Origin of the sequence: Methylomonas sp. EFPC3 (genome assembly GCF_029643245.1) — a bacterium.
Classification (GTDB): domain Bacteria; phylum Pseudomonadota; class Gammaproteobacteria; order Methylococcales; family Methylomonadaceae; genus Methylomonas; species Methylomonas koyamae_B.
The window spans coordinates 518,594-1,441,339 of record NZ_CP116398.1 but is presented as its reverse complement, the minus strand read 5'-3'; the positions used below and the strand labels follow the sequence as shown (position 1 = coordinate 1,441,339).

General features: G+C 55.5%; 824 protein-coding genes, 11 tRNA genes, 6 pseudogenes, 1 CRISPR repeat array and 2 riboswitches (2 of these 844 only partly in view). Of the genes and pseudogenes, 384 read left to right on the top strand and 457 right to left on the bottom strand.

The features are described from left to right. From PL263_RS06505 to lexA, 6 genes are all read right to left on the bottom strand, one after another. Nucleotides 1-200 carry the 5' portion of a WbqC family protein gene (locus PL263_RS06505; protein ID WP_278212221.1) on the bottom strand. 520 nt of this gene lie to the left of the window's left edge, so 200 of the gene's 720 nt are visible here — the first part of the coding sequence; the start codon lies at nt 198-200; the stop codon falls past the left edge of the window. After that, nucleotides 197-1,309, bottom strand: coding sequence for a DegT/DnrJ/EryC1/StrS family aminotransferase (locus tag PL263_RS06500; RefSeq protein ID WP_278212220.1), 1,113 nt, complete (start codon nt 1,307-1,309; stop codon nt 197-199). Before PL263_RS06500 ends, PL263_RS06505 begins: the two co-directional genes overlap by 4 nt. A 176-nt stretch (nt 1,310-1,485) precedes the next feature. Next, the gene (locus tag PL263_RS06495) at nt 1,486-4,602 is read right to left on the bottom strand and encodes an error-prone DNA polymerase (protein WP_278212219.1); all 3,117 of its coding nucleotides are present in this window, start codon (nt 4,600-4,602) and stop codon (nt 1,486-1,488) included. Beyond that, the gene (locus PL263_RS06490) at nt 4,586-5,959 is read right to left on the bottom strand and encodes a DNA polymerase Y family protein (RefSeq protein ID WP_278212218.1); all 1,374 of its coding nucleotides are present in this window, start codon (nt 5,957-5,959) and stop codon (nt 4,586-4,588) included. Before PL263_RS06490 ends, PL263_RS06495 begins: the two co-directional genes overlap by 17 nt. 124 nt (nt 5,960-6,083) lie before the next feature. After that, a complete protein-coding gene (gene imuA, locus PL263_RS06485) occupies nt 6,084-6,695 on the bottom strand; it encodes a translesion DNA synthesis-associated protein ImuA (RefSeq protein WP_278212217.1) in 612 nt (203 codons plus the stop codon). Then, nucleotides 6,692-7,300, bottom strand: coding sequence for a transcriptional repressor LexA (lexA, locus tag PL263_RS06480; protein ID WP_278212216.1), 609 nt, complete (start codon nt 7,298-7,300; stop codon nt 6,692-6,694). The genes imuA and lexA overlap by 4 nt, the downstream gene beginning before the upstream one ends. A 241-nt stretch (nt 7,301-7,541) precedes the next feature. On the opposite strand from lexA, the gene PL263_RS06475 reads away from it, so the two are divergent. The 3 genes from PL263_RS06475 to PL263_RS06465 are packed head-to-tail and all read left to right on the top strand — an operon-like array spanning nt 7,542 to nt 11,338. Further along, the gene (locus PL263_RS06475) at nt 7,542-9,092 is read left to right on the top strand and encodes an MBOAT family protein (protein WP_278212215.1); all 1,551 of its coding nucleotides are present in this window, start codon (nt 7,542-7,544) and stop codon (nt 9,090-9,092) included. 3 nt (nt 9,093-9,095) lie between these two features. After that, nucleotides 9,096-10,346 carry a hypothetical protein gene (locus PL263_RS06470; RefSeq protein ID WP_278212214.1) on the top strand — a complete coding sequence of 417 codons (1,251 nt, stop codon included), beginning with the start codon at nt 9,096-9,098 and terminating at the stop codon, nt 10,344-10,346. A gap of 5 nt (nt 10,347-10,351) precedes the next feature. After that, a complete protein-coding gene (locus tag PL263_RS06465) occupies nt 10,352-11,338 on the top strand; it encodes an alpha/beta hydrolase (RefSeq protein WP_278212213.1) in 987 nt (328 codons plus the stop codon). A 55-nt stretch (nt 11,339-11,393) separates the two neighbouring features. Here PL263_RS06465 and PL263_RS06460 read toward each other — a convergent pair whose 3' ends face one another. Continuing rightward, on the bottom strand, nt 11,394-12,203 hold the full coding sequence (locus tag PL263_RS06460) for a response regulator (protein ID WP_278212212.1): 810 nt from the start codon (nt 12,201-12,203) through the stop codon (nt 11,394-11,396). 139 nt (nt 12,204-12,342) lie between these two features. On the opposite strand from PL263_RS06460, the gene PL263_RS06455 reads away from it, so the two are divergent. Together PL263_RS06455 and PL263_RS06450 are read left to right on the top strand one after the other, a co-directional pair. Beyond that, entirely contained in the window at nt 12,343-12,906 is a 564-nt protein-coding gene (locus PL263_RS06455; RefSeq protein WP_278212211.1) for a DUF447 domain-containing protein, read from the top strand. Continuing rightward, a complete protein-coding gene (locus tag PL263_RS06450; protein ID WP_278212210.1) occupies nt 12,903-13,601 on the top strand; it encodes a (5-formylfuran-3-yl)methyl phosphate synthase in 699 nt (232 codons plus the stop codon). The genes PL263_RS06455 and PL263_RS06450 overlap by 4 nt, the downstream gene beginning before the upstream one ends. A 3-nt stretch (nt 13,602-13,604) precedes the next feature. Here the strand turns inward: PL263_RS06450 and PL263_RS06445 are convergent, their stop codons facing one another. After that, complete coding sequence (locus tag PL263_RS06445; RefSeq protein ID WP_278212209.1) at nt 13,605-13,877, bottom strand: hypothetical protein; 273 nt, start codon at nt 13,875-13,877, stop codon at nt 13,605-13,607. 232 nt (nt 13,878-14,109) lie between these two features. On the opposite strand from PL263_RS06445, the gene PL263_RS06440 reads away from it, so the two are divergent. Continuing rightward, the gene (locus PL263_RS06440) at nt 14,110-15,321 is read left to right on the top strand and encodes a methyl-accepting chemotaxis protein (RefSeq protein ID WP_278212208.1); all 1,212 of its coding nucleotides are present in this window, start codon (nt 14,110-14,112) and stop codon (nt 15,319-15,321) included. Between the two features lie 120 nt (nt 15,322-15,441). On the opposite strand, the gene PL263_RS06435 is transcribed toward PL263_RS06440, so the two are convergent. After that, on the bottom strand, nt 15,442-16,512 hold the full coding sequence (locus PL263_RS06435; protein WP_278212207.1) for a hydantoinase/oxoprolinase family protein: 1,071 nt from the start codon (nt 16,510-16,512) through the stop codon (nt 15,442-15,444). Continuing rightward, entirely contained in the window at nt 16,509-17,501 is a 993-nt protein-coding gene (locus PL263_RS06430) for an ATP-grasp domain-containing protein (protein WP_278212206.1), read from the bottom strand. Before PL263_RS06430 ends, PL263_RS06435 begins: the two co-directional genes overlap by 4 nt. A gap of 11 nt (nt 17,502-17,512) precedes the next feature. On the opposite strand from PL263_RS06430, the gene PL263_RS06425 reads away from it, so the two are divergent. Continuing rightward, a complete protein-coding gene (locus tag PL263_RS06425) occupies nt 17,513-18,193 on the top strand; it encodes a HisA/HisF-related TIM barrel protein (protein WP_278212205.1) in 681 nt (226 codons plus the stop codon). A gap of 56 nt (nt 18,194-18,249) precedes the next feature. Here the strand turns inward: PL263_RS06425 and fae are convergent, their stop codons facing one another. From fae to PL263_RS06400, 5 genes are all read right to left on the bottom strand, one after another. After that, a complete protein-coding gene (fae, locus tag PL263_RS06420; RefSeq protein ID WP_140913394.1) occupies nt 18,250-18,765 on the bottom strand; it encodes a formaldehyde-activating enzyme in 516 nt (171 codons plus the stop codon). Between the two features lie 83 nt (nt 18,766-18,848). Next, the gene (locus PL263_RS06415; RefSeq protein WP_278212204.1) at nt 18,849-19,718 is read right to left on the bottom strand and encodes a triphosphoribosyl-dephospho-CoA synthase; all 870 of its coding nucleotides are present in this window, start codon (nt 19,716-19,718) and stop codon (nt 18,849-18,851) included. Then, nucleotides 19,712-20,608, bottom strand: coding sequence for a RimK family alpha-L-glutamate ligase (locus PL263_RS06410; protein WP_278212203.1), 897 nt, complete (start codon nt 20,606-20,608; stop codon nt 19,712-19,714). The genes PL263_RS06415 and PL263_RS06410 overlap by 7 nt, the downstream gene beginning before the upstream one ends. Before the next feature lie 84 nt (nt 20,609-20,692). After that, the gene (gene mch, locus PL263_RS06405) at nt 20,693-21,676 is read right to left on the bottom strand and encodes a methenyltetrahydromethanopterin cyclohydrolase (protein ID WP_278212202.1); all 984 of its coding nucleotides are present in this window, start codon (nt 21,674-21,676) and stop codon (nt 20,693-20,695) included. Nucleotides 21,677-21,679: 3 nt separating this feature from the next. Then, nucleotides 21,680-22,783, bottom strand: coding sequence for an ATP-grasp domain-containing protein (locus PL263_RS06400; RefSeq protein WP_278212201.1), 1,104 nt, complete (start codon nt 22,781-22,783; stop codon nt 21,680-21,682). A 75-nt stretch (nt 22,784-22,858) separates the two neighbouring features. Between PL263_RS06400 and PL263_RS06395 the strand changes: the two genes are divergently transcribed. Next, a tRNA-Ser gene (locus tag PL263_RS06395) sits at nt 22,859-22,949 on the top strand. A gap of 115 nt (nt 22,950-23,064) precedes the next feature. Here PL263_RS06395 and PL263_RS06390 read toward each other — a convergent pair. After that, complete coding sequence (locus tag PL263_RS06390) at nt 23,065-23,895, bottom strand: polysaccharide deacetylase family protein (RefSeq protein ID WP_278212200.1); 831 nt, start codon at nt 23,893-23,895, stop codon at nt 23,065-23,067. A 158-nt stretch (nt 23,896-24,053) separates the two neighbouring features. Between PL263_RS06390 and PL263_RS06385 the strand changes: the two genes are divergently transcribed. The 7 genes from PL263_RS06385 to sufD all read left to right on the top strand — a co-directional run bounded on the left by PL263_RS06385 (nt 24,054) and on the right by sufD (nt 30,079). Next, nucleotides 24,054-24,503, top strand: a complete 450-nt coding sequence (locus tag PL263_RS06385; RefSeq protein WP_140913401.1) for an SUF system Fe-S cluster assembly regulator — start codon at nt 24,054-24,056, stop codon at nt 24,501-24,503. 14 nt (nt 24,504-24,517) lie between these two features. Continuing rightward, entirely contained in the window at nt 24,518-25,966 is a 1,449-nt protein-coding gene (gene sufB / locus PL263_RS06380; protein WP_278212199.1) for a Fe-S cluster assembly protein SufB, read from the top strand. A 368-nt stretch (nt 25,967-26,334) separates the two neighbouring features. Next, complete coding sequence (locus tag PL263_RS06375) at nt 26,335-26,880, top strand: GIY-YIG nuclease family protein (protein ID WP_278212198.1); 546 nt, start codon at nt 26,335-26,337, stop codon at nt 26,878-26,880. A 647-nt stretch (nt 26,881-27,527) separates the two neighbouring features. Then, on the top strand, nt 27,528-27,743 hold the full coding sequence (locus tag PL263_RS06370) for a DUF4160 domain-containing protein (RefSeq protein ID WP_278212197.1): 216 nt from the start codon (nt 27,528-27,530) through the stop codon (nt 27,741-27,743). Between the two features lie 5 nt (nt 27,744-27,748). Then, the gene (locus PL263_RS06365; protein ID WP_278212196.1) at nt 27,749-27,991 is read left to right on the top strand and encodes a DUF2442 domain-containing protein; all 243 of its coding nucleotides are present in this window, start codon (nt 27,749-27,751) and stop codon (nt 27,989-27,991) included. A 70-nt stretch (nt 27,992-28,061) separates the two neighbouring features. Next, nucleotides 28,062-28,781: a Fe-S cluster assembly ATPase SufC gene (sufC, locus tag PL263_RS06360; RefSeq protein WP_278212857.1), complete on the top strand. Its 720-nt coding sequence runs from the start codon at nt 28,062-28,064 to the stop codon at nt 28,779-28,781. Next, nucleotides 28,778-30,079 (top strand): Fe-S cluster assembly protein SufD, encoded by a 1,302-nt coding sequence (gene sufD / locus PL263_RS06355; RefSeq protein ID WP_278212195.1) that lies wholly within the window; start codon nt 28,778-28,780, stop codon nt 30,077-30,079. The genes sufC and sufD overlap by 4 nt, the downstream gene beginning before the upstream one ends. A gap of 10 nt (nt 30,080-30,089) precedes the next feature. On the opposite strand, the gene PL263_RS06350 is transcribed toward sufD, so the two are convergent. Continuing rightward, nucleotides 30,090-30,650, bottom strand: a complete 561-nt coding sequence (locus PL263_RS06350) for a Uma2 family endonuclease (protein WP_278212194.1) — start codon at nt 30,648-30,650, stop codon at nt 30,090-30,092. Nucleotides 30,651-30,730: 80 nt separating this feature from the next. Between PL263_RS06350 and PL263_RS06345 the strand changes: the two genes are divergently transcribed. From PL263_RS06345 to PL263_RS06330, 4 genes are read left to right on the top strand one after another with little or no spacing between them, the layout of a single operon-like run. Continuing rightward, nucleotides 30,731-31,954 (top strand): cysteine desulfurase, encoded by a 1,224-nt coding sequence (locus tag PL263_RS06345; RefSeq protein WP_278212193.1) that lies wholly within the window; start codon nt 30,731-30,733, stop codon nt 31,952-31,954. Continuing rightward, on the top strand, nt 31,954-32,409 hold the full coding sequence (sufU, locus tag PL263_RS06340) for a Fe-S cluster assembly sulfur transfer protein SufU (protein ID WP_278212192.1): 456 nt from the start codon (nt 31,954-31,956) through the stop codon (nt 32,407-32,409). The genes PL263_RS06345 and sufU overlap by 1 nt, the downstream gene beginning before the upstream one ends. Beyond that, nucleotides 32,409-33,161 (top strand): class I SAM-dependent methyltransferase, encoded by a 753-nt coding sequence (locus PL263_RS06335; RefSeq protein ID WP_278212191.1) that lies wholly within the window; start codon nt 32,409-32,411, stop codon nt 33,159-33,161. The genes sufU and PL263_RS06335 overlap by 1 nt, the downstream gene beginning before the upstream one ends. Before the next feature lie 34 nt (nt 33,162-33,195). Further along, nucleotides 33,196-33,510, top strand: coding sequence for a non-heme iron oxygenase ferredoxin subunit (locus PL263_RS06330; RefSeq protein WP_278212190.1), 315 nt, complete (start codon nt 33,196-33,198; stop codon nt 33,508-33,510). Between the two features lie 22 nt (nt 33,511-33,532). On the opposite strand, the gene PL263_RS06325 is transcribed toward PL263_RS06330, so the two are convergent. From PL263_RS06325 to ppc, 5 genes are read right to left on the bottom strand one after another with little or no spacing between them, the layout of a single operon-like run. After that, nucleotides 33,533-33,973 carry a hypothetical protein gene (locus PL263_RS06325; protein ID WP_278212189.1) on the bottom strand — a complete coding sequence of 147 codons (441 nt, stop codon included), beginning with the start codon at nt 33,971-33,973 and terminating at the stop codon, nt 33,533-33,535. A 10-nt stretch (nt 33,974-33,983) separates the two neighbouring features. Next, on the bottom strand, nt 33,984-35,396 hold the full coding sequence (locus tag PL263_RS06320; protein WP_278212188.1) for a TolC family protein: 1,413 nt from the start codon (nt 35,394-35,396) through the stop codon (nt 33,984-33,986). After that, nucleotides 35,393-36,748: an HlyD family efflux transporter periplasmic adaptor subunit gene (locus PL263_RS06315; RefSeq protein ID WP_278212187.1), complete on the bottom strand. Its 1,356-nt coding sequence runs from the start codon at nt 36,746-36,748 to the stop codon at nt 35,393-35,395. Before PL263_RS06315 ends, PL263_RS06320 begins: the two co-directional genes overlap by 4 nt. A gap of 1 nt (nt 36,749) precedes the next feature. Next, on the bottom strand, nt 36,750-38,408 hold the full coding sequence (locus tag PL263_RS06310; RefSeq protein ID WP_278212186.1) for an ABC transporter ATP-binding protein: 1,659 nt from the start codon (nt 38,406-38,408) through the stop codon (nt 36,750-36,752). A gap of 27 nt (nt 38,409-38,435) precedes the next feature. After that, nucleotides 38,436-41,234, bottom strand: a complete 2,799-nt coding sequence (gene ppc / locus PL263_RS06305; protein ID WP_278212185.1) for a phosphoenolpyruvate carboxylase — start codon at nt 41,232-41,234, stop codon at nt 38,436-38,438. A gap of 109 nt (nt 41,235-41,343) precedes the next feature. Here ppc and PL263_RS06300 point away from each other — a divergent pair, with 109 nt between their 5' ends. From PL263_RS06300 to PL263_RS06250, 11 genes are all read left to right on the top strand, one after another. Then, on the top strand, nt 41,344-42,291 hold the full coding sequence (locus PL263_RS06300) for a LysR family transcriptional regulator (RefSeq protein ID WP_278212184.1): 948 nt from the start codon (nt 41,344-41,346) through the stop codon (nt 42,289-42,291). A gap of 94 nt (nt 42,292-42,385) precedes the next feature. Beyond that, the gene (gene lgt, locus PL263_RS06295; protein WP_140913786.1) at nt 42,386-43,174 is read left to right on the top strand and encodes a prolipoprotein diacylglyceryl transferase; all 789 of its coding nucleotides are present in this window, start codon (nt 42,386-42,388) and stop codon (nt 43,172-43,174) included. 69 nt (nt 43,175-43,243) lie between these two features. Beyond that, on the top strand, nt 43,244-44,341 hold the full coding sequence (gene prfB, locus PL263_RS06290) for a peptide chain release factor 2 (protein WP_140913788.1): 1,098 nt from the start codon (nt 43,244-43,246) through the stop codon (nt 44,339-44,341). A gap of 29 nt (nt 44,342-44,370) precedes the next feature. Beyond that, entirely contained in the window at nt 44,371-44,601 is a 231-nt protein-coding gene (locus tag PL263_RS06285; RefSeq protein ID WP_278212183.1) for a DUF433 domain-containing protein, read from the top strand. Next, nucleotides 44,598-44,966 (top strand): DUF5615 family PIN-like protein, encoded by a 369-nt coding sequence (locus PL263_RS06280; protein ID WP_278212182.1) that lies wholly within the window; start codon nt 44,598-44,600, stop codon nt 44,964-44,966. Before PL263_RS06285 ends, PL263_RS06280 begins: the two co-directional genes overlap by 4 nt. A 33-nt stretch (nt 44,967-44,999) precedes the next feature. Continuing rightward, a complete protein-coding gene (gene lysS / locus PL263_RS06275) occupies nt 45,000-46,496 on the top strand; it encodes a lysine--tRNA ligase (RefSeq protein WP_278212181.1) in 1,497 nt (498 codons plus the stop codon). 95 nt (nt 46,497-46,591) lie between these two features. Next, a complete protein-coding gene (locus PL263_RS06270) occupies nt 46,592-47,080 on the top strand; it encodes a flavin reductase family protein (protein WP_140913793.1) in 489 nt (162 codons plus the stop codon). Between the two features lie 202 nt (nt 47,081-47,282). Then, nucleotides 47,283-47,501 (top strand): Nif11-like leader peptide family natural product precursor, encoded by a 219-nt coding sequence (locus tag PL263_RS06265; RefSeq protein ID WP_140913794.1) that lies wholly within the window; start codon nt 47,283-47,285, stop codon nt 47,499-47,501. 123 nt (nt 47,502-47,624) lie between these two features. After that, nucleotides 47,625-48,443, top strand: coding sequence for a dihydropteroate synthase (gene folP / locus PL263_RS06260; RefSeq protein WP_278212180.1), 819 nt, complete (start codon nt 47,625-47,627; stop codon nt 48,441-48,443). Then, nucleotides 48,440-49,363, top strand: coding sequence for a pyridoxal-phosphate dependent enzyme (locus tag PL263_RS06255; RefSeq protein WP_278212179.1), 924 nt, complete (start codon nt 48,440-48,442; stop codon nt 49,361-49,363). The genes folP and PL263_RS06255 overlap by 4 nt, the downstream gene beginning before the upstream one ends. 84 nt (nt 49,364-49,447) lie before the next feature. Beyond that, nucleotides 49,448-50,497 (top strand): hypothetical protein, encoded by a 1,050-nt coding sequence (locus PL263_RS06250; protein WP_347568939.1) that lies wholly within the window; start codon nt 49,448-49,450, stop codon nt 50,495-50,497. A gap of 220 nt (nt 50,498-50,717) precedes the next feature. On the opposite strand, the gene PL263_RS06245 is transcribed toward PL263_RS06250, so the two are convergent. The 6 genes from PL263_RS06245 to PL263_RS06220 form a co-directional block, all read right to left on the bottom strand. Beyond that, on the bottom strand, nt 50,718-51,155 hold the full coding sequence (locus tag PL263_RS06245; protein WP_278212178.1) for a nucleoside deaminase: 438 nt from the start codon (nt 51,153-51,155) through the stop codon (nt 50,718-50,720). 10 nt (nt 51,156-51,165) lie between these two features. Further along, complete coding sequence (locus tag PL263_RS06240) at nt 51,166-51,372, bottom strand: dodecin (protein ID WP_054763253.1); 207 nt, start codon at nt 51,370-51,372, stop codon at nt 51,166-51,168. A gap of 17 nt (nt 51,373-51,389) precedes the next feature. Further along, the gene (thiE, locus tag PL263_RS06235; protein ID WP_278212177.1) at nt 51,390-52,001 is read right to left on the bottom strand and encodes a thiamine phosphate synthase; all 612 of its coding nucleotides are present in this window, start codon (nt 51,999-52,001) and stop codon (nt 51,390-51,392) included. Continuing rightward, nucleotides 51,998-52,777: a hydroxymethylpyrimidine/phosphomethylpyrimidine kinase gene (locus PL263_RS06230; protein ID WP_278212176.1), complete on the bottom strand. Its 780-nt coding sequence runs from the start codon at nt 52,775-52,777 to the stop codon at nt 51,998-52,000. The genes thiE and PL263_RS06230 overlap by 4 nt, the downstream gene beginning before the upstream one ends. Continuing rightward, nucleotides 52,774-54,729, bottom strand: a complete 1,956-nt coding sequence (locus tag PL263_RS06225) for a BRCT domain-containing protein (protein WP_278212175.1) — start codon at nt 54,727-54,729, stop codon at nt 52,774-52,776. The genes PL263_RS06230 and PL263_RS06225 overlap by 4 nt, the downstream gene beginning before the upstream one ends. Before the next feature lie 210 nt (nt 54,730-54,939). After that, nucleotides 54,940-55,422, bottom strand: a complete 483-nt coding sequence (locus PL263_RS06220; protein ID WP_278212174.1) for a transcriptional repressor — start codon at nt 55,420-55,422, stop codon at nt 54,940-54,942. Nucleotides 55,423-55,621: 199 nt separating this feature from the next. Here PL263_RS06220 and PL263_RS06215 point away from each other — a divergent pair, with 199 nt between their 5' ends. Further along, entirely contained in the window at nt 55,622-56,860 is a 1,239-nt protein-coding gene (locus tag PL263_RS06215; RefSeq protein ID WP_278212173.1) for a diguanylate cyclase, read from the top strand. A gap of 46 nt (nt 56,861-56,906) precedes the next feature. Here the strand turns inward: PL263_RS06215 and ppdK are convergent, their stop codons facing one another. Then, nucleotides 56,907-59,648, bottom strand: coding sequence for a pyruvate, phosphate dikinase (gene ppdK / locus PL263_RS06210; RefSeq protein ID WP_278212172.1), 2,742 nt, complete (start codon nt 59,646-59,648; stop codon nt 56,907-56,909). A gap of 144 nt (nt 59,649-59,792) precedes the next feature. Between ppdK and PL263_RS06205 the strand changes: the two genes are divergently transcribed. The 9 genes from PL263_RS06205 (at nt 59,793) to queA (ending at nt 67,404) form a co-directional block, all read left to right on the top strand. Next, nucleotides 59,793-60,974 carry an NAD(P)/FAD-dependent oxidoreductase gene (locus PL263_RS06205; RefSeq protein ID WP_278212171.1) on the top strand — a complete coding sequence of 394 codons (1,182 nt, stop codon included), beginning with the start codon at nt 59,793-59,795 and terminating at the stop codon, nt 60,972-60,974. A gap of 181 nt (nt 60,975-61,155) precedes the next feature. Then, a complete protein-coding gene (locus tag PL263_RS06200) occupies nt 61,156-62,484 on the top strand; it encodes a citrate synthase (protein WP_278212170.1) in 1,329 nt (442 codons plus the stop codon). Further along, the gene (locus PL263_RS06195) at nt 62,481-62,654 is read left to right on the top strand and encodes a succinate dehydrogenase assembly factor 4 (protein WP_140913807.1); all 174 of its coding nucleotides are present in this window, start codon (nt 62,481-62,483) and stop codon (nt 62,652-62,654) included. Before PL263_RS06200 ends, PL263_RS06195 begins: the two co-directional genes overlap by 4 nt. 36 nt (nt 62,655-62,690) lie before the next feature. After that, nucleotides 62,691-63,062 (top strand): succinate dehydrogenase, cytochrome b556 subunit, encoded by a 372-nt coding sequence (gene sdhC / locus PL263_RS06190; RefSeq protein WP_140913808.1) that lies wholly within the window; start codon nt 62,691-62,693, stop codon nt 63,060-63,062. Nucleotides 63,063-63,077: 15 nt separating this feature from the next. Beyond that, nucleotides 63,078-63,458 (top strand): succinate dehydrogenase, hydrophobic membrane anchor protein, encoded by a 381-nt coding sequence (gene sdhD / locus PL263_RS06185; protein ID WP_278212169.1) that lies wholly within the window; start codon nt 63,078-63,080, stop codon nt 63,456-63,458. Between the two features lie 3 nt (nt 63,459-63,461). Beyond that, nucleotides 63,462-65,246 carry a succinate dehydrogenase flavoprotein subunit gene (gene sdhA / locus PL263_RS06180; RefSeq protein ID WP_278212168.1) on the top strand — a complete coding sequence of 595 codons (1,785 nt, stop codon included), beginning with the start codon at nt 63,462-63,464 and terminating at the stop codon, nt 65,244-65,246. Further along, on the top strand, nt 65,246-66,028 hold the full coding sequence (locus PL263_RS06175; protein WP_278212167.1) for a succinate dehydrogenase iron-sulfur subunit: 783 nt from the start codon (nt 65,246-65,248) through the stop codon (nt 66,026-66,028). Before sdhA ends, PL263_RS06175 begins: the two co-directional genes overlap by 1 nt. Further along, nucleotides 66,025-66,312 carry a succinate dehydrogenase assembly factor 2 gene (locus PL263_RS06170; protein WP_278212166.1) on the top strand — a complete coding sequence of 96 codons (288 nt, stop codon included), beginning with the start codon at nt 66,025-66,027 and terminating at the stop codon, nt 66,310-66,312. Before PL263_RS06175 ends, PL263_RS06170 begins: the two co-directional genes overlap by 4 nt. Before the next feature lie 72 nt (nt 66,313-66,384). Continuing rightward, nucleotides 66,385-67,404, top strand: coding sequence for a tRNA preQ1(34) S-adenosylmethionine ribosyltransferase-isomerase QueA (queA, locus tag PL263_RS06165; protein ID WP_278212855.1), 1,020 nt, complete (start codon nt 66,385-66,387; stop codon nt 67,402-67,404). A gap of 39 nt (nt 67,405-67,443) precedes the next feature. Here the strand turns inward: queA and PL263_RS06160 are convergent, their stop codons facing one another. The 6 genes from PL263_RS06160 to PL263_RS06135 all read right to left on the bottom strand — a co-directional run bounded on the left by PL263_RS06160 (nt 67,444) and on the right by PL263_RS06135 (nt 75,858). Further along, nucleotides 67,444-67,875 (bottom strand): type IV pilin protein, encoded by a 432-nt coding sequence (locus PL263_RS06160; RefSeq protein ID WP_140913813.1) that lies wholly within the window; start codon nt 67,873-67,875, stop codon nt 67,444-67,446. Between the two features lie 9 nt (nt 67,876-67,884). Continuing rightward, on the bottom strand, nt 67,885-72,837 hold the full coding sequence (locus PL263_RS06155) for a PilC/PilY family type IV pilus protein (protein ID WP_278212165.1): 4,953 nt from the start codon (nt 72,835-72,837) through the stop codon (nt 67,885-67,887). 31 nt (nt 72,838-72,868) lie between these two features. Then, nucleotides 72,869-73,426: a PilX N-terminal domain-containing pilus assembly protein gene (locus PL263_RS06150; protein WP_278212164.1), complete on the bottom strand. Its 558-nt coding sequence runs from the start codon at nt 73,424-73,426 to the stop codon at nt 72,869-72,871. Between the two features lie 164 nt (nt 73,427-73,590). After that, nucleotides 73,591-74,700, bottom strand: a complete 1,110-nt coding sequence (locus PL263_RS06145) for a PilW family protein (protein WP_186289509.1) — start codon at nt 74,698-74,700, stop codon at nt 73,591-73,593. Nucleotides 74,701-74,753: 53 nt separating this feature from the next. Beyond that, complete coding sequence (gene pilV, locus PL263_RS06140; protein ID WP_278212163.1) at nt 74,754-75,242, bottom strand: type IV pilus modification protein PilV; 489 nt, start codon at nt 75,240-75,242, stop codon at nt 74,754-74,756. A gap of 19 nt (nt 75,243-75,261) precedes the next feature. Then, entirely contained in the window at nt 75,262-75,858 is a 597-nt protein-coding gene (locus PL263_RS06135; RefSeq protein WP_278212162.1) for a GspH/FimT family pseudopilin, read from the bottom strand. A 250-nt stretch (nt 75,859-76,108) separates the two neighbouring features. On the opposite strand from PL263_RS06135, the gene PL263_RS06130 reads away from it, so the two are divergent. The 13 genes from PL263_RS06130 to PL263_RS06065 all read left to right on the top strand — a co-directional run bounded on the left by PL263_RS06130 (nt 76,109) and on the right by PL263_RS06065 (nt 89,434). Next, nucleotides 76,109-76,474, top strand: coding sequence for a response regulator (locus PL263_RS06130; protein ID WP_222101874.1), 366 nt, complete (start codon nt 76,109-76,111; stop codon nt 76,472-76,474). 39 nt (nt 76,475-76,513) lie between these two features. Continuing rightward, nucleotides 76,514-78,592 carry a chemotaxis protein CheA gene (locus PL263_RS06125; RefSeq protein WP_278212161.1) on the top strand — a complete coding sequence of 693 codons (2,079 nt, stop codon included), beginning with the start codon at nt 76,514-76,516 and terminating at the stop codon, nt 78,590-78,592. 16 nt (nt 78,593-78,608) lie between these two features. Next, nucleotides 78,609-79,133 carry a chemotaxis protein CheW gene (locus PL263_RS06120; protein ID WP_278212160.1) on the top strand — a complete coding sequence of 175 codons (525 nt, stop codon included), beginning with the start codon at nt 78,609-78,611 and terminating at the stop codon, nt 79,131-79,133. 33 nt (nt 79,134-79,166) lie between these two features. Next, a complete protein-coding gene (locus PL263_RS20345) occupies nt 79,167-82,364 on the top strand; it encodes a methyl-accepting chemotaxis protein (protein ID WP_347568938.1) in 3,198 nt (1,065 codons plus the stop codon). A gap of 44 nt (nt 82,365-82,408) precedes the next feature. Then, entirely contained in the window at nt 82,409-82,885 is a 477-nt protein-coding gene (locus PL263_RS06105) for a chemotaxis protein CheW (protein ID WP_140911591.1), read from the top strand. After that, nucleotides 82,882-83,646 (top strand): ParA family protein, encoded by a 765-nt coding sequence (locus tag PL263_RS06100; protein WP_140911590.1) that lies wholly within the window; start codon nt 82,882-82,884, stop codon nt 83,644-83,646. Before PL263_RS06105 ends, PL263_RS06100 begins: the two co-directional genes overlap by 4 nt. Continuing rightward, nucleotides 83,646-84,152 carry an STAS domain-containing protein gene (locus PL263_RS06095; protein WP_278212159.1) on the top strand — a complete coding sequence of 169 codons (507 nt, stop codon included), beginning with the start codon at nt 83,646-83,648 and terminating at the stop codon, nt 84,150-84,152. Before PL263_RS06100 ends, PL263_RS06095 begins: the two co-directional genes overlap by 1 nt. Before the next feature lie 21 nt (nt 84,153-84,173). Then, entirely contained in the window at nt 84,174-85,025 is an 852-nt protein-coding gene (locus tag PL263_RS06090; RefSeq protein WP_278212158.1) for a protein-glutamate O-methyltransferase, read from the top strand. After that, entirely contained in the window at nt 85,022-85,657 is a 636-nt protein-coding gene (cheD, locus tag PL263_RS06085) for a chemoreceptor glutamine deamidase CheD (protein WP_140911587.1), read from the top strand. Before PL263_RS06090 ends, cheD begins: the two co-directional genes overlap by 4 nt. An 8-nt stretch (nt 85,658-85,665) precedes the next feature. Next, nucleotides 85,666-86,724, top strand: a complete 1,059-nt coding sequence (locus PL263_RS06080) for a chemotaxis response regulator protein-glutamate methylesterase (protein WP_278212157.1) — start codon at nt 85,666-85,668, stop codon at nt 86,722-86,724. A gap of 5 nt (nt 86,725-86,729) precedes the next feature. Beyond that, entirely contained in the window at nt 86,730-87,932 is a 1,203-nt protein-coding gene (locus tag PL263_RS06075; RefSeq protein ID WP_278212156.1) for a methyl-accepting chemotaxis protein, read from the top strand. A 37-nt stretch (nt 87,933-87,969) separates the two neighbouring features. Continuing rightward, nucleotides 87,970-88,269 carry an STAS domain-containing protein gene (locus PL263_RS06070; RefSeq protein ID WP_278212155.1) on the top strand — a complete coding sequence of 100 codons (300 nt, stop codon included), beginning with the start codon at nt 87,970-87,972 and terminating at the stop codon, nt 88,267-88,269. A gap of 64 nt (nt 88,270-88,333) precedes the next feature. Next, nucleotides 88,334-89,434, top strand: a complete 1,101-nt coding sequence (locus tag PL263_RS06065) for an AI-2E family transporter (RefSeq protein ID WP_278212154.1) — start codon at nt 88,334-88,336, stop codon at nt 89,432-89,434. 1 nt (nt 89,435) lies between these two features. Here the strand turns inward: PL263_RS06065 and PL263_RS06060 are convergent, their stop codons facing one another. After that, on the bottom strand, nt 89,436-90,848 hold the full coding sequence (locus PL263_RS06060) for a PhoH family protein (RefSeq protein WP_140911582.1): 1,413 nt from the start codon (nt 90,846-90,848) through the stop codon (nt 89,436-89,438). Between the two features lie 283 nt (nt 90,849-91,131). Here PL263_RS06060 and PL263_RS06055 point away from each other — a divergent pair, with 283 nt between their 5' ends. From PL263_RS06055 to rluB, 9 genes are all read left to right on the top strand, one after another. Further along, entirely contained in the window at nt 91,132-91,671 is a 540-nt protein-coding gene (locus tag PL263_RS06055; protein WP_140911581.1) for a hypothetical protein, read from the top strand. A gap of 245 nt (nt 91,672-91,916) precedes the next feature. Beyond that, complete coding sequence (locus PL263_RS06050; protein ID WP_260839233.1) at nt 91,917-92,423, top strand: tetratricopeptide repeat protein; 507 nt, start codon at nt 91,917-91,919, stop codon at nt 92,421-92,423. Between the two features lie 33 nt (nt 92,424-92,456). Beyond that, nucleotides 92,457-94,364 (top strand): ATP-dependent DNA helicase, encoded by a 1,908-nt coding sequence (locus tag PL263_RS06045; protein ID WP_278212153.1) that lies wholly within the window; start codon nt 92,457-92,459, stop codon nt 94,362-94,364. Nucleotides 94,365-94,377: 13 nt separating this feature from the next. Continuing rightward, nucleotides 94,378-95,067 (top strand): tRNA (adenosine(37)-N6)-threonylcarbamoyltransferase complex dimerization subunit type 1 TsaB, encoded by a 690-nt coding sequence (gene tsaB, locus PL263_RS06040; protein ID WP_278212152.1) that lies wholly within the window; start codon nt 94,378-94,380, stop codon nt 95,065-95,067. Between the two features lie 117 nt (nt 95,068-95,184). Beyond that, nucleotides 95,185-95,805: an L-threonylcarbamoyladenylate synthase gene (locus PL263_RS06035; protein WP_140911577.1), complete on the top strand. Its 621-nt coding sequence runs from the start codon at nt 95,185-95,187 to the stop codon at nt 95,803-95,805. Nucleotides 95,806-95,810: 5 nt separating this feature from the next. Continuing rightward, nucleotides 95,811-96,464 (top strand): site-2 protease family protein, encoded by a 654-nt coding sequence (locus tag PL263_RS06030; protein WP_278212151.1) that lies wholly within the window; start codon nt 95,811-95,813, stop codon nt 96,462-96,464. A gap of 2 nt (nt 96,465-96,466) precedes the next feature. After that, entirely contained in the window at nt 96,467-97,288 is an 822-nt protein-coding gene (locus PL263_RS06025) for a ScpA family protein (RefSeq protein ID WP_347568937.1), read from the top strand. A gap of 178 nt (nt 97,289-97,466) precedes the next feature. Continuing rightward, entirely contained in the window at nt 97,467-98,405 is a 939-nt protein-coding gene (scpB, locus tag PL263_RS06020; RefSeq protein WP_347568936.1) for an SMC-Scp complex subunit ScpB, read from the top strand. Continuing rightward, nucleotides 98,353-99,153, top strand: coding sequence for a 23S rRNA pseudouridine(2605) synthase RluB (rluB, locus tag PL263_RS06015; protein ID WP_278212150.1), 801 nt, complete (start codon nt 98,353-98,355; stop codon nt 99,151-99,153). The genes scpB and rluB overlap by 53 nt, the downstream gene beginning before the upstream one ends. 51 nt (nt 99,154-99,204) lie before the next feature. Here the strand turns inward: rluB and PL263_RS06010 are convergent, their stop codons facing one another. The 5 genes from PL263_RS06010 to PL263_RS05990 all read right to left on the bottom strand — a co-directional run bounded on the left by PL263_RS06010 (nt 99,205) and on the right by PL263_RS05990 (nt 103,347). Further along, the gene (locus tag PL263_RS06010; protein WP_278212149.1) at nt 99,205-100,311 is read right to left on the bottom strand and encodes a hypothetical protein; all 1,107 of its coding nucleotides are present in this window, start codon (nt 100,309-100,311) and stop codon (nt 99,205-99,207) included. Nucleotides 100,312-100,615: 304 nt separating this feature from the next. Next, nucleotides 100,616-101,464 (bottom strand): methyltransferase, encoded by an 849-nt coding sequence (locus tag PL263_RS06005; RefSeq protein ID WP_278212148.1) that lies wholly within the window; start codon nt 101,462-101,464, stop codon nt 100,616-100,618. A gap of 162 nt (nt 101,465-101,626) precedes the next feature. Next, nucleotides 101,627-102,166 carry a hypothetical protein gene (locus tag PL263_RS06000; RefSeq protein WP_278212147.1) on the bottom strand — a complete coding sequence of 180 codons (540 nt, stop codon included), beginning with the start codon at nt 102,164-102,166 and terminating at the stop codon, nt 101,627-101,629. Nucleotides 102,167-102,272: 106 nt separating this feature from the next. Next, nucleotides 102,273-103,112 (bottom strand): endonuclease/exonuclease/phosphatase family protein, encoded by an 840-nt coding sequence (locus tag PL263_RS05995; RefSeq protein WP_278212146.1) that lies wholly within the window; start codon nt 103,110-103,112, stop codon nt 102,273-102,275. Between the two features lie 22 nt (nt 103,113-103,134). Continuing rightward, complete coding sequence (locus PL263_RS05990; protein ID WP_278212145.1) at nt 103,135-103,347, bottom strand: DUF6447 family protein; 213 nt, start codon at nt 103,345-103,347, stop codon at nt 103,135-103,137. Nucleotides 103,348-103,537: 190 nt separating this feature from the next. Between PL263_RS05990 and PL263_RS05985 the strand changes: the two genes are divergently transcribed. From PL263_RS05985 to PL263_RS05960, 6 genes are all read left to right on the top strand, one after another. Next, nucleotides 103,538-104,917, top strand: coding sequence for an ethanolamine ammonia-lyase subunit EutB (locus PL263_RS05985; RefSeq protein ID WP_278212144.1), 1,380 nt, complete (start codon nt 103,538-103,540; stop codon nt 104,915-104,917). Further along, entirely contained in the window at nt 104,917-105,702 is a 786-nt protein-coding gene (gene eutC / locus PL263_RS05980; protein ID WP_278212143.1) for an ethanolamine ammonia-lyase subunit EutC, read from the top strand. The genes PL263_RS05985 and eutC overlap by 1 nt, the downstream gene beginning before the upstream one ends. A gap of 405 nt (nt 105,703-106,107) precedes the next feature. Beyond that, a complete protein-coding gene (locus PL263_RS05975; protein ID WP_278212142.1) occupies nt 106,108-106,761 on the top strand; it encodes a TetR/AcrR family transcriptional regulator C-terminal domain-containing protein in 654 nt (217 codons plus the stop codon). After that, the gene (locus tag PL263_RS05970; protein ID WP_278212141.1) at nt 106,758-108,224 is read left to right on the top strand and encodes an efflux transporter outer membrane subunit; all 1,467 of its coding nucleotides are present in this window, start codon (nt 106,758-106,760) and stop codon (nt 108,222-108,224) included. The genes PL263_RS05975 and PL263_RS05970 overlap by 4 nt, the downstream gene beginning before the upstream one ends. Further along, nucleotides 108,221-109,342: an efflux RND transporter periplasmic adaptor subunit gene (locus tag PL263_RS05965; protein ID WP_278212140.1), complete on the top strand. Its 1,122-nt coding sequence runs from the start codon at nt 108,221-108,223 to the stop codon at nt 109,340-109,342. The genes PL263_RS05970 and PL263_RS05965 overlap by 4 nt, the downstream gene beginning before the upstream one ends. Before the next feature lie 140 nt (nt 109,343-109,482). Beyond that, complete coding sequence (locus PL263_RS05960; RefSeq protein WP_278212139.1) at nt 109,483-112,587, top strand: efflux RND transporter permease subunit; 3,105 nt, start codon at nt 109,483-109,485, stop codon at nt 112,585-112,587. 176 nt (nt 112,588-112,763) lie between these two features. Here PL263_RS05960 and PL263_RS05955 read toward each other — a convergent pair whose 3' ends face one another. The 3 genes from PL263_RS05955 to PL263_RS05945 all read right to left on the bottom strand — a co-directional run bounded on the left by PL263_RS05955 (nt 112,764) and on the right by PL263_RS05945 (nt 115,194). After that, nucleotides 112,764-113,195, bottom strand: coding sequence for a desulfoferrodoxin family protein (locus tag PL263_RS05955; protein ID WP_140911566.1), 432 nt, complete (start codon nt 113,193-113,195; stop codon nt 112,764-112,766). Nucleotides 113,196-113,326: 131 nt separating this feature from the next. Beyond that, entirely contained in the window at nt 113,327-113,494 is a 168-nt protein-coding gene (locus PL263_RS05950; RefSeq protein ID WP_278212138.1) for a hypothetical protein, read from the bottom strand. Beyond that, nucleotides 113,491-115,194, bottom strand: a complete 1,704-nt coding sequence (locus PL263_RS05945; protein ID WP_278212137.1) for an exo-beta-1,3-glucanase — start codon at nt 115,192-115,194, stop codon at nt 113,491-113,493. The genes PL263_RS05950 and PL263_RS05945 overlap by 4 nt, the downstream gene beginning before the upstream one ends. 211 nt (nt 115,195-115,405) lie before the next feature. On the opposite strand from PL263_RS05945, the gene PL263_RS05940 reads away from it, so the two are divergent. After that, nucleotides 115,406-119,863: a PAS domain S-box protein gene (locus PL263_RS05940; protein ID WP_278212136.1), complete on the top strand. Its 4,458-nt coding sequence runs from the start codon at nt 115,406-115,408 to the stop codon at nt 119,861-119,863. 44 nt (nt 119,864-119,907) lie between these two features. Here PL263_RS05940 and PL263_RS05935 read toward each other — a convergent pair whose 3' ends face one another. The 6 genes from PL263_RS05935 to PL263_RS05910 all read right to left on the bottom strand — a co-directional run bounded on the left by PL263_RS05935 (nt 119,908) and on the right by PL263_RS05910 (nt 132,164). Then, complete coding sequence (locus tag PL263_RS05935; protein WP_278212135.1) at nt 119,908-120,975, bottom strand: SGNH/GDSL hydrolase family protein; 1,068 nt, start codon at nt 120,973-120,975, stop codon at nt 119,908-119,910. A 123-nt stretch (nt 120,976-121,098) separates the two neighbouring features. Further along, entirely contained in the window at nt 121,099-122,307 is a 1,209-nt protein-coding gene (glcF, locus tag PL263_RS05930) for a glycolate oxidase subunit GlcF (protein WP_278212134.1), read from the bottom strand. A gap of 4 nt (nt 122,308-122,311) precedes the next feature. Then, a complete protein-coding gene (gene glcE, locus PL263_RS05925; protein WP_278212133.1) occupies nt 122,312-123,361 on the bottom strand; it encodes a glycolate oxidase subunit GlcE in 1,050 nt (349 codons plus the stop codon). Next, nucleotides 123,361-124,818: an FAD-linked oxidase C-terminal domain-containing protein gene (locus tag PL263_RS05920; RefSeq protein ID WP_278212132.1), complete on the bottom strand. Its 1,458-nt coding sequence runs from the start codon at nt 124,816-124,818 to the stop codon at nt 123,361-123,363. The genes glcE and PL263_RS05920 overlap by 1 nt, the downstream gene beginning before the upstream one ends. A 263-nt stretch (nt 124,819-125,081) precedes the next feature. Continuing rightward, entirely contained in the window at nt 125,082-126,080 is a 999-nt protein-coding gene (locus PL263_RS05915; protein ID WP_278212131.1) for an HD domain-containing phosphohydrolase, read from the bottom strand. Nucleotides 126,081-126,083: 3 nt separating this feature from the next. Then, nucleotides 126,084-132,164 (bottom strand): PAS domain S-box protein, encoded by a 6,081-nt coding sequence (locus tag PL263_RS05910; RefSeq protein ID WP_278212130.1) that lies wholly within the window; start codon nt 132,162-132,164, stop codon nt 126,084-126,086. Between the two features lie 691 nt (nt 132,165-132,855). Here PL263_RS05910 and PL263_RS05905 point away from each other — a divergent pair. From PL263_RS05905 to PL263_RS05895, 3 genes are all read left to right on the top strand, one after another. Then, nucleotides 132,856-133,311, top strand: coding sequence for a hypothetical protein (locus PL263_RS05905; RefSeq protein ID WP_278212129.1), 456 nt, complete (start codon nt 132,856-132,858; stop codon nt 133,309-133,311). 487 nt (nt 133,312-133,798) lie between these two features. After that, entirely contained in the window at nt 133,799-134,260 is a 462-nt protein-coding gene (locus PL263_RS05900) for an amine oxidase (protein ID WP_278212128.1), read from the top strand. Continuing rightward, on the top strand, nt 134,254-134,877 hold the full coding sequence (locus tag PL263_RS05895) for a glutathione S-transferase (RefSeq protein ID WP_347568935.1): 624 nt from the start codon (nt 134,254-134,256) through the stop codon (nt 134,875-134,877). Before PL263_RS05900 ends, PL263_RS05895 begins: the two co-directional genes overlap by 7 nt. A gap of 310 nt (nt 134,878-135,187) precedes the next feature. Here the strand turns inward: PL263_RS05895 and PL263_RS05890 are convergent, their stop codons facing one another. From PL263_RS05890 to PL263_RS05880, 3 genes are read right to left on the bottom strand one after another with little or no spacing between them, the layout of a single operon-like run. Further along, nucleotides 135,188-136,153, bottom strand: a complete 966-nt coding sequence (locus PL263_RS05890) for a GNAT family N-acetyltransferase (protein WP_278212127.1) — start codon at nt 136,151-136,153, stop codon at nt 135,188-135,190. A 39-nt stretch (nt 136,154-136,192) separates the two neighbouring features. Beyond that, the gene (locus PL263_RS05885; protein ID WP_278212126.1) at nt 136,193-137,191 is read right to left on the bottom strand and encodes an HD domain-containing phosphohydrolase; all 999 of its coding nucleotides are present in this window, start codon (nt 137,189-137,191) and stop codon (nt 136,193-136,195) included. Between the two features lie 23 nt (nt 137,192-137,214). Then, complete coding sequence (locus PL263_RS05880; protein ID WP_278212125.1) at nt 137,215-138,987, bottom strand: ATP-binding protein; 1,773 nt, start codon at nt 138,985-138,987, stop codon at nt 137,215-137,217. A 363-nt stretch (nt 138,988-139,350) separates the two neighbouring features. On the opposite strand from PL263_RS05880, the gene PL263_RS05875 reads away from it, so the two are divergent. From PL263_RS05875 to PL263_RS05860, 4 genes are all read left to right on the top strand, one after another. Further along, entirely contained in the window at nt 139,351-141,249 is a 1,899-nt protein-coding gene (locus PL263_RS05875) for a GspE/PulE family protein (RefSeq protein ID WP_278212124.1), read from the top strand. 18 nt (nt 141,250-141,267) lie between these two features. After that, the gene (locus PL263_RS05870) at nt 141,268-142,104 is read left to right on the top strand and encodes an HDOD domain-containing protein (protein ID WP_278212123.1); all 837 of its coding nucleotides are present in this window, start codon (nt 141,268-141,270) and stop codon (nt 142,102-142,104) included. Nucleotides 142,105-142,205: 101 nt separating this feature from the next. After that, nucleotides 142,206-143,735, top strand: a complete 1,530-nt coding sequence (locus PL263_RS05865) for a hypothetical protein (protein ID WP_140911550.1) — start codon at nt 142,206-142,208, stop codon at nt 143,733-143,735. A 610-nt stretch (nt 143,736-144,345) separates the two neighbouring features. Next, the gene (locus PL263_RS05860) at nt 144,346-145,452 is read left to right on the top strand and encodes a hypothetical protein (protein WP_278212122.1); all 1,107 of its coding nucleotides are present in this window, start codon (nt 144,346-144,348) and stop codon (nt 145,450-145,452) included. Between the two features lie 144 nt (nt 145,453-145,596). Here the strand turns inward: PL263_RS05860 and gpmI are convergent, their stop codons facing one another. Next, a complete protein-coding gene (gene gpmI / locus PL263_RS05855) occupies nt 145,597-147,240 on the bottom strand; it encodes a 2,3-bisphosphoglycerate-independent phosphoglycerate mutase (RefSeq protein ID WP_278212121.1) in 1,644 nt (547 codons plus the stop codon). Between the two features lie 380 nt (nt 147,241-147,620). Here gpmI and PL263_RS05850 point away from each other — a divergent pair, with 380 nt between their 5' ends. The 3 genes from PL263_RS05850 (at nt 147,621) to PL263_RS05840 (ending at nt 150,028) form a co-directional block, all read left to right on the top strand. Beyond that, a complete protein-coding gene (locus PL263_RS05850) occupies nt 147,621-148,598 on the top strand; it encodes a 5'-nucleotidase (RefSeq protein ID WP_278212120.1) in 978 nt (325 codons plus the stop codon). Between the two features lie 94 nt (nt 148,599-148,692). Then, nucleotides 148,693-149,331 (top strand): hypothetical protein, encoded by a 639-nt coding sequence (locus tag PL263_RS05845; RefSeq protein WP_278212119.1) that lies wholly within the window; start codon nt 148,693-148,695, stop codon nt 149,329-149,331. Then, complete coding sequence (locus PL263_RS05840; RefSeq protein ID WP_278212118.1) at nt 149,321-150,028, top strand: class I SAM-dependent methyltransferase; 708 nt, start codon at nt 149,321-149,323, stop codon at nt 150,026-150,028. The genes PL263_RS05845 and PL263_RS05840 overlap by 11 nt, the downstream gene beginning before the upstream one ends. A 171-nt stretch (nt 150,029-150,199) precedes the next feature. Here PL263_RS05840 and PL263_RS05835 read toward each other — a convergent pair whose 3' ends face one another. Both PL263_RS05835 and PL263_RS05830 read right to left on the bottom strand, forming a co-directional pair. Next, complete coding sequence (locus tag PL263_RS05835) at nt 150,200-150,781, bottom strand: ANTAR domain-containing protein (protein ID WP_140911546.1); 582 nt, start codon at nt 150,779-150,781, stop codon at nt 150,200-150,202. A gap of 2 nt (nt 150,782-150,783) precedes the next feature. Continuing rightward, on the bottom strand, nt 150,784-152,262 hold the full coding sequence (locus tag PL263_RS05830) for an MFS transporter (protein ID WP_278212117.1): 1,479 nt from the start codon (nt 152,260-152,262) through the stop codon (nt 150,784-150,786). 430 nt (nt 152,263-152,692) lie between these two features. Between PL263_RS05830 and nirB the strand changes: the two genes are divergently transcribed. The 3 genes from nirB to PL263_RS05815 are packed head-to-tail and all read left to right on the top strand — an operon-like array spanning nt 152,693 to nt 156,487. After that, nucleotides 152,693-155,233, top strand: coding sequence for a nitrite reductase large subunit NirB (nirB, locus tag PL263_RS05825; protein WP_278212116.1), 2,541 nt, complete (start codon nt 152,693-152,695; stop codon nt 155,231-155,233). Further along, nucleotides 155,233-155,565, top strand: a complete 333-nt coding sequence (nirD, locus tag PL263_RS05820) for a nitrite reductase small subunit NirD (RefSeq protein ID WP_140911544.1) — start codon at nt 155,233-155,235, stop codon at nt 155,563-155,565. Before nirB ends, nirD begins: the two co-directional genes overlap by 1 nt. Before the next feature lie 4 nt (nt 155,566-155,569). Beyond that, nucleotides 155,570-156,487 (top strand): PhzF family phenazine biosynthesis protein, encoded by a 918-nt coding sequence (locus tag PL263_RS05815; protein ID WP_278212115.1) that lies wholly within the window; start codon nt 155,570-155,572, stop codon nt 156,485-156,487. A gap of 50 nt (nt 156,488-156,537) precedes the next feature. Here the strand turns inward: PL263_RS05815 and PL263_RS05810 are convergent, their stop codons facing one another. From PL263_RS05810 to PL263_RS05795, 4 genes are all read right to left on the bottom strand, one after another. Beyond that, nucleotides 156,538-158,268: a DEAD/DEAH box helicase gene (locus PL263_RS05810; RefSeq protein ID WP_278212114.1), complete on the bottom strand. Its 1,731-nt coding sequence runs from the start codon at nt 158,266-158,268 to the stop codon at nt 156,538-156,540. Nucleotides 158,269-158,389: 121 nt separating this feature from the next. Then, a complete protein-coding gene (locus PL263_RS05805) occupies nt 158,390-159,364 on the bottom strand; it encodes a COX15/CtaA family protein (RefSeq protein WP_140911541.1) in 975 nt (324 codons plus the stop codon). A 12-nt stretch (nt 159,365-159,376) separates the two neighbouring features. Further along, nucleotides 159,377-160,219 (bottom strand): HDOD domain-containing protein, encoded by an 843-nt coding sequence (locus PL263_RS05800; RefSeq protein WP_278212113.1) that lies wholly within the window; start codon nt 160,217-160,219, stop codon nt 159,377-159,379. Nucleotides 160,220-160,232: 13 nt separating this feature from the next. Then, the gene (locus PL263_RS05795) at nt 160,233-161,099 is read right to left on the bottom strand and encodes a folate-binding protein (RefSeq protein ID WP_278212112.1); all 867 of its coding nucleotides are present in this window, start codon (nt 161,097-161,099) and stop codon (nt 160,233-160,235) included. Between the two features lie 569 nt (nt 161,100-161,668). Here PL263_RS05795 and PL263_RS05790 point away from each other — a divergent pair. From PL263_RS05790 to PL263_RS05765, 6 genes are all read left to right on the top strand, one after another. Then, a complete protein-coding gene (locus PL263_RS05790) occupies nt 161,669-162,538 on the top strand; it encodes an HDOD domain-containing protein (RefSeq protein WP_278212111.1) in 870 nt (289 codons plus the stop codon). Further along, nucleotides 162,535-163,728, top strand: coding sequence for a sensor domain-containing diguanylate cyclase (locus PL263_RS05785; protein ID WP_278212110.1), 1,194 nt, complete (start codon nt 162,535-162,537; stop codon nt 163,726-163,728). Before PL263_RS05790 ends, PL263_RS05785 begins: the two co-directional genes overlap by 4 nt. Before the next feature lie 110 nt (nt 163,729-163,838). Continuing rightward, a complete protein-coding gene (locus PL263_RS05780; protein ID WP_278212109.1) occupies nt 163,839-164,156 on the top strand; it encodes a hypothetical protein in 318 nt (105 codons plus the stop codon). Nucleotides 164,157-164,197: 41 nt separating this feature from the next. Then, entirely contained in the window at nt 164,198-164,959 is a 762-nt protein-coding gene (locus tag PL263_RS05775; RefSeq protein WP_186289506.1) for a complement resistance protein TraT, read from the top strand. A gap of 151 nt (nt 164,960-165,110) precedes the next feature. Further along, the gene (gene ychF, locus PL263_RS05770) at nt 165,111-166,202 is read left to right on the top strand and encodes a redox-regulated ATPase YchF (protein ID WP_278212108.1); all 1,092 of its coding nucleotides are present in this window, start codon (nt 165,111-165,113) and stop codon (nt 166,200-166,202) included. A gap of 54 nt (nt 166,203-166,256) precedes the next feature. After that, a tRNA-Met gene (locus PL263_RS05765) sits at nt 166,257-166,333 on the top strand. Between the two features lie 94 nt (nt 166,334-166,427). On the opposite strand, the gene nadB is transcribed toward PL263_RS05765, so the two are convergent. Continuing rightward, nucleotides 166,428-168,074 carry an L-aspartate oxidase gene (gene nadB / locus PL263_RS05760; RefSeq protein WP_278212107.1) on the bottom strand — a complete coding sequence of 549 codons (1,647 nt, stop codon included), beginning with the start codon at nt 168,072-168,074 and terminating at the stop codon, nt 166,428-166,430. Nucleotides 168,075-168,203: 129 nt separating this feature from the next. On the opposite strand from nadB, the gene rpoE reads away from it, so the two are divergent. Genes rpoE through PL263_RS05715 form a run of 9 tightly spaced genes read left to right on the top strand, consistent with a single transcriptional unit; the run spans nt 168,204 to nt 176,239 of the window. Next, the gene (rpoE, locus tag PL263_RS05755; RefSeq protein ID WP_140911532.1) at nt 168,204-168,794 is read left to right on the top strand and encodes an RNA polymerase sigma factor RpoE; all 591 of its coding nucleotides are present in this window, start codon (nt 168,204-168,206) and stop codon (nt 168,792-168,794) included. 10 nt (nt 168,795-168,804) lie between these two features. Beyond that, nucleotides 168,805-169,308, top strand: a complete 504-nt coding sequence (locus tag PL263_RS05750; RefSeq protein WP_140911531.1) for a sigma-E factor negative regulatory protein — start codon at nt 168,805-168,807, stop codon at nt 169,306-169,308. Between the two features lie 4 nt (nt 169,309-169,312). After that, on the top strand, nt 169,313-170,254 hold the full coding sequence (locus tag PL263_RS05745) for a MucB/RseB C-terminal domain-containing protein (protein ID WP_278212106.1): 942 nt from the start codon (nt 169,313-169,315) through the stop codon (nt 170,252-170,254). Nucleotides 170,255-170,292: 38 nt separating this feature from the next. Beyond that, nucleotides 170,293-171,696, top strand: a complete 1,404-nt coding sequence (locus PL263_RS05740; RefSeq protein WP_278212105.1) for a DegQ family serine endoprotease — start codon at nt 170,293-170,295, stop codon at nt 171,694-171,696. 13 nt (nt 171,697-171,709) lie between these two features. After that, nucleotides 171,710-172,618 carry a cysteine synthase A gene (gene cysK, locus PL263_RS05735; RefSeq protein WP_278212104.1) on the top strand — a complete coding sequence of 303 codons (909 nt, stop codon included), beginning with the start codon at nt 171,710-171,712 and terminating at the stop codon, nt 172,616-172,618. Between the two features lie 41 nt (nt 172,619-172,659). Further along, nucleotides 172,660-173,907, top strand: coding sequence for a hypothetical protein (locus PL263_RS05730; RefSeq protein WP_278212103.1), 1,248 nt, complete (start codon nt 172,660-172,662; stop codon nt 173,905-173,907). After that, nucleotides 173,900-174,961, top strand: coding sequence for a hypothetical protein (locus PL263_RS05725; protein WP_278212102.1), 1,062 nt, complete (start codon nt 173,900-173,902; stop codon nt 174,959-174,961). The genes PL263_RS05730 and PL263_RS05725 overlap by 8 nt, the downstream gene beginning before the upstream one ends. Further along, nucleotides 174,948-175,667, top strand: a complete 720-nt coding sequence (locus PL263_RS05720; RefSeq protein WP_278212101.1) for a hypothetical protein — start codon at nt 174,948-174,950, stop codon at nt 175,665-175,667. The genes PL263_RS05725 and PL263_RS05720 overlap by 14 nt, the downstream gene beginning before the upstream one ends. Before the next feature lie 29 nt (nt 175,668-175,696). Next, nucleotides 175,697-176,239 (top strand): hypothetical protein, encoded by a 543-nt coding sequence (locus PL263_RS05715; protein WP_278212100.1) that lies wholly within the window; start codon nt 175,697-175,699, stop codon nt 176,237-176,239. On the opposite strand, the gene PL263_RS05710 is transcribed toward PL263_RS05715, so the two are convergent. Then, the gene (locus PL263_RS05710; RefSeq protein WP_278212099.1) at nt 176,236-177,150 is read right to left on the bottom strand and encodes a PfkB family carbohydrate kinase; all 915 of its coding nucleotides are present in this window, start codon (nt 177,148-177,150) and stop codon (nt 176,236-176,238) included. The genes PL263_RS05715 and PL263_RS05710 overlap by 4 nt on opposite strands. A gap of 19 nt (nt 177,151-177,169) precedes the next feature. Continuing rightward, nucleotides 177,170-178,645 (bottom strand): RimK family protein, encoded by a 1,476-nt coding sequence (locus PL263_RS05705; RefSeq protein ID WP_278212098.1) that lies wholly within the window; start codon nt 178,643-178,645, stop codon nt 177,170-177,172. A 106-nt stretch (nt 178,646-178,751) separates the two neighbouring features. Between PL263_RS05705 and PL263_RS05700 the strand changes: the two genes are divergently transcribed. From PL263_RS05700 to purL, 12 genes are all read left to right on the top strand, one after another. Then, nucleotides 178,752-179,843 (top strand): DUF2817 domain-containing protein, encoded by a 1,092-nt coding sequence (locus PL263_RS05700; RefSeq protein ID WP_278212097.1) that lies wholly within the window; start codon nt 178,752-178,754, stop codon nt 179,841-179,843. Beyond that, nucleotides 179,840-180,961 (top strand): GNAT family N-acetyltransferase/peptidase C39 family protein, encoded by a 1,122-nt coding sequence (locus tag PL263_RS05695; protein WP_278212096.1) that lies wholly within the window; start codon nt 179,840-179,842, stop codon nt 180,959-180,961. The genes PL263_RS05700 and PL263_RS05695 overlap by 4 nt, the downstream gene beginning before the upstream one ends. Before the next feature lie 77 nt (nt 180,962-181,038). Beyond that, nucleotides 181,039-181,203 carry a hypothetical protein gene (locus PL263_RS05690; protein ID WP_278212095.1) on the top strand — a complete coding sequence of 55 codons (165 nt, stop codon included), beginning with the start codon at nt 181,039-181,041 and terminating at the stop codon, nt 181,201-181,203. Nucleotides 181,204-181,314: 111 nt separating this feature from the next. Continuing rightward, entirely contained in the window at nt 181,315-182,499 is a 1,185-nt protein-coding gene (gene alaC / locus PL263_RS05685; RefSeq protein WP_278212094.1) for an alanine transaminase, read from the top strand. A 36-nt stretch (nt 182,500-182,535) separates the two neighbouring features. Then, a complete protein-coding gene (locus PL263_RS05680; protein ID WP_278212093.1) occupies nt 182,536-183,846 on the top strand; it encodes a homoserine dehydrogenase in 1,311 nt (436 codons plus the stop codon). A 3-nt stretch (nt 183,847-183,849) separates the two neighbouring features. After that, nucleotides 183,850-184,944 carry a threonine synthase gene (thrC, locus tag PL263_RS05675; protein ID WP_278212092.1) on the top strand — a complete coding sequence of 365 codons (1,095 nt, stop codon included), beginning with the start codon at nt 183,850-183,852 and terminating at the stop codon, nt 184,942-184,944. Nucleotides 184,945-184,998: 54 nt separating this feature from the next. Next, entirely contained in the window at nt 184,999-186,744 is a 1,746-nt protein-coding gene (recJ, locus tag PL263_RS05670; protein ID WP_278212851.1) for a single-stranded-DNA-specific exonuclease RecJ, read from the top strand. An 8-nt stretch (nt 186,745-186,752) separates the two neighbouring features. Next, on the top strand, nt 186,753-188,297 hold the full coding sequence (locus PL263_RS05665) for a glycosyltransferase family 39 protein (protein ID WP_278212091.1): 1,545 nt from the start codon (nt 186,753-186,755) through the stop codon (nt 188,295-188,297). Beyond that, the gene (locus PL263_RS05660) at nt 188,278-188,976 is read left to right on the top strand and encodes a phosphatase PAP2 family protein (RefSeq protein WP_278212090.1); all 699 of its coding nucleotides are present in this window, start codon (nt 188,278-188,280) and stop codon (nt 188,974-188,976) included. Before PL263_RS05665 ends, PL263_RS05660 begins: the two co-directional genes overlap by 20 nt. Nucleotides 188,977-189,092: 116 nt before the next feature. Then, nucleotides 189,093-189,974 (top strand): 4-hydroxy-tetrahydrodipicolinate synthase, encoded by an 882-nt coding sequence (gene dapA / locus PL263_RS05655; protein WP_278212089.1) that lies wholly within the window; start codon nt 189,093-189,095, stop codon nt 189,972-189,974. After that, the gene (gene bamC / locus PL263_RS05650) at nt 189,971-190,696 is read left to right on the top strand and encodes an outer membrane protein assembly factor BamC (RefSeq protein ID WP_278212088.1); all 726 of its coding nucleotides are present in this window, start codon (nt 189,971-189,973) and stop codon (nt 190,694-190,696) included. The genes dapA and bamC overlap by 4 nt, the downstream gene beginning before the upstream one ends. Before the next feature lie 82 nt (nt 190,697-190,778). Further along, on the top strand, nt 190,779-194,666 hold the full coding sequence (gene purL / locus PL263_RS05645; protein ID WP_278212087.1) for a phosphoribosylformylglycinamidine synthase: 3,888 nt from the start codon (nt 190,779-190,781) through the stop codon (nt 194,664-194,666). A 21-nt stretch (nt 194,667-194,687) separates the two neighbouring features. Here purL and PL263_RS05640 read toward each other — a convergent pair whose 3' ends face one another. Beyond that, a complete protein-coding gene (locus tag PL263_RS05640; RefSeq protein WP_278212086.1) occupies nt 194,688-194,993 on the bottom strand; it encodes a GNAT family N-acetyltransferase in 306 nt (101 codons plus the stop codon). Nucleotides 194,994-195,256: 263 nt separating this feature from the next. On the opposite strand from PL263_RS05640, the gene PL263_RS05635 reads away from it, so the two are divergent. Together PL263_RS05635 and PL263_RS05630 are read left to right on the top strand one after the other, a co-directional pair. Next, nucleotides 195,257-196,567 carry a sensor histidine kinase gene (locus PL263_RS05635; RefSeq protein WP_278212085.1) on the top strand — a complete coding sequence of 437 codons (1,311 nt, stop codon included), beginning with the start codon at nt 195,257-195,259 and terminating at the stop codon, nt 196,565-196,567. Next, nucleotides 196,564-197,211 (top strand): response regulator transcription factor, encoded by a 648-nt coding sequence (locus tag PL263_RS05630; RefSeq protein ID WP_140910497.1) that lies wholly within the window; start codon nt 196,564-196,566, stop codon nt 197,209-197,211. The genes PL263_RS05635 and PL263_RS05630 overlap by 4 nt, the downstream gene beginning before the upstream one ends. Before the next feature lie 23 nt (nt 197,212-197,234). Here PL263_RS05630 and PL263_RS05625 read toward each other — a convergent pair whose 3' ends face one another. Then, complete coding sequence (locus PL263_RS05625) at nt 197,235-198,068, bottom strand: HDOD domain-containing protein (protein ID WP_278212084.1); 834 nt, start codon at nt 198,066-198,068, stop codon at nt 197,235-197,237. A 128-nt stretch (nt 198,069-198,196) separates the two neighbouring features. Continuing rightward, the gene (locus PL263_RS05620; protein ID WP_278212083.1) at nt 198,197-199,897 is read right to left on the bottom strand and encodes a methyl-accepting chemotaxis protein; all 1,701 of its coding nucleotides are present in this window, start codon (nt 199,895-199,897) and stop codon (nt 198,197-198,199) included. 178 nt (nt 199,898-200,075) lie between these two features. On the opposite strand from PL263_RS05620, the gene PL263_RS05615 reads away from it, so the two are divergent. The 13 genes from PL263_RS05615 (at nt 200,076) to PL263_RS05555 (ending at nt 214,128) form a co-directional block, all read left to right on the top strand. After that, nucleotides 200,076-200,564, top strand: a complete 489-nt coding sequence (locus PL263_RS05615) for a low molecular weight protein-tyrosine-phosphatase (protein ID WP_140910494.1) — start codon at nt 200,076-200,078, stop codon at nt 200,562-200,564. A gap of 22 nt (nt 200,565-200,586) precedes the next feature. Then, nucleotides 200,587-201,306: a dienelactone hydrolase family protein gene (locus PL263_RS05610; RefSeq protein ID WP_278212082.1), complete on the top strand. Its 720-nt coding sequence runs from the start codon at nt 200,587-200,589 to the stop codon at nt 201,304-201,306. A 127-nt stretch (nt 201,307-201,433) separates the two neighbouring features. Next, nucleotides 201,434-204,034 carry a DNA gyrase subunit A gene (gyrA, locus tag PL263_RS05605; RefSeq protein ID WP_278212081.1) on the top strand — a complete coding sequence of 867 codons (2,601 nt, stop codon included), beginning with the start codon at nt 201,434-201,436 and terminating at the stop codon, nt 204,032-204,034. Beyond that, nucleotides 204,034-205,113 (top strand): 3-phosphoserine/phosphohydroxythreonine transaminase, encoded by a 1,080-nt coding sequence (gene serC, locus PL263_RS05600; protein ID WP_278212080.1) that lies wholly within the window; start codon nt 204,034-204,036, stop codon nt 205,111-205,113. Before gyrA ends, serC begins: the two co-directional genes overlap by 1 nt. A 6-nt stretch (nt 205,114-205,119) precedes the next feature. Continuing rightward, nucleotides 205,120-206,205, top strand: a complete 1,086-nt coding sequence (gene pheA, locus PL263_RS05595) for a prephenate dehydratase (protein WP_278212079.1) — start codon at nt 205,120-205,122, stop codon at nt 206,203-206,205. A gap of 12 nt (nt 206,206-206,217) precedes the next feature. Continuing rightward, nucleotides 206,218-207,321 (top strand): histidinol-phosphate transaminase, encoded by a 1,104-nt coding sequence (gene hisC, locus PL263_RS05590; RefSeq protein WP_278212078.1) that lies wholly within the window; start codon nt 206,218-206,220, stop codon nt 207,319-207,321. Then, nucleotides 207,314-208,195 carry a prephenate dehydrogenase/arogenate dehydrogenase family protein gene (locus PL263_RS05585; RefSeq protein WP_278212077.1) on the top strand — a complete coding sequence of 294 codons (882 nt, stop codon included), beginning with the start codon at nt 207,314-207,316 and terminating at the stop codon, nt 208,193-208,195. Before hisC ends, PL263_RS05585 begins: the two co-directional genes overlap by 8 nt. A 5-nt stretch (nt 208,196-208,200) precedes the next feature. Further along, nucleotides 208,201-209,520, top strand: coding sequence for a 3-phosphoshikimate 1-carboxyvinyltransferase (gene aroA, locus PL263_RS05580; protein ID WP_278212076.1), 1,320 nt, complete (start codon nt 208,201-208,203; stop codon nt 209,518-209,520). A 3-nt stretch (nt 209,521-209,523) separates the two neighbouring features. After that, complete coding sequence (gene cmk, locus PL263_RS05575; protein ID WP_278212075.1) at nt 209,524-210,180, top strand: (d)CMP kinase; 657 nt, start codon at nt 209,524-209,526, stop codon at nt 210,178-210,180. A 97-nt stretch (nt 210,181-210,277) separates the two neighbouring features. Then, nucleotides 210,278-211,939 (top strand): 30S ribosomal protein S1, encoded by a 1,662-nt coding sequence (gene rpsA / locus PL263_RS05570; RefSeq protein WP_140910485.1) that lies wholly within the window; start codon nt 210,278-210,280, stop codon nt 211,937-211,939. A gap of 67 nt (nt 211,940-212,006) precedes the next feature. Beyond that, nucleotides 212,007-212,312, top strand: a complete 306-nt coding sequence (locus PL263_RS05565) for an integration host factor subunit beta (RefSeq protein ID WP_054759678.1) — start codon at nt 212,007-212,009, stop codon at nt 212,310-212,312. A 124-nt stretch (nt 212,313-212,436) separates the two neighbouring features. Then, nucleotides 212,437-213,396, top strand: a complete 960-nt coding sequence (locus tag PL263_RS05560; protein ID WP_278212072.1) for an acetylxylan esterase — start codon at nt 212,437-212,439, stop codon at nt 213,394-213,396. A 3-nt stretch (nt 213,397-213,399) separates the two neighbouring features. Next, the gene (locus PL263_RS05555) at nt 213,400-214,128 is read left to right on the top strand and encodes an alpha/beta hydrolase-fold protein (protein WP_278212071.1); all 729 of its coding nucleotides are present in this window, start codon (nt 213,400-213,402) and stop codon (nt 214,126-214,128) included. Between the two features lie 112 nt (nt 214,129-214,240). Here the strand turns inward: PL263_RS05555 and PL263_RS05550 are convergent, their stop codons facing one another. Together PL263_RS05550 and purE are read right to left on the bottom strand one after the other, a co-directional pair. Next, the gene (locus PL263_RS05550) at nt 214,241-215,335 is read right to left on the bottom strand and encodes a 5-(carboxyamino)imidazole ribonucleotide synthase (RefSeq protein ID WP_278212069.1); all 1,095 of its coding nucleotides are present in this window, start codon (nt 215,333-215,335) and stop codon (nt 214,241-214,243) included. After that, complete coding sequence (gene purE / locus PL263_RS05545) at nt 215,332-215,829, bottom strand: 5-(carboxyamino)imidazole ribonucleotide mutase (protein ID WP_140910481.1); 498 nt, start codon at nt 215,827-215,829, stop codon at nt 215,332-215,334. The genes PL263_RS05550 and purE overlap by 4 nt, the downstream gene beginning before the upstream one ends. A 153-nt stretch (nt 215,830-215,982) precedes the next feature. On the opposite strand from purE, the gene ccmA reads away from it, so the two are divergent. From ccmA to PL263_RS05490, 11 genes are all read left to right on the top strand, one after another. Further along, a complete protein-coding gene (gene ccmA, locus PL263_RS05540; protein WP_278212067.1) occupies nt 215,983-216,615 on the top strand; it encodes a cytochrome c biogenesis heme-transporting ATPase CcmA in 633 nt (210 codons plus the stop codon). Beyond that, a complete protein-coding gene (gene ccmB / locus PL263_RS05535; protein WP_278212066.1) occupies nt 216,606-217,280 on the top strand; it encodes a heme exporter protein CcmB in 675 nt (224 codons plus the stop codon). The genes ccmA and ccmB overlap by 10 nt, the downstream gene beginning before the upstream one ends. After that, nucleotides 217,280-218,041, top strand: a complete 762-nt coding sequence (locus PL263_RS05530; RefSeq protein WP_278212065.1) for a heme ABC transporter permease — start codon at nt 217,280-217,282, stop codon at nt 218,039-218,041. Before ccmB ends, PL263_RS05530 begins: the two co-directional genes overlap by 1 nt. Next, on the top strand, nt 218,038-218,205 hold the full coding sequence (ccmD, locus tag PL263_RS05525; protein ID WP_140910477.1) for a heme exporter protein CcmD: 168 nt from the start codon (nt 218,038-218,040) through the stop codon (nt 218,203-218,205). The genes PL263_RS05530 and ccmD overlap by 4 nt, the downstream gene beginning before the upstream one ends. Then, nucleotides 218,202-218,636, top strand: coding sequence for a cytochrome c maturation protein CcmE (gene ccmE, locus PL263_RS05520; RefSeq protein WP_278212064.1), 435 nt, complete (start codon nt 218,202-218,204; stop codon nt 218,634-218,636). The genes ccmD and ccmE overlap by 4 nt, the downstream gene beginning before the upstream one ends. Next, on the top strand, nt 218,633-220,579 hold the full coding sequence (locus tag PL263_RS05515; protein ID WP_278212063.1) for a heme lyase CcmF/NrfE family subunit: 1,947 nt from the start codon (nt 218,633-218,635) through the stop codon (nt 220,577-220,579). The genes ccmE and PL263_RS05515 overlap by 4 nt, the downstream gene beginning before the upstream one ends. Then, on the top strand, nt 220,576-221,106 hold the full coding sequence (locus PL263_RS05510) for a DsbE family thiol:disulfide interchange protein (protein WP_140910474.1): 531 nt from the start codon (nt 220,576-220,578) through the stop codon (nt 221,104-221,106). The genes PL263_RS05515 and PL263_RS05510 overlap by 4 nt, the downstream gene beginning before the upstream one ends. Then, nucleotides 221,103-221,558, top strand: a complete 456-nt coding sequence (locus tag PL263_RS05505; protein ID WP_278212062.1) for a cytochrome c-type biogenesis protein — start codon at nt 221,103-221,105, stop codon at nt 221,556-221,558. Before PL263_RS05510 ends, PL263_RS05505 begins: the two co-directional genes overlap by 4 nt. After that, nucleotides 221,555-222,772, top strand: a complete 1,218-nt coding sequence (gene ccmI, locus PL263_RS05500; RefSeq protein WP_278212061.1) for a c-type cytochrome biogenesis protein CcmI — start codon at nt 221,555-221,557, stop codon at nt 222,770-222,772. The genes PL263_RS05505 and ccmI overlap by 4 nt, the downstream gene beginning before the upstream one ends. Continuing rightward, nucleotides 222,772-224,151, top strand: a complete 1,380-nt coding sequence (gene hemN / locus PL263_RS05495) for an oxygen-independent coproporphyrinogen III oxidase (protein WP_278212850.1) — start codon at nt 222,772-222,774, stop codon at nt 224,149-224,151. Before ccmI ends, hemN begins: the two co-directional genes overlap by 1 nt. Nucleotides 224,152-224,445: 294 nt before the next feature. Then, on the top strand, nt 224,446-226,674 hold the full coding sequence (locus PL263_RS05490; RefSeq protein WP_278212060.1) for a PKD domain-containing protein: 2,229 nt from the start codon (nt 224,446-224,448) through the stop codon (nt 226,672-226,674). Between the two features lie 130 nt (nt 226,675-226,804). On the opposite strand, the gene PL263_RS05485 is transcribed toward PL263_RS05490, so the two are convergent. The 6 genes from PL263_RS05485 to PL263_RS05460 form a co-directional block, all read right to left on the bottom strand. Then, entirely contained in the window at nt 226,805-228,886 is a 2,082-nt protein-coding gene (locus PL263_RS05485) for a carbon starvation CstA family protein (protein WP_278212059.1), read from the bottom strand. Between the two features lie 196 nt (nt 228,887-229,082). Then, the gene (locus PL263_RS05480) at nt 229,083-230,465 is read right to left on the bottom strand and encodes a DUF3526 domain-containing protein (protein WP_278212058.1); all 1,383 of its coding nucleotides are present in this window, start codon (nt 230,463-230,465) and stop codon (nt 229,083-229,085) included. Then, nucleotides 230,462-231,874 (bottom strand): DUF3526 domain-containing protein, encoded by a 1,413-nt coding sequence (locus PL263_RS05475; protein ID WP_278212057.1) that lies wholly within the window; start codon nt 231,872-231,874, stop codon nt 230,462-230,464. The genes PL263_RS05480 and PL263_RS05475 overlap by 4 nt, the downstream gene beginning before the upstream one ends. After that, the gene (locus tag PL263_RS05470) at nt 231,871-232,593 is read right to left on the bottom strand and encodes an ABC transporter ATP-binding protein (protein WP_278212056.1); all 723 of its coding nucleotides are present in this window, start codon (nt 232,591-232,593) and stop codon (nt 231,871-231,873) included. Before PL263_RS05470 ends, PL263_RS05475 begins: the two co-directional genes overlap by 4 nt. A 16-nt stretch (nt 232,594-232,609) precedes the next feature. Then, entirely contained in the window at nt 232,610-235,033 is a 2,424-nt protein-coding gene (locus tag PL263_RS05465) for a TonB-dependent receptor (protein WP_278212055.1), read from the bottom strand. Then, nucleotides 235,030-236,103, bottom strand: coding sequence for a HupE/UreJ family protein (locus tag PL263_RS05460; protein ID WP_278212054.1), 1,074 nt, complete (start codon nt 236,101-236,103; stop codon nt 235,030-235,032). The genes PL263_RS05465 and PL263_RS05460 overlap by 4 nt, the downstream gene beginning before the upstream one ends. Nucleotides 236,104-236,535: 432 nt before the next feature. Here PL263_RS05460 and PL263_RS05455 point away from each other — a divergent pair, with 432 nt between their 5' ends. Beyond that, complete coding sequence (locus PL263_RS05455) at nt 236,536-237,027, top strand: cytochrome P460 family protein (protein WP_278212053.1); 492 nt, start codon at nt 236,536-236,538, stop codon at nt 237,025-237,027. Nucleotides 237,028-237,049: 22 nt separating this feature from the next. On the opposite strand, the gene PL263_RS05450 is transcribed toward PL263_RS05455, so the two are convergent. From PL263_RS05450 to PL263_RS05390, 13 genes are all read right to left on the bottom strand, one after another. Then, a complete protein-coding gene (locus PL263_RS05450) occupies nt 237,050-237,997 on the bottom strand; it encodes a histone deacetylase family protein (RefSeq protein ID WP_278212052.1) in 948 nt (315 codons plus the stop codon). Between the two features lie 421 nt (nt 237,998-238,418). Further along, nucleotides 238,419-239,783 (bottom strand): ATP-binding protein, encoded by a 1,365-nt coding sequence (locus tag PL263_RS05445; RefSeq protein ID WP_278212051.1) that lies wholly within the window; start codon nt 239,781-239,783, stop codon nt 238,419-238,421. 99 nt (nt 239,784-239,882) lie between these two features. Further along, a complete protein-coding gene (locus tag PL263_RS05440) occupies nt 239,883-241,058 on the bottom strand; it encodes an EAL domain-containing protein (protein ID WP_278212050.1) in 1,176 nt (391 codons plus the stop codon). A 19-nt stretch (nt 241,059-241,077) separates the two neighbouring features. Continuing rightward, nucleotides 241,078-243,759, bottom strand: a complete 2,682-nt coding sequence (locus PL263_RS05435; RefSeq protein WP_278212049.1) for a nitrate reductase — start codon at nt 243,757-243,759, stop codon at nt 241,078-241,080. A gap of 10 nt (nt 243,760-243,769) precedes the next feature. Further along, a complete protein-coding gene (locus PL263_RS05430; protein WP_278212048.1) occupies nt 243,770-244,993 on the bottom strand; it encodes an FAD-dependent oxidoreductase in 1,224 nt (407 codons plus the stop codon). Nucleotides 244,994-245,056: 63 nt separating this feature from the next. Further along, nucleotides 245,057-246,373 carry an alginate export family protein gene (locus PL263_RS05425; RefSeq protein ID WP_278212047.1) on the bottom strand — a complete coding sequence of 439 codons (1,317 nt, stop codon included), beginning with the start codon at nt 246,371-246,373 and terminating at the stop codon, nt 245,057-245,059. A 38-nt stretch (nt 246,374-246,411) separates the two neighbouring features. Then, nucleotides 246,412-248,163: an ABC transporter ATP-binding protein gene (locus tag PL263_RS05420; RefSeq protein WP_186289450.1), complete on the bottom strand. Its 1,752-nt coding sequence runs from the start codon at nt 248,161-248,163 to the stop codon at nt 246,412-246,414. A 9-nt stretch (nt 248,164-248,172) separates the two neighbouring features. Continuing rightward, nucleotides 248,173-249,186 (bottom strand): ABC transporter permease, encoded by a 1,014-nt coding sequence (locus PL263_RS05415; RefSeq protein WP_140910454.1) that lies wholly within the window; start codon nt 249,184-249,186, stop codon nt 248,173-248,175. 161 nt (nt 249,187-249,347) lie between these two features. After that, nucleotides 249,348-250,742, bottom strand: coding sequence for a CmpA/NrtA family ABC transporter substrate-binding protein (locus PL263_RS05410; protein WP_278212044.1), 1,395 nt, complete (start codon nt 250,740-250,742; stop codon nt 249,348-249,350). Nucleotides 250,743-251,216: 474 nt separating this feature from the next. Next, entirely contained in the window at nt 251,217-253,481 is a 2,265-nt protein-coding gene (locus tag PL263_RS05405; protein ID WP_278212043.1) for an EAL domain-containing protein, read from the bottom strand. An 18-nt stretch (nt 253,482-253,499) separates the two neighbouring features. Then, a complete protein-coding gene (locus tag PL263_RS05400; protein WP_278212042.1) occupies nt 253,500-256,766 on the bottom strand; it encodes a chemotaxis protein CheB in 3,267 nt (1,088 codons plus the stop codon). Between the two features lie 291 nt (nt 256,767-257,057). Continuing rightward, entirely contained in the window at nt 257,058-257,612 is a 555-nt protein-coding gene (locus PL263_RS05395; protein ID WP_278212041.1) for a PAS domain-containing protein, read from the bottom strand. Nucleotides 257,613-258,221: 609 nt separating this feature from the next. Further along, nucleotides 258,222-258,800, bottom strand: coding sequence for a carbonic anhydrase (locus PL263_RS05390; RefSeq protein WP_140913977.1), 579 nt, complete (start codon nt 258,798-258,800; stop codon nt 258,222-258,224). Nucleotides 258,801-258,814: 14 nt separating this feature from the next. Between PL263_RS05390 and PL263_RS05385 the strand changes: the two genes are divergently transcribed. Further along, nucleotides 258,815-258,964, top strand: a complete 150-nt coding sequence (locus tag PL263_RS05385; RefSeq protein ID WP_278212040.1) for a hypothetical protein — start codon at nt 258,815-258,817, stop codon at nt 258,962-258,964. Further along, on the top strand, nt 258,957-259,841 hold the full coding sequence (locus tag PL263_RS05380) for a LysR family transcriptional regulator (RefSeq protein ID WP_140913976.1): 885 nt from the start codon (nt 258,957-258,959) through the stop codon (nt 259,839-259,841). The genes PL263_RS05385 and PL263_RS05380 overlap by 8 nt, the downstream gene beginning before the upstream one ends. Nucleotides 259,842-260,006: 165 nt before the next feature. Here the strand turns inward: PL263_RS05380 and lnt are convergent, their stop codons facing one another. The 4 genes from lnt to modA form a co-directional block, all read right to left on the bottom strand. Then, nucleotides 260,007-261,581: an apolipoprotein N-acyltransferase gene (lnt, locus tag PL263_RS05375; protein ID WP_278212039.1), complete on the bottom strand. Its 1,575-nt coding sequence runs from the start codon at nt 261,579-261,581 to the stop codon at nt 260,007-260,009. 114 nt (nt 261,582-261,695) lie between these two features. Beyond that, on the bottom strand, nt 261,696-262,871 hold the full coding sequence (locus tag PL263_RS05370; protein WP_278212038.1) for an ATP-binding cassette domain-containing protein: 1,176 nt from the start codon (nt 262,869-262,871) through the stop codon (nt 261,696-261,698). Nucleotides 262,872-262,904: 33 nt separating this feature from the next. Next, nucleotides 262,905-263,333: a TOBE domain-containing protein gene (locus PL263_RS05365; protein ID WP_278212037.1), complete on the bottom strand. Its 429-nt coding sequence runs from the start codon at nt 263,331-263,333 to the stop codon at nt 262,905-262,907. 43 nt (nt 263,334-263,376) lie between these two features. Then, a complete protein-coding gene (modA, locus tag PL263_RS05360; RefSeq protein WP_278212036.1) occupies nt 263,377-264,147 on the bottom strand; it encodes a molybdate ABC transporter substrate-binding protein in 771 nt (256 codons plus the stop codon). A 457-nt stretch (nt 264,148-264,604) separates the two neighbouring features. On the opposite strand from modA, the gene PL263_RS05355 reads away from it, so the two are divergent. From PL263_RS05355 to PL263_RS05345, 3 genes are read left to right on the top strand one after another with little or no spacing between them, the layout of a single operon-like run. Next, nucleotides 264,605-264,838, top strand: a complete 234-nt coding sequence (locus tag PL263_RS05355; RefSeq protein ID WP_140914294.1) for a FeoA family protein — start codon at nt 264,605-264,607, stop codon at nt 264,836-264,838. Next, nucleotides 264,835-267,153, top strand: coding sequence for a Fe(2+) transporter permease subunit FeoB (gene feoB / locus PL263_RS05350; RefSeq protein WP_278212035.1), 2,319 nt, complete (start codon nt 264,835-264,837; stop codon nt 267,151-267,153). Before PL263_RS05355 ends, feoB begins: the two co-directional genes overlap by 4 nt. After that, a complete protein-coding gene (locus PL263_RS05345; RefSeq protein ID WP_140914292.1) occupies nt 267,150-267,374 on the top strand; it encodes a FeoC-like transcriptional regulator in 225 nt (74 codons plus the stop codon). Before feoB ends, PL263_RS05345 begins: the two co-directional genes overlap by 4 nt. Before the next feature lie 35 nt (nt 267,375-267,409). On the opposite strand, the gene PL263_RS05340 is transcribed toward PL263_RS05345, so the two are convergent. The 3 genes from PL263_RS05340 to PL263_RS05330 all read right to left on the bottom strand — a co-directional run bounded on the left by PL263_RS05340 (nt 267,410) and on the right by PL263_RS05330 (nt 269,388). After that, a complete protein-coding gene (locus tag PL263_RS05340) occupies nt 267,410-267,700 on the bottom strand; it encodes a hypothetical protein (RefSeq protein WP_140914291.1) in 291 nt (96 codons plus the stop codon). A 76-nt stretch (nt 267,701-267,776) separates the two neighbouring features. Then, the gene (locus tag PL263_RS05335) at nt 267,777-268,727 is read right to left on the bottom strand and encodes a YncE family protein (RefSeq protein WP_278212034.1); all 951 of its coding nucleotides are present in this window, start codon (nt 268,725-268,727) and stop codon (nt 267,777-267,779) included. 64 nt (nt 268,728-268,791) lie between these two features. Next, the gene (locus PL263_RS05330; RefSeq protein ID WP_140914289.1) at nt 268,792-269,388 is read right to left on the bottom strand and encodes an SRPBCC family protein; all 597 of its coding nucleotides are present in this window, start codon (nt 269,386-269,388) and stop codon (nt 268,792-268,794) included. 123 nt (nt 269,389-269,511) lie between these two features. On the opposite strand from PL263_RS05330, the gene sbcB reads away from it, so the two are divergent. The 4 genes from sbcB to PL263_RS05310 all read left to right on the top strand — a co-directional run bounded on the left by sbcB (nt 269,512) and on the right by PL263_RS05310 (nt 273,348). Then, on the top strand, nt 269,512-270,951 hold the full coding sequence (gene sbcB / locus PL263_RS05325) for an exodeoxyribonuclease I (RefSeq protein ID WP_278212033.1): 1,440 nt from the start codon (nt 269,512-269,514) through the stop codon (nt 270,949-270,951). A gap of 55 nt (nt 270,952-271,006) precedes the next feature. Then, nucleotides 271,007-272,188, top strand: a complete 1,182-nt coding sequence (locus tag PL263_RS05320) for a pyridoxal phosphate-dependent aminotransferase (protein WP_278212032.1) — start codon at nt 271,007-271,009, stop codon at nt 272,186-272,188. Nucleotides 272,189-272,283: 95 nt separating this feature from the next. Beyond that, nucleotides 272,284-272,370 (top strand) — tRNA-Leu (locus tag PL263_RS05315). A 186-nt stretch (nt 272,371-272,556) separates the two neighbouring features. Continuing rightward, the gene (locus PL263_RS05310) at nt 272,557-273,348 is read left to right on the top strand and encodes a glycerol kinase (protein ID WP_278212031.1); all 792 of its coding nucleotides are present in this window, start codon (nt 272,557-272,559) and stop codon (nt 273,346-273,348) included. 182 nt (nt 273,349-273,530) lie between these two features. Here the strand turns inward: PL263_RS05310 and PL263_RS05305 are convergent, their stop codons facing one another. Further along, nucleotides 273,531-274,445 (bottom strand): retron St85 family RNA-directed DNA polymerase, encoded by a 915-nt coding sequence (locus tag PL263_RS05305; RefSeq protein WP_278212029.1) that lies wholly within the window; start codon nt 274,443-274,445, stop codon nt 273,531-273,533. A gap of 32 nt (nt 274,446-274,477) precedes the next feature. Next, nucleotides 274,478-275,452: a retron St85 family effector protein gene (locus PL263_RS05300; RefSeq protein ID WP_278212028.1), complete on the bottom strand. Its 975-nt coding sequence runs from the start codon at nt 275,450-275,452 to the stop codon at nt 274,478-274,480. 1,146 nt (nt 275,453-276,598) lie between these two features. Here PL263_RS05300 and PL263_RS05295 point away from each other — a divergent pair. Together PL263_RS05295 and PL263_RS05290 are read left to right on the top strand one after the other, a co-directional pair. Further along, a complete protein-coding gene (locus PL263_RS05295) occupies nt 276,599-279,610 on the top strand; it encodes a response regulator (RefSeq protein WP_278212027.1) in 3,012 nt (1,003 codons plus the stop codon). Between the two features lie 23 nt (nt 279,611-279,633). Then, nucleotides 279,634-279,993 (top strand): response regulator, encoded by a 360-nt coding sequence (locus PL263_RS05290; RefSeq protein ID WP_140911303.1) that lies wholly within the window; start codon nt 279,634-279,636, stop codon nt 279,991-279,993. A 45-nt stretch (nt 279,994-280,038) separates the two neighbouring features. On the opposite strand, the gene PL263_RS05285 is transcribed toward PL263_RS05290, so the two are convergent. Further along, complete coding sequence (locus PL263_RS05285) at nt 280,039-280,644, bottom strand: DUF938 domain-containing protein (protein ID WP_278212026.1); 606 nt, start codon at nt 280,642-280,644, stop codon at nt 280,039-280,041. Between the two features lie 51 nt (nt 280,645-280,695). On the opposite strand from PL263_RS05285, the gene PL263_RS05280 reads away from it, so the two are divergent. Further along, the gene (locus PL263_RS05280) at nt 280,696-281,835 is read left to right on the top strand and encodes a GNAT family N-acetyltransferase (RefSeq protein ID WP_278212025.1); all 1,140 of its coding nucleotides are present in this window, start codon (nt 280,696-280,698) and stop codon (nt 281,833-281,835) included. A 5-nt stretch (nt 281,836-281,840) separates the two neighbouring features. Here PL263_RS05280 and PL263_RS05275 read toward each other — a convergent pair whose 3' ends face one another. From PL263_RS05275 to PL263_RS05105, 35 genes are all read right to left on the bottom strand, one after another. After that, a complete protein-coding gene (locus PL263_RS05275; RefSeq protein ID WP_260839218.1) occupies nt 281,841-282,014 on the bottom strand; it encodes a TraR/DksA C4-type zinc finger protein in 174 nt (57 codons plus the stop codon). 79 nt (nt 282,015-282,093) lie between these two features. After that, nucleotides 282,094-283,647 carry a bifunctional diguanylate cyclase/phosphodiesterase gene (locus tag PL263_RS05270; RefSeq protein ID WP_278212024.1) on the bottom strand — a complete coding sequence of 518 codons (1,554 nt, stop codon included), beginning with the start codon at nt 283,645-283,647 and terminating at the stop codon, nt 282,094-282,096. 4 nt (nt 283,648-283,651) lie between these two features. After that, nucleotides 283,652-284,419 (bottom strand): DNA adenine methylase, encoded by a 768-nt coding sequence (locus tag PL263_RS05265; RefSeq protein ID WP_278212023.1) that lies wholly within the window; start codon nt 284,417-284,419, stop codon nt 283,652-283,654. 283 nt (nt 284,420-284,702) lie between these two features. Further along, nucleotides 284,703-285,068 (bottom strand): hypothetical protein, encoded by a 366-nt coding sequence (locus PL263_RS05260; RefSeq protein WP_278212022.1) that lies wholly within the window; start codon nt 285,066-285,068, stop codon nt 284,703-284,705. After that, nucleotides 285,065-286,267, bottom strand: coding sequence for a hypothetical protein (locus PL263_RS05255; protein WP_278212021.1), 1,203 nt, complete (start codon nt 286,265-286,267; stop codon nt 285,065-285,067). Before PL263_RS05255 ends, PL263_RS05260 begins: the two co-directional genes overlap by 4 nt. Nucleotides 286,268-286,370: 103 nt before the next feature. Then, a complete protein-coding gene (locus PL263_RS05250) occupies nt 286,371-286,943 on the bottom strand; it encodes a hypothetical protein (RefSeq protein ID WP_278212019.1) in 573 nt (190 codons plus the stop codon). Then, the gene (locus tag PL263_RS05245) at nt 286,940-287,986 is read right to left on the bottom strand and encodes a baseplate J/gp47 family protein (protein ID WP_278212018.1); all 1,047 of its coding nucleotides are present in this window, start codon (nt 287,984-287,986) and stop codon (nt 286,940-286,942) included. Before PL263_RS05245 ends, PL263_RS05250 begins: the two co-directional genes overlap by 4 nt. Further along, nucleotides 287,983-288,378 carry a phage GP46 family protein gene (locus PL263_RS05240; RefSeq protein WP_278212017.1) on the bottom strand — a complete coding sequence of 132 codons (396 nt, stop codon included), beginning with the start codon at nt 288,376-288,378 and terminating at the stop codon, nt 287,983-287,985. Before PL263_RS05240 ends, PL263_RS05245 begins: the two co-directional genes overlap by 4 nt. After that, nucleotides 288,379-288,849, bottom strand: a complete 471-nt coding sequence (locus tag PL263_RS05235; RefSeq protein WP_278212016.1) for a phage baseplate assembly protein — start codon at nt 288,847-288,849, stop codon at nt 288,379-288,381. Further along, the gene (locus PL263_RS05230; RefSeq protein WP_278212015.1) at nt 288,830-289,873 is read right to left on the bottom strand and encodes a phage baseplate assembly protein; all 1,044 of its coding nucleotides are present in this window, start codon (nt 289,871-289,873) and stop codon (nt 288,830-288,832) included. The genes PL263_RS05235 and PL263_RS05230 overlap by 20 nt, the downstream gene beginning before the upstream one ends. Further along, the gene (locus tag PL263_RS05225; protein ID WP_278212013.1) at nt 289,866-291,044 is read right to left on the bottom strand and encodes a DNA circularization N-terminal domain-containing protein; all 1,179 of its coding nucleotides are present in this window, start codon (nt 291,042-291,044) and stop codon (nt 289,866-289,868) included. The genes PL263_RS05230 and PL263_RS05225 overlap by 8 nt, the downstream gene beginning before the upstream one ends. Further along, the gene (locus PL263_RS05220; RefSeq protein WP_278212012.1) at nt 291,044-293,008 is read right to left on the bottom strand and encodes a phage tail tape measure protein; all 1,965 of its coding nucleotides are present in this window, start codon (nt 293,006-293,008) and stop codon (nt 291,044-291,046) included. Before PL263_RS05220 ends, PL263_RS05225 begins: the two co-directional genes overlap by 1 nt. 103 nt (nt 293,009-293,111) lie before the next feature. Next, nucleotides 293,112-293,630, bottom strand: a complete 519-nt coding sequence (locus PL263_RS05215) for a hypothetical protein (RefSeq protein ID WP_278212011.1) — start codon at nt 293,628-293,630, stop codon at nt 293,112-293,114. Beyond that, nucleotides 293,630-295,840 carry a hypothetical protein gene (locus tag PL263_RS05210; protein ID WP_278212010.1) on the bottom strand — a complete coding sequence of 737 codons (2,211 nt, stop codon included), beginning with the start codon at nt 295,838-295,840 and terminating at the stop codon, nt 293,630-293,632. Before PL263_RS05210 ends, PL263_RS05215 begins: the two co-directional genes overlap by 1 nt. Then, nucleotides 295,841-296,206: a phage tail tube protein gene (locus tag PL263_RS05205; protein WP_278212009.1), complete on the bottom strand. Its 366-nt coding sequence runs from the start codon at nt 296,204-296,206 to the stop codon at nt 295,841-295,843. Nucleotides 296,207-296,288: 82 nt separating this feature from the next. Continuing rightward, nucleotides 296,289-297,749, bottom strand: a complete 1,461-nt coding sequence (locus PL263_RS05200; RefSeq protein ID WP_278212008.1) for a hypothetical protein — start codon at nt 297,747-297,749, stop codon at nt 296,289-296,291. Continuing rightward, on the bottom strand, nt 297,746-298,234 hold the full coding sequence (locus tag PL263_RS05195; RefSeq protein ID WP_278212007.1) for a hypothetical protein: 489 nt from the start codon (nt 298,232-298,234) through the stop codon (nt 297,746-297,748). The genes PL263_RS05200 and PL263_RS05195 overlap by 4 nt, the downstream gene beginning before the upstream one ends. 1 nt (nt 298,235) lies before the next feature. Next, on the bottom strand, nt 298,236-298,739 hold the full coding sequence (locus PL263_RS05190; protein ID WP_278212006.1) for a phage protein Gp36 family protein: 504 nt from the start codon (nt 298,737-298,739) through the stop codon (nt 298,236-298,238). Next, nucleotides 298,739-299,449: a hypothetical protein gene (locus tag PL263_RS05185; RefSeq protein ID WP_278212005.1), complete on the bottom strand. Its 711-nt coding sequence runs from the start codon at nt 299,447-299,449 to the stop codon at nt 298,739-298,741. Before PL263_RS05185 ends, PL263_RS05190 begins: the two co-directional genes overlap by 1 nt. Nucleotides 299,450-299,480: 31 nt before the next feature. Next, complete coding sequence (locus PL263_RS05180) at nt 299,481-300,380, bottom strand: Mu-like prophage major head subunit gpT family protein (RefSeq protein WP_278212004.1); 900 nt, start codon at nt 300,378-300,380, stop codon at nt 299,481-299,483. A 41-nt stretch (nt 300,381-300,421) separates the two neighbouring features. Beyond that, entirely contained in the window at nt 300,422-301,432 is a 1,011-nt protein-coding gene (locus tag PL263_RS05175; RefSeq protein WP_278212003.1) for a phage protease, read from the bottom strand. Nucleotides 301,433-301,833: 401 nt separating this feature from the next. After that, nucleotides 301,834-302,238, bottom strand: coding sequence for a hypothetical protein (locus tag PL263_RS05170; protein ID WP_278212002.1), 405 nt, complete (start codon nt 302,236-302,238; stop codon nt 301,834-301,836). A gap of 4 nt (nt 302,239-302,242) precedes the next feature. Continuing rightward, nucleotides 302,243-302,689: a regulatory protein GemA gene (locus tag PL263_RS05165; protein ID WP_278212001.1), complete on the bottom strand. Its 447-nt coding sequence runs from the start codon at nt 302,687-302,689 to the stop codon at nt 302,243-302,245. Then, nucleotides 302,682-302,855, bottom strand: a complete 174-nt coding sequence (locus PL263_RS05160) for a hypothetical protein (protein WP_278212000.1) — start codon at nt 302,853-302,855, stop codon at nt 302,682-302,684. The genes PL263_RS05165 and PL263_RS05160 overlap by 8 nt, the downstream gene beginning before the upstream one ends. Then, nucleotides 302,855-303,364 carry a host-nuclease inhibitor Gam family protein gene (locus PL263_RS05155; protein ID WP_140911033.1) on the bottom strand — a complete coding sequence of 170 codons (510 nt, stop codon included), beginning with the start codon at nt 303,362-303,364 and terminating at the stop codon, nt 302,855-302,857. Before PL263_RS05155 ends, PL263_RS05160 begins: the two co-directional genes overlap by 1 nt. A 97-nt stretch (nt 303,365-303,461) precedes the next feature. Continuing rightward, nucleotides 303,462-304,016 carry a hypothetical protein gene (locus PL263_RS05150; RefSeq protein ID WP_278211999.1) on the bottom strand — a complete coding sequence of 185 codons (555 nt, stop codon included), beginning with the start codon at nt 304,014-304,016 and terminating at the stop codon, nt 303,462-303,464. Beyond that, the gene (locus PL263_RS05145; RefSeq protein WP_278211998.1) at nt 304,013-304,255 is read right to left on the bottom strand and encodes a hypothetical protein; all 243 of its coding nucleotides are present in this window, start codon (nt 304,253-304,255) and stop codon (nt 304,013-304,015) included. The genes PL263_RS05150 and PL263_RS05145 overlap by 4 nt, the downstream gene beginning before the upstream one ends. Before the next feature lie 10 nt (nt 304,256-304,265). After that, nucleotides 304,266-304,421: a hypothetical protein gene (locus PL263_RS05140; protein ID WP_278211997.1), complete on the bottom strand. Its 156-nt coding sequence runs from the start codon at nt 304,419-304,421 to the stop codon at nt 304,266-304,268. Nucleotides 304,422-304,428: 7 nt separating this feature from the next. After that, the gene (locus PL263_RS05135; RefSeq protein ID WP_278211996.1) at nt 304,429-304,620 is read right to left on the bottom strand and encodes a hypothetical protein; all 192 of its coding nucleotides are present in this window, start codon (nt 304,618-304,620) and stop codon (nt 304,429-304,431) included. An 8-nt stretch (nt 304,621-304,628) separates the two neighbouring features. Continuing rightward, nucleotides 304,629-305,567 carry an AAA family ATPase gene (locus PL263_RS05130; protein WP_278211995.1) on the bottom strand — a complete coding sequence of 313 codons (939 nt, stop codon included), beginning with the start codon at nt 305,565-305,567 and terminating at the stop codon, nt 304,629-304,631. Continuing rightward, the gene (locus PL263_RS05125) at nt 305,564-305,890 is read right to left on the bottom strand and encodes a hypothetical protein (RefSeq protein ID WP_278211993.1); all 327 of its coding nucleotides are present in this window, start codon (nt 305,888-305,890) and stop codon (nt 305,564-305,566) included. Before PL263_RS05125 ends, PL263_RS05130 begins: the two co-directional genes overlap by 4 nt. A 10-nt stretch (nt 305,891-305,900) precedes the next feature. Beyond that, a complete protein-coding gene (locus PL263_RS05120) occupies nt 305,901-307,565 on the bottom strand; it encodes a transposase family protein (protein ID WP_278211992.1) in 1,665 nt (554 codons plus the stop codon). Nucleotides 307,566-307,577: 12 nt separating this feature from the next. Further along, nucleotides 307,578-308,639 (bottom strand): hypothetical protein, encoded by a 1,062-nt coding sequence (locus PL263_RS05115; protein WP_278211991.1) that lies wholly within the window; start codon nt 308,637-308,639, stop codon nt 307,578-307,580. Beyond that, a complete protein-coding gene (locus PL263_RS05110; RefSeq protein ID WP_278211990.1) occupies nt 308,629-308,955 on the bottom strand; it encodes a helix-turn-helix domain-containing protein in 327 nt (108 codons plus the stop codon). Before PL263_RS05110 ends, PL263_RS05115 begins: the two co-directional genes overlap by 11 nt. After that, nucleotides 308,952-309,137: a DNA-binding protein gene (locus tag PL263_RS05105; RefSeq protein WP_278211989.1), complete on the bottom strand. Its 186-nt coding sequence runs from the start codon at nt 309,135-309,137 to the stop codon at nt 308,952-308,954. The genes PL263_RS05110 and PL263_RS05105 overlap by 4 nt, the downstream gene beginning before the upstream one ends. A 38-nt stretch (nt 309,138-309,175) precedes the next feature. Here PL263_RS05105 and PL263_RS05100 point away from each other — a divergent pair, with 38 nt between their 5' ends. From PL263_RS05100 to PL263_RS05085, 4 genes are all read left to right on the top strand, one after another. Continuing rightward, complete coding sequence (locus PL263_RS05100) at nt 309,176-309,586, top strand: hypothetical protein (RefSeq protein ID WP_278211988.1); 411 nt, start codon at nt 309,176-309,178, stop codon at nt 309,584-309,586. A gap of 5 nt (nt 309,587-309,591) precedes the next feature. After that, complete coding sequence (locus PL263_RS05095; RefSeq protein ID WP_278211987.1) at nt 309,592-310,116, top strand: hypothetical protein; 525 nt, start codon at nt 309,592-309,594, stop codon at nt 310,114-310,116. Continuing rightward, nucleotides 310,113-310,766 carry a thermonuclease family protein gene (locus tag PL263_RS05090; RefSeq protein WP_278211986.1) on the top strand — a complete coding sequence of 218 codons (654 nt, stop codon included), beginning with the start codon at nt 310,113-310,115 and terminating at the stop codon, nt 310,764-310,766. The genes PL263_RS05095 and PL263_RS05090 overlap by 4 nt, the downstream gene beginning before the upstream one ends. Nucleotides 310,767-310,874: 108 nt before the next feature. Then, complete coding sequence (locus PL263_RS05085) at nt 310,875-311,105, top strand: hypothetical protein (protein WP_278211985.1); 231 nt, start codon at nt 310,875-310,877, stop codon at nt 311,103-311,105. A gap of 284 nt (nt 311,106-311,389) precedes the next feature. On the opposite strand, the gene PL263_RS05080 is transcribed toward PL263_RS05085, so the two are convergent. The 5 genes from PL263_RS05080 to PL263_RS05060 all read right to left on the bottom strand — a co-directional run bounded on the left by PL263_RS05080 (nt 311,390) and on the right by PL263_RS05060 (nt 313,509). After that, on the bottom strand, nt 311,390-311,671 hold the full coding sequence (locus PL263_RS05080) for a hypothetical protein (RefSeq protein ID WP_278211984.1): 282 nt from the start codon (nt 311,669-311,671) through the stop codon (nt 311,390-311,392). Between the two features lie 176 nt (nt 311,672-311,847). Then, entirely contained in the window at nt 311,848-311,979 is a 132-nt protein-coding gene (locus PL263_RS05075; RefSeq protein WP_278211983.1) for a hypothetical protein, read from the bottom strand. Between the two features lie 38 nt (nt 311,980-312,017). Next, nucleotides 312,018-312,161 (bottom strand): hypothetical protein, encoded by a 144-nt coding sequence (locus tag PL263_RS05070; protein WP_278211981.1) that lies wholly within the window; start codon nt 312,159-312,161, stop codon nt 312,018-312,020. Between the two features lie 130 nt (nt 312,162-312,291). Next, complete coding sequence (locus PL263_RS05065; protein ID WP_278211979.1) at nt 312,292-312,993, bottom strand: DUF2786 domain-containing protein; 702 nt, start codon at nt 312,991-312,993, stop codon at nt 312,292-312,294. A 15-nt stretch (nt 312,994-313,008) separates the two neighbouring features. Beyond that, the gene (locus tag PL263_RS05060) at nt 313,009-313,509 is read right to left on the bottom strand and encodes a hypothetical protein (RefSeq protein WP_278211978.1); all 501 of its coding nucleotides are present in this window, start codon (nt 313,507-313,509) and stop codon (nt 313,009-313,011) included. 160 nt (nt 313,510-313,669) lie between these two features. Here PL263_RS05060 and PL263_RS05055 point away from each other — a divergent pair, with 160 nt between their 5' ends. The 12 genes from PL263_RS05055 to PL263_RS05000 all read left to right on the top strand — a co-directional run bounded on the left by PL263_RS05055 (nt 313,670) and on the right by PL263_RS05000 (nt 322,327). Further along, complete coding sequence (locus PL263_RS05055; protein ID WP_278211977.1) at nt 313,670-314,011, top strand: putative holin; 342 nt, start codon at nt 313,670-313,672, stop codon at nt 314,009-314,011. After that, nucleotides 314,011-314,664 carry a transglycosylase SLT domain-containing protein gene (locus tag PL263_RS05050; RefSeq protein ID WP_278211976.1) on the top strand — a complete coding sequence of 218 codons (654 nt, stop codon included), beginning with the start codon at nt 314,011-314,013 and terminating at the stop codon, nt 314,662-314,664. Before PL263_RS05055 ends, PL263_RS05050 begins: the two co-directional genes overlap by 1 nt. After that, entirely contained in the window at nt 314,661-314,972 is a 312-nt protein-coding gene (locus PL263_RS05045) for a DUF4406 domain-containing protein (RefSeq protein WP_140911049.1), read from the top strand. The genes PL263_RS05050 and PL263_RS05045 overlap by 4 nt, the downstream gene beginning before the upstream one ends. Continuing rightward, nucleotides 314,969-315,466, top strand: a complete 498-nt coding sequence (locus PL263_RS05040) for a hypothetical protein (protein WP_278211975.1) — start codon at nt 314,969-314,971, stop codon at nt 315,464-315,466. The genes PL263_RS05045 and PL263_RS05040 overlap by 4 nt, the downstream gene beginning before the upstream one ends. Then, entirely contained in the window at nt 315,447-315,776 is a 330-nt protein-coding gene (locus tag PL263_RS05035; RefSeq protein ID WP_278211974.1) for a hypothetical protein, read from the top strand. Before PL263_RS05040 ends, PL263_RS05035 begins: the two co-directional genes overlap by 20 nt. A 3-nt stretch (nt 315,777-315,779) precedes the next feature. Next, nucleotides 315,780-316,274: a DUF1804 family protein gene (locus PL263_RS05030; RefSeq protein WP_278211973.1), complete on the top strand. Its 495-nt coding sequence runs from the start codon at nt 315,780-315,782 to the stop codon at nt 316,272-316,274. Between the two features lie 182 nt (nt 316,275-316,456). Further along, nucleotides 316,457-318,205, top strand: coding sequence for a phage terminase large subunit (gene terL / locus PL263_RS05025; RefSeq protein ID WP_278211972.1), 1,749 nt, complete (start codon nt 316,457-316,459; stop codon nt 318,203-318,205). Further along, nucleotides 318,195-318,527, top strand: coding sequence for a hypothetical protein (locus PL263_RS05020; RefSeq protein WP_278211971.1), 333 nt, complete (start codon nt 318,195-318,197; stop codon nt 318,525-318,527). The genes terL and PL263_RS05020 overlap by 11 nt, the downstream gene beginning before the upstream one ends. Nucleotides 318,528-318,529: 2 nt before the next feature. Further along, nucleotides 318,530-320,116, top strand: a complete 1,587-nt coding sequence (locus PL263_RS05015) for a DUF935 family protein (protein WP_278211970.1) — start codon at nt 318,530-318,532, stop codon at nt 320,114-320,116. Next, nucleotides 320,113-320,421, top strand: a complete 309-nt coding sequence (locus tag PL263_RS05010) for a hypothetical protein (protein ID WP_278211969.1) — start codon at nt 320,113-320,115, stop codon at nt 320,419-320,421. The genes PL263_RS05015 and PL263_RS05010 overlap by 4 nt, the downstream gene beginning before the upstream one ends. Next, complete coding sequence (locus tag PL263_RS05005; protein ID WP_278211968.1) at nt 320,418-321,704, top strand: PBECR2 nuclease fold domain-containing protein; 1,287 nt, start codon at nt 320,418-320,420, stop codon at nt 321,702-321,704. The genes PL263_RS05010 and PL263_RS05005 overlap by 4 nt, the downstream gene beginning before the upstream one ends. A 101-nt stretch (nt 321,705-321,805) precedes the next feature. Further along, nucleotides 321,806-322,327, top strand: a complete 522-nt coding sequence (locus PL263_RS05000) for a phage virion morphogenesis protein (RefSeq protein WP_278211967.1) — start codon at nt 321,806-321,808, stop codon at nt 322,325-322,327. A 15-nt stretch (nt 322,328-322,342) separates the two neighbouring features. Here the strand turns inward: PL263_RS05000 and PL263_RS04995 are convergent, their stop codons facing one another. The 4 genes from PL263_RS04995 to PL263_RS04980 form a co-directional block, all read right to left on the bottom strand. Next, nucleotides 322,343-322,705 (bottom strand): hypothetical protein, encoded by a 363-nt coding sequence (locus tag PL263_RS04995; protein WP_278211966.1) that lies wholly within the window; start codon nt 322,703-322,705, stop codon nt 322,343-322,345. Between the two features lie 127 nt (nt 322,706-322,832). Further along, the gene (locus tag PL263_RS04990; protein ID WP_278211965.1) at nt 322,833-323,123 is read right to left on the bottom strand and encodes a hypothetical protein; all 291 of its coding nucleotides are present in this window, start codon (nt 323,121-323,123) and stop codon (nt 322,833-322,835) included. A 176-nt stretch (nt 323,124-323,299) separates the two neighbouring features. Beyond that, nucleotides 323,300-325,396, bottom strand: a complete 2,097-nt coding sequence (gene uvrB, locus PL263_RS04985) for an excinuclease ABC subunit UvrB (protein WP_260839216.1) — start codon at nt 325,394-325,396, stop codon at nt 323,300-323,302. Nucleotides 325,397-325,439: 43 nt separating this feature from the next. Further along, complete coding sequence (locus PL263_RS04980) at nt 325,440-326,672, bottom strand: ABC transporter substrate-binding protein (protein WP_278211964.1); 1,233 nt, start codon at nt 326,670-326,672, stop codon at nt 325,440-325,442. A 137-nt stretch (nt 326,673-326,809) separates the two neighbouring features. Here PL263_RS04980 and PL263_RS04975 point away from each other — a divergent pair, with 137 nt between their 5' ends. From PL263_RS04975 to PL263_RS04965, 3 genes are all read left to right on the top strand, one after another. After that, nucleotides 326,810-327,199: a PilZ domain-containing protein gene (locus PL263_RS04975; RefSeq protein WP_278211963.1), complete on the top strand. Its 390-nt coding sequence runs from the start codon at nt 326,810-326,812 to the stop codon at nt 327,197-327,199. A gap of 11 nt (nt 327,200-327,210) precedes the next feature. Continuing rightward, nucleotides 327,211-328,032, top strand: a complete 822-nt coding sequence (locus PL263_RS04970; protein ID WP_278211962.1) for an MOSC N-terminal beta barrel domain-containing protein — start codon at nt 327,211-327,213, stop codon at nt 328,030-328,032. Nucleotides 328,033-328,164: 132 nt separating this feature from the next. Then, complete coding sequence (locus PL263_RS04965; RefSeq protein ID WP_140911296.1) at nt 328,165-329,055, top strand: OmpA family protein; 891 nt, start codon at nt 328,165-328,167, stop codon at nt 329,053-329,055. Between the two features lie 79 nt (nt 329,056-329,134). Here the strand turns inward: PL263_RS04965 and PL263_RS04960 are convergent, their stop codons facing one another. The 4 genes from PL263_RS04960 to PL263_RS04945 all read right to left on the bottom strand — a co-directional run bounded on the left by PL263_RS04960 (nt 329,135) and on the right by PL263_RS04945 (nt 332,624). Further along, a complete protein-coding gene (locus tag PL263_RS04960) occupies nt 329,135-330,973 on the bottom strand; it encodes an Hsp70 family protein (RefSeq protein WP_278211960.1) in 1,839 nt (612 codons plus the stop codon). Next, nucleotides 330,970-331,617 (bottom strand): DUF2760 domain-containing protein, encoded by a 648-nt coding sequence (locus PL263_RS04955; protein WP_278211959.1) that lies wholly within the window; start codon nt 331,615-331,617, stop codon nt 330,970-330,972. The genes PL263_RS04960 and PL263_RS04955 overlap by 4 nt, the downstream gene beginning before the upstream one ends. A gap of 83 nt (nt 331,618-331,700) precedes the next feature. Next, nucleotides 331,701-332,084, bottom strand: coding sequence for a hypothetical protein (locus PL263_RS04950; protein ID WP_278211958.1), 384 nt, complete (start codon nt 332,082-332,084; stop codon nt 331,701-331,703). A 120-nt stretch (nt 332,085-332,204) separates the two neighbouring features. Beyond that, entirely contained in the window at nt 332,205-332,624 is a 420-nt protein-coding gene (locus PL263_RS04945; RefSeq protein WP_278211957.1) for a hypothetical protein, read from the bottom strand. 193 nt (nt 332,625-332,817) lie between these two features. Here PL263_RS04945 and PL263_RS04940 point away from each other — a divergent pair, with 193 nt between their 5' ends. The 5 genes from PL263_RS04940 to PL263_RS04920 all read left to right on the top strand — a co-directional run bounded on the left by PL263_RS04940 (nt 332,818) and on the right by PL263_RS04920 (nt 338,788). Then, entirely contained in the window at nt 332,818-333,621 is an 804-nt protein-coding gene (locus PL263_RS04940; RefSeq protein WP_278211956.1) for a spermine synthase, read from the top strand. Next, entirely contained in the window at nt 333,618-335,819 is a 2,202-nt protein-coding gene (locus PL263_RS04935; protein WP_278211955.1) for a YgiQ family radical SAM protein, read from the top strand. Before PL263_RS04940 ends, PL263_RS04935 begins: the two co-directional genes overlap by 4 nt. A 110-nt stretch (nt 335,820-335,929) precedes the next feature. Next, a complete protein-coding gene (locus tag PL263_RS04930; RefSeq protein WP_278211954.1) occupies nt 335,930-336,670 on the top strand; it encodes a hypothetical protein in 741 nt (246 codons plus the stop codon). A 9-nt stretch (nt 336,671-336,679) separates the two neighbouring features. Then, complete coding sequence (locus PL263_RS04925; protein WP_278211952.1) at nt 336,680-337,057, top strand: VanZ family protein; 378 nt, start codon at nt 336,680-336,682, stop codon at nt 337,055-337,057. A 156-nt stretch (nt 337,058-337,213) separates the two neighbouring features. Next, on the top strand, nt 337,214-338,788 hold the full coding sequence (locus PL263_RS04920) for a peptide chain release factor 3 (protein ID WP_278211951.1): 1,575 nt from the start codon (nt 337,214-337,216) through the stop codon (nt 338,786-338,788). A gap of 54 nt (nt 338,789-338,842) precedes the next feature. Here PL263_RS04920 and PL263_RS04915 read toward each other — a convergent pair whose 3' ends face one another. From PL263_RS04915 to hrpA, 3 genes are all read right to left on the bottom strand, one after another. Further along, a complete protein-coding gene (locus PL263_RS04915; RefSeq protein WP_140911289.1) occupies nt 338,843-339,166 on the bottom strand; it encodes a hypothetical protein in 324 nt (107 codons plus the stop codon). 145 nt (nt 339,167-339,311) lie between these two features. Further along, nucleotides 339,312-340,016 carry a rhomboid family intramembrane serine protease gene (locus PL263_RS04910; protein WP_278211950.1) on the bottom strand — a complete coding sequence of 235 codons (705 nt, stop codon included), beginning with the start codon at nt 340,014-340,016 and terminating at the stop codon, nt 339,312-339,314. A 38-nt stretch (nt 340,017-340,054) separates the two neighbouring features. After that, on the bottom strand, nt 340,055-343,948 hold the full coding sequence (gene hrpA, locus PL263_RS04905; protein ID WP_278211949.1) for an ATP-dependent RNA helicase HrpA: 3,894 nt from the start codon (nt 343,946-343,948) through the stop codon (nt 340,055-340,057). Between the two features lie 775 nt (nt 343,949-344,723). On the opposite strand from hrpA, the gene PL263_RS04900 reads away from it, so the two are divergent. The 3 genes from PL263_RS04900 (at nt 344,724) to PL263_RS04890 (ending at nt 347,594) form a co-directional block, all read left to right on the top strand. Next, nucleotides 344,724-345,263: a pentapeptide repeat-containing protein gene (locus tag PL263_RS04900; protein WP_278211948.1), complete on the top strand. Its 540-nt coding sequence runs from the start codon at nt 344,724-344,726 to the stop codon at nt 345,261-345,263. 79 nt (nt 345,264-345,342) lie between these two features. Beyond that, the gene (locus PL263_RS04895) at nt 345,343-346,086 is read left to right on the top strand and encodes a hypothetical protein (protein WP_278211947.1); all 744 of its coding nucleotides are present in this window, start codon (nt 345,343-345,345) and stop codon (nt 346,084-346,086) included. A 530-nt stretch (nt 346,087-346,616) separates the two neighbouring features. After that, nucleotides 346,617-347,594, top strand: coding sequence for an FAD-dependent oxidoreductase (locus PL263_RS04890; protein WP_278211946.1), 978 nt, complete (start codon nt 346,617-346,619; stop codon nt 347,592-347,594). A gap of 334 nt (nt 347,595-347,928) precedes the next feature. On the opposite strand, the gene PL263_RS04885 is transcribed toward PL263_RS04890, so the two are convergent. Further along, a complete protein-coding gene (locus tag PL263_RS04885) occupies nt 347,929-348,942 on the bottom strand; it encodes an IS110 family transposase (protein WP_278209869.1) in 1,014 nt (337 codons plus the stop codon). A 101-nt stretch (nt 348,943-349,043) separates the two neighbouring features. Here PL263_RS04885 and PL263_RS04880 point away from each other — a divergent pair, with 101 nt between their 5' ends. The 7 genes from PL263_RS04880 (at nt 349,044) to PL263_RS04850 (ending at nt 361,957) form a co-directional block, all read left to right on the top strand. Then, nucleotides 349,044-349,178 carry a hypothetical protein gene (locus PL263_RS04880; RefSeq protein WP_278211945.1) on the top strand — a complete coding sequence of 45 codons (135 nt, stop codon included), beginning with the start codon at nt 349,044-349,046 and terminating at the stop codon, nt 349,176-349,178. A gap of 310 nt (nt 349,179-349,488) precedes the next feature. Next, the gene (locus PL263_RS04875) at nt 349,489-351,471 is read left to right on the top strand and encodes a TonB-dependent receptor (protein WP_278211944.1); all 1,983 of its coding nucleotides are present in this window, start codon (nt 349,489-349,491) and stop codon (nt 351,469-351,471) included. A gap of 10 nt (nt 351,472-351,481) precedes the next feature. After that, nucleotides 351,482-353,563, top strand: a complete 2,082-nt coding sequence (locus tag PL263_RS04870; RefSeq protein WP_278211943.1) for a TonB-dependent receptor — start codon at nt 351,482-351,484, stop codon at nt 353,561-353,563. A 105-nt stretch (nt 353,564-353,668) separates the two neighbouring features. Then, the gene (locus PL263_RS04865) at nt 353,669-354,196 is read left to right on the top strand and encodes a YfiR family protein (RefSeq protein ID WP_278211942.1); all 528 of its coding nucleotides are present in this window, start codon (nt 353,669-353,671) and stop codon (nt 354,194-354,196) included. 19 nt (nt 354,197-354,215) lie between these two features. Then, nucleotides 354,216-356,972 carry a response regulator gene (locus PL263_RS04860; RefSeq protein ID WP_278211941.1) on the top strand — a complete coding sequence of 919 codons (2,757 nt, stop codon included), beginning with the start codon at nt 354,216-354,218 and terminating at the stop codon, nt 356,970-356,972. Further along, nucleotides 356,973-359,120: an EAL domain-containing protein gene (locus tag PL263_RS04855; protein WP_140911282.1), complete on the top strand. Its 2,148-nt coding sequence runs from the start codon at nt 356,973-356,975 to the stop codon at nt 359,118-359,120. Then, complete coding sequence (locus PL263_RS04850) at nt 359,117-361,957, top strand: EAL domain-containing protein (RefSeq protein ID WP_278211940.1); 2,841 nt, start codon at nt 359,117-359,119, stop codon at nt 361,955-361,957. The genes PL263_RS04855 and PL263_RS04850 overlap by 4 nt, the downstream gene beginning before the upstream one ends. Nucleotides 361,958-361,966: 9 nt before the next feature. Here PL263_RS04850 and PL263_RS04845 read toward each other — a convergent pair whose 3' ends face one another. Together PL263_RS04845 and PL263_RS04840 are read right to left on the bottom strand one after the other, a co-directional pair. Beyond that, nucleotides 361,967-362,800 carry a PHP domain-containing protein gene (locus tag PL263_RS04845; RefSeq protein ID WP_278211939.1) on the bottom strand — a complete coding sequence of 278 codons (834 nt, stop codon included), beginning with the start codon at nt 362,798-362,800 and terminating at the stop codon, nt 361,967-361,969. Further along, nucleotides 362,797-364,626 (bottom strand): ABC transporter ATP-binding protein, encoded by a 1,830-nt coding sequence (locus tag PL263_RS04840; RefSeq protein WP_278211938.1) that lies wholly within the window; start codon nt 364,624-364,626, stop codon nt 362,797-362,799. Before PL263_RS04840 ends, PL263_RS04845 begins: the two co-directional genes overlap by 4 nt. A gap of 68 nt (nt 364,627-364,694) precedes the next feature. Between PL263_RS04840 and PL263_RS04835 the strand changes: the two genes are divergently transcribed. The 5 genes from PL263_RS04835 to galE all read left to right on the top strand — a co-directional run bounded on the left by PL263_RS04835 (nt 364,695) and on the right by galE (nt 370,396). Beyond that, nucleotides 364,695-366,608, top strand: a complete 1,914-nt coding sequence (locus PL263_RS04835; protein ID WP_278211937.1) for a transglycosylase SLT domain-containing protein — start codon at nt 364,695-364,697, stop codon at nt 366,606-366,608. Nucleotides 366,609-366,684: 76 nt separating this feature from the next. Then, the gene (gene fabA, locus PL263_RS04830; RefSeq protein ID WP_140911277.1) at nt 366,685-367,200 is read left to right on the top strand and encodes a 3-hydroxyacyl-[acyl-carrier-protein] dehydratase FabA; all 516 of its coding nucleotides are present in this window, start codon (nt 366,685-366,687) and stop codon (nt 367,198-367,200) included. Between the two features lie 10 nt (nt 367,201-367,210). Then, entirely contained in the window at nt 367,211-368,431 is a 1,221-nt protein-coding gene (gene fabB / locus PL263_RS04825) for a beta-ketoacyl-ACP synthase I (protein ID WP_278211936.1), read from the top strand. Nucleotides 368,432-368,476: 45 nt separating this feature from the next. Next, nucleotides 368,477-369,334, top strand: a complete 858-nt coding sequence (ttcA, locus tag PL263_RS04820) for a tRNA 2-thiocytidine(32) synthetase TtcA (RefSeq protein WP_140911275.1) — start codon at nt 368,477-368,479, stop codon at nt 369,332-369,334. A gap of 15 nt (nt 369,335-369,349) precedes the next feature. Further along, a complete protein-coding gene (gene galE / locus PL263_RS04815; protein WP_278211932.1) occupies nt 369,350-370,396 on the top strand; it encodes a UDP-glucose 4-epimerase GalE in 1,047 nt (348 codons plus the stop codon). On the opposite strand, the gene PL263_RS04810 is transcribed toward galE, so the two are convergent. Next, nucleotides 370,393-371,526: a sensor domain-containing diguanylate cyclase gene (locus PL263_RS04810; RefSeq protein ID WP_278211930.1), complete on the bottom strand. Its 1,134-nt coding sequence runs from the start codon at nt 371,524-371,526 to the stop codon at nt 370,393-370,395. The genes galE and PL263_RS04810 overlap by 4 nt on opposite strands. 109 nt (nt 371,527-371,635) lie before the next feature. Continuing rightward, nucleotides 371,636-371,995, bottom strand: coding sequence for a molecular chaperone DnaJ (locus PL263_RS04805; protein ID WP_278211929.1), 360 nt, complete (start codon nt 371,993-371,995; stop codon nt 371,636-371,638). Between the two features lie 207 nt (nt 371,996-372,202). On the opposite strand from PL263_RS04805, the gene mobB reads away from it, so the two are divergent. Together mobB and glp are read left to right on the top strand one after the other, a co-directional pair. Then, nucleotides 372,203-372,727, top strand: a complete 525-nt coding sequence (gene mobB / locus PL263_RS04800) for a molybdopterin-guanine dinucleotide biosynthesis protein B (RefSeq protein ID WP_278211927.1) — start codon at nt 372,203-372,205, stop codon at nt 372,725-372,727. Then, a complete protein-coding gene (glp, locus tag PL263_RS04795; RefSeq protein WP_278211926.1) occupies nt 372,724-373,968 on the top strand; it encodes a gephyrin-like molybdotransferase Glp in 1,245 nt (414 codons plus the stop codon). The genes mobB and glp overlap by 4 nt, the downstream gene beginning before the upstream one ends. Before the next feature lie 49 nt (nt 373,969-374,017). On the opposite strand, the gene PL263_RS04790 is transcribed toward glp, so the two are convergent. The 3 genes from PL263_RS04790 to PL263_RS04780 are packed head-to-tail and all read right to left on the bottom strand — an operon-like array spanning nt 374,018 to nt 376,238. Further along, complete coding sequence (locus tag PL263_RS04790) at nt 374,018-374,746, bottom strand: DUF3581 domain-containing protein (RefSeq protein ID WP_140911269.1); 729 nt, start codon at nt 374,744-374,746, stop codon at nt 374,018-374,020. Between the two features lie 14 nt (nt 374,747-374,760). Then, nucleotides 374,761-375,084 (bottom strand): rhodanese-like domain-containing protein, encoded by a 324-nt coding sequence (locus PL263_RS04785; protein WP_140911268.1) that lies wholly within the window; start codon nt 375,082-375,084, stop codon nt 374,761-374,763. Further along, nucleotides 375,075-376,238: a pyridoxal phosphate-dependent aminotransferase gene (locus tag PL263_RS04780; RefSeq protein WP_278211925.1), complete on the bottom strand. Its 1,164-nt coding sequence runs from the start codon at nt 376,236-376,238 to the stop codon at nt 375,075-375,077. The genes PL263_RS04785 and PL263_RS04780 overlap by 10 nt, the downstream gene beginning before the upstream one ends. Before the next feature lie 110 nt (nt 376,239-376,348). On the opposite strand from PL263_RS04780, the gene dksA reads away from it, so the two are divergent. The 4 genes from dksA to PL263_RS04760 are packed head-to-tail and all read left to right on the top strand — an operon-like array spanning nt 376,349 to nt 380,539. Next, nucleotides 376,349-376,780 (top strand): RNA polymerase-binding protein DksA, encoded by a 432-nt coding sequence (gene dksA / locus PL263_RS04775; protein ID WP_054761421.1) that lies wholly within the window; start codon nt 376,349-376,351, stop codon nt 376,778-376,780. Beyond that, nucleotides 376,729-377,688: a tRNA glutamyl-Q(34) synthetase GluQRS gene (gene gluQRS, locus PL263_RS04770; protein ID WP_347568934.1), complete on the top strand. Its 960-nt coding sequence runs from the start codon at nt 376,729-376,731 to the stop codon at nt 377,686-377,688. The genes dksA and gluQRS overlap by 52 nt, the downstream gene beginning before the upstream one ends. A gap of 15 nt (nt 377,689-377,703) precedes the next feature. Then, nucleotides 377,704-379,644, top strand: coding sequence for an acetate--CoA ligase (acs, locus tag PL263_RS04765; protein ID WP_278211924.1), 1,941 nt, complete (start codon nt 377,704-377,706; stop codon nt 379,642-379,644). A 1-nt stretch (nt 379,645) separates the two neighbouring features. Further along, nucleotides 379,646-380,539 (top strand): DMT family transporter, encoded by an 894-nt coding sequence (locus PL263_RS04760; protein ID WP_278211923.1) that lies wholly within the window; start codon nt 379,646-379,648, stop codon nt 380,537-380,539. 18 nt (nt 380,540-380,557) lie between these two features. On the opposite strand, the gene galU is transcribed toward PL263_RS04760, so the two are convergent. After that, nucleotides 380,558-381,439: a UTP--glucose-1-phosphate uridylyltransferase GalU gene (gene galU, locus PL263_RS04755; RefSeq protein ID WP_278211922.1), complete on the bottom strand. Its 882-nt coding sequence runs from the start codon at nt 381,437-381,439 to the stop codon at nt 380,558-380,560. A gap of 148 nt (nt 381,440-381,587) precedes the next feature. Here galU and PL263_RS04750 point away from each other — a divergent pair, with 148 nt between their 5' ends. Beyond that, nucleotides 381,588-382,922: a TolC family outer membrane protein gene (locus tag PL263_RS04750; protein ID WP_140911263.1), complete on the top strand. Its 1,335-nt coding sequence runs from the start codon at nt 381,588-381,590 to the stop codon at nt 382,920-382,922. Nucleotides 382,923-382,961: 39 nt separating this feature from the next. On the opposite strand, the gene PL263_RS04745 is transcribed toward PL263_RS04750, so the two are convergent. Further along, nucleotides 382,962-383,090 carry a hypothetical protein gene (locus PL263_RS04745; RefSeq protein WP_278211919.1) on the bottom strand — a complete coding sequence of 43 codons (129 nt, stop codon included), beginning with the start codon at nt 383,088-383,090 and terminating at the stop codon, nt 382,962-382,964. A gap of 13 nt (nt 383,091-383,103) precedes the next feature. After that, nucleotides 383,104-384,498 carry an OFA family MFS transporter gene (locus PL263_RS04740; RefSeq protein ID WP_278211916.1) on the bottom strand — a complete coding sequence of 465 codons (1,395 nt, stop codon included), beginning with the start codon at nt 384,496-384,498 and terminating at the stop codon, nt 383,104-383,106. 319 nt (nt 384,499-384,817) lie between these two features. Here PL263_RS04740 and PL263_RS04735 point away from each other — a divergent pair, with 319 nt between their 5' ends. Then, entirely contained in the window at nt 384,818-387,100 is a 2,283-nt protein-coding gene (locus PL263_RS04735; protein WP_278211915.1) for a TonB-dependent receptor, read from the top strand. Between the two features lie 142 nt (nt 387,101-387,242). Further along, nucleotides 387,243-387,755 (top strand): hypothetical protein, encoded by a 513-nt coding sequence (locus PL263_RS04730; RefSeq protein ID WP_278211913.1) that lies wholly within the window; start codon nt 387,243-387,245, stop codon nt 387,753-387,755. A gap of 88 nt (nt 387,756-387,843) precedes the next feature. On the opposite strand, the gene PL263_RS04725 is transcribed toward PL263_RS04730, so the two are convergent. From PL263_RS04725 to PL263_RS04715, 3 genes are read right to left on the bottom strand one after another with little or no spacing between them, the layout of a single operon-like run. Continuing rightward, nucleotides 387,844-388,524: a copper resistance protein B gene (locus PL263_RS04725; RefSeq protein ID WP_278211911.1), complete on the bottom strand. Its 681-nt coding sequence runs from the start codon at nt 388,522-388,524 to the stop codon at nt 387,844-387,846. Beyond that, nucleotides 388,517-390,226: a copper resistance system multicopper oxidase gene (locus PL263_RS04720; protein WP_278211909.1), complete on the bottom strand. Its 1,710-nt coding sequence runs from the start codon at nt 390,224-390,226 to the stop codon at nt 388,517-388,519. The genes PL263_RS04725 and PL263_RS04720 overlap by 8 nt, the downstream gene beginning before the upstream one ends. Further along, a complete protein-coding gene (locus tag PL263_RS04715) occupies nt 390,216-390,578 on the bottom strand; it encodes a hypothetical protein (protein ID WP_278211908.1) in 363 nt (120 codons plus the stop codon). The genes PL263_RS04720 and PL263_RS04715 overlap by 11 nt, the downstream gene beginning before the upstream one ends. Before the next feature lie 152 nt (nt 390,579-390,730). On the opposite strand from PL263_RS04715, the gene PL263_RS04710 reads away from it, so the two are divergent. After that, nucleotides 390,731-390,859: a hypothetical protein gene (locus PL263_RS04710; RefSeq protein ID WP_278211906.1), complete on the top strand. Its 129-nt coding sequence runs from the start codon at nt 390,731-390,733 to the stop codon at nt 390,857-390,859. 344 nt (nt 390,860-391,203) lie between these two features. Here the strand turns inward: PL263_RS04710 and cueR are convergent, their stop codons facing one another. The 3 genes from cueR to PL263_RS04695 all read right to left on the bottom strand — a co-directional run bounded on the left by cueR (nt 391,204) and on the right by PL263_RS04695 (nt 394,847). Next, on the bottom strand, nt 391,204-391,605 hold the full coding sequence (cueR, locus tag PL263_RS04705) for a Cu(I)-responsive transcriptional regulator (protein WP_278211905.1): 402 nt from the start codon (nt 391,603-391,605) through the stop codon (nt 391,204-391,206). Between the two features lie 69 nt (nt 391,606-391,674). Continuing rightward, on the bottom strand, nt 391,675-393,888 hold the full coding sequence (locus PL263_RS04700; RefSeq protein ID WP_278211904.1) for a heavy metal translocating P-type ATPase: 2,214 nt from the start codon (nt 393,886-393,888) through the stop codon (nt 391,675-391,677). A 134-nt stretch (nt 393,889-394,022) separates the two neighbouring features. Then, nucleotides 394,023-394,847 carry a methyltransferase domain-containing protein gene (locus tag PL263_RS04695; RefSeq protein ID WP_278211903.1) on the bottom strand — a complete coding sequence of 275 codons (825 nt, stop codon included), beginning with the start codon at nt 394,845-394,847 and terminating at the stop codon, nt 394,023-394,025. A 371-nt stretch (nt 394,848-395,218) separates the two neighbouring features. Between PL263_RS04695 and PL263_RS04690 the strand changes: the two genes are divergently transcribed. The 3 genes from PL263_RS04690 to PL263_RS04680 all read left to right on the top strand — a co-directional run bounded on the left by PL263_RS04690 (nt 395,219) and on the right by PL263_RS04680 (nt 401,885). Next, nucleotides 395,219-396,880 carry a bifunctional UDP-sugar hydrolase/5'-nucleotidase gene (locus PL263_RS04690; protein WP_278211901.1) on the top strand — a complete coding sequence of 554 codons (1,662 nt, stop codon included), beginning with the start codon at nt 395,219-395,221 and terminating at the stop codon, nt 396,878-396,880. A 42-nt stretch (nt 396,881-396,922) separates the two neighbouring features. Next, entirely contained in the window at nt 396,923-400,096 is a 3,174-nt protein-coding gene (locus PL263_RS04685; RefSeq protein WP_278211899.1) for a hypothetical protein, read from the top strand. Between the two features lie 76 nt (nt 400,097-400,172). Continuing rightward, on the top strand, nt 400,173-401,885 hold the full coding sequence (locus tag PL263_RS04680; RefSeq protein WP_278211898.1) for a DUF945 family protein: 1,713 nt from the start codon (nt 400,173-400,175) through the stop codon (nt 401,883-401,885). A 61-nt stretch (nt 401,886-401,946) separates the two neighbouring features. On the opposite strand, the gene PL263_RS04675 is transcribed toward PL263_RS04680, so the two are convergent. Then, nucleotides 401,947-403,959, bottom strand: coding sequence for a TonB-dependent receptor (locus PL263_RS04675; protein WP_278211897.1), 2,013 nt, complete (start codon nt 403,957-403,959; stop codon nt 401,947-401,949). A gap of 412 nt (nt 403,960-404,371) precedes the next feature. On the opposite strand from PL263_RS04675, the gene PL263_RS04670 reads away from it, so the two are divergent. Both PL263_RS04670 and PL263_RS04665 read left to right on the top strand, forming a co-directional pair. Further along, nucleotides 404,372-404,977 (top strand): GNAT family N-acetyltransferase, encoded by a 606-nt coding sequence (locus PL263_RS04670; protein ID WP_140911252.1) that lies wholly within the window; start codon nt 404,372-404,374, stop codon nt 404,975-404,977. Next, nucleotides 404,970-405,830, top strand: a complete 861-nt coding sequence (locus tag PL263_RS04665; protein ID WP_278211895.1) for a carbon-nitrogen hydrolase family protein — start codon at nt 404,970-404,972, stop codon at nt 405,828-405,830. Before PL263_RS04670 ends, PL263_RS04665 begins: the two co-directional genes overlap by 8 nt. Before the next feature lie 284 nt (nt 405,831-406,114). Here the strand turns inward: PL263_RS04665 and PL263_RS04660 are convergent, their stop codons facing one another. From PL263_RS04660 to PL263_RS04630, 7 genes are all read right to left on the bottom strand, one after another. Then, the gene (locus PL263_RS04660; RefSeq protein WP_278211894.1) at nt 406,115-407,125 is read right to left on the bottom strand and encodes a catalase family protein; all 1,011 of its coding nucleotides are present in this window, start codon (nt 407,123-407,125) and stop codon (nt 406,115-406,117) included. A gap of 252 nt (nt 407,126-407,377) precedes the next feature. After that, nucleotides 407,378-408,655, bottom strand: coding sequence for a sugar MFS transporter (locus PL263_RS04655; RefSeq protein ID WP_278211893.1), 1,278 nt, complete (start codon nt 408,653-408,655; stop codon nt 407,378-407,380). Nucleotides 408,656-408,673: 18 nt separating this feature from the next. After that, nucleotides 408,674-410,863 carry a glycoside hydrolase family 3 N-terminal domain-containing protein gene (locus tag PL263_RS04650; RefSeq protein WP_278211891.1) on the bottom strand — a complete coding sequence of 730 codons (2,190 nt, stop codon included), beginning with the start codon at nt 410,861-410,863 and terminating at the stop codon, nt 408,674-408,676. A gap of 269 nt (nt 410,864-411,132) precedes the next feature. Further along, complete coding sequence (locus tag PL263_RS04645; RefSeq protein WP_278211890.1) at nt 411,133-413,025, bottom strand: ATP-binding cassette domain-containing protein; 1,893 nt, start codon at nt 413,023-413,025, stop codon at nt 411,133-411,135. After that, nucleotides 413,016-414,221, bottom strand: coding sequence for a molybdopterin-binding protein (locus tag PL263_RS04640; protein ID WP_278211889.1), 1,206 nt, complete (start codon nt 414,219-414,221; stop codon nt 413,016-413,018). Before PL263_RS04640 ends, PL263_RS04645 begins: the two co-directional genes overlap by 10 nt. Further along, entirely contained in the window at nt 414,218-415,132 is a 915-nt protein-coding gene (locus PL263_RS04635; RefSeq protein ID WP_278211888.1) for an AEC family transporter, read from the bottom strand. The genes PL263_RS04640 and PL263_RS04635 overlap by 4 nt, the downstream gene beginning before the upstream one ends. Nucleotides 415,133-415,200: 68 nt before the next feature. Beyond that, on the bottom strand, nt 415,201-418,503 hold the full coding sequence (locus PL263_RS04630) for an EAL domain-containing protein (protein ID WP_278211887.1): 3,303 nt from the start codon (nt 418,501-418,503) through the stop codon (nt 415,201-415,203). Between the two features lie 304 nt (nt 418,504-418,807). On the opposite strand from PL263_RS04630, the gene PL263_RS04625 reads away from it, so the two are divergent. From PL263_RS04625 to PL263_RS04575, 11 genes are all read left to right on the top strand, one after another. Continuing rightward, nucleotides 418,808-420,025 carry a type II secretion system F family protein gene (locus PL263_RS04625; RefSeq protein ID WP_140911243.1) on the top strand — a complete coding sequence of 406 codons (1,218 nt, stop codon included), beginning with the start codon at nt 418,808-418,810 and terminating at the stop codon, nt 420,023-420,025. Nucleotides 420,026-420,047: 22 nt separating this feature from the next. Continuing rightward, the gene (gene gspG / locus PL263_RS04620) at nt 420,048-420,473 is read left to right on the top strand and encodes a type II secretion system major pseudopilin GspG (RefSeq protein ID WP_140911242.1); all 426 of its coding nucleotides are present in this window, start codon (nt 420,048-420,050) and stop codon (nt 420,471-420,473) included. After that, nucleotides 420,474-420,977 (top strand): GspH/FimT family pseudopilin, encoded by a 504-nt coding sequence (locus tag PL263_RS04615; RefSeq protein WP_278211886.1) that lies wholly within the window; start codon nt 420,474-420,476, stop codon nt 420,975-420,977. Then, the gene (locus PL263_RS04610) at nt 420,964-421,377 is read left to right on the top strand and encodes a prepilin-type N-terminal cleavage/methylation domain-containing protein (RefSeq protein WP_278211885.1); all 414 of its coding nucleotides are present in this window, start codon (nt 420,964-420,966) and stop codon (nt 421,375-421,377) included. Before PL263_RS04615 ends, PL263_RS04610 begins: the two co-directional genes overlap by 14 nt. A 259-nt stretch (nt 421,378-421,636) precedes the next feature. Continuing rightward, on the top strand, nt 421,637-422,071 hold the full coding sequence (locus tag PL263_RS04605) for a hypothetical protein (protein ID WP_278211884.1): 435 nt from the start codon (nt 421,637-421,639) through the stop codon (nt 422,069-422,071). Between the two features lie 25 nt (nt 422,072-422,096). Then, nucleotides 422,097-423,029, top strand: coding sequence for a type II secretion system protein GspK (locus tag PL263_RS04600; RefSeq protein WP_278211883.1), 933 nt, complete (start codon nt 422,097-422,099; stop codon nt 423,027-423,029). Continuing rightward, nucleotides 423,010-424,170 carry a PilN domain-containing protein gene (locus PL263_RS04595; RefSeq protein ID WP_278211882.1) on the top strand — a complete coding sequence of 387 codons (1,161 nt, stop codon included), beginning with the start codon at nt 423,010-423,012 and terminating at the stop codon, nt 424,168-424,170. The genes PL263_RS04600 and PL263_RS04595 overlap by 20 nt, the downstream gene beginning before the upstream one ends. Further along, nucleotides 424,163-424,741: a type II secretion system protein GspM gene (gene gspM, locus PL263_RS04590; RefSeq protein ID WP_140911237.1), complete on the top strand. Its 579-nt coding sequence runs from the start codon at nt 424,163-424,165 to the stop codon at nt 424,739-424,741. The genes PL263_RS04595 and gspM overlap by 8 nt, the downstream gene beginning before the upstream one ends. Beyond that, nucleotides 424,738-425,349 carry a hypothetical protein gene (locus tag PL263_RS04585; RefSeq protein WP_278211881.1) on the top strand — a complete coding sequence of 204 codons (612 nt, stop codon included), beginning with the start codon at nt 424,738-424,740 and terminating at the stop codon, nt 425,347-425,349. The genes gspM and PL263_RS04585 overlap by 4 nt, the downstream gene beginning before the upstream one ends. Next, a complete protein-coding gene (gene gspD, locus PL263_RS04580; protein WP_278211879.1) occupies nt 425,339-427,621 on the top strand; it encodes a type II secretion system secretin GspD in 2,283 nt (760 codons plus the stop codon). Before PL263_RS04585 ends, gspD begins: the two co-directional genes overlap by 11 nt. A gap of 26 nt (nt 427,622-427,647) precedes the next feature. After that, nucleotides 427,648-428,394, top strand: coding sequence for an MgtC/SapB family protein (locus PL263_RS04575; RefSeq protein ID WP_278211878.1), 747 nt, complete (start codon nt 427,648-427,650; stop codon nt 428,392-428,394). Between the two features lie 39 nt (nt 428,395-428,433). Here the strand turns inward: PL263_RS04575 and PL263_RS04570 are convergent, their stop codons facing one another. From PL263_RS04570 to PL263_RS04560, 3 genes are all read right to left on the bottom strand, one after another. Further along, complete coding sequence (locus PL263_RS04570; protein ID WP_140911233.1) at nt 428,434-428,643, bottom strand: hypothetical protein; 210 nt, start codon at nt 428,641-428,643, stop codon at nt 428,434-428,436. A gap of 176 nt (nt 428,644-428,819) precedes the next feature. After that, nucleotides 428,820-430,061 (bottom strand): M20 aminoacylase family protein, encoded by a 1,242-nt coding sequence (locus tag PL263_RS04565; protein WP_278211877.1) that lies wholly within the window; start codon nt 430,059-430,061, stop codon nt 428,820-428,822. A 102-nt stretch (nt 430,062-430,163) separates the two neighbouring features. Further along, on the bottom strand, nt 430,164-431,576 hold the full coding sequence (locus PL263_RS04560; RefSeq protein ID WP_278211876.1) for a sigma-54 dependent transcriptional regulator: 1,413 nt from the start codon (nt 431,574-431,576) through the stop codon (nt 430,164-430,166). A 236-nt stretch (nt 431,577-431,812) separates the two neighbouring features. Between PL263_RS04560 and PL263_RS04555 the strand changes: the two genes are divergently transcribed. Continuing rightward, the gene (locus PL263_RS04555) at nt 431,813-433,063 is read left to right on the top strand and encodes an HlyC/CorC family transporter (protein ID WP_278211875.1); all 1,251 of its coding nucleotides are present in this window, start codon (nt 431,813-431,815) and stop codon (nt 433,061-433,063) included. Nucleotides 433,064-433,262: 199 nt separating this feature from the next. On the opposite strand, the gene corA is transcribed toward PL263_RS04555, so the two are convergent. The 3 genes from corA to xrtA form a co-directional block, all read right to left on the bottom strand. Next, nucleotides 433,263-434,540: a magnesium/cobalt transporter CorA gene (gene corA / locus PL263_RS04550; protein WP_278211874.1), complete on the bottom strand. Its 1,278-nt coding sequence runs from the start codon at nt 434,538-434,540 to the stop codon at nt 433,263-433,265. Between the two features lie 110 nt (nt 434,541-434,650). Continuing rightward, nucleotides 434,651-436,051, bottom strand: a complete 1,401-nt coding sequence (locus tag PL263_RS04545) for a mannose-1-phosphate guanylyltransferase/mannose-6-phosphate isomerase (RefSeq protein ID WP_278211873.1) — start codon at nt 436,049-436,051, stop codon at nt 434,651-434,653. Between the two features lie 115 nt (nt 436,052-436,166). Next, the gene (xrtA, locus tag PL263_RS04540) at nt 436,167-437,681 is read right to left on the bottom strand and encodes an exosortase A (protein WP_278211872.1); all 1,515 of its coding nucleotides are present in this window, start codon (nt 437,679-437,681) and stop codon (nt 436,167-436,169) included. Between the two features lie 221 nt (nt 437,682-437,902). Here xrtA and PL263_RS04535 point away from each other — a divergent pair, with 221 nt between their 5' ends. The 12 genes from PL263_RS04535 to PL263_RS04480 all read left to right on the top strand — a co-directional run bounded on the left by PL263_RS04535 (nt 437,903) and on the right by PL263_RS04480 (nt 450,948). Then, nucleotides 437,903-439,144, top strand: a complete 1,242-nt coding sequence (locus PL263_RS04535; RefSeq protein ID WP_278211871.1) for a hypothetical protein — start codon at nt 437,903-437,905, stop codon at nt 439,142-439,144. Between the two features lie 18 nt (nt 439,145-439,162). After that, nucleotides 439,163-440,110 (top strand): glycosyltransferase, encoded by a 948-nt coding sequence (locus PL263_RS04530; protein WP_278211870.1) that lies wholly within the window; start codon nt 439,163-439,165, stop codon nt 440,108-440,110. A 50-nt stretch (nt 440,111-440,160) separates the two neighbouring features. After that, complete coding sequence (locus tag PL263_RS04525; RefSeq protein ID WP_278211869.1) at nt 440,161-441,390, top strand: glycosyltransferase family 4 protein; 1,230 nt, start codon at nt 440,161-440,163, stop codon at nt 441,388-441,390. 31 nt (nt 441,391-441,421) lie between these two features. Beyond that, complete coding sequence (locus PL263_RS04520; protein ID WP_278211868.1) at nt 441,422-442,033, top strand: tetratricopeptide repeat protein; 612 nt, start codon at nt 441,422-441,424, stop codon at nt 442,031-442,033. A gap of 27 nt (nt 442,034-442,060) precedes the next feature. After that, nucleotides 442,061-442,879, top strand: a complete 819-nt coding sequence (locus tag PL263_RS04515) for an ABC transporter permease (RefSeq protein WP_278211867.1) — start codon at nt 442,061-442,063, stop codon at nt 442,877-442,879. A 44-nt stretch (nt 442,880-442,923) separates the two neighbouring features. After that, nucleotides 442,924-444,150 carry an ABC transporter ATP-binding protein gene (locus PL263_RS04510; RefSeq protein WP_278211866.1) on the top strand — a complete coding sequence of 409 codons (1,227 nt, stop codon included), beginning with the start codon at nt 442,924-442,926 and terminating at the stop codon, nt 444,148-444,150. 92 nt (nt 444,151-444,242) lie between these two features. Next, nucleotides 444,243-445,130: a glycosyltransferase family 2 protein gene (locus PL263_RS04505; protein WP_278211865.1), complete on the top strand. Its 888-nt coding sequence runs from the start codon at nt 444,243-444,245 to the stop codon at nt 445,128-445,130. Nucleotides 445,131-445,187: 57 nt separating this feature from the next. Next, complete coding sequence (locus tag PL263_RS04500) at nt 445,188-446,396, top strand: glycosyltransferase (protein ID WP_278211864.1); 1,209 nt, start codon at nt 445,188-445,190, stop codon at nt 446,394-446,396. A gap of 5 nt (nt 446,397-446,401) precedes the next feature. Continuing rightward, on the top strand, nt 446,402-447,739 hold the full coding sequence (locus PL263_RS04495) for a glycosyltransferase family 4 protein (protein WP_278211863.1): 1,338 nt from the start codon (nt 446,402-446,404) through the stop codon (nt 447,737-447,739). A gap of 143 nt (nt 447,740-447,882) precedes the next feature. Further along, nucleotides 447,883-448,854, top strand: coding sequence for a glycosyltransferase (locus tag PL263_RS04490; protein WP_278211862.1), 972 nt, complete (start codon nt 447,883-447,885; stop codon nt 448,852-448,854). 6 nt (nt 448,855-448,860) lie between these two features. After that, a complete protein-coding gene (locus tag PL263_RS04485) occupies nt 448,861-449,949 on the top strand; it encodes a glycoside hydrolase family 99-like domain-containing protein (protein WP_278211861.1) in 1,089 nt (362 codons plus the stop codon). A 30-nt stretch (nt 449,950-449,979) separates the two neighbouring features. Next, nucleotides 449,980-450,948, top strand: coding sequence for a glycosyltransferase family A protein (locus PL263_RS04480; protein ID WP_278211860.1), 969 nt, complete (start codon nt 449,980-449,982; stop codon nt 450,946-450,948). 232 nt (nt 450,949-451,180) lie between these two features. On the opposite strand, the gene PL263_RS04475 is transcribed toward PL263_RS04480, so the two are convergent. The 11 genes from PL263_RS04475 to PL263_RS04425 all read right to left on the bottom strand — a co-directional run bounded on the left by PL263_RS04475 (nt 451,181) and on the right by PL263_RS04425 (nt 461,635). Beyond that, entirely contained in the window at nt 451,181-451,996 is an 816-nt protein-coding gene (locus PL263_RS04475) for a heme-binding protein (protein ID WP_278211859.1), read from the bottom strand. A gap of 193 nt (nt 451,997-452,189) precedes the next feature. After that, nucleotides 452,190-452,687 carry a phosphatidylglycerophosphatase A gene (locus PL263_RS04470; protein WP_278211858.1) on the bottom strand — a complete coding sequence of 166 codons (498 nt, stop codon included), beginning with the start codon at nt 452,685-452,687 and terminating at the stop codon, nt 452,190-452,192. Further along, nucleotides 452,671-453,606, bottom strand: coding sequence for a thiamine-phosphate kinase (gene thiL, locus PL263_RS04465; protein WP_278211857.1), 936 nt, complete (start codon nt 453,604-453,606; stop codon nt 452,671-452,673). Before thiL ends, PL263_RS04470 begins: the two co-directional genes overlap by 17 nt. Beyond that, nucleotides 453,606-454,052, bottom strand: coding sequence for a transcription antitermination factor NusB (gene nusB / locus PL263_RS04460; RefSeq protein ID WP_140911212.1), 447 nt, complete (start codon nt 454,050-454,052; stop codon nt 453,606-453,608). Before nusB ends, thiL begins: the two co-directional genes overlap by 1 nt. Beyond that, nucleotides 454,052-454,540, bottom strand: coding sequence for a 6,7-dimethyl-8-ribityllumazine synthase (gene ribE, locus PL263_RS04455; protein ID WP_140911211.1), 489 nt, complete (start codon nt 454,538-454,540; stop codon nt 454,052-454,054). Before ribE ends, nusB begins: the two co-directional genes overlap by 1 nt. A 38-nt stretch (nt 454,541-454,578) precedes the next feature. Then, on the bottom strand, nt 454,579-455,691 hold the full coding sequence (gene ribBA, locus PL263_RS04450; protein WP_278211856.1) for a bifunctional 3,4-dihydroxy-2-butanone-4-phosphate synthase/GTP cyclohydrolase II: 1,113 nt from the start codon (nt 455,689-455,691) through the stop codon (nt 454,579-454,581). After that, nucleotides 455,688-456,344: a riboflavin synthase gene (locus tag PL263_RS04445; protein WP_278211855.1), complete on the bottom strand. Its 657-nt coding sequence runs from the start codon at nt 456,342-456,344 to the stop codon at nt 455,688-455,690. Before PL263_RS04445 ends, ribBA begins: the two co-directional genes overlap by 4 nt. Nucleotides 456,345-456,379: 35 nt before the next feature. Further along, nucleotides 456,380-456,631 carry a hypothetical protein gene (locus tag PL263_RS04440; RefSeq protein WP_278211854.1) on the bottom strand — a complete coding sequence of 84 codons (252 nt, stop codon included), beginning with the start codon at nt 456,629-456,631 and terminating at the stop codon, nt 456,380-456,382. A gap of 11 nt (nt 456,632-456,642) precedes the next feature. After that, nucleotides 456,643-457,740 carry a bifunctional diaminohydroxyphosphoribosylaminopyrimidine deaminase/5-amino-6-(5-phosphoribosylamino)uracil reductase RibD gene (gene ribD / locus PL263_RS04435; RefSeq protein WP_278211853.1) on the bottom strand — a complete coding sequence of 366 codons (1,098 nt, stop codon included), beginning with the start codon at nt 457,738-457,740 and terminating at the stop codon, nt 456,643-456,645. Continuing rightward, nucleotides 457,730-458,188: a transcriptional regulator NrdR gene (nrdR, locus tag PL263_RS04430; RefSeq protein ID WP_140911206.1), complete on the bottom strand. Its 459-nt coding sequence runs from the start codon at nt 458,186-458,188 to the stop codon at nt 457,730-457,732. The genes ribD and nrdR overlap by 11 nt, the downstream gene beginning before the upstream one ends. A 66-nt stretch (nt 458,189-458,254) precedes the next feature. Beyond that, nucleotides 458,255-461,635, bottom strand: a complete 3,381-nt coding sequence (locus PL263_RS04425) for a mechanosensitive ion channel domain-containing protein (RefSeq protein ID WP_278211852.1) — start codon at nt 461,633-461,635, stop codon at nt 458,255-458,257. A 46-nt stretch (nt 461,636-461,681) separates the two neighbouring features. On the opposite strand from PL263_RS04425, the gene PL263_RS04420 reads away from it, so the two are divergent. Both PL263_RS04420 and grxC read left to right on the top strand, forming a co-directional pair. Further along, complete coding sequence (locus tag PL263_RS04420) at nt 461,682-462,335, top strand: class II aldolase/adducin family protein (RefSeq protein ID WP_278211851.1); 654 nt, start codon at nt 461,682-461,684, stop codon at nt 462,333-462,335. Between the two features lie 35 nt (nt 462,336-462,370). Beyond that, complete coding sequence (gene grxC / locus PL263_RS04415; RefSeq protein ID WP_278211850.1) at nt 462,371-462,625, top strand: glutaredoxin 3; 255 nt, start codon at nt 462,371-462,373, stop codon at nt 462,623-462,625. Between the two features lie 32 nt (nt 462,626-462,657). Here the strand turns inward: grxC and PL263_RS04410 are convergent, their stop codons facing one another. From PL263_RS04410 to smpB, 14 genes and pseudogenes are all read right to left on the bottom strand, one after another. Further along, entirely contained in the window at nt 462,658-463,236 is a 579-nt protein-coding gene (locus PL263_RS04410; protein WP_140911202.1) for a PilZ domain-containing protein, read from the bottom strand. Between the two features lie 75 nt (nt 463,237-463,311). Continuing rightward, on the bottom strand, nt 463,312-464,502 hold the full coding sequence (locus PL263_RS04405) for an O-succinylhomoserine sulfhydrylase (protein ID WP_140911201.1): 1,191 nt from the start codon (nt 464,500-464,502) through the stop codon (nt 463,312-463,314). A 1-nt stretch (nt 464,503) separates the two neighbouring features. Further along, nucleotides 464,504-466,012, bottom strand: coding sequence for an amidophosphoribosyltransferase (purF, locus tag PL263_RS04400; protein WP_278211849.1), 1,509 nt, complete (start codon nt 466,010-466,012; stop codon nt 464,504-464,506). A 12-nt stretch (nt 466,013-466,024) separates the two neighbouring features. Beyond that, nucleotides 466,025-466,543, bottom strand: coding sequence for a CvpA family protein (locus tag PL263_RS04395; RefSeq protein ID WP_278211848.1), 519 nt, complete (start codon nt 466,541-466,543; stop codon nt 466,025-466,027). 32 nt (nt 466,544-466,575) lie between these two features. After that, entirely contained in the window at nt 466,576-467,376 is an 801-nt protein-coding gene (locus PL263_RS04390) for an SPOR domain-containing protein (RefSeq protein ID WP_278211847.1), read from the bottom strand. An 11-nt stretch (nt 467,377-467,387) separates the two neighbouring features. Next, nucleotides 467,388-468,653 carry a bifunctional tetrahydrofolate synthase/dihydrofolate synthase gene (gene folC / locus PL263_RS04385; protein ID WP_278211846.1) on the bottom strand — a complete coding sequence of 422 codons (1,266 nt, stop codon included), beginning with the start codon at nt 468,651-468,653 and terminating at the stop codon, nt 467,388-467,390. 11 nt (nt 468,654-468,664) lie between these two features. Beyond that, nucleotides 468,665-469,597 carry an acetyl-CoA carboxylase, carboxyltransferase subunit beta gene (gene accD, locus PL263_RS04380; RefSeq protein WP_347568933.1) on the bottom strand — a complete coding sequence of 311 codons (933 nt, stop codon included), beginning with the start codon at nt 469,595-469,597 and terminating at the stop codon, nt 468,665-468,667. A gap of 24 nt (nt 469,598-469,621) precedes the next feature. Then, complete coding sequence (trpA, locus tag PL263_RS04375) at nt 469,622-470,425, bottom strand: tryptophan synthase subunit alpha (RefSeq protein ID WP_140911195.1); 804 nt, start codon at nt 470,423-470,425, stop codon at nt 469,622-469,624. Then, nucleotides 470,422-471,642, bottom strand: coding sequence for a tryptophan synthase subunit beta (gene trpB / locus PL263_RS04370; RefSeq protein WP_278211845.1), 1,221 nt, complete (start codon nt 471,640-471,642; stop codon nt 470,422-470,424). The genes trpA and trpB overlap by 4 nt, the downstream gene beginning before the upstream one ends. A gap of 5 nt (nt 471,643-471,647) precedes the next feature. Next, nucleotides 471,648-472,267 (bottom strand): annotated as a pseudogene (locus PL263_RS04365) (phosphoribosylanthranilate isomerase). Nucleotides 472,268-472,381: 114 nt separating this feature from the next. Beyond that, complete coding sequence (locus tag PL263_RS04360; RefSeq protein ID WP_278211844.1) at nt 472,382-473,170, bottom strand: DUF2231 domain-containing protein; 789 nt, start codon at nt 473,168-473,170, stop codon at nt 472,382-472,384. Nucleotides 473,171-473,203: 33 nt separating this feature from the next. After that, nucleotides 473,204-474,232: an FAD:protein FMN transferase gene (locus tag PL263_RS04355; protein ID WP_278211843.1), complete on the bottom strand. Its 1,029-nt coding sequence runs from the start codon at nt 474,230-474,232 to the stop codon at nt 473,204-473,206. 21 nt (nt 474,233-474,253) lie between these two features. Next, nucleotides 474,254-474,820, bottom strand: coding sequence for a hydrolase (locus tag PL263_RS04350; protein ID WP_278211842.1), 567 nt, complete (start codon nt 474,818-474,820; stop codon nt 474,254-474,256). A gap of 3 nt (nt 474,821-474,823) precedes the next feature. Next, the gene (gene smpB, locus PL263_RS04345) at nt 474,824-475,309 is read right to left on the bottom strand and encodes an SsrA-binding protein SmpB (protein WP_278211841.1); all 486 of its coding nucleotides are present in this window, start codon (nt 475,307-475,309) and stop codon (nt 474,824-474,826) included. Nucleotides 475,310-475,407: 98 nt separating this feature from the next. Here smpB and PL263_RS04340 point away from each other — a divergent pair, with 98 nt between their 5' ends. The 3 genes from PL263_RS04340 to PL263_RS04330 are packed head-to-tail and all read left to right on the top strand — an operon-like array spanning nt 475,408 to nt 477,475. Further along, nucleotides 475,408-476,766 (top strand): sodium-dependent transporter, encoded by a 1,359-nt coding sequence (locus tag PL263_RS04340; protein WP_278211840.1) that lies wholly within the window; start codon nt 475,408-475,410, stop codon nt 476,764-476,766. Then, a complete protein-coding gene (locus tag PL263_RS04335) occupies nt 476,767-477,204 on the top strand; it encodes a type II toxin-antitoxin system RatA family toxin (RefSeq protein WP_222101861.1) in 438 nt (145 codons plus the stop codon). After that, complete coding sequence (locus PL263_RS04330; protein ID WP_278211839.1) at nt 477,194-477,475, top strand: RnfH family protein; 282 nt, start codon at nt 477,194-477,196, stop codon at nt 477,473-477,475. Before PL263_RS04335 ends, PL263_RS04330 begins: the two co-directional genes overlap by 11 nt. 3 nt (nt 477,476-477,478) lie before the next feature. On the opposite strand, the pseudogene PL263_RS04325 reads toward PL263_RS04330, so the two are convergent. The 9 genes and pseudogenes from PL263_RS04325 to prmB form a co-directional block, all read right to left on the bottom strand. After that, nucleotides 477,479-477,619 (bottom strand): annotated as a pseudogene (locus PL263_RS04325) (IS481 family transposase); the annotation flags it as partial. 191 nt (nt 477,620-477,810) lie between these two features. Continuing rightward, nucleotides 477,811-478,590: a 3-deoxy-manno-octulosonate cytidylyltransferase gene (gene kdsB / locus PL263_RS04320; protein WP_278211838.1), complete on the bottom strand. Its 780-nt coding sequence runs from the start codon at nt 478,588-478,590 to the stop codon at nt 477,811-477,813. Then, the gene (locus PL263_RS04315; protein WP_140912970.1) at nt 478,587-478,778 is read right to left on the bottom strand and encodes a Trm112 family protein; all 192 of its coding nucleotides are present in this window, start codon (nt 478,776-478,778) and stop codon (nt 478,587-478,589) included. Before PL263_RS04315 ends, kdsB begins: the two co-directional genes overlap by 4 nt. Then, the gene (gene lpxK / locus PL263_RS04310) at nt 478,771-479,775 is read right to left on the bottom strand and encodes a tetraacyldisaccharide 4'-kinase (RefSeq protein ID WP_278211837.1); all 1,005 of its coding nucleotides are present in this window, start codon (nt 479,773-479,775) and stop codon (nt 478,771-478,773) included. Before lpxK ends, PL263_RS04315 begins: the two co-directional genes overlap by 8 nt. After that, complete coding sequence (locus PL263_RS04305) at nt 479,772-480,206, bottom strand: biopolymer transporter ExbD (protein ID WP_140912968.1); 435 nt, start codon at nt 480,204-480,206, stop codon at nt 479,772-479,774. Before PL263_RS04305 ends, lpxK begins: the two co-directional genes overlap by 4 nt. Then, a complete protein-coding gene (locus PL263_RS04300) occupies nt 480,206-480,820 on the bottom strand; it encodes a MotA/TolQ/ExbB proton channel family protein (RefSeq protein WP_140912967.1) in 615 nt (204 codons plus the stop codon). The genes PL263_RS04305 and PL263_RS04300 overlap by 1 nt, the downstream gene beginning before the upstream one ends. A 32-nt stretch (nt 480,821-480,852) precedes the next feature. Continuing rightward, the gene (locus PL263_RS04295) at nt 480,853-482,010 is read right to left on the bottom strand and encodes an MFS transporter (protein ID WP_278211836.1); all 1,158 of its coding nucleotides are present in this window, start codon (nt 482,008-482,010) and stop codon (nt 480,853-480,855) included. Then, nucleotides 482,011-483,099 (bottom strand): chorismate synthase, encoded by a 1,089-nt coding sequence (gene aroC / locus PL263_RS04290; RefSeq protein ID WP_278211835.1) that lies wholly within the window; start codon nt 483,097-483,099, stop codon nt 482,011-482,013. A gap of 2 nt (nt 483,100-483,101) precedes the next feature. Further along, nucleotides 483,102-484,031, bottom strand: a complete 930-nt coding sequence (gene prmB / locus PL263_RS04285) for a 50S ribosomal protein L3 N(5)-glutamine methyltransferase (RefSeq protein WP_278211834.1) — start codon at nt 484,029-484,031, stop codon at nt 483,102-483,104. Nucleotides 484,032-484,108: 77 nt separating this feature from the next. On the opposite strand from prmB, the gene PL263_RS04280 reads away from it, so the two are divergent. The 3 genes from PL263_RS04280 (at nt 484,109) to PL263_RS04270 (ending at nt 486,767) form a co-directional block, all read left to right on the top strand. Continuing rightward, the gene (locus PL263_RS04280; RefSeq protein ID WP_278211833.1) at nt 484,109-484,987 is read left to right on the top strand and encodes an HDOD domain-containing protein; all 879 of its coding nucleotides are present in this window, start codon (nt 484,109-484,111) and stop codon (nt 484,985-484,987) included. Nucleotides 484,988-485,108: 121 nt separating this feature from the next. Beyond that, nucleotides 485,109-485,450 carry a hypothetical protein gene (locus PL263_RS04275; RefSeq protein ID WP_140912962.1) on the top strand — a complete coding sequence of 114 codons (342 nt, stop codon included), beginning with the start codon at nt 485,109-485,111 and terminating at the stop codon, nt 485,448-485,450. Nucleotides 485,451-485,519: 69 nt separating this feature from the next. Next, on the top strand, nt 485,520-486,767 hold the full coding sequence (locus PL263_RS04270) for a hypothetical protein (protein ID WP_278211832.1): 1,248 nt from the start codon (nt 485,520-485,522) through the stop codon (nt 486,765-486,767). 6 nt (nt 486,768-486,773) lie between these two features. Here PL263_RS04270 and PL263_RS04265 read toward each other — a convergent pair whose 3' ends face one another. The 3 genes from PL263_RS04265 to PL263_RS04255 form a co-directional block, all read right to left on the bottom strand. Further along, on the bottom strand, nt 486,774-486,959 hold the full coding sequence (locus tag PL263_RS04265; protein ID WP_278211831.1) for a YbdD/YjiX family protein: 186 nt from the start codon (nt 486,957-486,959) through the stop codon (nt 486,774-486,776). Next, the gene (locus PL263_RS04260; protein ID WP_140912959.1) at nt 486,949-487,323 is read right to left on the bottom strand and encodes a PilZ domain-containing protein; all 375 of its coding nucleotides are present in this window, start codon (nt 487,321-487,323) and stop codon (nt 486,949-486,951) included. The genes PL263_RS04265 and PL263_RS04260 overlap by 11 nt, the downstream gene beginning before the upstream one ends. Nucleotides 487,324-487,413: 90 nt before the next feature. After that, complete coding sequence (locus PL263_RS04255) at nt 487,414-489,675, bottom strand: DNA internalization-related competence protein ComEC/Rec2 (RefSeq protein ID WP_278211830.1); 2,262 nt, start codon at nt 489,673-489,675, stop codon at nt 487,414-487,416. Nucleotides 489,676-489,906: 231 nt separating this feature from the next. On the opposite strand from PL263_RS04255, the gene PL263_RS04250 reads away from it, so the two are divergent. Then, nucleotides 489,907-491,223 carry a PepSY-associated TM helix domain-containing protein gene (locus PL263_RS04250; protein ID WP_278211829.1) on the top strand — a complete coding sequence of 439 codons (1,317 nt, stop codon included), beginning with the start codon at nt 489,907-489,909 and terminating at the stop codon, nt 491,221-491,223. Nucleotides 491,224-491,930: 707 nt separating this feature from the next. Here PL263_RS04250 and ftsH (PL263_RS04245) read toward each other — a convergent pair. The 21 genes from ftsH (PL263_RS04245) to PL263_RS04145 all read right to left on the bottom strand — a co-directional run bounded on the left by ftsH (PL263_RS04245) (nt 491,931) and on the right by PL263_RS04145 (nt 507,537). Further along, nucleotides 491,931-493,859 carry an ATP-dependent zinc metalloprotease FtsH gene (gene ftsH / locus PL263_RS04245; RefSeq protein WP_278211828.1) on the bottom strand — a complete coding sequence of 643 codons (1,929 nt, stop codon included), beginning with the start codon at nt 493,857-493,859 and terminating at the stop codon, nt 491,931-491,933. A gap of 370 nt (nt 493,860-494,229) precedes the next feature. Continuing rightward, complete coding sequence (locus PL263_RS04240; RefSeq protein WP_278211827.1) at nt 494,230-494,412, bottom strand: Arm DNA-binding domain-containing protein; 183 nt, start codon at nt 494,410-494,412, stop codon at nt 494,230-494,232. A gap of 366 nt (nt 494,413-494,778) precedes the next feature. Then, on the bottom strand, nt 494,779-495,063 hold the full coding sequence (locus tag PL263_RS04235) for a tyrosine-type recombinase/integrase (RefSeq protein WP_278211826.1): 285 nt from the start codon (nt 495,061-495,063) through the stop codon (nt 494,779-494,781). Nucleotides 495,064-495,211: 148 nt separating this feature from the next. Then, entirely contained in the window at nt 495,212-495,631 is a 420-nt protein-coding gene (locus PL263_RS04230; protein ID WP_278211825.1) for a hypothetical protein, read from the bottom strand. A gap of 107 nt (nt 495,632-495,738) precedes the next feature. Next, nucleotides 495,739-495,951 (bottom strand): hypothetical protein, encoded by a 213-nt coding sequence (locus PL263_RS04225; RefSeq protein WP_278211824.1) that lies wholly within the window; start codon nt 495,949-495,951, stop codon nt 495,739-495,741. 276 nt (nt 495,952-496,227) lie between these two features. Then, nucleotides 496,228-496,689 carry a hypothetical protein gene (locus PL263_RS04220; protein WP_278211823.1) on the bottom strand — a complete coding sequence of 154 codons (462 nt, stop codon included), beginning with the start codon at nt 496,687-496,689 and terminating at the stop codon, nt 496,228-496,230. Nucleotides 496,690-496,860: 171 nt separating this feature from the next. Next, entirely contained in the window at nt 496,861-497,208 is a 348-nt protein-coding gene (locus tag PL263_RS04215; RefSeq protein WP_278211822.1) for a hypothetical protein, read from the bottom strand. Beyond that, on the bottom strand, nt 497,205-497,852 hold the full coding sequence (locus PL263_RS04210) for a helix-turn-helix domain-containing protein (protein ID WP_278211821.1): 648 nt from the start codon (nt 497,850-497,852) through the stop codon (nt 497,205-497,207). The genes PL263_RS04215 and PL263_RS04210 overlap by 4 nt, the downstream gene beginning before the upstream one ends. After that, a complete protein-coding gene (locus PL263_RS04205; RefSeq protein WP_278211820.1) occupies nt 497,849-498,115 on the bottom strand; it encodes a hypothetical protein in 267 nt (88 codons plus the stop codon). Before PL263_RS04205 ends, PL263_RS04210 begins: the two co-directional genes overlap by 4 nt. Then, on the bottom strand, nt 498,112-498,378 hold the full coding sequence (locus PL263_RS04200; protein ID WP_278211819.1) for a hypothetical protein: 267 nt from the start codon (nt 498,376-498,378) through the stop codon (nt 498,112-498,114). Before PL263_RS04200 ends, PL263_RS04205 begins: the two co-directional genes overlap by 4 nt. Continuing rightward, nucleotides 498,375-498,671 carry a hypothetical protein gene (locus tag PL263_RS04195; RefSeq protein ID WP_278211818.1) on the bottom strand — a complete coding sequence of 99 codons (297 nt, stop codon included), beginning with the start codon at nt 498,669-498,671 and terminating at the stop codon, nt 498,375-498,377. The genes PL263_RS04200 and PL263_RS04195 overlap by 4 nt, the downstream gene beginning before the upstream one ends. Then, the gene (locus PL263_RS04190) at nt 498,668-498,892 is read right to left on the bottom strand and encodes a hypothetical protein (RefSeq protein WP_278211817.1); all 225 of its coding nucleotides are present in this window, start codon (nt 498,890-498,892) and stop codon (nt 498,668-498,670) included. The genes PL263_RS04195 and PL263_RS04190 overlap by 4 nt, the downstream gene beginning before the upstream one ends. Then, entirely contained in the window at nt 498,889-499,503 is a 615-nt protein-coding gene (locus tag PL263_RS04185) for a hypothetical protein (protein ID WP_278211816.1), read from the bottom strand. The genes PL263_RS04190 and PL263_RS04185 overlap by 4 nt, the downstream gene beginning before the upstream one ends. Nucleotides 499,504-499,882: 379 nt before the next feature. Beyond that, a complete protein-coding gene (locus tag PL263_RS04180) occupies nt 499,883-500,386 on the bottom strand; it encodes a hypothetical protein (protein WP_278211815.1) in 504 nt (167 codons plus the stop codon). Nucleotides 500,387-500,446: 60 nt separating this feature from the next. Continuing rightward, a complete protein-coding gene (locus PL263_RS04175; RefSeq protein WP_278211814.1) occupies nt 500,447-501,781 on the bottom strand; it encodes a phage major capsid protein in 1,335 nt (444 codons plus the stop codon). Nucleotides 501,782-501,800: 19 nt separating this feature from the next. Continuing rightward, nucleotides 501,801-502,601 (bottom strand): head maturation protease, ClpP-related, encoded by an 801-nt coding sequence (locus PL263_RS04170; RefSeq protein ID WP_278211813.1) that lies wholly within the window; start codon nt 502,599-502,601, stop codon nt 501,801-501,803. Nucleotides 502,602-502,800: 199 nt separating this feature from the next. Beyond that, nucleotides 502,801-502,974 carry a hypothetical protein gene (locus tag PL263_RS04165; RefSeq protein ID WP_278211812.1) on the bottom strand — a complete coding sequence of 58 codons (174 nt, stop codon included), beginning with the start codon at nt 502,972-502,974 and terminating at the stop codon, nt 502,801-502,803. Between the two features lie 945 nt (nt 502,975-503,919). Further along, entirely contained in the window at nt 503,920-505,905 is a 1,986-nt protein-coding gene (locus tag PL263_RS04160) for a cell wall-binding protein (protein WP_278211811.1), read from the bottom strand. Then, nucleotides 505,892-506,836 (bottom strand): toprim domain-containing protein, encoded by a 945-nt coding sequence (locus PL263_RS04155; protein WP_278211810.1) that lies wholly within the window; start codon nt 506,834-506,836, stop codon nt 505,892-505,894. The genes PL263_RS04160 and PL263_RS04155 overlap by 14 nt, the downstream gene beginning before the upstream one ends. Next, on the bottom strand, nt 506,833-507,123 hold the full coding sequence (locus PL263_RS04150; RefSeq protein ID WP_278211809.1) for a hypothetical protein: 291 nt from the start codon (nt 507,121-507,123) through the stop codon (nt 506,833-506,835). The genes PL263_RS04155 and PL263_RS04150 overlap by 4 nt, the downstream gene beginning before the upstream one ends. A gap of 186 nt (nt 507,124-507,309) precedes the next feature. Next, complete coding sequence (locus PL263_RS04145) at nt 507,310-507,537, bottom strand: AlpA family phage regulatory protein (RefSeq protein ID WP_278211808.1); 228 nt, start codon at nt 507,535-507,537, stop codon at nt 507,310-507,312. Nucleotides 507,538-507,949: 412 nt separating this feature from the next. Between PL263_RS04145 and PL263_RS04140 the strand changes: the two genes are divergently transcribed. Then, on the top strand, nt 507,950-508,162 hold the full coding sequence (locus PL263_RS04140; RefSeq protein ID WP_278211807.1) for a hypothetical protein: 213 nt from the start codon (nt 507,950-507,952) through the stop codon (nt 508,160-508,162). Nucleotides 508,163-508,320: 158 nt separating this feature from the next. On the opposite strand, the gene PL263_RS04135 is transcribed toward PL263_RS04140, so the two are convergent. From PL263_RS04135 to rpoH, 3 genes are all read right to left on the bottom strand, one after another. After that, nucleotides 508,321-509,580: an integrase arm-type DNA-binding domain-containing protein gene (locus tag PL263_RS04135; RefSeq protein WP_278211806.1), complete on the bottom strand. Its 1,260-nt coding sequence runs from the start codon at nt 509,578-509,580 to the stop codon at nt 508,321-508,323. A 200-nt stretch (nt 509,581-509,780) separates the two neighbouring features. Then, nucleotides 509,781-509,865: transfer RNA gene (locus PL263_RS04130), tRNA-Leu, on the bottom strand. A gap of 50 nt (nt 509,866-509,915) precedes the next feature. Further along, nucleotides 509,916-510,770 carry an RNA polymerase sigma factor RpoH gene (gene rpoH / locus PL263_RS04125; protein ID WP_140912955.1) on the bottom strand — a complete coding sequence of 285 codons (855 nt, stop codon included), beginning with the start codon at nt 510,768-510,770 and terminating at the stop codon, nt 509,916-509,918. Nucleotides 510,771-511,004: 234 nt separating this feature from the next. On the opposite strand from rpoH, the gene PL263_RS04120 reads away from it, so the two are divergent. Together PL263_RS04120 and PL263_RS04115 are read left to right on the top strand one after the other, a co-directional pair. Beyond that, complete coding sequence (locus PL263_RS04120) at nt 511,005-512,669, top strand: glutamine--tRNA ligase/YqeY domain fusion protein (protein WP_278211805.1); 1,665 nt, start codon at nt 511,005-511,007, stop codon at nt 512,667-512,669. 10 nt (nt 512,670-512,679) lie between these two features. Beyond that, nucleotides 512,680-513,567, top strand: a complete 888-nt coding sequence (locus PL263_RS04115) for a fructosamine kinase family protein (RefSeq protein WP_278211804.1) — start codon at nt 512,680-512,682, stop codon at nt 513,565-513,567. 165 nt (nt 513,568-513,732) lie between these two features. On the opposite strand, the gene PL263_RS04110 is transcribed toward PL263_RS04115, so the two are convergent. The 5 genes from PL263_RS04110 to cysM all read right to left on the bottom strand — a co-directional run bounded on the left by PL263_RS04110 (nt 513,733) and on the right by cysM (nt 517,600). Next, a tRNA-Leu gene (locus tag PL263_RS04110) sits at nt 513,733-513,819 on the bottom strand. 111 nt (nt 513,820-513,930) lie between these two features. After that, nucleotides 513,931-514,734: a tRNA pseudouridine(38-40) synthase TruA gene (gene truA / locus PL263_RS04105; protein ID WP_278211803.1), complete on the bottom strand. Its 804-nt coding sequence runs from the start codon at nt 514,732-514,734 to the stop codon at nt 513,931-513,933. A 72-nt stretch (nt 514,735-514,806) separates the two neighbouring features. Continuing rightward, nucleotides 514,807-515,304 (bottom strand): L,D-transpeptidase, encoded by a 498-nt coding sequence (locus tag PL263_RS04100; protein ID WP_278211802.1) that lies wholly within the window; start codon nt 515,302-515,304, stop codon nt 514,807-514,809. Further along, nucleotides 515,301-516,623, bottom strand: coding sequence for a 23S rRNA (uracil(1939)-C(5))-methyltransferase RlmD (gene rlmD, locus PL263_RS04095; protein ID WP_278211801.1), 1,323 nt, complete (start codon nt 516,621-516,623; stop codon nt 515,301-515,303). The genes PL263_RS04100 and rlmD overlap by 4 nt, the downstream gene beginning before the upstream one ends. Nucleotides 516,624-516,709: 86 nt before the next feature. Beyond that, nucleotides 516,710-517,600 carry a cysteine synthase CysM gene (cysM, locus tag PL263_RS04090; protein WP_278211800.1) on the bottom strand — a complete coding sequence of 297 codons (891 nt, stop codon included), beginning with the start codon at nt 517,598-517,600 and terminating at the stop codon, nt 516,710-516,712. A 124-nt stretch (nt 517,601-517,724) separates the two neighbouring features. Between cysM and ppk1 the strand changes: the two are divergent. Together ppk1 and dnaQ are read left to right on the top strand one after the other, a co-directional pair. Beyond that, nucleotides 517,725-519,795, top strand: a pseudogene (gene ppk1 / locus PL263_RS04085) (polyphosphate kinase 1). A 9-nt stretch (nt 519,796-519,804) separates the two neighbouring features. Beyond that, nucleotides 519,805-520,521, top strand: a complete 717-nt coding sequence (gene dnaQ, locus PL263_RS04080; RefSeq protein WP_140912947.1) for a DNA polymerase III subunit epsilon — start codon at nt 519,805-519,807, stop codon at nt 520,519-520,521. A gap of 24 nt (nt 520,522-520,545) precedes the next feature. Here the strand turns inward: dnaQ and PL263_RS04075 are convergent, their stop codons facing one another. Beyond that, nucleotides 520,546-520,977: an Rrf2 family transcriptional regulator gene (locus tag PL263_RS04075; RefSeq protein WP_140912946.1), complete on the bottom strand. Its 432-nt coding sequence runs from the start codon at nt 520,975-520,977 to the stop codon at nt 520,546-520,548. A gap of 108 nt (nt 520,978-521,085) precedes the next feature. Here PL263_RS04075 and PL263_RS04070 point away from each other — a divergent pair, with 108 nt between their 5' ends. The 4 genes from PL263_RS04070 to PL263_RS04055 all read left to right on the top strand — a co-directional run bounded on the left by PL263_RS04070 (nt 521,086) and on the right by PL263_RS04055 (nt 524,432). Beyond that, nucleotides 521,086-521,424 carry a hypothetical protein gene (locus PL263_RS04070; RefSeq protein ID WP_278211799.1) on the top strand — a complete coding sequence of 113 codons (339 nt, stop codon included), beginning with the start codon at nt 521,086-521,088 and terminating at the stop codon, nt 521,422-521,424. Further along, on the top strand, nt 521,417-522,019 hold the full coding sequence (locus PL263_RS04065; RefSeq protein WP_278211798.1) for a cytochrome c: 603 nt from the start codon (nt 521,417-521,419) through the stop codon (nt 522,017-522,019). Before PL263_RS04070 ends, PL263_RS04065 begins: the two co-directional genes overlap by 8 nt. A 76-nt stretch (nt 522,020-522,095) precedes the next feature. Further along, a complete protein-coding gene (locus PL263_RS04060; RefSeq protein ID WP_278212848.1) occupies nt 522,096-523,523 on the top strand; it encodes a cbb3-type cytochrome c oxidase subunit I in 1,428 nt (475 codons plus the stop codon). Between the two features lie 342 nt (nt 523,524-523,865). Then, nucleotides 523,866-524,432 (top strand): hypothetical protein, encoded by a 567-nt coding sequence (locus tag PL263_RS04055; RefSeq protein WP_278211797.1) that lies wholly within the window; start codon nt 523,866-523,868, stop codon nt 524,430-524,432. A gap of 119 nt (nt 524,433-524,551) precedes the next feature. Here PL263_RS04055 and PL263_RS04050 read toward each other — a convergent pair whose 3' ends face one another. Both PL263_RS04050 and katG read right to left on the bottom strand, forming a co-directional pair. Beyond that, nucleotides 524,552-525,574, bottom strand: coding sequence for a PIG-L family deacetylase (locus PL263_RS04050; protein ID WP_278211796.1), 1,023 nt, complete (start codon nt 525,572-525,574; stop codon nt 524,552-524,554). A gap of 150 nt (nt 525,575-525,724) precedes the next feature. Next, nucleotides 525,725-527,950 (bottom strand): catalase/peroxidase HPI, encoded by a 2,226-nt coding sequence (gene katG / locus PL263_RS04045; RefSeq protein ID WP_278211795.1) that lies wholly within the window; start codon nt 527,948-527,950, stop codon nt 525,725-525,727. Nucleotides 527,951-528,311: 361 nt separating this feature from the next. Here katG and PL263_RS04040 point away from each other — a divergent pair, with 361 nt between their 5' ends. Beyond that, complete coding sequence (locus tag PL263_RS04040) at nt 528,312-529,187, top strand: LysR substrate-binding domain-containing protein (RefSeq protein WP_278211794.1); 876 nt, start codon at nt 528,312-528,314, stop codon at nt 529,185-529,187. Between the two features lie 113 nt (nt 529,188-529,300). Here PL263_RS04040 and PL263_RS04035 read toward each other — a convergent pair whose 3' ends face one another. Both PL263_RS04035 and PL263_RS04030 read right to left on the bottom strand, forming a co-directional pair. Further along, entirely contained in the window at nt 529,301-530,689 is a 1,389-nt protein-coding gene (locus tag PL263_RS04035) for a sensor histidine kinase (protein ID WP_278211793.1), read from the bottom strand. Next, complete coding sequence (locus PL263_RS04030; RefSeq protein WP_278211792.1) at nt 530,689-531,357, bottom strand: response regulator transcription factor; 669 nt, start codon at nt 531,355-531,357, stop codon at nt 530,689-530,691. Before PL263_RS04030 ends, PL263_RS04035 begins: the two co-directional genes overlap by 1 nt. A gap of 154 nt (nt 531,358-531,511) precedes the next feature. Between PL263_RS04030 and PL263_RS04025 the strand changes: the two genes are divergently transcribed. The 8 genes from PL263_RS04025 to PL263_RS03990 all read left to right on the top strand — a co-directional run bounded on the left by PL263_RS04025 (nt 531,512) and on the right by PL263_RS03990 (nt 539,540). Then, entirely contained in the window at nt 531,512-532,885 is a 1,374-nt protein-coding gene (locus PL263_RS04025; RefSeq protein ID WP_278211791.1) for an OpgC domain-containing protein, read from the top strand. 164 nt (nt 532,886-533,049) lie between these two features. After that, nucleotides 533,050-534,501: a sodium:proton antiporter NhaD gene (nhaD, locus tag PL263_RS04020; RefSeq protein WP_260839349.1), complete on the top strand. Its 1,452-nt coding sequence runs from the start codon at nt 533,050-533,052 to the stop codon at nt 534,499-534,501. Nucleotides 534,502-534,754: 253 nt separating this feature from the next. Further along, entirely contained in the window at nt 534,755-535,315 is a 561-nt protein-coding gene (locus tag PL263_RS04015; RefSeq protein WP_278211790.1) for a hypothetical protein, read from the top strand. Then, the gene (locus tag PL263_RS04010; protein WP_278211789.1) at nt 535,312-535,524 is read left to right on the top strand and encodes a hypothetical protein; all 213 of its coding nucleotides are present in this window, start codon (nt 535,312-535,314) and stop codon (nt 535,522-535,524) included. Before PL263_RS04015 ends, PL263_RS04010 begins: the two co-directional genes overlap by 4 nt. Before the next feature lie 48 nt (nt 535,525-535,572). Beyond that, a complete protein-coding gene (gene chrA / locus PL263_RS04005) occupies nt 535,573-536,907 on the top strand; it encodes a chromate efflux transporter (RefSeq protein WP_278211788.1) in 1,335 nt (444 codons plus the stop codon). A gap of 584 nt (nt 536,908-537,491) precedes the next feature. Continuing rightward, nucleotides 537,492-538,175, top strand: coding sequence for a hypothetical protein (locus tag PL263_RS04000; protein ID WP_278211787.1), 684 nt, complete (start codon nt 537,492-537,494; stop codon nt 538,173-538,175). Further along, nucleotides 538,168-539,112 (top strand): hypothetical protein, encoded by a 945-nt coding sequence (locus PL263_RS03995; RefSeq protein ID WP_278211786.1) that lies wholly within the window; start codon nt 538,168-538,170, stop codon nt 539,110-539,112. The genes PL263_RS04000 and PL263_RS03995 overlap by 8 nt, the downstream gene beginning before the upstream one ends. Further along, nucleotides 539,109-539,540, top strand: coding sequence for a hypothetical protein (locus PL263_RS03990; RefSeq protein WP_278211785.1), 432 nt, complete (start codon nt 539,109-539,111; stop codon nt 539,538-539,540). Before PL263_RS03995 ends, PL263_RS03990 begins: the two co-directional genes overlap by 4 nt. Before the next feature lie 398 nt (nt 539,541-539,938). On the opposite strand, the gene PL263_RS03985 is transcribed toward PL263_RS03990, so the two are convergent. Further along, nucleotides 539,939-541,882, bottom strand: a complete 1,944-nt coding sequence (locus PL263_RS03985) for a hypothetical protein (protein WP_278211784.1) — start codon at nt 541,880-541,882, stop codon at nt 539,939-539,941. Nucleotides 541,883-541,988: 106 nt separating this feature from the next. Further along, on the bottom strand, nt 541,989-542,465 hold the full coding sequence (locus PL263_RS03980) for a GNAT family N-acetyltransferase (RefSeq protein WP_278211783.1): 477 nt from the start codon (nt 542,463-542,465) through the stop codon (nt 541,989-541,991). A 216-nt stretch (nt 542,466-542,681) separates the two neighbouring features. Here PL263_RS03980 and PL263_RS03975 point away from each other — a divergent pair, with 216 nt between their 5' ends. Together PL263_RS03975 and PL263_RS03970 are read left to right on the top strand one after the other, a co-directional pair. Then, complete coding sequence (locus PL263_RS03975) at nt 542,682-546,371, top strand: PAS domain S-box protein (protein ID WP_278211782.1); 3,690 nt, start codon at nt 542,682-542,684, stop codon at nt 546,369-546,371. After that, the gene (locus PL263_RS03970) at nt 546,368-547,348 is read left to right on the top strand and encodes an HD domain-containing phosphohydrolase (protein WP_278211781.1); all 981 of its coding nucleotides are present in this window, start codon (nt 546,368-546,370) and stop codon (nt 547,346-547,348) included. The genes PL263_RS03975 and PL263_RS03970 overlap by 4 nt, the downstream gene beginning before the upstream one ends. A 69-nt stretch (nt 547,349-547,417) precedes the next feature. Here the strand turns inward: PL263_RS03970 and PL263_RS03965 are convergent, their stop codons facing one another. Genes PL263_RS03965 through PL263_RS03950 form a run of 4 tightly spaced genes read right to left on the bottom strand, consistent with a single transcriptional unit; the run spans nt 547,418 to nt 551,819 of the window. Then, nucleotides 547,418-548,776 carry a DUF4129 domain-containing protein gene (locus tag PL263_RS03965; RefSeq protein ID WP_278211780.1) on the bottom strand — a complete coding sequence of 453 codons (1,359 nt, stop codon included), beginning with the start codon at nt 548,774-548,776 and terminating at the stop codon, nt 547,418-547,420. Further along, complete coding sequence (locus tag PL263_RS03960) at nt 548,773-550,029, bottom strand: DUF58 domain-containing protein (RefSeq protein WP_278211779.1); 1,257 nt, start codon at nt 550,027-550,029, stop codon at nt 548,773-548,775. Before PL263_RS03960 ends, PL263_RS03965 begins: the two co-directional genes overlap by 4 nt. A gap of 4 nt (nt 550,030-550,033) precedes the next feature. After that, nucleotides 550,034-550,960, bottom strand: a complete 927-nt coding sequence (locus tag PL263_RS03955) for a MoxR family ATPase (protein WP_278211778.1) — start codon at nt 550,958-550,960, stop codon at nt 550,034-550,036. 19 nt (nt 550,961-550,979) lie between these two features. After that, entirely contained in the window at nt 550,980-551,819 is an 840-nt protein-coding gene (locus tag PL263_RS03950; RefSeq protein ID WP_278211777.1) for a hypothetical protein, read from the bottom strand. Between the two features lie 264 nt (nt 551,820-552,083). Here PL263_RS03950 and PL263_RS03945 point away from each other — a divergent pair, with 264 nt between their 5' ends. The 4 genes from PL263_RS03945 (at nt 552,084) to PL263_RS03930 (ending at nt 555,963) form a co-directional block, all read left to right on the top strand. Continuing rightward, nucleotides 552,084-552,542, top strand: a complete 459-nt coding sequence (locus PL263_RS03945; RefSeq protein WP_278211776.1) for an EVE domain-containing protein — start codon at nt 552,084-552,086, stop codon at nt 552,540-552,542. 28 nt (nt 552,543-552,570) lie between these two features. Next, nucleotides 552,571-554,055: a flagellar hook-length control protein FliK gene (locus PL263_RS03940; protein WP_278211775.1), complete on the top strand. Its 1,485-nt coding sequence runs from the start codon at nt 552,571-552,573 to the stop codon at nt 554,053-554,055. Nucleotides 554,056-554,159: 104 nt separating this feature from the next. Next, nucleotides 554,160-555,167, top strand: a complete 1,008-nt coding sequence (locus PL263_RS03935) for a class 1 fructose-bisphosphatase (RefSeq protein ID WP_140912922.1) — start codon at nt 554,160-554,162, stop codon at nt 555,165-555,167. Nucleotides 555,168-555,255: 88 nt separating this feature from the next. Next, on the top strand, nt 555,256-555,963 hold the full coding sequence (locus tag PL263_RS03930; RefSeq protein WP_140912921.1) for a helix-turn-helix domain-containing protein: 708 nt from the start codon (nt 555,256-555,258) through the stop codon (nt 555,961-555,963). 1 nt (nt 555,964) lies between these two features. Here PL263_RS03930 and PL263_RS03925 read toward each other — a convergent pair whose 3' ends face one another. Further along, nucleotides 555,965-556,729, bottom strand: coding sequence for an ABC transporter permease (locus tag PL263_RS03925; protein WP_140912920.1), 765 nt, complete (start codon nt 556,727-556,729; stop codon nt 555,965-555,967). After that, a complete protein-coding gene (locus PL263_RS03920; protein WP_278211774.1) occupies nt 556,726-557,631 on the bottom strand; it encodes an ABC transporter ATP-binding protein in 906 nt (301 codons plus the stop codon). Before PL263_RS03920 ends, PL263_RS03925 begins: the two co-directional genes overlap by 4 nt. A gap of 119 nt (nt 557,632-557,750) precedes the next feature. On the opposite strand from PL263_RS03920, the gene ppx reads away from it, so the two are divergent. Next, on the top strand, nt 557,751-559,253 hold the full coding sequence (ppx, locus tag PL263_RS03915; protein ID WP_140912918.1) for an exopolyphosphatase: 1,503 nt from the start codon (nt 557,751-557,753) through the stop codon (nt 559,251-559,253). Further along, nucleotides 559,247-560,479: a hypothetical protein gene (locus PL263_RS03910; RefSeq protein WP_278211773.1), complete on the top strand. Its 1,233-nt coding sequence runs from the start codon at nt 559,247-559,249 to the stop codon at nt 560,477-560,479. Before ppx ends, PL263_RS03910 begins: the two co-directional genes overlap by 7 nt. Nucleotides 560,480-560,570: 91 nt before the next feature. Here PL263_RS03910 and rpoS read toward each other — a convergent pair whose 3' ends face one another. Both rpoS and PL263_RS03900 read right to left on the bottom strand, forming a co-directional pair. Continuing rightward, the gene (gene rpoS, locus PL263_RS03905; protein ID WP_140912916.1) at nt 560,571-561,551 is read right to left on the bottom strand and encodes an RNA polymerase sigma factor RpoS; all 981 of its coding nucleotides are present in this window, start codon (nt 561,549-561,551) and stop codon (nt 560,571-560,573) included. Between the two features lie 722 nt (nt 561,552-562,273). Beyond that, nucleotides 562,274-563,932, bottom strand: a complete 1,659-nt coding sequence (locus PL263_RS03900) for a DUF87 domain-containing protein (RefSeq protein WP_278211772.1) — start codon at nt 563,930-563,932, stop codon at nt 562,274-562,276. 217 nt (nt 563,933-564,149) lie between these two features. On the opposite strand from PL263_RS03900, the gene ald reads away from it, so the two are divergent. After that, the gene (gene ald / locus PL263_RS03895; protein ID WP_278211771.1) at nt 564,150-565,265 is read left to right on the top strand and encodes an alanine dehydrogenase; all 1,116 of its coding nucleotides are present in this window, start codon (nt 564,150-564,152) and stop codon (nt 565,263-565,265) included. A gap of 57 nt (nt 565,266-565,322) precedes the next feature. Beyond that, nucleotides 565,323-566,084: a symmetrical bis(5'-nucleosyl)-tetraphosphatase gene (locus PL263_RS03890; RefSeq protein WP_278211770.1), complete on the top strand. Its 762-nt coding sequence runs from the start codon at nt 565,323-565,325 to the stop codon at nt 566,082-566,084. 67 nt (nt 566,085-566,151) lie between these two features. Here PL263_RS03890 and PL263_RS03885 read toward each other — a convergent pair whose 3' ends face one another. Then, nucleotides 566,152-567,129, bottom strand: a complete 978-nt coding sequence (locus PL263_RS03885; RefSeq protein ID WP_140912912.1) for a malate dehydrogenase — start codon at nt 567,127-567,129, stop codon at nt 566,152-566,154. A gap of 210 nt (nt 567,130-567,339) precedes the next feature. Here PL263_RS03885 and PL263_RS03880 point away from each other — a divergent pair, with 210 nt between their 5' ends. Genes PL263_RS03880 through glyA form a run of 3 tightly spaced genes read left to right on the top strand, consistent with a single transcriptional unit; the run spans nt 567,340 to nt 570,850 of the window. Further along, complete coding sequence (locus tag PL263_RS03880) at nt 567,340-568,197, top strand: NADP-dependent methylenetetrahydromethanopterin/methylenetetrahydrofolate dehydrogenase (protein ID WP_278211769.1); 858 nt, start codon at nt 567,340-567,342, stop codon at nt 568,195-568,197. Between the two features lie 13 nt (nt 568,198-568,210). Beyond that, the gene (locus PL263_RS03875; protein WP_347568951.1) at nt 568,211-569,566 is read left to right on the top strand and encodes a glycerate kinase; all 1,356 of its coding nucleotides are present in this window, start codon (nt 568,211-568,213) and stop codon (nt 569,564-569,566) included. A gap of 24 nt (nt 569,567-569,590) precedes the next feature. Then, nucleotides 569,591-570,850: a serine hydroxymethyltransferase gene (gene glyA / locus PL263_RS03870; RefSeq protein ID WP_278211767.1), complete on the top strand. Its 1,260-nt coding sequence runs from the start codon at nt 569,591-569,593 to the stop codon at nt 570,848-570,850. Between the two features lie 384 nt (nt 570,851-571,234). On the opposite strand, the gene PL263_RS03865 is transcribed toward glyA, so the two are convergent. The 5 genes from PL263_RS03865 to fur all read right to left on the bottom strand — a co-directional run bounded on the left by PL263_RS03865 (nt 571,235) and on the right by fur (nt 574,991). Beyond that, entirely contained in the window at nt 571,235-571,897 is a 663-nt protein-coding gene (locus PL263_RS03865; protein ID WP_278211766.1) for a hypothetical protein, read from the bottom strand. Continuing rightward, nucleotides 571,867-572,163: a hypothetical protein gene (locus tag PL263_RS03860; protein WP_278211765.1), complete on the bottom strand. Its 297-nt coding sequence runs from the start codon at nt 572,161-572,163 to the stop codon at nt 571,867-571,869. Before PL263_RS03860 ends, PL263_RS03865 begins: the two co-directional genes overlap by 31 nt. 463 nt (nt 572,164-572,626) lie before the next feature. Next, entirely contained in the window at nt 572,627-573,325 is a 699-nt protein-coding gene (lolD, locus tag PL263_RS03855) for a lipoprotein-releasing ABC transporter ATP-binding protein LolD (protein ID WP_278211764.1), read from the bottom strand. Next, nucleotides 573,318-574,565, bottom strand: coding sequence for a lipoprotein-releasing ABC transporter permease subunit (locus PL263_RS03850; protein WP_278211763.1), 1,248 nt, complete (start codon nt 574,563-574,565; stop codon nt 573,318-573,320). The genes lolD and PL263_RS03850 overlap by 8 nt, the downstream gene beginning before the upstream one ends. 9 nt (nt 574,566-574,574) lie before the next feature. Next, nucleotides 574,575-574,991: a ferric iron uptake transcriptional regulator gene (gene fur, locus PL263_RS03845; protein WP_140912906.1), complete on the bottom strand. Its 417-nt coding sequence runs from the start codon at nt 574,989-574,991 to the stop codon at nt 574,575-574,577. A 114-nt stretch (nt 574,992-575,105) separates the two neighbouring features. Between fur and bamE the strand changes: the two genes are divergently transcribed. After that, a complete protein-coding gene (bamE, locus tag PL263_RS03840) occupies nt 575,106-575,648 on the top strand; it encodes an outer membrane protein assembly factor BamE (RefSeq protein WP_278211762.1) in 543 nt (180 codons plus the stop codon). A gap of 18 nt (nt 575,649-575,666) precedes the next feature. On the opposite strand, the gene PL263_RS03835 is transcribed toward bamE, so the two are convergent. From PL263_RS03835 to PL263_RS03815, 5 genes are read right to left on the bottom strand one after another with little or no spacing between them, the layout of a single operon-like run. Next, nucleotides 575,667-576,140, bottom strand: coding sequence for an NYN domain-containing protein (locus tag PL263_RS03835; protein ID WP_140912904.1), 474 nt, complete (start codon nt 576,138-576,140; stop codon nt 575,667-575,669). 4 nt (nt 576,141-576,144) lie between these two features. After that, nucleotides 576,145-576,459: a pyrimidine/purine nucleoside phosphorylase gene (locus PL263_RS03830; RefSeq protein WP_140912903.1), complete on the bottom strand. Its 315-nt coding sequence runs from the start codon at nt 576,457-576,459 to the stop codon at nt 576,145-576,147. A gap of 34 nt (nt 576,460-576,493) precedes the next feature. After that, nucleotides 576,494-577,078, bottom strand: coding sequence for a class I SAM-dependent methyltransferase (locus tag PL263_RS03825; RefSeq protein ID WP_278211761.1), 585 nt, complete (start codon nt 577,076-577,078; stop codon nt 576,494-576,496). Further along, nucleotides 577,056-578,111, bottom strand: coding sequence for an FAD-dependent oxidoreductase (locus tag PL263_RS03820; RefSeq protein WP_278211760.1), 1,056 nt, complete (start codon nt 578,109-578,111; stop codon nt 577,056-577,058). The genes PL263_RS03825 and PL263_RS03820 overlap by 23 nt, the downstream gene beginning before the upstream one ends. A gap of 3 nt (nt 578,112-578,114) precedes the next feature. Then, entirely contained in the window at nt 578,115-578,477 is a 363-nt protein-coding gene (locus tag PL263_RS03815) for a HopJ type III effector protein (RefSeq protein ID WP_278211759.1), read from the bottom strand. 414 nt (nt 578,478-578,891) lie between these two features. Here PL263_RS03815 and PL263_RS03810 point away from each other — a divergent pair, with 414 nt between their 5' ends. The 4 genes from PL263_RS03810 to PL263_RS03795 are packed head-to-tail and all read left to right on the top strand — an operon-like array spanning nt 578,892 to nt 583,182. Beyond that, nucleotides 578,892-579,347 (top strand): polysaccharide biosynthesis/export family protein, encoded by a 456-nt coding sequence (locus PL263_RS03810; RefSeq protein WP_278211758.1) that lies wholly within the window; start codon nt 578,892-578,894, stop codon nt 579,345-579,347. Between the two features lie 26 nt (nt 579,348-579,373). Next, complete coding sequence (locus PL263_RS03805; RefSeq protein WP_140912900.1) at nt 579,374-580,648, top strand: TonB-dependent receptor; 1,275 nt, start codon at nt 579,374-579,376, stop codon at nt 580,646-580,648. A gap of 1 nt (nt 580,649) precedes the next feature. Then, nucleotides 580,650-582,392, top strand: a complete 1,743-nt coding sequence (locus PL263_RS03800) for a Wzz/FepE/Etk N-terminal domain-containing protein (RefSeq protein WP_278211757.1) — start codon at nt 580,650-580,652, stop codon at nt 582,390-582,392. 19 nt (nt 582,393-582,411) lie between these two features. Then, on the top strand, nt 582,412-583,182 hold the full coding sequence (locus PL263_RS03795; protein WP_278211756.1) for a CpsD/CapB family tyrosine-protein kinase: 771 nt from the start codon (nt 582,412-582,414) through the stop codon (nt 583,180-583,182). A 94-nt stretch (nt 583,183-583,276) separates the two neighbouring features. Here PL263_RS03795 and acnB read toward each other — a convergent pair whose 3' ends face one another. From acnB to PL263_RS03780, 3 genes are read right to left on the bottom strand one after another with little or no spacing between them, the layout of a single operon-like run. Then, entirely contained in the window at nt 583,277-585,838 is a 2,562-nt protein-coding gene (gene acnB / locus PL263_RS03790; RefSeq protein ID WP_278211755.1) for a bifunctional aconitate hydratase 2/2-methylisocitrate dehydratase, read from the bottom strand. 22 nt (nt 585,839-585,860) lie between these two features. Then, on the bottom strand, nt 585,861-586,487 hold the full coding sequence (locus PL263_RS03785) for a Uma2 family endonuclease (RefSeq protein WP_278211754.1): 627 nt from the start codon (nt 586,485-586,487) through the stop codon (nt 585,861-585,863). A gap of 22 nt (nt 586,488-586,509) precedes the next feature. Further along, nucleotides 586,510-587,520 carry an isocitrate/isopropylmalate family dehydrogenase gene (locus PL263_RS03780; RefSeq protein WP_278211753.1) on the bottom strand — a complete coding sequence of 337 codons (1,011 nt, stop codon included), beginning with the start codon at nt 587,518-587,520 and terminating at the stop codon, nt 586,510-586,512. Nucleotides 587,521-587,774: 254 nt separating this feature from the next. On the opposite strand from PL263_RS03780, the gene PL263_RS03775 reads away from it, so the two are divergent. The 3 genes from PL263_RS03775 (at nt 587,775) to PL263_RS03765 (ending at nt 592,000) form a co-directional block, all read left to right on the top strand. After that, nucleotides 587,775-588,689, top strand: coding sequence for an ABC transporter ATP-binding protein (locus tag PL263_RS03775; RefSeq protein WP_278211752.1), 915 nt, complete (start codon nt 587,775-587,777; stop codon nt 588,687-588,689). Continuing rightward, entirely contained in the window at nt 588,686-589,981 is a 1,296-nt protein-coding gene (locus PL263_RS03770) for a hypothetical protein (RefSeq protein ID WP_278211751.1), read from the top strand. Before PL263_RS03775 ends, PL263_RS03770 begins: the two co-directional genes overlap by 4 nt. A gap of 153 nt (nt 589,982-590,134) precedes the next feature. Continuing rightward, the gene (locus PL263_RS03765; RefSeq protein ID WP_278211750.1) at nt 590,135-592,000 is read left to right on the top strand and encodes a hybrid sensor histidine kinase/response regulator; all 1,866 of its coding nucleotides are present in this window, start codon (nt 590,135-590,137) and stop codon (nt 591,998-592,000) included. A gap of 6 nt (nt 592,001-592,006) precedes the next feature. Here PL263_RS03765 and PL263_RS03760 read toward each other — a convergent pair whose 3' ends face one another. Then, nucleotides 592,007-592,387, bottom strand: a complete 381-nt coding sequence (locus tag PL263_RS03760; RefSeq protein ID WP_278211749.1) for a PIN domain-containing protein — start codon at nt 592,385-592,387, stop codon at nt 592,007-592,009. A 323-nt stretch (nt 592,388-592,710) separates the two neighbouring features. Then, nucleotides 592,711-593,385, bottom strand: a complete 675-nt coding sequence (locus PL263_RS03755) for a response regulator transcription factor (RefSeq protein ID WP_278211748.1) — start codon at nt 593,383-593,385, stop codon at nt 592,711-592,713. A gap of 346 nt (nt 593,386-593,731) precedes the next feature. Here PL263_RS03755 and PL263_RS03750 point away from each other — a divergent pair, with 346 nt between their 5' ends. The 3 genes from PL263_RS03750 (at nt 593,732) to PL263_RS03740 (ending at nt 597,289) form a co-directional block, all read left to right on the top strand. After that, a complete protein-coding gene (locus PL263_RS03750) occupies nt 593,732-594,607 on the top strand; it encodes a hypothetical protein (protein ID WP_278211747.1) in 876 nt (291 codons plus the stop codon). 203 nt (nt 594,608-594,810) lie between these two features. Further along, nucleotides 594,811-595,605, top strand: coding sequence for an alpha/beta hydrolase (locus tag PL263_RS03745; RefSeq protein WP_278211746.1), 795 nt, complete (start codon nt 594,811-594,813; stop codon nt 595,603-595,605). Between the two features lie 253 nt (nt 595,606-595,858). Beyond that, the gene (locus PL263_RS03740) at nt 595,859-597,289 is read left to right on the top strand and encodes an alkaline phosphatase D family protein (protein ID WP_278211745.1); all 1,431 of its coding nucleotides are present in this window, start codon (nt 595,859-595,861) and stop codon (nt 597,287-597,289) included. 34 nt (nt 597,290-597,323) lie between these two features. On the opposite strand, the gene PL263_RS03735 is transcribed toward PL263_RS03740, so the two are convergent. The 16 genes from PL263_RS03735 to PL263_RS03660 form a co-directional block, all read right to left on the bottom strand. Continuing rightward, on the bottom strand, nt 597,324-598,184 hold the full coding sequence (locus PL263_RS03735) for an HDOD domain-containing protein (protein WP_278211744.1): 861 nt from the start codon (nt 598,182-598,184) through the stop codon (nt 597,324-597,326). A gap of 2 nt (nt 598,185-598,186) precedes the next feature. Then, on the bottom strand, nt 598,187-603,277 hold the full coding sequence (locus PL263_RS03730; RefSeq protein WP_278211743.1) for an EAL domain-containing protein: 5,091 nt from the start codon (nt 603,275-603,277) through the stop codon (nt 598,187-598,189). Between the two features lie 9 nt (nt 603,278-603,286). After that, a complete protein-coding gene (locus tag PL263_RS03725; protein WP_278211742.1) occupies nt 603,287-603,823 on the bottom strand; it encodes a YfiR family protein in 537 nt (178 codons plus the stop codon). A 67-nt stretch (nt 603,824-603,890) separates the two neighbouring features. Continuing rightward, entirely contained in the window at nt 603,891-605,879 is a 1,989-nt protein-coding gene (locus PL263_RS03720) for a TonB-dependent receptor (RefSeq protein WP_278211741.1), read from the bottom strand. Nucleotides 605,880-606,258: 379 nt separating this feature from the next. Beyond that, on the bottom strand, nt 606,259-609,030 hold the full coding sequence (locus PL263_RS03715; protein WP_278211740.1) for a class I adenylate cyclase: 2,772 nt from the start codon (nt 609,028-609,030) through the stop codon (nt 606,259-606,261). A gap of 69 nt (nt 609,031-609,099) precedes the next feature. Continuing rightward, nucleotides 609,100-609,699 (bottom strand): histidine phosphatase family protein, encoded by a 600-nt coding sequence (locus tag PL263_RS03710; protein ID WP_140912880.1) that lies wholly within the window; start codon nt 609,697-609,699, stop codon nt 609,100-609,102. A gap of 30 nt (nt 609,700-609,729) precedes the next feature. Continuing rightward, nucleotides 609,730-610,476, bottom strand: coding sequence for a phosphate/phosphite/phosphonate ABC transporter substrate-binding protein (locus PL263_RS03705; RefSeq protein WP_278211739.1), 747 nt, complete (start codon nt 610,474-610,476; stop codon nt 609,730-609,732). An 11-nt stretch (nt 610,477-610,487) separates the two neighbouring features. Next, complete coding sequence (locus PL263_RS03700) at nt 610,488-610,964, bottom strand: PAS domain-containing protein (protein WP_140912878.1); 477 nt, start codon at nt 610,962-610,964, stop codon at nt 610,488-610,490. A gap of 27 nt (nt 610,965-610,991) precedes the next feature. Beyond that, nucleotides 610,992-611,354 (bottom strand): roadblock/LC7 domain-containing protein, encoded by a 363-nt coding sequence (locus PL263_RS03695; RefSeq protein ID WP_140912877.1) that lies wholly within the window; start codon nt 611,352-611,354, stop codon nt 610,992-610,994. Between the two features lie 47 nt (nt 611,355-611,401). Then, entirely contained in the window at nt 611,402-612,046 is a 645-nt protein-coding gene (locus PL263_RS03690; RefSeq protein ID WP_278211738.1) for a hypothetical protein, read from the bottom strand. A 3-nt stretch (nt 612,047-612,049) separates the two neighbouring features. Next, a complete protein-coding gene (locus PL263_RS03685) occupies nt 612,050-612,586 on the bottom strand; it encodes an ATP/GTP-binding protein (RefSeq protein ID WP_140912875.1) in 537 nt (178 codons plus the stop codon). A 21-nt stretch (nt 612,587-612,607) separates the two neighbouring features. Next, on the bottom strand, nt 612,608-613,816 hold the full coding sequence (locus PL263_RS03680; protein ID WP_278211737.1) for a hypothetical protein: 1,209 nt from the start codon (nt 613,814-613,816) through the stop codon (nt 612,608-612,610). Beyond that, complete coding sequence (locus PL263_RS03675; RefSeq protein ID WP_278211736.1) at nt 613,813-614,517, bottom strand: hypothetical protein; 705 nt, start codon at nt 614,515-614,517, stop codon at nt 613,813-613,815. The genes PL263_RS03680 and PL263_RS03675 overlap by 4 nt, the downstream gene beginning before the upstream one ends. A gap of 63 nt (nt 614,518-614,580) precedes the next feature. Further along, nucleotides 614,581-615,972, bottom strand: coding sequence for an argininosuccinate lyase (gene argH / locus PL263_RS03670; protein ID WP_278211735.1), 1,392 nt, complete (start codon nt 615,970-615,972; stop codon nt 614,581-614,583). A gap of 57 nt (nt 615,973-616,029) precedes the next feature. After that, nucleotides 616,030-617,349 (bottom strand): sensor histidine kinase, encoded by a 1,320-nt coding sequence (locus PL263_RS03665; RefSeq protein WP_278211734.1) that lies wholly within the window; start codon nt 617,347-617,349, stop codon nt 616,030-616,032. Further along, on the bottom strand, nt 617,349-618,014 hold the full coding sequence (locus tag PL263_RS03660) for a response regulator transcription factor (protein WP_278211733.1): 666 nt from the start codon (nt 618,012-618,014) through the stop codon (nt 617,349-617,351). The genes PL263_RS03665 and PL263_RS03660 overlap by 1 nt, the downstream gene beginning before the upstream one ends. A 135-nt stretch (nt 618,015-618,149) precedes the next feature. Between PL263_RS03660 and PL263_RS03655 the strand changes: the two genes are divergently transcribed. Then, on the top strand, nt 618,150-618,797 hold the full coding sequence (locus PL263_RS03655) for a cytochrome b/b6 domain-containing protein (RefSeq protein WP_278211732.1): 648 nt from the start codon (nt 618,150-618,152) through the stop codon (nt 618,795-618,797). Nucleotides 618,798-618,895: 98 nt separating this feature from the next. After that, entirely contained in the window at nt 618,896-620,011 is a 1,116-nt protein-coding gene (locus tag PL263_RS03650) for a hypothetical protein (RefSeq protein ID WP_278211731.1), read from the top strand. 80 nt (nt 620,012-620,091) lie between these two features. On the opposite strand, the gene PL263_RS03645 is transcribed toward PL263_RS03650, so the two are convergent. From PL263_RS03645 to atpD, 12 genes are all read right to left on the bottom strand, one after another. Next, nucleotides 620,092-622,185, bottom strand: a complete 2,094-nt coding sequence (locus PL263_RS03645; RefSeq protein ID WP_278211730.1) for an EAL domain-containing protein — start codon at nt 622,183-622,185, stop codon at nt 620,092-620,094. After that, complete coding sequence (locus PL263_RS03640; RefSeq protein WP_278211729.1) at nt 622,182-625,175, bottom strand: response regulator; 2,994 nt, start codon at nt 625,173-625,175, stop codon at nt 622,182-622,184. The genes PL263_RS03645 and PL263_RS03640 overlap by 4 nt, the downstream gene beginning before the upstream one ends. Continuing rightward, a complete protein-coding gene (locus tag PL263_RS03635) occupies nt 625,175-625,798 on the bottom strand; it encodes a chemotaxis protein CheX (protein WP_278211728.1) in 624 nt (207 codons plus the stop codon). Before PL263_RS03635 ends, PL263_RS03640 begins: the two co-directional genes overlap by 1 nt. Next, on the bottom strand, nt 625,788-626,141 hold the full coding sequence (locus PL263_RS03630; RefSeq protein WP_278211727.1) for a response regulator: 354 nt from the start codon (nt 626,139-626,141) through the stop codon (nt 625,788-625,790). Before PL263_RS03630 ends, PL263_RS03635 begins: the two co-directional genes overlap by 11 nt. A 348-nt stretch (nt 626,142-626,489) precedes the next feature. After that, nucleotides 626,490-627,293: a F0F1 ATP synthase subunit gamma gene (locus PL263_RS03625; protein ID WP_278211726.1), complete on the bottom strand. Its 804-nt coding sequence runs from the start codon at nt 627,291-627,293 to the stop codon at nt 626,490-626,492. Next, nucleotides 627,290-628,729 carry a F0F1 ATP synthase subunit alpha gene (locus tag PL263_RS03620; RefSeq protein WP_278211725.1) on the bottom strand — a complete coding sequence of 480 codons (1,440 nt, stop codon included), beginning with the start codon at nt 628,727-628,729 and terminating at the stop codon, nt 627,290-627,292. Before PL263_RS03620 ends, PL263_RS03625 begins: the two co-directional genes overlap by 4 nt. Then, nucleotides 628,722-629,477, bottom strand: coding sequence for a F0F1 ATP synthase subunit delta (locus PL263_RS03615; protein WP_278211724.1), 756 nt, complete (start codon nt 629,475-629,477; stop codon nt 628,722-628,724). Before PL263_RS03615 ends, PL263_RS03620 begins: the two co-directional genes overlap by 8 nt. Nucleotides 629,478-629,523: 46 nt before the next feature. Then, a complete protein-coding gene (atpE, locus tag PL263_RS03610; protein ID WP_140912860.1) occupies nt 629,524-629,790 on the bottom strand; it encodes an ATP synthase F0 subunit C in 267 nt (88 codons plus the stop codon). Beyond that, nucleotides 629,787-630,473 carry a F0F1 ATP synthase subunit A gene (locus PL263_RS03605; protein ID WP_278211723.1) on the bottom strand — a complete coding sequence of 229 codons (687 nt, stop codon included), beginning with the start codon at nt 630,471-630,473 and terminating at the stop codon, nt 629,787-629,789. Before PL263_RS03605 ends, atpE begins: the two co-directional genes overlap by 4 nt. Beyond that, nucleotides 630,470-630,748 carry an AtpZ/AtpI family protein gene (locus PL263_RS03600; RefSeq protein ID WP_278211722.1) on the bottom strand — a complete coding sequence of 93 codons (279 nt, stop codon included), beginning with the start codon at nt 630,746-630,748 and terminating at the stop codon, nt 630,470-630,472. Before PL263_RS03600 ends, PL263_RS03605 begins: the two co-directional genes overlap by 4 nt. Before the next feature lie 2 nt (nt 630,749-630,750). Further along, nucleotides 630,751-631,161, bottom strand: coding sequence for a F0F1 ATP synthase subunit epsilon (locus PL263_RS03595; RefSeq protein ID WP_278211721.1), 411 nt, complete (start codon nt 631,159-631,161; stop codon nt 630,751-630,753). After that, nucleotides 631,158-632,591 carry a F0F1 ATP synthase subunit beta gene (gene atpD / locus PL263_RS03590; RefSeq protein ID WP_278211720.1) on the bottom strand — a complete coding sequence of 478 codons (1,434 nt, stop codon included), beginning with the start codon at nt 632,589-632,591 and terminating at the stop codon, nt 631,158-631,160. The genes PL263_RS03595 and atpD overlap by 4 nt, the downstream gene beginning before the upstream one ends. A gap of 237 nt (nt 632,592-632,828) precedes the next feature. On the opposite strand from atpD, the gene PL263_RS03585 reads away from it, so the two are divergent. Next, on the top strand, nt 632,829-633,728 hold the full coding sequence (locus PL263_RS03585; RefSeq protein WP_278211719.1) for a hypothetical protein: 900 nt from the start codon (nt 632,829-632,831) through the stop codon (nt 633,726-633,728). 42 nt (nt 633,729-633,770) lie between these two features. On the opposite strand, the gene PL263_RS03580 is transcribed toward PL263_RS03585, so the two are convergent. The 21 genes and pseudogenes from PL263_RS03580 to PL263_RS03480 form a co-directional block, all read right to left on the bottom strand. Further along, nucleotides 633,771-635,576: a family 2A encapsulin nanocompartment cargo protein cysteine desulfurase gene (locus PL263_RS03580; protein ID WP_278211718.1), complete on the bottom strand. Its 1,806-nt coding sequence runs from the start codon at nt 635,574-635,576 to the stop codon at nt 633,771-633,773. Continuing rightward, nucleotides 635,563-636,480: a family 2A encapsulin nanocompartment shell protein gene (locus PL263_RS03575; protein WP_064026839.1), complete on the bottom strand. Its 918-nt coding sequence runs from the start codon at nt 636,478-636,480 to the stop codon at nt 635,563-635,565. The genes PL263_RS03580 and PL263_RS03575 overlap by 14 nt, the downstream gene beginning before the upstream one ends. 424 nt (nt 636,481-636,904) lie before the next feature. Beyond that, nucleotides 636,905-637,834, bottom strand: coding sequence for a serine O-acetyltransferase EpsC (gene epsC / locus PL263_RS03570; RefSeq protein WP_278211717.1), 930 nt, complete (start codon nt 637,832-637,834; stop codon nt 636,905-636,907). Continuing rightward, complete coding sequence (gene cysK / locus PL263_RS03565; protein ID WP_278211716.1) at nt 637,831-638,808, bottom strand: cysteine synthase A; 978 nt, start codon at nt 638,806-638,808, stop codon at nt 637,831-637,833. Before cysK (PL263_RS03565) ends, epsC begins: the two co-directional genes overlap by 4 nt. A gap of 81 nt (nt 638,809-638,889) precedes the next feature. Then, nucleotides 638,890-639,792, bottom strand: coding sequence for a LysR substrate-binding domain-containing protein (locus tag PL263_RS03560; protein WP_278211715.1), 903 nt, complete (start codon nt 639,790-639,792; stop codon nt 638,890-638,892). 34 nt (nt 639,793-639,826) lie between these two features. Next, complete coding sequence (locus tag PL263_RS03555; RefSeq protein ID WP_278211714.1) at nt 639,827-640,870, bottom strand: sulfate ABC transporter ATP-binding protein; 1,044 nt, start codon at nt 640,868-640,870, stop codon at nt 639,827-639,829. Between the two features lie 156 nt (nt 640,871-641,026). After that, entirely contained in the window at nt 641,027-641,899 is an 873-nt protein-coding gene (cysW, locus tag PL263_RS03550; protein WP_278211713.1) for a sulfate ABC transporter permease subunit CysW, read from the bottom strand. 10 nt (nt 641,900-641,909) lie between these two features. Further along, on the bottom strand, nt 641,910-642,737 hold the full coding sequence (gene cysT / locus PL263_RS03545; protein ID WP_278211712.1) for a sulfate ABC transporter permease subunit CysT: 828 nt from the start codon (nt 642,735-642,737) through the stop codon (nt 641,910-641,912). 126 nt (nt 642,738-642,863) lie between these two features. After that, nucleotides 642,864-643,868, bottom strand: a complete 1,005-nt coding sequence (locus PL263_RS03540; RefSeq protein ID WP_278211711.1) for a sulfate ABC transporter substrate-binding protein — start codon at nt 643,866-643,868, stop codon at nt 642,864-642,866. A gap of 200 nt (nt 643,869-644,068) precedes the next feature. Beyond that, nucleotides 644,069-645,574 (bottom strand): alginate export family protein, encoded by a 1,506-nt coding sequence (locus tag PL263_RS03535; RefSeq protein ID WP_278211710.1) that lies wholly within the window; start codon nt 645,572-645,574, stop codon nt 644,069-644,071. Between the two features lie 129 nt (nt 645,575-645,703). Next, nucleotides 645,704-645,877: a DUF2292 domain-containing protein gene (locus PL263_RS03530; protein WP_278211709.1), complete on the bottom strand. Its 174-nt coding sequence runs from the start codon at nt 645,875-645,877 to the stop codon at nt 645,704-645,706. A 206-nt stretch (nt 645,878-646,083) separates the two neighbouring features. Then, nucleotides 646,084-648,468, bottom strand: coding sequence for a tetratricopeptide repeat protein (locus PL263_RS03525; RefSeq protein ID WP_278211708.1), 2,385 nt, complete (start codon nt 648,466-648,468; stop codon nt 646,084-646,086). Between the two features lie 290 nt (nt 648,469-648,758). Beyond that, nucleotides 648,759-649,418 carry a hypothetical protein gene (locus PL263_RS03520; protein ID WP_278211707.1) on the bottom strand — a complete coding sequence of 220 codons (660 nt, stop codon included), beginning with the start codon at nt 649,416-649,418 and terminating at the stop codon, nt 648,759-648,761. A 13-nt stretch (nt 649,419-649,431) separates the two neighbouring features. Then, nucleotides 649,432-651,126 carry a putative porin gene (locus PL263_RS03515; RefSeq protein ID WP_278211706.1) on the bottom strand — a complete coding sequence of 565 codons (1,695 nt, stop codon included), beginning with the start codon at nt 651,124-651,126 and terminating at the stop codon, nt 649,432-649,434. A 23-nt stretch (nt 651,127-651,149) separates the two neighbouring features. After that, nucleotides 651,150-651,812: an energy transducer TonB gene (locus tag PL263_RS03510; RefSeq protein ID WP_260839342.1), complete on the bottom strand. Its 663-nt coding sequence runs from the start codon at nt 651,810-651,812 to the stop codon at nt 651,150-651,152. A 9-nt stretch (nt 651,813-651,821) separates the two neighbouring features. Further along, a pseudogene (locus PL263_RS03505) lies at nt 651,822-652,227 on the bottom strand (biopolymer transporter ExbD). Nucleotides 652,228-652,313: 86 nt separating this feature from the next. Beyond that, entirely contained in the window at nt 652,314-654,101 is a 1,788-nt protein-coding gene (locus PL263_RS03500; RefSeq protein WP_278211705.1) for a MotA/TolQ/ExbB proton channel family protein, read from the bottom strand. A gap of 360 nt (nt 654,102-654,461) precedes the next feature. Further along, nucleotides 654,462-664,586, bottom strand: a complete 10,125-nt coding sequence (locus PL263_RS03495) for a filamentous haemagglutinin family protein (RefSeq protein WP_278211704.1) — start codon at nt 664,584-664,586, stop codon at nt 654,462-654,464. A 40-nt stretch (nt 664,587-664,626) separates the two neighbouring features. Further along, a riboswitch (cyclic di-GMP riboswitch) is annotated at nt 664,627-664,704 on the bottom strand. 307 nt (nt 664,705-665,011) lie between these two features. Next, nucleotides 665,012-666,736, bottom strand: a complete 1,725-nt coding sequence (locus PL263_RS03490; protein WP_278211703.1) for a POTRA domain-containing protein — start codon at nt 666,734-666,736, stop codon at nt 665,012-665,014. A 144-nt stretch (nt 666,737-666,880) separates the two neighbouring features. Next, the gene (locus tag PL263_RS03485; RefSeq protein ID WP_278211702.1) at nt 666,881-668,557 is read right to left on the bottom strand and encodes a hypothetical protein; all 1,677 of its coding nucleotides are present in this window, start codon (nt 668,555-668,557) and stop codon (nt 666,881-666,883) included. 62 nt (nt 668,558-668,619) lie between these two features. After that, the gene (locus PL263_RS03480) at nt 668,620-669,405 is read right to left on the bottom strand and encodes a VPLPA-CTERM sorting domain-containing protein (protein WP_278211701.1); all 786 of its coding nucleotides are present in this window, start codon (nt 669,403-669,405) and stop codon (nt 668,620-668,622) included. A 40-nt stretch (nt 669,406-669,445) separates the two neighbouring features. Next, nucleotides 669,446-669,527, bottom strand: a riboswitch (cyclic di-GMP riboswitch). Nucleotides 669,528-669,970: 443 nt separating this feature from the next. On the opposite strand from PL263_RS03480, the gene PL263_RS03475 reads away from it, so the two are divergent. Continuing rightward, on the top strand, nt 669,971-671,083 hold the full coding sequence (locus PL263_RS03475; protein WP_278211700.1) for a hypothetical protein: 1,113 nt from the start codon (nt 669,971-669,973) through the stop codon (nt 671,081-671,083). Nucleotides 671,084-671,442: 359 nt separating this feature from the next. Here PL263_RS03475 and ppk2 read toward each other — a convergent pair whose 3' ends face one another. Both ppk2 and ilvA read right to left on the bottom strand, forming a co-directional pair. Further along, entirely contained in the window at nt 671,443-672,225 is a 783-nt protein-coding gene (gene ppk2, locus PL263_RS03470) for a polyphosphate kinase 2 (RefSeq protein WP_278211699.1), read from the bottom strand. A 72-nt stretch (nt 672,226-672,297) separates the two neighbouring features. After that, nucleotides 672,298-673,821, bottom strand: a complete 1,524-nt coding sequence (gene ilvA / locus PL263_RS03465; RefSeq protein ID WP_278211698.1) for a threonine ammonia-lyase, biosynthetic — start codon at nt 673,819-673,821, stop codon at nt 672,298-672,300. Nucleotides 673,822-673,973: 152 nt separating this feature from the next. Here ilvA and rpiA point away from each other — a divergent pair, with 152 nt between their 5' ends. Further along, nucleotides 673,974-674,651: a ribose-5-phosphate isomerase RpiA gene (gene rpiA, locus PL263_RS03460; RefSeq protein ID WP_140912831.1), complete on the top strand. Its 678-nt coding sequence runs from the start codon at nt 673,974-673,976 to the stop codon at nt 674,649-674,651. Nucleotides 674,652-674,854: 203 nt separating this feature from the next. Beyond that, the gene (locus PL263_RS03455; protein WP_278211697.1) at nt 674,855-676,528 is read left to right on the top strand and encodes a formate--tetrahydrofolate ligase; all 1,674 of its coding nucleotides are present in this window, start codon (nt 674,855-674,857) and stop codon (nt 676,526-676,528) included. A 204-nt stretch (nt 676,529-676,732) separates the two neighbouring features. Here PL263_RS03455 and PL263_RS03450 read toward each other — a convergent pair whose 3' ends face one another. After that, the gene (locus PL263_RS03450) at nt 676,733-677,170 is read right to left on the bottom strand and encodes a GNAT family N-acetyltransferase (protein WP_278211696.1); all 438 of its coding nucleotides are present in this window, start codon (nt 677,168-677,170) and stop codon (nt 676,733-676,735) included. A 144-nt stretch (nt 677,171-677,314) separates the two neighbouring features. After that, on the bottom strand, nt 677,315-678,103 hold the full coding sequence (locus PL263_RS03445) for a helix-turn-helix transcriptional regulator (RefSeq protein ID WP_278211695.1): 789 nt from the start codon (nt 678,101-678,103) through the stop codon (nt 677,315-677,317). A gap of 90 nt (nt 678,104-678,193) precedes the next feature. Between PL263_RS03445 and PL263_RS03440 the strand changes: the two genes are divergently transcribed. Together PL263_RS03440 and PL263_RS03435 are read left to right on the top strand one after the other, a co-directional pair. Further along, the gene (locus PL263_RS03440; protein ID WP_278211694.1) at nt 678,194-678,973 is read left to right on the top strand and encodes a class I SAM-dependent methyltransferase; all 780 of its coding nucleotides are present in this window, start codon (nt 678,194-678,196) and stop codon (nt 678,971-678,973) included. Beyond that, nucleotides 678,970-679,788 carry a class I SAM-dependent methyltransferase gene (locus PL263_RS03435; protein ID WP_278211693.1) on the top strand — a complete coding sequence of 273 codons (819 nt, stop codon included), beginning with the start codon at nt 678,970-678,972 and terminating at the stop codon, nt 679,786-679,788. Before PL263_RS03440 ends, PL263_RS03435 begins: the two co-directional genes overlap by 4 nt. A gap of 331 nt (nt 679,789-680,119) precedes the next feature. On the opposite strand, the gene PL263_RS03430 is transcribed toward PL263_RS03435, so the two are convergent. Then, a complete protein-coding gene (locus PL263_RS03430; protein WP_278211692.1) occupies nt 680,120-681,904 on the bottom strand; it encodes a hypothetical protein in 1,785 nt (594 codons plus the stop codon). A 66-nt stretch (nt 681,905-681,970) separates the two neighbouring features. Between PL263_RS03430 and PL263_RS03425 the strand changes: the two genes are divergently transcribed. The 3 genes from PL263_RS03425 to PL263_RS03415 all read left to right on the top strand — a co-directional run bounded on the left by PL263_RS03425 (nt 681,971) and on the right by PL263_RS03415 (nt 683,506). Then, on the top strand, nt 681,971-682,264 hold the full coding sequence (locus PL263_RS03425) for a transposase (protein ID WP_278211691.1): 294 nt from the start codon (nt 681,971-681,973) through the stop codon (nt 682,262-682,264). Nucleotides 682,265-682,325: 61 nt separating this feature from the next. Beyond that, entirely contained in the window at nt 682,326-682,640 is a 315-nt protein-coding gene (locus PL263_RS03420) for a transposase (protein ID WP_278209330.1), read from the top strand. Beyond that, on the top strand, nt 682,637-683,506 hold the full coding sequence (locus tag PL263_RS03415; RefSeq protein ID WP_347568950.1) for an IS3 family transposase: 870 nt from the start codon (nt 682,637-682,639) through the stop codon (nt 683,504-683,506). Before PL263_RS03420 ends, PL263_RS03415 begins: the two co-directional genes overlap by 4 nt. On the opposite strand, the gene PL263_RS03410 is transcribed toward PL263_RS03415, so the two are convergent. Continuing rightward, nucleotides 683,503-683,844 carry a hypothetical protein gene (locus PL263_RS03410; RefSeq protein WP_278211690.1) on the bottom strand — a complete coding sequence of 114 codons (342 nt, stop codon included), beginning with the start codon at nt 683,842-683,844 and terminating at the stop codon, nt 683,503-683,505. The genes PL263_RS03415 and PL263_RS03410 overlap by 4 nt on opposite strands. Nucleotides 683,845-684,209: 365 nt before the next feature. Here PL263_RS03410 and PL263_RS03405 point away from each other — a divergent pair, with 365 nt between their 5' ends. The 6 genes from PL263_RS03405 to PL263_RS03380 all read left to right on the top strand — a co-directional run bounded on the left by PL263_RS03405 (nt 684,210) and on the right by PL263_RS03380 (nt 691,984). Continuing rightward, the gene (locus tag PL263_RS03405) at nt 684,210-684,881 is read left to right on the top strand and encodes a glutathione S-transferase (protein ID WP_278211689.1); all 672 of its coding nucleotides are present in this window, start codon (nt 684,210-684,212) and stop codon (nt 684,879-684,881) included. Nucleotides 684,882-684,909: 28 nt separating this feature from the next. Next, complete coding sequence (locus PL263_RS03400) at nt 684,910-685,407, top strand: GNAT family N-acetyltransferase (RefSeq protein ID WP_278211688.1); 498 nt, start codon at nt 684,910-684,912, stop codon at nt 685,405-685,407. Nucleotides 685,408-685,866: 459 nt separating this feature from the next. Continuing rightward, the gene (gene mutS / locus PL263_RS03395; RefSeq protein WP_278211687.1) at nt 685,867-688,413 is read left to right on the top strand and encodes a DNA mismatch repair protein MutS; all 2,547 of its coding nucleotides are present in this window, start codon (nt 685,867-685,869) and stop codon (nt 688,411-688,413) included. 118 nt (nt 688,414-688,531) lie between these two features. Beyond that, nucleotides 688,532-690,820 (top strand): CHASE2 domain-containing protein, encoded by a 2,289-nt coding sequence (locus PL263_RS03390; RefSeq protein WP_278211686.1) that lies wholly within the window; start codon nt 688,532-688,534, stop codon nt 690,818-690,820. A 109-nt stretch (nt 690,821-690,929) separates the two neighbouring features. Beyond that, nucleotides 690,930-691,376, top strand: coding sequence for a FecR family protein (locus tag PL263_RS03385; protein WP_140914013.1), 447 nt, complete (start codon nt 690,930-690,932; stop codon nt 691,374-691,376). A 14-nt stretch (nt 691,377-691,390) separates the two neighbouring features. After that, complete coding sequence (locus PL263_RS03380; RefSeq protein WP_278211685.1) at nt 691,391-691,984, top strand: OmpA family protein; 594 nt, start codon at nt 691,391-691,393, stop codon at nt 691,982-691,984. A gap of 40 nt (nt 691,985-692,024) precedes the next feature. Here the strand turns inward: PL263_RS03380 and PL263_RS03375 are convergent, their stop codons facing one another. From PL263_RS03375 to rpsB, 9 genes are all read right to left on the bottom strand, one after another. Continuing rightward, the gene (locus PL263_RS03375) at nt 692,025-692,732 is read right to left on the bottom strand and encodes a DsbC family protein (protein ID WP_278211684.1); all 708 of its coding nucleotides are present in this window, start codon (nt 692,730-692,732) and stop codon (nt 692,025-692,027) included. 64 nt (nt 692,733-692,796) lie between these two features. Beyond that, nucleotides 692,797-694,161, bottom strand: coding sequence for an RIP metalloprotease RseP (rseP, locus tag PL263_RS03370; protein WP_278211683.1), 1,365 nt, complete (start codon nt 694,159-694,161; stop codon nt 692,797-692,799). A 7-nt stretch (nt 694,162-694,168) separates the two neighbouring features. Then, complete coding sequence (ispC, locus tag PL263_RS03365; protein WP_278211682.1) at nt 694,169-695,353, bottom strand: 1-deoxy-D-xylulose-5-phosphate reductoisomerase; 1,185 nt, start codon at nt 695,351-695,353, stop codon at nt 694,169-694,171. Beyond that, nucleotides 695,350-696,273 carry a phosphatidate cytidylyltransferase gene (locus PL263_RS03360; RefSeq protein WP_278211681.1) on the bottom strand — a complete coding sequence of 308 codons (924 nt, stop codon included), beginning with the start codon at nt 696,271-696,273 and terminating at the stop codon, nt 695,350-695,352. Before PL263_RS03360 ends, ispC begins: the two co-directional genes overlap by 4 nt. A 37-nt stretch (nt 696,274-696,310) precedes the next feature. Then, on the bottom strand, nt 696,311-697,072 hold the full coding sequence (locus PL263_RS03355; protein WP_278211680.1) for an isoprenyl transferase: 762 nt from the start codon (nt 697,070-697,072) through the stop codon (nt 696,311-696,313). Nucleotides 697,073-697,083: 11 nt separating this feature from the next. Beyond that, nucleotides 697,084-697,641 (bottom strand): ribosome recycling factor, encoded by a 558-nt coding sequence (gene frr / locus PL263_RS03350; RefSeq protein ID WP_140914006.1) that lies wholly within the window; start codon nt 697,639-697,641, stop codon nt 697,084-697,086. A gap of 4 nt (nt 697,642-697,645) precedes the next feature. Then, the gene (gene pyrH, locus PL263_RS03345; protein ID WP_140914005.1) at nt 697,646-698,365 is read right to left on the bottom strand and encodes a UMP kinase; all 720 of its coding nucleotides are present in this window, start codon (nt 698,363-698,365) and stop codon (nt 697,646-697,648) included. A gap of 84 nt (nt 698,366-698,449) precedes the next feature. Beyond that, nucleotides 698,450-699,334 (bottom strand): translation elongation factor Ts, encoded by an 885-nt coding sequence (tsf, locus tag PL263_RS03340; RefSeq protein ID WP_140914004.1) that lies wholly within the window; start codon nt 699,332-699,334, stop codon nt 698,450-698,452. Nucleotides 699,335-699,456: 122 nt separating this feature from the next. Beyond that, nucleotides 699,457-700,200 (bottom strand): 30S ribosomal protein S2, encoded by a 744-nt coding sequence (gene rpsB, locus PL263_RS03335; protein WP_140914003.1) that lies wholly within the window; start codon nt 700,198-700,200, stop codon nt 699,457-699,459. Nucleotides 700,201-700,473: 273 nt separating this feature from the next. Here rpsB and map point away from each other — a divergent pair, with 273 nt between their 5' ends. After that, nucleotides 700,474-701,238, top strand: coding sequence for a type I methionyl aminopeptidase (map, locus tag PL263_RS03330; RefSeq protein ID WP_278211679.1), 765 nt, complete (start codon nt 700,474-700,476; stop codon nt 701,236-701,238). After that, entirely contained in the window at nt 701,235-703,880 is a 2,646-nt protein-coding gene (glnD, locus tag PL263_RS03325) for a [protein-PII] uridylyltransferase (protein ID WP_278211678.1), read from the top strand. Before map ends, glnD begins: the two co-directional genes overlap by 4 nt. 6 nt (nt 703,881-703,886) lie before the next feature. Here the strand turns inward: glnD and PL263_RS03320 are convergent, their stop codons facing one another. Beyond that, entirely contained in the window at nt 703,887-705,107 is a 1,221-nt protein-coding gene (locus PL263_RS03320) for an FAD-dependent monooxygenase (RefSeq protein ID WP_278211677.1), read from the bottom strand. A gap of 249 nt (nt 705,108-705,356) precedes the next feature. Here PL263_RS03320 and PL263_RS03315 point away from each other — a divergent pair, with 249 nt between their 5' ends. The 4 genes from PL263_RS03315 to PL263_RS03300 all read left to right on the top strand — a co-directional run bounded on the left by PL263_RS03315 (nt 705,357) and on the right by PL263_RS03300 (nt 713,952). Further along, nucleotides 705,357-710,840, top strand: a complete 5,484-nt coding sequence (locus PL263_RS03315; protein WP_278211676.1) for a glutamate synthase-related protein — start codon at nt 705,357-705,359, stop codon at nt 710,838-710,840. Nucleotides 710,841-710,948: 108 nt separating this feature from the next. After that, nucleotides 710,949-712,691, top strand: coding sequence for a sulfite reductase flavoprotein subunit alpha (locus tag PL263_RS03310; protein WP_278211675.1), 1,743 nt, complete (start codon nt 710,949-710,951; stop codon nt 712,689-712,691). A 292-nt stretch (nt 712,692-712,983) separates the two neighbouring features. Beyond that, nucleotides 712,984-713,376 carry a hemerythrin family protein gene (locus PL263_RS03305; RefSeq protein WP_278211674.1) on the top strand — a complete coding sequence of 131 codons (393 nt, stop codon included), beginning with the start codon at nt 712,984-712,986 and terminating at the stop codon, nt 713,374-713,376. Between the two features lie 6 nt (nt 713,377-713,382). Further along, entirely contained in the window at nt 713,383-713,952 is a 570-nt protein-coding gene (locus PL263_RS03300) for an alpha-ketoglutarate-dependent dioxygenase AlkB (protein WP_278211673.1), read from the top strand. Nucleotides 713,953-713,987: 35 nt separating this feature from the next. Here the strand turns inward: PL263_RS03300 and nqrM are convergent, their stop codons facing one another. The 8 genes from nqrM to PL263_RS03260 all read right to left on the bottom strand — a co-directional run bounded on the left by nqrM (nt 713,988) and on the right by PL263_RS03260 (nt 721,008). Then, nucleotides 713,988-714,182, bottom strand: a complete 195-nt coding sequence (gene nqrM / locus PL263_RS03295; RefSeq protein WP_140913992.1) for a (Na+)-NQR maturation NqrM — start codon at nt 714,180-714,182, stop codon at nt 713,988-713,990. 90 nt (nt 714,183-714,272) lie between these two features. Continuing rightward, nucleotides 714,273-715,493, bottom strand: a complete 1,221-nt coding sequence (gene nqrF / locus PL263_RS03290) for an NADH:ubiquinone reductase (Na(+)-transporting) subunit F (RefSeq protein WP_140913991.1) — start codon at nt 715,491-715,493, stop codon at nt 714,273-714,275. A gap of 12 nt (nt 715,494-715,505) precedes the next feature. Further along, the gene (gene nqrE, locus PL263_RS03285) at nt 715,506-716,114 is read right to left on the bottom strand and encodes an NADH:ubiquinone reductase (Na(+)-transporting) subunit E (RefSeq protein WP_140913990.1); all 609 of its coding nucleotides are present in this window, start codon (nt 716,112-716,114) and stop codon (nt 715,506-715,508) included. After that, nucleotides 716,114-716,782: an NADH:ubiquinone reductase (Na(+)-transporting) subunit D gene (locus PL263_RS03280; protein WP_054759006.1), complete on the bottom strand. Its 669-nt coding sequence runs from the start codon at nt 716,780-716,782 to the stop codon at nt 716,114-716,116. Before PL263_RS03280 ends, nqrE begins: the two co-directional genes overlap by 1 nt. A gap of 8 nt (nt 716,783-716,790) precedes the next feature. Next, a complete protein-coding gene (locus PL263_RS03275; protein ID WP_140913989.1) occupies nt 716,791-717,651 on the bottom strand; it encodes a Na(+)-translocating NADH-quinone reductase subunit C in 861 nt (286 codons plus the stop codon). Further along, nucleotides 717,644-718,843 carry an NADH:ubiquinone reductase (Na(+)-transporting) subunit B gene (locus PL263_RS03270; protein WP_278211672.1) on the bottom strand — a complete coding sequence of 400 codons (1,200 nt, stop codon included), beginning with the start codon at nt 718,841-718,843 and terminating at the stop codon, nt 717,644-717,646. The genes PL263_RS03275 and PL263_RS03270 overlap by 8 nt, the downstream gene beginning before the upstream one ends. Beyond that, nucleotides 718,844-720,187, bottom strand: a complete 1,344-nt coding sequence (locus PL263_RS03265; RefSeq protein WP_278211671.1) for a Na(+)-translocating NADH-quinone reductase subunit A — start codon at nt 720,185-720,187, stop codon at nt 718,844-718,846. Nucleotides 720,188-720,375: 188 nt separating this feature from the next. After that, nucleotides 720,376-721,008 carry a metallophosphoesterase gene (locus PL263_RS03260; RefSeq protein WP_347568932.1) on the bottom strand — a complete coding sequence of 211 codons (633 nt, stop codon included), beginning with the start codon at nt 721,006-721,008 and terminating at the stop codon, nt 720,376-720,378. 192 nt (nt 721,009-721,200) lie between these two features. Here PL263_RS03260 and ispG point away from each other — a divergent pair, with 192 nt between their 5' ends. Then, the gene (gene ispG, locus PL263_RS03255) at nt 721,201-722,421 is read left to right on the top strand and encodes a flavodoxin-dependent (E)-4-hydroxy-3-methylbut-2-enyl-diphosphate synthase (RefSeq protein WP_140913985.1); all 1,221 of its coding nucleotides are present in this window, start codon (nt 721,201-721,203) and stop codon (nt 722,419-722,421) included. A gap of 50 nt (nt 722,422-722,471) precedes the next feature. On the opposite strand, the gene PL263_RS03250 is transcribed toward ispG, so the two are convergent. From PL263_RS03250 to PL263_RS03175, 16 genes and pseudogenes are all read right to left on the bottom strand, one after another. Then, nucleotides 722,472-723,647 (bottom strand): NnrS family protein, encoded by a 1,176-nt coding sequence (locus PL263_RS03250; protein WP_278211670.1) that lies wholly within the window; start codon nt 723,645-723,647, stop codon nt 722,472-722,474. Then, entirely contained in the window at nt 723,640-724,443 is an 804-nt protein-coding gene (locus tag PL263_RS03245; protein ID WP_278211669.1) for a ferritin-like domain-containing protein, read from the bottom strand. Before PL263_RS03245 ends, PL263_RS03250 begins: the two co-directional genes overlap by 8 nt. 210 nt (nt 724,444-724,653) lie before the next feature. Next, nucleotides 724,654-724,730, bottom strand: a tRNA-Pro gene (locus PL263_RS03240). Nucleotides 724,731-724,777: 47 nt separating this feature from the next. Further along, nucleotides 724,778-725,131: a MerR family transcriptional regulator gene (locus PL263_RS03235; protein WP_054761637.1), complete on the bottom strand. Its 354-nt coding sequence runs from the start codon at nt 725,129-725,131 to the stop codon at nt 724,778-724,780. Continuing rightward, entirely contained in the window at nt 725,115-725,414 is a 300-nt protein-coding gene (ihfA, locus tag PL263_RS03230; RefSeq protein ID WP_064023451.1) for an integration host factor subunit alpha, read from the bottom strand. Before ihfA ends, PL263_RS03235 begins: the two co-directional genes overlap by 17 nt. After that, nucleotides 725,414-727,789, bottom strand: a complete 2,376-nt coding sequence (pheT, locus tag PL263_RS03225; RefSeq protein WP_278211668.1) for a phenylalanine--tRNA ligase subunit beta — start codon at nt 727,787-727,789, stop codon at nt 725,414-725,416. Before pheT ends, ihfA begins: the two co-directional genes overlap by 1 nt. Nucleotides 727,790-727,804: 15 nt before the next feature. Further along, on the bottom strand, nt 727,805-728,824 hold the full coding sequence (gene pheS, locus PL263_RS03220; protein ID WP_140912686.1) for a phenylalanine--tRNA ligase subunit alpha: 1,020 nt from the start codon (nt 728,822-728,824) through the stop codon (nt 727,805-727,807). Between the two features lie 131 nt (nt 728,825-728,955). Then, on the bottom strand, nt 728,956-729,318 hold the full coding sequence (gene rplT / locus PL263_RS03215; RefSeq protein ID WP_140912685.1) for a 50S ribosomal protein L20: 363 nt from the start codon (nt 729,316-729,318) through the stop codon (nt 728,956-728,958). A 33-nt stretch (nt 729,319-729,351) separates the two neighbouring features. After that, nucleotides 729,352-729,549 (bottom strand): 50S ribosomal protein L35, encoded by a 198-nt coding sequence (gene rpmI / locus PL263_RS03210; RefSeq protein ID WP_054761633.1) that lies wholly within the window; start codon nt 729,547-729,549, stop codon nt 729,352-729,354. 140 nt (nt 729,550-729,689) lie between these two features. Beyond that, nucleotides 729,690-730,214, bottom strand: coding sequence for a translation initiation factor IF-3 (gene infC, locus PL263_RS03205; RefSeq protein ID WP_140912684.1), 525 nt, complete (start codon nt 730,212-730,214; stop codon nt 729,690-729,692). A 21-nt stretch (nt 730,215-730,235) separates the two neighbouring features. Next, nucleotides 730,236-732,144 (bottom strand): annotated as a pseudogene (thrS, locus tag PL263_RS03200) (threonine--tRNA ligase). A 49-nt stretch (nt 732,145-732,193) separates the two neighbouring features. Beyond that, nucleotides 732,194-732,270, bottom strand: a tRNA-Val gene (locus PL263_RS03195). 83 nt (nt 732,271-732,353) lie between these two features. Next, nucleotides 732,354-733,277, bottom strand: a complete 924-nt coding sequence (locus tag PL263_RS03190) for a hypothetical protein (protein ID WP_278211667.1) — start codon at nt 733,275-733,277, stop codon at nt 732,354-732,356. 169 nt (nt 733,278-733,446) lie between these two features. Continuing rightward, on the bottom strand, nt 733,447-734,256 hold the full coding sequence (locus PL263_RS03185; RefSeq protein ID WP_278211666.1) for an ABC transporter permease: 810 nt from the start codon (nt 734,254-734,256) through the stop codon (nt 733,447-733,449). Beyond that, nucleotides 734,253-734,996: an ABC transporter ATP-binding protein gene (locus PL263_RS03180; RefSeq protein WP_278211665.1), complete on the bottom strand. Its 744-nt coding sequence runs from the start codon at nt 734,994-734,996 to the stop codon at nt 734,253-734,255. The genes PL263_RS03185 and PL263_RS03180 overlap by 4 nt, the downstream gene beginning before the upstream one ends. After that, a complete protein-coding gene (locus PL263_RS03175; RefSeq protein ID WP_278211664.1) occupies nt 734,993-735,958 on the bottom strand; it encodes a PQQ-dependent catabolism-associated beta-propeller protein in 966 nt (321 codons plus the stop codon). Before PL263_RS03175 ends, PL263_RS03180 begins: the two co-directional genes overlap by 4 nt. A 368-nt stretch (nt 735,959-736,326) precedes the next feature. On the opposite strand from PL263_RS03175, the gene PL263_RS03170 reads away from it, so the two are divergent. Further along, nucleotides 736,327-736,542: a hypothetical protein gene (locus PL263_RS03170; protein WP_140912678.1), complete on the top strand. Its 216-nt coding sequence runs from the start codon at nt 736,327-736,329 to the stop codon at nt 736,540-736,542. A gap of 146 nt (nt 736,543-736,688) precedes the next feature. Here PL263_RS03170 and PL263_RS03165 read toward each other — a convergent pair whose 3' ends face one another. Together PL263_RS03165 and PL263_RS03160 are read right to left on the bottom strand one after the other, a co-directional pair. Beyond that, entirely contained in the window at nt 736,689-737,942 is a 1,254-nt protein-coding gene (locus tag PL263_RS03165; RefSeq protein ID WP_278211663.1) for a glutamate-5-semialdehyde dehydrogenase, read from the bottom strand. Nucleotides 737,943-737,963: 21 nt separating this feature from the next. Beyond that, complete coding sequence (locus PL263_RS03160; protein ID WP_278211662.1) at nt 737,964-739,361, bottom strand: glycoside hydrolase family 30 beta sandwich domain-containing protein; 1,398 nt, start codon at nt 739,359-739,361, stop codon at nt 737,964-737,966. Nucleotides 739,362-739,637: 276 nt separating this feature from the next. Between PL263_RS03160 and PL263_RS03155 the strand changes: the two genes are divergently transcribed. The 3 genes from PL263_RS03155 to lplT are packed head-to-tail and all read left to right on the top strand — an operon-like array spanning nt 739,638 to nt 743,810. Beyond that, a complete protein-coding gene (locus tag PL263_RS03155; protein WP_278211661.1) occupies nt 739,638-741,800 on the top strand; it encodes an AMP-binding protein in 2,163 nt (720 codons plus the stop codon). After that, nucleotides 741,801-742,589, top strand: a complete 789-nt coding sequence (locus PL263_RS03150; RefSeq protein ID WP_278211660.1) for an NYN domain-containing protein — start codon at nt 741,801-741,803, stop codon at nt 742,587-742,589. 48 nt (nt 742,590-742,637) lie between these two features. Next, on the top strand, nt 742,638-743,810 hold the full coding sequence (gene lplT, locus PL263_RS03145) for a lysophospholipid transporter LplT (RefSeq protein WP_278211659.1): 1,173 nt from the start codon (nt 742,638-742,640) through the stop codon (nt 743,808-743,810). On the opposite strand, the gene PL263_RS03140 is transcribed toward lplT, so the two are convergent. Further along, nucleotides 743,755-744,378: a TetR/AcrR family transcriptional regulator gene (locus PL263_RS03140; protein WP_278211658.1), complete on the bottom strand. Its 624-nt coding sequence runs from the start codon at nt 744,376-744,378 to the stop codon at nt 743,755-743,757. The genes lplT and PL263_RS03140 overlap by 56 nt on opposite strands. A gap of 66 nt (nt 744,379-744,444) precedes the next feature. On the opposite strand from PL263_RS03140, the gene PL263_RS03135 reads away from it, so the two are divergent. Next, nucleotides 744,445-744,960, top strand: a complete 516-nt coding sequence (locus tag PL263_RS03135; RefSeq protein WP_278211657.1) for an NUDIX domain-containing protein — start codon at nt 744,445-744,447, stop codon at nt 744,958-744,960. Here PL263_RS03135 and PL263_RS03130 read toward each other — a convergent pair. Beyond that, on the bottom strand, nt 744,957-745,385 hold the full coding sequence (locus PL263_RS03130; RefSeq protein ID WP_278211656.1) for an Hsp20/alpha crystallin family protein: 429 nt from the start codon (nt 745,383-745,385) through the stop codon (nt 744,957-744,959). The two genes, PL263_RS03135 and PL263_RS03130, sit on opposite strands and share 4 nt — an antisense overlap. Nucleotides 745,386-745,508: 123 nt before the next feature. After that, nucleotides 745,509-745,585 (bottom strand) — tRNA-Asp (locus PL263_RS03125). Nucleotides 745,586-745,650: 65 nt separating this feature from the next. Here PL263_RS03125 and PL263_RS03120 point away from each other — a divergent pair. Beyond that, nucleotides 745,651-746,310 carry a class I SAM-dependent methyltransferase gene (locus tag PL263_RS03120; RefSeq protein WP_278211655.1) on the top strand — a complete coding sequence of 220 codons (660 nt, stop codon included), beginning with the start codon at nt 745,651-745,653 and terminating at the stop codon, nt 746,308-746,310. Here the strand turns inward: PL263_RS03120 and dmeF are convergent. Further along, nucleotides 746,273-747,301: a CDF family Co(II)/Ni(II) efflux transporter DmeF gene (gene dmeF / locus PL263_RS03115; protein ID WP_278211654.1), complete on the bottom strand. Its 1,029-nt coding sequence runs from the start codon at nt 747,299-747,301 to the stop codon at nt 746,273-746,275. The genes PL263_RS03120 and dmeF overlap by 38 nt on opposite strands. A 150-nt stretch (nt 747,302-747,451) precedes the next feature. Between dmeF and xseA the strand changes: the two genes are divergently transcribed. Continuing rightward, entirely contained in the window at nt 747,452-748,795 is a 1,344-nt protein-coding gene (gene xseA / locus PL263_RS03110; RefSeq protein WP_278211653.1) for an exodeoxyribonuclease VII large subunit, read from the top strand. Nucleotides 748,796-748,887: 92 nt separating this feature from the next. Then, entirely contained in the window at nt 748,888-749,310 is a 423-nt protein-coding gene (locus PL263_RS03105) for an HIT domain-containing protein (protein ID WP_278211652.1), read from the top strand. Here the strand turns inward: PL263_RS03105 and PL263_RS03100 are convergent. Beyond that, nucleotides 749,299-749,661: a flagellar basal body-associated FliL family protein gene (locus tag PL263_RS03100; RefSeq protein ID WP_260839324.1), complete on the bottom strand. Its 363-nt coding sequence runs from the start codon at nt 749,659-749,661 to the stop codon at nt 749,299-749,301. The genes PL263_RS03105 and PL263_RS03100 overlap by 12 nt on opposite strands. Before the next feature lie 108 nt (nt 749,662-749,769). Between PL263_RS03100 and nagZ the strand changes: the two genes are divergently transcribed. The 3 genes from nagZ to PL263_RS03085 are packed head-to-tail and all read left to right on the top strand — an operon-like array spanning nt 749,770 to nt 752,064. After that, nucleotides 749,770-750,786: a beta-N-acetylhexosaminidase gene (nagZ, locus tag PL263_RS03095; RefSeq protein ID WP_278211651.1), complete on the top strand. Its 1,017-nt coding sequence runs from the start codon at nt 749,770-749,772 to the stop codon at nt 750,784-750,786. After that, nucleotides 750,770-751,324, top strand: coding sequence for a hypoxanthine-guanine phosphoribosyltransferase (locus PL263_RS03090; RefSeq protein WP_278211650.1), 555 nt, complete (start codon nt 750,770-750,772; stop codon nt 751,322-751,324). Before nagZ ends, PL263_RS03090 begins: the two co-directional genes overlap by 17 nt. Beyond that, nucleotides 751,321-752,064, top strand: coding sequence for an S-methyl-5'-thioinosine phosphorylase (locus tag PL263_RS03085; protein WP_278211649.1), 744 nt, complete (start codon nt 751,321-751,323; stop codon nt 752,062-752,064). Before PL263_RS03090 ends, PL263_RS03085 begins: the two co-directional genes overlap by 4 nt. A gap of 147 nt (nt 752,065-752,211) precedes the next feature. On the opposite strand, the gene PL263_RS03080 is transcribed toward PL263_RS03085, so the two are convergent. After that, a complete protein-coding gene (locus PL263_RS03080) occupies nt 752,212-752,406 on the bottom strand; it encodes a hypothetical protein (RefSeq protein WP_140912663.1) in 195 nt (64 codons plus the stop codon). A gap of 125 nt (nt 752,407-752,531) precedes the next feature. Here PL263_RS03080 and PL263_RS03075 point away from each other — a divergent pair, with 125 nt between their 5' ends. After that, a complete protein-coding gene (locus tag PL263_RS03075; RefSeq protein WP_278211648.1) occupies nt 752,532-752,993 on the top strand; it encodes a thiosulfate oxidation carrier protein SoxY in 462 nt (153 codons plus the stop codon). Then, nucleotides 752,993-753,310, top strand: a complete 318-nt coding sequence (gene soxZ / locus PL263_RS03070) for a thiosulfate oxidation carrier complex protein SoxZ (RefSeq protein WP_278211647.1) — start codon at nt 752,993-752,995, stop codon at nt 753,308-753,310. Before PL263_RS03075 ends, soxZ begins: the two co-directional genes overlap by 1 nt. Here soxZ and PL263_RS03065 read toward each other — a convergent pair. The 4 genes from PL263_RS03065 to PL263_RS03050 are packed head-to-tail and all read right to left on the bottom strand — an operon-like array spanning nt 753,307 to nt 756,827. Further along, nucleotides 753,307-754,266, bottom strand: a complete 960-nt coding sequence (locus PL263_RS03065; RefSeq protein ID WP_347568931.1) for a beta-ribofuranosylaminobenzene 5'-phosphate synthase family protein — start codon at nt 754,264-754,266, stop codon at nt 753,307-753,309. The genes soxZ and PL263_RS03065 overlap by 4 nt on opposite strands. A 33-nt stretch (nt 754,267-754,299) precedes the next feature. Beyond that, nucleotides 754,300-754,977 carry an HAD family phosphatase gene (locus PL263_RS03060; protein ID WP_278211646.1) on the bottom strand — a complete coding sequence of 226 codons (678 nt, stop codon included), beginning with the start codon at nt 754,975-754,977 and terminating at the stop codon, nt 754,300-754,302. After that, nucleotides 754,974-755,897, bottom strand: coding sequence for a hypothetical protein (locus tag PL263_RS03055; RefSeq protein ID WP_278211645.1), 924 nt, complete (start codon nt 755,895-755,897; stop codon nt 754,974-754,976). The genes PL263_RS03060 and PL263_RS03055 overlap by 4 nt, the downstream gene beginning before the upstream one ends. Before the next feature lie 3 nt (nt 755,898-755,900). After that, nucleotides 755,901-756,827, bottom strand: coding sequence for a diguanylate cyclase (locus tag PL263_RS03050; protein ID WP_278211644.1), 927 nt, complete (start codon nt 756,825-756,827; stop codon nt 755,901-755,903). Nucleotides 756,828-756,984: 157 nt separating this feature from the next. Here PL263_RS03050 and PL263_RS03045 point away from each other — a divergent pair, with 157 nt between their 5' ends. From PL263_RS03045 to PL263_RS03025, 5 genes are all read left to right on the top strand, one after another. After that, the gene (locus PL263_RS03045) at nt 756,985-758,541 is read left to right on the top strand and encodes a Re/Si-specific NAD(P)(+) transhydrogenase subunit alpha (protein WP_278211643.1); all 1,557 of its coding nucleotides are present in this window, start codon (nt 756,985-756,987) and stop codon (nt 758,539-758,541) included. A gap of 10 nt (nt 758,542-758,551) precedes the next feature. Then, a complete protein-coding gene (gene pntB / locus PL263_RS03040) occupies nt 758,552-759,940 on the top strand; it encodes a Re/Si-specific NAD(P)(+) transhydrogenase subunit beta (RefSeq protein ID WP_278211642.1) in 1,389 nt (462 codons plus the stop codon). Between the two features lie 209 nt (nt 759,941-760,149). After that, entirely contained in the window at nt 760,150-761,871 is a 1,722-nt protein-coding gene (locus PL263_RS03035) for a lysophospholipid acyltransferase family protein (RefSeq protein WP_278211641.1), read from the top strand. A 22-nt stretch (nt 761,872-761,893) separates the two neighbouring features. Beyond that, nucleotides 761,894-762,922 (top strand): M14 family zinc carboxypeptidase, encoded by a 1,029-nt coding sequence (locus PL263_RS03030; RefSeq protein WP_278211640.1) that lies wholly within the window; start codon nt 761,894-761,896, stop codon nt 762,920-762,922. Continuing rightward, nucleotides 762,903-763,682, top strand: a complete 780-nt coding sequence (locus tag PL263_RS03025; protein WP_278211639.1) for an alpha/beta hydrolase — start codon at nt 762,903-762,905, stop codon at nt 763,680-763,682. Before PL263_RS03030 ends, PL263_RS03025 begins: the two co-directional genes overlap by 20 nt. On the opposite strand, the gene PL263_RS03020 is transcribed toward PL263_RS03025, so the two are convergent. Continuing rightward, the gene (locus PL263_RS03020; RefSeq protein WP_278211638.1) at nt 763,675-763,992 is read right to left on the bottom strand and encodes an H-NS histone family protein; all 318 of its coding nucleotides are present in this window, start codon (nt 763,990-763,992) and stop codon (nt 763,675-763,677) included. The genes PL263_RS03025 and PL263_RS03020 overlap by 8 nt on opposite strands. A gap of 62 nt (nt 763,993-764,054) precedes the next feature. Beyond that, nucleotides 764,055-764,771, bottom strand: coding sequence for a DUF2914 domain-containing protein (locus PL263_RS03015; RefSeq protein WP_278211637.1), 717 nt, complete (start codon nt 764,769-764,771; stop codon nt 764,055-764,057). 130 nt (nt 764,772-764,901) lie between these two features. Here PL263_RS03015 and PL263_RS03010 point away from each other — a divergent pair, with 130 nt between their 5' ends. From PL263_RS03010 to PL263_RS02995, 4 genes are read left to right on the top strand one after another with little or no spacing between them, the layout of a single operon-like run. Next, nucleotides 764,902-767,739 (top strand): 2-oxoglutarate dehydrogenase E1 component, encoded by a 2,838-nt coding sequence (locus tag PL263_RS03010; RefSeq protein WP_278211636.1) that lies wholly within the window; start codon nt 764,902-764,904, stop codon nt 767,737-767,739. Continuing rightward, nucleotides 767,729-768,919 carry a 2-oxoglutarate dehydrogenase complex dihydrolipoyllysine-residue succinyltransferase gene (odhB, locus tag PL263_RS03005; RefSeq protein ID WP_278211635.1) on the top strand — a complete coding sequence of 397 codons (1,191 nt, stop codon included), beginning with the start codon at nt 767,729-767,731 and terminating at the stop codon, nt 768,917-768,919. The genes PL263_RS03010 and odhB overlap by 11 nt, the downstream gene beginning before the upstream one ends. Continuing rightward, complete coding sequence (locus PL263_RS03000; protein WP_278211634.1) at nt 768,880-769,476, top strand: hypothetical protein; 597 nt, start codon at nt 768,880-768,882, stop codon at nt 769,474-769,476. Before odhB ends, PL263_RS03000 begins: the two co-directional genes overlap by 40 nt. Nucleotides 769,477-769,493: 17 nt before the next feature. After that, the gene (locus tag PL263_RS02995; RefSeq protein ID WP_278211633.1) at nt 769,494-770,138 is read left to right on the top strand and encodes an MBL fold metallo-hydrolase; all 645 of its coding nucleotides are present in this window, start codon (nt 769,494-769,496) and stop codon (nt 770,136-770,138) included. 36 nt (nt 770,139-770,174) lie between these two features. On the opposite strand, the gene PL263_RS02990 is transcribed toward PL263_RS02995, so the two are convergent. After that, entirely contained in the window at nt 770,175-771,077 is a 903-nt protein-coding gene (locus PL263_RS02990) for a B12-binding domain-containing protein (RefSeq protein WP_140912646.1), read from the bottom strand. Nucleotides 771,078-771,168: 91 nt separating this feature from the next. Between PL263_RS02990 and PL263_RS02985 the strand changes: the two genes are divergently transcribed. The 15 genes from PL263_RS02985 (at nt 771,169) to PL263_RS02915 (ending at nt 784,766) form a co-directional block, all read left to right on the top strand. After that, a complete protein-coding gene (locus tag PL263_RS02985; protein WP_278211632.1) occupies nt 771,169-772,398 on the top strand; it encodes an RNA polymerase sigma factor RpoD/SigA in 1,230 nt (409 codons plus the stop codon). A gap of 50 nt (nt 772,399-772,448) precedes the next feature. Next, nucleotides 772,449-773,612, top strand: a complete 1,164-nt coding sequence (gene hflK / locus PL263_RS02980; protein ID WP_278211631.1) for an FtsH protease activity modulator HflK — start codon at nt 772,449-772,451, stop codon at nt 773,610-773,612. Further along, nucleotides 773,609-774,472, top strand: a complete 864-nt coding sequence (gene hflC / locus PL263_RS02975) for a protease modulator HflC (RefSeq protein WP_140912643.1) — start codon at nt 773,609-773,611, stop codon at nt 774,470-774,472. Before hflK (PL263_RS02980) ends, hflC (PL263_RS02975) begins: the two co-directional genes overlap by 4 nt. Nucleotides 774,473-774,487: 15 nt before the next feature. Then, the gene (gene ftsH / locus PL263_RS02970) at nt 774,488-776,401 is read left to right on the top strand and encodes an ATP-dependent zinc metalloprotease FtsH (protein ID WP_140912642.1); all 1,914 of its coding nucleotides are present in this window, start codon (nt 774,488-774,490) and stop codon (nt 776,399-776,401) included. A gap of 67 nt (nt 776,402-776,468) precedes the next feature. After that, the gene (locus PL263_RS02965; protein ID WP_278211630.1) at nt 776,469-776,894 is read left to right on the top strand and encodes a hypothetical protein; all 426 of its coding nucleotides are present in this window, start codon (nt 776,469-776,471) and stop codon (nt 776,892-776,894) included. Nucleotides 776,895-776,963: 69 nt separating this feature from the next. Then, nucleotides 776,964-777,461 (top strand): SRPBCC family protein, encoded by a 498-nt coding sequence (locus PL263_RS02960; RefSeq protein ID WP_278211629.1) that lies wholly within the window; start codon nt 776,964-776,966, stop codon nt 777,459-777,461. Between the two features lie 12 nt (nt 777,462-777,473). Further along, on the top strand, nt 777,474-777,929 hold the full coding sequence (locus PL263_RS02955) for a PAS domain-containing protein (RefSeq protein ID WP_278211628.1): 456 nt from the start codon (nt 777,474-777,476) through the stop codon (nt 777,927-777,929). A gap of 21 nt (nt 777,930-777,950) precedes the next feature. Next, nucleotides 777,951-778,772, top strand: coding sequence for a sterol desaturase family protein (locus PL263_RS02950; RefSeq protein WP_140912638.1), 822 nt, complete (start codon nt 777,951-777,953; stop codon nt 778,770-778,772). Nucleotides 778,773-778,823: 51 nt separating this feature from the next. Then, entirely contained in the window at nt 778,824-779,774 is a 951-nt protein-coding gene (gene msrP / locus PL263_RS02945; RefSeq protein WP_278211627.1) for a protein-methionine-sulfoxide reductase catalytic subunit MsrP, read from the top strand. Beyond that, entirely contained in the window at nt 779,774-780,415 is a 642-nt protein-coding gene (locus tag PL263_RS02940; RefSeq protein ID WP_278211626.1) for a protein-methionine-sulfoxide reductase heme-binding subunit MsrQ, read from the top strand. The genes msrP and PL263_RS02940 overlap by 1 nt, the downstream gene beginning before the upstream one ends. A gap of 38 nt (nt 780,416-780,453) precedes the next feature. Next, a complete protein-coding gene (locus PL263_RS02935; RefSeq protein ID WP_278211625.1) occupies nt 780,454-781,362 on the top strand; it encodes a TIGR01777 family oxidoreductase in 909 nt (302 codons plus the stop codon). A 21-nt stretch (nt 781,363-781,383) separates the two neighbouring features. Beyond that, entirely contained in the window at nt 781,384-781,893 is a 510-nt protein-coding gene (locus PL263_RS02930; RefSeq protein ID WP_140912634.1) for a hypothetical protein, read from the top strand. Between the two features lie 5 nt (nt 781,894-781,898). After that, nucleotides 781,899-783,284, top strand: a complete 1,386-nt coding sequence (locus tag PL263_RS02925; protein WP_278211624.1) for a deoxyribodipyrimidine photo-lyase — start codon at nt 781,899-781,901, stop codon at nt 783,282-783,284. Nucleotides 783,285-783,288: 4 nt separating this feature from the next. Continuing rightward, nucleotides 783,289-783,810: a lipocalin family protein gene (locus PL263_RS02920; RefSeq protein WP_278211623.1), complete on the top strand. Its 522-nt coding sequence runs from the start codon at nt 783,289-783,291 to the stop codon at nt 783,808-783,810. 14 nt (nt 783,811-783,824) lie between these two features. Beyond that, on the top strand, nt 783,825-784,766 hold the full coding sequence (locus PL263_RS02915; protein WP_278211622.1) for a DUF523 and DUF1722 domain-containing protein: 942 nt from the start codon (nt 783,825-783,827) through the stop codon (nt 784,764-784,766). 12 nt (nt 784,767-784,778) lie between these two features. Here the strand turns inward: PL263_RS02915 and PL263_RS02910 are convergent, their stop codons facing one another. Next, nucleotides 784,779-784,979, bottom strand: coding sequence for a hypothetical protein (locus PL263_RS02910; RefSeq protein ID WP_140912630.1), 201 nt, complete (start codon nt 784,977-784,979; stop codon nt 784,779-784,781). 111 nt (nt 784,980-785,090) lie between these two features. Here PL263_RS02910 and gspE point away from each other — a divergent pair, with 111 nt between their 5' ends. After that, nucleotides 785,091-786,803 (top strand): type II secretion system ATPase GspE, encoded by a 1,713-nt coding sequence (gspE, locus tag PL263_RS02905; RefSeq protein ID WP_140912629.1) that lies wholly within the window; start codon nt 785,091-785,093, stop codon nt 786,801-786,803. A gap of 85 nt (nt 786,804-786,888) precedes the next feature. Further along, on the top strand, nt 786,889-787,215 hold the full coding sequence (locus PL263_RS02900; RefSeq protein WP_278211621.1) for a hypothetical protein: 327 nt from the start codon (nt 786,889-786,891) through the stop codon (nt 787,213-787,215). A 14-nt stretch (nt 787,216-787,229) separates the two neighbouring features. Here PL263_RS02900 and PL263_RS02895 read toward each other — a convergent pair whose 3' ends face one another. The 3 genes from PL263_RS02895 to PL263_RS02885 all read right to left on the bottom strand — a co-directional run bounded on the left by PL263_RS02895 (nt 787,230) and on the right by PL263_RS02885 (nt 791,079). Continuing rightward, the gene (locus PL263_RS02895) at nt 787,230-789,515 is read right to left on the bottom strand and encodes an EAL domain-containing protein (RefSeq protein WP_278211620.1); all 2,286 of its coding nucleotides are present in this window, start codon (nt 789,513-789,515) and stop codon (nt 787,230-787,232) included. Between the two features lie 7 nt (nt 789,516-789,522). Further along, on the bottom strand, nt 789,523-789,855 hold the full coding sequence (locus PL263_RS02890) for a hypothetical protein (protein WP_140912627.1): 333 nt from the start codon (nt 789,853-789,855) through the stop codon (nt 789,523-789,525). A 222-nt stretch (nt 789,856-790,077) separates the two neighbouring features. After that, nucleotides 790,078-791,079 carry a cytochrome-c peroxidase gene (locus tag PL263_RS02885; RefSeq protein WP_140912626.1) on the bottom strand — a complete coding sequence of 334 codons (1,002 nt, stop codon included), beginning with the start codon at nt 791,077-791,079 and terminating at the stop codon, nt 790,078-790,080. Between the two features lie 245 nt (nt 791,080-791,324). Here PL263_RS02885 and PL263_RS02880 point away from each other — a divergent pair, with 245 nt between their 5' ends. From PL263_RS02880 to csb2, 5 genes are all read left to right on the top strand, one after another. Next, nucleotides 791,325-792,296: a WYL domain-containing protein gene (locus tag PL263_RS02880; RefSeq protein ID WP_278211619.1), complete on the top strand. Its 972-nt coding sequence runs from the start codon at nt 791,325-791,327 to the stop codon at nt 792,294-792,296. Nucleotides 792,297-792,756: 460 nt separating this feature from the next. Beyond that, nucleotides 792,757-795,552, top strand: coding sequence for a type I-U CRISPR-associated helicase/endonuclease Cas3 (gene cas3u / locus PL263_RS02875; protein WP_278211618.1), 2,796 nt, complete (start codon nt 792,757-792,759; stop codon nt 795,550-795,552). Next, on the top strand, nt 795,549-796,403 hold the full coding sequence (gene cas8c / locus PL263_RS02870; protein WP_278211617.1) for a type I-U CRISPR-associated protein Cas8c: 855 nt from the start codon (nt 795,549-795,551) through the stop codon (nt 796,401-796,403). The genes cas3u and cas8c overlap by 4 nt, the downstream gene beginning before the upstream one ends. Beyond that, complete coding sequence (gene cas7u / locus PL263_RS02865; protein ID WP_278211616.1) at nt 796,400-797,494, top strand: type I-U CRISPR-associated RAMP protein Csb1/Cas7u; 1,095 nt, start codon at nt 796,400-796,402, stop codon at nt 797,492-797,494. Before cas8c ends, cas7u begins: the two co-directional genes overlap by 4 nt. 3 nt (nt 797,495-797,497) lie before the next feature. After that, the gene (gene csb2, locus PL263_RS02860) at nt 797,498-799,627 is read left to right on the top strand and encodes a type I-U CRISPR-associated protein Csb2 (protein WP_278211615.1); all 2,130 of its coding nucleotides are present in this window, start codon (nt 797,498-797,500) and stop codon (nt 799,625-799,627) included. A 5-nt stretch (nt 799,628-799,632) separates the two neighbouring features. Here the strand turns inward: csb2 and PL263_RS02855 are convergent, their stop codons facing one another. Both PL263_RS02855 and PL263_RS02850 read right to left on the bottom strand, forming a co-directional pair. Then, complete coding sequence (locus PL263_RS02855; RefSeq protein ID WP_278211614.1) at nt 799,633-799,977, bottom strand: type II toxin-antitoxin system PemK/MazF family toxin; 345 nt, start codon at nt 799,975-799,977, stop codon at nt 799,633-799,635. Next, a complete protein-coding gene (locus tag PL263_RS02850; RefSeq protein WP_278211613.1) occupies nt 799,974-800,282 on the bottom strand; it encodes a ribbon-helix-helix protein, CopG family in 309 nt (102 codons plus the stop codon). The genes PL263_RS02855 and PL263_RS02850 overlap by 4 nt, the downstream gene beginning before the upstream one ends. 46 nt (nt 800,283-800,328) lie before the next feature. Here PL263_RS02850 and cas1 point away from each other — a divergent pair, with 46 nt between their 5' ends. Then, nucleotides 800,329-802,053: a CRISPR-associated endonuclease Cas1 gene (cas1, locus tag PL263_RS02845; RefSeq protein ID WP_278211612.1), complete on the top strand. Its 1,725-nt coding sequence runs from the start codon at nt 800,329-800,331 to the stop codon at nt 802,051-802,053. Beyond that, the gene (cas2, locus tag PL263_RS02840; protein ID WP_278211611.1) at nt 802,053-802,349 is read left to right on the top strand and encodes a CRISPR-associated endonuclease Cas2; all 297 of its coding nucleotides are present in this window, start codon (nt 802,053-802,055) and stop codon (nt 802,347-802,349) included. The genes cas1 and cas2 overlap by 1 nt, the downstream gene beginning before the upstream one ends. 215 nt (nt 802,350-802,564) lie before the next feature. Continuing rightward, nucleotides 802,565-806,528: a CRISPR direct-repeat array (repeat unit 36 nt; unit sequence GCATTCCCCGGCCTCGCGCCGGGGCCTCATTGAAGC). A gap of 90 nt (nt 806,529-806,618) precedes the next feature. Here cas2 and PL263_RS02835 read toward each other — a convergent pair. The 5 genes from PL263_RS02835 to PL263_RS02815 are packed head-to-tail and all read right to left on the bottom strand — an operon-like array spanning nt 806,619 to nt 816,132. Next, nucleotides 806,619-810,101 carry a response regulator gene (locus PL263_RS02835; protein WP_278211610.1) on the bottom strand — a complete coding sequence of 1,161 codons (3,483 nt, stop codon included), beginning with the start codon at nt 810,099-810,101 and terminating at the stop codon, nt 806,619-806,621. Between the two features lie 19 nt (nt 810,102-810,120). Continuing rightward, nucleotides 810,121-810,657, bottom strand: a complete 537-nt coding sequence (locus tag PL263_RS02830) for a YfiR family protein (protein ID WP_278211609.1) — start codon at nt 810,655-810,657, stop codon at nt 810,121-810,123. Next, nucleotides 810,657-813,590, bottom strand: a complete 2,934-nt coding sequence (locus tag PL263_RS02825) for a TonB-dependent receptor (protein ID WP_278211607.1) — start codon at nt 813,588-813,590, stop codon at nt 810,657-810,659. The genes PL263_RS02830 and PL263_RS02825 overlap by 1 nt, the downstream gene beginning before the upstream one ends. Nucleotides 813,591-813,646: 56 nt before the next feature. Beyond that, nucleotides 813,647-815,671: an EAL domain-containing protein gene (locus PL263_RS02820; RefSeq protein ID WP_278211606.1), complete on the bottom strand. Its 2,025-nt coding sequence runs from the start codon at nt 815,669-815,671 to the stop codon at nt 813,647-813,649. Between the two features lie 44 nt (nt 815,672-815,715). Further along, nucleotides 815,716-816,132 (bottom strand): response regulator, encoded by a 417-nt coding sequence (locus PL263_RS02815; RefSeq protein WP_278211605.1) that lies wholly within the window; start codon nt 816,130-816,132, stop codon nt 815,716-815,718. 273 nt (nt 816,133-816,405) lie between these two features. Here PL263_RS02815 and PL263_RS02810 point away from each other — a divergent pair. From PL263_RS02810 to PL263_RS02800, 3 genes are all read left to right on the top strand, one after another. Then, nucleotides 816,406-816,493 (top strand) — tRNA-Ser (locus PL263_RS02810). Between the two features lie 356 nt (nt 816,494-816,849). Next, the gene (locus tag PL263_RS02805) at nt 816,850-817,821 is read left to right on the top strand and encodes a glycosyltransferase (protein ID WP_278211604.1); all 972 of its coding nucleotides are present in this window, start codon (nt 816,850-816,852) and stop codon (nt 817,819-817,821) included. A 7-nt stretch (nt 817,822-817,828) separates the two neighbouring features. Next, on the top strand, nt 817,829-819,010 hold the full coding sequence (locus PL263_RS02800) for a putative O-glycosylation ligase, exosortase A system-associated (RefSeq protein WP_278211603.1): 1,182 nt from the start codon (nt 817,829-817,831) through the stop codon (nt 819,008-819,010). Nucleotides 819,011-819,077: 67 nt separating this feature from the next. Here the strand turns inward: PL263_RS02800 and PL263_RS02795 are convergent, their stop codons facing one another. Beyond that, entirely contained in the window at nt 819,078-820,175 is a 1,098-nt protein-coding gene (locus tag PL263_RS02795) for an IS5 family transposase (protein WP_278209962.1), read from the bottom strand. 750 nt (nt 820,176-820,925) lie between these two features. Between PL263_RS02795 and PL263_RS02790 the strand changes: the two genes are divergently transcribed. Beyond that, nucleotides 820,926-822,551 (top strand): sulfatase-like hydrolase/transferase, encoded by a 1,626-nt coding sequence (locus PL263_RS02790; RefSeq protein ID WP_278211601.1) that lies wholly within the window; start codon nt 820,926-820,928, stop codon nt 822,549-822,551. A gap of 223 nt (nt 822,552-822,774) precedes the next feature. Here the strand turns inward: PL263_RS02790 and PL263_RS02785 are convergent, their stop codons facing one another. From PL263_RS02785 to PL263_RS02715, 15 genes and pseudogenes are all read right to left on the bottom strand, one after another. Next, a complete protein-coding gene (locus PL263_RS02785; protein WP_140912609.1) occupies nt 822,775-823,785 on the bottom strand; it encodes an NAD-dependent epimerase in 1,011 nt (336 codons plus the stop codon). 2 nt (nt 823,786-823,787) lie between these two features. Further along, nucleotides 823,788-825,059 carry a Vi polysaccharide biosynthesis UDP-N-acetylglucosamine C-6 dehydrogenase TviB gene (gene tviB, locus PL263_RS02780; RefSeq protein ID WP_278211600.1) on the bottom strand — a complete coding sequence of 424 codons (1,272 nt, stop codon included), beginning with the start codon at nt 825,057-825,059 and terminating at the stop codon, nt 823,788-823,790. A 42-nt stretch (nt 825,060-825,101) separates the two neighbouring features. Continuing rightward, the gene (locus PL263_RS02775) at nt 825,102-825,713 is read right to left on the bottom strand and encodes a TetR family transcriptional regulator (RefSeq protein WP_278211599.1); all 612 of its coding nucleotides are present in this window, start codon (nt 825,711-825,713) and stop codon (nt 825,102-825,104) included. Nucleotides 825,714-825,780: 67 nt separating this feature from the next. Continuing rightward, nucleotides 825,781-826,341 carry a CDP-diacylglycerol--glycerol-3-phosphate 3-phosphatidyltransferase gene (gene pgsA / locus PL263_RS02770; protein WP_278211598.1) on the bottom strand — a complete coding sequence of 187 codons (561 nt, stop codon included), beginning with the start codon at nt 826,339-826,341 and terminating at the stop codon, nt 825,781-825,783. Further along, a pseudogene (gene uvrC, locus PL263_RS02765) lies at nt 826,331-828,145 on the bottom strand (excinuclease ABC subunit UvrC); the annotation flags it as partial. The gene pgsA and the pseudogene uvrC, both read right to left, overlap by 11 nt. 16 nt (nt 828,146-828,161) lie before the next feature. Further along, entirely contained in the window at nt 828,162-828,809 is a 648-nt protein-coding gene (locus PL263_RS02760) for a uracil-DNA glycosylase (RefSeq protein WP_278211595.1), read from the bottom strand. A 171-nt stretch (nt 828,810-828,980) separates the two neighbouring features. Then, nucleotides 828,981-831,062 (bottom strand): polyribonucleotide nucleotidyltransferase, encoded by a 2,082-nt coding sequence (gene pnp / locus PL263_RS02755; protein WP_347568949.1) that lies wholly within the window; start codon nt 831,060-831,062, stop codon nt 828,981-828,983. Between the two features lie 81 nt (nt 831,063-831,143). Next, complete coding sequence (rpsO, locus tag PL263_RS02750; protein ID WP_064021993.1) at nt 831,144-831,413, bottom strand: 30S ribosomal protein S15; 270 nt, start codon at nt 831,411-831,413, stop codon at nt 831,144-831,146. A 106-nt stretch (nt 831,414-831,519) separates the two neighbouring features. Beyond that, on the bottom strand, nt 831,520-832,437 hold the full coding sequence (truB, locus tag PL263_RS02745; protein ID WP_278211592.1) for a tRNA pseudouridine(55) synthase TruB: 918 nt from the start codon (nt 832,435-832,437) through the stop codon (nt 831,520-831,522). Next, nucleotides 832,437-832,832 carry a 30S ribosome-binding factor RbfA gene (gene rbfA, locus PL263_RS02740; RefSeq protein ID WP_140912602.1) on the bottom strand — a complete coding sequence of 132 codons (396 nt, stop codon included), beginning with the start codon at nt 832,830-832,832 and terminating at the stop codon, nt 832,437-832,439. Before rbfA ends, truB begins: the two co-directional genes overlap by 1 nt. Nucleotides 832,833-832,834: 2 nt before the next feature. Further along, nucleotides 832,835-835,498, bottom strand: a complete 2,664-nt coding sequence (gene infB, locus PL263_RS02735; protein ID WP_140912601.1) for a translation initiation factor IF-2 — start codon at nt 835,496-835,498, stop codon at nt 832,835-832,837. A 14-nt stretch (nt 835,499-835,512) separates the two neighbouring features. Beyond that, a complete protein-coding gene (nusA, locus tag PL263_RS02730) occupies nt 835,513-837,024 on the bottom strand; it encodes a transcription termination factor NusA (RefSeq protein WP_140912600.1) in 1,512 nt (503 codons plus the stop codon). Beyond that, nucleotides 837,014-837,499: a ribosome maturation factor RimP gene (rimP, locus tag PL263_RS02725; protein ID WP_140912599.1), complete on the bottom strand. Its 486-nt coding sequence runs from the start codon at nt 837,497-837,499 to the stop codon at nt 837,014-837,016. Before rimP ends, nusA begins: the two co-directional genes overlap by 11 nt. Before the next feature lie 147 nt (nt 837,500-837,646). Continuing rightward, a tRNA-Phe gene (locus tag PL263_RS02720) sits at nt 837,647-837,722 on the bottom strand. Nucleotides 837,723-837,744: 22 nt separating this feature from the next. Then, a tRNA-Phe gene (locus PL263_RS02715) sits at nt 837,745-837,820 on the bottom strand. A gap of 208 nt (nt 837,821-838,028) precedes the next feature. On the opposite strand from PL263_RS02715, the gene PL263_RS02710 reads away from it, so the two are divergent. Together PL263_RS02710 and dhaK are read left to right on the top strand one after the other, a co-directional pair. Further along, complete coding sequence (locus tag PL263_RS02710; RefSeq protein ID WP_278211589.1) at nt 838,029-838,850, top strand: HAD-IIA family hydrolase; 822 nt, start codon at nt 838,029-838,031, stop codon at nt 838,848-838,850. Nucleotides 838,851-838,877: 27 nt separating this feature from the next. Continuing rightward, complete coding sequence (dhaK, locus tag PL263_RS02705) at nt 838,878-839,864, top strand: dihydroxyacetone kinase subunit DhaK (RefSeq protein WP_140912597.1); 987 nt, start codon at nt 838,878-838,880, stop codon at nt 839,862-839,864. A 17-nt stretch (nt 839,865-839,881) separates the two neighbouring features. On the opposite strand, the gene dhaL is transcribed toward dhaK, so the two are convergent. Further along, on the bottom strand, nt 839,882-840,520 hold the full coding sequence (gene dhaL / locus PL263_RS02700; RefSeq protein WP_278211588.1) for a dihydroxyacetone kinase subunit DhaL: 639 nt from the start codon (nt 840,518-840,520) through the stop codon (nt 839,882-839,884). A 171-nt stretch (nt 840,521-840,691) separates the two neighbouring features. After that, a complete protein-coding gene (locus PL263_RS02695) occupies nt 840,692-841,219 on the bottom strand; it encodes a hypothetical protein (RefSeq protein ID WP_278211587.1) in 528 nt (175 codons plus the stop codon). A 261-nt stretch (nt 841,220-841,480) separates the two neighbouring features. On the opposite strand from PL263_RS02695, the gene PL263_RS02690 reads away from it, so the two are divergent. The 10 genes from PL263_RS02690 (at nt 841,481) to cpdA (ending at nt 850,328) form a co-directional block, all read left to right on the top strand. Beyond that, nucleotides 841,481-842,653 (top strand): acetylornithine transaminase, encoded by a 1,173-nt coding sequence (locus PL263_RS02690; RefSeq protein ID WP_278211586.1) that lies wholly within the window; start codon nt 841,481-841,483, stop codon nt 842,651-842,653. A 6-nt stretch (nt 842,654-842,659) separates the two neighbouring features. Further along, on the top strand, nt 842,660-843,559 hold the full coding sequence (argF, locus tag PL263_RS02685) for an ornithine carbamoyltransferase (RefSeq protein WP_278211585.1): 900 nt from the start codon (nt 842,660-842,662) through the stop codon (nt 843,557-843,559). Between the two features lie 49 nt (nt 843,560-843,608). Then, on the top strand, nt 843,609-844,247 hold the full coding sequence (locus tag PL263_RS02680) for a TIGR04211 family SH3 domain-containing protein (protein WP_278211584.1): 639 nt from the start codon (nt 843,609-843,611) through the stop codon (nt 844,245-844,247). Nucleotides 844,248-844,343: 96 nt separating this feature from the next. Next, nucleotides 844,344-846,194 carry a dihydroxy-acid dehydratase gene (gene ilvD / locus PL263_RS02675; protein ID WP_278211583.1) on the top strand — a complete coding sequence of 617 codons (1,851 nt, stop codon included), beginning with the start codon at nt 844,344-844,346 and terminating at the stop codon, nt 846,192-846,194. 126 nt (nt 846,195-846,320) lie between these two features. Beyond that, on the top strand, nt 846,321-846,584 hold the full coding sequence (locus PL263_RS02670) for a hypothetical protein (protein ID WP_278211582.1): 264 nt from the start codon (nt 846,321-846,323) through the stop codon (nt 846,582-846,584). Between the two features lie 2 nt (nt 846,585-846,586). Beyond that, entirely contained in the window at nt 846,587-846,802 is a 216-nt protein-coding gene (locus PL263_RS02665) for a hypothetical protein (RefSeq protein ID WP_278211581.1), read from the top strand. Between the two features lie 31 nt (nt 846,803-846,833). Further along, nucleotides 846,834-847,661 (top strand): ATP-binding protein, encoded by an 828-nt coding sequence (locus PL263_RS02660; protein ID WP_278211580.1) that lies wholly within the window; start codon nt 846,834-846,836, stop codon nt 847,659-847,661. A 74-nt stretch (nt 847,662-847,735) separates the two neighbouring features. Then, a complete protein-coding gene (argA, locus tag PL263_RS02655; protein ID WP_278211579.1) occupies nt 847,736-849,052 on the top strand; it encodes an amino-acid N-acetyltransferase in 1,317 nt (438 codons plus the stop codon). Nucleotides 849,053-849,083: 31 nt separating this feature from the next. Further along, entirely contained in the window at nt 849,084-849,536 is a 453-nt protein-coding gene (locus PL263_RS02650; protein WP_278211578.1) for a GDP-mannose mannosyl hydrolase, read from the top strand. A gap of 3 nt (nt 849,537-849,539) precedes the next feature. Next, nucleotides 849,540-850,328: a 3',5'-cyclic-AMP phosphodiesterase gene (gene cpdA / locus PL263_RS02645; protein WP_278211577.1), complete on the top strand. Its 789-nt coding sequence runs from the start codon at nt 849,540-849,542 to the stop codon at nt 850,326-850,328. On the opposite strand, the gene rppH is transcribed toward cpdA, so the two are convergent. Continuing rightward, nucleotides 850,325-850,852 carry an RNA pyrophosphohydrolase gene (gene rppH, locus PL263_RS02640; RefSeq protein WP_140912585.1) on the bottom strand — a complete coding sequence of 176 codons (528 nt, stop codon included), beginning with the start codon at nt 850,850-850,852 and terminating at the stop codon, nt 850,325-850,327. The genes cpdA and rppH overlap by 4 nt on opposite strands. A gap of 153 nt (nt 850,853-851,005) precedes the next feature. On the opposite strand from rppH, the gene PL263_RS02635 reads away from it, so the two are divergent. Continuing rightward, nucleotides 851,006-851,659 (top strand): HAD family hydrolase, encoded by a 654-nt coding sequence (locus PL263_RS02635; RefSeq protein ID WP_278211576.1) that lies wholly within the window; start codon nt 851,006-851,008, stop codon nt 851,657-851,659. A gap of 5 nt (nt 851,660-851,664) precedes the next feature. Here the strand turns inward: PL263_RS02635 and PL263_RS02630 are convergent, their stop codons facing one another. Beyond that, complete coding sequence (locus PL263_RS02630; protein WP_140912583.1) at nt 851,665-851,895, bottom strand: sulfurtransferase TusA family protein; 231 nt, start codon at nt 851,893-851,895, stop codon at nt 851,665-851,667. A gap of 74 nt (nt 851,896-851,969) precedes the next feature. Here PL263_RS02630 and cysG point away from each other — a divergent pair, with 74 nt between their 5' ends. Together cysG and PL263_RS02620 are read left to right on the top strand one after the other, a co-directional pair. Further along, on the top strand, nt 851,970-853,358 hold the full coding sequence (cysG, locus tag PL263_RS02625; RefSeq protein WP_278211575.1) for a siroheme synthase CysG: 1,389 nt from the start codon (nt 851,970-851,972) through the stop codon (nt 853,356-853,358). A gap of 210 nt (nt 853,359-853,568) precedes the next feature. Beyond that, nucleotides 853,569-853,904: a cytochrome c gene (locus PL263_RS02620; RefSeq protein ID WP_140912581.1), complete on the top strand. Its 336-nt coding sequence runs from the start codon at nt 853,569-853,571 to the stop codon at nt 853,902-853,904. A gap of 78 nt (nt 853,905-853,982) precedes the next feature. Here PL263_RS02620 and PL263_RS02615 read toward each other — a convergent pair whose 3' ends face one another. From PL263_RS02615 to PL263_RS02530, 18 genes are all read right to left on the bottom strand, one after another. Next, nucleotides 853,983-854,591, bottom strand: coding sequence for a hypothetical protein (locus PL263_RS02615; RefSeq protein ID WP_278211574.1), 609 nt, complete (start codon nt 854,589-854,591; stop codon nt 853,983-853,985). A 137-nt stretch (nt 854,592-854,728) separates the two neighbouring features. Then, entirely contained in the window at nt 854,729-855,940 is a 1,212-nt protein-coding gene (locus PL263_RS02610) for an argininosuccinate synthase (protein ID WP_278211573.1), read from the bottom strand. Nucleotides 855,941-856,025: 85 nt separating this feature from the next. After that, entirely contained in the window at nt 856,026-857,291 is a 1,266-nt protein-coding gene (waaA, locus tag PL263_RS02605) for a lipid IV(A) 3-deoxy-D-manno-octulosonic acid transferase (RefSeq protein WP_278211572.1), read from the bottom strand. A gap of 269 nt (nt 857,292-857,560) precedes the next feature. Continuing rightward, a complete protein-coding gene (gene ppsA, locus PL263_RS02600; protein ID WP_278211571.1) occupies nt 857,561-859,954 on the bottom strand; it encodes a phosphoenolpyruvate synthase in 2,394 nt (797 codons plus the stop codon). A gap of 101 nt (nt 859,955-860,055) precedes the next feature. Further along, nucleotides 860,056-860,997, bottom strand: a complete 942-nt coding sequence (gene rfaD, locus PL263_RS02595; protein ID WP_278211570.1) for an ADP-glyceromanno-heptose 6-epimerase — start codon at nt 860,995-860,997, stop codon at nt 860,056-860,058. 4 nt (nt 860,998-861,001) lie between these two features. Next, nucleotides 861,002-861,448 carry a 50S ribosomal protein L9 gene (gene rplI, locus PL263_RS02590; RefSeq protein WP_140912575.1) on the bottom strand — a complete coding sequence of 149 codons (447 nt, stop codon included), beginning with the start codon at nt 861,446-861,448 and terminating at the stop codon, nt 861,002-861,004. A 46-nt stretch (nt 861,449-861,494) separates the two neighbouring features. Further along, the gene (locus PL263_RS02585) at nt 861,495-862,403 is read right to left on the bottom strand and encodes a hypothetical protein (protein WP_140912574.1); all 909 of its coding nucleotides are present in this window, start codon (nt 862,401-862,403) and stop codon (nt 861,495-861,497) included. Nucleotides 862,404-862,431: 28 nt separating this feature from the next. Further along, a complete protein-coding gene (gene rpsR, locus PL263_RS02580) occupies nt 862,432-862,662 on the bottom strand; it encodes a 30S ribosomal protein S18 (RefSeq protein ID WP_054758676.1) in 231 nt (76 codons plus the stop codon). Nucleotides 862,663-862,686: 24 nt separating this feature from the next. Beyond that, the gene (rpsF, locus tag PL263_RS02575) at nt 862,687-863,112 is read right to left on the bottom strand and encodes a 30S ribosomal protein S6 (RefSeq protein WP_140912573.1); all 426 of its coding nucleotides are present in this window, start codon (nt 863,110-863,112) and stop codon (nt 862,687-862,689) included. Nucleotides 863,113-863,254: 142 nt separating this feature from the next. Then, nucleotides 863,255-864,619, bottom strand: coding sequence for a flagellar hook-length control protein FliK (locus tag PL263_RS02570; protein WP_278211569.1), 1,365 nt, complete (start codon nt 864,617-864,619; stop codon nt 863,255-863,257). A 27-nt stretch (nt 864,620-864,646) separates the two neighbouring features. After that, nucleotides 864,647-865,099, bottom strand: a complete 453-nt coding sequence (gene fliJ, locus PL263_RS02565) for a flagellar export protein FliJ (protein ID WP_278211568.1) — start codon at nt 865,097-865,099, stop codon at nt 864,647-864,649. Further along, nucleotides 865,099-866,445, bottom strand: coding sequence for a flagellar protein export ATPase FliI (gene fliI / locus PL263_RS02560; RefSeq protein WP_140912570.1), 1,347 nt, complete (start codon nt 866,443-866,445; stop codon nt 865,099-865,101). Before fliI ends, fliJ begins: the two co-directional genes overlap by 1 nt. Further along, nucleotides 866,442-867,149 (bottom strand): flagellar assembly protein FliH, encoded by a 708-nt coding sequence (locus PL263_RS02555; protein WP_140912569.1) that lies wholly within the window; start codon nt 867,147-867,149, stop codon nt 866,442-866,444. Before PL263_RS02555 ends, fliI begins: the two co-directional genes overlap by 4 nt. Continuing rightward, nucleotides 867,136-868,146 (bottom strand): flagellar motor switch protein FliG, encoded by a 1,011-nt coding sequence (gene fliG / locus PL263_RS02550; protein WP_140912568.1) that lies wholly within the window; start codon nt 868,144-868,146, stop codon nt 867,136-867,138. Before fliG ends, PL263_RS02555 begins: the two co-directional genes overlap by 14 nt. After that, a complete protein-coding gene (gene fliF / locus PL263_RS02545; RefSeq protein ID WP_278211567.1) occupies nt 868,139-869,881 on the bottom strand; it encodes a flagellar basal-body MS-ring/collar protein FliF in 1,743 nt (580 codons plus the stop codon). The genes fliG and fliF overlap by 8 nt, the downstream gene beginning before the upstream one ends. Nucleotides 869,882-869,898: 17 nt before the next feature. After that, on the bottom strand, nt 869,899-870,210 hold the full coding sequence (fliE, locus tag PL263_RS02540; protein WP_140912566.1) for a flagellar hook-basal body complex protein FliE: 312 nt from the start codon (nt 870,208-870,210) through the stop codon (nt 869,899-869,901). Nucleotides 870,211-870,268: 58 nt separating this feature from the next. Continuing rightward, nucleotides 870,269-871,651, bottom strand: coding sequence for a sigma-54 dependent transcriptional regulator (locus PL263_RS02535; RefSeq protein WP_278211565.1), 1,383 nt, complete (start codon nt 871,649-871,651; stop codon nt 870,269-870,271). Next, nucleotides 871,638-872,840 (bottom strand): ATP-binding protein, encoded by a 1,203-nt coding sequence (locus tag PL263_RS02530; RefSeq protein ID WP_278211564.1) that lies wholly within the window; start codon nt 872,838-872,840, stop codon nt 871,638-871,640. The genes PL263_RS02535 and PL263_RS02530 overlap by 14 nt, the downstream gene beginning before the upstream one ends. A gap of 256 nt (nt 872,841-873,096) precedes the next feature. Between PL263_RS02530 and prsT the strand changes: the two genes are divergently transcribed. Both prsT and xdp1 read left to right on the top strand, forming a co-directional pair. Next, the gene (prsT, locus tag PL263_RS02525; RefSeq protein WP_278211563.1) at nt 873,097-875,910 is read left to right on the top strand and encodes an XrtA/PEP-CTERM system TPR-repeat protein PrsT; all 2,814 of its coding nucleotides are present in this window, start codon (nt 873,097-873,099) and stop codon (nt 875,908-875,910) included. A gap of 226 nt (nt 875,911-876,136) precedes the next feature. After that, the gene (gene xdp1, locus PL263_RS02520) at nt 876,137-876,880 is read left to right on the top strand and encodes an exosortase-dependent surface protein XDP1 (protein ID WP_186289583.1); all 744 of its coding nucleotides are present in this window, start codon (nt 876,137-876,139) and stop codon (nt 876,878-876,880) included. 84 nt (nt 876,881-876,964) lie between these two features. On the opposite strand, the gene argC is transcribed toward xdp1, so the two are convergent. Further along, on the bottom strand, nt 876,965-877,996 hold the full coding sequence (argC, locus tag PL263_RS02515) for an N-acetyl-gamma-glutamyl-phosphate reductase (protein WP_278211562.1): 1,032 nt from the start codon (nt 877,994-877,996) through the stop codon (nt 876,965-876,967). Nucleotides 877,997-878,074: 78 nt separating this feature from the next. Between argC and PL263_RS02510 the strand changes: the two genes are divergently transcribed. Both PL263_RS02510 and PL263_RS02505 read left to right on the top strand, forming a co-directional pair. Further along, on the top strand, nt 878,075-879,052 hold the full coding sequence (locus tag PL263_RS02510) for an NAD(P)H-quinone oxidoreductase (RefSeq protein WP_278211561.1): 978 nt from the start codon (nt 878,075-878,077) through the stop codon (nt 879,050-879,052). A gap of 2 nt (nt 879,053-879,054) precedes the next feature. Further along, nucleotides 879,055-879,900 (top strand): sulfurtransferase, encoded by an 846-nt coding sequence (locus PL263_RS02505; RefSeq protein WP_278211560.1) that lies wholly within the window; start codon nt 879,055-879,057, stop codon nt 879,898-879,900. A 108-nt stretch (nt 879,901-880,008) separates the two neighbouring features. Here PL263_RS02505 and PL263_RS02500 read toward each other — a convergent pair whose 3' ends face one another. The 7 genes from PL263_RS02500 to ettA form a co-directional block, all read right to left on the bottom strand. After that, entirely contained in the window at nt 880,009-881,304 is a 1,296-nt protein-coding gene (locus PL263_RS02500; protein WP_140912558.1) for an adenylosuccinate synthase, read from the bottom strand. A gap of 12 nt (nt 881,305-881,316) precedes the next feature. Next, the gene (locus PL263_RS02495; RefSeq protein ID WP_278211558.1) at nt 881,317-882,507 is read right to left on the bottom strand and encodes an ATP phosphoribosyltransferase regulatory subunit; all 1,191 of its coding nucleotides are present in this window, start codon (nt 882,505-882,507) and stop codon (nt 881,317-881,319) included. 73 nt (nt 882,508-882,580) lie between these two features. Beyond that, nucleotides 882,581-883,435, bottom strand: coding sequence for a protease modulator HflC (gene hflC / locus PL263_RS02490; RefSeq protein ID WP_278211557.1), 855 nt, complete (start codon nt 883,433-883,435; stop codon nt 882,581-882,583). Nucleotide 883,436: 1 nt separating this feature from the next. Next, nucleotides 883,437-884,633 carry an FtsH protease activity modulator HflK gene (hflK, locus tag PL263_RS02485; RefSeq protein ID WP_278211556.1) on the bottom strand — a complete coding sequence of 399 codons (1,197 nt, stop codon included), beginning with the start codon at nt 884,631-884,633 and terminating at the stop codon, nt 883,437-883,439. Nucleotides 884,634-884,799: 166 nt separating this feature from the next. After that, nucleotides 884,800-886,065 (bottom strand): ribosome rescue GTPase HflX, encoded by a 1,266-nt coding sequence (hflX, locus tag PL263_RS02480; protein ID WP_278211555.1) that lies wholly within the window; start codon nt 886,063-886,065, stop codon nt 884,800-884,802. Nucleotides 886,066-886,076: 11 nt separating this feature from the next. Further along, a complete protein-coding gene (gene hfq, locus PL263_RS02475; RefSeq protein WP_054758645.1) occupies nt 886,077-886,319 on the bottom strand; it encodes an RNA chaperone Hfq in 243 nt (80 codons plus the stop codon). A 197-nt stretch (nt 886,320-886,516) separates the two neighbouring features. Then, nucleotides 886,517-888,181: an energy-dependent translational throttle protein EttA gene (ettA, locus tag PL263_RS02470; RefSeq protein WP_278211551.1), complete on the bottom strand. Its 1,665-nt coding sequence runs from the start codon at nt 888,179-888,181 to the stop codon at nt 886,517-886,519. 150 nt (nt 888,182-888,331) lie between these two features. On the opposite strand from ettA, the gene PL263_RS02465 reads away from it, so the two are divergent. From PL263_RS02465 to PL263_RS02445, 5 genes are read left to right on the top strand one after another with little or no spacing between them, the layout of a single operon-like run. Next, nucleotides 888,332-889,021: a TatD family hydrolase gene (locus tag PL263_RS02465; RefSeq protein WP_278211549.1), complete on the top strand. Its 690-nt coding sequence runs from the start codon at nt 888,332-888,334 to the stop codon at nt 889,019-889,021. Continuing rightward, nucleotides 889,014-889,763, top strand: coding sequence for a tRNA threonylcarbamoyladenosine dehydratase (locus tag PL263_RS02460; RefSeq protein WP_140912549.1), 750 nt, complete (start codon nt 889,014-889,016; stop codon nt 889,761-889,763). The genes PL263_RS02465 and PL263_RS02460 overlap by 8 nt, the downstream gene beginning before the upstream one ends. After that, complete coding sequence (locus PL263_RS02455; RefSeq protein ID WP_278211547.1) at nt 889,760-890,164, top strand: hypothetical protein; 405 nt, start codon at nt 889,760-889,762, stop codon at nt 890,162-890,164. The genes PL263_RS02460 and PL263_RS02455 overlap by 4 nt, the downstream gene beginning before the upstream one ends. A 51-nt stretch (nt 890,165-890,215) precedes the next feature. Then, on the top strand, nt 890,216-891,145 hold the full coding sequence (locus PL263_RS02450; protein WP_278211545.1) for a methyltransferase domain-containing protein: 930 nt from the start codon (nt 890,216-890,218) through the stop codon (nt 891,143-891,145). An 11-nt stretch (nt 891,146-891,156) separates the two neighbouring features. Next, nucleotides 891,157-891,549 carry a hypothetical protein gene (locus tag PL263_RS02445; RefSeq protein WP_278211544.1) on the top strand — a complete coding sequence of 131 codons (393 nt, stop codon included), beginning with the start codon at nt 891,157-891,159 and terminating at the stop codon, nt 891,547-891,549. 25 nt (nt 891,550-891,574) lie between these two features. Here PL263_RS02445 and PL263_RS02440 read toward each other — a convergent pair whose 3' ends face one another. The 7 genes from PL263_RS02440 to PL263_RS02410 form a co-directional block, all read right to left on the bottom strand. Beyond that, nucleotides 891,575-892,702 carry a carboxynorspermidine decarboxylase gene (locus tag PL263_RS02440; RefSeq protein WP_347568930.1) on the bottom strand — a complete coding sequence of 376 codons (1,128 nt, stop codon included), beginning with the start codon at nt 892,700-892,702 and terminating at the stop codon, nt 891,575-891,577. After that, on the bottom strand, nt 892,696-893,295 hold the full coding sequence (locus PL263_RS02435; protein ID WP_278211543.1) for a 5-formyltetrahydrofolate cyclo-ligase: 600 nt from the start codon (nt 893,293-893,295) through the stop codon (nt 892,696-892,698). The genes PL263_RS02440 and PL263_RS02435 overlap by 7 nt, the downstream gene beginning before the upstream one ends. Beyond that, on the bottom strand, nt 893,288-894,226 hold the full coding sequence (miaA, locus tag PL263_RS02430) for a tRNA (adenosine(37)-N6)-dimethylallyltransferase MiaA (RefSeq protein ID WP_278211542.1): 939 nt from the start codon (nt 894,224-894,226) through the stop codon (nt 893,288-893,290). Before miaA ends, PL263_RS02435 begins: the two co-directional genes overlap by 8 nt. Beyond that, complete coding sequence (gene mutL / locus PL263_RS02425) at nt 894,227-896,104, bottom strand: DNA mismatch repair endonuclease MutL (protein WP_278211541.1); 1,878 nt, start codon at nt 896,102-896,104, stop codon at nt 894,227-894,229. It lies immediately after the preceding gene. A 98-nt stretch (nt 896,105-896,202) separates the two neighbouring features. After that, nucleotides 896,203-897,744 (bottom strand): N-acetylmuramoyl-L-alanine amidase, encoded by a 1,542-nt coding sequence (locus tag PL263_RS02420; RefSeq protein WP_278211539.1) that lies wholly within the window; start codon nt 897,742-897,744, stop codon nt 896,203-896,205. A 35-nt stretch (nt 897,745-897,779) separates the two neighbouring features. Then, nucleotides 897,780-898,250 carry a tRNA (adenosine(37)-N6)-threonylcarbamoyltransferase complex ATPase subunit type 1 TsaE gene (gene tsaE, locus PL263_RS02415; protein WP_140912542.1) on the bottom strand — a complete coding sequence of 157 codons (471 nt, stop codon included), beginning with the start codon at nt 898,248-898,250 and terminating at the stop codon, nt 897,780-897,782. After that, nucleotides 898,247-899,710 (bottom strand): NAD(P)H-hydrate dehydratase, encoded by a 1,464-nt coding sequence (locus PL263_RS02410; RefSeq protein WP_278211537.1) that lies wholly within the window; start codon nt 899,708-899,710, stop codon nt 898,247-898,249. Before PL263_RS02410 ends, tsaE begins: the two co-directional genes overlap by 4 nt. Nucleotides 899,711-899,897: 187 nt before the next feature. Here PL263_RS02410 and queG point away from each other — a divergent pair, with 187 nt between their 5' ends. Together queG and PL263_RS02400 are read left to right on the top strand one after the other, a co-directional pair. Further along, a complete protein-coding gene (queG, locus tag PL263_RS02405) occupies nt 899,898-900,965 on the top strand; it encodes a tRNA epoxyqueuosine(34) reductase QueG (protein WP_278211535.1) in 1,068 nt (355 codons plus the stop codon). Between the two features lie 56 nt (nt 900,966-901,021). Then, a complete protein-coding gene (locus PL263_RS02400; protein ID WP_278211534.1) occupies nt 901,022-901,522 on the top strand; it encodes a putative metalloprotease CJM1_0395 family protein in 501 nt (166 codons plus the stop codon). Nucleotides 901,523-901,584: 62 nt separating this feature from the next. On the opposite strand, the gene PL263_RS02395 is transcribed toward PL263_RS02400, so the two are convergent. Together PL263_RS02395 and PL263_RS02390 are read right to left on the bottom strand one after the other, a co-directional pair. Further along, nucleotides 901,585-901,854, bottom strand: a complete 270-nt coding sequence (locus tag PL263_RS02395; RefSeq protein ID WP_278211532.1) for a PilZ domain-containing protein — start codon at nt 901,852-901,854, stop codon at nt 901,585-901,587. Between the two features lie 62 nt (nt 901,855-901,916). Next, entirely contained in the window at nt 901,917-903,143 is a 1,227-nt protein-coding gene (locus PL263_RS02390) for an NrdH-redoxin (RefSeq protein ID WP_278211530.1), read from the bottom strand. Between the two features lie 159 nt (nt 903,144-903,302). Between PL263_RS02390 and mrcB the strand changes: the two genes are divergently transcribed. The 3 genes from mrcB to PL263_RS02375 all read left to right on the top strand — a co-directional run bounded on the left by mrcB (nt 903,303) and on the right by PL263_RS02375 (nt 906,806). Beyond that, on the top strand, nt 903,303-905,630 hold the full coding sequence (mrcB, locus tag PL263_RS02385; protein WP_278211529.1) for a penicillin-binding protein 1B: 2,328 nt from the start codon (nt 903,303-903,305) through the stop codon (nt 905,628-905,630). A gap of 1 nt (nt 905,631) precedes the next feature. Next, nucleotides 905,632-906,255, top strand: coding sequence for an outer membrane lipoprotein chaperone LolA (lolA, locus tag PL263_RS02380; RefSeq protein ID WP_278211528.1), 624 nt, complete (start codon nt 905,632-905,634; stop codon nt 906,253-906,255). A 74-nt stretch (nt 906,256-906,329) separates the two neighbouring features. Next, nucleotides 906,330-906,806, top strand: a complete 477-nt coding sequence (locus PL263_RS02375; RefSeq protein ID WP_278211527.1) for a copper resistance protein NlpE — start codon at nt 906,330-906,332, stop codon at nt 906,804-906,806. 48 nt (nt 906,807-906,854) lie between these two features. On the opposite strand, the gene PL263_RS02370 is transcribed toward PL263_RS02375, so the two are convergent. The 6 genes from PL263_RS02370 to PL263_RS02345 form a co-directional block, all read right to left on the bottom strand. Then, nucleotides 906,855-907,742 carry a GGDEF domain-containing protein gene (locus PL263_RS02370; RefSeq protein ID WP_278211526.1) on the bottom strand — a complete coding sequence of 296 codons (888 nt, stop codon included), beginning with the start codon at nt 907,740-907,742 and terminating at the stop codon, nt 906,855-906,857. A 153-nt stretch (nt 907,743-907,895) separates the two neighbouring features. Further along, entirely contained in the window at nt 907,896-908,444 is a 549-nt protein-coding gene (sufT, locus tag PL263_RS02365; protein ID WP_140912532.1) for a putative Fe-S cluster assembly protein SufT, read from the bottom strand. Nucleotides 908,445-908,452: 8 nt separating this feature from the next. Continuing rightward, nucleotides 908,453-909,181, bottom strand: a complete 729-nt coding sequence (locus tag PL263_RS02360; RefSeq protein ID WP_278211525.1) for an SDR family NAD(P)-dependent oxidoreductase — start codon at nt 909,179-909,181, stop codon at nt 908,453-908,455. After that, nucleotides 909,172-909,843 carry an HAD-IA family hydrolase gene (locus tag PL263_RS02355; protein ID WP_278211524.1) on the bottom strand — a complete coding sequence of 224 codons (672 nt, stop codon included), beginning with the start codon at nt 909,841-909,843 and terminating at the stop codon, nt 909,172-909,174. The genes PL263_RS02360 and PL263_RS02355 overlap by 10 nt, the downstream gene beginning before the upstream one ends. Before the next feature lie 2 nt (nt 909,844-909,845). Then, on the bottom strand, nt 909,846-910,553 hold the full coding sequence (ubiG, locus tag PL263_RS02350) for a bifunctional 2-polyprenyl-6-hydroxyphenol methylase/3-demethylubiquinol 3-O-methyltransferase UbiG (protein WP_278211523.1): 708 nt from the start codon (nt 910,551-910,553) through the stop codon (nt 909,846-909,848). Nucleotides 910,554-910,667: 114 nt separating this feature from the next. After that, a complete protein-coding gene (locus tag PL263_RS02345; RefSeq protein WP_278211522.1) occupies nt 910,668-911,978 on the bottom strand; it encodes a TRZ/ATZ family hydrolase in 1,311 nt (436 codons plus the stop codon). 317 nt (nt 911,979-912,295) lie between these two features. On the opposite strand from PL263_RS02345, the gene mtnA reads away from it, so the two are divergent. Both mtnA and cysZ read left to right on the top strand, forming a co-directional pair. Beyond that, nucleotides 912,296-913,333, top strand: a complete 1,038-nt coding sequence (mtnA, locus tag PL263_RS02340) for an S-methyl-5-thioribose-1-phosphate isomerase (protein ID WP_278211521.1) — start codon at nt 912,296-912,298, stop codon at nt 913,331-913,333. Further along, a complete protein-coding gene (gene cysZ, locus PL263_RS02335) occupies nt 913,327-914,076 on the top strand; it encodes a sulfate transporter CysZ (protein WP_278211520.1) in 750 nt (249 codons plus the stop codon). The genes mtnA and cysZ overlap by 7 nt, the downstream gene beginning before the upstream one ends. Before the next feature lie 188 nt (nt 914,077-914,264). Here the strand turns inward: cysZ and PL263_RS02330 are convergent, their stop codons facing one another. Continuing rightward, nucleotides 914,265-916,709 carry a TonB-dependent receptor gene (locus tag PL263_RS02330; protein WP_278211519.1) on the bottom strand — a complete coding sequence of 815 codons (2,445 nt, stop codon included), beginning with the start codon at nt 916,707-916,709 and terminating at the stop codon, nt 914,265-914,267. A gap of 329 nt (nt 916,710-917,038) precedes the next feature. Between PL263_RS02330 and PL263_RS02325 the strand changes: the two genes are divergently transcribed. Next, the gene (locus tag PL263_RS02325) at nt 917,039-917,248 is read left to right on the top strand and encodes a DUF1289 domain-containing protein (protein WP_278211518.1); all 210 of its coding nucleotides are present in this window, start codon (nt 917,039-917,041) and stop codon (nt 917,246-917,248) included. Nucleotides 917,249-917,270: 22 nt separating this feature from the next. On the opposite strand, the gene PL263_RS02320 is transcribed toward PL263_RS02325, so the two are convergent. The 3 genes from PL263_RS02320 to nhaD (PL263_RS02310) are packed head-to-tail and all read right to left on the bottom strand — an operon-like array spanning nt 917,271 to nt 920,998. After that, the gene (locus PL263_RS02320; protein WP_278211517.1) at nt 917,271-917,969 is read right to left on the bottom strand and encodes a response regulator; all 699 of its coding nucleotides are present in this window, start codon (nt 917,967-917,969) and stop codon (nt 917,271-917,273) included. Continuing rightward, nucleotides 917,966-919,522 (bottom strand): DUF4118 domain-containing protein, encoded by a 1,557-nt coding sequence (locus PL263_RS02315; protein WP_278211516.1) that lies wholly within the window; start codon nt 919,520-919,522, stop codon nt 917,966-917,968. The genes PL263_RS02320 and PL263_RS02315 overlap by 4 nt, the downstream gene beginning before the upstream one ends. A gap of 30 nt (nt 919,523-919,552) precedes the next feature. After that, entirely contained in the window at nt 919,553-920,998 is a 1,446-nt protein-coding gene (gene nhaD, locus PL263_RS02310; RefSeq protein WP_278211515.1) for a sodium:proton antiporter NhaD, read from the bottom strand. Nucleotides 920,999-921,258: 260 nt separating this feature from the next. On the opposite strand from nhaD (PL263_RS02310), the gene PL263_RS02305 reads away from it, so the two are divergent. After that, nucleotides 921,259-922,674: an Nramp family divalent metal transporter gene (locus tag PL263_RS02305; protein WP_278211514.1), complete on the top strand. Its 1,416-nt coding sequence runs from the start codon at nt 921,259-921,261 to the stop codon at nt 922,672-922,674. A 12-nt stretch (nt 922,675-922,686) separates the two neighbouring features. Here PL263_RS02305 and PL263_RS02300 read toward each other — a convergent pair whose 3' ends face one another. After that, nucleotides 922,687-922,746, bottom strand: partial view of a TonB-dependent receptor gene (locus PL263_RS02300; RefSeq protein ID WP_278211513.1) — the final stretch only. The gene runs 2,349 nt beyond the window's last position; the window shows 60 of its 2,409 coding nt (coding positions 2,350-2,409); its start codon lies off the right edge, out of view; its stop codon occupies nt 922,687-922,689.

The following is a 922,746-nucleotide window of genomic DNA, read 5'->3' as shown; positions in this document are numbered from 1 at the left end:
TGCTTGTTTTGTGAGGCGTGATTTAGTGGAATCGTAATATATTTAGGGCTTCCGTTAATTAATATGCGATTGCGATTGATCCAGCCTCGATTAATATAATTTACGTCATCATATATAACAAATCGATCTGTTGCGTGCATTAGCTGCCAATAGCCAATATATGGAAAGAAATAAGGTTGCATGATAGCTAACCGGGTCATTCACTTTCCTTTTTGATTACTTCTAGGATAAAATCAATCTGATCGTATTGCAAATCCGGATAAATTGGTAAACAAATTACTTCAGTTGCAACCTTGCTTGCTATTGGCAAGTTCGATTTGTTAGCTGAGGGCAATCCTCTATACATTGGAAATTCACTAATTAGCGGGTGGAAGTAACGACGAGCATAAATGCCGTTTTTTCTCAGTTTTTGGAATAACTCATCACGGCTAAGCCGATACTCTGGGCTCACTAGAATAGGAAAATAGGCGTAGTTCGCTACTTTTTCGTAAGTGAGAGATAAACAATGAATACCCTTTATGGATCGCAATTCTTTACGGTAATGGGCGTCCAGAGCTTTACGTTTATTTAGTGCTTGATCAATGCTTTTGAGTTGTAACAAGCCAAGAGCGGCATTAAACTCATTCATTTTGCCATTAATACCTGGCGCAACAACAGTTACTTCATCTACAAAGCCAAAGTTTTTAAGGTGGTCGATCCGCTGTTTGGTTTTTGCATCTGGACAGACGATTGCTCCACCTTCAAAAGTATTAAATACTTTGGTTGCATGGAAACTTAACACGGATAGGTCTCCATGCCTTAGAATACTACCCCCATCATCTTTTACGCCGAAAGCGTGAGCGGCGTCGTATATAATCTTGAGGTTGTAATTATCGGCAATATTTTGAATGGTTTCGACGTCGCAAGGATGACCATAGCAATGAACTGGCATTATCGCTGTTGTTTGTGGGGTGATTGCCGATTCTATTTTTGCAGGATCTAGATTGAGTGTGTTGGAAGCAATATCTACAAAAACCGGTTTTATCCCATTCCATAGTAAGGCGTGTGATGTTGCTACGAAAGAATAAGGCGTTGTGATAACCTCTCCGGTAATACGTAATGATTGCAATGCCGTAACAAGCGCTAAGGTACCATTAGCGAATAATGAAATATATTTAATCCCTAAATAATCGCAAAGTGCTTGTTCAAATTGTTGATGAAAAGGCCCACCATTGGTCAGTATTTTACTGTCCCAAATTTGTTGTAAATACGGAATAAATTCGTCAAGAGGTGGTAATGACGGTTGTGTTACATATATTTGGTTGTTCACATGAGACCTTTTCAATTGGATCGTAAAAACATGCTGCCAAGTGTAGTCATGTAGTAGCCATTCTCATAGTGATCTATCCAGTGTTTCACTGACAAATTGTTGAGAGACTTGTTTAAGTTCAAAGGTATCAGAACGTTGAATGAAACCGTTTCCGATTGTAATGCACTTTGATGAACTCAAAGATAGGCTGTTGCCAGATCGCCTATCCAGCCACTCCAATCTTCCAGCTTGCCGGCCACCAAATGCAACACACCGTCTTCCTGCTGGATCGTGCCGGTCACCGACAGCAGGCGGGCTTTGAGTAAGGGTTTGCGCTGGGCCATTGCCGTGGCCGGCCAAACCACCAGATTGACTTGGCCGGTCTCGTCTTCCAGGGTTACGAACGTCACGCCGGACGCGGTCATCGGCCGTTGTCGGCAGATCACCAGGCCGGCGACCTGGGCGATGCTGCCGTTGCGGCGTTGCCATAGTGACGCCGCCGTCGTTACGCCCCAGCGGCGCAAGCGGGTCCGCAACAAGGCCAGCGGATGGCTGCGTAATGTCAGTCGGGTGCTGGCGTAATCGGCGGTGACGTCCTGGCCGAGGCTGGGCGGTTTCAACAGCGGCGTGGCTTCGGCAATGGCCGGTACGCCAAATACCGAGGTTGGCGGTTCGATGCCGCCGGCCGCCCAAAAGGCTTGGTGGCGGTTGCCGGCCAGGGCCTGCAAGGCATCGGCGGCAGCCAGAAATTCCAAATCCTGCCGCTTGAGGCCGGCGCGCGCCGCGAGATCGGCGACGTTGGCAAACCGGCCTTGCAGCCGGGCCTGGACGATGGCATTGGCAGTGGCTGGCGCCAGGCCTTTGACCTGGTTAAAGCCCAGCCGCAAGGCCGGCGCCACATCGGGTATCAATTCCAAGCTACATTCAAACACACTGGTCTGCACGTCCACCGGCCGTACCTCGACACCGTGGCGCCGGGCGTCCTGCACCAGTTGCGACGGGCCGTAAAAGCCCATCGGCTGGCTGTTCAGCAGTGCGCAACAAAACGCCGCCGGATGGCGGCATTTCAACCAGGCCGAGACATAAGCCAGCAAGGCAAAGCTGGCGGAATGCGATTCCGGGAAGCCGTAGTCGCCGAAACCTTTGATTTGCTGAAATATGCGCTGGGCAAACTCGGCGCTGTAGCCGCGTGCGCGCATGCCTTCCAACAGTTTGCGCTCAAACGGCTCCAAACCGCCCTTGCGTTTCCAGGCCGCCATCGCCCGCCGCAACTGGTCGGCTTCGTCGGCGCTAAAGCCGGCTGCTACCATGGATAGTTGCATCACTTGTTCCTGAAAAATCGGGATACCCAGGGTACGTTCCAGCACCGCTTTCACTTCCGGACTGGGATAAACGACCGGTTCCAGCCCCTGGCGCCGGGCCAGATAGGGATGCACCATTTCGCCCTGAATCGGCCCGGGCCGGACGATGGCGATTTCGATGACCAGATCGTAAAAATTCGCCGGTTGCAAACGCGGCAGCATCGTCATTTGGGCCCGCGATTCGACTTGGAATACGCCGATGCTGTCGGCTTGTTGCAGCATGCGGTAAACCGCCGGGTCTTCGGCCGGGATGTCGGCCAAGGTCCAGGCTGCGCCGGTTTGCGAACCGGGCGGACGACTATAGTGGTCCAGATAACTCAGGGCACGGCGGATTGCGCTGAGCATGCCCAGCGCCAGAATGTCGACTTTCAGTAGCCCCATCGCTTCCAGGTCGTCCTTTTCCCACTGAATCACGGTGCGGTCGGCCATGCTGGCGTTTTCCACCGGCACCAGCCGCGACAGGTCGTCGCGGGCGATGACGAAGCCGCCGACGTGTTGCGACAAATGCCGCGGAAAGCCTTTGATTTGTTCGACCAGGGCAAGCAAACGTTGCACGGTCGGGCTGGTGGGATCGAAGCCGCATTCTTGCAACGCTTCCGGCATCAATTTATAGCCGTCCCAGCGGTCCACCGTGCCGGCCAGGCGTTCGATCTGCGCTGCATTCAAACCCAGAGCCTTGCCGACGTCGCGCACCGCGCTGCGAGAGCGGTAAGTAATCACCGTCGCTGCCAGCGCCGCGCGGTGGCGGCCGTATTTTTGGTAGATGTATTGAATGACTTGCTCGCGGCGCTCGTGTTCGAAATCGACGTCGATATCCGGCGGCTCGTTGCGCTCCCGCGACAGAAATCGCTCGAATAACAAATTCATCCGGCTAGGGTCGACCTCGGTAATCCCCAGGCAAAAACACACGGCCGAATTGGCGGCCGAACCGCGGCCCTGGCAGAGGATGCCTTGCTCGCGGGCGAAGCGGACGATGTCGTGCACGGTCAAAAAATAAGGCTCGTAAGCCAGATCGGCGATCAGCGCCAATTCGTGTTCGATTTGCTGGCGGACTTTGTTGGGTTCGCCAGTCGGCCAACGTTTGCGAATCCCTGTCTCGGTCAAATGCCGCAGCCAGGTTGCCGGCGTATAACCGTTCGGTACCAGTTCGCGCGGATATTCGTAGCGCAATTCGCTCAGCGAGAACTTACAACGTGCAGAGATTGCCAACGATTGTTGCAGCCATTCTTCCGGATACAGTTGGGCCAGCCGGGGCAGGGAGCGCAGATGCCGCTCGCCATTGGCGAACAAGGCGTAACCTAAGTCCGGCAGTGACCGGCCGAGGCGGATCGCGGTCAAGGTGTCCTGCAACGCTTGCCGCGAGCGGCGATGCATATGCACGTCGTTGCAAGCCACGACCGGGATGCCGACGTTGTTCGCCAATTGCCGGCATTCGGCCAGCCAGACCTCATCGTTGCCGGTCAGGAAACGGCCGGCGCCCAGCCATAGGTCGCTGCCGAACAGCTGCTGCAGCCAAGCGCCGTCGGCCGCCGGAGAACCGGTGCCGGGCAGCCAGATCGCCAGACAACCATGTGGTAAATGAGCAGCGAGATCGGCCCGGCTCAAGCGATAGCGGCCTTTATCGGCCTGGCGCCGGGCCAGCGTAATTAATGCCGACAGGTTGCCGTAACTATCGCGGTCGGTGGCGAGCAGCAATAGCTTCAAACCGTCGTCCAGACGGAATTCGCTGCCGACGATCAACTGGATGTTGTGTTTGAGTGCGGCCAGATGGGCGCGCACTACGCCGGCCAGCGAGCATTCGTCGGTCAGTGCTAATGCTTGGTAGCCCAGCGCGGCGGCGGTTGCGACCAGTTCTTCCTGGTGCGAGGCGCCACGCAGAAAACTGAAATTGGATAAACAATGCAGTTCGGCGAAGCCGATGGCCGCCGCGTTGCCGTCAGCCGAACAAGCCATGCAGATACCAGCCCCGGTTGCCGGCGAGTTCGCGAAACAGCCATAGTTTGCGGCCCAGACGGTCCTGGCCGATAAAGTAGTCGCGGCGTAGCGCTTGATTGTCCCACCAGCCGGATTCGATGCGTTCGGCCGGCGACAGTAGCGTGAAACTGTCGGCAGATAACGGTTCGGGCGCGTCAAGCAGCCAAAGCGGGCGGGGCGATGCCACGGTCAGCATTGCCGTTTGGGTTGTATCGTGATGGTGCGCGCGTTCCGGCCGGTGGTCGGCGGCGACGGCGAAGCGTTGTAAGGCATGGTGGCCGAGCCGGTTCTGCACTTGGTCCAGCATCGCTTGCCAGTCGCTGTTGGCTTCCGTGGCCTGCTCTTCAGCGAACAGCGAACTGATGGCCGGCTGACATTGGGCGATTTCGCTACAGAGTAGCTCGACGCCGAGGACCGGCGCCGGTAGCGGGCTGCGCTCCAGTTTTTCCCGCAGCAAGGCCAGACAATGGCCGGCATCGCGGTTGCCGTGGCGAAAACGTAATTCCAGCCGGGTCGACGGCCGGCGGTGGTGGTGCAGGTCTAGCGCTACCGCCAGCGCCACCGCGTCGCGCTGTCTCAGGAATTCCTCCCAAGCCTCGACCAATTGTGCGATGGCCGGGAAAAAATGGTCCAGCCGGGTCAAATCGATCGGCAATTCCCGGCGAGCGGCAAAGGCCGGTGGCCTGTGAAAGGCGTTGAGAACCGTGGGTTGAAGGCCGAGCAAGCTATCCAGGCGTTGCAATAAACCGTTGCCGTAACGCCGGGCCAGGCCGTCGCGCGGTAAGCGCCACAGGTCGACCAAGCGGCGGATGCCGGCATTGCCCAGGCGGGCCAAGGTTTTGCCCTCCAATCCCAAGGCTGCGATCGGCAACGGACCCAAGGCAGAACGCAGTTGGGCGGGCTCCGTAATTTGCATTTCCAAACCCAGGCCGGCCAACAATTCCGCAGCGGCGGCGGTTGGCGCAATCGCTATGGCTGGGGTGTGGCCGGCCGCCAGACAAGCATCCCGTAGTTGTTGCCTGAAACGGTCGGTGCCGCCGAACAAAGTTAGACAACTGCCGATTTCGAGTAGCTGGCAATCGGGCCGGTCCAGGCTGACCCAGGGGCTGAAATGTAAGCCGATGTTGGCCAGTCGTTTGAGTGCCGCCTTTTCGGCCGCCGGGTCACGCGGCAGCAGAGTCAGTGTCGGGCATAAGGCTTGGGCGGCGTTTTGGCTCATACCCGGTTCCACGCCGGTCTGGCGCGCTGCCGCCGAAACGGCGTAAAGGCCAGGCCGGCCGTTGAGGGTGGCAATGGCGGCGACCGCTTGCGTGGTATCGATTTTGAGTGCTTCCAAAGCTAATTTCGGGAAATGTGCGCATAGCCAAAGCTTGGCTGGCGTAGCCGGGGCTTTGGCAATAGTTGTCGAATGCGGTAGCGATTGCGGCGAGCGGGCAAGGGCGGTGGCAGCCATCGGCGGTTCAAAACCTTATGCTTAGCCTGCTGCGGCGCAAGCTGCCGCGGGCCTTGATGATGTTTAAATTCAGACCAGTTGTGCTTGGACATACACCGATGCGTAATGTAGCGCCGGGGTAGCTTTGGTCGGGCAGCACGAACAGGATGGCCAAGGCCGAGCCGGTTTCCGCAGCCAATTGCAGCCGGCGGATTTGCCGGCCGTCGAGCCGGCGCGGCCACAGTAAGGCCATGCCGCAGCCGCCGCTGCGTAGCAGTTTTTCCGCACTCCATGGCATATCGTCCGCGGTATCGACGTTGACGGCCAGCAGTTGCGGCAAGGCCAAGCCAGCCTGGAGTAGGCCCGGTGCATAAGGTTGATAGGGCGGCGCAATCCAGACGATGTGGCGCCCGGCCCGGCTCAAGTCGGCCATCGCCGGCAACAGCAGACGCAATTCGCCGCAGCCCACGGCAGGGATGGCGATTTCCGCTAGCGTACCCAGCGGCCAACCGCCGCCGGGCAATACCGCATCCAGTTCCGGAAAACCGCTGCCAACCACAGGCCAGGCGGCGTGGTCGCTGTGCAGGCCGCGCCAGATCCCGGCCCGGCTGCGTAGCAACTCTTCCAAGGCCTGATTCATAAAGGTTCCCGGCGAATCACGCCGACCACGATGCCTTCGATGGTTAATGTCTCCTGGCGTAAATCGATGCGGAGGGTTTTGAAATCCGGATTGGCCGGTTCCAGATACGCGATATCGCCGTCCAGCTGCAGCCGTTTCACGGTGGCCTCGTCGCCTATCCGCGCTATCACCAGTTGCCCGCTACGCGCATCGGGCCGACGTTGCACGGCCAGCAAGTCGCCGTCCAGGATGCCGGCATCGCGCATGCTCAGGCCGTGTACCCGCAATAAATAATCGGCCCGCTGCTGGAATAGTTCGGGGCCGAGCTGGCAATAGCCTTCGATATGTTGTTCGGCCAGGATCGGCTGGCCGGCCGCGACCCGGCCGATCAGCGGTAAGCCTGGATCGGTGCCGGGTTTTAGCAGGCGAATGCCGCGCGAGGCGCCCGGCGTCAGTTGAATCGCGCCTTTCTTGGCCAGTGCCTGCAAGTGGCCGCGAATAGCGTTGCCGGACCCCATGCCAAAAGCCGCGGTGATTTCGGCGATGGTCGGCGGAAAGCCTTCCCGAACCAAGGTTTGCTCGATGAAGTCCAGAATTTGCTGCTGGCGGTGGGTGAGGGGTTTCATGCTGCTTTTATAAATACTGTTTTTATGAGCAGTATATTTCGATTGGGAAAGGGATTCAAGCGAAACCCAAGCTAGCATGACGTAGCCCCCCAAGTAGGTTTATTAGGCCATATAATATTTTAAATCAATCGTTTAGAAAGATGGTGCCGGTTGGGTGCTTGTATAGTTTGGCATTTAGTGTAGTTTTTAGGCGTCGATCATTTTATAAACCCGCGCTAACCCAGGACAAAAGCCTGAATTTATGCTTTTCAACTCCTACACCTTCATCCTGGCTTTTTTGCCGATAACATTAGGCCTGTTTTTTTTCTTGGGCCGTTATGCCGGCCGGAGAGTGGCGATTAGCTGGCTGGTTGCCGCCTCGCTATTTTTTTATGGCTGGTGGAATCCGGCTTACCTGGGCCTGATTATCGCGTCGATCTTTTTCAATTATGCCATCGGCACGCTGCTGGGCGACGAGCGCCGCGCTCTATCTACCCGGCAGCGAATCTTTGCCCTGGCCGTTTCGGCCAATCTGGCGGTACTGGGTTATTACAAATACGCCAATTTTTTTCTGGAAAACCTCAATGCGGCCCTGGGTACCGGCTACGCGCACGCCGAAATCATTTTGCCGCTGGGTATTTCATTTTTTACCTTCACGCAGATTGCCTTTTTGGTCGACGCCTACCGCGGTGAGGTGAGGGAATACAATTTTCTGCACTATGCGCTGTTCGTAACCTACTTCCCGCACCTGATTGCCGGCCCGGTCTTGCATCACCGGGAAATGATGCCCCAGTTTGGCAGAAGCAGCATATTTCGCTTCGATTCGCTGAATTTTGCCGCCGGCTTGAGTTATTTTGTCCTGGGCTTATTCAAAAAGGTGGTGATCGCTGACAGTCTCGCCGGTTTGGGTGCGCCGATATTTGCCGCTGCAGCCAAAGGCCAGCAATTGATGCATTTAGATGCCTGGGGCGGGGCTTTGTCTTATACCTTTCAACTCTATTTCGATTTTTCGGGCTATTCGGATATGGCTATCGGCTTGGCGTTGATGATGGGGGTGCGGCTGCCGTTGAATTTCAATTCACCGTATAAAGCCGTCAATATCATCGAATTCTGGCGGCGTTGGCATATGACGCTGTCGCGCTTTTTACGCGACTATCTGTACATTGCGCTCGGCGGAAACAAAAAGGGTCCGCTTCGCCGCTACGCCAACCTGTTGATTACCATGTTACTTGGCGGACTGTGGCATGGCGCCGGCTGGACTTTTATCATCTGGGGGGCTCTGCACGGCTGCTACCTGATCGTCAATCACGGTTGGCACGCCGTGCGCCGTTCTCTGGGGCACGATCTGGCATCGTCAAGCCGATTGGGTCGGGTATCGGGCAATTTGCTGACATTCCTGGCTGTGGTCGTCGGCTGGGTGTATTTCCGCGCCAACGATGTCGATACCGCGCATCGGATTTTAGCCGGCATGCTAGCGTTGCCGCAGCTTCAACTGTCGCCGTTTTATTCGGCCGTGGTGCAACAGTCGGCGTTGGGAGCCTGGGTGGCCGTTACCGGTGTTAGCGTCAGTGCGGAAGCCATTTTGCTGGCGGTATTATCGGTTGCGGTGAGCATTACTTTTCTCGCACCGAATACCCAGCAAATCATGGGGCGCTTTTATTTAGCGCCGCGCGGAGCGGAGGAGTCGGCTGTTTTAATCGATAACGGGATCTGGTCGCCAAACCTGCGCTGGGCCGGTCTGATCGGTTTGGCCTCGGTTTGGGCCTTGCTGGGCCTGACCCAAATCAGCGAATTTTTGTATTTCCAGTTTTAACCGATGACTATCACGAAACAAGCGAACAAGTATCTGTTGTGCTGGGCGAGTTGCGTCTTGGGAGCCCTGGCGCTGATTGCCTGGTTGAATTGGTTTATTAATCCCTTCAGCATTTTCGACGCGCCCGCCGTCGCCGGCATTAACGCCAATAAACCCAACTATGTGGCCCACCTGCGGTTGACGCACCCCTACCGGATCGAGAACCTGCAGCCGGAATGTACTATTTTCGGTACTTCGCGGGCCGGACGCGGCTTGGCGCCCGATCAGCCGGCGTTGGCCGGTTTGGGCTGTTACAACGTGGCCGTGCCGTCGGTAAGCATGTACGAGATCAGACGTTACTTTCAACATGTACAAGCGATCAAGCCGCAGAAATTGGTGATTTTGTCTCTCGATTTAAGGGTGTTTCATCCTGAACCGGATACCAGTGGCGCTTTTTCCGAATCACGTTTAGCGGTAACCGCCGATGGTCAAAACCAATTCAATTTATTTTCGGCCAAACTACCGGATTTAGCCTCATCGCTGCTTTCGGTATCCGGGTTACAAGCCAGTTTGAGTACGGTGCGCAAGCAGTCCTGGGGCAAAGACACCTTGGCTGCCAACGGTTTCTGGCAACCCTTGACCGACGATTTTGACCATATCAAAACTTTTCGGTTTTACACGCGTAGCTATGTGCAGCAGTTTAAGGAAATGCAGCAAAACATCGACGGTTTTCGCAAAAGCCTGGACGATTTTCGCCAACTACTCAGGCAAGCGTATGCCGAAGGCGTTGAGGTCAAGTTGATTATCCACCCGGCTCACGCTTGGTATTGGCAAACGTTATGGTTGTCGGATTTGTGGCCGCGTTTCGAGGCGATGCAACAGGAAATTGTGAACATCAATGCCGAAGAGGCGCTACGTGCCGGTCGCCAGCCGAATCAAATATGGGATTTCAGCGGCAGTTACGGGCCGGCCTTGGAAGCAGTGCCTGCCCAGCCAAGTCAACTGATGCATTGGTTTTGGGAGCCGGCGCATTACAAGAAAACCTTGGGGTATTTAGTGATGGACAGAGCGATGGGTGCTCGACTTGACGATGCCGAATTCGCCGATTTCGGCGCCCGTCTGGACAGCGGCGGTCTGCCAGAGTATCAGGCTAAATTACGCCGCTTGCAGGAGTCTTACGCGAGGAACTATCCCGCAGACGCTGCGGCGATTCAAACAATCGTTAATCAAGCGGCTACGGAAATGGACCGTACTGCGGCTAAAGTCGATCCTTGAGTGCCATGAAGCTGCGATTGATTCTAGCCCTGGCTTTGGTTGCCGCTTGCTCGTATGTGGCGGGGGCAAAGACCTATGCCACGGTCTACCAGTGGCTGCATGGAACTGGCGCCGACAAACCCTTTAAATGGCCGGACGGTTTTGACATTCGGGATATTCCAAGCAGCGTCGACGGCAAGTTGCAAAAAGCTTATTTTTACTCCGCGCCGACTAGCTCGAAGCGGCCTTTGCTGATCAGTTTGCATTATTGGGCGGGCAACTACGCCACGCCCGATGCCTTGGCGGTCTTAGCCAAACTGAACGATTGGAACTACATTCATCCCGACTTTCGCGGACCGGCGGTCGCTACTGAAAACTGTCTAAGCGACCAGGTCATTGCCGATTTGGAAGATGCGGTGAGCTTTGCCTTAACTAACGCAAATGTCGACTTGCAAAATATTTATGTGGTCGGTTTTTCCGGCGGGGCCTATACCGCATTGGGCTGGTACTCCAGAACCCGACATCCGGTCAAGGCTTGGCTGGCCTGGGCGCCGATTACCGATTTGGCCGAATGGCAGTTGCAAACCAAACATAGCGGCAGTGCCGATTTAAGCGATTATGTGCTGGCTTGCACCGGCAGCGGCGCGGCAATCGATGCCGGCGCGGCGCGGGCACGCTCTCCCTTGTACTGGCCCTTACCAACGAGTCCCCGGGGGCGGGTCGAACTGTATGCCGGGATTAAGGATGGTCACAAGGGAACCGTGCCGATTGCGCACTCGCTTGCTTACTTCAATCGTCTGGTCGATCTATATGCCAAACCCGAAGCCGCCGTCGAGTCCAGTCTGGCGATGCGCTTGTTAACGCAAGGGGAAGCTGCGGGCTCAACGCGTATCGGCGACAGAGTCGTTTTTTTGCAGCGGGACGTCGGGTTTGCGTCTCTGACGGTCTACGATGGCGGTCACGAGTTGCTGGCCGACTACTGTTTCGACCGGCTGTTGCAGCTGGCGAGATGATTCGAGTATTGCGGCCTTAAGCTTGGTTCAGCTCCAAAACGGCGATATCGGGCGCTTAATCTTCCGGTTCCAATACCCGGTACAACATTTCCTTGACCGTCTGTGGATTGAACGGTTTGTCGCAGATGCCGGAGACTCCGGCCTTATGCACGTTGGCCAACCGGGTTTCGTTGTCTTCGCTGGTGACCATCAGAATAGGGATGATCGAGTTGCCCAGATCCTGGCGGATCGCGCGGATTAATTGCTGACCATCCATGATCGGCATGTTGTAGTCGGTCACGATCAAGTCGAAGGCGTTTTGATTTAAGCTGAACAGATCCAGCCCCGCCTTGCCGTCATGCGCTTCGGTGATTTTCTCGATCCCCATATTGTTCAGTACCCGGCTGATATGTTTCCGGGCCAGTTTACTGTCGTCCACCACCAAAACTCTCACGTTCTCGATATCGTAATGTTCCAGACTGATCTCTTGCGGGTCAATGAATTCGATGGTGGAACGGAGCGCGTGTTTCAAGTCTTCGTGGGCGAAGGGCTTGGGCAATATCGCCACGACGCCGGCCTGACGGATGTTATCCAGTACGTCGAAGCTGGATTCGCTGGAAATCAGCATGAACGGGATATGGTTCAGCACTTCGTCTTCCCTGAGTTGCTCGATCAACTCCGTTGCCATCATGTCCGGCAAATACAGGCTGCTGATAATCAAATCCGGTTGATGGCTATGCAAACTTTCCATCGCCGCCGCGCCGGTCGAGACGCCTTCGACCTTGGCGATACCTTCGCCGCGTAAGTGCTGCAGAATGACTTTAAGTTGCATCGGCGACGGTTCTATCAACAAAATCGACAGGTCGGCAATATGGATGGCATGCATAGGACGTTGCTCAGTTTTCTATCGGAAACGGTGGTTGCGGGCAAAAAAAACACCTGATCGCTGCCGGCAAGATTAAAATTATTGATTGTTCCGCCGGTTGTCCGGCGAAATTTACGACTCAGGATAGACCTAAACCCACATGATTCAAGAAACCTTGGTAACCACCGTCAATCCGCAAGGCGAGGTTCATATTGCCCCAATGGGCGTGCATATCGACGGCGATTGGCGCATTATTCTGCCGTTTCGTCCGTCCGCAACGTTGGAAAACCTCTTGTTGAGCAAAACGGCAGTCATCAATTTTTGCGACGACGTCCGAATTTTTGCCGGTTGTCTGAGCGGGCGCCGGGATTGGCCTTTATCACCGGCCGAGCGCGTGGCCGGTTTTTATCTGGCTGATAGCTTGGCGCACGCCGAACTGCAGCTGGTGCGGGTCGAAGACGATGAACTGCGACCTAAATTGTTTTGTAAGGTAACCCATACCGTTAATCACCGGCCGTTTCAAGGTTATAACCGGGCGCAGTACGCGGTACTGGAAGCCGCCATTCTGGTCAGCCGGCTCGATATGTTGCCGCCGGCAAAAATTCAGGCCGAGTTGGATTATTTACGGATCGGATTGGAAAAAACCGCAGGCGAAAAAGAACGCGAAGCCTGGGCCTGGTTAATGGACGTTATCGAAAAACATCAATCCGGAGCGCAGGCATGACCGGCATGTTAGCCAGTGTGAACAGCCTGGAGGAAGCCCGGTTGGTGCTGCAGGCGGCTGTCGATATCATCGACTTAAAACAACCGGAACAGGGCGCTTTGGGCGCCTTGCCGGTGGCAGCGGTGACAGAAATCGTCAATGCGCTTCCGCAGGCCCGGATCAGTGCGACGATAGGCGACTTGCCGATGCGACCCGAACAGATCCTGCCGGCGGTTCGGAACATGGCGGCCACGGGGGTTGATTACGTCAAAATCGGGTTTTTCCCGGACGGCGATTGGCTTGCCTGTGTCGATGCCTTGCAAGCGGTCGCTGCAGAGGATATAGCGTTGATTGCGGTGCTGTTTGCCGACACTCGCCCGGATTTCGGCATGATTGCGGAATTGCGCCGCGCCGGTTTTCGCGGCGTCATGCTGGATACGATGGACAAGCGCTGCGGCTCGTTGACCCAATTGCTGAGCGGCGCCGAATTGGACGCGTTCGTCGCTGCGGCGCGCGCGCAAGGAATGTTGACCGGCCTGGCGGGTTCTTTGCGTCTGGAAGATGTACCCGATTTGCTGGAGTTGGCGCCGGATTATCTGGGCTTTAGAGGGGCCTTATGCCAGGAACATCGCCGAACTGCGCAGCTGGATTTGGCGCGCATTCGCCGCATCCGCGCATCGTGGCCGGCGGAGGCTAACCGAGCGGTTCATGCCTGAGTTTTATTCCGGTGCATAAATCGCTGGTGGATGAATTGGGGTAGCTGCCGCGCTGCGGCGTTCGCAAGGCGTGTGGTCGGTTCCGGCGGCCCGGTTGCAATCGTCCAAGCGGTAGCGGTAGCAAATCGCGCACCGGTTTAGTCGGCGCTGGTAGCGGGCGTAGACCTGGATCAGCAGGCGGTCGAAGCGCTCGTGACCTTGGTTTTCGGTATGGCGTTTGATTAGCAGCAGGGCGTAGAGCCGACGCGCCTGATCGATCAGAGTATCGTTGTCCATGCTAGCCGCCTGCAGGGTCTGCGGGAAAAAATATCCATGACCGGTTAAGCGTAGCTCGGAACAGTGCGCTGCGATGCTCAGCCGGCTTGGTCTCATTGTCCTAGGTCTCACGTTTGAACGCAATCGCCGGTCGCGAATTTACGGACGGCATTCTCGAAACTGTAGTTGAGTTGAAGGCCGCTTAAATCTCTCTGCTATCCTAGCCGTATGTCCTAAATTCGTTGGCAATACCATGGCAAATTCATTCGGTCCTACGCTCAAATCAATCGATTCCGGCTTTGTTTACGGTTTGACGGTGGGCCTGGGATTGGCTGGCGGTTTATTGGCGGCCGTACTGGCGGAATTCAGTATGATTAGCGTGCTGGGCGGAGTGGCGTTACTGTTGGCCGGCGCCTTGGCGGGCTCGGCGTTGGTCAACAGGCAGCAAGCGGTTTTGCATGAACTGAACCGGACTTGGCGCGGCGATGAAGAAGCAAAGCTAAAAGATTTGGAAACCTACGTAGTCGAATTGGAGCGTATGTTCCTGCAGATAGTCCCGATCCTAGTGCGGCAAGTACAAACCTCGCGTACCCACACTGAGCAGGAAATCACGGTGTTGACAGATCGCTTTGCGGCGATGGTCAACCAATTGGAGCGATTGATCGCCGGCGGTCGCCAAAGTCGCCAAGATCGCGGCGTCGACGTATTGTTCGCCGAGACCCGCGAAGCCCTGACCACGGTGTTAAAAGTGTTGAGCCAAATTCAGGACGTCGAGCACGCGGTGGTCGACGAGGTCAGAAAGCTATCGACTCACACCAAGCAACTGGATTCGATGGCTCAGGAGGTGCGCAAGGTGGCGGAACAGATCAATTTGTTGGCTTTGAATGCCGCGATAGAAGCGGCCCGCGCTGGAGAAAACGGCCGCGGTTTTGCTGTCGTGGCCGACGAAGTGCGGAAATTGGCCGGTTTCTCGTCGGCTACGGGCGAAAAGATCAGTCGGGCGATCGAAGGTATCAATTTGGCAATGTCCTCCACCTTGAAAATGTCCGAGGCATCCGGGACTTCCGACGACAAAGCCATTCGCGACGCCGAGCTGGCGATTGGCAGAGCGCTCGACGATCTGCACAAAGCCTTGGAAATGTTCAAAGGCGACGCCGACAATTTGCGCAGTAACAGTGCGCAAATTCGCGACGAGATCTATAGCGTACTGACCGCATTTCAATTTCAGGACCGCGTCAGCCAGATGCTGACTCATGTCGAGCACAATCTGGCCAGTTTGCAGAGCGCTGTCGGCGGGATTCGGAACGTCGGGGTCCGCCATGCCGATAGCCTGAATGTCGGCGAGACCCTATCCCGGATGGAGCTGAGCTACACCATGCCTGAGGAATTGCTTAACCACACCGCTGCCTCGGCCGTCGGCCACCAGAGTTCTTCGAGTAATAGCGATGAAATAACCTTTTTCTAGAGTCTTGCGGCGCGGTCTGACCAAATGCGTCATGGCGGTTGCTATTCCTTTAGCGATGCGGCTTACCGTGTGTGAAATTGCGGCCTGAAGCTGCTTTGACAAATGACCGCTTGATGTCCATCACAACGGATTCGGATTCATTACGTGGCGCAGATGCGCCACCGCGGCGGCCGGTGCGCAATCGCCGGCATCGATTTCTGCGTCGTCGACCGCGCTCGGCAATAACTCGGTAAAATCCCGGTAAACCAAACCCCAGTCGGCGGCAAGCTGTTTTATCAGGAAACGGCCGACGCCGGCGCCCAGCAATACGCAACCTTGTGGTTGCTTAGCCGAATTCAGTATTTTGCGGCAGGCTTCGCCGAGTTTTTGTTGCTGGCTGTGTTTCAGATAGGCGGCAAATGCCAGCCAAAGCGGCCAGTCGGCGGCGTCGAATTCGTAACCGGTTAAACGCGACAGGCGCCGGGCGCTGGCCAATGCGGTTTTTTCGGCGCCGTCGGCGGTCTCAGACTGATCGTGGACAGCATTCAAGTCGCCGGTCAGCCGGTAGACATCGGCCATTGTGGCGAATAGTTCGGCCATCAGCCCCATTTGCCGGCCATTGAACTCGGCCTGCTGGGCAACCGCCATCACCGGCGTTCTGACCACGCCGGTATAGACTAACTCTCCCGATACCAAGCGCTGGTAATCGGTAAAGCCTTGTATCCGGGGCTGCGATCGTTCGATCAGCACAATATCGGTGGTCGTGCTGCCGATATCGACAAACAGCGCATCCGGTATCTGTTTGGCGGCCAGCATAACGCTTGCCAGCCAATTGGCGGACGCGATGTCCATGCAATCTGCCGAGCTTACCCGGCCAGCCGGCACAAAACCGCGTAAACCGGCAAAGACGTCGATATTTTCTGCGCCGTAATGGCGACACATCGCGTCGACAATTGCTGCGACGCCCTGTTCCCGGCCGCTAAAGCAGTCCACCAGTTCGCCGGTCATCGTCAGCGCGTGGCGGCAGCCGCGCAAATCCAGGTCGGCAGTCAATTCGGCGACGGCGTCATGCAAGTAATCAAGACCTTTCCACAGCGGGCAAGCGGCTTGGCCGACTCCGACGATTTCACCGCCAGCATTCAGCAAAGCCAATTTCAGGTGGGCGCCGCCGACATCCCAACCGGCTATCCGAGAGGCTGGTGCTGATCTCATATCGCAACCTCTACGCATTGTTGTCGGGTTGGGACCAAGGACGGTGTATCGTCCCGTAGCCTTAACACTTGTGCCGCCACGTTAATGCCTGTGGCCCGACCTATGCCGACATAAGAGCTGGTCAGGCGCGGATTGATTTCGAGTACCTGGGCCCCGGATTCGGCGGTTTCGATCAAATCGATACCAGCATACCCCCATAAGCCGGGTAAGGCCGCCGCGATCCGGTCGACCAAGTTGCGATAATGCTCGCTGCATTCGTTGTCGATATTGACCAAACAGCCGCGTAAATGGAATCGCTGTTGTTCCAAGACGATTTGTTGTTGGTTGCAGGTCAAAAAATAGCCCTTACCGTTGTTGAATAAGGCCGACAGGCTGATGGCTCGGCCTTCGACGAGGGGTTGTACGACATAGCGTTGCGGTGCGTTTAAAGCTGCAAGTGCCGTTGGCAACGCTGTGGCGTCGGCAACCAATGTGTCCTGGCAACCGGCGCCGTCAGCGACTTTTATCACGACGCGTCCGGCGAAGTCCGGATATTGGTGGGCAGGGTAGGTCGCTACTGCCGGTATCGAGTGCGCTGCAAGATGACGGTATGTCGCTAATTTGTCGGCGCACAGCGTCAATGTCGCGGCGTCGGACAATAGGGTTTCGATACCGTTATTGCGGGCCAAATCGGCCAGGCTCTGCAGGATGCCGCCGGTTTCCGGGGCGATCGGCCAAAACAGGTCGGCTTGCCCCAGTAACTCGGGGAGCTGGATCATGATGTCCTGGCCGGCACCGATTCGGACCCATTCGGTTGTCTCCGAATCCATTTCCAACTCGCAGCGTTCGTCTAATGGAACGTTTATCCGTATTTGCGGAATACGCTTCAGTTCGTGCAACAAAGCCTGTAACATCATGCGGCCTTCCGCAAGCAAAGATGTCGGCAGAGCCTCGCCGGCCAGGCCGCCGCCGCTAATGTATTCGAATACCAGAATCGTCAGTTGTTTCACTCAGTCACTCCATGCAAATTATTCCAGTCATTGATTTAAAAGACGGCTTGGTGGTACACGCCAGTGGCGGGAACCGCAGCCATTACCGGCCGGTGCATCTGAATTCGCAGCTCGTTACCGGCAGTTCGATAGCTGAAGTGGTTTCCGGCTTCTTGAGTTTGTATGCGTTTCCGGTGTTTTACATCGCCGATCTGAATGCCATTGCCGATAACGACAATCATCGCCAAATTCTCGAGCCGTTAATCCGGCGCTATCCGAATATCGAGTTTTGGGTCGATAGCGGCCTACCGCAACCGGGCTTGGGCTCCGCACAACTGCATAACCTGAAACCTGTGATCGGCACCGAAACTCGGTTGTCGCCATACGATTTAAGCAACTCTGCGGCGGTTTTGTCGCTGGACTTCAAACACGACTTAGCTCTGGGCGATGCGCGTTGGCTGGAATTGCCGCAGTATTGGCCGCAGACGGTAATCGCAATGACGCTGGATAAAGTCGGCGCCGATTCCGGGCCGGATTTTGCCAGACTCGATAGTCTGAGGCTCAGGCACCCCGATACCCGTTGGATAGCTGCCGGTGGAGTGCGCGGTGCCGATGATCTGCGCCGGCTGGAAGCGGTCGGAATGTCCGGGGTACTGATTGCCAGTGCATTGCACAACCGCCGTATCGGCGTGGCTGAAATTAGCAAATTTTAGACAAAAAAATACCCCGGCGAGCCGGGGTATTTTGTACAACCTTCGATACTAAAAAATTAAACGTTGTTAGCAGCGAACGGGTGTTTGGCGTCTTTTCTGGCAGCCAATACTTCTTTAGCAGTCGGAGTGCCGGCTACAGCACGAGCGATCGCTTCTTTGGTTGCTTTGTAGTTGAATTCTTCGATTTTCGCGTCGTCGTCAGCCAACCAGTGGATGAATACGCCAACGGAAACGAACAAATCGTCAGCTTCGTCAGCAGGAATGGTACCGTCTTCAACAGAGTCAGCAACCGCTTGAGCAACGGCGCGTTGTGCAGGTCCGAACATTTGAACGGCTTGTTTTGAACCTTTGATGGTTACTTTGTTGAACAGGATGGTAGCTGGTTTAACCAACAGGTTAGGCGCAACTACAGCCAACAGGGTAGAGAAACCGTCTTTGTTGTTGGTCAAAGCATTTGCAAACGCGGTTTCTGCCGCTGAGCCACGTGGGCCCAAGATCAGGTCGATATGGGCAATTTCGTTGCCGTCACCAACCAAAGACTCGCCAACGCGCATGTTTGTAATTTTTGCCATTTTAAATTTATCCCCTAAAGATAAGATTGAACCAAAAAATAGACACAATAATGTCCCAAAATATAGTTTCTGCGAAGTTCCCTCTATAACTCACCGGCCCGTTGTTGGCCGATAAGCTGTTCCAGAAGCACCACCAGTACTGTCGCTACAGTCATGTCAGCTGTCGTACCCGGATTGATTCTTTGTGCCTTAAAAGCTTTGTCCAGTCCGTAAAGCACCGGAAAAAGCTCTTCAGGCTCAATGGCGAGCTGCATCGCCTGATCGAGCGATTCCATCTCTACCTTGATCCACTCTGAATACCGCTTTCCATACTTCCGCTCGATATGGCTATCGGGAAAGTGCGCCAACATTGCGGCGAAAACCGCTAGCGCAGCCCAACCAGAATCGCCAGACAAAACGAAAGCACGATTATATCGTAAAACTGAGAAATCAAAAATGTCTTTAAAATTGGTGGCGTATTGTAAGGCGATTCGATCTTTGTCTGCGGCAAAGCGCATTGCTTCCATTAAAGTGACAGCGGCTTTTTCCTGAACGTCGTGTTGCTCGGATTCGCCGAGTCCGGCCGGTGCGGCTAACACGATGGCCTCGAATACCCAGTCGGCATCTGCTTGGGTAGTAGCTTGCAATACACACTCGAGCGCTTGGCGCCAGGATTGCCCCGGCTTCAAGCTCGCTGCCGCCTGAATTAACGGTGCGCAGAGTAAAACGATACCCAGATTGGTGTTGCAGGCCACGGCTTCTCGAGTGGCTTTGATGGCGTAATAAATTTTTTCGCCCAGGCTAAGTTTCGGGTCGGTAAGCGGCCCGCTACTGACTTGCGCACTGAGCCGAAAATCGTCGACCGTCATATCGTGTGCCGGACTGTAAATACTGACGTTGCCCGGCTTGAACGCCTGCAATTCGATTTCACACGCTTGGCGATAAGCGTCGATGAGTTGTTGCCGGTTCAGCATGGCTCGCTCAAGTAACGGCTCAGTAAGTCGGCGACCAAAATTTGGGCGATATTCGACTCGCAAACGCCTTGCAAACCCCGCCAGGCCGGAACGCTGTTAACCTCAATGATTCGGTAAGTGCCGTCCCGGTCTTTGATCAAATCGACGCCGGCGTAATCCATTCGTAAGGTTTCGACTGCTGCTACAGCCAAATCGGCTAACTCGGGCTCCATGCCGATGGCCTCGCAACTGGCGCCGCGGGCAACGTTATTCAGCCAGGAAATGCCGCGCCGCCGCATGGCGGCTACTGCTTTGCCGTTCACTACGAATACCCGAACGTCGGAGTAACCGTCGCCGTCACATTCGACGAAACGCTGCAGATAGTAAATACCGCGGCTGCCGGTCAGCCATAACAAATCGGTGGATTTTTCGATGCGGCGAATTCCTTCGCCTTGTGAGCCGAACAACGGTTTGCTGATCAAAAAATTGCCGAGTTGCAACTCGCGTTCGGCGATTATCAGGGCTTGTTCGCGGTCGCGCACGACCCAGGTGGCTGCCGTTGGCAGCCCGGCCCGATGCAATAGAAAGCTGGTCATGCCTTTATCGACGCTGCGCTCTATGGCCCCGGCGTCGTTATAAACCGGAACGCCGAGCAGTTTCAAAGCGTGAAGTATATCCAGATAAAAAACCACCTCTTCCAACGATCCGCCCGGTACTCCACGGACGAAAATCGCAGCGGGCAGGCGGTCCGCGAAGCCGGGGATGACTATCGGCAGATCGTTATCGTAAATCTGTATCCTGCAGTCGGTCAGGGAAGCGTATGCGGCGTCAAAGCCACGATCGGCAAAAGCCTGACACAACTGTTTGCCGTGCCAGCCGGGATCGTCGGTAAAAATTGCAATTCGGCGCAATGGAAAAGATGCGGTAAAAGTTAGTCGCAGGGCGGCGGATCTGACTGGGCAAATTCCGCCGCCGGGAGGGAAGGTCGGCGAGAGTTACGCGCCGAACGACTGGTTTAACAGTGCATTGTCCAATTTGCCGGCACGGAAGCTTTTGCCGGATTCGACGGCGGTGACGATCACCACGGCCGGGCTGAACAACATTGCGTCTATTTTGAAGAAGTCGTATTCGTAGGCTTTAAAAATCTCGGCAAACGGTTTTCCGTAATCTTTGGAAGTCGAGCTCGGCAATTCTTTGGCCAATTTCTCGGCGGCCGCGTCGTCGCCTTTGACGAACAAATGCACCTGTCCGGCGAACAAAATCGCGTCGTTAGTCCGGCCCATGGCCTTGACGAAATTAGGGTGTGGCGGGCAGATCGGCGCGCTACCGGAGCCGTCGATGATGTTTTCTAACGGAAAGTGCAGGGCATGGGCCTTGTGCATCGCTACCTCCAGTACCCGGCCGACGACTTGTACGCCGCCGGCCAGACTGCTGGTCGGGGTTACGATGATCGTCAGTTTTTCCGGAGCTACGCCGCACGCGGCCGAGACTTTTTCGACAATTTCTAGCGGCGGCACGGCATCGTTTTCGATCACCAGCACGGTCTGTTCGGCGCTGTCGCGGTATTCCAGTTCTTTATAAAGTTCCTCAACCGGCTCTACCGATCCATCCTTGACCTTGGTAGCCATCGCTCGGGCCGGGCCGGAACCCAGCGCATAATATTTGCCGTGCGACAAGCTCCAGCCGGCATATTGGCTACCCAGGCAGGACAATACCGGGTTAGTGGCATGCACATTGATGGTCAGCGGCCAGCTCTCGGTGTAAGCACTTTGTGAAATGGTCGCTGTGCCCATGCCGCCCATGCAGATTTCGGTAATGATACGGCCTGCTTCCAATCCGCCGGGTGACTTGATGCCTGCATCGATGATGGTGCAGCCGTTTTCGAGTTTCTCAATGCCCAATCTTAATTTGTCAGCGTTATCCAGCAGCTCCTGCACTAAGGGCTGTGAAAGTTTATTGACGCTTGCCTGATATTGCATGAATTAATAACCTGATTCTAAGAGAGTTTGAAGGATAGCCTGCCGTTGCCCCAATTGCTCGGCAACCTGCCGCGAATTTTTTCCGCCGGCAATAATACTGCATATCGGCTGGCCCACGCCAACAATCGAGCCTGCGACCGGCCGATCTACGGCCCAATCCGGCCAAATCACATGCGATTCGATCTTTTGTGCTTTAGTGGCGTAAATGGTTTGGTAAGCACGCGGTTCGGTGCTGATCTTGCCGGCGCAGATATCCGCAGACTCAAATATGGTCGCCAAGTGCCTCAGCAGTAACTCCTTGCCATAAAGCTGGGCGCTGGCGGAGATGCGCGGATTGATCTCCAATAGATGAATGCCTTTGGCGTCGAGCATGAAATCCAAAGTGTTGAGTCCACGTAATCGGTATGCGGCTGCAAGTTTATTTGCTGCTTCAGTCACTTGATGACGGGTAGTGGCGGGCAGTTCTGCTTGGCTGCTGATGCCGCCAAAAACGAAACCATGTCCGGGGCTTGGCTCGACGCACCATTGGCGATTGAATCCGATCACTTCAATGTGTTGGGCATGGGCTGCAAATAGCACCGACATTGCCTCGCCGTCTATAAAACGTTGCCAATAGCCGTCGACGCCGGCTGAAGCTTGGTTGCGGCTTATTCCAATCCCGCCGTGGCTGTGCCAGGGTTTAAAAATCCAGCCGTCGCCGGGGGATTTTGCTGCAAAGTCGACTGCCGGGTATGAGATGCCCAGTTTGTCCAACATTTCAAAGAAATAAAGTTTGTTTTGCGTGTTTTGGAACACCTCTGCGGAATTGCCAAATACGCGCTTACGTCCTTGCAGATGCCTTAACGTTTCCGGATGGGCTTCAAAGCCGCTACCGTAAATCACCCCGTCTATGGCATGTTCTCTGAGTGCAGCGTGTACCGCTTCGCTAACGTGATTCCAAGCCAGGGAGGTGGTCTGGTATACCTGTCGTGCCATATCCAGTGTGTCTGCGTCGGTGTAACAATCGATGGCTACGACGTCGCAGCCGATGTCGGTGCACATCCTGGTCAGCATTCGCGCGGATTTTGCAATTGCCAACAAACACTTAGGGAAAATAGAGCGGGGCATGGTATCGGCTTGTTCGAGTCTGTCGTAAAAAATACTAGATTCCGCCGAAACTTTCTGAAATAATGCACGGCTATTGGAGAGCTGGCTGAGCGGTCGAAAGCGGCGGTCTTGAAAACCGTTGACGGCTTATACCCGTCCTGGGGTTCGAATCCCTAGCTCTCCGCCATTATTGAAAGGCCTTTGAATTTCAAAGGCCTTTTTCGTTTATAGCGCTATTGAATGGCGTTTTCTAAGTCCGTCTTGATTTGGCTGCGTTCGATATTTAGCGCGGTTCGGCTTGTTTAAACCATATCAAATTGGTGATTCAGTCGGCTCAAGATGCGTTTCATGTAATACCTGCCGATTTTCTGCCAAGAGACGTCGTTATCCACAAAGTTTAATTTGCGGGCCAGCAGGCTCGGGCTGTCGCCGGAATAAACGGTGATGCGTTTGATTAGAAGCGGGTTGCTATCGGGTTCTCGCCATCCGGGTTGTGTAGTGCAGGCCAGCTTGTATCCCGCAAGCTCGGCTGCTGCTAACGAATCAGCGTTGAAGCGGCCGAAGGGGTAGGCTAGGCTGGTCACAGGCGCGGTCAAAAGTTGCTCCAGCAAGGTTTTGGCTTGGTCGAATTCTGCAAGTTGCTGGTCATGGTTAAGTAAAGAAAGATCCGGGTGTGAGTGGGTGTGCGACGCGATTTCCATTCCCGCAGAATGCATTTCCAGCAATTGGCCTGGGTCGAGCATCCGGGTTTGCTGGGACTGTCCGCCCAGCCAATGCGCGTGGCCGCCGATACAGTCGGTAGTAATGAACCAAGATGCTTTCATGTCTCGTTCCACTAGGGGTAAAAAAGCCCCCTCGTAGTTGTCTTTATAACCGTCATCGAAGGTCAGAACTACGCTTTTCTTCGGCAGTAAATGCGGCTTATCCAGGTCTCTGAACAGAACGGTATTCCAACCGTTTTGCTTCAAGTATTTCAAGTGCTTGGCGAACAGGCTCGCCTCAATCGAATATACCGACTCCGGTTTTTCGCTCGGGGTGCCGTGGTACATCAACACGATGGGGCTGCGAATGTGGGGCATGGTTGAGGCTGTAAGAGGTCCAGGTTTTGGGGGATGGATAAACGTGTCTTGCAAGCCTGCAAGTATAACAGGGAAGGCCGGCTTGGAAGTTTGCCGGCACCGTCACCGCTGGCGGGTTTCGATCCTTGTAGGGGAGAATTGCGTGCAAATAACCAAGTGCTTTACTTGGTTATTAAATAAGACTAAAATGGTCCCCATTGTGGAGGGTGCGGATGTTGCGATTAAGCAAACTGACTGATTATGCAACGGTAATCCTGAGTCATATGGCTCGGGAATCTGGTCGTTTGCACGGAACGTTTGAATTGGCCGAGGTTACCGGCATCGCTCAGCCGACCGTCAGTAAGATATTGAAAACACTAATGAAGGCTCAAGTCGTGGTTTCGGTGCGCGGAGCTAAAGGCGGATATGCCTTGGCGCGAGAGCCGGACAGAATTACCGTTGCTGCCATTATCGGCGCACTGGAGGGGCCGATAGCGTTGACCGAGTGCAGTGCTTCACACAAGGGCTGCGACCAAGCCAGCGGTTGCCGGATACAAGGCAACTGGCATTTGATAAATCAAAAAATCGCCAATGCGTTGGAATCGATTACGCTGGCAGACATGGTGTTGCCGTTTAAACCGCCGGAAGAAGTGTATATTCCGGTCAATCAACTGTTTCGATAAAAGTACTAAAGCCTATGTCCACCTCCGCTCAAGAAATCGAAAACCTGATCAGCCAGGAATACAAACAAGGCTTCGTCACCGAGTTGGAAGCCGATACCTTTCCGCCGGGATTGGACGAAGACGTTATCCGTCGTCTGTCCAAAGTTAAAAACGAACCGGAATTCATGCTCGAATACCGGCTCAAGGCGTTTCGCCATTGGCAAACCATGAGCGAACCGGACTGGGCACAACTGAAAATCGATCCGATCGACTACCAAGCCATCAGCTATTACTCGGCGCCTAAGTCCAAAAAAGATAAGCCCAAAAGTCTGGACGAAGTCGATCCGGAATTGCTGGAAACTTACAAAAAACTTGGGATTCCGCTCGACGAACAAGAGCGACTGGCCGGAATCGCGGTTGACGCGGTGTTCGACAGCGTATCGGTCGCCACCACCTTTAAAGGCAAGCTCAAAGAGGCGGGGGTGATTTTTTGCCCGATTTCCGAAGCGTTACAGGAGCACCCTGAACTGGTCAAACAATACCTCGGTAGCGTCGTACCGGTTGGCGATAACTTTTTCGCCGCATTGAACTCGGCAGTGTTTACCGACGGTTCCTTCGTCTACATCCCCAAAGGTGTGCGTTGTCCGATGGAATTATCGACCTACTTTAGAATCAACGCCGCCAACACCGGCCAGTTTGAACGGACCTTAATCATTGCCGACGAAGGCTCGCACGTGTCCTATCTGGAAGGCTGCACCGCGCCGATGCGCGATGAAAACCAGTTGCATGCTGCCGTGGTGGAATTGGTCGCGTTGGACAACGCCCAGATCAAATATTCCACCGTGCAAAACTGGTATCCCGGCGACAAAGACGGCGTCGGCGGTATCTACAACTTCGTCACCAAGCGCGCCGAATGTCGGGGTCGTAACTCCAAGGTATCGTGGACCCAGGTGGAAACCGGCTCGGCGATTACTTGGAAGTACCCGAGCTGCGTGTTGTTGGGCGACGACTCGGTCGGGGAGTTTTATTCGGTGGCGCTCACGAACAATCTGCAACAGGCCGACACCGGCACCAAAATGATCCACATCGGCAAAAACACCCGCAGCACCATAGTGTCGAAAGGTATTTCTGCCGGCAAAGCGCAGAACACTTATCGCGGCTTGGTCAAAGTGGCCAAATCCGCCGAAAACGCCCGCAACCACACCCAGTGCGATTCGCTGCTGGTTGGCGACCGCTGCGGAGCGCATACCTTTCCGTATGTTGAGGTCAAACAACCGTCGGCGCAAGTCGAGCATGAAGCCACGACATCGAAGATCAGCGAAGACCAATTGTTCTTTTGTCAGCAGCGCGGGTTGTCGGCTGAAGATGCGGTGTCGATGATTGTGAACGGGTTTTGTAAGGAAGTGTTTAAAGAATTGCCGATGGAGTTTGCGGTTGAGGCGCAGGCGTTGTTGGGGATTAGTTTGGAAGGGGCCGTTGGCTAGGAATGGTTTTGTCCCCTCTCCCTGAGGGAGAGGGCTAGGGTGAGGGGGACTTTTAATTTGGTGTCGCTATCGCGACGGATGGTTTTAAAGTCGGGTCTCGGCCCGACAGCCGAGATACTTTCTTTTGCTTGGCCAAAAGAAAGTATCCAAAGAAAAGGCCACCCGGAATTCCGCCAATTTCCTGCGCTTCTCGCTTTTGGCGAGGGTTTTCGGAAGGGGCTTCCCAGCCCCTCCGAAAACGAGCGGCATCCCTGCCGCTCCCCTGCGGGCTGATCTCGCCAAAAGCTGCGATGCTCGGGGCGGAATAACGGGAATAACCCCGCCGCGGGATGGAAATTGTTTGGATTATTTATTTTGGTTACTTCTATATGACTGAAAATTTGATTTCAGTAAAAGAATTCTCAGAGCTTAATGGATTGCGGCGTCAATCAGTATTTAAGGTTATCAAGCGCCTGGGCATAGAGCCAGAGAAATCTCGTGGTGGCAGTGAAAATCGAGGACAGACAATTTCCTATATCACAGATCGTGAAGCTCGTTTAGTACTTGAAGTTATTGGTTCTAACAGGAGTGCTTTAATGGAAGATGAGGATAGAGAATCTTCTTTACCGGAAGCAACTCTTTACGATATTGGTGTTTTCTACTTGTTGGGGTTAGAACCTGAGCATGATCCCAATCGTTTTAAAGTTGGTTTTGCAAACAATATTAACGAACGGCTGAGGCAGCATCGTTGTTCTGCACCATTTGCCAAAGTAATGAAAACCTGGTCTTGTAGAAGATTATGGGAAAAAACTGCAATTGAATGTGTTACTGCGGGATGCGATCAGTTACATACTGAAGTTTTTAGGGCAACATCTTTGAATTCGGTTATTGATAAATGTGATCGTTTCTTCGAATTAATGCCCCGACTTGATTAATTGAATTTGAGCAGCGTAGGGTGGGCACGATTTAGCCCGCGTAGGTCCGATTAGCGAAGCGTAATCGGACGAATGGAGTTTAATAAGAAATCGGTGTTTTCGATTTACAAAATCGAAGTTTTTTCGGTATTAAGGAACCTCTGATTAATTCGCTACCGCGCATTTAGGACTCAATTAAATCAATGGCTTGCGATGCTGTTTTTCTTGAAAACTGAATTAATCAGAGGTTCCTTAAGCAAAAAGGTTGAAATGCTAAACATGCGTCCGATTACGCTTCGCTAATCGGACCTACCATTTCGACTTGAAGCGATAATTTCTGGGATGGTTTTCTTCCCGTTTTGTCGCGCCGAGCACCGGAGGGTTTGAGCGGATTAGCCCGAAGGGGCGATGCAGGGATGCATCGCGTTTTCCGTAGGGGCTGGGAAGCCCCTTCGGAAAACCCCGCTCAAACCTGATGAGCGCAGGGAATAAGCGGCATCCGGGTCGCCTTTTCTTTGGATACTTTCTTTTGGCGACGCAAAAGAAAGTAGCTCGGCTGTCGGGCCGAGACCCGACGTTAAATAGCCGTCGCGATAGCGACACTAATTGTTGAAGAACTGAAAAAATTAATGCCAGAAATATCCCGATTCTACGGAATCATTATTCGAATGTTCTTGATCGACAGCGAACATCCACCACGCCATATCCATATCAAATATGGCGAATATCAGGCGATTATGGAATTGGAGAATTTGAATATCATTGAAGGCGGTATTCCCAGAAAATGCCGCGCATTAGTTCGAGAATGGGCCGAATTGCATCAAGACGAGCTGATAGCTATGTGGGATAGCCAAAATTTTCACAGTATTGCCCCTTTGGAGTAACAGAAATGAAACTCAAACAATTTCAATATCTTGAAGGTTACAGTTTTGAACTCGCTTTTGAAAATGGCCAGACTTTCAAAGTAAATTTGCAGGATTTAATTGGCCAATACGTTTCTCCGGATCAAGTAAAAACGGCCAAGATTGATCCTGAATGGGGATGTCTGGAGTTTAATGACGGCAAAGCGGATATTGAGCCAAAAACGCTTTATCAGTTTGCTCTAAAAACGACAATACAACACGCAGCCTGATCAAAGGCAGTCAGAATTTTAATTTTAGGTAAAAGACCTATGCTCAGCATAAAAAAATCTCCACGTCACCATCAACGACAAACCTATTTTAAAAGGTCTAACCCTGGACATAAACCCAGGGGAAGTTCACGCCATCATGGGCCCCAACGGCGCCGGCAAGAGCACCTTGTCGCACGTGCTGTCCGGCAAACCCGGTTACACCGTCACTGAAGGCAGCGTGACTTACGACGGCAAGGATTTGCTGGAAATGGACCCGGAAGTCCGTGCCCGCGAAGGGGTGTTTTTAGCGTTTCAATATCCGGTGGAAATTCCCGGCGTCAGCAATATTTATCTACTGAAGGCGGCTCTGAATGCGATGCGCAAGCACAAGGGTCTGCCGGAAGTCGATGCAATGGATTTTCTGACCATCGTCAAAAGCAAGGTCAAGTTGCTGCAGATGGACGAGAAGTTTCTATACCGCGCGGTCAACGAAGGTTTTTCCGGCGGCGAGAAGAAGCGTAACGAGATTTTGCAGGCAGCGGTGCTGGAGCCGAGATTGTGCATCCTCGACGAGACCGATTCCGGCCTGGACATTGACGCGTTGCGGATTGTGTCCGACGGCGTCAATTCGCTGCGTGCCGCCGAGCGTTCGTTCTTGATGATCACCCATTATCAACGCCTGCTGGATTACATCAAACCCGACGTGGTGCACGTCCTTGCCGACGGCAAGATCGTCAAGTCCGGCGGGCCGGAGCTGGCGTTGGAGCTGGAAGAAAAAGGTTACAGCTGGCTGGAAGGGCAAGCCGCATGATCGCCGCCGAACAATCAGCTTATTCTTATTTGGCGGCCTATCAAGACTTGGCACCGTCATTGCCCGGTGTCGATCTGCCATGGTTGCAGCAACTGCGTGCCGAAGGCTTATCTGCCTTTGCCGAGCGCGGTTTTCCCAATATTCGCGAAGAAGAATGGCGTTACACCAATCTGTCGGCGTTGAACAAAACCGTATTCGCGCCGGTTGCGGAACAGGGCATTGACGCGGCGTGGTTACAGTCATACCGCCTGAAAGACACTTATAGCGTGGTGCTGGTTAACGGTCGCTATGTTGCCGGTTTGTCGGCTTTGTCCGGTTTGAACGACGTCAGCGTGCGCAGTTTGGCCGAGGTGCTATTACAAAATCCGGATTTGGTCGCCGGCAAATTGGGTCAAGCGGTTGCCGCTAGCGAACACAATCTGGTCGCGTTCAACACCGCCTGGTTCGCCGATGGTGTCGTGATCGAGGTTGCCGCCAAGCAGCAATTGGATAAACCGTTGCAGATTCTGCACGTGGTGACCGAGGCCAACGCGCTGGCCGTCAGCCGCAATCTGATCCTCGTCAACGATCAGGCCGAAGCGGAAATCATCGAGACTTACGTCGGCAGTGCCGACAGCTATTTCACGGTGTCGGTCAATGAATGTCTGTTGGGCCGCAACGCCGGTTTGACGTTGTACAAAGCGCAATTGGAAGCCGCCAAGGCGCAGCACTTTGGCGGTAACTACGTCAAGCAAGCGCCGGATAGTCGTTTTGCTCACCACAATTTTGCGCTCGGCAGTTTGCTGGCGCGTAGCGACATTCATAGCGATCTGGACAAAGCGTCGGAATGCAGCTTGAACGGCTTGTTCGTCGCTAACGGCCGCCAGCATCTGGACAACCACACGCGCATCAACCACTTACAACCGCACGGTATCAGCCGCGAGTTTTATAAAGGTGTCCTGGATAATAAGGCGCGTGGCGTGTTTCAGGGCCGGGTGGTGGTCGCCGAGGGCGCGCAACATACCGATTCGGAAATGAACAACCGCAATTTGTTGTTATCGGCCGATGCCGAGGTCGATACCAAGCCGCAACTGGAAATTTACAACGACGACGTCAAATGCTCGCACGGCGTCACCGTCGGCCAGTTGGAAGAAAAGTCGGTGTTTTATCTGCAATCGCGCGGCGTCGATGCGGAAACCGCACGAAACATTTTGACCTTTGCTTTTGCCAATGAAATGGCGGATAAGGTGGAGAATGCCGAGTTGAAGGGCTTGTTATTGCAGGAGTTATTGGCGCGGTTTCCGGCGATGAGTTTGTAGGAGCCAACGTCTATAAGATGTCGGCGACCCGAACCTGAATCTCCGGCAGCACAACCAGATTGACAGTGTCGGCCTTGGCTAAGGTCGTTTGCTTCTGGTAATCGCCATCGTCGGGTTGCCGGTAGATTTCCAGGCAGTTGTCGATCAGATTGACGATCCAGTATTCGGGGATTTGGTGGGTGGCGTACAAACGGCGTTTTTGCTCGCGGTCGAAACGTAGCGTGCTGTCGGAAACTTCGATCAGTAACAATACATCGACCGCATTTGGGTGGCGGGTGGTGTAGAAATCGGCATTCGGCTTCAGCAGCAGAAAATCGGGTTCCGGCTCGGACAAATCGCCGAGTTGAATCGGATTTTGAACGCTAACCACAGCCTGATCGCCCAATAAACGGTTGAGGATATGATTCAGACGATTGATATGTCCGGCATGGTTGAATCCTATCGGTGCCATCGTGAGAATTTCTCCTTCAATGAGTTCTAATCGGCTTTCAGGCGGAAAAATCCCGGCCTCGCCCATGCGATGCCACTCGGCGATGTCGGTGAGGTGTTTTTGCGGGAAAACGGCGACCATAGTTTTATCCAATGAACGAATCGGCTGAATCGATTCTAGTGTTTAGAAAAGACGAAATCAATTAAACCAAACAGTTAGCGATGAGCACATTTCCAATCGAACACATCCGCGCCGACTTCCCCATCCTCGGTGAAAAGATCCGCAATAAACCCCTGGTTTATCTGGACAATGCCGCCAGTTGCCAAAAGCCGCAAGCGGTGATCGATGCCATCGTGCATACCTATAGCCACGAGTACGCCAACATCCATCGCGGTGTACACACGCTCAGCGTCAGGGCCACGGATCGGTTCGAAGCGGCACGGGAAAAGGTCAGGGCGTTTATTAATGCCAACAGCGAAAAAGAAATCATCTTCGTGCGCGGTGCGACCGAAGCGATCAATTTGGTTGCGCAGAGTTACGGCAAGTCGCATCTCAAAGCCGGCGATGAAATTGTGATTAGTGCGATGGAACATCACGCCAACATCGTGCCTTGGCAGATGCTGTGCCAGCAGATCGGCAGCGTTTTAAAAGTCGCGCCGATCAATCAGCAAGGCGAATTGCTGTTCGACGAGTTCGAAAAGCTATTGAACCCCAACACCAAATTGGTCGCCATCACCCACATGTCCAACGCGCTGGGTAGTATCAATCCGGTCGAGAAAATCATCGCAGCCGCCCACGCCAAAAATATCCCAGTGCTGCTGGACGGCGCTCAGGCGATTCCGCATATGCCGGTCGATGTCCAGGCGCTGGATTGCGATTTTTACGTGTTTTCCGGCCACAAACTCTACGGCCCGTCCGGCACCGGCGTGTTGTACGGCAAGCAAGCCCTGCTGGAAGCGATGCCGCCGTATCAAAGTGGTGGCGACATGATTCGGCAAGTGACCTTCGAAAAGACTACCTACGCCGGACTGCCGCACAAGTTCGAAGCCGGTACCCCGGCGATTGCCGAAATCATCGGACTGGGTGCCGCGATTGACTATGTCAGCGCGATTGGCATGGACAACATTGCCGCTTACGAGGCTGAATTGCTGGATTACGCCACCGAGCAAGCCCGGCAAATCAAAGGCCTGAACATCATTGGCCAGGCCGAACACAAAGGCGGCATTCTGTCGTTCACGCTGGACCACATCCACCCGCACGACATCGGCACCATGTTGGACAGCTTGGGCATCGCCGTGCGCGCCGGGCATCATTGCGCGATGCCGGTGATGGATTTTTACGGCGTGCCGGCGACGGCGCGTGCGTCATTTGCCATGTACAATACCCGGCAAGAAATCGATATTTTGATGCAAGGCATCAAGTCCCTAATTGAGGTGTTTGGCTAATGTTTGACGAACTACGCGACCTATACCAAGAGGTCATCTTCGACCACAACCGCAACCCGCGCAATTTCCGCATCATGGATGACGCGAACAGGCGAGTTGACGGTTTTAATCCGCTGTGTGGCGACAAGCTCACCTTGTTTTTGAAAATCGGCGGCGACCATGTGATTCAGGATGCCAGTTTCCAAGGGTCCGGCTGCGCGATTTCCACCGCTTCGGTGTCGCTGATGACCGAAATTATCAAGGGCATGAGCGAAGCCGAAGCCGAAGCCTTGTTCAAGCAGTTCCACGAAATGACCACCGGCAAGACCGAGGACATCAACCTGGAAGCGATCGGCAAGCTGGCTGTGCTGGCCGGCGTGCGCGAATATCCGGCGCGGGTCAAATGTGCGACCTTGGCTTGGCATACGCTGGATGCGGCGCTGAAGAATCAACAGGAAGCAGTTTCCACCGAATAGTGTCTGGGCTCAAACTCGTCGTATTGCGCGGTGACGCGGTATGCGACGCCAGGCTGGCGCAGCATTTGGCTGTCGATCTGGTGGACTTGGAACAAGCGTTGGCCGGTCATGGCGATATTTTTTTGGCTTACCGCGACGGTTGTCTAAAACTGCTAGACCGACAAAACCTTAAAAAAGGTGGGCTGGCGGTCGAAGTCGATCCGCGTCCGGGCGAACAACATTCCTATCCGGCCCCAAAAAAAGATTTGCTGGCGCAGGCCGTTGGTAAGAAAAGCCATACCGTCGTCGATGCTACCTGCGGTTGGGCCCAAGACAGTCTGGCCTTGTTTCGGATGGGTTATCAAGTGACTTGCCTCGAGCGTTCGCCGGTGATGGCGGCCTTGATTGCAGACGGTTTCGAACGCTTGGCGCAAAAGGATTGGGTGCTGCGCCGCGAATTGCAACCACCGCGACTGCTAGTCGGAAACGCCATCGAGTTAATGGCGAACCTGCCGGAAGCGCCGGACTGCATTTATCTGGATCCGATGTTCCCGGCCAAGCGCAAGCAATCGGCGGCGACCCGCAAGTCAATGGCTATGCTGCGCGATATTCTCGGCGATGATCTGGATCGGCAACAATTGTTCGATGCGGCTTGGGCCGCGACCGGCAAACGGGTGGTCGTCAAAAGCCCGGATTATGCCGAACCGCTGGGCGGCAAGCCGAGTGAGAGTTTGCAAGGCAAACTGCTCCGTTACGATGTGTATTTGAAATAGACGAAAGTCGTGTTACCCAACAAGCGAGAACAGCATGGCAGAGTGGATTGACGTAGTGGCTGCCTCGGCCTTGGCCGACGGCGAACATGTGGTGGTGGATGTCGACGGCGACGACGTTGCCGTGTTCAACATCGGCGGCGAGTTTTACGCGATTGCCGATGTCTGCACCCACGACGGCGCCGAGATCGCCAGCGGCGAACTGGACGGCGACGAAATCGTCTGTCCGCGCCACGGCGCCCGCTTTTGCGTCAAGACCGGCCAGGTTAAATGCGCGCCGGCCTACGAGGATGTCGCCACGTTTCCGGTGCGGGTCGAGGCCGGTCGGCTCCAGGTCGCCGCGCCGGAATGAGGCGAGCCAGAATGGCCGGTTGTCAAACCAACATATAGCCGACGCTACCGGCCAAAAAGGCGAATTCGACCACCAACAACTGCATTTTCTGCAAGACCGGCAACATCTCCCAATAGCTTTGCCAGCGTTCCCGCAAGCGGACGCCGCTTTCGATGCAGTAGCGTTTCGCCCGCTGCAACCAGATCGGCAAGTGTCGGACGATCCGGTACAAAACGCCGGCAGCGATCGCGCAACTGCTATAAAACACGATCATTTGCGCCTGGAACTTGCTGAAACCGAAAACGTGCGTCAACAACTCTTCAATGGCAAAGGCCACGCTTTCGTAAACGGTATGAACCGCCACGCCGAAAAAGTGCAAAGTTTCGACAGGGAATTTGACGCAGACGATTAACCCGCCGACCAACACCAAAGTCTTAACTACCGTTGTTCTAGAAAAATCGGCTCTATCAAACTTTCTAATCATACTCATCACCTCATTGTGCGTAATCCAAAGGTGCGGCGACCGCGGCCTGAAAGTCGGCATGGGCCTTGAACAGGCTGGCTGCCGCATCGGCGGCTTGCAGCGTCGCGTCGCCGCTGGCTATTTCACGTAGATTGACAAATAACAAAGTCGTTTCACCCCATTCGAAGCGAGTGCGTTCCCCTTCCTCCAACTGACGGGCCGCTTGCCGTTGCTGTTCGCTCAGCGTTAGCCGTTGGCGGGCGGCGTTCAAGGCTGACAGCACATCCTTCACTTCAGCATTGATCCTGTCCTCGGTGCCGGTCCGTTCCCAGCGCAGACGCTTTAAATTCGCCGCTGCCGTTTGCGCCCGACCGCCGGCGACGCGTTGTTGTAGCGGTATGTCGACATTCAAACCCAGATAGAGTTCGTCGCGGTTCAATTTTTCTTTGGCGTAACCGATATCGCTGGCGCCCATCACCGAGAAATCCACGGCCGGATTGCGCTGGTTGTTTTGCAAAGCCAGTTCGGTCTCGGTCTGCTGACTCTGCAATTCCAAACGTTTCAATTCCGGCCGTTGGCTGCGGGCCAAATGAGCGGCGTTTTCGAAATCCGCTTCAATTTTCGGCTCGCGTTCCGGAAAGCCGCTCGGCAGCAACTCGTCGGTGGGCAATTGTGGTTGGCCGTCGGCGTCGCGCCAATACAAAGACAATTGAATCGCGCTTTGCTCCAGCATACGTTTGGCGGCAACCAGTCGCTCGCGGCGCTCGATGATGGCCCGCTGGTTGTCCAGCGCTTCGAAATCCGGAATATCGCCGGCGGCGACTCGCTGCAGAATGCCGTCGTTACGCTGTTCGGCAATTTGCAGCAGTTGCGCTGCGGTGCGGGCGCGCAGACCGGCCAAGACCCAGTCCCAATAGCGGTGGCTGGCCTGGCGGCGCACTTCCAATAAAACCTGATCGAACTCGTGGTTGGCGATCAATTTGCCGAGTTCGGCCTGTTGCAAACTGGCGCGGCGGCGGTCGATCTCGCGGTTACGCCACAACGGGATGTTGACGCCGATTCGCGCCTCACCGTCGTCCGCAGTCTGGCTTTTGCCTTCGTAGACCGGATATTGGCCGGTGCCGCGCCGCCAGCCGCCGAAAAAAGTCGCGCCCCAAAGGGTCGTCGGTTGTTCGATCACCACATCGTAATTGCGACTCTCGTACATACCGGCCACCGACCAGCGGTTTTGCGATTTCAATAAGGTATCGAAGCCGCCTTCTGCGGTTTGCAGCTCGCCGTCGGCGACTTGCTTACGCTGCTCCGCCGCCAGTAAGCCCGGAAACGCCCGCAAAGCCGCATCCAACACTTCCGCCAAAGCCAGCGGCCGCGGCGCGGGCGCTGGCTCCGCCGAGGCCAGCAGCGGTAACCAGACCAAGATCAGAATCGCTGCTCTGGTTTTCATTCTTTTTTCTCGCCACTATCGGCTTTCTTGTCATCGCCTTTACCGGCGTCCTTGACTTCGGGCTCCGGCAATACCAGCGGCGGGAAGCCGTTGAAGATCCGCCACAATTCGTAGCCCAGCGTGACTTGGCCCAGCAACACCCAACCGTTGACCCTTACGCCTTGGCGGAGAAAGCGTACTTCCGGCCAAGGAATGTCGTCCGGATCCGGTTGCACCAGGATCCGAAAATGCCCCTTGCCGTCGTCGGTGGCGTCGATCAGCACTACCTGGCCGCCAAACGAACCGATCGAAAATTCGGGCCAGCCGCCGAACTGGATGGCGGGATAACCTTCGAATTGCAGCCGTACCTTGCTGCCGGAGACGATCAGCGGCAGGTCGTTGCCGTCGACCCACAATTCCACTGCCCGCTGGTCGGTGTCCGGCACCAGAATTGCCAGCGGCTGGCCGGCCTTGACCATTTCCGCATTCGGGTTGGCCAGCAAGCGCAATACCGTACCGTCGCGCGGTGCGGTAATGGTTTGGGTTTGCTGACGAGCCAGGCGGGTTTCCACTTTCAGCAAGTCGGCGCTTAAATAATTCTGGTCTTCGATAGCCTTATTCAGCTCGGCGCGGGCTTTTTCGACGCTGGCCGTGGTGTCGGCGGTCAATTTGCGCAGGTCGGCGCCCACCGCGTCGACTTCGCTCTTGGATGCCGCCAGTGCAGCGTGGGCGCGGTCGAGATCGGCGCTACGTTGTGCCATTTCCAGCTGCGCCAGCTCCAGTGTCCGCCGCGAGGCCAGACCTTTGTCTTGCAATGTCTGTTGGCGGGTTAAATTCAAGGACGATGTCAAGCGGGCGGCACTGGCGGCTTCGGCGCCTTGCGCGGCTTGGCGTTGGCGTTGACGAGCCATTTCCAGTCGCGATTCGGCTGCGGCCAGGGCTTGGGGTCGAGCCTGTTCGGCCATGCGCAATTGTTCCCGAAAGGTTTCCACCCGGTTGTCGATCGCGGTTTGCCGGCCGAGCAAGGCCTGGCGTTCGCTTTCCAGCCGTTGCAGCAGCAGCGGGTCGTTGTCGCGTAACTCGGCTAGCACTTCGCCGGCCTTGACCCGGCTGCCTTCCTTAACCAGCCAGCGCGAGATGCGGCCTTCCACCGGAGCGCCTACGGTTTGTTGGCGGTCGCCGGGGATATAGGCGACGACGCGGCCGATACCGCGTACGTTCTGCTGCCACGGCGTCAGTAGCAGCAGGATCAGCAGCACGAGCAGCAGCAACAACAAGGAACGGGCGACTTTGCCGGCGATCGGCGCGGTGATCGCGTCGCGCAAATCGCCCAATCCGGTGTTGGCTAGCCAGTCATCGGTGTTGCTGTGCATATCATTCTCCCTTGGTATCGTTTTCGACCAAACGGCCATCGGCCAGCATGACTTGGCGCCGAAAGTGCGTCAACACCAGCGGCTCGTGGCTGACGACCAATAAAGTCCATGGCGCATTGGGCGCCGTTAATGCTTCGAGCAGAACCGGCAGATAACGAGTGTCGATGCGATCCAGAGCCTTGTCGATCAACAACAAGTTAGGGTTGCCGGCAATGGCCCGTGCCAGGGTCAGTCGTAATGCTTGTTCGTCGTTCAGCGGGCCGCCTTGCGGAGAAAGTTCGGTCTGCATGCCCTCGGGCAGTGCCGAAACCGTCTCCAGCAGGCCGACTTGTTCCAGGGCTTGGCGAAGCTTTACCAACGGTAAATCACGTCCCAGGCTCAGGTTCTCGGCAATTGTCGCTTCTACCAGCTCGGTATGGCGAACCAGAGAGACGTGGTCGCGTAATTGGCCCAGGTTCAAATCCCGTAAGTCATGGCCGTTCAATAAAATCTGGCCGGCGCTCGGAGTGCGCAGGCCGCAGATGGTATCCAGCAAGCTACCGCGTTCGGCGCCGGTGCTTATCGCCAGTTTCTCGCCGGCTGCCAAAAGCAAATCCAGGCCGTTGGCGCCGTCGCAGTAAGGGCTGTCCGGCAAACAGAGTTGGCGGATTTCCAGCCGGTAGGCAGACTCGGTAATTTCCGGTTGTCCGTCTTGCGCCGTTTCTTGTGGTAGATCCAGCAAATAGCCGATCTTGTCGACGCTGGCGACCAATTCATAGAAGTTATCCAGGTTTTTGCCGAGTCGGGTCAGGCCGTAGACCATGGCGTTGACCACCAACTCGGCGGCAATCAACTGGCCCAGGCTGAGCTGGCGTTCGATCACCATCCAGCCGCCCATGCCCAATAATGCGGTGTTGGCCAGGGTATGCAACACCAGAGCGCCTATGTTCTGCCTGGACAGAATTCGGAAGTGAGCAACGCAGGCTTCGAGGTAGTGGTGGGCGAACTTTTCGGTTTGCTGGTCGACGAACTCGGCGCCAGCCCGGCTTTTGCCGAGCAAGGGATTGGCGGCGATATTTTCCAGCCAGGCGGCGGCCGCGTATTTGGCTTTGGATTGTTCGATCGCGGTCGGAATCCCGCGTTTGCCCATCACGAACAGAATCAAGTACAGGGCGGCGACCAGGAATAAATCGAAGGCCAGTAGCAAAGGGTGGTAAAACGCCAGCAATATCATGCCGATCAGCGTTTGCAGCAGATAACCCAGGGTTTCCAGCAGCAAGGATGCGGCGGTCTTTTGCAGCGATACCACGTCGAAGAAGCGATTGGCCAGCTCCGGCAAGTACTGGTGGTCGCGCACCGACATCACAGCGTTGCGTAAGCGTTGGGCCGATGTACCGAATAAGCGTACGAACAGTCGCCGCTGCAGCATCTCCACGACGTAAAACTGTAGCGCCACCAGAGTATTGCTGAATGACAGCAATACCAGCAGGATTAGCGTCAATACCACCAGGGGTTGCAAAAGCGCGCCGAAGGCGATGGTGTTTACCAGTGCCTGTACCGCGATCGGCGTGGCCAGCGACATCAAACCGATACCGACGCCGTAGGCCAGCAACGAGCCAATGTCCTCGCGTTCGGCCAGCATGAGCTGTTTCAGGCGGTGTAGCGGATTTGATGTAGCCATAGTGTTCTCCGTAACGGACTAGCAAGATTAGCCGGTATTGCGCATACCGGCCGCGATAGCGTTGATGGTACGTAGCAATGGCTTCATCGCGGCTATTTCTTCGCCATTGTCTTCCGTTTGTCTGACCGCCTTGAGCAGATCGGCCTGCAAAAAGTTCAAGGGACCCAGATAATCGTTGCGCCGATGTAAAGAAGCAGCCAGCTCCGGATTATCGGCCAGCAGTTTGTCGCTTTCGGCAATTTCCAGAATCCAGTCCACGCAACGGCGGTGCTCGGCGGCGATCAAGCCATGGATACGCTTGCCGACTTCCGGATCGGCGCACAAGGCGGCGTACTCGCGGGCGATGTCCATATCCGATTTGCTTAATGCCATCTGCGCGTTGCTCAGCAGATTCCGGAAGAACGGCCAGGTGCAGTATAACTCGCTCAGGGTTTTCAGCCGTTCCGGTTTGCCGGCGCACCAATTTTCCAGGCTGGAGCCGATACCGTACCAGGCCGGGAAGGTCTGGCGGGATTGGGCCCAGGCGAAGACCCAGGCGATGGCCCGCACCGATTTTTTCGAGCGATCCTGCTTTTTCCGGTGCGACGGCCGCGAGCCGATGTTGAGTTGACCGATTTCGGTGACCGGCGTGGTTTCGTAAAAATAGTCCAGGAAACCGGGCGTATGTTCGGTCAATTGCCGATAGCCGCGCTCGCCCAGGGCAGCCAGTTCGCTCATGATCGCCAGCGATTCGGCCCGGTCCGGGGCGACCGGCTGCACCAGGCTGACGCTGGCTTTCATCAAGCCGGTGATGCCCATGGTTAATTCGTAGACCGCGGTTTCCATATTGTTGTAGCGGTAGAATAACACTTCGCCTTGCTCGGTGAATTTAATCTGGCCGCGCACGGTAGCCGGCGGTTGCGCCAGAATCGCCTGGTGGGTGGGGCCGCCGCCGCGGCCGACGGTGCCGCCGCGGCCGTGGAATAAACGACAGGGGATGCCTTCGCTGTCGCTGATTTCCATGACCAGTTGCTGAGCCCGGTAGAGGCCCCAGGCCGAGGCTAGAATGCCGCCGTCCTTGCAGGAATCGGAATAGCCCAACATCACTTCCTGACGCTGGCCGTAAGCCTGTTGCAACGAGCGGTAGACCGGCTGCGCCAGCAAGGTGCGCAAAACTGTGTCGATATGGCTTAAATCTTCGATAGTCTCGAATAAGGGCGACACGCCGACATGGCAATACCAACGGCCGCCGATGCGGCCGGCCAGGCCGGTTTGTGCGGCTAACAGTAAGACCTCCATGATGTGGCTGGCCGAGTGGGTCATCGAAATCACGTAGCGGCTGAAACAGTCGGCGCCGATTTCCCGGCGCATGTCGGCCATGACTTGAAACACTTCCAGCGTTTCCCGCGTGGCGTCGCTCACCAGCTGATTATCGTAGCTCAAGCTGCCGGGCGCGGCGATCGCTTCGCCCAACAATTGCAAGCGTTCCGATTCTTGCAGGCTGTGGTAGTCGATTTGCAACGCCAGGGTAAATATTTCCGCCACCGCATCGCTATGCCGAGTCGATTCCTGACGCACGTCAAGCTGCATCAGATGGAAGCCGAAGGTCTCGACCAGCCGGATCAAGTCCAGCAGCTCCAGGTCGGCTACCGCTTGATCGCCGTGGCTGATCAATGACTCGCGGATCAGCCGTAAATCGGCTAAAAACTGCGGGGCGCCGGCGTAGGCGTGAATATCGCTGGCGCCCGACGTTTGCTCGATGCGCTGTTCGACCCGGTTCAATGCCGCTTCCAGCCGGTATTTCATTAAGCTTAATTTGTGCCGGTAGGGTTCTTGGCGGCAGCTGAGTTCCAATGGAATTGCAACGTCGCCCAGCAGCTCGCGTTCGTGTTGCAGGCTTTGCAAAAACGCTGCAGTGGGTTGGCACAAGCCGTAAGAATAAGACAGTTGTTCGCGTAGCGCGGCGACGCGGGCGATGTAGGCTTGCAATACGGTGCGGGTCTGCATCCGCAAAGCCAGCGCGGTGGTTTCCGGTTTGACGTTAGGGTTGCCGTCGCGGTCGCCGCCGATCCAGGAACCAAAGCTGAGAAAATTGGGGACTTTGACCGCGGCCGCGTCGGCGCCGTAGACGTCATGCAGGGCGCGCTGGAAATTGCGGTACACCCGGGCGGTGGCTTCGAACAACGACAACGGAAAGTAATACAAGCCGGCGTCGATCTCGTCGACTACGCCCATGCCGCGGGCGCGTACCTCGTCGGTCTTCCACAGCAATTGGATCTGGCTGTGCAGCCGCTCCAGCACTTCGGCCCGGAAATAACCTTTCAACCGCGGGTCGTCGAGTTTCTCGTGGCTCAGAAAGATGTTGCGTAATGCGCCGCGTACCGCCCGCCGCTTGGCTTCGGTCGGATGCGCGGTCATCACCGGCATATAGCTCAAATTATCGAGTAAACATTGCAATTGGCCGACATCGACGCCGGCCTGACGCAAATTCAGTAAGGTATCGTGGAACGAGCCCGGCCAAAAGTGCTTGTCGTTTTCGGCCAGGCGCCGGCGCTGGTGCAAGTTGGCTGATTCCTCAGCGATGTTGAGCAGACTGAAAAACATGCTGAAGGCGCGGATCACTTCGGTTTGCGCCTCGGGCGGAAGCTTGTTCAGCGTGTCCGATAACTGTCGGCGGCGGCTGGCGCTGTTGTCGCGCTGTAACGCAGCGAATTGGCGTTGCAGTTGCTCGACCATGCCGGAGATGTTGGGGCCGGCTTCGGTCTTAAGTACTTGCGCCAGAATTTGTTTAAGTAAGCGGAAGTTGCTGCGCAGGGCTTTGTCGTCGTATGTCTGGGCGGTGGTCATGGGTAGTCTCGCAAAAAATTTGTCTTGACCAAAAGATATGCCTTGTTAAAAAAATAGTAAAATCGGATAAATAAATTTATTTCATAGAAAATAGCGATGTATTAAGGCCGTGGATAGAATCAATTACCAGCACCTTTACTATTTTTGGGTCGTTGCCAAACATGGCAGCATCAGTGCTGCCTGCGAGGTATTGCATTTGGCCCAGCCTACCATCAGCGGCCAATTGGCGATATTCGAGCAGGCCGTAGGCTGCCAATTGTTCGTCAAACAGGGGCGGAAATTGGTGTTGAGCGATACCGGGCGTGCGGTATTTCACTATGCGGAGGAGATATTCAGTCTGGGGCGCGAGTTGACGCACATGCTGAAAGGCGGCGGCGGCCGCGGCATGCGCTTGAATCTGGGTATCAGCGATGCATTGCCTAAATTGTTGTCTTACTGTTTGGTCGAGCCTTTGTTGCGGATGGCCGAGCCGGTTCAAATCCATTGTCTGGAGGACAAGACCGAGCGTCTGCTGGCCGAGCTGGCCCTACACGGCGTGGATCTGGTGTTGTGCGACGTACCGGCCACGCCGGCCAGCGGTGCCCGAGTATTCAACCATTTTCTGGGCGAGTCGCAGGTGGCGATTTTTGCCGCTCCGGCGCTGGCCGAACGTTACCGCCGCGACTTTCCGCGTTGTCTGAACGGCGCGCCGTTTCTGTTGCCGACGGCTAATACCGCATTGCGCCGCTCGTTGGACCAATGGTTCGATGTCAATCAAATCAGTCCGACGGTGCAGGTCGAGGTCGAAGACAGCGGCTTGTTGAAGACCTTCGGCGCCGGCGGCAGCGGCTTGTTTTTCTCGCCGCTGGCGGTGGCGGGGGCGATCGAGAACCAATACGGAGTGCGCACGTTGGGCATCGCCGACGGCGTGGTCGAGCGGTTTTATGCAGTGACCGCACAGCGGCGGCTGAAGCATCCGTTGGTGAATACGATTTTGGAGCAGGCGCAAAAAGGCTTGTTCGGCTTGTTGTCCGATACTGCGTCCGTTTCGGACTCGGCCACTGTTAGCCGCGCTTAGGCGTCCTCGCTGAGGCTCGGTTAGGGTCGGCCGATTTGCCCCGGTTTTTGTAACCTAGTAACCTTTAACGATCTTAACCAAGCGCGTCACTGTCATGGAACACTTGATCTGGAATATCGATCCGATTCTGGTCGATTTCGGTTTTTTAAAAATTCGCTGGTACGGTTTGTTGTTTGCCTGCGGTTTCGTCGGCAGCTTTTTGACCATGCAATGGATTTACCAGCGCGAAGGCAAGAACGTCGAAGAGCTGGATACCTTGCTCTGGTATATGGTGATCGCTACCATCCTCGGCGCCAGGCTTGGGCACACGCTGATTTACGATCCGGGTTATTACCTGTCGCACCCGCTGAAAATCCTGGCGGTATGGGAGGGCGGCTTGGCCAGCCACGGCGCCACCCTGGGCATCATTCTGGCGTTGTATCTATATCGGCGCAAATACGGCGATAGCTATTTCTGGTTGCTGGACCGGGTCAGCATTCCGACTGCATTGGCCGGCGCCTTGATCAGAATCGGCAATTTTTTCAATTCCGAAATTCTGGGTATCCCGACTGCGCAGCCGTGGGGTGTGGTGTTTTCTCGTGTCGACCACTTGCCGCGCCATCCGGTGCAGCTTTACGAAGCGTTTTGCTATCTGCTGGTTTATGTCGTTTCATTGCGAATTTATACCAAGCGCGGCGGCCAGCCCGGCTTCGTATTCGGCAGCTTTATTGCGATGCTGTTCAGCGTCCGTTTCGTACTGGAGTACTTTAAAACCGAGCAAGCCATGTACGACAACGGTATGGCGATCACCACCGGCCAGTTGCTGAGCGTGCCGTTTGTATTGGCCGGAATCGGTTGTATCGTCTGGTCGTTCCGTACGCGGGAATCCAAACCGGTCGGCTAATCGTTTATAATCACCGGTTTTTTATCTGCGCCGGGTTCTTTGCCCGGCGTTTTGTTTGAGCATAGGTTCATGCAAGAAATTAATCCGATTAAATACAAGATTGCCGATCTGCGCGAGCGTAGCGCCGGGTTGAAGAACTATCTCGATTTCGACAGCAAAAGCGAACGGTTGGTGGAAGTTTTGCGCGAACTGGAAGATCCGGCGATCTGGAACAAACCGGAACAGGCGCAGGCGATGGGTAAGGAACGGGCGATGCTGGAAGGTATCGTCAATACCATCAAGGATCTGGAGCAAGGCCTGAATGATGCCGAGGAGTTGTTGGCAATGGCGGTCGAGGAAAACGACGCCGATACGGTCGATACCGTCGCCAGCGATCTGGAAGGCTACGAGAAACAGGTCGCCAATCTGGAATTCCAGCGCATGTTCAGTGGCGAAATGGACCCCAACAACGCGTTTCTGGATATCCAGGCCGGTTCCGGCGGCACCGAGGCGCAGGATTGGGCATCGATGATAGAGCGCATGTATTTGCGCTGGGGCGAGGCCAAGGGCTTTAAAACCGAACTGATCGAAGAATCGCCGGGCGATGTGGCCGGCATCAAGAGTGCGACGATTAAATTCGAAGGTCCGTATGCCTTTGGTTGGCTGCGTACCGAAACCGGCGTGCACCGCTTGGTGCGCAAATCGCCGTTCGATTCCGGCAACCGCCGCCATACTTCGTTCGCGTCGGTTTTCGTCTCGCCGGAAATCGACGATGATATCGAAATCGACATCAACCCGGCCGATTTGCGGATCGACGTGTATCGCGCCAGCGGCGCCGGCGGCCAGCACGTCAATAGAACCGAATCGGCGGTGCGGATTACCCACGCGCCCAGCGGCATCGTCACCCAATGCCAAAGCGACCGCTCGCAGCACAAGAACAAAGACACGGCGATGAAGCAGCTCAAGGCCAAGCTCTACGAGATGGAAATGCTGAAACGCAGCGAAGGCTTGCAGGCGATTGAAGACTCCAAATCCGACATCGGCTGGGGCAGCCAGATTCGCTCCTACGTGCTGGACCAATCGCGGATCAAGGACCTGCGCACCAACGTCGAAACCGGCAATACCCAGGCAGTATTGGACGGGGCGTTGGATCAGTTTATTGAGGCGAGCTTGAAGAGCGGGTTGTAAAACGAACCTTACCTGAACCGGAGGGAGTAATGAAAAATTTTCAACGGATTACTTTCGACCAGAATCTAATGGGTGGGAAACCTTGCATACGCAGCCTTAGGGTCACCGTTGGTACTGTGGTCGGTTTGGTTGCCAGCGGTTATTCGGTGCAGCAGATTCTCGATTTATACCCTTATTTGGAGGCTGACGATATCACCGAGGCGTTGCGCTTTGCGGCTTGGCGAGCCGAGGAAATCGAATTGCCTTTGCACGCGGCGTGAAACTATTGCTGGATATGAACTTGTCGCCGGCCTGGGTGCCGGTGTTGGTTGGCGCGGGGTTCGAGGCGGTGCATTGGTCAGAAATAGGCGCGGCAAATGCCGCTGATCACGTGTTGTTTGGATGGGCGCGTGAGAATGGCGCCGTGGTTTTTACCCATGATCTGGACTTCGGGACTTTGTTGGCGCTGACGGGGGCTGAATCGCCCAGTGTGTTTCAAATTCGCACTCAAAACATCGCACCGCAAGCGTTGGGGCCGCGGGCAATCGAGTTGTTGCGCCGTTTTCATACCGAACTCGAGAACGGCGCTCTGGTCGTTGCCGACGAGTTACGCGAACGGGTGCGCTTGCTGCCTCTGGACCGATAGTTAATTTTTATTTTTGCTTTAGTTTTTAAAAACATGTCAGAACTCGAACACGACGAACAGGAACAGATTAAACAACGCCGGGAAAAACTGAATGCCATCCGCGAGGAAGGCATCGCGTTTCCGACAGATTTTCGCCGCAACGTGGTGGCCGGAGAATTGCTCGCGGAATATGGCGAAAAATCCGAAGAGGAATTGTTGGCCGAGCCGATCAGGGTCAAGATTGCCGGTCGGATGATGACGCGCCGCATCATGGGCAAGGCCAGTTTTTGCCATTTGCAAGACATGTCCGGCCAGATTCAGGTTTACGTCGCGCGCGACAACCTGCCGGAGGGCGTCTATAACGACCAGTTCAAGAAGTGGGATATCGGCGACATTCTCGGGGCCGAAGGTACCTTGTTCAAAACCAAGGTTGGTGAGTTAAGTGTCAAGGTCGATGATATTCGGCTGCTGACCAAAGCCTTGCGGCCGTTGCCGGAAAAATTTCACGGCATCGCCGACCAGGAGATCAAGTACCGTCAGCGTTACCTTGACTTGATCATGAGCGACGAGGCGCGCAAGACTTTTGTCATGCGTTCGAAAATCGTCAATTACATTCGCGATTTTCTGGTAGCCCGCGACTTCCTGGAAGTGGAAACGCCGATGATGCAGGTGATTCCGGGCGGCGCGACGGCGCGGCCGTTCACGACTTTTCACAATGCGTTGGATATGGAATTGTATCTGCGCATCGCGCCTGAATTGTATTTGAAACGCCTGGTAGTCGGCGGCTTCGAACGCGTGTTCGAAATCAACCGCAATTTCCGTAATGAGGGCCTGTCGACCCGGCATAATCCGGAATTCACGATGCTGGAGTTCTATCAGGCCTACGCCGAATACGGCGACTTGATGGATTTGACCGAAGCCATGCTGCGCGGTATTGCTGAAGATATCGTCGGTAACACTCAAATCGAGTACCAAGGTGAAACTTACGATTTCGGTAAGCCGTTTGCGCGGATGACCGTGCTGGAATCGATTCTGCATTTCAATCCCGATTTGACGCTGGTCGATTTGACCAGCCGCGAAGCGGCGGTCAAGGTTGCCGAAAATCTGAAAATCCCGGTCAAGGACAGTTACGGCCTGGGCAAGGTGCAGATCGAGATTTTCGAGAAAACCGTCGAGCACCGTTTGATGAACCCGACCTTCATCACCGCCTATCCGGTGGAAGTGTCGCCGCTGGCGCGGCGCAACGACAACGATCCGCACGTCACCGACCGTTTCGAGTTCTTCGTCGGCGGCCGCGAGATTGCCAACGGCTTCACCGAGTTGAACGATGCCGAAGATCAGGCCGAGCGTTTCCGCAAGCAGGTCGAGGAAAAAGAGGCCGGCGATAACGAAGCCATGCATTACGACGCCGATTACATCACCGCGCTGGAACACGGCATGCCACCGACGGCCGGCGAGGGCATCGGTATCGACCGGTTGGTGATGTTGTTCACCAACTCGCCGAGTATCCGCGACGTGTTGCTGTTCCCGCATATGCGGCCTAAACATTGACGGAATAATTGGCGTAACACCGGCTACGGCCGCGCCGTTGCCGGTTTTGTGCGGCCGCCAATCGCGAAAATTAATCTTACGGGAAGTGAATCATCATGAGTGTCGAAGCCAAACAATTCAAAAATGCGCTGAAATTATGGGCCAGCGGCGTCACGGTGGTGACCACTCTGAGCCGGGAAAACCAGCCTAAGGGCATGACCGCGACCGCCTTCAGCAGCGTATCGCTGGAGCCGCCGCAAATTCTGGTGTGCCTGAATCAGGCGACCGATACCGGCGCTGCGCTGTTGGAGAGTCGCCGCTTTGCGGTCAATATCCTCGGCGAAAGCCAGGAAGACGTCTCCAACCAGTTTGCCGGCAGTACCACGCAGGAGCAGCGGTTTGCTGCCGTACCCTGGCAAGCCGGAGAAAACGGTGCGCCGGTCTTGGACGAAGCACTGGCGGCTTTGGAATGTCGGGTGGTGCAGCAAATCCAGGCCGGAAGCCATTGGGTGGTGATCGGCGAAGTGGACCGCGTTGTCTGCCGCGATGGTGATCCGTTGCTTTACTACCATTCCGCGTATCGGCGGGTGGCTGCGACCGACTAATTGGCGGGCGGTTTGCTGATTTGTCGCATTGTTGGGTTTGCGACAAATTTACTAGGATTTGTAAGGGAAAATATTGAACCCGGTTAGCGGGTCCCGTTAAAGCGCCGCGAAAGCAGCGGTATTTCCGATTTCACAACTGGCAGAAATTTTGCTTCCGTGTAAATGGATTCTATCCATTTTTAGTGTTATCACGGAGTTAACAATGTCAGTAAAGGTTATCAAAGAATTTTCCGAGAAAGCCAAAGCCGATGAGGCTTTGAAAGAAAAGCTCAAAGCTTGCTTGAAAATCAAAGAGTTGATTTTACTGGGCAAGGAATACGGTTTTGAGATTGATGAGGTCTCGTTATATCCGCCAAATGAACCGCAATTCGTTGAGGAACAGCTGTCGGAGAGACTGGTCAAGGCCTTGCTCAGGGCTTAAGCGAGCCCGACCGCCTCTCGCCGCTTGGCGCGGGGCGGTATCCCAACCGGCTGTTGCGGCCGGTAACCCCAAAACGACTCCAAGGCGGTAAACTATCCGGCTGTCTTCGAGGAGTTTTTCCACATGTTCAATCCCACCGCCAGGCCCCAGTTGATGGGGATACTCAATGTGACTCCGGATAGTTTTTCCGACGGCGGCAAGTTTACCGGTGTGGCGGCAGCCGTGAGCCAAGCCGAGAAAATGATCGCCGAGGGTGCCGACATCATTGACGTCGGCGGCGAGTCGACCCGGCCCGGCTCCGATCCGGTCACCGCGGAAGAGCAAATTCGCCGGGTAGTACCGGCTATTCGTGCAATTCGCCAACTCGATCCGACGCTCAGAATCAGCATCGATACCATGTCCAGCCAAGTGGCGGCGGCCGCTCGCGATGCCGGCGCCGATATCATCAACGACGTATCGGCCGGGCAGGGCGATAGTGATATGTTGGCTTTCGCCGCCCGCAGCGGCATGCCCATCATTCTGATGCACATGCAAGGCGAGCCGAAAACCATGCAGGAGAACCCCTGCTACGAGAATGTCGTCGAGGAGGTGGCGGCAGCCTTGCAACAACGCATCGATGCGGCTTTGAATGCCGGGATTGCGGCGCAGAATATCGCCATCGATCCCGGTATCGGTTTCGGCAAGCGTAAGCAGGATAATTTGCAGCTATTGGCGCATCTGCAGCGGTTTGTTGCGATGGGGTATCCGGTGCTGTTGGGCGCCAGCCGCAAGCGCTTTATGGGCAATATCTGCAATGTCGAACAACCCGCCGAGCTAGTCACCGCTACGGCGGTAACCACGGCCCTGGGCGTGATGGCCGGCGTGCGGATGTTTAGAGTGCACGACGTCAAAGCCAATCGCCAGGCCATCGATGTGGCCTGGGCGATCAAAACGGCGCAGTGAGCGGCTTACATCCGCGGCTGCAAGCCTTTCAAACTCAATTGCAGCCGTCGCCGTTGACCCTGATCGACGATGCGATCGTGTCCGGGTGCGGTATCCAGCTTTGGTTGAAGCGCGACGATTTGTTGCACCCGGTCGTGTCCGGCAATAAATGGCGCAAACTCAAATACAGCCTGAACGATGCGTTGCATCGGGGCGCCGATACCGTACTCAGCATGGGCGGAGCCTATTCCAACCATTTGCATGCCTTGGCCTTCGCCGGCCGCGCTTTGGGCTTAAACACGGTGGGCTACATTCGCGGCGAGCGGCCGCCGGAACTGAATCCAACGTTGCAGGATTTGGTGGCCTGGGGCATGGAGCTGCGTTTTCTGTCGCGCCAGCACTATCGGCAATTGCGCGCCTTTAGGACCCCCGACAGCCTGCCGGGCCTTAAACCGGGCGAATATTGGCTGCCTGAAGGCGGAGCGCTGGATTTGGCGTTGCAGGGCGTCGCCGAATCGGTCGCCGAAATCGATATCGGCTTCGATACTCTGGCCGTTGCCTGCGGCACCGGCACCATGTTGGCGGGTTTGATCGGCGCTGCGCCGCCCGGCACCGAATTGATCGGCGTCGCCGCGCTGAAAGGCGGCGAATTCCTGATCGAAGACATCCAGTCCTTGTTGGATGCTGGCGGCGCTGCCAACGATGCCGTATGGCGGATTGTGACCGAATACCACTGTGGCGGCTTCGCCAAGACCACCCCGCAATTGCTCGATTTCATCGTAGATTTTCAACGTCGGCACGCTATCGAGCTGGAACCGGTTTACACCGGTAAATTGCTATATGCGCTATACGACTTGATCGCGCGCGGCTATTTTCCGGTCGGGCATCGTATCGTTGCGATGCATACCGGCGGCTTGCAAGGCAAGCGCGGTAACGCTTAACCGCCGGAAAAACCAAGCGTATTGAGTCGCGGGGCAAAATAGCGATAATAACGGCTGCCCAAAATAATAACGATAGGTGGCACCGTGGCGACAGTAAGCCTGACCAACCCCCAACCCGACATAGCCCGGCCGATGGCGGTGTCGTTCCGTTTTCTGCTCGGTTTGTACGCCATCGTACCGCTGAGTTTGGTGCTGGTGTGGCTGGATAGCGCCGGATTCGACCACGCCTTGCGCGAAGCCTTGCCGACCAGTCCCAGCCATTTCCTGTTGTTCCAAGTCTTGTTCGGCACACCGCATATCATCGCCAGTAATTTACTGCTGGCCAGCCACACCGAGTATCTGGCGACTTACAAAAACAAGCTGATCGGCATGACCGGCTTTATCGTGTTGTTTTTCGGGGTCGGCAGCCTGTTCATTCCGTATCGGGTGTTGTATCTGATCAGCGCCTGCTGGACGGTTTACCACGTGTTGAAACAACAGCACGGCGTCGCCAAGGCCGTTTGCCGTTTGCCGAACCGGTTGTTTTATCTGCAATTGTGGCTCAGCGTCAGCGCCGGAATCTTTACCTATATCGGCATCTTCATGCACAACAGCCTGGAGCCGGAACAAGCCGCCCGGGTGTTGCAGGTTGCGGTATTGCTGACTGCGGCCTTGTGTATTTCTACGCTGGTGTGCCAACGCTATGTATCGAACCGTTTGGGCTGGTATTTTTTGTGGGCGAATACCTTGTTGGTGGTCGCCAGTTGTTACGTCTACAGCCAGCAATATTACTTTTTGGCGATTTTGATGCCGCGCCTGGTGCATGACATTACCGCCTATAGTTTTTACGTGACCCACGACGTCAACCGCCACGGCATCCGCCCGGAAAACGCATTGTTCCGGGTAGCCGCAAGTTGCCGGATTCCGGCGGCGGTGGTATTGCCGCTGTTATCGTTTATGTTGACTTACCTGTTGCAGGCTTACGGCGACGACTTGGTGAATCTGTTGCTACAAACCCTGTTCGCGACGCAGGTCTACAAGGCGGTTACCTTGGGGCTGATCGGTTATCTGGCCTTGATGCACTACTACACCGAAGCCTTCGTCTGGACTGCCGGTTCACCGTTGCGGCGCTACATTCGGTTTAGCGGTGTCTAGCCCGTCGCCGAGAATCGCCCGGAACGGCTACGGCATCGGCTATGCCGTCGGCAGTTGTGCTTTGGGGGCCGTGCTGGTCGCCGGCGGGGCAGGCGGTGTCTGTGCCATCGGGCGGTTTGCAGCGACGGCAAACTGGCCGGTTACCGCTGGGGAATCGAACGCAAAGCCGAGTTGTTGAAACGCGAGCGCGAGGCTTTGACCGCCCGGCGTTAGGCGAGGCTTAGACGCCGATGTCTTCGTTCCAGAGTTCGGGACGGGCGGCAATGAAATCCCGCATTAATTCGATGCAGCGCTGGTCTTGGATTATTTCCAGCCTTACGCCGCGTTGGCGCAGTAATTCTTCTTCGCCGACGAAGGTTTGGTTCTCGCCGATTACGACGTGCGGGATGCCGTATAGCAAAATCGCGCCGCTGCACATCGCGCAGGGCGACAAGGTGGTGTAGAGCACGCTGTCGCGGTAGACCTGGGCCGGTAAGCGGCCGGCATGTTCCAGCGCATCCATTTCGCCGTGCAGAATGGCGCTGCCCTGTTGCACCCGGCGGTTATGGCCGCGGCCGATGATACGATTCTGATAAACCAGCACCGAGCCGATCGGGATGCCGCCTTCCGCCAAACCGGCTTCGGCTTCGGCGATCGCGGCTTGCAGAAAGGCGTCCATAACCGGCAGTTCAGTCCAGCGTGTAACCGACTTTGATCGTGACTTGCCAGTGGGCGATTTTGCCGTCGGCGATATGGCCGCGGGTTTCGATTACTTCGAACCAACGCATATTGGCCACCGATTCGCCGGCCTTGGCCACGGCGTTTTCCACCGCGTTTTCGATGCTGACAGTGGACGAGCCGGTTAATTCGATTTTTTGGTAGACATGGTCTGGCATGGCGGCCTCCGCAAAAATTAGAACAATGCCTGGAAACGGCGCGCGGCTGCGAACGGGTCGCCGTCGAATACGCCGCCGATGACGGCGAGTAAGTCTGCACCGGCTGCCAATAGCTGTCCAGCGTTTTCCGGCAATATGCCGCCGATCGCGACGATAGGGACTTGCAAACTGCGCTTGGCTATTTCTAGCGTGCCGATTTCGGCCGGCGCGGCCAATGGCTTGGAGCCGGAAGGGAAAAAGCGGCCGAAGGCCACGTAATCGGCGCCGGCGGCGACGGCCGCTGTCGCTCTGCCGATGTCGTTGTAACAGGACACGCCGATGATCGCGTCGGGCCCCAATGCGGCCCTGGCGGCCGCCAGGTCGCCGTCGTCGCGGCCCAAATGCACGCCGTCGGCACCAACCGCCAGCGCCAATTCGACGCTGTCGTTGATTAATAACGGCACCTGGTGCGCGTGGCAAACGGCCAACAGCTCGGCGGCCAGTTTGCCGGCATCCAGCGGATTTTTGTCGCGGTATTGAATCACGGCGGCACCGCCGCGTAACGCCGCTTCAACGTCTGCGACGACTTGAGCAATGGATTTGCCGTCCGGTTGGGTGATGGCGTACAGGCCTCTGCCGGGAAACTTCATGTCTCCACCCAAAATAGCCGGTCCGGATGATGTTGGCCTGTTCCGGGCAGGTAGGCCGCAGCCAGGGATTGCCAGGTAAATTCCTGGGCTTCGCTGACGGCGGTGAACATGTCCAGGCCTTGGGCCAGCAACGCGGCAATCGTGCTAGCCAGCGTGCAGCCGGAGCCGTGGTAGTGGTGGGGCAGGCGTTCCCAATTGAAGGTTTGGTTGAGGCCGTCGGGCATGTATAAACGGTTGTGTACCAGCTCGGAGTTTTCGTGGGTACCGGTGATTAGCACGTACTCGGCTCCGCGCTGTTGCAGCCAGCGCGCGCAGTCGGCCAGATCGGTTTGACCGGAGAGGCGGCGGGCTTCATCGCTGTTGGGGGTGAGTAAGGTCGTGAGCGGGAGTAGTTCGGAGACGATGACGTCTATCAACTGCCGGCCGGCCAACTCGGTGCCGCCGCCGGCAGCCAGCACCGGGTCCAGTACCACCGGAACGGTCGGATATTGCCGCAATACCTGGGCAATCGCTCTGGCGACTTCGGCGTCGCCGATCAGGCCGATTTTGCAGGCGGCAACTGTGAAGTCGTTTAACAGCGTTTCGGCTTGGCTGAGAATATCCTCCGCGCGCTGCGGAATCAGCTTTTTGACGTTGCGGCTGTCTTGTTCGGTCAGTGCCGTGACGATGCTGGCGGCGTGGCAGCGGTGGCTGGCGATGGCTTCGATATCGGCTTGAATCCCGGCGCCGCCGCTGGGGTCGTGGCCGGAAAAACACAATACGATCGGCCGGCTCATGCTGTGTCTCCGTTTAGCAAGGCCAGAAATTCCTGCTCGCTGATTACCTCGACGCCTTTTTCGCGGGCGGCGTTGGTTTTGTTGGCGCCGACATTGTCGCCGGCCACCAGATAGTCGGTCTTGGCCGATACCGAACTACCGACTTTGGCGCCCTTGGCTTTGGCTTGTTTGCTAAGCTCATCGCGGCTGCCGCTGTGCAAAGTGCCGGTAAATACCAGGGTTTTGCCGGCCAACGGGTGCGCGTTTTCGTCGGGTTGCGCCTGACTGGCCTGTAAGTTAAATCCCAGCGCCATTAAATTATCGAACAAGGGTTTGATATTGGCGAAGCCTTCGGTAATCACGGCGGCAGTTTTTTCGGCAAAGCCTTCGATCGCGACGATATCGGCTTCGCTCAATTCGAAGATAGCTTGCAGGGGGTAGTGGGCCAGCAAACGTTCGCAATTGCCCAAGCCCATGCGGAACACGCCGAACGCGGCCAGGAAGCGCCAGTCTTCGACCGCTTCGCGCCGGCTGCGCAACAACTGGTCGACCAGATTTTGCGATTGTTTCGGGCCGAAGCCCATGCCTTCGAATTGCTCGGCGCTGAGGGCGTAGATTTGGTCGACGCGGCGGATACCGTGTTCGTACAGACGTTTGATGCTGGCGGCGCCGAAACCGTCGTTGTTTTTCAATACCCTGAAGAAATGCTCCATGCTGTTGCTGATTTGTGCCGGACAAGCCAGATTGTTCGGGCAAAGCAGGTAGTCGTTATCCCAAATCAAGGCGTGGCCGCAACTGGGACAGGCCTCGGGGATGTCGGGTTCGGCCGGGCGGATGACCGCCTCGATTTTCGGAATCACCTCGCCGGAACGTGCCAGGCGGATCAGCGCGCCGGGACCTATGCCCTTGTCCAGCACCATTTTGTAATGGTGGGCCGTCGCCCGCGACAGCAGGGCGCCGCTGAGTCGGGTCGGTTCCAGCTCGGCGACCGGCGTAATCCGGCCCGAGCGCGAGGTTTGCGGCAAGACATGCAAAATTCTGACTTCGGCGGTTTCCAAATTTTCCTTGTACGCCAACTGCCAGCGGTGGTGGTGGCGGGTGGCGCCTAAATACGTTTTCAATCCCTCGTCGGCGATTTCCAGAATCACGCCGTCGACGTCGTAGTCGACTTTATGCCAGATGGTTTTGACGTGGCTCTCGAAGTCGGCGATCAATTCGGCCCAGGCGCCGGTCCAGGCCGGCAGTAACGCAAACGGATAAAATACCGCGGCATGGTCGTTGATGGCTTGTTGGGCGTGTTCGTCCAGCTCTTTTTCCTTGATCACGCTGGCCTGAAAATTCCGCGGGTTGTCGAAAAAGTCGGCCAGGTTCCGATCGAAATAACTGCGGCTGACCACGATTTCGCCGGCGCCCAGGCCGCGCTGGCCTTGGTTGGCAACTTGCAGGCCGCGCTCGAACACGCGGCTGATGTCCTGGCCTTTGCGGCCGTCGCCGCGGGTATACAGCATGCGGCCGTCGTCGTAGGCGGCGTAACCGTCCAGTTTTGGCGTGATCTTGAATTGCAGCTCGGCAAAGTTCTGGCCCAGTTCTTCCGCCGCTTTTTCGATGCGCGCCGCCCAGCGTTCGACTTCGTCGCGGCTGTAGGCCTTGTCGGTCGATAGCATCATCACCGGCAGATCGACGGTTTTACCGGCGAAGGCCGGTTCCGGCTCCACTTCGTGCAGCAATGGATGTTCTGGGTGGCGCTGTTTCAGTTCGGCCAGAAACACGAAATCGTAGTCGCTGTCGCTGATCGCCGGTTCGCCGCCGCGGTAGAGGGCGTTGGCGACTTTCAAAAAGGCGATCAACTCGTTGTCGGCGGTCGATTCGATTTGCTGCGGATGGCGACACAGCTCGCAAAAACGGTGTTCGCCGATGTCCTGCAACTCGTCTCCGGTTTGTTGGAGCAGGCGTTTTTGGCTGTCGCTGAGCATGCGGGTGGTTTGGAGTGGGTAGGGCGGCGATTATAGGAGGATCGCGCGGCAAAAAAAAGGCGGGAGAGTAAACTCACCCGCCAGGCATCTATCTTTCAAGAGGATCATGTCGACGGTAGGAAAGCGTTCGACATGGCTGCAGTTTAGGGCTTTAGCCGATAAAAGCATTGACCCAGGTCAATGTTTGTCGGCTTTTTCTGACGCGCTGGTCTAAGCAGGTTTACAGGATTTACACAATCCGTGTATCTCGATGGTTTTCCGCTGCGGGACGAAGTTGGCAGTGGTCAATTCCACCTCCAGCGCGCTCAGTACGTTTGGGGCGGCGCGCTCTTCTACGGTATGGCAGGCGGTGCAGATCAGCAAGAGTTGGTCGTGCTGGGTGCCGGAGCAATGGCAGCCGACGAAAGCATTCAGACTTTCCACTCGGTGAATCAGGCCTTGTTCCAGTAAAAAATCCAGCGCCCGGTAGACGGTTGACGGTTTGGCGGCATCGTTGACCGGGCGGATTTGGTCGAGCAGATCGTAAGCTTTGACCGCCTTGTGGCTGTTCCAAATCAACTCCAGAATTTTGTGCCGGATCGGGGTTAACTGCACGCCGCGTGACAAGCAAAGCTGTTCCGCTACACTTATCGCTTTTCGAATGCATTGGTTGTGGTCGTGTTCCGCGTGGCTGATACGTTCTGATTCTGTCATTTGCTGGAAGAGTGATAAGGTTCATTCATTTGGGCGTCCGGCTTGTTTATAGTGCCAGCATCAACAGGCCATTTCAATTCATATCGAAGTTGTCTGCTGATATGATGTGACAGCGCTTCCACGGGCGCCATAGTGTGGTTGTTGGATACGCGGCCGGTGAGGAGCACGGCGTGGTGGCAAGTATTTTTTGAGGCAATTGATGAGACGGATTACGTTCCTGGTTTATGCGGTTCTGTGGCTAATGCTGCTTAGCCTGAACCTATACCAGCAAGTAATGGACACCAAACAGTACGCGCAAAATATCGCCACCCGTCAGGCCGAAATGTTTTTCGATCACATTGTGCTGGTCAGAAAGTGGAATGCCTCGCACGGCGGCGTGTACGTTCCGATCGATCCAGGCACGCAACCCAATCCTTATTTGAAAGTGCCCAACCGCGATGTCGAAACCAAGGAAGGCGTCAAGCTGACTTTGATCAATCCGGCATTCATGACCCGGCAGTTGGCGGAAATGAGCCAGAGTCAAAGCGGTATCAACTTCCATATCACCAGTACCGAACCACTGCGGCCGGAGAACAAACCGGATAGTTGGGAGGCCGGAGCGATGGCTGCGTTCAAGCAAGGCCAAAAAAGCGTCAGCGGGTCCGGCATGATCGACGGTAAACCGTTTTACCGCTATATGGCGCCGTTGCTGGTCGAACCGGAATGCCTGAAATGCCACGATCAGGACGGATATACGCTGGGCGACGTGCGGGGCGGCGTCAGCGTGAATATACCGGCCTCCAGCCTGGATAGTTTCGTCAACGAGCGGGTGGAGCATTTGGTGATCACGCATGCTATCGTCGCGCTGATCGGTTTGATTGTGTTGTTGTTGTCGTATTTGGCGCAAGCTCGGCTGAGCAAACGACTGGACAAAGCCCAGAGCCGGCTGCAATTGGCCTATTTGGATTCGCTGACATTACTGCCGAATCGGCGCTACTACGACGCTTTCGTCAAGCGCGAGTGGAAACGGGCGTTAAGGCATCAATACCCATTGTCGATGATTATGATTGACATCGATTTTTTCAAATCCTACAACGACAATCTGGGGCATTTGGAAGGCGACCAGTGTTTGCGGCAGGTGGCAAGAACCTTGAAACGGTTTTTTCGCCGGCCCGGCGATTTGATCGCCCGTTACGGCGGCGAAGAGTTTTGTGTGGTGGCGGCATGCGACGCCGACCAAATCCTGGTGTTGGCGGAAATCCTGCGGAAAGCGGTAGAAAACATGCGGATGCCGCATCCGGATTCGAAGATTTCCGAGTTTGTGACGATCAGTCTCGGCGTGGCGACCATCATTCCGGGCCACGATCAAGCCTTCGATAGCTTGCTGTATCGTGCCGACCAAGCCTTGTACGACGCCAAGGCTTCGGGGCGGAACCGGGTCGGACGTTACCGGGAATAAACAGCGAAGCGGCCGGCGCCTGGTTTTTGGCGCCGGCTGCGTCGGCTTATATTGGCTTATTTTCCAGCAGTTTGGCGTGGGCAGCCGCCAGCCTGGCCACCGGAATTCGCGGCGCCGAGCAGGAGACGTAGTTCAAGCCCAAGTTATGGACGAAACGGATCGAACGTGGATGACCGCCGTGTTCGCCGCAAATGCCGATTTTCAAATCCGGGCGTTGTTGTCGGCCCAAATCCACCGCCATTTTCATCAGTTTGCCGAGGCCCTCGATATCCAGCGTTTCAAACGGGTTGTCTTCCAACAAGCCGGATTCTTCGTATAAGGGCAGGAATTTGTTTTCGGCGTCTTCCCGCGAGAAGGAGAAGGTGGCCTGGGTCAAATCGTTGGTGCCGAACGAGAAGAAGCTGGCCGTCGCCGCCAAGCGGTCGGCACGGGTGCAGGCCCTGACCGTTTCGATCATCGTGCCGAATTTGAAGTTCAGTTTTATCTTGTACTGGCTTTCGACCTCGTTCTGGATTTCGTCGACGTAGCCTTTCACCTTTTTCAGTTCTTGCGCCGTGATGACTTGCGGCACCATGATTTCCGGCTCGACCGGAATCCGTTGTTTGATGCAACGCGCCGCCGCCTCCAAAATCGAGCGGATCTGCATCTTGTAGATTTCCGGATAGCTCATGCCCAGGCGAACGCCGCGGTGGCCCAGCATCGGATTGACTTCGTAGAGCTCCAGCACCTTGTCCAGCATCATCTGCTTCTTGGCGATCGCTTCCAGGATCACGTCTTCGTTCAACCGGTTGAACGGCGCCGGCAGGTCGCCGGCATTGGTCAAGGTGTCCAGCGTCACCCGTTGGCCCTTGACGATGGTCAGGTAATGTTTCAGCGCGTCCAGTTCGTCGGTCAATTGGTGTTCGTTGGGCAGGAACTCGTGCATCGGTGGGTCCAGCAAGCGGACGGTAACCGGGTGCGGCGACATCGCTTCGAACAATTGTTCGAAGTCGTCGCGCTGGATCGGGAATAGTTTGGCCAGCGCCGCTTCCCGCTCTTCGGTGTTGTGGGCCAGGATCATGTCGACTACCAGCGGCAACCGGTCGGCGGCGTTGAACATGCGTTCTGTGCGGCAGAGGCCAATGCCTTTGGCGCCGTAACTCACCGCCAGACGCGCGGTTTCCGGCGTGTCGACGTTGGCGTGGACCCGCAGCCGGGCGACTTCGTCGGCCCAGCCGAGTAAGATTTTCAGTTCATCGGAGAATCGCGGGGCGATGGTCGGAATTCGGCCCAGATATATATTGCCGTTACTGCCGTCGATCGTGATCAGATCGCCTTCCTTGATGTGGATATCGCCGACGATAGCCAGTCGCGCCCGCACATCGACCTTGATGTCTTCGGCGCCGGCGACACAGGCCTTGCCCATGCCGCGCGCCACCACCGCGGCGTGCGAAGTTTTACCGCCGCGGCTGGTCAAAACGCCTTGGGCGGCGAAGAAACCGTGGATGTCCTCTGGTTTGGTTTCTTCCCGCAACAGGATTAAATCCTGACCGGTTTTAGCGAGGCGGACGGCGGTATCGGCGTCGAATACGCAATGGCCGCAGGCCGCGCCCGGTGAAGCCGGCAGGCCGGTGGCGATTGGTTTGTTGGTGTGATCCGGCGCCAGTTGCGGATGCAGCAACTGTTCCAATAACTCCGGATTGATCCGCAATAAGGCTTGCTCCTTGCTGATCAGGCCTTCGGCGACCATGTCGATCGAGGTTTTGACCATCGCCGCCGCATTCATTTTGCCGTTGCGGGTTTGCAGGCAGTACAACACGCCGCGTTCGATGGTGTATTCGTAATCCTGCACTTCGTGGTAATGCGCTTCCAGCTTGTTGCGCAATTCCACCAATTGCCGGTATTGCTCGGGCATTTCCTTGGCCATTTCGTGCACCGGTTTTGGGGTGCGGATGCCGGCCACGACATCTTCGCCTTGGGCATTGACCAAATATTCGCCGTACATCTCGTTTTCGCCGGTGCCGGGATTGCGGGTGAAGCCAACGCCGGTAGCGCAATCGTCGCCCATGTTGCCGAACACCATGGTCACAATATTGACTGCGGTGCCGTTGGCGATATCCGGCGTGATGTGGAATTCTTTGCGGTAGTCGACCGCTCGCTTGCCCATCCAGGAATTGAATACGGCGCAGATCGCAATTTCCAATTGCTGGTAAACGTCTTCCGGAAACGGCCGGCCAGTTTCTTCATGCACGACCATCAAGAACAATTCGCTGATTTCTTGTAACTGGTCCGCGCTCAATGCGACGTCGGCCTTGATGCCGGCGGCGCGTTTGACGTTGTTGAAATGGGTGTCGAATTTCTCGTCTTCAATCCCGAGCGCTACCTTGCCGAACAGTTGAATGAAGCGCCGGTAAGCGTCGTAAGCGAAACGCGGGTCGGAAGTTTCCTCGATCAGGCCGGCCAGGGTCTGCTTGTTCAGACCCAGGTTCAAGATGGTGTCCATCATGCCCGGCATCGAAATCGCCGAGCCGGACCGCACCGAGACCAGCAGCGGGTCGCTGGCGCCGCCGAAATGTTTGCCGGTCACCCGCTCGATCTCTGAAATTTGTGCGCGCACTTCGTCCATCAAACCGTCCGGCAAGCGTTTCTGTTCCAGGTAGCTGAGACAGGTTTGGGTAGTGATGACAAAGCCCGGCGGCACGTTAAAACCCATTTGGGTCATTTCGCACAGATTGGCGCCTTTACCGCCTAATAAGGCCTTGTTTTTACCATCGCCGGTGTTGAATGAGTAGCTGTATTGTGCAGTCATTGTCGCTCTTGTCGAAGTGGTGAGAATTGAGGGCTCGCAAGCCGACGGAGCGTTGCCGGGAGCAGCGCCGCGGCCTGCGGAGAAATGCGGTTAGAATACCCTCACTTTTTACCGATTTTTTTAGGCTATTACAAGTTGCTCGGAATGGATAATTCGAACGTGATTATTATTGGCGCTGGTGCATCCGGGTTAATGTGCGCCATCGAGGCCGGCAAACGCGGCCGTAAAGTCCGGGTGCTGGATCATGCTAACCGGGCGGGCAAGAAAATATTGATGTCGGGCGGAGGTCGCTGCAATTTCACCAATTACACGGTGGAGGCGGCAAATTACATTTCGCACAATCCGCATTTTTGCAAATCGGCGTTAAGCCGCTTCACGCAATGGGATTTCATCGATTTCGTTCACCGGCATCGAATACCCTACCACGAGCGTTTGCACGGCCAATTGTTCTGCGACGACAGCGCCAAGGATATTCTGAATGCGTTGCTGGCGGAATGTCGGCAATATGGCGTGGTCATCGAGTTGAATTGCCGGATCGATAAGTTGCAACAGACAGAAAACGGCGGCTTCGTCTTAGACACCAGCCTCGGCGAGCGCCGCTCGGACAGCCTGGTGATCGCTAGCGGCGGTTTGTCAATTCCGAAGATGGGCGCCACGCCGTTCGGCTATCGGGTCGCCGAGCAATTTGGCATCAAGGTTTGGCCAACTCGGGCCGGCCTGGTGCCGTTGACTTGGCAGGATGACGATGGTCGGCGCCTTGCGCCGCTATCCGGAATTGCCGTGGCTTGTCGGGCTAGTTGCGGCGAGCGGACTTTTCGAGAAAACCTGCTGTTTACCCATAGAGGTTTGAGCGGCCCGGCGATTTTACAAATCTCGTCTTATTGGCGCCCCGGCGAGACCTTATCGATCGATTTGCTGCCCGAATTCGATCTGGTCGAACGCTTGAAAGCCGCGCGTAGTAATGGCAACAATACCAAATTGCAAAATTTACTCGCAGAGTATCTGCCCAAACGGCTATTGCAAGCCTTGCTCGACGACAATTACCTGCTGGCTGCGGCGGCAAATTGCTCCGACAAGCAAATAGATGCGGTGGCTGCACGCCTCCACACCTGGACCGTCAAACCAAACGGCAGCGAAGGCTACCGAACCGCAGAGGTTACAGTAGGTGGAGTCGATTGCGACAGCCTTTCGTCAAAGACCATGCAGTGTTTGCAGGTACCGGGTTTATATTTCATTGGCGAGGTGGTGGACGTGACCGGATGGCTGGGCGGCTACAACTTTCAATGGGCTTGGGCGTCGGGCTGGTGCGCCGGACAGTACGTTTAACCGACGCCCTCAAAGCGCCAATTCGCCGGCTGGTAGCGAATACCGGACTTCGACGCGGCTAGCCAGCCATACCGGCCCATCCTTCCGAGCCGAGCTGCGGATTTAGGGTTGGTCGATCAATCATGCTGTGTGATAATCGGTCTGCCTGCTAAGCTTCTGCTAACAGAATACTGAGGAAACCATGTCAAACGAGACTTTAACGGTTAGGCATAATGCCACCGGGAAAGAAGTGGAATATCCGTTGTTGAAGGGGTCTTTAGGTGCAGATACTGCGGATATGCGCTCCTTGAACAAGGATTTGGGTTGTTTCACTTACGATCCGGGCTTTATCGCGACCGCCAGCTGTAAAAGCAAAATTACCTATATCGACGGCGACAAGGGTATCTTGTTGTACCGCGGTTATCCGATAGAGCAGTTGGCCGAGAACTGCGAATTCACCGAAGTGGCTTACTTGCTGATGAATGGCGAGTTGCCGGATCAGACCCAGTTGCGCGACTTCAACGAGGAAATCAGCGACCGCGCCACTATCCACGAATCGCTGCGCAAATTCTTCGACGGTTTTCATTACGACGCCCATCCGATGGCAATGCTGGTTGGAGTGGTCGGTTCCTTGTCGGCGTTCTACCATAGCGATTTGAATATCAAGGATCCTGACAGCCGGCGCATCTGCGCGGCAAGGCTGCTGGGCAAGATGCCGACTATCGCTGCCGCGTCTTACCGGCACTCGGTCGGTCGGCCCTTCGTCTATCCGCGCATGGATTTGAGCTACTGCGAAAACTTTCTGAATATGATGTTTTCGCGCTCTTCGCAGAACTACATCGACCAGAACCACTACATCGATCCCAATCTGGTCAAGGCATTGAACCTGCTGTTCATTCTGCATGCCGACCACGAGCAAAACGCCAGTACCTCGACGGTAAGGATGGCCGGCAGCACCGGCGCCAATCCTTATGCCTGCGTCGCGGCCGGGATTGCCGCTTTGTGGGGACCGGCGCACGGCGGCGCCAACGAGGCGGTGTTGAACATGCTGGCGCAGATCGGCAGTGTCGAAAACGTACCGAACTACATTGCCAAGGCCAAAGACCCGAACGATCCATTCCGCCTGATGGGGTTTGGTCATCGGGTGTACAAAAACTTCGATCCGCGGGCGACCATCATTCGCAAAACCTGCTACGAGGTCTTAGAGCGCACCCATACCAACGACCCACTATTCGAATTGGCGTTGGCTTTGGAAGAATTTGCCCTGAAAGACGATTACTTCATCGAGAAAAAACTCTATCCCAACGTCGATTTTTATTCCGGCATCATCTACAAGGCACTGCATATTCCGGTGGATATGTTTACCGTGATGTTCGCTATCGCCAGGACCGCGGGATGGGTCGCGCACTGGCTGGAAATGATGGAAGAAACCGCTACACCGATTAGCCGGCCACGGCAGCTTTACGTGGGGCCGCCGCGCCGGGATTTTGTGGCAATTGTCGATCGCCAGCCTATTGTCAAATCGATATGACACCATCGAACGTTAGCGACGAAAAAGTGACTGCTGAGGAGACGGCGGCATTAAAGCCGGCTTCAGCCGAACCAACCCCGGCCAAGCCGGAAGAGTTCAACGGTCCGAAAGGACCGGAACCCACTCGCTTCGGCGATTGGGAGCGCAAGGGACGATGCGTCGATTTTTGACGCCGCAATTACTTCAAACTCAACATAGGGTCATTTATGTCTGCCAATCGACCGCTTTCCCCCCATTTGCAGGTGTACCGCTTACCGCTGACCGGATTGGTATCCATCACCCACCGGATGACCGGCGTGTTTTTGTCGATGGGCCTGGTGTTGTTCGTGTACGTGCTGTTTGCCATTGCCGCCGGCGAAAGCGCCTATCTGGCGATGCAGGCGTTTATGGCGTATTGGTTATTCAAACTGGTGTATTGGGGCTTTATTTACGCGCTATTTTTTCATCTGGTCCATGGTATCCGGCATTTGATCTGGGATGTCGGTAAGACCTTCGAGCGGGCGACGCTGGATAAATTTGCAATTTACGAACTGGCGTGTTCGGCGTCGTTGACGCTATTAACGTTTATCGTTTCCTGATTAGGGAGGATGGTTATGGATTACAAAGCCTGCGTGGAAAAAGCCGCCGATTTTTTCTCGGTGCACAGCGGATCGGGCCACTTTTGGTACCAGCGGGTGACTGCAGTTGCTTTGGTGCCTCTATCGATTTGGTTGTTGATACTGTTGCACAAGGCCTTGAATGCGCCATACGCCGATACGGTGACATGGTTGTCGTCGCCGCTTAATACGCTGGCTATCATCGCTTGGACAGTTGCGGTGGTTTACCACGCCGCTTTGGGGGTACAGGTGGTGATCGAGGACTACGTATCGACGATTCCGGTAAGGCATTTGGCGATTCGGGCTACCAATCTGACTTTTTTGGTTTTGGGCGTCGCAGCGTTAGTGGCGATCGTCATCATTCTTCTGGCAAGGTAAATCATGGCCTCAGCATATAACATCATTGAACACCAGCACGATGTGGTGGTGGTTGGCGCCGGCGGTGCCGGCTTGCGAGCGACTTTCGGCATGGTGGAGAAAGGGCTGAAAACCGCTTGTATCAGCAAGGTGTTTCCGACCCGCAGTCATACGGTGGCGGCGCAGGGCGGTATCAGTGCGGCATTGGGCAACATGGGTGAAGACGACTGGCGGTTCCATATGTACGACACAGTCAAAGGTTCGGATTGGCTGGGTGACCAGGACGCCATCGAATACATGTGCCGCGAGGCAATTCCGGCCATCATCGAGCTGGAGCACTATGGCGTACCGTTTTCGCGGACCGCGGAAGGCAAAATTTACCAGCGCGCGTTCGGCGGCATGTCCACCCATTACGGTAAGGCGCAGGCGCAACGCACTTGCGCGGCGGCCGACGTTACCGGCCATGCGATTCTGCATACGCTGTATCAACAAGCTTTAAAGCACAACGCCGAGTTTTTCGTCGAATACATCGCGCTGGATTTGATCATGGAAGACGGCGAATGCCGCGGCGTGCTGGCGTGGTGTCTGGATGACGGTTCGATTCATCTGTTTCGCGGCCATCAAACCGTGCTGGCGACCGGCGGTTACGGCCGGGCGTTTTTCTCATGTACTTCGGCGCACACGGTGACCGGCGACGGTAACGGCATGGTCCTGCGGGCCGGTTTGCCGCTACAGGACATGGAGTTCGTCCAGTTCCATCCGACCGGTATTTACGGCTCCGGTTGTCTGATCACCGAAGGCGCGAGAGGCGAGGGCGGCTATCTGACCAATTCCGAAGGCGAACGGTTCATGCCCAATTACGCGCCCAACGCGAAAGACTTGGCGTCGCGCGATGTGGTCAGCCGAGCGATCACGATGGAAGTCAACGCCGGCCGCGGCGTCGGTCCGAAAAAAGACCACGCGTTGCTGCATCTGGAACACCTCGATCCGGCCATCATTCACGAACGCCTGCCCGGTATCGCTGAAACCGCGCGCATCTTTGCCGGCGTCGACGTCACTAAACAACCGATTCCGGTGATTCCGACCGTGCATTACAACATGGGCGGCATTCCGACTAACTACAAAGCCGAAGTCGTGACCTTGAAGGACGGCGACCCCGATCGTGTGGTGCCGGGCCTGATGGCGATCGGGGAAACGGCTTGCGTCTCGGTTCACGGCGCCAACCGGTTGGGGTCCAATTCTTTGCTGGACTTGGTCGTATTCGGCCGCGCCGCCGCGATTCGTGCCACCGAATTGATCAAGCCGGGCATGCCGCATAAACCTTTGATAAAAGACGCCTGCGACAAAGCCTTGTCGCGGTTCGACGTTATCCGCCATGCCAACGGCAGCAGAAAGACCGCGGAGATTCGCTTGGACATGCAAACCACGATGCAGGCCAAGGCGGCGGTATTCCGTACCGCCGAGACTTTACGGGAAGGCGTGGAACGCATCGGAGAGATTGCCGCATCGTTCGGTGATGTCAAAGTCGGCGATAAATCGTTGATCTGGAATACCGATTTGGTGGAAACCCTGGAGTTGGATAATCTGTTGGGTCAAGCCCAAGTCACGATTGCCGCCGCCGCCAACCGGCAAGAAAGCCGCGGCGGCCACGCCCGCGAGGATTTTCCGCAGCGTGACGACAAAAACTGGCTGAAACACACATTGACTTGGCGCCAGGATAATCAAGTAACTATCGATTATCGTCCTGTCCATTTATATACGCTGACTGACGAAGTGGAAGTCGTGGCGCCGAAAGAGAGGGTCTACTAATGGTTGAATTTACTTTACCCAGAAACTCCGTCGTCAAAAAAGGCAAGCTGTACAAAGCTGACGGGGCCACGAATATCCGTCTGGTTCAAGTCTACCGCTGGGACCCGGATTCCGGCGAGAATCCGCGGATCGATAGTTACGAGATCGATATGGATCACTGCGGCCCGATGGTGCTGGATGCGATTTTGAAGATCAAGAACGAAATCGATAGCAGCTTGACCTTTCGCCGCTCCTGTCGAGAAGGGGTCTGCGGTTCGTGCGCAATGAACATCAACGGCAAAAACACCTTGGCCTGCACCAAAGCCATCAGCGATTACCAAGGCACCATCAAGATATTCCCGCTGCCGCATATGTCGGTAATCAAGGATTTGGTGGCCGACATGAGCCATTTTTTCGAACAGTATGCATCGATCAAACCTTGGCTGACGGCTTCAGCTGAAGCGCCGGCCGATAGCGAACGGCTGCAAAGTCGGGAAGATCGGGCTAAATTGGACGGTCTCTACGAATGCGTGCTGTGCGCCTGCTGTTCGACCAGTTGCCCGAGTTATTGGTGGAACAGCGATAAGTACCTAGGGCCGGCGATTTTGTTGCAAGCCTACCGCTGGTTGGCGGATAGCCGCGACGACAACGATAAGGAACGCCTGGACGAATTGGACGAATCGTTCAAGCTGTACCGCTGCCATACCATCATGAATTGTACCGACACTTGTCCGAAAGGTCTGAATCCGGCCAAGGCCATCGCCGAAATCAAGAAGCGGTTGGTAGAACGCGACCACTTGTGAGCGAATTGAATAAACTGCGCTGGCGTTGCCGGCGCGGCACCTTGGAACTGGATTTATTATTGCTCCGCTATTTAGAACACGCGTATTTGTCCGCCCCCCCAGAACGGCAACATGCCTTTCTACGCGTATTGGATATGGAAGACGTCGAACTGATGCCCTATTTGATGACCGACCGGTTACCGGCAGACCCTAGTTTGGCAGAGCTGGTTATTGCCATCCGCTCACTACCTGCCATACAGCAAACGGACGAATCGTCCGCTACCCCCGACGACATATCGAATTAAGCCGGTTTTTTGTTTGCCCATCTATTCTCGGTCCGGTAGCCACCGGACGCCTTATTTTTACCCAATCTTATGATGAAAAAGAGCGACTTTAATTACCGCTTGCCGGAAGAGTTAATTGCCCAATACCCCTTACCGCAGCGTAGCGCCAGCCGCCTGTTACACCTGGATAAATCAAGCAGTGTAGTGTTTGACCGCCAGTTTACCGATTTGGTCGACTTGTTGTCGCCTGATGATTTATTAGTATTCAATGATACTAAAGTGATTCCAGCCCGTATTTTCGGTCGTAAAGCCAGCGGCGGTAAGGTCGAGATTTTGATCGAACGCATCGAAAGCCAGCAGCAGGCTTTGGCTCATATCAGAGCCAGCAAGTCGCCGAAGCCGGGCGCCAGGATTCAGTTGGAAAACGGCTCTTGTTTGGAAGTCGTCGAGCGGGAGGCGGATTTATTCCGTCTACGTTTTTCTGGGGCTGATGGTGTCCTGGCGTTGTTGGACGAAGTTGGACATATTCCGCTGCCGCCGTATATCAATCGCGATGATGAAAATAGCGATCTGGAACGCTATCAGACCGTATTCGCGGAGCAGGCCGGCGCCGTCGCGGCGCCGACCGCCGGTCTGCATTTCGACCAGGCGATGTTGGATAGGCTGGACCGCAAAGGGGTGAAACGGGCGTTTGTGACCTTACATGTCGGTAGCGGCACCTTCAGGCCGGTGCGAGTGGAAGACCTGAGCCAGCACACCATGCATAAAGAGTTTTACAGCGTGTCGCAAAACGTTGTCGCTGCAGTCGAAGCTGCGCGGTTGCGGGGAGGGCGGGTGGTCGCGATAGGGACGACTGCGGTCAGGGCGTTGGAGTCGGCGTCAGCTGGCGGTCAGCTGGCGGCGGGAGTCGGCGATACCGATTTGTTTATTACGCCAGGTTACCGTTTTAAATCGATCGACGCGTTATTCACCAACTTTCATTTGCCGGAGTCGACATTACTCATGTTGGTTTCCGCGTTTGCCGGTTACGACGCGGTAATGGCCGCCTACCGCCATGCCATAGACCAACGTTACCGTTTTTTCAGTTACGGCGATGCGATGTTGATTTACTGACTTATTTGCGCAAAAAACATTAAATTGGTGCCGGCCTTGCTATTTTTTCCAGCAACTATTCGCGTCTAATGTTGCCGAAGCGACTGTCTTTTGCCCAAGTTGGTCGATGGACAGAGACCCGCATTTGTCGTCGCTCATGCTTCCCCCGGCAACCGGAGTAGCAGTGATCGTATAAGTTGTCGTACTTAACGAGGCACTGATATTGTATAAAGCGGTACCGGTTTTGGGAGACGTGCTAAACGGCAAAACGACGTTAGTTCCCGAAGAGTTTTTATCGTACTTATTATTTTCAGTGAAGTTTCTTTCCAGAAACTGGGCGGTTTCCAAAAGAATAGCTTTGGCTTCGGTTCGGTTACCTCTGTGAACGTACTCCGAGTACGATGGAATTGCGATAGCGGCAAGAATTCCGACGATTCCCACCGTCACCATCAATTCGATTAGAGTAACACCATCTTGTAAGGTATTTTTCATAACGCTATTTTATTGAATTTGCAACCAATATAAACGGTTAGCAGTTCCTGCGGAAACCGTTTGTCCCTTATTTTTAATCGATTCGATTTTACTGCTGGTGCCCGAGCCTTCTTTTACGGCTATTCCGGTGCCTTCTTTATCTAACCAAACTAAAGATTTAACCATACCGACTGAGAATTGAGCGCCGGATGCGAATCCTCCGCTGGGTAATGAATCTTTGCTATCAAATTTATCGTCATCGTTTAAATCGAATGAGGAGGTAGTTGTTGCGCCGCCGGTCATGAAATTGAGTTCCATTAGCCAGCTGACTCCACCTGGACTGCAGGGGTCTGAAGATGGAATTGCCGTCAAAAATATGATTCGGTCTAACATTAACAGAGCGCCGGAAATAACTCTCTCTCCTTCAGGCGTAGCAGAGGAAGGCAGTAAATCCATATACCAACCGCGTTTGCTAGTATAGTCCACAGAGTTTGCCGAAGTTCCTCTTAAGTTGTATTGGTAGGTTACTAGGCACTCGTTTGTTGTGGTTAACGGATCGTCAGTACAGTCGCTTATCGTTTTTGTTGTGCCTTTGGCCACTTCTTCGGTAATCGTTTGCGCGACTAAATTGCTACGAGATACGGTGCCCGTTGTATTAGGTTTATCCCAAATACCGTAAAAAGTCTGAACATCATTATTTGTTACATCTGTAGTGGTTAAGTATCTGCCTGTGCCGAAAAAAACTAAGACACCTCCATCGGAATGAGCCCCCAAAATCGGCTGCGCGGTAATCGGTTGGGGTACGCCAGTCGTTCGTTCAGCGGTAAACAACGGCGCGCCGGCGTTTGCTAAGCCCCAGCCGGTTGCAGAAGTACTCGTTAAATCAAACTTCCAGAGATTACCCTGCAGATCCCCGGCGTAGACGTAATCAATGATTTTATCGCCATTGCTGTCGTATAGTTTTGGTGTGGACAGGCCGTTGCTGGTACTGGCGTTGGTTGGTATTTTCTTGATTAAACTACCGGTCGTTAAATTGACGATATAGAGAAAGGCTTTTTCCGATGTACTGTTGTAACCATTCCCGAAAATAGCAACCCAATCGCCGCTACTCAGTAAACCGATTTGAGGTTGACTGTAGGTCAAGCCCAGTCCGTTACTATCGGTTGTACCGACATTTCCGGTATCGGCGCTGGTTCCTTGATACTCCCACAATACGTCTGCCGCGGGGCTAAATGCGGCAGGATTTGAAATATTCAACGCGTAAATTGACTTCCCGCCTTTATTTAGGCCCCCTACGAGTACTGTTTTCCACGAGCCGTTTAAGTAAGCGTCGCTGATATGTGGAGAGCCGTCTACGTAGTAGGTGTGAGCGTAATCCGTGTCGGTGAGTTTGCTGAGCTTGTCATAGACACCGGCAGGCACATAGGCGATGATCTCTTTGCCGGAGTTGACGTTTCCGGTATCGGCCCGAAATCCGTGCAACATGCCGTCGTTCCCGCCGACGTAAATCATCGGAATACGCGGGGATGACACGCTGGTTTTGTTTGTTACGAATTGGGCGTAGCTCGATTGACCGGAAACCGTGGTCGGTAATTTTTCGTAGCCATAACTTTCGCTTTTGGTGTAAAGAGGGTCGGAGTTGATAACGTCTGCCAACACGGAGCCGGTACGGTCGCGAAATTTGCCGCCGTTATGAACTTCGTTGCTGGAATCCCCCCGGATCCAATTCAAACGATTTTGACCGGTAGTAACGGTACCGAGTACACCCGACGAGTTGGTCTGAAGAGCCGTCTGCTGACCGGAGCTCAGGTTGTCCCACAGAAAAGTGGTACCCGCAGATTGGTTAAAGGTATAGATGTTACGGGCCGCCGCTGACGGGATTAGCGCCCCCGCATCCCAATTGGCGTCGTTGATATCAAGTTTATCGTCGTTATTGACATCCACCACAAATCCGGAGGCATTGACTGGGAAGTTAAATAAATGTCCGCTCCAATCTGTCGAGTTGAATTGCGCTTGGTATAGCATGGTACCGCTTTGAATGCTGGTTGAGTTTGCCGCGGCAGCGGAGGCAGCTGCAGTACGCTTCAAAACATCGTCCAATGCACTTTTCAAGGATGTTTCCAAATTTTTGGGATCTATCGCGAAGAAATAGCGGTCCGGTTTTCCGTCCAGATTACTATCCCATTCGGCAGTAGTGCTCGGTATATTGTCGTTATTGGCATCGATAAAACCTCCCCACTTGGCGGCATAATACAGCGGTTGTTGCAAGCTGTTCGCTGAGCTCGAACCGATCGTATAGGTTACCGAGGTTGCCGCATCACTGGTATTACAGCTTGTGCATGCGGTGACGCCTAGAGGATCGGTGTAATCGTAAGTGTTGATGCCGGAATGGGCGTGGAATCCATCTTGGGTTGTCCCACTGATGATGTAACCAAAACCCATTTGATAGGGAGTCGACTGGGCTATAACGTCGGTCGTGATAGTGACTTGAGTCGAGGTGACCGAGTAACTGAGAACGCCCCATTGATCCTGATCGAAATCCCCGCCCTGTTCGCTGTCTTCCCAGTTTATATAGAGTTTGCCTGTGTTCGTCGTCGCGGTGCTGGACTGGCTGACGATCTTGAAATCGACGATTGCACAGTTTCCGCCGATATCGGTGTTTTGGCAGGCCGGTAAAATAGTCACGGTTTTTGTTGAGCTACCCGGCACCGGCACTACGATTTTCGGAACCTGCGGCGATAGGGCCACTCCGTAAGTGGTGACGACTTGTTTACCCTTTAAAGCGGACCGAATATCGTTAGTATGGGAATAATGCGCCAATCCGGCAATATGATATGACCCTGCAAGCCTTGGCGCGTCTGGGCAAGTACCGCGCACGCCACTGAGACTGCTCACCGTTTTGGCGGTACACAATTGGTTGTTATCGGTGCCGTTTTCGCCGACGAAGTAACTGTTGCCTGGGATGCTTTCCCCGGTCCCCACGGCGTTGGTCAACGTGTCCATGCCTGAGGCGCCCAAATCGGTAACAGCGCTGAGTTCGTCGCCGTCATAAGAACTGGTGCTTGAATTGAACTGGATAATGTTTTGGGTGGCGCACCACTGCTCTGGTATCACCGGGTCGCTGGCAGTTGCGGTGGTAAGGCCGGAGATGTAGCTGGAGTCGTCGGAATAAAATGTCTTTGAGGCGGATTTACCTGCCAGATAACGTAGCGACTCTAATAATATCTCGGATTGTGGGTTGCCCCAGTTATTGCAGGAACCGTTAGAGAAGCTATTCAATCCCCAGATGCAATCCGCACTGCCGGTTAGACTGTGATAGGTACCATCATCGTGGCGGTACCCGTAAATTCGCATCTTGTCTAACGTGTTAATGATTGCGCCGGTAGAGGGGGCTGACTTAAAGGTGCCGTTCGTTGATACGTTGATTTCATCAGATAGTGACGATGCGTTTTTGCGAAGGACCCCGCCGGATTTGTTTTTGCCGTACGAACCGGTTAGCAGGCCAAAACGCACTTTATCGTCGTCACCGTAGGTTTGTAATAAACCGATTGGTTTGCGGGTGCCGTCAGGATAAATTTTGCAGTTTTCGGTGCCGATGTAGTTTGCGTCACATACTTTCACCTTAGCCACATAATCTTGCGACCCCAAGCCTTGGCTTGCTTTGCTCGGATTGCTGCTTTGGGCGCTGATTCCGGAGCTGGCGGATACATTACCGTTAGAAGCGGCTTTTTCTTCCGACCAGCGACATTGCCAGCGCTCGTTAGATGCCCATAAAGAATAATTGCCTTTTGCTACCCGAATTAACGGGTCGTCTGTAACGTTTTGCGACAAGGTTGTACTCGAAACCGTTGTGTTACATAGCGTGATGCCGTTAGTAACGTCGGTTGAGGAGAACGGGGTTAACTGGGTTAGATCGGACCCGCTGTAGAATTTGGCGAAACTGTGGGCATCGTTCGGCAGGTAACTGCGTTGCAGAACGGTAGTGCCGACAACCGGGCCTGTAATTGTTGTGGTCGTAGTGGTGGTGGTGGTTTGGTAAGGGGTCGTGCTGGTAGAGCTGAATGTCTTGGTGTAGGTGTTGGTATAAGGCGTCACCTTGGTGCTGCACATGCCGCCAGATAACTTGTCTTTCTTTACGGTAACAGTATACGAGGCGGTATAGGTTGTGGTGTAGAAGGTAGAAGTCGTTCTATTGAAGGAGCTGTCGTAGCTGGTCGTATAGGTTGTCGTGGTCACGGTACCCAATGCCGACTCAGTGTACGTGGTAACCGGAGTACTATTGGTGGGCGTGGTATTCGTCGCAACACTATCCGTCGTTGGGCCGTTCTGAGTCGTGCTGGGGCCTGAATCGCCGCTAGGGAGGGTCTCGCCGCTGGTTATCGGCAGTAGAGAGCATTTGGTATCTGTTCCGTTGTATGTCTCACCTTGGGTGGTATCCGTCAGGGAGGTGTTCGTCAACGTGTAAGCCGTCGCGGGCGAGGCAGGACCAGTTGCAACCGGGGCAGAGGTTACGGGAGGCGTGGTTGTCGTGGTCGTGCTGGTAGTGTCGCCGGTATCGGTTGAGCGGTTCCCGCCGTACAATATTTTCCGTATGGTATCTATCCGGGTCATACTGGCCCAATTCAGAAAGTTACCACTCCATGCCCCACTGCAATATTTATTGCTGGTCGTGGTGCTAGGCTCAAATCTTTTGTTTGTCGTGTTATAGGTATAACACTTGTAACTGTCAAAATACCCGTAGTAATCGAAGCTATGTTTGTACGACGTTTCCGGAACGCCGTCGTTGTCAAGGTCGGAGTAATCGTCGAATGCTTTGAATGCCAACTGGTGGTCTTTAGAAATGTTGAGCATCAAAATTGGCGTTGTCGACGACGTTAGGAACAACGGGGTATCGGCCAAATTAAGTTGTGCGGCATAAACTCCGTGGGAAATCGCGAAAAACGCAACGGCCTGTAACAATAATCTTGCAGACATTCTATTCATGGTTGTTGTCCTAAAAATTTGTTACCCATCCCTAAGGGGTGACGCTAAACAAGGCTTGCAGAATAACGATTGCATTACTATCGCCGCCGATAGCCCGCGTGGTCACACGGTATTTTTCCGTTGAACCTTCATTCGGCATACGTTCCACGACATACATCGGCTGTGCCGCAATTTGGTTGAGCGCAAGCGCTGCAGTTAGCGCGGTAGTGTCGGACCAGTCAAATTGGCGAGTAGTGCCGTTGCAATCGGCTGCGCCGGTCCCGTTCCAATAGCTGGCGTTGTTGGGTAAGCAGACGTTGATTGCTCGTAGGCCGGGACCCGTTACCGTGCCGCTGGTGGTATCGGCGGGAACCGGAATTAACGTGCGTATTTTGATGCCGGTTGTTAAATTTTTTTCAACATATTCAAGTGCAGCTTCAGCGGCTTGTAGCGCCAAGTCCTGATTACGGCTGTTTCCGGCCATCCGTTCTTCCAGCGTGCTCATCTGGGCGACATTCACCCCAAATACAGCAAGGATGATCAAAAAGATTAGGGCGGTAAACAACGTCGCGCCGTTTTGGCGATGCCCCGGAGATATTGCTGTCCGCATAACGCGGTGCGAATGATTATGAACCCGGCCGTTAAATGTCGTTCGGGCTGAGCTTGTCGAAGGGCGCTCCATTTGGGGCTTCGACAAGCTCAGCCCGAACGGAATCCCAGTGTTAAATAGGGCCGGCTTAAGAAGAACCGCTGACTTTAATTGACGAGCCCGTTTCATAATCGATTTTTAATGGCAATTGTGGTCGTAAATACTTTGCGCAACAAGTAGTCGGACGGTGTGACCGTTTCGCCAGTGTCTGCGACATCGCCGTCTGCGTTTGTGTCGATAGCGTACTGCTGTGGGGAACTGGTAAGCCCTTGTTCGTCTTGACGGGAGACCATTAATAAGCTGACGCGAATGCCTAAAACTTTCGACCAATCGGTCACATTGGTGGCTGTAACGTATGCATCGACCGCACCGTCGGTTCCGGTATCTACCGCATACGAAATTTGCATGTCCTGCACGCCTTCGATCAGCTCTTCGGCGGTATTGGTCGGCGCGCCGCCGGATGTCGATAAAACTTGGCGATACAAGGACGGTTCGTTGCTGCTATTGAGGCGAATGTGATAAGTCGTAGCACTTAACCGAAATATTCTCGAGCCGGCATCGAACGTATCGCTAGTACCGTCCGGACAAGAACCAATCGGATTGCCGAGTCCTTTTCGGCTATTTCCGCTACTGCATGGGGTAACGGCATTATGCTGAATCAGACTATGGCCGCAATTGCCATTACTGTTATAAGTGCATTCTTTGGTATTTTGAAACACCGCTATGCGCGAGCAGTTTGCTTTGGCAGCAATAAGAATCTGGCCTTGCTTGATGTCGTGATTGGCGGTCAGAGTAAATTGCGGCGGATTCGACGTCGGAGTATGAGCGGATACGATGTATTCTTGAGTATTGTCGGAATGGAGGATAGTTAAGGCGTCGCCGGCGACAACGTTTCCGACCACACCGGTCACTCCTGCCGGAAAAGCGCTCCAGGCCGCCGCGGTGGCTTTTTCGTAACCTATTAAGGGTTGAGCTATCAGATTTTTGTCCCAATCGGTACTGTTGACCAGAACATTGATATCCCCGCCAGCTGCTGCGTTGACTGGACAGCCCCGAAATCCCGTCATACGAATGTCTTTTGCAATAATGTTAAAAGCTGTACGGGCACCTTCCTGCATCCGCGCCAAGGCGTCCTGGCTGCGGAAACTTTGCCGGGAGCCGAGCAATACGTATCCGATTGCCGCTATGATGACCAGACCGATAGTCAGCGAAATCATAAGCTCGATCAATGTCACACCCGACATGGTGCGGGAGACAGACGGCAAATGTGGTAATGTCCGCTGGGAACTCATATAAGGCTTTGGGTGGTAAATGTTGTAGGCGCAATCGTTCCGTCGGCTGCGCCTTTGACTACTTCGCTCCAACGTATGTTAATGGTGACGTTGCCTCCACCGTCAACTGTTACCTGACCATCTCCGTTAGGCAACGAGTTTTCTAAATTTGTTTTCCAGTTCCTTAATTCCACATTCTGAATCTCTGTACCGCTGGGCACGCTTCCACTTGGGCTACTGCCGGCAGGGGCAAAGTTGATCGTAAAATTTCCGGCAACGGCCTGAGCACGATTTAGTCTTAGACGCTCCACTATGTCGTAACTTAATAGTGTCGCTTGACTCCTGAGAAACGCACTGTGGCTGGCTTTTGCCGACAATGCTATGACACCTGCTTGACCCAGTAGGCCCAGCGAAACAATCAGCATGGTTACGAGGACTTCGATCAGGCTGGCACCGTGTTGGTTAGTAAGCTTGGATAAGTTTTGCTCTGTACTGGCGCTTAACATAAGAAATTTGCCGCTCGGATTAAGGAGATGTACAAGATGTCAGTCCGTCTGGAATTCCGTCATGGTCGGCATCTTGGCCAAGGCGGACGCGTCCGGTACTGCTCACAATGATGCGTTTTGCTGTGCCTTGCTCTGGGGTATTGTTACCGTCAGAGTTGTCGCAAATAGCGAAAGACCCAAACGTATTGCTTTCCCCGGTGGGGCTGTAGCTAATATAGTCGGCGAAATTGTTACCTCTTAATGTGTAATTGGTGGGTAAAGACTCGTAAGTTCTTAGATTGCAGTCCTCGCTGTCTTCGCATGGAGTGTTATCGTTATCTTGGTTAAAGACGTTTGTTTTGCTTGACGACGAGCGATCTACGTCAACAAACACCTGCCATCCCTCTTCCCAGTTCGTACCGGTTTTGCGCACGACGACAATCCTTCCGCGCTTTATAGCTTCGCTACGGGCAAAACTTAACGAAGTAATAAATTGATTCGCTGCAGCGGTTAGCCGACTGCTTCTGATTGCTGCGGTAAAGCTCGGAACCGCGACTGCCGACAATATGCCGACGATCGTTACCACTATCAGTAGTTCGATCAGGGTGAATCCTGCGGCAGCTCTGAGTTTGCTCATAGGGGGGAGTGAATCCGGGTTTTCTTAGGCGGTATATTGCGAGGCCAGTTGGAAGATAGCACAGGATCAAACAAAGTTATGAGAGCTGAAACAAAATTCGGCGCGACCTCGCAAGATCGGATTTCAGTAACTACACTCTTGTAGGAGCTTGACTACACTTCCTGCGTCTAGGAATTGGAGTAACGCTCGGCGGAGCCAAAACGGCAATTTCGACTACGTTTTTTACTGTGACTCAAAACTGGAGGAAATAATTGTGGCGACGATTCTTGCCGTAGACGATTCGGCATCGATGAGACAAATGGTGGCGTTTACTCTGAAGGGGGCCGGCTACAGCGTAGTGGAAGCGGTCGATGGTGTGGATGCTTTGAACAAAGCCAAAGGGCAGGCTTTCGATTGTGTGGTGACCGATGTCAACATGCCCAACAAGGATGGAATCCAATTGATCAGAGAACTGCGGGCGCTGCCCAACTACAAGTTCACGCCGATGTTGATGTTGACGACGGAAGCGGGGTCAGACAAAAAGCAACAGGGTAAGGATGCCGGAGCAACCGGCTGGATCGTGAAGCCGTTCAATCCTGATCAGTTACTGAAAACGATCAAGAAAGTGATGGGCTGAAGTCCAACGGCATCTTGACAGTCATTTTTGGGTGGTTGTATGGCAATCGATATGGCGCAATTTCATCAAGTGTTCTTCGAAGAAAGTTTCGAAGGATTGGATGCGATGGAATCCGGCTTGCTGAACATGGATACCGGCGATGTTGATGCCGAAGAGATCAATACTATCTTCCGTGCAGCCCACTCCATAAAAGGCGGTAGCGGCACATTCGGCTTTAACGCGGTGTCCGATTTCACCCACGTGATGGAGACCTTGCTCGACGAAATGCGCGACGGTCGGCGTAAAGTGACGCAACCGGCTGTAGACGTTTTACTGGGTTCGGTCGATTGCTTGCGCGATATGTTGCAATCGATCCAGATCGGCGCCGAAATCGATCAGGCGACGGTCTCGGCCCACAAGCAAGCCTTGGATAACGAGTTGCGTAATGCCGGGCAGCCGGCCGGCGACCCTAGGGGCGTAATCGCTCAGCCGATCCTACAGCAACCCGCTCCGCAGCAGACTGATACTGCGGAACTGAGCGGTTGGTCGATCGCGTTCAGCCCGCATCTGAACTTACTCAAAACCGGCAATGAACCGGTAAGGATGTTCAGAGAATTAGCCGCTCTGGGAGAATTAACGACAACGGTTGATTTACAAGGCGTACCCAGTCTTTACGATCTGGATCCTGAAGAATGCCATTTGTCCTGGAAATTGCACGTCGCGGGAAACATCCCGGCCGGCGAAATCGACGAAATTTTCGATTGGGTGGAAGACCACTGCGATTTGGCCAAGCAGCCCATCCATCAGTTAGGCGCGGAGCACGTTGAGCAACCGGTTGATATTCCGGCAGTGCCTGCCAGCGTGGCGGCGGTCGAAGCCAGGCCTGAGGCGGAGCCGGGAAACGAAACCGGCGCGCAAGCGGCAGATGCTAAATCGGCCAAAAAAGACGATGGGAAAGTTGCCGGCAAAGGCTCAAGCTCGATTCGGGTCGATACCGGTAAGATCGACACCTTGATTAATATGGTTGGCGAACTGGTCATCACTCAATCGATGTTGAGTTTGTTGGGCGAGCACTTTGAAATCAACAAGCTTGATCAGCTAAAAAACGGCTTATCGCAATTGGAGCGTCACACGCGCGAATTGCAGGAAAGCGTAATGAATATTCGGATGCTGCCAATCAGCTTCGTATTCAGCCGTTTTCCGCGTTTGGCGCATGACATCAGCAGTAAGCTGGGTAAAAAAATCGAGCTTCGATTGGTCGGCGAAAATACCGAAGTGGATAAAACCGTCGTCGAGTTGCTGAGCGATCCTCTGGTACATCTGGTCCGCAACAGTCTGGATCACGGTATCGAAATGCCCGAAGTGCGCGTTGCGGCCGGCAAACCCGAAACCGGCACGGTTACCCTGGAGGCGTACCACCGCGGCGGAAATATCGTGATTGAAGTTTCGGACGACGGCAAAGGTTTGGACAAAGAAAAGCTGCGCGCCAAAGCGGTCGAAAAAGGCTTGATTGATGCCGATGCCGTACTGAGCGAAAAACAGACATACGAATTGATCTTCATGCCTGGTTTTTCGACGGCGGAAAAATTGACAGACATCTCCGGCCGCGGCGTCGGTATGGATGTGGTGAGGCGTAATATTCAAGCCTTGGGCGGCGATATCGAAATCTTGTCGGAGTTGGGTAAGGGCTCGACTATCTCGATCCATTTGCCGCTGACCTTGGCGATTTTGGACGGCCAATCGATCGCGGTGGGCGACGAGACCTACATTTTACCGTTGGGCTCGATTATTGAATCCCTGCACGTCAGAGAAGAGTTTATTAACCGGGTGGCCGGGAAGGGCGAGACCTTTTTGCTGCGGGGCCAATATCTGCCGGTGATCCGCATTCACGAGATCTTTAAAGTACCCAGCGCCAAAAATACCAAACTGACCGAAGGATTAATCGTTGTGGTTGAGGGGCAAGGCGCACGCTGCGGATTGTTTGTTGACGACTTGCTGGGCCAACAGCAAGTCGTGATTAAGTCGCTCGAAGCCAATTATCGGCGGATCGAAGGCGTCTCGGGGGCGACCATCCTCGGCGACGGCTCGGTTGCGTTAATTTTGGATATTCCAGGATTGGTCCGATTATCAAATCAATAATTGCCGCGAATTAAATATGACTCATAACGCCGAAACGATTACCTCCGAACAGGCGGAAGCCATCAATCAGGAACATCTGTTGCAGTTTTTGAGTTTTACCCTGGGCCGGGAAGAATACGGGGTCGATATTTTAAGGGTTCAGGAAATCAGGAGCTGGGAACCCGTGTCGCGTATTCCGAACGTCCCCGCTTACGAAAAAGGCGTCGTTAATCTGCGCGGTGCCATCGTACCCATCATCGACTTACGAGAGCGGTTTCAACTCGGACGCTGCGAATATACCGCGCTTACGGTGGTGGTGGTGCTACAGGCTAAAGTTGCAGACCGGACTAGAATTATGGGCGTGGTGGTCGATGCGGTTTCCGACGTAGTGGACGTCAATAAAAAACAGATTCAAACCGCACCCGATTTTGGGGCCAAGGTCAGTACCGAGTTCATAACCGGTCTGGCTTCAGTGGGCGGCCGGATGGTTATGCTGTTGGACGTCGATAAACTACTCAGTCTCGATGGTGTAAATGATGAAAATGACAATTCGAACAAATAAAGCAAGAAAATTAGCGGCTAAGGAGCGTTCAAAATGAAGATAAACCATCCGGTAACCGACCGTGAAGTGTTGATGAAAGAAGGCACCATCCTGGTTACTAAGACCGATTTAAAAGGTCGGATTGTCGACGTTAACGAAGCCTTTGTCGAAATCAGCGGATTTTCGAGAGAGGAATTGCTCGGCCAGAACCACAATATCGTTCGCCACCCGGATATGCCGCCGGAAGCGTTCGCCGACTTGTGGAGTACGATTTCCAAAGGTAAGCCTTGGCGGAATTTAGTGAAAAATCGCTGTAAATCAGGCGATCACTATTGGGTGGAAGCAAACGTTTCGCCTGTTTTCGAGCAAGGCAAGGTCACCGGTTACGTCTCCGCCCGCTATGCACCGAGTCGGGAGCAAATCCGCGCGGCAGAGCTTTTGTACGACAGTGTCCGTAATAAGAAGAGCCAGATCAGATCGGATCGGTTTGTCGATAAGATCAATTTCGTCAATCGGCTGAACATAACCGCCAAACTGGTGTTATTCGCGCTGCTGTTGCTGCTGCCCGGCGCGGTTTTGCTGGGGATGGTCAACCAAGACAAAAACGCTGATATCGAATTCGCCAGAAAAGAAATCCGCGGCGTAGATTATCTAAAATCGTTGAAACATTTGCTTGTCCAATTGACCGAACATCGAGGAGCAAGCTATCTGGCCTTGTCTGCGGCCGGTAATCCCGACTCCGCCGCATTGAGCCAGTCTGGCAAACGGGTTGCCGACGCGATAAAAGCAGCGGATGCGGTAGATGCCGAGTTTGGCGCTGAATTCAACAGCACCGAAGCTTGGCAAAAAATCAAAAGTGATTGGGCGCTACTCGAGCCGCAAAACGCTGCGCAGCTGACTGCGCAAGCCAGTTTGGCTAAGCACAGCGAGTTGGTTGAGAACGTTACCAAGCTGATGATTCATGTTAGCGACCAGTCGAACCTGACGCTCGATCCCGAGGTAGGCACCTATTATGTGATGAACGTTGTCTCGATACGGCTACCGGAATTAATCGACCATGTCAGCGAGCACATGGCGAATGCGGTTGTATTGGCAAAAGCCGGGACTAGTCTGGACCCGCAAGCCAAAATCGAAATGGCCGTGGTCGACCAGCATATCGGCGAAAGGCTTGGAGAAACCGAACATGATTTGGCGGTGGCGTATGCCGCCGATGCCGAAGCGAAAACGGCGCTGGCCGACAAGCAGGAGATACTGTTCGGCGACACGGCAAAGTTTTCCGATTTGATCAAACAAAATTTATATCTGGCGTCGGCGGTGAACGTTTCGCCGGACCGCATCGCGGCTTCCGGTGCGTTGGCCTTGCAAGCGGTGAATGCCTTATACGATGCCGCAAGTCCGTTATTGAGAAGCATGTTGCAGAAACGGGTCGATGGACTGGAGCAGGAAAAATATCGTCAGTTCGCAGCGGTAAGCGGATTGATAGTGATCGTAGCGCTGATCGGGTTCGCGATTGTCCGCCACATCATTTCGAATCTGCGTACTGTGAAAGGGGTATTTGCCAAAATCACAGAGGGTAATTTCCGTAGCACCATTCACTTGGACGGGCACGACGAACTGGGCGATTTACTACGCAGCTTGCAAATGATGCAAGTCAATCTGAATGTCGACATTTCCAACACACGGGAACGAGCCATAAAAGCCACCCGCGTCGAACGGGCGTTGGATAACGTCAGTTCGTGCGTGATGTTGGCGAATAGTAACTTGGAAATTATGTACATGAACAGAGCGGTAGTGGAGTTGTTCAAAAACGCCGAACAGGATATTCGTCAGCAGTTACCCCACTTTGATTCGGCTAAATTGATGGGGGCAAATATCGACCAATTTCATAAAAATCCGAGCCATCAGCGCGGTATGTTGGCCAAATTGGAATCGACTTACAAATCAGGCCTGGAAATCGGTAGCCGCCATATGAATATTATCGCCAATCCGGTCATAGACGCAGAAGGCAACCGGATCGGCACCGTAGTCGAGTGGCTCGATAGAACCCACGAAGTGAAGATCGAACGCGAAATAGCTGAAATCGTCGAGGCGGTAAAAGTTGGAGAGCTCTCCAGTCGAATCGAGTTGGGCAACAAGCAAGGCTTTTTTGCCTCGCTCAGTGCAGGCATTAACGAATTGACCGACGTCATCGAAAACGTATTCAGCGATATCGGCAGCACAATGCAGAGTATGGCGGAAGGTGATTTGACCAATCGTATCGATCGCGATTACCGGGGCACCTACTTGAAATGCAAGAACGACATCAACAGCACGATAGACAAATTGAACGAGATATTTGGCCAAGTCAGCGAGTCGGCGCATTTTATCAATAACTCGTCGCAAGAAATTGCTAGTGGAAACAATAACTTGTCTCACCGCGCCGAGCAGCAGGCGGCCAATCTGGAGCAAACGGCTGCCAGCATGGAGCAACTGACCAGTACGGTGAAAAACAATGCCGATAACGCTCAGCAAGCCAACTTGGTAGCCAATAACGCCAAAGATCTGGCTGAGAAAGGCGGAAACGTGGTTAAGGCTGCGGTCGCGGCGATGCAAGAGATCAACGAGAGCAGCAATAAAATTGCCGACATCATCGGTGTCATCGACGAAATTGCATTCCAGACCAATTTGTTGGCATTGAACGCGTCGGTGGAAGCCGCCAGGGCCGGAGAACAAGGACGCGGTTTCTCGGTGGTGGCGACCGAGGTTAGAAATCTGGCGCAGCGCAGTGCGACGGCAGCCAGAGAAAGTAAAGAACTGATTCAAAACAGTGTGCAAAAAGTTCGGGCCGGAACCGAGTTCGTCAATGAAACCGGCAAGGCGCTCACCGAAATCGTTGCCGGCGTCAAAAAAGTGGGCGACATTGTGGCCCAGATAGCGGACGCCAGTGTCGAGCAGTCTGCTGGTATCGGCCAGGTCAACCAAGCCGTGGCGCAGATGGATGAGATAACCCAGCAAAATGCTGCATTAGCCGAAGAAGCCTCGGCGGCAAGCGTATCGATGAGCGATTTGTCTACCAATATGGTCGAGATGCTCGCTTTCTTTAAAACCGACAAAAACATTGGTCAACAACCTGTTGCGCAGCGTGGACATAGCCCCACGGTCGCCCGGGCGGAGGTTGTGCGTAGCGCTCCTGTTGCGGCTCCAGCCGCAAATACGCAGCCTGCCTTTGCCTCTAAATCGAACGATGCGGATGACGAATGGCAGGATTTTTGAGGGTGTTGCAAACATTATCGAGCGATCGGCGAGGACGATGAGCCATGGCAACCAATAAGCAGGTTGAACAATTTCTGACGTTCGAATTGGCGGGAGACGCTTACGGTATCGATATCTTGAAAGTCCAGGAAATCCGGGGTTGGGAACCGATCCGTAAGATTCCGAATACGCCGGCTTTCGTCAAAGGTGCGCTGAATCTGCGCGGGACCATTGTGCCGATTATCGATTTGCGCGAGCGGTTTCAGATGGAAAAAGTCGAATACACGCCGGTGACGGTGGTGATTGTCATGAGTATCCAAACCGCAGCCGGAACCACTGTGATGGGCGTCGTTGCCGATACCGTGTCCGACGTGTTGGATATTAATCCGGCGGATATTAAAAACGCGCCGAATTTGGGGACTAAAATCAATACCGAATATATGCGAGGCATGTATGTCGGCAAAAAACACATGGTGATGCTGTTGGATGTCGACAAATTGCTGAATCCGGAAGAGTTCATCAATATCGCCAATTTGCAATGAAGGCGAAAGTCATAGCCGTACTGAATCAGAAGGGCGGTGTTGGCAAAACCACGACTTCGGTCAATTTGACCCACGCTTTGGCCAGATCCGGAAAGGCAGTAACTGTGATCGATCTCGATCCGCAGAGCCACTTGGCGGTGTCGCTGGGAATCGTCGGGCCGCAGCCGCAAGGGGGGATCGATGAAGTGATGCTGAATGGCGGTTCGTTACAGAGTCGATGCATTCCGGCCAGAAAAAATTTGAATCTGGTGGTCTCCGGCCCACGCCTTCAAGAAATCGAGCAACTAAGCGACGGGGATTCCTGTCGCGGCGATTTACTGCGCAAGGCTTTGGAGCATTCGGATCCGGATCAGGACTTTATTTTTATCGATTGTCCGCCGTCTTCGGGCGTGCTGGTGGCGAATGCCTTGTTCGCCGCCGACGAGATTTTGATTCCGATGACCAGCGATTATCTCGTTCTCCAAGGCTTGTCGCATTTGATGGGGACCATCAAGAAATTCGAGGCGGCGTTGCAACGGCAGTACCGTTTTTCGTTGGTAATGTCGCGTTACATACCGACGCGGCGGTTATCCGCAGATGTATTGGATCTGGTTAAAAACTATTTCCCCGGCAAAATTCTGGCGACACCGATCAGGGAGACGGCGTTGCTGGCCGAGTGCCCGAGTTTTGGTAAGACTATTTTTGAGTATCGTCCAGGCTGCCGTTCGGCACGGGATTTTGCCGAATTGGCCAAAGACTTTTTGGAAAATAGGGTGATGTAATGGCTGAAAATGGCGAAAACAGTTTAATTGGCTACGATCCGTTAGCCTGGATGCGAACCTTGGGTCCTGAGGAGCAAGCCGCTGAGGCGATGCCGGCGGCTGTACCCGCCGATGGCGAGGACGCCGTGACATCGGTAACGGAAGCCACCGATACCATCGTCTCCGATACGGCGTCAACCGACGAACTATCGGAATCCGTGCCGCAAACGTCGGCTAAAGGTAGCTTGGCGTTGGAACCGTTGTTGAATATACAGGGCGTCGCCGATTTGCATCAAAATTTGATGCAAATGTTAAGCCGATACGATGCGATCGACATAGACGCCTCGGCGGTGGCCAGCATCGACACGTCGACTCTTCAATTGCTGGTGATCCTGAAACGGACGGCCGCAGGGTTGCAGAAAGTCGTGGCGATCGATTTTCCTTCGGATAAGTTTATCGAGGCGGCGGAGCTATTAGGCGTCTCCGAAATGCTGGAAGTCGATACCGCAGCCTCGGGTTTTTTTTAAACGTCTCCGGTTGGCTATCGAATGGCTACAAGCAATATGGCAAGCAGTATTCGCGAATTCGAATATACTCACGCGGATTTCGATGTTCTTCGAAAAATTTCCCGCCAATATTCCGGCATATTAGTGCCGGACGACAAGTTCGACATGTTTTATTCCCGGCTAGCGAAACGGATTCGTCTGTTGGGTCTGAGCAGCTTTAAAGAATATTGTCAGTATCTCACCGACCATCCCGACACCGAGTTTACCGAGTTCATCAATGCGGTTACGACCAACCTGACTGCGTTTTTTCGGGAAAACCACCATTTCGAATATTTGAGTAGTACCGTGGTGCCTGAGCTTTTGAGAAAAAAAGCCGGGGTCAAACAGGTCAAAATTTGGTCGGCCGGGTGTTCTACCGGTGAAGAGCCCTATTCGTTGGCGATAACGTTAAAAGAAAGGTTGCCGGCCGATTGGGATATAAAGATTCTGGCGACCGATCTCGATACCAATGTGTTGGCCACTGCCGCCAGCGGGGTTTATAGCGAAGAGCGCGTCACCGGTATTGCCGAGCAGCGATTAAAGCGCTGGTTTCAAAAAGGCAGCGGCCGGCAGGCGAACAAAGTGCGCGTCAGAGCCGAATTGCGTCAATTGATAGCCTTCAGGCAATTGAACTTGATGCAGGAATGGCCGATGCGCGGCGGTTTCGACGCTATTTTTTGCCGGAACGTATTGATTTATTTCGACCGCGAAACCAAAGCCATGCTCGCAGAACGCTATGCCGGTTTGCTCGATACCGGCGGTTGTCTGTTTATAGGCCATTCGGAATCGTTGCATCAGCTGGATACCGCCTTCGATCCGATTGGAAACACTATTTACAGGAAAGCGCGCAAGTGACCCGTCATACAGTCGAAAAACCACCGATCGCCGGCTTCGAGGGCATAAACCGCTACTGGGATCAGGAAAACCAAATTATTGCCGCGAAATTGATGCCCGGCGACTACTATGTTACCGGTGCCGATGAAATGATCACCACTGTGCTGGGGTCTTGTGTGTCGGCATGTATTCGCGATTGCGAATCCGGAATCGGCGGTATGAACCACTTCATGTTGCCGGAGACCAGCCAAAATCGTTTGAACGCGCGTGACGAAGCCGTGGTGGGCAATGCCTTGCGTTACGGCAATTACGCCATGGAACATCTGATCAACACCATATTGCAACATGGCGGAAAACGAAAGAATTTGGAAGTCAAGTTATTCGGCGGCGGCAAAATTATTGCTTCGCTGAGTGACGTCGGCGCTCGCAACGTGCAATTTGTGTTGGATTATGTCGATACGGAAGCGTTGAAGTTGGTTTCTCAAGACTTGGGCGATATCTATCCGCGTAAAGTCAATTTCTTTCCGCGTACTGGACGCGTCAGAATGAAAAAAATCAAAGACTTGCATAACCAGACCATTTTCCTGCGCGAGAAACAATACAGTTTCAGCATCAAAGACGCACCGGTTGAAGGCAGCGTCGAGTTGTTCTAGAGGCGAACATGGCAAAAATAAAGCTACTGATCGTCGACGACTCGGCCTTGATCCGGCAGATGCTGACGCAAATTTTTAACGAGGCCGGCGACATAGAGGTCGTCGGCACGGCCAGCGATCCGTTGATCGCTCGCGATAAAATCAAAGCGTTAAACCCCGATGTGCTGACGCTGGATGTGGAAATGCCGCGTATGGACGGTCTGACGTTTCTGAAGAATCTGATGCGTTTGCGACCGATGCCGGTGGTGATGATTTCGACCTTGACCGAAAAAGGCGCCGAAGTCACCTTGGAGGCTTTGGCTTTGGGTGCCGTCGATTTTGTCGCCAAGCCCAAAGTTGACGTATCGCAAGGCTTACGGGCTTATGCCGACGAAATCGTTAGTAAAATCCGGGTGGCGGCACAGGCCAGGGTAAAGGCTTTGGAAACGCCCAACCCCCGCGTAATTCCCAGCCATACCGACGGCTTGGCAAACACCGTGATGAAAAAACATTTCAAGACTACGCACAAAATCGTCGCATTAGGCTCCTCCACCGGCGGAACCGAGGCGGTCAAACACTTGGTGAGGACTTTGCCGCGGACCACCCCCGCGATCGTGATTGCCCAGCACCTCCCGCTAGCCTTTAGCGCTTCGTTCGCCAAGCACGTCAATGATGCTACCGACATGACAGTGGGCTTGGCCGAGGATGGGCAGCCGATAGTGCCAGGGCATGTCTACATTGCGCCCGGCGATCGCCACTTGCTGGTTGCCCGCGACGGTGCCCGCTACATTTGCCGCTTGGACGACGGTCCGCCAGTGAATCGGCATAGACCGTCGGTTGAAGTTTTGTTTCGTTCGGTAGCGCAAAACGTGGGCGGTAACGCCATCGGCGTGATGTTGACCGGTATGGGGGCGGACGGCGCCAAAGCCATGCTGGAGATGCGCGAGGCCGGGGCGATCAATATCGTGCAGGATGAGGCTTCCAGCGTAGTCTGGGGTATGCCTGGGGAGGCCTTCAAACTGGGTGCCGCGCATCATGTGCTATCCTTGAACCGAATAGCGGAAAAACTTTTAGCCCTGGCGGAATAGATTATATGGTGCAGTTTTTTAAGGATAACGGTGTTTTGATTGGCTTGACCGCTGTGGTGTTAGCGCTGCCGTTATTGATTGCCGATACCCGGGTGTATTGGGCTGCTACTGGATTAATCAGCCTGCTGTGGATGTTCCGCACGTTTCGTATACAGGCAGTCGGCATGCTCCGGCAAGCCGCTCAAGGCGAGCAAAATGAAACGGACATATCCAGGGCGGTTGACAGTTATCTGATTCACCTGAGCGATTGCATCGAACAGGAAAGCAGCACTTTTCGCAGCGAGCTTAACCAATTGAAGGCGATGTTGGCGGATGCGGTCAGCACCATGTCGAATAGCTTCAACAATTTACATGCCTTGACCAGCGGCCAGTCAACGGTGGTTTGCTCGCTGGTATCGGATTTGGAAGATAGTGTTGAGCGGGACAGTGCGCATATCAATTTCACCAGTTTCACCCACGAAACCGATAAAGTTTTGCAATTTTTTATCGACCACATTGTGCAAATCAGTAAGCAAAGCGTGGAAATGGTCGCCGTGATCAACGACGTCGGCGACCACATGGCCCATGTCGAAAAATTACTGGGCGATGTGCAGAAAATCGCCGACCAAACCAATCTGTTGGCGTTGAACGCGGCCATCGAAGCGGCGCGGGCAGGCGAGGCGGGGAGAGGGTTCGCCGTCGTGGCCGGCGAGGTGCGCAATTTATCGAAAAACTCCGATAAGTTCAGCGAAGAAATCAAGGCGGTTGTCAAAGCGTCCAAAGATAACATCCGCAATGCTCGCGATATGATCGAAGTGATGGCGTCGAAGGACATGAACCTTGCGTTAAGTTCCAAAGCCAATATCGACAAGATGATGTTCGATATCAGCACGATCAATGCAAACGTCGCCCGAAACGTGGACGAGATTTCCCAACTGACCGGGAAGATAGAAGTCAGTGTGGGCAACGCCGTCAGAGGGCTGCAGTTCGAAGACATGGCCCGCCAATTGATCGAACAGATGCAGGCTAACCTTGACCATTTCGCCGCATTGAAAGACGAAGTTGCCATCGGTATGGCGACGTTCAAAGCGGGAAACCGCAAGGAGTGGCAGTTGGAATTGGGGCAGGGATCGGATCGTTTAAGGCAGATGAAACAACAATGGCAGGCCGGTAACTACCGCGTGGTATCGCAATCGTCTATGGACGAAGGCGATGTGGATTTGTTCTGAGTTTGCCGTTCGGGCAATTTTGCGATAAGGAGAAGCTATGGGTATTGAGGCAAGAGCCGATTCTGGCGTATTACACATTAAGGTCAGCGGAAAATTCGATTTCGGTTTGCATAACGAGTTTCGCGAAGCCACCAAGCTGGCTGAGAGCGGCGTGAAACAGATTGACGTCGATTTGACCGGCACCGAATACATGGACAGCTCAGCGCTGGGGATGTTGTTGGTGTTGCGCGATAAAGTCGGCGGCGACAAGTCGGCGATCCGGATAAAGAACGCTCGCGCCGAAGTAAAAAAAATTCTGGAAATCGCCAATTTCGATAAACTATTCTCTTTAGTTTAACGCCTTTCCTTTTTCCCGTCCGGTAGTTGGGTGCCGGCTCTTGCCGGACCTTCGTCAGCGCTCCATGAACCAGTACAGCAATAATTCCAGTCACGGCATCGTGCGCCTTTTTTTACGGCGTTTCTTACCCAATTCGCAGGTGGCCGGGTTGGCGATAATACTGTTGGGCGGTTTCCTGCTGATATACAGTCTGTTGGGGCTGTTGATGCCGGTATTCGTTGCCGTGGTACTCGCGTATCTGCTGGAGGGCCTGGTCGTCAAATTGGAGTTGCGCGGCGTGGCGCGGCTACTCGCGGTGCATCTGGTGTTTTTTGCCTTTACGGCGGTGCTCGGTTTCGTGCTGTTCGTGTTGGTACCGATGGTATCCGAACAGACCGTACAATTGGTTCAGCACATCCCGGAAATCGTGTCCAGAACCCAAGCCGAGATCATGCGCTTTCCGGAACGCCATCCGGAGTTGATTTCGGAAACCCGGATTCGGGAAATCATGTTCTCGATCCAACAGGATTTGCTCAAATACGGCCAGGATCTGATATCGGGCTCCGCCCAATCCTTCGTCGGCTTGGTGGCCGTAATCATTTACCTGTTTCTGGTGCCGTTAATGGTGTTTTTCTTTTTGAAAGACAAACAGGTGCTGCTGGGGTGGATGTTACAGTTCCTGCCCGCCGACACCAGCTTGAGCCTGCGAGTCTGGCAGGAAGTCGACAAACAAATCTCCAACTACGTGCGCGGCAAGTTTGTCGAAGTCTTCATCTTGTGGGCGATAAGTTATCTGGTGTTTTGGTGGCTGGGTTTGAATTACGCAATGTTGCTGGCAGTATTGATGGGATTGTCCGTGGTGATTCCCTACGTCGGCGCAACCTTGGTCACCTTTCCGGTGCTGGGCGTGGCTTATGTACAATGGGGAGTCGGCGGCGGCGACCAGTTCATGTACGTGTTCGTCGCCTATTCGGTGATCCAAGCCTTGGACGGCGTGATTTTGGTGCCGCTGCTGTTCTCGGAGGCGGTCAATTTGCATCCGGTAGCGATCATCGTTGCGATTTTGTTCTTCGGCGGCTTGTGGGGATTCTGGGGCGTATTTTTCGCAATCCCATTGGCCACGCTGGTTAAGGCTGTGTTAACGGCGTGGCCGCGCTGGGAAGCCAACGGCACGTTGGCGGGCTAGTTTACAAATTGTCCGAGGCAAAATCGGCCAAACGCGAGCGTTCGCCGCGGCGCAAGGTGATGTGAGCGCTATTGGGCCAGTTTTTGAAGCGGTCCACCACGTAGGTCAGACCGGAACTGGTCGCGGTCAGGTAGGGCGTATCGATCTGCGCCAGATTGCCGATGCAGATGATTTTGGTACCCGGTCCGGCACGGGTAATCAGGGTTTTCAGTTGCTTCGGCGTCAGGTTTTGGGCTTCGTCGATAATCAGATAGCGGTTGAGGAAGGTGCGGCCGCGCATGAAATTAAGCGAGCGGATTTTTACCCGGTTCATCACGACGTTTTGCGACGCGCCTTGTTCCCATTCGGTATTGCCGGCCCGGCTGCCGAGCAGTTCCAGATTGTCCATCAGCGCGCCCATCCACGGCGCCATCTTTTCTTCCTCGCTACCCGGCAAAAAGCCAATGTCCTGACCGACCGGCATGGTTTCGCGGGTCATGATGATTTCCTGATACAGCTTCCGCTCCAGCGTCAGCGACAGGCCGGCCGCCAATGCCAGCAGGGTTTTGCCGGTACCGGCCGAGCCGATCAGGGTTACGAAATCCACTTCCGGATCCATCAACGCATTCAACGCAAAATTTTGCTCCCGGTTTTTGGCGAAAATGCCCCAGATATTATTGTGTTTAGTCCGGAAGTCCCGCGCCAATTGCAGCACCGCGGTCTCGCCGTCGCAGCTTTTTACGATCGCCTCGAAGCTGTCCTCGCCCTCCATGTACAGGTACTGGTTCGGATACCACTCCCTGACCGCCGGCCCGTTGATCCGGTAGTAGGTGTTGTTGTTTTCCTGCCAGGATTCCATCTTGCCGCCGTTTTCGTCCCAGAAGTCGGCATCCAGTGCCAGGCTGCCGCTGTAAAGCAGGTCGATGTCTTCGATGGTCTGGTCGTTGTGGTAATCCTCGGCGTTGATTTGCAGCGCGGCGGCTTTGATGCGCATATTGATGTCTTTCGACACCAAAATCACGTTGACGTCCGGATATTCCTTGCTCAAAGCCAGCACGATGCTGAGGATGGAGTTGTCGGCGATTTGGCCCGGCAGATCGGCTGGTAACAGATGCGACAATTGCCGGGTTTGAAAAAACAGGCGACCGTCGAATTCGCGCTCGCCGGCCAGCCCGTGCTCGATCCGGGACAGCGGCAGGCCGTCTTTGATCGATTGCTGGTCGGCGTCGCGGATCAACTCGTCCAGAAACCGGCTGACTTGGCGGACGTTACGCGATACGTCTGATAGGCCTTTCTTGGCGTGGTCCAGCTCTTCCAATACCACCATCGGGATGAATACGTTGTGCTCCTGAAACCGGAAGATTGACGTCGGATCGTGCATCAAGACGTTAGTGTCCAGGACGAACAATTTTTTACCGGCGGATTGTATATTCATGGGTTCCTTTTCAAGATCGGTTGCGGCGTTGGCAAGCATGGAGGCGTGCCACTGTTTGTCTTTCTACTCCATCCCGCGCGCCATCGTCAACCGGGCGGGATTTCGGCTTAAATTCCGCTAAAGCGGCGGCTGCCGGACGGAATCAAAAAAGCGGCCGGCAAGCGCGCTGAAATCGGCGAATTTTCTATACTTAAGCCGACGCCATGCCGAAGCGCATAGTCGGTTACAATACCCGCGCTGGCCGTCGATCTCGAATCGATACATTTACTTCCAGGATTGCTTTATGAATTATTCAGTATCAAACCAGCCCGACTTGGATTGGAGCCAAATCAGGGAGACGATCAAGCTGTTGACGGTCTCGGTGGCCCAAGTTGAAAGCAGCATTAAAGACGGCGACGAATCGGTTAACGCATTGGCCAGTACGTTTACCCATATGGTCGACGATATGCAGAAAATTCACGAGTTTTTAGCCTTGGTCGCCCCGAACGACTCGTCCGCTGCGGCTTTAGGCTATTGCGAGTCGATGCAGGACAAGATCAATCAGGCGATCGTGGCGTTTCAATTCTACGATCGCATGCAGCAATGCCTGCAGCACGTCTCGAACAACCTGAAGGGCTTGTCCGAGATCATCGAGACGCCGCACCGGCTATACAATCCGCTGGAGTGGCACAAATTTCAGGAAAGTATTCGCAGCCGCTACACGATGGAGTCGGAAAAAGTCATGTTCGACGCCATCCATCAAGGTAAGAGCATCGAAGAGGCGCTATTGTTGTTTGCTCAGGCAAGTGCACAGAGCCGTCCGGACGAGATCGAACTGTTTTAACTTTTTATCTGTTTGAATTGGCATCACTAATGAAAAATAAATGTTTGTTGGCCCTGGTCCCGTTTTTGCTTCTCGGAGCAGGTTGTAGCAGCGTAGCCGAACCACCGGTGTCAGGCAGCTCGCCGACGAAAAAGATTGCGAAAAAGCCGGCGGCAAAAGCGCCTGCAACAGCCGTCGCCCCAAAAAAACCGGCCGCAGGTCCCAACCCGACCGCAACTTATGCCATTGACAGCGGCCCCGGCAGCGTGAAAGTCGAGCCCAATTTGCCGGCTTTCCGTGCCGAACCGTTGATGCCGCCGGCCGATGTACCGCCGGCACAGCCCGGCGCGGCGGCTCCGGTAGTCCCGGCCAATCCGACTACGCCGCTGGCTACCGTGCCGGCGCCGAGATATGCGGTGGAAGACGCCGCGATTCCGAGCGGGACGCCGCCTGCCGTACTGGCGTTGCTCAGCGAAGCCGACCGTAGCCGCAACAGCGGCGATCTGGATGCCGCTGTCGTCGTGATGGAACGCGCACTGCGCATCGACGCTCGTAACCCGACCTTGACCTACAAATTGGCCCAATTGCGCCTGAAACAGAACAAACCGCAACTGGCCGAGGAACTGGCCGGCAAGGCGGCTCTGCTCGCAGGAAGCAACCTGGATTTGAAACGTAAAAGCTGGATGTTGATTGCCGAAGCGCGCAACATGCAGCAAAACCCGCAAGGCGCCAAACAAGCCAAAGCTAAAGCCGAAAGCTTTTTCGGTCATTAAACCGGCTGAAGTTGCAGCGGAGTCAGTGTTAGCGTGAGTAAACTGGATGAAGTGTTCGCTAGCGATGGCGCGTTGGCCGGCGTCATCGCCGGTTACTCGCCGCGCGCGGCCCAGATCGAGATGGCGGAAAAAATCGCCTACGCCATCGAATCGCAACAAAACTTGATCGCCGAGGCCGGCACCGGCACCGGCAAGACCTTCGCCTACCTGATTCCGGCCATCCTGTCCGGCAAACGCGTGATCGTGTCGACCGGCACCAAAAACTTGCAAGACCAGTTGTTCAATAAAGATCTGCCACTGATACGCAAAGCGTTGGCGAAACGGCCTTTTAAAGCCGGCTTGTTGAAAGGAAGGGCGAATTATTTGTGTACCTACCGCTTGGAACAGGCGCTGAATTCCGCCTTCGGCTATAGCCGGGAAGAGGCGTCGGCGCTGGCGCAAATCAAGGCCTGGTCCAAGCGCACCAAAACCGGAGACGTCTCGGAAGTGGCCGATGTCCACGACGGCGACCCGGTCTGGTTTCACGCCACGTCGACCACCGACAACTGTCTGGGTCAGAATTGCCCGGACTACGCCGATTGCTTCCTGACCAAAGCCCGCAAACAGGCGCAAGAGTCGGATATCGTCGTGGTCAACCATCATTTGCTGTGCGCGGACTGGTCGATTCGCGAGACCGGATTCGGCGAGTTGCTGCCCGATGCCGATGTCGTCGTCATCGACGAAGCGCATCAATTGGCCGACACCGCCTCCAATTTTCTGGGCGTGACCATCAGCGGCAAACAGCTGACCGATCTGGCCGACGATACCTTGGCCGAATATTTTACCGATGCCAAGGACATGCCGGACCTGCGCACGGCTTGCGAGGATTTGCAGCACGAAGTCAAGGACATGCGTTTGGCCTTTGGCTTGGAGCTGAGGCGTGGCGACTGGCAGGAGATCGAAAGTAATCCGAAAATCGCCGGCGCCTTGGAATCCCTGCAAAAGCAGTTGGCCCGTCTGACCGACCAATTGGAGCGGGCTTCGGTGCGCAGCAAAGGCCTGGAGTCCTGCTTCGACCGGGCCGAGGCGTTGGATGCGCAACTGGATACCTTGATTAGCGACAAGGACGGCCAATGGATCAAATGGTACGAAACCTACAGCAAGTCGTTCACGCTGAGCCGGACCCCGCTGGATATCGCCAAGGAATTCCGCGGTTTCATGGCTCGCCATAAGGCCACCTGGATATTTACCTCGGCGACGCTCAGCGTCGCCAACAATTTCGTGCATTTCTCCAAAAGCTTGGGTTTGAGCGGGGCGTTGAGCCAAAGCTGGGACAGCCCATTCGATTATCCGAATCAAGCCTTGTTTTACCACCCAAAGGGCCTGCCGCAACCGAACGATCCGGACTTTACCGACAAAATCGTCGATTTTGCGTTGCCGGTGCTGGAAGCCAGCCGGGGCCGGGCTTTTTTTCTGTTCACCAGCCACCGGGCCTTGCAGCGCGCCGCGCAATTGCTGGAAGGCAAACTCGACCACCCCTTGCTGGTACAAGGTACCAAGTCCAAAGGTGTGTTGCTGGATCAGTTCAAGGAACTCGGCAATGCGGTGCTGTTGGCCACCGCCAGCTTTTGGGAAGGCGTCGACGTGCGCGGCGATGCCTTGTCCTGCGTGATTATCGACAAGCTGCCGTTCGCTTCGCCGGGCGATCCGGTATTGAAAGCGCGGATGAACGCAATGGAGAAGCAGGGGCGCAACCCGTTTTTCGAACACCAATTGCCCAGTGCCATCATCATGCTGCGCCAGGGCGTGGGCCGCTTGATCCGCGACGTCAACGACCGCGGCGTGTTGATGGTTTGCGATCCGCGCTTGTTGAAACGCTCCTACGGCCAGATGTTTCTGGATAGCGTGCCGGCCATGAAGCGCAGCCGGGATATCGCCGACGTCCGCCAATTTTTTGCATAACGAAGGAAAGGCTTTGAAGTTACTAGCGGTAGAAACCTCGACCGACGCCTGTTCGGCGGCATTGTTCATCAACGGCGAAATCCGGGAAGAGTTCGCCATCGTCCCGCGCGAGCACACCAAGCTGATTCTGCCGATGATCGATCGTCTGATGGCCGAGGCGCAACTGCGGCCGCAACAGTTGGATGCCATCGCCGTCAGTCGTGGTCCCGGCTCGTTTACCGGCGTTCGCATCGCCGGCGGCGTGGTACAGGGTATCGCCTACGGCGCCGATTTGCCGGTGGCGCCGGTATCGACCCTGGCCGCGATTGCTCAAGATTTCTTCAATAAGCGCAGCGATCCCGAAATTGCATTCACTGCGATGGATGCGCGGATGGGCGAGATCTTTTGGGGCGTTTATCGGCGCAGCGATTTGGGCTTGGCCGAATTGCTCGGCGCCGAAGCGGTTACGCCCGCCGCGGATATTCAGGTCGGCGAAGAAACCGGCTATGGCGTCGGCTCCGGCTGGCGCGCCTATGCCGAACCGCTGGCGCAGCGTTTGGGGCAGCGCTTGCAGGCCGTCGAAGCCGAAGAAATCTGGCCGCGCGCCGCCTGCATCGCCCAACTCGGCGCATTTCTGTGCGCCAATGGCGGTGCGGTGCCGGTCGAGCAGGCCATGCCGGTCTATTTACGCGACAAGGTCGCGAAAAAGCAGTCGGAGAGGTAATAAATTAACGGATTCAGCAAGTTAAGTTGTGCCCGTTAGCCGGCAAGGCAAATGTCCGGCAAGGTTTTCCGCCGCTTGTGCGGTACAATGACCTTCTTTAAGCCGACTTTCTAGCCCATGGCGCAATATTTCGAAATCCACCCGAAGAATCCGCAGCCGCGGCTGATTCAACAAGCCCTGAATATTCTGCGCGACGGCGGGGTGATTGCCTATCCGACCGATACCTCATACGCGTTGGGCTGCCAGATCGGCGACAAGGCGGCGATGGATACCATCCGCGCGATTCGCCGGCTGGACGATAATCACAATTTCACATTGATTTGTACCGATTTATCGCAGGTATCGACCTTTACCAAAATGGGTAACGATGCCCATCGGCTGATCAAAAAACTGACGCCGGGGCCGTTCACGTTTTTGCTGGATGCGACGCGGGAAGTGCCGCGCCGGCTGCAACACCCGAAAAAGAAAACCATTGGCGTGCGGATACCGGATCATGTCATTGCCAGAACCTTGGTCGAGCAGTTGGGCGAGCCGTTGCTGACCACCACCCTGATCATGCCCGGCGAAACCGATGCGCTGGCCGATCCTTACGAAATCAGGCAGCGCCTGGAAAAAGAGCTGGCTCTGGTCATTGACGGCGGCGTGATCGAGCACCAATCGACCACGGTAATCGCCTGCGGCGATAAAACCATCGAAATAGTCAGGCAAGGTATCGGTATCGCGCCGATGTTGGAGTAAAAACGATGATGGACGAATTAACTCTGGTGCAGCGCATCGTGGTCTGGATCTTACCGGTGATTTTTGCGATTACCGTGCATGAAGTGGCTCACGGCTGGGTTGCCAAACTATTGGGCGACAATACCGCGGCGTCGCAAGGCCGGTTGACGGTGAATCCGCTCAAGCATATCGATATCTTGGGAACCCTGATTATTCCCGGCTTGTTGTTGCTGACTTTCACCGGGTTCGTATTCGGTTGGGCCAAGCCGGTGCCGGTCGATCCGCGTAACTTCAAGAAACCGTTACAGGGTATGGCCTGGGTTGCTTTGGCCGGGCCGGTGTCCAACCTGTTGATGGCCGCGGCCTGGGCGTTGATCGCCAGGCTGGGGGTGATGCTGGAAATCGAATTTATTTCGATGCCTTTTATCTACAGCGGCGTGGCCGGAATCAGCATCAACCTGGTATTGGCCTTGATCAATATGTTGCCGATCCCGCCGCTGGACGGCAGCCGGATATTGTCCGGTATGCTGCCGCATTACTGGGCTTGGCAATATAATCGCCTGGAACGTTTCGGCTTTGTGATTTTGCTGGTTTTGTTGGCGACCGATGTCTTGAAATACGTCCTGGCCTACCCGTTGTATTACGCCCAGCAATTGTTTTTCAGTCTGGCTGGAATTTAGGTTTGAACGAAACCGCGTTAGCCGTCGAGCCGGTTGCGGCGCCGTTGGCCCTGGTCCAAGGCCAGCCGTTCCAGGAACTGCCGGAAGACCTCTACATTCCGCCCGACGCGCTGGAAGTGTTTCTCGACGCCTTCGAGGGGCCGCTGGACTTGCTGCTGTATTTGATCCGCCGCCAGAATCTGGATATTCTCGACATTCCGATCGCACAGATCACCCGGCAGTACATCGCCTACATCGAGATGATGGAAAACCTGCGTCTGGAGCTGGCCGCCGAATATTTGGTGATGGCGGCCTTGCTGGCCGAAATCAAATCGCGGATGTTGTTGCCGCGCCAGCCGGAGAGCGAGGAAGAGGAAGAAGACCCCAGGGCGTTTTTGATCCGTAAATTGCAGGAATACGAGGCGATCAAGAAAGTCGCCGAAGAGATCGATCTGTTGCCCAGAAACGAGCGCGACACCTTCGAATTCGGCGTCGACACCTCGACTGTCAACGTTCGGCAGATTCTGCCGGACGTGGAACTCAAGGAATTATTGCTGGCCTTTCAGGACGTGTTGAAGCGCGCCGAACGGCTCAGCCACCACCACATAACCAAAGAGCCTCTATCAGTCCGTGAACGAATGGCAGCCATTTTGGAAAAACTTAACCGAGCAGATATCCTCCCTTTCCCAGCGTGTTTTACCCGAGGTGAAGGAAAAAACGGGGTGGTTGTCGCGTTTCTTGCCATCCTTGAACTCTCCAAGGAACGAGTCATCGACATCTTTCAGCCCGAGCCCTACGCCGGCATCCACGTCCGTTTCCGCGCCAACACCGGCACAGGCGATTGAGCCGCCGCCAACCGCCAGCCTTGTCGACCATGTTAGCCCGCCAACCAAGCCTCGCGCCCCGCGCAAGCCGCGGATCAAACCCGAGCCGGTCAAAATTTTGGTACCGGTCAAGCGTCGGGCAGTACGGTTTCCACCCGGCTGGAGCGGCGAATCTCGCGTCCAACCGGAGCCGCGCGAAGTGCCGGCAAAGCTTGCCAAGCCTGTGGGCCGGCGTGCAGTACGCTTGCGGCCTAATTGGCAAAGCGATTGGCGTAAACCTGAAATCGAGCAAAAATCCGAGATTATTGCTATCCGCCGCCGCTCGACCCGCCTGCCGCCGCAATGGGCTGCGGTCATCCGCGCCAGCGAGCACCAGGCTATCATCGTCGAACGCCATTTGCCGGCGCCGGAACGGGTTAAAGACTGCGACATGAACACCAAGCGCATTGTCGAAGCCATTTTGTTCGCCGCCAATCGGCCGATGACCATCCGTCAGATTCAGGAGACCTTTCCGGAACTGGAACAGCCGGACACGCTGACGATTCAGATGGCCCTGGAAGACATCGCCCGCGATTACGCCGATCGGCCGATCGGCCTCCGGCAACTGGCCAGCGGTTACCGGTTTCAGGTGCGCGAAGGCCTGTCGCCTTATGTGACCCGGCTATTCGAGGAAAAACCGGCCCGCTATTCGCGCGCGCTATTGGAAACCCTGGCCATCATCGCCTACCGTCAGCCGGTGACCCGTGGCGAAATCGAGGACATTCGCGGCGTCAGCGTCAGCAGTTCCATTATTCAGACTTTGCTGGAACGGGAGTGGATTCGGGTGATCGCGCATAAGGAGGTGCCGGGCCGGCCGGCCTTGTTCGGCACCACCAAACTATTTCTGGATTATTTCAATTTAACTTCGTTGAACGACTTACCGACCTTGCAAGAAATCGCCGATTTCGATTTCGGTAATCCGCCGCAACCGCAGACCGAGCAGGACCACAGTGAAAGATCGCAAACCGTCGAAACCGCACCAACCGTCAACCCGTCCGGAGCACCGGAAGCCGATGGAACCGAACCGCAAACCGAAGTCGGCGCCAATGCGCAAGCCGAAACCGGCGCCGACGGCGAAAAAGGCGTCACCCTCCACTGACAACGTAAGCACGGGCGGCGAACGGATTCAAAAATTGCTGGCCCGCGCCGGTTTGGGTTCGCGGCGCGAAATCGAGCGCTGGATCAGCGAAGGCAAGCTGTTGGTGAACGGCAACCCGGTGCAGTTGGGCTACCACCTGAAACCGGACGACCATTTGCAGATCAACGGCCGCATCGTCAAATGGGAGAAATACGCCGAACAGCCGACCCGGGTGTTGGTGTACCACAAACCGGTCGGCGAATTGGTCACCCGCCGCGATCCGGAAGGCCGGCCGGTGATATTTACCCAACTGCCGCGGTTGCAGGTCGGACGCTGGATCGCGGTCGGCCGATTGGATATCAACACCTCCGGCTTGATTCTGGTTACCAACAACGGCGAATTGGCCAACCGCTTGATGCATCCGTCGCGGGAAGTGGAGCGCGAGTACGCGGTGCGGATCCTGGGCGAAGTCGACGATGCCATGCTGGAGCGACTGAAACAAGGCGTCGAGCTGGAAGACGGCCCGGCCCATTTCGAAGACGTCAGTTTCTACGCCGGCGAGGGCGCCAACAAATGGTACTACGCCACGGTGAAACAGGGCCGCAACCGCTTGGTAAGGCGGCTATGGGAATCGCAAGGCGTCAAAGTCAGTCGCCTGATTCGGGTCCGCTATGGCGACGTCACGCTGCCGGAGCGGGTCAGGGCGCATTCGTTTTATGAATTGGAACCTAAGGAATTGCAGGGGTTGATGGAGTTTGTGGGCTTATAGCTGCGTCGAAGTATTATGGGCTGCCGATCACAGCGAGCCTGATGACTAAGCTTAGTGAATGCTTGAAGGCGTGTTCTCTTCGGTGAGAGTTGCGATCACTCCATTGATAGTCTGATTGATTTTGGTTTTTTCTTGTTCAGGAAGATTTTGGAGCGGAGGGCAAGTCAGGGTCATGGTGAATACGCTTCGCTTGGTGCCGATAGTGAAATGAAAAACCTGAAGAAGTTGATCGTGTTCATGTTTTATTAAGGGCGGGACTGGAATTATTGCTTTGCCTTCGGTGGAGTAGTTGACCGTCATCCCTTGCTTCTCCCCAGACTGTTTGACCAGATACACTCCAAACTCTTCGGGATATTCCGGGCCGACTGAGTGGATTTTCGATATTTCAACTCTGCAGATGTAGTTCTCACCAAAAGTAGCGTCGATCTGGTCGGTTGGGGTTCTCGAAATACGCACGTAGTGCGGGAGCATTACGGATACCGATTCTTGCTGGAATTTGACCCTTACGGTTGCTGGTTTCGTAAGGCTGCCGAAAAAGAGTTCATCGGTATCGCTGAGGAAGTATTTCACGCTTTCGGGGCTAGTGCCGACAAGCCCAGCACGCAAACTACGTTGAAAATCCAAAATTTGAGCGGCCGATCTCATCGCGGCCAATGCTCGACTTTGCTCGCTATTCTCGGTGCTGGCTAAGGTTTCGTCATGGTTTTTCCTGATGTGTCTTAGGATTTTTGTCACGAATTGGCAGTAGGCTTGGTATGGTTCGTCGCAGGCCGAATGAATTGCGGCAAAGATGCCGGTTTTTTGTTTTCGCTCTGCGTTGTCGGTTGGTAGAAAGACTAAGTTGTCCAGGGCATTGAGGTTCCAAACAAAGGGTCCTCCTGGAAAAGTCAGCGACGCGGTACGGATATCTCCTAGAAATTCGGCAATATCCTTTGTAGTCGCGACCTCTTGCGGGATTAGGTAATGCAATTTGCCAGACACCCATAAATCCGGATCCCAAGACCAAGCAAGTGGGTTATTTTCTGCTTTGATATTCGGGAGCGCCAATCGCAATATTTTTTTCAGTTCTTCCTCGTTGGCCGGAGTGAGATTGACGGCTGGATAGTTAGTTGCGGTTTCAATTGCCGAAACTTTTTTCTTAAACAAATTCTGCAACATTTTTTCGCACCGGATGGCCTGAGATTGTCCTCACGATGCCTCGAATTACTAAGAAAGGCGCTTATTGAGGTTGTTCGCGACTCACTATAGTCGGTAGTTTTTTAAAGTCAAAACTACACGGTTTTTAACTACGAATAAGGTGTTTGTCTCGGGGGGCGGCGGATACATAATAGTCGTCTCCCCCCGATGAACGCGCGTATCAAGTGTGGTGGAAGTGTCTTCTGAATCCGCTTCGGGGGCAACGGGGCAGACAAGCCCTGCCGGAATGGCGGTTATCGAACATGGGTTTGTTAACGGTGAATGTTCAACCTTTATGGCCAGCTTGATCGATTACCGGTTTGCGAAAGCGTAAAGTCATGCGGTCGCTTTCGCCGATGGCGGCGTATTTCGCCCGGTTTTTCGCGCCGAGGCTGAAGCTGGGCGGTAAATTCCAGACTCCGCTCTCATGGTCTTTCGTATCTGCCGGATTGGCGTTGATTTCGCTGGCGGCTTCCAGCTCAAATCCGGCCTGTTCGGCCCAGGCAATCACTTGGCTTTGCGTGGTGTAACCGGCGCTGCCGCCGTTGGCTGCATCCGGATTGGCCCGATGTCCGACGACTCCTAAAATGCCGCCGGGCTTCAACACGTCGAAACAGCCGCGAAACATCGCTTCTGCAGTACCGTTTTCCCGCCAATTATGCACGTTGCGAAAGGTCACTACCCTGTCGGCCGAGCCGGGAGAGCCGAATTGGGGGTGGCCTTCGTCGAAGCGGCGGATTTCCGGTCTGCCGTAAATGCGGGGTAAACGCGCCAGTTTGATTTTCAGGGTTTTGAGTTGCCGATCGTAATAGTGCTGCGAACTTGGGTTAACGGCACTGTCCGGGTCGATCACTGCCGCGACGTAATGGCCGTTGTCCCTTAGCAGAGGGGCCAGAATTTCGGTGTACCAACCGCCGCCGGGGATGATTTCGATCACGGTTTGATCGGGATAGATTTCAAAAAAGCTTAAAGTTTGTGCCGGATGCCGCCAGATGTCGCGGGCGACGTTGGCCGGCTCGCGCCAGTGTCCGGCGATCGCGGCTTCCAGAGCAGAGCTTGCCGGCGCGGAAGTTTCGTTGGGCGGAGTACAGGCCGCCAAAGCGGTAAGGATGCATAAATGAATGCTTCTTGGCATCGGTTCCGGCCTTGTTTCCGGGAGGGGAGTCGGCTCGAGGCCTGGGCGTTCAATATAACGTGTTCGCGGCCATCGTCAACCCAGCCAAACCGGAGGGTAGGTGCCGATCTTTGTTATCTCGATCCTTCCAGCCTAATCCGGCCGAATCGAGATATCTTGTGCTCAATTGATTTCGTTTAGCACGTCTTCCTCGGCGTAGAATCGGTTTTCGGTGATGACGTCGGCGGCGATGCGATTGTTGAGCAGGTTGTCGACGTCGTCCAGCACGCGGTCGACGATGTTCGGGATTTCGGCGCGTTCGGCCGATTTTTGCAACGCGTTACCCCATATGCCGACGTGCCGGGTCGTGATGCGGCGCACGCTATTGTCTTTGGCCCATTCCGCGGCGATGGCGATGCCCAATCGGCGCAGTTTGGCTTCTATTTCGCGTTTGACGCCGGGGTCTGTAATTTTGCCGGCCAAATCCCGGCTGATTTGGTTCCAGCCGGTTGGATACAGGTCCCAGCCCTGATAAAAACGTTCGACCCAGGCCAGGTATTGGTCCAGGCTTTGCAGCTCGGCATTGCGGCGGTCTTGCAGGTAAAACGCGGCAAACCCGGCTTGCGCCGGCAAGCTGGCCGGCCATGCCGCGTGCCGGTCGGCGCTGGTCGCACAGCCACCCAGCCAGCCCATCGCCAACAAAATCAGAATACGGATTGTCATGGCACGTGTCCGGAGCCGGGAATAAAGCCTGGATTTTAGGGCGCGGCCGTGACAGGACGGTTAAGGTCCGGTTACGGTTATTTGACGCAAACCAAACGCCTCCGGCTCAAAACAATTCGAAGCGGGCCAGGTAACCGAAGTGGTCGGATACGGCCGGATAAAACTCGTCGTTGAAAATCGGCGTCATTTCGCGGACCCGCAACGGCTGGCCCTTACGTTTGAAGATGTAATCGATGCGCCGCGGCGGACTGTGGCGCCAGCCGTCGATCTGGCCGCGGAAAGTCGGTTCGTAAAACCGCTGCGGATGCAGTTCGTGATATTGGTCGACGTATTCGCCGTTGCCGACGATTTGATGGTAGGCCTGCTCGCCGGCTGGCGCATTGAAATCGCCGACCATCAAATCGCCGCGGACGCCGAAATGGTAACGCGACCCGATCAGCCATTTCAGCCGTTCGTATTCCTGATGGAAGCCGTGGTGGGCCCAGCTCAAATGCACGTTGGCCAAGTGCAGCAGGCCGAAGCGGGGCAGGTCGATGCAGCTCAGCGTGACATTGCGCGACATGTAATTGTCTTTGCCGCAATCATGCGACACGTACGCCGAATAATTGTGCCGCAGCGGATGGCGGCTGAGTATGGCCGTGCCTTCCCGCCAGTGTCGAAAGCCGATGTGACTCCAATCCTGGTGGATGTGGAACCAATGCCCCCATTCCCGCAAGCGCCGGCAAATCCGGAATGCCATGTTCGACGGCGCCTCACCATAAGGCTGGGTAATAGGATCGTACCGGTATTCGCCGACTTCCTGAAAGCAGATCGCGTCTATGCCTTGCTGGGCAACGGCTTCGGCGATGATGTGCACCTCGCGTTCGTGCAGGTGCATGGTTTCGAAGCAGTTGTGGCGCGGGTGTTGCTGGTAGGTATGCAGATTCAGCGTCAGTAGCGAAAACACCGGCGCTCCAGCCGAAAACGGTTTAACCCAATTTGGCGAATTCGGTTTGCAGCGTGGTCAGAAAGGTTTCCCGCGCGACCTGGGCTATGCCCAATTGTTGTTGCAGCCGCTGAATCTCGGTGTCGACGATTTGCAGATTGGCCAGTTGCGCTTTGGCAAGCTCGCTAAGGCTGTCGATCGGGTGGGTTTTGTCGCCTATGGTCAGGGTTGGAGAAGTGGTGTTGGTGTCAGTCATCGAATAAATCCGGAAGTGGTCAAGTAAGCCGGCCCGACTGCCGGGCCGAATGTTATTCCAGTTTAATCGCGAAATATTACAAATTTGTTAGCGTTGGCAGCATGCCGGAAATGGCCGCTGTCATAAATCGGTCATCTGGCCGACGTATCCTCGATCGGTATCTTCAACTTCCGGCCGCGGCCGCTCGACCATGCAATACTCGGCAACCGTACACGGCAGAAGCGTCCGTTTCGCCGATCTGCGTACCTTGATGGCCAAGGCCTCGCCCAGACGGGCGGCCGACGAATTGGCCGGATTGGCCGCAGAATCGGAATTCGAGCGTGCCGTCGCCCAGCAAATTCTGGCCGACGTGCCGCTGCGCGAATTTCTGGAACAGCCTTTGATTGCGCCGGAACGCGACGAGGTCAGCCGGCTGATTCTGGAACGCCACGACCCGGTCGCGTTCGCGCCGGTGGCGTCATTATCGGTCGGCGAATTCCGCGACTGGCTGTTGGCCGATAGCGGCGACCTGACGGCTTTGGCCGCCGGCTTGACGCCGGAAATGGTGGCCGCGGTCAGCAAGATCATGCGCAATCAGGATTTGATCGCGGTAGCGCGCCGCCTTCGCGTGGTCAGCCGGTTTCGCAACACGCTGGGTTTGGCCGGGCGCCTATCGACCCGCTTGCAACCCAACCACCCGACCGACGACCCGCGCGGCATCGCCGCCAGCATCATCGACGGTTTGCTGTACGGCAGCGGTGACGCGGTGATCGGCATCAATCCGGCCACCGACAATCTGCACAACGTGCGCACCTTATTGGAATTGCTCGACGACGCAATCGGCCGTTACCAAATTCCGACCCAATCCTGCGTACTATGCCACGTGACGACGGCAATGGAGTTGATGCAACGCGGCGCAGCGGTCGACCTGGTGTTCCAATCCATCGCCGGTACCGAGGCGGCCAACCGTAGTTTCGGTATCGATCTGGCGCTGTTGGGTGAGGCCAAAGCGATGGCCGAAGCGCTGAACCGGGGCAATGTCGGCAATCAGGTGATGTATTTCGAAACCGGCCAGGGCAGCGCGTTGTCCGCCAATGCCCACCACGGCGTCGACGCCCAAACCTGCGAGGCGCGGGCTTATGCCGTAGCGCGCGAGTTCTCGCCGTTGCTGGTCAATAGCGTGGTCGGTTTCATCGGCCCGGAATATTTGTACGACGGCAAACAAATCCTCCGCGCCGGCCTGGAAGACCACTTCTGCGGCAAATTGCTCGGCCTGCCGATGGGCTGCGACGTGTGCTACACCAACCACGCCGAAGCCGACCAGAACGATATGGACAACTTATTGACCCTGCTCGGCGTTGCCGGCTGCAATTTCATCATGGGCATACCCGGCGCCGACGACGTGATGCTGGCTTACCAGAGCACCTCGTTTCACGATGCCTTATATCTGCGCCAAGTGCTGGGCTTGCGGCCGGCGCCGGAATTCGAAGCCTGGCTGGAGCGGATGGGCATTTTCGACGGCGAGAACCGTCTGTCGGACTTGCGTGCCAAAGCCCCGTTGTTGAGCCGGTTCGCGGCCTTGCTCGAATAATGTCCGCGCCCGATCCCTGGTTCGAACTCCGACGTTACACCCAAGCTCGCATCGGCCAGGGCCGGGCCGGCTGCGCCACACCGACTGCGGCGCAGCTTGAATTCCAACTGGCCCACGCGCTGGCGCGGGACGCAGTGCATCAGCCCTGGCAAGTCGGCGATTTTGCCGAGGCGCTGGCGACAACGGGTTGGCAAACCTTGCGCTTGGCAACGCCGATCCACAGCCGGCAGCATTATCTGCAACGGCCCGATCTCGGCCGCGTCCTGGATCAGACTAGCCGCGACCGCTTGCAAAAACTGGACTTGCCGGCCGCCGATGTGGCGCTGGTCGTAACCAACGGCTTGTCCTCAGCCGCCGTCGAACAGCACGGCCTAGCGTTATTGGAGTCAATAGTCGCGACCTACGCCAAGTGTTCGCTGAGCCTGGGTCCGATCTGCCTGGTGCCGGACGCGCGGGTCGCGGTCGCCGACGAAATCGGCGCGTTGCTGGGGGCGAAACTGGCGGTGATTCTCGTCGGCGAACGGCCCGGCCTGAGTGCGGCGGACAGTCTGGGCATTTACTTGACCTACGCCCCGCAACCGGGTCGCACCGACGCCGAACGCAATTGTCTTTCCAATATTCGTCCACCCGCAGGCATGAGTTACACCGCGGCGGCGGCCAAATTGGCGTATCTGAGCTGTCAAGCCTTACAGCGGCAACTGTCCGGCGTGGCGTTGAAAGACGATACTGACGATATCGCTATTGCGGCCGCTCCGGGTCGCGCCAACCTCGAGCCCTTGAGTTAATTTCAGTCCGGTTGTAGATATCCGGCCTTACTGTTTTACCGATCAAGGTCCATCGCACCGCGCCTGCGCTGACCGCCAGATGGCAAATCAGAGTCGGCAAATGGTTTGGCGTAGGGGCGTTTTGCTCCGGATTTGCGCCACCTGAGTCGTTCGAGTTTTTCAGGTAAAAAATCGCCCGTGTTTTTGCTGCTCAGAATTCAGCGCTCGGTTCTCGAATAGCCCTTCCTGCGCATGAGCTTCGCACCTTTCTCCCTCCGCAATGCTTTCCGGGTTCATCGCTAGCTACCGGTCCATTGCATAAGGTTCGGAAACAGCGATAAATATTTCGATGCGGTGCTTGCCAAACAGAGTTTGTTCGGAAATAATAAAAACGAAACGTTTTATTTTTATTTGCCGGAGCAGACGATGGCAGCGGAAACGACGAACAAACCTAAAGTGGGTAGGCCGAAAGCCGGTACCGAAGCTGAGCGCAACGATCATTTGCTGGATCAGGCGCTGGTACAGTTCATGCGCGAGGGCTATGCCGCCGCCAGTATCGCCAAAATCGCGGCGGCGGCCGGGGTTTCGACCCGGACCATTTACGAACGCTATAAAAACAAGGCCGAGCTAATGCTGGCGTCGGTGGATAGGCTGGTCGAAACCGACATTTCCGAAATGCAAGGTATCGAAAATTTACAGGATCTGGCGTGCCGCGACGGCTTGATCGCGCTCGGCGAAAAGCTGCTGGGCAAAGTCATGCAGCCCGACATGATCTCGTTTTACCGGATGGGCGTCGCCGAAGCCTGCCGGTTTCCGGAACTGAGTGAACTGATCAAGAACACCGGCCCCAAGCGCATTCAAGAGATGATCGCCGCTTACCTGCACCGGCACGCCGCGGAAACCGCACTGTCGGTAGCGGAGTTCGAGTCGGCGGCGGCCTTGTTTTTGGAAATGTTGATTGCCGAGCCGCGAAACAAAGCCTTGTTCGGCATTCTGGAAACAGATTGGGATGCGCGCGCCCACGTCGAATTCGTGGTGCAGGTGTTTTTATACGGTATCGCCGGCCGGAGGCCGTCATGAAGGCCGCGATCATGACCATACTGGCCGGCGGCGCGCTGGCCGGCTGCAGCGTGTTCCCCGATTACGTTCGACCGGCCGTCGACACGCCGGCGCAATGGCAAGTTCGGCGCACCGAAGCCGACGGCGCGGCGGAACGGCTGGACTGGTGGCGCCAGTTCAACGATCCGGTGTTGACCCGCTTGCTGCAGGCCGCCGAACAGGATAATCCGACGCTGGATCAAGCGGTGGCGAGCATCGCTTCGGCGCGACCCAGTCTGGCCGGGGCGGAGGCGGGCGGCATGCCCGGCCTGACGGCAAATGGGGCGTTCAGCCGGTCCAAGGGCGGCACGTCCAACGGTATCAACGGCCAAACCAGCGGTTCTATCGGCACTGGGTTCAACAGCGGGATTACCCAACTTCTGTCCGGCAGCCTGGACGCCAGCTGGGAGCTGGATTTATTCGGCAAATTCGCCTTCGGTCGCCAAGCCGAGCAGGCCCGGCTGGATGCGGCTGAATTGGCATTGCACAACGCTAAAGTGAGTTTGGCGGCGGAAGTGGCGAGCGATTACGTCAGTTACCGGGCTTGCCAACTGACCGCGGCGGCCTATCAAAACGCAATTGACTCAAAGCAGGATACTGCCCGCTTGACCGGCGTCCTGGCCGGCGCGGGTTTTTCGTCGCCGGCCGACGCGGTCTTGGCCGAGGCCAGCCTGCACGCCAGCGAATCCAGTCTGATCGCCCAACGCGTCGAGTGCGACAACACGGTCAAGGCTTTGGTGGCGCTGACCGGCCTGGCCGAGACCGAGTTGCGCGCTTGGTTGGATCGAGGCAGCGGCATACCGGTCCCGACCCAATTCCGGGTGGATAGCGTGCCGGCCGATCTGTTGACTCAGCGTCCTGATCTGGCCGCCGACGAGCGCAAGTTGGCGGCGGCCAGCGCCGACATCGGCAACGCGGTCGCCAAGCGCTATCCCAGCGTCAGCCTGACCGGTTCGATCGGCAAGCGCAAAACCGAAACCACCGGCTTGACCCTGAGCAGCAACACCTGGTCGATCGGCCCGACCGTGACCTTGCCGATCTTCGACGGCGGCGAATTACGCTCCAAGGTCGATAGCGCCGAAGCCGCCTATGCCGGGGCGCTGGCCACGTACCGGAGCGACATTCGCGCCGCGGTCAAGGAGGTCGAGCAAGCCTTGGTCAATCTGAGCGGCGCCGAGCAACGCGAAAGTGTCGAAGCCCGTAGCGCCGAACAATATCGCCGGTATTTTCTAGCGTCCGAGCAGAACTGGCGGGCCGGCGGCTTGAGTCTGCTGTCGTTGGAAGACGCGCGCGGGCAGATGATCGCGCAGGAAATCAGCCTTATCACTCAACAACAAAATCGCGTGCAGTACTGGATCGCACTTTACAAGGCTCTGGGTGGCGGATGGCGCGCCCAGGATACGCAATTGAGCGTCGGCGACGCCCGGCACGAGGAACAATTATGAACATACGGCAAACGCTACACCTTAAAACCTGGTTTGTCGGCCTGACGCTGGCCGGCCTGAGCATCGCCGTGCTGGCAATCGCCGCCAAACCGGCACCGGCTGAGGTCGCCGTCAAAACCAAGGCGGTGCTGGCCGTGGAAACGCTGACGCCCAGTCGGCAAGACTGGCCGACCACGATCAAGGTCAATGGCGCGGTAGCGGCTTGGCAGGAAGCCAAAATCGGCGCCGAAATCGGCAGTTTGCGCATCAAGCAAGTCTTGGTCGATGTTGGAGACCGGGTCAAGCGCGGCCAGGATTTAGCGGTGCTGGCCGACGACACCGTCGTTGCCGAACTGCACAAGCAACAAGCCAGCGTCGATAAAAGCCGGGCGAATTTGGCCAAGGCCCGCGCCGACGCCGCCCGCGCCCGCGAAATTCAAGACAGCGGCGCGCTATCGTCGCAGAAAATCGACGAATACGTGATCGCCGAACAAACCGCCCGCGCCGATCTGGCCTTGGCGGAAGCCGAGTTGGAAAACCAGCGGATTCGCTTGCGCCAGACTCACATCGTTGCCTCGGATGATGGCGTGATTTCGGCGCGCGGCGCCGGCCTGGGCGATGTGGTGACGGCGGGCACCGAGTTGTTCCGGCTGGTGCGGCAGGGACGGGTTGAGTGGCGGGCCGAGGTCAACGCCCAGCAGCTCGCTCAAATTCGGCCCGGCCAAACCGTTGAATTGAGCTTGGCGGACGGCGGTCGGGTGAGCGGCACTGTGCGAATGACCGCGCCAACCGTGGACGAAGCTACCCGCAACGCGCTGGTTTACGTCGATATTCCCAGCGCCGCCGCCAAACCGGGCATGTATTTGCAAGGCAGTATCGCCGTCGGCGAACAGGCTGCCTTGGTCGTGCCGCAGACCGCGCTGGTGTTACGGGACGGTCGCGATTATTTGTTCGAAATCGCCGAATCCTCGGTCGCCACCGGGACTCAAACGGTGATACAGCGCAACGTGGTGACCGGCCGCCGGGTCGGCGACTGGGTGGAAATCCGCGAGGGGATTGCCGGCGATGCCCATTTGGTTGCCGGCGGCGGCGCATTTTTAAAGGATGGCGACATCGTCAACGTGACGCCCAAGATCTAAACCGGGTCTAAGTAATCCGTCAGTTAAAGCGCCGGCGAGCGCCTGCCAACGGCAGCTTTTTCAACCACGATGCCGAACGCATCACCATTTATCAGCGCCCATGCGCCGCATCGAGCGGCTTCGGGCGCGGGAGCAAAATCATGAATTTTTCCGCATGGGCCATCCGCAAGCCGGTGCCCAGTATATTGTTGTTCGTGGTGTTATCGATTCTGGGCGGCTTGGGTCTCAAGCAATTGGGCAAGCAAAACTTCCCAGATATCGAAGTGCCGACCATTACCGTCGCCGCTACTCTGGAAGGCGTGGCGCCGGCGCAGTTGGAAACCGAAGTGGCACGCAAGATCGAAGACAAGATCGCCGCGATCGGCGGCGTCGAGCACGTGCGCACCACGATCACCGACGGTTCGGTTTCGATCAAGGTCGAGTTCAACATCGATAAAAATTCCGAGGAGGCGCTGAATCAGGTGCGCAACGCGGTGGACGGCGCCCGCTCGGAATTGCCGTCGGCGATGGCGGCGCCCATCGTCTCCAAGACCACGACCGCCGGCGGCGCGATTTTGACCTACGTGGTCAGCGCCGAAAATATGGACGAAGCGGCCTTGTCGTGGTTCGTCGATAACGACGTCAGCAAGCGCTTGTTGGCGGTGACCGGCGTCGGCAAGGTCACCCGCACCGGCGGCGTCGATCGCGAGGTGCACGTCGATCTCGATCCGGTGCGGATGGCGGGCTTGGGCGCGCTGGTCAGCGAAGTAGCGACGCAACTGAAAAAAGTACAGCAAGACGCGTCCGGCGGCCGCGGCGACATCGGCGGCGGCGTGCAAGCGGTGCGCACCCTGGGCCGGGTGGCGACGGCCGGCGAGCTGCGCAACCTGGACATTCCGCTGGCCAACGGCAGCCACATCAAACTGGACCAAATCGCCGACATCAGCGATACCATCGCCGAGCGTTCCACTTACGCGACCTTGGACGGCAAGCCGGTGGTTGGTTTCGACATCGTCCGCAACAAAGGCACCAGCGAAGTCACCGTGGCCGAAGCGGTGCGCGCGGCGCTGGCCGAGTTTGCCGCCGCGCATCCGCAAGTGCAAATCCGCGAGGCCTTCGACACCGTGCAGCCGGTCGAGGACAACTTCACCGGCTCCATGCATTTGCTCTACGAAGGCGCCTTCCTGGCCGTCATTGTGGTCTGGTGGTTTTTACGGGATTGGCGGGCGACGCTGGTCGCGGCGGTCGCCTTGCCCTTGTCGATTTTGCCGACCTTCGCGGCGATGTGGTATTTCGGCTTCAGCCTGAACATTCTGTCGCTGCTGGCCCTGGCCTTGGTGGTGGGGATTTTGGTGGACGACGCCATCGTCGAAATCGAAAACATCGTCCGCCACTTGCGGATGGGCAAGACGCCGTTGCAAGCGGCGATGGACGCCGCCGACGAAATCGGCTTCGCGGTGATCGCCACCACGTTTACGCTAGTGGCGGTGTTTTTGCCGACCGCGTTCATGGGCGGCGTAGCGGGCAAATTCTTTCGGCAATTCGGCGTGACCGCCGCCGCCGCGGTACTGGCGTCGTTGTTGGTGGCGCGCTTGCTGACGCCGATGATGGCGGCCTATTTACTGCAGCCGCATCCGGAACGCGATAGCGGCGACAGCGCGGTGATGCGCATTTATCTGCGGGCGGTCGAGTGGTGTCTGAGCCATCGAATCACGGTCGGCGTCGGCGTGGTGGTGTTCGTGGTGGGTTCTTTGAGCTTGATGCCATTGTTGCCCAAGGGCTTCGTGCCGGCGGCGGATAACAGTCAGACCAAGGTTGCGTTGGAATTGCCGCCGGGCAGTTCGCTGGCGCAAACCCGCCGTGTCGCCGTCGAGGCCGAACGCCGCTTGCGCGACTTGCCCGACGTCATCCAGGTGTTCACCGCGGCCGGCGTCTCCAGTAGCGGTGGCGGCGGCGCGGATGCCGCCACCACCAACTACGAAGTGCGCAAGGCCACCTTGACCTTAAGTCTGCGCGACCGCGCCGAACGCCCGTATAAACAAGCGGCGGTCGAGGCGGCGATTCGCGAGCAACTGGCCGATCTGCCCGGCGTGCGGGTGACCGTCGGTGCCGGCGGCAGCGGCGAGAAATTGCAACTGACGCTGGCCAGCGACGATCCGCAAGCCTTGCGCCGGGCCGCCGATGCGGTCGAGCTTGAGTTGCGCCAACTGCGCGGTCTCGGGAACATTACCTCCAGCGCCAGCCTGCAACGCCCGGAGATTCAAATCACTCCGGATTTCGGCAAGGCCGCCGAATTGGGTGTCACGGTCGAGGCCTTGGCCGACGTGGTGAGGGTCGCCAGTTACGGCGATTACTCCAACGTGATGGCCAAGCTGAATCTGCCGCAACGGCAAATTCCGATTCGGGTGCGGCTGGCCGAATCCGTCCGCCGGAGTCTGGACGAAATCGGCCAACTGCGGGTGGCCGGACGCGGCGGCAGCGTCAGTTTGGCCACCCTGGCCGACATTCGCCTGGCCGGCGGCTTGCAGCAAATCGACCGGCTGGACCGGATGCGTAATACCACCTTCGACATCGAGTTGGGCGAGCGGGCGGTCGGCGACGTGTTGGCCGAGGCCATGCAATTGCCAACGCTGCAAAATCTGCCGGCCGGCGTGCGCACGATAGAATCGGGCGATGCGCAACGGATGAACGAGTTGTTCGGCAGTTTCGGCGGGGCGATGGCCATTGGCGTGCTGTGCATTTATGTGGTGCTGGTATTGTTGTTCGGCGACTTCAGTCAGCCGCTGACCATTCTCGGCGCGCTGCCCTTATCGCTGGGCGGGGCTTTTCTGGCCTTGCTGATGACCGGCGGCAGCTTCGCGATGCCGAGTGTGATCGGACTGTTGATGCTGATGGGCGTCGTCACCAAAAACTCGATCCTGCTGGTCGAATACGCGATGATTGCCCGCCGCGAGCACGGCCTGAGCCGGCTGGATGCGGTGATCGACAGTTGCCGCAAGCGGGTGCAACCGATCCTGATGACGACCATCGCGATGGGTGCCGGCATGCTGCCGATCGCGCTCGGCCTGGGCGCGGACCCGAGTTTCCGGGCACCGATGGCGATTACCGTGATCGGCGGCTTGCTGACATCGACCGCGCTGAGTCTGGTGATAATTCCGGTGGCCTACACCGCGATCGACGACCTGTTGAGTGTCGCCCGCCGTCTTTTTGCTTCGGTTCGACCCGGAATCGATGGTCGCGATGCAAGATACGGATTGGCCGAATAACCGGTTTAACTACTTGGAGACCAAACTTGAGTAGGCGCTGAGGGGAGAGCAATCATGCCGCTCTCCCAAATCTCCGGGGGTGACTTGAAGGGGTGGGGCCAGGCGACTGCGCCGGCACGCCGTTTAACTGCGGCAATAGACCCCCGGATACTTTCCCCGATCCGGGGGCGCAGGAATCAGGCAATCTCGGCGCTGCTGATCCACAAATCGTGCTTGTTGCACAAACTCAGGGCGTACAGCGTGCCGACATAGCCGTCCAAACTAAAGGTCGAAACCGGCACCGGGTCTTTGCTTGGGTCCAACATGTGTTCGGCCAGGAATTTGTAGTCCTTGTCCAGCAGCACGTGTTTGACAATGTAATGCTCGTATCCTTTCATTTCGTGGGGGGTGGTCACTTTTATGCTGATTTTGCCGCCGTCTTTGGTCGCCTCGATCACCGGCAAGTGGGTGGCTGCCTTTCCGGCCCAGCGGCCCTGAGCGTCCTTGGTGTAGAACAGGTCCCCCGGCGGTGTCGGTACCGCGCCGGCTGCCGCCGAAGCAGCGTGGGGAAGGGCCAGGCCGGCTACCGCGCCGGCCGCGCTGAATTTAATAAAATCGCGACGTTCCATAATAATTTTCCTGGGTTGTGATGGCTGGATGTGGGCGATTAGGCCCGGTAGCTAACGATAATGGATAAATCCGGCCGGGTAAACCGCTTAGACTTGCCGGAGCTGGGATAACACGGAATCCGGGCGGCCAATTAATCGTCGGCGTAGACGCGGTTAACCAGTTCTTTAAACCAGCGCGGCCGGAAAATAACCACGTATAAGCCCAGTGCGCTGGTGATCGGAATCGGTCCGACGCTAAAAATCATGAACACTACAAACACGGCAGCGCATTTGAATCGGGTTGCGGAGGAGGCTTTCACTGTGGTTCTCCGCTAATGCGGGCATCGCCGGCAGGCTGCGGCTTGCCACTCGGTTTCGGCCAGTACGGTAACGCCAGAATCAGGATGCAGACCAGCCAAGCCAGCAATTGCCGGTTCTGCAAGGTATAGCCTAGCGCGACCGGCAGGCCCTCGCCGATGCTGGGGTGGGCCTGGATAAAGTCGTAGGCCGACATGAAGGAATAGGTTTCGCCGGCGACGATGCCGAATATGCCCAAGCCCAACAAAAATGCCAGGCGGCCGCTGTATTTGCCGGCCTCGGCCCCGCTATTCGTCGTCAAGTCGCCTAGCCGGCGGCATACGGCTAGCGCAGCGATCCCCACGGCCGGAATCGTGAATTGCTCGACCGGAAAACTTAAATAGCGGCCGTCGAACGCCAGCAGATAGGTTTTTGCGACGGCCAACGCCATGAACAGCAAGTACCCGGTTTGCAGCGCTGCGCGGCAGGGTGCCGGAACGGCTCGCTCGACTACTGCGGCGTAAACCTGGATCAGCAGCAGGCCGGCGAGTGCCGCATTACCGCATATCATGATCAGCGTGTAGGCCTGTTGCCAGACGCTGTAACTGGTCTCCCAGGATAAGTCGGCCAGATGCACCAGGCATCCGCTGAATACCTGGATCAGCAGCAGATACGCCGTTAGCTTCGGCCAGGCCAAATGTTGTAAAGCCCGCCGGCCGATGCCGGCCGCGGCCAGACTCAGCGCCGCGGCCCAGCCGAACTGCTGCAGCCAGTCCGGATTTTCCTGTACCGGTCCGGTCAGCGGAAACACCGGTTCGCGGTCTATGTCCAGTAAGCCCCAATTGGCACCGACCACGCCTTCGTTGTGGCTTTTCCAGGGCTGGTTGAAAGCTTCGACGATGTTGTAATCGAAACCGTGGCGGTTGGCGACCTGAATCAAATCGCGAATGTAACGCGCCGAGTTGACCACGCCGGGTACTGCGGCGCCGCGCTGCCTGCCGACCGAGGGCCAGCCGGATTCGCCAATCAGAATCGGTTTGTCGACACCCATGCTGCGGGCCTTTTCTTCGATCTGGCGCACGATTTTTTCGACGTGGTCCGCTGCGTGTTCGATTGCGACCGGTTCGTCTTCCCAGTAAGGCAGGATATGCACGGTGATGAAATCCACTTCCTGGAACAGCTGCGGATATTGCATGTAACTGGACCAGACGTCGGCATAGGTCACCGGTTGTTTGACCGCTTGCTTCACCTGGCGGATGTAAGCGATCAGCGTGTCGATATCCATGTCCTTGCGCAATAACACTTCATTACCGACGATGACCCGGGTTACGACGTCCGGGTGCTGGTTGGCGGCTTGAATCAGGCTCTGGATTTCGACTTTGTTTTCCGGGTGGCCGTCGCCGAGCCAGGCGCCCATCATCATATTCAAACCGTGTTGGCGGGCGTATTCCGGGGTTGGTTGCATGCCGCCGCGCACGGAATAGGTGCGAATGGTGTACGTTTTGTCGGCGATCAGCCGGGCGTCGGTGTCGATATGCTCCGGCAACGGAAATTTTTGGGCGATCGGGCTAAAGCCGGCGTGGTAAGGCGCAAACGACAGGCTGCGCAATTTGCCGGACGGCACGTCCGGGCCGGCCGCTTGCGGTTGGTTGCGATACCAAGCGATGGAGCCGTGGGCGACGAAAACGAGTAGCAGGCAGAGCAGGACTTTGAGCGAAGACATGCGGATGAGGGAAGCCGATAATGAATTCGGCGATTATACACCGGCCGTTGCGGTGCCGATGTCCGCGGCTGCAATAGTGATGACGGCAACGGCCGCTCGAATCTATTGCCGATGAAGGAATTTTAAACTGTGCCAAAATTAGGGGAATAGGCGGGCGGGTATCGGCCCGTGGCAAGCGATCCCTTTATCCGGACCATTCGAACATTTTGGCATGGCGAGAAACCGATTTATTTTGTTTGCAACGACGGCCTACCTGATACTCGGTTTGGCCTGGATATTTTTATCCGACACCTTGTTGGCTCAAATTACCGACACCGAATCTGTGGTCTGGTTTTCGACCGCAAAAGGAGTGTTGTTCGTCGTTGCCACTACCGGTTTTCTGTTTTTTGCATTGAATGCGGTCGCGACCGCTTCGGCAGCCGATCTGGCCCAATCCCATCTGACTTCGGCGGTAACCGGTTTTCTCGATAAGCCGCCGCGCTGGCCCATGTACTTGTTTGCCGTCTGCATTACGCTGGCGACGATGTGGGTCAGGCAAGAGTTCGCCATGCCGTTCGGCCAGCGACCGATGCTGGTGCTATTCATGATCCCGGTCGTGTTCAGTGCCTTGCTCGGCGGCAGCGGGCCAGGGTTTACCGCGACGCTGCTGTCGACGGGTTTCGTCTGCTATCGGCTCCTGCTGCCGCTGGAAAGTTTCGTGGTGGTACCGGCGGTGGAAAGTTTGCAATTGGCCATTTTTCTGCTGTCGGGGATTACCTTGTCGTCGCTGAGCGGGCGCTTGCAGCGTTCCTTGGCGGAAGCGCAAGCCACCCGCTACCTGCTGCAAGCCATCGTCGACGGTACCCCGGATGCGGTATTCGCCAAGGATGCGCTGGGTCGATACGTGCTGGCCAATGCCGCCACCTGCGAATTCGTCGGCAAACCGCTCGCGGAAATCATCGGCAAAGACGACTTGGCCTTGTTTCCGGTGGAGGTCGGGATGGCCTTCATGGCCAACGATAGGGCGGCGATGCTCAGCGTCAAACCGATCATGCTGGACGAGCATCTGGAAAACCAGGACGGTTTGGTCTTGGATTTTTTAACCATCAAAGGGCCGGTCGTCGGCCGTAACGGATCGCCGATCGGCATGTTCGCCGTTGCCCGCAACGTGACCGAGCGCAAACGCTTGATGGATACCATTGAGCAACAACGAATAGCGTTGGCGGCCAGCGAGACCCGTTTCCGCCAGATGTACGAGCAGTCGCCCGTGGCCTTTTCCACCAGCAACCGCGATGGCGCCTTCGTCTCCATGAACCGCGAATTCGTCAAACTGTTCGGCTATGGGCCGGACGAATTGTCCAGCATAGAAGATTGGCGGGATAAAGTGATCGCCGATCCCGAATCGAGTCTGCAGCAACTCCAACTCTGCCGGCAGCGGTGGGCCGAACTGGCGGAAACCGAGTTAACCCAATCCGAGTTGTCGGTGCGCAGTAAAGACGGCAGCATCAAAACCGTGCTGCTCGGCCGGGTCCGGTTGGGCGACGAAATGTTGTTGTCGGTGTTGGATATTACTCAGCGCAAACGGGCCGAAGACGCGTTGGCGGACAGCGAGGAGCGGTTGCGGATATTGATCGAACATGCGCCGGCGGCATTGGCGATGTTCGACCGGGACATGCGTTACCTGGCGGCCAGCAAGCGCTGGCGCGAGGATTACCGCTTGGGCGACACCGAACTGTCCGGCGTATCGCATTATGCCGTGTTTCCGGAGATCGGCGACGACTGGAAAGCCGTTCATCGCCGCGGTCTGGCCGGGGAAGTGATCCGCGAAGACGAGGATTGTTTTCGGCGTAGCGACGGCAGTCTGCAATGGTTGAAGTGGGAGGTAAGGCCCTGGCCGGCGCGAGACGGCTCGGTCGGCGGCGTTGTTCTCTTCAGTGAGGACATTACCGAACGCAAGGCCGCGGAGAACGAACGCTACCGGCTATCGGAAGCCTTGCGTCAATCCGCGGCAGCTAATGTAATCGGCACTGCCGACGGCACCATTGAATTTGTCAATCCGGCGTTTTTGCAATTATTCGGCTATGCCGAGCATGAGGTGTGCGGGCGCCACCCGAGTTTTCTGGTGCCGGACGATCCGGACAGCAGAGCCGAACAACTGGCAATATTGCGGCAGGCTTTCGAGCAGGGCGGTTGCGCGCGGGAAGTTGTGCGGCAAGCCAAAGACGGTAGTGCCGTGCCGGTGTTTCTGACCGTATCCAGTATCCGCGATGCCCATGGCAATTTTTTAGGCTTGATGACAACGATTTTCGATCTGCGCGCGATCAAGGCCAAGGATGCGGAACTGGCGGTACGGGAAGTTTTTTACCGTACCATCCTCGATAACGTTCCGGCCTTGATCGGCTACTGGGATAAGGATTTGGTCAATCGCTTCGGCAACGCCGCTTACGCCGATTGGTTCGGCATCGATCCCGCCGCGATTCAGGGTAGACACGTGGGTCAAGTGTTGCCGGAGGAGATTTATCCGAGCAATCTGCCTCGGGTCGCAGCGGTGTTGCGCGGCGAAAAACAGGTGTTCGATACCGAATACCCGGCGCGCAACGGCCGCCCGGCGCGGCATGCCATGGTGCAATACATTCCGGATATCCGGGATCGTGAGGTCAGGGGATTTTATGCAATCGTTTCCGATGTGACTCATCTGAAGCGGGCCGAAGCCGAACTGGAAAACCACCGGTTTCATCTGGAGCGCCTGGTCGAAGCCCGCACCGGGGAAGCCAGGCAAGCGGAACAACGCTATCGGCAAGTGGTCGAGTCGGCCGCGGAAGGCATATTCGAACTCGATGCCCAGGGTTTGGTGCGGATGGCGAATCCGGCCGCGGCGCAATTGTTGGGCTATGCGGTCGAAGACATATTGGGCCGCAACGTGCACGATGTGATTCATTACCGGCGGGCCGACGGCCGGCGTTGTGCTGCCGAAGCCTGTCCTTTGTTCCATGCGGTTGTCGCCGGAAAGGAATTGAGGCTGGACGGCGAAGTGTTCTGGTGTGCCGACGGCCGTGCGTTGCAAGTTTCCGTGGCCACGCAGCCGGTTTGGAACGGAGACGGCTTGTCCGGCGCGGTGATGAGCTTCTATGACAATACCGAACGTTATTTGGCGGATCAGGCCAGGGAAGATGCGCGCCGGGCCGCGGAGCAATTGGCGCGGCTGAAAAGCGATTTTTTAGCCAATATGTCGCATGAGATCCGTACGCCGCTAAACGGCGTGCTCGGTCTGGCCCAGATCGGTTACCGCGACAGTGTGGGCCGGGGCGAAACTCAGGAGATATTTTCCCGCATTCTCGATTCCGGCAAATTGTTGCTGACCATCATCAACGATATCCTGGATTTTTCCAAAATCGAAGCCGGCAAGCTGGAAATCGAAAGCGTGCCGCTCGATCCCGGCTATTTGGCCGCCACCGCCTTGCAAACTTTTGCCGAGGCCGGCGCCGCTAAGAATCTGAAATTGCTTGTCCAAAACGATGCACTGCCCAGGGCGTGCCTGGGCGATCCGGTCAGAATTTCCCAGATTCTGATCAATCTGGTTGCCAACGCCATCAAATTTACCCAGACCGGCGAAATTTGCCTGAGCGGCAGCTGCGAGGGCGGGGAGTTGGTGTTTCGCGTCCGCGATACCGGCATCGGTATTGCCGAATCCAATTTGGCTCGATTGTTCGAGGCGTTCGAACAGGCCGACAGCGCCACCACCCGCAAATTCGGCGGCACCGGCCTGGGCCTGGCGATTAGCCGGCGCCTGGCGGTAATGATGGGCGGTACGCTCGAGGTCGACAGCAGACTGGGTGTGGGTAGCACCTTTACTCTGCGTCTACCGCTACGGCTGATCGATCACTGCGACAATCCGGTTGCCATCACCCGCACTACTGGCGAAAGGCGTCTGGCCGGCCTGCGGATACTCGCCGCCGAGGACAATGCGATCAATCAGTTGGTGCTGGAGGATTTTCTGCGCCAGGAAGGCGCCGAGGTGCAGATGGTCGCTAACGGGCGTTTGGCCGTCGAAGCGGTGCAACAAGCGGCGCAGAACTTCGATCTGGTGTTGATGGATGTACAGATGCCGGAGATGGACGGGCTCGAGGCAACCCGGCTCATCAGGCAAATTGCGCCGGCGCTGCCGGTGATCGGCCAGACCGCTCACGCTCTGAAAGAAGAACATATGCGCTGTTTGGCGGCAGGAATGGCGGCGACTTTGACCAAGCCGCTCGATATCGAAACCCTGGTGTCGGCCTTGCGCGATCAGATTGGCAATGCCGGTGCCATGCCGGGCTTGGCGCCGTTGAGTTTAGGCCAAGCGCAGCCGACGCCACTGCCGGCAGTCGATTGGCCGGCGCTTGCCAAAAAGTTTCCGAATCAAACCGATTTCGTCGACCGTTTGATTCGAATGGCGGCCGAGCATCACGCAGGCGATGCCGAACTATTGCGCCAAGCGCTGGCAGGCCGGGATTTGGAGGTAATCAAGGAGACGGCTCATAATTTAAAAGGCATGGCCGGCAATGTCTGCGCGCCGGAGTTGGAAGCGGTTGCGATTCGGGTGTTGCGTTCGGTCCGGCTTGACGACGAACATGCGTTGCGCCAAGCCGAAGAGTTGATCGAGGCCTTGCAGCGGGCCATCGCCGAGTTGAATCGACGCCGTCCCGGTTGATGCCCTGCGGCCGGCTGCTTGAACCGGCCGCAACCAACTAGAGCTTATGCGCTGGCCGGCGCGGTAAACCGGAGGCGGCGACACAGCGCTAACCAGCCGGCGGCGAACAACCAGCCGGCAGCCGGCAACGGTACCTGGCTGACCATGGCGTTGGCGACCAGCGCATGCATCGCCGCCGTCGGATGGAAATCGTCCCAAAACACATGATTATTCGGATCGGCGCAGGCGTCGGGTAAGCTGACGCAGGCGCTGACCGCATCGCCGAAACCGAATCCGGCCGGATTGGCGACGATGGCATTGAATAAACCGAACGAGTCGAATTCGACGATGTCGGTGGCGGCGAACTGGTTGTCGACCAGACCCAATAAACTGGCCAGGGTTTGGTTGAAGGTCAACGAATATTCGCGCGCCGGGTCGATCACGCCCTGGCCTTGGCTGGTGACGAACGGCGTCAAGCCCAAATCGGGCAAGTTGGGCACCAGGATGGTTTCTGCACCGAAAGCCGCCAATGCACCGACGTAACCGGCGATGCTGGTTGCGGCGGTTTGCGCCGCTTTTTTGGCGACCGCGCTGGGGTCGAGGCCGGGTTGGGTTGCCAGCGGGATATAGACGTCGGTCAGATAGTCGTTGGCACCGCCCCAGACGAAGTGCAGCGCATTGGCGGCCGGGGCGGCGTTGTTCAGGTAAAAACCGATTTGTTGGGCGATGCCCGGTAGAGCGAAACCGCCGGGGGCCGACTGCGAGCCGCCGTCGCCGAAGTTACCGATGCCGCTGGTGGCGCCGGCCACCGCGTAATTGAAAAAATTGCTCGAATTGCTGCCGCCGGGCAGAACCGAATTTGCTATGCGCTCCACTGCGGTCGCTCCGTTGGATATACGACCTTCGAAATAGGGCGGGCACGGATGAGTGGTGTCGCAATTGCCGTTGGGATTGATCGGCCCCGGATAACCGTTCAAGAAATTGTAAATGCTCCAGACCGACGATGAACTCTTGCCGCTGTCGGACAGCGAATCGCCGAAGGCATAAACGCTGGAAAAATTTGCCGCCTCGCTTCGGCCGGCGGCGGTTGCCGCGATCAGAATCAGGGCGGCGACGGATAGTTTGTGGTTCATGGGATGCTCCCTTTTGGCAGTTTAAGTTAGGCCTTCCCGGCGGATTTTTCTCCTGAATTCGTGCGTTTACCTCGCCGAAACGGCTGAGCTTTGATCGGCATCAAACCTTCGCAATACACGGCTTTACCGGTCCCAGCCGTCCAGCAATTCTATCCAGTGCACCACCGGCAGTTGTGCCGTTTCCCGTAAGTGCAAAAGGCAGCCGATGTTGGCGCTGGCGATCAATTCCGGTTGCCCCGCTTGCAGTGCGGTAAGTTTGGCCTGGCGCAGGCGGCCGGACAATTCCGGTTGCAACAACGAATAGCTGCCGGCCGAGCCGCAGCACAAGCCGGCATCGGTCACCGCCGCCAACTCGAAACCCAGGCCGGCCAGCAGCGTTTCGACGACGCCGGCCAACGCTTGGCCGTGTTGCAGACTGCAAGGCGCCTGAAACGCAATTTTGCGCGGGCTCACCGCCAACTTGGCGATATCCTCGGCCTGAATGATTTCGGCAATGTCCTTGGCCGCGGCCGCGACTTGCGCTGCCTTTGCGGCATAGTCCGGGTCGTCGCGCAGCAGATAGCCGTAATCTTTGACCATGGTGCCGCAGCCGCTGGCGGTGATGACGATGGCTTCCGCCCCGGCCTGCAATGCCGGCCACCAAGCGTCGATCCGGCGCCGGATCGCCTCCAGTGCCGCTTCGCGCTCGTCCAGATGGTGAGCCAGCGCGCCGCAACACGCGCTTTGGCCTCGAATCACGCTGATGCCGAGACGGTCCAGCACCCGCGCCGTGGCGGCGTTGATCCGCGGCGCCAGCGCCGGCTGCACGCAGCCTTCCAGGATCAGCATCCGCCGCCGGTGGCGTAATGGCGGCCAGGTTTCCGGCACCGGTTTGGCAGGGACTTTGGCCTGTAACGCGGCCGGTAGCAACGGTTTCGCCAGCCGCGCCAGTGCGGCCAGCGGCGACAGCCGGCGCGGGTAGGGCAGTATCGCCAGCAAGGCCCGGCGCAGCCAGCGCTGCCGCCACGGCCGCGCGATCCGGCCGGCGGCAATTTCCCGGCCCACATCGAGCAAGCGGCCGTACTCGACGCCGGACGGGCAGGCCGATTCGCAGGCGCGGCAGCCCAGACAACGGTCCAGATGGTGTTGGCTGGAGGCGGTAGCGTTCAGGCCCTCCAGCAATTGTTTGATCAGATAAATCCGGCCGCGCGGCCCGTCCAGTTCGTCGCCTTGTAAACGGTAGGTGGGGCAGGCGGCATTGCAAAAGCCGCAATGGACGCAGCGCTGCAACGCCGCTTGGGCTGCGTCGATACCGGGGTGCCCGGCCAGGCTTGGATCGATTTGGGTTTGCATGGGCTTAATCCGGGAGGGGGACGAACAGGCCGAGTGGATCGAAGGCCTGGCGCACGCGGCGTTGCAGCGCGGCCAATTCCGGCGCGATGCGCTGCCGGTCCGAACCGGCCTCGCCGCGAAACAGCCGTGCCTGGGCGCCGGCAGCGGCGCAGGCCCGATGCACCGCTTCGGCCGATTCGCCGGTTTTCAGCCAGCGCTGGGCGCCGCCCCAATCCAGCAACCAATCGCCGGCCAGTTGGGGTTGCGGTGCGGCCGGCGCCATCGCAATCCGCCACAAATTGCCCGGCTGCTGGAAAAACGGCAAATGTTGTTCGCGCAAGTCCTGCCAGAACGCGTCGCCGTCGGCGTCGATATCGCCGCCGATCTTGGTTGCGGCGGCGCTTACCGCGGCTGAGGCGCCGGACAGCCTGGCCCGGACCCGGCCGCCGGCGTAAGCCAGCGCCGACAGCGGCCAGGGCCGGCCGGCCAGACGGTTCATGAACTCGATCGCGGCGGCCGCTTCGGCCGGCGCGAATGCCACGGTTGTCTCGGTTTCCGGCCTGGGCAGTACCCGCAACGAGCACTGCAACAACAGACCCAGGTTGCCCAGCGCGCCGACCATCAGCCGCGACACGTCGAAACCGGCCACGTTCTTGATGACCTGGCCGCCGAAATTCAGCTCCTCGCCGCGGCCGTTGACGATCTGGCAACCCAACACGAAATCGCGGGCGCTGCCGGCGAATGGCCGGCGCGGGCCGGAAAAACCGCAGGCCAGCGTGCCGCCGATGGTGGCGTCGGCGCCGAAATAAGGCGGCTCGAAGCCCAACATCTGGCCATGTCCGGCCAGCGCCGCTTCCAGCTCGGCGAGGCGGGTGCCGGCGCGGACCGTCACCACCAGTTCGCTGGGTTCGTAACCGACGATGCCGGTGTGTCCGGCTACCTCCAATAGTTCGACGCCTGCTACCGGTCCGGTATAAAAGGCTTTGCTGTTGCCGCCGACGATGCGCAGCGGCGTGTTGGTCGCCGCGGCCCGTTCGATGTGCTCGCGCAATTCGGCGCTCCTATCGGCGGCCATCAGAATCGCTCCAAATCCGGATGCGGCAGTTCGCCGCGATGGACGTGCATCCGGCCCAATTCGGCGCAGCGGTGCAAGGTCGGCACCGCCTTGCCCGGATTCAACAGAGCGTAAGGGTCGAAGGCGCGTTTCAAGCGCAGGAATTGCTGCAATTCGCCGCTGCCGAACTGCACGCACATATACGGGAGTTTTTCGCTGCCGACGCCGTGTTCGCCGGTGATGGTGCCGCCGACCGCGACGCACAGTTCCAGTATTTTGCCGCCGAAGGCCTCGGCTTTGGCAAATTCGCCGTCGACGCCGTTGTCGTACAAAATCAAAGGATGCAAATTGCCGTCGCCGGCGTGGAATACGTTGACTACCGCCAGCCCGAATTCGGCCGACATCTCGGAAATTCGGCGCAATACCTCGGCCAGGTGTTTGCGCGGAATCGTGCCGTCCATGCAGTAGTAATCGCTGGCGATGCGGCCGACCGCCGGAAACGCGGCCTTGCGGCCGGCCCAGAAGCGTTTGCGTTGCGCTTCGTCGTCGGCGCTGCGGATTTCGCTGGCCCCGGCCGCCGTCAGCACCGCGATGGCGCGTTCGCTGTCGGCCGCCACCTGTTCCGGCAAACCGTCCAGCTCGCACAGTAACAATGCCGCGGCGTCGAGCGGATAGCCGGCGTGGACGAAGGCTTCGGTGGCGCGGATGGCCGGGTTGTCCATCAGTTCCAGGCCGGCCGGCAGCAAGCCGGAGCTGATCACGGCCGCCACCGCCGCGCCGGCTTGCTCGACGCTGGGAAAAGCCGACAACAGCACCCGCGTCGCCGGCGGCAACGGCAGCAGCCGGACCGTGGCTTCGACCATGATACCCAGCAAACCCTCCGAGCCGATCGCCAACGCCAGCAGGTCGTAGCCCGGCGCATCGAGGCCGGGGCCGCCCAGCGTCAGCAGTTCGCCGTCTATTGTCGCCAATTTGATCTGCAACACGTTGTGCACGGTCAAGCCGTATTTCAGGCAGTGCACGCCGCCGGCATTTTCGGCGATGTTGCCGCCGATGCTGCAGGCAATTTGCGACGAAGGGTCCGGTGCGTAAAACAAGCCGTGCGCTTTGGCGGCTTCGGAAATGGCCAGGTTTCTGACGCCGGGCTGGACCGTGGCGGTGCGGTTCAGCGGATCGAGTGCCAGGATGCGGTTCATCTTGCTCAAACCGATGACGATGCCGCCGGCCACCGGCATCGCGCCGGCAGCCAGACCAGTGCCGGCGCCACGCGGCACCACCGGCACCCGCTGCTCGCGGCATAAGCGCATCAACGCCAGGACTTGCTCGGCGGTTTCCGGCAGCGCCACCAGCTCCGGCAGGGTGCGGTAGGCGGACAGGCCGTCGCATTCGTAAACCCGCAAGCGCTCGGGCTCGGTGACGACGTTGGCGGCACCGAGCAAGTCGAGGCATTGGCGGGTAAAGGCAGAAGATAAAGGCATGGCCGATTATAACCACAACTCGGCGACCGGCGGCCAGGGTATGAATACCGAGCTGCGGTCTGCGGCTCCGGCAAAAATCGGTCTGGAACGGATTTGGATTACCCGCAGGGTGTCAGGCAGGACGCCCTGACATGAATCCATGCCGGAATGACAACCTTCGGTAATTTGAAACCTGAAATCTGACAAAGAATTAGTCGGAATTGGTGATTTGCGGTTAGCGCAGGGCGCGCAGCGGCAGCGCCAATTCGGTCTTGGCGGAGGGATCAGGCGCCTTGCTGCGCTTCGCGGCTGTCCCAACCGGCCTTGATTTCCAAAATGCGCGGCAGGCAGGTTTCGAATGCCTCGACCAGGGTAGGGTCGAAATGGCGGCCCGCGCCTTCGCGCAAGGTGTCCATAGCCTGTTCCACCGACCAAGCGTCTTTATACGGGCGTTTCATGGTCAAGGCGTCGAACACGTCGACCAGCGCGACGATGCGCGCCGATTCGGGAATGGCTTCGCCGCGCAAGCCGTCGGGATAACCGCTGCCGTCCCACTTCTCGTGATGGCGAAGTGCGACCTCGGCGGCCAACACGAATACCGGCGCGTCGCTGCTGGACAGGATTTCGTAGCCTATTCGGCAATGGCCGCGCATGATGGCCCATTCGTCGGCATCCAGTTGGCCGGGTTTGCGTAACACCGAGTCGGGAATGCCGATTTTGCCGGTGTCGTGCATCGGCGCGGCTTGCTCCAGCAACACGCAATTCTCTTTGGGCCAGCCGACGGCCTCGGCCAGTTGCCGGGCGTAAGCCGCGATGCGCCAGATATGCAGCCCGGTATCGCTGTCGTTGTAATGGCCGGCTTTACCGAGCATGGCGATGGCCTCGCCGTAGGTTCTCTCCAAGCGTTTGGCCTGCACCAGCGATAGGTGGGTCCGCACCCGCGCCCGCACGATCCGGGGGTAAACCGGTTTGATCAAGTAATCGACACAGCCTGCGTCGAAGCCGGCTTCCTCTTTTTCCAATTCGGATAGCGTGGTGACGAAAATCACCGGGATGGCCTCGGTCGCCGGATTGGCTTTCAGGGCGCGGCAGACCGCATAGCCGTCCATTTCCGGCATTTGGATATCGAGCAGGATCAGACAGGGATGATGCTTGCCCGCCAGCTCGAGCGCTTCTGCACCGTTTCGAGCCAGCATTAACCGGTGCTCGTCTTTCAGCGTACGGCGTAGGATGGCCAAATTGGTGGGCTCATCGTCGACGATGAGGATAGGGCCGTAAGGCATGGCTTACTCCGGTATCGATAAATTCAGGTGCTGCACCAGACTGCGCACGGCGGCCTCCGCCCCGCGGAAATCGAAGTCGGCCAGCAGCGCGTCCAACTCGGTCAGTTGGATGGGGTCCGGGTGCTGCCGCAGCCGGTCCAGCCAGATTTCGGAATCATCGGGATCGTTACGGTCGAGCGCTTTCAGCATGCCCGCGAACAAATCAAGCAAGCCGTCCCCAAGCGGGCCGGTAGCCGGCTCCGGCTCGACCGCGGGGGTTTCGGTTTCAGGCCAAGCGTGGACTGCCGCGCATACCTGATCTATCGCGGCTTGCAATTCGGCCGCCAGTTTAAATGCCGCTTCGCCCCCATTCAAGCGTGTTTCCAGTTTGCGGGACAGCTCGGCGACTCGGGACAGCCGCAAAGTTCCGGCCACGCCGTACAGTTTATGTGCCAGATCCCCGGCAGTTTTCAGGTCGCCGTCATGGCATGCGGCGGCGATAGAGGTTCCGCACACCGCGTACGCGGCGACGAATTTGTCCAGATAAGTGCGATAGACGTCGAGCTGGCCCCATTGGCCGCGCGCGGCCGCCAGATCGATAGCCGGCAATTCGGGTTCTCCAGCGCCGGTCGCCGGCCGCGGCGGCGATACACTTGCCGAGCCGACGGCCACGCTTGCGCCGCTAACGCCCGAGATGGCCTTTCCTGCCGAGCATCCGGTCCAGCGTTGAATGGTTTCCATCATTTGCGCCACGTTGAACGGTTTGGCTACAAAATCGCTCATGCCGGATGCCTGCGCCGCATCGCGCAATTCCTGGAAGGCGCCGGCGGTCAGTGCGACGATGGGTAACTCCCGCCAGCGTTCATCCTCGCGGATAATGCGGGTGGCGGCATAGCCGTCCAGGCGCGGCATTTGTAAGTCCATCAATATGATATCCACCGTATCGGGGTGGACTCGCAGCCATTCCAGCGCGTCCTGGCCGTCGCAGGCCGTATCGACGATTGCGCCATCTGCTTCCAGGATGCCTTTTGCCACTTCCCGGTTGATATCGCTATCGTCGACCACCAGTACGCGCACGCCGGGAATGCGGCGATTGCCGGCGGCGGCGATCGGCGGCGGATCGGGCCGAAATAGCCCCAGACCGTGTTGGTTTAACGAGTCGGCGACGGCAGAGTAGAGCGTCGAGGCGGTGACCGGCTTGCTGAGTACCTTGGCCACTGTCTCGATACCCGGTTGGGCCAATAATTCTTCGCGCAAATGAGCGGCGACCATCAGTAGTATCGGCGGGTCCAAGTCCTGGCGTTTTTCCTGAAGCGCTTGGCGTATGGCTTTAGCGGCACTCAATCCGTCCAGCCCCGGCATTTTCCAATCTAATACGATGGCATCGTAAAAACGTTGGCTATCCATCCTGGTCAGTGCTTGCATCAGGGCGGATTCGCCGGAAGCGGCGGTATCGGCCGGCCAACCCAAAGAGTTAGCCACAACGGCCAGCGCCTCGCGCACGCTGGCGCAGTCATCTGCGATCAGCAGTTCGAGCCGAGCCAGTTCGCTAGGCCGGCGTTCCACGCGCTGGTCGCGCTGCAACGGCAACACGAACCAGAATTCGCTACCCTGGCCGACTTCGCTGGTCACTTGCAGGCTGCCGCCCATCAGTTCCACCAGTTGCATGCTGATGCTCAAGCCCAAGCCGGTGCCGCCGAATCGGCGGCTGATGCTGCTATCGGCTTGGCCGAAAGCCGAGAAAATCAGCGACTGCTGTGAGCTGGAAATGCCGATGCCGGTATCGCGCACCCCAAAACGCAGCTGACATTGTTGTTTGTCCGCAGATTCCACGCTAACGCGCAACTCGACCTCGCCGCGTTCGGTAAATTTGATCGCGTTGCTGAGCAAGTTGATTAATATTTGCTGGAGGCGCAAGGCATCGCCAACCAAGGCGTCGATTTCGGCGGGTGGGGTGATGATCAATTCCAGGTCTTTATCGTGGGCGGCCGTCGCCATGATAGCGGCAAGGTTGTCCAGCATTTCGGTCAGTTTGAACGGCGCGCGCTCAATATCCAGCCGGCCGGCCTCGATCTTGGAAAAGTCGAGGATATCGTTGATCAGGGACAATAGCGTATGCCCGGCATTGTGGACTTTGCGCACCAAGGCCAGCGATTCGCCGTCCAGATGACGCTGTTCCAATAGATAGCAAAAACCCAGCACGGCATTCATCGGCGTGCGGATTTCATGGCTCATATTGGCCAGGAAGGCGCTCTTGGCATGGTTGGCGGTGTCCGCCAAGGCCTTGGCTTTTTCCAGTTCTTCTGTGCGGCGGGCAACCAATATTTCCAACTGGTCGCGGTGTTGCTTGAGTTCTTCCTGAAAGAGTTTACTGTCGGTAATGTCTTGAATGACGCCCACGGCGACCTGGCTTTTGCCGTCCGTTCGGTGGATGCGATAGCGGCCGGCGACCATGATCCAGCGGATTTCGCCATCGGTACGCCGAATCCGGCATTCGAATTTGCCTTCGCCGCCGCTGGCAAACGCCTCTTGCAGCACTGCCGCGACCCTGGCCCGGTCTGCCGCCAGCACATGCTCCAGGAATTTGTCGACCGACCATGCCGACGCTGTGTCGGAATAGCCGAAAATACGGGCGTGTTCGATGGAGCGATACGCGGCGTGCGTTTCCAAATCCACTTCCCAGGCGCCGGTATTCGACATCTCCAAAGCAAAATGCAGCCTGGTTTCATTTTCACGGATAACGGTTTCCGCTTCTTTTAATTCTTGAATGTCGGTACAGGTGCCGTACCATTTTTCGATTTGCCCTTGTGCGTTTAACAGTGGCATGCCCCGGGCCAACCACCACCGGTATACGCCGTCTGCCCGTAGCAAGCGAAATTCCACGGAGTAGCTGTCATGATGCTGGGTCGCGCGTTGCCATGCTTCCCAGGCACGTTGCCTATCATCAGGGTGAACTTGTTCTATCCAGCTATGACCATAACTTTCTTCAAGTGTCAGACCGGTATATTCGACCCAGCGCTGGTTATGATAGACATTCCAGCCGTCAGGGCGTGTCGCCCAGACAATTTGCGGCATGGCCTCGGTTAGAACTCGAAATTCGCGCTCGCTCTCGCGCAAGGCATTTTCAGTCTGCTTCAGCTGGGTAATGTCATAGATGATGACAATGATGCCATCAATTTCTTCGCCATCACGTATCGGCTCGTAGATGACGGTGTATTGTCTTGGCGCGGCCTCAGAGGCAAGTGGCCGAATCAATTCGTATACCACCTTTTCACCGGCGAAGGCTCGGTCGAGGCGTGGCGAAATCTGCGTCGCATAACTGGATGCCAGTACCTCGGACGGCGATCTGCCAATCAGCTCGTCGGCTGACTGAGCAAGGCCAAGAATACGGACATAGGCAGGGTTAACAAACCTGTATTGCCTATTGCGATCAAGTGTGACAATGCCGATGGATATGTTATCCGTAACAGACCGCAGCCGCGACTCGCTCTCGCGCAGCGCCGCCTCTGCTTGTCTGCGTTCGGTTATATTGCGGCTGACAGTTGCCCAGCCGATGGGCATGCCGGCGGCGTCGTAGACACTGAACAGGTAGTAGTTCATCCAAATCGGTTCGCCGGTCTGAAAGTGCCGTAAGCGGGTCTCCACGTCGCCGTGACCCTCCTGTTGCACGCGCGGGAAGAACTCCTCAGCGATGAAACGCCGATCTTCCGGAAAGAAATAGTCCTGTACCTTGATCCGGCAGGCGGCGGCCATATCCGGTAGACCGACCATGCGCCGACCCTCGGGATTAACATAGAGGGGATTCATATCGAGGTCGCACATGCCAATGAATTCGCTGCTGCTTTCAGCCAGCAGGAAGAATTTCTGCCGCTCAATCTCAAGTTGTTTACGCCCGGTGATGTCTTCTACTACAGAGATGAAGTACCTCGGCTGTCCGGTATCGCCACGAACCAGGGCGACGGTCAGATTGATCCAGACGACGGCGCCATCCTTACGCAAATAACGCTTCTCCAAGGAGTAGGTATCGATCTCTCCGATCAGCATCCTCTGCATATAGCCGAGATCGGTATGGAGATCATCCGGGTGAGTGATGTCTTGAAATGTCTTCGTTACTAGTTCTTCCCGAGAATAGCCGACGATGTCGCACAGTTTTTGGTTGACTCTCATCCACCGTCCTTCGGGACTAACTTGCGCGATGCCCACGGCGGCCAGATCGAAAAAGGCGCGAAATTCGCGTTCGTTTTCCTGGATACGTAACTGGATTTCAGCCTCTTTGCGTAGCCGTGCTGTTTCAATGTACGCCCCAACACGAGCCAGTAGTTCCCGGGCGCTGAAGGGCTTGGTCAGGTAGTCGTCGGCTCGGTGTTTCAGGCCTTCGATGCGTTCTTCTTCTCCGGCCCGAGCCGAGAGCAAAATGACCGGAATCGTGCTGGTTTCTTGATCTTCCCGCAGGGCGCTCAGCAAACCGATGCCGTCCAGGCCCGGCATCATAATGTCGGTCAGCACCAGATCCGGTCGGCGCTGGCGTACTGCTGCCAGCGCCGCTAAGCCGTCGCGCACCGCTGTTACGTCGTAGCCTTGTACCCGCAACAGCCGGGCAACATAATTGCGCATGTCGGCGTTATCATCGGCAATGACAATGTGTGCGCTCACGCCCGCAGTAGACCCTATCGATTCAACCGAATCTATGTGCGGACCGAGGGCATTTTCATGTTCCGCTCCCACTTCCCAACGCCACGCTTCATCGGCCATAAATTCCGCGCCAGTGCAGGCAGAGAAGGGCACTTTGGCAGGGTGAATATGGTCAGCCGGCAAGTGTGCTGTGCCGGTCGGGATGACAACGGTAAAGGTGCTGCCGAAACCCTGCGTGCTGGTGACCGAGATGTCGCCGCCGTGCAAGCGGACCAACTCGCGCACCAGAGCCAGGCCGATACCGGTTCCCTCGTGATTGCGCGAGCGCACGTTCGGCACCCGATGGAAGCGTTCGAACACATGGTTAAGCTGGTCAGCGGCAATGCCGACACCCGTGTCGCGCACGGCCAGCTCAACCCTTTGTCCACATTGACGTAGCGAAACTTCAATTTCGCCGGCAAAGGTATACTTGAAGGCGTTGCTCAGCAGATTAATGACGATTTTTTCCCACATTTGCCGATCGACATACACAGGTTCGGCCATTGCCGGGCACGACACGATCAGCTTCAATCCCGCTTTTGCAGTGGCGGAGCCGAATACGCTCGCCAGCTCGGCGGTATAGGTCGCCAAGTCGGTCGCTTCATAGGAGGCATCCATGCGACCGGCTTCGATACGCGAAAAATCGAGCAACGCATTCACCAATTTGAGTAGGCGCAGGCCATTGCGATGCACCAGATCAAGTTGTTCATGCAAGGCAGCGTCAGGGCTTGAACTCGTTGGAGCAAATTGGGCCAGCAATTCTTCCAGAGGCCCTAGCATCAGCGTCAGCGGCGTGCGAAATTCATGGCTGACGTTGGCAAAAAACTGCGTTTTGAGTTCGTCCAACTCCAAGGTTTTGGCGTACAAGCGGGACAGTTCCTCGTTGGCGGACTTTAACTCCGCGCTGGCGGATGCAACTTCCTTGGTGCGGGCGAACAGCTCAACTTCCATTTTTACGGCCTGGGCGCGCAGTGTGTCGTTGAGTTGGCTTTGCTCAACGCCCAGTTGTTTGACGCGGATAAACTCGGTTAAATCTTCCGCGCGATGCAGCACATAGGCAATATTGCTGTCCTTGCCGAGAATGGGGAGATTGATCGGGCTCCAGTACCGCTGCTCAAACCCCTTGCCGTCGGGTCTAGGGATGTCGTATTTCTGTACCGGCATGGTGTCGGGTTTTCCGGACAACAACACCCGCTGCAAGGACGCGCGCAAGTTGCGCTGGCCTTCCGCCGTCGGGTCGTCGGGATTGTCGGGAAAAATTTGAAACATCGTTTTCCCCAATACGTCTTCCCGGCGAGTCAAGGTGGCGCGGGTATAGGCATCGCTGGCGGCGACGATTTCCAATTGTGGATTTAACACCAGGTAAAGGTCGGGCGACGATTCGAACAGTAAGCGGAAATCCAAATCATCAAGGCTTGGGATGGAATCATTCATTATTCGAAGCACCCGTCAGACTATTCCTACGGTTTCGGAAACCCTGAATTTTAGCCGGTTATTCAAATTGTTCTATCGAACGGTGGCCTATACCACATCTAACACCAACCGCGGCTATCGCCGCTGCCTGCCTTTGTTTCATCTGGAACGAGTCGTTGACGTGTGTTGTGTGCCTTTCGTGCCTTCTAGGGCATATATGCTGAGCAAGATCGAAGCATGAGTGGCTCACAACACGCTGGTCCGTTGGGTGAATCAAAAATCCCGCCCATCCTTCGAATCTCAGCACGAACGGGCTCTATTTCGGCTCAACTGCTTTTTCTAGGTTTAACGTTTCCTGACCTATCCGCTACGTTCGATTTGCCCGACGTGCACAGCCGACCCGAGCAATTCCGGCTACAGAGCGTTGGGGTTTAACCGGGTGCGCCTTGCCGGTGCACAATGCAAAGCCGACAAATTGTCGTGTCCGAACCTGCAAAACACGATCGGCGCGGGCCATTATTGGGCTGCCAATGCCGGGTTTACGCTAAGGATGATGGCTAAATCCTTGTTTTTAAAAATATCCTGAAAGCGGCAATCCCGCTGACCGGCTTACCGAGAATTGGCCGCGAATTTGCTTGCAGTGTCGATGTCCGGGAATGCCGTTACCCGCCTTCCCGTAGGTTTCGTTCAACTGTAATTGGAGAAAGGCAATATGTTCGAGCACAAAGCATTAGATGGCCAATGGAACCGGGTGGTGCCGGCGACCGAGAGTTTCGTTAACGGCGAGATTCTGGAATGCCGCGACAACGTCGGCGACGAACCGGGAAAAATCAGCCGGCGCCAGTATGCGGTGATCGGCGACCGTCTGGTGGAGCGCTGCCTGCCGCCGGAAGCGATCGGCGATTTTTGGAGTCACGATGTTGCCCAATTGTCGTGGTGGGGATCGGTCATGAATCCGCCGCATTGCGGACTGCTGGCCGATTTCAACACCCAGTATGGCGGCTTGCACCGCAGGGATCTCGATGTCGGTCACAACGTGGTCGGTTACGCCGCCGCCGGCGAGGAAATCACCTTGGGCAAAGCCAGTTATGCGGTAAAGCGCGCCAGCGATAGCGCGGATTTGGTTGCGGCGTCTATGCTGGAATTACGCAAGCTGTATTACGCCTGAGGCAGCGGCCGCCAGGGCCGGCGTTGCCGATCCGGTTACCGGTCAGCGGACAAAACTCGGCATTCGCCGCAGACAATCCAGGATTCAGCATAGTGGTTGCAAAACGAGGCTAAAGAATCGCAAAGGCCAGGCAGCCTTTGCGCCCAGCTTCAAGTAAATGCAATGTTTGGGGTAGCGGCGGTTTTTGGCGTCGCCGCGAAGTCTTGCGAATAGCGGGATTATCTGGACTTAGGCTGATTTTGGTTTGTAGCCGACGTTTTGCTATGTCGCAAACCCCGCAACTCCCGGGGATATGTAGGATCTGCAATGCGGCTTGTGTCGGATCGGCAGTAGCGGGAGTGATCTGCGTATACTGCAAGCGGACGTAGGCGATTGATTTTATTTAAAATAGTTTTCAGTCGGCGGTTGCGGTCCGGGCCGGTCGCGGCCCTTGAAAACTGGTCCGTATCTTGTTTGTCAGTTCGGTAAACTCGGAACGGATCGCACCATGGATACCCAATTGAACGCCAGGCTTTTGCAGGACTTCGCTTGTTTTATCGCCGAAGCCAAACCTCTATTGCAGCGCCAATATCAACAACGCTTGGCTGCCGATTTGGCGAGCCAACAGTGGCAGGGTTGCTTTCAGCGGAATCTGGTGGCGGTGTTGGCGGCATTTTATCCACAGGCCTTGCAACAGCTGAAAGCCCTGCCGTTCGACGCCAGCCAGGTCGGGGTCGAAAACGGTATGAGCGAACTCACCGGCCAAGTCTTGACCGCATTTGCCGGATTTAGCGACGAGTTGATTTTGTTTGCGGTCGATAAACACCGCACTTCCTGCGCGCTGTCGAATTTTGCGGAAGAACATAAACCGGACCGGGATTACCTGAATGCGACGCGTCGGGAGATTGCCGGTTTATGGAAAACTTTCGCGCTCGATTTGAACCGGCATTTTCTGGAGGGCCGATGCTGAAACTGTATATGACGCCCGGTTCCTGTTCGACCGGCATCCATATTTTGCTGGAAGAACTGGACTTGGTGTTCGAAGCGCAAATCGTCAATCTGCTGGCCGGAGACCAGCATAAGCCCGAGTTTTTGGCGATTAACCCGAAAGCGACGATCCCGGTTTTGGTTAAAGACGACGGTTCGGCCATCACCGAATTCCAGGCCATCGCCTATTGGCTGGCGCGAACTTACCCCAAAGCAGGGCTATTGACGACCGATCCGGATCAGGCCGCGCAAGCGATCGAATTGATGGATTATGTGGTTGTTACGATTCACGGCCAGGGGTTCCAGCGCCTATTCGTGCCGGAGAAATTTGCGACCGATTCTGCCCAGTACGACCAAGTCAAACGGCAGGGGACGGCTATCGTCAATCAGGCTCTGGCTTTGGTGGCGCGGGCTTTGCCGGAGCAGGGCTATGCCTTTGGCGGTTTCGGCATTGCCGACGCCGCGCTGTTTTATGTGGAATTCTGGGCCGACCGATCGGACATCGAGTTGCCGGTGCGTTGTCGGCAGCATTATCAGCTGATGTTGACGCGCCCGGCCGTCAGGCGGGTTTTGATGGAAGAAGGATACCGTCCCGGCTGAAGCGCCGGAAGTTGCTGCCGAGATTCGGCCGGGCGCAAAAAAAGCCTCTATCAGGCAGCGATAGAGGCCGTAGAGTGCGCGGTGCAGGAGTTCACCGCTGTGAGCGAGGGAAAGTTAGCGGGATTGGCCCAGTGCGGCTGGCGCCGTTTCGAACCGAATTGCGCTAACGACGGTTTCACTATAGCTCGGCTGGATCAATTTACAATATGTGCTTGAATGCATTGTTTATTTCGCGAGAGAAAACAATTCTGGGCTGGAATTCGCCGGGCTTTGTTGTTTTAATTGCGAGATTAAGTGACATGTCGGCTTCCTAAAGTGCCAAGGCGCGGAACTCGCTGCAAATCCGCGCCCTTTGCCATACCCGTTCGAATTCCTCGCTCAATTGCCGGTTTTGCGCCGGTAAATTCGGGCTCCAGTGTCCGTCGTAGCGGTCGCTCTGCAATTGAAACAAATAACCGCCGTTGTCGTTGGCGATGAATGCCGGCCTAAAATTCAAATCCTCGGCTTCGACCGCTGCCCTGATCGCAATATAAGACGGCAAACGTTGCGCCAAATCGATTAAAGGGAGTTGTTGGCCGCGAATCGCTTCCGGTTCCTGAACGATGATGCGGACTTCGGCGCCGCGCTGGTTACGCAACGCGAATTGTTTCAAGGCTTCGACCAGCGGTTTTTGGCTGTAGAGCCGCGAATCCAGGTTGCGGCTGTAGATGCAGAGCAGGCGGCGGGCTTGCTGGACCAAAGCCAAGGCCGCTTCCGCCGCCGCTTCCGGCGTTTGCAAGCGTATGGCGGGTACGCTTGATTCAGGCGCGTCCTCACTCTGGCGGGACATCGGCGCCGGCGCGGCAATGGTCAGACGGATTGCGGTATGCGGAATCCCGGCTTCGAGGAACTCGGCGCCGACGGTTTGGAAGCCGTAGCGCCGGTAAAACCCCAGCGCTGCGATTTGGGCGTGGGCGGTGACTTCGCTCAGCCCCAAATTGCCGGCCAGTTCGATCAAGCCGCGCAATAGCGATTCGCCAACCTTTTGCCGGCGCCATGCCGGCAGTACCGCCATTCGGCCGATTCTGCCGGTCGGCGACAGGCGGCCGCAACCGATGGGACGCCGCGCGGCGTCGCGGGCAATCAGATGCCGGCAATCCCGGTCCAAATCGTCGAATTCGATTTCCGGCGCAATACCTTGCTCGACGACGAACACTTCGGTTCTGAGGTAATGCAGGTCGGGAAAGTCAGCGGCATAATTGGCGGGTTCCAGATAGAAACTCGGGATGTTCATCATGTGAATCGATATTTGTGGTTGGACTGGTGGCTGCGCCGTTCAAGCCGGCAGTTGGTAATGCTTTTCTTGGAACAGAGCCAGACAGGCATCGACCGCAGCGGCGTCGTAGAGCGTGTTGCGGTGCTCGGCAATCTCCCGTAAAGCGGCGGCTATGCCCAGGCCGGGCCGGTAAGGGCGGTGGGAAATCATCGCTTCGACCACGTCGGCGATAGCCAGAATCTTCGCTTCCGGCAGAATGTCCGCCCCGACTTTGCCTTGCGGATAGCCCGATCCGTCCAGCCGTTCGTGGTGTTGCAATACGGTCTGGGCGATCGGCCAGGGAAAATCGATCGATTTCAGGATTTCGTAACCGGTTTGCGGGTGGAGTTTGATCAGGCCGTATTCCAGTTCGTCCAGCTTTCCCGGTTTGCACAAAATTTCGGCCGGCACTTTGATTTTGCCGATGTCGTGAACCACCCCGGCCAGGCTCAGGCCTTCGATTAAATCCGGGCCGAGTCGCATTTGTTGGGCGATTGCCGACGCCAGATGAGCCGTGCGGCGTTGATGGCCGGCCGTGTATGGATCGCGCATTTCCACCGTCGATGCGATCGCGGTGACGAACGACAGCATATTGGCTTTCAATTCCGCGGTGCGTTCGTTGACCAGAGATTCCAGGCCGTTTCGCAAGCGCGCCATTTCCAGATGGGTGCGGACCCGGACCAACAACTCCTCCCGCTGGTAGGGTTTGGTAATAAAATCGACGGCGCCCAATTTAAAGCCGTCGACTTTTTCGTTGATCTCCGATAACGCCGTAACGAAGATGACCGGCACGCTGCGGGTTTGCGGGTAGGCTTTCAAACGGCGGCATACCTCGAAGCCGTCCATGTCCGGCATGCGCACGTCCAGCAGGATCAATTCCGGCGGATTGAGCAACGCCGACTGCAAAGCCAGTTCGCCATTGATGGCCGAGCGGATCTCGTAGCCCTCCGACTGCAACAGTTGGGTCAACAATTTTAGGGAGTCCGGGGTGTCGTCGACGGCGAGGATTTTTCCGTTCACTGGCGTAGTTGTCCAGAGCAGCTTTACAGATATTTAAGAATAGCTGGATAGTCGAAGTTGTCGACCAGTAGCGCCAGGGTTTTTTGTAGCGGCCGATCTACGCCGCCGATGCGTTCCAAGACTTCGGCTATGCGCGCTTGTTCCAGGCTTTCCAGTGCCGTTTTCAAGTCTTTCCGCAATGGTTCCGGCAGGGCGGCAATCATCGCCGGATCCAAGCTTGCGTCCTGGGCAGCGGCGATTTCCGTCCGGTAAACGAATTCGACGCCGAGGTGTTTGGCCAGACAGGCGTAAATTTCTTCGGCCCGGTAGGGTTTGCGGATGAAGTCGTCCATACCGGCTTGCAGTATTTCCTCGCGCTGCTCCATAAACGCGGAGGCGGTGACCGCGACAATCTTGACCCGATCGCCGCCTGGCAACTGCCGGATGGCTTGGGTGGCTTGCATGCCGTCCATGTGCGGCATGCGCCGGTCCATCCAGATCAGGTGCGGTTGCCAGGATTCGAACAGGGCCACGCCTTGCGCGCCGTCTTTGGCTAACTGGATTTGCATGCCGATATCGGTCATCAGCCGGCCGAGTAGCAGCTGATTTTCCAGTTGATCCTCGACGATCAAAATCCGGAATTGCGGCTGGCCAGGGGCCAGACCGGTCACTTCGCCGAGGCTATCCGCTGCGCTGGCACGGACCTCCGGCTCCGCCAACTCCGGCAGCGGTAAATCGATACGGAACAACGAACCCTTGCCGACGCTACTTTCCAGCGTCAGCTGTCCGCCCATGAGTTGCACGAACTGGCGGGTAATGGTCAAGCCCAAGCCGGTACCTTTACTGTCGCCCTGGTCACCGAGTTGCACGAAGGGCTCGAAGATGTGCTCCCGCTCACTGTCGGCGATACCGGGACCGGTATCTTCCACTTCGATCCTTAGATGGCTGTGGTTGTTTTGTTGCGTGCCCAGACGCAGTGTGACGCCGCCTTGCTGGGTAAATTTCAAGGCGTTACCGAGCAGATTGATCAACACTTGGCGCAGACGCGCCTCGTCGCCGCAAACGAAGCGCGGAAATTCCGAGGTTTGGTCGATTAACAATTGCAAACCCTTGTCCCGCGCCCGCATCGACATCATGTCGCTGACGTCGCGGATCATGGCGCCGAGATCGAAGCGGCTACGTTCCAATTGCAGCCGGCCGGACTCGATTTTTGCCATTTCCAGTACATTATTGATCAAGCTCAACAAATGTTCGCCGCTGCGGTTGATGATGGCCAGATTGTGGTGTTGGCTGGCCGGAAGCTGCGGATCTTTTTGCATCAGGCTGGAAAAACCGAGAATGGCATTCAGCGGTGTGCGCAGTTCGTGGCTCATGTTAGCCAAAAACACGCTTTTGGCTTTGTTGGCGGCTTCGGCCTGATCGCGGGCGCGCTGCAATTCCGCCGGGCTTGGCAATTTCAGCGCGCGCGGTATGACCCACCAGATCGCGAAAGAGGTGGCGATGCCCACCAGGGCGGATACGGCTTTGACATAGGCATCCAGCCAGTAAAGCGGAATCCAGACCGTCACCACCGATAACAGATGGGTGGCGGCGCAGGTCAGAATGAAGGTGATAAAAAAGCCGAGGTACAGCCAGCGGTAGGACAAGTCTTTCCGTTTCCAAACGAAGTAGGCGATGCCGATCGGATAGGTAAAGTAGGCCAAAGCCATAATCGCATCGGAAGTCACCATCAGCCAGAGCAGGCCCGGACTCCAGGCCAAGCAATATCCGTGTGGCATGAAATCCTTGGTCCCGAAAAATTCGGCAATGCTTTGCATGATGACGACCTCCTCTGGCGAAAGCGGGTTTGTGCTGGAGTCCGCCGTTGGCGGACTGGAGTGGCAGAATATTGCCTAATCAATTATAAAGACAGCGAGTTACTGGTGTCGCGGTGTTCCTGGCGGCCGGGCTTATAAGCTAGAGCCAAAACTGCCCTCTAGGGCGCGTAAACTGTTGTTTTCGAATGGGACGGTGCCGGGCTCAACGGCAAGCGCTTGGCGGTCGTAAAATTTACGCGGGTTTGTAACAATATAACGCTGTATTGGACCGTCAAAATCTAGTAACTTAGTATTCATGGAAAGCGGAATCTGTCCCGTGTCTATTGCGCACGGACTCCGATCGGTCTTCAGTTCAAGGTGAGAATGAAATCCCGCGACGTTAGCTCTGCCGATTCCGGCACTCAATTCATCGATTCCTTCCTCCAACTTTTAGTCGAGCAGGACGTGCTTGACGGCGCCAAATTGAAATATGCGCAACGCGTGCAGGGCAAGCTGGAATCGCCCAAGCCGATTCTGGTGGTGTTGTGCGATTTGGGTTACGTCACCCATGCGCAGTTGGTCGAGGTGTTCCGCAGTCATCCGTTAAAAGTCAAATTGGGCTTGTTTCTGGTCGAATTCGGTTTTATCAGCGATAGCGATTTGCAACTGGCTTTGGCCCAGCAACAGCAGGCAGGCGGAGGCAAACGCCTGGGCGAAATCCTGGTCGAGCGCAATCTGATTTCCGAAGCCAAGATGCTGGAAGTGTTGGCGGATTTGATGGGCATATCCGTGATCGACCTCAGCCTCGCCAACGTCGATCAGAGTCTGATGACCAAACAGATGCTGAAGTCGGCGAACAAGCACTGCTTTCTGCCGATCGAAAAACAAGTCGACGGCGTGTTGGTCGCGTTCGGCGACCCCATGGATCAAACCGCGATCGCAACGGCACGACACGTACTTGGTGCCGAGGTGATTCCGGCAGTGGGCCGTTATTCCCAGATCATGCGTTTTTTGCTGAATTACGAACGTAATGCCCGGGAGGAGAAAGCCGCCTTCGGAGAGCAGTCTGCCGTTGCCTCGGTCAATGAAATTTTCGAGGATGCAATCCGCCAAGCGGCCAGCGATATCCATATCGAGCCGTTGGAGCATAAGTTGCGCGTCCGTTTTCGGATCGACGGCCTGATGGTGCACTATCGGGATTTCCCGGTCGCAATGGCCCAGGCCATGATCAGCCGGATCAAGGTCATGGCCGGCGCCGATATCGCCGAAAAGCGCCGGCATCAGGACGGCCGGGTATTGTTCGAGCAGGTCGCCACCCATCATGTGATCGACATGCGGGCGTCGTTTTTCAGTACCATCAACGGCGAGAAGATCGTACTGCGCTTGTTGAACCGCAAAACCGAATTGCTGGATATTCATGAAGTGGGGATGGCGCCGCTGATGTTGGAGCGGTTCCTGCTGGATTCGCTGGATGTCCCGACCGGCGTGATTATCATTACCGGGCCGACCGGTTCGGGCAAAACCACGACCCTATACAGTGCGGTCGACTATTTGAACGGTCCGGAAGTCAGTATCGTTTCGGCCGAAGACCCGGTGGAATACGTGATCGATGGCGTTGCCCAGTGCTCGATCAACCCGAAAATCAATTTGACCTACGAAGAAACCCTGCGCCATATCGTGCGCCAGGATCCGGATATCATCGTACTCGGCGAGATCCGCGACCGATTCTCGGCCGATACGGCAATTCAGGCCGCGCTGACCGGCCACAAGGTATTGACTACCTTCCATACCGAGGACAGTATCGGCGGCCTGTTGCGTCTGTTGAACATGGAGATCGAGGCGTTTCTGATCTCGTCGACCGTGGTCTCGGTGGTTGCCCAGCGTTTGTTGCGCCGAGTCTGTAAGCATTGCGCAGAACCGTTCCAGCCCGATCCGGCCCTGCTCCGACGGCTGAATTTGACGGCGGACGACGTGATCGGCGCCCATTTTCTGTTGGGCAAGGGCTGCGATAAATGCCGTTTTACCGGTTACTCCGGGCGGGTTTGCGTGTTCGAGTTGTTGTCGATGAATGAGTCGGTCAAGGATGCGATCTTACAACGCAAGACATCCTACGAAATCCGCCGCGTCAGTCTGGAGACCGCCGGTTTGGTGACTTTAGTCGAAGACGGGCTGGTCAAGGCCGCGGCCGGAATTACTTCACTGCAAGAAGTGATCCGCAACCTGCCGCGCTTCGGCAAGCCCCGTCCCCTTTACGAGCTGCGCCGTTTGCTGGGCAGTCGCTGATTTAATCAACTAACTAACATGAGCGAAAAATCATTAACGGATATGATCGATGAATCCATCGCCAGCGGCGCCGGTGCGCTGCCGGTGTTCCCGCGCGCGGTAACGGAATTGCGGCAGGCCTTGCAAGACGAAAACCGTTCGCTGGATAACATCGCCAAACAACTGGCGATGGACGCCAGCTTGGCCAGCCAGATCCTGCGGGTAGCGAATTCGTCGTTTTATGCCGGCCTGAGTTCGGTAAACACCGTCAAAGACGCAGTCGTGCGTCTGGGCTTGCCGCGTATCGTCCAGATTGCCACCCTGGTAATGCAAAAGGGCATGTTCAGCGCGCGGGACTCTGCGACTGAAAAATACATGGCCAAGCTGTGGCAGCATAGCGTGGCGGTGGCGTTGGGCGCGGAATGGTTGGCGAAACGGCTGTCCTTCCATGCGATCGCCGAAGAGGCCTTCATGGCCGGCCTGTTTCACGACATCGGCGAATTGCTGCTATTGCGCTGCCTGGATGATTTGCGGGCTCAGGATCCCAAACTGAATTTGCCGGAGGATTTGCAGCTCGAATTGCTGATTCGCCAGCACGAAGCCAGAGGCGCCTGGCTGCTGCGGTCCTGGAATCTGCCCGAAACCTATTGTAACGTCGCCGAGTCCCATCATCGGCCGGTTACCGAGGATACCGGTACCGTCGAATTGGTGGTGCGGGTAGCCGACATGGTGGCGTACAAGCTGGGTATTGCCTCCCAACCCCAACCGGACTTGGTGGTCTCCAGCAGCGAAGAAGCGGCCCGGCTCGGTTTGTCCGAAATCGCACTGGCCGAGCTGGAAATTGCTTTGGAAGATTCGTTGGCCTTGTCGGCCTGAGCTGTCGATACGGTCGCTAATTGCGGCGGCTTTGCATTAGAATGCGCGACAGGCCGCGTGCTTGGGCGCGGACTTCCTTTCTCTACCAACCCGTAGGAACAATGACCATCGAATTTCTGATTAATTTTGCGATTCAGTTGCTGGGCGCCGCGGCAGCCGCGGTGCTGGCCTACCGTTCGTTTCAAAAGCGCCGGATCCAGCTTGGCGCGGAACCGACTCTGCCGCAATACTTCATTCGCCGCAGCACCTACTGGACCGGAATCGGTTTGTACTGTGCCTTGATGGCGGCGTTGTTTTGTTTGTTGACCTGGCAATGGCTGCCGCTGGAGCCGTTGGTGACCTTGGTCGTCAGCCACCTGCGGGCCGGCAGCCTGGTCGAGCTGTTGTACGGTTTGGACGGCAACAAGTTGCTGCCGCTGATCGCCGCCGGTGTCGTGCTGTTTTTGATCGGTTGGGAAAGCGCGTTCAATCCGCTGCTGATTTTGCGCGATAGCATACACGATGCGTTCGCGATCCCGACCAAAGCGGTCGAGGTCTACAACGCCTTGATCAAATCCCGCCTGTCGGCGGTGGACGACAAAATCAAAGGCCAGATTGCCGACCGCCTGTTGGTGCAAAGCATCGACGCCGGCGATTTCGACAAAGCCGGCGCCACGGTCGAGTACAAATGGGCCCATAACAGCCTGTTGTTCGACCGAATTCAGCATTATGCCGACCAATCGTCTTACCGGCGGCTGTTCAGCGAACCGTCGCTGAAATGGGGCGAAATCTGCATTTCCTATAACGCGATGTCGGAAAAGGTCGCGGTATGGAAGGAGGCCGAGCCGCACTACACCAAGACTGTCAATCTACTGAAGGAACTGGACCGGCTCAGTGGGCTGCTGTGCCGGTTGCTGGCGGCGCTGGTTGTGTTCGGCAGCGCCAATGAGAACGAAATCTGGGCCACCGTGAAGGAACTGGGCGGTAACGTCCATGAGGCGCGGCTGAAGCATACCTATAAATACCTGCTGATTTTTGCAGCCGCGACCACTTTCGGCGTGATTTTGGGGCGCGAAGTCTCGGTAGCGTTGCACAACGTGTTTTTGTTTCCGGACAAGCCGCTGTCGCACTTCAGTTACACCACGTTGCGCTGGATTGCCTATTCGATTGCGATTTACGTGCTGCCGATCGCCCTGGTGTTCGTATTGCGCAGCGTTGCTTTTCGCCACCAGCAGGAGCCGGCCGACCGCTACTACGGCTTTTATATGGCGATGATGTTCGTCGGCTTCGTGGTCAGCACCTCGATATCCACTTTCATCCTGGAGCTGACTTTCTACCATCGCGGTGACTTCAATTTCCTGGACAGTTTCCTCGACCATGCCCGGTGGGGGATCATGCCGGCGTTGATCAGCGGCTTCGTCGCCTACCGGATGGATGCGCCGGCCAGCGACGCCGAAACCTTGAGTCAAGCCGCCATAGCTGCCGGATTGCGCTTTCTGGCCTGGGGCGGTATTGCCGTGATCTTCATGCTCTATGCGACCGACGATCTGGCGTTGGAAAAACTGAATCTGCGCTTTACCTTGGTCGGCACAGCCTTCTTCGTCACCGGCTTGCTGGGCGCTGCGACCCGATTCAAGACGGCAAGCGACTAATCAGCAAAAAGGGCCGGAATTCCGGCCCTTTTTTGTTGCCGGAAAAAGGTCAAAATGGAATCGGGAGGAAGACCGTAAGGCGATTCCATTGGGTTGGACTGAGTCCGATGCGTTGCAGAAGAAACTCAGCACAACGAAGCCGGCATTGACGGTCCAGCCACAGTAAGCTGGTCCTTGCAGTCACTTACGGTGGCTTCGATGCGCATTCCCGCCAATTTCTAAGGATTGCATCAAGGGTTGGTCATCAACTCGTTTTCGAGTCGAATATTGCCCTTTCCACATTTTGGCCTTGTCATCTCAGCACGATTCATAATTGTCTCGATTCGGCTTCAATTCGGGTTTCTAAAGTCATTTGCTTTTGATAGGCGCGCTAAATCCATCACCGGCGAGTAGTCAATTCAAATACATAACATAGTTCAATTAAGTTGCGTTGTTTGTCTCCGCTTAAATGGTTGTTTGGCAGCTATTTTTGCCCGTTAGATAGCTTGGCGTGTTACTTGCTCGATTGGTGCTGAAGGTCGCCGTTTATCCTCGCGCTAGTGAAGTGTTTGGTAGCAGGGAAACTTCGACTAAGACCTTCGCATCGTCAACAAATTACTAAGGAAACAACATGACAAGTTTCAATAAGCGCGCCCGTATTTTGGTTTCAGTCGGACTTATATTGTTTTTTAAAGTGGTAAACGCTCAAGTTATACAAGGTATTAGTGGAAGTGTTGATATACATCCAGACGACACCGCAATCGGCGCTATTCATGTTGGTAGAGCAACTATCAATAATCAGGGACTGATCAAAGCCGAGTACAGTGTTCTGCAAGGTAATGTGACATTGAATAACAGCGGCAATGTGTTTTTTGAGGGTGGTATAACCGCCGGAGGGCTGAATATAAATAATTCCGCTTCAGGCCTAATAGTTTTTACCGATTATATTGACGGATATCAGACAACCAATATAGAAAACGTAGGGACCATCGTTGTAGCGAATGCCGTGGGAAATGACTCCGGTTCCACATCCGGTAGCTGGACGCCTTTTACCTATATGTATCAGGGATTAATTCATAATGCTGGGAGTTTTCTTATTAAACGAGTGAACAACCCACAAAGTTATGGCGGAGGCAATGTCTGCGAGCAAGCCAGCAGAATATTAACGTTTCGAAACGATGGGTTCTTCGAGGTCGGCAGCGGCAGTAAATGCGACTTCGGTTTGCATACTAAAACCCAGTATTTGAAGGCAACTTATGTTCAGACTGCAGGAGAAACTAGAGTAAATGGCGAGTTCGGCGCGCATATACTCGATTTTCAAGGGGGAGTATTGACCGGTTCCGGCAAGGTCGTCAGATTTCCGGAGCAACTGTGGAATCCCGGATTTACGATTTCTCCGGGTAACTCCAAAGCCCCTTATAACCAACTAACATTGGTACCGGAATCCGGCTATTTCGTTTTTGGCGAGGGCTCCCTCGACTTTGAAATCGGCTCTACCAATAGCAATAGTAAGATTCGAATATTAGGTGAGGCGTATATCGTAGGTAGCGCCGTAATAAATGTAAAATTAAAAAACGGTTTTATGCCGAGTGTCGGAAACAGTTTTGTTATCGTAACGGCCAATTACCTGGGTACCGACGACTTTAACCAATCCAATCTGCGTCTGCCAAAATTACCTGCCAATCGGCAATGGCGCCTCGACAACGATGGCACGAATTTAAAGTTGACTGTGATTTAGATTGTCGGGGAGTTTGGTCGATACGTTGGCCAAACTCCGCCGGACATTTGTTGGTCGATTGGAGTTGTCTAAACTGCGAAAACAAAAAGTGCCCGCCGAATTCACATCACTCCTACTGCCACACCCTGCGTCGGAACGAGGAACTTAAACCGGGGTAATCAAACTCGGATCGTAATCTTCCGGGGCTTCGTAGCCCAGCAGATTCAATACCGTCGCGGCGATATTGGACAGGCCCGGCGCCGCCAAGTCGTCGCGTAGCTTGTAGGCCGGATCGGCTTCGCCGGAGACCAGTACGAACGGTACCGGGTTCAGCGTGTGCGAAGTTTTGGCCTTGGTGCGGCCTTCGGCGTCGCGGGTGACGTTGCCTTTCTTGTCCAGTTCGTACATTTCGTCGGCGTTGCCATGGTCGGCAGTAATCAATGCTACGCCGCCGGCCTGCAGAATTACCGGAATCAAGCGCGCCAGTTGCAGATCCAGGCCTTGCATCGCGGTCACCGCTGCTTCGAAGTTGCCGGTGTGGCCGACCATGTCGCCGTTGGCATAATTGACGCGCAGGTATTTGTACTGGCCGCCTTGAATGGCTTCGATCAGCGCATCGGTAATCTCCGCACATTTCATCCAGGGACGTTGCTCGAACGGCACTACGTCGCTGAGGATTTCGACGTAAGTTTCCAGCGCATCGTCGAACTTGCCGGAGCGGTTGCCGTTCCAGAAATAGGTGACGTGGCCGTATTTTTGCGTCTCGCTGATCGCGTATTGAGACACGCCGTTTTTGGCCAGGTATTCGCCCATGGTTCTATCGATGGCCGGCGGCTCGACCAAAAAGCGCGGCGGCAATTTGGTGTCGCCGTCGTATTGCATCATGCCGGCATAGGTCACTTTCGGCAGCGGGCCGCGCTGGAACGGCGCGAAGTTTTCTTCGGTGAAGGCGCGGGAAATCTCGATGGCGCGGTCGCCGCGGAAGTTATAAAACACCACGGCATCACCGTCGACGATTTTGCCCAGCGGCTGGCCGTCTTTGGCAATCACGAAACCCGGCAAGTCCTGGTCGATGACTTTCAGTTCGTTGCGATAGGTTTCGATCGCTTCATGGGCGCTGGCAAACTGGCGGCCTTCGCCTTTGACGTGGATGTCCCAGCCGCGTTGCACCATGCTCCAGTCGGCTTCGTAGCGGTCCATCGTGATTTTCATGCGGCCGCCGCCGGAGGCGATGGCCACGTCGAAATCGGCGCCGCGCAAGCCGTCAAGGTAAGCTTCGAACGGATCGACGTAATCCAGCGCAGAGGTTTCGCCGACGTCGCGGCCGTCGAGCAGAATGTGCAGCCGCACTTTAGACACGCCTTCCTGTTTGGCGCGATCGATCATCGCTTTCAGATGGTCGATATGCGAGTGTACGTTGCCGTCGGAAAACAAGCCCAAAAAGTGCAGGGTGCCGCCTTGCTTGGCGGCGGCAACCACTTCGTGCCAGGCGTGGCCTTGCCACAGGTGGCCGCTGGCGATCGACTCGGCCACCAGTTTGGCGCCTTGGGCGAACACCCGGCCGGCGCCGATGGCATTATGGCCGACCTCGCTATTGCCCATGTCCTCGTCGCTGGGCATGCCGACAGCCTTGCCGTGCGCCAGCAATTTGGTCATCGGAAAGTTGGCCATCAGTTGGTCCAGCATCGGCGTCCGCGCGGCTTTGACGGCATCGCCGTCGTCGCGGGGCGAAATGCCGACGCCGTCCAGAACGATCGTAACGACCGGGCCTTGGCAAGGGGAGAAGCGGGAAGATTTTGCTAGTTTCATACTGTTGTCGGATCGATGGAAAAAAGAAACCGTTGGAATAGGGCACCCGACTGTCTGTCGGATCAACCCGTCGCTGAACGATACGGCTCGCCAGCAAATAAGCCGGATATGTTAACTCCGATGGCAGCATCAAGGAAATCGGGATGGCGGCAAAGACCAAAGGCTGACCAGTTGGCGTGGATGCGGGTTAGGGGCGTTGGTGAGAATGTAACCCCGTGTTGTGCTGATGGCGGCTGAGGTGATTGACGTTTTCGACCCATTGCGGTCTATCGTTCATTCTGATTCAATGACCGCAATTTGATGTTTCCTAGTCTTATATACTTTGTTTCGATAATATAAAAAAACTATTGACTTCTCTATTAGCCACTAAGAGTTACTATATGCCCATAGACTTATCTGAATCATTGGTGATTGGAATTTCTGCTACAGCTCTATTTGATCTTTCTGAGGCCGATAGAATTTTTAGGGAGAAAATTGACCATGATCCAGATACGGCAATGGAAGAATATAGAAGCTACATGCTCCAAAATGAGTCGACCGCTCTTAGCGACGGCACAGGAATGCCGCTTGTAAAGGCTCTGTTAAATTTGAACAAGTACAAAAAAGATGGGGAGCCACCAATTGTTGAGGTAGTTGTGATGTCAAGGAATAGCCCGGAAACAGGTTTCAGGGTACTTCGAGAGATACGGAACAGAGGATTGAAAATATCTAGGTTGGCATTTACTGCTGGCGAATCAAATGTAGATTACTTAGAAAGTTTTTATGTGGATTTGTTTTTAACTACAAGCGAGGCAGATGCTCAGCGTGTTATTGATAGTGGAGTATGCGCTGCTGCCATTGTAAAAGCCCCACCTACAACAGATGAACATTTACCAGACGATCAAGAGCAAGTGAGATTTGCTTTTGACGCTGATGCTGTAATATTTAGTGAGGCAAGCGAGATTGTAAATCAGACAAAGGGATTGTCCGCATTTCATGAAAATGAAGATTTAGAACAAGATACTCCTTTACCAGAAGGGCCTCATGCCAAATTACTTAAAAAACTTTCAAAAATGAAGGAAAGGTTGCCAGGAAGAAAAGAGTATTCCCCAGTTAAGCTTGCAATTATTACTGCAAGAAACAGCCCTGCTGAAATGCGAGTCGTTAAAACCCTTAGAGAATGGGATGTTTACGTTGATATGGCATTCTTTCTTGGTGGATTGCAAAAAAGTAGATTTCTAAAGTCTTTTAAGCCACACATATTTTTTGATGATCAAGACTCGCACTTGGATCCAGCATCGTCGGATATACCTTGTGCCAAGGTGTTGTATCCGAGCAATTCCCCATTAAAACAAATAATTGCAAAAAAGGATGGCTAACCCAATGCTCCAGCGGATTCCACTAACGCTTCGCCGCTGAACTTCGCGATAGAGTTTAAGCAGCGTCGGTTACCAATATCATCAAAGGATGTAAATGCAGAATTTAGTAAAACATACACTATACCTATTTTTATCGATTACTGGATTAACCGCAGTCATGACCCTGGCAGGAATTGGCTATGCTTGGTTTTTTTCAGAATCCAAAGAACTCCAGTATTTAGAACTACTAATTAGCTCTGTCATTATTGAAGTAATTGCCGTAATCCTGATGCTTGCAAAAAAAGGAATAAAATATCTTCCTGATACACAAACTGATAAGGAACCAAAAGACACGCTCAAGTTCATGGAAGATTTCATTTCTGCTGGAACAAGTGCGACAGTTGTAAGTAATAGAGTTTCATGGCTGGCAGGAAACGATAAGCTGATTTCTATTCTTCAATCCAAGATTGAGAAAGGAACTCGTATCGAAATTATTACCCCCAATGAAGTTTCTGAAGTACTAAAGACAAATCTTAAAGGCGCTTCTTTTATCGTCACGAAAGAAAGTGCCTCACCAGAAGCAAGGTTTACTTTAGTCAATGGTGATCGTAGTGGTGCAGAAAAACTTGCCATCGCGCGAGGCGTTCATCCTGATCATGAGATAACCATATTTGACAATAATTCTGGCCCTCAAATAATTGCAATGGCAAAGGATATTATTAGGAAATCAAAGGAACTAGCAAATGCCTCATAGATGGTGCAACTCTGCGAAGATACGTAGAGAGCAAATAGAGTCCGGTTCAGACTTGACGTTTAATGAGGTTTTTCGGCCTCTTATTATTAATCGTATTAGAAGCTTATCTCCGAAAAATGTTCTTGAGGTTGGTGCAGGTACGGGTCACCTTTCCAAGGAACTATTTAACTTAGGGCTGACCATAACTGCTATCGAGCCATCTTTAGGTATGTACGAAGTAGCACGGGACGTGTTGTCCTATACAGATGTTAGGTTGATTAATTGCACTTCATTCGAATTGGAAAAAGATAAGACATACGATATTGCTTTTTCACACCTAGTCGCTCACGTCGTAGATGACTTAACAGGCTTCTTTAAGTCGGTTGGCCAACATTTAGAGTGCAACGGCCACTTTATTTTTACTATTCCACACCCTTGCTTTTATAACGAATACAAGAATTTCTTTGGGGATGAGTACAACTATATGACGCCAATGACAAAAAATGTGTCATTCACTATTACCAAAGACTCAAAAAACCTCATCAGTGACGTTCCCTATCATCACCACCCTTTGTCTGAATATTTCAATAAGCTGGTGGCGTCAGGATTTGCAATTGACGGATTTGATGAAATTTATCCTGATGATGATATACAAGCTAAATATGGCGCTAGGTGGGAATCTCCCCGTTACTGCGTTTTTACCTGTAAAAAGCTTTAGCCCGGTAGGGTGGGCACGGCCTTTTGTGCCCACGCGGGTCGAAACGGTGGGCAAATTTGCCCACCCTACATCTGCTAAAAGTAATTTACCGGACGATCAAAGATCCAGAGGGTCGTTCTCATTTGGCCGAAAACGACCTATTTCGTGCCCTCAAACAATCACGAATAGCCGCTATTTACCAAACAACTCAGCCATCGAAATCACATTCTTGGCCATTTCGCCGATCGGCATGTTGCGGTCCATCGCCAGCTTGCGCAGGGCGTGGTAGGCCTGGTCTTCGGTATAGCCTTGCGATTTGATCAAAATGGCTTTGGCCCGGTCCAGCAATTTGCGGTCTTCGAGCTGGGTTTTGGTTTTTTTCAGTTCTTCTTTCAAGGCATGCTGCTCCTTGAAGCGGGCGATGGCGATATCGACGATGGCCTTGATCCGTTTCGGCTCCAGGCCATCGACGATGTAGGCGCTGACGCCGGCTTTGATGACTTTGTTGATGGTGTCGGTTTGCTGGTCTTCGGCGAACATCACCACCGGTAACGAAAAACTCTGGTTGATTTCGACGATGGTCTGCAGGACCTCATCGGTTGGGGTATACAGGTTTAATACCACCACGTCGGGATGCAAGGTTTGCACGATCTGCAGCATGTTCAGCTCTTTCAGCCGGAGCGTGACCACCTCGCAGCCGTGTTGGCGTAACGCCGCTTCCAGCAGGCGCTCGCTATCGAATTCGTCGACGACTAAAACGTTCAATCCGGCCATGGTTAATCCAATGCGATTTTCAGCAACGAGCCGTCAGGCATGATTTCGGTAATGTAGTTTTTCGGTTCTTCCAGGTAGTAGATCAGACCGAGTAGTAACAGGCAGCAAGCGCTAAGAATCAGGAAGAAGGCGGTCGCCGAGACGAAGGTCAGCAAAATCAAGAACACGATGGCGCCGGCATTGCCGTAAGCGCCGACGATGCCCGCCACCTCACCGGTGATCGCGCGTTTGACCAAGGGCACAAAGGCAAAAATTGCGCCTTCGGCCGCTTGCATGAAGATCGAACACACCAAGGTGACGACCACGGTAACGGCAATCGACCATTGCGGCGAAATGAAGGCCATCAGGAGGTAGCCGCCGGCCAAGCCGGCTGAAAATAGCGTTAACGATAATTTACGGCCGATCTTGTCGCTAAGCCAGCCGCCTGCGGGGCGGGCAATCACGTTGGTCACGACGAAACTGGAAGCCAGCAGGCCGGCATCCAGCATGCCCAGGCCTTGGGTTTGGTTGAAGGTTTTGTAAAAAAATATCGGCAGCATCGACAGTACCGCCAGCTTGGAACCGAAGGTCACCAAATAGGCAATGGCTAGAATGAAGACCTGTTTGTAGCGGTAATGGTGGATACTGGCGATCGGCTGGCTAAGACGGTCGGCGTTGTTGTTGACCAATTGGTAGCAGTGAATCAGGAACAGCAGCCAAACCACGCTATGTAAAATCAAGGTGTAACCGGGGCTGATGACGGCGATTTCCGGCGTCGATAGCTTCCAGGCCAGCAGCGACATTGTGGTGTACAGCGGCGCCAGACTTAACATGTACAAAAACAAATCGCGAATGCTGGTGACTTCCATTGTTGCCGAGCGCCGGGTTTTCAAGGCTGCGATTTCGGGCGGGAAGTTTTCGACGCTAAAGTAGTAAATAACCGAATAGACCAGGGCGATGCCGCCGGTTAAAGCAATCGCCGTGCGCCAGCCGTGGTCGGCGCCGAAGTAAAATGCCAGTCCGGGCAGGAAGATCGCGGCGAACGCCGAGCCAAAATTACCCCAGCCGGCGTAAATTCCTTCTGCGGTACCGACCTGGCTGGCCGGGAACCAGTCGCCGATGATCCGCACCCCAACCACAAAACCGGCGCCGATGAAACCAAGCAGGAAACGCGACCAAGCCAATTCGGCGAAATTCTCGGCGCTAGCGAACATGAAACAGGGGATGCTACATACCGCCAATAACACGCTGTAGCTGATTTTGGCGCCGAACCGGTCTACCAGCATGCCGGTGATGACCCGCGCCGGAATAGTCAACGCCACGTTCAGCAAAAGCAGGATTTCGGCTTCAGTCTCGCTGATCCCGACATCTTGCTGAATCAAGACCAACAGCGAGGCGTGGTTGAACCAGATGACGAAGCTGATGAAGAAAGCTATCCAACTCATATGCAGGACTTTAGCTTTGCCCTGCATACTCAGCAGTTTAAACGGGGTAAATGACATGCGAATTCCGGGGTTGTCGATTCGGTAACTGTTAGCAGCTACTATGCCAGCCCTGGCGGATAGCTGGGGCGGTAGTTTTGATCGGCTGATTGCTTCAATTTGGTGCAAAACCGCGCCAAGCTCGCCTTATTTGGGTGCAATGTTTAGGGGGTTGCGCTAGATAAGATCAAGTAGTGCCATTTTATCAATGCTTTATGAGTTGGCATGTATTTTGTTTTCCAATTCGCAAGTCTTGTCTACAGGCTTACCCCCCCGTGTTAAATACTGGACAAAGGCGTCCTGCTCGAACGAGTGTACTCGTTTCGTCAGGACGCCTTTTTTTTTGGCCGGAAGTTTGGGTGCCGGGACAAGTTGCGAACCCTTTCGCCGAGTAGCCACAGAATGGTTAACTCGGCGCCTACGGATTAATCTGAATCGACAGAGGCCTGAGATGAGTAACAAACAAACCCTGGTTGTGATTGGCAACGGCATGGTTGGCCAGCATTTTTTGAGTAGTTTGGCGGGCAGTGCGGCGCTTGCAAACTACCGGGTAGTCACGTTCTGTGAAGAACCGCGTCCTGCATACGACCGCGTGCACTTGTCGGAATATTTTGCCGGCAAAACCGCGGCAGACCTGTCTCTGGTCGAGTCCGGTTTTTTTGCCGAGCACGGCATCGAAATTCATTTGGGGGACAAAGCCGTCGAGATCGATCGCGCCGCCAAGCAAGTCACCTCGGCGAAAGGCTTGACGATAGCGTACGACAAGTTGGTATTGGCGACCGGCTCCTACCCGTTTGTGCCGCCGGTGCCTGGCCACGAGCGGCCGCAGTGCCTGGTATACCGTACCATAGAAGACCTTGAGGCGATTCAAGCCGCCGCAGCGCAGTCTAAAGTGGGCGCCGTCGTTGGTGGCGGGTTGTTGGGTTTGGAAGCGGCAAAAGCGCTGAAGGATTTAGGTCTGGAAACCCACGTCGTCGAATTTGCCCCGCGCTTGATGGCGGTGCAATTGGACGAAGGCGGCGGCGCGATGCTGAAACACAAAATCGAAGCCCTGGGCGTCAACGTTCATTTGAACAAAAACACCACCTTGATCGACGACGGCATGCAGTGCCGGCACAAAATGAATTTTGCCGACGGTCAAGTGCTGGAAACCGACATCGTATTGTTCTCGGCCGGGATTCGGCCGCGCGACGAAATTGCCCGCCAATGCGGGCTGGAAGTCGGCCCCCGCGGCGGCATCGTCATCGACAATCAATGCCGAACCTCCGATCCGGACATTTACGCGATCGGCGAATGCGCACTGTGGAACGGCCAGATTTTCGGTCTGGTCGCGCCGGGTTATACCATGGCCAGAACTGTCGTCGCCGCATTAAACGACGACGCGGCCAGCTTTACCGGCGCCGACATGAGCACCAAACTGAAGCTGATGGGCGTCGATGTTGCCAGCATCGGCGACGCTCACGCCAGAACGCCGGGAGCATTGGTTTACACCTACCAGAACGGTTCGGACGAAATCTACAAACGCTTGGTGGTCAGCCAGGATCAAAAACACCTGCTCGGTGCAGTGTTGGTCGGCGATGCCGCCGGCTACGGCACCTTGTTGCAATACTGTCTGAACGGTATCGAGTTGCCGGAAAATCCGGATTCGTTGATTTTGCCGCAGCGCTCCGACCAATCGGTGGGACTGGGGCCCGACGCGCTGCCGGCGTCGGCACAAATCTGCTCTTGCCACGACGTCAGCAAAGGCCAGGTCTGCGGCGCGATCGAAGCCGGTTGTCTGACGTTGGGCGATTTAAAAGCGCAGACCAAGGCCGCCACCGGTTGCGGCGGTTGTTCGGCGCTGTTGAAGTCGGTATTGGACTGCGAATTAGGCAAGATGGGCGTCGCGGTTAGCACCGACCTGTGCGAACACTTTGCCTACACCCGCCAGGATTTGTACAACCTGATCATGGTCGGCCAGATCAAGACCTTCGACGAATTGCTGGACAAACACGGCAAGGGCTTGGGCTGCGAGGTTTGTAAGCAAGCCGTCGGCTCGATTCTGGCCTCTTACTGGAACGACTACATCCTGGAAAAACCGCATATCGGCCTGCAGGATACCAATGACACCTTCCTGGCCAATATGCAGAAAGACGGCACTTATTCGGTGGTGCCGCGGATCGCCGGCGGCGAAATCACGCCGGATATGTTGATCGTGCTGGGACAGGTCGGCAAAAAATACAATTTGTACACCAAAATCACCGGCGGCCAGCGCGTCGACTTTTTCGGTGCCCGGCTGGAGCAATTGCCGGCGATCTGGCAGGAACTGACCGATGCCGGCTTCGAATCCGGCCACGCCTATGGCAAGTCGCTGCGCACGGTCAAGTCCTGCGTCGGCAGTACTTGGTGCCGCTACGGTGTCGACGACAGCGTGGGTTTGGCGATCGAACTGGAAAATCGCTACAAGGGTTTACGGGCGCCGCACAAAATCAAATTCGCCGTGTCGGGTTGCACCCGGGAGTGCGCAGAGGCCCAGGGCAAGGATATCGGCGTCATCGCCACCGAGAACGGCTGGAATCTGTACGTTTGCGGCAACGGCGGTATGAAACCGCGCCACGCCGATTTGTTCGCCACCAATCTGGACAAGGAAACTCTGATCAAATACATCGACCGGGTTTTGATCTTTTATGTGCGTACCGCGGCCCGGCTGCAACGCACTTCGGTCTGGATGGAAAACATGGAAGGCGGCCTGGACTATTTGAAGTCGGTGGTGATCGACGACAAGCTCGGGATTGGCGGCGATCTGGAGCAGCAGATGCAGCGTGTCATCGACACCTATCAATGCGAGTGGAAAACCACCTTGCAGGACGAACAACGCCTGAAACGGTTCCGCCATTTCGTCAACAGCGACCAAGCCGACGACAACGTGGTGTTTGTCGAGGAGCGCGGCCAGATTCGGCCGGCCAACGATTTCGAGCGCAAACATTTTAAACTGGTTGAGGAGGCCGCCTAATGAACAATTGGATCGATGTCTGCAGTATCGACGATTTGCAGCCGGATTCCGGTATTTGCGCTCTGGTCGGCGGTCAACAAGTGGCGATTTTTTATCTGCCGCGGCGGCAAGCGGTTTACGCGGTCGGTAATTTCGACCCGTTCAGTCGCGCGAATGTGTTGTCGCGTGGCATGATAGGCGACATCGGCGGTGAGCCGATGGTGGCGTCGCCGATGTATAAGCAGCATTTTCATTTACATACCGGCGTCTGTTTCGAAGATCCCAGCGTCGCAACGCCTGCATACCGGGTCAGAATCGATCGCGGCAGGGTAGCGGTGCAGTTGCCGGAGTAAACCGATGAAATACCGCTATTACATTGCCGACGTATTTACCCGGCAAATCTTCAATGGTGCCCAGATTGCGGTGTTGCCGCAGAGTAACGGTCTAAATACCGAAACGATGGTTGCCATCGCCAAGGAATTGAACCTGCCGGAAACCGTGTTCTTGTTTCCAGGCCAGGGTGCGGGTAGCGGTCGGCGAATGCGGATTTTTTCTCCGTTAGGGGAGATTCAGTTTGGCGGCCAGTCCATTGTGGCCGCGGCTTATGTTATGGCTGCTTGCGGCGATATCGCGCTGGTCGACCCGGTGACGCCATTGTTGCTGGAACAAAACGTTGGCGTGATCGAAGCCAATATCTCCAGCGTCGGCGGTAAGCCGACGTTGGTGCAGTTTAGCCGGAGCATTAGTGCCGTCGTCGACCGTTTTGCCCCGAGCGATGAAGAGCTGGCCCAATTCCTCGGTTTGCAAATCGCCGACTTGGACCATAAGAAATATTCGCCGCGCCTGGTTTCCTGCGGATTTCCGTATCTGGTAGTGCCGGTGTGGAGTTACGAATCGGTGCGCAAGGCCCGATTCAATTATTCGGCGTGGAGCCAGTCCAGCGCCCCGCAAACCGCCGCTCAGGAAATTTTGCTGTTCGCGCCGAAATCGCCGAACCCGGAAGCCGATTTCACCTTGCGTTTGTTGGGACCGAACATCGGTATGCATGAAGACCCGCCGGTCGGCAGTGCAACGCCGGCTTTTTGCAGCTATCTGTGTTCCTTCGAACACACGCGTAAGGGTACCCATGTGTTCGCCGTCGAGCGCGGCCACCACGCCGGTCGCCGCAGTTTGATACAGTTGGAAATGGACAACAAGCAGCAGGAGTATCTGACGGTCCGGGTTGGCGGACAGGCGGCAATATTTGCCGAAGGTACTATCGATTTGTCGGATTGAACCGACGTATGACAGCCGGCGCATGCCCGCAGCCGGCTGCATTTGCCGGCTTATTCCCGGCTTTTAGCGCGTTTTGAGGTTGAACCGACGCGTTTTTTGCTTTTGTCTTTCTTGACCAAAGCGGCGTCGAAACGGGAAATGTTCAACGGCTTGCCGGCCACGCGCACTTTTTTCAAAGCTTGAAATAAGTCTTTCGGCATGCCGGCCGGTAACTCCACGGTGCTGTAGTGTTCCTCGATTTTGATACGGGCGATGTGGTCGCCGTCGATGCCGGTTTCGTTGGCAATGGCGCCGACGATGTTGCCGGGTTTGACGCCGTCGGCGCGGCCGACTTCGATCCGGAACATTTCCATTTCCACCGCGCCGACGCGGCCTTTTTCCCGGCGCGGGCCACGTTCGCCCCGCTCGGTTTGCGGTTTGCTATCGGCATCTTTGCGCGGTTTTTTGCCGCTGTCTTTGAGCAGTAACGGTGTGTCGCCCTGCAACAGTCTGGCCAGGGCCGCGGCGATGTCCATCGCCGGAACGTTATGTTCTACCTGGTATTGGTTGATCAGCTGCGTATAAAAACTCAGTTCTTCGCCGGCCAGCGTGTCGGTGATGCGCTGTTTGAATTTGTTGATCCTGGCGTTGTTGATGAATTCGGTCGACGGCAGCTGCATTTCCTCGACTTTCTGTTTGGTGGCCTGTTCGATATTGGCCAGCAGGCGTTTTTCACGTGGCGAGACGAACAGGATCGCATCGCCGGTGCGGCCGGCGCGGCCGGTGCGGCCGATACGGTGAATATAGGACTCGGTATCGTAAGGAATGTCGTAGTTGACGACGTGAGTGATGCGGTCGACGTCCAGGCCGCGGGCGGCAACGTCGGTGGCGATCAGAATATCCAGCTTGCCGCTTTTCAGGTTGTCGATGGCGCGTTCGCGCAGTGCCTGCGACATGTCGCCGTTGATTGCCGATGCGGAAAAACCGCGCGCCTCCAATTTTTCGGCCACTTCGATGGTCGCGGTTTTGGTGCGGACGAAAATGATCATGCCGTCGAAATTTTCCGCTTCCAGAATCCGGGTCAAGGCGTCCATCTTGTGCAGGCCGCTGACAAACCAATAACGTTGGCGGATGTTGGCTGCCGTGGCGGTTTTGACCTTGATCGTGACTTGTTCCGGGTTGTTCAGGTATTGCTGGGCAATTTTGCGGATCTCGCTTGGCATCGTTGCCGAGAACAATGCGGTTTGCCGGGTCGGCGGAGTTTGTTCCAGGATCCATTCCACGTCGTCGATGAAGCCCATCCGCAGCATTTCGTCGGCTTCGTCCAGCACCAGGGTTTGCAACTGGTCCAGTTTCAAGGTGCCGCGACGCATGTGGTCCATGACCCGGCCCGGCGTACCGACGATGACATGCGCGCCCCGGTTCAGTTGGCGCAATTGGCTGGTGTAGTCCTGGCCGCCGTATATCGGCAGCACATGGAAGCCTTTGATGTGAGCGGCGTAGCATTGGAAGGCTTCGGCCACCTGGATTGCCAGTTCGCGGGTCGGCGCCAGCACCAGGGCTTGCGGGTCTTTTTGCTTGATGTCGATGCGGTTCAGGATGGGCAGGGCGAAGGCGGCGGTTTTACCGGTACCGGTTTGGGCCTGGCCCAACACATCTCGGCCGGCCATGACGAACGGTATGATTTGAGCCTGAATCGGCGAAGGGGTTTCGTAACCGACGCTTTCCAGCGCTTTGAGTATGGGATCGGCGAGGTTGAGATCTTTGAAGGAAGGCGCGGTTGCGGAGGGCGTATCGGACATTAAAAATACCTGTAGATGAAAAGAGATCGGCCGGCTAGGAGCACAGTCATAGCCGGCATTGTAACGCAGTTCGGTTGAATCTTGCTTAACTTATTGATAATTACAGAAAAATATCGATACGCTATGCTGCCCGGTTTGCCGAATAGCTCAGGCAAATAAACAGAAAAAATTGGGCGCCGAAAATCAGGTTCGCCATCAGCAAATGCACCGGTTGTGCAAACGCCGGGAAGCCTAAACGGTCCAATGTGACACCGGCCAGAATAGCCGTCACGATTAAGCCCGCCAGGACATAGCCTAGCCGCAACAACAGGTTGCCGGCGGCCGCTTGCTCGCGGATTTTCCAAACCAGCCACAGGTTGGTAAACAGAATAATCGATGAAAACGAGCGGTGGACGTAGAAGATGATTGGAAAACTGTCGCGCCAATATTGGCGGTCAATGTAACTGTGTTCGTGAGCGATGTAATCGACTGCTTCCCGGACCTGGGTGCCCATCGCGATTTGCAGTAAGGTCATGCCCATGGCTACTTTCAAAACCGTCGCGAAACGCGGCGTCAGCCAATGTGTGTCTATCGCCTGGAGCAGGGGTTTCTGCGAGCGGGCGATGGCATAAATCAACAGTGCGACGATGCCCAGGGCCAGCAGCATGTGCAGCGTAATCATCAGCGGTTTCAGGTTGCTGGCTACCACGGCCGAACCGAGCCAGCCTTGAAAACCGACCAACAAGAACACCGACAGCGCCAAATAAAAAATAGTCTTGTCGGCTTTCAGATAAATGCGCGAGGACCAGGCCGTCAGGAAAATCAAGAAACCGATCGTCACGCCGACCAGGCGGTTGGTGTATTCGGTCCAGGTCTTCACCGGATTGAAGGCCGTATTCTCGTAACCGCGCGCAGCATATATTTCGTGGTAATTCGCCGGAAGCTGCGATTCGTCGGTGGGTGGGACCCATTGGCCGAAGCAGGTCGGCCAGTCGGGGCAACCCATGCCGGCGCCGGAGGCGCGGACGATGCCGCCCACCAGAATCACAAAATACACGGCGAATATTGTCAGCGCGCCTAGGCGACGGAAGCGGGCGGCAGCCTGATCGTCTATCATGGTGTGGCGGGGTTATAAAAACATGGACTGGGCCAATTCGATCTCTTCGGAAACCCCTTCGATTTCCAAAATTTCGGCATCGGCTTGCAGGCCCAATTTGGCAAAAGCCGGCACCGTACTCCAATCGACCCGGCAGGCGGGGTGATCGGTACCGGCGATACTTTGTAAGAAGGCAACTTGTACCAAGTCCACATAGTCGGCTTGCGGACCGGAGTCCCGCTGAAAATCGACGTATTCAGACGGCACCCGCTTCAATTCTTCCGGAAAATTCCAGGTATTCATGATGAGTTTACCGACGTGCGGATGGGCCTTTTCCAACAGTTTGTCGAGTCGGGAAGGGCTGTCGCGGAATTCCGGAATTTTTTCCACCAAGGTCAGTATCGGCAGTTTGCCGATTTGGTGGATCAGGCCCGCCAGCATGGCTTCGTCGGCGTTCAAGTGTGGAACGAAAGAACTCAGGGCGCGGGCGATCGCCGAGACGTTCACGCCCTGTTCCCAGGTGCTACGGAAGTAGCTTTCCAACAATGCGCTGGCAGGCGTAAACATCTGCTGCATGATCAGGCTGGTGATGAGAGTCCGGATCGTGTTGTTGCCGAGCCGGGTTACCGCCATTTGAATGTTTTTGATTTCAACGGTGCCACGGTACAAAGGGCTATTGGAAACCTGAATCAGACGTGCCGAAATTGCCGCGTCGGTGGCGATGATTTCAGCCAGGCTTTGTGCGGTGGCGTCGCCTTTGCTAACAGCTTCCCGGACTTTGATGGCAACGTCCGGCAGCGTCGGCAATACCAGACGATTGGCGTCCAATTCCGCTTGTACGTGGACCAGAAAGTCTTGAACTGATTTGAATTGCATGAATGAATTTCCGTTATTGGACCGAAATCAGCGTCAGTTGCGCGCGGTTATCGCCGTCAAGTATAAGGTTTTTTGGCATACCATCAACTATTTGCAGGACCAGCAATAGGCGCGTGCTGTTTTCCCAGGTGGCGGCGTTGAGGACGCTTCCGACCGTTTGTGTGTCGCCGTCCAAAACGGCGGCGCCAGGCTGCGGTTGGCCGGCCCCTGAGCAGGCTGCCACGAACAACGCGCGTTTAACTTTACCGAGGTAATGAGTCCGCGCCACAATTTCCTGGCCGGTATAGCAGCCTTTGTTGAAACTAATACCGCCGAGTCGGTCGATATTGAGCATTTGCGGGATGTGCTGCTCGGACTGCTCCGGACCGAACCACGGTAAACCTGATGCTATATCTTGGTAGCGCCATTCCGCCGGGCTCCCGTGGGTAAAACCTGGGTGACCAGTTAATTTTTCCACCTGGCTAGCGACTTCGTGTTCCGGCACCAGCCACAAAAACCGTTCGTTGCCGGGTAGCTTGAGCAAGAGCTCCGGGCCGGTAGACACTGCAAAATCGGCCTGAAGCAACGTTCGGTCGTTGAAGTTGCTGGCGCAACCGGTGATGCCGAATATTTTCAGCCGGTCGTCCATCGTCAATTCCACTTTGGCACGCAGCACATACATGCGTAATTTGCGGTAAACGCTGTCCCTTAGCGCGAGCGGCAGAATCAATAAGAATCCTGGTGGCGTTTTGACCACTAACAGCGTACTAATGACCCGGCCCTTGGCGTTACAAAATGCCGCGATGCTGGCTTGCGATTCGGTCAGGTCGAGCACGTTGCAGGTGAGTTGGCCTTGCAAAAAGCCGGCGGCATCAACACCGTTGACGCTGATGGCAGCCAACCCGGTGTCGGCGTATAGTTTTTGGGGAAGTTTCGCTGGTTCTGCCGCTACGGCCGGAGTAGGGTCTACAATCATAAGGCTGTTAAAACCGAGAATAATTCGATTAGTTTACCTTAGGTAAGGCCGGGTGAAGGTTTTGTGACCAAAAATCTCGAGCAAAGCGTGGATTTTAACTTTGGCGTTTCCCGACAGCGCCGGATATGTGTTAGCGTCTTGCACAGCTTGGCGCTGGCCGGTTGTTGGCTGAATGGGTTACCGGCGGGTTGCCGGGTAAGTCTGGCGGCGTTGGTGGTTTTGAGCTGGGCCAAAGCAATTGCGGCCGAAAAGGTCGGACCAATCCAGTTACGGTTCCATTTGAGCCGAGGCTGGTCGGTACGAGAAGGGCGAGGCGAATTTCTCCCGATTCGTTTGCTGCCCAGCTCCGTTGTTAGTCGGGTGGTGGTGGCGGTGCATTGGCGCGACGGGAGCGGAGTCCGCAACTCCCTTGCAGTGTTCCCGGATATGTTGCGACGCGACCAGTTCCGCAGGTTGTTAGTGTGCCTGAAAATTTCCCAAATTGACCAAACCAAATGAACGCTAATTCTCGAACCATCGCGTTAGAAATAGGTGCATTGAAAAACCTGCCGGCCTTACCTGAGGCCAGTGTCAGAATACTTGCTGCCGTGAATACGCCGGATATTTCGATAGATAGGCTGAGCTCGGTGTTGGCGTTGTCACCAGCGCTGGTAGCCAGACTGTTGGGATTGGCCAATTCTGCCTATTTTTCCCGTGGCGGTGTCGTCAGTGATTTGCGTACCGCGATTTTCCAGGTTTTGGGTATGGACTTGGTCAAGTCGTTGGCGTTAGGGATTGTGTTCAACGCCCAATTCGATACCACTAAGTGCCAACATTTCGATAGCGAGCGCTTCTGGAGCGAGTCGCTATTGATTGCGATTGCGGCGCAAAAATTGGCGACGGACAGCCGCCATTTGCATGGTTTCTCGGTATCGACGGTTTATACCAGCGGTTTATTGTTGAATATCGGTTTGCTGGCGCTCGGATTTTTGCTGCCGGAGCAGCTGAACGCGATCCTGGAAAAATGCAAAACGTCCGGGGAAGCGGTCGGTGACGAAATCGCCCGGGAATTTGGGCTTAGCCATTACCAATTCGGCTACGTGTTATTGAATAGATGGCAATTGCCGGTGGTGTATCAGACCGTACTAGCGAACTTCCGGCAACCGAATTTTAGCGGCCCGGAACGGCCTTTGCTGGTATTGCTCGGTTTGTCCCGCCAGTTAAGCGCCCGCATTTATAGCGGAACGGCGGTAAATAGCGGCGTGGTGGATGCGGCTTGTCGCGAAATCGAATTATCGGAACCAGCTATCGAAAACCTGGTGGATTGGCTAGCTCAAAACAAGCAGGCTTTAGAGAGCTTGGCCGGCGTGATGGGGGCGCGATGAATTCGCAATCCGAAGGCTCAAATCCTAGTCAAGCCGGCGGCATTCATGACTTGGTGATGGATTTGTTCAACGCCTTGTCGGCGATTAAGCAGTTGTCGGAACTCGACTGCCAGATCGACGACGAAGCCCTGCTGGTAAAACAAGCGCTCACCGGTTTGATTCAGTACCAAGATATGGAGCGCTGCTCGTTTTTTATGCTGGATGATTTGGGATGCCTGACCAATTTAGCCGGAACCAGCATTCAAGAGTCACTGCAGGAGGTAGAGTCGGTACCGGACACGCCGCTAACCTTCAAAATTGGCGAGGGGATAATCGGTGCGGCTGCCGCGACCGGTGAGTTGCAGTATTGCCGAAATTGTCCGGAAGATCCGCGTTTCGAAAGAACGGCGGATGCTGCGCCGCCGGGTTCGCTGATCAGCGTACCGGTGTTCACCTTGAATCGGCAGCTGATCGGCGTGTTGAACGTGTCGCATCCGCAGCCGTTTTACTTCAACGATTGGCACATCCGCTTGCTGGAAATCTACAAAAATATCCTCGGTCAATTGATTACTAGCCAACGTTTGGTGCGGCAAATGGAGCGACGAATCGCGTCGCGGACGGCCGAATTGGAAAGTCTGGTCGCTGAAACCAATCAGCTCAAAGAACATTTCGCCAGTATGTCGATGCACGATCAGTTGACTGGCCTGCATAATCGGCGATTTTTTTACGATCAGGTCGAAATTGTTGTCGCCCAGCATATGCGTTATCGCAACAGCTTGTGTTTGTTGGTGCTCGATATCGATCATTTCAAAGTTGTTAACGACCGCTTCGGCCACTTATTCGGTGACCAGATACTGGTCGGTGTCGCTTCCGCATTAAAACGCCAAGTCCGCAGTACCGATATATTGGTGCGTTTCGGCGGCGAAGAATTTGTATTGATTTTTACCAATACGGCGAGCGAGAGCGGTAAGGTTTTCGGCGAGCGGATTCGGCAGGAAATCAGTAAATTGGAATGGAAATTGGGCGGTCAGAAGGTAAACGTGACACTGAGTATCGGCCTGTTTTGCTTGGCAGCCGACAGCTATTCGGATAACTTGGCGCCGGACATCGACGAGATGATTAACTGTGCCGATGCGGCGCTTTACCAGGCCAAAGCCAATGGCCGCAACCAATTAGTAGTATTCGACGACCACATAGTGCGCGGCGATTAACGTTGTCGGCTCAAATCGGTTGTTCGGCGGCATTATCGATTCTAAAATCGGCGCGATTGTCATCAAAACGGAGAACGGCGTTGTGTTCTCTTGGTATCGGAGGAGATCGAATGAAACAAATGTTACCGCAGTGCGTTTTATTGCTGGGATTGATAGCGGCAAGTTGGGTGGTGCGGGCCGACCAGGCCAGCGACATGCAAAAGATGCTCAACGATCAGGTTATGGCCAAACCGTTCAGTGTTGAGGATGAGGCCAAGCTGAATAGTTATATCGAAGAAGCGACGAAAAGAGGTACGCCACCGAAGTCCGAGCCCAGTAAATACTGGCGCCGCGGTTACACCTGCAACGATTTACGGCGTTACTCTTGGAACGATTACCGGGATTGCAGTTATTACTACCGTTATTACGGCTATTATTGGCCTTACTAAATTGCAGTTTTATTTTTGGATCAATTCATTTGGAGATATAGATGGCTATTGCTCGAAACACATTCATGAAACTTGCCGGTGCGGCGGCTGTGGCCGCAATGTTGGGCGGGTGTGCCGCCGTACACACATCGATTGCCAAAAAGGACCTGGACGTCCAAACCAAGATGAGCGACACGATATTTCTCGATCCGGTCGGGCCGGAACAGCGCACCATCTTTCTCGATGTGCGCAATACCTCGGACAAAGCCAATTTCGACGTGATGTTACCGGTGAAACAAGCTCTGCAGTCCAAAGGTTACATCATTTCCACCGATCCGGAAGCGTCGCATTATTGGTTGAGAGCGAATGTGCTCAGTGTCGATAAAGCCAGTCCCACCGCGGCGGAATCGGCGTTGCATTCCGGCTACGGCGGTTCGTTGGCGGGCGCAGCGGCCGGTGCGGCAATCGGCGGCGGCCTCGGCGGTTGGTCGGGAGCCGGTATTGGCGGTTTGGCCGGTGTCGCGGTTGGCGGCGCCATCGAAACCATCGCCGATGCGGCAGTCAAGGACGTAACCTACATGGTGGTCACCGACATCGAAATCGCGGAGAAGGCCAAAAGCGGTGTTGTCGTCAGGCAGGACAGCCAACAGGACGCCAAGCAAGGCATCGGCGGTTCGCGCCGGCAAACATCTTCGGAAGTCAGCGACCGTAAAAAGTACCGCACGCGGATCGTCAGCACTGCCAATCAGGCCAATTTGGAATATGAGGCGGCGGCGCCAAGCTTAACTTCCGGTTTGGTTAGATCGATCTCAGGTTTGTTCTAAAACGCTTTTGCTTCTATCCGATACCTTTGCTGCGCCAGCTGTCCAGGCGAGGGTATCGGTTCTCAATTCGTAAAATGGCTGTATAATCCGCCGCCTCTCCAACCCGGCCATGTTGTGCCGGACATTCCTGTCAAATTTCGAAATTATTGCTATGGCACTTCATTGTGGAATCGTCGGCTTGCCCAACGTCGGCAAATCAACCCTGTTCAACGCGCTGACTAAAGCGACCATCGCTGCCGAGAACTATCCTTTCTGCACCATCGATCCGAATGTCGGAGTGGTTCCGGTACCCGATCCGAGGATGGATAAATTGGCTGAAATCGTCAACCCGGAGCGGGTATTGCCTACAACCATCGAGTTTGTCGACATCGCCGGACTTGTGGCTGGCGCCTCGAAGGGCGAAGGTTTGGGAAACCAGTTTCTCGGCAATATCAGAGAAACCGATGCGATCGTGCATGTGGTGCGCTGTTTTCATGACGATAACGTGATTCACGTTGCCGGTAAGGTCGACCCGGTCAACGATATTGAAGTCATCAATACCGAATTGGCCTTGGCCGACATGGCTTCGGTGGAAAAAGCCTTACAGAAATCGGCCAAGGCTTCCAAATCAGGTAACAAAGACGAGTTGGCCAGAAAGCAGGTGTTGGAACGGGTCCTGGAGCACCTGAACGCCGGTGAACCGGTCCGCACCTTGGGGCTGAGCGAAGACGAAGCTAAATTAATTAAGGAATTGTGTTTGATCACGATCAAGCCCACCTTATATGTGGCGAACGTGCAGGACGATGGCTTCGAAAATAATCCGTTGTTGGATAAGGTAAAAAGCTTTGCCGACGGCGAAGGCTCTAAAGTGGTGCCGGTATGTGCTGCGATCGAGGCCGAAATCGTACAGTTGGACGACGCGGAAAAGGTCGAGTTTCTCGCGGATTTAGGCTTGGAGGAACCCGGCTTGAACCGGGTGGTGCGAGCGGCTTATGAGTTGTTAAATCTTTCAACCTACTTCACGGCAGGGGTCAAAGAAGTCAGAGCATGGACGATTCCGGTCAATGCGCTGGCGCCGCAAGCAGCCGGCGTGATTCATTCGGATTTTGAAAAAGGCTTTATCCGAGCCGAAGTAATTTCGTATCAAGATTTTGTCAATTACAAAGGCGAACAAGGTGCGAAAGATGCCGGCAAATGGCGTCTGGAAGGTAAGGAATACAAAGTGCAGGACGGCGATGTGATGCATTTTAGGTTCAACGTTTGACAAGGTTTTGACGCGTCAGTATAATGATCGCTTGTTTCGTTGAACAAGATTTGTGGCGACATAGCTCAACCGGTTAGAGCGCGGGATTCATAACCCCGAGGTTCCAGGTTCGATTCCCGGTGTCGCCACCATTTAAAGCAAGGGCTTGAGATTTTCTCAAGCCCTTTTTTTATGCGCGTTCGTCGTCGTGCTGCCCTTGGGTAAGGCTTTGTCAGGGTTGGTCGATTATTGGTTGGTCTGTTCGGGGGTTAGTACCGTGTTAGTCGGGACGCGGCTGTTGTCCGGAGCCGGGTAGTCCTTGGTGTAATGCAGGCCGCGGCTTTCCTTGCGTTGCTGTGCGCAGCGAATGATCAGTTCGGCAACAATTACCAAGTTGCGAAGCTCTAGGAGGTCGCTGGTAATACGGAATTGGCCGTAGTATTCGGCGATTTCGTCTTTCAGCAACACCAGTCGATTCATTGCTCGTTCCAGGCGCTTGTTAGTCCGGACGATGCCCACGTAGTCCCACATGAAGCGGCGTAATTCGTCCCAGTTGTGGGCTATCACTACTTCCTCGTCCGAGTCGCTCACTTTGGATTCATCCCAGTCGGGCAATGCTATCGGCTCCGGCAGTTGGTTGAAAATCCGCCGGATATCCTGGTTAGCTTGTTCGGCGAAAACCAGGCATTCCAATAACGAGTTGCTGGCCATTCGATTCGCACCGTGCAGGCCGGTGCAGGCAACTTCGCCGATGGCGTATAAACCCGGAATGTCGGTACGGGCATTGGCGTCGGTAACGACGCCGCCGCAAGTATAATGAGCGGCCGGAACCACTGGAATGGGTTGCTGGCTGATGTCGATATCCAATTCCAGACACTGCATGTAGATGGTCGGGAAGTGCTTTTGAATGAACTCTCGGGATTTGTGGCTGATATCGAGATACACGCATTCGATACCGTGCTTCTTGATTTCGCTGTCTATGGCACGGGCGACGATGTCGCGCGGCGCCAATTCCATACGTTCGTCGTAGCGGCGCATGAAGCGTTCGCCGTCCGGTAAAATCAAATGACCGCCTTCGCCGCGTACCGCCTCGCTGATCAAGAAAGAACGGGCAGTGGGATGATAGAGGCAGGTCGGATGAAACTGCATGAATTCCATGTTTGCCACTTTGCAGCCCGCCCGCCAAGCCAGCGCGATACCATCGCCGGTAGAAATGTGCGGATTGGTCGAATATAAATAGACCTTGTTGGCGCCGCCCGTGGCAAGTACCACGATCTTGGCCGCAATGGTCTTGATTTTTCCGGTCTTGCTATCCAGAACGTAGGCGCCGCATATTCGCTGTTGCTCAGCCCCCAGCTTGGTCGCGGTGATTAATTCCACGACATTGTGGTATTCCAGCAAATTGATGTTGGGATGAGCTTTGGCGCGGTCGATCAAAGACAGCGATACGGCTTTGCCGGTAGCGTCGTCACTGTGTACGATACGGCGGTGGGAGTGTCCGCCTTCCCGGTTAAGATGCAATTGTTTTACACCGTCGGCGCCGTGTTCTTCGGTAAAGTTGACGCCTTGAGAGCGAAGCCATTCTATACTTTGCCGGCCCTGGGCGACGGTGAGGCGGACTATGTTTGGGTCACACAGCCCGGCGCCGGCGATTAACGTATCCTCGATATGCGATTCGATGGAGTCGTGACGGTCGTCGAATACCGCTGAGATCCCGCCTTGGGCGTAGTAAGTGCTGCATTCGGTCAGCGCAAATTTCGCCAGTACTGCGACTCTAAACCGATCCGCCAAATGTAGTGCCAAGCTCAGTCCGGCGCCACCGCTGCCGGCAATCAAGACGTCGTAGTGAAGGTTTGCGTTTGGGACGGTATTGCTATGGGTCAAGGTCGTCAAGTGGATCAGCGAAGGAAAAAGTTCAAACCGGCCGGGAATAATATCTTGTTTTATCTGGCCGGCAATTTTTTTTGTATTGCCAGAACTAATAAGGTTTAATTCTGTCTATCTCATCAGAAAAATAGAGCAGTGAACGAACAAATTAGCAACACCGAAGATGTCGATCAAAGCTTGGTGCGGAGGGTGCAGCAAGGTGATAAATCCGCCTTCGATCTTTTGGTTTTAAAGTATCAGCATAAGATCGTCCACTTGGTGAATCGTTACGTTAAAGATCCCAGTGAAGCGCAGGATGTGGCACAAGACACCTTTATCAAAGCCTACCGGGCTCTGGGCGATTTCCGCGGAGAGAGTGCCTTTTACACCTGGCTTTACCGGATCGCGATAAATACAGCTAAGAATTATCTTTTGTCGCGCTCCCGTCGCCACTCCGATTATGAGATCGACGTTCAAGATGCGGAGCAGGTGGAAAACGCGCCGCAATTGAAAGATATAGAAACGCCCGAGCATCAACTGATGAACGAGCAAATTGTCGCTGTAATACGAGCGGCTATTGAAAATTTACCGGAAGAAATGCGAATAGCAATTACTCTCCGAGAATTCGAAGGGATGAGCTATGAAGAAATAGCCGAGGCTATGGATTGCCCTATCGGCACCGTGCGTTCGCGGATTTTTAGAGCCCGCGAAGCCATTGACCAAAAATTAAACCCATTGCTCGACTAAAGGTGTATCGATGCAGGAACAACTTAACGAAAAACTATCGCAATTCATAGACGACGAACTGGATGGCGCGCAATCGCTGGAGTTGCTGACAGCCGTTAGCGAAGACGACGCGCTGAAAGACAAGCTAAGGCGCTATCAAATTGCCAGTCAAGTGTTGAAAAGTAGTGAGTATTCGCTGGTGAGTAGCGATTTTGCCGACAAAATCCATCAGCAATTACGTCATGAACCGATTTATTTCATGCCGCGGCAGAAAGCGGCGATAAAGTGGCAAAAAGCCGGGCTTGCGATCGCTGCATCTACAGTCCTCGCCGTTGTCTGGCTAGCCAGTAAAGTCGAGCCTAGGCAAGCTAATCCGTTCAGTGCCGTCGGCGTGGTGGCGCATAGCGGTTCGGAGTCAACTGAAATGCATGCCCGTTTTAAGGACTATTTGCAGGCTCACGACAACACGCTTTACGTAAACACGGTGCAGGCGGCGCAACCTTATGCGCGGGTGGTGGGATATTCGCAGGAATAAGGACGTGAGATTAATACTGGTTGTTTTGATCGGCTTGATCGCCGAAACCGCTGCCGGCGACAATCTTACGGCGGTGCAATGGTTGGATAAAATGAATCTGGCGATGAAAACCCTCAATTACGAGGGTACCGTAATTTTCATGAAAAACGGCCAGATCGAAACCATGAAATATCGACATAGCGTCGATAACGGTGTCTCGCAGGAACGCTTATCTTCCTTGAACTCGCCGATGCGGGAGGTGACGCGCAAATCCAACGAAGTCACTTGTGTGTTCAAGGAAACCAGCGAAAAGGTGATTAACCACCATCCGTTGGACAGTTCTTTTATCATTAACATGCCGAGTAGTGCGGCGATGTTACAAAAGTCCTACAACTTGGAACTGGCTGGTCAGGAATCCGTCGCGATGTTGCCGGCGCAAATCGTTGCGGCGCAGCCGAAAGACCAACTGCGTTACCCGAGAAAAATTTGGATCAACACCCAAACCTTTCTGCCGTTGAAAATTGAAGTTTATGGCTTGGAAGGGCATGCTCTGGAACAAGTCATGTTCACCGACTTGAACACGCAGGCTGGAGCAGAACCCCTCAACGGCAATAACGTTGACGATAAGTTCCACACTAAACACATCCACAGCGCACAAGCCGAGCCTTTGGACAGCGCTACATTCGTTTTGAAAAATTGGCCTCAGGGTTTCGAGCCAGTCTTTTTTATCCGCAACTCGATCCAACAGTCGCAGAAAGCCGTAGACCATCTGTTGGTCAGCGACGGCTTTTCCACCGTTTCGGTTTACCTGGAAGCTAAGGAAGTCGATGGCATCAACGGTTTGCATAGTTTGGGAACTGTCAACTCTTTCAGCAAAGTGATAGACAATACCCAGATTACCGTGCTCGGCGAAGTCCCTGCGGAAACAGTCGAACTGATTGCCGGCGGCATCGCGTTTCGGCAATAAACGTCTTCTTATATTTCATTCGTACGTTTGGAGATTACATGCTTAATAAGCTGTTTTATGGATTTCTTATAATGCTTTTGGCGATCAACTCCGGTTACGCCCAACTGCCTGACTTTACCGAAATGGTGAAGACCAACGGCGATGCCGTGGTGAATATCAGCACCACCCAGAAAGCGACCGATTCGCAAGCCGGGGCCGACCCTCAGCAAATGCCGCAAGACATGCCGCCGGAGATGGAGGAGTTCTTCCGCCATTTCTTCCAGGGGCCGGGCCGAGGCTACACGCCACGGGAAACCAATTCGCTGGGTTCCGGCTTCGTCATCTCCCGCGACGGCTATATCCTGACCAACCATCACGTGGTGAATAATGCATCGGAAATCGTGGTCAAATTAAAAGACCGCCGGGAATTGATCGCCAAATTGATCGGTTCCGACGAAAGTACCGATGTGGCTTTATTGAAAGTCGACGCTAAAGACCTGCCGGTGGTGGAAATCGGCGCACCGGACCAATTGCAAGTCGGCGAATGGGTTTTGGCGATCGGCACCCCGTTCGGTTTCGACCAGTCGGTAACCGCCGGTATCGTCAGTGCCAAGGGCCGCAGCTTGCCGGACGGCAACTATGTGCCTTTCATTCAGACCGACGTGGCGATCAACCCCGGCAACTCGGGCGGCCCGCTGTTCAACATGCAGGGCAAGGTGGTCGGCATCAACTCGCAGATCTATAGCCGCTCAGGCGGTTACATGGGATTGTCGTTTGCGATACCGATAGACGTGGCGATGAACGTGGTCGACCAAATCAAAAGTAAGGGCAAGGTTTCGCGCGGTTGGTTAGGCGTGCAAATTCAAGACGTTACTCGGCAATTGGCGGAGTCGTTTGGCATGGACCGTCCGCACGGCGCGTTGGTATCGAAAGTGATTCCCGGCGGTCCGGCCGAGAAAGCCGGCATCCAGATTGGCGACATCATTGTCGAATTTAACGGCCAAGTCATCGAAACCTCAGGCGAATTGCCGCCGCGGGTAGGCATGACGCCGGTCGATGAAAAAGCTAAAGTCAAAATCATTCGCCAGGGCGACAAGCAAGACATTACGGTAAAAATTGGCTTGTTGCCGGCGCAGCAAAGCATGGCGGCTGCCGGACCGTCGGCGGCTCCGGAGACTGCGGTGAACCGGTTGGGGCTGGCGGTGGCTGATCTGACTGGTGAACAACGCCAACAGTTGCAGGTGGAAAAGAATGGGGTCCTGGTCCAGAAAGTCGGTAAAGGGATTGCCTTGGATGCCGGGATTCAGCCCGGCGATGTGATTTTGCGGATTCAAAACACCGTGGTGCGCGATGCCGCTGAATTCAACAGCATCGTCGCCAAATTACCGGTTGAAAAATCTATTGCGCTTTTGGTACAACGTAACGGCAGTCCGGTGTTCTTGGCTTTCAAAATCGAAAAATGATTGAGGTGACTCAATGCCTGCCGCCAGTAATGTAACTCAATTGATCGGCAACACGCCGTTGGTCAAATTGCAGAAAGTCGTCGAGGAAAACTCGGCGACGGTATTGGTCAAGCTTGAGTCGAGAAATCCCGGTGGCTCTGTAAAGGATCGCATCGGTTTAGCCATGGTGCAGGCGGCGGAAAAAAGTGGTCAACTGCGAGGTGGCGGGATCATTGTCGAACCCACCTCGGGCAATACGGGAATTGCGTTGGCGATGGTGGCTGCAGCCCGCGGTTACCGCTGCATTCTAACAATGCCGGAGACCATGTCGGTCGAGCGGCGCCAGTTGTTGGCGCTTTACGGAGCGGAAATCGTATTGACGCCCGGTGCGGACGGCATGAAAGGCGCAATTGCCAAGGCGCAGGAGATCGTCGCCAACCATCCCGGTGCATTTATGCCGCACCAGTTCGAAAATCCGGCCAATCCTGAGGTACATCGGCAGACCACCGCTCAGGAAATTTGGTCAGCCACCGACGGTCAAGTCGATGCGTTCGTCTGCGGCGTCGGTACCGGCGGCACTATTTCCGGTGTGGCTGATGTTATAAAAAACCGGAATCCGCAATTCAAAGTGATTGCAGTGGAACCGGCCGAGTCGCCGGTCATTTCCGGCGGTAGCCATTCTCCGCACAAGATTCAGGGAATCGGCGCCGGTTTCGTGCCGAAGAATCTGGAAGTCGATTTGCTCGACGCCATCGAACTGGTTAGCACCGAACAAGCTTTTTCGATGCGCAAACGCTTAATCGAAGAAGAAGGCATCATGGTCGGCATTTCCTCCGGAGCCAGCGTTTGCGGCGCAGTCAGGGTGGCGGCGCAAATGGGGCCGGGTAAGACCGTTGTCACTATCGTCCACGACACCGGCGAACGTTATCTCAGCATGAGTTGAACCCGAATTCGGGTTTCACGCTGGTCATTAGAACAATAATTATGAACGACACCAGCAACAAACACCGCCCCGGCGGGCCCGGCTATTTTCTGAATCGGATTCAGACTCTATTCGTCAGCATGCTGCGGATCTGGACGATACCCATCGTTCTGATGTTGAGCGTTTCCTCTGGTTTTACCACCTATTACGGTCTGTCGCATTTCATCACCCCGTGGATCGCGCTGGTGATCACCGTCGCCATTCAATCCATCATCGTGATTTGCTCGCTGGAGATGGCCGGGATTCATTGGACAGCCAACCGGATTCGATATTTCTCGGTGGTGGCGTCGTTGACCGTGGCGATCGCCGCCTCGATCACTTTTTCTTATTTCAAGTTTTACGAAATATCCGAGCGCGAAACTCTACACATCAACCGTCTGAATCAGTTGCGCCAGCAGAGCAAGGACTATCTGGACGCCGTAATCCAGCTCAAGAGCCGAATCTCGCTACAGCAAAAACAGGATTTGGATAAAGCCTCGCTCGACGCCAGCCAAGCCTATTTCGGCACCCATAATCAGATCGGTCCCGGCTACAAGAATCAGGTGGGCGAAGGCCCGTTCTGGCGGCATTACAACCAGATTTACCAGGAAAAAAAGCAGGCGTTGCAACAGCAGGAGCAAACCTTCCGCGAGCTGGACGAGCACATCCGCCAATTACACATAAATTTGAATCAGCTGGATGTGAGCAGCGACGAAGCTACCTACGCCCAATTTTTGAAGCACTACCAGGATATCCAACTGGGCGTGAACCAATTGGCCAGCAGCATGGGCGTGAGTCCGCCGGATGCGCCGTTGCCGATGACCTACAAACAATTCGTCGAGGACGTGAAACCGTCGTTTGCGATGTGGCGCGGATTTTCCTGGTTCGCTTTCGTCTGCGCGGCCATGGTGGATTTTTTTACCGTGCTGCTGTCTTACCGATTGGAGTTCACCGCGCCTGGGCCATTGACGGTGCAGGAGGAAGAATTGGTATTCGAATGCCTGCGCCAGTTCACCGAGTTTCGCATCAACCAGAATGACGAGCTGGAAATGGTGATCGAAAAATCCGATCTGGAAAAGGCCCGGCGCTATTCGGATTGGACCCGGATGTTTGTGGTCGGCCTTCTCCTTAGCCGCGGATTTTTGCGCAAAGTGGACCACCGTACTGTGGAATTCGCGCCCAACCTGTATCCGTTGGTTGCCGAGAAAATGTCGGATAAAATCGCGGCTCTGAAACAAAAGGCGCTCAATGCGCCGCCCGGCCATGAATAGCTCAGTATCCGAACTTGATGCCTGGCTCACCGGCAGCGATCTGCAGGATGATTTAGGTGCCGATGACAGCTACTGGTTGGCCGGCTTCGATGCCGACCGCCAAGTAGTCCTGGTTAAGTTGGGGCCTTATCAAAAGCTGTATTTGCGGCCGAAGCAATTCATCAGGCGCTTTTACCACACGCTTTATCCGCTGCCGGTGGAGTCCTGGCCTTACCGCCGACAGATAACGCTGTTCGAAGGGTTTTGCACGCTGGACTTGGCGCTGGATTTGCGGTTTCAGGCGACATTCGATTACGCACTGAAAAATGCCGAATTGTTGCCGGATATCAACGCCCATATCCGGAATGTCTACGCCGCTATGGTCGAGGATGCCGTCAATCTGGAGTTGCAGACTCTGGCCGACGGCAACTGGGTCAATACCGGTCTGGCCGATGCCGAAAAACGCATCGCCCAACGCATCAACGAATTATTGGCGCAACAGCAGATTCAGTCTTTGGCGGTTTGCAGGTTGAACGCCGGTTTTGCCGAATTTCCCGATGCCCAGTTGGGGCGCGACGCCGTTTACGTTAACGTGCTGAAAAAAACCTTCGAATTGAACCAGACCAAAAATCTGGAGTTGTCGCGACAACAGCGCTTGCTCGAAGAAGAGGAAATTCACGAAAAACGCCAGCAACTGGAACATTTGCGGCGGATGATCGATCTGGAACAACAGATGCAGGCGCTCGAAGCCGAAAAACAGCGGCGTTTGGCTGAAGACAAATTCGAGCAATTGACTCAGCAACTGGCAATCGAAAAACGGCTGCATGCCGAACAACTGCGGCACGATACCGAGTTACAGGAAATGCGCTTCGAAGCCGAACTGCTCAGCCAGGAAAAACGCCAGGTCCGGCAACGTAGTGCCGAGAACCGGCAATTGACCGACCAATTGGCGCACCGGGCGGGATTGCACGAGCAAGAAGTCTTGGCCGAACTTCGTATGCAGCAGCGGGCGCGAACTTTGATGCAGGAACACGATTTGGCAGAGCCAACAGGAGGCGAGCATGGAGAGGCTTAATTCGACGCTATTGATCGTCCTATTCGGCGTATTGAATGCAATGTTGAGTGGTTGTAGTGTTAATTCGACGCTACAGTTCCGTACCGAAATCGATGCTTTGGCCGCGCCCGGCGCAACGATCGGCAACCGTTTTCTGGTATTGCCGGGCAATCCGGGCGGTAACGAGCAGGATTTGCAATTCATCGAATTCAAAGGCTATATCGAAAAGGTACTGGCTAACCGCGGCTTCGTCAAAGCGGCGACAGCTCAGGACAGCGATCTGGTGGTGTTTCTCGGCTACGGCGTCGGCCAGCCGGAAGTGCACCAATACGCTTACGACGTACCGATGTGGAACGATTGGGGCTACTTTTACCCGTACCGAAGATCATTTTATTACCGCGGGTTTTATCCGGGTTTTGCCGGCACCGGATATACCCAACGCATCGACACATACACCACTTTTCGCCGCTATCTGACCTTGGAAGCCTGCGAAACCGGGCCTTATTTGACGCAGCAGCAACGCAAACAACTGTGGAAAACCAGCGTGCAGAGCAGCGGCGCCAGTAACGATTTGCGCTTGGTGTTTCCTTACATGGCTGCCGCGATGCAAGGCTATATTGGCGCCAATACCGGCCATATGGTGACGGTGGATATCGACGAAACCGATCCGTTGGCGCGCAGTTTATTGGGGCCGCTCCCGGCCGCCGCACCGCTGCCGCCGCGGTAAAACACAATAATCACAGTCAGGAGCTCGCCATGAACAGATCGAACCTTTGCCGATACGGATTGGCCGTCGCTATCGGCCTGCTGAGCCAAACCGCATTTGCCGCCAAATACAATTTGGAACCGGGCGATGCGGTGCTGACCAATTGCCGCGACATTTACACCAAAGGCGAAATCAAGGCCAAAGTCGACGACGGCTACACCGTGCATTTTCCGAAGCACAGCGGACCTATCCATTGTCCGCCCTTCCGCTGGCATGCGGAGTTTGTACTACCGTTCCAGTCGGTGCCGGAGTATCGCCTGCAATTTCTGGGCGGCTTGAAACGCGATATTGTGTTCAAGCTCGGCGAACCGGTGACGTTTCGGGTGGAAACCGACAAGCGCGTCGTCAAAAACAGGAATTCGATCGATATCGACGCCCAAATCACCGATATCAGCGGCAACGGTGCGATTGCGGTCAAATTGCTCAGTACCGACCCGGAAGCGGCCGCGACTTTCTGGCAATGGATAGGCGGCAATTACGTCGATTTGCGCCACAAATACTTGGAACCGGAGCGGGCCAAGCGTTCTCGCTAAGGCATCGGTTCGCCTTGCCACCGTTGCAACAGCGCGCGGTGGGCTGCCTTATCGGGTAAGCCGGGACGGGCGCCCAAGCGGGTGCAACATAACCCGCCGGCGGCACTGGCATAACGCAGCAACTCGGGCCAGGCCAAACCGGCCGCCAAACCGGCGGCGAAGGCGCCGTGAAACGCGTCTCCGGCCCCGGTGGTATCGATCGCCGTGACCGGCGGCGCGGCCAAACGGCCTGCTTCCTGACCGGCCCGCCAAACCAGGCCGCGTTCGCCCAGCGTGACGACCACCCAGGGTGCAATTTCCGCCAACCCCGACAGCGCCGCGTCAATGCCTCCGGAATGCTGAAGCGCAAATTTTTCCGAACATACCAAGTAGTCCATTTTGTCCAGCAAGGCTTCGGTGCCGGAATGTAACGATCCGGCATCCAGAACGGTCGGAATCTTTTCGGCGGCGCAACGCTCCAGCAAGCGCGCTGAAATATGCGGCTCGTGGCCGTCGCACAACACCACTTTGGGCCGGATCACCCCGAAGTCCACACTGTCTGCCGGTAGCGCTCGGGTGTCGCCTTTGTAATTAATCAACGCGCGCTTCCCGTCGGGCTTGACCAGTACTGCCGACAATGGCGTCGGCGAGTCGCCGCGGACGATGCAGCGGGTATCGACCCCAAAGCGATGCAATTCGCTTAAATGGCTATCGCCGTAGACATCGTTGCCCAAATAGCCGCTGAATCCTACGCGGTAACCCAGTTTCGCCACCATGACCGCGGCGTTTGCCGCCGGGCCGCCGCCGCAGCCCAGCAAAGCGTCGGCCACCGTTTTTTCGTCGGCTGCGGGATGGTGCGGCACGCTGAACACCAGGTCGTAGCTGGCATGGCCGACGCAAAGTACATCCAAATCAATCAAGTCCGGTTCCATATGCAGGTGCGGTTAGCGTTTAATCCAGGCCTTTGCTGCGGTTTTCCATCCGCCGCAACAATTCGCCGATGATGGCTCGGTACAGTTCTTCGCCCAAATATTTGTCTTCGACGCCACTGTCGATGCTGGGGTTGTCGTTGACTTCGATCACATAGCCCTTGCCGTTGATTTCCTTGACGTCGACGCCGTACAGGCCGTTGCCGATCGGCTGGGTGGCTTTCAAGGCCGCGTCCAGCATCGGCTTCGGTACTTCGAAGGTCGGCAGCGTGGCGAAATTGCCGCTGTCGGTGCGGTTGGTGCCGTGGCGGTAAATCTGCCAATGGTTTTTCACCATGAAATAGCGGCAGGCATACAGCGCTTTGTGGTTGAAAATGCCGATCCGCCAATCGAAATCGGTGTAGAGAAACTCCTGTGCCAGCAATAAAGCCGATTGTTCGAACAATTCGGCGACCTTGGTTTCCAGTTCGGCCCGGTTATTGACTTTGACGATGCCGCGCGAAAACGAGCCGTCCGGGACTTTAATAACGACCGGAAAGCCGGCGATGGCTTCCAGCTTGTCCAGGTGTTCGGTGTTGCCTTTATGCAGAATCCAGGTTTTCGGCGACGGCACTTTATGGGTACGGAATAGATCGGCCAGATAGACCTTGTTGGCGCAGCGCAGAATCGAGGTCGGGTCGTCGATCACCACCAAGCCCTCCGCTTCGGCCTTTTTCGCGAAGCGGTAGGTATGGTGGTCTATTGCTGTGGTTTCGCGGATGAACAGGCCGTCGAACTCGGGCAAGCGGCCGTAGTGGTTGTGGGTGATCAATTCCACGTCGACACCCATTTGCCGGCCCACCGCAATGAACTTCTTCAGCGCGCCGCGGTTGCTGGGCGGCAGGGCTTCCGCCGGATTGATCAAGATCGCCAGATCGAAGCGCGCATTCTTGCGGGCCCGGCTTTTACGCCAGACTTTTTTGCTGAAGCGGTCCAGCGCCTCGGCAAACAGGGTTTGCATCGTGTCGTCCAACTGGCTGGGCGAAACCGCTTTCAAATCGGTGATTTGCCACTGTTGCTCCAGGCTCAGCGTGATTTCCAGAATCGGGCAGGCGAAACGTTCGAACAACAAGCGGGCCAGTTCCTGAAATGCCGGTTCCGGCGTCGTGCCGAAATAACTGTACAACCGGTATTCGCCGGTCTGGTGCTGGTGCTTGAGGGCGCGGGCCAAGGGCTGGTTCAAATCCTCCAGCTGCAGTCGGTACAACGCATTTTTGCCCAGATCGTTGATGATCTTCACCGAGGGAATCACGTGGTGATTACGGGCTTCGGCCAGCAACGAGCAGTAGTAGCCGTCCGACAGATAGCTGTAGCTGCTGCACAGATTGATAACCCGCACCCGTTGGTCGGGGTCGGTCTGTTCCATGGCCAGATAGGTTTCGAAACTGACGACCTGCTCGCTGGGATAATAAGGGTTCCAGTCGGAAAGATTGTCGACGACCAGCAGCGTACTTGCCATGTTGCTCAAACTCGGTGGGTTGGGGAGGCTGAATTTTGAAACCAGACAGGTTTTTAAACAAGGAGTAATATTTCTGCTTTATCCGACCGAGGCTGCTTGCTGCGAAATGTCCTATTCCTATGCCGATATCGATGCCAGCGTTTTTCCTGCCAGTTATGCCGAAGCCAGGCAACAGTGGTTACAACGGGTGGCCGCACTCGATTGCCCGATGCAATTGCAGGCGTTTCCCTGTTCCGGCCTCGGGCCGGACGGCGAAGCGCTGATAACCGATAGCCTCTGGTTGGGCGATGCCGATGCCCCCAACGTCGTGGTGGTATTGGGCGCCACTCACGGTATCGAAGGATTTGTCGGTAGTGCCGGCCAAATCGATTTGCTCGATTCGTTGCGGGCCGGGCGGGTAGTCATGCCACAGACAAGCGCGGTTTTGTTGGTACACGCATTGACACCCTGGGGTTACGCCTGGCTGCGGCGTTGCGACCGGGATGGCGTCGATTTGAACCGGAACGCGGTGGACTTTTCGGCGTCGTTGCCGGAAAACCCGGATTACAAGCGGCTGCGAGAGGCCATATTTCAGCCCGACGCCGAGCAACGCCGCCAGGCCTTCGCCGATTATGCAGCGCAATACGGCCGGGTCGCGTTGGAGCAGGGCATCAGCGGCGGCCAATACACCGATCCGGAAGGCCCGTTCTACGGCGGCCGGGCTCCGGCACATGGCCGCTTGGTGTGCGAAGCATTGATCAGCAAATATGCGCTGCAGCAGCGGCGGTTGGCGGTCATCGACTTGCACAGCGGGCTGGGGCCTTACGGTTACGGCGAAATCATTTGCGACCACGCGCCGGACAGTCCCGGAGCGGCAGTAGCTAAGCGCTGGTATGGCGATTCGGTGACCTTGCCGCTGGCCGGCACCTCGAGTTCGGTGCCGAAGCTGGGCCTGTTGGATTATCTGTGGCACGCGGCGATGACGCCGGAAAGCTGCTATGTCACTTTGGAGTTCGGCACCTTCAGCACCGACCGTTTGTTCGAAACCCTGCTGCGCGATCACCTGATCTGGGCCCAGGGCGGGAACGGCGCCGAGCGGCAGGCGCACGCCCAGCTCATGCTGGCTCACTTTTGCCCGGCGGCAACGGCCTGGAGAGAAATGGTGTTGTTCCGCATCCGCCAAGTGATCGGTCAGGCTTTGCCGGGAGTGTCGGTTTGAATATCGGCTTGCGGCCGGCGCAAAACGCCGATCTGGCGGCCTTGGTCGCTCTGGAAAACGCCAGTTTCAATACCGATAAATTGAGCCGGCGCAGCTTCAAACACTGGTTGGCCAGCGAGCACCGGGCGTTGTTGCTGGCTGAGTACGATGGTCAAGCGGCCGGCTATATCCTGATCATTTACCATCCCGGTACCCGGCTGGCGCGGATTTATTCGTTGGCCGTGGCGCCGCAATTGCGCGGAAACGGTATTGCCAAGGCCTTGATGCAGGCCGGCGAGCAAGCGGCCGAAGCCGACGGCCGCCTGTATTTGCGGCTGGAAGTCAGCGTCGATAATTTGCCGGCAATCGGACTTTACGAGACCTTGGGATACAAAAAATTCGGCTTGTACCGCGACTATTATCAAGATCATAAAGACGCCTTGCGCTACCAAAAGCGCATTCGCCGTTACCACGACCAGCCGCAGCAGCGGCCGGTACACTGGCTGCGGCAAACCACGCCGTTTACTTGCGGACCGGCCTCGTTGATGATGGCGTTGCACGCGTTGAACAAGCAGTATTTGCCGTCGCGGGAAGAGGAAATCGAAATCTGGCGCGAAGCGACGACGATCTTCATGACCTCCGGCCACGGCGGCTGCCATCCGCTGGGTTTGGCGTTGGCCGCAAAACGCCGGCAATTCGCCGTCGAGGTTTGGATCAACCAAAGCGGACCGCTGTTTATCGACAGCGTGCGCAGCGAGGATAAGAAACAGGTGGTCGAATTGGTCGACAACCGCTTCAAACACCTGGCGGCCGAGCAGGGGGTCGCCGTGATTTACGCCAATATCACCCAGAACGATTTGACCGCTGCCTTTGAGGCCGGAGCGATTCCGTTGATTTTGATCAGCACCTTCGCGATGGACCGCAAGAAAACCCCGCATTGGGTGGTCATGAGCGGTTTCGATAAAGACTGCTTGTATATGCACGACCCCGATCCGGAAGAGGGCCGGCAAAGCGAGCTGGACTGCCAATTCATTCCGATCGCGCGTGAGGATTTCGACCGGATGTGCTGTTTCGGCAAGAGCCGTTTGCGTACCGCAGTGATTGTCAAAGCCGGTTTACCCGTGTCAGGCCGCGCCTAACAATTTCGCAGCGCATTCTCTTCCGCCGCGGCAGCGGCTAAAATACGCCACTTTCAGCCAGCGGAACCGAAACCAAAATGCATCCCTCCGATCGAGACGAACAGAAAAAAGTGAAAAACATTGCCGCCATCGTTTACCTGTTGGTGTTGGGGTTTCTGGTCGGCGGTTCTTATCTGCACCAGCAACGCACGGAAACGGCGGCGGCTAGTCCGGAACTTGCGGCGAAACCTCTGCCGCAATAAACCCTGGATCCCGGATATTGCCCGGCGAATTGACATCGCCAGGCAACAACAGTAACTTAGCCGGCTTTCTCAAAAAAGCCGTTCGCAAAATCTGACCAACAAGAGCCGTTAATGGAAGAATTTCACCGCATCAGCCGTCTGCCGCCTTACGTATTCAACATCGTCAACGAACTGAAAGCCAAAGCGCGCGCCGCGGGCGACGATATCATCGACTTCGGTATGGGGAATCCCGACCAACCGACGCCGAAGCACATCCTGGACAAGATGGTGGAAGTGGCGCAACGCGGAGACACCCACCGTTATTCGGTCTCGAAGGGCATTCCGCGCTTACGCAAAGCCATTTGCGGCTGGTATAAAAAGCGTTTCGACGTCGATCTCGACCCCAATACCGAAGCCATCGTCACCATCGGCTCGAAAGAAGGTTTGTCGCATCTGGCATTGGCAACCCTGGGCCCCGGCGATGTGGTATTGGTGCCGAATCCGGCCTATCCGATCCATCCCTACGGTGTGGTGATCGCCGGTGCCGACATTCGCCACGTGCCGCTGACTCCCGGCGTCGATTTCTTCGCCGAATTGCAGAAAGGCATCGACGAATGCTGGCCGAAGCCGAAGATGCTGATTCTGAATTTTCCGGGCAACCCGACCTGCCAATGCGTGGAATTGGACTTTTTCGAAAAAGTCGTCGCCATCTGCAAGGAACATAACATCTGGATCGTGCATGACATCGCCTATGCCGATATTGTGTTCGACGGCTACGTCGCGCCGTCGATCCTGCAGGTGCCGGGCGCCAAGGATATTGCCGTCGAGTTTTTCACCTTATCCAAAAGCTACAACATGCCGGGCTGGCGGATCGGTTTCATGTGCGGCAATCCGACCTTGGTCTCGGCATTGACCCGGATCAAGTCGTATATGGATTACGGCGCATTCACGCCGATCCAGGTGGCGGCGATCACCGCGCTGGAAGGCCCGCAGGATTGCGTGCAGGAAATCTGCGACATGTACAAATCGCGCCGCGACGTGTTGTGCGACGGCTTGAACGCGATGGGCTGGCTGGTCGAAAAACCGAAGGCGACCATGTTTGTCTGGGCCAAAATCCCGGAAGCCTACCGCGAGATGGGCTCGATCGAATTTGCCAAAAAACTGATCATTGATGCCAAAGTCGCGGTATCGCCCGGCATCGGCTTCGGCCAATTCGGCGACGACCATATCCGTTTCAGTCTGATCGAAAACGAGCAACGCACCCGCCAAGCCTTGCGCAGCATCCGTAATATGCTGAAAAAAGACAACGTTGTATAATCGCCCGCCGTTTTGGGTAAACAAAAGGAGTCGGATTTGAAGCCGGTTAGAGTTGGAGTATTGGGGCTGGGCACCGTCGGCGGCGGTACCGTCAACGTGTTGAAACGCAATGCCGAAGAAATCGCCCGCCGTGCCGGCCGCGAAATCGTCGTGACGCGGGCGTCGGCACGTGAGTTGAATCGCGCCCGCATCTGCGACACCCAAGGCATTGCCTTGACCACCGATCCATTCGAAATTGTCAACGACCCGGAGATCGACGTCGTCGTTGAGCTGATTGGCGGTTACGACCTGGCGAAACAGCTGGTGTTGACCGCGATCGCCAACGGCAAACACGTCGTCACCGCCAACAAGGCGCTGATCGCATTGCACGGCAACGAGGTGTTCGCCGAAGCCAGCAAACACGGCGTGATGGTGTTGTTCGAAGCGGCCGTGGCTGGTGGCATACCCATTATCAAGGCCATCCGCGAAGGCTTGGCCGGCAACCGGATCAAATGGCTGGCCGGCATCATCAACGGCACCGGCAATTACATTCTCACCGAAATGCGCGACAAAGGCCGCGATTTCGACGACGTGCTGAAAGAGGCGCAAGCCCTGGGTTACGCCGAAGCCGACCCGACTTTCGACGTCGAAGGCATCGATGCCGGCCACAAGCTGACCATTCTGGCGTCGATCGCGTTCGGCATTCCGCTACAATTCGACAAAGTCTTCACCGAAGGCATTACCAAGATCACCCGGCTCGACGTGGAATATGCCGAGGCCCTGGGCTACCGGATCAAAAACCTGGGTATCGCCCGCAAAACCGACGACGGTATCGAGTTGCGGGTGCATCCGACCTTGATTCCGAAACGGCGCCTGATCGCCAATGTCGACGGCGTCATGAACGCGGTACTGGTTTGCGGTGACGCGGTCGGCCCGACTTTGTATTACGGCGCCGGTGCCGGTGCCGAACCGACCGCCTCAGCGGTGGTCGCCGATCTGGTCGATGTGGTCAGAGCGATGACCAGTGACCCGGAAAACCGGGTGCCGCATCTGGCGTTTCAAGCGGACGCCATCGCCGACATTCCGGTGCTGCCGGCCGACGCGATCAAAACCGCCTATTACCTGCGGTTGACCGCCGAGGACAAACCCGGCGTGTTGGCCGACGTCAGCCGCATTCTGGCGGCGCACCACATCAGCATCGAAGCCCTGATTCAAAAGGAGCCGCCGGCAGGCGAAACCTCGGTACCAATCATCATGCTGACTCAGCAGACGCTGGAACATGAAATGAACGCGGCGATTGCCGACATCGAAGCCCTGGCCACCGTCAGCGGCAAAGTCGCGCGCATTCGCCTGGAAACCTTAGGATAAACAATGGCAAAACCCACACGCTACACCGGCCTGATCGATCGTTACCGCGACCGTTTGCCGGTCTCCGACGATACCCGGATCATTAGTCTTTGCGAAGGCGACACTCCGCTGATCCAACTGCAAAACATCCCGCGCCTGATCGGCAAGGATGTCGATATTTACGTCAAGTTCGAAGGCCTGAACCCGACTGGTTCCTTCAAGGACCGTGGCATGACCATGGCCGTGACCAAAGCGGTGGAAGAGGGCAGCCAAGCCATTATCTGCGCCTCGACCGGCAATACCTCGGCGGCGGCCGCGGCCTATGCCGTGCGCGCCGGCATTCGCGCCTTCGTGCTGATTCCGGAGGGCAAGATTGCGTTGGGCAAATTGGCGCAGACCATGATGTACGGCGCCAAGATCATTCAGATCAAAGGCAACTTCGATGCCGGCATGGCGATAGTCAAGGAAATCGCCGACCATGCGCCGGTGACCATCGTCAATTCGATCAATCCCTATCGGCTGGAAGGTCAAAAAACCGCGGCGTTCGAAATTGTCGACGCCCTGGGCGATGCGCCGGATTTTCACTGCCTACCGGTGGGCAATGCCGGCAACATCACCGCCTACTGGAAGGGTTATAAAGAATATTCTAGCGACAGTGCGACGCACAAAGCCGTGACCAAAAAACGACCGGTGATGTGCGGTTATCAAGCCGCCGGTGCCGCGCCGTTTCTGGCCGGCCACCCGATCGAACACCCCGAGACCGTCGCCACGGCGATACGGATCGGCAATCCGCAATCCTGGGACGGCGCCTGGACCGCACAGAAACAATCCGGCGGCTGGTTTGCCTCTTTCAGCGACGAACAAATCCTGGCGGCGCAAAAAATGCTGTCAGCTTATGAGGGCATCTTCTGCGAACCGGCGTCAGCGACTTCGTTGGCCGGAGCCTTGTTCGACATCGGCAACGGCAATATTCCGGAAGGCAGCACCATCGTCTGCACCCTGACCGGCAATGGCATCAAAGACCCGGATACTGCGATCGCCCAATGCCGGGACGATCAGCCGGTGACGGTCGAAGCCAGTCTGGATGCAGTGAAAAGAGCGATTCTGGATAACATGTGATCCTGGCATTGTTCCCGCAAAAGCCGGCTGCAGCCGGCTTTTTTATTGGCTGATATGTATCTGCAAAGCGTAAAAAAAGTCATCGTTCCCCGCCCGGAGCAGGTGAAAAATCCGCATTTCGGCGAGATGGATCCGGTGTTGCAACGGATTTTCAACAGCCGTGGCATTCAAAATGCCGAACAACTCGACCGCGGCTTGGCGCGTTTGCCCTCGCCGTGGTTGTTGTCCGGCATGAAAGCCATGGCCGAACACTTGCTTGCCGCCTTGGAGCGGCAAAGCAAAATCACTGTCGTGGCAGACTTCGATGCCGACGGCGCCACCAGTTGTGCGTTGGCGCTGAAGGGTTTGGCCTCGTTGGGGGCGGAAAACCTGGATTTCGTGGTCCCCAACCGTTTCGAATACGGTTACGGTTTGACACCGGAAATCGTTGAGCTGGTAAAACGGCAGAGTCCCGATGTCATTCTTACCGTCGATAACGGCATTTCCAGTATCGACGGCGTCAAAGCCGCGAAAGCCGCCGGCTTCACGGTACTGATCACCGACCACCATTTGCCCGGCGCAGAGCTGCCGGCAGCCGACGCCATCGTCAATCCGAATCTGCCCGACGATAAGTTTCCCAGCCGCAATATCGCCGGCGTCGGCGTCATGTTTTATATCCTGATGGCGTTGCGCATTCGTCTGCGGGAAACCCATTGGTTCGAAAAACGCCGAATTGCCGAACCCAATCTGGCCCAACTACTCGATTATGCCGCTTTAGGTACTGTGGCCGACGTGGTGGCGTTGGATCAGGTTAACCGGATTCTGGTGCATCAGGGCCTGTTGCGGATTCGTTCCGGCCAATGCCAGCCCGGCATCAAGGCTTTGGTGGAAGTGGCCGGGAAGTCGCTGTCCGCTATTCACGCCAGCGATTTGGGTTTTGCCGTTGCGCCGCGGCTGAACGCTGCCGGGCGGATGGACGACATGACCTTGGGCATCCAGTGCCTGTTGACCAACGACGCCGGCTTGGCACGGGATATCGCCGAACAATTGCATGTGCTGAACCAGGACCGCAAGGAAGTGGAAGGGCAGATGAAAACCGAAGCCATGGCTTTATTGGCCGAGATGAAGGCTTTGGACGAGCAGCATGTTCCAGCCGGGGTTTGCCTGTTCGACGCCAATTGGCACCAGGGGGTGATTGGGATTCTGGCGGCGCGGATCAAGGACCGCGTGCACCGGCCGGTGATTGCGTTCGCCCCGGCCGAGAACGGCGATATCAAAGGCTCGGCCCGGTCGATTGCCGGCGTGCACGTGCGCGACGTGCTCAGCGACATCGCCGCCAAGCATCCGCAGATTTTGACTAAATTCGGCGGCCACGCGATGGCGGCCGGCTTGACCATAAAGCTGCACGATTATCCCCATTTTGCGCTGGCCTTCGCCGAAACGGTGGCGGGCAAACTGGCAAACGTCGACTTGCAGCAGAAGGTTTATTCCGACGGCGAACTCGACGAACGCCATCTGAGCTTGGAATTCGCCGAAACCCTGCGCCAGGCCGCGGTGTGGGGGCAGGCGTTCCCGGAGCCGGAATTTCATGGCGTGTTCGACGTGATCCAATGCCGTATCGTCGGCCAGCAACACCTGAAATTTGTGCTGCGATTACCGTTCGGCGGGCAACTATTGGATGCGATTGCCTTTTTCGCCGATCATCCGGAAAAATGGCTCGGCTGCCGCAAAATCAACGCGGCGTACAAATTGGACATCAACGAATTTCGCGGTCAACGCAGCCTGCAACTGTTACTGCACTACTTGGAAAAATGGGAGTGAGTTGGCCGATGACTGAAAAAGTTTTGCGCTGGATCGAGACTTACCCGGTTGCCCTAATTCTGACGGCTTTGGCGGTGCGCGCCGGATTTTTGCTGGCAAACGGGCTGGATTTGATCGGCGACGAAGCGTATTACTGGGACTGGTCGCGGCGGCCGGACTGGTGTTACTACAGCAAACCGCCGATGGTGGCCTGGCTGATCGGCCTGTCTACCTGGTTACTGGGCGATTACACCGTTGCGGTGCGAATGCCGACCTTGGTGTTGGGGACGGTATTTCTCTGGTTTTTTTATGCGACGGCACGTGCTTTTTACGGCGGCCGCGGCGGGGCCTTGGCCTTGTTGTTGATTTTGGCGACGCCGATCAATGTGCTGGCTAATTTTTTGATGACGATCGATCCCCCGCTGTACTGCTTTTGGATCATCGCGATTTACCATTTGCGCCGCGCCCTATTCGATGGTCACGCGCGGGCCTGGTTATGGGCCGGCTGCGCCAGCGCAGCGGCTTTGCTCAGCAAACAGGCGGCATTGGCCTTGCCGGCGATGTTGCTGATCTTTCTGGTCACCGATAGCCAGCGCCGCCATCTGCTGAAAAGGGAATTTCTGTTGTATTTATTGCCGATTTTAGTCGCTGCAGTGCCGATCCTGTGGTGGAACCAGCAGCACGATTGGGTCATGTTCGGCCACAGTCGCAGCCACTTCGGCAATCATGAGCCGGTCCCGATTGGCAAGCACGTGCAATGGGCGCGGGATTTTCTGCTGTACCAAATCCTGTTGATATCTCCGGGGATTTTCGTATTGCTGCTGCTGAGCAGCCTGCGGGCCGTGTTCAAGTTCGGCAAACTCGGTGCCGAGCAGCGCTTTCTGCTGCTGATGGGGCCGGCCTTATTATTAGGGGTGTTGCTGTTGAGTTTTCTGCAAAAGGCTCAGGGTAACTGGCCGATGCCGTTCTATTTTACCGGACTGATACTATTGGCCGGCGAACGCGCCGCCGGTTACTGGCAGCGCAGCTTCAAATACGCGCTGGCTTTCGGTTATTTGATGGTGATTACCACCTACGCCTTACCGATTCTGTTGCAGGCGTTCAATCTGCAAAACACGGCGCTGGATCCGACCAAACGCTTCAAAAGCTGGCGGGAACTGGCGATCGATGTCCATTTCGAGCGATTGATTAGTGTGCCGAGTGTTGAGGACACGTTTTTGCTGGCGCTAGGCCACCGTTATCTTGCCAGCGAACTGGCATTTTATCTGCCGGACCATCCCCGGACTTACCGCTTCGAAACCAGCGGCGAGGTCAGTAGCCAATATGAGGTATGGCCAGGACCGGTCGAGTACATCGGCAAAAATGGTTTTGTCATCGCCGAACAAACTCGCGACTCGTTGCCGCCGGTCTTGACGACGGCATTTGAGCGGTTTCGGTTCTTGGCGGAAATAGCGAATCCGGATCGGCCGGGGGCGAAATACTATTTGTACCTCGGCGAAAACTTGAAATTCTGGCCGGACCCGGTCAGCCCTGGATTAACTCACAAGGATGCCCATGTTACATCGGACAATTAGGCGCGCCCGGCGCGAACTGGCGATATTGCTGATACTGGCGGGACTCACCACATTGCCGTTTTGGTTTAGTGATTTGGATCTACGTCTGGCCGGGTTGTTTTACCGGCCCGACAGCGTCGGCGATGTTTGGCCATACCAGCATTGGGGGCTGTGGGAAGTTTTGTACGACTACGCGTTTCCGTTCACGGTATGTGCCGGCACCATTGCGCTGATTGTTTATATCGCCAGCCATTTTCACGCCTATACCCGCAGGTTCCGCTTGCGAGCGTTATATATTCTGTTGGTGATTGCCATCGGTCCCGGATTGGTGGTCAATTTGATCTTCAAAGACCATTGGGGGCGAGCCCGGCCGGTGCATGTCACCCAATTCGGCGGCGAGCATCAATATACGCCGCCGTTGAAATTCGGTCATACCCCGGATAAGTCCTTCGTCTGCGGCCATTGTTCGGTCGGATACAGCTTCTTCGTGCTGTATTTTTTATCGCAAAACCATAAGCTGCTGTATTTTGGATTGACACTGACTTTGGCTTGGACGCTGGGCTTTACCCGAATGACCTCGGGAGGGCATTTCGTTTCCGATATTTTATGGTCGGGTTACTTGGTGTTTCTGGTGGCTTATGCCTTGTACTACGGCTGGTATGTGCGGGTTGCCAAATTGCATCTACGTCCCGAGCGTTGACTGTAGCGCCCTTCGCGGCCAACTTGTTTGCCGGCCGGGCCGATTTAACAGGCTGAGTTTTCAAGGCCGGCTTGATATAATGCGTCGGTTTTAGTTCACCTTAACGAGAGATTTGCATGATTCAAGGTAGTATCGTTGCGCTGATTACCCCGATGATGGAAGACGGTGCGGTGGATGAAGCCAGCTTAAGAAACCTGGTTGAATTTCATATAGAGCAGGGCAGCGACGCACTGGTGGCGGTCGGCACCACCGGCGAATCGGCAACTCTCGACGAAGACGAACACTGCGCGGTAATCAAATTCGTGGTTGATTGCGTAGCCGGCCGGATACCGGTGATCGCCGGTACCGGTGCCAATTGCACCCGCGAAGCGATCCGTTTGACTGAGCGGGCCAGACAAGCCGGAGCGGACGCCTGCTTGCTGGTGACGCCGTATTACAACAAGCCGACTCAGGAAGGTTTGTACCTGCATTACAAGGCTATCGCCGAGGCAGTGGACATCCCGCAAATTCTGTACAACGTGCCCGGCCGCACCGGTTGCGATTTATTGCCGGAAACGGTAGGCAGGCTGGCCAAGATCGACAACATCGTCGGCGTTAAAGAAGCCACCGGCAAACTGGAACGTGTCAAACAAATCCGCGATTTAACCGACGCATCGTTTGCGCTTTACACCGGCGACGATGCCACCAGCTGCGAATTTTGCCTGATCGGCGGTAACGGCAGTATCACCGTGACCGGCAACGTGGCACCCAGGCTGGTGCACCAAATGTTGGCGGCGGCAATGCGGGGCGATAGAGTCGAAGCCGAAGCGATTGACGCCCACCTTACCGGTCTGCACCAGGCTTTATTCATCCAGTCAAATCCAATTCCGGTGAAATGGGCTGTTGCGGAAATGGGTTTGATCGGCAAGGGTATTCGCCTGCCGCTGACCTGGCTCAGCGCGGAATGTTTCGACACCGTGAGAGCTGCGATGCGGCAAGCCGGCGTTTTGCCCTCATGAAATCGACGAATTTTCTACGGTTGGTATTTACCGGCGCCTTGGTCAGCCTTATGCCGGCCTGTAGTTATGTCAAAAGCTGGTTTCCCGACAAAGAACGCGATTACCAATTCACGACCGAAATTCCCGAATTGGTGATCCCGGACGATCTCAAACGCAAAACCCTGGCTGCGCCGCCCGCTGCTGCGGTGGTGGCGAAGGCGGAACCGGTTGCCGCTGCAACCCCGCAACCGGTTCCAACGAAATCGGAAGAGGCGGTTGCCCAGGCTAGGCCGCCGACCGAGTCGGTTCGGCCTGCCGAAACCTCGGTACCTGCGCCGCGTCCGGCAGCCACAGCCAATGTCAGCAGCTTGCAAATCGACCAATCCGCGCAACAAGCCTGGTGGCTGGTAGGCAAGGCCTTGAGCCGACAAAAACTGGAGGTCGTCGAACGCAATGTCGATAAACGCTATTTCTTCGTTAAATACGACCCGAACGCCATCAAGCCGGACGACGGATCGTTTCTGGATGAAATCAATTTCCTGTTCGGCGACGATCCGAGCCGTGAACAGGAATACAGAATAAGCGTCAACGAGTTGGATGCCCAATCGGCCGAAGTCACCGTGCAAGACGAAGCGGGCACCACGCTGTCCAACGACGTCGCCACCTCTTTACTCAGATTAATTACCGACGGTATCAAGCAGGATATGTCGGCGGAACCCACGGAAGCGCCGGCGGAGAAATAGCCGTTTGCGCTAAGTTCGCGTTTGGCGGCTACGCCGGCGCGGCAAGCACATCTCTTTTGCGTTACAGACCTTCGAATTTATTATGTTGATCCTTCCCGGCACCTCCGCATTGTCCCGTTTCCGTATCGAAAAATTGCTCGGCGATTTACAGGCTATCGAAGCCGGCATCGTCGGCTTCGATGCGCGCTTTCAACATTTCATACAACTCGACGATCAACTAAATCCGGCGGACCAGGCCATGCTGGCGCGCTTACTCGACTACGGCGATGCCGCCGACCACGCGCCAACTGCCGACGTTGACCAGGAACCGGCCGGAACGCTGTGGGTGGTGCCGCGTCTGGGTACGATTTCGCCATGGTCGAGCAAGGCCTCGGAAATCGCCGAGCGTTGCGGCTTGACTGCAGTTAAACGCATCGAACGCGGTATCGAGTACCGTTTTTTTGCCGACGCGCCGTTGGCCGATGCGGTTAAACAGCGTTTGGCGGTGGTGTTACACGACCGGATGACTCAGCAGGTTGTGTCCGACACTGACGGATTGGACTTGTTTGTCAGCCACGCGCCGAAGCCCTTACAAACCGTCGCCATCATCGAGCGCGGCCGCGCCGCGTTGGAAAAAGCCAACACCGAACTGGGCCTGGCTTTGTCGGCCGACGAGATCGATTATCTGACCGATAGCTTCAGCCAGTTGGGCCGCAATCCGACCGACGTGGAACTGATGATGTTTGCTCAGGCCAATTCCGAGCATTGCCGCCATAAAATCTTTAACGCCAGTTGGACTATCGACGGCGAGGAACAGGCCAAATCGTTGTTCGCGATGATCCGCAATACCCACAACCTAAATCCGCAAGGGGTGTTGTCGGCATATAAGGACAACGCTTCGGTGCTGGCAGGCCCGGCCGCACAGGTGTTCATCCGCGACGCCGATAGCCATCGCTACGGTTACGTCGAGGAAGCCGCGCACATTTTGATGAAGGTCGAGACTCACAACCATCCCACCGCGATCTCGCCGCATCCCGGCGCCGCGACCGGTTCCGGCGGCGAGATTCGCGACGAAGGCGCCACCGGCCGCGGTTCCGCGCCCAAAGCCGGTTTGACCGGCTTCAGCGTGTCGCATCTGAAAATCCCCGGTTTTTCGCAGCCCTGGGAAGCCGACAACGGCAAGCCGGAGCGCATCGCCTCGGCGCTGGACATCATGCTGGAAGGCCCGATCGGCGGCGCGGCGTTCAACAACGAGTTCGGCCGGCCCAATCTGGCCGGCTATTTCCGCAGCTTCGAGCAACCTGCGGAAAATGGCGAAGCCAATCAATTCCGCGGCTACCACAAGCCGATCATGATCGCCGGCGGCCTGGGCAACATCCGGCCGATGCTGGTCGAAAAACAGCCGATTCCGGCCGGGGCGTTGATCGTGATTTTGGGCGGCCCGGCGATGCTGATCGGCCTGGGCGGCGGTGCGGCCTCGTCGCAAACCTCCGGCGCCAGCGCGGCAGAGCTGGATTTCGCCTCGGTGCAGCGGGAGAACCCGGAAATGCAGCGTCGTTGCCAGGAAGTGATCAACCACTGCAACTCGCTGGGCGATAACACACCGATTGTGTCGATTCACGACATCGGCGCCGGCGGTTTGTCCAACGCGGTGCCGGAAATCATTCACGATTGCGATCGCGGCGGCCGCTTCGAATTGCGCAAGGTGCAAAACGCCGACAAGGGCATGTCGCCGATGCAAATCTGGTGTAACGAAGCGCAAGAGCGCTACGTGGTTGCGATCAAGCCTGAATCCCTGGCACTGTTTCAAAGCTTTTGCGAGCGCGAACACTGCCTGTACGCGGTGATCGGCCATGCCACCGACGAGGAACACTTGACCCTGAGCGACGAATGGTTTGGGCAGTCGTCTCCGATTGATTTGCCTATGTCGGTATTGTTCGGCAAGCCGCCGAAAATGCACCGCGACGTGCAGCGGCTGCACAAAACCTTGCCGGATTTGGCTTTAGATCAAGTCGAGCTGGCCGAAGCGATTAAACGGGTATTGGCGTTTCCGGCCGTTGCCGACAAGAGCTTCCTGATCCACATCGGCGACCGTTCCGTCACCGGTCTGGTCGCTCGCGACCAGATGGTCGGGCCGTGGCAAGTACCGGTGGCCGACGTTGCGGTCACCGCGTCCGGCTTTCAGGCCTACACCGGCGAAGCGATGGCGATGGGCGAGCGCACGCCGCTGGCCTTGATCGACGCGCCGGCATCGGGTCGCATGGCTATCGGCGAAGCCTTGACCAATTTGGCCGCTGCCTGCATCGGCCAACTGAACGACGTCAAGCTGTCCGCCAACTGGATGGCGGCCTGCGGCAGCCCCGGCGAAGACGCGGCCCTGTTCGATACCGTCAAAGCGGTTGGTATGGATCTCTGCCCGGAATTGGGCATCGCGATACCGGTCGGCAAAGACTCATTGTCGATGAAAACCGTGTGGCAGGACGATCAGGGCAACAAAACCATGACCTCGCCGCTGTCGTTGATCATCACCGCCTTCGCGCCGGTACAAGACGTGCGCGACACGCTGACGCCGGAACTGAAGAACGAAGATAGCGTATTGCTGTTGATCGATTTGGGACTCGGCAAAAATCGCCTCGGCGGCTCGGTATTGGCGCAAGTCTACAACCAGCTCGGCAATCAGGCGCCGGACTTGGATAGCGCCGACCTATTCAAACGTTTCTTCGACGCCGTCCAAACCCTAAGCCAGCAAGGCCTGATCCTGGCCTACCACGACCGCGCCGACGGCGGGTTGCTGGCCACGGTTGCGGAAATGCTGTTCGCCGGCCGTAAGGGAGTCGATCTGGACTTGTCCGATTTGTCCGGCGACGCTCTGGCGGCGCTGTTCAACGAGGAGTTGGGCGCGGTGCTGCAAATCAAAAACAGCGACTTGAACCAAGTCGCCCGTCTGCTGGATCACGCCGGCCTGGACGACTGCAGCCACGTGGTCGGCCGCGTGGTGGCGGGCCAGCAGTTGCGGATTTTTAAATCCGGCCAGCAACTCTACAGCGCTACGCGCGCCGAGTTGCAGCAAATCTGGTCGGAAGTCAGTTACCGGATGCAGGCACTGCGCGACAACCCGGATTGCGCCAAGCAACAGTTCGAACGTATCGCCGACGATACGGACCCCGGTCTGACGGCGCAGCTGACGTTCGATCCGAACGACGACATTGCCGCCGGTTTTGCCGGGCAAGTAAAACCGAAAGTTGCGATCCTGCGCGAGCAGGGCGTCAACGGCCACGTGGAAATGGCGGCGGCCTTCGACCGCGCCGGCTTCGATGCCATCGACGTACACATGACCGACATCATCAGCGGCCGGGTCAGCCTGAGCGAATTCAAAGGCCTGGTGGCCTGCGGCGGTTTTTCCTACGGCGACGTGCTCGGCGCCGGCGGCGGCTGGGCCAAATCGATTCTGTTTAACGCCAAGGCCCGTGACGAGTTCGCCGCCTTCTTTGCTCGCCCGGATACCTTCGGTCTGGGCGTGTGCAACGGTTGCCAGATGATGTCCGGCTTGAAGGACATCATTCCCGGCGCCGAACATTGGCCGGCCTTCAAACGCAATCTGTCCGAGCAATTCGAAGCGCGGGTGGCGATGGTCAAGATTCAGGCTTCGCCGTCGATTTTCTTTACCGGCATGGCGGGTTCACTGCTGCCGGTGGTGGTCGCGCACGGCGAGGGCCGGGCTGAGTTCGGCAGCTTGAATCCGGCCGACGCGCTGGCGGCAGTCGGCTACGTCGATAACTACGGCAATGTCGCCGAGACTTTCCCGGCCAACCCGAACGGCTCGCCGAACGGCATTACCGGCCTGACCACGGCTGACGGCCGTTTCACTATCATGATGCCGCATCCCGAGCGCTGCTTCCGGGCATTACAAAACTCCTGGCATCCGGTGGACTGGGCCGAAGATGGCGCTTGGCTGCGGATGTTCAGAAATGCGAGAGTTTGGGTCGGTTAGGGCTTCGCGGGGAGAATGCGCTCAGCTCGGGTCCAGGTCCGAGATGAGCCTTTTGTCGAGGCTGACCTCATCGTCCTGCAGGTAAACCAGGGTTAGGTAAAACGCCAGCGCGGCGTCGTTGCCGACCTGAACTTGCAAATTGCAGCTGCGCTTGGTTAGTTCCGCTTCTGCGGCGTGCATCAACTGCCTCCCCAACGCCGACCGGCGTTTGTCCGGCGCCACGGCAAGGTAGTTGATCCAGCCGCGGCGGCCGGCGTAACCGGCCATTGCGTTGCCGATAATGTTGGCGTCGGCATCGACGCCAACCAGGAACAATTCCGGCTGCACACTTAGTTTGGGTTGGATATCCAGATACGGATCGTTCCAGCGGCACAGCAGACCGCATGCCCGCGATAATTGGATCTCCGCCGCTTGCTCAGTACCGGTAGGAGCGAATCTTCATGTCGAACTTTGGCTCCGGCTGTCGAATGTCGGCGACGTAAACGATGGCGAATAGGCCGGCTATCAGGCACAACCCAGAAAGTGAATTTTTCCTGTGGCTGCATTTGGAACCACACCGGATAATACCCGGTTTTGAGTGTCACTGTGCAATGAGTCTTCGCTACCAGATTATCCTTCGTGTGTTGTTGTCGTCGCTCTGCATTTTGCTGTTGGGCGGGGCGATTGCAATATGGCAAGCCCGGCAGGCAGTGGCAAAAGAAGTCGACGCGTCGATTCATTTGGCGTTGCAACTGATTACACTGGGTATAGCCGACACTCCTGTGTTTCAACAAAGCAGCGATTTATCCCGCTTCAGTGCGCTGCGTCAGACCCGCCACTTGACCATCCAACTGCAAAAACCGGATGGCCAACTGATTCATTTTGCCGGCGAAACCTTGCCTAGCTCTCCCGAGGAAATGCCCCCCGCTTGGTTCATCGGCTTGGTGAAAAGCGATTATCCGCAAGTGGAACATCAGTTGAAAACCGAACAGGGACAGGAGTTGAAGCTGATCATTCAGGCGCAACCGCTGGACGAAATTACCGAAGTATGGGGCGAAAGCGTCGGTTTTTTAGCGTCGATTTCGCTGCTGACCTTGTTGACTTTTTTGGCTGTCAATCTGGTGTTTAATAAGTCGCTGCAGTCGATTGCCGTTATTGTCGATGCTTTACGGATTATCGAAACCGGCCAGTACCGACTCAAGTTGCCGCCGTTTTCCACCAAAGAATTCGACGATATTGCCAATGCAATCAATCACATGACCACTGAGTTGGAAAAAGCTCGCCAGGAAAACCGAGCACTGACCCAGCATTCGCTGGCAATCCAGGAAGAAGAACGCCGACGCTTGTCTCAGGAATTACATGACGAATTCGGCCAATCCCTGACGGCGATTAAGGTGATGGCCGTCACAGCCGGCCACCAGAAGGCCGACACGGCCAAGATCAGCGCGTCGATCAGCGAAATTTGCGATCATTTGATGACGGTGGTGCGTTCGATGATGCAACAGTTGCATCCGCTGGTGCTCAGTGAGTTGGGATTGAAAGCGACATTGGAAGAAATGGTCAACCATTGGTCGGAGCGGAATGCCGGCTTGCAATTGAATATCCGCTGCAGCGATGCAGTCGACGACCTGGACAAAAATCTGACGGTTCAGATATTCCGGGTGATTCAGGAATGTCTGACCAATGTGGTGCGGCACGCCGGGGCCGGGCGTGTGGCCATCGATCTGGAACGGATGGAATCGCCTGCGGCCTGTCTTCATCTTAAAGTGCAGGACGACGGCCAGGGTTGCGATTTGCAGGCGGTAAAGCGCGGTTTCGGGCTATTGGGGATTAAGGAGCGCATCAAATCGTTGGACGGCGAACTGAAAGTGGTTTCCAGTCCCGGTGCAGGAATGGTTGTCGATGCCAGGATTCCGTTATGACAACGAAAATCAAGATATTGTTGGTTGACGACCACTTAGTGGTACGGGCCGGATTTAAGATGCTGTTGGCTGCAGGCGATGCGATCGAAGTGATAGGCGAGGCCGAACGCGGCGAACAGGCGATTCAACTTTACCAGGAACTGCAACCGGATATGTTGGTGATGGATTTATCCATGCCGGGTATTGGCGGGTTGGAAACCATCCGCCGAATTATGCAGCGCGATCCGGCCGCGAAGATTTTGGTATTCAGCGTGCACCACGAACAGGTTTATGTCGGCCGGGCACTGAACGCCGGTGCGAAAGGCTATATTACCAAAAACAGCGCGCCCGGCATTCTGGCCGAAGCTATTGCTGCGATCATGGATGGCGGCGAGTACGTAGAACAGGGTTTGATCAAAAGCCTGAATCAAACCGATACGCCGCGTTCCGATCATCAGGCCGCTATCGCCGGTTTTTCGCCGCGGGAATTTGATGTGTTCAGTTTGTTGGCCCAAGGCATGACGGTGCATAAAATCGCCGACCAACTGTGCCTCGGGCATAAAACCGTGGCGAACTACGCTACGCAAATCAAGAAAAAATTGCAGGTGGATACCACGACCGAATTAGCGCACATTGCCGTCAATTTGGGATTGACGCTGCGTTGAGCCAACGCCAATCCGGGTTTGATTCAGTCTAATAGCCCGTCGAGTTCGGATTTTTGTACCAAAACCGCCGGCATCTTTTCGTTCAGCAGATCTGCCGGGAATCCAAGCGGACCGGTGATTTGTTCCGGAAGATTGGCCAGAATTTCCGCCGTTTCCATGCCTCGGTCCTGCCTTTCGCTGATCCAACCGGCCAGGCAGACCGCGTAACTTAATTTATTTGGCTGCTCCGATAACCAGGGCTCTGCAGACTGTTCTAACGTCTCAATCAGGATTTCGGCGAAACGCCAGCGTCGGCAAAGTTCGGCGCAAACCTGCTGACTGGTAAAGCCAAGACGGTTTTTCTCGATGTCCAGCCGCTCCGCGCCGCCGGCTTTGACGTGTTGATCTATTTCATTGGCTTCGCTTGGGCAGGCAATGTGAATCAACACGTTGCCCAGATTGGACAGCAGGCCGGCGGTGTATGCGATATCGGCAGCGACTCCCGCCTGTTCCGCCAGCCATTTACTGTATGCAGCAGTGCGAAAACTGTTCTGCCAACTTCGTTTGACATCGAAGTTTTTTATCTCGGGCATGGCGCCAATCATTCCGGACGCGATTACCAAGGTTTTCAGTTGATTTAATCCCAACATGGCAACCGCTTCATTGATAGAGCCAATTTTTCGCGACAAGCCGAAATGCGCCGAATTGACCAATCGCAAAATTTTTAGCGCGATGACCTGTTCCTTCTCAACATCACGGGCGATGTTGAGCATGTCCGCATTCGGATTGTTCAGTTGGTTGATGATGGATCTGACGACCTCAGGTACTTGAGGGATCTTATGAATTTGATCGAACAACTGGTTAATGGAAGTGGGCATGTCCTATTTCCTAAAAGTGCGTTAGTGGATGTGCACCTTAAGTATAGCCGCCAGTTGTCGGTTTACTGGGGATTTGGAAGCCGAACTACAGCCGTAGCGGCCGGTCCGGCTTCCGTTTGAGGGTTATGTTAGGTTTTGAAGTTGCCGACCATCGAACGCAATTGATCGGCCAGAGCCATCAGTTCGTGGCAGGCTTCCGCGGTGTTTTTTGCCCCAATCGAGGTTTCTTCCGATACCCGGCTGATATTGGTAATGTTACGGTTGATTTCCTCAGCCACCGCGGTTTGCTCCTCGGCGGCGCTGGCGATCTGATTGTTCATATCATTGATCGTATCAATACGTTCGCTGATCGAGGTAATCGAGCCGCCGGCGGAAGCGGCCTGTTCAACGCTCGATGTGGCTCGGCTTCTGCCGTTTTCCATCACGTTTACCGCTTGTTTTGCCCGGTCTTGCAGGCGTTCTATGGTTTTTTGAATTTCCAAGGTCGAGTTTTGGGTCCGGCTGGCCAAGGTTCTGACCTCGTCGGCTACGACGGCAAAACCGCGGCCTTGTTCGCCGGCACGAGCCGCTTCGATGGCTGCGTTTAGTGCCAATAGATTGGTTTGTTCGGCAATGCCCTGGATAACGCCCAATACTTCACCGATGCTATTGCTATCGTTTTCCAGCTCGTGGATCACGTTGGACGCGTTTTCCACTTCGGAGGCCAGATTATTGATGCCGTTTACGGCGTCTTTGACGATATTTTTGCCGGAGGACGCTTCTCGATCAGCAATTTCTGCAGCCTCCGACGCGCGGACTGCGTTTCGGGCCACTTCCTGCACGGTAGCAGTCATTTGTTTCATGGCGTTGGCGACCAGCGTGGTTTCGTGCAATTGCCGCTCGACGCCCGATTGGGTGGACTGAGTAATATTGGCTAATTTGTGCGAAGCGCTGGCGAGCTTTTCGCTGGTCACGCTGATTTGGTCGATGGTTTTGGCAATTTTACGGACGAACGAATTGAAGCTGGATGCGATCCAGGCAAACTCCGATTTGCCGCTAGCGTCTAGGCGGGCGCGCAAATCGCCGTCGCCGCTACCGATGTCTTGCAGCTTCAGCGCCAGAGCTGTCAACGGTCCGATGATGATTTTGTTCATCATGAAGTATCCGGTGAAGCCGATGATAATCAAGGTGATGATCAGGAAGCCGATGGCGTAATAGACGTGCTGTTTCAACTCGTTTAAAGCCACGCTGAACGGCGTAATGATCTCGAATGCGCCATGTAATTCTCCGGCTCGGCGGTTTTCCATCGGGTAACCCAGCAAATCGACCCCTTTATCGTTTTTCCATAAGGTCTGGGACATTTTCGGATCGCCATGGCACAGTTCGCACTGTTTGACCATTTTTACCGGACGCAGGTAGCGTATTTCTTCTTTATCTTCGTCGACATAGCTGTAATCGCTGGCCGAAGGGTTGTTTCTGAAATACTCCAATGCTGTGCGTTCGATATCGTCCGCGGCGTTTCGCGGATTGCGGGGATTCAGGCTAGGCGCCTTGAAACGAAAACCGTGGCCTTTAGCTTCGGTTTCCACCACATCCCAAGCGTTGGCGGTCGGTACCGTCGCGATCACCAATTCGCGGGCTTTGGCTTGTCCGAACTGTTCAATTAAACCCATCAACTGTTCCGGAGAATAAACGCCGGATTCCCATTTCTTAACCACGTTGTCGCGAACTGATTCAGAAAGGATCAACAGCTGGCGAGAAGAGGCTATTTGACTGTCGATCAGTTTTTGTTTTTCGGCACTCGAATACACGATCAATATCGCTATGCCGACTAGTGTGAGGACGGACATGGTAATTGCTACCACTTTTACCCCCACAGAATGCCAGTTCATCATTAACATCCTAAAGCTCCCGAAACATGTTGTATTTTTAGCTAGATCAGCTCGTATTAGACGGCTGGGTCCGCAAGACAGACGGGCTGAGTATAGCTTACAATTTAGCGTCAACAATTCTGAAAACTTAATAACAATGCGGAAAATAAAGGTTTTGTTTGTATGCATGGGCAATATTTGTCGATCTCCGACGGCCGAAGGTGTTTTTGCCCACTTGGTGGCCGAAAAGAACTTAGCTGAACGGTTTCAGATCGATTCGGCCGGCACTCACGCTTACCACATTGGCGATGCGCCGGACTTGCGGGCGCAGAAAGCGGCTCGGGAACGCGGTATCGAATTGAAGCATATCCGGGCGCGTAAAGTAGTAGCCGAGGATTTCGAGAATTTCGACCATATCCTGGCCATGGATGACGATAACCATGCGATATTGAGCGAGGTTTGTCCGCAAGATCAGGCTCACAAGATTCGGCGTTTTCTCGAGTATGCGCCGCACCTGAATCAAAGGGATGTGCCTGATCCTTACTATGGCGGCAGCTATGGTTTCGAACGGGTTTTGGATTTGGTCGAACAAGCCTCCGAGGGATTTTTGCAAGCACTTCAGGCTAAAGGCGATTTGCAACTTTAAAGACGTTGGTCGGGGAGCGCTTATGGCGATTGTGTCGAATACCGTAGGTTATTTGGATGGCGACGTGGCTCTGGAAGGCTTTTTTGCCTGCGACGACGCGATCGCCGGCCCGCGCCCGGTTGTACTGATTCACCATGCGTGGGGCGGACGGGACGGTTTTGTTGCCGAAAAGGCAAAGCTATTGGCTGAATTGGGTTATTTGGGTTTTGCCGCCGACGCATACGGTCGTGGTGTTCTTGGCAAGAATCCGGAAGAAAATGCCGGCCTGATGCAACCTTTTATGGCCGACCGGGCGCAATTGCAGCGACGGTTGCATGCCGCATTATCGGCCGCGAAATTGCTGCCTTGGGCCGATAACGCCAAGATCGCCGCTATCGGCTTTTGTTTCGGCGGATTATGCGCGCTGGATTTGGCCCGCTCCGGCGCCGACCTTCGCGGCGTGGTATCGTTTCACGGCTTGTTGCTGCCGCCGGACAATATCCCGGAGCCACGGATCAAAGCCAAAGTATTGGTGCTGCACGGCCACGACGATCCGATGGCGCCGCCGGCGCAGGTGCAGGCGCTGCAGGCCGAGTTGACCCGGGCCGGTGCCGATTGGCAAGTTCATAGTTACGGCAACACGATGCACGCATTTACTAATCCGGTTGCCAATAACCCCGGCTTCGGCACAGTTTACCAACCGGTGGCCGACCGCCGCTCCTGGCAAGCGCTGCAAAACTTCTTGGCCGAGATTTTTGCCTGACGGCAGAGGGTGGCGTTTGCTATAATTCGGCGCTTTATAATCCGGCCAGCACTGAGTAAACGGAATTGATGCATCGGGCTGTCCTGTCGAACGGGTAACCGTTAGGCCGCACTAGAATCACGGATCCATGTCAGACTTCGCTAAAGAAATTATCCCGGTCAATCTCGAAGACGAGATGAAACAATCCTACCTCGATTACGCCATGAGCGTGATCGTCGGTAGAGCGCTTCCCGACGTGCGGGACGGTCTGAAACCGGTTCACCGCCGCGTGTTGTACGCGATGAGCGAACTCGGTAACGATTGGAACAAACCTTATAAAAAGTCGGCCCGCGTGGTCGGTGACGTGATTGGTAAATACCACCCGCACGGCGATACCGCGGTTTACGACACTATCGTCCGGATGGCGCAGCCGTTCTCGTTACGCTACATGCTGATCGACGGCCAGGGTAACTTCGGTTCGGTCGACGGCGATTCGCCGGCGGCGATGCGGTATACAGAAGTCCGTATGGCCAAAATCGCCCATGAACTTCTGGCCGATCTGGACAAGGAAACCGTCGATTTCGTCCCCAACTACGACGAATCCGAATCCGAACCCAGAGTGCTGCCGACCCGGGTGCCGAACCTGCTGGTCAACGGCTCCGCCGGCATTGCGGTCGGGATGGCCACGAATATCCCGCCGCATAACCTGGGCGAAATCGTTAGCGCCTGTCTTGCCTTAATCGAAAACTCCGATTTGTCGATTTCCGAATTGATGCAAATCGTCCCCGGTCCGGATTTTCCGACTGCGGGCATCATTAACGGCGCATCCGGTATTTACGAAGCCTATGCCACCGGCCGCGGCCGAATCTATCTGCGCGCGCGCTGCCATTTCGAGGATATCGGCGACAGCGGCCGTCAGGCCATCATCGCCACCGAATTGCCTTACCAAGTCAACAAAGCGCGGCTGTTGGAAAAAATCGCCGAGTTGGTCAAGGAAGGCAAGCTGGAAGGCATCTCGGGACTGCGCGACGAATCCGACAAGGACGGCATGCGCATGGTCATCGAGTTGCGCCGCGGCGAAGTGCCGGATGTGGTGCTGAACAACCTGTACAAACAGACCCAACTGCAAACCGTGTTCGGCATCAATATGGTGGCGCTGTACGACGGCCGGCCGCATTGCATGAACTTGAAGGACATTTTGCTGGCCTTCATCGACCACCGGCGCGAGATTGTTACCCGCAGAACTATTTACAACCTGCGCAAGGCGCGCGAACGGGCGCATATTTTGGAAGGTTTGGCGGTCGCTCTGGCCAACATCGACGAGATGATCGAACTGATCAAAACCTCGCCGAATCCGCAGGAAGCCAAAGCCGGCTTGTTAGCCAGAACCTGGAATGCCGGTCTGGTAGCTTCTTTGCTGGACCGGGCCGATGCCGACCGTTCCCGCCCTGAAGATTTAGGGCCTGAATTTGGTTTGGCGGAAGGCGTTTACCGCTTGTCCGAGAATCAGGCTCAAGCGATTCTGGATTTGCGCCTGCATCGCCTGACCGGATTGGAGCAGGAAAAAATCGTCAATGAGTACCGGGAGTTGCTGGCGTTGATCGACGAATATCTGCATATCCTCGGCAGCGACGTGCGCCTGATGGAAGTGATCCGCGAGGAGTTGGAGGAGATCCGTAACCAGTATGCCGACCAACGTCGCACCGAAATAGTCCAGGATTACTCCGACCTGTCGGCAGAGGATCTGATCACCGAAGAAGACATGGTGGTGACCATGTCACACGAAGGCTATGTCAAAACTCAACCACTCAACGATTACAAGGCCCAGCGCCGTGGCGGCCGCGGCAAATCGGCGACCGCCACCAAGGAAAACGATTTCGTCGAGAAACTGATCATCGCCAATACCCACGACACGATTCTGTGTTTCTCGTCGGCCGGTAAAGTCTACTGGCTACGGGTATTCAACCTGCCGGTCGCCAGCCGCGCCTCGCGCGGCAAGCCATTTGTAAATTTGCTGCCGCTGGAAGAGGGCGAAAAAATCAATGCGATGCTACCGGTGCGCGAATACAGTGCCGATAAATACATTTTCATGGCCACTTCGTCCGGCACCGTCAAGAAAACGCCGCTACCCGAATTCGAGCGCCAACGCAGCAACGGCAAGATCGCGATCGATTTGAGCGAAAATGATACTTTAGTCGGCGTCGCGATTACCGACGGCCAGCAGAACGTCTTGCTATTCAGTAGCGACGGCAAGGCGGTTTGTTTCAACGAAACCGACGTGCGCTCTATGGGTAGAACCGCGGCCGGCGTGCGCGGCATTCGGTTGCAGGACGGCCAAAAAGTCATTTCGTTGATCGTCGCCAGCGAAGGTACGGTCCTGAACATCACCGAAAACGGCTACGGCAAGCGCACCCGCCTGGAAGAATTCACTCAACATCGGCGCGGCGGCCAGGGCTTGATCGCAATTCAAACCTCGGAACGTAACGGCGCGGTAGTCGGCGCGGTATTGGTTAACGATACCGACGAAATCATGCTGATCACCGACGGCGGCACGCTGGTGCGGACCCGGGTCAAAGAGATTTCGGTCGTCGGCAGAAATACTCAGGGCGTTACCGTGATTCGGCTTGACAAAGGCGAGAAAGTGGTTGGCGTGGACCGCATTGATGGCCTTGGCGATGAAGATGGCGACGAAATCGGCGATCAGGATTTCGAGGACGGCACCCCGTCCGCTGCGGGAGAGGAAGAGTAATGGCAAGAATTTACAATTTTAGCGCCGGCCCGTCGATGCTCCCGGAAGCCGTGCTGTTGCAAGCCCAGCAAGAAATGCTGGACTGGCAGGGCAGTGGCATGTCGGTGATGGAGATGAGCCATCGCGGCAAACATTTCATGGCGATTGCCGAGCAAATGAAGGCGGACCTGATCGAATTGCTAGAGGTTCCGGCCGGTTATCAGGTGTTGTTTCTGCAAGGCGGTGCCACCGCGCAATTTGCGATGATTCCGCAAAATATTCTGAACGGCAAAACCAAGGCCTGTTACGTCAATACCGGCGCTTGGTCCACTGCTGCGATCAAGGAAGCCGGCAAGTATTGCGAAGTGCAACTCGCCGCCAGCGGCGAAGCTGGCTCCTTTACCACGATTCCGGCTTACGCCGAGTGGCAGATCGATTCCGGCGCTGCTTATCTGCATTACACCTCGAACGAGACCATCCACGGCGTCGAATTCAACGACGTGCCCTCGGTAGGTGAGCTGCCGCTGGTTTGCGACATGTCGTCCAATATTTTGTCGCGGCCGGTCGACGTTAGCCGCTATGGCATCATTTACGCCGGCACTCAGAAAAACATGGGGCCGTCCGGCGTAACCGTTATTATCGTGCGCGACGATCTGGTCGGGTTGGAAGCGAAAAATACGCCGGCAGTATTCAGTTACGCCCAACAAGCCAAAGCCGATTCCATGCTGAACACGCCCGCCACCTACAACTGGTATTTGTTGGGCTTGACTCTGCAATGGCTGAAAGGCGAGGGCGGCGTCGGCGCGATCGAGCAGCGCAACATCCGCAAAGCCGGGAAGCTGTACGATGCTATCGACAATTCCAGCTTATATCGAAACCCGGTCGACAAGGCTTACCGTTCGCGGATGAATGTGCCGTTCGTGTTGAGCGACCCGGCGCTGGACAAGGAGTTTTTGGCTCTAGCCGAGCGCAACGGTTTGAGCACTTTGGCCGGCCACCGGTCGGTCGGCGGCATGCGTGCCAGCATTTACAATGCAATGCCGGAAGCCGGCATTGATGCGTTGATAGCCTTCATGGCCGAATTCGAGCGTACCCACTAAGGCTTTATGACACCGATCATTCCGTTGTCCGAACTGCGCGATCGTATCGACGCGATAGACCAACAGATTCTGGAACTGGTGAACCGGCGCGCGGAATGCGCGCTTGAAGTGGCCCGCACCAAACAGGCCGAAGGCGAGACCGGCAGTTTTTATCGCCCGGATCGGGAGGCGCAGGTATTACGGCGGATCAAGGAACTCAACCCGGGACCGTTAGGCGACGATGCCGCCGCACATTTGTTTCGGGAGCTGATGTCGGCCTGTCTGGCGCTGGAAAAACCGCTGGAAGTGGCGTTTCTCGGCCCTGCCGGTACCTTTTCTCAGCAAGCCACCTTCAAACATTTTGGTCATGCGGTTAAAGACATTCCGGTACCGACCATTCATGAAATCTTTCAGGCGGTCGAGACCGGCCATTGCCAGTTCGGCGTGGTGCCGGTGGAAAATTCCACTGAAGGTGTGATTGCCCACACGTTGGACCGCTTCATGGACAGTCCGCTGCAGATTTGCGGCGAAGTCGAGATTCGGGTGCACCAGAACCTGCTCGGCAAGATGGATAGCTTGGTCGGCATTAGCGAAGTGTTCTCACACCAGCAATCGTTGGCCCAGTGTCGGCAATGGCTGACTGCGAATCTACCCGGCGTACCCTGTACTGCGGTGAGCAGCAACGCCGAGGCCGCCCGTCTGGCTTCGCTGGACCATAGCAAGGCTGCAATCGCCGGTTTGACCGCTGCGGAGTTGTACGAGTTGAACGTCATCGAAAAGCATATCGAGGACGAAGCCAACAACACCACCCGTTTTATCGTCATCGGCCGTTTGCAACCGGTTTCGACCGGCCTGGACAAGACGTCCATTCTGGTGTCCACCGGCAACCAGCCCGGTGCGTTGCACCGTATTCTGCAGCCGTTCGCACAATATGGGATCAGTATGACCCACATCGAGTCGCGCCCTTCGCGGCAAGGTTTGTGGGAGTACGTATTCTTTATCGACATCGAAGGTCATCGCGAAGACGAAGAAGTGGCCAAAGCGTTGAAAACATTGGAAAACAACGTCAAGATGCTGAAAGTACTGGGTTCCTATCCTAAAGCCGTCATTTAATCCGTTTGCTTCATGAATCAATTTTTACAACTTGCCTTGGAAGGCGTTCAGCAATTGATGCCTTACGTGCCGGGTAAACCGGCCGAAGAATTGCAGCGCGAGCTGGGTTTGAGCGAAGTCATCAAACTGGCGTCCAACGAAAATCCGCTCGGCACCGGCCGCAAGGTCGCCGAAGCGATTCAAAATACCTTGCCGGAAATCGCCCGTTATCCTGACGGTAGCGGTTACGCCTTGAAAACAGCGATCTCTGCCCGCTGGGGTGTGGATTTAGCACAGATCACGCTGGGTAACGGTTCCAGCGAGATTCTGGAACTGGTCATGCGCACCTTCGTCGCGCCGGAGCATGAAGTGGTGTTCGCTCAACATGCCTTCGCTTTGTATCCGATTTTGACCCAAGCGGTCGGGGCCAAGGCCGTGGTTGTGCCAGCCAAGGACTATGGTCACGATCTGGACGCAATGCGCGCGGCAGTGACTGATAAAACCCGCGTGGTGTTCATCGCCAACCCCAACAATCCGACCGGTACTTTGCTGGCTTCGCAAGCGGTGGAAGATTTTATCGGTTCGTTGCCGAAATCCGTGCTGTGCGTGCTGGACGAGGCCTATTACGAGTTCGTGGAGCCCGCCGTTCGCACCGAGTCGATGCAATGGCCGATCAAATATCCGAATCTGGTGATTGCCCGCACTTTTTCCAAAGCTTACGGTTTAGCCGGCTTGCGCATCGGCTTTGGCGTGTCGTCGCCGGAGGTTGCGGATTTGCTGAATCGGGTACGCCAACCATTCAACGGCAATATGCTGGCTTTGGCGGCGGCGGAAGCAGCGATGACCGACTCTGATTACTTGGCGGAGACCGTTTCAGTCAACAACGCCGGCATGGCGCAATTGACTGCAGCGTTCAAAGCCCTGGATCTGCCGTGGATTCCTTCGTCCGGCAATTTCGTGTCGGTGGATATGAAGCAACCGGCCTTGCCGCTTTACCAGGCCTTGCTGCAAAAAGGCGTCATCGTCAGGCCAGTGGCCAATTACGAAATGCCCAATCACTTGCGGGTCAGTATTGGCACCGCACGGGAAAACCAAATTTTCATCGATGCATTAGCGCAGGTGCTGCAAGGTGTTTGAGCGCCTGTGCATCATCGGCATTGGCCTGATCGGCGGCTCTATCGCCAAGGCCGCTCGTGCCGAAGGTTTGTGCCAGCAGGTGGTCGCATTGGGGCGGGAAAAAAATCTGCCCAATATGCAACGCGCTCTGGAATTGGGCGTGGTCGATGCGTTTTACACCGATACCGCGCAGGCGATGGCCGGCACCGATTGCGTAATCATTTGCACGCCGGTCGGCAGCATGCAGGCTATCTTCCAGCAATTGAAACCGTATTGGAATCCGCAAACCCTCTACAGCGACGCCGGTAGCACCAAAGGCAGTGTGATCGAGGCGGCGCGGGCAGTGTTCGGTGAAGTACCGAGCAACTTCGTACCCGCGCATCCGATTGCGGGCGCCGAGCGCAGCGGCGTTGAGGCGGCAAAGGTCGATTTATACAAGAATCGCCGCGTGATTCTGACACCTTTGTCTTCAACCGACGCCGGAGCCGTCGATAAACTCGGTGAGTTCTGGCTGCGCATCGGTTCCAGCGTATCGGTGATGACGGTCGAGCATCACGACACGGTGTTGGCGGCCACCAGCCATCTGCCGCATATTCTGGCCTTTGCCTTGGTCGGCATGCTCGGGCGCAAGGACGAGCAGCGCGAGATTTTCAAATACGCCGCCGGCGGCTTCAAGGATTTTAGTCGCATCGCCTCCAGCGATCCGACCATGTGGCAGGACATTTGTCTGGCCAACAAACAGGAAATCATTCCGCTGATTCAACAATTTCAAGCCGAGCTTGGCCAAATCGAACGTCTGTTGCAAAACGATGAGGCATCATCATTGTTTGACACCTTTAGTTATGCCAAGCAAGCCCGGCAACGTTTTCTCGAAACTTTTGACGATCCCACTTAACCATTATGTCCTCATCCACTAACGTCATTTTCCAAGTCCAACCCGGCGGCAGCCTGAACGGCGAAATTCGCGTACCCGGCGACAAGTCCATGTCCCACCGCTCGATCATGCTCGGCTCTTTGGCCGAGGGTGTCACCCATGTCACCGGTTTTTTGAATGCCGAAGACGCCATTTCCACGTTGGAAGCGTTTCGGGCGATGGGCGTTAAGATCGAAGGTCCAGTCAACGGCGAAGTGACGATCCACGGCGTCGGCAAGCACGGTCTAAAGGCGCCGGAAAAACCGTTATACCTGGGCAATTCTGGCACTTCGATGCGTTTATTGTCCGGTCTGTTGGCTGGCCAGCCGTTCGACTGCGTGTTGACCGGCGACAAATCGCTGGAGTCTCGGCCGATGAAGCGCGTTACCGTGCCTTTGGCACAAATGGGCGCCGAAATCGAAACCCAGCCCAACGGTACTGCGCCGCTGCATATCAAAGGTAAGGCCGGCAAATTGCAAGGCATGCATTACGATATGCCGATCGCCAGTGCTCAGGTCAAATCCTGTTTGTTGCTGGCCGGCATGTACGCCGAAGGCGAAACTAGCGTTACCGAACCGGCGCCGACCCGCGACCATACCGAGCGCATGCTGGCCGGTTTCGGTTACCCGGTCACCCGCGACGGCGCCACCGCGAAGATCAGTAGCGAAGGCAAGTTGACCGCAACCAATATCGACGTACCGAGTGACATTTCTTCGGCGGCATTTTTCCTGGTCGGCGGCAGCATTGCGCCGAATTCCGACGTTACTTTGAAGCACGTCGGTATCAATCCGACCCGCACTGGGGTGATTGATATTCTGCGTTTGATGGGCGCCAACATCGAAGTCTTGAACGAGCGTAAAGTCGGCGGCGAGCCGGTGGCCGATTTGCGCGTGCGTTCGGCGCAGCTGAAAGGCATCAATATTCCCGAGCATCTGGTGCCGCTGGCGATCGACGAGTTTCCGGTGTTGTTCGTCGCCGCGTCCTGCGCCGAGGGTCAAACCGTGTTGACTGGCGCCGAAGAGTTGCGCGTCAAGGAATCCGACCGCATCCAAGTCATGGCGGACGGCTTGCAAATTTTGGGCATAGACGCGCAACCGACTAAAGACGGCATGGTCATCAATGGCGGCCAATTGGGTAGCGGCGAAGTCGATTCCCACGGCGATCACCGCATCGCCATGTCGTTTTCGATTGCCGGCCTGCGCGCCAGCGGCCCGATCACAATTAACGATTGCGCCAACGTTAACACCTCGTTTAAAGAGTTTCCGGCGTTAGCGACGCAATTGGGTTTGAAATTGGGCACGATGTAAGTTATGTCAGTTCCGGTCTTAACGATTGATGGCCCCAGCGGGGCTGGTAAAGGCACGGTTAGCCGAGCTGTGGCAAGGCTTCTGGGTTGGAATTATCTGGATAGCGGCTCGATATACCGCTCGCTGGCGATCGCCTGCTTGCAGGCAGAATTGGATTTAGCTGATATCGATGCGGTTTGCGATATTGCGGAAAGCATGACGCTGAGTTTTGATTGTGGCGATAATTTACGGGTACTTTTAAACGGTCAAGACATAACCGATTTGCTAGGCACTGAAACTACCGGCAATGCGGCGTCCATCATTGCCGCCTATCCGCCTGTACGGGCATTGTTGCTGCAAAAACAAAAGGATTTTCAACAGCTTCCAGGTCTGGTCGCCGACGGGCGCGACATGGGTAGCGTGGTGTTTCCGGATGCCCAGTTTAAAGTTTACTTGACCGCCAGTGCCGAAGAAAGGGCGTTGCGTAGATATAAACAGTTGATTGAAAAGGGAATTGATGCTAACCTTCCGCAAATCACTCGGGAGATAGAGGAGCGCGATCGTCGCGATACTCAGCGGGCTTCGGCGCCGCTCACCGTGCCGGAAGGTGCGCATTTTATCGATTCATCCAGCTTGTCTATTCAACAGGTGATTGATCAGGTAGTAAATCTAGTCGAATGAGACTTTTGGCAGTTATCGGCATTAGCCGGTAGCTTTTATTAATTTTTTGATAATTGTTAAAACTTGCTGGTGTTGTGGCAAGTTTGGGAAAGTAAAGATGGGCGAAAGCTTTGCAGAGTTGTTTGAAGAGAGTTATGCCAAGACCGAAATGCGTCCTGGCGCGATGTTGATTGGTACCGTTGTCGACATCGAAAACGAATTTGTCATCGTCAGTACACAGGCGAAATCAGAAGGTGTCATTCCGAAATGGCAATTCCTGAATGCCGACGGCGACTTGGAAGTCAATATCGGTGACGAGATCGAAGTTGCTCTCGATCTGTTTGAAGACGGCCTGGGCGCCACGCTTCTTTCCCGTGACAAAGCCAAGAAAAGCAAGGCGTGGGCTGAATTGGAAAAAGCCTTCGAAACTCAAGAAACTGTTATTGGCCGTATCAACGGCAAAGTTCGCGGCGGTTTCACCGTGGCGGTTGGCGCATTGCGTGCCTTCTTGCCTGGCTCTCTGGTTGACGTGCGTCCGATTCGCGACACCGCGTTTCTGGAAAACCGCGACCTGGAATTCAAAGTCATCAAAATCGACCAAAAACGTAACAACGTCGTGTTGTCCCGTCGTGCTGTCGTCGAAAGCGAATACAGCGCAGAGCGCGAAGAATTGGTTAAAACGCTGCAAGACGGCGCGATTGTTACCGGTATCGTCAAAAACCTCACCGATTACGGTGCCTTTATCGACCTGGGCGGCGTCGACGGCTTGTTGCACATTACCGATATGGCATGGCGTCGCGTTCGCCATCCGTCCGAGTGCGTAGAGATCGGCCAGGAAGTTAAAGTCAAGGTCCTGAAATTCGACAAAGACAAAACCCGCGTATCCTTGGGTATGAAGCAAATGGATGAAGATCCATGGCAAAACATTGCTCGTCGTTACCCAGCCGGCACTCGCGTGTTCGGTAAGGTCAACAATCTGACCGACTACGGTTGCTTCGTCGAAATCGAAGAAGGCGTCGAAGGTTTGGTGCACGTTTCCGAAATGGATTGGACCAACAAAAACGTCAACCCGTCCAAAGTGGTTCAGTTGGGCGACGAAGTTGAAGTCATGGTTCTGGAAATCGACGAAGAACGCCGCCGTATTTCTTTGGGCATGAAACAATGCAAATCCAATCCTTGGGATGAATTTGCAGCGACTCATAACAAAGGCGACAAAATCTCCGGCAAAATTAAATCGATCACTGATTTCGGTATCTTCATCGGCCTGGAAGGCGGCATCGACGGTTTGGTGCACATGTCCGATATTTCCTGGAACGAGAACGACGAAGAAGCGATTCGCAACTACAAGAAAGGCGACGAAGTTGAAACTGTTATCTTGGCAGTGGATTCCGAGCGCGAGCGTATCTCTCTCGGCATCAAACAACTGGAACAAGACCCTTTCCAAAACTACATCGCTTTGCATGAGAAAGGTAGCTTAGTCAAAGGCATCATCAAAGAAGTCGATGCCAAAGGCGCCGTCGTCACTCTGGCCGACAATGTCGAAGGTTATTTGAGAGCTTCCGAAATTCAGCGCGACCGCGTCGAAGACGCCAGCAAGTTGCTGAAAGCCGGCGACGAAATCGAAGCCAAATTCGTCGGTGTCGATAAAAAGACCAAGTCTATTTCGTTGTCTATCAAAGCGAAGGATGCCGAAGAAGAATCCAACGCCATTAAAGATTATTCCCAGCAAAATGCAGGTACTGCAACGTTGGGCGATATCTTTAAACAAATGGACAAGTAATAAAACCATCTCCGAGGGTGGCATGGGCGCACTCATGCCACCCTTTTTTGATTATTCAGGGCTGGATGTGACGAAATCAGAATTGATAGAGATGCTGGCGCGTAAGCAGCCGCACCTCGCGCTTAAAGATGTGGAATTGGCGGTCAGATGTGTAGTCGATCACTTGAGCGATACATTGGCCAGTGGCGAACGAATCGAAATCAGAGGCTTTGGCAGTTTTTCATTACACCACCGTTCCGCCCGTCTGGGCCGGAATCCGAAAACCGGGGATTCGGTGTCGTTGACAGAAAAGCATGTGCCGCATTTCAAGCCTGGAAAGGAGCTGCGGGATATGGTCGACGCTTCCAGGGAAAAATACAAAATCGTTGATTAAGCCGTAATCGGAACGGGGTGCTTGGCTTCGTTCCCTCATTTCACGCTTCTAACGTGACGGCAGTAGCCATCACCATTCATCTCATCCCGTTTGTGGATCGCCAATCCAAATACAGTAATCGTCAGTGAGTTTATTTCATCACAACTACAGTTACGATCCTGGATATGGTCTTAACCTTAGCGATTTACTGACAGTCCCCGCGCCGGAGCAGCCGCTCGATTTTTGCAATTTCTGGCAGGAAAAATACCAACGAACCGTCGATATCGCAGCGGATTATTCGCTTGAATACCAGTCTACTCGTGCTGGTTACCGGGTCTACGATTTGCATTACCGTTCTACCGACGATTTCAAGATCGGCGGCTGGTTGCTGGAGCCCGAGAATCAAGCCATAACCCAAGCCATCGTCGTCGGCCATGGTTACGGCGGCAGGGATCAACCGGATTATCATCTGCAAATCGCCGGCGCCGCGTTGTTGTTTCCTTGCATGCGCGGTATTTCGCGCAGTCGCAACGGACATTTGCCGGAACAGCCTAACCAACACGTTTTGCATGCGATAGACGATCGGAATCGGTACGTGATTGGCGGTTGCGTCGAGGATATCTGGCTGGCAGTGACGGTTCTGGCGGCTATATATCCGCAATGTGCAGAGCGTATCGGCTATATGGGAATTAGCTTCGGCGGCGGCCTCGGTGCGTTGGCTGCGCCGTGGGACCGCAGGATCAAACGGTTGCATTTGAATGTACCGACGTTCGGCAACCAGCCTTTGCGTTTGAGTTTGCCCAGCAGCGGCAGTGCCGCTGCGCTGAAGGCGCACAGCCAATACCATCCTCATATTTTTGACACATTAGCCTATTACGATGCCGCGGTTGCCGCGCGCCATGCCAATCAACCCTTACATGCGGCAGTTGCGTTGTTCGATCCGGTTGTGGCTCCGCCCGGACAATTTGCAATTTACAACGCCTGGTCCGGCGAGAAGCGTTTGTTCGTGCTGGAGGCCGGGCATTTCGAATACCCCCGTCAACACGAACAGGATCGGCAATTGGTTGCCGAATTGCAGCAATTTTTCGGAGTATTGCCGGCATAGGTTATGAACCGCGAATACCACCACTGGTACAGCCCGCGATTGGGTAGAGACATGGAGTTTTTGGTATTCGGCCACGCCGGCGCCAAAGTCCTGGTTTTCCCGACGCGCGACGGTCGCTTCTTCGAATACGAAAACCTGGGCATCGTCGAACGGCTGCGTAACAAAATAGAGGCTGGCTACATACAGCTTTATTGCGTCGATAGTATTGACCACGAGACCTTTTACTGTTTTTGGCGTAAACCGCAAGACCGTATTCAGCGGCACATAGACTTCGAAGACTATGTGTTGAACGAGATCATGCCGTTCATGGCACTGAAAAATCCGCACCCTTGTGTGATTGCGCACGGTTGTAGCTTGGGGGCTTTTCATGCCGCCAACATTGCATTTCGCCATCCGCACTTGTTCAGGAAATTAGTGGCATTTTCCGGCCGATTTGATTTGACGCTGGAAGTCGAATGTTTCAAAAACCTGTTTGACGGCTATTACGACGAAAATATTTATTTCCACACGCCGAGCCATTTTTTGCCTAATCTGGCTTGCGAGGCGCAATTGTCGGCTATCCGGCGGATGGAAATTACCTTGGTGATCGGTAAGCAGGATCCGTTTTTGGCCAATAACCACGCATTGAGCCGGGTGTTGGCCGAAAAAAACGTGCCGCACGCGTTATACGAATGGGAAGGGCGGGCACACCAAGGCCATTATTGGCGGCGCATGGCGCCGCTGTATCTGTGAGCTCCGGGCGGAGTCTGGTTCCGACACTTCGGCTCAAATCGCATGGTCTCCATCGATTAGGTTGCCAAAAACAATTACTTCGGCTGACAGCCGACCGGCGGCAGGCAACTGCTCAGGAATCGTCGGCGGCAGCGGCCAGATCGGCCAACTGTTGCAAGCCGGCGCGGTAAGCGGCTTCCGAGTCGGTGCGTATGGTCGCGTGCGCCACTTTGCGACCCTTGCGCGGCGCTTTGTCGTACAAATGCAGGTGGGCGTTGGCGATACCCAGCACTTGGCCGTCGTCGGCGAGGCCGCCGATGAAATTGACCATGGCGGCGTAACCGCGCGGTGCGGTCGAACCCAACGGCAGGTTTAAAATCGCACGTAAATGGTTTTCGAATTGGCTGGTTTCGCTGCCTTCGATGGTCCAATGGCCGGAATTGTGGACCCGGGGCGCAAATTCGTTGGCCAGCAATGCATCGCCGGCATCGAACAATTCCAGCGCAACGACGCCGACATAATCGAGTTTTTCCAACAGGCGCCTGACGTAGTCTTCGGCCAGCGATTGCGCCGGATCTTTGTCGCGGCATTCGGCGATGCGCAAAATTCCGCCGCGGTGTCGGTTTTCCGAGAGCGGGTAATAAGCGATTTCGCCGGACGGACTGCGGGCGGCAATGATCGAGACTTCGCGTTGGAAATCGACGAAGCCTTCGACAATAGCAGCCGCACCCTGCATGCTGTCCCAGGCAGGAGCCAGATCGGCTTCCGACCGCAATACGGCCTGGCCTTTGCCGTCATAGCCCATGCGCCGGCTTTTCAAAATGGCCGGATAGCCGATATCCGCCATCGCCGCTTGCAAGTCGGTTAGGCTATCGATCGAGGCAAACGGCGCGGTGCCGATACCCAATTCGCGGAAGAAGTTTTTTTCCAGCAAACGGTCTTGCGCCACGGCCAAGGCGCCCGCCGGCGGATAGACTAGCGTGTGGCTGGACAAGAATTCGGCAACGTGGGCCGGCACGTTCTCGAATTCGTAGGTCACCACATCGGCTTTTTCGGCCAATTCGGCCAATAGAGCAGGGTCGTCGTAAGCGCCGAGCAAATGCTCGCTCAAGCCGCCGGCTCCGGCGTTGGCATCGGGATCGAGGACGATGAACTTCAGGCCCAGCGGATAGCCGGCCAGCGCAATCATCCTGGCGAGTTGGCCGCCACCCAGAATGCCAACCTTCATCCGGCCACCTGACGCGGGTCGGGAGTCGCGATGACGCTGTCGGTTTGTTGTTGGCGGTAGGCATCCAGCGCGGCCCGGTATTGCGGGTGCTTGTTGCTGATAATGGCAGCGGCCAGCAGCGCGGCATTGATGGCGCCGGCCTTGCCGATCGCCAGGGTGCCGACCGGAATCCCTGCCGGCATTTGCACGATGGACAATAGTGAATCCATGCCGTTTAAAGCTTTGGACTGGACCGGTACTCCCAACACCGGCAATGCGGTTTTAGCCGCAGTCATACCCGGCAAATGCGCGGCGCCGCCGGCGCCGGCAATGATGACTTCCAGACCTTTGCTCTCGGCGGTTTCGGCGTAGCGAAACAGTTTGTCGGGGGTCCGGTGCGCCGATACCACTTCCACTTCGTGGGGAATGTCCAGATGCTCCAAGGTCTGCGCAGCATGCTGCATGGTTTCCCAGTCGGAAGTGGAACCCATGATGATGCCTATCAATGCGGTCATGCAAAATCTCCGGTGTTTGCCATAAATCGTATCCGGGCGATTATCGCATAATTAGCGCGATTTTCTCGGTCGCCAAGTTGGGAAGCGGGCCGCGGTTAGTGTTAAGATAGCGCCCCTCTTATGACTCGAACCACCGAACCTAGGGACAGTAGAATGGAAAACGTGCAACATGCGACGCTGGAAGTCAGGGACTTATCCTGCTTTCGCGACGAACGCTTGTTGTTTTCGGCATTGAATTTCGAGGTGCAGGCAGGGCAGTCACTGTTACTGGAAGGCGCCAACGGCAGCGGCAAGACCACGCTGCTGCGCATCCTGTGCGGATTGCGCGAAGCCGATTCCGGCCGGATCATCTGGTGCGGCCAGCCGGCCGAGCAAAGCTCTTATTACCGGGATATGGCCTACGTCGGCCATGCCGACGGCACCAAAAAGGAATTGACGGTATTGGAAAATCTCAAATTCGCGTTGGCATTGGGCAGTCCTGGCAAGTATCAAATCGACCACGCGCTGGACAAAGTCAAACTGGCCGGTTTCGACGACAATCCGGTGCACACGCTGTCCGCCGGGCAAAAACGGCGCCTGTCTTTGGCCCGCTTGTTGATCACCCAAAATGTGTTGTGGATACTCGACGAACCGTTCACTTCACTGGATAAACAGGGTATCGCCTTGATCGAGTCGCTGATCGCCGACCACATCAGCCACGGCGGTATGGCGGTACTGACCTCGCACCACGATCTGCGCATGGCGGACCTGAATCTGAAACGTATCCACCTACAAGCATGCCATTGATCCGCGCCTTTATGGCCATCATCCGCCGCGATTTGCTGCTGGCGTTCCGCCGCCGCGCCGAAATGGCCAATCCGCTGTTTTTCTTTGTGCTGGTGGTGACCTTGTTTCCGCTGGCGATCGGCGCCCAACCCAATTTGTTGCAAGCGATGGCGCCGGGCGTGATTTGGGTGTCGGCCTTGCTGGCGACCTTGCTGTCGCTGGATAGCCTGTTCCGCAGCGATTTCGAAGACGGCTCGTTGGAGCAAATGTTGCTCAGTCCGCATGCCTTGTCGGTGTTGGTGCTGGGCAAAATCGTCGCCCATTGGCTGGTCAGCGGGCTGCCGCTGTTGCTGGTCGCGCCGCTGCTGGCCTTGTTCTTGGGGCTTCCCGAGCAGGCGATGGGAACTTTATGGCTGACATTGATCTTAGCTACTCCGTTATTGAGCCTGATCGGTGCTATCGGCGTGGCCTTGACGGTCGGTCTGCGCCGCGGCGGTATGTTGTTGTCTTTGCTGGTGTTGCCGTTATACGTGCCGGTGTTGATATTCGCCAGTGGCGCGGTCGATCGTGCCGCCGGCGGATTGCCGGTCGGCGCCCAATTGAATATTTTGTTGGCGATGTTGCTGGCGGCGCTGGTCCTGGCGCCGTTGCCGACTTCCATTGCGTTAAAAATGAGTGTTAATTGATGTCCTGGATCCCCGCGCCGGTCAGCCGGTTTTTTCACCGTACTTCTTCGCCGCCGCATTTTTACGCGCTGGCCGACCGTTTCATCCCTTGGCTGACGGCCGTTTTTCTGCTGCTGCTCGGCGCCGGCCTGTATGGCGGCTTGTATCTGGCGCCCACCGACTACCAACAGGGCGACAGCTACCGGATCATTTATATCCATGTGCCGGCGGCCTGGATGTCCTTGTTCGTCTACGTGATGATGGCAATAATGGGCGGCATTGCCCTGGTTTGGCGGATGAAACTGGCCGAGGTAATGCTGATCAGCAGCGCCCCGATCGGCGCAGGCTTTACCTTCGTCGCGCTGGTCACCGGATCGCTGTGGGGCAAGCCGATGTGGGGCACCTGGTGGGTTTGGGATGCCCGTCTGACCTCGGAGCTGATTCTGCTATTCCTGTATCTGGGCGTGATCAGCTTGTACGGCGCGATCGAGGACAAACGCAGCGCCGCCCGAGCGGTGTCTATCCTGGCTTTGGTCGGCGTGGTCAATATTCCGATCATTCACTATTCGGTGGAATGGTGGAATACGCTGCATCAGCCGGCGACAGTCAGCAAACTGGATAAACCGTCGATTCACATTACGATGCTGGTGCCGCTGTTGCTGATGGCGATCGCGTTCAAGTTTTACTACCTGATTGCGGTATTGCAGGCAGCCAAGCTGGAATTGCTGAAACGGGAAACCTCGTCGCAATGGGTGAAAAACATGTTGGAGAAACAGGCATGAGTTGGGACAGCTTTTGGTACATGGGCGGTTACGCCGCTTATGTCTGGCCGGCATACGGCGTCACGGCGCTGGTGTTGGCCGCGAACCTGGTGTGGCCGGTCTGGCAACGCAAACAATTATTCAGGCAACTGGCCATCAAACAAAAACGCGCGCAGTCCAAATGAAACCGATCCGCAAACAGCGCCTGCTGTTAATCCTGTTAATGTTGGCCGGCCTGGGCTTGGCGGCTTTTTTTGCGTTGAAGGCATTCAACGAAAATCTGATGTATTTCTTCTCGACCAGCGACGTCGTCGCCGGTAAGGCACCGAACAATGCGGTATTCCGGCTGGGCGGCATGGTCGTCAAAGGTAGCGTGCAGCGGCCCAACGCCGACTTGCTGGTGCGTTTCAAACTAAGCGATTTCAGCCAGGAGGTCGCGGTGGAATATTCCGGCATCTTGCCGGACTTGTTCCGCGAGGGGCAGGGCATCGTCGCCAAAGGCCGGCTGGATGGCCGCGGCGTATTCGTCGCCGAGGAAGTCCTGGCCAAACACGACGAGAATTACATGCCGCCGGAAGTGGCGGGTAGTCTGAAGAAACCGGCGGAGCAACCATGATCCCGGAAATCGGCCATTTCGCGCTGATCCTGGCGCTATGCATGGCGCTGGTTCAAGGCACGCTGCCCATATTCGGGGCCGGCAAGGCCGTTAGCGGCTGGGTCCATGTCGCCCGGCCGGCCGCATTCGGTCAGTTGGCGTTCATGGCGCTGGCCTACGGCTGTTTGACCTATGCCTTTATCAGCCACGACTTTTCGGTGGCCTATGTCGCCCAAAACTCCAATACCGAGCTGCCGTTTTTGTACCTGATCTCCGGTGTTTGGGGCGCACACGAAGGTTCCTTGCTACTGTGGGCATTGGCCTTGTCGATCTGGACCGGCTTGGTCGCCGCCTTCAGCGCCCGGATTCCCGATCCGACCCGGGCTCGGGTGCTGGGCGTGATGGGCTTGGTCAGCGTCGGCTTCATATTGTTTTTGCTGTTGACTTCCAATCCGTTCGAACGCCTGTTTCCGGCACCGGCCGAAGGCCGCGATCTGAATCCATTGTTGCAGGATCCCGGCTTGGCGATTCATCCGCCGATGCTCTACATGGGCTATGTCGGCTTTTCGGTAGCCTTCGCTTTTTCGATTGCCGCGCTCCTGGAGGGACGCCTGGATTCGGCCTGGGCCCGCTGGTCGCGGCCCTGGACCAATGTGGCCTGGATGTTTTTGACGCTGGGTATCACGCTAGGCAGTTGGTGGGCTTACTACGAACTGGGCTGGGGCGGCTGGTGGTTTTGGGATCCGGTCGAGAACGCCTCGTTCATGCCCTGGTTGGTCGGTACTGCATTGATCCATTCCTTGGCCGCCACCGAAAAACGCGGCGCGTTCAAGACCTGGACCGTACTGCTGGCGATTTTCGCCTTTTCGTTAAGTCTGCTAGGTACCTTTTTGGTGCGCTCCGGCGTGTTGACCTCGGTACATGCCTTCGCCAGCGATCCGGCCCGCGGTTTGTTCATCCTGATTTTTCTGGGTGTGGTGGTCGGCGGTTCGTTGCTGCTGTACGCGATCCGCGCGCCGCAGGTCAAAAGTTACGCCCGCTTCGAACTGGTTTCGAAAGAGTCGGTATTGCTGGTCAATAACGTTTTGTTGGTCGTGACCGCCGCCAGCATTCTGCTCGGCACGCTGTATCCGCTGGTGGTCGATGCCTTGGGTCTGGGTAAATTGTCGGTCGGTCCGCCGTATTTCAATGCGGTGTTCATCCCGTTGATGGCGCCGCTGGCCTTGGTGGTCGGGATCGGCGTGTTGCTGCGCTGGAAGAGCGACGATATCAAAGCGTTGGGCGCGCGCCTGCGCGGTTTGATTGCCGGCTGCATCGGCATCGCCGTGCTGGCACCGTTGGCGATGCCGTTTTATTCGTGGGGCGCCGCGTTGGGCGTGGCCTTGGCCTTGTGGACTGTGGCGGTCAGCGCTTTTGCCTTTAAACAACGCCTGCAAAGCTGGTCCTGGCAACGCTTGAAACAAATTCCGGCCGGCTTTTACGGCATGACCTTGGCGCATATCGGGATCGCGGTGTTCGTGATCGGCATCAGCTTCACGTCGGTCTACAGCATCGAACGCGACGTGCGTCTGGCGCCGGAGGAAACGCTGGATCTATTCGGTTACGTGTTCCAGTTTCACGGTGTCACCGCCAGTGAAGGCCCGAACTACCGCGCCGAACAAGGCCATTTGAGCGTCAGTCATAACGGAGAAATCGTCGCCGAGTTGGCGCCGCAAAAACGCGTGTACCGGGTGCAAACCATGCCGATGACCGAAGCGGCGATCGACGCCGGCCTGTTTCGGGATTTGTTCGTGGCCTTGGGCGAACCGTTGGGAGAGCAGGGCGCCTGGAGTTTGCGAGTCTATTATAAAGCCTTCATCCGCTGGATCTGGCTGGGCGGCGTGTTCATGGCATTGGGCGGGTTGCTGGCTGCCTGCGATCGCCGCTATCGGTTGCCGAGTAAACAAACTGCTGAAAATCGATGAAATATTTATTGCCGCTACTACTGTTTATCGCCTTGTCGGTATTTCTGGCGATAGGCTTGAAATTGAACCCGCGGGAAATCCCGTCGCCGTTGATCGACAAACCGGCGCCGGCTTTCACGTTGCCGATTCTGGCAACGCCGGAGCGGAGCCTGAGTCAGGCCGACTTGAAAGGTAAAGTCTGGTTGCTCAACGTCTGGGCCTCCTGGTGCGTGTCGTGCCGGGAAGAGCATCCGCTGTTGAACCAGTTGGCCAAACTGAACAAAGTCACGCTGGTCGGTCTGAATTATAAAGATCAGGCCGACGCTGCTCAGGGCTGGCTGGCAAGGCAGGGCAACCCCTACACGGTCAGCGTTATGGATAGCGAAGGTCGTACCGGCATCGATTACGGCGTTTACGGCGTGCCGGAGACTTTTGTTATCGATAAGCGCGGTGTGGTGCGTTACAAACATACCGGACCGATTCAAGCCGGCGATCTGGAAAAACTGTTTTTACCGCTGATTCAACAACTAGAGGCGGAAAGCGCATGAAATATTGGCTGATCCTGATGTTGTCGTTGCACTTGGTTCAGGCCAGGGCCGACATCGAATACCGCGACTTCAAACAACCGGAACAGGAGCAGGCCTACCAGAGCCTGATCAATGAGCTGCGTTGTCTGGTCTGCCAGAACCAGACCATCGCCGACTCCAACGCCGACCTGGCCAAGGACCTGCGCCGCCAGGTCTACGAAATGCTGCAACAAGGCAAATCGCAGCAGGACGTGGTCAATTTCATGACCGAGCGTTACGGCGATTTCGTCATGTATAAACCGGCGTTCAAACTGAAAACATTTTTGCTTTGGCTGGGGCCGGTGTTGTTCCTGGTCTTGGGTCTGGCCGTGGTTTGGACTTTGCGCGCCAAAGGCGCCAGTGCGGATAAGGAATTGTCGGCTGCCGAGCGGGAGAAATTAAAAAAAATTCTGGAACAGGGTGACGACGCGTGACTATCGAGTTTTGGCTGGCGATAGCCGGATTAGTGGCTGTGGCTTTGGCCATTTTATTGCCGCCCTTATTTAAAACCGCGCCCTTGCATGACGCCGACGGCGAAACCCGCAATAAAGCCATCGCCCGGCAACAATTGGCCGAACTGAAACAGCAACTGCAAGACGGCGTACTGACCCAAAGCCAGTTCGATGCTCAGTACCAGGAATTGCAACTGGCTTTATTGGATGAAATCCAGCAAGACGCACCGGCTAAGGCTGCGCTCAGGCCCGGAACCGGGCGCTGGGTGATTCCGCTGCTTGGCCTGGCGCTGCCTGTATTGAGCCTGTTTCTCTACTTTACGTTGGGCGAGCCGCAAGCGCTTGCCAAGGCTGAACTGGCGCAAAATCAGGCTAAAGCAGCCGATAATGTGCAGAATATGGTCGCCGCGTTGGCACAGCGCCTGCAACAACAACCGGACGATCTTGAGGGCTGGATGATGTTGGGTCGGGCCTATTTGTACATGCAACAATACGATAGCGCCGCCCAAGCGTTCGCCGAATTGAACCGGCGTAAACCGAACGAACCGGCGGTGATGCTGCATTATGCCGACGCCTTGTCGATGGCGCGTAACGGCCAGATGCGGGGCGAACCGGCCGCATTGGTCTATCAGGCATTGAAACTGGTGCCGGAAGACCAAACCGCGCTGTGGCTGGGCGGTATGGCCAAAGCCGAGGAAGGCGACTTTGCCCAAGCCATCGCCTATTGGCAAAAACTGTCGGCCATGTTGCCGGAGCAAGACGAAACCCGGCAGCAATTACAGAAAATGATTGCGATGGCGGAGGCTGAAACCCAGCAGGGCGCTGGCGCTGCGGCTGCTAAGGCCCCGGTCGAAATTAAAATCGATGCCTCCCTCGCTGCCGAGCTGAAAACCAAGGCAAAACCGGACGACACGCTATTCGTTTACGCCCAAGCGTTGACCGGTCCGAAAATGCCGTTGGCCATCGTCAAGCAACAGGTAAAAGACCTGCCGCTGCAAGCCGTACTCAACGACAGCATGGCCATGCAGCCGCAAACCCATCTGGCCGATTTCAAACAACTGCGTATCGTTGCCCGCATATCCAAATCCGGCAACGCGATGCCGCAACCGGGCGATCTGCTCGGCAGTGCCGAAGTCACTCTGGACGGATCGCCGACGGCGGCCGTCAGTGTGACCATCGATCAGGAACTGAAATGATGGACCAATCGATAAAATTCGATCTGGACTTGATCAAACGCTACGACAAGTCTGGTCCGCGCTATACATCTTATCCGACCGCATTGGAGTTGCACGAATGCTTCGGCGAGGTCGAATACCGCCGGCATATCGAAAAATCCAATGCCGCCGGCGGACCGCTGTCGCTGTACTTCCATATTCCGTTCTGCGACACCGTCTGTTTCTATTGCGCCTGCAACAAGATCGTCACCAAAAACCGCGCCCATGCGCTGCCGTATCTGGACAATCTGTGCCAGGAGATCGAGATGCAAGGGGCGCTGTTCGACCGGAGCCGGCCGGTCAACCAATTGCATTGGGGCGGCGGAACGCCGACCTTTTTGAACGCCGAGCAAATGCGGCGGTTGATGGACACGACTCGGGCCAATTTCAATCTGCACAGCGACGATAGCGGCGAGTATTCGATCGAAGTCGACCCGCGCGAAACCGACGACCGCACCATTGCCGAGCTAAGAGCGTTGGGATTCAATCGCATCAGCCTCGGTTTGCAGGACTTCGATCCGGACGTGCAAAAAGCCGTCAACCGGCTGCAGAGCAAGGAACAAACCTTCGCGGTACTGGAAGCGGCGCGCAAGGAAGGCTTCCGCTCCACCAATATCGATTTGATTTACGGCTTGCCGTTACAAACCGTGCACAGCTTTGCCGATACCCTGGGCCAGGTACTGGCCTATGCCCCGGACCGCTTTTCGATCTTCAATTACGCCCACATGCCCAGCCGTTTCAAAACTCAGCGCCAAATCGACGAAGCGGCCTTGCCGTCGCCGGCGGCGAAACTGGAGATTTTGCAAATGGTCGGCCAAAAACTGACCGATGCCGGCTATGTCTACATCGGCATGGACCATTTCGCCAAGCCGGACGACGAATTGGCCGTGGCCCAACGCGAGGGCAAGCTGTACCGCAACTTCCAGGGTTACTCCACCCATTCCGACTGCGATTTGGTCGGCTTGGGCGTGACCTCGATTGGTCGGGTCGGCGACGCCTACATGCAAAATTACAAGGAACTGGACGAATACGACGCAGCCATCGCGCAAGCTAAATTGCCGGTGTTTCGCGGCGTGGATCTGGACGACGACGACAAACTGCGCCGGGCCGTGATTACTCAACTGATTTGCCATTTCGAACTGAGCTTCGAATACATCGAACGGGAATTCGGTATCGTCTTTAACGATTATTTCGCCGCCGAATTGGCAAACCTGCAGCCGATGAAAACCGACGGTTTGTTGGATTTAACCGCCGCCGGCATTCAAGTATCCAGCGCCGGCCGCCTGCTGATCCGCAACATCTGCATGGTGTTTGACAAGTATCTGGCGCAGAAACAACAACAATTCTCCCGAGTCATTTGACTCGTTTTGATTCCAACGTTGCGAATTTTTCGGTCAAGGCTGTGCCGAAAATCTTCCGCAATGATTGTCCATCTCCGGTCCGGAAACCGATTTTCATCGGATCTTAATGCTTTATGTAGGTTTTCTTTCACTTTTCATCTGTAAATTCGATAGCTTTTTGGGCTGACGCCTCAAAGCGAGATGGCTTGTATCTGCCTGCCAAAAGGCTCGAAAACTACCGGGCCTTGCCCATGGCCATATCAGGCCACAGATACTCGCATGCTGCCGATTCTATAAAGTAAATAAGGAAATCTCATGTCACTAACCGCTTCCCTAATCGCCGCCAATCTTTTAACTGTGCCGCTTTATTTTCCAAGCCGCGAAGCGGCCGAACAAACGCTAGCCGGCTATAACTATGGCTTGAAGCAGCTCAGCGATGGCCGTTACCAAGCTTTCGTGTCGGGATTGAACGGTTCAGGGCAACAAAGCGCGATTGGGACTCAAACGACTGATGCGCTGGCCCAAAATCAGATTGGGGCAGGTAGTACCGATGCTACTGAAATGCCGTTTCCCAAAGTTACGCTTAAGGAAAAAGTCAACGGCCAGGCTGCGATCCAAGCTTTAGGCGATCAATTACCTGCGGTTGCCGAACAATACGGCATGTCGGCCGAACGTTTGCAATCTATCTTAAGTACCGATCCTAGCGCTTGGATCGACCAAAGCGGCCACTTGTTATACATCGATGCCGCGCATGAGCCGACGCCTCTGCCGGAGAGCCGGATTGCCGGCGTCACCAGCGCGTACGCTACCACTGCCAGCGGAACCGATACTTTCAAGGCCACGGCTGCGGCGAGTGCGGATCCATTTACGCTCCATAGTAAACCCGGATCGAACCGCACCATATATCTGGATTTTAACGGCTACCAGGCCAGTAACAGCGCTTGGTACAACGGTACGTTGAATGCCAAGGCCTATGATACCGATGGTAATCCATCCGGTTTTAGCAGTGCGGAACAGAACAATATTCGCGAAATTTGGCAGCGGGTGGCGGAGGATTACGCGCCTTTCGATGTGGATGTGACGACGCAGGAACCCGCGGCCGCAGCGCTGCAGCGCACCAGTAGTTCGGACGTCGTGTATGGTATTCGTGCCGCGATCACGCAATCGATGCCCGAGCTTTGCAGCCAAGCCTGCGGCGGGGTTGCCTACATCAATGTGTTTTCCTATTATTCGTCGAGCAGTCCCGACTATTACAACCCAGTCTGGGTGTTTTTCGATAAGTTGGGTGGCGGCAATCCGAGATATGTCGCCGATGCCGTTTCGCACGAAGTGGGCCACGCTCTGAATTTGACTCACGACGGTACCTCCAGCAGCAGTTACTATGCGGGCCAGGGCAGTGGGGCCACCGGTTGGGCGCCAATTATGGGGGTCGGCTATTACCAACCGGTAACTCAATGGAGCAAGGGCGAATATCCGGACGCCAATAACCAGCAAGACGATATTGCTGTGATCGCGGCGGCCGGTGCGCCGCAACGCGCCGACGATTTCGGCGGAACGCCAGCCACTGCGGCGCCGCTGTCTGGCAGCGCTGGCGCGGTATTGCAAATTGGCACTATCGAGAGCCGTACCGATCTCGATGTATTCAGTTTCTCTACCGATGGCGGCAATGTGCAATTCAACGCCGCCTCCGGGGCGGTATCAGCCAATCTGGATATTTCGTTAAAGTTGATGACCAGTTCCGGCACCGTCCTGGCTAGCGCAAACCCGGCGGATAGCTTGTCGGCTTCATTGGCGGCGACCCTGGCGCCGGGCCAGTATTTTCTGCAAATTGACGGCATTGGCTACGGCGACTTGACTACCGGATACTCTGACTATGCCAGTATCGGTCAATACCTGATTACCGGTACTTATCCGAAAAGCGGTGCCACAACGATAGCGCCGACTGCCGTGATTTCGGCTTTGCCGACCAGCGGTACTGCGCCGCTGAACGTGAGTTTGAATGGTACCGGCTCGGTCGATCAGGATGGCTCGATCACCGCTTACGCCTGGAATTTCGGTGACGGTACGCCAAACAGCAATTCCGCCAGCGTCAGCCATGTCTACAACACGCCCGGTACTTACAATGCCACCTTGACGGTGACCGACAACAGCGGCTTGAAAGGCAGTGCCACTCAAGTCATCTCGGTAGCTCAAGCACCAGTGGCGCTCAGTATGAAAGCCGCCAGCACCAAAGTGACACGGCGGCTGGTGGGGAAAAACAAGGCGCAATGCGTGGCGACGGTGACGATCAATGACGGTGTTTCTGCCGTTTCCGGCGCAACCCTCTACGGAAGCTGGAGCGGGTCGGTGAAAACCGGCAGCGGCTCGACTACGGTAACCGGTGTTACCTCGGCTACCACCGGTACGACCGGTACCGCCAGTCTCAGTAGTGCGAACTTACCGGTGAATTCGTCCGGAACCTGCGCGTTTACCGTGACCAAGGTCGTCAAGAGCGGTTACAGCTACGACGGCAGCGGCCAAGTGTCCGCTAGTTTTAGCTGGTAGGCCGGAAACCAAGTCCGCAACAGCAAAAGGCGCCGCGATCACGGCGCCTTTTTTCGTCAAGGTGTCAACAAATCCGGGCGCCAATTCCGGCGCATAGTCTGTGGCCGGCAGCAGCAACCGATCAGGACGGTCAATCCCTGACCCAATTCTCAACCAACCGGCTCGGTATATGCGGCGACTCGCTGGATTGCGGGTAGGGCTGGCCGCTGGTTACCCGATAGATCACCCGCAGCATGTCGGCCAGCAGCAGCCAGGTGATCAGCATGAACAGGCAGGTCAGGCCGGCGTTCAGGTAATCGTTGAAAATCAATTGCGGGGCGCTTTTCAGTTGTGCGGCCGGCAGCGAACCGCTGGCGATTTTCGCCGACAAATCGGCGGCATGGGCCAGAAAACCGATGCGTAAATCCTCGGCGAACAATTTCTGCCAGGCCGCGCTGCTGGTGACGATAATCAGCCAGGACAGGGGCAGGGCGGTCACCCAGGCGTACCTGAGCTTGCCGGATTTGACCAGAATTGTCGTCGCCACGCACAGCGCGATTGCCGCCAGCATTTGGTTGGCAATGCCGAACAGCGGCCACAGGCTGTTGATGCCGCCCAACGGATCGATCGCCCCCATGTACAGGAAGTAACCCCAGGCGCCGACTACGGCGGCGCTGGTCAGTAAGATGCTGGCGTAACCGCCGCTGCTGCCGCGGCCGATATTGAAGTTACCGAGGATGTCCTGCAGCATGAAGCGGGCGACGCGGGTGCCGGCGTCCAGCGTGGTCAGGATGAACAAGGCTTCGAACATGATCGCGAAATGGTACCAGGCGGCTAGCAGATGTTGGCCGAACACCTGGGCGAACAAACTCGCCATGCCGACCGCCAGTGACGGCGCGCCGCCGGTGCGGGCGAACAAGGTCGATTCGCCCATGGTCTGCGCCAATTGCTGCATTTGCTCGACGGCCACCGGAAAGCCCCAACTGCTGATTTTCGCCACCGCTTCCGCCGCTTCCTTGCCGACCACGCCGGCCGGGCTGTTGATGGCGAAATAAACCCCCGGCTCCAACACCGACGCTGCGATCATCGCCATGATCGCGACAAAGGATTCCATCATCATTGCGCCGTAGCCGATAAAACGGGCGTCGGTTTCGTTAGCCAGCAATTTGGGTGTGGTGCCCGACGAAATCAGTGCATGAAAGCCGGAAATTGCGCCGCAGGCGATGGTGATGAACACGAACGGAAACAGTTTGCCGCCGAAGATCGGGCCGCTGCCGTCGATAAACTGGGTCAAGGCCGGCATTTTTAGCTCGGGTCGCAAGATCAGAATCGCCACGGCCAGCGCGGCAATCGTGCCCAGTTTCATGAAGGTGGACAGGTAGTCGCGCGGCGCCAGCAGCAGCCAGACCGGCAACACCGCGGCGGCGAAGCCGTAACCGATCACCATCAACGCCAGTTCCGGCGCGTCGTAATCGAACCAGCCGCGGATGGCCGGATTTTCGTCGATCCAGCCGCCGCCGACCACTGCAAACACCAGTAACGACACGCCGATCAGCGTCGCTTCCAGCACCCGCCCCGGCCGCAAATGGTTCAGATAAATGCCCATCAACATCGCGATCGGTATCGTCGCGGCAACGGTGGCGGTGGCCCAGGGGCTGTGTTTCATCGCATTGACCACGACCAGGCCCAGTACCGCGATCAGGATCACCATAATCGTCATCACCCCCAGCATCGCGGCGCCGCCGCCGATGTTGCCCAATTCGTCCTTGGCCATCTGCCCTAGCGAGCGGCCGTCGCGCCTGACCGAGAAAAACAGCGTCACGAAATCCTGCACGCAGCCGCCCAGCACCGCGCCGATCAGGATCCACAAGGTGCCCGGCAGATAGCCGAACTGCGCGGCCAGGGTCGGGCCGATCAACGGGCCGGGGCCGGCGATGGCGGCGAAATGGTGGCCGAATACCACCCATTTGTGGGTGGGCATGAAGTCGCGGCCGTCGTCGAAGCGTTCGGCCGGCGTGGCGCGGCTGGCATCGAGCACCAGGACTTTGGCGGCGACGAAGGCGCTATAAAAGCGGTAGCCGAGCGCGTAAACGCAGACCGCGGCGACGATCAGCCACATGCTGCTGATGGTTTCGCCACGCTGCAAGGCAATGCCGGCGATGGCGCCGGCCGCGGCCAGAGCGACGAGGCCCCAGAATAGGTTGATGGGAAGCGAGTGCTTGTTGCCTGACATGACGATTCCTGTCTGAAAGTCGGATTGGGATGCGATGGATTTCGCAAAATGGTAGCACGCCGCCGGCGTTCGCGGCAGGCGCTTTATCCCTAAAACCCTGCCGTTCGCTACCAAGTGCAGCCGGTCCGGCCGCATCGCGCCTGCCGGTCGGCAAGATCGCGGTGTTGTGTACCGACCGGGACCGGAGCTGCCAACGCTAAAATTGCGAGAAGCGCCGCCGTAGCGCGAGCAGAACGGCCAGCATCGATGCCGCCGAGAGCGCCTGCAAGCCGATCAGGCCGTTGAGTTCGGCAACGTCGAAGGACTGATCGAAATCGAATTGCGGCAGCGCCGCTTGCTGCGCTTCGCTCCAGGCGGCGCGGGCCATGATGGACGGCACGAAGTACGCTCGCCAGCGGTCTTCGAAATCGTTGACGGCGGCGACGAAGCTGGCGTGCCGGGGCGCGTCCAGGCCGGATAAACGATCCGCCATCAAGGCCACGGCCAAGGCCGGCGAAGTCCAGGACCAGCGTTGCATGAATCCGAATTGCTCGGCGCGGTGGGTTTCGAATTGCAGCATCAGCGGGCGAATCTGGCTGTCCAGTTGCAGGGCGGCCGGCAAGCCGGCGACTTCCCGTGGCAGTTTGGCAAGCGGAGTGTCGCCCAGCAGCTCGGGATGCGTTTTAAACCAGTCCGCCAGCAAATTTTGCCGCTGCTGGTTGGAGAGTTCCTGTAACCGGCGGATTTCGATAATGGCGGCCATGCGCGACGGCTTGGGCCGGGTCTGGTCGGCGGCCCAATGCAGCGCCGCCGGCACGCCGAAGGTCAAGATCAGCCAACTGCCGAGCAAGCCTATCGCCGCCGCGCCCGAAGAAATCGGCAGCAACAGGAACAAGCCGGCCAGACTGAACCAGAACAGCACGTAGCTCAGGCTGATCAAACACCAGTAAGCCAGCGCCGACAGCGCCGAGCCGCTATCCAGCAAAAACGCCAGCAGCGAACTGGCGCAAGCGACCAGCACCACCAACAGCAAACGCCAGCCCAGGCTGCACAACACCAATTGCCACGGCCGCGCGGTTTGGGTGCAGACCAGGCGCCAGACCCCGCTTTCGCGTTCCTCCTGCACCAAGCCGTAGCTCAAGGCGATGACGACCAGCGGCGTCAACAGGGCGAACACGCTGGCAAAGTCCAGCAAACCGAATTCGTAACTCAACGGATTGAACAATTGGTCGCTGTTGCGGCCGTCGGTATGGCGGCTGCGACTGGAGACTTTAATGGACGTGCCGACCAAATCGGCTTGGCTGACATTCAGCACCAAACCGCCCAGTAGCGGCAATTGCAACGGCGCCCGGTCATTGCTGGCGGCATAGGCCCCATCACCGCCGTCATGCGCGTCCGCCTTCGGCGCGTCGTGCATTTCTGCGGCATTGGCGGCCGATGCCGCGATTTGCGGCGCCGCCGCGGCAGCGCGAATCTCGCTGGCCCTGAGTCCGGACCAGACGGCACTGAGCCCCATCAAGACCGCAAAAATCAGCAATATCGCCGCGTTCAGCGGATTGCGCCGGATTCTGATCCATTCAACTTTGACGATAGCCATCATGGTGCCAACCTCCGTGCCGAATGGGCCAACAGCCACAGTGCCGCGCCCAACCAGGCGCCGAGCACCGCTAGCGGCAGCAGGCTGGCTTTTAGCGAAAATCCGACCGTGGGAACGGCGTAAGCAAAGTCTCGGACGCTGCGCCAATCGGTTTCCGCGCCTTTGGCGGAGCGTTCGGTGCCGTGGCTGCGTTCGCGGTCCCAGTCTTCGGTCAGATCGATGAAATAACGCCGATATCTCTCGGCGGCGTCTTCGAAATCGCGTTGGTGCGCCAAATCGGTGCCGGCTATGGCCATCGACAACGAACGCAGCGCCAGGCTGGGCCCCAGCCAACCGGCCAGATGCGCCAGTTGCTGTTGGGTGGCGAAGTTGGCGCGCAGGCGATCGAAATGCAACTGGTGGACTTTGCTGGAGTAAACGTCGTTATATTGCCGATTCAGCGAGACAAACCCCACCGGTAGCTGCTCTTTGCTGGCAACGCCGTATTGGGCCAGCACTTGGGCTTCGAAGGCCGTTTCGCGTTGTTGCTTGGAGCCGTCGCCGGGCAGGCCTTGGGCGATATCGGTCTTGATCGCATCCCAAAATTGGCTGGCACTGGGGTTGGGCGCAAGCACATCGCCGATCGCGGCGCCCAGCCGCGGGGCGACGAACACGCTGCCCATCCAGAACCCCAGCAGGCAAAACAAGGTGTTGCGGCTGGTGCGAAAGTAGGCGGAGGCGGCAATCGATAAGGCGGCGAACACCGTGTAATACGCCAGCAGGCCGGCCATTAGCAGGCTCAAGCGCAGCAGGTCGTCGATCGCCAGCTCGAATTGGCCGGCCAGCGTCAGGCCCGCCAGTAACACGGCGGGCGACATCACCAGCCAGAACGCCGTCAGCAGCCCGAGCAACTTGCCAAACAACAAGGCCCGCGGCGCCACTCCCAAACTATGCAACATGCGCAAGGTGCCGCGTTCGCGCTCTTGCGACACCGAATTGAAACTGAGTGCGACGATCAACAGCGGCAACAAGGCATAAAGCACGAAGCTGCTGGTGGCCTGTCCGAATCGATTGGCCAATACGTCGTCGGCACTCGGATTGAAACGGGTCAGGTTGCGTTTGTGCGGCTCCAGCCACAGCGACTGACCGGTAAACGGCGTCAAGCCCGGATCTATCGCCGCGCTGGGCAAATCCGGCTTGAACACGTAGATACCGTAGTGCGCGGCGGCATGGGGGTTCTTGACGCTCTGCGAATTCCACTGTTCCTTGGCCGTCGCGCCGACGCGCTGTTTTTCCAGGCGCTGTGCCTGCAACTGGTAACTGGAAAACAGAAAAAAGCCGGCGAACAAAACAAACAGCGACAAACCGAGCACCAGCAAGCGGCCGTCGCGCAGCGTGGTGGCCAGTTCCTTGCGCATGACAATGGCGATCATGCCAACCCCCGGGCATGCGCCAGATATTTGCTTTCCAGTTCGTCGTGTTGCACGCTGTGGGCATCGAACTCCTCGACCAGCCGGCCTTGCTTCATGATGCCGATGCGGTCCGCGACTTGCTTGGCGTTGAACAAATCGTGGGTCGCCATCAATACCGCCATGCCGGCGTCCGCCGCGGCGCGGATGCGTTGGGCAAAATCGTTGGCCGCGCTCGGGTCCAGGCCGGAGGTGGGTTCGTCCAGCAACATGGCTTTGGCGTGCTTGGCGCTGGCGATCGCCAGACCGACTTTTTGCCGCATGCCTTTGGAATACTGGCCGACCCGCTTGTCGTGAGCATCCGCCTGCAAGCCGCTGTCGCTCAAGAGCTGTCCCGACTGGTCCCGGCTCAATTCGATTCCGGCCAGCGCACAGAAAAACCGCAGGTTTTCCGCGCCGCTGAGCAGGTCGTACAAGGCCACGTTTTCCGGCAGATAGGCCAGTTCGGACTTGACCAGCTCCGGTTGGTCCTGCAGCGAGCGGCCGCCGATCAAGACCTGGCCGCTGCTGGGACGGTTAAATCCCAAGAAGGTGCTGATCGTCGTGGTTTTGCCGGCGCCGTTGCCGCCCAGCAAGGCGTAAACGCAGCCGGCAGGTACCGCTAAATTCAGTTGGTCGATCGCCCGATGCTGTTGGTATTCCACCACCAGATTGCGGGTTTCGAGAATGTGGGTTGTCGTCATGGCTGAACAGTTGGGTTTAGTACTTAACGGATAAGCTGACATAGTAGGTGCGTTGCGCCAGCGGATTATTTTCGTAGACATCCTGGTCCAGAATATTATCGATACCGGCCGACATTGTGCTTTTCAGATTGTGGTATGTCGGCAGCCTGTAGTTGGTTTTGAAGTCCACCAGCGTGTATTCGTCGGAGCCGTTGAATACGTTGGCTTCGGTATCGACGTTGGTAATTTGGTGGAACATGTCGCTACGGTAGCGGACCGATGGCGTGACATCCCATTCCGGCAGTATATGGTAAGTCGCCTGAACATTGGCCTGCAAACGAGGCGTCCGCGGCCACTCGTTACCGGCCAGCCCCGGCGCCTGGGGATTATTGACGATTTGCTTGTTCAGGAAAATGGTATTGGCTGCAAAATCCAGCGGCAGGCCGAACAAACCGTATTTCTGATACGTCAAATCGACACCGATCGATTCGGTTTGTCCGATGGCCAGATAGGTGTTCGGCCCGTTGCCGCCCGCCAGCAGCGGGTTATAGGAAAATATTTCATCGTTGATTTGGTCGTAAAAAAAGTTGGCCCTGACCAAGCCCTGGTGCAGGTCGTACTGAACCATGAAGTTATGAAAATAACCATTTTCCGGCCCCAGGTTTGGATCGGCGAATGTGGTTCCGGCGACGGTATTCTTGCTGGCAAATAATTCTTCAGCCACCGGAAAACGATAGGCTTTGGAGAACGAATAACGCAAAGTCCAATTATCCGGCGAATACTCGATCGCGGCTTTAGGCGAGATCCGGGCCTGGCTGCGGTCTTCGTAATTCTGGATGCGCCTGACGTCGGTAGCGCTACGGTTGTAGTTGTAAAAATGGCCGCCTATCGTCTGAAAATGATCGTAGCGCAAGCCGGCCATTACGCTCCAATCCGGCAGGAAACGCCATTCGACCTGCGAAAACAAGCTGTTGGTCTGGGTTTGTCCGCCCGAGTTGCTGATTTCGTTACCGCGCATGCCGCTCGCATAAACGCTGCTGTCATAGACCCGGTTATTATTGTTGCCGTGCACCAACTGGTAGCCGCCCATAAAGGATAAATCGTCGCGGCCGAATAACTGGTCGGTGGCGAGTTTCAGGTCGTAAGTCGCCCACCAGGTACTGACATCGGTGATTTGTCCCGGCAACTGGCCAGCGACCAGGGCGTTGGGGTCCAGTTGGGCACCCCTGGATTGCAGGCTGGTATCCTTAAAGGCGTCGTAAAAGCTGGCCGTGGTGTCGATGTGCCAGCGCTCGCTGATCTTGCCTTTCAGGCTCAAGCCGTAATTCAAGGCTTGGCGGTTCTGTTCCTGCAAACGGAAGCCATTCAACGGCACCGTGAAGTTATAGCCGTCTTGCGTATAGTAATTGGTAAAACGGCCGTTGTTGTTGGTGCTATTGCTAAACAGGGTTTGCCCGGTGGCAGAGCTTTTGGACAGGGCCAGCGGATCGTTGTTGTATCTGTTGCGTTCTTCGTAGGCAATAGTAAATCGAGCCTGCAAGTCGTCCGTCAGGTCGTAAGAGGTTTTCAGTTTAAACAAATCGGTTTCGGCCCGATCGATGCCCGAGTCGCCGAAAATAAAATTCCGGCCGCCGGTCGGGCTCGGAATCAGTTGTGCCCCGGTGACCGGGATGGCCGTGGCGCCGGCGGCCAGATTGCTCGGTAAACCGCGCGAGGCGGCTGATGTGCCGATCGGGTCCATCGGTTGGCCTTGGTTTTCCATGTGGTTGTATGAGAGGTACACCCGAAATTTATCGATACGGTCGCCGCCGGAAACGAAGGTACGAAACCCCTGCAATACCTGATCGCGGCCGCCGCGGTGCATGTCCTGAAAGATGCCGGTGGCGCTCATTTCCGCTTCGAATTTATCCGGCATGCGGGTGTTGAAATTGACCACGCCGCCGAAAGAGTGGCCGTCGTACTGGCTGGAAAATGGCCCGAACAGTACGTCGACCGATTCGATTTCGTTCGGCGCAACCATCGACCAACGCGGTGCGGCGGTGTGGCCGGCGTTAACCATGTTGTAAATCGGCATGCCGTCCGCGAATACCATGGTATGGGCAGACTGGGTGATATTCGAACCGCGCATCGCGATCGGTGCGTTCGCATCGCCCGGGTAGCGGCGACGGACGTTGACGCCGGGAAGGTAGCGCAACGCGTCCTCGATGGTAACTTCGTTGACTTTGGTTTCGATATCCGCCCGGTTTACCGTCAAACTTGGCGTGGCTTTAGCGGTGTTGGGAAACTTGGGTTTGCCGGTTTCGGAATCGACGACCACTTCGCTCAACGTTTGCGCCGAATCCTGGGCTTTGTCTTTAGCGGGCGCGGTAGTAGCGCGCGGGTCTGCTTTAACGCTCGGTCCGACGACGGAAGCGATGGTAAACGCCAATACGGTTTTGGCGAGTTGCTCTGGAATTTTCATGGGTATGCGAGCCTTGATTGCTGAATAAAATCGGAAAAGTACCCACTAGCGGCGGGTAGCATTGGCGATATCGCCGGAAGTTGCCGTTGCGCGGCAGCGGAGAAACTGGTGCAAACGCACTGAAAGCCGGGAAGGCTGAAAGCGGGGGATGGAGCAGAGGCCCATGCCGTCGAGGGCTGGGGCGCGAGCAGTATGGCGGACGAGGTTGTCGATACGGTAATGACAGGCAATCGCGGCGGCGAGGTGCGACCGACGCCGTTACTGGTCATGCTCAAACCCGGTGAGTGGTTAATCTCAGGAAATAGCCGTCTGAAGCGGCAAGCAACCGCGGCTGGCGGCGCCGATTCGATTTGGGGCGGGAAGTATCCGGCGTCGGCAGGGGCCGTTTGCCTGAACCGCGCTTGAACCCGCTCCACGGCTTCGGTCTGCATCCGCTTGGAAACGGCGAGCAGCGCGTCCGGAATATTCGCCTTTACCGCACCGATTGCAGGCTGTTGCGCCAGCGTCATCGAAAAAAAACAGCCGACCGCCAATATCACGCCTTTGGTGAAGACGATCCCGGCGCCGTGCAATAGCAAGGTTGCCGATACGAAACCGCACACGTACGAAATCAAACCGGCGGAAGCTGAAATCTCCTGGCCGTGGGCAAAGCCGTGGCAAAAACCGAACAATGCAACGATCGCCAAGTTGGTATTGGTGCTGAAGCGCAGGTTGCGCACGATCAATACGCCGAATACGGCGCATGACAGCAGCACAATCGTTTCGATCTGCGGCAGGTAGCAGCCGAGCGCTCCGGCCAGACCGCCCAGACTCATGACGCCGACGAACGTGGCCGGCAGCATCCAAATCGCATGCCCTCGCAATTGTGCGGCCCAGATGCCAACCGCCAACATCGTGACCAAATGATCGTTACCGGCAAACGGATGGGCGAAACCGCTGCTCAAACCGTTGCGTTCGACATTCGCCAACAAAAACCAGCCAGCCACCGCGATCAGCGCGACCAGCACCCATAGCCGGCGGCTATCGGCTGCTGGAATCACCGGGCTTGAGGAATGGAAGGTATCGCGCATCGTTGAGTTTATGAAGTTTGAGATTAACTTCACATTCTAAACAGCCGTTTAGGGATGGCGCAAGTTGCATAAGCCAACAAAACCATTCCCGCGGGCTAAGAGTCCGTCCCACTAGGAACCACGGGGAAAGGCGCTGCTGTTGAACGAAACGATCGCTCCGGCAGGCATTACCGGAGCGATAGAGCACCAAGCGAATCTGCATCGCAGCGGCGTTATGTCAAGGATGGTAGGAGCACGCCATGCCCGCGATCAAGCGCCTTCGGTCGAGTTCCTACAGCGTTTGAACAAGCCGGTTTTTTGCTTAACTTAACGACATTGAGGGCGGCTGGCTGAAGAAATACTGGCCGGGCTCAGCGGTTTTGTATTGGTCGCCGCCCTGTGGAGCCGTTACAATCCGCGCCGCTGGTTTACATGACTATTAACGGAGGGTGTATGTACAAAACGATTTCCGGCGGCCGGCTGCTGGCCGCAGCCTTGATCTTGGTTGCCAATGGCGTTGCCGCCGAAACCGTGCCGGCGGCGAAACCGGAGCACGGTGAATATCGGGATTGGCGGCTGTTGGGTGTGTCGCTGCGCCACGAAAAGAACAGCATGCGGGCGATCGTCGGCAACGACGTTGCCATCAATGCCGCGCGGGCCGGCAAGACCAAGCCCTGGCCGGACGGGAGCATCATCGCCAAGATCAAATGGGCCGAGCGCAAGCATCCGAATTGGGAACAAGCCTCGGTGCCCGGCGAATTTACCGCCGCCGAAGCGATGGTGAAAGACAGCAAGAAATACGCTGAGACCGGCGGTTGGGGCTTCGGTATCTGGGAAGGCAAGACTTTGAAAATGTACGACAAGGCGCAATCCGCGCCTTGCTTCGCCTGCCACGCGCCGATGAAGGACGCCGACTACGTCTATACCCTGCCGAATCTGCAATAACAACGGATGGGAAAGAGGGCGGTCAAACGCCCTCGTTGACCAAACCCATCAAAGCCGCCACATGCGCGGCGACGCTGTTTGCCAGCGCCCGCAAATTGTAGCCGCCCTCCAGCACCGAAATCAGACGCCCCTGGCAGTAGTCCTCGGCGATCGCTCGCAATTGTTCGGTCAGCCAATGGTAGTCTGCTTCCGTCAAGCGCAACGAGGCGAGCGGGTCGTCTTTGTGCGCGTCGAATCCGGCTGAAATCAAAACCAACTGCGGTGCAAATTTGCGCAAGGCGGGGAATACCGTATCGCGATATTTGGCCCGAATCACCTCGCCGTCGCTGCCGGTCGCCAACGCCAGATTGAGGATATTGCCGGCACCGTGTTCAGAAGGATGGCCGCTGCCGGGGTAATGCGGCCATTGGTGGCTGGATATGTAGAGCACTTGCGGCTGGTCGTAAAACGCGGCCTGGGTGCCGTTGCCGTGGTGCACGTCGAAATCGACGATCGCGATCCGCTCCAGGCCGTAACCCTTGCGTGCATACTCGGCGGCTATCGCCACGTTGTTGAACAGACAAAAACCCATCGGGTAGTCGGGCATGGCATGGTGTCCGGGCGGGCGCACCGCACAGAAGGCATTGTCGGCTGCGCCGCCGCAGACTTTATCCACTGCATCGCATACCGCCGCGACGGCCAGTAGCGCCGCCTGGCGCGAACCGGGCGAAACCACTGTGTCGGCATCCAGGTTGGTCAGACCGTGTTCCGGTATCTCGGCCAGCAGTTTGGCGATCATGGCCCGACCGTGAACCAACCCGATTTTGTCTTCAATGTCGTCCGGCAATGCCGCTTGTACATGCGTCAGTGCGGCGAATTTCGGTGCCGCGAGCGCTTCGGCAATCACTCGCAACCGCTCGGGGCATTCCGGATGGGCCAGCCCGGTATCGTGGGCCAGAAAATCCGGATGGCTGTAATACAGTGTGCGCATAAACATACTCCCGCGAAACGTGCTTCAAGGTATTCGGTTTCGGTTTGGGTTCGCCTGGCTGCAGTTTATCTTAAAGTCGCACGAAAACTCTATGGATATTAATTGTTTACAATGTCCGAGCCGGCCGACGCCGCGATTGGCGCGGAATCGGCCCGGCCGTGGCTAGGGAATTCGGTTTATCGTTGCCATCAACTCGCCTGAGTCCGATAATTCGGCTTAAAATGAAACAAAACTTTTACAATCAATATCTTGTAAATCATTCTTGAAGTGAGTTACGGGATAAACTTAATGCTGGCTAAAGTGCTTTGTTACGAGTTTCCCGTGAAACTTAAAGCCATCAAAATGGTTCCGAAATCAAACACTCACGTTCCGGATTGGGGGCTGGTGCAACCGCGGCGGCCGGCGAACGCTGACAAGGGTTTCACTGGCTTGCTTCGGCATTGACCGGCAGTTCGATGCGCAAGGTGGTGCCTTCGCCGACTCGGCTGCGCGCGCTGATTTCGCCGCTGTGTTTTTTGACAATGCCGTAGGAAATTGTCAATCCCAGCCCGGTCCCTTTACCGACCGGCTTGGTGGTGTAAAAGGCATCGAAAATCCGGTTCAGTTGCTCGTCGGCAATCCCGCAGCCGGTGTCGGAAATTTCTAGCCAGACCCGGCCTTCGCCGCTGCCGGTGGCAATGGTGATGACGCCCCGCTTGTCAATCGCGTATGCGGCGTTGACCAGCAAGTTGACGAAGACCTGATTCAGTTGGCCAGCCAAGCAATTGACCAAAGGCAACTCGCCATAGTGTTTGACGATGTCCGCTTTGTATTTGAGTTCGTTGTAAACAATGTTCAACGCGCTATCCAGGTTGGCGTTGAGATCGGCCCACTGCCAGGCATCGCCGTCGCGTTGCGGATGGGAAAAGTCCTTCAAGTCCTGAACGATTTTGGCAACCCGGTTAATACCGTCCAGCGAATCGTTGAGCAAATCCGGCGCATCGTCTCGCAAGTAGTCGAAGTCGATCCGGCGTTTGACCGAGTCGATTTCGGCACGCAGGACCGGGTCGGCCAGCGCTGCCTCGGCCTGTTCGTAAGTCTCGGCCAGGGCTAATAAGTCTTCGGTATATCCCTTCAGAGTATTTAGATTGGATTTGACGAATCCGATCGGATTGTTGATTTCGTGGGCAACGCCCGCAGCCAATTGACCGATCGATGACATTTTCTCCGATTGCAGCAACTGCGCCTGCATGTCCTGCAACTTGTGGTTGGTCGCGTCGAGCCGTTGGTTCTGCATCACGATAAATTGCATGACGTCTTGGGTTTGCTTCACCAATTGCCATTGCCTGACCATAGCATGGACCACTTGGCGGACGACCAAGTCGCAAACCGGTTGCTGTAAAATCAGCAACTGATCGCTCTCGCCCAGCGTTTCGGCGATCTGTGGCCAGTCAAGTCCCGGATCGGCATTGCAAAGCACCGCGTTCAAACCGGAATCCAATTCCCACAGGTGTTTTATCAAGGCCACGCCGCTGGCTTGCGGCAAAGGATGCAGCACAAAAACCAAATTAAACGGGGTGTTTGCGGCCAAACCGTCGGCAATCGCCTGTGCCGCATGCGCTGTATTGCCGGACCAATGTACGGCGTAGCTCGGTTTTCCGGAAATTTGGCTGCTATCGGCCACTGCCGCCCGATTGAACAACCGGTTGAGGCGGGTTGCCAATTCCGGATCGCTGCCGACAACCAAAATCGCCGGCCTGTCGCTGTCGATCACCAGAATTTTCGATAAGTTCTCGTCGTCGCTCATCTCGCCGCCTTTGCATGCTCCAGCCAGTTACCATGTCGCACTGATTATAGTAAAAAGCCGGCCGCGGCCAGTTGCCGGTGCCGTTCGGGACAGATGAGTCTAGTCACCTACCACGGTATCCACCAATAAAATTCGCTCATTGTCCAGGCGTAGCGCCAGGGTCTTGCATAGCAGGCTGGTTTCGAAATCGCGATAGCGTTCGGAGGTGACGATGCGGTTGCGATCGCCGCAGTTTTCCAGCGCCAGCAACTGAAAGAAGTACGGCCGCCAGGACCAGTTGAAGCCGATCTTGCGCGGATCGGTAAACCATTGGTTTTCGCTGAAATTGAAATCCGGCGAAATCTGGTCGCCCTGGTTGTTGCACAGGTAAAACCGGATCACGCCGCTTTGGCTGAAATTCCAGCTGACCAGTTCGTTCAGGTTGAAATCGTCCTGTAGTGCTTGGGCCAAGCGGTAAATCAAAGCCTTGATGACGTTGATCGCGTTGATTTCTTTTTGTACCCGCGGCAGCGTGTTTTTGACGAATTTGCTGCGTAGCGAGGCCGCGTGCTGTTCGAAACTGTTGATGGGCAGGAAATCGGCTTCGGCTTTGGCGAACAAAAAACCCTGCATGAATTGGGCGCCGCAGTTCAAGCCGAATAGAAATTCCTCGTCGCTTTCGACGCCTTCGCAGACGATGCGGGCGCCGGTGCGCTGGCCCAGGCGCGACATCAGATGCACGATGTCGGTAGCGATGCTGCTGCCGCGGGCGGCACGCTTGAACAACCGCATATCGATTTTGATGATGTCGGGCTGGATTGCGATCACCCGTTCCAGTTGCGAGGAACCGGCGCCGAAGTCGCCGATCGCCACCCGCAGGCCGTGTTTGCGGTAACGCTGCACGATCTGTTTCAACTTGTGCGGATCGACGTGAGCATCGGAGATTTCGACCACGATGCGCTGGCGGTCGATATTCAACTCTTCCAGCATGCGCAGGGTCGGCAAGGCATTGAGTTGGCGCAGATTCTCGATCCAAGCCGCCGAAATGTTCAGCGCCAGATAGGTTTGGCTATCGGCCTGCTGCGAGAATTTTTCCAGGGCTTGCCAGCGTACCTGTCGGTCGAGTTCGGTACGCTGTTTGATGTCCACATCGGCGGAGGAGAACAGGGCGCCGGCAGAAACCACATTGCCCTTGGAATCGTATTGGCGGGCCAAGGCTTCGTAACCGACGATTTTGCTGCTGGCTATCGCAATGATGGGTTGAAAATAGGGAAATAGCGTTGTTTTTTCAGGCATGGTCCTTGTGCGCGTCGAGTTAACCGGGCTGAGGCAAAAACTCCTTCAATTCGGCGACGCAGGAACCGCAGCCGCTGCCCGCGCCGAGGCAGGCGCTGATATCCGCCACGCTTTGTAACTTATGGGTTTGCACCGCTTGTTGAATGGTTTTCTCGCCGACATTGAAACACGAACAGACGATTCGGCCAATATCGGCTTCGCCTTTCGGCGGCTGGCCGCTGAGCAAGGCCAAACGTTCGCTGCGACTCAGTTCCGGTTTCGGGAACAAACTGCACAGCCAACCCGGCTCCGGTAACTCGAAATCCGGTCCGACCAACAGACAGACTTGCAGTCGATTGTCGCTGACGTAGGCGCAACGGTAATAGCCGGCCTGCAGATCGCTGTATTCCAGCCAGTCGCCCGCCCCGGCCATACCGTGCTCGGCAAACAATTCCCGGCTCCACTGGCGCCAGTCTTTACCGGCGCCGCTGCCGGCCAGCTCGTAACGGAAAAACTGGTCGCCGCGGATTTTGACTTGATATTCGCAATCCCGGATCGCCAACGGTTGCCGGGTCAGAATCGTCGCGTACCAAGTCGCCGGCCAGGCAGAGATCCTGACCGGAGTCTGCTTACTTTCCGGCTGGCCGGAGTAGGGGTCCACCACCGGGTTGACCAAAGCCCCCATCCGGCCGTGGCTGCTCAGTTGCGCCGTCCAATGCATCGGGACGAACAAGCTGCCCTGGCGTTGGCCGGCGCCGATTTCGACCCGCGCCAGCATTTGCCCCCAACGGCTTTCGATGCGGGCCAGACTGCGGTGCTTCAGTTGTAAGCGCTCGGCGTCGGCGGGATGGATTTCGACGAAGGGCTCCGGCCGATGCGCGTTCAATTTGGCGGCCAAGCCGGTGCGGGTCATGGTATGCCATTGATCGCGCAAGCGGCCGGTGTTCAGCGTGAACGGGTAGTCGGCGTCGACGCTATGGCGCGGCCCGTGCGGCGCGACCGGAATGAATCTGGCCTTGCGGTCGGCGGTATAAAAAAGCTTGTCGTCGAACAACTGCGGCCGGCCTTGCGGTCGGTCGCGGCTTACCGGCCACTGTACCGGTTGCAGGGCATCGAATTCGGTCTGATCGATCGCGGTAAACGCCGACAAATCGAAGTCGCGTAATTGATGTTCGGCGTCGTTCTCGAAGGCCGACAGCGCCGCATGTTCGCGAAAGATTTCGGCGCTGGATTGGTAAGCGAAGGCCTCGGTAAAGCCCATGCGTTGCGCCACCCGGCTAATGATCCACCAGTCGTGGCGAGCTTCGCCGGAAGCCGGGAACAACGGCCGTTGCCGCGAGATGCGCCGTTCCAGATTGGTCACGGTGCCGTCCTTTTCGCTCCAGCCGGTGGCCGGCAACAACACGTGCGCGAGTTGGGCCGTGTCGGTCTCGGCGATGCAATCCGATACCACGACGAATTCGCAGCCTTGCAGCGCTTGCTTCACCCGGTCCGCGTCCGGCATCGACACCACCGGATTGGTGGCCATGATCCAGACCGCCTTGACCCGGCCGGCGGCGACGGCCTCGAACATGTCCACGGCTTTCAGTCCGGCTTTGTTCGCCACGTGTTCGCTGTGCCAAAACCGGCCGACGCGGTCGACATGCACCGGATTGTCCAGGTCCATGTGTGCCGCCAGCATGTTGGCGAGACCGCCGACTTCGCGGCCGCCCATCGCATTGGGTTGGCCGGTGAACGAAAACGGCCCCATGCCGGGTTTGCCCAGCCGGCCGCTCGCCAGATGGCAGTTGATGATGGCGTTGCATTTGTCCGATCCGGAGCTGGATTGGTTGATGCCTTGCGAATACACCGTGACGCTGCGTTCGGTTGCTGCGAACCAAGCGAAAAATTGGGCGATATCGGCCGGGTCCAGCTCGCAACCGGCGGCGACCGCGGCCACCGAACCGGCGTCGGCCTCGGCTTGGCGCAGCGCCTCGGCGAAACCGTTGGTGAAATTGGCGACGTAGTCGTGGTCGATGCGGCCATCGCGCTGCAGGTGGCATAACAGGCCATTGAACAGTAGCGCGTCCATGCCCGGCTTCAACGGCAGATGCAGGTCGGCGATATCGCAACTGGCGGTGCGGCGCGGATCGACGACGACGACTTTTAACTGCGGATTGCTTTCCTTGGCTTTGCGGATGCGTTGAAACGCAATCGGGTGGCACCAGGCGGCGTTGGAACCGACCAGCACGATCAAATCGGCCAATTCCAGGTCTGCGTAACTGCAGGGCACGGTATCGGCGCCGAAAGCGCGTTTATAGCCGACCACAGCCGACGACATGCACAAACGGGAATTGGTATCGATGTTGGCCGAGCCGATGAAACCTTTCATCAGCTTGTTGGCGACATAATAGTCTTCGGTCAGCAATTGGCCCGACACATAAAACGCGACGGCGTCCGGTCCGTGTTCGGCGATGATCTGGCGGAAGCGGCCGGCGACGTGGTCCAGCGCACTATCCCAATCGCAACGCCGGCCGTTGACGGCAGGGTAGAGCAAGCGGTTTTCCAGCGTGACGGTATCGCCCAGCGTGGCGCCCTTCGAACAGAGTTTGCCGAAGTTGGAGGGATGTTCCGGATCGCCTTTGATGGTGACCCGATGCGCGGCGGGATCTTCGACCGTGGCTTCGATGCCGCAGCCGACGCCGCAATAGGGGCAGGTGGTTTTAACGGTTGCTGGAGTCATGGCGTAACGGTTAAGCGGCGGCGGCCAACGGCGTCTGGCCGAACATCAGGCGATCGCGGATCGCAGCGATCGGGGTTTTGTCCTTGACCAGGTTCAAATACCAGGCGCTGTCGCTGGTGTCGCCGTACAAGATCACGCCGATCACGATATCGCCGCGCAGTACGATTTTTTTGTAGACGCCGAGGCCGTGGTCGATCAATTGCAGAATTTGGCAGTCGGCGTCGCCCTCGAAATCGCCGACCGAAAACAAGTCAATGCCGGTCACTTTCAGCATCGTCGCCGACGACAAGGTCTGATAGATGCTGCCGTCATGACCCGACAATTGGCGGGCGCAGACTTTGGCTTGCTCGTAAACCGGCGCCACCAGACCGAACAATTCGCCGCGGTGCTGGACGCATTCACCGACCGAGAACACCCGCGGATCGCTGGTTTGCATCAGGTCGTCGACGATGACGCCGCGCTCGCATTGCAAGCCGATGCGTTCGGCCAAGGCGATGTTCGGTTTGATGCCGGTCGACATTACCAGCAAATCCGCCGGCAGAATTTCGCCGTTACTGAGCTGCACCTGTTGAATATGGCCGTCGTCGCCGAGGATGCGATCGATGGTACAGCCCAAATGAAATTTTATGCCCTTGTCTGCTAATTGCTGTTGCAAAAAGCCGGCCGCCTGCCTATCCAGTTGTTTGTTCAATAAATGCCCGGCGCGGTTGATGACACTGACCTGCATACCGCGTTGCAACAGGCCGTTAGCCGCTTCCAGGCCCAGCAAGCCGCCACCGAGAATCACGGCGTGCGTCTTACTCGCTGCAGCGGCAATCATGCTCTGCACGTCGGCGATATCGCGAAAACCCAACACACCGCGCAAATCGCGGCCAGGGATGTCCAGCATCAATGGCAGGGAACCGGTGGCCAGCAATAAATAATCGTATTCCGCTTCGGTGCCGTCCTGAGCCACAACCCGACGCCGTTCACGGTCGACGCCGACTACTGCTTTATCGGTACCGCAGTACAAGGTGATGTCGTGTTTGCGGTACCAGTCGAAATCGTGAATCATGATCTCGGCGATGCTTTTGGCGCCGAACAATACCGGAGTCAACATAATCCGGTTGTAATTGCCGTGCGGCTCGGCGCCGAACACGGTGATTTGATAGCGTTCGGGCGCCAACTGCAGCAATTCGTCGACGGTACGCATCCCCGCCATGCCATTGCCGATGACTACCAGTTTCAGTTTCATGACTATATCTAACAACTGTGGAATCGATGCCGGCCGGGAAGTTGATGCCCGGCCGGCGGGGACTTAGAAGCTGACGTTGGCTTGCAGCCAGATTCTTTGGGTGTCGGTATATGCAGTGTTCTCGGTATTGAAGTTGGCGTACTTGGCTAACAAGGAGTAGTGCTTGCCGAATTTCTTCAAGATCGAGAAATCCCATTCGCTACCGTACTCGATGCCGCCGGTATCGTCGTAGAAGTCGTGGTAGACGCCGGTGACGATCAGGCTGTCGTTCATCATTTTGTAGCTGGCGGTGGCGAACACGTCGCGAATACCGGCGGCGGGCGTGGTCAGGAACAAATCCGCCCAACCCTGGAAGGCGTGGTTGGTACCCAACGGGGTCTGGAAGGATTTGTAGGTGGTGCCGTTGGTGGTAACGCGGTTGCCGGTGTAGCCGTAACCGTTGAGCTGCTCGATGGCGCCTTGCAGACTCAGGTTGAAGGCGCTGACGCCACCCATGAAATTGAAGCGGTCCGCTTGGTAGTCGTTGGGGTTGTCGCCGTAGTCGAGCTGGTTGCTCCATTCGGCGGTATACAGAAAATTCACCCGATCGAAAAACTGCGGTGACTTACCGTCAAAACGCAGGCCGTAGGTTTGCGACGATTTGTGATAGTTCTCGCGTTGCCGATAGTCCAGCCAGTAGCCGTAACCGATCAGATTGCCCCAGTCGTTGACCTTGTAGTTCAGATTCAGGATCGGGGCGTTGATGGTTTCGGTTTCGCCGAAGATGTTTTGAATGTGGTCGAGATAGCCGGCGTTGACGGTCAGGCCGAAAATGGTCTGATTGTTGTGTGTCAGCAGTATCGAGTCGTAAGTCATCTCCATTTGCCGCCAACCAACGTTACCGATGAAGCGGTCGTCGTCTAACTTGATCCGTTGCCGGCCGACTTTGATCAAGGTGTCGGGGATGCCTTTGTAACTGAGCCAGAATTGATTCAATTCGCTGCGGTCGGGGTCGGCTATCAGCGAATAGTCGCGGTGGCGGTTAGTGGTGGTACCGCCTTGGTCATAGTCTTCCTGCAAGGCATAGTTACCTTCATATTCGGCATAGGCCTGGAAGTCGTAGAACGTCGGCGACAGCAAACCCAGTCGCAGGCGGGCGGTGTTGGCGTTTGCGGTCTCGACCCGGCGCGGCGCCTTGCCCGGAATGCCCGGACCTTGGTCCTGGTCGAGGTTTTCCCAGCGATAGTTCAAATCCATTTTTACTGCGCCGTTGCTGCCGTAATGGTAAAAATTCAGCGCATCTTCCACTTCCTTGGTGATGTCGGCGGATGCGGTGGTACTGGCGATTGCCATCGACAGTAGCGTGGCGGTGGTAGGTAGTTGATGTTTCGGTAATGGCATATAGATCCCCTAAGCAAATGAAATACAGAGAAGCGAAATCAGTGGGTATGGTCGCATTCGGACAAGAAGGTCAGCAGGCTCTCCCGGTATTTGTAATAGTCGGGGTGTTCGAGCAAGGCCTTGCGGCTGCGCGGCCGGGGCAGGTCGATCTCCTGGATTTTGCCGATTTTGGCGTGGGGGCCGTTGGTCATCATCACCACCCGGTCGGCCAATAAAATGGCTTCGTCGACGTCGTGGGTGACGACGATGGCGGTGACGTGTGTGCGTTCCCAGACTTCCATCAGAACTTCCTGCAATTCCCAGCGGGTCAACGAATCGAGCATACCGAACGGCTCGTCGAGCAATAACAGTTTAGGCGACAAGGCAAAAGCGCGGGCGATACCCACCCGTTGGCGCATGCCGTTGGACATGTCGGCCGCTTTTTTGAACATGCTGTCGGCCAAGCCGACCCGGGTCAGGTAATACTCGACGATGTCTTCGCGCTCGTCCTGGCTGGCATGGGGATAAACTTTATCGACGCCGAGCATGACATTGTCGAATGCCGTCAACCACGGAAACAGACTCGGCGCCTGGAACACCACGCCGCGGTCCGGGCCGGCGCCGTCGATTTCGCGGTTGTCGAGCACGATACCGCCTTCGGAGATCTCGTTCAGACCGGCGGTCATCGATAACACCGTCGATTTGCCGCAGCCGGAGTGGCCGATAATCGAGATGAATTCGCCCTTCTTCATTTTCAGATCAAAACCGTCGACTACTTTTACGGTGCCGTTGCCGTCGGGGGTCGGGTAGATTTTCGACAGGTTGGCAAACTCCAGATAGCGGGCCTTGCCCAGGTCGCGTTGGTCCGGCTTCAGGGCCGAGGTATCCAGTTTCCAGTCGTTGCTGGTGTTGGGACGCACATCCGGCAATTTCAGCTTGTCACCGATTTCGGCCTGGGCTTTTTGCATGCCGATGTCCATCAGGTAGCGGGTGATGTCGGCGCGCAGGCGTTTGAACTCCGGGTCGTGGTTCAAGGCGGTACGGTTGCGCGGGCGTTCCAGGTCGATGACGAAATCCGGGCCGAAAGTGGCGTCCGGACCGGGGTTTAACGGAATTACCCGGTCAGCCATGTAGATGGCTTCGTCGACATCGTTGGTGATCAGAATCACCGTTTTCCGGTCCTGCTCCCAGATTTGCAGGATTTCGTCCTGCAGATTGCCGCGGGTCAAGGCATCCAGCGCGCTGAGCGGTTCGTCCAGCAGCAGGATGTCCGGGTTGGCCGCCAAAGCGCGCGCGACGTTGACCCGTTGCCGCATACCGCCGGACAGTTCCGACGGTTTTTTATCCATCGCCCGGCCCAGATTGACCATGTTGACATATTTCTCGGTGTGGGCGCGACGTTGCTCCGGGGTCCAGTCCTTGAAGATCGCATCCACCGCCAGCGCCACGTTTTCGTAAACGGTCAACCAAGGCATCAACGAATAGTTTTGAAACACCACGCCGCGATCCGGCCCCGGTTCGCCGATGGTCTGGCCGTTTTTTAACAGTTCGCCGCTATCGGGATAGATCAAGCCGGCGATCAGCGACACCAAGGTGGTTTTGCCGCTGCCGGAAAAGCCGACGATGGCAATGAATTCGCCTTCCTTAATATCCAGATTGATGTCTTTCAATATCGAAGTCCGGCTTTTGCCCTCGCCGTAGGATTTGCAGACGTTTTTCAGTTCCACCAACGGTTTGCTGGAGTCGTTGGCCGGGGAGGCGCTCGTATGTTTATGCATGGATAAGTCGATGATTTTGGCGGCAGCGGTCATGGCGGCACCTTAAATTTTTTGGAACGAGAACAGGTTTTGCAGCGAATGCATGATGCGATCCAGCACGAAGCCGATGATGCCGATCGTGAACACTGCCACCATGATCCGGCTCAGCGAGTTGGAACTGCCGTTTTGGAACTCGTCCCAGACGAATTTGCCCAGACCGGGGTTTTGCGCCAGCATCTCCGCAGCGATCAATACCATCCAGCCCACGCCCAGCGACAAGCGCATGCCGGTGAAGATGAAGGGCAGGGCAGACGGCAGGATGATGCGTTTGATCTGGGTTGGCCAATCCAGTCGTAATACCTTGCCGACGTTGACCAGATCGCGATCGATCGACGACACGCCGACCGCGGTGTTGATCAGCGTCGGCCATAGCGAGCATAGCGTTACGGTGATGGCCGAGGTGATGAAAGACTTTTCGAACCAAGAGTCTTCGCTGGTGACGTAGAGCGCACTGACCACCAGCGTCACGATCGGCAGCCAGGCCAGCGGCGACACCGGTTTGAAGATTTGGATCAGGGGGTTGAACGCGGTGTTGAGCACCGGGCTCATGCCGCACAGGATGCCGAGCGGCACTGCCACCAAGGTCGCAATCACAAAGCCGGCGAACACGGTGCGCAGGCTGGTCAGAATTTTATCCAGGTAAGTCGGTTTGCCGGTGTAAGGGCGAATCTTGATTTCCGCGTTCGGGTCTTCGGCCAGCTTTTCCTTGTTGCGTTGTTCCTGGCGTTGGTAAAACTCGGCTTTTTTGGTGCGCTCGGAAATGTGCTCGTCGATCAAGCCGCCGACCTCGTCCCAAACCGCAACCGGTCCCGGAATCGCACCCAAACTGGTTTTTACGCCGGATGCAGAGACGCTCCACATGCCCAGGAAAATAGCGAAGGCGATGATGGGCACGCCCATGATCAGAAACAATTGGCGCATTTGTTGGGCCGGGTTCTCGCCGGCCGCCATTTTCACCAAAGGCACGAACCAGGTCAGGCCCGTAATATTGAAGAATTTGATCAATTTGTTACTCATAAAATGTTCCTCTTCAGGAAATCAAGGTACGCGACGAGTACCCCATGTTGCTTGTTCAGGCTGCTTCGAATACGCCTGAAAATCCAGTCCGTTAATTCTTTAAAAAAGATGTGCTTCCCTGCACCAAACAACGTCCCTGTTAGAGCACCCACCAGAGTTTGTTACTCGACAATCTTGCCGCCGGAGACGGTTTGTTTGCCTTTCAAGCCGATCGGGAATTTGGCCAGATAATCGTTAGGTTTGTTGGCATCGAACGGAATTTTGTCGATGAAGAAGTTTTGCGACGGCTTGATGCTGGTATCTGCCGGGAAATCTTCGGCTTTGGCTTTGCCTTCGGCGATCAATTCTTTCGCTGCAGCCAGATAAATGTCAGGGCGATAGACTTTTTTCGCGGTTTCCATGTACCAGTTGTCAGGTTTGTACTCGTTGATCATGCCCCAGCGGCGTAATTGGGTTAAATACCATACTGCGCTGCTGTAAGACGGATAGCTGGCGCCGTGACGGAAGAAGGTGTTGAAGTCGGGCAGCGAACGCTTGTCGCCTTTTTCGTATTCAAAGGTGCCGTTCATACTGGCCGCCAATACCTCGACGTCTGCACCCACGTATTGTTTTTGCGAGAGCATTTCGATGGCTTCTTTACGGTTCTTGTTGCTTTCCGCATCCAGCCACATCGAGGCGCGAATCAAGGCTTTGGTGACGGCTAAATAGGTGTTGGGATATTTTTCCGCCCAGGCTTGAGTAACACCGAACACTTTTTCAGGGGTGTCTTTCCAGAGTTCTTCGTCGGTGATGACCGGTACGCCGATGCCTTTAAACACGGCTTGCTGGTTCCAGGGTTCGCCGACGCAATAGCCGAAGATGGTGCCGGATTCCAGGGTGGCCGGCATTTGCGGTGGTGGTGTTACCGCCAATAAAGCCTCGGCACTGATTTGGCCGGAAGTGTCTTGCGGCGGGGCGTAAAAACCGGGGTTGATGCCGCCAGCCGCCAGCCAGTAGCGCAGTTTGATGTTATGGCTACCCGGCGGGAAGGTCATCGCCATATTGAAGGGTTTGCCTTCAGCTTTGAATTTATCTACTACTGGTTTTAAGGCGTCGGCCTTAATCGGGTGTACCGGCTTGCCGCCTTCCATCGGCACGTTGGCTTTCATTTGTTTCCAGATGTCGTTGGAGACGGTAATCGCGTTACCGTTGAAACCCATGCTAAACGCCGTGACGATATCGGCTTTGGTGCCGTAGCCCGCGCTGTAACCCAAGGGGGCGGCAGCCAGCATGTGGGATCCGTCTAACTCGCCGTTCACAACCCGGTCCATCACCACTTTCCAGTTTGCTTGCGCTTCCAATTGCACGAACAGGCCTTCGTCCTCGAAAAAGCCTTTCTCGGCGGCAACGGCCAGCGGCGCCATGTCGGTCAGTTTGATAAAACCGAATTTCAAATCTTCTTTCTCGGGTTTGGCGCCGGCCTGTACGGCTGTCGAAAAACTCAATCCGGCAACCGCTATGGCGGCAGCGACGGCGACAAACAGTTTTTTGGGGGCGGGTTTCTTGGCTGGTTTCATGTCGTTTCCTGTTAGCGATAAAAGTCTGGGCCAAAAAAAAAGCGCCTGCAGCCCGATTCCTAATCGAATCGGGTGCAGGACGCCTTTGTCCGGTTTGCTCAACATTGAGCGGTTAAAACAGTAACCCTGCTTTGGGTGTTATTAAGACTTAAGCAAACGAGGTGCCACTTTTGATTTTTATGGGGGAAATATAAAATAGTTTTGTTAAAACAAAGTGTTGAAAATTTATTATCTGGGTTTGGCCGGAAAACCCGAATTGTGTCGAAGGTGAAAGGCGGGTGGGATTGATAACAGTTTGGGCGAATCGCACATCTATGGTGCGAACAAATGTGGTCAAACTGGTGCAAATCTGACTTGCTTGCCGGCCATGCTGGGGCATGCTGGAACGAACCGGCGACTGCTTGAACATGGCCTGCCAAGAGCGCTCGGCGTGCGGGCCTGCGGTGGAATCGGGTAATTCGGCTCGGGCCTGGATTATATTGGGGCTGTATTGTGCGTGCTGGAGCCAACCAACGGCAGTTTGATGTCAGTCGCTGATAACGGCGGCGAATAAAAATAACCCTGGCCGAGTTGGCAACCCAATTGCGTCAGTAATTGGGCTTGATCGGCATTCTCAATGCCTTCCGCCAGGATCAGCAGGTCCATGTTCTTGCCAATATCAATGATGGACTTGATCAGCGCATTATCTTGCTCTGCACCCAATTCATGCACAAAGGACTGATCGATTTTTAGGATATTGAGCGGGAATTTCTTCAGGTACGCCAGTGAAGAATAACCGGTGCCAAAATCGTCCAGGCTCAACAAAATGCCGAGTTCGCGCAATTCGTGCATCACCCGAATGCTCTCGCCGATGTTTTGCATGGCGGTGGATTCTGTGATTTCCAGGATCAGTTGGGCGCCAGCCAAGTGGCAGTTGGTCAACAATGTTTGAATGTCCCGGCACAAACCGGGCTGCAGAAATTGGCGAGGAGACAGATTGATACTAATTTTGAGCGGTATATCCGGCCATCGCCCGCGCCAAACCGATGCTTGTTGACAGGCGTTCCTGATTACCCAGTCGCCGATCGAGTTGATCATGCCATTGTCTTCGGCGATAGCCAGAAAGCTGTCGGGTTTTAACTCGCCCCGTTGCGGATGCTGCCAGCGCAGCAAGGCTTCATAGCCATAAACCCGGTGATCGGCCAAATTCACCAGTGGCTGGTAAACCAAATGGAATTGATGTTCCCAATCGGCCATCTGCAACTCAAACTCCATACTGCTACGGGCTATGGCTTGCTGACGCATCTGATCGTTGTAGAAACGGTAGCGGTTACGCCCCGCGGCCTTGGCGGCATACATCGCGGTATCGGCGTTTTTGATCAGCTCCGGCGCCGTGGTGCCGTGTGCAGGGAACAGGGCAACACCGATACTGACGGAAGCGTTAAATTGGACGCTGCCGATTTCGTGGGGCAGGGACAATTCGTGAAGCAGCTTTTGCAGGATATGTTCGGTGGTGGAGTGGCAATGATCCAGATCCTTGAAGTGGGTCAACAACACCACGAATTCGTCGCCGGCGAACCGCGACACGCTATCGGTTTCTCTGATACAAGCAAGCAGACGACTGGCGACGTTTTGTAGCAGCACGTCGCCTGCCAGATGGCCGCAGGTGTCGTTCAACAGTTTGAATCGGTCCAGGTCGAGAAACAGAACACTCAGCGACTCGCGCGAGCGGCTGGCGTGCAAGATGGCATTGTTCAGCAGTTCGTTGAAGTAACTGCGATTGGGTAATTTGGTCAGAATGTCGTAATGCGCCAAAAATTCGATCTTGCTGTCGTTCAATTTTTTTTGCGTGACATCGGAAAACATCACAATGCAGTTTTTGATTTTTCTGAATGCATCATGGCTGCAACTGACGGTCAGCGAGGCCGTGAATGCACTGCCGTTACGGCGATAAAGCTCCACTTCTCCCTTCCAGCGGTCGTGGCTGATCAACTTGGACCAGATCACCTCGAATAGTTTGAGGTTCTGGCCGGCAAACAACACCGAAACCACCGACTTGCCGATAACTTCGGAACGCTGATAGTCGGTAATGTCGATGAACGACTGGTTGACGCTGAGAATCTGTTTATGGTCGTTGGTGATTAGGATCGCCTCTTCGCTGGTCTCAAATACCTTGGCGGCCAGTGCCTTCTCCTCTGCCAGACGGTGCCGGTCGGTGACGTCCACGGCGATCACCAACAAAGACTGCCTCGCTTGACCGCTCTCGTCGAGTTCGCTTATCCGGCGGGCATTGAACTGAACCTGCAAAGGTATGCTTTGCCGCGGGTTTTTCAGTAGCCGCAATTCGATGGTTTTATGCTCCGGTTTACTGAAAAACGCCGGGTAGCGAGCATTGAAGATGATGGTGTCATCCGGGTGAATGAAGTGGGTGAGGTGCCGGCCTTCAACATCCTGCTGTGTGACCTCCAGCATGTCGCGTAGGGTCTGATTGGCCTTGAGAATGCGTCCCTGCTGGTCCATCTTCAAATACCCTGCAGGAGCTTGCTCAAACAACAGGCTGAAATTATTTTTGGCGTGGAGTAAGGCTTGATACGTTTCCCGCAACGTCTGGTTTTGCATCTCCAATTGCATTTGATGCACGTTCAATTCGTGGATCAAAGCTTTGACGTCATCCAATTGCCCAGGGTACAGGCCGTTGGGTAAATCCTTCAGAAGGGCTTCCGCTCGGCGACGTAAGGTTTCGGGATCCAGTTGCGCCATTCCGATTTCCGAGCGGTGTTAAACCGGTTTTTCTGTGGTGACCACCAGCATGGTATCGCCGTTTTGGTAGCCGAGCACCGATGCGATCATAGTGATGTCCAGCACTTGTTTGTGTTTGGTCAGGCGTTGGATCTGGGTAACCTGATAGCTCGATTTGCCGGAAATGATGCTTTGAAACATGTTAAACGCTTCGTCGCGCAGACTGGTCGGAATCAAGCTCTCGAACTTCATGCCCATCGCTTCGGATTGGGACCATCCGTACAGGGATTCCGCGCCCTTGTTCCAGGCGACGATACGCCCCTCGAAATCGATGATAATGATGGCTTCACTGACATCCATCAGCATGGAAGCCAGCTTTTGAATGCAATTGATGCAATGGCGTTTGTCGATCAACAAGTGGCTTCTCAGATCCCGTTCGGTCAACGCAAAGATTTGTCCGCTATCGTTTTGGGCAGAGAGCAAGGTCGCAGATACGGAAACATCAATGACTTCCCCTCTCCGATTTACACGCTTGCTGTCGAATTGGGCAACTTGTTCGCCCTGTTTGAGTTTTTCGAATACCCGACGCATTCTTGGCCGCTCGTCCAGCGTTACCAGGTTTTCGAAGTGCATTTGCAGTGCCTCTTGCTCGCTCCAACCGTACAGTATTTCCGCGCCACGATTCCAGGTAATAAATTTGCCGGATTCGTCCATAAGGGTAATCGCATCCTGCGAATAGTTGACAAAGCTAGCCAGACGCTGGGTTTCCAATTCGGCCCGTTGTTGCAGACTTTGCTGGGTTTGTTTCAGCAGATCGATATTGACGAACGTCAGGATCACCCCGGAATAGATCCGGTCCGAAACGGCGTAGGGAATGATCCGCATAAAGAACCAATTGCCAGACTGGTTTTGCACTTCCGATTCCAAAATGATCTTTTTTGCCACCACTTGACTGATCAGATTCTCGAGATCGATGTCGCGAATTGAATGAGTCAAATGAAAGAACGGCCGGCCTATGTCGTTTTCGACAATATGAAACAGGCTTTGCAGTTTATGGGTAAAGCGGCGGATATCCAGATTCTCATCCAGAAACAGGATGCCGATATTGGTGCTATTGAACAGGTTATCGAGGTCGTTGTTGAGAATGGTCAACTCGGTGATTTTGCTCTGGTGTTCGGCGTTAACGGTATACAGCTCTTCGTTTACCGATTGCAATTCCTCGTTGGTGCTCTGCAATTCTTCGTTACTGGCTAATAATTCTTCGTTGGTGGCTTGCAATTCCTCGTTGGAGGTTTCCAGTTCTTCCACCGTGGCTTGCAGGTTTTCCCGGGTGAGCTGCAGTTCCTGTTCCAGATCGTTGATGCGTTGCGCGGCGTCCTGATTGATATCGAAATTATCGGCGACGAAGCCGATGTCCTGGGTGGCGTGATGATCGGCCTCGAAAATCAGAATCGCAATCAGGGTTTCCTGGCTCTTGCGACCGGGCAATAACCTGATGTGAATGTTCAGGGTCCGCGCCTTGTCCTTTTCGCGCAGTTTAATGTTGGACATGCTGATGTTTTCCCCGCTTTTCAGGGCTTTTCGCACGCCGGTAGCGATCGGAATGGCCAAATCCTTGCTGACCAGTTTGGTAATGTCGGTGACCAATTTGCCGCTGGGGTAGGTCAGATAACGCTGCGCATCGCCGAAGATATGCGATATCTCCAAGTTCTCATTCACGATCATGGTGAACGGCAGCAGATCTTTGGTCAACGCGTTAAAAAAGCGTTCCAGAATTTTGTCGTCCTGATAACGGCCGGCAAAGTGACGACTGGATTGCGGCGACGTATTGCTGAAGGACGTTATCAGTGTCGGGGTCGGATCGATACTGCTAATACCCAGGCTGCGGTATTTGCCCCGAGCCCGGTAAATCTTGCCTTTGGGGCTGACCATGTCGAAATAGTCGACCATCTCGCCAATCGATTCGCTGGTGCCCAGCATCAACAGGCCGTCTTTCACCAACGAAAAATTGAATAGTTCAAGTATCTTTCTTTGCAGGATGGGCTGTAAATAAATCAATAAATTTCGACAGCTCAATAAATGAATGTTGGTAAAAGGCGGGTCCTTAATCAGATTGTGCTGGGCGAACACCACCATCTCGCGGATGGATTGCGATATTTGAAAACTGTCTTCCCGGCGTGAAAAATATTTCACCAGCAAATGCGAGGGTATATCGGCGGCGATACTCTCCGGATACAGGCCGGAGCTGGCTTTCTCCACGGCTTTGGCATCGACATCGGTGGCAAATAATTTCATCCGGAAAAAATTGCCGGAATATTCCCGATATTCCGCGAGCATGATTGCCAGCGAATAGGCTTCCTCTCCGGTGGAGCAGCCGGCAATCCATACCCTGATTTCGTTGTTGCTGATCGACTTCACCAACTGGGGCAGCCATTTACTCCGAATCTCTTCAAACACCGTGTCGTCGCGGAAGAAACTGGTGACACCGATCAACAATTCCTGAAATAAGGTTGATACTTCCTGGGGATTTTCTTCCAGTAGGTTGCGGTATTCTTTGAGATCCCGACATTGGTTGATCGTAATACGACGTTCGATACGGCGGACGATGGTGTTGGGCTTGTAAAACGTGAAATCGACTTTGTGCTTGTCGCGCAACAGGGCAAATATGCGGGTGAGATCGCTGTCCTCGGAGTTGATGCTGGCATCCTGAAAGGCGTATGGATGCTTGACGAATGCCATCAACTGTTTGGGCATGTCTTCCGGCGGCAGTATGAAGTCGACCAGGCCTGTCGCAATCGCATTTCGAGGCATGCCGTCGAACTTGGCGCTTTCTTCATCCTGGACCATGACCATGCCACCATGTTCCTTGATGGCGCGAATTCCGCGCGTGCCGTCGCTGCCGGTACCGGAAAGGACGATGCCAACCGCGAATTCACCGACATCTTCCGCCAATGAGCGCATGAAAATATCGATAGGCAAATTAAGTTCGTTGCTATGGTTCTGATTGTTCAACAGCAGATGGCCGTGAAAAATCGTCAGGTTTTTACGTGGCGGTATCAGGTAGACATGATTAGGCTCTACTTTCATGCCTTCTTCGATTCGCAACACCGGCATGAGAGTGTGCTTGGATAGTAGTTCTACCATCAAGCTTTTGTAGTCAGGCGATAGATGCTGAACCACAATAAACGCCATCCCCGTATCAGCCGGCATTTTTTTGAAGAAACTTTCTATCGCTTCCAAACCTCCGGCAGAGGCACCGATACCCACTACGTATCGCTGGTCATTTTCTTTGTCGAGTTTTTTCATCGGTTCGCGGAGGGTCTATTCGGCTGCATTGAACACATTGTAGATAGATTGTTCATGTCAAACTCGCCACGTTCGACAGTCTCAACCATGAACCAAATTACTGTTACACGTCAAAATACCGTTAATTCGCCTATATCCCAAGCATCGAAAACCGCATCTGATTGAATGCCGGAGCCGTCTTCGACACCGCGGGAACCCAACTTGGCGTTATCAGTGGGCTTAGTTACCAAATCCGCTTTCGCAGACATTCGGAGTTTGCCGACCGGTTCAATAGGGAAGTCGGACCGGACGTTACAGATCATCGAGATCCGTTACGGTAATGATCAAAGCTTGCCCGGGAGTATGCGTAGGTGCAGATGTTTCGTTTTCGCCAATTTTCTTGCCCGACATTTTGGTTTTTAGCGGCATGTTTTTTTTGGCTTTCAGGCTCAGTGAAATTGATTTCCCTTCGGGGTTCTTGAAAAAACTGTCGAAGCGCGAATTGAACAACACCTTATCCTCATCGACTATCACCGAAGACAAGTGCTTTTTGACCAGCTGACCTTTCGAGACACCGAGCCATTCCAATAGCGTGTCGTTAACCTGCTCGACAAAACCGTTCGCACCCACAATGACGATACCCACCGGCAGTTGGTGGAACAGATAGTGGTAGTTGTTTCGTGAGCGGGTGAGTTCTTCCTGAGCGCTAATCAATTCCTGATTCTGCATCTTCAACTCGATCTGATGAATCTGCAGATCGTAAAAAATCCGTTGAATTTCATCCGGGGTGATCTGGCTGATTTCTTCCGGCGTGAAATCAATGATGTTTTCGGTCAGACCTTTAATTTTGTGCAGATATTCCGCCATTGCAACGCTCCTAGTGTAATGAAACACGCTTTCCAGTGTGTGATTGTTCAGGAAGCTTACCAGATTGCCCAAATCTTACAATCGAGCCCGGATAAGAGTGCCGAATCGTCTGATTGTTCCGCGCAGCTCGGTAGGCTGCGATTGGCGGATTGGCTCGGCTACCAGTTTTCACGAAAGCCAATGCGGCGGTGACTGAGATCGGCAGGGCTTATTGAAAAAATAGCGGCCTCGGCCAGGTGAAGCGGGTGCGCCCGGTTACCTTTTACCGAATTTGTAGAATCTTGGTTGACCCTCTCTCTGGCGCGGTCGCAGAAGAATAAAGGGGGATGCTAGAACAATATCTGGATAAGCCTTGGAAATACGGCAAACGCATAGAAGATCTGAAGTCGTAAACGGAAGCGACTAGCCGAGATCTGGCCAAGACTGCGGAAGAGTGCCCACTTGGCAGAATACTCCAGACAAATGGCGGCTGAAGAACGCGATCAGCCATTTATATTTTGATGAGAGCAGACGCGGCCTGCCTGATTTGGCTCGGGCTTTACCAAGAAATGCGGTGAAAGATAGCAGTTGCATAACTGCTATCTTCAATTGCTTAGCGTATCGGAAATCTTAGCTGGCTTGGCCGGCGGCAGTGGCTTCCGGTACTTCAAGCAATCGTCCGGTTTTGACGTCGTAGACGTAGCCGTAAACCGGAATATCGCTCGGCACCAGGGAGTGGGCCTTGATACGTTTGACGTCTTCCAGCACGCTGTCGGCCTGGTTCTTGATGGTCAGCCAATTAATGTACTTACCGTCGGTCGAGCCGGGGCCGTCGCCGCTATCGTGCCAGCCGCTGGCGTCGACGCTGGCGGTTTTCAGGCTGCTGGCCAGCAAATCGCTCATGATGTCGTTGGTAAAGGTTTCCATGCCGCAATCGGTATGGTGAATCACGAACCATTCCTTGGTACCGAGCAATTTATAGGAAATGACCAGGGAGCGGATGGCGTCGTCGCTGGCGCGACCGCCGGCGTTGCGGATCACGTGGGCGTCGCCTTCGGCTAAACCCGCGTATTTGGCCGGGTCCAGGCGGGCATCCATACAGGTCAGGATAGCGAATTGGCGGGCGGGCGGCATCGCCAGGCCGCCTTTATCGAAACTGGACGCGTATTCGCGATTGGCTAGGAGTACTTCGTTGTGAATTTTGCTCATAAAAACCTCGGTGGGTGAAAAAACGTCTGGCCGAAACTGCCGAACCAGACGGTGTAACAACTATCTCCGGGGTAAATTTTAACGAAGCCGGAATATGGTTTAAAGACGCAGAAAAGTTTATAAAATATAAACCTCAGGTTTATAAAAAGCACGGCGATGGATAAATTCAATAATATGCGGGTGTTCTGCCGTATCGTCGAATTGGGCACGTTTTCCGCGGTTGCCAAAGAACTGAAGCTGTCGACGATGATGGTCAGCAAATATATCGCCCAGTTAGAGGCCTCGTTGGGGGTGGTGCTCTTGCATCGCACTACCCGCAGCATGAGTTTGACCAGCGCCGGAGAGGCCTATTACCACCGCAGCAAACAGTTGCTGGAGGATTTGGCCGATCTGGAGTCGTCGACGGCCCAGTTGGGGGAGCGGGTAAAAGGCACCATCAAAATCAGTGCGCCTATCGATTTCGGCGGCATGTATATGGTGCCGGCCATTGAGGCTTACTTAAAAAAATATCCGGAAGTCAAAATTCTGATGTCCTTGGATAACAAGCCGCCCAACTTGCGGGTTGGTAGCGTCGATATCTCGTTACTCGTCACCGACACCCTGGACCCGGGAGTGGTGGCGCGGAAGATCGCCGAAACCGAACTGGGGACTTATGCCTCGCCCGGCTATCTGGCTGAAAAAGGCTGTCCGCAAACCATAGATGAGCTGAGCGGCCATCAATGCTTGCATTATGTCGATACCCCGCACGGCGATTATTGGTTGTTCAACGTCAACGGCGAGCTGAAACGGATCAAATCCGATTGGATGCTGGCTTCCAACAACGGCCGGGCCTTGTGCCAGGCGGCGGCCATGGGGATGGGTATCGTCCAGGCGCCGCGCTTATCGGTCGCGCCGCATTTGCAAAACGGGGAGTTGGTTGAAATTCTGCGTGAATACCGGCGGCCGGAATTGGCTATTTACGCCACTTATCTACAGCGCAGGTTCTACCCGGCCAAGTTGACTACTTTCATCAATTTTCTGTTGGCTTATTTTGGGCAATAGGCTTTATCTGTACTTTTGGACAATGTGGCAACTTGTCGCGTGACAATATGCCGCATTACTAATATAAGGGGTTGCTGATAAAATGCGCGTTATTGCAGAGATGTTCAGTGCAATAACTTCCTCCTCTCAAATCCGGCTTAGAGCCGGATTTTTTTTGCCTGCCGGTTAAGTTTCGGTACGGTTTTTTAGGGATTTTGCGACTCTGCCGCGCAAGCCGGCTATTACTAACAGAACCAGTCCGCTCCATAACAGGCCCGGCATCAGATGGAAATGGCGTTGGTAAAACGTGCTGGCCGGTTGTTTCGAGAACGGCACATGATAGCTGCCGGCCCAGCTCGTATCGAGTGGCGAAAGCGGCAACACCGTACCATCGGCTAGCGACACTGTGGATATGCCGGTGTTGGTGGCTCGCAGCACCGGCCGCCTGAATTCCACGCCGCGCGCCAGCGTCATATATAAATGTTGGTAAGGCTCTTGCCAGCTGCCGTACCAGGAATCGTTGGTGACGTTGACGATGAACTGCGCTCCCAGATCGGCCAGCCCCTTGGAAAATTCCGGGAATAGACTTTCGTAGCAGACTTGCGGCCCCATATCGAAACCGTTCAAGCGCAGCAACAAGGTCGGTCCCGGCCCGCGCCCGAATTGGCTGACCATTGGCAACGCGGTTTTCAGCCAGGGAAACACGTCTGCGAACGGAATGTATTCGCCCAAAGCCAATAAGATGGTTTTGCTGTAGTGCGGCTCGGTGACCGTGCCGGTTTCGTCGATCACAAACAAGGAATTGGTGATGGCATTGTGCTCGTCCTTCGCGTACGCCCCGGTCAGTAAAGCCAATTGCCGGTTGCGCACAAACTGTTGTAACAGATCGGCGTACTGCGATTGGTTGTATTCGCCGCCCAACAGGGCAGGGAAGGCGGTTTCCGACCACATCACGAAGTCGATGTCCGGGTTGTCGGCCAAACCGGCATCGGTGGCCTGAAAATATTGGGTCAAAATTTCCGCGCGATAGCCTTTGCCGTGTTCCATGGACTGTTTTTGCAGGTTGCCGATGTTGGCTTGCACCAGCAGCACGTCCAATGCATCGTCGGCGGCCGGCAACCGGTTTTTCAGCCATAGTCCGCCGGCGTTTAGCCCGGCAAAGCCGAGCACGATCGCGACGGCTGCGGTTTTGCCTGCGCGTTGCCCGCGATGCTGCCAGGCATACAGCACGGCCAAATTGGCGAGTACGGTCAGCATGCTCAAACCGGCGAAACCGACGATTTCCGCCCATTGGTAGAGCGGCAAGCCGGCGCCATACCAGCTATACCCGAAATTCCATTTGAATAGCATCGGCACGTAAAATTCGGCCAAGGCGGTCAGAACCGCCATCAAAGCGAACGATATCCCGCGACTGGCGCCCAGGCTGCGGCGAACGTAGAACCAGGCCAAGCCGGCGATCGGCAGGAACAAATGGCCGAACGCCGCGAAAATCAGCATACCGATCGCGGCCACCAGCCAATTGACGTTGGCGAATTCGTGCAGGGTGTATGTCACCCAGTTGAAGCCGATCATCGTATAGATAAAGCTGGTCAATATCCCGCTTAGCAGGACTGGTCGCAGCCTGTCCTGACTTTGCCAGAATTGCCACAGCGGGACGAAACAGAACAACGAAGCCCAAGGCGGGAAGGGGATGTAGCTGGTACCGATGAAAATGCCGGATAACACCGGCAGCCACCATGGCGATCGAAAAGCCTGCCTCATATCTATGCCGTTTGTCGCTAAAAAGCGTCGATTGTAACCGATAGCCGTTAGCCTTCCCCTCGGTTTGCGGGAAGAGATGCGCTGGCGGGTTGGAACCCGTTCGCCGCTTTTACGTTAACTCGCGGGAAACGTTAATGGCTCGATGGCGGCCGGGCTCATGTAAAAGTAGCCGTCGCCATGGCTGATGACGCGCTGGTAGGGCAGATGGTCCAGCTCGGCCAGATAGACGATGGCGTGGGTTTTGATCAAGCAATAGACAACGTCGCCTTCGCGCAAAGCCATGGTCGCGCAGGCGCCCGGCGTGATCTCCGCCAACAGGGTCCCGCCACAATCGATTTGTACGATCAAGCTTTCGCCGTTCGGAATCAAGGCACAGATGCGGCCTTTGAGTTGGTTCTGGATCGAAATCCCGTCGATATAAGCGCGGGAAAGCGCAATATCGTTAGCGCGGATAGATATCTGGGTTTGGCTGCCGACCTCCAAGTTCGGGCGGAGCGGCAATACCAACGTGGCGCCGGCACTGTCGGCCAGACTGCTACCGCCCTGAAAGTCGTGGTGGCGGACGGTGATCGGTAGAATATTGTCGATCTGGCGGATGCCTAGATAACGCAACGCACCGTGTTGTTTGGCGATGTCGCGCAGCGAACCGCTGCGCATGACTTGGCCGTGTTCGAGCACCACCAGTTGGTCGGTTAGTTCGATGATTTCGGCGACCGACTGGCTGGCGTACAACACCGTTAGGCCGAATTCGTCCAACAATCGCTTCAGTATCGGCAGCAACTGCATCCGATAAGCCTTGCCAATCGTCGCAAAAGTTTCGTCCAACAGCAGCAATTTCGGTGATTTAAACAGGGAGCGGGCCAATGCCACCCGCTGCCGCTCGCCGCCGGATAGGAGTTGCAGCGGATTATCCAGAATTCCGCCCAACTCCAACAGGTCGATCAGGTAATCGAGTTTGAACAAACGGCGTTGTTTTAAGGTACGAAAATAGGTTGCCTGCAGGGTATCGCGCACCGTTTCGGTGCTGTCGGCGCAATCCGTTTGCAGTACCGCTCCGATCGGGCGTTGCTCGCGCGGCATTAAAATGCCTTTCTTGCTGTCGTACAAAATTTTGCCGTTCAAGCTGATATAGCCGCTTTGCGGTTGCAAGGTGCCGGCGATCAGGTTGAGAAGTGTGCTTTTGCCGGCGCCGGACTTGCCCAGCAAACCGACGCTGGCATCGTCTATCGACATCTGCGTAGCCAACTCGAAATGGCCGCGCCGCAGTTTTACATTCACGTCCAACAACATAATCGCCTCAGCCGGAACAGTGCCGGAACTTGATTAACTTTGCACGGCGAGAATAACTGCGCCGGCCTTGAATATCGCCGTGGCCGGTTGACCTACAGTTAGTCCTAGCGTTTCGACGCTGTCGTTAGTCACCGTCGCCGCGACGACCTCGCCGCCGCCGAGTTCGATGTCGACCTCGGAATTGACCGCGCCGGGTTTGACGGCCACCACGGTTCCGGCCAGCTGGTTACGCGCGGAAACTTTATAGCCGCCGAAATCAGTGACGACGATGATCTGCGGGGCTTTCACCAAAGCAATGGCTTCTACCCCGACTTCGATTCCGAGCGTTGCCACCGACTCTTTGGTAATCGACGCGACGATGGTCGCGCCGCCTTTCGAGCTCAGGTATATCTCGGCATTGACGGCGCCGATCAACACTTGTTCGACTTTGCCCCTAAATTGGTTACGTGCGCTGGTTTTCATAATGAGTCCTGGTTTAAAGTTGTTAGCTAAGAGGGGGAGGGCGTCATGGCAACTGCGGTAACGAGTAACCATATTTTTCGATAATTGCTCGCGCGGGAGCGGTTTTAAGGAACTCCAACAAGGCTTTTGCAGCCGGATTATCGCGGCCGTTGTTCAGTAAAACGGCATCTTGCAATATTGGTTTGTAAAGATTGGTCGGAACGATCCAGCCCGAACCGGAGCCGATCTTGCCGTTATCGATAACTTGGGAAAGCGCAACGAATCCCAATTCAGCATTGCCGCTACTGACGAATTGGTATGTTTGGGCAATATTCTCGCCATGTACGAACGTGGGTTGCAGCTTATCTAACAGTCCGAGGTTTGTTAAAGTGTCTATCGCCGCGGCACCGTAAGGTGCCAACTTAGGGTCGGCCAGTGCTATATGTTTAAATCTGCCCGAGTTCAAAACTTGACCTTGGGAATCCACAAAATCCACCGTTGCCGACCACAACACCAACTTGCCTACAGCATAAGTGAACCGGCTGCCGGATATGGCTAGCCCGGATTCCTCGAGTTTCAGCGGGCTCTTGTCGTCAGCGGACAAGAAAACTTCAAATGGTGCGCCATTCTCGAATTGTGCGACAAATTTCCCCGACGACCCGAATGACAATTTCGCCGTGTGCCCGCTGGTTTTTTCGAATACTTGGGCAATTTCGTTCATTGGTTTGGTGAAGTTTGCCGCAACCGCTACTAAAGCCGTTTCGGCCTGTGCGGTTGTGTTGATAACCAATAGAGCAGCTAACGTCGTAAGTCTGCTATTTACAGAAAAAAACATGTCAAATCTCCTTATTCCCGAACACTGTTTTGTAGTGTATACCGTTATATACAATTGTAAATAACGAAAGATTGGTCTCCTGTTCGAATGACAATACCGTAGAAGCTTTTGCAAAGACGAGAATTAACTACATCCTGTGTGATGCTACGTAAATTCCACTATATACAGGAAGGCGGAGTGGCGAGATTAAATGAACTGTTGATAACTTGTTTCTTAACCCAAAACAATCAAACGAGGGTCAATTCAGCTTACCAAGTCCGCTGCTCAATAGGCTTTCGGCAGTTCTCACTACGAGGCTTGCTGGTAACTCCAAATTATTTTACATAATATACATTATGCGAAATATTATCCCGATGTGGCACGCCTCTGCAATGCTCGTCGAACATGTAAATTTGCCGTATTGATTTGTTGATATGCTATAGTGCTTATTAATGAGAACAATTATTAATTAGCCTGCATGCAGACAAATTTTAAAGCGCTGGCGGCTGGCGATACTGGCCGCATCTTAGGGTTTGACCAATCCGGCGGAGTTTATCGGAAAAAACTGTTGGCAATGGGTTTGACTCCGGGAACTGAATTTACCGTGACGCGTTTCGCGCCTATGGGCGATCCGGTCGAGATTAAGATTCGCGGCTTTTCCTTGTCGCTCCGCAAAAACGAAGCGTCGGTGTTACTCGTAGAAAAAGTATGAAAGACGCCGTTTATACCGTTGGTGTTGTCGGTAACCCCAATTGCGGCAAAACCACGTTGTTCAACGCTCTGACCGGCTCCAAACAACACGTTGGCAATTGGCCCGGTGTCACGGTAGAACAAAAAACCGGTGAGTATAGATATAAAGGAAAGCAGATCGACGTTGTCGATTTGCCTGGCACTTATTCGCTGGAAGCCGATGACGACAGCATTTCGCTGGACGAAAAAGTCGCGCGCGATTACGTTGCCTCGCGCCAAGCCGATTTAATCATCAACATCGTCGATGCATCCAACATCGAACGCAATCTCTACCTGACCTCGCAATTGCTCGAGATGCGGGTGCCGATGATTTTGGTTCTGAACATGATGGATGCCGTAAAAAAGCGCGGCATCCGCATTGATACCGAATTGTTGGCCAAACATCTCGGTTGCCCGGTGGTGCCGGTAACCGCGGCGACCGGCCAAGGCATCAAGGACTTGCTGGAAATCATCAGCAAAGCCTGCGCCGAGAAGCCGGTTCCTCAGCTTCAAGTCGCTTATCAAACGGAGATCGAAGCGGCCGTCGAGGAGTTGAAACCGCTATTGTCAGATATCTCCGGTCGCAACCGTTGCGATAGCCGCTGGCTGGCCTTGCGGCTGCTGGAAAACGATACCTTGGCCAAGCAGATGGCCGGGCCGGAACTCACCGAAACGGTCAAGCGCCTGCGGGGCCAAATCGAAGATCAGACAGGCGACGAAATCGACATCCTGGCCGCCGACGCCCGCTACGGTCTGGTTAACCGGCTGGTGCAGGCCTCGGTATGTAAATTAAACGAAGTCTCGCGCAATACCACCGACAAAATCGACGCCATCGTGCTGAACCGGTTTTTGGGCATCCCGATATTTCTGCTGGTGATGTACGCCATGTTCATGTTTACGATCAACGTTGGCAGCGCATTCGTGGACTTTTTCGACAAAGCCGTGGGTGCGTTATTGGTAGACGGCCTTAGTGTATGGCTGACGGCAATGAACTGGCCGGATTGGCTGGTAGTTTTAACCAGTAGCGGTATCGGCGGCGGTGTTCAGGTCGTGTCCACTTTCATTCCGATCGTTGGCTTTTTATTCATCTTCCTGTCCATGTTGGAAGACTCGGGATACATGTCGCGCGCCGCTTTCGTAATGGACCGCTTCATGTGCATGATCGGCCTGCCGGGCAAATCCTTCGTACCCATGATCGTTGGTTTCGGTTGCAACGTCCCCGCCATCATCGCCACTCGCACTCTGGACAACCAGCGCGACCGGATATTGACCAACATGATGAATCCGTTCATGTCCTGCGGCGCCCGCCTCCCGGTCTACGCCTTGTTCGCCGCCGCCTTCTTTCCGGTTGGCGGCCAAAATCTGGTGTTCGGTCTGTATCTGTTCGGTATCGTCGTTGCGGTTTTGACCGGACTGATCATGCGTTACACCCTGTTGCGCGGCTCCCCTACTCCTTTTTTGATGGAATTGCCCGCCTACCACTTACCGACGCTACGCGGGGTTTACACCAAGACCTGGGAGCGCCTGAAAACCTTCATCGTCAACGCCGGCAAAGTCATCGTGCCGATGGTGCTAGTATTGAACGTGCTGAATTCGGTCGGAGTCGACGGCAGCTTCGGCCAGGAAAACAGCGACAAATCGGTGCTCAGCGAAATCGGCCGGCAATTGACTCCGGCATTTCAACCGATGGGCATCGCTCGGGACAACTGGCCGGCTACGGTAGGCGTTTTTACCGGCGTACTGGCTAAAGAGGCCGTGGTGGGTACGCTGGATGCGCTTTACAGCCAGATGGCGGCCAGCGACGCTGATGTCGAGGATAAAAGTTTCGATTTGGCTGCAGCCTTATCGGAAGCCTGTCAAACCGTGCCGGACAATCTGATCGCGATCGCCGACAAATTACTCGATCCGCTGGGTATCGGCATTGCCAATGTCGCTGACCAAGCCAGTGCTGCCGAAAAACAACAAGTTAAATTGGATACGTTTGCCGTGATGCAGGCACATTTCGACGGCCGGGTCGGCGCATTTGCCTATCTGCTGTTTATTCTGCTCTACGCGCCATGCGTGGCCGCCACCGCTGCCATCTACAAGGAAACCAGCGGCGGCTGGGCTCTGTTCGTGGTGTGTTGGACCACGTTCGTCGCTTACCTGACGGCGACGCTGTTCTATCAAGGCATGACCTTCAGTCAGCACCCGCAAACGGCAATAGGCTGGATTTTCGGTTTGACGCTGTTGTTTGCCGGCGTGCTGCTGGTGTTGCGCTTTTACGGCGCCCGTCAAATCCGTGGAGTAACGCCATGATATTGTCTGACTTGCGCGGCTATTTGCAGGACAAGCGCCGGGCTACGCTGCACGATTTGGTCCTGCATTTTCACATGGACGCCGACGCCTTGAGAGGCATGCTCGGCAAATGGATCAGCAAAGGTAAGGTCAAGCAAACTGCGGCCGGCAGCGCTTGCGGCAGCGGCGGTTGTTGCAAATGCGATCCGCTGCTGACCGAAATTTACGAATGGGTGGATTGAGGTGTTAGCGGGAAATTGTCCCGCTAACCGGACAGTTACTTGCTCTCTGCAAGCCAGCCCTGCAAAGCTTCAATTAATTCCTGAGCCTGCTTTTCGCTGGAAATATTGAACTTGGATTTTTGTTGGTATTCGCCGTTGCGTTTTTGGTAACGGCGGATGCTGAAACGGTCCTGGCTGTATTGATTTTTGGCCGGTTCCCAGTCCTGATAACGGAAAATCACAGTGGCCCAGGCGCCTTTGCTCAGGATCTTCTTGTCCAATTCCTTGACGGTCTCGACGCCGCCATCTTCGTAACGAATAGTTAAATCTTCGACGTTTTCAGTCATAAAGTTCTCAACGAGTTTTAAAGCCGGCGCGCAGTCTACCACCGCAATGGTGCCGCCTGCAAAATACCGTCGGCTCTCAATGCGTAATGAACTCGCCGAAAGCGCGACTGCCCTCCCCCGTATTGATGGTATCTACCACTTGCAGGGTTTTGGCGTCGATGACCGAGACATTGTTATCGAACCAATTGGCGACATAAATATGCCTGTCGTCCGGGTGCGCGCTAATGCCTTCCGGCTTGTCGCCGACCGGAATCACCGCAACTTGTTTCAAGGTCGCGGTATCGACGACCGAGACGGTGCTGTCGTCCTGATTAGTCACGAACAACAAACCGTCGCTATTGGCCAGCGCCACAGCGTAAGGTCGGGCGCCAACTTTAACTGTGGCCAGCCGTTTCAGGCTGCGTGCGTCCAACACGGTAACATCGTCGCTTTCCACATTGGCCGAATACAAGCGCTTGCCTTGGCTATCCACTGCAATCCCGAACGGATGAGCGCCGACTTTGGTGGTGTTGCGGATGGTCAGTTTGCGCAAATCGATTTGGGAAATGGAATCGTCTATCCGGTTGGCGACGTACAGCCAGCGGTTGTCGGGGCTGACGGTCATGCCCGACGGCGATTTACCCACAGTAATGGTTTTTAACGGGCTGAAATCCTTGCTATCGAACACGGCCACCGAATTTTCATACCAATCGGCAACAAAAATTTGCTGGCCCTTGCGGTCAGTTGTGATGCCCAACGACGCGCCACCGACTTTGACATTTCGCAACTTGGTCAGTTTGTCGCCGTCCAGCACGGCAAAGCCACCGCCCTCCGGCGTGCTGACGTAAATTTGTTTCAATAGCGGGTTTATCGCCACGCCGGCCGGTTTGCCTTCGACTTTGATCGTTTCGATGACGCTACGGTTTTGGGTATCGATCACCGAGACCGAATTATCCAGTTGATTGGTGATAAAGGCACGCGGATTGGCGTGAACCGGCATCGCGGCGATAGCAAATAAGCAAACAGCCTTAAACCTGAATCTGGACATGAACAAAATGGGGGCGGGAGGAAAATGGTTCCCGGCTCAAGGCCGGGAACGGGGATAAAGCCGATTAACGCTTGATATCGATTTCGACGTGTGCAGCCGCGGAGCCAGCTTTTTTGGACAAGGCTTCCAGGCCGGTTTTCAACACGTTGCTGACCGCTTTGTCTGCGGCTTCTTCGTTCAATTCCGCCGGCGGGTTGTTGTTGACGTAAGCGCGGTAGTAAGTGGCAACCCACTCGACTTCGGTCTTGCCGCCTTTGTCAGTGACTTGCAATTCGGCCGCATAGTTACCAACCGGCAATACCGGCAACGGCTCGTCCTGGCCGGCATGTTTGATGGTGCCGGTGTTGCTCATTTCGGTGATTTTGTATTTGTAGCTCATTTTGGCGGCATCGTAGGCTTTCAATTCCTCGGTGATGGTACCGCCGTTAGCCAAAGTCAGCGTGCGCACCGCGCCTTTGTCGTTGCTGCCGCTACCTTTCACGCTTTTGATGCTCGGATGCCAGGACATGTCGTCGTAGTTTTTGATCAAATCCCATACTTTTGCCGCGGGTGCGTCGACGGTCACGGTAGCGGTCATTTTCGCTCTGACGGGGCCGTGCGCATTGGCTAAGCCGGCGAACATCAGCAAAACGGATGAAACGAGTAGCGAGGTTTTTTTCATAACACTTTCCTATGAAGGTCACATAAAATGGAGCGGGCGATTATAGAATAATTTTCCGCCGCCAGTATCCGCAAAAGCGCGTTTGCGGAAATTTTCCCGGCCGCCCTCCTCCCGGTTCCACTCATGAGTTCAACCACATTTTTCTGGCACGACTACGAAACTTTCGGCGCCGATCCGCAACGCGACCGGCCGTGCCAATTTGCCGGAGTCCGCACCGATACCGACTTCAACCTCGTCGGCGATCCGATCATGCTTTACTGTCGGCCGGCCGACGATTATTTGCCGCATCCGGAAGCCTGCCTGATCACCGGCATCACGCCACAACTGGCGGCGGCGCAGGGTGTCTGCGAGGCGGCATTCGCCGAAACGATTCACGACGCCCTGTCTCAGCCCGGCACCTGCGGCGTCGGCTACAACAGTATCCGCTTCGACGACGAAGTCACCCGCAATCTGCTTTACCGCAACTTCTTCGATCCCTACTCCAGAGAGTGGCAAAACGGTAACTCGCGCTGGGATTTGATCGACGTGGTCCGCGCCGCCAGAGCCTTGCGCCCGGAAGGCATCGAGTGGCCGGACAAGGAAGACGGCCTGCCCAGTTTTCGTTTGGAAGACCTGACCCAAGCCAACGGCTTGTTGCACGACGCCGCGCACGATGCCTTGTCGGACGTGTACGCGACGATCGCGATTGCAAAGCTGGTCAAACAAAAGCAGCCCAAACTGTTCGATTACCTGATCAACCACCGCCATAAAAGCCAAGTGTCGACTCTGCTGCGGCTCGGCAGTTTTACGCCGTTGGTACATATTTCCGGCCGCTTGCCGTCGCGCAACCACTGCCTGGCCGTGGTATTGCCGCTGGCGCAGCATCCGACCAATAGCAACGAAGTCATCGTTTACGACCTTGCCGCCGATCCGGAACCGTTATTGGCGCTATCCGCGGAAGAGATCAAACAGCGCCTGTTTGTGGCTAACACGGACTTGCCGGAGGGAACGGTGCGGATTCCGTTGAAAACTGTCCACATCAACAAATGTCCGGTGTTGGCGCCGATCTCCGTGCTGAAACCGGCCGACCGGGAGCGCTTGCAACTGGATTTGGCCGTGCATGATCGGCACCTAAAACAAATTCAGGCAGCACCGGCTCTGGACGCCAAGTTAACCGAGGTGTTCGGCCGCCGCAACGACGACACGAAACCCAGCGATCCGGATTTGATGATCTATAGCGGCGGCTTTTTCAGCCAGCGCGACAAGTCTCTGTGCCAACGGCTGCGACAAGCCGCCCCCGCGAGCTTGGCCGATTTCGAATCCGAATTCGAAGACTTGCGTCTGCCGGAAATGCTGTTTCGCTACCGCGCCAGAAATTACCCGGACAAATTGACCCAGGAAGAGCGCCGGCAATGGTCGGCGTTTTGCCGCGACCGGCTGGAACGGGAAAGCGCCGGTTACATGGGCTTGGCGCAGTTCCGGGAAAAAATCAACGCCTTGCGCGCCGATAGTGGCCAGAATCACACGCTACTGGACGCTCTGGAAAATTATGCCGACCAGTTGGCCGCAAAACACCATGTTTGATGCCGGCTTATACCGTATAATGCCGACCATTTGAGTAAATTTCGACCGAGGAATCATGAGCATCAAACTGTCCGACCGAGTTAAAGCGGTTAAACCCTCCCCTACCCTGGCCATCACCGCCAGAGCCGCCGCGATGCGCGCTGCCGGTAAGGACATTATCGGCCTGGGCGCCGGCGAACCCGATTTCGATACGCCGGACCACATCAAAAACGCCGCAATCCAGGCCATTAACTCCGGATTTACCAAATATACCGCCGTGGACGGTACCGCCGGCCTGAAAAAAGCCATTATTGCCAAATTCAAACGCGACAACGGCCTGGAATACCAAGCCAAACAAATCTTGGTATCTTGCGGCGGCAAACAGAGCTTCTTCAACCTCGCGCAAGCCCTGCTCAATCCCGGCGACGAAGTCATCATTCCGGCGCCGTATTGGGTCTCGTATCCGGATATGGTGTTACTGGCGGACGGCGTACCAGTGATTATTGAAACCGGCCAAAGCCAGGGTTTCAAAATCACGCCGGCACAATTGCGCGCGGCGATCACCCCGAAAACCCGCTTGCTGGTGATCAACAGCCCTTCCAACCCGACCGGCGCGGCATACAGCTTGGATGAATTAAAAGCCTTGGGCGACGTATTGCGCGACTATCCCGAGATTTTGATCGCCACCGACGACATGTATGAGTTGATCCTGTGGAACAAAGGCCAATTCGTCAACATACTCAACGCCCACCCGGACTTTTACGACCGCACCATCGTTTTAAACGGCGTCTCCAAAGCCTATTCCATGACCGGCTGGCGCATCGGCTATGCCGCTGGCCCAGCCGATTTGATCGACGCGATGTGCATCATCCAGTCGCAAAGCACCTCCAACCCGACCTCGATTTCGCAAGTCGCCGCCGAAGAAGCCTTGAACGGCGACCAAGGCTGCATCGATACCATGATGGTCGAATTCAAGAAACGCCACGATTATGTCGTCGCCGAATTAAACAGCATCGACGGCATTGAATGCTTGCCGACCGACGGCACCTTTTACGTATTCCCCAACGTCGAAAAGCTGTTGGCACGTCTGGACGGCATCAACGACGACCTGGAGTTTGCCGAATTTTTGATCGAAAAAGCCGGCGTCGCCCTCGTGCCAGGCTCTGCGTTTGGCTGCCCCGGCCACATCCGGATTTCCATCGCCACCAGCATGGCCAATCTGGAAAACGCACTGGCCCGGATCAAACAAGCAATTTAAGCCGATACCGCATCGGTCGCCGGGCGTGCCAAGTTTCGATTGACAATTCCCGGCATTGCTTTAGAATTCGCGGCCTTCCAACACATGTTCGGAAAGCCTCGGTGGCGAAATAGGTAGACGCACGAGACTTAAAATCTCGCGACCGAAAGGTCGTACCGGTTCGATTCCGGTCTGAGGCACCAAATCCAAGAACCCGCAAGCTGTAAAGGCTTAGCGGGTTTTTTGTTGCGCCGCGATTTCCTCGGTATAGCCCAACAAGTTACCCCAAGTTCTTTTCTTGCCAGGGTCCACCAACCGTTGCCAATCACTTTGCGGTAGCGATTATCGATGGTCTACACTTCGCTTCATCTAACTAGAGAACTACAGCGATGAGTGACGAGAAATACCTTTCCACCACCCAATTCGCCAAGCTGCGAGGGGTAACGCAGGAACAAATGTTCGGGCAACTGAGCACTTTGGGTTTGATCGAAAAACAAGACGACAAGTGGCAACTGACCAACGCCGGGGTTGCCGCCGGCGGCGTTTATCTGACCGGGAAATACGGCCAATACGTGGCCTGGCCGGAAGACTTTCAGTTACCCAACATACCGAGCAAACCGGATGCGCCAAAATTGCTGACCGCCACCGTGCTGGGGCAGCAATTCGAGCTCCCGGCCAATAAAATGAATTACATCCTGTCGGAACTGGGCTGGATCAAAAAAGGCTTGAAAGGCTGGCTGGTCACCGAGCAAGGCTTGGCGATGGGAGCCGAACAAGGCGAAGACAGCCGCTCCGGCATTCCTTACGTGCGCTGGCCGGAAAAAATAGTTCGCAACCGCGCGCTGAAAGACAACGTCGATAACATCAAGGGCGTCGACAAACCCAAAACCGACGCCGACAAAATGGACAGCTTCCGCCACAAATTCGAAGCCACCCACCGCACCACCGACGGCCACTTCGTCCGCTCCAAGGCGGAAATGTTGATCGACAACTGGCTGTACATGGCCGAAATCGTCCACGCCTACGAACGCAAACTGCCGATCGAAGAGGAAATGTACTGCGCTTTTACATCCCCACCGGTAAGGTCTATATCGAATTCTGGGGCTATGAAAACGACGCCAAATACCAGGCCCGAAAACAGGAAAAACTCGCAATTTATCAGAAGTATAATTTCAATCTGATTGAGTTGACCGATAAGGATGTGCTGAATCTGGATGATATTTTGCCGAGGATGTTGTTGCGGTTTGGGGTGCAAGCGTATTGATTGATTGGAAAAAGTGGACTGATGTTGGTCTCGCAGCCTTAATAAAGGGTAAGCGGAATCAAGGGCGACTATTTGCATTTTATTGTCTTTCGTGATTTCCTATTTAGCATCACGTTTTACTTGCTTATAATTGTTTAACTTATCAATAGTCTCGGAGCCATACTTTATTATCATGCGCCTATAAAAATCTCCTTCAATATAATTTACAAAAGACATTAGCCCCTTTAACTTTTCAATTTCAGTTGGATCGAGTTTTTCACATTTGAAATGATGTATCATTGCTGAAATCAGTCTTTTTCGATCCCTGCCTACAGATAGCTTTTCATCGTTTGTTAAAGTAACGCCGGTCACATGTCTGTTATGAGCTTTTGAGGAAAAAACTGTTTTTCTTTTATTTATTTTGATTTTACCGTTAGTTTCTATATCTAAATAATATTTAACAATTTCTGGAATCTCAAATAAAGAATTTTTAATGTTAGAAGAAAAAGTTAGGTCATCCGCATACCTGGTATAATTTATATTTTTCTCTGCACAAAATCTCTTGATATTTTTGTCAAACCCAAATAATACAAAGTTAGATATAAGTGGCGAGCTTGGAGCCCCTATACTTAAAAATAAGCCACTTTTCCTGGAGGCTTTGCAAAAAATAAAGTTCTTTAACAAAATTGAATCAATTTCATTTATTTCCAGCCCTGCCTTATCAAGCATTGTAAAGAAAAAATCCGGCGTTATGCTGGGAAAAAAATCCTCAAAGTCCATTTTAAGAAAATATTTAGTGCTAGCATGAACCTCGGCATTGTCTTTTATGTTAAGCCCATGTTTATATGCATAGGCGCAATCATGAATTGGTAGTTTTTCACGTAAGTAATCATTCAATACTCTCTGAATAAACTTTAATTCCTTTGATGGGTGCGATATGGTTCTTTTCTGATCCGAATTCCTTTTTGGAATTTTATATGTTTTATAACGATGCGGTGATGTCAGACAAAACTTGATAATCTCTGGCTTACTCATGCAGAGTGTGTTGCACAAATATTGGAGTACATTCATTGTGAAACACCGTTCAAAGATTCCAAGATCAATTTTCGAGCGGTTGCCCTCTTTATGTCACTCGAGTCTCTTGATAAAACATATGACTGAGCTATGCTCATTCTTATTTTATTAGCATCAACCACATTATTACCTGATTTAGCGGAAAACCTTGCTACCTGCTCATCTATATTTTTCGGAAAATAATATTTATTTTTGCTATAAAACTGCTTTTCAATTAAATTAAATCTTGATAATAAGTACAAGTGCCTTGAAATTTCGCTTTCAGGCATAGATATGTTTAATGCTTCTAGCGCAAGCTCAATCTCACTAATTAGAATTGGAAAGCATAATCTAACCACTTCAAGTATCAAGAGCGATCTGTGGCCACTATTTTCATTTTCAAATCTTACGGACTTTTCCTTTGAAATCGAAAATAACTTTCCTTCAACATGGCTTAGCAAGTCTGATAAAATATTGTCATCAAAATTCAGAACTTTAGAATCTGGCCATGGATAGACGACAACAGACGAATTATCCTTTCGCCTTATGTTTTCGAGTGGCCCTAGAAAAATAAATGAATCTTCTTCTTGCACCTCTTTTTGAGGCGCAACAATAATCAATTTTTTGTAAAAATAAGGTTTGCTACAGAACATACCAAGCTCTACAAGAGAGCCTGGACTTTCAAGAAAAATAATAACTAAGGTTGATAGATTTGCAATCTCATCCTCGAATACCAATAAGTCTGAGTAATTATTTTCTTTGAAGTAGTCTTTGAATCTTTCTGCAAGAATTATGGACTGAGATAAGATGTTATTCTTTTTTGATATGTAACTAACAAATCTATCTCTGAAACTTGGTGGAATTGCTATCTTGGCATCAACAAGGCCGCCACATAAGAATATGTGTTGCCTCGATAAAAGAATTGATAATTTTTTCGGATCTAGCTTTTCGAATTCTAAAATTAATTTATCTTCAAATTCTTTGCTCACAAAATACGATCCGTCAATCATAATAAAAACGGGCTTTAACAGCCCGTTTTGATACTCTTTACATTTAAGGGGGCGTTAGAAAATTTTCTAGCGATCCGGAGGACACGGAGGAGCGGTAGAAAATTTTCTAACGCAACCTAAATGTCAACAATAAGTTAGTGTCTGGCGAAACGCCAGACAAGACTATTAATAGGGAACATAGTCAAAACGCTAAAGAGCGGCACAAGTTTATGCCACAATCAATTAAAACTCAAATTACATGTACCCTACACACCCTGTGTCTTATGTTTACTTCTAATCTGAATTTCCATCGTTCCCACGCTCCACGTGGGAGCGCCGCCCCGGACGCTCCAACGTCCATCACCAAACATCTATCTCCACCAACCCTGCCAAGCCTTGATAGTTGGCGGCACCGGAATAACGCCAATGCTGCGGTAAGTTCACGTAACCGCGTTTAACCGGCTTGGCACCGCATCAGGCTGAGACAGGCTCAGCCCGGACGAAATATCAATATCGGCACGCCCTCTTTTCAGAACGGGTACTCGCGATCCCGTTTATGCCGGGCTTTGGCAAAATGCAGACGTTGCAGCAAGCGTTGCCCTGTTTCTTGTTAACGCCATGCGCCCGAAGAGGGCTTACTTTGCTTGGGGCGAACGGTATTTAAGGGCCGGGTTAACCGATTCCAAAACCCGCAAGAAGCGCTGCGGGTTTTGGCTTGTCCTACTTTCGCCAAAAAAACTGCTGACATACTCGCAAACCGGCTACATCGGCAGTGACACCGGCTAACGCGGGCTGCACAGTGTCAAAAATTTTTGCTGCTTCAGAATGGTGTCGAAACCGACTGTGAAGGCGGCGGATCTTGCCGCGATTGCTGCAGACCGATCGATGCTCCGGTTTCACCCGCTTCCCCGCCACCACTGCAACAGCTTTTTCTGAAATGGATGGATCGATTTGGCGGCTAGGTTTAGCCAATCCTTTAGCCCTGGCGGCTGTTAACACCTAACCGAGGTTCGGTTTTAAACCGAGCCTGCACTCATTTCAGAACGGGGTCGCTGGCGCAGAAATCCAAGTTCCGTCCGGCGTACGCATCTATTATCGCAAAGGCTAGACGGCCTGTTTTCTCATGGGTATTCGGTAAACATAGCGATGAACCAGAACAATCAGGATTTTGAGGCGCTGCAACTGCAGATCGAATCGCTAAAACTGGCAAATGCCGCATTACAAAAACAATTGCTGGAGGAAGCCGAACACGCCGACGCGATGCTGCGGGAAGTGGAGCGTCAGCGTAACGAATTAAGCGCCGCCAATCGGCTGCAACAGGATCTGGCTAATCGCAGTCAACGTGTGATCGATGCCGTTTCCAGCCTGGTCTATCGGCTTGACCCCTATGGCCGTATCGTGCAGGCCAATCAACAAGGTTTGCAATTTTTGGGTTTGGCGGCGTTAGATGCCGCAACCCCCTTTTATTTGGACGATTGGTTATCCGCAGACGACATTCGACTGCTGAAAGAGCAAACGCCGCCACGCCCGTGGCAGATTTATTCCTGTCTGTTGGAGCGGATTCGGTTAGAGGGCAATTACACCGCGCACCATAGTTTGCGCAATAGCCTGGGCCAATATCGCCAGTTCATGTTGGACGCAACCATGATCTACGACCGGCAAGGTAAGGAAGACGGCACGGTCGTCTGCGCCGCCGATATCACCGAACTGAAACGGTTGGAACAGGATCTCAGACAAGCCAATAGCAAAGCGGAATCTGCCGCTCGTTCGAAAAGCGAATTCCTGGCCAATATGAGTCACGAAATACGGACCCCAATGAACGCGATCGTCGGTTTGTCGCAACTTGCCATGAATCGGGATGTATCGCCGCAGATTCGGGATTATCTGGAAAAAATCAAAGGTTCTTCCGATCATTTACTCAGCATCATCAATGACATTCTCGATTTTTCGAAAATCGAAGCCGGCGGCATGACCATAGAAGCCCATCCGTTCGGCATTGCCCGCCTGGTCGCGGATATTGAGGGGCTATTTCGATTTCCGGCAGAACAAAAAGGTTTGGAGCTGCAATTGCGGATCGGAAACGATGTGCCCGCGATGGTTGTGGGCGACAAATTGCGGATTCAACAGATCTTAACCAATTTGATCTCCAATGCACTCAAATTCACGACGCAAGGTCGAGTGCGTTTGACGATCGAGCTGGTTTCCCGCGAGGAGCAACGGGTAAATTTGGCATTCGCCATTGCAGACCAAGGGATTGGGATTGCCCCGGCCGACCAGGAAAAGTTATTTCAACCCTTCAGCCAGGCCGACAGTTCCATATCCCGTCGATTCGGCGGGACCGGCCTCGGTTTGGCCATCAGCCGTAAATTGCTACTGATGATGGGCAGCGATTTTCATGTCGCGAGTGCCGTAAACCGGGGCAGTACTTTTACCTTCACTTTGTCGCTGGGATTGGCGACCGAACAAGAAACGCAGCTTTGCCAGGAGCAACCCATTCACAGCAGCGCCGGCGGTCTAACTGACCGTATGCAAACCTATGCCGCGGTGTTGACCGGCATGGAAGTACTGATCGCGGAAGATAATCCGTTAAATCGACAGGTTGTGCGCGAGTTTTTACAACTGGCCGGCATCAAGACCACGTTTGCGACCAACGGTCGGGAGGCGCTCGAATGCTTGGCGTTAAACCCCGGCTTTGCCGCAATATTGATGGATGTGAACATGCCGGAGATGGGCGGAATCGAGGCAACCCAATTAATTCGGCAACAACCCGCACACGCTCGGCTGCCGATTATCGCTCTGACGGCCGGCGTAACCTACGAGGAAAAGGAACATTGCCTGGCCTCGGGGATGACCGATTTCGTATCCAAACCGATCGAGCCAGTGCATTTGTTAAACACCCTGTTGAATTGGACCAAGCCGGAATTGTCCAGGACCGATGCGGACGCTATCGGCATGCTAACCGCCCCCCAAAGGCCGCGCCTGAAGTTGCCTGGGTTCGATCTGTCCAACCTAAATTTAATGCTGGGAGGCAACGAGGAAGATATGTTCGAATTGCTGCAAGGTTTTGCGCGCAGCCTGACAACGGTGGAAGCGCGGCTGAACGCCTATTTCGCGGCCGACGATAGCGCCGCAATAATGGCCCTTGCCCACGAGATCAAAGGTTCGGCCGGAAATTTTGGCGCAAAAGCCTTATTCGGCGCGGCATCGATCCTGGAACGGGCGGCGAAACAACGGCAAGTGCCCCGTGCCCTAGTGGACGAATGCTGCCACCAGTGTCGAGAAGCGGCATCGGTATTGCAGACGGCGGATAAGACCACCGCGACTGACGCGGCTTCGCCTTCGGTTTTCGGCCAAATCGGGCAAGCGGCTCAAGCGCTGGCGGGTAAGCGCATTTTGGTTGTGGAAGACAACAGGATCAATCAGCGGGTGGTTGCGGAATTTTTGCAGTTGGCTGGAATGGAAGTGGATGCGGTCAACAATGGCCTGGAAGCGCTCGCGCAAATCGATGCGTTTCTCTACGATGCCATTTTAATGGACATCCAAATGCCGGAGCTGGACGGCATAAGCACGACCCAAGCGATCAGAAACAAGGACTGCCATCGGTCGCTGCCGGTCATTGCCTTGAGCGCCAGCATTTCCGTCGCAGAACATAAGGCCTGCCTCGAATCCGGCTTCAATGACTTTCTGACCAAGCCCGTCGATCCCGAGGGATTGATCGCCAAGCTGAACCAATGGTTATTGCCGACTGCGGCCCAGGCCACGCTTGTTAATCCGCCTCCCGACGCTGAACCCGAAAACGCAGCCGATCCGCTTTGGCCAACAATCGCCGGGATCGATACCAAGCAAGCCGCGTTGCTTTTGGGTGGAAGCTTATCGCTATTCGCTGAACTGGCAACGCTATTCGTTAGCGAGAATTCGAGTTTGATGGCGAAATTGACGGACCATCTCGCGCACAACCGGTTTGACGAGGCAGCAAAATTTGCGCATAAGTTGAGAGGGCAAGCGGCAAGTCTGGCGGCAATTGAGCTGGCGGAAAGCGCCGAACTGTTGGAAAATGCGTTGGCTAAACGTAGCGATCACATCCTTGGCAGTCAACATGAACTGCTGGCAGCCAATCGGCGTTTGATAGCTGCAATCCGCGACTGGCTTGAAGAATGAAGCAGTAACCGTTAGAGAACACCATGAAAAAACTCCTTGTCGTCGATGACGACGCGATGTTTCGGCACGTGATGAAACATCATCTTTCCCAACTTGGTTTTACCGCCATCGAAAACGATTCTGCGCTGCACCTGTATCAACAAATCCGCGAAGAATCTCCAGCGGCCTGCTTCATCGATATCGTGATGGAAGGTAAAGACGGGATCGAAACCATACTGGAACTGAAAGAAAAGAGCCAATGCCCGAAATTGATTGCAGTATCCAGTAACGTCATGTATCTGGATTGGGTCAGCGAATTCGGTGTCGATGCCATATTGATCAAGCCGGTTTCGCTGCAAGCGGTGAAACAAGTCCTGGACAAGTTAGAGATCCACGCCGTTTAGCGGGGCTATCCGGCCGCGATTCGGCGAACTCGACACCCAATCGGTTTAGCCATCACTTTTGCGAAACACCAACAACCGGTTATTGGCCGGCATTTCATAATCCGAGCGCAATTCCAGCCCGGCTTGGGCTGCCAGTTCGACAATATTCTCGAAATGTTTGATACCGCTCAGCGGATCGCGCTGCTTTAACCACTCGTCGAAACGGGCATTGCTGTCGCTGGTGTAACTGCCGGCGTAGTTAAACGGGCCGTAGAAGCAAACGGGAGCCGCGGCGTTCAGGTATTCGCCTAAGCCGGCAAAACAGGCTTCGACCTGGGTTTGGCTCATGATGTGCAGGGTATTGGCGCTAAACAAGGCCTGGATTCGCGTACATGGCCAGGGGGAGTGCTCAACGTCCAGGCACAGCGGCGGATGCAGGTTGGGCAAGCCGGCTGCGATTCGCCACTGCTCGATACCGGCCAGGTTTTCGGCGCGGTCGGTGGGTTGCCAGGCCAAATGCGGCAATTGTTCGGCAAAGTAGCAAGCGTGCTGGCCGGTGCCGCTGCCGATTTCCCAGACCGTGGTCGGATCGGTGAATACGGTTTCGATCACCCGCAAGATAGGCTGTTTGTTATTTTCGCAGGATTGGGAAAACGGTTTTTGCGTCGTCATAAGCCAATTATCGGTGGTATCTTGTGGCTTTCAACTGTAATGGTTTTAGCCATGGACGTCACGCAAATTAGCGGTTTCGCCGACTTTGGAGATAAGGAATGGCGCAGTTTGGCCGATGACCGTTATCCCTTTTTCGACTATGCCTTCCTTAGCGCGTTGGAGCGTAGCGGAGCCGTCTCCGCCGAGAACGGCTGGCAACCCGCGCATTTGCGCTGCACCGATAACGGCGAATTGGTCGCCGCCCTGCCCTTGTATCGGAAAAGCCACTCTTGGGGCGAATACGTGTTCGATCAGCGCTGGGCTCAGGCTTATGCCGAACAAGGTATGGCGTACTATCCGAAGTGGCTGAATGCGATTCCGTTCACGCCCTGCCCCGGACCGCGGCTTGCGTTGCGGCAGGGCGTGAGTCCGGACCAGGTAGTCGATACCCTATGCGGTTTTCTGGCTGACAACACCGCTGCCCAGGGTATTTCGTCGCTGCACTGCCTGTTCCCGGAACGGGAAATGGCCGAGATTATGGCGGCGCGCGGGTTTAACATCCGCGAAGGCGTTCAATTTCAATGGTTCAACCGCGGTTACCGGGACTTTGCCGATTTCCTGGCGACGCTGAGCTCCAGTAAGCGCAAGATGGTCAAACGCGAACGGCGGCGGGTGGAGGAGCAAGGCATTAGCATGTTGCGCTTGAGCGGCCGCGATATCGGCGACGAGTATTGGCGAGCGTTCTATGACTTTTATGCGCTAACGTATCTAAAACGCCAATCCCAACCTTACCTGAATCCGGAGTTTTTCAGGCTGCTCGCCGCCGAAATCCCGGAGCGCTTATTGATGGTCGTCGCATTCAAACAGCGGCAGCCGGTTGCCGCAGCCCTGAGCTTTGTTGGCGCCGACACGCTGTATGGCCGCTATTGGGGATGTTACGAAGAATACAGCGCCTTGCATTTCGAGGCCTGTTATTACCAGGGATTGGAATATTGCATCGAGCACGGTTTACAGCGTTTCGATTCCGGTGCGCAAGGCGAGCATAAAATCGCCCGCGGTTTCGAGCCGGTCACGACCTATTCCGCCCATTGGCTGCGCGATCCCGGTTTCGCCGCCGCGGTGGCACGTTTCGTCACTCGGGAACGGCAACTGATCGCAGAGTACAAATTGGATGTCGCACAATATCTGCCTTTCCGGCAAAGCGACGCCTGAGCGGGTTATTTACCGGCTTTTTCCAGGCTGGTTTGGCAGGGCAAACAGTATTTGCAGGGAATTGCCGCGCGCCGCGCTTCCGGAATCGGCTCGCCGCATTCTTCGCAGTGGGTAGCGGATTCCCCGGTGTATATCGCTTTTCGGGTTTCGGCGACGAACAGTTCCGTCATTTTTTCCATGCGTTCCGCTATCGCATCGGCCCCGCCGGCCCAAGCTGTAGACATCGTCTTTCTATTCCTTCGCGAGTAAATGGCAAATTTAGTGATTGTGGCTGCTTTGCTGCAACCAAGTATTGAATTCGTGGAACGGCTTGGGCTTGCTAAACCAGTAGCCCTGGGCGATATCGCAACGGTAACTGGCCAGTCGGTCCAGTACCTCGCCGGTTTCGACACCCTCGGCAACGACCTGCAAACCCAGGTTATGCGCCAGATTGATTGTGGCTTTGACGATTACGGCGTCGTTGTCGCTTTTTAATAAATCGTAGACAAAGGATTTGTCGATCTTTAATTCGCTGAGCGGCATCTTTTTCAAATACGCGAGCGAGGAATACCCGGTACCAAAGTCGTCGATCGACAATTTATACCCCATCTCATGCAGGCGCAAAATGGTTTCCATGGCCCGCTCCGGATCGTTCATGATCGAACTTTCGGTGATCTCCAGCATCATCCAGGCCGGCTTGATGTTAGCCGCCGCGGCGACGCCGGCCATCACGTCCGGCAAATCCGGATCGTGCAAATCCTTGGTCGACAGGTTGACCGACACCACCAGCTCCAGACCTTGCCGCCGCCATTCCGCGCAATCCCTGAACGCACGTTTCAACATCCACAAGGTCAGGTGCTTGATGACGCGAGTTCTTTCCGCCATCGGGATAAACTCGTCCGGCGCGATAAAGCCATGTTTGGGATGGGCCCACCTTACCAAGCCTTCGACGCCGTAGATTTTTCCGGTCTGAATCGACACTTTTGGCTGGTAATAAATCATCAGTTGTTCTTTTTCGATGGCCTGACGCAGCTCGCTCATCAGTGTCAATCGGCGCGGGCTGTGGTCGTCGTACGACGGCGCGTAAATCGTATAACCCTCGTGCGATTTGGCGGCCATGAACAAGGCCACGCCGGCTTTTTGCACCAATGTGTCGACGTCGTCGCCGTGTTCCGGAAAATTGACGATGCCGATGTTGGTGTGGATGGCCAGATTCAAACGTTCGACTTTGAACGCGGGATCCAAGGCCGCCTGAATGTTCTTGGCCAGATTCAGCGATGCGTCTTCGCTTTCGGTGGCGGGCAGCAGCAAACTGAAAATATTGCTGTCGATCCGAGCCACGCTGTCGCTCCCCATCACCACGCTTTGCAGGCGGGTGGCGATTTGGCGCAAGATCATGTCGCTGCTGTTACGGCCGAGCGTGTCGTAAACTTCCTTGAAGTTGGCGACCTCGACCAACAGTACCGATAACATTTTGCCCTGGTTGTTGGCCGCATGTAGCGCTTGCTCTACCCGGTCGTAAAACAAAACCCGGTTGGGCAAGTCGGTCACCGCATCGTGGGTGGACGAGTAACTGACTTGTTTCTCCAAGGTTTCGGCCCGGTTGCGCAACTCCTGAGTCTGGTCGAATATCATGGCGCCAGCCTGATAAGCAATCACCGAACTCGAATATTGGCCCCAAAACCCGAACAGAAACGGTAGCGCCTCCAACACCCACAAGCCGTAGTTTTCGGTTTGGGCGCGGATGATAGTAAAGCGCGTTTGAATTCCGGACAAAGCGGCGTTGAATTTCGGACGGGGAATAAACGCCGATTTGCCTTGAAAACCGGACAACGAATTAATCGGACCAATTTCGGATAATCAATTCCCTTGCCGCCTTGCGCTTTGCGCCGCCGCCGACGGTGTAATTAATGTCGACCTGGTCAATTTCCAAACCAGCAAACGCCTGGCGCATTTCCGGGATATCGTTCACCGATATCACCATTCTGCCTTCGATGGACCTAGCCAACGCCGCCATCAAATCGTATTGCTCTAGCCCAAACGGTACGCCGTAGCCCTCCGTTCCCCAATACGGCGGATCGAGATAGCACAGCGTGTGCGGTCGATCGTAACGCCTAATGCATTCGTCCCACGCCAAGTGCTCGATAAATACTCGCGACAAGCGTAAGTGCGCCGCCGACAATTCCTCTTCGATGCGCAGCAAATTCAAACGAGGCTTACCGGTGGTAGCGGTGCCAAAGGTCTGGTCAGACACCTTGCCGCCGAACGCCAGCTTTTGCAGGTAGTAAAACCGGGCGGCGCGCTGGATATCGGTCAACGTCTCGATCGGCGTATCGCGCAACCAGGCGTATATCTGCCGGCTGATCAGCGCCCATTTAAACTGGCGTACAAACTCCTCCAAATGGTGTTTGACGACCCTGTAAAGGTTCACCAAATCGCCGTTGATATCGTTCAACACCTCGGTTTCGGCCTGCTGCTTCATAAAGAACAAAGCTGCGCCCCCAGCGAACGGCTCGACGTAGCAGCCATGCTCGGGAAACAACGGCAGGATATGTTTAGCCAGGCGGCGTTTGCCGCCCACCCACGGGACAATTGGTTTTGCCATCGTAACACTCGCAGTCGGGCGCTCGTGGCGCGCGGGTAAGAGGCTCGACGGCCTTCAAGGTATTCAACGTCCCGCAACGGGGACACTTAATAGCCAACCGAACAAATTCGGCTTCGGCCAATTTTCGGCCGCAATGGCCGCAACGCACAATTTCCATAAATAGCCACTTTCAACTAGGCTTGTCACGCTGTGTACACGGCACGGTGACTAGGCCTGAAGCAGCTCATCCCTGCGAAAGGTGGCCTGGCACGATGCTCGAACATCGCGTCAGGTCGCACCGGTTTTACTCGATCGTCGCTGCCAGCTCGAACAACTCGTCTACTTCGGCATCCGTTTTATTCATAGCGGCCGCCACCAACTCGACGAAGGGCGACAAGCGCCGAAAAACAGGCGCCCGAGTGTACATATCTTTCACGTCCTGGCTGCTTCCGGAAATAAGGGATTCCACGTCATCACGCCACCCCAACACGGTTAGCGCTCGCAAAATACGCCAGGCATCGACCGCCATCAACGCCCGCCGCTGAGCAAGATCGTCGCCCATGCCGATCAACTGCGGCTGGGTTTGGCTAAACACCTCACCCGGCAACAATTCGTCGACACCGCCCACCGTGCGAAATCCAAGCCCATCCACGCGCACCGCAAAACTCATAACGCCTCCTCCCATCCAAAGCAATACATCGTCAACGATGCGCTGCCGGATACGTAATAAATGTTATTCGACTCCAACAGCACGCGGCCTTGAAAATTCGCAAACCCATAACCGTTACTAGCGATAGGTGCCGGACTATTCGTCAGACCCAGGCCACCATATTGGTTATTCGGAGCCACAATGAATTGAGCGCCAGAGCTATTTGTGAAACAGGCAACGACAAAATGCACCGCAGTGGCGTTGGGGGGGGCTACAACTCCTCGGACGGCTACAGCGCCCCATGTCGGTGTAGCCGACGCAATACCGGAACCAACCACCCCATTTGCCATCACGGGCAACGCCGGCAGATTTCCGCCGGCAGCTACCCGAGGCTGAAACATTCCGCCGGCCTGAGTAAACCCCACAGGAAATTTATTAACGGTGTTGTCCGTCCGGAACGCGCCAACATACGCTTTAAATGAATACCCAGCCGGCAGCACCGGACTATTACCGGACACGCACATTAGCGCCGCCTGTGTCGTGCCGTCATAAATGATGTAGCGGTCGTACCAGGTGTTAGCCGCCAAAATACCGCTATCCAGTCCGTTAACGCCCACCGACGCAGTATTCAGCACCACCGCGACGTTCTCCAGCGTCACTGATTCTCCCAGCGCGTTTTTCACTACGATCTCATCGGCCGAAATCGAAATGCTCGCACTGGCGCCGGTGGCCGATGCACGCAAATTCTTCGCACTGCCTGATACAGCCGCCGACGCACTCGACAAGCCGCGGGCCGGGTTGGCCAGCACCCATTTATCGAAGGCCGAGTCGTAACGCAACTCCATCCAATACCCGGCGCCGGCGATATCGCCGGGCGCCAACGGCAGATTGTTGCCTTTGACGATGGCCTTGGCTGCGACCGTGCCAGTGTTCGGAGTGAAGGTCGGCGCAGCGATCGTATTCGCTGCCGTGGCCCGTACAAATACGGCCGTGCCATGAGCCGAGGTCAGCGACGTGATCGCCGGAAAAAACGCACCCACGATTGCATTAGCAGTCCCGGTAGCGTCCGCGATCTTATAATCGTCGGCTTGGACGGCGGCCTTGGCTGCGTAATCGCCACCCGGATCGATAGATGCAAACCTGGCTTGCAGCGCTTGCAGCAATTGCGAGTTATCCGACTTGTTTAAGTCCAGCTCGGCCCACAAAATCACGTTGATCAATTCTTGCTGAACCGCATTGAGCCATTCTGCCGTCAACTCGGTCGGCGGCCGGTTCAGATCGGAATCTTCCCAAACAAACATCCCGCCAATATTGCCGGCGCCGTCAATCTTGTGCATAACTCACCTCACCACCGATGCCGGTAATGTCTTCGAACCAGAGAAAAACGTGCGACTGTTTGAACTCGTTCAGCGCCCGCCACAATACTTTTGGGTTAACAACGGATCGGTAATACCGCACCCGCAGCACATACCTCGATCGCGTACCCCACACCCTATCGCCGACGCGGCTGCCGACGCGGAGCGGACCAAATAGATGGTCGACTTGCACCAATGGCACCGGAAACACCGCATCCGCCCGCCACAGCCGTTCGCCCACCCGACCGCCAACCCGAATTGGTTTGCGCGGAATAGTCTCGACAACGTCGGCCACGGCATTATTTGCTACCGCCCGGTACGTGCTGATATGCCAATTCGCGGCCCGCGGCCGATGAATCTCTACCGCGCGATCCAACACCTTTTGGGTCTCGGCTTCGACGCGGGCCAGTTCCTGTCCGGTAGCCAACAACAACCCATGGCCGAACCCATTAACGGGCCATCGCCATCCGGCGCCAGGCAGTAACAGATAGCCAATGGCCGCCGCATATTCGTCAGCGGTGTGGGGACGAATTTGCATCATGCCCAGGTCACCGGATTCAATACGAACAATTCGCCGGCAGCGACGTGTAAATCGGCCAGCGGCGCCAAACGGGTATATTGCTGGGTCACGGACGCAATCGCCGCGTCTATTTCCGCCATGGCCAACAATGCCGTTTCAGACGACTCGGACAACACCAGGTCTTGCAGCGCCGCGACAATCGCAACGCGATTGGCCTGGCTGTCATAACCGGGCAAAAGATCGATCGTCACGGACACGCGCTTGACGATCGGAGCGGCCACCCGCCAATCGGCGGTCGCCGGGGCGATGGCGGCTAGATACGCTGCTACCGCATCCAGAACAGCCGGGCTCGGTAATCGGTCCAGCAGGCCGTTACAAATGGGACGGACGATGACCGTACCGATACCCAACGCATGCGACTGCACCAGTGCGCCGGTCACCGATGGGTGCGCAGTTTTGGCCCAGAACCGATAATCCTCGGGTTTTCCTGACCGACCGCCACGCGTAACCATCACCCGCCATTCATCGGCGACCCGTATCCGCCAATTCTCCAGCGACTCTTCCGCTTCGCCGCCGGTCAGGCCATTGCTGTCGACGGCCAATGAACCGGCAATGCCGGGTACCGGATCGACCAGAGTCAAACTCTGGCCGGCGATCAAATTGCCGGCGGAGCCGGCCGTCTGGCAGCGCACCGCCACTGGCGTGGCGCCGGCGCCCAATTCCACGGCAGCCAGCACCTTGTAATCAAGGCCGTTTTGGCCGCGCAGCAGGGTGTCGGCCAGTAGATCAGTGCCGGCGGTACCGGTGGCCAGCACGTGACCGGTTGCTGCCGTCGCAGCCAATCGATCGACACCGTACAGCGCCGCCCAGTCGTACAACCGTTCCAGCTCGCAGGTCAGCGGTGAGCATTGGCGATCGATCCAGTCCAGATTGCCGTGCACGCCGTGGCAGGCTCGCGCCCAGGCGGCCGCCAACGGTCCGGCCAACACAGCCGGCAGCGCTGCCAGGTCGTTTTGGATGCGGGCCTTTAATTCGGAATACGACGGGCGGACGTAGTTGGTCACAGCTCAATGCTCAGATCGAAGTTGCGGCCATTATGAGCACCGGAGATGCGCATAAAGAGGCTGGAAACATTTCCGGGGACAGCCTGCTCAACCACGGCAACATCGGAGACGCCATGGTCCAACAAAGCCTGCCGCACCATAAACACGGCTTCGCGCCGGGCCGCGTCGCTTAGCCCTTGCCAGCGCACATGCCACAATCCGCTGCCGGCTTCCGGATCGGCCCACCAGCCGCGGCGCTCGTATCGATCCGGCACGCGGCGCGCCGGCGCTTCGGCATCGGTAAATAACGCCGCGTAAACGACAGTGCGGATCGCGGCATCGGCATCGTTCAATGCCGGATCGTCGAATTGCAGATCGAATACGCCGTGATCGACTTGGACCAGTTTCAACATTTAGCCTCCCACCGGCGGACTGGTATTGCCGCCACCGTTTTGCACGTTGCCGTGGGCATGATCTAAAAACGAAATGTCATTGACGACGATATCGCCGTCCGGAATCAACACGCGTGGTGTATTGACAATGTTCAAGTCATGGCCGCCGCCATCGATCGAAATTCCATCGCGCCCCAGTTTTATGACGTGGCCGATATCGTCATGCAGCGCCACTTCGCCCGCTTGTAATTCCACTTGATACCGTCTGTCGCCCACCACCAACGCCACGCCATAGCTGCGGTCGCCGGCCGGGAACGCCAGATAGACCTGCGCGCCCGGCTTTGGCCGATAACTGAAGCCATACGGCTCGACCCGCGCCAGGTTATCCAGTATCTCGTTATCCAGCACCCGCGCCTGCACCTTATCGGCTCCGACTAAAGTCGCCACGCCCTGCGAGAACAGCAACTGCAATCTATTCCAAATCTGCTGCATAAATCGTCTTCTGTTTGGCCGGCTTCTTGGCCGCGCTGCGTTTACCGTGAGCGGCGGGTTTGTCTTCGCCGATAAAGGCATCGCGCTGCATCACCGTCAATCGCGTCATGCTGCCGCTCTGATCGTCCAACGTAAAAATCCGGTCGCCGATCAAATACACGCCGTCGATGTTGCGAGCGGGGATTACCACCCGCACCTGGGTATTGATCTCCCATACTCCGCCGGAGTGGGTCCAGCCGTACACGTCCAGATCGATGCGATGGGCGCGGGCCAAGCGCCGGTTGCGTTCGAGCTCGGCGCGCCGGTCACAGCCGCCCAGGCTTTTGCCCAGCTTGTCCGCCATGATATGCAGCGGCCGGAAATAGGTCAGACCGCCATCCTTTACCGCACCTTTCAAGGCCTGATTGGCGGCGTAGTCGTAGCCTTTAACGAGATAATCTGAGTAGCGCAGCCGGTATTCATCGACCACGCTATAGCTTTCGATATGGTCGCCGTAGACCAGCGTGGCCACCGGCGCTGCCGCGGTCGGCTTGGTCAGTTTCAGGCCGCCGTCCGGGGTGGGATACAACAACAGGTTGGCCGCGCGGGCGGCGTTGATCAGCGCATTGGCCGGCGTCTCGCATTGCATCGCAAAATCGGCGACCACGGCGGTTTCGGCATCGATCTGTACCGGCACGTTAAACGTGCTGCAAAGCTGCTTTACAATCTCGTCGAGCTTCAATCCGGACAGGCTTTTCGAATATTTACAGTCGACAAACTCGCGGCCCAGCGACCGGCCGTCGATCTCGATACTGTGGCTTTGCGCGCGCACCGTTTCGTTGACGATATCGGGGCGAATCGTCGACACCAAATGATCGTCGATCAACACCTGCACCACCGTGTTTTCATCAAGCGCCGACAGTTTGCCCAGGCCGTCGCGGGTTACCGCAAAGTTCATATCGGCAACCAAATCGTCCACCGAGCTTTTGATGTACACCTTTTGCCAATAGGCGTAGCGCTGGCCGTTAAACCGCAACTCAACCATACACCCGGCCCTGGACGAACAGCGGATGCCGCACCGCATTGCGCTCTAAAAACACGGCCTCATCGATCTGCATCCGATGCGCCAACACCGTGGACGGCAGTGGCGAGACGATATCGCGGATCTGCTGCGGCTTAAGATCCTGTGCCAGCAGCGCTTTTACGACCGCGGCACGGGCGGATACCGCGGCTTGGAACAAGGTATCGGGCAGCGCCGGCAGCAACGCATCGTAGGCCGTGTCGATCGCCAGCACCGCCATGTCGCGGTCGAACTCGGTAGTAAAGTCGGCCAGCGCCGTTTGCATCGCGGCATAGAACAGTAGCCGGCTTTGCAACTCGGCGGCCGCGACGATATTGGTTCGCGCCGTCGCATCGATCAGCGACACGCCGGCCGGGGTGATGAATGTCGGGGTGGCACTGGCCACGGCCAAGCCTGCCAACCGAGACACCAACCGTACCCGGCTACCGGATGCCAGGCCGACATCGTCGGCGCCGAGGCCGATACCGCCCAACAGGCCGCGCAAGGCGTTGGAATAGCTGCGCCGTACTGCCGCCAGCGTAGCGATATCGTGTTGAAAGCCGAGCGCGCCGGTCATGATCTTCTGCGCAAACGACAACGGCAACGCCGACAGCGATATCGCCTGGCGCACCATTTCCATGCCGGATTGCGTGACGGAACTGAACGCGGCCAGGGCGTCTTCGCCCATCGCCAACAAATCGAAATCGTCCTCCGCGCTGTTGGCCCATTCCGCCAATGAGGCCATGGCCAGATCGGCCGCATCCGGACGCGGCACCAGTGGTGGCTCGCCGCCCGGCGCCCAGCCGATGTTCAGCGTGCAATAACCGTTGGCATCGTTGCTTTCTTGCCGCGACCAGGTTTGCGGCCGCAGCCATAACCGGCCCAGCCAGGGATGCACCAACCAATCCGCGCCCGGCTTGTTCAATTCCGCAATCAGCGCGTCGACCTCGAGGTCGTAATCCTTGCTCAGAAAATAAGCGTTTAATTGGTAGTCCCAGGCCTTGCCGCCCAGGTCTTCGACCAAGGGCGCTTCGGCACCTGGGAATTCATGCACCACCAGGCGCCGACCGGCCTTGGCTTCGTGGCGATCAGTCAAAAACTCGATATCGCGCCATTTTGCCGGCGCCCAGCGGTCCAGATAGGATTGCTCGGCCATTATTCAGGGGCTCCGCTGAAGATGTTGCCGGTGCTGCCGCGAGTCGTCACACTGACACCGTCGGATTTGGATTTTTGCTTGACCATAAAGCCGGGTGTGGTCGACTCCACAGTCAGATGCACTTCGGACTTATTGGGCTGGCCTTTGTTGAAATAATCGAATAACGCGGTGCCGAGTGTGGCGTTATCGTTACCGGTTAATTTTTGCGCCGACCAATTGAGGATCGGGTTGGCAACATAATCACCTGCCAAATATCCCGCGCTAAACGCCCCAGCGCCACGTGCTAAATAACTGGCGCCAGCACCAATCACGCCGACGCCTTTTGCGCCACCCATCGTCATTGCAGTAACTCCAGCCGCTGTGCCTAGTGCGATAATCGGCGGCGTGGCGCCTACGACCGCAGCACTCAAGTCCGGATACTTTTGCGACAGGTCGACAAACATTTCCGCCGCTCTGGTAATTGTCGGAATTAACTGCTCCATAGCGGCTTTTTGCTTGATCGCCGCTTCCTGTTCGGCGTTGCGGATCGCGGCGGCGCCGGTGCCGGCCATGGTTTGGTAGTTGAGGTCGTTGGCGCCGAATTCTGTATTGTTCTGACTGATGAATGAGCCGACGCGATTCGTCAGGCTTTTATTGCGCATGCCAAACAATGCGCCGCGCGCCTGCATATCCTGAAAGAATTTACCGATCACGCCACCTTCTGCCAACTGCGATATCGACTCGATAGCCGCCTGCTGATCGGCCTTATTGCCGGACTTTTCCAACTTGGTCAGCGCCGCTTTCATTTGCGGATCGCGTAGCGACAGTTTATCGATAAGATTCATCCAGGCGTCGACCGCGTCTATACCTTTGATGCGTTGATCCATCAAAAACTTCGTCAGATCGGCGCCTTTCGGTCCCGCTTTTTCAAAATCCTTGGCGGTATCGTTCGACGCGAGCTTACTCAGCAAATTGCTGACATTGTTGCCGGCCGTCGCGGTATCGCCGGCGGTCAGCACCGCTGCTTGGTTCATGGTCAGGATTTTTTGCAATCCTGGCAGACCCACCAAGCCTGCAGTTTTTCCGATCGCCAACTGGCCCGGGAGTGCCCGCGCCATATCTTTGATTTCAAAGCCTCCAGCCTGGCCGGAGGCAGTGATCATATTCAACGCGCGTTTCAGGTCGCGCCCGTTGCCGACAATGTTCTGACCAACCAAAGCGCTGACCAGATTGGCTATGTCTAATGGGTTAGAGCCAGAACCGTATGCGGTACGCATCACCGTCGGCAAAAAGGCCATTGCCTTATCTGTACTATTCAGCGCGTCCTTAGACGCCAACGCCTCAAGCGCATCAAGTGCCTGTTCGCGCGTGCCACCTCCACCTTGCCTAAGATCGACCGACTTATTGATCGCAGACTCTAAATCCTTCGCGCCTGCCAAACGACCGGTAACGTCTCGCTCTCGATACGCCGTGTTGGCCAGACTGGCAAGCCTCTCATCCATGCTCATCGCATTCATCACCGGCGCTTTCAATGCATAGCCCGCCGCCGCTACGCCGGCGCCGACAGCTACACCGGTACGCATCCGCCCTTGTGCGGTTTCGAAGTCCTTCGCGGCCTTGGCGGCGCGTTGCTGCTCTTTGGTCAGCTTACCCATCTCATTGGTCAGGCCGGTGATCTTTTGCCGGGTCTTTTCGGCGGCGCGGGTCAGCTCGTCCTGGCTGAGCTTACCGGACGCGGCTAGCCGCTTGTAAGCGGCCTCGGTCTGTTGAATTTCGCGCTGGATGCGCTGCTCGGAGCGAACGCCCAACGTCTCGCGGGCGAGCGACGTTCTCTCGAATGAGGTGCGCTGGCGCGCATTGGATTGGGTAACGGTGGCTTCCGTGCGCCGGGTGGTTTGCTCGACGTGCTTGACGTATTTGTCGAAGCCGTTGCCGGTCTGATCGACAAACTTGACGCGCAACTCGACGTCGGCAGCGTTGGACATAAAAAAACTCCGGTTACGGGATGTAACTGGAGTTTATTGAGTTATGGGATGCGCGCTTAGGCTGGAAATGTTTCCGGGGTAAACCCTCCCTACATTGGATTAATCAAACTGCCGCCCATCCATCGCCGCCGCCATCTTGGCCCACATGAACAACTCGGCCAAGGGCATGCGCTTGACGATCGGCAGCGGCTGGTTCATCACTTTGGCGACTAAACCGACTGCGGTGATGATTCTGACAACTTTTTTCGGCGGCGCCCTCGTCGTTGGTTGCTGCCGTCTTAGCCTGTTCGGTCAGCACGCCGAGGATCTTCGCCACCTCACTTTCGGTCGCACCGGTCAACCGGGACAACAGCTTGATCCGATCGGCGTTGGCCTCGCTTGCCGCCGTGGCATCGGCCTCCAACATGTCGCTGGCCAGCTGCTCGGCGCGGATGTAATCCGGCCCGCGCAACTGCCGGATCAATGCCTCGTCGGTACCCGTCAGCGAGGCGATCAACGCAATCCGCTGCGCAACGCCGCCGCGCTGGTCGAAGCATAGGTAATCTTCGGCGGTGGTGTGGGCGCGGAAGTTGAGTTCAGTAATTTCCGTTTTTAAAAGACGCAACGGGGTTAGTAATTTCATCAATATGCCTTTGTCGTATCAGTTAATAATTTCCAGCTATTTGCACCCGTGCCGCCCCCCGCAACTAAACCGGCTTGTCCCAGCGTTCCGGCAGCGGCGTTGGTGTTGTAAAGAATCGCACCATTGACCCTAGCAATCTGTGTTACATCCCATTGCAAATCAGCACAGTTACCATATAGGTTGAACGTATTTGACGTGCCGACGCCTTGCGCTCCGGTGCCTTCATTGCCACCAGTCGACCGGATGTTGTATGTGATATTTTGCGCATTCGACGGATTGAAGCACCATCCAGCCACTTTTGTGCCGCCATACGTGAGGTTGATGGTTTTTGCAGTAGTGCCGCTCGGATAGATCAATCCGCGCACAAACCCACTGACATCGTTGTCGGCAAAGTAAAATCGGGTGTTGTGTGGAATAGCGCCAGCCTGAAATGCGAGCGACACAGCAGCGACAGATGGCCGCGATTTTGAGATGTGAATCTCTGGCGCAACTGCAGTGTTGGCGATCTGGATAAATCCGGCGCCGGGGCAGTCGGTGACGCAGTCATCAATCGTGATGCGCTTGATACCGTACGAGCTGGATTCACCAACAGACCTGATCGGGTTCAATACTCTGGCTGAACCGCTGGCCTTGATTTTGCTGCCTTTTAGCACGATCTCGTCTACCAGCACACGCTCGGCAAAATACATGGCATTAACATCTGACGATCCGCTAGCGCCCATGTCGAAGTTGAATTCGGAACCGCCTGTGATTTCGATTTTCTTGATCCAGTGCGAGCCTGTAGTATTGGCTGCGTTGAAAATGCCGGCCCCCGCGTTTTGAAAGCCAGCGTTGCCATCTGCGGATGGCAGGGCTGGAACGCGGAAATTGTCGAACACGACTTCGTCTATCGTTACCGATCCACCACCTGCACCGTTGCTGATATATGCGAGACCGCGCCCCCTTCTGGGCACGTAGTAGCCGTCCTTGAACGTAATCTTGCCGTATCTGCCCGTGCCGTTGACGCCGTAGCCGCAACCAAAATGGAATGGTTGGCCCATGATGTCCTCACCGTGATAGTTGACGATAGTTACGTCATCGATCAGGTGATTGTTCTCGGAAATCATAGAAATGCCCTGAGACGAGGCCTTTCTGTGATGCTTTTTGCCAAAATCGATGTAGATCCCAACTATATCGCCAGCGGAATTAACTGTGACGCCATCCGCGTCATACAATGGTGTGTTGGCCCCATCAGTGAAGATGGCGCCGAGATCGTCTTTGGATTCGCCGGCCACGTTCAGCACTCTGGTGCCGTAGCAGTTTCCATGCAGCCAAAACCCCGTCGAATTGTCGGACATGCCGTTTTCGATGGTGCTGCCGAATGAGTTAGCGAGGGCGGCAAAACACGATCCTGGAGACTCTGTTAGCCCTAATCCGATATAGCCATTCAGGATTTTGTTCAGTATGGTTTGTTGATAGCTAATATTACCGCGGATGTTTGATCCCCGGTTTTGGACACTTTGCCGAACTTTTCCTTCGCCGAATATCCGAATATTCGCATCGGCTTGATAGCAGATCAATGCCCCATTCGGTGACGGGACATAGCTAGACGAACCGTTCGCCATTCGGTAGCGCACTTTTTTATTGTTGGCGTCGCTGTTATCGATGCCAATGACTTTGTAGATATAGTTGAAAAAACCTGTGGTGTCTCCGCCAGTATACGCCGGACGGATGTAGACGTAGTCACCTACTGCGAATGGGTTTATTGCCGCACCGATATTCAGCGTTACCGTGCTGGTCCATGCAGGGTTATCTATTACGTGAGTTAATTCGGTGACAGCGATCGCATTGCTCAGCGCGTTTTCGTTGATGAACATGGTCTTACTTAGACCAAAACTGGCGGCGATGTTATCGATGATTACACCTGGGCCGATATATACCGTTGTGTCGCTAGGAACGGTGCAGATAGCCTGGGGGTCGGATCCGCCGGCAAACGCATATGTGCCCGGCAGGGTGATATCCACGCGCTTGGTTCCTGAATTCAACCATTTTTGCAACAACGCGGTATTGAATAGAGCATGGGCTTGTTTTGTCGAATTGGGAATCAATCCCGAAACGTGGCGGGTGCCACCGATTACCACGGCCCCCTCGCCGTAATCGGCGCCACCCTCAGCAAAAAAATCCTCAATGGAATCGAAGTCCCATTCCTCACGAGCTACGCGGGCAACCATTTACGAAATCCTCTCAGACGTATTACTCATGAGGGTTATTTTGCTCTCACCATCACCCCAGCCGGCCGGATCGCCGGACCTAAATGCTTGCGCCATCATGTAGACTTGGCCGCTTTCCAGCCGGATCGTGACTGTCTCATTTTTGATGGCGTTGATCGCATCCAAATCGACGCCGGCTTGCAGATTGATGTTCAGCTCCAGCACGGCCGGTTTGTAGCCGGTCAAAAAGCCGCCGTCTTCCGGCAGGCGGCCGGGTTTGTGTTCGCGCGATTCGCCGGCCGGGGTGAAGGACCCGGCCGGCGTTGCCAACGGCAATTTGCCGATGGACGGCACCGAGACGGTGCGGATGTTGTTTAATTCGGCCATATTCGAATCCTCTGTAAATTCGCTTTAAAGCATCCTTGAAGACTGGATTCCGGCAATCCCTGCCGGAATGACGGTCAATCGATTAAACCCGCTTCGCAAACTGCGCGCGGCCGGCCAGGATTTGGAACGGCGATAATATGATCGGCGTATCCAGATAGTTGAACCGGCTCGGATTGTCGGCGTCTTGTTCGACGACTAGCGTGGTTTTGTAATGGTCGTAGTTCTGCACCCAGCCGTATTCGCGCATCAGCACGTTTTGATACAGGCTCAACAGAAATGCCCGCACGCTGTCCTCGGTGGTGATGCGCAGGCCTGGACGGTAGCCTTCGTTGGTTTTGGCCGCGGCGGTGCCGACGAACGCTTTGATAGCGCCGATGCGTTGCTCGTAGCGCACGCGCTCCAATGTCTCCGGCGTATTGACGTCCAGGTAGGCGTCGTCCGGCGAACCGTCCGGCCGGCGCTGGTGCAGGGTAATCAGCCGCTTGATGTAGCAACTGCCGTCCTGGGCGATTTGCATCACGCTCATGCCTTTAAACAGCAAGCTGTTGGCGTTGGTCCAGTCGTGATAGGTCACGCCAACCATGCCGGTCAGCGCCACACCTTCCAGTGATTGCACCGGGCTGTTGTAGAGCTTGGGCGCGGCCGCCGCGCACAATATCGCCGCCGCTTCCCAAGTCGGGGTCGGGTTGATCTCCAGCGACAGGTCGCAGATGTGCTCGTAGTTTTTGGTTTCGCCAAACGCTGCCGCTGCGGCGTAATCGCCGCGATGGGCGGTGAAGCACCTAAAGCCGGCCTGCACCGGCGGTTGATACCGGCGCCCGCTCTCGGTGTGCCAGGCGGCTAGCGTGGCGGCGTCGTTGATGCCCAGCGCGATGTAACGGTACCAGCGGTTTGCGCCCAGCAATGTCGCCAGGTTGCCCGGCGCCGGGTCGCCGGATCCGCCGGCCATCGCAGCCAGGGTCAACGCCAAACCGGTCGGCTTGAGTTCGCCGTACAGATTCAGCCGCATATCGATGTTATTGCCGCAGGTGCCTTTGTGCTTTGCGGTCAACGTGACGACGCTGGCCACGGCGGCGGCCGTCACCGGTAAATCGGCATCGGTAAACGCGGCGGCAATGGCCGTGGCGATTTGTGCAGTGGTCATGGTGCTGGTCACGCCTACCGAGACCAAGCGGCCGCCTATATATAATGAGAGTGTGCCGTCGGCCGTGGCAGCGTTGGTCACGGTAATGGTACCGGTCGCGGCCACGCCGGCGCCGTTGTCGCTGTACGGCAGCATGTACAGATCCAGCGTCGCATCGATGGCCCGGTAACGCGCCGCCATCTGCGCCAACATCGAGCCGGCGCCGGCTTTTTGCACTGCGTCATAGACCGAACTAATCCGGGTAATCTCACCGGCCACGGCGCTACCGGCCGCCAGTTTTTGGCCGACCAGCAACACCGCCGGAATGTCGTCGCCCAGGCCGGCCTGGCTGCCGTCGATTTCGATATAGACGCCCGGATAGCGTAGCGCCTGCGGGATATTGTCAAATGAGATAGTCATAGCGCGGGGGCTCCAGTGTAGACCAGGCTGTCGTAGGCGCCTGGGTCGGGTAAATAGTTGGTGATCAGGGCCGAGAATTCGTATCGATCAGCCCAGTAGATGTCCTGCGCGGTGTACTCCAGCACCTTGCCGCCCTTGAATCGGATCGGCCTCACGCCGGCTTCGATCTCCCAGCCTTGCAATTTGGTGCGGACGGCGTCGCGATAGGCCAGCAGCACATCATCGGTTTCGCCGGCACGCTCGGCGCGAATGTTCTCGATCGCAATCACGGCATCGAAGCCGAGGGTGATATTCGCGGCGCGAGCCTCGGCGTCCAGCTCGTCGGACTTGTCGGCGGCGCGTACCAGCCACAACGCCGGCAGCGGCAGCCGGTCCGGATCGATCCTGGCGTATTCCGCCGCCAGCCCGTAATCGCGGAACCAGGCGCGCGGAAATGCAGCCGGTTTGGTGCGCAGGTGTTCGAGCACAGGCGTCAGCGAAATCACGTTACCAATCCTCGACTACGGTGGACGTGCCGCCGTAGCGGCGGGCCGAGCTTTCGAACTGAACCAGGTCGTCGGATACGACCGGATCAGTCGGTAACGGCGGCTCGGGCGGGATCAAATTCAACTCGCCGCGGGCATGGGCCTTCAGCGTGTCGATCACGCCTTGGTAAGCTTTGGCCGCGTCGTCGGTCATCCGCTCGGCGCCGTGGAGGTAATACAGCGCCACCGTCGAGGCGAGACGAGCGATTAACGTGGTTTGCACCGTATCCGGAATGCCGTAGCTGAGGATCAACGCGTCGGCATCGGCCAGGCATTTGTCGATCGCATCCAGCGCGCCGGCCAGCGCGGTTTGCTCGTCCGCGCTGTAGCCGGTCAGACTGCCGCCGTCGATGGCGACGCGTAGCGCGGCCTCCGGCGGCATGACCATGTCTGCCGGTACCGCCAGCTGTGCCAGACGGCGGGCGTTGGTGCGGGCCAGCAGATCGGCGCGGGTGGCGAAGGGCATTAGCCGGCGCTCCGGGCGGATTGGATTTCAGCCCAAATGGCGTCCCGTTCTGCGGCCGAGACCGGAGACAACGGCGCACCGAGAATCAGCTCAATGGCTTTCGTTGCCGGGCGACCGTCCCCCAGCCAGTTTTCGGCAACGTTCGGATTCAACACCTCGATTGCACCTTTGATTTGCTCAATTCTGAGCTCGGCTGCGGTTTTTTCAGCGGTGTTCGCCGGTTGTTCGCCATCCGTTGCAGCGGTGCCATCCGCTCCAGCGTCAGCGGCATCCGCGGCCGGGGCGTCGTCGCCCGTTTTAATTTCGTCGGTGGTAGCGAGGCCTTCGGACCCGTCGGCCTCCGGACCTGTTTCGACCGGGTTTTCGTTGCCCAGGTCAGCATCGGCCGTATTGGCCACCGGGGAGGCGGTACCGGTATCGGTTCCTTCCGCCGCAGTCTCCCCAGTCGATCCCTCATCAGTTGCTTCGCTCTTCACAGGGTTGTTCGGGCCTTGTTCGGTTTCGATGGCGCCGGCCTGGCTGGTCGCGGCCACCTCGACCAACACAGTCGGTTTGTCGGTTACTTCCAGATACGGGTCTTCTTGCAGTGCGGCCACGGTGGCATCGTCCATACCGTCCAGCTCGCGCCAGTTGCGGGTAAAACGTTGGCCGGCGCGGTCGCGCTTTTCGATGTCGGTGCGTGGATTCACGCGGCAATACAGTTTTGGCATGTCAGTCTCCTAAACGATTAGCGGGGCGGGGTTACTGCACCCAAGGGCTTACCAGCAGATCCACGCGCTTATAGTTGGTATTGCTTTCGCCGTTGCCGATCATTTCTTTTGCCAACAACGCTTCCGCCGCTACCCGATTAGCCGGGCCACAAACCAGCAAGCTGGGCACGGTGCCCAAAATGATGCCGCCATCGCCTTTTTGCGACAGCATGCGGTTGTAAAGCTCATCGAAGTTGGTGGCGTTCAACGTGGCTTTGGAACCGTAGCAACACTGCCAGAAGCCATACGCCGCCGCACCGCGCCAACGGCCGCCGAACGAATACACATCGTTTTCGAACACGTTGGTCGATTGGTTGGGGTTGGTCTGGCTTTCCAATTGCGCCGGCACCCGCTCCTGCAGAATCAGTGCCGGGGCGTTAGATGCAAACAGGTACCACGGTGAACCGGCACCGGCCTGGATGTTTAAGGTTGCGGTCACAGCACCGGTACCGTCGGTATTGGCATATACCGGGTGATCGGTGTCGAAAAAGAATTGGTCGTCGTAGCAGTTGGTCGACCAGCCGGCCGACAATGCGGAAAACATGATTTCATCCATCAACCGCGCCGCTGCTTCGCCGTGGCCGTAGGCTACCGTGGCGTAATGGCCGAAATCGTCGTCTTCGACGTCGGTACGTTGCACGTCGATGGTGGCTTCGTATTTGTCGTTGGTGACGGTGTAGGCCTTTTCGGCGATGGCTTTATGCAGCCGCGAACCCACCCACTTGCGGAAGGATGGCCATTGCGTCAACCAGGCATACGTGCTGCTTTTGCTGGTGGACTTCATCAACCGGGCAATCATCCGCCAATTGCTCGGGGTATTGACCAGACCTTTGTCAAAATTGGCCTGGAGCGTAGTTTTCAGTGCGTCGAGTTGCGCTTGTGTGAGTGCCATGTCTGGCTCCTATTCAACTAAAAATGAAATCCGAGAGGCCGTTACTTGCCCGCGTACTTTTTCTGCGTGGCCAGGTATTCCTCTTCCGTCACGCCCATTTGCTCGGCAATTTTCTTTTGCTCGGCGGTCAGCGCGGCGGTACCGGTAGTGCGGTCATCACCAGTTTGGCGCTGGGTGACAGGCAGCGGCGCGGTGGTCTCCAGAAATTCGGTCAACGCGGCCAGGCTTTGCTTTTCCGCCCAGGGTGTCAATGCCGGCGCCATGCGGCCATCGGTCAACGCGGCGGCGATCAGGTCGGTTTTTTGCTGAGCTTCGGCCGCGGCTCTGTCGTCGTTGATTTGCTTGTTCAGCGCGGCCAATTCGCCCAGCGCGGTATCGCGCTCAGTGGTCAACGCGGCGACTTGGGTTTTCAGCGTGTCGCGTTCGGCGGTGAGTGCCGCCAGGGCGGTTTCGGTTTGGGCGTGCGTGACGCGCAGCGCCGCGAGTTCTTCTTCGGGTCTTGGCATGTCGGTGGTCTCCGGATTGAGATCGGGTAAGGAAAAGCGTTTGGAAAGGGTGGCAATGCCGTCGTCATCGTCCAGGCCGTCCAGGCCGTCGATGGCGGGGGTGTTGGTGAGTGCGACGGAAATCACGTCCAGCACTTCGCCGGTGGCGCTGTAGTAGTAAAAAACGGCGCTGATGTAGCGGTACTCTTTGTCGGCGATGCGTTGTTTGGCGGTACTGGTCCAGTCCACGCCAATGGCATACAGGCCTTTGCCGTCGCGCCATTGCATATCGTGAAACCAGCCGGCGGCGATAACGGGTTGGCCGTTGTATTCGGAACGCAGGGATTGGTGTTCGTAGTCGATCAGGGTGTCGTTTTTGCGGTCGCGCAGGCGCTGGATCACATTCGCAGCAATCGTCGCGTCGAGTTGCCAGGCTTCGCAATCCCAAGGCCGACCATCGTCGGCGCGGAACGGACCGACCGGCAACAAATGCGCCTCGGTCGGCACATTGGCGCCGGCGGCGATCTCGAATGCGAGGGATGCGACTTTGACAGCGGGTTTGGACATGACGGCCTCGGTAAATCAGTTGAGGCCAGTATCCGGGTTTGAGGGGTGTAAAAAGAGACTGGAAATGTTTCCAGGTGTGGGTTGTTAGTATCCGAACGAGTTATCGATAATAACCCGATTGCATTGGCGGCAAAACCCCGTTTAAAACCTCGCAGGCGCGTTTAAACGTTTTTGGGCTATGCAACGGGGGCGATCAATACCGTTAAGCGCCGTGTGCGGCCTGTATATCGATTTATGAAAAACCGGCCCCGTCTCGTGGGGCCATGCCGACGGTTGCGCCGATGGGAGGTAGTCACCGGGACCGCTGCGGGTGTTTTTTGTAGCTGGCTCACCGCCCGCTGGAGCCGTGCCCCCGTGGGGCTTGTTCAGGACCATTTTCGTGACACCACGAAAATGATCGGTCAGTCGAATAAACTCATCTGCCGATCGTCGCACTCGCCTTCGCGGCGAATGTTGGTAATCTGGCGCACGGTCAGGTGGTAGGCGCGGGCTTGGTGCGAGGCGCTCTGCCAGTCTTTGTTCGCGTTGATCAGGGAATTGCGGTGCTTGATCCACAGCTTGTCGATTTTCGGCACGCTGAAGCGGTCGTTGCTGTCCAGATGCGGCGCCAGTTCCGCCCGCAAGCGCTGTAACTCGTCGTCGGTCAGGCCCAACGCGCGGGTGTGGTGTTTGGGCAAATTGATCAAGAGCCCGCCCCATTGCCGCAGCCATTCCTGCGCGCGGCCGTAGCCGAGCGCACGCACCACCGCCCGCAGCACGGGCGGCAGTGTGGCTAACAGTTCCGGGGAGAGGTCGAAATCGTCCATGAGATTAGCGGGCCATCCAGGCTTTGAGTGCTTCGATAATGGCCTGCCGCTCCATGTCGGTCAGGCTGTCCAGGTCGGGTACGTTGTGGGCGGTTTGTCTAGCGCAAAAGGCCAGCAGCGCCGGGCGAGAGGCGTTGGCGATTTTGCCCGCCTTGCCCAGCTTGCCCCATAGCTTAACGATCAGACCGATCTGCGGCGATACGGCTTTAGTGCTATTGCCAGCACCGTAGGTGTTCCGCCGCGGCCAGCCGCGGGCGGCGTAGTCGTCAAGCACGTTAGCCAGTTGCGGCACGTTCAGCGTTTTGGCGCTGATATGGCCGCCATGCTCGGTCGCACCGTGACGGGCGAGTAAGGTGCGGTGCATGTCGTCGCCCCAACCGGGCAAGCTTTTCTCGGCCCAGCTTTTGGCGATGCCGACCAGCTTGATGTAGTGCGCCAGCAAATCAGCCATGAACGGCCTCCCGATCGTAGCGCTGAGCTTCCAGCTCGTCGGCCTCGTCTTCGGCTTTGGCCGATTCGGACATCAACCGGTTGTAATCGAACATGCTGTCCGCGTTGCGCGCGGCATCGGCCAGATGCCGGGCGCGATCGCGGAGTTGGCGGATACGGGCGTCCATTACGCAATGTCCTGTTCGAACGGCACGACGGCAAAATCTTCAACACCGGTATTGATGGTGATCCCGGCAATACCTTGTACGGCCTTCGGTTCGGCCAACACCGCTTCTTTGTTAAGCTCGTCCTTGGTGCGAATAAAGCGCGACAGGCCAAGATTGCGTAAGGTTTCCAGCACCTTGTCGACAGCCCGCACGCTGACGCTGGGCGGACGCTGCCGCCAGCTGACTTCGCCGGTGATCAGGTTGGCGGTCTTGCCGCCGTCCTTACACAATTCAGCGCGGTTGGCTTCACACCAGGTTTGAATACCATTTAACAGGGCGTCGATCTTGGTTTTTAACGCCTCGATATGCACTTTGCGGCTGTCAGTAATTTTGGCGATTTCGTCGTTGATCTCGGTTTCGATGCGAGTCAATTCGCGCTGTGCCAAACCCAGCTCACAGATGGCGGCCTGGGTTTGTTCTTTGGTTTGGCAGGCATAAGTTGCTGCGGGGGCTTTAATACGTTTGGCCATGTGTGGCTCCTATGTTTCATGATACGTAGGCTGGGTTAAACAACGTGCAACCCAGCGTTGATTGCGTTTTGCTGGGTTTCGCTTTGCTCTACCCACCCTACGATGTGTCCGGCGGCGCCACCCCGCCTTTCCAGTTGGCCGGCGGCTTGCTCCTGGTTTTGGTTTGTGCCTGGGCGGCGAGACTGGCCACCGACACCGGCGCACCGCCAACGTTGCTGCGGTTGCGCTGTTGCTCGATTTTGTCCTGCTCCAGCTTGGCGGCCGCCCGCTCGCCGCGGCCGGCGATCATGCTCAGCAGATAGCCGTTGGATTTGAGGGGCAGCACTAACGATTCGGGACGGTTGACGACCAGTTTCATCATCTCCGCTTCCCAAATCGCCGCCGGCGCCGAATAGGCGATGCCGTTGCGCTTGATCTGCGCGTCCTTGATCAGCGGCACCAGTTCTTTGGTCAGCGCCAAACGCCTGGACCAGCGCAGCTCCTGCTTCAGCGGCTTGAACAGCTCCAGGTAGCGCAACAGCGCGCCGACCAGGCTGATCGGTAAGCCGTTGAGCAATCCGGTCCATTCGTTGCCGGCCGCCACTTCCAGCGCCTGGACGATATCGACGTCCTTGCCGCAGTACGGGCACGGGATGGCGCAGGCGTTGCTCACAGGCGGCACTCCAGGCCGGCGACCACCATGATCGGCGCGGCCCAATGGCAATACGCCAGGTAGGCAAACGCGGCCCAGCCGATGGCAGCGATCCAGCGGGTATCGGTGAGCTTGTGGCGCAAACGGCCCTCTTTGCCGAGCAGGTCGTCGATGATCCGGTCGTGCCCGGACAGGCGTTGGTCGCGTTCAATTTGCTGGCGGCGACGGCGTTGTTCGATCATTTGGTTAACCAAAGGCATGGCGTCTCTCCTAGTAGAAAGCCCAGTCCGATTGCACGCGCACGCGCAGCCGGTTGTGCGGTTTGTGGCATTGCCGGGCCACCAACCGCTTGAGCTGGTTGGCCTGGCGCTGGGTTTTGCCGGCGTAGTCGCCGCGCAGAAATCGATTGACGAGATAGTTGTTCATGGCGGCCTCAATGGCGGGTAACCGTCTCGGCCAGCGTGATATGCCGACCGTGTTGTTCCAGGTAGCGGGTGGCGTTGGCGACCATTGCTTCGCCCAGTACCGCCGACGGCGCGTTGCGCTCGCCGGGGTTGGCGACTTCGGTGCCTTCGATTTCCACGCCGCGTTCGGTGTCGCGGATTTTGATTAGGTAAATAGCCACGGAGCCTCCTACGCTACCGATTGCAGGCACAAAGCCTGTTTGGCCACCGCATCCACCAGGGCCACGTTCAACTCGCGGTTGCCGCGGAATTGCTGGATGGCGGCTACCAAGCCCTCGATCAGCATCCGAGCGCTGCCCTTGCTGTAGGCATACAGGCGCTTGACCACGTCGTCGCTGACGTCCTCGTCGCCGAACGCGGCCTGGGTCAATGCGGCGGCATCGTCGGCGGTGATGCCCTTGACGGTTTCCGGCCAGAAGCCGGTGCGGCTGCGGATTTGGTCGAACTGGCCGTGGGCTGGTCTGATCAGGCCGGTCAGGTGTTCGGTGCCGGCCAGTACGATGCCGATGTTGGCCAGGTCACGCAGGCGGCGCAGCGTGTGGAGGACGTGCGGCGTCAGCGTGTCGGCCTCGTCGACGATCAACAGGCTGTCGGTGTTCTGCAGGCTGTTGATGACCGACTGGAATTTGTCGTCGATGCTGCCTTTGCCCTCGTAGCCGGCCACGGTGCGGGCCAGCAGCTTGATCAGGCTTTGCACGGTCATGGTCGGCGTGGCCTCGATTAAGTAAGTGTTGGGTGTGGTGCGCTGGTAATGCTTGACGGCAAAGGTCTTGCCGGTGCCGACAAAGGCGCTCAGCACCGCGAAGTTACGGTAGCGACGGGCCATTTGGCAGGCGGTCAACGCCAGGCGGAACACGCTGGTTTCCACCGGCGCCACGGTATCGCTGGCGGTGTCGTCGGCGTGTTTCATGGCGTTGGCGACGTTGACCAGCATCTTGCTGGGGCTGGTGGCATAACTGCCGCCCAGGATTTGGCTCAGCGTGCTGGCCGAGACGCGGGCCAGCCTAGCCAGCGCGGCTTGTTTGTAATCGCGCTCGGCCAGCCAAGCCTTGATCTGTTCGATCAGGGCGATATCGTCCGGCGTGTAGTGTTGGGGGTAGTTGCTCATAAAACCACCTTGCCGTCCGCGTTGCGCAGAATGTCCAGGAATTCGCGGGTGTCATACCGCAACTGGTCCAGGTTCTTGGCCTCGGTTTTCATCAGCACCGCGCGATCTAATTTCCCCAAAAACAATTCAATAGCGCCTTTAACGTGTGGCTTGCTGACCGGCTGGTACGCCGTGCGCTGCTGCTCGTGAAACTCACTCTGATAATCCAGCGATAGCAACTCTCGGCTATCAATGTCCATTCTGACAACCGCCCATACCATCGATTCGCCCAACTGAATGGCTAGCCGTCGGTTGACTAAAAATGCATCGGTAAATGTGCTCATAGGGTTTGCCTCACTCAAAGCTAAAAAGATCAATCTCAATGGTTTCCGGCAGCGCCGGGGTTTGGTCCAACAGGGTTTGCGCATTGCTGGCGACGGCGTCGGCATCGATCACCAGGCCGGCGCGGGCGTTGAGTTCGTCCACCTTGCGTTGCAAGCGTTTGCGCTGGTCTTCCACCCGCTTGTCGCGGCGCTCTTCCAACCGGCTCTTGTCCACGGCATCGACGCTGTTGATCAAATGCGCATCGCAGATCCAGCGGCCGTCCTGGGTGCGAATGACGGCGACGCGGTTGTCCATCAGGTCGTACTCCAGCACCACTTGCAGGTGGTTGTAAGCATGCAGGTCCGGATGGCCGTATTGGCGCTTGTTATGGGTGATACTGGCCCGGCGCACGGTCAGCACCACCGCCTGCCGCTTCATTTCCAGCAGGTCGGCATGCGGCGGCAGCGGCGACAACTCGCCCCACACCTGGGCGCGGCTGACGTGCTTGTTCTCCGGGTGCTGACGTTGCACGTAGCGGGCGATCCAGGCGTTAAATGCCTCGGCAAACTCCATCAAGGTGGGAGGTTGCAACTTGCCACTTTTGACGGCTTTGATGGTTTCGGCGCGGGCCTCGTCGCACATGTCGTCGCCGCAGTAAAACGCCGGGCGCCAGGCTTTCAGAAAGTCGCGCTTGACCTCGACGAAGAAGCGCTCGATCCAGCCCTTTCCGTGCGGGTTGCCGGGGATGGCGTGAATCACCTCGATGTTATGGCGGGCGTAAAAGCCGGTCATGTCGTCGCTCATCAGCTTGTTTTTATGGCCGGAACCGTTATCCACATAGAGAAACAGGGGCACGTGGTTCCAGCGGGCGAAAGTTTCCGCCCACAAGTTCTGCACGGCCGTGGTGCCCTCGTGCTCGTCGGCCCGCCAGCCGACGATAAAGCGGCTGCGCAGATCCATCGCCACGGTCAACTCGGGCCGCCAAGGAAACTTGCCGTCGATGGGGTTGACCAGGTAAATGTCGGCCATGTAACCGTCGGCAACGTACACGTCGCCCGGCAAAGCGCGCTCGGTGCAGCGGCGGATGTAAGCCTTCTCGGTCAGGCGGTACAGCTTGCGGCCGATGCGAGCCGGGCTGTGGCGGCCGAGCATGGCTGGGACGCTGTTGAGATAGCCGCGCACCTGGTCGTAGGTGCAGGCAAAGCCTTCCACCTCGGCCAGTTGCCGCCAGACCACCGACATTTCCGGTTGGCTGGGCTGGTTGTAATACTCCAGCGCCGGCCCCCACCAGGCCGGTTGCTCGGTGACGACGCGGCCCTTGTGTTGTTCCAACAGATCGACTCTACCGCCGCCGGCCTTGACCACCTTCAACCATTCGAACAACACGCTGCGGGTCGGCGCGGCGCGGTTAGCTTTGGCGGCGGTCTTCATCGCGTTTTGCAGGTACGGATGCAGCGCGCCGGTTTCCGCGCGGGCCAGCAAGGTTTCGATGGCTTTGTTGGCGCTAAACCCGTTGCGCTCCATGTCCAGGATGGAATTGACGATATCGAACCGTGCCGTGGCGACCGCGCGCTGGCTGTCGTTGGCCTCTTTCCAAGGGTCGCGCTGGCGTAGCGCGATGACCTGGGCAGTGGGGCGCACGGCGGGGCTGTTATCGGCCATCTGTTGTACGAGTGGATTGGCGTTGCGGCGCATGGCTCATGCCCTCTATTTGTCCTTTTTGGGGCGGCCTGGGCGATTTGGCCGGGCGTCTTCGCGCTTGGCTTTGGCCGCTTCGTGCTTGCGCTCAATCAACGGGTAATCCAGCAGCCAGCGCTGCGCCTCGTCGTCGGTCAGCATGTGCTTGCTGGTGATAGTGTTGGGCAGATCGACCAAACTATTTAGGCGGATATGCTCCATAACCGTGGCGGCGCGGGCAGCAATTACGTTGGCGGTCACCCACAATTGCTCGATCCGCAGCTCTTTCTCGGCTACTTCCATATCGTTCAACTGCTCGTTAAACACCGCTTGCAGGCTGTTTAACGCCACTTCGCATTCGGCTTGGTACGCCAAGCACTCTTCGCGGACGGTGTGGGTTTTCCAATGGAACTCGTAGTCGCGGTTGTCGCGCTGCTTGAACTTGTTGATCAGGGCGTCGCGGTGCTCGACCTCGGCGTTCAGCTGCTGATTGCGCCGCTCGGCGGTTTTCAGCAGATCGCGCAGTTGGTCGTAGGTCATGGTTTCGGCTTCGTCGAGCACATCGGTGCCGTTTTCGGCAACGCGGTCTATGACCTCTTGTGGCAGCTTAGCCAGCAATAACGCTTGTTTTTTGCCGATGCTCAACATCTTGCCGCGTTGGCTTTCAGGCAGGCGAGCGTAGTATTTGGCGAGACGTATGCACTCGTAAACTCGCGCTTCAACTAAACCGGATTTCTCAATCCATGCTTTAAAATCACCGACTACGCCGCCGGCGTAGTCGGCATTTTTAACCGCTTCCTGAGCCGCCCAAAAGGCCGCTCCGGCCCGGCAGGCCTTGAGCATACTGGTATTCAGCTCTTCGATACCAATCGTCATCAGTTCGCTTACGCCCAAATCGGACAAGCCAAAATCGCGTAAACATACCTGTAGCTGAGTTTGTTCCTGACTGGCTACTGGCGTTAATGACTGCGCATCGGTATCGATATTGATCAACTCGCCGTCAACAAAGGTGCGCGCTGGCGGCAAGTCCATATCTAGCTCACCAACTGGTGCAGCACCGATACCCAAATCTATAAATTGATCATTGGCCATGACGCCCCCCTGTCACGATATAGCCAATGTCCATACCCAAATCACCAGCAAGTGCTAGGTATCTAGCGCATGGAGAACGACGATCATCTTCCCATTTAACTACTGCCTGCTTGCCAACCCCTACCTTGCCGCCAAAAGCAGCCTGAGAAAATCCTAATCTTTTTCTTTCTTCTCTTAACCGACTTCCAATTGATGACTGAACGGCAGTTGAAAGAGACCGTACGGCATTCACAGTTTTGGTATCACGAGGTGTTGACAAGCCAATTTCGACACCAATACCTATCCGGCTATTTCTAACAATTCCATCGGTAATCATGCGGCTTCTCCTTGTTTCAGACCGAGTGCCACCGCCACGCGGTGCGCCTCTCCCCGACGACCTTTATTCGTGCCGTTGATAACGGCCAGTACGGTTGAATATTTGAATTGATGGGTCTTGGCCCAATCGCTGAAGGTTTCGCCCCGATTGGCGAACTCGGTTTTGACTTGTTCAAGTGTCATGCTCTAAGCTCCATCGTGATAATTGATGATGGCTTATTATGGGAAAGAAAACTTTCCCTGTCAATAACAAAAAGAGAAAGATTATTATGACTATCGGGGAAAGATTGAGAGAGGAGCGCGAGCGTCTAAAGCTTACGCAGCCTGTATTTGCGGAGGCTGGCGGTACGACAAAGCAAACGCAGCACGCATACGAATCAAACCGGACTACACCCAAAGGAAGCTATCTGGCCAAAGTGGCAATGCTAGGGGTTGATGTCGGGTATGTGATTAGTGGCGAACGCTTCGAAAACGTCGCTGGCTCACCTATTGAACTGGCGTACTTACGCCAATGCCGCGCACTGGCTACCAAAGGATTGGCACAACAAGGCCTAGACGGTCTTAACTTCTTGAGGATTTCAAATGGTATTGAATGGCCCGAACAGAAATTAGAGCCGGCCATAGAAGGATAAAAAGCATGATCAAAAAAACATTGTCTGCCGCTATTCTTACCTTTTCGATGGATAGCCAAAGCGCTAATCCACCAACATTCAAAATATCTGCCGATCAGTTAATAGAAACCTATAACTCTCTAGCTTCAAAAGTGGACGGCATGAAAAAGCTGCCTGCGAAGTCAAAGATGGAGAAAGCGGCGGAAAACGAGCAGTTCGTAACCTTACAGCATTACGTACTACCCAATGCGATAGTTACTATCAATATCGACAAGAAAAATGGTCATCCTTATGCGATAGGGGTGATATCAAAATCAGACAATAAAAGTGAAGAATTAGATTTATTCAACGTCAGATCATTAGTAGGAACGACTATATTCGGCCCGAGTTCTGAAGCCGGTGAACTTGAAAAATTATGTGTGGACATATACGCCACAGGTCATCCAGGCGCACTGAAAAAAACAGTCAAAAATTTTACTGTTTCATGCGGCATGAATGATGGCTTATGGATTGCTCTTATTACAAAAGCGACTATTGAACAATCAAAATGAAAAAACTATTCCCCTTGTTAATCCTGACCCCTTTGCTGGCGTTCGCAAACGAATGGACCGGGACCGTCGTCGGCATATCCGACGGCGACACATTGACGGTTTTGAATGCTCAGAAAAAGCAGATCAAAATCCGCTTGGCTGAAATTGATGCGCCTGAATCCAAGCAAGCGTTTGGCACTCAGGCCAAGCAATCATTGTCCGAGCTTTGTTTTAAAAAGTCCGCCGTCGTAGAGGACAAAGGCACGGATAAATATAAACGGACGATTGGACGCATTAAGTGCAATGGTGTCGATGCCAATGCCGAACAGGTAAAACGTGGCTTTGCCTGGGCCTATAGGCAATATCTGACCGATCAAAATATTGCCGCCCTGGAAGAATCTGCGAAGGCCGCTGGCGTGGGCTTATGGGCGGATGCTGAACCGACTCCACCCTGGGAGTTCAGGCATGGAGGTAAACCCAAGAAAGCCGCGCCAACGGCGAAAGCCGATGATGATTTACCCGGTTTTGGGGACGGTGGTAATTGTGGGGCGAAACGTACCTGCGGGCAGATGAACAGTTGCGCCGAGGCGAAGCATTACCTGAACGACTGCGGCCTTTCTCGGCTGGATCGCGACCATGACGGGATTCCTTGCGAGTCTATTTGTCGTTAAATTTTATAATTCGAAATGAACGCTGACTCTGAGAAAAAAATCCGGGAATTTAAACAGTCTGATATTAGGTTTTTGATTCTACAAATTCTCAGTCAACAGACAACCTACATGGCTAATCAAGAATTATTGCTGTTTGCGTTGAATGAGTTTGGGAATGCGATTAGTCATGACCAACTTTATATAGAACTGTCTTGGCTTGAGCAAACAGCTAACACGATAGTTGTCAGAGTTACAGGGGGCATTTACGTAGCGCAATTAAATGACTCCGGACTGGATGTTGCAAAAGGAAACCGTTTTATACCTGGTATTCGGCGTCCTATTCCATCTGAAATTCCATAAACTAACCCATAAAAAGGCGCTCAGAGGCGCTCTGAGTGTAGGCGCTCGCGGCGCTCTGCATGGAGCTCTAGGCTCTCGTTTTTAACCCGCTTGCGTGACCCATACTGAGATAGGCACCCTGAATAACCCTAAAAACCGAGACCAATCACTCGATACTGAATCTGGTTCTCCGTCTGGTTTTCGGCGATGCTTCATGTAATACACCTCGCCGTTATGAACAAAATCAACGGTGAGTGTTACACCTTGTTTCGTCACTTGTGTGCCTGGTGTCGGTATATTCAAAACTAATCTCCAGTAGATATAGACGCTTCTTTAAATTCATTAAATTGCCCTATTAACTCCCTTTTAAACCGACGGGCTGTGCCAATAGCTTTGGTCTCATCTATATCGTTGAAATAAGCCTTTGCTTTATTCCATGCACTGTCGGATTCTGTAAATTGAACCGCGATCGAGCAAACGCCCAATCCTGGCGGTTCGCAAAAAAACCTAACTTCTGGTCCATTTTCACCCTCATCCAATTTCACCAAAACTTGGTCGTCATCTGGGCCGAACAATTTCGCAAACATACTTTATCTCCTATCGATTGATGGCGGATTATAGCCAGTAGGCAATCTCAACATCGCCCGCCATACGCGGTTAAAAAATCTCGGATCGGCGGACACTTCTTTCCATTTCGTGCCGCCATTGCTCTCGTAAAACGCCTTGATGCGCTGGTAGTTGCGGTCGGCTCGCGCTTGCCAGGTCATTTGACGACCATTGCATAAACGGCCCAGAGCACGCCAGTGACAACCCCAAAAAAGAAAGATGCCAAAGGGCTGCCGGTATTGATTGCCAGCCCACCGAAAATCAACCAGGCCGCTATAAACTCAATCATTCTTCATCGCTGCCCAGGTTTAGGTCATTCGGATGGCATTAGAACACCTGGCTGCCGACGTAAAACCGGCCGAGAAGTCTACATTCGGTAGCAACCTCGTGATGAGCCAAACCCCAGATACACCAGCTGAATAGCCATACCAGAGCATTCTTTAGCGTCAGTTGTAAAAACAGGTTTTTCACGGTTTATTCCCTCCCGGAAACACAATCCAAACAGTCACGCACGGCAGGACGTTGATGCACAGGCGCTTGTTGTACGGCGACCAATGCGCGCCGATCCACACGCTACCCCAGCGAATCAGTACGCCGGCTTTCATGGCGATACCCCCAACAACGCGCCGCGCTTAGCCTGCACCGGTTTATGCAATGACACGTCCGCCGCCGCTTGGTAGCCGGCGGCGCTGGCTTGCCAGTCGTTGCCGTGCTTGGTGGATGCGCCGGGCCGTGTATCGTCGCTTAACATGTCTCCGTACTTTTGCTGCTTGAAGGCGGCAATGGCTTGTCGCTCGGCTTCATTGCCGGCGAATTCGTTGACCTGCTTGGCGATGCGTTGAACCCAGGCCTGGCAGAACAAGTCGGCGCGCCTGATTTTCGTTGCGCGTTTCAGGCGGCTGCTCTGGCCGGCGTTGAATGCCGCGCGGTCGCGCTGCACATGGCGGCGCAACACATCGTAGGTGTACGCGGCCAGCTCCGGCTTGATACCCAGCCCAAAAAAACGCACCTGGGTATGGATATTGATGAAACCCAGCTCGCAGACCACGCCGCAGCCAAAGGCCTTGGCAATAATGACGGACAGATCGCCCAGATAGGGCGGCAACTTAAAGGCGGCACCGGTATCGACCGTTTCGTCATGGACATTGGCCGCGGCCACGTCACCACTGGTGAGGTTGTACTTCTGCATCAAAGCATCGGCCTGGCGTTTGGCGGCTTCGGCTTCCGCCGGGTTGTCGCTACTCGCCAGGGCCAGACATTTGGCGATTTTGTTTGCGATTTTTTTCAAGTCGTCAGGCGTCATCACACATTACCCCGGCTAATTGGTTTTGATCCGGATGGTGCAGGTGAATTTACAGCGCGCGCAGAGCGGTCCGAATAAGGACCAGCCGACAAAAAGATACAGGTATTTGCGGCCGATCGGGATATGGCCTCTGATCATCCAATAGCCGTCGTCGCGTATCCAGAGAGCGTCGCGGTCCTGCGTGTCGCCCCAATCAGCGCGAAAGTTCGGATCGTCCGGACATCCCAGCACCATGTAGTTAACTCGGTTGCCGCCGTTGCGCCACAGCCAACGGATGCGGTTCCAGAGGCTAAGCGGGTCGCTGCCGGGGCGGATATGCTCGGTGCGCCAGCCGTCGTCGCCGGACAGATCGTTGTCGATGGTTTCCAGCCAGGTGAATGGAAACAGCAAAAAGCGTTTGTCGTTTGTGGTAAAGGACGCCACGGCAACGGGCGCCAGCGGGTAGCGGGCAACGGCGACCAGCAAATGCAGCGGCAGGTACAGCAGCCATTGCACGATTCTGAGTGTTAGTGTCATCGGAGTTTCCTGTTGGGTTAAGACGCGGCGAACGATACGCCGCCGGCCTGCCGTTGCTTACCCTGGAAACGTTTCCAGCCTGACCGGCCTTCGCGCGCGCGCGTAAATTTCACCCTGCATTTGATTCGTTTTTGAATCGTCATTAACGCAGGAGACTGAGATGAAATTACCGAGATTGTCTGTGTGGGCGGGCATAAGCCTGCTGCTGTTGGCCGTGATTGCGCTGCTGTATCCGCAGCAGATCGGCGTAGCGCTATTTAAGGTCGCGCTGGTGACGACGGCCGGCGTGGTGGGTTATTACCTGGACCGGGCGTTGTTTCCGTATGCGCGGCCGGATGGGTATTTACGACATCATCCGGACAGGCGGTATCACGCCGAGTGTTCGGCTGAGGATGCGGATTTTCGCGTCAATAAACACTATCACGTGGTGTTTGCCCTGGCGATGCTGCGCCGGGCTCTGATTGTGGCCGCCGCGATGCTGGCCGTGAGCTTGGGGGCGTAATGGCACGCCGCAGCTTACATTTGGCCGACATCGCCCGCGAATTGCTGGCGTTGTTCGGCGGCATTCTGGTGATATTGATGGGCGTGCATTTGCTGTCCGGTCCGGCCCAGGCCGCACCTATCGTACCGCGCGCCGCTATCGCTTATCGGTCCGAGCTTACTCGCATCGCCCATGCTGAATGGGGATTGGCTGCGCCGGTGGCGGCGTTTGCCGCGCAAATCCATCAAGAGAGCGGCTGGCGGCCGGAGGCGGTGTCCCGCGTCGGCGCCAGGGGCATGGCACAGTTCATGCCGGCCACGGCGGTGTGGTGGTGCCAGGTGCAGCGCCTACCAGCCGAGGATTGCCAACCGACTAATCCGGTTTGGTCGATGCGTGCCTTGGTGGGGTATGACCGCTGGCTGTATCAACGGGTATCGGGTGATTCTGATTTCGACCGGCATTGGGCAGCATTGCGCAGTTACAACGGCGGCCTGGGACATTGGTTGAACGAGGCTAAAAACGCCGGCAGCTATCAGCGCGCGGAGGTGGACCGCGCTTGCGGATCGGCCAGCCGCGCGGCCGTGCATTGCGCCGAAAACCTGGGTTATCCCCGGCGCATTCTATTTACTCTGCAACCTCTCTACTCCGCTTGGGGCGGGGAGGTTACGCCATGACTCGCATTTATCTCGCCGGCCCGATGTCCGGCATTGCCGACTTCAATTACCCGCTGTTCAACGCAACTGCCGAAAAGCTGCGCGCCAAGGGTTACCACGTGGAAAACCCGGCCGAGAATCCGGTACCCGAGGGCAACAGTTGGCGTGAGTATATGCGGCTATCCATTCGGCAGATGTTGACCTGCGACATGGCCGTGTTTTTACCGAATTGGGAGCAATCGCGCGGCGCCCAGCTGGAGCATGAAGTGGCGACGCAATTATCCATGCCTATCCGTATGGTGGGCGATCTTCTTGCGGAGGACGCATGAATCCATTAGCGATAGCCGGCTTGGCCGGCCTGATCTGCGGCCTGGGCGGCGGCGTCTATGTGACCGAAGCGGTAATGGGCGAACGGATTGCAATCATGGAAGCCAGCCAGGCCAAGGCTGTGGCCGCATCTGCGCAAATTTACCACCGCCGGTTTGTCGACGAGAAAGCCCGCGGCGATGCGCTGTCCAATCGGTTGGCGCACACCGAATCCGATTTAATCCTACGCACCCTGGAGGTGACCCGTGCCGTTTCTAAAGTTACTACTGGTCGCGCTTGTCTTGGCGATGCTGCTGTCCGCCTGCTCAACGGCGCCCCGCGTACCGTGCCCCAAGCCGCCGGCGCATCTGTTGCAGAGAGTGCCGCCATTGCCACCGATACCGACGTCGCCGGCTGGATCGGCAACGCCCAAGGCCAATACGAAACCTGCCGAGCCCGGCTCGGCGCATTGATCGATTACGAAGAAGGACGTCCCGATGACCGAACAGAACAATAACGAAGCCGCGCTGGCCCAACAGATTGGCCACTTGACCGGCGAAATCCGCGCCATGCATGCGGCAGTACTAGCCAGCATTGAGCATTTGCGCGAGGACATGCGCCGGTTGGAAGACACCAGCAACAAGCGCATCGAGCGTCTGGAAGATCGGTTGTCCGGTCGGTTGGATGCGGTGGAAACCAAGATCGGCGAGCTGCAAAGCGAGGACAAACGCATCATCGAGAAGGTGGCCAAGCTGGGCGCCTTGGGTGGCGGTGCCAGCGGCGCGCTGGTAGCCGGGCTGGTCGAGATTTTGAAGCGAGTGGTCTAGCACATGGCCCACACGCCGGAAACGCGGGCCAACGTCCGCCGCATGTACGTGGAAGGCATGGCGCTGACGGCCGCTGCCGCTTGCTGCAATGTCAGCTACGACACGGCGCGCGAGTGGAAGCGTCTGGGCAAGGAACGGGGCGACGATTGGGACACCGCGCGGGCCGCCTACCGCGTCAGCGAGCAAGGCATCGACGAGCTGAACAAGAACATGATCGAAGATTTTGCCCGGTTGGTGTTGACCACGACGCGCGAGCTGGACAACTCGACCATTCCCGCCCACGAGAAAGCCGGCGTGCTGTCGCAGCTGGCTGACGCCCATGCCAAGTTTGCCAAGGCCTTTTCGCGCATCAATCCGCAATTTAGTGGTTTATCGGTGGCGCTGGATACGCTGAAAACCGTGGTCGATTTGTTGCAAAAGCGCGATCCGCAAGCGCTGCGAGCCTTGCAGCCGCACATTGAGGAGATTGGGGCGGTGTTGGGGAAAAGGTATGGCTGATTTGCGATTGATTGAGGCGATATCGCCGGCCAAACGAAACCGATTGTTAGTCAGTTTTAAGCTTGTGTGCCCGTGCGGTTATGAATCTAAACGGTCCGAGCCTATCACTCTCAAAAAAGCGGAAGCGGATATGTTCTTAATGGGTGCGCTGGATGCTGCCAAGTTAACGCATGACTGCAAAAATGTCTGAATCCATCGACATCCAAGAAGTCCGCAACTGGCGCGAGTTCGAAAAAGAGCTGACCGTTCTCGGCGAGCAAATCCGCCAGCAGATCGAGCTGGAGTGCGAGGCGTTTGCCACCGATCCGGAAGCGACGAAGGAGCGCCGCGAGCGCTGCCTGTTCGATTATCAATTTTTCTGCCATACGTATTTCCCGCACTACGTGCCCACGGCGTATTTCAGCGAGTTCCATCGGTTTATTTTCAAGCGGCTGCCGGAATGTATCGATGCCACTCGGGATGCGCGCGAAGTTCATCTGGCGCCGCGCGGCGAGGCTAAATCGACCTACGAAACGCAGCTGGGTTTGTTGTGGTGCATCTGCCGGGCCGTGTTGATCGACGAAAAAGGCGGTGTCCAGGCGTTGGGATTACCCGCGAAGGCTAGAAAGCACATGATGGGCATCGTCATGAACACGGAGGAGCAAGCGGCGGAGATGCTGGAAGCCATCAAAGCGGAGCTGGACACCAATCCCCGCTTGCTGATGGATTATCCGGAATGCACAGGGGCCGGCAAAAAGTGGCAGTCCACCACGGCCATCACCAACAACAATATCAAAGTCCGCATCGGCGGTACCGGCAAGAAAATCCGGGGCATGAAGCACGGCCCGCACCGGCCTGATGCCATCTTTCTGGACGATTTGGAAAACGACGAGAACGTTAAAGTCAAAAGCCAACGCGACAAGATCGAAGACGTGGTGTTGAAGGCGGTGATCGGCTTGGCCGGACCGGGCGGCGGCATGGACGTATTTTACGTGGGCACGTCGCTACATTACGACGCCGCTATTAATCGTGTGGGCCGCAAGCCGGGTTGGCGCAAGAAGGTATTTAAGTCGATCGTAAAAATGCCGGACCGCATGGATCTGTGGGATGAGTGGGAAGCCCTGTACACCCGTAGCGGCGAAGACGAGGAAAAGGAACAGTTCGAAGCCGAAGCGCTGGCGTTTTACGAAGCCAACAAAGCCCTGATGGATGCCGGCGCGGTGGTCAGTTGGCCGGAGGTGCGGCCGCTGTACCGGCTGATGTGCATGCGGGCGACCGATCACGATGCGTTTAATCAGGAACAGCAAAACGAGGCCGGCAACGACGAGAACGCGCCGTTTAAGGACATTCAGTTTTGGGTCAACCGGCTGTCTGACTGGGTGTTTTTCGGCTCGATAGACCCGTCGCTTGGGAAAAAAGGCACGGTCAAAGGCGACCCGTCAGCGATTTTGGTGGGCGGTTTGGATCGTAAAAAGATGGTGCTGGACGTGGTGGAGGCTGACATCTGCAAGCGGGTTCCTGAGTTAATCATTACCAGAGCGATTGACTATCAGATTGAGTATCACTGCCTGGCGTGGGCAGTTGAAACTGTGCAGTTTCAATTTTTTCTGCATACACAGTTAATAAAAGAGGCGGCGCGCCGTTCTATTGCGTTTCCTGGCGTTCCGGTGCAACCGGATACTGACAAAGCGCTGCGGATTATCAGCCTGCAACCGCACATCAACAACGGGCTGATTCGGCTGCACCGCAGCCAGTCCACGCTGATCGAGCAGCTGAAGTTTTGGCCGGAAGCGGACCACGACGACGGCCCGGACGCGCTGGAAATGCTGTGGCAGATCGCCAAACAGTTTGGCGGCGAGTGGGATTACACGTCGGCAGGCAGCAGTCGCGGACAGCGGCGCTCCACCAGCCGGGGCAATAGCGATTATGACGAGGATTGGGATGATGATTAACCAAAATAAATTGATGATTTGCTGCCCCGCTTATGGGACATCTAATCCGTTTCCATCAAATGCAGATCATTACCGTAAGTATCACGGAAAAGTCGCGTGGCTAGTTAACCCATGGACAGGAACTAATCGCGATCCTAAAGATATTGGCTCCGATCCATTTGGTTTACTGATTTCGGATGGTGCAGAGATTGACCCTGTTCTGAAAAAAATCGAGCAGGAGTTACATGAGGCAAAACGACTGCTAAGGACGCTTAATCTATACAACGAAGATCTATTTGATCCTGAATTTATTGTTGCTTGTCGAAAATTGCTGGGGTCATAACCATGATTAAACAAGCCAAAGCCGCCCTGGCCGCGCTGGCGGGTGTCAGTAAAAAAGGTCTGCAAGTGCTGCAAGCCGGCGCCCGCTCAACGCAAAGCACGCCGATGAATTACAACAGCGTCAACACCCTCGACCCGACCCGGCTGGCGAATGCGTTTGCCCAGGCTGATCAGGGTTTCATCACCGATCAGGCGACGCTGTTCGAGTTGGTCGAAGAGCAGGACGCGCATATTTTTTCGGAGCTGGCCAAGCGCCGCCGCGCGGTGACCGGGCTGAATTGGGACCTGCATCCGAAGGACGACGCGACCCAGGCCGAGATCGACAGGGCCAAAGAGCTGAAAGACATGCTGTGCCAGATCAAAGGCGTTGACGATTCAGGGCAGCGAAAATACCAAAGCTTTTCCGACGTGCTGTTCGATTTAACGGATGCGATCGGTAAAGGTTTGGCGGCACAAGAGATTCAGTGGCGCACCGGCGCGGAATGGGTGCCGGCGGCCTTACATTGGGTGCCGCAGCGGGAATTTCAGATTGATATCAAAAGCGGTGAGTTGATGTACCGCAAAAACGGCATGCCGGAGTCGCTACGCGAGTGGGGCTGGGTGATTCACGAGCACCGGGCCAAGTCGGGCTACATCGAGCAGGCGGCGCTGTTCCGGGTTCTGGCTTGGACCTACGCGTACAAGGCCTACAACGTGCGCGACATGCAACGCTTCCTGGAAGTGTATGGCATGCCGCTGCGCTTGGGTAAGTATCCGGCCGGCATTGGCAAGACCGAACGCGACCAGTTATTGCGCGCGGTGCGCAATATTGGCAACGACGGTGCCGGCATCGTGCCCAGCACCATGACCATCGATTTTGTCACCCAAAGCTCGACCGGCAACGTCACCGATTTTTTGAACGCGATCCAGTATTGGGAGCGCAAGCAATCGATGGCCATCCTGGGCGGGACGTTGACGAGCCAGGCGGACGGCAAGACCAGCACCAATGCGTTGGGAGCGATCCACGACAAGGTGCGGCGCGAAATCATGCTGCACGACGTGCAGCAGATCCAGCCGACAGTAAACCGCGATATCGTCCGGCCGATTGTGCTGTTGAACGGGATGTTTGCTGAAGACCGCATGCCGGAATTTTGCTACGACACGTCCGACGAAGTGGACCAAAAGGCGATGGTCGACGTGCTGGAGAAAGGCGCAGCGTTGGGCATGGAGATCGATGTCGATTGGGCGCACCGGGCGTTGCAGATTCCGCGCGCAGGCGATCAGGCAAAGATTTTGACGACGGCCGGCCGTGCTGCGGCGTCGAGTCCGGCCGGGGCTGCGCTGTCCCGCCTGGCGGCGCTGGCCAGGAAACAACAAGACGGCGATATCGTCGGCAATTACAGCCAACAATTGGCTGCGCTGTGCATGCCGCACGAAGAGGCAGCGATTCAGCAGATTGCAGCGGTGGTGGCGGCGGCAGGTTCGTTTGACGATGCGATTGCCGGCATCGAGGCGCTGAATTTGGATAGTAACGCCTGGGCCGGGTCGTTGCAGCTGGGCATGGCGGCGGCGCATTTGGCCGGGCGCGGCGATATCGGCGGTGCAAAATGAGTGTGCATATCGAATGGACGCAGGGCGTGGCGCGGACGTTCGATCCCGGCAAGCGTTTCGAAGATGCGGCGCCGTTCGTATCCGTCGTGAAATTGGACAAAATCGGGCCGGATACGGTACTGCTGTCGGCGGATTTGTCGCAACGTAAACTCAATCGCGGCGATATCGCCGATTTGAAAGCCGAATTAGCCGCGGCCGGGTTTGAGTTGGTGCATTGCTGGCGCAAGATCGGCCGCAAAGTGCCTTACGGCGGCAGAGTGATCCGCACCAAGGGCCAATTGGCGCTGTGGGAGATACCGTTGTGACGGATTCGCCGGCCAAACTGCCGTTTAAAGAGGCGATTGATTTTTATAAGGCTAAGATCCGGCTGCCGACCGCCAGTTGGACGGATATTTGGCAGGAGCAGCACAGCCACGCCTTTGTCGTAGCCGGTGCGGCACACGATGCGCTGGTCGAAGACTTCTATAACGCGATTTTCGATGCCAAGCAGAACGGCGGCGGTTATGAGGATTTTCGCGGGCGGTTTGACGAGATCGTGGCCAAGCACGGCTGGAGTTATAACGGTTCCGCCGGCTGGCGGAGCAAGGTGATCTACGACACCAATATCAATCAGTCGTACAACGCTGGGCGCTATCAGCAAATGGTGGCGGTCAAGCATCTGCGACCGTATTGGGAGTATGACCATACGTCGATCGAGCATCCTCGGTTGGAGCATAAGGCCTGGGATGGTTTGATTTTATCCGCCGATGATGTCTGGTGGGATACGCACATGCCGCAGAATGGCTGGGGTTGCCGGTGCCGGGTCAATTCGCTGTCCAATTACGAAGCGGAACAGGCCTGGCAGGCCAAAGGCATGACCGGCCCGGACACCGCGCCGCCGATCGAATGGGAGGAAAAGACGGTCGGCAGCAAAGGTGCGTCGCCGCGCACTGTTCGAGTGCCGAAGGGGATTGATCCGGGGTTTGCGTATAACCCCGGCAAGGCGTACCTGGAACCGCTGACGGTTCCGCCGTTGACGGGGGCCGATGCGGCGTTACAACAACGCCATAAACCCTGGCCTACTGATTTTGTAAAGCCAGGTAAGTCGAAACCGACGAATGTTTCGTCAAAAATCATTAATCCACCGGGCGCTGTGCCAGAAGATGCGGTGGCGGAATATCTGGATATTTTTGGCGCAACAATAGATCAAGGCGTGGCATTTACCGATGCGGCTGGTAGTACCTTGGCGATTACCAAGGCGCTATTTCAAGACGGCAAAGGCGATTTCAAATGGCTGGCCAGCGAACGCAAAGCCGAACGGTTGCGCTATATCAATTTGATGGCGATGGCCTTGATTGAGCCGGATGAAATCTGGTGGCTGTGGGTTAAAGATCATCACGAAAAAGGTAAGTGGCGGCTAAAGCGGCGTTATCTGCGCGCATTTACAATCGATGGCGAGAAAACCTATGCCGTGACGGTATTTGAGTGGGGCAGCAATGGCTGGACGGGTTCAACAACGTTTATGACAAATCAGCCGAGCGAAGATTTGCGGGAGGAATATTTCGATAAGCAGCGCAATGGCCGCTTGGTGTTCAAGAAGGGTGATTGAGCCAAGTTTCTGCACAAACTTGGCAACAGGATCGGGTTTGAGGGCCATGCAGAACCGCAGCTCCGTCACCATGATACTTATTATATAGGCGATGAACGATTATGCAATTTGAGATCGAGTTTGATACCAGTCACTTGGATCATATTTTGGAAGCGGCCAGGCGAGAGATTGCAACACCGGCGGAGATGCTGGGCAGTATCGGCGAGTCGTTGTTACGGGTTAACCGGAAGCGGCATGAAAAAGGCGTGGATCCGGAGGGTAAGGAGTGGAAGCCGCTGTCTGCGATGACGTTGTCTGAGGGTAAGCGCAAGGGCGGGCCGCTGAAAAAAACCGGGCGGATGTTGGCCAGTTTGCTTTATCAGATAGATGGCGACACGTTGGTTGTGGGTTTTGACGGTGCGAGGGATGCCAGGCTGGCGGCGATTCACCACGGCGGTACCGATCCCTATGTGATTCGGCCGCGAAATAAGAAAGCGTTGGCGTTTGGGGGGATTGTGCGGCGGCGGGTGAATCATCCAGGCTTACCCAAGCGGGAGTTGCTGGGCTTTCCGGATAGCGACAAGAATTTGGTGGAGCATGTCACGATCGATCATCTCACGCGGGTTTTAAACCGGGTTCGATGATCGTTTGAAGGGAATTTAATCGGCGTATTCGACGACTTCACAGTGGATCACGAAGCCGGTTAGATATGGCAGGTTTTTCGGTATGCCGTATTCTTTCGCGGTCATGTTGCTGATCGTCCAACTCATCCATTGGTCAACGGCGGCGGCGATCGCATCGGTTAGGTCGGGCTTTATTAAAAGGTGGTTTAGGACGGTATCGCCAAATTGTCGGCCGTACCGGCTGTCTAAAAAGGGTTGGATGGTTTCGAACGGCTGGTGGGTGGCATCGGCAATTTTTTTAACCGCTATGGGCCATGCGGCAGCCGGGTCGGCATGCCCATCTAAAGTGCCCCAAAAGCCCCATTCGATATTTTGTGTTTGCGGGATGATTTGCGTCATTGTTTCTCTCCGTCGGTAGGTTGTGTTGACGGTATTGACGCTCTGTTGCGGCAGGTTTTCAAGCGAAAACCGGGGGAAATTACCCTTATTACGCGGCTAATTTATGCCGATATTCTCGGGATATTTCCTACAATTGAGCCCGATTTTGTCCGGAATTCAAGATTCTTGACGTTACGGCGAGAATCCAGTGTTTTCGCGGGTTTCCGGGCGAAATGGGGTTAGTTAACCTGTCCCGTTTCCACCCCCTCCCTACTATGATGCCCGCGAACGAGATCTCGCCGGTGTAATAAAAACTCAAAGCCAACAGTGCACAGACGATCGCCAGCAGGGCGATGGCCACGCCTTGGTAGGTGGTTTTGGAGACCTCGCTTTTCAGGATTCTGACGTTATCGGTAAGCAAGTGTTTGGCGGCAATCATGTTTTTGGACTTAAAATTCGAACCGTTCCTAGCAATGTTTCGGCGTCGCGCTAGCCATGTCACCTTGACGCGGAGCGAGATGTAAGGACGTTTTACCCCAGACGCGGTCGCTTTGTTTCAACTCAGTTCAAAGTTTAGACGATGGTAATCATTTGTCTGCCACCGCCGGTATCCGCTCAAACCGCCATCTCTGCCTGCAACAGTTTGATTTGATCCCTGACCCGGGCGGCGTCCTCGAATTCCAGATTCTTGGCATGCTGATACATCTTTTCTTCCAATTGCTTGAGGGTCTTGGCGGCCTGCTTCGGCGTCAACGCTTTGTAATTGCCGGCCGGTTCCGCCACTTTGGCGCGGGCGGTACTGATCGAACCGCCGGAACCGGGAATCGCCAACTCCAGGATGTCGGTGACCGATTTGAACACGGTGCGGGGCTGGATATTATGCTGCTTGTTGAATTCGATCTGCTTCGCCCGCCGCCGTTCGGTTTCGTCGATCGCCTGCTGCATCGAGCCGGTGATTTTGTCGCCGTACAGAATCACTTTACCGTTGGCGTTGCGCGCCGCGCGGCCGATGGTCTGGATCAACGAGGTCAACGAGCGTAAAAAGCCTTCCTTATCGGCATCCAGAATCGCCACCAGCGAGACTTCCGGGATATCCAGACCCTCACGCAACAGGTTGATGCCGACCAATACGTCGAACACCCCCAGCCGCAAATCGCGGATGATTTCCACCCGTTCCACCGTCTCGATATCGGAATGCAGATACCTGACCTTAATACCGTGTTCCATCAGGTAATCGGTCAAATCTTCCGACATGCGCTTGGTCAATGTCGTCACCAACACCCGTTCCTGCACCGCAATCCGCTTGTTGATCTCCGACAGCAAATCGTCGACCTGGCTGGTGGCCGGCCGCACTTCCACGATCGGATCGACCAAGCCGGTCGGACGCACCACTTGCTCGACCACGGCGCCGGCGTGTTCCTTCTCGTAACCGCCCGGCGTGGCCGACACGTAAATCCGCTGCCCGCAAATGCGCTCGAACTCTTCGAAACGTAGCGGCCGGTTATCCAGCGCCGACGGCAGTCTGAAACCGTATTCGACCAAGGTTTCCTTACGCGAACGGTCGCCTTTATACATCGCGCCGATCTGCGGCACCGTGACGTGGCTTTCGTCGATAATGACCAACGCATCTTTCGGTAGATAGTCGAACATAGTCGGCGGCGACTCGCCTTCAGTGCGATTGGACAAATGACGCGAGTAGTTTTCGATGCCGGAGCAGTAGCCGACTTCCATAATCATTTCGATGTCGAACAGCGTGCGCTGCTCCAGCCGCTGGGCTTCGACTAACTTATGGTCTTCGCGCAACTGCGCCAGCCGTTCGACCAATTCCAACTTGATTTTTTCGACCGCACTGAGCAACTGGTCGCGCGGCGTGACGTAATGGCTTTTCGGATACAGCGTGAACCGGGCCAGACGCTGGGTGACCTCGCCGGTCAACGGGTCGAACATCGACAGACGTTCGATCTCGTCGTCGAACAGTTCGATCCGTAGCGCCTGTTCTTCCGATTCGGCCGGAAACACGTCGATCACGTCGCCGCGCACCCGGTAAGTCGCGCGGCGCAGTTCGATATCGTTGCGGGTGTATTGCATTTCCGCCAACCGGCGCAGAATGTCGCGCTGCTTGATCATATCGCCGCGCACCAGATGCAACACCATCTGGAAATAGGATTCCGGCTCGCCCAAGCCATAGATCGCCGACACCGTCGCAACGACGATGGTATCGCGCCGTTCCAGCAAGGCTTTGGTCGCCGACAAGCGCATTTGCTCGATGTGTTCGTTCAGCGAAGCGTCTTTGTCGATGAAGGTATCGGAAGCCGGAATGTAGGCTTCCGGCTGGTAGTAATCGTAATAGGAGACGAAGTACTCGACGCTGTTTTCCGGAAAAAACTCCTTCATCTCGCCGTAAAGCTGGGCTGCCAGGGTTTTGTTCGGCGCCATGATCATCGCCGGCCGTTGCGTCTGCTGTATCACGTTGGCGATGGTGAAGGTTTTGCCGGAACCGGTTACCCCAAGCAGGGTTTGGTGAACTTCGCCGTCGTTAATGCCTTCCACTAATTGTCGAATCGCTGTGGGCTGGTCGCCGGCCGGTTGGTAACGGCTTTGAATTTTGAACGGCTTTGGCTGGAAGCCTTTGCCCTTGACTGACGGCTCTTCCACTGCCAGTACGCCGGATATCGCCGACTGGCTGATCTCCATCCGCCGCTTGTCACTCATGCCGACTTCCTTGCCGAATTGATCCGATTTGTCGAAACCATGATTATTTACAACCCGTTTCCGGGTGGTCGAAGCCCAGCGTATCGAGTTCGGTTTTCGGATGCAAAAAACCCTCGATCGGCGCCACTGCCACCAGCGAGCGCGGCGCGGCCAACAGGATGGGTTGCCGTAACTGGCCGTCCCATTTGCGGAACGACAGCGGCATGCCTTTATAACCTTGCAAGGCAAAGGCATCGGACAAAAGATAATCCTTCAACGCCGGCATCTGGTTGGATTTGGTCCGGATACTAGCCTCGCCGATGGCTCTGACCGCCAGGTAAGCGGCGTAGTCCTGCTCTTCCATCCAACGCCCCGATGCAATCTTGAAACGGTTCTGCAACTGCACCGCACCCCACTGTTCGTGGCTCCGGTGCCAGGCCGTCGCGGTTAGGCCCTGGGTGCCGATCACCGGCCGCGGTTTCCAGGTGCGGTAATCCAGATATTCGCCGAACAGGCCCTGCTCGTCGGCAATTACCAGCACATCGTAATCGTCGACCTGGGTGAAGGTCGGCACGTCGGCTTGGGCCGTGCGGCGGGCGTCGTAATCCTGGTTCCATTCTTTCTCGGCGACGAGCTTCATACCGAAGCGCTTGGCCGCGCGTTTGATCGCGGCCGCGTAGAGTTTGTCTTCCGGCGCCGGGCCTACGACTAAAAACCAATTCTGCCAGCGCTTTTTTAACATGTATTGTGCCAAGGCGTCGGCGCGCATCGCCCGGTTCGGCAAGATGTGCAAGACGTTATGCCGGCAATCCGCGTTGCGCAACTCGTCGCTGCTATTGGCGACATCGAACAGCAGTTTGGTTTTGGCGGTCGGCCGATCGGCCAGTTTATTCAATTGATCGGCCGCGACATTAAGCAACACCAGGTCGGCGTCGATGCCATCGAACAGGGATTGCGGATCGGCGCCGGCCGGGACCAGGATTTTTTTCAGTTCGTATTGCTGGCCGGTAAATTGGCCGGTGGTATTGTTGTCGCTAATCGCCAACTCGGCGCCGAGCTCGCCTTTGTTTGGAATGAACGGGTCCAAGTTGGACAAAGCCGGCGGCGCGACCTGTTCCTGCGCGAAGTACACGATCTTGACGATTTGCTTCGGCGTTTGCTGGGCCGGCGCGGGGGCTGGTTTGGTTTGAGGCTTGGCGGCGGCCGTAGTCGGTTTGGCCTTGGCCGCGACCGGTAGCGGCACACTGCAACAGAATGGAATCAATAGGCCGGCGGCTAAGCGTTGGAGTTTTTTCATGTTTTGCGGCTATCCGTAAAGATCCCGGCATTTTATCGATAAATTGCCAGCAAGCCTAACCGATAATCGTGTGGCTTCTATTGAATTTTACCGGTTTAGGTTCAATACTTAACCACTCCTTGCTTGTGGCATTCGCTATGTCTGATTCGGATTTTTCCATGGATTTTCTCGATCAAGAAATCGATCTTGATAGCGAATGGTCCAACAAACGCACTGCCGTGCGCTATCTGCGCAACGACATCAAAGCGGCCGTAAAAATACACAGCCTTTGGTTTCCGCGTCTGTTTCCGGTATTGTTGCGCGACATCAGCAGCCGCGGCGCCGCGGTCATCACCAGCAAAAAAATTAAAAAAAAAAGCCGGGTTAGCCTGTTTCTGCTATTCGGCGACGGCAGACGGTTCAAGGTCGAAGCCACCGTCGTCCACCATGACGCCGACCAAAACCGCTACGGCATCAAATTCGACAGTCTGAATAGCGAATTGGCCGAACATCTACTTCATACCCAAACCGACTTGAATTTCAGCTAAAGCAAAAATCCATGCCGACACTCAGCCGAATCTATGTCTACCCGGTCAAATCCTTGTCCGGATTCCAGGTTACGCAATGGCCGGTCGATGAAAAAGGTCTGCTGTACGACCGCAAATGGATGCTCATCGACCGCGACCGTCAATTTCTCAGCCAACGGCGTTTACCGCAAATGGCCCTGGTAAAAACCCGGATCGATGCCGACCGCTTGATTCTGTCGGCGCCCGGCAGAAAGGATCTGATATTGCCGTTAACCGCCAGCAGCAGCGAAACCATCGAGGTTACTGTCTGGCATGACCAATGCGGAGCGGAAACCTGCGGTGCCGAAGCCGACGCTTGGCTCAGCGAGTTTTTGCAAACCGATTGTCGCCTGGTATACCAAGCCGCCGGGGACCGCCGCCAAGTCGACCTCAACTATGCGACGGTCGCCGACCAAACGGCGTTCTCCGACGGCTTTCCGTTTTTGCTGGTATCCGAGGGTTCGTTGACGGCCTTGAACCAAGCCATGCAATTGGACTACGACATGGTCCGTTTCCGGCCCAATCTGGTGGTTTCCGGCTGCGACAGTTATGCCGAAGACCGATGGCGGCGGGTCAGCATCAACGGTATCGGTTTCCGGCTGCCCAAACCCTGTTCGCGCTGCCCGGTGCCGACAATCGATCCGGAAACCGCGATTTCCGGCAAAGAACCGTTGGCGACCTTAAGCCGGCTACGCAAATGGCAGAACAAAGTGTATTTCGGGCAAAATGCGTTGCATGACAAATCGGGCAGCCTAGCCGTGGGACAGAGCGTACAGATCGACGAAATTGGGGAGCCTCAGCCGCCTTTGCCTTAACCGGTAACTCACCCGGCAATGGTCGCCGCCGATTTTAAGAACGATTTAAGAAAACGACGTTTAAATTTCCGGCAACCGACGGCATGCCAAATTGGCGTCGACGATTTTTGCATCACAACCAGGACCAAGACTATGTATAAGAAATTACTTGCCATTTCCATCAGCGCCGCGCTGCTGAGCGCTTGTGCCACCAACCCGTATACCGGCCAGTCCGGCATGAGCAATCTGGGCAAAGGCGCCGGCATCGGCGCCGCGGTCGGCGCCGGTGCCGGTACCCTGTTCGGCGGCAACGATTGGAAAAACGCCGGCTTGGGCGCTTTGGCCGGTGCCGCAGTCGGTGCCGGTATCGGTTATTACATGGATAAACAGCAGGAAGAGATGCAGCAATCGCTGCAAGGCACCGGTATCGAAGTGCAGCGTACGGCCGAAAACCAATTGGTATTGAACATGCCCAGCACCAGCGACGTCACCTTCGCCTTCGGTAAATCGGATTTGACGCCGGAGGCGCAACATGCTCTGGATCCGGTCGCCCGGGTACTGAACAACTATCCCGATTCGACGCTTTCGGTCACCGGCCACACCGACGATGTCGGCTCGGATGCCGACAACCAGCGTCTGTCCGAAGCCCGCGCCACCAGCGTCGCCAATTTTCTATCGTCACGCGGCGTGAACCGGATGCGCATCTCGCAACAGGGCATGGGCGAAAGTTCGCCGAAAGTGCCGAACACCAGCGACGCCAACCGGGCCATCAACCGCCGGGTGGAGTTGTCGATCAACGCCAACCAGAACGCTGGCGCCGCCCAGCAAAACCAACAATATCCGCAGCAGAACCAGCCTTACCAACAGCAAGGCTATCCGCAGCAGCAACAGGGTTATCCGCAACAAAATCAGCCGTACCAACAGTATCCGCAGCAAAACCAACCCTACCAGCAACAATACCCGCAGCAGGGCTACCCGCAACAACCGTACCAGCAAGGCTATCCGCAACAGCAGCAATACCAGCAGCCTTACTACCGGCAATAATTCCGCCACGCTGGAGCGTAGATACGAATAAGGCCGGAATTCCGGCCTTATTTTTTATTTAGGGCAGAAAAGTTATCGATTAGACTTCGCCGGCACGAACATCGAATTCGATTTTCCAGCGCTGCTGGTCGCGTCGCGAGACGGCGCGCAATTCCAGCGTCCCGACTTCCGTTACCGCGGCCGATAAGTGTACCGGCACGATTTCACCGGCTTGACGGCCATCTTCCACCGGCAAGGTAATTTCGATTTCGTCCAACTCTTCCAATTCGTCGTCGCTCCATTCGTCGAGACGATCGCCAACCTTGTCTTCGCGCCGGGTTTTGGAACCGAAGAAACGGAAGCGTACCGGCTCGCCGATGACCAAGCCGAATTCGTCGTGCGGCAATTCCTGTTCGCTGCCCTCTTCCATGCCGAAGGGTGCGATACACAACGCCTCTATCGCCGGCGGCAAACCGGGTACCGCCGGCATCGCACTCTCGATGCCGACGTAATAAGCGGCGGCAGTACCGCCTTTGATCCGCACGCCTTTACCTTGGCGCACGAAACCGTAATATGCCGCACCGCGGGCGACCGCCAAATCCAGATCGGCCCCATGCAGCAAGCGGGCTGGAGCGGCCTGTTCGGTCTGCAACCAATTGTTCAATACCGCCATCAGCCGTTCGGCCAACACGCCGGCCTTCAATACACCGCCGTTGAACAACAGCGCGGTCGGGTGCAGGAAGCTGGCGTGTTCGGGCAGCGCGATGGAACTGAACTCGTCGGTCGCCTGACGTTGTCTGGACAGAAAGGCCGCCAGATGCCGGGTAATGCCGGCATCCTGCGCATACGGCAGGCCGACGCTACGCAGACCGCTGCGCGGCCGCGATACCGGTTTATCGCTGGCTTGAGCATGCGGCAAAAAGCCGTCCACCAGGATCCGGTTCAATTCGTCCCGAGTCAGTTCGCTGCGCAAAGTGCCGCCGATCAGCGACGACCCGCGCCCGGCAACCGCAAGCGGCATAGCAGCCAAATCGGGTTGGTTAAACAGTTTTTCTTTGGCTTCGCGGCAGGCATGGGTCAAGGCCTGCAATTGCCAGGGCTCCAATTTTTTGCCGCCGTCGGTTTCCAGCTTGGCCTTAACCGTATACGCCAGCGCCAAATCCATGTTATCGCCGCCGAGCAGAATATGATCGCCGACTGCCACCCGGGTCAATTGCAAATTGCCGTCTTGTTCGGTTACGGCAATCAACGACAAGTCGGTGGTGCCGCCGCCGATATCGACGACCAAAATCACGTCGCCGACTTTGACCTGATTGCGCCAGTCGCCGGCGCTTTTTTCGATCCAACTGTACAAAGCCGCCTGCGGTTCCTCGAGCAACACGGCTTGGCCAAGACCTACTTCGCGCGCGGCTTCCACGGTCAATTCCCGAGCGGCCGGATCGAACGACGCCGGCACCGTGATGGTCAAGTCCTGCTGTTGCAACGGCTGTTCCGGGAAGCGATGATTCCAGGCGTCGCGCAAATGCTGCAAATAGGCTTTGCTGGCGGCGAACGGTGAAATCTTGGCCACGTCTTCCGGCGCGTCGACCGGCAGAATCGCCTGCTTGCAGTCGACGCCGGCATGGCACAGCCAACTCTTGGCGCTGGAAACCAGCCGAATCGGCGTCTTGCCGCCCAGGCTACGGGCGATTTCGCCGACCAGATGCTCGGGTTTGGCGGTCCACGGCAAAGCCGAGGCTCCCTCGGCAATTTCCGCCGGATGAGCGATGTAGGCGAACGAGGCCAGTTGGGCTTTATCTTCAATCACGCCCGGCGAAACCAGTTGCGGCGTATAAAACACTTCCAGTGCCGGACTATCGTCGCCCGCCGCCAAATCGACATAAGACATTACACAATGCGTGGTACCCAAATCGATACCGACCGAATAGCGGGCCGTCATAATTCAACCTCGGCCGCAGTAATGATTTTGGCATTGTGGCCCTCGGTCAGTTTCGGCAAATGCAATTCGGTGACCTGCCAGCCTTTATGCACCAACACGCCGGAGAACGGGGCTTCGCCGACGATATTGCCGGTCAAACGAAATGCGGCGGCGTCGAAGCCTTTGTTCAGGGTCACGCGGCTACCTTCGGCATCCTGACTGACCGGCGCCAACTTGAAGTGCTCGTTGATCACTTTACTGCAGCCTTGATGCACGACGCGCGCCGCGGCGCCTATTTCAGCATCGGCAAACGCACTGACGTCTTCTTTGACGAAATCGAGGAAACGGGCTTCCTTCTGCAACAAACTTAATAACTGTAAAGCCGCATCCGGCGTGGCTTCTTTGAGCACCACCGGTTCCGGGGCCGGCGCCTGAACGATTTTTTCGACTTCGACGATCTTTTCCACCACTTTGATTTGGGGTTCGGGTGCCGCGATCGGCATGTCCGGTTGCCGGGGCGATTTACAGCGGCGCAAGCCCAGCAATACCGATACCAGCACCGCGATCAAAATGAAAGCCAACACAGCCGCGGTTCCGGCTAAGCAAACGTGCCACAAATCGAATGTAGTCGGACGTAACGATAAGTCTATGGTGTAAGTGTTCATGAAAAATGGATATTGGGGGAATACAAAGCGGCAAGCGCAGAACGGCCGAGCCGGCGACCGGATTGCCGGTCGGCTCGGCTAAATCACTGAGGCATGCCGGATTTTTTTGCGGCCTCGGCGTACATCAGTTCCTGCAACAAATTGCGGGTAACTTTGATGCGCATGGTTTTCAAGTGGCGGTCGGCGATGACGCCCGGCACCTGCGCGTCGACATAAACCTGACGCATTTCGGCTAGCGTCGGTTCGCACAATTTGATGATGGCATCGGTCGCGTTGCGGCTTTCCAGCTTGGCAAAATCCGGTTTTTGCATCGTGTCGACTACGCACTTTTTATAATTGAATTGCGCTTTTTGAATTTTTTCGATGGATTCATTGCTTAAGCTGGTTTCGTTCCAGTCTTCTTTGGCCTCTTCGGCATGGGCCAAGCCGGCGGCGAGCATCAGCAAAGCAAACAAACGGTATTTCATGATTTCTTCTCCAATACGGACATGATGGCGAAAAGCGATTTTACGCGATGCCGGCGGAGTTGAACAACGACATGGGCGAATCGCCTGCCTGCGGCCGCCGGCACCGTCTGCTTCGCCGGACTAAGGATGTATCGAGTTATCGCAAATATGGCGAGCTTTGCCGCTTTCCGAGTAGGATTCTGCCGCGACCAGATCCGGTGTCAACCCGGCCAAGCCTTCGCTACACTTTTTGGTCAATTGCATGGCTTTGTTAGCGGAGATTTCCTGACCGAACCCGATCGCCCGTTGTTGAGCTTCGTCGCGCTTGCCCGCGGCGCACAACTGCTTAACGTCGCTACTCAATTGTTTGGCCTGCGATTCCAAAGCTTGCAGCTCGGCTTTGTCGACGTCTTTCATGCAGTTTTGCATCGCTTGAATCTTTTCCAACATCTGCTGTATTTTCGGGTTCGCAGCGGGCTGGGAGACACTCCGGCTATCGGCGGCATTGGCTGCCGCAAGCGCCGGCGCCATCAATACCAGGATCGGCAATAGTCTGTTCATAACAAAGCCTCGGAATAGTGGTTTTTGGGGCCTCCACTGTAGGGCGATAACCCCAAGACCGCAAGTGTCGAGCGCACAAACGGCAATCCGTCTACCCGCACTGCCGCCGCCAGCTCCGGTTTTATCAGGAATCAGAAGACAAGCAGCGGATTTTCAAGGAAAATAGCGCCGTCTTTTCCGTTTGCCGCACTGCATGTACAAATACGAAGGCCTAGTCGTCCACCAAAGCCATGACGACGAGGGTGTGATCGAAGTCGTCGATAACAACGGCGAACGCGCTCTGCATTTCGGTTCGCCTGCCCGGCAAAGCAGTATGTTGATGGCCGATCCGAATCGGCTGCATTCCTTCTACGCCCGGGCGATGATGGCGCTGCTGCTGTTCAACGACGACCCGCGTGATGTGCTGATGATAGGCCTCGGTGGCGGCACTATCGCCAAATTCATGCTGCACCAGTTCCCGGAATGCCGGCTGAAAGTCGTCGAATTCCGCAGCAGTGTGCTAAAAGTGGCCCGCAGCCACTTCGGCCTGCCGTTCAATTCGCGTCTGAAAGTCAAAATCGGTTGCGGTGCAGAGCATGTTCGCCATCAAAGTCAGGAGCTATCGGAGATTCACGACGTGATTATGATCGATGCTTACAGCGAGAGCGGCATGGCACCTGAAGTCGGCAGCCAAAGTTTTTTCGACAATTGCCGCAGTCTGCTGAAACCTGACGGGGTATTGGTGATCAATTTATGGGGTACCGATAAGGCGATGTTTCAGCAAGTTTCCTGGCATTTGGGCAGGATTTACAATTGGCGCATGCTGTTTCTGCCGGTGCGTAACCGTGGCAATATCATCGGCTTCGCTTTCGGCGAAAATTTTCCGAAACTGCAGTTCAAAGCGCTGATAGCCAAAGCCAAAGATCTGGAGCTGCAATACCAACTGGAATTTCCGGTGTTCATGCAAGACTTTAAACGTAACAATCCCAGCCTCCTGCATCGAGTTCTGAAACCATGATCCACAACGCCCCCTACATCTTCGGCTACAAAAAATACTGGGCCCACCGCTTCGGTCCGGCGCCGGAATTGCCGATGAGCCGCGCGGAGATGGACGCGCTGGGTTGGGACGCCTGCGACATCATCCTGGTAACCGGCGACGCCTACGTCGACCATCCGAGTTTTGGCATGGCGGTGATCGGCCGGGTGCTGGAGGCGCAGGGTTTTCGAGTCGGCATCATTTCCCAACCCGATTGGCAAAGCGCCGACGATTTTAGAAAACTAGGCCAGCCCAAGCTGTTCTTCGGCGTTACCGGCGGCAATATGGATTCGATGGTCAACCGCTATACCTCGGACAAGAAAATCCGCTCCAACGACGCTTACACCGCCAACGGCGAAGCCGGCAAGCGCCCGGACCGTGCGGTCAACGTCTACTCGCACCGCTGCCGGGAAGCCTTTAAAAACGTGCCGATCGTCATCGGCGGCATTGAGGCCAGCCTGCGCCGCATCGCCCATTACGACTACTGGTCGGACAAGGTACGCAAGTCGATCTTGCTGGATTCGAAGGCGGATTTGCTGGTGTACGGCAACGCCGAGCGCCAAGTCGTCGAGATTGCGCATCGACTAGCGAAGGGCGAGAGCATTCACGATTTGAAAGGCATCCGCGGCACCGTCCACTTCGTCAAACAAGTGCCGCAAGGCTGGATCGAAAAGGATTCGACCCATTTCGATCAGCCCGGCGCAGCCATCGTGCACCAGAATCCGTATCAGGAAATGCCCAGTTGCGAATCGGCGCCGACATCGGCCGACACTGGGCTGGCGGATAACGAAAAAGTCATCCAATTCAAACCCATCGCCAATAAAAACCGCGCCCAAACCGTGATTCGGCTACCGGATTACGACGCGGTCAAGGACGATCCGATTTTGTACGCCCACGCTTCGCGGGTGATGCACGGCGAAACCAACCCCGGCAACGCCCGCGCCCTGATCCAGCGCCACGATAACCGCGAGGTTTGGATCAATCCGCCGCCGCTGCCGCTGACCACGCCGGAAATGGACGGCGTGTTCGACCTGCCCTATTCGCGGCTACCGCATACCGGCTACGGCAAGGCCAATATTCCGGCCTTCGAAATGATCCAACATTCGGTGCTGATCATGCGTGGCTGTTTCGGCGGCTGCAGCTTTTGTTCGATTACCGAGCACGAAGGCCGCATCATTCAAAACCGTTCGGAAGATTCGATTATCCGCGAGATCGAAGCCATCCGCGATACCTCGCCCAACTTCACCGGCAATATTTCCGACCTGGGCGGGCCCACCGCCAACATGTGGCGCTTGGCCTGCAAGGACCCGAAAATCGAGGCATCCTGCCGCAAGCCGTCTTGCGTTTATCCCGGCATCTGCCAAAACCTGAACACCGATCAGACCCCGCTGGTCAAACTCTACCGCCGCGCCCGCGCCTTACCCGGCATCAAAAAAATCTTCATCGCCTCCGGCCTGCGTTACGACATTGCCGTCGAGACGCCGGAATATGTGAAAGAACTGGTCAGCCACCACGTCGGCGGCTACCTGAAAATCGCCCCGGAACACACCGAACATGGCCCGTTGTCGAAGATGATGAAACCCGGCATGGGCACTTACGACCGCTTCAAGCAGATGTTCGATAAGTACTCGAAAGAAGCCGGCAAGGAACAGTACCTGATCCCGTACTTCATCGCCGCCCACCCCGGCACCGAAGACAAGGACATGTTGAATCTGGCGCTATGGTTGAAACGCAACGGCTTCCGCGCCGATCAGGTGCAGGCATTCTTGCCGTCGCCGATGTCGATTGCCACTGCCATGTACCATTCCGGCAAGGATACCCTGCACAAAATCGGCCGTAACGTCCCGGACATTCCGATTCCGCGCAGCACGAAACAGCGCAAGCTGCACAAGGCCTTTCTACGCTACCACGACCCGAAAAACTGGCCGCTATTACGGGAAGCGTTGAAGGAAATGGGCCGGGCGGACTTGATCGGCAATGGCAAGCAGCATTTGGTGCCGAGTTTTCAACCGAAAACCGACGCCGAACCGGTGAACAAACCGGCCAAAGCACAGACCTTTAAGACCAAGCACACCGGCTTCGATAACGCGAATAACAAACACGAGCAGCGCCGAAAGCATACTCCGCGCAGCAATCAAAGCGGCCAGGGTGCGCCGAAGCGCTCTGAAAAGCGGCGTTAGCGCTTCAATGCGGGTTTGTGACATCGCAAAAACGAATGCCAAACAAGCCCAAGCAAACGCTTACGGGCAGCGCTACAATCATCAGAATTTAGGTTGAAGCTACATCTCCCATGTCCAACGCATACCCGCCGCAAGACCTGTTACGTTTTGTCTACAGGCTTACCGCCGAAGATTACACTTGCGCGGAATTTCTCGTCGAAATCCACAAACCGACCATGACCTTAGTTCCGGCGGCTGAGGCACCCTACCCGTATTGGACCGAATTGAGCTACCACCAATGCCAAAACTGCCCGCTGCACGCCGCCCAAACGCCGCATTGCCCGGTAGCCGTCAATCTGGCGCCGCTATTGGAGTTGTGCGGCCATTTGGTGTCGCATAAACCGATGAGCGTCGAAGTCATCACCGACAGACGCACGATTCACTGCAAAACCACGGCGCAACACATTGCCAGTTCGATTCTGGGTTTGATCATGGCCACCAGCCCCTGCCCGCACACCGAATATCTGAAGCCGATGGCGCGCTTTCATCTGCCTTTGGCCGATCAGGACGAAACCATTTATCGAGTGACTGCCACCTTTTTGTTAGCACAATATTTTCGCCGCCAGGACGGTTTGCCCTATTCGCTGGAGCTCGACGAATTACTGAAAATCTATCGAAACCTACAAGTCGTCAACCAGCACCTGACGCAGCGTCTGAAAGCCGGAATTAGCGAAGACGCCGCTGTCAACGGCGTGATTTTGCTGGATTTGCTGTCCAAAACGGTTTCCTGGTCGATAGAAGACGGCCTGGAGGAAATCAGCTATTTGTTCGACAGTTACCGCAAACCGCTGCAACCGCCACCGGAAACCTGAGCCGCCATCATGTCCAAAATTCTGGATCTATCCGCCCTGCTGCTTTATTGCGCATTGATTTTCTGGCTTTCCGACCAAACCAAACTGCCCGACCACGCGCTGGTCGAGAACCAGGACAAGCTCGACCATTTCCTGGCCTATTTCGCGATGGCGGTGTTTGCTTGGCGCTACTTCGCCCATTTCTCGGTGCCGCGCCACTGGCACTTCGTCATCGGCACGATATTTTGCAGCTTATACGGCCTATCCGACGAATGGCACCAATCCTTTGTCGTCGGCCGTGAATCGAGCGCACTGGATTGGTTGGCCGATTCTTTGGGCGGCTTGTGCGGCAGCCTGTCCTGCTATTGGTACGTTCAGCGTCACACCCGGCGGCGTTCGCCAGGCTGATTCCACGAGTCTGCGGACCTAGCCGACCAACACATCTTTGCTTTACCTGGCAAGCGTCCAGCGCCGCGGCCGCTTACGTTATAATGCCGGTTTGATCTTTAATTGCGTCATTTCAGTTCGGACGCAACATTTACCGCGAAACCTATCAGAATCTCCATGGAAGTCCCAGAATATAAGCGCCGCAGAACCTTTGCCATCATCTCGCATCCCGACGCCGGTAAAACCACCATCACCGAAAAACTGCTGCTGTTCGGCGGCGCGATTCAGTTGGCCGGCTCGGTCAAGGGCCGCAAGGCGGCGCGCCACGCCACCTCCGACTGGATGGAAATGGAAAAGGAACGCGGGATTTCGGTCACCACCTCGGTGATGCAGTTCGAGCACAACGGCGCGATTGTGAACCTGCTTGACACACCGGGCCACGAAGATTTTTCGGAAGACACCTACCGCACGCTGACCGCGGTCGACTCCGCATTGATGGTGATCGACGTTGCCAAGGGCGTTGAGGACAGGACCATCAAATTGATGGAAGTCTGCCGCTTGCGTGACACGCCGATCCTGACCTTCATCAACAAACTGGACCGCGAAGGCCGCGAGCCTATCGAGCTGCTCGACGAAGTGGAAAGCGTGCTGAAAATCGAATGTGCGCCGATGACTTGGCCGATCGGTATGGGCAAGCGCTTCAAAGGCGTCTACCAGTTATACAAGGACGAGATTTTGCTGTTCAACCCGCAGCACGGCGGCAAAATTGCGGAATCTACCCTAATCAAGGGCTTGAACAACCCGCAACTCGATCAGCTCCTCGGTTTGCAGGCTGACGAATTGCGCGAGGAAATCGACTTGGTAAAAGGCGCCAGCCACGAATTCGATCTGGAAAAATATCTGCGGGGTGAACAAACTCCGGTGTTTTTCGGTTCGGCGATCAACAACTTCGGCATCGTCGAGTTGCTCGACGCCTTCGCCGAATTCGCGCCGCCGCCGCGTCCGCGCCAAGCCGAGCAACGCTTGGTGGAACCGAGCGAAGACAAATTCACCGGCTTCGTATTCAAGATTCAGGCCAACATGGACCCGGCTCACCGCGATCGCGTCGCTTTCATGCGCATCAGTTCCGGCAAATTCGATAAGGGCATGAAGATGCACCACGTCCGCATCGGCAAGAGCATCCAGGTGGCCAATGCGATTACGTTCCAGGCCGACAGCCGCAAGAACGTCGAGGAAGCCTATCCCGGCGACATCATCGGCCTGCACAACCACGGCACGATCCAGGTCGGCGACACCTTCACCCAAGGCGAGAACCTGAAATTCGGCGGCATCCCTTACTTCGCCCCGGAATTGTTCCGCCGCGTGGTATTGAAAGACCCCCTGCGCGCCAAGGCGCTGCAAAAAGGCTTGGTGCAGTTAACCGAGGAAGGCGCCACCCAGTTGTTCAAACCGCTGAAAAACAACGACTTGATTCTGGGCGCGGTGGGTATTCTGCAGTTCGATGTCACCGCCCACCGCTTGAAGCACGAATACAACGTCGAATGCGTTTACGACGCCTCGCCGATCAATACCGTACGCTGGGTCAGCTCGGCCAATCCGGCCAAACTGGAAGAGTTCAGGAACAAGGTCTTCGAAAATCTGGCCGAGGACGGCGGCGGTTATTTGGTGTATCTGGCCACCAGCCGGGTCAATCTGCAATTGACGGAAGAACGCTGGCCTGACATCCACTTCAGCGCCACCCGCGAACTGTAAACCGCCAGACACAAAAAAGGGGCCAAAAGGCCCCTTTTTCTTATCCGTGAAAACTTATTTCGCGGCTTCGGCGATTTTATTGAAAGCCTCTACCCGTTGTTTGCCCAAGTTGGCCAGTTCAATACCGTTTTCGACGATCATTTGAATCAAACCCGGCGTGTTGTAAACGATTTTGCCCAGGTAAGCAACCGCAGGTACCGCTATGATTGCGCCGAACACAGTACCGATACCCAGCACGCTCAAGGCTTTGGTAATCAATACCACGATATCCAGCGGCAATAGAATCATGGTGCCGAAATAAACCAGCACGATGAATGTAAACAAGGCAAACACCACGAATTGCAGCAGCCTGACCAGCACAACATTTAGGTTTTTCATGATCAATATTTCTCGATTGAATGGGGATTCTTTTGCACTTATAAGCAACGGCCTTGATTTCTATCGTATTTTCCGCCGCTTGCTAACGTCGGCATTATAAAATAAAACCCCTAGCGTTTTCTCTACTTTTTGCCCGCAACCGGCGCTATTCGGCGCTCAAATCCTGTTGTGCCGGCTTATTGTCGATGAATAGCGGATGCAACAGCGCCCCGGCCGCAAAACCGCCCAGATGCGACCACCAGGCCGAGTCCACTGCGACGTTGTCGAACACCGCCGCGGTGAAAGCGTCGCCCAATTGCACGATCACCCAAAACCCGAGAAAGGCAATCGCCGGCACGTGAAAAAACAGCGGATAAAATAGGATCGGCACCAGAATCACCACCGTCGCGTAAGGGAAGCGCACAAAATAGGCGCCCAATACCCCGGCAATCGCCCCGGAAGCGCCAACCACCGGCACCGCCATGGTCGGATAAAAATACCATTGGGTATAAGTCGCGATCAGCCCGCACAAGATGTAAAACACCACAAAGCGTTTATGCCCCATCAAATCTTCGATGTTGTCGGCGAAGATCCACAAAAACACCATGTTCATCAACAGGTGCAAAAAGCCGCCGTGTAAAAACAAGCTGGTCAGAAACGACAAATAGTGGTCCGGTGGCAGACCGAAGGCATAAGCCCAATCCGGGTTGGAATAACGAATCGGCACCATGCCGTACATGTAAGCGAAGTGCTGGCCGACTTCGTCGGGCATCAGCAGCATCATCAAATACACCGCGACGCACAAGGCCATCACGCCCCAAGTGACGTAAGGCTTAGTCTGGCAAGGTATCGAATCGCGAATCGGTATCATCGTTTGCCCTCTTGGTTATGGTTTATCCAGCGCCGCTGTTAATAGCTGTCGCTCCATTGCTTTTCCAGGCGCTGCACCGACACCGGAAATGCCGTTTTCAATTGTTGGGCGAATATGGACACCCGCAGTTCCTCCAGCGCCCAGCGAAAAGTTTCCCGCTCCGGCGTTGGCGTGACGGTCTTGCTCTGCTTCGCTATGTATTGCCAGTAGCGTTGGTTCAACCGTTGCAAACCCTGTACCTCGGCCGAGTCCGGTTTTTGCTTGTCCAAACGACATTCCACCGCTTTCAAATAGCGGGAGACGGACAGCAATTGCCCCGCCGGCGTGTACCGCAAAAAGCCTTTGTGTACCAGCAAGCTTAGTTGTTGTTCGATCTCTTCGCGCAAGCCCGGCGCCACAGCCGGTTGCTGCAGGCGCCTGCTCAATGTTTGATAGTGTGCCAGGATTTCGCCGATCTGCTTGCCGGCCTGCGTCATGGTCGACATTAATGTCGACTTTTTCGTCGCCAGAATAGACTCGAATTGCTGTTGCGTGCGAATCGTCTGGCCTTCGACGAACGCCGCGGCAAAGATTGCATACAACACATCCTCCTTGAAATCGCCGCCGACGCGGTCTTTCAACAGCGGATGCGCCGGAAGTTGGTTATAGGCCAGTTGCAAGGCCGGCGATACGCCGTGATTTTTTAAAATGTATTGCGCGTCTTTTTTGCAGACCAATTGATACAGCTTGACCAAGCCGTCAAAGTGGGCCAGCTCGGCCTTGTGCTGGGTTTCCAGAATCTTCACGCCAACCGTCTGACCTTCATCCAAAATCGCCGGAAAACCGATGAAGCTCTGGCCCTTTTGCATGAACTGCCAGGTCTCCGGCAAATCGTCAAACACCCAGGCGATACAGCCAGTGTGGTTCATTTCTTCCTGCGCCAGCTTGTCGAAACTGTCACCGGCCTTGGTGGCGAACTGAGCCTGCAATTTGGCCAGATTGCGGCCGTAACCAATGGCGCGGCCGGCATCGTCCACCACCCGAAAGTTCATTTTCAAATGCTCGGGCAAGGCGTCCGGCTGCCACTCGTTGAGCGGAATCGCCTCGCCGGTTAACTTGCGCAAGCGGTTACTCAGCCATTCGTACAGCGAACCTTTGAAATCCGGCTCGATTTCCAGACAAGCCTTGGCGGTGTTCGGCACCGGCACGAAATGTTTGCGCAGATGCTTGGGCAGGCCCTTGATCAATGCCACGACCTTTTCCTCCAGCATACCCGGCACCAGCCAATCGAACGGGGTTTGCCGAATCTGGTTGAGCTGGTGTACCGGCACGATCGCGGTAACGCCGTCCTCGTCGTGGCCTGGCTCGAAGCGGTAATGCAACTCGATGGTCAAATCGCCAACTTTCTTGCTGTCCGGAAAATCCCAGTCGTTGATTTGGTTGTCGTCGGTGCGGGTCAGGTCTTCTTTGGTCAGGAACAGAATCTTGGGATTGTCGCGCTCGACCTGCTTGCGCCACTGGTCCAAGGTGATGCCGCTGACGATCTCGGTTGGCAGTTTCTTGTCGTAAAACTGGTACAGCCATTCCTCATCCTCGATCAAATCGACGCGGCGGCCCTTGTGCTGGATATAACCCACCTCCTCCAGCAGTTTTTCGTTAGCTTTAAAAAACGGCGCGTTGGAATGGTAGTCCTGATTCACCAGCGCATGGCGGATGAACATCTCCCGCGCCGCCTTGGCATCAACGTTCTCGTAAGGCACCTTGCGCTTGGCCGTCAGGGTCAAGCCGTACAACAAGGTTCGCTCGAACACACCGCAACGGCCGGCGTTTTTCTCCCAATGCGGGTCGTAATAATTGCGCTTGACCAAGTGCTGGGCGCAAGCCTCAATCCATTCCGGCTCGATCTTGGCGACGGTGCGGGCGTAGACCTTGCTGGTCTCGACCTGCTCGGCGGCCATGATCCACTTCGGCCGCGCCTTGTGTTGGCCGGAACCGGGGAAGATGAAAAACTTCAGGCCGCGCGCGCCCAGGTATTCATATTGCTCATGCCTGAAGCCGATATTCGACAGCAAACCCGGCAGCAAGGCCATGTGGATTTGCTCGTAGTTGGCCGGGTTGCCGGCGGTCTTCAGGCCCAAATCGCCGCGCGCCACCTGCATGATCTGGGTGTGAATGTCATGCCACTCGCGCATCCGAATGTAGGACAGAAAATTGTCCTGACAGTATTTGCGCAGCTTGCTGTTGGTCAAATGCTTTTTCTGTTCCTCGAAAGCATTCCACAGGTTCAACAGCGTCAAAAAGTCGGAATCCTCGGCCTTGAATTGGGCGTGCTTGGCTTCGGCCTGGGGCAATTTATCGGCCGGCTTGTCGCGCGGGTCCTGGATGCTGAGCGCCGAAACGATGATCGCCACTTCGTGCAACGAACCCAATTGCGCCGCGGCCAGCAGCATCCGCGCCAGTTTCGGGTCGGTGGGAATCTTCGCCAATTGCCGGCCCGTTTCCGTAAGATTACCCTGCTTGTCCAGCGCATCGACTTCGAACAACGAGGTCTTGCCGTCGCGGACCATCTTCTCGTCGGGCGGCTCGACGAACGGGAATTCCTCGATGTCGCCCAGCTTCAAGGCCGCCATCTGCAAGATCACTGACGACAGATTGGTTCTTAAAATCTCCGGATCGGTAAATTCCGGCCGCGCCAGATAATCCTCCTTCGAATACAGCCGGATGCAGATACCTTCCGCGACCCGGCCGCAACGCCCTGCCCGTTGGTTGGCACTGGCTTGCGAGATGCGCTCGATCGGCAAACGCTGAATCTTGCTTTTAGCGCTGTAGCGGCTGATGCGAGCATGGCCGGAATCGATCACGCAACGAATGCCCGGCACGGTCAATGAAGTCTCGGCAACGTTGGTGGCCAGCACGATGCGCGGCTTGTTGCCGGACGGTTTGAACACCCGCTCCTGCTCGGCCACGCTGAGTTTGGAATACAGCGGCAACACCTCGTAGCGGCCATTGTTATGCGACTTGCGCAAGGATTCTGTGGTTTCACGAATCTCGTGCTCGCCGCTGAGAAAGATCAGAATGTCGCCGCGCAAATCCCGGTACAGCTCGTCCACCGCATCCAGAATCGCTTGTTGCAAGTCGGCGTCGGTTTCGTCGTCTTCCTCGATCAACTCAATCGGTCGGTAGCGAATGTCCACCGGATAAGTGCGGCCGGAGACGTTGACGATAGGCGCGCCGTTGAAATGCTTGGCAAAGCGCTCCGGGTCGATGGTCGCGGAAGTAATCACCACCTTCAAATCCGACCGCTTCGGCAACAGCCAGCGCAGATAACCCAGCAAAAAGTCGATATTCAGACTGCGCTCGTGCGCCTCGTCGATGATCAGCGTGTCGTACTGGTTCAGATAGCGGTCGTTCTGGGTCTCGGCCAGCAAAATACCGTCGGTCATCAACTTGATCAGCGAATTCGGCGCGGTCTGGTCGTGAAAGCGCACCTTGTAGCCAACCGTGTTGCCGATGGCCTGGCCCAGTTCCTCGGCGATGCGGTCGGCCACGGTGCGCGCCGCGATCCTTCTCGGCTGGGTGTGGCCTATCATGCCGGTTATGCCGCGACCGATCTCCAGACAAATCTTCGGCAACTGCGTGGTCTTACCGGAGCCGGTCTCGCCGCAGACAATGGTGACCTGATTGTTCCTGATCAGCTCGGCGATCTCGTCCTTCTTGCCGCTGACCGGTAAATCGGGGTACACAATCGCCGGTACCGAGGCGCGGCGCTGGTTGCAGCGACTGACCGAACGCTCGATTTTCTCCGCCAGTTGCTGGACTTGCCCCCAGACATCCTTACCCTTCCCCGATTCGCCGCGCAGCCGGTCAAGCTGGCGTTTCAGAGCGTGGCGGTCAGCGCTCATGGTTTGGTTTAGTTGGTGGGACAGGCGTCTTAGGTCGGGCTGAACGGACATGCTCTAGAATCGATACCAAAAAACCGCCATTATAAAGCGCTGGCTGGATCTACAGACCACAATTGCATTGCCTTGAGTTGGCTGGAGGTAGCTTGACCTGTAAACTCAGCCGTTAGCAAACCATTCGGACAAGAACCGTACGCTCGACTATCGCAATCAAAACCTGAAAGGCCGCTCGTTTCGCGGCAAAAATCTGGCGGGCGCCGATTTCAGCGGCGCCAAGCTGCAAGGCTCGGATTTTCGCGGAGCAGATTTGACTGAGGCCACTTTCGTCAGCGTTAAAACCGGAGTTACTTGGACGAACAGCATCAGTAAATTCGTACCCGGTATATTCGCTGGCGCCTCTTCCTGCCTTTTATCCGTGTTTTCTACGGGAATTTTGCTAACACTTGCCAAAGAAGTTCTCAAGGCATCCCATCGGGAAAACTCCGAAATCAATTTAGTCGTGATATTGGCCATTCTCAGCTTGGTCACTATCAGCGGCGTGCTACTGTCTCTAAACCGGCAACAATGGAAGCCGTTGTGGATCAGTCAACTTGTGATCATGTTGGGGACGGGAACAATAGCGGGAACGGGAGCGGCAGTGGGAGCGGGATTGATAGCGCCAGCGCCAGCGGTAGCGGGAGTGGCAATGGGAGTGGTGGCGGGAGCAGCAGCGCCTGTGGCAGCGGCAACAGGAGCGTTTGTGGTTGTGGTAGCGGGACGGGGAACGATAGATGTAGATGTAGTGGTATCAGTAGCGGTTGCCTTCGCGTGGATAGGACTAGGCTGGTATTTGAATTGGCGCGGTTTTAAACACGAAGAAGCCCTGCTGCTGCCGTTACGCCGGTTGATCCTAGCTTGGCAAAGTTGGGGCGGCAGCGATTTTCGGGGTGCAAACTTGAATAACGCCGATTTCCGTCAGGCTAATTTGCGCCAAGCGCGTTTTAACGACACTGCTCTGATCGGCTGTCGCTGGCAGCAGGCTAAAAATCTACATTTGGCCGATTTTCGCCGGACGCTTCTGGAATCGAAAGCGGCACGACTGTTATTGGGCCAAGGCGACATCGGCGATTGCAATTTTGCCCACGCCAATCTGCGCGGTGCGGTTTTGGCTGGCCTGGACTTGACCGGAGTCAATTTTCATCACACCGACCTCAGCCAGGCCGATTTGCGCGCCTGCCTTTTACGCGACGCCGATTTGAGCGAAGCGATGGCTTTGACCACCGATTTCAGCGAAGCCGAATTTACCGGCGCGATTCTGGAAAAACTGGAACGTCGACAAAACCACCCGCTTCGACGGCGCTCAAGCCCGTTTTGTTTATCTAAAACGTGACAAATCCGAAAACAACCCGCCGCAAGGCGAATTCGGCCCCGGCGACTTCGCCAAGCTATACCAGGAAATCGCCAACACCGTGGATTTCATCGCCCATAGCCCCGAAGAGCTGCAAGCCCTGCTACGAGCGATAGAAGCGATTAAAGCCCAAGGCGGCGGCATCTTCATCCAGCAAATGGAACGCAAAGCCGATTCGGTGGTATTGCGGGTGCAACGCGAGGATCACGAAGCGGTCGACAAAGCGGCGATTTATGCCGAGGTGGAACAGCAAAAACAGGTGGAGATTTTGGCGCTTCGGCAGGAACACCAATTGCAACTGATGGCATTGAAATTGAACCATGCCGATGAGCTCAGAACGGCGGACCAAAAAATAGCGGCTACCGAAAAAGCCAAGGCCGATTTACTGGCCCAGTTTGTCCACGATGCGATAAACAAACCGATAACTATCGAAACGTCTTACATGAAACAAGATCACCGCCACTACACCGAAATTGGCGACGTCAATCAAGGCAACGTCGCCGTTGGAGACTACAACCAACAAAGCCTGCATATCGAACAACTGGCCGAAGGCGAATTGAAAACCCTGCTGCAACGGCTAGGCGCGTTAATCGACGATGCACCGTTGAAAAAAGCCGACCGCCAAGCCTTGGAAACCCAAATCGACCAACTCGCCGCCCAGGCCGGTCAAGCAAATCCGCCTAAAACCGAAATCAGCAAAACCATAGGCACGTTGAAAGATCTGACGGCCATTTTCAAAGACCTGCCGGCTATCGGCACTCAATATGGAGTCTTACTGGCCGAGCTGGCCCAGCTAATCAGCTAGGTTAGGCCCTGTGCTGCCGGCAAGCCGGCCAGTAGCGCACGAGATCAAGGATCGCACCTCGTACCACGAGCAACAATCCGTCTTTAGGCGACAGCGTACTCTCGGCTCCTGCCAACTTGTTCTAGAAGTTGACTCCTGCAATAGCCCTGCTCAACCTACTCAGTCAAATGGGATAGCCCATCAACCATTCCAGATGCACTCCGCTTGGTTGCGAGTCGATGCCAGAGAGCAGGAAGAAACCAGACAATCGCCTGTCCGTTTGTGTTGATCGACACAGCATGCGGTAACAATTTCGGCTGGAAGTTGCCGTTCGCAATACCGGCAACCTGCCGAAATATCGTATTTTTTGGAATTGGCCTTGATTTTGAATGTTCCGATACTGAGCGCCAAGCTGTCTGATTGATCACCCTGACAGCTAAATGTAACTCTCGATCCGGTGTCTGAGCGGCGTGAAGACCAGATCGGTCCGATAGAACTTAAGCCACAAATAACGCCCCCCAGACTTTGCGAGACCGAATGAGAAGGATGTTATGTTGGATATCGCCATAATCGGGGCCGGTTTGTCCGGTCTATATCTGGCCGAACGTTTGGCTGACGGCCAGCGCAATATTGCGCTGTTCGATGCGCGCGACCGCTATGGCGGACGTATCCTGACGGTTCGGTTAGCGAACGGCTCGGCGGCGGATTTAGGGCCGACTTGGGTCTGGCCTGAGCAGCAACCGCGGATCGTCAAGTTGTGCCGCCGGCTGAATTTGGCGCTGTTCCACCAAGCTGATACCGGTTTGAGCCTGTATAAAGCGACTAGTGTTGCCGAGCCAGTCGAGTATGTCGACAAGCAAACCCACGCCGGCGCATATCGAATCCAGGGTGGCTGTGGCTGTATAACCGATGCGCTGGCGAGCAATCTGGACAATACACCTTTGCATTTGGGCTGGTGTCTGGACCGGGTTGCGGACTGCGGCACATATGTGGAACTGGCGTTCTCGGTCAACGGTTCGCTGCGCCTCATCAAGGCCAAACAAGCCGTTTTGGCGATGCCGCCGCGCCTGATAGCCGCCCGGATACGTTTTGAACCGGCCTTACCCGCCAAACTGGCGGACATCTGCCACGCGACGCAGACCTGGATGGCTGGACACGCTAAAGCGGCCATCGCCTACCCGAAAGCCTTCTGGCAGAGTCAAGGCTGGTCGGGTAATGCGCTGGCGGCGTATCCCGGCGCGATACTTTCGGAGATTTACGACGCTGGCGATCCGCAGTCCGGCTCTGCCGCTTTGTTCGGCTTTTTCGGCATCCCGGCGCAGCTACGCGAACAATACCGCCAGCAGTTGCCGGAGTTGGTCGCCAGCCATTTGGTGACTGTATTCGGCCAATCGGCGGCGACGCCGGCCGATCTGCAAATTCAGGACTGGAGCGGGGAGCGTTTCACGGCAACGGACGCCGACAGCCTACCGCCGATTACCCATATATGGACTCCTCCCCAATTGCAAGCCAAGTGTTATCAAAATTGATGTTTCCAACAGAGATCAAGATTGCAGCCATATATTCGGTCTCTTGATGAAGGTACTTGATAGGCCTTCGGACCCTGATGAATCTATCCGCGCGCTTTTTCCACTATCATCCTAACGGTTTCTTAAGAACCTATGCGCGGAACGGGATTTAAAAGCACCGGTCTGACCTGTTGAATGTCATCACTTTTGAGTTACTTGCCTCCGCAATCTGTTGAACTCTGTTTGTCTTGCCCTACACCGGATTGAGGGTTATCCACGCTTTGCCCGACGCCGGAGCCCTTCCCTCGCGTGGAGGCGTTGGGCAAAGGGTGGATAACCCGGCATCGAACGGTGGTTATGCCCCCGCTCGGTATGCTTTGCCCTGCGTCGCCATCGCCCAGAGTATCCGGGCATTCTTGTTGGCCAGCGCCACGGCGGCTTTGTTGAAGCCTCGTCGTTCGATCAGACCTTGCAGCCAGCGACTCAGCGGATCGGTCTTGCCGCTGCACACTTTTAGCACTGATCGCGCACCGTGGATCAACAAGGTGCGCAAGTAGCGGTTGCCGCGTTTGCTAATCCCCAGTAATACCTGTTTGTCGCCACTACTGTGTTGTCTGGGCACCACGCCCAGACTGGCGGCGTAATCACGTGCTCGGGTATAGCCCTTGCCGTCGCCAATGTCCGAAGCCAGGATGGTGGCGGTGATCGGCCCAACACCCGGCACGTCCCGAAATCGTTTACTCAGCGCATTTTGCTCGCATAAGCGGCTGATACGTTGCTCGTGGGCCTTAATGTCAGCGTCGATGGCTACCAGACGCTGATACTGTTCGGCAAACAATTCGCGGCCCGTGGACGTCAGTGCATTGTCGGCGTCTTCCAGAATCAGCGGTAAGGCTTTGCGCACGCTGTTAAGGCCTGTTGCCAGCACGATGCCGCGCTCGGCCAGAAAACCGCGCATCTGGTTGGCCAGCGCCGTGCGCTCGGCTACCCGTTCTTGGCGCAAGCGGTGAAGCATCTGCATATCTTGTTGAGCATCGTCTTTCACCGCTACCTTACGTTTGTTGGGCCGGGTGACCGCCGTGAAAATGGCTTCGGCATCGTTAAAGTCGTTCTTGTTGCCGACTACAAAAGCCTTCACAAACTTGGCATTCAGCAGCACGACTTCATGACCGAGTTTGGTCAGCTCCCGCGCCCAGTAGTGAGCGCCGCCACAAGCTTCTAGGCCAATCAGACTAACCGGCAAGTTGGCGAAATAGCTCAGCATCTCTGCCCGTCTCAGTTTCTTTTTCACCGGCCTGTCGTTCGCCGCCTGGCTGTACAGATGAAAAATGCTTTTTGCCGTATCCAGACCCACCACGTTACTATTCATTTCGGACTCCTCGTCGCTCCGTTTAAATTCTCTGGCGCAGTATGACACCGCGTGGGGTGGGGAGGAGTCCATGCCATCATCCCATTTACGGCAACCGCTGGTTGCAGCTAGACCTGTGGAACGATAAGTTATACTTTTCCGGCAGCGAAACCGCCGTCGACCAAGGCGGTTATCTCGAAGGTGCTTTGGTTGCCGCAGAGCGGGTATATGCGGCGCTCAACAATCCCGGTACCTAAATAGACCGGCGGCCTCAGTCCACCCAAACCGAATTCCGGACCAAGCGATAGGACTTCAGTTTACAACGCAGGCAACCAAGCCAAACTCAATTTTTTTACTACTATTCAGAACCGAATATGAAAATCTGCGGAAGGTTCCACGGTTTGGCGGGAAACCGTTCGCCAAAAACTCGAAATATGGCAAGCTAATCCGACTAAGTATTTGTTAACCGTCAAACAATTGAATTTCGTCTACTGTTATCCATTTTTAATGTCCGGCGCTGGCAGGTAATCGAATCAATGAAATTCCCAGAATCGATCTTTACACTCAATGCGTAAACTGATTGCGGCGTCATTCTTCGCCTCGACGGCCTTCGCCAATGAAGCGACCCGTGAAGATTTCACCAATCTGTCGATCGAAGAATTATTGAAACTTGACATCATCAGTGCGTCGCGTCTTGGCGAAAAAACCAGTCAGGCTCCCACGTCAATTTCGATCTTGACCGCAAAAGACATCCGCACGTTCGGCTGGCGCACCCTCGCGGAAGCGCTAAACAGCCTGCGCGGGCTGTTTACCAGCAATGACCGCAACTACAGTTTTCTTGGTGCGCGCGGTTTCATGCGTAGCGGCGACTACAATTCGCGGATTTTGCTGATGATCGACGGCCAGCGCATGAACGAAAACATTTACGATGGCGGTTATATCGCGCAGGAATTTTTGCTAGATATGGACATGGTCGACCACATCGAGTACGTACCGGGTTCGGGTTCGTCGATCTACGGCGCGAACGCATTTTTGGGCATGATCAACATCGTCACCAAAAAAGGCCAAGCCATTAACGGAGCTCAAGTGGCCGGGGAAATCGGCACTTTCGACACCTACAAGGGCCGAGTCAGTTACGGCAAGACGCTGGACAACGGTGCCGACCTGCTGTTTTCGGCGTCGCATTTCGATAGCGCCGGCGTGGAAAATTTGTATTTTCCGGGATTTGATGCCCCCGAGACCAACTATGGTGTCGCCCACAATATGGACGACGAACGCGCCGACCGCATGTTCGGTAAATTCGCCTTCGAAGAATTCACGCTGAGCGGCGGTTATGTCAGTCGTTTTAAACGGGTGCCGACCGCATCGTTCGACGCGGTTTTCAACGACCAGCAATACTTTACCGAGGACAAACAATTTTTCACTAATCTCAAATACGAAAAAAACTTCAGCGACACCAGTAAGCTACGCGTTAAAGGCTTTTACCAAGGCTACGGCTACCATGCAGATCAGGCCTATCTGGTTGACGGCGCAAGGGTGATCAACCATGATTTCGCGAGCGGACGCTGGTGGGGCGGCGAAGCGCAATTGACTTTTTCGCCGATCGACAGCCACCGCGTCATCATGGGTTTGGAATACCAATACGATCAGCGTCAGTCGCTGATCAATTACGACATTGATCCCTACTTCTCCTACGTCCAAAGCCGGCGTAGCGGCCATCGGCTGGAGGCGTATCTGCAGGACGATATCCAGGTCCTGGACGATCTGGTATTCAGCGCCGGCGCCCGCCTCGACTACCACCATATGCTTAACAGCATGCAGGCCAACCCGCGGCTCGGCTTGATTTGGAGCCCTTTGGACAACACCCAGTTTAAACTGCTTTACAGTTCGACCTTTCGGGCTCCCAACTCCTGGGAGCGCGACTACAATGCGTTTGGGTTCGTTGCCAACCCCGACATGCGCGAGGAGCAGATCAAAAGCTACGAAGCCATCGCCGAATGGCGCGGCAAAAGCGGGTTGCGGCTGCTAAGCTCGCTGTTTTACAACGATATCTCGCAATTGCTGCAGGGCCGACCAGTCACAGACGACATCAACGGCGACTATTCGGTGCAAAATTACGGCCGCTACCACGCTTACGGCATCGAGTTGGAAGCGGAAAAACGTTGGAACAATGGCCGGTTGTTAAAAGCCTCTTATACCTACAATCTACTGACTAACGAGAACCTGCACGGCACTTGGGCCACCTATTCGCCGCAAAACCTTTTTAAATTGCATTACGCTGAATCCTTTTTTAACGACAATCTAACGCTGGGGATCGAAAACATCTTTATCGACCGGCGCAAACTGGATTATGCCGGCAGCTTTGCCGACACTTACAATCTGGTGAACGTCAACCTGAGTTCGGATAAAATCATCCGCGGCCTGGACACCTCTTTCGGCATCTATAATCTGTTCGATATTCACCCGCAGATGCCGGGCGTCAGCAACCAAGTGGACATCATCCGCATGAACGGCAGGGAGCTTCGTTTGAAATTCCAATTGACTTTCTGAGCTCCCGACCATGTTGAGTAAGGCACACCACCCCTTGACTCCGGCGACTTTGGCCCTCGTAGTGGCCTGGTCGACGGCCACGCAGCTCGCCGAAGCGGCCAACCAATCGCCGGAAGAAGAAAATCTGCCGGATTTGACAGCGCTTAGCGTCGAACAGTTGTTGAATCTGGACGTGACGTCTGTGATGAAGACTTCGACCGACGTTAGCCATGTGCCGGCCGCGATTTATGTGCTGAGCAACGAAGACATCCGCCGCAGCGGGGCCACTACCATCCCGGAGGCATTGCGAGTGGTCCCCGGCTTGAACGTGGCCAAAGTCGATGGTAACAAATGGGCTGTTTCGGTGCGCGGCTTCAATACCCAGTTTGCCAATAAATTGTTGGTGCTGGTAGACGGCCGCAGTGTTTACAACCCGTTGTTCTCCGGCGTCTGGTGGGACCAGCAGGACGTGATGATGGAAGACATCGAGCGCATTGAAGTGATTCGCGGTCCCGGCGCCAGTCTATGGGGCGCCAACGCGGTAAACGGCGTAATCAATATCATCACCAAAACCGCAAAAAATACTCAGGGTACTTTGTTGAGCGGCCAAGTCGGCACTCAGCGCTACGGTGGCGGCGTCCGTTACGGCGCCGATTTGGGCGACGAGGCCTATTTGAAAGTCTACGCTCGGCACTCGAATTACGGCGACTCCAGAACCCGCGAATCATCTCATCAGGCCGGAGACGAAGGCGATATGAGCAAAGTCGGCTTTCGCTACGACAAAGCGTTCGATATTGCCAATAAGCTGAGTATCCAGGGAGACGCATTCATCGGCGACAGTAACGGCGCACCGGTTGAGTTTCCGGCACTTACGGCCAATCTGACACCGGTGATGGCGCCGCCCTACTCCCAACTGCTACCCGCCAACCAACAATTTTCCGGGCATTATTTACAAGGCCGTTGGGAGCACCACCAGGGTACAGATTCTACTACCGTCGTGCGGATGTATTGGGACCGGCATAGCCGAAAATCGCCGTTTCTGAACTCTCAATACCAGATCGATAGTTTCGATATCGACTTTCAGCACAACTACAAACTGGACGATCGCCATCTGTTATTGTGGGGTGCCGGTTTGCGTTTCAACCTCAATGACTTCGAGAACAGTCCGCAAATTTCGATGAGCGCGCCGCAACGGACCGACCGGATTTACAGCTTCTTTGTCCAAGACGAAATCAGCCTGGTGCCGGACCGCTGGCGCTTGACCTTAGGCGGTAAGGTCGAACACAACCCGGTCACCCATTTCGAAGTTCAACCCAATGCCCGCCTGTTATGGACGCCAGACGACCGCAACTCTTTCTGGGCCTCGGTATCGCGTTCGGTCAGAACACCGAACTGGGTGGAACAAAATATCTCGTACAGCCTGAATCTGCGTCCTCCGCAGCCCGGTTTGCCGGTACCCATGATCACCGGCTTGGTTGGCAATCCCAACCTTGAAGCCGAGAAAATGCTCGGTTTCGAACTGGGTTGGCGCGGCCAGATAACGCCGCAGGTCAGCGCCGACATAGCGCTATATCATTATAATTATGACGACTTCACCAGTTATTCGATTAGTAACAGTTTCAAAATCGTGCCGCCGGCAAGTTACGTATTGGTGAGTACCGGTCTGAGCAATTTGGGCATTGCCGAAGTCTACGGCGGCGAAGTCAGTCTGGATTGGCAGGTTTCCGACAAGTGGAAACTAAAAGCCAACTACAGTCACGAGGAAGACCGCGTCCGTCCGGGTAACGGCGTCCCGGCCAGCGTCGTCGTCAACGAAGGCAGCAGCTATCCAGTCCACAAAGCTATGCTGTGGTCGATGTACGATCTGACTCCGCAACTGAAACTGGATTTGAATTGGCGCTTCGTCAGTTCCACTGTCACCAACCAAAGCTTTACTCGGGGTTATCAGGATCTTGACGCACGCTTGGCTTGGGATCTGGGTTCGGGCTTGGAATTGGCACTGGTCGGGCGCAATCTGCTCGACAGTTACCATTTCGAATACGGTTCCGATCTATTTTCCACCGCAACCGCTGTGCAACGCGAGGTCTACGGCACCTTGCGCTGGCAATTTTAACCGGGACGGCGGAACTCGATGAATTGGCACATCCGTCAAAAATCAGCTCGCAGCCCCCAAGCGGCCGTTCAATGCCGCCGTGCTCGCTGGCGCCGGAATTTGGCCATGTCGGCGCGCAGAGCCGCTACGCTGCTGGTGCTGCCGCTGATATTCCTCCACAGCGCCTTTGCTGCAGAAACCGCCAACGAAGCCGCGGTAAAAGTCGCGTTTCTATACAACTTCTTTAAATTCATCGAATGGCCGGAGGCCGCCAGCCAGAACAAATTCAACTTGTGCTTGGTAAGCCCGCACAACCTTGGCGACAATCTGCTGGCACTGGAAGGCAAAACCGTCAACGGCAAACCGTTGGCCGTCCTCCAAGATGTCGCGAGCAAAGATTTGAAAGCCTGCCATCTGGTATATATCGCCAAATCGGCTGCCGGCGCCGGAGAGATTGCGCGGGATTTGAGGGGCGCACCGGTGGTCACTGTCAGCGACAAACCGGGCTTTTTAGAACAGAACGGTACCATTGGGCTGGTTCAGGACGGCAACCGACTGAACTTCGAGGTAAACCTGGACAATGCCAATGCCGCCAACATCCGCATCAGCGCCCAATTGCTGAAACTCGCTAGAAATCTGAACCTGAACAAATGATTCTGGAGCCGATATCGTCATGATCCGGGACAAGCTGGTCGACTTGCCGATGACCTATAAACTGCAGCGTTTGCAGGCAGTTACCTTGGCGTTGGCGTTGGCATTGACCTTGGCGATCGTCAGCGTTACCCAGGTTTGGCAGGAAAAAAACGAAATGCTCAACGAAATCCGCTCGTTAGGCAAGATGATCGGATTCAGCGCCGGGGCCGCGCTATTGTTCGGCGATGCCAAAACCGGTTCCGACATACTCGCCACCTTACGCGGCAAACCGGAAATTCTGTCCGCGCAACTTTACGGCCGCGACGGCGAGATTTTCGCCCACTATCCGACACAGGCTTTACAGCACAGCTTTCCGCCGAATCTGTTAAAAGCCCAGGAACAACAGATCGGCCAAAGGATGCGGTTGCTGAATCTGATAACGCTTAACCCCTTGCCGGACGATAATGGGGAAGTGGTCGGCTACCTGAGGATAATGATCGATTTACGTCCGTTGTGGCGCTCGGTCGGCATCAACTTGGGGCAAATTCTGCTCTCGATGCTCGTCGCCTTTATGTTTGCCGCCTGGTTCGGCCGGCGTCTGGCCGCATCCATCGCCGCACCGCTGACCCGATTGTCGCAACTGGCCAGACAGGTATCGGTCGACAACAATTACATGGTGCGGGCTCAAGGCGAAAGCCGGGACGAAATCGGCCAATTAGTCAAAAGCTTCAACCAAATGATCGAACGCATTCAACAACGCGACGCCGAGTTGGAAAACCAGCGCGGTTGCCTGGAGCGGGAAGTCGACCTGCGTACTGCCGACCTGCGCCAGGCCGTTATCGATGCGCAGGCCGCAAGTATCGCCAAATCCCAATTTCTGGCGACGATGAGCCATGAAATCCGCACGCCGATGAATGGCGTCCTGGGCATGACCGAACTATTGCTAGGTTCCGAATTGAAACCGACCCAGCGCCAGTATGCAGAGACCGTGTTCAGCTCTGCGGATTCGCTGCTGACCATCATTAACGACATTCTGGATTTCTCCAAAATCGAGGCCGGCAAACTGGAACTGGAGGAAACCGATTTCAGCTTGAGCAATTTGGTCGACCAGCTCGGTGCCTTGTTCTTCGAGCGGGCCAGTAGCAAAAACATTCGGTTGTTGTGCGAAATCGACCCGGCAACGCCGAAAGAAGTCCGCGGCGACCCTTACCGTTTGCGGCAAATCCTGACCAATCTGTTGTCGAATGCCGTCAAGTTCACCGAGGCCGGCGAAGTCAAACTACAGGTTCGCAACCGGGAATCCACGCTGTGCACGTCGGGCAGCGGCCTGTGCCTGGAGTTCAAGATCAGCGATACTGGCATCGGCATGAATCCGGAGGCCTTATCCCGGTTGTTTCAGGCCTTCAGCCAAGCCGACGGCTCCACCACCCGCAAATACGGCGGCACCGGTTTGGGCCTGGTCATTAGCAAGGAGCTTTGCGAGTTGATGGGCGGCACGATCCGGGTGGAGAGCCAGCCCCAGGTCGGTTCGGTTTTCAGCGTTTACTTGCCGTTGCGCGAAGCACTGGCGCCGTTGCCGGTCAAAACTGCCGCGCAGGGCAATCTAACCGGAAAGCACGTGCTGGTCGTTGAAGACAACGCCACTAACGCCAGAATCCTGGAAAATCATCTGGCCGAATTCGGCATGCATTTCCGGGTTGCAAAAAACGGCGGCCATGCCCTGGAAATTTTGGATCAAAGAGCGCAATCCGGGCAGAGTTTCGATGTTGCATTGCTGGATATGAGAATGGACGGCATCAGCGGTACCGAACTGACCAGACGTATCCGCGGCGACGCCCGTTTTGCCGGGTTACGCATCGTGATTATTTCATCCAGTGCCGACGAAACCGAGATGGCCGAAATCCGCCACTGCGGTTGCGACGTGCATTTACCGAAACCGGTTTACCGCCGTACCTTGCAAGATACCCTGTTACGCTTGCTACCGGCGGACGTCGCGGTCGACGCCAAACCGGCTGCGCCTGCTGCCAGCGTGCGTATCCTGCTGGCGGAAGATAATCCGGTGAACCAGAAAATCTGCAGCGCCATGCTGCGGCAATTGGGTTACACCCTGATTTGCGCCAGCAACGGCCAGGAAGTGTTGAACTTGTTCCAAACCGAACCGGCCGATTTAATCTTGATGGATTGCATGATGCCGGTCATGGACGGCTACACCGCGACCCAGCAGATCCGCGAACTGGAACGGACAAAGGCTATCAAGCGGACGCCGATTATTGCTCTGACGGCCAATGCGATGGAGGGCGACCGTGAAAAATGCCTGCGGGTCGGTATGGACGACTATTTGAGTAAACCGTTTTTGCAAAAAACCTTGCATGACAAAATCCGCGCGTTAATCGGCGACACCCGCCCGAACCTGTTTTCGGCGGTATCCGCTGCAGTTGCCGACATCGACCGCGGCCAACAGGCCGAATTCGATTCTGCTGAATTGCGCTCGCTACGCCAAATTGGCGGCGACCAATTAGTGGCTGAGGTGTTAAGGCTGTTTCGGGAAAATGCCGCGCAGCAAATCAGCGCGATCGCGTTTGCGATCGAGCATCAACAGAGTGCGGAGGTACGGCAAGCGGCGCATAGTCTGAAATCGACCGCAGCGAATATCGGGGCGAATCATCTGGCGGAATTGGCCCGCAATGTAGAACATGCCGCCCGCGATAACACGCTTGAGTTCGATAGTCGTATTGCCGAATCCTTGCAAACCGCCTATAAAACTATCGTGCAACAACTTCCCGCCACCGCTTCGTAGATGCAACGACCACACGCAACCAATCTGATCCTGGCCATCGACGATGACGACATGGTGCGTCTGATGTTGCAGGATATCTTGCAGCGGGAAGGCTTCGACGTGGTCTGTGCCGGTAGCGGTCGGCAAGGGCTGGAGTTTTGTACCAGCCGGAAACCCGATCTGGTGCTGCTGGACGTAATGCTGCCCGATCTGAACGGCTTCGATTGCTTGCAAGCCATTCGCCAAATGCCGGGCAACGCCATATTGCCGATCGTGATGCTGACCGGCGTGGACGATCTGGAATCGGTGAACCACGCATTCGAATTGGGTGCCACCGATTTTATCGCCAAACCGATCAATTGGCCGACCTTGCCGCACCGGTTGCGCTATCTGCTACGCTCTGTAGCCACCATGTCGGCGTTGGCCAAGAGCGAGTCGGAATTACGCAAAGCGCAAAAAATTGCCCAACTCGGCAGTTGGGATTGGCAGGTTAGCAGCGACACACTGCAATGTTCGGATGAGATTTTCAATATTCTGGACATCGATCCGCCGCGTCATTCTTTCAAAATGCTGGATCTGCTCAACCGCGTGGACGCTTCAGAGGCCGCCAAATTGCAGCAGGCCATAGACTTGTGCCTTAAGAACAAGCTGAGTTTCCGCATCGAATTGCCGGTGACGCATCGCGACGGCAGCAGCCGGGTACTTCACATTCAGGGCGAACCGATTGTCGAGCACGACGCGGTGGAGCATATCCGCGGCGCGATTCAGGATATTACCGAACGACGCCACATCGAAGAGCGGGTGCGGTTTTTATCCTATTACGACCCATTGACCGGGCTGCCCAACCGCACTCTGTTCAAAGAAATTTTGGGCCAGGCCATGGCTGCTTGCGACCGTTACGGCACCGCGCTTTCGACCTTGTTCATCAGTATCGCCCGCTTCAAGCGCATCAATGAAACCTTGGGGCCTAAAATCGGCGACCACGTGCTGAAAATGTTTGCCGATCGCTTGGTCGCCGAAGTCAGGGAATGCGATTACGTCTCGGCCAATTCGGACGTCGATCTGGCGGATATGACGGTATCCCGGCTAGGCGGCAGCACGTTTACCGTTTTGTTGAACCGGGTACAAGACGCCCGCGACAGCGTCAAAGTCGCCAAGCGGATTTTTCATATCATGCAGCAATCGTTTCCGGTCGAGGCCACCGAGCTGTTTTTAGGCATCAATATCGGCATTGCCGTATACCCCGGCGATGGCATGGATGAAGATAGCTTCATCAAAAACGGCGAATTTGCAATGAACCACGCCGGCGAATACGGACACAACAACTACCAGTTCTTCAGCAAATCGCTGAATGTCGCTGCCTTCCATAAACTGGCGATGGAAAACAGCCTGCGCCGGGCCATCGAACGCGACGAACTGGAACTGTATTACCAGGCAAAAATCGACATTCGCCGCCATCGAGTGGTCGGTTGCGAAGCCTTGATTCGTTGGCGCCACCCGGAATTGGGCTTGATCGGTCCGTCACAATTCATCCCGATCGCCGAAGATTCCGGCCTGATCGCACAGATCAGCAATTGGGTTCTGGAGAACGCCTGTCGTCAGGTGCTGAGTTGGCGACGGCAAGGCGCTTGCCCTGAATTGGTGATGTCGGTCAACGTCTCCGCCAACCAATTCCGCCAACGCGGATTCTGCGGCCATGTCCGCGAGGTATTGGCGCAAATCGGCCTGGAGCCGCGCTATTTGAAACTGGAGTTGACCGAAACCATTCTGCTGCACAATGTCGAAGAGGCATTGGTTACGCTACGCGAGTTGCAGGCTTTGGGTGTCAGGATCAGCATCGACGATTTCGGCACCGGCTATTCGTCGTTGTCCTACCTGAAAAAACTGCCGATATCGGAGTTGAAGGTGGACCACAGTTTCGTTCGCGACTTGCCGCACAACGAAGACGACATGGCGATTACCTCGGCGATTTTGGCACTGGCCGAGGCCTTGTCCTTGGAAGTGGTTGCCGAGGGCGTAGAAAACCAGGATCAGGCTAACTTTTTGCTGGACAATGGCTGCGACATCGTACAAGGGTTTCTGTTCCAGCGGCCGATGCCGGCTGCCGAATTCGCCGAGTTTGCCAGAGTGTTCGATAGCCAATCCGTCGTTGACCCGATTTCGCCGTGACCATCGATCCCAAAATTCTGATTGTCGACGACGACGCCATGGTCAGATTGTTGGTGGGCCAAGTATTACGCGCCAACCAATACCAAACCGTGGAAGCCGAAAACGGGCGCGAAGGCTTGCGCTTGTTTTACCAGGAACAGCCGGATCTGGTGTTATTGGACGTGATGATGCCGGAACTGGATGGCTTCGCCTGTCTACGGCAAATCCGGTCGCTGCCGCACTGTAACACGCCTATCGTAATGATGACGGCTATCGAAGACACTCACGCGGTCAACGAAGCCTTCGAGCTGGGCGCCACCGATTTTATCGGCAAACCGGTGCAATGGCCTCTGTTGCCGCACCGGATCGAGTACGTATTGCGCGCCCATCGCACGACGCAAAACTTGTTGGAGCAGCAAAACCTGTTGCGACACAGCGAGCAGCGCTTCCGCGAGCTGGTCGAAAGTCTGAGTTCCGAATATTTTCTGTTCTCTTTGAATCCGCAAGGTGAGTTCATTTACCTGGGGCCATCGGTAGAACAGATTCTCGGTTATCCGGCCGACCGGTTATTGGGCGATTGCTTTGCTTTGGCGACGGAAAATCCCCTCAACCAAGCCGCCCGCGCCCATACTCAAGCCTGTTTGAACGGTATCAAGCCGCCCAATTACGAGTTGGAATTGCGCTGCCGAAACGGCGGCAGCCGGTTGCTTAGCCTAAACGCCACCCCCATTTTCGACGACCTGGACCGGGTGATTGCAGTCAACGGCCTGGCCCACGATATCACCGAAATTCGCCGGACCCAACAAGCACTCAGCGATAGCGAAGAACGCCTGCGTTTGTCGATGCAGGCCGCCAAACTCGGCTTTTTCGACTTGAATCCGCAGACCGGCGCAACCGTTGTCAATCGCGAATATTCGACAATGCTTGGTTACGAGGCGACCGCTTTTTCGGCCGACTTCGACGCCTGGGCCGAAAGGCTGCATCCCGACGACCGTCAGGCAACGCTGGAGCGCTATCGAGCCTATATCGGCGGCGCTCTCGGCGAGTACCGGCTTGAATATCGTGTGCGTTGCGCCGACGGCAGTTGGAAATGGATTCAGTCGATCGGCAGTATTGTCGAACGCGACGCCGACGGCCGACCGCTGCGAATGCTTGGCACCCACGCGGACATCACTGAGAGTAAAGTCGCCGCCGAACGCTTGAAATTGCTCGCCAAGGTGTTTGAAAACAGCGGGGAAGCCATATTTTTATGCGCGCCGGACCTCACTATCGTCTCCAGCAACCAAGCCTACACCAATATTACCGGTTACCGGGCCGAGGAAGTGTTCGGCAAAAAGCCGGCGATGCTCGATTCCGAACACAACGACAGCGGCCATTTCCGCCGTATCCGCCAAGCATTGAAGGATAACGGCTATTGGCAAGGCGAAATATGGGACACCCGTAAAAATGGCGAACCCTATCCGGCCTGGCTCGGAATCTCGACAATAGGCGATACATACGGTGCGGTCAGCCACTACATCGGCATTTTCTCGGACATCACGGCCCGCAAAGCCGCTGAAGCCCAGATTGAATATTTGGCCCGGCACGACCCGCTGACCAACCTGCCGAACCGGACTTTGCTGCGCGACCGTTTCGACCAAGCCATGGCTCATGCTTTACGCAATAACACGCTGGTTGGCCTGCTGTTTCTGGATCTGGATCATTTCAAGAACATCAACGACACGATGGGTCACGACGTCGGCGACCGTCTGTTGCAGGGCATTGCCGAACGCCTGTGCCAATGCGTCCGCGAAGTGGATACGGTGTGCCGCCAAGGCGGGGACGAATTCATCATCATTCTGACCGACATTCCGGAGGTGGACACCATCGCCCAAATCTCGCTGAAAATTCTCGATCAGTTAAACCAGCCGTTTCAAATCGAGGGCATCACCGTGTGCACCTCATTCAGCATCGGTATCAGCCTCTATCCCAACGACGGTTTGAGTTTCCACGGCCTGTTGAACAAAGCCGACACCGCGATGTACGCGGCCAAAAACGAAGGCCGCAATACTTTCCGTTTCTTTTCCCATGACATGAACCTGGCCTCTATCGAGCGCATGAATATCGAGAACGGCCTGCGTGCGGCATTGAAACAAAACGAATTACGCCTGCACTATCAGCCCCAATATTCGATTCGCGATAACAAAATCATCGGCGCCGAAGCCTTGTTGCGCTGGCAACCGGCCAGCGGCCCGATGATTCCGCCGGCCAAGTTCATTCCGATTGCGGAAGACAATGGCCTGATCGTACCGATCGGCGACTGGGTATTGCGGGAAGCCTGCCGGCAGAACCGGATTTGGCGCGATGCCGGTTACGAATTGTTAGTGACGGTGAATATTTCTGCGCTGCAATTCAAACGCGGCAATCTATTGGAGTCGGTACGCTCCGCCTTGGCCGAGTCCGGCCTGGAGCCGGAATATTTGGAATTGGAACTGACCGAATCGGTGTTGATGTACGACACCGCGACGGTCATTCAGAATATTGCCGACCTGAGAGCACTGGGGGTCAGCTTTGCAATCGACGACTTCGGCACCGGCTATTCCTCGCTCAGCTATCTAAAGCGTTTCGCGGTCAACAAACTGAAGATCGATCAATCCTTCATCCAGGATTTAAACTCCGGCAAGGCCGAAGACGCGGCGATTGTCGAGGCCATCGTACAACTGGGAGACACGTTGGGCTTGTTGACGCTGGCCGAAGGCGTCGAGACTCAAGAACAAGCGGAACGTTTACACCAGCTCGGTTGCCATAAAGCCCAAGGTTTTTATTGGAATCAACCGTTGCCGCCGGACGAGTTCGGCGCCCTGTTCGACGCCGACTAAGCTGTAGCCTCAGAACAAATCCCAAACCGGATTGGCGCCAGCCGGCATCGCCGCCAACCGGCCCAATTCCAGGTACTGGTTACCCGGCGCATGAAAATCCGAGCCTTGCGAAGCATACAACTGATGTTTGAGCGCAAAGCCGTAACTTAAGCGAATGTCGTCGATACTGGCCCTGCCGGTCACCACCTCGATCCCCTGCCCGCCTGCGGCCTTGAACTGGCTCAGGGCCTTGTCCAACCATTTCGTGCTGAGCTTGTAACGTAAGGGATGCGCCAGCACCGCCACCCCGCCGGCCTGCCTGATCCAAGCCACACATTCGGCCAGCGGCGCCCAAGCAGTCGGCACGTAGCCGGGTTTGCCTTTACTCAAATAACGGTCGAAAGCGTCCTGCTGAGTCTCGACATAACCGTGCTTGAGCAGGAAATCAGCGAAATGCAGCCGGGTGATTTCGCCGTTGCCGGCCGCGGCGCGTAGTTCCGGATAAGCGTCCGGAATGCCTTTCTTGACCAACTTTTGGGCGATTTTTTGCGCCCGCTCCTCGCGCGTGATCTGCTGCCGCCCAATTCCTTCCAACAACTGGCCGTTAGTCGGATCGATATTCAGACCGACGATATGCAGGCAATGGCTCTCAAAGCCGGCCGACAATTCGATACCTTGAATCAGCCGCATGCCGCAATCCTGTGCCGCTTGGCGGGCTTCGGCCAAACCGGCCACGGTATCGTGGTCGGTCAGTGCCAGGACGTCGACGCCCTGTCGTTTGGCACGGCCGACCAGTTCGGCCGGCGGCAAGGCCCCGTCCGACGCGGTCGAATGGCAATGTAAGTCGTAAATCGGATCGCTCATTGGTAGTCGCCGTAAAGTTTGGCGTATAAGCCGTTCTGCTGAATCAGCACTTCGTGCTTGCCTTGCTCGCAAATTTGGCCCTGTTCGAACACGTAGACGTGGTCGGCCTGTTTCACCGCGCTCAAACGATGGGCGATGATGATGGTGGTGCGTCCTGCCAAAAAGCCGTTTAAGGCCTGGTGCAGCTTGTACTCGGTTTCGCTGTCCAATGCCGAGGTGGCTTCGTCCAGAATCACGACCGCCGGTTGGCTGACGATCATCCGCGCGATCGCCATGCGCTGGCGTTGGCCGCCGGATAAACGCATGCCTTGGCGGCCGACCACCGTATCCAATCCGGCCGGCAAGTCTTTAACGACGTGTTTTAACTGCGCGATTTCCAGCGCCTGCCACAAAGCCGCGTCGGCGATATCTCGGCCCAAGGTCAGATTGGCGCGTATGGTATCGTTCAGCAGTGCCGGATGCTGCAGTACCGTCGCCACGTGTTCGCGCACCACGTCCAGCCCGATGCGGTCCAGCGGCACACCGTCGAAATAAATCATGCCGCTACCGGGCGGATAGAGCCCGATCAGGGTTTGCGCCAATGTCGATTTGCCGCCGCCGCTGGCGCCGACCAGCGCTATCTTTTCCCCGGCCCGGATCGACAAATTGATGCCGTTCAGCACCGGCTCGTCCTTGTAACTGAAATGCAAGTCCTTGACGCTGACCGAAACCGTTTTCTTGCCCTGGAACGGATTGGCCAAATGCGGATAGTAAGGCTCGCGTTCTAGTCTGGCCAGCTGATTTACCCGCGTCAAAGCCGCTTTGGCAGCATAAAACGATTGCTGAATGCTCAGGATTTCCTGGACCGGCGCCATCATGAACCACAAATAACCGAACACCGCCAACATTTCGCCGATACTGAGGTTGGAATACAGCACCATCAGCATCGCAGTGGCGCGGAAAATATCGAAACCGAACAAAAAGGTCAGGAAACTCAGCCGTACCGTCGCATCGCTTTTCCAGGCGTAGATCGTGGAATGGTTTTTCACGGCCAGCGCGCTGTTGACCAGTTGCCGACAGTAATGCTCCTCGCGGTTACTGGCACGGATCTGATGTATCGCTTCCAGCGTTTCGCTCAAGGCCTGCTGGAAGATTGCGTAAGCTTTGTTTTCGTTGGCTTTCAACTCCTTGACCCGGGAGCCGACCGCCTTGGCCAGGTAAATTACCAAGGGGTTAAGGAAGATGATGAACAGGCCCAATTGCCAATGCATCCATAACAAGATCAGTGCAGTACCGAATACCGTCAACACCGCGACCAGCAACTTGCTGATCGTGGAGCCGATGAAGTTGTCCAGAGTATCCAGATCGGTCACCATGTGCGAACTGACGGTACCGCTGCCCAGGCTTTCGTATTCCGACATCGAGATACGCTGCAAATGCGCTACCAGGCTGGCCCGGATTCGAAACACCACATCCTTGGCGATGTTAGAAAACTGTCGGGTCTGACTGATATTCAAGGCCAATGCGAATAGTCGCAACAACAAGCTCGCCAACAAAATCGCGCCGATATAGACCACAGGCGTACGCCATTCCGCCGGCAACCAGGGATTAAGCGTCGCCAACACGACACCGGGATGGTGTAACAGTACTTCATCTACCAGCAAAGGCATCAACAGCGGCACCGGCACGCTGGCCACTGTCGCCAGGATCGCCATCATATGTCCGGCCAACAATTGCTTTTTGTGTTGGAGAGCAATACCGTAAATGTAACGCCAGGAGTATTCAGTGTGGCTTGCAGCTTGATTGATTTTCAACGTCTGTAAACGAATTCTATTGAGTTTAGCCATTATAATGGTCCGATGGCCGCGGCAAAACAGCTTGCCGGGCCGAATGGTCCGATTATCGGGGAAGTGCCATGTCGTTAATCCAAAATCTGATGCTCGCTGCAATCGTCAGCCTATTGCCGGCGTGGGCGACGGCCGGAGATTCCGAAATCGGCGATCTGCGCCAACGTTTTCTGCAGGCGGAACAAGCTATCGCAGCGCACCGCGAATCCGACTACCGTCAGCTCGCCGCCACTTTGAAAACTTACCCGTTGTATCCGTATTTGCAATACCAATGGTTGAAAAGCCGTTTGTCCGCCGACGATGAGATACGCGCGTTCCTGACAGAAAACGGGTCCAGCCGCTATGCCGGCTTGCTCAAGCCGAAATGGTTGGCTTACCTTGGCGAACAAAAACGTTGGCCGGACTTTTTAAGATATTACCAAGCCAGCGACGACAGTGCTTTGCAATGTTACGCCGGCCTGGCCTACGTCGAAACCGGCCAAACACCTGAGGCGTTTGTTCTCGCCCGCGCACTTTGGCTGAGCGGTAAATCGCAACCGAACAACTGTGACGGCCTGTTCGCGGCCTACCAAGCATCGCCTTACTTTAATCACGATCTAGTCTGGCAACGTTTCCATGCCGCCTTGAAACGCGATAATCCGGCGCTGGCCGAGTATCTCGCCCGTTTCCTGGCCGCTGATGAACTGCCGCGGGCCGAACTTTGGTTGAAACTACATCGGCAACCGGAAGCCATACAGACCGAAACCGGTTGGCGCAATCAACCGGCAGATGCACCGGAAATGCTGGGCCATGCCGTCGAGCGTTGGCTGGAGCGCGATCCCGGAGCGGCGGCACGATATTGGGATCAGGAAAAAGCGCAGCAGCCCATCGCGCCGGATCGCGCCGCCTTTATCGAAAGACAGCTGGCCCTGGCCTTGGCATTGAAGCACGATGCCCAAGCCTATCCGCGCTTGTCGCGATTGGAAACCGACGACGAATCGAGCCGGGAATGGCGGGTGCGGGCGGCATTGAATAGCCAGGATTGGCCGAACGTGCTCACCGCCATCGCCCGCTTGAACAGCGAAGAGAAAAATCGGGACAAGTGGCGTTATTGGCAGGCGCGGGCTTTGGCGGCAGTCGGCCAAGGCGAAGCCGCTAACCGCCAATTCGTAGAGTTGGCGAAAAATCGCAGCTTTTACGGATTTATGGCCGCCGCTAAATCCGGCCAAGCGATCGACTTGGCGCACCGACCGTTACAAGTTGCCGAATCCGAGTTGCAAGCGCTAAGCAACCGAGCCGATTTTCAGGCGGCAAACGAACTGCTGGTATTGAATCGGCCGGCAGAAGCCAGGCGCCAATGGCAGTTCGCCGTTGCCAAATTGGAACCGAACCTATTGCCGGTTGCGGCTAAGCTGGCACAACGCTGGCGTGCCCCGGCTTTAGCGATCGCTACCGTCGCCAAAGCCAATCATTGGGACGATGTCGAGCTGCGCTTTCCGCTGGAATACAGTCGGGAAATCGGGCAAATCGCGCAGGAAAGGCAGTTGGATCCCGCCATCATATACGGTTTGATTCGTCAGGAAAGCGCCTTCGACAGTCAGGCCGATTCGCCCGCCGGCGCCAAAGGTTTGATGCAAGTGATGCCGCAAACCGGCCGGCAAATCGCTGCCGATCTGCACGACAGTTGGGGGGACGACGACAGTCTGTTTCGTCCGGAATTAAACCTGAAGTACGGCGCATTTTATTTCAAGAAACTGTTGCACCAATTCGGCGGCCACTACGCTTTAGCTGCCGCGGCCTACAACGCCGGCGCCAACAAAATCAAACGTTGGCTGCCCGGAAGCCAAGCGCTACCGGCCGATATCTGGATCGAAAACATACCGTACAAAGAAACCCGCGGCTACGTCGCGTCGGTCCTGATGTACGCTTTGATTTACCAGCAACGCTTGCAACGCGACTCATTGAAGCTTGACGACTTGCTGCGCGAGGTGATGCCGGGATAAAAATTGAGCTGATTTTTTAAGCCGATTATTGGATAATGGTGGATGTTTTTGAACCCACGAATCAGGTAATTATTGGATGGAGAAGCAGAACAGTTTCACGCGCGAAGAGTTGTTGATGTCCGGCCGGGGCGAGCTTTACGGTCCGGAAAACGCGCAGTTACCGCTTCCCAATATGCTGATGATGGACCGCATCGTCCATATTTCCGATGAAGGCGGTAAATACGGCAAGGGCGAGATTATTGCCGAACTGGATATCAATCCCGACTTGTGGTTTTTTGCCTGCCATTTTCAGGGAGATCCGGTCATGCCCGGCTGTCTGGGGCTGGATGCCATGTGGCAATTGATCGGTTTTTACTTGTGCTGGCTCGGCGGTCCCGGCAAAGGCCGAGCTCTGGGTTGCGGCGAGGTGAAATTCACCGGCCAGGTGCTGCCGACCGCTAAAAAAGTCACCTATAAAATCGACTTGAAGCGCGTGATCATGCGCAAACTGGTGATGGGTATCGCCGATGCAGTCATGGAAGTAGACGGCAAACAAATCTACGAAGCCACCGATTTACGGGTCGGCTTATTTACTTCCACTCAGGATTTCTAAGGAAACCAACATGAGACGCGCGGTTGTAACAGGCTTGGGGATCGTTTCCAGCATCGGTAATAACCGGAACGAAGTCGTCGCTTCGCTACGGAGCGGCCGTTCCGGCATCGTGCACGCCCCGGTTTACCAGGAACTGGGCTTCAGAAGCCACGTCCACGGCCCGGTTAACATCGATCTGGACGAAGCGATAGACCGCAAGATCAAACGTTTCATGGGCGACGGTGCCGCCTTCAATTACTTGGCAATGGAACAGGCCATTGCCGATTCCGGCCTGGACGAAAGCGATATTTCCAATATCCGCACTGGCTTGGTAATGGGGTCCGGCGGGCCGTCGACCTCCAATCTGGTCGATTCCGCCGACATTCTGCGCTCCAAAGGCGTCAAGAAAGTCGGGCCGTATATGGTGACGCGGGCCATGTCCAGCACCAACACCGCCTGCCTGGCCACACCGTTCAAAATCAAGGGCGTCAACTATTCGATCAGTTCGGCTTGCGCGACCAGCGCCCACTGTATCGGCCACGCCCAGGAACTGATCCAACTCGGCAAGCAGGATATCGTATTTGCCGGCGGCGGCGAAGAACTGCACTGGACCATGTCGGTCATGTTCGACGCCATGGGCGCCTTGTCGTCCAAATATAACGACAGCCCTGACACCGCGTCTCGCCCTTACGACGAGACCCGCGACGGTTTCGTGATCTCCGGTGGCGGCGGCGTTTTGGTGATCGAGGAGCTTGAGCACGCCAAAGCCCGCGGCGCCAAAATCTATGCCGAGCTGGTCGGCTACGGCGCCACCTCGGACGGTTACGACATGGTGCAACCCTCCGGTGAAGGCGCGGTACGTTGCATGCAAATGGCGCTGGCGACCGTAAACGATCCGATCGACTACATCAACGCCCACGGCACCAGTACGCCGGTCGGCGATACCCGCGAATTGGAAGCGATGCGCGCGGTATTCGGCGCCGATGCGGTGCCCAGAGTCAGCTCGACCAAATCCCTGACCGGCCACGCCCTCGGTGCTGCCGGCGTCAACGAAGCGATTTATTCGCTGCTGATGATGGAAGAAAACTTCTTGAGCGCGTCGGCCAACATCAGCCAACTCGACCCCGGTGCCGCCGGCATCCCCATCGTCCGCGAATATCAGGACAACGTGACCTTGAATACGGTGATGTCAAACAGCTTCGGTTTCGGCGGCACCAACGCCACGCTGATCTTCCAACGTTACAACGGTTAACTGCCAAGCGGCCTGCACCTTTAGTGGGCCGCCTCTCTTCCCACCATGTCCGATCCCAGCCAAAAATCCCGTACCCAGTTCAACAAACTGCAAAAGCGCCTGAGGCGCAGCGTCGGCGAGGCGATCGCCGATTACAATATGATCGAACCCGACGACAAGGTCATGGTCTGCCTGTCCGGCGGTAAAGACTCCTATACGATGCTGGACATTCTGCTGAATTTGCAGAAAACCGCGCCGGTGAATTTCGAAATCATCGCCGTCAATTTGGACCAGAAACAGCCCGGCTTTCCCGAACACGTGTTGCCGGAATACCTGACATCGATCGGCGTACCGTTCCACATCATCGAACACGATACTTACAGCATCGTCAAACGCATCATTCCGGAAGGCCAGACCACCTGCAGCCTGTGCTCGCGGCTACGGCGCGGCACGCTGTACGGCTTTGCCAGGGAACACAAAATCACCAAAATCGCGTTGGGCCACCACCGCGACGACATCATCGAGACCTTTTTTCTGAACCTGTTCTACGCCGGCAAACTGAAAGCAATGCCGCCGAAACTGCTCAGCGACGATAAACAGAATATCGTGATTCGGCCGCTGGCCTATTGCCGCGAAAAGGACATCAACCGCTTTGCTGCCTTCAAGCAGTTTCCGATTATTCCCTGCAATCTGTGCGGATCGCAGGAGAATTTGCAACGCAAGGCGATGAAGCAGATGTTGAACGCTTGGGACAAACAATTCCCCGGCCGGATCGAAACCATCTTCGCCGGTCTGCAAAACATCGCCCCGTCGCAAATGCTCGATACCGGCTTGTTCGACTTTGCCGGCTTGCGCCGCGATCCGAATTCAACCCTGGCCCGCGTCGTCTCCGACGAGCCGGGACTGGACATACTCGAACGCTAAACAGGGAACGGAAATATGGCTCAAACCATCCTAGTGACGGGCGGTACCGGCTACATCGGTAGCCATACCTGTGTGGAATTGCTGAATAACGGTTTCGATATCGTTATCGTCGACAATCTCAGCAACAGTAAAGTCGAGGCGCTCCGCCGCATCGAAACCATCACCGGCAAGGCGCCGGTGTTTTACCAAGCCGATATTACCGACGCCGCGGCCCTTGGCCGCATCTTCCACAACCACAGTGTCGACGCCGTCGTCCATTTTGCCGGCTTGAAAGCGGTCGGCGAATCCTGTCAGCAACCGCTCAGCTACTACCGCAACAACATTTACGGCACCCAGGTCTTGCTGGAAACGATGGCGGCAGCCGGCGTCAAACGGCTGGTGTTCAGCTCGTCGGCGACCGTTTACGGCGACCCGCACACGGTGCCTATTTTGGAGAGTTTTCCGCTGCAAGCGACCAATCCCTACGGCCGCACCAAACTGTTCATCGAGGAAATTCTGCGCGATGCCAGCGCGGCGGATGGCTTGAACCAAACAACCGCCCCCTGGCAAACCGCCATCCTGCGTTACTTCAACCCGATTGGCGCCCACAGTAGCGGCCTGATCGGCGAGGACCCGAACGGCATCCCGAATAATCTGATGCCCTACTTGTCGCAGGTTGCGATCGGCAAATTGCCGATGCTGTCGATATTCGGCGACGACTATCCCACCGTGGACGGCACCGGCGTGAGGGATTACATCCACGTGGTCGATCTGGCCCAAGGCCACATTAAAGCCTTGCAATACCTGCTGAGCCAGCCGGCAGACGCCCCGGTCTGCGATGCCGTCAATCTGGGCACGGGTAACGGTTACAGCGTCTTGCAGATGGTCAACACCTTTAGCCAGGTCACCGGACAGGACGTACCATATAAAATCGCGCCGCGCCGGGCCGGCGACGTCGCCGCCTGCTATGCCGATCCGAGTCTGGCCGCACAGAAACTGGGTTGGACAGCCGAACGCGATTTAACCCAAATGATCGCCGATACTTGGCGTTGGCAAAGCCAGAATCCGAACGGCTACCACTAAGCCGCATCCATCCTTAGCACCAGACCGCCGTTTTCGACCCGGTTGCGGCCGTTGCGCTTGGCCTCGTAGAGCGCGGCATCGGCGGTCTGGATCAATTGCAACGCAATCTCGGCTACCGGCTTTTTCAGGGCGAAAGCCGGTTGGTAAGTAGCGGCACCCAGCGAAATCGTCACCGGTATGGTTTGCTCGGCAAAGGTGATCCGCAAATCGGCGATACTGCCGCGAATCCGCTCAGCAATCTCGACCGTATGTTTGTTATCGCTTTGCGATAACAGCGCCACGAACTCCTCGCCGCCGTATCGGGCTAACACATCGTTGTTACGCAATTGTTTTTTGATCACCGTCGCCACGGCAGCCAACACGTGATCGCCGGCCTGATGGCCATAGCCGTCATTGATGCGCTTAAAATAATCGATATCCATAAACAGACAGGATAGCGGATCACGAGTACGTTGACTGCGGTCGAGTTCTTCTTCGATCCGCTGCTCCAAAAACCGCCGGTTATTGACGCCGGTTAACGGATCGATCAGGCTGGTGCGGCGTATGGTCTCCACGTTCAGGTTGTTTTCCAGGCAGATGCTGATCACCGACGCAATGTGCTCGATGAAATCCGTAGCCATGCCCTGCACAAAACGGTCGCTACGGTAACTACCTAAATTCAAGGAACCGAGGTATTTATCGCGGCGCACCAAGGGGGCGATCACAACCGATGCCGGCTTTTTAGGCTGCGCTGCCGGAAAGAAACGCTCGCAGTCGTGATCGCGGTAACTGCCAAGCACAGGCTGCTTGCTGCCGATAAAGCCGGTATGCAGCGGCGTCTCCTGATTCAGTAACAGCAAGCCCTCGCGCCGCCGGTAATCGTAATGGTCACTGTCCAAATAGGCCGCGATTTCGTTCTTCGGATCGACCAACCACAAATTGACGACATCCAGACCGAACAGAATTTTGGTTTCGGCCAAAATGAATTCAATCATCTCCGCCAAAGTATTCATCGCCAATAGCCGCATTTCAAAGCTTTGCAGGCGTTTCAACGTCAGGCTGTTATGCTGCACGCGACTTAACATGCCGTCTAAATGACTCTCCAGTACGCGCAGTTCTGTAGTGATATCGTCTTCCAATGTCGGCCTCATCGGCATTTTCAAGCGCTTAAGACTAGCAGTTTTCGTAAAAAATGTACGCCGCGACAGCAATGGCAATTGCCTCGAAATGAACGCCGCACGGACTATCGTCGACTTGCCGTTACCGGCCCAACAGCGTTTTCTTGGCCTGGTTGATTTGTGCGGCCAAATAATCCGATCCGCCCCGATCGGGATGCATGCGGGATATCAAAATGCGATGAGCGTTGACAATTTCGGCCTCGGTGGCGCCGGGCTGCAAACCGAGAATTTGCAACGCCTGCTCCCGGGTCATATCCGTTGCGGAATTAGGCCGCGAATGGTCTTGGCCGGTATCCGGCCTATCCTGGAACAGCCGCCAGACTCTGTGCAACTGCGGCGCATAATTTAGGATGAACGGAATTGCTCTGAGCATAAACGCCAACAGTACGCCTATCAGAGCCACCAAACCGTTCAACCTTCCAGTCAACAACAGCGCAGCCACTATGCAAACCGCCGAAACCCAAAGAATACGACGGAATTGACGCCTAGCTGCCTGCGACGGCGTTGTGATGTACCAGCGATAGGCTAAAACGCCAATTATCAGCACCAAAACTATTCCGATCCTTACCATTCTCGACGGGTCCTTTCTTAACACCGGTTTGCATAATAACTTAGAATACCTCGGCTTGGATTAACGACGTTTTTTCTAATGACCCATTTTGCACCCCCGGTTTTGGGCTTTGCGGCCTACAGCGGCACCGGCAAAACCACGCTGTTGACCAAATTGATTCCGTTGCTGAAGGCAAAGTCGCTACAAATCGGCCTGATCAAACACAGCCACCATGATTTCGAAATCGACAAACCCGGTAAAGATAGCTACGAGCTGCGCAAATCCGGTGCAAATCCGGTGCTGCTGGTTTCGAAATACCGCCGAGCCATCGTCGAGGAACTCCCGCAAGATGAGGTAAAGCTGACTGACCAACTGGCCGCATTATCCGGTGTCGAGCTGGATCTGATTTTGGTCGAGGGATTCCGACACGAGGCGTTTCCGAAAATTGAACTGCACCGGCCAACGCTGGGCAAACCCTTACTCCAACCGAGCGACCCTTGGATCATCGCCGTAGCCAGCGACTCGCCGCTAGCGACGCCGCCGGATTGCCCTTGGTTGGATCTGAACGACACCGATTCCATAGCCGACTTTATTCTGTACCAATTTTTGAGCCGCTCTCTGTGAACGATATCTGCTTCCCCCCCCAAAACACCCTCCTGTCCGCCGAGCAAGCGCTGTCGCGGATTCAACAAACCCTTGCCCCGATTGCCACCATAGAGTCGGTCGAGTTGAGTAGCGCATTGGGCCGAATCCTGGCCACGGACGTGTTTGCTTCAATCGACATGCCGCCGCAGCCGAATGCGGCGATGGACGGCTACGCCTTTGCCGCCGCCGGACTCTGCGGAGACGCCGAATTCAGCCTGCGCGTAGTCGGCACTGCCTGGGCCGGCAAACCTTTTACCGGTTCGCTGGCTCATGGCGAGTGCGTGCGCATATTTACCGGTGCGGTGGTGCCGGAAACGGCCGACAGCGTCGTTGCCCAAGAACAAACGCGTGTCGAAGCGGACCGCGTCTACTTTGCCGCGCCGTGTTTGTTTCAAAAAAACATTCGATCAGCCGGCAGCGATTTTAAGCGCCAAGAGAGGCTGATCGCGGCGCCGAAAAAGCTCAGTCCGCGCGACATTAGTTTGCTGGCGGCGGCTGGCATCAGTACCGTCGAAGTCAAAAGCCGTTTGCGAATCGGTTATTTTTCCACCGGCGACGAGCTGGCGCCGCTCGGTTCTGCATTGGCTATCGGCCAAATCTACGATAGTAACCGCTATTTGCTGGCGGCCTTGCTCGAAGACCCAAACTTCATGGCGAACGATTTGGGGGTGGTAAAAGACGATCCGGCCGCCTTGGAAGCCATGCTGGTTCAAGCCGCGGCGCAACACGACGCGCTGATTTCGACCGGCGGCGCGTCGGTAGGCGACGCCGACTACGTCAAACAGATTCTGGAGAAATGCGGGCAAGTGCATTTTTGGAAACTCGCGATCAAACCCGGCAAGCCCTTGGCATTCGGCAAGATAAGCGACTGCTGGTTTTTCGGTCTGCCCGGCAATCCGATAGCGGTGCTGGTCACTTATAACAAATTCGTAAAACCCGGTCTTGATCGGCTTCTCGGCGCCAGCCCCGCCAAGACGCTGCAGATAAGCGCCCGTAGCGACAGCGATCTGCGAAAAGTGCCGGGCCGCAGCGAATACCAACGCGGCGTGCTGCGGCAATTGGACAACGGCGAATTCGCGGTGACGGCCGCCGGCACCCAAGACTCGCATCAACTTAAGGTGGCCAGCGTGGCCAACTGTTTTATCGTGCTGTCCGCCGAATGCGATGGCGTTAAACGCGGCGACTGGGTGTTGGTGGAACCGTTCTCGCTCGAGTTGTGATGGCGAAGCCGAACGCGAATATCCGCAATCCGGCTCGCCGCAGCCCAGCTTAAGCGTTCGCCGTGGCCAATTCGCCTAGATAGCCGTGTTTGCGGGCCAGATAGTCGTCGACGAAGGCTTGCATCGGTTCGGCTTCGTAATCGCGCAGGCCGCTGACGGCCAACTTCTTGAATCCGGAACCAACCACTTCGCCATTCGCTTGGATTTGAAAATGCAAATAAGCGGTAGCCCGCTTACCGTTGACTTCCATTGTCGGCTCCAGCATTTCCAGCTTGGGCTTGGCAAAATCCAGGCGGCTCAAATTCAAGGTCATGCTCTCGTATATGACCAACGGCCGGTCTATGTTGAACATCACCTGTTCCTTGGCCAATAACGGCACCAACACGTACGGGAAGTTCTGCCCGGAAAACGCCACATAATCCCGAATCAGAGTTTCAATTAGCTCCGGATCGCGGGTCAGGCTGCCGGAACGCTGGATTTGCAGGTAAGTTTTACCCTGATTGTCGGTAACATCGATCTGTTCCGCATCGGTGTCGGGAAAGTTAAGCAGCACCCCGTGGCCGACCATTCCGGAAAACGTGAAATGCATATTGCTGCTCAAACCGTATTTTTCCAACACCAGGGAAAACAGCAAATCGCCCGGTACGCAAAAACGCTTGGCATCTTCATCGTGCAGCGGATTGAAGTCGTGCGCGACTTCTTTGGCGAACATACTGGCTTGGGCAGCGCTAATCGCGACACAGCCATCCTGAATTGCATAGAATTCTTTTAAAAACATAGATTTATTATTTATTAATAACGAGGAACCGAAGAGTCGCAGACTAGCGACCAAGCATCGATACCGCCGCGTAAATTGATCAAACGTTCAAAGCCGGCATGTTGCAGATAATTACACGCTTGTTGGCTACGCATGCCATGGTGGCAAATTGCCACGATATCCCGGTCGGTCGGTATCTCGTCCAGCCGTTGCGGGATTTGCTGCAATGGAATCAATACGCTACCGGCAATTTTGGCATAGGCAAACTCGTGCGGCTCGCGCACGTCGAGCAACAGCGGCGGCGCTTCTTCCTGCAAACGCTGGCGAAGTTGTTCGGGCGTATATTGGCTTATCGGCATATGAATCGTTCCAGTCTGGTGAGAGCGGCGGCCATTCTATCGATTGAGGCGGTATATGCAAACCGAATATGGCGATTGGCCAGATGTTCGCCGAAATCTTTGCCGGGGGTTACGGCTACGCCCTCGGTTTCCAATAGACCTCTGGCAAAATCGAAACTGTCGCTGCAAAACTCACTGCAATCGGCGTAAATGTAAAAAGCCCCTTGCGGTTTACAGGCAATTTTAAACCCCAAACCCAGCAGGTTATCGTAAAGAAAGTCGCGCCGCGCCGCAAACTCGTCGCGCCGTCGGCGCAATTCGTCCATGTTTTCCGGGCTGAAGGACGCCAGCGCCGCATATTGCGAGTGAGTTGGCGTGGCGATGAAAATATTTTGCGCCAACTTTTCCACCGCGTCGATGAAATCCTCCGGCACTATCAGCCAGCCCACCCGCCAGCCGGTCATTCCGAAAAACTTGGAAAAACTGTTGATGACAAAGACTTCGTCGCTAAACTGCAAGGCGGTTTCAGCGGCAGCACCGTATACCAAGCCATGATAAATCTCATCGGAATAAAAACATCCGTCCAACGCCCTGACTTCCGCCACCGCAGCTTGCAAATCGGCATGACTGATCAGGGTGCCGGTAGGATTGGACGGCGACGCGATCAGCGCACCTTTGCATTGCGGCTGCCAGTGGCGCTGAATCAGCTCAGCGTTCAACTGGTAGCCGGTTTCGGCTCCGACCGGCACGAAATGCGTGCTTGCGTCGAACAGCCTGACAAAATTATCGTTGCACGGATAACAGGGATCGGCCATCAGCAGTTTATCGCCAGGATTCAGGCTGGTGGCAAATGCCAACAGGAAAGCGCCGGACGCTCCGGGCGTTATGAATACCCGGCGCGGGTCCAGATCGACGCCGTACTGGGTACGGTAAAAATCGGCCACTGCAGCGCGCAATTCGGGCAAGCCGGCTGCAGCGGTGTATTTGACTTCGCCTTTGCTGAGAAAACGGTTACCGGCCTCCAGCACCAACGGCGGGCTGGCAAAATCCGGTTCGCCGATTTCCATGTGAATGATATCCCGGCCCTGCCGCTCCAGTTCCTTGGCGCGCTGTAATAATTCCATCACATAAAACGAACTGATACCGCGCATCCTGTCGGCGACGTGCTGTTTCATAATCCAGTATCCGGGTAGAGGTAAAGCTTTGGCATGATAACAAACTTCTTGCTTGCCCCCGGCTATTCTGATAAAAAGCCCCGATTTTTTAGACCGCCAGGAGTCATTGGATGAACAATTCTAACCCTGCAGCAGCGGAATTTACTTTTAAGCCTTATGAGGAAAAAGAAGGCGAAGAGTACATGAACGAAGCGCAGTTAAAACACTTTTCCGCCATCTTGAACAAATGGAAATCCGAACTGATGATGGAGGTGGACCGGACGGTTCACCACATGCAGGACGAAGCGGCAAACTTTCCGGATCCTAACGATCGCGCCACGCAAGAATCCGAATTCAGTCTTGAACTGCGCACTCGCGACCGCGAGCGCAAATTGATCAAAAAAATCGATGAAGCGCTGAAAGAAATCGAGTCCGGCAATTACGGCTACTGCGAAACCTGCGGTATCGAAATCGGCATCCGCCGCCTCGAAGCCAGACCGACCGCAACCTTGTGCATCGATTGCAAGACATTGGACGAAATCAGGGAAAAGCAATTAGGCTAGAACCAGCCCCACCTCTCTCCTATATCGGCCGGTTTGCGCCCTCGCCTACCGGCCCGCTTCATCTTGGCTCCCTTTACACCGCGCTGGCCAGCTATCTCGATGCCCGCCACCAAAACGGCTTATGGCTGCTGCGTATCGACGACGCCGACACTCCGCGCAACATGCCCGGTGCGGCGGAGCGGATTTTAGATTGTCTGGCGGCATTCGGGCTGCATTGGGACAAAGAGGCCGATTATCAAAGCCGGCATTTAAGCCAATATCAACACGCGCTGGCCGAATTGCGGCAGCAAGATGCGGTGTATCCCTGTAGTTGTAGCCGGAGTTCGTTAGCCGCGGCCGGGCCGATTTACCCCGGCCACTGTCGGTTAAGGCCGCAGCAAACCGACCATCCGGCGGCATTGCGAGTCAAAGCAATGCCGGTATGCGTCGAATTTTGCGACGGTTTGCAAGGCGCTATCCGCGAGAATATCGCTGAGCAACACGGCGACTTTGTCGTGCTGCGCAAGGACGGCATCGTCGCCTACCAGTTGGCTGTCGTGGTGGACGACCAGCGCCAAGCTATCACGCACATCGTCCGCGGCTGCGACTTACTCGAGTCCACACCGAAACAAATATACTTGCAAAAACTGCTCGGCTTCCCGGAACCGAACTACCTGCATGTGCCGGTCATCGTCGATCGTGCCGGGCAAAAACTCAGCAAACAAACCCGAGCCGAAGCAGTGACCGCAACATCGCCGCGCCAAACCTTGTTCATGCTGTTAAGCTTACTCGGCCAAAATCCGCCGCCAACGCTGAAACAGGCCGAAATTCCGGCGATATTAGACTGGGCCGTTGCTCACTGGTCGCCGGAGCCGTTACGCGGCGTCCGCAGCGTCCGCCTGGACTCGCCGCCCAGTAACCAGACTTAGCACAAGGAGTAAAACATGTCAGATCAAAAAACCTATCCGGTACCCCCCGAAGTCGCGGCCAACGCGCATATCGATGCAGCGGCATACCAGCAGCTATATCGGCAATCGGTCGAACAACCGGAAGTTTTTTGGGCAGAACAAGCCGAGCGGTTTCTGGACTGGCAAACACCTTGGCACACAGTGCTGCAATACGACTACCCCAAAGGCGAGATTGCATGGTTCGTCGGCGGCAAATTGAATGTCACCGTCAACTGTCTGGACCGCCACCTGCCGCACCGCGCCGACCAGATCGCGATTATTTGGGAAGGCGACGATCCGGCCGACAGCCGCACGCTGACTTATCGAGAGCTGCACGAACAGGTATGTAAGTTTGCCAATGTCCTGAAAAGTCACGGCGTCGGCAAGGGCGACCGAGTCTGCATCTACTTGCCGATGATCGCGGAAGCGGCGGTGGTGATTCTGGCTTGTGCCAGGATCGGCGCGGTCCATTCCATCGTCTTCGGCGGCTTTTCGGCCGATGCCTTGCGCGATCGGGTGATCGACGCCGATTGCCGGATACTGATCTGCGCTGACGAAAGTTTCCGTGGCGGCAAAATCGTCCATTCCAAGCTGAATGTCGACAAAGCTGCGGATCAGTGCCCGAATTTGAGTAAAGTCATCGTCATCAAACATACCGGCCACGACATTCCCTGGCACGATCAGCGCGATATCTGTTACTACACCGAGATGGCAACCGCTGCCGCCACTTGCCCGGCGGAAATGATGGACGCGGAAGACCCGTTGTTCATCCTCTATACGTCCGGCTCGACCGGCCAACCGAAGGGCGTGTTGCACAGCACCGGCGGTTACTTGCTGTATGCGGCAATGACCCACAAATACGTGTTCGATTACCAGGAAGGCGAAGTCTATTGGTGTACTGCCGATATCGGCTGGATCACCGGCCATTCCTACGTGCTTTACGGGCCGTTGTGCAACGGCGCCACCACGTTGATGTTCGAAGGCGTACCGACCCATCCGCATCCGGACCGGTTTTGGCAAGTCATCGACAAACACCGGGTCAATATCTTTTACACGGCACCGACCGCGATCCGGGCGCTGATGGCGCAGGGCGACGAATTCGTCAACCGTACCCAACGCACTTCGTTGCGTATTCTGGGCAGCGTCGGCGAACCGATCAACCCGGAAGCCTGGGAATGGTATTACCACGTAGTCGGCAACAAGCGCTGTCCGTTGGTCGATACTTGGTGGCAAACCGAAACCGGCGGCATCCTGATCACGCCGCTGCCCGGCGCCACAACCTTGAAGCCGGGCTCGGCCACTTTGCCCTTTTTCGGCGTACAGCCGGCCATTCTCGACCAGGACGGTCATGAACTGGAAGGAGAAGCCGAAGGCATTCTGGTGTTGACTCAGCCCTGGCCGGGCCAGGCGCGGACGGTCTATGGCGATCACCAACGTTTCGTCGATACCTACTTCAGCAAATTCCCCGGCTATTATTTTGCCGGCGACGGCGCCCGCCGCGACCAGGATGGCTACTACTGGATCACCGGTCGCATCGACGACGTATTGAACGTCTGCGGCCACCGCTTGGGAACTGCCGAAATCGAAAGCGCCCTGGTGCTGCACGATCTGGTGGCCGAAGCGGCCGTGGTCGGGTTTCCGCATCCGATCAAAGGCCAGGGCATCTATGCCTACGTCACTTTAAACGTCGGCGTCGAAGGCAGCAGCAGCCTGAAAGGCGAGTTGAAAGATTTGGTCAGAGAGGAAATCAGTGCCATCGCCCTGCCCGATCTGATTCAGTGGGCGCCCAGCCTGCCGAAGACTCGCTCCGGTAAAATCATGCGCCGGATTTTGCGCAAGATTGCCGCTAACGAATTTCACGATTTGGGCGACACCTCGACCCTGGCCGATCCGTCGGTGGTAGAGCAATTGATCGCCAACCGCTTGAAACTGCCTTAAGTTGAATATCCGCCTCGGTCTGGCCTATATCGGCGTGGTGTTGATCTGGACCACGACGCCGCTGGCCATCCAATGGAGCAGCGTAGGCGCCGGCTTCGTATTCGCGGCCACGGCGCGGATGAGCATCGGCCTGAGTTGCCTGTTATTGCTGTGCTTGGTGGCGCGTCGCCGGATACCGCTGCGCCGGCCGGCCTTGACCAGCTACTTCGCCGTGGCGGTACAACTCTACGGCAGCATGTTGGTGACCTATTGGTCCGCTCGATTCGTCCCCTCCGGCTGGATATCAGTGATATTCGGCCTCAGCCCATTCATGACCGCATTCATGGCCGCTGCCTACTTGAAAGAACGCAGCCTGGGTTGGGGCAAGCTGTTCGCTTACAGCCTGGGCGTTTGCGGCCTGCTGGTCATGTTCAATTCGGCGCTGGAATTGAACGAGCAAGCAATAACCGGTCTGATCGGGGTGTTGATCGCCACCTTTATCCACGCCGCCAGCGCGGTCTGGGTCAAACAAATCGATGCCGGTCTTGGGGCGTTGCCGTTGGTCACCGGCGGCTTATCGATCGCGGTTCCGCTGTACCTGGCGACCTGGTATGGCATGGAAGGTTTGGCATTCCCGCAAAACATCGAGCCGAAGGCGCTGTATTCGATTATTTACCTTGGGGTCATCGCCACCACGCTGGGTTTTGCGCTGTATTACTTCGTGCTGAACAACATGCCGGCCACCAACGTGGCGATGATGAATCTGCTGACGCCGGTCATGTCGTTGTTTTTGGGTTACAGCGTGAATCAAGAACCGATCACGCCGACCACGCTGGCCGGCACGGCGCTGATTATGCTGGCGCTATTGATTTACGAAACCGTAAACCGACGGCAAGCCCGGAACGGCGGCGGTTAGCCGTTCCGGACGCTACAATCAGATTTTAGCGGCGCGCTGTTTCAGGTATTGGCCGAACTCTTGGTTGATTTCCTGGTGCAGCAAGCCGTATTCGACGTTGGCTAACAGGAAACCGAATTTGGAACCGCAGTCGTAACGGTTACCTTCGAATTCGTAAGACAGGACTTGTTCGTCTTTCATCAACGCTGCGATCGCGTCGGTCAATTGAATTTCGCCGCCGGCGCCGCGGCCGGTGCTCTCGATTTTCTCGAAGATCGCCGGGGTCAGAATATAGCGACCGACAACGGCGATGTTGGAAGGCGCTACTTCCGGCTTCGGTTTTTCGACAATCGAGCTGAGCTTACCCACCCGCGGCGCGGTTTCGCTGTGTTCCACGATGCCGTATTTATGAGTTTCGGTCGGATCGACCCGCTCTACCCCCAGGATGCTGCTTTGCTCTTTTTCGAACAGATCCACCATTTGCTTCAGACAGCCGCGGCTGCCGTCTTCGATCAGATCGTCCGGCAAAATCACCGCGAACGGCTCGTTACCGACCACCGGTTTGGCGCAATGTACGGCGTGACCCAGACCCAAGGCTTCGGCCTGGCGCACGAACACGCAGGACACGTGCGGCGGCAGCAAGTCGCGCAACATGTTCAGCAAGCCGGTCTTGCCGCTTTTCTCCAGCTCTTTTTCCAACTCGTAAGACTTGTCGAAATGGTTGGCGATCGACTCCTTGTTACGGCCGATGACGAACACCATGGTGTCGATGCCGGCCGCGACCGCTTCCTCAACCGCATATTGGATCAGCGGTTTATCCACGATCGGCAGCATTTCCTTGGCGACAGCCTTGGTGGCAGGCAAGGAACGGGTTCCAAGCCCGGCGGCTGGAAAAACGACTTTAGTGATTTTCTGACTCATAGTGACTCTTTTCAGGTTTCAGTTTGGTTTTGACGGATAAATGATGTGTGCCTAACCTTATGGCACTCTTAGTGAATTAAACACTGTCGCCGGGCTATTTTAGGCGATAATGATTATTTATTTTTACCCGTCCGCACGAGATATAGCAATGACAAGAACGTTATGCACGCTTTTGGTGGCGTTAATCCCGGTTAAGTTGGCTTTCAGCCAGGATTTGCTGGAGACCTTCCAATTGGCAAAAGCCAACGATCCCGATTTCAAAAGTTCGGATATCAACAAACTGGCGACGGCCGAAATCAAATCGCAAAGCATTGCACAGATGTTGCCTAAGCTCTCGTTCAACGCCAACAGCAGCCGTAATCGGCTGGAAAGTACCAGCTTCCTGGGTACCACCTTGCAGCATTATTGGGATAGCAAGTTGGGCTTCAACTTAACACAACCGGTCTTTCACTGGGAACATTGGGTGCAATTGGACCAGGCCGATAACAAAATCGCCCAGGCCGAAGCCCAATTTCAGGCCAAATACCAGAACTTGATGCGACGCACCGCGGAAGCTTATTTCAACATTCTGGCGGCGCAAGACAATCTGGAATTTGCCGTCGCCGAGAAAAAAGCCATCGAAAAGCAGTTAGAACAAGCCAAGCAACGGTTCGACGTCGGCATCATCGCTATCACCGACGTTTACGAAGCTCAAGCCGGCTACGATCGGGCGCTGGCCAGCGAAATCGAAGCGCAAAACCTGCTCGACAACAGCAAGGAAGCGCTACGGGAGATCGTCGGCGACAACGCTGCCGATTTGGAGGGTCTGCAGCCGGAAATTCCGCTGTCGCCACCGGCGCCGGAGGATTTGTCGTCCTGGGCCAATTCCGCCGAGAACAATAATTTTTCGATCGTCGCTCAAATCAACCAGACTGAATACATCAGAAAGAACATCGATTTACAGGAATCCAAGCACATGCCGACCCTGGATATCGTCGCTCAATACAACGAAATGGATACCGGCAACCAATACGGCCTGCGCGGCGACAGTCAAAGCTTCGGGCTGCAATTGAATCTGCCGCTGTACGAAGGCGGCGGCGTCTCGTCGCGGGTGCGCCAAGCCGAGCACGAGTACCAAGCGGCCAAGGAAGACCTGACCAAGGTCAAGCGCAGCGTCAACCGCGGCGTCAAGGACGCCTTTCGCGGCGTGGTTTCCAGCGTCAGCCGGGTCAAGGCGCTAGATGCCACCAGCAAATCGGCCGACATGGCGGTACAAGCCGCCGAAGCCGGCTTCGAAGTCGGCACCCGGACCATGGTCGACGTGTTGACCGAGCAACGCAATCTGTACAAAGCCAAAAGCGATTACGCCAGAAGCCGTTACGACTACCTCATCAATGGCATCAAATTGAAGGAAGCGGCCGGCAGTTTGAGTGAAGTGGATTTGGAAGTGGTCAACCAATATCTGCGCCATGCGGCCGGCGCGGAAAAATCAGGTTCCCGTTGAGCCACCGCATCAGCCGGGCCGCAGCGGCTGGATGCACATTTAGCCGAATAAAGCCAAAGCTTTCTTGACCGTGGACCAGACGCCCCAGGCCAGCGGCAGCAATACGTAAAGCCAAAACAAGGCCACGAGCAGCGGACTGGTAGGTTGGTGATTTTGCGGATTGTTCATAATTGGTCTCGGTTCAGTGATCGGTCTCGCCGGCCGGATAAATACCGTCCAGTTCGTCGAAATCATCGTGTTTCATATGGTGCTTTTCATGCACCGGCCGAATCGCCAGATTGGCGGCAAATCCAACCAGCAACAGCCCGGCCATGATGTACATCGTCATGTTATAGGCTTCGGCCTTGGCCACGCCTTGGCCAATCTGATATTCGCGCAGATAGTTGACCAACACCGGACCCAACACGCCGGCCGTGGACCAGGCCGTCAGCAGCCGGCCGTGGATGCCGCCGACGAAACGGGTACCGAATATATCGGCCAGATAAGCCGGGATGGTGGAGAATCCACCGCCGTACATGCTCATGATCAATGCATACAGCAGCACGAACATCGCCATATTGCCGGCCATGCCCATCGTCGGAATCGTTGCATACAGCACCGCGCCGACCGCAAAGAAAATCATGTAGGTATGCTTCCGGCCCAGATAATCCGACGCCGACGACCAGAAAAAGCGGCCGCCCATGTTGAACAAACTCAGCAAGCCGACGAAGCCGGCCGCTGCGGCCGGCGTCACCGAGCCCTTGAACATTTCCTGAATCATCACCGAAGCCTGGCCCAGCACGCCGATGCCGGCGCTGACGTTCAGGCACAACACCAGCCACAACAAGTAAAACTGCGGCGTTTTCAGCGCCTGATCGATATGCACGTGTTTGTCGGTAATCATTTTGTTGGCGAAGACCGGCGGCGTCCAACCTTCGGGCAGCCAATCAGCGGGCGGAATCCGGATCGCCAACGCCCCGATCAACATCGAGCAAAAATACACGGCACCCATCACCAAAAACGCTTCGCTCACCCCGACCGAGGTTGCCGATTTGAATTGGTCCATCAACCACACCGATAACGGCGCGCCGATCATCGCGCCGCCGCCGAAACCCATGATAGCCATGCCGGTAGCCATGCCGCGTCGGTCCGGAAACCATTTGATCAAGGTCGATACCGGCGACACGTAACCCAAGCCGAGGCCAATGCCGCCGATCACGCCGTAACCCAGATAAAGCAACCCGATCTGATGCAGCTTGACGCCGAGCGCGGCGATAAAAAATCCGCCGCCGAAGCAACAGGCCGCAACGAACATGGTCAGCCGCGGGCCGACTTTTTCCAACCATTTGCCGCCGAATGCGGCGGACAAGCCCAGAAAGACGATGGCTAAACTGAAGATCCAACCCAGCTCGGTTAATTTCCAATCGTCGGGAGCCGAAGCGCCAATGCCGATGACACGGGTCAGCGGATCGTTGAATACGCTGAACGCATAGGCCTGGCCAATGCATAGATGTACCGACAGTGCGGCTGGCGGCGCCAGCCAACGGCTATAACCTGACCGGGCGATAATACGCTGCTTCGAGAAAAATCCTGCCATTTGCTGAGTCCTTAACCGATTTCAGAAATTCCGAACGCCGAATGTCCGGCCAAGCCGCCATTTTAACAAGACCCAAGGCCGTAACGAAAATCGATAACTTGCGGCATATCCCCTAGTCACACCGGATTATAAAACATAGTTTAATTGACTCGTGCCTCCGGAGGCCAGAGCCGGCGCCGGCTGCGGAACTGGTCCATTACTTGCGTTTCCGAGCCCTGGTATTACGCATACTCCTATTCCATTTCAAAACGTAACCGATTCGGCAACCATGACAAAACACTACCCGGCCCCCGGGCGCCAATTCGCAGTACTCATCAACATGTCCATTTTGGCTTGCGGCATCAACGCCGCACTCGCCGCCGACGGCAGCGCTGCAGAAGAGGAGCAGAAGCAACCCGCAAAACAAGAAAAACAAGCAAAACCGGCGACACCGAAAGCCGCCACACAGACCCTGGAAGCAATGACGGTGGTCGGCACTGCGCCGTTAAATCCACCCAACCAAAAACCGCAATTGGATAGCGAAGCGGTCACCGGTAGCCGTCTGGGCTTGACGCCGCGGGAAACGCCGGCCTCGATCACGATCATAGACCGCGCCACCTTCGAAAAACGCGGCGCGCAAACCACGCAGGAAGCCCTGGAGAGAGCGCCGGGCATCATCGTGTCGTCGCAACCCGGCTCTGCCGGTTCGGTATCGATGCGCGGTTTCACCGGAGCGCAAATCACCCAGTTATTCAACGGCATCACGGTACAGTACGATGTGGTTGCGGCCAGGCCGTTGGACAGTTGGCTGATCGAGCGGGAAGAAGTATTGGGCGGACCGTCCACCTTTCTCTATGGGCAAGGTGCCGTTGGCGGTTCGATCAATTACGTCAGCAAAATCGCCCAACGCGGCCCGGACCGCCATAGCGCACTGGTTTCGCTCGGCGAATATCTTAACCGGCGGGCTTCTTACGGATTTAACGGTCGGCTCGGCAACACCGATAACTGGTTGCAGGCCGATATCAGTTACCTCGGCTCAGAAGGTTATATCGATCGGACCGAGGCCAATTCCGGTGCCATGTCGTTTTCGTTGTTGAGCGACATCACCTCCAAGCTGTCCCACACCATCGCCTTCGAGCACCAATTGGAAGACCGCGATTCCTATTGGGGGACGCCGGTACTGAATCCGACGGTTGGCGGTCGGATCGTCCCGTGGGGTACCCCTGGTCTGGGCCCAATCGAAGGCCAGATCGATCCGAACACCCGTTTCAGAAATTACAACGCCGCCAGTCCGACCTTCGACCAACAGGTGTTCTGGCTACGCGACATCGTCGACTACCAGTTGTCGGAAAATACTCAGTTCAAAAACACGTTTTATTACTACAAGGCCGACCGGCAATGGTTGAACGTCGAAGGCTACGACTGGAACGCCAGCAACACCCAAATCATTCGCAACCGCTCGTTTGCGGTCAACCACGACCAAGCCCTAGTGGGCAACCGTTTCGAAATCGTCCACAGCGACCGCTGGTTTAACTTGCCGTCGAAATTCTCGGCCGGTATCGACGTCGCCTACAACAAACAAACCCGGGCGCCCAGCATGGAGAGCCCGAACGGCACGGTCAGTACCGTCGATCCTTACAATTTCAGCGTACGCAGCTATTACGACTATCCCGCCGCCACGGGTCCGGTGCCGAACGCTCGCAACGAGTTGTATACCGTCGCCGGTTACGCCGAAAACAGGCTGACGCTGGTACCTGATTTGAATCTGATCACCGGCTTGCGGGTGGACGATATCCGGCTGGATGCGGTCAACCTGCGCACAGGAATCGTACCGCCCACCGCGACCACGCCGGCCGCGTTCGGCCGCCGCTGGACCGCGGTGACTTGGCGCGCGGCGCTGATGTACGACATCACCTCCACCTTCAACGTGTATGCCCAATACAGCACTGCCGCCGACCCGCCTTCCGGCATCCTGACCACCGGCACTTTCGCGGCCTTGCGCGATTTCGACCTGACCACCGGCCGTCAGGCGGAAATCGGTACCAAATTCGATTTCTGGGACGGTAAAGGCTCGGCAACCTTGGCCGGTTATTACATCGAACGCAAAAACCTGTCGATGACTGACCCGTCCGACCGTAACCGGGTGTTGCCGATCGGGGCACAATCCTCCGCCGGTATGGAAGCGAATATCGGCGTGCAATTAACCCCGGAATGGAGCATGCAGGGCAATATGGCTTATGTCGACGCCCAATACGACAAGTTTCTGGAAACCGTCAATAACACCACCATCGTTTCCCGCAAGGGCAACCGGCCGACCAACGTTGCCAAATGGGTCGCGAACGCCTGGCTGACCTGGGATTTCGACCCGGACTGGCAATGGAACTTCGGCTCCCGTTATGTCGGCGACCGCTTCGTCGATACCAGCAACATTATCAAGGCCCCGGCATTCGCGGTATTCGATACCCAGTTGGCCTGGAAATTCAACCCGCACGCGACCGTTACCGCCCGCGTAAAAAATCTGTCCGACGAACAATATGTGGAATGGGGCAGCGGCGGCAACGCACCGTTATTTTTCATTGCCGCGCCGCGCACCTTCATGATGGAATTGAAACTGGATTTCTGAACCCTAGCCGTCCCAGCCGCCGCTACGCACAACACCATCGTCGGCTTAGCGGTAACGGGTGGCGGCGAACAGCGCCGGCAATGCTTCTTTTTCAGCGCCAGCAATGCTAAATTCCCAGTTAAATTTTTTTAGCGGCCTGATTATGATCGGATTCATTGCCTGTAGCATTGCCCTCGCGGTTTTAGTGCAAAACCAAACCGCGCTCCTGGATTACCTGGTGTCGCCGCTGGCGACCGCCGTCGGCGTCACGGTGATGGCCGCCAGCGTCGCCGGCGGCTATCTGAAAAAACTCCCTACCTCGCTATGGCACGATGGCTTTGCCACTGCCGGTTTGTTCGTCTGGTATTCCTACTGGCAACCTCAGTTCGGCGCCGAAGCGCCGATGTTTTTCTTGTTTCCGATCTATTACGCGTTATTGACCGCGACCTTGACCCTAGCCTTGATCAATAAAGCGCCTTACTTCGATCCGGACTCGGTACAACACTTGCGTTACCTGGAAAAAATCAGCCGATTCGACTTCAGCATGATTCTCGGCCTGGTTGCCGCCAGCTTACTGATTACCCGGCATTACGCGCTGTATCCGATGGCGATGACCTTTTTCGTGGTGCGTCATACCATGCTGGTATGCCTGGAGATTATCGACGCCGAGGCCTGATCATTGCGCCGGCGCGGCATGATGTTGCTGATGTCCGGGGACCGCCTCTGCGCCGTGGGCTTGGGTTCAGCCCGTCGCACCGCACTATCTAAAACCAAAACCGGACACCGGCCACGGCTCTGACGCTATGTTGATGTTCGCGCAGCGATTGCTCTTCGACGTAATCGACGCCCCAATAAGGCGCAAACTCGCGTTCGATTTCGTAGCGCAGCCGCAAACCGGCCTCGAATTCGGTCACCCCGGCTTTGACACCGCGCGATTGCAAATCTTCCGCCGCCACATTCAAACCGATGCGCGGCTGCAGGATCAGGCGCTGGCTCAGCAACAGCTCATAACTGACAGTCAATCGCCCCAGCAGATTGCCCTTCTCGGTGACGAACAGCGCGCTGTCCACTTCAAAAAAATACGGCGCCAAGCCCTGAAACCCGATCACCGCATCGAAAGTGCGCTCCGGCTCGAACGCGCGGCGGGCGCCGATTTGCAGATCCCAGAAACTATCGACGTTGCGGCTGTACAGCACCTGTAAATCGGCCCGGCCGAAAATGTCCTGGTCGGCCGAATAGTCGCCTTCCGTTTTCAGCCAAAACTTGTGGTCGTCGTTGCCGAACCAATTCTGTATATCCCATTTCGCCAGATGCAGTCCGCCGTTACTTTCGTATTCCAGGCGTTCGGCCAGGAAGCGGTTGAACAGCATGTGGCCATCATCGGCGCGGCAGTTCAGCCACAGCAGGCCGATGATTGTGGCTATCGCTCTGCGCCGCTCAATCATGATTCGGCTCGACGATCAATTTACGAAACATGCCGGTATCCATGTGGTACAGCAAATGACAATGAAACGCCCATTCGCCTACCGCCTCGGCCGGCACGTCGACCACCGCAGTGGTGCCCGGCCTGACGTTGATAACGTGCTTTTTCGGATTGTATGCGCCGGCGCCGATATCCAGGTATTGCCACAAACCGTGGATATGGATCGGATGGTTCATCATGGTCTGATTGACGTAACGAAAGCGGACCACTTCGCCTAACTTAACCCGAATCGGTTCGGCATCGGCGTATTTGACATCGTTAAACGACCAGATGTAGCGCCGCATGTCGCCAGTCAGCCGCAACTCGATTTCCCGATCCGGCTTGCGCAGCGGCGTGGCGATTTGGGCGCGCAAATTGCGGTAATCGAGCGTCTGGTAAGACGGAATTTCCGGCGACATGGCGGCGTGATGGTGGCCGACATGGGCGGAATGTTCTGTTGCCCGGTCGGCCTCAGGACTGTCGGTAGCCTGCGGCGCATGTTCGGCATGTTCGACGTGCTCGGCATGTTCGAGCTGATTATCGCCCTGCACTGCGTGTCCGGCGTGGGCGCCGCCCATATCCGCCAGCGTCAACAAGGTCCGCGGCGTCGACGGCGGCACCGGCGCCAACCAATCCGCCCGCGGCGACAGGCTGGCGTGAGCGTAACCGCTGCGGTCCATCGCCTCGGCGAAAATACTGTAGGCTTGTTCGGCGTTGGGTTGCACCACGACGTCATAGGTTTCGGCAACCGCAATCCGGAAGGCGTTCACATTCAAAGGCTGCAGGTTTTGGCCATCCGCGGCGGCGACCTGCATCGCCAAACCCGGAATCCGCACATCGAAATAAGTCATCGCCGATGCGTTAATAAAACGCAGCCGCACTCTTTCTCCGGGATGGAACAAAAAATGCGGTTGCATTTGCGGGGTGCGGCCGTTAATCAGGTAACGGTAAGTCGAACCGTTGACGTCGGCCAGATCGGTCGGATCCATCCGCATTGCTCCCCAGGCCAAACGGTCGTCGACGGTTTCCCCAAACCCGAGCCGTTCGATATCGGCAAAGAAATCGGCTAGCGTGCGTTTCTGAAAATTGTAGTAATCGCTCTGTTTTTTCAGCCGAGCCAGCGTGCGGTAAGGGTCTGCCTGCGGCCAATCCGACAGTATCACCACGTAATCGCGATCGGTTGGCGGCTGCGGCTGCGCCGGATCGATGATCAATGCCCCGAACAAGCCCTGCTGCTCCTGCATGCCGGAATGGCCGTGGTACCAATAGGTGCCGCTCTGCTTGACCGGGAATTGGTAAGTAAAGCGGCTACCGGGCGCGATACCCTCGAAACTGATACCCGGCACGCCATCCATCCGATACGGCAACTCGAGGCCGTGCCAATGGATAGAAGTCGGTTCCGACAGCCGGTTTTCGACATGCAACACCACCTGTTCGCCTTCGCGCCAGTGCAAAGTCGGCCCCGGCAAACCGTCGTCCACCAGAATCGCGGTCTGCGGCTGGCCGATCAGATCGACTCGCTTCTCGGCAATCGTCAAATGGTATTCCCCGGCTAAAGCCTGTCCGGCCAGCGCCATGACCAAGCCGATACAGCGGATACGATTCGGCACAGGCTTGGCCAAACAGCCGGCAAACATACTGCGGCTGGCGGCTAACCGAGACTTTCGCCCGCGGTTAACGCGCATCTTCCGGCATCTCCGGCGCCTGCCACTCGCCGCGTTGGCGCGCTTCGTCAACGGTTTTCCAACCGGCTGCGACTTCCTGTTGCGTAATCCCCAGCCGCTGTAATAAAGAATCCAGCAACGAATCTGAGCTAGCCGGCGCCGAAATCGGCGCGGATTTGCCGGCAGACTTGGCGGCCGGCAGTTCGGTAATCACCAAGGCGCCGTTGATCGGTTTGACATCGCCTTTAGCGCATTTTTTGGCGTCGTCGGTATACAGCGTCTTGCCTGCCACCACGCATTTGACCGGTTCGGCCGACAGCGGTGCAGCTGCCGCCAGCATCATGGCCGCACTCAATATTTTGCCGAGCTGCATCGCTGCCTCCGAAAGATAAGGGTTTCTGTCCGGCAATCGCGCGTGGGCCAAGCCGCTAGCGCCGAAAATCGGCCTTGGAACTTTTCGCAATCGCGCCCAATCCTCCTAGCGTTGCGGAGCCAAGTGACCGGTTCGGCATGCCGGAGGACGAGATGAAATTAATCCTAGCGCTGATGATAGCCGCAATTGCCTACTCGGCACTACGCTTTATCGCCGAAGTGGCCGGAGAACTCGCCGAATTCGCCGCCGAGGCCTGGCGACATGGGCAAACGGAAAAGTAAGGCTTTTTTCAAGACAGCCGTTTGGTAGACCGTTGCGCTCCCGGCAATTCCGATGGCGCTGGCTTTTGCGCATCTCCCACGCGCTGTCCGCGTTGGAGCTAAAGGATTCCCTGCCTTGCGGTTTTCACCCAGTGCACACAAGAGCCAAGCGACGATTCGTCGATAAGAGAGTTACTTGGGATGTACTTCGATGGGTGCTGTTTGTAAGCCCCAACCCCTTATAGGAAATATAACTATCGGGCACATTGAGAGACAATGAGAAGTTCCGCTGTAACGGCAAATTTAGAGTTTATAACGGCCAATCGGTAGTTTTACCGAGCCCATATCCTTGGGGTTTAATAGCATTAAAGCATCTGCTGGCCGAGCACCAAGGTCTCGATGATCGGGCAATCCGGTTTATTGTCCCCGCTACAGTTTTGCGCCAGCCGGGCCAGAATGTCGCGCATTTCGGTCAATTCGTCGATGCGTTGGTTTAAATCGTCGACATGGGATTGGGCCAGCGCTTTGACGTCGGCGCTGGCCCGTGCCGGGTCTTGCCACAGCGAGACCAGCTCACGGATTTGCTCCAACGAAAACCCCAGGCCCCGCGCTCGTTTGATCATCCGCAACACCTGCAAATCGGTGTCGTTGTAGGTCCGGTAGCCCGATACCGTGCGCACGCTTTTTTTGATCAATCCGATACTTTCATAGTGACGAATCATTTTAGCGGATACGCCGGCCATTTTCGCAGCTTGGCTGATATTCATCGATCATTCTCCAACACAGAAAGACAACGTGTTGCGGGCAACAAGTACGCTGCCCGCACGCAGGCTCGGTTAATGCCTGACGGATGGCAATAAGCCGGCAGGTTTCCAAGTCCTAAGCAACAAGGCGTTGCCGATCACGCTCAGCGAACTGAAGGCCATCGCCGCTCCGGCCAGTTGCGGATTGAGCAAACCCAATGCCGCCAATGGAATGGCTGCGAGGTTGTAACTAAACGCCCAAAACAAATTTTGCCGGATTTTGCGATAGGTTCGCTGTGCAATATCGAGCGCAGCGCCTACCAGTATCGGGTCGCCGTGCATCAGCGTGATGCCGGCAGACTGCATCGCGATATCGGTGCCGGTCGCCATGGCAATGCCAACGTCGGCGGCCGCCAGCGCCGGCGCGTCGTTGATGCCGTCGCCAACCATTGCCACATGCTGGTTTTGCTGTTTCAGCAATTCCACTTGATAGACCTTATCCGCCGGCAATACCTCGGCAACTATGTCGCTGATGCCTAACGCCTGACCGACTGCCTTGACGCTACCGCGATTATCACCGCTCAACAATACGGTTTGGATATTCAATGCCTGTAATTGTTTGACGGCGGGATAAGCAGACGATTTGAGTCGGTCGCCAAAGGCCATCATGCCGAGCAAGCGTTTTTGCGGCGCGGCCATTGCCAGCCAGGACACTGTATTGCCGGCAAGCTCCATGGCCTGGGCACGTTCCGCCAGCTCACCTAGATCAATGCCCAATTCAGACATCAAGCGGCTATTGCCCAAACGCAAATCGAAATTATCCACTCGCCCGGATAGCCCGCGTCCAGGCAAGGCCGTGACCGCATCTGCCGGCATAGTTTCGATCTGTAACTCATGTGCGGCTTCAAGCACTGGCTTTGCCAAAGGGTGCTCGCTGCCGGTTTGTAGCGCAGCGGCCAGTTGCAACAAGCGTTTGCGGTCGATACCGAAGGGCGCGGCTTCGACCAGGTAACCTTTCCCTTGGGTCAAGGTTCCGGTTTTGTCGAAGATGACCGTGGTAATGCGATGGGCAACTTCCAGCACTTCCGGGCTTTTGATCAGGATGCCGTGGCGGGCGGCAATGCCGGTACCGGCCATCAGCGCAGCGGGCGTTGCCAAGCCCAACGCACACGGACAGGCAATCACCAATACCGACACGGCATTGATAATCGCGGTTTCCATGGCGGCACCCTGCAACCACCAACCCAGCCAGGTCATCAAGGCAATGGCTAGTACCGCCGGCACGAACCATGCGCTGACCTTATCCACCAAATGTTGAATCGGCGCCTTGGCCAATTGTGCGTCCTCGATCAAGCGAATCATTTTTGCCAAGGAAGTCTCCGCGCCGACCGCATCGGTATGTACCAGCAACAAGCCTTCGCCATTGAGTGCGCCGCCGGTCACCTTATCGCCGGGCTGTTTGGCGATAGGCATGCTTTCGCCGGTAACCATCGATTCGTCGATATGGCTGCGGCCATCGGCGATGGTACCGTCGACCGCGATACGTTCCCCGGGGCGGACCACGACCAGATCGCCGACCTTGACGCTGTCAATTGCAATGTCCAACTCTCGATGGTTGCGTTTGACCCGCGCGACTTGCGGCTGTAAGGCTTGCAGCGCCGTAATCGCTGAAACCGTTTGCCGTTTCGCCCACGCCTCCAACCATTTGCCGGTCAACACCAAGCTGATCACCACCGCCGATGCCTCAAAATACAGATGCGGCACCATGCCGCCAGTGGAGCCCGTCAGTTGGTAAACGCTCAAGCCGTACGCTGCACTGGTACCCAGGGCCACCAGCAAATCCATATTGCCGGCACCGGCTTTCAGCGCTGTCCAACCTGCCCGGAAAAAACGCGCTCCCAATCCAAACTGGACCGGTGTTGCTAAACTCAATTGCAACCAGGCCGGTAGTGCAATATGGATACCGAAAGGCTCCAGTAGCATCGGCGCCAGTAATGGCAGCGACAATACCGCCGCCATCACCACCGTCAGTCCGTCTCGCGACCTTGGTTTGTTTGCCGGCCGATCCTGCTTGAGGTAAGCACGGTAACCTGTGGCCGCAACCGCGCTTATCAGTGCGTAGGAAGCTACCGAGCCGTCGCTGCGGACAACGGCACTTTCGGTAGCTAAATTTACCCTGGCATGCTCTACGCCGGAAATATTGTTCAGCGCTTTCTCGACACGTCCGGCGCAGGACGCGCAGGTCATACCCTCTATCGACAAGTAAACCGAATGGTCCGCCAACTGGTGGGAATTTAAAGTTTTCATGATCAAGTCTCCTGATGTAATTGACTGTGATCAAAGTGTTCGGCTTACCACGATGGGAAGGTCAACAGTTTTTTTCGCTTTTTTGGATACTGGCACTTATTGAAAAAAATCGATACTGGAGACGAGGCAAGTCTTCAAATAAGTGGTTTCTCAACAACGGCATAAAGCACGTTGGCTGAAATTTCGGTAACCGATTGACTGGCCAAGTGATGGAGATTACTTTGTTTTACCCTCCTGAGCTGTTCCTCATTGAGCTGATCCAAGGTGCCCCGATAGCCGCTACCCATCGCCAAGGTCCACCAATCCTCGGGGTCGGACAGACTATGAGTCGCGTCTTCAGCGAAAACGTTCGCATCGGTTAAACCGGCTTCGGCCAACATCGCCAAAAATCCTTCCGGCGTGGAAATGCGATCCCACGGGTTGAAGTCTTTGTGCAGATCGGGGCGTTCATCGCGTATGGCTTGCCAGAGCGAGGTGTTGGCAGGCTCGAATAAATCGCCCCCCCAGGTCGTAATCGCTATCCGCCCGCCCGGCCGGACTTGCCGCCATAACTCCCTGACCGCTGCAGCCATATCAGGCACGAAAAATATCCCAAACACGCAAACGACGGCATCAAAATAACCATCGGGATACACTAACGCGAGCATATCGTCGACCCGAAACTCCATGTTCTCAAGACCATCAGCTTTGGCTTTTTCTGCCGCCCTGGCCAATAATTTTTCCGCCAAATCGACAGCAACCACACGGCCATCCGAGCCAACCTTACGCGCCGCCGGCAAAGCTGAAGCACCGGTTCCGGAACATACATCCAACACTTTGTCGCCTTCTCTTAAATCCAGTCGCTCAATGGTACCTTGGCCGAAACGGTTCCAAAACGTGTTGGCGGGATGATCGAATAGTTCGGCCGCGGCGTTATAGGCGGACGCGGCTTTCTGGTTGGCTAGTACGTGCGATTCCATTTCAAGCTCCTGAAAATTTTCAAATTTTAATCATGGATAGCCACCTCACATCAGAGACTATCCGGAGACATGAATCTAAAGGTTTACATAATTGGAAGGTCAAGCAGAATTATGGGTTCGTGATGATCGTCAGATGAAGAATCAAATGCGGAAAGTAAGCGAATACTTTTAAAAAGCGCAGGCCAGGATCGGTTTGCCTTGGGCAATAGCAATACCTGCCACTTAAGCCACGAAAATCGGCGGATTAGCTTTCCAGCAAAAGTCGGCTTGCCCCCTCTGCGCCGGTGGTAAACCCGTCAATTTTTGGGTTAATTCCGATTCGCTGCTATCTTGATCGGCAAAATTAGCCTGCTCTGCGGAGGATAGGTTTTATGTCGCCGACAAAATCACTGTTATTCGCGACCGTCGTCGCCGCGCTTGCGGCTTGCAGCGCGGTGTCCACCTCCGATACGCCTGGCGGAGCGGAGCCGGTGCCAAGCGCGCATTTCCGGATTCTGCAAGTCAACGACTCCTACAAAATCGAAGGTCTGGAGAACGGTAACGTCGGCGGTTTTGCCCGCTTGCGTACCCTGCGCCGTCAGTTGCAGGCCGATGCCACCCCGGTGTTGCTGTTACACGGTGGCGATTTTTTGTTTCCGTCGGTAATGAGCAAATATCTGCAGGCCGATGCGATGGTCCAGGTCATGAACTTGCTGGACGGCGCGGCGGCTGCGTTCGATAACGACATGATGGCGGTGTTCGGCAACCACGAGTTCGATACGCCGGACGCCGGGCTGTTGTTGCGGCGGATCGTGCAATCGGACTTTAGCTGGATTTCGTCCAACACCCGCTTCAATTTCAGCGACAGCGCGGCCGCAGAACCCTTCAGCCAACGCCTGCCTCAGGTGCACGACGTTTGCGTCAAAGACATCGCCGGCATCAAGGTCGGCTTTTTCGGCATCACCCTGGATAGCCGCAACCCAGCTTATGTCGAATTCGCCTACGATCTGCCGGCCAGGCGCACCGCCATCCGCAACGCATTGGACCGCTTGCAAAGCCAGGGGGCGACGGCTATCGTCGCCCTCACCCACCAGGATTTGGACCAAGACCAATGGTTGGCGCGCGAATATCCGGAAGTGAACCTGATCGTCGGCGGCCACGAGCATTTTTTTATCGAAAAACAGATCGGCAACACCTGGATCACCAAGGCCGACGCCGACAATAAAAGCGCCATCGTCCACGACATTTACCTCGCCGCCGGCAAGGTCAGCAGTAGCCACCGCAAAGTCGATCTGGACCAAAGCATCGCCAAAGACCCATTGGTCGCGGCCGAAGTCGACCGCCAGTTGCAACGGCTGGCCGGCGTATTTCAGCAACAAGGCAAAGACCTGAAGCAGGTGTTGGGCTACACCGAACATTTGCTGGAAGGGGTGGAACCGGCCGTGCGCGGCCGGGAAACCGCACTCGGCAACTTCCTGGCCGACACGATGCGGGAACGCATGCGCACCGACATCGCCTTCACCAACGGCGGCGGCATCCGCATCAACGACAACATCCCGGCCGGACCGGTGACGCTGTACGACATGGAAGGCTTGTTTTCCTACGACAACAAGCTGGTCAGCTTCGAATTGACCGGCCAGCAACTGCTGGAGGTGTTGAATAACTCGGTGTCCAAAACCCATTTGGGCGACGGCCGTTTTCTGCAAGTCTCCGGCATCCGCTTCGGCTACCGCGCCGAGCCCCAAGCCGACGGCGGCTTCAAGTATCGGGTAGACGCCGGCGACGTGCGGATCAGGCCGCGCGGCGCCAAACAAGACCAAGCGCTGGATTTGCAGAAAACCTATCGCGTCGCCAGCACCGATTTCATTTGGGAACACGGTTCCAGCGACGACTATGCGATATTCGGCAAAGGCGCAGGCAAAACCAGTCCGCGCCGGCTGGACGACGGCACGGCTGTCGGCTTCCGTCAAACCGTGGAAGCGGCAATCGCCAACTTGCCGCAGCGCACGATAACCCAGCAGGTCGAGGGCCGCATCGTCCGGCTGCAACCCTAACCCGCCGCAACCGGCCCGTTTGCCGCCCATTTTGGAGAGACCATGGCTCAGCCCCGCTACTACTTCGCCGACGACGAACGCTTTGTCGTCGAGCAATACAACGACTGCGCTGCATTTGCCAGTTTTCTGCCCGGCATAGCCGGCGTATCCGGCCGACCGGCCTGGGCGTTTTACGTCAACCGCGGCCAGGCCATCGCCAGTTTCGGCGTCCGCAACAAAGACGGCGCCTTCCTGGAGTTCTTTCCGGCCGACAAGGCTTACCAACTGACGCCGTCCCGCGGCTTCCGCAGCTTTTTAAAAATTTCCGACGGCCAAACCAGCCGCCATTACGAACCGTTCCAACGCGGCGCCAGAGCGGAGGTCGTCCAGCGCTTAAGCGTGACGCCGCACGAAGTCGGGGTCGAAGAGATCAATCCCGGCCTCGGTTTCAGCATCCGCGCCGATATGTTCACACTGCCGGAGGCCAACGTCGCCGGCTTGGTGCGCCGGGTGGAAATCGGCAATATTTCCAGCCGAACCCTGCGCATCGAAATCGTCGACGGCTTGCCGCAAGTCTTGCCGTACGCGATGAACCAATGGATCTTGAAATTCATGAGCCGCACCTCGGAAGCCTTCATGCGCGTCGAAGGCGTCGACGACGCTCTGCCGTTTTACCGACTGAAAGTCTGGCCGACCGATTCACCGCAAGTGGAACCGGTCGACGGCGGTAATTTCTTTTTCGGCTGCAGCGCCGGCCGGCGTAACCCGGTGATCGTCGACCCGGAACGGGTATTCGGGTTGGCCGGCGATTTTTCCAGCGCGGAACGCTTCTTTAGCGATGCGCCGCTGGATTTAGAAAACCAGGTCGCCGCCAACCAGACACCGGCGGCATTTCAAACCTTGACGCTGGAACTGCCGCCCGGAACCAGCCAGGTGTTTTATGCGGTCTACGGCCACGCCGAATCGGTGGCGGAATATCAGCGTTTCGTGGCGCAGGCCGCCTATCGAGACGAGTATTTCGCCGCCAAACGCGAAGCTAACCGGGCGTTGATCGACCGAATCGGCCACAAAGCCTTTACCGCGACCGCCCTGCCCTTGTTCGATGGCCACGTCCGCCAATGCTATCTGGATAACGGTTTGCGCGGCGGCTTTCCGACGCCGGTTCCGGGCGGCAAGCTGTTGTATTTGTTCGGCCGCAAACACGGCGATCTGGAACGCGACTATAACGACTTCCTGTTGCAGGACACGCCGTATTCGGAGGGCAACGGCGACTTTCGCGACGTATTGCAGAACCGCCGCGTCGATCTGTTTTTCGAGCCGGGCTTGGGCGGGCAAAACATCCGTTATTTTTTCAATCTGATCCAGCCGGACGGCTATAACCCCTGCGCGTTACGCAACTGGCGTTTTGCCGTCTCTGCGCCGCAGGATTTCGCGGCATATTTTGCCGAAATTCCGGGACTGGCGGCTTTACTCGAAACCGAATTCAAATACGCCGAGCTCTGGCAGTTGTTGGCCGGCCATGACGCGGCTGACGAAATGCTCGGCGCCATTCTCGCCGCAGCGCGGGAAGTGGCGGACGCCGAATTCGACCGCGGTTATTGGTCCGACCATTGGACGTACCTGGTCGACCTGCTGGTCAACTATCGGGCGATCTTCCCCGACCGGCTGCCTGCACTGTTGCTGGAAGCCGATTACAGCTTTTTCGACCCGACCCATTACGTCGCCCCGCGCGCGCAAAAATACCGGATTACGGCCGACGGCCTGCGCCAGTACGGCGCGGTGCAATTCAGCGCGGAGAAAAAAGCCTTGATCGAGTCGCGTAGCGGCCGGCGTTACCAGGTGCGCGCCGAGCAAGGCCGCGGCGCCATCGTCCGCACCACCTTGTTGGGTAAAATCGTCACCTTGGTGGCAAACAAGCTGGCGACGCTGGACCCGGCCGGGATCGGCATCGAGATGGAAGCGGACCGGCCCGGTTGGTGCGATGCGTTGAACGGCTTGCCCGGCATTCTCGGCTCGGCGGTCAACGAAACCATCGAACTGAAACGGCTGATCGATTTTAGCTTGCCGTTATTCGCCGCGATCAACGCCGCCGAGATAGCGCTGCCGGCCGAGCTGGCCGCTTTCGTCGCCGGGCTGGACCGCTTGCTGGATCTGCCGGCGTTGACGCCGCACGCGTTCTGGCAGGAAAGCGGCGCCTTGAAGGAAGCTTACCGCCGGCAAGTGTTCATGGGCTTCGCCGGCGCCGAAACAGCGCTGAGTTCGGACCGGCTGCGCGGCTTCTTCGGCAAAGCCTCGGCTTATCTGACCGCTGCGGTAGCCAAAGCCGAATCCGACGCCGGCATCACCACTTATTACGCCTTCCGTGCCGGCGACTACCACGAGCAGGCGGACGGCAGCGTCGAGATTGCCCGTTTCCTTCCGGTGGCGCTGCCGCCGTTTCTGGAGGGTTTCGTTCACTCGCTACGGATTGCCGATCGCGAATCGGCCAAACGCCTGTATCTGGCCGCGCGCAATTCCGAGCTGTACGACCGCGAATTGGGCATGTACCGGCTCAATGCGGCGCTGGGCGACCAGGCGCTGGATCTGGGCCGGATCGGCGTATTCAATTACGGCTGGCTGGAAAACGGCTCGATCTTCCTGCACATGCATTACAAGTTTGTGTTGGAAATGCTGCGTGCCGGTCTGGTCGATGAGTTTTATGCCGACATCGAGCGTTTGTTGGTCGCGTTTCGGGATGCCGAGGAGTACAAGCGCAATCCGCTGGAGAATTCCAGCTTTCTGGTCAGCAGCGGCTTCAGTGTCGATCCGCGCCAGCACGGCCGCGGCTGCGTCGCCCGCTTGTCCGGTTCGACGGTGGAACTGCTGCAACTGTGGACCTATCTGTTTTTCGGCGATGCGCCGTTCCGCGTTGTGGACGGCGAGCTGCGTTTCCAACCCGAGCCGGTACTGGCGGCCAGGTTGTTTTCCAACTGCGAGCGCAGCGCGGCGCCCTTTGCTGGCGAAGAAACCTTGCCGGTGGCCAGTGCCGCCTGCGCCTTGTTCGGCGCCACACTGGTGGTTTACCTGAATCCGCAACGGCGTGATTGTTTCGGTGCGCAACCGGTCAAGCCGCAGCGGTACCGCTTATATTTCCGCGACGGCAACGACACCGCGGTAGACGGCACTTATCTGGACGCCGAGGCCGCGGCAGCCTTACGCCAGGGCATGCTGCGGCGTTTGGATATCGAATTGGCCTAGTAACCGCGATGTTTTCGCGGCCGGTCACGTTTGCGGCCTTATATTTGCCGGTGCCGGCTGCAGCCAGAGCAGTGCGGTGTTTGTTAGACTGGCGCCGTTATCTAAACAGCATTGGGTGGCGATCATGGAGCAAAAACCTCTAATTCAGGCGGCAGGCGCTATCGCCCTGTTCGCGGCAGCTTGGCTGGGCGCCAGCGTTTATCTTGGCCGCAATGCCGAGCGGGAACTGGCGGAGCGGGTGGACAAGACCTCGGCGGATTGCGCTGTGCGTTTAAGCAATTTACAACAGCAGAACGGTTTGTTGTCGGCCAACGGCTCGCTGGAACTGCAAGTCGGCGATTTGTGCAGTCCCGACCAAACCGGCAAATATTGGGTCGTCGCCGATGTGCAATACAACGTCAGCCACCTGATTCTGCCCGGCTCGGCCATGCGGTTTAACTGGACCTTGCGGCAAAGGCCCGAACCCGATCGCGACGGGCCGGGGCTGCAGTTCAGCGGCAGCGGGCATTCGGCGTTTTCCGGCACGGTGTTTTCCGATATTGCCTCCGCGGAAATGGCCGGAGGAGCAGCCGATAGCGAAAGCTGGCGCCTGGAGCCGTTGACCGGTCATATCGAAGCCGACGAAAAAAGGGTGAATCTCAGCTTAAAAGCGCCGCGTTTTACCCTGCGCGGCAATGGTAACGCACTGGATGTACAAGGAATGGGCCTGCAGCTTAATCTGCTGGATCGAGCACTGGGCTTGGGCACCTCCAGCTTGACCGTGGACAAAATCGCGTCGACGAACGCTAGCGGCGAAAGACTTGGGGTATCCAGTGCGACGGTACAAAACGGCGACCGAATCGATACGACCATCCAGTATGCCTTGGGCAGTATCGATACGATGGGTTATGCCGCGAGAGATCTGGCGCTTGAGCTTGCCATTCGCGGACTGGATGCCGAAAGCATCAAAACTCTGGCCGACATCGCCAAGGAATCCAAATCGTTTCAAAATCTGACGCTGGAGGAAAACCAACGTTACCGCAAGGCCCTGAAACAAGCCATTAATCGCGGCTTCTCCACCGGTATCACTAAATTGAGCGGTACCGTCAGCAACTCCGCCGCAAATAGCGCACTGAACGGCCAGCTGACGATAGAACTGAAACCCAACGCCAATCCCGACGCCGACATTGAGTTGGCTAAGGTGTTGCAATCCTCCGGCCAGGTCAGCGTTAGCGGTGATGCGATCGGCGAGGAACAGAAAAACCAATGGGTGGAAATGGGCATAGCCACAGCCGGGGCCGAAGGCCTACAGGCCGGCTACGAATATGCCGCCGGTATTCTGAAAACCAACGACCGTGTCATCGACGGCCAGTGGCTCCAACAAACCTTGACCGACACCGACGCCCATCTCAACCGTTTTCTGAATGATCCGGAAAGCGAAATGCCGGTACCCGGCTTGGAAAACGTGATCAACCCGCAAACCGAAAACGACGCGGGCGTATCCGATTCGGCACCAGACCTGGCGGATCAAGCCGCGAATCCGCTGGCCTACCAATCCATCAGCATGACCGGTCGCGCCGTTTACGCCGAATCCGGGGCCATGTTGGAAAGCTCGGACGGCCAACGTCTGTATTTTGCTGCCGACTCCGACGTCGGCCAACTGATCGTAGGATTATGCCGCGAAGGCGAAACCTGCGCCGTGACCGCCCTGGTCGACGCCGATCGGCAGATCAAGGCGATTCAACAACTCAACGCCATCCCTGCGGCGGAAACGGAACCCAGCGGCGGGACTACCCCGGCGGCGAACTGAGCGGGCTATCGGCCAACAGTGCCGCCGCGGCCGGCCGCGCAGCGTCACTCGATTCCAGGCCTCAAAACTCCAACGCAATTTCGCCGAAAAGCATACGGCCGGGGGATGCCGGAACGGTGTTGATGTTTTTACGGTTGAACTCCGGATAATAAAAATTTTCGTCGAGCACATTGTCCAGATACAAGGTAAAAGTCATGTGTTTGTGTTTGGCGGCTCCCAGCCAGTTATTCAACTTGTAATTGGCGTTGACGCTGATGTTGTGATAACCGCCGGCAGACGGATTGACCAATAACGCACTGGGAGCGGCTTTGGCGGCGCTGAAATAGGTATCGAACACGCCGATTTGCAAGTTGGGGCTGAAATCGTAGCTTAAGCCCAGTTTCGCCATGTGGTTGGGCATTAAGGTTTTATTGTTCTGTTGGTTTTCGTCGCGATTGGTTTGAAAGGTGTAAGAGCCTTTCCAGGACAAACCGGGCAACAGTTTGGCCTCGGTCTCCAGTTCCAGGCCCTCGAAGGTTGCGCTGCCGCCGTTGACGTATAGCAGCCGGGTCGGCACCGTGTTCGGGATCGGGCTGCGCACGATCAAATTGGTCACCCGGCTTTCGAACGCGGTCAAGGAGATCTGGTAATCAGCATCGTGGTAAAAAATCTGGGCGTCGGCCGTTTCGACTTTTTCCGGCTCCACGCTGCGGTTGCCCAACACCACCGCCGAATTGGCACCCAATTCGCCGGCACTCGGCGCCCGATAAGCCTGGGCGAATAACAACTTGGCGCCCCAATTGGCCGTCATTTCGTAAACCAGGCCGGCGCGGCCGACCAGGCCGTCGATGGCGTTGTCGTTTTCCGCGACGCCGCTCGGAGCCGCCTTCAAATGGTCGAAGCGGTGCCATTGCCCGCCGAGATTGAGCTGCAGATTATCGAGTATGGCGTAACCGACGTTCGCGTAGATGCTGGACTTCAATTGCTCGTAGGGCGCCAACGTATTCGCTTGCGACACCTGAGTCACCTGCCCTTGTTGCCATTCCACCAGCCCGCCCAACAGCAGATTCAGTTTATCGTCGAAAAACGACAGGAAATGGCTTTGCTCCAGCAACAGGTTGTTTTCCCACAAATCGGTCAGGTACGGCACGCCGGCTACCGGCAGATTGTAGTTTTGCGAGAACTTGTTCAGCGTCAAATTCCATTTGCTGCGCCAAAAGTCGTTGATTTGGTGGTTGTAACCGGCATCGAAAAACAGGCGGTTGTTCTCGACCTGTTGGCCGAAGCCGATCGGCACCGCGCCCCAATGCTGTTTCTGGCTGTTGACCACGTACAAATTGAAATCGAATTCTCTCCAGCCGCCCCAGATGCTGGCGCTGACGTCGCCGTCGTCGTTGCGGAAATTGACGTTTTGCCGGGTTTCGTCGACCGCCGCCGCCGTCCAGCCGTCGCTGGCCCGATACCTCACCGCGCCGCTGATCGCCGCGTCGCCACGGTTCCAGCCGAACTCGGTTTCGGCTTGGCCGGTATTGTAGCTGCCGTAGCGGCCGCGCACGGTGAGCCGGTTGTCCTGTTTCCTCTGGGTGACGATATTGATCACGCCGGTAAAAGCATTGCTGCCGTACAACACCGAACCGGAGCCGCGCACGACTTCGATTTGTTCGATATGGTGAATCGGAAAGTCGCGGAACATGGTCTCGTTCAAACCGCCGTATGCGCTATCGCGAAACGGCCGGCCGTTGATCAGCACCAGGGTATGGTTGTTGACGTGGGTCAGCGCGTCGCCGCGCACCGCCGCGGTGCTGTTGGACCAGATATAGGTGCTGAGCATGTAAACGCTGGTGACCCGGTTCAACACGTCGGCCAGCGTGTTGGCGCCGTAGCGCTCGATATCGTCGCGGGTGACGATGCTGACGATGCCGGCGGCCGAATATTGGCTTTCGGCTTTCTTCGACACCACTTCCACATTCAAAATGTCTTCCAACGACATTTTTTTCAGAACTTCGATATCGGCTCCGGCCAGAGAAACGCTTGCGTTCAGGCAATTGCCCACAATCAGCGCAATCTTAAAAGTGACTAGGCGAAATCTCTGCATAAAATCGGATGCTATCGGTTATTGGACGGCCGAATTCGGCAACCTTGAATCGCGCTTGTTTTACATAGGCCCAGTCTAGCGTAAAACGGCGAAATATCGATTCAAAACGTTAGAGTGGGAATGGCGACCTTCGGCCTCTGCTGCCCAACCTGGCCCATAAAACCATTTTACGCCGGCAAGGCACTTCAACATTCAACTGGAGCGCCGCCACCACCGGGCCTATCGTATTAGGCCGTTAACCGCTGCAACCGGCAAAACTCAGCGGGCCGCATAAGAACCGGTAACCGTCGCGAGCCGGACGACACCGAACTCGATCCGCGCATAGGCAACCAAAGCCTCGTGCAATACAATAGCGGATTGACCGGCCCGAAATGCCGGTTGCTGTTTCGTTTCAACCCAACCGCATATCCACATGAGCAAAGATATCCGCATCCAGCGCCTCAGCGGCGAAGCCTTGGTTCAATACATCCCGGAATTGGCGCGCCTGCGCATCGAAGTGTTCCGCGATTTTCCTTACCTGTACGACGGCGACTACGAGTACGAGAAAAAGTACCTGCAAACCTACATCAACTGCCCGGACAGCGTAATCGTGCTGGCTTTCGACGACGACAAGATCATCGGTGCCTCGACTGCCATCCCGCTGAAATATGAAACCGACGAGGTCAAAAAGCCGTTCGTCGAACACGGTTACAACCCGGACGAGGTGTTTTATTGCGGCGAATCGGTGTTGAACAAAGCCTATCGCGGCTTGGGCATCGGTGTGAAGTTCTTCGAACAGCGCGAAGCCCACGCCGCAGACCTGGGCGGCTTCAAACACATCACCTTCTGCTGCGTCGAACGCCCAATCGACCATCCGCGCCGGCCGGCCGACTACGTGCCGCTGGATGCATTCTGGAATAAACGCAGTTATTTCAAGCATCCGGAACTGAAGACCACTTATTCCTGGAAGGATCTGGACGATAGCGCGGAAACGCCCAAGCCGATGACGTTCTGGTTGAAGGAGGAAGGCAATGCCTAAAATCGCCAGCGCCCAATACGATATCGGCTTCCTGGAAACCTGGGAAAACTTCGAAGCCAAGGCCCGCCGCTGGGTCCAGGAAGCCGCCGATAACCGGGCCGACATTCTGCTGTTCCCGGAATACGCCTGCATGGAATTGGCCTCGCTGTTCCCGCCGGAAATCTACCAATCGTTGTCCGGTCAGTTGGAAGCCCTGCAAAGCCTGTTGCCGCAGTACCTGGACTTGTTCAAATCCCTCGCTGCGCAACACCGGGTTTACATCCAGGCCGGCACTTATCCGGTCAAACACGACAACGGCGAATTCCGCAACCACGCCTATTTCTTCACCCCGCAAGGCGACGTCGATTTTCAGGAAAAACTGACGATGACCCGCTTCGAAAACGAGCAATGGCATATTTCCCGCGGCCTGGAAATTAAGGTATTCGACACCGTATTCGGCAAGGTGGCAATCAACATCTGCTACGACAGCGAATTCCCCCACTACGCTCGCCAGCAAACCGAACGCGGCGCCACTTTGATTCTGGTGCCGAGCTGCACCGATACCGAGGCCGGCTATTACCGGGTCCGGATCGGCTGCCAGGCCCGCGCCCTGGAAAATCAATGTTACGTGGTGCAGGCCTCGCTGGTCGGCAATGCGGACTGGTCGGAAGCCGTGGACGTCAACTGCGGCGCGGCGGCGATCTACACGCCGGTCGATCGCGGCTTCCCGAACAACGGCATTTTGGCAATCGGCGAATACAACAAAGTGCAATGGGTCTACGCCGACCTGGACTTGGCCGCGGTGGAAACCGTGCGCAATGTGGGACAGGTATTCAATTACCGCGACTGGCCGAAACAGTTCGATTGCAGCTAACGCCCTATCCCAGAGGCAGCGGCTGCATAATGCCGCGCCGTTTGGGAATGCCGGCAGATGGTATGCGCTGCGTACCATCGTCGGCTCGACCTTACCGAAAGCCAGGCCCTTGCTCGGGCCACAGAAGCCGTGCGGAAAATTCAGATGCGGAAGGATTCGGACTCTCGGTTCTCGTTGAAACTAGTGTCATCAACGCTTTAAGCCCAGTGCCATCTTGACATCAGTCGGCATGGACACTGGGAACATCTGTATCTCCATTCGAACCTTGAGCTTGCTACCGCGACCTAAATATCCCAGCCACTCGGCTCAGTCCGCGGCACGTTGTTGGCCTGGTGACGGAATGCCGAAATCGTATCGTAAACAACTTTCCGGGCCCGGTTGATGCCGCCTAGAGGCCGGTGTTCGGGTAATGCATGCCAAGGCGTAAAAGACAACTGCTCGCCAAACGCATTCTGCGCTTCGGTATCAAACCCCTGCCGAAATATCCTGAGCGTCGCCACCTTACGGAATGGCGAAACCGACTCCGGCCATTCGATTCCAGGGTCTTCGATCGGCATCGCCTCCGCGTCGGTTTGAACTTGTACTGCGAAGTCGAATAGCGCATCGCCGGCCTGCAATTGCTTGACCATGGCCTCGCGCAAAAAATCGGCCGAGGGTTTGGCCGGACGTTCGGCGACAGCAACGAGTTGCGGGATTGCCGCGTATTTGACCGCCAACGCCCCAAACAGATAGGGTGTGGTGCTGAAGTAGGTAATCTGCAACGGGTTGGCGTGCCTGCGCATCGTTCTGAGTAAAATCCAGGCCACTCGCCAATGGCAAAGAAAAAACCGCAACTTGGCGAAGAAACTGCCGCTCAGCGCTGCGGCCAAGGCGTCAAATTCGGCAACGTCCCTGGCGACAAACTGATTGGCGCTAATCAAAAGCAAATCGTGGGTCTGTTCGTGCCGTTCGGCCTCCAGCACTTTATCGCCCGGCACTCCCATCAATTTGATCGCCATGCCGCGAATGTCACGGTCCCGGTCCGGTCTGATCGAGCCGCTGGCGTTGGAAAACCGGACCCAAGCCTGATAGGTTTTGGGCTCTTTGAACAAACCAACCCGCAATTCGTCAGCCAAATCGGCGTTGACGGTAAACTCGGCTTTGACCAAACCATGCATCTTGGGGTGAGCATCACGGCGCATGATGCCGGCTGGATAGTCATTTACGATTTTGGCTTTGAGCCGCGCGGAAAGGTTTTCGATGACCTGGGTTTCCGCTGGAGGGATAATTTCTTGCGCTAAAGGTTTTTCGGCCATTTTTGATTCTCCTCACCTTAAGGCGGCAGGCCGGGCGCGGGGCATGAAACCCAGCTTTTACAGTCGATACCCCATTTTATTGCGGGATATCGCTTTCTCAACTCAGCCGAACGCAGCCATTTCTTGTTGGTATTACGCTAGGCCATTTCAACCGAAAACTGCAGATAGGTACAGGAGTTTTGCAACGGCGGTGTCACGAGTTTGGTGACGTCAACCGCTTTACAATTGGCGTAGCCCGCATTCAAGCTCGCGTCAGTCGGTTTTGAACCGTAATTGGCGGGCGCAGCGCTTGCCGTAATAGGCGATGTACAGATAGCAAAGCAAAGGTACGAAAAACGCGTACTGGATGCCGAGGCGGTCGGCAAACAAGCCCTGCAGCAGCGGAATCAGCGCGCCGCCGACGATGGCCGAGCACAGGATACCGGAACCCTGGCCGGTGTGAGACCCCAGGCCGGTCAAGGCCAGGGAAAAAATGGTCGGAAACATGATCGAATTGCATAAACCGACCGCCAGAATGGCAACCGTCGCAACGCGACCGTCGGCAAACATCGCCAGACCGACCAATCCCGCCGCGCACAAAGCGTTGAAGATCAAAGCCTTGCCCGGATGAACCTTGCGCATCGCCACCGCGCCGATAAAGCGGCCCACCATCGCCCCGCCCCAATAGAACGACACCAGTTTGCCGGCTTCTGGTTCGGTCAGGCCGGCAATATCAGGCTGCCCCAGAAAATTGACCAGAAAGCTGCCGATGGCGACTTCGCCGCCGACGTAGACAAAAATCGCCAGCGCGCCCAACACCAGCAACGGAAACTGCCAGGCACTGGCTGCGGCCTCCGGCTCAGCCATAGCCCCTGCTGATGCGGCAGCCGCCGTTGCGGTTACGGCGGGTAATTTCAGAAAGGCAAACACCGCCGCCAAACCGAACAACACCGCCGCCAGCCACAAATACGGTTGTTGCACCGCCGCCGCTTCCGCCGCCTGGTACACCGACAATTGTTCGGCGTTCAATGATGCCAGCTCGGCGGAGGTTTTCACCGCCGTCGCCAGAATCAGCAGGGAGCCGAAATAGGGCCCAATGGTGGTGCCCAAGGAATTGAAGGCCTGGGTCAAGGTCAGCCGGCTCGACGCCGTGTCCGGATTGCCCAACACCGTGACGTAGGGATTGGCGGCAACCTGCAGCAAGGTAATGCCGGAGGCCAACACAAAAAACGCGGTCAAAAACAAAGGATAGGCATGCAAAGCGGCCGCCGGATAAAACAGCAGACAACCGCCGCCGGCCACCGTCAGGCCGACGATGATGCCGGGCTTGTAACCGACTCTGTCCACCAGATAACCGCACGGCACCGACATCACGAAATAAGCCGCGAAGAAGCAAAACTGCACCAGCATGGCCTGGGTGTAATTCAGCGTGAAGACGGCTTTCAAATGCGGAATCAGAATGTCGTTCAGGCTGGTCAGAAATCCCCAGATAAAGAACAGCGAGGTCAGTACCGCCAAAGCGCCGCTATAGTTGTTTTGCTGATCGGTCATGCTTCGCTCCGGCACAGGCTAGTTCACTAAATGAAACGAAGCCGTTTCGGCGCCGACCGTGACGTGGAATTCGCCCGGCTCGACCACCCGTTTCATATCCAGGCCAATGAACGACAGGTCACGCGGCGTTAACTCAAACTGCAGAGTGCGCTGCTCGCCCGGCTGCAATTCCACTTTCTTGAACGCTTTCAGTTGCTTGACCGGGCGGGTAACCGAGGCCGCGACGTCGTGCAGGTAGACCATCACGGTTTCCTTGCCGGCCACACTGCCGGTGTTTTTGACATTGACGCTCAACTGCAGATTTTCGCCGGCCGTAATCGCCGGCTTCGCCAGCCGCAGACCGCTGGTTTCGAAGCTGGTATAGCTCAGGCCGTGGCCGAACGGATATAAGGGCCGGTATTGGTTACTCTCGTAGGCTTCGATCGGTTTATGGTCGTAAGGCGTGATGTCGTTGGTGTCGCGCGGGTAGGAAATCGGCAATTTACCGCTGGGATTGACCTTGCCGAACAGGATGTCGGCTACGGCCGCACCGCCCTCCATCCCCGGCAAAAAGCCGAGCACGACCGCCTGAGCCTGATTGGCGATTTCGGTGATGATGCGCGGCCGGCCGCCGAAGGTGACCAGTACCACCGGTTTACCGGTCTGGAAGATGGCCCGCGCCAATTGCAATTGCACCGGGTCCAGTTGCAAAGAATCGATGTTGCCTTCGGTTTCGGTATAGGTTTTTTCGCCCAGCGCCAACACCACCAAGTCGTGGTGCCGGGCTTCGCTGACGGCATGTTCGATGTTGATCTCGTCGCTGAATTGTTTGCCGCCGACATAAGTCACCTTGCCGTCGGTTTGTTGCCTGATCGCCTCCAACAGGGTCAGTTTGTCCTGCGGATAAAGTTCTTCCTTGTTGCCTTGCCAGGTAATGGTCCAGCCGCCGTTCATCACGCTAAGTAGGTTTGCGGTCGGGCCGGTGACCAGGACGCTGGCATGTTTACTCAACGGCAACATACGCGCGTCGTTCTTGGCCAGCACGATGGCTTCGCGCGCCGCCTGGCGGTTGACCGCCGCGGCTTCGGCGGTGGCAAAGTGGCCGTCCTCCGCCAAGGCCGGCTCGCGCCGTTCGAACAGGCCGCTGCGGAATTTGACGCGCAGAATCCGGGCCACCGCCTCGTCGATCCGCGCCAGCGGCACTTCGCCTTGTTGGGCCAAATCCAGCAACAGGTAATAAAACGAGAAATCGAACGGCACCATGCTCATATCGACCCCGGCCATCACCGCGATTTTCACCGCCTCCCGCGGCGAGTCGGCCAGTTTGTCGCGGCTGTACAAGCGGATGATGTCTTCCCAATCCGATACGGTAAAACCGTCGAAGCCCATTTCGCCGCGCAGAATGTCGGTCAGGTAATGGCGATTGGCGTGTCCCGGCACGCCATCGACTTCCGCCGAATTGACCATCACCGTCGGCGCGCCGGCCAGAACGCCGGCTTCGAACGGCGGTAGAAACCACTCGCGCAACGCGCGTTCGCCGATCCAGGCCGGCGTACGGTCCTTGCCGTTTAACGGATAGCTGTAACCGACATAGTGCTTCAAGCAAGTCGGCGCTTTATCGGCGGCCGCCAAGTCCAGCCCCTGATGGCCGCGAATGTAGGCGCTGCCCATCGCGCTGGCCAGATGCACGTCCTCGCCGTAGGTCTCCCACAACCGCGGCCACAGCGGCTGCCGGCCGATATCCATCACCGGGGCAAAATTCCAGTCCAAACCGGAGGCTTTGACTTCGCGGGCAGTGATTTCGCCTTCCTGGTAAGACAAGTCGGGATTGAAGGTCGCCGCCATGCTGATCGCTTGCGGGAACAGCACCGCATTTTGGGTATAGGTGGCGCCGTGAATCGCATCGATACCGTAGATCACCGGAATTTTCAGCCGGGTGCGCGCCGCCGCGTCGCGGATCTGCTGAGTCAGCCGCCGCCATTTGCCGAGCGGCTGCGCCTTGTTGTTCGGCGTACTCGGCGCATTCAGGATCGAGCCGACGTGATACTGCATCAAGGCTTCTTCCAGTTTGGCCGGATCAACCGGGTTTTCGGCGTCCTGGCCGTCGGCGACAGAAATGACGCTAAAGTCGATCTGCGTCATTTGCCCGACTTTCTCTTCCAAGGTCATTTGCGCCAGCAGCGCCTGAACTTGATCTTCGACGGCCTGGTTTGCTTCTTGTGCACTCACAGCGGACTCCATTACGGCTGACAGAATTAAAACGGCAAGATAATTTCTTATTTTCAAGGCTTTAGACACTCAATAACGCCGGCCGGACGCGCGCTGAAAACGGCAACAGGCGGCTGGTTAAAACGTTCTGCGCCGGCGATGACACCGCCAACGCGTTGACTGGATTTTAGCTTGATAAGGGCGATGCGCCTATTATCGAACCGGTTTAAATGCGAATGCTCGGCCAACTCGGCTACGATCCGGCCAATCAAGACCGGCTATAACGGCCATTAGCCTTGTAACGCATCCAATTCGTCCCAGCGACTATACGCCGCAGCCAGCTCGGTTTCGACTGCCTGCAACTCCGCCATGGTTCCGGCCACGGCGTCCTGGCCCTGTTTGTAAAACTCGGCGCCGCTCATCGTTGCGGTCAACTCGGCCTGGCGCGTCTCCAGTTGTTCGATACGCTCCGGCAACTGTTCCAGTTCGCGCTGCTCTTTGTAGCTGAGTTTTTTGCCGGTAGCGGGTTTGGGCTTTTCTTTTTTTGCAGCCGTTTCCGCGCTTTTCGCCGTTTCGACTTGCTGCTGTTTGTTGCGCTCCGATAAGGCGAACCAATCGGCATAGCCGCCGATGTACTCTTCGACCCGGCCCTCGCCTTCGAACACCAGCACGCTGGTGACGACGTTATCTAAAAACTCGCGGTCGTGACTGACCAACAGCAAGGTGCCCTGGTACTGCACCAGTTTTTCTTCCAGAATTTCCAGGGTTTCCAGATCCAGATCGTTGGTCGGTTCGTCCATTACGATCAAGTTGGCCGGCTTGGTGAACAGCCGCGCCAGCAGCAACCGGTTTTTCTCGCCGCCGGACAAACTCCGCACCGGCGAACGCGCCCGGGCCGGCGCGAATAAAAAGTCGGCCAGATAGGACATGACGTGGCGCTTGCCGTCCGGAGTATCGACGAACTCGCCGCCGTCCAGCACGCTGTCGGCCACCGACAGTTCCGGATCGAGCTGTTCGCGCAACTGGTCGAAATAGGCGATTTGCAGATTGGTACCCAGTTCGACGCTGCCGGTGGTGGGTTGCAGTTGGCCCAGCAGCAATTTCAGCAAGGTCGATTTACCGGCACCGTTGTTGCCGAGCAGGCCGATCTTGTCGCCGCGCTCGATCAGCAAGGAAAAATCCCTGATGATGGTTTTATCCTGATAGCCGAAGCCGACGTTAACCGCCTCGATCACTTTCTTGCCGGAGCTCTCGCCTTTATGCAGCGCCAATTTGGCCGAACCTTGGCCGGTGCGGCGCTCGGCGCGCTCGGCGCGCAATTTCTTCAAGGCCCTGACCCGGCCTTCGTTACGGGTACGGCGGGCCTTGATGCCCTGCCGGATCCAGGCTTCTTCCTTGGCCAATTTCTTGTCGAATTCGGCATTTTGATTGGCTTCGTCTTCCAGGGCCGCGGCCTTGCGCACCAGGTAATCCTGGTAATTGCCGGCCCAGGAGGTCAACTGGCCGCGATCCAGATCGATGATCCGCGTCGCCAATTTTTGCAGGAACGCCCGGTCGTGGGTGACGAACATCACCGCGCCCGGGAATGCCAGAATCTGTTCTTCCAACCAGGCGATACTCTCGAAATCCAGATGGTTGGTCGGCTCGTCCAGCAGCAACACTTCCGGATCGATCACCAGCGCCCGCGCCAACGCCACCCGCCGTTTCCAGCCGCCGGAAAGGCTGCCGACCTTGACATCGGCCGGCAATTGCAGCCGGCTCAGTATCGCTTCGACCCGGGTTTGAAATTCCCAGCCGTGGTCGGCTTCGAGTTTATGTTGCACCTCGCCCAGCGCCTGCAAAGATTGTTCGCTGCCGTCCATGTGCGTCAATAGCTCGTGGTAGCGAGCGATCAGGCGCCCCAGTTCGCCCAAGCCGCCGGCCACCGCTTCGTAAATGGTTGCGTCGCCGTCCAGCGTCGGCGCCTGCTCCAGCCAGGCCAAGCGCAATTCCGGTTGCTTCCAGATTTCGCCGTGGTCGGGCGGAATCTCGCCGGCGATGATTTTCATCAGCGTGGATTTGCCTTCGCCGTTACGGCCCAGCAATCCGACCCGCTCGCCGGGATCGAGTTGGAATGAGGCGTTGTCCAGCAGTGCATGCACGCCGAAGGCGATGGAAACATTGTTTAACCGAATTAAAGGCATGAGTTTTGAAAATAGCGTCTGAGAAGGTCCAGCGCCAACAACGCGGCCTGGTTCTGTTTATGGATACCGGCACCGTGCGCGGTTAACCGCCGGGAAACCACGCCTTGCGGCGTAGCCAGGGCATTATAAAGGACGATGCCGCTATCCTTATCGTCGAAACTGCCGGACTCGATTGCATAGATCTGCACCAATCCGAAATCGGTCTGCCGCTCGGCCCGCAGTTCGCGCGCCAAGGTTTCGGCGCGGATTTCCCAATCATCGGCCGCGTCGGCAGCAGCGCTGTTCAACCGCAACTCGGCATGCTGCAACCAGGGCCGGCCCAGGCATTTGGCCGCCAGCAAGCCGTGGCTGGCGGTTTCCAGTACCGCCAGCGAATACCGGCCGGCGTTGAGCGCCGCGTCGACGACGGCCAGCAAGTCGCCCTGCACATCCGGCAAGCCGTCCACTGCGAACACGTAGTCGCCGATGCGGGCCGCGGCTTCGGCGGCCACCCGCCGCCGCTCCGCTTCCGGAACCGCCGCTGGAAACAGCAGTTTGGCCTGCACTTCGTCCGGGGCGGCGCGAAATCCCAACACTGCACCGGGCGGCAAAGCCAAATGCGCCAGCTTCTCCTGAATCGCCGATTCGCCCAAACCGATGCAGCGCAAGGTCACCAAATGATCCGGCTGCAGCGAGAATCGTTGCAATAAATCGGCGCGCACCCAGTCGCCGAACATTTGCTTCATCTCGAACGGCACGCCGGGTAAAAACACGAACCAGCAACGCTGAAATTGCAATGCGAAGCCGGGCGCGGTGCCGAAGCGGTTGTCGATGCGCAGGGCTCCGGCCGGCAGTAACGCCTGTTTGCGATTGGCCTCCGGCATCGTGCGCTGCCGCCTGGCGTAATAAGCCTGGATCGCGGCGAAGGCTGCGGCGTCGAATTCAAGCGGCACGCCGCTGGCCGCGCTGACCGCCGCCGCGGTCAAATCGTCGCAGGTCGGCCCCAAACCGCCGGTGCAGATACAACAATCGGCGCGGCGGGCAATTTCGCCGAACAGATCGACCAAATCCGGCAAATCGTCGCCCACCGCGGTATGCCGCTTCAAGCTGAAACCCAGCTCGGTCAACTGCTGCGACAGCCAGGCGGCGTTGGAATCGACGGTCTGGCCGGTGATGATTTCGGCACCCTGGGAAAAGATTTCGGCGATCAAGGTCATAAGGAATGGAACCAAAAAGGTAGGCTGAACAAACTGCATGCCGTGGTCAGCGTCACCGCCATGGCATACAGGCCACTATCGAGCCGGTAACGGTCGCAGAATACGATACCGAGCACCATGCTCGGCATGGCGATGTCGAGCACCGCGGCGGCTTTGAACTGGCCGGCCAATGCCAGATAGTCGGCCAGCCAGAAGGCGAACAACGGCATCAGGAATAGCTTGAGCAGCAAGATCGGCCCGACGAAAGGCAGATTGCGCAAATGCACGTCGCGCCAACTCAAGGCCAATCCCAACGAAAAGATCATCAGCGGCGCCACGGCACCGGAGCAAGTGTGCAACAGGCCGGCCAGCCAGTCGGGAGTGGCGATTTGATTCAGGTTGAGTGCGACAGCGACAAAGGCCGCCCAAAACGGCGGCGCATTCAAAAACGCCAGCGGCGACTTGGGTTTATCTGCGGCAGACTCGCCGTAATGGCGGGCCAAGCCGACGCCCAGGGTAAATACCAAGGGCGCTGCGGCGAATAGATCGAGTTGAATCACCACCGAGCGCGACCAACTGCCAAAGGCCTGCTCTAATACCGGTAGGCCCAGGTAGGTGACGTTAGGAAATGCGGCGGCCAGGATCACGGCGCCGGTTTGCGGATTGCGGAACCGGCACAGCTTGCAGATCGCCCAACTCAGTCCGGTGATTGCCAGGATGCTGGCGCAACCCAACAGGCTGAAGCTTAGCGATTGCCAACCGATATCGGCCCGCCAGAGTACGTCGAGCACCATCGCCGGCAGGAAAAAATAGTAGACCACGCTGGTCAATACCAACCGGGTCTGCTCGGCGGACAGCCGGTTCGGCGTCGTGATTCGCCAGCCGGCACCGCACAGCATCAGCACGGTCATCTGTATCAATGTCGTATTCATCGCGACATTTTAACAGGCGGGCGGACTTGACTGCGATGCGCGCCGCGTATCCGTTCCGGTTAGGGGTGTTATCCGGCCGCGTCAGCCACCATAATCCCGGTTGCGAACAAGCGCTCGAACTGCTCGGCCGGCACCGGCTTCGAAATCAGATAGCCCTGGCCGTAATCGCAGCCTATCCGTCGCAACAACTGGTATTGCTCTGCGGTCTCGATGCCTTCGGCGACCACTTTGATCCCCAACTTGTGCGCCATTACCACGATCGCTTCGCACAAGGCCATATCGCTGGATTCCGCTACCATGTTGCGCACGAAGGTCTGGTCGATTTTGATGTAGTCGATATCGAACTTTTTCAGGTAAGCCAGCGACGAATAACCGGTACCAAAGTCGTCCAGCGCCACCTGAATCCCGGCATCGCGGAATACTAACAATTGTTCGCGACTGGCGTCGCTGGCTTCCAACAACGCACCCTCGGTAATTTCCACAACTATGCTGTCGCCCGGCAAACCTAATTCCTGCAACACTGCCACCCAGGCCTGGCTCTCTACGGCCTGCTTTCGAAACTGTACCGGGGATTTATTGACGCTGATTTGAAACTGCGGTTGGTACAACTCGCGCCATTGTTTGAGCTGCCGCACCGCGTCGGCGAATACCCAATCGCCGATTTCGACGATACTGCCGGTATCCTCGGCAATCGGAATAAATTCGGCCGGACTGACCATCCCCAGATCCGGATGTTGCCAGCGCAGCAGTGCTTCGGCTTTTGCCAACCGACCCGAGCCGAAGTCGACTATGGGCTGGTAATGCAACAACAACTGGTTTTTTGCCAACGCCGCATGCAGATCGTTGGCCAGACGCAGACGCTTTTGCGATTGCAGTTGCATTTGCGCGGTGAAATATTGGTAACGGTCGCGGCCTTGGTTTTTGGCGGCATACATGGCTTGGTCGGCGTTCTTCAACAGCGCTTCCGAGTCATTACCGTCGTCGGGAAACACGGCGATGCCGATGCTGGCGGAGATATAGGCGATCTCATTCCCCAACGAGAAAGGCTGGGCCAATCGCTGCAAAATGCTGTCGGCAATCCGGTCGACGCTTTCGGTGTGTTCCAATTCGCCCAGAATGATTGTGAACTCGTCGCCGCCGAGCCGGGCAATACTGTCGGAATCACGCACGCTTTCGCACAGGCGGTGTGCGGCTTCTTTCAACAATACATCGCCCATGAAATGGCCCAGGCTGTCGTTGACATCCTTGAACCGGTCAAGATCCAAAAACATCAGCGCGACTTTTTGGCTGTGGCGTAAAGCTTTTTTGATTTCCCGGTCCAGACGGTCCAAAAACATATTGCGGTTGGGCAGACTGGTCAGCGGATCGAAATTGGCCTGGCGCCAGATCAATTGCTCGGATTTTTTGCGCTCGGTAATATCGGTAATCAAAGCGACCCGCCGATGCACGCCGCCGGTTTCGTTATAAATGGAATTGACCGTTACCCAGTGGACGCAATCCTCCCCGTTTTTGCGGCGGCCGCCGATCTCTCCGGCCCAATGCCCCTGAGTATTGGTTACCCGCAACACGGTTTTGAAAAAAGCCTGATCGTGCTGTTCCGGGCTCAGGCCGGTGAACGAACGACCGATGACTTCGTCGGCGGCGTAACCGGTTACTTTGGTAAAGGCCGGATTCACGGTAATGATCAGCCCGCTGCCGTCGGTCACCAGCATCGCTTCGCTACTGTTCAGGTAGACCAGCGAAGCGAGCTGCATTTCCTGTTCGGCCAATTTGCGCGCCGTGATGTCATCGTAAACGCCCAGCACCCCAATCGGCCGGCGCTGGGCGTCGCGTAGCGGGACTTTCGAGGTCTTCAACCAGACGGTATTGCCGTGCGGATCGATTTGAGCTTCCTCGTAATCCAGTTTCGGCGCATTGCTCCGGATGACCTGCAGGTCGTCGGCCCGGTATTTGTCGCCGAAGTCGCGCCAAGCCAACTCGCTATCCAGTTTGCCGATTAATTGTTCCGGCCCGGACAAGCCCGCGTCGCGGCTGAAAGCGATATTGGCGCCCAAGTAACGCGAATCCAGGTCTTTCCAAAATACCCGGCTGGGAATGGTATCGATCACGGTTTGCAGCATATCGACCGACTCCGCCAGCCGCCGCATCGCCTCCACCCGGTCGGACACGTCGTGCAACATCAGAAAATTGGTGGCGGCCGGCGTGTTGTCCAGCACCACGTTATTGACCAATACCGTGTGCAGGCTGCCGTTCTTGGCACGGACCGCCAACTCCTGCGGCGGCGACAGTTCGCCGGATTCGTCGTAAAGCCGGCGGTATTCGTGCCAGCGGCCGATCACTTGCTGGCGGTACTCGGCATCGGGATGCGCCAACCACCACCACTCGGCCAAACTCGGAATATCGCTGCGGTCGTAACCGAAAATTTTGACGAAGGCCGGATTCAAATAATCGATACGCCCCTGGGTATCGTAAACCACGTAAGCCACCGGCGATTCGTCAATGATGGCGTGAAACCTGGTCTCGCTGGCCGACAAGGCTTGGTGAGCCGCGAACAGACGTTGATAAGGCCGTTGCACGCTCGACACGAATATCGAACGGTAGATAAAGGCATAGGCAAAGACTTTGTAGACGTGGCCGAGCAAAATGTACAAATCGGCGACGCTGGTATAAAAGGTGACGAACAACTCGCTCATCGCCATGACCGCGGCGGCGGCGGCCAAACCGGCGGCATCGCAGTTACGGCGCCAACCGGCCTGATAAACGAATACCACTGCGATCAAGCCGTACAGGGCTGCCAACAGGTACTCGCTATTTTTCTTGAACGGCGTCAGGCCGGTAGTTTCGTCGAAGGTGGCCGGCAACCGGGCCTGATGGAAAAATACCAGCCAAGCGCCGACGCCGCACAGGCCGATCACGCAAACCAGCACGGACCAGCGAAAGGCCGGGGACAATAGACGTTTGCACGGTACCGCGCAGGCAATTAACCCCACTGCGGCAAGGCCTCTGGCCATCAGCCAAAATGCAATCGCTTTTTCCGCTCCGCTCTCGCTGACGAACGCCGGCATGCCTTTGAAAGACAGGGTATGCAAAAAATCCAGCAAGGCGACGCCGAGAAAACAGCACGCCATCACCACGAATCCGCCCGAATTTTCTTTTTGGTAGACGCTCCAGCCCACCGCGAACACCGACGCGGAAATTACGATGGAAACGCCTTCCATCAGATTGTGGGTCGACAACGAATGCGGCTGAATTTGCCGGGCCAACTCGGCGACGGGAAGCGTCAGGCTGGCAAGTTGAATCAGCAACAAGCCCATAACCGATACCAGCAAATGCCCAACGGCTTGCGGTTCTTTGCTGATGGCTTCGGTCATCTTGGGTCCCGGATCAACTACGGCGAAAATTTAATTGGCGGTGGTGCGACGATTAACAGACTGAGAAAACTAAAGCCACCGGCAATACGCCGTAGCTGAACTGAATTTTAACCGTAAATCCGTTTTGCTTGGGGATTTTGGCAAACGCCGGTTCCAAGCGGCTCGCGCCCGACCAACCCAACTCTTATTTACCCGCTTGAACCGAGTATCGGCCGGCGGTTTTTGTAATTGGCCGGCAATTAGGCCAAAATGAGCGGCCGACATCGGCTTACCAAGACTACCCTCGTTTCGCGAGTACCCGGCCATGGCCTTATTTTCTTACAAAGTTGTCAACAATCTGGGCGTCACCGAAGAAGGCGTGCGCGACGCTGCCGACGAAAGAGCGTTGCTGTTGGAACTGCAAAAACAGGGCTTGGTGCCCATCCGTATCGAGCCGGCAAAAGACAAGACTTTTCTCGGTTTCAAACTCAAATCCGCTGCGGTCAGACTGTCGCAAAAGGAAATCGGTATGCTGACCGGCGAACTGGCAACCTTGCTGGAGTCGGGCTTGCCGTTGGATCGCTCGTTGACGATCTTGATGCAGCTGACCGAGGAAAATCCGAAACTGAACAAACTGGTCGGCGAGGTGCTGGAAAAAGTCAAAGCCGGCAAAGCCCTGGCCGATGCCCTGGAAAGCCAGAGCGGGGTATTTTCCCGATTTTATTTGAACATGATCCGGGCCGGCGAGTTGGGCGGCAATCTGGGCGGCGTACTGCAGCGGCTGGCCGAATATCTGGAGCGGTCGCAGGAACTGAAAGACACGGTCAGCACCGCGCTGATTTATCCGGCAATCCTGTTGGTGATGTCGCTGGCCTCGCTGTTCGTGATGCTGACTTTCGTGGTGCCGCAATTCAAGGAAATGTTCGACAGCGCCGGCCAGGCGTTGCCGGTGCCGACCCAAATCGTGGTCGGATTGGCCGAATTTCTGCAGCGGTATTGGTGGGTGATGCTGCTGGCGATCGTGATCGCGGTGCAAACCCTGAAAAGCCAACTGGCCGATCCGGCCGGCAAAAAGGCCTGGGACGGCCGTTTTCTAAAAATGCCGCTGTTCGGCGAAATTGTGTTGACCATGGAAGTCGCTAATTTCAGCCGGACCTTCGGCACCTTGTTGGGCAATGGCGTATCGATTTTGAAATCGCTTGGCATCGTCCGGGAAACGGTCGGCAATACGGTGCTGGCCGACCTGCTGGAACAGGCCGAGGCGCAATTGAAGCAGGGGCGGACCATGTCCGAAGCCTTGGCCCAGCAAAACCTGTTTCCCAAACTGGCGGTGCAAATGATTAAAATGGGGGAGGAAACCGGCCGGCTGGAGGAAATGCTGATGCGGGTTGCCCTAATTTACGATAAACAGTTAAAAACCACGATACAACGGATGCTGGCGCTGCTGGAGCCGGCCTTGATTATTTCGCTGGGGTTGATGATAGGCGGCATCATCGTTTCGATACTGCTGGCGATCCTGAGCGTAAACGATCTGGCATTTTAAAAATAAAAATGGAGTCGACAACATGAAATTAACCTTGCACCGCCACCGCGGTTTTACTTTGTTGGAACTGCTTGTGGTGTTGGGCATTATCGCGATGCTGGCCGGCATCGTCGGCCCACAAGTCATGAAACATATGGGTGCATCCAAGACCAAGGCGGCCAAGGTCCAAATCGAGGACCTCGCCGCGGCGCTGGACATGTACAAACTCGATGAGGGCCGTTATCCGACCACCCAGCAAGGCCTGACGGCACTGGTGGAAAAACCGGCCGAGGCCAAACGTTGGAACGGTCCTTACCTGCGCAAAGACAAAATTCCGCTGGATCCGTGGAACCAGGAATACCACTACGTTTTCCCCGGCCAGCACGGCAAATTCGACTTGTTTAGTCTGGGCGCCGACGAAAAAGAAGGCGGTGAAGGCGAGGACCAGGACATCAACAGCTGGGAATAAATGACCGCCCTGCCCGCTTCGGAAACGGCTCCGGCCGACGCATTCCGGCGTCCGCCGCGGTCATGCGCCGGATTCACGCTGATTGAACTGGTGGTAGTGTTGCTGGTCGCCGTGCTCGGCTTCGCGGCGCTGGGCGGCAGCATCGGCTCCGGCAATAAAAGCACCCAACTGCAAGCGCTGGCCAGAGATCTGGCCAGCGCTTTACGCTACGCCCAGGGCCAGGCGCTGGCCACGCAACGCCAAACCAGCGTCGCCATCGACTTGCGCAACAACAGCTATCAAATCAGCAACCGCGACAAAGTCTATACCTTCGCCGAAGAGGTCGACGTGTCGCTGGTCGTCGCCGAAGAGGAATTCGGCGCCGACCAAATCGGCAGCATCCGCTTTTTCGGCGACGGTTCGTCGACCGGCGGCCGCATCACGCTGGAATGGGGTAACCAATTACGCCGGATCGACGTCAACTGGATTACCGGCGAAGTCAGGATATCGGATGCGGCGGCATAAAGGCTTTTCGCTGCTGGAAATCCTGGTGGCGTTTTCGATCATGGCGATTGCATTGAGCGTATTACTGCGGGTATTCGGCGCCGGCGTTAACAATGCCGTCATATCCGAGGAATACACTATAGCCGTGCAGATCGCCGAATCGTTGATGGCGCGGACCGGCGTGGAAACCCCGCTCACGGTCGGCGACAGCGAGGGCAGCGAAGGCGACAAATACGACTGGCTGGTCCGAGTGGCGCCGGCCTCGAATCAACCGGCCAGGCGCAGTCTGCGCGAACCCGATCCGAACAGCGAAACCGCCGCACAACTTTACTCGGTGCAGGTTGGTGTCAGTTGGGGGGACGGCGACCAGCGCCGTAGCGTGGAATTGACAACATTAAAATTGCAGCAAGGCCAGGGATAGTGTTTCCCCGCCAATCTAACGGCTTTACCTTGATCGAAATGCTGATCGCGATCACGCTGCTCGGCGTGATGGTGACCTTGCTGTTCGGCAGTTTGCGGATTGCGGCGCAGAGTTGGCATAGCGGCGAAACCAAAATCGACCAAGTCAACCGTAAAGCCGTGGTCTACCAATTTTTCAAACACCATTTGAGTGCGGCCCGGCCGTTGCCTGAGTTCGTCGCTGCCGAGCGCGACGACCTTCAAGCCCCCCCGAGCCGGAATTGCCCAAACTTAGTTTTCAGGGCCTGCCGCAAAGCTTGCGCTTCGTTGCCGCGCTGCCGGCCGCTTCGGCGCGCAAAGGTCTGCAAATCTTCAGCATCGAACCGGCCCGCGACCGGACGTCTACATTGAACGTCACCTTGACCCCCTACCGGCGGCAAGTGGATGCCGAGCCGGAGCCGGTGGTGTTGCTGGAGGACGTCCGCAGCTTCCGCATCAGTTACTTCGGCGCCAAGAGTCCGAACGCTGGCGACGCTCCGGTCTGGCAGGACGACTGGCTGGACGCCGAACGTTTACCGAGCCTGGTCAAAATCCATATTGCGCTCAATGACGACAGCTTTTGGCCGGATATGATCTTTCCGCTGCGGATCGACGCCGCCGCCCCGGCCGGCGATAACATCGGCCAGCAAACCTCCCTGCCCCCCGATGCCGAGTAATCCGTCCAGTCCACGCCAAACCGGAATGGCGCTGGTGATCGTGATTTGGATTTTGACGCTGCTCAGCGTGATGGCGGGCAGTTTTACGCTGACCATGCGGCGGGAAAGCGGCGTTAGTTCGGCTATGGTCGGCAACGCCCGCGCCTCGGCGCTGGCGGAATCCGGTTTGAATTTGGCCGCACAGGGCCTGCGTCAACCCGATCCGGAACAACGCTGGCGGGTCGACGGCGCGATTTACCGGTTGGCTGGCGCCGATAGCGAACTGCGAATTCGGGTTTTGGCCGAATCCGGCAAGGTCGATATCAACGCAGCCGGCGAAGAATTACTGCTGGCGGTACTGTCCTATGCCGTCGAAGATGATAGCCGGCGGCAACAACTGATGGATGCGATCATCGATTGGCGCGACGCCGACGACGAACCGCGGCCGAACGGCGCCGAAAAGAAACACTACCGCCAGGCCGGCAGATCATACCCTCCGGGCAATGCCCCCTTTCAATCGCTGGAAGAGTTGCAAATGGTGCTGGGCATGGACGAAGCCATATTCGAACGGATCCGGCCCTGGATCACGGTCTATTCCGGTCAGCCCGAGCCGAACAAAAGCCTGGCGCCGCCCGAGTTGCTGCGCATCATCGATGCCCGGCTGAAGACACAAAATATTCATGATGTATACTTGGAGCGACGTCTGGCCAAACAAACCGGCGATAACGGGCCGGACGGCAATCAAACCGAGGCCGGCTTGGCGGACCAGGAACAAACCTTTACCATTAGCTGCGAAACACTGCTGGCGGACCAGTCAACCGCGTCAATTACGGCCGTGGTGAAGTTTGAAAACCAAGATATCGGACAAGCGCCCTACCGCATCCTGGATTGGCAGCAGGGTCGACAAGAATCGTCGCTATTCGACCCGGAAAAGGAACCCCAGTTAATCACTGTGCAAGATGAGCTTACTAACAACTAACGACGTCGATCTGAAGCGGTTTTGGCAATGGTGGAGCGGAGAGCTGGCTGCTCTGCTGCCGACCGGCCTGAAACGGCTGCTCAGCGACCGCAGCGGCGTCGCCATCTTCAGCCCCGACCAAAGCAATTTCCGAATCGATTTTCATCGGGAAACTGCAAGCGAAAACACCGTAATCTGGCAACTCGATCCCAATGCCGAGGACGCGTACCGGAACCTGAAAAATCTGAATCCCGAACTAGACAAGGCCGAGTGCCTGCTGCGGTTAAACCCCGGCCAAGCCTTGCAAAAACGCTTGTTTCTGCCTGCCGCCGCCCAAGAAAATCTGCAACAAGTCGTCGGCTTCGAACTGGACCGCTACACCCCGTTCAGCACCGAGCAGGTTTATTTTGCCGCCAACGTGCTAGGCAAAACCGAATTCGGCCAAATCGAAGTGTTGTTGGTGTTAACGCCGAAACCGCTGCTGGACGATTGCCTGGCCCGGCTGCAGGCGCTTGGCGTACAACCGGCCGCAGTCGATTTCAGTCCGGCGGCGACGGTTTATCCCGCTAACGTCCCGCGTTACACCTTGTTGCCGGAACAATACCGGCCCCGGCCAAATAACTGGGTGCGCACGGTACATTGGAGCCTGAATGCCTTGTTACTGCTGTTGCTGGTCGCCGCCTTGGCTTGGCCGGTCTGGCAGGAAGGCGAAGCCGTCGATACCTTGAAACGCCAACTGAAGACATTGGAGAAAGAAACCACTCTGATCGAAGCCCAGCAAAGCGAAATAGACGCGCTCCGCGAGCAGACCCAACGTCTGATCGGCATTAAATCCGATTCGCCATCGCTCGTTGCGGTTTTAAACGAACTCAGCGTCCTGTTAAAAGACGATACGTGGTTAACCCACTACCAATACGCCGAAAAACGTTTACAAATACAAGGCCAGTCGCCGGCCGCATCGTCGCTGATCGGGGTACTTGAAGCCTCGCCCTACTTCAGTAACGTCAGTTTTGTCTCACCGTTGACGCAAGACAAGGCAACCGGCCGCGAACGGTTTCAAATCAGCATGGATGTCGCCGCGCCGAAGCCGGAAGACACGGCAGCAGATGCGGAAACGCCTGCCGCGGAGGGCGACAACTCCGAGGAGGCACAGCATGAATGAAGCCCGCTATCAGCGTTGGCTGGCGTTGGGCCTGTTGGCTGCAGTGGTGCTGGTTGTGGTGTTGGCCGCCCTGTTGCCGCTGTTCAACACCTGGCTGGATTACCGGGAGCAGAAGGAAACCTTGTTATTCCGCCTGCAACGCCAGCAAACCATTGCTGCCCGCCGCGACAGCGTGGCTCAAAACCTGGATTTTCTGCATCAACAGTTTCAACAGCAAGGCTATTTGAGCGATAGCGATACCGAATCGCTGGCATCGGCGGAATTGCAAAACATCATCAAAACTGCCGTAACCGACGCCGGCGGGCAATTGACCAGCACTCAGGGATTACCCGGCAAAACTGAAGACGGTTTCATGCGGATCCTGGTCAAAGTCCGCATGAGCTGCAGCATGGAGGCCTTACGCGCCGTGTTGTACGCGCTGGAAACCAACGTCCCGCTGTTATTGGTCGACCAGCTGGACATTTCGCCGGTACGCGGCGCGCGCAACCGCAGCAATAACAAGCTGGAGCCGAGCTCGCAATTGAATGTCAGCTTTCAAGTCGTCAGCTTTATGCGGGCCAAGGCGTCATGAATCGTAAGTTGTTACGCTTGCAATTGCTGACTTGCGCCGCACTCGGCACCGGCCTCGGCGGCGAGTGGCTGGTCAGCCGTTATGCGGCGCAGGAACTCGACAGCCAGCTGGCGGCCCGAGACCAAATCGGGTTCGAGGCCGAACAACTACCCGCTATCGCTGATTCCCCGCGCCCTATCGACAGTTACAGCGATATCGTCGAGCGGCCGATTTTTATCGAGGGGCGCCGGCCGCTGGTCGAAACCAAAGCCAACGACCCCATGCAGAACAGCGACACCAGCCAGATCGACGACTGGTCGCTGATCGGTGTTTACGATAAGGGCGGCAAACCGACCGCGCTGTTCAGCAAGCGTAACGAAGCGCGGAAATTCCTGAAGATCGGCGAAGAACAAAGTATATCCGGCTGGCAATTGAAACAGATTCTGGCCGACCGGGTCATCCTGCAACAAGCCGGCCAGGACAAGCCGGTCATGTTGCGCAAACCGCGAGCACAAATCAAACCGCCGCCCGGTAAACCCGCGCCCCGGCCTCCGGCGCCGGCCAACGTCAATGCCAGACCGATTGAACAAGCACCCAATGAAATACCCGAGACACTCAATGACAACTAACAAAATTGGCGTTCCCCCGATGTTGGTGTTGGCGCTGTCCATGGCCGGCTGCGAGTATATCGGCCCGCAGTTGCACCAAAAATTGCCGATTGCCGACAACCAACGGATCGGCGACGATCAGCCCATTCCGGAGCTGGCAAATGCGGATAAATCGGCCGAGAACCGGACCACCAAAGTCGAATTGTTCCCGAACGGTGAAGCCAGCATTACCGCCCACAATACGCCCAGTACCGCCGCCAAATCCGGCGCCAAAGGTGAATACAGCCTGAATTTCGACGATGCCGACCTCGGCGAAGTCGCCAAGGTGATCCTGAGCGACATCATGGGCCGCAATTACACGATCAGCCCGCAAGTCACCGGCAAGGTCACCTTGCAAACCTCGAAGCCGCTGACCAAGGACGAGCTGCTGCCGACTCTGGACATGCTGCTGGGTTTGAATAACGCCGCGTTGACCGAGCAAGGCGGAATGTATCTGATCAAACCGGCCAACGAGGCCTTGTACAGCAGTTCGATCAATTCGTTGACCAGCGCCAAAATGCCGAACGGCTACCAGGTGCGCATCATCCCGGTGAAAAACGTGGCCGCGACCGAGCTGTCCGAGATCCTGAAGCCGCTGATGCCGGAAAAGTCGGTTTTGCATGTCGACCCGAGCCGCAATATTTTATTGGTGGCCGGGTCCGGCAACGAAGTCGCGCGAGCGATGGAAGTGGTCAATACTTTCGATATCGATATCATGAAAGGCCGCTCCTTTGCATTGTTCACCCCGGCCAATGTCAGCGCCGGCAAGATTATCGAAGAACTGGAACAGATTTTTAATAACAAGAAAGCCAAGGACGAAGAAGCCAGTTTCTTCCGTTTCATCGAAATCGAACGCCTGAACGCGGTATTGGCTATTACTCATCAAGCCAATTACCTGAAAGACATTGAAAACTGGGTGTTGCGGCTGGACCGGATCAATCCGGCTGCGGCCGGCGGCGTCAACGTCTACCGTTGCCAGCACGTCAGCGCCGGCGATCTCGCCGACACCTTGAGCGGCATTTTCGGTAGCGGGGTGCAACGCAGCAGCAAAGCCTCGATCGCTTCGGGCCGCAAATCCCTGTCAGCGACCAACAAAAGCTCCAGCGGCACTTCGTCAAGCGCCAGCAGCATGGGCGGCAGCACCGGCAGCAACCGGCAACAGGATTCCGCCAGCGAACGAACCCTGAGCGACCGCACCGACCGTTCCGCCAACCGCAGCTCCGGCGCGCTCGGCGGCAGTTTGAGCGGCGGCAGCGGCGGCGGTAACAATAACGATATGCCGAACGTCAAAATCCTGGCCGACGAAGGCAATAACGCCTTGATTATCGTGGCTACGGCGCAGGAATATGCCGTGATTCAGCGTGTGCTGAAACAACTGGACGTGTTGCCGTTGCAGGTATTAATCGATGCGACGATCGTTGAGGTAACTCTGAACGACGACCTAAAATACGGTATTCAATGGTATTTCAGCCACAACAATGGCGGGACAAATCAGATCACAGGCGGCTCAAACCAAGGGCTCAATGCACTAGATCTGGCAGAAGAAGCGGCAAAAGCCTTTTCTACAGGCGGTTTTACCTATGCGTTTTCAAGCGGCTCTAAAGACATCCAGGCAGTATTGAATGCGAGCGCAAAAAACAATAACGTCAACGTGATTTCATCGCCATCTTTAATGGTATTGAACAACCAGGAAGCATCCATCAAGGTTGGCGATTCCGTACCTATCCGTTCATCCGTTTCTACCAATTTGACATCTGGTGGAGCCAATAACACCCCTATTCAAACCAGCTCGATTCAAATGATCGATACCGGGGTAAATTTATCTGTCAGACCTCGAGTCAACGCCGGCGGCTTGGTACTGATGGACATTTTACAAAGCGTCAATCAAGCAATTAAGACGACCACTAGCGATACCATTGACTCGCCTACGATACAGAAACGGGAAATCGAAAGCAGCGTCGCCGTACAAAGTGGAGAAACCATCGTACTAGGCGGCTTGATCAGAGAAAATAATGACTATTTGCGAGACGGGGTACCGCTATTGCACGAAATTCCGTTAATAGGCCCGTTATTCGGCGGCACCACCCGAAATAAAGGCAAAACCGAGCTGGTAGTGCTACTGACCCCCAGAGTCATGAAAAGCCGCCAGGACGCACAAGACATTACCAAGGAGTTCAAACGCAAATTGTCCGGCATCTATTTTCAAGAACCGTTCGAGGTCGATGTCGAGAAGGTCGAACCCAGCGAGCAATAACGCTACCGCATAGCGGCAATCGCTTTATGAATCCGATCTCTCCCGACCGCTTGATCTCGTTTTGGTCTGCCGCCCAGCTCGAGGCCAGCGCAGTGATACTGATGAACATCGTCGGAGCCCTGTTGTTGGGCATGGTGGTCGGTTACGAACGCTCCTATCACGGCCGCGCTGCCGGCATGCGCACCTACGGCTTGGTCTGTATGGCCTCGGCGGCGGTTACCGTCATCGTCGGTTACCCGCAATTCTGGTTCGGCGGCTTATTGCCGCTGACGGCGACGGCCGATCCGACCCGGGTGATTCAAGGCATCGTCACCGGTATCGGCTTTCTCGGCGCCGGCGTCATCATGAAGGAAGGCCTGAATATCAGCGGGCTGACCACCGCAGCGTCGATTTGGGCCTCATCGGCGATCGGCATCCTATGCGGCGCCGGCTTTTATCTGGCAGCGATCGTACTGGCCTTGATCGCGTCGGCGACGATGATCTGGGGTGGCTGGATCGAAACCGTACTCCCCTCCAGGCACGCCATTGCGGTTTTGCTACGTTTCAAATCCGGCCACCGCCCGCGGCAAACCGATTTGGAACAGTTGGCCCAAATCATGGGTTACCGCCTGGCGGAAGGGTCGATTTCGATGAGCAAAGACCTGCACGGTGAAGAATGGCATTTGGTGCTGATTGCCACCGACAACCGAAAGGTATCGATTCCCGCAATCAGCGAGACGCTGGAGCAACAGGTGTTTCTGGCGGGTTACCAATTGTCTTTTGCCCGCAACTGATTTGCTAGAGCAGCTGCGGCCAACACCAAGTTGCGATTTTTACTTCAGTACGTCTTTCACGCATTGCCTGATGAAGGCTTCTATCGGCAGATTGTCGTTGACATAGTTGTTAAACAAGCCGCTGACATCGACCGGATCCAAGTAGGCGTAGACGCCGCAGCCGGTGGCGGCAATAAATTGGTGGCTGAGGTTTTCAATGAACATGGTCCGGGCATAGCCAAGTTCGGTCATTTCGTTCAATGCTTGCATGGCGCTCACCGTTGGGTTGATGGAACTCACCAACCCTGCAGCATAGGCTGGGCCAAACGCTCAAGTTTTATTGGCTTTCAACCATTTGCATCCGGTCTGACGCGCCGAAAAGACCGCAGTGCTTCGAGACTCCTGCCACAATTGTCAGACAGCTTACACACTGTGGCAGCCAACTGTCAGGCGAACGCCAAGCAGGTTTCGGCCAATCTGACCCAGTAACTGGCGCCCAACGCCAAAATGGCGTCGTTAAAATCGTAACTGGGATTGTGCAACGTACACGGCCCGGCGCCGTGGTCCGCTAACCGGTGGCCGCCGTCGCCGTTACCGATGAAGCAGTAACTGCCGGGTACGCGTTGCAGCATGAAGGCAAAGTCCTCGGCCCCCATGGTGGGCTGTTGTTCGAAAACCTGTTCGTCGCCAACGATGCCAGCCATGACTTTCCGGGAAATTACGACTTGCTCTGCATGATTTACCGTTGGCGGATAGCTGCGGGTCAATTCGAAATCGCCGGTCATGCCGTGCGCCAAACAGGTATGGTGGACGATTTCGGCCATGCGCGCTTCTATCATATCCAGCAGTTCGGCGGAAAACGTCCGCACCGTACCGGCCAGTTCACAACGTTCGGCAATCACGTTGGTAGCGTCGCCGATGTGCATCATCGTCACCGAAATCAGCCCCGCCGCCAACGGATTGGTGTTACGCGTCAGAATAGTTTGCAGCGCTAAAATAATTTGCGCGGCAACCGGTGTCGGGTCCAGGCCCAAATGCGGCAGCGCGGCGTGGCAACCTTTGCCGTTTATCGTGATCCGGAAGGTATTTAATGAGGCCATCACCGGCCCCGGGCTGACCGCAAAACTGCCAGCCGGCAACCCAGGCCAATTGTGCATGCCGAACACGGCCTGCATTGGGAAGCGCTCGAACAAGCCGTCACGGATCATGGCGTCGCCGCCACCGCCGCCCTCCTCTGCCGGTTGAAAAATCAGATACACGGTGCCGTCGAAATTGCGCTGCTTGGCCAAATAGCGTGCGGCGGCCAGCAGCATTGCGGTATGGCCGTCGTGGCCGCAGGCGTGCATTTTGCCGGGATAAACCGAGGCATGGGCGAAGCGGTTTTGTTCCTGGATCGGCAATGCGTCCATATCGGCTCGCAGGCCTATCGCATTTTCCGAAAGACCGGACTTGACGATGCCGACTACACCGGTTTTACCCAAGCCGCGGTGGATGGGTATCCCCCATTCCGTTAATTTTTCTGCGACGAAATCGGCAGTGCCAAACTCCTGAAAGCAAAGTTCAGGATGAGCATGGATACGCTGCCGCCAAACGCTGATTTCGCCGGCATAGTCGAAGATTTCGGCAACGGCACCGCCAAATCGGCCGTTTCCGTTACTTGGATGGGTCGAGTTATTCGATTCTGGCATGGTTACGAAGGGTGCTGCAGTGGCAAAGCCTTAGTCTAACACTTGGCCGGGGTTGGATTGCTACCGCACAAATCTGGCGGCCGGACAAAAAACCGCCGCCGCTTAGGCGGCATCCACTTTGCGCAGTTTTTCCACTAACGTGGTCCTGCGCATATTCAGCAATTTGGCGGCATGGGCGACCACGCCATTGCACTCTTCCAAGGCTTGGCGGATCAGTTCGTTTTCCAAGTCGGTCAAGTATTCCTTTAAATCGATGCCTTGCTCCGGCAATTGCACCGTAGCCTGGCCCTGTATCGGCTTGGCCAACGCTTCGCGTGCGGCCGGCCGGACCACATGGATATCAGGTTCCGGCAGCTGCAATTGAACCGTGTCGGGCACTTCGTACGCTTGGAATTTTTCCGGTAAGTCGCCGGCATCCACGGGTGAATCCGGGCTGATGATCGCCAAGCGTTCGATCAAATTCGACAACTCGCGCACATTGCCCGGCCAACTGTGTTGCATCAGGACAGCGACCGCCCGCGGCGTTAAGCTGACGCTGCCGCGGTTCGCCGCTTCCATGCGGGCAATCAAATCGTTGATCAGATACGGGATGTCTTCAGCCCGCTCCCGCAACGCCGGCACTTCAATCGGAAATACGTTCAGCCGGTAGAACAAATCCTCCCGAAAACGTTTTTCGATAATCTCCTGTTCCAGATGGCGGTGGGTGGCGGCGACGATACGGACGTCGCAGCGGATGGTTTTATTGCTGCCGACCCTTTCGAAGGTCCGTTCCTGCAATACGCGCAAAAGCTTGACCTGCATCGGCATCGGCATGTCGCCGATCTCGTCGAGAAATAAGGTACCGCCCTCGGCCATCTCGAATCGGCCCTGGCGCGAAGTCAAGGCTCCGGTAAATGCCCCTTTTTCATGGCCAAACAATTCGCTTTCCAACAGTTCGCCCGGAATCGCTCCGCAATTGACTGGCACAAACGGCTTGTCCCTGCGGGCGGATGCCCGATGCAGGGCTTGGGCGACAACTTCCTTACCGGTCCCGGACTCGCCGAGAATGAGTACGGTCGCATCGGATTTGGCAACTTGATCGATCAGTTCGCGGGTTTTCTGTACTGCTTTACTGATTCCGGCCAAGCCTTTATTGGTTTGCGGCTTGTGCGCAGTCGATTCTGGTTTGGGCAATTCGTCCAATATGTCGATGAGTGTCGGATAGACCGTCGGCCATTCCACGACTTTACTGACCAATTGTTGAATAGTACTCAGCAACTGCTGCCCATTACCGGGCTCCGCTAGCAGAATGATCGGCGTATCCTCCGTCGCGTCGGCTATCGCTTTGATCAGGCTGGCTTGGCGATCGCCACTACCGACAAACACCGCACCGAAAGCATCTTGACCGGCCAATACCGATTCGTATTGATTGCCGCTGACCGTAATCACCCGGTATTCCAAAAACCGGAGCACCGTTTCGACTTGTTGTGCGCGATTAAGGTTATCGTCAACCAGCAAAATTTCCGGCAATGCCATGCGTGTGTTCTCTGAAACTACTTGGATACGAAGGGAGGGAACAATCGAATTTCAAGTTAAGCATCGAAGTCCGGGATTGTCAAAATCGCCGGATTTCAGCCGATTGCGCCGTCTAGTTGATGTAGTTTAGTTCAATCTCCGGCAAATGCTTCAGATCGGCACGCGGTTTTCAGCTTGACAAATTTTGCCCAGCATAGAAACTAAGCTCTTGTTACACAACCCAGAGTACGTTTGTTTTGAACGAAATTTCCCTAAGTATACTATTCGGTATACTGGCGGTATTATTGTTGATATCCGCATTTTTCTCGGGCTCTGAAACAGCGTTGATGACGCTTAACCGCTATAGGTTGCAGCACCTCGTCAAAAAAAAACATAAAAGCGCCGTTAAAACCCATCGCCTGCTAAAACGGCCGGAACGCGTGCTGGGCCTGATTTTAATCGGTAACAATTTCGTCAATATTCTGGCTGCTGCGCTGACGACGGTGATTGCAATCCGGATTGGCGGTAATCAGGCCATTCCTACCGCGATGGGATTATTGACCTTCGCCATTTTAGTATTCTCCGAGGTTACCCCAAAAACTCTGGGCACACTAAAGCCGGAATTGCTGGCATTCGTTTCGGCTTGGATTTATCCCCCGTTATTGAAATTGTTTTATCCGGTGGTATGGACCATCAATTTGATATCGAGCGGCCTGTTACGTATTTTCGGGATCAAACGTAAAAAATTGGGCGAAGTTGCCGAGCCTTTGAATAAGGACGAGTTGAAAAGCCTAGTGTCTCAAGCCAACCACCAACTGCCGGCCCGCTACCGCAATATGCTGATGAGTATTCTGGATCTGGAATCCGCCAGCGTGACCGATATCATGACCCACCGTAACGAGATCGTCGGTATCGATTTGGAAGAATCGATCGAAGATATCATTCGCCAGCTCCAAGCCAGTCCACATACCCGTCTGCCGGTTTACAAAAAGAATATCGATCGGGTGATCGGATTTTTGCATATTCGCACCGCCCTATCCCGCATTAGCCACGCCGATTTAGATAAGCAAAGCATTGTCAACAGCTTGGCCAAGCCGTTTTTCATTCCGGCCAGCACGTCGATTCATAAGCAAATGCAGATTTTCAAGGCGGAAAAATTGCGGATCGGCTTGGTAGTCGACGAATATGGGGACGTATTGGGACTGGTTACGCTCGACGATCTGTTGCAGGAGATCGTCGGCGAGTTGGCGATAGAAGAACCGGATATTAAAGCGCAAAAAGACGGTAGTTACTTGGTCGATGCCGGTGTTAGCATCCGTGAGCTAAACCGCGTCACCCAATGGGATTTGCCGACCGAAGGTCCAAAAACCCTCAACGGCTTAATTATCGAGTATATGGAAACCATCCCCGAGCCCGGCACCAGCATTAAGCTCCACGGCCACGTCATTGAGATCGTCAAGCGCGACGATAATGCAATCAAGTCGGTTAAATTCAAACCGGTCGGTTAATTTCTTCGGGCAAAAAAAAGGCGATTACCAGTGGATAATCGCCTCAGAGCAATAGGAAGAAATATAACGCAACTTTTAGCTGTCAAACCAAACCGAAAAAGTTAGGTTAATAATAGTTGGCGGATTGTCGATTTTAAATGTGACATATTGTCGCAGTTTGTGGTTTTGAGCCAACAAACTGTGACGCACTCCGTGATTTTTATCTAAGCCAGCCTTTGCGTTTGAAATATACGTAAGGCAATAGCACAGAAACAGTCATCAACCCCAACGCAAACGGGTAACCCAACATCCATTTCAATTCTGGCATATACTCGAAATTCATACCGTAAATGCTGGCGATCAAGGTAGGCGGCAACATTGCCACCGAAGCGACCGAAAAGATTTTAATAACCTTGTTTTGGTTGATATTAATAAAACCGACGGTTGCATCCATCAAGAAATTGATTTTGTCGAACAGAAATGCCGTATGGCTATTCAAGGACTCGATATCGCGCAAGATTTGCTGTGCATCTTCCAACTGGGTCGGATTCAACAATTTACGCCGGATCAAAAACGACACGGCGCGTTGGGTATCCAGCATATTGCGGCGGATACGACCATTCAAATCCTCTTCTTCGGCAATATCGGTCAATATCTCGGCAGCTTCTTCGTCGCTGATATCCTGGCTTAGTACTTTTTTACTGACGCTCTCCAGTTGCTCGTAAATATTTTCCAGCGCGTCGGCCGAATATTCAGCCTCGGCACCGTACAAATCCAGCAGCATATCCTTGGAATCCGAGACGAAGCCTGGCTGTGTTCTCGCCCTTAAGCGCTGGAGCCGAAATACCGGCAACTCCTCGTTGCGTACCGAGAACAGCATGTCGCCCGACAAAACGAAGGCTACCGGCACGCTGCGCGATTTGCCCTCCCGGTCCAACAAAAAATCCGAATGGATATGGATTTCATGCTGGTCTTCGACATAGAACCGGGCGCTGGCCTCAAGATCGGTCAAATCCAGCGGATCGGGCAATTCCAAGCCGAAATGCTGGCCGATCAGTTGGCGCTGGGCCTTGCTCGGCGCCAATAAGTCGATCCAGATCGGTTTGATTTCGTACAAATCATGGCGACAGGTGATCGCCACTTTGGATAACCGGCCCTCGACCAGTTCGAACGCGCTCATTTGGCCGACGCCGCAATGCGGCTCTCGGTCGCCGACCAATTGTTCGCGTAAGGTATCGGAAAGCTCCCACAACACGTCATCCTGCCGGTTATCCTCCACCTGCTCCCAGACCAGGCGGGCATCTTCCAACTCCAAGGCGTGCAAGATCTGGCCGATTTCGATTGCCGTGAGTCGCGCCAACAAGCTGCGCAATTCGACCATGTGCTGCTTTTGCACCAGCGCAGTGATCAACTTGCGCCGCGGCATCGGCTGGTTGTGCAACATGCCCTCGACGAGCTTGTGTTTTTTCAAAAGGTCGTTGACCGTTTGCAGAGACAAGGGCAACTCCGGGGAAACGATTACCGAACGTTATCGGATGTTAGGCAGGTCACCGCGCCAAGCCGGCGCGGCGTTGATCGGAAGTTTAGCGTGACTATTACCGAATGGCGCTAGATCCGCCCGTACTGGTCTTCGTAGCGCACAATATCGTCTTCGCCCAGATAGCTGCCGGATTGGACTTCGACCATTTCAAGCGGAATCACGCCCGGATTCTCCAAACTGTGAATCACGCCGAGCGGGATGTAAATCGATTCGTTTTCCGACACCAGAACTTTTTCGCCGTTTTTCTCGACCCAGGCGGTCCCTTTCACCACCACCCAATGCTCGGCGCGATGGTGATGTTTCTGCACCGACAATTTTGCGCCGGGCTTGACCACGATGCGTTTGGTTTGATGCCGGTCGCCGCTGTCGACCAGGTCGTAGTGACCCCAAGGCCGATAAACCTTGCGGTGGACGTTGGCTTCACTGCGTTTGGCTTTTTTCAGTTGGTCGACGACATCCTTGACGTCTTGAACCCGGTCTTTGGCGGCAATCATCACTGCGTCGTCGGTTTCGACCACGATCAGATTATCGACGCCGATCACGGCCACCAATTTGTTGCCGGAATGGATGTAGGAATTACGGGTATCGACTGTCAAGACGTCGCCTTTGATGGCATTGCCGGTTTCGTCCTTGGCGGTGACATCCCATAGTGCCGACCAGGAACCGACGTCGTTCCAGCCCGCGTCCAACGGAATCACTGCGGCTTTGTCGGTTTTTTCCATCACCGCATAGTCGATCGAATCGGAAGGGCATGTCGCAAATATTTCCTTATCCAACCGCACAAAGTCCAGGTCCGGTTTGGCCGCTTTCAATGCTTCCCGGCACACTGCCAACATTTGCGGATTGAATTTTTCCAGTTCGCGCAAGAAACAACCGGCTTTGAACGCGAACATGCCGCTGTTCCAAAAATACTCGCCGCTTTCCAGATAGCGTTGCGCGGTTTGCAAATCCGGCTTCTCGACAAAGGCATCGACTTTATAGGCTTCGCCGTAACGCACCTCACCGCGCTTGATATAACCGTAACCGGTCTCAGGTTCGCTGGCGACAATACCGAAGGTGACCAACAAGTCCTGCTTCGCCAGTTGCTCAGCCTGCACCACCGCACGATGGAACGACTGCCGATCGGCCACGACGTGATCCGCCGGCAAGATCAGCAAGATGTCGTCCTCGGAACCAGCACTCAAGGCCGCCATGGCTACCGCCGGCGCGGTATTCTTGCCTACCGGCTCCAATATAATCGCCACCGGCTTGATACCGATCTCCCGCATTTGCTCGGCCATCATAAAGCGGTGATCTTCGTTACACACCGCGATCGGCGGCTGCAAACCGGCCAACCCATCCAGCCTGAGCATGGTTTCCTGGATCATGGTTGCACCGGAAACCAAAGGCAAAAATTGTTTGGGATATTGGCCGCGCGACAATGGCCAAAGCCGGGTTCCAGAACCGCCTGACAATATTACCGGTATCATAAGTTTTCCTTCACAAAGTTTTAAATAAGGGTGTTGCTAGTCTAACATCCGCGCGGCCTGCAGCGTCAAGCGGAGTACTGACGCGGGTCGACTGTGTCGATCCCGTTCGCCCTAATCAGCTGCAGCACGCCACGGCTATTTGTTTTAACTTGTCACGCGCCGTATCCAATTCTTGATTAGCTAGTTCTGTGTAGACCACAACCAGCAATTCCGGCGCCGAATCGCCGGTTAAGCGCTTGAGCAGTTGCCACCACTTTGCCAAATAGGCATTGTCGGTATTTTTATCGCCGATGCGATACCAGCGCCATACCAATAAATCGCGCTGGCTACTGCTCAAGACCGCTTCTTCGACAACGATTGAGTAGCCGGAGCCCCAATCGACCGGATAGCCATTGTCGCGCAGCATCCGCCAAATCTTATGTTTTTGCGGGACCAAATAGTTCTGCGAGTTTACCAATTCGCCGCCTTGGCTTTCGTCGCCGAAGTTGGCGAAATAGAGGCCGACGACGGCTTGCTCGTCTTTTAAAAATGTTCTGGATTCGGCGACCACACCTTTGAAGTTCGGCTCCCAACCCCAATCCGGCGGATCAGCCGGTAACCAAGTATCGAGCGCGGGGTGGCTGAACCTCTCCAGCACTACTACATTGCTATTTTGCAAGCCGGACAGACCATGAGAAATCGGCGGCCAAATTATCAGACACACCAAGATTGCCGCGAAACCGAACCACTGATAACGGGGCTCTGAAGCCACTTCGGCATCGAACGCCCCTTCTTCTTTCACGCTGATTTCGGAGCTGTTTGGGGGGTCGTGCCAAAACGAACCAATGTAAAACAGCGCGAACATGACGATTCCGAAAAATACCCAGCCATAAACGATGTGATCCACGCCGGTCGCGAGTTTCATGCTGCTTAAATGGCCGATCATGACGATCATATAAGCGCGGAATCCGTTTGCGATGATAGGTGCCAGAAAAGAAACCGCGATAAACACTGCGCGTTTTTTATAACTGGTGTAATTCAGATAGGCGTAAACGGTTCCCAGAGTAAAAGACGATATCAGATAGCGTAAACCGCTACAGCCCTCAACCACAGACCAATTCCCGGAGGTTAGCGTAAAGAACAAGCCTTCCCGGTAAACGCTAATCCCGGTCAAACGCAGTAACGTGACGACAAAGGTCGCGGTGTAGTCCATCAGCGGCGGAATAAAGGCTTCGCCGAAAGGTACCATCAGAAACAAGAACAGAATGGGAAAAAGCATACTCGATATCACGCCGGTTCCCAACACCGCCCACAGACTGCTGATCAGGATTCCAACCACCGCCCATTGCTGTACTACCAAGACGTGGACCAAGTCTGCCACCAACCACATAAAACCACCCGCGATGGACAAAATCAGGCCAAACCAACTGAATTCCGCCCGCAAATCGCGGTATTGCCGCCGCCGCAGCCAGATCAGCCATAAACTCGTCGGCGCTACTAAATAGCCATGGGTAAAGGTCTCTGAACGCGACCAAATTGCAACGATAGATGCCCATGTATCCGCGAACACTCCCAGCGTAACCAGCGTAACCACCAGCACTCCTGCCAACGGTCTACGCCAATGTTGCGGTAAACCTGACGTATCGGTCATAAAAAAATTCTCCGCTTTTACCCGATCTAAACCACTGTTTTTGCGCATCATCACCCCGTACTGAACAAATAGACGATTCATAACACTAAAATTGGCCGCACAATGCACCCCGAATCCTTCCCGAGGCTACCACGGTTCCGCGAGACCATGAATCTCTGCTAGGATGAAAGTGTAGCCCGTTATAGCTTGCTACCGCGGCACTTTAATTATCGATTGAAAATATGGCAATTCTGTTTATTTTAGGTTTCTGGTCGGTCTGCATCGCCTGCTTATGGGTTTGGAAAAAGGATCTGTTTGTTGCAACCTGGAACGAAGCCTATTTCGCCGACACGCCGGTATTGATTGAGAGCGACGATTGGGGGCCAGGCGGCGAGTTTCATGCCGACCGGCTCAACCAATTGCTAAATATGCTGGATCAGCATAAAGACGCGGTAGGACGCAATCCTGTCCTGACTGCCGACATGGTGTTGGCGGTTCCCGACATAGAAAAAATAGCCGTTGACGGTGAATATCACCGAAAAATGCTGGATGCCGATTTTCCGGCAATCTACCAAGCACTGAAAGATGGCATCGCTCGGGATCTATTGACTCCGCAATTACACGGTCTGGAACACCTGAACGGAGCCGGTTTTGCCAGATTATGCCAGCAAAACGACCCGCGCTTAACCGCGGCCAAATCCACCTCCGACTGGTGGGACTGGGAATCACTGGATTCGCCGCTACAAGGCCATTACGTGGACGGCAGCGCATTACCGACGTCGTCGGTCGACTCGACCGAGGCGCAAAACATCATAGAACTTGCCACCGCCAGCTTCCAGCGTATGTTCGGTGCACCCAGCGTGACTACGGTCGCGCCCTGCTATCTATGGAACGACCTTATCGAACAACGGTGGCGCGATCGCAATATCATTGCAATTCAAACTGCAGGCTACCGTTGCACCGGCCGCGACCAATCCGGCGGATATCAACAGGATCCGCCGATTATCCGGGTCGGGAACAAAAACCGTTTCGGCCAATTTTATCTGGTCCGCAACGTCATGTACGAACCCGTTGACGGTAAAAACACCGTAGCGAGCGCTGTGGCTGAGGCTGAAATCGCTTATCAGCAAGCAGCGCCGATCAGTATCTCGACTCATCGTTACAACTTCACTCGTTCCGAAACAGAATGCAACGATGCGATTGCCGGGCTGGATCAGCTGATGTCGGCTATTGCCGGGATGTTTCCGCGAGTCCGCTTTCTGTCCTCGGCCGAACTCGGGGAATCACTAGTTGATCCTTCGCCTGAAATCACCAACCGTTTTAACGGCAAGCTGTGGCCCGGCCTGAAGATGGCGAGCGGTCACCGAAAATTGGGCGCATTCTTATATCGTCTATACTATCGTCATCGAAAATTGGCCTTGATCGGATACGTCACGGGACTAAGCCTTCCTGCTTGGGTAATCTGTAAAACTGGACTCAAATAAGGGTAACCAAGAAAACTAATGAAAATCAGCGCAGTCATCCCGGCATACAACAGCGCCAAGTTCATCAGTGCCGCCGTCGCCAGTATTCAGGCCCAGACCGAGCCCGTAGCGGAAATCATCATTGTCGACGACGGTTCGACCGACGAAACTGAAGCGATCGTGCGAGCGTTGCCCGGAAACATTACCTACTACAAACAAAAAAACCAGGGGCCATCCGCCGCCAGGAACAAAGGCATTGAACTGGCAAGTGGAGACTGGATCGCATTTTTGGACGCCGACGATCAATGGGTCCCCAACAAAATTGCGCTGCAAAAACAGATTCTGATCGCACATCCAGAATTGAAACTAGTAGCCGGCGATATGGCTGAGATCGATATAGACGACAACATTACAGTCAAATCGGTACTAGCCAAGCACCAACTGTTTGATTATTTTCATCACTTGGCGGGTTGCCCAATACCGAACGCATTGGCCAAACTTGTCGAAAAAAATTTCATTCCTACAGGTACCGTCCTGATTGACCGTGAAACTATCATTTCATCCGGGCGATTCAATCAAGAAATTCGTTTTGGCGAAGACTTGGAGATGTGGGCAAAAATTGCTGCCGTTCATGCTATCAGCTGTGTGCCCGAAGTACTGATGCTACGCCGCCAACACGGCAACAATGCTACCCAAGCAAACCGGCCCATGTTGGCAGACCTAATCAAAGTCATGAACTCGATCCGCGAATTTGCTGGGCCGCAATTAAGCGCTCAGGGAATAGACGCTAATTTAATGGTAGCTAACGCGTATTGGTCGCTAGGATATTGGTCTTTTATTAACATGGAACACGACCAAGCCCGAGTGAATTTTTTAATAAGTATGAAACAAAAATTCACGCTCCGCTCTCTGAAGTATTTAACGTTAAGTAACCTACCCAAAGACTTGATAATAAAATTACGTAGTTTAAAACAAGAATTAAATTAACTCACTAAATTACATTTTAATTATAACAGCCCATAGGACATTCCGGTTAAATGAACGGCGCAGTCAAACCTAAACGCATATTATTCGTTGAAAATGGCATTGGCTATGGTGGTGCCGTAATTTGTCTGCGCCATTTAGTGAGATGTCTTGATCGTAGCCAATTATATCCGATCGTTGTTACTGGACGCGCAACTGCCCAATACCAAGAAATAGCAAGCGAGGCCGTTTGGAAACATATAAAAGACCGCCATTTCGACATTAGCGCATGGCGTGCTTTAGTAAAACGCAAACCAGTGTTTGCAAGCAATCGATATTTAAGATTTATCGCCACGCAAATCATCGCTCGCGCTGATGATTTGCTCAATTTTATGCCGTTTTTTTTGCAACTTCTCTGGATTGCCTGGAAGTTTGAAGCAGACCTGATTCACGCCAACAATGACCCAGTTTGCAACCGCGCCGCTTTGCTGGCCGCTAAAATTTTGCATAAACCGTGTGTTTGCCATGTGCGCGAAAACCCTAATTATTCCAAATTGGCGGGCTACCTTTACAAAATTCCGGACCACTTTGTATCTGTTTCTAACTGGGTCGCTCACAGAATGACTTCTGAACTAATGGTTGCCCGGGAAAAAATAACCGTAGTTTATGATGGGATAGAATTACAAAAACTCGATTTAAAGGCTGACGGCAACACATTCCGTAAACAATTTGATATAGACACCAATGATTTTGTAGTCGGACTGGTAGGATTACTGATTCCCTGGAAAGGCCAGGAATTATTTTTGGATGCCGCCAAAGAGCTATCTGATAAAATTCCAAATTTAAAAATGGTAATTATTGGCGGTACACCGGAAGAATGCTCTAATTATGAAGAAATGTTGAAAAATAGAGTCAATAACGAAAACTTAAAAAATTTTGTTATTTTCACCGGCCATATCGGGCAAATGGAACGCGTATACAACGGTTTAAATGTGGTCGTGTCGGCATCGACAGCGCCTGAACCGTTAGGCACAGTAGTGATCGAGTCCATGGCAATGGGCAGACCTTTAATCGGCCCGAACCACGGTGGCGGCGCGGAAATGCTGGACAACGGAGAAACGGGGTTGTTATTTAGCGCCGGTGACTCCGAAAGCTTTCGTAATGCGGTACTCGAACTTTACCAAAAACCTGACTTGGCCGAGCGGCTTGGGGAAAACGCGCAAGAAAAGGCGTTTAAATTATTCTCTATAAAAACTCATACAACAAGTATAGAGTCAATTTACTTTAAATTACTGAAACAGTAGCCATTTTTACAACTTATAAAGCTTATACATAATGAGAATTATAAAGTTTGCCAAAAAATCATTAAAAACATTTATGCTGTGTATCGGACTTTTACCGATCATTGCTAAAGCAGAATTTCCTCAAACAGATTTAGATTATATGGGGCTGCCTATTTTCTGCAAAGAAATGCATCAGGAAGGTGCCCAAGGCACGCCAAGAGCCTTGATGTGGGAAAAAAGGCTGGCAGGCAACGGCGGTATTCACCATTATTGTGCAGGATTGTTTACCTATAACCTGGCCTGGAAAACCAACAACCGTGCGGAAAGAATGAGTTATCTGAAACAGGCCATCAATGAAATGGTTTTTCCGTTTAAGCACGGTATGGTGTCGGATTTTGTATTGATCCCTAAAATGTACTACGACATCGGCAAAGCATACGAAGGATTGGAGGACTACAAAGCGGCTATCGACAACTATCACAAAAGTATCGAGCGTAGCCCGAAAACCTGGATGCCTTATGCAGCGCTAGGCGATATATATATCAAATTGAACAGACCTAACGAGGCGATCAATATACTGGAACAAGGCTTAGAAAAGAAACCGGATTCTAAGCCTCTATTGAAACGTCTTTCTAAACTGAAAAAAACCCAAAAAGCTGATTAATATACCTTATAGCTCATACCATTCGAGATGTTCAGAATAATCAAAAACCTTTATAACTATAGAGAGCTAATAGCCGCTCTAACTTACAAAAATATAGTTATTCGCTACAAACAGGCTTACCTTGGCATTTTATGGGCGGTACTAAAACCAGTTATGCTGATGTTGGTATTCACGCTAGTCAAGGGTTTCGTAGGTATTGAGACAGGTGGATTACCTTACCCTTTAATTACCTTTGCGGCATTAATACCTTGGGTCTTTTTTCAGGAATCCGTTTCCGAAGGTGTAAACAGCGTCACCTCGAACGCAGCCTTAATTAAAAAAATATATTTCCCAAGGGAAATTTTTCCGTTGACAGCAATGGTGACCAAACTAGTAGAACTAGTTGTTAGTTTTGTAATACTGGCCGGAATGATGATCTATTACAAAATTTTGCCTACTATATATGCTTTCTGGCTGCCGGTTTTTGTGCTGTATACCATGGTAGTGGCTTTGACGATCAGTTTTTTCGGCGCAGCGATGAATGTCTACTACCGCGATATCGCGCAAGCCATACCAATCGGCCTATCGTTATTGATGTACGGCTCACCGGTGATTTATCCCTTAAGCCTGGTTAAAAAGAAACTACTTATAGAGCAGGCAGCCGGAGAGTGGTCGGAGAAGTTGTATACCCTTTACACTATAAATCCATTAGTTGGAATAATCGATGGTTTTCAGCGCACACTAATTGGAGCATCTGACCCGGATTTTCAAGCACTTTACCCAGGTTTGATATTAACTTTGTCTGTGCTTCCTTTTAGCTATTGGTTTTTTAAGCGGGCTGAAAATTGGTTTGCTGACGTTATCTAATAGGTCGATAACTTACTAGAATCGAAATACTCAAATTCCACTATATGGCCATTATAGAAGTCAATCATCTGACCAAAGAATATCAACTCGGACACCTTACAAGTTTGAAAGAAACTGCCGTCAACGCAATACGACGCCTAAGTTTTCAGCCTACAATTAGCCGCGAGCGGTTTAAAGCCCTCGACAATGTCAACTTTGCTATTGATGAAGGTGAAGTCGTTGGCATTATCGGACACAACGGCGCCGGAAAAAGCACTCTACTCAAACACCTCGCCAATATTAGCAAGCCTACAAAGGGCAATGTTGTGGTAAGAGGTAGTATCGCCCCGCTTATAGAAGTGGGCGCAGGCGTAAACCCAGAGTTAACCGGCAGGGAAAATATTTTTTTGAACGGTTCGATTTTGGGTATACCGAAAAAGATTATTCAACAAAAACTGGACGAAATCATTAATTTTTCCGAATTGGAAAAATTTATTGACACCCCCGTAAAACGATACAGCTCCGGCATGACCGTAAAGCTGGGGTTTTCCATCGCTACCAGTCTGGATGCGGATATTCTAATTATCGATGAAGTTTTGGCGGTCGGCGACTTAGCGTTTCAAAGGAAATGCTTCAATAAGATGGAAGACATGATAATTCATCAAGGAAAAACGGTTTTACTTGTCAGCCACAACATTCGACAAATCGAACGCATATGCAAGCGAGTGCTCCTCATGGATCACGGTAAAATTGTCGCGGATGGAAGCCCGGCAGAAATATGTGGGCTTTTTTACGCACAAAACGACGAAAAAATAAAAGAGCAAAGCCACCATTCGTCAAGCAGTGCTCGCAAAGAACATACGGATGATATCGAATTGCTATCGGTGAAGATATACAATAAAGATGGAAGTGTAACTGAAAGTATACGTACCGACGAAAATATAACATTTAAGTTACATTTTAGAGTTAATAAAGAACTTGAAAAACCCAATTTTGGATTTGGCATTCATACCACTGATTTTCTTTATCTTGCCACTGAAATCACGGAATCATTGTTTGCTGACAAAATCCTAACTCCAGGAGAATATACATTAGCCATCGACATACCTTCTTTTCCATTGCTACCAGGCGTTTTTTCAGTTCGTATCGGCGTGGATGCAGGACGTATAACTCGTAATATCTTCTATGAAGAAGGCGTTATCACATTTCAAGTAACCGCACCAGACATTGCACGCACTCAAAGCATGACGGAAGGATTTTTAGCTTTAAATGGCAAATGGAGCTTTCAGTGAAAAATCTTGTTTGAACATTCAATTTACTCCCTGTAACCGACGAATAAACAATATTGACCACTAAGCACAGAAATTCAACCTACTTTTAGATCATGACTCTTCAATGTGAACAGCTTCCTAGAATATCTGTTGTAACTCCAACTTTCAATCAGGGGGAGTTCATCGAGAAGACAATACAATCTGTTTTATCTCAAAATTATCCTAATTTAGAGTTCATAATTATCGATGGCGGCAGCACCGACAATACAATCGATATTATTAAAAAATATGAGGAATACTTAACTTATTGGGTTAGCGAGCCTGATAGAGGTCAAAGCCATGCTATAAACAAAGGCATGGCAAAAGCCACCGGCGACATACTTACTTGGCTAAATTCGGATGATTGGTACCTGCCTGGCACTCTTGAATATTTCTCTAAGACATTCCAGAACAATCCGGAAATTGGAATGGTCGTTGGCTCAGGAAGAATTGTTGATTTGTCTGGCAACGAAATTTATTACATTGAACCTAATCCAACAATCGATCTGAATAGCCTATATAGCTGGATGAATGGCGGCAATTTTTTGCAACCGTCTAGCGCATTTTCTCGCGCGGCTTGGGAGCAGGTTGGTCCGATTGATGAATCTATCCACATCGCGATGGATCTGGATTTATGGCTGCGAATGGCGGAAAATGGAATTAAATTTATCAGCACTGACAGCCTTCTTTCTGAAGCTTTAAGTCATCCTAATGCCAAAACAACAGCTTTTGAGAAACTTATGCTTTTAGATTGTGCGATGGTTATCATTCAACATGGTGGTAAAAAGCATGTCGAAAAACAACTAACAGATATAATCAATAAATACTGCTGGTACGAGAAAAATTACCAAGCAATTATCCAGAATCCTGTTATTAGATTTCTCAGACCGATTATCAAGCGATTGGCAAAAAACGAGGATCAATACTGGAGCGAATTCATACCGCCATGGGTAAAACATTAACTTTAGTTGCCGGATCGATATCTCAACAAATATAGTCTTTATCGAGTCATTTAGCGCATGAAAATACTGATCGTCTCAGACTCCTACCCAGCATTCGACCGTTCCTCATACGAACTCAGGTTTTCTCGCTTGATTCAAATACTGACGGAGTCTCACCAAGTATCGCTTTGCCCGTTGGATGTCCCTTACATGGCCAACGAATTAGGAGAGTCCGCGGTGTCGCTTTATCGACAAACTTTGGTGTCTCAAGGCGTCGGTATTTGCGATAACGGATTGGTGCCGGCCTTACAGGCCGAAAATTACGATGCGGTGGTATTCGTTCTCTATGTACTGGCGACCCCGAAAAATATTCAAGCAGTCAGAGATTGGGCGCCGACAGCGAAATTGATTATAGACTCTGTAGACGTTCAGTTCGGCCGATATATGTCACGTGCCCGATTGACTAAACAACAGAGCGATATAGATTTCGCCAATAAAGTTAAGCGGGAAGAAATTGCCACCTATAGGAAAGCTGATTTCGTTATTGTCGTTTCTGAACAGGAGCGTCAGTTATTAGCACCAGAACTCCCCGCCAATAAACTCGCTATCATTCCAAATATTCATCCTATGGGTGAATATATTCCTACTGCGGCGCGAGATAAAAACGTATTGATGTTTGTAGGCTGGGGCCAGTATGAGCCTAATAGTGACGCAGTGTTATATTTTGCCAACGAGGTCTTGCCGCTAATATTAGAACAAGCCCCTCAGGTTCGTTTTAAAGTAATCGGCGAAGGCTACCCGGAGACGGTGAAAAATCTTCACGGCGGGCCCATTGAGATTTTGGGCCACGTGCCGTCGATGCACCCTTATTTGACAGAGTCCTATATCTCGGTAGCACCTTTGCGTTACGGGAGCGGTGTAAAGGGCAAAATTGGCGAAGCGCTGTCCTTCGGCCTCCCAGTCGTCACGACCTCGATTGGGCTGGAAGGCTTCGGGCTTACTCCCGGCAAAGAAATATTGATTGGCGATACACCCAGAGAATTTGCCGATCACGTATTAAGTTTACTCAACGATCCGGGGCGGCATAGCGAAATCGGTTTATCCGGCAGAAATTTTCTGGAAAATAATTTTTCAGAAGCGGTGGTGAAAGTCAAAATTAATCAGGTATTCAGCCAGATCGATCAAACCCAGGTACCATGGTTAAAACTCAAAAGCCGCATTCTTCGTAGCTGGTTTTATCACACTCTCAATCGTTATGTGCTATGGCGATTCAATAAAACAAATTAACTCAGATGAACGGTAATTTTGGTATCAACGTTATCGGCTACGTCAGCAGTAACGTAAGCTTGGGAATAACTGCCAGGCATTTTGTAAAACTATTTTTAAATCGGCAAATTCCAGTATCGATTTTTGATATAGATTACAAGCGCGCTCCCAATGCCCGGGTGCATGAATACCAGGATCTTACAGTTGACGACCCGATACAACTGCCCTACTCGATCAATTTGTTCTTTCTATCGATGGGACAATTGCCAAACCTGTTTCTGCATCCCCCGAAGGGCTTGTTTGCCGCCAATCGTCTCAATGTAGGATTGATCTGGTGCGAAGAAACCGTGTTACCTAAACGCTTCCGGGAAGCGCTACGTTTATTTGATGTGGTACTGGCCGGATCGCACTTTGTTAAACATGTATTTGATACTAATTTATCGGATGTATTGACGCTCGACTGCATACACCCGCTTTTCCTGCCTGACGGAATTTACGCAGACCGCGCTAAATTTGAACTGCCTCACGATAAGCTTCTGTTTGTATCCAGTTTCGATCCGCATCATGACCCGGCCCGCAAGAACCCATTTGGTGCTGTCGATGCTTTCCTGCAGGCGTTTCCCGGCAACTCCGAAGCTTCGGACGCGCCGCATTTAGTCGTGAAATTAAATAACGCGGAAGTCACTACGCCGGGTTGCAACCCCATGCGATTGGTAGAGGAACTAAAATCACGATGTGCTGGTAATCCGCGTGTTCATTTTATCCCCAAGTCGCTGAGCTACCCGGATGTGTTAAGCCTGTATGCCAGCTGTGACGTATTTGTCTCTATGCACCGTGCGGAAGGACTGGGACTCGGACCATTAGAATGTATGGCGTTAGGCAAGCCTGTGATAGCAACCGCCTGGTCGGGTAACATGTCGTTCATGCGGCACACGAATTCGTGTCTGGTAGGATTTGATTTGGTGCCTTATACCGGCATGGCCGCCAATGGCCCCGACCGACTCGGCAAACGCGCAGTATGGGCAGAACCCCATATCGATGAGGCCGCCGACTGGATGAAAAAATTAGCCGCCGATCCGGGACTTCGCGAAAAAATCGGCCGCCAAGCGACTGCTGATGCTCGGGCCTATCACGCCGCGTCGGAGCAAATCGAATTTATGAACGATTTGGCGTTAATTCTGGAAGAAAAAGCGTTTTTATCACGGCGGCAACACAGCAAGCTGAGCGATACCAAGGCATTAAAAAACGCCGAAATGCAATTTAACTATTTCGGACTCCCTGGTTTTAAAAGACGATGCATCGACATGTTGGACAAACATGTAATGTGGCGTTTCAAGCAAACCCACTCAAATGGATCGGCATAACCATCTTAACAGCCAGAGCAAGCCGCTGGCTTTGCTCACGCTAACACTCGAAATTGAGCCAACCTCGTGACTATCTATTATCTTTGTCCGGAACATAACACTCCCGTAGGGGGGTAAGAGTCATATATCAGCATGTCGACGTATTGAACCGTAACGGCATCCCGGCCTACGTCGTGCACAACAATCCCGGATTTCGAGTATCGTGGTTCGAAAATAAAACGCCAATTGTGTATTGGCGGGGCTCGATCATCGATCGTCTTCACGGCAAGGTAAAACGCCGTTTCCAGCCGGATCAGGTCGTTGAGTTGCACATCAAAGGCGGCAAAAGTCGCACGATCGGCTCAGACGACATTATTGCTATACCGGAATTGTACGGACCGGATTTGGCGTGGGCTTACGGCAAAGGCATAAAAAAAGTCGTATTAAACCAAAATTGCTATCTGACCTTTAACGGTTACTCGTTGAACAAAGATCGCCTGATAAGTCCATATCACGACCCCGATACGCTTGCCACGCTGGTAAACTCGAAGGACGGCGAAGATTATTTACGTCATGCTTTTCCGGAACTATCGCTCTATCGGTTTAGACTCTCTATCGATCCTAATACCTTTTATTATCAAGAGAAAAAGAAAAAGCAATTGTGTTTTTCCCGCATCAAAAATCAGCAAGACGCGATGCAAGTGATTAACATTCTGAAGTTTCGCGGTGCGCTTGAAGACTTCGAGATCGTCCCTTTTATTAACTTGCCTCAAGCAGAAGTTGCAAGAATTTACCGCGACTCGGCCGTCTTTTTGAGTTTCGGTTATCCCGAAGGCTTCGGCTTACCTGCTGCAGAGGCTATGGCATCGGGTTGTGTCGTGATCGGCTTCCACGGCGGCGGAGGCCGGGAGTTTTTCAACCCTGAATTTTCTTATCCTATCGAGCAAGGCGATATAGTAGGCTTTGCGAAAACTGTCGAACACGTCATACAAACCTACCGGCAGGCCCCCGAAACCATGGCGCAGAAAGGTCGGCTGGCGGCTAATTTTATTCGCGAGACTTATTCATTGGCGCTTGAAGAACAAGAAATCGTGTCAGCCTGGCGAGCCATACTTGCAAAATTCAACTCTGTTTAACATTTTATGAAGACCAGTCCACGCCTTATCGCTTTTCATTTACCTCAATTTCATCCTACCCCGGAAAACGACGAGTGGTGGGGCAAAGGGTTCACAGAATGGACCAACGTCGCTAAAGCCAAGCCGCTATACCCCGGCCATTACCAACCCCATGTGCCGGCCGACCTCGGATTCTACGACCTACGTTTACCCGAAGCGCGCCACGCTCAAGCCGAACTTGCCAAAGAATACGGAATTGAGGGGTTTTGCTACTACCACTACTGGTTCGGCGACGGCCGACGCATCCTTGAGCGGCCGGTCAACGAGATCCTCGCCAGCGGCGAACCCGATTTCCCATTTTGCTTGTGTTGGGCAAATCATAGTTGGAACAACATCTGGCAAGGCACCGCTGATCGAACTTTAATCGAGCAAACCTACCCAGGCATGGAAGACCATAAACAGCACTTTGAATGGTTACTTAACGCCTTCAAAGACCCACGTTACATCACGGTCGAAGGCAAACCTCTGTTTTTGATTTTTAGTCCGATGGACGTGCCCGATCTGCAAAACGTAATTGCGTACTGGCGAGAATTAGCCGCCGCCGCCGGTTTGGCTGGTCTGTATCTGGTTGGAGTGAATTATCGAATGCGCCAGGACTGGGACCCGACCAGCGTCGGGCTCGATGCTTCGACGTGGCAGCCTTTGCCGCCAAAAGATGGTCACTTACCCACCCGATATATCATGCGTAAAATCTTGCGGTTTATTGCGGGAAAAAAATCCTCGCTGACCGTATACGACTATGCGGAGGTGATGGATAACCTGATTCGCAAATCGGCACCAAGCTTTCCGGACTATCCGACCGTATTACCAAACTGGGATAACACTCCGCGATCCAACGAAAACGGCTTAGTACTGCATGGATCAACGCCCGAGCTATTCAGGAAGCTATTACGCCAAGCGTTTGGATTAATTGCCAAAAATCCCCCCGAAAAACGCATTGTTTTTGTCAAAGCCTGGAATGAATGGGCTGAAGGCAATTATCTGGAGCCAGATCAACTACATGGCCTGAGTTATCTGAATATTGTCAAAGAAGAACTCACCCATTACGAAAACTAGTCAAGTTATAGAGTTGCCGAGTTAAACGCCGTGGCAGTAAATAACAACTCAAAAACAGGGGATACTTTTGTCTCCATAGTAATGCCATGTTTCAACTCGGCTCTCACGATCAAAAACTCCGTTGCTTCCGTTTACAACCAAACTTTTAAGAATTTCGAGTTAATTATCGTTGACGACGGCTCAACAGATAACTCCGGACAAGTCATCAACGAATTGGAAGCTACTTATCCCAATATTAAGTCGATATTCAAATCCAACTCCGGCCCGGCGCAAAGCCGTAACGTCGGAATTCAAGCAGCCTCTGGCCAATTTATTGCTTTTCTAGACTCAGATGACACTTGGCACCCGGAATTTTTAGAAAAACTTCTCGGCTGCCTAGAACAAAATCCGGATTGCAAACTTGCCTATTGCGGCTGGCAGAATATCGGCTTAGCAGCCGACCGCTGCAAGCCCTATATTCCGCCGGACTACGAAACGTCCGATAAGGCGAGTATTCTGTTAAAAAGCTGCCCTTGGCCGATCCACGCCGTCATTACCCGCAAACAAGAGATAGACCGCGTCAAAGGTTTTAACGATGCCTGGTTTACCGCAGAGGATTTTGACATGTGGTTGAGAATCGCGTTATTCGGCAAAATTGTCCGGGTTCCGGAAGTTCTTTCTTACTATCACCATAAACAAGGCGAACAGATTACCCGTAATCGCTTGCGCGCAATATTGAATCATCTTGGCGTACAAAAAGCCTTTTTAAAAGACTTTCCAGGCATCGAAGAATCCATTGGCAAGCAGAACTGCAACAAATTGATTTATGAGCAGATTTTATATCAAGCGTATGAATTATACTGGGCCGGCGAATTGGGCGGAGCCCAAATATTATTTAGAAAAGCTTTTATATCCGGCCAGTTTAAACCTACTGATCTGAAATATATTATTCCCGCTTGGTTACCGTCCGGTATTTATTTAGTTTTTATTGGCGCGTTTAGAAAACAGGCCAATCAATAAAACATTTATACCCTGGATTTTGGTCGACCAGCTTTCGCGACCACAATCGGCTGGTTTTTACTTCAATAGCAAAATGACCCGGATTACCGGAATGTGCATTAAGCAAAAAACCAGACCAAACCAATACCGAAACCATTTCCGGGATGTAAGAAAGGTGCCGCTTTCCACGGCACCTTCACGGCCCATGCGATTGACCGCTATAGGCCCGTAACCATTTCTGGCTGGGATCCCCCTATGGAATGACGGCCGGCAATTCCGAAGGGTTAGAGACGTTTATACAAGTCGGATGACCAAAGCCACCGGCGCTCTTACCGTCGGCCCCGATGTCGTAAACGATATTATCCGGGCGCTGCCCATCGCCACTGACGCCGTTTACGCCCTGAAGGTGATCCAAACCTAAATTGTTTCTGACTCGCCAAGCGATATTGTGGTCGGCACACGATGTGTCGCCGCTCAAACCGATACCGCCAATCAAGGCTTGTCCGGTCGCATATAAACCAAGACCGCCGCCAAACACATTGACACCGCCGATTTTTTTGCCGACCATCGGGTCGACCGGCGTGCCGTAAAGGCCTGAGTTACCGCCATAAGCCACTTCCGCATTCACCGGATTACTTTCCTGTAGTCCAAACAGACTACCACCAGGCTGCACCGCAGAGTATAAATTTGCGGTCGACAACGCCAGCCCCAACTGTCTGCCCGAGCCGGCCGAAGCCGAGGTAGAATCCAGGCTCAAGGAATTGGCAGTATTGGCTTTTTGGGCCGAAATCACCCGACTGGCAGGCCATTGCGCGGCTCGGTTGCCACCGGAATAAGCCACGGCACAAACCACACCGTCTCGGTTGACGATAGTGGCCCACATATGCAGATTCAAACCGCTGCTTTCGGTGCTGACGGCCTGATTCAAGGCAGCTTTTAACGCAGCGTGGCTGGGCAAGCCTTTACAAGCTGCGCCAATACCTTTGCCGCCAAAATCCCAATCTGCGAATGCGTTACCCGTATTCAACAGGGCGGCGACAGTCGCCGCAAGTACTAACTTCGAATTCATAATTTCCCCTCGTTATTTTTGTTGTTGACCATGCGTTCGATAGCTCGCTCGCACAGCCGATGGTAGCCGCGGCTCGCTCTTATGACTGGCCGCGATTTTGGATTCTAGATTGGCAAGGGCTAAGGGTCAACCGTCCGCAGGGAGGGTAGTTAGCGCGTGCGGCTATTGCAGCGCGCGGCAACCAGAAAACGCACTAAAACCAGTAATGTAAAATCAGACAGGCAATCGCGCCGGCGGCGATATCGTCAAGCATGATGCCGAGACCGCCGTCGACGTTTCGATCTAACCATTTGATCGGCCAAGGCTTCAGGATATCCAACAGCCTGAACAGGACGAATCCGACCAACAAACTCTGCCAGGATAAAGCAACGCCGAGCATGGTCACCAAGAAACCGGCGATTTCGTCCCAGACGATGCCGCCGAAATCATGTACTTGCAGCTTGGCGGCGGCACGATCGCAAAGCCTCACTCCCAGCGCAATCGCGGCTAGCGTCGCCACTAAATAAACCACATTCCCGGTTTGAGCCAAGCCCCAATACAGCGGAATGGCGGCGGCGGTACCGAATGTGCCCGGCATGAAACGGAATAGACCGGCACCGAAACCGAATGCGAGAAACAATTCAGGATCTTGCAGAATTTGCCGGGTGCTGAGTTGGCTATTGCCGTAATGATCCCTAAACAAAATGTTCATAACCCCTGGCCTGAAAATGTTCAATGCGCCCTGCCCGACGAATCCGCAGACCGGGCTCGGACTCGACGACGCCGACACAACTGCAGCCGGCCGGTACCTTTGCCGCCAATGGCGCCGGCACCGTGAAGCACAGTTCATAGTCGTCACCAGCGCTCAACGGCAACGTCCAGTCCGAACTGGTTGCGATATACTCGCCCACCGCAGTCGACAACGGCAGTTTGTCCCAATCGAGCACCGCACCGACGCCGCTTTGCTGCAGAATATGGCCCAGGTCGGCAGCCAAGCCGTCCGAAATATCGATGCAGGCGCTGGCGACGCCGCGCAACGCCAGACCGGTCTCGATTCGCGGTAGCGGCCGGTCGAACCTTTGCAAAGGTTGTTCGTTATCGAAGACCGGCAAACCTTGTTTGATCTTGAGTCCCAAGCCGGCATCGCCGATGGGGCCGCTGACGAAAATCAAGTCGCCGGGCCTGGCGCCGGAACGCAACAAGGCCTGGCCGCGCGGCACTGCACCCATGGCCTGTACCGTCAAGCTCAGCGGTCCGGAGGTGGTGTCGCCACCGACCAGATCCACCCGATATTGCCGAGCCAGGGCCAGAAAACCATCGGCAAAAGCTTGCAACCAGGATTCGTCGACTTGCGGCAAGGTCAACGCCAGCGTCACCGCGAACGGCTCGGCGCCCATCGCCGCCAAATCGCTGAGGTTTACCGCCAAGACTTTATGCCCCAAGGCATTCGGATCGACATCGGCAAAAAAATGCACGTTTTCGACCATGGTGTCGGCGGTCACGGCGATCTGGTAGGTTTCCGGCAGATTCAGTAAGGCGCAATCATCGCCGATGCCGAGTTGATTGAACGGATGTTGCAGCGCCGATCCAACAAAGAAGCGCCGGATCAGGTCGAATTCGCCCAGCGCCATCAGTCGCCGGTTTTGTGGCGTTGTTTGGCGGCGATTTCCATTGCGCGCTGCTTCTGCGCCACTTTATCCAGAATACCGTTGACGTATTTGTGGCTGCCGTCGGCGCCGAAATCCTTGGCCAGATTGACGCCCTCGTTGATGATGACCTTGTACGGGGTTTCCAGACGGTTGATCAATTCATAGGCACCGATGCGCAGAATCGCCCGCTCCACCGGATCGATTTTCTCCACCGGCCGGTCGACGAATTCGGCCAATGCGGCGTCGATCACGTCCAGTTGTTTCGGCACGCCGTGGAACAGTTCGCTGAAATAAGTTTTCTGGGCGCCTTTCAAATGTTCTTCTTCCAGAAAATAGGTCTCGATCCGGGTCAGACTGTCGCCCGACATCTGCCATTGGTACAAGGCCTGCACCGCACATTTTCTGGCGTTGGTTTTTGCCTGGCTCATTAATTGCCCTGGTTGGCGTTCAGGGCCTTGAACAGGCTGACCATTTCGATCGCGGACAGAGCGGCCTCGGCGCCTTTGTTGCCGGCTTTGGTGCCGGCGCGTTCGATCGCCTGCTCGATGCTGTCGACCGTCAACACACCGAATGCAACCGGAATATCGTGTTGCAATGCGACTTGAGCAATGCCTTTGACGCATTCGCCGGCCACGTATTCGAAGTGCGGCGTGCCACCGCGAATCACAGCGCCCAAGGCGATGATCGCATCGTACTTTTTACTGGCGGCGATGCGTTGCACCACCATGGGCAATTCGAAGGCGCCCGGCGCCTTGACCAGCGTTATATCGTTGCGGTCGGCACCGTGGCGGACCAATGCATCGATCGCGCCGCCTTCCAATTGTTCGACGATAAAGCTGTTGAAGCGCGAAGAGACGAGACAAAACTTGCCGCCTTGCGCGGAAAAATTGCCTTCTACGGTAGTGACTGTTGCCATGTATTTACCTGATGAGTGAGAGATTGAGGTTGTTGCGGTCAATTGCCGGCATCGATATGTTCGACCACTTCCAGATCGAAACCGGACAAGCCGATGTATTTTTTTTGCGCGCCCATCACCTTGAGCCGGCGCACACCCAGATCGGACAAAATCCGCGAGCCGGCGCCGGTGGTGCGCCAATCGGCGTCGGCGCTGAGATCGCGACTGTGTTTGACGCCGTGGTCCTGCATTTGGTAGCTATGGATCAATTCGACCAGATCCTTGTTATTTTCTTTCTGCCGGATCAGCACCAGCACGCCGCGGCCGGCCTCGGCAATATTTTTCAGCGCTTCCCGCACCGGCAGACTGCAATCGCTGCGTTTGGAGAACAGCAAATCGTCGATCACGTTACGCGCATGCACTCGCACCAAAACCGGCTCGTCGCCGGCCACATCGCCCATGACCAAAGCCAGATGGACGTTGTCGTCGTTACAATCCTGGTAGGCATATAACCGAAAATCGCCGAACTCGGTCGGATAGGCGCATTCGCTGATGCGTTCCAACGTGTTCTCGTGCTTGATCCGGTAATGGATCAAATCGGCAATCGTGCCGATTTTCAGATTATGGCGTTCGGCGAACGCCTCCAAGTCGGGACGGCGGGCCATAGAGCCGTCGTCGTTCAGAATTTCAACGATTACCGCGGCCGGCTCGACACCGGCCAAGCGGGCCAGATCGCAACCGGCTTCGGTATGCCCGGCCCGGTTCAGCACGCCGCCGGCCTGCGCCATCAGCGGAAAAATATGGCCCGGCTGGACCAAATCGCTGGGCTGAGCCTGTTTGGCAACGGCGGCTTGCACCGTCAACGCCCGGTCCGCCGCAGAAATGCCGGTGGTAACGCCCGCGGCCGCCTCGATCGACACGGTGAAATTGGTGGTATAGGGGGTGCGGTTGTCGTTGACCATCAGCGGCAGCCGCAGTTGCTGGCAACGTTCGCGGGTCAAGGTCAAACAAATCAGGCCGCGACCGTACTTAGCCATGAAATTGATGTCTTCCGGGCGGACGAATTCGGCCGCCATCAACAAATCGCCTTCGTTTTCGCGATCTTCATCGTCCATGATGATGACCATCTTGCCTTGGCGCAGATCGCCGATGATTTCTTCTATGCTGTTCATTTGATAAAGCCTGCATCGTAAAGTAGCGCCTCGGTAATGGTCCCCCGGCCGCGGGCCGCAGCATCGCCTTGCATCAGGCGTTCCAGATAGCGGGCCAACAGATCGACTTCCAGATTGACCCGGTCGCCTACTTCGGCCTGGCCGAGCGTGGTTTCCTGCAAAGTGTGCGGCACGATATTTACGGCAAAGGTGGCGCCGTCGACGCTGTTGACCGTCAGGCTGATGCCGTCGATGCAAATCGAACCTTTTTCCGCGATGTATTTGGCCAGTGGGTCCGGCGCTTTAAACTTGAAGCGCCAGGAACGGCCGTCGGCGCGTTTTTCCAGTATTTGGCCGATACCGTCGACATGGCCACTGACGATATGCCCGCCCAACCGGCTGCTTGGAGTCAGCGCCAACTCCAGATTGACCGGCATACCCGGTTTGGCCTGGCTTAAGGTCGTGCGCGACAAGGTCTCGTTAGATACGTCGGCACTGAAGCGATGCTCGGCCAATTCGACCGCGGTCAGACAGACGCCGTTGACAGCAATGCTGTCGCCGAGCGCGCAGTCTTGCAGCGACAGTTTGCCGGTTTCGATACTCAAGCGGCAATCTCCGCCCCTGGGTTGAACGGCCGCGATCTGGCCGACGGCTAAAACAATTCCGGTAAACATGATATTCGCTCGATGATTCGGGTTATGTTGGACCGTCAACGTTTTTGCGGCTGTTCCGCCGGCTGCGCAGCGGAGTCCTGAGTTTTTTCGGTTTTGTGCGGTTTACGGTAAACGGTTACCGATTGGTAGACGCCGCTATGATAATCGTAAATTTCGATATCGCGCTCTTCACCGACGTATTTGCCGCCTTCGATTTTAACGGTTTTCGAGCTTTTCGATTCGTCGTCCTCGGCGCCCGCCCAGCCCGGCAACAACAATGACAACGTAAAAATGATGACAGTCCTCATAACGCCTAGCCCTAATCGGAAATTGTTTGCGGGCGGTACAGCAACCGTAAATCCGGGCCTACTTGCCGCACTTCCGCCAAAGTAAGTTTTTTCTTATCTTGCAGGCGCTGCAACTCCGGCATCCGGAACAGGCCGCGTCCGCTGTCGCCCAAAACGCATGGCGCCATATAAATCAACCACTCGTCGACCAGGCCGCTATTCAACAAAGCGCCGTTCAAGGTCGCGCCAGCCTCGATCCAGACCGTGTTGATCTGCCGCTCTGCCAGCAATCTGCAGACCTGGTGCAAATCGGTTCCTCCGGCTGTCGCATCGACCTGAAACACCTTGTAGCCGGCATCCAGCAGACGCTGTCGTTTTACCGAATCGCTGCTGGAAGTGACGATCCAGACTTCCGCAGAATCCTGCAACATCCGCGCAGCGAGCGGCATGCGCAAATGGCTGTCCAGCACCACTTTCACAGGCTGGACCACATCGAAATCGACTCGCGCGCTCAATGAAGGATCGTCTGCCAACACCGTGTCGATTCCGGTCAAAACCGCGCTGCTGGCGGCTCGCCAACGTTGGACATCCTGCCGCGACAGCGGAGAGGTGATCCACTGGCTTTCTCCGCCGGCCATCGCTGTGCGCCCGTCCAGACTCATGGCCAACTTGCTGCGAATCCATGGCAAACCTTGGCTCATCCGTTTGAAAAAGCCGCGGTTCAAATTTTCCGCTTCGCTTTGCAACACACCGCAAACCGCTTCGACCCCGGCCGCAGCAAGCTGCTGCAAGCCACGGCCGGATACCAGCGGATTCGGATCTTGCATCGCGGCGACCACCCGTGTCACACCTGCTGCAATCAATGCCTCGGTGCAGGGCCCGGTCTTGCCTTGATGACTGCAAGGTTCCAGCGTGACGTAGGCCGTGGCGCCGCGGGCGTCACCGGCCCGACTCAACGCGTCGACTTCGGCATGAGCGTAACCGGCGCGCTGGGTCCAACCCTCGGCAATGATTTCGCCATGTTTGACCAAGACGCAACCGACGTGGGGATTGGGATCGGTCGTGTAAAGGCCGTTTTGCGCCAGTTTCAAAGCCCGTGCCATAAAGGCGGCGTCTTGGCTAGGCGTCATGCTTCTGCAGATTTTCGATCACAGCGGTGAAATCGGACACATCCTGGAAACTGCGGTAAACCGAGGCGAAACGCACGAAAGCCACGTGATCCAGCGCTTTCAGTTCGTTCATCACCATCTCGCCCAGCTCGCGCGCCGGGATTTCCCGCTCACCCTTAGCCGTCAGCGCCTTTTTGATCCGGCTCAACGCGGCTTCGACGGCATCGACCTGCACCGGCCGTTTTTCCAGCGCCCGTTGCATGCCCGCCCGCAGTTTTTGTTCGTCGAAACTTTGCCGGGCGCCGCTACGTTTGATAATCCGCGGCAGGGTCAATTCGACCACTTCGAACGTGGTAAAACGCTCTTTGCAGGCCACGCACTCCCGCCGACGCTTGACTTGGTCGCCGTCGTCGGCCAGACGGGTGTCGATCACCCGCGTGTCTTGTGCAGCGCAAAACGGACAACGCATGTTAAAAATCGAAACTGGGTTTAAAGGGGTGCATTTTATTACAGAACCCAGTGATATTGAAATCGGCTAATAGCTGGCACCGCCCTCGTTCAACACGCCTTTCGCGACCGACCGGATATGCACGTCGCGTTGCGGATACGGGATTTCGATATGGTGGGCCTGTAACGCTTCGTAGATCTGAATATGCAATTTGTGGGTAGCGACGGCCCGGTCGCTCAGCTCGCGCACGAACACATTGACTTTGAATTCCAATGCGCTTTCGCCGAAACCGACGAAACTGATCACCGGTTCCGGATCGGCCAGAACTTGTTCGGTGTTTTTTACCGCTTCGCTCAGGATCTGTTCCACCAACTCGATATCGGAGCCGTAGGATACGCTGACCGGTACCACCACCCGGGTTACGGTATCGGACAAGGTCCAGTTGATCAGCTGGTCGGTAATGAAGGTCTTATTCGGCACCACCAACTCCTTGCGGTCCCAATCGACGATGTGGGTGGCCCGCATTTGAATCCGGCTGACCCGGCCGGTAACGTCGCCCACGGTAACGGTATCGCCGACCCGAATTGGCCGTTCGAACAACAGGATAATACCCGACACCATATTGGCGAAGATCTCCTGCAAACCGAAACCCAAACCCACGCTGAGCGCCGCCACCAACCATTGCACTTGCGACCAGCTGCCGCCAAGCTCGTTGGCGACAGCCAAAAAGGCAATCGAAACCAAACTGTAACGCACCAACTGAATCAGGGCGTAACGGCCGCCGGCGGTCATGGCGAATTTACCGGCCGTAGCCAAGTCGACCAAGGTTGGAAAATTGCCGACGAACAAAAACGCCAGTCCGATATACAGCAAACACAGCAGGAGATTGATCAACGTGATCGGCTGCAGTGCCTCCTTGCCCTCGACGATTTGGGCGTGCTGCCACAACACGATTTGGTCGAATACCGAAAATGCCGGCAGGATATCGCTCCAGATCAGCCAGGCACCAACCACGAGCAACACGCCGGTTATCGTGGTCAAAAATTTATGGCCCTGCTGGTTGATTTTGGAGATGTCCAACAATTCATCTTCCAACGGAATCGCCGGCTCGGCGCCGGTCGCGGCTGCCGCCTGTTCGGTCTGTTTGCGCTTTTGGCGGGCATTTTGCAGCGCCAGGCGCCGCTCGGTATTTCGCAACCAACGTAACACCAAGGCCTGGAACAAGGAGACGAAAAACACCAATCGCAGACTGTCGATCAGCTTTTGTTCCAACTCCAACGCACTTTGGAAATAGCCAGCCACCGCGAAGCCGATAATCGCCAGCGGCGTCAGTACCGCAATCGCATACCAGACGTAACGCAACCGACTGACCCAACCTTCCGAGTGTTGGTAAAAATAGCGACCCAGTCCGGTTTGCGGCTGCGTCAAACGGTGAAAGACGTAGCTGAAGGTCAGCATCATCGCAATCAGCGCGCTACGCCCCAAGGCATAGCTGTGTTCGGAAAACAAGTCGCTCCCGGTCATCGACATAATGAATACGGCTGGCAGCAACAAAAACCGGGCCCATTTCATTTGGCCGTAAAGCAGACTGGTGGCATGCTCCGGCCAATGGAAAAGGGTTTCGGCGATACCGCCGGGTTTGAACAGGCGAAAGAAAAATTGTACGACAAACAACGATACGGCTGTAACGACCATCCCCTCGGCGAAGGCGTGGCTGAAAAAATCGGCGCGGGCGTTCAATAACAATACGCCGCCGATCCAGGCCATTAATAATCCGCCGTATAAAGACAACAGCATCAAATATCCCATGCCGGATAGAATCTCGCCGAAACTATGGCCTATCGGATTTTTGACCAGCAAGCGCCCCAGCTTGAGTTTAAGATTCAAGCGAAAACGCCAATGCAGGACCACTATCCCCAAACCGACCAGCGCTAACATCGGATAATTCGCGATGCTCTCGGCAAAATCGGCGGCCACCCGCAGCCAATTGCCCGGATTCAGAAACCAGGTCAACGACGAGATAATATCCTTCAAATAATGCTTGTCGATCACCGGCGCGCTGGGCACCCACAGCAAGCGCTGGTCGAGATAGGCACTGAATTTGTCGGCCACGCCCAGCATTTGTTGCAAACTGAAATCGACGTCGCCGAGTAAGCGGCCGTAGTCGTTATAACTGGCGGCCAGCCGCATCACCAGATCTTTGCGGTCGTTCAACAACATGCGCAATTCGGTACGAATCCGCAATTTCTCCGCGTCGTCCGTCTCCGCCGGCAATTGGCCGATTTGATCCAGTAACACTTGATTGACATCGGCCAACTCTTTCTTCGCCTCATCCAGTTTGAACATTTCCAAACTCGCCAGCGCAATTTGCGCCTGGATATCGTCGTTCAAATGGGCAAACTGCTTTCGCTGCGGCACGTTACGACGCTGTTCGCGCAGCAGGTTGCCCAAGGCCGGACTCAAACCGGCGAGATTGATTTTTTGCTCGGCGCTTTGAAAGTCTTTTTCCAGTTGTTTGCCGCGGGTATCGATCTCGGTTTTTTGCAGCAGGTACTGCTCCATGTTTTTGTTAATGTCCTGCAGCTTGCGGTTGTATTGCATGTTCTGCTTGGTTGCAGCTCTAATCAGCGGATGCTTGCTTTCCGCTTCTTTCTCCGCCTGCGCCAATTCGGCCTGCTCCTTGTCAATTTGCTGCTGGCGCCGATCCAATAAAAAATTATCCAGATCGGCAATGGTCAGAGCTTCCAACTCCCGTTGCAACGACGCCAGATGCATCCGGTCCTTTTCGACCTGCAACCGGAGCGGGCTGCTGATGTTTTCCAGCTCCAGCGTTTTCAAACTGCTGTTCAACAGGCGAATCCGGGTATCCAGTTGGATTTGGCGGGCTTCGCGCTCGTAGAGACTGTCGGCGGCGCGCGCGACCAAACTTTGTTGCTCCTGTAAACTGGATGCCTGCTTGTTTTTGATTTCGGCAATTTTTTCCCGAATCAGTTGCGGCCGGCTATTTAGTTCGCCGATTTGCGCTTCGATCCGGCTGATTTCGGCATCCAGATCGCTGAGACGGGTCTTTTCGATAATTAAGCGCTGCTCCAGTTCGTCGGTCGGAAATAGCGCCAACTTTTCCGCTTTGCGATTTTTTAAGTTGTTTTCCGCTTCGGCAATCTGGCCGGCGATTTGTTTGGCAACGACCGGATACAAACTCAACGCCTGCTTGAAGGAATCGGCTTGGGCATCCTGAGCTTCGGCCTCGCTCAAATTGTCGTCGCTTTCACGGTAGGCGGCCAAAATCCGGTTCTTGATCTCTTCGGCCAGATTTTGCTTGTCCTTGATCGATTGCACCCGCTGCTGAATATCGGCCCGGGTCACGGCTTTGATGGCCGTAGCCGGCGCAGCTGCGGCCGAAAAGGCATCGCCCGCCAACAACATCAATAAAAAAAACAGGCTATGCAGCAAAAAATTCAAGTTCATGAGTTAGTGTAATCAGCGTAAAACAAAATAGCCGGCTGGAGTTCCTATGCTTAACGATCGCGAAGGCGTGATCAAATACCGTCTCGACCACCAATACCAAGCACTGCCCGCAGACACCGATCTGCGCGCGATCAATGCTTGGCGCAACATCATGTATCGCCTCGGTTTGATAGGTCGCATCGCCGGCAAATACGATGGCCTCGGTTTCGGCAACATCAGTAGCCGTCGGGTTCCCGGCGAGAACGGCTTTTTGGTATCCGCCACCCAGACCGGCGATCTGCCCCAGCTCGGCCCGGAACATTACGCCTGGGTCATGGCGGCGTCGCCACAGCAGAATCGGCTGCAGTCCTTAGGCCCGGCCCAACCCTCTTCGGAAGCTTTGACTCACGCGGTGATCTACCAGCTGTTGCCGCGGGTGCAGGCCGTCATCCACGTGCATTGCCCGGAAATTTGGCACAATACCGCAAATTTGCAGCTGGCGCATACCGCCGCACAGGTACCCTACGGTACCGCGGAGATGGCCGACGCCGTGGCAACCCTATTGCGGAATTCTGGGAGCGTCGACCACGGCATATTTGCCATGCTCGGACACCTGGACGGCGTCGTCGCCTACGGCGGCTCCCTGCAGCAAGCAGCAGAGTTATTGATTGCTCGGCTGGCCATGGCCTTAGCGCTTGAGCAAAACCGGCCGGGCCGCTAGAATGCCAGCTTTATTAGCATTTATTAATTTTTATCATGCCGGAAATCATCATCTACACCACCAAAATTTGCCCTTATTGCACGATGGCGAAACGCTTGCTGGAGCGTAAAGGAGCCGGTTACACCGAAATCAACGTCGATGCCGAGCCGGGCTTGAGAGAGCAGATGATCGAGAAAACCCAACGCCGCACGGTGCCGCAGATATTCATCGGCAATCGCCACATCGGCGGATTTGACGACTTGCAAGCGCTGGACAGAAATCAGGAGCTGGATCCGCTACTGCGGGATTGAAACTAAAGCGAGCCCTGTTCGGGCCGAGCATTTTAGCGGATAGTGACTAACTGCAGGCCGATGCGGGTGCTGATTTCGTTACTGTCGTACCAGACGATTTTGCCCAACGCGCTCAAGCCCAACTCTGGGCACTGCACTTTGACCGGAGCGTTGATTTTGATGGCTGGCGAATTGCCGGCCAGTTTCAGACACATGCCTTCCACCGAGCGGTCTAGCCCTTCCACCAAAAAACGTTCCTTGTCGACGAATAACTCCGCCTTAAAATGTTCGGCCTTGCGGTATCCGCGGCGCTTGCGCCACAGTTTTTGGGCGTTGTGTACTACGTCGCGAAACTCCAGACCCATCATGATCCGGTTGCGATCGCGCTTGACCCAGACAATGTCAACCTCACCGGCCAACTGCAACTCGGCGACAAAAATTTCCGCCCGCCGGCTTTGTTCCAACAGAACTTCGAAATCCCGAATAGTCGTCAACAAATCGCCAGGAGCAACCTCAAGCATCGCGCCGTTCAGCGAAACATCGTAGCAATTGATCTGCAGCGTCTCGCCGCCCACGTACAGCCTACCTTCGGCATTAAAGTTTTTTCGGTATTCTTTTCTATCCTGAAACATGCTCGAAATCTCTAGGGAATGTCCGACAAAGATAGCTTATTTTTGGCTCAACGTTCGCCCGCCCGGCCCCGTGTTTCAGACCAAACCCAAACCGACCGCCAAATCGGCCTTGATGTCGTCGAGATTTTCCAGACCGACCGAGATCCGCACCAAACTGTCCTTAATTCCCGCTTCGGCGCGGGCCTCCGGCGATAGCCGGCCGTGAGTGGTCGTGGCCGGATGCGTAATTGTGGTTTTGACGTCGCCCAGATTGGCCGTTATCGACAGCATCCGCGTCGCATCGATCAAACGCCAGGCTTCTGCCTTGCCGCCCTTTAGTTCGAAACTGACTACCGCGCCGAAATGGCTTTGCTGACGCTTGGCCAGTTCGTGCTGGGCGTGAGACGCCAACCCCGGATAATGCACCTTGGCGACGGCGTCCTGTTGTTCCAGCCATTGGGCCAGGGCAAAGGCGCTGTCGCAATGCGCTTTCATCCGAATCGCCAGCGTTTCCAAACCGCCCAAAAACACCCAGGCGTTGAACGGACTCAGCGTCGCGCCGCCGGTACGCAGGTAGGGGTAGACCTGCTTTTCGATGATCTCGTTGTTGGCGACCACCGCGCCGCCAACGCAGCGTCCCTGACCGTCAATATACTTGGTCGTCGAATGCACCACGATATCTGCGCCCAACGCCAGCGGCTGCTGCAAAATCGGCGTGCAAAACACGTTGTCCACCACCAACAGACAACCGTGGCGATGGGCGATATCGGCCAAAGCCCGGATATCGGCAATTTCGATCAGCGGATTCGACGGCGTTTCCAGAAACAGAAACCGGGTATTGGGCTTGATGGCCGCTTCCCAAGCGGCAGGATCGGTCAAACTGACGAAATCGGTCTCGACCCCGAATTTGCCGAAATAATTTTGAAAAGCCAGAACCGTGTTACCGAATACGCTACGCGAACACACCACATGGTCGCCGGCCTTCAATAAAGCCATCCCTACCGCCATGATCGCCGCCATTCCTGACGCAAACGCCAGACAGCGCTCGCCTTTTTCCATTAGCGCCAGACGCTCCTGGAAGGCCGCGACTGTCGGGTTGGTAAAGCGCGAATAAATGTTGCCGGGCAACTGGCCGGTGAATTTGAGCGACGCTTCCTCGGCCGAGCCGAACACATAGCTGGAGGTCGCAAAAATCGGCATGCTGTGCTCAGCCTCGTGAGTCCGATGCTGGCCGGCGCGTATGGCTTGGGTTTCTGCGGCAAAATCCTGCCAATCCGGTTGACTCATATTATTTCGCCACCTGCATTTCGATGATAAAACTGCTGCTGTTGCGTTGCTCCTGGGCGTGGTCGTTGCGCAAGGCTTCGATTCTCGCCAAGTAGGCGTCGTCTATGTCGCCAGTGACATAATCGTGGCTGAAGCAAGAGGTATCGAAATGTTTGATCCTAGGATTACCGCGACCTACCGCTTCGATCAAATCGTCGAGATCCTGGTAAATCAGTTTATCGGCACCCAGAGCTTTGCACACCTCGGCTTCACTTCGGTCGTGGGCAATCAACTCATGCGCGGCCGGCATATCGATGCCGTAGACGTTCGGATAACGCACCGGCGGCGCCGCGGAGGCAAAATACACCTTTTTGGCACCGGCGTCCCGCGCCATCTGAATAATCTGCTCCGAGGTGGTGCCGCGCACAATGGAGTCGTCCACCAACAACACGTTTTTACCGTCGAATTCCAACGAAATCGCGTTCAGCTTTTGTTTTACCGACTTTTTGCGCAGCTTCTGGCCGGGCATGATGAAGGTGCGGCCGATGTAACGATTTTTCATAAAGCCTTCGCGAAACTTCACACCCAAGTCATGGGCGATTTGCGAAGCGGCGGTACGACTGGTGTCCGGAATCGGAATCACCACGTCGATATCGTGGTCCGGCCATTCGCGCAGAATTTTTAACGCCAATTTTTTGCCCATCCGCATCCTTGCCTTATAAACCGAAATGTTGTCGATGATCGAATCCGGCCGAGCGAAATAGACATATTCGAAGATACACGGGCAATGATCGGTGACCTCGGCGCACTGGCGGGTATGCAATGTGCCGGAAGCCTCGATGAACACGGCTTCGCCCGGTGCCAAATCGCGGATCAGACGAAAATCCAACACATCCAGTGCGACGCTCTCCGAGGCAATCATGTAATCGACGCCATCCTCGGTTTTGCGTTCGCCGAACACGATCGGTCTGATGCCGTGCGGATCGCGAAAACCCAATACGCCGAAGCCGGCAATCATCACCACCACCGCATAAGCGCCGCGGCAACGTTTATGCACGGCGCTAACGGCTTGAAACACATCCTCTACCGTCAAGCGCAATTTGCCGAACTGCTGCAATTCGTGAGCGAACACATTCAGTAACACTTCCGAATCGGAATCGGTATTGATATGGCGCTGGTCGTCGACGAACACTTGGCGCTTCAGTTCTTCGGTATTGGTCAGATTGCCGTTGTGGGCCAGGGTCAGGCCGAACGGCGAATTGACGTAAAACGGTTGCGCCTCGGCCGAACTGGTGCAACCGGCGGTCGGATAACGCACGTGCGCAATGCCCATGTTGCCTTTCAACTTCATCATTTGTTCGGTTGAAAACACGTCTCTGGCCAAACCGTTGTCTTTGCGCAGATGCAAACGGCCGCCTTCGCAGGTGACTATACCGGCAGCATCCTGGCCGCGGTGCTGCAACACCGTCAGCGCATCGTACAGGTCCTGGTTAACACTTTGATTGGAAACAATAGCGGCAATACCACACATAGCTGATCCGGATTATCGATAATGAATGTAATCCGCCAAGCCCGCCGGCATCTGGGTTTTCAACCAGACCGCCAAGGCTTGAAACGGAGGAATGAGAACGGATTGTTTCCACCACGGATCTTCCGGCAATGGTGTGACCCCGGCCAGAATCACCAGAATGGAAACCAGCACGGCCCCGCGGGCAATGCCGAACAACATGCCGAGCAGGCGGTCGCTGCCGCTCAAGCCGGTTTTTTCGATCAATTGGCTCAACAGAAAACTGATCAGGCTGCCCAATATTAAAGTCGCAAAAAACAGCAAGCCGAAACTCGCGGCGATGCGGGCCGACGGATAGCTGATCGTGGTTTGCAGCAACACCGCAAGCTCCCGGCTGTAATGGGTCGCCACCCACACCGCCGCAATCCACAGCACCAACGCGAAAGCTTCCTTGATAAAACCGCGCACCAAACCCATCACCGCCGACATCGATATGATGGCGATAATGGTGTAATCAACCCACAGCAGCTTGTCCCAAGCAACCAAGTCCGGCATCGTTCAGAAATCTATCGATCCGTCCGCAAAATTTACTCGTCGGCGGAGACAAAGCTGTTGACGTTGATCTGCGCCAACTTGGCTTTGACGGCCTGGGCTTTGGCTTTGTCGACGATGGGCCCGATCCGAACTTTAAATACCGTGCCTTTATCGCCGGCGGCTTCTTTGACCGTCGCGGCAAAACCCTGCTGCTTCAAACTCTCTTGCAAACTGGCGGCGTTGGCTCTTTGACTGAAGGTACCGACCTGCAAATACCAGCGATTGGTTTCCTCGGCCGGAGCGGCGGGCTTGATCGCTGGCGGCGCTACCGTCGCCTGCGTTTGCAGTTCCGGTTTCGCTTCGGCTGGTTTTGCCAGAGGCTTCAAAGGTTTCGGCACCGGTGCAACCCCTGGCAACGGTTGAACCGGGGCGACAGGTTTTGTGGTTTTTGGCGCTATCGGCAAATCTTCAGCCTCAGCCGGTTCTTCTTCGACAGGCGCTAATGCCCGCGGCGGCGGCGCGGCCGGCGTTATCGGCGCGGTATCCCGCGCGCCTAGTTTCAGTTGCGGTTTCGGCGCCTCGAATTCGGCCTCGGCTTCGCCTTCCTCAACGAACTTGGGTACGGGCTTTCCGGTACTGGCCGGAGCCGGCACTTCAGCGACATCTTCCGTTTTTTCCGGAAGCGGCATGATTTCCACATCCTGGGTCTTGGCAGGCAGCTCGGGAATTTTCAGTTCGCTGATATTTTTGCCGGTTTCGTCGATCGGGTCGTCGAACAACATCGGTACGAAAATCGCGGCCAATGCAGTGATCACCGCCGCCCCAATCAATCGCTGTTTCAATTCTTGATCCATTACGATCCCCTCTAGGAAAATTTAGCCAAATATTCGGATACCAGAAAAAACGAGCCGAACACCAGAACCAGCTCGTCCGGTCCGGCCGCGGCCCGCGCCGCTTCAAATGCGGCCGAAAAATCGGCGAAGCCGTTTTCGAAGTTCGCCATCTGCAACTGGCGGAAATGGGATTCGATCAATTCGGGCGTGGCGGCGCGCGGATTGTCGAGCGGAGCCAGATACCACTTGGCCACCCTAGCCCGCATCATTTTCAACACGCTGCCGATGTCTTTATCGCGCATCATGGCAAATACGGCATGAATTCTGGTTTCGGGAAAATAGTCGCTCAGGTAATCGATCAAGGTACCGACCGCTTGCGGATTGTGGCCGACATCCAGCAACACCTGCGGCGTCCCCGGAATCAACTGAAACCGACCCTGCAGTTTGGCCGCGTTCAAACCGGCACGGATCGCCGCCTCGTCCACCGGCAAGTTCTCCTGCAACGCCGAAACCGCCATCAGCACCGCCGCCGCATTCCGGTATTGGTGTTCACCTTTAAAAGCCGGAGCCGACAAACCGGCGTAGACTCGATCGCCTGCACGCCAAGCCCAGGTTTCACCGTATTTTTGGTAAGCAAAGGCTTCGTCCAATTGGTAAACCTCGGCACCGATCTGCTCGGCCACCTGCCGTAACGAAGCCGGTGCCGCGGCATCGCCAATCACGGCTGGCACCGATTGCCGAAAAATGCCGGCTTTTTCCCGGCCTATCGCTTCGACGGTATTGCCCAACCAATCGACATGGTCCAAGGCGATGGTGGTCACCAGAGCAACATCCGGATCGACGATGTTAACCGCATCCAGCCTGCCGCCCAAACCCACTTCCAATAACTGTACATCCAGATCGGCTTCGGCGAACAAACACAAGGCCGCCAGTGTGCCAAATTCGAAATAGCTCAGACTGGTTTCGCCGCGGGCCATATCGATTCGGGAAAATACCCGGCAGATGTCGGCATCGTCAACTGCACGGCCGTCTATACGGATCCGTTCGTTGTAGCGCAGGATGTGGGGCGATGTGTAGGCACCGACTTTATAGCCCTGCGCTCGGTAGATTGCTTCCAGATATGCCACGCAGGAGCCCTTGCCGTTGGTGCCGCCGACCGTGACGGTCAAGGGTTTACGCCGGGTCGGATTGAGCTGCCGGTATACGCCGGCAACTCGTGCCAAGCCTAAATCGATCGAGCGCGGATGTAATTGTTCCTGCCAGGCCAGCCAAGCTTGCAGTGAATCGAAACGCGCCATTTCGACCGGTTTTAGTCTGTTATCGGCAAGGTTTCGCTGACTAAGCCTGGATTCGAATCGGCCGTTTCGCTCGTTGCCGCAGCGGCGGTTGCGGCTTCGCGTAAAATCGCCAGAATGCTGGCTATTTTATCGCGCATCTCCCGGCGATCAATGATCATATCGATCGCGCCGTGCTCCTGCAAAAACTCGCTACGCTGAAAACCTTCCGGCAACTTTTCCCGCACCGTCTGTTCGATCACGCGCGGCCCGGCGAATCCGATCAACGCGTCGGGCTCGGCCACATTGATGTCGCCCAACATCGCCAAACTGGCCGATACCCCGCCCATTGTCGGGTCCGTCATAAAGGAGATATAAGGAATGCCGGCCTCAGCCAGTTTGGTTAGGGCTGCGCTGGTTTTGGTCATCTGAAACAACGAAAACAATGACTCCTGCATCCTGGCGCCGCCGCTGGCGGTGAAGACAATGAACGGGGCGCCGCTACGCAGGCTTTCGTTGACGCCGCGCACGAAACGCTCGCCCACTACCGAGCCCATCGAGCCGCCCATAAAGCCGAAATCGAAGGCCGCCGCCACAATCGGATAGCCTTTCAAAGTGCCCTTCATCACCACCAGGGCGTCGTTTTCGTTGCTTTGTTTTTGCGCCTGACTGATCCGGTCCTTGTACCGCTTGCTGTCCTTGAATTTCAGCGGATCGGCCGGTTTCAGACCGGCACCGATTTCCTGGCGATTGTCTTCGTCCAGAAACATATTCAGCCGCTTGCGTGCGGAAATCCGCAAATGGTGTTCGCACTTGGGGCACACGCTGAAGTTTTTTTCCAGTTCGGCATTGAACAGTATCGCGTCGCAACGCGGACACTTGTTCCACAAGCCTTCCGGGACCGTGGTGCGTTTTTGCGACGATTCGGTTCGTATTGCAGAGGGAACCAATTTCTCAAACCAACTCATTCGGGGTGTTCTCCGCTATGTAGCTCAGTGGTCCATTGCTTGGCGCATGGACTTTAACAATTCGATAATTTCGCGTTTGGCCTGCTCGGGATCGTCGAGATTGGCTTCAACCTTACTAATCAGCGCGCTGCCTACCACGACGCCGTCGGCAATAGCGGCAATCGTCCGCGCCGTATCGGCATCCTTGACGCCGAAACCGACGCCGACCGGCAAATCGGTATTGGCCTTGATCATTTGCAACTTGTCTTCGACGTCGGCCGTATCCAAATGACCGGCACCGGTGACGCCTTTCAAAGACACATAATAAAGGTAACCACTGCCGACCTCGTGCATTTTGCGGATCCGATCCGGCGTGGTATTCGGCGCCAACAGAAAGATCTGGTCGATGCCGCGCTCGCGCAGCAATTTGACGCAATCCTCCGATTCTTCCGGCGGTAAATCGACCGTCAACACCCCGTCGACGTCGGCACGCTGTACCGCATTGGCAAAACCTTCGTAGCCCATGATTTCGATCGGGTTCAGGTAACCCATCAACACCAGCGGCGTAGTTTGATCGGTTTTGCGAAATTCCATCGCCATCGTCAGCACTTTGCGCAGCCCGACATGGTGGGCCAAGGCGCGCTCGCTGGCGCGTTGAATCACCGGACCGTCGGCCATCGGATCGGAAAACGGCACGCCCAGTTCGATCACGTCGGCACCGGCCTTGACCATTTCGTGCAGCATCGGCACGGTGAATTCCGGATACGGGTCGCCGGCGGTAATGAACGGAATCAAAGCCTTGCGCCCGGAAGCTTTCAATTCGGCGAATTTGGCGGCTAGACGGCTCATAGGCTGATCCCCTCGCGTTGCATGATGGTGTGCATGTCCTTGTCGCCGCGGCCGGACAGGTTAACGACAATGACTTGATCTTTGCGCATCGTCGGCGCCAATTTCATCGTGTAGGCCATAGCATGGCTGGATTCCAGCGCCGGAATGATGCCTTCCATCTTGGTCAGCGCGTGGAAGCCCTGCAAGGCCTCGTCGTCGGTGATATTGGGGTACTCGGCCCGGCCGATGTCTTTCAGCCAGGCATGTTCCGGACCGACGCCGGGATAATCCAGACCGGCGGAAATGGAATGGGTTTCGATGATTTCGCCGTCGTCGTCCGCCATCAGATAGGTGCGGTTGCCGTGGAGTACACCGGGGCGGCCGGCGGACAGCGGCGCGGAATGGCGGCCGCTGGCGATGCCGTCGCCGGCCGCTTCGACACCGTACATTTTGACGCCGGCATCGTTGATGAACGGATAAAACAGGCCAATGGCATTGGAACCGCCACCGACGCAGGCGACCAACGCATCCGGCAATTTGCCGGCTTGGTCCAAGCATTGTTGGCGGGCTTCGCGGCCGATCACCGCTTGGAAATCGCGCACCATCGCCGGATAAGGATGCGGACCGGCTACGGTGCCGATGATATAAAAGGTGTTGTCGATATTGGTCACCCAATCGCGTAGCGCTTCGTTCAACGCGTCCTTCAGGGTTTTGGAGCCGGATTCGACCGGCACCACGGTGGCGCCCAACAGTTTCATCCGGTAGACATTTAACGCCTGGCGGGCGACATCGACCGCACCCATGTAAACCACGCATTCCAATCCCAGCCGCGCCGCGACGGTTGCGGTGGCAACGCCGTGCTGGCCGGCGCCGGTTTCGGCGATGATGCGGGTCTTGCCCATCCGTTTGGCCAACAAGGCCTGACCGACGGTGTTGTTCACTTTATGGGCGCCGGTGTGATTCAGGTCTTCCCGCTTCAGATAAATTTGCGCGCCGCCCAGGTGATCGCTCCAGCGTTGAGCGTGGTACAACGGCGACGGCCGGCCGACATAATCGCGCAGATCCGCGTCCAGTTCGGCAATGAAATCCGGATCGTCGATATAACGCTGGTAGGCTGCGTTGAGTTCGGTAATCGCCGGCATCAGCGTCTCGGCTACAAAGATGCCGCCATAAGGACCAAAATGCCCCCTGGCGTCCGGCATATCGTACTTGTCACCCAAAGGGTATGTGTCAGTCATAATTCTCAAGTCGCTTGATTAGTTATTCCTATGAATTCGGCCATTTTCGCCGCATCCTTGATGCCCTTCCCGGCCTCAACACCGCTGCTGACATCCAACGCATACGGCTTTACCGCAATCACCGCCGCACCGGCGTTCTCCGCTGTCAAACCACCCGCCAATATCAACGGCAGCGATCGTCTTTGCGGAATCAAATCCCAGTCAAAACCGCTACCGCTTCCCCCGGCAGGCCCGGATGGTAGGCATCCAGTAACAATCCGGCGGCATCGGCATATCGGCGTTCCAACTGCGCTACGTCAATGCCAGGCCGCATCCGGACGGCCTTGATATACGATTTGCGATAGATCCGACAGGCTTCCGCCGGCTCTTCGCCGTGGAATTGCAGGCAATCCACCCGCACTTTGTCCAATACTTCCCGAATCATGCCCGGCTCGGCATCGACGAACAAGGCTACCACGCTGACGAACGCCGGCAAGGCTTCGCTGATCGCCGCGGCTTGTTCGATTTCGACATGACGCGGACTGGGCGGGTAAAACACCAACCCAATCGCATCGGCACCCAGTCGACCGGCCTGCACCGCATCGTCGACATTGGTAAAGCCGCATATTTTAACGCGGGTACGCATAGCCAAGCTCATAAAAAATGGCGGCGTAGGATACCACAGCTAAACCGGAAATCATGCCCGCACCCAACAAAAAAGGCCGGACGAACCAGCCTTTGCCGCGCCTTCAGCGACAGCTCAGTGCGCATGTTTGTGGTTATGCTGGTGCGGGTGGCTTGCAGCTGCCGGGGCAGGATCGCCTTGCGAATGCTGCGCGCCGTCCTGATGGATGGCGCTGCCTAAGCCCAATTGCTGCTTCACCACCGGCTCGTCGTGATCGACCGGTTGGTCGAAATCGGGAGTGCCGTGTTCATGTTCCTGCGCCGCAGCCCGATTCGCATCGGCAGCCGCCTCGACCGCGACGCCGTATTTGTAAACCATCAGGCCACCCAAATCGGCTGTAAACATCAGCAAGCCGGCCAGCACTCCGGCCAGCAGCAAGTAAAACGCGTTGGCCGGACCGGCCGGATGGGTTTTGCCGATTCCGCGCCATACCGACAGAAATGCGGCCAGACCGAATACGGATATCGCCAAATGCTCGTGGCTCTCCATGATCTCGTGGACATCGCCGCCGTGGGCGACCGTATCCGCCGCAATAAAACCGAAGGTCGCGGTAATCCCGGCAAAGGCAACGCCAAGATACAACAGCCAGCCGGCGACCCGGCGCCAATCGGCGCGACCGGCCAGGGTGCCGGCCAGATCCACTGCAAAAAACAGACTCAACAAGGCGATCGGAAAATGCACGAATAACGGGTGCAAATTCTGCAATGCCGCGATTCCCGGCATTAAATCGTTGAAGGTTTCGGCCGGCGATTGCCGGACTGCGGTCTCCAAAAACGCCAGCAGACTATCGACGCCGCCGGCCACGCCGCCGCTGTCGGCACCGCCATGTATCGAAAATCGGATTTGACTGTCTAGTCCCAACATGAATCCCCCTGGTTTCGGCGCTCCGGCCTTGGCTTAATTGATTGTGACTGCGGTCGAGGTCGTCAGCGCCCGAGTCTTGCTTTCAACGAATTCGCTACCGCGCTGCTGAATGAATAAAGCCTGCAGTTTCTCGTTATCCGCCAACTTCATACCCTCTTCCTGACCCAGACAAAGCAACGCGGTCGACCACGCGTCGGCCACCGTCGGATTTTCGTGGAAAACCGTCACAGCCACCAAATCGTGCCCCACCGGCCTGCCGTTGCGCGCATCCAGAATGTGACTGTAGCGCTGGCCTTTCAGATCGAAATAGTGGCGATAAGTGCCGCTGGTCATCACCGCCATCGGCGCATCCTTCGGCAAAGTCACCGTCTTATGCATCATTCTTTCGCCGGGCAAGGGTTTTTCGACGGCGATGATCCAGGCTTTGCCGTCGGGTTTATGGCCATTCGATTTCAGTTCCCCGCCGATTTCGACCAGATAATTTTCTATCCCCAAGTGTTCCATGGCTTCGGCAACTTTGCCAACACTGTAACCCTGGGCGATGGAGGACAAATCGACGCGAAGACTTGGTAACTTCTTCAACAAATGCACGTCGTCGACGATTTCCAGTTTAGACATGCCGACATTAGCCAACGCGGCATCGATAGAGGCCTGGTCCGGCACGTGCAATTCGTCGTTTTGAAAACCCCAAAGTTCGAATATAGGCTTGACGGTCAGATCGTAACAACCGGAACTGAGCTGACTGACCGTTTGCGCTACTTTGACCAGGGCAACGATTTGCGCGTCCACCGTCTGGCCGACCGTCGCGGCAGACACATTGAATTGCTCGATTGCGGAATCGGGCCGGTAGTTCGACAACAATTTATCCAGCTCGGCCAGCGTCCTGTCGACTTCGGCCTGCACTTGCTTGCCATCCACAACCTGATCCGACCAATAGCTGACATGGTAGGTGGTGCCTTGGGCGAAGCCCTCGAATTTCTGCACCGGCACCGGCGGTTCACCGCCGCAAGCCACCAGCAATAATGCTCCCAGTATCGGTCCGATCCATGTCGTCCGTATCATTTATCCCCCACGATGGTGTTTTTAACGCAATAAACCGGAAATAGCCTTAAACCGTTCATGCCTGGCATCGCGCAACCATTCGAACAATACCGATTCGTGGCAGCTCAGCGTCACACCCTGCTGCTGCATGCGCTGCAAAGCGAAGGCCTTATGTTCGGCGTGCCGCGAGCAGACCGCGTCGGTAACCACGTGCACCAGATAACCAAGACAATCCAACTCCAATGCAGTTTGCAGCACGCACACATGGGTTTCTTGGCCGGCCAGCACTATCTGCTTGCGTCCCAGTGCCGCCAACGTGCCGTCAAAGCCTTCCGCCGCGCAGCAGGAAAACCCGGTTTTGGCGAACACGTGCGCCGCGGCCGGCAATCGCTCCAACAAATTGGCTTGAGTCGGCCCCAGCCCTTGCGGGTACTGTTCGGTCACGATGACCGGCACATCCAACAAAGCCGCCGCTTGCAGCAGGCGCTCGCAGTGCTGCGACATCTGTTGCGATTCGGCTGCCGCCATCGCCGCACTGAGGCGGGTTTGGATATCCACCAGCAGCAGGACGCTGTTATTTGCGTCGAGTAAATTGGGATGAGAAGACATGGCTTAGCCGTGTTTCATGATGCGCGCCTTGTCGCGTTGCCAATCCTTGTCCTTGGCCGCCGCGCGCTTATCGTGCAGTTTTTTACCTTTAGCCAAGCCGATTTTCAGTTTGGCCCGGCCTTTAATCCAATACATGGACAGCGGGATCAGAGTGTAGCCTTTGCGTTCCACCGAGCCGATCAACCTGTTCAGTTCGCGCCGGTGCAACAGCAGCTTCTTGCGCCGCACCGCGTCAGGATTGACGTGGGTCGAGGCCGACAGCAACGGTGAAACGTGGGCGCCGCACAACCAGGCTTCGCCGCGTTTGATTTCGACGTAGCTTTCCTTCAACTGCACCCGGCCGTCGCGCAGACTCTTCACTTCCCACCCTTCCAACACCAAACCGGCCTCGAATTGCTCGTCTATCGTGTACTCGTGCGTGGCTTGCCGGTTTACCGCAATATTGTTGTCGTTGGCTTTGGAGTCCTTTTTCGATTTTTTGGCGGCCATCTGGTGCTAGGATTTTTTAGACTGACTGAAAACGGGAATTTTGTTATTTTACTCACACACCCGTTAAATAACGACTTAAAAAACACAGGGCGCAACACATGAGCGATAAAACCCGATCCATTCACGGCGAATGGTCATCCCGCTTTGCATTTATTTTGGCCGCCACCGGATCGGCGGTGGGATTGGGTAATATCTGGAAATTTCCGTACATCACCGGCGAAAACGGCGGCGGTGCCTTCGTGATGGTGTACTTGGCCTGCGTTGCCGCAATCGGCGTGCCGATCATGATCGCGGAGATCATGCTCGGCCGGCGCGGCCGGCAAAGCCCGATCAACACCATGCAAAACCTGAGCGCGGAAGCCGGCGCCGACCCGCGCTGGCATTATCTGGGCTGGCTGGGCATGATCGCCGGCTTTCTGATCCTCTCTTACTACAGCGTAATTGCCGGCTGGGCCATGGCCTATATTTTCAAAGCCTTCTTCGGCGGCTTCTTCGGCACCGACGCCGGCGAGGTCAAAGCCATGTTCGACGGCCTGATGTCCAGCCCGATCCAGCAATTGTTCTGGCATACGCTGTTCATGATCATCACGATGCAGGTGGTGATGCGCGGCGTGCAAGGCGGCTTGGAAAAAGCCGTGCGATTTTTGATGCCGGCCTTGTTCGTGATTCTGATGATATTGGTGGCTTATGCGATGTCGTCGGGTGCCTACGAGCAAGGCATCGAATTTTTGTTCAGCCCGGATTTCAGCAAGATCGACGCCGATGCGGTATTGACCGCGATGGGCCACGCCTTCTTCACTTTGAGCCTGGGCATGGGCGCCATCATGGTTTACGGCTCCTACCTGCCCGGCCATGTCTCGATCGCCAAAACCACATTCTTTATCGCCGGCGCCGATACCATGGTCGCATTGCTGGCCGGCATCGCCATATTCCCACTGGTGTTCGCCAACAATCTGGAAGCGGCAGCCGGACCGGGACTGATCTTTCAAACCCTGCCGCTGGCTTTCGGCCACATGGGCGGCGGTTGGTTGTTCGGCGTGCTGTTTTTCGTTTTGCTGTTTTTTGCGGCGCTGACTTCCTCAATTTCGTTGATCGAACCGGCTGTGGCCTGGCTGGTGGAAAATAAAGATCTCGAACGCAACCGCGCCTGCGTCTGGGCCGGTAGCGCCTGTTGGGCTCTGGGCGTCGCCGTGGTGTTTTCGTTCAACATCTGGTCCGGCCACAAATGGTTCGACAAAAATCTGTTTGAATTGCTGGACTACCTGACCGCCAACCTGATGTTGCCGATCGGCGGTTTATGCATCGCCCTGTTTGCCGGCTGGAGCATGCGCCAGACCGATACCGAACAGGAATTGGAATTGCCGGCACAAGGCTTTCAGGTCTGGCAATTTTTGATCAAATACGTGGCGCCGGCCTCGGTCTTTCTGGTATTCCTGCACGTACTCGGAGTGCTGTAAATGATTACGGTGGTCCAAAAAAGCGCGCTGGTGAAATTTTCCGCGCAGCAGATGTTCGATCTGGTCGACGACATCGAATCCTATCCCAAATTTCTGCCCTGGTGTTCCGGCAGCCGGGTGTTGCGCCGCGAGGGCGATATCGTCGAAGGCCAGATCGACATCGCCAAAGCCGGTTTTCACAAGTCGTTCACCACCCGCAACAAAATCGACCGCGGCGGCCGAATTCAGATCAGCCTGCTCGACGGGCCGTTCAAATCATTGGAAGGTTTTTGGAGCTTTATGCCATTGCGCGAGGACGCCAGCAAAATCTCGCTGGATCTCGAGTTCGAAATTTCCAGCGCTTTCGCTAGCCTGGCCTTCGGCCCGGTATTCAACCAAATCTGCAACACCATGGTCGGTTCCTTCACCCAACGCGCCAAAGCCCTGTATGGCGGTTGATCCGATTCAGGTCGAAGTGGCCTACGCCCTGCCGGAACGGCAAATCCTGATTCCGCTGACGCTGGCGGCCGGTACTACTGCGGTCGAGGCCATATCGGCGTCGAACATCGCCAGCCAACTCCCAGACATCGATCTGGCGCAGCAAACCATCGGCATCTTCGGTGCGGTCTGTACCGCAGATAAAGTTCTGGCCGACGGCGACCGGGTCGAAATCTACCGGCCGCTAAGGAAAAATCCGATGGAAGCCAGGCGGGAACGGGTTAAAAAGTGATTAAGCCGAAAAATCCAGCGCATAGCTCACTTCTGCTTGCTCCGTAGCGTCGTCGACTCGATTTTTCAGATTGGGTTGGCGACGACTTTTGTCGAATAGGGTTTCAACATCGCCTAATTCCACTGCCGCCCGATGACGATAAAATATAAGTTCATGCCGTTTTTTAATTATCTCGCGGCCCCTTTCATTTTTGTGGATTCATCCTTGTCAGAAAGTATGTAGTAACGCCACCTACAACCCCGCCTATCAGTGTTCCCATTACTGGGAAACTAACTTTAACAACGTCGTTCAAGAGCTGAATTTCTTCGCTTGTCATATAGCAAAAAATGACAACATTAAGCCCAGATAAGTTTTGAATTTAATCTCCCAGAAACCCTCACCAAATCCTCCTCCGTATCCACCCCCGCCTCCGGCGTCTTGTCGACGATCTTTACCAATACCTTTTCGCCGTGCCACAGAATCCGCAATTGCTCCAGCGATTCGACACTCTCCAGCGGCGAGGCGGACCAACTGCAATAACGGTTCAAAAAACCCACGGTATAGGCATACATGCCGATATGCCGCAAATGCGGTAACGCCGCGGACTGAATATCATGCTGGTCGGGAAACGTGGCCCGGTTCCAAGGAATCGGCGCCCGGCTGAAATACAGCGCATAGCCGTTCTTATCCAACACCACTTTCACGGCGTTGGGATTGAAGATTTCGTCGGCGGCCAAAATCTTGGCCGCCAAGGTAGCAATGCCGGCCTGGTCTTGTCCGGCCAACGCCAAGGCCGCGTCGCGGATGTAGGCCGGCGGAATCAGCGGCTCGTCGCCTTGCAGGTTAACCACGATCTGATCATCATCCCAGCCCATGATGCGCGCCACTTCGGCGATACGTTCGGTGCCGGATTGGTGATTGGGATCGGTCATTACCGCCTGCAGGCCCAGATTGCCGACCGCAGCGAAAATGCGCTGATCGTCGGTGGCGACGACCACTTGCTCGGCGTCAGCTACCAGCGCCCGCTCGCAAACGTGGACGATCATCGGCTTGCCGGCGATGTCCAGCAGTGGCTTGCCCGGCAAGCGGGTGGAGCCGTAGCGGGCCGGAATCACGACCTTGAAGCCGGCGCTCATTTTTTCAGGGCTTCGGCTTCTTCGAAACTCAGTTCGCGGGCTTCGTCTTCCAGCATCACCGGAATACCGTCGCGGATCGGAAACGCCAGTTTGTCGGCCTTGCAGATCAACTCTTGCTGGTCTTTATCGTAAATCAGCGAGCTTTTGCACAGCGGGCAAGCCAGAATATCGAGCAATTTTTTATCCATGGGTTTTGGTTTTCAATAGTGTTAAGAGCTGTTGAGAAAATGCCTCGGGCAATTCGGCATCGATGGGTAAATACCAGAAATTATCGGCGGCAAAGGCGGCGCATTTGACGGCGTCTTTCTCGGTCATGACCAGCGCCCGCTGGTCTTTGAACTGCAAGTCGGCAGCGCTAAATGGGTGATGATCCGGGAAGGCATGGGCTTCGCAGACCAGGCCGGCCTCGGCCAATTGGTTAAAAAACCGCTTGGGGTTGCCGATCGCGGCCACGGCATGGACCGCTAAGCCTTTAAACTCGGTTAAAGGCCGGCTTTCGCCGGTTTTTAAGTTGACCAATTGCTGACCGACGCATTGCATCGCTATCTCGCCTTCCAGCAATTCCAATGGGCTGTTGACCACCACCAGATCGACTTCCCGCACGCGTTCGGGCGGTTCGCGCAACGGGCCGACCGGCAGGCAATAGCCGTTGCCGAACCGGCGCTGGCCGTCGATCACGATTATCTCGATATCGCGTTCCAGCGCGTAATGTTGCAAGCCGTCGTCGGAAATAATCACATCACAGTGATGGTTAGCCAGCAGATGTTTGGCGGCTGCCGGCCGGTCCCGGCCGATCGCCACCGGGCAGCCGCAACGGCGGGCCAACAACACCGGTTCGTCGCCGACGCTGGCCGGGTCGCTGTCCGCGGCGACCAGTTGCGGGCCGGAGTCGGTTTTGGGGCCGGCGTAACCGAGACTCACCACGCCGGGTTTATAGCCTTGCTGACGCAAAAATTCGACCATCCAAACCACCAACGGCGTCTTGCCGGTCCCGCCGACCGTGATGTTGCCGACCACGATCACCGGCACCGGCAGTTTGGTTTTTTTCTTGATACCAACCCGATAAGCGAAACGGCGCAAGCGCACCGCATCGACATACAGCATCGACAGCGGCATGAACCAGGCCGAGATATACATCTCGCCATACCAGGCATCTTCGAACCATTTCACGAGTTTTTTGTTCATGGCTGTTCCGGCTGATTGACGGCAAAGGTAATGTGATGGAAACCGAGTTGGTTGGCCACATCCAAGGCACTGACCACGGCTTGGTGCGGCGCCTTGCCGTCGGCGCTGATGATGAACGGCAAGTGCCGGGTTTCGCCGGCGAACTTAGCCAGCGCCGCTCTCAGGCCGTCCAGGTTTTGATTGACCAGTTCATGAAATTGGTTGTCTTCACCGGACAAGGAATAAACGCCCTTGGCGTCGACATACAAATTGATGGTTTTGCCCGGCTCGGCCGCTTCACTACCCTGCGCTTCCGGCAAATTGATCTTTAGCTCCGAATGGTGGCGGAATGTCGTCGCCACCATGAAGAAAAGCAGCAGAACCAGCAATACGTCGATCATCGGAATCAAACCGATTTCCACTGGCGCGCGGCGACGGCGGCGAAATTCCATTACACGTCCTCTCTGGCGCCTTGCATGATGTCGACCAGACGCAACGATTCCTCTTCCATCCGCACCACGTGGTCGTCGACCAGCCGTTCGAAATAACGGTGAAAAAACAGGCTGGGTATCGCCACGGTCAACCCGGACGCGGTACAGATCAAGGCTTCCGAGATACCGCCGCTCAACACCGCCGGGTCGCCCATGCCGCCGACCGCGATATCGGAAAACACCCGAATGATACCGTCCACAGTACCCAACAAACCCATTAGTGGCGTGATCGAGGCGATGCTGCCCAGGGCGTTCAAATAGCGTTCCAGTTCGTGAGCGACTTGGCGACCGACTTCCTCAATACTGGATTTCATGATCTCGCGGCCGTGTTTGCGGTTAAGCAAGCCGGCGGCCAGTATTCGCCCTAGCGGCGAACTGAGTTTGATGCGGCGGATGGTGGCTTCGTCGAGCTTGTTCTCGCGATGCAATTGCCAAATGTACGGCACCAGCTCGGCCGGAAGAATGCGTTTGCGTTGCAGCGACCAGAATCGCTCGCCGATGATCGCCATCGCCACAATCGAACACAAAATGATCGGCGCCATCATCCAGCCGCCGTTTTTGATAACCTCGAACACTTGATAACCCTTGTTAGTAAATCGTCACAATTTTAACCCAATCCGGGCCGCGATTCCCGCGCCAGACCCAGGAAAGCGATAAGCCAAGCCACGCCGCAAACCAGGGCCGCAATCACGTAAACTTCGCGCCCGCCCAACACGTCCCAGAAATAACCGCTGTACAAACTGCCGACCATGCCGCCGACGCCGAAACTGGCACTACTGTACAAGGCCTGACCTTTGCTCTGGTGGCGTTCGCCGAAATAATGGTAGAGCAGCTGCATTGCCACGACATGGGCGACGCCGAACGTGGCGGCGTGCAGCAGCTGTGCGGCGACGGTCAAAATCAACGAGCCGACGCCGTCGGCAATCAACAGCCACCGCACCACGCTGAGTGCAATCGCCCACAGCAGCAAGCTGCGTGGCTTGCAACAACTCAACAGGCGGCGCATCGCCAGAAACAGCAGAATTTCGGCGCCAACTCCGGCGGCCCATAGCAGGCCGGTTTCGCTGGCGCTGTAACCGTGTTGCTGCAAATATACCGAATAGAACACGTAATAAGGACCGTGAGCCACTTGCAACAACAGATAAACCAGCAGAAACGCCAGCAACTCCCAGCGCAATAATACCTGCCAGATACCCGGCCCGGCTTGGCCGCGATCGATACGGGGCCGGGCTTCCGGGGTCAGTAGCGCCGCCAGCCAGTTCAGCAACATCAAACCGCCGATGATCAACGGCAAGTTGGCGATACTGAAATAATCGAGAAAACGGCCGATGCCAAGCACCGCCGCAATGAAACCGATCGACCCCCACAAGCGGATCTGGCTGTAACGCTGCGGCTCGGCCTGCAAATGAAACAAAGTTGCCGCTTCGAACTGCGGCAGCGTCGCATTCCAGAAAAAGCTGAAACCGACGGTGACCAGCGCAAACCACCAGTAGTCGTTGCGGAACAAAAACCCGGCAAAACTGGACGCCGCCAGCAGCAGCGTCAGCCGAATCAAACGCAGATTACGGCCGGTTTTGTCGGCCAGCCAGCCCCAATAGTTCGGGGCGATGATTTTGGTCGCCACCATCAGCGCGGTCAGTTCGCCGATCTCTTCGGCGGCAAATCCGGCCTGCTTCAGATATAAGCTCCAGAACGGAAGAAACGCTCCGAGCGTCGCGAAGTAGAAGAAATAAAAGCCGGATAGCCGCCAATACGGGACTGGCATCTAACGCAAGACAGGCAAACCGCAGTCGACGTGCATATTTTGGGCGCGGTGGCGCAGCAGGTGATCCATCAATACCAACGCTACCATGGCTTCGGCGATCGGCGTGGCGCGGATGCCGACGCAAGGGTCGTGGCGGCCTTCGGTGATGACTTCGATCGGTTCCCCTTGGGTGTTGATGCTGCGGCCCGGCAGACGCAGGCTGGAGGTCGGCTTCAACGCGATGCGGGCGACGATGTCCTGGCCGGTGGAAATACCGCCCAAAATGCCGCCGGCGTGGTTGCTCAAAAACCCTTCCGGCGTGATTTCATCGCGAAACTGAGTGCCTTTGGTGGCAATGCAGTCGAAACCGTCGCCGATCTCAACGCCCTTGACCGCGTTGATGCTCATCAAGGCGTAGGCCAATTCAGCATCCAGCCGGTCGAAAATCGGCTCGCCCAAGCCCGGCGGCACCTGGCTGGCGACGACTTCGATTTTGGCACCGATCGATTCGCCTTCCTTGCGCAGCGCGTCCATGTATTTTTCCATTTCCGGAACTTTGCCGGCGTCTGGGGAAAAAAACGGGTTATTGCCGACTTCGTTCCAGTCGAAACTTTCGATCTTGATCGGACCGAGTTGCGACAGGTAACCTCGTACCTGAATGCCGTGTTGCTGGAACAGATACTTCTTGGCGATTGCGCCGGCCGCGACCCGCATTGCGGTTTCCCGCGCCGAAGAACGGCCGCCGCCGCGGTAGTCGCGGATACCGTATTTATGGTGATAGGTATAGTCGGCGTGGCCGGGGCGAAAGCTTTCGGCGATTTTGCCGTAGTCCTTGGAACGCTGATCGGTATTCTCGATCAATAAACCAATCGGTGTGCCGGTAGTTTTACCTTCGAACACGCCCGAAAGGATTTTGACCTCGTCGGCCTCGCGGCGCTGGGTCGTATGGCGCGAGGTTCCCGGCTTGCGCCGATCCAAATCGATCTGCAAATCGGCTTCGCACAATTCCAGTCCCGGCGGGCAGCCGTCGACGATCGCCCCCAGCGCCGGGCCGTGGCTTTCGCCGAAGGTGGTGACGGTGAACAGTTTGCCTATGGTATTTCCGGACATGGTTAGAGCGCGTTGGTAAAGAGTGAATGGTAAGTGGAAACTTGTTCGGCGGTCAGCAGAAACACGCCGTCGCCGCCATGTTCGAACTCCAGCCAGTGGAACGGTACTTCCGGGAACATCTCCTGCAAGGTCTGGGCGCTGCTGCCGACTTCGACCACCAGGATACCCTGCTCCGCCAAATAGCGCTCGGCGTCGACCAAAATTCGCAGCACCAAATCCAGGCCGTGTTCGCCGCCTTTGAAACCCAACGCCGGTTCGGCATGGAATTCCGGAGGCAGGCTTTCCCACTCGGCAATGGAAACGTAGGGCGGATTGCTGACGATGATGTCGTAAGGTTTGGCCGGCAGATTATCGAATAAGTCCGACTGGTAGAGCTGCAATTGCTCTTGCAACTCGTGCTGTTCCAGATTGATGCGGGCCACGGCCAATGCGGCGTCGGACAGTTCCACCGCATCGACTTGCGCTTCCGGGAAGGCATAAGCGCAGGCGATGGCGATACAAGCGCTGCCGGTACACAAATCCAGAATATTGAATACCTGGGTTTCGTCGACCCAAGGCTCGAAGCGTTCGTTAATCAATTCCGCGATCGGCGAGCGCGGCACCAGCACCCGTTCGTCGACGTAGAACGACAAACCGGCAAACAGGGCTTCGTGGGTCAAGTAAGCGGAAGGCTTGCGTTCGACGATACGCCGCTCGATCAGTTCGGCCACTTGCTGGCGCTCGGCCATCGTCAATACGCTATCCAAGTAACTGTCGGCCAGATCGTAGGGCTGGTGCAAGGTATGCAGCACGATAGCCGCGGCTTCGTCCAGCGGCGTGACGGTGCCGTGGCCGAGAAATACCTTGTGTTCGGCAAAGCGGCTGGCGGCCCAGCGGATGTAATCTCGAATGCTGCTCAGGGTTGTAATAACATCCGGGCCTGTTATAGTCATAGCGTATCCGTGTGTAAAAAATGCAGCGGCGGATTTTAAACCAAACCCTTGCCGCTTGTCCGAATTAAGCAATGTCCATGACCGAGGCCGCAACCCATCCGCTCAGCGCCAAGCTGGCGAAAAACCGCTTGTACCAGGATTGCTTCAAATACATGCAATCCGATTCGCTGGCCTTGCCCACCATTCCGGACGTATCGCTAAAAATCCGCCGCGCCATCAACGAACCCAGCGCCAACAGCAACAAGATCGCCCGCGTGGTGCAAATCGACCCCAGCATCACCGCCCGCCTGGTCAAGATCTCGAACAGCCCGCTTTACCGCGGCCGACGCCGCATCGAAAGTTGCCCGGAAGCCTTGACCCGACTCGGCTTGAAGGCAGCGCAGGACATTATCACCGCGTTTGCCTTGAAAGCGGTGTTCAATGCCCGTTCGCCGGTGATCCGCCGCAGAATGCAGGAGCTGTGGGCTCACAGCAGTTACGTGGCGGCGATCAGCGCGGTGCTGGCGCATAAGACGCCGGGCTTCGATCCGGACCGGGCCATGCTGGCCGGCCTGATCCACGACATTGGCGTGGTGCCGATCCTGGCTTACGCCGACCGCCAGCCGGATATTCTGGATAATCCGGGCGACCTGGCCGAAGCCGTGCGGGAATTACGCAGCCCGATCGGGGTGCAGATCGTGCGCAAATGGGACTTTCCGGCCGACTTCGAGGACGTGATCATTCACGCCGAAAACTGGCGGCTCGACAGTGGCGAATCGGCCAGCTACAGTGACATCGTGATGATTTCGCAATTGCACAGCTTCATCGGCAAAGTCGACGTCAAACAAATGCCGAAGATGGACGAACTACCTGCGTACAAAAAATTGGCGGCCGGGAACCTGGACGCCGATCTGAGCATCAACATCCTCGACCAGGCCAAGGACGAGATCGAACATATCCGGCAAATGCTCAGCTAAGCCGCCGTTTTTTATACCGGCGATTGGCATTGGCGCCGGGTTGCGGAATAATCCCGCCGGCAAACCCCGCGGCCGCTTGCGGCCGATAAATTTCCGTTTAAATCCGTCATGGAGACAGCGAATGAAACTGACCGTTTTAGCGACGACCGCCCTGCTGGTGTCCAGCAGCATCACCACCGCCGGTACTTTGGGCAACGGCACTTGGGTTCCGGCCGCTTGCGGTACGCCACCGGAAACACCGGTCGTCGATGACAGCGATGTCGATGCTTTCAATAAAAGCATTGCCGCAATCAACACCTGGCAACAAAAATCGCGCGACTATTTCGAGTGCATGATCAAGGAAGCCAATACCGACAATGCCACCATCGCCGACAGCGCCAATCAGGCTCAGGCCAAATATCGGGAAACCGTCGAGAAAGTCGGCGCTCAAGCCGACGCGGCGAAGAAAAAGCTGGATAAGTAACGCCCGCTGCGGAAAACCGCGCCTGCCGTCGGCATCAACCAAGCAACCCTGCCCGTAAACGCAACACACATGAAAATACTCAAACTGAAGCTGCCGCTGCTGGCGCTTGCACTGCTGTCGTCCGGCTGCGCCAGTATCGGCAAAGGCATCACCGAAGCCATCCTGGAAAAACAGGAAGAAGAAGATACCCGCATCTGCGAGATCAAAGGCGAAAAATTCAGCGGCATCAAACCGCAGTTGGAAATCGCCAACCGGAAAATGAAATTGTTGATGGTGCACGGCGTCGGCAACCATTTGCCGGGCTATTCCACCCAGTTCATGGAAAAGCTGGCAAAAGAATTGGACCTGACCGTCACCTCCCGCAACATCAAAAACATCCGCTTGACCGATGCCAAGGAGCCGGCGCGGCCGTTGGGCAATTTGCGCATCAACCGCTATCTGAATGCCGACCGGACTCAAGAGATGCTGTTCTACGAGCTGACCTGGTCCGAAATCAGCGCCAAGGACAAGGAAGTGCTGTCTTACGACAATTCTGGGGAACAGTCTTTCCGCCGCGCCGAGGTCAACGACTTATTGAAGAAGTTCTCCAACGATACCGGTCCGGATCCGATCATCTACCTCGGAGAGAAACGCGAAGACATCCTGTCGGCCTTCGCCCAATCGTTTTGCTGGATGATACAAGGCGACTGGAACAGCCTGCCGGACGATGTCCAACAAAGCTGTTCCACCAAAAATGTCACACCGTTTTACAACGACAGTTACGCCTTCGTCTCGCATAGTTTGGGCAGCCGGATCACCATCGACGGCCTGCAACATCTGGCGTCGAAACTGAGCAACGGCGATACCGCCAGCTATTACACCGCGCTGACCAATGTCTTGAAAAACAAGGAAGTGCCGATCTACATGATGTCCAACCAATTGCCGATGTTGCAGTTGGGGCGCAGCCTACCGGAAGTCGCCAACCAAGCCGAGGCCTATTGCAACAGCAATGGCGCCAAATACGGCGAACGGATACTCGCGAAAACGTCGGTGATTGCATTCAGCGACCCCAACGATCTACTCAGTTATGCGATCCCGCACGACTTCGTCAACAAGTATCTGGACTCGCGGCTGTGCATTGATGTCACCAACATCAATATCAACGTAGCCCGGGTTTACGATGCGTTCGGTTTGGGCAAGCTTGCCAACCCGATGGATGCCCACATCGGCTACGATACCGACGAGCGGGTGGTGGCGATGATCGCGAAAGGTATCGCCAACGACAAAACCGCGCCCGTCGTCAACGAACGTTGCCATTGGATACAGACCATCGATTGACGGGCGTCAGCAGCAGCGTTTGACACCGCTCCATTTACGGCGGGTTTCGGCGGCGAAAAACGCCTTGCGGCTGAGCGGTTCGGCCTGTTGGCCGGCATGCTCGGCCTGCCAATGGCGCAAATAGCGCTGGTAGGCCGCATCGCCGTTCAAAGTGCGCCAGACCTGCAACCACGCTTGCGCATCAAATTTCATGAACCGCTTCCGGCTGCGGCGCCAGTTTGACGCATTCGAACATCAGATCGTCCAATTCGTGTTCTTGGTGCCTGTCGGGGTCGTATTGCAAACCGCACTCTTGTTCTTCCTGAATATGCTTGATGGTGCCGTGAATCGACACCGGTATTCCCGACTCCGGCAATACAATCGAAATACGTAACTCGGCCTCTTCGATAGCTTGACCCAACGGCTCCCGCAAACGGATTTTGATTCCGCTGTAACTCATATCCACCACTTGACCGTCGATGACGATTTCCCCGCCGGGCGGCGGCGGATCGATAATAATGTGGGCGACTAATCCGGCCGGATTAAAACGTATTCTGCTGCGGTTTTCGTTCTGCACGAATCGGTACTCCTGTGTTCGGTTTGCCAGAGTATAGGCACAAACCTCCGGCCGGCACAATTCATCTCGCCTTCCCGGCTAACCTTCCGGCTAGTCCGAATGCCAATAGCGCCGTCGCCGTGGCCGCTCCGCCACCGGAGACTGGCCGCTGCTCACGATATCGATGGCGCCCAGCTCAGCGGTATTCATCACAGTAGCCGGGAGTTGCCGATAACGTTCCAGCACTTGGCGATGGGGAAAGCCGAAACGGTTGGCGTAACCGGCCGGGATCAACACCCATTCGGGCTTAACCGCGTCCAAAAATGCCTGGGTCGATGAGGTCTTGCTGCCATGGTGCGGTGCAACCAATACCCGACTGGCTAACTCGCCGCCGTAAGTCGCAGTCAACCAGGCTTCGGCAGTCTGCTCTATGTCGCCGGTCAGCAGTGCACTCTGTCCGGCCGCGATGACCTGCAATACGCAGGAATTATCGTTTTCTTTATTGAATGCCGGCTGCGGCGGCGCCAACATCCGGAAACGCACATCGTCCCACAGCCATTCCTGCCCGGCTCGGCAATAGCCGGCACGCTCGCGCTCGGCCCACTCCGGAACGCTGCTCAGCAGGCGCTCTACCGGCAGTTCGGCCAGTACCGATTCGGCACCGCCGCTATGGTCGTTATCACCATGACTGACAATTAGCGCATCGACCTTGGCAATACCGCGCAGACGCAGGAAGGGCAACACTACCGATTCGCCCATATCGGAAAATTCGGAATATTTGGCCCCGGTGTCGAACAGCAACACGTGATCGGCGGTCCGCACCACCGTCGCCAGACCCTGGCCGACATCCAACAGCGTCAAGCCGAATTCACCGGACTTGGGTTTGTCGATAGCGGGAAAAAACAATGGAATCAGCAGCAACGGACTCAGCTGCCGCCCCGGAAAGCCGCGCGGCGCCAACGCCAGCAGAATGCCGATTGTCGCCAGTGGCAGCGCGTACCAGGGCGGCGAGGCTAAACTCAATTGCGACAAAGGCAGTGCTGCCAGATGCTGCAATAGCCACCACAAGCCCTGTAATACCGAATCCGCCACCTGCAACAAAATGCTCGCAGCGGCCGGCCAGACGAACAACAGTGCGATAGCCAACAATGCCAACGGTACCACCACGATTCCGATCAGCGGCACCGCCAACCAGTTCGCCAGCGGCGCGATCAAGGACACCTGTTGGAAAAACAAGACCAATAGCGGCGCCAGGCCAAGCAAACTGGCCCATTGTGCCACCGCCAAATCCCGCCAATAGGCGGGACGTGCCAGCCGTCCGACCGAGACATACATCAATAAGGCCACAGCCACAAACGACAACCAAAAACCGACTGACAAAACCGCCAACGGATCGGCAAGCACGACAGCCAACAAGGCCCACAGCAGCACCTGTGTCGGTACCGGATTGCGTTGCCACGCAATTGCCGCCAGCGCCACGCCAAGCATGATTACCGCCCGCTCCGTCGGCGCCGAGAATCCGGCCAAACCGGCATAGAACAGCGCCGCCAGCCAAGCAACCGGCGCGGCGGCCGATTGCGGCGAAATCCCGAGCAAACCCAAGTTAATCCAGATTCGCCGCGTCGCCAGATAGAACCAGCCGGCAATCAGGCCGATGTGCGATCCGGAAATAACGATTAAGTGTACGACACCCGTGACGCGGAAGATTTGCCACTGCTGTTGGCTGATTGCGTTCTGGGTGCCGATGGTCAATGCCTTTATCACGCCAAGTTGCGAACTTCCCGGCAATGCCGCGTCGATTTTGTCCGCGATCAGATTGCGGCAGACTGCAAGATAGCGGCCCAGGCTGGCGCTGTCGGCGATCCGCTGCGGCGGCGGCTTGCTCTTGACGTAACCCGTGGCGCCAATGTGATTGGCAAACAGCCAGGCTTCGTAATCGAAACCGCTGGGATTGAAACGGCCATGGGGTTTTCGCAACTTGACCTGAAACCGCCAACTCTGCCCGGCCTTCAGTTCGAACTCCGGCGTATACCAGGACAAGCGCATCTTCTCCGGAACCGCATCCGGCGCGCTCGTAACCACAAAATCGAAACCGGTTCGATGTTCCTGAACCTGCGGCAGACTGGCGATGTAGCCCTCGACTTCTATTTCGGTATTTTGGTAACGGTCCGGCAATTGTTGCGCCAAACGCCAAGCGCCGAATGCGCAAGCCCAAGCCAGGCCAAGCGACAAACTCAACACGACATAATGGCGCCTGACGCAGGCCAGCAGCGCGAGCGCCGCCAAGCCGAGCCATTCCGCTGAATTCGGCAAGCGGCTGAATTGCTGAACCGCAACAATGCCGGCAAAAAACGCCAAGCTGTAGCCGGTCATTGTAGATTTTCTCCCGGAACAGCCGGTGCCGATTTGCTTTTTAACTCTACCATCGAATCTATGCGGCCAAACAATCCGGCCAGTCTAGTCGATTTTTCGGCCAACTGCGGCAAGGAAACGCGTTAAACTGCGCCGATTTTTTTCGCGGTGTCGGCGTCACGAAGCGAAAACGCCGAGCCGGCCCCGATTCGCCTGGCCGTGTACGACCTGCAATATAGCGCAAACCCAACCATGCCTGAACCGTATTACCCACTGATCGTCCGCCCCCGCTTTATCGTCAACGCCCGAAAATTCTGGCGCCAATGCCATTTGTTATTGGCGCTGGGCCTGGGATTGGTATTTGCGCTGATCGGCCTGACCGGCAGCCTTAGCGTTTACCGCGAGGAACTGGACAGCCTGTTCAATCCGCAACTGCGGATCGAGATTCCGCGCGATGGTGCGCCGCTGCCGCTGGATAAAATCCTGGTTTCATTGCGAACCGCCCATCCCGACCGACACGGCGCCTGGACACTGGAAATGCCGCTCGCGCCGGACCGGCCGCTGACCGCCTGGTTCGACAAACCCAAGGAAAGCGTCGACGCGTTTTACGCACCATTGATGGTTTCGATCAACCCCTACACTGGAGCGGTGTTGGACAGCCGATTGTGGGGCCAGACCTTCGCCACCTGGCTCCTGGACCTGCACGCCCAACTGCAACTGGACGCCTCCGGCCGTAACGCGATGGCCATTCTGGGCAGCTTGCTGATGCTATCTACCGTTAGCGGCCTGTATTTGTGGTGGCCGGGCTGGCAACATCTGGCCGGCGCTTTCCGCGTCCGCCGCGATGGCAGTCTGATCGGGCTGATATTCGACCTCCACCGCTGGTTGGGCTTGGCAGCGGCCGGATTTTTGCTGTTGCTGGCGTTCACCGGCCTCCATTTGGCCTATCCGCCGTTACTGGAAAGCCTGACTTCGGCGGAAGGCATGGGCCACGGCGACGCCGGCCCCAACGTGCGCAGTACCGCGGTTCCGAACGATAGGCCAGTATCGGTGGGCGAAGCGATTTTGGTCGCCCGCGGACCGTTTCCCAGTTCCGAGGTCAGGCGGGTAACCACGCCGGCCGGCGAACTGGGCGTGTATCGCGTCAATCTGCGCCAGCGCGACGAAATCAACCAACATCACCCGTTTACCACGGTCTGGGTAGACCGCTGGAGCGGACAAATCCGAGACGTCCGCAATCCGCACCGGTTCTCGTTGGGTCAGACATTCACGGTCTGGCTTTGGCCCTTGCACACCGGGGAAGCCTTCGGCGCTGGCGGCCGTTTTCTATGGTTCTGCGCCGGACTGACCCCAACCTTGTTGTTCGTTTCCGGTTTACTGCATTGGCTACATCGGCACGGCTGGATAGCGGACCGCCAGGTCGACTGGGCAGCGCTGGCCGATAGAACCAGACGTAAAACCGCTGGCTCAGCCAGACGGATTAACGCCGCTTGGACCGTCCTGCTGCAAAGGATGCAAACCTGGTGCATCAAAGCCGCCAGAGAATTATTGAATCGATTGCGGCGCTAACCGAAAAACCCAGTGCAACTGAAGTTGCCGGCATACCGCCGCGTATTCAATTTGGGGACGACAGGCCAGACTCTACAACGTTCGGATGCCAGCTTGCCGTCCATTTTGGCGACAACCTATCTTCTATCGACCCTAAGTATCGATGACAATGGCTTGCCGCAATGAGCGCAGACGAAATTTCCGGTCGGCAAACCCATTACCAGTTCTTTCGCCAAAGACGAATGGCTGCAATCGCCGCCGAGATTCTTATTTGATGTGTCGTTTTTCTTGGTGTCCATAATCTTTGCCTCGCTATCGCTAAAATCACAATTCTTAAAGACTTTCCCTACACACAGGCACCAAGCAAAATTTGTGCGATTACTGAATAAGCAAGAAAAAATAACTACTTTATGTGACGATCTTCACACGAAACAGGTCTTTGTTACAGAAATATGTAAAAATTTCCGACTAGTCATAAGGCCTTATCCAGCTAAACAAATATGCAGAAACAATCGTCACCAACTCGCTCTGCAAATACCGGAAAACTCATTATTCAACAAATGCTTGTAAAATTTTTCGACACTACGCTTTAACAATCTTCATGTTGAATATATCGCCTGATTCCGGCACCTGCGCCGTTCACGCTCAGCAGATATGTTCAATCCGGCGACATGCGAAAGCCGCCGGACTGCCAGGCATCCCTTCCAACGTAACAAACGGCTACGCCGCTATGCGCCGATCAACTCCAACATCTCTTCTCGCTGTATTACTTCCCGGTCTTGCAACAACTCGGCGAGCCGATCCAACTGGCCACGCTTACTGGTCAGAATTTTGTGGGCCCGGCGTTCGGCATCTTCGACCAGCTCGCGAACTTCGGCATCGACCACGCGCGCCGTTTCTTCGCTGTAGTTACGCTGTTCGGTAACATCTCCGGCCAAAAACTGCAGCTGCTGGCGTTGGCCGTAAATCAACGGCCCCAGTTTTTTACTCATACCCAGGTAACACACCATGTTGCGGGCAATTTCGCTGGCTTTTTCCAGGTCGTTTTGGGCGCCGGTGGAAACGCTCTGCAACGCCAGTTGCTCGGCCACCCTTCCGGCCAGCAGTATGGCGATTTGGTCTTTCAGTTCCGCTTCGGTGGACAGGTATTTTTCTTCGACCGGCAGTTGCAAAGTAAATCCCAGCGCCGATACGCCGCGCGGAATGATCGATATTTTGTGCACCGGCTGGCCGGTCGGCACGTTCTCGGCAACCAAGGCATGGCCGGCTTCGTGGTAAGCCACCCGGCGTTTTTCCTCCGGGCCGAGCACACGGTTTTTCTTTTCCGGCCCGGCCATAACCCGGTCGATCGCCGCTTCGAAATCGGCCATGTTCACGGTGTCGCGGCCGGCCCGAGCCGCCAAAATCGCCGCCTCGTTGGCAATATTGGATAGATCGGCGCCGACGAAACCCGGGGTGCGCTTGGCAACGATGGCCAGATCGACGTCTTTGTCCAGTTGCATGCCTTTAGTGTGCAATTTCAGGATTGCCACCCGATCCAGTTGATCGGGCTTGTCGACCACGATTTGCCGGTCGAAACGGCCGGCGCGCAACAAGGCCTTGTCCAGGATTTCCGGCCGATTGGTGGCGGCCATCACCACGACGCCGGAAGCGGCGTCGAAACCGTCCATTTCGGTCAATAACTGGTTCAAGGTTTGCTCGCGTTCGTCGTTGCCCCCCATCACCACCGGGCCGCCGCGAGAGCGGCCGATCGCATCCAGTTCGTCGATGAAAATGATACAAGGGGCTTTCTGCCGGGCCTGTTCGAACAAGTCCCGCACCCGCGCCGCGCCGACACCAACAAACAGTTCGATAAACTCGGAAGCGCTGATATTGAAGAACGGCACGCCGGCCTCGCCGGAAACGGCCCGCGCCAGCAAGGTTTTCCCGGTACCCGGCGAGCCGACCAGCAGCACGCCTTTCGGCATCCGCCCGCCCAGCTTTTGCAGTTTTTCCGGCGCTTTTAAAAATTCGATGGTTTCCTTTAGTTCCTGTTTGGCACTGTCGGCGCCGGCGACGTCGTCGAACGTGGTTTTCGAGGTTTCCTGCTGGATGCGCATTTTGTTACCCAGATTCAGAAAACCGCGACCGCCTCCACCGGCCATTTTCGGTAACAGCCACATCCAGATGCCGGCAAAAATCGCGATCGGAATGATCCAATTGAACAACAAGCTGCTGGCCCAGTTATCGCCACTCCTGACCACATATTCGACCTTATGCGCCTGCAGGTTTTTGACCAACGACTCGTCCCACAGCGGTATCGTGAAAAATTGTTTGCCGATCTTTTGGTCTTCCTGCTTCAAGGTGCCGTTAATGAAGCGCTGGGTCACGACCGCATTTTCCACTTTGTCTTCGTTGACCAGGCTGATGAACTGGCTATACGGGATTTCTCGACCCTGGATACGTTCGCCGCCGGCAAAAATCGACAACAGGAAAATGCCTAAAAGCAGATACAACCAGAATCGCGATTGCTTCGGCGCGTCGCTGCCGGATTGGCCGGCGCCATCCGCGCTTTTGGCATTAAAAGCGCGCCAACGCCCCTGTAGCCAAGCCCAGGCCGCATTCAGCCATTCGACCGCAAGCCGGTAAATCTCGCCGATTTTTTGCTTATCTATCATGACCTTCGCCCTCGTTAGTTTCTTATTCGCAAAATACTCTACTCCACTTTTACCGTATTTTATCGACTTATCAACTAGCGACTTTCTCCGCCGTCACTCGAGGCGCGCGGTCTCATTGGTTTTTGATGATCAGCGGCTGGACGATGGCGAAACCATCCTAAGACCTCACACCTCCGGTCTTACGATCCGCATTTAACCGATCGCCTGGAAGACAAATAACTCGAAACGATGCAGTTTCTTTTGTTGGGCAATATCTCGAACGGGGTGAGCGGGCGACGCCAGCCATTCTCGGGTGACATATTGAAGCTGTTAATCAACACAGGCCGGCATCGAGGCGCCTTTCCTGTTCTAACACCCCTGATTGGGGGCTTTATGGGTTTTCGAATTTTGCTGGAATCGCTGCCGTTGACCACAGGCGCGCGGGCTTGTCGGTTTTACGCCTGGCATCGGTTAAGCTGGTCGAGGGATAAACGCCAAGAGAAATAGTTTTTCGGCGGACTTTGATGGAATAATCAAATCGCCACCATTTGGCGCCGTTGGTCTTAACCAGCAAATACAATCCAGAACCGGCGTTTAGCAGGTTGGTGAAAAACCATATTTGAGACGCTAATTTTGCTCGATCGAACCAGCATTTAGTAGGAAAGTGGCTTCATCGCCACTAAATATAGAGTCATTCAAAGCCAAAAAAGAGTTTTTCACCAACCTGTTAGACGCCTATCGCGTAACTCCACCCAGTTTTGTTATTTTTTATTCGAAAAATCGGTTTATCACCAACAATAAATTGCAAGCACCAAAATTGAGGCCAGCCCATTTGCCTTCACAGGTAAGCAACTCCCTCTCTAAGAGTCACACACATTATGCTTTAACCTGAAATTGGATAACCGTCGCCCTGCGTCCAGATAATCCGCCCAAGCCTGCATCATCCGCCGGCGTTCGTCCAGATACTGCGCCCGATTACAGGCGGCTTTGACTTGGTCTTTCGGCATGTGGCAAGCTGCCGCTCGATGGCATCCGGCGACCAGCCTTGTTCGTTGAGTAAGGTTGACGCCGTCGTTCTAAAACCGTGGGCGCTCATTTGGTTGCTTTCGTAACCAAGAGTTTTCAGCGCGGTGCGAATGGTTCCGTCGGACATCGGCCGGCCGTCGCCGCGGCTGGACGGGAAAACGTATCGGCCGGCCCCGGTTAACGGTTTGATGGTTTCCAAAATTTCGACCGCTTGCAGCGATAACAGAACAATGTGTAGCGTTTCGGTTTAGTGACGAGGTAACGCCATTCCTTTGCCGCCAGATCGACATCTTTCCATTCCATTTGCCGAATTTCTCCCGGCCGCTGAAAAAGGTACGGCGATAGCTTTAGCGCGGATTGCACAACGAATGTGCCTTTGTAGTGCGCGATGTCCCGCAGTAACTGGCCACTTCCTTTGGCTCGGTAAGCGCGGCGTTGTGCTTCGCCTTTTGCGCCGGGATTTTAGCACTAACCGCTTGGGCCGGATCGTAGTCGGCAAAACCATGGGTGATGGCGTATGCGTAAACGGTGCTGATGTCGGCACGTACCCTGTGCGCAGTTTCCAGTCGTTTTTTAATTATCAGCGGTCGGACCACGGCAAAGACTTCGGGCGATTTAACTTCCCCGATCGGCTTTTGACCAATTTCCGGAAACACGTAGAGTTCGAAGCGGCGGATTTTCTCTTGGTGAGTAATATCGCGCACGGTATGCGCCGACGATTCGAGCCACTGTCGGGTGATGTATTCGAAGCTGTTGACGATAGACAAGCCGGCTTCGAGCCGGGTTGATTTTCGGCGACTTGGGCAATTTCAGCCCTGGATTGCTTTCTGATTTCGCTTGGATCGATGCCGTCGGCAAGTTTGTCCGAGCTTCTTCAGCTTTGCGCCTGACATTTTCTAACGTGGTGTCCGGATGCACGCCAAACAAAAGTTTTTTCGCTTCCCTTCGAAGGTAAAGATGAACTTCCATATTTCGGTGCCGTTTTTTCCGACGACCAGATAAAGCCCTCCGCGTCGTTGATAAAGCATTCTTTATCGCGAGGCTTTGCCGCCCTGTAAACCGTGTCTTTATTGAGATAGAGCGCCATTGTGTGTCCTCAATCGTGTCCTCGGTAAGAGGCATTATAGAAAAGGACACATTGAAGGACACACTTTTGGGTGTATGCCCCTACATTTCGTTGAACAATAAAAAACCCGCTAAGCCTTGAGGCTCGCGGGTTTTTAAATTTCTTTGGACTACTCTGGAAGAGTAGATGGTACGAGGGTCGGAACCGAATAATATTAAAACCCCTTATTTATCAATATAAAATAATTTTACCCTTAAAAGTTACTGCAATAGTTACTGCATTTTGTAATTTTATCCATCATGCCGCTACCAAATGACACGCGATGAATGCCTGAATTACCAGCCCCAGAATAAAAGAAATCAGACTTGTGATTCCTAAGCCCCAAATCAAATTTTCCAAATACGTGGGGCTACCACTCGCATCAACCTGCTCACCTTGCAATTTCCGACGCCATCGCTCACCTAGGCTGTAATCCCGCCTAAGAATCAAAACTAGAACAATCAACGCCAGGACGATCGATAGAACTAACGCCACCCACGAGACCCTCACCATGCACACTAAATCAGGTGTAAGTCGTAAACCTTTTGTTTTATCAGTGAAATGCTGGATTGACAGCGCCAAAGTACCGCCACTTAGTAAGAATATTGATTTTGCAAGAAAATCAGCTCTTTGGCGCCCATCTTTTTGGTGTTCGTTAAACATTTTCCACCATTCCAATTCGCCATCTTGATTGGAACCGTCTGTTTTATTTTCAGCCACTTAACCTCCTAAAACAATTTTGGCGGATATACCTTCAATCCGCCTTGGGACAGCGCGCATTTTTACACTTATGCAGATGCCCGCAAACTCAAATTCTATCGCGTATCAGAGCCGCCACATTCACACCAACAATTAATGGCGAGAGCTTCATGCCCCGGACGACCAAGCCGTTTATCCCTCTCTGTTTTGCTGCACCCTGGTTCGCAGTCGATATTCGGCGTTTTCGCCGATCTCGATCAACCCGGCGATCATATCGAGTTGGTTGGATAGCATCCAAAGCAGACTTGGCGTCGCGTTTCCGTGGTCCCAATGCTTACCTTTATCGAATGCCGCAACCGATCCCAACGACTGCAGCACGGCCGATAGGTTTTCCGCTTGATATTGTGCCGACGCGGTGGCTTGTTCCAACAGTTCCAATTCTTCCACGGAAAGATGATTGGCCGCGACCTCGTAAAGACAGCCCAAGGCTTTACCGACCCTAAACGCCCCAAGTCCTTGCTGATTTTTTGCGCAGCTCATGGCTTACCTCCGACAGGCAGTTGGGCATTGAGCAACAACGCTCGGATGTGGGTTAGTTCTCGGGTGACAGCCTGGCCAGGCGGGCGCCGACTGGAAGCCGGCGGCGGCTCACCGCCGGCCGCGGATAACACCACCGGCCGGCACCGGTCGGGCGGTTGTCCGGACAAAGGCGAAACGGGCGGCTTGTGGACATCACCACCCTCGCGCGCACGCGCGTTATGGTTATTTTGGTTATATGGTTTGTATGACATGGTGTCATGGGTTTTTGCTGAAATGTCACGGGTTTTTGCAGAATTGTCGCCGGTGTGGATAACTTCTTGCTGTGACGCCGTGTCACTGGATGTTGATATCTCGGGAAAATCCGGCGACGTGGTGTCACTGGTTGTTGAGAACTTTTCGACCATCAACAGGTAACGATTCGCCCGGCCAGGATCGCGCACCACGACCACCAGGCCTAGCGCTTCCAGTTCGCCGACGGCACGCATCGCACTACGCGGCGAACACCCGGCCCGCAGCGCGATATCGTCCAGCGAAGCAACGCAGTAACCGGCCCGGTTGGCCCGATCCGCCAGAGCGATCAGCACCGCTTTGGTGGTGCCCATCAGACGCACCTGGAAGGCGGCGTTCAAATACTCGATACTCATGATTTCCCCTCCTCTCCGTCTTTCCCGTTGAGTTCGGCCATCACCTCTTCAAACAAGCCTCTTTTGCTCAGCGCTTGATAAATAGCGCTCGCATCGTCAAACAACTCGTGAATGGCGCTGAGCGCGCGATTTAGGTTGTCCATCACCGAATAAAGCGCGTAAACCGCCGTTTCGTCTTTCAGGTATTCGTCAGGCGCGGCCATAATCAAATCAATGACCGCCTTCGCCTGCTGAGTTGGACATAGGGCATTTTCAATATTCATCGTGCGCCCCCGCTCACTGCATCGTGATAACACTGAATGGTAATGTCGATATCTTCTATCTCGGCAATGGTCGCAGACAGCGCAGCCTTAACGATCTGATCGCTGGCCTGAACGTCGGCCTCCAAGTTGATCGATATCAGTTCCAGAACGCCTTTGGCACGGAAAGTCATCAAACCGATGGCATCAGCGAGCATAAGCGGATTGGCCCAGTCTTCACCAAGGCGGTGGGTGAATTGCGGGCGGATGTTTGCTTGATCACTCATACCCTTTCCCCCTGGCCATTACCACCCTGTTTTTGGTCAAAATGGTTACGGTAGAACTCAACAAATACCGCCGTATCGTCCAATTCTAATTGGATCGCCTGGCCAACACAGACCAGAACTTCGTTGCATACCGTGCCAAAATCATTAGCTCCGGCAATTTCCAACAATTCCGCAATGGCACGCGCCCGTTTTAGCGAGGGCATAACCGTATCGATCAGGTTAGATGTCGGCTCGCCGTTTTGGAGCGTGTAGGGAATACGATGCTTTAGTTCGATAAGGGGTTGCGCGCTCATGCTTGCACCCCCAAGAATTGTTGGCGTAATTGATACGCCATCGCCAGAATTTCTTCGCAATCGGAAACGAAGCTATCCAACACGTTAAGGCTCAATTCGCCATACTTGGCATCTTGCATAACCATGCCATAGCTTAGAGCCAGGGCGGAAAATATCGGGTGTAGGGGATTGGTTAAGGTGTGCTGTTGTTCGATGATCGTCGGACTGGCTTTCACACTCATTCGGCACCGCCTTGCGCCCAGCGCTGAAAAATGGCGTCGCCGTTGTCCAGGTAGCAGTGGATCTCCTGGGCGGTGGCTCTGGCATCCAGCGCCAGCACAGCCTGGCAATCGTCGAACAAGTCTTTGTCCAAGCCTCTCAGCTTGGTCAGATTGAAGGGGAAGCGATAGCCGTTATACAGGCCCAGGAGAAAAGCTCGGACGGTGCCGGCTTGGCCGGTGTCGCGGTCGGCGATGGCCACCAGTCGGGTCAGCGCCGGCAGCCCGGCCGCTGTCACGGTTTCGCGCTCCGCATCCAGTTCGGCTACTTGCCGAAAAAATCGCTCCATAACCTCGGCGTCCGGCGCTTCAACGGTCGCGCCGGTTTTTGGGCTTAACGCCAATGACAGGTCGCTAATACTTTCGCAGACGCCAAAGGATAGCCATTGCAGTTTGGCGACCTCGTCGACGATGCTGGAAAAAAGCTCTTCCCCGTCACTTTGGATCGGTGTGCCAAGGTAAGCGGAAAACGCGGCGTAGCCATTGCTTAACAGCTCGAAGCGCTGGCCGAGCGTTTTTAGCGTATCGGTATAAGTGGTGATTGGGCGGACTTTGCCCAAGGCATGAGTATTCATAGCGGTTACTCCATTGCAAATAGATGAACCGCCGCCGATAGTTTCGACGCTATTGGGCGACGGACTGAATGGGGTCGAAAACCGGGCAATGGAGCCGGCCAGCGCCGAACGCTGCCCAGACAGTCCGCCATAATGTAAACGCAGCTAGGCCGCGCAAATTTTGGGCGTAAAAAAACCGCGATAAATGCGGCGAATTTTCGCCATTGCTAGACCGAGTTTCGACGCCCGGTGCCAGTGTAATGACTGGCGGAATCATTCTGCGCGCCAGCGGGAGGAAATGTCAATTATTTTTTGAGCGCCGGCTTTTTGCTTGTCGCGAGGCCCAATAATCCGCGTAACTCAAAAAGCCGGCTCGGCGCCAGGGCGGCATCGACAACATTTAGGCCGCACTCAAGGCGTTATCAATTTTGCGGTCGGTTTCCTCGATCCGCTTCAACAACAGGTCATCGTCGACCACGCGTACCAACTCCCCAAGTTCGGTAACGATTTCGTTACATAGTCTGAATTTCGCCGGAGTCAAAACCGCAACAGCTTGCCGCTTTTCGTCCAGTTTATCGACAAGCTGCTGAATGATGAGGGGTTTCAAGGCTTGTAGTTTTTGCTCTTCCGTTTGAAGTTGGCGACTCAGTTCCCGCCGGCGCTGTTCAAGCTTGGCGGTAAGGTCGGCATATTCGCGACGGGCGTTTTCCAGTTTTAGCGCGGCATCCGCCACGGCCTTTTCAGCTTTGGCCAGTTGATCGGTTTGCAGGGCGCCCAGTTCGTTGGTCAGGCGTTCGATTTGTTGGGCGCAGGCTTTACGCTCGGTAGATCGTTCGGTTAAATCGCTGCGCAACAGATCGTCGACAAGCCGCGATTGGCTGAATAATTTTTCAAGTAGTTTCATGGTCTTTCCCTCAAGAAATGACCGGACCACGACCGAAACCATGGCCCGGTGAATTACCGGTTAGGCCGGCGTCAAGTCGCCGCCACGGATGGCCGCGGTTTGCTCGACCGCCATGGCCAAGCGGCGGACCGCGCGGACGGTGACCAAGCCCTTGGTGAAGTTATCGTCGTCGCTGTCCGAAAACTCCACGGCAACTTCTTGGCGATCGTAAACACTCCCCGCCGCCAAGCTATCGATCACCAGGAAGGTGTCGGCCGTGATGCTGTTGGACTCGACCACCGGCACCCCGAACAACATCGGTGCGAAGCCGTTGGCAATGTCCGCAGCCGACAAGGCCGCCGGAGTTGATGCCAGCAAATCCAGGTCGAACGCCAGCCAATCCGCAGGGTTCAGCAATACCGCATTCGGTACATATCCGGATGCTTTCATATCGGCAATTACTTTCCGAATCAGGCGATGCTTGGGTAAAGGCGTACCGACTAAGGCGGCGGCGTATCCGTGCGCAACGTAGTTGCCAGATGCAAACAGACCGGACATGTTCGGCGCCACGCCGTTTCCCGATGCGATTTGATTATCAACGCGACGTTGGACACCCCACATCAGCCGGGTATTGATGTACTCGGCCAGCGCGAGATGGTCCGCCATCAATTGCTTGGAGATTTTCACCCAGTGCGTGACCGTAGACACCGGTTGTTGCACCAGCGTAAAGGTAACGCTCGACTCCGGAGCGTCGCTACCCTCGGCAGTTTCGGCCGCACTGTTGGTAAACACGCTCTCACGGGTGTACTCGACCATGTCCGAACCGGTTGGAAAATGCTTGAACAGCGCTTCAAGATTTAATGGCGAGGAAGCCCCCGGCACCGCACCAGGGCGACGATCCGGCGCTACGGTTGTGCTGGAACCGGTTACCGTGTTGTTCTGGATGTTGAACTTGGCTTTTTGCCGATCACCGCGAGCGAAGTCCGCAAAGGCGGCGTTTTTGATCACTTGCGCGCCCCAGCCCACAGCATGCGAAGAACCGTTACCGACATTATCGGCCACGCCTTTTTGCTTGAGTTGCAGGATTTCGTCAGCCAATTCGCGCTGTTTGTCTCCAATGGCTTCCAAAGCGTTTTTCACGTCGACGGAAACCCGGCCGGCTTCCTGCAGTTCCCGTTTGGCTTGGGCTTGAAAATCGGCTAACGATTTTTCCACGCCGTCCAACAGTTTCATGACAGTCTCTTGGTTGCCCACAATACCGGCAAATCCCAAGGCCGACCATGCTCCGCTTGGATCAAGCGCCGGCAAACCGCCCAATGTAGCGGCCATGTCGTGAGACGCGGCGCTGGCGTCGAAACCCAAAACCATAAGGGTGATGATGCCCAAGCTCAGGGCGATGAAATGAGTAATTTTCATAAATGAATATCCTTTGAAATTAGTTAAGAATGGACTTCGGCAGCTTGGCGCTGAACGCTTCCAGGCGCGCAATAAAGGCCTGGTCTTCTTCGCCGACCTGTTCGGCCGGTCGCGCGAATATGGCTTTCATTTTGGCGCACAAGGCCGATGCCTCTGATTTGCTTAAATGGCAATCGCGGAAGAACCGCTCGAAGTCGCGCATCGAGTTCAATTCGGAAAAATCCGCAGTGCCGGCCAGCGGCGACAATTGGAAGTGATTGTCAAACGACCGTGCTTTCGCCGCCAAGCCGACCCGGCCCAAGACCTGGTCGCAGAAACCCAAGGCCTTGGCTTCCGTCGCGTTCATCCAGGTTTCTTTCGCCATCATGTCGATGATGGTTTGGCGGTCTTGTCCGGTGCGTTGCTGATAGATATCGATCGCACTGGATTGCAGCTTTTCCATCAGGTCGGCCATATCGCGTAGCTCTGCAGCATCGCCATAGGCTCCGCCCTGCGCGTTGTGGATCATCAGAAAAGCATCTTCCGGCATGGTGATTACATCGCCAGCCATCAGGATAACGCTCGCAGCAGACGCCGCCAGACCATCAACATGACCAAGGACTCGCGCCGGGTGGTTTTTCAGCGCGTTGTAAATCGCCAATCCATCCAGCAGACTGCCGCCAGGTGAATGAATATGCAGCTCGATTGTTGCCACATTGTTAAGCGCCTGTAGTTCGTTGATGAACTGTGAGGCAGAAATACCCAAGCCACCAATCTCGTCATGAATCGAGATACTGGCGCTCGCGGCCGTTAAGTTTTTAATTTGATACCAGTTTTTCATGTCGGTCTCGCACGAAAGTGACGACGGGAAGTCGCCGGTTAAAAAATCCGTGATATGTACGAGTGACAGACTTGAGTGCAGCATCGCGCCGCAGGTGGGACTTGTCTAACGCGGCCGGCATCACACCGGTTCGCTATGGCCACCAGCATCACGCCGGAAACCACTGTCTCGATTTATACCACAGGTTGAAAAAATTCCGCTAACGGTTTAGCTCGATCGCTTTGCGCAAATCAGTTATGAAGCAGACCGCTTGCCGACGGCTGTAGCCGATTTCGCGCAAGTTGCGCTCAATCTGGCGAATCGTCACGCCGTCGATAGTTACAGGATCAGGCACCAGGCCCAGCGCTTTTTTGACGCGTTTAAGTAGTCTCATGACAACCTCTTTGCAGGTGTTGGTTGAATTGCTCCGCGACGCCGAGCAACCAGATCGGTGTCGCAGTGTTAAAAATCGAATCACGTGAATATCGTTACCTACTGACATCAGCTCCAATCGCCCCCGCGCCCAGTCGGCTACGCCATAGCGGGTGGCGCCGCTTTTGTGGTCTGATTTCGAACAACCCGGCCGGGTCCTTCACCAAGTTGGATTGCAAGGCAAAACGCCAAGAGTTATGCACAGAAGAACAAAACAAATAAGCAGTTATCCACAGGACAAGCGGTGGCTTTTTGGATTTCCAAAAAATACTTCAGCAAAAATCTACCTGGGGCGACGCAAAGGCCAGGGCAAGCCCCTGAGTTTTGACCCGCCCCACCCCTGGCCTAGCCTTTTTCCTGTGGATAATTTCAATGCCTCTTGGTCGGTCATTGCAGGTTGATTGCATCTGACTGAACGCAGCCGGTCAGGACCCATGGGCTTTTTCAATTTAATTCTGCATCCGCATGAACGAAAAAGGGGCGACGCAAAGGGCGTGGCAACCCCATGAGTTTTGACCCGCCCCACCCGGTTATGGTCACTCGCTAACCAACATTGCACGCCACCAATCCAATCATCCGGTGATAAAAAATATTTCTATGTATACCCCCCCGGAAAAAGCGTGCGACCGTGCAAGAATCTCTGCAGCCCAGTTGCGACGCGGGTTTGCGGTTGCACGAGGCATGTAAGTTAGCGTGCAGTCGCACGTTAAATTTCGTGCGGCGATGTCGTTGCACCATTTTGTGAAGGCGAAGCCAACGACTAAAGAACCGCACAATTTGCAGGCAATCCGCACAGTTAAAAATCCCGGCGTGCAATAAAACGTGCAACTCTAACCATATGAAATTATTTGAATATTCCTTGATATTTGTTAGAGTTGCACTGTTACACGCCATAACAAGACATCTTCTATATTTCGGAGTCATGACCGGCCGGCAATAACAAGCCGGCTTCTATCACCAAGACTGTGTGCTCAATCCCGCCAATCTGTTTGCGCCAGGTTGCGCGGGGGCTTTTCTTGTCTCCACTGGCGACGATCAAACCGCGGTGCATCATCAGCCGCCATAAACTCTTGGCGTTGCCGCCGAAGAACGGTTGCCGCTGCCGGCCGGCGATGCCTTGCGCAACCTCGAAAGCGGCATCGGGCAGCAAATACACCTTGGCGCTGTGCGGCGCCTTCGGTGGATCGAACCAACCGATCCGCTTGCCGTTCGGCGTGTAGTCTTCGCTTCCCGGTCCGGAACGCCCCCAGCCGCAGGCATGCGGCCGAACCTTCGGCGCCTCCTGGGTGTTCTTGTCCGGCAGGTGCGCGTCGCCCGCTGCCAGCGCCGATTGAATCAGCTCGATAAACCGCAAGCAGGGATCTTGATCGTCTTGGTAATTGCGTTGGCCCTCGAACGCCGACTGTAAGGCTTGCTCGATCCCGCCCTGCATGGCGTTGATCTCGACCAACCCCATCAAGCCGGTGTCCTGCAAAAACTCGGCAAAGATTTCCACGGCCGCCACCATATTGGCGTAGATGCCTGGGGCGCGGGGATGGGATGAGGCTAATTGTCTTGCGGTACCGGAATCGGCCAGTTGAACGACCAAGGCGGGAAATTCGCTTTTCAGGCGGTCCAGATTACTCGCCATCCATTGCAGATAAGCCGACATTAGCCCGGCAAACTGACCGGATTCCGAGGCAATCTGCAGCGCCGTGAGTGCTTGCTCGTCGACATCCTGGCGTGTGATTTCCATCGTCAGCATGCGGGCAAAGGTCGATTGGGATTTCGGCGTATCCTCGCCGGTACAAATCAGCGAGCAGCGACTACGTTGGCCATTTCGCAAGCGGCGGTCGGCAGTCAGAGTATCGCGGCCGCTGCCGTTACCGATGGCCATGATCAGATCGTTAGCGGTTTTAACCAGATCATCATCAGACCGGCCGCCGGTGTACTTCAGATCGTCGGCGATAAAGACGGTATCTTTCGCCAGAAAGCACTGCATCGGCACCGCCTTCGGCGAACTCAACCAGTTACCCGGAAAGCCACGGTTGCGCTCGCCGCGCGACGTAAAGCCCAGACCGTGAAAACCCAGCGCCAACTTGGCCACCGAACTTTTGCGGCTGCCGGTCAAACCATGCAGAAACAACACGAAGTCGGTATCGAGACATTCATTCAGCGGCGAGCGCAATGCCATACACAACAACGCGGCGCCGACTTGCGGCTTGCTCGGACACACGCCAGGCAATTGCAAGGCACTGGCCAAAGCAGCTTTCAGCTCATCACCGGCCAGCGGTGCCGGAAGCTGGTACTTGGCCAGGTTTCCGGGTAACTCAACCTCGACCGTTTCGACCAAACCTTGCGCGGTAATGGCGCCGCCGGTATGCAAAAACGCCCATTCGCCGCGGTCAATCTTCTCCCAGCCCGAACACTGGTACACGGTTCGCACCGGCACATCGCCATCGAGCGCGCTGTAATACTGAATCGCCGCCCGCACGTGGCGGATGGTTGTAGCGCCCGGCTCGACAATGACATTCGGCCCCCATTTTGGGTTTAACCAGTTGGCATTGCCGCCGGAGAACACCGCATCGGCAACCTTGGCTAACGGCAGTTCGCTACCGTTGGAGCGCCAGCCTTGAATATGCCATTCGGTGGACTCTTCCAGGCCGTTCTTGAGCGCGACGTATTCGACGATTTTCGCGGTGATGTTGGTCAACAACACTTCGATTTCGTTACCGTCCCGATCAAGCTTAACCAAGTACAGGCAACCGTTCTTGATGCAGTACTTTCCGAACTTATTGGGATTGCCGGACGACTTGCCGCCACCGCCACCGCCACCGCCGCCGGTCTTCTTGGCCGTTGGCCGCGGTTTTTTCGCGGCTTTCTGGATCTCTACAACCTTGCTATCCCCGCTCATCGATCACCGTCCTTTGTGCCAGGTAATAGTCGGCGTAATCCTTATGCGGTTCGGGCGGAAACCACACCGAGCCGTCGACCAGCGCCGCCGCTTCGTTGGCTTTGGCGATCCCGATTGCATCGTTATCGCCAACGACAATGATTTCAGCTTTCGGATGTAACCCCCGCATCACTTGCGCGACCGCCGGCACGTTGCCGGCCGAGAATGCGCAGTACACGCGGCGCTGTGTGTCGGTATGCACCGCCGCCGCATCGGCAAAGCCTTCGGTCAGGAATACGGTCTGGCTTTCGAAGCCGATCCGGCAAAAACAGCCGGATATCTCGGCACCGAACAGAAAGGTTTTATTCCTGCCCAATTGCGCCGGCGCTTCGTCGAAAATGGTTTGGACGTTGCGCAACTGGCCGGCCCGATTCCAGACCGGGACCAGCAAGGTTTTGGCCACCGTCAGGCGCCGGATTTCGCCATCGACACATTTAACGCGCCGGTCAAAGCGGGCCAGCCTGGCACAGTAGGCGGAAGGCAATTGTTTGCGCTTCAGGTAGCCGGTCGGCTCGAACGGCCAGGGTTTGGCAGCCCAAAATTGGCGCTCGGCGACCTTGGCCTTCTGGTCATGCTGCGCGGCCAGCTCTTCGGCCCGCTGCCGGCGATCTGCCTCGATCCTGGCCAGTTCTTCCGAGGAAACCGTATCCAGCCCCTTGCCGTTCAAAAACCGCATTGCCTTGGCGCCGGTTTTGAAATTGAACGCCTGGACACGCTGGCCGTCTGCGGTGATCTGAATCGCGCCGTCTCGGTTGCCGGATGACCGCGCGTCGACAACAGGCACCCGGTGAAACCGGTCGTCATGCGCGACCCGCTTCCAGGTAATACCGACCTCGCTACAGGCCTCGGCAGACGCCTCCTCTATCGACGAATAACGCTCAGCCCGCCTCATAACTCACCCCCGAAATGAAAGGGAATGGAATCGAGACGCGCAACCAAAGCATCGATCTGTTGCAAAGTAAGCGCTTGGCCGATCGGGCGAGCCAGCCGAACCGCATCCCGGTTTGTCGGGATTGAAGGTTCGAGCAATATGCGCTGCAAGCCGAACGCCGATAGATCGATGTTTTCAGCGGCAAACGCATCAACCACCGCCAACGCCAGCCCAAGGTTGGCCGCGTGGATAGTCGCTCGCGATTTATACTCATCAGCTGCTTTTGGGAATATCGATTGAGTAGCCATTATCAACGCCCCCCAATTCGAACCCGGCGCACGGCATCCAGGGTAGTGGCTAACAAAAGCAATCCCCTGCAAGACGGGCAGCGGCCGAACTGATCGAGCCGGTTGGCTCTGGTATGGCCACCGCAAGCGGAACAATTGAGAATTTGGACAGTTGCGCCGATAAGGCGCGGCTTGGTGCGGGGTGAGTTAGCCATTTTCGCCTCCGGTTTTTTCGATCAGGGCGCGTATGTCCTCAACTCGCCAAACAGTCGTGCGCGGGCCCAATTTAATGGCTTTTGGATAGCGGCCTTCCTTAACACCAGCCCACCACGCTGATTTGCTAATGGGGATAAGCCCAGGTGTTGGTGGTTCCGTTTTTGGATTGCCGACGATTTGCGGCAAACGTAGGTAACCCGTTTCAGGGATTTTTATCATTGAAGTTTCTCCTTCAAATTTTGGGCAAAAAAAAGGCCCGGTCGCTTTTCAAAGCGGCTCCGGGCCTGGTGGAATTAGATTTTTAAGGGTGGGATTCGATTAAATTTTGGGCATAAAAAAAGCCCGCTCAGTTACCTGGGCAGGCTTAGTTGCTATTGTGGAAAATTACACCGTATTTTTGCGGCGGCTGTCAAATCCTAGTTAGTGCAGCAACGTCCAAAAAAGAGCTTTACCACTAACTAGCGACTGTATTTTAGTCATAAAAAACCCCGACCAGATATCTGGTCGGGGTTACTCTGTATTGTGGGAAATTTAACCGCATTTTTGATGCTATTGTCAATTCCAGCGACGTACAAGATTGTCCAGTGCGGTAACATATAGAACAGCAGATTTGGAAAACCACCAGCAAACTATGGCAGAAAAATCAGATTTTGATTCTATGATCGATGAGGCTCAGCTTGCCAAGCGCTGGGGTAAATCGATTTCGACTATACGGAAATACCGAAGCGCCGGTAAGGTCGCCTTTGTAACTGTGAATGGCCGGGTAAAATTCAGGATGACTGAAGTATTGCGATACGAAGCCAGCGACGGAAAGCCCAAGCAATGGCTCAATAATGGCCATTAAGCAGCCATCTACCCTTCAATATCCGCAAGAAAATACCCTGTTAAAACTTAAGATTTTTCGCGTTCGCAAAATCTTAGGCCTAACTACGATCTAAATCTATACCCATCTACCTCGGCCGTATGCCGATGATTGTATGCGATGGCTGTTTAGGCAATAAATTAGCTTCCGGCTGTTCGGCGAAAAGGAATAATCTCAGCTCCGGCCTTGAGTCCATCCAAGTAATCAGCCCAACTTTGCATCATCCGCCGCCGCTCTTCCAGGTATTGCGCTCGGTTATAGGCCGCCCTCACTTGATCCTTGGGCATGTGGCACAGTTGCCGCTCGATCGCGTCAGGCGTCCAGCCCTGCTCATTCAGCAACGTCGACGCCGTGGTCCTGAAACCGTGGGCGCTCATCACATCCTTTTCGTAGCCTAGCGACTTCAACGCGGTGCGAACGGTACCGTCCGACATGGGCCGACCGTCGCCACGACTGGATGGAAAAACGTACTGACCGACCCCGGTCAAAGGTTTGATGGATTCCAATATCTCCACCGCCTGGCGCGACAGCGGCACGATGTGTTGCACTTCGGTTTTGGTGACGAAGTAACGCCACTCTCTAGCGGCAAGATCGACGTCTTTCCATTCCATTTGCCGGATTTCCCCGGGCCGCTGAAACAGATAAGGCGACAGACGCAACGCGGTTTGCACAACAAAGGTACCTTGATAATGGGCTATATCCCGCAGCAATCGGCCGACTTCTTTGGGATCGGTAATCGCGGCGTTGTGGGTGACTTTCTGAGCGGGGATCTGCGCGCCGACCGCTTGCGCGGGATCGTAATCGGTGAAGCCGTGGGCAATCGCATAAGCGAATGCACCGCTAATGTCCGACCTCACCCGGTGCGCGGTCTCCAGTTGGTTTTTGATGATCAGCGGCCGGACGATGGCGAAAACATCCGGCGACTTCACGTCTCCGATCGGCATTTGCCCGATCGCCGGGAAGACATATAACTCAAAGCGGCGCTGTTTCTTTTGCTGAGTAATATCTCGGACGGTGTGAGCGGTTGACGCCAGCCATTCTCGGGTGACATATTCGAAGCTGTTGATCAGCGGCAGGCCGGCATCGAGGCGCTTTTCCTGTTCGACCGCCACTTGCTTTGCTGCTTTGTCAGCTTTTCTGGTTTCGCTGGGGTCGATGCCGTTGGCTACAAGCGATCGAGCTTCATCCGCTCTACGCCTGGCATCGGCTAAGCTGATTGAAGGATAAACGCCAACAGAAATAGTCTTTCGACGGCCGTCGATTGAATAATCGAATCGCCACCATTTAGCGCCGTTGGTCTTAACCAACAAATACAGCCCTGACCCATCGTTTAAACGAAGGTCTTTATCTGCTGGCTTGGCATTGCGAACAGAAATATCTTTAAGCAGTTGTTTTGCCATGCTAAAAACCTCTTTCTGCAGTAACTATGCAGTAACCATAAGCGGAAAAAAGCTACTGTTTTTGGAGTTACTGTAAAACTTACTGCATTTTTTGCAAGTTGTTACTGCATTTTACTGGTCTTATATGGACAATAAAAAACCCGCTAAGCCTTGCGGCTCGCGGGTTTTTAAATTTCTTTGGACTACCTTATATAGGTAGGTGGTACCGAGGGTCGGAATCGAACCGACACTCCCGAAGGAACCGGATTTTGAATCCGGCGCGTCTACCAGTTTCACCACCCCGGCAAAGAAAGCGTCATTATACTGAAATATTCAGAAATGACAAATGTTTTTTATCAAGCTTCTAATGTCACCGCCGCTCGGAGTTTCTTCATAGCGTTTTGCTCAAGCTGCCGAATCCGTTCTGCAGATACTTGATACCGATCGGCAAGCTCGTGCAATGTAGCTTTTTCTTCGACCAACCACCGGCTAGCCAGAATATCCCTGCTTCTTTCGTCCAGCCCCGCCATGGCATCCATCAGCAGCTCTTCCTTGCGACCTTCCCAGTCGCTGGCTTCGAGCATTAAGGCCGGGTCGGCGCCGTGTTGTTCCAGGTAGGCAATCGGGGCCTGCACCTGATCTTCGCTATCGTCCCCAGTAGGCTCCAGCCCCACGTCGCGACCGTCCAGCCGCCGCTCCATCTCGTAGACGGTTTTGACGTCTACGTCCAGATTTTCGGCAATCGCTTCGGCATCTTCCCGCGTTAGATAGCTCAATTCCTTTTTGAATTTACGTAGATTGAAAAACAATTTACGTTGCGCTTTGGTTGTGGCGACTTTGACGATACGCCAGTTCCGGATCACATATTCGTGGATTTCGGCTTTGATCCAATGGACCGCGAACGACACCAGACGTACACCCATGTCGGGGTCGAATCGTTTGACTGCCTTCATCAAGCCGATATTACCTTCCTGCACGATATCGGCCATCGGTAGACCATATCCGGAGTACCCGCGCGCCACGTGGGCGACAAACCGCAGGTTCGTCATCACCAATTCGCGCGCTGCTTCCAAATCGCCACGATCGCGGTAACGTAAAGCCAGTTCCTGCTCCTGTTCGGCGCTGAGCTTGGGCATCTGCGCAATCAGGTTCAAGTATGAATCAAAAGTCCCAACCGACAAATTGATGGGTAAAGCCAAGCTGTTACTCATATCTTCCTCGATTTTTCTGAAAAATTAGACATGTCCGAATTCTAGCACTCGTTTAACAAGAGTGCTAATAATTTAACAATTTCTTTATATATCAGTGTGATAAACCATTTTCCGGCTTCTATCGCGGTTTGCATTCGCCTTTACGGGCTCACGACAAACTCGTTAAAATGACTGGACGCTTAGCTTTTATCAGCGTTCTCGCAAAAAATCTAAAACCTCAACTCGCAACCGAACATGTCCGCCAACGATAACAGCACCGCCGCGCCTAATTTCATTCGCCATATTATTGCCGCCGACTTGGCTTCCAACAAAAACCAGGGCAAGGTTGCCACCCGCTTCCCGCCAGAGCCTAACGGCTATCTGCATATCGGCCATGCCAAATCGATCTGTCTGAATTTCACTCTGGCACTGGAAAACAAAGGCACCTGTAATTTGCGCTTCGACGACACCAATCCGGAAAAGGAAAGCGTCGAGTACATGGAGTCGATCGAGCGCGACGTCGCTTGGCTTGGGTTCAAATATGCCGGCAAATTCCACGCCTCGGATTATTTTGAACAGCTCTACGACTACGCGGTGCAGTTGATTAAACAAGGCGACGCTTATGTCGACAGTTCCAGTTCAGAACAAATGCGCATGGACCGCGGCACCTTGACTCAACCGGGCAAAGAAAGCCCAGATCGCAACCGCAGCATCGATGACAACCTGGATTTATTCCAACGCATGCGCGCCGGCGAGTTCAGCGACGGCCAATATGTGCTGCGCGCCAAAATCGATATGGCGTCACCGAATATCAACATGCGCGATCCGGTGATCTACCGCATCCGCCGGGTACACCACCACCGCACCGGGGACGCATGGTGCATCTACCCGATGTACGACTACACCCATTGCTTGTCTGACATGCTGGAAGGTATCACCCACTCGATCTGTACTTTGGAATTCGAAGACCATCGACCTTTGTACGACTGGGTGTTGGATAAATTGAACACACCTTGCCATCCGCAACAAATCGAATTCGCCCGCCTGCAATTGGAATACACCATCGTCAGCAAGCGCAAACTGCTGCAATTGGTCACCGAGAAGCATGTTTCCGGCTGGGACGATCCGCGGATGCCGACCATTTCCGGCCTACGCCGCGCCGGTTTCACCCCGGAAGCGATTCGCGATTTCTGCGAACGGATCGGCGTGACCAAAAACGATTCCTGGATCGAGATGGGGGTGCTGGAAAACTGTATCCGCGAAGATTTGAACGAACGCGCACCGCGAGCGATGGCGGTGTTGCGACCACTGAAAGTGACGATCAGCAACTGGGAAGACGGCAAAACCGAAACCTACCAGATTGCCAACCATCCGCAAAAACCGGAAATGGGTAGCCGCGAAGTGCCGTTCGGCAAAGTCATATTGATCGAACAAGACGACTTCATGGAAAATCCGCCCAAAGACTTCAAACGCCTGGTGCCGGGCGGCGAAGTGCGCTTGCGCGGCTCTTATGTCATCAAATGCGATGAAGTGATCAAAGACGCTGCCGGCAACGTTGTCGAACTCATTTGCAGCTACGACCCCGCAACCTTGGGCAAAAACCCGGAAGGCCGCAAAGTCAAAGGCGTCATCCATTGGGTATCCGAGGCGCATTCCATCCCGGCGGAATTGCGTTTATACGACCGCTTGTTCAGCCACCCCAATCCTGACACGCTGGATAATTTCCTGGACGGCATCAATCCCAACTCACTGGAAATCCTTAACGACTGCCGCCTGGAAGCCAGCTTAGCCAAGCCGGCACCGGACACGCGCTACCAATTCGAACGCACCGGATATTTCTACCTGGACGACCTGGATAGCAAAGCCGGCAAATTGGTATTCAATCGTACCGTGACCTTACGCGACAGCTGGGGAAAATAAGGGCCTGCCGATGTCGGACCGATTGCCGCCCTTGATGCGGCATCTGGCGCAATCGACCGGACAAAATCTGGCCGAAGCTCGCCTGACTAGCGTCGGCGGCGGCGACATCAATTCCGCTTATCGGTTACAAAGCCAGGGTATCGACTGGTTTATCAAACTTAACCGAGCGGAATTGGCCGACATGTTTGCTGCCGAAGCCGTCGGCTTGACCGAATTGGCCGGTATCGGCGCTGTTCGCATCCCGCATGTGGTCTGCCATGGCCAGCATCAGCAATACGCCTACCTGGTTTTGGAATACATCGAACTGCGCTCCTTGTCAGCCGGTGCTGCCGCACTATTCGGCGAACAACTGGCCCGCATACACCTCCAACCGCAAGCCTACTTTGGCTGGACCATCGACAACACCATAGGCTCAACTCCTCAATACAACCCGAGGCATCATGACTGGATGGAATTTTGGCGCGACCAGCGCCTGGGCAAACAATTGCAACTTGCCGCCGAAAACGGCCATCGCGGCACACTGCAAAAACAGGGGGAAAAACTTCAGGAACGGCTAAACAGCCTATTCGACAGCTATCGACCGCAACCATCCCTGTTGCATGGCGATTTATGGGGCGGCAACGCTGCCGCCGACGACCAGGGGAAGCCGGTGATGTTCGATCCGGCCTGCTATTACGGCGACCGCGAAGCGGATATTGCCATGACCGAATTGTTCGGCGGTTTCGACCGAGAATTCTATTCGGCGTACCAAGCGTACTACCCTTTGGATCCAGGCTACAAAGTCCGCAAAACCTTGTACAACCTTTACCATATTCTCAACCACTTGAATTTGTTCGGCTCGGGCTACTTAAGTCAGGCTAACCGTATGCTGGAGCAACTGCTCTCGGAATTGAAATAATCTCAAACAAAAGTTACCGCGGCGGAACTGAAAGGGATGCTCGCCAAAGAAGTGCTCTTGATGCAAGAGTTATGAAACGCGATTCAAAGACCAATGCATGTCTTTGAGACCTATCGGTAATAAAATGCGGGAATTACAAAGGCCATTTATCCGGAAAAAAATAAATGGTGCCGAGGAGAGGACTTGAACCTCCACGGGGTTACCCCCACTAGCACCTGAAGCTAGCGCGTCTACCAATTTCACCACCTCGGCTGAGTCAAGTGAAGTCGCCATTGTATAGATCGCCAGCGTACATGTCAACCCCGATCTACCTAAATAATGAAGGCTGTCCCAGTCCAGCAAACGCCGGCCAAACCGTTCGCGTCAATCAAACCGCTTGGCGTTAGCCGGCAACTTATCGAAAAGCGGATGTTTGGCGACGCCATATTCGCTTGGGTAATACACCGCGGCCAGATGCAGACCATGGGGCGGCGCCGTCATTGCAGCTCTAGTACGGTCCTTGGCGACCAATAACTCGGCAGTCCAATCCTCAGGCTGTTTACCGCTACCGATTTCGATCAATACGCCGGCGATATTGCGCACCATATGATGCAAAAAGGCATTGGCGCATAAATCGATCACCACTTTCTCGCCGTCGCGATAAACATCGATGAAGTACATCAATCGGTTCGGACTGACCGATTGGCAGCTTTGGGCGCGAAACGAGGAAAAATCGTGTTCGCCGAGCAAATGCTGAGCGGCTCGGTGCATACGCTGCTCGTCCAGCGGCCAATAGCACCACGTCGCCTGATTGCGCAGCAGGGCCGATTTTGTCGGCCGGTTCAAAATCACATAGCGGTAAGCTCGGGCGATGGCGCTGTATCTGGCGTGAAAGTCGGCAACCGCCGGCTGCGCCCAGGTAATCCGGATGTCGTCCGGCAAATGGCTGTTGCCACCCATCAACCAGCCGCGCAAATCGCGCTGCACCGGGCTATCGAAATGCACCACTTGTTCCAGCGCATGGACGCCGGCATCGGTGCGGCCAGCGCATAACACACTGATCGGCGCGCAGGCGATTTTGCTCAAGGCGCGTTCCAGTTCGCCTTGCACGGTGCGCTTACTCTGCTGCCATTGCCAGCCGGCGTAAGCGCTGCCGTCGTATTCTATGCCTAAAACGACGCGATTCATGCCGGCAGCACGCCGAGATCGGCAGGCAAGATTCGGTGTTTTAAGTTGCCCGTCATCTCTTGGATACGAGACTCAGACATGAATAAACACCCGACAGCCAACCGGCACCGCAGCGAACAAGGCAATCACGTCGGCGTTGTTCATCCGTACGCAACCGTGCGACTCCGGTTGTCCGTTCATCAACTCGTCCGGCGTGCCGTGGATATAAATATACCGCCAGCCACTATCGACCTCGCCGTAACGGTTCTTGCCGGGCTCCAAACCGCCCAACCACAGAATCCGGCTCAAAATCCAGTCGCGTTGCGGCTGTTGAATCGACAATTCGGGACTGTAAATCTCGCCGGTCGGACGCCGAGCCTTGAACACGCTGTTAATCGGCAAACCGGCGCCGATCTTGGCCCGAATCCGGTGCCAGCCGGTCGGCGTACAGTAACTGCCCTTTCTTTCGCCGGGGCCGTTTTTTGCAGTCGATACCGGATAATCGGCAGCCACTTCGCCAGCTTGCAGCAAACGCAAGCGCTGTTCGGCGATCGACACATCGATCAAGCAAGCCGCCGACGCTTCCGTCATTTCACAAACAATGCAATCGATTCGACGTGGGCGGTCTGCGGGAACATGTCCATCACGCCGGCTTTGACCAATTTGTAGCCGAGTTCGTTGACCAGAATACCGGCGTCGCGGGCCAGCGTCGACGGATTGCAGGACACATAGACGATCCGTTCCGGCTGCCAATGCTTGAAATTGTGCAAAACCTCAGACGCACCGGCCCGCGACGGGTCGAGCAGGACTTTATCGAATTTTTGCTTGCACCACGGCAGATCCTTGACGTCCTTGCTCAAATCGGCGACGTGAAACTCCACATTCTGCAGATTGTTGAGACGCGCATTTTCCCTGGCATGGTTGACCAACGGCAAATCGCCCTCCACGCCGACGACATGGCCGGCGCGGGTCGCTAATGGCAAGGTGAAATTGCCCAGGCCGCAAAACAAATCCAGCACCCGGTCGTCTTTGCCCAACTCCAAGGCCTCAATGGCGCGGCTCACCATCTTCCGGTTAATTTCATAGTTCACTTGAGTGAACATCGCCGGGCGAAAATTGAATTTGACGCCCTGCTCGGCCAAGGCATAACTCGGCACGACTTCGGCTTCCCCATCCAACGGCACGATGCTGTCCGGGCCTTTCGGTTGCAGACAAATCGTCACCCCCAACTTTTCGGCATATTCGCGCATGCGCTGCTGGTCGGCCGCGCTAGGCGGTTCCAATACCCGCACCGCCAGCACGCAGTCATTGTCGCCGATCGCGACTTCAATCTGCGGAATCTTGTCCTTGATCGACAGACCGGCAATCATTTCGCCCAAGGCCAGCAAGTTTTCGCCGACGATAGGGTGCATGACTTTACAGCTATCGATTTCCGCCAAAAACGGATTGCGCCGTTCGCGAAAGCCGACCAACACCCTACCCTTCTTCGCCACCCATTTCACGCCCATCCTGGCTTTACGCCGGTAACCCCAATGCGGCCCGGTCAACGCTTCCCAGATTTGCGGGATTTCCAGCTTACCGATCCGGCGGAACTGGTCGCGTAACAATTCTTCCTTGAAATGAATTTGCTCGGCGTCGTCGACATGCTGAAAACTGCAACCGCCGCAGCGGCCGAAATGCGGACAAGCCGGCTCCACCCGATGCGGGTTGCGGTCGTGCAATTCGACGACCTTGCCTTCAGCATAATCGCGGCGGCTGTCGGTGTAGACAAAATCCAGGGTTTCGCCGGGTAAGGCTTCGTCGATGAATACCACTTTGCCGTTGACGTGGCTGACGCCGCGGCCGTCGTGGGACAGTGATTCGATGGTTACGGTGACGGGTTCGAGCGGAAGTTTTTTCTTGTGGGCCATTATCAGTAGAAGTTAGGTCGGGGCCGCTCGGTAGAGCGCGACCCGACATGACAGGATGCGAAGACGGATAGTTTAAAAGAGGTGGTTCAGGTCGGAAATACGCCGGTCGACAAATAGCGGTCGCCGCGGTCGCAGACGATGGTGACGATCAAGCTATTTTCGACTTGCTCGGCCAATTTCAACGCGGCAAACACGGCACCGCCGGAAGAGACCCCGGCAAAAATACCTTCCACCGCCGCCAGACTGCGCGTGGTGTTTTCGGCATCCAATTGCTCGACTTCGATGATCCGATCCACGCGGCTGGCGTCGTAGATTTTCGGCAGATACTCCTGCGGCCAGCGGCGGATGCCGGGTATCTTCGATTCGCCTGCCGGCTGCACGCCGACGATTTGAATATCCGGATTTTGCTGCTTCAGATACCTCGAAGTCCCCATAATCGTGCCGGTAGTCCCCATCGAGCTGACGAAATGGGTCACTTTGCCATCGGTGTCGCGCCAAATTTCCGGGCCGGTACCTTCGTAATGCGCCCGCGGATTATCGGGATTGGCAAACTGGTCCAAAATCCGGCCTTCGCCGCGGGCTTCCATCGCCCGCGCCAAATCGATCGCGCCTTCCATACTCTGTTTTGCCGGGGTCAAAATGATCTCGGCGCCATAGGCTTTCATCGACGCGATCCGTTCCGCGCTCATGTTGTCGGGCATGATCAAGGTCATTTTATAACCCTTGATCGCCGCGGCCATCGCCAATGCGATACCGGTATTGCCGCTGGTGGCTTCGATCAACCGGTCGCCCGGTTTGATCTCGCCGCGGGCTTCGGCGTGCTTGATCATGCTGACAGCCGGCCGGTCCTTGACCGAACCGGCCGGATTATTGCCTTCCAACTTCAATAAAACGGTGTTGCCGCCGGCCACCGGCAGACGTTGCAGGCGCACCAATGGCGTATTTCCGACAAAAGACTCAATGGTTGGGAAGTTCATCAATGGCATCCGATTTGCGTGATGGCGGCGATTATAGCAAGTTCGAGGCCTGAGGCGCCGCTGTAACCCAAGGCCGAAAAAATTCCTTTATAATCGATTCAACCCAATCCAACCCGCAGCAGACATGGAATCCATCGATTTGACGAGTCCCGAACTCTACCTGAACCGCGAACACAGCCTGCTGGAATTCAACGTTCGGGTGCTGGCGCAGGCATTGGACGAAAGACTCCCGCTGCTGGAGCGCCTGAATTACCTATGCATATCCTGTTCCAACCTCGACGAGTTCTACGAGGTGCGCGTCGCCAGCTTGTTACAGATGGCGGAAATGGACCCGAATCTGGTCAGCGCCGACGGCCTGACAATCAACGAACAGTTCGAGAAAATTTCGCAAAAAGCCCACGAGCTGGTCGCCGAACAATACCGGGTGCTGAACGAAATTCTGATCCCGAAGCTGGAAGGCGAAAACATCCGCTTCCTGCGCCGCGACCGTTGGTCGCCGTCGCAAAAAGCCTGGCTGGAAAGATACTTCAACGAGGAATTGCTGCCGATTCTGACGCCGGTCGGTTTGGATTCGGCCCACCCGTTTCCGCGCATCCTGAACAAGAGTTTGAACTTCATCATCTCGTTGACCGGAAAAGACGCGTTCGGCCGCAACAGCGGCCGCGCCGTGCTGCAGGCACCGCGGGCGCTGCCGCGCATCATCCAATTGCCGGTCAGCGAAACCGACAGCGGCCCGCACGATTTTGTGTTTCTGTCGTCGATCATCCACGCCTTCGTCAACGACCTGTTCAACGGCATGACGGTAAAAGGTTGTTACCAATTCCGGGTCACTCGAAACAGCGATTTTTTCGTCGACGACGACGCGATCGACGATTTGCTGCTCGCTGTGGAAGGCGAACTGGCGATGCGCAACTACGGCGACGAGGTTAGGCTGGAAATTGACGCCAATTGCCCGGAAGAAACCACCCAATTCCTGCTGGCACGCTTCGACTTGACCCAAGATCGATTGTTTTTGGCCAACGGTCCGGTCAATTTGAGCCGGATGCAAGCCATCTATAACATGATCGAACGGCCCGATTTGAAGTTTCCGCCGTTCAAACCCAGCGTACCGTCGGCCTTCGGCCGCAACAAAGACTTCTTCGCCAGCATCCGCAAACAGGACATCCTGCTGCACCATCCCTACGAATCGTTTTCGCCGGTGGTCGATTTCATCAAGCAGGCCGCAGCCGATCCCGACGTGTTGGCCATCAAACAAACCCTGTACCGGACCGGTGTCGATTCGCCTATCGTCGCCGCGCTGATCAAAGCCGCGCGCGCCGGTAAGGAAGTCACGGTCGTGATCGAATTGCGGGCCCGGTTCGACGAAAAGGACAACATCGGCCTGGCCGCCAAATTACAGGAAAGCCGCGGCGCACGTGGTATACGGCGTGGTCGGGTATAAAACCCACGCCAAAATGTGCATGGTGCTGCGCAAGGAGGGCAACAGCTTACGCAATTACGTCCATCTCGGCACCGGCAACTACCATCCGCGCACGGCCAGGCTATATACCGATTACGGCCTGTTCACCTGCGAGAAGGAACTGGCCGAGGACGTGCGCCGGGTATTCATGCAATTGACCAGTCTGGGCAAGGTCAGCAAACTGAATAAATTGCTGCAATCGCCGTTTACACTGCATCACGGCCTGCTGAAAATGGTGGAAAGAGAAATCGAACAGGCCAAGAAAGGTAAAACGGCCAAGATCATAATCAAGGTCAATGCCGTGGTCGAGGAGCAAGCGATTCAAGCCCTTTATCGCGCCTCGCAGGCCGGAGTCGAGATCAAATTGATCGTGCGCGGCGTTTGCTGCCTGCGGCCGGGCGTGCCTGGGGTTTCAGACAATATCGAAGTCCGCTCCATCGTCGGCCGCTTCCTGGAACATACCCGGGTTTATGCCTTCTACAACGGCGGCGACTGGGCCGTCTACGCCTCCAGTGCCGACCTGATGAACCGCAATCTGTTCCGTCGGGTCGAAGTTTGCTTCCCGATTGCCGACAAAAAAATCGTCGAACGCGTACTCGGCGACCTGGACGGCTATTTGAAGGACAACACCCAGGCTTGGCTGCTCGGTCCCGACGGCCAATACCGGCAAGTACACGACGAACAACACCCGCTTTACCAAGTGCAAACCGAATTGTTGAAACACTTTTGCTCCTGAGGCCAAGGCATGAGTAAACCGACTCACCGCCAAGTCGTTCTGGATACCGAAACCACCGGTATCAACCCGAAAGAAGGCCACAAAATCATCGAAATCGGCTGTGTCGAGTTGGTTAATCGCCGGCTGACCCGCAACCATTTCCACGTCTATCTGAACCCGGATCGGGAAATCGACGCCGGCGCGATTGAAGTCCACGGCATCACCAACGAATTCCTGCGCGACAAACCGCGCTTCGCCGACGTGGTGGAAGATTTCATGGCGTTTACCGCCGGCGCCGAGCTGATCATCCATAATGCGCCGTTCGACGTCGGCTTTTTGAACCACGAGCTGTCGCAGCTACCGCGCGAGACCCGAACCGTGGAAAGCAACAGCAGCGTATTCGACACGCTGGCCTACGCCCGCAAAAAACATCCCGGCGCCCGCAATAGCCTGGACGCGTTATGCAAACGTTACGGCATCGACAACAGCCACCGGGAGTTGCACGGCGCGCTGCTCGACGCCGAAATTCTGGCCGACGTTTATTTGTTGATGACCGGCGGCCAATCTTCATTGCTGGACGAGGGCGACCAGCAGGACGGCGGCGGCGAACGCGCGATTGTGCGGTTGCCGGCGGATCGGCCGCGTTTGAAGGTGATTGCCTGCAGTGACGACGAACTGTCGGCACATCAGCAACGTTTGGCAAAAATCAGCAAGGCTAGCGGCGGCGTTTGCCTTTGGCAGGAATAAAATTAACGGCGGAGCGCACTGACCTCAACCGATAGCCCGTCTGGTCAAAGCCTGCGGAGCGCTAAAGTCGCTCAATACGGCTTTATCCAAGGTTTGCAAAAACTGTTCGATGGCGTGACCCAATAGACCGGTCAAGCCGCACCCATTTTCCAACGGGCAAAGCCCCTGCTTTTTCGGATTGAAGCATTCTGCCATCTGAAACCGGCCTTCGACTTCGCGCACCACATTACCGATACTGATTTCCTGGGCCGGCCGGGACAGGCGGATGCCGCCGCCTTTGCCGCGTACGGTTTTGATGAAACCCTTGACACCCAGCTTGTGTACCACTTTGACCAGATGATTTCTGGAAATGCCGAAGAACTCGGCCAGCTCGGTAATCGTGACCAATTTTTCGTTATTGACGTTCAGATAAATCAGTACGCGCAGCGCGTAATCGGTGTGTGCAGTCAGTTGCATATCCAGTCCTCACAACGCTGTATTTGAAATAAATGTTAATGGCGCTTACACTTGTCGTAAAGCTGCATTTAAAAAACACCTTAAAAACTTACCTGGCGGTGGTAACCGATGTTGATAGAACCGGTGGCGTTATCCGACTTTTTTCTGAGTTTTTTCAGTGCGGCGCTGATTATTTTGCTCGCCACGCTGTACGCGGCGCTATTTGCCTGGGGCAAGGCCAGCGGCCGCCGGTCGCTGGGCGTTGCCGCGTGGATAACATACTTCGCATTGATGGTTTGCGTCGCTGTTTTTAGCTACGTCAACCATTTCAGCGACTATTGGCTGGTACTGTCGTTGCTAATGGCGCTAGGTTACGGCTGGATGCCGCGCTTTATCTGGCGGTTGTGCGCAGCCACGCACCAGCCGGACCATCATCCCCCTCACCAAGCAGGAGACCACCATGACTGAACACATCCCGCCGCGCTGGGCGTCGGAAACTTTCTGGAAGAAAACCGCAATCTGGGTCACCGGCGGCTCATTCGTACTGCTAGTGATTTTAACCTTCGACTCGTTGGCGAAAATTTCCACCGGCGGCCCGCGGGTACCGGCTTACAGCGTGATCAACCAAGACGTCGGTTACCGTTTCGATAAAACCAAACAGCGTTACCAGCCCGTGATCGGCTCCGAAGCGCCCTTGTTCGGTAAAATCCTGAGCGAAGAGGAAGCTGAAAAACTGGTCGATCTGGGCAAGAAAACCGTGCAGGCCAAAAACTGTATGAACTGCCACACCCTGCTCGGCAACGGCGCCTATTACGCGCCGGATCTGACCAAAGCCTGGCTGGACCAGGGCTGGATCGCCAAGGAATCGCGCGAACAGATGATGCTCAATTTCCTGCTCGATCCGGAAAAGAACGCCCGCACCTTCGGTTCCAACCGCAAGATGCCGAATCTGGAGATCACTCAACAAGAGGCCGAAGGCATCGTCGCTTTCCTGAAATGGATGGCAGCCATCGATACCAACGGCTTCCCGCATAATTTCAGAGCACTTGGCGCAGAGGAATAAGACGATGACAGCGACAACTTTCCAAGACAAAACGGCCGCCTGCTGGTCCGGCTGCAAGCAACGTCACGCCGAGTTCATGGCAAATCCGCATTTAAGCGGCGGCCAGAAACTGGCGGTGCACTACTTCACCGTCGCCATGGTGCTGTTCATGGCGCAATTGCTGTTCGGCCTGCTGGCCGGCCTGCAATTCTTGTTTCCGAGTTTTCTTTACGAAATCCTGGATTTCAACGTCAACCGCATGGTGCACATCAACGCCATGGTGGTGTGGATGTTGTACGGTTTCATCGGCTCGGTCTACTGGTTTCTGGAAGACGAAAGCGGCGTCGAAATCGTCGGTCTGAAGTGGGGCCAACTGGCATTCTGGGTGCTGACCGGCGCGGTGACGTTGGTCGTGCTGGTCTATCTGTTCATCCAGTTCGGCGCCGGCAACGATACCTCGCTGTGGCTGATCAACGAAGGTCGCGAATACATCGAAGCGCCGCGCTGGGCCGACATCGGCATCGTCGTCGTGGTCTTGACCTTTTTCTACAACGTCGCCGCCACCTTCGCCAAAGGCCAATGGTCCGGCATCGCCGGCGTACTGGTGCTGGACTTGGTGGCCTTGGCCGGTTTGTATCTGGCCGGGATGTTTTACGTGACCAACATTTCGGTCGACCAATACTGGTGGTGGTGGGTGATCCATCTCTGGGTGGAAGCCACCTGGGAAGTCTTGGTCGGCTGCATCATGGCCTGGAGTCTGATGAAACTGCTTGGCGTGCGTCGCCAAATCGTGCAAACCTGGTTGTATATCGAAGTGGCGTTGATGTTCGGCTCCGGTATTCTGGGCTTGGGCCATCACTATTTCTGGATCGGCACCCCGGAATATTGGTTCAGCATCGGCGGATTTTTCTCGGCCTTGGAGCCGATCCCGCTGGTAGCGATGGTGGTGCATTCGGTCTACGATTCCGGCGTCCATCGCTTTAAAAACAGTAACCACCCTGCCCTGGCCTGGATCATCGCCCACACCTTCGGCAACTTCCTCGGCGCCGGCGTCTGGGGCTTCATGCACACCCTGCCGCAAATCAATCTCTACACCCACGGCACCCAATGGTCCGCCTCGCACGGCCATCTGGCCTTCTTCGGCGCCTATGCCACGATCAACATCGCCTTCTTTTACTTGGCGGCGCAACAGGCGCGCGGTAACGTTTGGATGGGCGGCGACTTGGCCAACGGCTGGCGCTGGAAAGCGGCGGCGATTTTATTGAACGTCGGCGTCTTGGGCATGACGGTAGCGTTGTTGATCGCCGGCTACGAACAATCTTTCGTCGAACGCGCGGTAGAAGGCTCGACCTGGGCCGGCTACTTCGCCGCGCAAAACCACCCGTGGTTTATGCAGGCCATGGTCTGGCGCATGGTGTTCGGCCTGATGACCGCGGCCGGCGGCGGCCTGCTGTTCTGGGATTTACTGGAAATCGGCAAAGGCGAACAACGGCCGGCCGCAGTAATCGCTAGCGCAGCCGAATAAGCGGTTATCGCTCAACCGGGCAAGCACAGACCGGTTTGCCCGGTATGCAGCTTCCGATCTTGTGCCGCGGCTAAAGCTGCCGCGGCACAAACACTCTCTTTATCGTATTACCTCTGTCCGGCGCCCGGCCAATACGCCGTTCTGACGGTTCCAAGCCAAACACCGCAAGCCCTAAAAATTTGCAGGCGCTAACACAACCATCCCGGAACCGGTTCGCAAAAGTGTGACTACCCAGCCTTATTTTGCCTAATCCGTTTGTTGGATCGCGGAAATCTCTCCGATACTGTGCGGCACGAACGCTCGGCGCTCGGACAACCGATAACAACAATAACGAGAAAAACCATGACTTTCCTCTATACCCGCAATTTCGGGCCGATCGCGGCGGCCGCATTACTATTCAGTAGTACGGCAATGGCCTCCTTCGTCAATACCTCGCCGCTGATCAACAGCTCGCGTAGCAACCGCAATGTCGATAACGGCTACGCCGGCCTGAAATGGACTTTGGGAGAAAGTTTCATTCCTGAATTGGTCGTCGGATTCCGCCATGCCAACATCAGCTCGAACGGCGATACCTATGGCGGCGATATTTCGTTTTCGTTTCGGGTTTGGGGTGGACTGCAGCCCGGACAAATCAGATTGAAATACTTTAACGGCGCCGACTATCTGCAAGGCGAGGTCGGCGGCGGCTACGATTTCAAAAACGGTTTTTTCGTCGGCATCGGCGGCAAAGCGCCTTTCTCCAGCGTGGGTTTGGATTACCAGTTTAACGGCCCGGTGCCGTTAGTTCCCTACTTCATGCTGGATTCAATCGGCCAGTACCGCAAGCCGGGCGTAAATTTCAGGATTATCTGTCCGGTGGCAGGACAACATTACAACCCGGTCACCGGACTCTGCGGCGGCGTAATCTGATAGCGCCAGCGGCGGCTGCATCGCCCACATCGGGAGTGTGGGCGAATTCCGGCGCCTGAAGGTACGGCGTCGCCCAACGCGAGGCAATCGCCACGGAGCCCGCCGCAAGCCCTATCCCGTCAAATTTTTCGCCGGTCCAGCGGATGGTTGTTGAAGGCCTTGCGCACCTGTTGCCAATGCTCAATGACCGCTTCGATCCGATTGGTATTCGCCGGCGTCAGCTGGGTAAAACATTCGCTACTGCGAACGAAGGAGGCCAAAAAATCGGCCATAATGCGTTGCTGCGTCACGTACTGGGCAATCGCATCGTGCTTGCGGGCGATCTCGGTCGGCGTCAAATCCAGGCAAACCCGGCGATGCCCGCGTAGCGGCAGATTTTCCGGCAAATGCATGGGTTGGTTGCTCCAATCCTGCGCGACGCCCCAATCCGAACCCGTAGGCCAATGCGGCCAATGCACCAGATACGCCAACATTTTCGGGTTGACCTGTTCGGCCGATGCTTGCGCCCGCCATTCGTGCACCGCCAACAATGCAAACATACCCAATCCGGCATGGTCGGAATCGTCTTCCATCACATCCGGAAAACTGATGATGGTCGGTTTGGTCTCCTGCATGATCGCCACCAATTCTGCGACCAGATCTTTACCGTCTTGCGCGTAGCCCCAATCCAGGCTATCGCGATACGGTACATGGTCGAATCCGGTGAATTGCGACCGAAACGGGCTGTTACGCCGCCAATGCGATACCAGAGCGGAATAGATCGCACCGTCGGAAAATCCCATTAAATCCAAGTGCAGGAAACCGTTGCCTAAAATCTGCGCCGCCCGGCGGGATTCTTCCAGCCGTTTTTCGCCGAATGCCAAATAATCGGCCGCAGACAAACGGCTTTTGCCGGTATCCATTTTTACCGCATCGACATAGGCATCGCCGGATGTCACGACAACGGCTCGCACCGAGCCGCCTTTGGCGAACACCCGCTGTGTCAAACCGGCGGAACTCAGACTCTCGTCGTCCGGATGGGGAGCCAACACCAGTAAACGTTCGCCGACACCGACATCCAATGCGGATTCTTGCGCCAAGGCCGGCGCTATTGTCAGGCCCAGCCAACAGGCGATAATGCCAACGCCGCCAAAAACTCTCATAAATAACTCCTTTGTAATCCGGAATTCGTAATCTCTGCAATCAAACGCATAGGCACTCAAGTTAAGCTGTTGTGGCGCCCGCAGCGTGCCTTTTTTTGAACCGCGGCCGCTCGACTTGACCGGAACCGGGACAAGTCGAGCGCTGAGCGTTTAACGTAAGTCGAAACGATCCAAATCCATCACCTTGGCCCAGGCATTGGCGAAGTCCTGAACGAACTTCTGCTTGGCATCGTCCGCCGCGTACACCTCGGCCACCGCCCGCAACTCGGAGTTGGAGCCGAAGATCAAGTCCACCGGCGTGGCCGTCCATTTGACCTGGTCGGTGGCCCGGTCGCGGCCCTCGTATATGCCTTCGGACGCGGCCGATTTGCTCCATTTCACCGACATGTCGAGCAGGTTGACGAAGAAGTCGCTGCTCAAGGTGCCCGGCCGGCCGGTGAACACGCCGTGCTTGCTATGGCCGGCGTTGGCATCCAGTGCCCGCATGCCGCCGACCAGCACGGTCATTTCCGGTACGGTCAAGGTCAGGAAGTTGGCGCGCTCGACCAGCATTTCCGCCGGCGAATGCGCATTATCCTTGCCGAAGTAATTGCGGAAACCATCGGCTTTGGGTTCCAACACCGCGACTGAATTGGCATCGGTTTGCTCCTGGCTGGCATCCATCCGCCCCGGTTTGAACGCTACTTGCACCTTGTAACCGGCCTTTTTGGCGGCTTCTTCCACCGCCGCCGACCCGCCCAGCACGATCACGTCGGCCAGCGACACTTTCTTGCCGCCTTTCAAAGTGCGGTTAAAGTCGGCTTGGACGGCTTCCAGTTTGCCCAGCACTTTAGCCAATTCGGCGGGATCGTTGGCTTCCCAGTCTTTCTGGGGCGCCAGCCGAATCCGCGCGCCGTTGGCGCCGCCGCGCAGGTCGGTACCGCGGAAGGTGGCTGCCGAGGCCCAGGCGGTTCTGACCAGTTCCGGAATCGTCAAATCCGAAGCCAGAATCGCCGATTTCAGCTTGGCAACGTCCTTGGCATCGATCAGTTTATGATCGACTTTGGGGATAGGATCCTGCCAGACAAAGTCTTCGGCCGGCACTTCCGCGCCGACGTAACGCGCTTTCGGCCCCATGTCGCGATGGGTCAGCTTGAACCAGGCTTTGGCGAACGCCGCTTCGAACGCTTTAGGGTCATCCAGGAAACGTTTGGAGATTTTTTGATACTCCGGGTCCATTTTCAAAGCCAAATCGGTGGTGAACATGATCGGCGGATGGCGTTTGCTCGAATCGTGCGCGTCCGGCACGAAGTTGTCGCCCTTGCCGTCTTTCGGAATCCATTGCGTCGCACCGGCAGGGCTCTTGGTTTGTTGCCACTCGAAGGTATACAGCCAAGTCAGGTAATCGTGGGTCCAGCGGGTCGGATTGGTCGACCAGGCCCCCTCCAGGCCGCTACTGACCGTATCGACCCCGTGGCCTGCACCGCATTGGTTGGCCCAGCCCAGGCCTTGCTGTTCGATGCCGGCAGCGGCCGGTTCCTTACCGACGCATTCGTCCGGCTTATGTGCACCGTGGGCCTTGCCGAAGGTATGGCCGCCGGCGATCAGCGCCACGGTTTCCTCGTCGTTCATCGCCATCCGGCCGAAGGCTTCGCGGATGTGTTTGGCCGCCGCCAACGGATCGGGATTGCCGCCGGGGCCCTCCGGGTTGACGTAGATCAGGCCCATTTGCACGGCGGCCAGCGGTTTCGTCAGCTCGCCTTTTTCGTTATGGCGTTCGTCGGCCAGAAATTTCTTTTCGCTACCCCAATTCACGACCTCGGCTTCCCAATCGTCGGCCCGGCCTCCGGCAAAACCGAGGGTCTTGAAGCCCATATCTTCCAGCGCCACGTTGCCGGCCAGCACCATCAAATCGGCCCAGGATAACTTGGCGCCGTATTTTTGCTTGATTGGCCACAACAAGCGGCGGGCTTTGTCCAGGTTGACGTTGTCCGGCCAACTGTTGAGCGGTTCGAAGCGTTGCTGGCCGCCGGAGGCGCCGCCGCGGCCGTCGAAGATGCGGTAAACACCGGCGCTATGCCAGGCCATGCGAATGAAGAACGGCCCGTAATTGCCGTAATCCGCCGGCCACCAGGGTTGGGACGTATGCAGCACCCCGGCGATATCCTTTTTCACCGCCGTCAAGTCCAGGGTTTTGAATTGAGCCGCGTAATTAAAACTTTGTCCCAACGGATTGGACTCGGCGGCGTGCTGGCGTAGCGGCGTCAGATCCAATTGCTCCGGCCACCAGAAGCTATTCATGGTCGGCTGCGATTCCTGGAACACCTGGCCGGCGTTCGATGCCGAGGATATGGCTAGCGCCAAGACAGACGCCAGCAAAATGGGTTTGGTTTTCATGGTGCACCTCTGTTAATTATTGTTAGTCAACGAAAATACGTACCGTCGATAGCTGAGTTTAACTGCCGCTACGAATTAAAACCGTAGCCGCTTAAACTTGGCGTCATCGCTCAGGCACTACCGACTTGCTGTATGGCGATGGCAGACAAACTGATCCGCCATTGCCAACGGTACTAGCGAATTATCCGTCCGCCCTTTGATTGTGCTCGGTGGCGACATTGAACCGAATAGAGCCCGCAATTTGAAATTGATTCCCTCGATAAGCCGATAGGCGGAATCAATAAGTCTCGCTTTATGTTGTTATCATTTGCGGCCGAAACCAACGTTTCCAGACTTTCCAACTAACGACGGGCAGCAAGCCATGACATTGCGCGAATTGAGCTATCTGGTAGCGGTGGCGGAATTTAGAAACTTCAGCCAAGCGGCCGAACATTGTGCAATCAGCCAACCCACTTTGAGCACCCAAATCAAAAAGCTCGAGGACTATCTGGGTGTGGACCTGTTCTTGCGCGACAAAAACAATGTGGACGTAACCGAAGCCTGTCGGGAGATTTTACCCATCGCCCGCCGAATGCTCGACGACGCCCGCGCCATTCGCCAAATCGCCGCCCATGCCAGCGGCCGCCAACGCAACCAACTGTCACTGGGCGCGTTTCCGTCGCTGGCAAGTTACGTATTGCCGGAGTACGTTTTTCGCATCAAGCAACATTATCCGGAACTCAAATTGCAATTGGTTGAGGAAAAAACCCACGCCTTGATCGCATTGCTGCTCGACAAAAAACTGGACGCGGCCCTGCTGGCCTTGCCGGTCGCCCCCGACACGCTGGACTCCCGCGTATTGTTCGAGGACCCGTTCACGCTGGCAGTCAGCGCCGATCATCCGCTCGCCGACCAGGCCGAAGTCGACCTCAACCAAGCCGCCAACGAAAACCTGCTACTGCTGGACGAAGGCCACTGCCTGCGCGACCAGGCACTGAAATTGTGCGACCCGTCCCGTTTCATCGAACACGATTTTCGGGCGTCGAGCCTGGAAACCCTGCGTTTCATGGTCAGGAACGGGGTCGGCGTCACCTTGATGCCGTCCGTGGCGATTCAGCCGGAAGACAAAGACATTCGGTACATCGACATTCGGCAACGCCCCAGTCGAGCCATTGCCCTGGTATGGCTCAAGACTCATCCGCGTATCGCCTTGCTGGAAACCATGGCCCAACTGCTGGCATACAAACCATTGCCCTGAGTGGGAGAAGCTTTGATCTGGCTGACGTTAAACGTCAGCCAGACAAACTCGGATTCTGGTATCACGCGGCAACAAGGGCGATCGCCGCGATTTCAATAGCTGACGCCGGCCATCTAGCCGGCTCGAGATTGCCGGCCGAACAAAACGCTAATCCCGCTGCCGTGGCCACCGATGCCGGGGCCGACTTCAATCCGCGCCGCGTGCAGGTCGGCGATTTCCTTGACGATGGCCAGGCCCAAACCGCAGCCCTCACCGCGGCTGCCCGGAATCCGGTAAAACCGCTCGAATATCCGGTCCGCTTCCTCCGGCCGGATACCGGGACCGTCGTCCTTGACCACCCAGCCGGGCGGGTCGGCCAGAACCGTTACGTTGATCCGGCCGCCCGGATTGCTGTAGCAAATACTGTTATCCAGCAGGTTGTTCAGCAACTCCCGCAGCAGGGTTTCGTCGCCTTTGATCGAAACCGGGACGCGCGGCGCGTCGAATCCCAACTCGATTTCCTGTTCCAGGGCTTTATATACCCAGTCCATACAGCAGGCTTTGGCCAGCGCGGCCAAATCCAGGAGCCGAAACGGGCGCGAACCCTGCGAGACCGATTCGGAACCGGCCAGAACCAGCAACTGCGAACTCAAATGCGCCACCCGGTCTGCCGAATGTTTGATGTGGCTCAGTGCCGGTTTCATCGCATCCGGACTATCCGCGGCCAACGCCCGCTCGGCATGCACTTTCAGCCCGGCCAGCGGCGTGCGTAGTTGGTGGGCGGCGTTTTCGATGAAACGCTGCTGCGCGGCCAGCGCGGAGCCCAGGCGTTGCAACAACGCGTTGATGGTGTGGGTCAAGGACCGCACTTCCAGTGGCACGTTGGTATCCGGAATCGGGTCCAGTTCCCGCGCCGACCGCTGGCCGATCAGCGTCGCCAGATCGTGCAACGGGCTCAAGCCGCGATTGATGCCGGCCCAGATGTGGAGCCCGGCGACCAGCAGCAGTAATAGCTGGGGCGCGACCACCGCCAGCAAAATCTCGTTCATCATGCCGCGCCGCTTGTTCAAGGTTTCCGCGACCGACACCAGCACGTCGCCGCTATCGCCGCCGGCCGACGCGGTCAACACCGAAACGATGCGAACCTTACGCCCCTGGATTTCGCCGTCGGAGAACAACGGCGCATCGGCCGCCATCGCCGCCAACGCCGGACCGGGCAATGCCCTGTCGCCGGCAATGAATCCGGCCGCCGCCGACTCGACCTTGAAAAAGGTCTTGTCCATTGCGTCCCAACGGAACACTTCGACCGCAATCGGCGGCAAATCGAAAGTCACTTTATCCTTTTGCGTCTTCACCTCCTGCGCCAGCGATTTGGCCGAGTCCAGCAGCCAACTGTCGTAAGCGCGGTCGGCATAGTGCAGCGCCACGAAATAAGACACGGCCGCATCCAGCACGACGACCGCGATCAACGGCAGCGTCAGCCGCGCCAGCAACTGCGCTCTCAGGCTCTGCGGTTTGCGCATCAGTCTTGCTCCAGCAGATAGCCCAGGCCGCGCAAGGTGCGGATACCGATGGCATAGGGTTCCAGCCGTTTGCGCAACCGGTGGATGTAGACCTCGATGGCGTTGTCCGCCAACTCGTCGGAACGCGCCGCCAAGCGTTGGGCGATATGGTCCTTGCTGACTACGCGCCCGGCCTGCAACAACAGCGCTTCCAGAACGCCGTATTCGCGCGGCGGCAGTTGCAGGGGCTCGCCGCGCACCTTGATCTGTTGCTGACGGGTATCCAAAACCAGGTCGCCGAAAACGATATCGTGACTGAAACCGCCCTGGCTGCGGCGCAACAACGCTCTGACCCGCGCCTCCAGTTCCAGCAACTCGAACGGCTTGGTCATGTAATCGTCGGCGCCGAGCTGCAAGCCGCCGACCCGGTCGTTCAGGCCGTCGCGGGCGGTCAATATCAACACCGGCATCGGCGACTGCTGCCGCCCGCGCAATTCGCGCAACACTTCGCGCCCGTCCATGTCCGGCAGACCCAGGTCCAGAATCGCCAACTCGAAGGGTTGCGTACTCAAGGCCCCGACGGCAAAGGTACCGGTCTTGGCCAGTGTGACGTCGAATCCCCAGTCGCGCAAACTATGCGACAGTCCGTCGGCCAAGGCCTGATCGTCCTCGACCAGCAAAATCCTCATGTGCCATTCTCGCTAATGAAAGGTTGATGAAAGGTTAGCCCGCTAAAGTGGCATGGTTGAAACCGGTGGCAAGCGCAGGGATTGCCACCGCACCGCTAATCGCGCTACTCGAACCGGCAACGGCAAGCTACCCGACACCACAACAGAGTTCATTATGAAATCGACATTAGCGCCCGCGCAACCGCGCAATCGGCAATTGGACTTTTTCCGCGGCGTGGCGCTGTTGGTCATTTTCGTCAACCACATGCCGGGCAACCCCTGGTTCTGGTACACGCCGTCGCGTTTCGGCTTCAGCGATTCGGCGGAGATTTTCGTGTTTTTATCCGGATACGTCTCGGCCGTCGCCTACGGCCGCGGCTTCCGCCAGGCCGGCCTGACGCTGGGTAGCGTCAGGGTGTTCCTGCGTTGTGCTCAGATTTACGCCGCCCATCTGGCATCGTTTTTGGCAATGGCCGCCGTCTGCGTAGTCGGCAACCGCTGGTTGCCCGGAACCGACTACATCCAACAATTGAACATCGCTTATTTTTTTAACGATACCCAGCAAGCTGTGTTCGATTTATTTGCATTGAGTTACGTGCCGAATTATTTCGACATCCTGCCCTTGTATCTGGTGTTGCTGGCCTGGGTGCCGCTGGCCTGGAGCCTGTCCCTGCTCGGCAAATACCTGGCCGTAGCGGCTTCGCTGCTGATTTACCTGGCAGCCTGGCATTACGGACTGGAGCTGAGCGGCGACCCGAACGACGGCCGGCCTTGGTTTTTCAATCCGTTCTGCTGGCAACTGTTGTTTTTTACCGGCTTCGCCTTTGCCACCGGCTGGTTGCCGCAACCCGGCTACCGGCCAGGCCTGGTCTTGGCCTGCGCCCTGATGGCGGCCCTGGCCGTGCCGTTGGCTTACGAACCGTTCTATAGCCGGCATGCGCCATTACTGGAACTGCGGGCACAGCTGGAGCCGTTGCTGGACAAAAGCCACCTCGGCCCTTTGCGCTGGTTGCATCTGCTGGCACTGGCCTATCTGGCCGCGCAGCTGCCGGCCCGCGTCGCGGCAGGTTTGGAGCGAGCTCCGGCGCGTTGGCTGGCCGAAATGGGCCGTCAGTCCCTGCCCCTGTTTTTGTGCGGCATGGTCCTGTGCTATTTGGGCGGAATGGCGCTGGATTGGGCCGGCCGGGAGCCGCTTGCCGCGGCCGCGGTCAACCTCGCCGGCATCGCCGGCCTGCTCAGTATCGCCAGACTGTTGGCCTGGCTGGAAACCAAGCCGTGGCAAGCGGCTTACCGGGCGGACGCCGGGCGCGTAACGAGCGGTTTACCGCCGTTGTTCGGTTTGGGGCTGAAACAAGCCGCCGCCCTGCCCCTCCTGGTCTGCGCCGCGTTGACACCGCTGTTGTTGGTTCGGAGCCAGGATAACGCCAACACGCCGGCCGTAGCGACCGCGCAGCCAGCGCCGGATCCGGCGCCAAGCGGCGAATTGCTGCAGACCGGCGCAACCAAAGCCGACACAGATACCGAAACCGTGGCCCAGCGCCAGTTGTAGATTCGGGCTGAGCGGATAGTCAGGATTGCGATCTTGATCGACTCGGTGATTGGCTGAATTTGCAGTTTTTCCAGGTATGCTAGCCGGCGGCCGGTATTGCGCGGCCCGGCGTTCGGGCGGCAAAATGCCGGGCTGCCGACAACAGACTGATCAGGATTATTAGTATGGCAATCAACAAATTTTCGGCCGGCAAACTGAGATATGCCGGCATCAGCTTCATGTTAATGCTACAGCCCAATTCCGCGTTTTGCGCCACGCCGGAGGCTTTGGATTTAAGCGGGCATTGGATCGGCTTCCTGGCCTTGGGTTTGTTTGCCACCGCCTACGTGCTGGTAGTGCTGGAAGAACTGTTGGAACTGCGCAAATCCAAGCCGATGATGCTGGCCGCCGCGCTGATTTGGCTGGCAATCGCACTGATTTACAAAAGCCACGGCTTGTCGGACCTCGCCGAAACGGCGATACGGCATTACGTGCTGGATTACAGCGAATTATTCCTGTTTTTGATCGTCTCCATCGCCTACATCAATGCGATGGACGAAAGGCGCGTATTCGACAACTTGCGTGCCTGGCTGGTAAATCGCGGTTTCAGTTACCGTCAGCTATTCTGGGTCACCGGCCTGCTGGCATTCTTCATTTCGGCGGTCTCCAATAACATGACGACCGCAATGCTGATGTGCGCCGTGGTGATGGCAGTCGGGAAAGACAATCCGCGCTTCGTCGGCATTTCCTGCGTCAACACCGTCGTCGCCGCCAATGCCGGCGGCGCATTCTGCCCTTTCGGCGACATTACCACCTTGATGGTCTGGCAAAAGGGCATGATCGAGTTTTGGACCTTTTTCAACCTGTTCATTCCGTCGGTCGTCAATTTTCTGATACCGGCAACCATCATGCATTTCGCAATACCCAACGCCCGGCCGGCGCCGATTCAGGTCCAAATTCGCACGCTGCGCGGCGCCAAACGCATCGTCCTGCTGTTTCTGCTGACGGTGCTGACCGCGGTCGGGTTCCAGAACAGCCTGCAATTGCCGGCCGCCGTCGGCATGATGGCCGGTCTGACTTACCTGCAACTGTTCGGCTACTTCCTGCACATCACCCACCGCGACGAACCGGAACTAAGTATCGACGGCGTGGCCGGGGACCATCTGCCGGAGACCGGCGATGGCGGCAACGGTCTACGTTTCGACGTGTTCCACCATCTGGCCAGGATGGAATGGGACACCCTGCTGTTCTTTTACGGCGTGGTGCTGTGCGTCGGCGGCCTCAACTTCATCGGCTATTTGCAGCATCTGTCCGAATTCCTGTACGGAGAACTGGGGGCGACGCCGGCCAACATTCTGGTCGGTATCGTGTCGGCGGTGGTGGATAACATTCCGGTGATGTTCGCGATACTGGCCATGACGCCGGACATGAGCGAGGGCCAATGGTTGCTGGTGACATTGACCGCGGGAGTCGGCGGCAGCTTGCTATCGGTCGGCTCGGCTGCAGGCGTCGCGCTGATGGGGCAAGCGAAGGGCGTTTACACCTTTATGACCCACCTGAAATGGGCGCCGGCCATCATGTTGGGCTATCTCGGCAGCGTCGGCGCGCATTTTCTGATCAACGGCAGCCTGTTTTGACCGACTGGCCCGCACGGCGGCCAGCCGGCTTTACCTGCGAGCCGATGCCGCGCTATGCTGAGCCATCTAATGAATGCACCGCGGCCACGTGAACTATTCACCAGGCCCTTAAATTCCCTGGAGTCGTCATTCCCGCGAAGTCGGGAATCCACTATTGATTCTGGGCCCCCGCTTTGGCGGGAGCGACCCTATTTAAAAGCCGGGTTAATAAAACCCCTTGTCCCAACCGCACCATTTTTCAGGAAGCCCAAGCATGTATCAAGAACCGTCAATACCCGAAACCGAACCCGGCAAGCGCTACGTTTTTGTCGAACAGAGCGTGTTTATTCTGCTGGTTTTGTTATCTCTGGCCGGAATTTACATTACCGATTTCAATCCGAACGACGGCTACGGTTACTGGCTGGCTATGGTGTTCGTATTCGGTTCGCTTTCGGTGTTCGTGTCCTGGCTGCAGGCCAAAAACGGCGCCGCCGATTTCGGTCAGGTGTTGAAGGCGCAGGCAATGCATTGGCTGCATACCATCGTGGTCGTGATCGCCGCAGCGTTTTTGAATAAGTCCGGCCAATTGTCCGGCGTCAGCGCCGACTTGGTGATATTGCTGATTTTGGGCTTGGCGGCGATGCTGGACGGTTACCACATCGGCTGGGAATTCAGTTTCCTGGGCTTTTTTCTGGTCGGCTGCGCCGTGATCATCGGTTACGTGCAACCCTTTCTGTGGGCTTGCGGTGGATTCGCCGCCGCCATCGTCGCCGTGTCGTTGCTACGCAATTTCCTTGGTGCAAAAGTCCGCCGCCTCGACGGCGAGCAAATATGATCAGAGCAATTACCTGGTTCCGGCGGTTAAACCGCAAAAACAAACTGGCGGTGGTCTTATCCGCACTCTGGATGCTGGCGGTACCGGCTTTCGTCGTCCCCTACGGCGACGAAGCGACCGGCCGGCTGGAACATTTTTTCTGGTGGGGCCTGTTTCCGGTGTTTTTATACTGGGGCCGCCATCTTTGGGTCAGAAAATGGCCGAACTGAACCCCAATTACTCATGGTAAAAATCGGTATCAGCCGCCGGCCCAGACTATGAACCAAAATCCGCAGCAAGCACCTGTCAGCCCCAGCCTCGGCGAAGCCGGCAAATTCTGGCTGAAACTGGGCTTCATCAGCTTTGGCGGCCCGGCCGGCCAGATTGCCATCATGCACCAGGAGTTGGTCGAACGCCGACGCTGGATCAGCGAAACACGCTATCTGCACGCCTTGAATTACTGCATGGTATTGCCCGGCCCGGAAGCGCAACAACTGGCGACTTACATCGGTTGGTTGCTGCACAAGACGCCGGGCGCATTGATCGCCGGTGGCCTGTTTTTTCTGCCGGCGCTGTTGATTTTGATCGGCCTGGGCTGGGTGTACATGCGGTTCGGCGACCTGCCCACGGTGGCCGGCTTGTTGTACGGCATCAAACCCGCCGTCACGGCGATCGTGTTGTTTGCTGCCTATCGGATCGGTTCGCGGGCCTTGAAAAACCGCTGGCTGTGGGCGATGGCGGCGGCAGCCTTTATCGCCATTTTTGCGTTGCAATTGCCGTTTCCATTGATCGTGATTGCGGCCGGCTTGATTGGCGCCGCCGGCGGTAAATGGGCGCCGCAGTATTTTGCGGTCGGCGGCGGCCACGGCAGCACCAAGGCCAATTTCGGCCCGGCCGTGATCGACGACGATACGCCAACGCCAGCGCACGCCCTATTCAGGTGGGGCAAGTTTTACCGCCTGTTGGCTATAGGCCTGGTGCTGTGGGCCGGCGTGCTGGGCTGGCTGTGCGCAGAATACGGCTGGCAGGGCGGTTTGACCCAAATGGGCTGGTTCTTTACCAAAGCCGCCTGGCTGACCTTCGGTGGCGCCTATGCGGTATTGCCTTACGTCTATCAGGGGGCGGTCGAGCACTACCACTGGCTGACGCCACAGCAAATGATCGACGCGCTGGCGCTGGGGGAAACCACGCCAGGGCCTCTTATCATGGTCAACACCTTCGTCGGTTTCGTGGCGGGTTGGGGCCAAGCCTGGTTTGGCGCGGATTCCGCGTTTTTAGCGGGCAGCTTGGCAGCCGTGGTCGTCACCTACTTTACCTACCTGCCCAGCTTTTTATTCATTCTGGCCGGCGGCCCGCTGGTGGAAACCACCCATGGCAATCTGAAATTCACCGCCCCGCTGACTGGCGTCACCGCCGCCGTGGTCGGCGTCATCGTCAATCTGGCCGTATTTTTTGCTTACCACGTGTTCTGGCCGCAGGGCTGGAACGGATCGTTCGACCTGTTTGCCGCCGGGCTGAGTCTGGCCGCGCTGTTGGCGTTGTTTCGGTTCAAACTCGGCATTATCCCGGTCATTGCCGGCGCCGCGCTGGGCGGCTGGCTGTGGATGCTTTGACCTAAAGCTACGCAGTGCTTACCCTCGTGGCAGGTCGTAATCTCCAATGAATTTAAAGAATCCCATCATCTGTGTCGGAATATGCCGAACGGGGTTTCTGGTGATTTAAAGCTTACTGGAAACGCTAACGCTTGTTCCGGGCCACCTGGACTAACCGGCAAAGGGAGTGTTGACTAGCGGCCAAAAGCTGACGACTGCGCTTCTTTCACAAATGACGGCAGTTGAATGTATAACTGTCAGTCACTTTAGCTTTCGATACTTGATTGCAAGACCTGATTCTTGGGGAATCCTAGAGTTCGCCTGGTTGGGGGGGGGTAGCAGATTGGTGAAAAACCATATTTCAGGCGCTAATTTTGTTCAGCTTACTCAATATATAGTGTCTGCAATATCATACTTCAACTAAATACAGGCTGAGTCAGGGTCAAAAATGAGTTTTTCACCAACCTGTTAGAGGTTCCGTTTAGTTAGAATTTTGTACCAGTACATATGTACTATAGTCCACGCATTATTCATATGCTATGATCAAGAAAAATTTATTATATTCCTAAGCACAAGTTAACCTTCAATCTATTATATATTTTCATATGCTAGATATTTTAAATACGTTAATCATCGGCAGAATTGTAGAGAGAATCATTATAGTTATATTTGCGGGAATATCAATCACGCTTGGCTGGAAGCTTTTTGCATTTCCTCTTAATGACGTAGGTGAGGCTGAAGTTAAGCGCAAGGACTTCAGTTTTGTAATTAAAAGAATTGCACCTGGTGTATTTTTTGCTTTATTCGGTGCAACCGTCCTACTTGTTTCGCTTATAAAATCCCCATCGATTGATTTTGCTGATAATCCAAGTATAGAAAAACTACTTAATATGCCAGCGTTAGTCAACAATCAAAATAGCATTCTTACTTCAACAGGTCAAAGACATTTAAAGCTTTTTGAATATAACGGTGCAGCAGATATATCAGGAGAAAAAGAGCTTTTGAGGCTAATAAGAAGCCTAAATACTGCAATTAGAGTGGCAACGTTAAATGGTAATGATCAAAGAGTGCTAGGGCCAGCACTTGATGACTTAAAGGGTGCGGCAGAAAACTTAGAAAAATTACGCAATAATATATTAGTCGAAAGACTTGGAGAAGAAGACGTTAACTTATGGAAAAATAAAGGAGAATCTTTTAATAAAAATCCATTAAATCTTAATAAAAATGAGCGCGATACATTAACTACTATTGCCCCTTGGTTTGAGCAAGGAGAGCTATACAATGAATAGTCGTTGTAACATTAAATTTTCATTCTCTTTTAGTTCGGTTGGCTTTATATTTGTTATTTTTTGGTGTTGCCATTCAATTCCTGCTTTAGGGTCAGAAAAAGAAATAGAAGACACGTGGCAAGTTTTCCACGATGCAGGAATGCGAACTTGGCAAAAACGATTGTTACCCGAATTTAGAAATGTTGCGGACAATCAGACTAAGGAAGTGCTAGATGAAACAAGTTTTCGAGTGGTAAGGTTTTCTGATTTTAATGCGTTTTCAAATAGAAAAAAAATGGAAGTCATCATACCAATTGGTTTGATTGTAACTCTTTTCAATTTTGCAGATGCTTATTCTTTAGCCTGGGTAAAGCCAGAGTGCGTTGAAAAATTCAAAAAATATCCAAATACGTTAGTAGATGTTTATTATAGAAAACTTCGAGGAGAAAGCGAAGTTTATTTCAAGGATTTCGCCGAAATTTGCAAAATATCTAAGCGAGAGGCGTCTGCCCTTCGTGAGGATCAGGATGTTTATAACATGAAAGTAAATATTGTCGTTGACTCTCTCGCTTTTATTGTTGCTCATGAAATAGGACATCTGGTTTTAAACCATAAATCAGGCCATTCTTTAACTCGCTCTTTGTTACAGAAACAAGAATATGATGCTGATGCTTTTGGTGCGAAATTAGCGTCAAAGGCTGGATTCCAACCTCAAGGTGCTCTATTTACCTCATTCTGGATTTTTGGTCTTTTAGAAAGTGAGGATGGCACTAATAATAGAGATAATCACCCACCTGTTTCATGCAGGGTTGACAAACTAATTAACCGAGATGAACTAATAGATTTTCCTGGCTCATTAGACGGTTTGAAGCGCATGGGGTTTACTAAAGAAGGGTTTATGAAATCATTAAACGATATACATAATTTGTGTGTAAACGCACTTGGAGGTAATTCATGATCAAGAGTTGTTACATCAAATTTTCTGTAATAAATATTCTATTTTTTATATTTTCTACTATTGCTGTTGCAGATTGTAGTGCCACTAAAGTTCAGCGGTTAAGCAATAAAGGTGCTAGTGTTTCGGACATAGCAGAAACCTGTGAAATGAGCAAAAGAGACGTTCTTGATGCTTTAAAGGATGATAATGATGAACAGGAAGAGAATGGAAACCCGGATAATTCCCCTGGTGGTCAATCATCACGAATCAGAGGGAATAGGCAGGGCGGCGCTCCTTCAGGTACAGTTTTGGCTCAATGCGGATGCTGGGGATTTGAGGCTGGCAATCAAAGAAAGGATCCAAGGTGTGAAAGCGGATATTCAGCACCTCAAGCATGTGCTTATTATTGCCCAGCTGGCGGTTATGCTTGGGGTGTAGTTTGTATGTAACTTTATTTTTATTCAAATTAAAAATTCTAATTTGAAGGTGAATGAACCCTTTTCATCACCTTCAAACCCAATCCTCTCAGCTTATGCTCTAACAAGTTGATTTGTAGGCATGTTTCCGGTAGGACGGGGGTGTTTGACCTAGATTTAAGTTGGGTGAAGTCCAACGGTACGAAAGCTTACGTAAGCGTCTAGGGCCGCGGGCTGGGGTGAGCGACAGCGATCCCGGATTTAATGGCTTAAAGCTGGGTTTCATTATCATTCAGCCTACTTCAACACATGCAGATTCAGCTTATTATCCATTAGCAGTCATTGGAAGTCTCAACCGACTGTCGCCTTGGGGTCGAAACCAGCCAACCAACCTCGCAACCGAATAGCGCGGAACAACTCACAATCACCGGCTATTTCAGACCGTACACCTTCAACTGGCTGCAAACCGGCAACTGGTTATCCGGCGCGGTGCAATCCGAGGTGCCGATTCGGTAGATCATCACATACACCCGACCGTTGGCGACCACCGGCGGGATCATCCGCGACATTTTGCCCAGGCCGCCGTTATTGTCGTCGCCGGTACGGAACAGGCGTTTCAGCTTGTTGCCCGGCAGCACCGTGGTCGCGTCGTAAGCAATCAACTGGCCTTCGGCGAACTCCTTATTTGCGTCGCCGAATTTGGAATAAACCGTCCAGATAAGGGCAGAACCGAAGTCGATAGCGTGCGGAAACGCCGATGCGGCCGAGGGTTTGCCGGAAACCATCAGCAAACCGCCGGGCATGCCGCCGGGAGAGGCGACGCCGACCGAGGCCAGATCGTCGGCTTCGGCGCGGAAGCTGGGTAATTTGCCGTCCAGCGTCGAGAAATCGTAAGCCTTCAACCGCGAATTTTCGCCCCAGACGTAGACGATACCGCCGCTCTGGTCGCGTTGCGCCAGCGCCAAGGCATGGATATGGTGCATCTTGTTGTTTTCCGGATCGCCGCAGGGTACGAACCAGCCGTGGTCGCTGTGGCCGGCCGCCGGGCACGGTAGACTGCGGTTCAGGTGCTGCGCCCTGTCCCAGTTCTCGTCGATGCCGCCGCCGTAGTAAGTCGCCACCAGCGGCGGTTTGGACAGCAACTGGTTGAAGCGATCGTTTTTCCCCAGATTGAATTTATCCAACGAATAAATGATGCCGTCCTTGGTACCTTGCAGCAGCAAACTCGAACCCGGCACCAGCATCGGCCCGGCTGCGCCGAAATCCCAATCCGCGCCAGCGGAACCGGCACCGGCCCGGCCGCAGGACACTTCCGAGTCGTTGTCCCGCCATAGGCAATCCTTTGGCGCAACCCGCTCGTCAAGAAAGGCTTTGTAATAATCCACTTGCTCCAACAGCGGCCGGGCGCCGCCAAGGCCGGGCTTGAAGCGCAGTTTGATCATGCTTTCCGCCAGATCGACGCCGCCGTTATTGGACGTACCGTTGGAAGTGGCGACGTAGATCATGTCGTCTTCGGTGACCGGTGCGCCGCCGGCGTGCCAGATGCCGGCGCCCCACGAATTGAACGCGGTCGCGCAGAAGATCGCCGCTTCTTTGGAGAACCCCGGCTGCCCCAGCAGCGCACGGGTATCGTAGGCGACGACGAAACCGTGCGGATTTTTGCGCCCGCCCAGCAGTTTTTCCTCGTTGGCGGCAAATGCCATGACCAAGCCGTTATTCGCGGTCAATGCCAGACCGGCGCGCAACTTGGGATAGACATATTGTTTGGTCTGGTTATTCTCCCGGTAAACCGCACCGGCGTCGTTGAACCAACAGCCGTTGCCTTCCTGCGACCGGCCGAAAATCCTCACCGGCGGCGCTTTCCGGCTGCCGTCCGCGGGATTCAAGGCATAGACCCAATAGTCGCGGAGCTTGTTGTCGTTGTTTTTCTTTTGCCAGGAGGCGACGAATAAAGTATTGCTGGCCGGATCGACGATAGGTGTGGCCGATATGCCCCAGGTCGGCGTGTGCTTCCACATATCCATGTCCTGCGAACTGATTTCCGGCCCCAATTTGACGTTATAAACGGTGGCATTGGTGCGGGCGTTGATGCCGACAACTTCGTTTTTCATCGTCGTGACGACGACCAAATCGTCGCCGTTGGCCGCGTTTTCCAGCACCAATGGCTGGGTTTCGACTTTGGCGTTGAAATCGTAGGTACGCAACAAACCGAAGCGGTCGGGGTTGACGTTATCCTTGTCAAGCAGCACTTCCTGGTTGTTGGCGGCGGTGCGAAAATTGTTGCCGGCCCGTTGGGTAATACTGACCGCCACCGCCTGATTGACAAACACACCGCTTAACACGGCCCCGGCAAGACTGAGCGCAATTCGTTTCATGGCGTACTCCGGCTGTGGCAAAAGTCAACTGAGCCTAGAATTTATCGCTCGCCGATGTCAAGCATTTAATAATCAAGGTTTTTTCTAGTCTGCCCGCCCGCCAACACTACGCCGTTTCAAGATCGTGCAATTGCGCCCGCATCACGCTAACCCGGCTGCCGCGGTATATTTCCTCGGCAACAGGCTGCCACCCCAGAGTTTCGTAAAACGCAACCCGATCCGGGGTAAACAAGTACAACTGCTCGTAACCGGCCGCACCGGCTTGGGCCATGACATGCCGCACCAAGCGCCCGCCGATTCCCTGCCGACGAAACTGCGGCGCGACAAACACGCTGGCCAACCAAGGCGTCCACTGCGGTCGGGTTTCCATATCGCAGGCCACAATGGCCGCCGACCCGGCCAGACAACCTTGTCGCTCGTAGACAAAGGTCGATGGAATCAGACCTGCCTGCAAATAAGCCTGCATCCTGGCGATGCGCATCGGCAAAGTTTCGCCCGGATTCAAATACGCCCATTCCGCTTGGTGCCAGGCGGCCAAAGTTGGCAGGTGATGAGGTGCGGCGGTCAAATCGACGATCGACATACGGTTTTGCTTATGTTGTTGAACTGGCCGGAATTATACGGAAACCCGGTGCCATGGAATCCGCGCTTTTTGCCAGCCCCCAATCTGGTCCGGTTTGACAAGCTCGCCCGCCGCGGCATGTTAATCCACTAACGGCCGGTCATATTCAAGCGTTGCAGCGCTGCCGGCATTCGGCGTAACATCGGCGGCAACGCCATCCCCGCGAGGCCCACTCTGATGCTGCAAAAACGATTAATCGCGCTGTTGCTGCTCTTGATTTTGTTGCCGACCTTCGCGACCGGCTGGATGGCCTACCGCTTTGCGATCGACGATATTCTTGGCAACCGTCTCGACGCAGTCAGCCGCGTGGCTGAGAGCCGCCTGGAACAACTGGTGATGGTATTGCGCCGGGCCAATAGCCACACCAATGCCGCTTTGGCAGATTTGTTGGCCGAATGTATGGTCCAGGACCGGCTAAACCGGGACTGCGCGATGCGTAGCGTCAACGATTTCCTGCATCGGGAAGGCGCCGCAGGCGCTTGGCTATTCCGCAGCGATCGGACCGACACGTTGGCGATCGGCAATCCGCCGCTGCCGATCGCCGATTTCGCCCACTTTGGCCGTGACCAGCTCGCCGGCCTGATTCCATCCCTGCCCGATCGCTCCGGCTATTTTTATACGATTGCCGGCGATCCTGGCCAACCGTGGCAACTGGCTGTGTTTTACCAGGAAGCGCCGATCCAGGCCATTTTTGGCCCCCACGCGGTCATCGGCCGCTCCGGGGAAAGCCTATTGGCCGACCGGCAAGGCATTTTCGTAACGCCAGCCCGTTTCCCGCCGCCCCCAAATCAAGCTCAGGCCACCGCCAACAGTCCTTTGGCCGCCTGCCTGGCCGGAGAAAACGGGCAAGGGCAAAACCCAGATTACCGGGGGCGAGCGGTGATCTACAGCTATCGCCACGTCGCCGAGATCGGCGGCGGCTGCATCCTGGCCCAAATCGAGCAAGACGAAGCCTTCTCGGCAATCCAAAGCCTGAAGCACAACATGTTGCTGGTGGTAACGGCCTTTATTGTGCTGACCGGTTTTACCTCGCAGGCTTTGGCCAAACGCATCGTCGCGCCGATCGCGCGCCTGACCTTGACCGCGCGCCGGATTCGCGACGGCGACTTCAGCCTGCGCGCCGAGGTGAGCGGGCACGACGAAATCGCCGAACTGGCCAGTTCCTTCAATCATATGACCGACGCCCTGGCCGACGCCCAGCACAATCTGGAAACGAAGATCGCCGAACGCACCCTGGCGCTACGTACCAGCGAAGAGCGTTATATCCTGGCAGAGCGGGCCGTCAACGATGGTATCTGGGACTGGAATATCCTGACCCACGAATACTACCTGTCGCCGCGCTGGAATAAAATTCTGGGTTATGCCGCAGGCGAATTGCCGAACGAGGAAGCGATCTTCTTCGAATTGATCCATCCCGACGACAAAGCCAGGGCCAGCGACGCCTTTGCCCGGCACCTGGAACGGAACGAACGCTATTCCACCGAACTGCGCTTACGCCATCGCGACGGCAGTTACCGCTGGGTCCTGGACCGGGGCGAGGCCTTGCGCGACGCAAACGGCCGGCCGGTGCGCATGGTCGGTTCGATTACCGATATTACCGAGCGTAAGGCCGCCGAAGCGGAGTTGCTGGAGTATCGCGAGCACCTGGAAGAATTGGTGGCGATGGCCACTACGGAAGTCAAGGCCATTGTCCAGACCGCCGTCAACGGGGTGATTTCGATCGACAGCAGCGGCATTATCCGCATGTTCAACCCGGCTGCGGAGAAACTGTTCGGCTGGCGCAGCGATGAAATCGTCGGCAAAAACGTCTCACTCCTGATGCCGGAACCCGACGCCTCGGCCCACGACGGTTATATCCGCCGATTTTTGGCTCAGCGGCAATCGAGAATCCTCGGTACCGAACGCGAAGTCATCGCCCAACGCAAAGACGGCAGCCGCTTCCCGGCCAGTCTGGCGGTCGGCCACGGCATCATTTCGGAGGGCCGGCACATCTTCGTCGGTTTTATTTCCGATATCACATTGCAAAAACAGGCGGAGCTTGAGCTGCGCCAAGCCAAGGAAGCGGCCGAGGCCGCCGCCAAAGCCAAAGCCAACTTCCTGGCCAATATGAGCCACGAAATCCGCACGCCGATGAACACGGTGATCGGCTTCGCCGAGGTCGCCCTGCAGGACGCCAACCTGTCGAATGCCACTCGCAATCACATCAAAACCATCCTCAGCTCGGGTCGGCATTTGCTGAGCGTGATCAACGACATCCTGGATTTCTCCAAAATCGAGGCCGGCAAAATCGAATTGGAGTCGGTCTGTTTCAACTTGCCGGTCGCAATCCAGGAAGCGCTGCAAATCATGAGTTTGCGCGCCGCGGAAAAGGGTTTGCGCATCGATCTGGCGGTTGAGGCCGGCCTGCCCCACCTCTTCGTCGGCGATCCGAATCGACTGCGGCAGATCATATTAAACCTGGTCGGCAACTCGGTGAAATTCACCGACACCGGCTATATTGCCGTCAGCATCGGCCGGGCGGAACAGCCGGAATTGCTGCATTTCGCCATCGCCGACACCGGCATCGGCATGAGCCCGGAACAAACCGAACGCATCTTCGAATCGTTCTCCCAAGCCGACGCCACCACCAGCCGCCGTTTCGGCGGTACCGGCCTGGGCACCACCATCAGCAAACAAATCGTGGAAATGATGGGCGGGCGGATTTGGGTGGAAAGCCAACTCGGCGTCGGTTCGGTGTTCCATTTCACGGTGCGGCTGCCGGAAGCGGCAGCCAACGACGTCTGCCTGTACGAATCGGCTGCGCCGCGCAAACGGGCTTATTACTCGCCGCGCCGCTTCAAAATCCTGTTGGCCGAGGATGTGGAAGCCAACGCGAAACTGGCTAGCCTGCGCCTGGAACAACAAGGCCACCGGGTACGCTGGGTCAAAAACGGCGCCGAAGCCGTCGCGGCCTACCACGAATCCGATTTCGACTTGATTCTGATGGACTTGCAAATGCCGGTCCTGGACGGCATCCAGGCCACCCGTCAAATCCGCGAACTGGAGCAAGGCAGCCTGCGCCGGATTCCGATTTTGGCGCTGACCGCCAGCGTCCTCAGTCATGAACGCCGGGAGTCGCTGGCGGCCGGGATCGACGCGATTGTCGGCAAACCGATCGACATCGACGAACTGCTGGCGCAGATGGAAAATCTGACGCCGCCCGGTTTCGGCATTGCCAATAACGGCGGAGCGCCCGCGCCCACCAACGAAACCGCCGTCGATTTCGCACCGCTGGCCGACGTTGCCGACTACCGGAAAGGCTTGAGCAATTGGCTGGACCCTTTGATTTACGCCGACGCCCTGCTTAATTTCGCTGCGCAACACGCTGCCGACGCCGACAACATTCAGCTCAGTCTGGCAAACGGCGACATTGAAGCCGCCAAGCGCAGCGCACACGCCCTGAAAGGCGTGGCCGGCAATCTGGCATTGGTCGACATCGCAGCCTTGGCCGCCAACATCGATGCCGAACTGAAGAACGGCACACCGGCGCTGGCCGCAGCCCAAATCGACCGTTTGCGCAGTGCACTCGACCAAGCCGCCGCGGCAGTCCGCCGGCTTGAATTGCCGGAAAAACAGCCGGTGGCCAGCGCGGAAGCCTTCGACGCCGCGCACATCGCCGATCTGTTGCAACAATTGCTGCGGAACCTGGATACGTTGAATCCGGAAAAAGTCGAGCCGGTGTTGCAGGAGCTGGCGCCTTACCTGACAGCAACCGAATTGCAAGCCATCCGCTACGAATTGGACAGCTTCGATTTCGACGGCGCCAAGGCAGCGGTCGGACGGTTGCAGGCCAAACTCGCCGGTGCCGCAGAAGGAGAGCAAGCATGAAAGACAGTTACAAACTGCTGCTGGTCGACGACGAACCGAACAATCTGAAGGTGTTGCAGCAAATCCTGAAAGACCGCTACGAGCTGATTTTCGCCATCAACGGCGAAAAAGCGCTGGCCGCAGCGCGCGACCACCGGCCGGACCTGATTCTGCTGGACATCATGATGCCGGACATGGACGGTTACCAGGTCTGCATCCACTTGAAAGCGGACGCCGGCACCGCGAAGATTCCGGTCATTTTCGTCACGGCGATGGGTGAAACCGAAAACGAGGCCTACGGTTTCGACGTGGGTGCGGTGGATTACATTCAAAAGCCGGTTTCCGGCCCGATCGTGCTGCGTCGGGTCCAAACCCACCTGTCGCTGGTCCGGGTCGAGGAACTGGATGACTTGGCCCGCGCCGCGATCGAAATGCTGGGCGCCGCCGGCCATTACAACGACCCTTACACCGGCGACCACATTTGGCGGATGGCGGCCTATTCGGCGGCGCTGGCCCGTGCTGCCGGCTGGAGCCCGGCGCAAGTGGAAATGATCAAGCTGGCCGCCCCGACCCACGACACCGGCAAGATTGGCATTCCGCACGCGATCTTGAAGGCGCAATCCGGTTTGGCCGGCCGCGATTGGGACATCATGAAAACGCATTCGCAAATCGGCTACGACATTCTGAGCAAGACCGACAATCCGGTATTCAAAATGGCCGCCGAAATCGCCCATTCCCACCACGAACGCTGGGACGGCGCCGGATATCCGGCCGGCTTGGCCGGTGCAGCCATCCCCGAATCGGCCCGCATCGTCGCAATTGCCGACGTGTTCGATGCCTTGAGCAGCAAACGGCCTTACAAACCAGCCTGGCCGCAGGAAACGGTCCTGGAAACGATGCGTAGCGGCGCAGGCAGCCATTTCGACCCGCATTTGCTGGAACTGTTCATGGCTATCATGCCGGAAATACTGGCATTGAAGGCGCAGTTCGCGCCTTGAGCCGCGCCCGAACGGCAAGCCGAGAAATAGGCTCATGTCGGCGCCGGGTACGCGCCCGACGCGAGCGTTTCAAATCGATTCGCGATACATTTCCAGATAAATCCGCCGCATGCGTTGCAAGTGCGCCGGGTCGGCGGCGCCGGCCCCGTAGCGGGCCGCTTCGAACAAGTGCGTCAGCTCCTGAGCGTGACGCTGGACCTGCCGACGCTGCAGCCGGTTGATCTGCGCCAGATATTCGCGCGTGTTGCTGAAGCGCGATCTGGGCAATTCGCCGAGCGCAAACAAACGTTCCATCGCCCGGTAGTATTGGCAAGCGCCGGACTCGCCCCCGGCGTGGCGTCCGCAGCGGCCCAGATACCAATAATCCCAACGGCTTGCCAGCCAGATCGCCCAAGGCGTCTCCCGCAGCAGATTGCGGAAAGCCAGTATCACGGCCAGCAGAATCAATCCCAGCAACGCGAACATCAAATCCAGCCAATGTTCGCGCAGCCATTGCCGCAGCCAGCGCCACCAATCGAAGACGAGCAATACCGCCGGCTCTAGCGTTTCGCTGAATCCGGCCAGTTGCTCGATCGCCGATTTTTGCCATTGCGGCATATGCGGCCGCTGGGCCGCGGCGCGCATTTCCTGCGGACCGGGCCAGTGCATGCCCGGCCATTGCAAACCTTGGCCGCCACCGGTTCCGTTTTCGGCGGTCCCGCCCTGGCTTTTAGTTGCGGAGGAACCGGTCTGCCCGCCGGACTCCGCCTGTTCCAGCTTGCCGCCCGGCGCGTGCGGAATATCCTGGCCGAAGCGCGATTCCAGATAAAGCCAACTGACTTGCGGGGTCAACAGGTACAAGCCGCCGCCGAGCAACAAGATGCTCAGCGTGGCGGCCAAGCTGGCGGCGCCCTGCCCCTGGCTGCTCGATGTCCGCGCCAGGCCGGTCAGGCGCAGGTCGTCGCTACGCTGACCAATCTGGCTGGCAACCAAGGTAAACACGGCGGCCATCAGATACGGCAGGATATAAAACAACATGGTCCAGTCCGCCCGGTAGTGGGAAGCGGCAAACAGCACCAAGGCCAGCGAGGTCAACAACCCCAGGTGCAACTGGCGGCGGCTGGCGGTCGCGCAGTTGTAAGCCGCTTGCAGCATCGCCAGCAGGTACAGGCCGGCGCGCGGCATGCCCCACAGCGGCAAGAATGCGAACACGAACAACACCAAACCGAAAAACAACACGAATTTTTGGGCAATGCCGCCCCAACCGCCGGCTTTTCCGGCTTGGCGCCAGCCAACAGCCAGGCTGCCGCCGCACACCACCGTCCAAAACAGCATTTCCCTGCCGAAGCTGCCGTAGCCGATATCCAAATACGCATTGCAGGCCAGCGCCAACAGTTGCGCGGCGAACAACCCGGCATACAGCGATCCGGCAAGTTTGGTTTCGTTCACGAATTGAATACCTCGGTCAAATCGTCGCCTTTGCGCACGGTCAGGCTTGGCACGCCCATCTCCAGCAGGCCCAGGGTCAAATCCCTTCGCCGCGGTGCGGCGGCCATGCCGGCGCCGCTCGGGAAAAAACTGTCGCGGTCGAAGGTTACCGCCAGCAAATTGGCGCCTCTGGCGCGCAGCAAAGCCAGCGCTTGCAGCGTAGCCGCATCCCGGTGCGGCGGTTCGCTGAGCAGCAACACCACCGTCTCGCCGCGCTGGCAATGCAAGGCAATATCGGTCAACAGTTCGGCGTACGGGGTGCGGCCGTCGCTGTCCGCCACGGCCAAGGCGTCCAACATATGCTGAAAGTGCAAGTCGCCTTTACCGGAAGCAAAGCGCACGGTTTGTGCCCCGTAAGCCAGCAAGCGGCTATGGATGTTTTGCCGGCAGGCATATCCGGCGACCGATGCGGCGATGCGTATCGCATACTCCAGGGTGCTGTGGCGGCCGCGGCCGACATTGGCGTCCTTGGCCAAATCCAGTGCGATGTAAAGGCAAGCCGAAGCCAGCGGTTCGAATTCTTTTACCATCAATTCGTTCATCCGCGCGGTGGTCGGCCAGTGCACGTGGCGCGGGTTGTCGCCGCTGCGGTATTCGCGCAGGCCGGCGAACTCGGCCGCTCCGGCGCCCTCCGGCAAACAGTAGGCGCCGCGGTGAATCTGACTGGGCGCACCGAGCAAGGCCAAGGCCTGGATCGGAAACAATTTGGGGTAGATCGTGAATTCTGGCGTCGTCTGTTCTCCGGCGATACGCACTTCCGCCAAACCTAACGGAAACGACGAAGCCAGGCCGACCGGCCCCAGCCGGTAAAAGCCGCGTTTTTCGCATTGCAACGTCAACTCGAAACGGCGGCTAGCGCCGCCGGGGATGTACGAAATCCCGCCGAGCAAGCGAGCACCGGCGGCAGGCAGCGATTCGGCGGCGCCGACAAAAGGCAAATGGTCGGCTAACTCCAGCATAAAGCGCGGCAGCCGGCCACGGTTATGCACTTCGAATTCGAATTTAACCGTATCCCCTTCCAAAGCCCGTTGCGGGGCGATCCGACGGATTGCCACCCGCTTCAACAACAGGTAAGGCCAAAGCAAACCACTGAGCAAACCGCCGCCGATCAAGGCCGCCAATAGCCAAGGCAGACTTTGTTCGCGGGCGATGGCGGCGGCATAAGCCGCCAACGCAAAACCGGCCAGTATCCAAAACCGGCGTTGAACCGACATCGGCCTACACCACCGGCGGCGGCAATTGGCCGAGAATCTCGGCCAGTATTTCGCCGGCGCTGCGGCCCAGCACCGCCGCCTGCGGCCGCACCAGCAATCGGTGCTCCAGTACCGCCGGCGCGATTAGCTTCACCAAATCCGGAGTGACGAAGGCTTGGCCGCGCAAATAGGCCAAACCTTGCGCGGCGCGCGCCAGCGCCAAGGTTGCGCGGGGGCTGGCGCCCAAACGCAGATCGGCATGTTTGCGGCTGGCAGCGCCGATACCGACGACGTAGGCGGCCACATCCGGGCTGATATAGACATTTTTCACCTCGGCGCGCGCCGCCAGGATTTGGGCTTCGGTGGTAACCGGTTGCAGGGTCTCGATCGGATGGTTCTGAGCCTGTGCCGCCAGGATTTTGATTTCCTGGTCGATGTTGGGGTAGCCCATATGCAGCCGGATGAAAAAACGGTCCAACTGCGCCTCCGGCAGCGCATGGGTGCCGGCCATGTCGATCGGGTTTTGCGTAGCCATGACCGTGAATAATTTCGGTAATTCGTAACTTTGGCCGTCGACGCTGACGTGGAACTCTTCCATGCATTCCAGCAATGCCGACTGGGCCCGCGGCGTCGCCCGGTTGATTTCGTCGGCCAAGAGCAATTGGGTGAATACCGGGCCGGGACGGAATTCGAAATCCGCGCTTTTCTGGTTGTATACCGCGACGCCGGTGATGTCCGACGGCAATAAATCGGGCGTGCATTGCAGGCGCTTCATGTCGACTTGGATCGACCGCGCCAATGCCCGCGCCAACATGGTTTTGCCGGTTCCGGGCACGTCTTCCAGCAGAATGTGACCTTTGCAAAGGATGGCGACGCAAGCCAGTTCGATGACCGGCCGTTTGCCGACGATGACGCGTTCGACGTTTTCGATCAGGGTGTGAATGTTTTCCATAGCGAGCGATTGAGTTGAATCAGGAATTCGGACCGGCCTGGCCCAAGATCGGCTTATCGGCAAAAATGACCAGCAAGGCCAATAGCCCGACCGCCAAAGCAGAAGTACTCGCCGCGGCCGCCGACAAGCCCAAATACGCCAATGCCGACAGAAAAATGAAATAGATCGACGGCACGATTCCGGATAAACCGACGTAAATCCCGTAACCGGCAAGTAAAACCCAGACCAGCAGATTCAGGCCGACGACCCAGCGCACCGGATAGTAAACCGCCGGATGCAAGCGATCTTTATTTCTGGCCAGGGCCAGAAACACGATCAAATAGGCCAGTAACAATCCGTAACCGTAACCGAAAAACTCCGGATTTGCCGCAGCGGTTGAATCGTTGTTCAACACATAGAGCACGCTGCCGTCCAACACATTGGCCGGAATCAGATACTGCTGCAGATTGCGTTCGTTGCCGCCAATGTCCGCGGCGATATCCGGAAAACAGAACACCGCGTCCTGCGGCACGATTAACGAGCCTTGCGCCATCCGCAGTTGCGGATACACGGCCACCGGCTGGGCGTTCACCGTCAGGGTTTGCCCGGCAAAACCGACTTGGTCGCCCGGCATGCCCTGAATCCGAGTGATTTGCAGTTGTCCGGCAGCGTCGGTATAGCGGACCAAACGCCCCCGGCTCAATTCAATCCGATTCGACATCACCATGAATGCATTCTGACTCAGTTCGCGATAAGCCGGATTGGCGGACGCCATGCGGCTGACAGGATGGTTCAACGGCGCGTGGATTAGCGGAAATCCGAAAACGATGCCGGCCAACAGGCATAACAGATTCGGCCAAATTCTTAGGCTGGTAAGCATGAAACTCCTGGTTGGGGGTCAATTGCAAAGGGGCCAGCCAAGCGCCGCGACTGGCTAGTCGGCTCTAGCGTTGTTGCTGGGTAGCGTAAACATAGTCCAAGTTTTGGATTGCGTTGCCATGACTCGCTGCGTTACGGCGGGTATGCAATTGCGGCAGTTTGGCTATGGTTATGGCTATAACTTGATAAACTAAGGCCGGCCCCGGTTTCCGCTACCGGCCGGTTTTGGCCGACAGTAGACCGATTCGAATATCAAGGAGAATTTATGCGTTATTGGCTGATGAAATCGGAACCGGAAACCTTCGGTATCGACGATTTATATGCGCGGCCGCAGCAAACCGAACATTGGGACGGCGTCCGCAATTACCAGGCACGCAACATGATGCGCGACGAGATGAAAATCGGCGACCAAATCTTGTTTTACCACTCCAATTGCGACGAGCCCGGCGTCGTCGGCATTGCCGAGGTGGTCAGGGAAAGTTATCCGGATTTCACGGCGTTCGATCCGGACGACAAGCATTTCGATCCGAAAAGCCATCCGGATAAGCCGACCTGGTTCATGGTCGACGTCAAGTTCGTGCGCAAACTGTCGCGCACGATCAGCTTGCGCGAGCTGAAAACCAAATCCGAGCTGGGTGAGCTGGCTTTGTTGCGCCGCGGCAATCGGCTGTCGATCATGCCGGTCAGCGCCGAGCAGTGGGCGTTTATTCTGGCGCTGGAATAGCCGTCGTGCCGGCGGCAAGGTGACGCTCGTGGAAATCAAACTGCCGCTGGATGCCAATCTGCAAGCCGCCCTGAACAAAGTCAGCGCCGCCTTTCCGGAGCTGAAACTGAATCAGGTTCTGGAAGCCAAGATCGCCGTCAATCAAGCCCAATTGAATCTGCTGACGGTAAACATGGCCGGCAAGACCTTGACACTGCAGACGCCCCTGCCCTTGCCGTTCGCTGCCGGCCAAAGCTTGCAGCTGCAAGTGGTCAAATTATTGCCGACGCCGGAATTCAAATTGATCGCGCCGCCGCTACCGGCCAATGCCAAGCCAACGACCGGCGGCGAAGCGACACTGCTGAAACTGACCACTGCCGCCGCGCCGGCAGCCGGCAATCCGTTACCAAACCTGCAACTCGGCCAGACCGTGCCGGCCCAGGTGCTCAGCGTCGGCAAACAGGGGGTGACGCTGCAACTGGCTATGCCATTGCCGGCATCCGGCCAAATCGCAACCGATAACGCCGCCGGCCATTCGCCAGCTCAGCCGATCACGCTGGATAGCCGGCAATTGCTCGAAGCCGATCCGGCCAAACCGGCGCTGGTGCCGGGTAGCCGCATCGAATTGCAACTTGTGAAGGCCGGAGCGCCGCCATTGTTCAGCGTCAGCCTGGCGCCGGCGGACTTGGAAGCTGAACTGGTCGCCGCCGCTTTCAAACAAGCCCTGCCGCAGCAAAGTTCGCCCCTGCTCATGCTGAACCGGCTGGACCATGCCGTCGGTGAATTAATTGCCGATAAAACCGTCGGCGAAACCCTGAAACATCTGGCTTTGCAGATTTTGCGGGCGATTCCGGATAAATCGGCGTTGTTCCAACCCAACGATCTGAAAACAGCCGTCGCTCGCTCCGGCCTGTTCCTGGAAGCGCAATTGGCGCAAGCCGGCCGGCAGCAGGCGCCGCCTACGTTAGCGGACGATTTCAAGCTCAGACTGAGCAAGTTTATTGCGCAATTGGCGCTGGAATTGAAACCGGCTGCGGCGGAACATTCCGCCTCCGCCAGAGAACCGCTGCTGAGAGAGCTGTTGCAGCAAGCCGAGGGCAGTCTGGCGAAATTAACCTTGGACCAGTTGCATTCGTTGCCGAAAGACGATGCGCCGCGTCAGGTTTGGGTGTTGGAGCTGCCTTTCCTGCAAAACGGTAAGCCGGACCTGCTGGAACTGGTCGTGGAGCACGATCGAGACGGCAACGGCAACCCGGCCGGACAGAACAACTGGGTAGTGAGCATTACCATTACCCCGCCGGAACTTGCTACAATACATTGCAAGCTCTCCTGTTACGACGGTAGCGTCAACACCCGTTTCTGGAGCGAATCGGCCGATACGGTCGAAAAAATTAACGCGCGTCTCGACTACCTGAGACGGCAATTCGAAGAAAAAGGATTGAAGCCCGGTTTTATGGATGCCCAACAAGGCAAACCTGCCCAAGAACACTCGCCGATAGCGTCGCCGCAAAGCTTGTTAAGCGAAAAAGTCTAGCTGCCTAACCTTGAACAGCCCGCTCACGTTCAGCCTTTACACTCATTTTCGCTTCGGCCGCCGCGCCGCGGCGTGCGCCGTTCATCCATTGGAGATAAAGATTCATGTCTAACCAGCAAGTCACCCTTACCCAGTTCATCATCGAACAGCAGCGCGGTCTGCCGGATGCATCGGGAACTTTTACCTTGTTGCTGAACAACATCGTCACCGCCTGCAAACAAATCTCGCATCGGGTGAACTGCGGAGCCTTGATCGGCGTGTTAGGCAGCGCCGAATCGGAAAACGTGCAGGGCGAGGTCCAGAAAAAACTGGACATCATCACCAACGACATCATGGTCAAAGCCCTGGATTGGAGCGGTTCTTTGGGCGGCATGGCCTCCGAAGAAATCAACGATCCGATCAAGATTCCGAAGCAATATCCGAAAGGCAAATACCTGGTGTTGTTCGACCCGCTGGACGGTTCGTCCAACATCGACATCAACATGACCGTCGGCACCATTTTCTCGATTCTGCGTTGCCGCGAAGGCATCGAACCGGAAACCGAAGATTTTCTGCGCCGCGGCACCGAACAGGTCTGCGCCGGTTTCGTGTTGTACGGGCCGTCGACGATGCTGGTGCTGACCACCGGCAACGGCGTCAACGGCTTTACTTTGGACCAGGACGTCGGCGAGTTCATCCTGACCCATTGCAACATGAAAATCCCGGAAGAAAGCAGCGAGTTTGCCATCAATATGTCCAACCAGCGCTTTTGGGAGCCGCCGGTAAAACGCTATATCGACGAATGCGTGGCCGGCGAAGACGGTCCGCGCGGCAAAAATTTCAACATGCGCTGGGTGGCATCGCTGGTGGCCGAGGTGTACCGGATATTAAACCGCGGCGGGGTGTTTCTATATCCGCACGACTTGCGCGACCCGAGCAAACCGGGCAAGCTGCGTCTGATGTACGAAGCCAATCCGATGGCATTCATCATCGAGCAAGCCGGCGGTTTATGCAGCACCGGCCGGGAACGGATTTTGGATTTGAAACCGAATAGCATCCATCAGCGGGTGCCGTTGATTTTGGGCTCGAAGAACGAAGTCGAACGCATCATTGCCTACCATCAACAGGATTGAACATTTAAAACCAGAAACCGACTCCGGATGAGTCGGTAGCCGGTTGTGACCGGCGCGGCTACCTTATTTATCGGAAATTTAGTTTAACGTGACGATTAAAAATCAAGTCAATTGTGCCAACTGCGGCTTGGACAATATTTGTTTACCCCGCGGCTTGTCGCAAAGCGAAATCAACAACATCAGCCAAGTCGTAAAAGCCCGCAAAACCTTGCAACGCGGCGACTTCATTTACCGGGAAGGCGACAACTTTCGCGGCATTCTGGCCATCAAGTCCGGTAGCGCCAAACTGGTGGCCAACGACAGCCACGGCAACGAACATATTTTGAATATTTTGCTGCCCGGCGAATTGCTGGGATTCGACGGCCTATCGGAAGACAAACACAACTGCGCGGCGATTGCGCTGGAAACCATGAGTTTTTGCATATTGCCGGCCGACAACATGGACGACTTGTTCAAAAACGTGCCGAGTCTGACCAGGGAATTGTTTCGCCATACCGGCGAAAAAATGCTGGAAGACAAAAACCAGTTGGTACTAAGCAAGCGCCCGGCCGACGAGCGGCTGGCCTATTTTTTGATCAGCCTGTCCGAGCGCTTGAAGCGGCGCGGATTTTCCTCGTCCGAATTCAAGTTGTCGTTGACCCGCCAGGAAATCGGCAACCATCTCGGCTTGGCGCTGGAAACCGTCAGCCGGCTGCTGAAAAAATTCCAGGACGACGAACTGATCGTGGTGCAGAACCGGTTTATCGCGATCAAAAACCCGACCGGCCTGCGCAACATGCTGTTGCCTTTGGAATAAATCAGTTTTTGATGCCGATGCCTTTGTGCAGTAAAAACAGGCTCAGGCCGGCCAGCAGCAGAATAAAGCCGGCCGTCATCGCAAACGCAATCTGAATTTGCACGTCGCTGACGCCGATCATGCCGTAACGAAAGGCGTTGATCATGTACAAAATCGGATTGCCCTGAGCAACCTTCTGCCAGATACCGGGCAGCATTTCGACCGAGTAAAACACGCCGCCCAAATAGCTGAGCGGCGTCAGGATGAAGTTCGGGATGATGGAAATATCGTCGAAACTGTCGGCGAATACGGCATTGATGAAGCCGGCCAAGGCGAACAAGGTCGCTGTCAACACGAATACCGCTGCCGCGATATCCCAATGCAAAATTGCCGTGTCGGTGAAGGCCATCGAAATACCGGCCACGACCAAGCCCACCAATACGCCGCGGGCGATGCCGCCGCAAACGTAACCGGACAAAATCACATAATTCGGCACCGGCGCCACCAGCAGCTCTTCGATGTGGCGCTGAAACTTGGTGGAATAGAACGAGGACACCACGTTCGAATAGGAATGACTGATCACCGACATCAAAATAATGCCGGGCACGATGTAATCCATATAGCGGACGCCGTGCACCAAGCCGATCCGGTCGCCGATCAATTTGCCGAAGATCAGAAAATACAACGCCGTAGTGATGGCCGGCGGCAGCAAGGTTTGCGGCCAAATCCGGGTGAAGCGGCGAATTTCCTTGATTAAGATGGTCGAAAAGGCCACGGAATAGTTCATTGCACCAAGTCCAGGAAAAGTTGTTCGAGACGGTTGGATTTGTTACGCAGACTCAACACTTCAATCTGCCGGGCGGAGAGCTCCTGAAACAATCGGTTTAAACCGAGGCTTTTCGGCACGGCCACTTCCAGACTGCGTTCCGAGACCAATTCGATATGGTAACCGGGGATCGCCGGCACGCCGCTCAGACTGCGCCCGACATCCAGCACGAAATGGTCGGTATGCATCCGGCCCAGCAATTGATGCATCGCCGATTTCTCGATGATCTGGCCGTTGTCGATGATCGCAATATTGCGACACAGGCTTTCCGCCTCTTCCAGATAGTGGGTCGTCAGGATGATGGTCGTGCCTTGTTTGTTTACCGCCTGCATCATCTCCCACATCGAACGCCGGATCTCGATGTCGACTCCGGCGGTCGGTTCATCCAGAATCAGCAGCCGCGGCGAATGCACCATCGCCCGCGCGATCATCAAGCGCCGTTTCATGCCGCCCGACAACCGCCGCGACACGGTATCGCGCTTATCCCACAGTTCAACCTGGCGCAAGCACTGCTCGGTGCGTTGCATCGCCAACTTGCGCGGAATCCCGTAATAACCGGCCTGGTTGAAAACCACGCTGAAACAGGTTTCGAATTGGTTGAAGTTGATTTCCTGCGGCACCGCGCCGATGCAGGTTTTTGCCGCGACCGGGTCGGTGTCCAGATCGTGGTCGAAGATGCTGACCTTGCCGCTGGTTTTATTGACCAAAGAACTGATGATGCCGATCAACGTGGATTTGCCGGCGCCGTTGGGGCCGAGTAACGCGAAAAAGTCACCGCGTTCGACTTCCAGATCCACGCCCTTCAAGGCTTCGAAGCCGTTGCTATACGTTTTTTTTAAGTTTTGAATGGATAAAGCCGTCATGCTCTAAGTTATAATGGCCGCCGATGAAAGCTGGCGCCAGTTGGGAACGGTATCGCCAGTTAAGCTGCGGAATTCTATCAGACTCCGCCTTCCCCCGTAGTCCGAACAGGAACAGACTCGTGCCTCAGCAAATACCGACCAGCGTCGCCGCGGTCGATCTTGGCTCCAACAGTTTCCACATGATCATTTGCAGTTTGCACGACGGAAAGCTGCAAACCCTGGACCGATTGAAAGAAATGGTGCGCCTGGCAGCGGGACTGGACTCGCAGAAGTACCTGGATCAGGCTACGCAAGAACGGGCACTGGCTTGCCTGGAACGCTTCGGCCAACGCATTCGCAATTTCCCACCGAACAGCGTGGCCATCGTCGGTACCAATACCTTGCGCATCGCCAAGAACTCGCAACAGTTCATCAAAAAAGCCGAACGGGCCTTAGGCCATCCGATTCATATCATTTCCGGCATCGAAGAAGCCCGTTTGATCTACCAAGGTGTGGCCCACAGTCTGGCCAGCAACGCCAATAACCGCTTTGTGATGGATATCGGCGGTAGCAGCACGGAATACATCATCGGTCGCAACGATGTCGCCCATACCAAGGAAAGCCTGAACATGGGTTGCGTCACGGTTAGCCAGCTTTTTTTTAAGAACGGCGACATCAACAAGCGAGCGTTCCGCAAAGCCACGCTGTTTGCCGAACAGCATTTGGAACCCTTCCAAAACACCTTCCATTCCCAAAACTGGGATGAAGCGATCGGCGCCTCCGGCAGTTTGAAGGCGATCAGCAACGTGCTGCAAACCTCGGGCTGGAGCAACAACGGCATTACGCTGGCCGGCATGGAGCAACTGGTTGCGCAATTGTTGAAGCTGGATAAAGTGGAGCAGATCAATTTCCCGGCATTGAGCCTGGAGCGCCGCCCGGTCTTTATCGGCGCGGTCGCAATCGTCTATGCGACGTTCAAGACCTTGCATATCGAACAAATGACGGTGTCCGACGGCGCGCTGCGCGAGGGCTTGGTTTACGACCTGTTGGGCCGCATCTATAACGACGATATTCGTTCGCAGACCAGTAAACTGATTGCCGCCCGCTACCACACCGATCAACGCCATAGCGAGCAACTGCAAGATACCCTGCGTTACATTGTGCGGCAATTAGAATCACACCCCTGCTTTCAAGACAATCCGGCCAGCCTGCAATTTCTGGTGTGGGCGGCAGAGCTGCACGAAATCGGCTTCGAAATCGCGCACAGTCATTACCACAAACACAGTGCATACATCCTGGAGAACGGCGATCTGGCCGGATTCTCCAAGCAAGATCAATTGCTGCTGTCGAAGTTGGTACGCAGCCACCGCAAAAAGCTGCGTCTCGAGCGCTTCGCCGACTTGCCTCATCCCTGGCGGCAAAATGCTCCGATTATGGCCATCGTGTTTCGCTTGGCGACGGTACTCCACCGAAACCGCCACAGCCAACGTGCCGACTTCAAAATCGATATCGACGGCAATACCATCAAACTCGCGTTTCCGGAAGGCTGGCTGGAACAGGCACCGCTGACCTACGCCGACTTGAAAAAAGAAATGCATTACCTGGAAGACGCCAATTTCGAGTTGATCATCGATCAATGCTGAAGGCTTTGTTATTCGCGCTGTTCTCGACCGCGGCGCTATTGGCAGTACTGTTGCTATTCGCGATCGACGACTCGCCGTTGCCCAGCTTGAATCAGGGACTGACCCGCGACGACATCCAACGCGCCAAACAATTGCTGCAAGTACGTCCCGAAGAGCGGAGTCAACTGAAAACCGTCAATTTGGATCAAAAGGATTTGAATATTGCCACCAGCTATTTGCTGGACCATTTCGTCGAAAATACCACCCAAGTCCATTTCGGCCAGGATCGAATAGACTGCCAAATCGCAGTATTCGTGCCGGAAACCTTGTTCGGGCACTACCTTGATTTCAGTTTCAGCGTGCGGCAACTAAACGATAGTATTCGGTTAAAGTCGTTCAAAGTCGGCGAAATTTCGATTCCGGATCCGGCGGCAAACCTATTGATTCCAGCCTTGGTCACCCATACGCCGCTAAACGACTACTGGCAAGTTCTGACCCAGTATGTCAAAAATGTGCAAATCGGCCCACAAACACTGGAGATCAGTTATTTGGGCTCAATAGCGGACGCCGCCAAACAGTTGGTGATTCGAAAACACGCCGAGTATCCCAACCTGCATCTGTATCAACAACAAATCAACGATATCGTCAATCGACACGATCCGGACTGGCGCCTGTCCTTGATCGAATTACTGCAACCTTTATTCGCAACCGCTTACCAAAACACCCCCGAAGCCGATGCCATCCAGGAAAACCGCGCCATCATCATCGCTGTGGCCAGTTACATCTACAAGCGCGACTTACGCCGATTTTTGCCCGTGGGTTTGGTATACAGCAAGGAATACCCGGTCTTCGCCTACAAGCGCGTCGATATTCCGCAACATTTCATCGCTTCGGCCTTGTTGGCGGCAGTGGATGCGTCGTTATTGGGCGAAAGAATGGGCGTGGACAAGGAATTGGGCGACGCCCGGCAAGGCAGCGGCTTCAGTTTCATCGACTTGTCCGCCGATATGGCCGGGAGCCGTTTCGGCCGGATGGCTATCGCCTCCCAGACCAAAGCCAGGCTACTGCAAAAATTAATGGCGGAGACCAAAGACTATTCGGCCATTATCCCCGAGGTACAAGACCTGCCGGAGCATATGGACGAAATGGATTTTAAGCAACGTTTTGAACGCGTAGGCAGCAAACGTTACCAGGAAGTTATTTCGGAAATCGACAAAAGACTGGATGATTTGCCGCTCTACCAATAAAAGCAAATTGCGAAAATGGACACCCAGACAACAACTCGCTCGAACCGGATCCCACTGCGGCAGTGGGACCGGTTGAAGATAATCACACTAGTTAACTAAAGATGGATTCAAAGGAATAACCGCTGGTTTCCAAGATTTCCTTCAAACGTTTGAGACCATCCATCTGAATTTGCCGCACCCGCTCCCGAGTGACGCCCAATTCCAGAGCCACTTGTTCCAAGGTCGCATTTTCGAAACCACATAGTCCGTAACGCCGACAAATCACCTCGCGTTGTTTCTCGGCCAGTTGATATACCCAATATGTGACGTTATTTTGGATAAAGTTGTCCTGCAAAATTTCCGCCGGGTTACGGCTCTCTTCTTCGGAAATGGTTTCCAATAAGGGCTTGTCGAAATCTTTTCCGAAAGACACATCTACCGAAGTAACTCGTTCATTCAGTTTCAGCATTTTACTGACAGTTTTCGCCGGCTTATCCAAATGTTTAGCGATTTCATCAACTGTCGGCTCATGGTCCAGCTGTTGCGCCAGATTCCTTTGCGCTTTCAAATAAATATTCATTTCTTTGACGATATGAATCGGCAAGCGGATAGTCCGCGTCTGGTTCATAATCGCACGCTCTATGGTTTGTCGAATCCACCAAGTAGCATAAGTGGAAAAGCGGAAGCCGCGGTCCGGATCGAATTTTTCCACGGCTCTGATCAAACCCAGGTTACCTTCCTCAATCAAATCGAGCAAAGGCAAGCCTCGATTCAAATAGCGGCGAGAAATTTTGACGACCAAACGCAAATTGCTTTCGATCATGATTTTTCGCGCTTGTGGATCCCCTTGCTGCGTGCGTTTTCCGTATATCTTTTCCTCATCGGCCGTTAATAACTGGGACTTACTGAGCTCGTTCAAGTAAGCGCGAGTAGCATCGAAACCGCTATCACTTTGCGAATCACCGCTTTCTATTTCAGTTAATTTGAAATTTTCATTAGGATCGACTTCAACTACATCGTCCTCCACATCCTCAAAAGAAATAAAGTCTGGAATATCCATATCTTTTATTACATCTAAAGTTTCTTCCATCATATTTAATCTCCCAGGTATTTGGCTTGCCGATTCAATTATTTTTTATTATCCAGCCGGATAAGCGATCTTCCTTTATAAACCTCAAGATGCCATGGGCGGTACCCGCCTCTTCTCTCTTGATACGAAGCATGAAAACCAGAGGCTCCAAGTGCCGCTAGTGCTTTATTCCGAAAGACTCATAACGGACACTTACCTTAACGGCGTGACGCAGTATAACTTTAAAAGATTCGTCTTATAAATTGAATTCATTGATTTTTTTGCGGCGCACGTCTCTTTTTTTAATTTTATTTTAATCTCGCCATCATTTGATTTTTTCCGTTTTTGGCAGCGTTTTAACGGCAAAAACTCGAGCTAGTACTTATATTTTGAAAAAAGATAGTGATGTAATTCACGGTTGCAAAAAACAGTCCGCATTTTGGCCGGGAGTTATGAGCGGGTTATCGTTCGCCTAAAAGGTAATTGCCCGATGGGTTTGGCGCGGCTTGAAATTGCATAGACAGGCTATTTCGCTGCCTAATTTTGGTAGGTGAGGCGGTAGTCGGATTGGAGACTGTGGCGATGGAGCGGCGATGCGGAACCACGTCCCGCATCGCTCAGCCGAGTGAGCGCTTACCAGCCTGACGCATGACTGCCCCGGTAATACGCGGGCGGGCACGCGCTTAACCCGCGCACACCAGGGCCGGCTTCAAACGTTAGGTACCGGCAGCCCATCGACTAACCGATTAATTCCGGTTCTGGGTCCGCCAATTGTGAACGATGCCTTCCACATCCAAATCCTCGGGGCCTTCGCGCCAGCTAGTGTAGTAATCGACATCGTTACTTTTCGGTTCGGGGCTGGGCCGATAAATCTGCACCCTGGTCGGTAACGGCGCTGCCTCGCCCAACACCAACGCCTCACCGCGGCCCAAAGAGCTCAAAATATCCGCCAGATCGCCCTCTGCTTCCGGTACCAAACCCCGGATATATTGCTGGTCGTCAGGGTTGGTGGTGCGTAAACAAATAAACGAGCTGCATTGCGCCAGCATCGTTTCTGAAAGTTCGGTCGGCCGCTGACTGACCACGCCGATAGAGACACCGTATTTGCGTCCTTCCTTCGCAATCCGTTCCATCATTTTGCGGGTGCCGTCGAACTGACCGTTTTTTTCGCGCGGGATATAGGCGTGCGCCTCCTCGCAAATCAACGTGATCGGAAATTCGCGGCGGCTCGGGTTCCAATAGTTAAATTCGTAAGCCAAGCGGCCGACCTGGGCCGACACGGCCGGCCGGACGTCGGTCGGCACCGAACTAAGGTCGACCACGGTAATATTGGCTTTTTTGTCGCCAAGGCCAACAAACTGACGCAACAAGCCGGCCATGCTGTCCGACGAATTACGCTTTTTCGGTTTCAACAAAAAATCGTAGCGCACGTCGTTGAACCGGCTTTGCATCCTGACCAAAAATTCGTCGAACTGACCGAACAACGCCCCTTTGGTTTTACCGAAGTCTTTGCGCTCCTCGTTGGCCGCTTTGAATTGCATATACATTTCCGCCAACGAAAAATAGATCGGCGTGTCTATCGTCACCGAAGCCAAGCCAATCGCCTTGGCTTCCTTACGTTTCAATTGCTGCAGAATTTCGCGCATAAACGCCATCTGCATCGAAGCGCCGTTGTCGTCGCGGTCGATGAACAAATCGACCAACTCGGCGTAGCTCATCATCCAGTAAGGCATCTCCATGTCCAACGCGTCGACATAATTGACCTGATCGGCCGGAAACGCCGATTCGATGCTGCCGTCGGGACGCTTCCAGCAATATTCGCCGTGCAAATCCAACATGACCATGTGCGTTTTCGGCATGGCTTTCATCGTGTGCTGGATCAAACTGGTGACGGTCCACGATTTACCCGAACCGGACTGGCCGATGATCGCAAAATGTCGGCCGAACAAGGCCCGCGGGTCCAAGCTCAGGTGGTAATCCTTGTGGCTGGCCAACTGACCGATAAAAAACTGGTAATCGCGAAATTTGGAAAAAATCGCATTGATCTCGCTCAGCCCAACGGCATAGACCGCGGCACCGGGCGTTGGATAATGGCGCACACCGCGAATGAACACATTGTTTTCGGTCAACTCCCCGACCGGAATCAATGCAATGAAACGATCTGTAGCCCGGTTCCCGGCACTATCGAAACGGTCGCGTTCCCACATTTTGAACACCAACGCCAACACGCCGATATGCGACTGCCGAATCACGACGTAAGATCCGATATGGCCGGCCAGAATTTCCTCGTCGCCTAGCCGAATGATCGGCGCCGCGGTCGAATGTTCTTCGATGATGCGCGCATCCATGCCGTCGCCTCTCACTTCGGTCAAGTGGCCGATCAGAATGTTTTGGGTGTGGTTCATGACATCCTCTAAGCTGAAACTAACCGCTTAAGCTTAGTCAGTTTTTAGTCCTTCACCCCATAAGGTGAAGGGTTTACGCCAAAACGACAGTAAAACCCGACAATTGCCTCCCGACTTCCGGCGAAGGGTTCGCAAGTTCTTGAAACTCGGCGACTTCGTCTGGGTCCATTTATTGCTATTATCCAAACAACGCTGGTCAACAACCCATGAGGTGAATATGAAAATCGGGATTCCGAAGGAAATCAAACCCAACGAAAACCGCGTGTCGCTGGTACCTTCCGGAGTAGCGGCCTTGGTAGCCGCTGGCCATAGCGTGACCTTGCAGCGCGGCGCCGGTGTGGGTGCCGGCTTCACCGACGAACAATATCAAGCTGCCGGTGCCGGCTTGGCCGACAGCGCCGAAACGGTTTGGGCCGAAGCCGACATGATCGTCAAGGTCAAGGAACCGATAAAAACCGAATGGCCGCTGTTGCGCAAAGGCCAAACCGTATTCACCTATTTTCACTTCGCTGCCGATCGCGAATTGACCGAAGCGCATCTTGCCTCCGGCGCGACCTGCATCGCCTATGAGACGGTCCAATTGGCCAACGGCGAATTGCCGTTGCTGACACCGATGTCGGAGGTGGCAGGCCGGCTGGCGGTACAAGAAGGCGCTCACTACCTGGAGAAACTGTACGGCGGCCGTGGCATGTTGCTGGGCGGGGTCCCTGGCGTGCTGCCGGCTAAGGTATTGGTTTTGGGGGGCGGCGTAGTCGGCACCCAGGCCGCTAAAATGGCAGCCGGTCTGGGCGCCCAAGTCACGGTGATGGATTTGTCGCTGGAACGTCTGCGCCATCTCGCCGACATTCTGCCGGCCAACGTGCAACTGTTGTTCTCCAGCCGCCACGCCATCCTGGAACAAATCGCCGAGGCCGATCTGGTAATCGGCGGCGTGCTGGTGACCGGCGCCGCAGCGCCGAAATTGATTCGGAGAGAAGACCTGAAGCTAATGCAACCCGGCGCCGTGATCGTCGACGTCGCGGTCGACCAAGGCGGTTGCGTTGAAACCACCCGTCCGACGACACACGCCGAGCCGATTTATTTGGTTGACGGCATCGTCCATTACGCCGTGGCCAATATGCCGGGCGGCGTACCGCGCACCTCGACGCTGGCCCTGACCAACGCTACGTTACCTTATGTTCTGCAATTGGCAAACAAAGGCTGGAAACAAGCCTTGCGCGACAATCCAGCACTTTTAAAAGGCCTTAACGTGATAGAAGGTCAGGTCACCTGCGCCGGCATCGCGGAGGCCTTCGCCATCGATTATGTCCCGGCCGAGCAGTTCATCGCGTGACATACCCCTGTCGACGAAGCCTTGAGTTGGCCCGAGACAATTAACGCGGAATCGGCAATGGCGCTCTATGCAATCGGCAGTATCAACGGCAACTACCAAGCCTTACAACAGTTGCTGGGTAAAATCGGATTCGATCCGGCAACGGACCGGATCTGGTTGGCCGGCAATTTAGCCGGCGACAATCCGCAAACGCTGGAGGTACTGCGTTTGGTGAAAAGTTTGGGAAAAAGCGCGATTTCGGTGCTGGGCGATCGCGACCTGCAGTTATTGTCGGCCGCGGCTGGCTGTGGCAATTCCGTTGCCGGTTTCGAGCCGGTGCTGGCCGCTCCGGATCGGGACGAGTTATTGAAATGGCTGCGCCAACGCGGTCTGATCCACCACGACGCTAAATTGAATTACACCCTGGTACACGCCGGCGTTCCGGCAGAATGGAGTTTCAGCCAGGCCATGACTTTCGCCTACGAAGTCGAATCGGTGCTGTCGCAAAGCCAATATCAGGCCTTCCTGGAACACCACCGCCAAGACCAATCGCGCTGGCATGCAAAACTGCGCGGCTGGAAACGGCTAAATTTCGTTGCCAACGCCTATACCCGGATGAAATATTGTAACGAAGCCGGCAAACTCGATTTCAGCGCCAGCGGTCCGGTCTCAGCGCAAAGCGACGGCCTGCTGCCATGGTACCGGCTAGCTAACCGTCAGGCCGGACAATTGCGTATCGTGTTTGCCGACGACGCCGGCTTTGAGGACCGGGATTGTTCCGGCGTTTTCCCGCTACCCGACGTCTGCGCGCAAATAGCGGTTCGTCTGGCGGACGGTTAAAGTCAATGCAACTGTTTTGGCTCAGGCCCCTGATCTGCTTAAAGCGAGCGATACCGGCAGTACCGGGTTATAGCAGATGCTGGATCGCCTGCCGCTCTTCCTTCAATTCCACTTCGTTTTGGCGTAAGCGCTCCAGGCTGAATTCGTTCAGATCCAAACCTTTGACGATCCGAATCTGGCCGTCTACGACCTGAACCGGGAATGAATAAACCAATCCTTCTTCAATGCCGTAACTGCCGTCCGACGCCACAGCCATACTAACCCAGTCGCCGGCATCCGTGCCCTGCGCCCAGAGGCGCATGTGTTCGATTGCAGCATGCGCCGCAGACGCCGCACTGGATTGGCCGCGTACTTTGATGATTTCGGTACCGCGGTATTGCACCGTCGGAATAAAATCGTTGACGAACCAATCGTGCTCGACCAAAGACAAGGCATCCATACCTTTGACTTTGGCATGATGCAAATCCGGATATTGAGTACAGGAATGGTTGCCCCAGACCGTGATGTTTTTGATATCCCGGCTTAATACGCCGCACTTTTCCGCAACCTGACTGATCGCCCGTTTATGATCCAACATCGTCATTGCAGCAAAACATTCCGGCGCCAGATCCGGCGCATTGTGAATCGCGATCAACGCATTGGTATTGGCCGGATTGCCGGTGACCAGAACTTTGACCTTACGGCTGGCCACTTCGTTTAAGGCTCGGCCCTGATTGATAAAAATCTGGGCGTTATCCAGCAGCAAGTCGCTGCGCAGCATACCCGGACCGCGCGGCTTGGCCCCCACCAAAAACGCATAATCGACATTATCGAACGCCACTTTCGGGTCGTCCGTGATAATGACTTTATTTAATAGCGGAAATGCGCAGTCGTTCAGTTCCATGACCACACCCTGCAATTGTTTCATTGCCGGCGGAATTTCCAACAAGCGCAATACGATAGGCTGATCTAGCCCCAACAGTTCACCCGCCGCCAAATGAAACAACAACGAATAGCTTATTTGACCAGCTGCTCCGGTAACAGCAATATCAACGGGGGTTTTCATCGGGGCTCCTCATCATCTGTGAATGGACTGATCCGGCCCTGGCGGCGCGGTTAGCCGTTTCAATATGACATAAAGTTTTTGCTCAAACAATCTCTAATTCCCGCTTTATCCGGCCGGTTCCGAATGTGAAGCGGGCAAAACAAACTCCGGTATAATGCCGCCACCCAAACGCCAGTCTCCGGCCTCCAGCGTCTTTTATCAGGTAGGTTAATGAAAAAACTGCTCTTCCAATTTGACACCGATGCCCACCCTTCCGTCTTCGATACCGTCGTGGCCTACGATGGCGGCGCCGACCATGTGATCGGCCACGGCAGCCTGACTCCCGACAATGTCGGCTCCCTGGTCGACGGTACCATTTTCACTCGCGCACCGAAGGACAAAAAAAACACGGCGATCTTCATCGGCGGCAGCAATATGGAGGCCGGCCAGAAGTTACTGGCCGCGGTACAAAAACATTTCTTCCCGGGCTTTCAAGTGTCGGTAATGCTGGACAGCAACGGCAGCAATACCACCGCTGCAGCCGCCGTGGCCAAACTGGCCGGCAGCGCGCCATTGGCCGGCAAAAAAGCCGTGGTTTTGGCCGGTACCGGTCCGGTCGGCCAACGTGCGGCAGCGATGATGGCGCTTGAAGGCGCCCAGGTCAGCATCACCTCGCGCCACATTTTCAACGCCGAAAAAGCCTGCTTCGCGATGAAACAGCGCTTCGACGTCGACATCACGCCGCTGGAAGCCGGCGATTACGATAGCCGCGCCGCAGCGATCGCAGACGCCAACATCGTGTTGGCGACCGGTGCCGCCGGCGTCGAATTGCTGAAACCCGAACATTGGCAAGATAACCCTCATCTACAGCTGCTGGCAGACGCCAACGCCACACCACCGGTCGGTATCGGCGGCACCGACGTGATGGATAGAGGCCGGGAGCGGCACGGTAAAATCGTCTGGGGCGCGATCGGCTTCGGCGCGTTTAAACTGGCCCTGCATCGGGCCTGTATTGCCAAATTGTTCGAAGACAACAAGCAAGTATTCGACGCCGAAATCATTTTCGCGCTGGCCAAGGAAATGGCATAGCTGTTTGCCGGCCGTGATCCTCGCTGCCGAATCCGCCGAACGGGCAACTGCCCTGGCCATCTTTCAGGCCGGCGTGGCGGCGGCCGATCCCGAAACCTGCGTCGGCAATTACCTGCATAAAGCGGGTAACAATCTAGTCATCGGCTGCGGCGGCGACCTCCGTAGCGGCAATTGGCGGCGAATTCATCTGCTCAGTTTCGGCAAAGCCGCTTGCGCCATGGTCAAAGCGGCCATTCGAATCATTCCGGATACGTGGCTGGCAGCACCCGGCATCGCCATCACCAACTACGAAAACGTCGTCGCGGTCGATAACATCCAAGTCTTTGGAACCGGCCACCCGTTGCCCGACCAAGCCGGCCTTCAAGCGGCGGAAACGCTGATCAATCGCCTCAACAGCGTCCAAGCCGGCGATTTGGTGCTGGCCTTGATTTCCGGCGGCGGTTCGGCGCTGTTACCCTGCCCGGTTGCCGGCGTCAGTCTGGCCGATAAAATCGCCACCACCCAATTGCTACTGGCATCCGGGGCCACCATTCATCAGATCAACTGCGTCCGCAAACATCTGTCGCGTTTGAAAGGCGGCGGACTGGCACGCTTGACCGCGGCCGCCGATCTGCACGCCTTGATATTGTCGGATGTGCTGGACGACGACTTGAGCGTGATTGCCAGCGGCCCCAGCGTGCCGGACGACAGCACTTTCGGCGAAGCGATCGACATATTGCAGAGTTACCGGGTCTGGCCGCAGATACCTGACGCCGTGAAGAACCATTTACAAGCCGGCCGACAGGGACTGTACGCCGAAACCCCTAAATCCGGCGACCCCGTTTTCGAAAACGTCGGTCACCACTTGATTGGCAGCAACGCATTGAGCGTCGATGCAGCCGTCGCTGCAGCCAAGTGCTCCGGCTATGCCGCCGAACTGTTCAGCAAACAATTAAGCGGCGAGGCCCGGCTGGTGGCCGAACAGTTGTGTCGACACGCCGTGACAATATCGCCCGATCTGCAGCAACCGCTCGCAATCATCGCCGGCGGCGAAACCACTGTGACGCTACGCGGCACAGGCAAAGGCGGCCGCAATCAAGAACTGGCCCTGGCTTTCGCGATCGCGGCCGAAACCCAAGACTTAAATTGCCGCTGGACCTTTCTCAGCGCCGGCAGCGACGGCCGCGACGGCCCGACCGATGCCGCCGGCGCCATCGTCGATAACGGCAGCCTTAACCGCATCCGCGCCGCGGCTATCGACCCGGCGGCGATGCTGAACGATAATAACGCTTATCCGGCGCTGGACGCCGCCAACGATTTACTGAAATGCGGCGCGACCGGCACCAACGTTGCCGACTTGCAAATCCTGCTGCTGCATCCCAACGCATAACCCGAACCTTACCAGGAGACCACAATGTTTAAGCAGTCAATGACCATCGCCGGCTTTGATGACGAATTGTTCCGGGCCATTGAGCAAGAACGCCAACGCCAGGAAGACCATATCGAACTGATCGCATCGGAAAACTACGCCAGCCCGCGCGTCATGGAAGCGCAAGGCACGCTACTGACCAACAAGTACGCCGAAGGCTATCCGGAAAAACGTTATTACGGCGGTTGCGAGTACGTCGACATCGTCGAGCAACTGGCCATCGACCGCGCCAAGGCACTGTTCGGTGCCGACTACGCCAACGTCCAGCCGCACTCCGGTTCGCAAGCCAATATGGCGGTGTTCATGTCCTTGATTCAGCCCGGCGACACCATCCTCGGCTTGAGTCTGGCGGATGGCGGCCACTTGACTCACGGCGCCAAACCCAACTTCTCCGGCAAAATCTATAACGCCATCCAATACGGCTTGAACAAGGACACCGGCGAAATCGATTACGAGCAAGTCGAAGCGCTGGCCTTGGAACACAAACCCAAATTGATCATCGCCGGCTTTTCCGCGTATTCCAGAATCTGGGACTGGCAGCGTTTCCGCGACATCGCCGACAAGGTCGGTGCCTATTTGGTGGTGGATATGGCCCACGTCGCCGGTCTGGTCGCCGCCGGTTTGTACCCCAATCCGGTGCCGATCGCCGACGTCGTCACCAGTACCACCCACAAGTCGCTCCGCGGCCCGCGCGGCGGCTTGATATTGGCCAAGCACAACCCGGAACTGGAGAAGAAGATCAATTCCAACATCTTCCCCGGCATCCAGGGCGGCCCGCTGATGCACGTCATTGCCGCCAAAGCGGTGGCCTTTAAAGAAGCGATGACACCGGAATTCAAAACCTATCAGCAACAAGTCGTCAAAAACGCGCAAGCGATGGCCGAGGTGTTCATCAAACGCGGTTACGACGTGGTCTCCGGCGGCACCGACAATCACCTGATGCTGGTATCGTTGATACCGAAAGGCATCACCGGCAAAGCCGCCGACGCCGCCTTGGGTCGTGCCCACATCACCGTCAACAAAAATGCCGTCCCCAACGACCCGCAATCGCCGTTCGTCACCAGCGGCATCCGCGTCGGCACCCCCGCCCCCACTTCACGTGGCTTTAAAGAAGACGAAGTCCGCCAGGTTGCTCATTTGATGTGCGACGTGATGGATAACATTGAGGACGAGAGTGTGATTGATGCGGTTAGGGAGAAGGTGCATTTGTTGTGTGCTAGGTTTCCGGTTTATTCAGCCGAGTAAGATTATGTGTCGCTAACGCGACGAATGTTTGTAAGTCGGGTCTCGGCCCGACAGCCGAGATACTTTTCTTTGCTTGTCCAAAGAAAAGTATCCAAAAGAAAAGACACCCGGATGCCGCTTGTTTCCTGCGCGCCAGAGCTTTTGAACGGGGTTGCCTGAAGGGGCTTCCCAGCCCCTGCATGCAACGCGCCGCATCCCTGCGGCGCCCCTAACGGGCTAATCCGTTCAGAAGCTCCGGTGCTCGGCGCGACATACGGGAACAAACACCGTCGCGACTGTGAAATATTTTGGGGGATTGTTCAGAATCTTGATGTAGCTCCGAATAGCGAAGCGTATTCGGAGGAACGAGAGATTTAATTTACACGTACATCTGATGACGCTGAGCTAGTCGGACCTACGCGCTTTCAGTGTAAACGTCTTGGCAACTTTCTCAAAAATCGGCAAATAAACATCTCTCTTGGCCGAAGGCGTTACTCCTAAGAGCAGACTGTGTCCAACAGTGTCATACAAAATAACTTGATACATCGTTAGCGGAGTTTTTTCCTTGATCCCTATTCCCTCAGCAACTATTGCGTATCCCATCAAAGAACCGATTTTTTCCGGCACAGTATGTTCAATGGTGATGTTTTTTACTGTGGCTGTTTGCATCAACACATTCTCCGCAAATGCCTTCTTGTCGGAAATTACGTTGTCCTTGTTAGGCGATAACGCCAGAATCATAAATGGTGAACTCTCGTCTTTAGCTGGGAATTCACCATTGACTGATAGGATCAACGTTTGCCCCATGATTTTTGCTATTTCAAACGGGTGAGTTGTTAAAACCGTAAAGGAGAGAGCCTCTTTGGGATCTGATATTTCGCCAAATGTCGCTCCGAGGACTGCTTCTTTCAACTGTTCCGCTAAACCCTTCTTTGCCGCACTTGGGTACGTAGCCACAATCAAAGCGGTTGCCCCGGGTCGATCAACAGCAAGCAACCACTTCTTGAACATTGTGCCGTAGGCTGGCTGCTCTATATCTAGCAAAATTGCTGACTTGCCACCCACCATAATCGACGATTTGTTAAGTAATTTCTCCCTTGGGCTTGTACTCGCTTAGGGTCGTTGAAACCACCAGAAACTTCAGCAAATGGCCCAGGAATTTCAGAAATCATTATGGAAGCCCCTATAGCTTCATTCATGAAGCCCGGAAAACGTTCAGCTTTTGTGAAACCTTCTGGAGGCGTAACGGATACAGAAGTGCCTGGTACAGGTTCGGCATTTGCCGATGAAGCGAACAATAAGCACGCGAGGACACAATAAATTACAGGTTTCACAATCAAACTCCTTATTCAACACCATTGAAGGTTAGGTACATAAATACGCGCTCATCAACAAGTGCTTGGATAAAGCGCAGCGGAATCCGGGTAATCGAAGCAATCAAACAAAACCTCGATTTCGTTGCACTCCATCGAGGCTACGTTATTTGCTCACTAACCGACGTTTAATTCCGGGACGGTTTTCTCCCGTATACCGCGCCGAGCACGGGAGCTTTTGAACGGATTAGCCCGTTAGGGGCGCCGCAGGGATGCGGCGCGTTGCATGCAGGGGCTGGGAAGCCCCTTCAGGCAACCCCGTTGAAAAGCACCTGCGCGCAGGAAAAAAGCGGCATCCGGGTGGCCTTTTCTTTGGATACTTTCTTTTGGCCAAGCAAAAGAAAGTATCGCGGTTGTCGGTCCGCGAACCGACATTAAAACCAGCCGTCGCGCTAGCGACACATAACCCCGACGACTTGCCTTGTCAGGAATGATGCACCCTCTCCGGCACAATCAACCCATCCTCCATATACAACACATGATCCATCCGCGCTGCCAAATCCGGATCGTGAGTTACAACCAGAAAACTGACTTGCAGCTCGCGGTTTAACTCCAGCATCAGTTGGTAAATCTGCTCGGCGGTTTTACTGTCCAGGTTGCCGGTCGGTTCGTCGGCCAGGACGCATTTAGGTTTGTTGATCAAGGCGCGAGCCACGGCGGCGCGCTGGCGTTCGCCGCCGGACAGTTCGCCGGGTTTATGTTGCATTCTATGGCCCAAGCCGACGCGTTTCAGTAATTCGGCAGCTTGTTGTTGCGCGGATTTAACCGAATGGTTACCGATCAATAGCGGCATCGCCACGTTTTCCAGGATGGTAAATTCGCCGAGCAAATGATGGAACTGGTAGATGAAGCCGAGCGAACGGTTACGCAGTTGACTTAACTTCGCAGCACCGATTTGGTTTAAATCCGCGCCGTCCAGAATCACCTTGCCTGAGCTGGGCTTATCCAAACCGCCCAGCAGGTGCAGCAAGGTGCTTTTGCCGGAACCGGAGGCACCCATGATGGCGACGCGCTGGCCGGCGTGAATCGCTAAATCGACGCCTTTTAGCACTTCAACATTCAAATCGCCTTGTTCGTAACGCTTGGTCAGCTGTTGGCATTGCAACACGATGGGACTATTCATAGCGCAACACCTCGGCCGGATTGACTCGTGCCGCTTGCCAAGCAGGATACAGCGTAGCCAATAACGACAGCAGGAACGCGACGCCGGCAATCCAGTAAACGTCGTTCCAGATCAGTTTCGAAGGCACTTCGCTGATGTAATACACATCGGCAGACATAAACTGTACGCCAAAAGCCTGTTCGATGGCCGGCACGATGGTTTCCACGTTCAGCGCCAACAACACCCCGCCAACTGTACCCAATACGGTGCCGATGCTGCCGATGATGCAGCCCAAGACAATAAAGATACCCATCACCGAGCCATTGCTCAGCCCCTGCGTTTTCAGAATCGCGATGTCGCCGCGCTTGTCGGTCACCACCATGACCAGGGTCGAGACGATATTGAACGCCGCCACCGCGACAATCAACAGCAGGATGATAAACATTGCCCGTTTTTCGGTTTGTACCGCACGGAAGAAGTTGCTGTGAGCTTTGGTCCAGTCGCTGACGCGATAATCGTCGCCTAAGGCGTCGGCCATACTTTGCGTGATCATCGGTGCATTGAACAAATCGTCCAGTTTAAGCCGCAAGCCGGATACCGCCTGTTCTAGACGGAACAGCTTAGCGGCATCGTCGAGATGCATCAGCGCCATGTTGCGGTCGTATTCGTACATACCGACTTTGAATACGCCAACCACGGTAAAGCGTTTCATGCGCGGCAAGATGCCGGCCGGGGTAGAGTTGATTTGCGGGGTGATGATCGTGACTTTGTCGCCGATCATCACCCCCAAATAACTGGCCAGCTCGGCACCCAACACCACGCCGAATTCGCCTGGGATCAAATCTTTCAGGCTGCCGAACATCATTTTTTCGGCGACTTCAGATACTTTCGCTTCCTGTTCCGGTAATATGCCTTGCAGCAAAGTACCGCTGACCTGACGATCGGCATTGATCATGACCTGACCGTGAATGAACGGTGCCGCACCCAACACGTGCGGCATTTCGCGGGTGCGTTGTTCCAAGGCCTGCCAGTCGTCCAACTGACCGTAGCGGCCGGTGACGGTACTGTGCGCGGTCATGCCTAAAATCCGCTCGCGCAGTTCGGCTTCGAAACCGTTCATGACCGACAGCACGGTAATCAGAGCGGTTACGCCCAGGGCGATCCCCAACACCGAAGTTAGTGTAATAAATGAAATAAATTGGGTGCGCTTTTTGGCACGGGTATAGCGTAACCCGATGTACAGGATGAGAGGTTTGAACATGCTGGAGAGTTAAGGGGTTTTACAGGCGGCGCAGTAGCCGTAAAGATACAAGCTATGATCGGTCAGGGTGTAACCCAGCCGGTTGGCGATTTCGGTTTGGCGCTTTTCGATGACTTCGTCGGTGAATTCGTCGACTCTGCCGCACTTCATGCACACCACGTGGTCGTGATGCCCGCCGCTATTCAGTTCGAAAATCGAATTGCCGCCCTCAAAGTGGTGGCGGTTCACCAAGCCGGCCGCCTCGAACTGGGTCAACACCCGGTAAACGGTTGCCAACCCGATTTCTTCGCCTTCGGCCAACAAAATTTTGTAGACTTTCTCTGCTGACAGGTGCCTGTCGTCCTGTTGTTTTTCCAGAATCTCCAAGATTTTGACTCTGGGCAGAGTGACTTTTAAGCCCGCGTTACGCAAATCCTGAGTTTCCATAGCCTGTCCTCGTATATCCAACCATCCGGCCATTGTATCGTTTTTTGCACCGAGCCGCAGACAGAATTGTGGGATAATGCCGGTCCGTTTGTCGCAAGACCACCAACATTTCTCATGAAAAAATCGTCTATTCTGCTCGTGGCTGTCGCCGGATTTGGATTCAGCGCCTGCAGTACCATTCTGAATAATCTGCCGGGTGTTTATACGCTGGATATCGAACAAGGCAATATCATCGACCAAAGCATGGTGAACCAACTACGGCCGAATATGACCAAACGTCAGGTGCTGTACATCATGGGATCGCCGATGCTGACCGATGCCTTTCACGAGAGACGCTGGGATTATCTCTATTCGGAACAGCCCGGCGGCGAGAACCGGATGCAGAAACGGATTTCGTTATTTTTTGAAGGCGACAACCTGATCGGCGTGCAAGGCGACTTCCGCCCCAGTTCGCTGCCAGTGGTCAAGGAATCCACCGAAACCAGCGTCGACGTGCCGAAACGCGATCTGGACCGCTCGATGTGGGAAAAAATTACCGGCTTGTTCGGCGATGAACCCGACCCGTTGACCAAGCGGAGCACCACCAACGCCAAAGAAGCCAACTCCTCAGCCGAAAAAGGCAAGGAACTGGTCGAAGAAGGCACTGAACAGAAATAAACCGCCTCCCTACGCGACTTACAACAAAAGCGCTTCCGCAATCGCGACGAAATTGTCGGCAGCGGCGATCAAGGCCGGGGCGGTCAGGCTACGCACCCCGTAGACATCGCAGGCCACACCGAAATCGCGCCTCACTTTATTCAGCAAGATTTCGAAATCGCCGTCGCCGGACAACAGTACGACCCGATCGACCTGTCGGGCAAAATCCAGCACATCAACGGTAATGCCAACATCCCAATCGCCCTTGGTACTGCCGTCGCGACGCTGGATATAAGGCTTCAGCTTTACCGTAAAGCCTATGGTTTTCAGAATATTCTGAAAACTTTGTTGCTTGCTGTCGCCACGATCGATTGCATAAGCAAACGCCGCCACGACCTGTTTATCGTTAGTGGCATGGCGCCAAAATGCGGTGTAATTGAAATGCTTTTGGTAGCGCTCTCGCGTCGTGTAATAAATATTTTGCACATCGGCAAAAATCGCTACCCGCTCCATCGGCTTATTTCAAAAACGAGCAGCAATAGTCGCTGGCAGTTTTGACTTTCATGGTAAATGCCGCGTTGGCCGGCACATTGAACGACTCGCCGCCTTTCACCGCTTGCCAAACATCGCTGCCGGGCAGTTGCACATCCAATTCGCCGGACAGAATCTCCATTAACTCGGGGTCGGCGGTATTGAACGTATATTCGCCGGGCTGCATGAAACCCAGGGTCTTTGTGGAGCCATCGGCAAAGCGAATGGTGCGGCTGTTGACTTTGCCATCGAAGTAAACGTTGGCTTGTTTAACGATAGTGACGTTATTGAACTCTGACATTGTCCTGACTGACTGGTTAAAAAAAGGAGCGCAATCATAGCAGATCGACCCATTTACGCAGAATAAAAAGCCTGGGAGCGCCGAGCTTGTCGAACTGGCTCAGCACCAGTTCGGTTTCGAATTGGCTCGGATCGAGACTGCGCATCCATTCCGCCAACCGCTCGGCTTCAGCATCGCCGCCGGCGTGTCCGGGATAGGCCAAAACGGTAATGATTCCGGATTTGGCGAGCAGCCGGCACGCAGCAGCCATTGCTTTAAGAGTAGAATCCGCCCGGGTAATGACGGCTTTGTCTCCACCAGGCAAATAACCCAGGTTAAACATGACCGCTGCCACGCTACCCATGACACTTTCGGGCAAGACTTCAAGCAGATCGGCGTGGCTGGCCAAATGCAAGGTTACCCGCCGTTGTAAGTCGTGAGCCAGCAACTTTTGGTAGCTACTGACCAGGGCTTGACGCTGCACGTCGAAACCAAAAACATGGCCTGTGGGACCGACCGTTTCGGCCAAAAACAGCGTATCGTAGCCGTTGCCGAGTGTAGCATCGACAGCGATGCTACCCGGCCGCAAACAGGATTTGACGGCAAGCTGGGCCGCGTTAACCAGAGAAATGCGAGGCATAGTATCGTTTTATATCGCAAGTTGACGGCAACGGCGCACGCTGCTGCAGAAAATCGGCAAAACGTTGCGCGCACCAGGGGATCAATAAACTGCCCTTGGCCCCGAAGCCGTTGAAGATGTGCAGACAGGAATGCTGCGGATGTCGGCCTATCAGTGGCTCCTTATCCAGCGTCGCCGGCCGAATCCCTGTTTGGTGGCGGATCACCCGAATTCCGGCCATATCCGGCACGACCGTCTGCAATTCTGCCAGCAAGGCCGTTTCTGACGCAGGCTCCGGATCCAGATTCAAATTGAGCGGATCGAAGGTCGCTCCGGTTTTGAATGTATCAGGAGTCAGCGGCAGCAACCAATGCCCATAATTCAGGATTCGACTCGGCAAGGGCGTTTGACTGGCGCAACTCAGAATCACCCCTTTCGCCGGCTGAAACGGTAAAGAGCCGAACCAGGGGTTGGTGCGCGCCATATGACCCTCGCAGAATACGATGCACCTGGGCTTGAGGTCGCGCCAGCGCAAATCCGGCGCCAGTTGAATATCGGCGTAGTCGAACTCAGCCTGCCGGTAACTGCCGCGTGCGATCAGCCAAGTCCGCAAGGCATCCAGCAAGGATTCGGTTTTAACATACCCGGTCTGCAACTGACGCAGTATACCGAACGGCGCCAATATCCCTGGGCCGCCGGCACTGGTCGCCTGTAAGTATCCAGCATATTCGGTTTGCTGCAGACGGCGTTCGGCTTGTCGCTTTTGCGTCGAATCGGACAAAATTTTCCACATCGGCTTTTCGACGTAGAATTCGCTGCCGAAGACACGCCGCAAGCGGTCATAGCAGGCCTTGGCTGCCGGCAATAATTCAGCAACGTTAGATTGCAAGACCAGTCGCTTACCGCTGACCGGATTGATCAGACCCGCCGCGACCCGAGACGCATTGCATTGGCCGTCGTCGACCACACAGACGCGTAGCCCTCTGCTAGACAATTCCCAGGCCAACAGACTGCCGGCAAGCCCCTGCCCGACAATCAGAACATCGACGTCCATCAACTATTTGGCTTGCAACGCTTCCCCTTCGAATGCGATGCCAGCCCAGCCGTCGCGCATGAAATGTCGGATATTTTGGTGATCGCTGCCGCCCGGATTGCCTAGCACGTCTTTCCGGTAATAGTCGCCAAATAAAGCTAAAGTGTGTTCCGCGGACAGCTTGTGTAGCTTCGCAAATGCGAAAAGTCGGCACGAACCTTCATTCTGCCCGGCCTCGTTTATCAGGCAAGGTTCCAAACCGTTACTGAATCGGGTTGGCCTGTATTCGTAATGGTCGGCAATTACGGCCATCGTTTCTTTAAAATCAATAGCTTGGTTATTTTTTAACTTTTCGAGAAAATCGCTCACCGATATTGGACTATTCATAAAATTCCCATATTATTCGCTCTGTTACAGCCAAAACCGCACAAAACGACTCAATTAAAGGTTATAATTCAAATCGAGGCCTTGTTGCTCGGCACCGCCATTAGCAACAGTCAGGATTGTCTTATTATTGTTATATTCCGTACTTACCATCTGGGCTGCCTGCACAACCGATCGGTTCTTACGGATTTCAACCTCAATAACATCATAAAGGGATACATTTTGAAACAGATAATTACACTTTTATCTTTCTGCCTGTTTTTCCCGGTCGCTACGCTAGCCGAGCCCGATCCAATATCCCAGCCCCCGCAAGCGGAACCCAGCCAATTAACCCCGGCCCCTACGCAATCGCCGAGCCCGAGCGTCATCATCGAACAAACCAACTTCGCCTCCTATCAGCTTTCGCCCGGCGATGCTTTGGAAATCACAGTTTGGAAGGAAGAAGGCCTACAACAGTTGCAAATTTTGATCTCCCCGGACGGTACGATCATTTTTCCGCTGATCGGCACGGTCGGCGCGGCCGGCAAAACCATTACCGAACTGAAAGATAATCTCACCACCCGGCTGTCAGATTACATCGCCGATCCGTCGGTCAGCGTTAAGTTGCTAAACAACCAAGGCAACTCCGTGTTCGTGATCGGCAAGGTCAACAAACCCGGCCAGGTATTTTCCGGCCGCCGCCTCGATGTGTTGCAAGCGCTAAGCTTGGCCGGCGGTTTAACGGTATTTGCCAAGGAAGGGTCAATCAGCATCATCCGCCGCACCGGCGACCAGGTTAAAGTCTTTCCGTTCGATTACGACGACGTAATTAGCGGAGAAGATTTGGAGCAGAATATTCTTCTGGAACCAGGGGATACGGTAACCGTACCCTAATTGGAACTAGATAGGCATTACTATCTATGAAGATTAAGACGGATTTTAAGCTATTCGCATTAGCTCTAATTAGTACGGAACCTTACGCACTAGATTTGCTTTTTAAACCGGATTTCGCATTCAAAGAACGTTACGAAGACAACTTGCGCATGCAAGAGAAACCGATACGCAGTAATTTTATAAGCACAATTTCCCCCGGATTGCTATTTGGTTACCTTGCGGATAACAACGAGTTAAAGACTAATTTCAAGTGGAATCAGCTAATTTACCATGGTGATTCTGATTTAGATTTCGCGGAAAAAATACTCAATCTAAACCACCAATATAAATCTGAATTATTTCGAACAGACGTCTTAGCAGGATATTCTGAAGAGTCTTCTATTAACACCCAGCTAGAAATAGCTGGCAGCGGAGACGTGCAAACTCAAGTTCCTAGGACTACGAAATTTTTGACCCCTAGCTTTACTTACAACTTGAATGCGAAAAATGCAGTTCAAATAGGCTATAGCTATTCAGATGTAACCTTTGAAAGGCAAGACAACCTGCAGAACAGCCTAAGGTATTCCGACTATACCAATCAGCAGCTATCGGGAACCTTAATGCATTCATATTCTGAACGGTTAAACTTCAATCTCACGGGAGCGTATTCCGTTTTCGAATCAGCAAACGAATCCCCAGGGTTTATATTCGGCATCATTCCTGTAAAGACAGGATTCAGCCAAAAATCGACGACCTTTAGTTACCAAGCTGGATTTCAATATTTATTTGACGAGCAAACACAATTAAATTTTTCCGCAGGCATAAGAGACACCACAACTGATGCTAGTCAGTATAATAAACTCGCCAACAGTGATTTGTTTATAAATCAAACAACAAATTCGTCCGATACAATAGGCCACGTGTTCTCTACAAATTTGACGCGCAAAGCTGAGTGGGGGGATTTCTTTATTAGCGCAGGACAGCAACTCAATCCTGCAAGTACTGGTAGCCAACAAACTACGACTTCTTTTTCGGGCCGAGCGCGTTACAACCTAGACGAAAGGTGGCTAGCCGGAATTAATGCCAGCTATATCTCTACAGAAGCAATATCTACATTCAACAATAATAGTAGCGTTGCCAATAACAGAACTTTTACAACTTTAAGCCCCAATATTCAGTGGCGCTGGAGTGACGAAGTTAGTTTTGATTTATCGTATACCTATAGACAACAGGTGTTCGAAAACACTAGTCAGTCGGCAATAGGCAATAGCGTACAACTTCAGTTTTCTTATCAACCGCAAATTAATCGTCAGGTGAAATAGCGTGGAAAATCAAACCATAGATATTAAAGACTATCTAAAAATCATCAAGCGACGCAGACGATTCCTTTTAATCCCTTTTATTATTATTGTTTTGGCCAGCATTTTGTTGGCGGTATTATTGCCAGCAAAATATCGCTCTAGCGCTACGATTCTTATTGAGGCTCAAGAAATTCCAGCAGACTTGGTTCACTCAACGGTAACGACATTCGCCGAACAGCGAATTCAGATGATAAGTCAACGAATTATGACAAGACCGAATCTGACAGAAATCATCAAAAAATATAATCTTTACGCTGCAGAAAGATTAAAAAAGCCCGAGGAGGTTATTCTTGAAAAAATGCGTAGCCTCATCAAAGTAGAGACAATCAGTGCTGATGTAGGTGATCAAAAAACAAACAGAGCAACTCAGGCTACCATAGCATTCACTCTGACGTTTGAAGACAAATCAGCCGAATTAGCCCAAAAAGTAGCCAACGAATTGACATCGCTTTTTCTGAAAGAAAATATTAAATCTCGCACTGAGTCTGCCGAAAACGCCGCGCTATTTTTGAGCGAAGAATCCAAACGTTTGAAAGCAAAAATACAGGAGATTCAAGAAAAACTCGCCACTTTCAAAGAAAAAAACCTAAATCAATTACCTCAAATCAGCGCCCTCAATCAACAGGAGTTGACCTCATTAAGTAACCAGTTATTATCGCTTGACAGTCAAGAACGGTCATTGCAAGACAGACGCTTCTATTTAGAAGGTGAGCTTGCTCAAATCGATCCAAATGCAATGGCTACGAATGCGGTTGGTAACCGGGTATTCGACATGAAAGATCGCTTAAAAGAACTGCAGTCGCAATACCCCTCTTTAATTGCCAGTTTCTCTGCGAACCATCCGGACGTTATAAAAGTAAAACGTGAAATCGAATCGCTGCAAAAAGAAATTGGTTCGAATGCGGATATTAATAATTTAAATGCGGAACTCACTCAGAAAAAAGCTGAATTGGCGCTCTTATTAAAACAATACTCCGAAAAACACCCAGACGTCGTAAAACTACAGAAACAAATTACCGCTTTGCAAAAAAGCTTAGTGGATGCCAAAGCGAACGAATATTCGAATTCGTCTATAAAACCGGACAATCCGGCCTACATAACACTCAAATCTCAACTCGATTCGGTCAATACTGAGATAGAATCGCTGAACTATACGCGTGGCCGGATTCAAAGCAAAATCGAAGATTTGCGTAATAACTTGCGCCAGTCGCCTTTAGTAGAGAAAGAATACTCCGATTTGATACAGGACTTGGATAACACTAATCTGCGCTATCGGGAAGTTAGTGCCAGAGAAATGGAAGCCCAAATCTCCCAACAGCTGGAAATCGAGAGAAAAGGCGAACGCTTTACTTTGATCGACCCGCCGCAAGAACCTCTGGAACCGGTCAGCCCCAACCGAGTAGCGATCTTACTACTAGGCATTGTGCTGGCGACGGCAAGCGGATTTGGTTCGGTGGCTTTGGCGGAAATGCTCGACCCTACTTTAAATAGCGCTAAAGCGGTGGGATTGATTTTGGGATTCGAACCGTTGGCCGCAATCCCTTATTTGGAAAATCAGATTGAATTTCAAAAACGAGCTACGGAACGAAAAATGCTGATAGGCGGACTGATAGCCGCCTTCTTGCTGGGTATGGCGGCATTTCATTTTATTATCATGCCGCTCGACGTATTCTGGTACAAACTGTTGCGTGTAATTGGCAATTAACAGGCCAAGGAAATTAGGAATGAACTCAATCCAAAATACTGTAGAAGCTAGTAGTGGTAACGTCCGCTTCGACGACAAAGTCAACATCGCCTATACCCAAACCCGGGTCCATAAACCCGACCAGAGCCTGCTCAAGCAAAATCGGGTTCTTTGTGCCGATTCGCCAAGTAAGTGGCTTGAATCTTATCGGATGTTGCGGACCCGTTGCGTGCAGCAAATGGATGCGATGGAATGGAAAACGGTTGCCATCACCAGCACCAGCGGCGGCTCCGGCAACAGCTTAACCGCAGTCAATCTGGCGATCAGCGTAGCGATGGAGTTGGATAGGACGGCGTTATTAGTCGACGCCAATCTGCGTAATCCGAGCATAGACCGTTTATTCGGCATCAAAGCCGATTCCGGTCTCAGCGACTATTTGTTGAACGATAAGGAAATCAGCTCGATGCTGGTCAATCCCGGTGTGGAGCGGTTGGTGGTACTTCCCGCCGGCAAGCCGCTGTTCAATGCTACCGAGATGTTGCGCTCGCCGAAGATGGTCCGGCTGGTCAACGAATTGAAAAGCCGTTATCCGTCGCGGATTATCATTTTCGATATGCCGCCAATCCTGTCGCATGACGATACGTTGGGATTCTCGCCTTACGTGGACAGCGTACTGTTGGTTGTGGAAGAAGGCCACACCAAAACCGACGAACTAAAAAACGCTGCATCTTTACTAAAAGACGCTAACGTTTTGGGTGCAGTGTTTAACAAGGCTACCGACAACAAAATCGGCTTCAACGAAGCGGCGTAACAGCCGTATTACCCCGCCGCAAAGCAGCAAATCGACCAACAGCGAAACACACGGACCTACCTGCGACTCAGGTAGGCCGGTTTGTTTAGCTAGTCTATAAAGCAACTTGCTTGGCTTTATCCTGGTAACTGTCGATCTGATCGAAATTCAGGTAGCGGTAGGTATCGGCACTGGATTTTTCGATTGTCGCCGCATACTGCATATACTCTGCCGCGCTCGGAATTTTTCCCAGCAACGAACAGACCGCCGCCAGTTCAGCCGAAGACAGAAACACGTTGGTGTTATTGCCCAAACGGTTGGGGAAGTTTCGCGTCGAGGTCGACACCACGGTCGCCCCGTCCGCCACCCGCGCCTGGTTACCCATGCACAGCGAACAGCCGGGCATCTCAGTACGGGCACCCACCTTGCCGAACGTGCCGTAATAGCCCTCTTCCACCAATTGGTTTTGATCCATTTTGGTTGGCGGCGCCACCCATAATCGGGTCGGCAGGGCGGCGGCTTTTTCCAACAACTTGCCGGCGGCGCGGAAATGGCCGATGTTGGTCATGCAGGAACCGATAAAGACCTCATCGATCTTGGTGCCGGCCACTGCCGACAACGGCTTGATGTCGTCTGGATCGTTCGGGCAAGCCAATAAGGGCTCGGTGATTTGGCCCAAGTCGATTTCGATGATTTCAGCATATTCGGCGTCCTTGTCCGCTTCCATCAATACCGGCTTATCCAGCCAGTCCTGCATGGTTTTGATCCGGCGTTGGATGGTCCGGGCGTCGCCGTAACCTTCGGCAATCATCCATTTCAACAAGGTGATGTTGGAGTTCAGATATTCACGGATCGGCGCTTCGTTGAGTTTGATGGTGCAACCTCCTGCCGAACGCTCGGCCGAGGCATCGGAAATTTCGAAGGCTTGCTCGACTTTCAAATCCGGCAAACCTTCAATTTCCAGAATCCGGCCGGAGAACACGTTCTTTTTACCTTGTTTGGCGACGGTCAACAAGCCGCGCTGGATCGCCGCGTACGGGATCGCGTTAACCAAGTCGCGCAAGGTAATGCCGGGCTGCATAGAGCCCTTAAAACGCACCAACACTGATTCCGGCATATCCAGCGGCATCACGCCAGTGGCGGCGGCAAATGCCACCAAGCCGGAACCGGCCGGGAACGAGATACCGATCGGAAAACGGGTATGCGAGTCGCCACCGGTGCCCACGGTGTCCGGCAACAGCATGCGGTTCAACCAGGAGTGAATCACGCCGTCGCCGGGACGTAAGCTTACACCACCGCGCGTCATGATGAAGTCCGGCAAGGTATGCTGCATTTGCACATCGACCGGCTTTGGGTAAGCGGCGGTGTGGCAGAAAGACTGCATCACCAGATCGGCCGAGAAGCCCAGGCAAGCCAGGTCTTTCAATTCGTCGCGGGTCATCGGTCCGGTGGTGTCCTGCGAGCCGACCGTGGTCATTTTCGGTTCGCAGTAGCTGCCCGGCCTCACACCGGCCACGCCGCACGCTTTGCCGACAATTTTTTGCGCCAGCGTATAGCCTTTGCCGGTATCGGCCGCGGCGCCCAAGCGGCGGAATACCGCTGAAGCCGGCAAGCCCAAAGCCTGTCTGGCTTTATCGGTCAAACCGCGGCCGATAATCAACGGAATCCGGCCGCCGGCGCGGACTTCGTCGAGAATCACGTCGGTTTTGAGTTTAAATTCGCACACCACGTCATCGGTACCGTGGCGTTTGACGACGCCCTGATAGGGATAAATATCGATCACGTCGCCCATCGCCATGCCGGTCACATCGCATTCGATCGGCAACGCGCCGGAATCTTCCATGGTATTGAAGAAAATCGGCGCAATCTTGCCGCCGATGCAGACGCCGCCGGCGCGTTTATTGGGAATGTAGGGAATATCGTCGCCCATGAACCACAACACCGAGTTGGTGGCCGATTTGCGCGAAGAGCCGGTACCGACCACGTCGCCGACATAAGCCACCGGAAAACCCTTGGCTTTCAGTTCGGTAATTTGCTGCTCGGCATTGGTGATGCCATCGCGCGGCATTTTCAGCATCGCTTTGGCGTGCAACGGAATATCCGGCCGCGACCAGGCGTCCGGCGCCGGTGACAGATCGTCGGTGTTGGTTTCGCCGGTGACTTTGAACACAGTGACGGTCAATTTCTGCGGAACTTCCGGCCGGCTGGTAAACCATTCGGCGTCGGCCCAAGATTGCAGTACCTGTTTGGCGTAGACATTGCCGGCTGCCGCTTTTTCCTGGACATCGTGGAAGGCGTCGAAAATCAGCAAAATTTGCGACAAGGATTTGGCGGCAATCGGCGCCAGCGCGGTGTGTTCAAGCAAGTCGATCAGCGGTGCGACGTTGTATCCGCCGAGCATGGTGCCCAGCAATTCGGTGGCTTTTTCCGCGGTAATCAGCGGGGACGACGCTTCGCCTTTGGCGATCGCAGTCAAAAAGCCGGCCTTGACATAAGCCGCTTCATCGACGCCGGCCGGAATTCGGTTTTCCAGCAAATCGACCAAAAAGGCTTCTTCTCCGGCAGGCGGATTTTTCAACAGTTCGACCAGCGCCGCGACTTGCTCGGCGTCCAGCGGTTTCGGAACGATGCCCTCGGCGGCGCGTTCGGCGACGTGTTTTCGGTATTGTTCTAGCATGATGATTTCCGGTAAAAAAAAATTAGGCTTGGGATGCGTTGGCTTCGGCATTAGCTTGAGCCAGCGCTTGCTCGGCGATGAAGGTCCGCATGTCTTCGTTGTCGACGCGAGCATAAATGTCGGCGACGCCGAGAATCAATCCGACTGATTCGAAAGGCACGTCGTCGCCGAGAAAATAGTGATTGGAAACCCAACCCTCACTACGGCGACAGACTTCGACATCGACGATGTCTTGTTCGATCAGCACGTATTCCTGCAAGCTCGGAATGCTTTGGTAGACACGGCGTTTGATAGTTTCGTCGAGGCGGCGGGTGGATTTAGACAGGACCTCGACGACCAGTAGCGGGGCTTCGGTATAGTACTCGCTGGTATAATTTTGATCGCATACCACCATCGCATCCGGATAAAACACGTGTCTATCGGTTTTAATCTTGACGTTGGAGCCAAAGGCTTCGCACGGTTTGTCCCGCAAGTAATTTCGCAATTCGGCAAACACATTACCGGCAATTCGCTCGTGGTTTAAGCTAGCTCCGGACATCGCATAGACCTGACCGTCCAAATACTGGTGCTTGGTATCGCTTGCCAGTTCACCCGCCAAGTAATCTTCGATCGAAATCAAGGCTTGCTCGAATCTTGGTTGCGCACTCATACCCGCCTCCGCCGCTGATTAATCACTCCATCGCATCGACGATGGCCTGCCCCATTTCTTTAGTGCCGTATTGGCTGGCCGGATTCAAATCCGGCGTCACATAAACGCCTGCGTTGACCACCTTCTGGATCGCATTCAGCATCCGAGTTGCCGCTTCATGTTCGCCCAAGTGATTCAACATCATCACGCCGGCCATCATCACCGCGGTTGGATTGGCGATGTTTTTACCGGCGATGTCCGGTGCGCTGCCGTGCACCGCTTCGAACAAGGCCGCGTCCTCACCGATGTTGGCGCCGGGAATCAGCCCCAAGCCACCCACCAAACCGGCGGTCAAATCGGACAGGATGTCACCGAACATATTGGTGGTCACGACCACGTCGAATTGCTCCGGCTTCATAACCATGTGCATACAGGCGGCATCGACGATTTTCTCTTCGAATTCGATATCCGGATATTTGGCGGCGACTTCGCGAGCGGTTTTCAGGAACAGGCCCTGAGTGTATTTCAGGATATTGGCCTTATGGCAAACCGTGACTTTTTTACGACCGTTGTCGATCGCGTATTTGAAGGCATAATCGACGATGCGCTCGGAACCGGCCTTGGTCACAACCGCCAAGCTTTCGGCAATATCCTTGGCCGGGGTTAAATAGTGTTCCAGACCGACGTACAAACCTTCGGTGTTTTCGCGGACGATGACGATGTCGACATCGTCGTAACGGGTTTTAACGCCGTTCCAGCTTTTGGCCGGACGCACGTTGGCGTAAAGGTCGTATTGCTTGCGCAGTTCCACGTTGATACTTCTGAAGCCCTCGCCAACCATCGTGGTTAGCGGCCCTTTGAACGCCACCCGGGTCTGGGCGATCGATTCCATCGTCGCATCGGGCAATGGCGTACCGGTCCGCTCATAAGCCGACATGCCGGCGTCTGCTTCGTGCCAGTGGATTTTCGCACCGGAGGCGTTAATCACCGCGACTGCGGCTTCCATAATCGAAGGACCGATACCATCACCTTTGATCAACGTGACGTTGTGCATTCATATCTCCTGCTTTTGTTTAAAAATGGTGCTCATGATACACCGTTTCGGTGCGCCGGCCCATGTGGGCGGCGCGCCGGTCAGGGGCCGGCCACCCTGGGTTGCCGATGGAATCCCAGTACTTGGCCGTCCTCAATATCTTCTCCAAGCAAATCTTGTACCGACAATCATTTTGGCCTGTGGACTTTTGCGGCCAAGCTTTTCGCCGAAATTATCGGTATTATCCGGTTTAACTCCACCGCAAGGTCTTGCCGATGATTACAGTCGATGATCTGATTTTCGAATATCCCGGCCTGCGCGCGTTGGACCGGGCGAGTTTTAGCGTCCCGCAAGGCCGCATCACAGCTTTGGTCGGCCCGAACGGCGCCGGCAAGACCACCTTACTGCGCTGCATGGCGGCGTTGGAGCAACCCGTCAGCGGCAGCATTGAAATCGGCGGGATCGACGTACTGGAACAACCGCGCGCTTGCCACCGCATCATCGGCTACTTGTCAGACTTTTTCGGGCTTTTCCAACGCCTGACTGTGCGCCAATGTCTGCACTACGTGGCCCGCGCCCAGGGCATCGCCGCAGCCGATTGCGTTGCAGCAATCGCCGATGTGGCGAAGGGCCTACAAATCGAAGAACGGCTAGACCAGTACCCCGGCGCATTGTCGCGCGGTCTGCGGCAGCGGGTTGCAATCGCCCAGGCCATCATCCACAAACCCGCCGTGGTACTGTTGGATGAACCGGCCTCCGGCTTGGACCCGGAAGCCCGCCACCAGTTGGCCGAACTGTTTCTGCAGTTGCAGCGCCAGGGCATGACCTTGATGGTGTCGTCGCATATCCTGGCAGAACTGGAGGCGTACAGCACCGACATGTTGGTGCTACGCCAGGGCCGCATCGTCGAGCATGCCGTGATCAACGCGCAGGCGCTACGCAAACCGTTCCGCCTGGTATTAGCTGGCGCATACCCGCAATTGGCCGAGACCCTGCAAAAACTGCAGGGAGTGGAGCTGGTGCGCACCGATCAGGACCGTATGGCGATCGTCAATCTGGAAAACGACGGCGGCCGCCAACATCAGGTGCTGAAAGCATTGCTCGATGCCGGCCTGCCGGTGTGCGAATTCGGCCCTGCTACGGTCAATCTGCAAGACGCCTATCTGCAAACCCTGCATAAACAGCCATGACCACCAATCCCGAATTCGAACGCCAATTGCTGCTGGAATGCCCGCCGGCCCGCCTCAGCTCGGCTACTGCGGTGCTCGGCACCGTTTTCGCGTTCTGCTATTTTCTGGACGACTACCGCTTCGGCTCGATCAGCAGCGCCGCAGCGCTGGGCCTGTTCTGGCTGATTACGCTGCTGTGGGGCGCCCGCCAAAGCCTGGACAGCATCGTCGACGAATACCGCGACCGCACTTGGGACACGCAACGCTTATCGGCGTTGGGACCGTGGCAAATGGCCTGGGGCAAATTGTTGGGCAGCACCAGCATGGTCTGGTACTGCGCCGGTTTTTGCCTGTTGGTGTATACCTTGTCGGCCGGCCAGAGCACCGACCTGCCCCGCTTTTACTTTTATGCCATCGTCGGCGGCTTGTTGGTGCAAAGTGCGGCGTTGTTATTGGGGCTATTAGCGGTTGGGCGCGGCCAAACCAAGACCGGCTCGATTCTGCTGCCGGCGCTGATCGGTTTTGCCGTGGTCGCACCGCAACTCGGCGACTTATCGGAAATCGCCGGTCTGGGTTCCGCCGGATTTCGCTGGCAACCGTGGTACGGCTGGCAATTTGCCCAACAGGATTTCCACCAATTCAGCCTGTTCTGCGCCGTGTTCTGGTGCATGGTCGCCAATTACCGGCTGCTGGCGCAAGCCCTAGGACTACGCAAGCCGCCAACGGCCTGGCTCGGCTTCATAGTATTTTTGGTGGTTTATCTGGGCGGACTGATACCGTCCGGCAATTTTGGCTTGGCGCTGGCCGGATTCGGCGTTTGCGGCGGCTTGACATACCTAAGTGTCGTCGCCGAACCCCAGCAACCAATGCAAATCAAGCGCTTGCTGGATTATTACCGGCAACACAACTGGCGCCGGGTAATAGAAGAATTCCCGCTAAGCTGGCTGAGCTTCGCGCTGGCCTTGCCGTTTGCGCTATACCTCAGCGCCAATCGAGCCCATATCGCCTGGTTCGAGTTATCCTTGCACAGCTATCCATTGGCAGCACTATTGCTGATCTTGCGCGACTGCGCGATTTACGTTTACCTCTGCTACGGCAAAAACCCGCAAAGGGCATTTAATTTAAGTTTGCTGGCAGCGGTGTTGCTATACGGCGTGCTACCCGGCCTGTTCAGCGCCCTGGGCATGCCCAGCCTGTCGGCGTTATTTTTTCCGCTCTGCGCAGATTCCGCGTTGGCTGCCCTGCTCTATGCCGCTCTGCAAAGCGCCCTGGTCTTGCGTTTGGCTTATCAGCGTTGGCGGCAAACCGTCTAATAAAAAGAACCGTTTGGACCGTTAGAAATTACCTTGCCTAATTCTGGATTAGCCGGGAGAATGCCGACCGAGCCATAACAACAAAGCCACGCCGCCAGCGCTTGCGAGCCTCCGCCAACAGCCGCTGTCTGCACCGCACAAGGGATCGGTAACATGCTCAGTTCCAGGCCGTTCGTCGCACATTTTTCAGTAAAATCCTTTCTCGGGCCGCCGGCCGCACCGGCCTCTATTTCCTTTAATCTCAAAGAATTGTGTGCCGCGCTTACACCCCGCCGGCTATTTGCCATTCCGCAATTCGATGCCGACACCGAACAGGAATTTTGGCGCGAACGTTACCGGGTACTGCTGTCCCCGCTGAAATGGGCGCTGGCCCTGGGCGCTTGCGCTTTTCTAGCCTATATCCTGCTCGATCTACACACCGGAACTGCCTCTAAAGCCAACGCGTGTATGCGCCTGCCGATCGTGCTGCTGCTATTCGGTCTGTTCCACTATTTGCAACAGTGTCCAAACGCAGCAGACAAAATCAACGGTGTCGCCAAACTGAGCGCCGGCTTGTCTGCAATCCAGCTGATCGCCGTGCTGTTGATCGAGGACAACCCGCGCTACTACCAGGAAACCTGGCCGGCGCTGCTGCCGATGTATTTTTTCAGTTACGGCCAGATGTTCATGTCGTTGCGGGCGACGATAGGTTTTGGCTGGAGCACGACGTTGGCGATGCCGCTGGCCGGCTACTGGCTGGGTTTGAGCATCGTCGATTTGATTCCGTCGATATTAAACCTGTGTATCGTCAACCTGTTCGGCGTCTGCACCCGCTGCCAACTGGAAGCTTACGCCCGCAATTCGTTTCGGGAAAAACGCAAAGTCGAAATCATCGCCGAACGCAAAAGCTGCTTCCTGCGCCAGCTCAGCCACAACCTGCGGCAACCCTTGCAGGCCTTGAACTGTTACGCATCGGTCCTGGAAACGGCCTGCGCCGAACCGGCCGGCCAGCACTTGCAAGCAATCGCCGGTCGCATGGGCTTTGCCATCGACGAACTCAGCCGGGCCATCAACCACATCCTGGACATCGGCAACCTGGAGAACGGCACTCAGCGGCCATTGTTGACTCACGTCGACATCAACCTGCTGCTGGCCGGGCTGGAAAATCAATTCGCCCCGCAAGCCGCCAAGCGCGATCTGAAATTGATCGTGCATCTGCGGCAAAGCCCGCCGTTCAATGTCTACAGCGATCCCAGCATTTTGAGCCAAATCATCGGCAACCTGCTGGATAACGCCATCAAATACACCCAAAGCGGCTGGATCGTCGTGTCAGCAGTCAAAATCGGCCCGGACCGGTTAAAGCTGCACGTTCGCGACAGCGGGCCCGGCATCGCCGCTGAGGTGCAAGGCGAGATTTTCAAGGAATTCGTCCGCGGCCGGCGCCGCACGTCAGACCAGACGGTTCCCGGTTTAGGCATCGGCCTGGCCTACGTCGCCACCGCCATTCAACACCTACCCGAACATCGGCTGGAATTGTGTTCCCGCCCCCAACACGGTAGCGATTTTCGCATCGAACTACCGATCGTCCACTCCGCCGAAGCCGCAGGCAATTCGCCGACGCAAACCGGGGACTTGGCCGGCCGATATATTTTAGCGGTGGACGACGACGCCGAAATGCTGGCAGCGCTGAGCTGCCAACTCCGGGCTTGGGGCTGCGACGTGCAAACCGCCACGACGCTGGCCGAAACCCGACTGGCATTGGCCGACAATCTTTTGGTTCCGGATCTATTGATTACCGACTTTTACCTTGGCAACCAAGAAACCGCCCACGACATCGTCGCCGCGGTCCACGCCGACTGCGGCCCGCTACCGATTCTGGTGCTATCCGCGGCCGGTATCAGCGATCAGGACAAAGCCAAATGGCCGGCCAACACTGGTCTGCTGCGCAAACCTGCAAGGTCGGACGTGTTGATGGGGATGATGGTTAAGGCGCTGGAGCTAGAAAAAAATAATTCGCCAACTACAGTGACGAGATATTAATCCGGTTTAATCGGGTTGGTAATGATCAAGCATCAGACCCTTGATCTGGGAAAAGTGTTTGACGTTGCTGCTGCATAACAGCTCCTTGCGCGCCATAGCGGTAGCAGCAATCAAGGCGTCGCCCATTTCCATACTGTGACTCAGCGCAAATTGGCGAACCAGTTGTCTGGCGTGATACGAAATCCCATGATCGACTTCATGAATGTTGAATTGTAGGGCTTGCAGCATATTTTCGAAGATCGCCAATTCCTTTTTGTTTCGACAAAACGGCACATACTCCATGTAGGTGACTGCGGAAATGGACCGTTGCTGAGTATCAAGAATCAACTGTTTGGCTGAGACGACGCCACGGTCGGCATAGATCAAAATATTGGTATCAAAGATCACTCAGCCGACTCCGGCGACCTCTACGGATATTACGCAATTCATCTTCCACGGTCACGATACTGGCATCACGATGCATACCAAAAAACTCATTCATTGCCGCTTCTTGCTCCTCCGAGTTAACAGTGGGCACGGCAGGATGAACGACGCCAACTACTTGGCCATGATACGTAATCTCGACACACTCCCCGCGTTTAAGGGCATCGATCAGAGCTTTGTGTTTCGATTGAAGTTGGGATGCTGTGAGCTGCATGACAGAAACAAATAATTACTTTAGATTAACTATTTTATCATTTTAGAGGGACAAAACAATGTCTATGCGATCCTCAAGGTGCCGCCCCCGGCAAACCAAACACAATCCCCTGCTCGAATAATTTCACCAATAACTCGGTGCGCCGCGACACGCCGAATTTCTGAAAAATCGGCCGCAGGTGGTTCCTGACCGTCTGTTCCTGGATATGCAATTTGTTGGCGATCGACTTGTTGGTGTACCCGCAAGCGATCCAACGCAAAATTTCAAACTCGCGCGGCGTCAAGCCCAAGTTGGCTGGGTTGCTGACCGGCCGAATACCGGCTTCCGCCTCCGCGCCTGTTGCCTGTGACGAAGCTTTACCGGCCATCGTCGCCGGCAAATACACCTTGCCGGACAATACGTCGCGTAAGGCCTCGACAAAAGCCTGCCGCGAAACAGTTTTCACGACAAAACCCATCGCCCCGGATTTCAAAGCCTGAAACACCAATTCCCTGTCCTCCACGCCGGAAAACATCACGACGCATAAATCCGGAAATTCTTGTTTTAGTTCGGCCAAGCCCTCCAGACCATTGCGATCCGGCAACTGCAAATCCAGTAGCACCAAATTCAACGCCTGCTCGCGGGCAATCGCCAAGCCGGCCGCAAAGTTCTCCGCCTCGAATACCTGCACATCCGGGTAAATCTGTTTCAACAAACACGCCACGCCCTCACGGGCGCAGAAGTGATCGTCTATTAACAAAATATTCACAGCCACGGACCTCCTGGCAGACGCGGTGGAATGATTGTACACCCAGCGGTTTTGAGATGAATCCAGTACATCTGTACTGGTACAGAAAATATGTAGCTGATCTTTGATTCTGTAGCGACAATAAACTCCACGAAACTTTAACTATATATAAAGTAATTAAATCTTCAGATAAAGTATTGATGTTCTTGCCAATTTTAAAAACCTATTAATTAATATCAATATTAAAAAGCCGCCACAATCAAGAAATTGGACAAATAAAATTAACAACACACTCTCACCAATAAAATACCAAGACGAAAAAAATACATTTATATCAAAATAAATACCAGTTAAAAAGGAAATTGAAATGAAAAAAAATATTTTAGTAATTAGTGGAATATCTTTACTACTAAGCGGCTGTGGCGCGTCTCTTTTCGCGAATAGAGATACAAATCCAAACATTCAGGACATAGCAGTCAATCCTCATTTTTGGCCATGGAGTAAAAATGGAGTTAATACATTTGCAACAACCGCAAGCAGGCGGATGGTGTTAGTAAACTCAAAGGATTGGGGAGATACAATAACATCTTGCGCTGAGCCTTCACCTGATGTAGGAGAAGCTTTTGCATCCGCTGTGTCAGATGCTTTGAAAGTAGCAGCATCGGAACCGAAAACAGGAATTAATGGTAGTTTATCCAACGAATACGCCAGAGCAGTGATGACTCAAATAACACCTTTAATATACCGAACACAATCTCTACAAATGTATAGAGATGCTATTCACAGTCACTGCGTTGACAGGATGAATGGCTGGTACCCTGAGGATAATATCTCCAAAACGGAAAATCCAATCACATTAGAGATCCAAACGGTAACCAACAACTCAATTCAAAACATTCCGCTAGACTCTGGTACTGAAACGAACAAAAAACCCACTTTCCAGCAGCAGTTCACACCAAAAATCGTAACTCTACATCCACATGATTATAATTCTGTGAAGGTATTTTATTTTCAAAGTGCCATTGAAGCGCTAAAAACAGAACTTCCATATGTACTCAAAGCGCAGGAAGAATTTGCCAAGAACCTAAAAACAACAGGAATATCCGATCAAAACATTAAATCACTTATCGAGTTAACAAAAAACCTTGCACCAACAACCGTCACTTCAAATGCAAATGGCACATCAATAGTTACCGGCTCAAATGTAAAAGAGGAAAACACAGAAAAAGAAAGTGAAAAATAAAAATAGCGTATAGATCTACTAATTATTTGGAATTTATAGCATACGATGTAAATCCATACCAGTATCAATGCCCAATATAAATCGCAACTGAGTAAATATATTACGGATTTCAGATTGGGAACGTTGGAACCAGAAAAAACATGTATTTGTTACTTATAATATCCAGTCTTTATTCTTCAAACCTTTAAAAATTGGGGCACATCATGATATTAATTAGCTCACGCCTAGACTTCACAAATTCCGACGCTTTGCTACCGGAAGGGCACATTATTAAAGAAATAGACATCACAAAAGATACAACAATACGCGAAATTTCTATTGACACCTTACTAAATGAACTGAAAGACAAAAACGTTTGCATGCTTGTCCATGGATATAATAACGAACATGAAGAAGTAAGAGACGCTTATCAAATTATTGAAAACAACATTTTCAGAAACCAAGATTTTAAATACGATTTAATAATAGGCTATAGCTGGCCAGGCGGCGACAGAGCATTAGAATGGTGGAGTGCAAAATCACGAGCGAATGCAGTAGCCAGGAGATTTAGATTATTATTAGAATTAATTTCAAAGAACACAACAGTTGATGTCATTTCTCACAGCCTTGGCGCCAGAGTTTGCTTAAAAGCACTAAAAGAAGCATCCACGATATTGATTAGAAATTATTATTGTATGGCTGGCGCAGTTGATAATGAATCCATAGAGATAGATGAAGAATTTAACTTATCTCTTTCAAGTTTGGAACGGCTTTTTATAATGCACTCTGCTAAAGATGAAGTACTAGCATCCGCATACCGACTGGCCGAATTCGATAACGCATTAGGATTATTTGGCCCAGAAGATAAAGAACAGGTAGAAACACAACTACTCAATGTTTTTGTAGCCAACTGTAAAAGAGTTGTAACTCATCATGGTGGCTACAAACGAAGCCCTGCGGTGTTCGACTACATCGCGACCGGACAAACTCAAAACCCAAGCCGTTTTATTACACTGTGAGCTAAAAGCTTGCTGAAATCCCACGGAGCTAGCGATTTGGTGAGAAACTATACTCTAGACACCAATTTTATGCAAAAACGTGTAAAAGAGGTCAGGTCTTGCAATCATGCATCCTTTTTGAACAGGTCTGGATTTGCAACCTCGACCGCACGAATTCAAATAACGTCTGGTTAATTCAAACGTTGCAGACAGGCTTACAAAACCAGTCCGGCACCTGAGAAAATCGCCCTGTAACATAGGATTGGAGGCAAAAATGACCATCACCCTCGGCCCCATCATCGGCCACACCACCCACACCTCCGCCAAGATCTGGATACGCGGCGCGAAAGGTCCCAACCATAACAGCCGGGAGTTTTGTTATGGCGCGTTCGATTTATACGAGGGCGCCAAGCTGGTCGCGTCGCAGTTTTGCTTTTTGAAGGACTATTACGACTTCACCGGCGTCGCCCAATTCGATCAGCTCAGGCCCAATACAACCTATCGGGTGGAATGCGGGGTAGTGTACAAGCGCGATGCCGATGCGCCGCCGACTGGAACGCCGGTTACCGGCCCGGTCGTTACCGGCGCGAAGAAAGCGGTAGCAACATTCAAGACCGATCGCGGCAGCAACGATACCCGGCTGGAGTTCGTGTTCGGCTCCTGTCGTTATCTGTATTGGGACAATCTGTTTCAAAACGATGCCGAGAAAGGCGACAAGACTTTTCGCTCGATCGCCAACCTGCATCAGCGGCGGCCGCTGGATTTCTTTCTAGCGGTCGGCGACCAGGTGTATGCCGATCCGCTGAACAAGCTGTACGAATACAAAAACTTCGACGCCTTGTGCGAGATTTACCGCAAGTCGTTTCAATTGCCGCATATTGCCAATTTGATGCGTAGCGTGCCGACTTACATGATTCTGGACGACCACGAGATTCGCAACGATTGGTCCAAGGACCAGATGCGCAGCGAGGCCGATAGCGGGTTTTATGCGATGCGGATGCGGGCTTACGCCTCCTACCAGCACCTGCATAACCCGGATACGCCGAACGGCCAGTTTTGGTACAGCTTCGCGAAAGGGCCGTTCGCGTTTTTTGTGATGGATACCCGTACCTTACGCATCAACGATGCCAATGCGGTGGGCGGTAAAACCCTACTGGGCCGCGAGCAACTGAATGCCTTTTTCGACTGGCTGCACCAGAACCGCAACGCGCCGGTCAAATTCGTCGTGTCCAGCGTGCCGTTTTTTCCGGACCCGAAACCCAACAAGGGCGGCGACGATAAATGGGCCGGCTTTAACGACGAGCGCAGCATGATTCTGGAATTCATCCGCGTAGAAGGCATCAGCGACGTGGTGTTTCTGTCCGGCGACGTGCATAACTCCAGCTTTGCCCGGATGCGCTGTTACCAGGACCCTGCGTTTTTAACGACCTCGCTGGTGTCGTCGCCGTTTTACTGGCCGTATCCGCACGAAAGCGCCAGCGATTTTTACGGCGGCCGCACCTTGGAGTTCATGCAATGGACCGACGGCAACCGCCGCAGTCGCGACCGCATCGAATACCGTTACGAAGGCGAAGGCTTTATCGGCGACGAAGCGTTTATGGCCGTGTCGGTGGACATCGGCAAAGGCAAGCCGTGGTGTAGTGCGGAGATTTTCGACCGCAAAGGCAACCCGTTTCCGGCTTATCCGCGGCCGTTCTTCTTTTGAGCCGGGCGTCGGCTTGGGCGCAGCCGCGCCGCCTTTAACCGAACAACACCTTGGCCAGCTCTTTGGTCTTGACAAACTCGGTTTGCAGTTGGGCAAAGCAGCGATGTTCCGTGTTTTCCGCGACAGCCAATATCTCCAGCATCTCCAACTTAGGCATTTCCGCATCCTTGAACAAGGTGCTGACCAAGCGCGTGGCAGCTCCGACTACCAAGGTTTGCTGCCAATAGTCGCCGCGGTAACCGGGATGACGGTGATGTTCGATGATCGTACACAAGGCTTCCGGGATTCCCCAATAGCGCGCCAGATGGGCGCCGATTTCGCAGTAATCGGTGCCTACGGTCTGGCGCAAGGCCTGGTTTAAATGCAATTGCGGATTGGCTCGCTTCAAGCGCAAGGCTTCTTGGGTCTGTTCCGCCATGGTATCGGCCAAACATAACAAACCCAGGTTATGCAAGATGCCGGCGGTGTGCACGGTTTGCACAAACGCTTCGTCGACTGCCGCGTCCGGTAACGCCCAAGCCAGATCGGTCGCCGCTTGCGCCGCCAGCATACTGCTGACCCAGTAACGCCGGATATCGAAACTGCGACACTGATTGACGTTGAATGGCTTCATTACCGCCAAACCGATACTGACGCCGCGTACGATGTTCAAACCCAATTTGAAACAGGTGCGCTCTATCGAGGTGACCGCTTCGCCGTTGTTGTTCAGCCAGGCCGAATTGGCCAAGGCGATCAGGCGGGAACAAATCGTCGGGTGATTCTGCAATACTTTCGCCAAGCCGGAGTAGTCCAGACCGTCGTCAGACAAGGCTTGAATCAGGTGATGGACATCGTGCGGCAGGGCCGGCAGTTGCTTAATGTCGGCAAGTGCATCAGGTAAATCGAGTCGCTGCATATTCAATTGTCGGGCGGGATAAACGGACTGGGTTTGGCGTCGACGAACTCCAAACGAAAATCTTTCCGGAACAAGGCGGGCATCGCAATAGCCGGTTGCGGCGTGCTAAACAAAAATCCTTGCACGATCTGACAGCCCAGGCCGGTCATCACCATGGCCTGATCGATGGTTTCCACCCCTTCGGCAATCAGGCAAAAATGCATCGCGTGCGCCATGCCGATGATGGTTCCCAATAAGATCGGCGTTTGTGGATTAATCAATACGTCTTGGACGAAGATACGGTCAATCTTCAAACAGTCCACCGGCATTTGTTTTAACGAGACCAAAGACGAATAACCGGTACCGAAATCGTCGATGGCGATTTTTACCCCAAGTTCTTTCACCTTGTGGAATACATCGATATCGGCTGCGTCCTGCATCGCGCTTTCGGTCACTTCCAATTGCAGGTATTCGGCGGGAATGGCGGTTTGCTGCAGAATATCCCTTAGCGAGGAAATGAACAGCGGATCGCGGAAATGGCTGGCCGAGACGTTGACTGCCATCGTCATCAGCGGCAGTCCCTGCTCGCGCCATTCGGATAACTGCATACAGGCGCTACGCAGCGCCCATTCGTCGATCTTGCCGATCAGACCCAAAGTTTCCGCCAGCGGGATAAATTCGCTGGGCCCGATAATGCCCCGCTGCGGATGGCGCCAGCGGGCCAAGGCTTCGATACCGATCATCCGGCCGTCGAGCATGCCGACCTGGGGCTGGTAAAACAACTCGAACTGGCCTTGGTCCAACGCGTCGCGCAGCATTTGCTCGTCTTGTAAGCGTTTGATCGCCAGACCGGTCATTTCCGGCCGGTAATAGGCGTAGCGCTGTTTGCCGGCGGTTTTGGCCGAATACATCGCGGTATCGGCGGCTTTCATCAAGTCGTGCTCGTTGTCGCCGTCTTTCGGGTAAATGGCGATGCCGATACTGACCCGCGGCTTCAAATGATGGCCGCTCAGGATCAATGGCCGGTTGATTTCCTGCAAGCACCGTTCGGCGATATCCATGGCCTGGAACTCGTCGGTGATGGTATTGACGATGATGCAAAACTCGTCGCCGCCCAAGCGCGCAGCAAAATCTTCCTCCCGCACCACGCTTTGGATCCGCTGGGCGATGGCTTTCAGAAACTGGTCGCCGACGTTGTGACCAAAACTGTCGTTGACATATTTAAACTCGTCCAAATCCAGAAACAGGAAGGCGAACTCCTGCTGCGCACGCGAGGCCGCCTTGATGGTTTGCTGCATCCGCGAATGGTAATGCACCCGGCTGGCCAAACCGGTGAGTTCGTCGAAATAAGCCAACTGGTGGATGATTTTTTCCGATTCCTTCTGTTTGGAAATATCCTGAACCGTCCCGGTAACGTAACTTTGCGCCCCGCTGTTGATCAGCGCCGTATCCTGGCGCACCGTTATCGGCTCGTCGCTTTCGCTCAGCAGCCGGTATTCGGTGTATGGGGCCGGTTTGCCCTCCGCTGCGGCCTTGATCACCTCTTCCACTTTGGATCGGTCGGCGACATCGATCAAATCCAGATATTTGGCCAACTCGCCCTCGAAATATTCCGGATTCGTCCGGCATAGCTCAGCCAAATACGGCGATATTTCGAACCTATCCAGCTTGGCGTCCCAGGTCCAATAGCCCAGGCCGGCTATGCGCTGCGCCGCCGACAATTGTTGCTTGCTATTGCGCAACTCGGCAGTGTCCCGATAGGAACGCAGCAAAAATTTGATGTGATGAATCAGCACCACGTGATTCAGCGGTTTGATAATGAAATCGGCGGCGCCGACCTTGAAGGCGCGATTGATCGACTCGATATCGTCCAGGCCGGTCGACATGATGACCGGTACATCGATCATTTCGGGTAAGGCCGTCATCCTGGCGCAGGTTTCGAAACCGTCCAGCCCGCCCATGATCGCGTCGAGAATCACCAGGTCCGGAATGTCGCTCTGCAACATTTCCAGCGCTTGTTCGCCGCTGCAAGCTTCCTCGACCTGAAAACCGGCCGATTTCAATTGTTCACCGGTGATCAGACGGAAATTAGGATCGTCATCGACCAGTAACAAGCGCACCGCCTCGCCGGCAGACGCAGCGCAAGCCTGTTTGGCTGTCACCGCCGATCCGGCTGGGCTCGCATCGGCCAAATGGCGCAGCTCGTCCAAAACCTCGGGCAATTGCTGCTCGAATGTGACGATCAAGGCTTTAACTTCATCGATTAACCCCTGGCGACCGGCGGTCTCCAAAGCCAGACAGGTTTTGGCAAATTCCCGCGCGCCCAGATTGGCGCTGGCCGATTTGAGCGCATGTGCAATGTTGCCGGCTGCCAGCGGATCATTGGCGGCAACCGCCTCGCGCAGCTTTTCGGCATTCTCCGCCGCCGTTTGCAGATATAACGCGACCGCTTTATCGAACAGGCTGACTCCCTGCGCATCGACAACTTCGCGCAGCTCAGCGGTATCGGCTTGACAAATCGGGCCCGGCACAGACGGTTGCGGCAGCGCGGGCGGTACGGCTGCCGTGGTAAGCGTACCGGCTCCGCTGCCCGGCAACCAGGTCGCTAACAAGGCGCGCAACTGGTCTTTGCTGAAAGGCTTACTCAGATAGCCGTCCATCCCGGCCGCGTGGCACTGATCCTGAATACCTTTCTGCACGTCGGCGGTCAAGGCTATAACCGGCACCCGGCCTTTACCCGCCGCAGTTTCCTGCTCGCGTAAGTTGCGGGTCGCGGTAAAGCCGTCCATGACCGGCATGTGGCAATCCATCAAAATCAAATCGTAAGACCGGCTAACCGCAGCCTTTACCGCCTCTTCGCCGTTTTTGACGACGTCGGCGCTACAGCCCATATTCTCCAGAAAGCTTTTCACCACTTCCTGGTTGACCAGATTGTCTTCGGCAACCAGTATTCTCCCGCGCAAGCGGGCCGGCGAAACCGGTTTACCGGATTGCGACAGCTGCGGCTCGGCGACCTTGTCGCGTGCCAAGGTCTCGCGCAGGCAGTTCAACAAGCGTTGCTGAAACACCGGTTTGTTCAGAAAAAAGCTAATGCCGTATTCATGGCTACGTTCGGGTTGGAAGCTGACGTTCTCCGAACTGAGCATGATGATGGCGGGCTTGGGAATCCGCCGGTCGGTTTGAATCGCTTTTGCCAGCGATAAACCGTCCATGATCGGCAAATGCCAATCCAACAAGGCCAGTTGAAACGGCTGTTGCACGGCGGCGGCTTCCAACAGCATTTTCAAGGCTCGCGGCCCGCTATCGACACTGGTGGGATTGGCGCCCCACAATGCCAACTGTGTGGTCAGAATATCGCGGTTGGTCGCGTTGTCGTCGACCACCAGAATATCAACGCCTTGCAAATCGGCCGTATCGGCCATCGGGATTGCCACCTGGATGCCCAAGCCGAATTCCAGATTGAAGTAAAACCGCGAGCCGACGCCGACTTGGCTTTCCAGATGCAGTTCGCCGGCCATCAACTCCACCAATTGCTTGGATATGGTCAAGCCCAGACCGGTACCGCCGTAACGGCGAGTGATACTGCCGTCCGATTGGGTAAAGCTGTCGAAGATCTCGTTTTGGCGATCTTGCGGCACGCCGATGCCGGTATCGATCACTTCGAACAGCAAACCGACCTTGTCGGTGGCCGCGCTGCCGTCGATACGGCTGATTTTGAGTTGCACGTCGCCGCGTTCGGTAAATTTGATCGCATTACTGAGCAGATTGACCAGCACCTGACGCAAGCGCTCGGCATCGCCCTGGACGATGTAATTCAGATCGTGAGGCATGTTCAAAATCAATTCCACGCCCTTGCGATGTGCCTGGTCGGCCAACAATTCCAAGGTTTCTTCCAGCATCGGCCGCAAGTCGAACTCTTGCAGGATCAATTGCAGTTTGCCGGCTTCGATTTTGGAAAAATCCAGAATGTTGTTGATGATGCTGAGCAAGGAATTGGCAGAACGGTATGCGGTTTCCGCAAAGCGTTTTTGCCGCTCATTCAAGCCGGATGCCATCAGCAGTTCGGTCATGCCCAACACGCCGTTCATCGGCGTTCTGATCTCGTGGCTCATCGTCGCCAAAAACTGCGACTTGGCTTTGCTGGCTTGTTCCGCTTGCTCCTTCGCGGCCAGGGCATCGGCTATGCTGATGTTCAGTTCTTTGTTCGTTTCCGCCAATTGCCGGGTACGTTCCAGTACCTGTTGCTCCAGCGAATCCCGGTGCATCGCCAGCTGGTCGTCGCGAAACTGGATTTCGGCAAGCATGGTGTTGTAGACCTCGGCCAAATCGCCAAACTCGTCGGAACTGGTTTTGCTGATGCGGTGGGAAAAGCTTTTTTCGTGGCCGACCGACTGCATCGCCTCCATCAACTTCAGCAGCGGCGCCAAAAAAATGTGCTGCATTTTGGAGGTCAACGCGCTGATGCACAGCATCGTGAACAGCACGATAATGCCAAGAATCAGGTAAAAGGTTTTCAGGATCGCATAGAAACCGCTCTGGTCGTCGACCAAATGCAATATACCGACGGTGTCGCCGTCCAGCTCGATCCGCCGCACGAAATGCAAGTTGTTTGCCGCATCGTATTGAAATACGTCCTTGTCTGTGGCAGCGCCGTCGACGTACGGAAACAGTCTGTCGTACCAATGCGCAAGCGCACTTCCCAAGTTACCCAGCAAACTGCGGTTGGGATCCGGGGTTTCGGCCTGCTTCAAAAGCGCCAGGGCCTGCACGGATTCCCAGTGACTGACAGAGGATTTGGCGGAGTGGTAGTCGGCAAACAATTCGCCTTGTTTGTCGTAGAGCTCGGCGTTCAATATGCTGTCCCGAGTCCGCATACTCTCCAGCATCGTGTTGGCGGAAACCATATCGCCGAACACCAGCGCGGCGGAAATATTCGAAGCGATGATATTCGCCACCAACACCAGCTGCTGTTCGGTTTCTTTCTTTTTTGCAAAATATTCGTTGATGATGATTGCCGTTGTCGCCAAGCACAGCGTCAACATGGCGATCAAAGTCATCATCGACACCAATTTGATTTTGATCGGCGCGTTATTAAACCATCTGACAAAGGGCATAGTTGTCTCCTAACGGTCTCCGACGATCTTTGCCAGCCGCAACAGGTTGGAACTGATGTTCAGCCCCGAAGCCTTGACCGCCGCCAGATTGACGTGCAGCTGAATTTTGCCGTCTACATTCACCATTGCCACCATACCGCCGTTTTCCACAAATCCCTCATCTTCTCCCATCGTCAAAACCGGATGGTTCTTCGTATCTAAAAATACCTGCAACAAAACATTATTCGGCAACTCACCGATGAACAAAATCTGGCATTGATTCAAATTACGCAAGCGCTCCGAATTGACGATCTTGATCGCACGGTCGCCGACGTTCTTGCCGTCGATCGAATCGAAAGACTGCAACAATACGTTATCGCCCACCAGACACACGTTCAGAACGTTGGCATCCGTTTTAGCGCCCTCCGGCCATTGGGTAAACCGAGCGAAATTCAGGGTCAGCGCGGCCAACACCGTGTATTGCTCCAGCGCGGCCGGCGCCGCCGCGCAAACGCTTGCCGCCGCCGCAAATGCCGCCAAAGTACCAGCTCTAAAAACGTTTACCACATGACTCCGTAGTAGCAAGCCGCTATCCGATTGCAAATTTAGTTCGAAAATTAGAAAACATCGCGCCTTAAAAACTCCAGGCCACTTTGCCGTACATGCCGCGGTCGATAAAGGTCGGCAAGGTCTGGTTTTCCTGTCTGAATTCCAAATGGCTCTCGCTGAGCAAATTCTGCCCGACCAAAGACAGCTCCAGACTGGCGGCCGGCCGCCAGGCCAAACGCACATCCATCGTCACGTAATCGTTGATCTGCTGCACGCCGTAGACGCCAACGGACGCATTGGTATCGACGTAGCGAAACCATAAATCGAAATCGATGTCTTTGCGCACGCTCAATGCGCTGCGCAGACTGATGCGATGTTGCGGACTGGCTGCGGCGACCGCAGTATTTGTGGTTGGGGCGAAATCGGACTTTAACAAACCGTAGTTTGCATCCCAACGCCACCAATCCAGCATCTGCCAGACTGCCGCGACCTCGAAGCCGTAGGTCTTGGCTTGAAAATTATTGTTCAGCGTCAACGGTACCACCACCACGCCGGACGACGGGTCGAAGGTTCCCGCACCTTGGGTGACGTTACGCAAATTATCGTAATCGTTATAAAACGCCGTGAAATCGACGGACAGCGATTTGATGAATGTGGTCCGGTAGCCCAGTTCATACGCGATCACGTCTTCGGCCCGATAGCTGCGGTCACCGTTCAGATAGATCGCGGTCGCCGGAAAAAAGCCCTCCGGCGGCCGGACAGCTTGGAGTAGCGACATGTTCTGCTCGGCACGGGACGGCGTTCTGACCGCGCGCGACACCGCTCCCCAAAACCGATGCTGCGGATGCGGCGCCCACATCAAGCGCGCGGTTGGCTGACCTTCGAAACCGCTGTAATCGTTATGTTCGAACTTGGAGCCCAAAGTCAGCCACAAGGCCTGATCGACCAACTCGATTTCGTCCTGGACGAATGCGCTGAACAATTGGTCGTTGCGGCTCGCCGGACTCAAACGCAGCAAACGGCCGGTTTCGGTGTGGTCGTGGGTATATTGGTAACCAAAGCCCCAAATCAACTCATGGCTGTCGAACAAACCGAAACGGTGCTGGAAATCCAAATCCAAAGTATCGCGCCCTTCGCTGAACCAGGCCTCGTTACGCCGATAGTAGTCGTAATAGAGTTGCAACGAATAATCCGAACGGGTCGAAATGGTATGTTGCCAGCGGCTCAACAAATTACCACCGTAGGCGTCGACCTGTTCGCCGAATGCGCTTTGGTAAGGCGCGGCGAGTTGCGGAATCGATAAACTCTGGTTGATGGAACTATGGTAAGCATCGCCCTGCACGGTCAATTCGTCTTGCATGGACAGCCGCGAATCCAGTCTGAACCCGCCCTGCGCTTTATCCCAGGCGTCGCCGGCCGGGTCGCCATTGGCGCGGCTGTAGGCGTCGCGCTGGAAACCTTTGACGTATGCTCGGGCGGTGGTGTCTTCGTTCAAACGACCGCCGTAACGGAAGCCGCCGAACCCGCGCTCCTCAGTACCGCCGCCGGCCACCAGCAGGCCGCCCTGGGTTTTGCTGGAATGCTTGGTGATGATGTTGATGACGCCGTTTACCGCGTTTGCGCCCCAAAGCGTGGCTCCCGGTCCGCGGATAACTTCGATCCGCTCCACGTCTTCCAACATCACGTCCTGGTTTTCCCAGTACACGCCGGAAAACGATCGGGTATAGGTGTTGCGGCCGTCGATCAAAACCAGCAATTTGTTGGCAAAACGACCGTTGAAACCGCGGGCGCTGACCGCCCATTTATTGGAATCGATGCGGGAAACGTCCATCCCCGGTGCCATACGCAGAGCCTCCGGAATGCTGGTCACGCCCGAGCGTTTGATGTCTTCGTGGGTGATGACGAACACCGCGGCTGCCGAGTCGTTCAAGGCCTGCGCCTTTTTGGATACCGAAGTCACTTCGACGCTGAGCAAATCCTCGACATTCAATTCCAGCGCATCCTGGTTTTCCGCAGCGCAATGACCGGCTTGGTGTACTGCAAGCAGCAGTAGTCCGACTAGTGGTTTTTTCATAATGTAACTTACAACTGAATTGGCGTACCGTTGCAGTTAAGGCCGGCCATATCGGCTATTACTGCAACGAATGAAACGGGGCCGCCGATAGAATAGCCATTCGCGAAAAAATCCTGGGCCAAGGCTGGATTTTTCGGTTCCGCAGTCGCGGCGGCGGCGAAAACAGACGTGTCGGCGCATCCCTACAAATTAAGTTTAGTTCAATTTCGGACAAGACAACCCCGCCGGGCCGAACCGGTCCGGATTTAGCCGCGGGCGGCCGCGGTCATCGACCTCCGACTTGGTCGCGGTCCACGCGCGAATGTTGGAAAAATCGGAAACGCCGGTTGGCAACCAACAGCCATGCTCCGGCCAAAGCTGCCGGCACGACCTTCTGCGATCAAATGTTTAATTTGTCTTCCATTTTTTGCTTGTAGTTCAGGAAGTGCACGGTCTGCAACTCCGCGCTATGTTCGGCGCCCAATACCCGGCAAGGCGCGTCAATTTCGGTGATATGAAACGGATAGTCGTCATGACTATTGCGATAGCCCAGAATGTCACTGCGCACGGCCTTGTAACTGTCGGGGCCGTCGATCAGGAAGCGACGTTCGTTGGCATAAACCGCCACCGCACCACTGTCTTCACTGACGATCCTGACTCTCAAATCGAATACGCTGGCGCCCAACTTGACTTGCACCGTTTGGCAGGACACAACCCCGGCCGAATTTCGTTGAATCTCGTAAAACCGGATCGCGAGCCCGTCCGGCAACTGGGCTTGCGCCAGCAAGGTACCGAGGAATACCGAGTAATGAGCCAATATGTGTTCCGGATTGGCGTTGTGATGCTGGCGGACGAACAACGAGCCCTTTTCGTCGAGAATGTAGACGGCGACGTGCTTGCTGGTGGCATGGTAAAACAGCTGTACCGTATCGGCCAGATTGTAACGATACAGCAGCGGGATATAGGTCTGTTCCAAAACGTAGTCGTCGAACAACACCGCGGAGAACTGCGGCTGCGGTTTGGCCAATTCCTGCAACAACTGGGTATGGTTGTCCAAGCCGAAATAGCCCAAGCGGCCATTATTGAATTGAAACAGGCAGTAACCGGTTTCCGCCGGAATCAGGTAGCGTTGGGCGCCGATACCGGCCGCTACGAAACACTTTCGCAGGTTGTTGAACAACGACTCGATGCGCAACACGATACTGCGGCCGCGAACCGGGGTGTAACACAACACCCGCAGGGCATCGCTGCCAAACTGGGTTCCGCCGTTATGCACGACATCGAGCAAACAGTTAAACAAACCGTCCATCCCGGCGTACCGCTGCAAGGTGACCTCGCCCCAGCTCGACACCGACAGTTTCTCGATCGACTGCACGAAACACTGGCGGGACTCGCCATAGCTCAACGGGTCGGAGCGTTCGCTCATCACCAACTGCTGGCCGTTGGCGTCGATCGCCAGGCTTTCGCCAAGGTTGACCAGCAACAGCGACGCCGACAAACGGTTCGGTGCCGCATAGGCCACCAAACCGCTGTCGCCGCTCGGCAACCGACTCTGAAAAAATCCATGCAATTCGTTGAGCAATTGGTAGATATCGTTGCCGGCGAGTTTCAGACTCAGTGCAGATACCTGTAAATTCAGCGCTTTCTTATACAAACCGTTCAGCACCGCCCAGCACAAAATCTCCAGCAAACTATCGGCCTGTTTGATGGCGCCTTCCGCCGATCCTTGTTGCGCTGCGCTTCTATCGCTGTACAAACGCCAAAGCGGTGCGGCGTGTTCGGCGGCGATTTCCTTCGCGATCAACAAATCCGGGGTGGTATGCACCGCGCCGCGCGTGGTCAGAATCTCGATTTTGCCGGGGCGCTGGTCCAATCCGGCCCGCAGTTTGCGGCCGATCAAACCTAAATCCCGGTTTTCCCGTTGTGCTTGATCGATCGGCAAGCCGGTAAATTTGATGATCATCCGCAAGCACTGTTGCAACTGGTCGCGGATTACGCCGTGTTCGCTGTTGGCACGTTTGATATCCCAATAGCGTTGGCTGGCCAGATTCTCCAGCAAGGCTTCCGGCCAGTGCCATTGCTCGGCAACCTGGTGTAAAAAACTTTCCCGCAATTGCCTTAGCCGGCTATCCGGGATCGGCCCGGAACCGGCCATAATCTTCATGTAAAAACACTCACGGATCAGATCCAGACGCCGTTTGGAGCCGGCCTGACGCAAGTAGGCGTCGACCTTGCTGTACATCAACAAATACGGGTCCAGGCTTTCCACGCTGAAGTCGCCCCGGTAAACGGCTTGTTTCAAGGCTTGGCACAGCCAGTGCGGGTGCGGGAACTCGCTGGCATAGCTTTCCATCAACAACAGCTTCAACAGAGATTTGTGCGGCGAAGTCAGGGATTTATAGATATGCCAGAGCGTCGCGCTGACGAACTCGGCGGTCGGCATGTTGTTCAGATTGCCGAAATCCAAGACTTCGCTTTCTGCGACGAACCGGTTCTCGAGCAAATGCTGCACGTATTGGGCGTAATCGGCTTCCTGTTCCGGCGGCACCAGCCACCAAACCGGGGTGCGGCCGGCGACATAAATCGAGGTGCGGTAAAACTCTTCCAGCAACAGATAGTGCTGGGTCTCGCCGCTGCTTTCCTGCGAAATCGGCGTGTTTTCGCCGCGGACGAATTGTTCGGCGTCGACCAGAAAAAAATGCGCCTCGATTTTCAACGCCGCCGCCCATTTCTCGACTTCGCGGGCTTTTTGCTGAAGCTCGGCCAATTCGTCGGCCGCCAACCCCGAGGCATGGCAAAGCCAGATGTCGATATCGCTTTCTTTGGAAAAGGCCATACTGCCGACGCTGCCCATCAAAAACAAGGCGTGAATCGGATATTGCCGTAGCGCCTTGCGTTTGTAGACAAAGCCTTTGGAAAACTGTTTGGCAACGTCCAACGTTTGTTTGCCGGGCGTATAGTCGGGAATGCCGGCCGGGCTTTCCAGCGAGACGAAGCCGGGCAACAGCGGGTGGTTTTGGTGGAATAGCAGCGGCAGCAATTTTAGAAAATCCTGCTGCCGCGGCTGCAGCAAACTCTGCACATGCAGCAATCGTTGCTGGTTGAAATACTTGAAGCGCTGCGTCACCGCATGCAGATCTTTTTTACTGATCTCTTCGCCTGGTGCGCCCAATCGGATTGGAAGAAAACGGTTCGTCACTGCGGCGCACCAAAATCGAAACGGCCTTGAGTATAGAAGAAATCAACCCGGCCGATGGTAGTTCAGCTGCAGGTAACGGCCGTCTGCGCTATCGAAGGCTGTAAACCGGGTCAGTCCGGCCTGAGGAACCTCTATGCGGAAGGCTGCCGTCGGCGCCAGCTGCAGACAATGGCTCAACAGGCTGCGCACCACGCCGGCATGGCTGACGACCAGAATCTTCTTGCCGGCATGCGCGGTCAACAGCGCATCCCAGGCCGTTTGCACCCGGCGATTGAATTGCCGGTAGTTTTCGCCGTTGGGCGGGGGCGAACGCTCCGGATCGCGGTAAAACGCATCCAATGCGCCAGGCCAATCGCGTTCGATTTGGTCGGCGCTCAGACCTTCCCAGGCGCCGAAATCGTACTCGGCCCAAGCCGGATCGACACACAATTCGGCTTGCTGCTGTCCGCACCACGCAGCGGCGAACGAACAACAGCGGCGCAATGGCGAACTCGCCACCACGTCCCAGTGCAGTTCGCCGCACTGCCGGTACATTTGCCGCCAACCGCGCTCGGTCAACGGATCGTCGGTGATTCCGCGGTAACGGGCGCCGCCGCGGGCCTCGCCGTGCCGCAAAACATCTACCGTGGTTACTATGGTCATGGCTGCGGCTTCCGCTGATAAAAATTAAGGTTAAGTATTGAGGGTATCCATCAAATCGATCATAAATTCCATTTCCTCGTCGTCGATCGCTTGCCAACCATTGAAGCCCAATGCAGTCAGGACGCCCCTGCCCTTCTCGTCCGCCGCCATCGCCAACAAAGCCCGGCAGAATTCGCCGCGCCTTGCCTGCAAGCGCGGGCCGATCAACAAGGCATGGTGGATCACGCTAATCTGGCTGCGCACCAATATCCGTAATTGCTTGCGAATCACGCCCGACAAATTATCGTAGGCTTCGGCCAGAATAATACCCGCATCGGCCTCGCCTTTCAGCAAATGCTTTGCCACCAGAACCGGCGTATCGGCCAAAACCGGGACAATGTTGCCGGCATCCAGGTCGGCCGGCTCCAACATGATCATGCCCATTAGCCGCACGTCGGGATCGTCGGTAAACGCCACCCGGCTATTGACTTGCAGATCGGCGACATCCTGCACCGGATTGTCGGCATTGACGGCGATAATGGCCTCGTCAGCCTGGCCCAGAGCCTTGACCAGCGGCACGAAGCCCTTAGTCCTGACCAGCATGGCCGCGTCGAACGGGTTGGCGTAAATCAAATCGATTTTATCCGCTTCGATCGCTTGATGCAGTTGCTGGTAATGGTTGTACATTTCCAGATGGATCGCGGTATCGGTTTGTTTTTGCAACCAGGTGTTGAATATATACCAACCGGACAGCCGGTCGGGCGCGAAATCGGGACTGACGGTAAACAGAAATGACATGGCAGGCTCCGTTAACGTAGTGTCGGATAGAGTTTGACGCATTCGTCGACCTTGGTCCGCGACGGCTTGCGCCGGACCGAGGTATAGCCCACGACTTGACCGCCGCGCACGTTGGGGATGACGGTGGCTTTGACCCAGTAATAACCGCCGTCCTTGCGCAGATTTTTGACGTAACCCTGCCATTTCTCGCCGCGCTGAACCGTCTCCCACAAATCCTTGAACGCCGCCGCCGGCATGTCGGGATGACGCAGAATATTGTGCGGCGCACCGATCAGTTCGGCTTCGCTATAGCCCGACATTTCGACGAACGCCGGATTTACCTGACGAATCACGCCCTCCGGCGTCGTGGTCGACACGATCAATTTGCCGTCCGGATACGGCGTTTCCAGTTCGGTATACAACACTTTGCGGCGAGTACCGTCGTAGAACGTCAACTCGGCCTCCCGGTAATCTCCAACGATGTCTTCGGGTTTCATATCGCTAATCATGATCGGCTCCGTAGCATGGTTTCGGGATCACAGCATTTCGGAAATACTTTCCGCCGCGCGCTTGACGTCGAGAAAGATCAGGCCCAATTTGGCATTGGGCTTGGCTAACACCGTCAATACCGCTTCGCTGCCGGCGTAAGTCATCAGCACATAGCCGCGTGCGCCTTTGATCAACACCTGCTCCAGATTGCCCCGGTTCAGTTCCTGGGCAGTACGGTCGCCCAAAGACAGCATCGCCGCACTCATGGCGCCGACCCGGTCTTCATCCATGCCGGCCGGCAATACCGAGGCCATCATCAATCCGTCCGTGGATATCACGCCCGATGCTTCAATATCGGCCGAAGTGCCGTTCAACTCCGTCAGTACCGAGGTCAGCATATCTGCTTTCATAATGGGTCTCTCCTAATAAATGATGTTGATAACGCAAGCGGACGAAACTAATCGCCTTTTTTGACGTAGCGGGTCGTCAGGCTCCAGGCCAAACTGACGAATTCGGCCCGATTGAAATGCGGCGTGCCGGCAATCGCCAGCACGAAGCGACGGCCACCGACGAACACAGGCCAGAAACCGATCTGGCTGGCGCCGAACGCATCGACGATCGCCCAGGCGTGGCTGGCGATGCCCATGTTGTTGCTTAACAAACCGGAACGGCGTTTATGCACGGTCGCCAATTCGGCGCTCAAGGCCGACAATTCTTCGGCGACCTCGTGCGGAAAACCGCTACAAGCCAGATAAAAACCCTGGTCGTCAGCCAACAATACTTTGCCGGAATCGGAGATCGCCGCCAGCAGGCCCGGTAGCAGTTCCTCCAACGCGCCAGCCGGCGCCTGCAACGGCGTATCCACGCCTTGTACCCAGCCCAACTTCTGACAATGCGACAACATTTCCAAGGCTTTGTCTTCGTCTTCGATTTCCATCAGGCTTTGCAGTTTCGGTAAGGCCAGTGCCGGCGTCTGCGCCTGCTGCAACAGGCGCAGCAAAAAACGCCGGGGTTTGTCGGAATCCGGATAAGCTACCGCGTAATAAGCCCCGGCCGGCGTCGGATATAAAAACAGGTCTTCGACGAGTTTGAAGCGCTCCATGCCCTACTCCGCCATACCGGGATCGAGCGAATACAACAAGGCCTGCACCAATAACGAAACGTCGTTCTTTTCGCGGGCGTCCACCGCAAACACCGGCGGTTTGATGCCGAATTCCTGCAAGCGCGAGTGGTAATCGTCTATGGTCGGCCGGTTGCTGAGATCCATTTGGGTGACGCCGATGGCCAGACTGGTATCGCTGATAAATTTACTGAACGCATCCAGAAAGAACTTCATATCCTGAAACGGATCTGCGCGGGTGTTATCTAACAGCAAAATCAAGCCGATGCCGCCATTGACCAGAATGTCCCACATGAAATCGAAGCGTTCCTGCCCAGGGGTACCGTACAAATGGATCTTCTCGCCGCCGGCCAGATTCATCACGCCATAATCCATCGCCACCGTGGTCGAAGCTTTGCGGTTTTTGGTCATGTCGCTGGCCGCCGCATCGGTTTTCACCGGCGGCGTGTCGCTGATGGCGTTGATCGCGGTGGTTTTTCCGGCCCCAACCGGACCGGTGAAAATAATTTTGTATTGGCTCATCGAGATTCCTGCTGAGAGCGGCTAGGCACCGCGCAATTTACTGAGAATTTTGCGTAACAGGCCTTGGTTCTGCGCCCGATCCGGTACCGGCGGGGCGATCACTGCATCCGCTTCGCGCTCGCTTTGCCGCAACATTCCCAAGGCATGGCATGCGCTGATAAACGCAAACACATATTGCGGCTTGACGTTCAACACTCGACAAACCGCAATTGGCGTGGTCGGTGTTTTGACCAGCAATGCAGCAATCCGCAGCGCATCGGGCGTGATGACCAAGCGGGTGAAATTGGGCCAGCGCAACAGAAATACCGGCCGCTGAATATCCAGTCCGATCGGAAACCGCCCTTTCGAAGTCCATAGCGCCAGCTTCCAGATAAACCCTGCCACGTCCTGATATTTCTCCGGGTCCCGTTCCTTATCGACGGCAACCGGTTCCAAAGCCGATAAACTCATATTGCCGGCGGTGCCGGATTTGAAGGCGACGCCGGCAAATGCCCGTAATTGTTTGTCGTCCGCATCCAGCCACACTTCATTCTGCTCGGGAAAAATATACAGCGGCTTCCAGATCGAACTCAGCCGCAACGGCCGCACCTGCAATCCGGCGGTTTTCACGGCCGACTGCACATAACCCAGGAAAAACTGGCGCGGATCGTAACAAGCGGTCGGTAATTGCACCTCGTCGTCGAAATCGATATCGCCGAGCGTACCCAAAAACGCGGTAAAACCGCCTTCGTTGAGTTGCATCGCCGATTGGTGCTTAGCGGTCTTTTGCCGTTCCGCGTTAGCGGCGGGTTGGCTCGGTTTCACCGGCTTGACGTAGACGTCCAGCGTAGTTTTGGGCGGTGCTACAGGCCGTTGCTCTACCGCGGCAGTGACCGCCGGGGCTGGCGCCGGTTTGACTTCCGGCGCTTTTAGCAAGGCACCGATTTTGTCCAACACCCCGAGAATTTGCTCGACATTGACCGGCTTTTTGACGAAAAAAGTGTTGTCGATCTGTAAGGTCTGCAAGGACAGCAGGATGATCGGGCGGCCGGGCCGTGCCGCCTTGCACTGCTCCAGGATTTCCCGCGCCTTGACATGGTCGGCATCGATCATGTCGATCTGTGCCTCTTCAGCCGGGACGACGACTGCCGCACCGCGGCACGGGCCTTTCAGATACATTTCCATGGTCTTGCAAGTGCGGCCGTCCATCCCGTGCAAGGCAATCCGGTAGGAATGGGCCGTCTTAGTCATGACGCTTGCCGTTGGAAAATATCTGCCAGCGCCTGCCAATCGTCCGCTAACGGAATAGCCAATTCGGCGAAGCTTCTTCTGGCATGTTCAAACCGCTCGCGGCTGCCGGTAGAACGGTAAAGTTCCAATAACGCCCGTTGCAATTCGGTCCGTTCCGGATCGATTCCCACCGCACTTTCCAGTACGTCCATCGCCTGATCGAGTTGGCTGTATTCGATGAAGTCGTTAGCCAGTGTCAGAGGGTCATGACTGGGAGCGATCGGCGCTTCGATTTGCACGAGCAATTTGCTCCGGCCCTGCAGCCCGCCGGTGAATAAGGAATAGCGATTGCCGATTTGCTGGGGATCGTGCCGCGCCAATTCAAACAGGATATGGCAATGACGCTTGTCCAGACCCGACCGGCAAGCGTTGAGCAGTCGCCGGGCCAGCGCTTCGCCTTTGCCTTCCAGCACCAGCAACAAATCCAGCAGCGCCCCGTACAGCGCCGCCGGCAGCCGGTTTCGGAAACAGAAATGAATCCGCCGCAGGTGCGCCAGCAGATCGAGCGGATTCCGCCGAACCTTGACCGACAACACTCTGAGCGCGGACTCCGCGGACGATTCGCAACCGAAGCTCCCCAGTTCCCCGTCCAGCCAAAAATCGCTGTCAGGCTTCGGATCGGCTTGCTTGTCGACGATTAAAGTCGAATGAAAAACGGCCATCGCTACCTTCCTTCAAAAACGATGCCGGAAGGTTAGCAGTTAGGCCGGTTATTTCCAGATTGTTTATCCGGTTATTTGGTGTCTTGCTTCACAGATTGCCTTACGCACCGTCTCCGGAGCCGTACCACCGATCAGGGAACGCGCGGCAACCGAACCTTCCAGGGAAAGAATATCGAACACATCAGCGCCGATCGCGGCGGAAAACTCCTGCAACTCGGCCAAGGTCAGTTCCGATAAATCCCGGCCGCTGTTCAAACCCAGGCGCACGGCTTGGCCGACCACTTCGTGCGCATCGCGAAAGGCCATGCCTTTACGCACCAGATAATCCGCCAGATCGGTAGCCGTCGCAAAACCGCGCTTGGCGGACTGGTACATGTTTTCCCGTTTGGCTTCGACGCGCGGCATCATGTCGGCGAAGGCGCGCAGGCAATTGACCAAGGTATCGGCCGTGTCGAACAACGGTTCCTTGTCTTCCTGGTTATCTTTGTTGTAAGCCAAAGGCTGGCTTTTCATCAGCATCAACAACGAAATCAAATGCCCGGCCACCCGGCCGGATTTACCGCGCACCAATTCCGGCACGTCCGGATTTTTCTTTTGCGGCATGATAGACGAGCCGGTGCAGAAGGCATCCGGAATGTCGATGAAATCGAATTGGGCGCTGGCCCATAACACCAGTTCCTCGGAAAATCGCGACAAATGCATCATCAACACGCTGCCGGCGGCGGCGAATTCGATCGCAAAATCGCGGTCGCTGACCGAATCCAGCGAGTTATTCGACGGCCGGCTGAAGCCCAACAACTCGGCGGTCATGAAACGATCCAGCGGGTAGCTGGTACCGGCCAATGCCGCAGCACCTAGCGGCATCACGTTCAGGCGCTTGGCGCAATCCAGAAAACGCTCGCGGTCGCGGCTGAGCATCTCGAACCAGGCCATCAAGTGGTGGCCGAAAGTGACCGGTTGCGCCACCTGCAAATGGGTGAAGCCGGGCATGATGGTATCGGCTTCCTGCTCGGCCTTGTCCAACAATGCCAACTGCAAGCGCTGCAACTGGCCGAGGATATTGCCGATTTCGTCGCGCAGATACAAACGAATGTCGGTCGCCACCTGGTCGTTGCGGGAACGGCCGGTATGCAGCTTCTTGCCGGCGATGCCGATCAGGTCGGTCAGGCGCGCTTCGATATTCATGTGCACATCTTCCTGCTTCACCGACCAGACGAATTCACCGCGTTCGATCTCGCCGCCGATTTGGGCCAAACCGTTGCGGATGTCCGCCAATTCCTGCTCGGTCAGAATACCGATCTTGCACAGCATCGCCGCATGCGCCAGCGAGCCTTGGATATCTTGTTGCGCCATGCGTTGGTCGAAATTGACCGATGCGGTGAATTCCTCGACGAAGGCGTCGGTGGCTTCGGCAAAACGGGCGCTGGAGAGTTTTTCGGAATTAACGGTGGTCATGATACTCGGCAGATTGATCGAACAAAAAAGGCCGATTATACCCGCCGCGGCCGGCGTTCAGCGCGGGAATTGCACGCTGACGCGCAGACCGCCGAGCCGCGGCGAGCGCTCGATACTCAATTTGCCGCGATAGAACTCGGCAATATCGCGCACGATCGCCAGCCCCAGACCGTGGCCTTGTACCGCTTCGTCCAGGCGCAAGCCGCGCCGGCTGAGCTGCTGCATCTCCGCTGCCGAGCATCCCGGCCCGTCGTCCTCGACCGTGATGCGCATGGTCTGCGTGCACTCGATTTCCACAACGACGCATCGTTCAGCCCACTTGCAAGCGTTGTCCAGCAAATTGCCGATCAATTCCAACATGTCTTCCCTATCGAAATTGAGCGGCCGATCCGGCACACTGATTTGAAAGTCCAGCACCTTTTCCGAGTAAATGTTGCGCAACAGCTGGGTCAAGGCGTCCAGTTCTTCCTGCGGATTAAACACGCTGGCCGATTGCAAGTTGCCGGACAAACGGGCCCGTTTCAATTCGCGCTCGATGCGTTCGTGCATTTTTTGGGCTTGTTGCTGTAACTGTTGCTGCAGCTCCGGATCAGCCGCCAAAACCGGGCTCTCCGCCAATCTGAACAGCATCGCCAACGGCGTTTTCAGCGAGTGCGCCAGATTGCCGATTGCGGTCCGCGACTGGTACAGGCGCCGCTCGACCAACAGCAACAGACGGTTGACTTCCCCGACCAGGGGTTTGATTTCCAGCGGCACCCGGGTTTGGATTTGTGGTTTGCGGCCGCCGGCAATCTCCGCCAGCTCGGCGCGCACGGCCTGCAACGGATGCAAAGCACGCCGGACATCGCCGGTTTGCAAACCGATGGCCAGCAGCAATACCAACACCGTCAACAGCAAGTACGCCAGCCGGATATGGTCGATATCGCGGCCGATATCGGTCAAGTCCTCGGCTATTGCAATCGAAACCGGATGGCCGAAGCGTTGCAAGCCCCGATTCAAAACCAATAGCGGCTGCTTTTGTGGCCCGTCGGTGTGGTGAAACAACTGCACCGTGCCGGCAGGCAGAGCGGGAAACGGCAAGGTTTCGCTTTGCAAAGACTGGGAATAGTAAGTTCTTGGGCCGATGTGCAATACAAAATAGTGGCCGGAAAACGCCTGGCCGTAGACAGTGCCGATGTGGGAACTGTCGAACTCCAGCAGGCCGTCGCCATTGGGCTGCAAGGTATCGATCAGAGAGTCGGCATCGTGCTGCAAACGGGTCGTCATCTGCTTTTCGGCAACGGCCCGGATCACCCAGTCCGCCGCCAGCCAATGGCCGACAAACACCGCGCTCAAAATCAACATCAAGCCGCGATTCAAACGACGTTGCAACGACATCAGGCTTTCTCGCCGAACACGTAACCCTGGCCGCGGCGGGTGGCGATCAGATCGTTGCCCAACTTGCGCCGCAAGCGATTGACGTAAACCTCGATCACGTTGCTGGCCGGATCGCTATCGCATTGGTAGATATGTTCCAGCAGATGGGTTCTGGTCAAGACTTTGCCAGGATGCAACATGAAATAACGCAGCAAGCGAAATTCGATCGCCGTCAGTTGTTCCGGGCGGCCGCCGTTAACGCTGACCGTTTGCGCATCCTCGTCCAGCGTCAAACCGCAACCGGCCAGTTGCGGCTGCATCCGGCCGTGAAAGCGCTTCAACAAGGCCTGCACCCGGGCCAACAGTTCTTCGATATGAAACGGCTTACCCAGGTAGTCGTCGGCGCCGGCTTTGAAGCCGTCGACTTTCTCGTGCCAGGCGTCGCGGGCGGTCAACACGATCACCGGCACATGGTTTTCCGCCTGCCGCCAATGCCGCAACACCTCCAGGCCGGGCATTTTCGGCAAGCCCAGATCCAGAATCACGATGTCGTAGGATTCGGTCGAGCCCAGGAACTCGGCGGCCTCGCCGTCCATCGCGCAATCCACGGCAAAACCGGCAGTTTCCAGCTCGAGTTTTAGCGATCTCGACAAACCCGGATCGTCTTCCACCAACAATAAACGCATAGGCGGCGCTCATCTCCCGCATGTAAATCGCTCAGAGTTTAATGGTTTATCTGCCGGTGCGGCGATTTTTAAGATTGGTTTCATTTCGCCTGACTAAAATGCCGGCCATACCTCAACCATTCTGGAGCTTGAACCATGCAAAACCAAAATTCGGTAGCTGTCTGGGATATTTTCGTCCGCGTGTTCCATTGGTCGCTGGTCACCGCATTTGCAGTCGCGTACGTCACCAGTGAAGAAGAAAATCCCTGGCACATCTACGCTGGCTACACGGTACTGGGCTTGATCAGCGCAAGATTGGTCTGGGGCTTCGTCGGCGGCCGCTATGCCCGATTCAGCCAATTTGTGCGCTCTCCGGCTGCCGTGTGGCGTTATGTTTCCCAACTGCGCCAAGGCACTGCGCCGCGTTACCTGGGCCACAATCCGCTCGGCGGCTGGATGGTTTTGGCATTGCTGGCTACGCTGTTCGTGGTGACGATCAGCGGCTTGAAAGTCTACGCCATCGAAGAAGGCCGCGGCCCACTGGCGCAGGACAGCCGCATGCTCAGCGTAATCGGCGCCGCCCACGCCGAAGAGGAAGCGGAAGGCAAAGGCAAGTCGGCTGAAGCTGGAGATGAGGCCGAGGAATTCTGGGAGGAAATTCACGAGGTCGCCAGCAATCTGATGTTGGTCTTGATTGCGATCCATGTGCTGGGCGTGGTCGTTTCCAGCAAAGTCCATAAGGAAGGTTTGGTGAAGGCCATGATCAGCGGACGCAAACCGAAATCACCAAACTGTGAGGATTAACACAGTTTTCATGTTGAATTCATCTTGGTTTGCTATAAGGCATGCCGTCGTCGTGTAGACGATCTGCTTAGTCAAGTCCCAGCCAACCAGGAGCAATAATGGCGACCACACTCAAAACCCAGGCGTATGCCGCAACATTCTCTTTAGTCCTGTTACCCAATATTGCTTCGGCGAGTTTTCTCGGTTTTCTGGGCAATTTCGACGTCGTTAACGATACCGGCAACACCGCCCACGGCTTCGAAATCGAACTCGAAGGCCTGCACAGTAGCGACATTACCGACACCTTCGGCGGCGCCGGCCGCGGCTTCCCCAGCGGCACCGGCTTCGACCCCGGCAATGCGGTGGTGCGTTACGGCGCGCCAATGATCAGCGAATACACTAACGGTGCCGTATTTGGAACCCGGGTCACCTACGCCAGCGCGTGGGATGCCGCCAGCCAATCCTGGTTTTTCGGCACGCCGAGCGGCAACTTCGTCACCCCCGGAGACAACTGCTGGACCGGCGGCGGCGTCGGCTACAGCGCCGCCACCCCATGCGACCATTTCGGCGTCGGCACCAGTAAAAACGCCAGCAAAACCACCTATAGCTGGCTGTTCGACGACGGCAGCAATACCGGCAAACTCACCAACAGCAACGGCAACGTGGTGCTGCCGGCACCGAATTGGAACGTGATTCCGGCCGATCCGGCTCCAGCCGGTCAGCCGCAACCGCAACCGGTGGTGGTGGCCGATATTCGCGCCCCGCAAGCGGAGCTTGAGGGCCAATTCGGCGAAGCGATCTGGGTGAAAGTATTCCGTACCGAGCTGGAGAGGGAAGTCGGACTGGAAGAGTTAATCGGCGGCAATCCGGTTATTGAAAAAGCCGAAACCGAAATCGAATGGCAGTTATTGCAAACCGATCCGGGCAACCCGGACGCCGGCAAATTGGAAGCCGGCTATAAAAACGTACTGGGCCAGAACGCGGAATCGGTGATCTTCCGTTACGAATTTTACAAGTATGCCGGCGAGTACGACCCGGAAAACCATGAAGCCAAAGCCAGCAGCGACTCGAACCCGTTGGATACCGAAATCGGTACTTACCTCGGTGCTCAGAACGGCGCGGTCAATCTGAATGCTGTCGCGCCGGTGCCGGTACCGGCTGCATTTTGGTTTATGGGCTCCGGGGTATTGGGACTGTTGGCAGCCCAGCGCCGCAAACGGGCTGAGGCAGTTTGATCCGGCGCTAACCCGTTTGATACCGTTCGCATTGAGCCGGCCCTAAAACGGCACAGCGCGAACGGTTTTCGCCGGCTGCGTCAATCCTCGGATTGCTGACGCCGCAACAACGCTTCGAAGTCTCGCTCCGATAGCGGTTTCGCAAAATAATAACCTTGGGCTTCGTCACAGCCGTGGGCGATCAGGAAAGCCAAATGCTCCGAGGTTTCCACGCCTTCGGCGATCACCTTGAAGCCCAGATTGTGTGCCAACGCGATCGTGGCCGAGGCGATCGCTCCATTATTGCGTTCGCCAACGTCGGCGGAAATATCTTGAACGAAGGCCGCGTCGATCTTCAAACGATCCAACGGCAAATTTTTCAGCTGGCCCAACGACGAATAGCCTTGGCCGAAGTCGTCCAAGGCCACCGTGATGCCTATTTCGCGAAACGACTGCAACATTTCGCCGGCCTGCACCGGTGAGGTCATTACGGCGGTCTCGGTAATTTCCAATTCCAACTCCAGCGACTGAGGGCTAATGTCGGCCAGCACCAGTGCCCGCTTTACCGCTTCGTACAGGCCTTTGTTTTGAAACTGTTTGGCCGAGACGTTGATGCCGATCCGCTTTAGCGGTAATCCTTGCGCTATCCATTCGCCCGCCCGCCGACAGGCGTTTTCCAGCACCCACTCGCCGATTTTGTAAATTTGGTTGGTCTCCTCCGCCAGCGGAATGAACACCGAGGGCGAAATCAATCCCTTGACGGGATGGCGCCAGCGCAACAACACCTCGGCACCCAACAAACGTTCGTCCGGCAGCGAGAGTTGCGGCTGGAAATACAATTCGAACTGGCGTTTTTCGATCGCTTCATGCAACTGGTTTTCCAGTTCCATTTTCTCGTGGGCATTGCGATTCATTTCCGGCGAGAAAAACTGAAAATTGCCGCCGCCTTCGGACTTGGCGTGGTACATCGCAGTATCGGCGCTTTTCATCAGGTCTTCCATATGCTCGGCATTATCCGGATAGACCGCGATACCGATACTGGAAGCGGTACGCAACGTGAATTTTTCTATCGTGAACGGCTGCCCCAAGCTATGGCAGATCTTATTCGCCACCGAAGAAGCGACATCCTCTATCGCGGCAGCTCTGATTACCACCACAAACTCGTCACCGCCCAGGCGGGCAACCATGTCGTATTCCCGCAACGAGGTTTTCAGCCGCTTCGCCACCTGAATCAGCAACTGGTCGCCGATGGAATGACCCAAGGTATCGTTGATGTTCTTGAACCGATCCAAATCCAACAACATGACGGCCAATTGCTCCCCCCCACGCTTGGCAATCATTAGCGATTGTTCGAGATAGAGTTGCAAGTGCAAGCGATTCGGCAATTCGGTTAACGGATCATGGTGAGCCAAATGCTCGATCCGGGCATGGGCTTCTTTCAGATGGCTGATGTCGACGAAGTTGGCCAAATGAAACTCGATGACGCCGGTTCGGTCCCGCACGACCGACACCGTCATCATTTTGGGGAATACGCTACCGTCCTTACGCCGGTCCCAAAGTTCCCCCTGCCAGAATCCTGTGTCCCGAATACCGGCCCACATCTTCTCGTACAACTCCCGCTCGGCCTGACCGGAAGACAACATTTTCGGGTCCATGCCCAATACGTCGGCCTTATCGTATCCGGTCAGAGCCGAAAACGCGGCGTTGACGTCGATGATGCGGTTATGGCGATCGGTAATCATGATCGCCTCCCCACTGTACTCGAACACATGCGCCGCCAAACGCAACTGCACCCGGTCCGCGTGGCGCTGAATCTGGTTGTGGACCCTTACCGACAAGACATTGGGCGAGATCGGTTTGACCAAGTAATCGTCCGCGCCGAGGTGCAGGCCGGCCAACTCGTTTTGTTCCGAACTGTCGGCACTTAACAGAATCACCGGAATGTCGCCGGTTGCCGGCGACGCCCGCATCCTGCGCAATACCTCGATGCCGCCGATACCCGGCATTTTGACGTCGAGGACGACCAGTTTCGGCAGATCGTCCTGTTGCTCCAGCAAGGCTAACGCGTCCGCGCCGCTGGTCGCGGTTTTCAGGCGGAAGTCCGTCTTTAAGGCCGACACCAGCACGTGCAAGTTGGCCGGCAAATCGTCCACCAGCAGTACCAGGGGTTTTAGGCTGGGGGCACTACCGCTCACGCTTGCCCCCCAGTGCTCCATTTCCAATTCGCGAATACCTCGCGCGCTTGCCGGTGATCGAAATTGTCCAGGTGGTATTTCAACTGCCGCAATAAAGCGGAACCGTCCGAGTTGTCGGCTGCCAGTTGGTCAAGGGCCTCAAGCAATGCATCGGGAATGATTTCCTGGCGCAGCAGATACGGCTCCAATTCCAGCAAGGTCTCGGCCGAGGCAACGTAGTCGTTTTCTTCGACTTTGACGCTTGCGGCTTGCGGATGCTTACCCAGAAAAACTTGCATCTCCTTGACGGTTTCGGTGAACACCGCGTTGAATGCATCCAGCGACAAGGTCCCGCTGTCCAGCTTGATTTCCTCCATCAACCGGCTACAGGCGTCCGCCAACGCCGATGCCCCCAGATTGGCGGCAACCCCTTTCACGGCATGAATCATATTGGCCGCTTCCTTTGGATTGCGCTTGGCCAGCAATGCGGATAACTGCGCCGTAATATCGTGAAAACGCTCGATGAAGCTGCTGATCAGCCGTTGCAGCAAAGCGATGTCGCCGTCCAGCAGACGCAAACTTTGGGTCACATCCAAGATGGGCCGATGGGTTATGATCGCGGCCTGTTCGACTTGCGCCGCCAACGGGCCGCGCCGACTGAAAAGCTCCAATACCCGGGCCAGATCGGTCGGCTCTACCGGTTTCGGAATAAAATCGTCCATGCCGGCCTCCAGGCAAGCTCTGCGATCTTCGTCCAAAATGGCGGCGGTCATCGCCACGATCGGCAGATTCCGGCCTTGCGGCATTTCCCGAATCAAACGAGTGGCTTCCTGCCCTCCCATCACCGGCATGTGCAAATCCATCAACACCAAGTCGAATGTGCGGCGCTTGACAAACTCGACCGCTTCCAAACCATGCCAGGCCACTGTAACGTCTACCCCGCGTTTTTTTAAAAAATTGACGGCGACTTCCTGATTGATATCGTGATCTTCCACCAGCAACACCCTAAGCCCTTCGAAGCGGCGCCTGGTCAATTCCGGCGCAACCACGTCAGGATTGGTTTTACGGCTCAACAGCGCATCGAACAACTTGGAAGGCAGAATCGGTTTCGACAGCACGTTGTCGACGAAATGTGCATCGGGATGCCGCAGCAGCGCCTGCTTATCGTAAGCGGTGACCATCAACACCTTGAGCGGATCGTTAGCTTCTCCCCCGCTCAGCCGTTTTTTCAACTCCGCCGCCACTTGCAATCCGCTCATTCCCGGCATACGCCAATCCAGCAGCACCGCGTAAAAAGGCCACCGCTCACGCAAGGCCTGTTCTATCGCCACCAACGCTTCTTCGCCGGAACCGGCCATGACCGCATGCATCCCCCATAAACCGATCAGACGCGACAGAATATTGCGCGACGACTCGATGTCGTCCACGATCAAAACCCGCTTTCCCAGCAAGCTTTGCAAATCCCCGGCCGAGGTGTGCGACAGAACGGCCTCGCCCGGCATTAATCCCACCTCGATCGAAAAATTGACACAGGTACCCTGGCCGCAGGTACTGGTCATCTCGATACGCCCGCCCATCAGCTCCACCAGCTTCCGGGATATGGCCAATCCCAAGCCGCTGCCGCCGAACCGCCGCGTGGTCGAATTGTCGGCCTGCACAAAGGGATTGAACAGGGATTCGATTTTATCCGCCGACACGCCGATCCCGGTATCGCGGACGCTAAAAACCAGGGTCACTGTTTTTTCGGTCCGGCCATCCGCTTGTACCGACAGGTAAATTTCGCCATTTTCGGTAAATTTAATCGCGTTACTGATCAGATTGTTAAGAATTTGGGTCAGTCGATGTGGATCGCCCATCACGTAAAACGGCGTATCGGGATGAATGTCCACAAACATCTCCAAGCCTTTTTCTTCGATCTGGGCGCCGAACAAGTCGGTGACTTCCTGCAACACCGTCTCAAGTCTGATCGGCAGCTGTTCCAGCGCCACGGCACCGGACTCGAATCGGGAAAAATCCAGAATGTCATTAATGATCCGGATCAGCACCTGGCCGGACTTTCTGACTTTATCCAATTGTTCGCGTTGCTCCGCCGTCAGTTCGGTTTCCAATACCTGGCGAGTCAGACCCAAAATCGCGTTCATCGGCGTCCGGATTTCGTGGCTCATATTGGCCAAAAATTGCGATTTGGCCACCGTCGCGGCGTTGGCGGCTTCTTCTGCGCGTTTGCGTTCGGTGATATCGGTACGAATCGCCAGATACCGCCGCGGTTTCCCATTCTGGCCGATGTCCGGCACGATAGTGGTCGATACCCAGTACAGCTCGCCGCTCTTGGTCCGATTGCAGATATCGCCCTGCCAGACCTTGCCTTTGCCGATAACCTTAAACATATCCCGAAAAAACTGCTGCGAATGCAGCCCCGAGTTCAACAGCCTGTGGTTCTGGCCGATCAACTCCTCCCGCGAGTATTGGCTGACTTTGCAAAACAGATCGTTAACGTAAGTAATGGTGCCGTCCACTTCAGTAACGGCCACGATTGCGTGCTGGTCGAATGCGTATTTATGAAAACTCAGCTCGGCGACGTTATCCAGCAGTTGGCTATCGCGCTTGACCGCGGCCGTAATATCGTTGATTTGAATCAAACAAAGACTCGAATCTTCAGTATTGAGCGGCGTAACCTTCAATTGCTGATCGATGGCTGCGCCGCTGGCAGCAGTCAACGGCAGCGGATTGCGGTTTAAGGTATGGGAAATAATCGACGACATGCCGTGGCTCAAAGCAACGTCTATCGCTCTTTGCAAACTGCCGCCGGCCACATTGGGGAATAGTTCGGCTAAAGATTTGCCGAACGCCCGCTCGGCATCGATACCGCTGCACTTCGCCATCCACGGGTTCCAGGCAACGACGGCACAAGCCCGGTTCACAACGATCAATCCAAACTGGCAGTTTTCGAAAATAGCCTGAAACAGGCTTGACCTGACGAAATCCAAATCCGGCTTACTATTTCCTACCATCACATACCCAGATAAGACTTGACGCTTTGCTTGAATATCGACATCGATTCGACGTCCATCAGGAAGGTGACGTAACCCTCGACGCGGTTCTTATCGAGCGAGAACTCCATGTTCAGCAACAACACACAAGCCTCGACTTTTTCACGCAGCTCGTTGTCGGCAAGGATGTCCGCCAAAGAACCTTTCACGAATTCGGGGATGCCGCCGGAAATCCGCTGATTGAACAGATCGGCGATGCTGCACAGACAACCGTTTAATATGACATTGCCGATTTCCGCCATGGCCTCCTGTTCCATTTCGGTCAAGTCTTCCAGCGACAAGTCCTGCTGCAGTACGGCTCTGACCAACTGCAGGCTTTTTTCCTCCGGAAACAGCAGCAATACGTCGCCGCCCATCACGCCGTCGAATTGCTGGCAAACGCCGCTGACATCGCGATCGGTCTTGGCTTGAATCACCTTCAAAGCCTCCGGACGCGAGACAAAGGTCACACCGGGCACACTCAGCTTCACCTCTTCGTTGACCATTTCGCTGAGTACGCTGGCAGCGTAACCCATGCCGATATTAAGCACTTCGGCGACGGCATCTAAAAAATCTTCGTCATTCTCAATCAAGTTATCCGACATAGGCTTTGATTTTGGCTTCTGTGATCGGTTTGGGGATAAAGTCGATGTGCAATTGCACCGCCAGATTCTTTACCGCCTCTTGCACGTTGGCGGTCAGGAATGCAATCTTGGCCTCGGCTTGCATCGGACGGATGATTTCGGCCGCTTGGCCGCCTTCCATGACGGGCATGTTGTAATCCAGCAAAATGATGTCGTACTTGGCTTCGCCGGCTCTGTCGATCGCCTGCTGCCCGTTCTCGGCTTCGACGATATGCCAATCGGGATGCGCCTCCAGAATGATTTTTTTCACCATCATTCTGGACATCTTGCTGTCGTCGACAATTAAACAATGTTTTTCCGTCATGTTTTACTCCTTCTGTAATAAGTTGAAAGGATGCGGCACCGGCTGTTACCAACCAAGGCCTCCGGCCGCGCTGCGCCGGCCTGCTGGCCGCGGCGCGTTACCGGTAAACTGTAGCCCATACTCGCGGAACTTGAAGCCAAGGTCAGTCCGGGCCGCAACAGTTGCGAAAATCGAGGCAATTTTGAAACGAGAACGCAAGAGGGATTGCGCCTAGGCAGGTAGCGGTGGCACGGCGCCGGTCGGCCGGGCCGGGTTTTGCAAAACGACTGATTGAAAAGAGCAAAGTGGCCCGGCCGATCGGGTGCCGGGTCGGGCGGTTGACTTGGGGACCTGGGCGAGTGCGGTTTGCTACCGCCGGCCGACCATCAACTCGATTTCCTCGACGATTTCCTCCTGCCGCAGGCGGTTGCGCTGGCGTTGCAAGTCCTCGCCGCCGCGTTCCAGATGGCGCAGCGCGGTTTCCATCTGCATCAGCCGCATGTGGTTTTCGACCCGAATCGAACGCAACAGCAGCGCCAGCAGCACATGGAACAAGTACTGTTCGGCAACGCCCATCGCAACTGCGGCAGGACGCTGATAAGTCAACGGCAGTTCCAGCGGAACACTGCCGCCGGCAGTGGGTGGCAACGGCCACAAGCGCTGGCTGCGAGCGCCCTGCTCGTCGCGGATGCAGACCATCAAACCATAATCGCCATCGCTGCGCAGTTCGGCGACCGCCGCCAAAATCCGGTCAATCGCCGCCGGCGCATCCAGCCCGCCTTCGGCGCCGTCCAGAAAAACGGCGGATTCATGACCGTCGAATAGGCCATGCAGGCGTTCGCCCACCAAAATCAGCTGCGCTTGCGGGTCGGCCGCACCCTGCCAAAAACGCAGCACGTCTTCGTTGAAACTGCCGCAAAAGCCGCGCACTGAACCGAACAGCAACCAGATATCGCCGCGAGTGTTGGCGGTATCGGCATAAAAGCCTTCCGGCAGCGCACTGGACAAATCGAGCAAAGCGGCCGCCAACGACTCGACCACCTGCTGCTGGCTAGCTTCGCGCTTGCCGACCTTACGCAATTCGGCCAACGCAAAGCTGCGCATCGCGCCGAGGATGCCGGACAATTCGTCGAACAAGGCCAGCCGGGCTTCGACTTCGCGGCGCTGGCTCATGGCTTAGCCGCCAGCCATTGCCTGAGCGCCGCCAGCCATTGCTGCTTCGGCGAATCCAAGCTCAAGCGGGTCTCCGCCAGTTGTTGCTGCAGATAGGCCAACACCCCGGACGCTTGTTCCGGCGCGAGATCGGCCAGCATACCTTCACCGTAAGCCAGCAACCAAGCCAGATGTGCCGGTTCGGACCAGGGCTGCAAGCGGTCTTGCTTCAGAATTTCCCGCAACAGCCGGCCACGCTGTAGTTTTTCCTCGACGCTGGCTTCCAGACGGGTGCCGAAGCGGGCAAATAGCTCCAGCTCCAGAAATTGCAGATAGTCCAGCCTGATATGGGCGGCGGCGTTTTTGATGGCCGGATGCTGGGCCTTGCCGCCGATCCGCGACACCGAGCGGCCGATATCGATCGCCGGCAGGATGCCGGCGGCAAACAGTTTGCTCTCGAAATAAATCTGGCCGTCGGTAATCGAAATCAGATTGGTCGGGATGTAAGCCGACAATTCACCTTGCCGGGTTTCGATGATCGGTAGCGCGGTCATGCTGCCGCCGCCGTGTTGCAGGCTCAACACCGTCGAGCGCTCCAGCAAACGCGAATGCAGATAAAAAATGTCGCCCGGATAGGCTTCGCGGCCCGGCGGCCGTTGCAATAGTAGCGACAGCTCGCGGTAGGATTGGGCGTGGCGGGTCAGATCGTCGTAGACCACCAGGGTATCGCGGCCCAGCCGCATCCAGTGCTCGGCGATCGCGCAGCCGGCAAACGGCGCCAGATAACGAAAGCCCGGCAAGGCGTTGGCTTCGGCCACCACCAGCACGGTGTAATCCAGTGCGCCGCCGGCGCGCAAGGCTTCCAAGGTGCCGGCCACCGACGAGCGCGGTTGGCCGATCAACACCATCACGCACAACACATTGCGGCCGCGCTGGTTCAACACCGCATCCAAGGCCAGGGCGCTTTTGCCGACGCCATCGTCGCCGATGATCAATTGGCGCTGGCCCTTGCCGATCGGGATCAGACTATCGACGATCTTGCTACCGGTATAAAACGGCTCGCTGACGAAATCGCGTTCGATAATGCTCGGTGCGGCCGCTTCCAACGGCCGGAACTGGCGGGTTTGCGGCGCCGGCAAACCGTCCAGCGGACTGCCCAGCGGATCGACTACCCGGCCGAGCAAGGCGTCGCCGACGCCGATCTCCAATTTACGGCCGATGTGCTGTACCGCCATGCCGGCGGTGACGCCGCGACTCTGCGACAGCAGGATCGCGCCCAACACTTCCTTGCCGAGTTGGAATACCAAACCCGAACTACCGTCGTCGAAGCCGATCAATTCGTCGAGCCGGGCCGACGGCAGACCGCGGATCCAGGCGATGCCGTCGCCGATGCCTGCGACGCAGCCGCGTTCGGATAGGCGTAAGCCGAACCGATAGGACGTGTTCGGCTCAGTCATGGTTGGTTTGGCGGCGGAAAAAGGCCAATTCGTCGGCCAAATTGGCGTGCAACTGGCATTCGCCGACTACGGCGCGGACGCCGGCGATCAAGGCCGGGTCGATGGAGAAGTTGAAAGCCAGCTCGCGACCGGCCGCCGCCGACAATGCTTGGCCGAGCCGGCTCTGATCGGCGTCGGTTAACGGGTGGGCGCTGGCTATCGTCACCGCCGACGCCTGGATCAGAGCGGCCGCCGCTTTATGCAACGCTGCCAGATCGGCTTCCGGCAACTGCCGCAAATCTTCCAGGAAAATCTCGACGATGCGTCCGGTCAAATCCGGTCCGGCCATCCGCTGCAGCATAGCTGCGGTCTGAGCGTAGGCCTTGGCCGCCGCTTCGCGGATCAAGGCGGCTTCGCGGGTGGCGGTGGCCGCCTGATTGCGCACCCGAAACTTGGCTTCTTCGTCGGCCAAAGTTTTCCGCAGCGCGTCCAATTCGCTGCTGCGCAGTTGCGCCAACTCTTCCTCCAGCGCCCGCCGCGCGGCATCCTGTTGTTGCTGCCAATCCGCCAGGCGCGCCTGGTACTGGCGTTGCAAGGCTTCGGCTTCGGCGTGCAATTGCGCGGCGCGCTCGGTTTGCTGGTTGATGCGTTGCTGGCGGGCGTCCAGTAACGCCAAAGCCGGCCGGTACAGAAAACGCTGCAGTATCCACACCAACACCAGGAAATTGAGGATTTCCAAAATAAACGTGGTCCAGTCGAGTTGCATCATGGCAGAGGTCCGGTGGATTGGAGGGCGATAGCGATCACTCGGCGGCCTAACCCAGGAAATACTCCAACAACGGGTTGCGGAACAGCACGATCAACGCCACCACCAGACAATAAATCGCCAGCGATTCGATCATCGCCAAACCGATAAATAAGGTGCGGGTGATGGTTTTTTCCGCTTCCGGCTGCCGGGCCAGCGCCTCCAACGCGCTGGCAATGGCCTTGCCCATCGCGATGGCCGGCAGCATGGTGCCCAGGGCGATGACCAAGCCGGCCACGCCGGTGGAGATGATGCTGAACAGGTGTAAATCGGTCATGACGGATTCTCCGTGGCTGAAGTGTCGGATTCGTTGGGCTCCAGCGCGCCGGCGATGTAAATCAAGGCCAGCATGCCGAAGATATAGGCCTGCACCACGGCTTCGACCACGTGCAGCATTAACAGCGGCACCGGCACCAAAAAGCCGGCGATCAGCAATACCAGCAACGCGGCCATTTCCAGACTCATGACGTTGCCGAACAAACGGATCGCCAAGGCCAGCGTCCTGGTCAATTCGCTGATGATATGAAACGGTAGCAGGATCACGCTGGGTTCGATGTAGCGGCGCAGATGGTTGCGCAGGCCGCGGTCGCGAATGCCGAACCAGTGGGTCGAGGCGAACACCAGTACTGCCAGTGCGGCCGTGGCCGATAAATCACGGGTTGGCGAATGCAAGCCCGGAATCAGGCCGACCAGATTGGCGACCAACACGAACAGCCACAGCGTCGCGACGAACGGCAATACCCGTCGCACCGCAGCTGCCGGCAGCACCTCGCCGATTGCGCCATCTATTGCGACCACCACCGCCTCCAGCGCCGTATGCAGCCGCGCCAATCCGCCCTTCGCCGGCAAGCGCAGCAGTAACGCCAGCAAGGTAAATCCGGCCATCACGCCCCAGGTGGTCAACACCGTGCCGCTGATCGCCAACGGCCCGAGATGCAAGGCAAGGTCGGGCTCGGTCATCGCGAATGCTCCTGTAAAAACCGCAGCGCATTGTAGGCACCAACCACAATGCCCAACACGATCAGGCTGACGGTCCAGCGCACCGAATAACCGTCCGCCAACGTATCCAGCCAACGCCCCAGGTAGGCTCCGGCGACGATGGGCACGACAAACAACAGTCCCAGCGTACCGCCGTACAGCAACACACCGAACCAGGACGCCGATTGCCGGCGTTGTTCCTGCAAGCGCCGCGCATCGCGCCGGGTGAATTCGATCAATTTATTCCGAAAACTCATGGCTATCGCCCCCCTGCAACCCGGTTGCTCAACTCCGCCAAACGCCGCAATAGCGAACGTTCGATTTCAGTCAGCGTCGCTCGCGCCCGATGTACTTCCGAATCGGTGCGCGCCATTTCCGCCGCCAATTGCTCGCACAAAGCGTCGGGATCGTCGCCGAGAAAATAGCGCACCGCGGTCAACGTCATTCGATTATCGGCAAAGCGCAACACGCCGCCCGGCAGAGCCAGATAGCGCCAGATACCGGCTTGGTCGCGAAACCGCGCCAGCCCGTAACGCAATAACGCAATCATCCGCACGTGGCCGGGCAAGATACCGAAACTGCCGTCGGCGTCGGCGCCGACGAATTGGCCGACTTGTTCGAAATGCTCGACGCCGCGGCTGTCGAGCAGGGTCAAGCTAAATCCGCTCATACCGGCATCGCTCCTTTCATGTAACAGTCGGCTTCGCTGAGCGAGTCGTATTTGCCGGCGATAAAAGCCTCACAATCGGCAATGGTCTGCTGCAGCGGCACCCGCACGCCGGGCAAACCGGTGTGGTCGGCGACGGTAACGAAGGGTTGAGTCAGATAGCGTTGCAGACGGCGGGCGCGTTCGACGATGCGCCGGTCCTCGATCGACAATTCTTCGATGCCGAGCATAGCGATGATATCTTCCAGCTCGCGGTAACGAGACAGGTGTTCGCGCACCGCCCGCGCTACTTGGTAATGGCGCTCGCCCAGAATATGGTGGTCCATGATCCGACTGCCGGAGCGCAGCGGATCGATTGCCGGATAGATGCCTTTGGCCGCCTGCTGCCGTGACAGAATCACCACGCTATCCAGATGGCCGAGTATCGTCGCCACGGCCGGGTCGGACATGTCGTCGGCCGGCACGTACACCGCCTGCACCGAGGTGATCGAACCGGAACGGGTGGAGACGATGCGCTCCTGCAACGACGCAACTTCGGTCAGCAAGGTGGGCTGGTAGCCGACCGTGGCCGGCATCCGCCCCAGCAAACCGGAAATCTCGCTGCCGGCCTGAACGAAACGGAAAATGTTGTCCATCAGAAACAGCACCTCGCCGTGCAGCGTGTCGCGCAGATACTCGGCATAGGTCAAGGCGGTGTAACCGACATGAAAGCGGACGCCGGGCGATTCGTCCATCTGGCCGTAGACCAGCAAAGCCTTGGGCAATACGCCGGCATCGGCCATTTCGTGCCACAGTTCGTGGCCTTCGCGCATGCGTTCGCCGACCCCGGCATACACCGAAACGCCTTGCATGCCGGCGCTGACCGCATGCATGAATTCCATCATCAACACCGTCTTGCCGACGCCGGCGCCGCCGAACAGGCCGGTTTTACCGCCACGCACGAACGGACACAGCAAATCGATGACTTTGATACCGGTTTCCAGGATTTGCGAAGCCGGCAAGGTATCCGCCAACAGCGGCGGCTTGGCCAGAATATTGCGAAATTCCTTTCTCGGCAGCGGCGCGCCGCCGTCGAGCGGTTCGCCGAACAGATTCAACATCCGCCCCAGACAAGCCGGATCGACCGGCACGTGCAGCGCGTCGCCGCGGTCGTAAACCGGCATGCCGCGATACAGCCCGGACACCGGATGCAAGGCAATCGCCCGCACCAAGGTCGGTTCCAGATGTTGAAACACCACCATCACATAGGCCGATCCGCCGTTGATCACGTCCAAAGCCTGACCGATCGGCGGCAGATACTCGCAGCGCACATCCACCACCGGCCCCTGTGCCGCTTCGATACGGCCGACCGGTTGCTGCGGGTAATGTTGGCTTTCCGCCGGCGCCGAGCCTGAGGTTGCGGCCGACTGCCGGACGATCGATGCGTCTGCCATAAGCGCGATTTCCATATAAAAGCTACAGAAATACTACTCCTAAGCCCCAATTTTCACCAGCGCCGCGCCCACCCGCCATTCAGCTCCCAATTAATCTAATATCGTGATTAACAATTCTAATAATATCGTTTTATTTCACAAAATACAGTCGTTAACATTGCTCGATATAACGCCGGACGGTACTGTCCCGACCGGCTGCCCTGCCCGCTCTACAATTTCAATCGAGAGGAAGCGATCATGCCTTTGCAGCAACTAGTGGAATATTTCAACGACCGCCTGGAACAGGAACACGCCGATGGTGTCCGGCCGTTTTTGCTGGAGAATGGCGTCGTACACGGCTTGTTCGGGCCGATCAAAGTCGGCAGCACCTTGGCGCCGATCCGGGAAACCTTGCGCACGTCGCAGGTTGTCGGCCATATTGCGCAATTGACGGTCGCGGCGAATCCGGTACAGACGCTGTTGGGTAACGAGCTGGACAATCTGCTCAGCCTGCCTCAAGCGCCCAGCAACAGCGATTCGGTGATCAACTTCGACCGGCTGACCCGCACCGTGCACATGCTGAACTACCTGCCGCAGTCGCATCTGGACGAATTGCTATTTCTGTACGTCGATCCGCGGCATATTCTGGGCGTCAAGGCCGACCACGGCGCTTATTTCGAAGAGATCATTGTCAAATGCGGCTTGCAAACCAGTAACGTGGCCATAGCGCTGAGCGTCAGCAACGCTTACGCCCGCTTCTTTCCGTCCCTGCAAAAAGGTCTGGAAAATTACCAACGCCGCGGTTACCGGCTGGCGTTGAAATTCGACGTTCAGTCGCTGGAAAAAGCCGCGCTGGAATTGATCTCCCGGTTATCGCCGGATTTTGTCGGCTTATCCGCCGAGCAGTTGGATCAGGTCAGAGACAACCAGTTGCTGGGCAAAATCCAGCAACTGAACAGCCTGGTCGCCTCGGTCAATGGCCGCAGCTTGCTATTGGATGTCGCCGACAAGCGCAGCGCGGCATTGGCCAGACAGAGCGGCTTCAGCTTGGTGCAAGGCCGCTATTTCGAACTGCCGGTGACGTCGGCGAATAAACGCGATTCTGACTATCTGGCCGGCAAGGCCGAGACTTACCAAAGCCGACGCGCATTTTCGTGAATGGCAAGCGGAACCGGGGCTCTGCCCCGATCCCGCTCTTAACTAACCGCTGAAGTGGGTTTTAGAACATTGCAGACGTTTGACCACAGCTGCCAGGCGATCGATTTCTTCGTAGGTGTTGTAGAACGCCAGTGAAGACCTGACCGTCGCTTCCAAGCCAAACCGGCGCAAAATCGGCTGGGCGCAATGGTGGCCGGAACGCACGGCAATACCGGCTTCGTTCAAGGCTTTGCCGACATCCTGTGTGCTATGGCCGGCTAATACGAACGACAACACGCTGGTTTTGTCCGGCGCGGTGCCGATCAAACGCAAGCCCGGAATCATGCGTAGCGCGTGCATGCCGTATTCCAGCAACTCGTGCTCGTAACGGGCCACGTTCTCGATGCCGATTCGGCTCAAATAATCCAGCGCCGCGCCCAAACCTACCGCATCGGCGATATTGCCGGTACCGGCTTCGAATTTGGCCGGGGCGGGCTGGTAGACGGTTTTCTCGAAGGTGACGTCTTCGATCATATTACCGCCGCCCTGCCACGGCTGGGTGGCTGCCAACAGTTCCGGCTTGCCGTACAACACGCCGATGCCGGTCGGGCCGAAGATCTTGTGGCCGGAAAACACGAACCAATCGCAATCCAGACTTTGCACATCGACCCGCAAATGCGACACCGATTGCGCGCCGTCCAGCAACACCTTGGCCCCCGCCCGATGCGCCAGTTCGATCATTTCCGCCGCCGGTGTTACGGTACCCAAGGCGTTCGAAACCTGGGTGAAAGATACCAGCTTGGTTTTGGCGTTCAGCAATTTTTGGTACTCGGCCAAAATCACCTGGCCGTCGTCGTCGACCGGAATCACCCGCAACACCGCGCCGGTTTCCTGACATAGCTGCTGCCACGGCACAATGTTGGCGTGATGCTCCAGCCAGCTGATGACAATCTCGTCGCCTTGGCCGATAAATTGCCGGCCCCAGCTTTGCGCGACCAAGTTGATCGCCTCGGTGGAACCGCGCACAAATACGATGTCGTCGGCCGACGACGCATTGATGAAACGCGCCACGGTATCCCGAGCACCCTCGTAAGCGTCGGTAGCCCGCGCCGCCAGTTCATGCGCGGCGCGGTGGATATTCGAGTTCTCGTGTCGATAAAACTCGGAAATCCGGTCGATCACGCATTGCGGCTTTTGCGTGGTTGCGGCGTTATCGAGCCAGGCCAGCGGATAGCCGTTGACGCGTTCCGCGAGGATTGGAAAATCCTTGCGCACCGCATGCACGTCGAAAGCCGGATGCGCCGAACCCAGACTTGGGATTTGCGCCGATCGAGCCAAGGCTGAGACATCATTCAAAAAGTAGAACGTCGAAGCGACTGCCGGCGGTTTGGAACCCACCAAGTTGCCTGGCTTGACGGCCAAGGCTTGTTTCAGTTCCGCTTCGCCGGGCAGACCGAAGCTACGCGACACCAAGCCCGACAGCGCATTTTGGTCGATACCGGGCAGCCGATCGAAACCGGAGGCTACGTTTGCGGCCGGCGCCAACGTGGCGGCCGAATGCGGCACATTGTCGATCGCATCGCTATAGTGATCGCCAAACGCGGCCGCACTCGGCGCCGTGGGCACGAAAGCGTCGTCGATGCCCGGACGGCGGTTAAAGCCAGCCGGTACCGAATGAAACGACGGTGCTGCCGCCGCCGCTGATGGCGGCACATTATCGACAGCAGTAGCGTCGCTGGTCGGCGTAGCGCTGAAGTACAGGTTGGCCAGACGGCTTAGTTCTGCCGTGTCCGGCAAGCCGGCCGGCACCGGGCCGCCGTTCAGCGCTTGTTGCGCCAGCGCGGCCAAATCCGGATTAGGCGTAGTCATAGTAGTTGTCCACTTCGACGTTTTCGAGCACGCCGATGGCGTCGTCGGTCAAAATCGCCAGCGAGCAATACAGCGACACCAGATACGAGGCAATGGCTTTGTGGTTGATGCCCATGAAGCGCACCGACAAGCCCATGCTCAGTTCGTCGGTCAGATTCGGTTGGTACAAGCCGACTACGCCCTGCCGGCTTTCGCCAGTCCTCAACAGCAGAATGTTGGTTTTGCCGTTGGTGATTTTCAGTTTGTCGGTTGGGATCAACGGTAGACCGCGCCAGGTGATGAACTGCGAACCGAACAACGACACGGTCGGCGGCGGCGTGCCTCGACGGGTGGCTTCACGGCCGAAGGCGGCTATGGCGCGCGGATGCGCCAGGAAAAACGCCGGTTCCTTCCAGACTCGGGCGATCAGTTCGTCCAGATCGTCCGGGGTTGGCGAACCTTTGCGGGTTTTGACCTTTTGCGACTCGGCGACGTTGTTCAACAGACCGTATTCGGCGTTATTGATCAGTTCGCTTTCCTGGCGCTCCTTGACGGTTTCGATGGTCAGCCGCAATTGCTCGTGGATTTGGTTGTGCGGGCTGCTATACAAGTCGGCAACGCGGGTGTGCACGTCCAATACGGTGTTGACCGCATTCAGGCGGTATTCGCGGCCCCACTCTTCGTAATCGACGAAAGTTTGCGGCAGCACTTTCTCGTCCAGGCTGGAGCAATCGACGGCAATGCTGGTTTCGCTTTTAACTTTGTTGACCCGATAGATACCCGCTTCCACCGGTACCCAAGGCAATAGGTGTACCAGCCAGCGCGGCGTAATCGTGCCCATCATCGGCACGGTTTTGGTGGCGTTCGATAAGGTGCGCGCGGCGACGTCGCCTAACGCGGTATGGGCTTCATGGATATCCGACATAACAACTCCCTAAGTGGTGTGGTGACAATTGAAAATCGCCTTCGCGATCCTTTTTGCATCAGCCGCACCGGAAACCGGCCTGATGCACTAGTTTTCTTCAGGCCAAAAAAAAGCCAATGAGCCTCCACCGTCACTAAAACGGTCAAGACTCATTGGCTTCCGGCGGTCCGGTCAGCGGATGATTGATATCAAGATACTGGCTTGTTGGAAAGGCTGTCAAGCCGCGCAGACTGTGAAACAGCGGCCGTTATCGAGTTACTGAATATGCTTATCTAAAAATAACGTTTAGAGAAATTTAGAAAACGCGTTATACGTCGTCAACCGATTTTATCTATTTGTTTTTATTACGATTTTCTTGGCGGCGCATTAAAAACGCGTTCGGTAAAAAAGTTTTCGGTTAAACCGATTTTTTTTATAAAAAACTTCAAATGCCGCCACCGGCGGCGAAAATTTCGGTGCGGGTTTGGCCTTGGCTGACATGGCTGCCCGGCGGCACGCTATGGGTCAACCAGACATTGCCGCCGATGATCGAGCCCTTACCTATCGTGATCCGGCCCAAGATCGTAGCGCCGGCATAAATCACCACATCGTCCTCGACGATCGGATGGCGGGCATTACCCTTGACCAGCATGCCGCTATCGTCTTTTTCAAAGCGCTTCGCACCCAAGGTGACGGCCTGGTAGACCCGCACCCGGCTGCCGATCACGGCAGTCTCGCCGATGACGACGCCGGTACCGTGGTCGATAAAAAAACAATCGGCAATTTGCGCGCCGGGATGGATGTCGATACCGGTGGCCGAATGCGCCAACTCGGCAATCACCCGGGCCACCAACGGCGCTCCTAGATTGTAAAGCTCGTGGGCGACCCGATGGTGAATGGACGCAGTAATCCCCGGATAACACACCAACACTTCGTCCGAGCTACGCGCGGCCGGATCGCCTTCGTACGCGGCCTGAATGTCGCTATCGATCAACAGCCGTATTTTCGGCAGCCGTTTGGCAAATTCGCGGGTTATCTCGACTGCCCGTGGTTTGACATCGGTCGATGAGCCGTTTTGCTCGGCGACAAAACGCAGCTCCAATGCTACCTGCCAATTCAACTTCCGCAACACGCTATCCAGGGTATGGCCGACAAAGTAGTCGATACCTTCGTCGTTCAAGTCCTCCTGGCCCAAACGATTCGGAAACAACACCGCGCCGAGGCTATCAATGATCGGCCCGAGCACTTTCCGCGACGGCAATTTCGGCGGATGCTCGCGGCGACGGCGATCTTCCAGCGATTTTACGCGCAGGTCGCGCAATTCGGCGACCAGCGCGTCGATACCCCAGCCGTAGCCAATATCGCTTACATTCATACCGCCACACCCTGCGCATCGAACAAGCCTTCGAACAAGGCCGAACTCAGATAACGTTCGCCCGAGTCCGGCAGAATCACGACGATGGTCTTGCCGACGTTTTCCTCGCGCTTGGCTACCCGCACTGCGGCGGCGACCGCCGCACCGCAGGAAATGCCGGCCAGAATCCCCTCTTCCCGCGCCAAGCGCCGGGCATATTCAATCGCTTCGTCGTTGCTGACCCGCTCAATGTCGTCGACCAGCGACAAATCCAGAATATCCGGCACGAAACCGGCGCCAATGCCTTGAATTTTATGCGGCGCCGGTTGCAGTTCCTGGCCGCTACGGAACTGGGTCAGGATCGGACTGGCTTCCGGCTCGACCGCAATTGATACGATCGGTTTGGCCTGGGTCAGCTTGATGTAACGCGACACCCCGGTAATCGTGCCACCGGTGCCGACGCCGGAGACGAAAATATCGATGGCCCCGTCGCAGTCTCGCCAGATTTCCGGGCCGGTGGTTTGTTCATGGATCGCCGGATTGGCCGGGTTCTTGAATTGTTGCAACAAAACATAGCGTTCCGGATCGGAGGCGACGATTTCCTCGGCTTTGGCAATCGCACCTTTCATGCCCTTGGCACCCTCAGTCAACACCAGTTTGGCCCCATAGGCCACCAACAATTTGCGGCGTTCGATACTCATCGTATCCGGCATCGTCAAGGTCAGCGGGATGCCGCGCGCCGCCGCGACAAAAGCCAGGGCGATGCCGGTGTTGCCGCTGGTCGGTTCGATGATTTCCTTGCCCGGTCCCAACAAACCGCGCTGTTGGGCGTCGTTGATCATCGCCGCGCCGATTCGGCATTTCACCGAATAACCGGGGTTGCGGCCTTCGATCTTGGCCAGCAAGGTTACCGGCGCGCCTTCGGTGATGCGGTTGAGTCTGACCAGCGGTGTGTTGCCAATCGATTGCGAATTGTCTGGGTACCAATATGCCATGTTGATGTCCTTGCGCCACAACGGCGCGAATACGTTATAAAGCGTTGAAAATATCCCCTCTCATCGTCCGTAGCACCCTGTTCAAGCCGCCGGCCGGCCAATATCGGCGTTTAGCAATTCCTCAATAAAGCAACGTAAATAAGTGGGCAGATACAGTTGCTTAAGATACGCCAATTTGGTCATTGAGCGTGGAATCAAATGCGCCAGGTCGATACAGACCAGATCGCTGTCGTTGACGGGCTCGTACGAAGCGCCGGAAATAATGCCCACCCCCAGCCCCAGCCTGACATAAGTCTTGATGACATCCGAGTCGGCGGCCGACAAGGTGATATTTAAATCCAGACCTTGCTTGGCAAAGGCTTTTTCGATATTGGAGCGGCCGGTGTAACCGGGTGAATAGGTCAATAACGGATAAGAGGCCAGTTTCTCCAGCGTCACCTTGGCCGCCGCCAACGCATGTCCCTGCGGCACGATCGCCACATGGTTCCATTCGTAGCACGGCTTGATCACCAGTTTCTCGCTGTCCTCCATTTTTTCGGTGCAGATGGCGATGTCGGCTTCGTGGCGATACAGCAAATCGATGATTTCGCCCGGCGACGACTGCACCATGTAAATGGTCACACCGGGAAATTGCTCCCGAAATTTGCGGATCGGCTCCGGCAACAAATACTTGGCCTGCGTGTGCGTCGTGGCGATGTGCAACGCGCCGTTGCGGTTGGCCTGGTAGTCGTCGGCAATGGTCTGGATGTTGCGTTTGGCCAGATCGATACCTTCGATTTCCTTCATGACCCGCTCGCCCAGCGGGGTAAAACCCAGGATTTTTTTGCCGTGTCGTTCCAGCAACGGCGAGCCCAATTCATCTTCCAGCAATTGAATATGGCGGCTGGCGGCGGATTGAACGATATTGACTTTGTCGGCCGCCTTCGACAGGTTGAACTGGGTTTCCGGCAACAACCGCAGCAACTCCAATTGGCTGAAATTCATCGATTCACACTCCCTTGCAGACGGGTTCTAGTCATCAGTTGAACCAATGCGCATGCTTGATTCTCAGCGCCACCCGGTCGCCCTTCTCCAAGGCCAACTCGCGGAACTGTTCGTTCGGCATTTCGGCGTAAATGGTCGCGCCGGAACCGTTGACGCCGTCCCGGTTCAATTCCAGCCGAATCGTGCCGCCCAGATGTTGCCAATCTTTCAGATAGACGGGGGCCTTGGCCTGATCGACCGGTTTCTCGATACCGATATTGTGCGGCCGGACGTGGGCGACAATCCCTTGCGAGTCGTCGACGATCACGCCGCTTTGCTTCAGCCAGAAGTGCTCTTCGTCGTCGAGTTTGAAGACGTTGGTCTGGCCGATGAAACGGGAAACGAAGTCGCTGGCCGGATGATCGTAAATTTCGGTCGGCGTGCCCTTTTGTTCGATCCTGCCGTGGTTCAGCACCACGATCTGGCTCGATACTTCCATCGCTTCTTCCTGATCGTGGGTCACGAAGATGCTGGTCACGTTCAGTTCGTGGTGCAAATGCCGCAACCACAGCCGTAAATCTTTACGCACGCTGGCATCCAGCGCGCCGAACGGCTCGTCCAACAGCAATACCGACGGCTCGACTGCCAAGGCTCGGGCCAACGCAATGCGCTGGCGCTGGCCGCCGGACAATTGATCCGGAAATCGGTCGTGCAACCAATCCAGTTGCACCAAATTCAGCAAGTCATGAACCTTCTTGCGGATGATCGCTTCGCTAGGCCGATCTCGGTGCGATTTGACGCGCAAGCCGAAGGCGATGTTGTCAAACACCGTCATGTGCCGAAACAGGGCGTAATGTTGAAACACGAAACCGATTTGCCGATTCTTCACCGGCTGCTCAGTGACGTTGTCGCCTTTTAAAAAAACCTGGCCTTGATCGGCCTGTTCCAGGCCGGCGATGATGCGCAACAAGGTGGTCTTGCCGCAGCCGGACGGGCCAAGCAGCGCCACCAACTCGCCTTCCGGAATGTCCAGGTTGATGTTGTCCAGGGCTTTGAAATCGCCGAATTGTTTGCTGATGTTTTGTAGGGTGATGCTCATTTTGTGCCTCTGTGAATCTAACTTAGCCATAGACTTGCAGGCCGGCGTGTCGGGTTACGCTTAGCTCGGTAACCGATCCTGCGTTACCCTACCTCCTTTATGCCCCAGAGGGTATGCATCCATGCAGTCGTAACCCGACCTACGTTGTTTTGATTTTTATTCCTCCGCCTTCTTCCGTTCTTCGTTTTGTTTCCATTCCAGCAGGGTTTTGAAGATCAAAGTCACGATCGCCAAGCCGGCCAGGATCGACGCGCTGGCAAAAGCACCGACGAAGTCGTATTCGTTGTAGCTGACCTCGACGTGCAGCGGCAGCGTGTTGGTCAGGCCGCGAATATGGCCGGATACCACCGACACTGCGCCGAACTCGCCCATCGCTCTGGCATTACAGAGCAGCACGCCGTAAAGCAAGCCCCATTTGATGTTGGGCAAGGTAATCTTGAAAAAGGTTTGCCAGCCGCTGGCACCCAAGGACAAGGCGGCTTCTTCCTCTTCGTGGCCGATTTCCTGCATCAGCGGGATCAATTCACGGGCAACGAATGGAAAGGTGACGAACAAGGTCGCCAGGACGATGCCGGGCACGGCGAAGATGATCTTGATGTTATGTTCGGCCAACAGCGGCCCCAACCAGCCTTGCGAGCCGAAGATCAATACGTAGATCAACCCGGCGATCACCGGCGACACCGAAAACGGTAGATCGATCAAGGTAATCAACAGGCTTTTGCCGCGAAACTCAAAGCGAGAGATAGCCCAAGCCGCCGACACACCGAACACGGTGGTCAACGGCACCGTGATGGCCGCGGTCAGCAAGGTCAAACGCATCGCCGCCAGAGCGTCCGGATGTTGCAGCGCCGTGGCATACGCTGACCAGCCCTTGCTGAAGGCATTGATCAAGACCGTCGCCAGCGGCAACACCAAAAACAGGCCAATGGTGGCCAGACTGATGCTGATCAGCACTAGCCGCACCCAGTCGGCATCTTTCAGCGCCAGCGCCTTGGCCGGCTTTCCAATAGTTGTAGAAATCGCACTCATCGCAGTGTCCTTAAAGTTGGCCGCTACGGCGGCGCACCCACCATTGCAGGCTATTGATTAACAGCAACAACAGGAACGAAATTACCAGCATGGTCAGGCCTATCGCCGTTGCGCCGGCGTAGTCGTATTGTTCGAGCTTGGTGATGATTAACAGCGGCACCACTTCCGAGATGTAGGGCATGTTGCCGGCGATAAAAATCACCGAGCCGTACTCGCCGACGCCGCGGGCAAAAGCCAAGGCAAACCCTGTAATGGTCGCCGGTAGAATGTTGGGGAAAATCACTTTGATAAAAGCTTGCCAGCGGCTGGCACCCAGGCTGGCAGCGGCTTCTTCCATAGCCAGATCGAATTCCTGCAACACCGGCTCGACGGTGCGCACCACGAACGGCAAGCCGATGAAGATCAATGCGAACACGATGCCCAGCGGTTTGAAGGCGATCTGCACACCGGTAGCTTCAATCACCCATTTGCCAACCCAGCCTTTGGGTTCGTAAATCGTCGCCAGCACGATGCCGGCCACGGCAGTCGGCAAGGCAAACGGCAAGTCGATCAGCGCATCGAAAAGTTTTTTGCCGGTAAACGGGTAGCGCACCAAGGTCCAGGCGATGACAAAACCCAACACGGCGGCAACGGCGGCGGCAATCAACGCGGCACCGAAACTGACCTGGAACGAGGCAATGACCCGCTTGTTGGTCAAAATCCCCCAAAACTGTTCCAGACTCAGATTCAGCGATTTCAGCAACAGCGCGCTGAGCGGAATCAAGACGATCAGCGTCAGGTAAAGCAAGGTAAACCCTAAAGCGGGACGAAATCCGGGCATGATGTGGCTTTGTGGCATAAGTTCGGTATCAGGCTTTAGTTGGAAAAAACAGCGGTGTGATATCTCTCATCCGTTTTTCGCGAGCCGGCGCTAAGCCGGTAACGCGGCGGGGCATCCGCCATTCCGACGCCCCGCCGTGTAGTATCAAGGCGTATATATCTGGTCGAAATTGGCGCCGTCGTCGAAGTGTTCTTTCTGCACCTGCGCCCAGCTGCCGAAGCGCTCATTCACCGTGAACAATTCCAGTTTCGGGAAGCGTTTCAGATCCTCGGCATCGGCGTGTTCCGGATGCGACGGCCGATAGAAATGCTTGGCCACCAGTTTTTGGCCGATGGGGGTGTACAGATAATTCAAATAGGCTTCGGCCAAGTCCTGGGTGCCGTTTTTCTTGACCACTTTGTCGACCACGGTCACCGGCGTTTCGGCTTTGATGCTGGTCGGCGGCACGACGATTTCATATTCGCTGGAGCCGAACTCCTTCAAGGCCAGGAAGGCTTCATTTTCCCAGGTAATCAACACGTCGCCGATACCGCGCTGGATGAAGGTGGTCGTCGAGCCGCGCGCACCGGAGTCCAGTACCGGTACGTTTTTAAACAGCTTTTTGACGAAATCCTTGGCGGCGTCCTTGCTGCCGAATTTCTTCTCACCGTAGGCCCAGGCCGCCAAATAGTTGTAGCGGGCGCCGCCTGAGGTCTTCGGGTTTGGGGTGATCACTTGCAAACCTTCCTGGGTCAGATCACCCCAGTCCTTGATCCCTTTGGGATTGCCTTTGCGCACCAGAAACACGATGGTGGAGGTGTAAGGCAAGCTGTTGTCCGGCAGGCGTTTTTGCCAGTCTTTCGGCAGCAAATTGGCTTTCTCGGCGATCTGGTCAATGTCGTAGGACAGGGCCAAGGTCACGACGTCGGCTTCCAGGCCGTCGATCACCGCCCGGGTCTGTTTGCCGCCACCGCCGTGCGATTGTTGGACATTAACGTCCTCGCCGGTTTTTTGTTTCCAGTACTTGATGAATTCCTTGTTGAAATCCTGATAGAACTCGCGGGTCGGGTCGTATGACACGTTCAGGATGGTCCGGTCCGCTGCCGCCGTGGCGCTAGCCAGCAGGCCTAATGCAAGCAGCACGGATTTAACGGTGTAACTCAGCTTCATAATGACTCCTCAAGAGATTGATTCGGTAGGCGGCCGCCGAAACGCCCGGCGTTAACACCTTTGGCGATATGGTACGCGGCCTTTTATCTGATTTAAAATGATCGTTTTCGAGATACATATCTTATTTAGGGATATAAAAACCCACGGCACCGCCCGGCTCGACCAAGCGGCCAAACCTGTTCCGGGGAATGAGTGCCTAATTAATGATATTTGGGCTTGCCGTCGCCGAACGCATTCAACGAAACTTCGAAATAAAAGAAGTTGCTCGGTTCGTTGGTAAAAGGGCCGTTGGTTCTGGCCAAAGAGGTCGTATAGTCTCCGGGCGTGTAGTGGGCGTAACTCAAGCTCCAATCCACGAAAGCATTCAACTTGTGGCGCAGGCGGATATCGAATTCGTGACCCATAAAGGTCTTGCCGTTGCCGTTACCCAAACCGGCCCGCCGCCAACCGCCGGCATCGCTTTCCAGCCAATAGGCGTTGTAACCGGTATCGATCCGCACATCCTTGTAGGGCGTAAATTCCAGCCGCGCCTTCGGCGCATGAATGTTGTCCCACGAGTAATAGTCGTTGCGCGACCAAGGCTGGTTAAAGCCGTAGAAAGCATCAAAGCGTTGATTGGTGCGGTCGCCGCCGGTTTTATCGCCGGTACCGTAGCCGTAATACAGGCTGGCGCGCGGCTTCCAGTCGTGGTCGAAGGTGTAACCCAGCTCCAGCGAGTACGCCAAAGCGTCGTGTTGTTCGACGATCTGCGAGTAGTTGTTGCGGTTGGTTCCGGTCAAGCGGCCTTGGTGACCGAACTGCTTGGTGAGATCGGCATCGAAATCGAAGCCGCTGTCCCAAAACAAGCCGTAAACCCGTAAACCCGGCGAATAAATATCGGCATCGGCTTTGCGGTTGGCGTTGATCGTATTGCGCGGATCGCCATCGACGTGCTTACCCAGGAAGTAGGGCTGGATCGTCACATAGTCCGACCATTGCTTCCAACTGAGCACCGCGCCATAGAACCAAGTGTCTTCATCGGGCTGGTCGAAATCGTACTTCAAGCGGTCGACCGGTTGAAATACGAAGGTATCCAGATCCCAATTGTTTTGGCGCTTGCCGAACCGCACCCGGTAACCTTCGAAATTGTTGGTGGTGTTGCGGAATTCGTTGTTACCGACCAGGCGCCGGTCCAGTAGCTCCAGATGCTGACGGCCGGCGCGAATGCTGATCGGCCGGTTATGGCCCAAGGCATTGGCGAAATACAACTCGGCATAACCCTGGATCATTTCGAATTCGTTGACGTCGGCGTCGGTCCGCGAGTAGAGGCCGTTGTAGCTGCGGGCGTCCTCCAATTCCAGGACAAAGCGTAGCGGATCGAGAATATCCTTTACCCCCAGAAAAGCCCGGGTTCGTAACAACCAGATATTGTCGGGATCGGGCCGGTAAACTCCGCTGTTGTTTGCCCCTACCGGCCGGTAATCGTTTTCCCGGTATTCGTAACGGCTGCGAAAATCCAGACCGACGTCCAGCCACTCTACATTGCGGAATTGTTCGAATTGGGTTTTGCTCAAGTTGCGCACGTAGGCCGGCGTATCCGGTGCCGGTTCCACGCGGTAGCCTTTGGTCGGCCGGTAATAATCCTCGGCAGCGGCGTTCCCAATAAGGCCGAGCAGTAAGCCGATCGCGCCGGTCGCCGATCGTGCGCTGATGTGTTTTCTTCTCATGGTTAACTCGTGTATTCGGTTGCAGACGTGGAATCAAAATTCCTGATTGGCTAACTTCCGGCGATCCGGTCGGTTATCGGTGCTATTGGTTTTTTCGCCGCGGGTACGGTAGAACTGGGGTTAGATGCGTCAGGCACTTTTCACGCGAAACTTTTCATGTTTCTCGATTTGCACCACACGGCCGTCGTGCACCACGATTTCCACCGAACCGAAACGCAGCCCCCGCAAGATGGCGATGACTTGCCTGACCAGCTCTTGCTGCTGGGCCGATGTTGAAAAGTCGGTGTCGAATTGGATTTGCATGGGGTCTCCGCTTGCGTGAACTGCATAAAAAGTTCTGTTGCGAAGCATGTTACGGAAAACAAATTGCGGTTTGAAACGGTAAATATCGATTATTAAATCGAAAAAACCGATAAAGATTGAACGCACCAGCGCATACCAAAATCTAAACGCAAAAAAAAACGCCGGCCCTTGCGGGACGGCGTTTTCCGGTGGCGAAGCGCGGCGGTTTACAGCTTGCCGAGCACTTCCTTGGCTTCGGCCAAGCCGTCGAACTCGACTTTCTTGTCGACCGCTTTTTGCAGATACTCGCGGGCTTTGACCGGATCGTTGGTTTTGTAATAAATCATGCCCATGTGGTAGTTGCTGATCGGCGATTGTGCGTCGCGTTCGATCGCCTTGGTCATGATTTCCTTAGCCTTGTCGTAATTGCCCTGCTTGTAGGCAATCCAGGCCACGGTATCCAGCATGTTCGGATTGTTGGTTTTCAGCAGGGGTTCTGCCAGTTTGGCAGCCCGCTCCAGATTTTCCGGCGTCGCCGCGAAATCGGACAAGTAGCTTGCCAGATTGTTGACCGCCACCGCCGAATCCGGATGCTGTTTGTAGGAAGCTTCATACAGGGCTAACACTTCCTGATTCTGACCGTCGCGGTGGTAAAGGCGCGCCAGATCGTCGACCAGTTCCATGGCGCCGCCAGTTTTCTCGATACCTTTTTTATAGATATCGATCGCGCCGGCTTTGTTTTTCTGGGCCAGTTCGATTAAAGCCAGGTTGCGATACGGGCTGTACCAATCGGGCTTGATCGACTCCGCCTTCTGGTAAGCGGCTTTAGCTTCAGCAAACTTCTGCTCGTTCAGATAGGCGCCACCGATCAGGTTGTACGCGACGAAGTGATCAGGTTGTTGTTTGACAATCTGCTGCAATTTAGCCAACGCTTTATCCGATTGCTTCATGACCAGATAGCTTTTCACCATTTCGGTCAAAGGCTCCACCGCATCCGGTTTTCGCTCCAAGGCTTTACTAAAAGCGTCGACACTTTCCGCCAACTTGTTTTCCGCCTGGTAGGCCAGACCCGACATGTAAAAACCGGTAGCGTCCTTGTCGTTCAAATCCTGAACCTGCTTGGCTGCGGCTTGGGCTTTGTCCCAGTGCTTTTGTGTCACTTCCAGTTTGAACAGAGCTTCCAGGCCTTTCAGACTTTTCGGATTCGCTTTCAACAAGGTTTCCAATTGCTGTTTGGCTTGATCGGGCTTATTTCCTTTCAAAAACAGACCGACCAAATCCAGTTGCGCGGTTTCGTCGGCCGGAGCCAGCGACACGACTTTTTCCATGTTTTCGCGGGCCAATTCGTCTTCGTTATTGCGCAGATGCGCCGCCGCCAGCATTTTCAACACGCCGGTATTATTGGGCTGATCGACCAGCACTGCGCGGAAGTCGGCAATTGCGTCCGGAATCCGATTTTCCGCCAGCGCAAATTGGCCGCGCATCGTCAAAGCTTCGGCGTCGCGCGGATTATTTTCCAGTACTTCCTTGATTAGAGCTTTGGCTTCGTCGCCGCGTTTGGTCAAGGCATACAAGGCTGCCAATTTATTGCGCGCGGTAATCGCGTTTGGGCCTAATTTGTCTCGGTCGACAATCTCTTTCAATGTCGCTTCGGTCTTGTCGAATTCTTTTTTGGCCAAATGAATATTAGCCAATTTAAACTTCAGTTCGTAGGCTTCCGGCTTTTGCTCGATCATCGGCAGCAGTTCGGCTATTGCCACTTCCGGTCCGCGTTTTTCCAGCAAAAAATCAATTAAATAGGTTTTCGCAGTGTCATTGTCCGGCATTTGGGCGACGGCACTACGCAAAGTGGCTTCTGCTTTGTCCACTTGTTGAGTGCCGACCTGAAACAGCGCCAGGCTGCGGTAATGCTGCAATTGCTGCGGTTCGATCTTGACGATTTCCGCCAGCGTATTTTCCGCTTCTGCCGCGTTCTGGGTTTTGGCGTACAAACCGGCCAACATGCTGCGCAAAGGTACATTGTCGGTTTTTTTTGCGATCGCCTGTTGCAATAAGGCAATGGCCTGATCGGTTTTATCCAACCGGGTTTGAATCGACGCCATCATCAACGTCGCCGGTACGTCGTCAGGGCTTTGTTTCAGCGCGCGCTCGACCGAGGCAATGGCGCCGTCGTTATTGTTTTTGGCCGATTGCACGCCGGCCAGCAACACCAGCGCTTCGACGTTGTCCGGTTCTTTCGCCAGCGCTTCACCGACCATTTTTTCGGCATCGTCAACCATTCGATTCAACAGCAGCAACTGGCCGACCCTGACTCTGGCCATCACATGATTTTCGCTGCTGGCGACAACGCCGCTGTATTCCTTGAACGCGGCTTCAATTTTACCTTGCTTGCTAAGCGCCTCAGCCATTTGGAACCGGCTTTCAGCATCCTTTGGATCGATTTGCAAAACGTTTTTAAAGGCCAATTGGGCTTTCTCGTAATCGCCCGCTTGAAACAGCTGCTTACCCTCTTCCATGTATTTCGCTTTCCGTTCCTCGGCGCCGTTACAGGCCACCAATCCGGTCGTCAAAACAACAATGCCCAGATTTTTCAAAAAATTATGTGTTGTCATGAGTATCTCGATGATTCTTGCGTGTGGTTGTTTAGGACGCGCCGGTCGAAGCGGATGACTCCATCCCGCCCGGAACAGATTCAAATAGACGCTGAAAAATCAACGCCTTACATCTGGTCCGCAATGATCTTCCGTCGAAAAACGGAACTTCGAATATCGTTTCCTTAGCCGCTTTAAAAACGCCGCTAGCCCGATTTTAACTTATTTGTATCGTTAAACTGGTACTGGCTTCGGTAATTTGCGGGGAAACGAGGTGCGACATGACGCCGCACCCCTGGCAACGGAAAGGCTTATTGGGCGGGGATGCCGGCCTCGGCCGCGGTTTGCTCCGCCAGCTTGCCGGCGCGCAATTTGTCTTCGTATTCCTGGACGATGTTTTCCATTTCCACACTATTGAACTGCAGCAAGGTTTCCTGCTCCAGCAAACCGGACAGGGCGCCCTTGTTCTGGTAGCGTTGCAGCAAGTCCTTTCCGGCTTCATAGAGCTTCAGATTATGCTCGCCGCAAACGTTCAACTGCTGCTCGGTTATCTGCTGCTTGCCTTTCAACGCCGCCAACTGTCCGGCCAATTCGGCCTTAGCCTGGCTAAGCTCCTGGTTTTTGGAGAAGGCCTCCTGCAAGCGGGCGTTGGATTTTTCCAGACGTTCGCGCACTTCGCCGGCGGCATTGCGCTGGGCCGACAATTCGCTACCAAGTTGCTCCTTGGCCGCGACGGCGGCGGAATGCTCTTTCTTCAGTTGCTCCAACTGCTTGAGTTGCTCGTTCAGTTTGGCGGTTTCGGCTTGGGCCGCGTCGCGCTCGGCGGTCAGGCTTTTCACCATGCCCTGCAGTTTCAAGACCGCGCCACTGTCTTTAGACGCCTCGCGCGGCGCGGCCGAAACCGTCGCCGAAACTGCCAGCGCCAGCAACAATCCCGCCGGCAAATGCCAGGTAATCTGATACCGCTTCATGTCGCCTCCTCGCCTAGAACTGGGTGTTGATATCCATTTGCAGCACGTCGACGCCCCAGGTCGGGCCGCTGATCATATCGGCCGTCAGCCAGCGTCCGGTCAACCAGACGTTTTTCATCAAACCGTAGTTGCCTCCGATGAACCAACCTTTGACGTTGGTGCCGCCCAAATGGAAATCCGAATCGGTAAACGCGTCCAACACCGAATCTCGGCCGACGTATTTATAAGCGGCGAATACGTTCCAATGCCCGGCGACTTCCGCCTTGGGCCAACCGAAATCGGCGCGGAACTGCCAGGCCGTGGTCTTGGCATCGACCGCGGAACCGTACAAGCGACTGACTTCCTGTTTGTCGAAGCCGATGTTTCTGGCGTAGTCGCCGCTGATGCGCAGATGGTACGGCGCGAACAAGACCATGTCGTAAGAAGCATTGATATTGACGATGTTGAAATCCGACGCCAAACCGACCATGGCCGGCAAGGTGCCGGGCGCCAAGCGGGTGCCTTCCTTACAAATCGTCGCCAAGGTATTGCCGCCTTGCATAAACTGCGGTCGCGAGGCGGTATTGGCTCGATTGTTGGTGTCGCAGGTGCCGGAAGCGGTGGTATTTTGCCTGGCCTGCAGGTTGACGTAATCGTAATACGCCGCGGCCAATTTCAAATTGTCCTGGTTGGTAAAGGCCCAATCTATGCCGGCCTGGCCGCCCAACAGCCATTTGTCGCTGCTGAAACTGCTTTCCTGCAATGGAAACGCGCCGACCGTGAGATAGGCCTGATGGCTCTGGTCTCCCGCATCCATCAGTCTGCCGGAGTCGCCCAAGTGGTGGCGCCATGTCGCGGCAAAGCCCTCGAACGACAAATCGACGTCCCACAGCAACTCGCTACCGCCGGTAAACTCGCCGCCGCCGGTGTACCACGGGTTCTTGATCCGGCCGCCGCTCAGCGTCAGCCATTTGAATTTGTTGTCGTCGGTCGCATCGTATTGCAGGTAGGCGCGGTCGACCGTGAAATCGTAATGGTTACCGAAGTTGGCCAGATCCTGGTTGGTCGATACCGGATCGCGCTGGTTGCCGGTCGCCAGCCTGACGCCGGCCTTCAAGTTGTCGGTAACGTTGGCATCGATACCGATCCGCAACCTTTCCCGGAAACGATGGCGGTCTTCGGTGGTGTTGTAAAACGCATCCAGGCCGGCATTGGTAACACCACCGGCATTGTTGATAGCCTGGTAATCCAGATAAGAATTTGGGATATTGTCCGGTGCCTGATAATCGTGCTGCGAACGCAAGCGCAAATCGCCGGACAATTTGAACTTGCGGGTCCAGTCCGGCAACGCATTCGGTAAGCCCCATTGTTCGTTCTTGGCTTTTTGCATCACGTCGCCGACCACTTCCTCGCGCAGCTCGCTACGCACTTGCTGGCGAATCTCGTCCTTGACGAAGTCCGGCACGTAAGCCACTCGCACTTCGTCGGCCGGCACCGCCTCTTTCTCCCCGGCCGCTTTTGCGGCTGCAGCCTGCTGGCCGGCGTCGGCTTCGGCCTGCTTGATCATTTCGTTGGCCGCCTTGTCGGTCAAGATGCCTTGCTTCACCAATTGTTTGATCAAATTGGTGGTGGTGTTGCGCAGCTTCAGCAATTCTTCCTTCTCGCCGGCCTGGACGCTGCCGATCAACCCCGACAGCGCCAAGGCCATCAGCCGTGTTTTGTTCGCCATTGTTTTGTTCTACCTATGATTTTTTAAATTCTCGATGAAATCTTCAATTTGACCGGTTGCTGCATGCCGGGCGGCGGCGGTTCCGCGACCCGGTCGAACTTGTTCAGCAAACGGCTCAACAGCTCGTCGATTTCGGCATCGTTGCTGCCCTTGGCTAACTCCACCCGTTCTACTGAACCGTCCGCCTTTAACCAGACTTTGACGATGGCGGTATAACCCTTGCGCCGCAGCTCCTCGTGGTTGTTCAGCAGAGCCGAAATGCCGTTCTTGATCAGACCTCCGTACCAGGCGTAGGGATTGCCGCTGCCGCCGCCGAACAGGCCGGTGCCGCCCTTACGCGCCGCCAGACCGAAACCGTCGGAACCGGCCGCGCCTTCGGCATCCAGCCCCAAATCGCGCGGCGGTGCCTGTTCCGGTTCGGGTTCCGGCTCAGGCTCGGGTTCCGGCTCCGGTTCCTTGATTTTTTCCTTGATTTCCGGCTCGGGCGGCTTCTCCACTTTCGGTGGCGGAGGCGGCGGTGGCGGCGGTTTCAGCAAGGTGATCGGCTGGATTTTCTTTTCGTTTTTGGCCGGTTTGTTACCGGCGAAGTCGATGATGACTTTGACGATATAAAAAATCGCCACCGCCGCGATCAAGGCGCCTATCACCATGGGTATGTAAACCCGCCAATGCTTCTTTTTCGACATCGCGCCAACTTATTTCACGAGGTTCTGCGTGACCAGACCGACCTGGGTGATTTCCAGTCGGCCCAGCAAGGCCAGAATGTCGACCACGCTTTGGTATTGCACCGTGGCATCGCCCTTGACCACCACCGGCAATTCCGGATTTGCCGCCTTGTATTGCAGCAGCGTGGATTCGAGCTGTTCCATCGTCACCGGAAAGGTATCCAGAAAAAATGGTGCCGTCGGCAGTGACGGTAATGGCCTTGGTTTGCGGTTTGGCCAAACTTGGGGTGTTGCTGGCCTTAGGCAGATTGACCTGGACGCCCTGCACCGCGGCGGTGGTCATCAGGATGAACACCACCAACAACACGTAAGCCAGGTCCAGCATCGGCGTGACGTTGATTTCGTCGTATGCGGCGTTTTCTTCTTGAACTTTCATTGGGTATTCTCTTGACTGCGTGGCTTGCGCAGGCGCTACCGGCAACTGTCCGCCAGGTGAGCGCTGCGTCTGCTAAGAATGGGAAATTAGCTGTGCTGTTCGGCGAGTTTGGCGATGAATTCGTCAACGAAGACGTGCATATCGGCGGTGATTGCCTTAATCATGCTACCCAGGTAGTTGTAGGCAAACAGCGCCGGAATCGCCACGCCCAGACCGGCCACGGTCGCAGCCAAAGCCGCGGCAATACCCGGTGCGATGGCGTTGACGTTGACTTCGCCGCTGGCGGCAATCGCGGCGAAGGTAATCATCACCCCGACCACGGTACCCAGCAGACCCAGGAACGGACCGCCGGAAATGGCGATGGTCAATAGCACCATCTGCGAATTGAGTTTTTGCAGTTCCCGCACCAACACCCCGTCCATCGAAGCCTTGACCGCATTCAGCGCCTGTGCGGACAAGCCCTGTTCGGCGGCATCGGCGCCTACGCCTTTGGCCAGTCGTTTGTTCATTTCCTGAACGCCGATATGGTAGATACGGTAGATGGATGAACCGGCGAAGGCCGCATGGTTACCGGTCAACGACAGCAGCAACGGTGATTCGTCGAAGTCCGCTTGATCTTCCTCGTCCTGATGATCGAGGTTGGTAAGGTTTTTGGAGCCGAGCTGACTGAACGCTGCCTCGAACTTTTTATTTTCGTTGCGGGTACGGTTCAGAATAATCGCCTTGCTGACGATCACCAGAAAACTAATGATGAACATCACCGCCAAAATGCCGATGATGACCCAACCGTCCAGCGTAACGTTGTCCAGCGTCGCCATCAGGTAGGATTCGCCGCCCTCTTCGCTGTCCGGCGTGCTGTCCTCGCCGTAGTTCAACAACGCCGAAGACTGGCCCTGCATCAACGCGGCGAATTGCAAATAATTCTGGTCGCGGGCGACTTTGGCGATGCCGAATTCGTCGATCGCGCCGGCAAAGCCGCGGGAACCGTCCACCGCCGCGCCGATGCTGCTGTCGCCGAGTAGAGTCGGCACGCTGGCCGGCAACACGCCCATCGGCTTGCCGTCGACGTATAAGGTAAAACCTTCTTTGGTGGCGCTGACCGCCAGGAATTGCCAAGTCGCCAGATTCAGATCGGTCGGGCTGACCAGTTCCTTACGGTTAAGGTCCAATACCGGGGTCTGGCCTCTAACGGACAACGTCAGGCCGTCGCGCTGAAAAATCACGCCGTCGGCTTGGGCTTGGTCGATCTTGACCCAGGCCGACACGGTCCAGCCGAATTCGACCGCCATTTGCACGGCCGGCGTCGCGGCGATCCTCAGCGCCTGACTACCGTTGAATGCACCGGCGTCACCGACGGCGCCGCCTTCGATTCGGGTCGAGGTCGCCGCAGACGGTTGATTGGCGTAAGCCGTGGCGTCTTTGACCGCATCGGCGTCGAAGTGATAAGCCACAGCCTGGGCCACGTCGAAAATGCCGGCGCCGTCCTGGGCGTCGACCGCCTTCGGGTTACCGTAATACATCCAGAACATGGCCTCGTCGGCGCTTGCGATGTCTTTTGGCAGCTTGACCCAGATCAGGGCCATCTCGTTGACGGTATCGATTTTCTCGATGAAATATTTCAGCGGTGTCTTATCGTCGGCCGCCAAAAACCGCAAATCCTTGCCGTTCTCGGCCAGATCGGCAAAGAAACCGAAATTGCCGGTATGCAGCCGCACCGGCACCAAGCCCTCGGCCACCGGCTTGACGCCGTTTTGCTGCAACTGCTGCGCGTCGATGGTGATTTTCTTCCGATAGCCCCAGTCGTCGTTCCACCAGGCTTGCGCCAATCCGGGCATCATCGACAGGGCCAACATTAACAAGGCAATCCGCTTCATTTTCTCTCTCAAAACAAGGTACTTAGCGAATTATCCCGACTTTTCTTTACATTTTTATGACATTTTCGTGAAATTTACCGACCATTCCGGTTGCGACCGGATTCCCCTCGTTCCGACGTTACGGCGTGGGAATACCTGCGGGCCGGTCAACTCGGTACGGGTTTCCAAGGGGAACCGTGGGCACCAGCGAAGTGCCGTAATGCCGGCAGGACTCGGGCATCCAACACCATGGATGGTAGCTTCGAGCTATCCTTGCAGCCTGGATTCCGGCGCTCACTGCCGGAATGACGGTCAGCAAACGAACATGCGTATAACAATCAGCGGAAAATCGTTGGAACCAGCCAATTCCGCCGGCTTCGGCTAGTCGCCGAAGCCCAATAATTCAACACTGAGCATGCCCAGTATCGCCTTGGCGATGGAGTTGCCGTTGTCCTTGCCGACGCTGTTGTTGACCGAGCTTTCCGCCATCTGGCTGACGCCGGCGTTCAGGTTGCTGGTTCCGGTCAAACCGGCGGCGACGCTGCCGGTGGCCGCGACCGGGACGCCGGTGCCGACGCCGCTGACCTGAATGTTTTGCGCACCGAGTACCGCCGTCGCGGCGATGAACACGTTCTTGCCGCCGATACCGGCTTCACCGGCGTCGACCACGCCTTTCGGCGCGAACAGGAACACGTCGCCGGCTTCCATACCTTCCGAACTTGCAGCCGTCCGAATACCACTACCGGAAACGACGGGCGGAAACTCAATTTTCATATTACCTTTATCATCGAAACTGATTACCGGAGGCGGTGCGGCGATTGCCGACTTCGCGCCTCGTCCCGCGTCGATATTTCCATTTGATGACCAAACCATAATATCGCCGCCATCCAGAGAGAACACGCGCGAGGTATTCACCATGAAATCTCCGTCGACCATGACGTTAACATTGCCTTGCCGTTGCACCACAATCCCTAGCTCCGACGGTGGCTTTGCTCCCGCGAAAGAAGTAGCCAAACCTACGTTGACGAATCCACCGGGCACAACCAAGTTTACGTTACCGCCATCGACAGTTTGAATTTTGCTGAAGAACATACTCAAATCGCCGCGCCAATCGCTGTCCGAAAATAAATGGCTTATCGCGTCGTAACCTCGTTGGCTGTTGGTACTAGTCTTTCCGGCAGATGCTTTACCCGACTCTTTAATTTCGTTAAAGAACACCGGCAACAAAATGGCATTGAGCTTGGGCTGAATCTCAACAAAATCCGACGACTTCAATTTGGCAAACTCAGCCAACGCAGTTTCGTCGGTTACGGATTCGTCATTCAGGCGCTGACGCATAAACCCTGTAATCAGCGATTTCAACTGCGTATTTGCTTGGGCATAGAGTGGATTTCGAGTCAAATAGGTCTCGATAAAGCCACCATAATCCAATTCGCCGTTGGCACCGGTTAAGATTGTCAAATTAGCGCCATGCTCGGCCAAACTGGTATTGACTAGGTTACCTACCGTCGAAATACCGCCGGATGCGCCGAGATCGACGTTGCGACCGGCTTTTACCAACAGCTCACCCGGACCGCCCACTGCGATTTTTGCAGAATTATCCAGCAGACCGCCCGTTTCGGGGTCGCGATCGCTGGTATAACGCACGTCGCGGCCGGCTTCGATTAGCGTAGTGTCGTCATCGTTAACATGTTGCAGCGATAACGATAAGTTGACTATGTCGTGCCCCGCCTTCACCAGGGTTTTCTTCGGAAAATTGAACTCGACGTTTTTGATATCGCCTTGCAAACTTACCAAGCGTGCCGCCTGATCATCACCGAGATGAACCGGAATTGTGGCGTGCAACAATTTAGGCTGCGCGCCGAAAGGACTGACCCGGCCTACAACATCGGCCATATTATTCCGAGCCACCGGTGTTTCAGCGTCAGGCAACAAACTCCGATCCGCATCGGACATACCGAATCGAATACCCACCTCGCCGCTGATATCCTGCTTCGCGAATAAATTCAAATTGCCTTGCGCCGACGGAAACAAGACAATTTCATTTGCAATCCGCAAACTACCGCCGTGGGCAACCGCATTCAGCGACGCCGGATAAATAGGCGTCAACGCTTGCTGATTTGAGTTCGTATTGGTTCTTGGAAAAATCCTACCGTTGGCCGCTAGCAGCACATCTCCAGACAAGGAGTCAATATCCAGCGCACTAGTTTCGCTGTAACTAAAAAAATTGACGTCGGCCTTGTGGGAAATCATAGGATCTGACGCGCCGGTCAGAGTGACGCCGTTGCCGGCACTAACCTTGAAACGAGTATCTCCCAGCAACAGCATAGGGCCCTTCTTGAAACGGTCACCGCCGGTAATTTGGCCGCCCGCCGTCAAATTACCACTGCCCTTGCCCAAGAAATAACTGCCGCCGACAATATCTCCGTCGGCCACCACGGCCATCGTACCGCCGCCGTTGACCTGAACCTGATTCGATAAAAAGTCAAAGCTACCGGCGGTACTATTATCTGCAACCCCTATTTGCTTGCCGGTGGTCGGCATCATGACGTCTAGATTATTAATATTACCGCCAGCCGAGACTTTAACGTTGCCGCCGCCGAATGAACCGACATTTTGTCGAAAAAAGGATTGTTTAGCCGTAGTTGCGGCCGCGTTCTGAAATTGCAGATTGGGGTTATTAGTCGGTATATAACCAACGGTCACACCCCAGGCAGTTGCCCGCTGCCCGCTGTGGTCGGCGGTGTCGGCTTTCCAGTTACCGATACGGAACAACCAGTCGTTGAAGTCGTTATTATTGACGACCGCCCCGTCGATATTACCGCCCGCTTTCAGAGTCAAATCACCACCGGCCACCGGATATTCGGTATAAAACAACAGGCCGACGAAACGGTCTTTCAGCGTGCCGTAGGGCGAGTCCTGAGTCGGCCGGCCGGCGTTGTAAATCGACGACGAACCATCGGTGAAGGCAATATCCTTGCCCGCCACAACATGCATATCGCCGCTACCGGTCCTGATCACGGCACCGGAGCTCAGTTTCATCGTGCCCGTGTTGCCGGTAGCATTAATATCCGCGCTGGTTTTATCGGCGCCCGCCACCAAATGGTAGGACCACGATTCGCCACCCTGCAATTTATCGACGATGGTTGCCGAACCGCCGCTATAGGTGAAGGTTACGTTTTTAAAGCCGTCAGACAGTGATTTTTCCACGTTAAAATCGCCCGTGGTTTTAATCACCAAACCGCCGGCAACATCGTCCCAGAGGTTGGTATCGGCCACATCGTCGTAACGCCATCCCATCAAATCCCATTTATCCTTGAGCGCCAGATCACCGGTGTAATTGATTTCAACGCCGGCTACCAAACGCAAACCGTCGGCCAAATCCGCGACGTTGTGCATGTTCGCAGCCGTCATGTAAACCGAAGTCTGGTTTTGAATCTTGGTAATATCGGCTGCATTGATTTGGCCATCGTTGCCTAAATCGGCATTGGCGTATTTTTTGACGCCTTCGGCGTAGAACTTGCTGAAGCCTTCCACCTTGCCGGCAACCGGTTGCACATTGATGCCGTTAGCAGTACGCAAGGCCCGCAATACTACCGAACCGCCCTCAGCGCCGTTGCCCCACACCGAAATGTTCGAACCAGCCTGAATATCGATGCCGCTGATATTGTCGCCATCGGCATCCACCGCCGACAGCAACACCTTACCGCCCTTGGCACCAACCTGGGTACCGTTTGCGGTTAGATCGGCACCGGTCGCCAGTACGATCCGGTCACCGGCATACAGGTTGACATTGCCGCCCTGACCGGTGCCATCGGCATGAACCCCAGCATCCAGATTGATCGAGCCACGATCGGCGACCAACGTAATTTCCTTGGCATTAATCGCCACACCCTTTTGCAGAATATCATCGCCACGCGAACGCAGATAAATCGACTGGTTTACCCCGGCGCCGGCCACTACCGACATCAACTGATCGAAACGGATCGCAGGGTCGAATCCGCCGACATCGAACGCCGCACTACCCTCCTTGGCTTGCAATTTACCCAGCAATACCACCGATTTTTCGGCAGCGGCAAACTCCACGCTGCCGCCAGCCGCGCCATTGCCGCCGCTGTTGACACTAACCAGCGAATCCGCCCCGGTCTTGACGATACCGTGATCGGCAGCGGCCCGGAAATGGCCGCCCGACGTATAAACCGCCTTATCGGCAAAAACGACCTTGCGTCCGGCCAAATCGATACTGGCCTGGTTACCCAAAATCACGTCACCTTTCAACGCTGTAAGCCCCAAACTACCGGAAGGCAGCAAAGCCTTGGCATTGAAGCTTATCGTATCCGCTGTAAATTCGATCGCCCCGCCGAAACCGTTGGCGGTGGTCGCGCCGCCGCTCAAACCGATGACATTCGCTTGGCCGCCGACATTGACCGTCAACTTGCTGCCGCCGTCCGCCGTCAACAGGCCGGCATTCAGGTTCAAATCCTTGCTAACTTGCAACGAACCGACGTTGCTGGCGGTGAAGACTTTATTGGCAGTCAGGTTGGCTTTATCAAACCCGGCCAACGTGAACAGGCCTTTACCCATCACCACGGTATCGGCGCTGAGATCCAGATGACCGGTACCGTCGGCGGCTTGGTGATTGCCGGCACCGGCTAGATTATGCAAATCCAGCCTGCCGGACGCCAACTTTGCATGGCTGGTGCCGCTGCCGTAACCGGCAAGACCTGCAGCGTTGATCGCCAAATGGTCAAAGTAAATCGCCCGAATATCGCCGTTATCGTCTCGTTGGAATTCGCCGTCCGCCGCCAATCGGCCAACGTTACCGTACACCCCGATACTATCGCGCGCGGTCAAAATCAATTCGTCGACGGTCAGGTCGGTCAATTTGCGGTTGGATAAATTCAACGCATTGCCGGTCAATCCGCCAACTTCACCGATATTGATGACGTTGGCCGCCAGATTTAACGAGCCGCCAGTCATATCGATGTCGCCGAGCAATTGCGACGACTGGCTGGCATCCAAAAGAATCGAACCTTTATCCGTTTTCAATACGGAACCTTCCGCCAGATTCAACTGGCCGGCCGTTCCGTTCGTACCAGTGCGATTCAGGGCCACTTGCCCGCTACTGGAAACCCTTAACAACGCGCCATTGCCGCTGACGTTGAATACGCTATCGCTGCTGCTTAGGGCCCGATCTGCAATCAATTTGGCACCACTTTGCAATTCGACGTTTTCGGTCGCGGCCACGGCAAATTCGCTACCGTGAATCTCGGTATCCGCGTCGAACACTACTTCCTGTGCCGTAACAGCCAAATCGGTTTCGTTGGCGTTGCCCTTGTTGCGGCTACGCGCGCCGCCCAACAACAAGCTACCGACGCGTAATTTGTTCAAATTCTCGGCCAGAATTTCCAACGTTCCGGAAATCGGCGTATCGCTGAGTTGGTTGGTGACAACGATACGATTCGCGGCAATATCCATTTTCGAACCGCGCCCGCCGGCCAGCGCGTCGCTGATGAAAAGGCCATCCATGACCAGACGGGTCTGCGCCACCAAAGAGATTTGGCCGGCATCAATCGACAACCCGGGACGCGGCGCATCTTTCTTCAAGGCGTTCCGGGTGAAAAACTGATCTCCCCGATTGATGTCATAGCTGGAATTTTGTCGGACATCCGCGCCGTTTTCGATTTTGAAGCCACCGGTCCTGGCATCAGCCGCACGGCTGCCGGCATGAATAAAGTAACCGGACACGACGGATAGGCCATCAACAGTGGACTGCCTGACAGTCAGGTCTTGGGTACCGGCTTGCGGTGTAATCAGGAACGCACCAGGCAACAAGGCGTAATGGCTTGGCAAAATCGCGTATTCACCTGCCGGCAACTCGTCACTACCGCTCAAGTAAATAGTGGAACCTGGCGCATACGGAAAATTTTGCGACTCGTAATGGTCGTAGGGTGCCAACTGGCTACCCAAAGTCGGCAAAATCGCAAAACCGCCCTGGTAAGATGCGCGGCCCGGCTGCAGATAATCGAACGAACCGCCCGCGCCGGGCTGGAATTCATAAGCCTGAAGATCGCCGCCACCCGACACGTCAATGCGGCTGCCGGTTTTGATATCAATTTCCGGCGCATCGAAAATCACCCTCTTTTCCGGCGCGGCTTCGAACACCAGATTGCGTATATCGTCCAACGGGTAAAGCCAATCCAGGCCGCCCTGTGTCGCGCCAAACGGAATCACCATGCCCTTGGCGGAAACCGAGGTCACGCTGTTGTCGCCCACTGTCATTTTCGATGTAGCTTGCAGGTTGATAGTCCCCAACGGCGCCTTCAATACGCCGTTCTGGTTGATCTGCGCCGCCTTAAAAGTCAAGTTACCGCCGGCAGACAATGGCGATGCGTCGGTATTGCTACCGGAAATCGTGATTGTGCCTTCAGGATTATTAACGACCGCAAACGTGAAATCGCTCAACGTGGTCGGATAAATCTGCGTCGCCCGCAAATCCAAATTCGCTGCGGTCACCAAGCCGCCGACAAAATCGCGTTGCTCGTCGCCGTTACGCAAACCGACGCCCCGAATATCGTGAGCGCTAATCAACGCAATCCGGTTAAAACCGTTCCACTGGGTAGCGCCGTTCAGTTGAATCCAACGCGCGTTGGCAGTGAAACGACCTTCGCCCGCATCGGCGTTGTTTGCCAAGTTGCGATCCAGACTGGAGCCGATTTGCAAGAAACCGGTGTCCAGACGGATAGTACCGGCGGCACCGCCATCGATGCCCACGGCATTGATGGCCGAGGCATCAATCCTAATGCGCTCGGCGGCTTTAAGCTGCACGTCCCCCAAAAATCCGACGCTGCCGATACTGCTTAAGGACACGTCGGCAAAACCGGCGGCGTCCACCAAATCCGCCCGCAACAGGGCTTTGCCGAGTAGATCACCCGCAAAATCGTCGCCGAATTTAGCCGTTCTGGACAATGATCTTGGCGCCGACTGTACGATATTGATCACCAATGGATCGGTCGGAAACGGTATATTCGGTTGGTCAGGCAAAAACCGCCGGGAGCGGTTCAGTGAAACCGCCAGCGAACCGCCCAACAGCTCCGGCGAGCCGGCCCGTGCCGACATCGAACCGTCCATGACCACCCCCTCGGCGGCGGCGATTTTTATCGAACCGGCGTTGGAACCGACGATTTTTTTGGCGTACGTGAAACCCAACCGGGTTGAAGGTTGCAAAATATCAACGGGCGCTCTAGTGCCGGAAACGTTGAGCTTCGAGCCTTCTTCCAGGACCACCGCGCCGCGCTCGGCATAGAAATTGATCACACCGCCGTCTAGTACTTGGCCGCTTTGATAGCCGAATTGGTCGACCGGATTCAGGCGTGTCGTGCCGGCAACGGATAAGTTGGCGTTGCCGCCAACCCATATCGCCTGACTCGCCAAATACTCTTGAGCTATGGTTGGACGTATTTCCAGGGAAATTCGCCCGGCCAGGGCTTGCAATAGACCATCGACAAAAATGTTGCCGCTGTTACTCAGCAAGGTTATTGACGAACCTTTGTCGGCGATGACCGCGCTGCCGGTTTCGATGCGGGTATCCAACTGGGAGCTCAACTCCAAATTGAAAGCTTGCCGCAGGTTTTCCGGCAATAACTCTAAATGGGAAAAATCCCGAAGACTATGGCCGGACGACCGGCTCAGGTACGAGGCATCCAGTACCAGATTTTTGTTTTTTAAATCCAATTGAGTTGCGGCAGCGACCGTCAACCCGGCAAAATTACTATTCAGCTTAATTTCGGAGAACCCTGATTCCTGATCGAAACCAAAACCGCCGTTAGTCACCGTCAGACGCATAGGATCTGTCAAAGCCGATACGAGTACATCTCCAATCAGTATTTCACCGCTGCTGATCGATAAACTACCACCTTTGGTCAACGACGCGGCACGCACTAGACCATCGAGGTGTACGGTCGAAGCTTGCCCCACTGGCCCTTTGGCGCTCAAACCGATACTGCCGCCCTTACCGGCAACAATATCACCATCCAATTTCAGTTGGGCACCGCCATCCGCAGATATCGAGGAACCGGCCTTCACATAAAGATTACCGACCGAGCTAAGTTTGACGCTGCCGCCGTCCAAGTAAAGCGGATCCGTCTGCGCCGCATCGAAACCAGCCTGAAGATCGTTAACCCAGCGCCCCGATACATCCAGAACCGCCTTCGAACCGATATGCAAGTCGCTGGGCAACTCCAGCACCTTATTCCCTTCGCTGTCCGTTAGCAGGCCGCTGTTCAAGGTTATCGAGCCTCCGGCCGCATGAACTTGTCCGAGCACGTTAATTGCCGCGCCGTCGCCGTTGGCGGACATGGGGTGACCACTGCCAAGCGCCTGCACAGAAAACTCTGCACCCGGCACCATTCGAATATTGGCGTCCTCAGCGACCGTCGCGCTGCCGTTTACGCTGACAACGACATGCTGCACATTGGAACGATTGGTTAAATCGGTAGAAAGCACCAGATCAACTGGTTTGCCCTTGTCATTCGTCGGAAACAATTGATTCAGGCCAATGCTTACCGAGTCCTTGCCGGTTTGGAAACGCACGTTCGAAAACGAGTTGGCAAATGCCGCTGAATCGAAAATAAAAGTTCCACCGTCAGGACGCGCGCTTGGCGAACGCTGGTACAAGCCGGCGTCGCTACCGGCGATCAAACGCCCATTCCAAGCCATATTAGGCGATTTAATATTCAATGATCCGGCGGCATTGGCTTCACGATAACCCTGCTCATACGTACCCTGCCCCAATTGTCCGAGCGAATTCCAAATCTTTTCCACCCCCCACTTCTTGTGGGTCTGGGTGACTTGGCCGATTATGGCAATGTAGGTCTCTTTGGGATCGGCGTCGCTGATATCCACAATCCGCCCATAGTCGGTCATCAGTTTGGTGGTATTGATATAACCGCCCTGATAATCCACATAACCGCCGGAGATATCGAAAGTTGCGCCATCGTTAACAATAATGTCGCCGCTGGATGATAAATTGATTTGCCCGCCTTCTCCCAGCCGTTCGTCAATTCCTCGACTTACCCTTGCCTTGGCGCCACTGGTATCGACAATTTTCGAACCTTTTCTCAAATCGACGCGAACGGTCTCTCCCTTCAAAATACCGCTTCTCTGAACCGGCGCGTCGCGTAACTCAAAACTTTGTACGGAAATTTCAGCTACATTGCGCTCGATAGGCGCTACGACACCTTTAGTCCCGGAAACATCGACCACAGCTCCTTTTTCAAAATAAATCCGGCCCTTGGTTCCTAGCGTTGGAGTGGCTAAATTGTCCGTGGCTTTGATATTGACCTGGCCGGAGGGCGCTTTGACCGTTGCGCCGGATTGCATATGCACGGTGTTGCCGGTAATTTCGATATAAGCATTCGGTTGCGCTTGCTCGTCGATAGCACTTCCTCCGGCTTGATCCGCAACCACTTGAGTCACGCTACCCGCAGCCAAAGTGGTTTTGGCCTCGGTTCCCAGGCCGTCGCCCAGGTCCGTATCACGGCTGGTTTTGGTGGCTACCAACGTATTGCCAAGCTTACCGTGCTGTTCCTGTGCAAGTAGACGAATCGAGCCGTTAACCTTAACCGAACTGGTGGCGTTGATGCGGCCTTGCTGATTCACGGCAAAACCGGCCATGGTCACGTTGCCTTGTCTGGCGACAATATCGCCAAAATTGGAAACCTTACCGCCGGTATCCACTTCCACTATCAAACCGGCAAACGGACTGTTTTTGTCGGCTGGTTGTAGATAAACCTTGTCCTGGCTCGCAGCGAGAATCACCTGACCCTGCTCTTCGGACGTTAGAGTGCCTCTATTCTCGATTTTGGGAGCGGCAATAATGATACGCCCGGCTTTATCCGTATGAATTTTGGCGCCCGCCTCAATGAGTATTTGTACCGTCTTAGGGTCTAAGGCGTCGCCGGGTTGCATCGGTTCGATAGCAAGCGCTGCTCCACCGTCTTCATCGTAAACTTTCGCTATACCTCGATTGAAAATCTGATCGGTAATGTTCAAGGTACTCGCCATGAAGCTATTGGCATTAACGACCGCTTCCTTACCGAACACGAAACCGTTTTTGTTGTACAGGTAAATCTGGCCGTTGGCGATGATCTGGCCGAAGATTCGGCTGGGGTCTTGCTGATTGATCCGATTCAAAGCGATCGATTGGCTATTCGGCTGCACGAACTGGACGGTCTTTCCCGCATCGACGTTAAACTTGTCCCAGTTCAAAATCGCTTTGTCGGTCGTTTGATCGATGCGCAGGGTATTGCCGATAATCTGGTTGGTCGCGGCGCCGCTGGTGACCCAAGTTGCCGCCGGAACCGGCAGGCCGGTGTCCGCCCAAGCCGCACTGGCACTGCCCACCAGCATGCCGCCGGTCAGCGCCAGACGGACGCAAGCCACCAAAGGATTGAGTCGGAACGGTTCGCAGGATGTCTGCCGTGGAAATGCCGCGGATTTGGCCATGTCTAGGTTGCCTCGATCAATTAAGGTACACCAGCGCTCTGGCGGCAACCCGGCTGTCTTAGCATAAAGACCCGTAGCTTTCCGTCCCCGCTTCGCAACGGGTTTGGCTTTAGAATGAAATTTAACTACTTCAATTTATTTTCAATAAATTCGCGTCGTCATGGGTAAGTCGATCAAAAAGTTATTCGGCACCGCGCAATTTAATTACCAGATAGACCCAATTATCAAACGACCCCTAATTGCGCATATTCGACAAAATTTATTAAAAACCAACAAACCTCAGTTTAATATTTAAACCTGAATTAATAATTGTACCAAGGTATTAAATAAAATTATGTCAATATTATGACAACAACGAATTTGAAAACCAAAACCCAATTAAATAAATATTACAAATACATTAAAAAATACTGCTTCGTATTATTTTAAAACTCGGTCGCAATATTAAAATGCACGCGCGGATCGCCGCTTTGCACCGGCGCCAGGGTCGTGAACGGAATGCCGATATCCAGCGCGCCGCTGAGTTTGCGCCACATTTGAAACCGCACACCGAAGCCGCCGCCGCTGAGGAAATTGCTGCGGACGTTGCCCGGCAAGGCGTTCTTGATCCAGCCGCGGCCGACGTCCAGGAAACCCAGCAGCTTGAATTTGTTCAGAAACTCCCAGTCGCTCGGCCCCAGATGCGGCGAGCGCAGTTCCACCGAACCGAACACGGCATCGTCGGCCAGCGCCTGGGTCTCGAAATAACCGCGCACGCTTTCGTCGCCGCCCAACGAGAATTGCTCGTTACTGATCAGCGGCGTATCGGCCACTTGCGCCGCGACGTGGCTGTAAACTTCCATGCCCAGCGGCAGGTCGTGCTGGAATTTCAAATCGCCGGTCAAAAACAGGTAGTTGGCTTTGGCCAGATAGCGCTTGTTCTCGAATTCCTTCTGGTTATTGCCCAAACCGCGGAAGGAGAAATGCGCGCCTATGTCGAAACTGGTAAACGATTCGGCGCCGCGCAGGCTACCGCTGTATTGCGCTAGAAACGGTGCGTAGCTGATCGGCGTCTTGATCGAATCAGCGCTGAGCAGATTCACGTCTTCCTGAAAGTCCTTGTAATCCATGCCCAAGGTCGCGGTATGAAAGTAATCCGCCAAGGGTTTCAAGGGCTTGACCAGGCGGGCACCGTAGATGTTACCGATACCGATCACCGACAAGGCGCCGGCGTTGGCGATTTGCGCGTTGGAAGACGAACTGACCGCATACAAGGCCAGCCGACTGTCGCTGTCGAACAGCGGCATGGCATAGGTACCGGCCCAAACGTCGACTTCCTGATTGTTTTCCGGCGAGACTTGGTACATCAGCGACGCACTATGCATCTCCTGCCACAGATTGTCGTAACGCAGCGAAGACACCAGTCGCAAGCGCGAGGTGCTGGAGGTATTGCGGCCGTTCAATTCCACCTTGCCGTGAACCGGCAGTTCGTCCTTGACGTTCAAATCCACTTCCAGCGTGCCCGGGGTCTCGCCGGCGCGGAGCACCGGCACGATCTGCCGGTCCGGGCTTTGCCCGGCCAGTTGCGTCAATTGCTGTTGCATGCTCTTGAAGTTGGGCACGTTGCCTTCCGCCAATTCAGGCACGCCGGCCTTGATTTTGCCCAGCGAGAAATAGCGGCTGTCTTTGACCCGCAAGCGCGATACTTTGCCTTCCACTACTTGCAGATAGACCACGCCGTTCTTGACATCCTGTTCCGGAATGTCGACCGCGACGGTCTGATAACCGTTGGTGCGGTACAAGTCTTCCAAGGCGCCGCGGGCGGCTTCGACGTTGTCGATGCTCTTGTTGGGGCCGAGAAAGTGGTAGACCGTGCGTTCCAGTTGTTTTTTGTCGAGCAAGGTATTGCCCTTGACCCGCAATTCCAGCAAATCGAAGGTTGCCGGCGCTTGCGGCTCGGCCGCACCCTGCACCGCTACGGCTTGCTCCGGCGCTGCCTGTGCCGTCGCCCCATTTGCCTGTGCAACCGTCATCAGGGTTGCTGCGGCGCAAACCAGCCTGAGCCATGGCTTGCACGCTATCGTTCCGGTGTCCTGCATAAAAATGATGTTGTTTCCTAAAGCCCGGTTTTCCCGTTGAAAACCGGTAGCCGTGAATTCTATTTCTGCCACGTTAAAACTTTATGACAGTGCTGTTACCGTTGCTTACCGCCGTAACAGCCCCTGAAACAGCAAAACCAGACGTCCGAAAACGGCTGGTTTTGCAGGTGTGGAGCCGTCCCTGGCTCCGGCCGGGGTTGCCCCGGTTACGATTCCTTACAGTTGAGAGTCGCCCAGAGCCGATGCACTGTCGTTGTAGACTGAGGGCAGACGGCAAGCGTCAGCGCCGGCGCTGGTCGTAGCGTGGGTATAAGGGTTTACCGGTCTGCTGAAGCTATATACACCGTTGGCTTCCGGCGCATAGTTAGTCGGTACGGCCAGGAAAGCACCTTTCTCGCTGACAGGAGCGCTAGCGTTATGGAATGTCTGAGAGAACGTATTCAATTTACTCATTACCGTTGGAGATGCCGCAGATTTGATCAACGCGTCAACTAACGGCAAGCTTTCGAATGCATGAGAAGGCCAGTATTGGAAAGTATTTTCCGCCCAATCCTTGTATCTGCCGTTTACGACGTTAGCCAATTTCGGCGCGACGCCGTCAACTTTGACGAAACGGTACTTGGAAGAGGTGGTGGTGGATTTTTCCAGAGACTGAATACCCACCGCCCAACGTTTACCGAAAGTATTATTGAAGGCAGTACCCAAGTTGTTGACACCGTCATTCAACTCATTCAAGCACTCGTCGACTCGGCCAGAAGTGGAATTCTCATGGACCATTGGGTAACCATCACCCTCGGCAGCACCTACCACTGCCGCGTCACCAGCAGGAACTAACGCACTTGGGTTGCACGGATTACTCAAGAATTTGATGTTGGATTGTGCTTGAGTACCGGAGCCGTTTTCGCGGCGGCAGGTATGCAGAAAACTTTTACCCGCCGCTGGCAAATAAGCTGTCAAAGTACCTTGAGCCACAGCCCAGTCGTATAGACCTTGAGTACCTACTTTCAGCTGATTCCAATCAGATAACTGACCGCCGTGAATTGAAGCCACCTGGGCACTGGTCAGGCTAGGCATACAGGCTTCGGTTTCGTCACCCACGGCGCAAGTGGACGGCACTTGGCCGGTCACTTTTTGTGCCGCTTGCAGCGTGAAGTACAAACCTTTGGTCACAGGCACGCCGAACGCCACAGCAGCAGCAGCCTTTACAGTGAGTTTAGAGACGTCGTCGGTAGAGACGTCCGGATACGGTGAACCGGTTGCCGGATCGATTGGAGCATTAACACCTTTGAATTGACCAGGGTCGACGTCGGAAACGCCAAAATCAGGAATTTTCTTTTCATGTCTGGCAGGGTTAGCCGGATCGTAAGCGCACTTCACGACGCCTAAAGTACCGTTAGAGCTGCTGGTACCCGCAACCGGATTAGACACCACATCGCACCCGCCGTTAGCAAAGGTGGTTGAACTGGAGATTTTCAAGAACTCGATAGAAGCGCCCGCGGTATCGCCGTTAGCTTCGGCAACAATAGGGCTGACACCGAACGCAGAACCGCCGGCGCTACGTTTGTAGATCAAGATGTTTGCTTTACCAGTCGGCAACGAGGTGTTTGCCGGTGCTCTTTCACACAGATACGCATATTGCTCAGTCGCTGCAGGATCTTGAAATTTCCAGATCGGCTTGGTCGTATCGCAGATTTGCTCGCTATCAGCGATAGTTGCGTCTGTGAACAGCTTTTCCAGGAATTTTTCCGCCGCAGAAGCACCAGACAAATGCACAGTGTAGGTGGTGGCAGAGTTAATCACCGGGACGCCAGTCGGACCGAATGTCCAAGCAGCTTGCGCACCTGCCGAAGACAGCGTTGCGGCAATAGCCACGCCTAATACTAACTTTTTCATAAAATTGTCTCTCATTGAACGTAATAAAGGTAATCGGGGCGGAAAACGCCCCGATTCGAGTCTTATGCAGCGTATTTACGGCGAGTAGAACGCAAAACGCCCATCAAACCGGCGCCAAACATCCAAACCGCAGCAGGCAGAGGTACTGGAGCAGCGTAAGTCAATTTCCCTGCAGCCAAATTCATATGCCAGCTTTGCAAGGTTTGGCTGTTGCCGTTTTGTTGGTTGTAGAACCAGAATGCGCCTTCTGAACCATTGATATCCGCATCAGCTGCTGATACTTGGCCAAAAATAGTAGCGAACGGCAGGTTTTGGTTATGTTGACCGGTACCGGCTGTATCCGAATCGACTACGATAGAGCTAAGGTTGGTCGACGCTTGGTTAGCGTTGGCAACGCCAGCGTTGTCGGCTAATGCGCCAGTGTTGATTTGACTAACATGACCTCTGATCACAGTTGCAACACTGCTAGCTGCGTTCAAAGTGGCAAATTTCGCAATAGATTTTTCGCCGGTAACAAACATCTTTGCAGCGTTAGTGGTCATTACACCCCAAGAAGTATTGGCGGCATCCATATTGGCAGCGAAAGTGCTCCATTTTGCATTTGGAGAACCAGCAGTCAGAGCGTTCAAATCAAAAGACAATGAATAAGCAGCATTATCCTTGTTGTTGAAGAAGTCGTTGTAAGTTACACCCAAATCCAGCGTAAACGTGGTTTTTTGAGTTTTGTCGTAAACAGACAAAAACGCTTCATTTGCACCGGTGTTTGACGACGCCCAAATCGCCGCATTCGCACCCGCTGAAGATGCCAAAAGAGCTGTAGCTAATAACGCTTTGTTCAGATTTTTCATTTTGTTTCCTTGATGATTTAAAAATTAAATAAATACACAAGGTGACAACCCGGCCATCTTGCCTGGCGGCAACATCCGTAGCTTTCCGTCCCCGCCTCGCGACGGGTTTGGCTTTTACACACTTCCTTAGTCTTACCAATGCACCGAGATGGCGCCGCTCTCCCCGCTACCATTTTTGTATCCACCGCCTACTCCCTAACCTCTTCCCTCGCCGCTCCGTCTGCGTGCCGTCCCTGCTCCCTGTCCAATCCCTAACTGTGCGAACCATCGCGCATTCCGGCGCAGTTCCAGTTGCGGCAAATTATTTCAGTTGAAATCGAGGTTTTTCGTTACGCGTCGGTTACAGTTTGATGAAACGTAATACATTTGTATTACACGGCCGCGCGAATCTGGGATTCAGGCCATGGCTATGCTGTTGTATTGGTTGCTAAATCTTCCTAATCGCTCAGACTCGGCGTAGCGAGCGCAAAAAGACAAGCAAGGCTTGCCGGTCTGGTTACGCGGCTGCTACAGTGGCTGAACCACTTGGCCCCGCGCCGGCAGACTCAAACCAGAACCTTCCCGCATGACAGAAATCGACCTTTTGCACCAGGCCTTTGCCGGCGCACAGCCGCCGATCGGCGACTTAGCCGGCCTAACCTCGGCGTTGAACCGTTGGTATCTGCAGCACCCGGATTGCAATTTTCTGCATCCCTGCCAAATCGGCGGCCGCCCGGCCCTGGTCTGCCAAGCCGACCTGAGCCGGAACGAGCCGGCGGCCTTCGCCGAATTGCAAGCCATCGCCGAACGCTATGCGCTGTACCTGAAGGAAGATGCCCGCCGCCGCGAGCAAACCTGGGCCGACGCCAACCGCCGCCGCGGCATCGGCCTGGTATTGAGTTTTTGTATCGGCCTCAGCGCGGTCTCGCGTAGCGTCGGCGCCGATGAACTCTTGCCGGTCAACGTGGTGGCCGGCCAGCATTTGCCAAGTCCGCTCGGCGCTAGCGCCAACACCGGCGATGGTGTGATTCGTTTGCGCCACCGGCATCCGCCGTCAGCGGCGCAAGTACTCGCCGCCTACAGCCAAAAACAGACGAACGTGCAGGTTGATTCCGCCGCGGCAGCCGACATCGCCGAGTTCCTGCAATCGCTCTACCAAAAAAAATCAGGCGACCCACCCACTGTCAACGCCGATCTGCAAACCATCGCGGACTATTTTTCGCGTTATCCGCAGGCAGTAGCGCTGATCGGCGAATTACGCGGCCAAAAAATCGGGTTGGATTACCAGGCCGGCGCTTGGCAAACCGTGGCATTCGGTAACCAATTCGGCATCAGCAGCGTGACGATCCGTTTCGATACCCGCCTCGGCGCGCAATTGCTCGGCGACCCCGGCTGCGACGCTACCCCGGCGTGCAGCATCGCTCCGGCCGACGCTTTATTGCACGAATTGCTGCACGCCAAATTGATGCTGTTGGATAGCGAACACTTCATCGCCGGCGGCGGCTTGGCGCCGGGGCTGTATCCTTTCGAACACGAACATGAAGTGATCGCCGAGGAAAACCGGCTATTTCAGGCCATGAACCAAACCGACGGCCGGGCCCGGCCGATCCGCCACCGCCATAGCGGCGAGTTGCTGCAGGTATCCTGCCCCGCCTGCATTCCGGTAAAACAAGTTGCATCGGGCGAATTAAGCCTGTGAAACCGGCGAAATTCCTGAAGCCCGTTACAAGGCAACGCGTGCAGGCGCTCGTTTGGGGAGACAAAAGTCAAGGCCGGTTCGACACAGCTCAATAGCCTTGTGCCAAATTGGGCGGTTTCGATCAAGGCGAGTGGAGGCGAGCAATCTTCCGGCGCGGCCGGAGCTGGACCGGAGACGACGGTCGGATTCCGGCGCAAGGGGTGTCGGTAGCGGTCGGTTGGGCCAGTGGGGTGCTGAAAAATCCTGGCCGTCGGGTGTGATTACGATCGGGCCGCGGGAAGGCTGGCATTGCCAGCCTTCCCGGACCAAGCCGATGCCGCGTCAACGGCGGCGGTGTACTCCGGCCGAAACCGCTCCGGTCACGGCGCAATCATGCCGTTGTGCAGATAACTTTCTTCGTAACTGAACACGATATCGGCGTCCGGCAACACCAGTGCTTCGTTCTTGCCTTTGTAGTCCAGCCGGAACAGCAAATCCTTGATCAAATTGATTCTGGCCAGTTTTTTGTCGTCGGCTTTGACGATGGTCCACGGCGCCGATAAGTGGTGGGTTCTGGCGAACATGATGTTGCGCGCCTCGCTGTAGGCTTGCCAGTGCTTTTGCGCTTCCTTGTCGATCGGGCTGATTTTCCATTGTTTTAACGGGTCTTTCTGGCGTTGGCCCAGACGTTTTTTTTGTTCGCCTTTGCTGATGTCCAGGTAATACTTCAGCAACTTGATGCCGGAGCGCACCAGCAGTTGCTCGTAATGCGAAACCGTTTCGATGAACTCGTGGTATTCGTCGTCGCTGCAAAAGCCCATGACCCGCTCCACCCCGGCCCGGTTGTACCAACTGCGGTTGAACAGGACCAACTCCTGCGCCGCCGGCAAATGCGCGGTATAGCGTTGAAAATACCAGGTACTGTTGTCGCGGTCGGACGGCTTGCCCAACGCAACCACCCGGATTTCGCGCGGACTGAGATGCTGGATGATGCGCTTGATGGCGCCATCCTTGCCGCCGGCGTCGCGACCCTCGAACAAAATCAAAATCTTGTCGCCGTGCTTGATGATGTGATTTTGCAGCTTGACCAGTTCCACCTGCAATTCGTGTAGCACGTCCTTGTAATCGGGTGCCTCGGCCTGTTTTTGGTGTTTTTTGCTCATGTCCGCCGCCTGTTCCGGGTTGAAGGGTTTACTGGAAAATAGCACGCTCCCGGAGTTTTTGCCGAAACCGGGCTAAGTCGAAGCACCGCCGGCAAACAAGCGGTAGGCCGGGTTCCCGGTCTCCTGCCGGTAAAGCAGTTGCAACGCGTTCAGGCATTGTTCGAAATGCACCGCTTCCGCATCGCCGAGCTGCAAGCCGATCAACACCTTGCCGAATGCGGCGCCGTGGTTGCGGTAATGGAACAGGCTGATATTCCATTGGCTGCCCAACGCCATCAAAAACTTCAGCAAGGCGCCGGGCCGCTCCGGAAATTGCAGACTGTAAACCCGTTCTTTGACATCGTAGGGTGCATGGCCGCCGACCATGTACCGGATGTGGTCCTTGGCCAATTCGTTACCGGTCATATCGGTCACGGCAAAGCCTTCTGCGGCCAAATGCTCCAGCAATTGCTGCCGGTCGGTCTCGGCGCCGCTACTGCTGATGCCGACGAAGACCTGGGCCATGGCCGGGTCGAAATAACGGTAATTGAACTCGGTGATGTTGCGTTTGCCCAGCGCTTTACAGAATTTCAGGAAACTGCCGGGCGACTCGGGAATGGCCACCGCCAGCAAAATCTCGCGATGCTCGCCGACCTGGGTCCGCTCGGCAACATAGCGCAGCCGGTCGAAATTGATGTTGGCGCCGCTGTCGATCGCGATCAGGGTTTGTTGCTGCAAACCGTTCAGTTCGGCGTATTTTTTCAGGCCGGCCACGGCCAAGGCGCCGGCCGGCTCGGCCACCGAGCGGGTATCGTCGAAAATGTCCTTGATCGCCGCGCAGATTTCGTCGGTGCCGACCGTAACCACCTCGTCGACGAACTGGCGCGCAATCCGAAACGGTTCCGCGCCGATTTGCTTGACCGCGACGCCGTCGGCGAATAGGCCGACCTGCTCCAACACCACCCGCTCACCGGCGCGTAAGGCCTGATTCAGGCAATCGGCGTCGTCAGGCTCGACCGCGATAACTTTGATCTCCGGCCGCACGAATTTGACGTAGGCGGCGATGCCGGCAATCAAGCCGCCGCCGCCGACCGGCACGAAGATGGCGTGAATCTCGCCGTTGCGCTGGCGCAAAATTTCCATCGCCACCGTGCCCTGGCCGGCGATTACGTCCGGGTCGTCGTAAGGGTGGATGAAGGTCATGCCTTTCTCGGCGGCCAATTCCATGGCGTGAGCGTAGGCGTCGTCGTAGGAGTCGCCGTGCAACACGGCTTTGGCGCCGCGCGCCTTGACCGATTTGACTTTGATTTCCGGCGTGGTTTTCGGCATCACGATCAAGGCTTTGATGCCGAGCCGTTTCGCCGCCAACGCGACGCCCTGGGCATGATTGCCGGCCGAGGCGGCGATCACGCCGTTGGCGGTCCGCTCCGGCGTCAACGACGCAATTTTGTTATACGCGCCGCGCAGCTTGAACGAAAACACCGGCTGCAGGTCCTCGCGCTTCAGATAGACCCGGTTGTTGACCCGCTCGGACAAGGTCGGCGCATAGTCCAGCGGGGTTTCCTCGGCCACGTCGTAAACCCGGGCCCGCAATATTTTTTCTATGTAATTCAGCATCGCTATCCTCGGCGCCAGCATCCTGTCGCGCCGCGCATTCCTGGCCTTAAAAACTGCTGAGCGATCAGCGTTAATCGGGTATTATCCCACACAATGACGGGTTGAAAGCCGTGTCAGGATTCATAAGAGCATAACCATCAGGACCATCACACATGACTCAAGACGAATTAAAAAAACAAGTCGCCGCCGCCGCATTGCAATACCTGAAAAACGTACCGATCATCGGCATGGGCACCGGCTCGACGGTGACGCATCTGATTAACCAGTTGGCCGATTGCAACTTCAAAAACGACATCGAAGCCGCCGTGTCCAGCTCGATCAAAACCACCGAGCACCTCAGATCGATCGGCATTAAAGTCATTGAATTGAACGACAGCGGCGACCTGGACATTTATGTCGACGGCGCCGACGAAGTCACTCCGCACCGCAAAATGTTGAAAGGCGGCGGCGGCGCGCTGACCCGCGAGAAAATCATCGCCGGCGCCAGCAAGAAATTCGTCTGCATCGTCGACGAGACCAAGTGCGTCGACGTGATGGGCAAGTTCCCGCTGCCGGTGGAAGTGCTGCCGCTGTCACGCAGCTTCGTCGCCCGCCAATTGGTGAAATTGGGCGGCCAACCGATCTTGCGCATGAACAAGGAAACCGGCCAACCCTACATCACCGACAACGGCTGCGAGATTCTGGACGTGCACAATATGAGCATTGTCGACCCGGTCGGCACCGAACAAGCGATCAACAACATCCCCGGCGTCATCACCAACGGCCTGTTCGCGATGCGCGACGCCGACGTAGTGTTGGTCGGTAAAGGTAGCGAAGTCATCAGTTACTGATTGCCGCCTGTCTAAGCAAGCTTGCCGCCACCGGGCGGCAAGCGTTAGTTGTTCCGCCCTGCCCTCGGCAGGTCATAAAAGACGCCGCTCCGCCGATTTTTTCTGGCTGCTGCGGCCGTTGCCCTCTAAAATAGCCGCCATTTCCGCCGTCAGCCGGTCTCCTCGCCGCTTCGAGCTTTAATTTAGTATCCAGGATATTCAACATGTCAGACATCGAAATTGCCCAACAAGCAAAAATGCGCCCTATTATCGATTTGGCCGGAGAAAAATTCGCCATCCCGGCCGAACATCTCGACCCATATGGCCATTACAAAGCCAAAATTTCCCTGGAATACGTCAACAGTCTGACCGATAAAGCCGACGGTAAATTGATACTGGTCACCGCCATTTCGCCGACCCCGGCCGGCGAAGGCAAAACCACCACCACGGTCGGTTTGGGCGATGCACTGAATCGCATCGGCAAGAAAACCATCATCTGTTTGCGCGAGCCGTCGCTGGGCCCCTGCTTCGGCGTCAAGGGCGGCGCAGCCGGCGGCGGCTACGCCCAGGTAGTGCCGATGGAAGACATCAACCTGCATTTCACCGGCGACTTCCACGCCATCGGCATCGCCCACAACCTACTGTCGGCGCTGATCGACAACCACATCAACCACGGCAACAAGCTGGACATCGACCCGCGCCGCATCCAATGGAAGCGGGTGATGGACATGAACGACCGCGCCTTGCGCAAGATCGTGGTCGGCATGGGCGGCGCAGCCAACGGCTATCTGCGCGAAGATGGCTTCGACATCGTCGTTGCCTCGGAAGTGATGGCGATTCTGTGCCTGGCCACCAGCCGCGCCGATTTGAAAGAGCGCCTGGGCCGCATCGTCATCGGCTACAAATCGGACAAAGTCACCCCGGTTTACGCCCGCGACCTGAACGCCCACGGCGCGATGGCGGCGGTGTTGAAAGACGCGATCAAACCCAATCTGGTGCAAACCCTGGAAAACAATCTGGCGATCATCCACGGCGGCCCGTTCGCCAACATCGCCCACGGCTGCAACACCGTCACTGCCACCAAAACCGCGCTGAAACTGGCCGATTACGCAGTCACCGAGGCCGGCTTCGGCGCCGATTTGGGCGCGGAGAAGTTTCTGGACATCAAATGCCGCATGTCCGGTCTGAAGCCGTCGGCGGTGGTGTTGGTGGCGACAGTACGGGCGCTGAAATTCCACGGCGGCGTGGCTAAGGACGAATTGAACCAGGAAAATCTGGCCGCGTTGGAAAAAGGCTTCGCCAACCTGGAACGCCACCTGAGCAACATCAAAAACCACTACGGCCTGCCGTGCGTGGTCAGCATCAACCATTTCACCTTCGACACCGACGCCGAAATCCAATGGCTGAAAAACCAATGCGAAAGCTTGGGCGCCAAATGCGTGATCGCCAAGCATTGGGCGCACGGCGGCGCCGGGGCGGAAGAGCTGGCGCGCGAGGTGTTGAACATTGTCGATAACCGCGAGCCGGCCTTCAATTACGTTTACGACGACGAGCTGCCGTTGTGGAACAAGATCGAAGCCATCGCCACCAAGCTTTACGGCGCCGGCAGCGTCAGCGCCAGCCCGAAAGTCATGGCCGACATCAAGGCCTTGCAAGCTAACTACGGCCACTTCCCGATCTGCATGGCCAAGACCCAAATGTCGTTCTCGACCAATCCCAACGCCAAGGGCGCGCCCAGCGGCCATAACGTGGAAATCAGCGAAGTGCGTCTCGCCAACGGCGCCGGCTTTATCGTCGCTATCGCCGGCGACATGATGACCATGCCCGGCCTGCCGAAAGTCCCGGCCGCCGAACGTATCGATATCAGCGACGACGGCGTGATTAGCGGCCTGTTCTAACCGATTTGGCAGGACGGCCGCCGCCGCGGCCCCGAGCCCTTGGCTAATTAACCCGGCGAATCTCTCGATGCTGCGAGGGATTCGCTATTCTTTCTTTGTCGGAGTTGCGAGCGCCAAAACAAGCGGTTAAACCTGACATTTCGGCCGAACGGAAAGCGCTAGCCGATCAAGCAAACCAATCTCGTTTAGCCGATTGACATTCGCTTATATCAGCGGCTTTTCGTAACGAATAAACCCGGTATGGGCCGCCACTTTATCGTACAGCGCCCTAGCCGATTCGTTGGAACTTTGCGTCAACCAATAAAGCCTGGGCGCTTGTTTTAATTGCGCTTGCCGGGCGACAAATTCGATCAACGCCCGACCGATACCTTGGCCGCGGTGATGCGGATCGACAAACAAATCTTGCAGATAGCAAACATCGGCACTCCAGCCACTGGCGTGATACAGGTAATGCGCAAACCCCACGAGCGCACCATTGATCCGCGCACCGGCCGCATGGATCTCGCGATTTTCTATCAGCCGTCGCCAAAGCGCGTCGTATTCCGCGTCAGTTCGGACGGTTTGGTAGAACGCCATGTATTGGCGAACCAGATGGTTCCATTCGGCGCGGTCAGGCGCTGTTAGCGATGCGATTTCGAACATGCTTGTCTGGTGAATTAGGATCAAGTAACTACAACGGGATTAAGTATTGGCATCGCTCAACAAAGCCAAAAGGCAGCGGGCCAACCGCTCCGCTTGCGGCGTCGGCGCCTCCATATGGTAAACGACGGCTTTGCTTGTCGTGCCTTAACCGGTTTTGCCGATTGGCGCCACCGGCTGCAAACACACCAACTTGCAATCGGGCTGGGCGGCGACCAACAGCGTGGTTTGCAGGAAACGCAGCGTGCCGCGTTGCGGATGATGGAAACAACGCTCGCCGCCCTCGCGATGCAACACCGCTTGTTCCTGCCAAAAGTCTGTAAATTCGGCGCTCTGCGCCAGCAACGGGTCAATCAAAGCCTGTAATGCCGCATCCTTGGGCCGGCGGCTGAAATCGGCGCGAAACTCCGCCGCCAGCCGCCGGGCGCGTTCCGGCCAGTCGGCCAATAGCGTTTTCGCCGCGGGTTGCAAGAACACGAAACGCAGCAAATTGCGTTCGGCGCTATCCGCATCCAGCCAGCCGACGAACAACTCGGCCGCCGCCGCGTTCCAGGCCCTGGCGGTCCAGCTTGCATCCAGCAAATAGGCTGGGCCGTGGAACTGCGTCGGCAACACCAGCAATTCCGGCGGCATTTCGGCTTGGATTTCGAGCGTAGCTTGCGGGTCGCGCTTGCCGGCCAGATCGAACAGCGAGGCGCGTTCGGCCGGAGTCAGGCGCAAGGCGTCGGCCAGGCGCGCCAAGGCTGCCGGCGACGCCGCCACGTCGCGGCCCTGTTCCAACCAAGTAATCCAGGTAAGGCTGACCAACGCCGCTTCGGCCAATTCCTCGCGTCGCCAGCCGGGCGTGCGCCGCCGTCCGCCGCTTTTCGGCGGCAGCCGTTCGCGATGGACGCGGATAAACGCACCCAGCAGACGTTTGGGATCGGACTCGCTCATAGTGGCTTTTATACCAGGATAAATCGTCATCTTGTACCGGTTTATCGATCGTCCAACAATTAGCCTCCACTCATTATTCGAGGATTTAGCATGCGCAACAACGATCATCAAACCCTGGTCAACCAGCAATTCAGCGAACATGCCCTCGCCTATCTTGCCAGTTCAACCCATGTCGACGGCGAGGATTTGCAACGCATGGCCGACCTGGTTGCTGCCCGGCCGCCCGGCGTGGCGCTGGACTTAGGCTGCGGCGCCGGCCACGTGGCGTTTCGCCTGTCGCCGTTGGCGCAACAAGTGGTAGCTTACGATCTGTCATCCGAAATGCTGGCCGTGGTCGAGGCGGAAGCGCAACGGCGCGGCTTGCCCAACATCGCCAGCCAACTCGGCGCGGCTGAGGCTCTGCCGTTTGCCGACGCGATGTTCGACTGGGTCGTGACCCGCCATAGCGCCCACCACTGGCGCCACATTGCCCCCGCCCTGACCGAAATGCGCCGGGTGTTGCGGCCAAACGGCACGCTGGTGTTGATGGACGTGGTCGGCCCCGGCCTCCCGTTGTTGGACACCTGGTTGCAAAGTCTGGAAGTATTGCGCGACCCGTCGCACGTTCGCGACCGCTCGTTGGCCGAATGGCAGTCCTTGTTGGCGGCGGCCGGTTTTCGCACCGTCAGCCTGCAAACGTTTCGCCGCCGGCTGGCTTTCGGGCCCTGGATAGCGCGCATGCAAACCCCACCGGCTCAGGTCGCGGCCATCCGCAGCTTGCAGCACATCGCGCCGCAAGAAGTCACCGACTATTTTGCGTTGGAAGCCGACGGCAGCTTTACCGGCGATACCGTATTGATCGCCGCCGAAATCGCGTCCGGCCGATCATGAGCGCCTACGCTTGGGATGCCGAGGATTACGCCCGACACTCCACCGCGCAAAAGCGCTGGGCCGGCGAATTAAGCGAACGTTTGGCCTTACGCGGCGACGAAAGGGTATTGGACTTGGGTTGCGGCGACGGTCTAATCGCGGCGCAGTTAGCGACTGCGCTGCCTTGCGGTTCGGTGGTCGGCGTGGACAGTTCGGCGGCGATGATCGCCTTGGCCCGCCGCCGCTATCCGGCGGAGCGCCACCCCAACCTGAGCTTTCAAATCATGGATGCGCAGACGCTCAGTTTCGATGCGCGTTTCGACCGGGTTTTCTCCAACGCCGTGCTGCATTGGCTCAAAGATCATCCGGCGGTACTGGCCGGTTTACACCGCAGCCTGAGACCCGGCGGCAAGCTGTTGCTGGGCATGGGCGGCCAGGGCGACGTCGCCGACATGCGGGCGACGCTGGAGAGCGTCATCGCCGCGGCGGAATGGTCCGAGTATTTTCAAGATTTCGAATTTCCCTACACCTTTCCGTCGCCGGCCGACTACCGCCACTGGCTACAGGCCGCCGGCTTTAGCGTGCGCCGCGCAGAGTTGCTGCCAAAAGACGCAACCCACGACGGCTCCGCCGGTTTAGCCGCCTGGATCAGAACCACCTGGCTACCCTACAGCCAACGCTTGCCCGAATCCCGGCGCGAGGCGTTTATCCAAAATGTGGTCGAAGCCTATTTACTACGCATCCCGCTGGATGACAGCGGACTGGCCCATGTGGCGATGGTATTGTTGGAAGTGGAAGCAGACAAGCTTGGCGACGAACGGATGGATACAACATAATCGGTCAATTTCTGGCCTTTACTCCAACCAGAACCAAAATCCGAACGTTGCTCGGAGCAGTGCAAAACAGGGTTGAAATCGAGCTTAAATACCTTTGTGGATTAGTGTAATTCGTGGTTAGAAAAAACGACTTGAACATTCATTTTGTTTTTACTCGGCTGGTCAAAATCGACCCAATAGGGACGTTCGATTTCACAATTACTGGTCGACTGGTCTGTGGTCTCGAACAGCCATTCAGAACACATCGCCGAAACTCTATCTAGCGTAAAAACTAATATGGCTCAACGTAGTGGTTTGTATACCTATACTATACTCATCGCACACAGCCAGACTATTCATCCAATTCCTCTCGATCAATTTCTATTTTAATTCGGTCAATAAGCTGATCTATCTCTTCCTGGAACCAAATTTTCACAAACTCGTTAGTTTCGTTATCCAAGCGTTCACGTATGCTATTAACTCTTTCCTTGTAATACTCACTTGCAGGTCCCCAAAATACCCCTGTCATAAAGTTTGCATGCAAAGATTGTCGAACTTTCACCTGTGCTCCATGCCGTTCAAGAATGAGCCGAGCTAATGTTGGAGACTCCTCAGGCAGGCTAATTATCGGAGGACAATATTCGGCTAGTAACCATGCACGCGTGTTAGGATCTTCTTTAATCCAATCCAATATGATCTCAGGCGATATAAGCTCTAGACCAGTAGATTCCTGGGATCGACTACTATTCCGGCGCCCCCGAAGCCACTGCAAAAGCTTGAATGCCGAGACATCAATAGTGGGGTGAATCCGGCAACCAATGATTTGCCAAAACTCTCTTGGCCAATTAGTGAGAACTTGATCGAAAAACTCGAAGCTTTGCGCCATATAGTTATCAGTGATACTACCTTTGGCACCAAACGATTTAACACATTTTTCAGCAATTCTAAACGCGCAATCTGGTGCAAGCTTTAGTAAAAGCTTTGCTCCCTTGAGCCAGTGATAATCGCGCATTGTGTCGCTTCCATACTTTTCTTCACTCCCGCTTATAAAGACTGGATGTGATAATACATTCCCAAGAAGATCAATGATGTCTGACTCGTAGTCTGAGTTTGTACGTATTCTTGACTGAAGAATATCTAATGCGGCATTCGCGTCTGTGGGGAGTTTTCCTTTAACTAATTTATTTACTAACGCCTTCACTACTTCAAAAGGCAGTTTTTGAACAATCCCGCCATACACTAATATTCGGAAGCGATGAGCCTCGATTTGTCCAGACTCGCATTTAGCCAATAATTCCCAAGCGATGCGGTCTGTCATTCCAGAACGCCACACCAATTGAAGTACGTCTTCTGCCATTGTTGTTGACTCGAACAGTTCGTCAATCATCTTCTCCCACAAGTTTAAATCGCGGCTAAAAACACCCGATAAGTAACCACCTAAAAAAAAGTCAGTTCGGGTTGTATCAGCTTGACTCCAAGCAACCTTAATCATGTGCCAGAGTTTTAATGAATGATCCGACGTACCCAGCAAATTACCAAACTGATACCCGTTTTTAGCTTGATCGGTGACAAGCCAAGAAAGCTCGGCATTTAATAAACTGGGTGAATTCAAAACATCATTACAAAGTGCCTTAAGGATTGGATGCGGTTCTTCGTTGTATTCACCATCGTCGTCAAAGTCATCTTCTGGCAGTCTTTGGCCTACGAAACGGCGAAACTTGTCGTGGAATGAAGTTTCTGTCAAATCGGTCCGCAAATGCTCCAAACTTTGGACTATGCTAGGTAACAGACCATTTCGATCATAGTGCAGAATGGATACGACAGCTTCTATTACTGCATCTCTTAGAGCATTTTCTCGCGAGAAATCCTCAAGCAATCCAACGATTCGCGTCGCGAGAGGGGGAATAGAAAGTAAGTGACGAGCATTGCAAATAATAGCGTTGGCGGGAATGTTTCGTTCATCTGGAGGCAAAAAGCCGTATGCTTCTGTGAGCAAACTTACATGCTGACTATATGCTTCCCAAAGCTCTTCATAGCTTTTAGGCATCCAACGTTCTGGAAGTGACCGTATACCTGCAACATCACCGATGTCTATTCTTGTAATAAAAGGGTTCAGGCTTTCTTCTAAAGCCCGCAAAGTGAAATGGTCTAATAACCCCGGACACTTCTAAAGGCAGAATTTATACTGTTAGCAGAGGTGGTCATGAGTAACGACAAAAAACACAATCGGCCAAAATACAGCCTGGAATTCAAACAAGATGCCGCCAAACTGGTTCTGGAAAAAGGCTACAGCCAACAGCAGGCAGCCGATCATTTGGGCATATCGCAAAGCGCCCTAGGACGCTGGGTACGAGCGGAACGCAAGCCTTCGGCGAACGAATCGGCGGTAAAAAAGTCTTGTCTGAATCTGGGGGACCGTGACGAATTGATCCGCTTACGGAAGGAAAATGAACAGTTGCGAATGGAGCGCGAAATCTTAAAAAAGGCCGCAGTCTGAAATGGTCTAATAACCCCGGACACTTCTAAAGGCAGAATTTATACTGTTAGCAGAGGTGGTCATGAGTAACGACAAAAAACACAATCGGCCAAAATACAGCCTGGAATTCAAACAAGATGCCGCCAAACTGGTTCTGGAAAAAGGCTACAGCCAACAGCAGGCAGCCGATCATTTGGGCATATCGCAAAGCGCCCTAGGACGCTGGGTACGAGCGGAACGCAAGCCTTCGGCGAACGAATCGGCGGTAAAAAAGTCTTGTCTGAATCTGGGGGACCGTGACGAATTGATCCGCTTACGGAAGGAAAATGAACAGTTGCGAATGGAGCGCGAAATCTTAAAAAAGGCCGCAGTCTTCTTTGCGAAAGAAACCGAATAAAGTACGGGTTTATTCGAGAGCAACAGAAGACCTATCCAGTCACCGTACTGTGTCGGGTCATGGGCGTTGGCACTAGTGCTTACTACGAATGGTGCACCGCCTCACAAGGCAGTGATAAAAAGCGGCAGGATCAACAGCTTACCGATAAAGTGTGTCAAATCTTTACCGACAACAAGCAGTGCTTTGGTTCGCGTCGCTTAGCGGATCGCTTGCAGAAACAGGGTTTTGCCGTCGGCCGCTTTAAAACGCGGCGGATCATGCGGGAGTTGAAGTTAAAAGTTCGCTACCCCAAACGATTTAAAGTGACCACGGACAGCAACCACAGCGAGGCCATCTCCCCAAATCGGCTGGATCGCCAATTCAAGGTCGCTCAGCCAAATCAAGTGTGGAGCACGGATATTACCTATGTCTGGACGTTACAGGGCTGGCTGTATGTCGCGGTCGTTATCGATCTATTCTCCCGCCAAGTGGTGGGCTGGGCCATTGACGACCACATGCGGACCTCGCTCTGTGTCAAGGCATTACAAATGGCCTTCTGGCGTCGCAAACCGCCACCTGGTCTGCTGCATCACTCGGATCGTGGTAGTCAGTATGCGAGTCGAGAATATCGCCAACATCTGGCCGTGATGCGCATGGAGCAAAGCATGAGCCGAAAAGGCAATTGCTGGGACAATTCGCCGACGGAACGCTTTTTCCGTAGCTTGAAGCATGAACAGCTCAACTACGAAAAATTCAAAACCCAAGAGGCGGCAAAACTGAGCGTGATCGACTATTTGGCTTTTTACAACGGCCGTCGATCGCATTCAACATTGGGCTATCAATCCCCGATCGAATTCGAGCGGGAATTTTCGAGAGACGCTGCCTAAACAAGTGTCCGGTTTTTGTTGACCATTACAACCAAAGATTTGATATCGCTTAAACCAGACGCCGAAAAGCTGCCTGTCTTTATCTGATAGCTAGCGTTCCCGTTGCGGAGGAGCCCCCCGGGAATTAGTGTGCCGGATATCAGCTCAATCTCAGCATCAATTCCTCCATCGGCAGTTGTAATTGCTTTCGGCACATTAATAGCCGTTACTGGGTTCGCAGTCCTCTTAGCTTCCTCAACCAATAACTGATGAAATAACTCCACAGCATCGTCAGCACTTAACTTCCCAATGTCAGCCATTGAAACATCAAATGGACCCTTGCTTAATTCGATTGACACTCTGCCTCCTAGGGGGTGATATCTGCGCAAATCCAGTTTTGCTAGCCAAGATCAGGCCACAACATTACTTAATGTTAATGAAGTGGAGTCTGTATGCAGTGCTTGAGCACAAATCGTGCAAAACTTTAGATAAAAAAGGGCGAGGAGTATAGCGCATCATTTGAGTGTATAGATTTCGAAAAAAAGCCTGCGTTAATTAGCTCGTTCGTTGCAACTTAAGTTCAAGCCAATTAGGCCAGTATCCTCGACAATCTATAAAGTAATCGAGTGGTAGCGACCGAATTGCTAGGTAGGCTCCACTTTATGGACCGTCGGCTATATGATGTTTTTTGGTCGTTCAATATACTGATTCTAATCATTAGTGAATGACAGAAGTTGGCCGTTCCCAACCCATTCCCCCCAACCAATACTTCAAACCCAAAGAAACCCAAATGATTACCCTCTACGACATGGCCTTATCCGGCAATTGCCACAAGGTCCGGCTGCTGTTGAGCCTGCTGGGGCTGCCTTACCAAACCCGGCCGGTGGATTTGCTGGGCGGCGAGCAACGCGGCAGCGACTTTTTGCAAGTCAATCCGTTCGGTCAGGTGCCGGTGCTGGAGGACGACGGCCTGACGATTCGCGACAGTCAGGCCATTTTGGTGTATCTGGCCAAACGCTACGGCGGCGAGACCTGGTGGCCGGGCGACGCTTACCAACTGGCGCAAATCGCGGCGTGGCTTTCGACCGCCGCCAACGAGATCTTCAATGGCCCGGCCATGCTGCGGGTGCATCACAAATTCGGCCGCGCCATCGATACGGCGCGGGCACAACAAGTCGCCGACAAAGTGCTGGGCATCGTCGAAGGCCATCTGCAAAACCACGATTGGCTGGCCAACGACCGGCTGTCGCTGGCCGACTTGGCTGTCTACCCCTACCTGGCGTTGGCGCCGGAAGGTGGCATCGCCATCGGCGATTACCCCAACATCGTCGCCTGGTTTCAACGCATCCGCGCCCTGCCCGGCTACGTTTCGATGCCGGGCATGTGGCAAGCCTAAGCGGCGGAACGATGCGGCGGCGGTTGTCGTGACGGATTTCGATTGGATTAAATCGGTGACGATGCGCCGCGCTACGGTCGCCGACGCTGCCCCTATCAGCCGCTTGATCGCGGCGCTGAGCCGGCCTTTTCTGCTATCGGCGGACGGCGCAGGCGCGGAAGTGTTTCTGGCGGCCGTCGGCGAAGCGGCGATTGCCGGTTATATTGAAGACGCCGATTTCCGCTATTGGCTGGCGGAAGCCAAGGGCGAACTGGCCGGCGTGGTGGCGATGCGGGACCATCGGCATTTGTATCACCTGTTTGTGGCCGAAGTTTTTCAAAACCGGGGGTTGGCACGCCATTTGTGGCAATGGGTCAAAACCGGGGCACTCGACGCCGGTAATCCGGGCGAATTTACCGTCAACGCCAGCTTGAACGCGGTCGCAGTGTATCGGCGTTTCGGTTTTGTCGAACTCGGCACGGCGGTACAGGCCGACGGCGTGGCGTTTCAGCCGATGCGTGCCGTATTGGGGTCCGGTAACGCTTGACTTACCATGCTCTGCAGCGATAACCCGGCACGGGCCTTGGCGGAGTCGGGCCAAAGCCGGCCTTTTCGCCCTACCTGTTTCCTTTAAACGGACAAGTCCTGCTCCACACTCAGTCTCAATCAAAGCCTGCCGCTGGTTTTTCAGCGCCTGCCAAGCGACAATAGCGCGCCGGGATAGCCGGCAAATAAGACTTGCCGAGTCGGTTAACCCGCTTACGGCATTGGCCTTGAATTGGATTCCGGGATGTGTTTTTGGAGTCCAGAGTTTGCGCAAATCGATACCAAAAACCTACACCCAATCCAGTGCTCAGCGCCATAGACCGAGCAAGTTTCGACAAGCACCGCCCTGCCTAGTCAGCACCGGAACGAAGCACGTTTTCAAGATATTTCATTAACTTAATCAATGAACAGCCCAGAAAAACAATCATCTAAGCCAGCCAACGAATCTCCCCATACGCCGATGATGCAGCAATACCTGCGCATTAAGGCACAGCATCCGGAGATTTTGTTGTTTTACCGGATGGGCGATTTTTACGAGCTGTTTTACGACGATGCCAAGCGCGCCGCAAGGTTGCTGGACATTACTTTGACCGCGCGCGGCGCCTCGGCCGGCGCGCCGATTCCGATGGCTGGGATTCCGTACCACGCCGCCGAGAACTACATCGCCCGCTTGCTCAAACAGGGCGAGTCTATCGCGATTTGCGAGCAAATCGGCGACCCCGCCAAATCCAAAGGCCCGGTCGAGCGCCAAGTAGTGCGCATCGTCACGCCCGGCACCGTCACCGACGAGGCTCTGCTGGAAGACCGCAAGGATAATCTGCTGGTGGCGTTGGCGCGCTTCGATAAGTTGATCGGTCTGGCTTGCCTGGATTTGACCAGCGGTAAATTCGTACTGCAACAACTGGACGACGATAGCCAGTTGCTGGCGGAAATCGAGCGCTTGAATCCGGCCGAATTGTTGTTCAGCGAAGACCAAGCCCTGCCCGCCGCGATCAAGGAGCGCAAGGGCCTGTGCAGGCGGCCGCCCTGGCATTTTGAATTGGACAGTTGCCGGCAATTGATTTTGAAGCAATTCAACTGCCACGACTTGAAGGGCTTCGGTTGCGAGCAACTGCCGGCGGCGATTTGCGCGGCCGGCTGTCTGTTGCAATACGTGCGCGACACCCAGTTCAACGCCTTGCCCCACATCCAGGGCATTGCCGTCGAGCACGCCGACGACAGCATCAGCCTGGACGCCGCCAGCCGCCGCAATCTGGAGTTGGACAGCCACCCCAGCGGCCAGCTGCAATACACGCTGATCGGCGTATTGGACAAAACCGCCACCGCAATGGGCAGCCGCTGTTTGCGGCGCTGGCTGCATCGGCCGTTGCGCGACCAAGCGGTAGTCAACGGCCGTTACGCCTGCATCGCCAGTCTGATCGACCACGAGTTGTATCGCGACCTTCAAGCCAGCCTACGCCAAGTCGGCGACATCGAGCGCATCAGCTCACGGATTGCGTTGAAATCGGCCAGACCGCGCGACCTGTTGACCCTGCGCCTGACCTTGGCGGTGCTGCCGGAACTGCAACAAAAACTGGCCGGTAGCGACAATCCTCATTTGGAAGCCTTACGCCAGCAACTCAAAGAACATCCGGAATTGGTCGATCTGCTGCAACGCGCCATCATCGACAATCCGCCAGTATTGATCCGCGACGGCGGCGTCATCGCGCCGGGCTTCAACGCCGAACTCGACGAACTGCGCAACCTCAGCCAGAACGCCGACCAGTTTTTGATCGACATGGAGCAGCGCGAGCGGGCCGCCACCGGCATCGCCAACCTCAAGGTCAATTACAACCGGGTGCACGGCTATTACATCGAAATTTCCAACGCCCAGGCCGACAAGGTGCCGGTGCATTACACCCGCAAGCAAACCTTAAAAGGTGCCGAACGCTATATCACCCCGGAGCTAAAATCGTTCGAGGACAAAGTGCTGAGTGCCCGGGAAAAATCGCTGGCCTTCGAAAAAGCCTTGTACGACGACTTGCTGGACACGCTGGGCGAGGCTTTGCTGGATTTGCAGCAATGCGCCACGGCACTGGCGGAACTGGACGTGGTGGTCAACTTTGCCGAGCGCGCCGAAACTCTGAACTGGTCCCAACCGGTATTAACCCAGGAACCGGGAATCCATATCGTTGCCGGTCGCCATCCGGTGGTCGAGCAACTGTCCAGCATTCCCTTCGTCGCCAACGATCTGGATTTTTCCGGCGAGCGGCGCATGCTGGTCATCACCGGTCCGAACATGGGCGGTAAATCGACCTACATGCGTCAAGCCGCGCTGATCGTGTTGCTGGCCCACATCGGCTGCTACGTGCCGGCGCAATCGTTGACGTGCGGTCCCGTGGACAAGATCTTCACCCGCATCGGCGCCTCCGACGACTTGGCCAGCGGCCGCTCGACCTTCATGGTGGAAATGTCGGAAACCGCCAACATTTTGCATAACGCCAGCGCCAACAGCCTGATCCTGATGGACGAAATCGGCCGCGGCACCAGCACATTCGACGGCCTGTCGCTGGCCTGGGCCTGCGCCGATTACCTGGCCCGCAACGTCAAAGCCTTTACCTTGTTCGCCACCCATTATTTCGAACTGACCACGCTGGCCGAAGAGCAAACCGGCATCCATAACATTCATTTGGATGCGATGGAGCACGGCGACAAGATCGTGTTTTTACATGCAGTGAAAGACGGCCCGGCCAGCCAGAGTTACGGCTTGCAAGTCGCGGCCTTGGCCGGCGTGCCGCAGTCGGTGATCGCCAATGCCAAACAAAAACTGGCGCAACTGGAAAATACCGCTTACATCGAGCAACAGGACCGTAGCGAAATCAACCAATTCGATTTGTTTACCAGTCAGGAATGCCATCCGGCACTGGTGTTACTCGGCGAACTTGACCCTGACCAACTCAGCCCCAAACAAGCTTTGGATACTCTATACCGTCTGGCCGGTCTGATGAAAAGCTACGGCAACCGATAGGCGACAAACCCGGTACGCCCGGAGGGCGAAGTCAAACGCGCGCTAACAGTCGCTGGCATTACTCGCCTTAGCGCTATCGGACTATAATTGAGGCTCAGCCGCTCTTTAGACGATCCCCATGGCGAAACGCCGCTGCGACAAACCAGTGTTAATTTCCATTTTGACGTTGTTGACGGTCATATTGACCGCAAGCGACGCCTTGTGGCGTGTCGATCGCTGGGTCTACGACCTGCAACTGCCTTTGTTGGCCTCGCCGGCTTCGCCGGAGATCGTTATCATCGAAGTCGATCAAGAAAGCTTGGCCGAATTCGGCCGTTGGCCATGGCCGCGAGACATCCATGCCCGCTTGCTAGAGTTTTTGGCGCAGTCGAAACCGCGCGCAGTGGCGCTGGATTTCATTTTTTCCGAAGCCGACAAATCGCACCCCGAAGCGGACGCCCATCTGGCGCGAGCGCTGGCACAAGCCCGGCCGGTAGTACTGCCGGTCGTGGTCGAATATAACGGCAAGAGCTTAGTGGAAACCTTGCCGCTGGCCGACTACGCCAAACATGCCGCACTCGGCCACGCCAACGTCGATCTGGATAAAGACGGCGTCAGCCGCAGTATTCTGCTGGAAGCCGGTTTGGGCGAAAGGCGCTGGCCGGCGATGCCGTTGGCGCTGTACGCGCAACAGCACCCGGAGTTTCTCGAAAATCTGCCCGGCTTGCGCACCGAAAACGGCCACGACTCGTTGGAGGGCGATTTTAGGGTTTGGCTGCCGTTCTTCGATCCCAGCACCGATTTCGTCCGCCTTTCCTACTCGGCGGTGTTATCCGGCAAAATCCCGGCGCGAACATTCGACGGCAAATACGTATTGGTCGGGCTGACCGCCAGCGGCCTGGAACGCGAATTGCCGGCGCCGCTGGCGGTTGGCGGCCGGCCGATGACCGGAGTCGAATTTATCGCCGCGGGCCTGGACGGCTTGTTGAAACAAACCCTGTGGCAGCCCTTACCCGGAATTTGGCAATTTATCGCCAGCCTCGCCGTCGCCGGCGTTTCGGTTTCGCTCAGCACCCGTTTCTCCCCTCGCTGGTTGCCGCCGGCGGTATTGGCGCTGTCGGCGCTAATTCTACTTTGCAGTTGGCTGCTGTTACGATTGAGCCACTATTGGTTCGCGCCATCGGTCGCGCTGTGCGTCCTGTGGTTCAGCTATCCGCTACGTAGTTGGCGCCATTTCGAAAAGCTGATTCAGTCCTTGTTTGCCGAGCGAAAACGCGCGTTTATCACGCTGAACGCGATCGCCGACGGCGTGATCACTACGACGCCTGACGGCGTCATCGATTACATGAACTCCGCCGCCATCGACATCGTCGGCAATAGACCGCCCAATTCCAGCAGTCAGCAGATAGACCGGATTTTCGCGCTGGAAATCCGCGACAAACCTGTTGCCATGGCCGACCTGATCCGAAAAAGCATTGCCGAAAACGCCCCGCTGAAATTCAGCCATTGCAGTTTGACCGTATCGGGCCAGCACCAGATTACCGCCAATCTGGCAATTGCGCCGTTGATGGCGGGTAAAAATGGGCCTAGCGGGGCCGTAATCAGCATCAACGATATCGGCGAAAGAATGTTGATGGCGAAAATGTTGTTGCAAAAGACCGAAGAGCAGGCCGTGATGCGCGAGCTGATCAACCGCGCCGAGCAGGTCAGTCTGGCTAAAAGCCAGTTTTTATCGCAAATGAGCCACGAGTTGCGTACGCCGTTAAACGCGGTAATCGGTTTCGCGCAACTGCTGCAGATGGACGATCCCGAACATCCTTTGGATCCTTACCATCTGGATTCGGTGAACGAAATCCTGAAAGCCGGTCAGCATTTACTAGGCTTGATCAACGAACTGCTCGATCTCGCCAAAATCGAATCCGGCAAAATCGCGATGAATATTCAAAGCGTGGCGCTACAGGACTTGATCGGCGACTGCGCTGCGCTGATCACGCCATTGGCGCGTAGCAAAGGACTGGACTTGACCGCCCGGAATTCGTTACCGCAGGACCTTTTACTGAAGGTCGACCCGAAACGGGCAAAACAGATACTGCTGAATTTCCTGTCAAATGCCGTCAAATACAATAGGCCGGCCGGCCGTATCGATTTGCACACCCAGCGTATCGGCAGCAACCGCATCCGCATTTCGGTCGTGGATGCCGGAGAAGGATTGGCGGCGCAAGAGCAGAAATTGCTGTTTCAATCGTTTCAACGTTTGGGCGCCGAGAATAGCGAAATCGAAGGCACCGGTATTGGCTTGGCGATTACCAAACAACTGGCCGAGCTGATGGACGGAAGCGTAGGCGTTAGCAGCACACCGGGCATGGGCAGCACCTTTTGGGTGGAATTTCCGATCGAGATTGAAGACGTCACGACACCTGACCGCTAAAGACGCCCCGTTTCTCGGCAAGCCGCCAATACCGACTATACTTGGCCGATACCTCAAAGCCGCTACCGCGGTGAGTTTTTACCACCCTTTTTTGAATCTCGAGGCTCTTATGAATCGTTTTGTCACGCTGCTATGCCTAGGGCTTGTCCTCACGCTCTCTACCGCCGCCTTCGCCGACGATAGCATCATCGGATACATCAAAACCTCTACCGACGAAACCTCAATCATCGAAGCGGGCGCTACGTTAAAAGCGGGCCTGGGATCGGCCGTGCGTATCGGCGATACAATTAAAACCGATGCGAATGGCTCTGCCGGCTTGACGCTCAAAGACAATACGGTGCTTTCCATCGGACCTAACACCGAATTGAAAATCGAGGCTTACCAGTTTTTGCCGGAGCAGGACAAACTGGAACTGAACGCCAGTCTATTGAGGGGAACTCTACACTACATCTCCGGAGTCATCGCCAAGCTTAAGCCGGAGGCAGTCAGGCTCAACACTCCGACCGGCGTGATCGCCGTCAGAGGGACACGTTTTCTTGTCAAAATTGCCGAATAAACCGGGTACCTGCCATGACCAAAATGCTTACTTTAAGAAAACCCCTGACACTTGCCGCTGCAATGGCTTTGGGCGGCTGCACCGAATCTTACTTGGTTCTGCTGGAAGACCACGACGGCAGCACTGGTAAAGTCACTTTCAGTAGCCCGGCCGGCGAAACGTTGATCGAAACGGCCGGCTACGGCGCGGCGCTGACGAACGATAAGACCGTGTTTAAAGTCGAGCAACAACGCATCGAAAAAGATTTCGGGCGGGCGTTAGCGTCCGAGCCGGTGCGCCCCGAGGTATATCTGCTTTATTTCGAGACCGGAGGCGCCAAGTTAACTCAGGAATCTGCCGCGCTGATACCGAAAATCATTGAGGCAGCCGGCAAACATCCGGCCGCCGATATTTCGGTAATCGGTCATACCGACACGGTCGGCAACGCCGATAAGAACGAAAAACTGGCCCGCGAACGGGCAGTCGAAGTCAGCCGTTTGTTCGATCCGAGCAAACTGGACGTTAAAGAAGTGACCGTGACCTCGCACGGCGAGAAGAATTTGTTGGTTAAAACCCCGGACGAAACCGCGGAACCGAAAAACCGTAGGGTAGAAGTGACGATCCGGTAAAGCGAACGGCGGTCCGACGACAAACCGGACCGCCTCAGTTTTATTCGCTTGCCAAAATTTTGGCCAACTGTGCGGCCGGCACATAGCCCGGCAAAATGTTGCCTTTTTGGGTAACGATCATTGGCGTTCCGTTCATGCCAAATGCCTCGCCCAGCGCCATATGTTCGTCGACCGGATTTTCGCAACTCTTGCTGTCCAAACTTTCGCCTTTTTTGGCCGCAGTCAGTGCCTTGTTTCTATCGGCCGCACACCACACCGAAACCGCTTTTTTATATGAATCGGAGCCTTTACCGGCCCTAGGGAAGAACATGTAGCGAACGGTGATGCCTTGCGCCATATATTGGTCGATTTCCGAGTGCAATTTACGGCAGTAGCCGCAATCGATATCGGTAAACACCGAAACCGTGTGTTTGGAAGACTCGGGATTGAAGATGATCATCTTCTGTTCGCCAAGCTTGTCCAATTCGGCTTTACGAGCGCCGGCCAACTTGGTCTCCGTGATATTTTTTTTGGCTTGAACGTCGAACAATTGCCCTTGCACCAAGTATTTGCCGTCTTCTGAGGCGTAAAAAATATTGCCGCCCGACGTCACTTCATAGAGTCCGGGAATTTCGGACGGTTTCACCGCATCGATTTTGCCTTCCGGCATAAAATTGCCGAGCGCCTTTTTTATCGCAGCTTCGTCAGCAAGCGCTTGACCGCATAAAATCGTGGCCGACAAAGCCAATAGGTGTGAGATTTTTTTCATGCTAATACCAATGGAAGATAGTCAAGGAAAGCGGTTGACCGGGATTGCGCCGTTTCGTTCAGCGTTATTGAAACAACCGGTCGATATCGAGAAACATAGCCAACGCCATCAACAGCATTAGCAGCACCATGCCGACCTGTTGAAAATATATCTGCAATTTCTCGGGAACCGGGCTGCCTTTGACCGCCTCCACGGCGAAAAACAATAGGTGCCCGCCGTCCAAAACCGGCACCGGCAACAGATTCAACACGCCGAGACTGACGCTGACCAAACCGAGAAACTTCAAGAAGGCGGTCAGCCCCATATCGGCCGATTGTCCCGCATACTGGGCAATACTGATCGGCCCGCTCAGATTTTCCACCGATGCCGAACCGACCAGCATTTTACCCATCATTTTCAAGGTATTGACGGCATAGAACCAGGTTCTTTCAAAAGCAGCCGGCACAGCGTCGAGCGGCGACAAGGAGTGCTTGACCAACAATGAATCCAACACATCTTGCGGGGTCTCAACTCCGGCACCGATCTTACCGATGCTGGTGCCGTCTTTCTGTTGTTCTCTGCGCGGAGTCAAAGTGAGTAGCGAACGCACGCCGCTCCGCTCTATCGTCAAATTGATCGCAATTTCCGGACGCGCCTGCACATAATCGACCCATTGTTGCCAATCGCTGATATCAACGCCATCCGCATTGACCAAGAGGTCGCCGGTTTCCAAACCGGCCTGTTTGGCTACGCCGTCTTCCATCAATTTGCCGACCACCGGTTTGATCTTCGGCGACCAGGGCTTCAAACCCAAACGCTTGTGCAAGCCTTCCGGCGTCGCCGCATCCTGGTCGGTCAGCTGCAGAATGTGGGTTTGCCGACTTTCGTCAGCAGATTTGGTAGTGATGCTTATTTCACGTTGGCCAACGATTGCCGCCGAAAGCAGCACGTCGAAAGTTTCGATCCAGGTTGGCGTAGTCTTTTCGTTGATCGCTACAATTTCCTCACCTTTGATCAAACCGGCTTGTTCGGCCAGTGATCCGGGCTCGACACCACCAATCAATGGCTTGACGCCCACTTCGCCGATGACGAGTACCGCCCAGAACAGCAATACCGCCAGCAAGAGGTTAAACAAGGGGCCGGCCGCGACTACCGCGGTTCTGGCCCATAAGGGCTGGCGATTGAACGCGAACGGCAGATCCGCTTCCTTGACGGCTTCCTCGCGCTCGTCGACCATTTTTACATAACCGCCCAACGGCACCGCCGCTATGACGAACTCCGTATCTTCGGCGCTTTTCCGCCAAGCCAGCAATGGCTTGCCGAAGCCGATGGAAAAACGGATGACTTTCACCCCAACCTTGCGCGCGACCCAAAAGTGGCCGAATTCATGAAATGCCACCAGTACCGCAATGGCGACGATGAAGTAAAACAAGGTATGTAGGGTATCCATCTAACGCCTAGTGCTGCAATTGAGCAATGACGGTTTCGGCCACCTCTCTGGCGCGCCGGTCGGCGTCCAGAACATGATCCAAGGTATCGGCGGCTTCGGGTTCGAAATGCGCCATGCTGCGCTCGATAATTTTGGCGATATCGGTAAAACGAACGCGTTCGTTCAAGAAGGCGTCTACCGCGATTTCATTGGCGGCATTCAATACCGTGGGCATAATGCCGCCGGCCTTGATTGCCAAGTACGCCAACTTCAAACAAGGAAAACGTTGCAAATCAGGCTGCTCGAAATCCATGTGCTTGACCTGAAAGATGTTCAAGGGCTCCACTCCCGAATCGAAACGTTCCGGCCAGGCCATCGCATGGGCGATCGGCGTACGCATGTCCGGATTGCCCATTTGCGCCAACACTGAACCGTCGACGTAATCCACCATGGAATGAATGATGCTTTGCGGATGAATCACCACCTGAATGGCATCGGGGTCCATATCGAACAGCAGGCAGGCTTCTATCAGTTCCAAGCCTTTGTTCATCATCGTCGCCGAATCGACCGAAATTTTCCGGCCCATGTCCCACTTAGGGTGAGCTACCGCCTGCTCGGGGGTGACGTGCTCCAAATCGGCCAGCGGCGTCTGCCGGAACGGCCCACCGGAAGCCGTCAGTAAAATTCTACGGGCTTGTTTGGCGCGATGTCCGGCGGTGTATCCGGCCGGCATGCACTGGAAGATGGCGTTATGCTCGCTATCGATCGGCAACAGGGTTGCACCGGAATCGGCCACCGCCTGCATGAAGATTTGGCCGGACATCACCAGCGCTTCTTTGTTGGCAAGTAGCACCGTCTTCCCGACTTTCGCGGCGGCGAGGGTCGGCAACAAGCCGGCGGCACCAACGATCGCGGCCATCACCACATCGACACTATCCAGTGTCGCGACCTGAGCCAAGGCATCGGCGCCGGCCAGGACCTTGAGGCCCGCGATCGGCGTGCCAACCAGTTTGTCCTTGAAAGCCTGGAGATTATCCGGGTTGGCAACCACGGCATATTCCGGCCGATGCGTAAGGCATTGTTCGAATAAGGCATCGATATTGCCGTTAGCGGTTAACGCAACCACTTTGTACTGATCCGGATGGCGCGCGACCACATCTAGGGTGCTGACGCCGATGGAGCCGGTCGCCCCGAGTATGCAAATGCCTTTCATGAGTAAAAAATCCTGCCGATCAACAGAATGCCGGCGTAAAAGAATGGGGCAGCGGCGATCACGCTATCGACTCTATCCAAAATGCCGCCGTGTCCCGGCAACAAGTTCCCGCTGTCTTTCACGCCCTTTTTGCGCTTGACCAGACTGAAAAACAAATCGCCGTATATCGAGATCAACACTGTCATCACTGACAAGATCAGCATATCGGTCCAAACCAGGCCACCTAAAAACCTCAGACCGCTGTCTTGGGCTTCGGCCGGTTCGGCGGCGGTCAGCCAACCGAAGACGGCGAAACCCAGACCGCATAATGCCGCCGAGGCCAGAGCGCCGTACATACCCTGCACCGTTTTGCCGGGGCTGACTTCGGGGGCCAGTTTGTCTTTGCCCCAGGTTTTGCCGGCGAAGTAAGCGGAAATATCGGCGGCCCAAATCAAGATCAAAAAGTAAAGCACCATGCCGGTTCCGTAATAGGCGCGCAGTTTGCTCAAAAACATCCAAGCGCCAAGCAGCACCATCCAGCCGACAAACGCTTTGAATCCGGGTTTGAACTCCAGAGCCAACAACTGCGGACTGGTCTTTCTGATTAAGACCATCGTCAGGATCCAGAACGATACCGGCAATATCACAAACCACTCCAGGGCATCGGAATAATCCTTGATTTCCGGCCACTCCATCGCTTCGCTGGCCACTTCCAGCAGTACGGTCCAATAGGTCACACCCAACATAGGTACGATTAGAGCGATCAGAAACAAAATCTTGCTGCTGAGTTTGGTGACGTCAGTCAACAGCATCCATTCGTAAGCCGCTGCCAATGTGATCAAAGCGATGAACAACGAAAAATAAGTGGCGGGCAACAAGAACACCGCCGCCGTGGCGACGGCTGCCAGAACCAGTGCGGTTAAAATACGTTTTACTAACATGTCGATTTTCTAGTTATTATGGTTATGGAAATCTTCCCTAGACAACTCTGCCGGCAATGACTTGCTCGCCGGTGTGGCCGAAACGGCGCTGCCTGCGCTTGAAGCTGTCGATGGCCTTCTGCAAGGCGTTTTGGTCGAAATCGGGCCAGAGGGCGTCGGTAAAATAGAATTCAGTGTAGGCCAACTGCCAGAGCAGGAAATTACTGACTCGTTCCTCGCCGCCGGTGCGAATGAACAGATCCGGTTCCGGCAAACCAGCCGTTTGCAAATACCGTTCTACCAAATCCTCATTGACCGCCTGTTCGTCGATTGTACCTGCTTTAATACCGGCTACGATTTGCCGTATGGCATTGGTTACGTCCCAGCGTCCGCCGTAATTGGCGGCAATCAGTAAGGTCAAACCTGTATTGTGGCCGGTTTGCACCTCGGCCGAACGGATTTTATCTTGCAATTTGTCGTTGAACGCGGATTTGTCGCCAATGATTTTCAGGCGGATATTGTTCCGGTCCAATTTGTCGACCTCGGCTTGCAAAGTCGACATAAACAGTTCCATCAACAAGCTGACCTCGTCCTTGGGTCGGCGCCAATTCTCGCTGCTGAAGGCAAACAACGACAACACTTCGATATTTTCCTTGGCGCAGTGTTCGACGATTTTACGCACTGTCTTGACCCCGGCATGGTGCCCCATAATCCTCGGCATCAGGCGTTTTTGCGCCCAACGGCCGTTGCCATCCATAATGATGGCAATATGGCGCGGATTGCCGTTATCAATCACCGGTTTGTCGTCAATAACAGTCATGTTTATCTCGATTACATGGACAGCAAATCAGCTTCTTTTTCTTCCAGATGCTTCTCCACTTCCTTGATGTATTGATCGGTCAATTTTTGGATCTTGTCTTCGGCCTGGCGCGCGTCGTCCTCGGAAATCAATTTCTCTTTCAGGGCGTCTTTGATCGCGGCATTGGCATCGCGGCGAATGTTGCGAATCGCCACCCGGCCTTGCTCGGCTTCGTTTTTAACGATTTTCACCAGATCGCGGCGGCGCTCCTCGGTCAAAGCCGGCAAAGGCAGGCGAATCACGGTACCCTGCGTGGCCGGGTTCAAACCCAAACCGGAAGACATGATCGCTTTTTCAATCGCTTGTATCATGCTTTTTTCCCATGGCACGACCTTCAATGTCCTGGCGTCTTCAACCGTAACGTTGGCCACTTGGGACAATGGAGATTCGCTACCGTAGTAGGACACCGAGATTTGATCCAGCAAACTGGGATGGGCACGCCCGGTTCTAATTTTGGTGAATGCTTTTTGCAACGCTTCGATGCTTTTTACCATCCGCGCTGCAGCATCCTGTTGAATATCGCTAATCATTTTGTTATTTCCTCACGATCAGAGAACCGATTTCTTCACCGCGCATTAGACGCATCACGGCACCCGGTTCAAATACATTCATAACCCGCATCGGCAAGTTGTTATCCCGGCACAGCACTAGCGCAGTAGTATCCATGACGTTAAGACGCTGATCGATGGCTTCGTCGTAGGTCAAACGCGGATAAAATACCGCATCAGGCACTTTCACAGGATCGGCCGAATAGACGCCCTTGACCTTGGTGGCCTTGATCATCAGTTCAGCGTCGATTTCGATGGCGCGCAGACTGGCGGCGGTATCCGTGGTGAAAAACGGATTGCCGGTGCCGGCGGCAAAAATGGCAACCCGGCCTTTTTCCAGATGGCGGACTGCCCGGCGGCGAATATAATCTTCGCAAACCTGATTGATTTTCAGCGCGGTCATAACCCGCACCGGCTGGCCCAGATATTCCAACGCATCCTGCATGGCCAAGGCGTTAATCACGGTGGCGAGCATACCCATCTGATCGCCGGTGACCCGGTTCAAACATTCCGACGCTTTTTCGCCGCCGCGCAAAATATTGCCGCCGCCAATCACCAACCCTACTTGGATACCGGCGTCGCACAGCTCTTTCACCTCTTGAGCCAAGCGTTGAACGATATCCGGGTCGATACTGCCGCCCCGCTCGCTCATCAGTGCTTCGCCGCTCAACTTCAGTAAAATTCTCCGACAAATCAATTGACTCATATTCAAATATCCAACGTAAAGGGTAAAAGCAACGGATTATCCAGAAAAATAAACCCGGATGACCGGGTTTATTGATTGGGTTGGTTAACCTCTGACTTGCGCCATCACTTCGGCCGCGAAGTCCTCTTCTTTCTTTTCAATGCCCTCGCCGACTTCGAAACGGGCGAAACGTACCGCCGCATTGCCTTTCTCTTTCAATAGCTGGCCGACGGTTTTGCTGTCGTCCTTGATGAAAGCCTGGCCTTGCAGCGTGATTTCCGCCAAAAATTTGTTAACACGGCCGGAAACCATTTTTTCCACGATGTCGGCCGGTTTACCTTTGATTTTCTCTTCTTGTTGCGCCAAGAAAATTTCTTTCTCTTTTTCGATGGTTTCCGCAGCAACTTCATCTGCCGAAATGCACGCAGGTTTGCTGGCGGCAATGTGCATTGCGACGTCTTTACCCAGCTCCGCATCAGCTTTAGCCAACTCGACGATTACGCCGATTTTGCTGCCGTGCAGGTATGCCGCTTGACCGCCATCGGTGGTGGTGTATTTGACGAAACGGCGTACGGTGATGTTTTCACCGATTTTAGCGATCAAAGCCCGGCGGGTTTCGTCTACGCTGACGCCGGTGCTCAATACCATCGTTTGCAACTCTTCGTCGCTATTGACGTTGCTATTCAACAGGCTGTTGACGACGTCGTTGGCGAAACCGATAAAGTCGTCGCCTTTGGCTACGAAATCGGTTTCGCAGTTCACGTCAACCATTACCACGGTTTTGCCGTCGTCGGATACTTTAACTCCGATTACACCTTCAGCTGCGATACGACCGGATTTTTTGTCTGCCTTGGCCAGACCCGATTTACGCATGTTCTCGATCGCCAGCTCCATGTCGCCATTGGCTTCGACCAAGGCTTTTTTGCACTCCATCATGCCCGAACCGGTACGTTCGCGCAGTTCCTTGACCATCGCCGCACTAATACTCATCTCTTTTTCCTCAAATTTATCAACTAAAAAAACGCCTCACAAAGGAGGCGTTTAAAAGACATTCTGTTCTGAACGCTAAGTCCAGGCGCCCGGCAGCACAGCGCCGGGCACTTTAAAAATAATTAAGCCTCCGAGGCCACTTCTTCGACAAACTCGTCGGCTTTAGACGACGCGTCCATCCGCAAGGCTTTGGCTTCCAAAATAGCTGCCGAAGCGCTTTGGCAGTAAAGAGTAACCGCACGGATAGAGTCGTCATTACCCGGAATCACGTAATCGATTTTTTCCGGAGAGTTGTTGGAGTCAACCACGCCGACCACCGGAATGCCCAATTTTTTGGCTTCCATGATCGCATTCTTTTCGTAACCGACATCCAACACGAAAATCACATCTGGGGTACCGCGCATGTCTTTGATACCGCCCAAGCTACGCTCAAGCTTTTCCAGCTCGCGCTCCATACCCAGCGCTTCTTTTTTGCTGAAACGCTGGTACAAGGTACCGTCGGCTTTCATCGCTTCCAGTTCTTTCAGGCGATTGATAGACTTCTTGATGGTTTTGAAGTTAGTCAGCATACCGCCCAACCAACGATGGTTGACGTAGGGCATGCCACAACGTTTCGCTTCTTCGGCCACCGCTTTACGCGCGGCTTTTTTAGTACCGACGAACAGGATGGTTCCTTTATTCGCGGTCATTTGACCCAGATAGTTCATCGCATCATTGAACAAGGGCAAAGTTTGCTCTAAGTCGATGATATGAATTTTGTTGCGGGCTCCAAACAGATATGAAGCCATTTTCGGGTTCCAGTAGCGGGTTTGGTGTCCGAAGTGAACACCCGCTTCCAGCATTTGACGCATTGACACTGCTGCCATTTACTTCTCCTAAAATTGCCGAATAATTCGGCTTTGGGTTACGCCTCCACTCGCCCCGACCAGTGACCGAAAACCAACGGTTTCCAGCACCCCACCGACCGTGTCGACAAGTGTGAGTATTGATTACATAGTGAACTTACCTTTATACCATGATTACAATTTCACAACAACTTCAAGTCTGATAGACTCCCCAAATCGTTCGCAGGGCGGCAGTCCGATTTTGGCGCAAACCCGGCTCGATTGTACCCGCTATCCAAACCATTCTCCGACCCGATGACCATAATTATCAAAACCGCCGACGAAATCGAGAAAATGCGCGTTGCCTGCAAATTGGCGGCAGATGTGCTGGACATGATCGCTCCGTATGTCGTCGCCGGCGTCGCCACGGAAGAGCTCGACCGGATCTGCCACGAATATATCGTCGACGTCCAAAAAGCGATTCCGGCACCGCTGAATTACCGGGGCTTTCCGAAATCGATATGCACTTCGATTAATCACCAGATCTGCCACGGCATTCCCAGCGATAAAAAACTAAAAAACGGCGATATCGTCAATATCGATATCACCGTGATCAAAGACGGCTACCATGGCGATACCAGCAAAATGTTCTGCATCGGCGAGGTGAGTCCGCATGCCAAACGTTTGGTGGACATCACCCGGGAAAGTTTGTTTTTAGGCATCGAACAAGTCAAACCCGGCGCGTATTTCGGCGATATCGGCCATGCCATTCAAAAACACGCGGAAGCCAACCGCTATTCGGTCGTGCGCGAATTCTGCGGCCACGGCATCGGCAAAAAATTTCACGAAGACCCGCACGTCATGCATTTCGGCAAGCGCGGCGAAGGCGCGATGATCGAGCCGGGGATGATATTCACGATAGAACCCATGCTCAATCTCGGCAAGCGCCACATGAAAATCCTGCCCGACGGCTGGACTGCCGTTACCAAGGACCGCAGTTTATCGGCCCAATGGGAACACACGATTCTAGTGACCGACCAAGGTTACGAGATACTTACCTTAAGACAGGAAGAACTGTGAGCCCATTTCCGTTCACGGAAAACGACTTTTTAGGTTGTTTCAAGCATGAAAACCCGATTACGGCGTTTAAAAACGCTATTAGCGCGGAAAACTCCCATTTAAAACTGCGATTCAACCCGGACCAGGCGACTGCCGGCCTGCTTACGGAGAAAGCTCGGTTCATCGACAATATCCTTACCGCCTGCTGGCTACATTTTCTCGGCCCGGCAGCGGATATACACGCACTCATTGCAACCGGCGGCTATGGCCGTAGCGAACTGTTTCCCCATTCGGACATCGACATTCTCGTTTTACTGGCCGACGCCGACGCCGCCGATTACCAACATTCGCTATCGGGCTTTTGCAATTTTCTGTGGGATATCGGCCTGAAACCGGGTTTAAGCACGCGCGATGTCGATGATTGCGTCATAGCAGCCCAGGATGATCAAACCGTGTTTACCAGCCTACTGGAAATGCGCCTGATCGACGGCAACACCGAGCTTTTCGAAAAACTAAAAGGCAAAGTCAGCTCCGATGCCTTATGGCCTTCCGACCGATTTTTCCCAGCCAAGATGCTGGAGCAACAAAAACGGTACGCCAAATACCACGATACGGCTTACAACCTGGAACCGAATATCAAAGAAGGTCCAGGCGGGCTGCGCGATTTACAGGTTATTAGCTGGGTATTCAAACGCCACTACAATGCCTCGTCGCTAAGGGAATTGATCAAATACGGCTTCCTACCCAAGTCCGAATACGACAACCTGATCACGGCGCGCGACATTTTGTGGCGACTGCGGTTTGCCTTGCACAATTTGACCAACCGCTGCGAAGACCGCCTGGTATTTGACTATCAGCGGGAACTTGCCAGCCAATTCGGCTACGTCGACCGCAACGACCAGCCGGACGTAGAACAATTCATGCAGTTCTACTTCAAAACCGTGGTCGACATTGAACGGCTGAACGAAATGCTGCTGCAATTGCTTAACGAGCGCCTGATCAGCAACAAGGAAAGCCTGGCCCCGATTCCAATAACAGCCAACTTCTCGTCGATAGACGGCTACCTGGAAGTCAGCAATAAAGACGTTTTTCAAAAACAGCCACTGGCTTTACTCGAAATATTCCTGATCCTGCAGCAATCGCCGTCACTTAAAGGCATTCGCGCCAGCACGATTCGGCTGATCCGCAAAAATTTGCCATTGATCGACGAAGATTTTCGCAACAACAAACAGGCTAACCGCCTGTTCATGGACATCCTACGCCAGCCGCGCGGCATCACCAGCCAACTAAAACGCATGAACCGCTACGGCGTGCTGGCAGCTTATCTGCCGGACTTCGCGAATATCGTGGCCCGGATGCAATACGATTTATTCCATATTTACACTGTTGACGAGCACACGCTGTTCGTGATCCGCAATCTGCGCCGCTTCTCACTGGCCAAGCACAACAATGAACTACCCTTTTGCAACAACATTTTTTTGCTAATTGCCAAACCCGACATCCTATATTTGGCAGCATTGTTCCATGACATCGCCAAAGGTCGCGGCGGCGACCATTCCACGCTGGGCGAAACTCTGGCGCGTAATTTTTGCCTGCAACACGAACTATCCAACCACGACACCAAAGTCATTACCTGGCTGGTGCGCCACCACCTGCTGATGTCGATGACCGCCCAACGCAAAGACATCAGCGATCCGGAGGTGATCCATACCTTTGCCCTGCAAGTCGGCAGCATCGAATATTTGAATTACTTATACCTGTTGACCGTGGCCGACATCCGCGCCACCAACCCGAGCTTGTGGAACACCTGGAAAGATGCACTGCTGAAGGAACTTTACATCTCGACCCACCAAGCACTGCACCGGGGCTTGCACAACCCGGTAGCCCGTTCCGAACGGGTGCAGGAAAACAAGAAGGAAGCACGCGAAGAACTGCTGAAACTAGGTATATCGAAAACCACGATTAAACATTCCTGGCAACACCTCAGCGACGATTATTTTTTACGCTACTCTGCCGACGAGGTCGCCTGGCATACCATCGCGATCGCCGCCTGCCAGGAAAGCGAACTACCCCTGGTGCTGCTCAGACCGCAAACACAACGCGGCAGCGCCGAAATATTCGTCTATACCCGCAACGAAGACTTATTGTTTTCGATCTGCACGGCAACCCTTGACCAACTAGGCCTGACCATCCTGGACGCCCGGATCATCACCACCGCCGACCAGTATGTTTTGAACAGCTTTCAGGTGCTGGAACAATCCGGCGAAGCAATCAACGATCTGTACCGGGAGGTCCATATCTGCAATGCACTACGCCAAGGACTGATTGCCAAAAAAGTGAAAACCTCTAAAAACATCCACAAACAATCCCGACAGGCCCGTCATTTCCCAATTGAAACCAGCATTACCTTTTTGGACGATCCTTCGCACAAACACACAATCGTGGAACTGGTGACAACCGACCGCGCCGGCCTACTATCGACAATCGGCCGCGCCTTTACCGAACTCGACATCCAGCTGCACGACGCTAAGATCACGACCATAGGCAGTCGCGCCGAGGATATGTTCTACATCACCGACCCGCAATCGCGTCCGATCGACGACGAGAACAAAAAACAACAATTACGAACTACAATGCTCAGGTATCTGGAATTGAAAAACTGAGCACGACTAACCGGCGGACAGCCGCTGGCCGCGCGCCAATTTTGGCAAACGTCCTTCCAAGCCCATAGCCGCCTTCATGACTTTATTGCGCGCCGGCGTGATGCGCTGAGCCAAACCCAGGCCGAGATTGCGCAACAACTTGACCGGCAGAATGTCGTTGCTGAACGAGCGGTAAAACACATCCATGACGGTCATCATTTTCAAGTTTTCGTTACGCCGCATCGCCTCGTAACGCCGCAGCACCGAGACATCGGCAAAGTTTTTGCCTCGGCCGTGCGCATCGACCACCACCTCAGCTAAAGCCGCAGCATCCAGCAAACCGATATTGACCCCCTGCCCCGCCAACGGATTGATCATATGCGCCGCGTCTCCAACCAAGGCGACGCCTTGTTTGACGTAGGCTTGCGCATGCTGGCGCCGCAACGGAAAACTTGCCACACCCAGCACCTGTTTCACTTCGCCAAGACAATCCGGAAACGCTGCGACCAACTCCGCCTGCAACCGCTCAAATGGCAGGGCTTGTAAGCGTCTGACCTCATCCGGCGATTGGTACCAAACGATGGAGCCGTAATTCCCGGTCAACGGCAGAAACGCTTGCGGCCCGGACGACACGAAGCGCTGCCAGGTAATATCCTGTTGCGGATAGGCCGTTTCGATGTAAATCACCAGCGCGTGCTGGTTATAATCCCAACTGGTAACGCCCAAGCCAACCGCCTGCCTTACTCTGGAGTGACCACCATCGGCCGCGACCAACAACTTAGCTTGCAGCTCCCGACCATTCTCCAAAACCACACGAGATTGAGCGCCGTCATAATGAATGGCTTTGATCGCTTGCGGCATTAATAGCTCCACATTATCAAAATCACGCAATCTATCGAGTAATGCTAATTGCGTAACCCGATTTTCGACGATATAACCTAATTCGGGATAGCTGATATCGGTACTATCGAACAGAGTATCGCCGGAATTTTCCCAGACGCGCATCCGGCGAAACGGACAAAAGCGCCGCGACGTCACTCCGTCCCAAGCGCCGACGGTTTCCAGGATATTTTTCGAGGCGATACTAAGGGCGGAAACCCTTAGATCATGCGGCTGATCGGCAGAGAACGGCTGCGGGGTTTGCGCTTCTAACACGGCGACCTTCAAGCGGCTACCGCCCAAACTGCATGCTAACGCGGCACCGACCATACCGCCGCCCACAATAACCACATCGATTTGTTCTTTCATAATTGATCACAAAGTTTTAAAACAGAAGCCTGGAGCCGCACTCAGCAAGTTTAAATGCGCGAAATGACAGAGACAGGCCTACATGGTATGATTGGAAAGTTTCGCCGACTGAAATTCGGAAGTTATTGCGCGTTTTTCCCCGCTCGTTGAGACGACTCTAACACGCAGCAGGCAGAAAAACCATAAACAGCGTTTTCGGCAAGGAAAACACCGGTAACGCATCAATCAGTAGACAGGATCTGGATAGCTATGATTAAAAACGCCCAGAAAATCAATTCAGTACACATGCTTTACGACGCCGACTTGTCTCAGGACAGTTGCGGGGTCGGCTTCATTACCCGCAAGGACAGCAAACAGACCCACGAACTGCTGCTGAAATCGCACGAAGCACTCTGTACCATTCCGCACCGCGGCGGCATGAGCGCCGAGGGCATCGGCGACGGCGCCGGGGTCAATATCGACCTGTCTTTGAAGTTTTTCCGCAAAGTCACCGGCAACCCAAGCTTGATATTGGGCCAATTCGGCGTAGCCAACTTCTTTTTTCCGGAAGACCACACCCATTACGACTCCGAAGCGCAAAAACTGGTCGAGGAACACCTGAAAGAATTCGAGCTACCGGTTTTGAAATGGCGTGAAGTGCCGGTCGACACCTCGGTATTGAACGCTGCCGCGGTCAAAGCCCAACTACCGATCAAGCAGCTGATTTTCGGCCGGCCGGCGTCGTTGCAAGACGCCAGCCACGAGGCATTCGAAAAACACATCCAGCAGGCCCTGCTGGCCATCGAAGCCGACGGCTTCAATCGTCCGGAATTGCAAGGCTTCTACCCGCTATCCATGAGTTCGCGCACTCAGGTGTATAAAGGCCGCTTGAATTCGTTCGAGGTCATCCCTTACTTCGTCGACCTGTACGACGCCGACCACGAAATCAGCACGCTGTTCTTCCACACCCGTTTCTCCACCAACACCGCGCCGGCGACGATGATGGCGCAGCCCTTCCGTTATATGGCGCATAACGGCGAGTTGAACACCGACAAGAAAAACCGCTTGAGCGAAAACGCCATCGCCCGGCAAAATAACAAGCACATCGTGTTTCCGTGCGGCCAGTCTGACTCCGGCCGTCTCGATCAAACCCTAACCCGTCGCATCAACGAAGACGAACTCGACATCGTCACCGCAATCCTGGCGATGATGCCTCCAGCCTGGGAAAACGACCCGACCCTGTCCGACGAAGTTCGCGCCATGCTGGAATATTTCAGCTTGTACGAAGAAAAAAACGACGGCCCGGCAGCGCTGATATTCAATGACGGTACCCGCGTCGGCGCCCGCCTGGATCGTTTGGGCCTGCGGCCGCTGCGTTCGGTCGAAACCGCAGAATATCTGGCCGTAATGTCGGAAGCCGGCCAAATCGACTTCCCTCCCGAACTAGTATTGCGCCGAGGCCGGATTGAGGCCGGCGGCATGCTGTATTTCGACCACAACACCGGCGAGTCTTACGACAGCCACCAGGTCATGGCGCGTCTGGCTAGCGAAAAAGATTACAAGGCGATGTTGGCGCAGCGCTGCGTGCACATGGATCAACTGCCGAAAGTGGAACTTTCCGAGATCGGTAGCGACCACGCGCTGAACACAGAACAGCGCCACACTGCGTATTCTCTGAACCAGGAAAGTTTCAAATTCCTGCTGGATCCGATCCTGCAAACCGGCCTGGAAAAAGTCTCGGCGATGGGCTATGGCCTGACCCCGAACGCACTGAGCTCGGCCGAGGGCGGCATGTCGCGTTATTTCAGCCAGCGCTTCGCTCAGGTCACCAATCCGCCGCTGGATTCGCTGCGGGAAAGCGACGGCATGACGCTGCGCGTCGCGCTGGGTGCCAAACCGACCTTCGCACCGCCGACCAGCAAACAGTTGATGATCGAATCGCCGATTCTACAGCGTACGCAACTGGAACAAATCCGCCGCCAAACCTTGGTCAAAACCGTGACCCTGGATATGCTGTATACCCCCGACTTCGACGATGCCGCGCGCAACGAACAAGCACTGGAACACGCATTCCTGGCTGTGTGCGAACAAGTCGAGCAAGCCGCGCGCAACCATACCGGCATCATTGTTCTAAGCGATGCCAACATCGGCCAAACCCGCGCAGCGATCCCGGCCTTGTTGATGATCGCCGCCGCTAACCAGCATCTGGTCAAACAGGGCCTGCGCTTCAATTCATCCATCATCATGGAAACCGGCCAGGCCGCCAGTCCGCACGATGTAGCAACGATTTTGGGTTTCGGCGCTTCGGCAATTTGCCCACTCAGCGTGCATAACCGGGTCATGACCGAATATGCCGACGAAGCCGGCCGCAAAAAAGCCCTTTACAACTTCCAGAAAGGCGTCGAAAAATCGCTGATGAAAACCATGGGCAAATTCGGCCTCTGCACTGTGGAAAGTTACATCGGCGGCGAGTTTTTCGAATCCAACTATCTGGACACCGACGAGCCGAAATTAAAACCCTATTTCCCGAACATCAACTCATCGGTCGGCGGTGCGCGCTACGCCGACATCGCCGCCAGTTCCTGCGAATGGCATCATAAGGCTCTGTCGGTGCAGAGCGAAAACGATATCCCGTTCCTGGGCCTGTTCAAAGAACGTCAGGACGGTGCCGGACACACCTTCGGCAATACTGCGGTGCGCGAATACATCGCGATGACCGACGAGCCGATTCTGTATATCCCGCAGCAACAGGCTAACGAAGCCAGCGATAATGCTTACCGCGATTTCGGCTACGAAAAACGTACGCCGGCGCAAATCGACACTTTCGGCATTACACCGGCCTATCGCAGCTTTACTCGCAATCTGGCTCAAGAGCGTGCCAACCGGCCAGCCGCATTGCGTGACGTGATGGAATTCCCGGTCGATATCGCGGACGCCGAGACCCAAGCCGATTTCGATCGCCTGCTCGGCAGCCAAAACCTGCATGGCAATAACAACTTTCTGGTCCGCGGCTTGAAAGTTTCGCGCACTAACGGCGCCGTGTTCAAAATCGAATTGACCGAAAACTCGAACAAATCTCGGCTGGAACAACTGGCGGAACATCTCAAATCACGTTTCGCCGACCAGGATTTCTCAGTCGCCATCGAAGCCGACAGCCTAAATGCACGGATCAACGATACCGACAGCATACTGTATTTTTACCTGAGCAACCTCCGCAGCAGCCGCGAGCGGCTGGACTTAGCGAAGGTACAACCGGCGCACGAAATCACCCCAACTTTTGCTTCCGGGGCCATGAGTCACGGCGCATTGTTGGCCGAGGCCCACGAAGCGGTCGCGCAAGGTACCAACATTGCCGGCGGTATGAGCAACTCCGGCGAAGGCGGCGAACACTCCAGCCGCTTCGGCACGATTCGCTCCAGCAAAATCAAACAATTCGCGTCCGGCCGTTTCGGGGTTTGGGCCGGTTATTTGGCCGACCCGAATCTGGAAGAAATCGAAATCAAAATCGGCCAAGGCGCTAAACCGGGCGAAGGCGGCCAATTGCCGGCGCCGAAAGTCTCGGTGGAAATCGCAGCCTTGCGCGGCGGTACGCCGAAAGTCGAACTGGTTAGCCCGCCACCCCACCACGACACGTACTCGATCGAAGACTTGGGCCAATTGATTCACGACGCCAAAGCCGCCCGGGTTAGGGTCGTCGTCAAACTGGTTTCCTCCGAAGGTATTGGCACGATCGCCGTCGGCGTCGCTAAAGCCGGCGCGGACGTCATTAACGTCGCCGGGAACACCGGCGGCACCGGCGCCGCGGCGGTCACCAGTTTGAAAAACACCGGCCGCTCGCCGGAAATCGGTATCGCCGAAGTCCACCAAGCCTTGGCCGTGAACGGATTACGCGATAAGGTCACGTTACGCTGCAGTGCCGCGCACCAGAACGGCACCGACGTGGTCAAATCGGCAATCCTCGGCGGCGACTCGTTCGAATTCGGCACCACCGCATTGATGATGCTGCGCTGCGTGATGGCAAAAAACTGCAACATCCGCTGCCCGGCCGGCCTGACCACCGCCCACGAGGAATTCAAAGGTGATCCGCGCGTGTTGGCGCAGTTCTTCATGAATCTGGCCCACGAAGTGCGGGAAATTCTGGCCGACCTGGGTTACACCAGCCTAAAAGAGATTCGCGGTAAAACCGAGCTGCTGCATTTAATCAACCATCCGAGCATGATCGGGCAGTTGAATCTGCAAAAACTGTTGGCGGAAGTACAGGAAATCAAAGTCGAAAAGCCGATATACCTGGAAAAAGACTTTACCATCGACGATCTGATCTTCGCGCAAGTGAAAACAGCTTTGTTCGAACAAGGCCACAAGCAAGTCGTGATCGAGGGCAGCGAGTTCAAACTCAACAACCGCAACAAAACCGTCGGCGGCCAAACCGCGATCGATATCGAGCGCTTATTGCACTATGAAATGAGCGCCGAGCAAATCGCCGCCAGCCAAATCGTGTACACCAATCAACACGGCCGCCGTTATCTGGCGGACGATACCGTCATTGTTCGCACCCACGGTTCGGCGGGACAAAGTTATGCGGCATTCAATAATGACGGTATGCGCATGGAGCATACCGGCACTTGCAACGACGGCGTCGGTAAAACCGCTTGCGGCGGCGTAATCGTGATCAAGTCACCCGGCGGCGGCTCGAATAAACCTGGCGAAAACGTATTGATCGGCAACTTTGCCTTGTTCGGCGCCTCCGGCGGCAAAGCCTTCATCGAAGGCGAGGCCGGCGACCGCTTCGCGGTGCGCAATTCCGGCGCGATGGCGGTGGTCGAGGGCGTCGGCGATTTTGCCTGCGAATACATGATCAACGGCGCGGTCCTTAACCTGGGCGGTTTCGGTAAAGGTTTCTGCACTGGCATGTCCGGCGGCAACGCCTACCAATACGACCCCGAAGACCGACTGGAAGAACTGTACGACGACAGCTCGGTCAGTATCCATCGATTGACCGACGGCGGCGAAGTCGCAGCCAGCCACGAACAGTTCATCCGTTATATGCTGGAGCAACACGTCGAGCATACCGGCTCGACCAAAGCCAAAGCGATTCTCGCCGATTGGGAACAACAACGCGGACATTTCAAATTCGCGCTGCCGCTGTGGCTGAATCGTACCCAAACCGCGGAGTATTTGAGCAAATCTCTGGACCGAAAAGCGATGATCGAAGAGTTGTCGGTGGCATTCGCGCAAAACCAGATCGAACAGATCAAGCAAGCGCACAAAACCGGTAATGCTTTGTTCAACGGCGCCATACCCGGCTACGGCGAAACCGACAGCGAGTTGACGCTGAAACTGATCAACAGCTATGCGGTGGTTGACAAGGCCCAGCAAATCGCTCGCGACCAGCTGATCAAAGCCAATATGCCTTTGACCCAAAGCTTGATCGATAAATACGCGGAGAAACTATTGATGGAGCGTCCACGCAAATTGCAAGACGCATTGGTGAAAAACATTCGCGAGGCCTACAGCCAATACGACGATCAACAATTGGCGACGCTGATGGCGGAAAAGCGCTTGAACGACTATAAGACCACGTTGAAACTGCGCGACGTCCAAAGCATTTATTCAATAGGCTCCACCGCCTGGATTATCGAGCAGGACCGCTTCAACCGCCAAGCGCTGGCGGGCGTGCCAACCATCGACAAGAATTTGGCCAGCCTGGAAAGCCTGAGCATCGTCAAGGAAATGCTGGAAACTGAAGCCGCATAACCTTGGCCGGTCGGGTTACAGCGCATCCGCGCTATGAATTAAACACCCGGCCAAACTGGATTAATAGTTTAACGGGCCGCCGTAGTGCGGCCCAAAGTTGGTAAAGAAATGAAATCACCTTTTATCCCCGAAAACGCGCCTTATTCCGATATTCAACGTGCCTGGCTCAGCGGATTTTTTGCCGGCATGCATAGCCATATGGTGCAAAACTCGAATAGCAGCAACCAGAGCAATAGCAGAACCTTACATATTTTGTTCGGCAGCCAGACTGGCAATTCCGAGGGTGTAGCTCATGACGCCGCCAACCGCGCCAAAAGCCACGGTTTGGTACCGGTAGTCAAAGGCATGGACGAAATCGATATCGGCCAGTTGGCCAAAATGGAATATCTGCTCATCATAACCAGCACGTATGGCGAAGGTGCGATGCCCGATAACGCCGAAATGCTCTGGGAAGCCGCCAAAGCAGAGTCAGCCCCCCGTTTGGAAAACATCAAATACTCTATCTTGGCGTTGGGCGACACCAGCTACGACTTGTTCTGCCAAGCCGGCAAAGATTGGGACGAGCGCTTGGCTGCATTAGGCGCGCAACGCTTGTTCGACCGGGTCGATTGCGACGTCGATTTCGAGGCCCCCGCCGAGCAGTGGCTCAGCGAAGTAATCCCCTTGATGGCAGAAGGCGCCGCCACCGTCGCCGTGCTGGATACCGATAATCGCGCCGCAGCCAAACCGGCTTATAACCGCAAGAATCCGTTCCCGGCCAAATTGATGGTCAACCGCTTGCTGACAGCCGAAAACTCGTCCAAGGAAACCCGCCATTACGAAATCTCCATCGCCGGTTCCGGACTCAGTTACGAAGCCGGTGACGCGATGTGTGTCATACCTAGCAATTGCCCGCAATTGGTTGCCGATATCGTCAAAGCCCTGGGCTGCACCGGCGGCGAAGACGAGCCGGTCAACGGCGAATTGATGACACTATCGGAGGCGCTGCGGACCCATTTCGAAATCAAAACTCCAAGCAAAGAATTCGTCGAGGAAATCGCGAAGCGTTCCGGCGACCAGGAACTTAACGGCATCCTGCAGGCCGGCGACAAAGAGAAAATATCCGATTATTTGTGGGGCCGCGATACGCTCGACCTATTATTGCAATTTCCGGCCGTCGAATTTTCCGCCGCCGAATTTCTAGGCCTATTAAAACCGCTTCAACATCGGGCCTATTCGATCTCTTCCAGCAGCAAACTGACTCCGGACACCGTGCATCTGACCGTGGCCAGCGTGCGTTACGACGCCCACGGCCGCCATCACAAAGGCGTCTGCTCGACCTATCTGGCCGACCTGGCCGACAGCACCAGCGACGTTAAAATTTTCTTTACGCCGAACAATAACTTCCGGGTTCCGAGCGACGATAGCCTGCCTATGGTCATGGTCGGCCCCGGTACCGGTATCGCACCATTCAGAGCCTTCCTGCAAGAACGCCAAGCCCGCAATGCCAGCGGCAAAAACTGGCTGTTCTTCGGCGACCGCAACGCCTCGACCGATTATATTTACCGCGACGAAATCGAAGCGATGCAAGCCAGCGGCCTGTTGACCAAGCTCGATCTGGCTTTCTCCCGCGATCAAGCCGAGAAAATCTATGTTCAGGACCGGATGAAACAACACGGCGCCGAATTGTTCGCTTGGTTGGAACAGGGCGGCTATTTTTTCGTTTGTGGCGACGCTTACCGGATGGCAAAGGATGTCGATCAAGCCTTGCACGACGTCATTCGCGAGCACGGCAAAATGAGTTTGGTTGAAGCTGTTGAATACGTTAACGGCCTGAAGAAAGACAAACGTTACGTCAGAGACGTTTACTGATCGAACCAACCAATCCAACTCGGTTGGTTTCCACATTTTCCTTCGACAATCCACCTAGGCAAACTCTACTTACCTAGGTGGATTGTACGCCAACCATCCTGTTTTTACTTTTCCAACCGATTGGCCTACCCTACTGTTTGAGGCGAATAAATATCCCTCTATAGCGGTCTTGACATGCCTCCGATAACGATAAGGACAGCGCTACGGCATGTTCAGCATTGGCATCATTACTGCTGATCTAACTCAAGCCTTTTTCAGACAAAGGCTGATATTTCGCTTCGGACAATCAACAATGACATTAATCGATGAAGCTACGATTTCCGCAACCGGAAACGACCAGATCGACGGCGATCACGTCGAGTTTATTCAGCTTGTCAATCAATTGGATAAGGCAGACAACCCCGAGTTTGCACAACTGTTTCGGCTGCTACACGAGCACGTGGTGGCACACTTCGAACGCGAAAACCAATTGATGGCACAATGCGGATTTCCGGCGGAAAGCGAACACAAAAGCGAACATCAACGAGTATTGTCCGAATTCAAACAATTTCAATCCAGAGTAGATAAGGGACTAGTCGGGTTCGGCCGCGCCTTTGTCCGGGAGCGCTTGCCGGGATGGTTCGCCGTACACGTAGCGACGATGGATAGCAAATTGGCGAGTTATATTCGGCAATATCAGGCATAGCCTGTTATGGATGCGAACGGCAGTCTGCAAATTATCGAGCGGTTTTACGCAAAGGCCGAATGCGAGGAGATTTACCGGCGTTTCATGCTCGACCACGATTGGCCGGTCAACGTCTACACCGTCGGCGGACGCCGTTTTGCGCTGCCGCGCTTACAAACTTGGCATGCCGACTCGGGCATTCGTTACAGTTACCGTTACAATCTGTTGGAAACCCGAGCATGGACGCCGCTTCTAGTCGAGATCAGGCAACGAGTAGAAGCTTATCTGAATATTTCGTTTAATTCGGTATTGGCCAACCTCTACCGCGACGGCAACGATTACGTGGGCTGGCACGCCGACGACGAGCCGGAACTGGGAGAGCGACCCTTTATCGCCTCTTTAACGTTCGGTACGGCGCGCAACTTTGCGTTTCGCCATAAAAAACTCGATCAGCAAGGCGAGGTTAAATTGGCCGACGGCGCATTACTGATTATGCACCCCGAATTTCAACGCGATTGGCAGCATAGCTTACCGCCGGATTCCGGACTTGGCAGCGGCCGAATCAATTTGACTTTCCGCAAGGTTATCTCGCCTTGACCGGGGCTTCCAGCTTTTGCTAACCGCATCGCCGTTCAAGAATGTTCGGCGGGGGCGGCTTGCGCTTGTTGAGCCTCAAACTTCTTTCTTTTATCGCACTTCTCGGTACAAATACAGTTACCTGTCCCGCCGCAGGAACCTTTGATCGCGTTTCGGCCGAAAATGACCCCAACCGCCATGATAGCGATCACGACCAGCATGAATAAAAACGTCGCAAGAAAATAACCCATATCGATTGTCCAGTTATATAAGCCTTAGAAACGAAAAAACGAGGGACGACCTAATCGCCCCCCGTTTTTGTCTACCCGATCAAGCTGCGGTTAGCCGCCGAAATCGTCCAAGAAAATGTTTTCTCTGTCGACGCCGTTAGCCACCAGCATATTGATCACCGAGGAGTTCATGATCGGTGGACCGCACATGTAATACTCACAGTCTTCCGGGGCCGGATGGTTTTTCAAGAACTCTTCGTACAGAACGTTGTGGATGAAGCCGGTATAGCCTTTCCAATTGTCTTCCGGCAGCGGATCGGACAATGCCACGTGCCATTTGAAGTTTTCGTTCTCGGCTTGCAGCATGTCGAAATCTTCAACGTAGAACATTTCGCGTTTGCTACGCGCACCGTACCAGAAAGTAATTTTGCGTTTCGACTTCAATCTGCGCAATTGATCGAAAATATGCGAACGCATTGGCGCCATACCGGCACCGCCGCCGATGAAGACCATTTCGGCGTCGGTATCTTTGGCGAAAAATTCGCCGTACGGACCCGATACCCAAACTTGGTCGCCCGGTTTCAGGTTGAAGATGAACGAAGACATGATGCCGGGCGGCACGCCTTCCGGCGCACTTGGCGGCGGCGTGGCGATACGCACGTTCAGCATAATTTCCTTCTCTTCCGGATAGGAAGCCATCGAGTAGGCGCGCAAAGTCGGTTCTTTTACATCCGACACATAGCGCCACAGATTGAATTTATCCCAATCCGGCCGGTACTCGTCAGCAACATCCATATCCGCATATTTGGAAACGTGCGGCGGACACTCGATTTGAATGTAGCCGCCGGCGCGATAGTTGATCGCTTCGCCTTCCGGCAATTGCAATACCAGTTCCTTAATGAAGGTCGCGACGTTGTCGTTAGATTTCACGGTGCAAAGCCACTTTTTGACGCCGAATACGCTGTCTTCTACCTCGACTGCCATATTGGTTTTCACCGCGACCTGACAAGCCAGGCGCTCGCCGTGGGCCGCTTCGCGCTTGGTGATGTGCGACAGCTCAGTTGGCAGAATATCGCCACCGCCGCTATGCACTTTTACCTTGCACTGACCACAAGAACCGCCACCGCCACAAGCCGACGATACGAATAACTGGTTGTCTGACAACGCATTCAATAATTTGGAACCGGCCGGCACGTGAATCTTCTTCTCGTTGTTGATCAGAATTTCCACATCCCCGGCGGCCACCAGTTTGTTTTTCGCGCCGATGATCAGGAACACCAGCGCAATCACGATTGCCGTGAAGAAAATAACACCTAATGCAATTTCTAGCATTACGATACCCTTTTACAATTGAATTCCAGAGAAAGCCATGAAGCCCAAGGACATCAAGCCTGCTGTGATGAAGGTGATGCCCAGGCCTTGCAGCGCGGCAGGCACATCGCTGTATTTCAGTTTCTCGCGAACACCGGCCATCAAAGTGATAGCCAACGCCCAACCAAAACCGGAACCGATACCGTAAACCACACTCTCGCCGAAATTGTAGTCGCGTTCGATCATGAACAAACTACCGGCCAGAATAGCGCAGTTAACGGTAATCAAAGGCAGGAAGATACCCAGCGCGTTGTACAAAGCCGGTACGAACTTATCCAGGAACATTTCCAGAATTTGCACGATCGCGGCGATCATACCGATACAGCTCAGCAAGCTCAAAAAGCTCAAATCCACGCCGGTGATACCCAGCCAAGCCAAGGCATCTTCTTTCAACAAAGTTTGATAGATGAACTGGTTGGCCGGTACGGTCAAGGTTTGCACGACCATTACCGCAATGCCCAAACCCATGGCGGTGGCTATCTTCTTGGACACGGCCAAGAAGGTACACATGCCCAGGAAGAACGACAGAGCCAGGTTTTCAATGAAAACCGCTTTAACAAATAATGCGATATAGGCGTCCATTAGTGATGCCCTCCTTCACCGTGAGCAATAGCCATGATTTTGAACTCATTGTGTTCGACTTGTTTGGGTTTCCAGGTACGGAAGGCCCAAATAATCAAGCCGATAACGAAGAAAGCGCTGGGCGGCAACAGCATCAAGCCGTTCGGCACGTACCAGCCGCCGTCTTTGACCAGCGGCAGAATTTCGATGCCCAACAACTTGCCCGATCCCAGAGTTTCGCGCACCAGCGCCACCAGAATCAGAATCAAGCTGTAGCCGGCGCCGTTACCGATACCATCGATAAAGCTTTGCAGCGGCGGATTTTTCATCGCGTACGCTTCGGCGCGACCCATCACGATACAGTTGGTGATGATCAAACCGACGAATACCGACAGTTTTTTGCTGACATCGAACGCGAAGGCTTTCAGCAACTGGTCGACCACGATTACCAGCGAAGCGATGATGATCATCTGCACGATAATCCGGATGCTGCTCGGCGTGTGCTGGCGCACGGCACTAATCGCCGCACTCGAGCAGGCTGTAACCGAAGTCAAAGCCAACGCCATGATCAACGAGGTCGACATTTGCGAGGTCACCGCCAACGCCGAGCAAACCCCCAACACCTGCAAGGTGATGGGGTTGTTATCGACCAACGGTTCAAATAATACTTTTTTGGTTTCTTTGTCCATGACGACTCCTAACCGTTTGCTTTGATTTTGTTCAGGTAAGGCGCAAAACCTTCCGGCCCCATCCAGTACAGGATCAGATTGCTGACGCCGCGGCTGGTCAAAGTCGCACCGGCCAAACCGTCGACCTTGGTCGCAGCATCCGGACGGCTATTGTCTACCGTGCCTTTAACCAAGGTCAAAGCCACTTCGCCACTGTCACCGTAAACTTTCTTGCCTTTCCACAGCGCACGCCAGTTCGGGTTGACCACTTCGCCGCCCAGACCCGGAGTTTCGCCTTGGTCGTACAGGTTGATGCTTTGCACGGTTTGGCCGTCGGCATCCAAAGCGAGGAAACCGTACATGGTCGACCACAAACCGTAACCGTTGATCGGCAAAATAATGGATTGCAACTTATCGCCGTTCTTGACCAGGAATACCTTAGCCAACTTGGCTTTGGTACGGATGCTGGCGATGTCTTTTTCCGGCGGAATCACTTCGTTTTGCGCAGGATCCTTGGCAGCTTTGCGTTGGTCGTATTCGTCGACGTTACCGTCCACGTATTCGCCGGTCGCAATGTCGACCAATTTGGCTTCGATCCGTTCTCTGAAAGCTTGGTCGATATCGGTACCGTCTTCCAGCAAGCCTGCAACATCCAGAATATTCTTCTTCATGTCCAGGGCCTTGTTATGGGACTGCAAAGGCCGCAACGCCACGGTGGCTATCGATACCAAAACCGCGCAGACCAAACACAGCGCCAGCGCGACGTTAACCGTTTTTTCCAGACTATCGTTGCTTAATGCCAGGATGCGGTCGGCATAAACCCGGAACTGCGCGTAGTACTTACACAACTGCTCGTTAAAGTTATTGGTCTTGTTTTCGGCATTAGGCATGACGTTTGATCCTTCTTCTGATATTCGCTTGAATCACAAAATAATCAATCAATGGTGCGAACATATTGGAGAACAGAATCGCCAGCATGACGCCTTCCGGAAAGGCCGGGTTGATTACGCGGATAATGATGATCATGACGCCGATCAGCACGCCGTAGATCCAGCGACCGATATCGGTATTGGCTGCAGAAACCGGATCAGTAGCCATATAGACGGTACCGAAGGCAAAACCGCCCAATACCATGTGCCAGTACCAAGGAATCGCGAACATTGGATTGGTGTCGCTGCCGATCACGTTCAACAAGGTCGACATGCCGATCATGCCGATCATGACGCCGGCCATGATGCGGTAAGAAGCGACGCGGGTATACAACAGGAACGCAGCGCCCAACAGACAAGCCAAAGTCGACGTTTCGCCCATCGATCCGGGGATGAAGCCCAGGAAAGACTGAAACCAACCGAAGCTACCGGTGATGGCGTCCAAACCGCCGGCCGAAGCCAGAGACAATGCTGTCGCACCACTATAGCCGTCAACCGCAACCCAGACCGAATCGCCGGAGATTGAAGCAGGATAGGCGAAAAACAGGAAAGCACGGCCGGTCAGCGCCGGATTCAGGAAGTTTTTACCGGTACCGCCGAATACCTCTTTACCCAACACGATACCGAACGAAATGCCCAAGGCCACTTGCCACAGCGGAATACTGGCCGGCAGGATCAAGGTATACAGCATTGACGAGACCAGGAAGCCTTCGTTGACTTCGTGTTTACGTACGGTGGCGAACAACACTTCCCAGAAGCCCCCAACCGCCAACGTGACGATATAGACCGGGAAGAAATACAACATACCGTGCACCAGGCACGAAAACGGGTTGTAAGGGTTGTAGCCGAACAAAGCCATCGGAATGCTACGCCAGCCGTCGATATCGGTTGCGCCGATTTTCTGCATCGCCAGATTGGCTTGAAAGCCGGTGTTATACCAAGCCATCAAAATGCAGAACGCCGTGGCGATGACGACGAAAGTCATCGTCCGCTTCAGGTCGTTACCGTCCCGGACATGAGTAGTACCGCGCGTTACATCGGACGGGGTATACATGAAAGTATCGACCATCTCGTACAGGCCGTAATACTTTTCGAATTTGCCGCCTTTTGTAAAATGCGGCTCTATGCTATCTAATAAGTCTCTAGCCGACATTTATCCTTCCTTCTCGATTTTGGTTAAATTTGCTCTGAGCACCGGCGCAAAATCGTGTTTACCGGGATCGACGAAAGTGAACAGGGAGACGTCTTCCTCGTTCAATTCCAAACAGCCCAGGGCTTGCGCAGTATCGGTATCGCCGACGACAATCGCTTTCAACAACGGTGTCGGCAGAATATCCAGAGGCATGACGGATTCGTAAATTCCGACCGGGACAATGGCCCGGTTACTACCGTTTTTATCGGTAGTCAGTGGAAACAGGCGTCCGGATTCACGATCTTTGGATGACACATAAACGTTCAAAGCCGAATATTTGTCTTTGCCCGGTACGATCCAACCAAAAAACTCGCGGTCGCGGCCTTCTTTCAGTGCGGAAACCTGCAGTGCATAAGTACTCAGATAGGCAAACGGCCCGGCAGCTTCGTGCCCGTAAAGCACGGAACCGGAAATGACGCGATTCTCGCCGTCTTCCAACTCGCCAGCCGCCAGCTCCAACAAGTTAGCGCCAACTCGGGTCTTGACCAAGCGGGGCTTTTTAACCGTCGGACCGGCCAGAGACACAACGCGCTCGACGTTCAGCTGACCAGTAGTGAACAGAGCACCGATAGCAATCACAGCCTGATAATCGATGTGCCACACGAATTTGTGGACATTGACCGGGTCGATGAAATGGATGTGCGTGCTGGGCAAACCGGCGGGATGCGGGCCGGCAAACTCAGCGGTCTGCACGCCGGCAACTGCAGAAATGTTGGCGCCGGCCGCTTTACACAAATAGGTCTTGCCGGCCAGTTTCGAAATCACGGTCAAACCGTTGGCGAAATCGCCGGCTCTGTCGGCTATAACTACCGCCGGATCGGCTGCTAAAGGACGGGTATCGATTGCGGTGACGAAGATAGAACTCGGCGTCGAATCGGCCGCCGGGACTTTGCCGTAAGGACGAGTCACGAAAGACGTCCACAAGCCTGATGCTTGCAGATTCTGCTTGATTTGTTCGGCAGACAATCCGGCCAACTCGGACTCGGCATACTTGCTGAACCTTTCGTGCTGGTCGCCTTTCAACTCGATCACCACCGATTGCAGCACCCGCCGATCACCACGGTTGATGGCTTTGACCACGCCCGCCCCGGGCGAAGTGAAATTTACGCTGGGATTTTGCTTATCCACGAACAGAGCTTGGCCCACTTTCACCTTGTCCCCTTCCGCGACCAGCATTTTCGGCTTCAGCCCGACGTAATCGTCGCCCAACAGCGCGACCGATTTGACGGCGTTACCCTCGCTTATTTGCTGTTCGGGCTTACCCGTAATGGGCAAATCCAAACCTTTCTTTAGTGTAAATTGCATAGTTAATACGCCTGCTCTCCAGACAAATTTCAGCAAAAAGCCCCCTTGGACACAGCATTCCTCGAGAGCAGTTGAAAACTTAAAACCTTGCCATTACATCACAAGTTATCGGCTTTCTCAACGATAAATCCCGAGCCGCAAGCCAGGAAAAGCCGCTTGCCAAACCGTCTGAAAAATGATTGCCGGAATCAAATTTCCACGACCTTATTGATGTCGAAACCGGCGACGGTTTTCCGCCCCAAATACCCGCGGGTATTGCTCAAAATCCGGGCGTCGGCGATCCGATAGTCGCCCAAATTGTGCACATGCCCGTGAAACCAGGCGGCAATTTCGTACTCATGGAACAGCGGCTTCAGGTCGTTGCAATAGGCGATTTTTTTGATCACGTTCGGCGAATCGATCCAACTCCATTCGGTCGGCGCATGGTGAGTCACTACCACTGTTCTTCCGGGATAAGGTTCAGCCAGCCGCTGCTCCAGCCAAAGACGCGATTCCCGGTGCAATTCGACGAATTGCTCCGGTCGAAACGCTTGGTCGCCGAACATAATCTTGCGAAAATCGTTCAACGATCGACCAAGCGCCTCGGCCTTGTCCAAACCGTCGACGAACAAATCGCTCCACAGGGTGCACCCTAAAAAACGCACCCCCTGAAACACGAACTGCCCCTTTTCCAGAAACCGAATTTGGGTGTTGGCGCACTGCTCCCGCAGCATCTCCAGCGTTTGCCGGTACTCGTAGCCGTAAAACTCATGATTACCGGCAACGTAAATTACGGGTTTGCCTATTGCCTTCAACCATTCCACGCCTTGACTGAAAAACACCGATGTCGCCGGCAGCGACTACGATATCGGCATCCGTATCCGGCAAAGCTTGGTCGCCAAACTCTAAGTGCACATCAGAGAAGTAATTTATCCGCAAAATTTTTCCGTCCCGTGGCTATGGAGGTATAATTTTAATCCTAAGTGAATTACTTGGTATTTTTAAACAACTCGAGTTCCTGAAAACACAATTCTATGTCGATTAGCCCCAGAAAACACACCCAACAGGTTTTGGTAGGTAACGTTAAAGTCGGCGGCGGCGCGCCGATCGTAGTTCAATCCATGACCAACACCGATACAGCTGATGTTGCAGGAAGCGTTCAACAAATCATGGAACTAGCGACCGCCGGCTCGGAAATAGTCAGAGTCACGGTCAATACCGAAGAAGCCGCCAAAGCCGTTCCGGAAATCGTCAACCAACTGGAACAAAAAGGCTTTTCAGTACCGATTGTTGGCGATTTTCACTTTAACGGCCACAAACTGTTGGAAAAGTACCCTGACTGCGCTCAAGCCCTTGCCAAGTACCGCATCAATCCTGGCAACGTCGGCAAAGGCAAAGCTCGCGATCCGCAATTCCAGCAAATGATCGAATTTGCGATTCGCTATAACAAACCGGTCCGGATCGGCGTTAACGGCGGCAGCTTGGACCAAGCGGTATTGACCCGCTTGCTGGACGAAAATCGCCAGCTAGCGCAACCCAAAGAGTTGCCTGCCATTACTCGGGAAGCGATCATTCTGTCGGCACTGGAAAGCGCCGCCAAAGCCGTCGAACTCGGACTGGGCAAGGACAAAATCGTGCTGTCTTGCAAAATCAGCAACGTACAGGAATTGATCAGTATCTACCAAGACATCTCCAGTCGTTGCGACTACCCCCTGCATTTAGGCTTGACTGAAGCCGGTATGGGCTCCAAAGGCATCGTCGCCTCCGCCGCCGCTTTGGGCGTATTGATGCAGCAAGGCATCGGTGACACCATCCGCGTCTCCCTAACACCAGAGCCCGGCGCCTCACGTACGAAAGAGGTTATCGTCGCTCAGGAAATTTTGCAAACCATGGGCTTTCGTTCGTTCACGCCAATGGTCATCGCCTGCCCGGGTTGCGGCCGTACCACCAGTGATTATTTCCAACGTCTGGCCCAGGATATCCAAGCTTTCCTGCGCGATCAAATGCCAATCTGGAAAGACAAATACAAAGGCGTGGAAAATATGGAAGTCGCAGTAATGGGCTGCGTCGTTAACGGCCCCGGCGAAAGTAAGAACGCCAACATTGGCATCAGCTTGCCGGGTAGCGGGGAGTCCCCTGTCGCGCCGGTATTCGAAGACGGCGTCAAGACAGTGACCTTAAAGGGCGACCATATTGCCGAGGAATTCCAAGCACTAGTCGAACGCTACATCGAGACGCACTACAGCGCCCAGTAACGCCCCGACCACAAAAAAGGCGGCTTTTCAGCCGCCTTTTTTATTGCCTGTCAGCCGGGCTGACCGTCGATCCGCGGCGATGTCAGTATCGGCGCATAATAAAAAGCGAATAACGAAAACGCCGCCAACCAGCTGTAGCTGGAAATCATGACAAAGCCGCCGTACCACGCCGGCAGCAGCGCCGGAAACATTACCCTGAACAGCGTCGCGATATTCAACAGTAAAAACGCAATCGCCACTACATTCGAGGCCTTCAGCGCCCGCCCGGTATGCCCCAACGCCACCCTTGCCATCATCCCCAGCGTCAATACGCCGATACCGCCGACCGTAAAGGCATGCAGTGCCAATACCGGTTGAACCCAGGCAAATGCCGACAAGGCCACCAAGCCGAATCCGAGTATTAACCAACCGTAACCGATGTATAACACCCATAACAACGGCACGTACCAGATCCGCGCGTTGTACCAAGCGGACACCCGCAACACATTGATAACCAGAGCCGCAATTGCCGCAGCCGCCAACACCGCACCGGAGACGTCAAACATCAGCAACCCAAAAACCGCCACACCGGCAGCGACCGCAGCCAAGTCCAAAGCAGGATTGCGGATGCAAATCACACCTGACAACCCGCGTTCGGTAAAAAACGGAAATACCCGGCCGGCGATTACCAAAATCATCGCCACCACTACCGCAACTACCAGCGTCAAGCCCACGCCGGCGCTGGTTGCCGACACACCCAAAATCTGAGCGTGGATCAAGCCGTTACCCAGCGTCAGCAACAGCAATAAAGCAATAAAAACCAGATTTTTGAAATTGCCAGTCTTCAACAAGGGCTGGGCCACGAAATAAGCCACCGCCGGCAGGAACAGCATATCGACGACGGCGATCAATCCGTCCGGCAGCAAACCCGAATAAAACGGCAATACCCGGCCGTATATCCATAAAAAACTCAATGAGGCCAATTGGTCCGGGTTGACGGTTTGCAGTCCGGTCCAGTTTCTGACCGCGGTCAGCAAAAAACCGGCTATCACCGCCGCGGTGTAGCCCAACAACATCTCATGCGCATGCCACAGGCTACCGGCGAAATAATTGTCGATATGCAAAGCGCCTTTGGACATCGAGTTCCATAATGCAATCAAAGCCAGCGCCGATAAACCCGCCAGCGCGAAAAAAGCGCGAAAGCCCATTGCAAACAGCGGGTAATCAAAAACCGGTTTGTTATTCATGCGCCCTTTCCTCCAGCCAGTCGAGTTCGTTATCCGAGAAACCGGCGATTATACGCACTTCTCGGTTAAATGGCCCTTTCGGTTTCCCCTTGTAATAGCCCAAAATCAAATCCTTATAATGCTGCTCGGGTTGCAGCCCCCGCTGCCTGGCCAGGCTCTTGAACCAATACGAACCGCGCTCGACATGACCGATTTCGTCGGTATATATCCGCTCCAATATGGCCACGCCGTCCGCATCACCCATCGCCGCCAGCTTGTCGCGCATGCCCGGCGTCACGTCCAATCCGCGCGCCTCCATGCACCGCGGCACGATCGCCAATCGGGCTAAAATATCTTCCGCCGTATCTTCCGCATGAGACCACAAGCCCCCGTGCGCCGGCAGATCGCCGTAATCACAACCCAATTGCCTGAGCCGGTTGCGAATCAATTGAAAATGCTGCGCCTCCTCATCGGCGATCAGCAACCAATCGCGGTAAAAATCGTCGGGCAAACCGCGGAAGCGATAGAGAATGTCCCAAGCCAGATAGATCGCGACGAACTCGATATGAGCCAAGGCATGGAAAAAAGCCGCCTTGCCTTCGACGGTATCCAGCCGCCGTTTCGGCATGTCGCGCGGCATCAATAATTCCGGTTTTGCGGGGAAGACCGTAGCGGCGATCGGCAATGCCTCGCCGGGCGCTGTAAACGACAGCCGATTCTCCGCCAATAGCTGTCTGGCCTGGAAGGTAAAGGCAAGTTTTCGCTCGATATCGGCGTCGAACAGACACCGCTCGGCAAATTCGAATATTGATTTCATCTGGGATTAAGAGACGGCATCCAAATCGAAAGGACTACCGCTTAAATGTCGCGCAAAAACGGAGAGGATGGGATAACCGAATATCTCGAGGTATGCGCATCGTTCAAGCGAACACCATATAACCCATGTTGGCAGCTCAAATCTTGTTTAGAAAATACTAAAACTCAAAGATGTAAGCGTAGTAAAAATCGATGAAGCCACTCAAAATATTGGTCGGGACGGCGGGATTCGAACCCACGACCACTTGCCCCCCAGACAAGTGCGCTACCAGGCTGCGCTACGCCCCGATTTTGAATAAATAGTGAAAATCATTTTACCATGATTTACGAGCGCGCTATTTCAATAGCTCCAAAATATCTTCCAGCTCGCCTATCATTTGATGGATTAATTGCTTCGTGCGCAGGCTATCTTCCTTAGCGCTACCGCTCGCCAGATGGGCTCTGGCACCACCGATGGTATAGCCTTGTTCGTAGAGTAAGGCACGAATTTGGCGGATTAACAGCACATCGTGACGCTGGTAATAACGCCGATTCCCGCGTCGCTTGACCGGACTCAGCTCGGTAAATTCTTGCTCCCAATAGCGTAAAACATGAGGTTTCACACCGCATAAATCACTGACTTCGCCAATCGTGAAATAGCGCTTGGCCGGAATGACCGGTAATTCGTTGTTATTACTGGGTTCCAGCATAAGCTTCCACTCGAGCTTTCAATTTTTGCCCTGTTCTAAAGGTAACAACCCGACGCGGCGTGATCGGTATTTCCTCGCCGGTCTTCGGATTGCGGCCGGGACGGCCATTTTTATCCCGTAATTCAAATTTGCCAAAACCCGATATTTTGACTTGTTCACCGCTTTCCAGACTTCTTTTGATTTCGTCGAAAAACAGCTCTACTATTTCTTTAGCTTCTCGTTTATTCAAGCCGAGATCTTCAAACAACTTTTCTGCAATATCTGCTTTCGTTAATGCCACAATCACTCCCTCAATTTTGCATTCAGTTTAGCCGTCAAAGTCTCCAACACCCTGCGAAATATAGCATCAATTTCCGCATCGGTAAGAGTTTGCGAAAAATCTTGCAGTACCAAACTCAACGCCACGCTTTTGCTACCCTCGGCCACACCCTGCCCGCGATAGACATCGAAAATCGACACATCACGAATGGATTGTTCGCCAGTTTCGGCGATACAAGCAACAATCGCATCAGCGGATACAGCTTCCGCCACCAACAAGGCCATGTCTCGGCGTACCGACGGAAATTTAGACAAGGGACTGAATTTGGGCACCTTGCGCTGCAAAATTGCATCCTGGTTCAATTCGAACAAAAACACCGAGCTATCGAAGCCCAGTTGTTTTTGCAATGTCGGATGCAACATTCCCAATAGACCAATCGTTTCTCCATCCTGGTTGAAGATGCAAGCTGTCTGCCCAGGATGCAATGCCGGATGCTCCGCTGCCTTGAACACCGCGACGCTGCCGGTAAGGCCGAGCAAGGCTTCCACATCAGCTTTCACATCAAAAAAATCGACTTTCCGAGACTTCTCGCCCCATTGCTCGGCATTCAGGTCTCCAAGTGCTATGCCTGCAAGCATCTTTTGTTGCCGAATCGCGCCGTTTTCATAACCAAACCGCAGGCCAGTCTCGAACAGCCTCACCCGACTCTGCTGCCGATTAATGTTGTATAGCGCAGCGTTCAACAATCCGCACCACAGGGTGGTACGCATCACCGCTAACTCGGATGAAATCGGGTTCTGGATCCGAATAAATTCATCATCCGGCGCCACCGCTTTTTGCATCGCTTCATCCACAAAGCTGTAGGTGATGGCTTCCTGATAACCACGATCAACCAGACAATCCTGCAATCGATCCAACCCTAGCACCGACTCCGGTGCTTTACCCAATTCAGTACGCATCAATAGATGACTGCTGGGCAAGTTGTTATAGCCATATACCCGGCCAATTTCCTCGAGCAGATCTTCCTCGATTGCGATATCGAAACGAAACCCCGGCGGTGTAATTTCCCATCCGTCCGCGCAAGGCTCAACCCGCATACCCAAGCCGCAGAATAGATCGCGAACTTGGGTGTCGCTATATTGGATACCCAAGACTTTTTCGATCTGAGAACTACGTAATTTGACTGCCAAGCGGGCCGGTAAGGCTTCAGTGTTGATAATTTCCGTCACCGGCCCCGGTCTGCCTCCGGCAATTTCCAATATCAATTGCGTCGCGCGCTCAATGGCTCGACGTTGCAAATTAAAATCGACGCCGCGTTCGAAACGGTGTGAGGAATCGGTATGCAACCCGAAGTATCTAGCCTTACCAGCGACGCTAATTGGATTGAAAAAAGCGCACTCCAGAAAAATATCGCGAGTTTCGGCAAACACCGCGCTCTCTTTGCCGCCCATAACGCCAGCCAGAGCCAACGCCCGCTGTTGATCAGCGATGACTAAGGCCTCACCATCAAGTTCAATGGTCTGATCGTTTAACAACGCCAATGACTCGCCGGCTCGACTGCGTCTGACGACAACGGGTGCCGTCAATTTATCGGCATCAAATGCATGCAAAGGCTGACCAAGTTCAATCAGCACATAGTTGGTGACATCGACCACCGGGCTGAGACTGCGGATCCCGCTACGGCGCAAGCGCTCCTGCATCCAAAGCGGCGTCTGTGCGGCTGAATCGATACCTTTGATCAAGCGCCCCAAATACGCCGGGCAAGCTTCCGCAGAGTGGACTTGAACGTCCAAAGTCTGCTGATGTTGCGGTTCGATGACGACGGAATCGTCGGACGGTAACGTCAAACCATTCAATACTGCGACCTCGCGCGCCACACCTACGACGCTCAAGCAATCGGCGCGATTCGGTGTCAAGCCGAGCTCAATCACGTTATCGTTCAGTAGTAGATATTCGCGTATGTCTTGACCTATCGGCGCATCGGTCGGCAGCTCCATCAAACCTTCGGAAGTGGTAGCTAAACCCAGTTCCTTTTCGGAACACAACATGCCAAACGACAACTCACCGCGCAGTTTGGATTCCTTGATTTTGAAATCGCCCGGCAGTACCGCACCAATTAGGGCGGCCGGCACCTTTAAACCCGGCCGAACGTTGCTGGCTCCGCAAACAATCTGCAGCGCTTGCTCTTGGCCGACATTGACTTGGCAAACCTTCAGTTTATCGGCATTCGGATGTTGGACGGTTTCCAGTACTTCAGCCACTACCACGCCGCTAAAATCGGCAGCAACCGGAGTGACCGCATCGACTTCGAGGCCGGCCATGGTCAATTGCGCAACCAATTCGGCAGTGGCGATAGGTGGATTGACCAGTTCCCTTAACCAGGCTTCACTTACTTGCATGATTCCAATCCACCGTTACCTAAACTGTTGTAAAAATTTCAGATCGTTTTCGAAAAACATCCGCAAGTCGTTAATACCGTAACGCAGCATGGCTAGGCGCTCGACCCCCATGCCGAATGCAAAACCGGAATAGGTTTGATGATCGATACCCACGGATTTGAAAACTTCCGGATGAATCATGCCGCAGCCCATGACTTCCAGCCAGCCGGTTTGACTGCAGACGCGACAACCTTTACCGTCACACATTACGCACTCGATATCGACCTCAGCCGAAGGTTCGGTAAATGGAAAGTAAGACGGGCGAAAACGAACTTGAATGTCTTTTTCAAAAAATGCGCGTAAGAATTCAAACACGACGCCTTTCAAATCGGCAAAGCTGACATCGGTATCGACTAAAAAGCCCTCGACCTGATGAAACATCGGCGTGTGCGTCAAATCCGAATCGCAACGGTAGACTCGGCCGGGCGCAATCACTTTTAGAGGCGGCTTCTCGGATTCCATGACCCGAATTTGCACCGGCGAAGTGTGAGTTCTTAGTACCGTATGCGCGTCGAAATAAAAAGTGTCATGCATCGCACGCGCGGGATGGTGTGCGGGAATGTTGAGCGCGCCGAAATTGTGATAGTCGTCTTCAATTTCCGGCCCTTCCACCGCGTTGAAGCCGACGCTAGCGAAAATTCTACTAATCCGCCGCAGGGTAATAGTAACAGGATGCAAACCGGCGGTGGTTTGTCCGCGACCGGGCAGAGTCACATCGATAGACTCGCTCGCTAACCGAGCAGCCAGCTCTGCACTTTCTAAAGCGAGCTTACGCGTCTCGAGAGCGTGTTGGAAAGTGTTTTTGGCATCGTTGACAACCTGTCCAGCGCTACGACGCTGCTCCGGATCCATGCTAGCCAACTCTTTCATTTGCTGGGTGAACAAGCCTTTTTTACCCAGATAGTTGACCCGAACCTGATCCAATTGACCTAGATCCTTAGCCTGTGCAAGCTCATCTAATGCCTGCTTAACGATATCTTCGATATTAGCCGACACGACTCAGCTCACTTTTGTCTGTAATTGATGGGATTTCCCAAGCGATGGATATCCGCCGTCGAAAGGCGGAACTCCCCGCATAGCGGGGAGGATGCGTCAAAACGGTTTCTAAAACCGAATTTGAAAGCAGCTTACGGCTTGCTCTGGTTGGCGATTGCTACCTTTGCAATCTCGCCGAAGGCTTGAATGTCGCGTACGGCCAAGTCGGCCAGTACCTTGCGGTCGATAGCGACATTAGCTTTAGTCAAGCCATTGATTAAGCGGCTGTAGGAAATGCCGAATTGGCGGGCCGCAGCGTTAATCCGCACGATCCACAAAGCGCGGAATTGGCGTTTTTTCTGCTTGCGGTCGCGGTACGCATATTGACCGGCTTTGATGACCGCTTGTTTAGCAACCCGATAAACCCGGCTACGGGCACCGTAGTAACCTTTAGCCAGCTTTAAAATCTTTTTGTGTCTTGCTCTAGCGGTAACACCGCGTTTTACTCTAGCCATTTTTCAATTCTCTCTGCAATGTAATTTAGTCGATCAACTGTATGGCAGCATGCGCGCTACCAATGGCGTATCTGACGGATGCAGGATGGCTGTTTTACGCAGTTGTCTTTTCCGTTTTGTGGTTTTTTTGGTCAAGATATGGCGTTTGTGCGATTGTTTGCACTTGAAACCACCGGTCCCGGTTTTCTTAAAGCGCTTACCGGCGCCACTATGGCTTTTCAATTTTGGCATTTGTTTTCTCCAATGTTAAAAATAAAGTCCCTGAGCAAAAACTCAATCAGGCAAAATGCTCGGCCCAACCGAATTTTTTCGGGTAAAACCCGATCGGCGCTGCAATCCGGCAACGCCGTACCGTTTAAAAAACGGCAAAATTATTTTTTCTTTTTCGGTCCCATCACCATGACCATTTGCCGGCCCTCCAGTTTGGGGAATTGCTCGACCGCGGCCAACTCTTCCAAATCGGTTTCGATACGTTTCAACAGATCCATACCCAGTTCGCGATGAGTTAGTTCGCGCCCTTTAAACCGTACGGTGATTTTGGTTTTATCGCCTTCGTTGAGAAATTTGATCAAGCTGCGCAATTTGACCTGATAGTCGCCCTCTTCGGTACCCGGTCGAAATTTGATTTCCTTGATCTGGATTTGTTTTTGTTTTTTCTTGGCGGCCTGGAGCTTTTTATTTTGCTCAAACTGGTATTTGCCAAAATCCATGATTTTGCAAACAGGAGGATCGGCGTTGGGTGAAATTTCGACCAGATCCAGGTTCGCATCATAGGCAAGCTGCAAAGCTTCGTTTATTGATACAACCCCAACTTGTTCACCTTCAGCGCCTATCACCCTTACCCGTCTGGCGGTAATCTCGGTATTTAAGCGCGTTGCATCTTTTTTAGAGCTGATACCCTATCCTCCAAGTTGTTATTATTTTCGATCCGCAATCTGCTTTCTCAAACGTTCGCCAAGTTCGCCAATTGACAGACTTCCCAGATCCTCGCCCTGCTGGGTACGCACACTCGCAGTTCGAGTTTCCAATTCCTTGTCGCCGATAATCAACAAATACGGGACACGCTGCATGGAATGCTCGCGGATTTTAAAGCCTATCTTCTCGTTTCTCAAGTCAATTTTGGCCCTAAGACCTTGTTTTTCAAGTTCTAGGCGAACCTGCTCGGCATATTCGGCATGACGATCGGTGATATTCATGACCATGATTTGCACCGGACTTAACCACAACGGAAAGTTTCCGGCGTATTGCTCGATCAAAATACCGATAAAGCGCTCTAACGAACCCAAAATAGCCCGATGCAGCATCACGGGGGTATGGCGCGCACTGTCTTCACCGATGTAACAGGCATCCAACCGCTCCGGCATCGAAAAATCGACCTGGATGGTACCGCACTGCCAAACCCGACCGATGCAATCTTTCAGCGAGAACTCAATCTTCGGACCGTAAAAGGCACCTTCTCCAGGCTGCAACTGCCATTCAAGGCCTTTATTGTTAAGCGCCAACTCCAAAGCACTCTCCGCTTTATCCCATACCGCATCGGCGCCGACCCGATTTTCAGGGCGAGTCGATAACTTAATGATCACTTCGTCGAAACCGAAATCCTTATAAACTTCGAACAGCAAATCGATAAAAGTCGATACCTCAGATTGAATCTGATCTTCAGTGCAGAAAAATATGCGCATCGTCCTGCACAAAGTTCCTAACCCGCATCAGACCGTGCAAAGTACCCGAAGGCTCGTTACGATGGCAAGAACCGAATTCAGCCAAGCGCACCGGCAGATCACGGTAACTTTTGATGCCTTGATTGTAAATCTGGATATGACACGGGCAGTTCATCGGTTTCACCGCATAATCCCGATTTTCGGAATGCGTGGTGAACATCATCGCACTGAATTTATCCCAATGCCCGGATTTCTCCCACAAAGTACGGTCGACAATTTGCGGCGTCCTAACTTCGCCATAGCCGTTCACCCGCAACTTCTCGCGAATGTACTGCTCCACTTCTTTGTAAATCGTCCAGCCTTTGTCGTGCCAGAACACCATACCCGGCGCTTCCTCCTGAGTATGAAACAAATCCAAAGCCTTGCCGATTTTGCGATGATCGCGCTTTTCCGCCTCTTCAAGACGGTGCAGATAAGCGGCCAACTCTTTAGCATCACCCCACGCGGTACCGTAAATCCGCTGCAACATTTCGTTTTTCGAATCGCCCCGCCAATAGGCGCCGGCAATTTTCATCAACTTGAATGCTTTTAGCTTACCAGTGCTCGGCACATGGGGGCCGCGGCACAGGTCGGTAAATTCGCCTTGCCGGTAAAGCGACAATTCCTCATTTGCCGGAATCGAAGCGATAATCTCGGCCTTGTATTTTTCACCCAACGCACTAAAGAATTGCACCGCTTCGTCGCGAGCCATCAAAGAACGCTGCACCGGCATATCGGCTGCAGACAATTCCTGCATTTTTTTCTCTATCGCAACCAAATCGTCGGGCGTAAACGATCGCTCGTAAGAAAAATCGTAATAAAAGCCGTTTTCTACGACAGGACCAATAGTAACCTGAGCGCTGGGAAACAACTGCTTAACGGCTTGCGCTAACAAATGGGCAGTGGAGTGACGAATAACGTCCACGCCCTCCTCATCCCTCGCGGTCACAATTTGCAGGGTCGCATCGCCCTGAATCAGATAACTAGCATCAACCAGCTTACCGTCGACCTTGCCAGCCAAGGTCGCCTTAGCCAGCCCGGTACCGATAGACAGAGCCACATCCATCACAGAAACTGCATGGTCGAATTGACGCTGAGAGCCATCAGGCAGAGTTATCACTGGCATTTTTGGATTCCACAATAAAAAAAGCACCGTCGTGCGGTGCTTAGTATTTTGGTAGGCGCGAGTGGACTCGAACCACCGACCCCCACCATGTCAAGGTGGTGCTCTAACCAACTGAGCTACGCGCCTAAAGTCTTGTCGTTCGAGCCGTGCATTATAACGACGTTAAATTTTTGTGCAAGCGTTTTCTGCCAATCCGCTTTAATCCCGACTCATATCGTAGCCGAGACGATAGTACCTGAGCCGGCTGGTGCCGAATTCTGATGCTCGGTGTCACCCTTAAGTTTGTTCAAAAACTCCAACAATGAAGGTTTCTCGCCACCACTGCCACTATCCAAAAGATTGACCAGACGATCAAAATCCTCCCTTAGAGACTTAAATTGATCGGAACTTGCCTGACTCGCGTCACTTAAAGCCGCAATCAAGTTGTCCAAGTTCGCGGAAAAATTTCGATAACCGTGCCAGCCGACCGAGCGAGATCCATAGCCATCACCTTTGCCGCCAGCCCCGGTATTTGCAGCATCTGCAACTTGCGCGAGCGCTCGCCGCAACTCGTGTAAAAAGCCGTGTAGCGCCTTAAACACATCGCCGTGAGCATACTGAGCCGAAGCATCATTCGTTGTGACCGGCGCCGAGCTCGACGCCGAATCGGTCAAAACCTGGTCCGCAGACTCATTACTGGTCGTGGTGGACGCATTCGCCGTCGCCGCGCTATTCGATAATTGCGAAACCGAATCAAACCCGCTTGAATTGGCGCCGGACGCAGTATCAACCCTCAATCCAACAGCCCGTCCCGAGCCAGCTTGCGTCAATACTTGGCGCAAATCCTGTAGAAATGTCTTTACCAGTTGCCCTATATCGACGGCTTTTCCTTCGTCAGACTGGTTTGATCTATCCGATTCATGATGGCTGTCAGCATTTTCACGAGGAAAACTCAACCCCAAACCCTGCAATGCGTTAACGACGCTCCGCATAAAATAACCGCCACCGTGATGGCGATGACCCTGGGCATGGGGGGATTCAGCAACTGTTTCGGGCTTCGTACCGTCCGGCTTCTCAGCAGCGCTTGCAGCAGAAACAGTGATAGTGGTCTGTGAAATATACAGCGATGCCGAAATTGAATTGATTGTAGCCATGAACACCCCCGCCAACGAAGAAACTAGATCGCTAATCCAGTTTTGGCGGATGGGATAAATAACCTCCGCCGCCACCGAAACCAACCTGCCCCTCTAATTAGCGACGAGAATTCTGTGAACTTTAGCAAACAAACGCAAAAAAATTAATTTCGGACTTGACCGAAAACCCTCAATCGCCACCGCCTCCCTTGCGCACCATCATGCCTTTCGAGGGGTTGTAGCCGACTATCGCCGCACCGATAAACACTAAAAAAGAAATCGCGGTGAAGATCAGAGCCGACTGATTGAAATGCTGATAAAGCGCAAAGCGGATCAGCTCTACAGCCTGGGAGAACGGATTATATTCTGCCAATGTCGCCAGTAGCGGACTAGACTCCTTGATTTTCCAGAGCGGATATAACGCAGTGGACATGAAAAACAGCGGAAATATCACGAAGTTCATCACCCCGGCAAAGTTCTCCAATTGCTTGATGAACGAGGACAACAACAAGCCCAGCGCGCCCAGCATCATGCCACCCAACACCAGCGCCGGCAGTATCCATAGATAGCCGGGCAGCGGCGCCTGAATGTCGTACAACCAAGCGATGCCCAGGAAAGCGTAGCACTGCAGCACGCCGACCGCGGTACCGGCGATCAATTTGCTGCAAAGCAAGAACCAGCGCGGCAGCGGGCACACCATCAACATACGCATACTGCCCATTTCGCGGTCGTACACCATCGACAGCGAGCTCTGCATACCGTTGAACAGCAAAATCATACCCAGCAGTCCGGGAGTGATGTAAACCTCGTACAAGATGTAGGTTTCGTAAGGCGGGCTGATCGCAATACCCAGCGCAGCGCGGAAGCCGGCCGCGAACACGAACAACCAGACCAGGGGTCTTACCAGCGCCGAGACGAAGCGCTCGCGCTGGTGCAGAAAACGCAGTAATTCACGACCAACGATGCCGACCAGCGCCCGCCAATAATGCAAAATTCTCATGCCGGCCCGCCTTTGTCGGATTGAGTGAGCTTTTGGAACACCTGGCCCGGATCCGCCCAACCAGTGCTTTGCAATATTTCAGTGAGTTTGCCATTGGCCTTGATTTGACCTTTGTGAAGCACTATCAGACTGTCGTCGGCGGCAATCTCGTCAATCAAATGCGTCGCCCACAATACCGCGAGACTTTGCTGCTTCACCAATTCGTGGACGTGCTTGACGATGGCCTGCCGACTAGGCACATCCAAGCCGACAGTCGGTTCGTCCAAAAGCAGCAGACTGGGTTTGTGTAACAAAGCGCGAGCAATCTCGACCCGACGCTTGTGGCCGCCGTTCAGTTGCCGGACTTTCTCGCCGCGCCGCTCATACATGTTCAGCCGCTCTAGTTCTTCCTGTATCCGGCGGTCTGCCTGTTTTTTACTGATGCCATGCAACGCGGCGTGGTAGCGCAGGTTTTGGGTCACCGACAAATCCGGGTCCAGCGTAGTCTGTTGAAACACTACCCCTAACTTGGCCAGGGCTTGCAGACTTTGCTTCTTGACGTCGTAACCGCACAGCGCGATGCGTCCTTCCCTGGCGTCGTAAAGCCGGGTAATCAGGGCGAACAAGGTACTTTTGCCGGCACCGTTCGGCCCCAGTAAAATCGTGCATTCGCCGGGCTCGACCTGAAACGCGACATTATCCAGCGCCTTCTTGGCACCGTAGGCAAAACTCAGACCATCGATTTGTAGCGCCGACGTCATGGTTTGACCGCTACACCCCAAGGATAACGGCCCACCGCCACCGACTTGGTTACCTTGTGATTTTCCAGGTCGATGATCGAAATATCGTTGCTGACGCCGTTGGTGGTATACAGGCGCTTTTGGTCCGGTGAAAAAGCCAGATTCCAAACTCGTTGACCGACCAGCAAAAATTTCTCCACCTTGTAATTCTGCGCGTCGATCACCGCGACCCGATTGGCCGGCCCCATCGCTACGTAGCCGTAGCGGCGTTGTTTATCGATAGCGATGCCGACCGGCTGCACCAAATCGCTGCTCAAACCGGGTACATCCAGTTTAATATTCTGGACGACTTGCTTGGTTGCGGTGTCGATGATGGTCAACGTACCGGCCATTTCCGAAGTTGCCCAGAGTTGCTGACTATCGTCGCTAAACGCCACCGCGCGCGGCCGAGGATCGACCAAAGTATTTTCCTTGATCTGCCGATCGGCAGTGCCTATCCAATGCAGCATATTGGTGGTCTCCGAGGCGCTGACCGTCCATTGGTTGTCAGGGCTGACCGCGATACCTTCCGGCTCGACGCCCACCTTGACCTTAGCCACCGCCTTCTTGCTGGCGATATCAATGACCGTGACTTCGGCGTCGTCCTCGTTGGACACGTACATCAGCTTGTCGTCGGGGCTCAGCGCGAAAGTCTCCGGGTCTTCGCCGGAAGGCAATTTACCGATTTCCTTCAAGTTTGAGCTATCCAGCATGCGAATCGTGTCGTCATCGCTGGTGGCGACGAACAGTGTCTTGCCATCGTGACTGATCGCAATACCGCGCGGCCTCTGGCCAACCTTGACGGTCTTGACCAACTTGCCTTCGGCGGGATCGACCACAGCAATCGCATTGTCTTTCTCCAAAGTCACAAAGACAGTTTCCGCACTTGCCGCACCGGCGACACAAACGGCGGCAGCCATTCCGGCCAGCTTTATCCGACGCATGATGCTTATCCTTGAGTTGCCATAAATCACTTGAGCCATCTCCTCGTTCTTGATCGAGCCAGACCGCATGCTAGACGATCGGCGGGCGGCAAGTTTAACCCGAAGCCAGCCAGGATTTCATCCCTTTACAAAAAGGGAAATTTTCCAAATCGACGATTCGGAAATCTACCGGTGGTTTTCTCCCGGAAAATTCTACTGACAAGAAACCTGCTGCACCTTGGAACAATAGCTTTGCTAGGCCGGGAGAGCGAGGATATCAACCATGCCGATACCGGCAGCACCCAAAAACACGCCAGACAGATCCGTTTAAGCGCATTCTAATCCGTTACGGAAACTTGAATGCAATGCGTACCAAGAGGACTCGACTCATGAAGATCTATTTGATTACGGACCAACAACTCGAAAACATCGAAAAACAACATGACGCACTGACTAAAACCCAAAACATGTGCGATTTGATGCTGGACATTGCCCAACACAGCGAAAACGGCAAGACGTTCGATGCGGCCATCGAGTTAGCCACCGGCGAACTGGATAGGCTGGAACGTTATTTCGATTCGTGCGAAGTGGTGTTAGCCCCCTGAAGCCCGCTTCGGCCATTGAGCATTGAAGCCCGAAGCAGGCAAGCCGGGTTGGTTAAGCAACTCCCTTCCACTGCCGGCTTAATCCCCTACTCTGCTCACAACGTTAACACGCGCCCGCTCGCAAGATACTCAGCGAGACTCCTTGCTCATTCGCGCAAGTGGCCGTCCCCCACCGCTATCCATTTATAGGTAGTCAGCCCGTCCGGCCCGACCGGACCGCGGACATGGAGTTTATCGGTGCTGATGCCGACTACCGAGCCCAGGCCGTAATCGCCGCCGCCGGATAGCCGGGTCGAGGCATTGACCATCACCGAGGCCGAATCGACTTGTTCTTCGAATTGCCTTGCCAGCCTCAGGCTTTGGGTGACGATGCCGTCGGTGTGGCCGGAACCGTAGTGGTTGATATGATCGATGGCTTGCTGGATGCCGGCGACGATTTTCACCGACAGAATCGGCGCCAGGTATTCGCTGGACCAGTCCTGTTCGGTGGCGGCGGCAATGCCGGGCAATAGTTTCAGGGTTTCCTCACAGCCGCGCAGTTCGATGCCATTTTCAGTAAAGGCTTCATCCAATAACGGCAACAACCGTTCGGCACATTCGGCATCGACCAGCAAGGTCTCCAACGCGTTGCAGACCTGCACGCTCTGGCATTTGGAATTGACTGCCAGCGCCACGGCTTTGGCCGGTTCGGCGTCGGCGGCCAGATACAAATGGCAAATGCCGTCGTAATGTTTGATCACCGGAATCCGGGTGCCTTCGGCGATACGTTTGATCAGGCTCTTGCCTCCGCGCGGGATCAGTACGTCGATGTACTGGTCTTGTTGCAATAATTCGCAGACCACTTCGTGGCCCGGCGTGCGGACGATCTGGATGGCGTGTTGCGGCAAGCCGGCGGCGGCCGCGCCGGCCACCATCGCATCGGTTAATACCGTGTTGGTTTGCAAGGCCTCCGAGCCGCCGCGCAGTATCACGGCGTTGCCGCTTTTGATGCAGACGCCGGCGGCGTCGGTGGTGACGTTGGGCCGCGACTCGTAAATCATGCCGATCACGCCCAGCGGTACCGACTTCTTATACACCCGCAACCCGGCCGGATTGGTATGGCCGGTCAGGATACGGTTCAGCGGATCGGGCAGTTGCGCGACTTTTTTCAAGCGCGACAGCATGTAATCGAACATCTTGTCGTCGATGGTCAGCCGCTTGACCATTGCCTCGGTCTGGCCGGCCGCGCGGGCTTTCACGACTTCTTCGGCGTTGGTTGCCAGCACCTGCGCTCTAACGTCCTGCAACGCTTCGGCCATTTTTGCCAGAGCCAAATTACGTTGCGCGTCGGAAGCCGGCGCCAGTTGGCGCGCAGCCAAGCGGCTTTGCCGGGCGATATCGGTTATGGAAGATAATTTCATGAGCTAAAGCATGGTTTTCGGTTAAAGGATGTCTGAGAAATCAGCCGGCGCGGAATAATTTGCCGGCCAAAGATAAGTGGCGACGCTCTTGGCCGGGATTTCGACGCGGGCCGTAAGCGCTCGATAACGGATATCGAAGCCAACACCGGCTTCGCCGTCGTTCAACACAATCAATACCAGATTGCCTTCCGGGGTAACGAACGCCACGTTCGGCAACAAATCGTTGCTGGAATCGATTCTCACCGAGCCGGGCCTTACCGTTTTGGCGGCATGGCCGATGATGTAGTAAGCCACGTTACGCTCGACCCGCTCGCCGTCGATGGTCAAAGCGCCGACGCAGCGCGCCTCGCCGCCCGGCGTGTGCGGGCAGCAAAACGGGTCGGCCGCCAGATTCCATTCCAGTACCGCGTTACTCCAATTGCGGCAGGCACCGATCAACACATGGCGGACGTGCCACATCAAATCGCCACCGAATTCGCCGTCAGAGCCGACCCATTGTTCGGTGAAATACAACTTCATGTCCGGATAGGCCGCGTGGATTTCCGACAGCACCGAAATATCGCCGCCATAGAGATGCCAAGCCGAGCCGCGCAAATAATGGCGGGCGCCAGCGTCGGCGAACACCGCCAACGGATATTCCTTGACGTCGCAATTGTGGTCCCAACATAAGATTTCGACTTCGGCCAAACCGGCCTCAGCCAGCGCCGGACCTAAGTAGGTTTTGACGAACTCGGCTTGCTCGGCCGCCTCCATCACCATACTCGGGTCGTTTTTGAAGTTTTGCGGTTCGTTTTGCGGCGTGATGGCGTGAATCGCGATACCGCGTGCGCGCATCGCCAACAGGTATTTGACGAAATACTGAGCGTAAACGGCGTAACACTCCGGTCTTAACTTGCCGCCGACGGCAGCTTGGTTGGTTTTCATCCAGCGCGGCGCCGACCAGGGCGTGGCGATGATTTTGATCTCAGGATTCAATGCCAGGATTTCCCGCAACAGCGGCACCACCTCGCAGTCGCCGGCATCCAGGTCAAAGTAGGCCAACTCGAAGTCGGTTTGCCCTGCCGGCAGATCGTCGTAGGAATAACTGCGCTCGCTCAAATCCGACGCGCCGATACTCAACCGTAAAAAACTGACACCGATGCCATCGGCGTCGGCCGAAAACAATTCATTCAATAACTTCTGTTTGACGTCTGTCGGCAAGCGGCTGATCAGCATGGCACTGCCGCCGGTCACCGAAAAACCGAATCCCTCGATCGTTTGCCGAACTTGTTCCGGGTCCAGCGTAATCGCCGGGCCGAGGCCATCGCCCGCTTGAAAAAACAGCACATCCTGCGCCTTTTCGAATAAGCGACTGCGGTCGGCGCTGGTCAGCCAAACTGAGATGGCCTGGGTCGGCTCGGGACTGGAAATCTGGGTCATGATGGATCTCGCATGATCGTTGAACGGGAGTTCGGCGGCGGTTTTGGCAGCGTGCTTTAGGCTTGTTCGCTCCTTGCTCGACGCAGCGACATGATAATGAAATCCGCCGGAAAAATGCGAAATGCTTGGTGCCGGCTGGTTTCCGCTAACGACGGTCGGATTTTGCAATGCAAAATCGGAGACTGTAAAATTCAATTGAACATTGTTTAATTTGATTTTATAGTAGCTCCGGTCTTTATCTTTACTGTCTGCTAAACTGCGCCGGGGAGGAAATTTATGTTGAAAATCGTATTGCGCTGGTTGTTAACCCTACTTTATCGGGTCAAGGTCAACGGTCTGGAGAATTACGCCGCAGCCGGCAACCGGGTGCTGATCGTCGCCAACCACACCTCGTTTCTCGATCCCCTGTTATTGGGCGTGTTTTTACCGGACGACATCACGTTCGCCATCAATACCCACATCTCCGAACGCTGGTGGTTGCGACCGTTCTTGAGGCTATCCAAAGTGTTCCCGATGGACCCGACCCATCCGCTGTCGCTGAAAGCCCTGATCCACCACATGCAGCAGGACACCAAAACCGTGATTTTCCCGGAAGGTCGAATCACCACCACCGGTACGTTGATGAAAATATACGACGGTACCGGCATGGTCGCCGATAAATCCGGTGCCACGCTGCTGCCGGTGCGGATCGACGGCGCCGAATTCAGCCGCTTCTCCAAATTGGGCGATAAGGTCAGACAACGCTGGTTTCCGCGCATCACCCTCCACATCCTGCCCCCGACCCGCATCGAAACCCACGGCGACGTCACCGGCAAAGCCCGCCGCAAACATAGCGGCCATATTTTATCGGACATCATGAGCGAAATGATGTTTGCCACCAGCCATTACCGGCAAACCATTTTTGCTGCGCTACTGGAAGCCCGCACCATTTTCGGCGGCAACTATGCCATTGCCGAGGACCTGGAGCGCAAACCGGTCAGTTACGACACGTTGATTACGCGCAGCATCGCGGTCGGCAAATTGGTGAAATCCATTACCGAGTCCGGCGAAAACGTTGGCGTGTTGCTGCCGAACAGTTGTAAGACCTTGAACGTAATCCTGGGCCTGCAACTTTACCGCCGCACCCCGGCGATGCTGAATTACTCGCTGGGCGCAGCCGGGATGGCTGCCGCCTGCCGCACCGGCCGGGTCAACACCGTACTGACCTCGCGCAAGTTCATCGAAGCCGCACATTTGCAAACCGAAGCGGATACACTGGCTGAGCAAGTGAACTTGGTCTATCTGGAGGACTTGGCGGCGGCGCTGACCGGCTTCGACAAAGCTGCAGCGTGGCTGCAGGGCAAAACCGCCCGACTCTGGTACAAAAGCCGGGAATACGATGCCGACGATGCGGCCGTGGTACTGTTCACTTCCGGCTCGGAGGGCTTGCCGAAAGGTGTGGTGCTGTCGCATGCCAACATTCTGGCCAACCATAAACAGATTCGCTCCCGCATCGATTTCGGACCGGGCGACGTGGTGTTGAATTTCCTGCCGATGTTCCATTCCTTCGGTTTCACCGTCGGCACCATGATGTCGGTGTTGAACGGCATGGTCAGTTTTTTCTATCCTTCCCCGCTGCATTACGCGGTGATTCCGGAAATGGCCTACGAGGTCGGCGCCACGATCATGTTCGGTACCAACACCTTCCTGGCGGCATATGCGAAAAAAGCCCACCCCTACGATTTTTACAAGATGCGTTATGTCGTGGCCGGCGCCGAAAAATTGCAGGAAACCACCCGCACCCTGTGGCTGAACAAATTCGGGATCCGGATTCTGGAAGGTTACGGCGCGACCGAAACGGCTCCGGTCACATCGGTCAATACGCCGATGGACTACAAAGCCGGCAGCGTCGGCCGCTTCATGCCCGACATGCTGCACCACCTGGAGCCGGTACCGGGCATCGACGGCGCCGGCCGGCTGCACGTGGCCGGGCCGAATATCATGAAAGGCTACTTATTGCCGGATAATCCCGGCGTATTGACGCCCCCGATTTCGCCGCAGTACGGCGAAGGTTGGTACGATACCGGCGACATCGTCCACGTCGACGACGAGGGCTTTATTCACATTCGCGGCCGCAGCAAGCGCTTTGCCAAGGTCGGCGGCGAAATGGTGTCGCTGACCGCGGTCGAGCAATTGGCGATCCAGGCCTGGCCGGACGCACAACACGCCGCGGTCAGCCTGCCCGACCCGCGCAAGGGCGAACAAATCATCCTGCTGACCACCCAACGCAACGCAATGTTGAAGCAATTGGCCGAAGCCTCGCCGGGCGTGGCGGCCATCAATTTGCCGAAAAAATTGTTTGTCCTGGAAAAACTGCCGGTGTTGGCCACCGGTAAAACCGACTATCCGGGCGCTACAGAGGTTGCTAACAACCTCATGATGATCCAGGAAGGGCAGTAAATGCTTCATCTCGAAAAGAAACTCGCTGTTCTGATCGATGCTGAAAACACGCGCCTAACCTCTCTTGAGGCAATAATTACTGAGCTATCCAAATATGGCTATTTAATCGTGAAGCGAGCGTATGGTGACTGGGCTTCATCTGCATTAAAAAATTGGAAAGAAAAGCTCAATGAATTAGCAATACAGCCAATACAGCAGTTCTCTTATACTCAAGGCAAAAACTCCTCAGATGCGGCACTTATAATCGATGCGATGGATTTACTATATTCAAATAAATTTGACGCGTTTGCGATTATTTCAAGTGATAGTGACTTTACTAGATTGGCAACTCGATTAAAGGAATCGCAGTTCCATGTGTATGGTGTTGGAGAGAGGCAAACCCCTATCTCTTTTAGAAATGCGTGTGATGATTTTATTTACATTGATGTTTTAGTAACACTTGATTCCTCGGATACTGAAGAAAAAACCTCAAGCACACTTACAGATAAAACACTTCCCTTGATCAAAAACCAATGGACCAGACAACAACTTTGTATGGATACAAAACTCATCAACAGCCTCAGAAATGCCGCAAAGGAATGTTCAGATGAGAATGGTTGGGCACTCTTGGGCTTGGCGGGAAGCTTGATCAAACGACAATTCCCTGATTTTGATTCTAGAAATTATGGATATTCGAAACTTTCAACATTAATTGAAGCAACTACATTATTCGAATTTACTCATGAAAAAATGAAAGGAACTAACGCTACTAGGATGTTTTATAGAGACAAGAAGCGACAAAAGGCTTAGTTAGAATTACTCCACGAATCTTATCAAAATAAACTAAAGAATACGTGCATGAACAAATCCATTTATCCGTTGCTGGTTGCGCAATTTCTCTCGGCCTTTGCCGATAACGCCATTTTGTTCACGGTCATTGCAATGGTGATGCAACAAGCGGAACCGGCCAGTTGGTACGTGCCGGCATTGCAGAGCGTATTTTTGGTGACTTTCGTCGCGTTGGCACCCTGGGCGGGCGGCTTTGCCGACAGCCAGCCTAAATCGCGGGTACTGATCATCGCCAATCTGATCAAAGCCGGCGGCGCCGGGTTATTGCTGGTCAAGGTCGAACCTTTGCTGGCTTATTGCCTGGTCGGCGTCGGTGCCACGCTCTACAGCCCAGCCAAATATGGCATATTGCCGGAGTTGGCCGGACACAATGCCTTGGTCAAAGCCAATAGCTGGGTCGAGGGCTCGACCATTTTAGCGATACTGACCGGTATGCTGGTCGGCGCCAAGCTGGCCGACCATTCCGTCACCTGGGCTTTGCTGGCCACGATCGGTCTGTACTCGGTGTCGGCTGCGACGACGCTGTTTTTGCCGACAGGATTGCGCAAAACGATAGGCGGCGGTTCGAAAATCCTGCTGTTTTACCGCGAGGTCAAAGATTTTCTGTCGGTACCGCGCTCGCGGTTTGCGGTTTTGGGTGCTTCGCTGTTTTGGGCGGCGGCGGCCAGCGTCCGGGTCATCATCATCGCCTGGGCGCCATTGGTGTTGATGCTGCACAATGCCAGCGACATCGCCAACCTGACGCTATTTCTGGCGTTGGGCATCATCGCCGGCTCAGCGCTGGCACCCCACTTGATTCCGCTGGAACATCTGCGCCGGGCAAGGATTCCTGCCTATGCAATGAGTGCGCTGATTGTGGCATTAAGTTTTACCGACGCGATCTGGCCGGCGCGCGGCGTGCTGTTTTTGATGGGGACCGCCGGCGGATTGTTTATCGTGCCGATCAACGCCGCCTTGCAGGAAATCGGCCAACAAAGCATCGGCAGCGGCGGCGCAGTGGCGATGCAAAACTTTTTTCAAAACGCGGCAATGTTGCTGGCGGTCGGTTGCTATACCCTGGCCGCAGCGGAACAGGTGACTCCAATCGCGGCTATGGTCGGATTGGGGCTGCTATTGCTGGTAGCGACTATTCTGGTGGCATGGCATTTGCCGGATTCGGCGCAATCTTCCAGCCCTGAATAAAAGTCCAAACCAGCAACTCCACCGCCTTTTTCGCGGCTTCGACTTCGCCGGCTTGCTGCTCGCCGGTCAAGGAGAGGATGCAGATGCCGTGGATGCCGCTCCACAACGCACGCGATGCCAGCCGGCTCCGCTCGGCGGAGACATCCTGCGCTAGCTGGCCGAACAAGGCTTCGGCAATCGCGAACATTTGTTCGACCTTGGCTTGGTACCAATCCGGTACCGGCGCATCGCTCTGGGCATCGAAAATCATCCGCCAGCGGTTGAAATGGCGGGCGGCGAATTGCAAGTAAGTATCCGCCAGCGCCATCAACTGCTGTTCGGCGCCGCCGTCGGTTACGCTTTGTTGCAGGTGTTCGGCAAGTTGCTCCAAAGTCCGCGCCTTAACGTGGGTTGCCAGATCGTTCATATTGGCGAACACCATGTAAATGCTGCCGACCGTATAGCCGATCTCCAGCGCAATCTTCCTGACCGTCAAAGCATTAAAACCATCCTCGATAACAATGGTTTCCGCCGCCTTCAGCACCATTTCCCGGATCTGCTCCTGACTATGCTCGCTTCTTCTTGCCATGTTCGCTCGATAATCCATCAAAAACGGTTACGATACACGACCTTGCCATAGGAATCGATAGCTGACATGTCAAACGAACTGCTCGACGTGGTCGACGAACTCGACTGCATTCTGGAACAGCGCCCGCGCCAGGAAATCCACGCCACCGGCCGCCGTCACCGCGCTGTGCATATATTGGTGTTTAACGACCGCGACCAGTTGTTTTTGCAAAAACGCTCGATGCTGAAAGATCTGAACAAAGGTCTGTGGGACACGTCTGCCGCCGGCCATGTCGACGCCGGCGAGACCTACGCCGATTGCGCGCCGCGCGAGCTGGAAGAAGAGTTGGGAGTGGCCGCCGCCGATTTGAAAGCTTTATTCAAACTGGAGGCTTGCCCGGAACTGGGCATGGAGTTTATTCAGGTCTACCAAGCCCGACATAACGGGCCGTTCCAATTGGCAGCGGACGAAATAGACGAAGGCGGCTGGTTCCCGCCCACTGCCATAGACGATCGGGTCGCCAAAGACGACCCGACGATGACCGAAACCTTCAAGATAATTTGGCGGCGTTACCGCCAGATTGTGCCGCCAGCAGGCGGTTAATCAATGCTCAAACGCTGGCCGCCTTTGCTTTGGGCTTTGACCAGATTCAAGGTCAGGATGCCGTTGTCGTAGCGGGCTTTACTAGCGCCTTGATCGATCTCGACCGGCAACTGAAAACTGCGCGAGACCTGCCCGAAATAACGCTCGCTGCGCAAAGGTTTGTCGTCCTTGTTCTGCGTGTCGATCTGGCTGATTTCGGCGCGGATACTGACTGCGTTGCCTTCGATCTGGACATGGATGTTTTCTTTGCCGGCACCGGGCAATTCGGCGTGAACGACGTATTCGTTCGGATTTTCTTTAATATCGACTTTAATCTGCGCCGGCAACGGATCGCCGTGTAAAGGACGGACCCAATAGCCCGGACTGATATCCCGAAACAACTCGTCAAACAGATTACCGCCGACAAATGGACTCAAGCTGCTCATAGCATTTCTCCTTATAGTTTCTGCGGGAAATGCGATGATACAAAATTGGGCTGGCATTGCAACCGAGGAAAATCCCAGGAAATTGTTGCGGCTCGAGAGCGAAAGGAGATGAGAGAAAACGATTGGCGGAGCGGACGGGGCTCGAACCCGCGACCCCCGGCGTGACAGGCCGGTATTCTAACCAACTGAACTACCGCTCCGCGTTGGTGAGCCGCTCATTATACGAGCTGATAAAATACGGTCAAGTAAAAAATCGGTATCGACCATGGACAACTCGACCTGCCCGCTTTGCACCAGCCATGACACAAACCATTTTCATCGCGACCGGCAACGCGATTACCGCCGCTGCGCAAAATGTTGGCTGGTGTTTGTGGATAGCAGCCAACATTTAAGCCGGGACGCGGAAAAAGCGATTTACGATCTGCATCAAAACCACTCAAACGATGCCGGCTATCTTAACTTTCTGTCGCGGCTGGCGTTACCGCTGGCCAGCCTGTTGCCGCCCGGCTCGGAAGGGCTGGATTACGGCTGCGGCCCCGGTCCGGCAATGGCCAGCATGCTTGAGGAATACGGACATCGCGTCAAACTGTACGACCCGATTTACGCCAATCATCCCGCACATTTGCAGCAGCAATACGACTTTATCACCTGCACCGAAGTCATCGAGCACTTTCGCGAGCCTGGGCGGGAATTCGGCCGTCTGTTCGGTTTGATTCGCCCCGGAGGTTGGCTGGGTATCATGACTAAATTGGTAATCGATGCGGACGCCTTCAGCCGCTGGCATTACAAGAACGACCCGACCCACATCGCTTTTTTCTCGCGACCCACTTTAACGTGGCTGGCAGAGCACTACGACTGCGCGATCGAATTCATCGGCAGCGACGTCATCATTTTGCAACGCAATCGGCACCGACGCAGCAATTGACCTCCACCGTGACGTGGTCCAACTTGCGAAACTCTGCCAACAAGCCCTTGTAATACTGCGGCGGTTTCGGGTGCTGCGTGACCAGACCGATAATGGCGGCATAGTGGTTGGCGCTGACCGGCCAGATGTGCAGATCGACAACGCGGCATTCGCCGTCCTGTTCCAAAACGGCCCGTATTTTGGCGGCGTAAGCGGAATCGATACTCTGATCCAGCAAAATCGGGCTGGTGTCCCTGATCAAACCGACCGCCCAAATCAATATCACCCCGGCACCGACAAATCCCATCACGGTGTCCAACCAGACCCAGCCGTAATATTTACCGGCTAACAACGCGATAATCGCCAATACCGAGGTCAGTGCGTCCGCCACCACGTGCAGATAGGCCGCTCGCAAGTTATGGTCATGGTGGCCGCGGCTTTCATGTTCATGTTCATGTTCATGTTCATGTTCATGTTCATGTTCATGTTCATGGTCGTGGTCGTGGTCGTGGTCGTGGTCGTGGTCGTGGTGATGATGGTCGCCGTGATGGTGGTCGTGATGGTCGCCCAATAACAACGCACTCACCAGATTGATCAGCAAACCGACTTCGGCCACCAAAATTGCTTCGTCGAAATGAATGGCCTGCGGTGCCAACAAGCGTTCGATCGAATCGGCCACCATTACGAATGCCACCATCGCCAAGGCGATTGAGCTGGCAAAACCGCCCAATACGCTGACCTTGGCCGGGCTAAAAGCAAAGGTTTGGTCGTGCTGATGAATCCGACTGTAGCGGTAGGCAAAAATAGCAATCATGAAGGCGACAACGTGAGTCGCCATATGCCAGCCGTCCGCCAGCAAAGCCATCGAGTGGAACTGCATGCCGGCGGCAATTTCCACCAACATTGTGCTAAACGTCAGTGCCAGCACCCATTTGGTCCGCCGCTCGCCTTTACGGTTAATCCTGGCGAAATCGTGAGAGTGCTGCCAATTACCGAGTTGATGTTCATGCATGAGTCGAATCCTTGTCGTCCACCAAAACCTTAACTGCACCATTCTACCCCAGCTCTCCGGCAAAAACCGCCGCTCAGGAGAAGCCGACCGGAAACCGCAGAATCGGCTTAGAATAGAGTCATTAAGCTAAGCAGCCCCCTACCCCGTTCAATGACCGATTCCGAAGCTATCTACAGCGTTTCCGAACTCAACCGCGAAACCAAGCGCCTGTTGGCCAACCACTTTCGAACCGTGCAGGTACAGGGCGAAATATCCAACCTGAGCCTGCCTTCGTCTGGCCACTATTACTTCACGTTGAAAGATGCCCAGGCCCAGGTTCGTTGCGCCATGTTCAAGGGTCAGCAGCAACGATTACGTTTCAAACCGGCCAATGGCGACTCGGTTATCGCCACCGCCCAGGTCAGTTTGTACGAGCCGCGCGGCGATTACCAGCTGGTGGTGGAACATCTGGCCGAAGCCGGCGACGGCGCCTTGCGGCTTGCGTTCGAACGCCTGAAACAGAAACTGCTGGCCGAGGGTTTGTTCGACCAGGAACGCAAAAAACCGCTACCTACCCTGCCGGACTGCATCGGCGTGATTACTTCGGCCAGCGGCGCCGCGATTCACGATATCCTCAGCGTATTGAGACGGCGTTTTCCGGCGATACCGGTCCTGATTTATCCGGTTGCGGTACAGGGCGAGAGCGCTAAATTCGAAATCAGCGCGGCATTGGCCAAAGCAAATCGCAATCCGCAAGCCGACGTTCTGATTTTGGCCCGCGGTGGCGGCTCGCTGGAAGACTTATGGGCGTTCAACGAGGAAATCGTCGCCCGTGCCATTGCCGCCAGCAAGATTCCGGTAATCTCCGCCGTCGGCCACGAAGTGGACTTCAGCATCGCCGATTTCGTCGCCGACATGCGCGCGCCGACGCCGTCGGCGGCCGCCGAATGCGTGGTACCGGATGCGAATAGCTTGCTCGGCGCATTTGCCAGCTTCGAGCGCCAACTGCAGCGACTGATACAGCAAAAACTACTGCGTCAGCGCCAGCAGCTGGAGTGGCTGGAAAAAGCCTTGCGCAGCCAGCACCCCGGCCAGAAGCTGCAGCGCAATGCTCAACGCCTGGACGAATTGGAACTGCGCCTGCAACATGCGATGCAAAACCGGCTGGCTCATGCCCGCCAGCAAGCGGCGATCCGCGAACAGCGCTTGTACCGCAACCAACCGCTGGCGGCAATCAATGCTCAGCAACGGCAATTGCAATTTTTCCGGCAACGGCTTCAGGCTGCGGTAAACGGCAAAATTGCAGGGTTAAAAAGCCGTCACGCCGCCGCAGCGCAAACCCTGCAGGCCGTCAGCCCACTGGCCACGCTGGAACGCGGCTATGCTATCGTTCGGCGCCACGGCTCGGCACAGGTGATCAAGTCGGTAAGCCAGCTAAACTCCGACGATCTGCTCGATACCCGCTTGGCCGACGGCCGAATCGTCAGTCGCATCACCGATATTACCGACGGTTAACTTTGCTTTGGAAAAAACCCACCAATACTGCCGGTGACGGCAACACCAATTCGGCCTGCGGCGGAATCGACCGACATTTATAAGAGGTAGCAATGACCGATTTTCAACTTCACCCGCAATTGCGACGGGATTGTTTTAGCGTTGGCAGTCTGGCACTGTCGGAACTGCTGATGATGAACGACAGCCAATATCCCTGGTTCATCCTGGTGCCGCGTCGAGCCGATATCACAGAAATATACCAGTTAAATCCCGCGGACCGGCATACGCTGTTGGAAGAATCCTGCCTGTTGGCAGAGGCGTTAGACCGGTTATACCGGCCTGACAAACTGAACATCGCCGCAATCGGCAATCTGGTACCGCAACTACACCTGCATCACGTAGCGCGTTACCAAAGCGACAAAGCCTGGCCGGCGCCGGTTTGGGGAAAGTTTCCAGCCCTGCCCTACAATGGCGAACAACCGGAGCAGCGCCTCACGCAACTGCGCGAAACGCTGGGAGAATGGTTATTGGATTAAAAACTCGGAAAAGAAGACATCTCTGAAACCGTCGCTATTTTGAATTTTAACCAGCAAGTCGGTAATCAGTTGTTTGGTTTTCAGGCGCAAGGCCTCACGTTGTTCCATGGACTGCACATCCGCGACATGCATGCCGCTCAACATCATGATCATTTCGTGACGCAACAGCGGCATATGTTTTTTGACTTTCTCGACATGCTCGGCGCCTTCTACCAGCAACTGCACGTTGATCATCAGATACCGTTTCGGTTCGGCCAGATTCACCGTAAATTTCGGCTTCATTTCGATGTATTCGATCACCGGCCCGGCGCTTTCGTCGGCCTTTTTCTCGCCCGAGTTGGCCTGCGCCATAAACGGCGCCATTACTAAACAGAGCAACAAAATAAATGTTCGCACGGATTCCTCATATAATGTGGTGGTAACGCCAAAAAGTATATTCCATTTTCTGCATTTATCACGATGAAACCACTCGCTATCGGCCCGGTGATGATCGACATCGCAGGCCACAGCCTGACTGCGCTGGACCTAGAAAAAATCGCTCATCCCAATACCGGCGCCTTGATCCTGTTTTCCCGCAATTACGAAAATCCGCAACAGGTTGCCCAATTGATCCGCAACATTCGCCAGGCCCGCAACGGCGATATTCTGATTGCCGTCGACCAGGAAGGCGGCCGGGTCCAACGCTTCCAAACCGGCTTTACCCGCTTGCCGGCGGCGGCGCGTTACGCCGAGCGACCGGAATTGGCGGAAGCGGCCGGTTGGCTGATGGCCAGCGAGATTTTGGCCGTCGGCGCCGACTTCAGCTTTGCCCCGGTGCTGGATGTGGACTGCGGCATCAGCACGATCATCGGCGACCGCTCGTTCTCTCAAGTCCCGGAACAAGCCGCCGAACTGGCCGGCAAATTCCGCGCCGGCATGCGCGCCGCCGGCATGGCCGCCACCGGCAAGCACTTCCCCGGCCATGGCGGGGTGGCACTGGATTCGCATCTGGACTTACCGATAGACGAGCGCGACCTGGAAGGCATTCGCCGCCAGGATTTGGTCCCGTTCCGGCGCTTGATCGAGGAAGGCTTGGAAGCAGTAATGCCTGCGCATGTGCTTTACCCGCAGGTCGACCGCTATCCGGCCGGATTTTCCGAGATTTGGTTGCAGCAGGTACTGCGCCGGGAATTGGGTTTCGACGGCGCCATTTTCAGCGACGACCTGAGTATGGCCGGGGCCGCCAGCATCGGCGACTTCAACGAGCGCGCGGGACTGGCTCAACAAGCCGGTTGCGACATGCTGCTGGTGTGCAATAACCCGACGGCCGCCGAACAGGTATTGGACACTTTACCGACCAACCGCGACGACAAGCGCGAACGACGCCTGCAAGCCATGCGCGGTCGCAACAACTTGAGTCTGGACAATTTGGCCGAACACCCGCAATGGCGCCAATTTTCCCAACTAATCACCGAATTTTATGAATCCTTTGCTTGAAGAAATCGAGTTGGTCAAACAACAGGCGCTGTTGTTGCACAGCGAGGCCGAGGTCGAGGCAGCGCTGGACCAAATGGCGGCCAACATCAATCGGACCTTGGCCGACAGTAATCTGTTGCTGTTATGCGTCATCAACGGCGGCATCATCGCCGCCGGCAAATTACTGCCGCGGCTGGACTTCCCTTTGACCTTGGACAGCATCCATGCCAGCCGCTACCGCAATGCCACGTCCGGCAGCGATCTGCACTGGCTGTACAAACCGACGACCCCGCTCTCGGGACGTTCGGTATTGATCGTCGACGACATACTGGACGAAGGCCACACGCTGCAAGGCATTATCGACTATTGTCTGGAGCAAGGTGCGGAACAAGTCTTCACCGCCGTGTTGTTCGACAAACAACTGGATCAGGAAAAGCCGGTTACACCGGACTTCGTCGGCTTGACCGTCGCCAACCACTACTTGTTCGGTTACGGTATGGATTACAAGGGTTATTTGAGAAACGCACCGGGCGTCTTCGCCTGCAAGGAAGTGTTATGACATTGGCAATTATCGGCGGCACCGGCCTGACCCAAATCGCAGAACTGAGCATAACCGGCGAACAAACCCTGGAAACGCCGTTCGGCTCACCATCTGCGCCATACGTATTCGGCGAATTGAATGGACACTCCCTGATATTCCTGGCCAGACACGGCAATCCGCACCGGATTCCGCCCCATAAAATCAATTACCGCGCCAATATCTGGGGTTTGCAGCAACTGGGCGCCACTGAAATCATCGGCGTCGCCGCGGTCGGCGGCATCGGCGCAGCGATGGGACCGGCCAAGATTGCGATTCCGACACAATTGATCGATTACAGTTACGGCCGCGAACACACGTTTTTTGCCGACGAACTGGAACACGTGACCCATATCGATTTTACCGAACCGTATACTCCGAGTTTGAGGCAGCGTATCCTGCGGGCCGCCAACACGGCCGGCATCGAGGTATACGATGGTGGCGTTTACGGCTGTACCCAGGGGCCGAGGCTGGAGACGATCGCGGAAATCAAACGTATGGCCAACGACGGTTGCGATTTGGTCGGTATGACCGGAATGCCGGAAGCGGCGCTGGCCCGGGAACTGGAAATTCCATACGCCAACATTTCGGTGGTTGCCAACTGGGCGGCCGGCATCGTCGACGGCGAAATCACGATGGCCGAAATCGAGAAGAATCTGCTGACCGGTATGAGCAATGCAATTAAGCTGCTAAAGGCAACAGTGCTGTCGTCGCCGACATGATTCAACGAAAAACGGGAGCTGGCGCGACCCGGACAATTGCGCCAACCCCCGCGAAAGATCGGAACCGACACCCTCGGTTCCTATAAGTATCCGTCTAGTCGAGCCGGCTCTTTGCGGAGAAGATCGCTCCGGCTCGACGGCGGAAGCTTATTTGGTTAGACCGCCTTTATGCAGTACGTCGGAACGGTAAGCCGAATTACTGGAGTCTTCGGCGATATTTTTGGCTGCTGTTGCATATTTGTCGTGTTCGGCATTTTTTACCATCAGCACCGCGCCGGCGACCAATACGACGGCAACAGCTATGTATGTCCAAAAATTGTCTTTTTCTTGTACTTCGTTCATTTGATACCTTCCTTTTCTGGTTTTTTAGTGGTGGTGCTGAAAATGTTTTCAACGCGGCACAAGATAACAAAGGAACCGGACGGAATTTTGATATACGTCAATCTTTCTATGGTTATTACAGCCCGATGGCGCATTCTCGGCGGAAGTTTCTGAAACACAGCGGCATATTGGCGGCCGGCGGGCTACTGCTTGCCGACACGGCAGACGGCATTGCCGCGCGGGTGGCTGAAGATTTTGCCGCCAGCGACTTCACCGATCGTTATGCCAAACTATTCGGCGACCAAGCCGTCGTCGACAGCGAATCAATTGAATTGATTCTGCCGGAAATCGCCGAAGACGGTGCCGTGGTGCCGGTGACGATCCGCAGCGAATTGGACGGCATCGATCGGCTTTATCTATTGGCCGATAAAAATCCGACGCCGCTGGTTGCCGAATTGGAATTGGCGCCGGTGGTGGCGGTATATCTCACCGCGCGGATCAAACTGGCGGAATCCTGCCGAGTGACCCTGATCGCCCGCCGCGACGGCGGCTTGTTGCGTTGTAGCCGTTGGGTCAATGTGATGCGCGGCGGCTGCGGGAGCGGTTAATGAACAGCATCAAGGTGCGCAGCCGGCGGGAAGGGGAATTGATCGAGGTGAAGGTGCTGATCGAACATCCGATGGAAAACGGCCGCAACCGCGACGCCGCAGGCAACTTGATTCCGGCCCATTTCATCGAACAGTTGGCGCTGACATTGAATGCGCAACCGCTACTGACGGTGAATATGGCGGGCAGCGTGTCGAAGAATCCCTTCTTCAGTTTTCGGTTGAAGCAAGCTGCCGACGGCGACGTGCTTCGCGTTGACTGGCGCGATAACCTCGGTTCAAGCGACAGCGCCGAACATCGAATCGGCGTTAACCGCTAGCCGTCGATCAACTCTGCCGGCAGATTTCTGGCGCTGGCAAGCGTAAAACTCAACGGCGAATCCGCGAATTTGCGCCGCAAGTCCGCTAGCAAGCCATCCGCAACTTCCGGGCTGGCCACGGCGCAAAAACCGGTCGGCCCCCAAGAGGTTTGGCCGATGGCGACCGCGCCCTGCTCCGCCAGGTAAGCCATTGCCGCCGCGACTTCGGGGCTGGTGAACACGCCGCCCTGCACCGGCGCGAAATGTTCGCCGACGGCTTGCTGCAATAAGGTGATGACATCGCCGAATTGCTGCAGATCGTGTTCAGCCAAAGCCGGTAAACCGCGCATCAACAGCAGATAGCACAAGCGTTCGGCTTGAGCCTGCGGAAACGGCGGCAATTCGCTGAAAGCGCTGACCTCCTGCTGGCCGTGCAATCCCTGACCGCGTTGGTCGAAAACCAAAACGAAACGCCAGGCCTCCGGAACCGCCATTTGTGCGATCACCGGCGGCGTCATCGTATTGGGGCCACGGCCGCCGTCGACGATCACCCCGCCTTTTTCGAAAATCCCGATTCCGATTCCAGAACGGGCACCGCGGTCCGACAACTGGGCAATCTCCCGGACCGACAGGCCCAGTCCGTAAAATCGGTTCAATGCGGCCCCGACCGCTAACGCCATTTGCGTCCCCGAACCCAGACCGATATGTTCCGGAATCGCTGCGGCGATATCGATCCGCAACCGGTCAGGCACCCCGGCATATTCGCAAAACTGGCCAACGCAGCGGCGGGCGCGTTCGGCGCCCGGCCCGTTAACCGTCAACTCGTCGGCAAGGCTGACGCTGAGCCGAGTGTTGATTTCGTTCAAGGCTACGCCGATGCTGCCGAAATGCCGTCCCAAGCCGCCGCTCAGATCGATAAACCCCATGTGCAGCCGGGCCGGAGCGATCACTGTGACTGATTGGAATTGCGCTTTCACCACCAGGATTCCCTTAGCAAAAATGAGGCGGCATTATAGCGGAAGCGAGCCCTGAGCCGAGAGTAAATCAGCGACTTGGTACAAATCGGCCATCACCCTATCGGCCAAACCGGCAGCCTCCGGCGCCGCCGCCGCGGTCGAGGGCACCATGATGCAGCGTGCGCCGGCGGCTTTTGCCGCCCGGACGCCGACCGGCGAATCCTCCAGTACCAGACAATCGGTAATCGGACAAGCCAAGGCGTCGGCCGCACGTAAAAACAGATCCGGCGCCGGCTTGGCCCGCATCACGGTATCGGCGGTGACCATGACGGTAAACACCTGATGCAATCCGGCCGCTTGCAGGCAGCGTTCGGCATTGGCGCGGCGACTGTTGGTCGCCAGCGCATAACTCAAGCCGCAGCGGTTGGCGGCGGCCAAAGCCGCCCAAAAACCGGGCTTGACGGCGATACCGTGGCGCTCAACGTGCTCCACCCAATAGTGGCTGCTCAAGCTTTGAAATGCGCCGATATCGAATCCGCTGCCGCCATACTCCTGCAAGCGTTGCCGAACCACATCACCCGAACAACCGGACAAGCTGGTGCAAAACTGGTCCGACAATTCGCAACCCATATCCGCCGCCGCCCGCCGCCACGCCGCGAAATAAGTGGTCTCGGTATCCAAGACCAGCCCGTCCAGGTCGAATATCAGTCCCGCCAATCGCCAAGACGTCAACGCAACACCTTGATGTACTCGCCGATGGCTTCCCGGGTGGAACCGACTACCAGCCGCTTGCGGCCATGTTCATCGACTTCGACCCAGCCGGCGGCCTGAATCCATTCGCCTTGTTGGGCCTGGCCGTTAAAGGTCGCGGTAAAACTGACCACGCTGTCGATCTCGGCATGTTTCAGCGCAAAACAAGCCGGATAATCGAAACTGAAACGATCGTCGGCCACTTCGGCTTCTATCCGGGCAAAATCCAACTTGCGGTAATTTGCTGTCGTCGAGTCGGCTTCGCTCAGTAGCGACAAATCGAATTTGCGTTGATTGATCATGCCCTTGTTATATTTGCGTTGCTCGTGCCAGATGTAGTCGTCCAGCGCAAAATCGCAGGCGCGGCGCCGGTAGGCCTCCAGCCAATCGGCATCGTTCAAGGCCTGCAGTCGATCCTGGGCGATCAGCGCCTGCACGGTGTAGCGGGCACGATGAAACTCGTCGCGGTCGTAACACACCAGATCGATATCGGAATCGCGGTTTTGCACCCCCACCAGCAACGAACCGGTGACGCCGAACAATTCCAGCGCCAAACCATTTTCGGCGAACAGCCGGCACAAGTGCTGCAAGTCAGCCGACACTTCATCGGCCGGCTGCTGCCGCAACAGTGCTTGCAATTGCTTGCGGGGCTGGTAGTGCCGGACGATCGCGGACGCCGGTACGGCGTGGACGTCGGCGTCGATCACCGCCGAATAATGCAAATAGTGCGGATAAGACTGGCGCAGAAAATCGTTGGCAAAATCGGTGCCGACTTTGCGCCAGCGGCCATCGACGCGCAAATAGCGCAGAAAACATAGAACCTTGCCCTGCTCCAATCCGCTGCTGACGGCAGCGAAGATCAAGCCTTCGGCAGTCTCCACGAAATCCTTGGCGAAATACACGGCTTAGTCGATCTCGACTCGGTTGCGGCCGTGCTGTTTGGCTTTATATAAAGCCGCGTCGGCCGCCTCCAGCATGCTATGCGGAGATTTGTATTGGCCGACGAACGTCGCTACGCCCAAACTCAGGCTGACATAGCCTCCCGGCGCCGCTTCGTGTTGCAGCTGCTTGTTCCAGACATCCTCGCGAATCAGCTCCGCCAGACGCCTGGCTTCGGACAGGGGCGTGTCCGGTAATATAGCGGCAAACTCCTCGCCGCCGTATCGGCAAATCAGATCACTGTCGCGCTCAAGTTGGGCGCGGATGCTTTGCGCCACCTCGATCAAGCAAGCATCGCCTTGCGGATGGCCGCGGCTATCGTTGTACTGCTTGAAATAGTCGATGTCGCAAAGCAGTAAGGTCAAAGGCGATTTGGTCCGCCTTGCCCAGGCAAATTGCACGGAAAAATTGCTATCGAATTGGCGGCGGTTGCCTAATCCCGTCAGTTGATCCAGCAAGGTCAAACGTTCCAATTCGCGATTGACCCGCTGCAATTCCTGCTGAGCTTGCTGTAACTTCACCCGCATCACGTAAATCCGCTCCATCGCCATGACCGTGAAACGCAGGCGCACCGGATTCAGCGGCTTGGACAAGTAAGCGTCGCCGCCGGACAGTACGCCGTGAACAAACGATTCGTCGTCATCGTGCGTGGTCAAAAAAACCACCGGAAACCAATCGGCTTTTTTTAGCTCGCGGATGGCTTTGGTGGCTTCGAATCCACTCAAATTCGGCATTTCCACATCCATCAGAATCAGGTCCACATCGTGATCGGCGACATATTGCAACGACTCGGCACCGTTTTCCGCGAAAGCCACTTCGTGCCCCATTTCCCGCAAACACTCGGCTGCCAGTTGGCGAATGGTTTTGCTATCGTCTACTACCAAAATTTTCATCGTCAGATTATCAACGGCATGGGCAGGGTCGCGATGATAGCTTAAATCCGGCAGGCCGCAGAAAACAATTGATTAAAGCCAATCAATCACCTATTCTCGCCCGCGGGTTTTTCGGCCTTTGCGATCCGTTATATCCCTCCACACAACAGGAGAAATTATGAAAATCGGTGTTCCCAAAGAAATCTACGACGGCGAAAAACGCGTTGCCACAACGCCGGAAGCCGCAGAAAAAATAATAAAACTGGGGTTCGAAATGCTGCTGGAAAGCGGCGCCGGAGCAGACGCCAACATCTCCGACGACGCCTATCGCGCAGCCGGCGTGCAGATTGTCGGTACGGCCCAGGAACTGTGGCAGCAAAGCGACATCGTCATGAAAGTCCGCGCCCCGCAGCACCATCCGCAACTCGGCATCGACGAAGCCGACTTACTGCGCGACGGGCAACATCTGATCAGTTTCATCTGGCCGGCGCAGAACGAAGCGCTGATGCAGAAATTAGCCGCCAAAAACGCCACGGTACTGGCGATGGACAGCGTGCCGCGCATGTCCAGGGCGCAGAAAATGGACGCGTTAAGCTCGATGGCCAACATCGCCGGCTACCGCGCCATCGTCGAAGCCGCCCAACATTTCGGCCGCTTCTTTACCGGCCAGATCACCGCCGCCGGCAAGATCCCGCCGGCCAAAGTGCTGGTGATCGGTGCCGGCGTCGCCGGTCTGGCCGCGATCGGTGCCGCCAAGGGCATGGGCGCCATCGTCCGTGCCTTTGACACCCGGCCGGAAGTCAAAGAACAAATCGAAAGCATGGACGCCGAATTCCTGATGCTGGATTTCCAGGAAGACGGCTCCGGCAGCGGCGGCTATGCCAAGGTGATGTCCGCAGAATTCATCGCCGCCGAAATGGCCTTGTTCGCCCAGCAAGCCAAGGAAGTCGACATCATCATCACGACCGCGTTGATTCCGGGCAAACCGGCGCCGGAACTGATCACCGCCGAGATGGTGGCCTCGATGAAGCCGGGCAGCGTCATCGTCGATCTGGCGGCCGAGCAAGGCGGCAACTGCGCGTTGACCGAGAAGAACCAGGTCGTGGTCAAACACGACGTCACCATCATCGGTTACACCAACTTGCCGAGCCGGCTGGCCAACCAGTCCAGCCAACTGTATGCCACCAACCTGCGCCACCTGTTGACCGATCTGTGTCCGAACAAGGACGGAACGTTGAATGTGAATTTCGACGATGAAGTGATTCGCGGCGCTACCGTCATCAAAGAAGGCAAAATCACTTGGCCGCCACCACCGCCGCAATTGTCGGCCGCACCCAAAGCCACTGCGGCCGTAGCGGAAACCGCCATCGAACCGAAAAAACCGCTGCTACCGGAGCCAGTAAGGCAATTTTTGCCGATGGCATTGGCCGGCCTGGCGTTATTTGGGGTCGGCGCGGTGGCGCCGGCCTCGTTTCTGGCCCATTTCACCGTGTTCGTGCTGGCCTGCTTCGTCGGCTACATGGTGATCTGGAACGTAACGCCATCGTTGCACACGCCATTGATGAGCGTAACCAACGCCATCAGCGGCATCATCGTCATCGGCGCTCTGGTGCAAGTGTCTTCAGCCACCGAAATCGTCGCCGGCCTATCGGCCCTGGCGATCCTGATCGCTTCGATCAACATCGCCGGCGGCTTCCTGGTCACCCGGCGCATGCTCGCCATGTTCAGAAAATAGGAGAAGCGCAATGTCTAACGGAATGGTAACGATGGCCTATATTGCGGCTTCCATTTTATTCATCCTCAGCTTGAGCGGCCTGAGTCGGCAAGATACCTCGCGGCGCGGCAATTACTTCGGTATGCTGGGCATGGCGATTGCGATCATTGCCACGGTACTCAGCGAAGATGTCACTGCCTACGGCTGGTTGAGTGTAGCCTTGTTGATCGGCGGCGCCATCGGCGCCCGAGCCGCCGCCAAGGTGGAAATGACGCAAATGCCGGAACTGGTGGCGCTGATGCACAGCCTGGTCGGTATGGCGGCGGTACTGGTCGGTTATGCCAGCTTTCTGGATCACTCCAAAACCCTGGTTGGGGTTGAGCGCACCATTCACGAACTGGAGATTTACATCGGTATTTTTATCGGTGCTGTTACCTTCTCCGGCTCGGTGATCGCCTTCGGCAAACTGTGCGGCAAGATCAATGGCAAGCCGGTTTTGTTACCGGCCCGCCACTGGCTGAATCTGGCCATGTTCGTCGCCACCTTCATCTTGGGCGGTGTTTACTTGGAGGGTGCCGAAAGCGGTGCGGGCATGACCCCGCTGCTGATCATGACTGCCATCGCCCTGGTGTTCGGCGTGCATATGGTCATGGCCATCGGCGGCGCCGATATGCCGGTGGTGGTCTCGATGCTGAACAGCTACTCGGGCTGGGCGGCGGCGGCCACCGGCTTCATGCTCAGCAACGACCTGCTGATTGTCACCGGCGCGCTGGTCGGCTCTAGCGGCGCAATTCTGAGCTACATCATGTGCCGGGCGATGAACCGTCACTTCTTGAGCGTGATCGCCGGCGGTTTCGGCAGCACCGGTGGCGAAGCGGCGGAAGTCGTCGGCGAAGTACAACCGATCGAAGTCGAGGAAACCGCGCAACTGCTGCGCGATTCCAAGGACATCGTCATCATCCCCGGTTACGGTATGGCGGTGGCGCAAGCCCAGCATACGGTCAATGAAATTACCAAATACCTGACCAGCCACGGCAAGAAAGTGCGCTTCGCGATCCATCCGGTCGCCGGGCGGATGCCGGGTCATATGAACGTGTTGTTAGCGGAAGCGAAAGTGCCGTACGACATCGTGTTCGAGATGGACGAAATCAACGAGGACTTCCCCCACGTCGACGTCTCTATCGTCATCGGCGCCAATGACATCGTCAACCCGTCGGCCCTGGACGATCCCAACAGTCCGATTGCCGGCATGCCGGTACTGGAATGCTGGAAAGGCGGCACCACCATCGTCATGAAGCGCTCGATGGCGTCGGGCTATGCCGGGGTCGGCAACCCGCTGTTCGTTCACGACAACACCCGGATGCTGTTCGGCGACGCCAACGATAAATTGCAGGCTTTATTAAAGGCGCTGCAAGGCTGATTTACCGGCCAAGCTCCACGAGATCAGTTTTCGGCAAGCCTATAAAGTTCTCGCCGACAACATCGCAACCGGCCCGTCTACGCCAAGGCGGGCCGGCATTCGAATTCAAGCCGGTTTTCCGGCCCCCGCCCCATCGCCAGCTTTGACATATTTCTGACATATTCGCTGTCTAGAATTCGCGGCATACCGTTATTTCTGGACTCTCTTCGATGATCGACGCCGAACGCATACTGCATGAAACCTACCCCGACTTCAAATTAGGCAAGGACAACACATTGGTGGTCAAAGCTTTGAAAAAGCTGATCCACGAAGACGATTTCAACGACGTGATCCGCAAAAACCAGCACTTACGCGGCTTTGCGTTTTTAGACAAGCTGCTGAAATACTTCAACTTCAGTTACCAGATCGGTAACGACTCCTACAACAACATCCCTGCCGAAGGCCGACTGATCATCGTCGCCAACCACCCGATCGGCACGCTGGACGGGCTGGCCTTAGTCAAACTGATTCGCTCGGTCCGGCCCGACGTACGCATCGTCGCCAACCGGGTGCTATCCCACATGGAACCGTTGCAATCGATCTTCCTGCCGGTCGACGTGCTGTCCGAAAAAAAGAAGTTCAAGGACGTGTATAAGACCATGATCGATGCGCTGGAAAACGAAGAAGCCGTGATTTTTTTCCCGGCCGGCGAAGTCTCGCGCATCACCCCCAAAGGCATCCGCGACGGCGCCTGGCAGAGTGGGTTCGTCAAACTGGCGCGCAAAACCCAGTCGCCGGTGCTGCCGATTTATATCAAAGCCAAGAACTCGGCCTTGTTTTACAGCGCCTCGACGCTTTACAAACCGCTGGGCACGATGTTGCTGGTCAAGGAGATGTTCAACAAAAAAGGCCAGGAAATCAAATTCCTGGTCGGCGCGCCGGTGCCGTTCCAAGCGCTCGCCGACAGCCCGGAAACCAACAAACAACTCAGCCAGCGCTTTCGCAAGCACGTACAAAACCTGGGCAAGAAAAACAAGGCGCCGCTATTCGATACCGTTGCCACCGTGGTGCATCCGTCCGATACCAAGGCGGTCAAAAAGGCCTTGTACCAGTCACGCCTGCTGGGCGAGACCCGCGACGGCAAAAAGATTTTTTTATACCAATTCCAGGACGACTGCCCGGTGATGCAGGAAATTGCCCGGCTGCGGGAGTTGACCTTCCGCACCGTGGAAGAAGGCACCGGCCTGGCCCTGGACTTGGATAAGTTCGATATCTATTACAGCCACATCGTATTGTGGGACGACAACGATCTGGAAATCGTCGGCGCCTATCGCATCGGCGACGGCCCGGCCATCATGTCCAGCCACGGCATCGACGGTTTTTATACGCAAACCCTGTTCGATTTGCGCGGCGAGTTCGTCGATTACTTGCCCAACAGCATCGAACTGGGCCGCAGCTTTGTCCAACCGCGTTATTGGGGTCAACATAGTCTGGATTATTTGTGGTACGGCATCGGCGCTTATCTGCGGGAGCGGCCGGACATCAAGTACCTGTTCGGTCCGGTCAGCATCAGCAACGCCTATCCGCACGCCGCCAAAGAACTGATCATCGGCTTTTACCGGCAGCAATTCGGTGCCGAGCCGCATCAAACCAAAGCCCGCAAGCCGTTCGTCATTTCCGAGGCCGGCCAGGCCTTCGCCGCCAGCGAATTCAATGCCGACTATTCGACCAGCTTCAAAGTACTGAACAGCGAATTGAAAAAACTCGGCGTCAAAGTACCCACCTTATACAAACAATATGTGGAATTGTGCGTGGATAAGGGCTGCCATTTCATCGATTTCAATATCGATCCGGACTTCAACAATTGCATCGACAGCCTGATCATGGTCGAAGTCGACAAAATCGCGCCGAAAAAACGCCAGCGTTATATCGAAAAATCCTTGGCCGGGTAATCCACCGCGCACCGACCGACTCATGAAACAGCGTCCATTCCCTGAACTGGAGCAATTGGAAACAATTGTCGCCCGCTTGGGCAGCCGCGCCCAGTGCGAGGTCATCGAAACCGTCGAACATGCCGGCCGCCGGTTTCCGATCCACTGTCTGACGATAGGCTCCACCGCGCCGGATGTGCCGGTGCTGGCCTACTTCGGCGGCGTACACGGCCTGGAAAAAATCGGTTCCGAAGTGATTTTGGCCTATCTGCATACACTATGCGAGTTGCTGGATTGGGACGAAGAACTGAACCAACGTCTAAGCAAAGCTCGCCTGGTGTTCATGCCCCTGGTCAATCCGGTCGGCGTGTTTCGCGGGACCCGCTGTAACGGCCGCGGGGTGGATTTAATGCGCAATTCGCCGATCGAAAGCGACGGCAATACCCGGCTATACAGTGGCCAGCGCTTGAGCCCGAAACTGCCCTGGTACCGCGGCGACGAATCCAAGATGGAAAAAGAAGCCCAGGCCCTATGTCGGGTGGTGCACCGGCACCTGTTCGACGCGCCGCTGGCGATTGCCGTGGATCTGCATTCCGGCTTCGGTATTCACGACCGCCTGTGGTTTCCGTACGCGTCTCGGCAAACGCCCTTTCCCGACCTGGCCGACGCCTACGCATTGAAACAGTTGTTCGACCGCTGCTACCCGCACCATTTTTATAAAATCGAACCGATGAGTCAGGAATATGTGATCAGCGGCGATTTATGGGATTACCTGTACGACGACTTCACCGACCGCTACCGGCAACGCAAGCTGTTCTTGCCGCTGACACTCGAGATGGGCTCCTGGCTCTGGCTAAGAAAAAGCCCGACTCATTTATTTCAACGCCACGGCTTGTTTCACCCGCTGTTACCGCATCGGCAACAACGCATATTGCGCCGGCATTTAACCTTATTCGACTTTTTGTTTCGATGCTTGTTGTACCCAAATCGATGGGTGAAACTCGACGAGTCGCAACGGGAACTGAATCAAAGCCAGGCATTGGAGTTATGGTATGGCCAGCCACCGCACTGAAGACTGGATATTGCTGCGCGGTCTGTGCCGCGAGGCCGGCCATTGGGGAAATTTCCCCAGCTTGCTGCAATCGGCATTTCCGGCCGCTACCGTCCATTGCATCGATTTACCGGGCGCCGGCACGTTCCACCGTGAGACCAGCCCGAGGCGGATCGAAGAGATCAGCGAATGGGTACGTCAACGGGCGGCGGAAGCCGGTATGCTGCAGCGGCCGGTCAACCTTCTGGCGCTGTCTCTGGGCGGCATGGTGGCCTGGGAATGGTTGCAGCGATATCCGGGCGATATTGCCGGCGTTGCGCTGTTGAATACCAGCTTTGCCGGGCTCAGCCCGTTCTTTCATCGCCTGCGCTGGCAAAGCTACCGACGCTTGCTGCAAATTATGCTGGAAAAGGATGTCTACCGCAGAGAGTTGGCGATTATCCGCCTGACCAGTAACCGCCGCGACTCCGACCATGAATTGGCCGAAACCTGGGCCCATATTCAACGGCAAAGACCGGTCAGTGTCAGAAATGCGCTGCGTCAACTGTACGCAGCGTCACGCTATCGGCCGGCTGCTTGCGCAAGCCAAACTCCGGTACTGTTATTGAGCGGAAAAGGCGACAGAATCGTCGCTCAGGAATGTTCGAAAGCCATCCATGGCCGGTGGAATGTTCCATGGCTAAGCCACCCTTGGGCCGGACACGACCTGATATTGGACGACGGCATTTGGGTGGCTGAGCGCTTACAGGATTGGACGAAGCAACTATCCGGAATTACTTGATTTCGAATTCGGATTTATCGCGACCTGCAGCCAGCAGTTCCTGCATCCATTTCGGCGCCAAACCTCTGCCTGACCAAGTCAATGCCGAATTGTTCGGGTTGCGGTATCGCGCTGCAACTTTAGAGACTTTTCTTTCGGACTTTTTATCGCCGTCGTGAATATCAACGGTCACACCAATCGACGCGGCCAACTCTTTAATTTGGGCGATAACTTCTTTACGTTTGCTGAATTGCCTTTCTTTCAACGCTTTTTCGGCATTATCGATAACGGCTTGTAACTCTGCTTCGGATAATTTATTAAAATCAGTCATATTTTCCTCTTTAATCAAAAGACGGCGCGGATTCTATCACTAAGTTTTAGCGAAAAAAACTATTATTCCGCGGATAATGAAAATTTCACCTCAGAGTATACCTTACCTTTCTTATCCGACAACCTTACTTGCCACTCGCCGACGTCTTTATACGACAAAGTTTTGCTTGACCATACCTTGGAGCGGGTTTCTTTCAAATCTAATTGTTTATGCTGCACTACTTGTTTGTTTCGCAACCACTCGTGAAATAACACCAGCCTTCCCGGATTTTTTATCTCGGTAAAATAAAACAACTCTATAGGTTTTCCCTTTACCACGGCAAACGCTCCTGCTATTGGCTGGTCGGGTTCGTTATCTTTCAATCGGGTATTCAGCGAAGCGCGAATCACCCGGCGATCGAAAATAATGCCCAGCGGACGCGTGCCCAGCAGCTCGGTTTTGGTGTTCTCCGCTTGCGACTGTTGTGCAAGCGGAATCTCCTTGGTATACACCTTATTAATAGCCAAGCCATCGGCCGCAGGCGGCTCCGAGTTGTTTGCGCTGGAAATCTGATTCGACTCAGGCTCTTGAACTTTTCCAGCCGTATCGGTCTGAGTATTGCCCGGCTGCTCGGATCCGCTAAACGTAAAGTACAAAAACAGCGAAAATAGCAGCAGTAAAACCAAGGCAATAGCGATTCTTCCGGTATGCCAAACAGTAATAGTCTGCGGCGGAGTTATCTGCTTTGCCGTTTTAGTTTTATCGTAGTTTATTTTTATAACGACTCTATTATCCGTCATGCCTTTGCCTTATTAATAAAACAGAACTTGCGCCGAAACCGCGACCGCTATCATCACCCGACGCTTGGTAATATAGCATTTTCGCTCTAACATAATTGACTTCAACTTGCCGATAACCAGGACGTTTGCAATGAGTAGCTTGCTTAAAGAATTCGAAGAATCCTCCTCGCTGTACGGCGGCAATGCCCACTACGTCGAATACCTGTACGAACAATACTTGAATGCGCCGGATACCATAAGCCCCAGTTGGCGCGCCCGCTTCGACGCCATCCGCAGCGGCTCGGCAGAAGACACGCCGCACAGCGCGATTGTCGACCGGTTCGAGAAACTGGCTATCGCCGAACCGGGCAAACTGGCCCGGATGCAGGGCTTTACCGAACAAAGCGTAAAGAAGCAATCCGCCGTGGCTCGCTTGATCAACCACTACCGGGTCAAAGGCCACCAAATCGCCGCCAACAATCCGTTACGCGGCTCACCGACCGTCCCGGCCGATCTGGAGCCCTTGTATTACGGCCTGACCGAAGCGGATATGAGCACCTTATTCGATACCGGCGGCCTGTGCGGTATCGACCGCCTGCCACTGAAAGCCATCCTGCAGACCTTGAAGGAAATCTACTGCGGCAGCATCGGCAGCGAATACATGCACATCGTCGACGACGAATCCAAACGCTGGATCAAGAACAAGTTGGAAGGGGCAAAACCCGACTTCTCCAGCCACCCGGAAAAACGCATCTGGCTACTGAAACTGCTCATTGCCGCCGAAGGCCTGGAGAAATTCCTGCACCGAAAATACGTCGGCCAAAAACGCTTCTCGCTGGAAGGCGGCGAATCGCTGATCCCGATTCTCGACGAATTGATTCAACGCGCCGGCGAACACAAATTCAAGGAAATTGTCATCGGCATGGCTCACCGCGGCCGGCTCAACGTACTTATTAATATACTCGGCAAAAGCCCGGCCGTGTTATTCGGCGAATTCGAAGGCACCCACACCTCTTCCCCCGGCGTACTGACCGGCGACGTCAAATACCACCAGGGTTTCTCGTCGAACATCGCCACACCGGGCGGCCCGATCCATCTGACACTGGCGTTCAACCCGTCGCATCTGGAAATCATCAATCCAGTGGTGGAAGGCTCGGTCAAAGCCCGCCAGGACCGGCACGGCGTCGGCGGCATCGATGCGATCGTGCCGATTTTAATTCACGGCGACGCGGCGTTTGCCGGCCAGGGCATCGTCATGGAAACTCTGAACATGTCGGAAACTCGGGCGTTTTCCACCGGCGGCACGGTACATATCGTTATCAATAATCAGATCGGTTTTACGACCAGCAATCCGTTCGACGCCCGCTCTACCTTATACTGTACCGACGTAGCCAACATGATTCAGGCGCCCGTGTTCCACGTCAACGGCGACGATCCGGAAGCGGTCATTTTCATCACCCAATTGGCGCTGGATTACCGTAACACCTTCCATAAAGACGTGGTGATCGATTTGATCTGCTACCGCCGCCACGGCCATAACGAAGCCGACGAGCCGGCTGCCACCCAGCCCATGATGTACAAAGCCATCCGCGACCATTTGACGCCGCCGCAAATCTACGCGCAGAAACTGATCGCCGACGGCGTTATCGACGAGGCCGGGGTGCAGCAACTGGAACAACATTATCTGCAACAACTGAACGAAGGCTTGCCGGTTTCGCGGCCCATCATCGAAAACAAGGCCTATTCTTACTCGGCACGCTGGGAACGGTTTCTGAACAAACACTGGGACATTCCGGCAGATACTTCCGTCACGCCGGAGCGAATTCGGTTCTGCAACCAGCGCCTGCAATCCTTGCCCGAGGGTTTCGAATTGCATCCGCGCGTCGCCAAAGTCATGGAAGACCGTAACAAAATGGCGGCCGGCGAAATGCCGATGGATTGGGGCTTTGCCGAGAACATGGCCTACGCCACCGTGCTAATGGACGGTTACGACTTACGTCTGACCGGCCAGGACATCGGCCGCGGCACCTTTTCCCACCGCCACGCTATTTTGCTGAATCAAGCCACTGGCGAAAATTACATACCGCTGAAGCAGCTGGCCGAAAACCAGGGCCGGGCGCAAATTTTCAACTCGCTGCTGTCGGAGGCAGGCGTACTCGGCTTCGAATACGGCTACAGCTCGACCGAACCCAACAAACTAATCATCTGGGAGGCGCAATTCGGCGATTTCGCCAACGGCGCCCAAGTCGTGATCGACCAATTCATCAGTTCCGGCGAAACCAAATGGGGCAAACTCAGCGGCTTGGTGATGCTGTTGCCGCACGGTTTCGAAGGCCAGGGCCCGGAGCATTCCTCGGCCCGCCTGGAGCGCTATCTGCAACTGTGCGCAGACCAGAATATCCAGGTCTGCGTGCCGACCACGCCAGCCCAAATTTTCCATTTGCTGCGCCGGCAAGTGGTGCGCGAATACCGCAAACCGCTGATTGTAATGAGCCCGAAAAGCCTGCTGCGTCATAAACTGGCGGTGTCGGAACTGGACGAACTGGTTAACGGCGAATTCCAGACCGTGATCGGCGAACAGGACGATATCGATCCATTTCACGTCACCCGCTTGATTCTCTGCTCCGGCAAGGTTTACTACGACTTGCTGGAAACCCGGCGCGCGGACGACCTGAAGCACGTGGCGATCGTCCGCATCGAACAACTGTACCCGTTCCCGAACGACCGCTTTAAACAGGAGATTGACAAATTCCCCAATCTGGAACAAATCTACTGGTGCCAGGAAGAACCGAAAAACCAGGGCGCCTGGTACCAAAGCAAACACCATTTCTTCGATTTGGTGGACAACAACATCCCGATTCACTATGCCGGCCGACCGCCTTGCGCCGCGCCGGCGGTGGGTAATTACAAAACCCACTTGCAAGAACAACGTGCGGTAGTTCATGCCGCTCTTTACGGAAACAACGAAGGAAACAAACATGAGCTTTGACATTTTGGTACCCAGCCTCCCCGAATCGGTGTCCGACGCCACGCTGGTCGCTTGGCACAAACAGGCCGGGGAATGGGTCAACGAAGGCGAAAATCTGGCCGACCTGGAAACCGATAAAGTGATTCTGGAAGTGCCGGCCCCGAAATCCGGCACACTGGAAGCCATCGTCGTTCAAGACGGCGAAACCGTCGTCGGTGGCCAGTTGCTGGCCAAGCTCGATGTGCAGAGCGCCAAGACGGCCGCGCCGGCGGCAAAGCCGGAGGAAGCGCCGCTCAGCCCGTCGGTCCGCAAACTGGTAGCCGAAAAGGAACTGGACCCAAGCTCAATCCACGGCTCCGGCAAACACGGCCGGATTCTGAAAAGCGACGTGCTGGACTATTTGCAAGACCAGCAAGTGCAGCCGGAACCGGCGCCCGCCGTGGTTGCTTCAGCGGCCGACAGTAGCCATTCTCCGATTTCCGCGACGGCTATTGCCGCATTGCGGCCTGAGCAACGGGTACCAATGACCCGGTTGCGGGCCAAGGTTGCCGAGCGGCTGTTGCAGGCCCAACAAAACGCGGCAATGTTAACCACCTTCAACGAAGTCAACCTGAAAGCGGTCATCGAACTGCGCAACCAATATAAAGACCGGTTCGAAGCCAAGCACAACATCAAACTCGGCTTCATGTCGTTTTTCGTCAAGGCGTCCATCGAAGCCTTGAAACGCTTCCCGGCCATCAACGCCTCGATCGACGGTAACGACATCATCTATCACGGTTATTACGACATCGGTATCGCCGTCACCACCCAGCGCGGCTTGATCGTGCCGATTTTGCGCGACGCCGACCAGCTCGATTTCGCCGGCATCGAAAAAGGCATCCACGACTTCAGCAACAAAGCCCGCAACGGCTCGATCAGTGTCGAAGACCTCAGCGGCGGTACCTTTACCATCACCAACGGCGGCATCTTCGGCTCGATGTTGTCCACACCGATCTTAAACCCGCCGCAATGCGCGATTTTGGGCATGCATGCGATCAAGGACCGGCCGGTGGTCGAGAACGGCGAAATCGTGATCCGGCCTATCATGTACCTGGCCTTGTCCTACGACCACCGTCTGGTGGACGGCAAGGAAGCGGTGCAATTCCTCGGCATCATCAAGGAATGCTTGGAAGCTCCGGCGCATTTGCTGTTGAACATCTAAAAATCGGTTGCATTTATATGAGATTCTTTGGGTTAGTTGTTTTGTTAACTTGCTTCATTTCAATAGGGCATGCCGAAACCACAAAATCCGGTATCCCTACTGAGCTAGAGATTCAAATAAAAAAGCTGACTGAATTATTAAGTGACTCATACGGCTCCTCTCCGTCGAAATCTTGGGAAGTACAAGCCATCAGCCTAAATTCAATTGCGGTTAACTTTCTGGCAATTTTTACTCTTGAAGGTTACACCGGCGGCAACGGCTGGACTCAATATCTGGCTGTTTTCGAATTTGGAGAAGGCGAGAATGGCAAACCAGATAGTTACCCATTGGTTGACTTCATGCCTGTAGGCGGCAAGGGGTGCCGGACAATCCCGAAGCTTGATGTAAAAACAACCTATTTAAACACCCATGGTGATAAGGTTTTCACGCTTGATGTTCTGGAAAATACAGAGAATGATGCGCCGAATTTTCCAACTAGAAAATCAACAGCTGATATCACTCTAAAAAACGGCCGCCTCACTGAACAAAACCAGAAATGTCAAGGTGCCAGGGACTAACCCTCAATTCAACTTCCATGCGCTACACCATCATCCCCGTCACAGCCTACCAACAAAACTGCACCCTGCTCGTCTGCGAACAAACCCATAAAGCCGCTTTGGTCGATCCGGGCGGCGACATTGATTTGTTGCTCAGCGAAGTAAAAAAACAAGGAGTCGAACTGGAGGCCTTACTGTTGACCCACGGCCATCTGGATCATGTCGGCGGCACGGCGGAGTTGGCCGCCAAATTGTCGTTACCGATCATCGGACCGCAGCTGGAAGACGATTTCTGGATCAAATTGTTACCGGAACAATGCCGCATGTTCGGCTTTCCGCAGTCGGCCGGCTTCACGCCGCAGCGCTGGCTCAACGACGGCGACACGGTCAAGATCGGCAACGAAGTGTTGCAGGTCCTCCACTGCCCTGGCCATACCCCCGGCCATGTGGTGTTTTTCAGCGAGACGGAACGACTGGCGTTGGTGGGCGACGTGCTGTTCAAAGGTTCGATTGGCCGCACCGATTTCCCGAAAGGCGATTACCAGACCTTGATTGATTCGATCGTCAACAAGCTCTGGCCGCTGGGCGAAGACGTCAGATTCATTCCCGGCCACGGCCCGATGTCGACTTTCGGCGCCGAAATGCGCAGCAACCCTTACGTCGGCCAATTCGTCGCTTCTTAGCGACGCTGCGGTAATAGTGCCGGCCTACCGGCCGGTTTAATGTGAAATCCGCTGCTGCCGGATCTTGGCGTTGAATTGGTCAATGTCGGAGACGACATCTACGTTGGCGACCGCAGGATCTTCCGCGCCCAGCAAATACAAAGCACCGCCACCGCCCAACCAGACTTTCAAATCGTCCTGCCGCGCCGCATCCAGCAGTCGGTGCAAATGCTCGACCGTAACCGCTTCCGGCGGGGTTTTCACCATGCCGATCACCAATAACTCAGGCGCCAAGTGCCGCGCTGCTTCGATGATGTCTTCCGCCGGCAAATCTGCACCCAGGTAATAGCAATTGTAGTTCTGCGCCGCGGCGATCAAGCAACTGACCAATATGCCGAATTCGTGCGGCTCGCCGCTGGGCGTGGCCAACATAATCCCCGGATTGTTGCGGGAATGGCGATGCAGATTGTTCACCATACTGAGCACGATGCGTTTCACGCAGGACGAGAACATATGCTCCTGGGCGATGTTGATTTTGCCCCGGTGCCACAAATCCCCGACCTTTTGCATCGCCGGCAACAAAACGTCGCGGGCGTAGTCCAACGGCTCGCTGACCAGCAACGCTTTCTTCAACAACTGCTCGCAACGTTCGATACGGTATTCGCGTAAGGCATCCGCAATTTGCTCCAGAAACGGCACCGGCTCGCGCCGCTGCTGTAGTTCAGACTGGTTTTGCAAATCGCTGAGCTGTTGCCAGCTCAGACCGGCGAGTTTACCGATGGAATGCCCTTGCCCGGTCAAGTTCACCAACAGCGTCAACTTGTCCAGATCCTGCTGCGAATAGAAACGCCTGCCGGTGTCGTTGCGCGCCGGCGTGACACAAGCATAGCGGCGTTCCCAGGCTCTTAGCGTTTCCGGTGTCAAACCCGTTAACGATGTAATGGCTTTAATTGAGTACATTGTTCACGTTTTGTACATATTTTATTTTGACAAACATTTTACAATCTAGTAACGTATTTGCCAACAACTTAATTCAACGAGCGAAACGATTATGTCTAATACAGCCGCACTATCCTTTGCTAGCGAGACAGTCACTATCGCGGATGCCGAGCCAGGCACCTTAAGCGTGCGCATGGAGCAAGCCCGGAACCGTCTCAACCAGTTATTGCTTGATAATCAGCAGGTTAGTCCGCTGATAGCCAAACGTTTACTCAACGAACTGCAGCGCGGCATCGATTGCTCCGAATTGATGATTGCGAAAAATTCGGACGAAGCCAAGCGCCTGATAGAACTGTTGTACAAGCAAGAGTCACTTGTACAAAATACCGCAGCCAACTTCAAAGCCGCGCAAGAAGTTGTACAACCGCAAAACATTGTACAACTTTTGGACCCCCACCGGCGTACAGTAAACCAGTTGTTGTACAGTTTGCACTTGTTGCCGGTGTTCCTGATCGATAGCGCCGGCGACATCCTGAAAACGCTGGCCGCAGATCCCACCCTACACGCGGACTATTTAGCCGAACTCAAACTGGCAATTCGCGAATTGAAAACCATCCGCCAGCAAACCATATCGGCCAACACCGGATTGGTGGCGTTCGTGGCCCACAAATACAAAACCAACAACCTTAGTTTCGACGATCTGATGCAAGAAGGCTTGGTCGGCTTGATTAAAGCGGTCGACCGTTTCGATGCGGAACGCGGCATCTGCTTTTCGACTTACGCTATCTATTGGATCAAACAAGCCATATCGCGCTTGATCGTCAAACAGGAAAAAATCGTGCGTTTGCCGGTGGCCTTGGCGGAAAAAGCCTCGGTAGTGTTCGAGGCCATGCGCAACTGCTACCTAAAGACCGAACGCTGGCCAAGCATCGCCGAGCTCAAGGCTTGCTGCGACCTGACCGAACAAGAGATCAAAACCATCAGCAGTTATTACCAATCCACACACTCCCTGGACGCGACAATCGGCGACGAAGACGACGGTCTGGATCTGATGGCTAAGATGCAACAGCACCAGTTCAGTCTGCCGCTCGATGAACTAATCGACAACGATCTAGCTCAATACGTCGACAAAGCGGTGGCGTCGTTACCGGAAAAACAGGCAGCGATTCTGACGATGCGCTTCGGCTTGCACGATCACACGGAAATGACTTTGCAAGCCGTTGCCGACCAACTGCATGTTACTCGAGAACGAGTCCGGCAAATCCAGAACGAAGCGTTAAAAAAATTGAAACAACAGTTCGGCTTTGACCTTATGCTATTTCTCGAACCCAAGGACGGTTAACAATAACAATCAATGACTCAGGTCAGGCGAACACTACAAGAGGAGTGATTATGTCATCAGAAAAACACAATACCAGTAAGCAGACGCCACAACCGGATTGGAGGCTGGAGATAGACAAGTATTGGAAGCAGGTGTCGGAAAAGACCGGCGATTTTTTCAACGGCCACAAAAGCATGTTTTCCACCGGCAAAGTGGCTTCTGCGTTCGGCGGCACCTTGGCGGTGGTCTGGCTGGCCAGCGGCTTCTACATCGTCGACCAAGGCAACCGCGGCGTGGTAACCCGCTTCGGCGCCTACTCGGAAACCACGATGCCCGGCCCGAACTGGCACATTCCGGTGCCGTTCGAGAACGTGGCTATCGTCAACGTCGAACAGCAACGCTTCATTGAAGTGGGCTATACCGACAGCAGCCGTGTCAGCAAATCGTCGCTGATTCCGCAAGAGTCGTTAATGCTGACCGCCGACGAAAACATCATCGCCGTGCGCTTAGCGGTTCAATACCAAATTAATAACGCCAGAGATTATCTGTTCAACGTCAAGAACAACGAAAACACGTTGAAACAACTGACCGAGAGCGTCGAACGGGCCGTGATCGGCCGCAACAGTATGGACTTCGTCCTGACCGAGGGCCGTAGCCAGATTGTTGCCGAAATCAAGGAACAGATTCAGGCCGGTATGGATGAATACAAAACCGGTATCAGCATCGCCAGCGTCAATCTGCAAGATGCGCAACCGCCCGAGGAAGTGCAAGGCGCCTTCGAAGACGCCATCCGCGCCCGCGAGGATAAACAACGCCTGATCAACGAAGCGGAAGCCTACGCCAACGAAGTGATTCCGAAGGCCCGCGGTGCGGCGGGACGGATTGTGCAGGAAGCCGAAGCCTACGAAGCGGAAAAAGTCGCCAAAGCCAAAGGCGAAACCGAACGCTTCGACCAACTGCTGGTGGAATACGAAAAAAGCCCGGCCATCACCCGCAAGCGCCTGTACCTGGAAGCCAAAGAAAAACTGTACAGCAACACTAACAAAGTGATGCTCGAAGCCGACAATACCAATCCAACGCTGTACATGCCGATGCCGCAAACCTTCCAACAACACGGCACCGGCGCAGCCGGCAATAACGAAGTCGAATCGGTATCCGAACCGCACAACGCCGATAAAGGCGCGGTCCGCAAAACCGTCGGCACAGAATTACGCCCAAGCAGGAGCAAACAATGAGCAGCAGAACCCAAATTTTGATTCCAGCCGGTCTGTCCCTGTTGGTACTCGGTTACATGTCGGTTTTCTACGTGAAGGAACACGAGAAAGCCATTCTGTTTCGTCTCGGCGAGATGGTCGAATCCGACTACAAGCCCGGACTCCACTTTAAGGCCCCCCTCATCAATAATGTCAGTACGTTTGATGCGCGCGTGCTGACCTTGGACGCCAAGTCCGAGCGTTTTCTTACCTCCGAAAAGAAGAACGTTATTGTCGACTCGTTCGCCAAATGGCGGATAGGTGATGTGGGCCTCTTTTATACCACGGTCGGCGGCGACGAGTTTCAAGCCAATCTCCGCCTCGACCAAATCATGAAAGACGCGATGCGCAGCGAATTCGGCGTGCGTACCATCAAGCAATTGATCTCGGAAGACCGTAGCGAATTACGCGAAACGCTGTTGGCCAAGTTGTCGCCGACCGCCGAGAAGTTCGGCATCGAGCTGATCGATATCCGCATCAAACGGATCGATCTGCCGCAGGAAGTGAGTAGCTCGGTATTCCAGCGCATGCGCGCCGAACGGGAGCGGGTCGCCCGCGAATTCCGCTCGCAGGGTGCGGAAAGCGCCGAGCAGATCAGCGCCGAAGCCGATAAGCAGAAACAAGTGATAGTCGCCAATGCCCAACGCGACGCCGAGAATATCCGCGGTCGCGGCGACGCGCAATCGGCCGAGATTTACGCTAAGAGTTTCGGCAAAAATCCGGAGTTTTACGCGTTCTACCGCAGTCTGCAGGCCTATCAAACCTCCTTCGAAAAAACGCAGGATACCTTGGTGCTGAAGCCGAACTCCGATTTCTTCAAATATTTCTCCAGCGAGAAATAACACCGGAGCGAAATCATGAAAAAGTATTTCATTATTCTGACGATTTTCGCTGCGGTCGGTTTGATCATCTCGGCCATTTTCAACCGCGGCATGCCGCAATACGATCCGCACTACGAAATTTCGTATTCCGACTTTATCGAAGACGTTCGCAACAAAGCGGTCGAAGAAGTGGTGATCGACGGCAATTACGTCGACGGCCGCCGTCCGAACGGCACCCGGTTTTCCACCTACAACCCGAACGACATGCGAATGATCGACGAGTTGCTGGAATACGGGGTGAAAATCAAGGTGGAAAAACCGCAACAACCGTCCACCCTGATGCAAATCTTTATTTCCTGGGCGCCGACCCTGTTGCTGATCGCCGTGCTGGTCTACTTCATGCGCAAGCAGGCCGCAGCGATGGGCGGCCGCGACGGCCAAATGGGGTTTGGCAAAAGCCGGGCCAAATTGATGGCAGAGGACCAGATCAAGATCCGATTCAAAGACGTCGCCGGCTGCGAAGAAGCCAAGCACGACGTGGTAGAAATGGTCGATTTCCTGCGCGATCCCGGCAAATACGAAGCTCTGGGCGGCAAGATTCCGCGCGGCGTGTTGATGGTTGGCCCTCCGGGTACCGGTAAAACGCTGCTGGCCAAAGCCATAGCCGGCGAAGCGGGCGTCCCCTTCTTCTCGATCTCCGGTTCCGATTTCGTCGAGATGTTCGTCGGCGTCGGTGCGGCACGGGTGCGGGACATGTTCACCGAAGCCAAGAAACGCGCGCCTTGCATCATCTTTATCGACGAGATCGATGCGGTTGGCCGCCAACGCGGCGGCGCCGGCATGGGTGGCGGTAACGAGGAGCGCGAGCAAACCCTGAACCAGTTGCTGGTAGAAATGGACGGTTTCAGTGGTAGCGAAGGCATCATCGTCATCGCCGCGACCAACCGCTCGGACATTCTCGACAAAGCCCTGTTACGGCCGGGCCGCTTCGACCGCCAGGTCCAAGTCGGTTTGCCCGATATCAAAGGCCGCGAGCAAATTCTGAAAGTCCACGGCGACCGGGTACCGCTATCCGAAGACGTGAATCTGACCGACTTGGCGCGCGGCACACCGGGTTTCTCCGGCGCTGAACTGGCGAATCTGATCAACGAAGGCGCCTTGTTCGCGGCACGCAATAATAAGAAAGTCGTGACCATGAACGACCTGGACAAAGCGCGCGACAAAATGATCATGGGCGCCGAAAAACGGACGATGATCATGTCTAAGGAAGACTTGTTGATGACCGCTTACCATGAAGCCGGCCACGCGATCGTCGGCCGCAATGTACCCGAGCACGACCCGGTTTACAAAGTCAGCATCATGCCGCGCGGCGGCGCCCTGGGCATCACCATGTTCTTGCCGGAGCGCGATCAGTACAGCGCTTCCAAAGACAAACTGGAAAGCCAGATCGCCAGTCTGTTCGGCGGCAGGGTTGCCGAAGAACTTATCTACGGTAAAAACAAAGTGACTACCGGCGCCTCCAACGACATCATGCGCGCCACCCAACTGGCCCGCAATATGGTGACCAAATGGGGCTTGTCCGAGCGGTTGGGTCCGATGGACTACGGCGATAGCGAAGGCGGGTACATGGGGCCGCAAGCCAAACCGATGTCGGAAAAAATGGCGCAAACCATCGACGAAGAAATCCGGCATGTGATCGACAGCAATTACAAGCGCGCCGAGAACATCCTGAAGGAAAACATCGAGATCCTGCACAACATGGCGCAAGCCCTGATGGATTGGGAAACCATCGATAAATTCCAAATCGACGAACTGATGCAGGGCCGGATGATCGAACCGCCGCAACCGGAACCTGAACCTGAAATGACTTTCGAAGCCGAGACGGACCAGCCGGAACTCTCCAGCGAAGCCGACGGCCAAATCAGTCAAGGAAGCGCACTCGCTTCTTAACAGTCCTCCTCTATGTACCCTCCAAACGCTGTACTCCTGGAGGGTATTTTTTTCAGAGGTTAGCAATATGCAAAACCAAACAGCATCCGTTAGAACCTTAAATTTTTTGCAGCTGGTGTTGCAGGTCAATTTCAATGCCGCCGTGATTACGCTACTGATCGGCGGCATCGCCGCCATACTCGGCAATCCGCTATTTTTTACCGATAACAGCGATTTGTACGGGCCATTGGCCAATAACATGCGGCTGATGATGTTTTATCTGTGCTTGATGCAAGTTGCGGTCTATAGTTTCTACAAACTGGACAACCGGCCGGAAGCGTTGGCGGCATTAGGCATATTTTTTCTGTTGTTGATTGCCTCGCTTGAGTTCTATTGTTCGATCAACCAGATCGAAGTAGACGACAACTACCGCCAGCTTTTGGTTTACTCCGGTTTATCGCATTTACTCTACGGAGGATGCGCCGCGCTGCGCGATCCGCGGCCGCGATCATAAGCAGACCGGACAGGAAAGTCCGGCCTCACCTGGCGTTTTCTCAGCGCCGCCAACCAGGGGGAAGCAGCAATGCAAATCAAACTACCGTTCGACGCCAACAAACCGGTGGCCGCCGAGGCCAGTATCGAGATAGAACAACCATTAAGTGAGGTATTCGAGTTCGTCGGCCACGGCTTTTTTGAAAATTATCCAAAATGGGCGGCAGACTTGGTGGATTTCGAGCCATTGGACGGCGAACAAGTCTTTGTCGGCGCCAAAGCCCGGCAGATTCGCCACGACAGCGGCGAAGAAGTCGAATCGGTATTCGAAATCGCCGAGTACCAACCCCTGACCAAGCTGGCCGTGCAAGGCCTGACTCAGCCTTACCGACAAAGTTACCTGCTACAGCCGGAGGGCGACCGGCCGCAGACCCGCCTTACCTTCCGGTTCGAATTTCTGCAACTGGACATATTCATGCGGCCTTTCGAAAAACTGATCCGTTGCGCGATCGAAGAAGGCGCGGAAAACACCGTAGAACAGATCAAAAATCTGATTATGTACGATTCCAATCCAACAGCCCAAGCTTAGTGGAGTGTATTTATGGCTTTTGTCGTTGAAAAAGATAACGGACTGATTCCGCAAGTGTTGTCGGCCATTCTTGACGAATGCGTGAATGGCGTGACGCTTGCCGACCCAGACCAAGAAGACGCACCGATCGTTTATGCCAACAAAGCCTTCGAACGCTTGACCGGGTATGGCCAGGACGAAATCATCGGCCACAATTGTCGGTTTTTGCAAGGCAAGGACCGCGACCAAGAAGCGCGCTTCCAAATTGCGGAGGCGATGCAGCGCCACGAAGCGGTCGAAGTCACGCTGCGCAATTACCGTAAGGACGGCAGCTTGTTTCATAACCGGCTCAAAATCGTGCCGTTGTTCGACCGTAAACAGCGGGTTATTTATTACCTCGGCGTGCAATACGACATTACTCATCAGGTCGATGCCGATACCGAAATCAAAAGTCTGACCGACCTACTGAACGCTAGCTCGCGCCCTTAACTACAAGCAACCGGTGACGCCATGAACGCAATCGGCAGTGAAAACGGCATGTTATTCAACCAAGGCCTGTTCGGCTTGGCGATACTGGCTTTTTTGTTCTTGCTGGCGCTGGAAAAGAAACGGCCTTACCGCTATTTCCCACCCAAGGTGTATAAGGAGTCGATTGTCACCAACACCATGGCCTTCCTGGTAAACAACCTGATTCTGGCCATTCTGCGAGCCTCATCTTTGTTTCTGGTTGCTCAGCAATTCGCCGGGCACGGCTTATTGAGTGCGATGCCGAACGGACCGCTGAAATGGCTGCTGGCTTTCGCCTGTTTCGATCTGGCGATTTACGCCTGGCACTATGCCAGCCACAAATCGGAGTATTTATGGCGGTTTCATAAGATTCACCACAGCGACAAGTCGTTTAACGTGTCGACCGGCTTCAGGTTTCACGTGTTCGATTTACTGCTGGAAATCGGCTACAAGTGCCTGTTCGTGGTGGTGATCGGCGTCGATGCCTACTTGGTGCTGTCGATCGAAATCGTCGAGTTGTTTTTCATCTTTTTCCACCACGCCAACATCCGCGTGCCGAACGAAGATGCGCTATCGCAATTCATCATCACCCCGGCGTTACACCGCACCCATCACTCCACGCTACGCAGCGAACACGACAGCAATTACGGCATCGTGCTGGCGCTGTGGGACCGGATGTTCGGCACCCGCAAAGAAATGGTCCCGGCCAATATCGGCCTGGATCTGATCGAAGCCGAGAACTTCATCCAGTTATTTTCGCTGGCCTTCATTACCGAACGGAAAATCCGCCAACTGCTCGGCTGGATTCCGAAAGGTAAGAAATAAGGTCCGGTAACGTCTGAGCGCGAGGCTCGCCTCCTACTGTCGGCCGCAACTATGTTGATTCAAACCCGCCAACCCATTCCGAGCAGCGAGATTACCGATCCGGCAGTATTCAGGCAACGCCGTACCTTAATGAAGGCCATCGCCGCGCTTGCGGTAGGCGTTTCCGCCGCAGACACCGCCAACGCAAGGCCGCGAAACTGGTTGGCTCTACCGTCCGGCGGTCCGCAAACTGTCGGTTTGACAGCAACCCCAGCCGAGTTGATGCTGAATTACACCAACTATTACGAGTTTGCCTTCAATAAAGAAGACAGCACCCGTTTGGCTCAACGATTGCGGATCGATCCTTGGTCGGTGGAGATCGGCGGCGAGGTCGAAAATCCGCTCAGCTACCGGGTGGAGGATTTGCTGAAACGCTTTCCACTGCGCGAATACCTGTATCGTTTCCGCTGCGTGGAAGGCTGGTCCATGGTCGTGCCTTGGGTCGGTTTTGCCCTAAGCGATTTGTTACAGCTGGCACAACCGTTGTCGTCCGCCAAGTTCGTCAAATTCATCAGCGCCAGCCAGCCGGAAGCGATGCCGCGGCTGCGGCAACAAGCCATGTTGGCTTGGCCCTATGAAGAAGGCTTGCGCATCGACGAAGCGGTTCATCCGCTCACCATTCTGGCGGTCGGTGCCTATGGCGAAACCTTGCCCAAACAGAACGGCGCCCCCTTGCGTTTGGTGGTGCCGTGGAAATACGGCTTCAAGAGCGCCAAAGCAATCGTCAGAATCGAACTGTGCCGGAGGCCACCTCAAACCAGCTGGAACCGGTTTGCGCCCGAAGAATACGGCTTCTACGCCAACGTCAATCCGGCAGTGCCGCATCCGCGCTGGAGTCAGGCCAGCGAGCGGCCGCTGGGCTCCGACTTTTTCACGCCGCGGCGGCGGACCGAATTGTTCAACGGTTACGGCGAACAGGTGGCAGGCTTGTACAGTGATATGGACCTGGGGCATTTCTTCTGATGGACGCCCTGATCAACCGGCTCTGGCCGATCACTCTGGTAAGCTGCGCGGCACCGCTCCTGTGGCTGTTGCTGGAAATCGGCTGGAACCGTTTGGGCTCGAACCCGATTCAGGCAATGCATATTTACCTAGGCGACTGGTCGTTGCGCTTTTTATGCATCACACTGGCTATCACTCCACTGCAAACCATGACCAATTGGCGCGGGATGACCGACTACCGCCAACTGTTCGGCCTGACCGCGTTTTTCTATGCCACCTTGCACCTGCTCGGTTATTTGAGTGCCGACCAGGCCTGGGTTTGGCCGCTGATCGGCATCGATATTCTGCAAAGCAGTTATCTGTGGTTCGGCCTGCTGGCCTACCTGATTCTATTCCTGTTGGCGGTTACCTCGCCCAAAGTCGCCAAGAAGCGGCTCGGCAAAACCTGGAAGAAACTGCACCGTTACATTTATCTGGCGGCGGCCGCGGCCATCGTCCATTACTTCTGGCAATTGAAGGGCAATTTGGCGGAACCGCTGTTCTATTTATTGGTACTGGCTATGTTGATGGGTTTCCGCGGCTTGGTTTGGCTGAAAAACCGCCGTTTCGGGCAAACCGCGGCTGCCAAGCCTCAAGCCGCTAACCCGGACCGGGCCGACTAAGCCAGCAGCCTGTTGCCGATAAGTTTGGAGAAATCGCCATGACCTCAACCTCGATTTTGATCACCGGTGGCACCGGCTTCTTGGGCAGCGCCCTCGCCCGCCGCTTGTTGGCCAAACAATACACTGTCACCGTATTTGGCCGCGACGCGGCAAAGATTCGCCAGCAATTCGGCAGCGCTGTCGGCGCGGTCACCCGCTTCGCCGACCTGCCCGACGCCGGCGCCTTCGACGCCGTGGTGAATCTGGCCGGTGCCGGTATTTTCGACCGGTACTGGACCGCAGCCCGCAAACAGATTTTACGCGACAGCCGGATCGAACTGACTCGAGCGCTGGTCACCTGGATCGCCGCCGGCAGCAAAGCGCCGGTGTTGGTCAACGGCTCCGCGATCGGCATTTACGGCGACCAGGGCGATAGCGTACTCAGCGAGACCAGTCCGGCCAAAACCGATTTCGCCCAACAATTGTGCGCCGACTGGGAGGCCGCGGCATTGGCCGCCGCGGATCACGGCAGCAGGGTCTGCCTGATCCGTACCGGTCTGGTGCTGGGCCGCGGCGGCGGTTTGTTGCAACGCATGCTGCCGGCGTTCCGACTCGGCCTGGGCGGCAGCATGGGCAACGGCCGGCAATGGATGTCGTGGATTCACCTGGATGATTGGCTCGACATTGCCGAAGCGATGATCGCCGATCCGACCATGAGCGGCGCCTACAACGCCACGGCGCCGGAACCGGTCACTAATCGCGAGTTCAGCCTGAGCTTAGCCGAAGTGTTGGGCCGACCGATGTTACTGCCGTTACCGGCCGGACTGTTGAAGTTGTTGCTCGGCGAAATGGCCGCCTTGGTGCTCGGCAGCCAGCGGGTGAAACCGGAACGCCTGTTGGCACAAGGCTTCGAGTTTCAGTATAGTCGGCTGCGCCCCGCGCTCGACGCGATTTTGCATAACTCCTGACCCGAAAAGATCGGTAATCCCATGTTGATCGACAGCCTGTCCGCGTTATTTGCCTTTACCTCGTTCATCAGATGGTACGAAGCCTTGTTGGTGGCGATCGGCCTCGGCCTGCTGGTGTTTTACCTGACGCCGGAACCGGCAGAGGCATGGGAGGAGCGCGAACCGCCCAGCCTTTACTATTACCTGCAATGGAGCTGGTTGGGTTACCTGCGCTTGAAAGACGCGTTCTATCCGTTTTTCGTTTTGTACAACGCCGTGCTGTTCCTGATCGATTATCGAATCCAGGAAGGCGAGTTCACCGTCGCCAGCTGGGTGACGATGCATATCATCATGGCGCTACCCTTGATTTACTGGATCGGTGCGGTCTGGCGCTGCTCCGATAAAACCGGCGCCCGCCATTGGGCGGTGCTGGCCCGCTTGCTGACCGTTGCGGCGGTTCTGGATTTGATGCTGCGCTGGGTGATTTACCAGTATTACCCCAACATTTTCTTCAATTGCCTGCAGATGACCAACCATTGGGGCGACTGCTGATCGCGATGAGCACACCGCGCTACCGAACTTCCTTATTTATATTCCGCCGCGACCTACGTCTGACCGACAACACCGCCTTGAACGCGGCATTGAAAAGCTCGCAGCGGGTGCTGGCCTGTTTCGTTTTCGATCCGCGCCAGATCGAGGCCCATCCCTACCAAAGCCGGCCGGCACTGCAATTCATGCTGGAATCGTTAAGCGATTTGCAAGCGGACTGTCTGGCAAACGGCGGCCGCCTCTATCTATTCGGCGATCGACCGGAAGCGGTCGTCGAACAACTGCAACAGCAGTTGCGCATCGAAGCCGTGTTCGTCAACCGCGATTACACCCCTTTCGCCCGCGAGCGCGATCAGGAGATTCAGCAATGCTGCCAAAAACTGGGGCTGGACTTTCATAGCCACGCGGATCTGTTGCTGAACGAGCCGGAATATGTACTGACCGGCAAAGGCTTGCCCTATCAGGTGTTTACCGCCTTTTATAAAAAGGCTATCCAGAATCCGGTGGCGGCACCAAGCGGACTGGCGAATGGCCGACTGGTCAGCGAGCCGCTCGCTATGGAAAGATCCGAGCTGCTGCAAACCTTGAGCCGGCCGCAACAGAATGCCTTTGCCGGCGGCCGGCGCGCGGCGCAGCAACAGTTATCGGCATTGACTGCGCGGCGCGATTACAGCGAGACCCGCGACTTTCCGGAACTCGACGCCACCAGCCATTTGTCGCCGTATCTGAAGTTTGGCTGCTGCTCGGTACGCGAAGCCCATCAGGCCATCCAGGTTGACCTTGGACCGGACCATGCGCTGTTGCGCCAATTGTACTGGCGGGATTTTTTCAGCCACATCGCCTACCACTTTCCGCACGTCTTCGGCCACGCCTTCGACCTCCGCCTGAACGGCCTGCGCTGGCGTAATGCCCAAGACGATTTCTGGGCCTGGGCCAACGGCCAAACAGGATTTCCCATCGTCGACGCCGCGATGCGGGAACTGAACCAGACCGGCTGGATGCAAAACCGGCTGCGGATGGTCGTGGCCTCGTTCCTGGTCAAGGACCTGCATGTGTCCTGGCGCTGGGGCGAACGTTACTTCGCCCAACATTTGCTGGATTACGACCCTTGCGTGAACAACGGCAACTGGCAGTGGGCGGCGTCGACCGGCTGCGACGCCCAACCCTATTTCCGGATTTTCAATCCCTGGCTGCAACAGAAAAAGTTCGATCCCGACTGCCGTTACATCAAGACCTGGCTGCCGGAACTGCAACCTTATTCGGCCAAAGCCATTCACAACTGGGAAAAGGCGCCGCTGGCCGGCGATTATCCGCCGCCGCGGGTAAATCATGCCGAGCAAAGCCGCCGCATCAAAGCCCAATATCAAATTCAACTTTCCAACCAACAGGCCTGAGCCCATGCAATTGATTCCGATACTGTTACTAACTTTGCTACTGTCGACCGGCTGCACCGGCATACCGGAAGGCTTGACCGTGGTCGAAGGTTTCGAATTGCCGCGCTATCTGGGCACCTGGCACGAGATCGCCCGGTTGGACCACCGCTTCGAACGCGGTCTGAGCGAGATCCGCGCCGAATATAGCCTGCGCGAGGACGGCGGCGTCAGAGTGCTGAACAGCGGGTTCGATGCCGAAACCAACCAGCGCCGCAGCGCCGAAGGCAAGGCCTACTTTATCGACAGCCCGGACCGGGGCCGGCTGAAAGTATCGTTTTTCGGACCGTTTTACGGCGCCTACAACATCATCGCGCTGGACAAGACGGCTTACCAATATGCAATGATCGCCGGCCCCGACCGCGACTATTTATGGATTCTGGCGCGCACGCCCGATCTGGCGCAGCCGATCCTGGACAGCCTGCTGGATCAGGCTCGCAGCCAGGGTTTCGCCACCGACCAACTGATTTTCGCCGCGCCCCGGCATTGATTCCAAGGACTCCCATGCACAATATTCCGGTCGGCATCAGCAGTTGCCTGTTGGGCCACGAAGTCCGTTACGACGGCGCCCACAAATACCACAGCTATATCGAACGCACGCTGGGCCGCTATTTCGCGTTCAAGCCGTTTTGTCCGGAGGTGGAAGCCGGCCTCGGCATTCCCCGCCCCTGCGTGCAACTGCGGGAAACGGCCGATGGGATTCGCTGCGTCGGCGTCAAGGACCACAGCTTCGACGTCACCGACCGTTTGCGCGACGCTGCCGCCCGCCAAGCCAACTGGCTGGACGGCCTGTGCGGTTACATCCTGAAAAAAGATTCACCCAGTTGCGGCATGACCCGGGTCAAGGTTTACAAACACGAAGTACCGGCCCGCAACGGCACCGGTATTTTTGCCGGCTATCTGCAATCCGCCTTCCCTAACCTACCGGTCGAAGAAGAGGGCCGGCTCGGCGATCCGGGTTTGCGGGAAAACTTCATTCAACGGGTTTTTGTTTATCAGCGTTGGCGGCAGCTCTGCGAGGAAGGCCTCAGCGCCCACGGCTTGATGACCTTTCACAGCCGGCACAAACTGATCGCGATGAGCCACGACCAGAACCGGGCGCGCCATCTGGGCCGCATCGTTGCCGGCGCCACCGATGCCCGAATCGAGGCGATCGCCGCCGAATACATCACCGAATTGATGGCCTGCCTGAAAATCGTCGCCAGCCGCGGCAACCACGTCAACGTGCTGCAACACATTCAAGGCTATTTGAAACGGGCGCTGGACAGCGACGACAAACAGGAATTGTCCGACACCATCGAAAACTACCGCATCGGCCAGGTGCCGCTGATCGTACCGTTGACGCTGCTGCGCCACCATTTCCGCCGCCAGCCGGACAGTTTCATCGACAACTCGTTTTACATGCAACCGCATCCGGCGGAATTGGCCTTGTTGAACGAGATTTGATCGACACCGCCGCTAACGGTCCAACTCGCGCCGCTCCTTTTGGTACTGGTCGTAGCCGGGCCGGCGTTCGCAATCGTTGGCCATGGCTTTTTGACATTGCAATTGGCCGGCATTCTCGACGGCGTGGTAGGCAAAGCGCTGGGCCCAATCGGCGCTGCAAGCGGTACCGGCCGATATGCAAACCGTCAGACTTAATACCCGAATTCCGTTCATAGGTTTCGCTCCGTTGGCTTCGCGCCCGATTCTTGTTGGAAATGGCCTTCAGAATACTGCGAAACTCGCTACAATGCTTGACCAATTCAGCTACTTTCGACGGTACATCCGATGGACATGGACACCGCGGAAAACTCCGCAAAATATGCAACCTTTATCAACCAATTAAAGGGTAACGGCAAACTGTCGGACACCGATCTGGGTAAAGTCCGGCGCATGCAGAAAACCGCACCGGACGACTCGCTGCCGCAATTGCTGATCAAACTCGGCTTGTGTTCGGACAACGACATCGCCAACAGTTTTGTGGCGGCCACCGGCATCCAACGCGCGGCGGCGGCAAACTATCCGCCGCAGTCGCCCTTGCCGGACCACATTTCCCAGCGATTTCTGAAGCAACACCATGCCGTCGGCCTGACAGCGGACGAGCAGCAAATCGAAATCGCGGTGATGGACCCGGTGGACGACTATGTGGTGCAAGCCCTGCAATTGGCCACCGGCAAAACCGTGACCTTGCAAATCGGCCAACTCGCCGAAATCGACGCCGCCTTGGAATTGCAATACGGCGAAGGCAAATCGCAAATGGATAAACTGCGCGACAACCTGGACGTCGAGCAGGAAGGCAGCGAGGATTTGGAACATCTGAAAGACCTGGCCTCCGAAGCGCCTATCATCAAGATGGTCAACTATATTCTGCAAAAGGCCGTGGAAAGCCGGGCTTCCGACGTGCATATCGAGCCATTCGAACAAAGCCTGAAAGTGCGGCTGCGCATCGACGGCGTGTTGCAGGACATCGATTCGCCGCCGGTCGCCTCCACCGCCGCCGTGTTGTCGCGGATCAAAATCATGGCCAAGCTCAACATCGCCGAACGCCGGCTACCGCAGGACGGCCGGATCAAACTGCAGATGATCGGCAAGGAGTTGGACCTGCGGGTATCGACGATTCCGACTTTACACGGCGAAAGCGTGGTAATCCGTTTGCTGGACAAGGAAAACGCAGTGCTGGACTTCGAAACCCTGGGTTTTGTCGGCCGGCAGGCCGAGCGCTTCATGGAGGTACTGGCGCAACCGCACGGCATTTTATTGATCACCGGCCCGACCGGCAGCGGTAAATCCACCTCCTTGTACGCCGCGCTGAAAACCCTGAACACGCCGGAACGCAAGATCATCACGGTCGAGGACCCGGTCGAGTACCAACTGGAAGGCATCAACCAGATTCAAGCCAAACCGCAGATCGGCCTGACCTTCGCCTCGGCGTTGCGTTCCATCGTCCGTCAGGACCCGGACGTGATCATGATCGGCGAGATGCGCGACCTGGAAACCGCGAAGATCGCCGTACAATCGGCGCTGACCGGCCACTTGGTATTGTCCACGCTGCACACCAACGACGCGGCGGCCGGCGTTACCCGGCTGCAGGACATGGGCCTGGAAGAGTATCTGCTCAGCTCGACCATCAACGGCATCCTGGCCCAGCGCCTGGTCAGAAGACTTTGCCCGCACTGCAAGCAGGCCCATCCGGCGGCGGATGCGGTGATCGAGGAAATGCAGTTGCGGCGCTGGCAACCGAGCGGCGAAATCCTGTTCTACAAACCGGTGGGATGCCCGGCCTGCAACGGCATCGGCTACAAAGGCCGGCTGGCGATCATCGAATTTTTGACGATGACCGACACCATCCGCAAACAAATCATGAAGCACGAGGAAGCCTTCGTCATCCAGCAAACCGCGATCGAGGAAGGCATGCAGACCATGTACGAGGACGGCGTCGGCAAGGCCCTGCAGGGCATTACCACGCTGGAAGAGGTGCTGCGGGTCACCACAGAAGCTTAACGCGCCGGCTCGTCGCCCGAACCGGCGTTTGTTGGCTCTGCCCGCACAAAATCAGCCCAATCTTGAAAGCAACCGGGAGACAATCGTGGCATCGGCAATCATTCAGAGTTGGCACCGCATCAGACTGTCGGGCCCAGACTACCAATCCGGCGAATTGGCCGTGTTAATGGGCGCATTTCGCGCGGCCTACGTAGCCCGCAACGGACCCGAGGGGATGGCGATGTTCGGCCATTGGGCGGCTGACGGCTCGTGCTATTGGGTCTATACCAGCCCGAAATCGGCCAGGCATATCGCGCCGCTGCTGGTGGCCTATTCCGCGGTGTCGACACCCGCTCCCGACCCGGAGACTTTATCGCTGATTTACGGCGACGAATCCGGCCGCAATTGCTTCGAAACCGGGTTCGAAGCCTGAGAGCAAGGTAGGGCTTAATCCGTGGCAGCGGCGCACTGGCGTAAGAACGGCAAGACTTTGCCCGTTGCCAGCGGTTTGCTGAAAAAGTAGCCCTGCACGTAGTTGCAACGCAGTTCGCGCAGATAGCTCATCTGTGCGGTGCTCTCCACCCCCTCCGCGACTACCTCCAACTTGAGCTGCTGCGCCATCACGGTAATCGCCGACACGATCGCCTTGTCGTTGGGGTCCTCGGTAATATCGTTGACGAAGGATTTGTCGATTTTCAACACATCGATCGGAAACCGCTTCAAGTAACTCAGCGACGAATAACCGGTGCCGAAATCGTCGATCGAAATCCTGACGCCGATATCTTTCAGGATATTCAGGATTTGCATGGTCGAATCGAGTTGCCGCATCAAAATACCCTCGGTAATCTCCAGTTCGAGCAAAGCCGGCGACAAGCCGCTGGCATCCAACGCGTCCAGCACGGCATCGAGCAAGGGGTGTCGCGGGTGTTGCGCGGTTTGCACCTGATGGAACTGGCGGCTGGACAAATTGACCGCGACACGAACCGGCAAACCCTCCCGCTCCCAGGCCTTGGCTTGGGCGCAAGCCGTTTTCAGCACCCAGGCACCTATCGGCACAATCAAGCCGGATTCCTCTGCGAACGGAATGAAATCGCCCGGCGGCACCGGCCCCAATTCGGCGCTGAACCAGCGGATCAACGCTTCCATGCAGATCACTTTACCGCTGGCGACGTCAAGCTGCGGCTGGTAATAGAGCTCGAGCTCGCCCTGCTCCATGGCCCGCCGCAAATACTTTTCCAATTTCATGTAGTTCTGCGCGGTCCGGTTCATTTCCGGGGTGAAAAACTGGTAATTGTTTTTACCCAGCTTTTTGGCGTAATACATTGCACTGTCGGCGTTGGCGAGCAGGCCTTCCATCTCGTCGGAATCGTCCGGATACACGCTAATCCCGATACTGAAACTGACGAAGACTTCGTGGCGGTCGATATCGAACGATGCGTGCAACGACTCCAGAATTTTAGCGGCGACTTTGGCCGCATCCTGCACATCCGACAAATCGGGCAACATGACGATAAACTCGTCGCCGCCGAGACGCGCAGCGGTATCGCCGTCGCGCAGACACTGGCTGATCCGCGACGCCACCACCCGCAGTAAGCTGTCGCCCGACGTGTGGCCGATGGTGTCGTTAATGACTTTGAAATTGTCCAGATCCAAAAACAGGACACCGACCTTGTCTCCACTGCGTTGAGCGTGAGAAATAGCCTGTTCGAAGCGGTCTTTCAACAGGGTACGGTTCGGCAATCCGGTCAAGGCGTCGAAATGCGCCATGTAATTCAAGCTTTTGCGGGCTTGTTTGACTTCCTCGATTTCGCGGGCGTTGTCCAGAATCAACGACAGCGAATAGGCAAAACTCAGAGCCAGCTCCTCGTCGCTGGCTGTAAACGGCTCGCCGTTTTCTTTGTCGCACAGGTAAATCCGGCCGTAAACACGTCCCTGGTGCGAGATCGGCACGGCCAGTAAGGATTTCATCGGCGGATGATGTTCGGGGAAACCGCTGCTGCTAGCATGGGTGGACATCTCTGCCAGCCGCAACGACACGTTGTCTTGAATCACGACGCCTAACAGGCCATTGCCTTGCGGAAATTGGCCGATGCGCTGCGCCTGTTCGGCATCGACACCGGTATAGACGAAGTGGCTGAGTTTTCCGGCGTCGTCCAGGATGCCGACCGCGCCATAACGCGCTTCCAACAGTCTAGTCAACGCCTCGATTCCGGTTTCGAACAGTTCGTTTTGGACCGAGGTGTGCTTCAACACGGTTAACAAACTACGCGAGGCTTCGTGAAGCCGGGCCAGTTTGGCAGACCAGGAACGAATCCGGTTTCGCTCGGTTTCCAGCGATTTGTTCAATCGGCGCGATTGCGCTAACAACCAGCGCTCCCGTTTCAACAGGGTTTCCAGAATGCTCTGGCGACTGACCGCGCCGATAAAGCGCGGGCCGTCCAACACCGGCAACGCTTCCAGTCCCTGCTCACTTAGAAGATCCAGGGCACTGCTCACTTCGACGTCCGGGGCGACGCTAAAACACTCGCGGTGCTCGGTAAGATCGGCAAAAATCCAGCTCGGGTGTTGCACGATATCCTGCGGCGTCACCAGACCGCAAAACATACCGGTTGCGGTGGAATCGCGAAATACCGCATACAGGGGCTGGTTAGCCAGAGAATAGGCCGGCCGCCCCTCTTCCAACACCCGGACGATCGGGTCGCACAAACAATCGCGCACCATTAAGCGTTGCATCGGTGTTTCAGTCGCCTTGCGACAGGAAAATGCTGACATCCAGTTCGGCGTGCAAGACCTCGTCCGGACCCATCATGGGCTTTAATTGGCCGAGCACAAATTCGATCAAGCCTTCCCGCGACACCCGCCGCAAAATGTGCTGACGCACCAAAATATCGGAGATCACCTCGTCTTGCAGCTCGATATGTTCGAAAGGGGTTTTAACCAGCAGCTCGATGGCCCGCCGCATGGCGATGCAGCCGATCGGCGATTGGTTCCCCAGAACCAACATGTCTTTCAAGGGTGGAATCGCATACTCCCCCACCCGCGCCGATAATTGAATTTTCTTGTTGACTGACATGGACTCAAATACGAATTTATTTAATTGTTTTTATCGGATTTATCGATTTCCGCCACGGCCTAAAGTATGGCCGAAGAACCGGACTAATACCACACATATCAAACGCTTTTTAGACACGCTCCGCAGCGCAGTACCAAACCAATCTTCGACTCGTTGCCAATACGTCAGCCACGAAAAAGGGGCCTCACGGCCCCTTCGTTAGAACCGGAAAACGCCCGGTGCTTAGTTAAAGGTAGAACCCGGAGTGCCCGGCAATTGCGGCATGGTTTGAGTCGGGAATTCGCCGGTCAACGCGTTCAGGAACGCAACGATGTCGGCGACGTCTCCGTCGGACAACTCTTTGTTCAATTGCAATTTAGCCATCAACCAGACCGCTCTATCCAGGGTTTTCACCGAACCGTTATGGAAATACGGCGCGGTCAGAGCCACGTTGCGCAAGGTCGGCACTTTCCACAGGTGCTCGTCGCTGTCTTTTTTGGTCACTTCCGCCAAGCCTTTGTCTTTTTGGAAGTGGTATTGGGCCTCGAAATAGCCGTTGGAGTTGACCGGGAATTTCTGGAACATACCGGGACCATTGAATGCCGGGCCGCTATGGCAACTGGTGCAACCGACTTCGACGGCTTTTTCCATACCGCGGATTTGCTGCTTGGTCATCGCGTCTTTATCGCCGCCGAGATATTTGTCGTACGGGCTGTTCGGCGTAATCAAAGTTCTTTCGTAAGCCGCGATGGCTTTGGTGGCGTTTTCTTTGGAAATAGAATCCTTACCGAAGGCCTTTTCGAACGCGTGTTGATAACCTTCGATGGTTTTCAGGCGGGCGACCACGTCGTCCCAGCTCTTCATCCCCATCTCGATCGGATTGGTCACCGGGCCGGCAGCCTGGGCCTCCAGACTATCGGCACGGCCGTCCCAGAACTGGACTTTATTGAAGGCGGAGTTCCAAACGGTCGGCGCGCTACGGCCGCCGGTTTGGCCGTTGACACCCATTGCCACCGGCCGGTTGTCTTCGCCGCCCAGCATCGTGTTATGGCAAGAGGCGCAGGATACGGTGCCGGTGGAGGACAACCGCGGATCGTGGTATAGCATTTTTCCCAACGTGACTTTTTCCAGCGTGGTCGGGTTGTCGGCGGGAGCCGGGGCCACACTCGGCAGCGGCTCGGCCGCCATTACAGACATAGAACCGGTCAGCGCAAGCGCGGAAACCAGCAGGCGAAATTTGAACATACCATCCTCCTAAAAATAGTTATTGTCAGAGCCAAGGGCTGGCGAATTGTAAGATATTGCCGCGCGGCAGGTAAATTAAATTGCATCCCTCCCACAGTGCAACGGGGCCGACGGACCGGACCAGGCGAAAATCGACCGGCGCCGCCGGCCCAAGCGACCGCTACTGGCAAAACAGCCCGGAATCGGCTAATTTTCCCCGACAGTTAAGACGCTAGAACTTTCACTCGCTCAGGGAAGACGCTCAGATGCAACACCTCGACAAACTCTTCAAACTCCACAACCTACTGAAAAACCGGCGCACGCCGATTTCGGGGCCGGAAATAGAAAGACTACTGGCTTGCTCGAAAGCCACCCGCCAACGTCTGGTAGACGAACTGCGCGACCGCTTGAACGCACCGCTGTTCTGCGAACGCGGCGTCGGCTATTACTATGACCGCAACGACCCGCGCCACCCGTTCGAATTGCCCGGCATCTGGCTCAGCGCCGAGGAACTGCAAGCCCTGGTCGCCTGCCAGCATCTGCTGGGCAATCTGGCGCCCGGCTTGCTCCGCAACGAAATCGGCCAACTCCGCAGTCACCTGGAGAAACTGCTGGACCGCTCGCCGGGCGTCAAAACCCCGCAACTGGGCCGCATCAAAATCCTCAGCCAGGCCTACCGCAGCCGCAACGACGAATTGTTTCTGACCTTGGTCCAGGCCCTGTTCGCACAACAACGGCTGTTGATTCATTACCACGCCCGCAGCGACGACCAGACCAGCGAACGGCCGGTATCGCCGCAAAACCTGATCTTGTACAAAGACAACTGGTATTTGGACGCTTACTGCCACCAACGTCAGGAGCCGCGCACGTTCGCTCTGGACAGAATCAAGTCCGCCAGCGCCATCCGCGAACCCGCGCAACTGCTGGACCCGGCCACGCTGCAACAACACTTCGGCTCGTCCTACGGCATCTTCGCCGGCACACCTGAACACACCGCCGTTCTCAACTTCTCCGCCAAGGCCGGGCGCTGGGTATCCGACGAAACCTGGCACAGCCAACAACAATGCGAGTGGCTAACCGACGGCCGCTATCAACTGCGCATCCCCTTCAACCGCCACGAAGAACTGCTGATGGACGTTTTGAAATACGGCGCCGAGGTGGAAGTGGTGGCGCCGGGATTTTTGCGGGAGTTGTTGGCGAAGGAGATCGTGAAGATGCAGGCCATATACACTATTTAAAATTCTATTCTCTTAAAAAATTATTGTATTTATCACCCTCCTAATTTAACATCTTGGCCGAACCCACTCACTTATCGGAGGTTACGTGTTCAAAAAAGCCTTGGATTTCCTTGTCGACTTCATTTTTGAAAAGCTGAAAGGCCGTCAAAAAACCAAGTCTGGCAACGAGGACATCGAAATAAACATTTCAGTTCGACTCAAATAGCCACTCTTTAGATTCACTGCTGAATCATCCACCGCCCCAGGATTTATGCAAGGAGGTTTTAGCCTTGGGCCTCATTGAAGCAAGAGCAGAGATTTTTATTTATCTGATCTCTTTGTAAATTCCGTGGCGCGAAAGCGCCACGGCCTCCAATGCAGTATTCAAAAAATAAAAATTCTCGGTATCAGGTTTTGAGACCGAGACGTTGTAAGTTAGAGCCCAGAGCTCCCACCCTATAACCACCAAGCAAGGTAAGTTATGGCTATTGACGAAAAATTCGAAGCGTATTTTCAAGGAATCACCGGCTTTCCGATGTTGCGTTGGCAACGTCGGCTATTTCAGCAACTGTGCGAAAACCGCTTGCCGGATACGCTGGATTTACCAACCGGCCTGGGTAAAACCACGGTCATGGTGCTGTGGTTGCTGGCGCGCGCGGAAAATCCTTCACTACCAAAACGATTGGTTTATGTCGTGGATCGACGCGTTGTTGTTGACCAAGCCACGCAAGTTGCCGAGGAACTAAAAACAAACTTGCAAGAAATGCCGGAACTCAAGTCAATGCTTGGCTTGAGCGAACAAGAGTCTTTGCCGGTTTCGACTTTGCGCGGCCAATACGCCGACAACCGTCAATGGCTGGCCGACCCGACCAAGCCGGCGATCATCGTCGGCACCATCGACATGATCGGCTCGCGCTTGCTGTTCGAAGGTTACGGCGTGTCGCGCAACATGCGCCGCTATCATGCCGGATTTCTGGGAGCGGATAGCCTTTGCATATTGGATGAAGCCCATCTATGTTGGCCGTTCCAAGCTTTGCTACAGAGTATTGCCGCCGACAAATCGTTGCATCCAATCAACGGCAAACAGCTTCTGATTCCGCCCTTCAAATGCTTGTCACTATCGGCTACCGGCAAGCAAACCGAAAATCAGGCCTTTGGCTTGGAAGCGGAAGATTACGATGATGCCCTGGTTGCCAAACGGCTCAATGCCGAAAAGCAATTGACGCTTGAAATCAAAAACGAAGGCGACGCGATAGTCGAACTGCTGAGCGAAAGCGCTTGGCAACTAAAAGACAGCGGCAAGCGGATTTTGATTTTTTGCAACAAGCGGGAGCACGCACAGAAAATCAAGGACGAACTGGATAAACGCATCAAGCAAGACAAAGCCCACCACCAAACCAATCTGCTGGTTGGTGGTCGCCGGGTTCAGGAGCGGCAGACGTTGGTCGAGTGGCTAACGGTTAACGGCTTCCTCGCCGGATCTCAAACTCCGCTCAATAGCGTAGCCTTTTTAGTCGCCACTTCCGCCGGCGAAGTCGGCATCGATTTGGATGCCGACCACATGGTGTGCGATTTGGTGACTTTCGAGCGCATGGTGCAGCGTTTTGGTCGAGTCAATCGACGCGGCGAGAAGCAGGCGCACATCAAGGTAATTGCCGTGCCGCCGAAAGCACCCAACGTCAAAAGCCCTGTTAGTCCGGACTTAGCTGAGCCGCAACCGCCGGCAATCCCGCCGGAAAATGCCGACAAAGCGGCGTTAAAACAATACAGCCAAGACCAAAAAGCCTTCATCAAGGCGCAAAAAGACTATGCGAAAGCACAAGAAGACTACGCGCAGCAGCTGGCCAGTTACCAACAATCGACCAAGGTGTTTCAAAGTTATCAAGCGCAACTTGGCGTCATAGAACGATTGGGAGCTGATGCCAGCCCCGCCGGGATAGCTGCCTTAAAAAATGCCATTCCCGTTGACGAATTAAACCGTGCGCTTTCGGAAGAACCTTTGCGGCCTTCGTTAAGCCGCCCGGTGGTTGATGCCTGGTCGATGACATCGTTGGAACAACACAGCGCCCGCCCGGACATTCAACCCTGGCTGCGCGGCTGGCAACCCAACGATGAACCGGAAACCACCCTGGCCTGGCGAGAATGCTTACCCTGGCGCGATAACGATGCCTTACCGAATGTGGCTGAAGTAAAAGCCTTTTTCGAAAACGCGCCGATTCATCTGAGTGAAACGCTCGAAATACCTGTTCGCGAGGCAATAAAAACGCTGCTCAAACGCGCACAAAAACTATGGAAGGAAAACCCGCAAGATTCGGATCAACCGGCACTGATAGCCCTAAACCGATCCGGCGAATTGGTGCGTAACGGTGCCTTAACGCTCCGGCAACTAGCGGAACAAAGCAGCGACGATTTGAAAGCATTGCTGACAAATCGCCAAGCAGTCATCGCACGCTGGTTAGGCGGGCTTAAAGACGGCCTGCTGAACGATGCAGCCGACAGCGAAGAGTTAAAGACACTCGACTATCAATGGACAAGCGACTTGCAAACAACCATTGGTTATCGCATCCAAAACGATGCGGAAGCGGAACAGGACAGCGCTGCTTGGCATACCGTATACCGTTTTATCGCCAAAACCGACACCGAAGACGATGCAGCGGAAACCTGGCGAATCCAGGTTTATCGCGGCGCCAATTCGCAACGCCTGGGTGATCCGGCCGTTTCGCGGTTCACGCAAAGCCTGGAGAAACATCACGATTTGGCCGGACGGGAAATGGCGGCGATAGCGCAAGGCTTAAACCTCACAGCGGAATTTGTCGAGTTGATCGTCGCGGCCATGCGTCGCCATGACTTGGGCAAACAGCGCGGCCTGTGGCAAATCGCGATGAACGCTCCAGCAGACGACGGCCGCCCCTACGCAAAAACCTTGGGCGGCGGCAATCCGCGTTTGCTGGCCGGATACCGCCATGAATTCGGTTCATTGGCGGACGTGGCAAACGACGCGACCATCAACCAGTTACCAACAGAGTTACAGGATTTAGCGCTGCATTTGATCGCCTCTCATCACGGTTACGCTTGCCCGGTGATTGCGCCGATCGATCCCGGCGCGCCGCCTTCAGTATTGGCCGAACGGGCGCAACAAGCCGCATTGCGTTTTGCCCGCCTGCAACGGCAATGGGGGCCTTGGGGTTTGGCCTGGTGGGAAGCGGTGTTTCGCTCCGCCGATCATCGCGCCTCGCAAATCAGCGACGAACAAGCAGAAATGGAGGGCAAGGCATGAGTATTTACGCAATACCGGTTGATTTGACCAACCCCGGCCAAGTGTTGGCATGCATGGGTTTTTTGGAGGCATCCGAAGCCTTGTTGGGTTATGCCGAAGCGCGTTTCGATTGGCAACCGGCCACCGGTGCGCAGTTTCAGTTGCGAACGGAAACGTCGGAAAATCCGTTTGCCGACGTGCTGGCTTTTTTGGCCGATGCCAAAGCCATTGCCATTGTTCCCGCAGATTGGCTGGTGCCAAGCAAAATAACCGAATTTACGATTGCCGATACCTTTCCCGCGCCGGAGGCTGACGCAACTTCGCTACCGATCCAATTGCAAGATTCGACGGGGCGCAGTGTGTTGCTTAGCCACTGGGCCGATGGCGGCGTGGATGAAACGTTCAAGCTATATGCCGGCAATCGTAGCGCGCAGAAGATCGCCAACGACATGTTGCGGGAAATTGTCGCTCTCTGGAGCACGAGGCACGACGGACTGTTACTCGATCCGCTCAACGTGCTGTGCAGCATGGGCGGCAGTTTCAATTTCGATCCGAGAGGTGCGTGGATGGGGCTCGACGTGGGTTATTCGATCAACGATCTGAAAAGCAACAAGGAGTTGGAGCAAAAAGTCGTCGCTTCCCCGGTGGTTGAATTGCTAGCGGCATGGGGACTACAACACGCCCGTCCGTTTGAATTGTCGTTACGCCAATACCGCTACGCCGTTTGGAACGACTGGTTGCCGCCGCAATTGGCCCGGCCGGCATTGAGCGGGCAACTGCCTTTGGCGCACAAGCGCCAGTATCATTTCGCGCTCGATTTGTCGGGCAAAAACAAAATCGTCTGTTACGCCATTCAGGAGAATACGCCATGAGCCAAACCCAAGCACTCAGCCACGACATTATTAACCAATGGGCGGACAACCCCAAAGGTCCGGTGGCATTGATACTCAAGCAAAAACTGTTACCGGTGGACGGCGAAGGCGGCGTGATTTTTCCGCCCACCTACGCCGATATTGGGTACTCGATCGACACCCTGTCGGACGGCACTAAAGTGGCCCAAATCGACTCGGTGCCTTCGCAGGCCAACCGTAGCGAACCGGTTTTTATGGATGACGAGTACCGGGATTTGGTGCCGCAAATCGACATCAATTTGGGCAACAAGGACGACCCGGAACGTAAGGTGTCTATCTTGGAATTGGCGCACCGGGCCGGCGATGCGGTGGTAAGGTCTACCGACGAATTGGCCGTGGAAATCGACGAGGCGTTTAAAACCCTTTTGAGAACTCATAACGCCGTGCCGTTGGCAAAACTGGCGCCGACTTCGTTGGTTTTCGGCGCTTGGGATTCCAGAGGAACACAAGTCAAACGACCCCGCTTGATTCGCTCGATTATCCGCGCCGAGGATGTAGAAGTGTTAAGTACAGCAGCCCAATACAACAGTGTTTGGAAGTTGTTGGACGACGATCAAAAAAAGGCGTTAACCGACGAAGCAAAAAAGCAAAAGGTAAAACTGTCCGTGAAAGGTTTTAATGACGTGCCGGCTCCCAAAGGCTTGGGCGGCATCATCGCCCGAGGCCCCATTACCCGCCAAGTCACGATTAACTTGATTGCCCTGCAATCGATCAAGGGCGACAGCGAAGAATCCACCGTGCAGCTAAAACGCTATTTGCTGGCCTTGGCATTGGTCGCCGCCACCGCCGAAACCGAACTGTATTTGCGCGAAGGCTGTTTATTGCGTTGCGCCGACGATGCGGACATTTGGGAAGCGGTGGCTAGACGCGGCGCTTCGCAGTTTTATAGCTTGTCGGCGGATCAAGAACGCTTGCTGATTAAAGACTATGCCCAGCAAGCGGCAACTGCTTTTGGCGTTAAGCAACCCGAGAAAACCTACCAATTCAACATCAAAAAAGCCAAGGAGTTACTCGCCAAAAAAGAAGAAGCCGATAGCGACGCCGAGGGGTGAGCCATGAACCAACAGGCCCTCGTTATTTCCGTTCGTTTACTGGATGACCGCTATCACGGCAACGGTACTTGGCCGCCGTCGCCATTTAGGCTGTTTCAAGCGTTAGTCGCAGCAGCTTATACGGGCTCCACCGCTTCCGACACGGAAGCGGTGGCGTTGCGCTGGTTAGAGCAATTGCCGCCGCCGGTGGTGTTGAGCCCGGCCTGCAAACAATCGGCATTAACGACTTATTACGTGCCGCGCAACGGTGCCGATGCGCAACAAGGCAATTTAGCGGCGGCCGCGAAAAAACGCGATGCCAAATTAGCCAAGCCCTGGCTGTTCGACGGCCAGGAACCGCTGCATTACGTTTGGTTTTTTGCCGAACGCGCCGATGAAGCTCAGACACTGACTGAACTGAGCGAACGGCTGTATCAGCTGGGTCGCGGCGTGGATATGGCGTTTGCTTGGGCGGAGCAACTGAGCGCCGATCAAGCCCAGCAAATCATTATTCAACATGCCGGCCCAGTGTTCCGGCCTACGCCGCAAGGTGTCAGTAATACGCTGGATTGTCCGAGTCCAAGTCGGTCTTTGGACTCGCTGTTGACCCGTTACCAAGGTCAATTAAAACGTCTGCGTAAAGGCGAATTCCACAAACCGCCGCTACCGATATTCCAACCCACCGGTTATAACTGCCCGTCGTCGTTACTGTTGTTCGATATTCAAAATCAACACGGCGACGTTGCCGCGCAAACACTGACCGCTGCCGCTCAATTCACCCAACGTTTGGTTGAACTGGCAAAAAGTCGCTTGAAACAGTATTTTCCGGAGTACGCCGAACGTTACTTGGCCGGCATTGGCGCCAATGACGCGGACAAGGCGTTGCGCATTCGGGTAATCCCTTTGCCGTCGATCGGCCATCAACACACAAACCCCGATATTCGCCGGGTGCTGGTTGAAGTGCCGGCCGATTGCCCGTTGCTATTGGCCGACGTGGAATGGGCATTCGCCGGGTGGCCGCTGGAATTTGATCCGGAAACCGCCGAAATCGACCCGCATACACCGGTTTTGGTCAAAGCGAACGACCATAAGATGTTGGAGCATTACGGCATAAGCGGACAACAAGCCGACCGCATTTGGCGGACCGTAACGCCGGTTGCCTTGCCTTTGGGTAAAAGCCTTCCCGCTCAATCCGGCGCCGAACGGGTTTTGAAACAAGGCCAATTGCATCACGCTGCCCGCCAAGCCTTGCGGCATTGCGGCATTACCGCGCCGGTGCAAATCCTAAGCATTCAGCGAGAACCTTTCGATAGCACCGGCACCTTGGCTGAAGATTTTGCTTTCCAGCGCTTTGATCGTTCCCGGCTTTATCATTTGGAGCTGGCATTTCCAGAGCCAATGACCGGCCCGTTGGTCATCGGTGACGGACGCTATCTTGGGCTGGGCCTGATGCGACCGGCGACCGAATCGCCCCGTTCCGTCATGCGTTTCGCCATCAATCCAAGCAATCGACCTACGTTGCAAAGTCGGTCGGATATGCTGCAAGCCGTTCGCAGAGCCTTGATGAGCTTGGATCGGCAATTATTCGGGCAGGCAAGCCGCTTGATTTCAGGCCATGAAGCGGACGGTTCCGCCGCTCGTTCGGGAAACCACCAACATATCTTTTTGGCCGCCGACGATAACGACGGCGACGGTTTACTGGATTGCCTGCTGGTGGCGGCACCATGGGGATGTGACCGTAACGCCAAATACTCGAACGGCGATCGGGAACGTTTCGAAATGGTGGTCAGCCGATTGATGACCGTTCGGGCCGGCGCGTTGGGGATCATTAGCTTGCAACTCCACGACGACACGACGAATCCTGACGATTCGCTGCTAGGTTCGGCAAAGCGTTGGAAAACTATTTCCGCCTACCTGCCCACCCGCTGCCCAAAAACGTTGGCTCAAGCGGATGACGCGATACGTGTCGATGTGGTTAACGAATGCCTGCGTCGTGGTTTACCGGAACCGAAGGTGGAAATTTTGAATATCCACCAAGGCCGCAAAGGCGGCATCAAAGCCCAGCTCAGCCTGAGTTTTGCGGTCTCAGTCGCCGGACCGTTGTTACTCGGTAAAGACAGCCACGAAGGCGGCGGCTTGTTCGGAGTGGACTGATGCCCTCACCACAACCCCATCACCCCCCGCAAACTCTTCTCCACCGCCGCCAGTTCCTCGGCGGTGACGGTGGCGAGTGGGCCTTCGCCGAAGCGGTCTCTGTCGAGGGCGCGGGGTTGGTCGGTGATGACTTGGCAGGATTTAAGCAGGCGGCCGCGCGGCGGCAGGGTGACGCGCCAACGCTTGAACAGTGGGTAAACCTGCGTGGTCAACGGCAGCACGACCACCATCGGCGTAATGGTTTCGTTCAATTCGTCGGTCTGGATAATCAGCACCGGTCGTGCTTTGCCGATTTCGCGACCGCGGGGCGGGTTCAAATTGCCGACCCATATTTCTCCGCGCTTCATCATCCCCACCATTTTTCGTCAGGGTCGATGCCGGCGGCGCGTTCTTCGGCAATCAAACGATCCAGAGCGTCGTCGGCGGCATCGAATTCTTCGGCAATGGCCAAGGCTTCCCGGCGGATTTCCGGGTCGGCGTATGCCGTGCGCACTTCCGCCACCATTTCCGCCATAAACCGCTCCCGCTCGCGGCGGGCAAGATATTCCGTGATCGCCAAGCGGGCGATTTCCGATTGGCTTTTGCCTTCCAGTTGGGCTTCGGCTTTGAGATTGGCTTCGACATCGTCGGGTAAACGCAGGCTGATGGCAGGCATGGCGGACTCCAGGTAATACGTTGATGATGACGAATTGTATTACAAAATGACTGACAACGAACGCCCGCCTGTCCAACTGGAACTACCGCTGCCCTTCCCGGAATTGTCTGGCGACATGCCGTTGCTGCCAGCGCGGATGATTAACGAATACCAGTACTGCCCGCGTTTGGCCTATCTGGAGTGGGTGCAGGGCGAATGGGCGCCGTCGGCGGACACTGTGGAAGGCGACCATGCCCACCGCCGGGTGGACAAGCCGTCCAAAAGATTTCCGGAAGCCGACGAACTGGACGACACCGAAAAACTGCACGGTCGTTCGATTACCCTGTCCTCCAACCGCTTGGGGCTGATCGCCAAGCTGGACTTGATCGAAGCCGAGGACGGCGTGGTCACACCGATCGATTACAAACGCGGCAAGCGTCCCCACGTGGCGCGCGGCGCTTACGACCCGGAACGGGTGCAACTCTGCGTGCAGGCCATGGTGCTGCGCGAACACGGCTACGTCTGCGAGGAAGGCGCGCTGTATTACGTGCAAAGCCGGGAACGGGTGCGGGTGGCGTTCGACGACGAACTGCAGCAACTCACCGCCAACGCCATCAACGGCCTGCGCCTGATCGCCGCCGGCGGCCACATTCCCAATCCGCTGCGGGACAGCCCGAAATGCGCCGGTTGCTCGCTGGTGGGTATTTGTCTGCCGGACGAAGTCAATTACTTGCGCCACGCCGACCTGGAACCCCGGCCGCTGGCGGTGATGCGCGACGAAGCGCTGCCGGTTTACGTGCAGGCCTACAAAGCCAAGATCGGCAAAAAGGGTGAGGAGCTGGAGATCAGCATCGACGACGAAAAGGTGCAGACCGCGCGGCTGGTGGATGTTTCTCAAGTCGTGGTGATGGGCAACGTCTACATCACCACGCCGTGTTTGCAAGACTTGATGAAGCGCGAGATTCCGGTCAGTTGGCACAGCTACGGCGGCTGGTTTGTCGGCCACACCGTCGGCACCGGCCACAAGAATGTCGAGTTGCGCACCGCCCAGTACAAAGCCAGTTTCGACGACAAAACCTGTCTGGCGATTGCCCGCAATCTGGTGCGCGCCAAAATCCAGAACAGCCGCACTTTAGCGCGGCGCAATTGGCGCTCCGACGCGCCGGTAGAACCCTTGCTGGAGGCCTTGAAAAACCTGGCCGACAAAGCCTTGCGCGCCACCGACTTGCCGCAATTGCTGGGCATAGAAGGCGGGGCGGCGGCCCAGTATTTCGCCGCCTTCGACCAACTGATAAAAAAACCGGACGACAGCAAGCAGCTGAGTTTTGACTTCAACACCCGCAACCGCCGCCCACCCACCGATCCGGTCAACGCCTTGCTGTCGTTTGCCTATGCGATGCTGACCCGCACCTGGACCATGAATTTGAGCGCGGTAGGTTTGGACCCGTATCGCGGTTTTTACCACCAGCCGCGCTACGGCCGGCCGGCGCTGGCATTGGATTTGATGGAACCGTTCCGGCCCATAGTCGCCGATTCCACCGTATTGCAAGTCATCAACAACGGCGAGGTGCGTCCCACCGATTTCGTCAGCGCCGCCGGCAGCGTCAATTTAAACGACGGCGGCCGCAAGCGCTTCATCGCCGCCTTCGAACGCCGCATGAGCCAGGAGATTACCCATCCGCTGTTCGGCTATAAAGTCGATTACCGGCGCCTGTTCGAAATCCAGGCCCGCTTGTTCGGCCGCTATTTGCTCGGCGAACTGCCGGAATATCCCAATTTCACCACGCGCTGATGGCCGCCTACGAACATCTATACATCATTACCTACGACATCCGCGACACCAAACGTTGGCGCCGGGTATTCCGGTTGATGAAAGGCTATGGCGAATGGCTACAACTGTCGGTGTTCCAATGCCGGCTCAGCCGTAAGCGCCACGCCGAATTGATTGCGCTGTTGGACGGCATCATTCACCATAACGAAGACCATATTCTGATCGTCAATATCGGCCCGGCGGAAACCGTCAAGCCGTCGGTGGTCAGTTTGGGCAAGGATTTCGAGGTGGTGGAACGGCAGCCGGTGATCGTATGACGCCACGCTCGGATTTCCGCCGAGCCGGCGCGAGCGCTGCGGTGCCGCGTAAAAGCCGGGCAGGTCTCGCAAGTCCGGCGCTCTTTAACAATCAGGCACTTAGATATTTCGATTGGCGCTTAACCGGCTTTTCCGCTAAATTTGCCCCGCCGTTTGGCTCAGCCCTCGCAAACGGCCCGCGCAGGCCACGCCAATCAAGGCCTCCAGCCCGCGCTGCATTCCCCGGCCTCGCGCCGGGGCCTCATTGAAGCGTCATTTCCTGAATCATCCGATCCAGTTTTTCCCGGCATTCCCCGGCCTCGCGCCGGGGCCTCATTGAAGCTGGCAATGAGTCCGACTTCACAAAGCGCGCTGACCTTGCATTCCCCGGCCTCGCGCCGGGGCCTCATTGAAGCTACGGTCTGTGGCGGCACGTGAGCGAAATTAAATCGCTGCATTCCCCGGCCTCGCGCCGGGGCCTCATTGAAGCCCTTGGATGTCGCGCATCACGCCGTCGTATAGTTCGGCATTCCCCGGCCTCGCGCCGGGGCCTCATTGAAGCCCGTAATGACCATCCTAACATACGAACAACTGGTTAAGCATTCCCCGGCCTCGCGCCGGGGCCTCATTGAAGCTCAGATAGTGCGCCACGTGCGCCGCGCCGTCACCGCGCATTCCCCGGCCTCGCGCCGGGGCCTCATTGAAGCACAAAAGACGCGTTGCAAATAGGCTGCCAACGCCATCGCATTCCCCGGCCTCGCGCCGGGGCCTCATTGAAGCCCTGCTTCTGCGTCGATGGCACGGCAGATTCTTGAAAGCATTCCCCGGCCTCGCGCCGGGGCCTCATTGAAGCAAATGATTCAGGTCAATTGAATGAAATTAAAGAAGTAGCATTCCCCGGCCTCGCGCCGGGGCCTCATTGAAGCTCCATTACCGCCCCCGAATATGATCCAGCCGGCCCGCATTCCCCGGCCTCGCGCCGGGGCCTCATTGAAGCAAGCTTCCGCATATCGCGGTATCGTGTCAGTCGCCCACGCATTCCCCGGCCTCGCGCCGGGGCCTCATTGAAGCTTGCTGGCATGTGAACTCCTATCGATTTTCTAACCAGCATTCCCCGGCCTCGCGCCGGGGCCTCATTGAAGCCAGCCGTAGCAGGCGGTTTGCTTGTTCTTTTTCCTGGCATTCCCCGGCCTCGCGCCGGGGCCTCATTGAAGCGAGTAAACGCTTTTCTTTACCCGACCCCGATCCGGAGGCATTCCCCGGCCTCGCGCCGGGGCCTCATTGAAGCTTGTCCGGCGTTTTCCTTTGATATTTCTGCTCAGCGTGCATTCCCCGGCCTCGCGCCGGGGCCTCATTGAAGCTGTGCCATTCCGCGCGGTCGTCGGCTGGCTATCGCGCATTCCCCGGCCTCGCGCCGGGGCCTCATTGAAGCCCGGCCCAGACAACGCGGCCGATGATTTGAATGTCGGGCATTCCCCGGCCTCGCGCCGGGGCCTCATTGAAGCCTGCAGGAACACTTTTTTGCTCCAGATGCTTTTGACCGCATTCCCCGGCCTCGCGCCGGGGCCTCATTGAAGCTCATCGATCACCCGCTCGCCCAGGTCTTGGGCGGCAGCATTCCCCGGCCTCGCGCCGGGGCCTCATTGAAGCGCCGATCGTGGCGCGGAATCATGTTCCGCAAAACCTACGCATTCCCCGGCCTCGCGCCGGGGCCTCATTGAAGCCTTTCGCGGTGGATTACGTCGCCATCACGCTTGATAGCATTCCCCGGCCTCGCGCCGGGGCCTCATTGAAGCATCGGGTCGTTATTGGTGCCCCCAAAAAAACGCCGTTGCATTCCCCGGCCTCGCGCCGGGGCCTCATTGAAGCAGGCCTGCTGGAACACGGCAGCGCCGAAATAGGCCGCATTCCCCGGCCTCGCGCCGGGGCCTCATTGAAGCCTGTTGTAACCAAAATAAAACTGATCCCGCTTGAGTGCATTCCCCGGCCTCGCGCCGGGGCCTCATTGAAGCGTCCAATTCGTTTCGCTCTACCTCCCAAGCGGATTGGCATTCCCCGGCCTCGCGCCGGGGCCTCATTGAAGCACTGGGCCAACAACTCAGGCGGAACCGCATTAATTTGGCATTCCCCGGCCTCGCGCCGGGGCCTCATTGAAGCCCACAAAACCCTCCATTTCAACTTATGCCGATACAGGCATTCCCCGGCCTCGCGCCGGGGCCTCATTGAAGCGGCAAGACATGATCGTTGCCGGCCCTATCCTTATATATGCATTCCCCGGCCTCGCGCCGGGGCCTCATTGAAGCTTGCTCCTAGAAGCCGGCAAACGAGCCGAGATTAGCGGCATTCCCCGGCCTCGCGCCGGGGCCTCATTGAAGCCAACCCCGTGCGCGTGTGGTTGTTTCGACGCCGACGCATTCCCCGGCCTCGCGCCGGGGCCTCATTGAAGCGGCAATACCTTCAGCAACTTTGCCAGCGTCTCGGTCAGGCATTCCCCGGCCTCGCGCCGGGGCCTCATTGAAGCTATGCTCTGGCGTAAGCTATTTCGGCCATAGCAAAGCATTCCCCGGCCTCGCGCCGGGGCCTCATTGAAGCAAGTCGGACGGCGCGAGAAGCTGCTATGGATGCTAACGCATTCCCCGGCCTCGCGCCGGGGCCTCATTGAAGCCTGGTTGTTCGGTCGCGGGGTCTGTCCGTTTCGCCGCATTCCCCGGCCTCGCGCCGGGGCCTCATTGAAGCGCGGTGTTTTGCCAACCGTCGCCGATGATGATTTCGTGCATTCCCCGGCCTCGCGCCGGGGCCTCATTGAAGCGGTGACTGGGTAGGCGTCCCCCAACTGGTCGAAATGCGCATTCCCCGGCCTCGCGCCGGGGCCTCATTGAAGCTTAATGTAATTGTTGCGCGCGTCGGTAATCGGCTGAGCATTCCCCGGCCTCGCGCCGGGGCCTCATTGAAGCCGCGAATACGTTTTCGCCTATTTCGACTTCGACGGTTTGCATTCCCCGGCCTCGCGCCGGGGCCTCATTGAAGCAGTAATTTCTATGGCCCGCAGCCACGTGGATTTTGTTGATGCATTCCCCGGCCTCGCGCCGGGGCCTCATTGAAGCTCACGGGGCTTGCTGATGTGCGGCCGGCGGCGTTGGGACGCATTCCCCGGCCTCGCGCCGGGGCCTCATTGAAGCGTCCAGAAGGGATTACATGGAGCGTGGAAGTGAAGAAGCATTCCCCGGCCTCGCGCCGGGGCCTCATTGAAGCAAAGTCTACGACGATCCGCGCTCAGTTGAGCTGGACGGCGCATTCCCCGGCCTCGCGCCGGGGCCTCATTGAAGCAAGACAGGTGCTGCAGTTATCCAACCGCACGACTGCTGCATTCCCCGGCCTCGCGCCGGGGCCTCATTGAAGCGCGATCAGCATCAAAACGGTTTCCGCGCACCTGGACGCATTCCCCGGCCTCGCGCCGGGGCCTCATTGAAGCGGATCGTAAAACATGGCTGTAGCCATTGCGACGAGTAAGCATTCCCCGGCCTCGCGCCGGGGCCTCATTGAAGCTTATCAACCGGGCGAATTTGTACCAGCATTGCCGCGCATTCCCCGGCCTCGCGCCGGGGCCTCATTGAAGCAAGCTAGTGCGCTGGACCAGTTTCCGGACCTGAGCCGCATTCCCCGGCCTCGCGCCGGGGCCTCATTGAAGCCATCGTCTGCTGAATGATCGGCAGCAATTGAATCCAGCATTCCCCGGCCTCGCGCCGGGGCCTCATTGAAGCATTGTCCATTTTTAGCCACCCCCGCAACGATGCCGCGAGCATTCCCCGGCCTCGCGCCGGGGCCTCATTGAAGCATGGTGGTCGCCATCCGACAACCGGAAGCCTCCAGCGCATTCCCCGGCCTCGCGCCGGGGCCTCATTGAAGCTTCAATGGCGTGACGAATGCCAATCCTGATGCAGGAGGCATTCCCCGGCCTCGCGCCGGGGCCTCATTGAAGCTCACGGTGGTCATCCAGTACCCGCTCTTGGTCCCTGTGCATTCCCCGGCCTCGCGCCGGGGCCTCATTGAAGCTCGTATGAGTTGTAGCCCCAGTTCCCTTGGTTGGTCGCGCATTCCCCGGCCTCGCGCCGGGGCCTCATTGAAGCCATTACGACGCGGCGATCAACCGCGTCAGCCGCGCGCGCATTCCCCGGCCACCCGCCGGGGCCTCATTGAAACATTTCGATTTAAGGGGGATGCAAACCTGCAACCGGGCTAGCGATTTCGGCGACACGGTTTCACCTTGCCTACCCCAGCTGGAATAGACGGCTAGCCCTGCCCTATCAGCAGACGCAATTCGGCCAATTGGATTTGGGCGTCGTCGATTGCGAACCGGTCCAGTTTATTGCCGATTTCGGCGACCGCATCGCGGTAGCGGTTGTCGGTCAGGCTGCGGCGTAGTTGTTCCATCAAATCTTCCGCTGCGCCCAGATCGTGTTCCAAGGCGTGCGCCAGCTTTTCCAATACCGCAGCAACATCGGCCGGCGGTGTGGCTGCGCCGCTGTCCGCCACCGGGCCGGCAGTGCCGGTTGCCGCGAGCTTGGCAATTTCCGCCAGCAAATCGGCCAGCAAGGTTTCCATGCGTTGCAGTTCTGCCGAGTCGGGGCGCTGGTGTTGTTTCAATTGCTTGTCGATTTCGGCGGCCGCGTCGAACAAGGCCGCTGCGGCCAGATTGCCGCTGACGCCTTTCAGGGCGTGACAACGTTCTTCGGCGGCTTTCAATTGGTCGGCGTCGATCAGGCCGCGAATTTCGGCTACCGTACCGGAATAGTGCGCGGCAAAACGATGGAGTTGTTTACGATAGGCGTCGGCGTTACCGCCGATGCGGCGTATGCCCTGGGCAGCGTCCACTGCCGCCAAGGCCGCCAAATCGGCCGGGAGTTCCGCTGCCGGAATTTCGCTGCCGACGGCGACGCGTTGCGGCAACTCCACCCAGGTTGCCAGCGCAGACAGCAGCCGCTCCGGGTCGATCGGTTTGGTTATGTGGTCGTTCATTCCGGCCTCCAAGCTTTTTTCCACATCGCGCGCCATCGCATGGGCTGTCATTGCAATGATAGGGACTTTGGCGTAACGCCGGTCTCCGGTCAATTCCGCCAGCTCCCGAATTCGGCGGCTGGCCTGCAAGCCGTCCAGCACCGGCATCTGGATGTCCATCAATACCGCATCGTAGTTCTGCTGCTGCACCATGATCACCGCCTCTTCCCCGTTCACCGCTTCATCGACTTGCATGGCGTGGCTGCGCAACAATTCCGAGGCGAATTCGCGGTTGATTTCGTTGTCTTCGACCAACAGCAGGCGAATGCCCTGCAATTGGCGGGCATCGCCGGCAGCCCCGGTTCCAAGCTGTTTGAACTTGTCGGCCATGGCTTGCACCCGGCCGCGGCCCAATGCCGATAAAATCGCGTCCAGCAGCGACGACGGCGATACCGGCTTGACCAAAAAACCGTCGATACCGGCGCGGCCGGCGGCATGCATCACGTCTTCGCTGCCGTAGGCTGTGACCATGATCACTTTCGGTTGCTGAGCCAAATCGGTATCCGACCGAATCCGGCGGATGGCTTCGTCGCCGTTCATGCCGGGCATTTTCCAGTCCATCAATACCACGTCGTAAGGTTCGGCGCCGGCTTGATGGATCCGATTCAGCGCGGCAGTGGCGCTGGCGGCGCAATCGATCCGCAAATGAAACGGCCGCAGCATGTCGGAGATGATTTCCCGCGAGGCGGCATTGTCGTCGACGACCAAGACGCGGACGTCCGCCAACAACGCACCGATGCTGCGTTCCATTGCCTGCTGGCGGGCCAGGGTTTCGCCGGCCACGCCCATTCGCACGGTAAAACAGAAGGTGGTGCCTCGGCCCGGCTCCGAATGTTCGATCCAAATCCGGCCGTGCATCATTTCCACCAGGGTTTTGCAAATAGCCAAACCCAGGCCGGTGCCGCCAAAGCGGCGGCTGGTGCCTTGGTCGGCTTGGGTAAACTCCTTGAATAGTTTGTCTTTGTCGGCGGCAGACATGCCGATACCGGTATCGCGCACCGAAATCCGCAAGTCTAGGGTTTCTTCGGTCTTGGCCGTACAGTAAAACGCCAATTCCAATTCGCCGGCGTCGGTGAATTTCAGGGCATTGCCGCAGAGGTTGGTCAAAATCTGACCAAAGCGCAACGGGTCGCCAACCAGCACCGGCGGGATTTGCGGGTCGTGCCGAATCAAAAACTCGATGCCTTTCAGGCCGGCTTGGTAACCGATCATGTCGGCCAGTTGCTCGACCACACTATCGAAGCGGAACTCGATGCATTCCAGCACCATCTTGCCAGCCTCGATTTTCGAGAAATCCAGAATGTCGTTCAAAATGCCCAACAGCGCCCGGGCCGAGCTATGCGCCTTGGCTAAATAATTGCGTTGCGACGCATTCAAATCGGTTTGCAACGCCAAATGCAGCATACCCAATACGCCGTTCATCGGCGTGCGGATCTCGTGCGACATGTTGGCCAGAAACTGGCTTTTGGTTTGAGTCGCCGATTCGGCGGCGTCGCGGGCCTCCTTCAATGCCGCCTGGGCCTGGATTCGCAAGGTGACGTCTTCGTAGGTACTGACAAAGCCGCCGTCCGCTATTGGACCTCCGGCAATCTCGATCACGCGGCCGTCCAGCCGGGTACCGGTGAAGCGGTGCTGCCGGAATTGCCTGACCTCCTGGAAAAACTCGCCCAAGGCACCGTCAGGATTTTCGAAGCGCAAGGCTGCGTCCGCCGAATCGAAGCGAACAAACTCGGCGTAGTCCCGCCCGGCCTGCAGCATCGCCGCCGGATAACCGCGCACTTCGCTGAGTTTGCTATTCCAGACCAGCAATTTCAGATCGGCATCGAACGCGATCAGTCCCTGCGACATGCTGTCCAGGACCGTCGCCAGCATCACGCTGTTGTGCGCCAACTTGGCGTTGGTGTCGGCCAGTTCCGCGGTGCGCGCCTCGACCCGTTCTTCCAGGGCTTCGTTGATACCCGCCAATTGTTTTTCGTTGTCGGCCAACTGGCGATTGGCGGCCAGTAGCTCCCGGTCGCGCGCCTCAATGGTGGCGATCATGGTGTTGAATGCGCGGTTCAAGGCACCGAATTCGTCGTCGCTGTCCACCGCCGCACGCAGCGTATAGTTTTTTTGGCTGTTGATGGTTTCGACCGTTTTTTTCAGTCGCATCAACGGTTCCGAAACCACCCGCTGCAAGCGGGACGCCAGTATCAGGGCGATGGTCGCCGACAAAGCGATGATCGCCGCAGCCGCCAATAGAAACTTGCGCCACAAGCCGATCAGTTCGTCCAGACTGGCTTTGATCCAGACTTTACCGAGCGTCCGGCCGTCCCAGACGATGTCTTCGCCGATATTGCTGTAGCGGTCGTATACCACGACGCCATCGTCGCCCAGCAGCCCCGGATACAGCGGCGGGCACGCCTCGTCGCGGCGGTATTCGGCAAACAAATGATCGCTCTGGTCGTAAATGCAGGCGGAGACAATGCTGCTTTTTACGCTGAGCGCGGCCAGGGTGCCTGAGGCGACGGCGCTGTCGTTGAAAGTCAGCGCCACCGTGCTGCGGTTGGCGACAATCCGTGCCAGGGATTGTATATCGCGGTCCATATCGGATTTGACGCGGATATGTTCGTAAGCGATGAAGCCGGCTCCGGCCAGCACTAACGCCACGCAACTGGTAGCCAACATGATTAGCACCAATTTGGTCTTGATGTTCATATCGCGTTTGATATCGGTCATGGCAAGATTCTCGCGCTCATCAGCGGACAATACGGGCTATTTCCATCAGCATAGCGTTGATTTTCAATTGGGCTTTTTGGGCAGCATCCGGATTGACGCTGAGCTTGACTTGCCCGTTCTCGTGGTAAAAACCGATGGCACCGCCCCGCTCGGCAAAACCGTCGGCATCGCTGACCGTCAACACCGGATTGCCGCCGACCTCGCGCATCAATGCCGGCAATTCCGCAACTGTGCGCTCGACGTACAAGATCTGACATACGTGCGGATCGTCGACTCCCGACCAGATTTGCAACAGCCGGCCTTTGGTATCGCGGCTGGCCAAATCGCTCAAGACGTTGACGACCGCTTCCGAACCGACCACGCAAATATGCAACGCATCGCCGGCCGATGCCGGCCACTCGACAAACTTGGTGAAGTTATACAGGTAATTTGCCTTGGTCCGGACCTCGGCCAATTCGTCGGCAAAGCCGGTCAGGGTGGCGAAGCCGAGTGCCAAGCCCAGCACTCGCGCCACTCGGCTGCCGTATCGCGCAGTTATCGAAGCGAAACCGGACATCAAAACTCCAACCGCGCAGTCAGTTTCAGCGTTAAGCCGGGGCCGGCCAAGCTACCCAGCGGCGAGCCGAAATTGGCCGAAGCGAAATCCGAGTTAAACGCCGCATAGTTTTTGAAATCGAACAGATTCAAAACGTCCAGTCGCAACTTCATCCGGGTGTCGCGCGGGGTATCGAAACTTTTGATCAACGCCACATCGACCTGGCGGTAACCCCACCAATTGCCCGGAAAAATAAAGTCCTCGCCGCGCGGGGTGAAAGTATCGAAGCGGCAACCGCCGCCGGTGCAATTGATGCCGGAACGGGTCTCGGGGGTGGCCAGGGTTAACTTGGCGGAGAATATCAAATCCCACGGCAAATCCACACTGCCACTGGCGATGATTTTATGTTTACGCACCCCGGCAGTGTCCAGCCAGCCGACACCATGGGTGTTGGGATACGCGAACAGATAACTGAAGTTATCGACAAAAGACTGTGGTTTATTCTCTTCCGAATCGGTAAAGGTATAGGCAAAGGTCATGCCCCAGCCGCTGTCCTTGCGGTAGGGCTTTTCGGCTTTCAGAAAGATCGAATTGGTTTTGGTCTGCACCCCGTTATCGAACAATATCACTTGGCCGTAGCCCGGCAATGCCTGAAAAGTGCCGCCGAAAGCCGATCCCGGCGCGAAAAAGCTGCCGTCGGCATTGCGACCGCCCAACAGCCCGACCAGACCGTTGTAGCTAACCACGTGCGAGAACGCGATTTCGGCGAACCAGTCGCCGATCCGGTTGCGCATGCCCAGGCTGAATTGGTCGGAGAACGGGGTTTTCAGGTTGTTGCGGACTAAATTGATTTCGCGGCTGGTCCCCGGAACGGCGCCGGTAAGCGCCGTCAACTGCGCCGGCGAGTAATTCAGATACGCGGGATTCCAGGGAATGCAGTCCGCCGCCGCCGCGCAATCGTAGTTCGGATCGCCCAGAAAATTGACGCTGTAGCCGGGATAAGTGCCTTTGGTCTGTTCCAGTTGCAAAACGTCGTAAATATTGCGGTCGTAGGCCCTGGCAAAGCCGCCGAACACAATGTGGCGCTGGTCGGCCAGCAAGTCGTAGGCAAAACCCAGGCGCGGCGCGAAATTGTTGCTGTCCGCGCTGCGGTTGTCGCCGCTACTGATGAAATTTTCGATGTCGTAACCGGCGTTGGCTTTCGCAATGTTGCTCCAGTTGCGCAACGCACCGGCAACGTCGGCCGGCGTCACGAAATTCAGATAACCCGGGTTGTACTCGTAGTCCCAGCGCAGACCCAAATTCAAACTCAAATGCTTGTCGACCTGCCAGTCGTCCTGCAGATAAACCCCGAACTGGGTAACGTCGCTGGCAGTACTGCCGTCGCCGGCGCCGGCCAGCGCCGACGCCCAGCGCACCCGGTAAGGATTGCCGGCCGGGTTGTTCAGGTTAAAACTGAACTGCGGGTGATACGGATCGCGCTCCAGCGCGCTGAGTTCGATCTGTTTCAGTTTGACGCCGAGTTTGGCGACGTGGTCGCCGTACCAGTGTAAGTTGCTAAAGGTCAAATCGTCTTGCAAGCCTGGTCCGATCTGGCCCTTCTGCTGATAGTTGGTGGAGCCGCCGGCATTCAGCACGGCACGGCTGGACAAGGTATTTGCCAGCAGGCTGCCGTCTAAGCGTTGCAGCACTATGCCCGGCGAATTTTCCGCCGGCGTTTGCTGCCAATTGGCGTCTTCGTAGGTAAAACGGGCTTCGTTGACCCAATGTTCGGCCCGGTACTGGTATTTGAAATCCAGGCGTTTCTCGCTGTTGCCTTTTTCCAGCGCATAAGGCTGCGTATTGATGCCGCCGATTCCCAACGACTCGGTCTCGTCGCGGAATTTAAATGTGGCTTCGATCAAATGCCGGGTACCAATCGCCCAATCCAATTTCCCGAAAAACAGATCTTGTTCGAACGGCCGGTTGAATTCACCCAACAAGGGCTGATAGGCGGCCGGAACCGAGCCGCCGTCCCCTGCGGCAACCTTGGCGAAATCGTCGTTGACCTTGCGCTCGTAGGCCATGAAGTAATGTGCCACGTCCTTGATGATAGGCCCGCTCAAGGTCACGCCATACTGCGCCTGTTCGGTATCGCGCTTGCCGGCAAGCTGTTCGCTGGGGGTGGCGGCCCTTAAATCCTGGTTGGTATGGTCGTAAAAGGCTTCTCCCTGAAACCTATTGCCGCCGGATTTGGTTTGAACCGACACCGCTGCGGCGGCGACTTGGTCGAACTCGGCTTTATAGTTCTGGCTGATTACCTTGTATTCAGCCACGGCCGATTCCGGAAACACGTTGCCCTTACTGGAATCCTGGCCGGCCACGCCGCCTCGCACCACGTAGTTTTTCTGGCTGACGCCGTCGATGAACAGGTTGACGCTGTCCGGCCGCTGTCCGCCGCTTTGCAACCGGGTGGCGCCGTCCTCGCCGTTGACGACATTGACGCCGGGGGCCAGATCGGCGTAATTCAGGAAATTGCGGTTGACTTGCGGCAAACGCTGCATTTGCTCCGGCGTCAGATAAGTCGCCAGTTCCGACGAATTCTGTTCGGCCGGATTGCCGGCGGCAGCTGCGCTTTCCGGATCGAGCGAAATGTCGAGTAAGGCGGTCTGGCCGACCTGTAAGGTCAACTCCTGTGAGGTCTGCCGCCCATCCGGTGCCTGCACCGAAAGCCGGTAACGGCCGGGTTTTAACGCCATCAGCACATAGGAGCCGTCATCGCGAGAAAAGGTGCGGGTCGAGAAGCCGCGTTGCAAGCTGGTGACGATGATTTGAGCCCCGGCCGGGCTAATGCCAGCGCCGGGCAGCACTTGGCCGCGAATCATGGCCGCGCTGACGTCGGCACGGCTGGCCGTCGAAGCGATCAGCCCGTAACAGGCTAGTGCGATGGTTAACCGGGGCGTTTTTCGATGCATTCCTTGTTCCGGTTTGAGTGCCCGCAGCCGCCGTTCAGGCCCCGAGAGTTTGCGGTTTAATCGGCATCTGGCGCGGATAGGGGCTTGGGCAGCGGTTTGCCCAAGTAATACCCCTGAGAAAAATCGAAACCGAGCTGCTTGGCCTTGAGTTGAATGTCGGCGCTGCCGACGTATTCGGCCACGGTACGCATGCCTAAACGGCGCGCCGCATCGACGATAACTTGAGCAATGGTTTCCGAATCCGGATCGTCGATGATACTCATGATGATCGAGCCGTCTATTTTCAAATAGTCGATTTTCAAGCGCAGCAAGTGCACGAAATTGGAGTAGCCGCTGCCGAAGTCGTCGATTGCGAATTTACAGCCGTAGGTTTTCATCCGGTCGACGAACAGGCGTATTTCTTCGTAATTTTCGATACCCTCGGTTTCGGTAATTTCCAATACAATCCGCGGACCGACACCGGGTTGCGACAGTTTTTGGTCGATGAAGGCCACGGTGTTACTGTCCAGAATATCTTCCACCGTCAAGTTGATCGCGACTTCGCCGCTGCACTTGTCCAAAATGGCTACGGCCTGTTCGAAGATCGCTTTGGTCAACGCCGCGTATTGCCTGGACAGTTTGGCCGCCCGCAAAAAGGTCGGCGCGATAACCTCGCCGTCCTCGTCTATCATCCGCATCAAGGCCTCGTGCTTGCAGACCTGTCCGCTGACATTATCGACAATCGGTTGAAAAAACGGCACGATGCGGCCGTCGGTCAACGCGCGCCGGATCTTCTGGCTCCAGCGGATGTTGTCTTTGTAATGCGATTTAATCTCCATCTGGTCGGTGTACACCAAATAATCGCGCCGCTCTATCCGCGCCCGCTCCAAGGCCAAAGCGGCATGAGTGTAGGCGTTGTCCCGACCGAAACAGATGCCGGCTGTGACGCGGATATTGATTTTGTCGTCGCCGCAATCGACGGCCACCGATTCCAACTGATTAAGTATGGTGGCAATCAAGCTTTCGAAGCCGGCCGCGTCGCCCTGCTTTTCGGAAAACAGGGCGAATAAATCGCCGCCGATCCGGTAGGCCGAGGCACGCCCTGCCGTCATTTTTTGCAAGCGGGCGCCAATTTCGAGCAAGACTTTGTCGCCGTTGCACAAACCGTAGAAATCGTTAATCGCTTTGAACTGGTCGATGTTAATCATGCCGAGCATCGCCCGGCTGGAGGCTTTGCCCAAATCCTGCATGAGCTTGACCCGGTTCGGCAAGCCGGTCAACGCATCGGTGGTCTGTTGCCGGATCAGCTCTTCCTGCTTGATCAGGTAAGTGACATTAACGCTGGTCGAGATGAATTCGCGGATGCTGCCGTCGGCATTCAGAATCGGCACGATGGTGTTGTTGACGTAAACCTCCTCGCCCGATTTGCTTAAATTGCAAAAAGTGCCGCGCCATATGGCGCCGGACAGGATGGTGCTCCATAACTCGCGAATCAAGCCGGGAGGCGTACTCGGGTCGGCGATCACCCGGTGAGTTTTGCCGATCAACTCCTCGCGCGAGTAGCCGTAGGTTTCGACGAAGGCATCATTGACATAAGTGATCACGCCTTGCGGATCGGTTCTGGAAACGATATTGGAGACGTCGGCGGCGTGCTTGTATTCGTTTAGCCGCTCGACGCGGCCTTCCAACACCTTGCGCAGACGGCCGAGTTCGAGGTGGGTTTTGACTCTGGCGCGGACCTCGTCGATATCGAACGGCTTGGTGATGAAATCGGCGGCGCCCAAGGAAAAACCGCGAATTTTTTCGCCGGATGCGTCGACGATCGTCACGAACAGGATCGGAATGTTGCAGGTCTTGGGACTGCTTTTCAGCCACTTGCACACTTCGTAGCCGTCCATTCCGGGCATTTTGACGTCCAGTAGTACCAGATCCGGCGGCGTCGGCCCTTGTGCCAACTCCACCGCTTTGGGGCCGTCGGTCGCAACCAGAATACTGTAGTCGTCTTTCAACGCTTCGAGGAGACCGTGGATGTTTTCGGGTAAATCGTCTACAACCAAAATGGTGGGCCTAGCGCTAGGCACTGCACAGTCGTCTCTGCTCATTGGTGTAATCGGCGTGGGGGATGTTGTGGGCTAAAATTCCCTAATTATAGTCGCCCATAACGTTTCCGATAGGCGGCCAGCTCCAAGTGTACTTCAACCCGGGCCATCAAGATTTCCGGCACTACCGGCTTAGTCACGTAATCCACGGCACCGAGCGCGAACCCGCGGCCCGCTTCCTGGACTTCGGCGGCGGCCGTCACGAAAATCACCGGAATGCCAGCGGTACCCGGTTGGCTCCGCAGGCGTCGCAACACTTCGTAACCGTCCATTTCCGGCATCATGAGATCCAGCAATATCAAATCTGGCGGCGGCACGTGGCCGGCTATCTCCAGAGCTTTACTGCCACTGGTCGCCGCTTGGATCGCATATTTTCCACGCAGAATATTCAGTAGCGTGTGCAGATTTTCGTGAACATCGTCGACAATCAAAATTCGGGGCTTATCGGGATTGGTATCGATCATGAGCAGTAAGGAAGTCAATGCGAAGCGATATACCGCTGATCTTTAAGCGACATAATTACAAAACAAGGTTAGCCAATGTTCCGCCGCACCGCAATTGGGAGCCTCTCGTCAACGCTGAGTCCAGACCGAATCTCGTAACGCCGGCAACCCGGCAGTGACAGGAACACACTCCTCGATTGCAATTGCCCGCCGTATGAATTATTCTATTGCGCTTAAGTCAGCAAGCTGCATGCCAACGTACAACATTAGCACGCCATGACTGACCGAGATTTTGGAGAGATGGCCGAGCGGTCGAAGGCGCACGCCTGGAAAGTGTGTATACGGAAACGTATCGAGGGTTCGAATCCCTCTTTCTCCGCCAAACTTTGATCCGACCACGGATCAGGCCCTTTAAAAACCCGCAAACCGCATGGTTTCGCGGGTTTTTTATTGTGGCATCGCTATCAGCTGGCTGAATCCAGTAAAGCTGCGCGCAGCAAACTCGCATTGTGCATCTAAATACGCCTACGCAGCAGCACATTAGCCAACGCCAATCCATCGAAACGTTTGTTTTGTCTACAATGTTATGCGGCTGCGCACCTTACAGCCGGATCATACGCTTGACTTTAGCGTAGCGCTCGCCAGCATGACGCTACACTTTGCCATTTATTTTCAATACATTGACGGAAACGCAAATCCGTTTTTAAACAGAATCGGACTCTATCCATCATCAGAAACATGAACCATCTTCAACCTGCCAAAACAGTCACGTACGCATTTTGCACGTATAACAGGGCGGGCAGGTTAGCTAAATTGCTATCAGCAATCCGCTCGCAAACCTGCCCGGCGCCATTCGAGATATTGGTAGTAAACAATAACAGTTCCGACCAAACGACTGAGGTGTTAGAGGAATTGTGCGCTCTACCCGGAATCCGGTTACGCTGGGTGACCGAACCGGAACCCGGTATAGTTGCAGCCAGGAACCGTTGTCTGAATGAGGCGATCGACTCGGATATACTGGTATTCATCGATGACGACGAGATTCCGCAACCCGGTTTGCTCGAAGCCGCTTACGATGCCATCGTCAACGAGGGCGCAGACTGCGCCGGCGGAAGAGTCTTTGTCGACTTCGACGACCTAAACCGGCCTGAATGGCTAAAAGACGAATTGTTGGGCTTTCTGGCTGAGACTGATTATGGGGATGAGCCGTTTTGGATCAGTGACAAGCAAACTCCGCTTTGGACGGCAAATATCGCTTACAACATGCGCCTTTTTCGCGACAATCCACATCTACGGTTTGACAAACGCTATGATCGGGTCGGAAAGGCGGTTGGTGGCGGAGAAGACGTCATCATGTTTGATGCTTTACTAGCCGCAGACTGCCGGATTCGATATCGTCCGGATATGGTCGTACTTCATTCAGTGGAAGCGTGGCGGTTAAAACGCCGATATTTTTTAAAACTACATTTTGTATCGGGATACAAGAACGCGTATAACCAAACAGCCGAATTCCCGCGCAGTTATTTTGGCGTACCTCCTTTTTTAATTTTTAAAACAATCAAGTTATTTTCGATTTGGTTAACGTCCGCATTAAAAAGCCGGGAGATTAACATTAGAAAACTGATGAATTTCACCCACTCCAGCGGTTTGATATTCGGTTATTTCAAGCGATGGCAACAAACCGAATTAGATTCAGATAATCAGTCTTGAGAAAATCGTGCGCGACATTGTTGTTCTTATATTTTTAACAGCCTGCATAATCGCTGCACTAAAAAAGCCGTGGTGGGGAGCTCTTTCTTTAGCCATATTCAGCTATTTGAACCCGCATGCCTACGCCTGGGGATTTGTCCGTTCGCTACCGGTATATTACGTACTGTTTCTCGTCGTCACTGTCAGCACCATTGCGACAAGAGATAAACAGCCAATACCGAAAGATTGGCGCATTCCTGCCTTCCTATTTCTTTGGGTTTATTTTATTTTCACGACCACGCAGGCCCCGCTACAAGATATTGCATGGACCAAGTTTTGGTTTATTTGCAAAATATTTATACCTTTTTACTTTACCTGGGTATTAATTAATACTAGAGAAAAACTTTATTATTTGATTTCTACCATAGGCGCATCAATTGGCGTTGTAGCTGTTAAAGGCGGTATTTTCGCCATCGTTACCGCATTTGGTCATCGGGTTTACGGGCCACCTAATACTCAATTCGAAGATAACAATTTGTTCGCAGTAGCCATGCTGATGGCCATACCGCTATTATTAGTCTGGGAAAAGGAATTGACCAAGAAATGGCTTAAAACCGGCATCTTGTTATCCGTTCCGATTATTTATGCCGCTTCGTTATCTTCTTGGTCGCGCGGCGCCCTTTTGACCATGATCGCGCTGACGTTAATATTAATTTCAAATAGTAAGCGTAAATTCATGACGATACCCATCGTGATTGTTGGAATCATAGCGGTAATACCGGCTATGCCCGAGGAATGGTTCGGACGCATGCATACTTTGGAAACCTACGAAGAAGACTTATCCGCGATGTCCCGAATCGAAGCCTGGACCGACGGCTGGAACTACGCATTGAGCCACCCGTTCACCGGTGCCGGATTCGACGGCTGGATCCATGTCACCATGCGGGACTGGCATAGCTCCTATATAGAGATGCTTGCCGAACACGGCTTTGTCGCATTTGGAGTCTGGTTATCGATGGTCCTGGGTAGCGTTATAAGCTTGACGAGTCTAATACGGCAGGCAAAACGGATTGAAGGGATGGACTGGGTTGTCCATTACAGCTCCATGGTTAGCAGGCTGGTGAAAAACTCGCGCCTATTTTCCCTTACCCGCGGTTCTCGTGATTTTTTCGCGTTGAAATCAGTCATAAAATCGAGTTTCAACGGTTAGGCCTCTGTTTCGAGGCCTTTTTATCCACCTGACGCCGTCTTTGGACGGTCTTCAGGCGCACTTCGCCCTAGGTGGGCTTAGCCCACGCCGGTTTCGGCGTGAATACCAGTAAGTTCAGCAGCCGTGTCAGGTTGTACGCGGCAAAGCAAAATAAGGCTTGGCCTGCCACTTTGGCTAAACCCATGTGGCGGGTTTTGCGCAGGCCTCCGACCGTCTTGATCCAGCCGAAGGCCTCTTCGACGATTTTGCGGCGCTTGAGGCTTTGGGCATAGCCTTTGCCGCGAGCGGTGCGGCCATCGATGGCACTGCCGGTCTTTTTGCGGGCCACATGGGCTTTGATGTCTTGCGCGTTGAGTTGGTTGACGAACGCCGGTTGGTCGTAGCCTTTGTCGGCACCGACGCTGCCGCCTTTGGGCACGCGGCGTTTGACCATTTTTTGGGCGGCTTCGATTTCGGCGGTGCCGGTAGCTTGGGTGGTTTCGACATCGACAATCAGGCCGTTACGGTTCTCGGACAGGGCATGGGTGATGTAGCGCAGTTTGGCCTCGGTGTATTCGCCTTTCTTGTAGAGCCGCGCTTCCGGGTCTGTCGTGCTTTGGTGGGTGGCGTTGCTGCGCTTTTCGCCGCTGAAGTCGACCTCGGGATTGCGGCCGGCGGGCTTATCCGGACCGCTACCGTCTTTTTTTACGAAGCTTTTGTGCGAGGCCCAGGCTTCGATCAGGCTGCCGTCGACACTGAAGTGTTCGTCGGACACCAGGTTTTGCCATTCCGCTATGGCCAGCACTCGGGTGAAAAATTCGCGGCTGAGGGATTCGGACAATAGGCGCTCGCGGTTGGCGCTGAATACCGTGCGTTCCCAGACAGTATCGTCGATGCCCAAGCCGACAAACCAGCGAAACAGCAGGTTGTAGTCCAGTTGTTCCATCAACTGTCGCTCACTGCGAACGGTATAGAGCACTTGCAACAGCAAGGCGCGCAGCAGTTTTTCAGGGGCAATCGACGGGCGACCGGTGTGGGAGTAACGCTCGGCGAACACGGCATCCATTGAGGCCAAGACGCCATCGACCAATAGCCGTAAGCGGCGTAGCGGATGTTGTTTGGGAATACGGTCTTCCAGGCTGACATAGCTGAACCAGCTGTGTTGGATGGCATCGTGTCCGCGCATTGGGGCATCTCCAATTTAGATAGCCTATTTTAACCCTTACCAGCAGTTATCGGTCTCGGATTGCTTGGCTTTGGGAGTTTTTCACCAGCCTGTTAGAGCGTCGATTATTTGTTATATGGTGGGTACTGCATTTCTTGGCCTGTCGTATTGGGACTTGATCTATCATTTAATATTTATATCGGTATTAATAAAACAATTTGCGCTTCGAGACTTTTCCGAGAAAGAAAAATTCGCTGCCGAACAGCTTAGAGCGAACAAAAAACCAGCCATAGACCGAGCCTTAAACTCAACCATTGATTAGAGATGGAAAAAACACTAATATCGCTCTATAGCAGTTCCATTATTGCTTTCTGCTTTGCCCTTACCGTTATAATTCTCGCACTCTGTAATTACTCCAGAACCGGACCAGGCATACAGCGAGAAATAGAAAAAAGATTTGGCTACTATCTTTTATACGCCATTGCCAGACTGATTTTTTGGTTATTTATCATATTCTTTCTAACATCACTACCAGGTACCGTAGCCGTTTATTCTCTTTCGAGAACGTCGACTCTGATAGGCTTTAATTTTGTTAGCAATCTGATGGGCTGCATCTTTTCCAGCACAATCATTACCCTTTATTTTTTTTTACACCAACTACTGTATAACCCGGGAAGCATTCAACTGTCTTTCCAATATCGATTTTCGCGACTATTCTTTCTGTGGAGGCTCTTATCTCCCAATTTAATTAAATTTTGCAAATATTTTCTGTTGGCGTTTTTTGTTTCAGGTTGGATATCTGCGTTTTATTTTTCAACCGCTGAAGGCGAACTGTCATTTTTAATTTATATAGCGGGCTTAGCCGCTTTATATACATACATTCACTGGGCAGCTAGCGAAAAAGAACCGGCCGTAATTCAGTCGACCAAACAAAATAAAATGAACGTTGTCATGATAGGGGCCGACACGTTACGTTGCGATCGTATCAGCGGCAACGGTTATCCACGCAATCTGACACCCAACATAGACAAATTACGCTCTCAAGGCGTCAGCCTAAAAACTTGTATTACACCTCTCGCCAGAACCGCCCCCAGCCTGACTTCGCTGCTCACCGGCCTCTGGCCGCAGAATCACCGCATACGCGATAACTATCCGTCCGAATCGGATTGCAAATTGCCCCAACCCTCATTAATTGATTTGCTCAATCAACACGGCTACCTGACAGCCGCCATATCCGATTGGTGTGGTGCCGATTTTGCAAAACTGAGTTTTAATTTTTCGGAACTCTCTGTAGCCGAAGACCAATGGAATATTAAGCTATTACTAAGGCAAGGCTCTTCTTTGATTAGAAACGTTTTGTCTTTATTTACCAAAAATCCGCTCGGAAAACGGTTTCTACCGGAGTTCTATTACTTGGCCGGCTCGCCTTTAACCCGCCAAATGGGACGCGAGTGTAGAAACTATCTAAAGCGTTGCGGCCAAAAATCGCAACCTTTTTTCATTAACTTATTTACGTCGGCCACCCACGTTCCCTTCAATTCGGAATATCCTTATTACAATTTATTTACACCGGCGGATTACAAAGGCGAATCGCGGTTTATTATGACCAGACTGGCATCCGCCGAAGAAATTATTGAAAAACAAGAAAAAAACGCCGACTTTTTCGATATCCAACAAATCAATAATTTATACGACAGTTGCGTAAAACAATTCGACGACGAAGTTGGCAGGATAGTGGATTACATCGAGCATTCGGGTTTGGCCGACAACACGATAATAATTATTTACAGCGACCATGGCGCCGACTTCTTCGAAACCGGGTGCTGGGGACAGGGAAATACATTAGTCGGCAACGACCCGAGCGGCCGGATTCCTTTGATAATCAAAGGCCCTGGCGTTCCGAGCGGCATTGATTTTACACCGGTCACGCGCTCTATTGACGTGATGCCGACCTTATTGGAACTGTTGGACCTGCCGGTGCCGGCCAACATCGACGGTATCAGTTTGGTGCCCTATCTCGAAACGCGGACGTCTCCAGAACTTTTCGCATACCAAGAAACCGGAGTCTGGCTGGGACGAATTCCCGGATTACATCCACGGCAGATTTTTTATCCAAATATCGTCGAGTTATTGGATATCCCTAATAAAAAAACCGGGACGCTGGTAATCAATGAGCAACTTTATCCTACCGTCATCCAGGCCAAAAACAGGTCTATCCAAAATCACAAGTGGAAACTGATTTACATTCCAACCTACGACGGCCCCGTTTACCAACTTTATGACTTAGAAAACGATCCTTATCGCGATGTTACGGATCAATTCCCGCTGATATTTGCAGAGTTGAAATTACTGCTGGATGCACACATTGCAAACGATTCGTTAATCGCTGCTCATTGATCTCGCTCAAGCGTAGTACTCTGCGAAAATGGGCGACTTTATAGAGGCTCGACACTCACTTGCCGAGTGCCAATAATCGAAAATATTAAGTACCGACCGGCATCCACAAATTTTGCCGAACTGGAAGTGTTTGCCGACAAAGGATTCATCCGAGCCGCCAGATTTGTAGTTCCGACCATAAAGCATGCCGGAACTCAAGTTACCGCTATACCTTTGAAAAGCCTCAGCGGGAACGATAGTAGTCCAAATACCATTCAACAAAGCGCTGTATGCCCTGCTCTATGCTGGTATTGGGTTTGTAGCCGACATCGCTCACCAAGGCTTCGACATCAGCGTAAGTGTCGGGGACATCGCCGGGTTGCAACGGCAACAACTCTTTCTCCGCCGTTTTGCCCAAAAACCGCTCCAGCGTCTCGATGTAGGCCATCAGCTCCACCGGATTTTGGTTGCCGATATTGTAAACGCGCCACGGCGCTTTACTTGTACCAGGATCCGGATTCGATCCGTCCCAGTTGAGATTGGCCTGCGCGTTATGATCCAAGGTGCGCATGACGCCTTCGACGATATCGTCTATGTAGGTGAAGTCTCGCCGATGTTTACCGTAGTTAAATACCTTGATTTTTTCACCCGCCAAAATGGCTTTGGTGAATAGGAACAACGCCATGTCTGGCCGCCCCCAAGGCCCGTAAACGGTGAAGAAGCGCAATCCGGTAGTTGGAAGCTGATACAGATTGCTGTAGGTATGCGCCATCAATTCGTTCGCCTTTTTTGAGGCGGCATACAGACTTAATGGATGGTCGACATTGTCATGCACTGAAAACGGCATCGACTCGTTAGCACCGTAAACCGAACTACTCGAGGCATAAACCAGATGTTCGACCTTATGGTGTCGACAACCTTCCAGGATATTGATAAAGCCGACAATATTGCTATCAATATAAGCATGGGGATTTTCCAACGAATAGCGTACCCCCGCCTGAGCCGCTAAATTGACGACTTTTTGCGGTTGGTACTTCTTGAAAACCGCGTCCATTCCGGCCCGGTCGGCAATATCCAACCTTATATCGGTAAACCCGGAATGATTTTTGATTCTATCCAAACGGCTGAGTTTGAGATTCACGTCATAATAGTCGTTGAGGTTATCGATGCCGATAACTTCGTCACCGCGTTCCAACAACTTAACAGCCAAATGGTTACCGATAAAACCGGCTGTGCCGGTCACCATAATTCTCATGTTTACAACCTTGCGTCGGTTTGATCGGCCGGAAATAAATATTTCAGATCGTAGACTATCGCCTGCGGCGTACCAAGAGCTCTGATCGCGGAGATCGGCATTTGCCGGAACTGATCGTGGGCTACCGCCAGGATGATTGCATCGTATTTGCCCTTATCGGGCTGCTGGACTGGAGAAATACCGTATTCGTGCCGAGCTTCATCAGCGTCGACCCAAGGGTCGTAAATGTCGACATTGACGCCGTAGGTCTGCAATTCGGCCACAATATCCACTACTCGGGTATTGCGAATATCCGGGCAGTTTTCCTTAAACGTCAAACCCATGATCAGTACGTTGGCTTCCTGAACGTGAATCCGTTTTTTTAGCATCAACTTGACCAGTTGCGACACCACGTATACGCCCATACCGTCGTTAATACGCCGGCCGGACAGGATGACTTCCGGGTTATAACCGATCGCTTGGGCCTTGTGGGTCAGATAATAAGGATCCACGCCAATGCAATGACCGCCAACCAAGCCGGGTCTGAACGGCAAAAAATTCCATTTGGTACCGGCTGCCAGCAAGACTTCCTCGGTATCGATACCCAATTTATTGAAGATTAAGGCCAGTTCGTTAATTAAAGCAATGTTGACGTCGCGCTGGGTGTTTTCGATGACCTTGGCGGCTTCGGCCACTTTAATGCTGCTGGCTTTATGGGTTCCAGCAGCGATAATACTCTTATAGAGGGCGTCGACTTTTTCGGCAATTTCCGGGGTCGAGCCCGAAGTCACCTTCAAAATATTTGTCACCCGATGCAGTTTGTCGCCAGGATTAATCCGCTCGGGGCTATAGCCGACGAAGAAATCCTGGTTGAATTTCAATCCGGAAACCCGTTCCAGTATCGGCACACAGACTTCTTCAGTCGCCCCCGGGTAGACCGTCGACTCGTAAACGACGATATCGCCTGGTTTGACGACTTTGCCGAGCAAATCGCTGGCTTTCTGCAGAGGCGTCAAATCGGGTTGCTTATGTTCGTTGATCGGGGTGGGAACCGTGACAATGTAAACCGAACAATCGGCGATATCCTGCAAATCCGCGCTGTAAGTCAGTCTAGTGGCTGCCGCCAGTTCTTCTCCGCTGACTTCAAGAGTATGATCCCGGCCGGCGCGCAACTCCTTGATACGATGCCGATTGATATCGAAACCGACCGTCGGATACTTCCGACCAAACTCCACTGCCAACGGCAATCCGACATAGCCCAGACCAATCATGCCAATCTTAACGTTGTCCAACATCAACTAAATCCTCCACTACCGCACTGGTACTTTTTGAGTTCGCTATTTCTTGGCGATACAACCCCACGCCATCAACCAGGCTTGAGAAAGGTAACTATCGGCCGCTTTAGGCAGCCCCCCTTTCAAGACCATTTCCAAAGTATGATTGATGATGCCAAAAAAGTAAGTGTAGGCGAGTAACGGATCAATGGCCTTAATTTCGCCGTCTTTGACACCGTTCTGAAAAATGCGCTTGATTTTGACAAACGCCGCCGTATCCAATAAAGGTTTCGGTTCGGACAGAAACTCATCGCTGTTTACAAACAACAGGAACTGCACCACTTCCGGCGCGTCGTCGGTTAAACGGAATAATAAGTCTACTATTTCCCGCAGTTGTTCCGCCGCTTTACGGTTACGACGGCGAATATCGTCGACCGATATGCTCAGACTATCGAGAATATTCTCGTGTAAAGTCTGAGCGATCGCTTGTTTGGTTTTGAAAAACTGGTTGATACCGCTATTGGTTTTAATGCCCAGGGCATTCTTAATATCGGTCAACGAAGTATTGAAATAGCCTTTTTCAGCAAATAGTTTCAATGCCGCTTGCAATACTTCGTCCTGACTGACCGTTTTTTTCTGCTCAATCTCTGATGTCGATTCTAATTCTTGTTCCATGCTCTTTTATACAGCTTTACCTGCTGTTTACTCTCTGTTATTGCAGTATTAATACCGCTTTATTATTTTATTCGCTAATGGTGGAAAACGCCGCCACGAGGTAATTGACCATCGACCATAACGTCAATATTGCCGACAAGTATAATAGCCAATAACCTATCGAGTTGATCGGCAAACCGAACAAGTCTTCCCGGTACAACAACAAACTGACCGCGGTCATTTGTGCCGTGGTTTTCCATTTTCCCAATAACGACACCTTAACCCTGGCGCGTTGACCGATTTCCGCCATCCATTCTCTTAACGAGGCTATGGCAATCTCCCGGCCGATGATAACGGCTGCCGGTACCGCCAGGAAAGGATTACCTTGCTCCTGCACAATCAACACCAGAACGATCGCCACCATCAATTTATCGGCCACCGGATCCAAAAAGGCGCCGAAAGCCGTTTGCATATTCATTTTTCTGGCCAAATAACCGTCCAACCAATCGGTAACGCCGGCTATCAAAAAAATCAGCGTGCAGGCGATATTCGAATACTGCCAAGGTAAATAAAACACAATGGCCAGCAACGGGATCAATGCAATCCTCAGCAAAGTCAAGTAAGTCGGAATTGTGAATCTAATGGCCATCTTGGTGGTGAAACGTATCGTAAATCCGCTGTGCTAATTGTCGGCTAATGCCATCTATACTGGCCAAAGCGTCCACGCCTGCACTGGACACTCCCTGCAAACCGCCGAACTGTTTCAGCAGAACCTGTCTTCTTTTCGGCCCCAGTCCGGCGATATCCTCCAATACCGATTGCTTATTGACTTTACCGCGCCGCTGTCTATGGCTGGTTATAGCAAAACGATGCGCCTCATCGCGAATCTGCTGAATCAACAGCAAAGCCGACGCTCCCGGCGTTACGTCCAATGGCTGTTGATTACCGACCAGAATAATTTTTTCCATGCCGGCTTTGCGATCGGGCCCTTTGGCAACCCCAACTATCATAACATCGTTTATCTCCAATTCGGCCAAAGCCTTTTCCGCTTCAGCGACCTGGCCTTTACCGCCGTCGATAAACAAAATATCCGGCGCCCGATGTTCGCCTTGCTTCAAGCGTTTGAAGCGTCGGGAAACGGCTTGATAGATCGCAGCATAATCGTCGCCCGGCGCAATGCCTTCGATATTGAAGCGGCGGTAATCGCTCTTCACCGGCCCATCCCGATCGAACACCACGCACGACGCAACGGTCTGCTCGCCTTGAGTATGACTAATATCGAAACACTCCAACCGGCTCGGGATCAGGTCGCAACCCAATTCCTGTTGCAAACTGGCGAATCGGCCAAACAATCCTTGTTTATCCGCCAAGCGGGCGCTCAACGCATTTTCGGCATTGGTGACGGCCATCTGCAGCCATTTCAGACGTTCCCCGCGCACATTGCTCGATATGGCCACCGCGTGCTTGGCCTGCTGGGCCAAGACCTCGGCGACCAAGGCTGATTCCGGCAAGGCGTGGCTTACGATCAACTCCTGCGGCACGGTTTTTTCCAAGTAATATTGGGCGATAAAGGCCTGCAATATTTCCTCCGGCTGGCTTTCTTCCAACATCTTCGGAAAAAACTGGCGATTGCCCAAGTGCTGGCCGTTGCGAATGTAAAATACCTGCACGCAGGCCATGCCGGTTTTTGCGGCGCAGGCGACAATATCGACGTCGCCGCGTTCGCCCTCCACGCATTGTTTCTCCAGCACCGCTCGCAATCTGGCGATCTGATCCCGGTAAATCGCTGCTTGCTCGAACTCCAGTTCTGCGGCGGCAAGCTCCATTTTGGCAACCAAGCGATCGATCAACAATCCGCCCTTCCCCTCCAAAAACAATATCGTGTTTTCGACGTCGGCGGCATATTGCACTGTGCTGACCAAGCCAACGCAAGGCGCGGTGCAACGTTCGATCTGGTATTGCAAACATGGCCGGGAGCGGGCGCTGTAATAAGAATCCTCGCATTGCCGGACCGGGAATATTTTCTGCAGCAACTTCAAGGTTTCCTTAACCGCGCTGGCGCTCGGATAAGGCCCGAAATATCGGCCGCGCCGTTTCTTGGCGCCTCGGTGAAACGTCAGTTGCGGAAAATCGTGAAAACTGGAGATAAAAACGTAGGGATACGATTTGTCGTCGCGCAAACTGATGTTGTAACGGGGTTTGTACCGCTTGATCTGCTGGCTTTCCAGCAGTAAAGCTTCGCCCTCGGTATGAGTAACGGTGACCTCGATCCCGGCCACTTTAGCCACCATGGCCTGCTGCTTGGGTGAAGCGGCGTTGGTCCTGAAATAACTCGACACCCGGTTCTTCAGATTCTTGGCCTTGCCGATGTAAATGATCTCGCCTGCCGCGTCCAGCATTTTGTATATGCCTGGACGCTGGGTCAGCGTTTTGATGAACGCCTTGGCATCAAAGCCGGCCGGGTCGGTATCAGTCACGGCCAATCAGCAACGAACGAACGGTCGAAAACACTTCGGCCAGCATTGTCGGGCTTAAACGCTTGGTCTGCACATTGTAGCGGCTGCAATGATAGGAACTGACCAAGGTGTTGCCATCCGGCAATTGAAACAGCGAGTGATGGCCGAATTTGGCAGCGTTGGTTTTCAAGCCATAAGCACGCAGTACGGCTTGGTGGGCGATATTACCTAAAGCCAAAATCACCGAGCGCTCAGGCAAGGCCTGGATTTCCGCTGCCAGATAGTGATTGCACCGTTTTATTTCATCGCCGGTGGGTTTATTTTGCGGCGGCAGACACTTGACGGCATTGGTGATCCGGCAGTCGGCCAAGACCAGTCCGTCGTTCAACGCGGCAGACTCCGCCTGATTGCTAAAACCGTGATCGTATAACGCTTGATAAAGCAGCAAGCCGGCATAGTCCCCGGTAAAGGGCCGACCGCTGGCATTGGCACCGTGCATTCCCGGCGCCAAACCGACAATCAGCAGTCTCGCTTCCGGATCTCCGAATGGCGCAACCGGCAAGGCATGGTAATCGGGGTATTTACGTTTAACATCATCGAGAAACCCCGCCAAACGCGGACAATCCCGGCAATCTTGATTAAAGAAATTAGAAGGTAACATGACACAGACAAAGTAAGACTGCGTTGATTTTACCCGACCCGAGAAAATCCTGCCGCGGCTACGGCAAAATCCGGCCGTTTAATTAAGCGTTTGGCACAGGGGACCACAGGTAACCCACAATAAAAAAGGGCCTTACGGCCCTTTCTTGTCGCTGCGATAAGCGCTAAGAGATCAGTTGTTATCAACTTCTTTCATACTCAAGCGCACCCGGCCTTGGCGATCGATTTCCAACACCTTGACCTTGACCACGTCGCCTTCCGACAACTTATCGCTGACTTTCTCGACCCGCTCATCGGAAATTTGCGAGATGTGTACCAAACCGTCCTTGCCCGGCAAGATCGTGACAAAGGCCCCGAAATCCATCAAGCGCACGACTTTGCCTTCATAGGTTTTGCCGACTTCGACTTCTGCGGTAATCTCCTCGATCATCCGTTTAGCTTCTTCACCAGCCGCTTTATCGACCGAGGCGATATTTACGACGCCGTCGTCGGTCAAATCGATGCTGGCGCCGGTTTGTTCGGTTATGGCCCGGATTGTCACGCCGCCTTTACCGATGACTTCGCGGATTTTGGACGGATCGATTTTAAAACTGATGATGCGCGGCGCGAAATCCGACATCGTCTCGCGAGAGCAGGACAGCGCTTTGTTCATCTCGCCCAAAATATGCAAACGGCCTTGCTTGGCTTGGTCGAGAGCGACTTTCATAATCTCCGGCGTGATGCCGTCGATCTTGATGTCCATTTGCAGAGCGGTGACACCGTTCTCAGAACCGGCCACTTTGAAATCCATATCGCCCAAGTGATCTTCGTCACCCAGAATATCGGATAACACGGCAAACTGGTCGCCTTCTTTGATCAAACCCATCGCGATACCGGCCACCGGAGCCTTGATCGGCACGCCGGCATCCATCAACGCCAAACTGCTACCGCAAACCGAGGCCATCGAGCTGGAACCGTTCGATTCGGTGATTTCAGATACCACGCGCAAAACGTAAGGGAATTCGCCCATGTTTGGCAACACCGATTGCACGCCGCGCTTCGCCAGACGACCGTGACCGATCTCGCGGCGTTTCGGCGAGCCGGTACGGCCGGTTTCGCCCACACTGAACGGCGGGAAGTTGTAGTGGAACAGGAAAGTGTCTTTGTATTCGCCAGCCAACGCGTCAATGATCTGCGCATCGCGCTCGGTACCCAAAGTCGCGACGACCAAGGCCTGAGTTTCGCCGCGGGTGAATAACGCAGAACCGTGGGTTCTGGGCAATACGCCGGTACGAATCGTAATCGGCCGCACGGTGGTCAAATCACGGCCGTCGATACGTTTGCGATCGTTCAGAATTGCACCACGGACGATGTTGTATTCCAGAGTTTCGATCACATTGCGAATGGCTTTTTCGTCGTAAAGACCTTCCGCAGTCAATTTTTCCACGACGCCGCTACGGATTGCGCTCAGCGCATCCTGTCTCGCCAACTTCTCGGGAATTTGGTACGCGGCTTTGATTTGCGCTTCGGCTTCGGCGGCAACGGCGGCTTTCAGGGCTTCGTTATCGGCCGGAGCAGTCCAAGCGATTGCCGGAGTGGCGGCTTCGGCGGCAAATTCGTTGATCGCGTTGATTGCAACCTGCATTTGCTCGTGGCCGAACAATACTGCACCCAGCATAACGTCTTCAGGCAACAAATCGGCTTCCGATTCCACCATCAACACCGCTTTGTTAGTGCCGGCAACCATCAAGCGCAAACGCGATTCTTTCAGTTGCGGCAAGGTCGGATTCAACACGTACTGGCCATCGATATAACCGATGGTCGCAGCGCCCAACGGACCGTTGAACGGCAGGCCGGACACGGCCAGTGCGGCGGAAGCACCCAGAATCGCCGGCGCTTCGGTATCTATTTCAGGATTCAACGACAGTACGGTAGCAATGATCTGCACTTCGTTAGTGAAACCTTCGGGAAACAGTGGACGAATCGGACGATCGATCAGGCGAGAAATCAGCGTCTCGTTCTCGCTTGGTCGGCCTTCGCGTTTGAAAAATCCGCCGGGAATTTTACCTGCCGCAAAGGCTTTCTCTTGATAGTCGACAGTCAACGGAAAAAAATCACCGCCGCTGCTTTCCTTTTTGCCGACCACGGTCACCAACAGCGTGGTGCCTTCGACATCGATAATCACCGCGCCGTTGGCTTGACGGGCAATTTCGCCGGTTTCTAACGTGACGAGACGATCGCCGTACTGAAATTGTTTCCTGATAGGATTCACTATAAGGTTCCTTCGATTAAAGGTTATGCTGAAAATTTTGCCCTAAAGCAGAAACGGCGCCCCATGCGCCGTTTCCAGATTGTATTACTTGCGGATACCCAGGCGTTCAATCAAGGAACGGTAACGCGCCACATCGGTGTTTTTCAAATAATCCAACAGTTTGCGGCGTTGGTTAACCATGCGCAACAGACCGCGGCGCGAATGATTGTCTTTCTTGTGGGTAGCGAAGTGCGGAGTCAGTTGGTTGATATTGGCGGTCAACAAGGCAACCTGGACTTCAGTCGAGCCGGTATCGGATTCCGACAAACGGTATTCTTCAACGACGGCTTTTTTTTGTTCTGCAGTTAATGACATTCTTAATCCCTATCGATTAATTTTGATTTTAAAAAACCATCTGATGATGGCAAGGATGGCACCGTCTCCGCAATAGGGTGCAGCGACGATGCATAGACCCGGATAATCAAACAGCTTGACTATCCAGATGAAACAGTTTTTTCGGGGCTAGTTTACCATCCATTGAAATTTCCCCCAACCCCAAAAAACACTCAGGCGAATAGATTCTGACCCGCTCGGCAGCGGCTTCCGCCACTCGGATACGCTGCCCCTGGCGAACCCGCTCCGCTTGTTCGGCACTCAAAGCAATTTCCGGCATGCCCAGCAACGGTTGGTCTAATGCGATCAAAACCTGCTGCAATTGTTCAGAATCCATTGCCTGCAACCCCTCCAAGGTATGAGCTTGGCCGATGTCAAACATGCCCGCAGCGGTGCGGCGCAGCATCGTGACACTGGCGCAACTGCCCAAGCGATGACCGATATCTTCGGCAAGCGAACGAATGTAAGTGCCTTTGGAACAGGAGACATCCAGCGTCAAGCTGCCGCGCTCGAAATCGGCCGCCACCAACTGCAGCTGGTATATTTTGATACGTCTAGCCTGCCGCTCGACGGTCTTGCCCGCCCTGGCCAACTCATACAGTTTTTGGCCCTGATATTTGAGCGCGGAGTACATCGGCGGGACTTGCTCGATCTCGCCGACGAATTCAGTCAGACACTCCAGCAGGCGACGCTTATCCAACGGCGGCACCGGCATTTCGGCAATGACTTTACCTTCGCTGTCGCCGGTATCGGTCATTACCCCCAACTGAATCGTCACCAAGTAACGCTTGTCGTCGTCCAGCATTAACGCCGATACTTTGGTCGCTTCGCCGAAACAAAGTGGTAGAAGCCCGGTGGCAAGCGGGTCCAACGCCCCGGTATGGCCCGCTTTGTTGGCATTGAACAACCTTTTTACTTCCTGCAGTGCCTGATTCGAAGACACCCCCAGCCGTTTATCGAGCAGCACGATGCCGTGCACATCGCGCCCAGACTTGCGTTTCGCCATTAAACGTCCTGTTCCGGAGTATCGTCGCTAGCCGCAACGGGCTTACCGCCTTCCAAATCGTGCAACAGCGCCGCGACGCGCATACCGGTATCAAACGAATTGTCGTAGTAAAAATGTAATTCGGAGATATGCCGCAAGCGCATCCGCTTCGCCAACTCATGGCGAATGAACGGCGATATCTCGTTCAACACTTTGACATTGGCTGCCTTACCGGCATCGTCGGCGTTCAATACCGTGACGAAAATTTTCGCCACCGCCAGATCCCTGGACAGCTCGACCTCGTTGATCGTCACGAAACCAAGCCGACTATCCTTGACGTCGCGCTGCATGATGATGGCCAATTCCTTCTGCATTTCTGAAGCGACCCGCTGGCTGCGGCCGAATTCTCTGCCCATGCTTAGATTTCCCGCTTAACTTCGATACGTTCGTAAACTTCGATCTGGTCGCCGGCTTTGACGTCGTTATAATTTTTGACGCCGATACCGCACTCCATGCCCATTTTGACTTCGTTGACGTCGTCTTTGAAGCGACGCAACGACTCCAATTGACCTTCGAAAATCACCACGTTGTTACGCAGCACCCGGATCGGCAAATTGCGTTTGACGAAGCCGTCGACGACCATACAGCCGGCGATCGCGCCGAACTTCGGCGAACGGAATACGTCGCGCACCTCGGCCAAACCGACGATCTTTTCCTGAATGTCCGGCGCCAGCATGCCGCTGATCGCGCGCTTAACTTCATCGATCGCCTCGTAAATGATGCTGTAGTAATGCAGATCGATATCTTTTTCTTCGATCAACTTACGCGCTACCGCATCGGCACGAACGTTGAAACCGATCAAAATTGCATTGGAAGCCAGCGCCAAGTTGGCATCGCCTTCGTTGATACCGCCGACACCGCCGTAAATACACTTGACTTGCACTTCCTCGGTCGACAGGCCCACCAGTGATTCGCGCAAGGCTTCCAAACTGCCCTGTACGTCGGTTTTGATGACGACATTGAGAGTCGAGGTCTCGCCCGCAGACATCCGGGAGAAGACGTCATCCAGTTTCGACGCATGCTGCGCGGCATGGCGGCTGGAGCGTTTGCGCTCTTCACGGTGCGCCGCCAATTCCCGCGCCACCCGCTCGTTTTGCACGACCAGGAACTCGTCGCCGGCATCCGGCGTACCGGATAAGCCCAAAATCTCGACCGGCGCACTGGGGCCAGCTGACTTGATCGCATGCGAATTCTCGTCGAACATCGCCCGAATCCGGCCGTATTCGTGTCCGCATAACACGAACTCGCCTTTGCTCAGCGTACCCTTTTGAATCAGCACCGTAGCCACCACGCCGCGGCCTTTGTCCAGGCGCGACTCGATACAGACACCGGAAGCCACCCCGTCTTTCGGCGCTTTCAGCTCCAATACCTCGGCCAGCACAATCAACGCCTCGATCAAGTCATCGATACCGGCACCGGTTTTGGCGGAAACTTTCAGGAACTGCACGTCGCCGCCCCATTCTTCCGGCACCACGTTCAACGTAGCCAATTCCTGCATGACTCGGTCCGGATTGGCTTCCGGTTTGTCGATTTTATTCAGCGCGACGATGATCGGCACGTTGGCGGCGCGAGCATGGTCGATTGCCTCCTTGGTTTGCGGCATCACGCCGTCGTCGGCAGCAACCACGACGATAACGATGTCGGTGACTTCCGCACCACGCGCCCGCATCGCGGTAAATGCAGCGTGACCTGGTGTATCGAGGAAAGTTACCGAACCGTGGTCGGTTTTGACCTGATAGGCACCGATATGCTGGGTAATACCGCCAGCTTCCCCGGCAGCGACGCGGGTTTTACGGATGTAATCCAGCAACGAGGTCTTACCGTGGTCGACGTGACCCATAATGGTCACGATCGGAGCTCTAGCCGATAGCTTGACCTCACCGGCCTCGCCGATCACTTCCGCCAGCATTTCCTGCTCGAAATCGTCCTCGCTTTGCATGATGGCTTTGTGCCCCATCTCTTCAACCAAAATCACCGCAGTTTCCTGATCGATGGTCTGATTGATGGTGGTCATGATGCCCAACTTCATCAAGTGCTTGATCACTTCGGCGGCCTTGATGTTCATTTTCTGAGCCAGATCGGAGACCACGATAGTCTCCGGAATGGTGACTTCGTAAACGGTAGGCGCTTGCGGTTTTTCGAATTTGTGGCGAGCCTGATGCAGATCGATCTCGAATTCAGGCTTTTCCCGACGCGGGGCCGGTTTCGCTTTCTTGGCCTTGCCGCGCCGCGCATCACCGCCGCCGCCACGATCGACTTCGACATCCGGAGTAGGACCGCGTGAAGGCTTGAATTCGGCTTTTTTCTTATGCAGCGTCTGCTGTTGCTTGGCTTCGGCTTTCTTTTTGACCTTCTCAGCCGTTCTTTGTACCGCCGCTTCCAAGCGCTGCTTCTTTTCTTCCTCCAAACGCTGCTCTTCGGTCAACTCCACCGGTTTGGCGGGTACCTGAACTGCAGCGGCCGCAACTTCTGACTTAGCCTCCGCGACGGGTTCCTGTTGAACCGCGACCGGTTGCTCCAGCTCCTGGGCGGCGGCTGGCGCTGGTGGCTCGACAGCCACAACCACGTCTTCCTCGACGGCCTTGGGTTTCAGCTCGATTTGCTGCTTACGTCTTTCCTCTTCCAGCAACTGCTGTTTGCGTTGTTCTTCCAGAGCTTGTTTGGCCAGCTCCGCTTGCCGCTGCTCATCGCTACCGGGTAAATCGCTACGCTTGATATATGTCTTTTGCTTGCGCACTTCGACGCTAACCGTTTTCACCGCGGCACCGGGCGGAGTCGATTGCTTCAATTCGGTCTTGGTGCTGCGTTTCAGCGTAATGCGCTTGGGCGTTGCCGCTTCCTGATCGGCATCGGTCTTACCGTGGCGTTTACGCAAATGGGCGAGCAGTTTGACTTTTTCGTCGTCGTCAATGACGTCGTCCGGCGCGCTGGCGCTCAAGCCGGCTTCCTTCAACTGCTCCAAAAAACGTTCCAGAGGGATGCCTACAACTTCCGCTAATTCCTGTACTGTTTTATCGCTCATAATCTCCTCCGGCCTCAGCCCTTATCCTCTGCGAACCAAGACTCGCGGGCTTTCATGATTAGTTTACCAGCACGCTCTTCGGTCATTCCGGTAAATTCGATAATATCATCGATGGCCTGCTCCGCCAGATCGTCCAAAGTCACGATACCTTTGGCAGCCATTTCCCTGGCCAACTCAGCGCTCATTCCTTCCATGGCCAGCAGCTCCGGACTGGGTTCGGCGGTTTCGATCTTTTCTTCCGAGACAATCGCGCTGATTAACAACGCGTCTTTGGCCCGACTGCGCAGGGCTTCGACCAATTCTTCGTCGAAGCCTTCGATTTCCAGCATTTCGTCGACCGGAATGTAAGCGATTTCCTCGATATTATTCAAACCGACATCGACCAGGACGTCGGCGATTTCTTCATCCACATCCAACAGTTCCATGAACTGTTGCTTGGCTTTCGCCGCAGCTTCGTCGTGGCTCTTGCCGACCTGGGCTGCGTCGAGAATATTCAATTCCCACCCGGTCAGCTCGGTAGCCAGCCTGACGTTTTGGCCGCCGCGGCCGATCGCCTGCGACAGACTGTCGGTCGCCACCGCCACATCCATGCTGTGTTTATCTTCGTCGACCACGATCGATTGGATTTCAGCCGGCGACATGGCGTTAATCACGAACTGCGCGTCGTTGGCATTCCACAAAATAATGTCCACCCGTTCGCCCGCCAGTTCGTTGGAAATGGCCTGGACCCGCGAACCGCGCATACCGACACAAGCACCGACCGGGTCCAATCGCGGATCGTTGGCTCTGACCGCGATTTTTGCCCGCGACCCCGGATCGCGGGCCGCAGCCAATATGTCGATCAAACCTTCACCCACTTCCGGCACTTCCAGACGGAACAGTGCAATCAGCAACTCCGGCGCGGTACGACTGACAAACAGTTGCGGCCCGCGCGGCTCGGAGCGAACCGCTTTCAAATAGCCGCGCACCCGGTCGCCCATCCGCACCGGCTCCTTCGGAATCATATCTTCCCGGGCGATATAAGCCTCGACGTGCCCGCCAAGGTCCAGGTACACGCTGCCTTTTTCCAGCCGTTTGACGACACCAGTCACCAATTCGCCGACTCGGTCTTGGTATGCCTCGACGATTTTCTTGCGTTCCGCTTCGCGCACTTTCTGAATGATCACCTGCTTGGCGGTTTGCGCGGCAATCCGGCAAAATGCAACTGACTCGATCTCTTCTTCGACATAGTCGCCGACTTGCACCTCGGGATTATCCAACTGCGCAGCTTCCAACAGAATTTGCCAGCCGGGATGCTCGACATCGCCGTTGATTTCCGGATTGGCGTCGACAACCTGCCAGCGGCGGTAGGTCAGATAATCCCCGGTATGGCGATTAACTGCCACCCGAACTTTGACCGGATTTTCGTAACGTTTGACAGTGGCCGCTTCCAAGGCCGATTCGATCGCCTGAAAGATAATTTCCTTATCGATTTCTTTTTCGTTGGCAAAAACATCCGCCACCAACAGAATTTCTTTATTCGCCACTGCGACCTCCTTTATTAAAATCGTAATCCGGCGCCAAGCGCGCCTTGCTCATTGCCTGAAACGGCACGCTGAATAATTTTTCGCCTTCTTGAATCACAACCGTCTCGCCATCGACGCTTTTGATTTCGCCAGTAAGCTTGCGGCGCTTATCGATGGGTTTAAACAAACTGATATTGACTTTGCTGCCGATAAAACGCTGAAACTGGCTCAGCTTGAAAAACGGCCGGTCGGCACCGGGCGAAGACACTTCCAACTGGTATTCGCCGGGAATCGGATCTTCGACGTCGAGCATCCCGCTCAACTGGTGACTGACTTTGGTACAGTCGTCCAACAAAATACCCTGTTCGTTGTCGATATAAACGCGCAGCATGCCATGCGAGGGATGCGGGTTATATTCGATGCCAACGCATTCGTAACCCAGTCCTTCTACGATGGGCTCGATCAAATCCACCAAGTGTTCCGGAGCCTGTTTCATTGCCGTCTTGCCTTTTCAAACCCAAAAAAAAAGAGCCTCAGGCTCTTCCATAAACGTTAAACACTGCCATGGGATTCCAATTTCGAAAGCCCACAAAACAAAAAACCCCATAAAGGGGCTTTCGGTTTCTCAAACCACGCTTAGGAATGGTGCCCAAGGACAGAATCGAACTGTCGACACGAGGATTTTCAGTCCTCTGCTCTACCGACTGAGCTACCTGGGCTACGGCCTATCCAAAAAATCTGTGGTGCCCAAGGACAGAATCGAACTGTCGACACGAGGATTTTCAGTCCTCTGCTCTACCGACTGAGCTACCTGGGCGGCGCTAAGAGCCGTGCATTAAACTAGGTTATCCGGATTTAGTCAAGCAAAAAACACAGATACCGCCACGAACTGGACAGCAAGCGGTTTTTTATGCAATTCTTCGCCGCCTGTTGGCCGGCCACTGAAAGGTCCGGCTTCGCTCGGTTTCAGCCGATTTTACGACAGGCATTTGCCCATTCGCCAACTTCGACCATCAAATCCAGTTATGCAAGAATTCAATGACGTCCGCGGCTTAATCATCGACATGGACGGCGTGCTGTGGCATGGCGACCGCCCGCAGGCCGGGATTGTCGAATTCTTCCAGACCCTGAGAGACAGGCGCCTGCGGTTCGTACTTGCCACCAATAACGCCAGCATGACCGCCGACCAGTACGTCGCCAAACTGGCCGGCATGAGCGTCGAAGTCGAATTGAACGAAATTCTGACCTCCGGCATGGCCACCGCACTTTATCTGGCACAGCACTACCCGCCGCAGGCGACCCGCGTATTCGTGATCGGCGGCATCGGCGCCCGCCAACCACTATTGGACTTGGGCTTTACCCTAACCGGACTCTACGAAACCGAACCGGAAACGCGCGCTCAATTGGTAGTTTGCGGCATGGACCGCGAGTTGAGCTGGGACAAACTCGCCACCGCGACCTTGAACCTACGTGCCGGCGCCCACTTCATCGGCACCAACGGCGACATGTCGCTACCCACCGAGCGCGGCGAAACCCACGGCAACGGTGCGATTCTGGCCGCATTGACCGCCACGACCGGCGTCAAGCCGATGATCATCGGCAAACCGGAACCGATCATCTATCGCCAGGCGCTTGGCTTGCTGAACACGCCCCCCGAACAGACCATCGCCATCGGCGACCGCCTGGACACCGACATTCTCGGCGCAGTGCGTACCGGCATCCGCAGCCTGATGGTGCTGAGCGGCGTTTCCAGCCAGGCCGATGTCGACGTCGCCGACTTCGGCCCGACCTGGATTGTGCCGGATATTCGCGACATCACCCAAATGTTACTCGACTTACCGGCCTGACCCTTTTTCCATTCGCGGGGACACTTCATGAAAAAATTCATCGACGATCCGAATAGCTTGCTGGACACCAGTCTGCAAGGGTTTGCAAAAGCTCACGCCGACATCCTGGAATTGAATCCGGAACCGCGCTTTGTCTACCGCAAGCAACGAAAATCCGGCAAGGTGGCGCTAATCTCCGGCGGCGGCTCCGGCCACGAACCGCTGCACAGCGGCTTCGTCGGCTTCGGCATGCTTGACGCCGCTTGCCCGGGCCAAGTCTTCACCTCGCCAACCCCCGACCAAATGATCGCCGCGGCAGAGACCGTCGACGGCGGAGCCGGCATATTGTTTATCGTCAAAAATTACGCCGGCGACGTGATGAACTTCGAAATGGCCGGCGAAATGCTGGCCTTGCCGAATGCCAGCGTGTTGGTCAACGACGATATTTCGCTGCCGAAATCGCATAGCATCGGCCGGCGCGGCGTCGCCGGCACCACCATTATTGAAAAAATCGTCGGTGCCGCGGCCGAAGCCGGTGCTGACCTCGCTACTTGCAAAGCACTGGGCGAGCGCGTCAATCAAACGACCGCATCGCTCGGGGTAGCGCTGACCAGCTGCACCGTGCCCGCACTGGGCCACCCGACTTTCGCGCTCAATGAAGACGAAATGGAATACGGCGTCGGCATCCACGGCGAACGTGGCCGGGAAACCGTCAAACTAGCCAGGGCTAGCGAAATCGTTGCCCAATTGTCCGAACATATCGCAGACGAACTGCCGATCTCACCCGGTCAAAACGCCTTACTGCATGTGAATGGTTTCGGCGCAACGCCATTGATAGAGCTACATTCGATTTACGAGCTGGCTTGGCAGCAATTCAACCGGCGCGGGATACGGATTCAACGCTCACTCGTCGGCAACTTCACCACTTCGCTGGATATGGCCGGCTGTTCGCTAACCCTGACATTGCTTGACGACGAGTTACTGCGCTACTGGGATGCACCGGTGAATACCGCGGCGTTGCGCTGGGGCTGTTAGCGCGGCCGCGACCGGATTTAAGCGACCACAAAATCCAGCACGTCGGCGATCGCAGAGATCATCAACTGCGCGGTCTTGGCACCAGCGTCGACATGGCCTTTGCTGCGCTCGCCCAAAAACGACGCCCTGCCCTTGGTTGCGACCATATCCCGCGTCGCTTCAGCCCCTTCCGCCGCGACTTGGCGCAAACGCGCCAAAATCGTCGGCAGCGCACTGTTCGCCGCCGCCTCTGCCCGCAAAGCCTGAGCGGCCGGCACCAATACGTCGAGCATGGTTTTCTCGCCGACATCCGCCTTGCCGCGCTGTTTGACCGCTTCCACCGCCAGCAACAAAGCTTCAGAGAATCCCCGGAGATCCAGGGATTTACCCTGACTGCTCTTCGCCAAACCGATAAACAAGGTGGCGTACAAAGATCCGGAGGCGCCGCCAACGGCGGACATTACCGTCATACCTATCTTTTGCCAGGCCGCCGGCCAATCCAAGGTTGCAATGTCATCGGCATGTTGCTGTAAAGCCAGCAAACCGCGCTGCAAATTGAAAACATGGTCGCCGTCGCCTATCGCCTGATCCAATTCGGTAACCGCATCGGCATTGGCGTCGATCGCGGCGATCAAGGCCCGGATCAGCTCCGGAAATATTACGGGGGTAATCGGCATACCGCCTCCTGCATATTGATAAAGCGGTCGAGCATAGCCAAAGCAGCGCCAGTCTGTCCAGCAGTTGGAAACCGCCCTATCTTGTTCTGCAGTGCGGAGCAATTGGCGAGGAATAACGTCTTGGTTAAGCGCCGAATAGATTCAGGCAGCAACAGCGGCCCCGGATTTCAATCAGCTCTCTTCAGGTCCCGCCTCGTTATCTACGGAATCTAAGGACAACAGCAACTCGCTTTCCTCCAACGGAACAGTGAATCGGTATTTCTCCTGCAGATAATCGTGCAACCAAGCATCGGTATCGGTCCGTTTTTGCGGCAGAGCTTCGTTCATTTGCAATAACCGTTGCCGCACCGCATGCCGCGGCAACAATAACAGTTCGATATCGGCCATCGATACGAATTTTTCCGGCTCGGGATTGCGGCCGTTGAAGATTTTAAACAACTGGTGTTTTTTTAAGCCCAAATGGGTATTCAGTTCGTTTTTAAACTCGATGAACAGCGGCAACAAATCGCTACCAACACAAGCGTCGTCATGGAGCTTGTGCAAGCGATTCAATAAATGATAAACGGCAAAGCGGTACAACTCCGACTCGCGCACCAATAGTCTCGCGGCAGTCGAACGCACTGCAATCCGGTCGGAATTATTCAGCCTTATCGAAACGATGTGTTTTTTATCGTCTATCAGATGCTCGTTCTCGCTCAACGCAAATCCCTTGAAAGTTAACCCCAAGCCGGCCGAAACGGCTGTAAATGGCGGAACTCTACTGCATCAATATTACAAATTTATAACAATGCCGGCCGCTTGCCCGGCAAGAGTTTGTTTTAAAACTGCCGGACGCGAATCCGGCCCAAAAAATGCCCAGGCAACCGAAACTATTGTTTGCTTCGACAGCTATTAAAAAATATAATCGCGCGCTTTTTTCAAGCGAACTGCGTTTTTCAAAACACCTTCAGAGCCTTGCTAATGACCAGCCATATCATGCCCACTTACGCCCGCCAGTCGGTCACTTTTTCGCGCGGAGAAGGCGCGTGGTTGTGGGACAGCGAAGGGCGACGCTATCTGGACGCAGTGGCCGGTATCGCCGTTTGCAGCCTGGGCCACGCCCATCCCGCAGTCCACGAAGCCGTATGCCGGCAAAGCAAGACCCTGTTGCATACGTCCAATTTGTACGGCGTGGAATTACAGGCGCAATTGGCCGACCGTTTGATCGCACTGAGCGGTATGGACAATGTGTTTTTCGCCAACTCCGGCGCCGAGGCCAACGAAGCCGCCATCAAGATTGCCCGCAAGTACGGTCATCAACGCGGCATCGACAATCCGGTAGTGATAACCATGGAAAAAAGCTTCCACGGCCGTACCATGGGCACCTTGAGCGCGACCGGCAACAGCAAGATCAAACAAGGTTTTGCACCGTTATTGGCCGGCTTCAGCCATGTACCGTACAACGATATTCCGGCGCTGGAAGCCACCATCGCAGCGGACAGCAACATCGTGGCGATCATGGCGGAACCGGTACAAGGCGAAGGCGGTGTCAACATCCCGGCCGCCGACTATCTGAACCGGATTCGCGAGCTGTGCGACCGCCATAACTTGCTGATGATATTGGATGAAATCCAGACCGGCGTCGGCCGTACCGGAAAATTTCTGGCTTATCAACACAACGCTATTTTGCCCGACGTCTGCACCATGGCGAAGGCCTTGGGCAACGGCGTGCCGATCGGCGCCTGCCTGGCACGCGGCCAAGCGGCCGAAGTACTGACAGCCGGCAACCACGGCTCGACCTTCGGCGGCAACCCGTTGGCGTGTAGCGCTGCCCTGGCAGTACTGGAAACCTTGACCGGCTCCGGCTTGATCGAACAAGCGGCCGAAAAAGGCGAAAAAATCCAGACAGCGTTGAAACTGGCCCTGGCCGGCAATCCGCACATCGTCTCGATCCGCAACAAAGGCTTGATGATTGGCGTCGAACTGGACCGGCCCTGCGGTGAACTGGTCGGCATTGCCTTGGCCCACGGCCTGCTGATCAACGTCACGGCCGACAACACCATCCGTTTATTGCCGCCGTTGATTATCGACGACGCCCAAATTACGACGCTGACCGAAACTTTGGCGGCGCTCATTCAGGACTTTAGCAGGTAAATCGCCATGCAACCCAGACACTTCATCAGCCTGCTGGACTTAACCAGCGCCGAGCTCCATGCCTTGATTCTTCGCGCCATGGAGCTGAAACGCCATCGCGATCCCAACTATCAACCGCTGAAAGGCAAAGTGCTGGCGATGATTTTCGAAAAATCCTCGACCCGGACCCGAATCTCGTTCGAAGCCGGCATGGCCCAGTTCGGCGGCACCGCGCTGTTTTTGTCGCCGCGCGACACCCAACTCGGCCGCGGCGAACCGCTGGAAGACAGCGCGAAAGTGATTTCCAGCATGGTGGACTGCATCATGCTGCGCACCCACAAACACGAGACCGTCACTACTTTCGCCCAGCACTCGCGGGTTCCGGTGATCAACGGCCTCACCGATTTGAAACACCCCTGCCAATTGCTGGCGGATATGCAGACCTATTTCGAGTTTCGCGGCGACATCGCCGGCAAGACGGTAGCCTGGATCGGCGACGGCAACAATATGTGCCACTCTTACATCAACGCCGCCCGCCAGTTCGACTTTAAACTGAATATCGCCTGCCCGGTCGATTACCGCCCGCTGCAAAGCATCGTCGATCCGGCCGGCGAGCGGGTCGCGTTCTTCAATACACCGGAACAGGCCGCGCATCAGGCCGACTTGGTCGTCACCGACGTCTGGGCCAGTATGGGCCAGGAAGAGGAGCAAAAGAAACGCGAATTCGTGTTCAAAGACTTCCAGGTCAACGCCGCCACCATGGCTGCCGCCAAACCCGACGCACTGTTCATGCATTGCCTGCCGGCGCACCGCGGCGAAGAAGTCACCGCCGACGTGATCGACGGCCCGCAAAGTGTGGTTTTTCCGGAAGCGGAGAACCGTCTGCACGCTCAGAAAGCGTTGCTGGAATTTCTCATCTGTCGATAATTTCGCTAGAATCGACGCTTTATTCAAAAGCCGACCGACGAGTGATACCGTGAAAAAGTCCTTTATTTGCTTCTTTGCCTGTCTGTTTTTCACCAATATCGCGGCAGCCAGAACGGCCTATGTCACAGATAAAGTCGAAGTCCCTTTACGTAGCGGCGAAAGCGAGCGCACCAAAATCGTGAAGATGCTGGAAAACGGCGCGCCGGTTACGGTATTGGGCGACAATACCGAAAACGGTTACACCTATATCCAGACTGGTAGTGGCGCCGAAGGCTTTATCCTCAGCCGCTATCTGACCGGCGAACCCAGCGCCCGCAACCAACTCGAAGCCGTGAACAAAAAGCTGGAAGCCTTGTCGGAAGAAAACAAGCAACTGAAAGCTTCTCAGGCCGGCAGCCAGGAAATCGGCAAGGAACGCGACAAGCTCAGTGCCGAACTCAGCGAATTGCAGCAAACCGCCGCTAACGCGATCCAATTGAAGCAGCAACGGGACCAGTTGCAGGAACGCGTCATCGCAGTCGAACGGGAACTACAGCAATTGAAACGGGAAAATCTGGCCTTGACTGACAACACCAACCAGGACTGGTTTCTGTACGGCGGCGGCCTGTCCTTGTTCGGCGTACTGCTTGGCTTCATCCTGCCGAAATTGAGTTGGCGCCGCCGCTCCAGCGGTTGGGATACCTTCTAGTTTTTTATTACTTAGCCGTGCGATAAACTCGCGGCTGATACACCTTCCCCGGCGGCCGTTTACAATGGCCGCTTTCTGCTTTAAGTAGGAATCACCATGCCTGCATACCGTTCATATACCACCACCCAAGGCCGCAACATGGCAGGCGCCCGCGCATTGTGGCGCGCCACCGGCATGAAAGAAGGCGACTTCAACAAACCGATCATTGCCGTCGCCAACTCTTTCACCCAATTCGTGCCGGGCCACGTACACTTGAAAGACTTGGGCCAATTGGTCGCCCGCGAGATAGAACAAGCCGGCGGCGTCGCCAAGGAATTCAATACCATCGCCGTTGACGACGGCATCGCGATGGGCCACGACGGCATGCTCTACAGCCTGCCCAGTCGAGATTTGATCGCCGACAGCGTCGAATACATGGTCAACGCCCATTGCGCCGATGCACTGGTCTGCATTTCCAACTGCGACAAAATCACCCCCGGCATGTTGATGGCGGCGATGCGCCTGAACATTCCGGTAATCTTCGTCTCCGGCGGCCCGATGGAAGCCGGCAAAGTCCGCTTGGCCGAAGGCGCGGACATCAAAAAACTGGATTTGATCGATGCCATGGTGATGGCAGCCGACAGTAAAGTCTCCGACAGCGATTTGGCAGCGGTCGAGCGCTCGGCCTGCCCGACCTGCGGCTCCTGCTCCGGCATGTTCACCGCGAACTCGATGAACTGCCTGACCGAAGCGCTGGGTCTGTCCTTACCGGGTAACGGCACCGTGGTCGCCACCCACGCCGACCGCGAGCAATTGTTCAAGCAAGCCGGCCACCGCATCGTCGAACTGGCCAAACAATACTACGAACAAAACGACGAATCGGTGCTGCCGCGCGCGGTCGGCTTCAAAGCCTTCGAAAACGCCATCGCGCTGGATATTGCAATGGGCGGTTCGACCAACACCATTTTGCACTTACTGGCGATTGCCCTGGAAGCCGGTATCGATTTCACAATGGCCGACATCGACCGTATGTCGCGCGTGGTGCCGCAGCTGTGCAAAGTCGCGCCGAATACCAACAAATACCACATCGAAGACGTCCATCGCGCCGGCGGCATCATGGCGATACTGGCCGAGCTGAACCGGGCCGGTAAATTGCACACCGACGTACCGACCGTTCACGCCAAAACTCTGGGCGAGGCCCTGGCGCAATGGGACGTGATGAACAACCCCAGTGAATCGGTAAAAACCTTTTACATGGCCGGCCCCGGCGGTATCCCAACGCAAGTTGCTTTCAGCCAAAACGCGCGCTGGCCCAGCTTGGACCTGGACCGTGCCGAGGGCTGCATTCGCTCGTTCGAGCATGCCTTCAGCCAAGAAGGCGGTCTGGCAGTACTGCACGGCAACATCGCGTTGGACGGCTGCGTGGTCAAAACCGCCGGTGTCGACGACAGCCTTTTGGTATTCGAAGGCAGCGCCCATGTAGTCGAGTCGCAGGACGAGGCCGTGGAAAACATCCTGGCCGATAAAGTCAAAGCCGGCGACGTGGTCGTCGTCCGCTACGAAGGTCCGCGCGGCGGGCCAGGTATGCAGGAAATGTTGTATCCGACCAGCTACATCAAATCCAAGGGCTTGGGTAAAGCCTGCGCACTGCTGACCGACGGCCGTTTCTCCGGCGGCACTTCGGGTCTGTCGATCGGCCATTGTTCGCCGGAGGCAGCGGCCGGCGGCGCGATCGGCTTGCTGAAAAACGGCGACCGCATCAGGATCGATATTCCCAACCGCTCGATCAACGTGTTGCTGTCCGACGAGGAGCTGGCGCAACGCCGGGCCGAACAGGACAAGCTGGGCTGGAAACCGGCCAAGCCGCGCCCGCGCAAAGTATCCGTCGCCTTGAAAGCCTACGCAGCCTTCGCTACCTCGGCCGATAAAGGTGCGGTCAGGGATTTGTCGAAGCTCGCAGCAGATTGAGCTCGCCAGACCGGGCCGGTACTGGCGATGGCCGGGTTTGAGACAGCTTACAGTTTCAAACCCGCGGTCGGCTTTCTGCAGGATTCCAGATAGCGACACCAGATCAAACCACGTTTGGACGATTCAATGCTCGCCTATTTTCGCAACACGCTTTATATCGCTATAACGCCCGAGTTAATCGAAATCACCCATGCCGAAACCGGACTTAAACTGGCCGAGCCGCCCTTACTGGCAATAGAGACTAAGCGGGGCCGGGATTCAATTGTTGCAGTGGGATCGATGGCAAAGCAGCTAACCAACAAGCCCAATATCCGCATCGAAAACGGCTTCCACCATCCCCGCACCCTGCTGGCGGATTTCGCCGTCGCCGAACGAACCCTGCGTTATTAGCCTTGCCGAAGCGCTTTTTCGTCGCCAGACCCCATGTAGTGCTGCATCCGCTGGTCATGCTGGAAGGCGGCTTGACTCAAATCGAAATTCGCGCCTTCGCCGAATTGGCCAGCATGGCCGGCGCATCCAAAGCCTACGTTTGGCAGGGGCCAAGGTTGACCACAGAACAATTAGGCAAACGTAGCTTTCCTGAAGATGGCCGGCTATTGTTTCCCTAACATACCCCCCATTCGAAATCGCCATTCCGACGTGAAACGTTTCTTACTGCTACTCCTGAACATCTGGAAACAAAAACTGAAAATCTACTTTCTGGCCGCCTGGATCGGCGCCGGAATGGGGATTTTTCTGCTGGCGCCCAGTTACGATTACATCAGTTCGCGCGAGCGCAACGCCGACCCGATTTCGTCGATCGAATTCGTCATCGGCCAGTTTACCGAGGTGATGACGGGGCAGATCAACCAGAATAATTTGATCCTGTTCTACGCCGAAATCGGCGCGCTCCTGGGTTTGCTGTCGCTCGGCTTTTACCAGATGCTGCATAAACGCCTGGTCGACCTGGATGCGTTGAAAGCCGAGCTGGAAAAAGACCTACCGACCATCATCCGCCAGGGCGAGGGGCCGTTGCTGGAATTCAAATCGACGTTGCGTTGGGATTTGCAGGAGCAGCGCGTCAATCGGACCCTGGAAGGCGTCGTGTTGAAAACGCTGGCCGGATTTTTCAACAGCCACATCGGCGGCACTTTATTGATCGGCGTCGCCGACAATGGCGAAATCGTCGGCCTGGAACCGGACTTTCAGACTTTGAAAAAATGCGATCAGGACGGTTTCGAACAAACCCTAATCACTGCGATCGCCGAGAATTTGGGAGCGGACCTGTGCCGCTTTGTGCATATCTTGTTTCACAAGATCGACCACAAAGACGTTTGCCGGGTCATCGTCTCGCCGGCCTTGCGGCCAGTGTTCCTCAACATCGGCAACACACCTAAATTTTTCGTCCGTACCGGCGGCGGTACCCGCGACCTGAACATCCAGGAAGCGCTGGAATATGTCGCCGGCCGCTGGAAATCTCTTAAGTAAAGGGGATTCCACGCCGGTAGCGGTATCATCGGCCGCCGGTTAAACTAGCCCAATACGAATCAACACTCTTGCCAATGGAACAACAGCCCACCTTCGTCACCTGGTTTAGAAATTCGTCGCCCTATATCCACGCCCACCGTAATCGCACCTTCGTGATTTTCTTCGGCGGCAATGCGGTCGGCGAAGCCGATTTCGACAATCTGATTCACGATTTCGCGTTGCTGAAAAGCCTGGGCGTCAGGCTGGTGCTGGTCTACGGTATCAGGGCCCAGATCGACGAACAATTGGCGGAACACGGCGATACGCCGAAATTCCACCACCACTTGCGCATCACCGACGCCACCACCTTGCAGTACGTCAAACAGGCGGCCGGCCTGGTTCGGGTCGAAATCGAAGCCTTGCTGTCGATGGGCGTTTCCGGTTCGCCGATGGCCGGCGCCCAAATCCGGGTCGCCTCCGGCAACTTCGTTACCGCAAAACCGCTCGGCGTGCTGGACGGCATCGACTACTGCTACACCGGCACGGTGCGCAAGATCGACGCCCAGGCCATTCATCAGCAATTGGACCAAAACAATGTGGTGCTGATTTCGCCGGTCGGCTATTCGCCTAGCGGCGAGGTGTTCAACCTGTCCGCCGAAGAAGTCGCCACCGAAGTAGCGATTGCGCTGCAGGCGGAGAAACTGATTTTATTGACCGAGCAAACCTGCGTCGACCCGGCTTCCGGCGCTGCACTGTTACAAGTGACTACCGACCAGGCCGCGGAATTGCTGAATAAAACTCCGGCACTGCCGGACGCCGTCGCCCGACCGTTAACGGCGGCTATGCAAAGCTGCCGCCGTGGCGTGCAGCGCGCCCATCTGATCAACCGCCATGTCGACGGCGCCTTGCTGCTGGAACTGTTTACCCGCGACGGCGTCGGCACCCTGGTTAGTTCCACCGCCTTCGAAACCATCCGCTCGGCGACGCTGGACGATATCGGCGGCATCATGGAGCTGATCAAACCGCTGGAAGCCCAGGGCATTCTGGTCAAACGTTCGCGGGAAAAACTGGAGATGGAAATCGGCGACTATATAGTTATCGAGCGCGACGGCCTGATTATCGGCTGCACCGCATTCCACGTCATGACCGATGCCGGCAGCGCCGAACTGGCCTGTCTGGCGGTTCATGGCGACTATCGCCAGGGTGGGCGTGGCGATAGCTTGCTGAATTACCTGGTCAGTCAGGCTCGAGCCCGCAACATTCGCCGCCTGTTCGTCCGTACCACCCAGACTTTGCATTGGTTCGTCGAACGCGGCTTCGTAGCCTGTGCGATCGAAGATTTGCCGGCGCCGATGCAGAGCGCCTACAACTACCAACGCAACTCCAAGCTGCTATATAAAGACGTAATTTAATTCAATCCGCTCATCTACCGAGGGACTCGCCATGCTCGCCAAACAGGACTTTCTCAACGTGGTCGATTTAACGCCGCTGGTATCGATCGATTTGATCGTCAGCTCCGCCGACGGCAAGATTCTGATGGGTCAACGCCTCAACCAGCCGGCCCAAGGTTATTGGTTCGTGCCGGGCGGCAGAATTTACAAATCGGAAACGCTGGAACAAGCGTTCCGGCGGATCACCGAAACCGAACTGGGCCAAGTTTACGAAATTGGCGACGGCCGCTTGCTTGGCGCCTTTACCCATTTATACGACACCAATTTTGCCGACGCACCGGGAATCAGTACCCACTACGTGGTGCTGGGCTACCAACTGAATATGGCGCTCGAGTCTGCGCAGCTGCCGCAGCAGCAACACAGCGCGTATCGCTGGATCGGCGCCGACGACGACTTAAGTCAAGTCCACCCGAACAGCCAGGCTTATCTGCCGTATCTGCGCTAAGCGATGTCGACGCTGAAAATTCTACAGTTGACCGACCTGCACATTCTGCCGCATGCCGGCGCTACTTTGCTGGGCGTAGACCCCGAATATTACTTCGCCCAAGTGCTGGACGCGGCTCATACGAGACACGGCAGCTTCGACCTGATCGTATTGACCGGCGACCTGGGCCAAGATCCGGGCCCGGACAGTTACCGGCGTATCGCCGACCGCTTGCAACGCTACGCCAGCCCCTGTCTGTTTCTGCCTGGCAATCACGACGATTGGCCGTTAATGCAAACCGAATTAAATCGGAGCCAACTAAGTTGCGGCAAACTCCGGCTATTTCCGCATTGGCAAATTATCGGATTGAACAGCCAAAAGCCCGGTTATCCTGGCGGTTATCTGGCTGACGCCGAATTGCTGTTTTTAAACGCGACCTTGGAAACTTGCAATTTGCCGGCCGTACTGGCGGTGCACCATCATTGCGTTGCCAGCGGCAGTCCGTGGATGGACACCATGATGATCGAGAACGGTGAGGAATTGCTGCAGATTGCGGCAAGATTCCCGCAGGTCAAAGCGATCACCTGCGGCCATTTGCACCAGGAAATGGCAAAGCACTATAGAGGTATTCAAATAGTGTCCGCACCGGCAACTTGCGTGCAGTTCAAGCCCGGCGCCACCGAATTCGAATTGGATGTTAAACCACCCGGCTACCGGGTGTTCGAATTGTACGACGACGGCACGTTGAAGACCGTCTGCTATAGAATCGATGCCGAACAGCCCGAGCTCCGGCTGGATTTGAAGAGCTACTAGCCGGCTTCCAATCTGCCAGACAAATAACTTTCGGCATTGACGCCGACATCGTTGGTAATTAGCAAAGCGCCCAACTCGTCCATGGCCTTACGATAAACGCGGCGTTTAAAGTAAACCACGTCCTTCAACGGATACCAGTACTCGACCCATTTCCAGCTATCGAATTCCTGTTTATGGCCGCAATCGAAACGCACCATCGACTCGTCCGTGTTTAAGCGCAAAATGAACCAAATTTGCTTTTGGCCTATACATAGCGGCGTGGAGTTCTTACGGATATAGCGGTCCGGTAACTTATAACGCAACCAGTATCGGGTTCTACCCAACAGTTGCACGTGTTCGGCGCGCAAACCGGTCTCCTCCCACAATTCCCGGTACATCGCGGTTTCCGGGTCCTCGTCGCCATCAATTCCGCCTTGCGGAAACTGCCACGAATTCGCGCCCTTGCGCTTGGCCCAAAACACACGACCCTCGTCATTGCAAAGGATAATCCCGACATTCGGCCGGTATCCTTTCGAGTCTATCATGTAAAAAACCTGTATCATTTGCCGCCCGATTGCTAATGCCGGAATGTTAAAATTAGCAGCGGTACGGCCATTAAAGTTAATGCCGCAATTGTTCCACAAATACTTGGCCGACGCTACCGGCCTTATCTTTTTCTTTACGACGACGGGTTTGCCGTGAGCTTAGCCATTTTCGATTTGGATAACACGCTGATCGCAGACGACAGCGACTTTTTATGGGGCCAGTTTTTGGTCGATCGCGGCATCGTCGACAAAGACCATTACGAACAAGCCAATAAAAAGTTTTACGAGGATTACAAACAAGGCACGCTGGACATCGTCGAATTTCTGCATTTCTCGTTGGCGCCGCTGGCGCAGCACGAGGCCAACCAGCTTTACCGTTGGCGGGAGGAATTCGTCGATAGCCTGATCAGGCCGATCATGTTGGATGCGGCACGGGAGCTGATCGACCGGCACCGCCAGGCCGGCGACACGCTGCTGGTGATCACCGCGACCAACCGTTTCGTGACCGAACCGATCGTGAAACTCTACGGCATCGACAACTTGCTGGCGACGACGCCCGAATTCAAAGACGGCCGCTACACCGGCAAATTCCAGGGCACGCCCTGCTTTCAACAAGGCAAAGTCGATCTGTTGCGGGATTGGTTGGCCGAATCGGCGGAAACGTTGGAGGGTTCATGCTTTTACAGCGATTCGCATAACGATCTGCCGCTGTTGAACTTGGTAGACCGTCCGGTCGCCGTCGATCCGGACGAAAAATTGAGGCAGGCTGCGGAGTTAGCCAATTGGCCTATCATCAGCCTGCGCTAAGCCCATTATTTTTTTTGGATGTAAAAGATCTGCCGGTCGGCATCCCGTAAATTGTGAACCAATTGGTGTCCTGCCTGATCGATATACACGCCGAAATCCAAATGAGCGGCCGGATCGGTGGCAATGACCTTGACCACCGAGCCGCTGTTGATTTCCATAATGGCTTTTTTCAGGCGCAACAGCGGCAGCGGACACTGTAAACCGCTGGCATCGACTTCCAAATCAAATTCAATCATATCGGTATTCGCTCAATCGCTAATTGACGGCACGTATCATAACATCAACCCCCAGACCCCGAAAATCAAGGACCATGGATTACTTTCCGCTATTTTTAAAACTCAAGGGCCAATCCTGCCTGATTGTTGGTGCCGGCGAAATCGCCAGCCGAAAAATTGAGCTATTGGCAAAAGCCGGAGCCAAAATTAGCGTAGTCGCGCCGGAAGTTAGCGACAGCGTCGCCGACATGGCAAACGCTGGCCTCGTAATGCTGACCCAAAAACCTTTCGCCGATAGCGACCTGGACGGCATGTGCCTAGTGGTTTCGGCCACCGACACCAGAAGCGTCAACGAAGCGGTGGCCCAAGCGGCAAATGCGCGTAACATACCGGTCAATGTGGTCGATAACCCGGACTTATGCAGCTTCATCTTTCCCGCTATCGTCGACCGCTCGCCCTTGACGGTCGCGGTCTCTTCCGGCGGCGTATCGCCGGTGTTGGCACGTTTGCTGCGATCCAAGGTGGAAACGGCTATTCCTGGCGCGTTCGGCCTGCTAGGGCAATTTGCCGAGGAGTTCCGGGCATTGGTCAAACAACGCCTACCGGATGCAGCTCGACGCCGAGTGTTCTGGGAAGACGCATTGCAAGGTAATATCGCCGAGCTGGTATTCTCCGGACGCCGCGACCAAGCCGGCGCCGAACTGCGCGCCAAACTCGATGCAGCCGAACAATCGCAAAACCGCGGCGAGGTCTATCTAATCGGTGCCGGACCAGGCGATCCTGACTTGCTGACCTTTCGCGCCTTAAGGTTGATGCAGCAGGCGGATGTGGTCGTCTACGACCGGCTGGTATCGAAAGAGATTCTGGAAATGGCCCGCCGCGACGCCGAAAAAATCTACGTCGGCAAGCAACGCAGCAACCACAGCCTGCCACAGGAATCAATCAACGAACTGCTCGCCAATCTAGCCCTATCCGGCAAACGTGTAGCCCGCTTGAAAGGCGGCGACCCGTTTATTTTCGGCCGCGGCGGCGAGGAAATCGAAACGCTGATGCAACAGGGCATTCAGTTTCAAGTGGTACCGGGCATTACCGCCGCGGCCGGCTGTGCCAGCTATGCCGGCATCCCGTTGACCCATCGCGACCACGCCCAATCCTGCACCTTTGTCACCGGCCACTTGAAAGACGGCAATATCAATCTGAACTGGAGCCAACTGGCGGCCCCCAATCAAACCATCGTGATCTATATGGGCTTGGTTGGACTGGAAACGATTTGCCAATCCCTGATCGAACATGGCTGCCCGGCCGACCAACCCATTGCGCTGATTCAGCAAGGTACCACCCGCCACCAACGGGTGATTACCGGAACTTTGAGCGATATGCCGAAAAAAGTGGAGAATGCCGATATCAAGCCGCCGACCTTAATTATTGTCGGTACCGTCGTACGTTTACGCGAACAATTGGAGTGGTTTCTACCCATTTGCTAGGCGATTGCGGGACAATTTCCCGATTTCAGCCAAATTTAAGCTTTGGTTGGAAAAATCAGGCCGCAAGCGGGCTAACGGCAGTGGTGAAACAGAAAATCGATTGAATTTTTTGCCAAAGTTCCCTATCCTTTACCCGCTTAACTTCCCTGTGAACTGCTTATTCAAAACAACAATACGCAGTTCTTTTTTTAAACACAACGAGAGAAGAAAATGAAAAAATCATTCGGTTTATTAGTAGGCGCAGCTCTTATCGCGATCAGCGGCCAAGTTGCAGCTAACGAAGCGGAAGAAATCGGCGCAAAAATTTACGAGCGTGCTTTCGGCCGTGGTTGCGGCGCTTGCCATGACATCTCTTCTAACCCACAACTGAAAGAACTGATCAAAGCGGGTAAACTGCCGAAAGACCAGTTCGCCAGCGTCCTGAAAAACGGCAAAAACGGCATGCCTAAAGCCACCGCAGCGATCATGGAAGTGGGTCCTGTCAAAAAAGCTGGTTATACCGAAGACCAAGCCATCGACGCAGTCTACGAATATTTGAAAAAATAATCGCAGTTCGACAGGCAAATAAAAAGCCGCTATCCGTAACGGATAGCGGCTTTTTTATCCGCCAAATAAAATAGCGGGTTAATCGCCTCTGCCAAGATAGGCTTGGCGACTTCGCTGATGCGTTAGACGGTAACGACCACGCAGCCAGACCCCGGCAATCGCCGCGATCATCAAACCGCAAGAGACGAAGGTCAGATAAACCAAATCCTTTACATCGTTCAATTCCTTGATCAAGGCCTGGTTCACTGCCGCGCCATCGGCTCTGGCCGGCGAATCGATCGAATAGGTCGTCAGGATTTTTACATCCCCTTTCAAATCGCGAATCGTATCCAAGGAATCGGCAACGCTGCCTTTTTTAATATTCTCTTCCAATGTCCGCAATTTGCTTTCGATTGAACCGCTCAATAAACCGAATAACTGCCCTTTCAAAGCACTAATTTCTGCAGATAGCGCCGGGTTCTGAGTCGCATAAACCGCAGACAAGGTCTGATGTTTTTGGATTTCGGTCAGCAAATTTTGTCTGGGCAACAATACAAACCCCAACACAAACACAACCGCCATCAACCCCATCACCAACAGCAGCAGCACGCGGTTGGCTTTTACCAATGCCTGATGCTGGTTTGCGGTCCGCAAATAGACAATCTCGCGCGTGTCGCTTATGACTTCATCCGGATTAATCTCAGGCATGTCGCTCATTATTGTTTTAGTCTTGCTAATCGGGAAGCGTCTCTGCCCGCCGACGTAGCCAAGTACTACGATCGGCGGACAGTTATCGGCGCATTATACAAGCTTGCGGAAAAATGTCCTGTTTTCTGCTTTCGGGCTTAACGGCCTTTTTTCGCCGCAATCCGCATCCGCAGGGCGTTCAATTTAATGAAGCCTTCGGCGTCTTTTTGGTTATAGGCGCCGCCGTCTTCTTCGAAGGTGGCGATATTTTCGTCGAACAAACTGTTGGATTCCGATTGACGGCCGACGACGATGACGTTGCCTTTATACAACTTGACACGGACTTTACCGTTCACGTTGACTTGCGACTCGTCGATCATGGTTTGCAGCATTTTGCGTTCCGGACTCCACCAGTAACCGTTGTAAATCAGAGAGGCATAACGCGGCATCAATTCGTCCTTCAAATGCGCCACCTCGCGATCCAGAGTCAGAGATTCGATCGCGCGATGGGCCTTCAACATCACGGTGCCGGCCGGCGTTTCGTAGCAACCACGCGACTTCATGCCCACATAACGGTTCTCGACGATATCCAGGCGGCCGACGCCATTGGCGCCAGCGATTTTGTTCAGTTTTTCCATGACCTGATGCGGCGTATGCGGTTCACCGTCGATGGCGACGATATCGCCTTTTTCATAGGTCAATTCGACATAAGTGGCTTGGTCCGGCGCATTTTCCGGCGACACACTCCAGCGCCACATGTCTTCTTCCGGCTCGGTCCACGGATTTTCCAGAATCCGGCCTTCGTAGGAAATATGCAACGAGTTGGCATCCATTGAGTAGGGCGAGGTTTTACCTTTCTTCATCTCCACCGAGATGCCATGCTGCTCGGCGTAATCCAGCAGTTTTTGCCGTGAATTCAAATCCCATTCCCGCCAGGGCGCAATAACCTTAATGTCCGGCCGCAACGCATAAGCACCCAACTCGAAGCGGACTTGGTCGTTGCCCTTGCCGGTAGCACCGTGGGAAATCGCGTCGGCGCCGGTTTCGTTGGCAATTTCGATCAGACGCTTGGCGATCAGCGGCCGGGCGATGGAGGTACCCAGCAGATATTCGCCCTCGTAAATGGTATTGGCGCGGAACATCGGAAATACGAAATCGCGGGCAAATTCCTCGCGCAAATCGTCGATATAGATTTCCTTGATGCCGGCTGCCTTAGCCTTGGCCCGTGCCGGCTCCAGCTCTTCGCCCTGGCCGATGTCGGCGGTAAATGTTACGACCTCACATTGGTAAACATCTTGCAGCCATTTCAAGATCACTGAAGTATCCAGACCGCCCGAATAGGCCAGCACCACTTTTTTAATATCCGACATAATCCGCTATTAACCTAAAAAATTAAAAACCGACGAATTATAACGGAAAACACCGAGCCCTTTTCGCCAAACCGTCAGGACCGCTTCAAACATCCAAGCTTTCAGCCAATAATGCAGCAGTCCGCTCAGCCGCTCCTTGATTGTCGGCAACAAACTGCCGAGCGTTGCCAACCAGACGATTTTTAAAGTCGATATCTTGATAAAGGCGTAACACCGCAGCTGGCAAGGCCTGAGCCCCGGCACACTGAACGGCCGCTTCGGCGGCGAGCATGCGCTCGGCTATTTCCTGAAAATTAAACATTTCCGGACCGAAGATTACCGGTACGCCGGCAGCCGCCGGTTCCAACACATTGTGGCCGCCAACCGGAACCAAACTCCCGCCGACGAACGCAGCATCGGCCGCGGCATACAGCATTTTCAATTCGCCCATGCTGTCGCCGATATAAACGTCGGTCTGTGCGCCGCAAGCCCGCTGTTCGCTGCGCATCACCACTTGCAACCCGCGTTGCTCGCAGAGCGCTCTCACCGTTTGGAAGCGCTCGGGATGCCGCGGCACGATCAGCAATAACAATTCGGGCAGCGCGGCTTTTAGCTGCGGATACAGTTCGAGGAACACATCTTCTTCACCGTGATGAGTACTTGCAAGCACCAAAACCCAACGCCCGGCAAATGCCTGGGCCTTTAGAGCTTGCCCTTGCCCCACGACCTCGGGCGCTACGGTCACGTCGAATTTGATATTGCCGAGCACCCGCACGCGATCGGGTTGAGCTCCGATCTGGATAAACCGAGTCCGGTCATCAACGGTTTGCACTGCAATCGCCGCCACACCGGCCAATGCCGGCCGCACCAAGGCCGGAATTCTTTGATAGGACTGCGCCGAACGCTCCGACAAGCGGGCATTGACGATATACAACGGTATGGAAGCCTCGGCGCAAGCGGCAAACAGGTTCGGCCAGATCTCCTTTTCCATGATTACCGCCAAGCGGGGCCGAAAATGTGTGATAAAGCGACCCACCACCAGCGGCAAATCGTATGGCAAGTACACGTGCTCGACCCTGTCGGCCAACACTGCCCGCACTCGCGCCGAACCAGTCGGGGTGGTAGTCGTCACCAGCACCGGCAATTCGGGATATTGAGATTGCATCCACTTTATTAGCGGAGACGCCGCTTCGGCCTCGCCGACCGAGACCGCGTGAAACCAGAGCACGCCTTGGCGAGATTGAAACGGGTAAATTCCTAAGCGTTCACGCCAGCGTCGCCGGTATTCAGGCGCTTTGGTCCCGCGCCAATACAAGCGCAGCAACACCAACGGCAATGCCGAATGAAACAGCAAGGTGTAGACGAATCGCATAAGCCGATTAACCACCGCACAACGGCGAACAAAACTCAGAACTCGCAGAACGAGGCCGCAAATCTGGCATGAAATTCTCCATGGAATGAGCGAAAATTGGAACAACACGGTTGGAAAGCATCGGTATTGGAAAAACTTTAAGCCGCCGCTCGGCGCGGACAAACGGCCGAAAGCGATGCTTGACAGACTGACTGATCCGCAAGCCCCGGCAAAAAACCAGCCCATAATAACGGTCCGGCGTCATGATCGTTCAGGACATCTCCGCTTGGCTATCGCCCCAAGCACTGTTCCAATTCCAACACCCGCTGCGTTGTGGGTAACACAGTGTCAGGATTCAAGCTCATCGAATCGATCCCGATTTCCACTAGATATTCGGCCATTTCCGGATAATCCGACGGCGCCTGGCCGCACAAACCGGAATGGCGGCCGTTGCGCCGGGCGCCTTCCACCGCCAGCCGGATCATAGTCTTGACGCCGGGGTCACGCTCGTCGAAGTCGTTGGCAACAATCTCCGAATCGCGATCGACACCCAGCGTCAATTGGGTCAAGTCGTTGGAGCCGATCGAAAAACCGTCGAACAGTTTGGCAAATTCGTCGATCAGAATCACGTTGTTGGGAATCTCGCACATCACGTAGATTTCCAAACCGTTGTCGCCGCGCCGCAAGCCGTGGCCGGCCATCGCCGCCAACACCCGCTCCGCCTCGCCGATGCGCCGGCAAAACGGGATCATCAATATCAGATTGGTCAAACCCATCGTCTCGCGCACCCGCTTCATCGCCGCGCATTCCAAGGCGAAGCCCTCGGCGTAAGCCGGATGCACGTAGCGCGACGCGCCGCGAAAACCGATCATCGGATTGGCCTCGTCCTGCTCGAACCAGCGCCCGCCCAACAACGTGGCGTATTCGTTGGTCTTGAAGTCCGACATCCGCACCACCACCGGCTTGGGATAAAACGCGGCGGCAATCGTCGCCACGCCTTCGGCCAGGCGCTGGATAAAAAACTCTTCCGGGCTTTCGTAACCCTCGGTCAAACGCTTGAGTTGTTCCAACTCGGCGGCATCCTGAACCCGCTCCGGATGAATCAAGGCCAGCGGATGCGCCTTGATATATTCGGTAATAATGAATTCCATCCGTGCCAAACCGACGCCGTCGTTCGGCAAAAAGCTGTGCTTGAAGGCCAATTCCGGATTGCCCAGATTCAGCATGATCTTGGTTTTCGGCCGCCGCAGTTGCGCCAAGTCGGTATGCAATACTTCGAACTTCACCCGACCCTGATAGACCTTACCGGCGTCGCCCTCGGCGCAACTGACGGTCACCTCGCCGCCGCTGGCGATCGCCGTCGTCGCGTTCTCGCAGCCGATCACGGCCGGCACGCCCAATTCGCGGGCAATAATCGCCGCGTGGCAAGTGCGGCCGCCGCGATTGGTGACGATGGCGGCGGCAGTTTTCATCACCGGTTCCCAATCCGGCGTGGTCATGTCGGCCACCAGCACCTCGCCTGGCTTGAAGCTGGACAACTGCGCAACGCTGGCGATGACCCGGGCGGTGCCGGCGGCGATCTTACTGCCGACCGCGTGGCCGCGGGCGATCACCGCGCCCTGCCCCAGCAAGCGGTACTGCTCCAGTACGTGGCCGCGGCGCTGGGAAGCCACCGTTTCCGGCCGGGCCTGGACGATGTAGAGTCGGCCGTCCAAGCCGTCCTTGGCCCATTCCATGTCCATCGGCCGACCGTAATGGCGTTCGATCTTGATCGCATAATCGGCCAGTTCCAGCACTTCGGCGTCGGCGATGCAAAAGCGGCGGCGTTCGTCGTTGGCGGTGGCGATGTTGCGCACCGGCTCGCGAGTACGGCCGTCGCTGTAAACCATCTTGATTTTCTTGGCGCCCAGATTGCGCCGCAGCACCGCGCGGTAACCTTGGGCGAAGGTCGGCTTGTGCACATAAAACTCGTCCGGATCCACCGCACCTTGCACCACGTTTTCGCCCAGGCCGTAAGCCCCGGTAATGAACACCGCATCCTGGAAGCCGGACTCGGTATCGAGTGAGAACATCACGCCGCTGGCGGCCAAATCGGAGCGTACCATTTTCATTACGCCAATCGACAGCGCCACCTTGAAATGGTCGAAACCCTGGTCGATGCGGTAATGGATGGCGCGGTCGGTGAACAGACTGGCAAAGCAGCGCTTGCAGGCATCCAGCAAGCTGTGACCGCCGCGAATATTCAGATAGGTATCCTGTTGACCGGCAAAACTGGCGTTGGGCAGATCCTCCGCGGTGGCGGAACTGCGTACCGCGACAGTCAAGTCAGCGCCGTATTCGCGCTGCAACTCGGCAAATGCGGCATGGATCTCGGCCTGCAAATCAGCGGGCAGCGGCGCGGCGTAGACCAAATCGCGGGCTTGCTGGGCGCGAAGGGCCAGATCGGCAACGTCGTCGGCATCGACATCGTCCAATAATTCGTGCAAGCGGGGCCAAGCGTCGGCTTGATCCAACAGACAACGATAGGCGTCTGCGGTGATCGCGAAACCGTTCGGCACCCGGATACCCTCTACGGCCCAGGCTTGGTACATTTCGCCCAACGACGCATTCTTACCGCCGACTAAAGGAATATCCTGGATGCTGAGTTGATTAAACCAACGGATATATCGGTAGGCTAGGGACATTGGGGGAACTCCTTGGCTGTAATTCTGCTTATCGTTATAAGCATACGCGCTTGAAACGCGGCCGCAACCAGGATTTTCGGCATCAGCGAGCGCGGTTAACGCTAACGGTTAAGCCACTCCATGTAGAGCTGAACACCTTCTTCCACCGACTTAAACCGATGCTGGCAACCGACGGCGCGCAGTTTTTCCAGATTGGCTTCGGTAAAACTCTGATAACAGCCTTTCAGATGCTCCGGAAACGGGATGTATTTGATATAGCCGCGTTGATGATAGCGAATCACCGCATTGGCAACGTCGTTAAAGGTCTGGCTGCGACCGGTACCGCAGTTGAAGATGCCGCTGACTTCGGGATGGTCCAAAAACCACAAATTCACGTCGACAACATCGCCAACGTAAACAAAATCGCGGCGTTGCTCACCGTCCGCATATCCGTCGCAACCTTCGAATAATTTCAATTCGTCCGATTGCTGAATCTGCTTATGCAAATGAAACGCGACGCTGGCCATGCTGCCCTTGTGCGCCTCGCGCGGGCCGTAGACGTTGAAGTAGCGCAGCCCGACTACTGGCGCCGTCAACTTGGTTTGCCGGCGCAGATACTGGTCGAATTGAAACTTGGAGTAACCGTAAACATTCAGCGGACCTTCGTAGGCCAATTCTTCCTTGAAAGTCAGATCGGCGCCGTAAGTGGCTGCGCTGGATGCGTAAATAAATGGAATTTTGTGGCTTTGGCAATAATGAAACAGGGTTTTGCTGTATTCATAATTGTTGTCCATCATGTAACGGCCGTCCCATTCCGTGGTACTGGAACAGGCGCCCTGATGGAATATCGCGGCTATCGATTCGGCTTGGAATCGGCCTTGTTGCAGGCGTTCGAGAAACGTGGCTCGGTCGAGATAATCGGCAATCCGGCAATCGACCAGATTCCGAAATTTGATACCGTTGCTTAAATGGTCGACCACCAAAATATCATCGTAACCGCGGGCGTTCAGCCCCAACACCAGATTACTGCCGATGAAGCCGGCACCACCGGTTACGATGATCAAGCGCTTACTCCGCTACGACTTTAATCGTCAGCGTGGCGACGACGTCGGTGTGCAGGTTGATGGCGATGTCGTAATCGCCGATATTGCGGATCACGCCGTTCGGCAAACGTACCTCGTGCTTTTCGACTTTGACGCCGGCAGCGCTAATGGCGTCGGCAATGTTCAGCGTACCGACCGAACCGAACAGACGGCCTTCGTCACCGGTTTTGTGAGCGATCGTAATCGCCAGTTTGCTCAGAGCTTCGGCACGGGCGTTGGCAGCCGCCAATTTTTCGGCCGCTTGCTTTTCCAGCTCGGCGCGACGCTCTTCGAATTCCTTGATTTTAGCCGGGGTCGCCTGAACGGCTTTACCTTGCGGGATCAGGTAGTTTCTGCCATAACCCGGTTTGATGGTGACTTTGTCGCCCAGGTTGCCCAGGTTGGCGGTTTTTTCCAGAAGAATGACTTCCATCGTTTATACCTCTTGGTTCGACTCGTATGTCGAAAAATCGGGAGCGTTACGCTCCATTGGGTTTAAATTTGTTTCGCAAATCCAGCCAAGTATCGCTTAGCCCGCAAAGGATGACCACGGCGGTCACGTGCGGCACCAACATCAACGTGATGTACAGAAAAGGCACCATGAACCGACCGCCCTTGCTGGTCGCAAAGGCCGCGTGCAGCACTGCAGTACCGACAAAGACATACAGCACGAACATGACCAGCAAGACGTTCCAGCAGAACTCCGCGATGTCTGCAGGACTCAACCAAGCCACTGCAACCAGCGCCAGTGTCGCCAATGTGAACGGCAAATGCGCCCGCAACGCCAGAAACTCGCTTCTGAAACCGCCGGGATTGTAGAGCGCGGCCTGCCAAAACCGGGCCAAAAACAGGCCCAGCAACAAGCCGCAAACGCTACCCGCCGCGGCGACACCAGTCATGTAGTGCGCCAACGTATCAGCCGATTGGCGAATCTGTTCGACGGCAACATCGGTTTGCCCGCTCAACATCGGCTGAATCATGAACTCCAGGATTTGCCGCCAAAACAATGCCGGCTGCTCCTGGAATACATAAATGCTGAATACCGCTGCCAAACCTAGCAACACGGCGATTTCTATCGCCACAACCAAGTGTCTGCCCTCGCGCAAGACGATCGAGATCAACCAGACCGGCAGCCAGAACGCCAGACCATACATCAATGCGTACTGATAATTGCCCAGCAACATCAGGCTCAACACCGCGGCCGCCAAGCAGGAACACAGCAGGACGTACATGCCCTCGCCGGCTCCGCGCCGCAAAGTGACCAACGCTAGCGAGGCCGAACTTACGATACTAATCGGAGGAAACAACAGGGAAAGCAACGCCAAGCTGGATGCAACGGTCATCGCTTGCACCCTCCCCTTCATGATGAAAGCGGCCAGAAATTGCACGCCTGCCTTCCTCCGGATTGCGAATCAGTTACTTATGCGCGTCGCAAAACGGCAACAAAGCCAGAAAACGGGCTTGTTTGATCGCCGCAGTCAACTGTCTTTGGTATTTCGCGCTAGTCCCGGTAATCCGGCTCGGAATGATTTTGCCGGTTTCGGTGATGTATTCGCTGAGCAGATCCAGATCTTTGTAGTCGATCACGATCGCGTCTTCGCCGCTGAAACGGCAACCTTTTTTACGTCTGATATTGTTACGTGCCATGAAAATTCTCTACGTTAATTTGGGTTACTCTGAATCGGCAGCTACTTCAGCTTCGTCGCTGGTTTCGACTTCGGCTTCGACTTCTTCTTCGGCGTCACCTTTGGCACGGCTGGCGGATTTTTGGCCGTCGCTGCCGCTGGTTGCAATCACGGAAGGACCGGTGATGGCTTCTTTTTTCGCCAGGGTCTGGCTGCGCAAAATGGCGTCGTTAAAGCGAAAACCGGCTTCCAGTTCTTCCAGAGTGGCTTGGTCGCATTCGATATTCATCAGCACGTAATGCGCTTTGTGAATTTTTTTGATCGGATAGGCCAGATGTCTACGGCCCCAGTCTTCCAGACGGTGAATTTTGCCTGAGGCTTCTTCAACGGTGGATTTGTAACGTTCAATCATAGCCGGCACCTGAGCACTTTGGTCAGGATGGACTAAGAAGACGATTTCATAATGTCGCATGATTTCTCCTTACGGGTTGAAAGCTTCCCGCCGGCAGGCGGTGAAGCAAGGATTCGGAGCCGGAAGACTCCAAAAAGCTGGGCATTATAGAAACCGGCGTTGTTTTTGCAAAGCAATTTTTGTTACAACGCCGGCCCGGGGACTAGGCGAACAGACTGAGCAAGCCGTTGCTGGCGATAGCACGCCCGGCTTCGATTTCGTCAAGGATATTGGTTGCGGAGGTGTTGTTTGCACCGGCGTCGGTGAAATCAGGGTCTTGATTGCCGCTCCGGCGCTGGTCTCCAGCCATTTGATAGGATTCTCGGCCTTGTTTTTGTTCGGAATGTTGCTGGGACACATTAACGTCCGCCAAATCCAGCTTTTGCTCGCCCAACATTTCCCGCAGCTTCGGTAACGCTGCTTCTATCGCTTCTTTGACTCCCGCATGCTGCGTTGTGAAAGAAACACTGGTCTGGTCTTGATTGACGTCGATCTTAATCGAAATAGGCCCCATGTGTTCGGGGTTCAACCGAATTTCGGCCGACGGAATATCCTGTTTGTGCATCCAAAGCAATTTTTCGCCAAGCTCCACGTTCCAGCCCGGCTGAGCCAAATGCTTGGATATTTCAGCCGTTGCCGGACTATGACCGGCAGAGTTGACCGACTTCGACAACTGGGCAATATCGGCCGCCATCGCTGCAAAATGTTTGCCATTGTCAACCGAGCCCGTTTGGTTTTTTGCGGCAATCGCATCCGCCTCGTTGCCGAAAGCGTTAGCGGAATCTTCCGGGCTATCTTGCCGCAGATCGGCTTGGTCCTGGCCGGACAGCGCCTTCGCCAAGCCGGCATCGGCCGGCTGACCCGGCGACTCGCTTTTTGCCGAGACTGACGCCGCATCCAGTTTGGTCTTCACACCGGTTTCGGCCGAGTTGTTGCCGACTATCGCCAGTGCCTGACCTACCGGGTCGGCACTGCTTAACAGATCGCTCGCTCCGGCAACTTGGGTGGCCGAGGTGTCGCTGGCGCTCGCAGAATTGGCCTGTATCTGCGCCAGCGCCGCCGCGGCCTGCGCTGCCGCCAGAACGGCATCTGCTTCTTCCGCATTCTGATCGTCTTGAACGGCGCCAACTGTTGCCGAAGTGGTAGGCGGGGTTGCCGGCACGCTGTCCAGGCTCTGTAAATACTGTAGCACGTCGGCTAATGCCGCCATCGTATCGTCCAGATCGATATCCTGGTCAAGTTTGGCCGCGGTCGGCACGCTATTGCCGAACATAGCGGCAACTTTTTGCAGGTCGCGGCCGGTCAAATTCTCGGCATTTATACCGCTGAGTTGCTGCAAATTCGCCAATTCTCCGCCGCTGCCGCCCGCACTATTCGCCAGGCTAGTCTGCAACTGGGCCAATTGTTCCAGGAATGTCGCGGAAAACAGCCCCGCGTTGACGCCGTCGCCCAGCATTCCAGCACCAAGACCGGCCGTCGGGTCGGAACCGGACAACAAAGACAGCGGATTCGAGCTTTGTATATTCATAACCATTCTCCTGTCAGTTTGCTACGGTTAAGCAGGTCCCGTGCCATTACCGTTTACCGTGCGCGCAGCCCGATCGTCTTGCTCGGCCTGTTCGCGTTTTTGTTCGTTTTTTATCTCTTCCGCCAAGGCCAGCTCGCTAACTTTTCGCAAACTTTTGGTTCGCTGCCGGGAATCCTCCCAGTGCTTGCGCGCGCGCTGGACTTCGCGTTCTTGCTGCGCAACCGCTTGCCTTTGGCTATCGATTGCACTGTCCAATTTTTCCGAAAAGGCTCTGAATTCCATGAGTTGGCTGACCGGTATTCCACTTTGTTGACGGACGGCGAAATTGTGCAAATACTCCACCCGGTAATTTAGCAGGCTGTCCAGCTGGGCTTGCTGCTCGCGCAAACGCTGCTGAACACCCCCCAATGCCGCCAACGCATCCTGCTCCTGACGGGCGTGCAATTCGATCACCACATTCAAGCGCTGCGACTTTTTCATCAGCTTGCCAACAATTGCGCCAGCTCGCTGATGCTGCGGCTGAGGTCGACCGATTCGTCCATGCTTTGTTGCAGAAAATCCATGATCGCCGCGTTCTTCGCCACCGCCTGATCGATCCGCGGATCGGAACCGGAACGGTAAGCGCCGACGCTGATCAAATCCTTGTTCTGCTGATAGATGGAATACAGACGGCGCAAATCCCGCGCCATCTGCATATGTTCTGCCTCGACGATGTCCGGCATTACCCGGCTGATCGAGGCTTCGATATCGATGGCCGGATAATGGCCGGATTCCGCCAGACTACGCGACAACACCACGTGGCCGTCCAGAACGCCGCGCGCAGCATCGGATATCGGGTCGTTGGTATCGTCGCCCTCGGCCAGTACCGTGTAAAAGGCGGTAATAGAGCCGCCGCCCACGTCACCGTTTCCGGCCCGTTCCACCAATTGCGGTAATTTGGCAAATACCGACGGCGGATAACCCTTGGTGGCCGGCGGCTCGTTGATTGCCAAGGCAATCTCCCGATAAGCCTGGGCGTAGCGGGTCAAGGAATCCATCAACAGTAAGACGTCCAGACCCTGGTCGCGAAAATACTCCGCAATACTGGTGGCCAGCATCGCGCCGTGCATCCGCATCAATGGCGAATCGTCGGCCGGCGACGCCACCACCACAGCCCGGCGCAGGCCTTCCTCGCCCAGAATTTTCAGGACGAATTCGTTGACCTCGCGACCGCGTTCACCGATCAGGCCGACCACAACGACATCGGCGTTGGTAAACTTGGTCATCATCCCCAACAACACGCTCTTACCGACCCCGGTACCGGCGAACAAGCCCATACGCTGGCCACGGCCGACGCTGAGAACGGCATTGATGGCTCTGACGCCGACATCCAATGCTTCGCGAATCGGTTTTCGGGTTAACGGATTAATCGGCGTACCGGCCAAAGACACCTTGGCGTCGGTATCCAACGCGCCTTTGCTGTCCAACGGATTGCCGGCCCCGTCCAAAACCCGCCCCAGCAAACCGAAACCAACCCGCGCCAGACTATTTTTGCCCATTGGGATTACCCGGCAACCGGGCTCGAGGCCATGCGTATCGCCGGTCGGCATCAGGTAAATATGCGCGCCGCTGAAACCGACCACCTCGGCAGCGATGATTTTGCCCGACTTGGTGACGACTTGACACAACGAACCTATCGCCGCACGGCAACCCTCGGCCTCCAGCGTCAAACCCACCATGCGCGACAATTTACCCTCGACCACCATTTCCAGCGGCTCATGCAGACGTTGCCGGTAAGGCCGCAGCCGGGCCAACCACAGTTCGGCACGGTCGGCGCTGACTATCATTTCTCGGCGTCCTCGCGCCGGTCCCCGCCCAGCACATTCGCAATAACGGCCGCCATCCGGCTCTCGACGCTGGCATCGACCCTGGAGACTTCGGTTTCGACGACACAGCCACCCCGACTCAGCAACGGATCTTCCTGCAACCGCCAGGGCGGCATGCTTTCGTCGAGTTTCAAGGCGCTACGGACCAAAGCCGCGTCCTCCGGGTGCAAATTGACGGTGACCTTCTGCGAAGCCAAGGGCAAGACCTTAATCGCCTCCCTGACCACGGCAACGATTTCGCCCGGCTCTGACTTCAACTCACGGCGGATCAGCTGGCTGGCAATCGCAATCGCCAGTCTGACCAACTCTTGCTCTATCGCCTCGTCGAGCTGTTTGAACGGTTCGCTCAAGGCGTCCAGCAATCCGGCCAATTCGGCTGCCTGTTTTTGCAGCAAGTGCAAACTTTCTTCATAACCTTGCTTACGGCCGATCTCCAGGCCTTCGGCCCTGCCCTCGGCAAAACCTTGCTGCCGGCCTTGCTCGAAGGCTTCATCGTAGGCCTGCTTCTGAATCTCCTCGATCTGTTCCACCGTCAGGATTTCGGTCGCCTGCTCCAGTTCCACCGGTTCGGAATGAGGCGGCGCCTTAAAATCCTGCAGCCCGGTCCAGGGATTCAAGGCCTGCAGTTCGTCTTCGGAAAACCGCGGCGTCTTAGACGAATTCATCACCGCCGCCACCGCCGCCCAGACTCAATTCGCCGGCATCCGACAGACGTTTGGCGATAGCCAAAATATCTTTTTGGGCGGCTTCGACTTCGCTGAGCCGAGCCGGCGGCGCCGCTTCCAAATCGTCGCGCAACATTTCCGCCGCGCGCCGCGACATGTTGGCGAAAACTTTGTCGCGCAGTGCGGCGTCGACACCGCGCAAGGCCAACAACAGTTGATCGGTGGATACTTCGCGCAACAAGGTTTGTATACCGCGGTCGTCGACGTTGATCAGATCGCCGAACACGAACATCTTGTCTTGGATGCGTTGCCCCAAGTCGGCATTGACTTCGTTGATGTTCTGCATCATCGGATCGCTGATAGCGCTTTCGATGAAGTTGAGGATATTGGCCGCAGCGTCGATACCGCCGATTTGCGATGACTTGACGCCGTCGCTGCCGGTCAATTGTTTTTCCATGATATCGTCCAACTCGCGCAAGGCGGCCGGCTGCACGCCTTCCAGCGTGGCGATCCGCATCAGCAGGTCGGACCGCATGTTCTCCGGCAGCAGCGTCAACACGTCGGCGGCCTGGTCGGGGTCCAATAAGGACAGAATGATGGAAATGATCTGCGGATGCTCCAGCCGGATCAAATCGGCGATCGCCCGGGTGTCCATCCACTTCAACTGCTCGATACCCTTGCTGTTGGCGCCGAGCAGGATACGATCGATGATACTGCCGGCCTTGTCCGCGCCCAAAGCATTGGTCAGCATATTGCGAATGTACTCGTCCGAGTCCAAGCCCAAACCGGTTTCGTTCTTGATTTCGATAATGAATTCTTCCAGCACTTGATCGATCACGCCGGAGGTAATAGAACCCAGTTGCGCCATGGTCGAGCCGACCAGCTGCACTTCCTTCGGCCCCATGTGGCGCAATACCGCCGCCGCCCGGTCCTGGCCGACTGCCAGTAGCAGCAACGAAGCGCGTTGCGCCTTGCTATATCTGTCGTCCTCAGCCATCGTCTTTCAACCAGGTTTTGATGACCTGCGCGACCAGTTTCGGGTCTTCGTCGATCATTTTTTGTACATACTCCAGACGTTTTTCGTAGCTTTGCGGCGCTTCCAGCAGCAGCAAATCTTCCATCGCACTCGGCAAGGCGTGAATTTCGCCGGTTTCCCGATCGACTTCCACCGGAACCGCTACCGGCCGCCCTTCTTCATCAAAGCGCACCACGCCACCGGTCGCTTCGGCAATCGCCCGCGCCTCTTCCAAGGCCAGCAACTGTTCTTCCTTGGTGATCAAACCTTTGAATACCGGCCGCAGCACGCCCATGATCAACAGTAACACCACCAACACCGCCCCCAATTGTTTCATCGCGCTGGCGAACCACGGCTGATCCCAAATCGGCTCCGAAGGCAGTTCTTCCAATGCGTCCGGCAATTTAAAGGCCACGTTCGTCACGGTGACTTGGTCGCCGCGGCTGTTGTCGTAGCCCACCGCCTGCTTGACCAAATCGCGGAGCTGATTCAAATCTTCCTGCGAATAGGGTTGTTGCGTGACCTTGCCGTCGGTTTGTACCAATTTTTTGTCGTCGACCACCACCGCGACCGACAGCCGGCGTAGCGCACCGGTCGCCAAACGGGTATGGGTAATGGTTTTATCCAGCTCGTAATTCCGTGTAGCCGACTTGCTGGCCGCACCGGATTCGCCGGCTGCGGTTTTTTCCTGGCCGCTCGCCACCTCCGGAGCCACGCCGGTCGGCGGCGGCTGGTTGGAAAGCGCGCCGGGCACACCTTGAACTTTAGACGAAGAATTGGTTTCTTCCTGAGTTTGTTCGCTGCGCAAGGCCGGCAGATCGGGGTTGAACATTTCCTGGGTTTTTTCGGTGACGGTAAAATCCACGTCGGCCGAGATTTGCGCGCGCATGCCGTCTCCGCCCACCAAAGGCGTCAGGATGTTTTCGATGCGTTCGCGCAAGTGTTCTTCGATATTTTTCTTGTACTCGAATTGCTTGCCGGACAGCGTGATATCTTCCCCGGCCTCTTTGCTGTTCAGCAGGCGACCCTTCTGATCCACCACCGTGACTTGACTGGCTTCCATCAGCGGCACGCTGGACGCGACCAAATGGATGATTGATTCGATCTGTTCTTTTTCCAGCGTCCGGCCTTGGTAAAGTTCCACGACCACCGATGCGCTGGGTTTTTTCCGCTCGCGGACAAACACCGATTGCACCGGGATTGCCAATAACACTTTAGCGGCCTTGACGTTTTGAATGGTTTGAATGGTCAGGGCAATCTCGCCTTCCAAGGCGCGTTGAAAGCGCATTTGTTCGACGCTTTTGCTGGCGCCGAAACCGTTGTCCTTGTCCAGCAGCTCGTAACCCAGGCTGGCGCTGCGCGGCAGGCCTTGCGCCGCGAGTTTCAATTTCATTTCCCTGACTTTGTCGGCCGGCACCATGATGGCTCCGGAACCGGTCTCGACTTTGTAGTCGACGCCCATCTTCGTCAGCGTATCGAGTATTTCCGCCGAGTCCTTTTCCGCAACGCTGGCGAACAGCAAATCGTAAGCCGGCGCTTGCGACCACAGCACCACCGCAACGCCGATGGCCACGCTCAGAGCCAATCCCAGCATCAAACCGACTTGGCGCGATACCGGCAACTTGCTCAGGCCGGTCAGCGCCTGTTGCATCTTACTGGTCTCGGCGGCCTCTTGAGACCGCGAATCCATCGGTAGATTTCTGTCCAACTCGCTCATGGCCGACTTCCGTTAACCTAAATCGACATGCCCATGACGTCTTTATAAGCGTCGACCAGCTTATTGCGGACTTGCAACATGGCTTGAAATGAGACGCTGGCTTTTTGGGATGCAATCATCACCTCGGCCAAGCTGACATCGCTCTGGCCCATTTCGAACGACTTCGCCAAATTATTGGCGGTCTGCTGGGTCTGGCTTACCGAATCGATGGATTGTTTCAACATCGCGGCGAAATCGCCGCTGGTATCGGCCGGTTGCGCTTTGCCGCCGGCCTCGATAGACATGGCCCGCATTTGGGCCAGGACTTGGTTGACGTTGATGTCTGACATGATATTGACTCTTTATAAGTTGCCTACCGGTTGGCAAGCATTTTTCAGGCCAACATGACTAACCAGGCACTGCCACCCCGGCTTCTTTCATTCGCGCAATTTTGTAGCGTAAGGTGCGCGGACTGATACCCAGCTTGGCCGCCGTGGCCTTCCGGCTGCCGCTGACATCCCGCAACATTTGCAAAATAATCTTTTCTTCGGCGGAGCGCACGCCATCGTTCAGACTGCCGGCTTCGTTGATATCGATAGCCGCATCGTAGGGCCAGGATTCTATGGCAATAGTTTGCCCGGCGGCAGGCTGGGCCGGCAAAACTGCGGCCTCGTCATCCAAAATTAGCTCATCGGCGCCGATGACACCGTTATTTTGCAAAATCAAGGCACGCTGCACGACGTTTTCCAATTCGCGCACGTTACCGGGCCAAGCGTATCGGCATAACTTGTCCAGCGCGGCCTCATCGAAACGACACAGCGGCCGCCCCGGTGCGGTATGTTTTTGGACCAATTGCTGCGCCAACGGCACGATATCTTGCCTGCGTTCGCGCAGCGCGGGAATCTTCAACGGAAACACGCTGAGACGGAAATACAAATCCTCGCGAAACCGGCCCTCCCGCACGTATTCCTTCAATTTGCGGTTGGTCGTCGCCAAAATTCTGACGTTCAGCGCAATCTTGCGTTGGCCGCCCAGACGTTCCACTTCTTTCTCCTGCAACACCCGCAATAACTTGGCCTGCAGAGCGATGTCCATTTCGGAAATCTCGTCCAGTAACAGCGTACCGCCCTGCGCCTGTTCGAACTTTCCAGGCGCGGATTGGATCGCGCCGGTGAAAGCCCCCTTCTCGTAGCCGAACAGCATTGCTTCCAGCATGTTTTCCGGAATCGCCGCACAGTTGATCGCGTCGAAAGGCCCGGCATGGTAGTGGGAATTCTTATGGATGTAGCGCGCCAAAACCTCTTTACCGACACCACTCTCGCCTTCCAACAGCATGGTCACATTGGTTTTCGCCACCTTGCCGGCCAGCGCGTACAGCTTTTTCATCGCATCGTCGGCGACCACACGCTCGATCGGCACTTGCGGCATCGGCGCAACCAAGGCGGCAACCTTGTCGACCAAGGTCGTGGCCTCGAACGGTTTGATCAAATAATCGGCCGCACCGGCTTGCATGGCTTCGACCGCTTTAGGGATGGTGCCATAAGCCGTCATCAACAAGACCGGGGTTTCAGCGAATTTTTGCTGAATATTCTGCAGCAACTGAATACCGTCCATGACCGGCATCTGCACGTCGCTAACCACCAAACGCACGGCATGTTTAGCCAATTGGCTGAGCGCTTCAGTGCCGTTTTTGGCGGAAACCACGCGGTAACCTTCTATTTCCAGAGTGTCGCACAAGGCTTCGCAGAGCGCGACGTCGTCTTCTACGACCAGAACATCATACTGCTTCATGGTTGATCTCCATATTATTGGCGCCCGCTGAAAGGCTTAACGCATAGTGGTTGTGACACGGCAAGGTCAACGTAAAACAGGTGCCGTTTCCAGGCTCGGAACGGCAACACACGCTTCCGCCGTGGGCCCTGGCAACACTATCCACGACCGCCAGGCCCAGGCCGGTGCCGTTGGATTTGGTGGTAAAAAAAGGCTCGAATAATTTGGCCCGCTGGTCGGGAGGAATACCGGGGCCGTCATCGCTGACACTGATGTCGATGCCGCCGACACCGGCCATCGCCCGCAGCCGGATTTTTTGAGCGCCCGCCTCCGCAGCGTTGTTGATCAAATTCAACAGCGCGCCGCGCAAGGCATCCTGATTTCCCAACAACTCCAGGTCGCCGGCCATGTTAGCGATCTCCAATTGGCCGGCATAGCCATCGCCCGCTTCGCTCAAATGCGCCAACAACGTGGTTAACGAGAAACCCTGCATCGCCATCCGCCCCTGTTTGGCGAAAATCAACATGTCGTTGACCTGCCGCTCCAGATAGTGCAAACGTTCCAGGATCTTTGCCGAAAATTGCCGACGTTTGTCCTCGGCGATTTCAGGCCGACTCATTTGCGAGGCATACAAGATCGCGGTCGCCAACGGGGTACGGACCTGATGCGCCAGACCGGCCACCATTTCCCCCATCGCACTGAGATGCTTCTGCTGAACCAAGGTCTCCTGCAACGAGCGGATTTCGCTGACGTCGGACAATAGGATGACTTGCTCGGCGTGGTTCCCCAGCACGTTGTGAGTGATATTGACTTTGCGGCCGTCGCGCAATTGCCGCTCGTGCGGCGATTCGAACACCGGCTGCAAACTTCTGCCGACCACCTCGGACCAGAATTGGCCTATCACCGGTTCACCGAGAAAATCGATTGCATGATTGTTGCAGTCGATCACCATGCCCTGGGCGTTCAACACGACCACCGCGGCCGGCAATGCCGCCAGAATTTGCTGCAAGCGGCTAGCCAACTTCTCTTTCTCGACCAAGGTATGCAGCCGCTCGTTGCGGGCGGCGGCCAACTCCCGGTTCAACTGGGCGATCTGCTCTTCCAGCCCCTGGTAAGAATGGGTCAAATTCGCGGAAAGTTCGTTGAATAGCCGAAAAGCGTCGGTCAAACGCTCGGCTTTTTGTTGTTGCTGAAAGCTTAAAGTGTCCATTGCAATTCCGCCAGATTACTCTAACGGCCAAAAAGCAAAAACCAGACCACAATAAAAATTAATTTAAAAACAAAGCACTACAGACACAAGCCAAGATTTTGACGGCCTTACCGCAAGTAAGCGCCCAGCGCCCGCCGGTTTGGTCATCCCCAGTCCCAAAGCCTGCAGGCAATCGAATCGACAATCCGGCGCAACTGGAGACAAATCCGCTTTGCGGCTATTCTATGCGGACTCAATGAACGGAAACGGTCTTCTCATGCGCAAATCCCAATTACCTTACCGTCTTACCCTGGGCACATGGCTGCTGGTTGCAGGATTGACCCCGGAAAAAGTTGCCCTGGCCGACGACATTCTGGCCGGACAGTATTACGAGCAGGCCTTACAGGCCTACAGGGAACACAAAAACGACGAAGCGGTAATCCATTTGAAGAACGCCTTGCAGCAAAACGACCGCTACGTCGCGGCCCATATATTGCTCGGCGATATCTATTTGCAGCAGAAATCCTTATCGGCTGCGGAAGTGCAACTGAATCTCGCCAAACAACACGGCGTCGACCCGGCGTTAATCGTCGAAAATCTGGCAAAACTCTACACCTATCAAATCCGCTACAACGATTTAATTAAGGAAATCGATCCGGTACGCTTTAGCACCGAGTTGCGTCCCGCATTACATGTATTCCGCGGAAACGCTTATTTGCAGCTCAATCAGATCAGCGAAGCCTTGAACGAATTCGACAGCGCGGCGCAAATCGATCCGAATTACGTGGCGGCGACGGTCGGCCGTGCCAATGCGCTATTGAAACGCGGCGACCGGAAAGGTGCCGAAGCGGCGGCGGATAAAGCCATGCAAATCCAGCCAAACGACCACGGTGCCTGGTTCGCGAAGGGTTCGATCAAACACGCCAATATGGAGTTGGAGGAGGCGCTCAAGTTTTACGACAAAGCGGTCGAACTCAATCCGGACCATATCGACACGCGCCTGGCCCGCGCCGGCCTGTTAATGGATTTAAAACGCGACGAACCAGCCAAGCAGGATTTGCAGTATGTCCGCGAAAAGTACCCGTTCGAACCCAAAGCCGCCTACCTGAACGCGGTACTGTTGGATCGGAACAACCAAAAAGACGCAGCCGCTAAGGAGTTGGTCATCGCGGCCGACACCCTTGCATCGATCAAACCGGAATACCTGTCGGCGCATAGCTCGACCTTGATGCTCTCCGGCTTGGTGAACTACAGCCTGCAGCGCTTCGACCTGGCTGCGGAATACCTTCGACTATACGTGAAACAATTCCCCGAGCAATCCGGCCCGTATAAACTGCTAGCGAACGTTCTGCTGAAAAAAAACGAGCCTGAACAAGCTATTGAATTGCTCCGCCCGATCCAAATGCGCAACCCGCAAGACCAGCGACTCGCATACTTGTTGGGGAACGCCTTCATGCAGGCCGGCAAGCACGACATGGCTAACATCATGTTCGGCAAAGCCACCGCCATGAGCGACGGTAACGGCGACTTGCAAACCGAAATCGGTCTTAACCGGCTGGCAATGGGCCACGAGCAAGCGGCAATCCAAGATTTGGAGACGGCGTATAAGCACAATCCCGACTCCTTAGACGCCGGCATTCCGCTGGTGGCACTGAAAATGAGCCAAGGGGACTCTGAAAGCGCCTTACAAATCGCACAGACACTCTACAAACGAGCGTCGACAAATTTAACACTGCTGAACTTGCTAGGCACCACCCAAGTCGCCAACGGCCAATACAAGCAGGCCAGACAGAGCTTCGAAAAGGCCATCGATTCGGAGCCGAATTTTCTCGACGCTCAAATTAACTTGAGCAAACTCGACGTTGGCGAACGTAAATTCGATCAAGCCAGACAACGTCTGCAAGCCTTGAGTCAAAAAGACCCGAATAATCTGGACATTTTGGTGGAACTGGCCAAAGTCGAGCAAAGCGCCGGACGTCTCGATGCTGCCAACGATTGGCTGGAACGCGCCAAAAAGCTCGATTCAAAATCGCTCCCCGTGCTGCTGGCATCGGTCGATTTGTTTTTGAAGATGGGCAAAACTTCTGAAGCCAGTGCCGCGGCTCAAGCAGCCGAAGTGATCGATAAGAATAATCTGCAGGTGATCGATGCGCTGGCGCGCAGTTACTTGGCCAACAACAATCGAGAAAAGGCCTTGGGCGTTTTTATCCGCATGGCCGACCAAGCCCGCTTCAACGTCAAACAGCTTTACAAGGCGGCTCGTTACCAAATCGATGCCGGCGACTATTTCGAAGCCATCAAGACCTTAAAAAAAGCGGTATTAGTCGATGAAGATCATATTCCATCGCAGATTGCCCTGGCCGAAATGGAACTCAACCACGGCAAGCCGGTATTTGCCGCAAGCCGGGCCGAGAGCCTACTGAAACGCTACCCCAAACGGGCCTTTCCACACCAATTATTAGGTGACATTGCAGTCCACGACAATAATTTCAGCTTGGCCAACAGCCACTATCAAACGGCGTTCGAACTGGAACCTGATACCACGTCGTTGATGCAGCTTTTCGAAAGCATGCAGAAAACCAACCAGCCGGATAAAGCCTTCAATTTATTGGAACAATGGGTGAAAAAACATCCCCAAGACTACCCACCGATGGCAGCCTTGGCCAGCGAATTATTAAAAAACGGGAATTTCAAAGAAGCCGAAAAATATTACGATCTGTTGCTCAAGCAGTTCCCGAGCGAACCGCAATTCTTAAACAACCTCGCCTATGTTTATTTGAATGTCGGCAACAACAAAGCACTTTCTTTAGCCGAACAAGCCCATAAACTGGCTCCCGACCAGGCGGCGACCAACGATACTTTGGGTTGGATTCTAGTCAACGCAGGCCAAGCCGAACAAGGCTTGCACTACCTGCGCAACGCACATTCGCTGCAATCGCACGACCCCGAGATCCGTTATCACATCGCCGTCGCATTAAATCAAATGCAACGTCGGGAAGAAGCCAGACAAGAACTAGAAGAAGCACTGAAAGCCAATACGGCGTTCAACGGGCACGAGCAAGCCAAGGCTTTATTGGACAAGCTGCGCTGAAATTCGGACGGGTAAAGTCTGTCGTGTTTTTTTACAATATCTATACCCACTCAGCGAGCCTTAACCGTAACAATATGAATTTAAACAAAATTAAATAATGGCCCAATATATGCTTGTCAAATTTCGACAAAAGCGTTTTGCTCTATGGCCGATAGTACAATTGTTATTTCCAGACCGGCACAGACAATAACGGAAGAAAATGAATTCAAAAAATTGCGAGGACTCTATGATCCGGAAATATTTGGCTATCACAACACTGCTGTTGACACCGTTTGCGGCAAACGCCACAACATGGACCCTCGGGGGGGCGACACCCGCAGGTATCACAAGCATCAACGCTTATTCGGTAGGAACCAGTGCGACTTCGACTTTTGCTTCCGCGACCGTGGGAAAATATTCCGGTGGACTAGGTGTAACAACCAGCGGCGAAAGCACAACCTCGCCTGAGCACGCAACCGACAACGTAGGCAATATCGAAGCACTGCTTTTTCGGTTCGACTCCGACACAATTTTAGATAAATTAACGATAGGCTGGCCATCGGTGACTTCCGGCTACGATTCAGACATCTCGGTCCTGAGATACACTGGAACGCTGACAAACAATGCACTGCCAACCGATAGAGACATTAGCAACGAAAAAATTTCAGATTTGCTCGCTCGCGGCTGGGAATTTGTCGGTAGCTACAATACGGCTCAAAATGTTGTGGAAGACATCAACCCTAACAACCTGTCATCCAGTTTCTGGTTGATTAGCGCTTATAGCAGCACTTGGGGTACCGGCAAAGGCGATCCATCGACCGAGCTCACCAATAGCAACGACTATTTCAAATTAGCGTCTTTGGTCGGCACTACTGCCAGCACCTCCCCAGGCCCTGGCGCCAGCGTTCCGGAACCTACCAGCTTGTTACTGTTGGCAAGCGGCATATTTGGCTGGCGGATCAACAGCAAAAAGCGAACCCTCACCGCTTAAGCAGCTGCAGGCTCTCAATTAAAAACAAACCGCCTGTCCGGATTGTCCGGCAGGCGGTTTTTTATTGCTCAACTTTATCTAAACTCAAGGATAAAGCGCAACCGTTTCAAGACCAGCTGCTTCAGCCAAACCAAACATTAGATTCATGTTTTGCACCGCTTGACCTGAAGCGCCTTTAACCAAATTGTCGATCACCGACAAAACCACCACCGTATCGCCGCCCTGCGGCTGATGTACTGCAATCTGACAGCGGTTGCTGCCGCGGACATTACGGGTGTCGGCATGACTACCGGCGGGTAGCACGTCGACGAAGCGCTCTTCCCGAAAACGTGATTCGAACAGCCCCTGTAAATCGGCACTGCGACCATGCAAACGCGCATAAAGCGTGGCGTGAATCCCGCGGATCATCGGCGTCAAATGCGGCACGAAGGTCAATCCCACCGCATTGCCTGCGACACGCGCCAATCCTTGCCTGATTTCCGGCAAATGGCGATGGCCGGCAACCGCATAGGCTTTGAAACTTTCGCCGGCTTCGCTCATTAACGACGATATTTCCGCCTTGCGCCCGGCACCGCTGACGCCGGATTTGACATCCGCCACCAATCCGTTCGCATCTACAATCCCAGCTTCCAGCAAAGGCAAAAAACCCAATTGCACAGCAGTCGGGTAACAGCCGGGACAGGCAATCAAGCGCGCCTGCTTGATCTGCTCCCGGTTTACCTCCGGTAAACCGTACACGGCCTCATCGATCAAACTCGGACTGGCGTGTTGCATGCCGTACCATTTCTCCCATTCGGCCGGGTCTTTAATCCGGAAATCGGCGGATAGATCGATGACTTTGACACCCCGTTCCAGCAACGCTGCCGCCATCAACATGGCCGTGCCGTTCGGGGTCGCGAAGAATACCACGTCGCATTCCTGCAAATACTTCAGTTCCGGCGGACTGAATTGCAAATCGCAATACCCTCGCAAACTGGGATACAACTGATCCACCCTCGACCCGGCATCGGCGCGGGAGGTGACGACTGTGACATCCACCTGCGGATGCAACACCAAAATTCTTAATAACTCGACGCCGGTGTATCCCGTACCGCCGACAATACCTGCTCGTACCATGGGTTCTCTCGTGGAAACTATACTTCTGCTAAATTTGGCCGCATATAATACGACACTACTCCAGCAATCCTTAACATCATGCGCGCCGTTCAGCTTCAAACCAACGCCGATACCACAGAACTCGTCGTCAAGGACTGGCCGCAACCGTCTCCGCGCGAGAATCAAATTCTGATCCACACCAAAGCCGCCGGCATCAACCGGCCGGATCTGGTGCAGCGCCAGGGCCTATATCCGCCGCCGCCGGACGCCTCCCCCATCCTGGGTCTGGAAGTTGCCGGCACTGTAGCCGAAATCGGCAGCGCAGTAACCGGGTTTAGTGTCGGCGATCCGGTCTGCGCCCTGGTCACCGGCGGCGGTTATGCCGAATATTGCCTGGCCAGTGCCTGCTGTAGCCTGCCGATACCGCGCGAATTCAGCTTTATCGAGGCCGCCGCACTGCCGGAGACGTTTTTCACGGTTTGGAGCAACGTTTTCGACCGGGCCGGATTGCAAGCCGGCGAATCGCTATTGGTACATGGCGGCACCAGCGGCATCGGCACCACGGCGATCCAGCTGGCAAAAGCCTTCGGTAGCCGCGTCGTCACGACAGCCGGCAGCGACGAAAAATGCCGGCGCTGCCTGGAATTGGGTGCCGACCTTGCCGTGAATTACCGGCAACAGGATTTCGTCGAAGCCGTGCTGGATTTCACCGGCGGTAAAGGCGTCGACGTGCTTCTGGACATGGTGGGCGGCGATTATCTGCCGCGTAACTTGAAGAGCTTGGCGATTGACGGCCGCTTGTTGCAAATCGGGATTCAGCACGGCGGCAAGGCTGAAATCAATTTGGCCGCGCTGTTGATGAAACGTCTGACACTGGCCGGTTCGACCTTACGCTCCCGTAGCGACGAGTTCAAAGCCAACATTACCGGGCAATTGCGCGATAAAGTCTGGCCATTGCTGGAATCCGGCCAAATCAAACCCGTGATAGATTCAGTCTTTCCGCTAGGCGAGGCCGACCGCGCCCACCGGCTGATGGAAAGCAGCCAACACATCGGAAAAATCATTTTGGAGCTATGAGCATGACTTACACCACGCTGGTTTCCGCCGCCACTTTGGCGGCCAATCTCGACAATCCGAATTGGCGGATATTCGATTGCCGTTTCTCGCTGGCCGATAGCGCCGCCGGCTTTAAATCCTACCGGTCGGGTCATATTCCCGGCGCAGTCTACGCCGACTTGAACAAGGACTTGTCGTCCCCGGTGCAAGCTTACACCGGCCGCCATCCGCTACCGAACTTCGATTCGCTCGCCGAAAAATTGGGCAAATGGGGAGTTAACAACCGCAGCCAAGTCGTGGTCTACGACGATGCCGGCGGCGCCTTTGCCGGCCGCATGTGGTGGCTGCTGCGCAGCATGGGCCATACTCAGGTCGCAGTGCTCGACGGTGGCTACGGCCACTGGCGCAAACAAGGTCTGCCAACGGCGACAGCGCTGCCGAAAATCAGCACCAGCGCGTTCCGCGCCTATCTCGATAACCGGCAATGGCTTGGCGCAAGCCAGATCGAAACCAGCCTGGCGAGCCGCAGCATAATCTTGGTCGACGCCAGAACTCCGGAGCGCTTCCTCGGCCAAGTTGAACCGATCGACCCGGTGGCCGGCCACGTGCCGGGAGCGATTAACCGGCCGTTGCAATCCAATCTGGATCGAAACGGCCTGTTTCTGGCCCCTGAGCAATTACGCCAACAAATTAACGATTTGATTTCGCCTTTTCCGGCAGAGCGAGTGGTGCATATGTGCGGCTCCGGCGTAACCGCCTGCCATAACCTGTTGGCGATGGAAATCGCCGGACTCGGCGGATCGAAATTGTACGCCGGCTCCTGGAGCGAATGGATCCGTAACCGGAATCGGAGAGTTAGCAGCCGTTAAGCAGTGGCCGGGCCAACGCTAACGCGTTAGTTCGTATTGAGAAATGCGCCGGTGGGCTTCGCAGCAGCCCAGCCGGCGACTTTCGGAGCAGGGTCGTATCCGCCAGGATCAAGCCGCGAACGGATTTTCCAGGACGATGGTTTCGTTGCGATCAGGACCGGTGGACAATATCGTGACTTTGACGCCGACCAATTGTTCGATCCGGGCGATGTAAGCCTTGGCATTTTCCGGTAATTGCGCGAAATCGGTAATCCCGGCGGTACTACCGCTCCAACCCGGCATTTCCTCAATCACCGCCTCGCAAACAGCATATTGGTCTGCGCCCAACGGCGCCGTTTCGGTGATTTGGCCGTCAATTTTATAGGCGGTACAAATCCCGATTTTGTCCAGACCGTCCAACACGTCCAGCTTGGTCAAACAAATGCCGGTCAAGCTGTTCAATTGGGCTGATTTACGCATCGAGACCGCATCGAACCAGCCGCAACGGCGTTTACGCCCGGTGGTGGCGCCGAATTCGTGGCCCTTCACGCCCAAATGTTCGCCATAACTGTCCATCAATTCGGTCGGAAACGGGCCGTTGCCAACCCGAGTCGAATAGGCTTTGGTAATGCCCAGAACGTAATCCAATGCTAACGGCCCAACGCCGCTGCCGGTCGCCGCGCCACCCGCAGTGGTATTGGAAGAGGTCACGTACGGATAAGTGCCGTGGTCAATATCCAGCAGTGCTCCCTGCGCGCCTTCGAATAATACGTTGTTTCCTTGCTGTTGGTGGCTATACAGCGCCTCGCCGACATCGGTCAGCATCGGCTTGATGATTTCCCCCAAACGCAAGGTGTTATCCAAAATTTCTGCATAGTTGACCGGTTCGGCCTGGTAATAATTGACCAACATGAAATTATGGTATTCGACCAGCTCCTTCAGCCGGGCGGAAAATTCCTCGCGATTGCGCAAATCGCCGGCACGCAAGCCGCGACGGGCCACTTTGTCTTCGTAGGCCGGACCGATGCCGCGGCCGGTCGTACCGATCGCTTTGCTGCCGCGCGCCTTTTCCCGGGCCTGATCGACAGCCACATGGACCGGCAGAATCAAAGCACAGGCTTCGCTGACTTGTAACCGGTTCCTGACCGGTACGCCCGATTTTTCCAGAATCTCGATTTCCTTGAGCAAGGCTTCCGGACAAAGCACCACACCGTTGCCGATCATGCATTGCACTCCGTCGCGCAAAACGCCGGACGGAATCAGGTGCAACACGGTTTTTTCGCCGTTAATCACCAAGGTGTGGCCGGCGTTATGGCCGCCCTGAAAGCGCACTACGGCCGCTGCCTGCTCGGTTAAAAGATCGACCAGCTTGCCCTTGCCTTCATCGCCCCATTGCGTGCCGATAACAACTACATTTTTTCCCATACTTTTCCAACCTTAAACTAATGGTTTAACGACCCAGCGTTGATTCTGATTTTGTAAAACTGCGTTGCAGCCCAGTTGAGCGGCCGCATCGGTTTGCCCCGGCAATTGCTGTATGACGACCTCGCCCTGAGCACGTAAATCTCTGATGGTTTGCAGCAGATCGACATCCTCGCCGAACGGCGCATAAACCACTTGTCTGGCACTATCAATATCCTGGAACATGGCTGCCAACACCTTAAGATCGGCACTAAACCCGGTAGCGGCTCGAGCCCGGCCGAAACGTGCCCCGATATTGTCGTAGCGGCCGCCGCGGGCGATCTCCTTACCCAAAGCCGGCACGAAGGCGGCGAACACCATACCGGTGTGGTAATGGTAACCGCGCAATTCCGCCAGATCGAAACTGACGCTCAAGCTGGGAAAATCGCGCCGCAGTCTGTCGGCTATGCCGCGCAAGTCGGTCAAGGCATCTCCAATGATGCCGCTACAGGGCAAGCCGGCGAACAAACCGTCGGCCTTGTCCAATACTTCTCTACCGCCGTTCAATTTAGGCAACGCATTGAAAATGGCCTGGAAGCGTTCGTCAAGCGCAAAGCCGGCCAACAATTCCACCAATTCCGTTCTGGCTTTACGCTGCAACACGTCGAACAATTTCGACTCCTGTTGCTGGTTCAAACCGGCGTGCTCGGCCAGCGCCCGATAGATCGCGACGTGGCCCAAATCCAAATGTACGTTTTGCAGCCCGCTGATCGCCAACATTTCCAGCATCAAGCGGATCACTTCGTAATCGCTTTCCAGTCCGGCGTGGCCGTATAGTTCGGCGCCGATTTGCATCGGGCTGCGGCTTTTTTCCAACGGGTCGCCTACGGCGTGCAACACGGTTCCGGCATAACACAAGCGGGTAGGACCGTCGTGCTGTAGATGGTGGGCGTCGATGCGGGCGACCTGCGGCGTCATATCGGCGCGTACGCCGAGCATTTCACCGCTAAGCTGGTCGGTCAGCTTGAAAGTCTGCAGATCCAAATCGTGGCCGGAACCGGTGAGCAGCGAGTCCAGGAAATCCACGAAGGGCGGTATCACCAACTGATAACCCCAACAGGCAAAAGTATCGAGCAGAGTTCTGCGCAATTTCTCCAAATGCGCGGCTTGCTCCGGCAGTACCTCGCCGATGCCTTCGGGCAACAGCCAGTTGTCTTTTCTTTGCATTTTTTGTCTATCCCAATCACAGCAAACGCCCCGCAGAGCGGGGCGTCTGATCATGCAGCTTCAGATTGATGGTTTATTTCTGATTTTTGAAATATTTGAAGAAGTCCGAGTTCGGCTCCAACACCATGATGTTGCCGGACTTGCCGAGGGTTTCCTTGTAAGCGATCAGGCTACGGTAAAAGGCGAAAAACTCGCTGTCTTCGCCATAGGCCTTGGCAAAAATATCTGCCGCTTTGGCGTCGCCTTCGCCTCGCAATACTTCAGAGTCCCGGTAAGCGTTGGCCAGAATGATTTCGCGTTGTTTATCGGCGTCGGCACGAATCCGCTCTGCAGCCTCGGAGCCTTGAGAACGAAATTCCCGAGCCACCCGCGCCCGCTCCGCTTCCATCCGTTGATAAACCGAGGTACTGACCTCGTTCGGCAAATCGATGCGCTTGACCTGCACGTCGATAATATTGATACCCAAGCGGGAAGCATGCGGCGATACGTTGGTGATCAGCGAATCGCGAATCGCGCTACGGTCGGTCGAAACCAGCTGCCTGATTTCGCGTTTGCTGAATTCGCTACGCGCCGCGTCCTTGATGATTTGATCCAAGCGGATGTTGGCTTGGCCTACGTCGCCACCGACTGTGGTGTAGAAAGTTTTGACATCGCCGATTCGCCATTTGACGAAGGAGTCGACGATGACGTTTTTCTTTTCCGCGGTCAGGAAACGCTCCGGCGTCGCATCCATGGTCAGGATCCGGGCGTCGAATTTCTTGACGTTATTGATAAACGGTATCTTCAGGTGCATGCCGGGCTGAAAATCCGCCCCGACGATTTCACCCAATTGGAATTTGATGACTCTCTCGGTTTCGCCGACGGTAAACACCGACATCGACAAAATGACAGCCAGCGCGGCGACGGCTACTAATATCTTGTTTCCCATGTTAGCGTCCTCTCACATCGCGTTCGCGGCTCGATGCGCGTATATCGTTTCTGATCTCTTTAGCCTGAGGCGCAGGAGCCGCAACCGGTTCGTGCGTCGCAACCGGCGCCGAAACCGCGTCATCGGCGGCCTTGTTCACCAATTTTTCCAATGGCAGATACATGATGTTGCTGCCGGACTTGACATCCACCACCACATTGCTGGATTTGCCCAGCACCTGTTCCATGGTTTCGATGTACATACGCTGTTTGGTCACACCCGGCGCTTTTTTATACTCGGTTAATAACTGCGAAAAGCGGCTGACGTCACCATCAGCTTGGGCGATGGATTTTTCTTTATAGGCTTCGGCTTCCTGCACGATACGCGATGCAGCACCGCGTGCTTTAGGCACCACGTCGTTGGAATAGGCCTCGGCTTCGTTGATCAGGCGCTGCTTGTCTTCGCGCGCCTTGATGGCGTCTTCAAAGGAACCTTGCACCTGCTCCGGCGGCTGTGCATCCTGCAAGTTGACGCTGGTGATCAATATGCCGGTCTTATAGGCATCCATTACCGATTGAATTTCAGTTTTGATTGCGGCAACGATTTCGCTACGACCTTCGGTCAGCACAAAATCCATATCGCTACGGCCGATCACGCCGCGTTGCACGCTTTCGGTAACTTGCTTCAAGGTCGAAGCCGGATCGAGAACGTTAAAGGCATAATCCTTGGCGTCTTTGACTTGGTATTGCACAGCCAAACGCACATCGACAATGTTCTCGTCTTTGGTCAGCATCATCGCCTCTTTCGGCACCGAGCCCATAGCCTGCCCACCGCCGGAACGGTAACCGACCTCGATGAAGCGTTGCTGTTCGACGTTGATAACTTGCACTTGCTCGATCGGTGACGGGATATGCCAGTTCAAACCGGGCTGCGTGGTAGCAACGTAAGCACCGAAACGGGTGACGATGCCGCGGGTACCCTCATCGACGGTATAAAGCCCGCTCAAACCCCATAATGCCAGCGCGCCGGCAGCCAAAAAACCGATGCTTTGCATCGACGGGCCATTTGAAGAACTGTCGCCACGTTTGCCGCCGCCGAAAATACCGCCCAGTTTGTCCTGCAGGGACCGGATTACTTCGTCCAGATCGGGAGGATTATCCTTTTCGTTACGACCACTCCAGGGGTCTTTTTTATCACCGCCGGGCTCATTCCAAGACATACCAAACGCTCCAAAATTGGATTTGCAAACTCAAAATTCGGCTCACCGAGTAACGCAAAGCCGGAATTATGTTTCGAGAACGGTGCACCGCTTCCGAAAGCGGGCCATTCTATCTCAAATTACCATTAACCGAGAAAATAACTAGGTATCGAAAACGGTTTCCGGATCAGGCTAGCGCTTCGACCCGGATATGTTTCAACAGGCCCAAATGCTTTTTATCGATTTCTATTGTCAACTCGCAGTCGCCGTGGTCGTCGGTGACATCGTTTATTATTCTGACAAACGCAAACAGCTTGGCTTTCAAGCCGGCCTGCCCTGCCGGCAGATAGCATTTGCGGATCACTTTGCTGCTGGCGAACAGTTCATTCAATGCCTGTTGCAGCAAATCGCAGCCGACACCGCTCTGCGCCGATATCCAGACGCTGACCGGCCGACCGTCGGCGTCGTAATCGATATGCGGTTCGAGATCGTCGAGTAAATCGATCTTATTGAACACCTTCAGCTGCGGTATCTTGCCGGCACCGATATCCTCCAACACCTGGTTGACCTGGACAATGGTGTCGTCGCGATCTTCCGCCGCCGCATCGATCACGTGTAGCAATAAATCGGCCTCGGCCGCCTCCTGCAACGTGGAACGGAACGCCGCAACCAATTCGTGCGGCAAATGGCGGATGAAACCTACCGTATCGGCCAGGATGATCTCGCTACCGTTTGCCAACGGCAACTGCCGCAGAGTCGGATCCAAGGTCGCGAACAACTGGTCGGCCGCATAAATCCCGGCTCCGGTCAATGTGTTGAACAAGGTCGATTTGCCGGCGTTGGTATAACCAACCAACGACACGGTGGGAATTTCCGCCTTTTTCCGCTTACTGCGGCTTTGATGGCGCTGCTTTTCGACTTTCTCCAGACGCTGCTGGATTTGCTTGATCCTGACCGCCAGCAAACGCCGGTCGGTTTCCAACTGGGTTTCGCCGGGACCGCGCAAGCCGATACCGCCTTTTTGCCGCTCCAGGTGGGTCCAACCGCGAATCAATCGAGTAGACAGATGCTTCAACTGCGCCAGCTCGACTTGCAACTTGCCTTCGAAGGTCTGCGCGCGCTGCGCGAAAATATCCAGAATCAAGCCGTTACGGTCGACCACCCGCACTTCCAGTGCCTTTTCCAGATTGCGCTCCTGGCTGGGCGACAAAGGATGATTGACGATGATAATGTCGGCCTGGAGTTCGGCTAAGGCTACCTTGATTTCGTCGAGTTTGCCGATGCCGACGAAATATTTGGGGTCCGGCCGGTGGCGGCTGCCGGTGACCACATGAATCGGTTGGGCACCGGCGGATTTGGTGAGTTCTTTCAGCTCGTCGAGATCTTCTTGTCCGACTTGCAAATTCAGGTGAACGAGTATCGCCCGCTCGCCCGCATCGGGACGTTCAAACAAAAATAAACCTCTTAGCTCTCGTCGCTAGGCTCGGCATCACGGTGCATATTGACGTTCTTGCCAGGGACGATGGTGGAAATGGCGTGTTTGTAAACCATTTGGTTGACGGTGTTTTTCAGCATCACCACATACTGATCGAAAGAATCGACGCGACCTTGCAGCTTGATGCCATTCACCAAGAAAATCGACACTGGGGTATGCTCTTTTCTCAGGGCGTTCAAAAAATTGTCCTGCAAGTTTTGTGCTTTCGACATCCTATTTCTCCTTATTATTGTTCGGTGCGCTATTAATACATTAACCGCTACAACCACCGATTTCAACCGGACTGCAGCGGCTTAAGAAAAAACTAAAATCAAGTTTGGGACAAACCAGCGCTATTTCAAGTTCAAGGCCCACATTAATTGGCTATCGGGTCCGCCGCCATTGTCGGCAACGAACCCTTAACCCCGACTTAGCCGATTTTTTTGTATTTGATCCGGCGCGGATTATCGGCGTCGGTTCCCAACCGGCGATGGCGGTCGGCTTCGTAATCGGCGTAATTGCCTTCGAACCAGACCACCTCGCTGTCGCCTTCGAACGCCAGCATATGGGTGGCAATCCGATCCAGGAACCAGCGATCGTGCGAGATCACCACAGCGCAACCCGGAAAGCCCAGCAACGCCTCTTCCAGTGCTCGCAAAGTTTCGACGTCCAAATCGTTGGTCGGCTCGTCGAGCAGCAAGACGTTACCGCCGCTTTTCAATAGCTTGGCCAAATGTACGCGGTTGCGTTCGCCGCCGGACAAGTCGCCGATGCGTTTTTGCTGATCCGCCCCCTTAAAATTGAAGCGCCCGCAGTAAGCGCGCGACGGCGTTTCGTACTTGCCGACCGTAATCATGTCCAGACCGTCGGAAATCTCTTCCCAAACAGTTTTATTGTTATCCATATCATCGCGGAACTGCTCGACGTAGGACAACTGCACGGTTTGGCCGAAATTAAACGCACCTGAATCCGGCTGTTCCATGCCGGCCATCATTTTAAACAGCGTGGTTTTACCGGCGCCATTCGGGCCGATAATCCCGACGATGCCGCCCGGCGGCAATTTGAAGCTCAAATTGTTGATCAACAAGCGATCGCCGAAGCCTTTACTGATATTATCGGCATCAATCACGACGTCGCCCAGGCGCGGTCCGGGCGGAATATAAATTTCCTGAGTCTCGTTGCGCTGTTGCACTTCCACCGACGACAACTCTTCAAAGCGGGCCAGACGCGCCTTGCTTTTGGCGTGACGGCCTTTCGGATTCTGCCTTACCCATTCCAATTCGGCCTTCATGGCTTTCTGGCGAGACGATTCCTGCTTCTCCTCCAGCTCCAGACGTTTTTCCTTCTGTTCCAGCCAGGACGAATAGTTGCCTTCCCAAGGAATACCCATACCGCGGTCCAGTTCCAGAATCCAGCCGGCGACGTTATCCAGAAAGTAACGGTCGTGGGTTACCGCAACGACGGTACCGGTGTAATCGTGCAGGAAGCGCTCCAGCCAGGCAACCGATTCGGCATCCAAGTGGTTGGTCGGCTCGTCCAGCAACAGCATATCGGGTTTGGACAGCAACAAGCGGCACAACGCGACGCGACGCTTTTCGCCACCGGACAGCTTGTTGATGTCGGCATCCCAATCCGGCAAGCGTAGCGCATCGGCGGCGATTTCCAGTTGCCGATCCAGGTTATGGCCATCACAAGCGTTGATGATGTCTTCCAATTTGGCCTGTTCGGCGGCCAATTTATCGAAATCGGCGTCCGGATCGGCATAGGCCGCGTAAACCGCATCCAGTTTTGCCAACGCATCCTTGATGTGCTGCACGGATTCTTCGATGATGCCGCGCACGTTTTTGGTCGGATCCAGCTGCGGCTCTTGCGGCAAATAGCCGATGTTAATGCCCTTCAGCGGAATCGCTTCGCCTTCGATTTCCTTGTCAACGCCGGCCATGATCCGCAGCAGCGTCGATTTACCGGAGCCGTTCAGACCCAACACACCGATCTTCGCCCCCGGAAAAAACGACAGCGAGATGTCCTTCAGGATGTATTTTTTAGGCGGCACCACCTTGCCGACCCGGTTCATGGAGAAAATATATTGCGCCATTGTTTCTCTGTTGCGAAAAATAAACCGCTATTATACCTCGCTGCATGGAATTTCAAGCCGGCCATTTCAACTCCGGGAACTTGAGGTTCCGCAATCGAAACCGCCGCCATAGTTGCCGGCGCCGAGCTTTACCGAATCGCTGCCTGTCTCATGCCTGTATCTGCACCATTCATTGATATCCATAGCCACGGCAATCGGCAGGACGCGGCTTGGCAGATTCTCAGCCTGGACATATCGGAAATTGCCGAACTGCCGCCCCTACTCTCGGCCAGCAACCACCAGTATTTCAGTATCGGCACCCACCCTTGGAATATCGACCGACAAGACCAGCAACGCAACTGGCAAATCCAGCATCGCCTTTGCAATGACCCGCGCGTGCTTGCCGTCGGCGAATCCGGCCTGGATAAATGCATCGATATTCCTTTGGAACGTCAAACTGCGGTATTCCAAGGCCAGATCGAATTGGCCGAACAGATCGGCAAACCGTTAATCGTTCATTGCGTGCGTGCTTACAACGAACTAATTCCGTTAAAGAAATCGGCGAGGCCGAACCAAGCATGGCTCGTGCACGGCTTTACCGGCAAACCGGCTTTGGCCGAGCAACTGCTGAGACACGGCTGTTACCTGTCGTTCGGAAAATACCTGCTCACACCCGGGCATCCCTCGCGAAAAGCGCTGTTGATCACGCCGCTGGAGCGCTTATTCCTGGAAACCGACGCCTCGACCCAGCTTTCGATTAGCGAAATCTATAACGAAGCGGCTAAAATCCTCGGTTTGGACATCCAAACCCTGCAACGCCGAATCGTTGCCAATTTTCAAAGAGTATTCCTGCATGACTGATTTAAGCTGGCTGTCCCGTACCGAATTGCTGATCGGCAAACCCAAGCTGGATAAGCTCCAGCAATCCCATGTCTTGGTGGTGGGCATGGGCGGCGTCGGCTCATTTGCTGCCGAGTTCATCTGCCGGGCCGGGGTTGGCGAGATGACCATCGTCGACGGCGACGTGGTTGATCCCAGCAACCGCAACCGCCAGCTGCCGGCGCTGGCGACGACCCACGGCCAGTCCAAGGCCGACATCATGGGCGAGCGTTTATTGGCGATCAATCCGGATTTGAAACTGCACATCCGCCACGAATTCATCACCCCGGACACCGCCGCCGAACTGTTGAACACCCATTACGATTACATCGTCGACGCCATCGACAGCCTGACGCCCAAGATTCATTTAATCCGCGCCGCCAAAAGCCGCAAGATGAAGATCGTCAGCTCGATGGGCGCCGGCGGCAAGATGGACCCGACCCATCTCAAGGTGGTGGATATTTCCAAGACCTATAACTGCCCGTTCGCCCAGTTCATCCGCGTCCGCTTGCGCAAACACGGCATCAGTCGCGGCGTGAAAGTGGTGTTTTCGCCGGAAGTGGTAAATAAAGATTCGTTGATGTTCACCGACGGCAGCAATTACAAAAAATCGGCCTACGGCACGATTTCCTATTTGCCGGCGGCGTTCGGCGGGGTGTGCGCCTCGGTGGTGATCCGCAACCTGATCCACGATCCGGCCCACAGCCATAAACATCAAGTATGAACAACCATAAACCCAGCGGCAGCGGCATGACGGTCGGCTTTGCCCAAAGCAGCCGACTGCGGGAAATGCGCGAAAAAGCGTTAGGCGCCACAGCGCCCTCGCCTGCTCCCCAAACAACAAAGCCCGAAACCAGCCCGAATGACGCCAAGCTCAGCCCGGAATTGCTGCTGGCCCGGCGCTTGATCGATCAGCGCCTGGCCGAGTTGCTGGCGACCTTGCCGGCCGGCAAGCAAAACAGTTTGTTCCGCATCCGTTTCGGCCTGGAACTCAGCCAAATCAAAGCGTTGCCGATTCGACAGGTGTTCGGCAAGCTGAAGATTGCCGACCCGCAATTGCCGCCGCAGTCGCCGGCCATGAAGCGCATCGGCGATCTGAATTATAATGGCCAATCTTGCGGCTAATACCGCGCCGCCCTTTTGCTTTTAGCCCGTTCCCACGCCGTCCAGCCATTCATGTCAGCCACGATTTATACCCTAGAACCGAACCAGGATTACCGCGACCAAAGCCTGCGCCACGGCGCCGAGCTGTCCACCGCCGAACTGCAAGCCGACGCGGCCAAGCATTACGACGACTGCTATCACGATTATCTGTTCGCCTGGTGCAACCGCGACAACCTGGCCTTGCACTACGGCTATTGGGACGACGCCAAACCTTACGACCAGCACCAGGCCCTGCTCAATAAAAACCAGGTGCTGTACGAAAAAGCCGGGATACAGCCCGGCGACCACGTGTTGGACGCCGGCTGCGGCATCGGCGGCAGTACGATCTGGATGGCCAAACAGCACGGCAACCGGGTCACCGGTATCACTATCAGCGCCAAACAGGCCGACTATGCCCGCGACCACGCCAAGCGCCACGGTGTAGCCGAGTCGGTGGATTTTCAAGTGGCGGATTTTTGCGCGACGCCGTTCGCCGATGCCTCGTTCGATGTGGTGTGGGCCTTGGAAAGCTCCTGCCACGCGTTGAATAAAGGCGATTTTTTAGAGGAAGCCTGGCGGGTATTGAAACCGGGCGGCCGCATTGTGGTCTGCGACGGCTTTGTGTTGCAACGCCAGTTCAGTCCCGAGCAATGGCAAGCCGTCGTAACCTGCCTCAACGGCTGGGCCGTACCCAATTTGTGCAGCCGCGACGAATTTACCGGCCTATTGCAACAACAAGGTTTCGCCAACATCGTTTGCCACGACATCACCGCGCAAACCCAGGCTTCGGTCGAGCATATGTACAAGGTAGCCAAACGCCTGAAACCGGTCCAAACTATCAGCCAATGGTTGGGGCTGCGTTCCAAGGCCCAAACCGCCAATTATTTGGTCGGCTTAGCACAGTACCAATTGTTTACTGAAAAACTGACCGAATACTGCATTTTTACCGCGTACAAAAACTAAAAGAGCCGTTCATGTTGTTACCGCGTTTGAATTGGATACCGTTGCTGGTGTGCCTGGCCGGCTGTGCCAGTGCGCCGACCAACAGCGGGATGGACAGTTTCGCCGACTATGCCGAGTCGGTGTTCCGCCATCAAAACGCCATCATCAGCCGGTTGATGATGCTGAGCGATTCCGATCTACTGCCGGATAGCGATAATTTCGAAGATACCGAACAGGCCATGCACGACGCCTGCCATCTATTGAATGAGTACGCAGAACACGAGGCGGACGGCGAGAGCATGAGCTTAAGATTCAAAGCCAAAGTTCGATCCAGTATCGAGGGCTGCGACGCCAGCGTGCAGAAAATGGAAGGGTTATTGTCCAATATCGACCCATCGCCAGTCCCGCCGCACGGCCAACGCTAAGCGCCACGCTTTATCCAAAACCGGCTTACCACTGCCGGCGATAATCGGCATAATCGTAACGTTTCTGCAATGTTAACCCGGACCGGTTCCAGGTATAAACATCCGGCAAATTGTAGCCGTTGAACCGGTTGGCCTTGATCAGGGTATAAGCACCGACATCGGCAAACACCAATTTTTCGCCGACTTCCGGAACGCGATCGAAACGGTATTCGCCGAACACGTCGCCGGCCAGACAAGTCGAACCGGCCAAAATCGCAGACTGACCACCCTCGGTAACTTCGTCCAATAAACGCGGCCTGATTTGGTACTCGAACACCTCCGGATGGTGGTTGATCGAGGTATCCAGCATCAACACCTGCTTGCCGTCGCTGACAAAGCGGTCCAGCACCGTCGCCACCAAATAACCGGCGTTACCGACGATGGCCTTACCCGGCTCCAAATACACCTCAATGGCAAACTCCGAACGCAGCCCGGCGATCAGCTCGGCCAGCGAGTCAAGATCGGCGATATCGTGGTACAGATAACCGCCGCCCAGATTCAGCCAGCGCAGTTGCCGATTGCGTTCCAGAATGGGCCGCAAGGCTTGCACGGTCGTTTGCAGCGGCGCCAAATCGCGACAAGAAAACACGGTATGGAACTGCAAACCCGCGACGCCGCCCGGCACGCCATCCCGCAACAACTCGATATCGACGCCGAGCTTGGAATGCGGCCGGCACGGATCGAACCGCCGATCCGCCGCAAACGGCAATTTGGGATTAACCCGCAAGCCCGGCGAATAATGAGGGCTCAGACCGGATAATCGCTGGTGCTGCGACAAGGAATTGAAACTGATATGACTGCACAGCTCTGCCATTTCAGCAAATTCGTCTGGACGCAGACCGGGCGTGGTCAAATGAATGCTTCCCTGATCAGCCAAAATTTCGTGCGCCAGCTTGGCTTCGAACAAGGAGCTGACCGAGAAGCCGTCGACTTGCGGTTTGATCAATCCCAACAGATGCGCCAAAGGCAAGGCCTTGATCGCATACAACACCTTGCCGCCGCTCGCCGCGCGCAATGCCGATAACGGTTGTAAATTGGCCAGCACCTGCGCTTCATCCAACACAAAAGCCGGAGAGCTGGAGACGTGCCGTTTCAGTTCGGCAGCATTCAACATCCGGCTCTGCCCCGGCCCGAATAAACCGCCTGCTCGGTGACAACAAAGTCCATGAAAACATCGTGCCGGTCCATCGCAACCGCGGGTACCAATTGCGCCTCGTAGCAGACCGCCGCCAACACCACGTGGGGCCGCACACAAGCCAATAACCGGTCGTAATAACCGGCACCGTTACCCAAGCGTCCGCCCTGCCGATCGAAAGCCACACCCGGCACGATGACGGCGTCCAGTTCCTCGGCGCGAACCTGCTTTGCCGGCTCCTGCCAGCGCTCGCGCGGCGGTTCGAGAATATTCCACATGCCCGGCCGCAACTCGTCGAGCGCTTGCAAACGCCAAAGGCCCAATTGCTTCTGGCCTGAAGCATCGACCGTGCAATAGGGCACGACGATACGCTTGCCGCCGACCAGTTCGGCGGCGACGGTCGGTAAAGTCCGCACTTCCGAGCGACAATGCAGATACCACATCACGGTATCGGCGGCCTGATACCAGGACTGCGCGATAACCCGGTTGCAGATTTCAATGCTCAGCGTTTCCTTATCAGGCTGGGCATTGCGGGCAGCGTAAGCGATTTGGCGTTGGTTAGCTTTATCCACGTTCGCGGCAGTGATGTAACGCTTGTTGTAGCAGATCGGTGGAGCCGCTGATCAAATGGCAGGCGTCCTGCTCCTTGCGTAGCCAAGTAAATTGACGTTTGGCCAGTTGCCGGGTAGCGACGATGGCTTTGTCGCGCATTGTCGCCAGATCGTATTCGCCGTTTAAATAAGACCAGGCTTGGCGGTAACCGACGCAGCGGATCGACGGCATGCTTTCGTCCAGATCGCCGCGTTGCCATAATGCCCGGACTTCTTCGAGAAAGCCCAGCTCCAGCATTGAATCGAAACGCTCGGCGATTTTGTCGTGCAAGGTTTTGCGTTGCTCCGGCGCGACGATCAGTTTGATAAAGCGGTAAGGATGCTCATCTTGTTGCTCGGCACCGAAAAAACTGGATAACGGCCGGCCGCTGATTTCGTAGACTTCCAGCGCGCGCTGCACGCGCTGGGGATCGTTGACGTGAATGCGCGCCGCCGCTTGCGGGTCGACTTGCGCCAAGCGGGCATGCAGCACTTCCTTTCCCAGCGATTCCAGTTCCGCGTCCAGCCGCTGGCGAATTTCCGGATCGGCTTCCGGCAACTGCGCCAAACCCTGGGTCAGCGCATTGAAATACAGCATTGTGCCGCCGACCAGCAACGGCAGTTTGCCGCGCGCGGTGATGTCGGCCATCAACTCCAGCGCGCGGTTGCGGAATTGGCCGGTGGAAAAGGCTTCACTGGGATCGAGGATATCGATCAAATGATGCGGCACGCCGCCGCGCTCGGCCTGGGTCGGCTTGGCGGTGCCGATGTCCATCCCGCGATAGACCAGCGCCGAATCGACGCTGATGATTTCGGTGTCTAAGGCCTGGGCCAAGGCCACGCCTAACGCGGTCTTGCCGGAAGCGGTCGGCCCCATCAGCAAGATGGCGCCCGGTTTTTGCAATTCGCTCATTTATTGGCCGCGCATGAAAAACCGGTCCAAATCTTGGTGGCTCAACGCCACCCAGGTCGGCCGACCGTGGTTGCATTGGCCGATGCGCTCGGTTTGTTCCATGTCGCGCAACAAGGCGTTCATCTCTTCGATACTAAGTTTGCGTCGAGCCCGCACCGAACCGTGGCAAGCCATCGTCGCCAGAACTTGGTTGATGCTTTCCTGGGCTTTATGGCTAACGCCATGGGTTGCCAGATCGGCCAACATATCGCGCACCAGTTGGTCGACGTCGGTTTTCGCCAGCAAGGCCGGCGTTGCCCGCAACACCACGGTTTCCGGGCCGGAACGATTGATTTCAAAACCCAGAGTCAGGAAAAACGCATGCTCTTGCTCGGCCAGATCGGCCTCGGCGGCCGTCACTTGCAATTTGATCGGCAACAATAGAGGCTGCGAAACGATGGCCCGGTTGTGGTAGTGCTGCTTCAAGCGCTCGTAAGTCACCCGCTCGTGCGCCGCGTGGGCATCGACCAAAATAATGCCGTTGGCGGTTTCGGCCAGGATGTAAATGTTGTGAATGTGGGCCAAGGCAAAACCCAATGGTGGCATGACCGAATCCGTCGCTGCCTGCGGCGCCGGCACTGACTCGTTTTTTGGATAAAGTTTGGCGTAGGCCTGGATTTGCTCGGCAACGTCGGCCGCGCTAGTTCGTTCCGGCTGCAGCCGGTAAGCGCCAAACGTTGGTGGCGCAGCAGTGCTTGCATTGCCGGCGGTTGGCGCCGGAAACGTCATCGGTAACGCCGTTTGCTGATTCAAAGTTGGCCGCTGCGGCGCTGACGCCGGCACGGTTTCCGAAAATTCGGCAACGGTTTCGATCCGTTGCGGTAACGGCTGAGAACCAGGCCGCTGCTCGGCCAGACTGCGATGCAACGCCTGAAACAGGAAGTCGTGCACCATCCGCCCTTCCCGAAACCGTACTTCCAGTTTGGTTGGATGGGCATTGACATCGACCAGCGCCGGGTCCAATTCCAGATACAAGACAAACACCGGATGGCGGCCATGGTAGAGCACGTCCTGATAAGCCTGCTTGACGGCATGAGCGACCAGCCGGTCTTTGATCAAGCGACCGTTGACGTAGAAAAACTGCATGTCCTGCTGGCTGCGGGAAAAGGTCGGCAAGCCCACCCAACCGTGCAGACGCAAGCCTGACGCGGCGTACTCGATCTTGACGCAATTGTCGACGAAGGCCGCGCCGCAAATCGCCGCGATGCGTTTCTCCTGGGCGGCTTGGCTGTCCGCCGATTTCAGATTCAACACTTCGCGCTGATTGTGGTTCAGGACAAAGCCGACATCGAACCGGGCCAGGGCCAGTTTCTGGATCAGGCTCTCGATATGGCCAAATTCGGTTTTCTCGGCTTTTAAAAACTTGCGCCGGGCCGGGGTGTTGTAAAACAGGTCGCGGACATCGACGGTGGTGCCGGGCGGATGCGGGTCGGGCTGCGGGTCGAAATTGCGCTCGCTGCCGTCGGCGCTGACTTGCCAGGCGCATTCGGCGTCGGCAGTGCGGGAAATCAAGGTCAGCCGCGCCACCGAACTGATGCTGGGCAAGGCCTCGCCGCGAAAGCCCATGCTAGCGACGTGTTCCAGATCTTCCAGCGAGGCAATCTTGCTGGTGGCGTGCCGCGACAGCGCCAGCGCCAGATCGTCCTTGACGATACCGCAGCCGTTGTCGCGAATTTTGATTTGGCGAATCCCGCCCTGCTCGACATCGATTTGAATCTGGGTGGCGCCGGCGTCGAAACAGTTTTCCACCAATTCCTTGACCACCGACGCCGGCCGCTCAACCACCTCGCCGGCGGCGATTTGATTGACTAATTGCGTGGGTAAAGCGTGAATCCGCATCGAGGCGCCCGAAAAAAAGCGCGTATTTTAGCGGATCAAAACGAAACGGGGCGAAATGATTCGCCCCGTAACGGATCAGACAATCGGCAACGGATGCCTCAGCTATCGCGCGGGATTTGCAGCACCTGACCGACGCGGACGTTACCGTCGTTCATCGAATTGGCCAGACGCAACGCCCGCATCGACACACCGTAGTGTTGAGCGATGCCGGACAAGGTCTCGCCGCGGTTAATCACGTGCTGGGTTTGGCCGGCGCCACCGGCAACCACCGAAATGGCTTCGGCCGGCGCCGCGTCGTTGTCAGCCAGCAAGGCTTTGGCCTCGACTCTTGACTTGGCCGCCGGGGTCGGTAGCGGCCGTTCGTCCGGTACGGAATTGAGCGCCACCATCCGCGGCGCCTTGGCGGAACGGTTCAATTGCGCCATCAACGTATCGGCCGGCGCATATTGTTTGAAATGGCCGACGATGCCGTTGAACACCGCCGCCGCCATTTTGTATTGGTAGGCTTTGCTGGTCAGGCGCCGCTCTTCTTCCGGATTCGAGATAAACGCGGTTTCGACCAGAATCGACGGAATTTCCTGAGATTTCAACACGACAAAGCCGGCTTTTTGCACCGCGCTCCGGTGCAAATGGCCCACGCCTTTCACGCTTCTCAAGACCTTATTGCCGACGTTCTGGCTGGCTTCTTTCGCGGCCTTGCTGGACAAATCCATCAAGACCGAAGCGAGCGTTTCATTACGGTCTTCGCCGGCTCCCGCCGCGCCGTCGACCGCGTTTTCGCTGGCAGCCAACCAACCGGCACCGGCACTGGAAGCGCCTTTGGTGGCCAAGGTATAAACCGAAGCGCCGTGGGCCTGGCTATCGCTGAAGGCGTCGGCGTGGATCGACACGAACAAATCGGCTTTGGCGGCGCGGGCGATCCGGCGGCGTTCGTCCAATTTGACGAAATAATCGCCGTTTCGGATCATCACCGCTTTCATACCCGGCTGGGCATTGACCAGATTTTCCAGATTCCTGGCGATCGCGAACACCACGTCTTTTTCCTGGGTGCCGTTCGGCCCCTGGGCGCCGACGTCTTTACCGCCATGACCGGCATCGATCGCCACGACGATGTTACGGCCTTTGGCTTTATTGGCCGTCTTCATCGCCACCGGTTTGATTGCCATTTCGGATCTTTTCGGCGATTTTTCCGGCGCCGGTAGCGGCGGCATCGCGGCAGTGGCGGTTTTCTCGCGGACTAAAGCCACTGGTTCGCCCGCGGTCGGCAGCGGTTTGGCTGCCAGATCGACCTGCAAGGCATTGCCTTGCATCACGACTTTGGCATCGGCATCCGCTTTCAACTCAACCACTACCCGTAAATCGCCGCTACCGCGCATCGCACTGCGGGCACCGGCAAATAACGGATGGTCGGCCGGCGGTTGACTGACGGCTTGCGCCAGTTTTGCGCCGGTGAAATCGACTACCAAGCGGCTCGGGCTTTTCAACACGAAAGCGTGATGACGCGCCGGGCCGGACAAGTTGAACACCACACGATCCGCCGAGGTATAGCTGACCGCGCCTAACTCGGCCTGGGTCGCCGCTGCCGAAACGGCAGGCAACAACAAGCCCCAAATCCAGAAAATTCGATAAATTCGCTGCATAACCGACGCGACCGCTAATGACAAGATTGTTTAGATTATAGCAGTAGGTCTTTGTTTTTCCAGTTTAGTTTAATTGTTCCGGCGCGATTTTGCGCTAACACATTGATTTGCGCGACACGTTGCTGTCGCGCATACTGCAAACCGATCTCGATATCCGCCGGCGGCAATACCCCCTGCCCCATTTCCGGCCACTCGATGCAGCACAATGCATCTTGCTGTAAATAATCGTCGATACCCATCCACTCCAACTCTTCCGGATCTTTGAGCCGATATAGATCAAAATGGAACAGCCGCCGGCCGTCGATTTCGTATTCCTCGACCAAGGTATAAGTCGGACTTTTCACCGCCCCGCGATGGCCTGCCGCCCGCAGCAAACCCCGCATCAAGGTGGTTTTGCCAGCTCCCAATTCGCCGCGCAAATACACCAGGCATTTTTCAGGCAAGGCCTGCCAGAGCGCGGCGCCCAAGGCTTCGGTGTCTTCGCTGCTTTCCAAATCGATGTTCATCTATTCAATAACTCCCTGATACGTGGCGGCAAATCGCCGGCCAGCAAGCCGCGTTCGCCGAATTCGGCGGCGAGACTATCGGCCGCGGCGGCATGAACCTGGGCGCCGGCCAGCGCGGCTTTATCTAACGAAAAACCTTGGGCGATCAAGCCACCAATCAAGCCGGCCAAGACATCGCCCATACCGCCGCTAGCCATGCCCGGATTCCCGGCAGCGACGACATAGTGCTGAGAGCCATCGCCGATTAAAGTCCCGGCGCCTTTTAACAACGCGACGCCGCCATAACGTTGCTGCAGCGCGGAAACCGCCGCAAACCGGTCCTTGCCGACCTGCCGGGTATCGCAGTTCAATAGCCGCGCCGCTTCGCCGGGATGCGGCGTCAGCACCCAGTTATCGCGTCTGGAATTTCCAAGCGCCAATAGATTCAAGCCGTCGGCATCGACCACGCAGGGTTTGCCGGCCGCCACGGCGCCATCGAACATGGCCTGGGCCCAGGCATCGCGGCCCAAGCCCGGACCGACCACCACGACATCGGCTTTGTCCAGCATTTGCTCCAAATCGCCGGCCTGTTCCACCGCCCGACACATCAACTCCGGCCGGGCAATATTGACCCAGGCGCTATGCGCGGCCCGGGTGGCGACGCTGACCAAGCCGGCACCGGCTCGCAGCGCCGCTTCGGCGGCAAGGCGGATCGCTCCGGAATAGCCGTGGTTACCGCCAATCAACAACACGTGGCCGAACTGGCCTTTGTGCCCGCTACGTTGACGCTTGGGCATACCGATATTTTTCAGCAACAGCGAAGCCGGCTCGACGCCGACCAGCAATGTGCCGATTTCCAAATCGGCACAAACCACTTCACCGCGGCAATCGGCCGCCGCACCGGTATACAAACCTTGTTTGGGGCCGATAAAGGTCACAGTCAGGTCAGCAACCACCGCCGCCCCCAGGATGCACCCGGTATCGGCCTGCAAACCGGACGGTACGTCGACCGCCAGCACCGGACCGACGGCGGCATTGATGGCGGCTATCGCCGGCAAATAGGCTGCCGCTACGTCGCGGCTCAAACCGATACCGAACAAGGCATCGACGACGACACCCTCTATCTCGGAAAGGCCGGGCTCAAAATCGGAAACGCAACCGCCGGCCTGCAAAAAATCCCGGTAAGCGCCGCTAGCGTCGGGGGGTAACTTGTCCGGATCGGCCAGACTGTATACCGCGACCCGGTAGCCGGCCTGATGAGCCAGACGCGCCACTTCGTAACCGTCGCCGCCGTTGTTGCCGCCGCCGCAAAACACCGTCAGTTGCCCACAGTCGGCCCAACGCTGCCGAATCTGCCGGAATAAAGCGCTGCCGGCCCGCTGCATCAACTCCCGTCCCGGAATGCCGAGGCCTTCGATAGCCCGGCTTTCGGCGCTACGAATTTGCGCTGTTGAATAAAGAGCTTCAGTCGAAATCTGCATGTTTTGTCCGGAGCGCAAGCGAGTTCCGCGAAATCAAACCGTTGAAAATTTGGTTGTCATTCTATCGCCAAACCGGCCATGACCGGCGGAAATCGCTAAAGTTATGCCACAATGCTCTCCCGAAAAAATGCCGGGACTGCCGTTACAATCTGCGGTCGGCACTGTTCCAACCTTTGTTGAATAAACTATGCCAGCACCCGCTCCCGTCGATACCGAACAATTAGTTTGCCTGATCAAACAATGGGGTATGGAGCTGGGTTTTCAGCAAATCGGCATCAGCGATACCGACCTGCATCAGGCCGAAGACCATCTGCAAAACTGGTTGGATCGAGATTTCCACGGCGAAATGCAGTACATGGCCGCGCACGGGCTGAAACGCAGCCGACCGGCGTTGTTGCAGGAAGGCACGCGCAGCATTATTTCAGCCCGAATGGACTATCTGCCGGAACCCTCGGCCCGAAGCCACAGCCTATTGGCCGATCCGGCCGCCGCCTTCGTCTCGCGTTACGCTCTGGGCCGCGATTACCACAAAATTTTACGCAACCGCCTGCAGAAATTGGCCGATCAAATCGCGACAGCCATCGGCCCGTTCGGCTACCGCGCCTTCGTCGACAGCGCTCCGGTGCTGGAAAAGGCCATCGCCGAGAAAGCAGGCTTGGGCTGGATCGGCAAACATAGCAATCTGATCAACCGCCGCGCCGGTTCCTGGTTTTTCCTGGGCGAAATCTATACCGATTTGGAACTGCCGGCCGACCAGACGGCAAGCAACCACTGCGGCGACTGCCGGGCCTGCCTTGATATTTGCCCGACCCAGGCCATCGTCGCCCCCTACCAGGTCGACGCCCGCCGCTGCGTATCCTATCTGACGATCGAACTGCATGGACCAATACCGGAAGATTTGCGTCCGCTGATCGGCAATCGGATTTACGGTTGCGACGACTGTCAGCTGGTCTGCCCCTGGAACCGGTTTGCCAAACTCAGTGCGGAAGTCGACTTTCGGCCGCGCCAGCGTTTGGACAGTGCGACGTTACTGGAGTTATTTGCCTGGGACGAAGCGGAATTTTTACAAAAAACCGAAGGCTCGGCGATCCGCCGCATCGGCCATCAACGCTGGCTGCGCAACATCGCCACCGCACTGGGTAACGGCCGGCCGGCGCCTGAGGTTCTGGCCGCATTGAACCGACGTCTGCACGATGCCTCCGATCTGGTCGCAGAGCACGTCCGTTGGGCGTTAAGCCGTTTGACTGGCGCTTGAGTTTTAACGGAGAAAGCGTATATTTGCGAACCAGTTTAAGCTTTTCGGTGACGAGCATGCAGGTAACCGCCGCGTCGAATACATACCATGTCTACGCCCCGCAAAGCCGTTCTCCGGCCGCTGCCGCGCCGAACAAACCCCAACCCTCCGCCAACGCCGAGACAAACGGCGAATTGAGCCAAGAACAACGCCAGCTGGTTGAAAAGTTAAAAGCCCGCGACCGCGAAGTCCGCGCCCACGAACAGGCGCATCTGAGCGCGGCCGGCAACCTCGCCGTCAGCGGCGCCAATTACGATTATGTGACGGGGCCGGACGGCCAACGCTACGCCAGCGGCGGCGACGTCAGCATCGACGTATCGGCAGTGGCCGGTGACCCGCAGGCGACGTTGCTGAAGGCCGATACCATCCGCCGGGCGGCACTGGCGCCTGCGAATCCGTCGGCCCAGGATCAGAGCGTAGCCGCCAGAGCCACGGCGATGGCGAACAAAGCCCGGGCTGAGTTGCTGAGCCTGCAAGGCTCTGCAAACGGCGGGACTACAATCGATTTAAGCGCCTGATTGCTAACTGCCTGAGGACGCTAGCCGGAACGGCCGGGACCATCGAGCAAGCGCGAACGGTATCAATCTCTGCTGCAAAACTCGACGGCAAAACCGGAATCCGGATCGATACGAACCACCCTGACCAACTGCACCGGAGCGTCGTCAAATTCCGTGGTTTGGACTTCCAGTACCGTACCAATTGGTGGAATCAGCGCTTTATCGCACTGCAAAAACAAGCCGGTTTCCGAAAAATCCCGCATTTCGACGATATTCTCCACCGACTCGGGAACGATCAATTTGATTTTGGCGCGGTGTTTTAAACGCGGATGCCTGCGCTTATTGTCAATCACGAATTCTCCTGAATTCTGCTTAGAATTTAAGCCGGTCCAAGCCGGCCACGAGCCCGCTATGCTTAGCCGCCGCGGGCAAACAAATACATGCCCAAGCCAACCATCACTGCGCCGCTGACCAATTTCAACCAACGGCCGTGGTTGCGCTGCAAGCGCTGTTGGCTCAATGTTACGATGCCCAGCGCCAACACCACAATATCGTCTAGCATATACGCCAGATTATAAAGCAGCAAATAGCCGTAATAGTCCCAGCCTTGTAACTGGCGCAAGGTCAATATTCGCGTATACAAAGCCGGAAAGCCGGAGGTGCAGAATAATTCGACGATTTGCACCAACACCGCCAGCAGCACTGCACCGACCAACGCGCCCCACAGGTTTTCCGCCTGCAAAATCCGCCGGATCCGCGCATAAATGTCAGGCTTGGCCGCTTGCGGGATCGATAACGACGGACCGACACCCAGGGCCCAGAAATCCTTCAGATTCAGCGCACCGGCGGCAACGGCAATGGCTGCGATCGCAATTTCAGAGGCGCGCGACAAACCTATCCATAAAAACAGGTTCAACCATGCCGCCATAAACACGAAGTAAGCCACGCCTTCAACCAAGACGAAGGCCCCGGCGACCGCCAGCATTCGCGGCCGGTTCCGCATCGGCGCCAGCATCGATATCATCAACAGCAACACCCACATCGAACACGGATTGAATCCATCCAACAGTCCCATCGCCACGGTAAACGCCGGCAGCCCTACCCGGTCCAGCGCCACCCGTTTCCCCAGCACGGCCAGTTCGAACGGCTTAGGCTGCGCCGACGGATTGGCGGCATTGCCGGCTTCACAGGTTTGCACGGTTTCCACCTCGCAACTTCCGCTTGCCTCCTCGGCGGCGGCCGGCGGGCCTGTCTCGGCTAACGCCTCACGCAACAACAGGTCGCCGGTTTCGGCCGAATAGCCTATAACCAGCTTCCCGCCGACCCGGAAGGTCGGCAGCCTTAGCGGCGCTGGCGGATTCTGGGCTGCGGCCAGGGTTTGCAAGCGCTGCCAGGCGTCGGGCTCGCGGCTGACATTGCGGATCACGATGTTTAACTGCGGTCGTTCCCGTTGCAAATCGGCCAAAAAAACTTCGGCGCGTTCACAATGCGGGCAACCGTCGCGCACGAAAGCTTCGATATCGGCTTGGGCAATCGGCGCCGAATACGCCGAATTGACCCAAACCAAGGCCAATAGCCAAAGCCGGAACCACAAGCTCAGCCTGGACGATTGCGTTTGAAACTTTAGTACTGCAGCGGCCATAACCGTTTCTCCCCTACCAACAGCTGCCAGCCGAAGTCGCAGCCACCTCGATTTTGTTAGATAATATCAGGCCAACCGCATCGCAGCACAAAACGCCGCGACCGCCTCACCCTTTATCCGCGCTGCCAATCGCCGTAGCGCAAACCGCAAACCGACCTGATGGCCAGAACACCCAGACCCCGCAGATCAGCCGTTCGACGCAGAAAAACCAAATCCCAGGCATCCTGGTTGTTACGCTTACTGGTTCCGCTGGCTCTGATCGGCGGTTTCGTGTTGGCGGTTTACGTCGGCTATCTGGATTTCACCGTGCGCCAGCAATTCGAAGGCAAGCGCTGGTCGATTCCGGCCCGGGTATATGCCAGTCCGGTCGAGCTGTATGCCGGATACGAAATTTCCGCCAAGAACTTCGAAGACTTACTGCTGGAATTGCATTACCGGCAGGATCCGCAACTGGCCGGCGAAGGCTCATACAGCACCAAGGGCAGCGTCGTTAACGTCCGCACCCGCGCCTTCAATTTCGGCGACACGGTGCAGGAGAGCCGCAAAATCAGCGTCGCCTTCTCCGGCGCGGCAATCAGTGGTTTGACCGACGCCGGCAACGGCGAAAACCTGGCGATCGTGCGGATGGACCCGGTACAAATCGGCAGCTTTTACCCAACCCGCAAGGAAGACCGGATTCTGATCAAACTGGACGAAGCGCCGCCAACCCTGGTGCAAGGCCTGCTGTCGACCGAAGACCGCGATTTTTACAGCCATTTCGGCCTGTCGCCGAAAAGTATCGCCCGTGCCATGTGGTCCAATCTGAAGGCCGGCGGCATGGTCCAGGGCGGCAGTACCATCACTCAGCAGTTGGTGAAAAACTTCTTCCTGACGCCGAAACGCACCTTGCGCCGCAAACTCAAGGAAGCGTTGATGTCGTTCATTCTGGAATACCGCTACAGCAAGGACGAGATTCTGGAAGCCTATCTGAACGAGATCTTCCTGGGCCAGGACGGCGCCAGCGCCGTCCACGGCTTCGGTCTGGCCAGCGAATTCTACTTCGGCCAGTCGCTGAAAACATTGTCGCTGCACCAAGTGGCGACGCTGGTCGCCTTGGTGCGCGGTCCGTCGGAATACGATCCGCGCCGCAAGCCGGAACATACTCTGGAGCGGCGTAATTTGGTCTTGGATTCGATGCTGAACGAAGGCTACATTACCGAGCAACAGACCGTGGAAGCCAAGAAACAACCGCTCGGCGTCGCTGCGGTAATCCACCGGTCCGCCAACCGTTATCCGGATTTTATCGATCTGGTCAAACGCCAGTTGAAGCAGGAATACAAGGAGGAAGATCTGACCTCCGAAGGCTTGCGTATCGTCACGACGCTGGACACCCGGATCCAGGACATTCTGGAACGCTCGATGGCCAGCAAGCTCAAGCAATTGGAGAAGAGTCCGAAAAGCAACGAGCTGGAGAGCGCTGCCATCGTCACCCGTCGCGACAGCGGCGAGATCGTCGCGCTGAGCGGCGGCCGCAATAGCGAATCCACCGGCTTCAATCGCGCGCTGGACGCGGTCAGGCCGATCGGCTCGCTGATCAAACCCGTGGTCTATCTGACGGCGCTGGAATATCCGGAGCGTTACACCATCGCCACACCGGTCAGCGACACCCAGATCAGCATCGAAGCCGAGCGCGGCAAGTCCTGGTCGCCGGACAATTACGACAACCGCGAGCACGGCATCGTCCCGCTGCACACCGCCCTGACCCATTCCTACAACATGGCCACGGTGCGGATCGGTATGGACATTGGCTTGGCCAAAGTCGCCAACACCTTGAAAAACATGGGTGTCAGCCGGCCGGTGGATTTGTACCCGTCCTTTCTGTTGGGCGCGCAACCGCTGACACCACTGGAAGTAACCCAACTTTACCAAACCCTGGCCGGCGACGGCTTCGCCACGCCGTTGCGCTCGATCCGGGCCGTGAACGCGGCGGACGGCAAAGCCCTGCAAAGTTACCCGTTGACGGTGCGACAGGCGGTAGACCCGGCAGCCACCTTCATCACCAACACCATTCTGCAGGAAGTGATGTACGCCGGCACCGGCCACTCTGCGTATAATTACCTGCCGAAGGAAATGGCGCTGGTCGGTAAAACCGGGACCACCAACCAATTGCGCGATAGCTGGTTCGCCGGTTTCAGCGGCGACTTTCTGTCGGTGGTCTGGATCGGCCGCGACGACAACAAACCGTCCGGCCTGACCGGCGGTAGCGGCGCGCTACAGATCTGGGCGGAAACCATGCGGCAGGTTTCGAAAAAGCCGGTCAGTCTGGTACCGCCGGATAATGTCCAAATGACTTGGATCGATCCGGAGAGCGGCCTGCTCAGCAGCGAGAGCTGCCCCGGCGCGAAATTGCTGCCGTTCGTCGAGGGCTCGGCGCCGACCCAGTTCGCCGAATGCGGCGCCAATGCTGAATCCGGCGAAAGCTGGCTCAATAACCTGAACCCTTTTTAATATGCTACGTCACTTAAGCTCCGCACTGGTTTTATCGATCGCAGCCGTCACCAACGTTTATGCCGACGAGGCGCCGATCAACCGCTTGAAAAGTTTTCTGGCGGCCAGCGCGTCGCTGGCGGCCGATTTCAAGCAGGTCAGCTTCGATAAAAGCGGCCGACCGGCCCAATCCAGCAGCGGCAAATTTTATTTGAGCCGGCCGGGTAAATTCCGCTGGAACTACCAAAAACCGTTCGAGCAGGAAATCGTGTCCAACAACGGCAAAGTCTGGTTTTACGATGCCGACCTGGAACAGGTCACCGTCAAGCAACTGGACGACTCGCTCGGCTCCACGCCGGCACTGCTGTTGACCGGCCAGGTCGATATCGAGGAAAAATTCGTCCTGCAGGAACAGGGCCAGGACGAAGGCATGAACTGGGTCAAGCTATCGCCGAAAAACGAGGAAAGCGGCTTCAAATACATCCTGATCGGCATGAACGGCAACCAGCTCGGCGGCATGGAACTGAGCGATAATTTCGGCCAACTGACCCGGATCTATTTTTCCAATATTCAGCTCAACCAAAAGCTGGACGACAGTTTGTTTAATTTCAAGCCGCCCAAAGGTGCGGACGTGTTCGAAAATTAAGTGCGGCCGCTCCGGTCCGCCGGAACCATGGTCACCAATAACAACAAGACCTGCCATTGTATCGAGGAATCCACATGCAAAAATTCAAACCGCAACTGAGTCTATTTTTGTTGGCCGCAACCTTCGCGGTACAACAGCCGGCGTGGGCGGAACCGGAAGCCGAAGGCCACGATCCGGCCCACGCCCACCATACCGCGAAAGAACATCACTGGCTGGGCGTCTATAACGGATTTCTGCCCTGCGCCGATTGCGCCGGTGTCAAAACCCAATTGGGCTTGAACAAAAACGGCAGTTATATTTTGATGACCACGTTCTCCGGCAGATCGGAGCGCGAGTTTGTCGAGAAAGGCAAATTTACTTGGGACGAAAAAAAAGATACGGTGACCCTGATGCCGAAGAAAGAAGGCGCGATCGGTAACCGGTATTTGATCGGCAACAACATTCTGACGCAGTTGGACAGCGCCGGTAACCTCTACACCGGCAAGCTAGCCGAACGTTACGTATTGCGCCGTAACGAGATCACCGAAAAAGAACCCTCTCACGCTCACTAAGCGGCGACAACCGATGCGGCCAATATTTGCCGCATCGGCAACCTCCGGCTAGAAACCGGCTTCGACCCGGTTGCGGCCAAGTTTTTTAGCTTGATACATCGCCGCATCGGCCCGTTTCAACAAGCTATCGACGGTATCGTCGCCTTGCAATGTGGCAACCCCCAGGCTGGCGGTCAAATTCAACACATCCATGCCGTAAGCCAGCGTATGTGACTCGATATCGGCCCGAATCCGTTCACCTATTATCAGGGCGCCGTCGATGTCGGTATCGCTGAGTAGAATCACAAACTCCTCGCCGCCGTAGCGATAGACTGCGTCGCTGCCGCGCACGCTGTCTTTCAACCAACCGGCCACCGAGGCCAAGGCCAAATCGCCGCATTCGTGACCGTATTGGTCGTTAATCGATTTGAAATGATCGACATCGACGAAGATCATCGATAAATGGCTGCCGCTACGATGCGCCCGTTTGATTTCGCGCATCAGGCTGTCGTTAAACGCGGTGCGGTTGTTGGCTTTGGTCAACGGGTCGGTGAACGCCATTTTCAGCGCTTGCTGAAACAGCGTGGCATTGCGCAACGGATAAATCAGACAGCACAGCAGACTTTCCAGCATTTTCAGCTCGTCCTTGCTGAAACGTTGGCTCCGGGTCAACTTCAACTCGCCCAACTGCTGTTCCTCGACTTTCAAAGCGTAAGAACAGGAATGGCGAGCCAGCACGCCGCGTTTGTATTCCAGGTCGAAATCGGTATTGGTATATTCGACGCCGTTATGCGGTATGGTGTTTTGGATTTTGTTGCAGAAGATCGCGATCAGCTCGTCGAACTCCAAAGTGGTCTGCAACGCGCTACTGATATCGTAGTGATGCAGATTTACGGCGGTCGACGCAGCGAAGGTTTTGTTGCTGACTATGGCTAATTCGGCGGCTTTTTCTTTCATGACGCTTCCTCGAGTCTGGAATCAATGCTCAAGAAGGAAAAGCCAACTCCGTGCCAATTTTATTTAAAAAATAAGAAACAAACACTTAAACTAAAAACAACCCACCGCACCAACCTGAAGCGGCAATTTTCCGCCGCCAGGAAGGACGGCAGTTTAAAACAGGCCCAATTGTACCTGCGCCACTTCCGACATCATCTCGCGCGACCAGGGCGGGTCCAAAACCACTTCCACTTGCACCGAACTGACGCCCGGTAAAGCGCGGATCGACTTTTCCACATCACTCTGAATTACCGGCCCCATGCCGCAGCCGGGCGCGGTCAGCGTCATCCGAATATGCACATCGTTACCGCCCTCGGCATTGCCGGTGACGTCGCAACCGTAAACCAGGCCCAAATCGACGATATTGACCGGAATTTCCGGGTCGTAGACCGTTTTCATCACTTCCCAGCAATTCTGCTCCACCGCCTGGCGGTCGGTTTCCGATACCAGGGTTTGCAGATGCTGAGATTCCTTACCCAGCGCATCGGCATCGCTGCCGGCAATCCGGACCATGTGGCCGTAGTCGGTCACGACCGTGTAATTGCTGCCGAGAGATTGGTGAATCGTCACTTCCTGGCCCTTTTGCAAGGTACCGTGATTGCCGTCCGGGATTGTGACGATATTGACATCCCGGGTTAGAAAAACAACTTCTCTGTCTGCCATAGCGATACTTAAGGTTTGAAAGTCTGCGCGTCAATAATTTGACCGGTAACGCCGATGCTGGCGTCGCCGAATAAATAAAGGTAAAGCGGTTCCAAACTGGACATCGGCGGAATAGCGGCCTTGTCTTCCGCCGGATAGGCGCGTTTTCGCAACGGCGAATCGATCGGGCCGGGGCACAAGGTATTGACCCGAATCTTCTGGCCGGCTTCCAGTTCGGCGGCCAGAATCGCGGCAAAGCCTTCCAGCGCAATTTTGGAGACGCCGTAGGCACCGGAATAGGCCTGCGCCTTGCGTGCGCCGGAATCGCTGGTAAAGACGATGGCGGCATGCCGGCTGAGTTGTAACAACGGCAACAATACCCGGCACAGAATGAACGGCGCGTTGAGGTTGACGTTCAGCGCATGGCCCCAATCCTTGGTCTTGTAATTGACGATCGGACTGAAGGCGCTGAATTCCACCGCCGAATGCAGCAAGCCTTGCAAACTGCCGTAACGCTGTTCGATCGCATCGGCCATTTCCTGGTACTGGGCCTCGCTGGCACCGGCCAGATCGAACGGGTACATCACCGGTTCCGGCCCACCGGCCTCGACGATCGCATCGTAGACCCGCTCCAGCTTCGGAATATTCTTGTCCAGCAGAATGATTTGAGCGCCGTGCTTCGCCAACGCTAAGGCTGCTGTCGCGCCCAAGCCGCCGCCGGCGCCGGTGATTAAAATGACTTGGTCTGTTAACGGCATATCTGCGCCTGTATCCATTCCATCAGTTGTTGCGGCCGCTCGATCAAGCCGTCTGCGCCCCAGGATTCGGGGACGTCGTCGGCTTTCAGATAACCGTAGACGGCGGCCAGGGTTTTCATATTCGCGCGCTTACCGGCGGTAATGTCGTGGGCGGCATCGCCCAGGTAAACGCAATTTTCCGGCGCGACTCCAGCCTCGCGGCAGGCGGCAAACATCGGCTCCGGATCGGGCTTGCTGCTCGGTGTCGAATCGCCGCTGATCACGCAGGCTGCGCGTTGGCGCAACCCCAATGCCGTTAACAACGGTTCGGTGAAGCGGGTTTTCTTGTTGGTCACCACACCCCACTTCAAACCCTCGGCCTCGATTGCCTGGAGACTGTCTGCCACCCCATCGAACAACCGACTGTAATCGGCAACGTTATCTTCGTATTGGTTCAACATGAATTCCAGCATCCGCTCCGCTTCGGCCTGATCCACCTCGACGCAATGCCGAATCATGGCCAAGGCCCCGTGGGAAATCAGCGGCCGCACCGCAGCCGGAGCCGTTTCCGGAAAACCATGGGCGGACAATGTCCGGTTCAAACAGGCGATCAGATCCGGTGCGGTATCCACCAAAGTGCCGTCCAGATCGAACAGCACGCAATCGAGCTTGAATCCAGTCATGTTCAATCGGCGCGTTTGAAAGCGGCGATGTAATTCACCGAAACATCCTTACCCAGATAAAACGCCTTGCTGAACGGGTTGTATTCGATACCGACCATGCCCTGCAACTCCAAACCGGCAGCGCGGGCCATCCGCCCCAGCTCCGACGGCTTGATGAAGGTTTTGTAATCGTGGGTACCCTTCGGCACCATTTTCAAAAGATGTTCCGCGGCAACGATCGCCAACAACCAGGCTTTCGGGTCGCGGTTCAAGGTCGAAAAAAACACGGTACCGCCGGGTTTGACCAAGGTGGCGCAAGCCGCAACGACCGAGGCCGGATCGGGGACGTGCTCCAGCATTTCCATGCAGGTGACGTGATCGAAACCGGCCGGTTGCTCTTCGGCCAGCTGCTCGGCGCTGATTTTGCGGTAGGTCGCCGCGACACCCGACTCCAAACCGTGCAGATCGGCGACGTCCAGCAAATCCTGGCTCAAATCGATACCCAGAGCGTTGGCGCCCAGCCGGGCCAGACCTTCGGTGAGGATGCCGCCGCCGCAGCCGACGTCGACCACCTGCTTACCGCTGATATCGGCGTATTCGCCAACAAACTGCAACCGTAACGGGTTAACCTGATGCAAAGTCTTGAATTCGCCTTCGCTATCCCACCACCGCTCGGCCAAAGAGCCGAACTTGTGTATCTCGTGCGGATGAACGTTATCTGCTGTCGCCATAATGCCAAACCTTTTCTGTGTGCCTATAGTTTACTGTATTACTAGGTTATTAGTCATGAGCTTTGCGTGCCGACGGCAACGCCTTGCCGCCCCTCATAACAGGAAACCGGGGAATTAACTGCTTAAACGCTGCTGCCAAACCGCAACCCGCTCGTTGAGCGCCGCCAGATCCATCGTGGTCAATTGCCGGTTTTTCAAGAGTTGTCGGCCGGCGACCCAGACATCGCTGATCTGGCGGCGGTCGGCGGCATAGACGATCTGCGCCAATGGATTGAACAAGGGCTGGGTTTCCAGTTCGCTCAAGTCGATTGCCGCGACGTCGGCCTGCTTACCCACGCTGAGCGAACCGATTTCCGCCTCCAAACCCAAGGCTTTGGCACCGTTCAGGGTAGCCATCCGCAAGGCCGTTTCCGCCGAAACCGCCCCGGCGTCTCCGGCCACCGCCTTGGCCAGTAATGCCGCCGTGCGCATTTCCGAGATCATGTCCAGATCGTTATTGCTGGCGGCACCGTCGGTGCCCAGTGCGACGTTGATCCCCGCCGCCAAGCAGTCCGCAACCGGGCAGAAACCGCTGGCGAGTTTCAGATTGGATTCCGGGCAGTGCACGATGTGGGCCCCGGTTTCGGCATACGCTGCCATGTCGGCGGCCGTCAACTGCGTCATATGCACCCCAATGAACGACGGATTCAGCAAACCCAGTTGTTGCAGGCGTTGTATCGGCGTTTGCCCGGTCTTTTGTTTTTGTTCTTCGACCTCGTGCGCCGTTTCGTGCAAATGCATATGCACCGTCAGATTCATTTCGTCGGCATACGTCAGCACGCTGCGTAACGGCGCATCGGACACGGTATACGGCGCATGCGGCGCAAACGACAGACTGAGCAGGTTTTCGTGGCGCAGCTTCTCGTGCAGAGCCAGGCCCTTGGTCAGATAGGCGTCGGCGCTTTCGGCCCACACGGTCGGAAAATCGAACACGATCAAGCCGATATTGGCGCGGATACCGTGTTGCACGGCCTGTTGCGCGGCAATTTCGGGAAAGAAATACATGTCATTGAAGCAAGTGGTGCCGCAGCGCAGCATTTCCGCAATCGCCAAATCGACGCCGTCGCGAACGAAGGCCTCGCTGACCCATTTCTGTTCCGCCGGCCAAATGTGGTTTTGCAGCCAATCCATCAACTGCAAATCGTCGGCAATACCGCGCAACAACGACATTGCCGCGTGGGTATGGCAGTTGACCAAGCCCGGAATCAAGGCATGGCGGTCCAGAATTTCCAACTTGCGCGGCTGGTATTTCTCCCCAATTTCGGCAGAGGGTAACAGGTCGACGATCTTGCCGTCGTTGATCACCAGGCTGGAGTGCTCGAAGATTTGACCCGCGGGTTCGACCGGAATTATCCAGCGCGCCTGAATCACGAGATCGACCTGCATATAAGCCTCCGGGTATGAAATATGGGCGATTATAACCGTTAAGCCGCCCCAGTCCGATAACTTAGCTAACCTTCCCCGCCCGATTATCGAAGACGCAGCGGAAAAATCCCCCGGGGTCAGCTTGTGGCATGCCGATCAAGACGGGTCCGTTAGTAGGCGCATCGGCAAGCTCTCACGCCTGGAAACTACCCGCCACGCTCAGAACCAGCTTAAAATTAAGTCACGGCGGTCCGTAGTCTCTAAAGCAAGAAAAGCCCGGCACCCACGACTTTTGCCCTGGACGGCCCGCAGCCCAATAACCTCATCAACCGAACAACATGAGCCAAACATCGCAATTATCGGTCCAAGCCCTGCAATGGACCGGACACAGCCTGAAAGTACTGGACCAGCGCGTCCTGCCGCAAACCATCGCTTACGACGAATACCGCGACGCCGCCGGCGTCGCTACAGCCATCGCCTCGATGCGGGTGCGCGGCGCGCCGGCGATCGGCATTGCCGCCGCCTACGGCGTGGTGTTGTCGGCCATGCGCCATTACCCGCAAGCCGATTGGCAAGCCGCAGTCGGCCGCGACATCGAACAATTGGCCGCGTCGCGGCCCACCGCCGTCAATCTGTTCTGGGCGCTGGACCGGATGCGCGGCTTGATCGCGAATAATCCGGCCGATCCGGTCGCCGCGCTGACCGAGCTGGCACAAACCATCCACGCCGACGATTATGCTGCCAACCAAGCCATGGGCGAGCGCGGCGCGGACCTGATCGGTACCGCAAAAGCGGTGTTGACCCATTGCAATGCCGGCGCCTTGGCGACCGGCGGTTACGGCACCGCCTTGGGCGTGATCCGCAGCCTGCACCGCCGCGGCGGCTTGCAACAAGTCTACGCCGGCGAAACCCGGCCCTGGTTGCAAGGCGCGCGGCTGACGGTGTGGGAATTGGCGCAGGACGGCATCCCCGCCACGCTGATCGCCGATTCGGCGGCGGCCTGGCTGATGAAATCCGGCAAGATAGACTGGATCGTGGTGGGCGCCGACCGCATCGCCGCCAACGGCGACGTCGCCAACAAGATCGGCACCTATTCGCTGGCGGTGCTGGCCAAGCAACACGGCGTCAAAGTCATGGTCGCCGCGCCCTCTTCCACTTTCGATTTCAACCTGGAAAACGGCGCCGGCATCGAAATCGAACAACGCGATCCGCGGGAATTGCTGGCCGATTGCTATTTGCACGAAGGCTCATTGGTCAGCGCCTGGAACCCGGTGTTCGACGTCACGCCGGCCGAATTGATCGACGCGATCGTCACCGAGCGCGGCACCGTCGTCGACCCCGGCAAACACGGCGTCAGGAGTTTGCAACCATGTTGAAGTTGAATTTCAAAAGCGGCAATAGTCCGCTGTTTGCGGTGCAATGCCTGTGGGAAGGCGTGCGCATGCTGATCCGCCCGGAGTTGCGCAATTACCTGCTGATTCCATTGTTCATTAACATGGTGCTGTACACCGGCGGTTTCGTGCTGGGTTACCACATGGTGTCGGCCTTGATCCACCAGTTCATCCCGGACTGGTTGTCCTGGCTGAACTGGATTCTGTGGCCGCTGTTTTTCGTCAGCTTTCTGGTGGTCGGATTTTTCAGCTTTGCTCTGTTAGCCAACCTGATCGCCGCGCCGTATTACAGTCGGCTGTCCGCCAAGACCCTGGCGCTGATCAGCGGCCAGCCGCTACCGGCGGCGGAACTGGCCTGGGTCAAGGTGTTTTTCGGCGAACTGCACCGGATCGGTTATCTGCTATTGCGGGTGCTGCCGCTACTGCTGTTGTTCGCGGTGCCGGTCGTGAACTTATTGGCCCCGCTGTTATGGGCCGGGTTCGCCGCCTGGGGCATGGCCTTGGAATTTATGGCCTACCCGTTGGAACAGCGCGGTCTGGCGTTTGCCGGGCAAAAACAGTTTTTACAGCAGGTACGCTGGGGCGCGCTGAGTTTCGGCGGCCTGACCAGCCTGGGCTTGACGCTGCCGCTGCTGAATCTGGTCATCGGCCAAGCCGCAGTGATCGGCGCGACGATTTACATCTACCGGCTTTCGGCCCCAGATACCGAGTCCGCCGCCACATCCTGAGCCCCGCGCAATACCGTTGCGTCGACTTTGCGCTAGGGATCGCCGAGACGAAGCGAACCCGGGTGACAAGGACGCCTACAGCATTCGCCGTCCATAGCAACAGGCCCCCGGCGCTCCCTGCCGGGGTGACGCCCGGCTATCAACCAACGCCATAATTCCCGCCAGCCCAGCCGGAGGCCGCCGCTCCATCAATACTTGATCGTGACGCCGACGAAAGCCGAGCGGCCCATACCCGGCACGTTTCGGCCCCAAGGCACCGTGACGTTGGGGGCCGCGGTCGGATTCATGCCGTAGCGGTCGCCGAGATAGGAGCCGGCCAAGGGATGGAAATATTGTTTATCCAGCACGTTGTCCAAGCCGACGTCCAGCCTGAAATTGCCCCATTCGTAGCCGGTTCTGGCGTTGAGCAGGATGTAGGACGGGGTCTGAACTTCGTTACGGATTTGCTGGACATGGGATTTGCCGTCGACGAACTGCATTTCCAGCGCGCTCTGCCAACTGCTCAAGCGGTGGTCCAGACTCAATTTCATATTGAACGGCATCATGTGGTACAGGTTGCCGCCGTCCATCCGCTCGCCGCGGACATAACTCATCGTGGTATGGGCCGCAAATTCGCCGAGCGTTTGGTCTTTGTACAAGCGGGTGCGAGCCGACACGTCCATACCCCATAGCCGCGCATCGTGGTTGGCGTATTGCAAATAGACGTACTGATTGTCCACCGTCAAGTTATTGATGGTAGGCCCGCCCGTGTATGACGTTGCCGCGCTGCGGCAGCCGTTGGCGTCCCGAGCCGGATTGGTATTGACCAGACAGCGATCCGCATCGATGAAGTTATTGACGTACGTAAAATACGGCGTGACGTTGACTTCCCACAAATTGTTTTGCGGCTCGTGAAATGCGGCGGTCAAACTGACGGTATGGGCGGTTTCCTCAGTCAAATCCATATTGCCGACATAGCCATTACCATCGCCGAACCAGCCTATCATCGCCATATCCATTTTCCGCGCGCCCCAGACGTAACGCTCGTACAAATTCGGGGTGCGGTTCTTGCGGGCATAACCCAATTCGTACTGACTGATGTCGTTGGGCGTGAACTGCACCAGAGCCGTCACGTCGAAAGTGTCGTTGGTCCGCCCTTTATCGCGAGCATTGAAGGCGTTGGCCGCCGTCAAGGCTAATTTCGCGCCTGCCGGATCGGGATTGTTCGCCAAATTGCCATTGGTCCCCAGCAAATTCGGGTTGTAGGGGCTGACGTTACCCGTATCGGTGCTGGTGTGTTCGTAGCGCAAACCCAGCAAGCTTTTCCATTGTTGGTTCCAGCGCGCTTCCCATTCGCCGAAAAAGGCAATCCGCTCCTTTTCGGCATTGTTTAAATTGATGTAATTCTGCGGCGCCATCATCCAGTATGCGGGATTCGGCGTGGGGTTGGCTGGTCCAGGATCGTTATGCACCGCCGGCCAGTAATCGTTCAGCTTGTTGGCGTGGTATTCGTTGCCGATTCTGAAGGTATCGCGCTTGCCGTAGGGGATTTCCGCCAAAATCTTGTAGCCCAGATTGCGGCCACGGGTTTCCATCGGCATCCTGTCGTTCGGAAAAGCAAAACCGCCGCCCGACACCGTACCGTCGAGATAGCGGTTGTGCTTGTCGTCGCCGATGTCCATGCTGTGCTGGGTCGACTCGAAGTAGAACTTACTTTCCAGCGTGCCCCAATCGAAACTGCCCTTGTGCATGATGTTGCCGAAGATACTGTCGTTGTTGGTCAGGTCCATACGCTGGTTCGGAAACAACTGGTAGGGCATGTGCTGCTGGCCGCCTCTGACCACGACCAGATGGTTGTCGGATTTGAACGACAACGCCGCGGAGTGGTTTTGGTTGACGTAAGCCGTGGAGTTGACGATCTGGCCGTTGCCGTCGTTGTAATTCATGCTTTCGGTATGCGAACCGGTGTAGTCCAGCCGGACGTTCTGAGTAGCGACGCCGGCCGCGATACTGCCGCCGAAGGCGTCGCCGTTGCTGCGGTAAAACGACGACACCGAACCGTCCAGCAAAATATCCTTGCCCGGCTCGGCAAACACCGGTTCCGGGGTTTGTACCGAAATGGTGCCGCCGATGCTGTCGCCGCCCAAGCTCACCGGCGTCACCCCAGTCAGAATCGTGATCTTGCCGATATTGCTGCGGTCGATATACGACAACGGCGGATTCATGTGGTTGGCGCAGGCGGAAGTCAAGATCATGCCGTTGATGTCGATTTTGACCCGGTCGTCGTTCAGGCCGTGGATCACCGGCAAACTGGAGACGCCGCCGGCGCCGTACAAACTGACGCCGGGCGTATCCTCCAATAATTTGGCGGTGTCGCTGACCGCCGCCCGCTTGCTTTCCAGAATATCGGCTTCCATTTCCGATGCGCCCAGGTTTTTAACGCTGGGGAACTTGTCGGTGACGATCACTTTTTCCAGGACCACCTCGGTTTCGGTTCCGGCCGGTTCCGGCGCGGTCTCGGCAGCCAACGCCGAAGCGACGAAACAGAGCGATACCGTGCCGAGCCATTTATCGCAGCGCAGCCGGTTGCCGGAGGAAGTTGCCGTAGAAACGTTCGGCAAATGGGCCGGTAGATTTGAATTGAAATTGTTCATTGCTTGCCTTTCGAAAGTCTGAAATCGGGGCGAACGCCAGGGTTCGGCCAGAATTAAGTCAAGCAACAAGCGCACCAAATTGCAAGGCTTTGTAATATTATAAATTTCTAATTTTATGTTTTATGAATTCTCTGAAACTATGTTATATGCCACATGCAAAATAAGTGATATGCCGCAATCCGCGCCGCAGCTTTTCGCGGTATCTCCGCCTTGTCCATACAATCGCGCCGGCTGCAATTCAATCCGCCCCGACGCCGGCTTTGCCGGAAACGGCGGCACAGACTTACAATAGCCCGCCTTCAATCACCTAACTTTTCGGAAAACACGATATGAAATACAGCCCTTGCGTCGACCAATGCACCAGTGACGGTACTCATTGCTCAGGCTGCGGCCGCTCGCACCAGGAAATCGCCGAAACCAAGCAATTGGTCAAAACGGTGGTCGACTTCATCCAGAAACAGGGTTACGACAACCCGGAAGAGTTTGTCGACCGCATCAGCAAAAGCATTCTGAAAAAGCTGCAAAAAGCCAACGGCTGAGAAGTTTCAAGCGCAGCCAGTTTCAGCCGCCGTCGGCGGCCAGCCGGTAGCCGACGCCGACTTCGGTCAACAGATAACGCGGCCGGGCCGGATTCACCTCCAGCTTGTGCCGCAACTGGCCCATGTAGATGCGCAGATAGTGCTGGTCGTGAATATGCTCGGCCCCCCAAACTTCGCCGAGCAATTGCCGATGGGTCACGACCAGGCCGGCATGACGCACCAGGATGCCGAGCAGGCGAAACTCGATCGGCGTAATCCGCACTTCGTTACCGGCGATGAACACTTTGCGCCGCGCCAGATCGATTTTTAATTGCCCGGTTTCGAAAGTCTCGCTAGCCGCGATACTGCGCGCCACCCGGCGCAACAAGGCCTGCAAACGGGCATGCAATTCGCCGCTGCCGAACGGTTTGGTCAGATAATCGTCGGCGCCGGCATCCAGCGCCATGATCTTGTTCTGCTCCTGGCTACGGGCCGACAACACCAGCACCGGCAGATCGGACAGTTGCCGCAAGCGCCGGGCCACGGCGATCCCATCCATGTCCGGCAAGCCCAAGTCCAGGATCACGCAATCGGGCTGCTCGCTTTTCAACAGCGCCAGCCCGGCCTTGGCGCAATCGGCTTCGGCGATGCGCCAGCCGCGGTTGGCCAGGCTGGTTTTCAAAAAGCGCCGGGTCTGGCTGTCGTCTTCTATCAGTAAAATCAACGGTGCCGCATCGTTCATCCGCCACTCTCTCCGGTCTCGCCCCAATCCAGCGCCGGCGGCTCGCGCAACGGCAAATCGATAATGAACGCCGCGCCCTTACCGGCCAGATTCGTCGCCCGAATCCGGCCGCCGTGGGCGGCAATGATGGTACGGCACAATGCCAGTCCCAAGCCGACGCCGCCGTGTTCGGTCTCACCGCTCAGCCGGTAGAATTTGTCGAAGATTTTCTGCTGCATGCCGTCCGGAATCCCGGCGCCGTAATCGGTAACGGTCAATTGCAAACCGTCTGCCGCCAGTTCCGCGCCAATATCGATCGGGCTGCCCGGCGGCGTGTATTTGATAGCGTTCTCGATCAGATTGGCCAGCACTTGCTCGAACAAGACGGCATCGACCCACAACAACGGCAGGCTGTCCGGAATTTGGGTACGCACCGGCCGCTCCCGCAACGCTTTATCGAGCCGGGTCAACGCGCTGCCGACGATTTCCTCCAGCGCGTTCCATTCGCAATGCAGCGTAATTTCGCCGCTGCTGAGCCGGGCCATGTCCAGAATCTTGCTGGTCAATTCGGCCATCCGTTGCGCTTCGTCGAATACCGCCCGGTAAAACTCCTGGCGCTCGGCCGCCGATAAGCGGTCGGCATTGTCGATCAATGCGCCGGCCGCACCGCTGATCCGGGTCAACGGCGTGCGCAAGTCGTGGGAGATCGCGCTGAGCAAGGCGTTTCGTAACGCTTCGGCCTGCACCTGCAGGCCGGCTTCGCGGGCGCGTTCGGCCAGATACAAGCGCTCCAGCGCCTGGCCGACCAGATTGCGGAAGGTTTCGAACAAAGCCAGTGCCTCCGGATGCGCCAAGCGCGACGAAGGCTCCGCTCTGACCAACAACACGCCGAATACGGTCTGCGATCCGGCCAACGGATAATAGGCTGCCCCCTGATTGTGGCGAGTCGAGTTCGCCGCGAACGCCTGCCGGGCGGCTTCGGCATCGAAACCCGGCCCAACTGCGGCAATCGACACCGGCAGGCGCCGGTTCTCGTCGGCCGGCACGATGAGGGCTTCGGCGCCGAATTCGTCGCGTATCCGCTCGGCAGCCAACGCCGCAATCGCCTCGCGGCTCTGCGCATCGGACAAGGCCCGGCTTAAGCGGTACAAGGCGTTGGCCCGGTTTTCCCGTTGCCGGGCAATTTCGGCTTGACTGCGAGCCCGATCCAATAAATTGCTGGTCAGACTGGCAACGACGATCATGATGGCCAAACCGACGATGTTTTCCAGATCGGAAATCGCAAACGAGAAAATCGGCGGCGCGAAATAATAGGCAAACACCGGCGGGCTCAGCAGCGAGGCGGTCAGCGACGCGCCGCGGCCGTAGCGGCTGGCGACCAGGAACACGCCGAGCATATAGCTCATCAGAATGCTGGCCGGCTCCAATATGCTCCGCAACGGCCAAGCCGCCAACGTGCAGATAAACGGCGCGGCGATCCCGCAAACGTAGCCGGTGTAGCGCTCGCGCCGGGTCCTGGCCGGCAGGCGCGCCTCCGGTCCGGCATTGCCCTGCCGCCGCCTGCTACCGAACATCGCCCTCACCCTTCCCGCCGGACATCCGCGTCAAAAGGAATGGGCGTTGACCAGAAAATGCACGCCGATACTGGCGAAATAACCGAGCAGGATCACCGGACACCATTTCATGTGGTTGCTGAAGGTATATTGTCCCTTGGCCTGGCCCAACAAGCCAATCCCCGGCGCCGAACCGATCGCCAACAAGCTGCCGCCGACGCCCAGGGTCAAAGTCAACAGCAGCCATTGACCTTGGGTGATGTCGGGATGCATGGTCAGAATCGCGAACATCAGCGTGCCGTTATCGACGAAGGCCGAGCACAGGCCGATCGCGATGTTGGCCAAAGTCGGGCTGAGTTGGCCGTAAAGCAGGTGCGAGACGGCGTCGAGATAACCGATATAACCCAGGCCGCCGATGCCCATCATCGCGCCGTAAAAAAACAACAGCGTGTCCCATTCCAGCCGGCCGACTTTGTCGAAAATATCGAAACGCGTCGATTGGGTGGCGGCGGCCTGGTAATCGCCGCCGCCGAAAAACAGCGAGAACTCCGACTGGCTCAACGGTTTGGCCTTTTCGGTTTGGTGCAGGTAATAGTAAAAAAACTGCAATAACGCCAAGCCCGCCATCATGCCGGCCGCGGCCGGCAAATGCAGCTCCATATCGAACACCACGGCCAACGCAATCGTCACCCCAAACAAAAACAGCAAGCGCTTGGCGCCGCGCGGCAGCGCCACATCCGCCATTTCGATGCTGGGAACTTCCTGCGGCAGCGCAAAATGCATCGCCAGCGCCGGGACCAGGAAATTCACCAGGCAGGGTAAGAACAACTTGAAAAATTCGGTAAAACCGAGGATGCCGTGCTGCCAGACGAACAAGGTCGAAATCCCGCCCAAAGGACTGAACGAACCGCCGGCATTGGTTGCGATTACGATATTGATACACGCTAAGGACACGAAGCGCGGGTTGTTTTTACCGACCGCGACCGCGACCGCCCCCATCAGCAGGCCGGCCGTCAGGCCGTTGACCACGCAAGACAGCAAGAACACCAAGAATCCGGTCATCCAGAACAGTTGCCGATAACTCAAATGCTGACTGACCAGCCAGACTTGCAAGGCGTCGAACAGGCGCATGTCCTCCATCGCGTTCAGATAGGTCATCGATACCATGATGAACAGCAACAACTCGATGTAAGTCTGCAAATTGCTGCGAAACGCGGCGACTGCCAGTTCATCCAGCCCCTGTTCCCGGTAGGCCAGCACGATAACGAACCAGATTAACGCCGCCGCCAACAGCATGGGTTTGGATTTGCGCAATTCGGTCACTTCTTCCAGCATCGCCGCGACATACGCCGCCACCATGACCAAAAGCGAAATGTAACCGGCCCAATGGCCGGTCAAATCCAAAGGTTTCAGGCTTTCCGGGGCCACCCCGGCATCGGCGGTAGCCAGCGTCGGCAGCGCCAGGGCTGCCAGTCCCAGCAAGCCCGATATCATCATCCGCACAAATTTCTCCTTACCCTGATTCGCAAGTGCTCCGCAGAAATGGAACGCTCCGCCAAGCTCGGCGCCATCGCCTTAATGTTTCCATTGGCCGGCCGCCACAACGACCGGGCTGCGAGCACTTTCATGGCCCGGAATTCTAAGCAGCCGGACGTAAAAAAGGCGTAAAGAGCGGTCAGGACAATTAGCGAGGATTTGCCAAATCCCGGCAAATTTGCGGAAATGAGCGGTTTTAGCCCGAAACTATCGTTAGTCCGATGAAAAATAAAGCTCTCGCCGACCTGCCCCGTCACAACGTCCCCAACTTCCCCGGCTGGTGGGCCGCATTGGGGCCCGGCGTGGTGTGGATGGCGCTGGCCCAGGGCAGCGGCGAACTGATCTGGTGGCCGTATATGGTCGCCAAGTACGGTTTGACCTTTCTCTGGTTGTTGGCACCGGCCTGTTTGCTGCAATACCCGTTGAACTTGGAAATCGGCCGCTACACATTACTGACCGGGGAAAGCATTTTTCACGGCTTCATCCGCTTGAACCGCAGCTTCGGCGTGTTTTTATGGCTGCTGATGACAGTATCGTTTCTGTGGTTCGGCGCGTTCGCCTCGGCCGGCGGCACGGCGATGGCCGAATTGACCCATTGGCCGGAGGGCTGGAGCCAGCGCGGCCAAAGCCTGTTCTGGGGCTACGCCTCGATTGCGGTGTTCGTCACGGCGATTCTGGCCAGCGGCGTGGTCTATACCTTGATCGAGCGTTTCATGAAGCTGGTGGCCGTCGTCACCGTGGTCGGCCTGCTATCGGCCTGTCTACAAGCCGACGTACTGAGGGCGCTTCCGGAATTTGCCCAAGGCCTGTTTGGTCCGGTCAGCGACATGCCCCGGCCCTGGGATAACCATGACGCCAGCAAACTGCTGACCGCCATCACCTTCGCCGGCCTCGGCGGCTTCTGGATCTTGTTTTACTCGTACTGGCTGCGCGACAAAGGCGCCGGCATGGCCGGTCTGGTCGGCCGCATCACCGGCCTGGGCGGCGCCGAGGAAGCGGTGCTCAGCGACGGCTTTCTGCCGGCAGACGCCGCACAAAGCGCGCAAAACTGGCAATCCTGGCGCCGATTCTTGAGCGCGGACATCCTGGTCGGCATCGTCGGCAATTTATTGACCACCTTGATGACCTGCCTGCTGGCCTATGCGCTGCTGTTTCCGAAAGGCTTGCTGCCGCAGGAATACGAACTGGCCGTCGTGCAAAGCCAGTTCTTTGCCGTGAGTTGGGGCGAAATCGGCCGGCTGCTGTTTCTGGTGGTGGCCGCGGCATTTTTGACCGATACCTGGCTGGCTACCGCCGACGCGGTCAGCCGGATTCAAGCCGATATCGTGTTGACGCTGTTTCCGCAGGCGCAACGCTGGCCGGCCCGGCGCTGGTATTACCTGTTTCTGGCGCTACTGACCTTGATTACCTCGTTTACGATGCAGCTTGATGCGCCGGGGCCGTTGATCCTGACCAGCGCCCTGATCGGCTTCGCCGGCACCATCCTGTTTCCGGCGGCCTTATATCTTTTGAATTACCGCTTACTACCGCCTCATTTGCCGGAGTGGGCCAAGCCCAAGGGCCGGCCCTGGCTGCTGGGATTGAGCTTTGCCGTGTATCTGCTGCTGGCGCTGCTGTATCTGCGCGCCAGCCTGTAACGGCCCACCGCGTTAAAACTCGTATTTCAACGAGCCCATTACATTGATCGGCGCGCCGGGGATTACGCCGAG

Bases quoted from the DNA above. Each gene is read 5' to 3' on its own strand.
- PL263_RS06495 (WP_278212219.1), bottom strand. From the start codon at position 4,602: ATGGCTTGTTCGGCTGACGGCAACGCGGCGGCCATCGGCTTCGCCGAA.
- imuA (WP_278212217.1), bottom strand. From the start codon at position 6,695: ATGAATCAGGCCTTGGAAGAGTTGCTACGCAGCCGGGCCGGGATCTGG.
- lexA (WP_278212216.1), bottom strand. From the start codon at position 7,300: ATGAAACCCCTCACCCACCGCCAGCAGCAAATTCTGGACTTCATCGAG.
- PL263_RS06475 (WP_278212215.1), top strand. From the start codon at position 7,542: ATGCTTTTCAACTCCTACACCTTCATCCTGGCTTTTTTGCCGATAACA.
- PL263_RS06470 (WP_278212214.1), top strand. From the start codon at position 9,096: ATGACTATCACGAAACAAGCGAACAAGTATCTGTTGTGCTGGGCGAGT.
- PL263_RS06465 (WP_278212213.1), top strand. From the start codon at position 10,352: ATGAAGCTGCGATTGATTCTAGCCCTGGCTTTGGTTGCCGCTTGCTCG.
- PL263_RS06460 (WP_278212212.1), bottom strand. From the start codon at position 12,203: ATGCATGCCATCCATATTGCCGACCTGTCGATTTTGTTGATAGAACCG.
- PL263_RS06455 (WP_278212211.1), top strand. From the start codon at position 12,343: ATGATTCAAGAAACCTTGGTAACCACCGTCAATCCGCAAGGCGAGGTT.
- PL263_RS06450 (WP_278212210.1), top strand. From the start codon at position 12,903: ATGACCGGCATGTTAGCCAGTGTGAACAGCCTGGAGGAAGCCCGGTTG.
- PL263_RS06445 (WP_278212209.1), bottom strand. From the start codon at position 13,877: ATGGACAACGATACTCTGATCGATCAGGCGCGTCGGCTCTACGCCCTG.
- PL263_RS06440 (WP_278212208.1), top strand. From the start codon at position 14,110: ATGGCAAATTCATTCGGTCCTACGCTCAAATCAATCGATTCCGGCTTT.
- PL263_RS06435 (WP_278212207.1), bottom strand. From the start codon at position 16,512: ATGAGATCAGCACCAGCCTCTCGGATAGCCGGTTGGGATGTCGGCGGC.
- PL263_RS06425 (WP_278212205.1), top strand. From the start codon at position 17,513: ATGCAAATTATTCCAGTCATTGATTTAAAAGACGGCTTGGTGGTACAC.
- fae (WP_140913394.1), bottom strand. From the start codon at position 18,765: ATGGCAAAAATTACAAACATGCGCGTTGGCGAGTCTTTGGTTGGTGAC.
- PL263_RS06415 (WP_278212204.1), bottom strand. From the start codon at position 19,718: ATGCTGAACCGGCAACAACTCATCGACGCTTATCGCCAAGCGTGTGAA.
- mch (WP_278212202.1), bottom strand. From the start codon at position 21,676: ATGCAATATCAGGCAAGCGTCAATAAACTTTCACAGCCCTTAGTGCAG.
- PL263_RS06400 (WP_278212201.1), bottom strand. From the start codon at position 22,783: ATGCCCCGCTCTATTTTCCCTAAGTGTTTGTTGGCAATTGCAAAATCC.
- PL263_RS06385 (WP_140913401.1), top strand. From the start codon at position 24,054: ATGTTGCGATTAAGCAAACTGACTGATTATGCAACGGTAATCCTGAGT.
- sufB (WP_278212199.1), top strand. From the start codon at position 24,518: ATGTCCACCTCCGCTCAAGAAATCGAAAACCTGATCAGCCAGGAATAC.
- PL263_RS06375 (WP_278212198.1), top strand. From the start codon at position 26,335: ATGACTGAAAATTTGATTTCAGTAAAAGAATTCTCAGAGCTTAATGGA.
- PL263_RS06370 (WP_278212197.1), top strand. From the start codon at position 27,528: ATGTTCTTGATCGACAGCGAACATCCACCACGCCATATCCATATCAAA.
- PL263_RS06365 (WP_278212196.1), top strand. From the start codon at position 27,749: ATGAAACTCAAACAATTTCAATATCTTGAAGGTTACAGTTTTGAACTC.
- sufD (WP_278212195.1), top strand. From the start codon at position 28,778: ATGATCGCCGCCGAACAATCAGCTTATTCTTATTTGGCGGCCTATCAA.
- PL263_RS06350 (WP_278212194.1), bottom strand. From the start codon at position 30,650: ATGGTCGCCGTTTTCCCGCAAAAACACCTCACCGACATCGCCGAGTGG.
- PL263_RS06345 (WP_278212193.1), top strand. From the start codon at position 30,731: ATGAGCACATTTCCAATCGAACACATCCGCGCCGACTTCCCCATCCTC.
- sufU (WP_278212192.1), top strand. From the start codon at position 31,954: ATGTTTGACGAACTACGCGACCTATACCAAGAGGTCATCTTCGACCAC.
- PL263_RS06330 (WP_278212190.1), top strand. From the start codon at position 33,196: ATGGCAGAGTGGATTGACGTAGTGGCTGCCTCGGCCTTGGCCGACGGC.
- PL263_RS06325 (WP_278212189.1), bottom strand. From the start codon at position 33,973: ATGATTAGAAAGTTTGATAGAGCCGATTTTTCTAGAACAACGGTAGTT.
- PL263_RS06320 (WP_278212188.1), bottom strand. From the start codon at position 35,396: ATGAAAACCAGAGCAGCGATTCTGATCTTGGTCTGGTTACCGCTGCTG.
- PL263_RS06315 (WP_278212187.1), bottom strand. From the start codon at position 36,748: ATGCACAGCAACACCGATGACTGGCTAGCCAACACCGGATTGGGCGAT.
- PL263_RS06310 (WP_278212186.1), bottom strand. From the start codon at position 38,408: ATGGCTACATCAAATCCGCTACACCGCCTGAAACAGCTCATGCTGGCC.
- ppc (WP_278212185.1), bottom strand. From the start codon at position 41,234: ATGACCACCGCCCAGACATACGACGACAAAGCCCTGCGCAGCAACTTC.
- lgt (WP_140913786.1), top strand. From the start codon at position 42,386: ATGGAACACTTGATCTGGAATATCGATCCGATTCTGGTCGATTTCGGT.
- prfB (WP_140913788.1), top strand. From the start codon at position 43,244: ATGCAAGAAATTAATCCGATTAAATACAAGATTGCCGATCTGCGCGAG.
- PL263_RS06285 (WP_278212183.1), top strand. From the start codon at position 44,371: ATGAAAAATTTTCAACGGATTACTTTCGACCAGAATCTAATGGGTGGG.
- lysS (WP_278212181.1), top strand. From the start codon at position 45,000: ATGTCAGAACTCGAACACGACGAACAGGAACAGATTAAACAACGCCGG.
- PL263_RS06270 (WP_140913793.1), top strand. From the start codon at position 46,592: ATGAGTGTCGAAGCCAAACAATTCAAAAATGCGCTGAAATTATGGGCC.
- PL263_RS06265 (WP_140913794.1), top strand. From the start codon at position 47,283: ATGTCAGTAAAGGTTATCAAAGAATTTTCCGAGAAAGCCAAAGCCGAT.
- folP (WP_278212180.1), top strand. From the start codon at position 47,625: ATGTTCAATCCCACCGCCAGGCCCCAGTTGATGGGGATACTCAATGTG.
- PL263_RS06245 (WP_278212178.1), bottom strand. From the start codon at position 51,155: ATGGACGCCTTTCTGCAAGCCGCGATCGCCGAAGCCGAAGCCGGTTTG.
- PL263_RS06240 (WP_054763253.1), bottom strand. From the start codon at position 51,372: ATGCCAGACCATGTCTACCAAAAAATCGAATTAACCGGCTCGTCCACT.
- thiE (WP_278212177.1), bottom strand. From the start codon at position 52,001: ATGAAGTTTCCCGGCAGAGGCCTGTACGCCATCACCCAACCGGACGGC.
- PL263_RS06230 (WP_278212176.1), bottom strand. From the start codon at position 52,777: ATGAGCCGGCCGATCGTATTGTGTTTTTCCGGCCACGACCCCAGCGGC.
- PL263_RS06225 (WP_278212175.1), bottom strand. From the start codon at position 54,729: ATGCTCAGCGACAGCCAAAAACGCCTGCTCCAACAAACCGGAGACGAG.
- PL263_RS06220 (WP_278212174.1), bottom strand. From the start codon at position 55,422: ATGACAGAATCAGAACGTATCAGCCACGCGGAACACGACCACAACCAA.
- PL263_RS06215 (WP_278212173.1), top strand. From the start codon at position 55,622: ATGAGACGGATTACGTTCCTGGTTTATGCGGTTCTGTGGCTAATGCTG.
- ppdK (WP_278212172.1), bottom strand. From the start codon at position 59,648: ATGACTGCACAATACAGCTACTCATTCAACACCGGCGATGGTAAAAAC.
- PL263_RS06205 (WP_278212171.1), top strand. From the start codon at position 59,793: ATGGATAATTCGAACGTGATTATTATTGGCGCTGGTGCATCCGGGTTA.
- PL263_RS06200 (WP_278212170.1), top strand. From the start codon at position 61,156: ATGTCAAACGAGACTTTAACGGTTAGGCATAATGCCACCGGGAAAGAA.
- PL263_RS06195 (WP_140913807.1), top strand. From the start codon at position 62,481: ATGACACCATCGAACGTTAGCGACGAAAAAGTGACTGCTGAGGAGACG.
- sdhC (WP_140913808.1), top strand. From the start codon at position 62,691: ATGTCTGCCAATCGACCGCTTTCCCCCCATTTGCAGGTGTACCGCTTA.
- sdhD (WP_278212169.1), top strand. From the start codon at position 63,078: ATGGATTACAAAGCCTGCGTGGAAAAAGCCGCCGATTTTTTCTCGGTG.
- sdhA (WP_278212168.1), top strand. From the start codon at position 63,462: ATGGCCTCAGCATATAACATCATTGAACACCAGCACGATGTGGTGGTG.
- PL263_RS06175 (WP_278212167.1), top strand. From the start codon at position 65,246: ATGGTTGAATTTACTTTACCCAGAAACTCCGTCGTCAAAAAAGGCAAG.
- queA (WP_278212855.1), top strand. From the start codon at position 66,385: ATGAAAAAGAGCGACTTTAATTACCGCTTGCCGGAAGAGTTAATTGCC.
- PL263_RS06160 (WP_140913813.1), bottom strand. From the start codon at position 67,875: ATGAAAAATACCTTACAAGATGGTGTTACTCTAATCGAATTGATGGTG.
- PL263_RS06155 (WP_278212165.1), bottom strand. From the start codon at position 72,837: ATGAATAGAATGTCTGCAAGATTATTGTTACAGGCCGTTGCGTTTTTC.
- PL263_RS06150 (WP_278212164.1), bottom strand. From the start codon at position 73,426: ATGCGGACAGCAATATCTCCGGGGCATCGCCAAAACGGCGCGACGTTG.
- pilV (WP_278212163.1), bottom strand. From the start codon at position 75,242: ATGTTAAGCGCCAGTACAGAGCAAAACTTATCCAAGCTTACTAACCAA.
- PL263_RS06135 (WP_278212162.1), bottom strand. From the start codon at position 75,858: ATGAGCAAACTCAGAGCTGCCGCAGGATTCACCCTGATCGAACTACTG.
- PL263_RS06125 (WP_278212161.1), top strand. From the start codon at position 76,514: ATGGCAATCGATATGGCGCAATTTCATCAAGTGTTCTTCGAAGAAAGT.
- PL263_RS06120 (WP_278212160.1), top strand. From the start codon at position 78,609: ATGACTCATAACGCCGAAACGATTACCTCCGAACAGGCGGAAGCCATC.
- PL263_RS20345 (WP_347568938.1), top strand. From the start codon at position 79,167: ATGAAGATAAACCATCCGGTAACCGACCGTGAAGTGTTGATGAAAGAA.
- PL263_RS06105 (WP_140911591.1), top strand. From the start codon at position 82,409: ATGGCAACCAATAAGCAGGTTGAACAATTTCTGACGTTCGAATTGGCG.
- PL263_RS06100 (WP_140911590.1), top strand. From the start codon at position 82,882: ATGAAGGCGAAAGTCATAGCCGTACTGAATCAGAAGGGCGGTGTTGGC.
- PL263_RS06095 (WP_278212159.1), top strand. From the start codon at position 83,646: ATGGCTGAAAATGGCGAAAACAGTTTAATTGGCTACGATCCGTTAGCC.
- PL263_RS06090 (WP_278212158.1), top strand. From the start codon at position 84,174: ATGGCTACAAGCAATATGGCAAGCAGTATTCGCGAATTCGAATATACT.
- PL263_RS06080 (WP_278212157.1), top strand. From the start codon at position 85,666: ATGGCAAAAATAAAGCTACTGATCGTCGACGACTCGGCCTTGATCCGG.
- PL263_RS06075 (WP_278212156.1), top strand. From the start codon at position 86,730: ATGGTGCAGTTTTTTAAGGATAACGGTGTTTTGATTGGCTTGACCGCT.
- PL263_RS06070 (WP_278212155.1), top strand. From the start codon at position 87,970: ATGGGTATTGAGGCAAGAGCCGATTCTGGCGTATTACACATTAAGGTC.
- PL263_RS06065 (WP_278212154.1), top strand. From the start codon at position 88,334: ATGAACCAGTACAGCAATAATTCCAGTCACGGCATCGTGCGCCTTTTT.
- PL263_RS06060 (WP_140911582.1), bottom strand. From the start codon at position 90,848: ATGAATATACAATCCGCCGGTAAAAAATTGTTCGTCCTGGACACTAAC.
- PL263_RS06055 (WP_140911581.1), top strand. From the start codon at position 91,132: ATGAATTATTCAGTATCAAACCAGCCCGACTTGGATTGGAGCCAAATC.
- PL263_RS06035 (WP_140911577.1), top strand. From the start codon at position 95,185: ATGGCGCAATATTTCGAAATCCACCCGAAGAATCCGCAGCCGCGGCTG.
- PL263_RS06030 (WP_278212151.1), top strand. From the start codon at position 95,811: ATGATGGACGAATTAACTCTGGTGCAGCGCATCGTGGTCTGGATCTTA.
- rluB (WP_278212150.1), top strand. From the start codon at position 98,353: ATGCGCAAGCCGAAACCGGCGCCGACGGCGAAAAAGGCGTCACCCTCC.
- PL263_RS06010 (WP_278212149.1), bottom strand. From the start codon at position 100,311: ATGTTGCAGAATTTGTTTAAGAAAAAAGTTTCGGCAATTGAAACCGCA.
- PL263_RS06005 (WP_278212148.1), bottom strand. From the start codon at position 101,464: ATGCCAAGAAGCATTCATTTATGCATCCTTACCGCTTTGGCGGCCTGT.
- PL263_RS06000 (WP_278212147.1), bottom strand. From the start codon at position 102,166: ATGACAATCCGTATTCTGATTTTGTTGGCGATGGGCTGGCTGGGTGGC.
- PL263_RS05990 (WP_278212145.1), bottom strand. From the start codon at position 103,347: ATGACTGACACCAACACCACTTCTCCAACCCTGACCATAGGCGACAAA.
- PL263_RS05985 (WP_278212144.1), top strand. From the start codon at position 103,538: ATGCAATACTCGGCAACCGTACACGGCAGAAGCGTCCGTTTCGCCGAT.
- eutC (WP_278212143.1), top strand. From the start codon at position 104,917: ATGTCCGCGCCCGATCCCTGGTTCGAACTCCGACGTTACACCCAAGCT.
- PL263_RS05975 (WP_278212142.1), top strand. From the start codon at position 106,108: ATGGCAGCGGAAACGACGAACAAACCTAAAGTGGGTAGGCCGAAAGCC.
- PL263_RS05970 (WP_278212141.1), top strand. From the start codon at position 106,758: ATGAAGGCCGCGATCATGACCATACTGGCCGGCGGCGCGCTGGCCGGC.
- PL263_RS05965 (WP_278212140.1), top strand. From the start codon at position 108,221: ATGAACATACGGCAAACGCTACACCTTAAAACCTGGTTTGTCGGCCTG.
- PL263_RS05960 (WP_278212139.1), top strand. From the start codon at position 109,483: ATGAATTTTTCCGCATGGGCCATCCGCAAGCCGGTGCCCAGTATATTG.
- PL263_RS05955 (WP_140911566.1), bottom strand. From the start codon at position 113,195: ATGGAACGTCGCGATTTTATTAAATTCAGCGCGGCCGGCGCGGTAGCC.
- PL263_RS05945 (WP_278212137.1), bottom strand. From the start codon at position 115,194: ATGTCTTCGCTCAAAGTCCTGCTCTGCCTGCTACTCGTTTTCGTCGCC.
- PL263_RS05940 (WP_278212136.1), top strand. From the start codon at position 115,406: ATGGCGAGAAACCGATTTATTTTGTTTGCAACGACGGCCTACCTGATA.
- PL263_RS05935 (WP_278212135.1), bottom strand. From the start codon at position 120,975: ATGAACCACAAACTATCCGTCGCCGCCCTGATTCTGATCGCGGCAACC.
- glcF (WP_278212134.1), bottom strand. From the start codon at position 122,307: ATGCAAACCCAAATCGATCCAAGCCTGGCCGGGCACCCCGGTATCGAC.
- glcE (WP_278212133.1), bottom strand. From the start codon at position 123,361: ATGGCCGCCGATAGGAGCGCCGAATTGCGCGAGCACATCGAACGGGCC.
- PL263_RS05920 (WP_278212132.1), bottom strand. From the start codon at position 124,818: ATGCCTTTATCTTCTGCCTTTACCCGCCAATGCCTCGACTTGCTCGGT.
- PL263_RS05915 (WP_278212131.1), bottom strand. From the start codon at position 126,080: ATGCCTTACGGCCCTATCCTCATCGTCGACGATGAGCCCACCAATTTG.
- PL263_RS05910 (WP_278212130.1), bottom strand. From the start codon at position 132,164: ATGAATGATTCCATCCCAAGCCTTGATGATTTGGATTTCCGCTTACTG.
- PL263_RS05905 (WP_278212129.1), top strand. From the start codon at position 132,856: ATGTTCGAGCACAAAGCATTAGATGGCCAATGGAACCGGGTGGTGCCG.
- PL263_RS05900 (WP_278212128.1), top strand. From the start codon at position 133,799: ATGGATACCCAATTGAACGCCAGGCTTTTGCAGGACTTCGCTTGTTTT.
- PL263_RS05895 (WP_347568935.1), top strand. From the start codon at position 134,254: ATGCTGAAACTGTATATGACGCCCGGTTCCTGTTCGACCGGCATCCAT.
- PL263_RS05890 (WP_278212127.1), bottom strand. From the start codon at position 136,153: ATGATGAACATCCCGAGTTTCTATCTGGAACCCGCCAATTATGCCGCT.
- PL263_RS05880 (WP_278212125.1), bottom strand. From the start codon at position 138,987: ATGCAAAGCATTGCCGAATTTTTCGGGACCAAGGATTTCATGCCACAC.
- PL263_RS05875 (WP_278212124.1), top strand. From the start codon at position 139,351: ATGAAATCCCGCGACGTTAGCTCTGCCGATTCCGGCACTCAATTCATC.
- PL263_RS05870 (WP_278212123.1), top strand. From the start codon at position 141,268: ATGAGCGAAAAATCATTAACGGATATGATCGATGAATCCATCGCCAGC.
- PL263_RS05865 (WP_140911550.1), top strand. From the start codon at position 142,206: ATGACCATCGAATTTCTGATTAATTTTGCGATTCAGTTGCTGGGCGCC.
- PL263_RS05860 (WP_278212122.1), top strand. From the start codon at position 144,346: ATGACAAGTTTCAATAAGCGCGCCCGTATTTTGGTTTCAGTCGGACTT.
- gpmI (WP_278212121.1), bottom strand. From the start codon at position 147,240: ATGAAACTAGCAAAATCTTCCCGCTTCTCCCCTTGCCAAGGCCCGGTC.
- PL263_RS05850 (WP_278212120.1), top strand. From the start codon at position 147,621: ATGCCCATAGACTTATCTGAATCATTGGTGATTGGAATTTCTGCTACA.
- PL263_RS05845 (WP_278212119.1), top strand. From the start codon at position 148,693: ATGCAGAATTTAGTAAAACATACACTATACCTATTTTTATCGATTACT.
- PL263_RS05840 (WP_278212118.1), top strand. From the start codon at position 149,321: ATGCCTCATAGATGGTGCAACTCTGCGAAGATACGTAGAGAGCAAATA.
- PL263_RS05835 (WP_140911546.1), bottom strand. From the start codon at position 150,781: ATGGCCGGATTGAACGTTTTAGTCGTCGACGAATTCGATAGCGAGCGC.
- PL263_RS05830 (WP_278212117.1), bottom strand. From the start codon at position 152,262: ATGTCATTTACCCCGTTTAAACTGCTGAGTATGCAGGGCAAAGCTAAA.
- nirB (WP_278212116.1), top strand. From the start codon at position 152,693: ATGAGTAACAAACAAACCCTGGTTGTGATTGGCAACGGCATGGTTGGC.
- nirD (WP_140911544.1), top strand. From the start codon at position 155,233: ATGAACAATTGGATCGATGTCTGCAGTATCGACGATTTGCAGCCGGAT.
- PL263_RS05815 (WP_278212115.1), top strand. From the start codon at position 155,570: ATGAAATACCGCTATTACATTGCCGACGTATTTACCCGGCAAATCTTC.
- PL263_RS05810 (WP_278212114.1), bottom strand. From the start codon at position 158,268: ATGTCCGATACGCCCTCCGCAACCGCGCCTTCCTTCAAAGATCTCAAC.
- PL263_RS05805 (WP_140911541.1), bottom strand. From the start codon at position 159,364: ATGATAGACGATCAGGCTGCCGCCCGCTTCCGTCGCCTAGGCGCGCTG.
- PL263_RS05800 (WP_278212113.1), bottom strand. From the start codon at position 160,219: ATGCAATTCAAATCAGTTCAAGACTTTCTGGTCCACGTACAAGCGGAA.
- PL263_RS05790 (WP_278212111.1), top strand. From the start codon at position 161,669: ATGAACGCTAATTCTCGAACCATCGCGTTAGAAATAGGTGCATTGAAA.
- PL263_RS05785 (WP_278212110.1), top strand. From the start codon at position 162,535: ATGAATTCGCAATCCGAAGGCTCAAATCCTAGTCAAGCCGGCGGCATT.
- PL263_RS05780 (WP_278212109.1), top strand. From the start codon at position 163,839: ATGAAACAAATGTTACCGCAGTGCGTTTTATTGCTGGGATTGATAGCG.
- PL263_RS05775 (WP_186289506.1), top strand. From the start codon at position 164,198: ATGGCTATTGCTCGAAACACATTCATGAAACTTGCCGGTGCGGCGGCT.
- ychF (WP_278212108.1), top strand. From the start codon at position 165,111: ATGGCACTTCATTGTGGAATCGTCGGCTTGCCCAACGTCGGCAAATCA.
- PL263_RS05750 (WP_140911531.1), top strand. From the start codon at position 168,805: ATGCAGGAACAACTTAACGAAAAACTATCGCAATTCATAGACGACGAA.
- PL263_RS05740 (WP_278212105.1), top strand. From the start codon at position 170,293: ATGCTTAATAAGCTGTTTTATGGATTTCTTATAATGCTTTTGGCGATC.
- cysK (WP_278212104.1), top strand. From the start codon at position 171,710: ATGCCTGCCGCCAGTAATGTAACTCAATTGATCGGCAACACGCCGTTG.
- PL263_RS05730 (WP_278212103.1), top strand. From the start codon at position 172,660: ATGAACGACACCAGCAACAAACACCGCCCCGGCGGGCCCGGCTATTTT.
- PL263_RS05725 (WP_278212102.1), top strand. From the start codon at position 173,900: ATGAATAGCTCAGTATCCGAACTTGATGCCTGGCTCACCGGCAGCGAT.
- PL263_RS05720 (WP_278212101.1), top strand. From the start codon at position 174,948: ATGGAGAGGCTTAATTCGACGCTATTGATCGTCCTATTCGGCGTATTG.
- PL263_RS05715 (WP_278212100.1), top strand. From the start codon at position 175,697: ATGAACAGATCGAACCTTTGCCGATACGGATTGGCCGTCGCTATCGGC.
- PL263_RS05710 (WP_278212099.1), bottom strand. From the start codon at position 177,150: ATGGAACCGGACTTGATTGATTTGGATGTACTTTGCGTCGGCCATGCC.
- PL263_RS05705 (WP_278212098.1), bottom strand. From the start codon at position 178,645: ATGGCAAGTACGCTGCTGGTCGTCGACAATCTTTCCGACTGGAACCCT.
- PL263_RS05700 (WP_278212097.1), top strand. From the start codon at position 178,752: ATGTCCTATTCCTATGCCGATATCGATGCCAGCGTTTTTCCTGCCAGT.
- PL263_RS05690 (WP_278212095.1), top strand. From the start codon at position 181,039: ATGCATCCCTCCGATCGAGACGAACAGAAAAAAGTGAAAAACATTGCC.
- alaC (WP_278212094.1), top strand. From the start codon at position 181,315: ATGGAAGAATTTCACCGCATCAGCCGTCTGCCGCCTTACGTATTCAAC.
- thrC (WP_278212092.1), top strand. From the start codon at position 183,850: ATGGCAAAACCCACACGCTACACCGGCCTGATCGATCGTTACCGCGAC.
- recJ (WP_278212851.1), top strand. From the start codon at position 184,999: ATGTATCTGCAAAGCGTAAAAAAAGTCATCGTTCCCCGCCCGGAGCAG.
- PL263_RS05665 (WP_278212091.1), top strand. From the start codon at position 186,753: ATGACTGAAAAAGTTTTGCGCTGGATCGAGACTTACCCGGTTGCCCTA.
- PL263_RS05660 (WP_278212090.1), top strand. From the start codon at position 188,278: ATGTTACATCGGACAATTAGGCGCGCCCGGCGCGAACTGGCGATATTG.
- dapA (WP_278212089.1), top strand. From the start codon at position 189,093: ATGATTCAAGGTAGTATCGTTGCGCTGATTACCCCGATGATGGAAGAC.
- bamC (WP_278212088.1), top strand. From the start codon at position 189,971: ATGAAATCGACGAATTTTCTACGGTTGGTATTTACCGGCGCCTTGGTC.
- purL (WP_278212087.1), top strand. From the start codon at position 190,779: ATGTTGATCCTTCCCGGCACCTCCGCATTGTCCCGTTTCCGTATCGAA.
- PL263_RS05635 (WP_278212085.1), top strand. From the start codon at position 195,257: ATGAGTCTTCGCTACCAGATTATCCTTCGTGTGTTGTTGTCGTCGCTC.
- PL263_RS05630 (WP_140910497.1), top strand. From the start codon at position 196,564: ATGACAACGAAAATCAAGATATTGTTGGTTGACGACCACTTAGTGGTA.
- PL263_RS05625 (WP_278212084.1), bottom strand. From the start codon at position 198,068: ATGCCCACTTCCATTAACCAGTTGTTCGATCAAATTCATAAGATCCCT.
- PL263_RS05620 (WP_278212083.1), bottom strand. From the start codon at position 199,897: ATGTCCGTCCTCACACTAGTCGGCATAGCGATATTGATCGTGTATTCG.
- PL263_RS05615 (WP_140910494.1), top strand. From the start codon at position 200,076: ATGCGGAAAATAAAGGTTTTGTTTGTATGCATGGGCAATATTTGTCGA.
- PL263_RS05610 (WP_278212082.1), top strand. From the start codon at position 200,587: ATGGCGATTGTGTCGAATACCGTAGGTTATTTGGATGGCGACGTGGCT.
- gyrA (WP_278212081.1), top strand. From the start codon at position 201,434: ATGTCAGACTTCGCTAAAGAAATTATCCCGGTCAATCTCGAAGACGAG.
- serC (WP_278212080.1), top strand. From the start codon at position 204,034: ATGGCAAGAATTTACAATTTTAGCGCCGGCCCGTCGATGCTCCCGGAA.
- pheA (WP_278212079.1), top strand. From the start codon at position 205,120: ATGACACCGATCATTCCGTTGTCCGAACTGCGCGATCGTATCGACGCG.
- hisC (WP_278212078.1), top strand. From the start codon at position 206,218: ATGAATCAATTTTTACAACTTGCCTTGGAAGGCGTTCAGCAATTGATG.
- aroA (WP_278212076.1), top strand. From the start codon at position 208,201: ATGTCCTCATCCACTAACGTCATTTTCCAAGTCCAACCCGGCGGCAGC.
- cmk (WP_278212075.1), top strand. From the start codon at position 209,524: ATGTCAGTTCCGGTCTTAACGATTGATGGCCCCAGCGGGGCTGGTAAA.
- rpsA (WP_140910485.1), top strand. From the start codon at position 210,278: ATGGGCGAAAGCTTTGCAGAGTTGTTTGAAGAGAGTTATGCCAAGACC.
- PL263_RS05555 (WP_278212071.1), top strand. From the start codon at position 213,400: ATGAACCGCGAATACCACCACTGGTACAGCCCGCGATTGGGTAGAGAC.
- PL263_RS05550 (WP_278212069.1), bottom strand. From the start codon at position 215,335: ATGAAGGTTGGCATTCTGGGTGGCGGCCAACTCGCCAGGATGATTGCG.
- purE (WP_140910481.1), bottom strand. From the start codon at position 215,829: ATGACCGCATTGATAGGCATCATCATGGGTTCCACTTCCGACTGGGAA.
- ccmA (WP_278212067.1), top strand. From the start codon at position 215,983: ATGGAAAACGTGCAACATGCGACGCTGGAAGTCAGGGACTTATCCTGC.
- ccmB (WP_278212066.1), top strand. From the start codon at position 216,606: ATGCCATTGATCCGCGCCTTTATGGCCATCATCCGCCGCGATTTGCTG.
- PL263_RS05530 (WP_278212065.1), top strand. From the start codon at position 217,280: ATGTCCTGGATCCCCGCGCCGGTCAGCCGGTTTTTTCACCGTACTTCT.
- ccmD (WP_140910477.1), top strand. From the start codon at position 218,038: ATGAGTTGGGACAGCTTTTGGTACATGGGCGGTTACGCCGCTTATGTC.
- ccmE (WP_278212064.1), top strand. From the start codon at position 218,202: ATGAAACCGATCCGCAAACAGCGCCTGCTGTTAATCCTGTTAATGTTG.
- PL263_RS05515 (WP_278212063.1), top strand. From the start codon at position 218,633: ATGATCCCGGAAATCGGCCATTTCGCGCTGATCCTGGCGCTATGCATG.
- PL263_RS05510 (WP_140910474.1), top strand. From the start codon at position 220,576: ATGAAATATTTATTGCCGCTACTACTGTTTATCGCCTTGTCGGTATTT.
- PL263_RS05505 (WP_278212062.1), top strand. From the start codon at position 221,103: ATGAAATATTGGCTGATCCTGATGTTGTCGTTGCACTTGGTTCAGGCC.
- hemN (WP_278212850.1), top strand. From the start codon at position 222,772: ATGGACCAATCGATAAAATTCGATCTGGACTTGATCAAACGCTACGAC.
- PL263_RS05490 (WP_278212060.1), top strand. From the start codon at position 224,446: ATGTCACTAACCGCTTCCCTAATCGCCGCCAATCTTTTAACTGTGCCG.
- PL263_RS05485 (WP_278212059.1), bottom strand. From the start codon at position 228,886: ATGTCAGGCAACAAGCACTCGCTTCCCATCAACCTATTCTGGGGCCTC.
- PL263_RS05480 (WP_278212058.1), bottom strand. From the start codon at position 230,465: ATGATGGCTATCGTCAAAGTTGAATGGATCAGAATCCGGCGCAATCCG.
- PL263_RS05475 (WP_278212057.1), bottom strand. From the start codon at position 231,874: ATGATCGCCATTGTCATGCGCAAGGAACTGGCCACCACGCTGCGCGAC.
- PL263_RS05470 (WP_278212056.1), bottom strand. From the start codon at position 232,593: ATGACGACAACCCACATTCTCGAAACCCGCAATCTGGTGGTGGAATAC.
- PL263_RS05465 (WP_278212055.1), bottom strand. From the start codon at position 235,033: ATGAAAATTCCAGAGCAACTCGCCAAAACCGTATTGGCGTTTACCATC.
- PL263_RS05460 (WP_278212054.1), bottom strand. From the start codon at position 236,103: ATGCGCGATACCTTCCATTCCTCAAGCCCGGTGATTCCAGCAGCCGAT.
- PL263_RS05455 (WP_278212053.1), top strand. From the start codon at position 236,536: ATGTACAAAACGATTTCCGGCGGCCGGCTGCTGGCCGCAGCCTTGATC.
- PL263_RS05450 (WP_278212052.1), bottom strand. From the start codon at position 237,997: ATGCGCACACTGTATTACAGCCATCCGGATTTTCTGGCCCACGATACC.
- PL263_RS05445 (WP_278212051.1), bottom strand. From the start codon at position 239,783: ATGAGCGACGACGAGAACTTATCGAAAATTCTGGTGATCGACAGCGAC.
- PL263_RS05440 (WP_278212050.1), bottom strand. From the start codon at position 241,058: ATGCCTGAAAAAACAACGCTATTTCCCTATTTTCAACCCATCATTGCG.
- PL263_RS05435 (WP_278212049.1), bottom strand. From the start codon at position 243,759: ATGACTCCAGCAACCGTTAAAACCACCTGCCCCTATTGCGGCGTCGGC.
- PL263_RS05430 (WP_278212048.1), bottom strand. From the start codon at position 244,993: ATGAAACTGAAACTGGTAGTCATCGGCAATGGCATGGCGGGGATGCGT.
- PL263_RS05425 (WP_278212047.1), bottom strand. From the start codon at position 246,373: ATGCCATTACCGAAACATCAACTACCTACCACCGCCACGCTACTGTCG.
- PL263_RS05420 (WP_186289450.1), bottom strand. From the start codon at position 248,163: ATGACCGCTGCCGCCAAAATCATCGACTTATCCATGCATAAACATACG.
- PL263_RS05415 (WP_140910454.1), bottom strand. From the start codon at position 249,186: ATGAGTAACAAATTGATCAAATTCTTCAATATTACGGGCCTGACCTGG.
- PL263_RS05410 (WP_278212044.1), bottom strand. From the start codon at position 250,742: ATGAAACCAGCCAAGAAACCCGCCCCCAAAAAACTGTTTGTCGCCGTC.
- PL263_RS05405 (WP_278212043.1), bottom strand. From the start codon at position 253,481: ATGGCGCAACTGGATCCCGAAACCTTACGTCGCCGAGCGGAAGCCCTT.
- PL263_RS05400 (WP_278212042.1), bottom strand. From the start codon at position 256,766: ATGAAAAAACTCGACAAAGAAAATGACCAGCGATACGTAGTGGGTATC.
- PL263_RS05395 (WP_278212041.1), bottom strand. From the start codon at position 257,612: ATGGCGGAATATCTGCACAAAATTAAAGGTCTGACCGAAAACATCATT.
- PL263_RS05390 (WP_140913977.1), bottom strand. From the start codon at position 258,800: ATGAGCAAAATTCACAACGAAGTACTCCTAGCCAATCGCGAATACGCG.
- PL263_RS05380 (WP_140913976.1), top strand. From the start codon at position 258,957: ATGGATAAATTCAATAATATGCGGGTGTTCTGCCGTATCGTCGAATTG.
- lnt (WP_278212039.1), bottom strand. From the start codon at position 261,581: ATGAGGCAGGCTTTTCGATCGCCATGGTGGCTGCCGGTGTTATCCGGC.
- PL263_RS05370 (WP_278212038.1), bottom strand. From the start codon at position 262,871: ATGTTGTTGGACGTGAATGTAAAACTGCGGCGCGGCCATTTCGAGTTG.
- PL263_RS05365 (WP_278212037.1), bottom strand. From the start codon at position 263,333: ATGAAAACCAGCGCACGTAACCAATTTAGGGGCAAAGTCGAACAAGTG.
- modA (WP_278212036.1), bottom strand. From the start codon at position 264,147: ATGTTTTTTTCTGTAAATAGCAGACTTACGACGTTAGCTGCTCTATTG.
- PL263_RS05355 (WP_140914294.1), top strand. From the start codon at position 264,605: ATGCAGACAAATTTTAAAGCGCTGGCGGCTGGCGATACTGGCCGCATC.
- feoB (WP_278212035.1), top strand. From the start codon at position 264,835: ATGAAAGACGCCGTTTATACCGTTGGTGTTGTCGGTAACCCCAATTGC.
- PL263_RS05345 (WP_140914292.1), top strand. From the start codon at position 267,150: ATGATATTGTCTGACTTGCGCGGCTATTTGCAGGACAAGCGCCGGGCT.
- PL263_RS05340 (WP_140914291.1), bottom strand. From the start codon at position 267,700: ATGACTGAAAACGTCGAAGATTTAACTATTCGTTACGAAGATGGCGGC.
- PL263_RS05335 (WP_278212034.1), bottom strand. From the start codon at position 268,727: ATGTCCAGATTCAGGTTTAAGGCTGTTTGCTTATTTGCTATCGCCGCG.
- PL263_RS05330 (WP_140914289.1), bottom strand. From the start codon at position 269,388: ATGAAAAAAACCTCGCTACTCGTTTCATCCGTTTTGCTGATGTTCGCC.
- sbcB (WP_278212033.1), top strand. From the start codon at position 269,512: ATGAGTTCAACCACATTTTTCTGGCACGACTACGAAACTTTCGGCGCC.
- PL263_RS05320 (WP_278212032.1), top strand. From the start codon at position 271,007: ATGAGCATCAAACTGTCCGACCGAGTTAAAGCGGTTAAACCCTCCCCT.
- PL263_RS05310 (WP_278212031.1), top strand. From the start codon at position 272,557: ATGAGTGACGAGAAATACCTTTCCACCACCCAATTCGCCAAGCTGCGA.
- PL263_RS05305 (WP_278212029.1), bottom strand. From the start codon at position 274,445: ATGAGTAAGCCAGAGATTATCAAGTTTTGTCTGACATCACCGCATCGT.
- PL263_RS05295 (WP_278212027.1), top strand. From the start codon at position 276,599: ATGAACCAGAACAATCAGGATTTTGAGGCGCTGCAACTGCAGATCGAA.
- PL263_RS05290 (WP_140911303.1), top strand. From the start codon at position 279,634: ATGAAAAAACTCCTTGTCGTCGATGACGACGCGATGTTTCGGCACGTG.
- PL263_RS05285 (WP_278212026.1), bottom strand. From the start codon at position 280,644: ATGACGACGCAAAAACCGTTTTCCCAATCCTGCGAAAATAACAAACAG.
- PL263_RS05280 (WP_278212025.1), top strand. From the start codon at position 280,696: ATGGACGTCACGCAAATTAGCGGTTTCGCCGACTTTGGAGATAAGGAA.
- PL263_RS05275 (WP_260839218.1), bottom strand. From the start codon at position 282,014: ATGGAAAAAATGACGGAACTGTTCGTCGCCGAAACCCGAAAAGCGATA.
- PL263_RS05265 (WP_278212023.1), bottom strand. From the start codon at position 284,419: ATGGCAAAACCAATTGTCCCGTGGGTGGGCGGCAAACGCCGCCTGGCT.
- PL263_RS05260 (WP_278212022.1), bottom strand. From the start codon at position 285,068: ATGAGTTTTGCGGTGCGCGTGGATGGGCTTGGATTTCGCACGGTGGGC.
- PL263_RS05250 (WP_278212019.1), bottom strand. From the start codon at position 286,943: ATGATGCAAATTCGTCCCCACACCGCTGACGAATATGCGGCGGCCATT.
- PL263_RS05240 (WP_278212017.1), bottom strand. From the start codon at position 288,378: ATGTTGAAACTGGTCCAAGTCGATCACGGCGTATTCGATCTGCAATTC.
- PL263_RS05235 (WP_278212016.1), bottom strand. From the start codon at position 288,849: ATGCAGCAGATTTGGAATAGATTGCAGTTGCTGTTCTCGCAGGGCGTG.
- PL263_RS05230 (WP_278212015.1), bottom strand. From the start codon at position 289,873: ATGGTTGAGTTGCGGTTTAACGGCCAGCGCTACGCCTATTGGCAAAAG.
- PL263_RS05225 (WP_278212013.1), bottom strand. From the start codon at position 291,044: ATGGCCGAGCAATCCTATCTGGACCGCTGGGCGCCGGCAAAATGGCGC.
- PL263_RS05220 (WP_278212012.1), bottom strand. From the start codon at position 293,008: ATGTCCAACGCTGCCGACGTCGAGTTGCGCGTCAAGTTTGTCGATCAG.
- PL263_RS05215 (WP_278212011.1), bottom strand. From the start codon at position 293,630: ATGAAATTACTAACCCCGTTGCGTCTTTTAAAAACGGAAATTACTGAA.
- PL263_RS05210 (WP_278212010.1), bottom strand. From the start codon at position 295,840: ATGGTTGCCCGCGTAGCTCGTGAGGAATGGGACTTCGATTCCATTGAG.
- PL263_RS05205 (WP_278212009.1), bottom strand. From the start codon at position 296,206: ATGGCCGAATTAAACAACATCCGCACCGTCTCGGTGCCGTCCATCGGC.
- PL263_RS05200 (WP_278212008.1), bottom strand. From the start codon at position 297,749: ATGACTATCTCATTTGACAATATCCCGCAGGCGCTACGCTATCCGGGC.
- PL263_RS05190 (WP_278212006.1), bottom strand. From the start codon at position 298,739: ATGCCCTTCGCCACCCGCGCCGATCTGCTGGCCCGCACCAACGCCCGC.
- PL263_RS05185 (WP_278212005.1), bottom strand. From the start codon at position 299,449: ATGCCAAAACTGTATTGCCGCGTGAATCCACGCACCGACATCGAAAAG.
- PL263_RS05180 (WP_278212004.1), bottom strand. From the start codon at position 300,380: ATGGCACTCACACAAGCGCAACTCGACGCACTGAAAACTACGCTCCAG.
- PL263_RS05175 (WP_278212003.1), bottom strand. From the start codon at position 301,432: ATGTCCAAACCCGCTGTCAAAGTCGCATCCCTCGCATTCGAGATCGCC.
- PL263_RS05170 (WP_278212002.1), bottom strand. From the start codon at position 302,238: ATGGACGATTTCGACCTCTCCCCGGAACTGTTAGCCACACTGCCGCCC.
- PL263_RS05165 (WP_278212001.1), bottom strand. From the start codon at position 302,689: ATGGCTGATTTGCTGGCGCACTACATCAAGCTGGTCGGCATCGCCAAA.
- PL263_RS05160 (WP_278212000.1), bottom strand. From the start codon at position 302,855: ATGGACGCCCGTATCCGCCAACTCCGCGATCGCGCCCGGCATCTGGCC.
- PL263_RS05155 (WP_140911033.1), bottom strand. From the start codon at position 303,364: ATGGCCAAACGTATTAAAGCCCCCGCAGCAACTTATGCCTGCCAAACC.
- PL263_RS05145 (WP_278211998.1), bottom strand. From the start codon at position 304,255: ATGCCTTTGGTTAACCAAATGATCGAACAACGCCGTCGCCGCCAGCAA.
- PL263_RS05140 (WP_278211997.1), bottom strand. From the start codon at position 304,421: ATGAACAACTATCTCGTCAATCGATTTCTGCGCGGCGACTACGCCGGC.
- PL263_RS05130 (WP_278211995.1), bottom strand. From the start codon at position 305,567: ATGAGCAACTACCCCCAACACTACACGCCGGACGATATCGCCCTGATC.
- PL263_RS05125 (WP_278211993.1), bottom strand. From the start codon at position 305,890: ATGAGCACATTTACCGATGCATTTTTAGTCAACCGACGGCTAGCCATT.
- PL263_RS05120 (WP_278211992.1), bottom strand. From the start codon at position 307,565: ATGCGCCGCAACGCCAATCCACTCGTACAACAGATGGCCGATAACAGC.
- PL263_RS05115 (WP_278211991.1), bottom strand. From the start codon at position 308,639: ATGGCCAATGATCAATTTATAGATTTGGGTATCGGTGCTGCACCAGTT.
- PL263_RS05110 (WP_278211990.1), bottom strand. From the start codon at position 308,955: ATGATTACCGATGGAATTGTTAGAAATAGCCGGATAGGTATTGGTGTC.
- PL263_RS05105 (WP_278211989.1), bottom strand. From the start codon at position 309,137: ATGACACTTGAACAAGTCAAAACCGAGTTCGCCAATCGGGGCGAAACC.
- PL263_RS05100 (WP_278211988.1), top strand. From the start codon at position 309,176: ATGGGAAAGAAAACTTTCCCTGTCAATAACAAAAAGAGAAAGATTATT.
- PL263_RS05095 (WP_278211987.1), top strand. From the start codon at position 309,592: ATGATCAAAAAAACATTGTCTGCCGCTATTCTTACCTTTTCGATGGAT.
- PL263_RS05090 (WP_278211986.1), top strand. From the start codon at position 310,113: ATGAAAAAACTATTCCCCTTGTTAATCCTGACCCCTTTGCTGGCGTTC.
- PL263_RS05085 (WP_278211985.1), top strand. From the start codon at position 310,875: ATGGCTAATCAAGAATTATTGCTGTTTGCGTTGAATGAGTTTGGGAAT.
- PL263_RS05080 (WP_278211984.1), bottom strand. From the start codon at position 311,671: ATGTTTGCGAAATTGTTCGGCCCAGATGACGACCAAGTTTTGGTGAAA.
- PL263_RS05075 (WP_278211983.1), bottom strand. From the start codon at position 311,979: ATGATTGAGTTTATAGCGGCCTGGTTGATTTTCGGTGGGCTGGCAATC.
- PL263_RS05065 (WP_278211979.1), bottom strand. From the start codon at position 312,993: ATGACGCCTGACGACTTGAAAAAAATCGCAAACAAAATCGCCAAATGT.
- PL263_RS05060 (WP_278211978.1), bottom strand. From the start codon at position 313,509: ATGACACTAACACTCAGAATCGTGCAATGGCTGCTGTACCTGCCGCTG.
- PL263_RS05055 (WP_278211977.1), top strand. From the start codon at position 313,670: ATGAAATTACCGAGATTGTCTGTGTGGGCGGGCATAAGCCTGCTGCTG.
- PL263_RS05050 (WP_278211976.1), top strand. From the start codon at position 314,011: ATGGCACGCCGCAGCTTACATTTGGCCGACATCGCCCGCGAATTGCTG.
- PL263_RS05045 (WP_140911049.1), top strand. From the start codon at position 314,661: ATGACTCGCATTTATCTCGCCGGCCCGATGTCCGGCATTGCCGACTTC.
- PL263_RS05040 (WP_278211975.1), top strand. From the start codon at position 314,969: ATGAATCCATTAGCGATAGCCGGCTTGGCCGGCCTGATCTGCGGCCTG.
- PL263_RS05035 (WP_278211974.1), top strand. From the start codon at position 315,447: ATGACCGAACAGAACAATAACGAAGCCGCGCTGGCCCAACAGATTGGC.
- PL263_RS05030 (WP_278211973.1), top strand. From the start codon at position 315,780: ATGGCCCACACGCCGGAAACGCGGGCCAACGTCCGCCGCATGTACGTG.
- terL (WP_278211972.1), top strand. From the start codon at position 316,457: ATGTCTGAATCCATCGACATCCAAGAAGTCCGCAACTGGCGCGAGTTC.
- PL263_RS05020 (WP_278211971.1), top strand. From the start codon at position 318,195: ATGATGATTAACCAAAATAAATTGATGATTTGCTGCCCCGCTTATGGG.
- PL263_RS05015 (WP_278211970.1), top strand. From the start codon at position 318,530: ATGATTAAACAAGCCAAAGCCGCCCTGGCCGCGCTGGCGGGTGTCAGT.
- PL263_RS05010 (WP_278211969.1), top strand. From the start codon at position 320,113: ATGAGTGTGCATATCGAATGGACGCAGGGCGTGGCGCGGACGTTCGAT.
- PL263_RS05000 (WP_278211967.1), top strand. From the start codon at position 321,806: ATGCAATTTGAGATCGAGTTTGATACCAGTCACTTGGATCATATTTTG.
- PL263_RS04995 (WP_278211966.1), bottom strand. From the start codon at position 322,705: ATGACGCAAATCATCCCGCAAACACAAAATATCGAATGGGGCTTTTGG.
- PL263_RS04990 (WP_278211965.1), bottom strand. From the start codon at position 323,123: ATGATTGCCGCCAAACACTTGCTTACCGATAACGTCAGAATCCTGAAA.
- uvrB (WP_260839216.1), bottom strand. From the start codon at position 325,396: ATGAGTGACAAGCGGCGGATGGAGATCAGCCAGTCGGCGATATCCGGC.
- PL263_RS04980 (WP_278211964.1), bottom strand. From the start codon at position 326,672: ATGAAAAAACTCCAACGCTTAGCCGCCGGCCTATTGATTCCATTCTGT.
- PL263_RS04975 (WP_278211963.1), top strand. From the start codon at position 326,810: ATGTCTGATTCGGATTTTTCCATGGATTTTCTCGATCAAGAAATCGAT.
- PL263_RS04970 (WP_278211962.1), top strand. From the start codon at position 327,211: ATGCCGACACTCAGCCGAATCTATGTCTACCCGGTCAAATCCTTGTCC.
- PL263_RS04965 (WP_140911296.1), top strand. From the start codon at position 328,165: ATGTATAAGAAATTACTTGCCATTTCCATCAGCGCCGCGCTGCTGAGC.
- PL263_RS04960 (WP_278211960.1), bottom strand. From the start codon at position 330,973: ATGACGGCCCGCTATTCGGTCGGTATCGATTTGGGTACCACGCATTGT.
- PL263_RS04955 (WP_278211959.1), bottom strand. From the start codon at position 331,617: ATGAACACTTACACCATAGACTTATCGTTACGTCCGACTACATTCGAT.
- PL263_RS04950 (WP_278211958.1), bottom strand. From the start codon at position 332,084: ATGAAATACCGTTTGTTTGCTTTGCTGATGCTCGCCGCCGGCTTGGCC.
- PL263_RS04945 (WP_278211957.1), bottom strand. From the start codon at position 332,624: ATGAACAGACTATTGCCGATCCTGGTATTGATGGCGCCGGCGCTTGCG.
- PL263_RS04940 (WP_278211956.1), top strand. From the start codon at position 332,818: ATGTACAAATACGAAGGCCTAGTCGTCCACCAAAGCCATGACGACGAG.
- PL263_RS04935 (WP_278211955.1), top strand. From the start codon at position 333,618: ATGATCCACAACGCCCCCTACATCTTCGGCTACAAAAAATACTGGGCC.
- PL263_RS04930 (WP_278211954.1), top strand. From the start codon at position 335,930: ATGTCCAACGCATACCCGCCGCAAGACCTGTTACGTTTTGTCTACAGG.
- PL263_RS04925 (WP_278211952.1), top strand. From the start codon at position 336,680: ATGTCCAAAATTCTGGATCTATCCGCCCTGCTGCTTTATTGCGCATTG.
- PL263_RS04920 (WP_278211951.1), top strand. From the start codon at position 337,214: ATGGAAGTCCCAGAATATAAGCGCCGCAGAACCTTTGCCATCATCTCG.
- PL263_RS04915 (WP_140911289.1), bottom strand. From the start codon at position 339,166: ATGAAAAACCTAAATGTTGTGCTGGTCAGGCTGCTGCAATTCGTGGTG.
- PL263_RS04910 (WP_278211950.1), bottom strand. From the start codon at position 340,016: ATGATACCGATTCGCGATTCGATACCTTGCCAGACTAAGCCTTACGTC.
- hrpA (WP_278211949.1), bottom strand. From the start codon at position 343,948: ATGTCCGTTCAGCCCGACCTAAGACGCCTGTCCCACCAACTAAACCAA.
- PL263_RS04890 (WP_278211946.1), top strand. From the start codon at position 346,617: ATGTTGGATATCGCCATAATCGGGGCCGGTTTGTCCGGTCTATATCTG.
- PL263_RS04885 (WP_278209869.1), bottom strand. From the start codon at position 348,942: ATGAATAGTAACGTGGTGGGTCTGGATACGGCAAAAAGCATTTTTCAT.
- PL263_RS04875 (WP_278211944.1), top strand. From the start codon at position 349,489: ATGCGTAAACTGATTGCGGCGTCATTCTTCGCCTCGACGGCCTTCGCC.
- PL263_RS04870 (WP_278211943.1), top strand. From the start codon at position 351,482: ATGTTGAGTAAGGCACACCACCCCTTGACTCCGGCGACTTTGGCCCTC.
- PL263_RS04865 (WP_278211942.1), top strand. From the start codon at position 353,669: ATGTCGGCGCGCAGAGCCGCTACGCTGCTGGTGCTGCCGCTGATATTC.
- PL263_RS04860 (WP_278211941.1), top strand. From the start codon at position 354,216: ATGATCCGGGACAAGCTGGTCGACTTGCCGATGACCTATAAACTGCAG.
- PL263_RS04855 (WP_140911282.1), top strand. From the start codon at position 356,973: ATGCAACGACCACACGCAACCAATCTGATCCTGGCCATCGACGATGAC.
- PL263_RS04845 (WP_278211939.1), bottom strand. From the start codon at position 362,800: ATGAGCGATCCGATTTACGACTTACATTGCCATTCGACCGCGTCGGAC.
- PL263_RS04840 (WP_278211938.1), bottom strand. From the start codon at position 364,626: ATGGCTAAACTCAATAGAATTCGTTTACAGACGTTGAAAATCAATCAA.
- PL263_RS04835 (WP_278211937.1), top strand. From the start codon at position 364,695: ATGTCGTTAATCCAAAATCTGATGCTCGCTGCAATCGTCAGCCTATTG.
- fabA (WP_140911277.1), top strand. From the start codon at position 366,685: ATGGAGAAGCAGAACAGTTTCACGCGCGAAGAGTTGTTGATGTCCGGC.
- fabB (WP_278211936.1), top strand. From the start codon at position 367,211: ATGAGACGCGCGGTTGTAACAGGCTTGGGGATCGTTTCCAGCATCGGT.
- ttcA (WP_140911275.1), top strand. From the start codon at position 368,477: ATGTCCGATCCCAGCCAAAAATCCCGTACCCAGTTCAACAAACTGCAA.
- galE (WP_278211932.1), top strand. From the start codon at position 369,350: ATGGCTCAAACCATCCTAGTGACGGGCGGTACCGGCTACATCGGTAGC.
- PL263_RS04810 (WP_278211930.1), bottom strand. From the start codon at position 371,526: ATGAGGCCGACATTGGAAGACGATATCACTACAGAACTGCGCGTACTG.
- mobB (WP_278211927.1), top strand. From the start codon at position 372,203: ATGACCCATTTTGCACCCCCGGTTTTGGGCTTTGCGGCCTACAGCGGC.
- PL263_RS04790 (WP_140911269.1), bottom strand. From the start codon at position 374,746: ATGTTTTTAAAAGAATTCTATGCAATTCAGGATGGCTGTGTCGCGATT.
- PL263_RS04785 (WP_140911268.1), bottom strand. From the start codon at position 375,084: ATGCCGATAAGCCAATATACGCCCGAACAACTTCGCCAGCGTTTGCAG.
- PL263_RS04780 (WP_278211925.1), bottom strand. From the start codon at position 376,238: ATGAAACAGCACGTCGCCGACAGGATGCGCGGTATCAGTTCGTTTTAT.
- dksA (WP_054761421.1), top strand. From the start codon at position 376,349: ATGAACAATTCTAACCCTGCAGCAGCGGAATTTACTTTTAAGCCTTAT.
- acs (WP_278211924.1), top strand. From the start codon at position 377,704: ATGTCAGATCAAAAAACCTATCCGGTACCCCCCGAAGTCGCGGCCAAC.
- galU (WP_278211922.1), bottom strand. From the start codon at position 381,439: ATGAGTCAGAAAATCACTAAAGTCGTTTTTCCAGCCGCCGGGCTTGGA.
- PL263_RS04750 (WP_140911263.1), top strand. From the start codon at position 381,588: ATGACAAGAACGTTATGCACGCTTTTGGTGGCGTTAATCCCGGTTAAG.
- PL263_RS04745 (WP_278211919.1), bottom strand. From the start codon at position 383,090: ATGAACAATCCGCAAAATCACCAACCTACCAGTCCGCTGCTCGTGGCC.
- PL263_RS04740 (WP_278211916.1), bottom strand. From the start codon at position 384,498: ATGGCAGGATTTTTCTCGAAGCAGCGTATTATCGCCCGGTCAGGTTAT.
- PL263_RS04735 (WP_278211915.1), top strand. From the start codon at position 384,818: ATGTCCATTTTGGCTTGCGGCATCAACGCCGCACTCGCCGCCGACGGC.
- PL263_RS04730 (WP_278211913.1), top strand. From the start codon at position 387,243: ATGATCGGATTCATTGCCTGTAGCATTGCCCTCGCGGTTTTAGTGCAA.
- PL263_RS04725 (WP_278211911.1), bottom strand. From the start codon at position 388,524: ATGATTGAGCGGCGCAGAGCGATAGCCACAATCATCGGCCTGCTGTGG.
- PL263_RS04720 (WP_278211909.1), bottom strand. From the start codon at position 390,226: ATGCGCGTTAACCGCGGGCGAAAGTCTCGGTTAGCCGCCAGCCGCAGT.
- PL263_RS04715 (WP_278211908.1), bottom strand. From the start codon at position 390,578: ATGCAGCTCGGCAAAATATTGAGTGCGGCCATGATGCTGGCGGCAGCT.
- PL263_RS04710 (WP_278211906.1), top strand. From the start codon at position 390,731: ATGAAATTAATCCTAGCGCTGATGATAGCCGCAATTGCCTACTCGGCA.
- cueR (WP_278211905.1), bottom strand. From the start codon at position 391,605: ATGAATATCAGCCAAGCTGCGAAAATGGCCGGCGTATCCGCTAAAATG.
- PL263_RS04700 (WP_278211904.1), bottom strand. From the start codon at position 393,888: ATGAAAACTTTAAATTCCCACCAGTTGGCGGACCATTCGGTTTACTTG.
- PL263_RS04695 (WP_278211903.1), bottom strand. From the start codon at position 394,847: ATGGAATCGCACGTACTAGCCAACCAGAAAGCCGCGTCCGCCTATAAC.
- PL263_RS04690 (WP_278211901.1), top strand. From the start codon at position 395,219: ATGTCGCCGACAAAATCACTGTTATTCGCGACCGTCGTCGCCGCGCTT.
- PL263_RS04685 (WP_278211899.1), top strand. From the start codon at position 396,923: ATGGCTCAGCCCCGCTACTACTTCGCCGACGACGAACGCTTTGTCGTC.
- PL263_RS04675 (WP_278211897.1), bottom strand. From the start codon at position 403,959: ATGCAGAGATTTCGCCTAGTCACTTTTAAGATTGCGCTGATTGTGGGC.
- PL263_RS04670 (WP_140911252.1), top strand. From the start codon at position 404,372: ATGAGCAAAGATATCCGCATCCAGCGCCTCAGCGGCGAAGCCTTGGTT.
- PL263_RS04665 (WP_278211895.1), top strand. From the start codon at position 404,970: ATGCCTAAAATCGCCAGCGCCCAATACGATATCGGCTTCCTGGAAACC.
- PL263_RS04660 (WP_278211894.1), bottom strand. From the start codon at position 407,125: ATGGCCGAAAAACCTTTAGCGCAAGAAATTATCCCTCCAGCGGAAACC.
- PL263_RS04655 (WP_278211893.1), bottom strand. From the start codon at position 408,655: ATGACCGATCAGCAAAACAACTATAGCGGCGCTTTGGCGGTACTGACC.
- PL263_RS04645 (WP_278211890.1), bottom strand. From the start codon at position 413,025: ATGCCTTTAATTCGGTTAAACAATGTTTCCATCGCCTTCGGCGTGCAT.
- PL263_RS04640 (WP_278211889.1), bottom strand. From the start codon at position 414,221: ATGACCTTGATCGCCGAAATCTTTTCCCAGGGTGCCGAAATCATCACC.
- PL263_RS04635 (WP_278211888.1), bottom strand. From the start codon at position 415,132: ATGAATACGACATTGATACAGATGACCGTGCTGATGCTGTGCGGTGCC.
- PL263_RS04630 (WP_278211887.1), bottom strand. From the start codon at position 418,503: ATGACCGAAGCCATCAGCAAAGAACCGCAAGCCGTTGGGCATTTGCTG.
- PL263_RS04625 (WP_140911243.1), top strand. From the start codon at position 418,808: ATGGCCTTATTTTCTTACAAAGTTGTCAACAATCTGGGCGTCACCGAA.
- gspG (WP_140911242.1), top strand. From the start codon at position 420,048: ATGAAATTAACCTTGCACCGCCACCGCGGTTTTACTTTGTTGGAACTG.
- PL263_RS04615 (WP_278211886.1), top strand. From the start codon at position 420,474: ATGACCGCCCTGCCCGCTTCGGAAACGGCTCCGGCCGACGCATTCCGG.
- PL263_RS04610 (WP_278211885.1), top strand. From the start codon at position 420,964: ATGCGGCGGCATAAAGGCTTTTCGCTGCTGGAAATCCTGGTGGCGTTT.
- PL263_RS04600 (WP_278211883.1), top strand. From the start codon at position 422,097: ATGGCGCTGGTGATCGTGATTTGGATTTTGACGCTGCTCAGCGTGATG.
- PL263_RS04595 (WP_278211882.1), top strand. From the start codon at position 423,010: ATGAGCTTACTAACAACTAACGACGTCGATCTGAAGCGGTTTTGGCAA.
- gspM (WP_140911237.1), top strand. From the start codon at position 424,163: ATGAATGAAGCCCGCTATCAGCGTTGGCTGGCGTTGGGCCTGTTGGCT.
- PL263_RS04585 (WP_278211881.1), top strand. From the start codon at position 424,738: ATGAATCGTAAGTTGTTACGCTTGCAATTGCTGACTTGCGCCGCACTC.
- gspD (WP_278211879.1), top strand. From the start codon at position 425,339: ATGACAACTAACAAAATTGGCGTTCCCCCGATGTTGGTGTTGGCGCTG.
- PL263_RS04575 (WP_278211878.1), top strand. From the start codon at position 427,648: ATGAATCCGATCTCTCCCGACCGCTTGATCTCGTTTTGGTCTGCCGCC.
- PL263_RS04570 (WP_140911233.1), bottom strand. From the start codon at position 428,643: ATGCAAGCATTGAACGAAATGACCGAACTTGGCTATGCCCGGACCATG.
- PL263_RS04565 (WP_278211877.1), bottom strand. From the start codon at position 430,061: ATGCCAGAATCGAATAACTCGACCCATCCAAGTAACGGAAACGGCCGA.
- PL263_RS04560 (WP_278211876.1), bottom strand. From the start codon at position 431,576: ATGGCATTGCCGGAAATTTTGCTGGTTGACGATAACCTTAATCGCGCA.
- PL263_RS04545 (WP_278211873.1), bottom strand. From the start codon at position 436,051: ATGATACCGGTAATATTGTCAGGCGGTTCTGGAACCCGGCTTTGGCCA.
- xrtA (WP_278211872.1), bottom strand. From the start codon at position 437,681: ATGACCGATACGTCAGGTTTACCGCAACATTGGCGTAGACCGTTGGCA.
- PL263_RS04535 (WP_278211871.1), top strand. From the start codon at position 437,903: ATGGCAATTCTGTTTATTTTAGGTTTCTGGTCGGTCTGCATCGCCTGC.
- PL263_RS04530 (WP_278211870.1), top strand. From the start codon at position 439,163: ATGAAAATCAGCGCAGTCATCCCGGCATACAACAGCGCCAAGTTCATC.
- PL263_RS04525 (WP_278211869.1), top strand. From the start codon at position 440,161: ATGAACGGCGCAGTCAAACCTAAACGCATATTATTCGTTGAAAATGGC.
- PL263_RS04520 (WP_278211868.1), top strand. From the start codon at position 441,422: ATGAGAATTATAAAGTTTGCCAAAAAATCATTAAAAACATTTATGCTG.
- PL263_RS04515 (WP_278211867.1), top strand. From the start codon at position 442,061: ATGTTCAGAATAATCAAAAACCTTTATAACTATAGAGAGCTAATAGCC.
- PL263_RS04510 (WP_278211866.1), top strand. From the start codon at position 442,924: ATGGCCATTATAGAAGTCAATCATCTGACCAAAGAATATCAACTCGGA.
- PL263_RS04505 (WP_278211865.1), top strand. From the start codon at position 444,243: ATGACTCTTCAATGTGAACAGCTTCCTAGAATATCTGTTGTAACTCCA.
- PL263_RS04500 (WP_278211864.1), top strand. From the start codon at position 445,188: ATGAAAATACTGATCGTCTCAGACTCCTACCCAGCATTCGACCGTTCC.
- PL263_RS04495 (WP_278211863.1), top strand. From the start codon at position 446,402: ATGAACGGTAATTTTGGTATCAACGTTATCGGCTACGTCAGCAGTAAC.
- PL263_RS04485 (WP_278211861.1), top strand. From the start codon at position 448,861: ATGAAGACCAGTCCACGCCTTATCGCTTTTCATTTACCTCAATTTCAT.
- PL263_RS04475 (WP_278211859.1), bottom strand. From the start codon at position 451,996: ATGAATTCGAAGTTAGTACTTGCGGCGACTGTCGCCGCCCTGTTGAAT.
- PL263_RS04470 (WP_278211858.1), bottom strand. From the start codon at position 452,687: ATGAACATTTTGTTTAGGGATCATTACGGCAATAGCCAACTCAGCACC.
- thiL (WP_278211857.1), bottom strand. From the start codon at position 453,606: ATGGCGCTGGGCGAATTCGACCTGATCCGGCGCTTCTTTGTTGGATCG.
- nusB (WP_140911212.1), bottom strand. From the start codon at position 454,052: ATGAGCCAGGCAAAAACCAACGCCAGAAAATGTGCGGTGCAGGCCTTG.
- ribE (WP_140911211.1), bottom strand. From the start codon at position 454,540: ATGGCAACAGTCACTACCGTAGAAGGCAATTTTTCCGCGCAAGGCGGC.
- ribBA (WP_278211856.1), bottom strand. From the start codon at position 455,691: ATGAACAGCATAGAAGAAATCATCGGCGATCTGCGCCAAGGCAAGATG.
- PL263_RS04445 (WP_278211855.1), bottom strand. From the start codon at position 456,344: ATGTTTACCGGAATTGTTTTAGCCGTCGGCCAGATCGCGGCCGTTCAA.
- PL263_RS04440 (WP_278211854.1), bottom strand. From the start codon at position 456,631: ATGAGGACTGTCATCATTTTTACGTTGTCATTGTTGTTGCCGGGCTGG.
- ribD (WP_278211853.1), bottom strand. From the start codon at position 457,740: ATGACGCCTAGCCAAGACGCCGCCTTTATGGCACGGGCTTTGAAACTG.
- nrdR (WP_140911206.1), bottom strand. From the start codon at position 458,188: ATGCGTTGTCCGTTTTGCGCTGCACAAGACACGCGGGTGATCGACACC.
- PL263_RS04425 (WP_278211852.1), bottom strand. From the start codon at position 461,635: ATGAACTTGAATTTTTTGCTGCATAGCCTGTTTTTTTTATTGATGTTG.
- PL263_RS04420 (WP_278211851.1), top strand. From the start codon at position 461,682: ATGCTTAACGATCGCGAAGGCGTGATCAAATACCGTCTCGACCACCAA.
- grxC (WP_278211850.1), top strand. From the start codon at position 462,371: ATGCCGGAAATCATCATCTACACCACCAAAATTTGCCCTTATTGCACG.
- PL263_RS04410 (WP_140911202.1), bottom strand. From the start codon at position 463,236: ATGTTTCAGGATAGAAAAGAATACCGAAAAAACTTTAATGCCGAAGGT.
- PL263_RS04405 (WP_140911201.1), bottom strand. From the start codon at position 464,502: ATGAGTCAACCGGATTGGCAGGATTTTGCCGCAGAAACCCAAGCCATA.
- purF (WP_278211849.1), bottom strand. From the start codon at position 466,012: ATGTGTGGTATTGCCGCTATTGTTTCCAATCAAAGTGTTAACCAGGAC.
- PL263_RS04395 (WP_278211848.1), bottom strand. From the start codon at position 466,543: ATGCCGGACTTGGTTGCTTGGGACAAGCTGCTGTGGGTTGATTACACC.
- PL263_RS04390 (WP_278211847.1), bottom strand. From the start codon at position 467,376: ATGGATCAAGAATTGAAACAGCGATTGATTGGGGCGGCGGTGATCACT.
- folC (WP_278211846.1), bottom strand. From the start codon at position 468,653: ATGGCGCGTTTCGATTCACTGCAAGCTTGGCTGGCCTGGCAGGAACAA.
- accD (WP_347568933.1), bottom strand. From the start codon at position 469,597: ATGAGTTGGTTTGAGAAATTGGTTCCCTCTGCAATACGAACCGAATCG.
- trpA (WP_140911195.1), bottom strand. From the start codon at position 470,425: ATGAGCCGTCTAGCCGCCAAATTCGCCGAATTGAAAGCTTCCGGGCGC.
- trpB (WP_278211845.1), bottom strand. From the start codon at position 471,642: ATGACTGACACATACCCTTTGGGTGACAAGTACGATATGCCGGACGCC.
- PL263_RS04360 (WP_278211844.1), bottom strand. From the start codon at position 473,170: ATGTTGGGACTAGACAGTCAAATCCGATTTTCGATACATGGCGGTGCC.
- PL263_RS04355 (WP_278211843.1), bottom strand. From the start codon at position 474,232: ATGATACGGACGACATGGATCGGACCGATACTGGGAGCATTATTGCTG.
- PL263_RS04350 (WP_278211842.1), bottom strand. From the start codon at position 474,820: ATGTCTTCTCATCCCAATTTACTCGACGCAAATAACAGCGTCCTGCTG.
- smpB (WP_278211841.1), bottom strand. From the start codon at position 475,309: ATGGCCGCCAAAAAATCGAAAAAGGACTCCAAAGCCAACGACAACAAT.
- PL263_RS04340 (WP_278211840.1), top strand. From the start codon at position 475,408: ATGAGCGATAAAACCCGATCCATTCACGGCGAATGGTCATCCCGCTTT.
- PL263_RS04335 (WP_222101861.1), top strand. From the start codon at position 476,767: ATGATTACGGTGGTCCAAAAAAGCGCGCTGGTGAAATTTTCCGCGCAG.
- PL263_RS04330 (WP_278211839.1), top strand. From the start codon at position 477,194: ATGGCGGTTGATCCGATTCAGGTCGAAGTGGCCTACGCCCTGCCGGAA.
- kdsB (WP_278211838.1), bottom strand. From the start codon at position 478,590: ATGAGCGCCGGCTTCAAGGTCGTGATTCCGGCCCGCTACGGCTCCACC.
- PL263_RS04315 (WP_140912970.1), bottom strand. From the start codon at position 478,778: ATGGATAAAAAATTGCTCGATATTCTGGCTTGCCCGCTGTGCAAAAGC.
- lpxK (WP_278211837.1), bottom strand. From the start codon at position 479,775: ATGAACAAAAAACTCGTGAAATGGTTCGAAGATGCCTGGTATGGCGAG.
- PL263_RS04305 (WP_140912968.1), bottom strand. From the start codon at position 480,206: ATGGAATTTCGCCGCCGTCGCCGCGCGCCAGTGGAAATCGGTTTGATT.
- PL263_RS04295 (WP_278211836.1), bottom strand. From the start codon at position 482,010: ATGCCAGTCCCGTATTGGCGGCTATCCGGCTTTTATTTCTTCTACTTC.
- aroC (WP_278211835.1), bottom strand. From the start codon at position 483,099: ATGTCCGGAAATACCATAGGCAAACTGTTCACCGTCACCACCTTCGGC.
- prmB (WP_278211834.1), bottom strand. From the start codon at position 484,031: ATGACTATAACAGGCCCGGATGTTATTACAACCCTGAGCAGCATTCGA.
- PL263_RS04280 (WP_278211833.1), top strand. From the start codon at position 484,109: ATGACCGAGGCCGCAACCCATCCGCTCAGCGCCAAGCTGGCGAAAAAC.
- PL263_RS04275 (WP_140912962.1), top strand. From the start codon at position 485,109: ATGAAACTGACCGTTTTAGCGACGACCGCCCTGCTGGTGTCCAGCAGC.
- PL263_RS04270 (WP_278211832.1), top strand. From the start codon at position 485,520: ATGAAAATACTCAAACTGAAGCTGCCGCTGCTGGCGCTTGCACTGCTG.
- PL263_RS04265 (WP_278211831.1), bottom strand. From the start codon at position 486,959: ATGAAATTTGATGCGCAAGCGTGGTTGCAGGTCTGGCGCACTTTGAAC.
- PL263_RS04255 (WP_278211830.1), bottom strand. From the start codon at position 489,675: ATGACCGGCTACAGCTTGGCGTTTTTTGCCGGCATTGTTGCGGTTCAG.
- PL263_RS04250 (WP_278211829.1), top strand. From the start codon at position 489,907: ATGCCTGAACCGTATTACCCACTGATCGTCCGCCCCCGCTTTATCGTC.
- ftsH (WP_278211828.1), bottom strand. From the start codon at position 493,859: ATGATAGATAAGCAAAAAATCGGCGAGATTTACCGGCTTGCGGTCGAA.
- PL263_RS04225 (WP_278211824.1), bottom strand. From the start codon at position 495,951: ATGGCGCTCTATCTCAATAAAGACACGGTTTACAGGGCGGCAAAGCCT.
- PL263_RS04215 (WP_278211822.1), bottom strand. From the start codon at position 497,208: ATGAGCTGCGCAAAAAATCAGCAAGGACTTGGGGCGTTTAGGGTCGGT.
- PL263_RS04210 (WP_278211821.1), bottom strand. From the start codon at position 497,852: ATGAGTATCGAGTATTTGAACGCCGCCTTCCAGGTGCGTCTGATGGGC.
- PL263_RS04205 (WP_278211820.1), bottom strand. From the start codon at position 498,115: ATGAATATTGAAAATGCCCTATGTCCAACTCAGCAGGCGAAGGCGGTC.
- PL263_RS04200 (WP_278211819.1), bottom strand. From the start codon at position 498,378: ATGAGTGATCAAGCAAACATCCGCCCGCAATTCACCCACCGCCTTGGT.
- PL263_RS04195 (WP_278211818.1), bottom strand. From the start codon at position 498,671: ATGAGCGCGCAACCCCTTATCGAACTAAAGCATCGTATTCCCTACACG.
- PL263_RS04190 (WP_278211817.1), bottom strand. From the start codon at position 498,892: ATGAGTGTGAAAGCCAGTCCGACGATCATCGAACAACAGCACACCTTA.
- PL263_RS04185 (WP_278211816.1), bottom strand. From the start codon at position 499,503: ATGAATACTCATGCCTTGGGCAAAGTCCGCCCAATCACCACTTATACC.
- PL263_RS04180 (WP_278211815.1), bottom strand. From the start codon at position 500,386: ATGAAACTACTTGAAAAATTATTCAGCCAATCGCGGCTTGTCGACGAT.
- PL263_RS04175 (WP_278211814.1), bottom strand. From the start codon at position 501,781: ATGAAAATTACTCATTTCATCGCCCTGAGCTTGGGCATCATCACCCTT.
- PL263_RS04170 (WP_278211813.1), bottom strand. From the start codon at position 502,601: ATGAAAAACTGGTATCAAATTAAAAACTTAACGGCCGCGAGCGCCAGT.
- PL263_RS04165 (WP_278211812.1), bottom strand. From the start codon at position 502,974: ATGAGACTACTTAAACGCGTCAAAAAAGCGCTGGGCCTGGTGCCTGAT.
- PL263_RS04160 (WP_278211811.1), bottom strand. From the start codon at position 505,905: ATGAGCGGGGATAGCAAGGTTGTAGAGATCCAGAAAGCCGCGAAAAAA.
- PL263_RS04155 (WP_278211810.1), bottom strand. From the start codon at position 506,836: ATGAGGCGGGCTGAGCGTTATTCGTCGATAGAGGAGGCGTCTGCCGAG.
- PL263_RS04150 (WP_278211809.1), bottom strand. From the start codon at position 507,123: ATGGCTACTCAATCGATATTCCCAAAAGCAGCTGATGAGTATAAATCG.
- PL263_RS04145 (WP_278211808.1), bottom strand. From the start codon at position 507,537: ATGATAAAAATCCCTGAAACGGGTTACCTACGTTTGCCGCAAATCGTC.
- PL263_RS04140 (WP_278211807.1), top strand. From the start codon at position 507,950: ATGGCAGAAAAATCAGATTTTGATTCTATGATCGATGAGGCTCAGCTT.
- PL263_RS04135 (WP_278211806.1), bottom strand. From the start codon at position 509,580: ATGGCAAAACAACTGCTTAAAGATATTTCTGTTCGCAATGCCAAGCCA.
- rpoH (WP_140912955.1), bottom strand. From the start codon at position 510,770: ATGAGTAACAGCTTGGCTTTACCCATCAATTTGTCGGTTGGGACTTTT.
- PL263_RS04120 (WP_278211805.1), top strand. From the start codon at position 511,005: ATGTCCGCCAACGATAACAGCACCGCCGCGCCTAATTTCATTCGCCAT.
- PL263_RS04115 (WP_278211804.1), top strand. From the start codon at position 512,680: ATGTCGGACCGATTGCCGCCCTTGATGCGGCATCTGGCGCAATCGACC.
- truA (WP_278211803.1), bottom strand. From the start codon at position 514,734: ATGAATCGCGTCGTTTTAGGCATAGAATACGACGGCAGCGCTTACGCC.
- PL263_RS04100 (WP_278211802.1), bottom strand. From the start codon at position 515,304: ATGACGGAAGCGTCGGCGGCTTGCTTGATCGATGTGTCGATCGCCGAA.
- rlmD (WP_278211801.1), bottom strand. From the start codon at position 516,623: ATGGCCCACAAGAAAAAACTTCCGCTCGAACCCGTCACCGTAACCATC.
- cysM (WP_278211800.1), bottom strand. From the start codon at position 517,600: ATGAACTTCCCAACCATTGAGTCTTTTGTCGGAAATACGCCATTGGTG.
- dnaQ (WP_140912947.1), top strand. From the start codon at position 519,805: ATGAGTAAACCGACTCACCGCCAAGTCGTTCTGGATACCGAAACCACC.
- PL263_RS04075 (WP_140912946.1), bottom strand. From the start codon at position 520,977: ATGCAACTGACTGCACACACCGATTACGCGCTGCGCGTACTGATTTAT.
- PL263_RS04070 (WP_278211799.1), top strand. From the start codon at position 521,086: ATGTTGATAGAACCGGTGGCGTTATCCGACTTTTTTCTGAGTTTTTTC.
- PL263_RS04065 (WP_278211798.1), top strand. From the start codon at position 521,417: ATGACTGAACACATCCCGCCGCGCTGGGCGTCGGAAACTTTCTGGAAG.
- PL263_RS04060 (WP_278212848.1), top strand. From the start codon at position 522,096: ATGGCAAATCCGCATTTAAGCGGCGGCCAGAAACTGGCGGTGCACTAC.
- PL263_RS04055 (WP_278211797.1), top strand. From the start codon at position 523,866: ATGACTTTCCTCTATACCCGCAATTTCGGGCCGATCGCGGCGGCCGCA.
- PL263_RS04050 (WP_278211796.1), bottom strand. From the start codon at position 525,574: ATGAGAGTTTTTGGCGGCGTTGGCATTATCGCCTGTTGGCTGGGCCTG.
- katG (WP_278211795.1), bottom strand. From the start codon at position 527,950: ATGAAAACCAAACCCATTTTGCTGGCGTCTGTCTTGGCGCTAGCCATA.
- PL263_RS04040 (WP_278211794.1), top strand. From the start codon at position 528,312: ATGACATTGCGCGAATTGAGCTATCTGGTAGCGGTGGCGGAATTTAGA.
- PL263_RS04035 (WP_278211793.1), bottom strand. From the start codon at position 530,689: ATGCGCAAACCGCAGAGCCTGAGAGCGCAGTTGCTGGCGCGGCTGACG.
- PL263_RS04030 (WP_278211792.1), bottom strand. From the start codon at position 531,357: ATGAGGATTTTGCTGGTCGAGGACGATCAGGCCTTGGCCGACGGACTG.
- PL263_RS04025 (WP_278211791.1), top strand. From the start codon at position 531,512: ATGAAATCGACATTAGCGCCCGCGCAACCGCGCAATCGGCAATTGGAC.
- nhaD (WP_260839349.1), top strand. From the start codon at position 533,050: ATGGCAATCAACAAATTTTCGGCCGGCAAACTGAGATATGCCGGCATC.
- PL263_RS04015 (WP_278211790.1), top strand. From the start codon at position 534,755: ATGTATCAAGAACCGTCAATACCCGAAACCGAACCCGGCAAGCGCTAC.
- PL263_RS04010 (WP_278211789.1), top strand. From the start codon at position 535,312: ATGATCAGAGCAATTACCTGGTTCCGGCGGTTAAACCGCAAAAACAAA.
- chrA (WP_278211788.1), top strand. From the start codon at position 535,573: ATGAACCAAAATCCGCAGCAAGCACCTGTCAGCCCCAGCCTCGGCGAA.
- PL263_RS04000 (WP_278211787.1), top strand. From the start codon at position 537,492: ATGCTAGATATTTTAAATACGTTAATCATCGGCAGAATTGTAGAGAGA.
- PL263_RS03995 (WP_278211786.1), top strand. From the start codon at position 538,168: ATGAATAGTCGTTGTAACATTAAATTTTCATTCTCTTTTAGTTCGGTT.
- PL263_RS03990 (WP_278211785.1), top strand. From the start codon at position 539,109: ATGATCAAGAGTTGTTACATCAAATTTTCTGTAATAAATATTCTATTT.
- PL263_RS03985 (WP_278211784.1), bottom strand. From the start codon at position 541,882: ATGAAACGAATTGCGCTCAGTCTTGCCGGGGCCGTGTTAAGCGGTGTG.
- PL263_RS03980 (WP_278211783.1), bottom strand. From the start codon at position 542,465: ATGTCGATCGTCGATTTGACCGCCGCACCTCATCACCTGCCAACTTTG.
- PL263_RS03975 (WP_278211782.1), top strand. From the start codon at position 542,682: ATGCTGCAAAAACGATTAATCGCGCTGTTGCTGCTCTTGATTTTGTTG.
- PL263_RS03970 (WP_278211781.1), top strand. From the start codon at position 546,368: ATGAAAGACAGTTACAAACTGCTGCTGGTCGACGACGAACCGAACAAT.
- PL263_RS03960 (WP_278211779.1), bottom strand. From the start codon at position 550,029: ATGTCGGTTCAACGCCGGTTTTGGATACTGGCCGGTTTTGCGTTGGCG.
- PL263_RS03955 (WP_278211778.1), bottom strand. From the start codon at position 550,960: ATGGAAAACATTCACACCCTGATCGAAAACGTCGAACGCGTCATCGTC.
- PL263_RS03950 (WP_278211777.1), bottom strand. From the start codon at position 551,819: ATGCTTACCAGCCTAAGAATTTGGCCGAATCTGTTATGCCTGTTGGCC.
- PL263_RS03945 (WP_278211776.1), top strand. From the start codon at position 552,084: ATGCGTTATTGGCTGATGAAATCGGAACCGGAAACCTTCGGTATCGAC.
- PL263_RS03935 (WP_140912922.1), top strand. From the start codon at position 554,160: ATGTCTAACCAGCAAGTCACCCTTACCCAGTTCATCATCGAACAGCAG.
- PL263_RS03925 (WP_140912920.1), bottom strand. From the start codon at position 556,729: ATGAACTATTCCGTGGCCTTTTCGACCATCTTAATCAAGGAAATTCGC.
- PL263_RS03920 (WP_278211774.1), bottom strand. From the start codon at position 557,631: ATGACGGCTTTATCCATTCAAAACTTAAAAAAAACGTATAGCAACGGC.
- PL263_RS03910 (WP_278211773.1), top strand. From the start codon at position 559,247: ATGCTGAAGGCTTTGTTATTCGCGCTGTTCTCGACCGCGGCGCTATTG.
- rpoS (WP_140912916.1), bottom strand. From the start codon at position 561,551: ATGATGGAAGAAACTTTAGATGTAATAAAAGATATGGATATTCCAGAC.
- PL263_RS03900 (WP_278211772.1), bottom strand. From the start codon at position 563,932: ATGAACCACACCCAAAACATTCTGATCGGCCACTTGACCGAAGTGAGA.
- ald (WP_278211771.1), top strand. From the start codon at position 564,150: ATGAAAATCGGGATTCCGAAGGAAATCAAACCCAACGAAAACCGCGTG.
- PL263_RS03890 (WP_278211770.1), top strand. From the start codon at position 565,323: ATGGCGCTCTATGCAATCGGCAGTATCAACGGCAACTACCAAGCCTTA.
- PL263_RS03885 (WP_140912912.1), bottom strand. From the start codon at position 567,129: ATGAAAACCCCCGTTGATATTGCTGTTACCGGAGCAGCTGGTCAAATA.
- PL263_RS03880 (WP_278211769.1), top strand. From the start codon at position 567,340: ATGAAAAAACTGCTCTTCCAATTTGACACCGATGCCCACCCTTCCGTC.
- glyA (WP_278211767.1), top strand. From the start codon at position 569,591: ATGTTTAAGCAGTCAATGACCATCGCCGGCTTTGATGACGAATTGTTC.
- PL263_RS03865 (WP_278211766.1), bottom strand. From the start codon at position 571,897: ATGGTGGGTGGCAAGTCAGCAATTTTGCTAGATATAGAGCAGCCAGCC.
- lolD (WP_278211764.1), bottom strand. From the start codon at position 573,325: ATGAATAGTCCCATCGTGTTGCAATGCCAACAGCTGACCAAGCGTTAC.
- PL263_RS03850 (WP_278211763.1), bottom strand. From the start codon at position 574,565: ATGTTCAAACCTCTCATCCTGTACATCGGGTTACGCTATACCCGTGCC.
- fur (WP_140912906.1), bottom strand. From the start codon at position 574,991: ATGGAAACTCAGGATTTGCGTAACGCGGGCTTAAAAGTCACTCTGCCC.
- bamE (WP_278211762.1), top strand. From the start codon at position 575,106: ATGAAAAAATCGTCTATTCTGCTCGTGGCTGTCGCCGGATTTGGATTC.
- PL263_RS03835 (WP_140912904.1), bottom strand. From the start codon at position 576,140: ATGGAGCGGGTAGCGATTTTTGCCGATGTGCAAAATATTTATTACACG.
- PL263_RS03830 (WP_140912903.1), bottom strand. From the start codon at position 576,459: ATGTCAGAGTTCAATAACGTCACTATCGTTAAACAAGCCAACGTTTAC.
- PL263_RS03825 (WP_278211761.1), bottom strand. From the start codon at position 577,078: ATGCCTCGCATTTCTCTGGTTAACGCGGCCCAGCTTGCCGTCAAATCC.
- PL263_RS03820 (WP_278211760.1), bottom strand. From the start codon at position 578,111: ATGGACGTCGATGTTCTGATTGTCGGGCAGGGGCTTGCCGGCAGTCTG.
- PL263_RS03815 (WP_278211759.1), bottom strand. From the start codon at position 578,477: ATGAATAGTCCAATATCGGTGAGCGATTTTCTCGAAAAGTTAAAAAAT.
- PL263_RS03805 (WP_140912900.1), top strand. From the start codon at position 579,374: ATGAAGATTAAGACGGATTTTAAGCTATTCGCATTAGCTCTAATTAGT.
- PL263_RS03795 (WP_278211756.1), top strand. From the start codon at position 582,412: ATGAACTCAATCCAAAATACTGTAGAAGCTAGTAGTGGTAACGTCCGC.
- acnB (WP_278211755.1), bottom strand. From the start codon at position 585,838: ATGCTAGAACAATACCGAAAACACGTCGCCGAACGCGCCGCCGAGGGC.
- PL263_RS03785 (WP_278211754.1), bottom strand. From the start codon at position 586,487: ATGAGTGCGCAACCAAGATTCGAGCAAGCCTTGATTTCGATCGAAGAT.
- PL263_RS03780 (WP_278211753.1), bottom strand. From the start codon at position 587,520: ATGCACAACGTCACGTTGATCAAAGGTGATGGTATCGGTCCTTCGATT.
- PL263_RS03775 (WP_278211752.1), top strand. From the start codon at position 587,775: ATGATTACAGTCGATGATCTGATTTTCGAATATCCCGGCCTGCGCGCG.
- PL263_RS03770 (WP_278211751.1), top strand. From the start codon at position 588,686: ATGACCACCAATCCCGAATTCGAACGCCAATTGCTGCTGGAATGCCCG.
- PL263_RS03765 (WP_278211750.1), top strand. From the start codon at position 590,135: ATGCTCAGTTCCAGGCCGTTCGTCGCACATTTTTCAGTAAAATCCTTT.
- PL263_RS03750 (WP_278211747.1), top strand. From the start codon at position 593,732: ATGAAAAAAAATATTTTAGTAATTAGTGGAATATCTTTACTACTAAGC.
- PL263_RS03745 (WP_278211746.1), top strand. From the start codon at position 594,811: ATGATATTAATTAGCTCACGCCTAGACTTCACAAATTCCGACGCTTTG.
- PL263_RS03740 (WP_278211745.1), top strand. From the start codon at position 595,859: ATGACCATCACCCTCGGCCCCATCATCGGCCACACCACCCACACCTCC.
- PL263_RS03735 (WP_278211744.1), bottom strand. From the start codon at position 598,184: ATGCAGCGACTCGATTTACCTGATGCACTTGCCGACATTAAGCAACTG.
- PL263_RS03730 (WP_278211743.1), bottom strand. From the start codon at position 603,277: ATGCCCTTTGTCAGATGGTTTAATAACGCGCCGATCAAAATCAAATTG.
- PL263_RS03720 (WP_278211741.1), bottom strand. From the start codon at position 605,879: ATGAAAAAACCACTAGTCGGACTACTGCTGCTTGCAGTACACCAAGCC.
- PL263_RS03710 (WP_140912880.1), bottom strand. From the start codon at position 609,699: ATGACCATAGTAACCACGGTAGATGTTTTGCGGCACGGCGAGGCCCGC.
- PL263_RS03705 (WP_278211739.1), bottom strand. From the start codon at position 610,476: ATGTCATTTCTGTTTACCGTCAGTCCCGATTTCGCGCCCGACCGGCTG.
- PL263_RS03700 (WP_140912878.1), bottom strand. From the start codon at position 610,964: ATGATTAGCGATATGAAACCCGAAGACATCGTTGGAGATTACCGGGAG.
- PL263_RS03695 (WP_140912877.1), bottom strand. From the start codon at position 611,354: ATGAAAGCAGATATGCTGACCTCGGTACTGACGGAGTTGAACGGCACT.
- PL263_RS03690 (WP_278211738.1), bottom strand. From the start codon at position 612,046: ATGGAGCGCTTCAAACTCGTCGAAGACCTGTTTTTATATCCGACGCCG.
- PL263_RS03685 (WP_140912875.1), bottom strand. From the start codon at position 612,586: ATGAGCCAATACAAAATTATTTTCACCGGTCCGGTTGGGGCCGGAAAA.
- PL263_RS03680 (WP_278211737.1), bottom strand. From the start codon at position 613,816: ATGACTAAGACGGCCCATTCCTACCGGATTGCCTTGCACGGGATGGAC.
- PL263_RS03675 (WP_278211736.1), bottom strand. From the start codon at position 614,517: ATGGCCGTTTTTCATTCGACTTTAATCGTCGACAAGCAAGCCGATCCG.
- argH (WP_278211735.1), bottom strand. From the start codon at position 615,972: ATGACCACCGTTAATTCCGAAAAACTCTCCAGCGCCCGTTTTGCCGAA.
- PL263_RS03665 (WP_278211734.1), bottom strand. From the start codon at position 617,349: ATGTCGTTGCAACGTCGTTTGAATCGCGGCTTGATGTTGATTTTGAGC.
- PL263_RS03660 (WP_278211733.1), bottom strand. From the start codon at position 618,014: ATGCGTTTATTGTTGGTGGAAGACGATCCGGGTTTGTCGAGATCGCTA.
- PL263_RS03655 (WP_278211732.1), top strand. From the start codon at position 618,150: ATGCAAAACCAAAATTCGGTAGCTGTCTGGGATATTTTCGTCCGCGTG.
- PL263_RS03650 (WP_278211731.1), top strand. From the start codon at position 618,896: ATGGCGACCACACTCAAAACCCAGGCGTATGCCGCAACATTCTCTTTA.
- PL263_RS03640 (WP_278211729.1), bottom strand. From the start codon at position 625,175: ATGGTAGGAAATAGTAAGCCGGATTTGGATTTCGTCAGGTCAAGCCTG.
- PL263_RS03635 (WP_278211728.1), bottom strand. From the start codon at position 625,798: ATGTCGGATAACTTGATTGAGAATGACGAAGATTTTTTAGATGCCGTC.
- PL263_RS03630 (WP_278211727.1), bottom strand. From the start codon at position 626,141: ATGACGGAAAAACATTGTTTAATTGTCGACGACAGCAAGATGTCCAGA.
- PL263_RS03625 (WP_278211726.1), bottom strand. From the start codon at position 627,293: ATGAGCCAGCGCCGCGAAGTCGAAGCCCGGCTGGCCTTGTTCGACGAA.
- PL263_RS03620 (WP_278211725.1), bottom strand. From the start codon at position 628,729: ATGACTGAGCCGAACACGTCCTATCGGTTCGGCTTACGCCTATCCGAA.
- PL263_RS03615 (WP_278211724.1), bottom strand. From the start codon at position 629,477: ATGATGCAACTCGACTGGACCACGTTTATTTTGGAAATCCTCAATTTC.
- atpE (WP_140912860.1), bottom strand. From the start codon at position 629,790: ATGACCGATTTACACCTGTTCAGCATCATCTCCACCGGCGTGGCCGGC.
- PL263_RS03605 (WP_278211723.1), bottom strand. From the start codon at position 630,473: ATGACCGAGCCCGACCTTGCCTTGCATCTCGGGCCGTTGGCGATCAGC.
- PL263_RS03600 (WP_278211722.1), bottom strand. From the start codon at position 630,748: ATGAGTTTTCGGAATAAATTGATCGAATTCACCCGGCGCGATGCGCGG.
- PL263_RS03595 (WP_278211721.1), bottom strand. From the start codon at position 631,161: ATGAGCGGATTTAGCTTGACCCTGCTCGACAGCCGCGGCGTCGAGCAT.
- atpD (WP_278211720.1), bottom strand. From the start codon at position 632,591: ATGGCAGACGCATCGATCGTCCGGCAGTCGGCCGCAACCTCAGGCTCG.
- PL263_RS03585 (WP_278211719.1), top strand. From the start codon at position 632,829: ATGCCTTTGCAGCAACTAGTGGAATATTTCAACGACCGCCTGGAACAG.
- PL263_RS03580 (WP_278211718.1), bottom strand. From the start codon at position 635,576: ATGACTACGCCTAATCCGGATTTGGCCGCGCTGGCGCAACAAGCGCTG.
- PL263_RS03575 (WP_064026839.1), bottom strand. From the start codon at position 636,480: ATGTCGGATATCCATGAAGCCCATACCGCGTTAGGCGACGTCGCCGCG.
- epsC (WP_278211717.1), bottom strand. From the start codon at position 637,834: ATGAATGTAAGCGATATTGGCTACGGCTGGGGTATCGACGCGCTGGTC.
- cysK (WP_278211716.1), bottom strand. From the start codon at position 638,808: ATGGCATATTGGTACCCAGACAATTCGCAATCGATTGGCAACACACCG.
- PL263_RS03560 (WP_278211715.1), bottom strand. From the start codon at position 639,792: ATGAATTTCAGCCAATTGGAGTTGCTGCGGTTGTTGCCGGAAACCCAG.
- PL263_RS03555 (WP_278211714.1), bottom strand. From the start codon at position 640,870: ATGAGCATCACCCTACAAAACATCAGCAAACAATTCGGCGATTTCAAA.
- cysW (WP_278211713.1), bottom strand. From the start codon at position 641,899: ATGAGTGCGATTTCTACAACTATTGGAAAGCCGGCCAAGGCGCTGGCG.
- cysT (WP_278211712.1), bottom strand. From the start codon at position 642,737: ATGCCACAAAGCCACATCATGCCCGGATTTCGTCCCGCTTTAGGGTTT.
- PL263_RS03540 (WP_278211711.1), bottom strand. From the start codon at position 643,868: ATGAAGCTGAGTTACACCGTTAAATCCGTGCTGCTTGCATTAGGCCTG.
- PL263_RS03535 (WP_278211710.1), bottom strand. From the start codon at position 645,574: ATGAGAAGAAAACACATCAGCGCACGATCGGCGACCGGCGCGATCGGC.
- PL263_RS03530 (WP_278211709.1), bottom strand. From the start codon at position 645,877: ATGCAAATCCAATTCGACACCGACTTTTCAACATCGGCCCAGCAGCAA.
- PL263_RS03525 (WP_278211708.1), bottom strand. From the start codon at position 648,468: ATGACAACACATAATTTTTTGAAAAATCTGGGCATTGTTGTTTTGACG.
- PL263_RS03520 (WP_278211707.1), bottom strand. From the start codon at position 649,418: ATGAAGCGGTATCAGATTACCTGGCATTTGCCGGCGGGATTGTTGCTG.
- PL263_RS03515 (WP_278211706.1), bottom strand. From the start codon at position 651,126: ATGGCGAACAAAACACGGCTGATGGCCTTGGCGCTGTCGGGGTTGATC.
- PL263_RS03510 (WP_260839342.1), bottom strand. From the start codon at position 651,812: ATGTCGAAAAAGAAGCATTGGCGGGTTTACATACCCATGGTGATAGGC.
- PL263_RS03500 (WP_278211705.1), bottom strand. From the start codon at position 654,101: ATGAAGCGGATTGCCTTGTTAATGTTGGCCCTGTCGATGATGCCCGGA.
- PL263_RS03495 (WP_278211704.1), bottom strand. From the start codon at position 664,586: ATGGCCAAATCCGCGGCATTTCCACGGCAGACATCCTGCGAACCGTTC.
- PL263_RS03485 (WP_278211702.1), bottom strand. From the start codon at position 668,557: ATGAAAAAGTTAGTATTAGGCGTGGCTATTGCCGCAACGCTGTCTTCG.
- PL263_RS03480 (WP_278211701.1), bottom strand. From the start codon at position 669,405: ATGAAAAATCTGAACAAAGCGTTATTAGCTACAGCTCTTTTGGCATCT.
- PL263_RS03475 (WP_278211700.1), top strand. From the start codon at position 669,971: ATGACAGAAATCGACCTTTTGCACCAGGCCTTTGCCGGCGCACAGCCG.
- ppk2 (WP_278211699.1), bottom strand. From the start codon at position 672,225: ATGAGCAAAAAACACCAAAAACAGGCCGAGGCACCCGATTACAAGGAC.
- ilvA (WP_278211698.1), bottom strand. From the start codon at position 673,821: ATGCTGAATTACATAGAAAAAATATTGCGGGCCCGGGTTTACGACGTG.
- rpiA (WP_140912831.1), top strand. From the start codon at position 673,974: ATGACTCAAGACGAATTAAAAAAACAAGTCGCCGCCGCCGCATTGCAA.
- PL263_RS03455 (WP_278211697.1), top strand. From the start codon at position 674,855: ATGTCAGACATCGAAATTGCCCAACAAGCAAAAATGCGCCCTATTATC.
- PL263_RS03450 (WP_278211696.1), bottom strand. From the start codon at position 677,170: ATGTTCGAAATCGCATCGCTAACAGCGCCTGACCGCGCCGAATGGAAC.
- PL263_RS03445 (WP_278211695.1), bottom strand. From the start codon at position 678,103: ATGAGCGAGTCCGATCCCAAACGTCTGCTGGGTGCGTTTATCCGCGTC.
- PL263_RS03440 (WP_278211694.1), top strand. From the start codon at position 678,194: ATGCGCAACAACGATCATCAAACCCTGGTCAACCAGCAATTCAGCGAA.
- PL263_RS03435 (WP_278211693.1), top strand. From the start codon at position 678,970: ATGAGCGCCTACGCTTGGGATGCCGAGGATTACGCCCGACACTCCACC.
- PL263_RS03425 (WP_278211691.1), top strand. From the start codon at position 681,971: ATGAGTAACGACAAAAAACACAATCGGCCAAAATACAGCCTGGAATTC.
- PL263_RS03420 (WP_278209330.1), top strand. From the start codon at position 682,326: ATGAGTAACGACAAAAAACACAATCGGCCAAAATACAGCCTGGAATTC.
- PL263_RS03405 (WP_278211689.1), top strand. From the start codon at position 684,210: ATGACAGAAGTTGGCCGTTCCCAACCCATTCCCCCCAACCAATACTTC.
- mutS (WP_278211687.1), top strand. From the start codon at position 685,867: ATGATGCAGCAATACCTGCGCATTAAGGCACAGCATCCGGAGATTTTG.
- PL263_RS03390 (WP_278211686.1), top strand. From the start codon at position 688,532: ATGGCGAAACGCCGCTGCGACAAACCAGTGTTAATTTCCATTTTGACG.
- PL263_RS03385 (WP_140914013.1), top strand. From the start codon at position 690,930: ATGAATCGTTTTGTCACGCTGCTATGCCTAGGGCTTGTCCTCACGCTC.
- PL263_RS03380 (WP_278211685.1), top strand. From the start codon at position 691,391: ATGACCAAAATGCTTACTTTAAGAAAACCCCTGACACTTGCCGCTGCA.
- PL263_RS03375 (WP_278211684.1), bottom strand. From the start codon at position 692,732: ATGAAAAAAATCTCACACCTATTGGCTTTGTCGGCCACGATTTTATGC.
- rseP (WP_278211683.1), bottom strand. From the start codon at position 694,161: ATGGATACCCTACATACCTTGTTTTACTTCATCGTCGCCATTGCGGTA.
- ispC (WP_278211682.1), bottom strand. From the start codon at position 695,353: ATGAAAGGCATTTGCATACTCGGGGCGACCGGCTCCATCGGCGTCAGC.
- PL263_RS03360 (WP_278211681.1), bottom strand. From the start codon at position 696,273: ATGTTAGTAAAACGTATTTTAACCGCACTGGTTCTGGCAGCCGTCGCC.
- PL263_RS03355 (WP_278211680.1), bottom strand. From the start codon at position 697,072: ATGACTGTTATTGACGACAAACCGGTGATTGATAACGGCAATCCGCGC.
- frr (WP_140914006.1), bottom strand. From the start codon at position 697,641: ATGATTAGCGATATTCAACAGGATGCTGCAGCGCGGATGGTAAAAAGC.
- pyrH (WP_140914005.1), bottom strand. From the start codon at position 698,365: ATGAGTCAATTGATTTGTCGGAGAATTTTACTGAAGTTGAGCGGCGAA.
- tsf (WP_140914004.1), bottom strand. From the start codon at position 699,334: ATGAGTATTAGTGCGGCGATGGTCAAGGAACTGCGCGAACGTACCGGT.
- rpsB (WP_140914003.1), bottom strand. From the start codon at position 700,200: ATGGCAGCAGTGTCAATGCGTCAAATGCTGGAAGCGGGTGTTCACTTC.
- map (WP_278211679.1), top strand. From the start codon at position 700,474: ATGACCATAATTATCAAAACCGCCGACGAAATCGAGAAAATGCGCGTT.
- PL263_RS03320 (WP_278211677.1), bottom strand. From the start codon at position 705,107: ATGAAAGAACAAATCGATGTGGTTATTGTGGGCGGCGGTATGGTCGGT.
- PL263_RS03315 (WP_278211676.1), top strand. From the start codon at position 705,357: ATGATTAAAAACGCCCAGAAAATCAATTCAGTACACATGCTTTACGAC.
- PL263_RS03310 (WP_278211675.1), top strand. From the start codon at position 710,949: ATGAAATCACCTTTTATCCCCGAAAACGCGCCTTATTCCGATATTCAA.
- PL263_RS03305 (WP_278211674.1), top strand. From the start codon at position 712,984: ATGACATTAATCGATGAAGCTACGATTTCCGCAACCGGAAACGACCAG.
- PL263_RS03300 (WP_278211673.1), top strand. From the start codon at position 713,383: ATGGATGCGAACGGCAGTCTGCAAATTATCGAGCGGTTTTACGCAAAG.
- nqrM (WP_140913992.1), bottom strand. From the start codon at position 714,182: ATGGGTTATTTTCTTGCGACGTTTTTATTCATGCTGGTCGTGATCGCT.
- nqrF (WP_140913991.1), bottom strand. From the start codon at position 715,493: ATGCTAGAAATTGCATTAGGTGTTATTTTCTTCACGGCAATCGTGATT.
- nqrE (WP_140913990.1), bottom strand. From the start codon at position 716,114: ATGGACGCCTATATCGCATTATTTGTTAAAGCGGTTTTCATTGAAAAC.
- PL263_RS03280 (WP_054759006.1), bottom strand. From the start codon at position 716,782: ATGGACAAAGAAACCAAAAAAGTATTATTTGAACCGTTGGTCGATAAC.
- PL263_RS03275 (WP_140913989.1), bottom strand. From the start codon at position 717,651: ATGCCTAATGCCGAAAACAAGACCAATAACTTTAACGAGCAGTTGTGT.
- PL263_RS03270 (WP_278211672.1), bottom strand. From the start codon at position 718,843: ATGTCGGCTAGAGACTTATTAGATAGCATAGAGCCGCATTTTACAAAA.
- PL263_RS03265 (WP_278211671.1), bottom strand. From the start codon at position 720,187: ATGCAATTTACACTAAAGAAAGGTTTGGATTTGCCCATTACGGGTAAG.
- ispG (WP_140913985.1), top strand. From the start codon at position 721,201: ATGTCGATTAGCCCCAGAAAACACACCCAACAGGTTTTGGTAGGTAAC.
- PL263_RS03250 (WP_278211670.1), bottom strand. From the start codon at position 723,647: ATGAATAACAAACCGGTTTTTGATTACCCGCTGTTTGCAATGGGCTTT.
- PL263_RS03245 (WP_278211669.1), bottom strand. From the start codon at position 724,443: ATGAAATCAATATTCGAATTTGCCGAGCGGTGTCTGTTCGACGCCGAT.
- PL263_RS03235 (WP_054761637.1), bottom strand. From the start codon at position 725,131: ATGCTGGAACCCAGTAATAACAACGAATTACCGGTCATTCCGGCCAAG.
- pheT (WP_278211668.1), bottom strand. From the start codon at position 727,789: ATGCAAGTAAGTGAAGCCTGGTTAAGGGAACTGGTCAATCCACCTATC.
- rplT (WP_140912685.1), bottom strand. From the start codon at position 729,318: ATGGCTAGAGTAAAACGCGGTGTTACCGCTAGAGCAAGACACAAAAAG.
- rpmI (WP_054761633.1), bottom strand. From the start codon at position 729,549: ATGCCAAAATTGAAAAGCCATAGTGGCGCCGGTAAGCGCTTTAAGAAA.
- PL263_RS03190 (WP_278211667.1), bottom strand. From the start codon at position 733,277: ATGGCTACAATCAATTCAATTTCGGCATCGCTGTATATTTCACAGACC.
- PL263_RS03185 (WP_278211666.1), bottom strand. From the start codon at position 734,256: ATGAGAATTTTGCATTATTGGCGGGCGCTGGTCGGCATCGTTGGTCGT.
- PL263_RS03180 (WP_278211665.1), bottom strand. From the start codon at position 734,996: ATGACGTCGGCGCTACAAATCGATGGTCTGAGTTTTGCCTACGGTGCC.
- PL263_RS03175 (WP_278211664.1), bottom strand. From the start codon at position 735,958: ATGCGTCGGATAAAGCTGGCCGGAATGGCTGCCGCCGTTTGTGTCGCC.
- PL263_RS03170 (WP_140912678.1), top strand. From the start codon at position 736,327: ATGAAGATCTATTTGATTACGGACCAACAACTCGAAAACATCGAAAAA.
- PL263_RS03165 (WP_278211663.1), bottom strand. From the start codon at position 737,942: ATGAAATTATCTTCCATAACCGATATCGCCCGGCAAAGCCGCTTGGCT.
- PL263_RS03160 (WP_278211662.1), bottom strand. From the start codon at position 739,361: ATGACCCAGATTTCCAGTCCCGAGCCGACCCAGGCCATCTCAGTTTGG.
- PL263_RS03155 (WP_278211661.1), top strand. From the start codon at position 739,638: ATGTTGAAAATCGTATTGCGCTGGTTGTTAACCCTACTTTATCGGGTC.
- PL263_RS03150 (WP_278211660.1), top strand. From the start codon at position 741,801: ATGCTTCATCTCGAAAAGAAACTCGCTGTTCTGATCGATGCTGAAAAC.
- lplT (WP_278211659.1), top strand. From the start codon at position 742,638: ATGAACAAATCCATTTATCCGTTGCTGGTTGCGCAATTTCTCTCGGCC.
- PL263_RS03140 (WP_278211658.1), bottom strand. From the start codon at position 744,378: ATGGCAAGAAGAAGCGAGCATAGTCAGGAGCAGATCCGGGAAATGGTG.
- PL263_RS03135 (WP_278211657.1), top strand. From the start codon at position 744,445: ATGTCAAACGAACTGCTCGACGTGGTCGACGAACTCGACTGCATTCTG.
- PL263_RS03130 (WP_278211656.1), bottom strand. From the start codon at position 745,385: ATGAGCAGCTTGAGTCCATTTGTCGGCGGTAATCTGTTTGACGAGTTG.
- PL263_RS03120 (WP_278211655.1), top strand. From the start codon at position 745,651: ATGGACAACTCGACCTGCCCGCTTTGCACCAGCCATGACACAAACCAT.
- dmeF (WP_278211654.1), bottom strand. From the start codon at position 747,301: ATGCATGAACATCAACTCGGTAATTGGCAGCACTCTCACGATTTCGCC.
- xseA (WP_278211653.1), top strand. From the start codon at position 747,452: ATGACCGATTCCGAAGCTATCTACAGCGTTTCCGAACTCAACCGCGAA.
- PL263_RS03105 (WP_278211652.1), top strand. From the start codon at position 748,888: ATGACCGATTTTCAACTTCACCCGCAATTGCGACGGGATTGTTTTAGC.
- PL263_RS03100 (WP_260839324.1), bottom strand. From the start codon at position 749,661: ATGGCGCAGGCCAACTCGGGCGAGAAAAAGGCCGACGAAAGCGCCGGG.
- nagZ (WP_278211651.1), top strand. From the start codon at position 749,770: ATGAAACCACTCGCTATCGGCCCGGTGATGATCGACATCGCAGGCCAC.
- PL263_RS03090 (WP_278211650.1), top strand. From the start codon at position 750,770: ATGAATCCTTTGCTTGAAGAAATCGAGTTGGTCAAACAACAGGCGCTG.
- PL263_RS03085 (WP_278211649.1), top strand. From the start codon at position 751,321: ATGACATTGGCAATTATCGGCGGCACCGGCCTGACCCAAATCGCAGAA.
- PL263_RS03080 (WP_140912663.1), bottom strand. From the start codon at position 752,406: ATGAACGAAGTACAAGAAAAAGACAATTTTTGGACATACATAGCTGTT.
- PL263_RS03075 (WP_278211648.1), top strand. From the start codon at position 752,532: ATGGCGCATTCTCGGCGGAAGTTTCTGAAACACAGCGGCATATTGGCG.
- soxZ (WP_278211647.1), top strand. From the start codon at position 752,993: ATGAACAGCATCAAGGTGCGCAGCCGGCGGGAAGGGGAATTGATCGAG.
- PL263_RS03050 (WP_278211644.1), bottom strand. From the start codon at position 756,827: ATGAAAATTTTGGTAGTAGACGATAGCAAAACCATTCGCCAACTGGCA.
- PL263_RS03045 (WP_278211643.1), top strand. From the start codon at position 756,985: ATGAAAATCGGTGTTCCCAAAGAAATCTACGACGGCGAAAAACGCGTT.
- pntB (WP_278211642.1), top strand. From the start codon at position 758,552: ATGTCTAACGGAATGGTAACGATGGCCTATATTGCGGCTTCCATTTTA.
- PL263_RS03035 (WP_278211641.1), top strand. From the start codon at position 760,150: ATGATCGACGCCGAACGCATACTGCATGAAACCTACCCCGACTTCAAA.
- PL263_RS03030 (WP_278211640.1), top strand. From the start codon at position 761,894: ATGAAACAGCGTCCATTCCCTGAACTGGAGCAATTGGAAACAATTGTC.
- PL263_RS03025 (WP_278211639.1), top strand. From the start codon at position 762,903: ATGGCCAGCCACCGCACTGAAGACTGGATATTGCTGCGCGGTCTGTGC.
- PL263_RS03020 (WP_278211638.1), bottom strand. From the start codon at position 763,992: ATGACTGATTTTAATAAATTATCCGAAGCAGAGTTACAAGCCGTTATC.
- PL263_RS03015 (WP_278211637.1), bottom strand. From the start codon at position 764,771: ATGACGGATAATAGAGTCGTTATAAAAATAAACTACGATAAAACTAAA.
- PL263_RS03010 (WP_278211636.1), top strand. From the start codon at position 764,902: ATGAGTAGCTTGCTTAAAGAATTCGAAGAATCCTCCTCGCTGTACGGC.
- odhB (WP_278211635.1), top strand. From the start codon at position 767,729: ATGAGCTTTGACATTTTGGTACCCAGCCTCCCCGAATCGGTGTCCGAC.
- PL263_RS03000 (WP_278211634.1), top strand. From the start codon at position 768,880: ATGCTTGGAAGCTCCGGCGCATTTGCTGTTGAACATCTAAAAATCGGT.
- PL263_RS02995 (WP_278211633.1), top strand. From the start codon at position 769,494: ATGCGCTACACCATCATCCCCGTCACAGCCTACCAACAAAACTGCACC.
- PL263_RS02990 (WP_140912646.1), bottom strand. From the start codon at position 771,077: ATGTACTCAATTAAAGCCATTACATCGTTAACGGGTTTGACACCGGAA.
- PL263_RS02985 (WP_278211632.1), top strand. From the start codon at position 771,169: ATGTCTAATACAGCCGCACTATCCTTTGCTAGCGAGACAGTCACTATC.
- hflK (WP_278211631.1), top strand. From the start codon at position 772,449: ATGTCATCAGAAAAACACAATACCAGTAAGCAGACGCCACAACCGGAT.
- hflC (WP_140912643.1), top strand. From the start codon at position 773,609: ATGAGCAGCAGAACCCAAATTTTGATTCCAGCCGGTCTGTCCCTGTTG.
- ftsH (WP_140912642.1), top strand. From the start codon at position 774,488: ATGAAAAAGTATTTCATTATTCTGACGATTTTCGCTGCGGTCGGTTTG.
- PL263_RS02965 (WP_278211630.1), top strand. From the start codon at position 776,469: ATGCAAAACCAAACAGCATCCGTTAGAACCTTAAATTTTTTGCAGCTG.
- PL263_RS02960 (WP_278211629.1), top strand. From the start codon at position 776,964: ATGCAAATCAAACTACCGTTCGACGCCAACAAACCGGTGGCCGCCGAG.
- PL263_RS02955 (WP_278211628.1), top strand. From the start codon at position 777,474: ATGGCTTTTGTCGTTGAAAAAGATAACGGACTGATTCCGCAAGTGTTG.
- PL263_RS02950 (WP_140912638.1), top strand. From the start codon at position 777,951: ATGAACGCAATCGGCAGTGAAAACGGCATGTTATTCAACCAAGGCCTG.
- msrP (WP_278211627.1), top strand. From the start codon at position 778,824: ATGTTGATTCAAACCCGCCAACCCATTCCGAGCAGCGAGATTACCGAT.
- PL263_RS02940 (WP_278211626.1), top strand. From the start codon at position 779,774: ATGGACGCCCTGATCAACCGGCTCTGGCCGATCACTCTGGTAAGCTGC.
- PL263_RS02935 (WP_278211625.1), top strand. From the start codon at position 780,454: ATGACCTCAACCTCGATTTTGATCACCGGTGGCACCGGCTTCTTGGGC.
- PL263_RS02930 (WP_140912634.1), top strand. From the start codon at position 781,384: ATGTTGATCGACAGCCTGTCCGCGTTATTTGCCTTTACCTCGTTCATC.
- PL263_RS02925 (WP_278211624.1), top strand. From the start codon at position 781,899: ATGAGCACACCGCGCTACCGAACTTCCTTATTTATATTCCGCCGCGAC.
- PL263_RS02920 (WP_278211623.1), top strand. From the start codon at position 783,289: ATGCAATTGATTCCGATACTGTTACTAACTTTGCTACTGTCGACCGGC.
- PL263_RS02915 (WP_278211622.1), top strand. From the start codon at position 783,825: ATGCACAATATTCCGGTCGGCATCAGCAGTTGCCTGTTGGGCCACGAA.
- PL263_RS02910 (WP_140912630.1), bottom strand. From the start codon at position 784,979: ATGAACGGAATTCGGGTATTAAGTCTGACGGTTTGCATATCGGCCGGT.
- gspE (WP_140912629.1), top strand. From the start codon at position 785,091: ATGGACATGGACACCGCGGAAAACTCCGCAAAATATGCAACCTTTATC.
- PL263_RS02895 (WP_278211620.1), bottom strand. From the start codon at position 789,515: ATGCAACGCTTAATGGTGCGCGATTGTTTGTGCGACCCGATCGTCCGG.
- PL263_RS02890 (WP_140912627.1), bottom strand. From the start codon at position 789,855: ATGTCAGTCAACAAGAAAATTCAATTATCGGCGCGGGTGGGGGAGTAT.
- PL263_RS02885 (WP_140912626.1), bottom strand. From the start codon at position 791,079: ATGTTCAAATTTCGCCTGCTGGTTTCCGCGCTTGCGCTGACCGGTTCT.
- PL263_RS02880 (WP_278211619.1), top strand. From the start codon at position 791,325: ATGCAACACCTCGACAAACTCTTCAAACTCCACAACCTACTGAAAAAC.
- cas3u (WP_278211618.1), top strand. From the start codon at position 792,757: ATGGCTATTGACGAAAAATTCGAAGCGTATTTTCAAGGAATCACCGGC.
- cas8c (WP_278211617.1), top strand. From the start codon at position 795,549: ATGAGTATTTACGCAATACCGGTTGATTTGACCAACCCCGGCCAAGTG.
- cas7u (WP_278211616.1), top strand. From the start codon at position 796,400: ATGAGCCAAACCCAAGCACTCAGCCACGACATTATTAACCAATGGGCG.
- csb2 (WP_278211615.1), top strand. From the start codon at position 797,498: ATGAACCAACAGGCCCTCGTTATTTCCGTTCGTTTACTGGATGACCGC.
- PL263_RS02855 (WP_278211614.1), bottom strand. From the start codon at position 799,977: ATGATGAAGCGCGGAGAAATATGGGTCGGCAATTTGAACCCGCCCCGC.
- PL263_RS02850 (WP_278211613.1), bottom strand. From the start codon at position 800,282: ATGCCTGCCATCAGCCTGCGTTTACCCGACGATGTCGAAGCCAATCTC.
- cas1 (WP_278211612.1), top strand. From the start codon at position 800,329: ATGACTGACAACGAACGCCCGCCTGTCCAACTGGAACTACCGCTGCCC.
- cas2 (WP_278211611.1), top strand. From the start codon at position 802,053: ATGGCCGCCTACGAACATCTATACATCATTACCTACGACATCCGCGAC.
- PL263_RS02835 (WP_278211610.1), bottom strand. From the start codon at position 810,101: ATGACCGATATCAAACGCGATATGAACATCAAGACCAAATTGGTGCTA.
- PL263_RS02830 (WP_278211609.1), bottom strand. From the start codon at position 810,657: ATGTCCGGTTTCGCTTCGATAACTGCGCGATACGGCAGCCGAGTGGCG.
- PL263_RS02825 (WP_278211607.1), bottom strand. From the start codon at position 813,590: ATGCATCGAAAAACGCCCCGGTTAACCATCGCACTAGCCTGTTACGGG.
- PL263_RS02820 (WP_278211606.1), bottom strand. From the start codon at position 815,671: ATGAGCAGAGACGACTGTGCAGTGCCTAGCGCTAGGCCCACCATTTTG.
- PL263_RS02815 (WP_278211605.1), bottom strand. From the start codon at position 816,132: ATGATCGATACCAATCCCGATAAGCCCCGAATTTTGATTGTCGACGAT.
- PL263_RS02805 (WP_278211604.1), top strand. From the start codon at position 816,850: ATGAACCATCTTCAACCTGCCAAAACAGTCACGTACGCATTTTGCACG.
- PL263_RS02795 (WP_278209962.1), bottom strand. From the start codon at position 820,175: ATGCGCGGACACGATGCCATCCAACACAGCTGGTTCAGCTATGTCAGC.
- PL263_RS02785 (WP_140912609.1), bottom strand. From the start codon at position 823,785: ATGAGAATTATGGTGACCGGCACAGCCGGTTTTATCGGTAACCATTTG.
- tviB (WP_278211600.1), bottom strand. From the start codon at position 825,059: ATGTTGGACAACGTTAAGATTGGCATGATTGGTCTGGGCTATGTCGGA.
- PL263_RS02775 (WP_278211599.1), bottom strand. From the start codon at position 825,713: ATGGAACAAGAATTAGAATCGACATCAGAGATTGAGCAGAAAAAAACG.
- pgsA (WP_278211598.1), bottom strand. From the start codon at position 826,341: ATGGCCATTAGATTCACAATTCCGACTTACTTGACTTTGCTGAGGATT.
- PL263_RS02760 (WP_278211595.1), bottom strand. From the start codon at position 828,809: ATGTTACCTTCTAATTTCTTTAATCAAGATTGCCGGGATTGTCCGCGT.
- rpsO (WP_064021993.1), bottom strand. From the start codon at position 831,413: ATGTCATTAACTGCAGAACAAAAAAAAGCCGTCGTTGAAGAATACCGT.
- truB (WP_278211592.1), bottom strand. From the start codon at position 832,437: ATGGCGAAACGCAAGTCTGGGCGCGATGTGCACGGCATCGTGCTGCTC.
- rbfA (WP_140912602.1), bottom strand. From the start codon at position 832,832: ATGGGCAGAGAATTCGGCCGCAGCCAGCGGGTCGCTTCAGAAATGCAG.
- infB (WP_140912601.1), bottom strand. From the start codon at position 835,498: ATGAGCGATAAAACAGTACAGGAATTAGCGGAAGTTGTAGGCATCCCT.
- rimP (WP_140912599.1), bottom strand. From the start codon at position 837,499: ATGAAACAGGCTCCGGAACACTTGGTGGATTTGATCGAGCCCATCGTA.
- PL263_RS02710 (WP_278211589.1), top strand. From the start codon at position 838,029: ATGCAAGAATTCAATGACGTCCGCGGCTTAATCATCGACATGGACGGC.
- dhaK (WP_140912597.1), top strand. From the start codon at position 838,878: ATGAAAAAATTCATCGACGATCCGAATAGCTTGCTGGACACCAGTCTG.
- dhaL (WP_278211588.1), bottom strand. From the start codon at position 840,520: ATGCCGATTACCCCCGTAATATTTCCGGAGCTGATCCGGGCCTTGATC.
- PL263_RS02690 (WP_278211586.1), top strand. From the start codon at position 841,481: ATGACCAGCCATATCATGCCCACTTACGCCCGCCAGTCGGTCACTTTT.
- argF (WP_278211585.1), top strand. From the start codon at position 842,660: ATGCAACCCAGACACTTCATCAGCCTGCTGGACTTAACCAGCGCCGAG.
- ilvD (WP_278211583.1), top strand. From the start codon at position 844,344: ATGCCTGCATACCGTTCATATACCACCACCCAAGGCCGCAACATGGCA.
- PL263_RS02670 (WP_278211582.1), top strand. From the start codon at position 846,321: ATGCTCGCCTATTTTCGCAACACGCTTTATATCGCTATAACGCCCGAG.
- argA (WP_278211579.1), top strand. From the start codon at position 847,736: ATGGAACAACAGCCCACCTTCGTCACCTGGTTTAGAAATTCGTCGCCC.
- PL263_RS02650 (WP_278211578.1), top strand. From the start codon at position 849,084: ATGCTCGCCAAACAGGACTTTCTCAACGTGGTCGATTTAACGCCGCTG.
- cpdA (WP_278211577.1), top strand. From the start codon at position 849,540: ATGTCGACGCTGAAAATTCTACAGTTGACCGACCTGCACATTCTGCCG.
- rppH (WP_140912585.1), bottom strand. From the start codon at position 850,852: ATGATAGACTCGAAAGGATACCGGCCGAATGTCGGGATTATCCTTTGC.
- PL263_RS02630 (WP_140912583.1), bottom strand. From the start codon at position 851,895: ATGATTGAATTTGATTTGGAAGTCGATGCCAGCGGTTTACAGTGTCCG.
- cysG (WP_278211575.1), top strand. From the start codon at position 851,970: ATGGATTACTTTCCGCTATTTTTAAAACTCAAGGGCCAATCCTGCCTG.
- PL263_RS02620 (WP_140912581.1), top strand. From the start codon at position 853,569: ATGAAAAAATCATTCGGTTTATTAGTAGGCGCAGCTCTTATCGCGATC.
- PL263_RS02615 (WP_278211574.1), bottom strand. From the start codon at position 854,591: ATGCCTGAGATTAATCCGGATGAAGTCATAAGCGACACGCGCGAGATT.
- PL263_RS02610 (WP_278211573.1), bottom strand. From the start codon at position 855,940: ATGTCGGATATTAAAAAAGTGGTGCTGGCCTATTCGGGCGGTCTGGAT.
- waaA (WP_278211572.1), bottom strand. From the start codon at position 857,291: ATGCGATTCGTCTACACCTTGCTGTTTCATTCGGCATTGCCGTTGGTG.
- ppsA (WP_278211571.1), bottom strand. From the start codon at position 859,954: ATGTCCCTAGCCTACCGATATATCCGTTGGTTTAATCAACTCAGCATC.
- rplI (WP_140912575.1), bottom strand. From the start codon at position 861,448: ATGGAAGTCATTCTTCTGGAAAAAACCGCCAACCTGGGCAACCTGGGC.
- rpsR (WP_054758676.1), bottom strand. From the start codon at position 862,662: ATGGCACGTAACAATATCAGACGTAAAAAAGGTTGCCGTTTCAGCGGC.
- rpsF (WP_140912573.1), bottom strand. From the start codon at position 863,112: ATGCGACATTATGAAATCGTCTTCTTAGTCCATCCTGACCAAAGTGCT.
- PL263_RS02570 (WP_278211569.1), bottom strand. From the start codon at position 864,619: ATGAATATACAAAGCTCGAATCCGCTGTCTTTGTTGTCCGGTTCCGAC.
- fliJ (WP_278211568.1), bottom strand. From the start codon at position 865,099: ATGAAAAAGTCGCAGCGCTTGAATGTGGTGATCGAATTGCACGCCCGT.
- fliI (WP_140912570.1), bottom strand. From the start codon at position 866,445: ATGATAGTCAGCGCCGACCGTGCCGAACTGTGGTTGGCCCGGCTGCGG.
- PL263_RS02555 (WP_140912569.1), bottom strand. From the start codon at position 867,149: ATGAATTCGTCTAAGACGCCGCGGTTTTCCGAAGACGAACTGCAGGCC.
- fliG (WP_140912568.1), bottom strand. From the start codon at position 868,146: ATGGCTGAGGACGACAGATATAGCAAGGCGCAACGCGCTTCGTTGCTG.
- fliF (WP_278211567.1), bottom strand. From the start codon at position 869,881: ATGAGCGAGTTGGACAGAAATCTACCGATGGATTCGCGGTCTCAAGAG.
- fliE (WP_140912566.1), bottom strand. From the start codon at position 870,210: ATGTCAGACATCAACGTCAACCAAGTCCTGGCCCAAATGCGGGCCATG.
- PL263_RS02535 (WP_278211565.1), bottom strand. From the start codon at position 871,651: ATGAAGCAGTATGATGTTCTGGTCGTAGAAGACGACGTCGCGCTCTGC.
- PL263_RS02530 (WP_278211564.1), bottom strand. From the start codon at position 872,840: ATGGACACTTTAAGCTTTCAGCAACAACAAAAAGCCGAGCGTTTGACC.
- prsT (WP_278211563.1), top strand. From the start codon at position 873,097: ATGCGCAAATCCCAATTACCTTACCGTCTTACCCTGGGCACATGGCTG.
- xdp1 (WP_186289583.1), top strand. From the start codon at position 876,137: ATGATCCGGAAATATTTGGCTATCACAACACTGCTGTTGACACCGTTT.
- argC (WP_278211562.1), bottom strand. From the start codon at position 877,996: ATGGTACGAGCAGGTATTGTCGGCGGTACGGGATACACCGGCGTCGAG.
- PL263_RS02510 (WP_278211561.1), top strand. From the start codon at position 878,075: ATGCGCGCCGTTCAGCTTCAAACCAACGCCGATACCACAGAACTCGTC.
- PL263_RS02505 (WP_278211560.1), top strand. From the start codon at position 879,055: ATGACTTACACCACGCTGGTTTCCGCCGCCACTTTGGCGGCCAATCTC.
- PL263_RS02500 (WP_140912558.1), bottom strand. From the start codon at position 881,304: ATGGGAAAAAATGTAGTTGTTATCGGCACGCAATGGGGCGATGAAGGC.
- PL263_RS02495 (WP_278211558.1), bottom strand. From the start codon at position 882,507: ATGCAAAGAAAAGACAACTGGCTGTTGCCCGAAGGCATCGGCGAGGTA.
- hflC (WP_278211557.1), bottom strand. From the start codon at position 883,435: ATGGGAAACAAGATATTAGTAGCCGTCGCCGCGCTGGCTGTCATTTTG.
- hflK (WP_278211556.1), bottom strand. From the start codon at position 884,633: ATGTCTTGGAATGAGCCCGGCGGTGATAAAAAAGACCCCTGGAGTGGT.
- hfq (WP_054758645.1), bottom strand. From the start codon at position 886,319: ATGTCGAAAGCACAAAACTTGCAGGACAATTTTTTGAACGCCCTGAGA.
- ettA (WP_278211551.1), bottom strand. From the start codon at position 888,181: ATGGCGCAATATATTTTCTCCATGAACCGGGTCGGCAAGGTGGTGCCG.
- PL263_RS02465 (WP_278211549.1), top strand. From the start codon at position 888,332: ATGCCTGTATCTGCACCATTCATTGATATCCATAGCCACGGCAATCGG.
- PL263_RS02460 (WP_140912549.1), top strand. From the start codon at position 889,014: ATGACTGATTTAAGCTGGCTGTCCCGTACCGAATTGCTGATCGGCAAA.
- PL263_RS02455 (WP_278211547.1), top strand. From the start codon at position 889,760: ATGAACAACCATAAACCCAGCGGCAGCGGCATGACGGTCGGCTTTGCC.
- PL263_RS02450 (WP_278211545.1), top strand. From the start codon at position 890,216: ATGTCAGCCACGATTTATACCCTAGAACCGAACCAGGATTACCGCGAC.
- PL263_RS02445 (WP_278211544.1), top strand. From the start codon at position 891,157: ATGTTGTTACCGCGTTTGAATTGGATACCGTTGCTGGTGTGCCTGGCC.
- PL263_RS02440 (WP_347568930.1), bottom strand. From the start codon at position 892,702: ATGTTGAATGCTGCCGAACTGAAACGGCACGTCTCCAGCTCTCCGGCT.
- miaA (WP_278211542.1), bottom strand. From the start codon at position 894,226: ATGAGCGAATTGCAAAAACCGGGCGCCATCTTGCTGATGGGGCCGACC.
- mutL (WP_278211541.1), bottom strand. From the start codon at position 896,104: ATGCGGATTCACGCTTTACCCACGCAATTAGTCAATCAAATCGCCGCC.
- PL263_RS02420 (WP_278211539.1), bottom strand. From the start codon at position 897,744: ATGCAGCGAATTTATCGAATTTTCTGGATTTGGGGCTTGTTGTTGCCT.
- tsaE (WP_140912542.1), bottom strand. From the start codon at position 898,250: ATGAACATCGATTTGGAAAGCAGCGAAGACACCGAAGCCTTGGGCGCC.
- PL263_RS02410 (WP_278211537.1), bottom strand. From the start codon at position 899,710: ATGCAGATTTCGACTGAAGCTCTTTATTCAACAGCGCAAATTCGTAGC.
- queG (WP_278211535.1), top strand. From the start codon at position 899,898: ATGCCAGCACCCGCTCCCGTCGATACCGAACAATTAGTTTGCCTGATC.
- PL263_RS02400 (WP_278211534.1), top strand. From the start codon at position 901,022: ATGCAGGTAACCGCCGCGTCGAATACATACCATGTCTACGCCCCGCAA.
- PL263_RS02390 (WP_278211530.1), bottom strand. From the start codon at position 903,143: ATGGCCGCTGCAGTACTAAAGTTTCAAACGCAATCGTCCAGGCTGAGC.
- mrcB (WP_278211529.1), top strand. From the start codon at position 903,303: ATGGCCAGAACACCCAGACCCCGCAGATCAGCCGTTCGACGCAGAAAA.
- lolA (WP_278211528.1), top strand. From the start codon at position 905,632: ATGCTACGTCACTTAAGCTCCGCACTGGTTTTATCGATCGCAGCCGTC.
- PL263_RS02375 (WP_278211527.1), top strand. From the start codon at position 906,330: ATGCAAAAATTCAAACCGCAACTGAGTCTATTTTTGTTGGCCGCAACC.
- PL263_RS02370 (WP_278211526.1), bottom strand. From the start codon at position 907,742: ATGAAAGAAAAAGCCGCCGAATTAGCCATAGTCAGCAACAAAACCTTC.
- sufT (WP_140912532.1), bottom strand. From the start codon at position 908,444: ATGGCAGACAGAGAAGTTGTTTTTCTAACCCGGGATGTCAATATCGTC.
- PL263_RS02360 (WP_278211525.1), bottom strand. From the start codon at position 909,181: ATGCCGTTAACAGACCAAGTCATTTTAATCACCGGCGCCGGCGGCGGC.
- PL263_RS02355 (WP_278211524.1), bottom strand. From the start codon at position 909,843: ATGACTGGATTCAAGCTCGATTGCGTGCTGTTCGATCTGGACGGCACT.
- ubiG (WP_278211523.1), bottom strand. From the start codon at position 910,553: ATGGCGACAGCAGATAACGTTCATCCGCACGAGATACACAAGTTCGGC.
- PL263_RS02345 (WP_278211522.1), bottom strand. From the start codon at position 911,978: ATGCAGGTCGATCTCGTGATTCAGGCGCGCTGGATAATTCCGGTCGAA.
- mtnA (WP_278211521.1), top strand. From the start codon at position 912,296: ATGAGCCAAACATCGCAATTATCGGTCCAAGCCCTGCAATGGACCGGA.
- cysZ (WP_278211520.1), top strand. From the start codon at position 913,327: ATGTTGAAGTTGAATTTCAAAAGCGGCAATAGTCCGCTGTTTGCGGTG.
- PL263_RS02330 (WP_278211519.1), bottom strand. From the start codon at position 916,709: ATGAACAATTTCAATTCAAATCTACCGGCCCATTTGCCGAACGTTTCT.
- PL263_RS02325 (WP_278211518.1), top strand. From the start codon at position 917,039: ATGAAATACAGCCCTTGCGTCGACCAATGCACCAGTGACGGTACTCAT.
- PL263_RS02320 (WP_278211517.1), bottom strand. From the start codon at position 917,969: ATGAACGATGCGGCACCGTTGATTTTACTGATAGAAGACGACAGCCAG.
- PL263_RS02315 (WP_278211516.1), bottom strand. From the start codon at position 919,522: ATGTTCGGTAGCAGGCGGCGGCAGGGCAATGCCGGACCGGAGGCGCGC.
- nhaD (WP_278211515.1), bottom strand. From the start codon at position 920,998: ATGATGATATCGGGCTTGCTGGGACTGGCAGCCCTGGCGCTGCCGACG.
- PL263_RS02305 (WP_278211514.1), top strand. From the start codon at position 921,259: ATGAAAAATAAAGCTCTCGCCGACCTGCCCCGTCACAACGTCCCCAAC.